This window comes from Streptomyces sp. 891-h (genome assembly GCF_022760275.1).
Taxonomy (GTDB): domain Bacteria; phylum Actinomycetota; class Actinomycetes; order Streptomycetales; family Streptomycetaceae; genus Streptomyces; species Streptomyces spirodelae.
This window is the reverse complement of record NZ_CP050693.1, coordinates 7,064,407-7,804,062: the sequence shown is the minus strand read 5'-3', so window position 1 is coordinate 7,804,062 and position 739,656 is coordinate 7,064,407. Positions and strand designations below refer to the sequence as shown.

General features: G+C 69.7%; 635 protein-coding genes, 45 pseudogenes, 2 CRISPR repeat arrays and 1 riboswitch (1 of these 683 only partly in view). Of the genes and pseudogenes, 360 read left to right on the top strand and 320 right to left on the bottom strand.

What is annotated here, in order from left to right; all coding sequences use genetic code 11:
- Window positions 1–253: 253 nt before the first annotated feature.
- From HC362_RS34670 to HC362_RS34635, 8 genes are all read left to right on the top strand, one after another.
- Window positions 254–1,306 (top strand): DUF4192 domain-containing protein, encoded by a 1,053-nt coding sequence (locus HC362_RS34670; protein WP_243088289.1) that lies wholly within the window; start codon window positions 254–256, stop codon window positions 1,304–1,306.
- 338 nt (window positions 1,307–1,644) lie between these two features.
- On the top strand, window positions 1,645–2,010 hold the full coding sequence (locus tag HC362_RS34665) for a DUF2958 domain-containing protein (protein WP_243088938.1): 366 nt from the start codon (window positions 1,645–1,647) through the stop codon (window positions 2,008–2,010).
- Window positions 2,011–2,098: 88 nt separating this feature from the next.
- The gene (locus HC362_RS34660; RefSeq protein WP_243088288.1) at window positions 2,099–2,491 is read left to right on the top strand and encodes a hypothetical protein; all 393 of its coding nucleotides are present in this window, start codon (window positions 2,099–2,101) and stop codon (window positions 2,489–2,491) included.
- A 773-nt stretch (window positions 2,492–3,264) separates the two neighbouring features.
- Window positions 3,265–5,064 (top strand): ParB N-terminal domain-containing protein, encoded by a 1,800-nt coding sequence (locus HC362_RS34655; RefSeq protein ID WP_243088287.1) that lies wholly within the window; start codon window positions 3,265–3,267, stop codon window positions 5,062–5,064.
- Between the two features lie 75 nt (window positions 5,065–5,139).
- Window positions 5,140–5,898 carry a single-stranded DNA-binding protein gene (locus tag HC362_RS34650; RefSeq protein ID WP_243088286.1) on the top strand — a complete coding sequence of 253 codons (759 nt, stop codon included), beginning with the start codon at window positions 5,140–5,142 and terminating at the stop codon, window positions 5,896–5,898.
- Between the two features lie 58 nt (window positions 5,899–5,956).
- The gene (locus HC362_RS34645; protein ID WP_243088285.1) at window positions 5,957–6,238 is read left to right on the top strand and encodes a hypothetical protein; all 282 of its coding nucleotides are present in this window, start codon (window positions 5,957–5,959) and stop codon (window positions 6,236–6,238) included.
- A 98-nt stretch (window positions 6,239–6,336) separates the two neighbouring features.
- On the top strand, window positions 6,337–6,888 hold the full coding sequence (locus HC362_RS34640) for a DUF3560 domain-containing protein (RefSeq protein WP_243088937.1): 552 nt from the start codon (window positions 6,337–6,339) through the stop codon (window positions 6,886–6,888).
- Between the two features lie 1,070 nt (window positions 6,889–7,958).
- Complete coding sequence (locus HC362_RS34635; protein WP_243088284.1) at window positions 7,959–8,870, top strand: hypothetical protein; 912 nt, start codon at window positions 7,959–7,961, stop codon at window positions 8,868–8,870.
- A gap of 852 nt (window positions 8,871–9,722) precedes the next feature.
- Here the strand turns inward: HC362_RS34635 and HC362_RS34630 are convergent.
- Window positions 9,723–9,872, bottom strand: a pseudogene (locus HC362_RS34630) (IS5/IS1182 family transposase); the annotation flags it as partial.
- Between the two features lie 87 nt (window positions 9,873–9,959).
- On the opposite strand from HC362_RS34630, the gene HC362_RS34625 reads away from it, so the two are divergent.
- The 26 genes from HC362_RS34625 (at window position 9,960) to HC362_RS34500 (ending at window position 39,705) form a co-directional block, all read left to right on the top strand.
- Window positions 9,960–10,175: a hypothetical protein gene (locus HC362_RS34625; RefSeq protein WP_243088958.1), complete on the top strand. Its 216-nt coding sequence runs from the start codon at window positions 9,960–9,962 to the stop codon at window positions 10,173–10,175.
- Between the two features lie 730 nt (window positions 10,176–10,905).
- Window positions 10,906–11,592, top strand: coding sequence for a hypothetical protein (locus HC362_RS34620; RefSeq protein WP_243088283.1), 687 nt, complete (start codon window positions 10,906–10,908; stop codon window positions 11,590–11,592).
- Window positions 11,593–11,901: 309 nt separating this feature from the next.
- Window positions 11,902–12,813 (top strand): replication-relaxation family protein, encoded by a 912-nt coding sequence (locus HC362_RS34615; RefSeq protein ID WP_243088282.1) that lies wholly within the window; start codon window positions 11,902–11,904, stop codon window positions 12,811–12,813.
- An 858-nt stretch (window positions 12,814–13,671) separates the two neighbouring features.
- A complete protein-coding gene (locus HC362_RS34610; protein WP_243088281.1) occupies window positions 13,672–14,868 on the top strand; it encodes a hypothetical protein in 1,197 nt (398 codons plus the stop codon).
- Window positions 14,869–15,332: 464 nt separating this feature from the next.
- Window positions 15,333–16,304 (top strand): conjugal transfer protein, encoded by a 972-nt coding sequence (locus tag HC362_RS34605; protein WP_243088280.1) that lies wholly within the window; start codon window positions 15,333–15,335, stop codon window positions 16,302–16,304.
- A 3-nt stretch (window positions 16,305–16,307) separates the two neighbouring features.
- Window positions 16,308–16,616: a hypothetical protein gene (locus HC362_RS34600; protein WP_243088279.1), complete on the top strand. Its 309-nt coding sequence runs from the start codon at window positions 16,308–16,310 to the stop codon at window positions 16,614–16,616.
- A gap of 56 nt (window positions 16,617–16,672) precedes the next feature.
- Entirely contained in the window at window positions 16,673–17,218 is a 546-nt protein-coding gene (locus HC362_RS34595) for a hypothetical protein (protein WP_243088278.1), read from the top strand.
- Window positions 17,218–19,884, top strand: coding sequence for an ATP-binding protein (locus HC362_RS34590; protein WP_243088277.1), 2,667 nt, complete (start codon window positions 17,218–17,220; stop codon window positions 19,882–19,884). Before HC362_RS34595 ends, HC362_RS34590 begins: the two co-directional genes overlap by 1 nt.
- Window positions 19,881–20,264, top strand: coding sequence for a hypothetical protein (locus HC362_RS34585; RefSeq protein WP_243088276.1), 384 nt, complete (start codon window positions 19,881–19,883; stop codon window positions 20,262–20,264). The genes HC362_RS34590 and HC362_RS34585 overlap by 4 nt, the downstream gene beginning before the upstream one ends.
- Window positions 20,261–22,729, top strand: coding sequence for a hypothetical protein (locus HC362_RS34580; RefSeq protein ID WP_243088275.1), 2,469 nt, complete (start codon window positions 20,261–20,263; stop codon window positions 22,727–22,729). Before HC362_RS34585 ends, HC362_RS34580 begins: the two co-directional genes overlap by 4 nt.
- Complete coding sequence (locus tag HC362_RS34575) at window positions 22,726–23,844, top strand: bifunctional lytic transglycosylase/C40 family peptidase (RefSeq protein ID WP_243088274.1); 1,119 nt, start codon at window positions 22,726–22,728, stop codon at window positions 23,842–23,844. The genes HC362_RS34580 and HC362_RS34575 overlap by 4 nt, the downstream gene beginning before the upstream one ends.
- A gap of 218 nt (window positions 23,845–24,062) precedes the next feature.
- Window positions 24,063–24,467, top strand: a complete 405-nt coding sequence (locus HC362_RS34570) for a hypothetical protein (protein WP_243088273.1) — start codon at window positions 24,063–24,065, stop codon at window positions 24,465–24,467.
- Window positions 24,464–27,049: an ATP/GTP-binding protein gene (locus HC362_RS34565; RefSeq protein WP_243088272.1), complete on the top strand. Its 2,586-nt coding sequence runs from the start codon at window positions 24,464–24,466 to the stop codon at window positions 27,047–27,049. The genes HC362_RS34570 and HC362_RS34565 overlap by 4 nt, the downstream gene beginning before the upstream one ends.
- Before the next feature lie 341 nt (window positions 27,050–27,390).
- Window positions 27,391–27,954: a hypothetical protein gene (locus tag HC362_RS34560; protein WP_243088271.1), complete on the top strand. Its 564-nt coding sequence runs from the start codon at window positions 27,391–27,393 to the stop codon at window positions 27,952–27,954.
- A gap of 236 nt (window positions 27,955–28,190) precedes the next feature.
- A complete protein-coding gene (locus tag HC362_RS34555) occupies window positions 28,191–28,817 on the top strand; it encodes an ATP/GTP-binding protein (protein ID WP_243088270.1) in 627 nt (208 codons plus the stop codon).
- Window positions 28,818–28,864: 47 nt separating this feature from the next.
- Window positions 28,865–29,584 (top strand): SAF domain-containing protein, encoded by a 720-nt coding sequence (locus HC362_RS34550; protein WP_243088269.1) that lies wholly within the window; start codon window positions 28,865–28,867, stop codon window positions 29,582–29,584.
- Window positions 29,581–30,429, top strand: a complete 849-nt coding sequence (locus HC362_RS34545; RefSeq protein WP_243088268.1) for a hypothetical protein — start codon at window positions 29,581–29,583, stop codon at window positions 30,427–30,429. Before HC362_RS34550 ends, HC362_RS34545 begins: the two co-directional genes overlap by 4 nt.
- Before the next feature lie 163 nt (window positions 30,430–30,592).
- Window positions 30,593–31,993: a CpaF/VirB11 family protein gene (locus HC362_RS34540; RefSeq protein ID WP_243088267.1), complete on the top strand. Its 1,401-nt coding sequence runs from the start codon at window positions 30,593–30,595 to the stop codon at window positions 31,991–31,993.
- Window positions 31,993–32,943 (top strand): hypothetical protein, encoded by a 951-nt coding sequence (locus HC362_RS35010; protein ID WP_279240169.1) that lies wholly within the window; start codon window positions 31,993–31,995, stop codon window positions 32,941–32,943. Before HC362_RS34540 ends, HC362_RS35010 begins: the two co-directional genes overlap by 1 nt.
- Window positions 32,940–33,827, top strand: a complete 888-nt coding sequence (locus HC362_RS34530) for a type II secretion system F family protein (protein ID WP_243088266.1) — start codon at window positions 32,940–32,942, stop codon at window positions 33,825–33,827. Before HC362_RS35010 ends, HC362_RS34530 begins: the two co-directional genes overlap by 4 nt.
- A 25-nt stretch (window positions 33,828–33,852) precedes the next feature.
- On the top strand, window positions 33,853–34,080 hold the full coding sequence (locus HC362_RS34525; protein WP_243088265.1) for a hypothetical protein: 228 nt from the start codon (window positions 33,853–33,855) through the stop codon (window positions 34,078–34,080).
- A 74-nt stretch (window positions 34,081–34,154) separates the two neighbouring features.
- Window positions 34,155–34,517: a pilus assembly protein gene (locus tag HC362_RS34520; RefSeq protein ID WP_243088264.1), complete on the top strand. Its 363-nt coding sequence runs from the start codon at window positions 34,155–34,157 to the stop codon at window positions 34,515–34,517.
- A complete protein-coding gene (locus tag HC362_RS34515; protein WP_243088263.1) occupies window positions 34,514–34,975 on the top strand; it encodes a TadE/TadG family type IV pilus assembly protein in 462 nt (153 codons plus the stop codon). The genes HC362_RS34520 and HC362_RS34515 overlap by 4 nt, the downstream gene beginning before the upstream one ends.
- The gene (locus tag HC362_RS34510; RefSeq protein WP_243088936.1) at window positions 34,975–35,442 is read left to right on the top strand and encodes a hypothetical protein; all 468 of its coding nucleotides are present in this window, start codon (window positions 34,975–34,977) and stop codon (window positions 35,440–35,442) included. The genes HC362_RS34515 and HC362_RS34510 overlap by 1 nt, the downstream gene beginning before the upstream one ends.
- 48 nt (window positions 35,443–35,490) lie before the next feature.
- Entirely contained in the window at window positions 35,491–38,931 is a 3,441-nt protein-coding gene (locus tag HC362_RS34505; RefSeq protein ID WP_243088262.1) for a LysM peptidoglycan-binding domain-containing protein, read from the top strand.
- Between the two features lie 81 nt (window positions 38,932–39,012).
- Window positions 39,013–39,705: a hypothetical protein gene (locus HC362_RS34500; RefSeq protein ID WP_243088261.1), complete on the top strand. Its 693-nt coding sequence runs from the start codon at window positions 39,013–39,015 to the stop codon at window positions 39,703–39,705.
- Between the two features lie 176 nt (window positions 39,706–39,881).
- Here HC362_RS34500 and HC362_RS34495 read toward each other — a convergent pair whose 3' ends face one another.
- The 3 genes from HC362_RS34495 to HC362_RS34485 form a co-directional block, all read right to left on the bottom strand.
- A complete protein-coding gene (locus HC362_RS34495; protein ID WP_243088260.1) occupies window positions 39,882–40,919 on the bottom strand; it encodes a methyltransferase domain-containing protein in 1,038 nt (345 codons plus the stop codon).
- Window positions 40,920–41,334: 415 nt separating this feature from the next.
- Complete coding sequence (locus HC362_RS34490) at window positions 41,335–41,859, bottom strand: GNAT family N-acetyltransferase (protein WP_243088259.1); 525 nt, start codon at window positions 41,857–41,859, stop codon at window positions 41,335–41,337.
- Window positions 41,856–43,127, bottom strand: coding sequence for a hypothetical protein (locus HC362_RS34485; RefSeq protein ID WP_243088258.1), 1,272 nt, complete (start codon window positions 43,125–43,127; stop codon window positions 41,856–41,858). The genes HC362_RS34490 and HC362_RS34485 overlap by 4 nt, the downstream gene beginning before the upstream one ends.
- Before the next feature lie 231 nt (window positions 43,128–43,358).
- On the opposite strand from HC362_RS34485, the gene HC362_RS34480 reads away from it, so the two are divergent.
- The 7 genes from HC362_RS34480 (at window position 43,359) to HC362_RS34450 (ending at window position 47,307) form a co-directional block, all read left to right on the top strand.
- Window positions 43,359–43,598, top strand: a complete 240-nt coding sequence (locus HC362_RS34480) for a hypothetical protein (RefSeq protein ID WP_243088257.1) — start codon at window positions 43,359–43,361, stop codon at window positions 43,596–43,598.
- Between the two features lie 53 nt (window positions 43,599–43,651).
- Window positions 43,652–44,269, top strand: a complete 618-nt coding sequence (locus HC362_RS34475; RefSeq protein WP_243088256.1) for a hypothetical protein — start codon at window positions 43,652–43,654, stop codon at window positions 44,267–44,269.
- Window positions 44,270–44,272: 3 nt separating this feature from the next.
- Entirely contained in the window at window positions 44,273–45,001 is a 729-nt protein-coding gene (locus tag HC362_RS34470; RefSeq protein WP_243088255.1) for a hypothetical protein, read from the top strand.
- A 102-nt stretch (window positions 45,002–45,103) separates the two neighbouring features.
- Window positions 45,104–45,286, top strand: coding sequence for a hypothetical protein (locus tag HC362_RS34465; protein WP_243088254.1), 183 nt, complete (start codon window positions 45,104–45,106; stop codon window positions 45,284–45,286).
- Window positions 45,283–45,780, top strand: a complete 498-nt coding sequence (locus tag HC362_RS34460; protein WP_243088253.1) for a hypothetical protein — start codon at window positions 45,283–45,285, stop codon at window positions 45,778–45,780. Before HC362_RS34465 ends, HC362_RS34460 begins: the two co-directional genes overlap by 4 nt.
- Before the next feature lie 28 nt (window positions 45,781–45,808).
- Window positions 45,809–46,768 (top strand): endonuclease/exonuclease/phosphatase family protein, encoded by a 960-nt coding sequence (locus HC362_RS34455; protein WP_243088252.1) that lies wholly within the window; start codon window positions 45,809–45,811, stop codon window positions 46,766–46,768.
- Between the two features lie 32 nt (window positions 46,769–46,800).
- Complete coding sequence (locus HC362_RS34450) at window positions 46,801–47,307, top strand: NUDIX hydrolase (RefSeq protein WP_243088251.1); 507 nt, start codon at window positions 46,801–46,803, stop codon at window positions 47,305–47,307.
- A 187-nt stretch (window positions 47,308–47,494) separates the two neighbouring features.
- Here the strand turns inward: HC362_RS34450 and HC362_RS34445 are convergent, their stop codons facing one another.
- From HC362_RS34445 to HC362_RS34420, 6 genes are all read right to left on the bottom strand, one after another.
- A complete protein-coding gene (locus HC362_RS34445; RefSeq protein WP_243088250.1) occupies window positions 47,495–47,701 on the bottom strand; it encodes a hypothetical protein in 207 nt (68 codons plus the stop codon).
- Between the two features lie 1,306 nt (window positions 47,702–49,007).
- Window positions 49,008–49,679 (bottom strand): HNH endonuclease family protein, encoded by a 672-nt coding sequence (locus HC362_RS34440; protein WP_243088249.1) that lies wholly within the window; start codon window positions 49,677–49,679, stop codon window positions 49,008–49,010.
- 101 nt (window positions 49,680–49,780) lie between these two features.
- Window positions 49,781–49,972, bottom strand: a complete 192-nt coding sequence (locus HC362_RS34435) for a hypothetical protein (protein WP_243088935.1) — start codon at window positions 49,970–49,972, stop codon at window positions 49,781–49,783.
- Between the two features lie 50 nt (window positions 49,973–50,022).
- Window positions 50,023–50,856, bottom strand: a complete 834-nt coding sequence (locus HC362_RS34430; RefSeq protein WP_243088248.1) for a hypothetical protein — start codon at window positions 50,854–50,856, stop codon at window positions 50,023–50,025.
- The gene (locus HC362_RS34425) at window positions 50,853–52,022 is read right to left on the bottom strand and encodes a helix-turn-helix transcriptional regulator (RefSeq protein WP_243088247.1); all 1,170 of its coding nucleotides are present in this window, start codon (window positions 52,020–52,022) and stop codon (window positions 50,853–50,855) included. The genes HC362_RS34430 and HC362_RS34425 overlap by 4 nt, the downstream gene beginning before the upstream one ends.
- Before the next feature lie 186 nt (window positions 52,023–52,208).
- Window positions 52,209–52,367 carry a hypothetical protein gene (locus tag HC362_RS34420; RefSeq protein WP_243088246.1) on the bottom strand — a complete coding sequence of 53 codons (159 nt, stop codon included), beginning with the start codon at window positions 52,365–52,367 and terminating at the stop codon, window positions 52,209–52,211.
- Window positions 52,368–52,947: 580 nt separating this feature from the next.
- Here HC362_RS34420 and HC362_RS34415 point away from each other — a divergent pair.
- Window positions 52,948–54,957, top strand: a complete 2,010-nt coding sequence (locus HC362_RS34415; protein ID WP_243088245.1) for a hypothetical protein — start codon at window positions 52,948–52,950, stop codon at window positions 54,955–54,957.
- A gap of 144 nt (window positions 54,958–55,101) precedes the next feature.
- On the top strand, window positions 55,102–56,082 hold the full coding sequence (locus HC362_RS34410) for a hypothetical protein (protein WP_243088244.1): 981 nt from the start codon (window positions 55,102–55,104) through the stop codon (window positions 56,080–56,082).
- A 1,483-nt stretch (window positions 56,083–57,565) separates the two neighbouring features.
- Here the strand turns inward: HC362_RS34410 and HC362_RS34405 are convergent.
- From HC362_RS34405 to HC362_RS34375, 7 genes are all read right to left on the bottom strand, one after another.
- Complete coding sequence (locus tag HC362_RS34405) at window positions 57,566–58,921, bottom strand: replicative DNA helicase (RefSeq protein WP_243088243.1); 1,356 nt, start codon at window positions 58,919–58,921, stop codon at window positions 57,566–57,568.
- Between the two features lie 39 nt (window positions 58,922–58,960).
- A complete protein-coding gene (locus tag HC362_RS34400; RefSeq protein WP_243088242.1) occupies window positions 58,961–59,563 on the bottom strand; it encodes a DciA family protein in 603 nt (200 codons plus the stop codon).
- A gap of 327 nt (window positions 59,564–59,890) precedes the next feature.
- A complete protein-coding gene (locus HC362_RS34395; RefSeq protein WP_243088241.1) occupies window positions 59,891–61,108 on the bottom strand; it encodes a hypothetical protein in 1,218 nt (405 codons plus the stop codon).
- The gene (locus HC362_RS34390; RefSeq protein ID WP_243088240.1) at window positions 61,105–62,133 is read right to left on the bottom strand and encodes a protein-L-isoaspartate(D-aspartate) O-methyltransferase; all 1,029 of its coding nucleotides are present in this window, start codon (window positions 62,131–62,133) and stop codon (window positions 61,105–61,107) included. The genes HC362_RS34395 and HC362_RS34390 overlap by 4 nt, the downstream gene beginning before the upstream one ends.
- Window positions 62,134–62,935: 802 nt before the next feature.
- Entirely contained in the window at window positions 62,936–63,730 is a 795-nt protein-coding gene (locus HC362_RS34385; RefSeq protein WP_243088934.1) for a phosphotransferase, read from the bottom strand.
- 170 nt (window positions 63,731–63,900) lie between these two features.
- Complete coding sequence (locus HC362_RS34380; RefSeq protein WP_243088239.1) at window positions 63,901–64,341, bottom strand: hypothetical protein; 441 nt, start codon at window positions 64,339–64,341, stop codon at window positions 63,901–63,903.
- Window positions 64,342–64,389: 48 nt separating this feature from the next.
- A complete protein-coding gene (locus HC362_RS34375) occupies window positions 64,390–65,709 on the bottom strand; it encodes an XRE family transcriptional regulator (RefSeq protein WP_243088238.1) in 1,320 nt (439 codons plus the stop codon).
- A gap of 265 nt (window positions 65,710–65,974) precedes the next feature.
- On the opposite strand from HC362_RS34375, the gene HC362_RS34370 reads away from it, so the two are divergent.
- From HC362_RS34370 to HC362_RS34330, 9 genes are all read left to right on the top strand, one after another.
- Window positions 65,975–66,385: a 6-carboxytetrahydropterin synthase gene (locus tag HC362_RS34370; RefSeq protein WP_243088237.1), complete on the top strand. Its 411-nt coding sequence runs from the start codon at window positions 65,975–65,977 to the stop codon at window positions 66,383–66,385.
- On the top strand, window positions 66,382–67,128 hold the full coding sequence (locus HC362_RS34365; protein WP_243088236.1) for a 7-carboxy-7-deazaguanine synthase QueE: 747 nt from the start codon (window positions 66,382–66,384) through the stop codon (window positions 67,126–67,128). Before HC362_RS34370 ends, HC362_RS34365 begins: the two co-directional genes overlap by 4 nt.
- Before the next feature lie 47 nt (window positions 67,129–67,175).
- Window positions 67,176–67,811 (top strand): GTP cyclohydrolase I FolE, encoded by a 636-nt coding sequence (gene folE / locus HC362_RS34360; RefSeq protein ID WP_243088235.1) that lies wholly within the window; start codon window positions 67,176–67,178, stop codon window positions 67,809–67,811.
- The gene (locus tag HC362_RS34355; protein WP_243088234.1) at window positions 67,811–68,632 is read left to right on the top strand and encodes a hypothetical protein; all 822 of its coding nucleotides are present in this window, start codon (window positions 67,811–67,813) and stop codon (window positions 68,630–68,632) included. The genes folE and HC362_RS34355 overlap by 1 nt, the downstream gene beginning before the upstream one ends.
- The gene (locus tag HC362_RS34350; RefSeq protein ID WP_243088233.1) at window positions 68,629–69,717 is read left to right on the top strand and encodes a hypothetical protein; all 1,089 of its coding nucleotides are present in this window, start codon (window positions 68,629–68,631) and stop codon (window positions 69,715–69,717) included. The genes HC362_RS34355 and HC362_RS34350 overlap by 4 nt, the downstream gene beginning before the upstream one ends.
- A complete protein-coding gene (locus tag HC362_RS34345; protein WP_243088232.1) occupies window positions 69,714–70,406 on the top strand; it encodes an AAA family ATPase in 693 nt (230 codons plus the stop codon). The genes HC362_RS34350 and HC362_RS34345 overlap by 4 nt, the downstream gene beginning before the upstream one ends.
- 29 nt (window positions 70,407–70,435) lie before the next feature.
- Window positions 70,436–71,359: a DUF2797 domain-containing protein gene (locus HC362_RS34340; protein ID WP_243088231.1), complete on the top strand. Its 924-nt coding sequence runs from the start codon at window positions 70,436–70,438 to the stop codon at window positions 71,357–71,359.
- A gap of 62 nt (window positions 71,360–71,421) precedes the next feature.
- A complete protein-coding gene (locus tag HC362_RS34335) occupies window positions 71,422–72,264 on the top strand; it encodes a class I SAM-dependent methyltransferase (RefSeq protein WP_243088230.1) in 843 nt (280 codons plus the stop codon).
- Window positions 72,261–72,803 (top strand): NUDIX hydrolase, encoded by a 543-nt coding sequence (locus HC362_RS34330; protein ID WP_243088229.1) that lies wholly within the window; start codon window positions 72,261–72,263, stop codon window positions 72,801–72,803. Before HC362_RS34335 ends, HC362_RS34330 begins: the two co-directional genes overlap by 4 nt.
- Before the next feature lie 20 nt (window positions 72,804–72,823).
- Here the strand turns inward: HC362_RS34330 and HC362_RS34325 are convergent, their stop codons facing one another.
- Entirely contained in the window at window positions 72,824–73,330 is a 507-nt protein-coding gene (locus HC362_RS34325) for an NUDIX domain-containing protein (protein ID WP_243088228.1), read from the bottom strand.
- 130 nt (window positions 73,331–73,460) lie between these two features.
- Between HC362_RS34325 and HC362_RS34320 the strand changes: the two genes are divergently transcribed.
- A complete protein-coding gene (locus tag HC362_RS34320) occupies window positions 73,461–74,747 on the top strand; it encodes a hypothetical protein (protein WP_243088227.1) in 1,287 nt (428 codons plus the stop codon).
- Between the two features lie 156 nt (window positions 74,748–74,903).
- Here HC362_RS34320 and HC362_RS34315 read toward each other — a convergent pair whose 3' ends face one another.
- Both HC362_RS34315 and HC362_RS34310 read right to left on the bottom strand, forming a co-directional pair.
- The gene (locus HC362_RS34315) at window positions 74,904–75,359 is read right to left on the bottom strand and encodes a hypothetical protein (protein ID WP_243088226.1); all 456 of its coding nucleotides are present in this window, start codon (window positions 75,357–75,359) and stop codon (window positions 74,904–74,906) included.
- 79 nt (window positions 75,360–75,438) lie between these two features.
- Window positions 75,439–76,185, bottom strand: a complete 747-nt coding sequence (locus HC362_RS34310) for a hypothetical protein (RefSeq protein ID WP_243088225.1) — start codon at window positions 76,183–76,185, stop codon at window positions 75,439–75,441.
- Between the two features lie 470 nt (window positions 76,186–76,655).
- On the opposite strand from HC362_RS34310, the gene HC362_RS34305 reads away from it, so the two are divergent.
- On the top strand, window positions 76,656–77,081 hold the full coding sequence (locus tag HC362_RS34305; protein WP_243088224.1) for a hypothetical protein: 426 nt from the start codon (window positions 76,656–76,658) through the stop codon (window positions 77,079–77,081).
- Window positions 77,082–77,320: 239 nt separating this feature from the next.
- Here HC362_RS34305 and HC362_RS34300 read toward each other — a convergent pair whose 3' ends face one another.
- Both HC362_RS34300 and HC362_RS34295 read right to left on the bottom strand, forming a co-directional pair.
- Window positions 77,321–78,226, bottom strand: a complete 906-nt coding sequence (locus HC362_RS34300; RefSeq protein WP_243088223.1) for a phosphotransferase — start codon at window positions 78,224–78,226, stop codon at window positions 77,321–77,323.
- A gap of 33 nt (window positions 78,227–78,259) precedes the next feature.
- Complete coding sequence (locus HC362_RS34295) at window positions 78,260–79,648, bottom strand: helix-turn-helix transcriptional regulator (protein ID WP_347568526.1); 1,389 nt, start codon at window positions 79,646–79,648, stop codon at window positions 78,260–78,262.
- 321 nt (window positions 79,649–79,969) lie between these two features.
- Between HC362_RS34295 and HC362_RS34290 the strand changes: the two genes are divergently transcribed.
- On the top strand, window positions 79,970–80,467 hold the full coding sequence (locus tag HC362_RS34290; protein ID WP_243088221.1) for an ATP-binding protein: 498 nt from the start codon (window positions 79,970–79,972) through the stop codon (window positions 80,465–80,467).
- Between the two features lie 39 nt (window positions 80,468–80,506).
- Window positions 80,507–81,052 carry an AAA family ATPase gene (locus HC362_RS34285; protein ID WP_243088220.1) on the top strand — a complete coding sequence of 182 codons (546 nt, stop codon included), beginning with the start codon at window positions 80,507–80,509 and terminating at the stop codon, window positions 81,050–81,052.
- Window positions 81,053–82,060: 1,008 nt separating this feature from the next.
- Here the strand turns inward: HC362_RS34285 and HC362_RS34280 are convergent.
- Window positions 82,061–83,938: an ATP-dependent helicase gene (locus HC362_RS34280; RefSeq protein WP_243088219.1), complete on the bottom strand. Its 1,878-nt coding sequence runs from the start codon at window positions 83,936–83,938 to the stop codon at window positions 82,061–82,063.
- Complete coding sequence (locus HC362_RS34275) at window positions 83,922–85,919, bottom strand: AAA family ATPase (RefSeq protein WP_243088218.1); 1,998 nt, start codon at window positions 85,917–85,919, stop codon at window positions 83,922–83,924. Before HC362_RS34275 ends, HC362_RS34280 begins: the two co-directional genes overlap by 17 nt.
- A gap of 109 nt (window positions 85,920–86,028) precedes the next feature.
- Between HC362_RS34275 and HC362_RS34270 the strand changes: the two are divergent.
- Window positions 86,029–86,480 (top strand): annotated as a pseudogene (locus HC362_RS34270) (IS982 family transposase); the annotation flags it as partial.
- Window positions 86,481–86,499: 19 nt separating this feature from the next.
- Here HC362_RS34270 and HC362_RS34265 read toward each other — a convergent pair.
- Entirely contained in the window at window positions 86,500–86,697 is a 198-nt protein-coding gene (locus HC362_RS34265; protein ID WP_243088217.1) for a hypothetical protein, read from the bottom strand.
- A 129-nt stretch (window positions 86,698–86,826) separates the two neighbouring features.
- Here HC362_RS34265 and HC362_RS34260 point away from each other — a divergent pair, with 129 nt between their 5' ends.
- Window positions 86,827–87,210, top strand: coding sequence for a hypothetical protein (locus HC362_RS34260; protein WP_243088216.1), 384 nt, complete (start codon window positions 86,827–86,829; stop codon window positions 87,208–87,210).
- A 618-nt stretch (window positions 87,211–87,828) separates the two neighbouring features.
- Here the strand turns inward: HC362_RS34260 and HC362_RS34255 are convergent.
- Both HC362_RS34255 and HC362_RS34250 read right to left on the bottom strand, forming a co-directional pair.
- Window positions 87,829–88,116: a hypothetical protein gene (locus HC362_RS34255; protein ID WP_243088215.1), complete on the bottom strand. Its 288-nt coding sequence runs from the start codon at window positions 88,114–88,116 to the stop codon at window positions 87,829–87,831.
- Between the two features lie 440 nt (window positions 88,117–88,556).
- Window positions 88,557–88,742, bottom strand: a complete 186-nt coding sequence (locus HC362_RS34250) for a hypothetical protein (RefSeq protein ID WP_243088214.1) — start codon at window positions 88,740–88,742, stop codon at window positions 88,557–88,559.
- Between the two features lie 414 nt (window positions 88,743–89,156).
- On the opposite strand from HC362_RS34250, the gene HC362_RS34245 reads away from it, so the two are divergent.
- Complete coding sequence (locus HC362_RS34245) at window positions 89,157–89,510, top strand: hypothetical protein (RefSeq protein ID WP_243088213.1); 354 nt, start codon at window positions 89,157–89,159, stop codon at window positions 89,508–89,510.
- Between the two features lie 2 nt (window positions 89,511–89,512).
- On the opposite strand, the gene HC362_RS34240 is transcribed toward HC362_RS34245, so the two are convergent.
- From HC362_RS34240 to HC362_RS34175, 14 genes are all read right to left on the bottom strand, one after another.
- Window positions 89,513–89,725, bottom strand: coding sequence for a hypothetical protein (locus HC362_RS34240; RefSeq protein ID WP_243088212.1), 213 nt, complete (start codon window positions 89,723–89,725; stop codon window positions 89,513–89,515).
- Window positions 89,726–89,806: 81 nt separating this feature from the next.
- Window positions 89,807–91,279: direct repeats of the CRISPR family, unit length 29 nt; unit sequence GTTGCGAGCCCTCCAGGGCTGATGACGGC.
- 115 nt (window positions 91,280–91,394) lie between these two features.
- Window positions 91,395–92,624, bottom strand: a complete 1,230-nt coding sequence (locus tag HC362_RS34235; protein WP_243088933.1) for an IS110 family transposase — start codon at window positions 92,622–92,624, stop codon at window positions 91,395–91,397.
- A 246-nt stretch (window positions 92,625–92,870) separates the two neighbouring features.
- Window positions 92,871–93,125, bottom strand: coding sequence for a CRISPR-associated endonuclease Cas2 (locus HC362_RS34230; RefSeq protein ID WP_243088932.1), 255 nt, complete (start codon window positions 93,123–93,125; stop codon window positions 92,871–92,873).
- A gap of 15 nt (window positions 93,126–93,140) precedes the next feature.
- Complete coding sequence (gene cas1b / locus HC362_RS34225) at window positions 93,141–94,124, bottom strand: type I-B CRISPR-associated endonuclease Cas1b (RefSeq protein ID WP_243088211.1); 984 nt, start codon at window positions 94,122–94,124, stop codon at window positions 93,141–93,143.
- On the bottom strand, window positions 94,121–94,636 hold the full coding sequence (locus HC362_RS34220) for a CRISPR-associated protein Cas4 (protein WP_243088210.1): 516 nt from the start codon (window positions 94,634–94,636) through the stop codon (window positions 94,121–94,123). Before HC362_RS34220 ends, cas1b begins: the two co-directional genes overlap by 4 nt.
- Window positions 94,633–97,026 carry a CRISPR-associated helicase Cas3' gene (gene cas3, locus HC362_RS34215; RefSeq protein ID WP_279240168.1) on the bottom strand — a complete coding sequence of 798 codons (2,394 nt, stop codon included), beginning with the start codon at window positions 97,024–97,026 and terminating at the stop codon, window positions 94,633–94,635. Before cas3 ends, HC362_RS34220 begins: the two co-directional genes overlap by 4 nt.
- A gap of 35 nt (window positions 97,027–97,061) precedes the next feature.
- Window positions 97,062–97,799: a CRISPR-associated protein Cas5 gene (locus tag HC362_RS34210; protein WP_243088209.1), complete on the bottom strand. Its 738-nt coding sequence runs from the start codon at window positions 97,797–97,799 to the stop codon at window positions 97,062–97,064.
- Window positions 97,783–98,856 (bottom strand): type I-B CRISPR-associated protein Cas7/Cst2/DevR, encoded by a 1,074-nt coding sequence (cas7i, locus tag HC362_RS34205; protein WP_243088208.1) that lies wholly within the window; start codon window positions 98,854–98,856, stop codon window positions 97,783–97,785. Before cas7i ends, HC362_RS34210 begins: the two co-directional genes overlap by 17 nt.
- A gap of 2 nt (window positions 98,857–98,858) precedes the next feature.
- The gene (locus tag HC362_RS34200; protein WP_243088207.1) at window positions 98,859–100,301 is read right to left on the bottom strand and encodes a hypothetical protein; all 1,443 of its coding nucleotides are present in this window, start codon (window positions 100,299–100,301) and stop codon (window positions 98,859–98,861) included.
- Entirely contained in the window at window positions 100,298–100,603 is a 306-nt protein-coding gene (locus tag HC362_RS34195; protein ID WP_243088206.1) for a CRISPR-associated endoribonuclease Cas6, read from the bottom strand. Before HC362_RS34195 ends, HC362_RS34200 begins: the two co-directional genes overlap by 4 nt.
- Window positions 100,604–101,347: 744 nt before the next feature.
- Window positions 101,348–102,889: direct repeats of the CRISPR family, unit length 29 nt; unit sequence GTCGTCATCAACCCTGGAGGGTTCGCAAC.
- A gap of 322 nt (window positions 102,890–103,211) precedes the next feature.
- A complete protein-coding gene (locus HC362_RS34190; RefSeq protein ID WP_243088205.1) occupies window positions 103,212–104,369 on the bottom strand; it encodes a hypothetical protein in 1,158 nt (385 codons plus the stop codon).
- 848 nt (window positions 104,370–105,217) lie between these two features.
- Window positions 105,218–105,550 (bottom strand): helix-turn-helix transcriptional regulator, encoded by a 333-nt coding sequence (locus HC362_RS34185; protein WP_243088204.1) that lies wholly within the window; start codon window positions 105,548–105,550, stop codon window positions 105,218–105,220.
- Window positions 105,547–106,677 carry a site-specific integrase gene (locus tag HC362_RS34180; protein ID WP_243088203.1) on the bottom strand — a complete coding sequence of 377 codons (1,131 nt, stop codon included), beginning with the start codon at window positions 106,675–106,677 and terminating at the stop codon, window positions 105,547–105,549. The genes HC362_RS34185 and HC362_RS34180 overlap by 4 nt, the downstream gene beginning before the upstream one ends.
- A 165-nt stretch (window positions 106,678–106,842) precedes the next feature.
- Window positions 106,843–107,196: a hypothetical protein gene (locus HC362_RS34175; protein ID WP_243088202.1), complete on the bottom strand. Its 354-nt coding sequence runs from the start codon at window positions 107,194–107,196 to the stop codon at window positions 106,843–106,845.
- A gap of 1,501 nt (window positions 107,197–108,697) precedes the next feature.
- On the opposite strand from HC362_RS34175, the gene HC362_RS34170 reads away from it, so the two are divergent.
- Window positions 108,698–109,957 (top strand): hypothetical protein, encoded by a 1,260-nt coding sequence (locus HC362_RS34170; protein ID WP_243088201.1) that lies wholly within the window; start codon window positions 108,698–108,700, stop codon window positions 109,955–109,957.
- Between the two features lie 290 nt (window positions 109,958–110,247).
- Here the strand turns inward: HC362_RS34170 and HC362_RS34165 are convergent, their stop codons facing one another.
- The 3 genes from HC362_RS34165 to HC362_RS34155 form a co-directional block, all read right to left on the bottom strand.
- Window positions 110,248–110,727, bottom strand: a complete 480-nt coding sequence (locus tag HC362_RS34165; protein ID WP_243088200.1) for a diadenosine tetraphosphate hydrolase — start codon at window positions 110,725–110,727, stop codon at window positions 110,248–110,250.
- Window positions 110,728–111,361: 634 nt separating this feature from the next.
- Window positions 111,362–111,883, bottom strand: coding sequence for a hypothetical protein (locus tag HC362_RS34160; RefSeq protein ID WP_243088199.1), 522 nt, complete (start codon window positions 111,881–111,883; stop codon window positions 111,362–111,364).
- A gap of 19 nt (window positions 111,884–111,902) precedes the next feature.
- Entirely contained in the window at window positions 111,903–113,108 is a 1,206-nt protein-coding gene (locus tag HC362_RS34155; protein ID WP_243088198.1) for a hypothetical protein, read from the bottom strand.
- A 1,100-nt stretch (window positions 113,109–114,208) separates the two neighbouring features.
- Between HC362_RS34155 and HC362_RS34150 the strand changes: the two genes are divergently transcribed.
- From HC362_RS34150 to HC362_RS34140, 3 genes are all read left to right on the top strand, one after another.
- Window positions 114,209–114,511, top strand: coding sequence for a hypothetical protein (locus HC362_RS34150; RefSeq protein WP_347568525.1), 303 nt, complete (start codon window positions 114,209–114,211; stop codon window positions 114,509–114,511).
- A 131-nt stretch (window positions 114,512–114,642) separates the two neighbouring features.
- Window positions 114,643–114,981 (top strand): helix-turn-helix transcriptional regulator, encoded by a 339-nt coding sequence (locus HC362_RS34145; protein WP_243088197.1) that lies wholly within the window; start codon window positions 114,643–114,645, stop codon window positions 114,979–114,981.
- A gap of 170 nt (window positions 114,982–115,151) precedes the next feature.
- Window positions 115,152–115,988 (top strand): XRE family transcriptional regulator, encoded by an 837-nt coding sequence (locus HC362_RS34140; RefSeq protein ID WP_243088196.1) that lies wholly within the window; start codon window positions 115,152–115,154, stop codon window positions 115,986–115,988.
- Window positions 115,989–116,047: 59 nt separating this feature from the next.
- Here HC362_RS34140 and HC362_RS34135 read toward each other — a convergent pair whose 3' ends face one another.
- Entirely contained in the window at window positions 116,048–116,203 is a 156-nt protein-coding gene (locus tag HC362_RS34135) for a hypothetical protein (protein ID WP_243088195.1), read from the bottom strand.
- A 255-nt stretch (window positions 116,204–116,458) separates the two neighbouring features.
- Here HC362_RS34135 and HC362_RS34130 point away from each other — a divergent pair, with 255 nt between their 5' ends.
- Window positions 116,459–116,737 carry a hypothetical protein gene (locus tag HC362_RS34130; protein ID WP_243088194.1) on the top strand — a complete coding sequence of 93 codons (279 nt, stop codon included), beginning with the start codon at window positions 116,459–116,461 and terminating at the stop codon, window positions 116,735–116,737.
- Between the two features lie 122 nt (window positions 116,738–116,859).
- Here HC362_RS34130 and HC362_RS34125 read toward each other — a convergent pair whose 3' ends face one another.
- Both HC362_RS34125 and HC362_RS34120 read right to left on the bottom strand, forming a co-directional pair.
- On the bottom strand, window positions 116,860–117,150 hold the full coding sequence (locus HC362_RS34125; protein WP_243088193.1) for a hypothetical protein: 291 nt from the start codon (window positions 117,148–117,150) through the stop codon (window positions 116,860–116,862).
- Window positions 117,151–117,154: 4 nt separating this feature from the next.
- Window positions 117,155–118,006: a transposase gene (locus tag HC362_RS34120; RefSeq protein WP_243088192.1), complete on the bottom strand. Its 852-nt coding sequence runs from the start codon at window positions 118,004–118,006 to the stop codon at window positions 117,155–117,157.
- Window positions 118,007–118,860: 854 nt separating this feature from the next.
- Between HC362_RS34120 and HC362_RS34115 the strand changes: the two genes are divergently transcribed.
- A complete protein-coding gene (locus HC362_RS34115; RefSeq protein ID WP_243088191.1) occupies window positions 118,861–120,135 on the top strand; it encodes a pentapeptide repeat-containing protein in 1,275 nt (424 codons plus the stop codon).
- A 92-nt stretch (window positions 120,136–120,227) separates the two neighbouring features.
- On the opposite strand, the pseudogene HC362_RS34110 reads toward HC362_RS34115, so the two are convergent.
- Window positions 120,228–121,158, bottom strand: a pseudogene (locus tag HC362_RS34110) (IS5 family transposase).
- 600 nt (window positions 121,159–121,758) lie between these two features.
- On the opposite strand from HC362_RS34110, the pseudogene HC362_RS34105 reads away from it, so the two are divergent.
- A pseudogene (locus tag HC362_RS34105) lies at window positions 121,759–122,328 on the top strand (carbohydrate ABC transporter permease); the annotation flags it as partial.
- Between the two features lie 316 nt (window positions 122,329–122,644).
- Here the strand turns inward: HC362_RS34105 and HC362_RS34100 are convergent.
- Both HC362_RS34100 and HC362_RS34095 read right to left on the bottom strand, forming a co-directional pair.
- The gene (locus HC362_RS34100; RefSeq protein ID WP_243088190.1) at window positions 122,645–123,922 is read right to left on the bottom strand and encodes a glycoside hydrolase family 18 protein; all 1,278 of its coding nucleotides are present in this window, start codon (window positions 123,920–123,922) and stop codon (window positions 122,645–122,647) included.
- Window positions 123,923–125,259: 1,337 nt separating this feature from the next.
- Entirely contained in the window at window positions 125,260–126,870 is a 1,611-nt protein-coding gene (locus HC362_RS34095) for a serine hydrolase domain-containing protein (RefSeq protein WP_243088189.1), read from the bottom strand.
- An 82-nt stretch (window positions 126,871–126,952) separates the two neighbouring features.
- Here HC362_RS34095 and HC362_RS34090 point away from each other — a divergent pair, with 82 nt between their 5' ends.
- From HC362_RS34090 to HC362_RS34075, 4 genes are all read left to right on the top strand, one after another.
- Window positions 126,953–127,609 carry a TetR/AcrR family transcriptional regulator gene (locus tag HC362_RS34090; RefSeq protein ID WP_243088188.1) on the top strand — a complete coding sequence of 219 codons (657 nt, stop codon included), beginning with the start codon at window positions 126,953–126,955 and terminating at the stop codon, window positions 127,607–127,609.
- Between the two features lie 42 nt (window positions 127,610–127,651).
- Window positions 127,652–127,813, top strand: coding sequence for a hypothetical protein (locus HC362_RS34085; RefSeq protein WP_243088187.1), 162 nt, complete (start codon window positions 127,652–127,654; stop codon window positions 127,811–127,813).
- A 515-nt stretch (window positions 127,814–128,328) separates the two neighbouring features.
- Entirely contained in the window at window positions 128,329–128,823 is a 495-nt protein-coding gene (locus HC362_RS34080) for a hypothetical protein (RefSeq protein ID WP_243088186.1), read from the top strand.
- A gap of 170 nt (window positions 128,824–128,993) precedes the next feature.
- Complete coding sequence (locus HC362_RS34075) at window positions 128,994–129,809, top strand: DUF3592 domain-containing protein (protein WP_243088185.1); 816 nt, start codon at window positions 128,994–128,996, stop codon at window positions 129,807–129,809.
- A gap of 46 nt (window positions 129,810–129,855) precedes the next feature.
- Here the strand turns inward: HC362_RS34075 and HC362_RS34070 are convergent.
- Window positions 129,856–130,662, bottom strand: a pseudogene (locus tag HC362_RS34070) (IS5 family transposase).
- Between the two features lie 620 nt (window positions 130,663–131,282).
- On the opposite strand from HC362_RS34070, the gene HC362_RS34065 reads away from it, so the two are divergent.
- Window positions 131,283–132,059, top strand: coding sequence for a glyoxalase (locus HC362_RS34065; protein ID WP_243088184.1), 777 nt, complete (start codon window positions 131,283–131,285; stop codon window positions 132,057–132,059).
- Window positions 132,060–133,551: 1,492 nt separating this feature from the next.
- Here HC362_RS34065 and HC362_RS34060 read toward each other — a convergent pair.
- The 5 genes and pseudogenes from HC362_RS34060 to HC362_RS34040 all read right to left on the bottom strand — a co-directional run bounded on the left by HC362_RS34060 (window position 133,552) and on the right by HC362_RS34040 (window position 137,439).
- The gene (locus tag HC362_RS34060) at window positions 133,552–134,115 is read right to left on the bottom strand and encodes a hypothetical protein (RefSeq protein WP_243088183.1); all 564 of its coding nucleotides are present in this window, start codon (window positions 134,113–134,115) and stop codon (window positions 133,552–133,554) included.
- 305 nt (window positions 134,116–134,420) lie between these two features.
- A pseudogene (locus tag HC362_RS34055) lies at window positions 134,421–134,823 on the bottom strand (transposase); the annotation flags it as partial.
- Between the two features lie 23 nt (window positions 134,824–134,846).
- Entirely contained in the window at window positions 134,847–136,088 is a 1,242-nt protein-coding gene (locus HC362_RS34050) for an IS110 family transposase (RefSeq protein ID WP_243088182.1), read from the bottom strand.
- A gap of 519 nt (window positions 136,089–136,607) precedes the next feature.
- A pseudogene (locus tag HC362_RS34045) lies at window positions 136,608–137,066 on the bottom strand (helix-turn-helix domain-containing protein); the annotation flags it as partial.
- A gap of 85 nt (window positions 137,067–137,151) precedes the next feature.
- Window positions 137,152–137,439 carry a hypothetical protein gene (locus HC362_RS34040; protein ID WP_243088180.1) on the bottom strand — a complete coding sequence of 96 codons (288 nt, stop codon included), beginning with the start codon at window positions 137,437–137,439 and terminating at the stop codon, window positions 137,152–137,154.
- A 55-nt stretch (window positions 137,440–137,494) separates the two neighbouring features.
- Here HC362_RS34040 and HC362_RS34035 point away from each other — a divergent pair, with 55 nt between their 5' ends.
- The gene (locus tag HC362_RS34035) at window positions 137,495–138,226 is read left to right on the top strand and encodes a MerR family transcriptional regulator (protein ID WP_243088179.1); all 732 of its coding nucleotides are present in this window, start codon (window positions 137,495–137,497) and stop codon (window positions 138,224–138,226) included.
- Between the two features lie 721 nt (window positions 138,227–138,947).
- Here HC362_RS34035 and HC362_RS34030 read toward each other — a convergent pair.
- The 5 genes and pseudogenes from HC362_RS34030 to HC362_RS34010 form a co-directional block, all read right to left on the bottom strand.
- Complete coding sequence (locus HC362_RS34030; protein WP_243088178.1) at window positions 138,948–143,078, bottom strand: hypothetical protein; 4,131 nt, start codon at window positions 143,076–143,078, stop codon at window positions 138,948–138,950.
- A gap of 347 nt (window positions 143,079–143,425) precedes the next feature.
- Window positions 143,426–144,620, bottom strand: a pseudogene (locus HC362_RS34025) (NF041680 family putative transposase); the annotation flags it as partial.
- On the bottom strand, window positions 144,617–145,117 hold the full coding sequence (locus HC362_RS34020) for a GNAT family N-acetyltransferase (protein ID WP_243088931.1): 501 nt from the start codon (window positions 145,115–145,117) through the stop codon (window positions 144,617–144,619). The pseudogene HC362_RS34025 and the gene HC362_RS34020, both read right to left, overlap by 4 nt.
- Window positions 145,118–145,244: 127 nt before the next feature.
- Complete coding sequence (locus HC362_RS34015; RefSeq protein WP_243088177.1) at window positions 145,245–145,493, bottom strand: hypothetical protein; 249 nt, start codon at window positions 145,491–145,493, stop codon at window positions 145,245–145,247.
- Window positions 145,494–146,347: 854 nt separating this feature from the next.
- Entirely contained in the window at window positions 146,348–146,833 is a 486-nt protein-coding gene (locus HC362_RS34010; RefSeq protein ID WP_243088176.1) for a hypothetical protein, read from the bottom strand.
- A gap of 980 nt (window positions 146,834–147,813) precedes the next feature.
- Between HC362_RS34010 and HC362_RS34005 the strand changes: the two genes are divergently transcribed.
- From HC362_RS34005 to HC362_RS33985, 5 genes and pseudogenes are all read left to right on the top strand, one after another.
- On the top strand, window positions 147,814–148,050 hold the full coding sequence (locus HC362_RS34005; protein WP_243088175.1) for a hypothetical protein: 237 nt from the start codon (window positions 147,814–147,816) through the stop codon (window positions 148,048–148,050).
- Window positions 148,051–148,987: 937 nt separating this feature from the next.
- Window positions 148,988–150,976, top strand: a complete 1,989-nt coding sequence (locus HC362_RS34000) for a zinc-ribbon domain-containing protein (protein WP_243088174.1) — start codon at window positions 148,988–148,990, stop codon at window positions 150,974–150,976.
- A 474-nt stretch (window positions 150,977–151,450) separates the two neighbouring features.
- A pseudogene (locus tag HC362_RS33995) lies at window positions 151,451–152,251 on the top strand (IS5 family transposase).
- 263 nt (window positions 152,252–152,514) lie between these two features.
- Entirely contained in the window at window positions 152,515–152,934 is a 420-nt protein-coding gene (locus tag HC362_RS33990; RefSeq protein ID WP_243088173.1) for a DUF3592 domain-containing protein, read from the top strand.
- A 326-nt stretch (window positions 152,935–153,260) separates the two neighbouring features.
- Window positions 153,261–154,026: pseudogene (locus tag HC362_RS33985) on the top strand (transposase); the annotation flags it as partial.
- On the opposite strand, the pseudogene HC362_RS33980 reads toward HC362_RS33985, so the two are convergent.
- From HC362_RS33980 to HC362_RS33970, 3 pseudogenes are all read right to left on the bottom strand, one after another.
- Window positions 153,938–154,498: pseudogene (locus HC362_RS33980) on the bottom strand (Tn3 family transposase). The pseudogenes HC362_RS33985 and HC362_RS33980 overlap by 89 nt on opposite strands.
- Before the next feature lie 1,271 nt (window positions 154,499–155,769).
- Window positions 155,770–155,976: pseudogene (locus HC362_RS35125) on the bottom strand (ATP-binding protein); the annotation flags it as partial.
- 191 nt (window positions 155,977–156,167) lie between these two features.
- Window positions 156,168–156,939: pseudogene (locus tag HC362_RS33970) on the bottom strand (transposase).
- A 788-nt stretch (window positions 156,940–157,727) separates the two neighbouring features.
- Here HC362_RS33970 and HC362_RS33965 point away from each other — a divergent pair.
- Window positions 157,728–157,817: pseudogene (locus HC362_RS33965) on the top strand (IS5/IS1182 family transposase); the annotation flags it as partial.
- A 108-nt stretch (window positions 157,818–157,925) separates the two neighbouring features.
- Here the strand turns inward: HC362_RS33965 and HC362_RS33960 are convergent.
- From HC362_RS33960 to HC362_RS33950, 3 genes are all read right to left on the bottom strand, one after another.
- Window positions 157,926–158,165, bottom strand: coding sequence for a hypothetical protein (locus tag HC362_RS33960; protein ID WP_347568548.1), 240 nt, complete (start codon window positions 158,163–158,165; stop codon window positions 157,926–157,928).
- Window positions 158,166–158,481: 316 nt separating this feature from the next.
- Window positions 158,482–158,904 (bottom strand): hypothetical protein, encoded by a 423-nt coding sequence (locus HC362_RS33955; RefSeq protein ID WP_243088171.1) that lies wholly within the window; start codon window positions 158,902–158,904, stop codon window positions 158,482–158,484.
- Between the two features lie 339 nt (window positions 158,905–159,243).
- Window positions 159,244–159,687: a hypothetical protein gene (locus tag HC362_RS33950; RefSeq protein ID WP_243088170.1), complete on the bottom strand. Its 444-nt coding sequence runs from the start codon at window positions 159,685–159,687 to the stop codon at window positions 159,244–159,246.
- 860 nt (window positions 159,688–160,547) lie between these two features.
- On the opposite strand from HC362_RS33950, the gene HC362_RS33945 reads away from it, so the two are divergent.
- The 10 genes and pseudogenes from HC362_RS33945 (at window position 160,548) to HC362_RS33900 (ending at window position 169,246) form a co-directional block, all read left to right on the top strand.
- Window positions 160,548–160,691, top strand: a complete 144-nt coding sequence (locus HC362_RS33945; protein ID WP_243088169.1) for a hypothetical protein — start codon at window positions 160,548–160,550, stop codon at window positions 160,689–160,691.
- A 391-nt stretch (window positions 160,692–161,082) separates the two neighbouring features.
- Window positions 161,083–161,775, top strand: a complete 693-nt coding sequence (locus HC362_RS33940; RefSeq protein WP_243088168.1) for an aspartate/glutamate racemase family protein — start codon at window positions 161,083–161,085, stop codon at window positions 161,773–161,775.
- A 558-nt stretch (window positions 161,776–162,333) separates the two neighbouring features.
- Window positions 162,334–163,473: pseudogene (locus HC362_RS33935) on the top strand (ABC transporter ATP-binding protein); the annotation flags it as partial.
- 59 nt (window positions 163,474–163,532) lie between these two features.
- Window positions 163,533–165,017 (top strand): NUDIX domain-containing protein, encoded by a 1,485-nt coding sequence (locus tag HC362_RS33930; RefSeq protein ID WP_243088167.1) that lies wholly within the window; start codon window positions 163,533–163,535, stop codon window positions 165,015–165,017.
- A 12-nt stretch (window positions 165,018–165,029) separates the two neighbouring features.
- Window positions 165,030–165,182, top strand: a complete 153-nt coding sequence (locus tag HC362_RS33925) for a hypothetical protein (protein WP_243088166.1) — start codon at window positions 165,030–165,032, stop codon at window positions 165,180–165,182.
- Window positions 165,183–165,270: 88 nt separating this feature from the next.
- The gene (locus HC362_RS33920) at window positions 165,271–166,044 is read left to right on the top strand and encodes a hypothetical protein (RefSeq protein WP_243088165.1); all 774 of its coding nucleotides are present in this window, start codon (window positions 165,271–165,273) and stop codon (window positions 166,042–166,044) included.
- Between the two features lie 109 nt (window positions 166,045–166,153).
- A complete protein-coding gene (locus HC362_RS33915; RefSeq protein ID WP_347568524.1) occupies window positions 166,154–166,804 on the top strand; it encodes an HAD-IA family hydrolase in 651 nt (216 codons plus the stop codon).
- Complete coding sequence (locus tag HC362_RS33910) at window positions 166,801–168,123, top strand: helix-turn-helix transcriptional regulator (RefSeq protein WP_243088163.1); 1,323 nt, start codon at window positions 166,801–166,803, stop codon at window positions 168,121–168,123. The genes HC362_RS33915 and HC362_RS33910 overlap by 4 nt, the downstream gene beginning before the upstream one ends.
- Window positions 168,124–168,267: 144 nt before the next feature.
- Entirely contained in the window at window positions 168,268–168,702 is a 435-nt protein-coding gene (locus HC362_RS33905) for a hypothetical protein (RefSeq protein ID WP_243088162.1), read from the top strand.
- Window positions 168,703–168,751: 49 nt separating this feature from the next.
- Window positions 168,752–169,246 carry an ATP-binding protein gene (locus HC362_RS33900; RefSeq protein ID WP_243088161.1) on the top strand — a complete coding sequence of 165 codons (495 nt, stop codon included), beginning with the start codon at window positions 168,752–168,754 and terminating at the stop codon, window positions 169,244–169,246.
- 463 nt (window positions 169,247–169,709) lie between these two features.
- On the opposite strand, the gene HC362_RS33895 is transcribed toward HC362_RS33900, so the two are convergent.
- From HC362_RS33895 to HC362_RS33870, 6 genes are all read right to left on the bottom strand, one after another.
- Complete coding sequence (locus tag HC362_RS33895; RefSeq protein ID WP_243088160.1) at window positions 169,710–170,495, bottom strand: HNH endonuclease; 786 nt, start codon at window positions 170,493–170,495, stop codon at window positions 169,710–169,712.
- Between the two features lie 1,061 nt (window positions 170,496–171,556).
- Window positions 171,557–172,045 carry a hypothetical protein gene (locus HC362_RS33890; RefSeq protein ID WP_243088159.1) on the bottom strand — a complete coding sequence of 163 codons (489 nt, stop codon included), beginning with the start codon at window positions 172,043–172,045 and terminating at the stop codon, window positions 171,557–171,559.
- A 209-nt stretch (window positions 172,046–172,254) separates the two neighbouring features.
- The gene (locus HC362_RS33885) at window positions 172,255–172,668 is read right to left on the bottom strand and encodes a hypothetical protein (protein WP_243088158.1); all 414 of its coding nucleotides are present in this window, start codon (window positions 172,666–172,668) and stop codon (window positions 172,255–172,257) included.
- Window positions 172,668–174,821 (bottom strand): integrase, encoded by a 2,154-nt coding sequence (locus tag HC362_RS33880; RefSeq protein ID WP_243088157.1) that lies wholly within the window; start codon window positions 174,819–174,821, stop codon window positions 172,668–172,670. The genes HC362_RS33885 and HC362_RS33880 overlap by 1 nt, the downstream gene beginning before the upstream one ends.
- Window positions 174,818–176,269, bottom strand: a complete 1,452-nt coding sequence (locus HC362_RS33875) for a hypothetical protein (protein ID WP_243088156.1) — start codon at window positions 176,267–176,269, stop codon at window positions 174,818–174,820. The genes HC362_RS33880 and HC362_RS33875 overlap by 4 nt, the downstream gene beginning before the upstream one ends.
- Window positions 176,270–176,670: 401 nt before the next feature.
- Window positions 176,671–178,278 (bottom strand): site-specific integrase, encoded by a 1,608-nt coding sequence (locus HC362_RS33870; RefSeq protein WP_243088155.1) that lies wholly within the window; start codon window positions 178,276–178,278, stop codon window positions 176,671–176,673.
- A 9-nt stretch (window positions 178,279–178,287) separates the two neighbouring features.
- Between HC362_RS33870 and HC362_RS33865 the strand changes: the two genes are divergently transcribed.
- Genes HC362_RS33865 through HC362_RS33845 form a run of 5 tightly spaced genes read left to right on the top strand, consistent with a single transcriptional unit; the run spans window position 178,288 to window position 181,504 of the window.
- On the top strand, window positions 178,288–178,866 hold the full coding sequence (locus tag HC362_RS33865; RefSeq protein ID WP_243088154.1) for an NUDIX domain-containing protein: 579 nt from the start codon (window positions 178,288–178,290) through the stop codon (window positions 178,864–178,866).
- 3 nt (window positions 178,867–178,869) lie between these two features.
- On the top strand, window positions 178,870–179,595 hold the full coding sequence (locus tag HC362_RS33860; RefSeq protein ID WP_243088153.1) for an aminoglycoside phosphotransferase family protein: 726 nt from the start codon (window positions 178,870–178,872) through the stop codon (window positions 179,593–179,595).
- A gap of 35 nt (window positions 179,596–179,630) precedes the next feature.
- Window positions 179,631–179,927, top strand: coding sequence for a class I SAM-dependent methyltransferase (locus HC362_RS33855; protein ID WP_243088152.1), 297 nt, complete (start codon window positions 179,631–179,633; stop codon window positions 179,925–179,927).
- Window positions 179,861–180,556 (top strand): NUDIX hydrolase, encoded by a 696-nt coding sequence (locus HC362_RS33850; RefSeq protein ID WP_347568523.1) that lies wholly within the window; start codon window positions 179,861–179,863, stop codon window positions 180,554–180,556. Before HC362_RS33855 ends, HC362_RS33850 begins: the two co-directional genes overlap by 67 nt.
- Before the next feature lie 42 nt (window positions 180,557–180,598).
- Window positions 180,599–181,504, top strand: a complete 906-nt coding sequence (locus tag HC362_RS33845) for a TnsA endonuclease N-terminal domain-containing protein (RefSeq protein WP_243088151.1) — start codon at window positions 180,599–180,601, stop codon at window positions 181,502–181,504.
- On the opposite strand, the gene HC362_RS33840 is transcribed toward HC362_RS33845, so the two are convergent.
- Window positions 181,498–181,689 (bottom strand): hypothetical protein, encoded by a 192-nt coding sequence (locus HC362_RS33840; RefSeq protein ID WP_243088150.1) that lies wholly within the window; start codon window positions 181,687–181,689, stop codon window positions 181,498–181,500. The genes HC362_RS33845 and HC362_RS33840 overlap by 7 nt on opposite strands.
- Window positions 181,690–181,919: 230 nt before the next feature.
- On the opposite strand from HC362_RS33840, the gene HC362_RS33835 reads away from it, so the two are divergent.
- Window positions 181,920–182,231 (top strand): hypothetical protein, encoded by a 312-nt coding sequence (locus HC362_RS33835; protein WP_243088149.1) that lies wholly within the window; start codon window positions 181,920–181,922, stop codon window positions 182,229–182,231.
- 56 nt (window positions 182,232–182,287) lie between these two features.
- Here HC362_RS33835 and HC362_RS33830 read toward each other — a convergent pair whose 3' ends face one another.
- The gene (locus HC362_RS33830) at window positions 182,288–182,860 is read right to left on the bottom strand and encodes a TetR/AcrR family transcriptional regulator (protein WP_243088148.1); all 573 of its coding nucleotides are present in this window, start codon (window positions 182,858–182,860) and stop codon (window positions 182,288–182,290) included.
- Window positions 182,861–183,101: 241 nt separating this feature from the next.
- Between HC362_RS33830 and HC362_RS33825 the strand changes: the two genes are divergently transcribed.
- Window positions 183,102–184,124 carry an agmatine deiminase family protein gene (locus HC362_RS33825; protein WP_243088147.1) on the top strand — a complete coding sequence of 341 codons (1,023 nt, stop codon included), beginning with the start codon at window positions 183,102–183,104 and terminating at the stop codon, window positions 184,122–184,124.
- 57 nt (window positions 184,125–184,181) lie between these two features.
- Here HC362_RS33825 and HC362_RS33820 read toward each other — a convergent pair.
- Window positions 184,182–184,363 (bottom strand): annotated as a pseudogene (locus tag HC362_RS33820) (IS5/IS1182 family transposase); the annotation flags it as partial.
- Between the two features lie 677 nt (window positions 184,364–185,040).
- Here HC362_RS33820 and HC362_RS33815 point away from each other — a divergent pair.
- The 3 genes and pseudogenes from HC362_RS33815 to HC362_RS33805 all read left to right on the top strand — a co-directional run bounded on the left by HC362_RS33815 (window position 185,041) and on the right by HC362_RS33805 (window position 186,573).
- Window positions 185,041–186,066, top strand: a complete 1,026-nt coding sequence (locus tag HC362_RS33815) for an ADP-ribosylglycohydrolase family protein (RefSeq protein WP_243088146.1) — start codon at window positions 185,041–185,043, stop codon at window positions 186,064–186,066.
- A gap of 13 nt (window positions 186,067–186,079) precedes the next feature.
- Window positions 186,080–186,297: pseudogene (locus tag HC362_RS33810) on the top strand (ISAzo13 family transposase); the annotation flags it as partial.
- A 96-nt stretch (window positions 186,298–186,393) separates the two neighbouring features.
- Entirely contained in the window at window positions 186,394–186,573 is a 180-nt protein-coding gene (locus HC362_RS33805) for a hypothetical protein (RefSeq protein ID WP_243088957.1), read from the top strand.
- 249 nt (window positions 186,574–186,822) lie between these two features.
- Here HC362_RS33805 and HC362_RS33800 read toward each other — a convergent pair whose 3' ends face one another.
- The 7 genes and pseudogenes from HC362_RS33800 to HC362_RS33765 all read right to left on the bottom strand — a co-directional run bounded on the left by HC362_RS33800 (window position 186,823) and on the right by HC362_RS33765 (window position 192,731).
- Window positions 186,823–188,181, bottom strand: a complete 1,359-nt coding sequence (locus tag HC362_RS33800; RefSeq protein ID WP_243088145.1) for a serine/threonine-protein kinase — start codon at window positions 188,179–188,181, stop codon at window positions 186,823–186,825.
- 721 nt (window positions 188,182–188,902) lie between these two features.
- Entirely contained in the window at window positions 188,903–189,079 is a 177-nt protein-coding gene (locus HC362_RS33795) for a hypothetical protein (protein WP_243088144.1), read from the bottom strand.
- 965 nt (window positions 189,080–190,044) lie between these two features.
- Window positions 190,045–190,305, bottom strand: coding sequence for a hypothetical protein (locus HC362_RS33790; RefSeq protein WP_243088143.1), 261 nt, complete (start codon window positions 190,303–190,305; stop codon window positions 190,045–190,047).
- 727 nt (window positions 190,306–191,032) lie between these two features.
- A pseudogene (locus tag HC362_RS33780) lies at window positions 191,033–191,594 on the bottom strand (IS5 family transposase); the annotation flags it as partial.
- 20 nt (window positions 191,595–191,614) lie between these two features.
- Window positions 191,615–191,857, bottom strand: coding sequence for a helix-turn-helix transcriptional regulator (locus tag HC362_RS33775; protein ID WP_243088141.1), 243 nt, complete (start codon window positions 191,855–191,857; stop codon window positions 191,615–191,617).
- Window positions 191,858–191,912: 55 nt separating this feature from the next.
- Window positions 191,913–192,101: pseudogene (locus HC362_RS33770) on the bottom strand (GNAT family N-acetyltransferase); the annotation flags it as partial.
- 297 nt (window positions 192,102–192,398) lie between these two features.
- Entirely contained in the window at window positions 192,399–192,731 is a 333-nt protein-coding gene (locus tag HC362_RS33765; protein WP_243088140.1) for a type II toxin-antitoxin system PemK/MazF family toxin, read from the bottom strand.
- A 194-nt stretch (window positions 192,732–192,925) separates the two neighbouring features.
- On the opposite strand from HC362_RS33765, the pseudogene HC362_RS33760 reads away from it, so the two are divergent.
- A pseudogene (locus HC362_RS33760) lies at window positions 192,926–193,234 on the top strand (IS701 family transposase); the annotation flags it as partial.
- A gap of 465 nt (window positions 193,235–193,699) precedes the next feature.
- Here the strand turns inward: HC362_RS33760 and HC362_RS33755 are convergent.
- On the bottom strand, window positions 193,700–194,818 hold the full coding sequence (locus tag HC362_RS33755) for an alpha/beta hydrolase (protein ID WP_347568522.1): 1,119 nt from the start codon (window positions 194,816–194,818) through the stop codon (window positions 193,700–193,702).
- Window positions 194,819–194,863: 45 nt separating this feature from the next.
- On the opposite strand from HC362_RS33755, the gene HC362_RS33750 reads away from it, so the two are divergent.
- Entirely contained in the window at window positions 194,864–195,493 is a 630-nt protein-coding gene (locus HC362_RS33750; RefSeq protein ID WP_243088139.1) for a GNAT family N-acetyltransferase, read from the top strand.
- A complete protein-coding gene (locus HC362_RS33745) occupies window positions 195,490–196,485 on the top strand; it encodes a PaaX family transcriptional regulator C-terminal domain-containing protein (protein WP_243088138.1) in 996 nt (331 codons plus the stop codon). Before HC362_RS33750 ends, HC362_RS33745 begins: the two co-directional genes overlap by 4 nt.
- A gap of 748 nt (window positions 196,486–197,233) precedes the next feature.
- Here the strand turns inward: HC362_RS33745 and HC362_RS33740 are convergent.
- On the bottom strand, window positions 197,234–197,746 hold the full coding sequence (locus tag HC362_RS33740; protein WP_243088137.1) for a CPCC family cysteine-rich protein: 513 nt from the start codon (window positions 197,744–197,746) through the stop codon (window positions 197,234–197,236).
- A gap of 184 nt (window positions 197,747–197,930) precedes the next feature.
- Between HC362_RS33740 and HC362_RS33735 the strand changes: the two genes are divergently transcribed.
- Entirely contained in the window at window positions 197,931–198,224 is a 294-nt protein-coding gene (locus HC362_RS33735) for a hypothetical protein (RefSeq protein ID WP_243088136.1), read from the top strand.
- Window positions 198,225–198,355: 131 nt separating this feature from the next.
- Here HC362_RS33735 and HC362_RS33730 read toward each other — a convergent pair.
- Window positions 198,356–198,820: pseudogene (locus HC362_RS33730) on the bottom strand (transposase family protein); the annotation flags it as partial.
- 178 nt (window positions 198,821–198,998) lie between these two features.
- Window positions 198,999–199,214: pseudogene (locus HC362_RS33725) on the bottom strand (aldo/keto reductase); the annotation flags it as partial.
- A 304-nt stretch (window positions 199,215–199,518) separates the two neighbouring features.
- Between HC362_RS33725 and HC362_RS33720 the strand changes: the two are divergent.
- Complete coding sequence (locus HC362_RS33720; RefSeq protein WP_243088135.1) at window positions 199,519–199,851, top strand: glyoxalase superfamily protein; 333 nt, start codon at window positions 199,519–199,521, stop codon at window positions 199,849–199,851.
- Between the two features lie 116 nt (window positions 199,852–199,967).
- On the opposite strand, the pseudogene HC362_RS33715 reads toward HC362_RS33720, so the two are convergent.
- From HC362_RS33715 to HC362_RS33700, 4 genes and pseudogenes are all read right to left on the bottom strand, one after another.
- A pseudogene (locus tag HC362_RS33715) lies at window positions 199,968–200,626 on the bottom strand (IS5 family transposase); the annotation flags it as partial.
- A 54-nt stretch (window positions 200,627–200,680) separates the two neighbouring features.
- A complete protein-coding gene (locus tag HC362_RS33710; protein ID WP_243088134.1) occupies window positions 200,681–202,159 on the bottom strand; it encodes a serine/threonine-protein kinase in 1,479 nt (492 codons plus the stop codon).
- A gap of 344 nt (window positions 202,160–202,503) precedes the next feature.
- Window positions 202,504–203,187: an ABC transporter ATP-binding protein gene (locus HC362_RS33705; protein WP_243088133.1), complete on the bottom strand. Its 684-nt coding sequence runs from the start codon at window positions 203,185–203,187 to the stop codon at window positions 202,504–202,506.
- Complete coding sequence (locus HC362_RS33700) at window positions 203,184–204,272, bottom strand: ABC transporter permease (protein WP_243088132.1); 1,089 nt, start codon at window positions 204,270–204,272, stop codon at window positions 203,184–203,186. Before HC362_RS33700 ends, HC362_RS33705 begins: the two co-directional genes overlap by 4 nt.
- Before the next feature lie 173 nt (window positions 204,273–204,445).
- Between HC362_RS33700 and HC362_RS33695 the strand changes: the two genes are divergently transcribed.
- Window positions 204,446–205,666, top strand: coding sequence for a sensor histidine kinase (locus HC362_RS33695; protein WP_243088131.1), 1,221 nt, complete (start codon window positions 204,446–204,448; stop codon window positions 205,664–205,666).
- Complete coding sequence (locus HC362_RS33690) at window positions 205,663–206,301, top strand: response regulator transcription factor (protein ID WP_243088130.1); 639 nt, start codon at window positions 205,663–205,665, stop codon at window positions 206,299–206,301. The genes HC362_RS33695 and HC362_RS33690 overlap by 4 nt, the downstream gene beginning before the upstream one ends.
- Window positions 206,302–207,211: 910 nt before the next feature.
- On the opposite strand, the gene HC362_RS33685 is transcribed toward HC362_RS33690, so the two are convergent.
- Both HC362_RS33685 and HC362_RS33680 read right to left on the bottom strand, forming a co-directional pair.
- Complete coding sequence (locus HC362_RS33685; RefSeq protein WP_243088129.1) at window positions 207,212–208,204, bottom strand: squalene/phytoene synthase family protein; 993 nt, start codon at window positions 208,202–208,204, stop codon at window positions 207,212–207,214.
- 38 nt (window positions 208,205–208,242) lie between these two features.
- Window positions 208,243–208,983, bottom strand: coding sequence for a tRNA-dependent cyclodipeptide synthase (locus tag HC362_RS33680; RefSeq protein ID WP_243088128.1), 741 nt, complete (start codon window positions 208,981–208,983; stop codon window positions 208,243–208,245).
- Between the two features lie 187 nt (window positions 208,984–209,170).
- Here HC362_RS33680 and HC362_RS33675 point away from each other — a divergent pair, with 187 nt between their 5' ends.
- Window positions 209,171–209,995, top strand: coding sequence for a methyltransferase domain-containing protein (locus tag HC362_RS33675; protein WP_243088127.1), 825 nt, complete (start codon window positions 209,171–209,173; stop codon window positions 209,993–209,995).
- A gap of 825 nt (window positions 209,996–210,820) precedes the next feature.
- Here the strand turns inward: HC362_RS33675 and HC362_RS33670 are convergent.
- From HC362_RS33670 to HC362_RS33660, 3 genes are all read right to left on the bottom strand, one after another.
- On the bottom strand, window positions 210,821–211,393 hold the full coding sequence (locus HC362_RS33670) for a dihydrofolate reductase family protein (protein WP_243088126.1): 573 nt from the start codon (window positions 211,391–211,393) through the stop codon (window positions 210,821–210,823).
- Between the two features lie 426 nt (window positions 211,394–211,819).
- Window positions 211,820–212,026, bottom strand: coding sequence for a hypothetical protein (locus tag HC362_RS33665; protein WP_243088125.1), 207 nt, complete (start codon window positions 212,024–212,026; stop codon window positions 211,820–211,822).
- A gap of 157 nt (window positions 212,027–212,183) precedes the next feature.
- Complete coding sequence (locus HC362_RS33660) at window positions 212,184–212,327, bottom strand: hypothetical protein (protein ID WP_243088124.1); 144 nt, start codon at window positions 212,325–212,327, stop codon at window positions 212,184–212,186.
- A gap of 343 nt (window positions 212,328–212,670) precedes the next feature.
- On the opposite strand from HC362_RS33660, the gene HC362_RS33655 reads away from it, so the two are divergent.
- From HC362_RS33655 to HC362_RS33640, 4 genes are all read left to right on the top strand, one after another.
- The gene (locus tag HC362_RS33655; RefSeq protein ID WP_243088123.1) at window positions 212,671–212,838 is read left to right on the top strand and encodes a hypothetical protein; all 168 of its coding nucleotides are present in this window, start codon (window positions 212,671–212,673) and stop codon (window positions 212,836–212,838) included.
- A gap of 126 nt (window positions 212,839–212,964) precedes the next feature.
- Window positions 212,965–216,219: a lantibiotic dehydratase gene (locus HC362_RS33650; RefSeq protein WP_243088122.1), complete on the top strand. Its 3,255-nt coding sequence runs from the start codon at window positions 212,965–212,967 to the stop codon at window positions 216,217–216,219.
- A 41-nt stretch (window positions 216,220–216,260) separates the two neighbouring features.
- A complete protein-coding gene (locus tag HC362_RS33645; RefSeq protein WP_243088121.1) occupies window positions 216,261–217,697 on the top strand; it encodes a lanthionine synthetase C family protein in 1,437 nt (478 codons plus the stop codon).
- A gap of 349 nt (window positions 217,698–218,046) precedes the next feature.
- Entirely contained in the window at window positions 218,047–218,316 is a 270-nt protein-coding gene (locus tag HC362_RS33640; RefSeq protein ID WP_243088120.1) for a hypothetical protein, read from the top strand.
- Between the two features lie 309 nt (window positions 218,317–218,625).
- On the opposite strand, the gene HC362_RS33635 is transcribed toward HC362_RS33640, so the two are convergent.
- Window positions 218,626–219,453: a helix-turn-helix transcriptional regulator gene (locus HC362_RS33635; RefSeq protein WP_243088119.1), complete on the bottom strand. Its 828-nt coding sequence runs from the start codon at window positions 219,451–219,453 to the stop codon at window positions 218,626–218,628.
- Between the two features lie 111 nt (window positions 219,454–219,564).
- Here HC362_RS33635 and HC362_RS33630 point away from each other — a divergent pair, with 111 nt between their 5' ends.
- Window positions 219,565–220,377, top strand: coding sequence for an alpha/beta hydrolase (locus HC362_RS33630; RefSeq protein ID WP_243088118.1), 813 nt, complete (start codon window positions 219,565–219,567; stop codon window positions 220,375–220,377).
- 168 nt (window positions 220,378–220,545) lie between these two features.
- On the opposite strand, the gene HC362_RS33625 is transcribed toward HC362_RS33630, so the two are convergent.
- Entirely contained in the window at window positions 220,546–221,556 is a 1,011-nt protein-coding gene (locus tag HC362_RS33625; protein ID WP_243088927.1) for a hypothetical protein, read from the bottom strand.
- A 117-nt stretch (window positions 221,557–221,673) separates the two neighbouring features.
- Between HC362_RS33625 and HC362_RS33620 the strand changes: the two genes are divergently transcribed.
- From HC362_RS33620 to HC362_RS33580, 9 genes and pseudogenes are all read left to right on the top strand, one after another.
- Window positions 221,674–222,330, top strand: coding sequence for a TetR/AcrR family transcriptional regulator (locus HC362_RS33620; RefSeq protein ID WP_243088117.1), 657 nt, complete (start codon window positions 221,674–221,676; stop codon window positions 222,328–222,330).
- Between the two features lie 324 nt (window positions 222,331–222,654).
- Window positions 222,655–223,491 carry a helix-turn-helix domain-containing protein gene (locus HC362_RS33615; protein ID WP_243088116.1) on the top strand — a complete coding sequence of 279 codons (837 nt, stop codon included), beginning with the start codon at window positions 222,655–222,657 and terminating at the stop codon, window positions 223,489–223,491.
- Window positions 223,492–223,573: 82 nt separating this feature from the next.
- Window positions 223,574–224,044 (top strand): cupin domain-containing protein, encoded by a 471-nt coding sequence (locus HC362_RS33610; protein WP_243088115.1) that lies wholly within the window; start codon window positions 223,574–223,576, stop codon window positions 224,042–224,044.
- Window positions 224,041–224,760, top strand: a complete 720-nt coding sequence (locus tag HC362_RS33605; RefSeq protein ID WP_243088114.1) for a GDSL-type esterase/lipase family protein — start codon at window positions 224,041–224,043, stop codon at window positions 224,758–224,760. Before HC362_RS33610 ends, HC362_RS33605 begins: the two co-directional genes overlap by 4 nt.
- 411 nt (window positions 224,761–225,171) lie before the next feature.
- Window positions 225,172–225,774 (top strand): ABC transporter ATP-binding protein, encoded by a 603-nt coding sequence (locus HC362_RS33600; RefSeq protein WP_243088926.1) that lies wholly within the window; start codon window positions 225,172–225,174, stop codon window positions 225,772–225,774.
- Window positions 225,774–226,616: an ABC transporter permease gene (locus HC362_RS33595; RefSeq protein WP_243088113.1), complete on the top strand. Its 843-nt coding sequence runs from the start codon at window positions 225,774–225,776 to the stop codon at window positions 226,614–226,616. Before HC362_RS33600 ends, HC362_RS33595 begins: the two co-directional genes overlap by 1 nt.
- A 116-nt stretch (window positions 226,617–226,732) precedes the next feature.
- Complete coding sequence (locus HC362_RS33590; protein ID WP_243088112.1) at window positions 226,733–227,626, top strand: squalene/phytoene synthase family protein; 894 nt, start codon at window positions 226,733–226,735, stop codon at window positions 227,624–227,626.
- An 18-nt stretch (window positions 227,627–227,644) separates the two neighbouring features.
- Entirely contained in the window at window positions 227,645–228,619 is a 975-nt protein-coding gene (locus HC362_RS33585; RefSeq protein WP_243088111.1) for a polyprenyl synthetase family protein, read from the top strand.
- A gap of 144 nt (window positions 228,620–228,763) precedes the next feature.
- A pseudogene (locus HC362_RS33580) lies at window positions 228,764–229,258 on the top strand (hypothetical protein); the annotation flags it as partial.
- A 216-nt stretch (window positions 229,259–229,474) separates the two neighbouring features.
- Here HC362_RS33580 and HC362_RS33575 read toward each other — a convergent pair.
- Entirely contained in the window at window positions 229,475–229,843 is a 369-nt protein-coding gene (locus HC362_RS33575; protein ID WP_243088109.1) for a carboxymuconolactone decarboxylase family protein, read from the bottom strand.
- 598 nt (window positions 229,844–230,441) lie between these two features.
- Here HC362_RS33575 and HC362_RS33570 point away from each other — a divergent pair.
- Window positions 230,442–231,120, top strand: a pseudogene (locus HC362_RS33570) (pyridoxamine 5'-phosphate oxidase family protein).
- 32 nt (window positions 231,121–231,152) lie between these two features.
- Here the strand turns inward: HC362_RS33570 and HC362_RS33565 are convergent.
- Complete coding sequence (locus tag HC362_RS33565) at window positions 231,153–231,698, bottom strand: ABATE domain-containing protein (RefSeq protein WP_243088108.1); 546 nt, start codon at window positions 231,696–231,698, stop codon at window positions 231,153–231,155.
- A 108-nt stretch (window positions 231,699–231,806) separates the two neighbouring features.
- Between HC362_RS33565 and HC362_RS33560 the strand changes: the two genes are divergently transcribed.
- The 3 genes from HC362_RS33560 (at window position 231,807) to HC362_RS33550 (ending at window position 233,547) form a co-directional block, all read left to right on the top strand.
- Window positions 231,807–232,106: a hypothetical protein gene (locus HC362_RS33560; protein WP_243088107.1), complete on the top strand. Its 300-nt coding sequence runs from the start codon at window positions 231,807–231,809 to the stop codon at window positions 232,104–232,106.
- Between the two features lie 84 nt (window positions 232,107–232,190).
- Window positions 232,191–233,300, top strand: coding sequence for a DNA alkylation repair protein (locus HC362_RS33555; RefSeq protein WP_243088106.1), 1,110 nt, complete (start codon window positions 232,191–232,193; stop codon window positions 233,298–233,300).
- 58 nt (window positions 233,301–233,358) lie between these two features.
- Window positions 233,359–233,547, top strand: a complete 189-nt coding sequence (locus HC362_RS33550) for a hypothetical protein (protein WP_243088105.1) — start codon at window positions 233,359–233,361, stop codon at window positions 233,545–233,547.
- Window positions 233,548–233,748: 201 nt separating this feature from the next.
- Here HC362_RS33550 and HC362_RS33545 read toward each other — a convergent pair whose 3' ends face one another.
- On the bottom strand, window positions 233,749–235,923 hold the full coding sequence (locus HC362_RS33545; RefSeq protein WP_243088104.1) for an MMPL family transporter: 2,175 nt from the start codon (window positions 235,921–235,923) through the stop codon (window positions 233,749–233,751).
- 307 nt (window positions 235,924–236,230) lie between these two features.
- On the opposite strand from HC362_RS33545, the gene HC362_RS33540 reads away from it, so the two are divergent.
- Together HC362_RS33540 and HC362_RS33535 are read left to right on the top strand one after the other, a co-directional pair.
- Entirely contained in the window at window positions 236,231–237,463 is a 1,233-nt protein-coding gene (locus HC362_RS33540; RefSeq protein ID WP_243088103.1) for a sensor histidine kinase, read from the top strand.
- Complete coding sequence (locus tag HC362_RS33535; protein WP_243088102.1) at window positions 237,460–238,137, top strand: response regulator transcription factor; 678 nt, start codon at window positions 237,460–237,462, stop codon at window positions 238,135–238,137. Before HC362_RS33540 ends, HC362_RS33535 begins: the two co-directional genes overlap by 4 nt.
- Window positions 238,138–238,437: 300 nt before the next feature.
- On the opposite strand, the gene HC362_RS33530 is transcribed toward HC362_RS33535, so the two are convergent.
- Window positions 238,438–239,778 carry an MFS transporter gene (locus HC362_RS33530; RefSeq protein WP_243088925.1) on the bottom strand — a complete coding sequence of 447 codons (1,341 nt, stop codon included), beginning with the start codon at window positions 239,776–239,778 and terminating at the stop codon, window positions 238,438–238,440.
- A 280-nt stretch (window positions 239,779–240,058) separates the two neighbouring features.
- Window positions 240,059–240,913 (bottom strand): oxidoreductase, encoded by an 855-nt coding sequence (locus HC362_RS33525; RefSeq protein WP_243088101.1) that lies wholly within the window; start codon window positions 240,911–240,913, stop codon window positions 240,059–240,061.
- Between the two features lie 118 nt (window positions 240,914–241,031).
- Here HC362_RS33525 and HC362_RS33520 point away from each other — a divergent pair, with 118 nt between their 5' ends.
- Window positions 241,032–241,946 (top strand): LysR family transcriptional regulator, encoded by a 915-nt coding sequence (locus HC362_RS33520; protein WP_243088100.1) that lies wholly within the window; start codon window positions 241,032–241,034, stop codon window positions 241,944–241,946.
- 266 nt (window positions 241,947–242,212) lie between these two features.
- Here HC362_RS33520 and HC362_RS33515 read toward each other — a convergent pair whose 3' ends face one another.
- Window positions 242,213–243,226, bottom strand: coding sequence for an NAD(P)-dependent alcohol dehydrogenase (locus HC362_RS33515; protein WP_243088099.1), 1,014 nt, complete (start codon window positions 243,224–243,226; stop codon window positions 242,213–242,215).
- Between the two features lie 115 nt (window positions 243,227–243,341).
- On the opposite strand from HC362_RS33515, the gene HC362_RS33510 reads away from it, so the two are divergent.
- Window positions 243,342–244,133 (top strand): helix-turn-helix domain-containing protein, encoded by a 792-nt coding sequence (locus HC362_RS33510; RefSeq protein ID WP_243088098.1) that lies wholly within the window; start codon window positions 243,342–243,344, stop codon window positions 244,131–244,133.
- Between the two features lie 193 nt (window positions 244,134–244,326).
- Here HC362_RS33510 and HC362_RS33505 read toward each other — a convergent pair whose 3' ends face one another.
- The 9 genes from HC362_RS33505 to HC362_RS33465 all read right to left on the bottom strand — a co-directional run bounded on the left by HC362_RS33505 (window position 244,327) and on the right by HC362_RS33465 (window position 268,257).
- The gene (locus HC362_RS33505) at window positions 244,327–245,640 is read right to left on the bottom strand and encodes a lanthionine synthetase C family protein (RefSeq protein ID WP_243088097.1); all 1,314 of its coding nucleotides are present in this window, start codon (window positions 245,638–245,640) and stop codon (window positions 244,327–244,329) included.
- Window positions 245,637–248,777 (bottom strand): lantibiotic dehydratase, encoded by a 3,141-nt coding sequence (locus tag HC362_RS33500; RefSeq protein ID WP_243088096.1) that lies wholly within the window; start codon window positions 248,775–248,777, stop codon window positions 245,637–245,639. Before HC362_RS33500 ends, HC362_RS33505 begins: the two co-directional genes overlap by 4 nt.
- 90 nt (window positions 248,778–248,867) lie before the next feature.
- Entirely contained in the window at window positions 248,868–249,029 is a 162-nt protein-coding gene (locus HC362_RS33495) for a class II lantibiotic LanA (protein WP_099886165.1), read from the bottom strand.
- A gap of 388 nt (window positions 249,030–249,417) precedes the next feature.
- Window positions 249,418–249,627 (bottom strand): MbtH family protein, encoded by a 210-nt coding sequence (locus HC362_RS33490; RefSeq protein ID WP_243088095.1) that lies wholly within the window; start codon window positions 249,625–249,627, stop codon window positions 249,418–249,420.
- 56 nt (window positions 249,628–249,683) lie between these two features.
- Window positions 249,684–264,299, bottom strand: coding sequence for a non-ribosomal peptide synthetase (locus HC362_RS33485; protein WP_243088094.1), 14,616 nt, complete (start codon window positions 264,297–264,299; stop codon window positions 249,684–249,686).
- A 111-nt stretch (window positions 264,300–264,410) separates the two neighbouring features.
- Complete coding sequence (locus tag HC362_RS33480; protein ID WP_243088093.1) at window positions 264,411–265,460, bottom strand: cytochrome P450; 1,050 nt, start codon at window positions 265,458–265,460, stop codon at window positions 264,411–264,413.
- Window positions 265,461–265,961: 501 nt separating this feature from the next.
- Complete coding sequence (gene trpA, locus HC362_RS33475) at window positions 265,962–266,807, bottom strand: tryptophan synthase subunit alpha (RefSeq protein ID WP_243088092.1); 846 nt, start codon at window positions 266,805–266,807, stop codon at window positions 265,962–265,964.
- A gap of 844 nt (window positions 266,808–267,651) precedes the next feature.
- On the bottom strand, window positions 267,652–267,876 hold the full coding sequence (locus tag HC362_RS33470; RefSeq protein ID WP_243088091.1) for a hypothetical protein: 225 nt from the start codon (window positions 267,874–267,876) through the stop codon (window positions 267,652–267,654).
- A gap of 27 nt (window positions 267,877–267,903) precedes the next feature.
- Window positions 267,904–268,257, bottom strand: coding sequence for a hypothetical protein (locus HC362_RS33465; protein ID WP_243088090.1), 354 nt, complete (start codon window positions 268,255–268,257; stop codon window positions 267,904–267,906).
- A gap of 725 nt (window positions 268,258–268,982) precedes the next feature.
- Here HC362_RS33465 and HC362_RS35005 point away from each other — a divergent pair.
- Both HC362_RS35005 and HC362_RS33445 read left to right on the top strand, forming a co-directional pair.
- Window positions 268,983–272,204, top strand: coding sequence for an Ig-like domain repeat protein (locus tag HC362_RS35005; protein ID WP_347568547.1), 3,222 nt, complete (start codon window positions 268,983–268,985; stop codon window positions 272,202–272,204).
- A 66-nt stretch (window positions 272,205–272,270) separates the two neighbouring features.
- Window positions 272,271–272,456: a hypothetical protein gene (locus tag HC362_RS33445; protein WP_243088089.1), complete on the top strand. Its 186-nt coding sequence runs from the start codon at window positions 272,271–272,273 to the stop codon at window positions 272,454–272,456.
- A gap of 192 nt (window positions 272,457–272,648) precedes the next feature.
- Here HC362_RS33445 and HC362_RS33440 read toward each other — a convergent pair whose 3' ends face one another.
- Window positions 272,649–273,545 carry an NAD-dependent epimerase/dehydratase family protein gene (locus HC362_RS33440; RefSeq protein ID WP_243088088.1) on the bottom strand — a complete coding sequence of 299 codons (897 nt, stop codon included), beginning with the start codon at window positions 273,543–273,545 and terminating at the stop codon, window positions 272,649–272,651.
- Between the two features lie 150 nt (window positions 273,546–273,695).
- On the opposite strand from HC362_RS33440, the gene HC362_RS33435 reads away from it, so the two are divergent.
- The 3 genes from HC362_RS33435 to HC362_RS33425 all read left to right on the top strand — a co-directional run bounded on the left by HC362_RS33435 (window position 273,696) and on the right by HC362_RS33425 (window position 277,418).
- Window positions 273,696–274,679, top strand: a complete 984-nt coding sequence (locus HC362_RS33435) for a helix-turn-helix domain-containing protein (protein WP_243088087.1) — start codon at window positions 273,696–273,698, stop codon at window positions 274,677–274,679.
- 586 nt (window positions 274,680–275,265) lie between these two features.
- Window positions 275,266–275,952, top strand: a complete 687-nt coding sequence (gene uppS / locus HC362_RS33430) for a polyprenyl diphosphate synthase (RefSeq protein ID WP_243088924.1) — start codon at window positions 275,266–275,268, stop codon at window positions 275,950–275,952.
- Window positions 275,949–277,418, top strand: a complete 1,470-nt coding sequence (locus tag HC362_RS33425) for an oxygenase MpaB family protein (protein ID WP_243088086.1) — start codon at window positions 275,949–275,951, stop codon at window positions 277,416–277,418. The genes uppS and HC362_RS33425 overlap by 4 nt, the downstream gene beginning before the upstream one ends.
- Window positions 277,419–277,675: 257 nt before the next feature.
- Here HC362_RS33425 and HC362_RS33420 read toward each other — a convergent pair whose 3' ends face one another.
- Entirely contained in the window at window positions 277,676–278,278 is a 603-nt protein-coding gene (locus HC362_RS33420; protein WP_243088085.1) for a GNAT family N-acetyltransferase, read from the bottom strand.
- A 118-nt stretch (window positions 278,279–278,396) separates the two neighbouring features.
- On the bottom strand, window positions 278,397–279,140 hold the full coding sequence (locus HC362_RS33415) for a class I SAM-dependent methyltransferase (RefSeq protein ID WP_243088084.1): 744 nt from the start codon (window positions 279,138–279,140) through the stop codon (window positions 278,397–278,399).
- Between the two features lie 178 nt (window positions 279,141–279,318).
- On the opposite strand from HC362_RS33415, the gene HC362_RS33410 reads away from it, so the two are divergent.
- A complete protein-coding gene (locus tag HC362_RS33410) occupies window positions 279,319–280,692 on the top strand; it encodes an MFS transporter (protein ID WP_243088083.1) in 1,374 nt (457 codons plus the stop codon).
- Window positions 280,693–281,652: 960 nt separating this feature from the next.
- Here HC362_RS33410 and HC362_RS33405 read toward each other — a convergent pair.
- Window positions 281,653–282,032: pseudogene (locus HC362_RS33405) on the bottom strand (indole acetimide hydrolase); the annotation flags it as partial.
- Window positions 282,033–282,187: 155 nt separating this feature from the next.
- On the opposite strand from HC362_RS33405, the gene HC362_RS33400 reads away from it, so the two are divergent.
- The 3 genes from HC362_RS33400 to HC362_RS33390 all read left to right on the top strand — a co-directional run bounded on the left by HC362_RS33400 (window position 282,188) and on the right by HC362_RS33390 (window position 286,579).
- The gene (locus HC362_RS33400) at window positions 282,188–282,493 is read left to right on the top strand and encodes a hypothetical protein (protein ID WP_243088082.1); all 306 of its coding nucleotides are present in this window, start codon (window positions 282,188–282,190) and stop codon (window positions 282,491–282,493) included.
- 17 nt (window positions 282,494–282,510) lie between these two features.
- Complete coding sequence (locus HC362_RS33395) at window positions 282,511–284,523, top strand: hypothetical protein (RefSeq protein ID WP_243088081.1); 2,013 nt, start codon at window positions 282,511–282,513, stop codon at window positions 284,521–284,523.
- A gap of 184 nt (window positions 284,524–284,707) precedes the next feature.
- Window positions 284,708–286,579 carry a potassium transporter TrkA gene (locus HC362_RS33390; RefSeq protein ID WP_243088080.1) on the top strand — a complete coding sequence of 624 codons (1,872 nt, stop codon included), beginning with the start codon at window positions 284,708–284,710 and terminating at the stop codon, window positions 286,577–286,579.
- Window positions 286,580–286,779: 200 nt separating this feature from the next.
- On the opposite strand, the gene HC362_RS33385 is transcribed toward HC362_RS33390, so the two are convergent.
- Complete coding sequence (locus HC362_RS33385; protein WP_243088079.1) at window positions 286,780–287,454, bottom strand: hypothetical protein; 675 nt, start codon at window positions 287,452–287,454, stop codon at window positions 286,780–286,782.
- A gap of 345 nt (window positions 287,455–287,799) precedes the next feature.
- Here HC362_RS33385 and HC362_RS33380 point away from each other — a divergent pair, with 345 nt between their 5' ends.
- Window positions 287,800–288,444: a TMEM175 family protein gene (locus HC362_RS33380; protein WP_243088078.1), complete on the top strand. Its 645-nt coding sequence runs from the start codon at window positions 287,800–287,802 to the stop codon at window positions 288,442–288,444.
- Between the two features lie 103 nt (window positions 288,445–288,547).
- Here HC362_RS33380 and HC362_RS33375 read toward each other — a convergent pair whose 3' ends face one another.
- The 4 genes from HC362_RS33375 to HC362_RS33360 form a co-directional block, all read right to left on the bottom strand.
- Window positions 288,548–289,195: an LUD domain-containing protein gene (locus HC362_RS33375; RefSeq protein WP_243088077.1), complete on the bottom strand. Its 648-nt coding sequence runs from the start codon at window positions 289,193–289,195 to the stop codon at window positions 288,548–288,550.
- Window positions 289,179–290,648: a LutB/LldF family L-lactate oxidation iron-sulfur protein gene (locus HC362_RS33370; protein ID WP_243088076.1), complete on the bottom strand. Its 1,470-nt coding sequence runs from the start codon at window positions 290,646–290,648 to the stop codon at window positions 289,179–289,181. The genes HC362_RS33375 and HC362_RS33370 overlap by 17 nt, the downstream gene beginning before the upstream one ends.
- On the bottom strand, window positions 290,645–291,472 hold the full coding sequence (locus HC362_RS33365) for a (Fe-S)-binding protein (protein WP_243088075.1): 828 nt from the start codon (window positions 291,470–291,472) through the stop codon (window positions 290,645–290,647). The genes HC362_RS33370 and HC362_RS33365 overlap by 4 nt, the downstream gene beginning before the upstream one ends.
- 105 nt (window positions 291,473–291,577) lie before the next feature.
- The gene (locus HC362_RS33360) at window positions 291,578–293,434 is read right to left on the bottom strand and encodes an L-lactate permease (protein ID WP_243088074.1); all 1,857 of its coding nucleotides are present in this window, start codon (window positions 293,432–293,434) and stop codon (window positions 291,578–291,580) included.
- Between the two features lie 229 nt (window positions 293,435–293,663).
- Here HC362_RS33360 and HC362_RS33355 point away from each other — a divergent pair, with 229 nt between their 5' ends.
- Window positions 293,664–294,422: a FadR/GntR family transcriptional regulator gene (locus HC362_RS33355; RefSeq protein ID WP_243088073.1), complete on the top strand. Its 759-nt coding sequence runs from the start codon at window positions 293,664–293,666 to the stop codon at window positions 294,420–294,422.
- A gap of 482 nt (window positions 294,423–294,904) precedes the next feature.
- Here HC362_RS33355 and HC362_RS33350 read toward each other — a convergent pair whose 3' ends face one another.
- The 5 genes from HC362_RS33350 to HC362_RS33330 all read right to left on the bottom strand — a co-directional run bounded on the left by HC362_RS33350 (window position 294,905) and on the right by HC362_RS33330 (window position 300,137).
- Window positions 294,905–295,129: a hypothetical protein gene (locus HC362_RS33350; protein WP_243088072.1), complete on the bottom strand. Its 225-nt coding sequence runs from the start codon at window positions 295,127–295,129 to the stop codon at window positions 294,905–294,907.
- Between the two features lie 255 nt (window positions 295,130–295,384).
- A complete protein-coding gene (locus tag HC362_RS33345; protein ID WP_243088071.1) occupies window positions 295,385–295,891 on the bottom strand; it encodes a phenolic acid decarboxylase in 507 nt (168 codons plus the stop codon).
- 27 nt (window positions 295,892–295,918) lie between these two features.
- Window positions 295,919–296,953 carry an acetylserotonin O-methyltransferase gene (locus tag HC362_RS33340; protein ID WP_243088070.1) on the bottom strand — a complete coding sequence of 345 codons (1,035 nt, stop codon included), beginning with the start codon at window positions 296,951–296,953 and terminating at the stop codon, window positions 295,919–295,921.
- Window positions 296,950–298,419: a class I SAM-dependent methyltransferase gene (locus HC362_RS35120; RefSeq protein WP_347568521.1), complete on the bottom strand. Its 1,470-nt coding sequence runs from the start codon at window positions 298,417–298,419 to the stop codon at window positions 296,950–296,952. The genes HC362_RS33340 and HC362_RS35120 overlap by 4 nt, the downstream gene beginning before the upstream one ends.
- Before the next feature lie 185 nt (window positions 298,420–298,604).
- Entirely contained in the window at window positions 298,605–300,137 is a 1,533-nt protein-coding gene (locus tag HC362_RS33330; protein ID WP_243088069.1) for an aromatic amino acid ammonia-lyase, read from the bottom strand.
- A 528-nt stretch (window positions 300,138–300,665) separates the two neighbouring features.
- Window positions 300,666–300,732, top strand: a riboswitch (guanidine-III (ykkC-III) riboswitch).
- 11 nt (window positions 300,733–300,743) lie between these two features.
- Between HC362_RS33330 and HC362_RS33325 the strand changes: the two genes are divergently transcribed.
- Window positions 300,744–301,058 (top strand): multidrug efflux SMR transporter, encoded by a 315-nt coding sequence (locus HC362_RS33325; protein WP_243088068.1) that lies wholly within the window; start codon window positions 300,744–300,746, stop codon window positions 301,056–301,058.
- Between the two features lie 376 nt (window positions 301,059–301,434).
- Here the strand turns inward: HC362_RS33325 and HC362_RS33320 are convergent, their stop codons facing one another.
- The 5 genes from HC362_RS33320 to HC362_RS33300 form a co-directional block, all read right to left on the bottom strand.
- The gene (locus HC362_RS33320) at window positions 301,435–301,971 is read right to left on the bottom strand and encodes an FCD domain-containing protein (RefSeq protein ID WP_243088067.1); all 537 of its coding nucleotides are present in this window, start codon (window positions 301,969–301,971) and stop codon (window positions 301,435–301,437) included.
- Window positions 301,972–302,314: 343 nt separating this feature from the next.
- The gene (locus tag HC362_RS33315; protein ID WP_243088066.1) at window positions 302,315–303,328 is read right to left on the bottom strand and encodes a 2-hydroxyacid dehydrogenase; all 1,014 of its coding nucleotides are present in this window, start codon (window positions 303,326–303,328) and stop codon (window positions 302,315–302,317) included.
- Window positions 303,329–303,677: 349 nt separating this feature from the next.
- Window positions 303,678–304,583: a universal stress protein gene (locus tag HC362_RS33310; protein WP_243088065.1), complete on the bottom strand. Its 906-nt coding sequence runs from the start codon at window positions 304,581–304,583 to the stop codon at window positions 303,678–303,680.
- A gap of 143 nt (window positions 304,584–304,726) precedes the next feature.
- The gene (locus tag HC362_RS33305; protein ID WP_243088064.1) at window positions 304,727–305,347 is read right to left on the bottom strand and encodes a hypothetical protein; all 621 of its coding nucleotides are present in this window, start codon (window positions 305,345–305,347) and stop codon (window positions 304,727–304,729) included.
- A 571-nt stretch (window positions 305,348–305,918) separates the two neighbouring features.
- The gene (locus tag HC362_RS33300) at window positions 305,919–306,395 is read right to left on the bottom strand and encodes a hypothetical protein (RefSeq protein WP_243088063.1); all 477 of its coding nucleotides are present in this window, start codon (window positions 306,393–306,395) and stop codon (window positions 305,919–305,921) included.
- Between the two features lie 582 nt (window positions 306,396–306,977).
- Here HC362_RS33300 and HC362_RS33295 point away from each other — a divergent pair.
- Window positions 306,978–308,714: a GAF domain-containing sensor histidine kinase gene (locus tag HC362_RS33295; RefSeq protein WP_243088062.1), complete on the top strand. Its 1,737-nt coding sequence runs from the start codon at window positions 306,978–306,980 to the stop codon at window positions 308,712–308,714.
- Window positions 308,715–308,846: 132 nt separating this feature from the next.
- Here HC362_RS33295 and HC362_RS33290 read toward each other — a convergent pair whose 3' ends face one another.
- Together HC362_RS33290 and HC362_RS33285 are read right to left on the bottom strand one after the other, a co-directional pair.
- Window positions 308,847–309,320 carry a hemerythrin domain-containing protein gene (locus HC362_RS33290; protein WP_243088061.1) on the bottom strand — a complete coding sequence of 158 codons (474 nt, stop codon included), beginning with the start codon at window positions 309,318–309,320 and terminating at the stop codon, window positions 308,847–308,849.
- A 13-nt stretch (window positions 309,321–309,333) separates the two neighbouring features.
- A complete protein-coding gene (locus tag HC362_RS33285; protein WP_243088922.1) occupies window positions 309,334–310,524 on the bottom strand; it encodes an MFS transporter in 1,191 nt (396 codons plus the stop codon).
- Window positions 310,525–310,941: 417 nt separating this feature from the next.
- Between HC362_RS33285 and HC362_RS33280 the strand changes: the two genes are divergently transcribed.
- Window positions 310,942–311,373: a pyridoxamine 5'-phosphate oxidase family protein gene (locus tag HC362_RS33280; RefSeq protein WP_243088060.1), complete on the top strand. Its 432-nt coding sequence runs from the start codon at window positions 310,942–310,944 to the stop codon at window positions 311,371–311,373.
- A 358-nt stretch (window positions 311,374–311,731) separates the two neighbouring features.
- Here HC362_RS33280 and HC362_RS33275 read toward each other — a convergent pair whose 3' ends face one another.
- From HC362_RS33275 to HC362_RS33265, 3 genes are all read right to left on the bottom strand, one after another.
- Window positions 311,732–312,688, bottom strand: coding sequence for a hypothetical protein (locus HC362_RS33275; protein WP_243088059.1), 957 nt, complete (start codon window positions 312,686–312,688; stop codon window positions 311,732–311,734).
- A gap of 188 nt (window positions 312,689–312,876) precedes the next feature.
- Window positions 312,877–313,329, bottom strand: a complete 453-nt coding sequence (locus HC362_RS33270; RefSeq protein WP_243088058.1) for a hypothetical protein — start codon at window positions 313,327–313,329, stop codon at window positions 312,877–312,879.
- 214 nt (window positions 313,330–313,543) lie between these two features.
- On the bottom strand, window positions 313,544–313,840 hold the full coding sequence (locus tag HC362_RS33265; RefSeq protein ID WP_243088057.1) for a hypothetical protein: 297 nt from the start codon (window positions 313,838–313,840) through the stop codon (window positions 313,544–313,546).
- Between the two features lie 452 nt (window positions 313,841–314,292).
- Here HC362_RS33265 and HC362_RS33260 point away from each other — a divergent pair, with 452 nt between their 5' ends.
- The 4 genes from HC362_RS33260 to narI are packed head-to-tail and all read left to right on the top strand — an operon-like array spanning window position 314,293 to window position 321,110.
- Window positions 314,293–317,994, top strand: a complete 3,702-nt coding sequence (locus HC362_RS33260; RefSeq protein ID WP_243088056.1) for a nitrate reductase subunit alpha — start codon at window positions 314,293–314,295, stop codon at window positions 317,992–317,994.
- A gap of 1 nt (window position 317,995) precedes the next feature.
- Window positions 317,996–319,540, top strand: coding sequence for a nitrate reductase subunit beta (gene narH, locus HC362_RS33255; protein WP_243088055.1), 1,545 nt, complete (start codon window positions 317,996–317,998; stop codon window positions 319,538–319,540).
- The gene (gene narJ / locus HC362_RS33250) at window positions 319,537–320,355 is read left to right on the top strand and encodes a nitrate reductase molybdenum cofactor assembly chaperone (RefSeq protein WP_243088054.1); all 819 of its coding nucleotides are present in this window, start codon (window positions 319,537–319,539) and stop codon (window positions 320,353–320,355) included. Before narH ends, narJ begins: the two co-directional genes overlap by 4 nt.
- Window positions 320,352–321,110, top strand: coding sequence for a respiratory nitrate reductase subunit gamma (narI, locus tag HC362_RS33245; protein WP_243088053.1), 759 nt, complete (start codon window positions 320,352–320,354; stop codon window positions 321,108–321,110). The genes narJ and narI overlap by 4 nt, the downstream gene beginning before the upstream one ends.
- 87 nt (window positions 321,111–321,197) lie before the next feature.
- Here narI and HC362_RS33240 read toward each other — a convergent pair whose 3' ends face one another.
- The 3 genes from HC362_RS33240 to HC362_RS33230 all read right to left on the bottom strand — a co-directional run bounded on the left by HC362_RS33240 (window position 321,198) and on the right by HC362_RS33230 (window position 324,053).
- On the bottom strand, window positions 321,198–321,401 hold the full coding sequence (locus tag HC362_RS33240; protein WP_243088052.1) for a hypothetical protein: 204 nt from the start codon (window positions 321,399–321,401) through the stop codon (window positions 321,198–321,200).
- Between the two features lie 121 nt (window positions 321,402–321,522).
- Entirely contained in the window at window positions 321,523–321,897 is a 375-nt protein-coding gene (locus tag HC362_RS33235) for a hypothetical protein (RefSeq protein ID WP_243088051.1), read from the bottom strand.
- 695 nt (window positions 321,898–322,592) lie between these two features.
- Window positions 322,593–324,053 (bottom strand): Glu/Leu/Phe/Val dehydrogenase dimerization domain-containing protein, encoded by a 1,461-nt coding sequence (locus tag HC362_RS33230; RefSeq protein WP_279240166.1) that lies wholly within the window; start codon window positions 324,051–324,053, stop codon window positions 322,593–322,595.
- On the opposite strand from HC362_RS33230, the gene HC362_RS33225 reads away from it, so the two are divergent.
- From HC362_RS33225 to HC362_RS33215, 3 genes are all read left to right on the top strand, one after another.
- Window positions 324,009–324,251, top strand: coding sequence for a hypothetical protein (locus tag HC362_RS33225; protein ID WP_243088049.1), 243 nt, complete (start codon window positions 324,009–324,011; stop codon window positions 324,249–324,251). The genes HC362_RS33230 and HC362_RS33225 overlap by 45 nt on opposite strands.
- Window positions 324,252–325,923: 1,672 nt before the next feature.
- A complete protein-coding gene (locus HC362_RS33220; RefSeq protein WP_243088048.1) occupies window positions 325,924–326,286 on the top strand; it encodes a hypothetical protein in 363 nt (120 codons plus the stop codon).
- 132 nt (window positions 326,287–326,418) lie between these two features.
- A complete protein-coding gene (locus tag HC362_RS33215; protein ID WP_243088047.1) occupies window positions 326,419–327,084 on the top strand; it encodes a hypothetical protein in 666 nt (221 codons plus the stop codon).
- Between the two features lie 249 nt (window positions 327,085–327,333).
- Here the strand turns inward: HC362_RS33215 and HC362_RS35000 are convergent, their stop codons facing one another.
- Together HC362_RS35000 and HC362_RS33205 are read right to left on the bottom strand one after the other, a co-directional pair.
- A complete protein-coding gene (locus HC362_RS35000; protein ID WP_279240165.1) occupies window positions 327,334–327,510 on the bottom strand; it encodes a hypothetical protein in 177 nt (58 codons plus the stop codon).
- Window positions 327,511–327,892: 382 nt separating this feature from the next.
- Window positions 327,893–329,260, bottom strand: coding sequence for a mucin-1 (locus HC362_RS33205; protein ID WP_243088046.1), 1,368 nt, complete (start codon window positions 329,258–329,260; stop codon window positions 327,893–327,895).
- A 177-nt stretch (window positions 329,261–329,437) separates the two neighbouring features.
- Here HC362_RS33205 and HC362_RS33200 point away from each other — a divergent pair, with 177 nt between their 5' ends.
- The 5 genes and pseudogenes from HC362_RS33200 to HC362_RS33180 all read left to right on the top strand — a co-directional run bounded on the left by HC362_RS33200 (window position 329,438) and on the right by HC362_RS33180 (window position 335,114).
- On the top strand, window positions 329,438–330,457 hold the full coding sequence (locus HC362_RS33200) for a LacI family DNA-binding transcriptional regulator (protein ID WP_243088045.1): 1,020 nt from the start codon (window positions 329,438–329,440) through the stop codon (window positions 330,455–330,457).
- A 107-nt stretch (window positions 330,458–330,564) separates the two neighbouring features.
- A complete protein-coding gene (locus HC362_RS33195) occupies window positions 330,565–331,908 on the top strand; it encodes an extracellular solute-binding protein (protein ID WP_243088044.1) in 1,344 nt (447 codons plus the stop codon).
- A gap of 226 nt (window positions 331,909–332,134) precedes the next feature.
- Window positions 332,135–333,004 (top strand): sugar ABC transporter permease, encoded by an 870-nt coding sequence (locus tag HC362_RS33190; RefSeq protein WP_243088043.1) that lies wholly within the window; start codon window positions 332,135–332,137, stop codon window positions 333,002–333,004.
- Window positions 333,005–333,007: 3 nt separating this feature from the next.
- Window positions 333,008–333,850: a carbohydrate ABC transporter permease gene (locus HC362_RS33185; protein WP_243088042.1), complete on the top strand. Its 843-nt coding sequence runs from the start codon at window positions 333,008–333,010 to the stop codon at window positions 333,848–333,850.
- A 451-nt stretch (window positions 333,851–334,301) separates the two neighbouring features.
- Window positions 334,302–335,114: pseudogene (locus tag HC362_RS33180) on the top strand (IS5 family transposase).
- 17 nt (window positions 335,115–335,131) lie between these two features.
- Here HC362_RS33180 and HC362_RS33175 read toward each other — a convergent pair.
- Window positions 335,132–335,566, bottom strand: coding sequence for a nuclear transport factor 2 family protein (locus HC362_RS33175; protein WP_243088041.1), 435 nt, complete (start codon window positions 335,564–335,566; stop codon window positions 335,132–335,134).
- 95 nt (window positions 335,567–335,661) lie between these two features.
- Between HC362_RS33175 and HC362_RS33170 the strand changes: the two genes are divergently transcribed.
- Complete coding sequence (locus HC362_RS33170) at window positions 335,662–336,144, top strand: MarR family transcriptional regulator (RefSeq protein WP_243088040.1); 483 nt, start codon at window positions 335,662–335,664, stop codon at window positions 336,142–336,144.
- 29 nt (window positions 336,145–336,173) lie between these two features.
- On the opposite strand, the gene HC362_RS33165 is transcribed toward HC362_RS33170, so the two are convergent.
- Complete coding sequence (locus HC362_RS33165) at window positions 336,174–336,680, bottom strand: DinB family protein (RefSeq protein ID WP_243088039.1); 507 nt, start codon at window positions 336,678–336,680, stop codon at window positions 336,174–336,176.
- 228 nt (window positions 336,681–336,908) lie between these two features.
- Between HC362_RS33165 and HC362_RS33160 the strand changes: the two genes are divergently transcribed.
- Complete coding sequence (locus HC362_RS33160; protein WP_243088038.1) at window positions 336,909–337,784, top strand: hypothetical protein; 876 nt, start codon at window positions 336,909–336,911, stop codon at window positions 337,782–337,784.
- Window positions 337,785–337,823: 39 nt separating this feature from the next.
- Window positions 337,824–338,635 (top strand): annotated as a pseudogene (locus tag HC362_RS33155) (IS630 family transposase).
- A gap of 3 nt (window positions 338,636–338,638) precedes the next feature.
- Here HC362_RS33155 and HC362_RS33150 read toward each other — a convergent pair.
- The 4 genes and pseudogenes from HC362_RS33150 to HC362_RS33135 all read right to left on the bottom strand — a co-directional run.
- Window positions 338,639–339,451, bottom strand: a pseudogene (locus HC362_RS33150) (transposase); the annotation flags it as partial.
- Window positions 339,452–342,013, bottom strand: coding sequence for a tetratricopeptide repeat protein (locus HC362_RS33145; protein WP_243088037.1), 2,562 nt, complete (start codon window positions 342,011–342,013; stop codon window positions 339,452–339,454).
- 730 nt (window positions 342,014–342,743) lie between these two features.
- Window positions 342,744–343,493: an SDR family oxidoreductase gene (locus HC362_RS33140; RefSeq protein WP_243088036.1), complete on the bottom strand. Its 750-nt coding sequence runs from the start codon at window positions 343,491–343,493 to the stop codon at window positions 342,744–342,746.
- Window positions 343,494–343,592: 99 nt separating this feature from the next.
- On the bottom strand, window positions 343,593–344,342 hold the full coding sequence (locus HC362_RS33135) for an SDR family oxidoreductase (RefSeq protein WP_243088035.1): 750 nt from the start codon (window positions 344,340–344,342) through the stop codon (window positions 343,593–343,595).
- A gap of 119 nt (window positions 344,343–344,461) precedes the next feature.
- On the opposite strand from HC362_RS33135, the gene HC362_RS33130 reads away from it, so the two are divergent.
- Window positions 344,462–345,061, top strand: a complete 600-nt coding sequence (locus HC362_RS33130; protein ID WP_243088034.1) for a TetR/AcrR family transcriptional regulator — start codon at window positions 344,462–344,464, stop codon at window positions 345,059–345,061.
- Window positions 345,062–345,275: 214 nt separating this feature from the next.
- Here the strand turns inward: HC362_RS33130 and HC362_RS33125 are convergent, their stop codons facing one another.
- The gene (locus HC362_RS33125; RefSeq protein ID WP_243088033.1) at window positions 345,276–346,076 is read right to left on the bottom strand and encodes an MBL fold metallo-hydrolase; all 801 of its coding nucleotides are present in this window, start codon (window positions 346,074–346,076) and stop codon (window positions 345,276–345,278) included.
- 198 nt (window positions 346,077–346,274) lie between these two features.
- On the opposite strand from HC362_RS33125, the gene HC362_RS33120 reads away from it, so the two are divergent.
- Entirely contained in the window at window positions 346,275–346,925 is a 651-nt protein-coding gene (locus HC362_RS33120; protein ID WP_243088032.1) for a hypothetical protein, read from the top strand.
- Window positions 346,926–347,005: 80 nt separating this feature from the next.
- On the opposite strand, the gene HC362_RS33115 is transcribed toward HC362_RS33120, so the two are convergent.
- From HC362_RS33115 to HC362_RS33030, 18 genes are all read right to left on the bottom strand, one after another.
- Window positions 347,006–347,728 (bottom strand): hypothetical protein, encoded by a 723-nt coding sequence (locus HC362_RS33115; RefSeq protein ID WP_243088031.1) that lies wholly within the window; start codon window positions 347,726–347,728, stop codon window positions 347,006–347,008.
- The gene (locus HC362_RS33110) at window positions 347,725–348,927 is read right to left on the bottom strand and encodes an FAD-dependent monooxygenase (protein ID WP_243088030.1); all 1,203 of its coding nucleotides are present in this window, start codon (window positions 348,925–348,927) and stop codon (window positions 347,725–347,727) included. Before HC362_RS33110 ends, HC362_RS33115 begins: the two co-directional genes overlap by 4 nt.
- Entirely contained in the window at window positions 348,924–350,948 is a 2,025-nt protein-coding gene (locus tag HC362_RS33105) for a LodA/GoxA family CTQ-dependent oxidase (RefSeq protein ID WP_243088029.1), read from the bottom strand. Before HC362_RS33105 ends, HC362_RS33110 begins: the two co-directional genes overlap by 4 nt.
- Before the next feature lie 175 nt (window positions 350,949–351,123).
- Entirely contained in the window at window positions 351,124–353,025 is a 1,902-nt protein-coding gene (locus HC362_RS33100) for a PD-(D/E)XK nuclease family protein (protein WP_243088028.1), read from the bottom strand.
- A 487-nt stretch (window positions 353,026–353,512) separates the two neighbouring features.
- The gene (locus HC362_RS33095) at window positions 353,513–357,094 is read right to left on the bottom strand and encodes a hypothetical protein (RefSeq protein WP_243088027.1); all 3,582 of its coding nucleotides are present in this window, start codon (window positions 357,092–357,094) and stop codon (window positions 353,513–353,515) included.
- A 23-nt stretch (window positions 357,095–357,117) separates the two neighbouring features.
- On the bottom strand, window positions 357,118–358,134 hold the full coding sequence (locus tag HC362_RS33090) for a hypothetical protein (RefSeq protein ID WP_243088026.1): 1,017 nt from the start codon (window positions 358,132–358,134) through the stop codon (window positions 357,118–357,120).
- Window positions 358,135–358,155: 21 nt separating this feature from the next.
- The gene (locus HC362_RS33085) at window positions 358,156–358,722 is read right to left on the bottom strand and encodes a hypothetical protein (protein ID WP_243088025.1); all 567 of its coding nucleotides are present in this window, start codon (window positions 358,720–358,722) and stop codon (window positions 358,156–358,158) included.
- A gap of 41 nt (window positions 358,723–358,763) precedes the next feature.
- A complete protein-coding gene (locus HC362_RS33080; protein WP_243088024.1) occupies window positions 358,764–360,956 on the bottom strand; it encodes a hypothetical protein in 2,193 nt (730 codons plus the stop codon).
- Window positions 360,953–362,272, bottom strand: coding sequence for a baseplate J/gp47 family protein (locus tag HC362_RS33075; RefSeq protein ID WP_243088023.1), 1,320 nt, complete (start codon window positions 362,270–362,272; stop codon window positions 360,953–360,955). The genes HC362_RS33080 and HC362_RS33075 overlap by 4 nt, the downstream gene beginning before the upstream one ends.
- A gap of 3 nt (window positions 362,273–362,275) precedes the next feature.
- A complete protein-coding gene (locus tag HC362_RS33070; RefSeq protein WP_243088022.1) occupies window positions 362,276–362,674 on the bottom strand; it encodes a hypothetical protein in 399 nt (132 codons plus the stop codon).
- Between the two features lie 7 nt (window positions 362,675–362,681).
- Window positions 362,682–363,026: a hypothetical protein gene (locus HC362_RS33065; RefSeq protein WP_243088021.1), complete on the bottom strand. Its 345-nt coding sequence runs from the start codon at window positions 363,024–363,026 to the stop codon at window positions 362,682–362,684.
- Entirely contained in the window at window positions 363,026–364,705 is a 1,680-nt protein-coding gene (locus tag HC362_RS33060) for a hypothetical protein (protein ID WP_243088020.1), read from the bottom strand. The genes HC362_RS33065 and HC362_RS33060 overlap by 1 nt, the downstream gene beginning before the upstream one ends.
- Window positions 364,702–365,052, bottom strand: a complete 351-nt coding sequence (locus HC362_RS33055; protein ID WP_243088019.1) for a hypothetical protein — start codon at window positions 365,050–365,052, stop codon at window positions 364,702–364,704. The genes HC362_RS33060 and HC362_RS33055 overlap by 4 nt, the downstream gene beginning before the upstream one ends.
- A 9-nt stretch (window positions 365,053–365,061) precedes the next feature.
- The gene (locus tag HC362_RS33050; protein ID WP_243088018.1) at window positions 365,062–365,559 is read right to left on the bottom strand and encodes a hypothetical protein; all 498 of its coding nucleotides are present in this window, start codon (window positions 365,557–365,559) and stop codon (window positions 365,062–365,064) included.
- A 3-nt stretch (window positions 365,560–365,562) separates the two neighbouring features.
- Window positions 365,563–365,847, bottom strand: coding sequence for a hypothetical protein (locus HC362_RS33045; protein WP_243088017.1), 285 nt, complete (start codon window positions 365,845–365,847; stop codon window positions 365,563–365,565).
- 1 nt (window position 365,848) lies between these two features.
- A complete protein-coding gene (locus HC362_RS33040) occupies window positions 365,849–366,241 on the bottom strand; it encodes a hypothetical protein (protein ID WP_243088016.1) in 393 nt (130 codons plus the stop codon).
- 12 nt (window positions 366,242–366,253) lie between these two features.
- The gene (locus HC362_RS33035; RefSeq protein WP_243088015.1) at window positions 366,254–367,408 is read right to left on the bottom strand and encodes a hypothetical protein; all 1,155 of its coding nucleotides are present in this window, start codon (window positions 367,406–367,408) and stop codon (window positions 366,254–366,256) included.
- Window positions 367,409–367,430: 22 nt separating this feature from the next.
- On the bottom strand, window positions 367,431–368,237 hold the full coding sequence (locus HC362_RS33030; RefSeq protein WP_243088014.1) for a hypothetical protein: 807 nt from the start codon (window positions 368,235–368,237) through the stop codon (window positions 367,431–367,433).
- Window positions 368,238–368,460: 223 nt separating this feature from the next.
- Between HC362_RS33030 and HC362_RS33025 the strand changes: the two are divergent.
- Window positions 368,461–368,570: pseudogene (locus HC362_RS33025) on the top strand (IS5/IS1182 family transposase); the annotation flags it as partial.
- A 326-nt stretch (window positions 368,571–368,896) separates the two neighbouring features.
- Here HC362_RS33025 and HC362_RS33020 read toward each other — a convergent pair.
- Window positions 368,897–369,280 (bottom strand): helix-turn-helix domain-containing protein, encoded by a 384-nt coding sequence (locus HC362_RS33020; RefSeq protein ID WP_243088013.1) that lies wholly within the window; start codon window positions 369,278–369,280, stop codon window positions 368,897–368,899.
- Window positions 369,281–369,380: 100 nt separating this feature from the next.
- Between HC362_RS33020 and HC362_RS33015 the strand changes: the two genes are divergently transcribed.
- Complete coding sequence (locus HC362_RS33015; RefSeq protein ID WP_243088921.1) at window positions 369,381–369,782, top strand: RidA family protein; 402 nt, start codon at window positions 369,381–369,383, stop codon at window positions 369,780–369,782.
- A gap of 108 nt (window positions 369,783–369,890) precedes the next feature.
- Here HC362_RS33015 and HC362_RS33010 read toward each other — a convergent pair whose 3' ends face one another.
- From HC362_RS33010 to HC362_RS33000, 3 genes are all read right to left on the bottom strand, one after another.
- On the bottom strand, window positions 369,891–370,271 hold the full coding sequence (locus tag HC362_RS33010) for a hypothetical protein (protein WP_243088012.1): 381 nt from the start codon (window positions 370,269–370,271) through the stop codon (window positions 369,891–369,893).
- 1 nt (window position 370,272) lies between these two features.
- The gene (locus HC362_RS33005) at window positions 370,273–370,452 is read right to left on the bottom strand and encodes a hypothetical protein (protein WP_243088011.1); all 180 of its coding nucleotides are present in this window, start codon (window positions 370,450–370,452) and stop codon (window positions 370,273–370,275) included.
- 130 nt (window positions 370,453–370,582) lie between these two features.
- A complete protein-coding gene (locus tag HC362_RS33000) occupies window positions 370,583–371,647 on the bottom strand; it encodes a questin oxidase family protein (protein WP_243088010.1) in 1,065 nt (354 codons plus the stop codon).
- Window positions 371,648–371,712: 65 nt separating this feature from the next.
- Here HC362_RS33000 and HC362_RS32995 point away from each other — a divergent pair, with 65 nt between their 5' ends.
- A complete protein-coding gene (locus tag HC362_RS32995; protein ID WP_243088009.1) occupies window positions 371,713–372,720 on the top strand; it encodes a helix-turn-helix domain-containing protein in 1,008 nt (335 codons plus the stop codon).
- Here the strand turns inward: HC362_RS32995 and HC362_RS32990 are convergent.
- A complete protein-coding gene (locus tag HC362_RS32990) occupies window positions 372,706–373,293 on the bottom strand; it encodes a GNAT family N-acetyltransferase (RefSeq protein WP_243088008.1) in 588 nt (195 codons plus the stop codon). The genes HC362_RS32995 and HC362_RS32990 overlap by 15 nt on opposite strands.
- Window positions 373,294–373,449: 156 nt before the next feature.
- On the bottom strand, window positions 373,450–374,220 hold the full coding sequence (locus HC362_RS32985) for a methyltransferase domain-containing protein (RefSeq protein WP_243088007.1): 771 nt from the start codon (window positions 374,218–374,220) through the stop codon (window positions 373,450–373,452).
- 61 nt (window positions 374,221–374,281) lie between these two features.
- Here HC362_RS32985 and HC362_RS32980 point away from each other — a divergent pair, with 61 nt between their 5' ends.
- The gene (locus HC362_RS32980) at window positions 374,282–374,719 is read left to right on the top strand and encodes a MerR family transcriptional regulator (protein ID WP_243088006.1); all 438 of its coding nucleotides are present in this window, start codon (window positions 374,282–374,284) and stop codon (window positions 374,717–374,719) included.
- A gap of 112 nt (window positions 374,720–374,831) precedes the next feature.
- On the opposite strand, the gene HC362_RS32975 is transcribed toward HC362_RS32980, so the two are convergent.
- A complete protein-coding gene (locus HC362_RS32975) occupies window positions 374,832–376,364 on the bottom strand; it encodes an amidase (RefSeq protein WP_243088005.1) in 1,533 nt (510 codons plus the stop codon).
- A 133-nt stretch (window positions 376,365–376,497) separates the two neighbouring features.
- On the opposite strand from HC362_RS32975, the gene HC362_RS32970 reads away from it, so the two are divergent.
- Entirely contained in the window at window positions 376,498–377,124 is a 627-nt protein-coding gene (locus HC362_RS32970) for a TetR/AcrR family transcriptional regulator (RefSeq protein ID WP_243088004.1), read from the top strand.
- 176 nt (window positions 377,125–377,300) lie between these two features.
- Here HC362_RS32970 and HC362_RS32965 read toward each other — a convergent pair.
- Window positions 377,301–378,215 (bottom strand): annotated as a pseudogene (locus HC362_RS32965) (PLP-dependent aminotransferase family protein); the annotation flags it as partial.
- On the opposite strand from HC362_RS32965, the pseudogene HC362_RS32960 reads away from it, so the two are divergent.
- Window positions 378,212–378,301 (top strand): annotated as a pseudogene (locus HC362_RS32960) (TetR/AcrR family transcriptional regulator); the annotation flags it as partial. The pseudogenes HC362_RS32965 and HC362_RS32960 overlap by 4 nt on opposite strands.
- 153 nt (window positions 378,302–378,454) lie before the next feature.
- Here HC362_RS32960 and HC362_RS32955 read toward each other — a convergent pair.
- Window positions 378,455–378,877, bottom strand: coding sequence for a recombinase family protein (locus HC362_RS32955; RefSeq protein ID WP_243088003.1), 423 nt, complete (start codon window positions 378,875–378,877; stop codon window positions 378,455–378,457).
- 171 nt (window positions 378,878–379,048) lie between these two features.
- Window positions 379,049–379,714, bottom strand: coding sequence for a TetR/AcrR family transcriptional regulator (locus HC362_RS32950; protein WP_243088002.1), 666 nt, complete (start codon window positions 379,712–379,714; stop codon window positions 379,049–379,051).
- A 153-nt stretch (window positions 379,715–379,867) separates the two neighbouring features.
- Between HC362_RS32950 and HC362_RS34995 the strand changes: the two are divergent.
- The 3 genes and pseudogenes from HC362_RS34995 (at window position 379,868) to HC362_RS32930 (ending at window position 383,361) form a co-directional block, all read left to right on the top strand.
- Window positions 379,868–381,232, top strand: a pseudogene (locus tag HC362_RS34995) (ATP-binding cassette domain-containing protein).
- 48 nt (window positions 381,233–381,280) lie between these two features.
- Window positions 381,281–381,973: a CatB-related O-acetyltransferase gene (locus tag HC362_RS32935; RefSeq protein ID WP_243088001.1), complete on the top strand. Its 693-nt coding sequence runs from the start codon at window positions 381,281–381,283 to the stop codon at window positions 381,971–381,973.
- An 86-nt stretch (window positions 381,974–382,059) separates the two neighbouring features.
- A complete protein-coding gene (locus HC362_RS32930; protein WP_243088000.1) occupies window positions 382,060–383,361 on the top strand; it encodes an erythromycin esterase family protein in 1,302 nt (433 codons plus the stop codon).
- A gap of 217 nt (window positions 383,362–383,578) precedes the next feature.
- Here HC362_RS32930 and HC362_RS34990 read toward each other — a convergent pair.
- Both HC362_RS34990 and HC362_RS34985 read right to left on the bottom strand, forming a co-directional pair.
- Window positions 383,579–383,992: pseudogene (locus tag HC362_RS34990) on the bottom strand (Tn3 family transposase); the annotation flags it as partial.
- Between the two features lie 124 nt (window positions 383,993–384,116).
- A pseudogene (locus HC362_RS34985) lies at window positions 384,117–384,275 on the bottom strand (hypothetical protein); the annotation flags it as partial.
- A 44-nt stretch (window positions 384,276–384,319) separates the two neighbouring features.
- On the opposite strand from HC362_RS34985, the pseudogene HC362_RS32920 reads away from it, so the two are divergent.
- The 4 genes and pseudogenes from HC362_RS32920 to HC362_RS32905 all read left to right on the top strand — a co-directional run.
- A pseudogene (locus HC362_RS32920) lies at window positions 384,320–384,477 on the top strand (IS5/IS1182 family transposase); the annotation flags it as partial.
- A gap of 72 nt (window positions 384,478–384,549) precedes the next feature.
- Window positions 384,550–384,659: pseudogene (locus HC362_RS32915) on the top strand (TetR/AcrR family transcriptional regulator); the annotation flags it as partial.
- Between the two features lie 140 nt (window positions 384,660–384,799).
- Window positions 384,800–385,210 (top strand): cupin domain-containing protein, encoded by a 411-nt coding sequence (locus HC362_RS32910; RefSeq protein WP_243087999.1) that lies wholly within the window; start codon window positions 384,800–384,802, stop codon window positions 385,208–385,210.
- A 27-nt stretch (window positions 385,211–385,237) separates the two neighbouring features.
- Window positions 385,238–385,852 carry a DUF4865 family protein gene (locus tag HC362_RS32905; RefSeq protein WP_243087998.1) on the top strand — a complete coding sequence of 205 codons (615 nt, stop codon included), beginning with the start codon at window positions 385,238–385,240 and terminating at the stop codon, window positions 385,850–385,852.
- A gap of 503 nt (window positions 385,853–386,355) precedes the next feature.
- Here the strand turns inward: HC362_RS32905 and HC362_RS32900 are convergent.
- Entirely contained in the window at window positions 386,356–387,258 is a 903-nt protein-coding gene (locus tag HC362_RS32900; protein ID WP_243087997.1) for an NAD(P)-dependent oxidoreductase, read from the bottom strand.
- A gap of 170 nt (window positions 387,259–387,428) precedes the next feature.
- Here HC362_RS32900 and HC362_RS32895 point away from each other — a divergent pair, with 170 nt between their 5' ends.
- The 6 genes from HC362_RS32895 to HC362_RS34980 all read left to right on the top strand — a co-directional run bounded on the left by HC362_RS32895 (window position 387,429) and on the right by HC362_RS34980 (window position 391,463).
- Window positions 387,429–388,049, top strand: coding sequence for a TetR/AcrR family transcriptional regulator (locus HC362_RS32895; RefSeq protein WP_243087996.1), 621 nt, complete (start codon window positions 387,429–387,431; stop codon window positions 388,047–388,049).
- Window positions 388,050–388,400: 351 nt separating this feature from the next.
- Window positions 388,401–388,865 carry a hypothetical protein gene (locus HC362_RS32890; RefSeq protein WP_243087995.1) on the top strand — a complete coding sequence of 155 codons (465 nt, stop codon included), beginning with the start codon at window positions 388,401–388,403 and terminating at the stop codon, window positions 388,863–388,865.
- A complete protein-coding gene (locus HC362_RS32885; RefSeq protein ID WP_243087994.1) occupies window positions 388,862–389,185 on the top strand; it encodes a transcriptional regulator in 324 nt (107 codons plus the stop codon). The genes HC362_RS32890 and HC362_RS32885 overlap by 4 nt, the downstream gene beginning before the upstream one ends.
- A 159-nt stretch (window positions 389,186–389,344) precedes the next feature.
- Window positions 389,345–390,280: an ABC transporter ATP-binding protein gene (locus HC362_RS32880; RefSeq protein WP_243087993.1), complete on the top strand. Its 936-nt coding sequence runs from the start codon at window positions 389,345–389,347 to the stop codon at window positions 390,278–390,280.
- Entirely contained in the window at window positions 390,277–391,080 is an 804-nt protein-coding gene (locus tag HC362_RS32875) for an ABC transporter permease (protein WP_243087992.1), read from the top strand. Before HC362_RS32880 ends, HC362_RS32875 begins: the two co-directional genes overlap by 4 nt.
- Before the next feature lie 254 nt (window positions 391,081–391,334).
- Window positions 391,335–391,463 carry a hypothetical protein gene (locus HC362_RS34980; protein ID WP_279240164.1) on the top strand — a complete coding sequence of 43 codons (129 nt, stop codon included), beginning with the start codon at window positions 391,335–391,337 and terminating at the stop codon, window positions 391,461–391,463.
- 54 nt (window positions 391,464–391,517) lie between these two features.
- On the opposite strand, the gene putP is transcribed toward HC362_RS34980, so the two are convergent.
- The 13 genes and pseudogenes from putP to HC362_RS32810 form a co-directional block, all read right to left on the bottom strand.
- Window positions 391,518–395,111 (bottom strand): sodium/proline symporter PutP, encoded by a 3,594-nt coding sequence (gene putP, locus HC362_RS32870; protein WP_243087991.1) that lies wholly within the window; start codon window positions 395,109–395,111, stop codon window positions 391,518–391,520.
- A 177-nt stretch (window positions 395,112–395,288) separates the two neighbouring features.
- Window positions 395,289–396,671 carry an L-serine ammonia-lyase gene (locus tag HC362_RS32865; protein ID WP_243087990.1) on the bottom strand — a complete coding sequence of 461 codons (1,383 nt, stop codon included), beginning with the start codon at window positions 396,669–396,671 and terminating at the stop codon, window positions 395,289–395,291.
- Between the two features lie 68 nt (window positions 396,672–396,739).
- A complete protein-coding gene (gene glyA, locus HC362_RS32860; RefSeq protein ID WP_243087989.1) occupies window positions 396,740–398,005 on the bottom strand; it encodes a serine hydroxymethyltransferase in 1,266 nt (421 codons plus the stop codon).
- Between the two features lie 178 nt (window positions 398,006–398,183).
- Window positions 398,184–399,386, bottom strand: a complete 1,203-nt coding sequence (locus HC362_RS32855; protein ID WP_243087988.1) for an FAD-dependent oxidoreductase — start codon at window positions 399,384–399,386, stop codon at window positions 398,184–398,186.
- On the bottom strand, window positions 399,383–399,706 hold the full coding sequence (locus HC362_RS32850; protein ID WP_243087987.1) for a bifunctional 3-phenylpropionate/cinnamic acid dioxygenase ferredoxin subunit: 324 nt from the start codon (window positions 399,704–399,706) through the stop codon (window positions 399,383–399,385). The genes HC362_RS32855 and HC362_RS32850 overlap by 4 nt, the downstream gene beginning before the upstream one ends.
- A gap of 353 nt (window positions 399,707–400,059) precedes the next feature.
- Window positions 400,060–402,750, bottom strand: a complete 2,691-nt coding sequence (locus HC362_RS32845) for a SpoIIE family protein phosphatase/ATP-binding protein (RefSeq protein ID WP_243088920.1) — start codon at window positions 402,748–402,750, stop codon at window positions 400,060–400,062.
- Between the two features lie 272 nt (window positions 402,751–403,022).
- Window positions 403,023–403,655 carry an MBL fold metallo-hydrolase gene (locus HC362_RS32840; RefSeq protein ID WP_243087986.1) on the bottom strand — a complete coding sequence of 211 codons (633 nt, stop codon included), beginning with the start codon at window positions 403,653–403,655 and terminating at the stop codon, window positions 403,023–403,025.
- Window positions 403,652–404,737 (bottom strand): S-(hydroxymethyl)mycothiol dehydrogenase, encoded by a 1,086-nt coding sequence (locus HC362_RS32835; protein WP_243087985.1) that lies wholly within the window; start codon window positions 404,735–404,737, stop codon window positions 403,652–403,654. The genes HC362_RS32840 and HC362_RS32835 overlap by 4 nt, the downstream gene beginning before the upstream one ends.
- 141 nt (window positions 404,738–404,878) lie before the next feature.
- Complete coding sequence (locus HC362_RS32830) at window positions 404,879–405,544, bottom strand: sarcosine oxidase subunit gamma family protein (RefSeq protein ID WP_243087984.1); 666 nt, start codon at window positions 405,542–405,544, stop codon at window positions 404,879–404,881.
- A pseudogene (locus tag HC362_RS32825) lies at window positions 405,537–408,649 on the bottom strand (sarcosine oxidase subunit delta family protein). Before HC362_RS32825 ends, HC362_RS32830 begins: the two are co-directional and overlap by 8 nt.
- 10 nt (window positions 408,650–408,659) lie before the next feature.
- Window positions 408,660–409,892 carry a sarcosine oxidase subunit beta family protein gene (locus tag HC362_RS32820; protein WP_243087983.1) on the bottom strand — a complete coding sequence of 411 codons (1,233 nt, stop codon included), beginning with the start codon at window positions 409,890–409,892 and terminating at the stop codon, window positions 408,660–408,662.
- Window positions 409,889–410,833: a bifunctional methylenetetrahydrofolate dehydrogenase/methenyltetrahydrofolate cyclohydrolase gene (locus tag HC362_RS32815; protein WP_243087982.1), complete on the bottom strand. Its 945-nt coding sequence runs from the start codon at window positions 410,831–410,833 to the stop codon at window positions 409,889–409,891. The genes HC362_RS32820 and HC362_RS32815 overlap by 4 nt, the downstream gene beginning before the upstream one ends.
- Window positions 410,834–410,847: 14 nt before the next feature.
- Window positions 410,848–413,286, bottom strand: a complete 2,439-nt coding sequence (locus tag HC362_RS32810) for an FAD-dependent oxidoreductase (protein WP_243087981.1) — start codon at window positions 413,284–413,286, stop codon at window positions 410,848–410,850.
- 434 nt (window positions 413,287–413,720) lie between these two features.
- Here HC362_RS32810 and purU point away from each other — a divergent pair, with 434 nt between their 5' ends.
- Both purU and HC362_RS32800 read left to right on the top strand, forming a co-directional pair.
- Window positions 413,721–414,593 carry a formyltetrahydrofolate deformylase gene (gene purU, locus HC362_RS32805; protein WP_243087980.1) on the top strand — a complete coding sequence of 291 codons (873 nt, stop codon included), beginning with the start codon at window positions 413,721–413,723 and terminating at the stop codon, window positions 414,591–414,593.
- A 218-nt stretch (window positions 414,594–414,811) separates the two neighbouring features.
- On the top strand, window positions 414,812–415,555 hold the full coding sequence (locus HC362_RS32800; RefSeq protein WP_243088919.1) for an IclR family transcriptional regulator: 744 nt from the start codon (window positions 414,812–414,814) through the stop codon (window positions 415,553–415,555).
- Here HC362_RS32800 and HC362_RS32795 read toward each other — a convergent pair.
- From HC362_RS32795 to HC362_RS32780, 4 genes are all read right to left on the bottom strand, one after another.
- On the bottom strand, window positions 415,527–417,923 hold the full coding sequence (locus HC362_RS32795) for an FdhF/YdeP family oxidoreductase (RefSeq protein WP_243087979.1): 2,397 nt from the start codon (window positions 417,921–417,923) through the stop codon (window positions 415,527–415,529). The two genes, HC362_RS32800 and HC362_RS32795, sit on opposite strands and share 29 nt — an antisense overlap.
- A gap of 47 nt (window positions 417,924–417,970) precedes the next feature.
- Window positions 417,971–419,092: an aromatic ring-hydroxylating dioxygenase subunit alpha gene (locus HC362_RS32790; protein WP_243087978.1), complete on the bottom strand. Its 1,122-nt coding sequence runs from the start codon at window positions 419,090–419,092 to the stop codon at window positions 417,971–417,973.
- A gap of 148 nt (window positions 419,093–419,240) precedes the next feature.
- Window positions 419,241–420,107 carry a dihydropteroate synthase gene (gene folP, locus HC362_RS32785; RefSeq protein ID WP_243088918.1) on the bottom strand — a complete coding sequence of 289 codons (867 nt, stop codon included), beginning with the start codon at window positions 420,105–420,107 and terminating at the stop codon, window positions 419,241–419,243.
- A 170-nt stretch (window positions 420,108–420,277) separates the two neighbouring features.
- Window positions 420,278–420,640 carry a bifunctional 3-phenylpropionate/cinnamic acid dioxygenase ferredoxin subunit gene (locus HC362_RS32780; protein ID WP_243088917.1) on the bottom strand — a complete coding sequence of 121 codons (363 nt, stop codon included), beginning with the start codon at window positions 420,638–420,640 and terminating at the stop codon, window positions 420,278–420,280.
- Between the two features lie 472 nt (window positions 420,641–421,112).
- Between HC362_RS32780 and HC362_RS32775 the strand changes: the two genes are divergently transcribed.
- Window positions 421,113–422,834 (top strand): BCCT family transporter, encoded by a 1,722-nt coding sequence (locus tag HC362_RS32775; RefSeq protein ID WP_243087977.1) that lies wholly within the window; start codon window positions 421,113–421,115, stop codon window positions 422,832–422,834.
- Between the two features lie 233 nt (window positions 422,835–423,067).
- On the top strand, window positions 423,068–424,501 hold the full coding sequence (locus tag HC362_RS32770; protein WP_243087976.1) for a cellulase family glycosylhydrolase: 1,434 nt from the start codon (window positions 423,068–423,070) through the stop codon (window positions 424,499–424,501).
- A gap of 34 nt (window positions 424,502–424,535) precedes the next feature.
- Here HC362_RS32770 and HC362_RS32765 read toward each other — a convergent pair whose 3' ends face one another.
- Entirely contained in the window at window positions 424,536–425,138 is a 603-nt protein-coding gene (locus tag HC362_RS32765; RefSeq protein WP_243087975.1) for a hypothetical protein, read from the bottom strand.
- A gap of 430 nt (window positions 425,139–425,568) precedes the next feature.
- Here HC362_RS32765 and HC362_RS32760 point away from each other — a divergent pair, with 430 nt between their 5' ends.
- The 7 genes from HC362_RS32760 (at window position 425,569) to HC362_RS32730 (ending at window position 432,636) form a co-directional block, all read left to right on the top strand.
- Entirely contained in the window at window positions 425,569–425,721 is a 153-nt protein-coding gene (locus HC362_RS32760; RefSeq protein WP_243087974.1) for a hypothetical protein, read from the top strand.
- A gap of 340 nt (window positions 425,722–426,061) precedes the next feature.
- Window positions 426,062–427,687, top strand: coding sequence for an alpha/beta hydrolase (locus HC362_RS32755; RefSeq protein ID WP_243087973.1), 1,626 nt, complete (start codon window positions 426,062–426,064; stop codon window positions 427,685–427,687).
- Between the two features lie 304 nt (window positions 427,688–427,991).
- Window positions 427,992–428,759 (top strand): hypothetical protein, encoded by a 768-nt coding sequence (locus HC362_RS32750; protein ID WP_243087972.1) that lies wholly within the window; start codon window positions 427,992–427,994, stop codon window positions 428,757–428,759.
- Window positions 428,759–430,312: an amidohydrolase family protein gene (locus HC362_RS32745; RefSeq protein ID WP_243087971.1), complete on the top strand. Its 1,554-nt coding sequence runs from the start codon at window positions 428,759–428,761 to the stop codon at window positions 430,310–430,312. The genes HC362_RS32750 and HC362_RS32745 overlap by 1 nt, the downstream gene beginning before the upstream one ends.
- Entirely contained in the window at window positions 430,309–431,889 is a 1,581-nt protein-coding gene (locus HC362_RS32740) for a S41 family peptidase (RefSeq protein ID WP_243087970.1), read from the top strand. The genes HC362_RS32745 and HC362_RS32740 overlap by 4 nt, the downstream gene beginning before the upstream one ends.
- Before the next feature lie 73 nt (window positions 431,890–431,962).
- Entirely contained in the window at window positions 431,963–432,256 is a 294-nt protein-coding gene (locus HC362_RS32735) for a metalloregulator ArsR/SmtB family transcription factor (RefSeq protein WP_243087969.1), read from the top strand.
- Window positions 432,253–432,636 (top strand): VOC family protein, encoded by a 384-nt coding sequence (locus HC362_RS32730; protein WP_243087968.1) that lies wholly within the window; start codon window positions 432,253–432,255, stop codon window positions 432,634–432,636. The genes HC362_RS32735 and HC362_RS32730 overlap by 4 nt, the downstream gene beginning before the upstream one ends.
- 355 nt (window positions 432,637–432,991) lie before the next feature.
- Here HC362_RS32730 and HC362_RS32725 read toward each other — a convergent pair whose 3' ends face one another.
- Window positions 432,992–433,630: an HAD family phosphatase gene (locus HC362_RS32725; protein ID WP_243087967.1), complete on the bottom strand. Its 639-nt coding sequence runs from the start codon at window positions 433,628–433,630 to the stop codon at window positions 432,992–432,994.
- Window positions 433,631–434,512: 882 nt separating this feature from the next.
- Complete coding sequence (locus tag HC362_RS32720) at window positions 434,513–435,091, bottom strand: TetR/AcrR family transcriptional regulator (protein WP_243087966.1); 579 nt, start codon at window positions 435,089–435,091, stop codon at window positions 434,513–434,515.
- Between the two features lie 89 nt (window positions 435,092–435,180).
- Between HC362_RS32720 and HC362_RS32715 the strand changes: the two genes are divergently transcribed.
- Window positions 435,181–436,062, top strand: coding sequence for an SDR family oxidoreductase (locus tag HC362_RS32715; RefSeq protein ID WP_243087965.1), 882 nt, complete (start codon window positions 435,181–435,183; stop codon window positions 436,060–436,062).
- A 482-nt stretch (window positions 436,063–436,544) separates the two neighbouring features.
- Here the strand turns inward: HC362_RS32715 and HC362_RS34975 are convergent, their stop codons facing one another.
- Together HC362_RS34975 and HC362_RS32710 are read right to left on the bottom strand one after the other, a co-directional pair.
- The gene (locus HC362_RS34975; protein WP_279240163.1) at window positions 436,545–436,676 is read right to left on the bottom strand and encodes a hypothetical protein; all 132 of its coding nucleotides are present in this window, start codon (window positions 436,674–436,676) and stop codon (window positions 436,545–436,547) included.
- 165 nt (window positions 436,677–436,841) lie between these two features.
- Window positions 436,842–437,552, bottom strand: a complete 711-nt coding sequence (locus HC362_RS32710; RefSeq protein WP_243087964.1) for an MOSC N-terminal beta barrel domain-containing protein — start codon at window positions 437,550–437,552, stop codon at window positions 436,842–436,844.
- 368 nt (window positions 437,553–437,920) lie between these two features.
- On the opposite strand from HC362_RS32710, the gene HC362_RS32705 reads away from it, so the two are divergent.
- Entirely contained in the window at window positions 437,921–438,244 is a 324-nt protein-coding gene (locus tag HC362_RS32705; RefSeq protein WP_243087963.1) for a hypothetical protein, read from the top strand.
- Window positions 438,245–438,496: 252 nt separating this feature from the next.
- Here the strand turns inward: HC362_RS32705 and HC362_RS32700 are convergent, their stop codons facing one another.
- On the bottom strand, window positions 438,497–439,516 hold the full coding sequence (locus HC362_RS32700; protein WP_243087962.1) for a WYL domain-containing protein: 1,020 nt from the start codon (window positions 439,514–439,516) through the stop codon (window positions 438,497–438,499).
- Window positions 439,517–439,644: 128 nt separating this feature from the next.
- Here HC362_RS32700 and HC362_RS32695 point away from each other — a divergent pair, with 128 nt between their 5' ends.
- Window positions 439,645–440,382, top strand: coding sequence for an NIPSNAP family protein (locus HC362_RS32695; RefSeq protein ID WP_243087961.1), 738 nt, complete (start codon window positions 439,645–439,647; stop codon window positions 440,380–440,382).
- A gap of 150 nt (window positions 440,383–440,532) precedes the next feature.
- On the opposite strand, the gene HC362_RS32690 is transcribed toward HC362_RS32695, so the two are convergent.
- Window positions 440,533–441,699: a helix-turn-helix domain-containing protein gene (locus HC362_RS32690; protein ID WP_243087960.1), complete on the bottom strand. Its 1,167-nt coding sequence runs from the start codon at window positions 441,697–441,699 to the stop codon at window positions 440,533–440,535.
- Window positions 441,700–441,911: 212 nt separating this feature from the next.
- Between HC362_RS32690 and HC362_RS32685 the strand changes: the two genes are divergently transcribed.
- The 4 genes from HC362_RS32685 to HC362_RS32670 all read left to right on the top strand — a co-directional run bounded on the left by HC362_RS32685 (window position 441,912) and on the right by HC362_RS32670 (window position 447,233).
- Window positions 441,912–443,378 carry an amino acid permease gene (locus HC362_RS32685; protein WP_243087959.1) on the top strand — a complete coding sequence of 489 codons (1,467 nt, stop codon included), beginning with the start codon at window positions 441,912–441,914 and terminating at the stop codon, window positions 443,376–443,378.
- Window positions 443,379–443,403: 25 nt separating this feature from the next.
- Window positions 443,404–444,663, top strand: coding sequence for a M20 family metallo-hydrolase (locus HC362_RS32680; RefSeq protein WP_243087958.1), 1,260 nt, complete (start codon window positions 443,404–443,406; stop codon window positions 444,661–444,663).
- Between the two features lie 16 nt (window positions 444,664–444,679).
- Complete coding sequence (locus HC362_RS32675) at window positions 444,680–445,447, top strand: nitrilase-related carbon-nitrogen hydrolase (protein ID WP_243087957.1); 768 nt, start codon at window positions 444,680–444,682, stop codon at window positions 445,445–445,447.
- A gap of 148 nt (window positions 445,448–445,595) precedes the next feature.
- Window positions 445,596–447,233, top strand: a complete 1,638-nt coding sequence (locus HC362_RS32670) for an NAD(P)/FAD-dependent oxidoreductase (protein ID WP_243088916.1) — start codon at window positions 445,596–445,598, stop codon at window positions 447,231–447,233.
- A gap of 32 nt (window positions 447,234–447,265) precedes the next feature.
- On the opposite strand, the gene HC362_RS32665 is transcribed toward HC362_RS32670, so the two are convergent.
- Window positions 447,266–447,694, bottom strand: coding sequence for a MepB family protein (locus tag HC362_RS32665; protein WP_243087956.1), 429 nt, complete (start codon window positions 447,692–447,694; stop codon window positions 447,266–447,268).
- 238 nt (window positions 447,695–447,932) lie between these two features.
- On the bottom strand, window positions 447,933–449,843 hold the full coding sequence (locus tag HC362_RS32660; RefSeq protein WP_243087955.1) for an AfsR/SARP family transcriptional regulator: 1,911 nt from the start codon (window positions 449,841–449,843) through the stop codon (window positions 447,933–447,935).
- A gap of 296 nt (window positions 449,844–450,139) precedes the next feature.
- On the opposite strand from HC362_RS32660, the gene HC362_RS32655 reads away from it, so the two are divergent.
- Window positions 450,140–450,658 (top strand): stress protein, encoded by a 519-nt coding sequence (locus HC362_RS32655; protein WP_243087954.1) that lies wholly within the window; start codon window positions 450,140–450,142, stop codon window positions 450,656–450,658.
- A 141-nt stretch (window positions 450,659–450,799) separates the two neighbouring features.
- Here HC362_RS32655 and HC362_RS32650 read toward each other — a convergent pair whose 3' ends face one another.
- Window positions 450,800–451,117 (bottom strand): hypothetical protein, encoded by a 318-nt coding sequence (locus HC362_RS32650; protein WP_243087953.1) that lies wholly within the window; start codon window positions 451,115–451,117, stop codon window positions 450,800–450,802.
- A 70-nt stretch (window positions 451,118–451,187) separates the two neighbouring features.
- On the opposite strand from HC362_RS32650, the gene HC362_RS32645 reads away from it, so the two are divergent.
- Window positions 451,188–452,057 (top strand): LysR family transcriptional regulator, encoded by an 870-nt coding sequence (locus HC362_RS32645; RefSeq protein WP_243087952.1) that lies wholly within the window; start codon window positions 451,188–451,190, stop codon window positions 452,055–452,057.
- 97 nt (window positions 452,058–452,154) lie between these two features.
- Here the strand turns inward: HC362_RS32645 and HC362_RS32640 are convergent, their stop codons facing one another.
- On the bottom strand, window positions 452,155–452,682 hold the full coding sequence (locus HC362_RS32640) for a MarR family transcriptional regulator (protein WP_243087951.1): 528 nt from the start codon (window positions 452,680–452,682) through the stop codon (window positions 452,155–452,157).
- Between the two features lie 213 nt (window positions 452,683–452,895).
- On the opposite strand from HC362_RS32640, the pseudogene HC362_RS32635 reads away from it, so the two are divergent.
- Both HC362_RS32635 and HC362_RS32630 read left to right on the top strand, forming a co-directional pair.
- Window positions 452,896–453,123: pseudogene (locus HC362_RS32635) on the top strand (NAD(P)H dehydrogenase); the annotation flags it as partial.
- A gap of 173 nt (window positions 453,124–453,296) precedes the next feature.
- The gene (locus HC362_RS32630) at window positions 453,297–453,938 is read left to right on the top strand and encodes an NAD(P)-binding domain-containing protein (protein WP_243087950.1); all 642 of its coding nucleotides are present in this window, start codon (window positions 453,297–453,299) and stop codon (window positions 453,936–453,938) included.
- Window positions 453,939–453,976: 38 nt separating this feature from the next.
- Here the strand turns inward: HC362_RS32630 and HC362_RS32625 are convergent, their stop codons facing one another.
- The gene (locus tag HC362_RS32625; protein WP_347568518.1) at window positions 453,977–457,153 is read right to left on the bottom strand and encodes an AAA family ATPase; all 3,177 of its coding nucleotides are present in this window, start codon (window positions 457,151–457,153) and stop codon (window positions 453,977–453,979) included.
- Entirely contained in the window at window positions 457,150–457,356 is a 207-nt protein-coding gene (locus HC362_RS32620; RefSeq protein WP_243087949.1) for a hypothetical protein, read from the bottom strand. The genes HC362_RS32625 and HC362_RS32620 overlap by 4 nt, the downstream gene beginning before the upstream one ends.
- 410 nt (window positions 457,357–457,766) lie before the next feature.
- Here HC362_RS32620 and HC362_RS32615 point away from each other — a divergent pair, with 410 nt between their 5' ends.
- Genes HC362_RS32615 through HC362_RS32600 form a run of 4 tightly spaced genes read left to right on the top strand, consistent with a single transcriptional unit; the run spans window position 457,767 to window position 461,209 of the window.
- Complete coding sequence (locus tag HC362_RS32615) at window positions 457,767–459,635, top strand: proton-conducting transporter membrane subunit (protein ID WP_243087948.1); 1,869 nt, start codon at window positions 457,767–457,769, stop codon at window positions 459,633–459,635.
- Window positions 459,575–460,399 (top strand): hydrogen gas-evolving membrane-bound hydrogenase subunit E, encoded by an 825-nt coding sequence (mbhE, locus tag HC362_RS32610; protein ID WP_243087947.1) that lies wholly within the window; start codon window positions 459,575–459,577, stop codon window positions 460,397–460,399. Before HC362_RS32615 ends, mbhE begins: the two co-directional genes overlap by 61 nt.
- 25 nt (window positions 460,400–460,424) lie before the next feature.
- Window positions 460,425–460,691 (top strand): monovalent cation/H+ antiporter complex subunit F, encoded by a 267-nt coding sequence (locus HC362_RS32605; RefSeq protein ID WP_243087946.1) that lies wholly within the window; start codon window positions 460,425–460,427, stop codon window positions 460,689–460,691.
- Window positions 460,688–461,209, top strand: a complete 522-nt coding sequence (locus HC362_RS32600) for a monovalent cation/H(+) antiporter subunit G (RefSeq protein ID WP_347568517.1) — start codon at window positions 460,688–460,690, stop codon at window positions 461,207–461,209. Before HC362_RS32605 ends, HC362_RS32600 begins: the two co-directional genes overlap by 4 nt.
- Here HC362_RS32600 and HC362_RS32595 read toward each other — a convergent pair.
- The 4 genes from HC362_RS32595 to HC362_RS35115 all read right to left on the bottom strand — a co-directional run bounded on the left by HC362_RS32595 (window position 461,133) and on the right by HC362_RS35115 (window position 465,226).
- Entirely contained in the window at window positions 461,133–461,417 is a 285-nt protein-coding gene (locus tag HC362_RS32595; RefSeq protein ID WP_243088956.1) for a hypothetical protein, read from the bottom strand. The two genes, HC362_RS32600 and HC362_RS32595, sit on opposite strands and share 77 nt — an antisense overlap.
- A 378-nt stretch (window positions 461,418–461,795) precedes the next feature.
- Window positions 461,796–462,230 carry an SMI1/KNR4 family protein gene (locus HC362_RS32590; RefSeq protein ID WP_243087945.1) on the bottom strand — a complete coding sequence of 145 codons (435 nt, stop codon included), beginning with the start codon at window positions 462,228–462,230 and terminating at the stop codon, window positions 461,796–461,798.
- A 427-nt stretch (window positions 462,231–462,657) separates the two neighbouring features.
- A complete protein-coding gene (gene betT / locus HC362_RS32585; RefSeq protein ID WP_279240162.1) occupies window positions 462,658–464,805 on the bottom strand; it encodes a choline BCCT transporter BetT in 2,148 nt (715 codons plus the stop codon).
- 4 nt (window positions 464,806–464,809) lie between these two features.
- Window positions 464,810–465,226 carry a GMC oxidoreductase gene (locus HC362_RS35115; RefSeq protein WP_347568516.1) on the bottom strand — a complete coding sequence of 139 codons (417 nt, stop codon included), beginning with the start codon at window positions 465,224–465,226 and terminating at the stop codon, window positions 464,810–464,812.
- Between the two features lie 723 nt (window positions 465,227–465,949).
- Here HC362_RS35115 and HC362_RS32575 point away from each other — a divergent pair.
- Entirely contained in the window at window positions 465,950–466,507 is a 558-nt protein-coding gene (locus HC362_RS32575; protein WP_243087944.1) for a GNAT family N-acetyltransferase, read from the top strand.
- Here HC362_RS32575 and HC362_RS32570 read toward each other — a convergent pair.
- Window positions 466,482–467,363, bottom strand: coding sequence for a sigma-70 family RNA polymerase sigma factor (locus HC362_RS32570; RefSeq protein ID WP_243087943.1), 882 nt, complete (start codon window positions 467,361–467,363; stop codon window positions 466,482–466,484). The two genes, HC362_RS32575 and HC362_RS32570, sit on opposite strands and share 26 nt — an antisense overlap.
- 95 nt (window positions 467,364–467,458) lie before the next feature.
- Between HC362_RS32570 and HC362_RS32565 the strand changes: the two genes are divergently transcribed.
- Complete coding sequence (locus HC362_RS32565; RefSeq protein ID WP_243087942.1) at window positions 467,459–467,917, top strand: carboxymuconolactone decarboxylase family protein; 459 nt, start codon at window positions 467,459–467,461, stop codon at window positions 467,915–467,917.
- 188 nt (window positions 467,918–468,105) lie between these two features.
- Here HC362_RS32565 and pip read toward each other — a convergent pair whose 3' ends face one another.
- Window positions 468,106–469,068: a prolyl aminopeptidase gene (gene pip, locus HC362_RS32560; protein ID WP_243087941.1), complete on the bottom strand. Its 963-nt coding sequence runs from the start codon at window positions 469,066–469,068 to the stop codon at window positions 468,106–468,108.
- Window positions 469,069–469,352: 284 nt separating this feature from the next.
- On the opposite strand from pip, the gene HC362_RS32555 reads away from it, so the two are divergent.
- Window positions 469,353–471,245, top strand: coding sequence for an NAD(P)-binding protein (locus HC362_RS32555; protein ID WP_243088912.1), 1,893 nt, complete (start codon window positions 469,353–469,355; stop codon window positions 471,243–471,245).
- Between the two features lie 265 nt (window positions 471,246–471,510).
- Here the strand turns inward: HC362_RS32555 and HC362_RS32550 are convergent, their stop codons facing one another.
- Window positions 471,511–472,404, bottom strand: coding sequence for an NADP-dependent oxidoreductase (locus tag HC362_RS32550; RefSeq protein WP_243087940.1), 894 nt, complete (start codon window positions 472,402–472,404; stop codon window positions 471,511–471,513).
- Window positions 472,405–472,474: 70 nt separating this feature from the next.
- On the opposite strand from HC362_RS32550, the gene HC362_RS32545 reads away from it, so the two are divergent.
- The 4 genes from HC362_RS32545 (at window position 472,475) to HC362_RS32530 (ending at window position 475,568) form a co-directional block, all read left to right on the top strand.
- Window positions 472,475–473,044: a TetR/AcrR family transcriptional regulator gene (locus tag HC362_RS32545; protein ID WP_243087939.1), complete on the top strand. Its 570-nt coding sequence runs from the start codon at window positions 472,475–472,477 to the stop codon at window positions 473,042–473,044.
- Between the two features lie 114 nt (window positions 473,045–473,158).
- On the top strand, window positions 473,159–473,524 hold the full coding sequence (locus tag HC362_RS32540; protein WP_243087938.1) for a hypothetical protein: 366 nt from the start codon (window positions 473,159–473,161) through the stop codon (window positions 473,522–473,524).
- 416 nt (window positions 473,525–473,940) lie between these two features.
- Window positions 473,941–474,564, top strand: coding sequence for an HD domain-containing protein (locus HC362_RS32535; protein ID WP_243087937.1), 624 nt, complete (start codon window positions 473,941–473,943; stop codon window positions 474,562–474,564).
- A 371-nt stretch (window positions 474,565–474,935) separates the two neighbouring features.
- Window positions 474,936–475,568: a nucleoside deaminase gene (locus HC362_RS32530; protein WP_243087936.1), complete on the top strand. Its 633-nt coding sequence runs from the start codon at window positions 474,936–474,938 to the stop codon at window positions 475,566–475,568.
- A 261-nt stretch (window positions 475,569–475,829) separates the two neighbouring features.
- Here the strand turns inward: HC362_RS32530 and HC362_RS32525 are convergent, their stop codons facing one another.
- From HC362_RS32525 to HC362_RS32515, 3 genes are read right to left on the bottom strand one after another with little or no spacing between them, the layout of a single operon-like run.
- Window positions 475,830–476,417, bottom strand: coding sequence for a histidine phosphatase family protein (locus HC362_RS32525; RefSeq protein ID WP_243087935.1), 588 nt, complete (start codon window positions 476,415–476,417; stop codon window positions 475,830–475,832).
- Window positions 476,418–476,448: 31 nt separating this feature from the next.
- A complete protein-coding gene (locus HC362_RS32520; protein ID WP_243087934.1) occupies window positions 476,449–477,969 on the bottom strand; it encodes a pyruvate, phosphate dikinase in 1,521 nt (506 codons plus the stop codon).
- Window positions 477,966–478,592, bottom strand: a complete 627-nt coding sequence (locus tag HC362_RS32515; protein ID WP_243087933.1) for a transcriptional regulator — start codon at window positions 478,590–478,592, stop codon at window positions 477,966–477,968. The genes HC362_RS32520 and HC362_RS32515 overlap by 4 nt, the downstream gene beginning before the upstream one ends.
- 233 nt (window positions 478,593–478,825) lie before the next feature.
- On the opposite strand from HC362_RS32515, the gene HC362_RS32510 reads away from it, so the two are divergent.
- The 3 genes and pseudogenes from HC362_RS32510 (at window position 478,826) to HC362_RS32500 (ending at window position 481,324) form a co-directional block, all read left to right on the top strand.
- Window positions 478,826–479,944 carry a TetR/AcrR family transcriptional regulator gene (locus HC362_RS32510; protein WP_243087932.1) on the top strand — a complete coding sequence of 373 codons (1,119 nt, stop codon included), beginning with the start codon at window positions 478,826–478,828 and terminating at the stop codon, window positions 479,942–479,944.
- 233 nt (window positions 479,945–480,177) lie between these two features.
- Window positions 480,178–480,342 (top strand): annotated as a pseudogene (locus tag HC362_RS32505) (IS481 family transposase); the annotation flags it as partial.
- Window positions 480,343–480,574: 232 nt separating this feature from the next.
- Window positions 480,575–481,324, top strand: a complete 750-nt coding sequence (locus HC362_RS32500; RefSeq protein ID WP_243087931.1) for an SDR family oxidoreductase — start codon at window positions 480,575–480,577, stop codon at window positions 481,322–481,324.
- Window positions 481,325–481,579: 255 nt separating this feature from the next.
- Here HC362_RS32500 and HC362_RS32495 read toward each other — a convergent pair whose 3' ends face one another.
- On the bottom strand, window positions 481,580–483,043 hold the full coding sequence (locus tag HC362_RS32495; RefSeq protein WP_243087930.1) for a hypothetical protein: 1,464 nt from the start codon (window positions 483,041–483,043) through the stop codon (window positions 481,580–481,582).
- A gap of 241 nt (window positions 483,044–483,284) precedes the next feature.
- On the opposite strand from HC362_RS32495, the gene HC362_RS32490 reads away from it, so the two are divergent.
- The 10 genes from HC362_RS32490 (at window position 483,285) to HC362_RS32440 (ending at window position 498,376) form a co-directional block, all read left to right on the top strand.
- The gene (locus HC362_RS32490; RefSeq protein WP_243087929.1) at window positions 483,285–484,646 is read left to right on the top strand and encodes an MFS transporter; all 1,362 of its coding nucleotides are present in this window, start codon (window positions 483,285–483,287) and stop codon (window positions 484,644–484,646) included.
- A 172-nt stretch (window positions 484,647–484,818) separates the two neighbouring features.
- The gene (locus HC362_RS32485) at window positions 484,819–485,655 is read left to right on the top strand and encodes a hypothetical protein (RefSeq protein WP_243087928.1); all 837 of its coding nucleotides are present in this window, start codon (window positions 484,819–484,821) and stop codon (window positions 485,653–485,655) included.
- A 540-nt stretch (window positions 485,656–486,195) separates the two neighbouring features.
- Window positions 486,196–487,392, top strand: a complete 1,197-nt coding sequence (locus HC362_RS32480) for a type III PLP-dependent enzyme (protein ID WP_243087927.1) — start codon at window positions 486,196–486,198, stop codon at window positions 487,390–487,392.
- Window positions 487,393–487,570: 178 nt separating this feature from the next.
- Window positions 487,571–488,926, top strand: coding sequence for a diaminobutyrate--2-oxoglutarate transaminase (locus HC362_RS32475; RefSeq protein ID WP_243088911.1), 1,356 nt, complete (start codon window positions 487,571–487,573; stop codon window positions 488,924–488,926).
- Window positions 488,923–490,572: a pyridoxal-dependent decarboxylase gene (locus HC362_RS32470; RefSeq protein WP_347568515.1), complete on the top strand. Its 1,650-nt coding sequence runs from the start codon at window positions 488,923–488,925 to the stop codon at window positions 490,570–490,572. Before HC362_RS32475 ends, HC362_RS32470 begins: the two co-directional genes overlap by 4 nt.
- The gene (locus HC362_RS32465; protein ID WP_243087926.1) at window positions 490,569–492,395 is read left to right on the top strand and encodes an IucA/IucC family protein; all 1,827 of its coding nucleotides are present in this window, start codon (window positions 490,569–490,571) and stop codon (window positions 492,393–492,395) included. The genes HC362_RS32470 and HC362_RS32465 overlap by 4 nt, the downstream gene beginning before the upstream one ends.
- Window positions 492,392–493,801, top strand: coding sequence for a SidA/IucD/PvdA family monooxygenase (locus HC362_RS32460; protein ID WP_243087925.1), 1,410 nt, complete (start codon window positions 492,392–492,394; stop codon window positions 493,799–493,801). Before HC362_RS32465 ends, HC362_RS32460 begins: the two co-directional genes overlap by 4 nt.
- Complete coding sequence (locus HC362_RS32455) at window positions 493,798–495,174, top strand: hypothetical protein (RefSeq protein WP_243087924.1); 1,377 nt, start codon at window positions 493,798–493,800, stop codon at window positions 495,172–495,174. The genes HC362_RS32460 and HC362_RS32455 overlap by 4 nt, the downstream gene beginning before the upstream one ends.
- Window positions 495,171–497,021, top strand: coding sequence for an IucA/IucC family protein (locus HC362_RS32445; protein ID WP_279240161.1), 1,851 nt, complete (start codon window positions 495,171–495,173; stop codon window positions 497,019–497,021). Before HC362_RS32455 ends, HC362_RS32445 begins: the two co-directional genes overlap by 4 nt.
- Window positions 497,018–498,376 carry a glutamine synthetase family protein gene (locus HC362_RS32440; protein WP_243087922.1) on the top strand — a complete coding sequence of 453 codons (1,359 nt, stop codon included), beginning with the start codon at window positions 497,018–497,020 and terminating at the stop codon, window positions 498,374–498,376. The genes HC362_RS32445 and HC362_RS32440 overlap by 4 nt, the downstream gene beginning before the upstream one ends.
- Window positions 498,377–498,541: 165 nt before the next feature.
- On the opposite strand, the gene HC362_RS32435 is transcribed toward HC362_RS32440, so the two are convergent.
- The 5 genes from HC362_RS32435 to HC362_RS32415 all read right to left on the bottom strand — a co-directional run bounded on the left by HC362_RS32435 (window position 498,542) and on the right by HC362_RS32415 (window position 503,486).
- Window positions 498,542–499,501: an iron-siderophore ABC transporter substrate-binding protein gene (locus HC362_RS32435; protein ID WP_243087921.1), complete on the bottom strand. Its 960-nt coding sequence runs from the start codon at window positions 499,499–499,501 to the stop codon at window positions 498,542–498,544.
- Window positions 499,502–499,646: 145 nt separating this feature from the next.
- Window positions 499,647–500,537, bottom strand: coding sequence for an ABC transporter ATP-binding protein (locus HC362_RS32430; RefSeq protein WP_243087920.1), 891 nt, complete (start codon window positions 500,535–500,537; stop codon window positions 499,647–499,649).
- Window positions 500,534–501,604 (bottom strand): iron chelate uptake ABC transporter family permease subunit, encoded by a 1,071-nt coding sequence (locus HC362_RS32425; RefSeq protein WP_243087919.1) that lies wholly within the window; start codon window positions 501,602–501,604, stop codon window positions 500,534–500,536. The genes HC362_RS32430 and HC362_RS32425 overlap by 4 nt, the downstream gene beginning before the upstream one ends.
- Window positions 501,601–502,629, bottom strand: a complete 1,029-nt coding sequence (locus tag HC362_RS32420) for an iron ABC transporter permease (protein WP_243087918.1) — start codon at window positions 502,627–502,629, stop codon at window positions 501,601–501,603. Before HC362_RS32420 ends, HC362_RS32425 begins: the two co-directional genes overlap by 4 nt.
- Window positions 502,630–502,907: 278 nt before the next feature.
- Window positions 502,908–503,486, bottom strand: a complete 579-nt coding sequence (locus HC362_RS32415) for a TetR/AcrR family transcriptional regulator (RefSeq protein WP_243087917.1) — start codon at window positions 503,484–503,486, stop codon at window positions 502,908–502,910.
- Between the two features lie 91 nt (window positions 503,487–503,577).
- Here HC362_RS32415 and HC362_RS32410 point away from each other — a divergent pair, with 91 nt between their 5' ends.
- The 6 genes from HC362_RS32410 (at window position 503,578) to HC362_RS32385 (ending at window position 508,000) form a co-directional block, all read left to right on the top strand.
- Entirely contained in the window at window positions 503,578–504,024 is a 447-nt protein-coding gene (locus HC362_RS32410) for a DUF1772 domain-containing protein (protein WP_243087916.1), read from the top strand.
- A gap of 145 nt (window positions 504,025–504,169) precedes the next feature.
- The gene (locus HC362_RS32405; protein ID WP_243087915.1) at window positions 504,170–504,382 is read left to right on the top strand and encodes a hypothetical protein; all 213 of its coding nucleotides are present in this window, start codon (window positions 504,170–504,172) and stop codon (window positions 504,380–504,382) included.
- Window positions 504,379–504,960 carry an SRPBCC family protein gene (locus HC362_RS32400; RefSeq protein ID WP_243087914.1) on the top strand — a complete coding sequence of 194 codons (582 nt, stop codon included), beginning with the start codon at window positions 504,379–504,381 and terminating at the stop codon, window positions 504,958–504,960. The genes HC362_RS32405 and HC362_RS32400 overlap by 4 nt, the downstream gene beginning before the upstream one ends.
- 66 nt (window positions 504,961–505,026) lie before the next feature.
- Window positions 505,027–505,443: a MauE/DoxX family redox-associated membrane protein gene (locus tag HC362_RS32395; RefSeq protein WP_243087913.1), complete on the top strand. Its 417-nt coding sequence runs from the start codon at window positions 505,027–505,029 to the stop codon at window positions 505,441–505,443.
- A 131-nt stretch (window positions 505,444–505,574) separates the two neighbouring features.
- Window positions 505,575–507,176 carry a radical SAM protein gene (locus HC362_RS32390; RefSeq protein ID WP_243087912.1) on the top strand — a complete coding sequence of 534 codons (1,602 nt, stop codon included), beginning with the start codon at window positions 505,575–505,577 and terminating at the stop codon, window positions 507,174–507,176.
- The gene (locus tag HC362_RS32385; protein WP_243087911.1) at window positions 507,173–508,000 is read left to right on the top strand and encodes a methyltransferase domain-containing protein; all 828 of its coding nucleotides are present in this window, start codon (window positions 507,173–507,175) and stop codon (window positions 507,998–508,000) included. Before HC362_RS32390 ends, HC362_RS32385 begins: the two co-directional genes overlap by 4 nt.
- 85 nt (window positions 508,001–508,085) lie before the next feature.
- Here the strand turns inward: HC362_RS32385 and arsB are convergent, their stop codons facing one another.
- Together arsB and HC362_RS32375 are read right to left on the bottom strand one after the other, a co-directional pair.
- A complete protein-coding gene (arsB, locus tag HC362_RS32380) occupies window positions 508,086–509,195 on the bottom strand; it encodes an ACR3 family arsenite efflux transporter (RefSeq protein ID WP_279240160.1) in 1,110 nt (369 codons plus the stop codon).
- Window positions 509,192–509,500, bottom strand: a complete 309-nt coding sequence (locus HC362_RS32375; protein WP_243087910.1) for a metalloregulator ArsR/SmtB family transcription factor — start codon at window positions 509,498–509,500, stop codon at window positions 509,192–509,194. Before HC362_RS32375 ends, arsB begins: the two co-directional genes overlap by 4 nt.
- A gap of 91 nt (window positions 509,501–509,591) precedes the next feature.
- Between HC362_RS32375 and HC362_RS32370 the strand changes: the two genes are divergently transcribed.
- The 5 genes from HC362_RS32370 to HC362_RS32350 all read left to right on the top strand — a co-directional run bounded on the left by HC362_RS32370 (window position 509,592) and on the right by HC362_RS32350 (window position 514,568).
- A complete protein-coding gene (locus HC362_RS32370; protein ID WP_243088908.1) occupies window positions 509,592–510,014 on the top strand; it encodes an arsenate reductase ArsC in 423 nt (140 codons plus the stop codon).
- A gap of 319 nt (window positions 510,015–510,333) precedes the next feature.
- Window positions 510,334–511,134, top strand: a complete 801-nt coding sequence (locus tag HC362_RS32365) for an SAM-dependent methyltransferase (protein ID WP_243087909.1) — start codon at window positions 510,334–510,336, stop codon at window positions 511,132–511,134.
- Window positions 511,135–511,377: 243 nt separating this feature from the next.
- Window positions 511,378–512,868, top strand: a complete 1,491-nt coding sequence (gene rox, locus HC362_RS32360) for a rifampin monooxygenase (protein ID WP_243087908.1) — start codon at window positions 511,378–511,380, stop codon at window positions 512,866–512,868.
- Between the two features lie 195 nt (window positions 512,869–513,063).
- Entirely contained in the window at window positions 513,064–513,993 is a 930-nt protein-coding gene (locus HC362_RS32355; protein WP_243087907.1) for a MerR family transcriptional regulator, read from the top strand.
- On the top strand, window positions 513,993–514,568 hold the full coding sequence (locus tag HC362_RS32350) for a GNAT family N-acetyltransferase (protein WP_243087906.1): 576 nt from the start codon (window positions 513,993–513,995) through the stop codon (window positions 514,566–514,568). Before HC362_RS32355 ends, HC362_RS32350 begins: the two co-directional genes overlap by 1 nt.
- A gap of 60 nt (window positions 514,569–514,628) precedes the next feature.
- On the opposite strand, the gene HC362_RS32345 is transcribed toward HC362_RS32350, so the two are convergent.
- Window positions 514,629–515,873 (bottom strand): alpha/beta hydrolase, encoded by a 1,245-nt coding sequence (locus HC362_RS32345; protein WP_243087905.1) that lies wholly within the window; start codon window positions 515,871–515,873, stop codon window positions 514,629–514,631.
- Window positions 515,874–515,994: 121 nt separating this feature from the next.
- Between HC362_RS32345 and HC362_RS32340 the strand changes: the two genes are divergently transcribed.
- From HC362_RS32340 to HC362_RS32295, 10 genes are all read left to right on the top strand, one after another.
- On the top strand, window positions 515,995–517,251 hold the full coding sequence (locus tag HC362_RS32340) for an ATP-grasp domain-containing protein (protein WP_243087904.1): 1,257 nt from the start codon (window positions 515,995–515,997) through the stop codon (window positions 517,249–517,251).
- The gene (locus HC362_RS32335; protein WP_243087903.1) at window positions 517,248–518,105 is read left to right on the top strand and encodes a DUF364 domain-containing protein; all 858 of its coding nucleotides are present in this window, start codon (window positions 517,248–517,250) and stop codon (window positions 518,103–518,105) included. Before HC362_RS32340 ends, HC362_RS32335 begins: the two co-directional genes overlap by 4 nt.
- Window positions 518,102–519,196: a PLP-dependent cysteine synthase family protein gene (locus HC362_RS32330; RefSeq protein ID WP_243087902.1), complete on the top strand. Its 1,095-nt coding sequence runs from the start codon at window positions 518,102–518,104 to the stop codon at window positions 519,194–519,196. The genes HC362_RS32335 and HC362_RS32330 overlap by 4 nt, the downstream gene beginning before the upstream one ends.
- Window positions 519,193–520,275 (top strand): dipeptide epimerase, encoded by a 1,083-nt coding sequence (locus HC362_RS32325; protein WP_243087901.1) that lies wholly within the window; start codon window positions 519,193–519,195, stop codon window positions 520,273–520,275. The genes HC362_RS32330 and HC362_RS32325 overlap by 4 nt, the downstream gene beginning before the upstream one ends.
- On the top strand, window positions 520,259–521,521 hold the full coding sequence (locus tag HC362_RS32320; RefSeq protein WP_243087900.1) for an MFS transporter: 1,263 nt from the start codon (window positions 520,259–520,261) through the stop codon (window positions 521,519–521,521). The genes HC362_RS32325 and HC362_RS32320 overlap by 17 nt, the downstream gene beginning before the upstream one ends.
- 35 nt (window positions 521,522–521,556) lie before the next feature.
- A complete protein-coding gene (locus tag HC362_RS32315; protein ID WP_243088907.1) occupies window positions 521,557–522,384 on the top strand; it encodes a class I SAM-dependent methyltransferase in 828 nt (275 codons plus the stop codon).
- 87 nt (window positions 522,385–522,471) lie between these two features.
- Entirely contained in the window at window positions 522,472–524,109 is a 1,638-nt protein-coding gene (locus HC362_RS32310) for an ABC transporter substrate-binding protein (RefSeq protein WP_243087899.1), read from the top strand.
- Window positions 524,106–525,059, top strand: coding sequence for an ABC transporter permease (locus tag HC362_RS32305; RefSeq protein WP_243087898.1), 954 nt, complete (start codon window positions 524,106–524,108; stop codon window positions 525,057–525,059). The genes HC362_RS32310 and HC362_RS32305 overlap by 4 nt, the downstream gene beginning before the upstream one ends.
- Window positions 525,056–525,928, top strand: coding sequence for an ABC transporter permease subunit (locus HC362_RS32300; RefSeq protein ID WP_243087897.1), 873 nt, complete (start codon window positions 525,056–525,058; stop codon window positions 525,926–525,928). Before HC362_RS32305 ends, HC362_RS32300 begins: the two co-directional genes overlap by 4 nt.
- On the top strand, window positions 525,925–527,526 hold the full coding sequence (locus tag HC362_RS32295; protein WP_243087896.1) for an ATP-binding cassette domain-containing protein: 1,602 nt from the start codon (window positions 525,925–525,927) through the stop codon (window positions 527,524–527,526). The genes HC362_RS32300 and HC362_RS32295 overlap by 4 nt, the downstream gene beginning before the upstream one ends.
- 99 nt (window positions 527,527–527,625) lie before the next feature.
- Here the strand turns inward: HC362_RS32295 and HC362_RS32290 are convergent.
- Window positions 527,626–528,040 (bottom strand): annotated as a pseudogene (locus HC362_RS32290) (capsule biosynthesis protein CapD); the annotation flags it as partial.
- A 182-nt stretch (window positions 528,041–528,222) separates the two neighbouring features.
- Between HC362_RS32290 and HC362_RS32285 the strand changes: the two are divergent.
- Both HC362_RS32285 and HC362_RS32280 read left to right on the top strand, forming a co-directional pair.
- Window positions 528,223–528,732 carry a DinB family protein gene (locus HC362_RS32285; protein ID WP_243087895.1) on the top strand — a complete coding sequence of 170 codons (510 nt, stop codon included), beginning with the start codon at window positions 528,223–528,225 and terminating at the stop codon, window positions 528,730–528,732.
- 69 nt (window positions 528,733–528,801) lie between these two features.
- Window positions 528,802–529,332, top strand: a complete 531-nt coding sequence (locus tag HC362_RS32280) for a GNAT family N-acetyltransferase (protein WP_243087894.1) — start codon at window positions 528,802–528,804, stop codon at window positions 529,330–529,332.
- Between the two features lie 31 nt (window positions 529,333–529,363).
- Here HC362_RS32280 and HC362_RS32275 read toward each other — a convergent pair whose 3' ends face one another.
- Window positions 529,364–530,518: an aromatic ring-hydroxylating dioxygenase subunit alpha gene (locus HC362_RS32275; RefSeq protein WP_243087893.1), complete on the bottom strand. Its 1,155-nt coding sequence runs from the start codon at window positions 530,516–530,518 to the stop codon at window positions 529,364–529,366.
- A gap of 509 nt (window positions 530,519–531,027) precedes the next feature.
- Here HC362_RS32275 and HC362_RS32270 point away from each other — a divergent pair.
- From HC362_RS32270 to HC362_RS32250, 5 genes are all read left to right on the top strand, one after another.
- Window positions 531,028–531,417 (top strand): ectoine synthase, encoded by a 390-nt coding sequence (locus tag HC362_RS32270; RefSeq protein WP_243087892.1) that lies wholly within the window; start codon window positions 531,028–531,030, stop codon window positions 531,415–531,417.
- Entirely contained in the window at window positions 531,417–533,000 is a 1,584-nt protein-coding gene (locus HC362_RS32265) for a class I adenylate-forming enzyme family protein (RefSeq protein ID WP_243087891.1), read from the top strand. Before HC362_RS32270 ends, HC362_RS32265 begins: the two co-directional genes overlap by 1 nt.
- Before the next feature lie 122 nt (window positions 533,001–533,122).
- Window positions 533,123–534,097, top strand: a complete 975-nt coding sequence (locus tag HC362_RS32260; protein ID WP_243087890.1) for a hypothetical protein — start codon at window positions 533,123–533,125, stop codon at window positions 534,095–534,097.
- The gene (locus HC362_RS32255; protein WP_243087889.1) at window positions 534,094–535,404 is read left to right on the top strand and encodes an acyl-CoA dehydrogenase family protein; all 1,311 of its coding nucleotides are present in this window, start codon (window positions 534,094–534,096) and stop codon (window positions 535,402–535,404) included. The genes HC362_RS32260 and HC362_RS32255 overlap by 4 nt, the downstream gene beginning before the upstream one ends.
- A 52-nt stretch (window positions 535,405–535,456) precedes the next feature.
- The gene (locus tag HC362_RS32250) at window positions 535,457–536,743 is read left to right on the top strand and encodes an MFS transporter (protein WP_243087888.1); all 1,287 of its coding nucleotides are present in this window, start codon (window positions 535,457–535,459) and stop codon (window positions 536,741–536,743) included.
- A 48-nt stretch (window positions 536,744–536,791) separates the two neighbouring features.
- Here HC362_RS32250 and HC362_RS32245 read toward each other — a convergent pair whose 3' ends face one another.
- Window positions 536,792–537,427, bottom strand: coding sequence for a DUF6461 domain-containing protein (locus tag HC362_RS32245; RefSeq protein ID WP_243087887.1), 636 nt, complete (start codon window positions 537,425–537,427; stop codon window positions 536,792–536,794).
- A 190-nt stretch (window positions 537,428–537,617) separates the two neighbouring features.
- Here HC362_RS32245 and HC362_RS32240 point away from each other — a divergent pair, with 190 nt between their 5' ends.
- From HC362_RS32240 to HC362_RS32225, 4 genes are all read left to right on the top strand, one after another.
- Window positions 537,618–538,400: an RsmD family RNA methyltransferase gene (locus HC362_RS32240; protein WP_243087886.1), complete on the top strand. Its 783-nt coding sequence runs from the start codon at window positions 537,618–537,620 to the stop codon at window positions 538,398–538,400.
- Window positions 538,401–538,545: 145 nt separating this feature from the next.
- Complete coding sequence (locus HC362_RS32235) at window positions 538,546–539,340, top strand: alpha/beta hydrolase (RefSeq protein ID WP_243087885.1); 795 nt, start codon at window positions 538,546–538,548, stop codon at window positions 539,338–539,340.
- A gap of 113 nt (window positions 539,341–539,453) precedes the next feature.
- Window positions 539,454–540,284, top strand: coding sequence for a class I SAM-dependent methyltransferase (locus HC362_RS32230; protein WP_243087884.1), 831 nt, complete (start codon window positions 539,454–539,456; stop codon window positions 540,282–540,284).
- A gap of 188 nt (window positions 540,285–540,472) precedes the next feature.
- Entirely contained in the window at window positions 540,473–542,764 is a 2,292-nt protein-coding gene (locus HC362_RS32225; protein ID WP_243087883.1) for an ABC transporter ATP-binding protein, read from the top strand.
- An 82-nt stretch (window positions 542,765–542,846) separates the two neighbouring features.
- On the opposite strand, the gene HC362_RS32220 is transcribed toward HC362_RS32225, so the two are convergent.
- On the bottom strand, window positions 542,847–544,058 hold the full coding sequence (locus tag HC362_RS32220) for a methyltransferase (protein ID WP_243087882.1): 1,212 nt from the start codon (window positions 544,056–544,058) through the stop codon (window positions 542,847–542,849).
- Entirely contained in the window at window positions 544,045–544,914 is an 870-nt protein-coding gene (locus HC362_RS32215; RefSeq protein ID WP_243087881.1) for a class I SAM-dependent methyltransferase, read from the bottom strand. Before HC362_RS32215 ends, HC362_RS32220 begins: the two co-directional genes overlap by 14 nt.
- Window positions 544,915–545,411: 497 nt before the next feature.
- Here HC362_RS32215 and HC362_RS32210 point away from each other — a divergent pair, with 497 nt between their 5' ends.
- From HC362_RS32210 to HC362_RS32180, 7 genes and pseudogenes are all read left to right on the top strand, one after another.
- Window positions 545,412–545,930, top strand: coding sequence for a pyridoxamine 5'-phosphate oxidase family protein (locus tag HC362_RS32210; RefSeq protein ID WP_243087880.1), 519 nt, complete (start codon window positions 545,412–545,414; stop codon window positions 545,928–545,930).
- A 31-nt stretch (window positions 545,931–545,961) separates the two neighbouring features.
- Window positions 545,962–549,354, top strand: a complete 3,393-nt coding sequence (locus tag HC362_RS32205) for an amino acid adenylation domain-containing protein (RefSeq protein WP_243087879.1) — start codon at window positions 545,962–545,964, stop codon at window positions 549,352–549,354.
- 17 nt (window positions 549,355–549,371) lie between these two features.
- Window positions 549,372–550,616 (top strand): cytochrome P450, encoded by a 1,245-nt coding sequence (locus tag HC362_RS32200; RefSeq protein ID WP_243087878.1) that lies wholly within the window; start codon window positions 549,372–549,374, stop codon window positions 550,614–550,616.
- Window positions 550,617–550,675: 59 nt separating this feature from the next.
- Window positions 550,676–550,861, top strand: a pseudogene (locus tag HC362_RS32195) (ferredoxin); the annotation flags it as partial.
- A 188-nt stretch (window positions 550,862–551,049) separates the two neighbouring features.
- Window positions 551,050–552,237 (top strand): cytochrome P450, encoded by a 1,188-nt coding sequence (locus HC362_RS32190; RefSeq protein WP_243087877.1) that lies wholly within the window; start codon window positions 551,050–551,052, stop codon window positions 552,235–552,237.
- Window positions 552,238–552,363: 126 nt separating this feature from the next.
- Complete coding sequence (locus tag HC362_RS32185) at window positions 552,364–553,194, top strand: class I SAM-dependent methyltransferase (protein WP_243087876.1); 831 nt, start codon at window positions 552,364–552,366, stop codon at window positions 553,192–553,194.
- A gap of 228 nt (window positions 553,195–553,422) precedes the next feature.
- Window positions 553,423–554,469 carry a polyprenyl synthetase family protein gene (locus HC362_RS32180; RefSeq protein ID WP_243087875.1) on the top strand — a complete coding sequence of 349 codons (1,047 nt, stop codon included), beginning with the start codon at window positions 553,423–553,425 and terminating at the stop codon, window positions 554,467–554,469.
- A 52-nt stretch (window positions 554,470–554,521) separates the two neighbouring features.
- Here HC362_RS32180 and HC362_RS32175 read toward each other — a convergent pair whose 3' ends face one another.
- The 5 genes from HC362_RS32175 to HC362_RS32155 form a co-directional block, all read right to left on the bottom strand.
- The gene (locus HC362_RS32175; protein WP_243087874.1) at window positions 554,522–555,634 is read right to left on the bottom strand and encodes a glutamate dehydrogenase; all 1,113 of its coding nucleotides are present in this window, start codon (window positions 555,632–555,634) and stop codon (window positions 554,522–554,524) included.
- Between the two features lie 149 nt (window positions 555,635–555,783).
- Entirely contained in the window at window positions 555,784–557,211 is a 1,428-nt protein-coding gene (locus tag HC362_RS32170) for a cytochrome P450 (RefSeq protein ID WP_279240188.1), read from the bottom strand.
- A 220-nt stretch (window positions 557,212–557,431) separates the two neighbouring features.
- On the bottom strand, window positions 557,432–558,310 hold the full coding sequence (locus tag HC362_RS32165; RefSeq protein WP_243087873.1) for an alpha/beta fold hydrolase: 879 nt from the start codon (window positions 558,308–558,310) through the stop codon (window positions 557,432–557,434).
- A gap of 67 nt (window positions 558,311–558,377) precedes the next feature.
- Complete coding sequence (locus tag HC362_RS32160; RefSeq protein WP_243087872.1) at window positions 558,378–559,649, bottom strand: glycosyltransferase; 1,272 nt, start codon at window positions 559,647–559,649, stop codon at window positions 558,378–558,380.
- A 170-nt stretch (window positions 559,650–559,819) separates the two neighbouring features.
- The gene (locus tag HC362_RS32155) at window positions 559,820–560,743 is read right to left on the bottom strand and encodes a DMT family transporter (protein WP_243087871.1); all 924 of its coding nucleotides are present in this window, start codon (window positions 560,741–560,743) and stop codon (window positions 559,820–559,822) included.
- A 425-nt stretch (window positions 560,744–561,168) separates the two neighbouring features.
- On the opposite strand from HC362_RS32155, the gene HC362_RS32150 reads away from it, so the two are divergent.
- Window positions 561,169–562,773 (top strand): TlrC/CarA/OleB/SrmB family ABC-F type ribosomal protection protein, encoded by a 1,605-nt coding sequence (locus tag HC362_RS32150; RefSeq protein ID WP_243087870.1) that lies wholly within the window; start codon window positions 561,169–561,171, stop codon window positions 562,771–562,773.
- Between the two features lie 89 nt (window positions 562,774–562,862).
- On the top strand, window positions 562,863–563,528 hold the full coding sequence (locus HC362_RS32145) for a class I SAM-dependent methyltransferase (protein ID WP_243087869.1): 666 nt from the start codon (window positions 562,863–562,865) through the stop codon (window positions 563,526–563,528).
- Here HC362_RS32145 and HC362_RS32140 read toward each other — a convergent pair.
- The gene (locus HC362_RS32140; RefSeq protein WP_243087868.1) at window positions 563,509–564,345 is read right to left on the bottom strand and encodes an alpha/beta hydrolase; all 837 of its coding nucleotides are present in this window, start codon (window positions 564,343–564,345) and stop codon (window positions 563,509–563,511) included. The two genes, HC362_RS32145 and HC362_RS32140, sit on opposite strands and share 20 nt — an antisense overlap.
- A 70-nt stretch (window positions 564,346–564,415) precedes the next feature.
- Here HC362_RS32140 and HC362_RS32135 point away from each other — a divergent pair, with 70 nt between their 5' ends.
- On the top strand, window positions 564,416–565,366 hold the full coding sequence (locus HC362_RS32135) for a helix-turn-helix domain-containing protein (protein ID WP_243087867.1): 951 nt from the start codon (window positions 564,416–564,418) through the stop codon (window positions 565,364–565,366).
- Window positions 565,367–565,421: 55 nt separating this feature from the next.
- Here the strand turns inward: HC362_RS32135 and HC362_RS32130 are convergent, their stop codons facing one another.
- Complete coding sequence (locus HC362_RS32130; protein WP_243087866.1) at window positions 565,422–566,546, bottom strand: hypothetical protein; 1,125 nt, start codon at window positions 566,544–566,546, stop codon at window positions 565,422–565,424.
- Window positions 566,543–566,785: a hypothetical protein gene (locus tag HC362_RS32125; protein ID WP_243087865.1), complete on the bottom strand. Its 243-nt coding sequence runs from the start codon at window positions 566,783–566,785 to the stop codon at window positions 566,543–566,545. Before HC362_RS32125 ends, HC362_RS32130 begins: the two co-directional genes overlap by 4 nt.
- A gap of 312 nt (window positions 566,786–567,097) precedes the next feature.
- On the opposite strand from HC362_RS32125, the gene HC362_RS32120 reads away from it, so the two are divergent.
- The 3 genes and pseudogenes from HC362_RS32120 to HC362_RS32110 all read left to right on the top strand — a co-directional run.
- Window positions 567,098–568,072, top strand: a complete 975-nt coding sequence (locus tag HC362_RS32120; RefSeq protein ID WP_243087864.1) for a DUF1731 domain-containing protein — start codon at window positions 567,098–567,100, stop codon at window positions 568,070–568,072.
- A 121-nt stretch (window positions 568,073–568,193) separates the two neighbouring features.
- A complete protein-coding gene (locus HC362_RS32115; protein WP_243087863.1) occupies window positions 568,194–568,802 on the top strand; it encodes a TetR/AcrR family transcriptional regulator in 609 nt (202 codons plus the stop codon).
- A gap of 129 nt (window positions 568,803–568,931) precedes the next feature.
- Window positions 568,932–569,807 (top strand): annotated as a pseudogene (locus tag HC362_RS32110) (alpha/beta fold hydrolase); the annotation flags it as partial.
- Window positions 569,808–569,984: 177 nt separating this feature from the next.
- On the opposite strand, the gene HC362_RS32105 reads toward HC362_RS32110, so the two are convergent.
- Window positions 569,985–571,481: a carboxylesterase family protein gene (locus HC362_RS32105; protein WP_243087862.1), complete on the bottom strand. Its 1,497-nt coding sequence runs from the start codon at window positions 571,479–571,481 to the stop codon at window positions 569,985–569,987.
- A 41-nt stretch (window positions 571,482–571,522) separates the two neighbouring features.
- Window positions 571,523–572,437, bottom strand: coding sequence for an MBL fold metallo-hydrolase (locus HC362_RS32100; RefSeq protein ID WP_243087861.1), 915 nt, complete (start codon window positions 572,435–572,437; stop codon window positions 571,523–571,525).
- Window positions 572,438–572,656: 219 nt separating this feature from the next.
- On the opposite strand from HC362_RS32100, the gene HC362_RS32095 reads away from it, so the two are divergent.
- From HC362_RS32095 to HC362_RS32085, 3 genes are all read left to right on the top strand, one after another.
- The gene (locus HC362_RS32095; protein ID WP_243087860.1) at window positions 572,657–575,446 is read left to right on the top strand and encodes a LuxR family transcriptional regulator; all 2,790 of its coding nucleotides are present in this window, start codon (window positions 572,657–572,659) and stop codon (window positions 575,444–575,446) included.
- A 198-nt stretch (window positions 575,447–575,644) separates the two neighbouring features.
- Entirely contained in the window at window positions 575,645–576,805 is a 1,161-nt protein-coding gene (locus HC362_RS32090; RefSeq protein WP_243087859.1) for a hypothetical protein, read from the top strand.
- Between the two features lie 159 nt (window positions 576,806–576,964).
- Window positions 576,965–577,606, top strand: a complete 642-nt coding sequence (locus tag HC362_RS32085; protein ID WP_243087858.1) for a carbonic anhydrase — start codon at window positions 576,965–576,967, stop codon at window positions 577,604–577,606.
- Window positions 577,607–577,627: 21 nt separating this feature from the next.
- Here HC362_RS32085 and HC362_RS32080 read toward each other — a convergent pair whose 3' ends face one another.
- From HC362_RS32080 to HC362_RS32060, 5 genes are all read right to left on the bottom strand, one after another.
- Complete coding sequence (locus HC362_RS32080) at window positions 577,628–578,605, bottom strand: L-threonylcarbamoyladenylate synthase (RefSeq protein WP_243087857.1); 978 nt, start codon at window positions 578,603–578,605, stop codon at window positions 577,628–577,630.
- Window positions 578,606–578,788: 183 nt separating this feature from the next.
- Window positions 578,789–579,766, bottom strand: coding sequence for a hypothetical protein (locus tag HC362_RS32075; RefSeq protein WP_243088905.1), 978 nt, complete (start codon window positions 579,764–579,766; stop codon window positions 578,789–578,791).
- Between the two features lies 1 nt (window position 579,767).
- Window positions 579,768–580,376, bottom strand: a complete 609-nt coding sequence (locus HC362_RS32070) for a TetR family transcriptional regulator (RefSeq protein WP_243087856.1) — start codon at window positions 580,374–580,376, stop codon at window positions 579,768–579,770.
- A gap of 286 nt (window positions 580,377–580,662) precedes the next feature.
- Window positions 580,663–581,091, bottom strand: coding sequence for a VOC family protein (locus HC362_RS32065; RefSeq protein ID WP_243087855.1), 429 nt, complete (start codon window positions 581,089–581,091; stop codon window positions 580,663–580,665).
- 38 nt (window positions 581,092–581,129) lie between these two features.
- Window positions 581,130–581,723: a hypothetical protein gene (locus tag HC362_RS32060; protein ID WP_243087854.1), complete on the bottom strand. Its 594-nt coding sequence runs from the start codon at window positions 581,721–581,723 to the stop codon at window positions 581,130–581,132.
- 115 nt (window positions 581,724–581,838) lie between these two features.
- On the opposite strand from HC362_RS32060, the gene HC362_RS32055 reads away from it, so the two are divergent.
- Window positions 581,839–582,489, top strand: a complete 651-nt coding sequence (locus HC362_RS32055; RefSeq protein WP_243087853.1) for an ABATE domain-containing protein — start codon at window positions 581,839–581,841, stop codon at window positions 582,487–582,489.
- 72 nt (window positions 582,490–582,561) lie between these two features.
- Here the strand turns inward: HC362_RS32055 and HC362_RS32050 are convergent, their stop codons facing one another.
- Window positions 582,562–583,818 (bottom strand): MFS transporter, encoded by a 1,257-nt coding sequence (locus tag HC362_RS32050; protein ID WP_243087852.1) that lies wholly within the window; start codon window positions 583,816–583,818, stop codon window positions 582,562–582,564.
- Between the two features lie 61 nt (window positions 583,819–583,879).
- Window positions 583,880–584,440: an NADPH-dependent FMN reductase gene (locus tag HC362_RS32045; RefSeq protein WP_243087851.1), complete on the bottom strand. Its 561-nt coding sequence runs from the start codon at window positions 584,438–584,440 to the stop codon at window positions 583,880–583,882.
- A gap of 131 nt (window positions 584,441–584,571) precedes the next feature.
- Here HC362_RS32045 and HC362_RS32040 point away from each other — a divergent pair, with 131 nt between their 5' ends.
- The 3 genes from HC362_RS32040 to HC362_RS32030 all read left to right on the top strand — a co-directional run bounded on the left by HC362_RS32040 (window position 584,572) and on the right by HC362_RS32030 (window position 587,190).
- On the top strand, window positions 584,572–585,075 hold the full coding sequence (locus tag HC362_RS32040) for a MarR family transcriptional regulator (RefSeq protein ID WP_243087850.1): 504 nt from the start codon (window positions 584,572–584,574) through the stop codon (window positions 585,073–585,075).
- Window positions 585,076–585,255: 180 nt separating this feature from the next.
- Complete coding sequence (locus HC362_RS32035) at window positions 585,256–586,218, top strand: teichoic acid biosynthesis protein C (protein ID WP_243087849.1); 963 nt, start codon at window positions 585,256–585,258, stop codon at window positions 586,216–586,218.
- Between the two features lie 348 nt (window positions 586,219–586,566).
- Complete coding sequence (locus HC362_RS32030) at window positions 586,567–587,190, top strand: YceI family protein (protein WP_243088904.1); 624 nt, start codon at window positions 586,567–586,569, stop codon at window positions 587,188–587,190.
- A gap of 87 nt (window positions 587,191–587,277) precedes the next feature.
- On the opposite strand, the gene HC362_RS32025 is transcribed toward HC362_RS32030, so the two are convergent.
- The 3 genes from HC362_RS32025 to HC362_RS32015 form a co-directional block, all read right to left on the bottom strand.
- On the bottom strand, window positions 587,278–588,039 hold the full coding sequence (locus HC362_RS32025; protein WP_243087848.1) for a metallophosphoesterase family protein: 762 nt from the start codon (window positions 588,037–588,039) through the stop codon (window positions 587,278–587,280).
- A gap of 168 nt (window positions 588,040–588,207) precedes the next feature.
- The gene (locus HC362_RS32020; RefSeq protein ID WP_279240159.1) at window positions 588,208–588,762 is read right to left on the bottom strand and encodes a DUF3995 domain-containing protein; all 555 of its coding nucleotides are present in this window, start codon (window positions 588,760–588,762) and stop codon (window positions 588,208–588,210) included.
- Window positions 588,763–588,887: 125 nt separating this feature from the next.
- The gene (locus HC362_RS32015) at window positions 588,888–589,184 is read right to left on the bottom strand and encodes a hypothetical protein (protein WP_243087846.1); all 297 of its coding nucleotides are present in this window, start codon (window positions 589,182–589,184) and stop codon (window positions 588,888–588,890) included.
- 105 nt (window positions 589,185–589,289) lie between these two features.
- On the opposite strand from HC362_RS32015, the gene HC362_RS32010 reads away from it, so the two are divergent.
- Entirely contained in the window at window positions 589,290–589,706 is a 417-nt protein-coding gene (locus tag HC362_RS32010; RefSeq protein ID WP_243087845.1) for a DUF6191 domain-containing protein, read from the top strand.
- Between the two features lie 410 nt (window positions 589,707–590,116).
- Complete coding sequence (locus tag HC362_RS32005; protein WP_243087844.1) at window positions 590,117–590,914, top strand: SAM-dependent methyltransferase; 798 nt, start codon at window positions 590,117–590,119, stop codon at window positions 590,912–590,914.
- A 167-nt stretch (window positions 590,915–591,081) separates the two neighbouring features.
- Here the strand turns inward: HC362_RS32005 and HC362_RS32000 are convergent, their stop codons facing one another.
- Window positions 591,082–591,354 carry a hypothetical protein gene (locus HC362_RS32000; RefSeq protein ID WP_243087843.1) on the bottom strand — a complete coding sequence of 91 codons (273 nt, stop codon included), beginning with the start codon at window positions 591,352–591,354 and terminating at the stop codon, window positions 591,082–591,084.
- Window positions 591,355–591,647: 293 nt separating this feature from the next.
- Between HC362_RS32000 and HC362_RS31995 the strand changes: the two are divergent.
- Window positions 591,648–591,779, top strand: a pseudogene (locus HC362_RS31995) (FAD-dependent monooxygenase); the annotation flags it as partial.
- A 2-nt stretch (window positions 591,780–591,781) separates the two neighbouring features.
- On the opposite strand, the gene HC362_RS31990 reads toward HC362_RS31995, so the two are convergent.
- The 3 genes from HC362_RS31990 to HC362_RS31980 all read right to left on the bottom strand — a co-directional run bounded on the left by HC362_RS31990 (window position 591,782) and on the right by HC362_RS31980 (window position 595,754).
- On the bottom strand, window positions 591,782–592,735 hold the full coding sequence (locus HC362_RS31990) for a sigma-70 family RNA polymerase sigma factor (protein ID WP_243087842.1): 954 nt from the start codon (window positions 592,733–592,735) through the stop codon (window positions 591,782–591,784).
- An 18-nt stretch (window positions 592,736–592,753) separates the two neighbouring features.
- Window positions 592,754–594,091: an FAD-dependent oxidoreductase gene (locus HC362_RS31985; protein ID WP_243087841.1), complete on the bottom strand. Its 1,338-nt coding sequence runs from the start codon at window positions 594,089–594,091 to the stop codon at window positions 592,754–592,756.
- 148 nt (window positions 594,092–594,239) lie between these two features.
- On the bottom strand, window positions 594,240–595,754 hold the full coding sequence (locus HC362_RS31980; protein ID WP_243087840.1) for a hypothetical protein: 1,515 nt from the start codon (window positions 595,752–595,754) through the stop codon (window positions 594,240–594,242).
- Window positions 595,755–596,072: 318 nt separating this feature from the next.
- Here HC362_RS31980 and HC362_RS31975 point away from each other — a divergent pair, with 318 nt between their 5' ends.
- Window positions 596,073–596,522: a nuclear transport factor 2 family protein gene (locus HC362_RS31975; RefSeq protein WP_243087839.1), complete on the top strand. Its 450-nt coding sequence runs from the start codon at window positions 596,073–596,075 to the stop codon at window positions 596,520–596,522.
- Window positions 596,523–596,685: 163 nt separating this feature from the next.
- On the opposite strand, the gene HC362_RS31970 is transcribed toward HC362_RS31975, so the two are convergent.
- Both HC362_RS31970 and HC362_RS31965 read right to left on the bottom strand, forming a co-directional pair.
- Window positions 596,686–597,990: a cation:proton antiporter gene (locus HC362_RS31970; protein WP_243087838.1), complete on the bottom strand. Its 1,305-nt coding sequence runs from the start codon at window positions 597,988–597,990 to the stop codon at window positions 596,686–596,688.
- A gap of 306 nt (window positions 597,991–598,296) precedes the next feature.
- Window positions 598,297–598,902, bottom strand: coding sequence for an XRE family transcriptional regulator (locus HC362_RS31965; RefSeq protein ID WP_243087837.1), 606 nt, complete (start codon window positions 598,900–598,902; stop codon window positions 598,297–598,299).
- Between the two features lie 102 nt (window positions 598,903–599,004).
- On the opposite strand from HC362_RS31965, the gene HC362_RS31960 reads away from it, so the two are divergent.
- From HC362_RS31960 to HC362_RS31950, 3 genes are all read left to right on the top strand, one after another.
- On the top strand, window positions 599,005–599,643 hold the full coding sequence (locus HC362_RS31960) for a class I SAM-dependent methyltransferase (protein ID WP_243087836.1): 639 nt from the start codon (window positions 599,005–599,007) through the stop codon (window positions 599,641–599,643).
- Window positions 599,644–599,686: 43 nt separating this feature from the next.
- Window positions 599,687–600,193, top strand: coding sequence for a DinB family protein (locus HC362_RS31955; protein ID WP_243087835.1), 507 nt, complete (start codon window positions 599,687–599,689; stop codon window positions 600,191–600,193).
- Window positions 600,194–600,449: 256 nt separating this feature from the next.
- Window positions 600,450–602,264: a sugar-binding protein gene (locus tag HC362_RS31950; RefSeq protein ID WP_279240158.1), complete on the top strand. Its 1,815-nt coding sequence runs from the start codon at window positions 600,450–600,452 to the stop codon at window positions 602,262–602,264.
- On the opposite strand, the gene HC362_RS31945 is transcribed toward HC362_RS31950, so the two are convergent.
- Window positions 602,237–602,884, bottom strand: a complete 648-nt coding sequence (locus HC362_RS31945; RefSeq protein WP_243087834.1) for a TetR/AcrR family transcriptional regulator — start codon at window positions 602,882–602,884, stop codon at window positions 602,237–602,239. The two genes, HC362_RS31950 and HC362_RS31945, sit on opposite strands and share 28 nt — an antisense overlap.
- A 139-nt stretch (window positions 602,885–603,023) precedes the next feature.
- Here HC362_RS31945 and HC362_RS31940 point away from each other — a divergent pair, with 139 nt between their 5' ends.
- Window positions 603,024–603,413, top strand: a complete 390-nt coding sequence (locus tag HC362_RS31940; RefSeq protein ID WP_243087833.1) for a VOC family protein — start codon at window positions 603,024–603,026, stop codon at window positions 603,411–603,413.
- Between the two features lie 56 nt (window positions 603,414–603,469).
- On the opposite strand, the gene HC362_RS31935 is transcribed toward HC362_RS31940, so the two are convergent.
- Complete coding sequence (locus HC362_RS31935) at window positions 603,470–604,312, bottom strand: LysR family transcriptional regulator (RefSeq protein WP_243087832.1); 843 nt, start codon at window positions 604,310–604,312, stop codon at window positions 603,470–603,472.
- Window positions 604,313–604,383: 71 nt separating this feature from the next.
- Between HC362_RS31935 and HC362_RS31930 the strand changes: the two genes are divergently transcribed.
- Window positions 604,384–605,748, top strand: coding sequence for an MFS transporter (locus tag HC362_RS31930; protein ID WP_243087831.1), 1,365 nt, complete (start codon window positions 604,384–604,386; stop codon window positions 605,746–605,748).
- 122 nt (window positions 605,749–605,870) lie between these two features.
- On the opposite strand, the gene HC362_RS31925 is transcribed toward HC362_RS31930, so the two are convergent.
- A complete protein-coding gene (locus HC362_RS31925) occupies window positions 605,871–606,611 on the bottom strand; it encodes a VOC family protein (RefSeq protein WP_243087830.1) in 741 nt (246 codons plus the stop codon).
- A 133-nt stretch (window positions 606,612–606,744) separates the two neighbouring features.
- Here HC362_RS31925 and HC362_RS31920 point away from each other — a divergent pair, with 133 nt between their 5' ends.
- Entirely contained in the window at window positions 606,745–607,158 is a 414-nt protein-coding gene (locus HC362_RS31920; protein ID WP_243087829.1) for an SRPBCC family protein, read from the top strand.
- Window positions 607,159–607,216: 58 nt separating this feature from the next.
- Here HC362_RS31920 and HC362_RS31915 read toward each other — a convergent pair whose 3' ends face one another.
- The 4 genes from HC362_RS31915 to HC362_RS31900 form a co-directional block, all read right to left on the bottom strand.
- Complete coding sequence (locus tag HC362_RS31915; protein ID WP_243087828.1) at window positions 607,217–607,963, bottom strand: DUF1838 family protein; 747 nt, start codon at window positions 607,961–607,963, stop codon at window positions 607,217–607,219.
- A gap of 103 nt (window positions 607,964–608,066) precedes the next feature.
- Window positions 608,067–608,297, bottom strand: a complete 231-nt coding sequence (locus tag HC362_RS34970; RefSeq protein WP_279240157.1) for a hypothetical protein — start codon at window positions 608,295–608,297, stop codon at window positions 608,067–608,069.
- Window positions 608,298–608,451: 154 nt separating this feature from the next.
- Window positions 608,452–610,008 carry an oxidoreductase gene (locus tag HC362_RS31905; protein ID WP_243087827.1) on the bottom strand — a complete coding sequence of 519 codons (1,557 nt, stop codon included), beginning with the start codon at window positions 610,006–610,008 and terminating at the stop codon, window positions 608,452–608,454.
- An 83-nt stretch (window positions 610,009–610,091) separates the two neighbouring features.
- Entirely contained in the window at window positions 610,092–611,105 is a 1,014-nt protein-coding gene (locus tag HC362_RS31900) for a BtrH N-terminal domain-containing protein (protein WP_243087826.1), read from the bottom strand.
- 282 nt (window positions 611,106–611,387) lie between these two features.
- Here HC362_RS31900 and HC362_RS31895 point away from each other — a divergent pair.
- A pseudogene (locus HC362_RS31895) lies at window positions 611,388–611,908 on the top strand (hypothetical protein); the annotation flags it as partial.
- A gap of 84 nt (window positions 611,909–611,992) precedes the next feature.
- On the opposite strand, the gene HC362_RS31890 reads toward HC362_RS31895, so the two are convergent.
- Entirely contained in the window at window positions 611,993–612,649 is a 657-nt protein-coding gene (locus HC362_RS31890; RefSeq protein WP_243087825.1) for a LysE family translocator, read from the bottom strand.
- A 247-nt stretch (window positions 612,650–612,896) separates the two neighbouring features.
- Between HC362_RS31890 and HC362_RS31885 the strand changes: the two genes are divergently transcribed.
- Window positions 612,897–613,742: an LLM class flavin-dependent oxidoreductase gene (locus HC362_RS31885; protein ID WP_243087824.1), complete on the top strand. Its 846-nt coding sequence runs from the start codon at window positions 612,897–612,899 to the stop codon at window positions 613,740–613,742.
- Window positions 613,743–613,864: 122 nt separating this feature from the next.
- Here the strand turns inward: HC362_RS31885 and HC362_RS31880 are convergent, their stop codons facing one another.
- On the bottom strand, window positions 613,865–615,166 hold the full coding sequence (locus tag HC362_RS31880; protein WP_347568513.1) for a serine hydrolase domain-containing protein: 1,302 nt from the start codon (window positions 615,164–615,166) through the stop codon (window positions 613,865–613,867).
- A gap of 35 nt (window positions 615,167–615,201) precedes the next feature.
- Window positions 615,202–615,813 carry an NAD(P)H-dependent oxidoreductase gene (locus HC362_RS31875; RefSeq protein ID WP_243087823.1) on the bottom strand — a complete coding sequence of 204 codons (612 nt, stop codon included), beginning with the start codon at window positions 615,811–615,813 and terminating at the stop codon, window positions 615,202–615,204.
- Window positions 615,814–616,005: 192 nt separating this feature from the next.
- On the opposite strand from HC362_RS31875, the gene HC362_RS31870 reads away from it, so the two are divergent.
- From HC362_RS31870 to HC362_RS31855, 4 genes are all read left to right on the top strand, one after another.
- Window positions 616,006–616,632, top strand: a complete 627-nt coding sequence (locus tag HC362_RS31870; protein ID WP_243087822.1) for a TetR/AcrR family transcriptional regulator — start codon at window positions 616,006–616,008, stop codon at window positions 616,630–616,632.
- Between the two features lie 79 nt (window positions 616,633–616,711).
- Complete coding sequence (locus HC362_RS31865; RefSeq protein WP_243087821.1) at window positions 616,712–617,524, top strand: AraC family transcriptional regulator; 813 nt, start codon at window positions 616,712–616,714, stop codon at window positions 617,522–617,524.
- 140 nt (window positions 617,525–617,664) lie between these two features.
- Window positions 617,665–619,116: an L-lactate permease gene (locus tag HC362_RS31860; protein ID WP_243087820.1), complete on the top strand. Its 1,452-nt coding sequence runs from the start codon at window positions 617,665–617,667 to the stop codon at window positions 619,114–619,116.
- A 62-nt stretch (window positions 619,117–619,178) separates the two neighbouring features.
- Window positions 619,179–619,580 (top strand): hypothetical protein, encoded by a 402-nt coding sequence (locus HC362_RS31855; RefSeq protein WP_243087819.1) that lies wholly within the window; start codon window positions 619,179–619,181, stop codon window positions 619,578–619,580.
- 571 nt (window positions 619,581–620,151) lie between these two features.
- Here the strand turns inward: HC362_RS31855 and HC362_RS31850 are convergent.
- Complete coding sequence (locus HC362_RS31850; protein WP_243087818.1) at window positions 620,152–621,492, bottom strand: MFS transporter; 1,341 nt, start codon at window positions 621,490–621,492, stop codon at window positions 620,152–620,154.
- Window positions 621,493–621,609: 117 nt separating this feature from the next.
- Here HC362_RS31850 and HC362_RS31845 point away from each other — a divergent pair, with 117 nt between their 5' ends.
- From HC362_RS31845 to HC362_RS31830, 4 genes are all read left to right on the top strand, one after another.
- Window positions 621,610–622,059, top strand: coding sequence for a helix-turn-helix domain-containing protein (locus HC362_RS31845; protein WP_243087817.1), 450 nt, complete (start codon window positions 621,610–621,612; stop codon window positions 622,057–622,059).
- Between the two features lie 57 nt (window positions 622,060–622,116).
- On the top strand, window positions 622,117–622,527 hold the full coding sequence (locus HC362_RS31840) for a VOC family protein (protein WP_243087816.1): 411 nt from the start codon (window positions 622,117–622,119) through the stop codon (window positions 622,525–622,527).
- Window positions 622,528–622,681: 154 nt separating this feature from the next.
- Window positions 622,682–623,203 (top strand): AraC family transcriptional regulator, encoded by a 522-nt coding sequence (locus HC362_RS31835; protein WP_243087815.1) that lies wholly within the window; start codon window positions 622,682–622,684, stop codon window positions 623,201–623,203.
- Window positions 623,204–623,208: 5 nt separating this feature from the next.
- Window positions 623,209–623,886 carry a glyoxalase gene (locus tag HC362_RS31830; RefSeq protein WP_243087814.1) on the top strand — a complete coding sequence of 226 codons (678 nt, stop codon included), beginning with the start codon at window positions 623,209–623,211 and terminating at the stop codon, window positions 623,884–623,886.
- Window positions 623,887–623,951: 65 nt separating this feature from the next.
- Here the strand turns inward: HC362_RS31830 and HC362_RS31825 are convergent, their stop codons facing one another.
- Both HC362_RS31825 and HC362_RS31820 read right to left on the bottom strand, forming a co-directional pair.
- Complete coding sequence (locus HC362_RS31825; protein ID WP_243087813.1) at window positions 623,952–624,530, bottom strand: hypothetical protein; 579 nt, start codon at window positions 624,528–624,530, stop codon at window positions 623,952–623,954.
- 145 nt (window positions 624,531–624,675) lie between these two features.
- On the bottom strand, window positions 624,676–625,488 hold the full coding sequence (locus tag HC362_RS31820; RefSeq protein ID WP_243087812.1) for a metalloregulator ArsR/SmtB family transcription factor: 813 nt from the start codon (window positions 625,486–625,488) through the stop codon (window positions 624,676–624,678).
- Window positions 625,489–625,686: 198 nt separating this feature from the next.
- On the opposite strand from HC362_RS31820, the gene HC362_RS31815 reads away from it, so the two are divergent.
- The 4 genes from HC362_RS31815 (at window position 625,687) to HC362_RS31800 (ending at window position 628,938) form a co-directional block, all read left to right on the top strand.
- Window positions 625,687–626,640, top strand: a complete 954-nt coding sequence (locus HC362_RS31815; protein ID WP_243087811.1) for a LysR family transcriptional regulator — start codon at window positions 625,687–625,689, stop codon at window positions 626,638–626,640.
- 57 nt (window positions 626,641–626,697) lie between these two features.
- Window positions 626,698–627,240, top strand: a complete 543-nt coding sequence (locus tag HC362_RS31810; protein ID WP_243087810.1) for a DapH/DapD/GlmU-related protein — start codon at window positions 626,698–626,700, stop codon at window positions 627,238–627,240.
- A 108-nt stretch (window positions 627,241–627,348) separates the two neighbouring features.
- On the top strand, window positions 627,349–627,921 hold the full coding sequence (locus HC362_RS31805) for a hypothetical protein (protein WP_243087809.1): 573 nt from the start codon (window positions 627,349–627,351) through the stop codon (window positions 627,919–627,921).
- Between the two features lie 159 nt (window positions 627,922–628,080).
- Window positions 628,081–628,938: an arginase family protein gene (locus tag HC362_RS31800; protein WP_243087808.1), complete on the top strand. Its 858-nt coding sequence runs from the start codon at window positions 628,081–628,083 to the stop codon at window positions 628,936–628,938.
- Window positions 628,939–628,992: 54 nt separating this feature from the next.
- Here HC362_RS31800 and HC362_RS31795 read toward each other — a convergent pair whose 3' ends face one another.
- A complete protein-coding gene (locus HC362_RS31795; protein ID WP_243088902.1) occupies window positions 628,993–630,831 on the bottom strand; it encodes a glycoside hydrolase family 15 protein in 1,839 nt (612 codons plus the stop codon).
- 307 nt (window positions 630,832–631,138) lie between these two features.
- On the bottom strand, window positions 631,139–631,324 hold the full coding sequence (locus HC362_RS31790; protein WP_243087807.1) for a hypothetical protein: 186 nt from the start codon (window positions 631,322–631,324) through the stop codon (window positions 631,139–631,141).
- A gap of 642 nt (window positions 631,325–631,966) precedes the next feature.
- Between HC362_RS31790 and HC362_RS31785 the strand changes: the two genes are divergently transcribed.
- The gene (locus tag HC362_RS31785) at window positions 631,967–632,245 is read left to right on the top strand and encodes a DUF1876 domain-containing protein (protein WP_243087806.1); all 279 of its coding nucleotides are present in this window, start codon (window positions 631,967–631,969) and stop codon (window positions 632,243–632,245) included.
- A gap of 117 nt (window positions 632,246–632,362) precedes the next feature.
- Here HC362_RS31785 and HC362_RS31780 read toward each other — a convergent pair whose 3' ends face one another.
- Window positions 632,363–633,223, bottom strand: coding sequence for a universal stress protein (locus HC362_RS31780; protein ID WP_243087805.1), 861 nt, complete (start codon window positions 633,221–633,223; stop codon window positions 632,363–632,365).
- 306 nt (window positions 633,224–633,529) lie between these two features.
- On the opposite strand from HC362_RS31780, the gene HC362_RS31775 reads away from it, so the two are divergent.
- The 4 genes from HC362_RS31775 (at window position 633,530) to HC362_RS31760 (ending at window position 638,816) form a co-directional block, all read left to right on the top strand.
- Window positions 633,530–634,417, top strand: a complete 888-nt coding sequence (locus HC362_RS31775) for a universal stress protein (protein ID WP_243087804.1) — start codon at window positions 633,530–633,532, stop codon at window positions 634,415–634,417.
- Window positions 634,418–634,596: 179 nt separating this feature from the next.
- Window positions 634,597–635,319 (top strand): VOC family protein, encoded by a 723-nt coding sequence (locus HC362_RS31770; protein ID WP_243087803.1) that lies wholly within the window; start codon window positions 634,597–634,599, stop codon window positions 635,317–635,319.
- A gap of 293 nt (window positions 635,320–635,612) precedes the next feature.
- Window positions 635,613–636,767, top strand: a complete 1,155-nt coding sequence (locus HC362_RS31765) for an ATP-grasp domain-containing protein (protein WP_243087802.1) — start codon at window positions 635,613–635,615, stop codon at window positions 636,765–636,767.
- 24 nt (window positions 636,768–636,791) lie between these two features.
- Window positions 636,792–638,816, top strand: a complete 2,025-nt coding sequence (locus HC362_RS31760; RefSeq protein WP_243088901.1) for a CocE/NonD family hydrolase — start codon at window positions 636,792–636,794, stop codon at window positions 638,814–638,816.
- Between the two features lie 35 nt (window positions 638,817–638,851).
- Here the strand turns inward: HC362_RS31760 and HC362_RS31755 are convergent, their stop codons facing one another.
- Complete coding sequence (locus tag HC362_RS31755; RefSeq protein WP_243087801.1) at window positions 638,852–640,177, bottom strand: aspartate aminotransferase family protein; 1,326 nt, start codon at window positions 640,175–640,177, stop codon at window positions 638,852–638,854.
- Window positions 640,178–640,267: 90 nt separating this feature from the next.
- Here HC362_RS31755 and HC362_RS31750 point away from each other — a divergent pair, with 90 nt between their 5' ends.
- Both HC362_RS31750 and HC362_RS31745 read left to right on the top strand, forming a co-directional pair.
- Window positions 640,268–641,176, top strand: a complete 909-nt coding sequence (locus HC362_RS31750) for a LysR substrate-binding domain-containing protein (protein ID WP_243087800.1) — start codon at window positions 640,268–640,270, stop codon at window positions 641,174–641,176.
- Window positions 641,177–641,932: 756 nt separating this feature from the next.
- Complete coding sequence (locus tag HC362_RS31745) at window positions 641,933–643,624, top strand: APC family permease (protein ID WP_243087799.1); 1,692 nt, start codon at window positions 641,933–641,935, stop codon at window positions 643,622–643,624.
- A 97-nt stretch (window positions 643,625–643,721) separates the two neighbouring features.
- On the opposite strand, the gene HC362_RS31740 is transcribed toward HC362_RS31745, so the two are convergent.
- Both HC362_RS31740 and HC362_RS31735 read right to left on the bottom strand, forming a co-directional pair.
- Window positions 643,722–644,603 carry an alpha/beta hydrolase gene (locus HC362_RS31740; RefSeq protein WP_243087798.1) on the bottom strand — a complete coding sequence of 294 codons (882 nt, stop codon included), beginning with the start codon at window positions 644,601–644,603 and terminating at the stop codon, window positions 643,722–643,724.
- Between the two features lie 61 nt (window positions 644,604–644,664).
- Window positions 644,665–647,439 carry a LuxR family transcriptional regulator gene (locus HC362_RS31735; RefSeq protein WP_243087797.1) on the bottom strand — a complete coding sequence of 925 codons (2,775 nt, stop codon included), beginning with the start codon at window positions 647,437–647,439 and terminating at the stop codon, window positions 644,665–644,667.
- 122 nt (window positions 647,440–647,561) lie between these two features.
- Here HC362_RS31735 and HC362_RS31730 point away from each other — a divergent pair, with 122 nt between their 5' ends.
- The gene (locus tag HC362_RS31730; protein WP_243087796.1) at window positions 647,562–648,008 is read left to right on the top strand and encodes a TIGR03618 family F420-dependent PPOX class oxidoreductase; all 447 of its coding nucleotides are present in this window, start codon (window positions 647,562–647,564) and stop codon (window positions 648,006–648,008) included.
- Window positions 648,009–648,047: 39 nt separating this feature from the next.
- Here HC362_RS31730 and HC362_RS31725 read toward each other — a convergent pair whose 3' ends face one another.
- On the bottom strand, window positions 648,048–648,644 hold the full coding sequence (locus HC362_RS31725) for a TlpA disulfide reductase family protein (RefSeq protein ID WP_243087795.1): 597 nt from the start codon (window positions 648,642–648,644) through the stop codon (window positions 648,048–648,050).
- A gap of 254 nt (window positions 648,645–648,898) precedes the next feature.
- Window positions 648,899–649,654 carry a hypothetical protein gene (locus HC362_RS31720; protein ID WP_243087794.1) on the bottom strand — a complete coding sequence of 252 codons (756 nt, stop codon included), beginning with the start codon at window positions 649,652–649,654 and terminating at the stop codon, window positions 648,899–648,901.
- A 181-nt stretch (window positions 649,655–649,835) separates the two neighbouring features.
- On the opposite strand from HC362_RS31720, the gene HC362_RS31715 reads away from it, so the two are divergent.
- Both HC362_RS31715 and HC362_RS31710 read left to right on the top strand, forming a co-directional pair.
- Window positions 649,836–651,143, top strand: coding sequence for a HEAT repeat domain-containing protein (locus HC362_RS31715; protein WP_243087793.1), 1,308 nt, complete (start codon window positions 649,836–649,838; stop codon window positions 651,141–651,143).
- A 69-nt stretch (window positions 651,144–651,212) separates the two neighbouring features.
- On the top strand, window positions 651,213–651,914 hold the full coding sequence (locus HC362_RS31710) for a flavin reductase family protein (RefSeq protein ID WP_243087792.1): 702 nt from the start codon (window positions 651,213–651,215) through the stop codon (window positions 651,912–651,914).
- A 52-nt stretch (window positions 651,915–651,966) separates the two neighbouring features.
- Here the strand turns inward: HC362_RS31710 and HC362_RS31705 are convergent, their stop codons facing one another.
- Window positions 651,967–652,353 carry a nuclear transport factor 2 family protein gene (locus HC362_RS31705; RefSeq protein WP_243087791.1) on the bottom strand — a complete coding sequence of 129 codons (387 nt, stop codon included), beginning with the start codon at window positions 652,351–652,353 and terminating at the stop codon, window positions 651,967–651,969.
- A 96-nt stretch (window positions 652,354–652,449) separates the two neighbouring features.
- Here HC362_RS31705 and HC362_RS31700 point away from each other — a divergent pair, with 96 nt between their 5' ends.
- Together HC362_RS31700 and HC362_RS31695 are read left to right on the top strand one after the other, a co-directional pair.
- Window positions 652,450–653,052: a TetR/AcrR family transcriptional regulator gene (locus HC362_RS31700; protein ID WP_243087790.1), complete on the top strand. Its 603-nt coding sequence runs from the start codon at window positions 652,450–652,452 to the stop codon at window positions 653,050–653,052.
- A gap of 19 nt (window positions 653,053–653,071) precedes the next feature.
- Window positions 653,072–653,695: a PH domain-containing protein gene (locus HC362_RS31695; protein ID WP_243087789.1), complete on the top strand. Its 624-nt coding sequence runs from the start codon at window positions 653,072–653,074 to the stop codon at window positions 653,693–653,695.
- A 73-nt stretch (window positions 653,696–653,768) separates the two neighbouring features.
- On the opposite strand, the gene HC362_RS31690 is transcribed toward HC362_RS31695, so the two are convergent.
- From HC362_RS31690 to HC362_RS31650, 9 genes are all read right to left on the bottom strand, one after another.
- Window positions 653,769–654,566 (bottom strand): DeoR/GlpR family DNA-binding transcription regulator, encoded by a 798-nt coding sequence (locus HC362_RS31690; protein ID WP_243087788.1) that lies wholly within the window; start codon window positions 654,564–654,566, stop codon window positions 653,769–653,771.
- A complete protein-coding gene (gene pdxA, locus HC362_RS31685; protein WP_243087786.1) occupies window positions 654,559–655,596 on the bottom strand; it encodes a 4-hydroxythreonine-4-phosphate dehydrogenase PdxA in 1,038 nt (345 codons plus the stop codon). Before pdxA ends, HC362_RS31690 begins: the two co-directional genes overlap by 8 nt.
- 201 nt (window positions 655,597–655,797) lie before the next feature.
- Complete coding sequence (locus HC362_RS31680) at window positions 655,798–657,207, bottom strand: four-carbon acid sugar kinase family protein (RefSeq protein ID WP_243087785.1); 1,410 nt, start codon at window positions 657,205–657,207, stop codon at window positions 655,798–655,800.
- On the bottom strand, window positions 657,204–658,715 hold the full coding sequence (locus tag HC362_RS31675) for an SLC13 family permease (RefSeq protein WP_243087783.1): 1,512 nt from the start codon (window positions 658,713–658,715) through the stop codon (window positions 657,204–657,206). Before HC362_RS31675 ends, HC362_RS31680 begins: the two co-directional genes overlap by 4 nt.
- A gap of 240 nt (window positions 658,716–658,955) precedes the next feature.
- Entirely contained in the window at window positions 658,956–659,375 is a 420-nt protein-coding gene (locus HC362_RS31670) for a thioesterase family protein (RefSeq protein WP_243087781.1), read from the bottom strand.
- The gene (locus HC362_RS31665) at window positions 659,326–660,165 is read right to left on the bottom strand and encodes an FCD domain-containing protein (RefSeq protein WP_243087779.1); all 840 of its coding nucleotides are present in this window, start codon (window positions 660,163–660,165) and stop codon (window positions 659,326–659,328) included. Before HC362_RS31665 ends, HC362_RS31670 begins: the two co-directional genes overlap by 50 nt.
- Before the next feature lie 59 nt (window positions 660,166–660,224).
- A complete protein-coding gene (locus HC362_RS31660; protein WP_243087778.1) occupies window positions 660,225–660,851 on the bottom strand; it encodes a bifunctional 4-hydroxy-2-oxoglutarate aldolase/2-dehydro-3-deoxy-phosphogluconate aldolase in 627 nt (208 codons plus the stop codon).
- 115 nt (window positions 660,852–660,966) lie between these two features.
- The gene (locus HC362_RS31655; RefSeq protein WP_243087776.1) at window positions 660,967–661,959 is read right to left on the bottom strand and encodes a sugar kinase; all 993 of its coding nucleotides are present in this window, start codon (window positions 661,957–661,959) and stop codon (window positions 660,967–660,969) included.
- Window positions 661,960–662,113: 154 nt separating this feature from the next.
- The gene (locus tag HC362_RS31650) at window positions 662,114–662,284 is read right to left on the bottom strand and encodes a hypothetical protein (RefSeq protein WP_243088955.1); all 171 of its coding nucleotides are present in this window, start codon (window positions 662,282–662,284) and stop codon (window positions 662,114–662,116) included.
- 75 nt (window positions 662,285–662,359) lie between these two features.
- Between HC362_RS31650 and HC362_RS34965 the strand changes: the two genes are divergently transcribed.
- The 3 genes from HC362_RS34965 (at window position 662,360) to HC362_RS31640 (ending at window position 664,148) form a co-directional block, all read left to right on the top strand.
- Window positions 662,360–662,569, top strand: coding sequence for a hypothetical protein (locus HC362_RS34965; RefSeq protein WP_279240156.1), 210 nt, complete (start codon window positions 662,360–662,362; stop codon window positions 662,567–662,569).
- A gap of 158 nt (window positions 662,570–662,727) precedes the next feature.
- Window positions 662,728–662,856: a hypothetical protein gene (locus HC362_RS34960; protein ID WP_267877943.1), complete on the top strand. Its 129-nt coding sequence runs from the start codon at window positions 662,728–662,730 to the stop codon at window positions 662,854–662,856.
- A gap of 557 nt (window positions 662,857–663,413) precedes the next feature.
- Complete coding sequence (locus HC362_RS31640) at window positions 663,414–664,148, top strand: class I SAM-dependent methyltransferase (RefSeq protein ID WP_243087774.1); 735 nt, start codon at window positions 663,414–663,416, stop codon at window positions 664,146–664,148.
- Window positions 664,149–664,185: 37 nt separating this feature from the next.
- Here HC362_RS31640 and HC362_RS31635 read toward each other — a convergent pair whose 3' ends face one another.
- Both HC362_RS31635 and HC362_RS31630 read right to left on the bottom strand, forming a co-directional pair.
- The gene (locus HC362_RS31635) at window positions 664,186–664,578 is read right to left on the bottom strand and encodes a VOC family protein (protein ID WP_243087773.1); all 393 of its coding nucleotides are present in this window, start codon (window positions 664,576–664,578) and stop codon (window positions 664,186–664,188) included.
- A gap of 58 nt (window positions 664,579–664,636) precedes the next feature.
- The gene (locus HC362_RS31630; protein ID WP_243087771.1) at window positions 664,637–665,365 is read right to left on the bottom strand and encodes an alpha/beta fold hydrolase; all 729 of its coding nucleotides are present in this window, start codon (window positions 665,363–665,365) and stop codon (window positions 664,637–664,639) included.
- A 166-nt stretch (window positions 665,366–665,531) separates the two neighbouring features.
- On the opposite strand from HC362_RS31630, the gene HC362_RS31625 reads away from it, so the two are divergent.
- Window positions 665,532–665,930: a helix-turn-helix domain-containing protein gene (locus HC362_RS31625; protein WP_243087770.1), complete on the top strand. Its 399-nt coding sequence runs from the start codon at window positions 665,532–665,534 to the stop codon at window positions 665,928–665,930.
- A gap of 61 nt (window positions 665,931–665,991) precedes the next feature.
- On the opposite strand, the gene HC362_RS31620 is transcribed toward HC362_RS31625, so the two are convergent.
- Window positions 665,992–667,323, bottom strand: coding sequence for a glucarate dehydratase family protein (locus HC362_RS31620; protein ID WP_243087769.1), 1,332 nt, complete (start codon window positions 667,321–667,323; stop codon window positions 665,992–665,994).
- A 224-nt stretch (window positions 667,324–667,547) separates the two neighbouring features.
- On the opposite strand from HC362_RS31620, the gene HC362_RS31615 reads away from it, so the two are divergent.
- Complete coding sequence (locus tag HC362_RS31615) at window positions 667,548–667,916, top strand: VOC family protein (protein WP_243087768.1); 369 nt, start codon at window positions 667,548–667,550, stop codon at window positions 667,914–667,916.
- A gap of 142 nt (window positions 667,917–668,058) precedes the next feature.
- Complete coding sequence (locus HC362_RS31610) at window positions 668,059–668,574, top strand: hypothetical protein (RefSeq protein WP_243087766.1); 516 nt, start codon at window positions 668,059–668,061, stop codon at window positions 668,572–668,574.
- A 34-nt stretch (window positions 668,575–668,608) separates the two neighbouring features.
- Here HC362_RS31610 and HC362_RS31605 read toward each other — a convergent pair whose 3' ends face one another.
- Together HC362_RS31605 and HC362_RS31600 are read right to left on the bottom strand one after the other, a co-directional pair.
- A complete protein-coding gene (locus HC362_RS31605; RefSeq protein WP_243087765.1) occupies window positions 668,609–669,658 on the bottom strand; it encodes a helix-turn-helix domain-containing protein in 1,050 nt (349 codons plus the stop codon).
- Between the two features lie 85 nt (window positions 669,659–669,743).
- Window positions 669,744–670,319 carry a CGNR zinc finger domain-containing protein gene (locus HC362_RS31600; RefSeq protein WP_243087763.1) on the bottom strand — a complete coding sequence of 192 codons (576 nt, stop codon included), beginning with the start codon at window positions 670,317–670,319 and terminating at the stop codon, window positions 669,744–669,746.
- Window positions 670,320–670,403: 84 nt separating this feature from the next.
- On the opposite strand from HC362_RS31600, the gene HC362_RS31595 reads away from it, so the two are divergent.
- Window positions 670,404–671,162: a haloacid dehalogenase type II gene (locus HC362_RS31595; protein ID WP_279240155.1), complete on the top strand. Its 759-nt coding sequence runs from the start codon at window positions 670,404–670,406 to the stop codon at window positions 671,160–671,162.
- 30 nt (window positions 671,163–671,192) lie between these two features.
- On the opposite strand, the gene HC362_RS31590 is transcribed toward HC362_RS31595, so the two are convergent.
- Window positions 671,193–671,699, bottom strand: coding sequence for a MarR family transcriptional regulator (locus tag HC362_RS31590; RefSeq protein WP_243087762.1), 507 nt, complete (start codon window positions 671,697–671,699; stop codon window positions 671,193–671,195).
- Window positions 671,700–671,719: 20 nt separating this feature from the next.
- Between HC362_RS31590 and HC362_RS31585 the strand changes: the two genes are divergently transcribed.
- Window positions 671,720–672,205: a MarR family winged helix-turn-helix transcriptional regulator gene (locus HC362_RS31585; protein WP_243087760.1), complete on the top strand. Its 486-nt coding sequence runs from the start codon at window positions 671,720–671,722 to the stop codon at window positions 672,203–672,205.
- Between the two features lie 46 nt (window positions 672,206–672,251).
- Here the strand turns inward: HC362_RS31585 and HC362_RS31580 are convergent, their stop codons facing one another.
- Window positions 672,252–672,647: a RidA family protein gene (locus HC362_RS31580; RefSeq protein WP_243088899.1), complete on the bottom strand. Its 396-nt coding sequence runs from the start codon at window positions 672,645–672,647 to the stop codon at window positions 672,252–672,254.
- A gap of 133 nt (window positions 672,648–672,780) precedes the next feature.
- On the opposite strand from HC362_RS31580, the gene HC362_RS31575 reads away from it, so the two are divergent.
- The gene (locus HC362_RS31575) at window positions 672,781–673,752 is read left to right on the top strand and encodes a WYL domain-containing protein (protein ID WP_243087758.1); all 972 of its coding nucleotides are present in this window, start codon (window positions 672,781–672,783) and stop codon (window positions 673,750–673,752) included.
- Between the two features lie 258 nt (window positions 673,753–674,010).
- On the opposite strand, the gene HC362_RS31570 is transcribed toward HC362_RS31575, so the two are convergent.
- Window positions 674,011–674,148, bottom strand: coding sequence for a hypothetical protein (locus tag HC362_RS31570; protein WP_243088954.1), 138 nt, complete (start codon window positions 674,146–674,148; stop codon window positions 674,011–674,013).
- 219 nt (window positions 674,149–674,367) lie between these two features.
- On the opposite strand from HC362_RS31570, the gene HC362_RS31565 reads away from it, so the two are divergent.
- Both HC362_RS31565 and HC362_RS31560 read left to right on the top strand, forming a co-directional pair.
- Complete coding sequence (locus HC362_RS31565; protein WP_243087756.1) at window positions 674,368–675,297, top strand: serine hydrolase; 930 nt, start codon at window positions 674,368–674,370, stop codon at window positions 675,295–675,297.
- 244 nt (window positions 675,298–675,541) lie between these two features.
- Window positions 675,542–676,501, top strand: a complete 960-nt coding sequence (locus HC362_RS31560; RefSeq protein ID WP_243087750.1) for a chlorophyllase — start codon at window positions 675,542–675,544, stop codon at window positions 676,499–676,501.
- A 42-nt stretch (window positions 676,502–676,543) separates the two neighbouring features.
- Here the strand turns inward: HC362_RS31560 and HC362_RS31555 are convergent, their stop codons facing one another.
- The 3 genes from HC362_RS31555 to HC362_RS31545 form a co-directional block, all read right to left on the bottom strand.
- Entirely contained in the window at window positions 676,544–677,044 is a 501-nt protein-coding gene (locus tag HC362_RS31555) for a hypothetical protein (RefSeq protein ID WP_243087748.1), read from the bottom strand.
- A 62-nt stretch (window positions 677,045–677,106) separates the two neighbouring features.
- Window positions 677,107–678,390 (bottom strand): hypothetical protein, encoded by a 1,284-nt coding sequence (locus HC362_RS31550; RefSeq protein ID WP_243087747.1) that lies wholly within the window; start codon window positions 678,388–678,390, stop codon window positions 677,107–677,109.
- Between the two features lie 75 nt (window positions 678,391–678,465).
- A complete protein-coding gene (locus HC362_RS31545; RefSeq protein ID WP_243087745.1) occupies window positions 678,466–679,677 on the bottom strand; it encodes an erythromycin esterase family protein in 1,212 nt (403 codons plus the stop codon).
- A 68-nt stretch (window positions 679,678–679,745) separates the two neighbouring features.
- Here HC362_RS31545 and HC362_RS31540 point away from each other — a divergent pair, with 68 nt between their 5' ends.
- Complete coding sequence (locus tag HC362_RS31540; protein ID WP_243087744.1) at window positions 679,746–680,558, top strand: TioE family transcriptional regulator; 813 nt, start codon at window positions 679,746–679,748, stop codon at window positions 680,556–680,558.
- 144 nt (window positions 680,559–680,702) lie between these two features.
- The gene (locus HC362_RS31535; protein ID WP_243087743.1) at window positions 680,703–681,236 is read left to right on the top strand and encodes a CbrC family protein; all 534 of its coding nucleotides are present in this window, start codon (window positions 680,703–680,705) and stop codon (window positions 681,234–681,236) included.
- A gap of 97 nt (window positions 681,237–681,333) precedes the next feature.
- Here the strand turns inward: HC362_RS31535 and HC362_RS31530 are convergent, their stop codons facing one another.
- Window positions 681,334–682,287, bottom strand: a complete 954-nt coding sequence (locus HC362_RS31530) for an EamA family transporter (protein ID WP_243087741.1) — start codon at window positions 682,285–682,287, stop codon at window positions 681,334–681,336.
- Between the two features lie 68 nt (window positions 682,288–682,355).
- Here HC362_RS31530 and HC362_RS31525 point away from each other — a divergent pair, with 68 nt between their 5' ends.
- Complete coding sequence (locus tag HC362_RS31525) at window positions 682,356–683,216, top strand: LysR family transcriptional regulator (protein WP_243087740.1); 861 nt, start codon at window positions 682,356–682,358, stop codon at window positions 683,214–683,216.
- Window positions 683,217–683,457: 241 nt separating this feature from the next.
- Here the strand turns inward: HC362_RS31525 and HC362_RS31520 are convergent, their stop codons facing one another.
- Window positions 683,458–684,240 (bottom strand): hypothetical protein, encoded by a 783-nt coding sequence (locus HC362_RS31520; protein ID WP_243087738.1) that lies wholly within the window; start codon window positions 684,238–684,240, stop codon window positions 683,458–683,460.
- Between the two features lie 537 nt (window positions 684,241–684,777).
- Between HC362_RS31520 and HC362_RS31515 the strand changes: the two genes are divergently transcribed.
- The 5 genes from HC362_RS31515 (at window position 684,778) to HC362_RS31495 (ending at window position 689,368) form a co-directional block, all read left to right on the top strand.
- Window positions 684,778–686,412 (top strand): BCCT family transporter, encoded by a 1,635-nt coding sequence (locus HC362_RS31515; protein ID WP_243087736.1) that lies wholly within the window; start codon window positions 684,778–684,780, stop codon window positions 686,410–686,412.
- Between the two features lie 244 nt (window positions 686,413–686,656).
- Complete coding sequence (locus HC362_RS31510) at window positions 686,657–687,019, top strand: PaaI family thioesterase (protein ID WP_243088898.1); 363 nt, start codon at window positions 686,657–686,659, stop codon at window positions 687,017–687,019.
- Between the two features lie 27 nt (window positions 687,020–687,046).
- Window positions 687,047–687,670, top strand: a complete 624-nt coding sequence (locus HC362_RS31505; protein WP_243087735.1) for a DUF1266 domain-containing protein — start codon at window positions 687,047–687,049, stop codon at window positions 687,668–687,670.
- Between the two features lie 201 nt (window positions 687,671–687,871).
- Complete coding sequence (locus HC362_RS31500; protein WP_243087733.1) at window positions 687,872–688,462, top strand: TetR/AcrR family transcriptional regulator; 591 nt, start codon at window positions 687,872–687,874, stop codon at window positions 688,460–688,462.
- Window positions 688,463–688,504: 42 nt separating this feature from the next.
- Window positions 688,505–689,368 (top strand): SMI1/KNR4 family protein, encoded by an 864-nt coding sequence (locus HC362_RS31495; protein WP_243087731.1) that lies wholly within the window; start codon window positions 688,505–688,507, stop codon window positions 689,366–689,368.
- A gap of 18 nt (window positions 689,369–689,386) precedes the next feature.
- On the opposite strand, the gene HC362_RS31490 is transcribed toward HC362_RS31495, so the two are convergent.
- Window positions 689,387–689,848, bottom strand: a complete 462-nt coding sequence (locus tag HC362_RS31490) for a GNAT family N-acetyltransferase (RefSeq protein WP_243088897.1) — start codon at window positions 689,846–689,848, stop codon at window positions 689,387–689,389.
- A gap of 277 nt (window positions 689,849–690,125) precedes the next feature.
- Between HC362_RS31490 and HC362_RS31485 the strand changes: the two genes are divergently transcribed.
- A complete protein-coding gene (locus tag HC362_RS31485; protein WP_243087730.1) occupies window positions 690,126–691,487 on the top strand; it encodes an NAD(P)/FAD-dependent oxidoreductase in 1,362 nt (453 codons plus the stop codon).
- A 55-nt stretch (window positions 691,488–691,542) separates the two neighbouring features.
- Here the strand turns inward: HC362_RS31485 and HC362_RS31480 are convergent, their stop codons facing one another.
- A complete protein-coding gene (locus tag HC362_RS31480) occupies window positions 691,543–692,022 on the bottom strand; it encodes a DUF2000 domain-containing protein (protein WP_243087728.1) in 480 nt (159 codons plus the stop codon).
- 49 nt (window positions 692,023–692,071) lie between these two features.
- Between HC362_RS31480 and HC362_RS31475 the strand changes: the two genes are divergently transcribed.
- From HC362_RS31475 to leuE, 3 genes are all read left to right on the top strand, one after another.
- Window positions 692,072–692,899 (top strand): AraC family transcriptional regulator, encoded by an 828-nt coding sequence (locus HC362_RS31475; RefSeq protein ID WP_243087727.1) that lies wholly within the window; start codon window positions 692,072–692,074, stop codon window positions 692,897–692,899.
- 396 nt (window positions 692,900–693,295) lie between these two features.
- Entirely contained in the window at window positions 693,296–693,868 is a 573-nt protein-coding gene (locus HC362_RS31470) for a DUF4360 domain-containing protein (protein ID WP_243088896.1), read from the top strand.
- A 319-nt stretch (window positions 693,869–694,187) separates the two neighbouring features.
- Window positions 694,188–694,838: a leucine efflux protein LeuE gene (gene leuE / locus HC362_RS31465; protein WP_243087726.1), complete on the top strand. Its 651-nt coding sequence runs from the start codon at window positions 694,188–694,190 to the stop codon at window positions 694,836–694,838.
- A gap of 68 nt (window positions 694,839–694,906) precedes the next feature.
- Here leuE and HC362_RS31460 read toward each other — a convergent pair whose 3' ends face one another.
- Entirely contained in the window at window positions 694,907–695,950 is a 1,044-nt protein-coding gene (locus tag HC362_RS31460) for a WYL domain-containing protein (protein WP_243087725.1), read from the bottom strand.
- A gap of 246 nt (window positions 695,951–696,196) precedes the next feature.
- Between HC362_RS31460 and HC362_RS31455 the strand changes: the two genes are divergently transcribed.
- The 4 genes from HC362_RS31455 (at window position 696,197) to HC362_RS31440 (ending at window position 700,482) form a co-directional block, all read left to right on the top strand.
- Window positions 696,197–697,297: a winged helix DNA-binding domain-containing protein gene (locus HC362_RS31455; protein WP_243087724.1), complete on the top strand. Its 1,101-nt coding sequence runs from the start codon at window positions 696,197–696,199 to the stop codon at window positions 697,295–697,297.
- Window positions 697,298–697,718: 421 nt separating this feature from the next.
- On the top strand, window positions 697,719–698,480 hold the full coding sequence (locus HC362_RS31450) for an LmeA family phospholipid-binding protein (RefSeq protein WP_243087723.1): 762 nt from the start codon (window positions 697,719–697,721) through the stop codon (window positions 698,478–698,480).
- Between the two features lie 230 nt (window positions 698,481–698,710).
- Window positions 698,711–699,559 carry a potassium channel family protein gene (locus HC362_RS31445; RefSeq protein ID WP_243087718.1) on the top strand — a complete coding sequence of 283 codons (849 nt, stop codon included), beginning with the start codon at window positions 698,711–698,713 and terminating at the stop codon, window positions 699,557–699,559.
- 269 nt (window positions 699,560–699,828) lie between these two features.
- Entirely contained in the window at window positions 699,829–700,482 is a 654-nt protein-coding gene (locus HC362_RS31440; protein WP_243087716.1) for a PIG-L family deacetylase, read from the top strand.
- Here the strand turns inward: HC362_RS31440 and HC362_RS31435 are convergent, their stop codons facing one another.
- The 3 genes from HC362_RS31435 to HC362_RS31425 are packed head-to-tail and all read right to left on the bottom strand — an operon-like array spanning window position 700,483 to window position 701,904.
- Entirely contained in the window at window positions 700,483–701,358 is an 876-nt protein-coding gene (locus tag HC362_RS31435) for a class I SAM-dependent methyltransferase (protein WP_243087714.1), read from the bottom strand. It abuts the gene before it with no gap.
- Between the two features lie 20 nt (window positions 701,359–701,378).
- Complete coding sequence (locus HC362_RS31430) at window positions 701,379–701,723, bottom strand: VOC family protein (RefSeq protein ID WP_243087712.1); 345 nt, start codon at window positions 701,721–701,723, stop codon at window positions 701,379–701,381.
- Window position 701,724: 1 nt separating this feature from the next.
- Window positions 701,725–701,904, bottom strand: a complete 180-nt coding sequence (locus HC362_RS31425) for a CopG family transcriptional regulator (RefSeq protein WP_243087710.1) — start codon at window positions 701,902–701,904, stop codon at window positions 701,725–701,727.
- Between the two features lie 393 nt (window positions 701,905–702,297).
- Here HC362_RS31425 and HC362_RS31420 point away from each other — a divergent pair, with 393 nt between their 5' ends.
- From HC362_RS31420 to HC362_RS31410, 3 genes are all read left to right on the top strand, one after another.
- On the top strand, window positions 702,298–703,131 hold the full coding sequence (locus HC362_RS31420) for an alpha/beta hydrolase (protein WP_243087709.1): 834 nt from the start codon (window positions 702,298–702,300) through the stop codon (window positions 703,129–703,131).
- 255 nt (window positions 703,132–703,386) lie between these two features.
- Window positions 703,387–704,376 carry an AraC family transcriptional regulator gene (locus tag HC362_RS31415; protein WP_243087708.1) on the top strand — a complete coding sequence of 330 codons (990 nt, stop codon included), beginning with the start codon at window positions 703,387–703,389 and terminating at the stop codon, window positions 704,374–704,376.
- A gap of 168 nt (window positions 704,377–704,544) precedes the next feature.
- A complete protein-coding gene (locus tag HC362_RS31410; protein ID WP_243087707.1) occupies window positions 704,545–704,985 on the top strand; it encodes a hypothetical protein in 441 nt (146 codons plus the stop codon).
- A gap of 61 nt (window positions 704,986–705,046) precedes the next feature.
- Here the strand turns inward: HC362_RS31410 and HC362_RS31405 are convergent, their stop codons facing one another.
- From HC362_RS31405 to HC362_RS31385, 5 genes are all read right to left on the bottom strand, one after another.
- Entirely contained in the window at window positions 705,047–707,065 is a 2,019-nt protein-coding gene (locus HC362_RS31405; protein ID WP_243087706.1) for an aminotransferase class I/II-fold pyridoxal phosphate-dependent enzyme, read from the bottom strand.
- A 22-nt stretch (window positions 707,066–707,087) separates the two neighbouring features.
- The gene (locus HC362_RS31400) at window positions 707,088–708,056 is read right to left on the bottom strand and encodes an NAD(P)-dependent oxidoreductase (protein WP_243087705.1); all 969 of its coding nucleotides are present in this window, start codon (window positions 708,054–708,056) and stop codon (window positions 707,088–707,090) included.
- Window positions 708,057–708,091: 35 nt separating this feature from the next.
- The gene (locus HC362_RS31395) at window positions 708,092–710,827 is read right to left on the bottom strand and encodes a non-ribosomal peptide synthetase (protein ID WP_243087704.1); all 2,736 of its coding nucleotides are present in this window, start codon (window positions 710,825–710,827) and stop codon (window positions 708,092–708,094) included.
- A gap of 228 nt (window positions 710,828–711,055) precedes the next feature.
- Window positions 711,056–712,216 (bottom strand): ATP-grasp domain-containing protein, encoded by a 1,161-nt coding sequence (locus tag HC362_RS31390; protein ID WP_243087703.1) that lies wholly within the window; start codon window positions 712,214–712,216, stop codon window positions 711,056–711,058.
- Window positions 712,217–712,684: 468 nt separating this feature from the next.
- Complete coding sequence (locus HC362_RS31385) at window positions 712,685–713,368, bottom strand: TetR/AcrR family transcriptional regulator (RefSeq protein ID WP_243087702.1); 684 nt, start codon at window positions 713,366–713,368, stop codon at window positions 712,685–712,687.
- A 168-nt stretch (window positions 713,369–713,536) separates the two neighbouring features.
- On the opposite strand from HC362_RS31385, the gene HC362_RS31380 reads away from it, so the two are divergent.
- Entirely contained in the window at window positions 713,537–714,754 is a 1,218-nt protein-coding gene (locus HC362_RS31380) for a slipin family protein (protein ID WP_243087701.1), read from the top strand.
- A 16-nt stretch (window positions 714,755–714,770) separates the two neighbouring features.
- Here the strand turns inward: HC362_RS31380 and HC362_RS31375 are convergent, their stop codons facing one another.
- Window positions 714,771–715,790: a PHP domain-containing protein gene (locus tag HC362_RS31375; protein WP_243087700.1), complete on the bottom strand. Its 1,020-nt coding sequence runs from the start codon at window positions 715,788–715,790 to the stop codon at window positions 714,771–714,773.
- 325 nt (window positions 715,791–716,115) lie between these two features.
- Between HC362_RS31375 and HC362_RS31370 the strand changes: the two genes are divergently transcribed.
- Both HC362_RS31370 and HC362_RS31365 read left to right on the top strand, forming a co-directional pair.
- Window positions 716,116–717,105, top strand: coding sequence for a glycoside hydrolase family 16 protein (locus HC362_RS31370; RefSeq protein ID WP_243087698.1), 990 nt, complete (start codon window positions 716,116–716,118; stop codon window positions 717,103–717,105).
- Between the two features lie 151 nt (window positions 717,106–717,256).
- Window positions 717,257–718,246: an MsnO8 family LLM class oxidoreductase gene (locus tag HC362_RS31365; RefSeq protein ID WP_243087691.1), complete on the top strand. Its 990-nt coding sequence runs from the start codon at window positions 717,257–717,259 to the stop codon at window positions 718,244–718,246.
- A gap of 59 nt (window positions 718,247–718,305) precedes the next feature.
- Here HC362_RS31365 and HC362_RS31360 read toward each other — a convergent pair whose 3' ends face one another.
- Both HC362_RS31360 and HC362_RS31355 read right to left on the bottom strand, forming a co-directional pair.
- A complete protein-coding gene (locus HC362_RS31360; protein ID WP_243087690.1) occupies window positions 718,306–718,758 on the bottom strand; it encodes a hypothetical protein in 453 nt (150 codons plus the stop codon).
- 199 nt (window positions 718,759–718,957) lie between these two features.
- Window positions 718,958–719,761, bottom strand: a complete 804-nt coding sequence (locus HC362_RS31355) for a YhjD/YihY/BrkB family envelope integrity protein (RefSeq protein WP_243087688.1) — start codon at window positions 719,759–719,761, stop codon at window positions 718,958–718,960.
- Window positions 719,762–720,229: 468 nt separating this feature from the next.
- On the opposite strand from HC362_RS31355, the gene HC362_RS31350 reads away from it, so the two are divergent.
- From HC362_RS31350 to HC362_RS31325, 6 genes are all read left to right on the top strand, one after another.
- Window positions 720,230–720,928, top strand: coding sequence for a cytochrome c oxidase subunit II (locus HC362_RS31350; RefSeq protein WP_243087686.1), 699 nt, complete (start codon window positions 720,230–720,232; stop codon window positions 720,926–720,928).
- Entirely contained in the window at window positions 720,925–722,562 is a 1,638-nt protein-coding gene (locus HC362_RS31345; RefSeq protein WP_243087684.1) for a cbb3-type cytochrome c oxidase subunit I, read from the top strand. Before HC362_RS31350 ends, HC362_RS31345 begins: the two co-directional genes overlap by 4 nt.
- Window positions 722,559–722,948 (top strand): hypothetical protein, encoded by a 390-nt coding sequence (locus tag HC362_RS31340; protein WP_243087683.1) that lies wholly within the window; start codon window positions 722,559–722,561, stop codon window positions 722,946–722,948. The genes HC362_RS31345 and HC362_RS31340 overlap by 4 nt, the downstream gene beginning before the upstream one ends.
- Window positions 722,945–723,451: a hypothetical protein gene (locus tag HC362_RS31335; protein ID WP_243087681.1), complete on the top strand. Its 507-nt coding sequence runs from the start codon at window positions 722,945–722,947 to the stop codon at window positions 723,449–723,451. The genes HC362_RS31340 and HC362_RS31335 overlap by 4 nt, the downstream gene beginning before the upstream one ends.
- Window positions 723,452–723,734: 283 nt before the next feature.
- On the top strand, window positions 723,735–725,285 hold the full coding sequence (locus tag HC362_RS31330; protein ID WP_243088895.1) for a ubiquinol-cytochrome c reductase cytochrome b subunit: 1,551 nt from the start codon (window positions 723,735–723,737) through the stop codon (window positions 725,283–725,285).
- A gap of 132 nt (window positions 725,286–725,417) precedes the next feature.
- Window positions 725,418–727,235 (top strand): glycoside hydrolase family 15 protein, encoded by a 1,818-nt coding sequence (locus HC362_RS31325; RefSeq protein ID WP_243087679.1) that lies wholly within the window; start codon window positions 725,418–725,420, stop codon window positions 727,233–727,235.
- A gap of 51 nt (window positions 727,236–727,286) precedes the next feature.
- Here the strand turns inward: HC362_RS31325 and HC362_RS31320 are convergent, their stop codons facing one another.
- Window positions 727,287–728,618, bottom strand: a complete 1,332-nt coding sequence (locus HC362_RS31320) for a hypothetical protein (RefSeq protein ID WP_243087677.1) — start codon at window positions 728,616–728,618, stop codon at window positions 727,287–727,289.
- Window positions 728,619–728,857: 239 nt separating this feature from the next.
- Here HC362_RS31320 and HC362_RS31315 point away from each other — a divergent pair, with 239 nt between their 5' ends.
- Window positions 728,858–729,400, top strand: coding sequence for a DUF2165 domain-containing protein (locus tag HC362_RS31315; protein WP_243087676.1), 543 nt, complete (start codon window positions 728,858–728,860; stop codon window positions 729,398–729,400).
- Window positions 729,401–729,634: 234 nt separating this feature from the next.
- Window positions 729,635–730,546 (top strand): glutaminase, encoded by a 912-nt coding sequence (locus tag HC362_RS31310; protein WP_243087674.1) that lies wholly within the window; start codon window positions 729,635–729,637, stop codon window positions 730,544–730,546.
- 3 nt (window positions 730,547–730,549) lie between these two features.
- On the opposite strand, the gene HC362_RS31305 is transcribed toward HC362_RS31310, so the two are convergent.
- Window positions 730,550–731,545: a LacI family DNA-binding transcriptional regulator gene (locus HC362_RS31305; RefSeq protein ID WP_243088894.1), complete on the bottom strand. Its 996-nt coding sequence runs from the start codon at window positions 731,543–731,545 to the stop codon at window positions 730,550–730,552.
- Between the two features lie 317 nt (window positions 731,546–731,862).
- Between HC362_RS31305 and iolC the strand changes: the two genes are divergently transcribed.
- The 7 genes from iolC to HC362_RS31270 form a co-directional block, all read left to right on the top strand.
- Entirely contained in the window at window positions 731,863–732,846 is a 984-nt protein-coding gene (iolC, locus tag HC362_RS31300) for a 5-dehydro-2-deoxygluconokinase (protein WP_243088893.1), read from the top strand.
- Window positions 732,836–733,717: an aldolase gene (locus tag HC362_RS31295; protein ID WP_243087672.1), complete on the top strand. Its 882-nt coding sequence runs from the start codon at window positions 732,836–732,838 to the stop codon at window positions 733,715–733,717. The genes iolC and HC362_RS31295 overlap by 11 nt, the downstream gene beginning before the upstream one ends.
- The gene (gene iolB / locus HC362_RS31290; protein WP_243087671.1) at window positions 733,714–734,607 is read left to right on the top strand and encodes a 5-deoxy-glucuronate isomerase; all 894 of its coding nucleotides are present in this window, start codon (window positions 733,714–733,716) and stop codon (window positions 734,605–734,607) included. The genes HC362_RS31295 and iolB overlap by 4 nt, the downstream gene beginning before the upstream one ends.
- A complete protein-coding gene (iolD, locus tag HC362_RS31285) occupies window positions 734,604–736,487 on the top strand; it encodes a 3D-(3,5/4)-trihydroxycyclohexane-1,2-dione acylhydrolase (decyclizing) (protein ID WP_243087669.1) in 1,884 nt (627 codons plus the stop codon). The genes iolB and iolD overlap by 4 nt, the downstream gene beginning before the upstream one ends.
- 34 nt (window positions 736,488–736,521) lie before the next feature.
- Window positions 736,522–738,021, top strand: a complete 1,500-nt coding sequence (locus HC362_RS31280) for a CoA-acylating methylmalonate-semialdehyde dehydrogenase (protein WP_243087668.1) — start codon at window positions 736,522–736,524, stop codon at window positions 738,019–738,021.
- A gap of 77 nt (window positions 738,022–738,098) precedes the next feature.
- Window positions 738,099–739,049, top strand: coding sequence for a TIM barrel protein (locus HC362_RS31275; protein ID WP_243087666.1), 951 nt, complete (start codon window positions 738,099–738,101; stop codon window positions 739,047–739,049).
- Between the two features lie 9 nt (window positions 739,050–739,058).
- Window positions 739,059–739,656 carry the 5' end (the start) of a sugar porter family MFS transporter gene (locus tag HC362_RS31270; RefSeq protein WP_243087664.1) on the top strand. 863 nt of this gene lie beyond the right edge of the window, so only the first 598 of its 1,461 coding nucleotides appear in the window; the start codon lies at window positions 739,059–739,061; its stop codon lies off the right edge, out of view.

Below are 739,656 nucleotides of genomic sequence, written 5' to 3'. Positions count from 1 at the left end.
TTTCCCTGCACTGCGGGATGCGGATCATCTCAGAACCCATGGATCGCGCGCCCCCTCCGGGGTCGCGCAAAGCGGGCTGCAATGCCAGTCCGATAGGGGCCAACCTTGTATGCATCATGGGGTTGCTTTTGGAGGGTCACGACACACCCCTCCATGCCCTCTCGGAGTTTGGCCCTCTATCCGTATGCGTGTATAGTTACTCCTGTCATCGGGCGGCAACCCGGAGACTCAACCCAGAGACGGAGAAAAACAGATGACGGGTAAGATCAGGGTCACATGCGTATCCGACGTGGTGGAACTTCTACCCATCCTTATCGGCATTGAGCCGTCAGAAAGCATCGTGGCAACGCCGTTGATGAGTCCCGGCGCCCCCATCATGAACTGCGACTATCGCCCGGATGTCCCGCTGGGGAAGTGGCTGGAGTTTGCAGCGGATTCAACGGAAAAGATGTGTGGTTCCGGTGACGTCCGTTGGGCTGCCGTCGTCATCTACTCCGACCCGGAGGAAGGGAAGGACGGACTTTCCGTCGCGGCAGAGGCAGCGCCCTTCATCGAAGTGTTTGCCGATGCGTTCAAGCAGCATGGCACGGAACTGGTCTTCAAGGCATGTGTCTCTGGCGAACGCTGGTGGTGCATCAACTGTGAAGACCCCCATTGTTCGCACGATCCGGACGGGTACCCCATTCCCGGCATTGGTCGGGTTACCGCCGAAGCCACCGTCGCCGGTAGGTCGGTGGTCGGAGAGAGTATGCGCGACGTTCTCAAGCGGTGGTCGCCGATTGAGGACTACGACGCCCAGAAGGTATCCGAAGTGGTTCAGGCAGCAACAGAACGCTTGCACCCAGCAGGCAACGAGGGCAGCATGGCGGAGCTTTGGCGTGCATTCGAGTGTGCCGATCAAGCCCTGCGCGAGGGAAACTCTCCTGACGAAGAAACCGCCTACACCTTGATTGTCGGGTGTGTGGTAAGGGGGAACCGGGACGAGTTGCTGAGCCGTATTCTTTCGGAACCAGCATCTTGGGAGCGTCAGCGGCGCCTATGGGAATCGCTGATCCCGTTGTGCGTTGAGCCGCTCCGGCTTCTTCGCTGCGCTCCGCTGATCATTCTAGCGCTCCTGGAACTCGCGGGCGGTAGGGAAGCATTCGGCCGACTCGCGCTCAAAGAGGCGTTGGAGACCGACCCGAACTATCTGATGGCACAGCTGTTGTACGGCGGCTTGAACGAGGGGCTGAAGCCCTCGGAGTTGGTTGACGCTGTGCGCTTCAGTCTCATTGCCTCCCGCGAACGGGAGGACGACGACGCCTAGGACTCCGCCCCCCGGGGGCGGGCGACCGCCCGCCCCCGGGGATCCCTCGGCGGGCCGCAATCGCGCCGGGCGTCGCTTACACGTTCCCCTATTGCTGTATGGAGGGGAGCAGAGCACGGAGAGATGTTGGCCTTACGGGGTGCGTGGTAATCCGGGGTTGACCAGGGGTTATGGCGGATTTTCCAGCCTGGCTTGTGTGACCCGTTGGGAGACCTTTCGGGTGACTCTTCCTGTGACCCGGTATGTGACCCTTATAGAGGGTAGATTTACTCTTGTCGGGTTTCAGCGGCAACTGAACCCGGCGACCAACCCAGAGAGAATGAAGGAGAGAGAACGTGATGGACTTCCCCTCTGAGTCGCTGAGGATCGAGCGAGGGCACGACTTCTACCCGCGTAAGAGGGACGTCAAGGAAATCCCGGGAATCCGGGAGACCCAGGCCATTCCTTTCAAGGAGAAGACCGTGTATCTCCACTACTTCGTGGGCGGTTGCGACTGGTACGTAGCCGAGTTCGATCGCAACTCGCACGAAGCTTTCGGGTTCGCCTGCGTCCATGTCGGAGAGTGGGGCTATTTCGGCCTTCCCGAGTTGGAGAAGGTGAAGGTCCGGGGGCTGTTCCCGGTGGAGCGTGACTTGAGTTTCCGGCCGATGCGTGCCGGTGACATTCACAAGATCGCCGCTCACCTGCCGCGCCAGCGGCAGTAGTCGTCCCTGGGTGGGGGCGCCCCGGGTGACCGGCGCCCCCACCGTTCCCCCCTCGCGATTTTCAACAAAGCCCGAAGGAGCAGGCGACATGCACTCCAAGTTCGAAAGCGGCGGGCACGCATTCGAGGTGAGCCCGGAAGAGTGGGTGGCTGGCATGGGGCACCTTATGGATCATCTGTACCAAGTACAGGCGCGTTCCGGCATCCCGTTGGGGAGGTTCATCGGCTGCGACCTGTTCCCGCCCTACGTATGGGCCTACCTGGCAGCCACGAGGGCTGGAGATAGGGACGTGCACCAGGTTGCCGCCGTGGCGATGCTCCGCGCGGTGCTGGAGTCCGAGGAGCTGCAACAGAACGTCGTGGCTCTGGCCGAGCAGTTGCTGATCATGAGCGCGCGGGACGTTGAAGCGCAAGCGCGGGGTGATGAGCCAGGTGGCCGGTTGGGTGCGGCATCACTCGCTCCCGTGGGCTCCGGAGGTTGACGAGTAGGTCCCGCGCCGGGCCGGCCGCGAGCTATTCCGGCCGTCGGCTCCCGCTCCCACTACCAGAGGAAGTGATCATGATGTTCGGTTCGGACCTTTCGAATCGCCTGCGGCTGCGGCTCAGCACACGGAAGCTGCTGGCGGACACGGCGCGGGAGATGAACCAGCCGCGTCACGGCAATGCAGGGCTGCGGCAGTCCTACTACTGGCGGGTGCGCAATGCGCGTTCGCCGATGCTGGCCCGGATCAATGCAGAGGAGGTCTGGCACATCGCGCCTGGGCACCCTGGCGGTGCCTGGGCAAGCGTGGACCGCGGTCCCGGGAGGTCGGAGTACCACCTGCCCACGGTCCTCACGCGCGCAGAGCCGGGCAATGGCCGGAGTGTCTACCGCGCGGCGTGTCTGCGCTGTTCCTGGGAGGGCGAAAAGTTGTCCGGCAGGGATGCTGCAGGGTGGGCCGTTGAGGAGGCTCACGACCACGCGTGTTCTCCGTGGCGGACGCTGCGGCCGGTGCCCCTGGCGGAGGCCGGAGGTTCCTGGGCGGTGGTGGTGGCTCAGATGGGGCCCGGGGCACCGGTCGTTGTCCAGGGGCCGGACCGGGGTGTGCGTCATTGGCTGCCCTGCTTGCGCCTGCCGGTCTACTGCATCGCGGCGCGCCCGCGTAGAGCCACTGCGCGTGGTGGGCAGAATCCCCTCTTCTGAGGCGTGTATATTTACTCTTGTTGGTTCGGCGGCAATCGGATCAACGATCAACCCAGAGACCAAGGAGCACCAATGATTCACGCGAGTGACGCGATTCATCAGGGGACGGTCGAGCTGTCGAGGCTGAGGCTTGACCGCAACGTCCGCATGGACACCAAGTTGACCCCCGACTTCCTGCGCTCCGTGAAGGAGAACGGGATTCAGGTCCCCATGCTCGTTGCCGATCAGGGCGACGGCACGTATCAGGTGATCATGGGGAAGCGGCGTACCCTCGCCGGGCTGGAGACCGGCCAGACCGAGGGGCCCGCGTTCATCATCAACGGCGCCGGCTTGGAGGCCGGAGAGACCTATGTCCGTCAGTTGATCGAGAACGACCCCGACTGCCGGGAAGCGTTCACCTCACTGGAAATCGCGGACGCCCTCTTCCACGCCGCCGAAGAAGGCATGGAGTTGGGTGAGGTCTCCCGGCGGTCCGGGTACTCCCAAGTACAGGTGAAGCAGGCCCACAAGGTGGCCAAGACCATCGGCGCGCGTACCCGCCGCACACTGGCCCGGGACGACGAGTCCAACTACGAGTGGACGCTGGACCAGCTGACGATCCTGGGAGAGTTCGACGGCGACGAAGCAGCGGTCGCACGGCTGAACACCGCGCACGCCAACGGATTCTTCGAGCACCAGGCGACGAGGGAACGCAGGGACCGCGAGGAGCAGCGCCTTCGCGAGGAGCGGCGCAAGGTTCTCAGCGATTCAGGTGTGCAGCTGTTCGAGGAGTCAGACAGTCTGCCCGCCGACGCTTGGAGCCTTGAGGAGTTGGAGGTGGAGCGGGAGGACCACGCCGAGTGTCCCGGTCACTGCGCCACGTGGGGTGCGGTCTGGTCTGCCGGAGCGGCGGAGCCCGGATCGGTGGTCTACCTGTGTACCCACCCGGAGAAGTACGGGCACTTCGACACCGAGGAGGCCGAGGGCGCCGGGGCGGCCCGGGCAGAGGGGAGTGCGAGCGAGGGGGCCGGAGAGATGGGCTCGGTCGTCTCCGTGCACGCTCCTCAGGCTCCCCCGGGTCGGCACGAGGAAGACGGTCTCCCGTACCGGTTGAAGGTCGAAGGCAACAAGGCATACCGGGCGGCGGCGGACCGGCGGAAAGAGTGGCTGCGTACAGAGCTGCTGGCACGCAAGTCCGCCCCGAAGGACATGCCAGCATGGGTCAGCCGTCAGCTCCTCACTTGTTCCAAGCCGGTGCAGCAGTGGATCGGGGATGCCGCGAGGACCGAGGTACTTCTGGGGATCATGGGGAAGGGTGATGGCTCGGTGCAGCGCGCGGACCTCTTCCCCGAGAACCCCACCGCGCCCCGGCTGAACCTGTTGAACTTCGCCGTCCTGGCCGCCTCCTACGAGTACCGGATGCGGGATGTCCAGACGTGGCGCAGTGACCGTCCCAACTGGGACACCGAAGCGATCCGGTCCGATGCGCGCGAGTACCTGTCCTTCCTGGAATCCGTCGGGTACGTCCTCTCACCGATCGAGCGGTCCATTGTCGACGGTGAGGCCTACGAGCTCCCAGACGACGAGGACAGCGAGCATCAGGACGACTCCGCCCCCGGCGTGCCGGAGGAGGACGAGGATGCAGATGTCCTCGCGCTCCAGGACGAGGAGGGCGAGGGGACGAGCAGCAGTCAGGTCCCGGACGGGGCGGAGCAGTCCGGGGAGGAGGACCCGGGCGAGTCCGACCAGGGCGAGGACTGGGAGGCCGACGAGGAAGAGGGGGGCGAGGACCAGGACGACGGAGAGGAGGCCGGCCCTGTGGCTGCCGAGGACGAGCCCGAGGAAGGCGAGCCCGAGGAGCACGAGGCCGACGCGGCCACTCCGGACGCCTGACACGTGGTGCGGGTCCTCGCGGTGCCGAGGGCCCGCACCTTCCCTCAGGTATCCCGCAGGAGAGGAGGGGCTCTGGTGACAGGCGAGGTGAGGCCCACCGTGACCGGTGCGGTCAGCGGCGTGCCGCAGCTGCGGTATCTCCCCAGTGGCAGGGCCGCTGTGCGGTTCTGCGTCGCTGTACGGACCCAGGTGTACGACCGGGAGGCGGCTGAATGGTTGTCGGGCGAGGAGTTCCGGTATCTGTGCACCGCACAGGGCCCTCTGGCCGAGCGTGCAGCGGACTCTCTGGCAGACGGCGTGCGGGTAGTGGTGACCGGCCGACTGGAGTTCAAGGTCGGGCTGCCGCACCTCAGCGTGGAGGACATCGGCGTCAGCCTCCGCAGCCGCCTGGTGTACGTCGGCTCCACCTACCCGCTGGCACTGACCCGGCCTGGGCGCGGCCGCAGGTCCCGCGCTCGCGCGGGCATGGCGTCAAGGCCAGGAGGTGAACCGCGGGCGCCATGTCCGCCCGCTCCCCCGGAGGGCCGGACGCGCCATCCCGAGGGCGTGCCCTGCACGAGGCCGTCCGGGCATGTTCCCGGATGGCTGGGCGACTACTACCCCGGCTCCCCGGCGCAGGCCGCCTGGGACGCCCTCGTGGGGCGCGCCGGCGGGGCGTGCGCCGAGCTTGCCCGTTCGACGGGCCCGGAAGATGACGGGCATTCCCATCGCATCAAAGACAAGGAGTTGGACCGTGACGAACGACCAGAGCCAGCAGGCGCCCTCAGCGGCACGGCGAGCGGCCCCGGCGAGCACGGAGCCTCAGGACAGGCTTGTGCGGGCGCCCTCCTATGAGGGGTATGCGGGGCGTTGCAGCTGCGGGGCCGAAATCCCGGATGAATTCTACGGTTCCTTGGCCAAGCTGATTTCAGCGTTCCGCGATCATTTGGAGGCGGACGTGTTTCCGGCCGCTGATTCTGCGGAACTGGGCGAAATTGCGGAGTCCTTCGCGCTGCGCGGGCCGCTTCAGTACCTTCGCATGATCGAGAACACGGAGGTGCACGGCGTCCGCCACCGTGGATGGCTGGTCAGTAGCGCGGAAGGCCGGGCGGTCGACGTCGGAATGTGCGGCACGGCCTGCGGTTTGGGCGCTTGGGAGCCGCTGACTTCGACTCAGGACGGACAGCGGTGGTAAATAACTCCCGAAACTACGAGAATGTATAATTACTCCTAGCGTTTCGGCGGCAACCGGGACGTTATTCCAACCCAGACGAGGAGGCCCCCGTGGCATCCATGCCCCCACCCCGACGCGACACCCCCGAGCAGCGGTACGCGGACAAACTCCAGAACCGCGCCGAGACTCTGGCGAAGCAGGCCGACGAACAGTCCGAGCGCGCGTCCGGCATGTACGGACGGTTCGCAGGTGGCCAGCCGCTTCTGGTCGGCCATCACTCCTACAGGTCCGCACTGCGCGACCGGGACCGGGCCGACAATGCCACCAACCGCGCCATCGAACTGCGGGACCAAGCCCGCGAGGCGCAGTGGAAGGCCGACAAGGCGCAGGCGAAGGCTGACATCGCCGCCCGCACCGTCGGCCGGATCCGGCCCTGGCAGCCGTCCGACTTCCAGCCCGGCGACGTCGTCCAGGCGCGCACGTTCGAGACCCAGGTCGATACCTTCTGCGTCAAGCGGGTCAATAAGAAGACCTTGACGATGCGGGGCCCCGGCGGCGGCTGGGACGACCCCAACCGCACCTACGACCGGGTTCTCTCCCGGACGCGGGACGGTGTCACCCTCACCGAACCCGAGAGGAACGCCGACGAGCGGGACCAGACCGATGGGTGAGCAGGAACCCGGGGCGGAGACCCCCGACAGGCACGGCCCGGCCGAACTGAGGCAGTGCATCGGTTGCCCACCAGGCAATTCAATGCCCCTGTTGCTCAACGAAGTCACATGTTGGCACCACTCACGGATGAACAACGACAACGCAGAGTGTCAGTTGCTCTGCGACGAGTGAGCGGGGGCAGCGCACCCGCCCCCAGCGTCTGCCCGGCGCGTGCGCCTGACGCGTAGCACCCTCGGGGTGGTCTGCGTGGACACCACGCGCCCGCAGACCGCCCTCCCGGGATCCCCGTGGAGCCCCAAAGCGGCTCCGGAACAGCCGTCAGATCCCGCTGCAGGAGGATCACATGGACAACTGTCCGCCCAGGCACCGAGCGGTCTCCCCTCGACTCGACAGTCTCCGCGCCGATGGACCACCCGGCACTGCCACCCACATCTGTCTCGCCGACGGCAACTGTCTCGCTCTCGTGCCCCGATCCGGCCAGGGGGCGGCACCTCCCACCGTGTTCGATGAGGTCTGCCTTTCCCCCGGCCTCAAAGCCCCCGCAACGAGTGCGTGGGCGGAAACAGATGCCTACGGACTGTTTCTGGAGTGCGGGGCCACAGACGCCACACTCCACCGCAACGTCCCCGCGGAGGCCGTCCGCGAGCTCATCAACCAGCACGGCGGAGAACACGCCGAGCCAGACGTTCCACCAGCCGGTACCTGATCTGCGCGGCCGCGCAGATCAGGCCCGCCCCTCCACCACCGGCCCCGCACGGCACTGCGGGGCCAGGCCACCACCTCCCCAGCCGGCCTGAGCGCTGTCTATCAGAGCTGCTCCACTGGGGGCTGCCGAAGGCCCTGGCGGCGGTGGCAGCCACCGCCGCGCGGCTCCCAGGCGGGCGGCCGAAGAAGAACCGCTTCGAGACGAAATGAGCGATCCCGTCGGGACAGGGCCGCGCGCGTCATCCCGAGCACGGCAGCACGCTGCACGCGCTCCGCCCAGGGGCGATGCGGTCCGGAGCAGAACCACCGGTCGGGGCTTCGGCAAGAGCTCCGCGCCGAAACGTCAACCCAGAGAGACCTGCACATGCGGAACGTCGCAATGAGCGCCCAGGAGCCACGCCACCTCACCGGTGACCGGGGCCCCGACGGCCGGTATCCGGTCACGGTTGAAGGGGAGTTGGCCGGTCACATCTACCGCTGGCACGGGGAGTGGTACGCCTGCCTGCTCGGCCAAGTCAACGAGGTGCGCTGCCACGGCCGGGAGAGTGCAGCTGCCAGTCTGGCCGCCCTGCTGGAGTCCGGCGCCAGCCCGGGAGCGGAGCCGCCGAAGACGGGTACCGGAGGAGGTGTTTCTCCCTGGCTGCACCCGCGGATGAAGCCGACCCGGCGCAACATCATCAACGCGGGTATCGCACTGGGCTGGGTGGCCCGAAATCGCCTGGGAACCGCAGCACGCTACCCCGGCTTCGACAACCCCTGGACGCTGCGGTGCCTGCTGTGCGGACAGGACGTCGAGCGGTGGTGGAGCCACATGCGTGGCAGGAACGGTGACCCCACCCCGTCCCGTATGGCGTCACGAGGCTGCATCCCGTTCGAGGAGCAGGCGTCGCGCGTGGCGGTCTTGGTGGGTGAGCCCGTCTCCACGTGCCCGTGTGTGATCCAGCACCCCACCGTGGTCGAGGCACTGCCCGAGGTGCTGAACCAGGCCGCTGCGGCCCGCCGCGCCCCGGCCTCGTCCTGCTTGTACCTGGCCGGCAGGAGCTGTCGCTTCCACGGCGCTTCGCCGACCGGCCTGTCCGACCTCGTTGTGAGGCCCGAATCTCTATGTCTTGTCTCCAGCCGCTGCTCTTCGACGTCCCGAGGCGCCCCCGGGCGCGCCGCGGCTTCCGGGATGACCGTGCTCAGCTACGGGCTGGGCGCCGACAGCACGGCCATTCTGCTCGCCTTCCTGGCCACGCCGAACGCTACGGCCTGGCCCGCGACATCTCCGACCTGATCGTCGTCCACGCGGTGACCGGCGATGAGTGGCCCAACTCTCTCGACTCCGTCGACCGACTGGGCCTGCCCCGACTGCGGCAGGCCCGAGTGCGGCTCCTACAGGTCGCTCGCGGAGGCCCACGCGATGCGGACGGTGTCGTAGTCCTGGACGACAGCCGTGCCCCGCAGCGCACCTTCGCCCCTGGACCCTGGCGCTTGTCGGACGAGCTGCGCGCAGCCGGAACCGTTCCCCAGATCGCTCACGGACGTCGGACATGGTGTGTTAGCTGCACCAGTGTCACTGATCACGAGACGAGATGATCTAGAGCCTGTTTTGAAGGTCGGGGCAGCCGTTAGCCAGTGGTTCGTGACGGCGACGTGGTGCGTGGGCGATGGGCTCGAACGTCCACAGGGCGTCCATCGGGATCGCGAGCTGTCATCGTCCACTGCGTGGGCAGTGTCTCGATCTATCCGGCCACCCGGCGCCCAGGATTTGTTCGCGAACCTCACGCAGTTGCGCGCATGTTCCCACGCGCAGCCCCCATCCGGCCTTCCTGAGGGGATCGAGATCAGTGGTTGGGGCGGTAGCGGTTTCGACGATCATTAGGTGGTCGTCCCCGCCGACATCGATGACTGCGATCCGAGGATCAGAAGCGGTTGCAGCGCGCTCGAATGCGAGCGCTGCTCCGAGCTACTCCGTGTAGTACGTCACGAACTGGTCGAGGTCGGTCGTGGACAGAGTCAGATGGTTGATTCCGAAGAGATCGGGCATTGTGGGCCAACTGTAGTGCAGCCGCTGGACGGCGTCTGAGGCGCGGATGAGATGTAGTCACAGCGCCTGGCGTATCAAGGTGAGTTGGATGGTGGTTTCGTAGCGGACGGCGAGTTTCTCGTAGCGCGTCGCGACGCCTCGCGCCTGCTTGAGCAGTCCTATCCGGCACTCGACTTTGTGTCTGGCCTTGTACCGCTCACGGTCGAAGCCGGGTGGGCGGCCGCCGGTCGAACCTCGGCATCTGCGGTGTCCGGCCTGGGTCGCGCTTCTCCGGGATGGTGTGCGGGATCTGCCGGCAGCGCAGCTACTCGCCGAGGGCGCATAGAGCACGTCGCGATGGCCCTCAACGAACGCTCCAGCCTGTACTGGAGGGACTCCCTTCACCGGCGCCTGACCGAGGACGGCCGCAACCGCGCCGTCCTCGACGCGTTCGAGGAGTCGCTGAACCAGGCCCCGTATGCGGTGTACGAGGTTCGACGCCTCTATTTCGCCGCCCGGATCGAGGACTGCAGCAAGCACCATGGCCGCTCCTGCCGCTCCCCGCGGTGGTGATGCCGTCAGCGGCGGACCGACCAGTGCTGCGCCGATCAGCCGGGGTAAGTTCGAACGCTGGTGCTCTGGCGGTGAAAGGTGCAGGGAGCGGCAAAGAAGGGGACGGCATGGCGCTCGGTGCGCACCGTGCGGGCGGGGGACCGCGGTGCAGTTGCCCGGCTGGTCCGTCGCTTCCCCGCCCGACACGGTCTGCCCATCCGTCGGGGAGAGCTGTCAGGCATCGAGCGGGCCCACTACCTCGACACCGGCGCGAGCTACCCCACAGCCGTCGCCTATGCCGTAGCCGCACCGGCGGGTGTGCAGGACAAGCAACGCCCCGCACTTCGAAAACAGCCTGGGCCCGACACGCCGGGTCCGACAGCCCCAGCATCTGTTCGAGGACGCCGTCTACCGGTGAGATGCAGAGCCTGGACAGCTCAGAGAGGGGGCGGGAACTGGCGCAGAAGAGGAGCTGAACCACATGCACGGCTCGCCTTTTCGGCCCCGGCGTGGTCACGGAGCGGAGCCATCGCCAAGTTCGGGGACCCCCCCCCCGAAGCGGGTATGATTACCTGTGTCGTATTGGTGATGGCCGGCAGGAGGCACCCCGAGAGGTGTCGACCCAGGGCGGCAACCCCGATCGAACGTCCGGCCGGCCATCTGGCCCCAACCCAGAAAGATGGAGCACAACCGAGGTTACCGGACTCGTGAGTGCTTCATCACCGCTCATGCCTTGGGAGATTCAGTGACCGTGAGTGAGAACCAGCGCGATGTCGACGGCCGACCGGTGGTCAACCGTGCCTGGATCGGCGAGCGCGCCGAGGTCAGCGGCGAGACGGTGAAGTCCTGGTTCCGGAGCGCTTCGGCGGTGGCTCCCCCGAGCGCTGTCGCCACCATCGACCGCGTCCAGTTCTACGACCTTACGGACGTGGAGAGGTTCCTCGCCGAGAGGCAGCAGGCCAAGCGAGCCTCTGTGCTGCCCACCGACCCGGAGCTGCACCAGGGCGACGAGGACGACCTGATCGACATCAACACCGCAGCGAAGTGGTTCGGCTTCTCCGGCCCCTCCGTCATCCGCTCCTACCTGCGGCACAACCCCGGCTACTTCCCCGCGCCGGCCGGAGAGGTGGAGGGCCCCAGCGGGAGGATGATCCGTGCGTTCAGGCGCGGCGACCTGATCGCCTTCGACAAGAAGCGCGACGGGGACAACACCGGCGTCGCCGGACGACCCCCCGGTTCCCCAGGACCAACCGCGGGGCGCCGCTCTCCCGACGTACTGCGGCGGATCGCTCTGGCCCGCCAGTACATGGAGCAGATCGGTGGCTGGCATCGCGGCATCGCCGTCGAGCTCGCCCAGCAGACCGACGAGCCTGTCAGCCGGTGGCATCGCGCCGTCCGGGAAGCCAGGCAGGAGCTCTCCAGCTCAGACACCCCCTGAAGACCGCCTTCGCCGAAGCTCGCGGCCCGCGGCGCAGACCCCTCCACCCCTCGCTTCCGCCCTACCAGAAAGCAGGAGCGCTTCAACGCGCAGTCCGCCCGTCCTCTGTGCCAGCGATGGCGAGGGAGACGCTCCTGAACGCGCCACTCACCACACCAGCCAGGCGCTGGTGAGCGGCGCTTGCCGCCTTCTGTGACGGCATCGAGATGCCGTACGTGTGGCCATGGTGAGCGCAGCGGTGAAGGGGCCGGGTGGAGTGCTGGCAGGCGCGATGAGCGCCCCCAAGAGCACTTCGTCGATTGGACTTCGATGTCTGCCACTCCCCTCTCGAAAGCGCGCCCGCTGGCCGCTCACCGAGATGCGACGCCTCTTCGTGAGCAGATCCTGAGCTGCCTCTTCCGCCACCAGGTCGCCCACACCGGCCAGCTGCACCGCCTGCTCTACCCTGCTCCGCGGCCCCGCGCGGACCATCTTCGGCGCTGCCTGCGCAGCCTGCGCGCCGACGGTCTCGTGATCGAGTCCTCGCGGGCCCACCACCACTCGCTGTGGGCGCTCTCCGCCCAAGGGAGCGCTCTGGTCTCCTCCTGGCCCCCGTTCGCCAGCGGGCGCACCCGGTGGCGTTCCCGCCTGGACAATCAACGAACGGCACACGCCCTCACCACGACGCGTGCGTGCCTGGCGTTCCTCGATGACGCCCGGGCCCGCGGAGACGAGTTCCACCCTCTGGACTGGCGACCGGAGGTCCGCCATCCGTTGCATGACGGTGCGGCCGTCGGTGAGCGGAGTCTGGTGGCCGATGCGGTGCTGCGCTACACACGCACGGCTCCGAGCCGCCAGCTGCTCCGGGCCTTCGTTGAAATCGACCGGGCGACCGAGTCCCCCGAGCGCCTGGCGGCCAAGATCCTCACCTTCGCCCGCTTCTACCGACATCGGCCCGGCCAGCGGGGCAGCAAGTCCTCCGGTGTGCCCGCATGGCAGGAGCTGTATCCGCGCTTCCCCCGGGTGTTGTTCGTGCTGAGCAACGCGGGGCCGCGGGCGCAGTACCAGCGGATCACCGACCTGCAGATGTTGGTCCGCCAGCATCCGCTCGCCTCGTCCTTCGCCGCGGAAGTGCCTCTTGGTGTCGCCGTCCTAGAGGAGATGGAGAAAGACGGCCCGTCAGCCAACGTGTGGGTCCCCCTCGCCAGGAGCGGCGGGCGCTGCAGTTGGATGGACCTGTGAGCTCCCCGGTCGCTGCTCGGTCTTGAGCCAGTCGGCGCCGGGATGACCTTCGCGGCGCCAACGAGACACCGCCCTCTTGCAGGGCGGCCCACATGCTCAGCTACCTGCGGCGCCTCGCTCCGCTACGGGAACCGCCGATTCGGAGTGATGTTCATCCCTGGCCGAAGGGTCAAGGTGTGCCCGAGGGCGGCCGAGCGGGCACCTCGAAACCGCTGCTGCGGCCTTCGCGCTCGTACTCAGCCGCGAGGAGCAGAAGGTGGCGGGACAGCGTCACGACGGCGGCGCCGGGGCGAGGAACTGCGCGCGGTGCGCTCTGGATGGTCGAGCAGGGGTCCCACCCCGGAGCTGACGAGAGGACCGTCGCGGACAATCTCGCTGCGCGGATGGGAGCCAGCACGGACGGTCACGTCGCCTACGGTCTCCAGTCGATAGGCACCCGGGTGGACGGCTCCCGCAGCTGGGTCACCTCCCAGGCCGGGTTCTGCTGGAGCTCGGGCTCCTTGCCTGGGTCGAGCACGGTGGGTGCCAACCAGGGCGGCCGTTCTGGAGGAGTTGAAGGAGGCCGACGCTTCCTCTCCGGCGTGGATGCCGCTGCTGGATGGCTCGGCATCGCCGCGGGGGTGGATGGAGTTGTAACCCCGCAGGCGGTGCGCGGCCTGAGGGCCCCGCTCACCACGCACGCCAGGGCGTGGTAAGCGGGGCTTTTCGCATGGTGGGCGCGGCTTGTTGTCGCATCGAGATCTTGCTGGGCGGACGGTGGCAAACGCCTCGGTGAGCTGCGGGGGTTGAGCTGGGTCAGGTGCCTTGCACCGTTCCCAGCCCCGCCGCCCCCATCGTCGGGGGCTCCCCGGAGACGCGATGACAGCCGCTGTGCCCGATCCGGGCGTGCACCTGGTGCGTGATCCGGCCCTCCAAGAGGTCACGCGGACCGCCTCCCGGCAGCTGCGCCACGGGGCCGATCTGCGGGCGGCCGCGCGCTGGATGGTCCGCGCCCGCCTGCACCCGGACGCAGGCGAGGGAACGATCCGGGTTGCCGACGATTTCGCCGACCGAATGCACCGCAACAAGCACGGGCACGTGGCCTACTGCCTGGACCAGATGACGGTGCGGCTGGGCCGCTCACGCAGCTGGGTGGCTGCGCAGGTGCGCATCCTGCGCGAGCTTGGACTGCTCGTGTGGGTCGAGCACGGCTCCGCACTGCGCAACGCACTGCGCACTCGCCACGGCGACCAGTTCCGTTCCGGCATGGGCTTCCGCCGCACTGCCACGATCTACGCCTCCTGTGCCCCGCCGGTCTGGGACCGGGCGCGCGGACACCGACTGCGCGGCCGGGGATACACCGCCCGCGTGGTGGGAGTGACCGAGCAGGGCAGAGCTCTGGCCGTGCGGGATGCGCGCGCGTACTCCGCCTGCGGCTGGACCCCTTCTGTTGCCCCCACCCCCACACACCGTTCCCCTCAGGCAGAGGGGAAGAAAAACTACACACGCAGGCGTGCGACGGCAGCACCTCGGACCACAAGCAGTACCCGTTCCCCGGCTCAAGCCGCAGCCGACGTGGAGATCGCGCGCCGGATCAGGCCCCGTGTCCGCTGGACCCAGCGCGCAGGCCTGCGGCAGCTCGCCTTCGCCCTGCGCCCCCTGATCGACCAAGGGCTCGGAGAGGAGGACATCGCCGCCACGCTGATGTCCTGGTCGCTCGGCTGGGGCGACTGGCGTCCCCGGCGGCCGGCCGCGGTCATCATGGCCCGCCTCCGCAACGCCCAGCAGGACAACCACCGCGCGAAGCCCACCAGGAGGCAGGGGGCGTGCCCGTGCCCTCACCGCCCGTACGACCCTCAGGTTCAGGAGGCATGGAGCGAGGCCGTCCGTGTGGCCAGGCGTGCTGCCGAGCGTTTCGAGCACCGCAGGGTCCCGGCTGCCGTGCAGGCGGCCCCGCAGTGCGCAGCAGCCTGGAGCCGGCAGGAGGCGGTGCGCATCCGCGAGACGATTCTGGCTTCCCTCGCGTACGCCGAGGCAGCCTCGCGGCGCCGCCTGGAAGAGGCGTGCGCGTTCTGACGCGGCCCTGTGTGCAGACGGTTGCGCAGTGGCGCACCAGGACGAAGAGGGGAGTAGCCGACTGCGCAGCAAGGTCATCAGTGGCGCGCGCCTTCGGTGCGCGAGCGGATAGGCCTGCGGGTTGCCCGGCGGATCGAGGCCCGCGCTGCAACGCGGGCCTGCTTCATGACCACGAGTGGATCACTCGGGAAGGTGCGCCCTCCGTGTGCCGCGAGGCGCCCCTCCTCAGTCCGGTTCACAGGTGCTGAGTATCGCTCGCAGCAGGGCGCTGGCCTGCGGTGGTAAGCGGCGCCGGGGTCGTGGCGAGTTCGCTTACCACGGCCCCGGCGCCACTTACCACGCTACTTACCACGGGATGTGTGATGGACCCGTGACCGTCGAGCGGTGCTGGTGGGAAGCGGAGCGGTAAGCACACGGTCGAAGAGTGAGGGCATCTGAACCACCGCTTCGCAAGGGAGCACCTGATGCCACTCACTCGTCCGTCCTCGGGGGAGCGCCCCGAGCCACCCGTCGACCCGCCGGCGACGGCTGCGGGCCAGAAGGTTCGCTTCCGGTCGGTTCTCCTCGGCCGTGTCCTGGTGTATGCGGCGCTGGCGACCGGTCCGGCCGCGCTGGCTGTTGCGTGCGCATCGGGCCCGACGGTTGTGCGCAGTGAGCCCTCGGCGACTGCGCAGCGCGGTGCGCGGTCGGAACCCGCCGCGGATCCGGCCGGGTACGCCGCTCTCTTCGTCGATCTGTGGAGCCAGGGGTCTGAGACGGCGCGGCTCATGGCGCCGGATGTGCCGGTGCCGGAGTGGAGGGAGGAGGCGCCGTCGGTTGAGCGTGTGCATGCGGTGGGCAGTACGCAGGTGCGTCAGGGCGCGTGGTCGGTCACGGTGGCGGTGCAGCTGGGCGGGGACTCGCCGGTCCGGTTTTTCACCGTGCCGGTCGCTACGCGCTCCGGGCAGAAGTTCGCGGTGACCGCTGCGCCCGCCGAGGTGGCGGTGCCCAAGGCGCCGTCCGGCGGGGAGGAGCCGCCCTACCGCAAGAGTGTTCCGACGACCTCCCCGCTGGCGTCGACCGTGCGGGACTTCCTCAACGCGTACGCGGGCGGGAGCGGAGGCGCCGAGCGGTACCTGGCCCCCGGGGTTTCGCTGCCGCCCCTTGCGCCGTCGCCCTACGAGAAGGTGACGGTCGAGCGGCTCATGGCGGCCGGTCGGCAGACCAAGGGAGAGGTGGGCAAGGACGGTTCCAAGATCCGCGTGCGGGCTGAGGTGACGGCGCGGGATACGGAAGACCGCGACTGGCCGCTGACGTACGGGCTGCGGTTGCGCGCGCGTGACGGTCGCTGGGAGGTCCTGGCCTTGGAGTCGGGCCTGGAGTCGTCGCGTGCGAAGAGCAGCTCCGCCGGCGCGCATGCCGCCGCCTCATCCGGCGGTACGAAGGCGGGGTGGTGAGCCGTGCTGCTGGCCGGAGAGTTCGAGGACATCGGTGACCACCTGCTGGGGATGGGCACCAGCTGGGCCGAAAACGCGTTGAAGTTCGCGCTGCTGGCAGTGGTCGTTTACCAGGTCATCAAGCGGTTCAGCCTCAAGGCCGGGATCGGCGCCCTGATCGGTCTTGTCGTTTGCCTGTCGATCTACGACAGCCGCGAGGACCTCTCGGACGCTTTCAGCACCGAGTTGAACGGCGCCGGACGCCCCGACGCGGTAGTCCAGGTCAACCCGCACGGTACCGGCGCTCTGGCCGAAGGCGGGGGGCGGGCGTGAGCTCGGCGGGGAAGAGGGTCAGCCGCTCCTACACGCGAGCGAGGCATCTGCCCTGGGTGCTGGGGAAGATCGGCGACTGGACTCTTCCCCTGGGCCCCTACAACGCGGCCCAGTTGCTGATCGCGTTCGTCGGCAGCTTCGTCCTGATCAAGACCTTCGGATTGTGGTCGTGGATGGGGCCGCTGCCGCCTCTGGCGCTGGGCGTTGCGGTGTGGGCGGCGCGCCGCACCCGCGTCTATGGCCGTTCTCCCCTGTATGTGGCGTGGGGCTTGGTCTCCTACGCACTTCAGCCTAAGGAAGGGCGGATGCACGGCCGCCCTGTGCGGCCGGCTCGGGCCCGGGTACTCCTCGGCGGCTTCCACCTCTTGGACACCGCCACTGCGGGCGTCGGTGCACCCGCCGGTGCTGCCCCTGTCAGCCGGCCTGCCCGCACCGTGCGGCCATCGCTGCGCACCGGGCGGAGACAGGGCGCAGCTTCTCGCTCGACCGCCCCGGTGACCGGAGCCGCGCCGGCGCCGACCGCGCTGCAACAGCTTCTGGCCCGCCAGGAGGCGGTCCGTATCTCTTCTTCTCTTTCGAACTCTGACGACAGGAGGCCGTGATGCGCGTGGCGATCCGTCACCTCGCCGACCATCTGCTGTGGTCCGCCGCCGGTCCGGTCTGGGCCGTGTGGCGGCTGGAGCCGCACGGCGCCCGCTACATGGGAGCCCAGCAGCGCGACGAGTTGCTCAGTCAGCTGACCGGCCTGGTGCGCGCCCTGCCCAAGACGGCACGGCTGTATGGACTGTGCGCCCAGGTTGATGCCGGCGAGGTGGTGGCACGGATGCTGGAAGGCGTTGACCTGGAGAGGTACCCGCACTGGGCCGAGACCGCAGGTGCGGACCTGGAACTACTCGACGGCCTCGAGATGCACCAGCGCACCTGGTGGCTGGCCGTTCCTCTGGAGACCCAGCAGCGGCGCCTGGATATCGCGGCCGCACTGGGCGGCGTGTGGGCGGACCTGTCTGCTCTGCTGGGCCTGCGGCCGACGCCGGTGCCGCGTGAGGAGGTCGTCTCCTACAAGGAGCGGGCGGCGCAGATCGAAGCGGAGATCACCGCGATGGTGCCGATGCGCCGGGCTCGCCCCGCAGAGATCATGTGGATGCACCAGCACGTGGTCCACCGCGGGCTGGAGGAGCCGCTGCTGGTCGAGGCGAGCGCCAGCGAAGGCGGTGGCGGCAAGATCCTCGGCCAGGTGCTGCGCTCCCCCAGCTACCAGGACCTGGGGCAGGTGCGGCTGCTGGAAGGCGGCCAAGAGACCCTGGAGTACCGCCGGGAGAGCAAGCGGAACCCGTCACAAAAGCGTGAACGGCGGCAGGGCCGGTTGTCGCCGGTGCGGCGCACGTGGCTCCAGGTCGAGTCCGCCGAGGGCACCGGCTATCAGGCACACCTGCCGCTGACGGAGATGCCGCGGGCGGTCGCCGCCGAGAGCGCGGACCTTCTCGCACGGCTGGAGGAGTTGCCGTTCCCGGTGGACTTCGTGTGCGATCTGCGGCTGATCAGCACGCAGGAGGTCAAGGAACAGGTCCAGCGGAAGAAGCGTGAGCTTGCCGACCAGGCCGACCAGTACGCGGCGCACACCGCCACTGGGGTGCCCGAGGAGATGTACGACGCGGCCGCCGATCTGGGTGAGCTGGATTCCCGTGCCTCGCAGTCCACGGTCGAGGTCGAAGTCCAGGCCGTCACAGTGCTGTCGGTGTGGGGGCCTACTCCGCGAGTGTGTGACGAACGGGCGCGAATGCTGTCCAAGCGGGTGCAGAGTGCCAGCTACCGGCTGGCCCGGCCGGCGGGTGAGCAGGAAGAGCTGATGTCGCTGTCGCTGCCCGGCTCGCCCACGCCGCCGCGCTCCCGGCAGTACGAGCAAAACCAGCTCGGCGAGGACTGGGTGTTGGGCGGCGCCCTGGTCGGGGGCGGATTCGGGGACCGGCGCGGGCAGATGATCGGCATCAGCCAGGACTCGGGCACGGTGCGGCCGGTTCTGCTGGACATCGCGCAGAGCGTGCTGGAGAACTTCTCCGCGTCCTTCGGCGTGGTGGGTGATCTGGGCGCGGGCAAGTCGGTTCTGCTCAAACTGATCAACGCCGGTCTGGTAGACCGGGGCGGACGGGCCATCGTCATCGACCGGACCCCGGTGCGGGAGTGGGCCCACTTCGCGCAGTCGGCCGCGCCTGGCCGCTGTCAGGTCGTCGACGCCGCCCAGGCGCAGATGAGCCTGGACCCGCTGCGGGTCTTTCCTCCGGCCACTGCCGCGCACTACGCCCTCTCGTACCTGACGCTCCAGTTGGGGATCGGGCCGCTGACCGCGCAGGGCTCCGTTCTCAAGAGCGCGATCAACAAGGCGCAAGCCTCTCCGGCGCCGTCGATGGCGGCGGCGATCGCGGCGCTGGAGGAGATGGCGGATGACGGCGCCAGCCGGGGCCAGGAGGCCGCGATGCTGCGCGACCTGCTGACGATGGTCTCTGAGGAGCCTCTGGCGGCAGCCGTCTTCGACCCGGAGCTGCCGCCGATCTCCCTGAAGTCGGACCTGGGCGCCGACTGGGTGGTCATCACCACCGCCGGGCTGACACTGCCGCCCCGGGAGGCGGTGGCCAACCCGGAGCTGATGCGCAGCCAGCCGACCGAGGCCCTGATCGGCCGCGCCGTCCTGTATCTGCTGGCCGCACTCGCCCGGCAGGTAGCGTTCGAGGACCCGGAGCGGTTCTGCCTGATCACGGTCGATGAGTGCTACTGGCTCACCTCCAGCGCGGAAGGGCTGGCCCTCGTGCACGAAGCGGTGCACGACGGCCGTAAGCACGGCGCCGGCATGGCGCTGGGCGGCCACGATGTGGAGGAGCTGGGCAACGAGACGATCCGCGGCCTGCTGGCCCACCGGTTCCTGGCTCGGACCGCGGATGAACGGCTGGCCGCCCGCGGCCTGGAGTTCCTGGGACTGCCGGAGGACGACGAGACGCTGCTGCGCACGGTGACCGGCGACCTGTCCCCCGCGGGGGACGCACGACGGGCCGGGGAGATGCTCGTGCGCGATCCGAGAATGCGGATCGGGCGCATGCAGGTGGTCGTGCCGCCCCTGCCGCGGATCGAGGAGGGCATCTTCACCACCCCCGGCGACCTGACAGCCGGGCCGCGGCTGGAGAAGAAGCAGGCCGCGCCCGTCTCCGCTGCCCAGGCGAGGCAACTGCTGGACGACAGCGAGCGGCAGGCCGCCGCGGCCGGGGGGAGGCAGGCATGAGGTCTCAGAGGAACCGGATGCGGGCTGCCCGGCTAGTGCAGTGGCGCAGCACGCTCGGTACCGGATGTGTCGTAGTGACCCTGGTGGCAGCCACCGCGCTGGTGTGGCTGGCCGGCTGCGGCCCCTCGCTGCTCCCCGAGACCGGCGAGGCCTTCAACGGGCAGCCGGCACAGCAGCACAGCCAGCCGTCCGAGCAGGAACTGTCCAGTGATCCGTGTGATCTGGCTGCCGGTCCGGTCCGTGACGTGTGCCGGGAAGACGGCAGTCCGCGGACCGAGGAGCCGGGCGGTGCGCCGTCACGCCCTCAGGTGGCCCTGCTGGCCTGCTCGGCCCTGGGCCTGGGCGGTGTGTGGCTGTTGGCCGGGAGGAGGCTGAGGTGAAGCGGGCCAGCAGGACGGCTGTGGTCATAGGTGTTGGTCTGCTCGCCGTGCTGGCCGCCGCCGGGCCCGCAGCCGCAGACGGTCGCACGCTGGCAGCTGAAGACGGTGGCGGCGGCGGGCTGCTGGGGCCTTGGAACGTGAAGTCCAGCGAGGGGGTCCGGCTGGAGAAGTACGAGCTGTTCGGGGGCGGGGATACCGACTTCACCGACTCGGCCATGCGGTTTCTGACCGGCGGTCTGTTCGCGCTGGCCCGCACCGTGGTGGGAGCCTGTTGCTGGCTGATCGACTGGGCCTACCGCTTCCCCATCGTCGACAGCCTCACCTCCCCCGCCCAGCATGTCTCGGACGCCTACCGGGACCGCATCGTCGAACCGCTGGGCATCGTCCCGCTGTTCCTGGCGTGGGCGTTCGTCTTCGGCCTGGTGCTCATCATGCGCGGCAAGGTGGGCCGGGGTGCCGGGGAGATCCTGCTCACGCTGTTGATCTGCGCCCTGTCCGCGTCGACCTTGGTACGGCCGGACTATCTTCTCGGCTACGAAGGCCCCATCCAGCAGGTGCAGCGAGCGGCCCTCGAGGGTGCAGTCATCACCGCCAAGGCCGACCACGAGCCCAAGCAGGACAAGAACGACCCGTGCGCCGCGGTCCTGGGCCCGACGCGCCAGGTGTGCGAGAACAGCCCGGAGACCAAGAAGGCGAGGGAAGCAGCCAAGGGCGCCGCCGCCAAGAAGCGGGCCAAAAAGTGCGAAGCGATCCCTGGCCCTGCCCAGGAGACCTGCAAGAGCGAGGAACGGGCCCCGGCCGCTGAAGACGTCTCCGAACCCATCACCCGCACACTGACCGACGTCCTCGTGGTGCAGCCCTACCAGCTGCTGCAATGGGGCCGCACCTTCGATAAGAGCGACCCCGCCTACAAGACGTACAAGGAGACCATCGACTACGAGCTGGACCGCAGCGGCTGCGAGAACGTGCCCGGCCCTGCCCGCGAGTACTGCGGTACCGGGTCCGGCACCGTCGAAAGCGGCGGGCCTCAGCGCAAGAAGATGGAAAAGCAAGGGGAAGTGGGCAAGCAGGCCGCTGCCTACAACGAGAAGCTGACCTGGTCACGGCTCCTGGGCGCATTGTGCGTGCTGGTCGCGGTCCTCGTCTTCGCGCTGATCATCCTGGCCATGGTCGTCGCCCTGGTCTGCGCACAGTTCGCCGCGGTGTGCGCGGCGGCCGTGGGGCTGATGGCGCTGGCCTGGGCAGTGCTGCCCGGGCCCAACCGGGGGGCCGCCTGGAAGTGGGTGGGCGTCTTCGCAGCGGTGTCGGTGGTCATGTTCGGCATCGCGCTGTTCATCCCCTTCCTGGGTATCGCCTGCAAGGCGGTACTGACCAACAACGAGCACACCGTCGTGGTGGAGCGGCTGATCCTGCTGGACGGTCTCGCGGTGGCCGGGCTGGTCGGACACCGCTGGATGCTGCGTCAGGCATCCGGGCTGGGCCAGCGGTTCGCGCTACGGATGCGGTACGCCAAGGTCGGCGGAAGCCACACCCTGGGCGAGCAGGCGGCCGCCACGAGCATGGCTCTGGCCTCCCTCGGCGTCGGCTCGGCCAGCGGCAGTACCGCAAATGGCGGCGGACTGGGGCTGGGACGCGGCTTCGAAGGGCCATGGGCCGCCTTCCAGCAGCGGCGGGCGAAACTCGCCTCCGGCATGGCGACCCTCGCCGACGGTGCGGGGACCCCCGGACATCCCGGGGCGTTTCTCGGCCAGGCCCGGGACGAGGCACGGCGTGCGCTGGCGCCGCTGAGCGTGCCACTACGGGCCGCCAAGAACGCCTGGGTGGGCAAACCTCCGGACCCGGGGCCCCATGGCTCCGCTGGTTACGGGGGCCCGGGCGGCCCGACTGGTGGTAGCCCGGCCGGTGGGGGCCCGGTTCGGCCGGGCGGGGACGGCAGCCCGCACGGGGGCGCCGGCAGTGGTGGGGCGCGCACGGTCATCGACGGCCGCACCGGGGAAATCCTCTCCGAGACCAGCAGCCGTGAGGACGCTGACGCGCAGGCACCGCGGGAGACATGGCAACCCGTCGGGGAGCGGCTACGGGAGCGCGTGGCCCGTACCCGGGGCGGCCGGGTGGCGCTGGGCGCCGGGCGTGTGGCGTGGCATTCGACGATCGGGCTGCCCGCTGCGGTGGAGCGCAGCCGAGGCAAGGGCAGCGAGTACGCGCAGCGAGTCCAGCGGCACGTCAACCACTACCAGCAGGTGGCCGCGCAGTGGGGAGTCGACAGTCGCGCGGGCGCTCAGCGCCTCGCCAATGGAGCCCGCCGGGTCTCTGCTCCCATCAATGAAGCGGACCGATGGCTGGCCTCCCCCGGGCCCCGCACGCCGCAGCGGCCGAACGTCTACACCTACCGCGACGGGGAGTTCGGCTATCAGGCTCCCGGGTCGCGCAGGCGCCGGGACGGTGACGGTGGTGACGGCTCGTGAAACGGCTGCGCCGCTGGGGCTGCCTGACGGTGGTGGGTGGGCTCGTGTGTGTCGGTCTGCCGCTGGGGCTGCTGGCGGCCGCCGCACACCAGATGCAAGAAAAGGAGGGCGGACTGTTGACCAAGATCGCGGGGGTGCGGTGGCCGATGCTGCTGGCCTACCAGACGGCGGCGAAGAAGTTCCAGGAGATGGAGCCGAAGGCCAAAGGAATGGACTGGTCGATTCTGGCCGGGATCGCGAAGGTCGAGTCCAACCACGCGGCCAGCCGCAGCATCGGGGACGACGGGACGCTGGCCAAGCCGATCTACGGCCCACGGCTGGTCGGGGACGGCACCGGGGGCAACACCAGCCGCCACAACGACACCGACCACGGGCGTCTGGACGGCGACAGCAGAGTGGAGCGGGCCGTCGGCCCCTTCCAGTTCATGCCCGCGACCTGGGCGACCACGGGCAAGGACGGTAACGGGGACGGAAAGAAGGATCCGCAGAACGTCTACGACTCCGCGCTGTCGGCCGCCTACTACGTGGGCAAGGGCCGCGACCTGACCAAGCCCGACCAGCTGCACGCCGCGCTGATGTCCTACAACCACTCCGAGGCGTACGTGCAGGAGGTCACCCACTGGATCGAGCGGTACCGGGCCGCGGCCGCCACGGAGTCCTCCTCGCTCCCGGCCGCCCGTGGCAGCGCCCGGAAGGTGATCCAGGCGGCGCAGAAGCAGATCGGCACTCCTTACTCGTGGGGCGGTGGCAACAGCCGCGGGCCCAGCCGGGGCGTCTGCTGCTCGCCCAGCGGCACATCGGGGGCCTCCATCAAGGGCTTCGACTGCTCGGGCTTGACCCAGTACGCCTATGCCCGGGCTGGGGTGAAGCTGCCCAGGACCGCCGCTGCCCAGGCCGGCGTCGGTAAGCGCATCCCCCTGTCCAAGGGGCTGGCTGCTCTGCGCCCCGGCGACTTGGTCTTCTTCGGCTACAACCCGTCGAGGACGGCCACCATCTATCACGTGGGGATCTACCTGGGCGGCGGGAGAATGCTCAACGCCCCCAGGCCGGGTACGAAAGTACGTATCGAGCAGGTGTGGGACCGCGGCTTCGCCGGGGGTGCCCGCGTCCTATGACTCCGCGCACCACGAAACCGGGCCGGGCCGCCGGACTATTGCTGACCGCCGCCGTGCTCGCCGCATCAGGCGTCTTCCTCCTGCTGCAGCCGGCTGGCGGCCACGACCAGGCCGGGCAGCATGAGGCGGCCCCCCTCAGTTCCTCCCTACCTCCTGTGCCCGCGACATCGTCGACACAGCCGCCGCACCGTACAGGCGCGCGCCACCAGCCCGCCCCGATGCCCAAGCCGTCCAGGCCGACCGACGCATCCGGGCGTGGTTCCAGAGCGGGCAGTGCGCTGCCCATTGCAGGCGAAGGCCCCGGCGCCGATGCGGCGATTCAGCGGGTGCTGGAGACGTCGTGGCCTGCCGACCTCCCGCCGGGCACTGCCCGCCGCGCGGTGGCGAAGGCATGGAAGCTGTGGCGTGCCGACGTGACCGGCACCGGGGATGCAGCGGCGCACTCCCGCTACACCCGCGTGCGCAAGCAGGCCGCGATCGCCCGCCGCGCCGACGGCGGCCGCGTTCAGGTGCATCTGGTGTGGGCCGGGGCGGGGCCGGACGGCAAGCAGCGCGAGGGCCGCACGGTGCGCATCCTGCTGGATCTGCGCCGGCCCGATGAGTGGAAGGTGGTGGGCTCGTGATTGAGCTGCTGGGTGACCTGGTCAGGGGCATCGTCGCGTCGGTGGCCTGCGGAGCTGCCCATCCGGTGCTGCTCACCGGCAGCGTGCTGGTGGTGTTTGTCGTCGCTGAGGCGGTGACGGTGCGGCTGGCCCGTGCGGCAAGCCGCCGGCGGGTGCGGTTGCGGATGGTCCCTTCCAAGACCTTCGATCCCGATACCGAACATCTGTGGCGTTCTACGGTGCAGCTGGCCTCTGCTGCCTCATCCGGGCCGTGGTGGGCGCCGCGGCGCTCCCGGACGCTGCGTGCCTGCCTACGTGCAGACGCCGACGGCGGTGCGGCGCTCGACTACTTCGTGGAGGCACCGGCTGCGGCGCGGCACCTGTTGAGCTCCACACCGCTGGAGGGGGTGCGGATCGAGCCTGTCGGGCCGCGACCGCAGCGTAAGGAGCTGCCGCATGTGGTGCGGGCCGAGTTCACGCTGCGCGGCCCACAGGTGGCCCGGCTGCGCGAGGTGCCGCTGGTGCCCGACCCGTTGCAGCCGCTGGTCGACGCTGTCGCCACGCTGCGCACCGAGTTGGGAGAGAGCGCGGAGGTGTGTGTAGACATACAGCAGGTACCGCCCTGGCAGCTGCGGCTGCGGCGCTGGCAGCGGCTGGCCGATGCCCGCGCCTACGCGCAGCGACAGGCAGAACGCGACGCCCGCAAGTCAGCCCTGGCCTCCTTGTCGGAGGACTCCTTCCGCATCGAGATCGCCGACATGGTGAGCGGGCGGCAGGGCCAGCCCTTGCGGCGGCTGGCCCTGCCGCCCAAGTCCCAGTCGATCGAGCGGGAGCGCACGCTAGGGAAACTGGCCGAGAGCGCCGGGCTGTTGCGGGTGCAGATCCTGGCACGGTGTACCGCCACGCGTCCGGAGCGGGCCGCCCAGCGGATACGGCACATCGCTTCGGCGCTGCAGATCTTCGCCGGGGACGTGCGTCTGTCCCAGCGGGGGCGGCAGCTGGGGCCCTGGCGGCTGGATGCCAACCGCAAGGTGCTGCGCAGGGCGTTCGACCGGCGCTGGCGTACCGGGCAGGTGTCGGGCGCACAGGCCTCGTGGGTGCACGCGTCGGAGATCGCCGGACTGCTCAAGCCGCCGACGCGCCACTGCCGGATGCCACTGCGTCAGCAGGATCTGCCCGTCTATACGCCGGGTACGCCGGGGCTGATGCCGCACGGCTGGCATCGGGGAGCCGACGGTAAGGAGCGGCTGATCGCCACTCGGCTGGAGGAGACGCTGGTCTCGGTGCGGTCCGGGAAGACCGCCTACGGCAAGACGACGCAGGCCATCACGCAGATGATCGCGCTGGCCCACGACGGCGGCGGCAACGGAGGGCTGTTCATCGACCCGCATGGAGACGCGATGCGGGACGCCGCCGCGTTCCTGGCGCACCCCCACATCGCCGAGCGGCTGCTGTACCTGGACCTGACCGGGAGCGGCAGCACGCCGCGGATCGGGGCGTGGAACGCGCTGGGCGTCGAGCACGGCCAGCGTCCCGAACAGGTGGTGCACGCGGTCGTGGACGCCTTCGCGGACATGCTCGGATGGACTGACACCACGCACCCGCGGGCGCTGACCGTGCTGACGAAAGCCGCCGAGGCTCTCGTGCAGCTGAACGTGGCGCTGATTGGCCGGAACCGACCCGATGCGCAGGCGACGCTGTTCCAGATCGAGCCACTGCTGACTGATGCCGTCTTCCGGCAGGCCGTCTTGGACACTGCGGCCCTTCCAGAGGAGTCGGCGCGCTGGTGGCGGAGCACCTTCCCCACCATCCCCCCGGACGCCTACCCCACGGTGCTCAACCCCATCGAGCGGCTGGGCCGGCGCAGCACGATCCGGGCGTTCCTGGGGCAGCCCACCTCCAGCTACCACCTGCGGGACGCGATGGACACCGGAAAGCTGGTGTGGATCTGTCCGTCAGCGACCGGCCCGACCGACCGGCTGCTGCTGTCCTTGCTGTTCAACGACCTCTACCGCACCGGCCTCTCCCGGCGGGACATCCCGCCCCAGCAGCGGCGCGCCTTCCACGTGTTCGTCGACGAGCTGCTGTCGATCGACGGTGCCGTCGAGCTGCTGGCCCCGGTCAGTGAGCAGCTGCGGAAGTTCGGAGTGCGGCTGCACGGGATGACCCAGCTGCTGCAGCGGATCAGCAGCACCACCCGGTACTCGCTACTGCAGAACGCTTCGGTGATCTCCTCCACCGCGGCATCCCACGACGCCGCCCTGCTCGTGGCTCGCGAGTGGAACGGGACGGTGGATCCGGCAGAGCTGACGACACTGGACCGCTACGAGCACCTCATCTCACTCACCTACCAGGGCAAGACCGTAGGCCCGCTGCGTATCCGCGGCCCACAGCCCGGGGAGGTGTTCGCCTCCCTGGCCCGGCCGGACGACGTGGGCCGCCTACGGCAGCAGGCCGACACCAACCTGGCAGCCAGGCCGGTCGTCTCGGTCCTGGACATGGTGGGCCGCCACACCACCACCATCGCAGGAGCTTTGCGACAGACCCCTTCCACGCAGTGCAGAAAGGACGAGGGAGGCGCCGTCGAACCGGAGCTGACCTGACCAAGCGAGCCGTCATCACAGTCTGTGGGGCAATACCACTGCTGGCAGTTGAGTCGAAGCCACCGTGCCGACGCGACGTACAGGATCAGGGCGACAAGCATGCGTGGACAGGGTCCTGAGTGGCCGCTGGGTGAGCTGGTGCACCGACAATGCTTAGCGTAACTTTCTGACCACTGAGAGAGATGATTGATTACGACAGGACATGCCCGCAGCACCCAGTGAGGATCGCCGGTCGGCACCCACAAGCCAGTGGAAGCGGGCATGTATCAGGGGAGGCCAAAATGACTCACCGTCATCCAGAACACGACTCGCGAAGGCTCCGCAGTGCGAGCGCCATAGCAGTGGTACTGACTCTGTTCGCCCTGCCAGCCTGCTCCGCGAGCGAGTCCGGTGCAGACCGCTCGTCCCCCAAGGAGCCCGCTCCGCTCAGCTCTTCCTCAACGGCCTCCCACTCGACGTCCGGCGGTGCCACCAGCAAGGACGAGGCGGCCAAGGACAAGGCTCTGGCCGCATACGACAAGTTCTGGGCCGCCCAGGTGGCGGCCTTCCGGAAGGGGTCGATGAGAGGCACAGGCGTCGAGAAGTACGCCACCGCTGATGCGCTGGCGTTCGTCCACAACGGGGTGACCCGGATGCAGAAGGCCGGCACGCGCAGCACCGGAGCGCCCAAGCATGAGGCCAAGGTCTCCACGTACACACCGAAGAAGCCGGGTAAGGCCGCTACTGCCACGATCAGCGACTGCCTCAGCACTGCCTCGTGGAAGACCGTCGAGAAGGACACGGGCAAGCCGGTACCCCGGCCGTCGAACGTACCGAGCAGCTACCTGGTCACCACAAAGGCCGAGGACTGGGGGAAGCGGGGCTGGAGAATGCTGCACGTTTCACCCTCATCACGAGAATGCTGAGGCAACCGCAACTGCTGGCTGCCAGTGCCGCGGCCATGGCGGTCACCTTTGCCTTGCCTGACAGCTCTCCCGCCAAGTCTCCCGCCATGCCTGAATGTGTGGCGTCCAATCCCTACGACTACGCCGTGTGCAGGCACGTGAACGGCAGCAAGGGCTCGGGGCACGAGTCGTCGAGTCACGGCGGCCGGGCCAGGCCCGGTCGGCCGGCCAAGCCTGCGCCGTGCCAGGTGAAGAAGATGGAGCAGCCGCCTGCCGACAGTGGCCTGTGGGAGGGGAAAGACCCGAAGAAGGGCAAGTTCTACTGGCGCGTCTGCGACAAAGTCAGCGACGCAGAGAAATACGCAGGCATGTTCTTCGCGGAGCACCCGCCCAAGGTCACGGCCGACCCCGCACAAGTCGCGCAGTCCGCCATCGATGAGATGACACTGCTGGGCCCGAAGATCATCAGTCCGAAGGCGGGCGGCACCTACACCGTGGGAGTGCCGCTGTGGCTGCGGGCCGGCTCGGGACCGACGCGGTGGGGGCCCAACTCCGCTTCCGCCACGGCGGGCGGGGTGACGGTGACGGCCACCGCCAAGGTCTCGAAGGTCGTCTGGCGCATGGGTGACGGGCGCAGCGTCACCTGCACCAGCCGAGGCGCCGTCTACAAGCGGTCCATGGGGCTGAAGGAGTCGCCGGACTGCGGTCACACCTACCGCGTCTCCTCCGCGAACAAGCCCAGGAAGCGCTTCACCGTCACCGCCACCTCGACCTGGAGCATCCAATGGCAGGTCAAGGGGGGCGGCGGCAGCGGCACAGACGTGGAGACCCGCACCTCGCGAGTGTCCATCCCGGTGGGCGAAGGCCAGGTCGTCGGCCAGTGACAGAAGACCGTACGCGCAGGTGTGAGGGACAGAAGGGGAACAGTACGTTGAGCGAGACGACGGCCACGCCGCAGCAAGCGCCCGGCATCCCGGCCCAGACGCCCGGCCAGGGCCCCGGGGTGACCGTGCCGCGGGCCTACAAGGCCCGGCGGCGCAGCCCGTGGTTGGCCACCGTGTTGATAGCGCTGATCGCCGGGTGCGGTCTGGGGTTCGCCCTCCTGCTGAACTCGGCGGGTGACCGCCAGCAGGTGGTGACCATCGCGCGGGAGGTCCAGGCCGGAGAGAAGATCACCCCCGGTGATCTGGCAACGGCTCAGGTCGCGGTCGACGGCGGCCTGAAGAGCATCCGGGCCGACGAGCAGGACTCTGTGGTGGGGCGGCGTGCCGCGGTCGGCCTCAAGCCCGGTTCGCTGCTGTCCCGCTCCCAGGTCACCCGGACCGCTCTCGTGCGCCAGGGCGAGCAAGTGGTGCCGATCGGGCTCAAGCCGGGCCTGGTGCACGCCTCCGGCCTTGCTCCGGGGCAGCGGGTCGAGGTGGTGAAGGTGGCGAAGGACGGCGAAGCCGAGCTGGCACCGGGCAAGGAGAAGGAGGCTCCGGCCCAAGAGAGCGTCCCGGCGCGGGTCATCAAGGTCGGAGACGCCGAAGAGGGAAGCGGCACGCGCGTGGTCGACGTCGCCGTGCTCAAAGAGGACGGCCCCAAGGTGCTCTCCTGGTCGGCCACCGAGAGGGCCGCCCTGGCGCTGGATGTCCCGGACGGTGGGCAATGACGGTGGTCGCCCTCGCCGGCTGCCCTGGATCCCCGGGCGCCACCACGACCATGCTCGCCCTCCAGGCCGCATGGCCGCTTCCGGAGGGCCGCACGCTGATCGCTGCCGAGTGCGACCCGGAGGGCGGCAGTGTGCTGACCGGCGCCCTGCAGGGACGCCTGGGGACCGGCCTGGGGCTGGGCAACCTCACGCTGCCCGGACGCCGCGGCGCCAAGGAACTGCATGAGGCGTTCTGGAGCGAGTTGGTCTTCATTGAGGACGACAAGCAGGCCCAGCAGCGTACCGGCCGGACCGTGCTGCCCGGGTTCGCGAACCCGCTGGTGGAGTCGCCCGGTTTCGCTCCGGTATGGGGGCTGCTGGCCGAGGAGTTCGCCGGGATCGAGTCGCATCGGCACGATGTGCTGGTGGACCTGGGCCGCTCGGGGGCATTCGGCCCCTCGGGCGTGCTGGCCAGGCGGGCGGATGCAGTGATCCTGGTGGCGCGCACCACGCTGCCCTCGCTGCATGCCGCCGCGGTGAGGCTGGAGGGGCTGCGCGAGCACATCCGGCACCTGGGTCTGGTGCTGATCGAGGAGGAGCACCGGGCTGCCTACGCGCTTGCTGAGCTGCGTAAACAGCGCGACCTTCAAGTGCCGTTGGTGGCGACGCTGCCGTATGCGCCCAAGCAGGCGCGGGTCTACTCCCACGGCGCGACGCCGGAGCGGCGCTTCGAGCGCAGCCGGCTGATGCTGGCGGCCCGCACTCTGGCCGAGGCCCTGGTGCGGCAGATCGCCGAACGCCGGGCAGCGCACAGCCGCCGTCTGCAGCAGGTCACCGGCCAGGGGGAGGTGTCGTATGCGGGGTAGGCCAGCAGATCCGCATGTGACGCTGCGTCATCCGCGGCCACCCGTTCCGCCCCCTCCGGCCACCGCTCCCGCCCCGACTCCAAGTTCTGCTCCGGCCCCCGCCCCGGCGCCGCAGCAGCCGGCGGACGGCCGCGCGCCAGAGGGGCCCGAATATCCGCTTGCGGTGGGCGGGCGGCAGATGCCGCAGGCGCTGGTGTCCGAGGCGGACGCGCAGTTCATCAAGCAGCGTGTCAGCCAGCGCCTGGCCGAGGAGCGCAAGACCAACCCGGGCATGACGCGCGCGGACCGCGAGCAGCGCTGTCTGGGCTGGATCAACGACGAAGTGGCCACGTGGTACGGCAGGGAGGCCGCCAAGCGGGGGGCGCCGCCCAGCGGGGAGGAGGAGACCGCGCTCGCCCGCTACGTGTTCGACCTGCTCTTTCGGGCAGGCCGTCTTCAGCCGCTGCTGGATGACACGCGGTTCGAGAACATCCACATCAACCGCTACGACCAGGTGTGGGGCGACCTGGGCAACGGTGAGCTGGTGAGGCTGCCGCCGGTGGCTTCCTCGGATGCGGCGCTGCGCGAGATGCTGCAGGAGCTGGCCCGCAACACCAGCCACGGCCAGCAGGAGAAGACCTTCTCCCCGGAGGCCAAGCCGGAGCTGGCTCTGCGCCTGGATGACGGCTCCCGCGTCCAGGCGTTCACCGGCGTGACGCCCTACACCTGCGTCAATATCCGCAAGCACCGGCACCGCGATGTCACGCTGGACGACCTGGTCGAGCTGGGCACGCTCGATACGTCGCTGCGGGACTTTCTGCGGGCGGCCATCCACGCGGAGAAGAACCTGATGATCTCCGGGAAGGCCGGCAGCGGGAAGACGACGCTGCTGCGTGCGCTGATGCGGGAGTACGACCCGGATGAGCGGATCGCCACGCTGGAGACCGAGTACGAACTGTTCGCCCACGAGAACGAGCACGCACGGCAGATCGTCGCCCTGGAGGGGCGGGAGGCGACCGGGGAGAGCACGGCGGACGGGCGGGCCGCCGGCCAGTACACGCTGCAGGACCTGATCGCTCCCTCGCTGCGGATGGGGACGCAGCGCACCGTGGTCGGCGAGGTGCGCGGCGCGGAGATCATCGCGATGATGCAGGCGCTCACCAGCGGCGAGGGTGGCAGTCTGTCGACCATTCACTGCCGCAGCGCCTACGGCGTCTTCGACCGGATCGCCGAGCTGTATGCGCTGGCGCGGGAGAACCTCTCGGAGAAGCTGGCCTACCGGCAGATCCGTAACGGCCTCGACTTCATTGTCCATGTCGAGTTGATCAACGAGCGGCGCAGTGGTGGCGGACGGCACCGGTTCGTCTCTCATGTGCTGGAGATCACCGGTGGGGAGAACCAGGACGGCAAGCCCGCCACCAACACCGTCTTCGGGCCACGCCCGGAGGCGGGTGAGGTGCGGGCTGTGCCGCTGGTGGCACCGGCCTGCCTCCTGGATCTGCTGCGGGCGGGCATGCCCGAGGGCGCGCTGGACCGTGCGACGTGGTCCAGGCCGCTGCCGTTGAAGTGGGGTGGTGCGCGGTGATGCTGTGGGGTCTGGTCCTCGGCCTGGGCATGGGCGCGGGTGCGGTCGGGCTGGTGTGGGCGCTGGTGGGCGTCAGCGGACCGGTCGCGCCGGGCTGGTGGCGGCGGTTGCGCTCGGGCCGGGAGGGCGCGGCCGCGCGCAGCGCGCGGGCCCGCACCCGGATGCGGCTGGCCGCCGCCGCGGCGGTGTTCGTCGGTTTGTGGCTGGTCACCGGGGTGTTCGTGCTGGCTGTGGTGGGCGGCGCTGCCGTCGCCGGGGTGCCGTGGCTGCTGGCCCCGGTCAGACAGGCGGCTGTGCGGATCGACCAGCTGGAGGCGCTGGCGGAGTGGACGCAGCGGCTGAGCAATGCGCTGCGCGTGGGCAAGGGGCTGCTGCAGGCGATGAAGGACTCCCCTACCGGCTGCCCGGCAGCGATCTCGGGGCCGGTGGAGGACCTGGCGGAGCGGCTGGAGGTGCGGGTGGCGCCGGAGACGGCGCTGCGGGCCTTCGCCGACGACGTCGACGATGTGACCGGCGACCGGGTGGCCGCTGCGCTGATCCTCGCGGTCACCTCCGCGGGCCGGGGGCGGGGTCTGGCGGACTCGCTGGAGCTGTACGCGGCGGCGGTGCGCGCCGAGGTGGCGAAGCGCCAGGCGATCGAGGCGGAGCGGAAGAAGTGGCGTACGACGTTGAAGATCCTGGTCGTCATCATGCTGGGCGTGGTGGGAATCGGGCTGCTCATCCCCTCCTACACGGCCCCCTACGCCACGCTGCTGGGCCAGGCGGTGCTGGGGGTCGTCGCGCTGCTGTTGTTCGCGACTTTGGTGTGGGTGCGGCAGTTGTCGGCGCCGCCATCTGCTCCCCGTTTCCTGATCGCTGATCCCCGCAGCGCGGTGGCACTGCCCTCGGCGTCAGACGAGAACCAGGACGACGCCGGGCAGGTAGCGGCGGCCGGGGAGGTGCGGCTGTGAATACCAGTGCGCTGCTGCTGGGCTGCGGCATGGGCGCCGGACTGGCACTGCTGGTGCGGGCGCTGGTGCCCGCCCGGCCCGGGCTGGGTGAGGTGCTGCGCGCTTCCGGTCCCCGGGCGAGCAGCACGGGGGGCTCGGGTGCGGTCGACCGGGATGAGGTGTGGGGCCAGTGGGTGCTGCGGCATCTGTCGGGTCTGCCCGGGCTGACGCTGCCCTTCCGTGATCTGGAGCTGCTGGGCAGTTCCCCGGCGAGGCTGGTACTGAAGAAGGCGGCCTTGGCAGGGATCGGTTTCGCGTGGCCGTGGATCTTTCTGCTGCCGCCGATGCTGGTCGGGCTGCCGTTGCCGTTCGCGGTGCCGGGCATCGTCGGTCTGGTCACGGCCGCGCTCGGCTGGTGGGTGCCGGATCTGGAGGTGCGGGCGAAGGCCAAGCGGGCGCGGCGGGAGTTCGCCTACGCCATGGCCGCCTACCTGGACCTGATTGCGCTTCAGCGGGGCGCCGACAGCGGTCCGACCGAGGCGCTGGCCCGCACGGCGAAGGTCGCCGACGGGTGGGCGTTCCGGCGGGTGGATGAGGCGCTGATGCGGGCCCAGGTGGAAAAGGTGCCGCCGTGGCAGGCGCTGCGGGAGCTCACCCGCGAGCTGGGCCTGCCCGCGCTGGACGATGTCGCCGACATCATGCGCCAGTCCAGTCATGACGGGGCGGCCGTTGCCGACACGCTGCGCAAGCGCGCGGCCAGCCTGAGCACCCATCTACTGGAGGAGCAGGCGGCGGAAGCGAACGCGGACAGCGAGAAGATGACGGCGCCGATCTCCATCGTGGCCGTGCTGCTGATGTTCCTGATGGGTTTCCCTGCCGTCCTGCGGATCCTGGCCATTGGCTAACTGTCTACTGAGGAGGAGTTGCATCATGCTCGACCGCTGCGCAGTTGCGCTGACGCTGCTGTCCGCCACCGTGCGGGACCGGTGGGAGACGGCGCGCGCGGAGATGAAGGCCCGTGCGGACGCTGGGGAGATCGCGGTTTCCACGGTCATCATCTGGTTCGCGGCCATCGGGGGCGCCATCGCCATCGCCGGAACCATCACCGCGGTCCTGCTGAAGGCCAACGGCAAGCTGGACTCGGTCTTCGACGAGTGAGAGGGAAAAGGGAAAACGGTGTCGGCCGCCGGGCGTGGAGAAAGGAGCTGCGCTCGGACCGGGGGGATGTGGTGGTGACCACCGCGGTGGTGCTGCCGCTGATTCTGGTGCTGACCTGGATCGGCTTGCAGGCCATCACCTGGCATTTCGCTGCCGAGGCCGCGTTGACCGCGGCTCGTAAGGGGGCACAGCAGGGATCCGAGTACCAGGGCTCGGCCGCGGCCGGGAAGCGGAAGGCCAGGCGGTTCGCCGAGCGGCTGGCCGGCGGCAATCTGCGCGCGGTGACCGTCTCGAGCGCGGGCAGTACGCCGCAGCGGGTGCGGATCGAGGTGAGCGGCCTGGCACCCTCCCTCCTGCCCGGGAAGGACGGATGGCGCATCACCCAGTCGGCCACGGCACCGGTGGAACGGTGGACGAAGCCGGGAGAAGAGCAGTGAGCTTCATCAGGCTCCGGATCCGCGCCGTGCGGGGTGACGTGGGCGAGCGGGGAAGCGCGGCGGTGGAAGCGGCGCTGTTGACCCCGGCGTTGGTGATGCTGCTCTCCCTCGCGCTGGCCGCCGGGCTGCTGGTCCGGGCGGGCAACGAGGTGGACGCGGCAGCCAAGGCCGCCGCCCGTGCCGCGTCGATCTCCCGCAGTCCCGCCGCCGCCCAGCGGGCCGCGTACGCCGCCGCGCGCGATTCCCTCTCCGGCCAGATCGCCTGCGCATCGACCCAGATACGCGCGGACACCTCGGCGCTGAACGTACCGGTGGGGCAGGTTTCGAAGGTCACCGTCACGGTGCGCTGCACCGTGGACTACAGCGATCTGCTGATGCCGGGAGTGCCCGGCAGCAAGACGCTGACCAGTTCCTTCTCCAGCACGGTCGACCGCTTCCGGCAAAGGACGGTGTCGTGATGCCGACGGCACGCACGCAGGTCCGTTGCGTTGCCGGCCGCCTGGCCGACGCAGAACAGGGCCTGGACCGGGGCGGGATCTCGGTGTTCGTGGCGGTGGTCACCGCCGCGATGCTGGCCCTGCTCGGCGTGTTGGTCGTAGACGGCGGCGGTACCATGCGCGCGGCTTCCAACGCCGAGGCCCTCGCCCGGGAGGCAGCACGGGCAGGTGGGCAGGCGATCGACGGTGGTGCCGCCGTCGAGGGCGATGCCTGGCGTGTGAAGCCGCACGACGCGACGGCCGCCGCGCAGGCCTACCTGCGCTCGACGGGCACGCGCGGCACGGTGACGGTCTCTGCGGACGGGAAGACCATTCACGTCGTTGTGCGTGACACCTACTCCTTCCGCTTCATGCCGGGCTCGCGGACGGTGACCGGCGTGGGAGAAGCCGTCCTCCTGCACGGCGTCGACGAGCCGGACACCCCGTAGGCCGGCCGACCCGGCCACGGCCGCTGATGAATGAGAAAGGGTCCCTCTGTGAGCAAGCGCCGCCCCGCCACGGTCATCTCCCCACCGGCCCAGCGCTCCGGCGCGGCCGTGGCCCGGGGGGTGGCCAGCGTCCTGCTGCTGGCCGTTCTTCTGGTAGGCCTGCCCGTTCTGCTGGGCTGGGCCACTCCGCAGGTGTGGGAGACGGGCCGGGGTGATGTGGCGCATCTGCTGGACCGGCCGGACAGCGGTGGGGCCTTCATGCTGCTGCTGTTGGCCGTCGGCTGGGTCGCCTGGGCCCACTTCGCCGGCTCGGTGCTCGTGGAGGCCGTCTCCCAACTGCGCGGCCGTGCCGCAGAACGGCGCTGGGTGCTGGGCCCGAGTCAGCGGCTGGCCTCCCTGCTGGTCGGCTCCGTGCTGGTGCTTCTTCCCACCAGCAGCGCGATGGCCACACCGGCCACCGCCACCACCATCTCCGCCTCCCTCCACCACGGTCAGGACGCACCCTCTCCCGAGCACAGCGCCGACGGGCAGCCGGACTCGGCCGCCCAGGAGACCGGGCACAGCGCGCGAACGTACACCGTGCGCGAGTCCCGGCCCGCCGAGACGCTCGGCAGTATCGCCGAGAGGCAGCTGGGGTCGTTCGAAGCCTGGCACACGATCGCCGAGCTCAACGAGGGCCGCGTCATGGCCGACGGACGCGTCTTCGACGCACGGTTTCTGCAGCCCGGCTGGACGCTGATGCTCCCCGAGGCCCCCGAAGGGCGGTCGTCGGAGAGCCAGTCGGGAATGCGGCCGGCCGCCGCGTCCGAGCCGGAGCCCGCGACAGCTGACCGCTCCTACACCGTGCGCGCCGGCGACAACCTGTCCACAATCGCCGAGCACGTGTATGGCGACCCGGGCGAGTATCCGCAGATCGTGCAGGCGAACCCCGGCAAGCTGCCCGACCCCGACCTGATCTATCCAGGACAGAAACTGACCCTCCCGCACGCGGGCAAGCCGAAGCAGTCCTCCCCAGACCGCGGGGACCGGCCCACGCCTCACGACGGCACGGGGACAGGCGAGCGCAACAGCGCCCCGAGGCGGCCGGATCATGCCGAGGGCAGCCACGACGCCGCCAAAGGCCGCGTTGACACTCAGCGGAAGGAGAAGCCGGGCCACGACGCGACGCGCTCACCCTCTGCCGAGCCATCCCCCGACGACGGCGACAGCGGCAGCCACGACCAGCATGGCAAGGACGCCCCGGGTGTGAAGGAGAAGGACGCTCATCCTGCCCCCGCCCCCACGGGGCGGGGGCAGGATGACTCCCGTCCGCAGCCCTCCGCCCCACCGGCGCATACCCTCGAGAGCCCGGACGCGGCCGTCACCGCTCCCCGTGCTCTGGGCACGAGCGCGCTGCTGGCCGCAGGGCTGTGTGGTGCGCTCGGCGCCAAACGTATCCTCCAGCAGCGGCGCCGGCACCCGGGCGAGACGATCGCCGTCGCCGATCCCAGCGTGACCGAACAGCGCCTGACTGCCGCTGCCGAACCCGGCAGTGTGGAACGTCTCGACGCCGCCCTGCGAGCGCTGGGCCGCAACCATGCCGCCGCTCAGAAGGAACTGCCGACGCTGCGAGCGGCTCGGGTGACCGCGCGCAGCGTCCAGATCCTCCTCGACGACGCCAGCGAGCTCGACGCTGAAGCGATGGCGCCGTTCGTGGCGGTCAAGGAAGGGTGGTGGGAGGCCGGTCCAGACACCGCTGTACCGGCCGAAGAGCTGGAGCGCGTCCCCGCTCCCTACCCCGGGCTGGTCGCCATCGGCAGCGGCCCCGAGGGCGAGCATCTCCTACTGAACCTGCCGCACGCCCAGGTGCTGCTGCTCGACGGCCCGCCGGAGCGCGTGCGAGAGGTGGCCCGCGCCGTGGCACTGGATGCGGCCACCTGCGCCTGGAGCGACCACACCGAGGTCCTGACCGTCGGACTTGGGGAAGAGATGCCCGCGCTGCTGCCCAAAGGCCGGGTGCGCGCCGTGCCCGACGTGGCGGCCGCCACCCGGGACCTGGGCGAAGTACTCCTCGAAGCCCACCAGCAGGCCGCCCAGGACGGCGCCGAAGCGCCGCTGCCGTGGCTGCTGGTGTGTGCGGCAGAAGCCGACCCCGACCAGGCCTGGGCCCTGGCCGATGCGCTCTCGGCAGCCCGGGGAACGCCGATCGCCCTGGTGCTGCCCGCCGACCAACTGACCGCCGTTTTCCCCCAGGCCGAGCGCCTGGACGCCGCCCAGGACGAAGTCCAGCCCTGCGCCATGGCCGGGTACCCCCTGCGCCTGGGCCGCGTCACCGACCAGGAATACGACGAGCTCGTCACCGGGCTGCGGATCGCCGACCAGCCCGCACATCCGGCCCAGGCCGAGTGGCAGCACGTCCCAACCGCCGATCCACATCACCCCGACACCGGCCCGGGCCACACGCCCATCGCCGCACTAGGTCAGCCCTCACCCGGACCGGCAGTCACCGCCCAGGCGAACGGAACGAACGCCACCGGCCGCGAGGATGATGCACGCGAGGCCTCACCCTTCCCCGCGCTGCTGGCCGCGGTGAAAGACGGCAGGCGCCTCCCCGCAGACCCCCAGCCGCACGCTGCAGGAACGGACACCGCCTCCGCGGAAGAACCGCTGCGCGAAGTCCCGGAGCCGCGCGACGCCGCCAACACGCCAGCCGAGCCGGCTGTCACGGCCGACGAGCAAAGCGACGGCGCCGAAGAAGACCCGCACGCTCCGCGGATCAATGTGCTGGGCCCCGTTGAGGTGAGCGGTGTGGCAGCCTCCGGCCACGGCTACAAGATCGCCGCGCTGGCTGCGTTGCTGTACCTGCGCCCGGGCCGCAGCGCCGCAGAGCTGTGCGAAGCCATGGACCCGGACAAGCCCTGGAGCAAGGCCACCTTGCAGTCCCGGGTCAGCGAACTGCGGGCCCGGCTGCGCACCGCCCCGGACGGCACCCCGTACCTGCCGCGGGACCGTCAGCGTCTGTACCGCTTCTCGCCCCAGGTGCGCTGCGACTGGAGCGAGTTCCAGCGCCTGGCACGCCGCGGCCTGGCAGCCGGGGCTCCGGCGGGGCTGCCGGATCTTGAGGCAGCGCTGGCGCTGGTCCGCGGCCGCCCCCTCTCCGGAGCCTCCGGTGCCGACTTGCCGTGGGCCACTCCCCTGATTCAGGAGATGCTCTCGCGGATCATCGACGTCGCCCACACCATCGCCACCTGGCACCGCACAAGCCCTCGCCCCGACCTGGACGCAGCCCGGCACGCCATCACCACGGCGCTCACCGTCGACGACACGGCCGATGTCCTCTACCAGGACTGGATGCGCATCGAAGCCGCCGCAGGCAACCGCGCCGGCGTCTACCAGGCCATCGAGCAGATCACCGCAGTCTGCCGCCGCCTGGACGTGGAGCTGCTCCCCCAGACCGAAGCAGTCATCGAAGACGTCCTCAACACCCCCACCCGCACCGCGTCCGCGTAACGACGCCCTCCCCCGCCCAGCGCTCACCAGGCCGGGCCGGGGGCGCCGCCGCAGACCGTGCCCGCCACGCCAGGAGTCCCCTTGCCTGTCCACATCAGCAGCGACATCTGCGAGCACATCGGAGCCGAGCAAACCGACCGGTTCTCCCGAACCCGCGCCTTCACCTGCACCGAGTGCGGCGCGCCGGGGAATGCGAACGCGGAGCAGGCCGTCGCTACCCTCGCCGTCAGCCCCGAGCTTTCCTCGCTGGGCCTCGCACACCAGCGGTGCGCACCGGTCACGCCGATCCGCCATGTGGCCAGTGGGCAGCTACGGGTCGCTGAACGCACCGACCTCATCCCGCGGGCCCTCGGCATTCCGGCTCCCGGCGGCGTGCGTCCCGCGCTGCTGTTGGCCTGGGAAGAGACCGTCACGCTGTTGCCAGCCGAGGGGGGTGCTGCCGCGCCGGTGCTTCAGTACCTGCTCGATCAAGGCCTGCACCGGCTCTCGGCCCTGGGGAAGACGCCTCCCTCAAGTCCCGGCTGGCTCGTTCGCCAGGGCCCCGGGGACGCGCTCCAGGTCGACGGGTCCGGACAACGGCACCTCGAGGACGGTCGCATGACCGCGCCGGCGGCCTGGCGGTCGCTGGTCGCTCCGGCCGGAGAGGGAATGCTGCTGATGGGGCAGCTCGACCTCGAGACGCTGTACGCAACCGAGCCGCCATGGTCGTCCTACCGGCAAGCACTGCGCGAAGGCCGACTGCTGGCCGGGACCGTCCCCGTGACGCTGCTGTGACGGCTGAGGAAGGAGCTCCTGGCCGATGCTCCTGCTGGCCGCCCGTCGGGGTCGTCCCTCTTGGCGCGCGGCTGCTGTATCAGGTGCCGGACTGCTTTCCTTCACCGCGGCCACCGCAGGGCTGCGGGCCCGGTACGCAGCGGTCATGGCTCTACGGTGTGGCGCCCCTCTGACACCTACTTGACCAGCCGCACGCGGTGTCCGTCCGAGTCCGCGGTGACCGCGTAGCGTTCCGGCCCGGGCCGACCTTCACGCTCCCAGTCCGCGTGGGCTTTCTCCAAGTCCTCCCACAGAGGCCGCTCGCCCCACTCCCATGCCGCCCCCGTGCCGTCGGCGTGCGCGGCCGACCCGGAACCGTCGTCCAGCCACGCCTGGTAGGTGCCGTCCCGCTGTTCGCCAGACAGATGCACGCCCGGCATCCGCATGTGGATGTGCACTTGGAAGCCGAGGTCGGCCACGCAGCGGGTATCCAGCTCGGTCGGGGATTTCCAGCTCGGCCCGGTGGGGCGTGCGACGGCGCCCCCGAACGTGCGTGAGGGCATGAAGTCGGCGCCTGCCACGAACCGGCCCTGCGCGGTTCCTTTCCCGTCGGCGGTGAGCTGGGCGAGGCCCGCGCCCCAGACCGGAGCGACGATCACCGCGCCTGGTGCACTCTGTGCAAGGAGCGGGGCGGGGATCGTGCGCACCGAGCAGGTCAGCACGATGCGCTGGTAGGGGGCGGCGTCCGGCCAGCCGCGCTCACCGTCCCCGCATACGACCCGGGCCGCGTGGCCGGCCTGTTGCAGCGATGTCTCGGCGGAGCGCGCAACAGCGGGGTCCACCTCGATGGTGGTGACGCGGTCGGGGCCGGCGCGGTAGGTGAGAAGGGCGGCGTTCCACCCGGTGCCGGTGCCGACCTCCAGTACGGCGTCGCCCGGCTGCGGGTCGAGGTGGTGGAGCATCGTCGCGACCATCGACGGCTTCGAGCTGGAGGAGGTGGGCGTCCCGTCGGGGGCGCGCTGGGTGATGACCGGCTCATCGCGGTACACCAGGTCCCACCAGGAGTCCGGATCCGTCTCCCTGTCCACGGGGGTGGGTTCACCGTGGCGCCACACCTGGGCAGGGATGAACCGGTGGCGCGGCACGGCTTCCAAGGTCGGGCGCCACAGGCTGGAGAGGTGCCCGGCATGCTGGAGGCGGTCCAGGAGGGCGCGGCTGCGTTCGGCCCCGGTCATCAGTCGGTGTCGTCGTCATTGTCGTCGGGCTGGCTGGGCCCGGAGCCGTCCGGGCTGGGGTCCGGTGGCTCGTATGGTCGATCTGAGGGTTCGCCCCTGTGCCGGTCCATCGTTCTCCTTCTGCTGCCTGTCCCGTCAGTTTGAGGATGGTCAGAGGAACGAGGGGTCCGCAAGACGGCCTCCTGGCGAGTAGAGCTGTCGAGGGCGCCAACTCCGAGGAAGCCTCGCCGCAAAGCTGGCTGGGTCCCGGCCGCCGCCAGACCTCCCGGCGCGGAAGCGGGCTCTCCTACCGCCGCCTGAGCGCCGACCAGTTCCGGCCCCGCAAGAAGGACGCATGTGGGGTTGAGGTGGCAGCATCAGACAGCGCCGCCGTGCGCGGCATACTCACGGGGCCCCGGCAGGGGCCCCGTGCGAGCTATGCCTTGAGATCGCGGATCATGACGGTGAAATTCGGGGAGTCTGGGAACGGCTGCCGGTTGCCAACGGCCCGGTAGCCCCAGGTCTCATAGAGAGCCTGGACCTTGGGGTGGCCGGGGTCGACCAGGAGCACAGCCAGGGCCTCCGGTCGGCTCTCAACGAGCGCCGTATGCAGCCGCTCTGCAATGCCGGTCTTGCGCCACTTCGGCCGGACCATCAGCTCCGAGAATGAGAAGGTAGACGCATCTGCTGGCGGGTTGCTCAGGTGCTCGCGCCACCACTCGCGGCCGGGAACGGCCGGTGCACCGTAGGCGAATCCGACTGGTTCGTCCTGGTCGTAGCCGATGACGCACGCGAAGCCCTCGTTGCCGCCCCAGTGGTCGACAAACCAGGGGAATCGCTGGGTGAACTCGTCGTCCATCTCGTCTGCGTACGCATCGGCGTGCACATCGAGCAGCGTTTGCCTGATCTGGGGCAGGTCGTCATGGCCGTAATGCCGCAGCTCAATGGTCGCCGTGGTCATGGGGTGCTCCATTCATTCCGGTAGCGGTCGGTCCACTCATGAGCGATACGCGCGGAGGGTGCCCGGCTGATCAAGTCGCGTTGGAAGTCACCGAGCACGCGGCGCATCCGGCCGGGAAGCGCGTCTCCGGCCATGATCGTGAATACCTCGCCGCCGGTTTCGCACGCCTGCTCTACCTCTCCCTGGTGGAGCTGTGCCAGAGCCAGTCGCGCAGTGGTCTGTGCCCGGTTGCGGCGATAGGAGGCCGGCAGTGCGGTCAGTGCCCGGTACGAGGCGGCTTCGGCCTGTGCCGGTTCGCCGATGACGTCACGTACAACGGCTGTCAGCGCGTACAGCTCAGCGGGCCCATAGAAGGTGATCCACGAGGGCCGTGGCGCTGCCCTACTGTCCTTGCTCAACGCGTCTTCCGCCCGGCCAAGTGATCGCAGGGCCTCCCGCCGGTCACCCAGGTGGGCGAGCCCGACAGCGGTCCGGGCGTGAGCCAGGGAGGCATGCAGCGGACTGCGTCGCACAATCGGCAGGGCTTGAGCGGCCTGGCTGGCGGCTACGGCCTCGGGGTAGTCCTTGCGTTGCCGGGCGAGCATGGCCCGCAGGTTCCATACCTGCATGATCATGTCGGGGTCCTGTGCCATCCCCGCGAGAGTAAGGGCCCGGTCCAGGTGCCTTCCAGCTCCATCGAGCTTGCCGGCGTCGATCAGGGACCACGCCGCAGTCGCGGTGTAGTCGGAGGCGAGAGCGAACAGGCGACGCCGGATGCGTTGAGTCGCGGACCGTTCCTGCAGCCCCAGGGCTTCTGAGGCTCCAGCGAGCGCGGCCCGCTCCAGAGCAGTGTGTCCACCGCGCTCGGCATCGAGCGCGACAAGGTTTGCGACGTGGTCACGGAGCCGGATCACGTCGGCCGAGCCGACGCAGCTCGGCCGGGCTGCGGCTTCTGGGGTGAAAGGGGAGGCGACGGCGGCGGCTGCGCCCCCGACGCCGGTCAGGAACCTGCGGCGGATCACGTCGGGGTCCTCCTGCGGCGGTGCGGGAGCACCCGGAGGGTAGAACCCCAGGTGCTTGATGGAGCACCGGAATACTGCCTCCAGCGCCTCCCGCTTGGCACGGTGCGGCCAGCTGGATTTTCCGGTCAGCCATGTGCGGACCGTGCGGTCGCCCACGCTGTCCCGCTCGCCTGCCGCACGTAGCGCGGCGTTCACGGCCTTGGCCAACTCCGGCTGCGTGAAGCCGTGTTCTTCCATGGCGATCTGGAGGCGGAAATTTCCGGTCACCCACTCAACGTAACCGGCTGATCATGAAGCGTGGAAGACGAGCACCCGGAAATTTCCGGGTGCTCGCAACCATCCACTCCTGTATTTTCCTGCCCTTTACCGTCTTCAGGTCGTTGAACTGGTCGTCGCGCACCGGGCCGAGCAGCGCACCGGCCGGTGCGCCGCGGGTCCGTCGGCGCCCCCGTCGCGTGCGGACCCGTCTACCACGCTCACGACTAGCGAGGCAGCGCCATGACCACGACTCCGAAGAAGCAGAACGGCGACAACTGCGCCTTCGCCCCCGGGACGTACGTCTACGACGTGGTGAGGGACGCCCTCGGCAGGGTTGCGGACCCCCGCGCCTACCCGTCCGAACACCTGGGGCCTGAAGCCACGTTGATTGTCCCGATCCACGGGAACGCCCCCGCCTGGCGAGCAAAGCCTGCAACGCTCCGCCTCGCGAATGAAGAAGAGATCAAGGCCGCGAAGTGAAGGGGCGGGCGGCCAACTTGGGCAATCGGGCACACCCTCTGATCGGCCACCGAGTGACCGACCACGCCCACGGTGACCACGTCGGCATTTTCCGCGCCCTCGCCCCTGAGCGCGGCGGAGTCGAGGGGACCGCCGTGCCCGGGCTTCCAGCGCCGCGCGCGGCGCTGGAGGATCGGCCCGCCGCGGTAGATCCGGTGCCCTACAACCTGCTCCGGGCGACCGGGCGTTTGGAGAGCACTCTTGCAGCCTGGCGGCGGGGGGTCCTGGCCGAGGTTCCGGCGGGGCTCGGGTTCGATGTCCTTCGCGTGCCGGGCGCCGTTGCGGAGGATGCGGCGCGCCGGATGCGGGCGGCCGGCCGCCGGGTGGGTCCGGTCGTGCTCGGGCCGTTGGGCGGGGAGTTCCTTCTCGAATGCGGCTCGGCGCCGCGCTGGTATGCGCCCCGCTCCCAGTTTCTGCTGCGCGGCACGCTGGTACTCCTCCCGCCGCCCACGGTGTGCCTGCCTGAGCTGGTGGGCGCCCGCGGCTGGCTCGTGCCACCTACCCACCACCCTGCGGACGCTCCGGCTGGTGAGGGTGTGACCACGGGCGGCGCGCTGCTGGAGCCGTTCCTCGACGCCGTGAAGGCTGCCGAGGATGCGGAGAACCCGAACTGCATGCCGGGGAGGGACTGACCCGTGCTGCCGAAGCCGCCTCCGGGTGTGGTCCCGTTCATCGCGGGCCGCAGTGAAGAGGAAAGCTACATCGGTCCGCTGACCCTTCTTCCGGGCCGTACGGGGCTGGCCTACACCGACGAGACGCCGTATGACCGGGACAGTTTCGGCGCGCTGTGGGTGCGGGCTCCGCTGCGCCCGAAGGCCCGGTGCGGCAAGCCCCGGCTGGAGAGGGTCCATGCGTTCCGGCAGCGCCGCTGCATGCTGGACATGCGGTGCCAGGTGTGTCGCCAGAGCCCGCCGGACCCCGACGGCCCCCACCTGTTCCTGATGAGGGACGTCGGTCGGCCGGTGGAAGAGGGCGAGCGGACAACAAGCCCGCCCGTATGCGTGCCGTGCGCTGTCATCGCCGTCCAGGTCTGCCCTCCCCTGCGAGACGACGGGTACGTAGCGGCCTGGGTAGGGCAGGCCCCGGCCTGGGGCGTCGCCGGCACCCCCTTCGTGCCGGGAACGGTGACCAAGATCCCCGGCCGGGACCTGGTCCAAGTCGAGTACGGCACTCGGGGCCTGCCGTGGGTGGTTGCAGCCAGAACGGTCGTTGCCCTTCACACGGTGACGCCGGCCGACCTGCACGAGGAGGCCGCTCGCATGGGGCCGGTAGCGCTGGAGCGGGAGTTCGCCCGAATCGCTGCTGTGGTCGCCGGCACCACTCCTGCGAGGAAACGCGTGACCGCTCCCTGCCGGTCCTCCTGATGAGTCCAGCCGCCGCGAGCGGCACCCACTGACTCCCGGCCCCCATATCGGTGTGCGCTCTGCGGGGGCCGGGCTCCAACGGATCCGAAAGTGACGCCCTACATGAGCTTCTGGACGCTGCCGCGCATGCGGGCCTTCATCCGGCTGCGCCGGGCCTACTACGCCCTCGACGGACTTGAGGATGCCGCCGTGGCGGTCGGGCTGGCGGACCGGCCCGTCCACAGCACGTGGCTGGGGCGAGTCCTCTTCGGGCGCCGCAGTACCAGGCAGAGGAAACCGCGATGACAACCCGGCCGCGCCGCGAACCGGCGCGCACGCGCGCCACGTGGAGTGACGTACTTCCGGACCTCGATTTTGAGATAGACGAGATCCTGAGAGGCGATGTCCGGGACGTACCGGCGGCGCTTGCAGCGCTCGGCCGGCGCCAGGAGGCGCTGGCGGCCTGGGAAGCGCTTCCGGATGCCGCGCTGACCAATCTGCTGGTCGGCTTGGCATTCCGCACCTGCGAGCTGCCGCTGCCCGTCATCGAGTCCGAAGCTCACGCGTTCGCGGCCCGGCTGCACGCCCGCGCCCGCAAGGAGCGGCCCAAGGAGGTCTACGGGGACTGGCTCGCGGAAGGGCTGGGGCAACCGCTGCCGAGACCGGTCCTCGGCGTGACGGCCGTCGTGATCTTCGTCGCCGCTGCCCGCCACGACGCCAGGGTGGGCCCGGCAGTCGTCTGCGGGAGGTCCCAGCAGCCGCGGCCCGGAGGCGACGAGGAGCACAGAGCACTTTGCTGACTCCCACCCGACGAACAGAAGGAGCCACGTGAGCGATCAGCAACACCAGCAGCGCCGGATACGTCTGGTCACCTGCAATTTCGAGCGCAACGGGGGCGGCGATCGCGAGCGGTGGGAGCGCATGCACGCGCTGCTGGCCTCTCTGGACGCTGACCTGCTGCTGCGGCAGGAGATGAAGGGGTGCGAAGACCCGGCCACGGGCCTGTGGCAGGCGTCCAAAGACGCGCTCGGCATGGACGGCGTGCTCGCCCCGCACCTGGGCGCCACCGCGGTCTACTGGCGGCCCGACGTATTCGAACTCTCGCCCGCTGACACCGATGCGACCTGGGCCGGTATCGAGCACTGGCCGGCCTGGTGGCTGCACCCCGCCGCCGTGACCCTGCGCCTGTGCGACGCCCCCAGAGCCGTGGATGTCGTGGCCGCCAGCCTGCACCTGGCTTTCGACTCCGTCAGCCTGCGCGAGGCGGAGGTCGAGATGGCGACGCGGTTCGGGGACCGCCGCCTCGCCGGATGCGCCAGCCCCCTCCCGGCCATCGTCGGCGGCGATTTCAACTCGTTTCCAGCTCGGAGAGGCCGCGTCCGGGCAGAGGTGCGGCTGCCACGACCGTGGTCCATCACCGACCTGCGGCACCTGGTGCACCGCAGCCGCCCGGCCTTCCTCGGCTGGCGCCGGATGGACAGCTACCCCGACAAGACCCTCACCAAGGCGGGCTTCGCGGACGCCGCCAGACACTTCGGCCGCTCCGCGAAGGGGCACGCGCGGCGGCTCGCCATCGAGCCCACCGCGCCGACCCCGCCGTATGCGCGGGCCGATCAGGGACCGGCCCGGCGGATCGACCGCATCTACCTCCCCAAGGCACTGGCACCCGCCATCACCCGGGTCGTGGTCATCGATCCCCAGAGCCTGTCCGACCACCGCATTGTCGTGGTGGACCTGGACCGCGCCGCGTTCATCAGCCTCTACGACCGGTACATGCTCGCCGCCTGACTCCAGCCCATCCCCTTTTCCCGGAGGAACCCATGCACGGCGACCACGACAACCGCCAGCCAGGGCAGCGCCGCATCGGTGGCCTGTTGCTTCTCCGCAACCAGGCCGGCGACCCGCTCCTGGTCAAGCCCGGCTACCGCGCCGCCTGGTGGAGCTGGCAGCTGGTCGGCGGCGGCGCCCGGCCCGGAGAAACCGCCGATCAGGCCGCTCTGCGTGAGGGCATCGAGGAGACCGGACTGACCGATCTCACCGTCGGTCCGCTCTTGGTGGTGGATTACATCCCGGCGAACCCCGCCAGCGGCGCCGCCGAGGGCTACAACTTCGTCTTCGACGGCGGCGTACTGCCCAACGGCACCACCATCAACCTCCCGCCAGCAGCCGACGGCCAGCCGAAGGAGCTGACCGACTGGGCCTTCATCTCCCGCCAGCAGCTCTCGGACTACTGCAACGACATCCAGGGCCGCCGGATCGCCCAGGCCCTGGACGTCCTGGCGCATCCCACACACCAGCGCTTCCTGCGCGAAGGCTGGCCCGTTTGAGGCGCCCGCCCTCGTCGAGCAGCACTGAAGCCCTCGCACCCCTGCCCGGTCAAGCGCCGGTCGCTCCCGGCCTCCGTGGCAGGGATGCGGAACTTCCCCGGCGGCCGTTCCAGCGGTCGTCGAGGGACAGAAATCCCCTGTGAGGAGAGATCCTGTGCGCGACCTTATCTCTCTGGTCGACATCTGGTTAGGAGAACCGGCACGCCGACGCCTGCGCTCGGCCTGGCAGCGAGCGGCCGTTGCCCTTGCCGGTCCGCAACCGCCCGAGTCGACGGCCGTACTTCCCGCCGCCCCGGCCTACGCCCGTCGTCCGCCACCCGAGCACGTACGAAGGCGCGAACGCCCGCTCGACGGCGAAGCTCTGGCCCTCGTACGCCCTTACGTCATCGCGCATGAACGCGGCGCCAAGAGCACGGAAGCGGCGGTGAGCGAGGAGCACCCATCGTGATCGAGGCGGGCGCGTGCCCCGGGGACGAGAGGACCTGCGGGCGGGTTCTACGGATACGGCCAGGGCCCTCTCGCCGGTACTGTGCGCGGCTCTCCCAGCCGTCCTGCCGCATCACTCACTGACCCTGACGATTCGAAGGAGCTCCGTGAGCCGCACCATCTGGACTCTCGTCTGCATGCCCGCTCAGAGAATGCTGGTCGCTGATACTCCAGAGAGGGCTGACGCATCCGACAGAGGGGCGACGTGCGCCGTAGGCCGCTGCCTCAAAGCCAGGAGGGCGGCCTGGTGACTGACTCCCATCCCCTCGGCCTGATCAGCCTGATTACTGTCGCAGTGCAAAACCCCGAGACTGTTGGCGCCGGCGCGCTCCTGGACCGGTGGATTCAAGCGGCGGCCGAAGACCGCGCCGCCGTCCTGTCCGTCCTCGCCACGGAAGCCCGGACAGCGAGCGCGCCGCATCCGCCCACCACCCCTGGCAGCCGCCTTGCGACCTGGCTGCGTCAAGAGGCGTGGTTCTGGCCCATTGAGCAGTCCGGCGTCCCGCCTGAGCCGTTCCTCGTTACCCCCGCGAGTGTCCGTGCCGACCCGGAAGAGCAGTTGGTGGCGGCCATCTTGCTGTTCGCTGCCGTGCGCACCGGCCAGCTGCCGCCGATGCCCGCCCGGTGCGACGCCTGTGGAACCGATGTCGGGCTCACCCCCCACGCCGATGCCCACGGTCGAGGTCCTGGCCTGTACAGGTTCCTGTGCCGGCGATGCCAGCGGCTCACAGCAGAATCGGGGCGCATTCTCTCCGCAGTGGCCACTCTGCTGAGACGCCTGGCGGGGAACCCGCGTCCGCAACCAAGCGCGAGGCATAGCGCGCGATATTCCCACGGATGAAGCGTCTTGCCCGACCGGCTCTTAGCCGCTGTCATCGAGGCTGTGATCACGCATGATGTTCTCCTGGCTCGGGCCACTGCCGGATAATTGTGCGGCCGCCGTCCGGTGTCGTCCGGGTGAGCGTCAGTGTCACTCCCGGCCCGCCCCACTGTCCGAGCCACTCGGTGTATTTGCGTTCCGCAGTTTCCTCGTCGGCCCACTCGCCAAGGAGCGGCAGCTCGCCGGAGCGGAACTGGCAGGTCACGCGGTGGAGAGCACCGCAGGGTTGCTGAGCAGGAGTGGACACCTGTCGAACTGTACGCGCCCGTCGAGCAACAGCGGTATGTGTTGGAAGGGGCCCGCACGGCGGGCCCCTTCCGTCTGTTCTTTCCGTTTAGTGGGCGATGTCGGCAGCGACGCGGGTGCCGGAGCACTCGACTGCCCGGCTGGTGAGAGCCTGCTTCTCGGTCTGGTCGACGGCGAGCTTCCAGCGGGTTTTGGTCGCGACCCAGTCGGCGAGGTACTGGCAGGAGGCGTCCTTGGCCGGCACCCACCACTCGGCGGGGTCTTTGTCAGCTTTCTGACGGTTTGAGCGCGCAGTGACCGCGACCAGCGAGCTCGGCGAGCCGAGGTCGTTGGCGTAGCGCTCGCGCTTCTTCGCGCTCCATTGGGAAGCGCCGGAGTCCCACGCTTCGGCGAGCGGCACCATGTGGTCGATGTCCAGGGATCGAGGGTTGTCCGTCGTCTTGCCGTCGTAGTAGCTGCGCCATGTTCCGTCGGTGAGGGAGCAGCCCGTGCCGATGACGGGCTCCTCGATGGCTTCCTCGATGAGGACTTCCTGCCTCGTGGTGCAGCCGTCCTTGTCGGCGTCGATCCAGTGCTTGAAGCTGCTGCGCTTGTATCCGGCGCGGGATTCGGCCGCGGTGGGCAGGGCGTCGATGGCCTGCTCCACCGCCAGGTTCACGCGCTCCCGGGCGGGGGCAGGCTCGGCGCCTGCGGGAGTGGCAGCGGTCAGTAGCGGCACGGTCACGGCAGCGGCCAGCAGGCCGCGAGTCAGGATGATCACGGCCGTATTCGTAGCGCTGCGGGACGCGTGCGCGGCGGGATTCGGGCGCCAAACCACACGATGGGGGCTGCTGGCGCACTTCCGCCGGGGCTGCCCCGGGATCAGATGTAGATGATGCGGACGACGGTGACGGTCAGGATCGCGTTGCTGACGTAGTAGCGGACCACGACACCGCTGACCGTGGCCTCCCGGCGGTCGGCATCGTCTTTGACGGGGGTGGAGTCGTGGCCGTAGGGGTCGGCGGCCAGCTCCCGCATTCCGGCGTCGAAGACGGTCCGCAGTGCGGGGGGCATGGAGCGGCGTGCCTGGTCGGCTGGTGGTGCGTACTGGAGGTGGTAGCGGCTCACGCCACCTCCGAGTCGGGGCCGGCGCTGATGGCGCCGATGTCCTCGCCGCGGGCGAGGCGGTCGAAGAGCTCGTCGTCCTCTTCGTCGGCACCGGTGCCTTCCAGCGCCCAGCTGGCCAGCGCGGCCGGGAGCTGGGGGGCGGGCACGTGCTCGATCTGCCGGTCGAACTCGACGGCCTGCTCGGGGTCCATGGTGGCGCGGATGCCTGCGATGGTGCCTGGCAGCTCCACGAGCTCGCCGTCGATGACGGTCTTGAGTGTGGCGTCCACGGATGACCTCCCTTCCCCGGGTAACCGTACGCCTTGGCCCCGCCCGGCGTCGCGGGGATGGCCCGGTCCGCCGCGCGGGCGCGGGGCGCCGCGTAGCTGGCTGTGCGTGGTGCCTGGCGATGGGGGTTGGGAGAGCCACCAGCGGATGGTGGGTAGATCGGTGCCGAGGGTTTCGGCGATGTGCGTGGGTGTGCAGCCCAGCTGGTGATGGAGGACACGGGCGTCGTACTGGCCGGGGCAGGCGGCCGTGCGGAGAGTGGGGCGGGGGATGTAGCGGGTGAAGGTCTGCCAGGCGTGGGCGGTCAGGTCGCGGCGGGTCAGCAGGGTCTGCCACTGGGTGGCCAGGTCGCCGAACGCGCGGGGGACGGCTTCGGGGGTGCCGTGGAGGTGGGCGTAGCGCTGGTAGGTGTCGTGGTGGAGGAGGCAGAAGGCTTCGAAGGCAGGTGGGAGGGTGAGGGGCGGGAGCTGCCTGCCGCGTCGGGGTGCGGTGCGGGTCAGGCAGACCGGGGCGTTGGGGGTGTTCATGGGTGCCGGGGCCTCGGGGCGGGTCGGTGCGGTCATCCGAACGCGGCGGCGGGCAGTGGGCTGGTGGGCGGTGAAGGCGAGTGTGACGAGCGGTGGTGGGCGGTGGTGGCGTCCTCCCACAGGGGGCGGATGAGGTCGGGCTGCCCGCGCAGGGCCACTACCAGGTTTTCGACGGTGCGCCAGTCGGGGACGGTCAGGCCCTCGAGAAGGCCGGTGATGTCGGCGGGGGCCAGGGCGGGGCGGGTGGCGCGGATGGCGTCGGTGGTGGGCCGGGAGGCGGCCAGGTAGAGGCCGCGCAGGACGGTGTGGAGGGTGCCGTCCAGGACGCGGCGGGGTGAGGAGTAGATGCTGTCGTGCGCGGCGGCCCACAGCGGGCGGATGTCCTCGGTGCTGCCGCCGCAGGCCTGCACCAGGGACTTGGTGACCTGCCAGGAGGGGAAGCGGTCGCCGGCCAGGATGCGGGAGACGTAGGAGCGGGAGACTCCCGCCTTGCGTGCCAGGGCGGCAGCGGTGTTGTCGGCGTCCCGCATGAGGAAGGACAGCGCACTGGAGAACTGGGCTTCCGGCTCGGCCTTCGCTCCCTCGGCGCTGCTTCGCCGGAGGGAGGCCGCCTGGTCGGGGCGGGGCGGAGGGATTTCGGGAGGGCCTGGTGATCCGCTGCGGTCTGCGGAGTCGGGTGCGCCGGTGGTGGGGGTGGTGGGGCGCGAGGTGAAGCGGTGGGCGCGCTGGCGTTTGCGTTCGGCGCGGCGCTGCATGCGGCCGGGAAACCGGCTCGCGGGCCAGACCCTGCTGACGCGTGAGGGGGTGACCTCCCAGCATTCGGCGAGCCGGGCCAGGGGGATACCGCGATCCCGGGTGACCTGCACCATGGCGGTGCTCAGGTCCTCATGGTCCTCCCCCACCTCCCGGATGCGGTGCAGCAGGCGCACCCACTCCGAGGGCGACAGGTCCTCGTGTTGGAGCTGGTCTCGTATCGCGGTGGCGTTGCGGACCAGGTCCTCGGCGATCTGGCGGAGTTGGCGGCGGTGTTCTTCTTCCGCGGAGGAAGTGCTGACTGGGCGTGTGCTGCCCAGCGCGCTGCGGGCGGCTTTCCCGCACGCCTCGTCGCAGTACTTCCGCGGGCGGCCGAGCGGCTCTTGGTGGAGTCTTTTGCCGCAGTCGGGGTTCTCGCAGTACTGAGGCCGGGGGGTGCTGCTGCTCATAGGGAGTCCTTGGAGACCGGGCCTGGTTTCCGGACCCGGTGACGACGTGTTTGCAATTACAGCCGCCCACGCGGCCGCTCACCGTGGACCGGGCGTCCGGTCCTGCGGTGGGGGCCGGCGGGTGGGGGCGGTGCCGGCCAGGGCGAGGTCCCCGTCGCCTCAGCCCTGGCGGCAGCGAGGGCCAGGTCAGAACCTGCTGGCCTGCCGGAAAGCGGTGACGGAAACGGCCGAGCCGTGCAGCGTTGCGGCCGCCACTCCCGCCAGTGCGGCCGCAGCAGCGATCGGAGTACCGGAGTTGGCGGTGGCCCACAGCACGGCCAGAGCACCGGCCGCTCCCAGGCGCACGTTGACTCGCAGAGCACAGCCCCAAGAGGTTTGAACCCCCCGGAAATGCGAGATGCTACGGTCAAGACCCGGGCCCGCCAGCAGGCGGAATACCGGGTTTCGGTCAGCGGTCATCAGACCCCCCTGATCGACAACATGTTGAGGAAGTCCCCCGGGCCGGGCTGCAATTCGTCCCGGGGGGCTTCTATGTGCGGGCACGCTACAACGTCACCCTCAAGACACGCACTCTAACGGTCAGTAAATATCAACATCGGCAATCCGCCTCGAACCGACCTTCGAAAACGGTGGGCCGATCCCCCCCATAGTGGACACGCCCCGAGCTGCCGCCAGGACGCAGCCAGTTGGCCCACGCCGGGGGAACTTGCACGCGAGTAGCGCCGTCCCACGCCGCATTCCAGGCCAGGGAAGCATCGGAACCACGGGCCGGGTGCCCCTGAACGCTGGCAGGCGCTGGTACGGGCCCTCTCCCCCCGGCAGAGCGAACTGTGTGGGCTGAAGTAGTGACGGCACGGTCCTGTGCCTGATGGCGCACCTCATTGTGAGGTGCCAAGCACGAGCCGTCCGGCAAAGGGAGCCCGGGATGTACGAGGTCATCACCAGCGAGTTCCGTTCAGTGCTGCATGCCAGATGGTCTGTGTTCTTCGATGAGCTCGATGTGCCCTACCTCTACGAGCCGATGTCCTTCCATGCGTCGGACGGTGAAGAACATGTGCCCGCGTTCTGGCTGCCAGAGCAGCGCATCTGGTTCGACGCTGAGGAGACGACCGCAGATGGCCGCGTTCCCGCTGTGTGGGCACGCTTCGCTGCAGCTGTCCATGGCCGTGAGCTGACCGTGGACACGCCTTGGGAAGAGGACAGCGATGAGGATGCCGGGCAGGTCGGGTGGGCTGTTGAGCTGGCCGGCCAACAGCCCATCGTGGTGGGAGAGGAGTGGCAGGGGCGGGCGCTCTTGCGCTTGGGCGGTCTTCCCTTCGGCTCGTTGGAGGCCGCATGGAGAGGAATGAACACGGGCGGCGAGGACTCCGGCTACCAGTGGACGCTGTGCCCCCAGTGCGGATGCTTCGGTGCGGAGTACATCGGGTATGCGGAGCGCTTGCCGTGCCAATGCCTCGAGAGCCGAGGTGAGCGCAAGGTCGACAACAGCACCGACGCCCGGCTGGCTACCGCCTACCGAGCAGCAGCGATGGAGCCCTTGGGCGACACCGGCGAGCGGGAAGCAAAGGAAGGCCGGCCCGTGGCACGACAGGGTCTGGTCAAGGTCGCGGGAGCCGCTCGCGCTCAGGAGCTCTGCACGGGGTGGTGCAGGTCGGTTGCTGAGCAGATGCGCGCGGAATTCCCTGCTGGCGCCGAGATTCCCGCCGACGCCGAAGCACTGTGCGGCGAGTGCGCGGGGTTCGTATGCACGGCCTGCGGGCAGGGACCTGCGGCGGCCGCGGACGGCCGATGCCGACAGTGCGACCCGGTGGTGATGCTCAGCTACAACCGCACGCGAGTAAGCCTCAACAACAAGGCCGCCCAGGCCGGCAAGCAGGGGAAGCGCTCGGCGTACGCGATCAACACCCTGCTGAACAGGGCCACGGGAGCGGCACGGCGCGCCACAGCCACATGGCCGCAACTGGCGGACGCGATGACCCTGGTGGACCGGTGGATTGACAACCCCGCCCTGATCCCCCCGGACGGCCCGGACCGGCGCAGGCAGGCCCTGCGCGAGCTGACGGAAGCCCACCTCGCCCAGCTGGACGCGCAGGCGCTGCGAGACGTGATCGCCGACGCGGTGGGGCCGCTGGCTGCCGCCACCGGCCAGTCCATTCCCGCCGTGCAGATGACGTTGAACTACGCCATGGGCGTGGACCAGCGCAAGCAGGCCGACGAGGAGCAACTGCGGGACGGCGTCCGTCGCGTCCAGGAGTGGATGGCCACGCCAGGGGCGTATCACGTCTACCTGGGCGATGCCGAGTCCGCCGCCACGTCGCCGCCCTCCACGCTGCGGCGCTCGCGTACGGCACCCGCTGACTCCGCCTGCGGTCTGTGTGCGGGACCTATCGCGGCCGGAGAGCAGGTGGGGGTACCGCATGCCCCACCTCAACGCGGTTTTGCAGCCCCGAGCTGGCTGTGTGCCCACTGTCTGCACGAGCGGCGCTCGAAACCGCGCCGCGTCGATGTACTCCTTCGGATCTTCCATCTCACCTTCCGCGGCTGGGCGGTCCGGCTCAACCAGACCGAGGCGGAGTGCCTGCTGCGGTGGCTGCTGGAGGTGACGCTTCCGGACAGCTCCGCACGCCTGCGGGAAGCCTTCGACGATTTGGAAGCCATCATCGACGCGCCTGCTTCGGTTCCGGAGATGCCGGTGCGCTACCACGGCGTGCACGCCTGCATGGCAACGCTGGCCCTCACGCCAGCCGACAGCTTGAGCACCCACGAGGAGACGGTGCTGCGCGCGGCCGAACATCACATATCCGAGTGGCGCACCAACCCCGCAGGCTTGGACCCTGACTGCTTTGGCAGCCGCACCCAGTGGCGGCGGGCCATCCTGCAGCAGACCGACGTCCCTTCCGTTCTCTCCGAGCGCGGGGGCCCGTTCTTCGTCTGATATCGCCCTCGCGAAACCGCCAGGGCGGTGGACTCAGGCTCACTCGGGGGAGGCTGCTGCTCCATGCAGGTGACGGTGGCCCTGCTGCCCGGCCTTGTGGGGGCATGGTGGAGCCCAGTGGTTGAGCCGGGAGGTCAGGTGTCCATGACGTTGTTCCAGGTGGAGTTCGAGCCGCAGGCCTCCCCCGACGTACTGCGAGCAGCCGCGCTGCACCGTGCGGTCACGGACGGGATCGCCGCAGTCGCCCCGGTAGCCGGCATGAACGAGGCCCGGGTCACAGAACGTCTGACACACATGATCGGTATCGCCCCGGAGGCGGGTGACGATCACGACCGGCGGCAGGCAGTGCGCCAGCTCATGGCCTGGAGTGTCGATGCGGCCGAGCTACAGAGCCGGAAGAAGCGGCATAAGCCGGTCTCCCAGCGGCCTGCAGGCGTCGCCTGCAGGCTTCCCCGGCACGCCCGGGTCACCTGGGCGTGCAGCGAGATGGTCTGCGGGCTGTGCGCGGACCCAGTTCCAGTAGGCGACCTGGTAGGGCGGATGCCCACCCCCGCCTTCTACTACCAGCCGATGGGCTGGCTGTGCACCCACTGTCTGTACCTGCGCCGGGCCCGGCCGCGGCTGCGGGACGTGCTGCTGCGCGTCTTCCATCACGTGTTCGTTGGCAGCGGTATCGGGCTGAACTCCTACGAGTGTGCGGTGATGTTGTCCTCTCTTGAGGAGGACCCGGCCGCGCCGCGCACCGTGGCATGGAAGTCGGTCCCGCTGGATGGGGTCCTGGTCCGCCTGCGCACAAGCCTCCGGGAGGAGAAGCACACTACGTGGCTGAGTATGGCCGACGGGCTGACGATGGTAGCCGTGCTGAGGGAGACCGCCGCCGCCCGCAGCACCACTGAGCGGGAGATTGAGCTGATGGAGGCGATCCTGCAGCACGTGGAGGAATGGCGTGCCAACGCCTACAAGGTGGAAGCCAGGCGGTTCGACACCGGCCCGCGCTACCGACAGGAGAGCCTCGCCCGTACGACGCGGCCCACCGTGCTGTCCAAGCTGGGCGGCCCCTTCGACCTGCACCAGTGCGCTCCGGGCGCTGAGGTCAGCTCCGCCCCGATGGACCTGGTGATCTGAGCATTATCCGTCGGCCGGCGTTGGTCGGCCGCTACCGGACCGATTCCCTCCGACAACAGGCCCACGATCCGGGCCGGTAGAGGGAAAACGGCCACCGCCGTCTCTGCCAGCTGCGTCAGTACCGCAGCGGTGTTCATCGTGGCGGTGCCTCTCGGATCGGTACGGGCGGAGCCGAACGCGGCCGTCGGGAGGCGGCCGGTGGATGGTGACGCCGGGTGGGAGCTGCTGGCCATGGGCTGTTGATGGGTGGCGGCATCTTCCCAACAGCGGGCGGACCATCTCGGGCTGGCCGCGCAGGGCTACCGCCGAAGTGTCGATGTTAGGCGCGGAATTTCTGGATGAGAGCGGTGCCGCCCACACCGCCTCGCTGCCATCGCCTGAGGGGCGTGCCTTGGCACGCCAGAGTTGAATGGGCTGGATGAGTGAACCTCACATCAGAATGACTCGCAGGTCTCGGCATTGTCGTTGACGGAGCATGGCGAAAGCTCCCGCTCCCCCTGCGGCCCTCTTCACCAAGGGCGTCGCTAGCCGAGTCCACATGCCGGCACAGATGGCTGCCGACGTCGCACAGCTCCTCGAACTCGGCAAAGCCGTCCTCGACCCGTCCGATGGCATGCGGGCCGACGACCTGGCGGGAACGCTACGTCGGCTCCTGCGACCTCGCTGTGGCCATGGCTACCAGTACAAGAAGTACGACGGATGCCCGGTGGAAGTGAGTACCCCCGGTGAGCCCTGCGCGGAGCACGCTGATTGGCCTTTGCCGGATGGAGCCGATCCGGACCCCGATCGCTGTCCCGGAACACCCCTGTATGGAAAGGGGACGTTCACCGGGGTAGCAGAAGGCGCGATGGTACGCATGTTTGGGGCCCAAGTGCGGACGGAGGACTCGGGAGTCATCGTCGCCATGCGATGCCCCTACCCGCGGCGCGCGGACGGTTCGCCCTGCGCCTTGCACGCCCCACGGCTGGAAGACCGCTGTGGCTGGGCCGACTCCGCCGATGCGGAGCCGTGCACGGAGATCATCGCCCTGTACGGCTGCCCCAACCACTACCGCGAGACGTTGGCCAGGGAGACCCAGAAGATCAGGCTCTCGGCTCCCTGCACGCACTGCGGGGCGGAGCAGGGACGCTCGTGTACGGGGCGACCCGAGTCGTACAACGACCACGTCCACGCGGTTCGGAGGCAGAAGACAGATCGCCAGGTCCAGGAACTCCGTCACCGCATGCCCGGGCCGCCAGCGGAGGGCCTCATCCCCCGGGCAGGCTGACCGCGGGAGCGATCAGCCCTGTCCATCAAGCAAGGGGCCACCACAACCCGCGCGCTTGTCCCCAGCCTTCCGAGCTCTACCACCGCTACGAGGACCGTGCGGGACCGGAGCACTGCTACGAGCGCCCAAAGTCGTTCGACTGACCTGCGACATGACATCGGCGTGAGACTGCGGCGGGAAAATGCCACGGAATCTAAGAACCCACAAAAACATCAGTCATACCTGGGCCATGTCGATGAATCGCGCGTAGTGGCCTTGGAATGCGATGGTGATGGTGGCGGTGGGGCCGTTGTTGTGTTTGGCGACGATGAGGTCAGCTTCGCCTGCGCGGGGCGATTGCCTGTCGTAGGCGTCTTCCCGGTGGATGAGGATGACCAGGTCAGCCACGTCCTCCAGTGCGCCGGAGTCACGCAGGTCGTTGAGCTGGGGCTTTTTATCGTCGCGCAGTTCGGGGTTCCGGTTGAGGGTGGAGACGGCAACGATGGGGATGCGGAGTTCGAGGGCGAGGAGCTTGAGACGGCGCGCGACCTCGGAGACCTCTTCGTAGCGGCTGCCGAGGGGTTTCGTGCCATAGTCGAGCATCTGGATGGTGTCGATGACGATGAGTTGCACATCTCGAACGGCGTGCAGACGCCGGCAGTGCCCGCGTAGTTCGGCGAAGGTGGCGTTCGCGTCGTCCTGCAGATAGATGGGGGCGTCCGTCAGGTCGGGAATGCGCCTGGCGAGGCGCACCCAGTCCTCGTCTTGCAGGGTCCCGGCGCGCATGTGGTGCAGGGCGACGCGGGCTTCAGCGCTGAGCAGGCGCATGCCGATCTCGTTGACGGAAGCGTCGCGGGTGAACAGCGCGGCGGGCAGTCCGTTCCGGATCGCAGCCGAGCGCAGCAGGCCCGTGGCCAGGCAGGTGGACCCCATGGCGAGACGGCTTGCGATGACGACAAGCTGGCCGGAGCGCAGGCCGCCGGTGAGTTCGTCCAGGTCGGTGAAGCCGGTGGGAACGCCGGCGAGCGTGGGGGGCTTGCTTGCGCAGGCTTCGATCTCGTCGAAGACGCTCTCCAGAACGTCACCGAACTCAAGGGCGGGAGCCAGGCCAGCGCGGCCAGCGGTAGCGGCCAGAATCTCCACCTGTGCTGTGTCGGCAAGGGCATCGGCTGACTCGGCGTCCGCCGCTTCGGCGCAGGCCTCGATGTGCTGCGCTGCTTGCCGCACGCGCCGTAGCACGGCCAGCGCGCGGATCTTCTGTGCGGCGGCGTTGGCTGTGTCGGCCGAGGGAGTCGGGGTGGTCAGCGAGCGTAGGTAGTCAGGGCCGCCAGCCCGGTCGAGCAGCTCACCTTTCGTCAACGACTCGATCACGTCGGCCAGGCTGGGAGGGGAGGAACTCTTCGGCGACGTGCGTCCGTAGACGTCGAGGAGCGCCAGATAGGTGTGCTCGTGGGCGGGCCGGTAGAAGTCGCTGGGGGCGACGGTTTGCACGATGTCGGCGATCAGGTCGAATGAGCCGAACATACCGCGCAGGACAGTCTTCTCTGCGCTGATGTCGTGCTGGGGCCCGTCCTGTGCTGTCTCGTCTGCCATGTGCCCCTCCGTGGCGCCGGCGAAGGTGGGTCGGGAAGCCTAACTGCCCTCAGGTGCCTGAGGTTTGGGGCGAAGGTCACAGTCTTCCAGGGGGTGGGTGTCGTTCTGGCGGCCGGACCGGGCACGGCGCAGGGCCCTGGCATGGAGGAGGAGCGCTTCCTGGTGGGTCGCTGCAGAGCGGTCTGAGGTGATGGCGGGAAGGCATTCTTTCGGCATGGCGGCGTCCTGCCGTTGACGTGCTGCCTCCAGCCGGGCGGTCAGCGGCGGTGGGGCCGGCCGGAAGTCAAGCCGGACGCGGTGGCCTCTTCCGTCTGTGACCGGCTCCCCGACCGCCTCAGCACCGGCTGGCGGCTGCACGCTGCTGGCCCGGCGGACGCGCAAGGCGCTGACCGGAAGGCCGTCTTCCTGAAAGCGTCGCACCAGCTGGGGCCCCAGCCGACGCGTCTGGGTGACCCACGCCTGGCTGTCGGCTTCGACGACCAGAGTGCCCGTCTGCTCGTCGAAGCCGGCGATGCGGACCCGGATGGCGATCTTGGGTCCGACTACCTGCTTCCATCGTGCGCAAACGCGGCCCGCGGGAGAAACAAGCACATGGGGGAAGCGCTCTTGTTCCAGGGTGAGCAGAACGTCGCGGATGCTCACTACCGGGGCCAGCCCCCCACCACGGCGCGAACGAGGAACAGGCGAACCCCGTCTTGACCGTGTCTGCCGACGGTGGGCGGCCTCCTTGGCATGGCGCAGCGCAATACGGGCCAGGTCCGGTACTTCACCAGGCGCACGGCCTGGTGGTGAAGAAGCGCTCATCGCAGTACACCAACTCCTCCAGAGACCCTCTATCGGGCCGTCCGTGCGGCGATCGGGATTCAGCCAGCTCCACCGCCTGTCGTGCGGTTGGTTCTTGGGCAGTGGATCTTCAGGGTTCGGACAGATCCGACACCGTACTGGGCCGTGGGCCCTTTCGGTCCATGGTCAGGGGGTTGGCCGGTTCCGGCTGCGGTCGAATGCCTTCTTGGGAAGATGCCCGCCGCGCTGAGCGCGGGCGCGTTGGAGGGCGGCTTGCCGGGTGGCGTCGGCCTGGTCGGCGCGTTCGCGCGCGGCCCGGGCCCGGAGGATGAGGCTGTCGTCCTCGCCGGGCTCGGGCGGTGCCGGGGGTTCGCGCAGCTGGTTCTCGGGGTCGGCGGCGCGGGCTCGGATGGTCTGCAGGACGGGGTCCGAGCCGCGTTCGGCGGTGGCCGGCCGGTGGCCCAGTTCCTGGTCCTTCGGTTTCCCGGGCGAGGTGCGGTAGGGCAAAGCGGCCCGCATCTCTGCGAGCGCTGCGGTGCGAGTCTTGGGCTGGGCGGGTGGCTGGTCCGTCAGGCGGAACTGCAGCCGCTGCAGGGGTGGCGCGTCGCCGCGGTCGGTGAGGAGCTGGCCGCCGCGGCAGACGGTGCAGGGCTGGTCGTCCTGGTCGGGCTGGCGGGGACCGGCCCGGTACCAGCCGTCCTCGCACCGCCCTGCACAGGGAGTGGGCGAGATCAGCCATACGGCCACCTCGTCGGGCCGGTAGCCTTCGCTGTCCTCGCCGGGGTCACGGTGCAGGGGGCGGGAGGCCCATCTGTTCCACCAGCGGCGCCGAATGCGTTCGACCAGCACGTCGGGCGGGGTGGTGGGCAGGAGGGACTGGAGGGTGTGCATGACCGTGGGAAGGATGCCGCCGCAGGCGGTCACGAGCCGGTCGGGCAGCTCGGCCAGTACCCGTCGTGCCGGGTCCGCGCACGAGGCTGCCGCCCGGCATGCCTCGCACTGGTCCTGGCCGAGCGTGTTGGGGTAGTAGGTACGCCGCCACTGGCGGCGGCGATCCCGCCGGCGTTCCGGCTCGATGTGCAGGAGACCTTCGCCCGGCTTGGGCCGCTCGTCGGGCAGAGAGTTGTTGCAGGTGCGACACAGGCCCTGACAGGTGCGGCACAGGCCGCCATCGGGAGTAAGGGCCTGGCACCCGGGGCATTCCCGGTGGCAAGCCGTGCACAGGTGATCTTCCGGATGAGGGACGGGCAGGCGCTCCTTCCACTCCCCCAGCGTCCGCTCGCCCTGACACCGCAGGCAGCGGTTGGTGTCGATCTGAGTGTTGTACGTGTTCAGGATCGGGCGGCCGGGGCACGCCTCGCAGCGGACAACGGGGGGTTCGCCGCCTCTCCTCTGGAAACTCATGCAGCACTCCCCTGTGTCTGGGCGGCCAGCAGGTCCGCATAGTGAGTCGTCAGGCGGCACCAGGTCGCGCTCGCCGTGGTGATGCGACGCTGCCGGTCGGCGTCGGATTCCGCCTCATCGGCAGGTGCGTACATGCGAGACGCAGCCTCCTGGGCCAGCCGCCCGGCCTCCGGATCCACCGCGGCCAGCAGGTCGATCTGCTCCTGTACTGCCGCAGGAACGGCAACACCTCCGGCCCGGTCGTCCGGCTGCGGGCCGGGCCGCAGCCCTGCTCGTCCGGTCCGCTGGGCGGTCGATGGTGCTCCCTTAGGGCAGTGCAGGCCCGAGTCAGGGGCTGGGTTGGGGACTTCTGCAGAGGGCAACGGCGCCGCGAGAGCCGCCTCGAGGGCGCGCCGGGCACGGCGGTCGTCCAGCCGGGCCGAGACGGCCGTGCGGTTGTCCCAGTCGATCCGGCGGCCGGGGGCGTCGAGGTCGGTTTTCGGGCCGTTGGTCGCCTCGATGTACGCTCCGTTGAAGATGGCTTCCACCGTAGGGCCGTCGTTCTTCACCCGGATCTTGGTGACCACAGTGGTGTTTGGTACGAGCGCGACGGGGAGCGGCGTGATGATGAGGCCGTTGTCTGCCACCTCCCGCCCCCACGTTTTCGGGAGGCGTTCGGGGGTGCACCAGGCCACGCTGCGGTCGAAGAGGGCGAGCCCGGTCGGTTGTGCGCCGTCCTCGTAGCAGCGGATGTTGCTCAGGCCGCGGTCGTGGTGCGCGACGTTGGCCCAGAGGGTGAGGTGTCCGTCGATGTCGACGCTCGTGACGCGCCCTTCCGGGCCGACGAGGTGGGAGAGGAGGGCGCCGGAGTAGCCGGAGCCGGTGCCCCTCTCGATGACGCGCATGCAGAGGGCGACGTCGAGGGTGGTGAGTTCCCGGTGGAAGACCGCCGCGTTCGACCGGTGAGGGGTCGGGCCGCAGCCTTCGTGGTGAGTGTAGTAGGTCTCCGGTACGGTCTCGGCCGCTTCGGCAACGCTGGCGTTCATCTCGGCTCCTCGTAGCTGTGGGTACGCGTATGCGACAACTGGCCCGGAGGCGTGAAGGACACGCGCAAGCGCGAGACGGGCGGTCAGATCGTCAGGGCGGCGTGGTGGTGCCAGCCCGCCGCGGTGTTCTCGCCTACGGGCTCGGAGTCGGGCAACTGTGCCCACACGTGGTACTCGAGTGAAACGTGCGCCGAGGCACCAGTTGAGCCGGCGGCCGAGGAAGGCGGCGGCGGGGGAGGTCTCGCACGCCGGGCACGCAGCTCGTCCGCAGCGCCAACAGCGCCGACGTCCAGGTGCAGTACCTGCTCAACCCCGACCGCCGTACTCACGGAAGAACCGCCGTCAGTGGATCAGGCAGAGCGGCCCAGTAGCCCTGCGGGACCGCATCGAGACAGCGCTGCAGGTCTGGCAAGCCGACGGCAGCCCGGACATCAGCGCCGGCCGGCTCCACATCACCAATCGCTCGCACACCTACTGGATCAGCAACGAGCCAGGCCCACACCGCGCGCCGGATGCACACCTGCGGCGGGAAGCCCCCATCGCCTGACTCCTGAAAGCCGACAGCGGAGCGGGCGACTGCCCTCCGCTGCATTCACGCCACTGTCCCATGGCCGGGAAGGCTGCCGGTCCACCCGGATGGTGGGGTGGTGGGAGAGGGAAGGACACCGCAGGGGAATAGAACGCATGAGCGTGAACAAGGTCAGGCGGGACAGGCGCGAGAGAGACCCCCTCCAAGAGGGCAGATAGTGGCCCTTCCAATCTGGAAGGACCACTTGGGTCAAGCCGGTCGAGTATCTGCCGATCAATGCACGTCCCACCGGGCATGCAGCTCATCCCTTTGAAGGGTGTCGAGCCGGTGCTGCAGCTGCACGTGTGCGTTGGCGTCACCTGCATCGGCCCGCCTGATGAAGGCGCCCAACGTGTGCAGATCCCGCATGGCGGTCAAGGTCCGCAGCGTTGCGGGCGCCAGCTGCGCCCCGTAAGCGGCTGAGAACTCCGCCAGCTCCTTCGATGTACGACCGAAACGCACCCCCTGGAAGGTATTCGCGAGATCGATCTCGTGAGGCCCCCAGGCCGCCTCATCCCAGTCTCCCAGGCGGACCTGGTCTCCATCCCACAGCGTGTTTCCGGGATACGCATCCCCGTGAATCAGGCCGCTGCCCAGCGAGAATTCCAGCGCCCGATATTCGCTCAGTCGTGCGTCAATGGCGTGGCGAAGCCACTCCCGCCTCGGCTCTGGGAGCGCGCTGGCTTCCACCGTTCTGCTTAGCGCAGCGAGCGGCTCGTATGCAGGGAGGCGGATCGGAGGCTCGGGGAGACTATGAAGGTGACGGAGCAGGGCACCGAGGCTCCTGGCCGGCGGCGTGCCACCAGGCTGAGGGTAGTGCCGCCAGAATGTCAGCACCCCGGACGCAGTCGTCACAGGCTGCTCCAATTCCAACGGTTCGGTGGCAGGGAATTTGTGGCCGAGGAGCCAGTGCACCAGCTGTACAGTCCTGGCCAGGGACTCGGCTGACTCGAGAGGGCCGCACCGCACGACGGCCTTCTCGCGGGGTAGCCGGTAAATGGCTGTGGCATGTTGCCGTAGGGGCTCCATGCCGCGGCAATCCAGGCCCAGCTCGGTGCACCCTTCGGCAATGGCGGGGTCAGCTTTACGGAGTGTGCTCACGAACCTGACGGTACTGTGCCTCCTCCGAGTGCCCCCTGGAACTGGCGCGTTGCCTCCACCAGCTCCGAGGCTTTGCACAACCTCGCCGCCGCGGGATCCTACAGCGCGGTCAGCACACGCCGCAGACCAGCGCCAAGCTGGCTGATGCGCTGCTCCGGCGGGATGGACAGAACAGCCCGCAGATTGCGCACTGCCTCATCAACGTTTCCCAAGGCGAGATGCGCTGTGACGACGTCAACCCGGGCGAGTGCCTCGTCTCCGTAGGAGCGGTCCTCTGGAAGCCCGGTCTCATACTGGCGGATCGCCAGCATGGCGTGCCCCAAGGCTCTTTCGTGTTCGCCAAGCAAGGCGTAGGTGCCGCCCGCGTAGTACGCCTGCTTGGGTTCGGGGAAGGTCAGTAGCCCGCCGAAGGCTGCCCCGAAATCGTTGCGGTCGGCTTCCCCGGTCCGAACACGTCGAGCACGCGGTGCCTGGAACTCAGCGCCCCCGGAGCCGGGCTGGCCGCCTACCGAAGAGGTGAGCACCGCGAGGCCGCCCATCCGGTAGGCACGGGGTGCCGCCCGCGCAGCGAGCCTTGTACCGCGGGGTTAGGCCGCTGCGGCCTCCAGGAACTCGGGGACGCCCTGGGCTGTCGGATAGGGCTCGAACTGCGGGGCGAGGTTCCGCGCAAGCTGCACGCATCGGGGGGCACCGATACGCTGCGCGAGCCGCAGCGCTTCCAAGGCGGCTGCTGCGCCCTGCTCGGGCTCACCCAGCTCGAGGTAGCCACCGGCCTGGTAGGTGAGGAACACGCCGCGGGTTTTGCTCCGGGCGTGCGGCAAGAGTTGGGTGCCTTCCTGGATGAGTCGGTGGGCACGGCGCGTGTCGCCGAGGTCAAGCAAGCACTCTCCAGAGTCCACGGCCAGGTCCGCTTCGCTCATCCAGGCGCACCACGTGGGTTTCGGTTCTCCGGAGGAAGCGTTCAGGAAGTGCTCGGCTGCCTTCAGGGCGCGCAGAGTCTCGCGTCGATGGCCTTGGGCGGCCCGGGCGCGCGCCAAGCGCAGATGCAGCAACGACTGGGCCGCAGGGTGCCGCGCCCTGGTGAGCGCCTTCTCAAGGAGGCCAGCTGCTGTGTCGGGATCACCGCGCCAGGATGCCTGGTAAGCCAGATCACCCAGCAGGGCGGCGCCCATGTCGTGATCGCTGGTGGCGCGTGCGGCATGCAGGCCGGCATTCCAATGTGTGATCGCTGCGTCATGCTCACCCAGGTCGAATCGGTGCCAAGCCACCGTCTGCGCGAGACGCGCGGCCAGCGCGTGCAGACGGAACCGCAGTGGCTCCGCGCAGCGGCTGTGCTCAATCAGGTCGGTGACGGATTGCAGGCAGGAGTTGAGCACGGGAGCGGTGAACTGTCGCTGTTCCGTTGCTTGTGCAGTCAGACGGGCGCTGGTGTCCTCCAGAAGGACTACCACTTCTTCATCGATCCACTTACCGTCTGTGCCTGCCTTGACTGCCCGGGACAGCGGGGCTGCGCTCGCCCAGGATTCAGCCAGCGAGATGAGTGCGGCGCCGGAAATGCCGGCCAGGAAGGTGCGGCGGGTACGCGTCATCGTCGTCCTAAGGGCCTCTCGCAGGGCGGGCACGGTGTTGTCTATCCGGTCCAGAGGCACCACTCCGGTAGGCAGCCAGTTAGGCCAGTCCTCCGGGTCCACCTGGTCAGCCGGAATCCCGAACACCTCAGCGATGTACCCCTGAGTGGTGGCGTCGGGTGTGACGCCCAGGCGCTCCCATTTACGCACGCGTTGCTTGTCCGCACTCGATCGCAAACCTCGCCGGGTAGCGGCAGCGCAGATCCGGCGGGCAAGCTCGACACCAGTCATCCCGCGCGCGTCCCGGGCCAGCGCCAATGGGTGGATTCTCTCGACCACACCCCCAAGTCAACCAGGCGTGCTGCGCTCCGGGTAGCTGTTCTCACCACGAGACTACCGGCAAGACTACCGCCAAGTCCTTTTCATCGGCGGCCGGTTGATCGACACTCGTACATCCGAGCGGCCGCTATGGCATGCGCACACACTCCTGTCGGCACTGACCGAGCACGCCTCTCCGGGCCTCGTTCCTTATCCCCAGCGCCACGCGCTGGCCTCTCGTCGACGGGTTCACAACTGGTTGTCCAACTCCGAGGAGGTTCTTGAAATGCTCCATGAACCGGTGCGGCTTCCGAGTGGCACCTTCACGATCAGCAAAGCTTTCACGTTCGAGGCGGGCCACCAGCTATCCAGCTTGCCGTCTGAGCACAAGTGCGGACGCCAGCACGGTCACAGCTATGAGGTCGAGGTCATCCTCACCTCGTCGGCCCTTAACGGACCGGGCTTCGTCACGGACTTCGGTGCGCTCGCCCCGTTCAAGGGGTTCCTTGACGCCGAACTGGACCACCGCAACCTGCACGAGGTTCTCCCCTTCGAACCTACCTCGGAGCGCCTGGCACGTTTCCTGGCAGGTTGGTTCATCCAGAACCTCCAGCCGAAGATTTCCGGCCGTCTGCTCGCCGTCCTCGTTCGCGAGACGGCGAGCAGTTGGGCCCGCTTCGACGTGGAGGAGCGGTGACCGCCTCCGAGTCAATCAGCATCGGCCTGGTGACTAACGATGCCGTATTTCGACTGATCGTCGCGGAGCGCTTCGGCGTCGAGGTGCCGACCTTCCAGGGCGAGGGACCGAGCTGTGGGCACCCCGCTCTGTTCATCCGCCTCTCCCGGTGCAACCTCACCTGCACCAGCTGCGACACGAAGTACACCTGGGACTGGTCCCAGTTCGACCCGCGTAAAGAGTCGAGGCAGCAGACGGTGGAGGATCTCGCGGCCTGGGCCACCTTGTCGCCGGTGGAGCTGGTTGTGATCACTGGGGGTGAGCCGCTTCTCCAGCAGGCGCGTCTCGTGCCACTCGTTGAGTATCTGCTGGCCGCTGGGAAGCGGGTGGAGTTCGAGACGAACGGCACCATCTCGCCGGTGCCTGAGCTGTTGGTCGATGGCGTCCGCTTCAACGTCTCGCCGAAGATCGCCAGCTTCGGCATGGACGAGGCAATGAGCATAGTGCCCGCCGCGTTGGAGGCGTTCGTGGCATCCGGGCGAGCCGCGTTCAAGTTCGTCGCTTCCACGGTCGCCGACCTCGACCGCATCGCCGAGCTCGCCGACGCCTACCGGCTGGCGCCGGTATGGGTGATGCCCGAGGGCACCTCCATGGACGCGATCGCCAGGACGACCCGCGTCCTCGCCGATGCGGTCGCGGCCCGACGTTTGCACTTCACCACCCGGCTGCACGTGCTCGCCTTCCCGGATGCGCGCGGCCGCTGATCTTCCGCCTGCCCCTTTGTTCCCCTGCTCCTGAAAGCGAGAAGCTCATGACGACGTCCGTCGCCGGCTCCGAGCCGGACCTGAGCGCCCTCCCCGTGACCGGCCGATCCTCCGCGGCAATCGACACCGACCGGGTCGCCGACCTCATGACCCAGCTCTTGGTCGAACTGGGTGAAGACCCTGCCCGCGAAGGCCTGGCCGGCACCCCGGACCGCGTCGCGGCCTGGTTGAACGCCTTCCTCACTCCGGACGACGGTGCGACGGCCACGTGCTTCACCGAGTCCCGGCTGAGCGACCAACTGGTTGTGGTGGGCGGCATGAACGTGTGGTCGCTGTGCGAGCACCACATGCTGCCCATGAACCTCCAGGTCACCGCCGGATACGTGCCCGAGGGTGAGGTGGTGGGTCTGTCGAAGTTCGGCCGGATCGCCCAGCGCTTCGCCGGCCGCTTCCAGGTCCAGGAGCGCTTCACCCGGCAGGTCGTCGAAGAACTCACCAGCGTGATCGGGAGCGGGGACGTCGCTGTGACTGTCCGTGGAACACACCTGTGCATGAGCATGCGCGGGGTGCGGATGGAGGCTGCCCGGACCACAACTGTGCACACCGGCGGACGCTTCCGCACCGATGTCGTCCTCTCCCAGCAGTTCCTCACCCTTGCGGCCAGCCAGTCGGGGGAGATGTGATGGCCAAGAGCATCGACTTCTCCGTCATCGCCCCTCCCACCTACCTGGACACCTTCGTCGCTCAGGCACCGGCCCGCGTCCACCACGTGGCTGCCCAGCGCGTCTTATCGGATGAGACCTACCGCGCGTTCTTCGCCCGCGAGGCCGAGAACGGCGCGGAGATCATCGTCGACAACGGCGTTTTCGACCTCGGGCACGCCCTGCCCGCCGCCGACCTCGTCGCGGCCGGACGCGCGGTCGGGGCGAGGGAGATCATCCTGCCGGACGTCATGCGTGACGGGGCGGCGACCGTCAAGGCGAGCGAGCAGGCCGCCCGGGAGATCCGGGATCTGGCCGGCGACGCCTTCCGACTGTGCGCGGTCCTGCACGCCGCAGACGACGAGGAGTGGCTGCGCACCTACGACGCCTTGGTCACCGGCGACTATGCCGGAGCTATCGCTTTGCCTGCATCGCGCCGCCCCGACCCCGACGGGCAGCTATGCCGCAACCGCTGGGCGGCCACTGCGTATCTGGAGGATCGCGGGATGGTCGAGGACCGGATCGTCTACCGGCTCCTCGGCCTGGGCCGCACCGGCCACCTGGAGCTGTTCCAGCAACGGGAGCACGAGTGGATCTCCTCCGTGGACGGGGCCGCCCCCGTCATCCTCGGCGCGATGGGCATCGCCCTGCTGCTCGAAGGGCCGTACGAGAAGCCCTCCACGCCTCGTATAGAAAAGCTCGGCCCGATTCCCGAGGACCGCTTCGGCCTGATCCGGCGGAACATCGCCGTCGTCCGGGCGGCGGCCGGCAGCAGCGTGCAGATCGCCGAGGCCCGCCGATGACCCTGAGGCCGGACTCTCTGCTCGCCGAGCCCGTGCACGGGCTGCTTCGCGCGGCCCCGATCTCCTGCGACGGGCACACCATGGGCCATGACAGCCTGCTGCGCTACCTCCAGATCAAGGTCCACCACCTCATTCAGGACCAGGACTGGGACAGCATCCGCGTCGTCGGCGGCTACGACCGATCGGCGGTTGTCTCCCGGTACGAGAAGGTCGACAAGCTGTTCAACATCGAGCGGCCCACCGCCGCGGTCCACGGCCGGGACCTGGTCATCAAGGCGTTTCCCGGCGCCGACTACGTCCAGCACTACGCGCTGATCATCGCCACCTACCTGGCCATGACCGGCCGTTCGGCCGACGCCGTCACCTACCAGCCGCCCGGAGAGGAGGAGTGCCGCGCGGCCGTCGACGGGCTCAACCTCGAACTGGACGGCGATCTTGTGATCGTCGGTTGGAGCCTTCAATACCTCGCCCCCGAGGGCGGCGTGTGGACGCGCGGGCCTGGGTATGCCTGGCAGCGCGCCGAGGTCGCAGGCCGCAGGGTGGTCTACCTCGGGTTCCTCCACAGCATCTGGGGCGACGTCGCCGGCCGGGTCGTCGCGCGCCTGGCCGAACTCGGCGCCCGCGATGTCGTCTACCTCGGCAAGGTCGGAGCGCTGGATCCCGCCATCGAGCCGAACACGTGGCTGGCCACCGGCAACGAGAGCCTTGTCAGCGGCGCGCTGGTCACCTGGGACGACTTCTTCGGTGACCTCGCCGCTAGCCAGGTCGACGTGCAGGCCGGGCTGCACGTCACCTCCGCGTCGATCCTGCTGGAGAACCGCGACTGGCTCGCCCAACACGCCGAGTACGCCTTCGTCGACCCGGAGATCGGCCCCATGGGGGCGGCAGCACGCCAAGCAGGGATCAGATTCGGCTACCTCCACGTCATTTCCAACAACCTCGCCCGCCACTACCCCGCGGACCTGTCCAATGAGCGACACGGCGAGGTCCTGCGCAGGCGCGCCGTCCTGGTCGACCGAATCCGCTCCATCATCGCGGACCGCCTGGCTAACGGTCCGCTCCGCACTCCGGGAGGAAACCGATGACGGCCCAAGCACACCCCGCGCCCGCGCGAGGGCGGGAGATCACAGTCACCGGAATCGACGGCGCAGGCAAGTCCACCCTCGCCGCCCGCCTGCATCAGGCCCTCAACGACGCCGGCCACCGGGCGATCCTCGTGGGCAAGCACAGCACCGAAGTCCCCATGGACGAGGAGCTGTCCGACTACGTCGACCGCCTCAACGCGCTGGTCTACCGGCGTGACGCCCGCGTCGCCCAGGCGTGCGGCGACCACTACTGGCTGCTGGCGCTGGCCGCCTGGTACACCCTCCAGGACCAAGTCGTGATCCGGCCCGCGCTCGCCGAGGGCACCCACGTGATCCTCGACAATGCGCCCCACAAGATCCTCGCCCGGTACGCGGTCAACCCCGAGGTCTCCACCCGCCTCGCCGAGCAGGTCTTCGCTCACCTCCCCGAACCCGACCTCGTGATCTATCTGCGGATCAGCGCCCGCGAAGCACTCGCCCGCAAGGGCTCGTTCACCTCTCTGGAGACCGGCCATTCCGGCGACAGCGGCGAGCACTTCATCCGCTACCAGGACACCGTCCTGAACCAACTGCGCAAGCAGGATCAACGCGGAGGCTGGCTGTCCCTGGATGTCACCGGCGCGGGCCGCGACGAGGTCTTCAAGACCGCCGCGCAGGCGCTGGCCGACCGCCTGCACCTCAGCGTCTGACCCGACCCGGCACTTCCGAGGAACGCACCATGCAGCAGACCCTGCCCACGAGCGGCACGTACGTGTGCCACGGACTCACCTGGGCGACCGGAGATCCCCGACTCCTGCTCGCCCCGCTGCCCGACGGGCCTCTGGCCTACGCCGAGATCATGAACCAGCGCCTCGGCTACCAGGTGAGCGGTACCGGCCGGTGGTGCACCGGCCGCTACCGGTTCACCGACACCCGCCGTGTCCAAGCCGTCGCTTGCCCCGACAGGGCGCCAGCCGAGCAGAGCGGGCAGTGCGCCCGCTGCGCCAGCCAGGACGACTTCCGCTTCGCCCACCAGTTCCACCAGGGAGGCCACGCTCCCGAAGCCCTCACCGCCTACATGGCGCAGCCCCACTGGTTGTATCTGGCCACGTTCGCCGACGGCACCACCAAGGTCGGCACCGCGGCCGAGCCACGCAAAAGGTCCCGTCTCGATGAGCAGGGTGTCCTGGTGGCCACCTACCTCACCAAGAGCCCCGACGGCCGCGCCGTGCGGTTCCTCGAAGACGCGCTCACCCAGCGACTCGGCCTACCCCAATCCGTCCGAGCCGCAACCAAGCTCCAGGCCCTGGCCGAGCTGCACGACCTCGCTCCGGCCCGCTCCTCGCACGAGAAGGAACTCGCCCGTGCCGCTGAGGCCCTGGCCGACATGAACGTTCCCACGGTTCTGGAGCCATGGACGCCGCCCGGCGAAGGCGACCTGCTGCGCACAGCCGGGACCGAGCGGGCGCTCTACCCGCACGATCCTCGCGAGGGCGAACACGGATTCGACATCTTGGCTTGCGCCGGTTCCCAGGTCCTGGCCGTCCTCGACGGCGACGACGATCTGCGCTACCTGCTCGACCTCGGCACCCTCAAAGGCCGCCGCATCGCCCTCGGCTCGTTCACATCGCCGGAAACCGCCGTGCAGTCCGCACTCTTCTAGCCCTGCCCGAAGGCCCGGCCCGAGGCGGTCGGAGCCCCGTCCGTGAAGTGAGGCACCCCACGATGGCACTGCAGGACGCTGTCCTCGGCTGGGACGAGGACTCCACCGCCGAGAAGTACGCCGCCTTCACCCGCGAGTTCCCCATGTACGGCGCCACCAGCCGCGACCTCGCCCACCGTGCGGACCTGGCCGACGCCCGCCTCGTGATCGACCTGTGCGGCGGTGCTGGCGCAACCGCCCGCGCGATCCTCCAACTGGTGCCGGACCAGGCCCGGGTCATCTCCCTGGACAGCGCCGCCGCGATGCAGCGCGTCGGCAGCCGCGCCCTTCACGATCCCCGCCTGACCTGGATCACCAGCCCAGCAGAGCGGCTGGCCGACCACGTCCCGACCGGCAGCTCCGATGCCGTCGTGTGCAACTCGGCGATCTGGAAGACCGACACGGCTGCAGTGTTCGCTGCGGTCGCCAAGGTCCTGCGCCCTGGCGGGCGGTTCGTCTTCAACATCGGCGGCGGCTTCGCCGGCGTACGTCACCCAGACGAGCAGACCGCACACACAGGGCCGTCGCTGAACACCCTCATCCGGCAGATCGCCGCCCGCGACCACGGATACACCCCGCCACCCTCCACTGCCGAACCCCCGAAGCTGTCGCTGCGGAAGGTCACCGAGCACCTGGCCCTTGCCGGGTTGGCACTCCTCGATACCGAGGTCACCGCTCAGCACAGCACCATGTCCGAGAAGAAGGCGTGGCTGTCCATCCCGGTATTCGCCCGGCCCAGCGGCGCCTTCACCCACGCTCGGCGCATGGAGATCCTGGACGCGGCGTACGCCCTCACCACCCCCGACACCCCGACGGTGACGAGCTGGCTCGTCGTCGAGGCCCAGCGGCCGGACGGCACGCCATGACCCCTCCGTCCACCTCCCCCTCCGCAGACAACATCTGCGACCACGCCAGCGTTGGGGTGCTCATCTCCTCGCCGGGCGGACTCCTAGTGTTCGAGCGGGCACAGCCGCCCGCCGGGATCGCGCCGGTCGCCGGCCACCTCGCCCCGCACGGCGGCCCCGAAGCGGCGGCATACGCGGAGGTCACCGAGGAGGTCGGCCTTGCCGTCACTCACCTGCACCCGCTGCTGAGGCAGTGGCGCCCCAACAAGTGCCGTCGCCTACCCACCGGCCCCACCGGCCACCAATGGTGGATCTTCCAGGCCCAGGTGTCCGGAACCCTCTGTCCCTCCGAACGCGAGGTGCGCAGCCCCCGATGGATACACCCCGACCAACTCCAGCAGTACGCGCTGCGCACCGTCGCCTACGCCGAAGGGCACCTGGACAGGGAGGAGTTCGAGCACGAGCCCGGCCTGGAACCGGTATGGGTCCGCTTTCTGCACGACCTCGATCTGCTCACAGTGCCCGCTGGCGCCCTCGACCGGATCGAGACGGTCCTTTGACCGGCGGCCCCAATCAGCTCTCAGCCAGCGCCGACCGCGCGCTCCGCCGCCAGGTGCCGCACGTATGCGCGGATGCGGTCACGGTCGTCGGGAAAGACGCTCTCCCACTCCTCGTCGAGACCGATCCACGCCGCAGGCTGGCCCTTCTCCCCGCCAAGAGGCACCTCGCGATCGACCACAGCAGCGTAGGACAGCCCCAGCGTCGGGGACCAGTCGGCCCGGTAGGACCGAACCGCCACGGCCGCGGGCACGGGCAGCAGCTCTGCACGCAGGCCGGTCTCCTCCAGAAGTTCACGCGCCGCGGCTTCCCGCGGTGTCTCGCCCGGCTCGACCTTGCCGCCGGGCGGCACCCATCCGCGCACGCGGTGCTTGACCAGCAGGACGTACCCGAAGCCGGGGTCGGTGACCCAGACCTCGGCCGCAAGCGGCTCCATCGGATGCCGCCTGGCCTCATCCAGCCAGGCCAGCGCGCCGTCGAACTCCAGCGCAGCGAGGCGGGCGTCGGACACCGCCGCATCGAAGATCATTTGACCAAGTTCGCCATGACTCACCCGCCACACCCTAGGCGGACGTCTCGCACACGCGGCACATACGACTCGCTGCTAGCCATGTCGTCGTGCCCGTCGGCACGCCGGTCCACAGGAAGGACTCACAAACATGAGCGGTACCAACGGGACGAAACGAGGCACCTGGGTTGTCCTGGGCGGAATCCACCTCCTCAACCAGACCGCGCCGCGCCGGCCGGACGAGCCAATCGTGCTCGTCCGGGTGCCCCCACAAGAGGTCTGCCTGCCGAGCACAACGGTCGCCATCCGGTGGGACGCACTCGGGGTCTGCCAGGTCGACGCCCTGAGCGCGGACGGCGCCCGGCTGGGCACCGCCCGCATCGACGGCGGCGCGTTGTTCCCCGACGCCATCCCCGGCGACGCCCTGCGCGACCTCATCGGAGCAAACGCATCGCCAGGGCTCGTGCCGCTGTGCTACCTGGCCGAGCACCCTGGCGGGGGGTACCACGCATACGCGCAGATCCGGTTCTACCCCGAGGACGCCTGCTTCGTGCGCACCACCCGCGAGCCGATCGGACACAGCCGTGTCGAGGCTCTGCGCTGGCTGGACCCTGTGCTCTCTGCACACGCCGAGTCGAGCAGGGCGCTCAACAACCACCTGCGGTACTTTCGCACCCACTTTCCCGGAATGGAGCTGGAGTACAAGTACACCCTCGATCCAGCGCCCGACATCTGGGCCGCATCGCTGGAGCTGCTGAAAGCTCTGCGTGACGGCGAGCTGGAAGGCTGCCGGGCGGAGTACCGGGAAGAGTTCCAGATCCACCACACTGAGAACTACCTGTTCGACGTCATTGGACCCGAACAGGAGATCGGCTACGCCTCGTTCATCCCGACGGTCTCCGCCGGGTACGTGCTCAAGCGGAAATGGTTCACCGCGGACGCCTTCGCCCGTCGCGAGGAGCTGACCTCCAGCGTCGACGTCGACCCCAACGGTTTCGAGCAGTACCTGCGTACGGAGCTGGGACTCCAAGTGCGGGCGATGCCGCCCTTTCAGCGTGTCCGCTACGACATCCAGTGCGAGTCGATGCGCACCGGCCACGTCTACGGCATCTTTCTCGACCGTTGCTCTCTCATTGAGGCACCCAAAGTCGCCCTCTCCCAGTGCGAACTGGAGTACCTCCGCTCGCGCAGTGTCCTCGACCACGACCAGCAGGAAGTTCTCAACGAGATGAGGCGCATCGATGGCTGGCTGCGCACCTACCTCGCGACCCGGGGCTGGTCAACAGAGCACACCTTCTACTCCAAGCGCACCTTCCTGCGTGATGTCCTCGCTGCCCGCCCCGACCTGGTGCCGTCCAGCCACACCGCAACATCGAAAGGCCAGCACGGCTATCGGCTCTCGAGGCCTCCTGGGGCATCATCCAATACGGCCTGTTGACTGAACCAAAAGGGACCTTTGTGCGGGTCAGGGCGAGTCCCGAAGTGGGCTGGAGGAGCTTGCCCCGCAGGACATCGCGCCGCGCCACCGACCAGCACTTCACGCCTCTCGCCCGAGACTCTCCGTGCAGCAGGCTGAAGTAGGGTGGCCAGCCGCCTACGCCTTCCTTGGCCACCAGCACGACCTCCCATCCAGGTGGACCCGCTGACGCTGGAACACCCCGATCTGCACGACGGCGACCCTCTCGACTTCTCCTCTGACCTGACGGCCGCGGGCGAGCGCGACCACGACGACCCCGTAGCCATCCTGCGCCGCGAAACCGAAGAAGAAGCAGCCGCCCGGATCACTAACCCGCTGCTCCTGGGACACGTCACCGACCCCGCCGCCCAGCGTGGATACGTGCGTTGCGCCGCCGCACTCACCGAAATCGGTCCCGCCCAGCCCGACCCGGCCACCGGCCACATCTACACCCGCATCCTGGCCACTCCCGAACAACGGGAGCTGCGCCTTGGCGCTCGCTGTGACCAGCACGCGGCCGAGCCCGCCGCCGCACACCGCAAGGTGGTCGCCGGGCGCGACGCTGCCGCAGGTGCTGCGCACCGCCCCGCGCACGCCGCAGCGGACGCTTCGGCGTGCTGTACCGGGACGGTGCAGGAGTGGCTCCGTCGGGTGGTTCGGCGCTGGCCAGACATCACACTGCCCCGCGGATCGCTGTCCAGTCGGCCTTGTTGAAGCCAGGCTTGCCCGGCGCGGTCGCCTCTGGCCTGTCCTTGTCGGTCTGTTCCTGCATCGCGTGGATGGTGTCGCCGATGCTGACCTTCCAGTCGTCCTTCTCCCATCGGGCGACGGTTAGCGTCCGCTCGAAGGAGACGATCGCTTTGCTGTGGTGCTTGTCCTTCTCCGCCTGGCGGGTCAGCAGCCAGGCGCGGACGCTGTCCGGGGACGCGGAGACGATCTTGTAGCCGACGACGTCGGAGCGCAGCGACACTTCGCGCGGCAGCGGCTCGCCCTTCTTCACGCCCGCCTTGCGGCGCAGCTTCGCGTCCTTCTCCTCCGACTTGGTCTTGATCTTTTTGGCGTTCTCCGGGGTCTGCTCAGCCTCGACCTGGTAGCGGTGCAGCAGGCGCAGCTGTACGTCGGTGAAGTAGTGGTCCTTCTCGACGCGGACTTCGGCGGCTTCCTTCAGCATCGCGACCGCGCCCTTGGTGGTGCGGGGGAAGTCCACCGGGTCCCCGTTCACGGTGTGCTTGCCATGGGGCAGGTCGGTCGACTTCTTCGGCTCGGCCCAGTCTTTCGGCTTGTGGGACGACTTCGGGGAAGCTGTCCGCTTGGAGTCACTGCTGCTATCCGGGGCGTCGTTGCTTCCGCAGCCTGCAGCGAACAGGCAGGCAGCGGCCAGGGCTAGCGAAGCACCTGCGCGGCGCGTGGAGACGAGCACGGTGTGAGGACTCCTGTCAGATAGGGCGGGCTATGTGACGGTCCGATGCCATGGACTGCCGCGGCGCCTCAACGCCCGTGGTCGTCCCGGAAGCACCCAACCCAGCCACACAACAGTAGCCAATGATCTACTCTCGGTAGGCAGAATGGGCGTCACGAGGGGGGTCAGTGAGAAGCACGTACGCAGCGCAGTAGCTGCGGCAGCAGCAGGGGTCCTTGCGGTCACGGTGGGGGCATGCTCGTCCGGGGACGAGAAGACCCCAGTAAGCAGGGCAGCCCGAAGACGTCCTCGACTGCTCCCGCACCACCGCCCTCCCGGAAGCAGTTGAAGAAGATGCTGCTGTCGAAGGGTGACCTTCCCACCTCGCTCAAGCAGCATGACGAGATCTTCTCGGTCCCCTCTCGCTCGAGGGAAAGCTGGAGGCGTCCGAGGAACGCTGCCAGCCACTCGCCGGCGCTCTCGACATCGGGATGCCGGAGCAGACCCACGCCTGGGCCAAGCAGCGCTACGCGAAGACCCTGCGCGACCGCTTCACCGTGTCACTCGCCTCCTACACCTCGGAGAAGGAAGCGGCTGCCGCCGTCAGCAAGCTGAAGTCAGCGGCCGCGGCCTGCACCTCTTCCTTTCGTATCGCCAACAAGAAGGCCCACTACAGCAACCCCTACAAGGGAGTGAAGACCAAGGCCGCTCCACAGCAGGGAGACCAGGCCCTCGCCTACGACCTCCGTGCGGTAGCCGACGACGGCAGCCACCGCGAGTTCCCCCTCCTTCACCTCTACGTCCGTGTGAGGAACGTCGTCGCCACCTTCGTCCGCGTGGGAACCGATCAGCCCGAAGACAACCGCATTCCACCGGACCTGGTGACTGCCCAGGTCAACAAGCTCCACGCTCCCTGAACCGAAACCCGTCACCGTCGAGGAAGAACTCGTGCACTCCCCCGCAGCGCCAGCTCGTCCGGTGCGCAGCGAGCTGGCGTGCGCGAGTCAGAACCTTGGCGCCGCCGTCGTAGAACACGGCAGCTTGCGTATCGACCGCGACGGAGCCAGTAGACACGCGGCGAGACCGGCTGTTCTTCATGGCGCCGCACCCTGAGCCGCCGGAAGGGAGCACATTCGCAGGGAGCTGCTCCGATAGGTCAGAGGATCTTCCAGAGCAGGTGTGAGTCCTGTTGGCGCAGGCCCTCGACCCGCCGCTCGACTTCTTTCAGGCTCCAGGGAGCATGACGGATCTTCCGAGCATTTGTTGTGATCATTCGCAACTCGCGAATCGCTGCGAGGGGGCGATAGCCCGGCCAGCGAGTGATATCCCAGCCGTAAGCGTCGGCGAAGGCACGGTAGTGCTGTAGGCCGTGGCCGAAGCGTCGGCAGTGGACTTCAACGGTGACGAGATCCCACTCGGGCTGTCCGACGGCCACAGTGTCCCAGTCGCAGAGAACAGCTTGGCCGTCGCAGGTGTGGAGGGCGTTGCGGTGTTGCGGGTCGCCCTGGATGACCGCTTCGGGCATGGCGAACTGCACGGCGTGCAGTTGTGACTCGAGCTGTTCGGTGAGTTCGTTCAGGAACAGCAGTGTCTCTCTGGGGAGGCATGTGATCGCCGCGAGGGATCGGCGGATCGCTGCGATGTTGTCGTGGCTCGGCAGTGCTACCGGTGGTGTAGGCAGCGAGTGGAGCGTGTGCAGTGGCTTGGCCAGCTGAGCAGCGGCGACGGGTTCGTCCGGCTGGGGCAAGTAGGTCCAGAAGGTAATAGCTTGGTCATCTATGATGACCGGCTGGTCTACCGCGTGGAGAGGGACGGTGGGGAAGCCGGATTCCATCAGCCAGCGGACGAATGTTGCTGTGCGCGCGACGTCGTCGATGCGTGAGCCCTTGCGGGCGATCTTGGCGACGACCTGCTCCTTCTCGAGGAGGAGGACGGCGTTGGTGTGTCCTCGCAGGAGGCGTGCGTCGGAGCTGTCGAGGCCTACAGCCTCGCACCCGCGCTTCAGGACCTGCTGCATCTCGGACTCATCGAACCCGCCGGGAGTCGGCGCCGCTTCTGTCATGAGGCTCAGGTTCGCCGACCATCCCTTGTGCTGTCACATCGGCCCGGTGGGACGCGTCAGGATCTCGCGAAGCTCACGGGCCCCGCGACCACTCTTTCCCGGCGGGAGCGCCTCGATGACCTCGCGAGCCCGTTCTTCCACGATAGGTGTCCTTTGATCGGGGACCAGACGCAAGAAGGTGGCTGCCGCCAGCTGACACGCCTCGGTCGCGCTGCCGTCATGCGCAAGGCAAATCGCGGCTTCAAAGTGGAGGAGCGCTGGGTCGATGCCGGTCTTGGCCGGGTAGAGGCGGAGCGCTGCTTCCTGGACGCGCCGCGCCTGGCTCGTCCGCCGGAGAGCTGTGAGGGTTCCGCTCTCGTACAGCCGGAGGCGTCGCTCGGGGAAGCCGAAGGCGTCGTTGTCGACGATCCCTCGATCTGTGGTCTGCTCGAATGCGGCTCGTGCGGAGCGGAGTGCGGCCATCGCGCTTTCGGTGTCGCCCAGCTTCGCCAGCGCGCGGGCCTCGGCAGCGGAGGAAAAAGCGGTGGTGGCCCCGGGCCGGCCGCGGCAAAGGATGCGGGCCTCCCTTGACAAGCTGACGGCAGCCTCAAGTGGTCCGTAGTAGTAGGGGAGCATGGCGGCCTGCGCCCGCACCCGCGCCCGCAGTTCCGGGTTGCCACTGTCTTCAGCGGCATTTCGTGCTGTTGCATACCAGGACTGCGCCCGGGTGAGGTGGCCAAGCTTCATGAGCGCGTCGGCGATCAGAGTGGCAAGCATGGCAGTCAGCTCGGACAGCCGCACTTGAACGGTGGCCGGCTGCCGATGCGCGGCCAGGTAACCGACCTCTTTCAGCTGGCTGAGAAGCACTTTGAGCATCGGTGCTGGCGGTGTGTAGACGTACTGTTCGCGCGCCCAGAGCACCTGCTCATCGAGCAAGTCCAGCTGTGTTGGTGTGACGGTGCCGCTCGCCAGTGTTCGGTCGACTTCGTGTCGGACTGCGTCGACGTGCTGCTCGAGGGACATGTGCGCTGCGGACGCATGCATGGCTGGTGACGGGGGTGACGGTGGAGCAGCCGGAACGAGATCGCCGGACGCGTGTGGGTCGGCGACCGACGCACACGCGAACCCGAGATCCTGGGGCATGCACTCGTAGAGATCACACAACAGTCCGACCGTGGCAGGACGCGGCTGGCGGTCAGTCTCCCAATGCCCCAACTGGTCTGCGTCCACGCGAGGAGCCGCAGGGCGTTCCCTTCCGAGCGCGTTCAGCCTCTCAGCCGCGTCCTTGAGGGTCATCCCTCGGGCCAGACGCTGAGCGCGCAGCGGCGACACCGAGCAGTGGATGTGAATGCTCCGGGCAATCTCGTGGACAGTCTCTCCCCGCTCGGACCCCTCTTGCCGTAGCCGTTTCGCACAAGACGGGCGGTGTGACACACGATTCATCCAGCCTCCCCTGACTTGAGGCACCGTCACGGCCAGATTAATGACGGCCCCGCCAGCTCCGCAGGGAAAACAGTGACTTGCGAACAAAAACAGTGCACAGATCAGTGACTCCACCTTCCGGAGTAACTGAGCAGCCACTGGTGACGGTTGCCCGGTGGCAGAGCCTCGACGAATCATGCCGGTCGAAGAGCCAACAAACCGCCCCACGGTCCAAGCCCCTGCCGCCCGGCCGTTTGGGCTTGTAGGAGTCGCCACTGCCGGGCCGCTTATCCCGGACAGCGGTAGTCGTCATAAGAACCGGGAGTGTGAACGATGATGTCCATGACGAACCGGCAGTTCCTGACGGTGCTGACGCGCGGGGACAGAACCGAGTGCGCCGAACTCCAGCTTGAGAGCGAGGCTGCCGCCGTAGGCGACGCCCGCCGCTTCGTGCGACAGCAGCTTGCGGCCTGGTGGCTGCCGGGAGACGACGACTTCGCCGACCGAGTAGTCCTGACTACGAGTGAGCTTGTGACCAACGCGGTCGTGCACGCACGGACACGACCGGTCGGTGAGAGCGAACACGTGGGGGTCACCCTCGCCTTCGCCGCCGGGATTGCTCTAGGCGTGCTGGTGACGGATAACTCCGACGCTGCGCCACTTCCCGCAATCCAGCTCTCGACGAATGCACCGGGGGGTCGTGGGCTGGCACTGGTCAGCGCAATGTCAGACGACTGGATCACAGTGCCGAGGAAGTGCACGGGAGACACCACAGGAAAAGGCGTGTGGGCATTCTTCACGTGCCCCAAATCCAAGGGCCGACTGTCTCAGCCAGCCTGACCGGCCAATTTCTATCACCCTACCGGAACAGGAGACTCAATGATCGTCGCCATCGGCGGCCGCCCAGGGACCGGAAAAACGACTCTGGCACGGGCACTGGCCGAGACCCTCCGCGCAGTCCTGCTCAACAAAGCTGAGCTACGACGAGTACTCTTCCCCAGGCCGGTCATGCTTTCGCCGGAGAGGAGCGACCGGCTGGACGAGTTCCTTCTTCAAACCACCGTCTGGCACCTCGAGACGAGCCCCGACACCACCGTGGTACTCGACGGCCGCTCCCTCACCCACACCCGCGAAGTGAAATCCCTACGCCGCTTCGCTGCCGCCATAGGAGAATCACTCCACATCGTCGAGTGCGTCTGCCCTGAAGACATAGCACGCCTCCGAGCGCTGCCTCTTGCAGAGCAGCCCCCGGAATGGAGCGCCGAGGTGGCAACGACCACTCCCCTCCCCGACCCAAAGATCGTCGTGGACACGCTGTTCCCCCCTGAGGAATGCCTCCGCACTGCTCTCCGCGGTATCGCGGCCGCCAGCGAAGGACCGCGCAGGCGACACGCCTCTCACCTGTGCTCGGACTGCGGCCACTGACCAGCCAGCCCCGTCTGCTCCGCATCCCATGTCCCACGCCGCTCTGGCTGTACCGCTCAACAAGTCCCTCGGCACGCGCCAGGAACCCCCGTCCCCAACATCCGGCCCTCCCAGGCCCCTTCACAACTCACGGAGCATCTCATGGTGCAGTGGACCCGTTACCGGTGGCACGTCCAGAGGGGATCCGCTCGCTCTGGCGACCTGTCGCTCCTCGGTTCAGGGCTCGACACCGTGGAGACGAGCGCATTTCTTGGCATGACGGCTATGGAGTGCCTGCTGGAAGAGTCATCGCCGGTGGGACCAGCACTGCAGTGCCTGGTGCACACGCGCATGTTGATCCCTGTACCAGCGGGAACTGCCAACTGGTGGGCAGCAGCCCACTCCAGCTGCCGGCCGGGCATGCGCGAGTGCAGCGCGGCCCCGTACGCACCCCGCTGCGTCCTCCAGTGGCTGGCACCCGGCACAGCATCTGCCGTGACAGAGCCTCAACGCCTCCACGAAATCTTGAGCAGATGCCGCTCCCGGTCGCGTTTACCAGCCGCATGACCGATAAGTCCCCCGATCGTGCCCGTCTTTGTCTGGCTGCAAGCCTCCGCATCCGGCCACGGCCATGGGGCCCCCTCACACGAGGCCGGAGCCCGGCCCGTATCTAGCGGCGCCCTCGCCGTCAGCTCCGCCACCAAGGGCAAGGGCGCGGCGCTTGTCCCCATCGAACAACTCGCAGCTCCGCGCGGGCGGAGAGCACGTTCGCGATCCCGGCCACAAGGTCGGGGTCAGGGGACCACCGGTCGGCGGTGTCCCGGGACAGGGGTGCTCTCCGCCCACACGGAGGTGGTCCGCTGGGCGGCATCCCCTGGCGTGCCCTTGATCGCGTCGGTCCGGTCGCGCCGACCCCGCTCTCCTCGGCCGCCGTCCGAACGAGGCCACGGCTATTGTCGCGGTGACCCAGCGCAGACTGGGTGGGCACGTGCAACCACCAGCCGACCGTGTTCGCATCAGGCGGGGATGTCAGATGTCGTCCTCCACTAAGGACTGGAGGCTCCTGATCATCTTCACGACGAAGTCCGATGGCCCCTTCTCGATCCAGTATCCGTTCTTTGTGCGGTATCCAGGGCCGACGATCAGATGCACGGTACGTTCGGCGCGGGTCAGGGCCACGTAGAAGGCGCGGCGCTGTTCCGCCAGTTCCTTCGGGGTGGGGCGGCGCCACCTCCCGCGCTCTGCGACGTCACGCGGGATGATCCCGTTGAGCAGGCCGGGCAGGATCACGGTGTCGAATTCTCGGCCTTTGGCGGCGTGGTAGGTGGTCAGGAGGATCTTGCCGATCACTTCTTCACCTTGGGCCAGGTCCTGCAGCATGAGGTTTTCTCTCTGGCACAGGTCGGCGAGGTCGTCGAGGCAGGTGTGGTTGTCCTGGTCGGGGTGCAGGGCGGCGATGCTATCCAGTGCCAGGCTGGCCCGCAGTCGCTCCAGCCAGGTGGCGGCGGGGGCGTCCGCCGGGTAGGAGGGCATAGGGTCGAGCGTGTGCTGCAGAGCTCTGGGCAGGGCCAGGCGGGAAGCGGGCGGGGGCATCTGTGCCTCGTCTCGGAGTCTCCTGAGGGAGACGCCCAACGTGGCCAGTGTGGTGGCTTCGGCCCGGCGCAGCATGTCACGCCGCTCCGTGTGACCGGCTGCGTGGATCTGGTGGTTGGCCACGGCGCGGCTGGCGCAGCGCTGGACGAACCGGGAAAGCGATCCTGCCGGGAGTTTGTCGTCCCGCTCGTAGAGGAAGGTCAGCTCGCGCCGGGTCAGTTCGTACAGCAGGGTATCGAGCAGCGGGCCCCGGTGCGGGTAGAGGATGGCGATCCGTTCCGGTCGCACTTGCCGCTGCTGGGCCTGTTCGACGAGATCGCAGGCCGCCTGGGCATGCTCATCCAGGCCTCCTTCCACCTTCCGCGTGTTGACGTCTCCGGGAGGTGCGCCCTCGCGTGCGCGTCGCCCCCGGTGTTCGCCCAGCGCGGCCTCGGCGGCGGTGATGATGTCCTGGCCGCTGCGGTAGTTCACCTCGAGTGGAAGGTCGAGGAAGTCGTCACGGCTGGCCAGGGCAGTCAGGTATTTGGCGTCGGCTCCGGTGAACCCGAAGACGGACTGATCGGTGTCCCCGACGGCGAACACGGTGATGTCGGCAAGGTCGTGCAGGGCTACGACGAGTTCGTGGAGGACACCGCCAAGGTCCTGGTACTCGTCCACGATGAGGTGGGGGAAGCGGGCGCGCAGAAGATCCCGTACGGGTTCGTGGTCGCGGACGACGCGCACCGCTCGCGTCACCATGGCCTCGAAGTCGATCTCGCCTCGGGCGGCGAGTTCTTCCTCATAGCGGACGGCGGCTGCGACTTCGCGAGGGTCGAAGGCGTCGAGGGGTTCGTCGCACGCCAGGGCGCGGCGGATCTTGGTGTTCTCCGGCATCCGGAACTGGGCGAGGGTCTCGGCGATGCCGATCTGGTCGAAGCAGTGCTGCAGGAGCACCTGTGTGGCCGTTTCCCCGATGACTTGCCCGGCCTGCGGCGCTGGCTGCCCGGTGATCGCGGTGAAGGCGCGCAGGATCTCGTTGAGGCAGAACGCGTGGACGGTGGAACAGGTGAGGCGGCCCTCGGCGTGCACGCCGCTGTTAAGGACGCGGCGTCGGATTTCGTCGGCCGCCGTGTTCGTGTAGGTGATGCAGGCGACGCCCCGGAAGGCGGACACCTGTGTCTGCAGCAGGTACGCGGCTCGGGCGACGAGGGTTCTGGTCTTGCCGCTGCCAGGGCCGGCGCGCAGGACGACGTTGCCGGGGTGCAGCACGGCGGTGCGCTGGGTGGGGTGCAGTTCTTCGAGTTCGCGCAGCAGCGCATCACTGACCTGAGGCATCGGCTTCCCGTGGTTCGCTGGTGCCTTCGCCGCGTGCGGGGGCCGGGAAGAGGGGGGTGCCGCGTACCTGGAGGGAGATGTCGTCGAGGGCCAGAAGCAGGTAGGACTCGGGGCCCAGGCTGCTCAGGGCCTGAGCGTCCATCGCTCGGGTGGTGTCGTCAATGCCGAGGGCGGTGAACAGGCGGGTGCGCAAGTCGCTGCGGCTGATGTGCGCGGCGAGCCGCTGGGCGAAGCGGCCTTTGCCGAGGGCAGCGATGCGGTTGAGCATGGTCGTGCGGGTCTCGAGATCCGGGGAGAGCTCCCGCTCGTTGGCGACGCCGCGGCGCACGTCGTCAACGGCGCCGGGGTTGCCGTTCAGCTCTTCGTACGCGCGCACGATCTCTTCGCCGAACAGGAGGCATAGGTCGGTTTCAAGGGTCTGGGCGCCAACGTAGATGCCGAGGTCTTGCAGTTCCCGGACCAGGGGACCACGCCGGTTGTAGTAGTCGGCTTCCTGGTATGGCGGCAGTTGTCGGATGGCGTCAACGAGCGTGGTCCTGCGGGCGGCGTCTGGGTGGAGGTTGGCCGCTCGCCGGAGTCCTGCTTCGCGTCGTTTGAGCTGGTCGGGGGTGGCGTCGCCATCGGTGATGATCACGTGAGGTGTGTTCAGGCCGCTGGGTCCGAGCAGGGCCCGGTAAGGCTTGAAGTCGGTTCCGTGGGCGCTGGCGACGACAGTTCCGTAGGCGTCGAGGTCGAATCCCGCGGCGGCGGCCACGGCGGGCAGTACGTACAGTTCCGCCAGGCCTTCGACCAGGATGACCGCGGAGGCGAAGAGCACCTCGGCGCGGCTGATGTCGATGTAGCGCTCCAGGTCCTGGGCCTGTTCGTCGGTGACCGGCAGGGCGGCGGTGCTGGCCCCGACGGTGCCGCTGCCGGTGGCGCGCAGCACGATGAAGGAACGGATGGGGGCCACGGCGGCGATGTGCGGGCTGTGTGTGGTGAGCGTGAGCGAGGTGCCGGTGCGCAGCAGGTAGCCGAACAGGTGGCGTTGCAGGCTGACGTGGAGATGTGCTTCGGGTTCTTCCACGGCCACGAGGGTGGCGACGAACTGTTCATCCAGGCGTTGCTGGCTGAGCGCTTCCAGCAGCAGGCCGAGGTAGATGACGTTGGCGCTGCCCAGGCTGGTCTCGGAGACGCCTCTGCGGCGGGCCGTGTCGACGAACAGCCGGACGGAGCGGATGAGTTCGTCGGATTTGGAGGAGGCGAAGCCGAGTGCGGGGTCGACGGCCAGGCGCGGTCCCAGCATCTCCTTGAGCCGGCTGGACAGGTGCTGCTCGAGTTTCGTGATGTTGGCGTCTTTGGTCAGCTGGTCGACGGCGACCGCGACCGCAGTCGCGGTCGCCTCCAGGTTGGCCGGGTCCAGGGGAAGCCGCTCCAGCAGGTCGCGTAGGGGGCTGCGTCGCCAGTACTGCAGGTCGCTTTCTGCGTCCCGCAGGGCCGGCAGGACGCGCAGCGTCACCTCGCGGCGGATAGAGCGGATGTCGTTGCTCTTGTTGTCGCCGCCGAAGACGACGAAGTCATAGTCCTGAGGGGTCAGCGGCCGTCCGGTGACCGGCGTCTGCTGCCCGGTGGCATCGATCTCGGTGCGGGGGGCGAAGCGGTAGGTCAGGCGGGCGGTGTAGGGGGCGTAGTCGACAGTGGCCGTGGCCAGGACAGCCTTGGCATCGTCGTCCGTGTCGTATCCCTGCAACTCGATGACGACGCTCACCTCAGCATGGCCGGACAGGCCCGTCGGATGGCCTTCCCAAATGTCCTCCTCGCGCAGCAGACGCCGCGCGTCGGGAAGCGAGGGATCAAGAACCAGGCGGATCGCCTCCAGCAGGTTCGACTTGCCCACCCCGTTCTCGCCGACGATCACCGCGTGGGCAGGGAAGTTGTCGATGACCAGGTGCTGGAAGTTGCGGAAGTTCTTGATCTCGATGCGGGAGATATGCAGGCCCATGCGTCCCCTTGCCGGCCTTTGCGTTGGTTCCGTACCAGGTCAGCATCCCAGACCATCATGCGCGCCGAGCAGCAATCGTTTCGTTCCGGCCGGGTGCATCGCCCGGCGCGGCCCCCGCCTCTACCTGGTCACCACCGCCGAAGGCTTGCCCGTCCCCTGATGTCTGGCCAGCCGAAACTCGGCGAGCGTGAGGTGATGGCCGCGCTGCTGGAACGCGACCACCACCTCATCCGCCAGGGACAGGTGATCCTCGCGGACAAGGGCTTCGCCGGGAAGGAGTTCGAAGCCTTCGTGAGCGAGCGGCTCGGTGCCCACCTCGTGCGGCCGGACCGCAAGGACGAACCGGTCCGCCACGGGAAAATCGCCCGGGTTCGGCAGTGGATCGAAGCTGTCATCGACACCCTCAAAGGCCAGCTCAGCCCCGAACAACACGGCGGCAGAACCCCCGCCGGTGTCTTCGCCTGCACAGGACAACGACTCCTCGCCCTCGCCACCGGCATCTGGCACAACTGGACCACCGGCGCCACGGTCAAACCGTCCCTGATCGCCTACGGCCACTGAAGACATCAGACTCAATCATCTAACCGCCGGTGCCATTCAGGTTGCTGACCTTGCGGCAGTAATGACCCTGTGCGGCCTGCTCGGACTCCGTCCTGAGGGCGTGGGAAATTATCTTGAACATCAGCAGGGGCTTGCCCGTACGGACGCTGGCCGAGCGGGCGGCCAGCAGCAGAGCGCCTTCCACTGCCTCCAGGTCGGCGCGGGCGACCCACAGCAAGCCAGCGCATCGGCTACGTCCTGCGCCCCGGTCCCCTCGACAGGGTGAATCCTCCCTCCCCCGCGCGACGTTCCGCCTCCCTCTCCGGTTCACCTCGGTGATCACATAACCGGCACGCAGAGGAGAACCGTGCGCACGCGACTGACCGCCGCCTCCGTAGTAATGGGTTTCGCCGCACCGTTGCTCGCAGCCGCCCCGGCCGAGGCCGATTCCAGCGGCTGCACCCACCACCTCAGCGGCCCCCAGGTCTGTATCCGGCTCACCGGCCGCAACGGCGCGAACTCGGTCACCGGGTTCTGGGCCAACCCTCCGAAGAGGATCAAAAAAAGGGCCATCTCTCTCTCCATCAACGGCAAGCACTACGACACCGCGACAGGCCGCCGCAAGGGCCGCACCATCAGCCACACGTGGTACCTCAACCTCGGCACCGGCAAAACACTCTGCGTGAAAGTCAAGGGCAGCAAGCGCATCGCGTGCCAGAAGACCACATGGGTAGGCGACCGAGCGTCCTGATTGCTTACAGCGACTGTCCGGTGAGCGGCCTCGCTCCCCAGGGAAAGGGAAGACCGCCCGGCCGGTGGTCGCTGAGGCAGGGCCTGACCTCGCGCGCGGGGTGGATAGGTCCCTCACAGTCCCCGAGCGAAACGCCGCCGTGGCGCCCTCGCCGAGTTGAGCGATGACGAGAGCGTGTGCCGTCCGTCCGAGAACCTGTCCGAACGATCCAATCGCACACGGACACGAACATAACAATACGAGACCCGCCCCAACGGTCGATACCGGTCGGTATTCCTGGAGCACCTTTCTGACCTACGGCTTTCCGGGGTTCGGACCGGTCGTAACCTGCTAGGACCGGGTTGCAGAGGCGCTCGGATGCAGTCAGAGGAAACGGCTCGATTCCACCCCCGATTCGACCCGAGTTGCTCGGAGAGCCGTCTTCCCTCTCTTCCGGGCCAGGCATCCAGCCTCTCGAAAACCTCAAGGCCCTCTGGAGTGACGAACTCTCGGTACATGTCCTTCTCTCGTCGCGTGGCGCGCGTAAAGGCTGGTAGGCGCAGCTTCATGGGCCCCCAGGTTCCGTGCCGCGGTCTGGGCCGCCGATGATTTCCACGCGCCGTGGTGGGAGAGTCTGCCTCAGTCGAGCTCAGGGCCGGTGCCGATGCTGGCGAGGGTCACGGCCCGGGTGAAGTGCCGGGCAGCGGCGAGACAGTATTCGGCCGCCCGGCTGGGGTCCGGGGTCTGGCTCGCTGCTTTCAGCGTGAGGCAGGCGCCGGCCACAACGGTGGCGAGGGCGTCGTCGAGGACCTCCTCGCGCGCGAACCCGTCCCGGCCAAGCTGCTCCAGCACCTCGAAGAGCCGGGCAGGATCGTCCAACGCTTCCAACAGCTCCAGCCCGGCGTCGGTGACACCCGCGGCCGCCATCAGCGCCGGCGAGGGCAGCGGCGCCGGCCCTTCGGCAGTGCTGCCCTCGAAGCCGAGAGCAGCGTCCCACAGGATCCTCTCGGCATCGATGACGGCGCAGCGTCCCTCGAAGGAGGTCCGGCGCTGCTGGCGTCGTCCTGGGCGCGTGCGGCTCCAGACGGCCGGGGGCGGTGTGGAGGAGCGTGTGGCCCAGCTGGAGAGAGACCGGCACCTCTTCCTGGCCGGGCAGGGCCTGGCTGATCGGGTCGTAGACAGCTGCGGCGGCCTGAGCGCACTCGCCCACCAGCTGGGTGGCGGTGGCGACCAAGTGGGCATGGCGGCGGCGCCGGGCCGGGGCCGGGGCAGTGCTGGTAAACGCGGTTTCTCCTGGAAAACAGACAACGGTGGAGAGGGCAGGTGCAAGAGCGGCTACTGTCGCGTGGCGGTAGGCGCCTGGCTCTTCATCTGTCGGCACAACGGGCGTTGGTGAAGGCAGCCCGCGCAGCGATGACGAGAGCCTGGCAGCCGGTCATTTCGGCTACGTCGCGCGGCTCGGGCCGGGTGGGTGAGCTGGTGGCCTGGCGCATGTCGGCCAGGTCGGTGGCCAGCGCCGCGGCCTGATCGCGGGTGCGGGAACGGGTGGGCACAGGACAGCGCCTTCTACGATGGGCCGGTGACCGAGACACTGTCCCCTGGGGGCATTGACCTCTTCGACGTTGACCAGCTCCTGCTGGTCGAGGCTGCGGAGCCTCCGCTGCCGCCCCAGGACGCTGAGGCCCGAGACCGGGTGTGGGAGATGGCGGTTCGGGCCAACCCCGCCCTCTTCGACGGGTCTGTGGTGGCGTGTGGGGGGATGGAGTGGGCGGGCCTGCGGATCCTGCGTCTGTCCTGGGTGCGTGTGACCTACCGGCATTACGCCCTGCGCGGGGTGCCCGGCGCCACCGCGCTGCCGTCGTTGTTCGTGAACGTCGTCCAGCCGGCCGACGACGGCCGCGTGCTGACAGCGAGGATGTCGCCCTCGACGGCGGCGCCGGGCCGCTGGCAGCTGCCAGGGGGGGTCTGTGGAGCCTCCCTGGAACGGGGAGGTGCTGGACGAGTTGGGTCTGGCCGGTCAGGCTGCACGAGAGCTCGCCGAGGAGTTGGGGATCGGCGCGGCCGCCGAGGAGTTGAAGCTGTGGGTCGTCTCGCGCGGTGAGAATGGCAGTGTCGGCCTGACCTACCTCGCCCCGGCCCTTCCCGAGGCGATGCTGCGCGCCGGGTTCGCCGCAGTTGCGGCAGCCGAGCGCATCCAGGGCCGCGAACCTGAACTCGACGACATCGCCCTGGTGCATTCACCGGACGAACTATCCGGTCTGGCCGGTCCGCACGCGGACTACCTGGAGCCGATCGTCCGCCGCTTCGTGGGGTGCTGCTGAGGTCAGGCACCGGTAAGGAAGTCGCGTGTGCGTTCGTCGAGCTCGGTCACGCACCGAAGGCCGCGGGCCCGGAAGCGTGCGAGGTCGCTGCGCATGTGGAAGACCGCCTTGCGGGTGCGGACGGAGCGGACGCCGCCCATGTGGTCGATGGCCTGGTGCCAGGTGGCGCACGCCTGCTCGATGCTGCCGCGCTTGAGGTACATCTCGGCGCCCACGACCAGGTCCAGCGCGACGATGCGCGCATAGGTGCCTGCCGGGCGGGCCGCGGCAGCCAGCGCGTAGTGCGTCCTCCTCGTATTGCGAGCCCTTCAGGACTGATGACGGCCAGGTGTGGCGGCCGGTTGGCAGGCATCCGGCCGTCAGTGGTTGCGAGCCCTCCAGGGCTGATGACGGCCCGACTCCCTCGGGCACCGGCCCGTACTCCACACCGCCGTTGCGAGCCCTCCAGGGCTGATGACGGCGCGATGATGCTCACCGCAACGGCGGCGAGGACCGTGTTGCGAGCCCTCCAGGGCTGATGACGGCGCGCGCGTCCGAACGCAACCGCAAGCGGCGCCGGAAGTTGCGAGCCCTCCAGGGCTGATGACGGCCGTGCACGTGACCGTGGTCGACGTCCACCAGCTCGCGTTGCGAGCCCTCCAGGGCTGATGACGGCGTACAGCGAAGGCCGCATCACACCCATCCGGCAGGCGTTGCGAGCCCTCCAGGGCTGATGACGGCCGTCATCGTGAAAGCTCTCGCAGCCGCCGGATACGGGTTGCGAGCCCTCCAGGGCTGATGACGGCCAGGGGCTGTACTGCCCCGCTTGGAGGCTGTGGCAGCGTTGCGAGCCCTCCAGGGCTGATGACGGCCAGGGGCTGTACTGCCCCGCTTGGAGGCTGTGGCAGCGTTGCGAGCCCTCCAGGGCTGATGACGGCGCGTACGCCGCCCGGTACCCGCGACGGCCGTCGACACGTTGCGAGCCCTCCAGGGCTGATGACGGCGTGACCTACCGCCTGATCATCCCGCCGGACATCCGGGTTGCGAGCCCTCCAGGGCTGATGACGGCTCGCCAACGTGAGCGTCAAACCGGGTGTGGGCAAAAGTTGCGAGCCCTCCAGGGCTGATGACGGCCGGCTCAGGCTCCGGCCCGCTGTCGCTGCGGGTGCTGTTGCGAGCCCTCCAGGGCTGATGACGGCCGGGAAGCTGGCGCCCGGCGTGACCACCACGAAGACGTTGCGAGCCCTCCAGGGCTGATGACGGCGGGCTGCCACGGGGCGGCGGGCGGGGCGTGCCTGCGTTGCGAGCCCTCCAGGGCTGATGACGGCCCCGCACCGTGGCCTTGTTCGCCTTGTCGGCCGCCTGTTGCGAGCCCTCCAGGGCTGATGACGGCCCAGGACATCGCCAACGTCACCCAGTGGGAGCCGACGTTGCGAGCCCTCCAGGGCTGATGACGGCCGCCGCCAGCACGTCCTCGGGTGTGCCGCTGCTGCGGGTTGCGAGCCCTCCAGGGCTGATGACGGCCCCGGCTGTCGTGCTCCCCGCCTCTGCGGGGGTGATCGTTGCGAGCCCTCCAGGGCTGATGACGGCCCCTCGCACGGCTCCTCGCCCCGGTACACGTGGGCGGGTTGCGAGCCCTCCAGGGCTGATGACGGCCCCAGCCCGACCGGATGCGCACCCGACGTGTGGACTGGTTGCGAGCCCTCCAGGGCTGATGACGGCCCTGTAGAGCAGGTCTCCGGTGAGCGGGTCGGTGAACACGTTGCGAGCCCTCCAGGGCTGATGACGGCCGCGAGGGTAAAGCCCCTGGTCAGAGCCTTGCTTTGTGGGGCGGTTCCGGCGTGTTCTGCAGCGACTCGGCGGTAGTGCAAACGTGCTGGTCAGACATCCCATGGCCTTTGAATGTCAAGCGGCGGGTGCGGGGGTTGCGTGGTGTGACCATGCGGTGGCCTCGTCGTAGAGGGTGCGGGTCTTGAGGCAGCCGTGGAGTATGCCGACGAGGCGGTTGCCGAGCTGGCGCAGGGCGGGGTTGTAGCCGGCGTCGCGGGCACGCTGCTTGTCGTAGTAGCGGCGGGCGCCGGGCGAGGCGTTGATGGCGGAGAACGCCTGCCTGTGGAGGGCGTCGGCGAGGCGGTCGTTGCGCGCGAAGCGGGCATGGACGGCGTGGGTTCTGCCGGAGGCGCGGGTGATCGGGCTGGTGCCGGCGTAGTTCTTGCGTGCCTTCGCGCTGGTGTAGCGGGTGGGGTCGTCTCCGAACTCGGCCAGCACCCGGGCGCCGGTGACCGTGCCGATGCCGGGCATCGACAGGTAGATCTCAGCGTCCGGGTGCGCGAGAAAATGCGCGCTCACCTGCTCTTCCAGGGCGGCTATCTGCTCGTTGAGCGCGATCAGCATCTTCGCGTGCGCGGTGGCCGCCGCGGCGTAGGCGGCAGTCAGCGGGGCGGCGACGCCGAGCTGGGGCTCGCGCAGCGCGTTCTGGATCGCGCTTGCCTTCTGGTCACGGTGGTGGCGGCGGTGCCGGGCCAGGACCGCGGTGATCTGGGGCTTGGCCAGCTTTGCCGCCTGCTCCGGGGTGGGTGCCTTGATCAGGAGTTCCAGGGCGTCGGTGCTGGTCAGCTCCAGGACAGCGTAGGCGGTCAGCGCGCCGGGGAAGTACTCACGGAGAGTGCTGCGCAGGCGCTGGAAGGTGCGGGTGCGTTCCCAGATGAGGGTCTGGTGGGCACGGGCGACGACCTTGACGGCCTGGGCCTGGTCGCTGTCGCCGGCGACGGGCCGCAGTTGGGCGCCGTCGATGCGGACCATGTCGGCCAGCGCGTGGGCGTCGCCCTTGTCGCTCTTGGCTCCGGAGGTGCCGTACCGCTCCTTGAAGCGGGCTGCCTGCTTCGGGTTGACCGCGTAGACGCGGTAGCCGGTCGCGATCAGTGCCTGGACCCATGGTCCGCGGTCGGTCTCGATCCCGACCACCACGTGGCCGGGCTCCAAGTCCTCGCCGCCGTGCCGGGCGATGAGGGCGTGCAGCTTCGCTATGCCCTCCACACCCTCTGGCAGCCGCGCGGTACCCAGCCTGCGGCTGGCGTTGTCCTGCACCTCGACATCGTGGTGGTCTTCCGCCCAGTCGTCGCCGATGAACAGCAACTCTCTCCCCAGCTTCTCTCGTGCCTTCCGTCTGTGCAGCCCGCGGAAGGCACGGCTCACGTTCTAACGGATCAAGTGCTCACGCCCAACCTGCCTGGCGGGCACGCCATCCCATCAGCAGTCAGGCCCCCCGGCCGACCAGCAGGGGCACGGTCTGACCACAGAACTCGCAGTGGTTCCGAGGAACGGAGTGCTCACCTGCTGGCGGCTACGGACCGTAGTCTCCCTCACGGCCCGACAGGCCCATTAGAGGATGTCGCCCGGGCCCCCGAGGTGGGTGCCGAGGTTGGCTGTTTCGATGAGGTCGGGTGATCGACTGGTGTAGGTGACGATGCTGTCATAGGTGGGGTCGATTGTGTCTTTCAGCAGCGTCATCAGAGCTCGGTACTGGGCTTTGGTGAGTTCGCCCTGGAATACGCTGCGCTGGGTCCAGTGAAGGTATTTTCGGCAAGTCTTGAGGACCTTGGGGTTGCGTTCGACAGCTGTGTCGTAGACGAGGATGACGAATATGTGGGGTCACCACCAGGGTCGGAAAGGTTTGTAGGGGGTTTTTTCGAGGCATAGGCGGACGATTTTGAGTGCTTCGAGGTGGATGAGTTCTTCGTAGGTGACCTTTCGTTTGAGGGTGCGGTGGTAGATGGTCGTGGCGAGTTCTTCCCGCATCAGGGCAGAGATCTTCTTGCGGCCTTGTGTGCTGAGTGAGGCGCTGGCGACGTCTGTTTCGAAGTCGTTTCTGGTGAGAATTTTCTGGGCGGCGGCTCGTTTGAGGAGTCGTTCCGCGAAGAGTGGTTTGAAGGGTTCGGCGAGGTCGAGGGCGAGGGTGTTGCGGCGGCGGTCTGTGTCGGCGTGCAGAAAGCCGATAGCCGGGTGGAGGGGGGTGGTGCGCAAGGCTGTGAGGACGCGGGCGTAGACGAGGGCGTTGAGGTAGCTGATGAAAGCGTTGCCTGCGTTGGTGGGTGGGCGTCGGGTGCGTCCGTTCAGGCGCAGCCATGGTGGTAGGTGGGTGTCGAGTGTTGCCCAGGCGGTGCGGCGGAAGTTGCCTTCCTGGCCCATGGCCTCGTCGCTGGTGGTGCAGTGGGGCAGTGCTGTCTCCAGCGTGGCGAGGGCGGGGTCGAGGTGGGTGGTCTCCAGTGCCCATCGGATGTTGTGGGCGGTTGTGGAGACGAGGGATCGGGCGATGGTCAGGCGCTGTTCTGGTTTACTGGTGAGTTCGACTTGGCGGCGGACGGCGCTTGCGGAGGACATGGAGTCGGCGGGGGCGAAGTGGCCGGCGTGGTTGCCGTAGTGGTCGAGGATGTGAACGGTCACGCCGTGCCTGCTCAGGAGCGCTATGGCTGAGGTGTTGATGTCGACGTGGTCGAAGGTGACCAGGTCGCGGATGTCGGTGATGGGGATGCGGACCGGGCTGCCGTCGGGGCGTTCGATGCGGATGCTGTTGTTCTCGCGTCGGATGCGGCAGGGCTCGGTCAGCCAGTAGGTGCGGCCGGCTGCGGGCATCATTCTCCCCAGCAGTAGTCGAGGTAGGAGCAGCCGCGGCATTGGCTGCGGGGTAAGCGGGGTGGTGCGTGTGGGGCGGCGAGGATGCTGCGGGCGCGGTGTTCGTCGGTTTCTGCCTGGGCCCGGGCCTCGGCGTTCCAGTCGACGGGGGTGGTGCGGCGGATGAGGGGGTAGTGGATGGTGCCGCCTTGTACGGTGATGCCGCGTCGCTCCAGCAGGAGGCAGTAGTGGCGCACCTGGGCCGCGTGGGCGGGGTTGGGGGCGCGGGATGATTTGGTTTCGTGGACGACCGCGCCGGTGGTGACCCAGTCGATCTTGGCTTCGCCGAGGTCGATGTCGCGTCGTCGGGTGAAGCTGGTCTCGTCGACGACTTCGCCGAAGGAGACGAGGTCGCTGCGGTGTTCGGGGCGGTATCCCTTGCCGTAGAGCCACAGTTGGCGGGGGCAGTGGTGGAGGTATTTGATGTGGACTCCGCCGATGGTGTTCTCGTCGTCGGCGGTGTGTGTGGGGTTCACAGGATGGTCTCTCCCGGGGCGGCCGTGTGGTTGGCGGCTGGTTCGGCCAGACCTGTGTCGGGGTGGTAGTCGCTGGTGACGACGTGGACTTTCAGCCGCTTGTCCAGGTAGGCGTTCCCGGTTTTGTGGTGGGCGGAGTAGGTGCTGTAGGGCATGGGGATGAACAGGCCGGCCGCGAGGAGTGGGTCGGAGTCCTTGCCCTTGAGGTGGCTTTCGAGGACGGGAAGGTCGGCTTGGCAGATGGCCTCGATGCCGTCGAATTCCTTGTTGAGCCGTTCGGCGAACTCACCCCGGTCGTGGAAGGGCTCGGGGAAGGTGAGGAAGGCGTCGGTGAATTCGTCCCGGGCCCGGCGGGCGCGGCGGGACCATTCGGTGCCCCAGGGGGTGTCGTAGGTGAGGGCGAGGAGGGTGTCGATGTCCTGCTCACTGAGGGTGTCGGTGCCGCTGTGCACCAGGGTGGTCAGTGCGTGCCAGGAGGCGGCGAGGGCGTCTTTGTCGTAGGGGTGGTGGCTGTCGGGGTGGTGGACGTGGAAGGGGACGGGACCTTCGGGGTGGAGGCCGCGGCGGTTGACGCGTCCGGCGCGTTGGGCGACGGCTTCGATGGGGGCGGTCTCGGTTGCGCCGCGGTCGAAGTCGAGTTGGAGAGAGACCTCTACGGTCTGGGTGGCGACCACGAGCCCTCCCCGGCGCGGGGTTGCGTTGCGGGAGGTGCGCTCGGGGTGCCGGGCCAGGAGGCGGCGTTCGATCTGGGCGCGGTCGCTGTTGCGGAAGCGGGAGTGGAGCAGGAGGGCCGCGTCCGGGTCGCCGGGGCAGGTTTGGCGGGCTGTGTCGGCCAGCTGTGTGAACAAGTGGCGCGCGCGGGCGACGGTGTTGGTGACGGCCAGCGCGCTGTATCCCTCCCGGAGCCAGGTGGCGAGCTGGTCGATGCTGTGCGGGTCGGTCAGCGGGGTCTCGTCGAGGACGAGGCGGTGGCGGTCGGGGCTGGTCCCTGGGGGGGCGTGGTGGACGGTGACCGGGTGGGAGCGGTTTTCCTGCAGGAGGTCGGTCATGCAGGGGGCGAGGGTGGCCGAGAGGACGGCGAAGCGGCTGCCCAGGCGTTCCCACAGGGACATGGCTGCGCACAGGCGTCCGAAGGTTTCCGGGTCGTAGGCGTGCAGCTCGTCCATCACGAACATGCTGTTGGCCTGTTCGAGCAGTACTGATGAGTGGGACGGGCCTGCGATGGCGCCGCGCAGGAGCTGGTGGGGGGTGGCAACGCGGAGGCGCTGGAGGAACAGGCGCATGGCGGCGGCGCGGGTGCGGGCCTGGCGGGCCATGGCCGCGGTCGGTTCCTTCGTCTCGCCGAAGGGGCACTCGTCATCGAGGGCTTCGGTCAGCAATGTGTGGGCGAGGCTGCCGTGCAGGAGGCCGATGTCCGGTCGGTCCTGGTCGCTGCCGGGTTGCAGCGTGCGGCGCATGCGGTCGCGGGCGGCGTTGAGGGAGGCACGGTAGGGCAGTGTCCACACCAGGCGGGGCCGGCCCGGCATGGTGGAGAGCTGCTGGGCCGCCCATGCCAGGCCCGCTTCGGTCTTGCCGCTGCCCGTGGGGGCGACCAGGATCATATGGCCGTCGGTGGCCGCGGCTGCCTGCTGGTGAGGGTAGGGCGTGCGTTCCTTGCGGAGGCGCGCGAAGTAGTCCTCGGGCAGCGGCATGTGCTGGTGCAGCTGGTGGTGGGCGGAACCGGCGTGATCGGCGAGGGTGAGTGCGCCCTGGGCCAGGACAGCCAGCAGCCCCGCATCCGTTTCGACGGGTCTGGACCAGAAGTCGAGGAGTTCCTGCAGGGTCAGACGGGCGCGCTCGGCCAGGGTGAGATCGCCCCTCTGGCAGGCGGGAGGATCGATACCGAGCGCCCCGGCAAGCCAGGCGGTCAGCTCCCGGTGCACCGCTCCGGTGACTTGGATCTGCTCGACGCCCAGATGCCTGCGCCGGGTGAACGCCTCCGTCCAGTCAGTGGTGTGGTTGTATTGCTGGGACAAAGCCAGCTTCGTCCCTCCGCCTCCCGGGAAGAGCGCGCGGTGGTGCGTGGCCACCAGTGTGGCGATCATGAGGCGGTCCTCGGTGCTCCATCCGGCCGCAGGCGCGAGCAGATCGACGTAGGCGAGGGAGAGCACCTCATGCCGCTGGCCCCAGGCAACGGCCCCGGGAGCGAGCTGCTGCTGGAAGCCTTCCGCGACTTTCCCCGCATCGTGCAGGAGCGCTGCGGCATGTACCCACTCCCACAAGCGAGGCGCCTCGCCCAGTACGCCGGGCGAGGCGATGCGCTGGTGGATCTGCCGGGCCGCCTCATACACAGCGCGGGAGTGAGTGGTCAGCCTCTCCGGGTCGTGGACGGGTTTGGACTTCGCGCGCACCTGCGGCAGCCGCCGCGGCGGTTTCGCACCCGGGCTTACGGGTCGAGGAGCCATACTGCCTGCCTTCCGCTGTCCTCCTCACACAAGGCCCCGTGCACCCGGCTGAGGCCGGCCGGTGTCTCGGACCACAGATAGTCCGCCAGGTGTGTGGTCATCCGGTCCGGGCTGATGCTCGCCGCCAGACGGTAGGGCATCGCCTCGGGCGCCTCGTGACCGCCCGAAGGGGCCAGGGCATGCCCCACCACGGCGTGCTCCGCCGGGCAGAGGGTGACTTCCCGGACGCCCAGGGGGTGGACGAGGTCCTGGGAGCGGCCCAGGCGCAGTGGCCATCGCGGACGGCGCAGCCCCTCCGCCAGCCGCCGGCCCTCGGGGCCGGGAAGCCACACCACCAGATGGACATCGGCGCGGAAGGGGCGGTCCCGGATGGTCATGCCGCCCTTGCCTGCCCGCACCCGTCCGGCCACCGCCGGGTTGGTGCCATCGGCGCCGATGGGATGGTAGGTCTCCGCATCCACCCCGCTCCCCTCCGACCAGGCGGCGATACCCACCGGGGAGTTCTCCACGAGCCGGCCTGATGCGGCAGCCAGCAGACCCCGCACCGTCGAGGGCGGCGGAACCGGAAGACCATGAGTCAGGCCCGGGAAGAGCGGATCCTTGAACGAGGCCACTGGGGCATGGAACTGCGCGCGCCAGGCCCGCAGCGCTCCCCCGGCCGACGTGCCCGGCCCCTCTCCCCCTGCTGCGGGGCGCGCGGCCTCAGCGCTGCGGCTCATCGCGCTGCGGGTCATCGAACCAGCCGTCCAACTTGCCCTCCCGCAACTCCGCGGCCAGAGCCCGCAGGACTGTGCGGGGGTGGTCGATCACCATCCGGCCCTCGGCCAGCTCGCTCGCACACGCGCGGCGGAAGTCCTCCAGCAGATCGTCCCGGAAGCCGGGCCGCCAGCCGACCCGTACCGGGGCCTCCCACTCGCCCGCCCAGGCGTCCAGCTCCGCCCGCAGCACCTCGCCCCGCACCCGCAGACCGGTACCTTCGACCCCGTCGATGCAGTTGGCCAACGGGTTGATCCCGCCCTTGAACGGCACCAGCATCACCAGCGCCGGCACCCGGTCACCGTAGTGGAGCGCCTTCTTGGCGCCGCCGCTGAGCTGCGCGAGCGCCTCCAGCAGCAGCGCCGCCCGATCGCGCCGCTCCTTAAGGGGCAGCCGCACCGCGTCCTGGTCCCGGAACTGTGTGGCCACCGCCCCGGCCGCGGCTGCTTCCGCTGCCTGCAGCGCCTGCTCTTCGGTCAGGTAGTTCGGCCGCCCGCCTGCCCCTCCTGCTCCGGGCAGCGTGAACGTCCCGATCCGCGGCAGGTCCAGCAGAAAGGGAGCAGCCAGGTCGGCCGTGTAGAACTCATGGCCGTGCAGCACCGGCTCCTCCACACCGCGCGACATGACGCCGAAGTCCTGCGTGGGCTGTGTCGGCTCCACCGACATCAGCGTGCCCAGCATGAACGGGCTGTCCCTCAGGGTGGTGGCCGCGTCGTCCTTCTTCGCACCAGCCCGCATGTAGCCGAACAGGTCATCATCCGCGTAACGAACCGGATCAGCCGCGGTGTTGGCTTTCTGCGCCTTCCCCTGGGCCTTCCCCACCCGGGTGACGGGCGAGGGCAGGGCACCGAGTTCGACCATCCCGTCCCGGACCCAGCGCCGCGCCGCCTGCGCGGAGATGTAGGGGTAGGCCTGCCCGCGGATACGGGCGAACTTCACCCGCGCCGTGGTCTCCTCACCCCGGCCGTTGTTCGGCGCACCCGCCTCGACGGCCAGGACCATCTTGCCTGCCAGATACATCGCTACATCGCTTCCTGGTCGTCGTCGTAGGGGGAAAACAACTGCTCGTCGGGGTCGGCTTCCAGATCGGCACCCGCTTGGTCCTCGCTGTCAGGCCGCTCACCGATGGGCACCCCGCGCTCTTGCAGGAGCTGCACCACGCCGGCGGCGAGCAGCATGCGCTGTTCCCAGGCGCGGGGCCGCTGGGTGATCAACGGCTGCCATTCCTGCGGTCCGGCCGCTACCGGGCGCCCGTCCAGGGCCAGGCGGAATTGCGCCCGCACCAGGAGCTGGCCCAGCTTGTAGTCGCTCAACGCCACGGTCCGGTATTCCGCCAGCCGCCCCCTCGGGCTGCCGCTGCCGTGCTCGATCCAGTCCGCCAGCAGCTCCGCCACCGGCTGCTGATACCCCGCCACACTCACCCCGAGTACCTCCTTGGCATAGTCGAAGGCGAGCCGCGTGAGCACCGCCCGTTCCTCAAGCGCCCATGCACGCTCGCGCGGAAGCAGCAAGAGCCGGTACAGCTGCATCAGCAGGGTGCGGCCCTGCCCGTCCTCGGCTTCGAACAGCAGCCGCGCGGCCTCCGCCCGCCCGTCCGTGGTGCGCCTGCCCTCCCCGTCGAACCGCGTCAGCTCCCGCACCAGCAGCTTCCACGCCCGCCGCAGCGGCTCGTTGCCCTGCACCAGGGCCAAAAACCGCGAGGCCGCGCGGCGTGTCCGCGTCACCCGCAGCCACGGTTCCTGGTTGTCGTTCTTGAAGTGCCACAGCGTCGCAGCCCGCGGCACCTGACCCGCCACCTGCCACAAGGCCGCCACAGCCTCCCGTTCCGGACGGGCACCGGCCGGCTGAGCCCCGAACCCGGCCTGCAGGATCCGCCGCGCACGCGCCACATTCCGGCTGACGAACCGCTGCTCTGCCGCCTCCTCCTCACACGACATCACCGTCACCGAGCCTGCCGTCACCCACGCCCCGTACGGAAGCGCCCAGGCCGCCACCCGGCACCCCCGGCACACCGGCCACCCCGCCACCCCCGGCGGAAGCGTATTGAGCGCCTTGTTCGTGTCGAACAACGGCAGGGCACTCTTCGTCCACACCGTTCCCGCCGGCCGGCTGCAGAACGTACAAGGCCACGTTCGTCCCCCGCCCACCACCTGGTCGGGGGCGAAGAGAGCCGCGATGTCCGGCTCCAATAACCGCCGCTCGCGGGGCCGCTTGGAATGAGTGGCCTTGGAATTCGGAAAGAGAGCGAACAGCACCTTCCACCAGTCGTATGCGGCATCTTCCTTGGCCGCAGTCGCCGCCGCGCACACATCCGCGGTCAACCGACCGGCCACCGCGTCAAGATCCGCCGATGTCACCCGGGCCCCGTCACTTTGACCGGCCAGCTCCATGACAGCCCAGGCCCCCGCACGCTGCAGCGGATGCATCGTCACGGCCAACGCGTCCGCCTGGGCGACATCGTTCATCGAATCCACCCGAAGCCCTGCACGGTATCCAGTCCCAGCCCCCACGAACGCAGCGCCTCCAGCGCCTCGGTCTTCCCCGCCAGCGCCACCCGCACCTGCGCACCGATCCGGGGAGCCCCGCGCACCTCAAACCGGCGCCGCGGCCCCGCATCCAGCACCCGCAGACCGCCCGGAGCCGGAAGGCCCAGCACATCCGCCTTGTGCGCGAGATTGTGCTCCAGGCGCTCGACGAACCCCTCATCCCCGGGGAGCAGATACCGGTCCTCCCACTTGATCACCACCGGCGTGGCCGTCTCCCACACAACCTCGCCACCCCCTGGCGACTCCAGGGACGTAGCAGCGCCAGGCTCATCCAAGGTGAAACCCAGCACCCTCAACCGCGTACGCCCCCACGACAGCACCGTCCGCCCCGCCAGCCCACGAATCAGCGCGGATGCGATCTCCGGAACCGGAGACCCGAACCACACAGACCCATCCCGCGAAGTCGTATACAGCCCCGCCTTCCGCGGCGCCCCCCGGAACTGCGGACTCGTCACCCCCAACGGCCGCAAGGAATGACCACCCCACCCCTCGTCATGCAACTTCCGCGCTAACTCCGCATCCGCCGCCCCAAGAACCTCATACGCCACCCCCCGGGCAGGACCATGCACATCCCCCCAGGCCAACCGCGGCACATCCGCAGCCACATCAACCCTGATCCGCACCTTCTCCCCTCCCCCACCAGGCTCTTCCACAACCCAGTGCACATACTCCGGCACCCTACGCACCTGGCCACATTGTTCGGATGAACATGAAAAAATAGGCTTCGTGCTCCGCTTCATGTGCTAGATGCACCACACTTGGCAGCAGCCCTCCGGCACGGAGAGGAACCTAACGCCCCCCACTGACAACGCTCACCGTTACGGACAGGCGATCGATGAGCGCCGTGCCGTCGCCCCTCCCGAACCAACCGTCTGACCTGCATATGTGCACTACCGACGGGTCGCGGCAAAACAGGCCCTACGAAGACCGCCGAACCGTACAACCACCAGCGCCTTTACCCTCGCGTCGTCATCAACCCTGGAGGGTTCGCAACCCGAGCTGGCTGAGCTGGACGAGACGCACCAGGCGCCCGCGTCGTCATCAACCCTGGAGGGTTCGCAACCGGCATAGCGAACCGGGCCAAAGGCATGGGCTCCTGGTCGTCATCAACCCTGGAGGGTTCGCAACACCAAGCCAACAGCCCGCCGCCGCCCGCTCGCCCCGGTCGTCATCAACCCTGGAGGGTTCGCAACCCATGTTGCCGACGGTGTAGCTGTCGACGTTGAGGGTCGTCATCAACCCTGGAGGGTTCGCAACGTGGCATGGTGCGGAGGGGCGATCGGCCGGAGGGACGTCGTCATCAACCCTGGAGGGTTCGCAACACGCGCTCAGCGCTGAGCCGGTCCGGCCACGTCGCCGTGTCGTCATCAACCCTGGAGGGTTCGCAACCAGCACCTTCCTGTTGGGTATAAGGGTGCTCGGCAGGCCCGGGTCGTCATCAACCCTGGAGGGTTCGCAACGCCAAAGCCTCAGCGAGACACAACGCAGCCACCAGCGGTCGTCATCAACCCTGGAGGGTTCGCAACCAGGTCAGAGCCCCCTTGGCTCCCAGTTGAGCGACTTGTCGTCATCAACCCTGGAGGGTTCGCAACAAGGGCCGGAGGGCGAGTACGCCCGTGCCGTGGCAGTCGTCATCAACCCTGGAGGGTTCGCAACAACTGCCATCCGGGGATTCCCAGGTATTCCGGGAAGTCGTCATCAACCCTGGAGGGTTCGCAACCGGCGCAGCTGGTGGGTGTGCTCGTACAGGTCACCTGTCGTCATCAACCCTGGAGGGTTCGCAACGGCGGCGGCGGTCGCTGACCGTGCCGCGAGCAAGCACGTCGTCATCAACCCTGGAGGGTTCGCAACACCTATGACGTGGTGCTGCGGCCCGGCGCCGAGTCGTCGGTCGTCATCAACCCTGGAGGGTTCGCAACGGCGCCCAGGGCCTGTGGGTGCCCACCCCAGCGCTGGTCGTCATCAACCCTGGAGGGTTCGCAACCGAAGTCCCCGGGGTCCGGCGGTACCAGCGCCTTCCCGTCGTCATCAACCCTGGAGGGTTCGCAACCCGAGCTGGGCGTCGTGGACGACCGGACCGATCAGGTCGTCATCAACCCTGGAGGGTTCGCAACCGGCGCACATCAACTACCAGTACGGGCTGAGCCTGACCGGTCGTCATCAACCCTGGAGGGTTCGCAACCCCATGCCGAGCTTCCCCAGCAGGGTGGCCCGCGCCGTCGTCATCAACCCTGGAGGGTTCGCAACCGCAAAGAGCCCCCGCCCAACAGCTCCGTAACGTGTCGTCATCAACCCTGGAGGGTTCGCAACATGTTCATCTGCGGGTCGTGCTGTTCCAGCACCTCCAGGTCGTCATCAACCCTGGAGGGTTCGCAACGTGAGCGGCGGCCCTGCGCAGCGGACGGCCTGACGAGTCGTCATCAACCCTGGAGGGTTCGCAACCACAGTGGGCATTCCACGATGTCGTCCTCGACCTCGGTCGTCATCACCCCTGGAGGGTTGGGCGGGCGGCGGCGGCCTGCAGCGCGAAGTGCGGTTCACAGCGGGTGGGGCGCAGCGGATCACTGCACATCAGCAAGGAGACGGTCACCGCCCCCACGGTACTCGAACAGCGTATCGGCACGGGCTGTCAGGCAGGCGTGAAGTCGGTCCTGACCTCAGAAAACAGAGAAGCGGACTGACGCACGCAGCCCCTTCCAGCGACTCACCCTCACAATCTTGGTATCGATCAGGGGCTTCTGGACGACTTGCCTGATCACGTCACAGTCGCACTACTGGCTGGCGAACGGCAGAACCCGTGGTCAGCGCAGGACTAACCACGGGCAGAGGTTATACAACAAGCTGACCGCTACTTTGCGGCTCGGGGTTGCGACAAGAGTCCGGGGCTGCCAGGGCGCGTCCACGTGCCTGGAGGTAGGCGGTCCAGTCGGTTACCGCGCGACGGCGCCACTGCTCGGCAGTGATGACGTGCAGGCCGAGCAGCGGTGCCAGGACGGCGGGTGGCATGTCCTGGGCCAGCTGGATCAGGGCGGTTCCCCGCGATGCGCGGATGGGGATGCCGTGCGCCGTCAGTGTCCGAGCCAGTGAGGCAGAGGATCGGTGGGCGCCGGGCTGTGTGCCGGGGAAGAGCCACGGCATGGGTGAGTTGGCGCTCCAGCCGGGCTCAGGCGACTGCTCTACGAGTTCGGTGAGCAGCGTGGCGAGCGGCACCGGAAGGTGCACAGGGCTGCGGTCCAAGAGGAGGGCAGTGCGCCCGTTCTTGCTGATCAAGTCGCTGTCGGTGAGGGTGACGATACGGGTGAGGTGCTGGCCGAGGAAGAGTAGGAGCGCGCCCGCGGCACGAACGTCCAGCGGGAGTTCTTCGTCATAAAGGCACTGCTGGAGCAGGTCCCAGTGGGAGTCCTCATCCAGGCCCACAGGCTCTGCCTTGGCGCGGTGCGGGACGAGCAGGTCTTGGCTGTGGCCGCGGCGTGCTGCCCAGACCAGGAAGTCGCGGACCTCGTAGCGGGTGCTGGCGCCGCCTGCGAGCCACTGGTCGACCTGATGCTGAGTGACCTCCATTAATGCGAGTCCGCGCTCGGTTGCGAAGCTTAGGAAGTCGGCGGCGGCGTTGATACGGACGTACGCCCACTGGGCACGGCCAGGGGTGCTGGGGCTGTGGGTGGACCGGCGGCGTGCGCGGGGCATGACCGACCAGCGCACGTACGGCCGTAGGAGCGGTGCCTGCTCGGGCCACCTTGTCAGGACGCGGCCGAGGTGGCGTTCGATGCGGACCAGGTACTCGTCGCGTGCGGGTAGGACACCGAAGGTGACCAGGACTTGGCGCAGGTAGTCGATGGTTTGGGCTGTGCCACGGCCGGCTGTGGCGAGCTGGTCAAGATCGGCGTGAGTGAGCTGCCTGCTGGCTGCCGCAGTATTTGCGAGAAGCCGGGCGGATGCGGAGTTCAGCAGCCAGCGCAGGGCCGTCCGCGGGTATTCGCAGTTCATCAGCGCTTGATGAAGCGGGCCGAGCTGTCGGCTCGAAACGGGTTCTAGGTCGGCCCGCAGGGCGGTGAGCCGCTCGTCGATCGCACACCGATCACACGCGTCTGACACGAGGATGCTGCGGGGTTCGCCGCATCGGACGCATGCGTAGGGGTCGGTGTGACCGTCGCATAGCGCACAGACCCTCTGACCAGCCACCCGACTGATCAGGACCCTGATGCGCGCGCAGGCCGGGCAGGGCGCTGGCTCGCGCCGGACCTGCGCGTAACAGGACTTGCACACCGGACCGAGCGGCCAGCGTGCGCAGACCGGTGCACTGGTGCCGCACAGCGCGCACGGCGCCAAGGGCCGTGATCTGCACGTCGTGCATGGGTCCATGTGGCTGGGGCGGCCACAGCTTGAGCAGGTCCGCGAAGCCGCGACTTCGCGTTGGTGGCATGGCGTGCAGGAGTCGCCAACGGGCCGCGGGCGGGTCCGTCCACAGGTGTCGCAGATGCCGACATTGGCCTGAGCCGCCAGCGTTCCTTCACAACCGAGACACAACCGGCCGCCGGGCACCAAGCGGCGAAGCCGGCGCACCCGCCCGCACCGCAGGCACGCCGGAGTCCGAGCCCGCTCGCATCCGACTTTCCGCAGTCGGGCGATCAGGCGCTGGAGCGCCGGCGGCGCGAGCGACGAACCGCTGACCAGCGCGTCCGGATGCTCCGTGAGGTGAGCGCGCACCACAGCACGCGCCTTGGGCGCCATCTGCGCAATCAAAGCCGCCGCATCAGAAGAGGCGAGTTCGGGCAGGTGCGCGCAGATGAGATCGGCCAGTTCGGTCCAGCTGGCCGGCACCTTCGATGTGGCCATCACAGGCCCTCCGGTCGCCGCAACCTGGTCCGCCGGGCAGGCGGCACCGATCTGTCGGCCACCTCACCCGAAGCGGCCGGCTTGACAACCTGCCGTCGCACTTCCTCGACGTCAATCAGGTCGGTCGGTGTGCACTGCAGAATCCCGCACAGCGCGGCGAGCGTGTCCATGGACAGCCGTTGCGGGGGCTGGGTCACCAGGCGGAACACCTGCTCTCGCGAGAGATGCACCCCGTACTCGGCCAGCAAAGGCAACAGGTCACTGGTTTGGTACATGTCCCGCTCGGCCATCAGACGGCGCAGGTTCCAGCGAAACCCCATCCGCTTCGTCACCGCTGACCCACTTCCTCTCGTGCGGCCATTCGTTCGACACGGCGCGCAAGGGAGTCCTCGAGCAGCCGGTTGCGGTACTCGTCCGAGACCCACGTGTACAGGGCGGTCGTCGATGCGTACCGATGACCGACCTGGTCCTGCACGAACCGTTCCGGGTAGCCGAACTCGATCAGATGCGTGATGTAGCTGTGCCGCAGCGAGTGCAGCTCCAGTTCCTCAGGCAGGCCAGCATGCTGCCGCACGAGAGCAAAGACCTCGTCCAGGCGCCGCAGCCCGAGCCGACCGCACCGCTCAGTGACCCACAGCGCAGGATGCTTCCCGGCCCCGAACCGCCCACGGACCTCATCGACCCACTCCTCCAGCAGCGGCACGATCCAGTCCATCTCCGGAACGGTGAGAACTGTGCGCCTCTTGGACGGACTGCCGCGGGGTGCCTTCCCGAATCTCACCTCAAGAGCCCCGAAGCGGCCGTAGTCCTTCGCCCGCGGGTTGTGCCGCAGATCATGCAGGTCCAGCATCGACGTCTCACGCCGCCGCTTGCCGTACGTGTACACGGACTTCAGCAGCACCGCGTCACGCCAGGCCGCCAGCACTCCCTTCCGCCGGCGCTTGCGGGCCTGCTCCACACGGTCATCCGCGGCATCGAAGAGAGCCTGCAACTCGTCGTAGGTCAAGGCCCGGCGGCCCGGGTTACCCTCGAATTCGGCAACGTGATCAGCGGTGTTCCAGTCATGACAGATCTGGGCGGGAACCTGCCCGAACTCCTCCTGGCACGCAGCCGCCCACCCGTACCGGCCATCGGTGATGAAGGTGCAGAACAGCTGCAAGTCGTTCTGCTGACCACGCACGGTCGAGTGCGCGAGCGGGAGCTCACGCGACATCTGCGTGGAGAAGTACGCTTCCACGTCCTCCGCGTTCCACTCCCACGGGTAAGTGCCCGTGTAGTCGGCGAACCGCCGCACCAGGCTCAGTCGATCCGAGATCGTCTTCTTCGCCAGCAGCCGACTCTGCTGCTGTTGCTCCCACCCCTTCAACATGGCCTGGAACATCGCCGCCGCAGGATCCAGCGCCCGCACGTTTCCCAATACCACCAGGCGCATTGCGCCGGGTACATCGACAGCTCCCATGCTCACTCCCGCGGTTGCACCTGACGCAACATCGTGGCGTCGGATACGCGTCCAATGAGGAGAGAGCAGCCCCCGCCACCCAAACGAGTTACAGCCTCCGGGGACAAGAGCAGGCCAGAACGTTCCCACAGGCCGCACGCAATGATGCAGCGGACACAACTCCGCCTACTTGGAATCCCATGCCTCGGCCAGGGGCACCATGTGGTCGATATCCAGGGAGCGCGGGTTGTCGGTGGTCTTCGCGTCGTCGTAGCTGAACCACTCGCCGTCCGTCAGGAAACAGCCCGGCCCGACCTTCGGCTCCTCGGTAGCTTCCTCGATCAGGACTTCCTGCCGGGCGTTGCAGCCGTCCTTGCCGGCGTCGATCCAGTGCTTGAACTTGCTGCGCTTGTAGCCGACGCGGGGGCAGCGGCGGTGAGGAGGGGAAGAGTCAGTGCGGCGGCCGTCAGACCGCGAGCCAAAGTGATCACAGCCGGTGTTGTAGCCCCACCCACTCCCAGACCACGCCGGAGACGGCACGGGTTCACTCAACCGAGGCCACAGGGAGCCGGATAGGCTCGAGGTGCACCGCGCACGCCCGGGAGGGCGTTGCCGACATTCAGGCGGCCGACGAAGCCCCGCCGCCGACGAGATGATCGAGACGCTCATAGAGCACGCACCGCAGACGGGCGTGCCCTGGGCACCCTGGAGGGTGCCGCTCAGCGGTGCGGACAGCCGCCGGTCCTTCGCCCAGGAGGAACCCGGCACGGACCCACACGTCGCCGCTGGCCGGGAACCGGTGGACAAGTCGGCGAGCGTCGACCTCAGCCCTCTTCGTGCCGTGGCGGTTCGCCCCGGCCCGGGAGGCGCCGCCGCCCTAGATATATATGCAGGCCGATGGCTACTCCCGCGGCGGCAGTCCCCGCTGTCAGCGCTTTGAGGGCCGAGTCCATCCGATCGCTCCGGGCGGAGTCGCAGATGCGTGTGTGCGAAGCGACCGACTCCTCAGCATCGGCGGGGCCACCCTGGGCATCGCGGTAGTCGTCCACGTGACGTGTGGTTGGGGAAAGAAGGGAGCCGCACTCCGTATGCACACTCGCCGTCGGGTCGGCGGGGTCTTCGTTTGCGTAGACATCGGTCAGGGCGAAGGCGAGCGAGACGAGGAGCAGCACTGCCGAGAGGCTCCACAGTACGGCCCCTACTGCCAATCGCTCCCGCTGCTTGGGGCGCCTTTTCTGCCCTGGTCCGCGTCATCGCCCCTCTTCTCCGTGCTTCGCGCATTCTCACTGGCCTCGCCTGCGAAGGCGAGTCCCGGTGGCTCAGACCCGGCGTCGCATGGGTGAGAGTAGCCGCGGTCGGCTGACGGTGATACCGGTGCTGTGCAATTCCGGCAGGCGGGGCCAAATACCTCACGCTGTGCGCATGCGTTGGCGGCTGAGGTGTTCTTTACGATCGGCCCGTCGTCCGGATGGTCGGGGATACCATGCTCACGTCACAGAAGGTGAGCTGGGGGTTACGTTGAACTCGTTCCAAGCGGAGTGGGAGGCACTGGTCTCGCAGGCGCACCAGGCGCAGGGCGCGCGGACGCAGCTCAACTCCGCGCCCCCGGCGGGCGGCGCGGGAACCGGGCCCGGCGGGCCGGACCGGCTGGCCACGGATCCCACGGCGAAGAAGGCATCGGCGAAATACATCGACGAGGAACTGCTTTCGCATCTGCGCAGCGCGGGCCGCATGGCGTCCGAGGAGCCTGCGCCGGGGCTGCTGGGCAGCGAGCGTTCCCAGCCCGGCGGCATGATGCAGAACTGGGAGGCGTGGCAGGGCGTTGAGTACGTGCTGCGCAAGTGGGGCAAGCAGGTCCGCAACCTCGAACAGAGACTTGAGGGCGAACGAACGGGACGCACTGCGGGGCACTCGGGTGCTCTTCCAGACGCAGGATGGTCTGGTGCACAACTCCCTCACAGCGGTATCAGGCCCTTCCGCTTCCCTCCTGCCGGGGACCGAGCCCACCGGGCTGCGGCCGGCAGAGTGAGACGGACGGGCGATGACACTCTCGTTCCGCGACATCATGGCCGCCGACCCCACCGAACTAGACGACGCTGCCAAGGCGTTCAAGCGCATGAGCAAGCGTTTCGGCGAGCTGCACACCGACTACGACACACGCGTGCGCGGCACGCTGTCGCGCAGCTCATGGGCAGGCATCGCGAAGGTGAGTTACGACGAGGTGGCCCGGGTCTCCTCCGGGCAGTTTGACAGCGCCAAGCGCCAGGCCAAGAACATCACCACCCTGCTGACCCGTGCGTACCACGACCTGGCAGACAGGGAGAAGACCCTGGAGAGCCGAGTGAAGGCCGCCCAGGACGACAAGATGAGCGTTGACGGCGACGGCCGCATCACGCTCGACGCCACGAAACTCAACGAGGGCGAGCGCGTGGCCCGGGGACATGACCCCACCTACGCGGAGGCCCTTGATGAGGAGGTGGCGGCGTGGCAGTCCAGGATCGACAAGGCAGTCGAGGCCGTCAACGACGCGGACACCGCGGTCAAGAGAACTCTCATGGCCCCTGTCGAGCCGCCCGATAATCGGGCGGCCAGGGCGCACGGCTTCAACCCTGACAAGGTCGATTACGTACCGCCGGGGACCAAGAAGGACGCGGACCGGATCCTCCGCGACTACCAGGTCGACCCGGACCCGGACGGGCCCGTCCTCTACCCCCGCCACCCCGAGCTGCTCGTGGGCCCCTTGTTCGCCAAAAAGGTGAGGGAGCTCCAGCAGAGTGTCACGGCGCGAGAGGCGGACATGCTCGACGGGCTGGGCCTCAGCGGTCTGCAGGACTTCCGGGCGTCAAGGACAGGGCATTCAACACCGCCGACGCCCGCTTCCGTCCCGGCGACTGGAACGACAACCACAACGACGCGTTCCGCAACACGGTACTGGAACGCGCTGATGACGAAGAAGTACGGCGCCGAGTGGGCCGCCAAATACGCCAAGGCACATGAGGCCAGGCCAGGCAACCGTCCCGAGCGCGAGGCGATGGACCTGTACAACAACGAGGCAGGCAGGCGCATCGCCCAACAGCACCCCGACGCGAGCGAAGACGAACTGGCCGACCTCGTGGAAAAGGCCGTGCGGGACGGCGACCTGGTGGTGATCGACCGCGGCGGAGGCCGTCTGGCATTCACCGACCACATCGACTCCGCTGAGACGGGCGATCCGAAACTCAAGGCGCCTGAGAAGGCACAAGAGCACCAGTCAGACCGGAACACCGGCGGCTCGGTAGCAGGTGAGCACAGAGGAGAATGAACCGCCGTAGCGCGCACCCAGCAGCCCCGAACCGCCATCAGACTCATCCATCAGGTCCTCGGAAGCTCCGAACGTGTCCTCGGGCCCGAACGCCCCGACACGGTGATGATGAGTGAGATGCTGGCTGGAGGGAGAAGATGCCTGGGGACGTCAGGTCAGGAAACCGCCCGCCCCACGATCACCAACCGCGTCACCGACATCCTCCCGCTCAGACGCCGCCAGTGAGCTTCGGCTGACCGTCACCGATCACCGGGCCCGCCGACCTGATGGTCGGCGGGGCCCCACAGCGGTCAGGTCACCGAGCGCAGATGGTCCAGTTCGTTGCCGATCGCATCCCGCAATACGTCGTGCTGCGGACCGAGCCTGAACTGTTCGTCACTCCACCGTTTGCGCGGATAGAGCCACACAGGCTTGCCCACCAGATCGGCCGGCTCCCAGTCGAACCGCGGCCAGACATGCGCATGCAAGAACGGGTCCGTGTTCCCCAGGATCTCCAGGTTGACCCGCCGGAAAGCCGGGTCCCGCCGCCGACAGGCACGCTCGACCGCTTCACCGAGCTGGTCCATGTCGGACAGGAACGACAGCCGCTTTGCCTTCGGCAGATCCGACAGACGCTGCACATCCGGTTCATCCCCGAGCAGAACCGAGTAGCCCGGCAGGAACTGAACATCCCCGATCACCGCGAACCCCGCCGTCAGCCGTCGCAGCACGGTCGGGTTCTCGCCCCTCAGCGCAGCCTTGATCCGATCCATCCGCCAGTCACCAGTCATGGCCAAAACCTACATTCCGGTGATCAAGGACTGCTCTTAGCTCCCCATCGTCCTCACACAGTTCAAGGACGAAGCAAGTGGGGCGAGGAGGGGCCCCGGCCGTTTTCAAGGATCCCCCATCCGGGCGGCTGCGAGATTGATCTCCCACCTTGACGTGGTCATAGGACTCGCCCGGGATCGGGGGATGTGTTCCGCGGCGACACTGGCAGCGGCGAGCATGCCCTCTGGGCCGGCGCGTCCGTCGGGGCCGGGGCATGCCGGAGGGAGGTGTGGCATTTGTACCACCAGCGGCTGTCCCGGGTGCGGGTACGGGCGTGGGACCACGACATCGAACTCCTGCCCGTCGGGCATCCGGGTCTGCGCCCACGGGCCCGGCTTCTGTGTGTACTCACCATTCACCACATTCGAATAGTTAGTTTGAATGTGGTGAATGGGTCTCCTCCCGCACCCGCAGAGCACCACGCGTCACCCCGACTACGCACAGAGCAGCATTGCCATCGGAATCTGCTGATCACTGTCGACCCCGCGCCCTGTTACGGGAGTGGCCAGTCCTCAGTCTCCGGCAGTTGCCAGGAGGTGGGGTCCGTCCTGGCAGTGCCAGGACGGACCCCACCTCCTGCCGTCAGCTGTCTGCTCAAGCGGTTCCGGATGCCTGGTCGCGCCAGTCGGCACCGAAGCGGTCGGTCTGTTTGTGGACGGTGTCCGGTTGAGTCGGGGCAGGCCAAACAACCAGGAGGTAGTCCTCGAGGGGTTCCTCGGCTACCCCGTCCGGGGCGATGTCCCGGCCACGGGCATGCACCCGCACCCGGTAGGAACCGGGGCCCGCAGGAGTGAGGACCGGCAGATCGGGTGGGTCCTCCATAAGCGCACGAACGTGCATATTGCCCGTGAGTGAGGTGACGCTGTGGTCGACAACCTCGTCCCAGCCGTCCGTGACCGGCCCCCCGGACGGCGGCCGGTCACGGACCTCCACCTCGACGTTGACGTCACCGCTGCTCGCGCCGACCAGGACAATCGCACACCCCGGCTTGGAGAAGACCAGTCCGTTGGGAGCTGCGTAGTCCTCGAACGGCACGTGGTCGTCGCCGTCGGCCAGTTCGAACAAGTGGTAATCGACCGAGACGACATCGCGTGCACGCGGCACTTGTTGACTCACTGTCCTATGCCACCTTGGGTTACTTGTCGATCAGGACGAAGAACTCGTCCCCCTCCAGGACGCGGTTCTCTTTGTAGAAGGGGTTGAGGCTGTCCCGGCCGGCCGCGGAGTTCTCTGTCGCGGGGATCATGCAGGCGCTCCATCCGTCCGGGCCGGTCACTCCGGTGGGCAGGTAGGCGCTGGGGATCTGGCACCAGTCGAAGGTACGGCGTCCCGGGTTCGGGGGCGGGGTGTCTCCCGGCTGGGGCGAGGGCTGGATGCCGGTGTAGGCGCCTTCGTAGGTGGAGCGGAAGGGGTACTCGTCGCAGCTGTACTTGGCCGGACGGGGGTAGCCGCCCTTTGAAGCCTGCGGGCAGGCAGTCACTCCGTTCTTGTGCCTGAGGCGCTTATCGGTCAGGCGGGTGAGCGGGGCGCCCTGCTTCTCGGCGCCGAGGGCGTAGGCGCCGGGCAGGCCGGAAGCCTGGGCATCACGGATGTGGCGCGCGTAGTTGGGATAAGGCCCGGTGAGACTGACGACATTGACCGGGCGGAAGTTCGGTATCACGCAGCCCACCTTGGCGGCTCCGGGTATGGACTTGTCGCACCGCACGTAGAAGGGGGGCTTGGAGGAGAGCAACTGGGGCGGCATGGTCCAGGACGGAGCGTCGAACTTGTAGGCCATCGTCGTCTTCCCGAGGCCCTTGGCGTAGGGACTTTTGACGGTGGTAACGGGAAGGATCTGTCCGAACTCCACGCCGGTCATCTTCACCCGCTGCTTGGGGAAGTCCTTGTCCTCGTCGTCCAGCTTGCAGTCGCCGGTGCACTCGGTGAGTTTCTTGACGCCGCTGACGCTGATGTCGTTGATGCGGCCCCAGCCGCCGGTGGCTTCGATCGCGACCTGGTGGCCCCACACCGGGCTGTCATGGCTGGGGTAGACCACTTCCTCCTGGAGGAAGCGCAGTTGGCCGACGACCTTCTGAGTCTTGAGGTCCTTCACGTGCAGCGTCCACACCGAGACGCTGCACGCCTGGAACCGCTGGAAGTACCAGGTACCGTCACCGTTCTGGAAACACCACTCGGGCACCGGCACCGGGGTGCGGCCAGCGAACGCGCCGGCCCGCTTGTGGCTGAACTTCTCCGCCGGGGCGGCCTCCAGGCAGGCCATCAGCCCGTCTTCCACCCCGGTCTGCTGCGCTCTGGCCTTCACCTGCGAACAGGTCTGCTCCAACGCGGCGGTGCGCTGCACGGGTATCGCCTCCGGGCGCACCCGCGGATTCGCGGTCGAAGGGCCGGCTGGCTCCTGGTGCGTGACAGGCGCCTTGTCCTGCGTGACGGGAGCGGCCTGGGCCGCTGTGACCGCCTGGGCCGGTAGCAGTACCAGCCCCAGGCATATGAGAAGCCGTCTTAAACGGTGCTTCATCCTATTCCCCTGTCATATCCGAATATTCAATGGCACACGCACTCACGATCTACACATCCCACATGCGTGTTAATCACAATTCGTGCACATGTGCGCCAAATCACAGGGTCACCATCTCTGATGGCGCTCCACCAACACTGCACCGCACCGCCCCCCGGGAGCGGTGTGGCCGCGTTGGTGACTCCTCCCCCACGGCCGCTTGTTGGCGGGCCCGCGTGGGTAGCCCGCTCATTCGTTGCTGGCGAGTAAGGCGACGTTGGCTACTCGGGGGCCGTTGGCCGGCACACGCCCTGTAAGACGCGGAGTGGGCCCAAGCGATGGGTTGTCGGCGGCGCCGTCCACGCCCAGACCGCGTTACGCGCGCCCCAGGGCAGAACCGGGCCACTGCTGGTGGTGCTACCGACTACCCGGAACAGCATCAGAAATCCTCACCGCCCTCAAATGGCGGACCCGGGGGCGAGGAGAGCCACTCGGCGCGAGCAGGCCGCTCAAGCAGAACCCGGTGCGGCGTCTACGCTTCCACGACGTCCAGTTCCAAGGGCGGGGGCGGCACCTCGTCCAGGTACCTGTCCCGGTCCGAGAGTTCCCGCGCTCGGTCGGTCCACCACTAGGGGGCCCAGGCCCACAGGTAGCAGGCTGGTCCAACCGGGGAGACGAGCCCCCAGGCGGTGTCTGTTTGCACCAACGCTCGTTGTTCTGCGCGGGCGGCGGGACGCATTCGCCGCACGCCAGTTTCTGCTGGGGCGGTCCGCGTCCAGCACTTGCGCTGGCAGCTACCTCAACTGCTCCTGGGGGCCGAGTCCGGCGCCGCCCCGCGCACGCCCGCCGGACACGGGCCTTTCCACTACCGGCTCCTCCCGACCTTCAGCGGTTGCCGACGCCGAATCTCGGATGCGGCGCGACACAATCCATGGTGGATGCGCCGCATGAGCGACTCGCTGCGTGCTCGCATCGAGCAGACCACCGTGCCCTTGCTGATTTCCGACGCCGCAGGGTTCGGTTCGTTGCGGCTGTCCGTGCGGAAGAAACCAGGCGCCCCGTATTACGGCGGCCCCGGGCATGCCCAACCCACCGCAGAGGGAGCCTCGGCCGTGACCGCCGCCGACATTGCCCGAGCGCGGCAGCGCGAACTCGGGGCTCCAGAGGCATTCGAGTGGCTTGCCGAGGTCGCGCCGGCCTGCGGGATCGTGTCGAGGCCGTCAGCCTGCCAGTATCGGAACGCCCACTGATGGTTATCGATCCACACCCCCGGTTCCTCAAAGACCGGCGCGCGGGCGTGGAACTCCACGTTTTGACGGCCGACGACCCTGCATTGCCAGCAATCCGGCGCTAGCGTGGGAAGGCTGAGGGGAGGGCTCCCATGGATGTGCCGATCTCCATCACCCCGGCGGACTTAGGCAGAGTTGTGCGGGCCGCCCGTGCAGCGGCCGGCCTGACTCAGGTCGAGCTGGGACACCGCTGCGGATACTCGCACTCGGTGATCAGCCGCATCGAGAACGGGCACGTTACCCCGGTCTGGCCCACCGTCACTCGCTTGGCCGCCTGCTGGGCATCGCCCCTGAGCGGTTGGGCATGGTCTGTTCGGGCGCACCTGGCCGAACGGGTGCCGCTGGCGACGCTGTGGCCACTAGGGTTCCGTCACATCCCACAACCGTGGATGGGGAGGATGCAGTGCGCCGCCGCCGAATGTTGTCGTTGACCGGATCTGCCGCCGCGGCAGCCGTCATCGGTCCTCTCGCCATCCCTGCGCACGCGGCGACACGCTCTGTCTCCGCGGGTTCCGTCGACTTGTCCGGGCTGGAGGATGCTCTGCTGTACGGGCCACCGCCAGCCACCGAGGAATCCACGGCGGCTGGGGTGAGCCGGGCCGTGGCACAGGCCCGCGAAGCCCTCCACGCAGGCGCATACCGGCAACTGGCGGCCGCTCTCCCGCAGCAGCTCGCAATCGCCGAGGCTCTGGCCCAAGGTGGGGAGGTGCCCCAGGGCCTGTCGACGCTGTACGCGGTTGCCGCCCGAGTGGCGATCAAGACCGGCGACGACCGGCTCCTGGGGGTGGCTGCTGATCGGGCGGTGCAGGCAGCACGGGACGGCGGCCACGCTCTGGCCCTCGCCGAGGCATACCGCATGGTCTCCAGCGGCTACCGTCGCGCCGGCCGCTACGACCGCGCGGTCGAGGTCGCCGTTCGGGCCGCTGGCGAACTCGCCTCCGACCGCAGCGCCCCACCATCGGCGCGTGCGTCAGCCCAAGGCCAGTTGCTCGCCACGGCTGCCTACACCGCTGCCAAGGGCGAGGATGGTCAAGGCGCCCGGGACCTGCTCGCCCAAGCCGCGGCTTCTGCGAATCGGACCACCGAGGAACGGACAAGTCTCGACTGGTTCGGGCCCAGGCAAGTGGCCTTGCACGAGGTGTCCGTACTCCAGGTGCTTGGCGACCCGCCCGGCGCCATCACGGCAGCTCGCCGTGTCGAGACACCCGGTATGCCGCCGGAGCGCGCTGCGCGTCTCGGTCTGGATGTCGCCCGCGCCTTCGCCGACTGGGGACGGCCCGAGAACTGTTACAAAGCGCTGTTGGCAGTCGAACGCGCCGCGCCGCAGGAAGCGCGTCGCAGTAGCGTGCACTCCCTGACGAAGAGGCTGCTGCACCACGAGCACCGGCTGGATGGCGTCCGCGACTTTGCGCGCCGCACCGGGGCAGTAGCCAGCTAGGCAACGCCGATCGCTGTCGTACAACTGCTGGTAGACGCAACTGGGACATGGCGGTGAGGTCACGGCTTGCGCGGCCCCCACTCCCACGCCCCGCCGCCACGCCAGTCGATCAGGGCGGCGTCGTCCAGGCGGACGTGCTCCCGCTCCAGCCCGACGGTCTCCAGCAGGTCGAGCAGTTCCATGACGTTGTGCGCGGTGCCAAGTGGCCTTGCCACCTGTGGGCGGTACGGTGCCGGTGGCCTCCTGCTTCGGGTCGTCCTTCGGGAGTCCGAAACCCATCAGCAGCACGAGGGTGATCAGTGGCGGCAGTTGTTGGGTGTTCCGGATCCAGCGACACGCCTTCCGACGCGTCTGCGAAGTCTTCCGCGGCTGCTTCCGGCTCCGAGAAGCCCGCGGCGGTGAAGCCGGCCACTACTGCGCGGGACGCCGCCCGGCAGTTTGCTCAAGCTCTCGCGCGCGGGGACGCAGGCATGGCGTGTGGACTGGCCGGTCCCCGGCTACGCGCTCTCGCGAGCAGTCGCGGAGGGTCGTGTCCCAAGGCGCTCGATGAGCTCGCAACCGATGATCGGTACGTCTTCGGCCAGACCAAGTGCATCAACTCCTCGAAGAACTACCAGATCGACGGCAACGACCCCCAGGACACCGCAGAGTCGCTCCGCGTCGACATCGACTGCCCAGAGGGCTACACCTGGCTCCGCGTCAACCGGATCGGTGACATCTGGCGCGTCACCGACTTCAACACTCACTGATCTGCTCAGGTCGTCGGCGTCAGGAGAGCGGGCGGAGCTGGAAGTGGCCCTGGCCTTCCGCTACTCCGTGTGCGACGGCCAGAGCAGCGGCCGCAGTCGAGCATCCGATGTATGAGAAGCGGCTACGCGCTGGCGGCGCCCTCGGCCGGGCCGGCAGACGTCCACCAGGCCACCACTCGGGCCGCCACCACATCAGGCATCTGGCCCAACGGATCGAGACCGAAGTGCTCTTCCAGCTCCCGCTGCAGGAACTCAGCAATCTCCGACTGGCTGGCGCCACCGCGAAGCCGCCCGAGCAGAGGAGCGAGCATGCAGTCGTATTCGTCGCGCACCTCGTCAGCGACGCCGATCGGATCCCACTCGTTCAGCAGGTACCGCAAGGCGCTCTGCGGTGAGGTGTTCCAGGGCCTCATCGCCTCAGGCTCCCACCTGGGACCCGATCGTCATCACCTGCCCCACCGTCATCCCCGGAACTCGGCCAGGGTGATGTGCCTGTACCAGCCCGGGTACCGGCGGACCTCGTAGTGGTCCAGGCCGCATTCGTTCTTCGCGGCCCAGAACGCCTCCTCGATCGCAATCACCGTCGAAGTCGTCGATGGCGGGCAACCGGGCCGCGGCCCAGTCGTAGACGCGTGGCCCTTTCGCGCCGGCTCCGCAGGAGTGGCGTTCCCAGGCGTCCTCGGGCGCCTGGGCGATGGCGAGGTCGATGCGACCGATGGCGCGGACATGCTGGGATTTCGGCACGGACAGGACGTAGCCGACGCCGGCTTCCTCCAGCATGCGGCGCAGCCGCCACTCCTGGCCGTAGGCCGAGTCGGCGGTCACCCAGGCGATCGGCAGCGGCGAGACCAGGGCCCGCATGATGATGGCCTTCGCAAGGTCGCCCATGGTGGCGAGCCCTCGCCCGTCGGGGATCTTCGCCTGGACGCACGGTCCGGATCGGACGTCCAGGACTTCGACAGGTACAGTTCCCGGTCCACCAGCGGTGGCATAGGCCGCGAGAACGCCGATCTGGCAGTTCTCGGTGCGGCCGGCGGTGCCGGAGTACTGCCGCTGCACACCTGCCGAGACCGTGCCTTTCTTGATGAACCCGGTGTCGTCGATGATCAGTACACCGGCCGGGTCCCCGAGCTTCTCGGCGACGTAAACCTGCAGGTCATCGCGAATCTCGTCGGGAACCCAGCAGGCACGGCTCAGCAGGTGCTGCAACCCGGCGGGAGTGCGGTGACCGGCATGCTCAGCCAGCTGCCAGCTGTTCTTGAGGCCCACCGGTCCGAGCAGACGGTGCACGTATGCCCGTCCGCCGCAGATCCACCCGCCCGAACCGGTGACCGATCCGCACCAGCAGCTCTTCCAGTTCCGCCGACCAGACATCGGGCCGCACATCATCTTGCACGACAAGCACAACGACCCGCCGCACCCGTGTCACGAACTTCCGCCACCTGACGGTGCGTCAGCCACGTACCTCACAGGCACGCTCCAGACCAGCAGGAATTGCGAACAGCAACTGAAGTATTAGCACTTGTCCGGCCGATCATGCACGGAGCCAGATGACGAGGGTTGCGGTCGTCGCGATCCCGAGGAAGACATAGGCCGCGTTTGTCGTAGCGGGTGGCCACTGCTCTCGCGTGTTCGAGCCGGTTGATCGCCCGTTCGACGGTGTTGCGTTTCCTGTAGCGATCCTCGTCGAAGCCAGTAGTCGTTCGCCGTGTGAACCCTTGCCCAGGCGGGCGGACTGGGTGTCGGTCTTCTCCGGAATCGTGTGCCGGATGCCCCGACGTCGTCGATGCTCGCGGCACGAGCCGTTGCTGTAGGCCTTGTCCGCAGCGAGGCTGTCGGGCTTCCTGCGCGGACTGCCCGGCCCGGTCCGCTGGAACGTCTCGGCACGGGCTCGGACTGGGAGCAGTCCGCCCGCTGTCCCGGGGTGACAACTACTCCAGTTGGCCAAGCCGAGCGAGCCCGGCCTCCGCCGCACCTCTGATCGGGGGGCACGGCGCAACCGTCCGCCTCCCTGGCGAGTCGGAGACGGTGTGACCTCCAACCTGAACCGACAGGCGGGGCGACGCGGTCTGCGCATGTGGCCCGTCGGCTTAGCTCTCGTCCTGACCTTTACCGGTGCCGTCGTGGTAGCCGCGACGGTGTTCTTTGCCGGCTGGAACCTCCTGGAGGTCCAGGGCCTCAAACCCGAACGCCGCCTCACCTCCAAGACCCTCTTCGACCTGGTCAAGCTGTCCTTCGGGGTGGTGGCCGGGGCCGGGGCCCTCGTCGCGCTGGTGGTGGCCTACCGCCGCCAGCGGGTCGATGAGGACGGCGCCCGGCGGGACGTCACCCGGCTGCACACCGAGCGGTTCACCACCGCGGTCGGCCAGCTCGGCGACGACTCCCCCGCAGTCCGTCTCGGCGGGGTCCACGCCCTGGCGGGCCTGGCCGACGACGCACCCACCCCTGGCCTGCGGCAGAGCTGCATCGACGTCCTGTGCGCCTACCTCCGCCTGCCCTACACCCCGGAATCCGACCTCCCTCCGGACGACGCCGAAGCCCGGCACGCCTACCTAGCGCTACGGGAAGTGCGGCACACCATCATCCGCCTGACCCGCGACCACCTCCGCCTCCCCCCAGACCACCCCCACACCTGGCAAGGTCACGACCTCGACTGCACTGGCGTCGTCTTCGACGGCGCCGACTTCTCCGGCGCGGTGTTCTCCGGTGGCACCGTCGACTTCTCCGGCGCGACCTTCTCCCATGGCACCGTCGACTTCATCGGTACCGTCTTCTCCGGCGGCACCATCCGGTTCACCCGCGCAGAGTTCTCCCGCGGCACCGTCCGGTTCACCCGCGCGGTGTTCTCCGGCGGCACTGTCGACTTCTCCGGCGCGACCTTCTCCCGCGGCACCGTCGACTTCTCCGGCGCGACCTTCTCCCATGGCACCGTCGACTTCATCGGTACCGTCTTCTCCGGCGGCACCATCCGGTTCACCCGCGCAGAGTTCTCCCGCGGCACCGTCGACTTCTCCGGCGCGGTGTTCTCCGGCGGCACCGTCGACTTCTCCGGCGCGACCTTCTCCCGCTATTTCGGTACCGCCGACTCCACCGCCTTCGGTTTCATAGGCCACATCATCACCGCGAGGCTCTCCCGCGGCACCATCGAAGCCTTCCCACCGCCCACCCGCGGCACTGTCCGCTTCTCCGGCGCGACGTTCTCCGGCGGTACCGTCGACTTCTCCGGCGCGACCTTCTCCCGTGGCACCGTCTACTTCTCTGGCGCGACCTTCTCCGGTGGCACCGTCGACTTCACCACAGTACGGGAGGACGCGGTACCGTCCGGTCTGGTGCCAGCCCCCGGTGAGCCGATACCCAGCGGCCTACTTCTGCCACATGCATGGCGGCCGGCATTCTGACGCAGTGCTCATGCGGCATGACGCTGCTCGGACCACGGGCCGAACCAACGCATCAACGATCCCGCCCCACCCTCCAGGACTTGTCCGGCCGATCATGTACGGAGCCAGATGAGGAAGGTTGCGGTGGTCGCGGTCCCGAGGAAGACGTAGGCCGGCCGTGTTTGTCGTAGCGGGTGGCCACTGCTCTGACGTGCTTGAGTCGGTTGATCGCGCGTTCGACGGTGTTGCGTTTCTTGTAGCGATCCTCGTCGAAGCCAGGTGGCCGTCCGCCGCGGCGTGACCCCTTGCACAGGCGGGCGGCCTGGCTGTCCGCTTTCTCCGGGATGGTGTGCCGGATGCCCCGACGCCGCAGATGCTCGCCGCACGGGCCGTTGCTGTAGGACCTTGTCCGCCGCGAGACTGTCCGGCTTCCTGTCCGGCCCACTCCGCAGGACGCGGATCTTCTCCAGCAGGGGCTTGAACTGCGTGCAGTCCGCCCGCTGTCCCGATGTGACGATCAGGGACCGCGGGCGGCAGCGGCCGTGCGCGCTCAGATGGAGCTTGGTGGTGAACCCACCCCGCGAGCGGCCCAGGCCCGCACTTCCCGCACCACCTCCACCAGACGGGCGACGAGGCTCTGCCGCGGCGTTCCGCCCTGGTGTTCTGGTGCTGCGTCCCACTTTGAGGCGGGAGCCGGTGGTGGATCGGTGCGGGCGCCGGCCGCGTGCTGATGTGCCCGCACGCCGATGGAGTCGACGCAGATGTCCCAGTCGATCTCCCCAGCCGCGTCGGCCGCGGCCTGGGCCTGCTGGAGCAGACGCTCCCAGGTCCCATCGGCCGACCACAGGCGGGGGCGTTCATAGACCGTCTTCCACGGGCCGAACCGTTCAGGCAAGTCACGCCACTGCACACCGGTCCGTACCCAGTGCAGAATCCCGTCGATCACCTGCCGATGATCCCGCCCCTGCCACAACGCCTGTTGCTGACCGGCAGGAACGGCCGCAGCCGTTCCCCCGCGGCATCCGTCAGATCACCCCGCCCTATGTCCACATCAACGACACAGCGGCGGAAGCAGTCACATGATCGACCGGCCATCGCCTGTCGCGGTGTGCGGAATCGGCCGACGTGAGTGACGATCAACCGGCCTGCTCGGGCCGCGCTAGCCGTATCGCCGGTGGCAGCGGGTTGTCATGAGCAGTCACGTCGGCCGAGGCCAGTGAAAGGTGAAGGTAGCCGGGGTGCCCGCCCGGCTGTTCATCAGTGGTCCGGCGAGTGGGCGGCCACAACTCATGGACTGGGCCTGGCCCTTCCGCGTCGTGCTCTGGGGGACCGTGCCGAGGGCCGTCGGTGGAGTCAGGCTCACCGGCGGGGCAGCGTCCAGCAGCGGCAGTTGGTGAAGTCGCTGGGGAAGACGTTACTCGCGCACGAGATCGTCATCCAGACAGTGAGGCAGGAGGCCACGCGATGGGAGACGCTCCTGTCCCCGGTTCCCCGACCTGCAGATCTGCGAGGCGTTGCCGAACGCGTGCCTCTCGCCGACAGTCCGCGATGTATTCAACGCCCTCACCGCCCGTCAGGAGCCCGACGGGTTGGTCACGGTCCATCAGCAGGACCTCGCTGAGCGCCTCGGGCTGACCGCAGTCCATCGTCCCGTCCCTGGCGGGATACGCCTTCGCCTGGCTGGAGTTCCCAGGTTGCGACTGGATCTTCCTGATCGTGGTGGGCATGCTCGTGGTGCCGATCCAGGTGGGCCTGCTGCCGGTGGCCAAGATGTTCGGCGCGGTCGGGCTCTTCGGCACGATTCCCGGAGTGGTCCTCTTCCACGTTGCCTGCGGGCTGCCGTTCGCCGTCTTCCTGCTGCGGAACCACATCGCGGAAATCCCCCGCGAAAGGTTGGAGGCCGCCCGGATGGACGGTGGCAGCAAGTGGCGGATCTTCCTCCGGCTGGTCCTCCCACTGGGACGACCGGCGATCGCGTCCCTGGCGATCTTCCAGTTCCTGTGGGTGTGGAACGACATGCTGGTGCCCCTGATCTCCGCCGACAGCCAGTCGCAGCCACTGACGGTGGCTCTGCGGTCGGAGATGCGACAGTTCGGCAGCAGCATCGCTGTACTGGCACCCGGAGCCTTCCTCTCCCTGACCCTGCCAGTGGCGATCTTCTTCGCCTTCCAGCAGCACTTCGTCCAAGGCGTGATGGCGGGGTCGGTGAAATGACGTGGAGATGCTTGTGGAGGAGAGTGCTCTGCAGGCGAGGTGACCTCGCCGGCCGAACAGCAGAGCGATGAAGCGGGGCGCCACCCCATACGGTGGCGCCCCGCTCCGGCGACGTAACAGTGATTGCGCCGCTGCCGGTTGACGCCTGACCAGACGCCGGAGCGGCACCGGGGTACCACCGTGATCACGTCCTCGGTGCTGTGAGGGCCCTGTCGGTTGCGCTCAACCGGTGCGGGCGCGGCTGAGGGGCGGACGAGAGGCCCCGCGGTCCAAACCCCCCAGGGCCCCACATCGGACGCGTCGAGCGGTTTCCGCACTACCGGATGGACTTGATCAGCTCTCCGTCCCGGGTATCACCGCTCAACTCCCACAGGAACGTGCCGCCCAGCTTCTGCTTCTTGGCCCAGTCGGCCTTTCCTCCGATGGTCTGAGGAGTGTCGTAGCTCCACCACTCGTTGCCGCAGTGTGCGTAGGCGGTACCGCCGACCGTGCCGTTGGCAGGGCAGCGGGTCTTGAGGACCTTGTAGTCCTCGATTCCCTGCTCGTATTTGCCCGGAGCCGGTCCGGTCGCCGTTCCGCCGGGTTCCTTCTGCGTCACGCCCGTCCAGCCACGGCCGTAGAAGCCGAGCCCCATCAGAATTTTCTCAGGAGGGACTCCGTTCCATATGAGCGCCGCGATGGACGATTTGGTGTCGAACAGTTTCTTGGGGATCCCGTCGTAGTCTTCCAGCGGCGAGTGCGGCGCTGTCGGTCCCTGCTTGTCGAAAGCGCCGAAGTAGTCGTACGTCATGGGCAGGTACCAGTCGACATACTGTGCGGCCGACTTGTAGTAGTCGGAGGCCTCCATCTTGCCGCCCTTGGTGGCGTCGGCGGAGATGGCCGCTGTCACCAGCTTGCCGCCGAACTTGGCGCGCAGGGCCTTCATCAGGTTGGCGAAGGCGTTCCGGCCGCTGGTGTCGCAGCTGAGGCCGCAGGCGTTCGGGTGCTCCCAGTCGATGTCGATGCCGTCGAAGAGCCCCTTCCAGCGGGGGTCGTTGAGCAGGTTGTAGCAGGACTCGGCGAAGGCCTGGGGATTCTTGGCGGCCTCGCCGAAGCCGCCGGACCAGGTCCAGCCGCCGAACGACCAGAGCACCTTCAGATTCGGGTGCTTCTGCTTGAGCTTGAGCAGCTGGTTGAAGTTGCCGCGCAGCGGCTGGTCCCAGGTGTCGGCTCTGCCGTCGACGCTCTGGGCTGCGGTGTAGGCCTTCTCGTAGTCGGCGTAGCTGTCGCCGACGGTGCACTTGCCGCCCTGGACGTTGCCGAAGGCGTAGTTGATGTGGGTGAGTTTGTCGGCAGAGCCCGAGGTCTCGATGTTCTTGACGTGGTAATTGCGCTGGTAGACGCCCCAGTTGGTGAAGTATCCAACCGTCTTGTCCGTGGCCGGCGAGCTCGCGGCCGAGGTCAGTTCCGTCCGGCCGCTGCTGCCGGATGTGTTGACCGCGAGCAGGGCCGCGGCCACGGCTGCCACGCACAACGCGCTTACGACGGCGAACAGGCCGCGACGGCGTTGGCCGCTGGAGGGGTCGAGATCCTGTCTTCTGTCCGATCCGAGCATGGTCACCTCGCGGGTAGGCTGCTGGGGGTGCCTGTCGTCCGTCCTGGGAACCCTGGAGGGCGTGATCAGTCCGTCGATCGTTCGTGCCCGATAGCAGTTGTCGGCACCGCCCCCAGCAACGGCCGCGGTCACCGTTCGGTTCAGTCCGCCGCCTCGGAAGTGCCCCGTACGACGGTGACGGTCGGCGCCCGGAGCCGGAGGAACTGCGCGCGGAAGTGACCCGGCTGAAGAAGGCGGACGTGAGCTGTGACGAGAACATGCCTCTGGAGTATGGGAATTGAAGGAGGCCGCCGCCACGTACGCCAACCGGATCCAAGTCCTGACATTGCGCAACGTGGAGCTGGAAGCGGGAAACGCCCGTCTCCTCGAACAGCTGCGACGTTCCGGCGAGAACGTCACGGCACTACCGGTCCGGGGCCGTCCCTCACCCTGACCAAACGCCCTATCTGCAGGCTCGCACCTTCCGCAAAGGGCTGGTGAGGGCCTGCCGAACCGCCAGTGGGGCGGGGAAGCAAGCGGGTACACACCGGTAGTTGGGGAGGGGGCGGTGTCTGTGGCCGCAGCCAGCAGCACGGACGCGGCACTCACGCGGGCCCGGCTCGCGCTGAACATGACGCTGGAGTAGGCCGCCGACGCCTTGAACGCTGTCACCGGCGGCGAACGCTGCCACCAGCGGCGCGCCCCATGCGAGCCTGATGAGCGCGTGGAAGTCCGGCCGGTCACCGAAAGCTCGGACATGTCCTCGAACTCGAACACCCCCAACACGGGCTGAGGGAGATGCTGGCTGACTGGAGGTAGAAGGTGGCCTGTGGATGTCAGATCAGGCCGACGTGGCCACCGTCGCGGGCCTGCGCGCAGGTGAGCCATGTGTTTCCTATGACGGCTGCGGATGTTGCTGCGAAAGACACTCAGCCGGATGTTGTGTTGGTGTCCGTCGATGTCGGCCATGATTCGATGTGCTCCCCGTGGGCCGCGTAATGTCCTCCCCGGGCTTTGTATCGGCGGGCTGCGGTCGGGTTGATCTACCCACCGGGAAGCTCCGGCGGCCGCAGCGGTGAGCGAGCGACCCCGGGGTTGCCGACTGGATGCCCAGAGCGGCGAGGCACTGCTGCTGGCCCTCGTGGAAGGTGTGCCAGTCCGCTGGCCGCTACCTGGTCAGGCGTGGCTGCAGCTCTCGCACTGCACACCACTCTGCTGGGATGGGAAATCGTTCCGGGGTGTTGGTAAGCACCTGTCAGGCAGTGCCCCATCGAGCCTATTTGTCCTGCTGGGAGATTGAGCTGTGTTACTCCTTGCGGTGGCCGCCGGTTGACGTGCTTCCAGTTAGTGCATGGCCGTCATTCAGCGGTCGTGTTCGGGCCCCGTTCCGCTCGTCCCCGCACGATGTCCCGTAGTGCGAGAGTGAGCCGCACGAAGACGGTCAGGGCGCCGGCAGTGGCTGCGGCGCACAGGGCGAGGAAGGAGTCGGGCACCCAGTTCAGGAGTTGGCGCGCGCTCATCGAGCGGGCCAGGGCGAACAGTGCGATGCCCGGCAACGCGCCGGCCGCACACCAGGCCGTGGTCATGACGGCGAGGCGTGTCCGGGATGAGTACACACGCTGTCGCCGCAGCAGGGCGAGGGAGCGGATCGTGGCTGCGAGCAGCAGCAGGGCCGAGCCTGTGGTGGTCCACACGGCGGTGTGGTAGGGAAGCGCCGAGGCGGCTTCGGCTGGTTCGCTGCCGGCGAGGATCCTGGCGGCTCCGAAACCGACCTCCATAACTGCCGGATCGTGGAGGATTCCGTGCAGGTTCTGTTGAACGACGAGGGCGGTGTTCTGTTCGGGCAGGAGGAACAGCATCGCCGAGTAGCCGGGTGTGGCGCCTGTGTGCCAGATGGCTTTGTCGAGGGGCGCGTCCAGTCCGCCGATGCGCCAGCCGAGGCCGTATCCCGTGCGGTTTCGGCTCGGCCTCAGTGTGCCCTCTTCGCGCATGAGGCGTACGGACTCGGGGGTCAGGACGGCCTTGCCGTCGGTGGTCTTGCCGGCTCGGAGTTGGAACGAGGCGAAGGCCGCCAGGTCGTGCAGGTCGCCGCCGAGATAGCCGTACCCGGCGCCGTCGTCGTCGATACCGTCCGCGATCGCGGCGGGGATACCCCACAGGAGCTGGTGCCCGGGAGGCAGTGCGCGCTCGCGGGCCGAGGCGGCGTCGGTGACCGCGTCCTTCATCCCGGCCGGTTGGAGTACGGCGCGCCGTAGGTATTGAGCGTAGGGGCGTTCGGTGACGGCTTCGACGAGTGCGGTCAGGACGAGGTAGTTGGCGCTGGCGTACTGGTAGCGCGCGCCGGGTGGGCCGAGTGGCTTGATGCCCTTGAGGTCGGTTATGCGTCGCGCTGGGTCGGGGCAATGGGTGCCGAAGCAGTCGGTGATCTTGGAGGTTTTCGTCTCCGGGAGTCCGGCGGTCTGGTTCAGCAGGTGTCGGACGGTGACCTGTGAGGCGTGTTTTGTGCCGCCGAAACGGAAGCTTGGGAGGTGGTCGACGACCCGGTCGTCGAGGCGGAGCCGGCCGGACTGGGCGAGTGTCATCACGGCGGTGGCTGTGGCGGGTTTGGCGACCGAGCCCCACAGGAACGGGGTTTTCGCGGTGACGCGTCGGCCGTTTCCGTCGGTGCCCCATGACCGTTGGTGGAGCGGTCCGTCGGGCCCGACGACGGCGTAGGAGAGTCCTGGGGTGTTGGTGGCCGTCATGCGGGTGCGCACGAAATTGTCGAGTTTGTCGTATGTGGCGTGTGCTGCTGGCCGGTCGGCTTGGGCTGGTTGTGCCGCGGCTGTTTGTGGGATGGCGGTCAGCAATGCGAGTAGCAACAGGGTGACGCCGACGGCGGTGGTGCGCAGGTGTAGCGGCTTGGGGCCGGAGGGCGGTGGAGGGGTGGGTCTGAGGTGGAAGGGGGGTCCGGGGAAGGGGGTGGGCATGGGTGCGGGTGCTCCTCGCGATAACCGTATGGCTGTACCGTATAGCCATACGGTTTTTACCGTACCCTGATACGGTTATCAAGTGCCGAGGACAGCGGATCATGAAGAACGCAGACGTCAGATCGCCGTGGCGGTGTGCGAACTCATCTCCAACAACGGCTTCGACGCGGTGACCGTCGCCCGCACGGCTGCGACGGCGGGCATCTCAGTGGGCCTGGTACAGCACTACTTCCGCACCAAGGACGAGATGCTGTTGCACGCCTTCCACCACGTCAGCACCCATGTCCGGCACCGGATCGACAAACGCATCCAGGCGGGCATCGAGCACCGCCGACCCATCGCCAAGGTGCTCGCAGCGGGGATGGCCGAACTGCTTCCGCTCGACGCGACCCGGCGCACCGAGTTCCGCGTGATGCGTGCCTTCGCCGGGCGCGCCCTGGATGTCCCTGCGCTCGCTGAGGTCGACATCGAGACTGCCAGGGCGCTGCGCGCGGACATCGCTCAGGCGGTGCGCAACGGCAAGGAGTGCGGCGAAGTCGAACCCGACCTGGACCCATGGCCGGCGGCCGTGCGTCTCGCCGCGGTCACGGACGGGCTGGCACTCCAGGTCTACCGCGACCCGGATGGCGTGCAGGGAGTTCCCGCGAAGGAACTCGCCGCCTCGATTCTCGATGCCGAACTCGGCGCCACGTTCACCGGGCAATGCCGGCAGTACGGCTCCCGGAAGGACCGCCTGTAGCGGCTGCTTGTTCGCGCACGGCGCTGACCGAGGGCCGTGGTCGTGTACTGCACCTGGTGGCACGACGACGGCACGGTCGAGCGGATCCACCACGCCCTTGGAGGCCGGGTCCGTAAGGCCGACGGCAGGAATGCCGAGCCGAGCGCGGGGCTGGTCGACTCGCAGTCCGTCCGCACCGTCGACACCGTCCCCCGCCGTGAGTAGGGGCTTCGACGCGGGCAAAAGAGTCAAAGGCCGCAAGCGGTTCATCGTCGCCGACACCCTCGGCCTGTTGCTGGCCGTCCATGTCGTCGCCGCGAACATCCAGGACCGCGATGGCGCGAACGCTCACTGCTGTGGACCCGCCTCGACCACCCGAGTATCAAGAAGATCTGGGCTGACCAGGGCTTCGCCGGCCGCCTGGTCGACTGGACCGCCACGATCCTCGGTCGCGAGATGGAGATCGTCCGCAAGGCCCCTGACCAGCGGGGCTTCCTGGTCCAGCCGAAGCGATGGGCGGTTGAGCGCACATTTCTCGTGGATGAACGCTCACCGTCGCCTCGCCCGGGACCACGAGACCAGCCCGGTCAGGTCGGAGACCATGATCCGCTGGGCAATGATCGGCCTCATGGTCCGCCGCCTCACCCGAGGCCGACCAGTGACACGACAAGGACCTCGGCCCCTCTCCTGCATCCTCAGCCCATGACGGGGACCGGCAAGCGGTCTGCTTGGATGCGAGTATGGACAATGGCGGTCACCAGAAATCAGGTCTCGCCAAGAACGTGTGGAGCGATGCCGACTTCGAGGAGATGGGCTGGCACGACGCCACCATCCACGGCCTGTCAGTGCAGGCAACCGAGGTGATTCTGCCGCGGCTTCTCCTTGACCTCGACTACATCGTCCGCTGGGTCCACCCGGTCCCGCCGGCGACGCATTTCTCCTTCTGGGTGTCCCCCGCAACGCTCGTCTTCGAAGATGTCTGGGACCTTGAGGGGGACCTTGACTTCAAGCGCACGATCCCGGACCTGGTGATCGACGGTTTGCACCGCCTGGTGCCTGACGACGGCCGACAAGATCCGCCGCTCTGGCACATTGAGGGCCATGCGTTCGCATTGAGGTTCCGCGCGTCCGGATACCGCCAGTACCTCCGGCAGGCTCCGACGCTCATCTCTCAACAGGCACTTCCATACACAGAGCGTGGGGGTTGCGCCTTCACCGAGGTCGGCTTCAACTGACCAGTGACGCTCCGGACCCTCGGCCGACGGGCAGCAACAGCAACCTCTCAACACGGCGCCGGCCGGATCTCAAACGCGGTCTGAGTGGGGCCGCCTTCTGCCCGAAGGCTGTGGCGTGCGCCTGCCACGACGGTGGGCAACCGTTTGTTGATCTCAGCCGTCATATGCACATGACGACGACGCCTGCCCTCCCATCCCTCGTGCTGCGCGGCAGCAGTGCCACCGCCCGCTTCGGGGATGGCCTCGACTACGTGCAGTGGGAACAGGACGGGCGCGTGACACGAATTCCGCTGGACGCCATCGAAGCGGTCCGCAGCCTCGACCGTTCGTTCGAGGTCGTACTGACGACTGCAGAGGCCGACCGCCCTCCTGCCGTGTACGCGGTTCACGATGCCAGTGCCGCTGCCGTGACCGCGTTCTCCGCCGCCCTGGAGGCCCGCCTGCCCGAGAGAGCGGCCGAAGAACCGCGTGTCGACGGCGAAGATCTGATCACCGAAGTGCCTGCTGGACACCCCCGGAAGCCCTCGAAGCGCGTTCTCGTTGTCGCTGTGATCGCGGTCTTTGCGGTGATCGATGTGGCCGTGGCGGTGCTCCGTGAGCCGGCGTGGGCGATCGCGCTACCGTTCCTTCAGCTCTTCGCGTGCGCGGGGGTATTCATGGCTCTGACGCTGGGACGAGGCCTGTACGAGGCGCTGCGCCTCCCCAAGCACGGCATCACGGTGATGGCCGAACTCGACCACTACACCGACAAAACCAAGGTGTACCGGTATGTGGACCAGGACGGCGGGCTGCACTTCTACCGGGAGCCGACCGGCGGGCAGCAACTGGAGCTCAGTTACGACCCGCGCAACCCCAGCCGCGCCTCCGCCCGCCAGTCCCTGTACGGCCAGGTCGTGATGGCGCTGATGGCAGTCGTGGGCCTCGGTATGGCCTGCGGCGGGCTTGGAGTCACCGGGTACCAGCTCTCCATCGCGTTGCGTGGCTGACTCCGTACGCGCGCGTGCCGAGCACTTCTTGAACTGGTACCACCACTCATGATCGGCACTGCTTGAGGCGTCTGAAGCGGATCAGGCTGCAGGCGAGGAGACAAAGGCGTCGTGGAGGTCGGTGCGACGTTGCCAACGCACGGCGAGCCGCTTGAACTGGTGGAGCAGGGCGAAGGTCTGCTCGACGACGTAGCGGAGCTTGCCGATGCTCTTGATGTTCGGGGGTCCCTTGTGTGAGAGGACAGGCAGGATCCGTCGGTTTCCGCAGTGCGTCGCGGTGGGCGTTGGAGTCGTAACCCTTGTCACCGAGCAGGGGATCAGGTCGGCGCCGGGGGTGGCCGGGGAGTCCTGCGACGGGCGGGATGCCGTCGACCAGGGCGAGGGTCGGTGACGTCGTTGACGTTCACCGCGGTCGTGATGACCTTCAGTGGGGTGCCGCGCCCGTCGCAGATCAGATGGTGCTTGCTGCCTGTCTTCCGCCGGTCGACCGGCGACGGACCGGTGTCGGCGCCCCCCTCTTTCGCGCGGATGTGAGAACCATCCACGCAAGCCCCCGGCCAGTCGAGCTCGCCGGCCGCGTTCAGCTCGGCGAGCAGGACCCGGTGCAGCCTGTCGAAAGCCCCTGCGTTCTGCCACAGGTCCAGTCGGCGCCAGCACGTCCACCCCGAGCCGAATCCCAGTTCCAACGGCGGCAGTTGCCAGGCTATGTCGTTGTAGAGGACGAACAGAATGTCCTGCAGACAGAGCCGATCCGACACCGGTCGAGGCCCCGGAGACCGCTCCGGCCACGCGGCAACAACGGCTCGATCAACGCCCACAACTCATCGTCCGTGATCCACGGCCGAGTACCCACACCATCACGAACGGCCGATCGTCACGCCGGTAACGCCCAATCAGCCCACACCAACAAGAGCGTGTTAGGAGCTCCTTGGCTGGGGCGGTTGGGGTGGGCGTAGTCCGGGCGTGGTGGGGGTGGTCGGGGTAGCGAGGCCAGGAGTATCTCCTCCACCGCTGTTCAGGACCGTGTCCTTGCGGTGAGGCGTGTAGGTCGGTAGTCCTCCGCTGGGGGGCGCGGGAGCGCCCGGTCCCTGGGAGACCGTCCGGCACAAGAGATTTTTGTTCCGGCCTGTCCTGATCACGGCGGGATGACCGCCGGTCGGTCCATACGCGTCGGTGCGGCTGATGCCCGTGCGTGAAGCTGCCAGCATTGCGTCGCGGGAGAAATCGCAACAACTTCACAGCGCTACCCTGCCGCGGACCGGCGAGACTACTCACTGGTACCCACGTGCCAACTGGTGGCAAAACAGACGCAGCCCGTCAGCCGTGCTCGGCGTTTCCCGTCTCATCTAGTAAAACTTGACTAGTTGTTTCTTCGACTCGTAGTGTCAGGGTTCGGTTCCGGTGGCTGCTCGAGGGGTCGGTACCCGCGCAGGGAGGATTCCGGAACTCCGAATGCGACGAGACGGAGGACTGTTGACGGAGTCGGTGATACGGGCGAGCGAGACCACGGTGCCGGTACTGCCGTGCGCGGATGCGGAGGAAACGCTGGCGTTCTACCAGGCGCTCGGGTTCACCGTCGCCTACAAGCAGACCCGCCCGTATCTCTACCTCGCCCTTGAGTGGAGCGGCTTCGGCGTGCACTTCGGCAGGCCGCCGAAGGGGCACGACCCGGCCAGGGAGGACGGCGGCTGCTGTTTGATCATGGTGGACGAGGTCGCTCCGTACCATGCTGCTTTCACGCAGGCCATGCGTGCCGCGTACGGTAAAGTCCTGGCTAAGGGGGTTCCGCGGCTCACGCGCTTCCGCTCCGGTCAGACGCGGTTCACTCTTGTCGATCCTTCCGGCAATTCGCTGATCTTCATCCAACGGGACGAGCCGGCCGAGTTGGAGTACGGCGGCTCCGAGAAGCTGCAGGGGCTGGCACGGGCGCTCGACAACGCTCGTATCTTCCGCGAGTTCAAGAACGACGACCGTGCCGCATTCCGAGCCGTCTCCTCCGCGTTGCGCAGACATGGCGGGACTGCTCCGGACCTCGACCGGGCTCTGGCTCTGGCCACCCTCATCGAACTGGCCACCGTCTTGAACGAGCAGGACCACCTCGACACGTGGATCGGTGAGCTGGAGAAGATCCGCCTCACCGAGGCCGAACGCGCACGCGTCGCAGCGGAACTGGGCCATGTCGGCGACCTCACGCAGTGGCTCGCCGAACGCGGTCCGCAGCAGGAACGCGGGGGCGGCTCCGCACAGTGACCCCGTCCGCCCGGCCGAGCGGGATGAGTGAGTACGAAGGGCTGGTCAGTGACCGCCGGCGACCTGTGTCTGTGTGAGCGTTCGGCCTTTGGCTCGGTGCCAGATGGCGGCTGTCATGGCCAGAATGCGTTGTCCGGCACGGGCGAGGGATACCGGCAGGTGTTCCCGCTCCGTGACTCTCGGGATCGGGCTGGCCCTTGAGGGTGTCGTTCGCCGGCTCGATGAGCTGACGGAAGGGCGTGAGCATATGTTCCCCGGGCTGCTGTCCGGTCGGCGGTTTCCGCTGGCCGAGGATGGCCGTCAGTGACGCGGCCAGGCTCGGGGCGGGCCGGCACACGGTTGTGACGGCCATTGCGCCTCGGTCGCACACCGGTACCCGGGGCTCTTCCCGTGCGCCGCGCAGCGTGCGGCCGAGCTCGATCGCACGCGGGGCGGGCGGCCCCTGGAGGTCCAGAGGAGTGGGGAGAGTTCGCGGCATAGCACGCGGGTGGTGGGGCGGGCCTGGAACTGGATACGGGGGGGGTGAGGGTGGGTGCCGGTTGCCGCAGCGAAGCGTTGTCGGGAACGGGATGCCGTTGCCGGCCTGCGTCCGGTCAGGGCTGACACGTCACCCACGTCCGACGCGATCCCCCCTGGGGGCAGGCGTGCAGCGCCGTACAGGGGCTGTGCGGGTTCCGGGTGCCCGGTCTGCGCGTCACGGCGGGTGCGGGCAGGGTCCGACGGCGCGAGTGCACGAGCAGTCCGCCCCCTCCGTCAGTAGCCTGCGGCAGCGCTGAACGTCACCGTCACGGCGCGGCACCAAGGCCACCAGACTGGCGAACTACACCTCGCACAACCCGGAGAACGGCTCGATCCACTTCGGATCAGCCGCTGAAATCACCCCCCATACTCGGCCAACGACCAACCACACATGGGTTACAGGACAACCTCTAGCCGATCGAGGAGGTGACACCAGGTGCAGCATGGTCGATGAGACCGTCGAACCGGGCCGAGGTGCGTGCCATCGCCTGTTGCGGCGTAAGGAATCGGCCGACGTGGGTGACGATCAGCCGGCCTGCTCGGGCCGCGCCGGCCGTGTCGCCGGTGGCAGGGGGTTGTCATGAGCGGTCACGTCGGCCGAGGCCAGTGAAAGGTGAAGGCAGCCGGGGTGCACAGCCCGGCTGTTCATCAGCGGTCCGGCGAGTGGGCGGCCACAACTCATGGGCTGGGCCTGGCCCTTCCGCGTCGTGCTCTGGGTGACCGTGTCGGGTCGACGTCCCGCCGCGCGTCCTGCTGAGGAGGGGTGACCCGCGTACGAAGTCGCTCCTGTACCACGACTGGGCCCGGGCGTCGGCTGGAGCGCCCCGGGCGGCTCGGCTGGAACGCACAGGCGCAGGCCGTCGCCTCCCATTCTGCGGGGCGTCGGCTATCCACCGGGATGTATGCAGCGGCCCTGTTCCATCTCCTGGCCCGGGGGAAGGGAGCGGCCTGCCCCTTCCCCCGGGAGCGGGTTTCAGGCGGAGTAGAAGTGCCAGCCCTGGCGCTGCGAGGGATGGCCGCCCCACATCCGCTTGAGGTCGATGTAGGTGTCGCCCTCACCGCGGGCGGTCAGGGCCAGATCCTCGTCGCGGTAGGAGACGATGCCGTAGTCGGGGTCCTGAGGGTCGGTGCCGCGGACAGCCTCCAGGAGCCACCACTGATCCTTGTTCCGGGCGGAACAGTCGCGAAGGTAGACGATGCTGTTCTCACCGTTCTCATTGGTGGCGCAGGCCCCGGCGGAGCTCTTCAGCTGGTACACCGGCCGCCCGTTGGAGGTGGCGACCCGGTCGAAGCGCCAGGTGGTCTTCCAGCCGGAGGGAGCGGTGCTGGGATAGACCTGGAGGTAGGTGCCCGGGTTTCCCTTGGTGTCGTCCGGGAGCATGTAGTTGCCGGTCACTTGGCTGACTGCGGTGAACTCGCCCGTGGGCACCGCACGCTGAGACGAGTCGGCGGACGCGGGCGCGGCGGCGAAGACGGTGCCGGCGAGGGCGGTCGCGGCGATGGCTGTCAGGGTCCGGCGAACGGTGCGAGCGATCATGTCGACTCCATACAGTAGTAGTAACGACACTTTGTGTTGATGGCAATGACATTAGGGCCGGCACACCGTGCGAGGGAGAGGGTCTGAGCGGTGCAGCCGGGCGTTCGAAGTGATCACGCCATGGATCGCGCCGCCTGCAGCGCGTCAGAACCGCCTGGGAGTCTGCGCGGACCGTAGAAAGTCGGCAGATTCCATTCGCTCACGGGTACCCCCGCACAGGGCCGCGGAGGTACGGGTCGCCCGTGGAGACCGCCGCCGCGAGGCGGCGCGGGAGGCACACCTGGCGGCTGCGGCGGGGGGTGCCCCTATGGGTTTCGCCAACCTGTGGAGGCGGGTCGGGGTTGGTAGAAGGTGCCGTCGCGGAGCATGGCGAAGAGCACGTCGGCTCGTCGTCGGGCGAGGCAGAGGAGGGCTTGGGTGTGGTGCTTTCCTGGGCGGTCTTGTTGTCGTAGTAGGTGCGCGAGGCCGGGTCGGCCAGTGCGGCGAACGCCGAGAGGAAGAAAGCTCGCTTGAGTTGCTTGTTTCCTCTGCGGGAGGGCTGTTCGCCGCGGAAGGAGGTTCCTGGGCTCTGCGTGTCGCTGGGGCGAGGCCGGCCTAGGCGGCCGGGTGGGCGGCGGTGGGGAAGGCGGTGCCGTCGCCGACGTCGATGAGGATGCGGGCGCCGCTCCTGATGCCGGTGCCGGGCACCGACATCAGGACCTTCGAAAGAGACATCCGATGCAGTTTATCTGTCAAGCAGCAACGGTGAGTTGGGGGACTTCGGGGATGGGGAATGCGATGGTTTCGTCGTAGGGGGTTCGTTTGGTGAGGCAGTGATGGAGGCAGCCGAGCATGCGGTTGAAGAGGTTGCGCTGGGCGGCGGTGTGGCGGTCTCCGTCGGCCCGTCGGCGGTCGTAGTGGGCTCGTGCCCCGGGTGAGGCGGTCAGTGCGGCGAAGGCCCAGACGTAGCCGACCGAGGCCAGTCGCTGATTCTTGACCTTGCGGGCCATGACCGCGAGGCTTCTGCCGGACGCCCGGGTGACCGGTGCGGCCCCGGCGAAGGCTTTGAGCCCCTTCGCGTCGGTGAAACGGGATCGGTCGTCGCCGATCTCGGCGAGCACCCGGGCGCCGGTGAGAGACCCGAGCCCTGGAAAGCTGGTGATGATCTCGGCGTCTGGGTGCGCTTCAAAAGACTCCACCGCGGCAGCGGTCAGATCCTCTGCACTGGTGCAGGCGGCGTCGAGTTGTCTCAGCAGAGCGATGGCCTGGCGGCTCATGGCCTGTTCGACCTGAGGAAGCTGCCGCATCTGCAGGACCCGGAGGGCCTGGCGGAGCCGTTCGGCCTCCGCCTCGATACCGCGCTGACGGCCGGCCTTCTTCAGGAGCGAACGCAGCTGGGTGCGGGTGAGCTTGGCGGCCTGTTCCGGGGTGAGGGCGGCGGCCAGTACGACTGGGGCGACGTTGGACGTGATCCCTTCGCGCGTGTGCTGGAAGGCGGCGAGGAAGCCGGGGAAGTATTCGCGCAGGTGGGAGCGGAGTTTGTTGCCGGCCTGAGTGCGGTCCCAGACGGCGTCCTGCTGGGCGCGCGCCAGGACGGCGATGGCTTGGGCGAGTTCGCTGTCATCGGGCAGCGGCCGGTGGACGGCTCGGTCGGTTCGCAGGATGTTCGCCAGCACCATGGCATCGAGATGGTCGGACTTCTTGCGAGCGACCGCGTGCCGGTCACGGTAGCGGGCCGCTGCCATCGGATTGATCGCGTAGATGGAGCGCTTGGTGGCTCGCAAGCAGGCCACGATCAGACCGCGGGAAGTCTCGATCGCCACCGGGATCGGGGCGTCCTCGCGATCGCCATGAGTGGTGAGAAGGTCCAGAAGCTGTTGCAGGCCCGCGGCGTCATCGGTGATCCGGGCTCTGGCCAGCAGGGCTCCCTCGTGGTCGACCAGGGCAACGTCGTGGTGGTCGCTGGCCCAGTCGATCCCGCAGGTGACGGTCATCGTGTCGTTGTCGTCCTCTCGGTCAGGGGGTGTTGCTGCTGGTCGCAGCCGTGCGGGGCACGCGTCTCCCTAATGGAAGGGCTCGATGGCCCAGCATCCGATTCGCCGTTCGTGACCCCAGCGACCCGTGGGGCCCTCGGTCTGCTCGGGAGCTCGGCTGGCTCCAGGCTTGATGAGAGGTGATCCCCGCGAGCGGCTCGGACCACGGACTTCAACGATCCGATCGTCGGACTGGATGTGGTACGTGCCTTCGGTCTCGTGGTGGTGGACGGTGCCGGGTGCCGGTGCTTGTCCAACGGCTCAAGGGCCCGGGCGTACTCTGCGACTTTCCCGGTACCGACCACCACCACGAGGAACGGTGCTTGCTGAAGCGGGGCCCGCAGTCTCTTTCAGGGGGCTTCGAGGGACCGGGGTGGGCCTGGCGGTGCCCCGCTTCATGCGGCGACCGGACCGGTCTGGAAGAAGAACTCGCTGGCCCTGGTCTTTACTGGGTCTCGATCGCCCCGTCAGTGCCCATTAGGTCTTTATGCGTGGAAACGACACGCCCTCCTCGCGGAGCAGGGCCCGCAGGCGCTCGTGGCTGATGTCGTCGACCACCCCTCGGCGACCAGGAAATCGGCCAGCTTGGCCAGGCTCCAGGTCGAAAACGGCAGGCCGTGCTCGGCCGGCCTAGACTTGACGATCTTCTTTGTCTCGCGGCGCTCGGGCAGCGTGAAGGTCTTCGGCCGGCCACCTTTGTACTTTGGGTAGAGCGAGTCAAAACCGTCCGCGTCGAAGTCGTGGATCACGTCCCGGGCCCGGTCCGCGCTTGTAAACGTCACCTCGGCGATCTTCGCCACGGGCATGCCCTGCGCGGACAGCAGTACCATCTGGGCCCGCCGCCAGGTCACCACCGACCCGCTGCCGCTACGGACGATCCGTAACAGCCTGCGGCCCTCGTCATCATCGATTTCGCCGCACGCGCACCGGTTCGGCCATGCCCGAACACTCTGGCCCGAACACGCCGCCCGCGGGTTGAACTTGACGACCGAAGTCTGGATGGCTGCCACGAGCATTCGGATCCTCAATCCCGCTGCCCGTCGGCCGGTGCTTTCAGCAGTCGGTTCAGTTCGTCGCCAGCGTCGTCGTACCCGGCGTCGCAAATTCGTTGCAGTTCGCGCACATCGCCCGTCGCGGCCGCGCGTCGAGTGAGCAGGAACCCGGCGCGTATGGATCCCTCGTCCAACAGCTCGCTCAGCTCCCCGAGGTCGCCAGCTGCGTCGGCGAGGTCGGCCAGCCGGTCCAAAGCGGTCTCGTTGCCCGCATCGGCCAGCTCGCGCAAGGTCTGTCGATCGATGTTCGTGTTCGCCATGACGGCCAGGGTGCAACCCTGCCCCAGGGGAAAGGTCAAGTGAGACGATGGCTGTGTGATCACCATTGGGCAGCTGGCCAGGTATGTCGGAGTGTCGATCAAGACTATTCGCGTCTATCACGACAAGGGGCTGCTCCCCGAGCCCGACCGCGATGCGTCCGGCTACCGGCGCTACGACGCACACGACGCTATCGCCCTGATCAAAATCCGGACCCTCGCCGAAGCCGGCGTCCCCCTGGCCCGCATCCGGAACCTGAGATCAGCGACCGACGAGGAATTGCAGCAGGCGCTGCGCGACATCGACGACGAGCTCACCGCTCGCATCCGCAGCCTGCAGGCAACCCAAGGGCGCCTGCACCAGCTCGCCGCCGGGCAGCTGGCACCGCTGCCCACCGAGGTCGGCACCTTCCTGGAGCACCTGGCGCGCTGGGGATTCAGCCCTCGATGGGTGAACCTGCAACGCGACTTGTGGATCCTCGTGTTCGCCACCCACCCGGACCAGGCGATCACACAGTTTCAGGACCAAAGCAAGATCCTGGCCGACCCCGCGCTACGGCAGCTCTTCCTCGACTACGACCGCGCGCACGACCTCGACGCCGACGACCCCCGCATCGACGACCTCGCCCGCCGGATTGCCGAGGCAACCCGAGAACGCTACGGCCCCAACGACCTGCCCGAACTGGATGGGGCATCCGAGATCCCAACCCTCATCCAAGGCACAGTCAATGCATCGTCCCCCGCATGGCAGCGACTCGACATGTTCATCCGTGAGCAGCTCAACACGTGACTCGACGTTACCGAGACACGACTTCGGCTGTGCGGAAAGCAGTCAGCGCACGCCGCATCCACAAGGCAAACGTTGCCTGATGCGGCACTAGCGCGTGACGGAACTGTGTGCTCCCCCGCGCATGCGGGGATGGCCCCGCGCTGGCCCTCGGCGTCGTGCAGCTCGTAACGTACTCCCGCATCTTCAACCTTCCACGATGACTAGGCTGTCCGCACCGTGCAGCAGGGAGCCTGCACGATCTCAGGGCCGGACGAGGGCAGAAGGCTGGGCGCAGCTTCGGCCAGGTGTCTCGGACGTCCGTCTTCGGACGCTGCCGGGCGAGCGGGGACTCGGTCCCAGGGCACGCCGGGTGATCGCGGGTGCATGGCGCCCCCTTCCGGGCGGTGTCCGGGCCGCTGGCTGGTGAGGTGACGGTGTGCTCGAGTCGGCGCTCATGAGTGGTTCCCTGGCGGAGAGGAACAAGGGGTGACCAGGAGCCGGCCGCCGAACACCAGTCGGCGCTTCGCGCCGGGCACCCATGGCCCGCTTCCGTGGCCGCGGCACGAGCCTGTGCCGCTCATCCACAGCGGCCTGTCCGGGAGGCGGGTTCCGCGATGACATGGGCCGACAAGCCCGTGATCCTCGGGTCCTGCAGATAGCTGCGCGAGCCGCGTCCCCCACCACGCGACTGTGCTCACCGATCACCAACCCGACGCCCTCACCCTGGCCACGCACGAGTTCGTCAGCCGCGCCGCGGTCTCGGCCGTGCCTGGTCCGCCCAGGCTCGGGCGAAGCGTTCGTGAACGGGGACCGGGAGTGCGACCGCTGCGGGGTCATCCGCGGGTGCGGGCGGCGCAGGGCGGGGGGCCTTCGCGGCGGTGAGTTCCTTGCGGACGGCGCGGTGGTGGTCGAGGGTCCAGGTGTTCCAGCGGCGAAGGGTGCGGTCGGTCGGGCAGTCGAGGGCGAGCAGTTGGAGGTGGAGGGCTGCCGCGTCGCGGCATACGTCGAGGGCCGCCGCTGCCTCGTCCACCAGCAAGGGGGCACTGAACAGCGGGTTGGTCTCGTACTGGCCCGGCGGGACCGGGGTGGCGGCGGACCGGTCCGCCAGTCGGCGCAGGGCGGTGAGGAGATCGGCGGGGGCGTTCGTGAGTCCGTCGATGAGGGTGCGGGCGCCTGCTCTGGCCGGGTCGCCGACGGGGCGTTCGGTGAGTGCCCAGGTGACGGCAGTTGTGGCGGCCCGTATCCCGTCGGCGTCCATGGGCTTCGGGGCGCGGCCGGTGAGCAGGGCCGCAGCCCAGGTGTCGGGGAGGCCGCGGTCCGCGGCGAGGGCGGCGGCGTGGCTGCCGTCGTCGAGGTACGGGCCGGTGCCGAGGAGTCCGGCCCAGGCGGCGGCCATCCGGTCTGCGGCGGCGGTCATACCGCCGGGAGCCCAGAGTGCGGCGGGGTCCGCGGGAAGAGCGGCCGCGAGAACGGTGCGCCGGCTGGCCGGGCCGAGCCGCCGGCAGAACTCCTCGTACGCGCGGACAGTGACCTGGTCCGCCTTGTACGGCTTGGTGCGGAGCAGCTTGCGGTGTTCGTCGTAGTCGTCTCTGCCGGGGAACCCGTCGAGGACCAGTGCGGCGATCGGGCGCGGCACTCCGGTGCGCCAGCGGAACAGGTCCACCGCCTCCTCGGGCACCGGCAGCGGGCCGTGCTCGGCGAGCAGGGCCAGCAGCTGGGGCAAGCGGGTGGTGTCGTCGCCGGCGATGGTGTGGGTCTCGCACTCCTCGGCGTCGGCGGGCGCCGGGTCGGCGGCGGGGTGGAGGAAGGCGGCGAGGCCGCTGCGGACGGGGCCGGAGGCTATCAGGGCGCCGGCCGCGCGGAGTTCATCGATCCGCCTGCTGGGGGCGCGGCCGGTCCGCCAGGCGCTGCCGGCCTCGGCGAACGGCTGTCGGCTCCACAGACCGAGGAGGGCGATAAGAGCCTGCCGCTCCTGGTCGGGGGTGGCGGCGGTGGCGGCGCGCCAGGCAACGGCGTCGATCCGGCCGGTCAGCACCGCCCACTCGGGCGGGGTGGCGGGCAGGGCGAGCACCCGGACTTCGTCGTCGATCTCGCCGCGCAAGTACCGGCCGTCGGCGCCGACTGCGGTGAGGAGGGCGGGCTGCGGCTGGGGCGGCTGTGCCTCGTAAGGGCGCAGTTCGGGCAGCAGGCCGCGCAGTGCGGGAGTGAGGCGGGTGTCGGGGGCCGGGTCGGCCAGGTCGACGACCGGCGCGGACCGCATGACGGCGACCCGATGGGACAGCTCCCGGCGGCGGCGCAGCACGTCGGCGGCGAGCCGGGCAGCGCGGGCGACGCCCTCCTGGATCCGCGGATCAATCACGCCGGGGAGGGAGTGGGGCGCGTCGTTGCCGCTCCCGGTCCCCAGGCGCAGAAGCCGGCGCACGGCGGTGTCAGTGACAGCCCGCAGGGTTTCGGAGGAGGCCTCGTCGCGGGGGGTGAGGAAGTGCCAGTAGGCGGGCGGCGGCATCGGCCCGGCCTGCTCGCCGAGGGTGGCGCGCACCGGGGAGCGGTCGCGGCTGCCGGGAAAGCCGCGGACCTGCCACAGCAGGGAGTTGTCCTCGGCGGCGTGGGCGCGGACGGTGGTCTCACCGGCCATAACGATGTCCTCCCCGCCGAGCGGCAGGGCGAGGATGCCCCAGGGGCGGCGGCCGAAGCGGCGGCTGCGGTAGGAGGCGGTGCGGCCGTCGATGGTCTCCAGCACGAACGCGCGGGGCGACGGCCCGGCGTACGGCGAGCGGTAGTGGACCCGGCAGCCGGTAAGCCGCCCGTCCTGGCCGAGCGGGGAGGGCGGGGCACCCGGCGGCAGCGCAGCCAGGATCCGGTGGTCGGTGAAGGGCTCGGTTCCGGGAGGGGCTTCGGCGGAGCGGTGGAATGCGGGCAGGGCACGGTCGTCGGTCGGGATGCCCGTGTGCGGATCGACGCGGGCCCAGCCGCCGCGGCGGTCGCCGAACACCTCGCAGCTCCAGACGGCGCGGCCGTCGCTCATCTGGTAGTCGCGGTGGCCTATACCCTCGCGGCCGCCGGCGCGCAGCACCCGTTCGCCGTCGAACCGACCCTCACCGTCGGGGGTTTCGAACTGATAGCCGAGGCCGCCCTGGATGCTGCCGCCGTAGGGGCGCAGTCCGTACGCCTCCTGCGATGTGAAGGTCTCCTTGGGCAGGTCGGACCAGTAGGCACGTGGGAGCTGGGTGTCGCCGTGCTCCTCGTTCCAGGCGACGAAGAACCGGCCGCCGACCCAGTGGACCGTGTGGGAGCGGGAGGCATCGGGCAGTTCCAGCGTGTGCTCGCCACGGCGGCCGGCATGGTCGACGGCGATGGCGCGCGCGTCCCCGTACACGGTGAGAACCGGCCAGGTGCACGTGACGTGCACGGTCTCGTCGGGCCGGAACTCGGCCAGGGCCTGCTCCAGGGCGGGCCAGCTCAGCTCCTCGGGCAGTCCGGCGCGCAGGGCGCGGGCCAGCGGGCCGGTGAGGTCCAGTGCGTCGAGGGCTTCCTCGATGCCGTCCAGGGCATTGGCGGTGGGCCGGTCGAGGAGGTCGCGCAGTTCGTCGACGGCCTCGTCGGCGGCGGCGAGGCCGCCGCCACGCAGTGCCTCAAGCAGCTTCTCGATCCGGGCGTGCACCTCGGCAGCGACGCCCGGGTTGTGCGGGAGCCGGGTGATGGCGGTGCCGCCACCGGTGCGGAGCCCGGCGTGCACGGTGCCCTCCAGCCTGGGCCCGAACACCGGGTCGGCGGCGAGCGCCTTGAGGTCGCGTTGCGAGCGCTCGTCCCAGAACTCCAGGCGGACGGCGGCGCCAGGGTCCTCGACGGGTATGCCCTCGGCGAGGCAGAGGTCGAGCAGGTCCGCGTCCAGATGCGGCCACCCGTAGCGGTCCTCGTGCAACCGGACCGGGGTGCCGGCCGCCCGCAGCAGCGGTGCGAACCGGCCTACCACATCGAGGAGTTCGACTGGCATGGGCTGACGGACGACGCCGCCGCCGGCGACGGGGCGGTGCGAGTAGCCGGCACAGTAGTGGCGCAGCCAGTTGCCGAGGCCGCCCTCGGGGGTGATCCGGCCGGCCGCGGCGGCGTCGGCGGCGCCGCACCGGATGAGCAGCCGCAGCCAGGCAGCCGCGTCGTTCTTCGACTCGGGGAACAGGTCGAGAAGCCCGGTGGCCTGGTCGTCGGTCGGCGGGTGCGCGGTGAGCGGGCCTGCGGCGGCGTCGAGCAGCCGGTCGGGGACGGCCTTACCGCGGGCTGCGGCCAACAGCCCGGCCAGCACCCGGGCCTCCTCCTCGGTGCCGAGACCGGCGGCACGGGCCGAGTCGCGGACCCGGCGGGCCAGGTCGGCGGGGAGCTCGCCGGGCGACGCCGCCCAGGTGGTCAGCAAGCGGACGAACTCGCGGTGCGCGTCGCCCGGTTCGATGATGCCGGCCAGCCAGGAAAGATAGCCGCTGAGTTCGGTGGCGGGCAGGGCGCCGAACCTGGCGAACAGCAGCACGTTCGCCCGCCGCCAGTCGGAGTCGACACGCAGCCCGTGATCGCGTTCGGCAGCGCGCGCCCGGCCGTAGGCACGGGCGGCGGAGCGGCGGCGCGTCTCCAGCAGCCAGTGGCCGACGGTGTCCCAGAACCAGGGCAGATGGGCCGCCGGAAGCCCTCGGGCCAGGCTCTCCATCTCGTCCACGAACCGGCCGGGCTTCTCCCACGCCCGCCCCCGCTTCCGCACGACTTCGTCGAGCACGGCGCGCGCGGTGGACTCGGCGCCTGGACCGCGGGTGCGCGCCCAGTCGGCGTAGGTCTCGGAGACGCGGTGGTCGGCCGGGAGCGGCACGGGAGCCTCGGTGCGGCTGGTCATGCCCGTGATCATGCCAGCCGGTACTGACAGCCCTGTGAACGCGAGGTCCTCCGACCGGCCCTGTCCGACCGCATGGCCTTCCAACGACGGCGACGGCCACGTGCCTGTCCAGGCGCTGGGGTGCCGCTTCCCCTCCGCCGGGTACCCAGCCAAGGCCCGGGAAGAGGGGCGGCACTGTGCCGCTCCCGGATGGGCAGCTTGCTGCCAGCGCTGATGAGCTCAGAAAAGGCTTGGCGACTCGCAGCCGTGCTTCCGGGCCGAACGTTCAGCGAACGCCTTCAGCTTGCGGACTTTTCATAGGCCTGCATCTTCTCCTGCTCGCTGTGCGTCGGCTGATCGTTGCCCCCGTCTGCATTGAACGGGCGCTTGAGACGGAGCTGAGTGTGGGCGGTGATCACGAGCCAGGTCCAGCGGTCTGCCGCGGCGGAGTCGCGGAGGCGAGGCTTGGTCCATCCCAGGGTCTGCTTGTACAGGCGAAACGTCTGCTCGATGTCGAAGCGCCGTAGGAAGGACTGCCAGCAGCGGTCGATGTCCTGAGCCGTGGCTGGGGTTCGCGACCACCAGAGCCAGACCGGCGTGTTGATTCCTCCCGAGGGCAGTTTCTCGACGGTCAAGCGGATGACGGTGCCCTCGATGATGGGCAGTGGCCCTTCGTGGTCGAGCCAGGCTGCACGGCGGGTGAGCCGGGGATGGAGCCGGTCCCAGGCTTGCGCGGTGGCTCTTCCGTAGAGCCGGGTGGCCGTGGTCCTCACGGCCTGTCGGTGCCCCGCGTGGAGGGTTCGCCGAAGACGAACTCGCCCCCGTGCTTGGGCGGGCGGCCGTCTTTCGGGTCGTAGATGCGTGGTGGTGTCGGCCGTCGCGTGACCCGGTCGGACCGGAGCCGTCCGAGGATCTGTACCGGCAGGCGGGACAGGAGGTGAGCGATGCGAGGTGCGTCTGTGTCCGCAGTCCACGACGACCAGGATCTCCGGGGCACCTTCCCGCCACTGACCAGCGGCGATGAGACGCTCGATGACCTCACGGATTTGGGTGGTGATTACGGCCGTGAGATCGGCGCCCGGCTCCAGCCGGATGGCATCCAGCACGGCGGTCCAGGAGGTGCGGCCGGTCTCCAGCGCGGCCACGACCGAGTACGGCCAGCCAGAGGTCATCCGGTGCTCGTTCTGGCCCTGGCCGTAGGTATGGCAGAAGGAACGGTCCGGGCAGGTCGCGGCGTCCGGCCTCAGCCAGGGCGATACGTCAACAGCCAGGACCAGCCTGCCATCCGCCGCTCTCGGCAACGGCAGGCCGGCCAGGGCCCGGCGAAGCCGGCCGAAGTCGATCCCCCCTGGTTGAGCCCGCCATACAGAGCTCCGTGACCCCGGCGGTGTTCTGGCGCGAGCGCGAGATCCACCAGTGTTTTGACCGGGCCCTCCGTGCAGAGGAGTGCTCCGTCAGCTCGAACAACGCGTCCGAGCGTCCCGTGAGACACGCATAGAAGTCCGCCCGGAACTGCGACAACACGGCCAGCGACTCACGCTGGCCACCGGTCAGAAGACTCACCCCGCGCGACCCTGCCCAACCTCGACCTGGAGCAGGCGCGGAGAGGCCTCGAACCCAAGACGGGAGTACGCCGAAACCGCCCGGTCGCTGGAGTGAACGGTCACCCGCTCAAGGCCGAGGTCCCTCGCCCACGCCAAGACCGTCTCGATCAGCTCGCCGCCCAGGCCGCGGTCGCGCTCCTCGGGAACGACGTACGTGCACTGCACGTCACCCGACATCCGCTCGAACGTGCGTGGATGCGGCACACGCTGCGTGATCGCCAGCCAGGCCATGCCGATCACCACCTCGTCACGGACCGCCACCATGCACCGATGCGAGGACTCGGCCTCTTGGGCCCATGCCACGAACCGGGGGACGAAGCCGTCCAGCATGGTGTCGGGGGTTCCGTAGAGCTCCTGCACCCACTGCCACCGCAACTCAGCTACGGCAGCCAACTCATGGGGCTGGGCAGGGCGGCACACGATGTCATCCACGACTTCATCCTGGCGCAGAATCATCAGCACGACGGCCGCTTCCACCGCTCCCGCACAAACAGAGCGGCGGCCCAGGGCGCCTTTTCGTCTGAACATGTGCTCCGACCAAGAATCACACACGTCCAGTGACACCGGACGTTAAAGATCAAGCTCAAACATTGTCGCGAAAGCAGATCACGAAAGACTCGTCACCCGTGGCCAAGCCGTGCTGCGACAGGGTACCGGTCGTGCCCTTCACGTCTGAGCACACGAGTGAAGTGAACCCGTCCACGACCTTGATCACTTTGTATTCGGCGCCGGAATCGGAGCAGGAGAGCCGTTCTGTTTCCGGCTTCTCCTTGGTGCCGTTGTTGCGGAAGCAGTCACCTGCCTCAAGCTCTTCGGTATCGTCCTTCATCACGCTCTTGACGGTGAACGCGCCCCCCAAGGTTGCAGCGAGCACTACGAGGTATATGAGCAGTCTTCGCCGGGACTTCAACGTCTGCCGGGCTTGTGCTTCCGGGCCGGCGAGGGGTGGGAGCATGGACACGGGGTGACTGACCTCTCACATAAGCATGGGGATGACGTGAGCGTATCAACTAGCCCAGACAGGCGCCTCTGACGCATTCCGCGATCCACCCCGTCGTCACGCGGCGCGTCAGCGAGGTGTTCGCGGAACGGTCACCGTGACCGTTCCGCGAACGCGTCCAGGCTCCGAAAGCAGCCGCCTACGGCGGGGCGGACAGCAGGGCTGCTCGATCTCACTGCTGCTTCTCCAGTGAGTACCGCTCGACGGTGTCCGTGGCGTTCTCGCTGACGGCAGTCATCCAGACCTTGTCATGGATCTCGGGATAGTCGCGGGCCAGCGCACGCGGGACTGGCGGGTACCACGACGGGTCTGCCCCTTTGACGTTGATCTGCGCCTCGCTGGGGGCAGGGTAGCGGGGATTTGCATTGTGCTCCTTGGCCGTTCAGGACCGTGTTGGCCGAGAGAACGCATCCCCAGAAACTACCGGCCGTTCGCTGTCCTACTAACGGCATCGAGTATCACGACGTCGTGAGTGGGTTGTGCTCTCGGCGACAGGGGATGTAGTTCGCCCAGGTCGTGCCGCCTGACTGAGGCCCGTGCCATCCTGGTCGAACTCGCCCTTATCAGCAGTCTTCAGCGGGAACGCGGCCGGACGAGTAGGGGCGCCGCCGACCGTCGCGGGCTGGCTGCTCTCCGGCCGCTGGCCGGGCCGGTCTTTCCGTCCCGGCCAGTCGGCCGGGCGCGACTCAGATAATGGGGCTGGTGTAGACCTCAGTGGACGCCTGACTGCCGATGAAGGGCTTGTTCACGGCCCAGAGATCGGCGTGTTGGTGTTCCGGCACGTCGAAGCTGCACTTCACCCAGCCAGCGGCGGCGCCACGGTTGTTGAAGCACTCGCGGCCCCACTTCGCTGGAAGCCTTGACTTGAGTGTGCCTGCGACGGAGTCGCCGTTCGCCTTCGTGTCCTTGACGTAGACCTGGTCCCCATTCGCGACGAAACACGCCTTTGCGCCGGACGTCGATACACACACTGCACTCGCCGGAGGCGCGCCACTCGGGGTGCCGTTCGCGGCCGCTGCCACAGTCGCCGTTCCCGCGGTGATGAGTATCGCCGCGGGAACCGTGATCAGCGCGCGCCCAAGACTTCTCATGTGTCCTCCCGTTGTCAGATCCTTTGCGCCGAGTTGGCTCGTGACATTGAACATGAATGCGGTGGGCGTGATCGCTGCCACCCCCACCACCGGGCTCGATGTGCCTCGGTAAGGCCCAGCCGGTACAGCATCCCGAAGCCGGCCGCAGCCCGGCCGACGGCACACCCGTCCTCCGCGCGTCCAGCGTCGCGTTCGCCAACCGCTGCAGCCATCTACGACCGTCCTGGCCAGGCCCCGCCCGGCCCGGGGAGAGGTGCCGGTCTCTTCCTGGCCGGCCCATGCCCTCCTCCGCACCCCCCCGGGACTCGGGGAAGCCGCACCTGCCTAGGACGACGCCCGCTGGCTCAGTCCCGCGACCACGAACAAGCACGCACGCCAGTCCTCCTTCGAGCGGCGCTGCGCGATCCCCGCGCCCGAGACGGTCTGCTGACCGCCGCCTCCGGCTTCGACGGCAGCGCTCCCGATGGACTGGGGCGAGGTCGTGTGTGTCGTTGGGGAACGTCATCGATCTTGTCGCGGGTGGCTTCTGTCAGGTACGGGAGAGGTCGGTGCCTTCCGGGGCTTGGTAGCAGGGCGAGACGAGGGTGACGTCGATCTGTGGTTCGAGGTTGCCTGACCGTGTCTTCAGTGCCCTAATCGCCACGTGGTGCCGTGAGGTGGTGTGGACCGCCGTGATCTCCGGATTGCGGGCCCTGCTGTCATCGGCCTGTCTTTGGTGATACGCCATCCCATGAGCCTGGTTTGGGTCGGCGACCTTCCAGGGCAGCGCCGGGTTTGGGTCGGCGACCTTCCTGGACCCTCTGTGTGCGGACCACGAACGGCCGGGATCCGAGCGCTGATCGGGTGGTCTGAAGGCCCACTCGAAGGAATCCGCACCCGCACGTCTGTGACGTATTCGAGTGACTGATCTCCTCCGGTCACCGTGAGGAGGTAATGCGGCGGCGCGCGCGGGGTCCGTGGGCGTGTCCGTTGGCACGTTGTTCTCCTGAACCTGTCTTGCTGCAGGACTCTTCCGCGCCCGCCCGTGAGGCGTGCCGTTACGGCTCTCCGGAGACACAGTCATGCCTTTTGCGCCCACCGAAGAACAAACCGCTGCCCTCGAGCAGCTCGCGCACTCGATGAACTGGTTCACCGACACCTATGATGCATCGTGCATCGCGACGCCGGTGCTACTGCACCCGGTCAACACTCTGGGGCGCAACGCGACGGCGCCTCCCGGGTGCCGGATCGTGACCGGCCCGAAGCTGACCGCCCTGCGTGAGGCCGTGCGCGCCACGATCACCGCGCTGGCCGAGTGAGACAGCTGGATGGACGCCACCGCGGTCTCCCAGCACCTCTCTGCGAATCACCTCACGGCCAACGACGTTGTTGCCCGCTATGTGACCGCCCCGAAGTCGAAGTCCAGCCGCTGAATAACAGGAGCTGCAGCGGGGGAACGGTGCTGCCGCGCCTGCGACTGTCGTGATCCTCGCCCCGGGAGTCGCCTGCCCCGGCCGTGGCGACCTCGCGCCCGTGGCGCGCGCCGTGTACGACGAGGCCCGCCCGGAACAACTGCCCGGACCCGACGACCACGCGGCCCTACACGCATCGGCTGCCCGTCCATCGCCCCGGGCTCACTCGCCGATCAGCACAGGTGATCAGAGCCCGCCCTCCTACGGTTTTCACGCTCTGCTCCTCGACCTGTACGCCGACGCCGTGAAGAGCGATTCGTTCGCCACCGTCGAGCGTTTCGCCCAGGAGCCGCGACGGCGTGTGCCGCTACGAGGAGTGGACCTGTGCGATCGGCTACGACCGAGACCGCGCGACCGGGCTGTCGGATACGCGTATGGCGCCCCGTTCTCCGAGTCGATCGCCTGTCAGTGGCGGGTGATAGAGCTGAGTTCTGTCATCAACGCCGTCGGCTGGTAGCGCTGTGCGGTGGAAGGGTGTGCCTCTGTGTCCGTAGATGAGCTCGGAACCTTGTTCGCCGTATCGGCGCTCGGGCTGGGGTCCGGTCAACACCTTCCGGCGGGTGAAGTCAGCGCTTCCAGTGACATATCGGCCGAGCTCTGGCCTCCTGCTTTTCTGCGCGCCGAGTTTGTGGCGAGCACGACCAAGCCGGGCCGCACACTGGAGCAGCTGCACCCGGGGTCGGCGGACCGATGCCGGTGGCGCTGCACTGCGTACGGTCATGAGTGGCACGCGATGGTCTCGTACCGCGCGCGCCGCGGCGGCGGGTGCCCCACATGTCGGTGGATGAACGACTGGTGGCGCCGGATGGGCGTGCCGGCCGGGACTACCGTGGCGCAACTGCGACCCGACCTGGTGGAAGAGCTCATCGAGAATCTGACCCACCCCGGACGCTCGCTGGCCATGATGCCGCCCGGACTCGACGACGTGTGCCTCTGGCGGTGCCCGCACTCGGATTGCCAGCACGAGTGGTCAACCCGCGTGTCTGTACGGGTAAAGGGCAGTGGATGCCCCAAGTGCGCCCGCAAGATCGCCGGCCAGAAGGTACGTAGCCCACGACCCGGCGAGTCCGTTGCCGACCTCCATCCTCACCTGGCCGAGGAATTCGTCGCCAACCTCACGCGGCCCGAGCGAGGCCTGGCCGACATGCGGCCGGCCACCGGGGACAGGTGCCTGTGGCGGTGTGCGACACCAAGCTGCGGCCATGAGTGGGAAGCCAAGCTGTCCGCCCGCACCAAGAAGAAGGCCACTGGCTGCCCTGTGTGTGGGCAGCAGCTGGCGGTCTGCCTGGCCACGCAGTTGCGGACGACACCTCCTGAGGGTGGCTCTCTGGCCGACCTGCACCCGGAGGTCGCCGAGGAGTTCGTCACGAATCTCACCCGGCCGGGGCGCACCCCGGAGAAGATCCGGCCCGGCTCGAAGGACCGCTGCCGGTGGCGTGACGCCACCGGCCGAGAGTGGGAGGCAGTGGTGTACGAGCGGACCCGTTCGCCTGCCCGCGGTCTCGTGCTCAGCGCGCATGGGCGGTCGAGGTTTGAGTACGAGATCGCCGCCCTGATCGCGGCGGCCTCTGGACTGCGCGTCGACAAGGACGTACGCATCGACGTGCCGGGCCAGGCCCGGGCCCTGCGGGTCGACCTCTCGCTGCCGGAGATCAGGCTGCTGGTCGAACTTGATCCGGCCCGCTGGCACCACACACCCGCCAGCGCCACGCGGGACCAGCGCAAGAGCGAACTGCTGGCAGAGGCCGGCCATCGGGTCATCCGCCTGCGCTCCGACACGATCCCCGAGATCGCCGCCCCCAGCCTCCTGGTAAGAGGGCCTGCACCCTGGACCTGGGCACAGGCACTGGTCCCGCTACTCCAAGAAGCGGGCAGGCCCTGGCAGGAACTGACCGCCGAGCAGGCCGCCGAGGTCGTCGGTGAGGCCGCCCGCGCCTGGGCCGACTCGGTCACCGCTGGTCCGAAACCGAACGTCCTGGATGCTGCTCCGCACCTGGCTGGTGAGTTCGTCACCAACTTGACCCATCCGGGACTGGACCTGGTCTGGCTTGCACCTGGGTCCTCAGACCGCTGCCAGTGGATCTGCGCGACCTGTGGACACGAGTGGGGCACGAGCATCCTGAACCGGACGCAGGGCACCGGCTGCCCCGAGTGTACGCGCGGACGGCAGAGCGAACGCATTCGCCAGCGAGCGCGCCCCAAGCCCGGACAGTCTCTGGCTGACCTCCACCCCACGATCACCAAAGAATTCGTCACGAACCTCACCAATCCGCAGTACAGCCCCGAAAACGTCAGGGCCGGCTCGGGCGACCGCTGCCAATGGCGCTGCGCCCAGGGGCACGAGTGGGAGGCGACCGTAGCCCAACGCGTGCGCGCCGCAGGCGCTGGCTGCCAGCGCTGCTACTTGGACGCAACCGGCGAACGGAACAGAACCCCCCGCTGCGGCGAGTCGCTCCTCGACCTGCATCCGCGGATCGCGGCCGAACTGGTTGCGGTTCTCGATGACTCCCAGGCGACCGCCGCAGACCTTCGCCCCGGTTCCAAGCGGCGGTGCCGCTGGCGCTGCGTGGTAGGGCACGGTGAATGGGAGGCTACCCCGAACAGCCGCACGGGGAGCGCCAAAGCCGGGTGCCCTGAGTGTGGTCGGGAGAAGACACGGCAGGCGCGGCGCCAGCCTGTTCCAGGCGGATCGCTCCTGGAACGTCGTCCCCAGGTAGCGGCCGAGTTCTTCGCCAACATCACCAACCCGGGGGGACTGCTCCGGCCGAGATGAGGCCAGGCTCGAATGATCGCTGCCGTTGGCGCTGCGCTCGGGGACACGAGTGGGAGACGACGGCTTTGTCGCGGACGAAACCGAACGGATCGGGATGCCCCGAGTGTGTGCCAGCGTCGAGCAGGAAGGGCCGGCAGCGTCCGCCCACCGGCGGGTCGATCGCGGACCGGTACCCGCAGATCGCGTCCGAGTTGGTTGCCGTGCTAGACGATCTGGAAGCCACAGCGGCCGACGTTCGGTACGGATCAAAGCGCAGCTGCCGGTGGCGCTGCACGGCGAGGGGCCACGAATGGGAGGCCACTCCCATGGTCCGGACCACACGCGGACGAGGCTGCCCCGAGTGCCGGTCGGCGGCACGTGGATCGTGAACAGTCCGGCACTTCTCTCTTGCTCGGGCATCGAGCGGACGGCCGGTCGGGCTTGCCTTTAGAGGTCATCTCATTTGGCTTGTTTCGATAGCCTGCAGGAGTGGGGATTGTTGAACGGCTGGTGCCGGATGAGTTGTGGGAGTTGTTCCAGCGGGTGGTGCCGGAGGTGCCAACACGTCCGCAGGGCGGTGGCCGCCGCCGGCATGGTGACCGGGAGGTGCTGGCCGCGATCGTGTTCGTCGCGACGTCGGGCTGTACTTGGCAGCAGTTGCCGTCTGCCTCCTTCGGGCCATCCGGGGCAACGGCTCACCGGCGGTTTTCCTAGTGGAGCAAGGCCCGGGTATGGGCAAAGCTCCACCGCTTGGTGCTCGACGAACTCGGTTCGCGCGGCGAGTTGGACTGGTCCCGCTGCGCGATCGACTCGGTGAACATGCGGGCTCTGAAAAGGGGGACCTGACAGGTCCGAATCCTGTTGACCGGGGCAAGTACGGATCGAAGATCCACCCTGGTCACCGAGAGGACCGGTCTGCCCCTGTCCGTGGGTATTTCAGGCGCCAACCTGCACGACAGCCAAGCCCTGATCCCTCTGATCAAGGGCATGCCGCCGGTCCGTTCCCGCAGAGGACCAAGACGGCGCGAGCCGGGGAAACTCCACGGCGACAAGGGTTACGACTACGGCCATCTGCGCCAATGGCTGGGCGGGCGAGGCATCCGGCACCGCATCGCCCGCAAGGGTCAGGAGCCCTCACAGCGGCTCGGCCGCCACCGCTGGACAATCGAACGCAGCATGGCCTGGCTCGCTGGCTGCCGCCGACTCCACCGCCGCTACGAGCGCAAAGCTGACCAATTCCTGGGCTTCACCAGCATTGCCTGCACCCTCATCTGCTACCGCCGACTCACCAAATGAGATGACCTCCTAGCCTCGCGCTTTCACGAGGTGGGACGTCCAGCTGGTGATCAGTTAAGCAGAACGTGCGTCTGACCAGCGAGAATAAAGACTGCTGAAGACCTTGTTCCCGCCACCGCCGGAGGCACTTTCCAGGTGAAGAAGCGCACCGGATCCCATGCCACGTCAAGGACGGCGGCCGCGGGGCCATCGCGCAAGGCCCGTGCGGTGCAGATCCGGGCCCTGCTTGGACTCGCGGTGACCCATCGCCATAACCTTCGAGTATGAGCTGGAAACATGTCCTCGGGTGGTTCTGGGCAGTCATGTTCGGAGGGTTCTCCCTGGCCTCTTTTGGAGTGGCGTGGGAGAAGTACTGCCTCAATTCGCGAGGACGGTGGATCGAGGGGGAGATAGTCCGTGTCGATGAGGACAAGGACACCGACGGGGCTCCGCGCTTCTACCCTGTGGTCGCCTTCACTCCCCCAGACGGAGACCGGGTCGAGGTCAAGTCCCCATCTGGCAAGCCCTATCCGCCGGGGTTGGCCTCTGGTGTGGGCTGTCAGGTCAGCGTTCGATACGACCCGGCCAGGCCAACCAGGATCGAATTGTCGGGAGATGAGGGAGTTGGCGTCCTCTCGGGCCTGCTGCTCGGTGTCGTGCTGGCCGGCGTCGCGGGGTTCATAGCCTCCGAGATGATCGTCTGACGCGGCACCTCGCGCCTTCACTCTCGGGTACTACCCAACAATGCTACGTAGTGCCCGACGTGAGGTGAGCAGCCGACCGAGGTAACAGCGGAGCGTCCCGCCTCGAAACTGCTCGGAAGGCTCCGCGCCCCCGGTCCCGGTTGAACCCGTTTACTCGTCTGACCAGTGGACTGGGGTGCAGCTTGGACCATCCCAACCCCCGCTTGAGAACTCGTTAGCCTCGCGCTTTCATGAAGCGGACTGTCCGACAGGTGGCCAAGGAAAGCAGAGCAAGAATGAGGATTGTCGAGGTCCTTGTTCCCGCTGAAACCAGAGGAACTTCCCAGGTGAAGCACCCTATCGGGTTGTACCCCCGTGTCCGTGTCCAGCACGACGGCCGCCAGGTCGTCTCTCAGGCCAGCTCGGTCCTGCTCGTCGAAACGGCGGCAAGACCGTTCTTGACCAGGCCATATCCCAGGCCCTCGCTCCGTGGCGCAGACCGCGGGCCGTCCACGATCCCGGCAAAGCCCTCCTGGTCCTCGCTCTGGCGGTGTCGCACCGGGCGGAGACTGCCTCGCGGACACCCGCATGCTGCGGTGTGAGCCGGCCGTCTTCGGCCCGGTCGCCTCCGACCCGACCGTCTCCCGCCTGATCGACCCCCTCGCCGCCTCCGGCGAGGAAGCCCTGCAGGCCGTCCGGTCCGCACGCTCCGAAGTCCGCAGCCGGTCCGGTCGCTGGCAGGCATGCCCCGAACGCCGACGGACAGGTCACGATCGACCTGGACGGCGTCCTCGTCATCGCGCACTCCGACAAGGAGGACGCGGCCGCGACTTGGAAGAAGACCTACGGCCATCACCCCCTGGCGGCCTTCGTCGACCACGGCCAGGGCGGAGCCGGAGAGCCGGTCGCCGCTCTCTCCTCAGACCGGGGAACGCGGGCTCGAATACGGCCGCCGACCACATCGCCACTGCCCAACTCTCCCTGGCCCAACTACCGAAGAAGTACCGGCGAGGGCGCCAGACGCTCATCCGCACGGACTCCGCCCGCGGCACCCACGACTTCGTGTCCTGGCTCGCGAAGCGAGGCCGGTGGCTGTCCTACTCGGTCGGCATGGATACCCGAGTCCGTGGGTGCTGTACTCGCCGAACCGGTTGATGTGCTCGGTCAGATACGGCGAGATGTGCGCCAGGTCTTCCGGGTCGATCTCCCATCCCTCTTCCAGCAGCTGGCGGCCGATTTCCGCAATGTCCAGGGCGTTGTGGAAGATCACCGCGTTCGTGAGCAGGGCGTTGAACTTCATCGCCTTCTCCTGCTCGATCGGGTCGTCTTCGGCAATGGCGCCGCGGTTGACGAAGCCGATCCACTGCGAGAACCGGTTGTACGACTCGACCTTGTTGGTCGCCGCGGTCACCCGCCGGCGAAGCGGCGCGTCCTAGAGGTAGCGCAGGAGTTGGACGCTGCGGATCACGTGGCCGACCTCGCGGAAGGCGGCGTAGATGGCGTTCTTCCTCGACCCCGAGCGCAGGCGCTTGAGCAGTGTGGAGGAGGAGATGGTGCCCTCGCGTACGGAGACGGCCACGCGCATCCAGGTGACGGCATTGGGACTCGATCAGATCGAAATCGATGACGTGCTTGCCCGGCTCGCCGAACAGGGCGTCGATGTGCACGTACTCGCTCTGTTTGGAGGGCCGGTAGAAGGTCAGCTCCTTCCAGTTCCTGATCCTGGGCATCAAGTCGAAGCCCAGCAGGTGGGCGAGCGCAAAGACAGGGAAGTTCTGGCCTTGGGTATTGGGTATCCGCGTGCACGGTGGTCGGCTGCACCTCGCTGGTGTTCTTCAGCAGGCCCTCGATGATGTAGACGGTCTCCCCCGCACGGAATGAAGTGCGTGAACAGCGCGATGTAGGTGTCCGAGACGTGGTGGTAGGCGATCGCCCGGCTTGAAAGCGCGCGGGTTCGCGGATATCTGGGCGTGAACGGGGTGAAACCCGCGTGTGGTTGAGAGCCCTGCAGCGCGTAGGGGGTGGGTCCGCGTCTGCATCGGCATGGATGACCCAGAGGGTTTAGCCACCAACCTGGGTATGTCCGGTGGAAACGTTGTCGCGCAGGGGAGCAACAGTGCTGGCACTCTCAATTTCGATCTTGGCCGTTCTTGTCTCGCTGGGATCGTTGGGCGTTTCATACACATCCAGCCGCCGGTCTCACATGCCTGTCCTTCAGTTCATGTGGGAGAGCGGGCAAGGTGGTGGTGGAGGAGAGCCGAAGTGGTGGCTGGTCAATGTCGGGACCGGCCCCGCTACCAACATCGTTGTTGCCCAGGCTGAACGAACCTCACTCACGCGTGGCTTGAACGGGGAACAGTGGTTCAATCCTGTGCTGGTCCCATCGATCCCGGTTGGCGGCAAGCTAGCCCTGGCGTGGCTCGGTGGGACTATGGGCCTGGAGTGTGGGCTGGGCGCCAGCTATACGGACGCCGAGAAGTACTTCTACACGACAAAGTGCGGCGATGACGTATCGATGTTCTTTGTCGGACTGCATCTGCCGCGTTGGCCGTTGTTGAAGTTGAATGGCAGCAAAGTAGTGAAGACCTGGTGGGGGGTGGAAGACCTGTCAGGTCCCCGATGGTCAGCGGTGAGCGAGCGACACGTCCAGAGGCGTCGATGGCTCCCGGCACGCTTCGGGCTCAGCCGTCGGCTCGGAGGGTGGGCTGATCCCGTCCTTTCCTACCAACCGAGATGACCGAGCCCGCACCAGCGGGCCATCGTGGCACGCGGCGTCGACCGAACCGCCATCGAGCGGACCACCGCAGAAGACCCACCTGTCGTGGCGTTGCGCGGGTCGAGGGTCGGGCTGGAAGGAGGCAGCTTCGAGAGCCGCAGCCCTTCACTCAAGCGCCGGTCGTCGCGGATGACCAGTTCCTCGGTCAGGACCAGATCGAGGAAGTCGCAATAGCCCATCTTGGCGTCATCGGCTCGCTGTGCGTACTCATTCACCGTTTCGGCCAGGTGAGGAAGACCAAGCTTGCCGGCCGTGGTACGGATGCGGTTGGAGACCAGCTCGCTCATGACGATTCCTTCTTCGTGGGGGGTGGTGAAGGGTTGAGTGCCGGTCAGCTCGTCACAGACCGACAGCGGGCGGCGACCGACCTGGATGCTGGCGGCAGCCGCCCGGGTCAGCAGAGCCTGCAGCGGTCCGGCTTCCTCGCCCAAAGGCGCTTCATGGCGGGGACGAGAGGTTGTCCCGTATGAGGTGGGAGTTATCCAGTGAGGGCCAGGTTGTGCAGCCGGGCGATGCCGAGCATGGCCTGGTGAACTCCGTCGCCCTTGAGTCGGCAGTCCCGCAGGATCTTCCAGTTCTTCAACCGCGACAGGGCATGTTCCACCCGCGCTCGTGCCCTTCGATGGACAGCGTTCTCTGCCTCCTGCGATGGGCTGAGGTGGCTGGCTCTGGCCTCGTCGTTTGCGGTGCGGGATGAGGAGACCGGTGACTTGGTAGCCGCCGTCGGCGATGGTCGGGGCTCCCCGGCAGGCCCGGTCGACACCGGACTCGGTGAAGGCCCGGCAGTCGTTGCGGCTGCCGGGCAGCGGGAGACCGATGGCCACGACCAGGCGGCTGTTGGCGTCGATGACGACCTGCAGGTTGGTCGAGTACCGGTAGTTCTTGCTGGACGCGGCGACACTGCGGTCGCGGGTAGGTACCAGGGTGCCGTCGACGATGTAGACGGTGTCCTTGCGCGGCCGGCGCGCGGGCGAGATGGCCAGCAACGGTGCGGGATGATCCAAGATTGGGTCGGCCGCGGACTTCGAGACCCCGAACAGCGGCGCCACCTGCCGCAACGTGAGGTTCGTGCGCCAGTACGTCGCCACCAGCAACACCCGATCCCCGAGCGACAGCCGCCACGGCCGGCCACGCTGAACGTCACCACCACGGCGCCGCACCAGTGCCACCAGCCTCACGAACTGCACCTCGGTCAGACCCGCAAACGGCTCAATCCACTTCGGATCATCAGCTGAGATCACCCCACCCATGCCCGACCAACGCACCAGCCGCACCACTGGTTACGGGACAACCTCTAGCTGCAGCCGAAGCGCTCATTGCGTCGCTGGGTCGCTTGGACGACGATCATGCACGGAGCGCGCTGCTCGACTTCCTGATGGGCGAGCGTACGAAGCGGGCAGCTCGTGCGTCCCTGCTGGAACAAGGCCGGTCGGCGATCCCCGCTCTTGTCGACCGAATGACCGTTCCCCTTCGAGCACGTGGCCGACGCGCATCGGCTGCTCGACGGCGGTCACCTGCGGGGCAAGCTCGCCCTCACCCTCTGAAGGAACCCGTCGTACCGCAGCCTCCAGGCGTTCGTCCCCGTGCGTGCGGGCGGCTGCGGTGGCATCGGTGTCAGAGGTGCTCTCGCCTTCGACCGTCGCTTGGGAGAGCGGGGACAGGAATTCCACGTCACCGACGTCGTGGAACGACTGCTCTCCCAGGCGGACGCCCAGAAGATCTGATCGGGCGCCGGGTGTGTCCGGGGAACCGTTCCCGGGAGGTTCCGCTGGCTGAACGCGGCCCGGCCGCCGCCGGCCGCATGCCCGCCCACACCGCCCCAGAGAACGCCTCACCCGCGCAGAGTCGCCAGCCACCCTCGGCACGTTGCGGAAGGGCGCCGACTTCCCCCGCCCCAGCGAGAGGGCGGGCGACGCCGAGCCGGCCGCGCCCGACGCGGCGCAACCGTACGAATCCCGTAGATCGCGGCAAGAATGACGCAAAGATCCGCTTGATCGCCGAGCGGTCAGGTCTGCCGCTCTCGATCGGTATCTCAGTCCCGCGTATCGCGCACAAGGGGATCGAGTCCTCGCAGCGGCTGGGCCGCCACCGCTGGAGCGTGGAGCGGACGGTGGCCCGGCTGGCCGGGTGCCGACGTCGTCCCTGTCGTTGGGCGCGCAAGACCGCACACTTCCTTGCCTTCGCGGGGAGCCGCAACTCTGATCTGCTACCGCCGCCTGTCGGCCCGAGGCAGTGCTCAGGTGTTGACGCCTCGTGCCGTTACCGGCCAGCGGTCGATCACCTCGCGGTCTTGGACGACGAGCAGCTCATCGGCGGGATTCACCGGCGTACAGATGTGGACGGGGACGAGAGCGGCCATCGACCCGAGGCGTGGCCCCCGCACCCCCTCCGGAAGCCGGACGACGGCGTGGTGCTCCCCCAACCCGGTAATGGTTCCCTGCGGGCGGTCCGGGGCCGGGACGGGAACGCGGATCACCGTCGCCGCGGGGGCCAACGCCGAATCCTCCACCCCCAGGTCCCGATCGCCAACTGAGCGGCGTCATTGAAGAGGTAGACACCGGGCCGCAGCTCGTTGACCGCGCCCAACTGCCACTGCCCCACCGTCAGGGTCGATCCGCCGCTGACCACGCGGATGTCCAGACCAAGGCCTCGCAGCGCCTGTGCGGCTTCGTCGAGCGTGCGCTCCTCGTGCTGCGTGCTCGCGCGCCTGCGCGTCGTGACCGTATCCGCGCCCAGGGAACGCGAACACGCCGACGACGTCCAGGCACGCGTCGGCAGCCGCCTTCCCGACCTCAGCAACAGCGTGACGCTGCACCCCGGTCCGGTGGCTCCCGCTGGCGACCTCGACCAAGCACCTCGACCAGCCGGGCACTGCCGTGCACGCCGTTCCCCAGTTGCCGCGCGCCTTCGACCGACTCGACGCCGGCTCCCACAGCAACGTCGTCGTCCGCCAACCGGCGCAGCCGCTGCGCCTTGTCGGCGTCGAGCCAGACGGGGTAGGCGATGAACAGGTCATCCACGCCGACCCGGGCGAACGCCTCGCCCTCGCTGATCGTGGCCACCGACAGCCCGCGCGCGCCGGCTCGAAGCTGACGGTCGGCGATCTGCGCGCGTGGCTCTTGGCATGCGGGTGCAGGGCGAGGCGGATCCTTGGGACCGCGAAGTCTCAGCCAATCCGCGAGATGTTGTTGTCCAGCGCAATCCAGCACCAGCACATCGGGATCGGAACACGAGTGTCGGTGTGGCCGGCCTATCAGGCAGCGATATCGCCATCTCTTGCCTCCCACCGTGGAACACGTCGAGCTGATCACGACGGGTCGGCGGGCCAGGCTCCCCGCAGGGCCATCACCTCCGGCCACACGTGCCGGTCCAGACGAATCCGAGAAGTCGTTGTAGTTGGCAGTGGACAATGAGGCCGTGTCCGTCGAGGGTTTTCAGAGCTTCTGCTCGCACGTGCCGAAGATGACGTTGGGAAAACGACCAGATGCCCCGAGAGCGTCTTCGAGCGCACCAGCCCAAGAGGCCGGAGAACGGGCTCGGAGCAGGAAGATGGCTCAGTCTCCGGACCAACCCCAGAAATAGATCTCCCGTCGCGCCCCGTACTCGTCGTACAGTACGGCGCACCGGCCGTACCCGCGCTCATCGGCGAGGTCTTGGATCGCTGGAACGTGTTCACGGGTCAGCCGTTCAGTGCCGGCCACGCTGCGGGCCTCTGCGGCGGTCACCGGCTGTATCGCACAGATCTCAGGCTCTTCATCTTCCCGTTGAACATGGAAGACATCGAGGATCGAGTGGGTACCGCTGTGCTGCGTCCACTCGTCCACCCACAGTTCCTCCATGGTCGAAGGCCGCGGGCGTCGCTCTTCCTCAGGAAGCCAGTCGGCGCCGGGCGCCCAGTAGTACTCACCGGCGATGAACACTCGACGCTGCAACTCCTCCAGAGCGGCGCCGAGATTCTCCTGGTACGGCACGTAGTATTCCCAGGCTGACGCACCCATCTTGTACCTCCTCAAAGGCAGCGGCCAACGCTGCACTGCACGGTCGGAAGCTTAGCGGTAGCCGCCGACAGGACATGAAAGCTGTGGACGGCTCCCCCTCGGCACCGACTACGGACTCGTACGAAGAAGACAGCCGGCCCGTACGTGGTCGCCGAAGACCCGAGCAGAGCCATCACGCCGCGCGCGGATCTGGAGGGCAAGGTGTGCTGCTCGACTGCTCCGGCCCGGTCTGCCCAGGCTTGCCGGCTTCCGGCTTCCGGCTTCCGTCGGCAGAAGGGCCTTCGCCCGCTCGGAGAGAAGGGGAAGGCAGCGTCGAAATCCGCAACAGCACCTCTTCAGCTCACCGCGTCACTCCGCTTGGAAATGCACGTCGATCAGGTCCTGGTCGGCTGCTGGTGGCATCCCCTGTGGCTGCTCTTCACGGAAAGCCCGAGTACGACCTTCTCTTCGTTGGTCACAGACCAGACACCTACCGGCAAGCCGGAACACTTGGACCGGTCTTCAGAGCGGGAAGCGTCGGCCGTGCGCGTCATCATCCGCTCCCGCCTCCTCGAACACGCGCAGCAGCAGCGCATGAAGCTGGGCTCGCCCGCTTCCGCTCAGTGGGGCGAGCACAGCGTCCTGAACGGCGGCTGCTTCCGCTTCTACGACACCGTCCTGCCGGAGCTCCTGGGCGCCACGCCGGCCCGTGGTGGCGCCGACGGTCCGTACGCGAGCTGGGACGTGCGACGAAGGCCTGCTGGCTCTGCTGGATCACCGACTGGTGCCAGCGGCTCTCCGCACGGCCGATCAGCCCTCAGGCGCCACCGCCACGGCTGGACACGGGCGCCACGGTCGTGTTGGTCAGCAGGGTCGCCGACGTGGCCGCAGCCCACGCGCCGTGTCCGGCCAACGGTGCCGAGGACGCCGCCGCACGGGTGGAGCGTCCCGAATGGGGTCCCACGATGCGAACCGCGCACGTCCGCGATCCGGAGGGACATCTGCTGGAGTTCCAGTCGTACTGATTCCATGCCGACTGCCCCTCACGCCGCGACCAGCCTGGTGCTGTACGGCGTGAGGCCCGTGTGGTCGCACTGCGACCGGTGAGTGGGCGGGCGAGAGAGGCGGCTGTTACATGAAGCAGTGCTTCACCGGCTCGATGGCACCGGCCTGATCGACGTCACGCAGGCGACTGCTCCCGGGTGACGATCCGGGTCGCTCCCGACTCCCCGCACCCGCAGTCAGGTCACGGTCACCGTCTACCGCCTCCAGACCATTGACAGCTCTTCCGGCAGCCAGGGAAACGCAGCTCCATAAGGGAAGCTTTCGGCTCGTCTTTCGTTTTCTTGAATTGCTTTCAGCGCGATACTCCTGCAAGCTCTGCGGCAGCGACAGTGGGATGACCAGGAGGCAGCAGTGAAGGTAATCGGTTTGATAGGGGGGATGAGCTGGGAATCGACGGCGGAGTACTACCGGCTCCTCAACGAGTTGACCCGCCGTCGACTTGGTGGTCTGCACTCGGCGCGGTGCGTGCTGTACTCGGTGGATTTCGCGGAGATCGAGCAGCTACAGGTGCACGGGCGCTGGGACGAGGCCGGGCAGGTTCTGGCCGATGCCGCCCGTTCCCTGGAGAGCGCGGGTGCCGACATGGTGCTGATCTGCACCAACACGATGCACAAGGTGGCGGGTCAGGTAGAGGCTGCGGTGAGAGTTCCGTTACTGCATCTGGCCGACGCCACGGCAGATGCGGTGCGGGCCGCGGGAGTGCGCAAGGTCGGTCTGCTCGGGACCGCGTTCACCATGGAGCAGGATTTCTACCGTGCACGCCTGGAGGCAGGCGGCCTGGGCGTATGCGTCCCCGACACCGGGGGACGCGCACTTGTGCATCGGGTGATCTACGAAGAACTCTGCCTCGGTATCGCGAGGAGTGCATCGCGCACAGAATTTCAGCGGATTATCAGGGATCTTGCGGCAGCGGGAGCAGAGGGCATCATCCTGGGCTGTACCGAAATCGAGCTTCTCATCGGTCAACAGGACAGCCCCGTTCCTGTCTTCCCCACGACACGGCTGCATGCGGAAGCGGCCATCAACACGGCTTTGGCTGAGTAACCGCGCCTGGGCAACCCGGCACCGTGCCCCTTGGCCCGGCCCGAGACGCCGCGTACCCGCCGCTCTTCGCGCGGTATCGACGCACCCCGGCCACCTCCTCAGCGGTGGGAGAGGACGGCTGCCCCTGCCGCCGACGGAAGCACCACGTTTTCATGGGGGGGACTCACGGCGTGCCGTTGTCGCGACGCGCCGCCTGGGTGCGCAGCCAGGAGAGACAGGCGCACATGGGCGCCGGTAGCGCCTCGAACGGATGCAGCCGACCCGTCGGGGGCGAGCGAGCCCGGACGGGCCGGCTGGGGGTGAGCCGATCTCCGCCGAGTTCGACGACCTCTTCGAGTCCGCACCTCACGCACCGCGGGTGCCCGGCCCGGCGGGAGGCCCGCTGCCGACCCCTACACCGATTCCATGACTGGTATCTACGCACTGATCCGTCCTGACGGCCATCTGGACTTCCGCGACGGTGTTCCGGGGCAGATGGTGAGGGACGCAGACTCACATCACCGGGCCCCGGCTGCCTTCACCATCCAGCGTGCGGCATGGGGCGGCAATAGCCTGCAGGGCACCATGGCCGGCTTCCTCACCGGCCGCTACCGGCAGACCGTCGCCCGGATCAACCGCGAAGACCGCGCTGCGGCCGACAAGGGCGCCCGCATGTCCGTGCTCGGCGCCATGTGTGGTGGCCTGGGGTCGGCCATGGTGTGGGCGGCGGTCGTGGTGCTGCTGGCCACCGGCCGCATCAGTGTCGGGCACGCCGGAATGGCTGTTTTCGCCCTGCAGACGGTGGGGCAGTCGGTCCGCGGTCTGGTGAGCGTCGGGGCCCGCGCGGTGCGTACGGGCCTGTACATGGACGACTGGAGCAACTTCTTGGCGAAGGCCGGCGGATTCCGCATGCGCCGGGGCGAGCACCGGCCCGAGCCACCGAAGACGATCGAGATCAAAGCCGTCACCCACCGCTATGCGGGCAAGGGCAGCAACGCGCTGTCCGATGTCTCGCTTACCCTTCGCCGGGGCGAAGTCACCGCGCTGGTCGGCTTCAACGGCTCGGGCAAGTCCACGCTCTCGAACCTGGTCTGCGGCCTGTACCTGCCCACCGACGGCGAGGTGCTGTGGGACGGCGTGCCGACCGGCGAGGCCGACCCGCAGGCGCTGTGGCAGCGGGTGGCCCTGGTACCGCAGGACTACGCGCAGTGGCCGCTCACAGCGCGCGAGAACATCACCCTCGGCCAGCCCTCACCACGCGGTGACGCCGCCGTACACGAGGCGTGCGCGGCCGCCGGTGCCGACGAGGTCGTCGACAAGCTCGGCGCGGGCCTGGACACCCTCCTCGCCCGCGAGTGGCTCAACGGAGAGGAACTGAGCGGGGGCCAGTGGCAACGAATCGCGCTGGCCCGGGCGTTCTTCCGCCCAGGCGGGCTGCTGGTCCTCGACGAGCCGACCGCGAACCTCGACCCGCGCGCCGAATACCGCATCTTCCAGCGGCTGCGCGGTCTCGCCCAGGACCGGGTGGTACTGCTGGTCACCCACCGCATCGCCAACGTCGCCGTCGCCGACCGCATCGTGGTGCTCGACGAGGGCCGCATCGTGCAAGAGGGCACCTACCGGGAGCTCGCCCAGCAACAGGGCCTGTTCCAGGAGCTGCTCTCCTACCAGGTCACCTCCGAACCCGCCGGCACAGAGAAGCCCGAAGTGCACCCATGAGCCACCTTCGCTCCGAAACCGACCCGCGCCCCCACCCCCATGACCTCCCAGGTGATGACGTGTCCCTCACCCGATCCCACATCCGCGCAATCCTCGAGGCCTATCTGACCCGGCACCCGCAGGAGCGGGAGGCCCTTGCCGGACTGGCTGCCGCCCTCGACGACGACGCGGATCCCACCAGTCGCTCCACGCTGCCCGGCCACATCACGTGTGGAGCCGTCGTCATCGACCGCGACCGGCGCGTGCTGCACGTCGGTCACAGGGCCCGCGGCGGGAAGCTGCCGGCTCCGGGCGGCCACACCGAGGCCAGAGACCGCACCCTCCTGGCGGCCGCCCTGCGAGAAGTTCAGGAGGAGACCGGCATCCGCCCCCAGGAACTGTGCATGACCCCTCAGTTCCTCGGCGCGCCGATCGATATCGATGTCCACGGCATCGACGCCAACACCGCCAAGGGCGAGCCCGCCCACCAGCGCTACGACTTCCGCTTCGCCTTCTACCTCGCTGCCGAACAACCACCTCCGCTCACGCTCCAAAACGAGGAGGTATCCGAAGCCCGGTGGCTCCCGTACGCCGACGTCCGCTCCCCCGCACTGCGCGCCAAGCTGCTGCTGGCCGAGGACGACGGACTAGACGGGCAGCCGGAACCGGTCGGTGCCTCCGCCCTGATCCACGACGGCCACGGGCAGTACCTGCTCCACCTGCGAGATCAACGCGACGACATCGCCGCTCCCGGAGCCTTCTCCCTTCTCGGTGGCGGCCGTGAACAGGGCGACACCTGTCTGGCGGAGACCCTGCGGCGCGAGCTGGCCGAAGAAGTTCCCGGCCTTGCGCCCGCGGAACTGATGCCGTACACCGTGGCACAAACGACGGGAGCCGGCGGGCTCGTGGCGCCGATCCAGGTCTTCGCGGGCCGCTGGGACGGCGATCCCGACGCGGTCGACCTGCGAGAGGGTGTGCTTCTGCGGTGGTTCACCCCCGAGGTGCTGGACCGGCTGCGCCTGAGCCCCGACACGCATGAGCTGATCCACCGGCACGCGGCCCAGCACCCCCCGGCCAGCTCCCCGGCGGAGTCTGTGCGCTCCCGCCGCGGCGAAGCACCGGAAGGGACCGAGCCGCACATCGTCGGTGTCCACCTCTACCTCCAGAACGATCACGGCCGCGTGCTGCTCGGTCTACGCCACCCCGACTCCACGTTCGCCCCGAATACGTGGCATTTCCTGGCCGGGCACTGTGAGCGGGAGGCCGCAGTCACCTGCCTGGTGAGGGAAGCCGAGGAGGAGGCCGGGCTGCTCATCGGCCCCGGCGACGTCGAACTCGTGCACCTGGTCCACCTCGTCGACTCTCCGGGCGCGCTGCCACGGATCCAACTCGTCTTCCGGGCCCGTACCTGGTCCGGCACCCCCAAAGTCCTGGAGCCCGACCGGTGCGTGGAGTGGCGGTGGTGGGCGCCGAAGGACCTTCCGACTGAGGTCGTTGCGTATGCACGCCTGGCCATCGACGGAGTGCTGGCCGGACGCACGTACTCCCAGATGGGCTGGGAGTAGAGGGTGGACTCCATGAACACGAGCGGCACGCAGCGTCATACCGAACCGGTCGACGTCCACCTGATCCTGCGCCGGGAGACCGGCAACGGACCGGAGGTCCTCCTCGCCCGGCGCGCCGGCGCGGTCTACGCGGCCGGGCTGTGGCACCTGCCCTCCGTTCACTAGGCAAGCCACATGTCGAGATTCAGCTTGTCGAGATTGCACCACGAGCGTATCCCGTCCCTACGTCTTCACCGGGAGGTCGACGTCCGTCATGGACACCTCTGACGATGTGCTCATGCTGGGCGACGTCCTCCTCGGGATGTGGTCAGCGCGTGACCGGCTCCAGAGGGCGGGGCTGGCCACGGACAGGAGCAATCCGGTCGGCGGCCTGGCGCAGTCCCTCACCGCTGCGGCCCTCTGGCCGAGCGTGTCCGTGCCGGCGGCCTACAGCCGAGCCCGAGCCGTGCGCACGGGATTCGACGAAACCGGTGAGTTCGGTCCGGCCATGGGCGGACCGAACGCCTCCTCAAGCTCTCTCACGGTCGACCTGGCCGTTCCCTGGACCTCAGTGATCCAGCAGGTCCCCGGCCTGGCCGCGTTCGCGCGACAGCGCCGAGGTGAGCGGTGGACGTGGGACGCGTGTGCGGGCACCGCGCCGTTCATCGGTGCAGAGGGACCGCCGGAGGGCCGGTATGGCGGGCTGGCGCGCGTGCGGGTCAGGGCCCGTTTCGCGCCTCAGGCCCCATCCGAGGGCGCCCTGGAGGCGACCAGGTATGAGGATGTCCGTGGCGGGACGACTCCGCTGAATGATCTGCACGTGTTGGTTCTCTTCGCGCGAGTGGACGAGGAGTACGGCGATCTTCGGGGATCGAATTTCGTATGGTCGGCAGTCATCTTCACGGGCGAATGCCTGTATGACATGGGGCGTGAGTCAAGTTCAGACGTGCTCCGTTGGCGCCAGATCCACTCCTGGTGGGGTCGGTTGCCACGTGGTGCGCATGACGTTACTGCGCTGCTTCGTGCTGTGCGTATCCCCGGATGGTGAAGTTCGGGTAGCCGGGAAGCCGGTTTCCCATGACCGGCTGCCCCCGCTTCTGGGAGCGGGGCGGGTACGTTCGCGGTGTTGAATCCTGAGTGGAAAGGCTGGTGGAAGCGTGGCGCAGAGCTCTGACGGGCGAGCCCCCTACCGGGGGCTGATCTTGGACTTCGTGGGGGTGTTGACCGACGGAGTCGCGTCCGCTCACCGCTCCTGGTGCCTGTCCCAGGGGCTTCCCGCGACCGCGTGGGGCGACATCCTGGAGGACCATCCCGAAGGGCGCGCGCTCTACAAGGCGTTGGAGATCGGGCAGTTGCCGCAGGCGGAATGGAACCGCCGTACCGCTGCGCTGATGGGCGTTGCGGACCATCACGATCTGATGGGCCAGGCGTGGGCGGCCGTCCGCCCAGCTACCGACATGATCGCGCTGGCGCGGGCCGCTCGCAGGGCCGGATACACCGTGGCCCTGCTGTCGAACTCCTTCGGTTTGGCCCCTTACGACCCGTACCAGACGCTGGGGGTGTGGGAGTTGTTCGACATCACGGTGATTTCCGAGCGGGAAGGCGTGGCCAAGCCCGATCCGCTGATCTACCAACGCACGCTGGAGTGCATGGGGTTGCCCGGCGACGCGTGCGTGTTCGTCGACGACAATCCTGTGAATCTTCCGCCGGCCGCCGCGCTGGGGATCACCACGGTGCACGCCGATGGGCAGGTCGACACCGTCGCGCGGCTGTCCAGTCTGCTGGACGTTCTTCCTGCCCCGGCTTGAGCGCGTGGCCGCCGGCCACCGGCGGCGTCCCGGACCCGATGGAGTGGACCTTCTATCCGCCGCAAGCGGATGCGCGTACGGTCGCCTGTGCAGCCAATACGCGGAAGTGGGGCGTGGGCATGGGCAGTTGGGACAATTACACCACCGGCCAGCGGGTCAAGCTGCTGCGGGGCACCGACTTCACGCAAGAGTCGCTGGCAGAGGCCGCCGGGGTGTCGGTCGGCACGATCCGCAAGATCGAGCAGAACGGCACCGTGAGCCTGCCGACGCTGATGCGTGTATCGGAGGCACTGCACTCGGACGTGTCGGTGCTAGTCGGGCAGCAGGCTCCGCGCCGCGCGATGGCGGCAGCAGACCGAGCCGCGCTGCGGCAGCTGTCCCTGGTGGTTCACGACACCGCTGCCGGGATCGGAACTGACGCTCCGCCGCCGGACGCGCAGGCCCATTCCACCGCGCTTGCGGCGGCATGGGATCTGTATCAGCAAGGGGACTACTCGGGGGCGGCACGCACGGTCGCGCCCTTGGTGGGCCAGGCCGCCGCCGCGGTGGCCGCAGCTCCGGCTGACCGGGTGTGCGCGGCTCGCGGGGTGCTGTCGGACTGCTACCGCCTGGCCGCCTACTGCGCCAACCTCATGGGCGCCCGCGATCTGGCGTACGCGGCCGTAGGCCACGCCCAGGCCGAGGCCACGCAGGCGTCCGACCCGCTGCGGGAGGCGCTGGTGGCTTCGGGACGCTCGTGGGTCTACCTGCGCGATGCCCGTCTGGAGCAGGCCCAGCAGGTCTCCGAGCGGGCCGCCACGTCCATCGAGCCCCGCTACAGCGACAGCGACCCGAAGCGGCTGGCCGTCTACGGCTGTCACATCGTCTTCGCCGCAGTGGTCGCTTCCCGGCGGGGTGACGCGGACGGCGCCGGCGACCTGCTCAGTCACGCCCACGCCGTCGGTGCCCGAATGGGCGGCGACCTGACCACGAACGGCGTGTCCTTCGGCCCGGTGTACGCCGCCGCCCAGGCCGTCGGCATCAGTGTCGCTCTCGGCCAGGCCGGCAAGGCCCTCACCTTGGGCAAGAGCATGGGCGACCGCTCCGCGCTCCAGCAGGCCACGCAGAACCGGCTCGCGCTGGATCTGGCCGCGGCCCAATGCGACGCGCGCATGTGGGACACCGCGCTGGACAGTCTGATGGAGGTGTGCACCGAGCACCCCGAATGGGCCCGGCACCAAGCCCTTCCTGTGATCATCGGGCGACGCATTGGGCAGGCGAACAAGGGCGCGCTGCGTCAGCTCGGCGGCGTCCTCGGCGCTGATCTGCTGGCCGGGTAACCTCGGCGACTACCACGCCGCGTAATACCGCCACCGACCAGGCCGCGCAACTACCACGGTGCATCGCACCCGGCCCGGAACGAGTTCCGCCACTGCTATCCGGCGGGCATTCACCTATGGTGATCTCCCAGTGACCCTGGGGGCATGCCGATTGCCCCGCCTTCCGGCCGCCGGGTTCCGGTCGCCTTGTACATCTGCGCCGCCGAGGACGACGCCGCAGCGCTGATCACCGAGCATCTTCAGCAGTACGCCCACGCCCGCGACTGGCCCGTGACCGAGGCCGTTCGCGACCAGGACGGAAGCCAGCCGCTTGAGCACCGTCCCGGGTGGACGCGCGTGGTGAGCCTGGTGACGGAGGGAACAGCGAGGGGAATCGTGGCCTTCTCCCCGGCCGCCCTTACGACCGGCCAGGGCGCATTCGCAGCACTGTGCCAACGCGTCGCCGCCGACGGGGCGTTCCTGGTCGCCACCCACGCCAGCGGCGTCATACCGCACCGCACCTCCCAGGACGCCGCCCGCCGCCACAACCTGGCCGATGCCGCCGCGGGCTGGCTCTTCGAGGAAGGGCCCGCTCCGTGATCGGGCCGCGCTTCCGCCACCGCATCTACGAGCGAAAGGACGCGCCGCAATGACGCCCGCCGCACAGCTCGCGCGCCCCGGGGAGGAAGAGGTGACCGCCATCGTGACTGATCAGACCCATGCCTCGGCCCCGGCTGACCTCCGCTACGACTTCACTCTGCCCACCGCACACGTGACGTCGGTGCCGCGCTCGCGCGCCGAGGTGGATCAGGTGCTGTCCTCCTGGGGGCTGGCCACTCACCCGATCCGGGACGCGGTGCTGCTGATCGTCAGCGAGCTGGTCACCAACGCCGTGCGCCACGCAGCCGTGTGCTCCTCGGCTGTGGATGTCGCTCTGGCGATGGCGGACGGACAGCTGGACGTGGCAGTCCACGACCGGCATCCGCACCGGCCCCGCGCACTGCCCACGCCGCGCGAAGACGGTGACGGCGGGTTCGGCCTGCACCTGGTCCAGCACCTCGCCGTGGAAGCGGGCGGGAGCACGGCCGTGCCCGCCGATCCGGACGGCGGCGGCAAGACAGTCACCGTGACGCTCCCGCTGTAGGGGCCGGGATGCAGGATGACGGAACGCCGACGCGGGATGAAGGAGTGGACGTGTCCGGACAGGCGCCACAGCAGCACTACCCACTGCCCGGAACACGGGCTCGCGCGCAATCAGTAGGTCGGTGCACGGGATCGACAGGGCATCGCGCAGCTGGCCGAGAGTCGACTCCTCGCACAGCTCCGTCACCGTGCCGGCCGTGAGCGCGGGACGGCCGCCCACCACGCGGTCCAGGACACTGGTCCCGAGCACCGTGGCCGCGCTCGCGTAGCGCCAGGTGAGCAACCCGGTTCCGCGCTCGTACTGGTCGGCCAGGCGGCCGAGTTGGTGCAGGGCGTCGGGGTGATGGGTCAGGGCGCAGCCTTGCATGGACTGCGGCGGGGAGATGCCTGCCGCTCTCGTGCTGCTGTCCTGCACACCCTCGGCGACACCTTGCTGCGAGGCGGGCCTGTGATGCTGCGGGGCGTCAGTAGGGACTGTTGTATGCGGCGGAGGTCGCGTCCTGAGCTTTCGCCGCGGCCGTCGAGAGCTTCTGGGCTGCTTTGTTGAGGATGGTCACCGTGTCCGGGAGTCCCTTGAGGTCATCGGCGGCATCCTGGAGTGTTGAGGCTGTGTCCGGGAGCGTCCTGAGGGCATGAGCGGCCCGAAGCAGCCACGGCGCGGTGTCGGGTAGATGACCCAGGTCGCGGGAGGCGTTGCTGAGCATGCGTACGCTGTCCTCGGAGATTCCGAACCCGTGAATCCTCGGGTCGGAGATCTCCCTGGTGACGCTTTTCAGGAGGTCCGCCAGTTCGGGGGCCGTCTTGGCGAACTCGTCCAGGGCAGGTTCCAGACGCTCGAACAGCTCGTGCTGAGCTTCCTGGATCATTGTTGCGAGCTTGTCCTCGGTGAGGTCGGTAAGCCCCGCAAGCGCGTCGATACCGTCGGACTCCCGCGCGTCCTTCCAGCCTTCGAGCACCTCGACCGGAAACTCCTCGCTTCGCGGACCGTCCACTAGCTTGTGATGCGGAGTGCACAGCAGGATCAGGTTGCCGAAGCTGTTCCGCTCCCGGATGTCGAGGTCTTCCTCCGACCTCGGCCCGTTGTCCTCGAACGCCCGGATGTGGGCGATCTCCAGATTGAGGAACGGCTCGCCGTCGATCATCTTCAGGATCGGGACGTGGCACTCGGGGTAGTAGCAGCCGCCTCGTGCGAGCGTGGTCAGAGCGGCGATGGTGGCGTTGCTGTACGAGCGGCGGGGCTTGGAGGTCACGCTGGCTCCTTCAGGTAGGAGGGACACTCATCAAGCTAGCGGGCGGGACTGACAACTACCCTTTTCCCAGGGCAAGTTGCAGGTCGCCCGGTGCGCAACTCCATGGGCGCGTCCCCGGTGCGCACCACCCCGGCCGAAGCTGAGGAGGCGGCGGGGAAGCCAGCCGCCCGGCGGGAGCCCGCAGACGGCACGACGGGGGAAGTGTTGCAGCGGTCTTCTCCCACCACGGACCCTCTTCCGCCGCCGGTTCATCGCCTGCCCTGGCCGACGGGCCGGCGTCGCTTCCTCGTGCCAACGCTGCTGCCGGTCCGGACCGCCCGGCGGGCGAAGCGATGGGGGGAAGATCGCGCAGCGGACCGTGCCGCACGACCTGGAACCTGACGTGCTGCGAGTAGAGCTCATCGAGCCCGGGGACGCGCTCCGCGACTACCAGCGGCGCACAGGGCGATCCCGAGCGGGTACTTCAACGACTGTTCGCTGCGATGACTGGCTACGTCTGCCCGGCACCGTCGCTGAGGTGATGACTTCCGGGTCCGAGAACACCACCGGGTTCACCATTCCCATGCGGCTGCCCGAACAGCCCCGGCCGTTCGCCTTCGCAAGACCACCCGCTCCAGGCCCTGTACACCGCCGCTCATACCCGTCCCGACGGCCGCCTCGGACACGCCGAGGACGGCGGACTCCTCCTGGAACAAGCTGCCGCGTTCTGCACCCTGGCGCCCGAGGATGTCAACCAAGCACGCCGAACGGCTGATCGCTGCGACTGGCTCGCCGAAGCTGACACTGCCGGAGAGAAACTGCGCGGACAACTCGCCGAGCGCACCCTGCCGCTGGGAGGATTGCTGTAACCCGCCGGGCTGGCACAGATCACGTCATACGCCCCACCCAAGAGGCGGTTGCGAGACGTCTCCCGCCAGGCGCCGAACGCTCTTGGCAGAGCACCGAGCCAAGCAGGAGTTCCGGCAAGTTGGGCGCGACACGAAGTACGGTCCGGCCTCCACTTCGTTTCGCTCAGCGAGCCCGCGCCGGGGACTTGGTGCGTCCGCCCGCGACCCGGGCCGTCAGAAGGGCAGCGGAGTCCTATCGGTAAGGCGGTGTTCAGGGGAAGCGGCTGGGTTCAGCCCCGGGCAAGGCACCAGCGGTACCGGCCACCCCCGCACCACGAAGAGCATCTCCCCATCGCTACCGCGGCCTCTCGTGGGGACGGTGAGCAGGTCCGCGTCCTGGTCACCGGCGCGCCAGCGGCTCAGGACTGCCTGGGTGTGGCGCAGGTAGGTCGTCACCGCCGTGCGGCGCTCGGTCGCGCCGGTATCGCGGTCGATCCCGTACATGCCCCACAGGGCGTATCCGCCCTGGCGCGGGGGAACGCTGCCCAGGAGGCGGCAGGCCCGCGGGTAGGAGATCCCGCTGGTGCGCCGGCCGGAATGCAGCAGCAGCGCCCCAGCCACCCCGACGACGGGATACTGCCAGTCTTCCTCCGCGGTCTCGGTGAGAGCCCACAAGCTGGTGTCCTCGCGGGACGCCGGGTCCGGCCCGCCGTAGTAGTCCATGCCGCGATCCTGCCCGTATCTCCTGGCACGCCACACGTACGTACAGGGAGCGCACGGAAGCGCTTCGGGCGCCAGTGTGGAGCGGCCCTTCCGTACCCGCTCTCGGCCGTCATCAGCACGTCGGCGGCGAGCGTTTCGGTCGGTCAGAGCACCCTGATTGACCTGAGCTGGGCGAGGAGCCCTGACGCTGGATAACATCCCTGCCCTGGTCAGCGCCGGTCCGTCAGTCGGGTGACGCCAGAGACCCCCTCAAGTTCGGCCTTGGCTCGTTCCAGTTCGAGGGAGAGCTCCGCGATGATCATCCGCATCGTCTTGCTCCTCGCCTGCTCCTGGCGGAGTTCGCCCCTCAGCTCGTCGTTCTCGGTCTTGAGCTGTCGGTTCTCCTCGGCGAGCTCCTGCATCGCGACCGGGGTGGAGTTTTGCGCCTTCGCCCGGGCTTGAAAGTTCTGGATGAGGTCGGTGTGACGGTAGACGATGTCGCGCCGCAGGTCGCACTCGGAGATCAGCTCAGATGCGGTCAGTCGCCCAGAGTGCGAGCGCAACGGGGTCCCGGCCAGAAGCCGGTCGGCTGCGGCTTGGATCGCGGCTCGGTCGGCTTCCTGGTCGCGCGGTCGGCGTCCCATCACCGCTCCTTCTTCGTTGATGCCGTCGGAACCGGCCCCGCTTGATGGGCGGCGATGATCGCTCGGCTGCTCTCAGCCAGCGCGGCTCCTCGGTCTCGCAAGGGACGGGGGCTGAGCTGATCGGCTGCCGCCTCCTCCCGCTGCTGCTGCAGACGCCTGTGCACGACGATGTTCCGGTCCGTGTAGACGAGGTTCCTGCAACTCGATAGGCATTCCCTCTCGTTGGGGCCGTCTTCAGCGGGAAGTCCGGCCTCGATGCGGGCCCTTCGGCAGGCGGCCGTCTCCCGTCGCCACACACAGGTCATGGCCTCGCCATGGTGGATGTTCGGGTCCGCCTGCTCGAGCAGTCGCTCAATGCTCCTGCCAGCGGTGATGACGCGTCCGGCGAAGCGGGCGCGTGTCCGTACGCGGTGCCGGTACTCATCGGCAGCGGGGCCGGAGACGTGTTCGCCCGCCTCCAGCAGCCGGGCGTCCTGCTCATTCTGTTCCAGCACCATCTCCAGGGTCTCCAGCTGAATGTCGTCCATCCAGGAGGAATCGCCCCGCCCTGCGTAGCTCAGGGTGACTTTGGTGTGGACGTGGGCGTACTGCAGCGCAGCCGCCACCAGACCGCGGGGCCGGCGGACGATGAAATACGCGAGGGTCCTCCTGAAGCGCGAAGCGTGCAGGTGCTTGGTCGGGTCCGGCGGGATGGGCACGTCGCTGCCGGGGCGGCCAAACGTGCTGTTCACCCACGCCACGAAGTCCTCCAGATCCCTGGTGACCGACTCAACCTGCCGGGCGTTGAAGTCGTTCGGCCGCTTGGTCTGGGCGTTGGTGAAGCTGGCGGGGAACAAGAACGCGTAGTCGCCGAAGCTCTCCAGCAGTGCGATGGCGTCGTGCACCGGCATGACGACGACCCACGGCCGTTCTTCCGGTGACCCCTCCGCGTCCGCCTCTGTCGCCGACCGCGGAAGCGAGGCACGGTCATACCCCTTGCCCCGGCGGCCGACAATCAGCAGTTCCCCGGTCTCCTCGTCGGTCGCCCGGCAGCCGGGACGCAGGTTGAGCACCTCGCCGGGACGGGCCCCACTGAGGTAGCAGATCACCACGAAAGCCGCCGCAGTCACCATGCGAATCAGATTGCGCAGCTCGGACACGGCGATGGGCGAATCGCGCCACGGCCGGCCATCGATCACACCTGTGATCTCCCCGATGTAGCTGTCTTCGGCGACGGGTAGCCCCGACTCCCGCAGTGTCCGCTTCTGATTGGGGGTGAAGGAGAAGACCGTGGTCGTCTGGAGCATCCGCTCGATGGCGGAGAAGTTGATGATCCGCCGCCCGTTCTCCGTACGGTGTCCGGGCAGCGGGGTCCCCTCTCGTCGGCAGCGGGCGATGTACCGCTGGGCGCGTTCCCCCGTCGGAAGGCCGTCGAACTCGGCCTGAGACGGATGCGTCCCGGCTCTGAACTGCTGATGCTGAACCCATGCGTCCCGTACGTCGGGGCCGACCGCCTCGATGACGTGCAGCGCCCAGGCGAGCAGGGCCGTCATGGTCGCCGGGGCGATCCGCGGCGTCTTGTTGTCGCGGCCTCCGACAGAGGTCATGAGGCCGTCGTCGGATGCCCTGGGCCAGGGGTAGCCGGTGGCCAGCCGTGCCTCGTCGGGCAAGTGCGGACCGTACAGCCACAGCGTGCGCACCGCGGCCTGCAAATCCACCTTCCGGCCCGGCTTGCGTTGCAGAGCATGGACGTGGGCACGGTAGGCGTCCAGATGGTGTTCGGTGACGTCGCACAGACGGGAGATCCCCGCCCCGACGAGCCATTCCGCGAAGACCTGAAGGTCCATGAACCAGTAGCGGAGCGTCGCAACACCCGCGCGCTCGCCGCCGCGCTGCACGGTGACCGGGCTACCTGGGTAGGGGTGGTCGAGCGCAGCGAGGAAGAAAGTCTTGAAGGGGAGACGGAAGATCGGAGGGTAGTGACTCCAGATCAGCGGCGAGACGTGGTGGTGGGCATCAGGGTGTGCCGGCACGGTGTGCCAGACCGCATCGCCGAAACGGGACAGGACTGCCTCGTCCGTTCCGGCGCGCAGAGGCCGGTTTCGCAGGACGATGATGTCGTCTGCCGGCCATGGATCACCGGGCGCGGAGAAGGGGACGGAGGCGCTGGTCATCGCAGATCCAGGCGGCCGTCAAGAAGGTCATCGACCAGCCGCCGCTGGTCGCTGGTCAGACCGTCACGCGCCTGCTGGTGCTCGGCCTCAGTGAAGTGACTGATGATCTCCTCCAGTTGCTGAAGCGGAGCGCCGAAGCGGGCACGCCATACAGGCGGGTCGAGATGAGGGCGTCGCTGCAGCATGCCGTCACGGGCGGCCATCTGCACGGGAAGGTGGTGCGGCAGCGCCCGGGCGTTCGCGCAGGTAAGGCACTGCAGAAAGGAGGCCGTGCACGGTTGGCCGGGTTCGGCGACCGGGCTGGCGAGGTGGTCCACGCAGGCAACGGTGGCGGTGTCCCGCTCGGTGTCGAGAAGGTCTCTCAGCGTCCGAGGTTCCAGGCCCGCCTGGGCGGCGGCCTCAGCAAGGTTCTCGCGGGCCCAGGAAACGAAGTCGGCGGTGAAGACCGGAACCGACTGCACCACACGAGCCTTGGCGACCTCCTGTCGTAGCGCCGCACCGATGACCTTCCGGCTGTCGGCCTGCACGGTGCTACTGCCCTTGAGATAGATGTCGTTGTGAGTGTGGCGTGAGTGCGCCACGGGATGCCGACGACGCTCCAGAGCCGTTTGCCGGATTCGGTCTGTGTCCACACCCGGCCGCCCCGGGACGGCGTGCCGGGCAGCCGGAAAGCCGTGTGCCCGGGCCCAGTTACGAACATCGCCAGCCCGTACCCCGGCTCCCCAGCGAACTCGCCGCTGGTTGAATACTGCGAAAGCCGCGGACGTCCCTCCGTGGCGGCGAGGCAGCTCCGTGAGGGACAGCAGGAGCAGGTACAGGCGGAGCGGGGAGCGCATGAGGCGCGACTCGTCGGCATCGACGCCGAGGAGCTGCGCGACGTCGTCGGGCAGGTGCTCCAGCGCTGCGATCATGTGTTCCCGCTCGGGGCCGCGCCGGGGCTTGGACTCCTCCACCAGGACAACCCGCTCGTCTTCCTGGGCGCCCTCCGGGTGGTAGTGCGCCGCGGGCCACGCGGCGATGGTGCCGAAGTTCTCCTGGGTCAGCGCGGTCAGCAGAAGACAGAACGCGGTCGCCTCCGACCGGGTCAGGCACAAGCTCGCGGCCAGGTGTCCCATGCCGCCGGCGCGCAGCACCGCGTTCGTGTGGTTGCGCTTGCCCCCGGGCTGACGCGGCAGGTCACCGGTGCGGTCGAGGGTATCCAAGAGGGCCCCGCGCTCAGCCTCCCGGCGGCTGAGCGCGGGATCGCCGCCGCGCCACCGTGCCAGGAGGCGCTGTCCGGCCTCGACCCGCTCCCGCGCCAGGCGGACGTCTCGCCGCGCCGCCGTCATGATCGCCTGCCAGTCGGCGTCCGCGTAGGCCCCGGGGCGGATCACCTCGGGCTCCTTCACCCGGACGTCGAACAGGGCCTGGCGGGCGTCCTCCGGGAGCTCCGGATCCTTGCGCAACACGGAACGCAGCTGCTTGAGGGCAGAATGCTGACGCCTCGGCTGACCGTCGTAATGCTCCACAAACGCGCGGATGTGCGTACCCGCCAACTCTTCCGGACGAGTTGGCGCAGGCTGCTGCCTGCGCAGGACACGCGCGAACCCGCGCAGCGCCAAAAAGTGGCTCTCGGCGGCAGTGAGCCGCTTGATCGGAGCGCGTGCCGTCCCGATCCGGCGGCTGAAACACCTGGCCATCCACTGCTGCAGATCGGGCGCGACCTCACAGACGGAGAAGTCATACGTCTTGGACTCCTCTCCCGATTCCGCCAGGAACCGCACCCGCGTGCCGCCTGCCTCCGGAACGAGTCCGCGCTGCGGAGGCTGCCACGAGCCCGACGGCAAACTCGCCCGCCGTCCACCACGGCTCACCGGGCGCCCCCCGATGCCAGGACCACCCCGGTGGCGGCCGCGGCTGTGCGGACGAGCGACTCCATCGTGGTGCGCTCGTCTTCGTCCAGCAGTGCCATCAGGTAGTCGACATGGAGACCGGTGAAGGGCGCCAGGTAGTGATCGCGGGTCGTGTCCGGGTGACTGTGACCCAGCAGAATCGACAGGGCGTACCAGACATCGCCGAACTGGTCGCGAAGGTCTTTGAGCTGCTCGTCGGTGAAACCGTCCAGGTGGGGCTGCCACACCTGGGACAGCACCAGGTACCAGCGCAAGGCGAACGAATGCCGGAGCATGTGGGCGCGCGCCCATACGGGGCACTGGGCCCGGCGCCGCTCGCGCTCCTCCGGCGTCAGCTCTTCCGCCGAGAGGTCAGCCCACAGATCGGCGATGCGCTCGTTGGCGTCCCGAAAGGTGTCCTCCCAGCCTCCGGTCTTCTTCGGCAAGCCGTCGTGGGAGAGCCACACCGCGAGCGGCTCCAGGCCGTCGGGTGTCGTGCGGAAGAGGCGGAGACGCTCGTCGGGGCCGAGCACGTCCATGGAGAGCGGCACCGAAGCCCCGGATGGCGTCTGGATGTGCAGCTCCCGCGTGCGGGCGCTGTAGCCCGTCACGATCCGCACCCCGGGCAAGCGGTCGTAGCGGCCGGCCCGCTGGGCCCGACGGATCACCTCCGCCCGCGATCCCTCCACCTCGTCCATGTACGACGCCACGGTAGACAGCGCACGTCGGGGGATCCGGTACGAACGGCCCTCAGCCGGGGCACCTTTGATGCACGCGGCGGCCAGCCACGCCTTCGGGTAGCGCCCTCGCTCACCGAACGGCAGCTCGACATCGAGGATGCTGGCCCACTCCTGAAGCCGGAGCCCCGTACCGTACAGGCCGTCGACGAAGGCGACGTCCCGGTCCTCGTTGTACCCGCGCCAGCCCGGACGCCGCAGGCCGTCGAAACCGTAGCCGCGCAGCCCGATGTTGCGCCACTGCTCGAACCCGCTGCGCAGCAGCCACTTCACCTGACGCCGACGGCTGGCCGCCGGCCTCAAAGGATCACGCCCGCTCCTGGCCGGGGGAATCCCCGGCCCGCCGACGACCGCGGAGGGCTTCGCGGGAGAGGAGGCTTGACGAGGAACGGCGGCTACCGGGTTGGTCGTTTGATAGCGAGGCCCGGCCCAGGTGTAGAAGCAGTTGAGCGCTGCGCGGTCAGTGTCGAAGCTCGTGCCCTTGACCCGTTCGTCGTTGCGGACGTCGGTGAGCCGCCATTCCTTGTACATCTCGACATCGCCGAGCGTCGCCTCGTCCCAGCGGCGGCCAAAGACGTGGAGGAACGTCAACCAGACCGCCAGGGAGTAGGCGTACCGCCGCATCGTCTTTACCGACGCGCTCGCCATCGTGCCGGTGCGGAAGAAGAGGTTGATTCTCGGGTCCGCGTGGCCCGTGGGTGAGATCAGGATGGGCGTTCCGTGGCGAGCGCCATTGCGAGCTGCACGCTCGTGGAGGTCGCCGAACCACGGGAACTCCTCAAGTGGCCCAAGTGGAACGACTTCGACCATGTCGTAGAAGTCGACGGTCCAACGTTCGCTCGCCCTCATAATGCCTCCATGCCGCGCAGGGTATTTCTACAACATGCGAGTGCCTGGAGAACCTCCGGCCACTTGGACGGCGCCCACGAGGACATCGTGGAGGGGGTGGTGCGCGAGGCGTGGGAGGAGACCGGCGTCACCATCGCCGCGGAAGATGTGCGCGCGGCCGTGACCATGCACCACCGCAGCCCCGGCGGCGAAGGCAGGATCGGTGTCCTCTTCGAGGCGCTGCGCTGGGAAGGCACGCCGCACGTCCGGGAGCCGCCGGTGTGCGACGCCATGGATTGGTTCGGCCTCGACAACCTGCCCGACCCGATGGTGGCGTACTGCCGCGCCGGACTGGACGCCTACCGCAGCGGTGCCCGGCTCGCGGTGCACTTCCAGCGGCCCGGCGACGCGATCGCCTACGTACCCGAGCAGGACCGCCTCCGCCTCATCCCCACCACCGACGCGTCGCCAGAGCCGAACAATCCGGAGCCGCCGCTGCGGCGGTTCGCGGAGCAGGCGGTCGGACGCATCGCCCAGTGGACGGATACCTCCTGGGCCCGGGACGGCAGCCGGGTGTGGCGGGCCCGCGGCACAGCGGGCGGCACGTGATACGTGAAGGTCCACCAGAGCGACCGGTTCCACGAACGGGAGGTGGACGCCTACCGCACGTGGGTTCCGCGTCTCGGCGCGGCCGCGCCCCGACTGGTGGTCACCGACTCCCGGCTGCGAGCCGTGGTGGTCACCGCGGCGCCGGGCCGCCCCCTGCACGGCGCCGTGGCCCTGCGCCCTCCCGAGGAGCAGCAGGACCTCTTCCGCCGGATCGGTGCTCTCGCTGCGGCTATCCACCGCAGCGCGCCTGCGCAATCCGCACCGACCGACGGGGACATCCGGCTGGGGAAGGTTGAGCGGCACCTTCGCGGAGCACATCCCCATCTCCACCCGGGAGACGAAAACTTCCTGCGTGCCCTCGTGGAGCACGCGGGAGAACTGCCTGTCCTGGAGTGCGTTCCAATGCACGGGGACTTCCAGCTCCGCAACTTCCTGTACGCCGAGGACGGCAGCCTCGCGGTGATCGACTTCGAACGCAGCGAGCCCGGGCCCGCCATTCGGGACCTGGTGCGCCTCTCCGACGCCTGGGCCGGGCGGCCGGACCTGTACAACGCCTTCCTGACCGGTTACGGCCGCAAGCTCACCCCGGTCGAAGAGGAACGCCTGGCAATCGACTCGGCCCTGGACGCCCTCTCCGGCATCCAGTACGGCGCCGCTCACGGCGACCCCGAACTGCTGGAGCGCGGCCCGCGCACCCTGGCGCGCCTGCGCGCCGATGACCACCGCTGAAGACCCCGTCCACCCCACTGATGAGGAGCGCACCCGTGGCATACGACCGCTCGGAATGGTCGCGGCACTACGACGAGGGCAAGGGCTTCCGGCCGCTGCGCGACGTGGAGCGCGGCCTGTTCGCCCGGCACACCCCCACCCCCGACGGCGGCCGGGCGCTGGAGGTCGGCTGCGGCACCGGCGAACTCGCCGCCCACCTCGCCGAGCTCGGCTATCACGTCGACGGCGTCGACTTCGCCGAGGGGCCCTGGCGCGCGCCTGCAAGATGCACGAGAGCGCCGAGGGTGTCCGCTGGCTGTGTCTCGACATCGAGCACGACGAGCTTTCGCTGACGCTCTCCGCCACCCCGACCGCTGGCGTCCACGCCGCTACGCCCGCGTTCCCCACCCACCTGCTGCGACCATCAACCAGCACGACCAGCGAATTCGGCTTCGCCGAGCAGACCTTTCAGGAGGACGGCATGAGCGTTACCTGGCTCCCGCCCGGGCAGTACATCGCCACCCTGCCCAAAGCCACCATCTACGGCTGTTTCTTCGTCACTGACCAGGACGATCGTCCAATCCAACTGCGCGCCGCCCACAACCCGGCGGTGTGGCAGTGGCCCGGCGGCAACCTGGACGACCCGGGCGAGACACCGTGGGGGTGCGCGGTCCGCGAGTGCATGGAGGAGACCGGCCTGCGCGTCGCGGACACGCCGCGGCTGCTGGCCGTGCACTTCCTGCCTCCCCTCGACGGCTGGACCACCCACAAGGTCGGCCTCGTCTTCGACGGCGGGCGGCTCGACCACGACCAGATCGGCCGCATCGTCCTGGACCCGGATGAGCACACCGAAGTCGCCATTCGGACGGTGGCGGAGTGGCGCACGCAGATGAGCGCCTTCTCCTTCCGCCGGCTTGCCGCGGTGGCCGAGGCCCGTCGCAGCGGATCGGCCTGCTACCTGGAGCAATCGCCCACGTCCTGAGCTTCGCTCCCGTGCGGCGGCCGTCGCCGCGCGGTGCTTGCTGTGGCTGCGGAAGAGATTGCCGGACGACGGGAGCGGGAGATCCTTTCCCGGCGCCTGGGTCTGCACGAGGAGGCGGCGCAGACGCAGGAGAAGGTGGCCGAGGGGCTCGGTATCTCGCGGGAACGGGTTCGCCAGCTGCAGACGAGGGCCATTCGCAGCATGGCGCACGCTGCTGCGCCTGCCTCCGGCAGGGTCCGTACGGTGCTGGCCGAGCTGAGCTGTGTGGACCGCGTGCCGCCGGAGACAGGACCGTCGGCCGCGGAACGGCTGCTCGACCTCGCCGACGTTCTGCTGCCCTCTGTCGCACCGAGGCAAGCGGTGCCGCTGCTGGCCCGGCTGGCCGGTGTCGGCAAGGTATGCGCGGACAACCTCGCGGCCGAAGCGGCGACGATACGCCTGCTGCGCCAGGAGTCCGCCCGTCGTGACGCGACACGACAGAGGCGTATCGATCGTGCCACCCGGCGCTGGGCCGCGCTGGAGGCCGAGGTGAACTGGTTCGGGACGCCCGCGCCGGCTCCGCCGGCCGCGGAGCTGGAGACGCTCCGGGAGGAGAACAGCGACGGCCGGGACTTCGGGGTGTGGAGCTGTCCGAAGCTGGGCCGGGAGGTGGCGTACGAGTCGGAGACTGAGCTGCGGGTGATGCAGCTGCTCAGCTTCGCCCCACAGATCGCGTACTACCAGGAACAGCCCCTGGCCATCAGCTACGAGTTCGCCGGCAAACAGCGCACCTACTACCCCGATCTGCTGGTGGCCACGGCGGATGGCCGCTGCATCCTCATCGAGGTCAAGCCTGTCCACGAGATGGCGACGGCCGTCAACGTCGCCAAGTACCGTGCCCTCGAAGCCTTCTCCAGGCCCGGGACGACTCCGTCGGAGCCTCACCCCGACCTGCCACAAGGTCAATGATCAGAGTGCTCGCTCTCGGACTCCCATCCAGGGTCCGTCACGAACCGGCTCAGCCGGTAGGTGGTCGGCAGCGCCAGACGCCCGCACAGCGTGTCGATCCGGATCATCGATCCGTCCACTCCTGCCTCCTGAAGGCGGCACAACTGCGTGCGCATCTCCGCCTGGTCCCGAGTCTCGACGATCACTTCCCACCGCCCCGCGTCCGGCGCGGATCGAGCGGCAAGCCGCCGAGTCCCGGCCTCTCGTCGCCGCCTTCTTTTTCCTCGTCCTGGCACCAGTCCAGACTCACTGGCCGACATCAGAACGGCAAGACAATCGGATCGAGCACGCACATCCGTGCTCGGTGATCATTTGTCAGACAGGCTCTAGGGCCATCCCTGCCCCTGACCGACCTGGTCAAGATCGCTGGGATGAGATGGAAGGTGGAGACGATTTCCAGGACTCGAAATCCACCGTCTCACTCGACCAGACCCAGGTCAGGCGCTACCGGGCGTGGAAACGCCGCATCACCATGGCCATGGCGGCCCTCGCCCTGCTCGCCGTACTCGCGGCCATCGACAAGACCAGCCACCCCGTCCCCATCCTGGCCACGGCCCAACGGCGCAGGGCGTCCGGACCGCGCGCGACGACGACCCAGTCACGCTTTGGGACTCGTACGGTGGCTGCCCCGGAGAGTGCCTGCGCGCCGGGCCTCGCTATATGCGGCGACTCAGAGGGCGATTCGTAAGGTGATGCCGCCCTGTTTCGGGTGAGGTCGAGGCGAAGGCTGTGCTGGCGGTCGGGTCATGGGCCGAGCTCCGCGGTGACGGCGCCGTGCAGGAGGTGGCGGGCGCGGTCGAGGGAGAGGGTGCCGCTGAGCCAGCGTTTGCTGAGTCCTTCGACGAGGGCGGTGAGCCGCCCTGCGGCGTCGTCCGGTGAGATATCGGGCGCGGCGCGGCCGGTCTGCTGGGCGCGGTGGATGAGGTCGCTGGTGTAGTCGTTCCAGCTGTCGGTGGTGGTGCGGAGCTGGTCGCGCAGTTCGGGCTGGAAGACGGCGGTGGAGCGCAGTTCGCCCCAGGCGGTGCTGTTCTCGACGACGGCGGGGGTGTCCTGGAGCTCGAGGAGCAGCATCTCTTCCAGGTGGCCGCGGGGGTCGGTGTCGGGGTCGGTGGTGGGCTGGGTGTAGTGCTCGGCGCGGGTGTTGATGAAGTCGAGGGTGCGGGCGAGGAGCCCGGCCCGGTCGCGGAAGTGGTAATAGATCAGCGAGGTCGATACGCCGGCCTCCTCGGCCAGCTCCTCGACTCGCAGGCCCCTGATGCCGCGTTGAGCGATGACGCGGGTGGCGGCTTCCAGGATGGCGGTGCGGCGGGCGGACACGGGTTCGACTCCTCGAAAGGTTCCGATCGGGTGACGGAGGCAATGCTACCTTCTCGCCCTGACTGAAATTTCAGTCAGGATTGTTGTCGAGGATGGGGGCCGTGTCATGAGGAGACCGAACCGGCGAAGCGTGCTGAGGGGCGGTGTGGCTGCCGTACTGGCCGCCGCAGGGCTGGCAGCCTGCGCCCAGGACCAGGAGAAAAAGGCAGGTCGCCCTTCGGCCGGGACAAAGGAGGCTGCGGTGCCCAGCCGGAAGCAGGCCGAGCTGTTCATGCCGGCGGAGACACGCGAGCACGTCCGCACGTTCATGTCCTGGCCGCCGCTGGACTCGGTCTGGGAGGACATGGCGAAAGATGTCCAGCATGACATCGCGGGCATCGCCCGGGCGCTGGCCGAGTTCGAGCCCGTGGTCATGCTGGCTGCCCCGGGGGAGGTCAAGGCGGCCCGCCGGGCCTGCGGTTCCGGAGTCGACGTGATCGCCGTGCCCACCGACGACCTGTGGATGCGCGACAGCGGCCCGACCTTCGCCCAGGGCTCGGAGGGCCTTGAGGGCATCGACTTGCACTTCAACGGCTGGGGCGGCAAGCAGGAACACGAGAACGACGCGAAGGTCGCCCGCGCGGTCCTGGAGTACGCGGGCGTCCCCCGCGTCGACGCGCCCCTGGTGGGAGAGGGCGGCTCACTGGAGGTGGACGGCCACGGCACCCTCCTCGTCACCGAGAGCTCTCTGGTCAACGCCAACCGCAACCCCGGCCTGAGCCGCGACGAGATCGAGAACTCCCTCAAGCACCTGGTCGGCGCCGACAAGGTGATCTGGTTCAAGGGCGTCAAGGGCCAGGACATCACCGACTACCACGTCGACTCCCTGGCCCGCTTCGGCGAGGACGGTGTCGTCCTGCTCAGTCGCACCTGGGCCGGCGACGGACCCGATGTATGGACCCGCGCCTACGATCAGGCACGCGGCGTCCTGAAGAACGCGAGCGACGCCCGTGGAAGGAAGTTCGAGATCATCGACCTGCCTGAACCCGACCCGGCCCGGCTGGGCCGCCGCGGGGAGGACTTCCTCGGCTCCTACGCCAACTACTACATCGCCAACGACGCCGTCCTCATCCCCCGCTTCGGCGACCGCAGAACCGACCAGCAGGCCGCCGCCGTCATCGGCGACCTCTACCCCGACCGCGAGGTCGTGCAGCTGGAGATCCACGCCGTCGCCGAAGGCGGCGGCGGCATCCACTGCGCCACCCAACAACAACCCAAGGCATGAAGAAAGCAGCAGTTCGCGAGGTGTTGACTGTCTTCCAGCGAGGTCAGGGGAAGGCCGCAGGCCCGCGGCGTTGTCGTGCACGCTCGCGATGAGGACGACCACCGCGACGACCAGGCCGCACCTCCACGGCCAGGCTCCGCTTGCTGGCCCGGCACTCGCTTCCCGGCGCCCCGGCCGGTCGTGGGGGCGGGGAGCCCGGCGGCCGCGCGAACACTCTGCGTGTCCAGAACACTAGGGTCGGCTCCACTTTCTGAGAGAACGGAGCGTGACGACGTTCACCAGAGATGATCAGAGGGCTGGGTCGCTCGGTGGTGGGCGGCGACGACGCGGCGGAAGAGGGCTTGGACGGCTTGTGATGTCGGTGCCGGTCTGGGTGTGGTGGCAGGGGTCGGCGTAGGCGTGGATGAGGAAGTCCGCGGTGAGTTCGGGGTCGGGGACGTCGAACTCACCGCCGCGTCGCCTTCCGTGAGGAGGGTGATGAGCAGGTGGCGAGCGGCGGTCATGGGCTCCTCACCGGTGGCACCGCCGGGTTCGTGGAAGAGCTGGTGGTAGAGGGTGGTCCTGTTCGGCGGCGATCCGGGCGGCGACGAGGCCGTCGAGCCGTTCAGTCCGGGTCAGGCCGGGGCTGTTCCAGGAGGGCGGCGAACCGACCAGTGCCCGCCGCCCGCACCACGCCGCCGGCGCCTCACAACCGCTGCAACAACGCCCCTCCCCCCGGCCAGGGCTACCCTCTCAGGTCCGGCTGAGGGACGGACAGCCGGGCTTCCAGAGGAAAGCCGCAGGCGTCGGCTCCCGCTACGATTCCGTCGACTTCCTGGCCCGTAACGGCGACTGCCAGCAGAGGCAGGGAACCCGTTGGAGAGCTCTCCACGGAAAACGATGGCGCCTCACCCACCCCAGTGACTTGAATGGGCGGATGAACATCCGAGCAGGGGGCAAGCAGGCCGGGGTCGGGGCGATGATCGGGTTGGCGACAGGGGACGCGCTCGGCTTCCCCACCGAATTCAACGACGTTCCGCAGATCCTCGCCAAGTGCGGCCCCTGGCGGGCGATGGAGCTGCCCACACCTGCGATCGTCACGGACGATACGCAGATGACACTTGCCCTGGGCCGGGGGCTGCGTACCGCCAGGGAACGAGGACCGCTCACGCCGGCCCGGGTTGTGCGACCGGTCCGCGAGGAGTACGTCGAATGGTGGCGCTCGCCCGATAACAATCGTGCGCCGGGACGCACCTGCCTGGTGGCGTGTGAGCAGCTCAGTCATCAAGAGCGGCGCTGGCAACAGGCGAGCCAGACGGGTTCCAAAGGATGCGGTGCGAACATGCGGGTGGCGCCGGTCGGTCTGATGCCGGGCTTGCCGGAAGAGGCGCGGTCGGGAGTGGCGCAGTTGCAGGCCGCGCTCACGCACGGGCACCCAACAGCGCTGGCCGCCAGCGATCTCACGGCACACGCCGTAAACCTGCTCGCGCACGGGACGCGGCCGGTTGAACTCGTGGACATGCTGCGGGAGTACGCGCGAAAGAGCCGGTCCGTCTACCGGGAGTGGTGGCTGGGCGACCTGTGGGAGTTCGCGCAGGACCACAGCGCGGCCGAGTTCACCGAGCGAGGGTGGGACGAGTGCCTGGCCGTCCTGGACAAGGTGGACGACGCCCTGCGAGTCCCTGAGCCGGAGGTCGATCCGTGCACGTTTACGGGCGCGGGGTGGGTCGCCGAAGAAGCCCTGGCCACCGCGCTGCTGTGCTTCCTGCTCTTCCCCGATGAGCCGCTCACCGCCGTACGCCGGGCTGCCTGCACCTCCGGTGACTCCGACTCCCTCGCCTGCTTGACCGGCGCCTTCGCGGGCGCGTACCTGGGTGCGGACGCCTGGCCGATCGCTTGGGCGGACCGGATCGAGTACCACGACGAGCTCGTCGCCCTCGGGCTGCTCTGGGATGCGAGCTGAGGCTCTGCACCACATCTCCATGAACTGGCGCGGCTGACCGCTGACCAGCCATGACGTCATCGTAAACAGCATCGCGGCGACCACCACCCGTGCCGGACTGACCGTCCACGCCGATCCCGACCCGGGCGCCTATGACACCGGCGTCAAGGTCACCGACAGCGATATCGACGCTCTGCCCCTGCACCGGCACCGTTTCCCGGCGACTGGAACTACACCCTCCACCCCCGGCCTCGCGACACCACCAGTGCAGCCACGACCCCACGGCCGACCGCCGACCCGTCCCCGCAGCCCTGCACCGGGTGCCTGCGCGACCCGGAGCTGACCGGCATGCCCGAACCGGCGCTGGACGAACTCGCCGACCAAGCGGATTGGAAACTGGGGGAGTTACGTGCGCAAGGACGGCTCCGGCAGCGAGGAGGTGAGCGCATCCGTGCTCGGGGCGCCGGAGCCAAGGACAAGCTGACCATCGCCGACAGAGTCCTGGCCACTGTGCTCTACCTGCGCTGACTCGGCACCTGCGACCTGCTCGCCCGGCTCTTCGTCAACACCAGCACCCTCACCAGGGCCGTTCACCAAGTCCAGCCCCTCTGGCCGAGCACGGCTGCACCATTCCACCCTCGACGGCCGGGTCCCGGACACCCGCTGACGTCACCGCGTTCCCCGCCAACAGCAACCCCACGCAGATCAAACCAACATGCTGATTCTCTGCGAGCCCTTAGTCACGAAACTGTCCGACGTCGACTGCGAGGCGCCCCCTCACTCGCTCCAGCGAGCTGAGAACGACCGGGCAGTCCGGGTGTCGGGATGGTCTGGTCCCAGGACACGCGCCGAGACGGCGGCCAACTCGGCGTACAGCCGAGTTGCCTCCGCACGCTCCCCGGCACGTGCGAGTCCCCAGGCATGGTGATGGCGGGAAGTCAGGGTGTCGGGATGGTCGGGTCCCAGGACGCGTGCCCGGTCGGCGGCCAACTCGGCGAACAAGCGCGCCGCCTCTGCATACTCGCCTGCATGTTCAAGGGAGCTGCCGTAGGCGCTGCGCGTATTGAGGGTGTCGGGGTGGTCGGGTCCCAGGACGCGCGCCCGGTCGGCGGCCAACTCGGCAAACAGTTGTGCGGCCTTCGTATACTCGCCGGCCTGCCCGAGGTTCCAGGCGTGGTCATAGCGGGCGGTCAGGGTGTCGGGATGGTCTGGTCCCGCCCGATGTTGGGAAGGCGGGGTGGTGTAAGGCGTGGTGGGGAGTACGCCACGTGTCTGAATCAGGGCGGTCACGGCCTGGGGCCATGGCGGGGTTAGAGGAAAGTCATCGGGCGGATCCCAGTGCGCAGCGATCTGGTTGAGGAGTTGGACGGTGGTGGGTCTGTCCGCGTGGTTCTTCGCCAGGCATGCGGCGACCAGGGCGCGTAGCGGGTCGGTCAGCCCGTCCAGTCGTGGCTCGTTGTTGACAACGCGGTGCAGGACTGCCAGCGGCGGGCCCTGCCCGAAGGGCTCGTGGCCGGTGGCGGCGAAGGCGATCACGGCGCCGAGAGCGAAGACGTCGCTGGCCGGCCCGATCTGACCGCCTTCGGCTTGTTCCGGGGACATGAAGCCGGGCGTGCCGATGGCCGTGCCCGTTCCGGTCAGTACGGTGGCGTCCATCGCGCGGGCGATCCCGAAGTCGATCACGCGCGGGCCGTCCGTGGCCAGCAACACGTTCGACGGCTTGAGGTCTCGGTGGAGCAGGTCGTTGGCGTGGATGGCCTGCAACGCCTCGACCAGCCCGGCTGCCAGGGGCCACACCGAGCCTTCCGGCAACGGCCCACCCTCGGATACCGAATCGGTCAGGGTCGGCCCGGGAATATAGACGGTCGCGATCCACGGTGGCTCGTCTTGCGGACCGGCTGCCACCACCGGCGCGGTGAACGCACCACTGACTGCTTGAACGGCGGCCACCTCCCGCCGGAAGCGACGCCGGAACTCCGCCTGCCGCGCCAGATGCGGATGCACCACCTTCACCGCCACCGCACGCCCACCCGGCGAACGCCCCAAGAACACCTCCCCCATCCCGCCCGCGCCCAGCCGCCCACGCAACACGAAACCGCCCACCCGCACCGGATCCCCAGCCTCCAGCGGCTCCATTGCACCCCTCCCAGCCGGAACAACACACGCCAACAACCAGTTCGGGACCTACCCAACCATCGTCCGCCCGGTTCGTGAACAGACATTTACTACGTGGGCCGGCCTGGGCCGATGCCGCGATCTGACAGGCAGTGACACGGCTTCTCCCAAGCCGTGTTGCATGCCCTGTCCCGTGGCCTGTCCGCCCCCGGGGTGAGTTGCCGGGGCAGAGCCCAGGCCGCGATCCCGACCCCCCGGGCCTGCGGCCGCCGACCACCGGGGCGCAGACAGGCATCAGCCTCCCCCTCTGATCGTGGAAAGGTGTCGGCGCGGCAGGGGCAGGGGCCAACCGGGCATGATCTGCTCCGGTGACGACCCCTCGCGCTCACCCGCGCCCGCTGGTGGCGATAACAAGAACCGTTCCGACCACGGTGAGCCGGGAGTTCGCCGCGGGCCACTGGGCATAGAGAAGCAACAGCAGTCCGGCGAGGCGGCCTTCGAACTTGAGACTGTCGTCGTGCAGCAGACGGCGGGCGGTGGCTCAGCGGACCTCGTCGCCCATCGCCGGAGAGGGGCCGTTCCATCTGACGGCCGGGAAGCTAAGATCGCGGGCGATCTTCTGAGCGAGAGCCCAGCGCACGAAGTGGCCTGCCTCCCGGCGGTGACGGACGCCGTCGCTGATCATCCAGCGTGCAAGGTCGGCCTGGCGGCAGGTCGCGAGTTTCAGACGCTGGTCGTTGAGCTAGTTGAGGAGGTGGGGGGCTGCCCGCAGATGCTGGCGGACGACGGTGAGCTGGGTGTGCGTGATGTCGTTGCCGCGGCTGCGTCGACGGAGCCGTCGCAGGAGGTGCCAGGTGGCGTACCGGTGCAGGTTGTTCCGTCCCTCAGCGGTGGCGTGGGAGGTGACGAGATCGTTCACATGCCGTTCCAGGCAGACCGTCTGCTCGTCGCGCTGGGGGCAGCGTGCCGGTAGCAACGAGCACGCTTCGGAGGTGCTCGACGCCCTTGCCCGCCGGGAGTTCGTCCAGGGCCTCGTGCGACAGGGGCCGACGGCCGGATTCGAGATCGGACAGAACGGTTGGAGACGGTGCCGCCGGAGAGCCAGCGCATCGCCGTGCCAGCCCGTTCCGTCTCGGCTAAGGCGTCGTTGAGGACCTGCAGCTTCGGGGGTATGAAGCCCGAGTCGTCGGAGAGAAGCTCGTAGAGCCGTTGCTTGAGAGTGCAGCGAGGGCACGGGCCGGCGGCTCGCAGTCGTTCCGCTCCCCCGCAGGTGGGACATGGGTGCCAGAGCTCGGCGTCTGGTGCGGTGCAGGAGCCGCAGACCGGTGCTTCGGCGGTCTCGGAGTGGATGCCCTCGAAGCCGCCCACATGCGGCGCAGTGAGCCTGGAGTCGGTCGCAGCCGCCGCAGCGGGGCAGGTCGTTCAGACGGAAGTGGGCGCCGGGTGCGGTGCGGCCGCAGATCGGGCAGACGAGGGCGAACAGGGGGCAACAGTTCGAGCAGAGAGGACTGGCCGACTCGCGGCTGGCTCCGGAGCGTAGGCATTCTTCGGCGCGGGACTTGGCAATGCAGTTGCGGCAGACCCGCTGCCCGTCGAGCGGCTTGTCGATGCGAACCCGGTGGCAGCGAGGGCAGGTCGGTCGGGGCGATCCAGGCGGCACCGGCCTCGTGCAGAAGGTCGATGAACCTCAAGATGGCGCGATGCCGGGCGAGATGGGCCTCACCGATCAGCAGGCCAGGGTTCTCCTCCAGGGAGCAGACTCCTGGCTGGGGATAGTGGGCACGGTGGGGCGCCGACCGGCGCAGAGCCTCGGTGACCACGTCGCGGTCAGCGCCCGGGACGATCGTATCGATCACCGTGTGAACGACCGTGGCCCAGTCACGGTCATCGTGGTCGGGACACATCGAACAGCGCGGCAAGCCACCGACGGCCCGTGGCGCCGGGGACCGGCCATCGGTCAGGACGGCGGGGCGCGTCGCCAGGAACTTGGCCAGGTTCCGTGACTTCGCGCGGCCGCCCGCGACCGCGGTGACCACGGTCCTGGATGGTCTCGGAGCCGAGTTCGCTCTCGGCATCCGCGACCAGGTCCGTGATCAGGCTGATCGGGTCCGCGACGGCGCGGTCGACAGCGGCGGGAGTGGTCACGACCGGTCAACACCTCTGATCCGGGCCCACTTAAAAGTACGCCGCCCGCGGCGTCTCTCATTTGGCCAAGCTGCGATAGCAGATAAGGGTGCAGGTGCTGCAAGCGAAGGCCAGGAAGGGGCGAGAGCGTTAGGCTCCATCGTGCCCCGGGCGGGTCTGCCACCGGCCCGAGTGCCCCGCCGGGAGTCTGACATCGGGACGCGCCTTTGCGTAGAACCCCTCACGTCCGATGCGTTGCCTCTCGACCAGCGCCTTCCATCCCTCCGAGTCGCGCCGCTCAGCTCGCACCGCCTGCTCCATTTCGGCGACAGCCACGGCCCACTCCCTGGCCGCGTCCACAACCTCGGGTGATCCGAACAGCAACACTGACTCCCAGGCGAGATCACGAGCTTCGGATGCCTCTCCCAGCCGCACAGCCGCCTCATCCAGGGACAGCGGATGAGGGTGCGGATCACTGCCCAGTTGGGCAGCGGCTCTGAACATGGTGCTGACGGACGCCCGTTGGGTCCTGGCGAACTCTGAGTATGCCGCCAGTCGACGATCCTCGCCCCGTGCCGCTTGCTCACGACGGAACCGAGCAGCGTCGCCCCGCATGACCACCATGTAAGAGCCGAGAGCGCCGATCACTACGCCGAGCAGTGCAGGCAGTTGTTGTATGAAAGCGGACATCGAAGCACCGTAGGGCACTCGGTGAACTCGCTCCATCACAAGCACGTCGAGGACGTTCTCATCTGGCGAGCCTGCGGTAGCAGATGAGTGTGCAGGCGATGCTGGTGAAGGCGAGGAAATGGGCTGCCTTGCGTTCGCAGTGTCGGTGGAGGCGGCGGCAGCCGGCGAGCCAGGACATGGTGCGTTCGGTGATCCAGCGGTGGCGGCCCAGCCGCTGGGAGGTCTCGACGCCTTTGCGGGCGATGCGGTGGGTGATGCCGCGTCCGCGTAACAAGCGCCGCAGGTGGGCGTAGTCGTAGCCCTTGTCACCGTGCAGCTTGTCCGGCCGGCGCCGTCGACGCCCCCGGCGGGTCGGAACCGGCGGTATGCCCTTGATCAGCGGTATCAGCGCCCGACTGTCGTGGGTGTTGGCACCGGAGATACCGACGGACAGGGGCAGGCCGGTACGGTCGCTGATCAGGTGGATCTTCGACCCCTTCTTGCCCCGATCCGCAGGATTCGGGGACCCGGCAGTACCCTCCCCGGCGGTGGGCCGTCGGACCCGACGGGCCGAACGAAGGAGGAAGCTGTCGCCAGGCGCAGCCCGTCATGGCGACGAAGATGATCGCCGCCAGTACCTCCCCGGTCCCCGTACAGACCGTCAGGCCAAATGAGACGAGTCGTCCATGGTGCTGTCCAGGATGTCGAGCAGAGCCATGAGGATCTTCAGGCTCAGTCCCTCAGGTCGCTCGGCTCGCTCGACGACGAGCCGGTAGACCTGGCTCGAGGACAGCGCGATACCGCGCTCGGCAAGCGGAGGGATGAGGTCGGTGGTGGTGGAGAACACCCCACGGTCGGCCACGGCTTGCTGCAGGTGCCCGTGGTAGTCGAGCTTGACGGCCACGCCCCCAGGCCCTCGGGTGCACGATGTAGGCGATTTCGCCCTGCCGATGGCGGTGACTACGAATGTGCAGCTCGCCCATGCCGACGAGTTCGTTCTCGAAACAAGCAATGTAGACGAATCTCTGCTGATGGGCGTGCGACCAGGCTTCGACCGCGGTTTGCACGAACGCGCGCGTCTGGTCCTCGGTGTTCGGTCCCCAAGGCTGGTAGCGGCAAGCCTCCTCAAGCCTGGCCCAGGAGTGCACTGCTTGCCAGTCGTTGAGCGCGAGCTTGCGCAAAGTCACTACGGATCGGCCCACAAGCGGATCTTGCCAGATCTCGTATGAGGCACGAGCCCGGAGTTCGGCAGCTCGCCACCGCCGCCAGACCGAGCCCCACGAACCGGCGTCACCTTGCGCCAAGTCACGATCTGCGGCTGGAGTATTACTACTCCAGCCGCAGATCGTGATCTTGTGAGTGGGGGCGCCGCTGATATGGCGCGGCCACCATTGACCATCTCGACGAGACCGGCCGCGCCATCGGCGGCGTCCATCCCTCTCTGCCTACGTGAGTCCACCGAGACGAAGGGCATCCTCGATCTCGCTGAGCTTCGCGGACGGCAGGACGCCCGCCTGCCCGATCAGGTCTTCCCTGGCCAGGGTGACCAGCCAAGTGCAAGGGATGAGGTCGGGACGTGGAAGTGCGACTCTCAGGACGCCTTCGAGAGGCAGCCCTTCGGGGGCGCCTACTGCCACCTCAACGGCCACGCCGCTGAGATCGGTGCCCGCGGGAGCGACGACCTGCATCGCCAAGAAACCGGACGCCTCTTCTCCCGACAGCAGTACGACTGCCCGCTGCTCGTTGAAATCTGCCCACCAGACTTCGCCACGTCGCATATGTCCTCCTGATACGGGACGGCGCGCCTGCGTCGCCTCTTCGACCGCCCCCCGCCTTCGCACGCGGGAGGCCTGTGAACGCTACTTGTGCGGCGACGGTGCCAAAGGCCCGCGCCGCTACGACTGAGTCGCCGCGGCCTGGCCCGCCCGGATGAGATCGTCTATCACCTCGCCTACGCCCCCCTTGCACCGGCGTTGCTGACCTGGTCCGGATCGCCGGCTCGCGCTGGGCGATCGAGGAAGCCTTCCAGGCTGCCAAGAACGAATGCGGCCTCGACCACTACGAGGTCCGCCGCTACCCGGGCTGGTATCGCCACATCACCCTGGCCATGCTCGCCCACGCGTTGCTGTCTGCCGTCGCGGCCCAGACCACCGAAAGGGGGGCCGCAGAAACAACCCACCAGCACCATCCGCTTCACGGTGGCAGAGATCCGCGGACTCCTGGACGCTCTCCTGCCCCGCCCCGCCTCACCTCCGCATCGGAGCAGTCATCCACGCCCTGAACTGGTCCCTCTGGCGCAGACAACACCAAGCGACCGCCCGCCGCTGCCACTGCCGAAGAAGAACCGGCTCAGAGAACGATTTCTGACCGGAGTACTGAAGCGTGTTGCACAAGACCGTGTTCGGGCAGGTCAGGGCCTTGTGCAACCAACACGCTTTGGACCAGCCCAATCCGGGCGGCTGAAGAAAGGGCCCAACCTGGGACCCCGGGCATCCGAAAAGGCTCCGGCACCGGGCTCTCACCCAGCACAGGGCAGGCGACCGGCGGTGCTGGGCCTGACCGACCTTCGAACGCCTCGATCCGCTCAACTCGACGGCCTCGACGGTGTCGTCCGGCGACCGGAGACGGCAGACGGCGCTCGGCCCGGGCACGTGTGCTCCCTGCCCGCGCGGGGTGACCTCGACGCCGCCATCCGGCCTGCCCGTGGCAGCCGGCCGGCCCCGGCCCGCCGGGGCCGGCCCTCAGATCACGGCTCCGTCCTCCTCCCCCCGCCGAGGGCGGTCAGGAACGCGCGCTGTTCCGTCAGGAAGCCGTCGGCGAACAGGGCGCGGGGCGCGAACAGGGCGGTCAGCGTGAGCCGCGCCGGTGAGTTTTCGACGTCGTACTCGAGCAGGCTGTGGGAGGCATCGGGGTAGTGGGCGACGCGCAGTTCGGGGCCCGGCAGCAGCCGTCGGTAGGTGGCCTTTGTCTCGGCGGTGTCGACGTTCAGGTCGTGTCCGGCGAGCACCAGCAGGACCGGGATGCCTCGCAGTGCGGGCAGGTCGGCGCCGGCGTCGGCGGTGTGGTTCCTGGAGACGAACCGCCAGCGGGCGGCCGTCATGCGGTCGGAGCCGCCCACGGTGCGCGCGTACTCCTCGTATGACGCGTCGCGTGCGAGCAGCTCGAGCACGGTCTTCCGGCGGCGCAGGGCGGCGGCTGTCTCGGTGGCCGAGGCGCCGTCCCGGCGTAGCTCGGCCAGGAGGTTGTAGCGGCCCTGCCGGTGCCAGTTGACGGCGGGTGAGACGGCGATGACGAACCGCACGCCGGAGTCCCTGGCGGCGATCTTGGGCAGGACCCAGCCCGCTTGGCTGGCGCCCCATAGCCCGATGCGGCTGCCGTCGACGTCCGGCCGCTTCCGGGCCCAGGCGATGGCGTCGGCGGCCTCGCCGGCCCGGTCGGCCATGGACTGGCCGAGCCAGTCCCCGGGGGCGCCGCCCACTCCCGGCTTGTTCCATGACAGCGAGGCGTACCCGCCGCGGGCGAGGGACTCCCAGATCGGCCGGTAGAAGGTGTCGTGTGTGGCGTCGACCGGTCCGTCACCGTGCACGAAGACCACCAGCGGGTAGGGGCCCTTCCCCTGTTCGGGCAGGGCCAGCACCCCGTCGAGGGTCCGGCCGCCGTGCCGGATGGTGACCGTCTGCTCGCGCAGGTCGTAGCTGTGCTGCCAGAGCATCAGGCCACCCAGGCTGCCCGCCAGGATCACCAGCGCGGCCAGGCTCGCGACGACGGCCCGCTTCAGCCTGCGCCGACGCTCCGCTGTCGTGCGGATTTCTCCCATCCGTACCCCCACCTCGAAACTATCACTACAATAACGACCGTTGGCCATCCGAACGTTCTATCATTGTGCGGAGGCAGTGTGAGGAGAGGAACCATGAATCCAGCAGTCGCCGTCAGGAGTGGCGTGCCGCGCGGCGCCGAGCAACGGGTCGCGGAGCTGTACTGGGAGGCCTTCGGCCGCAAGCTCGGCGCCGCCCTCGGCCCCGCCGAACAGGGCCGCACCTTCATCGCGGACCACCTGCACCACGACCGCGCCGCCGTCGCCCTGGCCCCGGGGGACCGGGTCGTGGGCGTCGCCGGCTACCAGTTCGGCGGACGCGCGCTGACCGGCGGCGGCGTACGCGACGTTCTCAACCGCTACGGACTCCTCCGCGGCCTTCCCCGGCTCGCCGTCCTGGCCCTGCTCGAACGGACCCCCGCCCCCGGCGAACTGGTCATGGACGGCATCGCCGTCGACCCCGCCCACCGGGGCGCGGGCATCGGCAGCGCCCTGCTCACCGAGGTGGCGGCCGTCGCCGCCGAACAGGGCTGCTCCCGGGTCCGCCTGGACGTCATCGACGTCAACCCCCGCGCCCGCGCCCTGTACGAACGCCACGGGTTCACAGCCGTGCACACCGAGCAGACCCCCTACCTCAAGCGACTGATGGGGTTCGGCGCGGTGACGACGATGCACCGGACCGTCCCGCCGGCCCCGGCCGACGGCGCCGAGGAGCGGCGGCGGTGACCGGCACCCCGGCGGCGAGCGCCGCGGCGGACCCCGCCACACCGCTGATCGGCACCCGGACCGTGGTGTTCGCCCTCCTCCGCGAGGACGGCACCGTCGACGGCGGCGAGCTGTACGCTGTCGCCGACGCCCTCGGCATGACCGACCAGCAGATCAGGCTCTGCGTCAAACGCCTCGTCGGAGAAGGCCGCTTCACGCAGGAGGGCCGGGGCCGCAAGACCGTGCTGCGCGCCACCGCCGACCCCACCGGCGCCGTCGCGCCCGACGTGGAGTACGTCCGCCACGCCTACCGGCAAGACCACGGACTCGCCCCCTGGGACGGGACCTGGCACCTGTTCGCCTTCGCCATCCCCGAAACGGCTCGCCACGCCCGCGACGCCCTGCGCGATGCACTCCTCCACCTGGGCGCGACACCCCTCCAGGGTGGTCTCTACGTCGCCGCCAACGCGATCGGCCCGATCGTCGAGGCCCACGCCCGCGACCTCGGCGTCCTGCCCTCCCTCACCAGCCTGACCAGCAGGGACCTGCGGGTCGGCGAGGAGGACGACCCGGTGCGGCTGGCCGCCGTGCTGTGGCCCCTGCAGGCGGTCGCGGACCGCCACGAGGCCCTCGCCGACCTCGCCGCCACCCGGCTGGCCCGGCTGACCGGCGCGGTCCGCCCCACCGGGACCGAACGGCTGACGTACGCGATCGAACTGGCCGCGGCGTTCACCACCGCCATGCGCCCCGACCCCCTGCTGCCCCCAGAACTGCTGCCCCAGCCCTGGCCGGGGACCCGAGCCCGCGCCCTGGCCGCCCGGTGCTGGGAGGCCCTCGACGACCTGGAGGACGGGGAGCGGGGGCGCCTGCGGTTGTTCCGCCTCTACGAGGACACCCGTACGCCGCCCCGCCCGGACCCGGGCAGCCGGGAGACTCGGCCGGCCCCGTCCGGCGGAACGCCCCACGGCCCTCCCGCACCGCCCGGCGACGTCATGGGCAGCCCGTCCCGATAGCCGTCTGCGCCATCACTCCGCGATGAGGGCGGATCGGCACCATGCCAGAGAGCCGGAGGCCGCCCTCGGGAGCTCAAGCGCCTCGCCCGCAACACCGCCGAGCTGATGGCCTTCTCCGGCCGGTTCCAGGACGTCGGCGTCCAGCTCGAGCTCCTCACCGGCCCCCTCACCGGCATCGACGACGCCAACGGCATGGGCGGAATCTGGCCACCATCGCCGGCCCCGAGCACGCCATGACGGTCAGGCTCTTCGCGACCTGGCGCGTCCTCCTCCGGCTGCGGGCCCGCGCTGAGCGGAGCCACCTCACACCCGGCGTCCGACGGTTCGCCGCCGAGCGGATCAAGTACGCGACCGCCTTCCTGCAATGGCTCGGCGAGCGGAACTGCGCCCTCGCGCCCTTGGGCCGGTCGACATCGACGCCTGGTGGGCTGAGAACACCGAACACGGCCGCGCCGGCCTGCGGGCCTTCCTCGACCGGGCCATGCGGAGCCGCCACTGCCGACGCTCCCTGTCCATCCCCGCGATCAAGGTCTCCCGGCGGATGGCGCTGAGCGACAACGAGCGCCTCGACGCCCTCGGGCGACTGCTGACCGACACGGAGATCCCGATGCGGCGACGCGTCGTCGGATCTACCACGACGCCGCCGACCACTCCGCCCCGGCCAATTGCCCCCCGTCGAGTACGAGATAACCGCGAGGCCTGCCACTCTCGCAGAACCCCACCGTCACCTGTCCACGCATCACACCCCTCAGCTGTCAGACGGAGAAGAGGGGGGCGCCGGACGCTCGTCGCGCCGCCAGAAGGTGGGACGCCACCAGTACAGGACCCTCGGGTCCTCAGGCCACTCGCCGCTGCTGCCCGGCTCTTCGAAGGAGTCCCGCGACGGGTCGATCGGACGCCACCCAGGGTCCAAGGGTTCATCCGCCGCCGGCGGCCGCACGTTCTTGAGGAAGCGCTCCTCCATGGCGCCGAAGCGCTGATAGTTGCGCTGCGCCTCCACTAGGCACACGGCGTTGGCCCCGAAGCTCCATGGCCAGCGCAACTGCACCAGGTCGTCCTCCCAGTAGCAGACGGCACAGATCTCATAGCCCCAGTGCTCGCCGAACATCTGGTGGCCGCAGCACGGGCACGGAAGCCAGCCCTCCGCAGGAGGTGCCACGCCACTCTCCGGAATCACCAGAGGCTCCCCTCGCGCCTCCGCCGCTTCGAGAGCTTCGAGTTCAGCCAGCTCAGCGAGTATCTGCGGATCTACGTCGTTCATGGATAGGACCATACTAAGGACTGCCCCGTAACTCTCGAAGGCGCTGCACTGCCCTTTTGGACAGCCCGACTCCGTCGTTGCCCGCGAGCCGCCGTGTCATCTCGCATCGGGCGCCAAAGGCTCCGCGAGGACGACTGTGAGGGTGATCGGATGGATGTCGGTGCGGTACTGATCGGGGTCGCCGGTGTCGGGGGCGCTCGGGGGCGCGCTGCTCACCCAGCGCGGTGCCGACCGGGCCAAGCGACGTGAGCTGGAGATGACCCATGCCTTCGAGGAAGCCCGCGAGCACCGCGAGCTGCGGCGCAGCTGCTATACGGAGCTTTACAGGGACGCGCGGCAGTTTTCCACAGCACTCAGCCGTCACCTGTACGTCATGCGGGACCGCACGGTCGAGGCCGACAATACGCGGGCGCTGGAAGACACCAAGGACACCTACCGCGACCGCTGGTCCGAGGCATTGTCGCTTCTGACACGGTGATCCCTTCGGCTCACGACGCGAACGAGGCACTGACCCGCGTCTATGGACAGGTCAAGCGCCTGGAGCAGGGGAACGCGCGGCCGGGTGAGACCCTACTGATGAGACATGAAGGTGATCTCGTATCGCCCTGTTCAGGCTTGAGTGAGTGCGAGGTTCTGCGTGTGGGCGACACCGCTCGTGGCCCAGAAGACCCCGTCGCCCTTCAGTCGACAGTTCCCCAGGATCTTCCAGTTCTTCAACCGCGACAGGGCGTGATCCACTCGGGCCGTGCCCGGCGGTGGACGCTTCCTACTGGGGGCTGAGGTGTGTCCGGCCTCGGCCTTTGCAGTGCGGGATGAGGAGACTGATGCCTTGGCAGCCGCCGTCGGCGGTGGTGGGGGGCACCACGGCATGCCCGGCCGATGCCGGACTCGGTGAAGGCCCGGCAGTCGTTGCGGCTGCCGGGCAATGCCAGTCCGATGCCGCGACCAGGCGGCTGTTGGCGTCGATGACGACCTGCAGGTTCGTCGAGGTTCGTGAGCCAGTACGTCGCTACCAGCAGCACCCGGTCCCCCGGCGGCAACCGCCAAGGCCGACTCGCGCTGAACGTCACCACCCACCACATGAGTTACAGGACAACCCCTGGCCTCGCTCTTGTGTGAGGGAACCGGCAGCATCGGCCCTGGATCCTCATATAACCGACCCCGGCTTCCGTTCCTAGGCCGAGCGTCTCCTCGAGCTGGACGCCACCTGCCCGCTCGGCGCACCTTTTGGTCCGGGCAGGGGCCCGACCTACGTCGCAACCACCAGGTCGTCAGGGCATGGGGTCGGTGCCGTACGGACCAGTCCGTTGGCTCGCACCGCTCCCCTGCCGTAGAAGCCGACCGTGTCGATGTGGTTCACACCCGACTCCACGGCGCGCCGGAGCACCACGACGCCACTCTCAGTGGCTCGCGGCGGGCCGTCGAAAGTGCCGTCGCCAGACGCGTTGCGGGAAGCCGAGCCGGTCATCTCTGCGAGTCCGCGCAGACCGAATTCCTGTGGGCTGCCGGGGGCCGCAAGACCTGGTCGCAACCATAGGCCAGGGCCGCGATCCGGAACCGGATGCGTGCCCGGATTCCTCGGACTTCACCTCTCGCAAGCTGCTCGGCGCGTTCGCGCTCGTCGACGAGAAGGTTCGCGCCCCCCATGCGGCTGGTGCGACGCAAGGGGGCTCTCGTTCGGATCAGCAGCTCGCCGCTGCAGCACGAGGCCATCCTCATCGACGTGCCGCATCAGGCGACGTTCGCCCTGGGCGGTCTGCGACGATGGCGCCATGGACGAGGAAGTCATCCCCATTCTTCGCGTCGAGGACGCTGAGGCGGCGGTCGCGTGGTACGAGCGACTGGGCTTCGCCAGGCAGTGGGAACACCGCTTCGAACCGGGACTTCCCGCGTTCGTCGAGGTCGCCCGGGGCGGGGTGCGGTTGTTCTTGTCCGAGCACAAGGGCGACGCCCGTCCCGACACGTTGGTCTATCTCCGCATGCGTGATGTCGAGGCGATCGCCTCCGAGTTCGGTGTGCAGGCAAAGGATGCTCCGTGGGCGCGTGAGATTGAGCTGTGCGACCCTGACGGCAACCGGCTTCGGATCGGCACGCCGACGGAATGACACTCGTCGGCGGCGCGCGGCAGGGAAGCTGTGCTGGTGGCTGAGCGCGTACGCGTCCGCGAGATCGATGACGACGAGGGACAGCGCCCGCTGCGGATCGTCCGCCGGGGCAGCGGGTCGGCCCGGCTGCCGCGCCGCCTGCGGTGGGCGGCCTGGTCGGCCGGAACGGGGACCACGGCCCGGATGCCGCGTCTGCGCAGATGGTGGCGGATGGCGCGGGAGGAGTAGGTGCTGTCGGCCAGGACCATATCGGGGCGGGTGCGGGGACGCCCGGTGGCCCGTGGGACGCGGATGGCGGCATCAGGGGCAGGCGGGGGCGTCACCGGCCTGTCCGGCGGTAAGGCGGAAGGTCAGAGGCCGGCAGTTGCCGTCGGCTGCAGGTGGATCTTCGTGGTCAGCCCGCCGCGGGAGCGTCCGATGGCGTGGTCGCCTGGTTCACCGGTCGGTGCCCCTTTGCACGGGCCCCGGCAGCGTGCTGGTGAGCGCGCACGATGGTGGAGTCCACGGACACGGCCCAGCTGACATCGTCGTCCGCGTCGGCTTGGGCCACCAGGGCGGTGCACACCCGCTCCCAAGTGCCGTCGACGGCCCACATCCGCAACCGGTTGTACACGTCCCGCCAGTTGCCGTACCTCACCGGCAGATGCACCCACTGGGTACCGGTCTGGAACTTGAATGCGATCGCGTCGATCACCTCACGATGGTCCTGCCGGCGGCCACCCCGACTCGGCGTCCGGTCCGGAAGCAACGGCTCGAACCGACGCCCACTGCGCATCCATCAACGACACACCCGGACCAACGGCCGACCGATCCAAACGAAACCGGCTAGCTAGACGCCGTGGTGGTTCTGCGGCCCGGTGGAGACCGCGGCCCTGCGGGCGGCTGCGGCGAGCCAGGGCCCGATCGAGCCGTCGTTGGTGAGGTCGGCGCGGTAGGCCAGCGCCGCGGTCAGGTAGCGGTGCTTTCTCCAGATGTACCGCCATCGGTAGCTGCGGTAGACCTTGTCGGGACAGGGGGCGAGGCCGCCCCCGTCGCGGGCGCTCCACATGGTGAGGCGCCACCACCCTTCCCCGTCGCCCAGGCACCCGTGCGCATCCTCGGCCGTCGCCACGTCGGGGAACGCGAAGACCTGGACGGAGATGAGGACGGGGTTCTCGGGCGTGGCGCGAGGGCCGGGCTGCTCCGAGTAGACGGCGGCGACCAATTCGCTGCAGTCACGGCGCGTGAGTTCCTCGGTCAGCTCGCTGGGGCCCGCTTCACGGACCAGGCGGGTTTCCTCGGCGATCCGCGCGAACTCGACACTCAAGTCGTTGGTGAATCGCCGCGGCAGCAGGGCGTCCGGGGTGAACGGCGTCTCGTCGGTGGAGGCGCGGTTCCAGGAGTCGGGAGAGGGCGGCCCAGGCTCGCGCCGCGTGACGTCCATCAGGCGGGTGCGCGGGGGCGGGGGCATCGCCGCGGTGGGAGCTTCCGCTGCCGTGTACGACACCAGAAGTGCCTGAAGCCGCTGCTGGACCTGCTGTGCCGACTGGGGACGCCGGTCGGGATCACGCTCCAGCAACTCGGCGACGAGCGCGGTCACCTCCGGCGGCAGGCCGGAGCGGAATGTGTCGAGGGGCGGGGCGTCTTCGTCGAGCTTGCGCCGCACGACCGCGATGCTGTTGTGCCCGGTGAAGGGCGGCCGGCCGGCGAGCATCGCGAAGAGCATCCCACCGAGTGCGTACAGGTCGGAGCGTTCGTCGCCGCGTTCCGTGAGGAACTGCTCCGGTGCGCCGAACTCCGGGGTTCCGGCCGGGGTCAGTTGGGAGGAGCGCGCCACGGTGAATGCGGCCTGGACGAACCCGGCGATCCCGAAGTCGATCACCTTCACCAGCCCGTCGCCGGTGAGGATGACGTTGTGGGGCTTGATGTCGTAGTGGATGACCTGGGCCCGGTGGGCGGCCTCCAGCGCGGTGCAGATGCCGCTGGCGATGGCCATGGCACGCGTCAGGGGGAAAGGACTCTCGGCCTGGAGACGCGCCGTGAGCGTCTGGCCGTCCACCTTCTCCATGACCAGGAACAACAAGTCGTCGTGGACACCCCGGTCGTACAGGGCGGCGACGTTGGGGTGGACGATCTGGGCAGCGGCCACCGCCTCGCGCTCGAACCGCCGGGTCAGGTCAGACTGGGTAGTACCGTCGAGATCCAGCAGCTTGAGCGCGACCTCACGGTGGAGCACGCGATCCCGCGCGGCCCACACTTCGCCCATGGCACCCCGACCCAGACGGTTGATCAGCTCGTACCGCTCCGCGATCAGCTTTCCCCGCTCCACGGGGCCAGCCTACGAGACGCCTCCACACCCGCGAAGACGGCGGGAGCGGCGGCCACCACACCGTCTCTCCCGCCTCCTCGGCGCACACACGGGTCAGTCCTGGCGACAACGCCGGCGAGACCTCAGCCGACCGGGCCGCCCGCCCCCCATCTGCATCTGGTCCGCACGATGATCCAAACGAAAGTACCTAGCTCACAGCACCTGGTCGACGTCATCCACTCGCGGTTCCGGGCGATCTGGGACACCGCCGTCGATCTCGACACCTACCGGCGCAGCCCGGCAACGTGCCGGGCTGCGCCGTTTCTTGACTCGGCTGTGCTGCCGGTGCGCGCGGATCGCGCGCGCTAGCGATTCGTGGCTGGAAGGCGCAGGTGTCCGTCGTGGACTTCGGCTGTCCGGTTGACGGCGGTGAGGTGGGTGCGGTCGTGGGTGACCAGGACGGTGGCGGTGGCTTGCTGGTGGGTGAGGCGGAGGATCAGGTCGAGGACGGCAGCGCCGCGTTCGTGGTCGAGGGCGCTGGTGGGTTCGTCGACCAGGAGGACGGTGGGGTCGTTCATCAGGGCGCGGGCGATGTTGATGCGCTGGCGCTGGCCGCCGGAGAGCTGGTGAGGGCGGCGGCCTGCCTGGTCGGCGAGGCCGACGGCGTCGAGGAGTGCCATCGCGCGGTCGCGTGCGGTGCGGGGTTTGCGGCCGTCGATCTGGGCCATGACCTGGAGTTGTTCGGCGGCGGTGAGGGAGGGCAGCAGGTTGGGCTGCTGGAAGACGACGCCGATCTTGTGGCGGCGTAGTTCGGTGAGTTCACCGCGGGTCAGGCCGGTGGTGGTCCGGCCGTCGATGGTGACGGTGCCGGTGTCGGGCGTGATGAGGGTGGCGGCGACGGCCAGCAGGCTGGATTTGCCGGAGCCGGAGGGGCCGACCACGGCGGTCAGGCTGCCCTTGGGGACCTCCAGGCTGACCTGGTCGAGGGCGGTCAGGCGGGTGTCGCCGTCGGGGTAGGTGAGGGTGATGTCGGTCAGGTTCAGGCTCATCGAACGCTCCCCAGGGCGGTCAGCGGGTCGACGGAGGTGATGCGGCGGATGGACAGGGCGGCGCCGAGGGCTCCGAGGAGAATCGTCACGGCGGCGGGGAGCAGGACGGTGGCGGGGGTGAGGAGGAAGGGCACGCCGGAGCCGGACACGAGGGCGCCGAGGGCGGCGGCGACGCCGGCGCCGATCAGGGTGCCGCCGGTGAGCAGGACGACGGCCTGGCCGAGGGCGTCCTTGAGCAGGTTCGCGGTGGAGGCGCCCAGGGCCTTGAGGACGGCGACGTCACCGCTGCGCTGGATGGTCCACACAGTGAAGAAGGCGCCGATGACCAGGGCGGAGATCGCGAAGAGGAAGCCGCGCATCAGCTGCAGGGAGCCGTTTTCGGAGGTGTAGGAGCCGATCGCGGACAGCGAGGTGTCGGTGGGGACGGTTTTGGTGCCGGCCTGGTGGTCGGTGGCGGTCACATCGGCCTGGGAGGTGGTGTTCAGGGCGATGACGGTCGCGGTCGGGCCCCGGTCGCTGCCGGTGGGCGGTGCGGTCGTCTGCCAGGTGTTCAGGCTGGTCCAGATCACCGGGGTGTGGCTGAAGTGGGCTTCGCCCGCGACTGCGGCCACCTTCAGTTGCTTGCCTGCCAGGGAGAGGGAGTCGCCGACCCGCACGCCGAGGCCCTCGGCAGCCGCGGTGGACAGTACCACCGCGCTGTCGGTGATCTTGTCGCTGGACGGGGCGAGGCGGGAGCCGGGCTCGACGCCGAAGGCTGAGACGCCGGTGCTCTTGTCTCCAGCGATGGCCTTGGTCGTGGTGATCCCCAGCGGCTCGGCCCTTTCGACACCGGGCGCCTCGGACCACTGCTGCCACTGTGCTTCCGTGACGGTGGAATTGGAGTAGGACAGGTCCTGCCCGCCGCTGGGCGCCTGGAATGCGATCTCGTCGGCGGGCAGGGATGTGATCGCGGAGATGTTCTGCTGACCCAATCCGGCCGTCAGCCCGGACAGCAGCCCGACCAGCAGGGTGATCAGCACGATGACGCTTCCCATCAGGGCGAAGCGCCCCTTGGCGAACTTCAGATCTCTCCAGGCGACAAACACGGCCTTGGCCTGTCCTTTCCAGCGGTGGAAGCGGGATGACTCCACCGTCGCCGTCGGCACCGCGTGCGCGCTTCTGGCGCAGGACGGCACTTGGCGGACCGAAAGGCGGCACGCGGGTTCCAACTTTCGATAGAGGCCCCTCGGCCCGCGGCCTCCGTATTCTGGGACGTACTGTGAAGACCGCTGCTCCCGCCCTCACCCCGACCACCCGGGCCCTGGCCTGGTGCCTGCATCTGCTGGTCATCGGCCTGCTCGCACTGGCCGCCGGCCGGGCCGTGACCGGCGACCGGACCCACGCCGGATGGATCCTCGCCGTGGCGGCAGCGTGCGGCCTGGTGTACGCGGTCGGACCCGTGCTGCCGGGCATACGCCGCTCGCGGCAGGCCGCCGCACTGTGGCTGGCCGCCGTGGGCGCCTGCTGGCTGATGCTGCTCGTCCTGACTCCCGACGCCGTGTGGGTGGCCTTCCCGCTGTACTTCCTCCAGTTGCACCTGCTGTCCCGCCGCACCGGACTGGCCGCGGTGGCTGCCACGGCTGCGGCGGCCATCACCGGCTTCGCCGCCCACCAGCACTCCTTCAGCCCGGCCATGGCCATCGGCCCCGCGCTCGGCGCCGCCGTGGCGGTCGCGGTGGTGTGGGGCTATCAGGCCCTGTACCGGGAGAGCGAACACCGCCGCAGACTGATCGAAGAGCTCACCGCAACCCGCGCCGATCTGGCCACCGCCCAGCACACCGCCGGTGTGCTGGCCGAACGCGACCGCCTGGCCCGCGAGATCCACGACACCCTCGCCCAGGGCCTCTCCAGCATCCAACTGCTGCTGCGTGCCGCCGAACGAGCACTGCCCCAGGCACCACAGAACGCGGCCCGCTACGTCGACCAGGCGCGGCAGGCAGCCGTCGACAACCTCGCCGAAGCCCGCCGCTTCGTCGCCGCGCTCACCCCGCCCACGCTGGAAGGCACCACCCTGGCCGGCGCCCTGGAACGCCTGTGCACCACCACCTCCGCCCGGCACCGGCTCACCGCACGCTTCCACCTCACCGGCGACCCCGCCCCGCTCGCCACCGCCCACGAGGTCGCCCTGCTACGCATCGCCCAGTCAGCCCTGGCCAACACCGTCCACCACGCCGAGGCCACCACCGCCGAAGTCACCCTCGGCTACCTCGGCGACCGCGTCGCCCTCGATGTGGTCGACGACGGACACGGCTTCGACCCCGCCCGCCTGCCCGCCCCCGACCCCGAGGCAGGCGGCTTCGGGCTGGCCGCCATGCGCGCCCGCGTCCGCGCCCTCGGCGGCACCCTCACCATCGAATCCTCCCCCGGCCACGGCACCGTCCTGGCCGCCCAGCTGCCCGTCACCCCGCCGGCCCAGACCCAGCCCGAGGCCCGCCCGTGACCGACGACACCCCCATCCGGCTCCTCCTGGCCGACGACCACCCCGTCGTGCGGGCCGGACTGCGCGCCGTACTGGAAACCGAACCCGGCCTCCTCGTCCTGGCCGAGGCCGCCACCGCCGAGGACGCCGTCGCCCGCGCCGCCGAAGGCGACATCGACGTCGTGCTGATGGACCTGCAATTCGGCAAAGGCATGGGCGGCGCCGAAGCCACCGCCCGGATCACCGCCCGGCCGGGAGCCCCCCGCGTGCTGATCGTGACCACTTACGACTCCGACGCCGACACCCTGCCCGCCATCGAAGCCGGCGCCACCGGCTACCTCCTCAAGGACGCCCCGCCCGAGGAGCTGGCCGCCGCAGTACGCACCGCCGCCGCCGGACGCACCACCCTGGCTCCCACCGTCGCGAACCGGCTGATGAACCGGCTCCGCGCCCCCGGCGCCGCCCTGACCCGGCGCGAGAGCGAAGTCCTCACCCTGGTCGCCGACGGCCTGTCCAACCAAGCCATCGGCGCACGCCTTCACCTGACCGAAGGCACCGTCAAGTCCCACCTCGCCCGCATCTACACCAAACTCGACGTCGACTCCCGCACCGCCGCCGTCGCCACCGCCATCGACCTCGGCCTCATCCGCCGCTGACCCGCGCACACGAACACCCAAAGCCACCACGAAGCAAGACGCAGCACCGTGCCTGTCTTCCGCCGCAGACAGGTAGTTCTCGCAAACGGTCCTTTGCGCGAGCAAGATCAAGCACGAGCCGTCGGACCCCCGTCGACCGCGGATTCGTTCTCAGAGCCCGTTCTCGTTCAACAGGAGGACGCACCCCTGCTGAGACGTACATCGTGCGAAAATCCGGGCCCATAAGGGGCCCTCAGCCCGGCTCGCCCTGCCGCTCGCGCGGCGGCGCGGTCGCTTCCCGCCTACCACACACGCCGCTTCTCCATGGTGCCCCGACTGGACAAGGCGCTGAGGGTACCCGCCCCGGCCGACCGCGGACGGGCCGGCTGTGGCGGCCGGGTACGCCTCCTCCAGCGCCGATCGACCCGGACCTGCCGAGCGCGGACATCCGCATCGGCTACGCCCGCTGCTCGGTCCTCGGACAGGAACTCAATTCCCAGCTCGACGCGCTCAGCAAGCACGGCATCCCGAGGGCACGATCTTCGGCGAGAAGATCAGCGCCCCGGTCCGAGTCCCCCCGGTTCGAGGAGGCGCTGAGGACGGCACGGGGGGGCAAGGCACACGCCCCGCACTGCCGGTCGAGGGGTTCGACGCATTGGAGTCTACGCGAGCGCGCCGTTGCGGCCCGGCGCGGACATCCCCGTCTTCTACGAGGTGGAAGTGGAGGGCGACCACCGCGTCCCGTAGAGATGGTCGGCGAACGGCGGCTCATCCATCTCCAGGCGCACTCAGGCCCGGGGGAATCAGAACGCGGGTGAAGCCGCGGCGCAGCAAGCCGGCGTGTGCCTGCCGCATCCGGGCGATCTGGCCATTGACCGGATGCCGGCCGATGGGAGGCGAGGGCCGACAGACAATACCGGGAGTCGGCCAGTCAAGTGGCGGGGAGCGGCCTCACCCCGTACCTGCGCCGGTCCCGTCGGGCCCGCAGGTAGGACAGCCCGGTCGTGCCGAACGCCCGGGTGGCTCCCAAGATCCATCCAGGAGGCCGCGCCCGGAAGACATCACAGTCTCCACGAATGAGCTGTCGCAGCGTCTGGCGGCCGAGGGCCAGGTACTGGCGGGGCAGTTCACGGGAAGACGGGTGGACGTGGTGCCACCACTCGTCGGCTTCATCGAAGTACCGGCTCACTCGCTCGGCCTCGAACCGGACGAGTTCGCGCAGCGGTTCGGTCATGGTCCCCTGCCGGACCGCCTGTCCCAGGCTCGCGCGATCGAGCCCGAAGCGACGGAGGTCCTCCAGCGGTAGGTACACGCGGCCCAAGTCAAAGTCCTCGCGCAGGTCGGCGAGAAAGTCCAGGAGGTATATCCCGTAGCCGAGGGCCGTCGCCATACCCGCCGCGCCTTCGTGTCGCGGTTCGAGCAGCATATTCACCCACCGGCCCGGTACGCCGCTGACGCCTTGCATGTATCGATGCAGGTCGCCATATGTTGGGAAGCTGGTGACGGAGAGATCCCCGCGAATGGTGAGCAGGAAATCACGCACCGACTCGTCTGTGACTCCCCAGGTCCTCGTGAAATGCCGGAAGGCCCGGGACGTCAGTACTTCTTGCCGCCTACCTGAAGACTCCGCCACAGGCCGACCAGAACTTGACTCATCTTCAGTGCGGAAGAAATAGGCGACGAATCTGTCGTACGCTTCTTCCCGCTCCGCGATTGATTTTTCCGGATCATCCAGCAGATTGTCCGCGTATCCACAGAAGGCGAGCATCGCGTCATAGTAGGGCCGCTTTCCGGGAGGCAGCAGGATACGCGCGATGGGATAGGCAGCGGAGTTCTTGCGGGCCAAGAGTTCACCACAGTGGCGGTAAGCCTCGGCGAGGTGCCTGTCGCGCACACCGGCGGCCATGAGTTCATGCGCATGCATTGATCCTCCTGCAGCGAAGGCTTCGGGTGAATCGACAGCTAGGACGGCTGAATTATCGCGTATCCCTGACGCATTGACGGGGCGAGGGAGGTCCTCTTCCGGAACAGGGCATCGGCGAGCGGTATGGGCTTGTGGTAGAAGCAGAGGGAGGAGGGGACTTGGAATATGTCGGCAGAGCCGAGGAAGAAGGGAAGCTCAGCCAGCGGATAGCGGGCACCGGACCGAACCTGCTCTTCCGTCGGCGTCTTCCCCCTTAGGCTCGACCACAGCGCGCGGCGACTCATGTGGAGACAGGATTCCAGCAGCTCAACGTCGGCATGAAGCGCCTCCTCCGCGTCTCGGCGCAGAGCGCGGTACACGGGGTTGTCCAGGAGTCCGGACAGAAGGTGGACGCGCATCTCGGCGGAGACGGGGACGTCAGCGGCCGCGGCCGCCCGAACCACGCGATTGCGTATGGCATTGCTCTCTTGCCGGGACTTGCGTTCCGCGTATTCTGGGGAATACCCCAGCACTGACAGATTCTCCCGGAAAGCATCATCAGGGACGACGACGTCGATCCGGTCAAATTTCGACCGACTCCAGCGGAGCATCCGGGTCAGCAGGCTCACGCTGAAATAACTGTTTCCGTGGCTTATACCGATGACCAGGTGCCGCCCCTGTTCATACACCCGTCGACAGTTGTCGGTCAGCGGCGCGACGGAGAATCCCTCGTTCCTGTCGGCGGGAAGCAGTCGGGAGGCAGCAGCAGGCGGACGACTGCTCTCATGGTGAACGGGCATTCAGACCTCTTCACGTCGACGTCTGCACAGATTTCTCGGACGCCCCGAGAGCCCCCTAAGCTCAGCACGCTCTGGCCGCACTCACACTTGGTGATGCGGCATTCGGGTGATCCGCGTCCGCGCGAAAAGCCCCCATCGCCACCCTGCTCTACCGTCGGAAATGACAGTTCCGCGGAAGGAGATTTTCATGATCCAGAATGGCGAGGACGTGGAGGGAGAAGTCGAAGAGCTCTATGACGCCGCATCAATGGTGTTCGCGGAACTGTACGGCGCCGACCTGCATTTCGGGTACTGGGATGACTCCGTCTCCGACTTGCCGACCGCCGCCGCTCGCATGACGCAGCGACTGATCGAGAGCAGTGTGGTGGCCCCTGGGCAGCACGTGCTCGACCTCGGCTGCGGCACGGGCACTCCCGCCCTGCGCCTTGCCCAGGCGCGTGGGGTCCGGGTCACCGGAGTCTCCATCAGCCGCCACGAGGTCGACAGGGCCAATGAGAGCAGCAGGCGGCGGAAGATGACGCACCGCGTACGGTTCGAGCACGCAGACGGCATGGCGCTGCCGTATGCAGACGCGTCATTCGACGCTGCCTGGGCCATCGAATGCATGAGCCATATGCCCGACCGGGCAGTGGCGTTGGGCGAGCTGGCCCGGGTGGTGCGCCCAGGCGGCCGAGTACTGATCGCCGACGGCTACCTGCGCGGCTCGCAATCCTCGCTCGGCAGCTCCACCATGGATGCGGTGTGCACCGCCTTCCGCATGGGGCTCCCGCCGACCCTCCCCCGCTATACGGACCTGCTCACCGACGCCGGGTTCAGCGTGGTGGAGCAGGAGGACCTCTCCCAGCACGCAGCGCGCTCGATGACCTGCCTTGCCCAACTCATGGAGGCACGCGCCGCGCAGCTCACCGACGTGTTCGGCGAGGAGGCCCTGACGCGGCTGTCGGAAACCCTGAACGGAGCCGACCCAACCGAGACGGTCGGATACGTCGTACTGTCCGCAGAGCGCCGCTGACCACAGCAGACCTGCACACGATCCGGACCATGCGACGTACGGAACACCGGCATGCCGGGGGGCCGGGGGGCGTCGGCTCGGTGGAGCTCCGCCCGATCGTAGTGGCCACCGGACACCGCACAGCACGACGGGGCGGCTCCGCGGTGGCCGGACCGGGATCGCATCGGCTCAGCCCGGTGCCGGCCTGACGAGCGCGATCACCAGCACGCCGAACTTCCTCCCCCTGCCCCCGCTCGGCTGTCCACAGGGCATGGAGGCCGTTGCCTTCCTCGCAGTCCTGCAATGGGACCACTGGCCTCCGGGCACGGCATGGCTGTTGCCTCCTGTCGAAGTCGATGCCCTGGGGGTGGTGCCACCGGGCCCGAGGGGTGCCGTCGGAGACGCTGGTAAGAGGCCCGACCGCCGCTTGGCCGAGTGCAGCGCCCCGCTGTTCGCGGGCGGCAGCTCTGCATACCGTGGATGCGCGCGTGGGCCCCAACGCCGAGGCCTCGGCCGCACAGGAGCGCCCGACTCGGTGACAGGCACATCCACCGCGCCGAGGAACCCGACCTCATGTAGTGGCACATGGTGCTGGGGCCCCTCGCCCCGCCGCTGCCCCTCGCGTGAGTCACCGCAGATTCCGCCTACGGTAAGGACAACCGATTCCGCCGCATGCCGGAACGGTCGGATGTCGGCTACGTACTGGCCGTTCCCAAATGCCAGGTCATCATCGTTGACTGTTCTCGGACCCGGACCGAGGACGACGAAGCCCTCATCAACGACGACACCCACTTCATCAAGAAGGGCACCACCTCAGCCGGGGCTGGCCGCTGCGGGGGCTCTCGGTCACTGCTGGCCGGTTGCCGGCGGTCCGTCGAGGACGGTGGGCCTGTAGTCGAGCACCTGCGAGCGGCCGTCCAGGGTGCGGCTTTCGATGAGGTCGAGCTTGACGTCGGGGTAGCCGTCGAAGATCCGGTCGCGCCCGGTTGCCCCGGTGATCACGGGGAAGACGACGACGCGGAACCGGTCGACGAGGCCGGCCTTCAGCAGCGAGCGGGAGAGACTGAGGCTGCCGAGGGTGCGCAGGTCTCGCGAGCCGCGCTTCATCTCCCGCACGGATTCGACCGCGTCGCCGGTGACCAGTTCGGTGTTGGCCCAGGACAGGGGCGCGGCCAGGGTGGAGGAGAAGACGACTTTGTCCAGCGCGGTCAGCGCGTCGACACCCTCCTCGCCTCGCTCGGCGAACGCGGACATCACCCGGTACGTCGTCGCGCCCATGAGCGTGACCCAGTCGTTCCTGCCGTCCTCTTCCAGCCACGCGAAGTACTCCGGGCCCTCCATGCCCCACCATCCGGGCCAGCCCTCGGCTGCGCCGTAACCGTCGAGGGACATGATGTAGTCGACCATCAGGCTTGACATCGGACTTCCTTCCATCGCCGGGCGTCTTTCCAATCAAGACCCGTGGCGGGCCGGAAACTCATCGGCCCGGCTGCGCGTGGCCGCGTCGGCATCGGTGACGCGGAACAGGACGAGGAATGACAGTCCAGGTCAGATGCTTGCGGTGCGGGTGAGGCGGTGACCCATGAGGGGTGATGACGGCCCAGGCGATCAGCGCCTCGGGGCCCCGACGAGCCGTTCGTGGTCCAGCTCCCTCCAGGGCCTGAAGGGGACAGGCGCAGGGCTGGGCGGGCCGATGTCATGCGCTCGATGGATGGTTCCCGTGAGACCCCCCGCACGGGCGGAGCCCCCTGCGCTCCCACCACCCGGCGCAGCCCGGATCAGACAGCGAAATCCTGCTGGACCCCAGGACCCGTTCCCGCACCGCACGGCTTCGTGCTGGCGGCGCTATGAGCCGCCACCGGGTACGCAGGCGGCCCGCCGCGCCCCGCCGAGTCGGGCTGCGGCCACGCGTGCCGCGAACGCCTTCCGGGCCAAGGTGAGCGTGCCGACAGCGTTGTCGGGCCAGCAGCGCTGATAGGGCTTGTCCCACAGGCAGGAGAAGAGGTTGAGCAGCCCCACGAGCGGAATCACCGCCAGGAACAGGAAGAACATGCTCGCTCATGCCCCCGAGGTTGCGGGGACCGCTGGCGCCTGCCCGTGCTCATCCGGTCGATCCGCACCCCGAACCCGGACGCCCTTTGCCCCGCGTGGAGCCGAAGCGGGAGAGCGCGAAGAGGTACAGCGGGTACAGCACCAGCCACACGAGCGCTCAAGCGGCCCCCGTGGCGAGCGTGTGCGGGGTCCCCTCTTCCATGCCCCTCGTCACCAGACCGAACACGACGACGCTGGTGGCTGCCCACAGCAGCGTGTCCACGAAGCGGGCCGCCGACCGGTTGGCCCTGCTCGCGAGCACAAGGGCGTCCTGATCCCCATGGGACCGCACATGCCCCGCATGGTGTGGTCGGACTCGACGGCGGAATCCGGTCTCCCTGCTGGGCGATGGTCACTTCTGCGACTCCTCCAGCAGCCGCAGGGCCAGTTCCTTCAGTTCGGGGGACGCCTCCGCGGCGTTGCCCGGCCCCAGGGCGGCCCTCCCCAACTCGCGGTCCACAGCGGAGACTTCGGCACCAGGTGCCGCTTCAATTCACTGCTCGACCATTGCCCCCGGCCGTGCGAGCCACTTACCGTGACGTGTCTTCATCAATGAGGACGTCCCCAGGCATGTACGCATTGCCCGCGCATATCGGAGGTCCGAAATGCCCAGTACATTGTTCGATCTCGATGTGGAACTCGTGGAATCGGCCGAGCGCGAGGCCACCAACCCGGAAGCCGCCCGTGAGCTCGACGAGAAGGCAGCGCTGACGCCCGGCACCGTCAACACCTACGCCGTCGGCATCGGCATGTGCCTGACCTGCTGCCTGTGACGCACCGCTGACGCACCACCGGCGAACCACCGACGCGCCACTGAGTGACCAGCGCATCCGCCCCGCCGACCGGCCCCTCCGGCCGGCGGGGCCCATGACCGGTGACGGGTGAGGGAACGGGAGTCAGTGATCCACAGCAACAAGGCGGACGGCGTGGCGGACGACGCGCCGGACCCGATCTTCCGGGCGGCCGGTTTCGGAGTCGTACGAATGGCGGCCCTGCCCAGCACACATCCCAGCGCCCTGCACACCCGCGCCGAGGCGGTGGGCGCAGAAGAGAGCGGGGACGGCGAGGCGTCCCGGCTGGTCCGGTACATCCGCGATCTGGTCGCCGATCCGGTGGTCCGCGAGGCCATCGAGGTGTCCAGCGGGTCCCTGGCGGGCACCCTCGCCCGGCTCGAACGCGACGAGGCGCCGCTCCCGGTGGCCAAGCTGCGCCGGGCCGCCCTCGCGGTGACGCGCTACGTGCTGCGCATGTCGGGGCGCCCCACCCCGTTCGGACTGCTGGCTGGTGTGGGGACGGTCCGGTTCGGCGGTGAGGCGGCGGTACGTATCGGCTCGGCGCACCGCAAGTCGGTACGGCCCGACGCCGGCTGGCTGGACGAGATCGCCGGGCGGCTGCACCACGAAGCGCGGGTGAGGGACGGGCTGTATGTCGTGGCCAACAACCTGTGCGCCGTGCGCGGAGACAGGCTGGCCCTTTCGTACGTCCGGGCCCCGCGCGGCGCCCCACCATCGGAACACTCGGCCGTGCCGCACGAGATGACGGTCGGCTACGGGCCCGTCGTCAGAGCCGCTGTGGAGGCCGCGCACGAGCCGCTGACGTTCGCCGCGCTGCGGACGGCCGTGCGCGACCGGTTCCCCGAGGCGCGGCCCGAGGACGTCGAACGGCTGCTCGTCCAGCTGATCGACCGCGACGTGCTGCTCACGGATGTCGCCGCCCGCCAGGACCGGCCCGATCTGCTCGGCTACGTCAACGCCCGGCTGTCCGAGGCGGAACCGGCCGCGCCGGCTGAGGGCTTCGATGTACGTGCCGGGCTGCGCAGGGTCGAGGAGCTGCTGTCCGCGTACGCGGTGGCGGCGCCCGGCTCGGGGCGCGAGGCGTGGCGGGAGGCGGTCGGCGCGATGCGGGAGATACGCCGCGCCGCCAACAGCGCCGGCCCCGGGTCGGGCACCGGAGCCGGCGCCGGGGCAGGCGCCGGGCCGTCCGACACCCGGCCGCCGGTCCACGTCGATCTGCGTACGGACAGCGACATCCGGCTCCCGGACGCGGTGATCGAGGAGGTGGTCCGCGCGGCCGGTGTGCTGTGGCGGCTGGCGCCGGCCGAGGGACAGCACCCGCATCTGAGCGAGTACCACCGCGCCTTCCTCGACCGGTACGGCACCGACCGGCCCGTGGCCGTACGAGAGGTGCTCGACCCGCAGCTCGGGCTGGGCGCGCCCGCCGACTACCGGGTGCCGGCCAGCGACCGGAGCTGCGGCCCCGCCCCAGCTGTGCCCTACCCGACCGCACGGGACGAGGCGCTGGGACAGGCCGTGCACGAGGTGCTGGCCTCTGGCGCGGGGCCGGAGGCCGAACTGGTCCTGGACGAGGCGCTGCTGGCCCGGCTGGCACCCGAGGACCCGGAGGATGCGGGCGCCCGACGATCCCCCGGCACCCTCGACTTGTGCGTGCAGCCGCTCGCCCGCTCCCTGGCCGCACTGGCGGCGGGAGACTTCCGGCTGCTGGTCGCGAACGGGTCCTACAGCGCGGGCGCGATGGCCGGCCGCTTCGCCCACACTCTCGGGATCGAGCGTGAACTGACGGAGCTGTACGAGGACGAGGATGAGGCACCGCTTCCGGTCCAGCTGTTCTTCCAGCCGCGCCACGCCCGCTCCAGCAACGTCGCCCGTGTGCCGCGCGTTGCCGGCCACGCGGTTGCCGTCGGCTGCTTCCCCGACCCCGGCGACGGGCCGCAGAAACGTATCAGCGTGGACGACCTGGCCGTCGGCGCGACCCGCGAACGCCTCTTTCTCGTCCATGCCTCGACCGGGCGCGAGATCTCCGTCCTGCGCCCCAACATGCTGAACCTGGCGACCGAGGCCCCCAACATGGCGCGCTTCCTCGCCGGGGTCGGCATGAGCGGATCACGGCCGTGGGCGCCCTGGCAGTGGAGCAGGCTGGAGGCGCTGCCCTGCCTGCCCCGGGTGCGGTACGGGCGGACGGTGCTCGCGCCCGCGCGCTGGCGCCCGCCGCCCGAGCTGCGCGACCGCGCGCTCGACGAGAAGGACTGGCTGCGCACTCTGGAGAGCTGGCGGTCCCGCTGCCGGGTGCCGGACGTGCTCCGGGTGAGCGTCCTGGACCACCACCTCGACCTGGATATGACCGCGACCGCGCACCAGCAGCTCCTGCGTGCCCAGCTCACGAGCGGATCCGCGCCCCTGGTGCAGGAGTCGCCGCTTGTGGACCCGGCCGGCCTGGGCTGGTCCGAGGGGTATGTGACGGAGGTCGTGGTGCCGCTCCTGCCCACCCGGCCCCGGCCGGCCGTGCCGAGGGCGCCGCGTCCGGCCACCAGCCGGGTACGGCACGCGCCCGGCGGCGAGTGGCTGTACGCCAAGGTGTACGCGGCCCGCGACCGGCTCGACACGCTGCTCGTACGGGACCTCCCGCCGCTGCTGGAACGGGTCGAGCAGGACGTGGACCGCTGGTTCTTCCTCCGGTACCTCGACCCGGGCCCGCACCTGCGGCTCCGGCTGCACGGCGCGCCCGAAACCATCCGGTCCCACGTGCTGCCCGCCCTGCACCAGTGGGCCGGGACAGCAGCCGACGAAGGGCTCATCCGAAAGGTGGTACTGGACACCTACGAGCCCGAGACCGAACGCTACGGCGGACCCGAGGCGCTGGTCGCGGCCGAACGGCTCTTCCACGCGGACAGCCGCCTGGTGACAGCGCAGCTCGCCGCGCGCGCACGAGGCGGGCTGCCGATGCCGCTGGAGACGCTCGCGGCGCTCAACCACGCCGCGCTGCTCGGTTCGCTCGGTGACTGGGACTGGTGGAGCTGGGTACTGGCGGCCTACCCGATGGACGTGCAGAACGAGATACCGGCCAACCGGCGCAGAGCGGCTGTACGGCTGGCCGACGAGTACGCCGACGAGAGCGCGGGTGGCGGCGAACTGACTGCGGAGCGCGAGGCGTTGGCGCAGGCGGCACGGGAGTACGGGCGAGCGCTCGGCATCGGCACCGCGCGCGGCCCCTCGCCCGAGCGCGCCGGGGCCGTCGCCGGCGTCCTGCACATGCATGCCAACCGGCTGCTCGGCATGGATGCCGCGGCCGAACGGCACTCCTACGGAATCCTGCGCAGCCTCGTGCGCACCTTCGCGGGACGAAAGGGGCACGTGTGAGTACGGACGCCAGGGGGGCGGGCGCGATGAGGGCAGGCGCGATGAGGGCTGGCGCACTCGGCGCCGACTCCCCGAACGAGCAGGCCACACCCGCTCCCGGCGGCCCCGCGCCCGGCGCGGGGCGTGCGGCACTGCGCCGGGCCGCCGCCGGCACCGTCGCCGAGATCGCCGCGCGGCTGCGTGACCCGGAGGCCGTGGTGGCCGCCACCGTGGCCGGAGGCACCCACGTCGAGATCGACAACGAGCGGTCTCCCCTCTGGGAGCCGGGCTCCCTCAACCGCGGCTATCCGGCGCTGGTGCTGCTGTACGCCGAACTCGGCCGGTCCGCCCGGCAGCAGGGCGGCGACCGCGACCGCGAGCGGGACCTGCACCGTGCCACCGCGCACCGCTATCTCGAGCTCGGCGCCGAGGCGACCCGGAGCCTGCCGGTGCAGGGCGCCTTCGCGGGGCTGGGCGCCCTGGCCAGCGCGGTGCGGGTGGCGGCGGCGTACGAAGGCGAGTACGCGTCGCTGCTGCGCGGTACGGACGCCAGGATGGCCGACTCCGCTCACCGGCTCGCGGCTCTGCACGCCTCGACGCGGGAGGCGGGCCTGCCGACGTACCCGGCCGTCGTTGACGTCCTCAGTGGTCTCAGCGGCATCGGCCGCTATCTGCTGCACCGGCGCACCGAAGCGGGGGATGCCGCGCTCCGGGCGGCCCTGACCTCGCTGGCGTCGCTCCGCACCCCGCTGCGCGTCGAGGGCGTGGAGGTGCCCGGCTGGTGGTACGGGTCCACGAGCCGCACCATGGTCTCGGAGGAATTCGCCGACGGGCAGGCCAACTTCGGTCTCGGGCACGGCGTTCCGGGTCCGCTGGGACTGCTGTCGCTGGCCTGGAGCGAGGGCGTACGCGTTCCGGGGCAGGACGAGGCGATCGCCACCATGGCCGAGTGGCTGCTGCGCCGGCGTGAGCGCGACGAGGCGGGACCGTACTGGACGCCGTACGTCCCCTTGCGCTACTACGCCGACCGGGACGGCCACCCCCCTCCGCTGCCCGCCCGCCCCTCCTGGTGCTACGGCGCCGCCGGCACCGCCCGAGCCCTCGTGATGGCGGGTCGCGCGCTGGGCCGGCCGGAGTGGACGCGGGCCGGGGTCGAAGCCGTCACCGCCATGCTCCGCCGCCCCGCCGACGGGTGGGGCATCCACGACCATGCGATGTGCCACGGCTGGTCCAGCATGCTCTACCTGCTGAAACTGTTCGAACTCGAGCACCCGGAGGCCGGGCTGCACACCGCCACCGACGAGGTGGCCGAGCGGCTGCTGCGCGGATACGTGCCCGAGTCCCCCTTCGGATACCGCTACTACCAGCCGGCGGCCGACCTGTACCTGGACATGCCGGGCTTCCTGGACGGCGCAGCGGGAATCGCCCTCAGCCTGCACGCCTACGCGACCGACAGTCTGCCCGCCAGCGGCTGGGACACCCTGCTCCTGCTCAACTGACTGAGCAGGAGCGTCATACCGCCGAGCGGGCAGTGCATAGTGCGGGGCAGGTGGCCGCCCTGCGGTTCGGGGTGCGCGAGATTCGCGCCGGGTGACCCCCGGCTTCTCCGCCGGCCGGCTCGGCCCGCCGACGTTCCAGCCCGCCGACGTTCCGGCCCACCAGCGCCCAGGCGCCCGCTGCCGTTCAGGCCCCGCCGCTGTTCAGATCCGGCGCAGTTGAGGCCTGCCACCACGCTCTGGAGCGCGGAGCTCCCGGGCCCCTGCCCCACCTGCCACTGCGGCCGACCGCTCGACAGGTGCAGCGGCTGCCGTGACCTCCGTTGCCTCGACTGCGACCCCTACCGCTCCGATGACTGCGCCTTCCCCGTCTGAGCATCCCCGCGCCGGCACCGGCCGGGAGGTGGCGGGCGTCGCGGTGCCCTTCCACGACGACGCCGAGCCCCTGCGCTACGCGCTCGCCGTCGAGCACATCCGTCCCGGCGTCCACCTGGTGGTGACGATCTTCGACGGGACGGTCGCTGGCCAACTCGAACGTACGGTGCCCGACTGCCGGTCACCTCACCTGCCGACGTCGCCGCTCCCGTGCGGCTGGACCCGTACCGGCCGCCGCGCTCGGTGAGGTACCGCGCCCGGGCGGGCAAGAGCGGCGGGGCTGGATTCGCCCCGGAATCGCGATTGCAGTCTGTGGGCGTCGCTTCGCCCCTCCGAGCACACAGCAGAGGCACTTCCGTGCCCTGTCGGGAGCGAGGTAACCCGGCGTGCAGCACCACGGGTAGGTGGCATTCTCCACCCATTTGAGGCTTTCGTCAGAGGTCGCGCGGGTAGGCACGGTGGGGGCACCGGTACAGAGAGGCGAACACGGGGTTCCGCTGATCAGGGGTTGTGACGCCAAGTGATCACAGATGTGAGTGTTCTTGCGGGCACCTCCTCACTCGGCGGCCACCGTCGTCTGCCACGCGCCCGGGCGTTTGCCGGTGACCTTGCGGAAGAACACCGAGAAGTTGGATGCGTCGGAGAAGCCGAGTACGTCGGCACAGCGGGCGGCGGTGAGGCGGTCGTGTGCGAGGAGCCGTTTGGCCTCCAGGGTGATCCGTTCGACGATGTACGCCTTCGCGGTGCGGCCGGTGGCCTGCTGCACCGCTCGTGAGAGGGTGCGGGGCGCGTATCCCAGCGCACGGGCGTAGTAGCCGACGTCGTGGTGTTGCCGGAAGTGCGCTTCGACGCTGGAGCGGAACAGCCGGAACACCGGATGTGTGAGCCGTGCTTCGGCGTGCGGTGGGTGCAGCCGGGTGATGAGCGCGGAGAGCAGGATTTCGGGCAGCTCCGTCGAGGAGTCACTGGGTGGGGCGGATGCTTCGAGGAGGAGATGTCTGCGCGCCGTGTCGACGAAGGGCCAGTCGGCGTCGGGGATGCTCCAGTACGCGGCCGGGTCAGGGGAGGCGACCAGTTCTCGGGTGGCGTGGGTGACCGGCGCGGTCGGCACGAACAGCACGAGATGCCCTGCCACGTCGGCGATGTCGTCCCACCGGTGCACCGCGCCGGGTGGAATCCACACCGCGGACCGGTCTTGGAGCGGGTGGAGGTGGAAATCGACTGTGACTGAGCCGGGTCCGGCGTCGATGACGGCAAGGACGTGGAAGTCGGCGCGCTGCGTGCCGCCATCGTTCAGCTCGCGAAGGCGGCCGAACGTCATCGTCTCGACCGAGGCGGCGCCGCGTCCCGCGGGCTGGTAGGTCATTTGCCGGATCACGCTCACGGGTCCAGTTTTCACCATCGGGTGACCAGTCATGCCGATGCCCCGTCCGGGTGCGGAAGTTTCAATGAATGCGCAGGGCAATCACCCAGAGCATCGACCGGAAGAGCCATCATGGACACGACGCAGCAGACGCTACTGCCCACTTACGACCATCGGCGGGGGACCGGGCCGACTCTGGTGTTCCTGCACTATTGGGGCGGTTCCGCCCGCACCTGGCACCTCGTCGTCGACCGCCTGGCGGGCCGTGACGTGCTCACGGTCGACTTCCGCGGGTGGAGCCGGTCGAGCGCTCTGCCCGGTCCCTACACGCTAAGTCAGCTCGCCGACGACACGCTCACCGTACTCGCGGATGCGGGGGTCACCGACTACGTCCTGGTGGGGCATTCGATGGGCGGCAAGGTCGCACAGCTGGTAGCGGCCACCCGGCCCGCCGGCCTGCGCGGCATGGTTCTCGTCGGCTCCGGCCCGGCGAAGCCTGCCGAACAGGTCACTCCCGAGTACCAGGAAGCCCTGTCGCACGCCTACGACTCCGCCGAGTCCGTGGCCGGGGCACGGGATCACGTCCTCACCGCGACCGAACTGCCCGCGTCGGTCAAGGCGCAGATCGTGACCGACTCGCGGACCGTCACCGACGCCGCCCGCACCGAGTGGCCGCTGCACGGCATCGCGCAGGACATCACCGAACACACGCGCATGGTCAGCGTGCCCGCTCTCGTCGTCGCCGGAGAACACGACCAGGTGGAGCCCGTCGGCGTGCTCCGCGACAACCTGGTGCCCTACCTCTCCCACCCCGACTTCGTGGTGGTCCCCCACACCGGTCACCTGATCCCGCTGGAAGCCCCGGCCGACCTCGTCGACGTCATCACCGCATTCGCGCCGGCAACCCGACCGTCCCCGCGGCCCGACGACGGGCTGCGCCCCTGATCACCCCCCACGAGGCCGGGACAGGCCTGCCGCGTTGCACCGCACCCGACAGATGCCGCTTGCACGCCGGCCGCACAGCGGCCGGCACCGCCTCGTGGACGACCCGAGCCGGCCGGCCGTGGTCGGTTCAGGCCGGTCCTGAGCCGTGGTCACCGTGCGCGGAGCCTGTCACCTGCGATACCGCTGCGCCACTGCCGCGAAGGCGGCCTTGGGTTCCCATTCCATGTCGGGATAGGTCTGCCCCCGGCGCCCTTCGAGAAGTTTGACGATGCCAAGACCGGCCCGGTCCAGGTCTTCCCTGGGATCGCCGTCCGGGCGGTGCGGGTAGCCGGGCAAGGCGAACAAGAACACGAACGCGCTGTCCACGCCCTCGGTCTCGAAGATCTCCAGCAGTTCGCTCAGATACGCGGCCTGGCCGGCCTCGTCGCGCTCGTATGTGCCGTTCAGTCGCACAGGGGCCTTGGTCTGTGGGTCGTACTCGACCACTTCCAGCACTCGCCCACCGCGATCCCCCGCGCCGCGGTAGGCCGCGGTGCCGAACCCGGTGATGGCGAGCGGCTTGGGGCCTTGGGCCAGGATGCGTACCGCGTCCCGGAACCGGTCGGCGACCTCGGCGGAGCGGATCAGCTCGAACGTCACAATATCGAAGGGAGTCCAGTCGACCTGCTCGAACTGGATGGACGCGTAGGTGAGCTTGCCCTGGAAGCGCTCCCGGACCGTGGCCGCGGCGTCGCGGAGGAATGCGTTGATGCGCACGCCGAGTTCGTGCATCGCTTCGGCCCGCCGCTCGGGTCGGCTCATCAGCTGCTCGACCCGTTCCTCGGGGCTCTCTCCGGGCAGGAACCCGCGGTTCATCACGCTCAGCTCGACTCCTGCGACGAACACGACTGTGGCCCCCTGCTGCCGGAGCCGTTCCGCTCGCTCGGCGCAGTCGCGGAAGAGCGTGAGGATCTGCTCCCGGTCCAGCTCCAGCGGATAGGGCGAGAACCAGACCTCCAGGCCGAGTTCGGCAGCGGCGCTGGCGGCCAGCTCCAGTCGGTCCGGGTCACCGCCGATGATCTGGACCGTGTTGCAGTGCAGGTCGTCGCGGATGATCGCGAGCTCGCGCCGGACCACCGCGGGGTCGAAGTGCTGGCGGGATATCTGGCCGCCCATGACGAATCCGGTGTCGTAGGTCATTCCTCTTGCTCGCATGGTGACGTCCTCTCTGGCGGTCCCGGTCGGGGTCGAGGCTGACAAGAAAAGTGCGTGCACGCAAGTTTGCGTGCACGCAGCCCTGTGTGGAACGCTGACACCGTGACGACACCACCACCAGGGCTGCGGGAGCGGAAGAAGCAGGCCACGCGCGAGGCACTGCGCGAGGCGGCACTGCGCCTGGCCGTGGAGCGCGGACCGGACCAGGTGCGGGTCGAGGACATCGCCGAGGCGGCCGGAGTCTCGCCGCGCACCTACAACAACTACTTCGCCAGCCGCGAGCAGGCGATCGTCTCCGCTGTCACCGCGGACCGGGAAGCGCGGATCGCGGCAGCGGTCGCGGCCCGGCCCGCAGGAGTGCGCCTGGCTGACGCCGTCACAGAAGCAGTGGTCGAGCAGTACACGAACACCAGTGAGCACGAACGCGAGGCGCTGCTGCTGATCACCTCCCGGACCGCACTGCGCGACGCGTTCCTCGATACCACCGCCGACATCGAGCCCCCTCTCACCGAGGTGATCGCCGAACGCCTGGGCGACACGGGATCGCACACAGCCCGAGTCCTCGCGGCGAGCGTGGCCGCGGCTGTCCGCATCGCGCTGGAAGGCTGGCTCCAGCCGACCGGGAACACGGGGGCAGCCGGGAGTTTCGGCGCCGGAGGACTGGTCGTGCCCTCCGGCTCACTCCCCCACCGGCTCCGCGCGGCACTGGCCCCGCTTGCGCCCGCGTTCGACGCCGCCGAGCGACACACCCAGCCGTGAAGCCGACCCGACTGGGGCATCCGCCCGGCGCCGCTTCTCGTTGGCGCTGTGCGAGGTCAGGCGCCGGCGGCCAGGCTGAGCGTCTGTCCGGCCTGGCGCTGGCGGTGCTCGTGGGCCTGGTCCAGGTTGGCGCGCAGCTGCTCGGCGATGGTGCCCGGGTCGGTGTCCGGGACGGTCAGGACGGGGTGGCCGGCGTCGAGGATGCGCCCGTAGGTCCCGCGGCACCCGGGGTGCCGGTAAGAACCGCGTCACCAGCCGCAATCGGCTGTGATCAGTCCTTGGATGGCGATCTTCCCGGGCTGGGCGGCTCGTACACTGACGAAAATGGAGGACCACACGGCCACCGGGATCCGTGCACGTCCGGCGCCCGCCTTGCGGCAGTACGTCGACTCGTATGTCGGCTTCGACCTCCGCGGGCTCCCGACCGGGGTGCACTGCGGCCCGCCGGGCCGCGCGCTCACTGCGGTGATCAGCCTGTCCGACCCTTTGGAGGTGGCGGCGGGCGTCGACGACGGGTCACCGGTCACCCGATTCGGCAGCGTGGCAGGCGGTCTGATGTGCCGGTCCGTCGCGATTCACCACGACGGACGCCAGCAAGGTGTTCTGGTATCGCTGACACCGCTCGGGGCCCGGGCCATCTACGGCATGCCCGCCGCCGAGCTCGCCCACCGACTGGTCCCACTTGGCGAGCTTCTCGGAGCGCTTGCCGTCGAGCTGGTCGATCGGCTCCGATCGGCGACAACATGGGCGGCGCGGTTCACCGCGCTGGACGAATTGCTCCTCCGAGCTGTCGGCCGTGGCGCCTGCGGCGACCAGGTGCGCTGGGTGCGCCCCGAGGTAGCGGAGGCGTGGCGCCGCCTCGTCGCCGCGCGAGGTTGCGTCCAGGTTGGTGCGGTCGCCGCGGAACTCGGCTGGAGCCGTCGGTACCTCACCGAGCGGTTTCGCGGTGAGGTGGGCCTGTCGCCGAAGACCTTCGCCCGAGTCCTGCGCTTCGAGCACGCGCACGAACTGGCGGCGGCGCAGGACCCGCTCCCGTGGGGCGAGGTGGCAACCGTCTCCGGCTACGCCGACCAGGCCCATCTCGTGCGGGACTGGCGCGAGTTCACGGGCCGCTCGCCGACGGCCTGGCGCCGCAGCGAAGTCCTCCTCGGCGCCGGATAGCCGCCAACCGCCTGCCCGTCGTGCCGGCCTCTCTTCCCTTTTCTTCAAGACCGCCCGATCGCTGTCGTGGACGATCGTCGGCATGAGACTCGTCAACCACGAACGCAATGCCACGGACCTGCGGACCACCCCCGTGCACCTCGGACTGGGATCGACAGCGAAGCCAGTCGAAGGCTTCACCTGGGACCCGGATGTGCTCCAGGCCTACAGCGCCGCGGTCGCGGCAGACGGCGCCGAGGGCCGGATGGTGATGATCTTCGACGGCGACGGACCCGGCGACCATTGGGAGAGCCACCCCGCAGGCGACGAACTGGTCGTCTGCCTCAGCGGGTCCGTGACGGTCACCCGCGACGTGGACGGGGTCCCCGACCGCGTTCTGCTCGGGCCGGGCGAGGCCACCATCAACCCGGCCGGGGTATGGCACGTGGTCGACATGGAGGGGCCGACATCCATCCTGGCCATCACCGCGACCCTCGGCACCGACCACCGTCCTCGGACCGACACCCGCCCGACCGAACGCGTCGGCACGCCCAGCCCCGAAGAAGCGCCGTGACGACACGCATCGCATGCCTCGGAGACAGCCTCACCCGCGCACAGTTCAGCGTCGACTACCTGGATCTCCTCGAACGCCGCCACCCTCCCGGTGACGTGCAGCTCGCCCGTTTCGGCGTCAACGGCGACTTCGCCCACAACCTCTTGCAGCGCCTCGATGCTGTCGTCACGAACCCGCCCGATGTGATCACCGTGTTGATCGGTACCAACGACGCCCGAGCGAGCCTTGCCGGCTACCCCGTCGAGCAGGCCATGAAGCGCAAGCAGCTCCCCGATCGCCCGTCGGCAGGCTGGTTCCAACAGTGCCTGGGAGCCGTCGTCGCACGGCTGCGAGCGGAGACCGACGCGACGATCGGTCTGCTGTCGCTACCGGTACTCGGCCAACAACTCGACGGAGCAGCGGCACAGGCATCGCAGGCGTACAGCCGGATGATCGCCGAGGTCGCCGCCACCAACGAGGTGGCCTACCTTCCGCTCCACGAACGCCAGATCGAGGAACTGCGCCAAGCGGATCCGCCGCCGATTCCCTACCGGGAGGTGACGCCCGCGGCGGGCGTCGGTGTCCTCGTCCAGCACACGGTGCTGCGCCGCAGCCTCGACACGATCTCGCGGCGGCGAGGTCTCGTGCTCACGACCGACCACATCCACCAGAACAGCCGCGGCGCCACCCTTGTCGCTGAGGTCATCGACGCCGGCCTGCTGACCCAGCGCGCGTAGCCGGCTCCGGCGCCCGGCCAGTCGAATGCCATCCACCGCGCGGAGGTGGCATCCGACTGGCCGGGCGGTCGACGCCTACGCCATCCGGCTCGTATGGAAGCGTGACCACCGCGAGAGCACCTGTCTCACGGTCGCGCGGCGGCTGCTGTCGTCGACCGCGACCGCGTCAGCCGAAGCCGCCCAGGCCGGCGCCGCCGATCCCGGTCGCCGCCCTTGGCTGCCAGCACACCAACTCTGGTGGCAGGTGCCAGCCAGCTCCCTCACGGCAGCTGTCCAGTCGACACGCGGGCTTCACCCGTGCGGGCTAACCGGCGGCTTCAGCTGCACTTTTGGCTCTGTGCGATGCCTAACCTTGCCGTAACAGCGAGTGGTCAGCGACTGCGTGGCATGGCCTACGGGTCCGGGGGTGCGGTGGAGGTCAGGGACGTGCGTCACGCGTACGGTCGGCGTGAGGTTCTGCGGGGAGTAGAGCTTGATCTGCGACCTGGTGTGCTGGCTGGGATCGTCGGGGAGAACGGTGCGGGCAAATCGACGCTGTTGAAGATCTTGTCCGGTGAGCTGCGCCCACAGCGTGGCCTCGTCCGTCACGGGGACACTTTCGGTTACTGCCCACAAGACGTGGTGATCAACGACGCCCTCACCGTACGCCAGCACCTTGAGTTCTTCCGCGTCGCGCGAGGGCTGCCGGACCTTCGAGACGCTGAGAGAGTCATGGACGTGCTGCGGTTGTCGCAGTACGCCGATGAGCGTGCCGGCCTGCTCAGTGGCGGTACCCGCCAGAAGCTGAACCTGACCCTGGCGCTGATGCATGGCCCGCAGGTGCTGCTGCTGGACGAGCCCTACCAGGGTTTCGACTGGGATACCTACCAGCGCTTTTGGGACTTGGCGGCACAGTCGCGCGATGCGGGCCGCTCAGTTCTTGTCGTCTCGCACCTGGCCTATGACGCCGAACGACTGGACGAGTTGTGGCGGCTTCAGGGCGGCGTCCTGCACCCCGCGACGGCGGTGCCGTAGTGAGGCGACACCTGCATCTCTTCGTCACAGCGTGCCGCTTCGACCTGGTCGAGCACGCACGCAACAGACTTGCCATGGTCCTGGTCGCCCTGTTCATCCCCTCCTGGATCAGCCTGGCTTACGCCGTCATCCCCGGCGAATCTGTGGCCTTCAGGCTGCGCGCCACCGGCCGGCTCCTGGAACCCGCAGGCAACCAGATCACGCAGATCACCGGTGCGATCAACGCCGTCACCCTGATCACCGGGTTCATGATGTTCGCCGTCACGTTCAACGGCGGACGCTTCGACCGCCGCCTGGCCATGGCCGGCTATCCCCGCATCCATCTCGTCCTGGCCAAGACCACCTCCTTGACCCTGGCCTCCGGCACCATCGCCGCCTATGCCACTGCGGTGATCTGCACGGCCTGGAGCCCGCGCCAGCCCGTGCAGCTCGCCGCGGCCCTGTTCTGCGGAGCCATGACCTACGGGGCGCTCGGCGTCGTCTTCGGCTCCCTGCTGCGCCGGGAGGTGGAGGGCATGTTCGCCCTGGTCATGACCAGCCTCGTCGACGTCGGCCTGCAAAGCCCTCTGGCCAGCGGCGGAACCACGAGCGCGGCCGTGGAATTCCTGCCCACCTACGGCACCATGCAGGCCGCCACCGCCGCGGGCTTCATCCACGAACCGCTGCCCAGCAATCTGGCCGTGCAGGTCCTGTGGTTCACCGGTGCCGCGCTCCTGGGACTGCTCGTCTTCCACCGCCGCACCAAGGACGCCCTGGCCGCAAGACCACCCTTCCGTCTGCCTTGGCCGCCCAGGCACCGGCAGCCTGCGCGCCCGGCCCGGGCCTCGTCGACGCCTCGCTGAGCAACACCGCGGCGCGACGGCTCGCAAGCGCCTTACGAGGGACACCCTCGCGCCCTCATCGCAGAGCGAAGTCCTGGCTCCGGGAACGGAACCGGGTGAGTAGAAAGGGCTCACAGATGCTGGTAAGGCGATGGCTGGACGCAGCGGCTATCACTGATCCCGTCCTTCGGCACTGCTACACGGTGTGCGCGCGCGAGGCATCCGGTTTCGACGGAGGGCGCGCCGGCTGGGCTGCGCTGCGTATCACGCCCCCAGCGGCACGGCCTTACACAGCGGCGCTGACGGCACACGGGTGCCGTGCCGATGCCTATGCAGACACCGGGCCGATAGAGGACCGTCAGCGTCGGCTCGCCGAATTCGCGGATGCCACCTGGGCGGCATTTGCCGCCGGCGGCTCCCACGACCCCGTCCTGCACGCCACGGTCCACACCTACCGCACCTTCGGCCTGCCGCTGTCGGTGATTGAGGACATGTTCACCGGTATGCGGCGCGACGTCGACTTCCGTGACTTCGTCACATACGCGGAACTGTGCCAGTGGGCCGTGCAGGTCGGCGGCCCGTTCTACGGGGTCCTGCGGGCCATGGCTGGCACCGAATTCAGCGAAGTGCAACCGCTGGTGCATGAACTCGTCCAGCTTTGTCAGCTGGCCGACGTGCTCAGCGACCTGTCGGAGGACCTCGACGACGGCCGCCTGTACCTCCCTCTGGAGGACCTCAACCAGTTCGGGGTGCGCCCTGAGGACGTCAAGACGAAGCGGTGGACACCGCCCATGGCTGATCTCATCGCGTTCGAGGCCGCGCGCTTCACTGAACGGCTGCCCGCGCTGGCCGCTGAACTGGAACACAGCCCCGTCAGCCCCATCGCCCACGCACTGGGCGAGCATTACCGGCTGCTCGTGGCCGGTGCGCTGGCCGCAGGCCAGGACGTGCTACACCGGCCGGTCCAACCATCTATGGGCCAGTTCCACAACGTGTGGCGCCCCGTCATGCGCGCGGTCATCCCCTGCTGACCATCGAAAGGACCTGTCATGTTCGTAGCCGGGACCTCAGCCAAGGGTAAACGGATTCCGCTCCTGGAGGCCGAGTTGCTGCGCTGGGTGGGCAGCGGGGACAGCCTGCTGGAGCTGGCTTGTCTGGACGCGCTGTTCCCCCCGGGCAAGTTCCTTCGCCCCGTGCTGTGCATGGAGTCGGCCAAAGCTGTCGGTGGCACCGCCGACCAGGTACTGGCTTTCGCGGCCGGCATCGAATGCCTGCACGTCGCCAGCCTCGTCCACGACGACATCATCGACCAGGACCCGGTACGCCGCGGTCGGGCTTCCACCGCCGAGCAATACGGCCTCGCCGAAGCCCTGGTGGCAGGCGACGGACTGTCGATGGCCGGAATCGCGGCCCTGCTCAGCGGCGGCCCCGCCGAGCATGTGCTGCAGGCAGCACGGGTCACCGTCGACGCCCTGCGGCACATGTGTCAGGGCTTCATGCGCGAAACGGAAATCCGCGGTGATCTGGCCTGCGGAGTGCCGACCGTCCTTGACGTCATGCAGGCCAAGACCGCCGCACTGACCGGCGCCGCCTGCCAGGCCGGGGCGATCCTTGCCGGAGCAACCCCAAAGCAGCACCAGGCCCTGCGCCAGTACGGAGAACAACTCGGCATGGCCTTCCAAATCCGTGACGACCTGCTCCCCTACACCGCCGAAGACCAGGTCACCGGCAAGACAGCCACCAGCGACGTCGCCAACCTCCAGCCCACCCTGCCCGTACTGCTCGCCTACGAAGCCGCCGACGAGACCGACCGCAACCGCCTGGCCACCGTATTCCGCGGCGGCACCGACCCTGTCATCGCACACCGAGACATCCTCGCCGTGCTGACACACACTGGTGCTCTCACCAAGGCGGCCGAGATGGCATCCTCCTGCGCCGAACAAGCACGCGCCGAACTCGTCGGCCTGCCGGGCTCCACCCACCTCGCCGAACTGGCCACATCAGCAGCCGACCGCCAGCGCTGACAGAGCCCCTGTCAGCCACGGCTCGGCCAAGCCCCTCGACGTCTCAAGCCCCTCGGCGTCTACTGCCGCACCCGCCCCGCAACAGTGGTCAGGCGTACGCGAAAGCTCTGAACACATCAACTCGACAGGGAAACCTGTAGCTGTCCGCACTGTCAGAAGCTCTCCCGGAGGCCGGTGATGGCCTGGGTCTCCTTCCCCATGAGCGGGCTGACCTGGACCGGAAAAGAGGGCGAGCCGACCTGGTACTGCACCTGGCCGGACTCCCGACGTGGTCGCTGCCCAAGCTGCGGCAGCCACCTGTGCGCCCTCGACGACGGCGCCACCAGCCTCGCTCTCACCCTCTTCTCCCTGGACGGCGCCTCCGACCTCGCGCCGGTCAACCAGTGTTTCCGGCGCAACGCGGTCCCGTGGCTCGAGCCGGTCCCCGGCAGCCGGCACTTCCGACGGTACTTGAGCGGCCAGACAGCCAGCGTGGCGGGCAGTTCCGTCAGCTTGATGGCGGTTCCCGTGCTGGCCGTGACAGAACTGGATGCCACCACCAGCGAAGTCGCCTGGCTCACGTTCCTGGGCCAACTGCCACCCGCGCTGCTCGCGTTGCACGCCGGCGCGCTCGCTGAGCGCTCGTCGAATTCGACCTGAGCCAGTTCACCGTCCCCATCGACCTGTGGTATGGCGAGCAGGACATGAGCCCCTCCCACTCGTTCCCGCTCAGCGCCCCGCTGACAGCCCTCTCCGCGTTCCGGTCGCACGTGGTTCCCGATACTTGAGCACTCCTGCCGTGGACCCACCCGTACCGAGTCGGAGCTGGTGGAGTAGCGGCCCGTTCAGGACCGAGTGCCCTCAGCCCTGAGCGGTTCAAGCCTCATGTTCTCCTTCGCCAAGGTTCGGAAGCTTCTCCATGAAGGTGACGGCCCGGCGAAGGAGCGGAACGGTAACCGACCCGGCACCAGCCAGCGCAATCTGCAGTGCCTCGAGCACCTGGTTTCGAGAGACGCCCTCTTCGTCGCACCGCTTGAGGTGGTGATAGACGCACTCTTCGCAGTCCTTCATCACGGACACCATGAGACCGAGCAGTTCCTTCACCGATACGGGCAGTGCACCAGGCTCGTACGCTGCCGTGTCCAGCGCGAAGAAGGATTCGAAGAACGAACCGCCCTTGCGCAGACGCTCGTTACCCTGGGTTTTGGCTTCGCGGAAGGCTTCCGGGGAAGGCGTAGCGGTCATCGAAATCACTCCTCAGCACGTGGTGAGAGAGGTGCCGCCGATGGCGGTCGGTAGCACATCTCCGGGAACGTTCTTCGGCGGGAACGGTCTTCGGCGCCGTGCTCGGTCGCCCCTTGAGCTTGATCTCTTTCAGTGGCCCGCTTCTCGGATGCCCTTGTCCGGTGGAGACGGTCCTCGCACGGCCGGCCGATGATCAAGGAGTGTGGCACACACCCGAGACGCCTATCAAGGAATCCGTGCACTACCGACCCATTGCCAACTGATTTCGTAACGCTCTGGCCTTGGTGGTGCGGTATCGATAGCTCATGGGCCCCAGGGTGATGCCCGGGCCTCGCCCTTGGGTGCTTCACTCACGTCGGCAGGGGGTGCGACGCCGTGCCCTGCTGGCAGCACGTCAGCGGTGCCTCAACGAGCAACTGCCTGCCCGGGCGCCGCTCCGAGGTCAGAACGGAAGCATCGCCACGGGTCGGCTGAACCGTGGCGAGAAGCCGTAGGGGCGCCGAGCTCTCGACCCTTGGCCCTCAATCCACCCGCAGCCGTGAAACGTCACACCTGGAACCGAAGAGCCGAGTATCAGCGTCGCCTGGAAGGAGCCGATGTGAACCACAGCCCACTGTCAGCCACGCTGCCGGAGACCGAACGCACCCGTCACCGCCGACTGCGTGAGCAGGGAAGTCTCGACCGTGCGGAACTCAACGTCATCCTGAGCGCAGGCTTCATCTGTCACTTCGGTGTCGTCGTCGACGGGCATCTCATGGTGGTCCCGACGGTCTACGGAGCCGACGGACAGAACCTGTACTTCCATGGCTCGGTGGCGAGCCGCAGCCTGGTCGCCTCACCGAATGCGGCCATCTGCGTCAGGGTGACGCATGTGGACGGCTTGGTGCTTGCGCGGTCGGTGTTCGAACATGGCGCCAACTACCGCAGCGCGATGATCCACGGCGTCCCCCGCCTCGTCACCGACGCCGAGGAAAGCTCGCCGGGCTGCGCTGCCTGACCGAACACGCCGCACCGGGGGCAGTGGGACTACGCACGCCAACCCAACCGCAAGGAAATGGCGGCGCCTTCCCTTCTGGCTCTGTCCCTTGAGGAGTCCTCGGTCATGGTCCACACGCGCGGCCCCGATGACGGCGACGGGCCCGACGCGGAGCTCGCACTATGGGCCGGCGTCCTGCCCATGGTGACCACCCTTCGGAGAACCGACGCCGGACCCCGCGGAAGGCAAGCGGCTCTTGCTGCGGCGAGAGCTGATGGCGGCGACCCACGGCGACGGCTGACGGACAGCGGGCCGAGGCTCGCCGGGGAGGGCTCACCCCACCCGCTGCCCGCTCCGGCGGGCAGCGCGCGCCCTGTTGCCGCAGCCGATCGAGCACCACGCCTGATCGCGCCTGCGCGCGAGGAAGAACATCCCGCAGCTGGGCGCGGGACAGCGGCGCAGCCTCGCCTGATCCGGTCCGGCGGCCAGCACGAGTGCCTGACGGGCCACCGCGGCGGCGACCGGGCCGCCGGCCTCGCATTCCGTCAAATGGCCGGCGTCATCGACCTGAAAGGTCACCGGTGCCTGCGCGGCCAGGGTGTTGAGCCGGGTGCGAGCCGGGCCGGGTAGGGGGATCTGCCGTGCCCCCGCGTCCAGCGCGAGGCGCACCGGCTCGCGCAGCTCCTGGAGCTGGTCCACGGGGAGGTTCGCGAGCTGCCGGTCGACGGCCTTGTCGCGCCATGAGGCGAGCAGTTGCGGATCGGCAAGCAGGTCGACCTCCTCGCCCGCGGGTCCGGCTCCGACGAGGACGGTGTTGGCCAGATCCGTCACCGGCGACTCTCCGATCCACGGCATCTCGCGCAGGTTCCTGAGGGGCATCCCCCCAACCTACCGAAAGCACGGATTCGCCCTGCCAAACGCGTGATAGCTTCTGATCACGGATTCGGCGTCACGAATCCGTGAAACGTTCTTCGGAAGGAACGCCCTGTGAGTGCGACCATCGAGTACGTCCGTTTCGAGACCACCGACCCGGCGGAGCTGTCCGCGCAGCGTGGCACGCTGATCTCCCTCCTGCGTGAGCGCTACGGAAGCGACTTCCTCGGCGCGCACCTCGCGCTCTGCGAGGACGGCTCGCTCCTCGACCTCCTCCTGTGGGCCTCGCCCGAGGCCGCCGCGCGCGCGGCGCGCGAGATGCCCGGCGACCCCGCCGCCGCCGGGTTCTTCAGCCTGATCGGTGAGGTCCACGAGATGCGGCACGCCGAGGTACTGCACAGCACCCAGCCGTAACCGGGCAGGCCCGGCGGCGCACTCGACCACGCCGGGCGAGCGCGCCGCCGGTGCCGGTGCCGGACCCGGACAGAAAGGACAGCCGTGCCCACGGCCGACGAACTGATCAACGAACGCACCACCGGCCTGCTGGCCTCCGCCATGGCGGCAGCGGGCGCCGCACCGGCCACTGCCATCCACAACTGCGCCGCCCAGTTGGAGGGCCTGGCTTTCAGCCGGCGCGTCACCGCCGTGAAGGAAGCCGTCCTCGCCGACCTGCCGGAGGACTACCCCACCTTCGCCTCCGTCGTCCACGCGGCCCTGCGCCGACCCGACTTCAACGGATGGATGACCTTCCCCGTCAACGCGGCGGTCGCGGAACGCGCCCTGAGTCGCGGCGTGTTCGAACCAGCACTCGGCCTGCTCGCCGCCCTCACACCGCGGCTCACCGCGGAAATGGCGGTACGCCCCTTCCTCCACCACGATCTCCACCGGGCCCTGCGGCCGACCCTGGAATGGACTCGCCACCCCGATCACCACGTGCGCCGCCTCGCAAGCGAGGGCACGCGGCCTCGACTGCCGTGGGCGCCACGACTGACCGCACTCGTCGCCGACCCCACGCCCGCCCTGCCAGTCCTGGACGCGCTGTACCGCGACACGAGCGAATACGTGCGTCGATCGGTCGCCAACCACCTCAACGACGTCAGCCGCGACCACCCGGATACGGCCGTCGCCACCGCCGCCCGCTGGCTCTCCAACCCGGCTCCCACCACACCCGCCCTGATCCGCCACGGCCTGCGGACGCTCGTCAAGGCCGGCCACTCCGACGCCCTGGCGCTCCTGGGTCACGACCCCGACGCGGCCGTCCAGGTAGGCCTCGACGTCCACACACCTGAGGTACACATCGGCGAGCACCTCGCCTTCGGCTACGAGATCACCAACACCGGCTCCCGTCGCACATGCCTCGTCATCGACTACGTCATCCATCACCGCAAGGCGAACGGCGATCTCACCCCGAAGGTCTTCAAGCTGGCCACCCGCACTCTCGCCCCCGGTGAGCGCTGGTCGGCCGTCCGGCGGCATTCCTTCCGAGAGCTCAGCACCCGCCGCTACTACCCCGGCGTCCACCGTGTGCAGCTCCAGATCAACGGGCAGCCTCACGGGTCCGCCGCCTTCAGCCTCTGCGGGCGAAGACACCCGCCAGCAGCCCCATGAGCAGCAGGTCGGCAACGCCTCCAGCGCGGCCAGCTCGGGACGGGCCACACCCGCGACGGTGAACAGCACGAAAGTGCCCGCCGCCGCGAGGGCCGGCTCCATTACGGACGCCTGGGCCGCGTGGACGGCGAGAACGCCGCTCTCCGCCATCTCCAGGGCGCCGGCCGTGATCACAGCGGTGAAGCTGCATGTACCGAGCAGGCGGGAGATGGTCAGAGCCCTGGCCGCGGCGAAGGTGGTCAGGTAGGCGATGACAAAGAGGGTGTCGAAGAGGAAAGGCAACCGCACACGCGAAGGCCACCACGGCCCCGATCAGACCAGCACGATGGAGCGCACGGGTCGAGGGCGTCAGGAGCGCGGTCATCGGGCGTCTTCCGTCCCGGAGAGCAGAAGAACGGTGTCGGTGGTGAAGTCGCGCCCGTCCCGAGCTGCGGACTGCCCCCTGGCATCAGTCCCTCCGGGAGGCCGTGGGGGCGAGCATGGGCTCGGGCTGCGGCGGGACGGCAGCACCCTCCGTGCCGATGCGGGGCAGCCACCGGTCGAAGGGCTGGGGCAGCCACCAGTTCGCGTGCCCCAGCAACACCATGGCCGCGGGCACGAGCACCATACGGACGATCGTGGCGTCGAGGACGATCGCGGTCGCCAGGCCCAGGCCCATCATCTTGACGAGCGGCGAGGGATTGGCGACGAAGCTGAGGAAGACGACCGTCATGATCAGCGCGGCGGAGGTGATGACTCGGCCCGTGACCGCCATGCCGCGTGCCACCGACTCCTTGGTGTCCCCCGTGGCGTCGTATTCCTCGCGCACCCGAGAGAGCAGGAACACCTCGTAGTCCATGGACAGGCCGAAGAGGACCGCGAAGAAGATCGTCGGCATGGGCGAGGCGATCGGCAGTGTCTCGTCGAGGTTGAACAGGCCCCCCAGCCAGCCCCACTGGAAGACGGCCACCACGACGCCGTACGCGCCCGCTATGGACAGCATGTTCATCAAGGCGGCCTTCAGCGGCACCACGACGGAGCGGAACACCAGCATCAGCAGGAGGAACGACACCAGGATGATCGCGCCGACGAACAGCGGCAGGGCGTAGGCGAGTTGGCGGGTGAGGTCGTCGGTCATGGCGGTCAGGCCCGATACGGCGACGTTGTCGGGGACCGTGTCGCGGATGCGTTCGAGAGTGTCGGAAGTCGCGGCGTCCGCCGGGGCGGTGGTGGGCAGCGCGGGCAGGACGACGGTGTCCGCCGCCGCGGAGATCTGCGGCTCGCCCACCGACGCGATGCCGGGGTCGGCGGCCAGGTGCCGGGACAGTTCGGGGATGCCTTCGGCGTCCACGCCGGGCCCGCGCAGGTCGGCGACGATCAGCAGCGGAGCGTTGAAGCCGGGGCCGAAGCCCTCCGCCAGCAGGTCGTAGGCGCGGCGGTGGGTGGTGGTGGTCGCGTCGTCACCCGCGTCCGGGAAGCCGGTCTCCATGCGCAGGGCGGGCGCGGCCAGGGCGAGCAGCACCGCGGACGCGGCGAGCAGGTAGCGCCATGGCCGGTGGGAGATGTGGTGGGCGAACCGCCACCATGCCGTGTCCTCGGGCCTGCCGGAACTCCGCCGTCGGCCGAACCTCCGAATCCGCCCCTCCTTGTGGATACGGTCGCCCAGCAGGGTCAGCAGTGCGGGCAGCAGTGTCAGGGCGGTCGCCACGGCGAACAGCACGACCAGCGAGGTGCTCAGGCCGATCGAGGTCAGAAAGCCCAGGCCGGTCAGCGCGAGCGCGGACATCGCCACGACGACGGTGCCACCGGCGAACAGGACGGCCGCGCCCGATGAGCTCATGGCGTTCGACAGCGCGGTGCGGTTGTCCTGGCCGCCGGCGCGGTTCTCACGGCAGCGGGCCACGATGAACAGGGCGTAGTCGATGCCGACGCCGAGGCCGATCATCGCGCCGATCGTGGGTGCGGCGCTGGAGACGTCCATGGTGTGGGACAGCAGTGCGATGCCGCCCAGCCCGGCGGCGACGGCGACCAGGGCGAGCGCGACGGGGACCAGCGCGGCCACAACCGTGCCGAACACGACCACCAGGATGACCAGCGCGGTCAGCAGGCCCGCCGCCTCAGCGCCCGATGCCGGCGTCTCGGCGTTGATGAAGACGGTGTCGCCGCCGAGTTCGGCGGTCAGCCCATCGCCGCGTACGGGTTCGACCGCGGCGCCCAGGGCCTCGATCTCCTCGGGGTCCACGTCCATCGTCGGTATGTCGAAGGTGACCTGGGCAAAGCCGATCCGTCCGTCCGGCGAGACCGTGCCGGCGGTGAAGGGGTCGGTGACCGCGGCGACGTGCTCCACCTCGGCGATCCGGTCGAGCGCCGCCTCGATCGCGGGCCGGTGGCGCTCGATCCGCTCGCCTTCCGGCGCGGCGAAGACCGCCTTGGCGCTGCCGCCGGATGCTTCGGGGAAGCGCCCTTCAAGCAATTCCATCGCCCGCTCGCTCTGGCTGCCGGGAGCGACGAGGTCGTCGACGAACGAGGCGCCGGCCACAGCGGCCAGGGGCAGTACGAGAGCGAGGGCGGCCAGCCAGACGGCGATGGTCACCCACGGTCGGCCTGCGCTCGCGTCTCCGATACGGCGCGTGAGTCGGTTCATGGCGGGGCTCCTGTGAGACGGCGGGCGACAAACCCTGTGATGCCACCGGCCTCGGGTGCCGGGCGGCGATGAAGCGAGCGCTTCCAGCGTGGTCGCGGGCAGCCGCGCCGTCTCCCGCCGCCCGGTGGGTTCCGGCTCCCGCGCGCGGTGGGGAGAACAACGCTGCGTCTCCGCCGGGGGGCGGAGGGCAGATCCGTCCGCAGACGGGTGACGGTGCGGTGGAGCTGGAATTACGATGACTCGCCCGGTGCGTCCGGATACCCCACATCCCGCGCCAGGGCACCGGACACCTCTCGATGGAGCGACGATGAACGGCACGGCTCCGCACCCCGAACTCCCGGGCCGCAGCCTGCCCGGCAGGTTCCGCGGCCCGTTCACCCGCTGGCCGCGGGGCGCGGACGCCGTCCTCGCGACCGCGCTGTTCCTGGCGACGACGTTCCTGGAGGAGGGGCCGGGAGACTCGCTGCTCTTCCGCCCGCTCACGGACGTCCCCCTGCCCGTCCTCCTGCTCTTCGTGCTGGCCGGCGCGGCGCTGTACCGGCGTCGGCACCAGCCGGTCGCGGTCCTGTACGTGGCGCTCGCCGCGTGGGCGCCGACGCTGGGCAGCAGCTACGCCACTCTGGGCGGGGTGGTGATCGTCGCGCTGTACAGCGTCGGTCGGCATACGGACGACACCCGGTGGGGCCCCGTGGGCATCGTCGTGGCCGCCGCCGCGGTCACGATCGACGGCCTCCTGGGTTCTCTCCCCTGGGGCGATATCGGCTTCGGGGCCGTCGTCATGTCCGGTGCCTGGTACCTGGGCCGCCGCCTGCGGCTGCGCGCCGAGCGCGTCGTCCGGCTCCGCAAGGAGCAGGCCGCCGAGGCACGGCGGATCGTGACCGAGGAGCGCACGCACATCGCCCGTGAACTGCACGATGTGGTCGCCCACCGGGTGAGCATGATGACCGTGCAGGCGGGCGCGGCCCGGATGGTGGCCGCCGAGGATCCGCAGGGCGCCCTGGAGGCGATGACGGCGGTGGAGGAGGCGGGCCGCCAGGCGCTGGACGAGCTGCGGCACCTGCTGGGAGTGTTGCGGCCTCAGGCCGAGCGCGGCGGTCTGGTCCCCCAGGCAGGCCTGGCCGATCTGCCCCGGCTGCTGGCCGAGGTCCGCGAGGCGGGTCTGGACGTCTCGGTCACCAACGATGTACGGGGCCCGCTCCCGGCCCGCGTGGATCTCTCCGCGTACCGCATCGTCCAGGAGGCGCTGACCAACGTGCTCAAGCACAGCGGACCGGGCACCCGCACCGAGGTGCGCCTGCGCGACGACGGCGACGGCATCACCATCGAGGTGCAAGACGACGGCCACGGTGCCGGCGTCCCGTCCGTGTCGGCCGCCCACGAGAGCCTGCCAGGCCATGGCATCGTCGGCATGCGGGAACGAGCCGTGCTGCTCGGCGGCAGCCTCGACGCACGGCCGCGCCCCGGCGGCGGATTCCGGCTCACCGCCCACCTGCCCACCGAGGGAGAGTCCAACGGCGAGCACAAGGGAGAGCCCGCGTGAGCATCCGCGTCGTCGTGGCCGACGACCAGGCGCTGGTACGGCGGGGCTTCGCCATGATTCTCCGGGTCCACCCCGACATCGAGGTGGTGGCGGAGGCGGGCACCGGCATCGAGGCGATCGAGGCGACCCGCCTGCACCGCCCGGACGTGATCCTGATGGACATCCGCATGCCCGAGCTGGACGGCCTCGAGGCGACCTCCCGAATCCTTGAGGAGGCCGACTGGGACGCCCGGGTGCTGATTCTGACCACGTTCGACCCGGACGAGTACGTCTACAAGGCGCTGCGCTCCGGCGCCAGTGCCTTCGTACTCAAGGACATCCGCCCCGAGCAACTGGCCACCGCTGTGCGGACCGTGGCCGAGGGCGGGACGCTGCTGTCCCCGTCGATCACCCGGCGCTTCATCGACCGGTTCGCACAGCGCCATACCGTCAACACCGCCGTCACGGCCCGCCTGAAACGGCTCACGAGCCGCGAGCGCGAGATCACGACCGCCGTCGCCCGGGGCGCCAGCAACGCCGAGATCGCCGAGCAGCTCGTCATCGGGGCCGCCACGGTCAAGTCACATGTCTCGAGCGTCCTCACCAAACTCGGGCTGCGGGACCGCATCCAGATCGTGATCTTCGCCTACGAGAGCGGCCTCATCGAAGCGGGCGACCACGACATCGGCCACTGACGGCGCCGGTACGGGAACGCGCCGCGCTCCTTCGACAGTCTGCCATGAGGCCGAACTGCGGCTTCTGGGCATCGACCATGCCCCGCAGTCGCTCCACCGCAGGTCCGCGCCGTTCCCCGCCGCCCAACGGTTACTGGTGGGATTGCCGCTCGGGGCGCGTGACGATCTCTGCTGCCGTTTTCGACGAGCCGTGTTCCTGGTGGCCCGCAGAAGTGGGGGTCTGCGGCCGGCAGCTTCCCTCACCGGCCACCCAGTCACCCCCGGCCGCCCGCTTCGCGGCACCCAGGCTCGGAGCAAGTCTCACGCCTCCGCGGTCTGGTGCCTGCCCCGCCGCGGCAGCGTCAGCGTCGTGGCTGCCGTCAGTACGAGGCCGGCGGCTGCGATCAGCATGCTCCAGCGCATGCCGGTCAGGAAGGTGTCCGCTCCTGCCAGGAGTGCTCCGAAGACGGCCACCGCGATGGCTCCGCCGACTTGGCGGCCGGTGTTGAGGAGGGCGGATGCGGTGCCTGCCCGGTTTGCGGGGACTGTGTCGAGGAGCATGGCGGTCAGCGCGGGTATGGTCAGTGCTCCGCCGAGGCCGACGGGCACCATCAGCGCGGCCAGCGTCCATACGTGAGTGTGCGGGCCGACGGTGAGCAGCGCCAGCAGCCCTGCTGCGCCGATCAGTTGACCGGCGACCATGGGTACCCGGGGGCCGAACAGTGCGGCCAGTTTTGCCGAGGCCAGGTTCACCAAGGCCACCAGTGCCGTCATCGGGATGAACAGCACGCCCGCGTGGAGGGCGGACTGGCCGCGCTCCTGCTGCAGGTACAGGCTGAAGATGAACACCCCACCGTAGTAAGCGGCGTTGAGCATGAAGCCGATCACCAGGGACACCGCCACCACTCGTGAGCGGAACAGTTGCAGTGGGAGCATCGGGTGCGCGCCCCTCGCCTGTGCGGTCAGGAAGGCGACTGCCGCGACGAGGGCCACCAGCAGGGAGGCCATGACCAGCGGCTGGCCGAAGCCCTTGTCGCCGCCTTCGATCACGCCGTAGATCAGTGCGCCCATCGCGACGACCGCCGTCACCTGCCCGGTTATGTCAAGCCGTGCGGGCAGGCGTGGCGAGGCCGGTATCCGGGTCAGCAGGGCGAGTGCCAGGAGGCCGGCTGGGAGGTTGACGAAGAAGATCCATTGCCAGCCCACGGTCGCGGTGAGTGCGCCGCCGAGTACAGGTCCGGCGGCCACCGCGACGGCCCCGCCGACGGTCCAGATGGCGATGGCCCGGGCTCGCTCGGCCTGGTCGGGGAAGCCTTGGCGGACCAGTGCCAGGGACGCCGGCATCATCACGGCCGCCGCGGCCCCCTGGACCAGCCGTGCCGCCACCAGCACGCCGAGACCGGGTGCGAACCCGCATGCGGCTGAGGCCAGTCCGAAGAGGACCAGACCGCCGCCGTATGCCTGGCGGGCTCCGATGCGGTCGGACAGGGCGCCGGCGGAGAGCATCAGGGCAGCGAAGAGCAGGGTGTATCCGTCCACGACCCACTGCAGGCCGGACATGCCGCCGCCGAGGCTGCGGCCGATGTCGGGCAGCGCGACGGTGACGATCAACGCGTCCAGCGAGATGAGGAAGAAGCCCAGCAGGGCGGCACCGAGCACCATGAGGGAACCACCCCGGGCCGCCTCCGGCGCATCGGCCACGGCGCTGGAGCCGGGGGAGGACATGGCTGGGGAATTCAGTGGGGATGTCATCGGGGCATTTCTGAGAGCGTCTTGACGGTGTGAATCGAGAGGGGAAGCCAGGGGCTTCCGCAGTCAGGCCAGCTGGTAGCGGGAGCGGCCAGTTGGCAGCGGGAGCCAGTAGCGGGAGCACCCGGCGCGGTGAAGTGGGCGTATGCCCGGCGGCGGAAGCTCCGCCGCCCGGCGTAGCGGTACGTGCCTGTCAGCCGGCTGCCGGCGTGTCGAAGTCCGTTCCTCGGGAGACCTTCTCCCACACGGCGAGCTCGGCCCGCACTGAGTCCAGGTGCCCGACGAGGAAGTCCACCGCGTCGCCGCCGAGGGCGAGACGCAGCGGGGTTTTCTCGGCGTCCAGGGCCAGTCGGATCGCCGCCGCGGCCTTCGCCGGGTCCCCGGGCTGCGTGCCGGCGCCGTCCTGTACCGCCTTCCGGGTGGCGCCGACCTTCTCCGCGTACGCCGCGTGCTCCTCGGAAAAGTAGGCCGCGCCCTTACCGAACAGGTTGGTGCGGAACGCGCCGGGCTCCACGATCAGCACCTTGATGCCGAACGGCCCCACTTCGTCGGCCAGGCCCTCCGACAGCTGCTCAAGTGCTGCCTTGGTCGCGCTGTACGCGGAGAACCCGGCGAAGGACAGCTGTCCGCCGAAACTGCTGATGTTCACGATGGATCCGCTGCCCCGCTCCCGCATCTGCGGAAGCAGCGCCCGGGTCAGCCTCGCCGGACCGAAGACGTGCAGCTCGAACAGGTCGCGCAGCTCCCGGTCGGTGGTCTCCTCGAACGCCCCGACCTGCGTGCGCCCGGCGTTGTTCACCAGCACGTCCACCCGGCCGTAGCGGGCCAGGATGTCAGCGGCCACCACGTCGATCCGCCCGCCGTCGGTGACGTCCAGGCCGATCGCCTCCACCCGGTCGGGGTGCGCGGCGACCAGGTCGGCCAGCGCCTCGGTCCGCCGGGCCGTGCCGATCACCGTGTCACCGGCGGCGACCGCGGCCTCGGCGATGGCCCGCCCGAAACCGCTGCTCGCGCCTGTGACCAGCCAGACCTTGCCGTTCTCAGCCATCTCTTCGTCTCCCCTTGTCAACTGCATCAATTGCCGTTCGGGAACTGCCCGCCGACAGATCACATCCTTTGCCAGGATCCGGGACCACGTCCAAGACCTGTCGTGATAGCCATGAGTTATGGACGTCCATGGGCGCGATCTGCGCTATTTCGCTGCAGTCGCCGAGGATTTGAGCTTCACCCAGGCCGCCGAGCGTCTGTTCGTCTCGCAGCCTGCGCTCAGCAAACAGATAAGGATGCTGGAGAAGCAGGTCGGCGCGTGTCTGTTCCACCGGGACCGGCGGGCGGTGCGGCTGACCGCGGTGGGTGAGGCCCTGCTGCCGCACGCCCGCGGGATGTTGGCCGCATGGGAGGCTGCCGAGGCAGCGGTGGAGGAGGCGAGGGCCGCCGAGCTGCACACCCTGGTGATCGGCATGTCCACCAGCCCGGGCCGCGGGCTGCTGCCCGCCCTGCGAACCCGCCTGGTCTCCCGGCACCCGCACGCACGGCCCGCCCTACGGCAAGTCAACTGGGCCGATCCCACCGCCGGATTGGCGGACGGGTCCAGCGATGTCGCCTTTGTCTGGCTTCCGCTGCCGGACGGCGCCCGCTACCAGTATGTGGTGGTGGCTCAGGAGCCCCGCCTTGTGGCACTGCCGCAGGGGCACCCCTTGGCGGCGCGGGCCGCAGCGGACAGCGACGGGGCGGTGGACTTCACCGAGCTCCTGGACGAGCCGTTCCTCGCCCTCCCCTCCGAGGCCGGCCCGCTACGGGACTACTGGCTGGCCCTCGACGCCCGGGACGGTCACGCTCCGCGGATAGGCGGGGTGGTCGGCAGCGCCGAGGAGACACACGAGGCCGTCGCCAACGGCGAGGGCGTTGCGCTGCTGGCCACCGGCAACGCCTCGCTGGTCGTCCGGGACGAGGTGATCGCCGTGCCAGTCAGGGGCATCTCCCCGTCCCGCCTGGCGGTAGCCGCCCGCCGGGACGACGAACGGCCCCTGGTGCTGGCCTACCTGGCTGCGGCGGCAACGGTGGGAGCCGGCACTTCCTGAACCGGGCCTCCCGGCGATACTTCGTGTGGCCGTTCCGAGTCAGGCGGCGGCTCAGACAGCGGACTACAGCCCTTGCGGCCGGTGTGCGTCATGACCCGGTACATCAGTCTGTCGCAGGCGAACCTGCCGGCGAACGGCTCTACCCGTTCGTCGGAGAGAGCGCCGCCCACGGAGTCCCCGTGGCGGTCCCGGACGCCTTCTCCGGCCGCGCCGTCGGCACTCGATCACGACCAACTACGGCCCGATCCAGGCGCGGGTTGCCCGGCTCAGTCGATACCGACCACCACTTTCCCGAACGCCTGACCGGAAAGGTAGTAGGCGAAAGCGTCCTGGGCCTCGGCGAACGGGAAGACCCGGTCGACCACCGGGCGGATCGCGTTCACATCGACGGCGCGGACCAGATCGGCCAGGTCCGCCCGGCTGCCGACGAAGACCCGGCGGATGGTGGCCATGGTGCGGGCGTAGGTGGCGGTATCGATCCGCAGGTAGGGGTCGGTGGCGCCGCCGCCCAGCATCACCACCTCACCGTACAGCGCGGACGACCGCATCGACTGCTCGATGGTTTCGGGGCCCATGGTGTCGAGGACCAGGTCCGCGCCCTCGCCACCGGTGATTCGGCGCACGGCGGCGCTCCACTCGGGTGTGGTCGCGTAGTTGATGACGTGGTCGGCCCCCAGCGTCTTCAGTCGCTCGGCCTTGGCATCGCTGGAAGTGGTGCAGATGACCTGGCAGCCGGCCGACTTGGCGAGTTGGAGAGCGAACAGTGAGACGCCGCCGCTGCCCGGAGTGAGCACCGTGCGGCCCGGCAGCAGCCCCTGTCCGCCGGTGAGCGAGGTCCAGGCCGTCACGGCGGCGCAAGGCAGGGTGGCCGCTTCGGCCCAGTCGAGGGAGTCGGGTACGCCGACCGCCCACTCCTGGTCGAGCAGGGCGTACTCGGTGAGCATGCCGTCCAGGGTGTTGCCGAGCTGGTCGTACAGGTCCGTGCTGAGCCGGCCGCCGTGCCAGCGCGGCCAGTAGCTGCCCACTGCCCGGTCACCGACCCGGAACCGGGTGACCCGCTCCCCCGCAGCGACGACCTCGCCCGCGCCGTCGCTGAGCGGGATCACGTCCGGGCGGATGGGCAGCGGGTAGCGGCCCTGCAGGATGAGCGCGTCGCGCTTGTTGAAGGCTGCGGCGCGGACCCGTACAAGGATCTCCCCCGGCCCGGGCGTGGGGATCTCCCGTTCACGCAGCACGATCCCGTCGAGGCTGCCCGGGGTCCGCAAGTGGTACGAGCGCATGGCTGATCCGATCTCCCTGTGATGGTGGTCGGATGGATCGTCGGGTGCCGTGAGCCGCCGCTCAATTCCCTGGCGGGAATGGCCACACGGCGTGCTGCTGCGCTAGAACGCTCTGGTGAGCGAATCGGGCCCCGCAGCAGTCGACCCCGCCGACTTTCCCGCCCAGGTGCGGCGGTGGCGCATCCTGCGTGGTCTCAGCCAGCTGGAACTGGCCCACCTGGCGGGGACCACACAGCGGTACCTGAGCTTCATCGAACGTGGCCGTTCCCAGCCGGGGCGAGCCATCGTGCTGCGCCTGGCCACATCCCTCGGGCTCACGCTGCGCGAACGCAACGGGCTGCTGCTCGCGGCCGGCTTCGCCGCGCAGTACCCGGAGTCCACGCTGGACGCACCGCTGCTTCGGCCGGTGCACGAGGCGCTGCGGCGCATCCTGGAGGGGCACCTGCCGTACCCTGCGCTGGTGGCCCGTCCGCACGGTGAACTCGTGGCCGCCAACCGGACGTTCGACGTGCTCACCGACGGCGCGCCACCGGAGCTGCTCGAACCGCCGCTGAACGTCTTCCGGCTGGCCCTGCACCCGGACGGCATGGCCCGCCGAGTCGTCAACCTCGCCGAGTGGGGCCGCCACATCATCGAGAACCTGCGCGCCCGGGCCCGCCAGCATCAGGACGCCCAACTGGCCGCACTCGCGGAGGAGCTGACCGGCTACCTCCCACCTGTCCAACCCGCCCAGGACCAGCTGGGATTCGCCGTTCCGCTCCGACTGCGCTGCCCCGAGGGCGAGCTGCGGCTGCTGACCACCCGGACCACGTTCGCCACCGCCGTCGACGTGACGGTGGCGGAACTGCACCTGGAAGCCTTCCTGCCCCTGGACGAGGAGTCGGCAGCGATCCTGCGAGCGCGGTGAGTCGGCTCAGGTAGTCCACCGTATGCCCCCGACACGCACCGGCTTGCTGCAGCAACGCCTGCACCCCCATCTGCTACCGCAGGCTCACCGAATGACGATGCACTCTTACGGTTGACGGATCGGGCAGTATCGAGAGCTTCCTGGCGCTCTTCGAGCCGTCGGCGCAGTTCGACCAGCAGTTACGGCGCAGCCCTCAGGCCAGCAGCAGGGCCATGTCCCAGTCGGTCGTGGTGCGGCCGTCGGCGTAGGCGTCCAGGGCGAGGGCCGTGCCCGCGGCGCCCTCCAGGAACGCGGGGACGTCGGTGCCCTGCGGCGCGCTGGTGAGGGTGGCCCGGAATCCGAACCGGTACTCGGGACGGAACTGGGCGAGAGTGCGGGCCGCCATGCCGTCGACGAGGTCGGTCAGACGCTTGTCGCCGATGGACTCGTTCAGGACGGCGAGCAGGTGCATCATCCCGCCCCACCCGTGGCACAGGTTGGAGTTGTCGATGCTCCAACTGTCCGGATCGGTGGTCAGCAACGGCAGCAGGGAGCGGTGGGCCAGTCCGAGCCACTCGGCACGGTCGAGTGCGAGCCCCGCGAGCTGTACCGCGCGGGAGATTCCCGGGGCGCCGTAACACCAGGACGGGCGCTGGCGCGGCGGCGGGATGTCCGGACCGGCCACCCAGCGTTCGAGGGTCAGGTGCGGAGGCCAGAGCAGTCCGCCGTCGCTCTCGTACGTCCACTGCTGGAGGAGGTCGACCAGTCGCTCGATGGCCTCGCGCTGACCGTCGACGACCGCGCCCTGCTGCCAGGCCAGGGAGAGCAGGGCGAGCGGCCCCGCCACACCGTGCGAGAGCCCGAGGTTGAGGTGCCCGTCGGGCATCTCGACCTCCTGCCCCAGCTTGGGCGCTGCCCACGTCCACCAGCGGGGCACCTGATGGCCCCGGTGGGTGATCTCGCCGTGCGCCATGCGCGTCAGATACGTGAGAACGAGCCGCAGTTCCTCCTCGCACTGCTCCCGGCGCGCCAGCAGGTAGCGGCCAATGCCGCTCATACCGCGGACCACCTCGAACTCACCGTTGGTCGTCGCCGGGGTGTCACGGACCTCGGGAAGAGCACGGTGGACCAGACGGCGCTGATGCTCGTCGAGCCGGCCGAGAGCGGAGCCGTAGCCGCCGGTGGCGCGGTGTGCGACGAGGACGGCGAATGCCACGGCGCCCGGGCCGGTGTAGATGCCGCCCGGGGCGTGGGCGGTGGCGGCCGTGGCCCGCATCGCCCGGACGAGGTAGGCGTGTGCTCGCGCGGCGTCGTCGGGGCCAGGGGTGCCGCGGCCGGTGAAGGCCAGGGACACTCCCGGATAGCCACTGGAGAGGGCCAGGTCCTGCCAGAGGGGCTCGCGCAGGCTGATGTGCGAGGCGTCGCCCGGAATGCGGGTGTCGGCAGCGGTGGCGTCCGGGTCTGCGAGCCGGTCGAAGACCTGCCGGGCGACGTCCCGGGCCTCGTCCGCGTGACGCGGGGCGGTCATCCGCTCTCCTTCCCGTCCTGGGTGTGGGCCAGTCGGCCCTGGTGGTCACGGGCGACTCCGCGCAGTACGGCGTAGCCGGTGTCCTCGCCGGTTCTGTCGATGCCGAGCAGCCGGTTGTGCTGCATGTGCAGCAGCGCCATGACTGCTTCGGCGTGCTGTTCGGTACCGGGCGCCCGTCCCCCGTCGGACAGCAGCAGCGCACCGTACTTCCCGGTCTCCGGCGTGGTGCTCCACAGGGCCGAGAGGGGTGCGCCCAGTACGGGGGCAGCGCTCTGGGCAGTACGTCCGGGGACGATCAGCGCTGTGGCCTGCGCCTGGTATTTCCGGTAGGCCGGGTGAGCGGGCCCCTTGGGCAGAGCGCGGCTGATCCAGGCCGACCAGTCCCAGTCGCCGAGCGATTCCAGCAGCAGCGCGTGGTTGACGGCCGCGAGCACGGGCGCCGGCAGGGCCAGGGCGCCGCGCGCCCGCATTCCGAGCTGGGCCAGTGCCGACTGGCTGTCCACGCAGAACATGCGCTCCGCGTGGGCGAGGGCGTCGGGTCCACCGTAGCGGTCGGTTTCGGGCCGGTAGGTGTCGAGGACCATTCCCTTGATCTGCCCGCTCTCCTGCCAGGCCCGGCTCGCCGCGGCGAGCCGGGGCAACGCCGTGGTCCGCAGGGCCTCGGCCTCGCCGTGCAGGCGGAGACGGATGTGGGGTTCGGGGTCGCGGTACCGGATGTAGTGCCAGCTTTGCAGGTCGTCCCCGACCTCGCGCACCAGCGCGGGGAGGCCGGCGTGCAGCAGCTCGTCGTGCGTGTCCTGAGCCGCGTAGAACTTGGCGTAGAGCCAGTCCTCGCCCGGCAGGTGCTGAACGGTGTGGTCCGTGGGCCGGTGCGCGGTCGCTGGGCGGCGCGGCCGGTGGGCGGCCTCTTTGCGCCGGTCTTGTGCGGCTTGTTGGTACTGGCCTTGTGCGGCTTCTTGGTACTGGTCCTGTGAGCTGGCGGACCGGGCGAGCGGAATGACGACTTCGGTGCTGTGTCCGCCGGACCAGCCCAGTCCGCGTCCGCCGTCCGTGAGATCCTCCATGATCGCCAGGGAGCCGCCGCCGCGGACTTCCTGGCGGAACACCTCCCGGTACCAGGGGTCGGTGAGGTCCACCCGGTACATGCGGTCCCACCTGGCGAGGTTGACCTCGTCCGGTACGCGGTAGCGCTCCCGCCAGGCGGCAACCGCCTCATCCCACCCGGGCGTGCCGTCCGCCGCCGTGCGCAGGTGCCGGTCGGGCAGCCAGCGCCGGGGGAAGATCGTGACGCGGCCGTAGGAGATCCGGGGGAGGTAAGGCAGCCCCTCCAGTCCGCACCAGTTCCAGCCCGTCCATGTGCGGGCTCTGCCGGAGGTAAGTTCCACCAGCAGGCGGGCGACCGGCGGGGCCTCCCGGTCGAGAGCCAGCATGTGCGGCACGACGGGCAGGACCTCACGTCCGTCGTCCGGCAGGACGAGCCGTAGCCCGAAAGGCCCCGGTGTGACGAGGAGTTGCCGCCAGTCCAGGGTGCCGGGCGCGTCGCGGTCTGCGTACACACCCACCGGTATCGAGTGCGGCAGCAGGGGCGGAACCTGGGCCATGTTGAGCCCGCGCACCGTGTGCGGCCGGTACACCACCTGTGCGGGCACCGTCCCGGCGTCACCGAGACCGGCCAGGAGCGACGCCAGCTCGCCTTCCATTCCGACGAGTTCGGCGAAGCGTCCGACGGTCGCCCCGGCGACCCAGGAACCCGGGTAGGGCGGAGACAGGAGCTTGAAGTCGCCTCGGTCGATCGCCTGTTCGCTCTCGGCCAGCAGGTGGAAGCACAGCTCCAGCGACCTGGGCGGGGGTACGGCCGCGTCGGCCGTCCGGCCGGCGGCCAGCCGGTCGACGAGGCCGGGGGTGAGCCTGACCTCGTCGTCACCGCTCAGCAGTGCTTCCTGCACCAGGTCGTGTGTGAGGAGACGGCGTTCCTTGGGCAGCCGCTCAGGTTCCTGGTGCCCCGTGGGCTCTCCGTCAGCGCGCTCGCCGTAGCCGGGCGGGAAGCCGATGCCCCGGTGCCGGTCGACGAGTTGGCCCATCGAAACCACGCCTCCGGTGCCGTACGCCTCCAGGAACCGGTCCAGGTACGTCCGCATGTGGGCGTGGGTCTGCCACTCCCCGGAGAGCTCCCACATGGCGGAGGCGTAGCGGGCGGCCTCATCGGTCACCGCCCGCGAGATCCGCACGTCGGCGTCCATGCGCAGATCGACGTGGACTGGCGGCCTGGCTGCGGTGCCCTCCGGGTCGGTCAGCCGCATCAGCCTGCGCCACGCCGCGTGGCCCTCGCCGGGCTTCGTCGCGGCGTAGGCGTCCAACGCGACGCGTACGGAGTCGAGTTGTGCCGCCGCTTCCGGCACGGGGGCGAGCGCCGCCGCGATGCGGTCGTAGAGCGCGTCATCCAGGTTCTGCGGGGTGATGGAGGTCAGCAGGAAGCCATGCCCTACGAGTTGAGACAGTGCGGCGTCCACCTGGCCGGAGGTGAGGCGGGGGAAAGAGGCCGATGCCTGCTCCAGGAGCACGGCGTAGCGGGCCGGCTGCGTCGTCCGCTCGCACACCCACTCCACCAGGGCCGTGTTACGGACGGAGGCCTCGCTCCCGTTGCGGGGGACGACGAGCCGCCCGCCCCGTGTTCGGCTCAGGTCGCTCAGCACGACGTCGACGCTGTGCCGGACCTCGGGGAGTTCGAGCCATTCGGTGACGCGCTGTGTCAGCCAGGCGGCGTCCAGCCGTACCTTTTTCCGCCCGGGGCCGGACACGCTGACCCGGGTGGTGTCCGCCGCCCGTGCGGGCGCTACACCGGCGAAGAGTCCGAAGGGCGTCGGTCTGGTCTCGGCTCGCAGCGCGTACCGGGAGAGGGCGAGCGCCGTCCGGCGCAACCGCTTGGTCCCGAGAACGGCCCCCGCGTCGAGCCGGTCGAGGGAGTCGGCGAGGCTGCCGCTGGCGACGTGCAACGCCTCGCGGAACAGCGGGTCGGCAGCGGCTTCGCGCACCTGGGCAGCCGCATCGCCGAGGGAACGGCCACCCGGTCCGGTGCGGGAAATCGCCGTGGTACGTACGAACAGGCAGTCCTGCGGTGTGTAGTGATCGTCCCGCACGTGTTCTGGCTCTCCCTCGATCCCGGGAACTGGCGCGACCCGTGTGGGGCGGGGTACCGACCCCCACCCCACACGGGCGCGTTGGGACGCTTACCAGCAGCAGAGGTTGCAGGGCGACCCGTACGTGCTGGGCGAGGTGTAGCCACCGGACGCGAACGCGGGGCCCTCACCTTCGGTCTCCGAGATCTGGATGTCGAGGTCCAGCTCGGCGAGGTCGGTGGTGGTGTCTTCCAGCAGAAGGTTGGTACTCATGAGACTCCTCCCGTTCAGTGGCTCGCCGATGTCGGGTGGACGCCGGCGACATGCGTGGTCCTGTTCGAACCAGACGGGAGCATATGCACGATGAATGTCGAACACCGCCTGGGCGGCGGCAAGTTGACCGGAACTGGCCTTCGCTCAGGCGGGAACGGAGATGCTTCGCACGGCTCCACTCCCAGCGTGAGGACCGGGCGACCCGGTGTGAAGCATGTGCCTCGCGTGCCTCTGGCCTACGGCGACTTCGCGCCATGATCACACAGGGCTCGAAAGCGCGCCGCCCCTCCGGAGAGGGGCCACAGCCGGAGCGTGGGCCCGGGTCGCCGACGGGGAGTCCGGCCAATGCGGCCGCGAACCCCGGTGCGTCGGAGAACCGCCCCCGCACTCAGCTCTCGCTGCGCTCAGCCAGGCTGCGCGGGCGCATGTCCGTCCAGTGGCGCTCTATGTAGTCCAGGCAGGTGGCGCGGTCGGCCTCGGGATGGGCCACGGTCCAGCCCGCCGGCACGTCCGCCCAGGCGGGCCAGAGGGAGTGCTGGTTCTCGTCGTTCACGACCACCAGGTAGTGGGCGTCTTCGTCCTCGAACGGATTGGTCATCGCTCCTCGTTTCCTTTCCTCGGGCGACAGGGGTTCGCAAGGGAGGGGCCTCCCGGCTACTCAAGAAGGTCTTTCAGGGTGCGGCCGATCTCCGCCAGCGGGCCCGGGCGCGTCATGTGCTGGTGCTCGCACGCGATCGAGTGGACGGTCACGGTACCCGTCACGTAGGGCTGCCAGTGGGCAGCCGTGGGCGGGGGTGAGGTGCGGTTCTCGGTCGCCGCGAACAGGGTGATGTCCCCGTCGAAGGAGCGGCGTTCGAAACCGCTCGCCAGGCGGCTGTTGTTGCGGTAGACGGAGATGATCGAGGTGAGCCGGTGCTCCACCAGATCGGCCAGGGCGCTGTCGCCGCGGCGCAGGATCTCCACGGCCTCCGCTTTGGTGGGCACGCCCGCGGCGCGCAGTGCGCCGGTGTCATAGCCCGCGGACTCCAGGAGTGCGAGCAGGAAGGGGCCCTCCTCCAGTTCGCCCTCCTCGGGCGCCTGCGCGTCGGGCGGTGCCGTGTCCAGGAGAGCCACCAGGCCGACCTCATCGCCCTGTTCGCGCAGCCGGACGGCGGCTGCGTGGGCCACCAGGCCGCCGAGCGACCAGCCGAGCAGGTGGTAGGGCCCGGACGGCCGGAGCTCGCGGATCTGCGCGATGTAGTCGTCGGCCATCTCTCCGAGGCTTTGGGCCATCGGCTCCTCTTCGCCGATGCCGCGCGCCTGCAGCCCGTACACCGGCTGGTCGGGGCCGAGCAGGGCGAGCAGTCCCGTGTAGCACCAGCTGATGCCGCCCGCGGGGTGGAAGCAGAACAGCGGGGGGCGGCTGCCACGGCTGCGCAGCGGCAGCAGGACGTCGTAGGGCCCTTCGTCCTGGCCGCGGGTGAAGCGTTCGGCCAGGAGCTCGACGGTCGGCGCCTCGAAGAGGTCGCGCACGGTGGGCTCGGCACCGAGTGCGGACCTCATCCTGCTCACCGCCCGTACGGCGAGGAGGGAGTTGCCGCCGAGCGCGAAGAAGTCGTCGTCGACACCGACCCGTTCGAGCCCGAGTACGTCGGCGAAGACCGTGCACAGCAGCTCCTGACGCGGTGACACAGGAGGTCGGCCGGTGGTGAGCTCGGGGGCGGGGAGGGCGTTGCGGTCCAGCTTTCCGTTCGGGGTGAGGGGGAGCCGGTCGACGAGGACGACGACCGCGGGGACCAGGTATTCGGGCAGCAGCGCGACGAGATGGTCGCGGAGGGCCGCCGGGTCGGGGGCGGTGGCGGGTGCGGGCACCGCGTACCCGGTGAGGCGGCGGTCCCCGGGCCGGTCCTCGCGGACGACGACCGCCGCGTCGGCCACCTCGGGGTGGTCCGCGAGGGCGGCGGCGACCTCGGAGGTCTCGATGCGGTAGCCGCGTATCTTCACCTGCTCGTCGGTGCGCCCGACAAAGTGGAGCTGCCCGTCGGGGCGGCGCACCACAAGGTCGCCGGTGCGGTACATCCGGCCGCCGGGCGGGCCCGAGGGATCGGCCACGAAGCGTTCCGCTGTGGTGCCGGGAAGCCCCAGATAACCGCGGGCGAGGCCGGGCCCGGAGACGTACAACTCGCCCGGCACGCCGGGCGGTACGGGTCGCAGACACGCGTCGAGCACCTGGGTGCGGATTCCGTCGATGGGGCGTCCGATGGGGGCTTCGTGCGGGCTCAGCGGGCCGGTCATGGTGGCGCAGACCGTGGTCTCGGTCGGCCCATAGGCGTTCATCACCGTGCACTGTGGCCAGCGGCCGGCCACGTCCGCGGGCGCCGCCTCGCCCGCGGTGAGCAGGGTCAGGCCCGGCGGCAGAGCGTCGTCGTCCAGGGCGGAGAGGGCCGAGGGCGGGAGGGTGAGGTGGGTGATGCGGTGGCGGGACAGGGTGGCGGCGAGCGGGGGGCCGGGCAGCAGGGCTTCGCGGTCGGTCACGACGAGGGCCGCACCGCAGAGCAACGCCATGCAGATCTCCGAGAACGCCGCGTCGAAGCTTGCCGAGGCGAACATCAGGACCCGGCTGCCGGGGCCTGTGCCGAGCCGCCCGGACTGCCCGGCGGCCAGGCCCGCGACACCGCGGTGGGTGACGACCACGCCCTTGGGACGGCCGGTGGAGCCCGAGGTGTGGATCACGTAGGCAGGGTCGTCGGGGTGCGGAGGTGTGGGGCGTGCGTGGTTGTGCGGGTCGGGCGTGGCGGCGTCCGGTGCGGTGTCGGTGCGTACGACCGGGCCGTCGTAGGGCAGCGCCTTTCCGCCGGGGCCGTCCGTGACGACGCACACGGGCGCGGTGTCCTCCAGCACCAGGGCCAGGCGGGCGGCCGGGTAGTCCGGGTCCAGCGGTACGTACGCGGCGCCCGACTCGAGCACCGCGAGCAGCGCCACGACGAGGTCGGCCGAGCGGTGCAGCGCCACGCCGACCAGGCACTCGGGGCCGACCCCGTGGGAGGCGACCAGGCGGTCCGCCAAGGCGCGGACCCGTTCGTGAAGTCGGGCGTAGGTGATCTCCTCATCGTCGGTGACCAGGGCCACGGCGTCGGGGGTGCGCACAACCTGGCGGCGCAGCAGGTCGGGGAAGGGGACCGCCGGGTGGGGCGGCCCTCCGTCGCCCTGCACCTCGGCCGCCTCGTGTTCGCCGGGCAGCGACAGGTCGAGCGCGGCGACATGCAGTTCTGGCCGCGCCGCGAACTGTGCGAGCAGCAGTCGCAGCCGGGTTGCGAGCTGCCGGGCCTGGTGTGGTGCGACGGCCTCCGCACGGTGGTCCAGGCGCAGCCGCAGCCGCTCGCCGGGCTGGACCAGCAGGCCGAGCGGGTAGTGCGTGGCGTCGTGGCTGTCGACGCCGGTCAGCCGCAGGCCGGGCGCCAGGGCCCGCAGCGGCTCGCTGTCCAGCGGGTAGTTCTCGAAGACGACGATGGTGTCGAAGAGCTGCCCGAGTCCGGCGGCCTCCTGGATGTCGGTGAGGCCGATGTGGTGGTGGCTCATGAGCCGGGACTGCTGCTCCTGCAGCGCGGCGAGCAGCCCGTGCACCGGCAGCGCCGGGTCGATCCTGACCCGTACGGGCACCGTGTTGATGAACAGGCCCACCATCGACTCGACGCCTGGCATCTCGGGCGGGCGGCCGGAGACCACGGTGCCGAACACCACGTCGGACCGTCCGCTCAACTGCCCGATGAGGATCGCCCAGGCCCCCTGTACCAGGGTGTTGAGGGTGAGGCCGTAGCTGCGGGCGGTGCGCTGAAGAGCGTGGGTGAGCTCGGCGGGGAGTTCTGTCTCCACCTGGTGGACTTCGGCACCTTCCGTGCCCTGCGACGGCGGCGCGATCCGGGTCGGCTCGTCAAGGCCGGCCAGGGCCTCACGCCAGGCCCGGGCCGCAGCGGATGTGTCCTGGCGGGAGAGCCATTCGAGGAAGCTGCGGTACGGGGGCACGGGCGGCAGGGCGGGGGTGCCGTCGCCGTCGTGCGACAGCCCCTCGTACAGCTCGAAGAGTTCCCGCACCAGGATGGGGGCCGACCAGCCGTCGAGCAGCAGGTGGTGATGGGTCAGGGCGAGGGAGTGCCGGTCGGTTGCGTGGCGCAGCAGGGCGAGGCGGAGCAGTGGCGGACGGGCTGGATCGAATCGGCGGGTGCGCTCGTCGGCGAGCAGCCGCTCGGTCTCGGCCGGGTCTGCGGCGTCGTACTCGGTCCACGGCACCTCCACCGCGCCGACCACCTGGACGGGGACGGACAGCTCGCTGTGCAGGAACGCGGCACCGAGATGGGGGTGGCGGGTCAGCAGCGCCTGCGCGGCGGCGCGCAGACGGGGCGCCGACAGCGGGCCTTCCAGACCGAGGACCATCTGTACGGTGTAGACGTCGGGGCCCTCGGCGTCGTGCAGACTCTGAAAAAGCAGCCCGTCTTGGAGCGGTGCGAGCGGCAGCACCTCTTCCACCTGGGGAAACTGGGCCTCCACATGGTCGACCTCGTCCTGAGTCAGGGCGAGGAGCGGCCAGTCGGACGGAGTGTGTCCGCTGCCGGTGTGCGCGGCGAGCTCCCGCAGCCGCCGGTCCAACAGGTCCGCGAGGGCGCGCAGCCCGGTCTCCTCGAACAAACCGTCCGGGTAGCCGAAGGTGAGATGCAGCGCGGGGCCGTCCGCGCCGTCGTACGTCACTGCCGTGATGGTCAGCGGGTGGGACAGGGGCATGCCGGAGTCGGCGCCGCCGCCGAGCGCGGTGCCGCCGGGCAGGTCGCCGGCCGGGCTCCAGTCGCCGCCTGTGGCGGAGGCGCGCGGGAAGCGGCCGAGGTAGTTGAAGCAGACCTGTGGCCGGGGCAGGGCGGCGAGTTCCGGTCCCGTGTGCGGGTTGAGGTGGCGCAGCAGCCCGTACCCGGCGCCGTGGTCCGGCAGGGCGCGCAGCTGTTCCTTCACCCGGCCGAGGGCGCGGCCGGGGCCCGCCGTTCCCGGGTCGACGGCGACGGGGTAGAGGCTGGTGAACCAGCCGACGGTGCGGGTGACATCGGCGCCGGGCACCAGCTCCTCGCGCCCGTGTCCCTCGACGTCCACCAGGACGGGACCGGGCTGCCCGCGCCACTCGGCGAGGGCCTGGGACAGGCCGGTCAGCAGAACGTCCTGGGGGCCGGCCCGGTAGGCGGCGGGCAGTCGGGTCAGAACCGGACCCGCGACCGCGGGCGGCACCGTCAGGTGCAGGGTGCGCGCGGTCGCGACGGTGTCAACGGCCGGGTCGAGTGGCCGCCGTCCGAGTCGGGGGTCGGGGGCGGCGAGCATGGTGCGCCACAACGGCATCTCGGCAGTGCGGCCCGGGTCCTGGGCACGCTCCTGGAGCTGCAGCGCCCAGTGCCGGAAGGGGGTGGTGGCCGCCTGGAGCGCCCGCGGGCCGTCCTTCCATATGCGGGCGAGGTCCTCGCTGAGGATCCGCCAGGAGACCCCGTCGACGGCCAGGTGGTGGACGGCGAGCAGCAGGCGGCCGGGGGCGCCGGGTCCCGCGTCGAACCAGACGGCGCGCAGGACGCCGGGGGCGGCGGCAAGACGGCCGGCCATGGCGTCGGCTTCGACGGCGACGGCATCGCGGAGCGACGCGCGGTCGAGCCCGGTGACCGGGACGCGGGTCAACTCGGCGGTGGCGTCCGCGACCACGGTCACAGAGCCGTCGGTGGCGCGCCGCGCCCGCAGCATGGCGTGATGGCCCATCAGGCTCTGCAGCGTGGCCGCGAGCCGCTCCTGGGTCGCGTCGGCCGGAGCGTGCAGGAGCAGTGCTTGGTGGTAGCCCGCGTGGGGGCCACCGCGCTCCCCCAGTGTCCGCATGATCGGGGTCGCGGGGATCGCGCCGCCGGCGGCGGCCACCGCCGCCACCGGGGCGGCCGTCTCCTCTGCGGCTCGCGCGGCCACGACCGCGGCGAGTCGGGCGACGGAGCGGTGCAGGAAGATGTCGCGCGGGGTGAGGACGAGGCCGAGCGCCCGGGCCCGACCGACGGCCTGGATGGAGGAGATGCTGTCTCCTCCCAGGTCGAAGAAGCCGTCGTCGGCTCCTACCTGGTCCAGGCCGAGAACGTCGGCGAACACACCCGCCAGTTGTTCCTCGACCGGTCCCCGGGGGGCACGGCCCCCGCGGGCCCGCTCCGGCGTGGGGGCGGGAAGGGCACGCCGGTCCAGCTTGCCGTTGACGGTCAGCGGCAGCCGGTCGACGAGGACGACGGCGGCGGGCACCAGGTGGGCGGGCAGGCGCTCGGTGAGACGGTGGCGCAGCTCGGCGCCGTCGGGGGAAGCAGCGCAGGTGGACGCGGCCGGCACCGCGTACCCGATGAGTCGCCGGTCCCCCGGCCGGTCCTCGCGCACGACCACCGCCGCGTCGGCGACCTGGTCGAGTGCGCGCAGCGCGGCTGCGGTCTCCTCCGGCTCGATGCGGTAGCCGCGAATCTTCACCTGGTCGTCGGTGCGGCCCAGGTGCTCCAGGTTCCCGTCGGGCCGCAGCCGCACCAAGTCGCCGGTGCGGTACATGCGGCAGCCCGCAGGACCGAAGGGGTCGGCGACGAACCGCTCAGCGGTCATTCCGGGTCGGCCCAGATAGCCACGGGCCACCCCCGCCCCGGCGACGTACAGCTCGCCCGGCACGCCGGGCGGCACCGGACTCAGCCGGTGGTCGAGTATCCGCAGCCGCGTGTTCCAGGCCGGGCGGCCGATCGGCACGGTGGCTCCGGCGGGGTCACCGTCGGCCCAGCAGGCGCGGGTCACACCGACCGTGGTCTCGGTCGGCCCGTACAGGTTGATCAGCCGGACGCCCCAGCGGCGTACGAGCTCACGCGCGAGGTCGACCGGCAGGGTCTCGCCGCCCGAGCAGACGAGCCGTAGCGGGGGCATGGGCTCGGGACCTGCGGCGCCGAGCATCGAGGGCACGAAGTGGGCTGCGGTCACACGGTGTTCGGCGATGGTGGCGCGCAGCCGCTCGGGGTCGCGCGGCACCTCGGAGTCCACCACATGGACACGGGCGCCGATCGTGAGCGGCAGCCACAGCTCGAAGGCGGCGGCATCGAAGGCGACCGAGGTGAGGGCGAGCACGGTGTCCTCGGGCGTGAGCCCGGACTCCGCACCCTGCCAGCGGAGATGACCCGCGAACCCGCCGCGGGTGACGACGACGCCCTTGGGCGTGCCGGTCGAGCCCGAGGTGTGGATGACGTACGCCGGCTGGTCCTCGTCCGCCCCGGAGGCGGGTGCGGCGATCGTCTCGCTGTCGTCCGGGTACACGACGGGCAGGTTCGGGGTGTGTGGCATGCCGGGCGCGGTGATCACGCAGACGGGACCGGTCGCGGCGAGCGTCGACTCCAGGCGAGCCGCAGGATGTTCGGGGTCCAGGGGTACGTACGCGGCACCCGACTTGAGCACGGCGAGGAGCGCCACGAGCAGCTCGGGCCCGCGTGGCAGCAGGACGGCGACATGTCGCTCGGGGGCGGCACCCAGCGCGGTGAGCCGATGCGCGAGGTGATTGGCCCGGCCGACGAGGGCGGCATAGGACAAGGTGAGGTCACCTCCGGGCCGGGCGGGGTCCTGGCCGGTGACGGCGGTGCGGTCCGGGTGTGCGGCAGCCATCGTGCCGATGGCGGTCACCACGTCGGGCGCCGGCTCCTGTGCGGGGCCGGTGAGTTCGCCGGTGAGGCGGGCCCGTTCCGCGTCGAGCGTCACATCGAGGTCGTCCACCGGACGGTCGGGGTCAGCGGCGACTGCGGTGAGCAGCCGTACGAGCCGCTCGGCCAGCGCCGCCACCGTGGTGTGGTCGAAGAGGTCCTGCCGGTACTCCACCAGGCCGCTGAGCCCGTCCCCGCTCGGACGAAGACCCACCGTCAGGTCGAACTTGGTGGTGGGCAGCGCTCCGGGCTCCGCCGTCACCGCGAGCCCGTCGAGCGCGGGCACCGCCAGCTCGTCGTGCTCGAATGCCAGCATCACCTGGAAGAGCGGGTGCCGGGCGAGTGAGCGCTCGGGGTTGACCAGTTCCACGACCCGCTCGAAGGGCAGGTCCTGGTGGGCGTACGCGGCCAGGTCGGTGGCGCGTACCCGCTGCAGCAGCTCACGGAAGGCGGGACTGCCGCTGGTGTCGGTGCGCAGGACTAGGGTGTTGACGAACAGGCCGACCAGGTCGTCCAGCGCGTCGTCGCCGCGGCCGCTGACCGGCGTGCCGATCGGGATGTCGGTGCCTGCTCCGAGCCGGGTGAGCAGTGCCGCGAGCGCCGCGTGCACCACCATGAACACGCTGGCCCCCGAGGCGGCCGCCAGCGTACGCAGCTCGGTGAGCAGACCCCGCGGGACGGTGAACTCGACGGCGCCCGAGCGGTGGTCGGTGACCGCGCCGCGGGGCCGGTCGAAGGGCAGGGACAGCTCGTCGGGCAGGCCGCGCAGCGTTCGCCCCCAGAACGCGGTCTGCGTGCTGAACACCTCGCCGGGCGCGCCCGCGTCATCCATCAGTGCGCGCTGCCACAGCGCGTAGTCGGCGTACTGCACGGGGAGTGCGGCGTAGTCGGGTGCCCTGCCCGCGCGCCGTGCACGGTAGGCGAGCGCGAGATCGTCGCACAGCGGCCGCATCGACCAGCCGTCGGCGGCCACGTGGTGCAGGAGCAGCAGCAGGACATGCTCCTGAGGCGCGATACGCAACAGCCGTACACGCAGCGGCGGTTCGGCTGTCGGGTCGAGCGGGGTGGCGATGACCCCGGCGAGTAGGCGAGTCACCTCCTCCTGCCGCACATCCTGCGCCACGAGGTCGAAGCCGAGCTCTTCGAGGATGTTCTGGTAGGCGCTCTCCTCGCCGGGCCTGCTGCCGCTGCCGTCGGCGTCCGAGGCGAGGACCGTGCGCAGCACCTCGTGCCGCCCCGTCACGTCCCCCAGGGCCGCGCCGAGTGCCGCGACATCGAGTGGCCCGCTCAACCTCAGGATCAGGGGGATGTGGTAGGTAGCCGACGGCCCTTCGAGGCCGGCGAGGAACCAGAGCCTGCGCTGCGCGAACGACAGCGGCAGCCGATCGGGCCGTGGCCGGGCGCGCAGCGCCGGGCGCTGGGCCCGCGCACCGCCCTCCACTCCGGCCGCGAGCCCGGCCACGGTCGGCGTCTCGAAGACCTCGCGGACGGGGAGCTCGACGCCCAGGGTGCGGCGGACGCGGTTGGCGAGCCGTGTCGCGGACAGCGAATGTCCGCCCAGGTCGAAGAAGCCGTCGTCGACACCGACCGCGGGAACATCGAGCACCTCGGCGAACAGGTCGCACAGGATCTCCTCGGCGGGGGTACGCGGCAACCGCCGCCCCTCGCGGCCCGCCCCGTCACCGCCGGGCCGCGGCAGCGCCGCCCGGTCCAGCTTGCCGTTGACGGTCAGCGGCAACCGCTCGACCAGTACCAAGGCGGCCGGTACCTGGTGCGCCGGCAGCAGGGTGGCCGCGTGCCCGCGCAGTTCGGCCGGGGTGGGGCGGGCGGCCGGTGCGGGCACCACGTACCCGACCAGGCGACGGTCGCCCGGCCGGTCCTCGCGGACGATCACCGCGGCGTCGGCCACAGCGGGGTGGCGGCACAGTGCGGCCGTGATCTCGGCGGGTTCGATGCGGTAGCCGCGGATCTTGACCTGGTCGTCGGTGCGGCCCAGGTACTCCAGCGACCCGTCGCGCAGGCACCGGGCCCGGTCACCCGTGCGGTACATGCGGCTGCCCGCAGCCCCGAAGGGGTCGGCGACGAAGCGTTCCGCGGTCAGCCCCGGACGGCCCAGATAGCCACGGGCGAGGCCCGCGCCGGCGACGTACATCTCGCCGGGCACTCCGGGCGGCACCGGCCGCAGCCGCTCGTCCAGGACGTACACCCGCAGGTCGGACAGGGGAACGCCGATTCGGCTGCGGCCGGCGGACGAGAAGGCCGTGTCCGGGTCCAGGGCGAGCCGGGTGACGTGCACGGTGGTCTCGGTGATGCCGTACATGTTCACCAGGAGCGGGCCGTCAGGGTGCCGCTCGTACCAGGGGGCGAGTCGGCCCGGTTCGAGGGCCTCGCCGCCGAACACCACCAGCCGCAGGCAGAGTTCACCGCCGTCTGTGGCGACCGCGTCGGCGGCGTCGAGCTCGGCGAAGGCCGAGGGGGTCTGGTTGAGGACGGTCACCCGCTCGCGCACGAGCAGTCGGCGGAAGTCGTCGGGGGTTCGCGCCGTGTGCGGCGGCACGACGACGAGCCGCCCGCCGTGCAGCAGCGGGCCCCACAGCTCCCACACCGAGAAGTCGAAGGCCGGGGAGTGGAACAGCGTCCACACATCCTCGGGCCCGAAGCCGAAGGCGCGGGTGGCGTCGAAGAGACGTACCGCGTTGTGGTGTGCGACGAGCACTCCCTTGGGCCTTCCGGTGGAGCCCGAGGTGTAGATGACGTAGGCGGGGTGCGTGGGCCGCAGCGGCGCTGCCCGCTCGGCGTCCGTCGGGTCGTGGTCCGGCAGGGCGGCAAGCGCGGCCCGCGTGCCGGGGTCGCTCAGGTCGAGGACGTCGGGAAGACCACCGCCGGGCGGACGTCCGTCGGGCTCGTCCCTGCCTGGCAGGCCGGTCGGATCCAGCGTCATGACGAGCCGCGGGCGGGCGTCCTCGAGTGTCGAAGCCAGCCGTGCCTGCGGGTGGGCGAGGTCCAGCGGGAGGTAGGCGGCGCCCGCTTTGAGCACCGCGAGCAGCGCCACGATCTGGGTGGCCGAGCGCGGCAGAGCCAGGGCGACCAGCTCCTCGGGGCCCGCACCGAGCGCGATCAGGTGATGGGCGAGCCGGTTGGCGCGGGCGTTGAGCTCGGCGTAGGTCAGTTGCGCGCCGGCCTCGCCGTCACCGTCGGTGACGGCGATCCGTTCCGGGGTGCGGGCGGCCTGGCGGGCGAACAGGTCGGCGAGGGTGGTGGTGGGCGGCTCCGGTTCCAGGGAGGTACCGAGGAGTTCGGCCTCTTCGCCCGGGGCGAGAAGGGTGAGGGCGCTCAGCCTGGCGTCGGGATGGGCGGCGGCGTCCGCGAGCAGCCGGATGAGACGCTCGCCGAGCGTGCGGACGGTCTGCGCGTCGAACAGCGCGGTCCGGTACTCCAGGCGTAGTTCGAGCCCCTGCGGCGCACCGCCGACGCCCCGGCGGTGCTCGGCCTCGACGGTGAGGTCGAACTTGGCGTGCCCGGTCTCGACAGGCACCTGTTCGACTGTGACCGGGCCGAGCCGAAGGGCCTGGTCGCCCGGCGTGTTCTGGAGCACCAGCATGATCTGGAACAGCGGGTTGCGGCTGGCCGAGCGCGCCGGGCGCACCGCCTCGACGACCCGCTCGAAGGGCACGTCCTGATGGGCGTATGCGGCCAGGTCGAAGGCGCGTACCCGCTCCAGGAGCGTACGGAAGGACGGGTCGCCACCCGTGTCCGCGCGCAGCACGAGCGTGTTGACGAAGAACCCGACCAAGGAGTCCAGGGCCTCGTCCTGGCGCCCCGCCACGGCGGTGCCGAGCGGAATGTCGGTGCCCGCGCCGAGCCGGGTGAGCAGCGCGGCCAGACCGGCGTGCAGCACCATGAACAGGCTGCTGCCGGACTTCCGGGCCAACTCCTCCAGCGCGGCGAGCGGCTCGGGCTCCAGGTACAACTCGACCCGTTCGCCTCGGTGGTCGGCGCTCTCGGACTCCGTTCGGTCGAGCGGGAGTTCCAGATGGTCGGGGAGGTCCTTCAGCACTTGGCGCCAGTGGTCGAGTCCTTGTCCGGGGCCTGGCTCCGCGCTCTCCTGCTCCCGCTGCCACACGGCGTAGTCGGCGTACTGCACCGGGAGTTCGGGCCAGTCGGGAGCGGCCCCGCCCAGCCGTGCCGCGTACGCCGTGGCCAGGTCGTCGGCGAGCCGGGTCCACGACCAGGCGTCGGCGGCGACGTGGTGCAGGACCAGGGCGAGCAGGTGCGTACCAGGGTCCTCGGGCGTCCGCAGCAGCCGAACGCGCAGCGGCGGTTCGGTTGCGAGGTCGAAGGGCGTGCGGGCGGCTTCGCGCAGCCACCGCTCAGCATCGGCTCCCTCCGACACCGACAGGCGCACGGCGTCGGGGTCCAGGACCCGCTGGTACGGCGTGCCGTCCGCGGCCTCGGGGAGCACGGTGCGCAGGCTCTCGTGCCGGGTCACCACGTCGGTGAGCGCCGCTCGCAGCGCTTCGACGTCCAGGGCGCCGCGAAGGCGGAAGGCGAGCGGCACGTGGTAGGCGGACGCGGCCTCGCCGTCGAGCCGGTACAGGAACCAGAGCCGGTGCTGTGCGGACGAGACCGGGACGCGCTCGGGCCGCGGCCGGGCGACGAGGGCGGGAGCGGTGCGGGTGGTCTGCTCCGACGTGGCGATCAGGGCGGCGAGATCCGCAGGGGTGCGGTGGTCGAAGACCGCGCTCAGCGGCAGCTCGACGCCCGAGGCGCGGCGCAGCCGGGCGACCAGGCGCGGAGCGAGCAGCGAGTGACCGCCGCAGGCGAAGAAGTCCGCGTCGGCGGCGACGTGGCGTACACCCAGCACGTCGGCGAAGGCCGCGCACACGGACCGCTCGCCGTCGGTGGCCGGCGCGCGCCCCTGAACGTCGTCGTGCACGGGCGCGGGCAGCGCCCGCCGGTCCACCTTGCCCGCCGGGGTCAGCGGCAGGGCGTCCAGGACAACGACAGCGGACGGCACCATGTGCGGCGGCAGGACCTCTCCGAGGCGGGAGCGCAACGCCGCGGGCAGGGTCCGGACGGCGCGAGCCCGGGCCGGGTCGTTGGTGAGCGCGGCCCCATGTGCCGGGCTCTCCACCACGTCGCCGGCCGACGGCCCGGTGTCGGACTCCGAGCCGGGCCGTACGACCAGCTCGAACAGGTCGTCGCCGTCCGGCGACCAGGTGCACACCGCCCGTACCCCTGCTCGTGCCGCCCACGTCTCGACCTCGTGCGGGTCGATGGCCCCGGGACGTGTTCGCCGCAGTGCCTCGCGCAGCTCGGCCATGGGCCGGCCCTCGGCGAGCCGACGGGCGGCCGAAACCTCCCCGGTCAGACGCGCGTTGGGGATGCCGGTGACACGTACGGGGGCCAGGGGTACCAGTTCGTCGAGGCGGCCCACCTCCCTGCCCCAGGCCAGGACGGGCAGTTCCGCGCCGGCCCGTGCCGCCACCGGCGACTTGTGCAGGACGACGTCATAGCGGTGCCGGGTGAGCTCGTTGTGGTGCGCGCCCGGCTTCAGGCGCACCTCCGCAGCGGCCGCGCCCGGCACAGTGGCGAAGTACTCTGGGGCGACGAGGAGTTCGGTCTCCTTGGCCACTGCCTGTTCCACCGCGAGCCGCAGCTGCCGCGGATCGGCCTCACCGCTCCCCCGGCCGAGTTCGACGGCGGTGCGCAGTGCCCCGAGCAGCCCGAGGTGCCGTACATCTCCAACGAAGACCCTCCCGCCGGGGGCGAGCAGCCCAAGGGCTGCCTTCAGGACCTCGGTGAGATAGTCCGCGTCCGGGAAGTACTGGATCACGGAGTTGAGTACGACCGTGTCGAAGTGTCCGGCGGGGAGTCCCTCGGTCACATGGGCGGGGCGGGTGAACAGCCTTACTCTCCCTACCAGTTCCGGGTCGGCCTCCGTGCGCCGCCGCAACGCCTCGACGGCCGCACCCGACACATCTGTGGCCCAGTACTCCTCGCACGCAGGCGCGACTTCGCTGAGGACGAGCCCCGTCCCGGCGCCGATCTCCAGGACGCGGCGCGGCCGCAGCGCACGGACCCGGGCCACGGTGTGGTGCTGCCAGTCACGCATCTGCTCGCCGGGGATCGGGCGGCCGTCGTAGGTGCTGGTCCAGCCCGCGAGTTCGGAGTCCGCCGCCGTATACACCGTGTCGGACAGCCGCTGCCATTCGGCGACCTGGGCCTCCCGGTCACGCCGCGCGGGCCTGGGCACGACATAGCCGACGAGACCGTCCCGGTGGACGGCTACGGCGGCCTGGGCCACGTCGTCGTGCGCGGCCATCGCCGCCTCGATCTCGCCCGGCTCCACCCGGTAGCCGCGTACCTTGACCTGGTCGTCGACCCGCCCGACGAACTCCAGTTCGCCATGGCGGTGCACCCGGACCCGGTCTCCGGTGCGGTACATCCGGCTGCCCGCGGGCCCGAACGGGTCGGCTACGAAGCGTTCTGCCGTCAGCCCGGGCCGGCCCAGATAGCCACGGGCAAGGCCGGCTCCGGAGACGTACAACTCCCCGGTGGAACCCGGCTCGACCGGCAGCAGGTCCGCATCGAGCACGTACACGTCCGTGTCGAGGACGGCACGGCCGAGCGGCGGCGTTCCCGTACCGCGCAGCGGACCGTGGAGGGTTGCGCACACCGTGGTCTCGCTCGGACCGTACCCGTTGAACATCCGTACCCGGGCCGCCCACCGGGCCGCGAGGGCGGGCGCGCAGGCCTCACCGGCGGTGATCAGGACGGTCTCGGGCCCCAGCGCGTCGTCGGGCAGGACGGCGAGCGCCGTCGGCGGCAGCGTCAGATGGGTGATCCCGAACTCCGCGACAGTGGCGGCCAGCGGAGCGCCGGGCCGCAGGGCGTCCTCGTCCGCGACGACGAGCGTGCCCCCGGTGAGCAGCGCTTGGCACAGCTCGGAGAACGCGGCGTCGAAGCTGGGTGAGGCGAACTGCAGCACCCGGGAGCCGACGCCCAGACCCAGGGCCCGCCGATAGGTCTCGGCCAGGGCGGCGACACCGGTATGGGTTACTTCGACACCCTTGGGCCTGCCGGTGGAGCCAGAGGTGTAGATGACGTACGCCGTGGTGCGCGGATCGGCAGGGCCGCCGGCGGCGCGTTCCTGGACGGTGTCGTGCGGGGCTACGGCATCCTCGTCCGTGGCGTTGTGCGGGGACAGAAAGGGCCCGTCGTACGCCACACCGGGCAGGTCCCCACCGTCCTCGGTGATCACGCATACCGGTCGGGCGTCGTCGACCATCAGGCGCAGCCGCTCGACGGGGTAGCTCAGGTCGAGGGCGAGGTAGGCCGCGCCCGCCAGTTCGACCGCTACCAGGGCCACCACGAGGTCGGGCGAGCGCGGCAGCGCCACCGCGACCAGCGTTCCCGGACCCGCTCCTGTCACGGCAAGCCGACCCGCGAGACGGTCGGCGCGTGCTGCCAGCTCGGTGTAGGAGAGAGAACCTGCACGCGAGCGCACTGCCTCGGCGTCCGGCGTCTTGGTCACCTGGCGGTGGAAGAGAGCGGCAAACGTGCCGGCGTCGACCGTGGGCACACAACCTCCAAGGGACCGTACGAGTGAGGACAGGGCAGGAAGGCGGAGAAGATGGTCCCCCGGGACGGTCACTGCGCTCCTGGGGGTGTCGGGATGTGCGGGACTCTGGCGTCACCAGGCGATGGGCAGTTCGTCCAGGCCGTAGATGTAGTGCTCGTCACGGAAGGAGAGTTCGGCCACCTCGGCGCGCAGCCGGAGCGCGGGAAGGCGCTCGGCGATCCTCCGCAATGCGATCTCCAGTTCGAGCCGGGCCAGGGGCTCGCCGAGACAGCGGTGCGCCCCGTAGCCGAAGGCGAGATTGGCGCGGGGCTCGCGATCGGGGTCGAACGTGTCGGGGTCCTCGAAGACGTCCGGGTCCCGGTCAGCGGCGGCGACTGCGACGATGACGCCCTGTCCCGCGCGGATCGTCCGCCCGTGCACCTCGACATCCTCGACGGCCGCGCGATACAGACCCAGGTGCCCGACCGTCCAGATGCGGAGGAGCTCATCCACCGCAGGGGCGGCGAACTGTGTGTTCTTCGCCAGCCGTTCGAGGAGTTCGGGCTGTTGGGTCAGCGTGACCAGCGAGAGGGAAAGCATGTGGGTGGTGGTCTCGTAACCGGCGATGAGGAGGGCCATCGCGGTCGCGTTGAGCTGCTCGTCGTCGAGGCGCCCGGTGGCGACCTGCTCCTCGATGAGCCGGCTGAGCAGATCGTCGCCGGGGTGCGCGCGCTTCTCGGCGACGACGTCGCCCAGGTAGGCGGCGAACTCGCTCGCAGCGCTTACGCGTTCCTCCGGCTCCCGCTCAGGGTCCATGGCAGTAGCGCTCTTCTCCTGGAAGACGTCGGCGCCGGCGTGATCGACACCGAGGAGTTCGCAGATCACGCGGGACGGCAGCGGCCGCGCGAACACCTCGACGAAGTCGGCCTCCCGGCCCTGCGCCGTCATCCGGTCGATCAGCTCATCGACAATGGCCTCGACTCGGGGCCGCATGGCCTCCGTACGACGCGCGCTGAACGCCGGTATCAGCATGCGCCGGTAGCGCCCGTGCTCGGGCTCGTCCATCGTGATGAACGCGCGGGCGCGGCGCTTGGCGGGGTCGGGCGCCGGGCGCGGAGCGGTGGAGCCGGTGGGGAAGCCCTCGCGCGCGGGGTCGGTACTGAAGCGCGGATCGCGCAGCACCTGCTGAGCAGCGTCATACGAGGTGACAAGCCACAGCGGCTGCTCTCTGTACCGAACCCGTGCGACGGGCTCCTCGGACCTCAACTGTCCGTAGCGGGCCGGTGGATGAAGAGGGCATTCCCGGGCCGCCGGGTAGGTCAGAAGGCCGGAATCCTCCTCAGCAGCCGAACCTACCGGTCTGCCGGACTCCTTGGGTCGCTGCCGGGAGGCTGTCATCACATGTCCTTTGAGCGAGGCGTCCGATCGAGGGCGCATCTGGCGCCTCTGAGCGCCATCTGCCTTGCGTAAGCGGACAGTTGAGGGGTGAACGGAAAATCGCGAGAACTATAAACACGCCTTTGACGGAGCAGCAATGGCTATCCCCTTGGACAACAGCGGGGGCCAGGCCCCCCGCGCCTGGATACACTCGCCGCCGACCACGGTGCCGAGTTCGAGGCGCCCGTCATGGCCGCAAGGCGTGAGCCGCTGGAATGGTCGCAGACGGCCCGCCGTTCCCGTCCGTCACCGTGGCGCGGCGATGGAGGCGGCGAACTCCGCGACCAGACCGGCCGCTTTGCTCAGTCCGCCGTCGATGAACGCACGGATCAGCGGTGAGCCGATCACCACCCCGGCCACGCCCGGCCTGCGGACAACAGAAGCAGCCAGGGCGGGTGTGGAGACCCCGATACCGGTCATGACAGGAGTCGTCGGAGCCGCATGCCGGATGGACGCAACGAACGAGGAAAGTGCCTCCAGGTCCAGGCCGTCCGAGTATCCCGTGCGCTGTCCCGCGACCGCCGGGGCGTAGACGAAACCCGTGGCGGCCCGGCATGTGGCGGTCAGCTCGGCAGCCGACGCCTCACGGCCGGCCAGAAGAGGTGCGCTGATCCCGGCCCGGGCAGCGGCGGTCGCCCAGGCAGGGACATCTTCCGGGGGGACGTCGGGAATGAGGCATCCCGCAGCGCCCGATGCGGCCAAATCGTGGGTTGTGCGCTGCGGCCCGTACGCGAGGACCGTGGCCCAGTAGCTCATCACGACGACGGGCTTGCCGGTGATGGCGGACACCTGCCGCACCGTTGCGAGCGTGACCTCCATGCCGTGCTTCGCACGTCGTGCACGGCGATGGGCCGCGGCGATGGCCGGGCCGTCGAGCCACGGGTCTGCTGCTGGAGCACCTACTTCCAGCAGATTCGCACCACTTCGCGCGTAGGCGACGAGAACGTCCACGCCTGCGCGCTCATCCGGGAACCCCGCCACCGAGAAGGCGCCGAGGGCGGGCTGCTGCCGGCCCAGCACACCGGCCAGGCCGATGGCCCGGTTGCCTGCATCGGAGCTGGCAGTGCCACGTATGTCCATGTCGGACGTCATCGAAATTCCCCCGTGTTCCGGCCACTTGGACGGTCGGACGCGCTCAGCAGGTGGGCAGAAGCGGCGCACGACGCCGTGATCATGGCTGGTAATCGACGGGAAGGGCTACCCTCTTTCGTTGCGGGTCGGGATGCGGGATGTACTCCTTTTGGGTGATGCATGTTGACGCCTCTTGCCGCTCAGTGGGGCCTGTGGCTCACTGAGGTGTGAACCGGCGGGCTGCCCAACCCCGAGCCGGGGGAACGTTCAAACAGGCAGCGCTTGCCGGTCTTTTCTCTGTGCCCGGGGAAGGCCGCAGGCTGTGGAGTGCCCCTCTGTGGGGCCGAGGCCTGTGCGTCTGACCGTTCGCCGGGATCCGGCAGTTCTGACGCACGCTGACGCCGCCTGAAGAGCCCGAGAGAGCCCGGTGGCTTCGTCGCCGACTTCGGCGCCTGTCCCACGACACCGCAGCCGGGGTCCGGAAACAGGCCGATCACCAGGGTGACCTTCGGGGCGGGTGTGACACCACCGGCGATGAAGTCGGGGGTTTCGCTCGGTGTCCCGGTTCCCCGGCGGGCACCGCAGCCGGGCAGTGCCCGACGCCCGACACGCCTTCCACGGCGGGGCGCCCCCTCGTGGCGCTGGTGCCCCGTCACCTGCCCGCTTCCGGCGTGGGCTCCGGCCTCTTGGGCTGGGCCGGCCCGGTCAGAAGCCCGTTCCCAAGGCGATTGGAGCTGCCTGTGTCCGTCGATCTGTCTGTGCGAGCGCGCGCCAAGGCGTCCACGAGCGCCGCTGTTCCGGTCGCCACCATCCCGGTGGGTGACAGCCCGGCCCGGGTCGCCCTCGGCCGCATCGGCAGGGCGGGTTACGTGACGAACTTCGGCGCGGGCACGGTCACCGCCCTGGATACCGGGACGCGGACGGCCACCGCCACCATCACGGTGGGCTCGGGCCCCTGGGGCGTCGCCGTCGCCCCCACCGGGCTGGAAGCGTATGTGGGCAACTCCCTCTCCGGGACGGTCAGTGTGATCGCAACGGCTACGAACGCGGTCACAGCCACGATCGACGGCATCTCCGCACCGGCGGGCATCGCCTTCTCCCCCGACGGCGCCCGCGCCTACGTGGTCAGCCAGGACACCGGCAGCCTGGTCGTGGTGGACACGGCCACCCGCGCGGTCGTCACGACCGTGGCGGTGGGCAGCAATCCGTACGAGGTCGCGCTCTCCCCGGACTCCCCCCGCGCGTATGTCAGCGACTTGGCCGGCACCGTCACGGCCGTCGACACCAATGCCCTTACGGCCGTCGCCACGGTCGGCGGCTTCACGCAGCCGCGCGGACTGGCCGTCACGCCGGACGGCCAGCGGCTGTACGTCGCCGACCACGGCGGCGGCACGGTCGGCGTGCTGGACACCACCACGCTGACCGTCGCCACCACGATCGGCGGGTTCAGCGCCCCCGTCTCGGTGGCCATGGGCCCGCGGGGCGCCCTGGCCTATCTCACCGAGAGCGGCTCCGGCTCGGTCACGGCGATCAACCTCGCCACCAACGCCCGCGCCGCCACCGTCACCGGTCTGAGCGAGCCGGGCGGGGCCGCCGTCACCCCTGACAGCCGCCACATCTACGTGGCCGACACCGGCGCCGACACGGTCGGCGTCCTGAACATTCCGGTGGCCGTCTCCCCCGACCAGGGCCCCACTGGTGGCGGCACTCCTGTCCTCCTCAGCGGAAGCAACCTCCTCGGCGCCAGCCAGGTCCGGTTCGGGGGCCGCCCGGCCATCTCGTTCTCGGTGGTGGACGACGCCACCATCGCCGCCGTCGCCCCCGCGGGCACCGGCGTCGCTCCGGTCACCGTCACCGTCGCCGGCGTCGCCTACCCGGTCGGTTCGTTCTTCTATCTGGAGCCCCCGCGGATCAAGGCACTCTCCCCCGCCGCCGGTTCGAGGGCCGGAGGCAACACCCTCACCGTCACCGGCGTCGGCCTGTACACCACCCAGGAGGTACGCCTCGGCACCATCGGCGTGTACCCCACCGTCGTCTCCGACAGCCGGCTCGTCCTCACCGTGCCGCCCGCACCGTCCGGGTCCGCCGCCCGCACACCGGTGGTCGTGACCACCCTCGGCGGTGTCGCCAGCGGTCCCGCCTACACCTATCTCGACCTGTCCACGACCACCACGTTGACCTCTTCTCCGGAACTGCCTGCCGTCGGCGAGCCGGTCACCTTCACCGCGACCGTCGCTCCCGCCGCCGGGGGGGACGAGCACCCCGACCGGCGACGTCTGGTTCGACTTCGGCGACGGCACCGTCCCGGTCACCGCCGTGGTCGTGGACGGGGTCGCGAGAGCGACGCACACCTACACCAGTACCGGCGGCAGCCCGTACGCGCTCACCGCCGCCTACACCGGGGACGCCAACTTCGCCCCGTCGTCGGACTCGGCACAACAGGCCGTGGCCAAGGCCCCGACCTCCACGACCGTCCTCTCCTCCCCGGAGCCCTCCAACCCCGCCGCGTCCACGTCCGTCACGGCGCGGGTCGTCGTCGAAGCCCCCGGCGCCGGGCAACCGACAGGCACGGTGACCATCGACTTCGGCGACGGGACCCCGGCAGCCGTGCAGACCCTCGTGAACGGCGTGGCCACGGTCGACCACGTCTACCCCGCGGTGGAGAGCACCTACACGATCACCGCGTCCTACAGCGGAAACACCAACTACGCCGCCTCCACCGATGTCGCCACCCATCGGGTGCTGTCCGGAGTCCAGGCCACCACCACGACCGTGGTCTCCTCGCCGGACCCCTCGACGGCCTGGCAACCGGTGACCTTCACCGCCACGGTCACCCCCGTTTCCTCTGGGGTCCCTACCGGCACCGTCACCTTCAACTTCGGAGATGGCACGCCGGATGTCACAGTGCCCCTTTCGGTCGCGACCGCCGCCGTCAGCCACACCTACACCTCCGGTTCCGGCAGCCCCTACGCGGTCATCGCCACCTTCACCAGCGACGACGGAACGTACAGCTCCTCGGTCGGATACGACTTCCAAACGGTGACCGGCGCGCCGACCTCCACCACGGTCAGCTCCTCCCCCGAACCGTCCGTGGTGGGGCAGCCGGTGACCTTCACTGCGACCGTCACCCCGCACGCCGCGGAGGCCGCCGCACCAGGTGGCACGGTGATCTTCGACTTCGGCGACGGGACGGCACCGCTCGCCGCCCCGCTCGAGAACGGTACGGCGTTGATCGACCACGCCTACTCCGCCACCCCCGGCAGCCCGTACACGGTGACCGCCACCTATGACGGCAACGCCGACTTCACCGCCTCCTCGGGGACGGACACCCACACCGTGAACCGGGCGCCGACGAGCACCACACTGGCGTCCGTACCGAACCCATCCGTCGTGGGCGAGGCGGTCACCCTCACCGCCACGGTGGTGGCCGAAGCCCCCGGCGCCGGTACCCCCACCGGCACCGTCACCTTCGACTTCGGGGACGGCACCGCCCCCGTCGTCCTGCCCCTCACCGAGGCGGTTGCCACGACCGACCACACCTACGCGAGCGCCGGCGGCAGCCCCTACCAGGCCACTGTCACCTACGGCGGCGACGCCGACTTCGCCGCCTCAACCGGAACCGACACCCACAGGGTGCGCAGGGCGTCGATCACGACCACGGTGGCCTCGACGCCTGACCCCTCGGTGGTCGGCGAGCCGGTGGCCTTCACCGCCACGGTCGCGCCCGTCGCACCCGGCGCGGGCTCCCCCACCGGTACCGTCGTCTTCGACTTCGGTGACGGCACCGCCTCCGTCGTCCTGCCCCTCACCGGCGGCACCGCCACCACCACCCACGCCTACACCACCAGGACGGGCAATCCGTACACGGTCGTCGCCGACTACAGCGGAGACGTGGACTTCCTCCCGTTGCCCGGCACGAAAGTGCACACAGTGGAGCGGGCGTTGACCGCCACCACCGTGACCTCGGAGCCGGATCCCTCGGTGGTGGGCCAGCCGGTGACCTTCACCGCCACGGTCGCCCCTCTCGCACCAGGAGCAGGAACCCCCACCGGCACCATCACCTTCAACTTCGGCGACGGCAGCAACCCAGTCACCACACCCCTCACCAACGGCACCGCCACCGTGACCTATCCGTACCCCAGCCGGAGGAATGGCGGGGACATCGTCACTGCCGCCTACAGCGGTGACGCCGACTTCGTCGGCTCCAGCGGGACCGACACCCACACCGTCAACCGAGCACTGACCACCACCACCCTCACCACGGGACCGGACCCCTCCGTCGTAGGCCAGCCCGTCACCTTCACCACCACCGTCACCCCTCTCGCACCAGGAGCAGGCACCCCCACCGGCACCGTCACCCTCAACTTCGGCGACGGCACCAGCCCCATCACCACACCCCTCACCCACGGCACCGCCACCACCACCCGCCCCTACACCACCAGAACGGGCAGCCCCTACACAGTCACCGCCACCTATCACGAGACCTCGGCGTTCGCCGACTCCAGCGGAACCGACACCCACACGGTCAACCGGGCGCTGACCTCGACCACCGTGGCCTCGGGACCGGACCCCTCCGTCGTAGGCCAGCCCGTCACCTTCACCACCACCGTCACCCCTCTCGCACCAGGAGCAGGCACCCCCACCGGCACCGTCACCCTCAACTTCGGCGACGGCACCAGCCCCATCACCACACCCCTCACCAACGGCACCGCCACCACCACCCGCCCCTACACCACCAGCACAAGCAGCCCCTACACAATCACCGCCACCTACAGCGGAGACACCGACTTCGCCGACTCCAGCGGCACCGACACCCACACCGTCAACCGAGCACTGACCACCACCAACCTCACCACAGGGCCCGACCCCTCCGTCGTAGGCCAGCCCGTCACCTTCACCACCACCGTCACCCCTCTCGCACCAGGAGCAGGCACCCCCACCGGCACCGTCACCCTCAACTTCGGCGACGGCACCAGCCCCATCACCACACCCCTCACCAACGGCACCGCCACCACCACCCGCCCCTACACCACCAGAACAGGCAGCCCCTACACAGTCACCGCCACCTACAGCGGCAGCGATAGGTTCGTCGGCTCCAGCGGCACCGACGCGCATACGGTCGACCGGGCGCTGTCGGCCACCACCGTGGTCTCCTCCCCCGACCCCTCGGCCCCGGCGCAGAACGTGACCGTCGAGGCGACGGTCACCGCGGTCCCGCCCGGGGCGGGCACACCCACCGGTTCCGTCACCTTCACCGTGGGAAACCGCTCCCCCGTGGCCGTCCCGCTCATCAACGGCAGCGCCACCACATCCGTGAAGTCCCTGAACGTAGGCAAACACGGCATCATCGCCACCTACACCGGCAGCACGGGCTTCACCAGCTCCACCGGTACGGACACGCACACCGTCACGCCCTGACCCGCCCGCCCGACCCGGCCGCTTCCCGCCCGTCGGACACACGAGCAGGTCGGTGACGGCCGGTGCGTGCTGCTCGATGTCCGCGAGACGGCCGACTGGGAATCCGGCAGATCGGCCCTGCGGGAGCTGACCGGCATCGAACCGGCCGACATCGCCCGGCAATCGGGCCCCTCGGGCCCGGGGACGGCCAGCGGCTGCCAGGCGTGCGCCGTCCCCGGCCACCCATCCCAGAACCGGGACAGGAGAGGCTGATCATGCCATTTCAGTGCGGCACATCGGCGGCCATTTCGACATCGTCCGCGACGCTTCCTCCATCAAGCCGTACCGCGTGGATGCCGCCTACGACGGCACGGCAGCTGTGGGCTGAGAAGGCGGGGGCGATCGTCGAGTACCTCAAGTCCAGGCGCGGAGCGGGCCGGGAGCGCCGGCCCGCCCACCGTGGCGTCAGGCAGCCAGTGCTTCGCGGAGCGTCGATGGCTTGAGCGAGAAGGTGTCGCGGATATCGCTGTCGTCCACGATGAACGGACGCTCGGACATGTAGCTCATCTCGGTGAACTCCCGCCACAGCGGATCGGTGAAGGACAACAGCGTCATGTCCCGTTCGGTGAGCGGCTCCAGGCGCGGTTCGGGTGCTCCGTGGAGTTCGGCGAGTTGGGTCGCGGCCTGGCGCAGGGTCGTGGTGATGACGGGGGCGTGCCAGGCTCTCCCCCAGGCCCGTTCGTCACCACTGACCGCCACCAGCGCTGCTGCGACGTCCTCGGTGTAGGAGAACGAATGCGCCGCATCGGGGTTGCCGTGGACGAGAGCCAGTTCGCCGTCGCGGACTCGGGGTGCGACCAGCAGTGTGAACGCTGAGACTGCGCCTGGGCCCAGGTACTGGCCTGCTCGCACTTCGGTGACCCGCAGCCGCCCTTCATCATGGGCCTCTTTGGCCTGCCGCCACAGTTCGGCCCGCACCCGGCCCTTTCTGGTGTTCGGGACCATCGGGGTGCGCTCGGTGACCGGTCCGGTGGTCTGCTCGTAGCCGTAGTGGTTGCCGAGCATCACGTAGTCGGCTCCGGCCCGCTCGGTCGCGGCGAGTATCGAGGCGAACAGCGGCGGCATGGTCTCTGGCCAGGTCTGGTAGGCGGTCATGGCGGCGTTGAAGACCGTGGTTGTTCCGCCCAGTGCCTCGGCCAACTCGTCTGTACGGCACGCGTCCAGGGCGGTCCGTTCGATGCCAGGGTGGTCAGGACCACTGCCGCTGCGGGTGATGAGGCGGACCCGCCTGCCGCTGTCGGCCAGCTGCCTGGCGGTCGCGGCCCCGGTCGCGCCTGCCCCGATGACGACTGATTCACCCATGATCTTGTCTCCGTCCACCTTCAAAAATCGGACGCTTCCCCGGAGGGGAAGCCGTGGTTACGCGGAGGGCCCGTCCGCACGCCCAACTCTGCCGGGAGGCCGCAGGGTAGGGTCAGTGGCCTGAAAGTCACGAGGTCCAAGGATCCAGCCATGCATCGTGTCGCCGTCCTGGCGGTCCCCGCAGTCAAGCCGTTCGACCTGTCCATGCCCTCGACCCTGCTCGGCGCCGCCCGATCCGGCGGACACCCCAGCTACGAGGTGACGGTGTGCACCGCCACGCCGGGTACGGTCGGCGCCTCCGGTGGCATCGACGTAGTGATCCGGCACGGCCTTGAGGCGGTCGCGGCGGCAGACACGGTGATCGTCCCCTCGACCGCCAGTCGGCACGGCGCCGAGCCGGCCGCACTGGACGCCTTGCGGGAGGCGGCCGCGGCGGGCAAGCGCGTCGCCTCGATCTGCAGCGGCGCCTTCGTCCTTGCCCAGGCCGGGCTCCTCGACGGCCGCGTCGCCACCACCCACTGGGCTTTGGCCGAGGAAATGCAGCGCGCCTTCCCCTCGGTACGCGTGGACGCCGACCGGCTGTTCGCCGAGGACGGACCGGTCATCACCGGTGCGGGCTCGGCCGCCGGGATCGACCTGTGCCTGCACCTGATCAGCTCCGACTACGGCGCGGCCGTGGCCAACGCCGCGGCCCGTGCCGCCGTCGTCACCCCCGTCCGCCACGGCGGACAGGCGCAGTTCGTACAGACCCCGCTCCCGGCCCGGACCGACTCCCCGCTGGATGCGGCCCGCCTCTGGGCACTGCAGCACCTGGACCAGCCGATCTCTTTGCACCAGCTGGCCGGCCAGGCCAAGGTCAGTGTCCGGACCCTGACCCGCCGCTTCACCGACGAGACGGGTGTGACCCCCTTCCAATGGCTCCTCCAGCAGCGGCTGCTGCGCGCCCGCGAACTGCTGGAGACCACGGACCTCACCGTCGACCAGGTAGCCGGCCGCAGCGGCCTCGGCTCCGGCGAGTCGCTCCGCCAGCATCTGAGCCGCCAGATCGGCATGACCCCGGCCGCCTACCGGGCCGCCTTCCACCGCCCCAGCGTGAAGACCGGCCAGCGACCGCCCGGCCCGGTCCCGACCTGAAGGCTTCCTGGGCAACCGCTCGCGAAAACCCCGCCCGCCCGGCGGCCCACCTGCGGGCGAACACGCTTCATGAGTTGCAGCAAACGGCCCGATGCCGCAGACACCCTCATCAACGATCCGGGCACGTGAGCGACTGCCTCGAGCGCGTGGCACCACACGACAGTCCGGTGTCCACCTGCGCCGCGCCCGCGGACTCCCCCTGCCGGACCGGGAAGGGCAAAGCTGCCATCCAGTGAGGCTCGCCCCGCAGTGAGCTGCGACGGAATCGGACATATGAGCCAAGGGTGACAGCCCCCCCGTTCGGCCGGTCAGGCCCCTTCCGCGCTGTCAGACTCCTGAAAGAGGACGCCTGGGGGTGTGGCCATGGGCGATACGGAGGGGGCGTGAGCGAGCGCGGTAGAGCCGACCGTGCCGTTCCGGGCGAGTCGGGGCTGGGTGTGACGGACCACGGCGTCAACCGCGCACGCGTGGCAACGGGCGAGCACGCGCGGCGACGGGGGGCCGGCCGGTGGAGCGACAGTACGGCGATGAGCAGCGGCGCGACGACGGGCCGGCGAATGCGGTGCCGCGGCACGTAGCCTGCGTGATGGACGGCAACGGCCGCTGGGCTCAGCGGCGTTCGCTTCCCCGAACGGCAGGCCATCGGGCTGCGGAGAGCACCGTCATCGACATCATCGAGGCGGCCCGGGCAGCGGGAGTCGAGTGGCTCAGCCTGTACGCGTTCTCCACCGAGAACTGGAACCGTCCCGGCACCGAGGTCGACTATCTGATGCGTTTGGTCCGCCGGGTTGTGCGCAAGCATGCGCCGCTGCTGCTCGCCCGCGGCATCCGCTGCCGCTTCCTGGGGGCCGCAGACCCACGCATCCCCCGCGAACTGGCCCAGGACTTCGACGATCTGGCGACGCTGACCGCCGACAACCCGGGCATGACGCTCACCGTCGCCTTCGACCACGGCGGACGCCGAGACATCGTCGAGGCCGCCAGGTCGCTGATCCGCAACGGGATACCCGCCGATGATGTGACCGAACGGCTCTTCGCGGACCACCTGCCGTTCCCCGACACCCCCGACGTCGACCTCGTGATCCGCACCTCCGGCGAGCAGCGCATCTCCAACTTCATGCTCTGGCAGGTCGCCTACGCCGAGTGGGTCTTCCCCGAGGCGCACTGGCCGGACTTCCGGGCCCCTGACTTCCTCGGCTGCCTGCACGCCTACCGGCACCGTGACCGCCGCTTCGGCGGCGTGCCGCCCCAGACGAACGGAGACCCGTCATGACGACTGGAACCACGGGAACGGCCGACGAGGCACCCCTGTTCGGGCCGGAATCGCAGTTCCGCGCCTTCTTCGACGACCCGCGCTGGGCGCTGGCCATCATCCGCGCCACCGTGCTGGAGGCCGCCCACCCGCAGATCGGCGCCGCCCTCGCCGACAACTCCACGTTCGTCGCTCACCCCTGGCGTCGACTGCGCAACACCTTCCTCAGCATGCGGCGCATGCTCGACGCCGACCCAGCGGTACGCGAACGGGAGGCCGCCCGGCTCAACAGGCTGCACGCCCGCATGAGCGGCTCCGACTCCCGCGGCCGCGCCTACGACGCCATGGACCGCGCGACCCGCGCCTGGGTGGTGGCCACCCTCTACGAGAGCGCCGTCACCATGTGCCGGCTGAGCGGTCAGCCGCTCGACCAGGACACCATGGAGCACGTGTACACCGAGTACCGCGCCTTCCTCGCCGCGCTCGACGGCGACGCCGGGGAACTCCCCGAGGACTTGAACGACTTCTGGAGGTACTTCGACAGGGTCGTCGAGGACGAGCTGGAGAACACCGAGGCAGCCCGCATCATCCTCTACCGGCTCTTCGACCACCTGCCCGCCCCGGCACTGCTCGCCGGCGCGCCGACACTATGGGCGGCCGGCCGGGCCGTCGTCGGACCGCTCCTCGGCTCGATCACCGTCGCCTCGCTTCCCGAGCCCTACCGGCGCAGGGCCGGCCTGCCCGAGATGCCCGGCGCCACGACCCTCATGCAAGGCGCCTACCTCGCCGCCGGGCTCACCCGTTTCCTGCCCGAGGGCTGGATCAATACCGAAACCATCATCGAAGCCCTCTCCCTCCCACCCGGCAGCGACGACTCCCGCGCCCGGACCGTGACCGCGCTGCGCGCCCGCATGAAGCGGGCATCGGCCCTGCTCCGCCTCCTCACACCAGCGAACGGTGGCACTGGCCACGACCCGGCCCCGGCCGCCTCGACGGCCACCGGAGAGGGCCGACGCTCGGCGGAGGAGTTCTTCCGTCAGGTGCTGGACCAGACCGGCGACGGCCACCTCGACTGGCCCGACCTCGCCGCCATGGCGCGCGAACTGGCCACCCGCCTGGACCTGGACGAACCCGAGGAGACCCGGCTCTACGACGCCTTCGCCGCCTGGTGGCGCGAGCTCCAGGCCGCCCTCGACACGGACGGCGACGGCCGTGTCGGCGCCGACGAGTACGCCGCCGCCGTACCCTCCCTCGCCGGTCCCGCGCTCATCCGCGTCGCCGAGGTGCTCTTCGACGCCACCGACAAGGACGGCAGCGGGACCATCGACGCGGCCGAGCACCGGGCGCTCTTCCGCACCGCCTTCCACCGCGACCTCACCACCACCGAGGGCACCTACGACCGCAGCGCCTTCGTGGGCGACTTCCTCTCCTTCATGTCAGGTCGCCGCACGAACACCCCGTACGACCCCCTTCTCGCTGACGCCTGACTGTATGAGGGCACCACGTTGGTGACGCCTGCATGGAGTCGGGAGGCCGGAGATCGGTTCCCGGCGGCAATGTGCGGGCGATGGAGGCCAGCGCATGATCTTCAGGAGTCCACCACAACCCCTGATGATCACGCAGTTGTTTCCCATTCCCAGCCCGGTCCGGTCCGGTCCGCGCCAGGATTGCCACTACCCGCCCTGCGACTCCCGGCGAGGTGGCCCGCCCGAGTGCGCCCCGTCGCTAGCGGGGATCCCGGACCTCAGCGCGGGTCCTTACGCATGCACCATGTGTGGGGGCCGCCGTCGGGGAGGGTGACAGCAGCCGTGACCCGGAAGCCGAGCCGCTCGTAGAACCGCACGTTCCTCTCACTGGAGGTCTCCAGGAACGCCGGATACCCGGCGTGTCCTGCCTCCTCGATGCCGGGAACCAGCACCGCGCTGCCAAGCCCCTTCCCCTGCGCTTCGGGAGAGACGGCCACCGTGTTGAGGAACCACGCCGGCTCCTGCGGCCGGTACGGAGCAACAGCCTGCTCCGCGGATTCGTAGGCGGCTTGCCGGTCGCCGGTCAGTTCGCCGAGCACCGGGCCGACCTCGGCGAAAGCGGGCGAGGGATCCTCGTCGGGAGTGGCCCACACGGCGACAGCACGCCCTTCGTCGGCGACCCACACGCGCCCGTACACCATGCCGATGCGGGTGAGACAGATTTCCTGGAAGCGCCGGACCCGCTCCTCATGGCCTTCTGCGGAGATCACGTGCCGGGTGAAGGGGTACTCGGCGAAGGCTCGGGCAAGTGTGTCGGCCGCGGTGGGGATGTCCGCGTCGGTAATGGGACGTACGACAGGGACGTTTTCGTGCTGTGCCATGTTCACCGAACCATCCTGTCAGCAGGCAAAAGTTTGAACCGCCCTGCCTCCTTGTCAGCCTGAACTCCCGGTCCGGGAGCCGGCCCGGTCGATGGGCGGGCGAGGTGGTGGACAGACCTCAGCTCGGCTTGCGCCACACGGAGATGTGCTTGGTGGAGTCCTGGGTGAACGGCGCGCCGTCCCAGTCTGCGAAGCGCGACTCCAGTTCGAGCCCGGCGATCCGTGCCATCAGGTCGAGTTCCGCCGGCCAGGCGTACCGGTGTCGTGAGTTGCTCCGGCGGTAGCGGCCGTCGTCGCCGTCGCCGACGAAGTGGTGCGAGACGAGAATCTGCTCGACAAGGTCGAAAGTGTCGAAGCCGAGATGCTGCTCGGAGACGTCGAACGGCACCGCGACCTGGCCGGGCGGCAGGCACCGCAGCGGCGGAACGCCCAGTTCGATGACGAACCGGCCCCCGGGACCCAGGTGGCGTGCGGCATTGCGGAAGCACTCGACCTGCTCGTCCTGCGTGAGCAGGTTCGTAATCGTGTTGTAGACGAGATAGACCAGGGTGAACTCACCGGGGACGATCGTGGTGGCCATGTCCCCGAGGGCGACCGGAAGCGTGTCCGCGTCGATCTTGCGCCGCAGGACCGCTGCCATGTGCTCGGACAATTCGATGCCCACCACCGGCACGCCGCGTTCGCGGAGCGGGATGCCCACTCGTCCGGTACCGATGGCGAACTCCAGCGCCCGGCCGCCGTCTCCGGTGAGTGCGGCGAGAAAGTCGAGAGTCGGTCCGAGAACAGCGGCCGAGGACATCTGGGTCTCCTCGGCGTCGTAGCGCTCGGCGGTCACTCGGGTCCACAGCTCACTGCTCGTCACGGACCGCCACTTTGCCCGACGCGGCGGCCACTGTCGACGCAATTACCTCATACCGACCGGCCCAGGCCCACGTCACCGACGTACCCTGAAGCAGCAAACGCTAATAATTTGCTTTAGATGCGAGCAGGCCCTACGGTACCTAAAGCTAATCAATTGCTTTTACCCTGGTGAGGGTCCCATGCCCAGCGTCCTGTCCGATCCGCCTGCGATACCCGAACCGCCCGCGCGCCGCTCCCCCATGACCGCCACGCCCCGCGCGGAAGACGAGGCGAGAGCGGGAAGCCGTGCGAGAAGTCGCGGGGCTGCTTTCGCACTCGACACGTCGATCCTGGCGGCACTCCTGGCCGCGTCCAGCGCCCCGACGCCGCTGTACCCCCTCTACCAGGACCGGTGGGGCATCTCCGCGCTCGTCGTCACGGTGGTCTTCAGTGTCTACGCCCTTTCTCTGCTGCTCGCCCTGCTCACCACCGCAGCGCTCTCCGACCACCTGGGGCGGCGCCCCGTGCTGGCGGGCGCCCTGCTCGTCGAGGCCGCCGCCATGGTCGTCCTGGCATCGGCGGACGGTGCGGCGTCCCTGATAGCCGCCCGGGTCCTGCAAGGGGTGGCCACAGGCGCGGCCACCAGTGCCGCGGGTGCGGTGCTCCTCGACTTGGAGAACCCTCGTCGCCCCGGCCGGTCGGCACTGACCAACAGCATCGCCCCGGTCGCCGGAATGGCAACCGGTGTCCTCGCCGCCACCCTCCTCGTCGCTTTCGCCCCCGCCCCCACCGTCACCGTGTACGTACTCCTGGCCGCCCTGTTCGTCGCACAGGCGCTCGCGGTCACGTTCACCGAGGAGACGGCCGCCCGCCGTGCCGGTGCGCTGCGGTCGCTGCGTCCACGGCTCCGTGTCCCGGCCACGGCCCGCCCCGCCCTGCTGGCCGTCGGCACCGGGGTCGTCGCCATCTGGGCGCTGGGCGGCTTCTACTCCTCTCTCGGACCGGCCCTGGTGCGCCTGGTGGCGCCCGAGGCGCCGCAGGCGGCTCGCGGCATGGTCTTCTTCGCTCTCAGCGCCACCGCCGCGCTCTCCGTATGGACGCTGCGGCGTACGGCGCCCTCCACCGCGGCGATCGGCGGCTGCGTGACCGTGCTGCCCGCCACTGCGCTGACCCTGAGCGGCCTGCACGGCGCCGGACTGCCCGCCGTCTACGGCGGCGCGGCCCTGGCCGGCATGGCCTTCGGCGCCGTCTCACAGGGGGCGCTGCGCATGACCCTCGCCTCGCTCGACGAGGCCGACCGCGCCACGACCCTGGCCGCCTACTACGCCCTCAGCTACCTCTCGATGAGCCTGCCCGCCGTCGCCGCGGGCGCCGCCACCCAGCTGTACGGGCTCGCGACAACCTCCCACACCTATGCCGTCGTCACCGCCCTCCTCGCCCTGGCAGCCCTGGCGGCTCTTGCGACACTCACCGCTCCCCGACGCAGGGCAGCACCCATCCCCCAGCCGGCCACCTCAACGGACAACACCTGCGCCGGCCTCGCCCCCGCGGCAGTCCGAGACACCGCACCGTGAGCCGTTCAGCGCCACAAGCTCCCGGTCCGAGCAGTCCGGGCGGCTCTCAGAGCGAACTGCTGAAGGAACGACGGAGACACGGACGGCCGGCCGGCGGGCATCGTGGGGCGAGGTAGGCGGAGCGTGAGGCGTCATGGCATCCAGGGGTGCCGGGAGCCGGGCTTCCAACACCGCGATGCTCCGGCGCCGAGGACCCAATAGAGGCTGCCCGAGAGTGAACGGCAGCAGCTCACTTGCCGGGAGCCGCTCGTCGGTCCGGCGGACGGCCCGGCATTCCGAGTACGCACACGGTGGCACCGCGACGAGGGAACAGCTCATGTTCGGCGGTGCCCTGCCCGACAGCCCTGCCAGTCGTCTGCTCCAAGACCACGTGCGCCAGCGCGATCGACAGCCGGATCACGATGCCCGACGCCCCGACGAGGCCCGGAACGACTTCGAAGCCGTCGGCGGTGGGGAGCCGTCCTGACCCTGCTCACCCGCGGGCGGGGGCATACCGGGGTGCACGCGGCACCCCGGACCCGAGCTTTGCCGAACTCGCGCTCGGTCACTCACTCGATGGGGTGCTTGGTTCTGATATTGCTGCGCTTTAACCGTGTGCACACGGATGCTTACGGTGCGCAAGCGGCGGGCTGCAGACCACGCGAGCGTCGCCCGGCCGCAGGTCCTACATCGGCCGGGTGAACAGTCCCACGAAAAACGCAAGGAGAAGCATCACTATGAACGTCCTCACGAACCTGCTGGCCGACGTCGTCAACTTCCTCGGCTGGCTCGTCTGACGCAGGTACCGCGGCGCCGTCCCTCCCCGTCCCACGGAGGGGCGGCGCCGCCCCGCGTGCTGGAGGCCGCACGGCGGCCCGCCCCTTGGCCGACATGGTCTCCTCACATTCGAGCGGTTCGACCGCGGGCTGCGGCACCGAGGGCAGCCTTCACCCCTTGCCCCGCCCAGTGCGAGAACCCCGGCTACCGCGCGGCGGTCGGGGCTTCGGAACGCGGAGCGCCCGGTGTGAGCACACCCGGGCGGTCCTCCACCTCCTGTGCCGCGGCCAGGCACAGGTCCTCGCGAAACGCGCAACCGACGATCTGCACGCCGGCCGGCAGCCCATCGGTCACGCCGGTCGGTACGGCGACTCCGGGAACGCCCACGAAACTGGTCACCGTGCACAGGCGCATGCCCGCGCCGACCCGTTCCCGTCCCGCTCTGTCGCGCGACTCCAGCCCAGGCTCAGCTGCATGAACTCCGCAGCAGTGGCAGGCGGGGTCTTCTCCACGGCCATCTCGATGCAGCGGTCTCCGCCCTCGCCGAGCAGTGTCCGCACGACCGGCCAGGTCTCGGCGAACTCGGCTCTGCGGACCGCCCGGCCGAGCCGCTCTGTGGCAATCTCGCAACAACGCGCAGCAAGCCGCCCATCGCACCTGGTTCGACCTACGATTCAGACAGCGTCGCGTGCTGCCGGGGGGCGGGCCGACGACGGGGACGGACGGACATGGGGGAAGCGTGACAGATCCTGCGGACAATCTCGTACCGAGCCCTGTCCGGGCCGACCTCCAACGCCTTCGGGACGACGTGGCGCTCCAGCAGGAGACCATCGCCACCTCGCTGGACCGGGCAGCGCAGGACATGGCGGAGGGGGGAGTCTGGGAGGGTCCGACGGCTGAGATCTTCGGTGAGGAGATCGAGGGCCGCAAGACCGACGTGCACCGGTACGCGGACGAGGTACTCGCGGCGGTGGACGCCCAACTGAGCGTCACACCCGAGTTGATCCCGCTGAGTGACGCCCGCGCCTACCGGAAGATGACCTGAGGACCGGGGGGCATCTGATGACCGAGCCGGACGGCGGGTACGGGCCGAGCACATTCAGCGGTGTCGACCCCGGCCGCCTCAAGACAATGATCACCTCGCTGGAAGACGCCGTGGAATCTCTGGGAGGCGCCCCGCGCTCCTGGACCAACCGGTTCTCCGCACTCGGAGTCGACACCGGGTCACTCACCAGCCTGGGCGGCATCAGCTCCTGGATCGAGGAACAACTGCCCTCGCTCAAGCGGCGCTTCGACCTCGCGCTGGCCATCGAGCAGAACGCACCGGACCCGGACCGGACCATGGTCGAGATCCCGGACACGCTCATGTCGCTGGAGGAGGCCCAGCGCCGGGGCAGGGAGCTCGCAGCGCGGCTGAACGACATCGGCACCGTCGACCAGGCCGGCGCCGGGGAGATCCACCGCATCGCCCAGGACCTGGCCCCCTACATCAACGACCCGGAGGTGGCCGCCGCCTTCTTCGCCGAGCTCGGCGCGAACAGGCTGGGCATACTGCCCGATCTGTTGGCCCAGTCGGGCAGCGCCACGGGAGCCGAGGACCTGAAGGCCTTCAGCCGCGCGCTCGGCACGGCAGCCAGTGCCGAGTACCTGGCGACGCCCGGGTTCGACCAGATCGAGGAGATGCTGCTCGCCCCTTCGGAGTACCCGTCGGACGCGTGGAGCCGCCTGGCTCTCCTCCAGTACGGCCACTTTCCCACCGACTTCATCGAGACCGCCGCGGAGAACCTCGCCCTCGACGACTTCGCCAACGACCCGGACAGCACTGACTGGCGTGGCGGCATGGGCTCGTTGGCGACCTCGCTCGAGCTGCCGGAGGACAACATCGCGCTCGCTCTCAACCTGCTGGGCAAGGATTCCATCGCCGCTCGCAACGTGCTGTGGGGCATGCACCCGGGCAGCTACACCGAGGCGTTCGGCCAGTTCACCGACTACGCGGTCAGCCACGGAAGCGGCGACGACGTGGCCGACGCGCTGGGCCGTGCCATGGAGTCCGGTTCCGGCGTGGGCACAGAAGCGCCCGGCCGGCACAGCCCCGGCGCGTCCCAGTTCGCGTTCGAGACCATGGTCTTCATGGGGGACAAGGGCAAGGACACCCCGTGGAGCATGAAGGACTCCATGGCCAACGTCGCCTCCTCCTACATCCATGAGATGGCCACCGGCGCCCGCACCGACGACGCCCCGAATCGCGCGTCGAGCCGGCAGGAGCCGCCCCACTTCACCGAGCTGGCCGGTATCACCCCGTCGTTCTTCCTCAGTCCAGGGGACACCGATCAGTTCCTGACGACGTTCGCCGACAGCGGCGAGGCGACCGACATCTTCGACCGCGCGGCCGGGGCCTTCAGCGAAGAGGCCATCAGGGGAGCGGCGCAGGTCGACGCTGACGCGGTGCTGGACGGGAAGCCCGACCCCGGCCAGATGTCCCGCGTAGCGGGGGCGTTCGGAGAGCTCGCGGGTGCCCAATACCGCGCGGAGGTCGACGCGGGCAGGGACATGGACGAGCAAGAGGAAACCGTCCGCGGGGTCTTCAAGGACATCTTCATGCTGGGCCTCGACGAGGTCCCCTTCGCCTCCAAGGTCGGCGAGTACTCGTGGAAGGCAGCGAAGTTCGTCATCGGCAAGGGCGCCGACTCCTGGGTGGGGGGTGACGAGGACAGCTCCCACGAGAAGCAGGTGACCGGGGCGTACGCGAACTACGACCGTATGCAGCGCTTCGACATGACGAAGTACCTCTACGAGGCCGGCTATCCGGTCGAGCCCCCGCCGCCCGCTGAGTGCCTCAACCGGGACGGCACACTCAAGTCCTACGACCAACTCCGCGAGGAGGCCGAGACGGAGGCTGAGGCCTCCCAGGGCGATCCCGACGCCATCTTCCAGGCCAAGCTGCAGGCTCTCACCGATTGGTCCGACTCGACGGCCGAGAACGACAACGACACCTTCGATCACAAGGTCGACTTGGCAGCCGGTGCCGCAGGCGGCGTCACGGGGGCGAACACTCCTCCGGACGGGCCCCGCTGACCCACCTCTTGTTCCTCTGGACCCGTGCGGCGGCCGGGACCTGTGCGGCCGCCGGGATTCCTCGCCGGTCGGCTGCGAGCCGGTCGTCGGCATCACCGCCTACCCCGGAACCGGTCCACGGCCCTCCCCCATGGCAAGATCGTCAAATCGTCAAGAGGCGGACGGTCGAGATCGGGGACTCAGGGTGCGGTTACGCGAACGGTTGCGGTACTGGTTCGACGTCACGATGGACCGGGGAACACCCGCGCTGATCGGCTGGCTGGCGCTCGCGTCCACCGGACTGATCGTGGTCGTCACCACGTCAGTGGTGCTGTTCACCGACGAGGACACCGAGGCCCACGGCGGATGGCTCGGTGTGGCGTGGATGAGTCTGCTGCGCACGCTCGACCCGGGCACCATGGGGGACGACACCGGACGACCGGTCTTCCTGGCCCTCATGCTGGCTGTGACGATCGGCGGGATCTTCATCGTCAGCGCGCTGATCGGTGTGCTGACCGCAGGACTGAACGCCCGCATCGAGCAGCTCCGCAAGGGCAGATCGCGGCTCTTCGAGCGGGGCCACACGGTCATCCTGGGCTGGTCGGAGCAGATCTTCACGGTGATCGACGAGCTGGTCGAGGCCAACCAGAGCGAGCGCCGCTCCTGCGTGGTGGTGCTCGCCGACCGGGACAAGGTCTCCATGGAGGAGCAGATCCGGCTGCGGGTGCCCAGAACGGGAAGGACGCGGGTGATCTGCCGGTCCGGCAATCCGCTCAAGCGCGCGGACCTGGAGCTGGTCAGCCCGGACACCAGCAAGGCCATCATGGTGCTGCCCCCGGCGGACCCTGAGGCGGACACCATGGTCATCAAGACGCTGCTGGTGCTCAACAACCGCGTCTGGCGCAGCTCCCGGCCCCATGTGGTGGCCGCGGTCCAGGATTCGGACAACCTCGCGGCGGCACGTCTGGCAGCGGGCCGGCATGGTCTGGTGATCGACGCCGACGACATCGCCGTTCGCTTCATCGTGCAGTCCCACCGGCAGACCGGCCTCTCCACGGTCTGCAACGAACTGCTCAGCTTCTACGGCAGCGAACTCTACATCCGCGCCGAGCCCTCCCTCACCGGGGTGACGTACGGCGAGGCACTGCACCGGTACGAGCTCGGCACGCCCGTGGGGCTGCGCAGAACCGACGGACAGCTCCTGCTGAACCCGCCGATGGGCACCGTCATCGGTGAGGACGACGGCGTCATAGTGCTCGCCGAGGACGATCTGTTCATCAAGCTCGCGACCAGGAACCACGCGCGGATCGTCGAGGAGGCGCTGGCCTGCGCCCAACCTCCGGACGTGGCTCCGGACCGCACCCTGCTGATCGGCTGGAACGGGCGCGTTCCGAAGATCATCGAGCTGTTGGACAGTTTCGTCGAGCCCGGCTCGGCGCTGGACATCGCGGCCTCACACCGTCCGGCGGCCGATGCGCTGGTTCCGTACGCGAACCTCACCGTGGGCTACAAGTACTGCCGCCCCACCAGCAGGCGCTCGTTGGAAGCCCTCGACCCCGGCAGCTACCAGCACGTGCTGGTACTCCCCGACGAGGGAACCGACGCCGAACAGGCCGACAACCGCACCTTGGTGACCCTCCTCCACCTGCGCGACATCGAGGACCGGCTCGGCGACCCGTACTCGATCGTCACGGAGATGAACGAGGACAGCAACCGCGAGGTCGCCCAGGTCACCAGGGCCGACGACTTCATTGTCAGCTCGAAACTGATCAGCTTGATGCTGGCGCAACTCACCGAGAACCGGCACCTGCACGACGTCCTGATCGATCTCTTCGACCCCGCCGGCTCCGAGATCTACCTCAAGCCCGCGACCCGTTACCTCAGATCCGGAGCCGAGGCGAACTTCGCAACGGTCATCGAGGCCGCCCGCCGCCTCGGTGAGACGGCTGTCGGGTACCGGCTGGGTGCCCAACGCGGCGCTTCCCCCGCCTACGGTGTGCACCTCAACCCGCCCAAGGCCGCTCGGCTCCGGTTGACCGAGGAGGACCACGTCATCGTGCTCGCCGAGGAGGAATAGCGGAGCGGAACAGGGGGGCACCGCCGGAGAGTTCCGGGGTGCAGCGGCCTGTCAGTGCCGGGACGGTGCGGCCCTTCACGTCACTGCGAAGGGCCGCACTGGCGGCGGGGATCGAGGTTGCTGACGCGTTGGGCCCCCCTTGGCTGCCCGTCGTAAGGTCCGTAGCAGCCCGCCCCGTCCGGAGGAACGCGGTCAGCCGATCAGCGTTCGGCGACGAATGCCCTGGCCTTGCCGGAACGGCTGGAGCAGGACTGCTTCTCCTTGTCGGTCATCTTCCGCGTCTTGACGACCACCGCGTTGCTCTTGCCATCCGTTCCGTTCGGGGCCGGACCTGTGATGACATCCGGTACGAACCAGTAGTAGTGGCCCCACTTCGGGTCGTCATAGTGGGTCTGCCACGTGCCGGAGACTTTCTGCATCACCTGCGCCCGGGAGATCCAGCCGACCTCGCCCGGCTGCACCGTCATGTTGACAGAGCTGCTCTCCGAGTGCGTGCTTGACCAGGTGTGGCTGTAGGTCGCCGTCACGCTGAGGTCGATGATGCCTGCGATCTTGCCGCCCGCGGTCACGGAAACGCCCGCCGAATCGGTGGAGCCGACCGTATCGGACCACGTCATGGACTGAGTGGCAGGGGAGGTACTGCAGTTGTAGAGCGAGTCGGAGACCTGGTGGAAGTTTCCGAGGAAAGCCTTGCCCAGCTTGGGGTCGTTGAAGGTGCACTTCCCCGCACCTGAGTCGCAGTCGGCTATGAGCTGTTCCCGGGTGGGCTGCTCAGCGGCCGAGGCCGGTGCGGCAGCTGCCGCGACCACACCAAGGGCAGCCGCTGAAAGCGCCAGCGCCCGTCCTGCGTACCGTCTCCTGCGATCGTTCGCCATACGTACGTGCATCCTTTCGCTGTACATGGGGGGCCGGTCATGACTGGCAGAGCGACTGAACAGCCGCCGCGCATCACCGCCTGCGTGCGGCAGCACGTCGCCGCAACCGACATCCTTGCAGCGCCAGTTGGAGCGCGTACAGCTGTGAAGCTCCTGTGCCCGGATAGTGGACACCCGCCTCTGAGGCCGGCTGCGATTTGTGACGCAACCGCGATCGCCCTCACCGGCTTCCTGCGGCAGCCGAGCCGGGCGGTCGACCGACCGGCACCGAATGGTCCCCACGATTCGTCGAGCGGCCCGTGTGGTGTCAAAGCCCCGGACGTTCAGCTCAGTAGGGTGCTCCGCGTGAATGAGGAGAACCCCGTTGCCGGCGCCGGGAACGGCGCCCAGCGGCTGCTGACGCTCTCCGACGGTGTGTTCGCGATCGCGCTCACGCTGCTCGTCCTCGACATCTCGGTCCGCGACAACCTGGATGCCCGGGAGTACGACAAGGCGCTGCAGGAGACCATGACCCAACTGTGGGCGTACTTCCTCAGCTTTGTGATCATCGCCGTGTTCTGGCGTGAGCACCAGCGGATCTTCCGCACCACCCAGTGGGTCGGTCCGGCGGAAATGAATCTCACCCTGCTCGGACTCGCGCTCGTGGCCCTGCTGCCGTTTCCGACGTCTCTTCTGTCGGATTACAGCGAACACTCCTCGGCCGTCGCCCTGTACTCGGCCAACGTGGCAGCCACAGAGGCGGTGCTGATAGTGCTGTGGCACGTCGTGTGGAGCCGGGAGGGAGTGCGTCGGCAGCCGGGGGCCGCAGAAGTTCGCCGAGCTTCGGTCACGGACGCGGTCCCCAGCGTGGTGATCTTCACCGCTTCGGTGCCGGTCGCGTTCCTCTCCCCCGCCGGGGCGATGTGGCTGTGGGCCTGCCTGATCCCCGTCAAAGCCATCACCGGGCGGAAGCTCGACCGGGCGTGGCGGGAACTGGGCAACCGTCGGTGACGACGGCCGTGCTCCTGTGGCAACCGCCGTGCCGTGGCTCTTCGCTGCCGTCGCTGCGGGCTCCATCGTCGCTCCGCCCGTGGGCTCCGCGGCAGGCGCTGTCTCACCGGACGACGAGCACCTCCAGCGTGCGGGGACCGTGCACGCCCGCCACCCGTTCGAGTTCGATGTCGCTGGTTGCCGAGGGGCCGGAGACGAAGGTCAGTGGCCGCAGCGGGTCCAGCCGGGACAGCGCCTCCGGCACCGAGGCCACCACCTGGTCGGCTCTCAGTACGCACAGGTGGCGATCCGGGACCAGGGTTGCTGCCCGGCGGCCCTGACCGGGGCCACCGTCCAACACCAGCGTGCCGGTGACCGCGATCGCCGCCGCCGCGGTGGTGACCACGGCGTCGACGGCGTCCAGGTCGTCCGCCGACAGCCGGCCTTCGTCGCCGAGCACTGCGGCGGCGGGCAGATGAGCGGACCACGACGCCGGGAAACCGCGCGGCACCAGCACCTGCTCCGCGCCCCAGGACGCAAGCGTCTTGGCCACCTCGGTGCCGGCTTGGGCGGGGCTCACCGTGCGTACCGAGGCACCGTAGTCGGCGAGCCGCTCGACGAACAGCGAAACCGTCTCCTGCACACCGGCCGGTGCGTCCGCCCCGGTGACGTACTGCCGTGCCACCGGGACATCGGCGGGCCGCTCGGATTCCGGGACGTCCGCCAGTGCCGCGCGCACCCGGGCCAGGATCTCGTCACGTGCTGCGTTCATCGGTGCGTCCTCTTCCACCACTGTCGAGGCGTGTCCTCTTCCACCACTGTCGAAACGTTTCGCGGGCCGGAGCCGGTGCGTCCCGGGCGTCGGTCCAGCCGGCGAGCGGCCCCGGCAGCCGGCCGACGCGCCCCCGCCTGCCCACCGCACGGCCGCCCAGCGCCGCGACGCGCTGTGCCGCCGCAAGCCGGGCCGGGGAGGAGAAGACCCATTTGGCCGCCCGCATCGCCAGTGCCTCCGGGCTCGGCGTCCGACGTCGCTCACCGGTCTCCTCGACCACCCGGGCACGCAGATGTACCAGCACCTCAGGGATGTCGATCTTCACCGGGCACACCTCGTAGCAGGCACCGCAGAGGGTGGAGGCGAACGGCAGTGAGCGGTCCACCGCGGCCCCGGTGCCGCGCAGCTGAGGGCTGAGCACCGCACCGATCGGTCCTGGGTAGACGGAACCGTAGGCGTGCCCGCCGGTTCGTTCGTAGACCGGACAGACGTTGAGGCATGCCGAGCAACGGATGCAGTTCAGTGTCTGCCGCCCGATCCGGTCCGCGAGAGTGTCGGTCCTTCCGGCGTCCAGCAGCACCAGGTGGAAGCTGCGCGGCCCGTCGCCGTCCTCGGTACCGGTCCAGGTGGAGGTGTAGGGGTTCATCCGCTCGCCGGTAGAGGAGCGAGGGAGCAGTTGGAGGTAGACCTCCAGGTCCTGCCAGGTGGGCACCACCTTCTCGATGCCGACGACGGAGATCAGCGTCTCGGGCAGGGTCAGGCACATCCGTCCATTGCCCTCCGACTCCACCACCACGGCCGTCCCGGTCTCGGCGACCAGGAAGTTGGCACCGGAGATGCCCACCTTCGCTCGCAGGAACTTCTGGCGCAGATGCCGCCGTGCGGCCTCGGCCAGTTCCGCCGGTTCGTCCCCCACCTCACCGGCGTCCGCCATCTCCCGCCGGAACAGGTCCCGGATCTCCGCCCGGTTGCGGTGGATTGCGGGTACCAGAATGTGCGACGGCAGGTCCTCACCGAGTTGCACGATCAGCTCGGCGAGGTCCGTCTCGTAGGCGGTGATGCCCGCCGAGTCCAGCGCTTCGTTGAGGCCGATCTCCTGGGTGGTCATGGACTTGACCTTGACCACTTCCCGCTCGCCGGTCTCCTGGACGAGGCGGGTCACGATCCGGTTGGCCTCGGCCGCGTCGCGCGCCCAGTGCACCTGCCCGCCGGCAGCGGTGACCCGTTCCTCCAGCTGGAGGAGATAGTGGTCGAGGTGGCGGAGCGTGCGCTCCTTCAACGCGCGTCCCGCCTCCCGCAGTTCTTCCCAGTCAGGCAGCTCGCGCACCACCTCAGCGCGCTTGTCCCGGATGGTTCGGGTGGCACCGGCGAGGTTGCGCCGCAGTTGGGTGTCGGCGAGCGCCCGACGGGCGGCCTGGGGGAAGGGCGGCATGCCGAGGAAGGCCGAACTCATCGCGGACTCCGTGCCGCAGTGGCGGCGGTGCCCGTAGCCACGGTGCCCGTGGCGGCGGCGTACGGCCGGCTGCCCTCCCCCGCGCTCTGTGCCGCGGAGTGCTCACTGGAGGCGAGGATCTCCGCCAGGTGCATGGTCCTAACCCCGGTGCGCAGCCGGGAGAGCAGCCCCCCGACATGCATCAGGCAGGAGTTGTCCCCCGCGCAGAGGACCTCGGCCCGGCTCTCCAGCACGCCACGCACCTTGTCCGCGCCCATCGCCACCGAGGTGTCGGAGTTCTTCAGTGCGAAAGTGCCGCCGAAGCCGCAGCACTGCGCGGCGTCGGGGAGTTCCACCAGGTCGATGCCCCGCACCGCGCGCAACAGGGCGAGCGGCCGGTCCCCCACGCCCAGCATCCGCGACGAATGGCAGGTGGGATGGTACGTGACCCGGTGCGGGAAGTACGCACCGACATCCGTGACCCCGAGCACGTCGACCAGGAACTCGGACAGCTCGTAGACCGGAGGTGCATCCCGTACGGCCTGCTGCAGCTCCCGGTCCCCGGCCGCCTCGGCCACTCTTCCATGGTGGTGACGGATCATCGCAGCGCAGGACCCCGAGGGCGCGACCACGGCGTCGTAGTCCGCGAACACCTCGCCGAAGCGGCGCACCAGCGGAACGCAGTCACGCTGGTAGCCCGTGTTGAAATGCATCTGCCCGCAGCAGGTCTGGCCGGACGGGAAGTCCACCGTGCAGCCGAGGCGCTCCAGCAGGGTCACCACTGCACGGCCGGTGGCCGGGTGCATGGTGTCGTTGAAGCAGGTGATGAACAGTGCGGTCCTCATGGTTTCTCCGGTTTCTCCCCTCGCGTTTCTCTTCGATCGCCGTTGTCTTCGGCCGTCGCGACGGACATCGGGGGCACGGGAGCCGGTGGATGCCCCTGCCACAGGTCAGGGGAGCATCCAGGCCAGCAGGTGGGACTGCAGGAAGACCAGCACGCACATCACCAGCAGCAGGAGCAGGCTCCACCTGATCGCCTTGCGGAACAGCTCCGCCTCGCGCCCGAGCATGCCGACCGCTGTAGCGGCGATGGTGAGGTTCTGCGGGCTGATCATCTTGCCGACCACCCCGCCCGAGGTGTTCGCAGCGACCATCAGCGCCGGGTCCAGCCCCGCCTTTCCCGCTGCCGTCTGCTGCAAGGTGGCGAACAGTGCGTTGGCCGAGGTGTCGGAGCCGGTCACAGCAGTGCCGAGCCAGCCGAGGATCGGCGAGAGGAAGGCGAAAGCGGTGCCCGTCCCGGCGATCCAGGCCCCCATGGTGATGGTCAGGCCGGCGAAGTTCATCACGTAGGCGAGGGCCAGCACCGAGGCAACGGTCAGCATGGCCCAGCGCAGCTTGACCACGGTGGTGGCGAACTCGCGCGCTACGACGGCCGGCCTGATCCGGTAGATCGCGGCAACGACCACGCCGGAGAGGAGCAGCAGGGTGCCTGGGGACGACAGCCAGGGGAGGACGTACTGCGTGGCGGTGGAGACGTCACCGCCGGGAGTCCGCAGCTTCCCGTCGATCCCGGGCCAGGGGATCGACACGTCCGTCGAGGTGAGGAACTCCTTGGCCGGGCTCCAGAGCTTCGCCACCGAGAAGACGCCGATCACCACGAGGTAGGGCAGAAAGGCCAGCAGGACGCGGGAGTTGGCGATCCGCGGAGTGGCCGGCACCGTGCTGTGCGGGGACGGGGCGGTGGAGGTCGTGGCCGGGGGCGTGGCCGGGGCCGGGGGCGTGGCCGGGTCGCTGACGCCGTCCGGGGCGCCGCCGGAACCGCCGGATGCGGCCGAGCTTCCGGAACCGTCCGGGCCACCCGTACGGGGGCCGGTTCCCCGGCTGCCCTCGCCGCTGCCGCTGTTGGCGCAGTCGGCCCCGGCTGTGGAGCCGCCCGTCACGGTGCCCTCGGTCTCCGCGACGCGCTGCAGATCAGCACGTATCTGATCGCCACCCAGCGGTTGCCAGACCCGGAGGAACAGTACGACTGCCGCGAGCGCCACCAGAGAGGCGATGATGTCGGTCAGTTCCACCGACACGTAGTTCGCGCTGACGAACTGTGCCGCGGCGAAGGCCGCACCGCACACCACAGCGGCGGGCCAGGTCTGGCGGACCCCGCGGAGTCCGTCGACCAGCGCCACCAGCAGCAGCGGGACGAACAGTGCGAGAAGCGGGGTCTGGCGGCCGACATAGGCACCGAGCTCGGTGTAGGGGATGCCGGTGAGGTTGCCCGCGGTGATGATCGGGATGCCGATGGCCCCGAACGCCACTGGCGCGGTGTTGGCGACGAGCACGGTGACGGCCGCGCGGAGCGGGGAGAAGCCCAGCGCCATCAGCATGACGCCGGTGATGGCCACCGGGGCACCGAAGCCGGCCAACGCCTCCAGCAGGGCACCGAAGCAGAAGGCGATGATCAGTGCCTGCACCCTGAGGTCGCTGCTGACCAGGTTGAAGGAACGGCGCAGGTCCTCGAACCAGCCACTGACCACGGTGAGCTGGTAGACCCAGATCGCCGTCACCACGATCCACATGATCGGGAACAGGCCGAACGCCGCGCCCTCCGTCGCGGAGAGCAGTGCGTGACCGACCGGCATACCGTACGCGATCACCGCGACGGCGAGGGCGGCGCCGAGCGAGGCCAATCCGGCCCAGTGGGCCTTGAGACGCAATCCGCCCAGCAGGACGAACAGGGTCAACAGCGGCAGTGCCGCGACGAGAGCGGACAGGGCCAGGCTGTCCAGAACCGGGGAGAGATCTGGCTGAAACATGCGACCCTCACTTTAGGGGCTTGGTCAGACCATTGATTGGGTCGCTACAACGTAAAGAGGCGGCCGTGTCCTGTCCAGAGGTGTGACGCCGGAAAAATGAGTGGTCGGACCAAGCAATGGGCGGACGGGCTACCATGAACGGAGTGAGAACGGGGGAACTCCCCGCGTGAGCGCCGGGCGGGAACTCCCCGCGTGAGCAGCACCGATGTCCGAAGCGAAAGGGCTGTCCGTGTCAGAGCCGATTGCATGGGAGCCGGTTCCGCGCTCCCGCACCTTTGAGCTCGTTCTCGCACGGATCGAGGAACAGATCCTCACCGGCAATCTTCGGGTCGGCGACCGGCTGCCGCCGGAACGCGAGCTGGTCGAGCTGCTCGGCGTGAGCAGGGCAGCGGTTCGCGAGGCGCTGCGGGTACTCGAGGCTCAAGGCGCCCTGCGACCGCGGGTGGGCACCGGTCCGGCCTCCGGCAGCGTGATCGCCGCCATGCCCAGCGCAGGGCTGACCCAGTTCCTGCGCCTGCACATGGCACTGGCCCACTTCCCGTTCGCCGACGTCGTGGAGGCGCGGGCGACGCTGGAGCGCGCGAGCGCCCGGCTGGCAGCCGAACAGGCATCCCCGGAACACCTCGCCACCATGCGGGACCGGCTGGCTCGTATGGACGATCCCGAGCTGAGCCGGGAGGAGTTCAACGACTGCGACACCGAGTTCCACGCGGCGATCGCCGAGGCCGGCGGGAACCGGCTGATGGCCGACATGACCATCGCGGTACGCAACGCGGTCCGGCACACCTTGCTGAAGGTCTTCCACGGACTCGACGACTGGGAGTCCACCGCGGCACGGCTGCGCTCGGAGCACCACGCGATCTACAACGCTGTGGCGGCCGGCGACTCCGAGCGCGCCGGGGAACTCGTCGAGGCCCACATCCGCGGCTTCCACCACGACCTCGTCTACTCGGTCCTGGACGATTCGGAGAGCAGCGCCGAGGCATAGCACCGCCTGGAGCCGACCGCGGTACGTCCACGACATCGACCGCCGACGGCTGCCGAGTACCGCGACGGCTGCTACCGCCGACGGCTGCGCCGGCGGAACACCGCCCCGCGAATCGCGCGCCGCGGCCAATGCACGCTTCGGCCTGCTCACCCGCAGGCCCCCGACTGTCTGGCAGACTCTGAGCGCGGGCCTGGTGCGCCGAACGACGCGGGCCGCTGACAGGTCACCGTCCGGGCGTGCGCCGAGGGCGACACGGCGGCCCTGCCCGGCGTCAGGGCCGCCCACCAGGCTGGTCTGTGGTGCTGCGTGGCTGGAGCAGACCCTCCGATACGCGGTCGCTCTGCGTGTGGGCCGTGCAGAGCGACCGCGTACGGCATGCCGCACCTGGCGCCGGGGCAGGGCGGCAGGGCCCGGTGCCGCACCGGCCGCAGCAGGTCGGCCGCTGCGGTTGTGGGGGGGGGCCGGGCCGGTCGGGGGTTTCGCTATGCGGGTGTCAGCCGCTTGAACCAGGTCTGCGGGCTGGTGACATCAGGGGCCTGGACGTAGGCCTGGGCAGGTACAGCCGCCAGGGATTCCTGGTTCTTGCCGTCGATGTCACGGAGGACGATGTACCCGGTGTGGCGTGCGCCGTTGGCTCGGCCTTCCAGGTAGCCCTTCTTGTCGCTCGGTACGTCGATCTTGACCGTGGTCTCCAGCGTATTCGTCACTCGCTTGGGGAATGTGGACGAGTAGCTGTAGCGGAAGCTGACCTCACCGCCGATCTCTCCTCCCGCTCCTCCCTTGTCCCCTGCAACTCCGGCAAGAGGTCGCCAGATCGTAGTTCCCCTTTGGATCACCGGCGGACCAGAGGAAGATACCTGCGATGTGGACTCCGGGCAGACGGATGGTCGCGGTCCTCTTGTGCCGTCACATCCCCAGCCGGTTGCAGATGCCTCGTCAATTCCGCGGAATCTCCGTGCTGGTCATGGGAGACCGTGCGGGGCACGCTCGATGACCGTTTCATCGTCAGGCCCCACATCTTCGATCAGGATGATCTCCGAGAACTCGGAGACGACATGAATCGGGTAGGTCGGCCCTTCGTCTCGGTATGAGTGCATGCGGTCAAGGTGATCGTTCTGGAAGAGGACGGTGCGTTCAGGGTGTTGCGCGACCCAGCAGGGAAAGAAGATCACGCCGTGGGAGAGTCGTTCGGCCGGCACCAGAGTGACGCACACCGATGTGCCGGTGGGTTCGTTCCAGGAAATCTTGTACACGCCCTCGGTGAGGGTGACGAGGTCGACATTCTGGTCTTTGACCCAGCGGCCGCCGACCATACCGCTGTGGATGCGGTAGTCGATGGTTGTGGCGTTCTTGACGTACATCTCGTAGCGCCAGCCGTTGGCGTAGGTGTACTCGATCCGATGGCCGATGATGCCTTCGGTTTCCCTTTCGCCTGTCGTGCTGACGGGGGATGTTGCTTGGTGCGTCATGCGTGGCTCCTGGACGGGCACCGGGGGTCAGGGTTTGCGGGCGATGACGCCCGCGTTGGCGGTGGGTGCATGGATGCGGGTGACATGGACGTCAGTGAAGCCTGTCCGGGTGAGCCAGTTGGTCAGCTCGGCGGCGGTGAAGCTGCGGCCCCAGGTTTCCACCTGCATCGCGAGACCCATCAGGGCAGCGTCGAGGGGTCCGTCCTCGGCGTCATCGATCAGCAGCTCGGCGATGACGAGTCGGCCGTTCGAGGGCAGTGCGGTGAAGGACCTGGCCAGCAGTTCGCGGCACTGGGAGTCGGACCAGTCGTGCAGGACGGAGGAGAACAGGTGGGTGTCGTAGCCTTCGGGGAACGATGTGTCGGCGAAGAAGTCACCGGCGATGGTGGTGATGCGGTCCCCCAGGTTGGCCTGGTCGATCTTCTTCTGAGTGAGCTCGCACACGTGTGGCAGGTCGTAGACAGCTGCGAGCAGCGGGGGATGCATACGGCACAGTTCGATGTCCCAGGCGGCACCGCCTCCACCCACGTCGAGCAGCGCACGCGCCTGGGTGAGGTCGAGGCGGGAGCCGAGTTCGCGGGCAGTGACGGTGGAGACCGTCGTCATGGCTTCCCAGAATGTCTCGAGCACGACGGGGTCGGCGTTGTCGAAGAGGGAGTTCTGTTCGTCGGGGTTCCAGGCGGTGGGTCGGTTGTGGCGTAGGGCGTCGTGCAGTTGCATCCAGCCCGGGTAGTCATGGCGGTCGAGCATCTCGACCCAGCCACCGAAGTAGTCGGGGCTCGTGCGCACGAGGTGACGCTGCGAGAGAGGGGTGTTGAAGCACTTCTCTCCGACGCGGGTCAGCAGGCCGAGCGCCGCGCACGCGGCCAGAAGTGATCGCGTGGGGCGAGCTGAGATGCCCAGCCGGTCGGCAAGTTCGCTGTGCGTCGCACCGGGGTGGGCCGCCAGGGCACCGAAGAGGTCCAGGTGCAGTGCGGTGGACAGGGTCTTGGAAGCCCACAGGCCGGAGGACAGCTCCATGATGCGCTGCGGCCCCTGTGCGTCGTTGGACAAGTCCGTCATGAGCAAGCCTTCACGGTGAGGTGTTCGTCATCGCGCTTGCGGGTCAGGGTCAAACCATCCGCGATGGGAAGCATCACGTTCTCGACGCGGGGATCGTTGTGAACGTGAGCGTTGAAAGCCCGGATGGCCTGGGCGTTTCCGGTGGCGTCGGGGTTGGCCGCGTCGCCGGAGTAGAGCACGTTGTCGGCCAGGAGTACGCCTCCCGGACGGACACGAGGGAGCAGTTCCTCCCAGTAGTCGCGGTAGGAGGGCTTGTCTGCGTCGATGAAGGCCAGGTCGAAGGACGGCTCATGGGGTAAGGAGCGCAGGGTCTCCAATGCCGGGCCCAGGCGCAGCTCGATGCGGTCGGCGACGCCCGCCTGCTTCCATGCGTCCTGGGCGATGCCTGTCCACTCAGTGGAGGTGTCGCAGGTGAGGACGCGACCGTCGGGAGGAGAGCCCAGTGCGAGAGCGAGAGCCGAGTAGCCCGTGAAGGTCCCGATGTCGATGATGGTGCGGGCAGCGGTCAACTTGGTGAGCAGGGTCAGAAATGCCGCCTGCTCATGGGGGATCTGCATCTCGGCGACCGTCCCCAGGGCGTGGGTGTGGTCCATGAGGTCCTGCTGGACGCGGCTGGGCGCCATCGTGTGGCTGACCAGGTACCGGTGCAGAGCAGGGGTGATGGGCACGGTCTTCGTGTCGTCGGTCCGGGACGTCATCGCACCTCCCGTGTGCGTGCTGAGGTCGACGAGGCTGGGTGAGGAAGTCACGAGGAAGCCGGCCAGCTCCGTGAAACGGTCGACGGTGGAGCCGAGCAGAGCATCGAGGTCTGCGCGGTACCGTGCGGCGACCTGGGGCGGTGAGTCCAGATCGGTCAGGCCGTAGGTACGGATGTCGCATGCGACTTGGACGAGGCGCCGGACGGCCTGGGTGATGAACGCCTTCTCACAGATGGGCGCGCGCCGCACCTGGAAGAAGTCGTCGATGACATCACACTCGGCTTCGGTCGGCTGCAGCCCTGCTTGTTTCCCGGCCTGCTGAAGCAGGGACTGGCCGCTGGGAACGAGCTTGCCAGCAACAGCCATGTGGATGTGGTGACTGCGCTTGACTGCCGCTGTGAGCGGAGCCAGCACGGTTGCCGGGCAGCTGGCCCGCGCCTGGCGCAGCAGGTCGGGCAGGGCAATGTGGTCACGGTGCCACTCACCGCTGAGCGCGGGATCGTGGGCCGCCATGTCGGCCCGCACCGTCGCCGCGTAGCGTGCGGCCGAGCAGCTGCCGGTGTAGAGGAACAGCACGGTGTAGATGTCGTACAGCCGTGCTGCGCGGTCCGCGGCCTGGGGAGTTGAAGTGCGGATGAGTTCTTGCAGGGTGTGCCGGATCAGTCGCCAGACGGTGAAGGCCAGTTGATGGCCGATGAGCCACCGGTGGCGAATGCGGGCACCAGGGTCCGCAGGTGGCCATTCGGCGAGGGGCGCCGGCCCGTGCACGACTTGGGTGAGGATGTTCAGGTCGTCTTCGATGTGCTGGGCAGCACGCGTACAGGTATCGCCCAAGCAGCGGCGGCAGGCGGTGAACTCCTCATCCGGTAGGGGCAGTGTCAGCACAGCACCGTCGGCAGCGGTGCTCGGCGTACCGGTAACTGTGCAACGGTGACGGTCAGTGAAGTGTTTCATTACAGGCCCTCCCCGTCGGTCAGGTAGGTGTCGGCCATGTCGTCGAGGAGAGCGGCAGCGCGCCGAACATCAGCATCCAGGGGACGATCCCTGTCGATGGGTGCGATCTCCGCACTGATCTCGCTGAGAATCTCTGCGCACAGCGGCGCTGTTGGCTGCCGGGTTCCCACACCTGCGGCTTGGCGCAGGACGACGGCAAGGGACCCGTGCAGGAGCCGCAGCTTTGTCGCGAGGTCGAGGGCGTTGAGCGCAGCCTGGGTGCCGAATGGAACCACGTCCTGGTTGTGGAGGTTCGTCGGCAGGCTCTGGATCGAGGCCGGTGTGGCGGCGCGACGCATCGACGCGATGAGTGCCGTGGCCGCGAGTTGCACTCCCTGCACGGCATGTTGACGGCCCGGCTCGGGCGCCAACATGGGCGGCAGCCCTCCGTTGCGGTGCGGATCGATGAGTAAGTCAAGCTGCCTCTCGGCCAGATTTCCGAGCTGCACGGCGGTCACGGCGAGCGCGTCCCCGCTGAACGCGGCCGGCTGACCGAAGAAGTTTCCGCCGTGCGCGACCACGTCCTGCTCCGGGAAGAACAGCGGATTGTCACTGATGGCGTTGATGTCATCGCGCATCACGCCAGCGCAATGCTCCACGAAAGAGGCTACGGCGCCGATCAGCTGAGGAGCGCAGCGGATACTGTACGGCTCCTGCAAACCGCGCGCTTCTGAAGGAACGAGGCCCTTGAGCAGCTGGTTGATGCGTTCACCTGCCAGAGTCGCGTGCGGGTGCCCGAAGGCGGCGAGCAGCCTCGCGTCCACGAACGCAGCGGAGCAGCCCAGGATGTCCACAAGCAACGCAACGAGCAGCACCGCGCCGCGCAGCGACCTCTGCAGGGAGGACACGGCCAGGGCACCCGCGCCCGCGGTCAGGGACGTTCCATTGACCAAGGCCAGAGCGTCACGCCCGTCGAGCTCCACCGGCTTCAGGCCCAGCTTCGTGAGAGCCTCACCGGCGGTAAGACGTTGTCCGCCTGTGTAGGCATGACCATGGCCCTGCAGCGCACGGGCCATGTAGGCGAGCGGAATCAGATCGCCGCTCGCCCCGAGTGACCCCAGCCGGGGCACGGCCGGTGCGAAGTCCGTCCCCATAGCATGTGCCAACCCTTCCACCACGGCGAGGGATGCCCCGGACCGGCCCTGGCACAGCGAATGCAGTCGGACGAGCATCGCCGCCCGCACTACCGAAGGCTCCAGGTCCACACCCTGGCCTGCAATGAGGTGGTTGAGCGCGTTCTCGCACTGCTCCGCCGTGGTCTCGCGCCCGCGGAAACTGACCAGCGGGCCGAACCCGGTCGTCGCCCCGTACACGGACCGGCCCCTGTCCAGGCTGCCGAACATGAAGTCGCGACACATCTGAATGCGGTCGCGCACGGTGCCATCGATCCGAATTCTCACCGGCTCACGCATGCGATCCAGGTCGCGCAGCCGCAGCTGCGTACCGGTGGATATCTGCAGCGTTGTTTCGGACTCATCGGCAGGCGAAGTCACTCGCACCTCCGTACAGGCAGCAGCAAAAGCCCCGCATCTCGCGGGCTCCCATGCCGCGGCGCGGCATCGGCCTTTGTGTTCTGCATGGTGGGAAACGAGAACGACGTGCCGGAACCCGGGACCTCCCCCTGATGCGTGAATACGTTGAAAGGTCCCGTTGCGCTCTCGTGGACTCCTCTGGTGGCTACGTGAGCCGGGCAGACCTCCGACCTCCGCAGACGGGGCCCGGGCGGTGAGTCCCTTCAGCCCGGATTCGCAAGGCCGGACGACGAGCCGACGGGGCGGGGCGGAGCGGGGCGGGGCGGGGCGGGGCGGGGCTGAGTCTCGCCTTGAAGGTGCACCCGGCTGCCCGGGCAGGCATGACCTCGTCACCATGCTCGAGAACTCATGCCCTAGGCCTCGATGAGTGCCAACCAAGTCCGCGAGAGCTGTGAGTCAGTACGGAACCCGCGGTGATGCTTCGCGAAGTACCTTTTCGTGTGGTGGACGGCCGACGTTGCCAGCAGCGACCATATGTGCGATTTTGAAGTGGAGCCCGGCAGTAGGGCTTCCGGACGAGGGGTGCCGTACCCGGTGTGCGACAAGACGGCCCGTACGGAGGCTGTCATGTCGTGGCTCATTCTCGCTTTCTCGGGCGTTCTGGAGGCCGTGTGGGCTACAGCCCTGGGAAAGTCGGAGGGTTTCAGCCGGCTCGCCCCGTCCCTGGTCTTCGTCGTGGCCCTGTCCGGAAGTATGGGCGGGCTGGCCTACGCCATGCGGGACCTGCCCACCGGCACCGCGTACACGGTGTGGGTGGGTATCGGCGCGGTGCTCACCGTCCTGTACGCAGTGCTCACCGGCGGTGAGCCGGCAAGCGCTCTGAAGATCATCTTCCTGGTGCTCGTCGTCGGCAGCGTGATCGGCCTCAAGGCCGTCTCCTGAGAACGGCTGACGTGATGCGGCTCGGCGTCGACGCCAGCAGACGCACGCACCCGAGCCGCATCAGAGCCTCACAAGATCCTCGCGGCCATCATTCTTGTGGCCGCCAATTCTTGTGGCCGCCACGGGCCGCACCGCTTCATCCTCGATGAACTGGGCGCGGGCGGGGACCTGGGCTGGTCACGGTGCGTGATCGAACCGCCTTGATCCGCCTTGGACGACATGACTCGCTTCCGTCACGAGTCTTCGTCGCTCATTGATCATTGCCGAACGATTCGATCGCGCGCCACGCCGGCCGCTCCCCTCCGCCCGATGCCTCGTCCCACCGTTCGTCCTGGCCAGTCGCCGGTTCGCCCCAGCCGGGACGTGCGGTCTCCCGTCAGGTCCGGTGGCTCTCAGGAACGGATGCGGTCGAGGGCCGGGAGGGCGCCGAAGGAACGGCGTCGAGCAGTTCCTCGTGTTCGGTGGCGGAGCGGGCGGGATCGGCCCCGGTTGCGAGGTACCGCCGGTGGCTCTCCTCCCGGCTTTCGGCGAGTGAGCGTTCCAGAGCGTCCAGGATCTGCGTCAGGCTGCTGTTGCCCGCAGCTGCCACCAGCGCCTGATGGAAGGCGACGTCCGTGCGTATTCGGGTGGGCATGTCGAGCGGGTTGGCGCGCTGCTGGGCGATCGCCTCGCGGGCTCGGGCGATGTGCGGCCGGGTCTGCGGCTCCTCTGGCCCCGCGATGCGCTGCGCGGCAAGTCGAGCGGCGTGCACCTCGAGCGCCTTGCGGACCTCGGTGAACTCCATGAGTGCGCGCTTGTCGCGCAGGACCGCGAACGCGACGAACTTCTCCACCGGCAAAGCGTTCGGTGAGGCGACGACCGCCGGCTTGCCCTGGCGCCGCTGCACCAGACCCCGTGCCTCAAGGGTCTTCACGGACCGTTCACCACCGGCGATCTGCTCCAGGGCCGACCCTCTCGTTGGCGTTGGCGATGGCAGGCCGCGCAGCGGCCTGCGAGGACCTTGGGGGGAACGGTGCGGCAGCACTGTATGCCGCGGTCGCGCACGAGCGCTGCTTACCTGATCTCCTCTTGATTGGCTTGCGTGGTGGGGCACTTCAGTTCGACGGCGCCGACCCGGCGGTTCTGGAATGCAGCAGCCCGGCCACCGCGCGGGAGAAGTCCAGAGTGGATCTGACCATCCCGAGGGTGCCGGTGGGCGAGACCAGCGAGCTCACGGTCGAGGCCGCTTGGGAGCGCCCGCCGACAGGGGCAGCGCGTCAGGCTTTCGGGGGTGTGACGAGCGTGTTGTCGCTGGCCCGGCCCGCGAGGTGGTCCTCGATGTTGGCCACGGTGGTGCGGGCGATCTGGCCGACGGCTTCCTCGGTGAAGTATGCCTGATGCGAGGTGATCAGCACGTTGCTGAAGGTCATCAGTCGGGCGAGGCGTTCGTCTGTCATCACCTCCAGGGACTTGTCCCGGAAGAAGACGCCGGCCTCCTCCTCGTACACGTCGAGCCCGACTCCACACAGTCGCCCCGCCCGCAGGGTCTCCAGCAGGGCGTCGGTTTCCACCAGGCCGCCGCGACTCGAGTTGACCAGGATGGCGTCGTCCTTCATCAGCGCCAGGGCCTTGGTGTCGAGGAGGTGATGGGTGTCCGGCGACAGTGGCACATGCAAGCTGACCAGGTCAGCTTCAGCGAGCAGCCGCTCACGCGGAACGTACTCCATACCGAGGGCGAGGCAGTCGGGATTCTCGCTGATGTCCCAGCCGAGCAGTCGCATTCCGAAGCCGTGGGCGATCCGTGCGAAGGCGGCCCCGATCTTTCCGGTGCCCATCACCCCGGCGGTACGGCCGTGGAGGTCGCGGCCCAGCAGCCCGTCGAGCCGGAAGTCGAACTCCCGCGTCCGGTGCACCGCCCGTACGATACGGCGGTTGACCGCCAATGCCAGCATCCAGGCGAACTCCGCGACCGAATACGGCGAGTAGGAGGAGACCCGGGCCACCGACAGGCCGCATGCTTCGGCGGCGGTGAGATCGATGTTGTTGTAGCCGGTGGACCGCTGGGCGATCATCCGGGTGCCGCCCTCGGCCAGGGCGCGCAGAACCTCGGCGTCCAAGTTGTCGTTGACGCTGCTGAGCACCACTTCATGGCCGAGCGCGGTCGGTGCGGTGTCGCGGTCCAGGAAAAGACCCAGGCAGCGCAGTTCATGACGACCCTCGAACGCCTTGTCGAAGGCGTTCCGCAGCAGTGGCTCCTCGTCCGCGAGGACGCCGTACCCGACGATCTCCACTTGTGCTCCTCCCATCGCTCCCGTTGATCTTCAGTACACCGTAGGACGCGATCGCCACAGGCGGCGCGAGACGGAAGGACGACGGAGTCGGCCACGACGGGGTGCCCTCTCTCCTCCTCCCCGGCCCCCACGCCGGAGGCAGCAGATCGATCGCGTCGCGCGCACGTCGGCCGACCGGGACGGCGGCCCTCCACCCGGCGCAGTACCTGCCCCGCGACATTCCGGGCTGCGGCCTTCGCGGACGCGCCGTCCCGCTGTCGCGGGTGCCACTCACGGGTGTGGAGCAGCAGCAGTGGCCGGTTGCGGCGCTTCGCTTCGCGGGCCGCCCACTCGGCGGTGCGCCTGGTGGTCAGTCGTGGGCGACGACGGCGACGGGCACGGTGGCGTGGTGCAGGAGAGCATGGGTGACGGAGCCGATGCGGGTGCCGACGGAGGCACGGCGGATACGCCGGCCGACGATGACCAGGCACGCCTCGCGGGCGGCTTCGACCATGAGGAACGACGGGCTGCCGAAGCGGGATTCCGCAGTGGTCTCGACGTCGGGGTACTTCTGCCGCCAGGGCCTCAACGCCTCGTTCAGGGCATCGGTGTTGCTCTGCGCCATCATCCCGCTCACCTCGGCCACAGGGGCCATGGCGTAGCCGTAGAAGGCGGGGAGGTTGCAGCCGTACAGCACGCGCAACGGCGCTTTGCGCATGGCGGCCTCCTCGAAAGCGAACTCGATCAGCTCCGGGTCAGGGCCGCCGATGTCCAGTCCGAGCAGAACGGGGCGGAGTGAGGCTGCCGCGGCACGGACGTCCGCCGGCTCCTCCCGCCCGTCCGTGTTCTGCTCCCCGGCGCGGACCAGGACGACGGGCCGCTCGGCGGAGGCGACGACAGCCAGACCGACCGAGCCGGCCAGAAAACCGCCCACCCCGCTCAGGCCCCGTGAGCCGAGGACGAGCAGTTCGTCATCCCGGGCGGCACGCACGAGAGCCTCGGCGGGCCGCCGACCGCTGAGCCGCTCGACGGTCACCCGCACTCCAGGATGACGCAGCCTCAGGCCCTCGGCTGCTTCGCGTCCGATGCGCTCGGTCCAGCGCTGGTGGGTCTCGGTGCCGCGGAGCGGAAACTGCGCCATGGGTTCCGGCACCGGTTCCCGGACCTGGACGAGCCGCACGGCCAGCCCGCGCAGCTCCGCCTCACGGGCCGCCCACTCGGCAGCGGCGCGGCTCTGCGGAGAACCGTCGAGGCCGACAGTGATACTGCGGGTCATGATTTCAACCTCCTGAATCCGGGCCACCGATTCCCGATGGCGTGCGCGACGTACTGGATCTTGTTCGGATGTTCTGAACTGCAAGGGCCACCCCGTCGGGGTCGCCAGACGGCTGACGGGGCGTCTCCCCGGGCGTGGAGGAATCAGCGCAGCCAGGCGTGGTCGCGGATGACGGGGAGCCCGGCCCACATCCGGCCGAGGCCCCAGGTGGTGCCCGCACCGGCAGCCGCGACGGCGATCAGTGCCACCGCGTAGATCACGTGGTAGTCGTCGAACGGATTCGTCGACATGCTCGGAGAGCCGTTCGCCAGGTGCTTGGCCGGCGGCCACTCGGCGAGCCACATCAGCGCCATCATCGCGGTGCCCGCGACGGCGGCCGGGCGCAGTGCCAGACCGGCCATGACCGCCGCGCCGATACCGAGCAGCCCGAGCATGAACAGCCAGTCCGCCCAGGTCTGGCCGGCCCACGAGTGGAACGTGGATTGCATGGGACCGGCGGCGACACCGCTGAGGAAGCCTCTGGTCGGGGAACCGCCGTCGATCCAGCCGTGGCCGGAGGCCGTGGCATATCCGAGGCCGAAGGTCTTGTCCAGGAACGCCCACAGGAAGACGAACCCGGTCAGCACGCGCAGGGACGCGAGAGCGCGGGCCTGACCGGTGTGCACGGCGGGGCGTGCCGTGTCGGCGGTTGCGGAGCCGGTCCGGTTCTCGCGGAGTGGCAGGTGGAATCCGGGGGTGCGGTGAGAATGCTGGTGCACGGCCATGGTGGTCGACCCTTCCGGCGCAAGTCTGCGGGTGGTTGCGGCTTGGCTTCTGCCACTCTCGCGTGGTGCGCTGCGCCGCACCGTGTGCCGAAGGGCTCCGGCGGTGGGGCTGAACGTCCCTCTCGCCGGGGCCGGTCGGCGGTGCAGCCGCGATCCTCCTGACCCGGTGGCCCGTCCAAGGATCAGCCGGCCTCCCGCCAGCCCTTTCGCCAGGCGGGGCCATCCCTGCGGGCGCGCAAGGATGGCCCCATCACGGTCAGCACCGGAAAGCCTCCGATGGACTGCTCCCCTGTGCTCCCCTCCAGGTTCGCTCAGCGGGAGACCCTGTCGGCCACCTCACTGCAAGAGCTCGGCGTCGGCGCCGGAGGGGCCGTCCGGCCGGCGATGTTCACCGTGGCGGCCGTCGAGGGCCCGTGGCCTTGTGCTGCGCCAAGCGCAGCCCCCTGCCGCTCGATCTCACCGCCCAGCGACGGCAGACGCTCGTCGCCGCGGCGGCCAAGGGCTGAGGGCCACCGCGGTGGGACGCGGATGCCCACCACGGAGGGAGGGTCGGACACGTTCGGGCCGTGCGTCACAGAGCACGCAACAGGTACTGGGTACTGAAGCCACCGCTGGTGGAACAGCTCAGCGTGCTGCGCATGGAGGTGTAGGTGAATCCGGAGGGAACGGTGCACGCCCACAGCCCGGTCGTCGGGGTGCGCAGCAGATACTGGGTGCGGAAGCCGCCGCTGGTGGAGCAACTGATGCTGCTGCGGGTGGAGGTGTAGGTGAAGCCCGACGCCGGCACGCACGACCACAGGTTGTCGGTGGGCTGCTGGACGTAGTACTGGGTGCGGAAGCCGCCGCTGGTGGAGCAGCTCAGCGTGTTGCGGGTGTTCGTGTACACATAGCCGGACGGAACGGTGCAGGACCAGAACGCGGCAGACGCCGTCGTGGTCCCGCGCTCCGGTGCCCGCGGTGCGGACGCTGCGGCAGACCCGTTCGCTGCCGTCACAGCGGCGGCGGCCGTAGCCGCGACCACCAAGGTACGCAGTGCCGTTCTCAGCATGGGAAAGTGCTCCCCTCATCGGTCGTTCCCCAAGCAGAACCAACGGGTGGGGGGCCGACCGGAGTCTGCCCCGCCCGGCCGCCGCTCAGCGCACTCGGCCATGCTGACAGCACGGCCGCTCGCCGCCTACGCCTGTATCCGGCCACCCTCGACGCCGGCGAGGAAGGCACGCATGTTGGAGCAGCGGTGAGCCAGGAACGAGGCATGCGGGACCACGGCGCCGGGCAAGCCGCTCCCGTGGGAGCGCGGCAGCCGGCTACCCGGCACGCAACCTCTGTGTATGGCGGCACCCGTTGTCCTGCGGGCTCCCGCCGATCAGACAGGGGACCAGCTCGACCGGGTGTGCGCGGACCCCGGAGGCGCAAGGGGCGGCTCCGCACCTTCGCCGTGTGCGCAAGGCCGGACACTTCCTCTTCGCCTTCGCCGACGTATCCACAGCTCCCGGCTACCGCCGACACACCGACCGGAGCGGGGTCTTAGGGTGGTCCTCGGTGAGGGCTCGACGTCCCGTGGGGTGATGTCCGGCCGGCGATCATGATGGGCACGCTTGTGAGGACCGGCAAAACGGCAAGAGGAGCTGCGGTGGACGAGGACAGCCAGGACTTCCGCGCGGCCGGGGATGCCGGAGCCCTGCCGCAGCTGCGGTTGGACGAGCTGCTGGACGGCCTCCAGCAGCAGGTGGCTCAGGTGCGGGCGGCACGGGACCGGGTCCACACGCTGCTGGACGCCGTACTGGCCATCGGCTCCGACCTCGATCTGGAAGTGGTGCTGAAGCGCATCGTGGAGTCCGCCGTCTCCCTGGTCGACGCCCGGTACGGGGCGCTCGGTGTACTGGGCGAGGACGGGACGATCAAGCAGTTCATCACCGTGGGCATGGACGAGGCGACCATCGCCCAAATCGACCACTACCCGCGTGGTGAGGGGATCCTCGGCCTGTTGATCCGGCACCCGGAGCCGCTGCGCCTGGTCCGCCTGTCGCAGCACCCCGAATCGACGGGCTTCCCGCCGGGACACCCGCCCATGAGCAGCTTCCTCGGCACGCCCGTCCGGGTGCGTGAGCAGGTCTTCGGCAACCTGTATCTGACCGACAAGCAGGGTGCAGCCGAGTTCGACGCCGACGACGAGGCTGTGCTGCGCACCCTTGCCGCGGCGGCCGGTGTGGCGATCGACAACGCCCGGCTGTACGACGACGCCCGCCGGCGACAGCGCTGGCTGGCGGCGAGCAACGAGCTGACGCGCAGCCTGCTGTCCGGCACCGATCCCGGCGCCGTGCTGAGATCCTTCACCGCCACGGTGCGGGAGATGGTCGACGCGGACCTGGTCACCCTGGCCGTACCGGTGGGCGACAGCGGGGAACTGGTCATCGAGGCGGCCGACGGCAACGGCGCGGAGAAGGTGCGCGGTCTGGTGCTGGGCCCCGGCGCGCTGGCCGCCAAGGTGTACACCTCCGGTGAGACGATCACCAGCGACGCTGTCAGCTCCGATCCCCGTGCGGAGGGCGGCAGTGCGACGCTGGTCGAGCTGGGCCCGGCGTTCTTCGTGCCGCTCGGCACCCGGGACCACGTCCGCGGTGTGCTCCAGATGGCGAACGTGCCGGGTGGACCCTCGTTCCACAAGTCCGTCATCGACATGGTCATCGGCTACGGCAACCAGGCGGCGCTCGCCCTGGAGGTCGCCGAGCACCGACAGGACGCCGAGCACATGCTGGTGCTCAACGACCGTGACCGCATCGCCCGCGACCTGCACGACCTGGTCATCCAGCGCCTGTTCGCCGGAGCCCTGACCCTCCAGTCCACGCTCGGACGCCTCACCGACCAGCCGCGACTCGGCGACCGGGTGCAGCGGGTGGTGGACGACCTGGACGACACTATCAAGGTCATCCGCTCCACGATCTACGCCCTGCGCGAGCAGGACCGGGCCCGCAGCGATGGGCTCCGTGCCCGCCTGGTGAGCGCCATGGAGCCGGGCACCCAAGCCCTCGGTTTCACACCGGCACTGCGCATGACCGGTCTGCTGGACACCAATGTTCCGGCCGAGCACGCCGACAACCTGCTGGCCGCGCTCGGTGAGGCCCTCTCCAACTCCGCCCGGCACGCCCGGGCCACCTCGGTCGACGTGAGTGTGGAGGTCACCGAGACGCGGCTGAGGCTGCGGGTGACGGACAACGGTCGCGGCATCGACCCGGCCGTCAGCCGCCGCAGCGGCCTGGCCAACCTCCGGCAGCGCGCCGAGGAGCTGGGCGGCACGCTCACGATCGGCCCGAACGAGCCGACCGGTACCCAGGTCGAATGGGTGGCCCCGCTGCCTTCCGCGTCGTGAGCCCCACCCACCGCCCCCGGCCACGTGCCGCGCCGGGCGCGCCAGGCACCCGGTCAGCCGACGCGTTCCCCGCAGTCGTCAACGGCGATGGCCTGGACGGGCACGCACCCGCACCCATGGGCACCGTCTCCGTCAGCGGGTGGGCTCCGGTGCCCCGGTACCGACACGGGCGCGCACGGCCGCGACCGCTTCCCACTCCTCGGGACCCAGGAACGCCAGCGCCGCGGGAAAGACGCCGTCCTGCTCCTTGAGGATGTGGTCCCGCAGCAGGTCCAACACCTCGATCAGCCGGTCCGGCCACCCCGGGTCGGCCGGAAGGCCGACCGCTGCCTCCCGGAGCACCGCGTCGACCCGGCGGTGCTCGTCCTCCAACGTGCGGATCTTCTCCGGGAATTCGGCGGCCATGGCCGGGAACAGGCCGTGCTCCTCCACCCGGGTGTGCGGCTCCAGCACCTCGGCGATCTTCCGGGCGGTGCCGATCATCCGGGAGACGTCGCCGCCGCGGCGAGCCTCACGCGCGTGGCTGATCAGCGTCACCACCGCGTCGTGTTCCCGGGTCAACTCCGCGATGGCCGTCAGCGACTGGCAGCCGCAGTACTCGCACATGGACTCTCCCCTCCTACGCGGTGCCGCCGGTGCACTGCTGCCCGGCCGGCGTCCGGTGCGTGACCTCGCTGCGCACCCCGGTCTCGGTGAAGGTCAGGGCCGCGGCGGCCACCACGGCGAGCAGGACCAGACCGATCGCGTAGGAGCCGAAGGCGCCGTACACCGAACCCATCACCAGCGGCGGGACGAAGCCGCCCAGTCCGCCCGCGGCGCCGACGACACCGGTGACGGAGCCGACCTTGTCTGCCGGAGCCAGCAGCGCGACCAGAGCGAAGACGGCTCCGCTCCCGGCACCGAGCGCGGCGGCCATGGTCAGGAAGGCGATCGTGCCAACGGGGGCCAGGGACGGGGTGAAGGACTGGACGAAGGCCCCCGCCAGCACTAGGGCGAGTGATCCGGCCAGCACCCGGACCGGGCCGACGCGGTCCGACAGCCAGCCGCCGACCGGACGCATCGCGACCGCTAGGAGCACGAAGCCGGCCATGCGGTTCGCGGCGTCCGTCTGGGAGAGGCCGTAGCCGGTCTTGAGGTAGGTGGGCAGGTAGACGGAGAAGGCCACGTAGCCGCCGAAGGCGACCGCGTAGAGGGCCGACGCCTGCCAGGTGACGCCGAGCTTCACGGTGGCGGCCAGACGGTGGACCAGGGGCTCGGCGGGCGCGGCGTGGCCGGGCGCGTCCCGCATCACCAAGGCGGCCACCACCGCGTAGCCCGCCAGCGCAGCCGCGGCGATCAGGAAGGGGCCGGCCATGCCGTGCGCCTCGACGAGCTTCACCGTGGTCAGGGCGCTGATCGCGGTGCCGCCCATACCGGCGCCGAAGATCCCGATCGCCAGGCCGCGCCGCTCGGGCGGGAACCAGGCGCTGACGTACGGCACACCGACGGCGAACGCGGTACCGCCGATGCCGAGGAAGAACCCCCCCACCAGCAGGGCGGCGAACGTGGAGTGACCGGCCAGGCCCAGGTAGAGCACCGAGACGATGGTGGCCGCGGAGACCAATGGGAACATCACCCGTCCGCCGAACCGGTCGGTCAGCGCGCCCACCGGGACCCGTCCCAGCGAGCCGACCACCACCGGCACCGCGACCAGCAGCGACTGCTCGAACGAGGACAGGTGCAGGCTGTCCTGGAAACGCGGGCCCAGCGGGCTGAGCAGCGCCCATGCCCAGAAGTTGATCGCGAAGCCCACCGTGGCCAGCACCAGCATCAGCCAGGCCCGGCCCGATACCCGCTCAGGTGCCGACGGAGAGACTTCGTTTCTCCCGGACTGTTGGAGCACCATGTGTTCCTCCTGCTCGCAGTGGCTCGCCGCGGTGTTGCCGGACGGCTCAGGCGGCCTGAGTACAGGCTTCGCGACATGGGGCGCTCACGCACGGGGCCCTCGGTACCTCCCCCCGGACCGGTCCGGCCCGTCTTGAGGGCCATAAGGCCCCGCTCGGCGGGGCGGAGGCCGGGCCGAAGGGCCCTTCGCCGGGTGGCCGGAACGCTCCTCCGGCTGCCTGAGGCTCCCGGGCTGCCTCCCGGTCGTCTCCCGACCCTCGGCCGGGCAGGACGGGACCGGCAGGCACCGGGTGAGGACCGTCCGGCCCTACGCGGGACCGGTTGCACGAGCGAACATGGAGAAATGCTTCCAGATGACGGCTTTCACGCACTCGACCGGCAGGAGTGCCTGCGTCTGCTGGCCAAGGTGCCGGTGGGCCGCGTCGTCTACACCCGGCAGGCCCTGCACGCGATCCTTCCGGTCAACTTCGGTCTCGACGCGGATTCCTCCGTCATCCTGCGCACCTCGGCGTCCTCGCACCTCGTCCACGCGATCGACGGAGCCGTGGTGGCCTTCGAGGCAGACGACTTCGACGCCGAGGAGCGCTCGGGATGGAGCGTGGTCGTCACCGGCCGCGCCGCCGTCGTGACCGACCCGGCCGAGCACGAGCGCCTCTCCCGGACGGGGCCGCAGTCCTGGGTGGACGTACAGGACGGCGTCTTCGTCCGTATCGAGTCGGAGATGGTCACGGGGCGAGTCGTCAACGGCGCCGGCAGCGCGGACCGACGGGTCTGACGGGCGCCCCTGGCCGGATGTTCCGGACTGGGTGCACCGGGCCGGGGCCGAACGCCCTGGACTTGTCACCGCACCGTGCCCTGCACAGCCGCCGCGCCACGCCACCGGCCGGCCGGCCGCGCCGCGCGCCGTCCGCCCGGCCGTACCGCCGCTGCCTGTTGTCGCGGCCGCCTTCCCCACCTGCCGCGCTCCCGGCCCCATGGCCCGGTTTCCGCGCTGCCCGCGCAGCGCCCCTCCCGTTTCCTCCACGCTCTCTCCTCTCCTTGCCCGTACCGCCCCTCCCTCCCCTCCGCCGTTCCGGCTCTCCCGGCGCCCTCACGTGTCCCGGCTCCCGCGCCTGTGTGCGGGGGCCTGGCAGCTACGCCGAGGCGCGCGGGATGCGGGCACCTTCCGGACCGTAGCCGTAGCGGATCAGCAGCTGGGGGCTGCACCGGCGGCGCGCGAGGCCCGTCGCCTCCCGCAGGTCCGGCCATTCCATCGCCTGGTGCAGGATCGAGGTGCGCACCTGCTGCTCGGTAGCGGTGAGCAGTATGTGTTCGAGGGCCTGACCCGCCCGCAACCAGTCCTCCCGTCGGTCGTTGGAAGTCCACAACAGCGCCACCTGCACATGGCGTTCGAAGCGCACATCCGGGCGGCGCAGCACTGGCAGGGGGCCGGTGAAGTCCCGCAGCGGCACACGGCCACTCGCGTCCTTCGGGCCGAGGGCGGTGAGCGGGATGCCGTAGGGGAGGTCGGTTCCCGGCGCGGTGATCCAGGCGCGGCTCTCGGCCGTGTGTGCCGGACTGGAATGGTGGCGCTCCTCGGCCGCCGCGGTCAGGGACAGCAGCCGCCGTGTGGTGGCGTAGTCCGGTGAGTGCAGCCGGGCGCCCTCGGCCTGGGCAGCGGCGATCATGTCCGCCACGACCGGCTCGGGCACCGGACGGCCGGTGAACGGCAACCTGCTGGTGTGGCGCCGCTCGACGGCCGGGTACAGCCGCCCGATCTGCGGCGGCTCGCCGGCAGGTGTGGTCAGTTGCACGGTTGCCACCAGGTCGGGCTGGTCCGGTTCGGGCAGCAGCCGCACCACCGGATCCCAGCCCAGGTGAGCGGCGGCCACCCGGAGGTTGAAGACCGCGGCGCCCACGGACAGATGCTGCGCGCGGCGCTCCGGGTCCGCCAGCGGCAGGACCCGCCTGTCGTCGAGGCGGACCTCGACGGACCGGGTGGCCGCCCGCATTCCGAAGCGCCACGGCTGGGTGTTGTGGATCGACGGTGCCGCCACCGCGGCGGCCATCAGCGTCTCCAGGACGGTGGCGTCGATTGCCCGGGGGCTCATACGCTGCTCCTCACCTCTGACGAGCGGGCCGCTGCTGCCGCGCGGTTCCCCGTCGTCCTCCACTCTCGGTCGTCCTCTGGAAGCCCGGCGAGGGTTGACCGTCCCTGCCTCGGGACCGGACGGCCCGGAACTCCGGCCGCCGACCGGGCCGTCCGGTCCTGGGGAGGGCGTCGAGGCGCTCGGCGAGCTCAGGTGGCGGGCAAGGCCGTCGCGAGCAGGACGACGCCCAGGGAGCCGACCAGCGAGACGACCGCCAGTGCGCGGGCCGGATCGGTGCGGCCTTGGCCCATGTCGCGGTCGTCGTTGACGAGGGTGACCTCGAAGACGTCACCGACCCGGCCGCGCAGGGTGGGTCCCGGGGCGGTGCCGCCGAAGGTCCACATCTGCTGCTCGACGCCCGGGGCGACCTCGGCCTTCTCGCGCCGGACGTGCAGTTCGACCTTGTGCACCTTGCCGGTGGCCGCAGCCGGGAGGGCTGCCGAGCGCGGCTGCCGGCCGGAGGTGAAGTCGGCCGAGAGGTCGGGACCCGAGCGCGAGGCGGCTGTGGTGCCGTCGGCCTTCCCCTTCGTGCCGCCGCTGTCCTGCGCGTCTGCCCGGGTACCGCCACCTGCCGCGTCGGTGACGACGATGTCCAGGATCATGCCGGCGGCGCGGTGCCCGGGTACGGTGCACCACGCCTTGCGGTCCGCCGTGACCGTACCGAGGTCGAGGGTGCCGGACTCGCCCTCGGCCGGCGCGCGGGTGCGTCACCGCGCTGGTCGGGGCCACCGGGCCTGGCGTGGTCGTCCGCGTCGCCGGGCTGGAGGACGGTGAGCGTCCTGCGCCCGTCCGCCCGGGGCCCGTCGTGGATTTCGCTCATGAGGTTCCTCGCTGTGCTGCCGCCTGGTGGTCAAGGCCCAGGGCACCGCCGGTGCCGTGCCGCTCCGTCGGTCCGGACAGCAGCTCGACCAGTTCCCGCCCGAACGCGGCTACCTGGCCCAGCAGTTCCTTGGCGGCGGCGGTGTCGAGTTCGCGCGGATCGCGACTCGGTACCGCCTCGGCACGGCAGTGCAGGCACGTCAGCGGGCAGGCACGGATGGACTCCCAGATCACGATGAACGGCTTCTCGCCGGTGTCCTGGTGCTGTCGGCGCACGGCCCGTACGCCGCTCACCGGGCCCTCCGGCACGCCGTGCGGCCACCAGGGATGCGTCCGGCCGCCCGAACCCCCTGGTGCGCGTGGCGGACGGCCGGACAGGGACCGTCCGGGCCCGGGTACGGCGCCGACGACGACGGGGGATGGCGGCGGAGACGGCCGCGCCGGCGCTTGTTGCGGTCGTACACGGGACACCTCCGGATCGGTCGCTGGCCAGCGTGCCGCACGGCGCACGCCCGGCGCGGCGGCAGGTGGTCCGGAGCGCTGGGAAGGCCGGAGCCGTCCGGCTCCGTGGCGGTCCGGATGGTGCGGCGGACCGGTGGCCAACGGCTGGGAGGCGGGGCTCCCCGGCGCCGGCCCCCGGGACCAGAGGCCTACCGGTGCAGGCGAATGTCAGGCCGTACAGGTCCCCGGCCAGGGCCGTTCGGCCCCGGGGCTCGGCGCGGGGCCGGACCCTAGCGTTCTCGACCATGGAGAACGACCAGAACGTACGACCGGGACAGTCGCACGCCGCGCAAGGCTGGCCGCTGGCCGCCCGGCGACTGCTCACCCGCCGCGAGACCTCGGCCGACGGCAGGGCCGTGTTCGAGGATGCCGACGGCAAGTGGGAGGGGTTCTATCGGGGCCGCTGGGCGCACGACAAAGTCGTACGGTCCACGCACGGCGTCAACTGCACCGGCTCCTGCTCCTGGATGGTGTATGTCAAGGACGGGATCATCACCTGGGAGCACCAGGCCACCGACTACCCGTCGATCGGCACGGACTGTCCCGAGTACGAGCCGCGCGGCTGTCCGCGAGGCGCTTCGTTCTCCTGGTACACCTACTCCCCCAGCCGGGTCCGCTACCCGTATGTACGCGGCGCGCTGCTCAAGCTGTGGCGCGAGGCCCGTGAGCGCCTCGGCGACCCGGTGGCGGCCTGGGCCGAGATCACCTCCGACCCGGCGAAGGCCCGCGCCTACAAGCGGGCGCGCGGCAAGGGCGGCCTGATGCGCACCGACTGGGACGAGGTGACCGAGCTGGTTGCCGCAGCCCAGGTGCACACCGCCGAGCGGTACGGCCCCGACCGGGTGGCGGGCTTCTCGCCCATTCCGGCGATGTCGATGGCGTCGTTCGCGGCCGGTGCCCGCTACCACTCGCTGATCGGCGGCACCCTGCTGTCCTTCTACGACTGGTACGCGGACCTGCCGGTCGCCTCGCCGCAGGTCTTCGGCGACCAGACCGATGTGCCGGAGGCGGCCGACTGGTGGAACGCCGGCTACCTGGTCATGTGGGGCTCCAACATCCCGGTGACCCGCACACCCGATGCCCACTTCCTCACCGAGACCCGCTACAACGGCACCAAGGTCGTGGCGGTCAGCCCCGACTACGCCGACAACGTCAAGCACGCCGACGAGTGGCTCGCTCCCCATCCCGGCACCGACGGGGCACTGGCCATGGCCATGGGGCATGTGGTGCTGCGGGAGTTCCTCGTCGACCGTGAGGTCCCCTACTTCCAGGACTACCTGCGGAAGTTCACCGACGCCCCGTTCCTGGTGTCGCTGCGTGAGCACGCGGGGGGCGGACTGGTCCCGGACGGCTTTCTGACCGCGGCCGACCTGGGCCGGGACACGGAGCACGCGGAGTCCAAGACCGTCCTCGTCGACTCGGCCACCGGCGAGCCGGTGGTGCCGGGCGGCTCCCTCGGCTTCCGGTGGGGGAAGACCGAACCGGGCCGCTGGAACCTCGACCTGGGCGACACCGTGCCCGAACTGAGCCTGCTCGACACGGCGGAGGAGACGGTGGCCGTGGCCTTGCCCCGCTTCGACACCGGCAGCACGGAGGGCGGCTCGGTGATGGTGCGCGGGGTGCCTGTGCGGCGCCTCGGCGGGCGCCTGGTCACCACCGTCTTCGATCTGATGCTGGCCCAGTACGGGGTCGGGCGTCCCGGTCTGCCGGGAAGCTGGCCCTCGTCGTACCAGGACGTGTCCGAGCCGTGCACCCCTGCCTGGCAGGAGACGATCACCTCGGTGCCGGCCGAGCAGGCGGCACGGATCGCCCGGGAGTTCGCCCGGAACGCGGAGCGGACCCGGGGGCGCTCGATGATCGCTATGGGAGCGGGGACCAACCACTGGTTCCACTCCGACACCATCTACCGGGCATTCCTCGCACTGACCACCATGACCGGGTGCCAGGGCGTCAACGGCGGCGGCTGGGCGCACTACGTCGGCCAGGAGAAGGTCCGCCCGGTCACCGGGCAGCAGCACCTGTCGTTCGCGTTCGACTGGCACCGGCCCGCGCGGCACATGGCCGGCACCTCCTACTGGTACCTGAACTCCGGCCAGTGGCGCTACGAGGCGTTCGGGCCCGACGAGCTGGCCAGCCCGCTCGGGCAGGGGAGGTTCCGGGGCAAGGCGTTCGCCGACTGCCTGGCGCAGGCCGTACGGCTGGGCTGGACGCCGGGCCACCCCGGTTTCAACCGCAACCCGCTCGACCTGTGCGACGAGGCGGCGCGTGCGGGCCGGCCGGTCGCCGAGCACATCGTGGAGGAGCTGAAGTCCGGCCGGCTGCGGTTCGCCGCCGAGGATCCGGACGACCCGGCCAACTTCCCCCGGGTGCTGACCGTGTGGCGGGCCAACCTGCTGGGCTCGTCCGGCAAGGGCAACGAGTACTTCCTGCGGCACCTGCTGGGCACCGACGCGGCCGTCCGCTCCCAGGAGACCCCGCCCGAGGGGCGGCCCGAGGACGTGGTGTGGCGCGAGGAGGCCCCCGAGGGGAAGCTCGACCTGATGGTCACCATGGACTTCCGGATGACCTCCACCGGACTGTTCTCCGACGTGGTGCTGCCCGCGGCCACCTGGTACGAGAAGGACGACCTGTCCAGCACGGACATGCACCCCTTCGTGCACGCCTTCACACCCGCCATCGCCCCGCCCTGGCAGGCACGCACCGACTACGACACCTTCCTGGCCATCGCCGACAAGTTCAGCGAGCTGGCCGGTGAGCACCTGGGCACCCGCGCCGACGTCCTGGCCGTGCCACTGCAGCACGACACCCCTGACGAACTCGCCCAGCCGGGCGGTGCCGTCCAGGACTGGAAGACGGGCGAGTGCGAGCCGGTTCCCGGCCGGAACATGCCGAAGATCGTCGTGGTCGAGAGGGACTTCGCGGCGACCGGGCAGAAGATGCGCGCCGTCGGCCCGCTGCTGGACACCCTGGGCACCAGCACCAAGGGCGTCACAGTGCACCTGGACCAGGAGATCGAGGAGCTGCGGCACCGCTGCGGCACCGTACACGACGGTGTCGCCGCCGGACGGCCCTCGCTGGCCACCGCCTCCGACATGTGCGAGGCGATCCTGGCCCTGTCCGGCACCACCAACGGGCGCCTGGCCACCGAGGGCTTCCGCGCGCTGGAGAAGCACACCGGCAGCGAGGGCCTGGTGGAACTGGCCGCCGAACGCGAGGCCGAGCGGATCACCTTCGCCGACACCCGCACCCAGCCCCGTGCCGTGATGACCTCCTACGAGTGGTCCGGTTCGGAGACCGGGGGCCGCCGCTACTCCCCCTTCGTCATCAACGTCGAGCACAAGAAGCCCTGGCATACCCTCACCGGCCGTCAGCACTTCTTCGTCCAGCACGACTGGATGGCGGAGCTCGGCGAACAGCTTCCGGTCTACCGGCCACCGCTGAACGCGCCACGCCACTACGGCGACGAGCATCTGCGCGACGGCGACCGGGCCGAAGTGACCGTCCGCTACCTGACCCCGCACTCCAAGTGGTCCATCCACTCGAACTACCAGGACAACAAATACATGCTCGACCTGTCCCGGGGCGGGCCCACCATCTGGATGTCCACCGGCGACGCCGACAGGATCGGCGTCAAGGACAACGAGTGGGTCGAGGCATACAACCGCAACGGCGTCGTCGCCGCCCGTGCCGTGGTCACCCACCGGATGCCCGAGGGCACCGTGTACATGTACCACGCGCAGGACCGCACCGTGAACGTTCCCAGGACCGAGGTCAGCGGCAAGCGCGGGGGTATCCACAACTCCTTGACGCGGCTGCTGCTCAAACCCACTCATCTCGCGGGCGGCTACGCCCAGTTCACCTACGCGTTCAACTACTACGGGCCCACCGGCAACCAGCGCGACGAGGTGACCGTCATCCGCCGCCGCTCCCAGAAAGTGGAGTACTGAGATGAAGGTCATGGCCCAGGTGGCGATGGTGATGAACCTCGACAAGTGCATCGGGTGCCACACCTGCTCCGTCACCTGCAAGCAGACGTGGACCAACAGGACCGGAGTCGAGTACGCCTGGTTCAACAACGTCGAGACCAAACCGGGCGTCGGCTACCCGCGCCGCTACGAGGACCAGGAGCGCTGGAAGGGCGGCTGGATGCTCGACAAGCGCGGTCGGCTGGTGCTGCGGTCCGGCGGCCGGGTCAAACGGCTGCTGTCCCTGTTCTCCAATCCCGACCTGCCCTCCATCGAGGACTACTACGAACCGGTCACCTACGACTACGACAACCTGGTCAGCGCGCCCGCCCAGGACGACGTCCCCGTCGCACGCCCCCGCTCGGTCCTCACCGGCAAGCCCACGGCCATCACCTGGGGCGCCAACTGGGAGGACGGCCTCGGCGGCGCCCCGGAACACGCGGGCGGAGACCCGAACCTGAGCGGTGAATGGGCCCAAAAGGTCAAGTTCGAGTTCGAGCAGACCTTCCTCTTCCACCTGCCCCGGCTGTGCGAGCACTGCCTCAACCCCGCCTGTGTCTCCGCCTGCCCCTCGGGCGCGATGTACAAGCGGGTCGAGGACGGCATCGTCCTGGTCGACCAGGACAGCTGCCGGGGCTGGCGGATGTGCGCCACCGCCTGCCCGTACAAGAAGGTGTACATCAACCACGCCACCGGCAAGGCCGAGAAGTGCACGTTCTGCTTCCCGCGCATCGAGGCCGGCCAGCCCACCGTCTGTTCCGAGACGTGCGTCGGCCGCCTGCGCTACCTGGGAGTACTGCTCTACGACGCCGACCGGGTCGGAGAGGCAGCGGCCACACCCGACGAGAAGGACCTGCTGGACGCCCAGCGCGGAGTGTTCCTCGACCCTTCCGACCCGCAGATCGTCGCCGCGGCGAGGCGGTCGGGCGTGCCCGAGGACTGGCTGGAGGCCGCACGCCGCTCCCCGGTCTACGACCTGGCCATGCGGTACAAGGTGGCGCTGCCCCTGCACCCGGAATACCGGACGATGCCGATGGTCTGGTACGTGCCGCCGCTCTCCCCGGTGCTGGACGCCGTGGACGCGGCCGGCGGCGACCAGGACGACCCCGACCACGTCTTCACCGCCGTCACCCGGCTGCGCATCCCACTGGAGTACCTCGCCGAGCTGTTCACCGCCGGGGACACCGATGTCGTCGCCGGAGTGCTGATGAAACTCACCGCCCTGCGCTCCTACATGCGCGAACGGTCCCTGGGCGAGCCGGGCGACGAGACCGCGCTGCAGGCGGTGGGCCTGACCGGCCGCGAGGCGGAGGACCTGCACCGACTGCTCGCCGTGGCCAAGTACGCCGACCGGTACGTCGTCCCCGCCGCGCACAAGGAGGACAGCGCCGCCCTCAGCGCGATGGAGAACCGCTGCCCGGTCGAGTTCTCCGGAGACGCCCAGCCCACCGACGGACGCCGCGTGATGCTCGGCATCCCCACCCTGCGCCGCCGTACGTCCGATGCCCCCGCCGGAGGTCACCTGTGAGCCCGCTGCCCGCCACCGTCCCGGCCGCCGTCCGCACCCGCGTCCGTGCCGCCCTGAGCCCCCGCGGCCGCACGCCGCGCCCCGCTCGCCGGGGGCGGCCGTCCCCGCTCACACCCGAGGAGACCGAGGCGCGGGCGCTGCTGCTGCGCCTGATGTCCCTCCTGACGCAGTACCCGGACGCCGAACTCACCGACGCCCGGCCCGTCATCGCCGCCACGGTGCGGGCTCTGGCCCCGTCCCCGGCCGCCTCCGAGCTGGCCGCCTTCACCGGCTGGCTGGCCGAGCAGGAACCGGCGGCGGTGGAACAGCACTACGTCGAGATGTTCGACCTGCGCCGCAGGAGCAGCCTCTACCTCACCTACTATCTGCACGGCGACACCCGCCGCCGCGGTATGGCCCTGCTCACCCTCGCCCAGCGCTACCGCGCCGCCGGCTGGGACACCGACGGCGGGGAACTGCCCGACCACCTTCCCCTCGTCCTCGAGTTCGCCGCGCTCGCCGGGCCCCGGGCGGGCGAGGCCCCACTACGGCAGCACCGGCGCGGCCTGGAGCTCATCCACCGGGCCCTGACCGACGCGGAATCCCCCTACCGGCACGTCCTGGCGGCGCTGCTGAGCCTGCTGCCGCCGGCCACCGAAGCCGATCTGCGGGCGGTGGCCGAACTGGCCGCACAGGGGCCGCCCAACGAAGACGTCGGTCTGGACCCGTACGGAGCAGGCGAGTTCGCACCGCCCGGCACGTTCGTCCCACCCGAGCAGGCCCCGCCCACTCTCGCGACGCCACCCGCCGCTCGCCGTCAGGAAGATTGCCGATGACCACCTCCGCAGCCGACCTCCTGCTGTGGGTCGCTCTCCCCTACGTCTGCCTGGCCGTCTTCGTCGTCGGCCACATCTGGCGCTACCGACAGGACCAGTTCGGCTGGACCTCCCGCACCAGCCAGCTCTTCGAACACCGCTGGCTGCGCTGGGGCAGCCCGCTGTTCCACCTCGGCGCCTTCATGGTCATCGGCGGACACATCGTCGGCTTGGCCGTTCCCGACTCGTGGACCGAGGCCGCGGGCATCAGCGAGCACGCTTACCACGCCACGGCGGTGTGGGCCGGTTCGGTGGCCGGCATCGCCATGGTCACTGGGCTGGGAATGCTGTGCGCCCGACGGCTGCTGACCAGGCGCATCCGCCTTGGCACCGACCGCAGCGACAAGCTCCTCTTCCCTCTGCTGGCCGCCACGGTGCTGCTGGGCATCTCCGCGACCGCCGCCCACAACGTCTTCGGTGCCGGCTACGACTACCGCGAGACCATCTCCGTCTGGTTCCGCGGCATCTTCACCCTGCGGCCGCAGCCCGAGGCGATCACCGGAGCCCCGCTGCTGTTCCAGCTCCACGCCCTCACCGCCTGCCTGCTCTTCGCGGCCTGGCCCTTCACCCGCCTCGTCCACGTATGGAGCGCACCCATCGGCTATCTGTCCCGCCCCTACCTGGTCTACCGGCGACGAGCCATAGCCCAGGCGCCCGTGCCGCACAGTGCCCCGGCGCAGCAGCCGGGCACCCGGCGCACCCGACACCCGGCATGAGCACCTCGCGCCACGAACGGCCCGGACGGCGCCTCGGCCTGCTGCCGGCCCTGGCCTGCGGCATCGGCCGGCTCGCCTCTCTGCGCCTTACGGTCGACGACTGAAGGTGACGGTCAGGGAGCCAAGCAGGAAGGTGAGGGCCGAGCTCATCCTGCGGCGCAGATCCTCGTGCGCGGCGGCCATCTCGGCCGTGGACCGGTCGACGGCGTCCTGGATCAGCTTCCCCGTCAGCTGAGCGAGGGCCTTGCGGCCGCCGACATACAGATCGACGACCTGACGGCGCTGCGTCACGGAGAGCCAGGGCAGTCCGGGCACACCGACGAGCGGTGCGGCGCGTCCAGCCGGACGCAAGCAGTCTCGCCGGACTGCCTCCGCGCGCCGGAGGCGCAGCTAGGGCGGCCCGGGAGGCGGTTCATTCCACGCCCTCACACGGGTTGTAGTCCTTCTTCTTGGAACAGGACTCGAACCGCTTGGCGTATTTCGTGACGGCTGATTCGAAGACCTCCTTGGAGGTGATGATCTTCCACTGTTCCTTCTCGACGCCGAAGGTGCTGTCGAACGTCAGCCGCTTCCGATCTTTGGAGAGGGTTCCGGTGACGGCCCCATAGTCGAGCAGGCCATCGAGTTCGACCATGGTGCCCGTACCACGCCCGTTGAAGTCGGTTTTTGTGCGGACCTCTTGGCCCGAGCTGTCGAAGTGCACCAGCGTGTATTTCCCGACCACCTGGCCGCCCGCGGGGAAGACCTTGAATGCCAGCATGGCGTGGAGTTCGCCATCCACGGTCATGGCGACATAGTCGCGAGGTCGCCCTGAGGGTGCCGTGCTCCCGGGCTCCGGACCATCGCGGCCATCCGCAGAACTCGTGGCCGACGCGTTCGGGACCGAGTCGGTCGCGCCTTCGGAGCCGTCGTTCCCGCAGCCCGCGAGCACGGCTGCCAGCAGCAGCGTGCATCCACCGCTTCGTAGCGCCCTCCCCGCCCCGCGTCCCAGTCCCCACATACAGCTCTCCCCGCAAAATCATCTGATCCGTGACAGCAGCGACAGACGCGGCAGTTCTGCGCGTGTGCATCCATCCCCGTCTTTGCCAGTATCACGATCGTGGCCAGACACTACGAGGGGGCAGCGCAGCCGGCATCCGGTGTTCGGTTGAACCACGAGGTAAACCTGGGCGGTACCGGGTGAACCTGAGAGGTACCCGGTGGACCGCCGACACCCCTATGAGCACGGCGGGCTTGGCAGACCGGTGCAGCCCGGCTCCACATGTGCCGCAGCAGACACGGATTCCTGATCACCGGATTCGGGTCGCTCTTGCGGCCGACCAGGACCATCCGGCTGGGAGGAGCGTCCTCGATCGGGACGGTGACGAGGTCTCTCCGCCAGGACACTCACGGCACCTGAACAGAACACGCCGACGGGACCGGAACAGGGTGCCTGCGAGCGGGAGGTCACTCGCAGGCACATCACGTCTCGCGTGAGGCTGTTCAGGCGTGTCCGGAGGACTGGTCGGTCGCACCCGGCCAGTACGCCGAAAAGGCTGCGGCAGGCTGTCGGCCGGCGTCGGTGAGTGTGCCTTCCACGTCCAGGCCGAGCTGGGTCGGAGCCGCTCCGTTCATCGGGGCGGTCACGGCATCGGCCACGACTGCGGTTTCCGTCGCTGAGGCGGAGTCGGTGGTCGGGGATGCGTCGTCGGGGCCTGCGTCCAGCGTCTCTTGTGAGGTGCGCCCGAACAGGTCGCGGAAGGCCACCGCTCCCCCGCATTCGTCGATCATCCGCTGTGTGTTCTCCTTCGCCAGCTGTACACCGGCGGCCCGCATGGACGCGCCGGTCTCGTCAGCCCGGCTCATGAGTTCCCGGACCAGCGGGCGGATCTGCGAGGCCAGTCGGCGGCACGCTCCGGTGGGGCTGACGACGTCGCCCAGAATGACCCACCACGCTCCCGCAGCAGCGCCGGTGTTCGCAATGAAATCGGGAACGACTGTGACGCCTCGGTCCTTCAGGAGTTGCTCGGCTTCGGGTGTGGTGGGTACGTTCGCCGCTTCCACCACGAGCTTCCCGCGGATACGTTCGCAGTTGGCATCCGTGATGGCGTAGGAGACAGCGGCCGGCACCAGGACGTCGGCATCCTGCTCCAACCACTCGTCGCCTGGGCGTTCCTCGTCGTCGTCACGCAGGACGGAGCGGTCGATCACGCCGGTGGTGCTCCGCGCGAGCAGCAGGTCTTCTGCATCGATGCCGCGTGACGTGTTGCGGACGAGTCCATGGGCGTCCGTGACTCCGACGATCTTCACCCCCGCGCGAGCGAGGTACAGCGCGGTCGCCCCTCCCATCGTGCCGAACCCCTGGACGACGGCGCGTGCGGACGCGGCCGGGATGCCCCGGTGGTCCAGGGCCGCCAGAGCTGCCTCCGCCACGCCGAAGCCGCCGACCAGCTCCGAGAGTTTCAACCCGTCCGTCCGGGTGGCGAAAGCCCGCTGGACGCGTGCGCGCACCTCGGCCTCGTCCGGAGCACGGACCACGGCGGCGTGAAAGGAGGTGTCCCCCAGGCCGATCTGTGCGAAAGCCAGGTCGAGCTGGTCCTGCTGCGTACCGAGATCTCCCGCGGTCACCCAGAAGCGCTCCAGCAGCGGACGGACCCCCTGGAGGAATCGCTTCCTCACCTCCTCGGCCCGGGGGTCCGCGGGGTCGAAGTCGATTCCGCCCTTGGCCCCGCCGACAGGGATGCCGAAGGCCCCCATCTTCAGGGTCATCTCCCGCGCGAGTTCAGCGACCTCGTCGAGCGTGCACCCGGTGCGCATGCGGAGGCCGCCCGTGGCGATGCCCGTCACCAGCTGGTCGATCACGACATACCCGCGGGCGGGAGTTTCGGAATCGCGCCAGGTTACTTGGAGAAAGGGTTCATGCTCGGAAGCCTGCAGCGGCGCGCCGGCAGTGTTCTGTGTCATGTGGCACTCACCCTTCCGATGATTATCCAGCTTCCGCGCACGGTTTCAGCGCGGAATCGCCCCAAGGGGCTGAAACGGCATCACTTCTGGTGGGACCGCACGGTCCTGTTCCGCCGACCAGGCGGCAATATGCACAACGATCGGGCAGGCGCATTCAGGCACGCCAAATGGCACCCGCAGGGGCTGTTCTTCGAGTGATCCCTGGAGAAGGGATTCGTGAATGTACGCAGAGAACGCATCCGGTTGCGTTGTACGTAGCGACCACTGTGAGGTCGGGATCACCCCTTGTCAAGGAGTCCCTGAGAGCGGCTCCGACGCCCGTACGGCCACACCTCTGCCCGCATCGGTGATCAGCCGAACGCGCGGTACTGTCAGGCACGTTGGGTAGCCACACCGGGAGACTCCACGCGGCCCTGGGACCGGAACGGCAACGTCGCCCCCACCGATCGGGTGACCTTCCATCCGTCCGGCGCCTTCCCCCTGCGCTACCCGCCTCACCGCGCTCCGAATTCGAGACACCCTGCTCACACATTCAGCACTGGCGTGGTGCCCGTCCGTCCACGTCCATGGATGGCAGAATTCTCCCGGCGCCTCCCGGCCTTCACGGGCAAACCTACGGTGCACGACACTCGCTTCAGAAAATAGCGAGCACCCGTCAAGGACTCCGGCTTCCGTGTGGCACGAAACCCGGACTCCGTACCGACGGGCCGCGACCGAGCCCGAGAAGCGCGACCGACAAGCACGGTACGTGGCGGTCCTTATCGGCAGCCTGGCCATGGAGCTCGTCCGGTCGACGGGCCGCGGCTGATACGGCAGAGTCTTCTCGAATGCAACGCGACATCACCTTTCCGGGCTCGCCTCGTCCGGGTGAGCGATGAGGTGGCGCACGCGGACGCACCACAGTTCGTCCACGGAGAGACGACGGCTTCAGCCAGTGGCGTAATGCACGGGACTGACGCGTGTTCGTATGCCTACGACGAGACTGCGGCGTGGCGGCGCCCGCGCGGGCAGAGCGTCAGGAAGCGCGGGGCCTGTCGGCCGGCCACGACCAGAGGGTCCTGGCCGCCCCGTGTCGACAGGGGCCGCGCAGCACACCGTCCGAACTCTCGTGACGGCAGGCGGCGGAGAATCACACTGGCGCAGTCCATCCCATACGGCGGTGCCGGACGCATCACGCGCGGTCGTGGCCGGCACCGTTGTGGGCGAGGGCGCTGGGGGTCAGGCAACCCATCGCGGGAGCCTGCTGGATGAGCGTTTCGTTGGTGAGTGCTTCCACCATGAACAACGCGAAGTCCACCCGGCGCCGTCAGGTTGCTGGCCAGCACCGGGTCGCCTCCATGGCTGCTCCACATGGGCAGGCCCTGGCTTTCCCCCTCCTCTAGACTGCTGCCGCGCACCACGGTCCACCGTGTGTCGCTGGCGAAGACCCGGCGGCACGCCTCCACCTGGTCGTCGATCTCGACGGCACGGAAGAGCTTGCCGAGCACGGCGGCGGCCCGAACGCCCTGACCGCGTGACGGCGGCTCGACGATCGCGACCATCGAGCAGACCCCGCCCCCCAAGCGCGCATGGGTGCAACATGCACGGACATGACTGCTCCCGGCGGATGCCTGCCGCGGTATCCGGTCCATCGTGCTGCGGCCTCGGCTACAGCCAGGACCACGAGTTCTTCGGCTACCACCAGTCCCTCTGAATGCATGACTTCTGGTTCCGGCGGGGCGGTTCCGACCTGATCCTTGCCACCGCTTCGACCCGCAGACATGGAGCAGGCGCCGCCGGTGCCGCACCTCGCTCGTGTCCCGTGCCCGCATGCTGTACGTTCCCTGCCCAAGGCGGTAGTGCGGAAACACATGGGGCGGAGGCGTCAGGAATGCCTGGGCGAGTGCGGTTGCACTGGCTGGTGCTGTTCGCCACCTGCGTCCTGGCCGTGGGGCACGGGTTCGCGGGAGCGGCCACGCACCTGCCGTACTACCCGGATCACGCCTTGGTCACCCATGCCGCCTCCGAACCGCAGGCGGTCGGCACAGAGCCGCCCAAGGGGCACGACGGACACGGCGACACCTCCTGCGAAATCATCACGGGCGAGTTCCCGCACTTCCAACCGGACGCGGAGGGCTTCCCCGCCGTCGCGGCGGATGATGTGCCCCTCGCTGTCCTGCCCCGCGGCGTCGCTGCTGCGTCCCGGGCTCCTCCGAAACCGTCTCTGACCGCTCTGTCGGTGCTGCAGATCTAGAAGACAGCTTCCGCATGCCGCTGTGCCTGTGCGGCGGCACGCGCACGCATCTGCTGGATTCTTCTACGCAGCACGGACGGAGAGCCATCCATGGGAACAAGGAGAAGGACCGAGACAGGTGTCAGGGCGGATGTGGGCGCAGGATGCGTCCTCGCGGCCTTCGCCTCGCTGGGTGCCGCCGCGATCCACTTCGCTTCGGTCCCGGACCACTACACCGAATGGTGGGCTGCGGGGGTGTTCTTCTGCGCCGTCGGAGCTTTCCAGGCAGGCTGGGCTCTGGCGGCCCTGAGGGCCTGCGGCAAGGTCGCCATGCTGTCGGGCCTCGTCGTCAACGCGGCCGTGATCGCGACCTGGGGGGTCAGCCGGACGGCAGGAGTGCCGCTCGGGCCCGGCGCGGGGGTGCCCGAGGGGGTGACCCGGGTGGGCGTCACGGCCACCGCCTTCGAGGTGGCTGTCTGCCTGGTGGCGCTGTGGCGGTTGCGGGGGCGTCCCGCCCGCGGCCTCGCCTCCTCGTTCCAGGCGGTCGCCCTGGCCGGTGCAGCGGGAGCCGTGGTGACCGGTCTGACGATGCCGGCGGTGGTAGGCGCGATGAGCCACGGCCACGGCCATGGCCACGGCGAGGAGTCGGCGCCGCACGACCATGACGAGGGCAATGCCGACGAGGACGAGGACAGGGCACCGCGGAGAACCGGTTCCGACCCGGAGGAGACTCCCTCCGCTGGCCAGTCGCCCACGTCCGAACCGGCCGAGGACCCCGCGGGCGAGCACGGCCACGACGGCGCACCGCACGAGCACTGAGGTCGAGACGGATTTCAGGACCGCCGGCTGCCACCGGTCCCGTGGGCGCGGGCGAACAGCGTGGACGCGGAGGCTGTGCACGGTCCTCGCCGCTGTTGCGGCGAGGACCGTGGGCTCGACCTCCAGCGAGCGGCGGCGCCGGCCTGCGAGGGACGGAGCCGAGGCGGTCTTCATCGCGGGCCGGGCGGGGAGAACGGCACATCCCCCGACGGCCCGGTCGGCCGGGCCGGTGGTGGCGGTCCTCCGGAGCTACCGCGGCGACTCGTCGCCGGGTGCCGCCGCGTACGCCTCGTTGAACGCGGCGAAGGCCCGGGCTCCGTAGATGGTCGCTGGTCCTCCGTTCATCAGGAAGGTGACACCGACGGCCTCGGCGGCTTCCTGTGGAGTCGCGCCCTCCTGGACAGCGCTGTGGGCGTGGGCGGCCATACAGCCGCCGCATTGCTTGCTGAAACGGCTACGGCGAACGCGATCAGTTCCTTGACCTTCGCGTCAAGGGCACCCGTCTGCAAAGCGGCGTCGTGCAGTTCCCGGTAGCCCCTGTAGACGTCCGGGATGGCGTGGCGCAGTTCCCGGGTGAGCGGGCGCGGCTCTTCCCGTACGGCCCTGCCGCAACTGCCGCTCATGGTGTGTTCGGCCTCCGCAGGTCGTGGGCCGTGGGTCGTCCGGGCGCTCTCAGTATGAGCCTGTCGGCGCCGTACGGCGCGAACGCTTCGTTTCGGCGTGGTTCGGCTGATGGACGAGCCCGCGAGTGGTGGTCGGCGGGGCTCGGTCAGTGGCTCTGTGCGCGGGGTTGCCGGAGGTGGGACGGCTACGGGGTTGCCGGGGCGGACGGTCGCGGGTTGCCGGGCCAGACAGTTGAGGCGTCGTCGCGGTGGGGGTCGGGCAGACGGATCTCGCGGACGGGGATGGTGCGTTCGCCTGCTGCGGTGACGGCCGTCCATGGGGCGGGATGGCCGGAGTAACTCAGGGTGGAGAGGACGAAGACACCGTCGGCGTAGACCTCGACGTACTCGCCGATGGTCAGGATGCGCAAGGCAGCCGCGGGTTGGTCCAGGACCGCCTGACCGAGCGGAACCCCGTCGGGCCCTGTCACCTTGAGCTCCTTGCCGTCGCAGCCGACGGTCAGGGCTGAGCGGTCGCCTCCCGGGGTGTCCGTGCGCAGGGTGAGCTCCACATACCCGGATATGGTCAGCTCCCCGACGGCGTGCAGTGTGGGGCGGTCCGTCTCCGCACCGAGCCAGGAGTTCAGACCGGGCCACCATTCGAGACGGGGCGCTGCGTCCGAGGGGGTGACCAGGAGTTTCGGCTGGGCGAGCATGCCGCGGCAGGGTTCGCCGGAGTCGGTGAGTCCGACGCGGCGGGGGACGGTGTGGAGCACGACGCGGGAACCGTCGGCAGCGCGGATGACGCGGGGGGCGTACGAACCGGAGGGCCCGAGGGGGCCGCGGTGGGTCCAGGGGCCGCGGAGGCGTGGAGCGGTCCACGCGTCGAAGCTGCGGGTGGCACCGACGGAGACGAGCAGCAGCCAGCTGCCGTCGTCGAGGCGTTCGAGGACGGGGCATTCCAGTTCCTCGTCGTCGCCGGGTGAGACGAGGGGCGGGTGGACGGTCCAGTGCTCCAAGTCAACGGAGGTGGCCAGGGCGACGCAGCCGCCGGCCTCGGCCGGGAGGGACGCGTCGCTGGCGCAGAGGACCATCACCCAGCCTTCCGACTCGTCGTCGGGTACGACAAAGGGGTCGCGCCAGCCCATGCGCTCGCCGGTGCGGTACCAACGCGGGTCCGCTTCGACGACGGGCCCGGTGCCGTGGCGGCGCCAGCCGGTGCCGTCGAGGCGGTCGGAGTACGCGAGCCCGACCGACTGGAGCGGTGAGCCGTCCGCCGTGAGGCCGGCGACGCCCGTGTAGAACATCACCATTCCGGCACCGTGTCGGAAGGGGTGCATGGTCCAGACCGCCTGCTGGTCGAAGCGGCCGGGCAGTCCGTTGCCGAAGACGGTGCCGTGCGGCTGCCAGTTGACCAGGTCGGTGGATGTGGCCCGGCCGTAGGAGGTTTCCATCCGCAGGTGGTCGAACTCCGCTGTCCACGGGCCCTGCAGGTGCAGCACCACATATGTGCCGTCGTCGTCATGCAGGAGCGCGAAGTCGTTCACGCAGAGGCCGGGCGGGGCGTAACGCATGCACAGGTCCTGTCGCTCACAGCGCCCAAACGTGTGCGCTGACGTTTGATAACGAAGCTGTCTCTTGAGAATCGGGCCAAGTAAATATCAGCGCAAACGCTTGCGCAACCACGGGGCCAGGTTTACGGTCACGTCACTCGCAGATCACACCGCCGTGAAGCCGATAGGAGATGCGCCGTGACGGTCAGCATCATTGACGTCGCCCGCGCCGCAGGAGTCTCGGCGTCCACCGTGTCCCGCGCGCTGCGCGGCCGGCCGGGCGTGTCGGACCAGGTGCGGGAGCAGATCACGGCCGTCGCCGCCTCGCTGGGCTACACCGCGTCGCGTTCGGCGTCCAGCCTGGCCAGCGGGCGCACCTTCACGATCGGGGTGGTGGTCCCGTACGTGGGCCGCTGGTTCTTCAGCACCGTGCTGGACGCCGCCGAGCAGGTGTTCAGCAAGGCCGGGTACGACGTGCTGCTCTACAACCTCGGCTCGCCGGAGGCACGCAAGCGCTTCTTCACCAAGCTGCCGCTGCGCAAGCGTGTGGACGCGGTGCTGTCCCTGCTGATTCCCGAAGAGGAGGAGGTCGCCGCGCTGCGCTCGCTCGGAGTGCCGCTGGCCTCGATCGTCGGGGGGCCGCTTCCCGGCTTCACGGTGGTCGGCATCGACGACCGGGCCGGCGCCGAGAGCGCCGTCCGGCATCTGGTCAACCTCGGCCATCGCAGGATCGGCATGATCTCCGGGAGCAGTGGGCCGCTGCACTGGACCACCCCCGTCGACCGGCGGCAGGCGTACCTGGACGTCCTCGCCGACTCCGGGATCGCGCACGACCCCGCCTTGGAAGCGGACGGCGACTACACCGTCAAGGGCGGCGAGCAGGCCATGACCCGGCTGCTGGCCGCGTCCCGTCCGCCGACCGCCGTGTTCGCACAGTCCGACGAGATGGCGATGGGCGCACTGCGCGCCCTGCGGCGGCACCGGCTGAGGGCGCCGGACGACGTGTCCGTCATCGGCTTCGACGACCACGAACTGGCCGACGTGCTCGGACTGACCACCATCGCCCAGCCCGTCGCGGGCCAAGGCTCAGAGGCCGCCGAACTGTTGCTGCAACAGCTCAGCGAGCCGGACGCCGAACCACCGGGGCAGGTGCGGATGCCCATTCACCTCGTCCTCCGCGAAACCACCGCCCCGCCCAACCCCCGCCGACCCCAGTAACCCCTCTCCCCCACAGCATCCCCGGCCCCGCTGCCCCAGCCCCACACGCCGGGGAGCACACCAGCAGCTCGCACCCTCACCCGCACCCACGCACGGAGGCACCAACCATGTTCACCAGCAACAGAAGGCACCGTCACGCGGTCTGTAAGGGCCTGGCCCTCGCCCTGCCTGCGGCGGCGCTGGCCGCCTGCGGTGGAGGCGGAAGCACGGACGTCTCCGCGGAGGCCGGCAGCGGCAAGGGCACGATAAGCGTCTGGGCCCATCAGGGCCAGAAGAGCGAGGCCACCGCGATGCAGAACGCGGTGAAGTCGTTCAACTCCTCACAGAGCAAGATCAAGGCCGAACTGAAGCTGATACCCGACAAGGACTACACCAAGACGATCACCACCACGGACGCCTCCAAGCTGCCGGATGTCATGGAGTTCGACGGCCCGACCATGGCGAACTTCGTCTACAACAAGAAGCTCGCTCCCATCGACAGCTATGTCTCCGCCAAGACCATGAAGAATGCCACCAAGGCGAACAAGGCCCAGGGCGCGATCGGCAAGAAGACCTACGGCCTGGGCATGTACGACTCCGGGCTCGGTATCTACGGCAACAAGAAGCTGCTGGACGCGGCGGGGGTGAAGTACCCCAAGGGAGAGTCCGGCAGCTGGTCGGCGAAGGAGTTCACCGCCGCGCTCAAGGCGCTGAAGGCCAAGGACTCCGACGGCAAGACCCTCGACCTCCAGGAGAACGTCGGCTATGGCAGCGAGTGGGGCACCTACGGCTTCTCGCCGATCGTCTGGTCGGCCGGGGGCTCGCTGCTGAAGGACGGAAAGGCGGCCGGGGCTCTCGACAGTCCCGCGGTGGTCGACGCCATGAAGACCTTCCAGTCCTGGAAGACCTACGTCGATCCCAACACCGACAGCAAGGCGTTCACCAAAGGCCGTGTTGCGCTGAGCTGGGTCGGCCACTGGATGTACCCCGACTACAGCAAGGCCCTCGGCGACGATCTGGTCGTTCTGCCGCTGCCCGACTTCGGCAACGGGACCAAGACCGGCCAGGGCTCGTGGGCCTGGGGAATCGGCGCCGACACCAAGAACGCCAAGGCAGCCGGCGCCTTCCTCGACTACCTGATGAAGGACACCAACGTCACCGCGATGACGAAGGCCAACGGAGCGGTGCCCGCCACCAGGACGGCGCTCGCCAAGAGCCCGCTGTACAAGACCGGCGGCCCGCTCGAGCTCTTCGCCGACCAGCTCGGAAAGCCGTGTGGTGACACCCGGATCACCGAGTCCTGCGTCGCCGTCACCCGCCCGGTGACCGCCGGATACCCCGTGATCACGTCGAAGTTCAGCGGGGCGTTGAACTCCATTTACGGCGGGGCCGACCCCAAGAAGGCGTTGGCCAAGGCCGCCCGCGCCATCGACCGGGACTTCTCGGACAACGCCGGCTACAAGATCCCGTAGACCGCAGAACGCATCGGCGGCGGGACGGCACAGGCGAAGCGTGCCGTCCCGCCGGGAACAGGACCCACCCGTGAATTCCGTGGATTCCGCCCGGCCCACGCTCCCAGGCGGGGAGCAGGACCCACCCATCATCTCCGAGAACCCGACGCGGTCCGGGCGCCCGGTACGAGCCAAGCGCCCGACGCGTTCTGTACGGAAGAACCGCGACTGGATGCACGGACTGGCGATGTCCGCACCGGCCGTCGTCGGGCTCATCGTCTTCGTCGGTGTGCCGTTCGGTTACGCCGTGGTGCTCTCCTTCTACAACGTGCGGCTCGGCTCGCCGCTGGCGCCGTCGTTCTTCGGTCTGGAGCAGTACCGGCGGCTGTTCACCGACCCCGATCTGTCGGGCCCGTTCCTGCGGGCGCTGCTCAACAACCTGACCTTCGCCGGGGTCGTCGTACCGCTGCAGACCGCCCTCGCCCTGGCGCTGGCGATCCTGCTGAACCGCAAGCTGAAAGCCATCGGCCTCTTCCGGTCCTTCTTCTTCATGCCGGTGGTCTTCCCCATGGCGCTGGTCGCCGTGATCTGGCGGCTGATCCTCGCCCGCAGCGATCAGGGCATGCTCAACTCCGCCCTGGACCTGGTGAGTTTCGGCAACTGGGGTGCCTTCAGCTGGCTCGGCGACGCCACCACGGCCATGGCCTCGATCATCGTGCTCTCCGTCTGGCAGGGCGTCGGCTTCCAGATGGTCATTCTGCTCGCCGGGCTCCAGCAGATCCCCACCGAGCTCTACGAAGCGGCCCGGCTCGACCGCGCCACGCGCTGGCAGCAGTTCCGCCATGTCACCCTGCCCGGCATCCGCGGCACCCTCGTGTTCGTCGCCATGCTCACCTCGGTGCTGTCCTTCCGGGTCTTCGATCAGGTGTACATCCTCGTCCGCGGCGGCGGCCTCGACGAGGACGCCACTCGCACTGTGATGTACCAGGCCGTCACCACCGCCTTCGACCAGAACAACATCGGCCAGGCCTCGGCGATCACCGTCGTCTTCTTCCTGATCGTCGTCGCCCTGACGCTCGTCCAGCGCCGCGTCGTCCGGCCCGGAAACGAGGACTGACCCATGGCCACGCCCCGCACACACCTGCGCCGCCTCATGGACTACGCCGTACTCAGCGTGCTGGCGTTCGTCTTCACGCTGCCCGTGACCTACCTGTTCCTGGGCAGCCTCAAGCCCTCCGACGAGGTGCTCAACGGCCTGTCCGGTTTCCTCCCCACCCACCTGTCCTTCGACAACTACTCCGCCGTCCTCGACGCCCTCAGCTCCGAGAGCACCGGCTATTTCTGGCGCTTCATGGGCGTCTCGCTGCTGCTGGCCTTCGTGGTGGTGACGGGGGGCCTGCTCGTCAACTCGATGGCCGCGTACGGACTGTCACGGCTGAAGTGGCGAGGCCGGGAAGCGGTCATGACCCTCATCCTGCTGCTGATGCTGATCCCGTTCGAGTCGGTGGCCGTCCCGCTGTTCTACATGTTCAACGACCAGCGGAACACACTGCTCATCCAGGCGCTTCCGTTCATCGCCAACGCCTTCTCCGTCTACCAGTTCCATACGTTCTTCCGCTCGATCCCCCCGAGCATCGAGGAAGCGGCCCGCATCGACGGCGCCGGCCCCTGGCGTACCTTCTTCGCCATCATCGTCCCGATGAGCAAGCCCGCGTTCGCCTCCGTCGCCATCCTCACCTTCCTGATCCAGTGGGGCTCCTTCCTGTGGCCGGTCCTGATGGTGTCCGACCCCTCGGTCCGCCCCCTCCCGCTGGAGATGAGCGTCTTCCAGGGCCAAGAGCCGCTCGACTGGGGCCAGACCCTTGCCTTTGGCGTACTCCTGGTCCTGCCCGTCCTCGTTGTTTTCGCCTTCTTCCAGCGCTGGTTCGTCCAGGGCGTCGCCAGCTCCGCGATAAAAGGGTGAGTACCGGCGACCGTTGAAAGCGGCTGGACAAGCTCCACACGGGCAACAGCTACGGAGGCCCGGAGCAAAGCGGGCGCAGGCCCCGGTGATCACGGAGTGCGAAGCTCTGTGATCACCGGGGGCCTGTCCGTTGGGCTGCCATCCTGTCCGGCGGATCAAGTGACCGTCGTGGTGCTGTACCGACTGCGCACTGGAGTGCCATGACGGGGGTCTACCTGACCTCCTGTCGGGCCATCAGCCCGCCGCCGAGGTTCGAGCGAAGGAACGGAGTCGAGCGGACGATCAACGTGTTGAAGAACTCCCGGGCAGTGGCCACGAGGTTCGACAAGCGCGGCTACGTCTTCCACGGCATCGTCACCGTTGCCTCGATCCGACTCCGGCTCCGCCCGTGCTCTGCGCCGGAGCTAGGGCATGCTTGAGATTTTGATCTTCAACGTGAAATGACCTTCGGATGGCTCGTGGAGATCTCACGGACGAGAAGTGGGTGCTGGAGGCGGTGCTACCTCCGTGGCCGGCGATGGGGGCGCAAGCCGCGGGATCGGCGGCAGGTCTTCGACGGGATCTGGTGGCGGGCCAGGACCGGTTCGCCCTGGCGGGATGTGCCGGAGCGGTACGCGCCGTGGGGGACGGCGAATTCGGCGTCCCGACGCTGGTAGGTCGACGGGACCTGGGCCCGTATTCTGAAGAAGTTGCAGGTCAAGGCGGATGCTGCCGGGGCTCGGAAAAGGGGGGCCGTCATCCTGGCGGGACGGGTGGCCAGGGGCTGGCGTCCGAGCTTGATGACCACGGCATCGGCCGCTCGCGTGCCGGCCTGGCCACGGAGATCCATCTCGCCGTCGACTCTTGATTCCACGTCCTGGCTACAGCCGTCACCGCCGGACAGCTAGGCGACGCCCCGCTGTTCACCGAGGTGATCAGCCGCATCCGGATACCCCGACCCGGCGGAGGCCGCCCGCGAACCCGGCGCACTCACGTCCTCGCCGACCGGGCGTGCTCCTCCCGCGAGATCCGCGAGTATCTGCGCCGGCGGCAGATCCCGCAGACCATCCCGGAGAAGCGTGACCAGCCCGGACACCGCCGTAGCCGGGGCTCGGCAGGCGGTCGCCCGCCCGGCTTCGACCGCGAGAGGTACAAGGCCAGGCATAAGGTCGAGTGCCGGATCGGACTCCTGAAACAATCCCGAGGTGTCGCGACCCGCTGTGACAAGCTGGCCTTCCGCTACGAAGCGACCGTCCAACTCACCTTGATACGGCAGTCGCTGTGACCCGTTGCAGGCTCACCCTAAAAGGCCCGGTCGAGGGCCTGAGTCAGTGCGACCGGGGTGATTTCGAGGCGGTCGAAGCGCCAGCCTTCCTCGGAGCGGCGGGCTCCGTAATGGTGGATCGCGGCCGCGATCGCCTCCGTCTTGTCGTCGATGACGAAGACGGCGATGTCGTGGGCCCGCGCCGTGGCCGTCTCGCCGTCGATCTCGATGACGAGGTTGGATTTGTTGTGCAGGGTGCGGGTGTAGTCGTCATGGCGCGCGCGGACGAGCTCGATGAGCGCCTCGATGCCGTGGACCTCCCCGCGGAGGGACTTGACGACGACGTCTGGGGTGAAGAGCCGGTCGGTCTCGTCATAGCGGCCCTCGTCGATCCACAGGCTGTGGCGGGCGACCAGGTCGGCCAGTTCGGTGCGGTCAGCGAGCTCGCGGATCAGGGTTTCGGTGCTGGTCATGACGCTCCCCTTCGAAGAGTTAGAGGCACTAACGTTCGCCTCACTAACGAATCTATTTCGTTAGTGCCTCTAACGCAAGCGGGTAGAGTGTCAGCATGGAGACCGGCGACGAGCTGCGATTCGACCGCAGCAACGAGACCCCGGAACGGCTCAAGGGCCAGCTCTCGCGACTCGTCGGGATGACGGCTGCCCAGACACGGCGCGTCGCGGGCGACGCACTCCAGGCGGTGGGCGCACACAAGGACCATTTCGTGGTGCTCGCCGCCCTCGCCGAGTTCGGCCCCGCGAGCCAGGCGGCCCTGTCCGGCCGCACCCGGATCTACAAGAGCGATCTCGTTTCAGTTCTCAACGACCTCGCGGACGACGGCTGGGTCCGTCGCGCCCCCGACCCGGCCGACAAGCGCCGCAACGTCATCACCATCACCGACGAAGGCGAGTGCCGCCTCGACGAGCTCACTCGTGTACTCGACGGCGTCAATGAACACATCATGGCCCCGCTCGCCCGCGACGAGCGCGCGCAGCTGTTCGACCTGCTCGGCCGTGTCAACGCGCACCTCGACGACGAGCCGGACCAATAACCGAAAACTTACGCATTCTCAAACACGGCCTAGTCGCCGGTCGTGCCGTCGAGCATCTCGCGCAGGATGTCCAGGTGGCCGTTGTGGCGGGCCGTCTCCTCGGTGAGGTGGAGGAGGATCCAGCGCAGGTCGACGTGGAGGCCGTTGCGCACGGCTCGTTGGGCCTGCTTACCCAGGCCGTTCCCGGCGACCAGTTCGCGGTAGTGGGCGCTCTGTTCGGCGTATTCGTCGAGCACCTGCGTGAGCGGGAAGTCGACGGCGATACGCATCTCGCGGTCGGGGTCCTCCTCGGTCCAGGGACCCCGGTCTTCCTCGCCGAGGAAGACCACTTGGAACCAGTAGTACTCGACCCAGCGGAGGTGGTTGATCACTCCGCTCATGGTCATCAGCGGTGAGCCCAGCAGGAGCGCCTTGCGTGCGTTCTCCGCAGAGACGCCATCGCACTTGGCGCGGGCGGTGTCACGTGCGTAGTCGAGAAACGTGGTGAGCTGGGTGCGCTCGTCCCACGCGGGCGGCGTGTCGTCGATTCTGGTCATCGCGCGAAGCGTCCCCGATCACCGCGACCTATGTCGAGGCATTTAAGACGGGCCCAACCTGCTCCATCCGGATCCTTGTCCGGCGGGTTGCCAGAACGCTTCAGCACTGGTTGGGCCGCCCAGCATGATCCGCCGGGCAGGCCTGGTGTGCTGAGTCGTCAATTCGTCGGCAGTAGGCGGTGAGGGTCTCTCTCCGACTGTCACACGTGACTGCGACACTCTGCGCCCATGACGACACCACCACGCTGGACCGACGACCTGTTCCCGTTCCCCACCCCACCCGCACTTGCCAAGGTGATCGACATCGTCTGGGAGGAGGAGTTCCTCATGAGGGACCTGTACGAGGAGGGCCTGTACGACACCGGCCGCGTGCAGGGCAGTCTTGCCTTGCCCTTCGATCTGTGCGAGGTCCCCCTCGCGCCTCAGGGGTGGGAGTACTGCTACGCGGGAGAAGTGTTCCGCCGACACCACATACCATTCATGTCCGTACCGGAACTCCTGCCCTTCGCGGACCTTGGCACCGGTACCTGCATCGGATGGGTGGTCCCCGCGCCGGAACTCGGGCACACCGACCATCCCGTTGCTTCCTTCGGCCACAAGGAGCCGTGCGTCATCGGCCGGAACACTCTGGACGGCCTCACCTTTCTGCTCTCCCTCGCCCTGCGCAGCGGAGAAGATTGCCGCCGTACCCGGGTGGCACGCTTGTCGGCCGAACTTGGCATCCACCCCACCCCGGAGTACGGCGTCACTCCCGACGGCTGCGACGCGGAGGTCCCCCTCGATCTCGCGCCGCCGGCCGGCTGGCGCCACGAACCCGATCCGTCCGGCATCGGTATCGGCGTCCTCGCACCGAACGACGCCTTCGCCGACGAGTACCCCTCCTTCACCGGGGAGACGGACACCATCCTGGCCGACGCCTCCCGGATGCTCGATGCGGGCCGTCCGGCGAGTGCTCTTCTGGGACTCACAGCTGCCTACCACGAGGATCCACTGGGCCTCCCGGACCTCCACCCTTTGTGGGCCCGTGCTTACGACGATCTCGACCGTCCTTTGTTCCGTGAACGTCTCGACGTCATGCTGGAGGACCACCAGCAGGCTTTCTAACGCTGTGAGGAAGCGTCTGGGTGGTCGAGGGGTGGGTGGATGCCGAGTCCAAAGCCGTTGCCGCTGCAGTGGTCCGACCAGGAGCGCCGGGTGTTGCGGGGCTGGTCGAGGCTGGTCGCGGCGGCGGACGGCGTCTGTATCGCTGGTGCTGCGCTCGAAGATTGTGCTGGCGTGTGCGGAGGGCGCGTCGAACACGCACGTCGCGCAGATGCTGGGCGTCTCGCGGGAGACGGTGCGCAAGTGGCGGGCGCGGTTCGCCGCGCACCGGCTGGAGGGGCTGGTGGACCGGCCGCGTTCGGGGGCGCCACGGAAGATCACCGGTGATCAGGTCGAGGCGTTGATCGCGAAGACTCTCGATCAGGCGCCGCCGAAGGGGGACACGCACTGGTCGACGCGCTCGATGGCCCAGGCTGCCGGCATGTCGCAGTCGGCCGTCTCCCGGATCTGGCGGGCCTTCGGAGTCAAGCCCCACATCGTGCAGACCTGGAAGACGTCCAGCAACCCGCAGTTCGTGGACAAGGTGCGTGACGTAGTGGGCATCTGTCTCGCTCCGCCTGAGAACGCCCTGGTGCTGGCGGTGGATGAGAAGTCGCAGATACAGACCCTTGACCGCACGCAGCCCGTTCTGCCGCATCCTGGCTCAATCTCGTCGAGCGCTGGTTCGCCGAACTGACCAGCCTCAAACTCCGTCGATCCACCCACCGCAGCATCGTCGAGCTCGAACGCGACATCCGTGGCTGGATCAATGAGTGGAACAAGGAACCCAAGCCGTTCGTATGGACCAAGACCGCGGACGAGATCCTGAAACCCTCGCCGCGCACTGCACACGAATCAACGACTCAGTACGCTAGGGCGCTGACGGGCCGGCCGCCACCGCAGCCCTTCTTCTCCCGGTTGGCGGCCTGGTCCTTCGTCTCCGCGATCACTGCCTTGATACTGCGTCCACGCAGGCGGGCTCGGTTACCACGGGAGGAGTAGGCCTTGTTGGCGGCGACCGCGCCCGGTCGGCTGCGGGGGCGGCCGACCGGGCCGCGGACCCGCAACTTCTTGAGGACGGGGATGAACTGCAGGCTGTCGGCAGCCTGGCCCGCGGTCAGCACAAACGCCAGCGGGCTGGACGTGCGATCGGCGGCGAGTGGACCTTGCTGGTCTGCCCGCACCTGGAGCGTCCCAGGGGGGCCTTCAACCGGAGTTTTCGGCGACGCCGGATGTTCCTCCCGCTCGGGCGCAAACTCGGTGCCGTTCCGTCATATTCTTCGAGGCTGCCTCTTTCTGCCCCGGTTCTTCCGTCTCGGTGGCGGCCTTCTCCAGCGCGGTCAGGACGTCCTCGCCCAGGTGCATCCCAGCTGCGTCGTGGTGAGCGCGCGCGGCGGTGGAGTCGATGCTGACCAAGGACAGATCGGTGTCACGCCGCTTCGCTGCTTCCGCCATCAGGCCCTCCAGCAGGGCCCGAAGACGCCAGCGTCACGCCACTACCGGAAGCGGTTGTGGACGGTCGGCCAGGCGCCGAACTCCTGCGGCATCTCCCGCCACTATCTGCCGGTCTTGAACCGCCAGATCACACCCTCGAACTGCCGTCGTAGCCGCTCCGTGTACGGGCCGTACTCACCGATCGGCAGGTACGGCTCGATGAACTCCCATTGCTCCGTCAGTTGCACTCGCGTCACTCAAGAATGCCTACCGGTCCAGACCCTGCCACGAAGGCGAAGTCCCGCCGACGGATTACGACGAAACGCGCCCTGACTCACGCCCTCTCTGCGCAGGCTGTCGGCCTCTGCAGACCGCCCTTGCTCGGCGAGCAGGCCGACGAGCACGTCCAAGACCTGTGCACCGCCTCCCATGGCGAGGTTCCGGCGCCACAGTTCTTCGATCTCGGCGGTGCGGCCCGTCCGTGCGAGCAGCTTGGTCAGGTGGTGACTTGCGTACCAGCGCGTGGTCGAGTCGCCGTGGTCCGCCAAGCGGCGCCAGATCTCCTCACTCTCGTCGGTGTGCCGGTGGGTTTCCAGGAAGGTGACGAGTTCCTCGTTCACTGCCAGGTTGCCGGACGCCGCGATCCTTCGCAGCAGCCCCTCCGCCTCATCGATCCGCCCGCGCTCCACCAGGAGTTTGACGAGACGCCTACGGGAAGACCAGGCCTCGTCGCCTCCGTTCAGGGCCGAGCGGAGCAGTACCGCCTCTGCCTCGTCCAAGCGCCCTTGCTTCAGCAGGAGACTGACCAACCAGCCGGTGCCCTTGTCGTAGGTCGTGGAGACCGCTTCGAGGAGGCGTTCGTCCTCGGCGTCCCTACCGTGCCGACCCAGCAGGAGGGTCAGCGTCAGCAGGGTGTCGGCGTCCCCCTGGAGGGCACTGGGGAGGAGCAGCGCGACCGCCTCGTCCACACGACCCCGCTGTTCGAGCACCTTGGCCAGCCCCGAGGCCGATCCGTACTCCCCGGCACGGACCCCGTCCCGCCACAGTTCCTCCGCCTCGGCCAGTCGGCCCTGCCGCAGGAGGAGGTCGCTCAGCTTCTCGCGCGCACCGGACGAGGTCTCGTCCCCGTCTCCGTGCCGGACGCTCTGGCGCCACACCCGCTCGGCCTCGGCCGTCCGCCCCTCGCTCTCCAGGCGTCTGGCCAGGATGCTGCGGGCGTAACGGTGTCCGGCCGTTGCGGAACGCCAAAGCACCTCCTCCGCCTCCGCGGCGCGTTTGCCGATGTCGAGCATCATGACCAACTCGTTGCGGCAGCCGAGGTCACCAGCCGCAGCGCCTTCGCGCAGCGCCTGATAGGCCTCGTCGCGCATCCGGTGGCTCTTGAGGAACTCGATGAACGGGAACCACACGTCGTGGCCCGCGTCGGCGGCCTGCCGCCAGGTGGTGAGAGCCTCGGCTGTCCTGCCGTGTCTGTCCAGGAAGGACGCCAGGCTCCTGAGCACGCTCGTGTCTCCCCGCGCGAGGCCGTCGCGGAAAACCCGCTCTGCTTCGGCCGGTCGGCTCCGCTGGTCGAGGAAGTTGGCCAGCCGGACCAGCTCCAGATCGTCGCCGGCGGCGGCCGCCGCCCGCCGGACCTGTTCCTCGTCCTCGACCCTGCCCTGTCGCTTCATCAGATTGATGAGGGACGACCGGGCCTGCGCCAGGTCGCTGGCTGCCGCGCGGTAGATCAGCTCGGCCTGCCGGAAGAGCCCGCGGTCTTCCGCGGACCGTCCCATGCGCCACAGGTCCGCGCCGGTGAGGTGGTCGGCGTACGCCTGCCACACGCTGTCGGCGGGCACGCTCGCGCGCCGCGTCGCGGTGCCGTGCTGCAGGAGGTAGTCGGCCACCGTGTATCCGGCGACCGTGCCCATCTCCCGTCCTGGGACCGGGCCGAGAACCGCGGTCGCACCGTGCAGCTCCTTCGTCGCGTACGCCATAGCTCGCGCGAGCCAGTCGTGCGGGGCCCTGGCGACCTCGGAGGGGGCGAGATACGCCGGGACCGCCGCCGTCAGCAGGGCCGTCGGCACGCCGCCCTCGACGCCGAGACGACGTGCATCGATCGCCGCAGTGATGAGGGCCCGGGCGTAGGGTTCGGGCGCCTGTTCCCAGCGCAGCACCAGATGAGGGGCTGCCGCGAGGACCTGGGTCATGCCGTAGTCGGCCGAGGTCAGGGCGACGCGGATGCGCGGATCGTCCCGCGCCGCGGCGTCTGCTCGCTCCTGCTCCGCCAGAGTCAGCCGGTCCGCGAGGTCGATGACTTCCGCCTGTTTGAGCACCTCGCGCTCGCGCCGGAACGGGTCATCCTCGCCTACGCCCGGCTTCGTGGTGAACCGGAGGTAGTGGTCGGGCCAGAGCGTGCCGATCAGCACTGTCTCGGCCCCACCCACCAGCAGAGCGCGGATCGTCGCGGGTGTCAGCCCATCACTGAGGTAGTTCTGGAACTCGTCGAGCCACACCACGGTCCGGGGCACGGGCGCGGTCGCGAGGGCGGCCAGGGCGGCGACGTCGGGTGGCTGGAAGAGCCACCAGTCCGCCCGCTCGGCCCGGACCGCCTCCCACGCGCTACGCGTCTTGCCCACGGACGACCCACCGACCAGCAGCACAAACCGTCCGACGGCCAGCGCAGCGCGCAGACGCCCGTCGACGTCGCGCGACACGTAGACAGGGAGTTCGTCCGCTGCGGTCGCCGGACCTGTCACCTGGATCGCCGCGTGCACGCCGAGCGCGCGAGGCCGCGCGTCCCGTACCGGCAGAGCCCCGGAGGGCCGCCGAATCGACACGGACCCGACCCGGCTCCACGCGGCCAGCCACCCAGGGACCTCCGTGCAGGGCACTTCGCACACGGCGAGGAAGGTCAACAGCTTGTCGCGCGACGGCATCCGGCGACCGGTAACGATCTCACCGATCGTGCTCCTGGCCAGGGGCTCCCACGCCGGTCCGCCGGGCCTCGACGGCAACTTCCCGGCCGCCGCCTCCATGCGTTCGTACGACAGGCCCCGCAGCCGACGGAGCGCGTCGAGGCACGCAGCGAAGTCGGCGGGCCCGTCCGCCCGATCCGGGTCCACTCCCTCCACCGCACCCCCTCACGGCCCGTACCGACCACTCAACATAAGGGCAGGGACCAGTCATCGTCACCCATTCCAGGGCTTCTCCGCTTTCCTCCGGCTTCCTCCGACTCCCTCCGAAGCCGTGGCCGGAGGGCGCGCCCGCCCGCTGCACTGAACACATCGACGAGCACGGGAGGAAACATGGGCGACTGGCTGATCACCATTCAGGCCGCAGGCAGCCTCTTCACTTTCGCCGCCACCCTGGTCAACTTCTTCGCGGCGCTGCGCGGTCGCCGCGGCGATCTCGACCAGTGACCGGGACGGTGGCGGAACGGGCGGCGGCCGAGCTCGGGGGCGGTCATGGCACGTGTCGGTAGCGCGTTTTGAGTCGTGATCCGTCTACAGGATTCGCCCAAATGATCACGGCTCCGACCTGACCGCCCCCACCCTTCTGCAACTCCGTTCAGTAGGCGAGCTCCCCGATGCCGCCATCGACGCGCAGCACGGTGCCAACGGTGTAGGCGGACTCGTCCGAGGCGAGATACACAGCTGCCTTCGCCATCTCGGTGGCGGTCCCCAGCCGATGGAGTGGCACGGTTCGCCGAAGTTCCTCGTAGACGGCGGCTTGCCGCTCCGGGCCCAGCGGCGCGAACGCATTGGTGACGGTCGGCCCGGGGCTCAGGCCGTTGACGCGAACGCCCCGCTCTTTGAGTTCGTGGGTCAGCCCGCGGGCATAGGAGAGCAGACCCGCCTTGGCGGCGCCGTACACCGTTGCGTTCTCGTGTCCGACGAAAGCGGAGACCGAGCCGACGAGGATGACCGAGGATTGCTGCGAGAAGAGCGGCAACAGGGCCTTGATCAGGAAGAACGGCGCTTTGAGGTTGGTTGCGAGGAGCCTGTCGAATGCCTCCTCGGTCCATTCCTCGATCGGAAGATGGGTGATGTCGGCTGCATTGCTCATCAGGATGTCGAGCTTGGGCCATTCCGCCCGCAGCCGCGCCGCGAGCGCCGCCTGGCCGGGTACGTCGCCGGCGTCGCTGACGATGGGCAGCAGCGGCCCGTCCAATTGCCGGGCGGCCTCGTCCAGTCTTTCCTGCGAGCGGCCGGTGATCGCGACGGCCGCTCCTTCGGCGAGGAACTCGCGGGCGGTCTCCAGTCCTATGCCGCTCGTTCCTCCTGTGATCAGTGCGTACTTTCCCTCGAGACGACCCATGATTTCTCTTTCCTTCACTCGGCGCCGTGGCGCGTGAATCAGCAGCGATGACGGGCTGTCCCGTCAGCGGTGGCACTGTCCGGCGGCAGCGGCCGTGGCTCAGATCGCGGTTCGGCCGCCGTCGGCGGGCATGACCGCTCCGGTCACATAACTGGCTCGGTCACCGGCGAGAAAGGCGACGACGTGCGCCACTTCGGCCGGGTCGGCGGTGCGCTTGAGCGCGGTGGTCAGGCCCATGCCCCCCATGTCGGGGCCCATCGCCGCGATCACCTTCGAGGTGCGCATCGGACCGGGAGCGACAGCGTTGACCCGCACGTTCGAAGGGGCGAACTCTGCCGCCCAGGTGCGGGTCAAGGATTCGAGCGCGGCTTTGGTGGCGCCGTACACGGCCATCCCGGGCATGCCGAGACCGGCTGCGGTGGAGCTGACGTTGACGATGCTGCCGCCGCCGTTGGCGGCCATTTTCGGTGCGAGCAGCGCGGTGAGCAGGAACGGCGCACGCACGTTGACCGCGAAGGCGGCCTCATAGCTCGCGAGGTCCTGTTCGGTGGTCGGGCCGAACGTCATGACGCTCGCGTTGTTGACCAATATGTCCACAGCACCGGCGTCCTCGGCCAGCTGTCGCACGGCTGCCGTGTCGGTCACGTCGGCTGTGACGAAACGCACCGTTGCGGTGGACTCGCCGCCGACCGCGCGAAGGTCCTCGACGACCTGGGCTCCGCGCTCCAGGTCCGTGCCGGTGAGGATCAGGTCGGCTCCCCCGGCAGCCAGCACTCGGGCCGTCGCGTGCCCGAGTCCGCCGATCGCACCGGATCCGGTGATGAGTGCTGTCTTTCCTGCAAAGTCCATTGCTTCGCCTTTCGCGCCCGGCATGGGGCCGGTCGACTTCTGTGCAGCCGTTCAAAAAGTTCTGCGAGGGAAGCTATGACTTCTTGAACGCCCTGTCAAGAAGTTGTAGTCTCGGACACGTGGCACGAACCGGACGACCCCGCGGGTTCGACAAGGACCAGACACTGACGCGGGCACTTGAACTGTTCTGGTCCCGGGGATACGGGGCGACATCGATCCAGGACCTGGTCGACGCGCTGGCCGTCGAACGCGGCAGCCTCTACGGAACGTTCGGGGACAAGCGCAGTTTCTACCTCGACGCCGTCAGGCTCTACTGGGAGGTGTACGAACGACACCTGATCGCCGCGCTCGACACCACTCCGCTCCTGCCGGCGCTGCGCGAGATCCTGACCCACCCTGCACGCCTGGACGAACTGATCTCCGACGTGGGCGTACCGCAGGGCTGCCTGGTCGGCAACACCACCGCGGAACTCGTCCCCCACGACAGCGAAGCCACACAAGTCGTCACCCGCTCGTACCGCCGGTTCACGGAGATCCTCACCGACGCGCTGCGCCGCGCACAGGCCGCCGGTGAAGTCACCGACACCGCCCGCCCCGAGGACCAGGCCCAGCTACTGCTCTACGTCGTCCAAGGCCTCTCGCTCGTATCGCGGGCAGGCCTCGAGAGGACAGCGGCCCTGGCCGCGATCGACACCGCGATCGACGCACTGCGGGCCTGACCGGAAGCCGTACCGGCGTACCGGCCCAGCGGTCGGCCGCCGCAGTCCGACGGGACGACAGCCGCGAGCGTCACGCAGTGCGGGATTGTTCACCCCGGCGACCATGTGCGCGACGGCGCACCCTCCCGCAGTTTGCAGCGGGCTCCCACAGAGCAGTGCCCGCCGTTCGTCGGTCCGTACGCACTGCGGGAGTGACCGGCTCCGCCGGGTGGGGTCAGCTGGTGATGAACGGTTCGGTCAGGTGCGGGGTCGCGAGGTGGAGGGTGTCGGCGGCCCTGCTACCGAGGACCCGTTCTCTTGAGGCTCTCGCCTGCTCGACGTCCATCTCGTGGGCGTAGGCGAGTTCGGGGTGGAGCAGTTGGATCGCGTGCACGAGCAGGTCACCGGTGACGGCGACCAGTTCGCTCCCGGAGGTGACGAGCACGCTCTGGTGCCCGGGCGTGTGACCCGGCGTGGCGAACGCCCGCTCGCCGTTGCGCAGCGGGGTGTCACCGTCGAGCAGCCGTAGCTGATCGGTCTCCCGGAGCGGGTCGATGAGAGTGGACCGCAGCTGCGGGTTGACCTCGTCGATCGCGTCGAGTTCGGCCTGCTGCAACAGGTATGCGGCGTTCGGGAAGAACGGCCGCCTCTGCTCGCCGCCCACGACGGCCCAGCCCACGTGGTCGGTGTGGAGGTGCGTGAGCACCACGGTGTCCACGTCGGAGGGTTCGATACCCGCGGCGGCCAGCGATGCCGGGAGCGCCCCGGGCACCGGCGCCCAGGCCGCCGGGCTGTCGGCCGGACCGATCCCCGCGTCGACCAGCGTCACGCCCTGATCGCTGCGGATCGCGAACGCGCGGAACTGGAGCCGCCAGCGCCCGTCGGCGTCGAGCGCGCCGGGATCGAGCCGGTCGGCCGCCGCCCACTGCTCGGCAGTCGCGCCGGGGAACGCCTCCGACCTGGAGGAGAAGAAAGGGCCCGCGCCGTCGGCGAGCGCGATGACGGTGTACGGACCGACCTGGATAGAAGGGGGCACCCCACAGATGGTGCCACCGGCGGGCGGCCCACGATCAGGCGGGCCGCTCCGAGTTCACTCCGGATCGAGAGCGCCTCGCAGCACATGGCTCGGGCATCGGCCAGCGATGAGGCCGGGTGGGGCTCTCGACCTGCCGTACTGCGTGAACCGGCAACAGCCGTTTCCGCGTTGTCGGTGGCATGTCCTACGGTGCCGGGCATGGGGATCACCTCAGCGTGGGCCATCACCGCTCACCCCGACACGTTCATCGCTCAGTTGGCGCCCCGGATGCTTCCCCTGCTCCAGGCCTGGCAGAGCGATCCGGTGGCCGGTCGGTTGTGGCGCCGCTGGCAAGAAGCGCCCTTGCCTGACTTCCGCACGTGGGGCCACGGATTCGGCGACGACTACTGCTCCGGGGAAGCCGAGCGAATCCGTGACTTCTACCAGATGATCGGCAACTTCGGCCCGATGGATGACATGTACGACGGCGGCCCCGACGCCACGGATGACTTCCATCTGCTGACCCACGTCTGGGATCGGGATGAGGACCCGGAGCGATTGTTCATCCACGTCTGCTGGAAGGACTACGCTCTCGCTTCCTTCTTCCACGCGATCGGGCCCCGCCGTGCGGCCCTGCTTCCTGGCTGGTGCGGAAACTTCCTGCTGACCTCGGCACAGGTGCGCCACAGCTTGCCCGACGTCGAGAAGGCTCTCTCCTTCACCCCCGAGGAGAAAGCCGTCGCCGCCGACCAGGACTGGCTCGACTACTCCGAGGGTGAGGAATCCGTCCTCGACGGGCCGCTGCGCGCATGGCGGCAGGCCGCCACGGCGGGCCTGGGCCTGTGCGGAGTCTCCGTGCACATCTACTGACCCTCCCCCGCCCCCGCCCCCGGAGGCGTGGGCCCGTAGGCGCCGCAGTTGTCGCGGGACGCAGTCGTTCTCGCGCCGACTCAGCTGTTGAGGCTGGTGTGGTTCCACCAGCCTTGCCGACCAGCCCTGAATTTGATCGACGTGCCGACTCCGTTGATCTTGGCCTCGTACCTCTGTCCCTTCTTCAAAGGGCTCTCGGTCACGACCCCGTGAGGGTCCTCGATCGCCTCGACGGTGATGTCCGGGACCTTGCTCAGAAACGAGGGGTCGATGCCGCGCGGCTCGGCGAGGGTGATGACCTCGTCCCAGTTCGGCTTCTTCGCGAGCTGGTGCGCGATGTGTACCTCGTCGTCCTCGCCGAACAACAGGTAGGTGAGGTGGGCGGGGTACTTCAGGCCTCCGAGCTTCCGGAAGTACCGTACGTCCTCCGGGCTGCACGATGCCTCGGTCGGCTGTCCGTTCAGCATCTTCTGAAATTCCCTCGACCCGTCAGGTTTGACAATGACCCGTTCCAGTTGGACCTTGAACGTCTTGCCCCGTTTGAGGTCGGTGAGCGGGAAGTTGTCGGGGGAAAAGAGGCTGTAGAAAACCCTCTTGTCCTTGTTCTTCTCCAGATCAGCGAGATACGCCTCGCGGACGGCATCCGCGAGGCTGAGAGTCACGATGGCCTGGAAGGCGTGCGCCTCCACGTTGTAGAGCGCGAGGTGGTAGGAGAAGATCTTCTTCTTGCCGATGAGCAGAAAGCGGTGGAGGCCGTGCGGGGCTCCGTGGGAGCCGGCTCCGTGTTTCGTATCTGTGCTCATGGCGTGCTGCGCCTTTCCTGCGGTCGGCGGGAGGAGTCTGGGGGGCCGGTCAGCCGCCGCGTCCAGAACGGACGGTGGAGCCAGCGGGCCTCCTGGGCGTGAATGAGACAGTGGCCGCGCAGATACGCGGTCCAGGCGGCCGCGGTCTTGTGCGCGTAGTCGGCGAGAGCCGACACGTCGTCGCGGTTCACACGGCTCAGTCGGGCATCGACGGCCCGGCCCGCGTTCATCCCGGTGTAGAGGGCGGTCAGGACCCCCTGAGAGGAAACCGGGTCGAAGGCGACTGCTGCGTCCCCGGCCGCGATCCAGCCGTCTCCGTACACCCGGTCCAGGTGTGCTGTGTGCGCGGCAGCCCGGCGGGGCGCGGTAGGTGGTGCGGGCGCGGGGCCGGGAGCATGCCGACGGGCCCACCGGGACACATGCCGGGTGGCCGACATCCGTCGGGGGAAGTGGCGTGCGGTGTACGGGGCGGCAGGCAGGTCGGTGTCGGTGAAGTAGGCGACCAGACGCCTCCCGCAGGGCTGTGGGGCGGTGTACCACCAGCCGTCCTCATCGGATTCGACGAGCGAACGGCGGTCGGTGTCCCGCGGGTCCGCCTCCAGGCACGCATGGACGGCTGTGAGCCGGTCCAGGGCCCGCCGTCGGGCCCCGCACCGGACGGCGATCGCGGCGGCGCGGCCGGTGGCGTCGACGACCCAGCGGCAGCACACCGTACGCACGTCGCCGGCCCCGCCCTCGGCGGGGTCCGTGCCGCCGCGCAGAGCCAGGGTCCAGCCGCGGCCTGCCTGCCGTACCACTTTGCGTACGGCTGTGCCCTCGGCGACCTCGGCCCCCGCCGCGCGGGAGGCGTCGCGCAGACGCCGGTCGAACAGCCGCCGGTCGAGGTGCCAGCCATGGCCGTGCGGATCGTTGATGAAGTCCACAGCGCGCAGTTCGGCCGAGCCCCACGCCGAGAGGTTGCCGTAGCAGGGCAGGTGCCCGGATCGAAGAACACGGTCGGCGACGCCGAGGTCGCCGAGCAGGACCCGCCCGGCGGGCACCAGGGTCTCGCCGGTCTTCGGCGGCCCGGTGCCGGCGTCCGCCAGCAGGACCGTACGGCCGGACAGGGCCAGTGTGAGCGCGGCGGCGCAGCCGGCCGGGCCGCCGCCCGCCACCACGACGTCGTAGGTTTCCGCGCCGGGGGCCGGTGCGGTGCTCACAGGGCCTCGTGGAAGGGGTCGAGTCTCTCGAGGTACCCGGCGGCGATCTCCTCCTCGCGGTAGCCGGTCGCCTCCACGGCCTGGCTGACGGCCCGGGCCACGCACTCGGCCTCGACGGTTGCGGGATCGCGTTCGTCACCGGGCCAAGTGCCGGCTGCGGCGGCCAGCACGGGCGCACCCGCCTCCAGCACCTGCAGGTTGACGAGGTTCGCCGTGTCCATCGCCTGGTCGAGCGGTGATTCAGGAGGCGACTCCACTTGGACGCGGTCGGGGAACTTCCCGTCGCCGACGGTGTAGTCCCGTACCTCGACGATGCCGAGCTTCGGCCAGTCCGTGACCATCTGGGTGCGCTGCTGGTTCGTATTACCGTTGAGGCCGCGCAACCAGGTCGCTCGCCGTTCGAACGCCTCCTCCCGGGCGTCGTCGTCGCCATCGGCCGGTGGCGTGTTCACCGTCTCGAAATCCTCAGCCTTGAGCACATGGTTGGGCACGTGGGCAGGCCAGAAGGTCGGCAGGTACGGGCTGTAACGGGCCCCGAGGTCCGGCACCAGCGCCTCGTAGCCGGAGCGGCAGCTCGCGGTGTCGGCCTGCCATGGGGCGGCCATCCAGCGTGTGAGGTCCCCGGGCCCTTGCGCGTGCAGTGGACCGTCCTCGGCAACTGCCTGCTGCGGGGTCAGAGTCGGCCCGAAATCGGGTTCGGCGGTGTTCGGGGCGCGGTGCAGGATGCGGAACGGCTCGGCGAACATGGTCGGGTGCCTGATCGGCCAGGTGACCTCGCACCCCGGGTGGAACGCCTCCGCCGCACAGTTTTCCAGAGCCGCTCGGTCCAGGAGGTGCGGCTGTTCCGCGACAGGCGCGTCATCCACCGTGGGACGGGGCTCTCGAAGCGGAGCGGCCTGGAAGGCACCGTCGGCCCAGCGGCGCAGCATCCAGTCCTGGAGCGGGGACAGTGTGATGTGCTGACGTACGGATTTCGGCTTGCTGGCCATGGCGTCGCCATAGAGCCATGGCCACGGCAGCGGGGACTTCCCGTCGCGGCAGTAGTCGCGCAGGGCCATATACATCTGGCGACGCAGTTCCCGGTTGCGCTCGGACGGATCGGCGAGGCGTTTCCGCAGCGCCGGGGAGAGGAAGAAGTTGGGGCCGTTCCAGCCGAACTGCGTCGCGAACCCACGGTTGACCCACTGCAGATCGCAGAATCGCCGCAGAATCGGCTCGACATGATCAGCGAACGACAGTTTCTGCGGGCGGGCCAGTGTGCCGGCCTCGACAAAGACATCGAAGAGCAGGTCGTAGAGGGTGCGGATGGATTTGACTCCGGGGGCGTAGTCCGGAGGAGCCACCACGACCCAGGCCGGGCCGGCGGTCATTTCTCTGCCGTCGACTCGGACCTTCGCCGTCACAGGGCCGTCGGACACGTCGTCGTACCACGTGTCGTTGTTGGCGACACCGGTGATCGGTCTGTTGTTGTACGAGGCGGAGTTCCCCCTGCCACCGAGCACCACCAATCGCCCGTCGGCACGGGTGGAGATCTCCCCGAGGTACACCAGGGTGTCCATGATTTTGCCGGAGTCGAACTTCTTCGTCTCGGTCATCGAGCCGCGAACGGTCCGGCTTCCGGGGTCGTTGACCAGCTTCTTCCGGTCGGCGCCACAGACGTCGGCGTTCCGCAAGGTGTATTGCCCTGGCGAGAGCATCTCGCCCTCGGGGATGTCGAGCGGCAGGTGGAACTGGTACCAGGCTGCCTTTTTGTTGGCCAGATGCACCGTCCACTCGATCTCGGTGACACCCGCTTCGCCCGGCTTCAGCTCCCGTACGACCTCCCCCGCAGCGTTGTAGCCGTACACCCGGAAACGCGCGGCCTGCCTTCTGATCGCCCCGGAACCATCCTTGTAGAACCCGCGGCCCGCGGGTTCCTGGTCCGGTGATTCCGGACCGACGAAGGGCGCTTCGACGCTGTTGCCCACCCGGGCGACGCCAATGGCGGGGTGGATCTTCACCTGTGCAATGCGGCCGTCCATCGAAGAACTTCCCCTTGTGGGCCCGGGGTGCGGTCTCAAACGTAAGTTCTTCCATTTCCGCCGCGTATCATGGCCGCCGAATGGGTGTACGAACGCAATGTGTGGCAGGGTGAGCGCTGCGGAGATTGCCGGCGAGGATGACCGGAAAGGGGCGGCATCGGCAGCGCCTCCCCCGTCACTTCGTGCCCCGCGCTTCTTTGATCTTCCGGGCCGCGGCCCGCTGGATCTGCGCGGCCAGCAGCTCTTTCGGGTAGAGCGCTCCGACCTCGGCTGGTGTCCTGCCGAAGTGCCGCCAGTAGGTCTCGCCGATGGCGGCGGCTTCCCCTCCGGTCCTCAGCACACTTTGATACAGCATGTTCTTGGCCATGTGGGCGGCCCGCTGAACACCGGTGAGATCCCACACCACCAGCAGTCCCGGCGCGCGGATCACCAGGTCGGGTTTGAGGTCTCCGATCAACCGAACCTTGTCCTCACCGGTCCGGAACAGCGGCTTCAACTCCCGGGCCAGCTCTCGGACACCGGCAGTGCGGGAGACATAGGTCTCGACTGGCATGTCGAGAACCTCCGGCAGCACATGGGTGAACGTCCGCAGGGACCGCTCGGGGACGATCTCCAACGCGGGCCAGGCGGGGTGTCGTTCCCGGACCAGGCGGGCGACGATGCTGTGCAGTCTGGTGCCCCGGACCGGGGCGGTGAGTCCGGTGCCGCCGGCGGACGCGTCCAGTTCGGCGATGGCCGCAGCCACGATGTCCTCCAGGGCCTCGGGGGTCACCATGGCCGCACCGGCACCGGCCGCGGCCCTCTTGGCGGCCGGTTTCCGCTTCTCGGCCTCATCCAGTCGCTTGACTGCCTCCTCCAGCTCTGTCAGGTCGGCCTCGGCAAGCGGCCCCTTGCCCGCCTGCAGGGCCTCGACCACCTCCTGCTGCCCGATGGCGGCGGTGCCCTTGACTTTGGGCCCCGAGACGAGGATGTCCTCCCCGCTTGTCACGAGAACGATCCCGTGCGGGGTGGCCATCGCGTGGTGCTCGCTGAGCAGGAATTTCACCAGCTCCGCGAAGCGGAGGCCGATGCGGTCCAGCAGCGCGACGCCGACCCGCGTGACAGTGACAGCCAGCCGGGCGGCGCCGGACGCCAGCTTGGGCACCGAGGCGACTGCCTCCGGCAGGGTGAGCAGGGTCATCACGACCTGGCCGATGATGCGGCCGGCTTCGAAGAACTCCAACTGTTCGAGCTTCTCCAGGAAGACGTCGCGCAGCTGCCGCAGCCCCTCGTAGGAGGAGAGCACCGGATGCTCCGCGAAGGTGACGACAGCGGTCCACAGCTGGTGGCGCTCCTTCGCGAGCTGCTCGGAGAACGGCGCGCCGGCCAGCACGGCGAGGACCTCCAGGGCCTGGTAGAGGTTCTCCCCCGCGCCCCAGAGCACGCCGCTGAAGACGGCGGCTGTGTCCGCCGCGCTGGGCTCCCAGTTGGCGAACACGAAGGTCCAGGGAACTCGCCGGTCGTGCAGGAAGTTCCGGAACTCCCGCACCCGGACCAGGTTGAGGGTCTCGCCCAGCCGGCCCAGCACGCGCAGTTCCTCGAACACGTCCATGACTTCGTCGTGGTCCAGGTCTCTCAGGTGGGCGAGCAGTACCCCGGAGACCACGCTCCCCGGAGCTGAGGCCAGTCCGCGCCGCAGCGCATCCGCGATGCGGGCGGCGATGGCTCGCCGGTCGTGGGGCACCCGCCCGGTGATCGTGATCAGGGGCAGGGTGTTGAGGTCTGTACAGTCGGCCAGGATGCCTGCCGGGACCGGGTCCGCCTCATAGGCGATCATCCGCAGTCCGGTCGGGTGCCGCCGCCCGTCGGCGGCCACGCGGTGCACGGCGTAGGCGGCGCCGGGGGCGGCGACGGCCAGCAGCCCCATTCCCTCCCGGGCGATGGGTTCCAGGTAGAAGGTGCCGGGTCCCAGACGAGCGGCGACGGTGCGCTGCGGGCCGGTACCGTCGGCGGCCATCAGCCGGATGGCAGCGCCGCCCAGCAGTAGGGAGTCGGCGGCGATGCGGGCCAGTGCGGCGCCACGGTATCGGGGGCCCATGCGCTCCCGCAGGCGCGCCAGCGCGGATCTGGATGTCCCCGGCGGAGGCAGGGGGGTGGAAGGCGGTGCGCTGGAACGGTGCCGTCCTGCGCCGCCCACATTCCTGGCCCCGGAGCCGCTACGGGTCCCGGGGCCCAGCCCGCCGGCTCCACGGCTGGTGGATGACGTGGCATTGGTTGACGTCGAAACAACCGTGCCGCCCCGTGTTGGGAGAGCGACTGGACGCCCGGACCGGTCGTAGCTGGGCACCTGATAGTCACCGGCCGCCGACCGTTTCGGGTCGTAGAGCTCCCGGGGCCGGTCGGGGGCGGCCGGACCGGAGGCGAAGCTGCCGGTCCTGGCCTCCTCCGTCGCGGCCCGAACAGCTTCGCGGACCGCCGCCGCCAGGAGTTGCGCTGTGTGGGCTGACAATCCCTCGGGCCGGGGAAAGGGCTCGGGCGGGTGATAGCGGCGCTCGGTGGTCATCGGACCCACCTGCCCTGGGTGGTCATCGGACCCTCCTGCCGCCGAGCAGCCGGTAGACAGTGCTGGTGTCGTCGGCGGTGATCTCGAAGAGGATGTCCGGATGGAGCCGGCTGAGCCTCTGGAGCACTCCGGCCCGTGAACCTGTGCCGAGGCCTGCGGCACAGATGGTGCACACTTCCTGGTCCACCCGGATCCACACGCTCCGTCCGCGTGCCGCCGCCCGTTCGGCGTCAGTCAGCCGGGACAGCCGGGCATCGAGCTGCTGGCCGAGGCTCTGCTCCGCGTGCCCGTGCGCCTGCGGCACGGTTACGGTCTCCGGTGGCCCGATCCGATGGGTGGGGTCGTGACTGCCCAGTGCCCGGGGCGAGCCCCCGGAGTAGCGCTCGCCCGCCAAGGCGGGGATGTCCGAGCGTGCCACGGCCACGGTGCCCTGGTAGCCGACCGCGCCCTTGGCGGTCGGCGGCACCTCCTGCCGGCCGGCTCTTGTCCGACGAGTCTCCCAGCCCGCACGCTCCCCGGCGGAGGGCTGCCGAAGTCCCTCCTCTTCCAGGCGTCGCCGCTCTGCCTCGATGGCTGCCCGTTCCCTGCGCAGGTCCTCACGCAGCGCGTCCTGGACGGCGGGGTCGGACGGCCGGTCGGGCTGGTAGGGGCGGCGCTTCCCGCCACGGCGGGCATCGAGGTACTCCGTGGCGACCGGGTCCCATGGCTCGCGGGCCCGCAACTGTTCTTCGGACGCGGACTCGTACCACCTGCGGTCCAGCTCCGCCTCGGCGTCCGTCTTCGCGGCGTCCTCCAGCCGACGCTTGCTGGGCCACCGGGCTGCCGGGCCGGGCCGGAGCGGCCCCCGGGCTGGAGCGGGCGGCAGCACGGGCTCCGGTGTGCCGACGGGTGGCTTCTCCCCTGCGGCGGCGGTCCGGGGCACCGGCGGGCCTCCCGGCTGACCGGAGCCGAGGTGGCTTGCGACCTCGGCGGCCCGCTCCTCCATCGCCCCGGCCCAGGCGCGGGCCTCCGCTTCGCCGACGGTCCGGGCGAGAGTCTGTTCCATGCGATCGGCCCCTTCGACGGCCGCGCGGCTCCACGCTTCGGCGGTGACGCCCTCGCCGTGCAGCAAGGCGGCGACCAGGGCTGCCTTGCTCATCGCCGGTCCAGCACGGCTCGCGAGGCCGCGCAGCCCCGGCGCCACGACGAACTCGGCGAAGATGCCGAAGGCCGCGCCGAACTCCATGCGCCGCACGTATTCCTGGATACCGGTGAACGAGCCCTGGTCCACCGTGACCGTGACGATGTCGTGCGCGAAGTTTTCCAGTGCCGTGCCGGCCACCCCGCCGGCTGCACCAGTGACCAGTTTCTCCAGCACCCAGGAGATGACCTTGCGGCGAGCCGTGGCGGTACCGACCGCACCCGCTCCCCAGCGGCCGAGCCCGCCGCCGACGCGGAAGCCGACTGCCATGAGATAGCCGTCGAGCGCGGCTGTCAGAAAGCCGCGCGCAGTCATTTTCTCCCCGCCGAGAATGGTCCGCAGCAGGTACTCCGCCTCGGACAGGCCGATACCCACCGCCATCGCCCGGGCGCCGCCGGCCAGCCGTACCAGCAGAGCGACGACGCCCGCCTCCCAGGCCACCACGACGGCGCCGACCAGCAGCACCCCTGCTCCGATGACCTGGTAGAGCTCACCCGCCTTGGCGAGCCGCCAGTAGACCAGCCGAGCCTCGAACTCCCCCACCGGCTCCAGCACCGGCTCGGAGGTGCGGCGCCATTCACCTCCGTCGCCCCGGACCCGCCACACCGGCTCGACGTGTACGTCGAAGGACGGCAGCCCCTCGCTGACGGCGGAGCGGACCTCCAGCAGCCGCAGGCTGTGCTCGACCTCGATCTCCTCGAAGTCGTCCCGGGAGACATGTGCGGCCTGGGCGGCGCGTGCCACCGCCTCGGCGGCGAATTCCCGTTCGTCGTACTCTCGCTGGTCGCGTCCGGTGAGAATCTCCTCGGCCATCCGCCTGCGCTGTTCGAGCAGCTGAGCGCGGAGTGCCTCGGCCCGGCCCGGCTTGGGACGCAGTGATGCGACACGCTTGAGATAGACGCCGTCTGCCTCACCGAGGACCTGGCCGGCACGGACGGTCAGCCGGGGGTCGCGGTCCAGCCGGATCTCGCCCTTCCCCTGTCCGCCGGGCTCATAGGTGTGTGCGGTGGTGGCCTCCCGTTCCGCCGCCAGGGAGCGGCGCAGTCGCTCGACGAGCGGATGGCTGCGGTAGCGAGTCGGCGTGCACAATTGGAGGAGTCTGAGCCGTAGTGCGAACCGGCGGGTGGCGTCAGCTGCTTCGAACACGGCGGCCAGCGACCCGGAACTGTCGAGTTCGTCGAGCGCGTATTCAAAGAGGCTGCCCAGCCGGTGACCGCCCGGCAGGGTGCCGGACTGGTCGAGAAAGGTCTCCAGAGCTCCGCCGGGATCGTCCTCGAGCCGAGCCGTCAGCGCCTCGACCAGCCGCCGCGCGATGGGGCGGAAGAAGGCGGCGCCGAGGCGCTCCGGCGTGAGGTCGGGGTAGGCGCGGGCGTAGAGCACGCGACGGCCTTCGGCTCCAGCGGGCCACTCGGCCCGCTGGAGCACGGGCTGAGGGAGGCCGGGGAAGCTCTGTTCTTCCTCGACGAAGAGCCGGGCGGTGGGGTCCCGGTGCGGGGTTCCGCCACTCGCCTCCCGGTCGAGCAGTACGAAGAGTGCCTCGCGGCGTAGTTGCCCACCGGCGCCGATCACGCCGGACTTCGCGGGCACCACCGCCGGCTGGAGCCATACCCTCACTGTCTCCTCGCCGTACTCGTCAGCGTACTGGCTCCACCGCAGGCCGGTGCGCTCGGCGAAGGCGTCGGGGTCGATGCAGAATCCGGCGTCCCGGAGCGGCATGGTGAAGGAGATTCCGGAGCGCAGGACAGCGACGTCGGAAACCTCGATACGCGGCAGCGGCATGAAGGCGAAGACTGCGTGGCCGGGAGGCACCTCCGGAATGCGGGCGTCGATCACACCTTCCGGATCGGCCTCGGCGAGCGTGCGCACCGCGGTGGGCGAGGCGGTGAGCGCCCACATCGGTTCGGTGCGCTCGCCGGTCCGTGGGCGGTCTGCCCGGGCCAGCAACTGGCGGCCGACCTCCTCCGGCGCCGCCGGTCGGTTGATCCGTACCAGCCACACCTCCGCCGGGCGCAGAGTCGCGGCGAGCGGCTCGTACAGCGGGGCTTCCCCCACGGGGTGGCCCAATACTTCGGCAACGAAGGCGAGTATGCGATCCACCGGGATCCGTGCCCATACGACTCGGACGACGGCCCATGGCTCCGGTTCCGGCCGGTGGACCTGAACCCTGGTGGGCGTCCCGGCCCCGTCGTAAGAGGGCACGGTGTAGCCGGCAGGGCCGGCCCGGGCCGGATCGTAGACCTCCGTGGCCGGTCCGGAGCGGCCGGCGGGAGGCCGTTCGCCCACCCGCTGCGCCAACTCGCGTTCCGCACGGGCCAGGCGGGTGGCGATGGAGGCGCTGAGCCGGCGGGTGAGCAGGGCCAGTTCGTCGGGGCCCGGTTCACCGCTGAGTTTGATCCGGATCGGGATCCGGACGTGAATCTCCACCTCTGCTCCAGGCGCCCGCGGGCTTACTCGGTGACCAGGGCGATGACCCGCAGACCCGCGCCGACTACTTCCTTCTCGGTGTGCAGGGTGACGTCGAAGACCTGGAGGCTGCCTACGTCGGCTCCCTCACCGAACTGGAACTCCAGCTGGGAGGGCACCCGTTCGCGCTCCTCGGGGTCGAGACGGAACCGCTGGCCGAGCTCCGGGATCCCCTCGGCCTTCAAGCCGAACCGCATGGGGGCGAGGTGGGGCCGGATCGGCTTGGTCCCATAGGAGGTCCGCAGCAGCAGCTCGCCCTTCGCCAGGCCTCCCTCCGGCACCTTGACCTCGGGCAAGTTCGCCAGGGCCAGCAGTTCGCTGATGCCGATGACGTTGCTCACCATGACCTGCTGGGAAGTCATCAGCAGCTCCCGCAGATATGGGCCGTGCGGTCCGGGATCGGCGGGTGGCGGGGAGGTCCAGTGAGGCACCGTGTGGGGCTGGGAGGCTGCGGCCTGCTGGACCTTGACCAGGGCGAGGTTGCGCTGGCCCTGGCGTGGGTTGAGGGCAGGTTCGAGCTTGACGTCGGCCGGTGCCGGACCGCCCTCACCGGATACTTCGTCCGAGTAGCAGTTGGCGATGACGCACACGTGTGCGTTCGTCCTGTTCAACTGCTCCTCGGTGGGGACCCAGTCCGGATCGGCACGGCAGGTGACGACATGCGGATCGCTGGAGCTGAGGGTTCCGGAGCCGGGCGCGATATCGGTTGATCCGCTGCTGATGAAGGGCATGCCGGTCCCGGGGGTCCAGACACCGATCTGCGGCTCGAACAGCCACGCCTGGACCACGACACCTGGGACGGTCTGGGTGCCTCTGTTGCTCACCCGGACCTTCACCGTGGTGGTCCGCCCCACCTGGGCCTCGTGGTAGCCCGGGTCCACCCAGATGCTGGTGCTCGTGTAAAAGGGAGTGCCGCCGTTCCACGGGCGCGTCTTGCCATCGTCGGTGCCCGGCCCGTTGTTGGTGCCGAAATCGATGCTGAGAAACAGGTTGTCGGCCATCGGTTTCTTCCTTTTCTTCCTTCAATCGATGAGGTAGGAGAGCTGGACACTGATCACCGTGACCGTGTCGCCCGTCGAGGCATTGGACAGATCGGCGGTGACGAAATAGCGGAAGCTGGTCATGTCCACCCGGTCTTTACCGGCTTCGATCGAGCGCTGGTCGTCGTAGGCACCCTCCCCCGGGATCCGTGCGAGCAGTTCGGTGACCGAGCCGTCGGCAACCGGGGCCCTGAAGAGGCTGATCCGAAGGCTGCCGGAGCCGGTGTTCTTACCGATCGCGCGGAACTTCAGGAGCTTCACCCCGTCGGGTGGCGACAGGGCGAGCAGCCCCTTCACACTCGGCTCGCTGGAAGGCCGGACGGCGACCCCGAACGAGTCCACACTCCATGCCTTGCTCGGCGGCATCGGCACGAAGGCCGGGGACAGGGACAGCAGACGCTGCACCGGGGGCTGCTGGCTCACAGCCTCGATGGCCGACTTGACTTTGCCGATCACCGTCGACAGGTTCTCCAAGTCCTTCTGCAGGGCCTCGAACCGGACGTTGAATCCGTTCGGGCCGCCGGCCGCCACCCGGTCCCGGTTGTCCACCCAGGGGAGGTGCTTGAACGTGGGGGTGAAACTGATGTCAGTCACAAAGATCCTCCGGTCAGCTTGCGGGTGACCACCTCCACGCCCAGCGGATGCAGGTCGGAGAGAAGGTTCATGATCAGCTCTCGTTTCGCGGGTTCCAGCGAATGGTCCGCGAGTTCCGGCCTGAGCCGGACCTCTACCTGGTGAGCCGCGGGCTCCCGGCCGATCCGGTAGGACGCCTGCACCCACGCCCGGCCGGGCCGCTCCCCCCGCACGACCACCGTCGTGGGACCGGTGCTCTGCACCGAGGCAGCCCCATCGCCGGTGGACCACACCAGGACGCCCGACTCGCCCACCTCTTCCTGCGTGGGGGTGACCGCCAGGCCGACAGAGGTACCGACCTCCAGCACTCCGTCAGTCAGCTCGGGAGCGGTCACCGTGAGCGGCAGCTCTTGCTCCTGTAGCGCCGTCACCAGGCCGCCCTCCGCCCGTACGTGGCTGAAGCCCGCCCGGTGGGCGCGAGCGGCCAACTGCCCGGTGGGAAGCGCGGTGTGTCCCAGGCGCAGCGCCCGCCCCTCCCTGGCCAGCCCGGTGCCCGTGGGCTCGTATGCCTGGTGGACGACCAGTCGGCCGGGCTCGTCCTTGATCAGTGCGATCAGGGCGTCCAGGCGTACGGCGGCTTCGCGGCGCATCCGGTGGTGGTTGGGGTCGGTGCCGTAGTCGACATGGGCGGGATGGTCGTGGTGGGCCAGAAAGACCAGGTCGAGTGGCTTGCCGGGGCGCGGCGGCGGGGGGTTGACGGTGCCGTCCGCGCCGATGGCCTTGTCCCCGGGGAGGGTCTCGGGGTAGACCACGAGCTGACGGGAGGCGGTCACGGTGTGCGGGCCGTGTCGTAGCTCCGCGATGACCAGGACCCGTCCGGCCTGTTCACCGGTGAAGGAGGCGGGGGTGCCCCCGGTGGATGGCGTGACCCGGCCGCGACCGGGCCCACAGTGCACCACGTACCAGCGAAGCTGCGAGCGAGCCGGCAGCGCGGGGCGAACGGTGAGAGTGAGCTGGTGCCCCACAGCGACGGACCACTGCGTGCTGTGCACGGTCAACAGCTCGCCGGGTGCGCACTCGGCATAGACCTCACCGTCGGTGCGGTGGGTGACCAGGTCGAAGCCGGCCCGGTGGGCGAGCGCGGCCAGTCGGGCCGGTTCCACGGTCGGGTGGGTGAGCAGTACAGCACGGCCCGTCTTCCGGGCGTCGTCGGCCCCGGGGTGGTACCCGGAGTTCACCCGAACCCGCCCGCTCAGCAGGTCGGCCAGGCGGTGGGTGGCGGCCGCCACCGTCGGCTGGACCAGACCGGGGTTGGGCCGTGCTTCGCCGGGAGGGACGAAGTATCCCGGGGCAGGGGCGATGTCCACGATCTTGGGATCGAGCTTCACCAGGAACAGCGGATCGAAGTACCCCTCTTCCCCAGACGTGGTCAGCCCGACGCCCGTCTGTCCTGCCGCGTCGATGCTGTGTCCTGACGCGACCTGGGCCGGCACCACGCGCAGTGTCAGCAACCCGCGCAGCAGCTCTCCGTTGGCGTCGTCGAGAACAAGCGGGGCGTCATATCCCCCGATCCGGCCGACCGCCGTGTTGAGCTCGGCGAGGAGTCCGGCGGGCGTGGGCAGGGTCCAACGGCGGGCCAGCGCGACCCGCCTGCGGTAGGCATCGTCGGTCTCGCCGGAGCCGCGTACCACCGCCAGACCGGCCCCGTGCCGGTCGAGGTTGCGACCCCGGCTCTCCTTGAGGGCACGCTGGGCGACGGTGCGGCCGAGTTGGTGACGCAGATGGTCGCGTTCCCAGCCGATGGCCCAGAGCAGTTTCGCCATCGTGCCCAGCAGCGCGGTGAGCTGCCACCACTCCTCCTGCCCTCCTGGCAGGGGCGAGGTGATGGTGTCCAGGAGGTCGGCCACAGGCGGCAGTGCCCTGGAGGTGCCGGGCAGCAGTCCGTCCGGCAGCGGGACCCGCACCTCCTGTCCGTTCCTGGTGCGGAAGGTCACCGTGGTGCCGGCCGGAACCTCCTTACGGGCCTGGAGGATGTACAGCGGTTCCGGCTTCACTCCGGACCGGCCTTGGTGGGCCACGAAGTGGTAGGGCCGGATGGTCTGCCCGGTGATCGACAGCGGCAGGTGGTCGGCGCCCCGGGCGAACGGCAGCGTCAGCCGCCCAGCCATGTCCCCGGCTGCCAGGCGCGGTGGGGCGGGTGCGGTGGTCATCGCTTCACCACCTCGATGTCGGTCATGGCGGGGTCGGCCGCGAAGACCGCCACCTCGGTCGGGCCCATCACCAGGCTTTCGCCGAGGGCGGCCTCGACCGTGCCGAACTGGTACGGCACGGGACCGAATCCGAAGCGGGCGAAGGCGGGCGCGCAGCGGCGCAGGTGCAGATTGCGCACGTCCTCCACGCCCGGCTGGGTCGCCAGCACCCGCATGACGCGCGAGTAGAGCACGTCGTCACCCAGCTTGAGCTGCCCGATGTAGGAGGCGAGTTGTGCTCTGAGCGAGGTCGTGACGTCGAGGTCCGCAAGGCCGGGACCGATCACGATCTCGGCCCGGACCGAGACGTCGATATGGTCGGCCTCCACGACGTGGACGTGCACTCCGATGGGCCTGACTCGGTCCACGGCTTCTCTGACCAACTCGTAGACGCCCCTGATCACCGGCCTGCCCGGGCGCTGCACGGTCCGCCAGGGCCGGTGGTTCCGGTGAGCGACCGCCACCTGGGCGAAGTACGGCTCGCCGACGGGGCGTTCGGTGGCGAAAATCCGGCCGTCGAAGTCGAAGGTGCCGAAGATGCTCTGGGACACGTCCACGCCCCCGTAGGTGTCCGACACCCGAGCGTCAATGACGTCGTCAACGCCCAGCGCGGCCTGTCGCACACTGTCCTGGGTCCACAGGTTGCGGGGCAGGGCGATGAGGCGGGCTCGGAACTCCTCGTCGCTCTCGGGCAGTCCCGGGCCGTCGATACGCTGTTGGTTGGTGACGGTGAGCGCGGCCGGCGCCCAGTCCGCGAGGTAGAGCTCCTGGTATTCGGGGTGGACCGTCTTGATCGCCCCGGCCTCCACCGGATCGGTGACGGGTTCCAGTTCCACGACCGACACGGTGCGGGTCGGTGTCTGGCCAGAGAGCTTGGCGGGTTCCCTGGTCGCGAAGGAGCGGGGGGCCTCTCCCCCGGTCAGCAGGATGGTGGCCTCCGGGAGCACGTAGGTCCGCTCCGGACCCCCGCCGGTCAGCGTGAGCGTCACCTCGCCGGAGCAGCGTCCCGGCCGGCGCTCCAGGCCGCACTCGTGCCCCAGCAGGTCAAGGGCGGCGCCGGTAGCGGTGGCGGTGAACTGCGAGTAGTACAGCGCCTCCATCAGCTTCCACAACTCGCCGTCCTCCGCGGCGACGACCTCCAGCAGCTTGCCGAGCGGGCTGGTGGGCGACAGATCGACGTCCTCGCCGAGTACCCGCTTCGTCCGTTCCTTGCTCTCGGCCAGGATCCGGTCCATTCCTTTGACGATGAATCCGTCGTCGGTGACCCCGAATGCCATGTTTCACACCTTCAAATCGGCTGACAGGGCTGCGGTCCGGCCGTCGACGGTCTCCACCGTGACCGCCACCGTCCAGGCACGGCGGTCGGCTCTGCCGCCGGTGTCACGGCCCGGAGCGAAGACCACCCCCACCACCTCTCGGACCCGAGGATCGGCGGCGAGAGTGCGGACGACTTCCAGACGCAAGAGTTCTTGCGCCTCCCGGACACTGCCGGGGCGGGTGAAGGTCTCTCCGGCACTCAGCCCGTAGCGGTGGTTGAACCGGTCGGAGCCGTAGGGGGTGAGCAGCCGCAGACTGAGCGACTGCAGGAGATTCGCCGTGCCTCGCACCTGGGCCAGCGCCCCGTCCCGTACCACCAGGTCGCCGTCCTCCAGCAACAGGCTGTGTCCTAGGGGTTCCATCGGCTCCTCACTCCGCGCTCAGGGTCGTCTGGCCCGGCGAGCGGACTTGCCACATCGGGGGCACGACGGGCAGGCCCTGGGTGGTGCCCCTGGCGGTGGCCAGGGCCACGGGGGTGCCGCGCACCGAGAGCCGGGTGCTGGCACCGTCGGCCAGCGCCGTGACCTTGATGCAGGGCACCTGGCCTTTGCTGGTGTCCGTGTTGGGGCAGGCCGGGACGGTCGCGGCAAGCAGATCGCTGACCAGCAGCACCGGTCGGCCGTGCACGGTCAGGGATGACTGCGACGGATGGACGACGACCTTGGCGCCGTGCACGCAGGTGATCACCGCGTCGGTGGTCAGGACGTGCGGCATCACTTCACCTGGACCGAGGTGCCCTCGAGGGACAGCTTCACGGCCCCGTTGGTGAGCATGATCGAATTTCCCTTCGTGCTGACGGTGACGGTTCCGGCGGTGTCCACCGAAATGACCGCGCCGGTGTGGTGCTCGATCGTGATGCTGTCGTCGGCTGGGGGGTCGGGGCGGTTGCCGACCGGGGGCAGCGCCGGGGTGCCGACGGAGACGCGAAGACCTCTGGCCTGCACCACCCTGCCGCCGCTCGCGTCGGTAAGGTCGTTGACGCCCGGCCCGGTGGGCATGCCGTCGGCGCCGAGCCGGGTCGGCAGGGACAACCAGTGGTCGCCGGGCCGGGGTTCGGGGGCGCGGGCACCGGGCGTACGGGGCCACAGGTAGCCCACCACCGCGGCGTCGTTGACCAGGTTGCGGTTGTGCGCCAACAGCGCGCGCATACCCGGGTAGACCGGCGTCATCAGCCCGCAGGGACCGAACGCGAACGGCGCGGCAACCGGTTTGTCCACCAGGGTCTCGTCTCCGATGGCCCCGGAGACGCTGGGGGCCGTCTGCGAGGAAGGCGGTGACTGGCCGTACTTCAGGGTCACCTGGTGGCCGCGGGCACGGTAGGTGGTGATCTCTCCGACGTCGATCGCGGGCCGGGCCCGGCGTTCCCGCTCCGCCCCCACCTCCAGCCGGTCGGCGACGCTCCGCACGCCGTCGGCTACTTCAGCCGGCTCACCAGGGCGTGCAGCGGCCACCTGCACCTCACACACATAGCCGCTCCGGCCGCTGAAGCGGTGCACCACTCTGGTGATGCGCAGGGGCCCGGCGGGCGCTCCCTCGACATTCCGGAGCGTGACCTGCTGGCCTGCTCGGAGATCGGGATGGCCGAGTACCACCAGGTTCATCGAGGTCCGCACGGGTGGCGTTTCCTCGCCGGGGGCCACCACCACCAAGTCCTCGCCCTGTGCATCACCGTAGGAGACGAGGTTGAGCTCCGGGTCGAACGGCACGGGCGCCGGGTCGTCCGCCCCTACCGCCGGCCCCAGGTACACCCGCCGGTCACGGATGACGACCGCGGCGGGCACGGTCGCGGCCAGATCCCGCAACGCGGCCAGTGCTGACGGATCGCGGACTGTGTGGTCCTCCAGCGAGGCGGCCAGCCGGGAGCCGTCGGCCAGGGTGAGTCCCGCTTCCTTGACGATCCGCTCGGCGAATTCACCGGCAGTACTGGAGGCGGCCTGATGCACGGCGGCCGGCGTGGTGCGCAGTGCGTAACCGCCCGCCTCCTGGCCGGTGAGCCGTACCCGGCTGAGACCGTCCTCGGCCACCCAGGAGGTGATCCGAATGACGCGGCCTGCCATCACGGGACGGCTGCCGGTGCCCGGCTCGTCGAAGTAGCCGAGGTTGAAGGTGGCCGTGAGCGGGGCCGATGCGACTTTCGACCTCAGCAGGTCGATGGTCTCGCCGGGCACGCCAGTCAGCACGACGTCGAAGGACGAGGCGACCGCTCCTTCGCTCATGGTGAGGGTGATGTCGGCGTCGAGGATCAGCGCACCGCCGAACACGTCATTGGATGCGGTGAGCGGCAGTGCCGCCAGGCCCGGCAGCGGGACCGCCGCGGCGACGGCAGCAAGCAGCCCCCGGTCAGCGGGTTTCTCCTCATCCACGGTCAGGGTGTAGCGGATGGCGAAACTCACCGCGGTCCCACCCCCGCGAGCACTGTGGAGCCGAAGCCGCCGGCCCCGTTGAGGTTGCGCACATCTACTTTGGCCTCGTGGAAGGTCAGCTCCAACTCGCCCGCCGGGCAGGGCAGATTTCGCACCACCTTGCGTCGTACCAGCGGCACCAGTCCGGCCGGATCCTCCCTGGCCACGGTCACCACCAGGAACGGCCCGGTACCGAGCAGGTCCAGGACGCCCCCGGCGGAGACCGTCTCCTCGTCAGCGTTGACGTACAGCTCGATCCGGTACATCCGGTCACCGAAGCGCAGCCGGAAGCTCTGGGGGAATCCCTCGTCAGCGTTGACCGGCAGGCTCAGCCGCATCTGTCCTCCTCACAGGGATGGGCCGGGTGAACGGGGAACGGGTCCGGGTGCGGGAACGCCGGGAAGGGCGGCGCTGCCCGGGGCCAGCGCCAGGTCGGCCAGCTCACCCAGGAGCGCGGTGAGACTTGAGCGAGGCACGTGCTGAAGCGTTATCGAGAGGTCGAACGCATCCCGCTTCTGCACACTCTGGGTGAACCGGAGATCGGTGATCTGCATGTCGAGACTGAGAGTCAGTCCGCAGACGACCGGAATGCCGGTGACCGCCAGAGCCGGGGCGGCGGCGGCCAGCAGCGCCCGGGACGTCAGTGCCAGGTTCTCCAGGTCCTTCTTGACCTTGAACCGATCCGGACCGAGCAGGATCGCGTCGATGACGATGGTCTTAGCCGAGGGCTGGGTGGCCTGCGAGAACCTGCTGCCCAGGATGCGTTCGACCCGGTATCCCTCGGTCATGGTGATGCTCTGTACGCAGAGGAGGGGAACCGTGCCGACGAGCACCTTGTCGGCCATGGTTCACGCCCGGCTGCCGAGTTCGCGGTCGAGCTCGGTGAAGACATGCTCCGCGATCTGCCGGACATGGTGGTCCCCGAGCCGACCGACGACCTCCACCTCGACCGGAAAGTGATAGTTGACCACTGTGCCGGCTCCGGCCTCGCGGGATACTGCGGCCTCGCTGCCGGGCGCAGGGGCGATGAACTCACCTTCGTGGACCAGTGCGATGCCGGTCTGCTCAACAAACCGGCCGCCGGCGCCGGGGGCTGCCGGTTCCGTGAACGGGTCCTCTCCGTCCGTCACCATCTCAGTCCTCCACACCGACGTTGAGCGCCATGCAGGTGAAGGTGGCCTGGGGTGCCCCGTCGACGGTGACCGTGCTGGGCTGGGCGGCGCTCACCACGCACCGAGAGAACTTCATCGACGAGAAGGTCCAGTCAGTGCCCTGCTTCTCGGCCACCGCGATGGCGAATTCACCGCCGCTGACCGCGAGTTCGGTGAGATCGGCGACCGCGGTGGCAACAGCCGGAATGGTCAGGGTGAAGGTGAAGGTGAACGGCTGGCGGACATAGCCGACGCCATCCTCCTCAAGACTGTGGACAACCGTGTGGGGGACATTGAACGACGGGGAGAAGTTGGTGATCGGAGTGATGGTGCGACCACCGAGCTTGACTTCCAGCCGGGTGTTCCAATCAGACATGGGGCCGGCTCCTTATTCGAACCTGAGCGTGATGTTGAGTCGGTGAATCGCCCCCGCGTAGACGACCTGCACCATCACCTCGACGGCGCGCTTGCGTTTGATCTCGTCGAGCAGCTTCTGCTCCGTGGCGGAGAGCTGCGGCTTGTCCAGCAGGGTCAGCGCGGGAACGACGATGTCGTAGCCCTCGATGACCTCACGGCGGCGCAGGGGTTCCAGCACCGCCTCGGTCTCCGCCACCAGTGCCCGCACCCCCGACCGACTGATGCGGAGGCTTCCGATGGTCTGGATGAGCTGGGCTTTGAGCCGGAAGGTGATGTCATCGACGGTGCGGACGATGTCGATGTACTTCTTTTCCTTCGGGTCGGAGGCTCCGGTGTAGCCCTCGCCCAGGTAGATGCCCTCTCCGGGGATCAGCGGTGGATTGACCAGCCAGTTGACGCCCCTACCGGCCGGACCACCGTCCGGGGTCTCGGTCCCGTTGAGTGTGAGCAGTTCCTGAGCTGTGAAGGGCTCGGACCTCACTTTGACTTTCTTGAGCAGCATGGAGACGTGCGGCTCATAGCCGGCGATGGTTCCGGCGACGGCTGCGGCGACGTCGTCCGCGCTCTTGTGCGCCACATAGATCATGCGCTCGGTGCTCAGCGTGCCCGCGACCACCGTGGGATCGAAGTCCCCTTTGCCCAGCATCGCGACCCCCATGCGCTCCATGCCGTCCAGCGCGGGAGACGACACGTACTCCGCGAGTTTGACGATCGCGGGGGTGGGAGTGGCACCGCCGGTGAGCGGCGTGTTGGCGAGCACCACGAACTGGACATCGAGCGCGGCCACCGCCTCGAAGGCGGCGTCGAGGTTCTGGCCGGCATCGAGCCTGACGCCCCACACGGCGCTGGGGCCCGGCTCCTGGAGGAGCGCCAGAGCCACCGCCTCACCCAGGTTCCCGGGGGCTTGCGCCCGTGCGTTGGAAACGTCCGTGAAGAGCGTCGCTTTGTTGGGGTCGATGACCTTCAGCTCTTCGGCGTTTCCGGGTGCGGGTTGCCCTTCTGGCTCTTCCGTGGAGGGTTCGTCGACGGTACCGACGATGGCCACGTTGCCATAGGCGCGTACCGCCGGAGCGAACAGGTTGACCAGAGGTTTGACACGGATGTATCTGACAGGAGTGACGGTCATGGAACGGTGCTTCCTTCCGGTGTCAGGTCAGGAAGAGCGCTGCGATACCCGCACCGGTGAGGAGGGCGTCGATCTGCGCTTGGGGCAGTGCCTGGGGGTCGGGGGTCCCGGGTTTGGGAAAGGCCGCGACCAGTGCGTGTGCCGCGCGCCGGACCGCGAAACCGCCGGGTGGCAGCGGGCGGTCACGCGACGCTTCGCCGATCCTGCGGGCAGCGCGCAGCACACCCGAGACATCGGCGAGGTCGCCCACCAGGACTGCGGCAGTCACAGGGACCGTGTGACTGTTGGCAGGGTGCGCCGGATCGAAGTCCGGCGGTCTGCGCAACCTGGCCTCCATGCGCAGATAATCGCCGGCTTCTCGAAGGTCCTCGACCGTGGTGAGCCCATGGGTGGCCATGAAGGCGTCCAGGTCCAGGAATCGGAACTGAGCCCGGAACTCGTCGAGCGTCGAGAACGCGCCCAGAGCCCGGACGACGAGTGACTCCAAGCCCCCCGGATCGGTCTCCGCGACGACGTCGATCTCCAACTCCGCCAGGACGTCGATCCACTCGGGGTCCGACGCGTCAACCTCCCACGCGAAATCGGAGCGGGTCGGGGCTGGCAGCACCTGCGTCCAGCTGCCGTGCCGGCGCCTGGGCCTCCGCAACGGTTGGGCGAGCCGGATGCTCGTGACCCGGAGGTCCTTCACCGAGTCGATACGCTCATGTTCCAGCTCATAGCTCTGCCTGAGAAGCAATTGCGCGCGCGGAGCAAGCAGCTCGGCCAGTGCCCTGGTGTCAGCCAGCTGGGACAACGCGCGGTCTTGGACGACTCCCATCGTGTCCTCCACACGGTGAGCCCAAGGGTTCCGGCCTTGCGGACTCATTGGTGCATAGTTGTGCAAACCGTTGCAAGAATCCCGGCTGCCACGGGCTCTCAGCACCCTTCGGATGGAGTATTGGAAATCCCAGGCATCGGCCGTGCAACGGCGGGCAACCTGTCTCGTCGGTTGTCCTGAGCCCGTGTCCGGCGTGGTGAGGCGGAGGCGAAGTCGACAGCCCTATCGCTGGTCTGTCATCTGGTCGAGAGTGGGTGGATGGGCCCGGCTGCATGAACCGGCGCTGCACCGGGTCAATGACGTCGGCCTCATCGACGTCACCGTGCCGTTCTCGATTCCGCCCACGGGCAGCTCCAAGGGCGGCAGTGGAGCCCGGGACTCCGAACGCGGGGCGACGTTTCTCAAAGCCCTCGATGTCAAGCGACGCTATCCGACGGCGGCGAGGACAGCGTCGTGTGTCTTGTCAGCGTGCTTACCCCTGCGAGCTGTCCGCGAAGGTGGCGACGCGACGCACTCGGTGCGCCCAGGAAGGCGAAGGCGGGCAGTGTGCGGCCCGCATCTGTGCGCCGCAGCCACGTCTCCACGGACGTCGGCTCCCCATCTGGAGAGGAAGCGGGAGGGGCGCCGTTGGACCGGATGGCGCCTCGCGCGAGAGTGTCGCTGCGTGTCCGTCAGGCGTCGAAGCGAAGGCGTGCACTCTCGATGTGGCCGAGGTGCTGGTGGGTCCAGCCGCATATGGCGTCGACCACGGTGCGCAGGGCCCGGCCCGGCTCGGTGAGGGTGTATTCGACCCGCGGCGGCACGGTGGGGTGCACCTTCCGGTCGACCAGGCCATTGCGCTCCAGCATGCGCAGGTTCTGGGTGAGCATCTTGTGGCTGACGCCCTCGACCTCGTTCCGCAGTTCGCTGAAGCGCAGGGTGCGCTCGCCGAGCGTCTCGATGATCAGGAGCGCCCATTTGTTGGCGACGTCCGAGAAGATCTCCCGCGCCAGGGAGTCTGCGCGCCGCAGGTCAGCGTCCTCGGGCAGGTCCTTGAGCAGTTGCTTGGTCACCATCAGGTTCCTCAGTCACCGAAAAGTGCGTTCTTCCAGGTCAGCCGTCACTCTCCTACAGTTCCCGAGTAACCACAAGAGAGCGACCGGAAGGGCGAGCACCGTGACCACCATTGATTCCTTCAGCTACGACGTGCCGGCCGAGAGCGACTTCGGCTACTCGCAGGCGATCAAGTCGGGCGAGCTGATCCACGTCTCTGGACAGCTCTCGTTCGACGAGGCAGGCGAGTTCCTCTACGCAGGCGACTTCGCCGCCCAGCTCAAGCAGACCTACGTCAACATGGACAAAGTTCTGGACCACTACGGCGCCACCCGGAACCAGATCGTCTCGCAGACCCTGTACCTGGTGAACCTTCAGCAGAATGCCGCAGCGACGATGGAGGGCAACCTGAGGTATTTCGGAGACCACCGCCCGGCCAGCACGGTCGTAGGCATCACTGAGCTGACCATGCCCGGCCAGCTCATCGAAATCAGCTTCATCATCGACACGAAGCTGCCCGCTTGAGGCCTCTTCCTCGCATCTCCCACAGCTGGCTGAGGGCTCCGTGCGCGGAACGGTTGCAGTGAGGCTTTTCCAACCTCGGTGACACGGGTCGATTTGGAAAGGACTCACTCAGGCGGGGGCGGACAGTCCGTACTGCCGGGCGTATGCCGCTCGGCAACTCTTCGCGCAGAAACCCATCGTCCGGCCCTCGTGCTCGAGAGTGAAGGCCCCCCGTCCCAGGCGTACGCGCATTCCGCACATCGGGTCGATCGTGACTCCTTCGGGAAGGCCGGCACTGTCGGCATTCGCGGCCTCGTTCTGCGCCCGGTACCCAGCGGTCATCTGGCCGACGACGTCGTCAGCGGTACCGGGTTTGCCATCCATCCCGATGCTCCCGTCGGCGATGCCGACGAGGTTGATCCACAGATGCCCCTCAGGGCGCTGCCACCCGTGCGAACGATCGAGGCGGCGCACTCCGCGACGCACCATGCCGATGGCGGTCCGCGGCATCTCAGCGCGCCACGCCTCCGGCACCGTGAGCGTGACCCATAGCGGCGCGGGCACGGCTCATGGTTTCCTCCGCCACACCCTCTTCGGCGCCGACCAGCACCTGACACACGTCGGCGGCGAGGTCTCTTCGGTCGTCATCGGCCAACGCGCCGCGCGGGCAGGCGATCTCGATGAGAAACATCTCGGCTCCTCCATCGCTCGGTGACACTCCGCCCTATACCCCCGGGTGGTATTCTGGCGGCCTTCCGTGAGACTTGCGCATTCCCCGGACGCGACGATTTCGGGCCGACGGCCACTGGCCCGAGCGGCGGTCACCGCGACGCGTCGATCAAGTCGGCGGCCAAGTGCGCAGCGGCGAGCGCCTCGCGGTTCCCGGTTCGCTCGAATGATTCGACGGCCGTGTCCGCGAACTTGATGACGTGCTCATCGCGGTGGTCGGCAGCCCGTTCCAGCAGGATGGTGGCAGGGTTGTCGGCGTCCAGCAGCGCGGCAGAGCGATCGCCGGGTGCCCCGGCGTAGGTGATGGTGATGGCGGCCGTGGCGGCCCACGCGGCGGCCAGGCTCGCCCGCCACATCTCGGCCGGAAGCACAGGCAGGCAGGCCAGCACCGCATTGGGTGCGGTCGCGGTATGCGCCAGGAGCACGGGCGCATGGGACCCAATCCGCAGATACCGCACGGTCGCGGCGTCGACGAGTGCCGCCAGCGCTGCGGGCACACCGTCGGCGTCATCCGGCGCGGGCAGAGCGGCGAGCGCTGCGGGCCACTGCGGCATCCGGGTGAGCCGGGTGAGCCGTTGTGCGATCAGCCCGCTGCGGTCAGGTAGTTCAGGCAGCGCGTCGAGCGCGGCGGCCGGTCCGGGCGCGGAGGAGCCGGAGATATCGGCAGGCATCGGACGCCACCTCGCCGCCCAGAACGCGAGGCCGTTGGCCAGTTCGTCGAGGGCCGGTCCGCCGACGCCGGTGCGCAGAGTGCGGACCGCATGCCCGACGCGGATGACGCCGTGTGTCGAGCCCGCAGCGATGCCGGGCAGCAGCCGCGACCACCACGTGGCGAGCGTGTCCTGCCATGGACGGCGTCGAACCTCGGCGCGGAAGAACGCCGTCCAGTCGGCGATCCTGCGCGCGTCACCGAGCGCCTCGCGCCAGTGGGCCACGGTGATCCGCTCGGAGGGCGTGGGCAGGTCGGTCAGCCGTGGCACGTAGTCGTCGAGCCAGCGCTCGATGTTCACATCGAGACCGCGTCGTGCCATCACCTCGGCCACCATCGGCCCGTGGTTGGTCAGACCGTTGTTGCCCTCCTCATCACCGCCGAATTCCGGCCCGATGTGATTCAGCCGCTCGTAAGCTGCCAGCAAGTTCTCCATCGCCGCTGTCATGGTGAAGAAGATGACAGCGACGCGCTCCGCTGCCCAACGATTAGCCTCCAGGCTAATCTTCCGGGATGATCGAGCTGGAGTTCACCCCGGCTGACTATCTGCGGATCCACTTCGCGTTCTCTCCGGTTGCCGAGGTCGTAACGAGCCTCCGCACGTTCTCCCTCGGCCGCCGCAGCGGCATACACGGACCTTGGTTCCGGTCCGTGGACTCCCGGCTCGACGGCGTGGACATGGAGCTGCTGACCGCGCTGGTGCGCCCGATCGGGTATGTACCGGACTTCTTGAACCCGCACCCGCGGGGCCGTACCGGCGACCTCGACGCCGGCCTCGAGCAGATCGCCCGCACCGACCCCGCCATCATCTCCGCGGAGCTGGCCCACTTGGCCGGACATCGCACCGCACAACAGGGGCCAGGCCACCAGCGCCGGGCCGCGCTGATGCGAGAGCTGCTGGCCGATACGTCACGTGCCATCGAGCGGATCACTACCGAACTCGCCGCCTACTCGCAGGTCGCGCTCGCACCGCACTGGCCCCGAATCCACGCGCTCCTCCAGGCCGACCTCGCGCACAGGCTGGAGGAACTCGCCTCCGCCGGGGCAGCCCGGCTGTTCGCCACGCTGCACCCCTCCGTGGCCATGCGCGGCGAGAAGCTCGCAATCGTCAAGTACTACGACGGCCGTGCCCAGCTGCGTGGCCGCGGACTGCTGCTCACGCCATGCGTGTTCGCGTGGCCAGACGTGCTGGTACGCACTGCTGACCCTCAGCCTCGCCTCACCTACTCGCCGCGCGGACTCGGCCCGATGTGGGAATCGGCACCGGACGTGAAGTCCTCACCCCTGGCCGCCGTCGTCGGCAAGACCAAGGCAGCGATCCTTGCCACTCTGGAGCTCCCCATGTCCACCACCCAGCTCGCGGCGCAGCTCGCTCTCACCGCACCAACTCTCAACGCACACCTCAAAACACTTCAGGCCGCGGCCATCCTCACTTCCCGACGCGACGGCCGGTCCGTGCTCTACCAGCGCACCCGGCTCGGCGACCAACTCGTACACGGCCAGGACTCAGGCGTCCCGTAGGACTCCGGGGGCCTGGTGGCGCCAGGTCAGTAGTGGCCCGGAGCGGCCCCTGGTGATCGGGGCGGCGTTGGTGAGGTGGAAGCCGGTGGCGCAGGCCACAGCCGTACTGGCCGCGTTGTCGGGGTTGATACGCAAGATGACCTGCTGCAGGGCCAGGGCCTGGTAGGCGTAGTCGGTCATCAGCTGTACCGCGCGGGTGGCCAGGTGCTGCCGCCGGTAACGGATGCCGACGGCGTAGGCCAGTTCGGCGTACGGGCCGCCCTGCGTGGGCCCGTCGGGGCCGGCGACGAACAACAGGATCTCGCCGAGCGCGGTATGCCCGTCGCTGGTGATGGCCAGCTGGATGCTGCGGCCCTCGGCACGGCGGGTGCGGGCCTGCTCCAGATAGGCGCGGGCAGCGGCCGGATCGAACGGGTGGTGCAGGGGTGTCCACCGGTCGACCTGGGGTTCGTCGAACAACTCCACCATCACCGGCGCATCCGCATCGTCCCACTCCCGCAACTGCAGACCCAGGCCGGTGATGCTCACGGCGGCAGGCAGACGGCCGTTGGCGGTGGGTGCGGGATCGGTCATCCTTGCTCTCCTTCGTTGTGGCACGTACGTGCGCCGGTGAGGTGGTGTGGTGCCGGGCAGCGGAGCGAAGCAGGCGCGGGCCGTCAAGGCCGGCGAGGACGGTAGAGCCCCCCGGTCGGCGACGCCCAGGAGCATCCGCGGGTGGCCGGACGGCTCCTAGGCGGAGGCGGCGGCCACGAAGAACGGAATGGCGAGGAGAAAGCGGTCGCCCTCGGCGCGCCTGCGCTGCTCGGCGAGCCACTCGTCGGCCTGATCACGGTCGACGGCGCCGCTCATACAGGCCGGCTCGGCGAGCCTGGTGAGCAGCGACAGCATCACGGGGTCGGTGAACACGCTGGTGTGCACCTCGACGGTGACGTCGTCGAAGCCACCGTCCAGGAGCAGGTTGCGGTACTGGCGGCCGGCGCGGGGTGTGCCCAGGAGGTCGGCTCGGGCGTGCACGATCGTGCGGGTGAGCTCCGCGTCGTCCGAGTCGATCATGATGGCGTCCCAGTCCTGCCCGACCAGGACGATCCTGCCGCCTGGGCAGAGGACACGTCGCGCCTCCGCCACCGCGCTGTGTGGATCCTGAAGTACGTGGAAGACCTTGTCGGCGCGGTAGCCGCGCACGCTTCCGTCGGCGAACGGCAGCTCTTCCGCCCCTGCTTGGTGGAACTCGGCCGTGGACCATCGTTCCCGAGCCGCTGTCAGCATCCACGAGTCGGGGTCCACGCCCACCGCGTGGACCCCGCGCTCGGCCAGCTCGGCAACGGCGCGTCCGGCGCCGCAGCCGACGTCCACAACAGTCGAGCCCGGGACGGGAGACAGCAGTTCGTAGGAGCGGGCCCGTAGCCGGGTGGCGCTCGGTATCTGGTCCGCCGCGTCGAGGACGGCCAGCATGGCCTGGGTGTCGCGGTGCTCTTCCACCGCTTCCTGGTTCTTGGACATGGACGCAAGGCTGCGACTTAATGTCGGCATGAAGTCAAGCGACGCCAGCAGCGTCGGTGCGATGAGCATTGGCGCCCTTGCGGCACGGTTCGGTCTGGCCACGCACGTCCTGCGGCATTGGGAGTCGATGGGCCTGCTGCACCCGGCACGGGACGCGGGCGGGCGCCGCCGCTACGGTGCGGACGACCTCACCCGGGTGGCGATAATCCTCCTTTCCAAGGAAGCCGGCCTCAGCCTGGACACCATCAGGAGCCTGTCCGCCACTGTCGACCGCGCCACCCGGCACAAGGTCCTGCGTGCCGAGGCCGAGGAGCTCCGATCAAGAATCGCTGCGGCCCAGGTCTCATTGGAGCTCATCGAGGGCGGCCTGAACTGCGCGCACGAGGATGTCACCCAGTGCCCGAACTACCAGCGGCTCATCGCCGAGCGGGTCGGCTCCCGGGTGCCGGCGCACGCGCGGGCGCGAGGCGGGAACCCGCCTGTCTCGCGGGACGATTGAGCACGGAGTCGACCGGGGAGCTAGTGATCACGGCCGTGACACCAACCTCATGAGACGGCACGGCCAAGGCAACTGCATTGGCCACTGCGGCCCCCTGGGAACACCACCCGCATCAACTGGGCGTCCCCTGCGGTAGAGAGGGCATCTGTGGCCCCTGCACGATCCGGGCTCCCCGGCTCGCTGAGGGAGTTCCGCAGCGTCCCGTGTGATTCCCTGCCCACACCGGGGGGATACGACCCGACCATGGGCTTGCCTGTTCGAGTTGGCCGGCGAGGCGGAAGAGGCGGCTCTCGAGGCCGTATCCGGCGGCGAACTGCATACCGATCGGAACCCCGGTCTCAGTGTCGGCCGTCACCGGCACGGACATGGCGGGCGTGCCCGCCGTGTTGAACGGCATGGTGAACGGCGAGCGGTCGAAGACGCGGTCGATCCAGCCGAGGCCGTCCAGCTCCTCTTCGCGCTCGGTATAGGTGCCCACTGGTGCGGGAAGCTCCGGCAGGGTCGGAGTGAGCAGTACGTCGTGGGCGTCGAAGTGCTGTGCCAGGCTCCGGGCGACCCGGTTGCGGATCGTGAGTGCGGTGATGAACTGGGCGCCGCTGACCCGCTGCCCGTAGTGGTATCCGGCAAGGGTTATCGGTTCGAGGGTTGAGGAGTCGATGGGCCGGTCGAAGGCGGTAGCCAGCTCGTCCACCGTGGCCGCGAGGTTCGTTGTGAACAGACGCGCGTTCGCCAGGACGTACTCGTCCCAGTCGGCCCCGAGGTCGACCTCGGCCTCCTCCACCTGGTGGCCGAGCGATTCGAGCAGCCGCACGGTGCGAGAGAGGGCGTCGGCCACCGGTGCGGTGGTGCGGCGTCCGCCCCAAGCCTGGGTGAGGACACCGATCCGCAGCGAGCCCGGATGGCGGGTGACCTCCTCCGCATACGGCCGGGACGGCTGCTGGGCGAAGTAGGGGTCGCCCGGTTCCGGGCCGCGGATCTGGTCGAGCAGGGCCGCACTGTCGCGTACGGTGCGGCTGACGCTGCCGTGCACGGCCAGGCCGCTGAAGACCTCGTCGAAGTCGGGACCCATGGAGACCCGGCCACGGGTGGGCTTCAACCCGAAGAGGCCGTTACAGGCGGCGGGGATACGGAGCGAGCCGGCGGCGTCGGTGCCGTGTGCGATCGGGACAACCCCGGCGGCGACAGCCGCGCCCGCGCCCCCGCTGGATCCTCCCGCACTCCGCTCCAGGTTCCACGGGTTGCGGGTCGCGCCGTACAGCACAGGTTCGGTGGTGATGCTGTAAGCCATCTCTGGTGTCGCGGTACGCCCGAACGTCACGAGGCCGGCGCGACGGAAGCGCTGCATCAGGGAGGAGTCGGCGCGCGCGACGTTGCCGGCCGCAAGGCGGCTGCCCAGTTCCATGCGCCGACCGGCCATGGAGACTCCGATGTCCTTGATCAGGAAAGGGACTCCGGCCAGCGGCGCGCCGCCGGGGTCGGGCTCGTCGTCGGTCGGCCATGTCTCCACGATGGCGTTGATCTGCGGATTGACCGCCTGCGCGGCCTCGCGTGCGGCTGCTTGCAGTTCGGCGGGGGTCACCTCGCCCTTGGCCACCAGTTCCGCGAGCCCGACCGCGTCGAAGTTCACGTACTCGGTAACTCTCACTCTCACTCCCAGCGGATTGCACGATACTGCTGAGTCCCTGACGATACCCATCGGTATCATGCGGGACTGCTTGGTATCATAGGAGCGGTGGGACAACGTCCCCGCACCCCCGACCGGACGTCACGGAGTAGGCATGGCATCGACCACCAGAAGGCCGGGCAGGGTGGCGAAACTGCCGCCTCGTGAGCGCATCCTCGACGCGGCGGAAGAGCTCTTCCAAAGCGAGGGAATCCGGCGAGTGGGTGTCCAGGCGATCGCCGAGAGGGCCGAGACCACCAAGATGGCGATCTACCGGCACTTCGAAACCAAGGACGCGCTGGTCGCGGAGTGGTTGCGGATCCTCGCCGCCGACTACCAGGCGGCCTTCGACCGGGTCCAGACGGAATACCCCGGCCGGCCCAGGGAGCAGATCCTGGGCTTGGCCCGCTTCATCGCCGAGGGGTTGCCTTCCATCTCGCACCGGGGCTGCCCGTTCATCAACTCCCTGGCCGAACTGCCCGACCGTTCCCATCCCGCACGGGAAGTGATCGAGAAGCACAAGGCCCACCAGACCCGCAGACTGGTCGCCATGTGTGCCGAGGCCGGGCTGCCCGACCCCGAGCAGGCCGCAGCCGAGATCACCTTCGTACTCGAAGGCGCGCAGGTCAGCACGCAGAACGGAAGCATCGATCAAGCGGGAGACCGCCTGATGAGAATCGTCGAGGGGATCGTGGATCGGCACCACTCCCCGCTCGGCGCATCCCGGCCGACCACCGGCTGACAGCCTCGCGTTTCAGAACCGGTCGACAACCGACCGCGGACACCCCGCGACCGCACAACACCTGAACGCTCGGTGGGCCGGTGCGAGGTCATCCAGGTTCAAGGGCGCGGGGCGTCGAACCGGACGTCAACGGCGAGCGCGGCTCTCCCTGTCGCGGAGTGGCGTGGTGGCGTCTGTCATCGGTCGTCCAGCGGCGGGCCGGGCAGGGCCAGGCTCAGCGCGTCCAGCGCGGCCGTGAAAGCGTGGTCCGGTGGGGTGCCGTATCCGATGACCAGGCCGTCCCGGAGTGGCATCGTGCTGTCGGGGTGACGGTAGGGATGCAGTCCGTCGACGGCCAGGCCGTGGCGACGGGCCGCGCGCAGGGCCGCGTCCTCGGTGTTCTCCGGCAGTTCGAGGACGGCGTGCAGTCCTGCCGCGATACCGCTGACCGCGATGTGCGGGGCGCTTTCGGCGAGCGCGCTCACCAGCAGGTCGCGGCGGCGCTGGTAGTGCTGCCGCATGCGGCGCAGGTGACGGTCGTACGCTCCGCAGGCGATGAAGTCGGCGAGGGTGAGCTGATCGACGACGCCCGACCACATTTCCCGAGGCCCCTTGGCTGCGAGGATGTCGTCGACGAGCCATCCCGGCAGCACCATCCAGCCGAGCCGCAGTGCTGGTGACAGGCTCTTGCTGGTCGAGCCGAGGTAGACGACCCGGTCGGGGTCGAGACCTTGCACCGCGCCGACCGGCTGCCGGTCGTAGCGGAACTCGCCGTCATAGTCGTCCTCCACGAGCAGCCCGCCGGAGGAGCGGGCCCAGTCGATGACCGCTGCCCGGCGTTCGGGGTGGAGCGGCCCGCCGGTGGGGAACTGGTGGGCGGGCGTGAGCAGCACGGCCCTGGCGCCGGTTTCCGGGAGTTCGTCGATGCGTGCCCCGTACGAGTCGACCGTCAGCGGAACGGTGCGCAGACCTGCCTTGTCGATGATGCTCCGGTGGAAGTCCAGTCCGTACGACTCCACCGCGACTGGACCGTTCAGCACGCTGCTCAGCAGCTCCAGCCCGTGGGCGAAGCCGGAGCAGATCACGATCCGGTCCGGAGCGGCGCGTACACCAGTCACAGGAATCCCGGGAGAATCTGCAAAAGGCGTCCTCGACCTGGGAACACATCTGGCTGATCAGCGCCGGCCTGGTCGCCTGATGCATCCGGTGTGGACGATGAGGCGCGAAACCGAGACGTGGAAGGTCACTTACGGGACAGCCCTCAAAGCGTGTTGCAGAAGGCCGTGAACTGGGCATCTCCGTGTATCGGCCCGGAGTCCTAGCTCAGACATCAGCCGCAAAGTAGCGGTGATCACGCACTCGCCGCCGTGGCGGCCTGCTCGTCGTGTTCACGCAGCATTCGCATGACGGTGGCGGGCGAGGAGTGCTGGCCCTTCTTCGCGCCCGTGGCGATGTCGCGCAGGCTCACCTCCTGGTCGCGTAGGTACTCGCGCTCCATGCCGGACATGGCCGCGAGCACGGTGAACACGATGCCGGACGGGCCGTGCGAGCCCTTCAGCTCTCCGGTGAGGAACTCCAGGCCGACGTCGCTCGTCTTGAGCTCCTCGGTGAGCATGGCGAGTTCGGTGCCACGGCCGAGCCATTTGTGCTCGTGGACGACGAGAGTGACGGCGACGTCGGAGGAGCGGATCTCCCCGGCGAGCTTGACGGCGGCCTCCAGTTCGGGGCGCCGGGTGGCACGGGTGGAGCTTCTCTCAGAGAAGACCCGGGTCACCCCGGCCTCGGCTTGCGTACGGCGTGGGTCGGCACACTGAGGACGTTGGCGAGTTGGGGCGCGCAAGTGGACATTGGGCAGTCGTGCGATTCCAGCAAGGCGGGTGGGGTTTTCATGAGCGACCACCTATGAAACGAACGCGCAAGCAGTGCGGAGCTGGCGAAGTCTCGCTCAGGCATTGCGTGCTGACGAGGGCTCGGCGAAGGCGCCGGCGGCTGCGGCGAGGGCGGCGGTTCTGGCTGCATGGCTGGGCAGTTGCGGGTCGGGTGCCGTGCGGAGGAGCAGCACCAGCTGGTGGTACAGCGGTGCGGTGGCGGTGAGGAGCAGCCGCCGGGCGTTGGTGCCTGGTGGGAGTTCGCCGCGCCGGACAGCCCGGCTGACGACGACCTCGCATCGGGCGTACCGGTCCTCCCAGAGCCGCTGTTGAGCGTCGGCGGCCTTCTCTGAGCGGAACGAGGCTGCGATGAGCGCCGTCACGATCGGGGGCTCTGCGGTCAGGGCTGTCTGGATCTCCCGGTTGAGTGCTGCCAGGTCGCCTTCCAGGGAGCCGGTGTCCAGCGGCTGCCAGTCGTCGTCGCTCGCCGCGTCGAGTACGTCGGCGAGCAGGCCACCGACGTCCCCCCAGCGCCGGTACACCGTGGTGCGGTGCACGCCAGCGCGAGCGGCGACGGTGTCGGTGGTGAGCCCGTCATAGCCGTGTTCGCCGAGCTCCGCGAGGACCGCGTCGAGTACCTGCGTACGAATACGGGCGGTGCGGCCCCCGGGGCGGCGTCGGGTCGGCGGCGGCCGGGTGCCTGCCGGTTCTTGTTCTTGTTCTGAGGGCGCGGGAGTCGTCACAGGTAGTCCGATTGATCATGGGGACGGCGTTGTGGCACCATCTTAAATCAGCAGCTGTCGCACTAGTGGAGTGATCGATGCTCATCCAAAGCGTTCGTCCGGCCGCACGGCCCTTGACGGCCGTCTCACTCTCGAATGCTTTGGAGTCCCCGCATGCCCACACAGATCTCCGCGCTCACTGTCAGCAAGTCCTTCAACGGCAGGCTCGTCCTTGATTCGGTGACCTGCTCGTTCGCCGCGGGCGAGCGCACCGGGATCATCGGTGAGAACGGATCAGGCAAGACCACCTTGGTGCGTCTGCTCGCCGGGCGTGAACGGCCCGATCAGGGCGAGGTCGTCTTCCAGGCCACCGGCGGCGTCGGGTATCTCGCCCAGGACGAGCGGAAGGAGCAGCGAGCGACCGACCAGCAGGTCATCGACCGTGCCCTGAGTGATCTACGCGCCGTCGAGCGGCGCATGCGCCGCCTCGAGGCCGCGATGTCCGACGGCGATGAGTCGGGCATGGCCGAGTACGGCGAACTGATGACCGTCTTCGAGCTGCGCGGCGGCTACGACGCCGACGCCCGCGTGGAGCGTGCCCTGCACGGTCTCGGCCTGGGTCTGGTGGGCCGTGACCGCACCGTGGGCGCCCTGTCCGGTGGAGAGCGGGTCAGGTTGCGGCTCGCGGCCGTCCTGGCGGCCGCGCCGGAGGTGCTGCTCCTTGACGAGCCGACCAACCACCTCGACGACAGCGCCCTGAGCTGGCCGGAAGAACACGTGCGCACCCGCCAGGGCACCACGGTGGCGGTCTCCCACGAGCGGGACTGCCTCGAACGCTTCGCCGCCAGCCTCCTCGAGGTGGACGCCGACCGGCTCCGCGTGGCCGCCGCGACCACCGCCCGCCACGTGGCCCCCGGCCGTGCGTTGAAGGACGGCAACCAGCAGCCCGCAGGGCGCCGTACTCGACGCCGCCGACATCGCCGTCACGGACCGGCTCGACCGCACGAGCCTGACCCTCACTGCGGGCGAGCGCCTGCTGATCACGGGGCCGAACGGAGCGGGCAAGAGCACCTTACTCCGCGTCCTGGCCGGGGAGGACGCCCCCGACGGCGGAGGTGTCACCCGCCACGGCAGGGTCGGCTACCTCCCCAGGCGCCGCGCCCCGGGGAGCCGGACGAGACCGTCCTTGCCGCCTTCGCCCGTGGACGGGCGGGGGGGGGAGCCGCCGGGCACGCCGAACGACTGCTACCCCTCGGCCTGTTCGACCGCGACCACCTCACGGTGCCGGTCTGCCGATTGTCCACCGGGCAGCGGCAGCGTCTGGCCCTGGCGCGGCTGCTCAGCGAGCCGTCAGACGTCCTGTTGCTCGACGAACACACCAACCATCTGTCGCCCGCGCTCGTCGAAGAGCTGGAGACTGCCCTGACCGGGTACGACGGCGCCCTCGTCATCGTCAGCCACGACCGCCGACTGCGTCGGCGCTGGCAGGGCGCTCACCTGGCCGTGCGGGCGACGGTGACGTCCGCCGCCAGGGCCTGAGGTCCTGACAGACCCGCGAATATCCCTTCAGGAAGGAAGCAATTCGTGATGCCACCTGTTCCCGCCGACCCGAACGTGATCCATCCGATGCCCGAGCAGCCGCGGGTGGTGCTGCTGAAGCCGCTGGTCACCTCGCCGCTGATCGAGGTCGGAGAGTTCTCCTACTACGACGACCCCGATGACCCGACCGCCTTCGAGACCCGCAACGTGCTCTACCACTACGGGCCGGAGAAGCTGGTCATCGGGAAGTTCTGCGCGCTGGGCGATGGCGTGCGGTTCATCATGAACGGCGCCAACCACCGCATGGACGGCCCCTCAACGTTCCCCTTTCCGATTATGGGCGGTTCCTGGGCCGAGCACTTCGATCTCATCACCGGCTTGCCCGGACGGGGTGACACCGTGGTGGGCCATGACGTCTGGTTCGGTTACCGGACCACGGTGATGCCGGGCGTCCGCATCGGCCACGGAGCGGTCATCGCCTCCGGCTCCGTAGTCGTCGACGACGTCCCCGACTACGGCGTCGTCGGCGGCAACCCCGCCCGCCTCATCCGCCGCCGCTACAGCGACGCCGACATCAACCGTCTCCTGGCCCTGGCCTGGTGGGACTGGCCGCTCAAGGACATCACCGAACACCTCCGCACGATCATGTCCGGCAGCGTCGACGACCTGGAGAGCGCTGCGGCCGGGCACGTGGAAACAGAACGTCTGGACCCAACAACCACCAGCCCCAGGGACCGTTGAACGAACCCGGCCCAGGACGACCCGCGCGGTGTCCCCCTCCCCTATCCGCGATCCATCGTTCCAGCACCGAGAATCGAGCTGTCAGCATGCCTGCTTCGCCCCACCACAACCCGTTCGCCGACTGGCTTCGCACCCACGCCATCCCCCTCGACCACCTCGACCCCGAGGCACCACTCGACGACCTGGAACCGCTGCGCGCCATCATCGGCGACGCACGTGTCGTCGCGATCGGCGAAAGTTCCCACTTCATCAACGAGTTCGCATCCATGCGCGAGCGCATCCTGCGGTTCCTGGCCGAGCGCTGCGGATTCACCGTCCTGGCCTTCGAGTACGGCTTCAGCGAAGGTCTCCCCCTTGACGCATGGGCCCAGGGTGAGGGGGCGGACGACGAGCTGTCGGCGCACCTCGCCGGGACGATCCCCGTGGGAGTCGGCGCGCCGCTGCGCTGGATACGCGGGCACAACCGAACCGCCTCAACACCGGTGCGCTTCACAGGCGTCGACATTCCGGCGGCCGGTGGGTCCTTGCTTCCCGCCCTGGCCCCGGTCGCCGACTACCTGCGCCGGATCGATCCCGAAATCCTGCCAGTCGTCCAGGAGGCGATGCGGATCGCCGAATCGTTCGCCGGTGGCTCCGGGGCCGTCGCCGCGCCCGCGTGGGCACGCCTGACCACCGCCGAACAGGACGCCCTCAGCGCAACCCTGACGCGCCTGCTCATCCGGTTCCGCTCCGTCGAACCGCTGTATGTTTCCCGGGGCAACCAGCACAGCTACGACATCGCCGTGCGCCGACTCGAAGGCGCCTGCCACGCCGACTACACCTTCCGTGCCATGGCCGGCCTCTTCACCGGCAAAGGGCTGACCGCCGACACCTCGGCCCGCGACGTCTACATGGCCGAGACGGTCCTGTGGCACCTGGACCGCTTCGAACCCGGGACCCGCATCGTGCTGGAGGCTCACAACGCCCACATCCAGAAGACACCGGTGTCCTTCAACGGCCACCTCACGGGACTCCCCATGGGACAGCACCTGCACCGCGCGCTCGGCGATGATTACTTCGCCCTCGGTCTGACGAGCACCAAGGGACATACCGCGGACATGCCCCGCGACGAGAGCACACCCTTCGGCTTCACCATCGACGCCACCGCGCTTGAGCCGGCCGAGCCGGGAAGCATCGAAGCCGCCTTCGCCGACGCCGAACTCGGGCTCAGTATCGCCGATCTCCACCCGGCACGCCCGCAGACGGCCCGTGGAAACGCCGACTTCGCCCCGGGCCCTGACCGCATCCGGATCCAAAGCGCCTACCTCCACACCCCCATCCTTGAGGCGTTCGACGCCATCCTCCACACCCCGATCTCCACCGTCGCCGACGACCTCAAGAGCATGTGAGAAGGGCCAATGACCCGGACGGTGAGGCCGAGCAAATACACCCGGACCCAGCGCCGGAACCATCCCTCACCGTTCCGGGAGCCGAACCCGCCGCCGGCTGGTCGCCAGCCTCCGCGGGGGTTCGGGGGGCACGGCGGTGGCCGACTCCAGGTCGATGCGCTTGCTCATGTCCAGGCGGAAGGCGCCCTACGGGTTGATGTTCGGCCAGAAAGCGCGGTCAGGCCCGCGCTTGTCCTCGCCGCTCAGCTTCTTCGCCCATGCCGGTTCGGCCAGGACCTGCTGCACCAGCAGTGTGTTGACGTGCACGAGCGCAGGCCAGCCGGGCGGGGCGTCGTCCGGGGCGGTACAGGCGGATGCTGCCGATGTTCTTCAGTCTCGGCAGTAAGCGGAAGTGGAGCAGTTCGGTGAAGGCGAACCCGACGACGCTCGCACCGTGTGTGTCGACGTAGTTCGACTCGATCTCGGCCTCGGTGCAGTACCGCAGCAAGCCCTCGATCATCGCGGCGACCTCGGCCGACGAACGGCTCTTGAGCTGGGAGTAGATACAGGCGTTCTTCCGCTCGACGTGCCAGTAGATCATCGCGCCGTTGCCGCCGTATCGGGCGTGGTACTCGGTCATGAAGTTCGAGGGCCAGGACCCGAACTTCTTCGAGTCCGACGCGCACGCGGTGTCGCGGCCCCACCATGCGGTGGTCGCGGGCGGCGAGGGTGGCGTTCACCTTCCTGGTGACGCCGGCCCGCAGGTTGTCGACGGTGATGAAGTGCCGGCGGATGTGCCGCAGCGCTGCCTCGCTCTCGCCGTGCTCGCCGGTCGCCACGATCGCCCGGATGCCCATGTGCGTGCCCACGGCGAAGAGGGCCAGCAGCAAGCGGCCCTGCAGGACGTCTCGTTCGATGCGCTCGTAGGCGGCCACCGAGGAGAACTCCTCGGTGAAGCCGGTGAGGAAGTCGACGGCACCTGGTCCCGGTAGGCGACCGCAGCGTCGGCTCCTCGTCACCAACTACCGGTTCTCGGCGAACGTGCAGGTCTTCGTGGACGCCGACACCCGCCTGGTGGTCGCGGCGGCCCGGCCGGTGCCGGTCACTGTCGCGGACGTGCACGCCTGGCGGGCCTCCGCGACTGCCGACACCACTGAAACTGCCTCCATCATGCGGTCCAGGGCGTCGTGCAGCTGTGTACCTACTAGTATGTACACTGCTTCCATGGCCCTGCGGAACGTTTCATCGAGAGCACTCGCGAACTGCTGTGGGAACGCGGCTACACCGGCACGAGCCCGAAGGTCATCCAGCAGCCAGCCGTCCTCCCGGCTCCGCAGGGCGGCCACGTCCTGGCCCGCGCCGCCGACCTGTTGCGGTCATCCGACCAGGCGATCACGGGAGTGCTGCCCTGCTGGCCGCACACGTCTCCCCACCTTCGAGCAGAGAGGTCCTGCCTTCCATGCGTGTCTCCCGTACACCACGCCCCACCGAACTCGCACCGTCCGAATGGGTTTCCGGCGCGGCATGGATCGACGAGATTGCCGCGCCCGAGGGGACGTCACGCTTCCGGGCCGACAGCGTTCACTTTGCGCCGGGCGCACGTACCGCTTGGCATCGCCACCCCTTCGGCCAGGTCCTTCACGTCACTGAGGGGACAGGGCTCGTCCAGTGCCGGGGCGGAGAGGTGCAGACCATCCGCGCCGGCGACAGTGTGCGCATCGCACCGGGCGAATGGCACTGGCACGGCGCCTCTCCCACCACCTTCATGACGCATCTCGCCATCCAGGAAGTCGCCGAGGACGGCACCGAAGCCGAACGCGGCAGCCATGTCACCGAGGCCGAATACCTCGCCAGCCTGCTTGCCCACTGATCGCCCACGAACAAAGGCAGCATCGTCGTGTATGCCAAACAGTACGAGATCCCCCTGCCCGCCGACTACGACATGGGAATCATCCGCGCACGGGTGGCCAAGGGCGGCCACATCCTCGACGACCGAGCCGGACTGGGTCTGAAGGCGTATGTCATCCGCGAACGCGGTATCGACGGCTCGCCAGTCAACCAGTACGCGCCCTTCTACCTGTGGAACGACACCGGCGCGATGGCCCACTTCCTCGTCGGTGGCGGAGGGATCCAGAACATCGTCCGGGACTTCGGCCGCCCTGTCGCCCGGCATTGGACGGGCATCGCGTGCCACGCCGGGCCCGCCCGCACGGCGCCTCCAAGGGCGGCTTCACGCCGCCTCACCTCGATACCCTCCGACGCTGACCCGGAAGGCACCGGACTGGGCCTCTCCGTGCGGATCGAGCAGGAGGTCGAACAGCTGCAACGGCTCAGCAGCCATGAAAGCGTGCACACCGCTGCGCTGGCCGTCGACCCCCACCACTGGCAACTGCTGCGGTTCGTGCTGTGGGCGGACTCCTCCGCGCCGGACAAGGAAGCGACCGAGCGCTACGAAGTGCTGCACCTGTCCGCCCCCGGCCTGGGCGACCTGCCGGAGGGACGGAACTGGTGAGCACCTTCGCACCCGACATCGTCATCGTGCGCCACGCCCTCTCTTCGTAGTCGTCCGCAGCCCCGGCGGGGTTCCCTCCGGGGCCGCGGACCACCGCCGGACGGGACGGAGGACGTGAAGCTGTAGCGGCCGGCCACGCCGAGCCACCGTGCTCGAGCGGGAAGAGCCGGGGGTTCTCGTCGCCGAGTTCATGGCCTCTGTGCGGAGTTGGAGGGTCGCGACCAGAGCACCGCAGGACAGGCTCGGTCGAGCCCCTCATCGCCTGTCGGTCTGCAGCGCCCGCTGCGGTTCTCCCAGTTGCAGGCCGGCTGCCCGACGCCCACACCCGATGGCCCGAGCGCACCAGGCACCCCCCGTACTATCCCTTCGACCGGCTGGAGCCGCACCACCTCGACCACCATCTGGAACTGCTGACCTACGAGGCGGCGGTGGAACTGACCGCGCTGGAGGAAACGGTGCGTCAGCGGGCGCAGGTCGGGTGCGGGGTTCAGCCGGTCCGGGCCTTACCGCTGACACCCGCTTCTCCCTCCGGCAGCGCCGTCGGTCCGGGCCTCCAGCGCCCTCAGCACTGCGACCATGTCCTCGTCGGCGTACCCCTGCGCCACCGTCTCACCGTAAAGGGCGTGACAGACATCGAGGAGGGGTGAGGCAAGACCCGCCTTGCGTGCGGCTTCCGCGATCAGCCGGTTGTTCTTCAGCACGTCGGCGGCTCCCGCCTGCACGGCGAAATCCCGGGTCAGCAGCTTGGGAGCCTTCATCTTGGAGACGGGACTGGCCATCGGGCCCGCCGCCAGTACCTCGAGGAACAGACGCTGGTCGAGCCCGTGGCGGTCGGCGAAGTGGAACGCCTCCGCCAGACCGGTGACGAGCGTGATCAGGAAGAGGTTCACCGACAGCTTCATCATCAGGGCGCCGGGCACGGGGCCGCAGCCGAAGGTGTCCCGGCACAGGGGAGCCAGCAGCGGGCGGACGGCCTCGACGGCGTCGTCGTCCCCCGCCAGCAGCACGACGAGTTCACCTTGCTCCGCTGGGACCCGCGAGCCGGATACCGGAGCCTCGACGTACCGGCCGCCCGCGGCACGGATGTCGCCGTGCAGACCCCGCGAGTGCTGCGGTGAGGTCGTGCCCATGTGCACGATGGTGTGCCCGGCTACGCGCGCGGGGAAATGCGGGGTGCCGCGCCCCAGGACCGTGTCAAGGGCGGTCTCGTCGGCCAGCATGCACAGCACCGTCTCCGCCCGGTCGAAGACCTCCGAGGGGTCCGCCACCGCCTCCGCTCCTGCGACACGGAGGGGCGCACATCTGGCCGGGGTGCGGTTCCAGACGACGAGTCGGGTCCCCGCACGAGCGAGGTTCAGCGCCATGGGCTGCCCCATGGCTCCGAGACCGACGAATCCCACGTACACGATGCACCGCCGTTCTCGGCTCGTCCGCAGTCGAGCCGTCTGGATGACTCACAGATCAGCGGCTCGGCGGGCAGCCGTCGTCGCCACTATGACGGTGGTCATAGTAGTCGCTGTAATGACGCCGGTCATAGGGTGGGCACTGCTCGGAACGGGACACGGAAAGGGCGGGAATGGCGGAGGCAGAGGCGAGTGGACACGGGCCACGCGAGCGCATGGTCTTCAGCGCGGCCCAGCTCATCCGGCGCGACGGGGTCACCTCCACCGGTATGCGAGACGTCGCCGCACACGCGCGGGCACCGCGCGGTTCGCTCCAGCACTACTTCCCCGGCGGCAAGGAGCAGCTCGTCAACGAGGCGGTGGCGTGGGCCGGCCGTTACGCGGGCAAGCGGATCGCGCGTTTCCGTGCCGCGCTGCCCGAGCCGACACCGAGCAGGCTGTTCGCCGAGATGGTGCGCCAGTGGACCGACGAGTACGAGAAGACAGGCTTCGCGGGCGGCTGTCCGGTGGCCGCTGCGACGGTGGACTGCGCACAGTCCACCACCGCGACGCGGGAGGCCACCGCCGCCGCGTTCGGCACCTGGACCGAGGCGCTCGCCCAAGCTCTCGCCGAGATGGGCGTACCGGAGGGGCGCGCGAGTGCGCTCGCCACGCTCATGATCAGCACCTTGGAAGGAGCTGTCCTCATGGCGCGGTCCGCACAGGACAACCGTGCACTGACGAACGCAGCCCGGGAGCTGGGTCCCCTTCTGGACTCCGCCGTGGTCAACGCCCCGCAGCCGCCGACCGGTTGAGGCTACGCCTCGACTTGCACGGACCCCCGGGCATGTCTGCCCTCACCGCTCGCGGGGCGAGCGAGTGCCGCAACGGAGCGGGAGCAGGGGCGGTTTCAGGAAGTAGGGCGGGATGCCTGCCCGGACGCGATCGGCGGAGAGGGCGGCGGCGCGGCCGGGCCGCCGCCTCCCCCAGCTGCCGGGCGCGGTGCGGCCCCTCGACGGCGACGGCATGGTCCTTGTGCAGGCGGGCCAGACCGCGCTGCCGCTGGTACCGGCGTGCCGGTCGAAGAGTGTGCCCCCGTTCCCGCCCTTGACTTTCCTGCCAGGAAAGTGGTGTCATCACTTTCCCACCAGGAAAGTGAGAATGCCATGGAAAACTCCGCCGCAGAACAGGCCGGTGACGCGCTCGGCCTGGTGGACCACGCCCAGCGCCAGGTGGCTGCGGAGGTGGGCCTGCCTCGCGGCTACTGGTGGGCCATGGCAGCCGGCTGGCTGGTTCTGAGCCTGATCGCCCACGCCGGACCGGTGTGGCTGGCCGCGGTTGCGACCGTCGGCTTCGGCGTGGGGCACTCAGCGTTCGCCGCACGCCTGCTCAGCGGCCGTCGGCGCACGAGCGGGCTCCAGGTCAGCGCGGCGGTCGCCGGTCGACGGATTCCGTTGATCGTTGTCGGCATGCTCCTCGGACTCGTCGGGATCACGGTAGTGGTGGCACTCGCGCTCAACGCCGATGGCGCCGACCATCCGGCCATCTGGGCGGCGCTGCTGACAGCTGCGATCACCGGGTTCGGCGGACCCGATATCTTGCGCGTACTCCGCCGCTGGGCGCGGGCATGACCGACCCACAGTTCGATGAGCTGATCCATCCCAGCACCCGGCTCTCGCTGGTCGCCACCCTGGCAGCCGCCGACTGGGCGGAGTTCGCCTTCCTCAAGGACCGGCTCGGGATGTCCGACTCGGCTCTGTCGAAGCAGCTGGCAACGCTGGAAGGAGCCGGGTACGTCGTCACGGAACGCCGCCTCGACGGCAGGCGGCGGAGGGTACGGGCCCGGCTGACACCTGCCGGCCGGGATGCCTTCAACGGGCATGTCGCAGCTCTGCGACAGATCGTTGCCTCAGCCGCGGAACCAGGTGACGGACCAGCGACCAATCCGTGACGGCTACCGGCGTGCCGCCCGCTGCAGCGAGCGCGGAGTGAGACCGACGGACGGCTGAGCTGCGCGGCGATTCGTATCGAAGTACACGCGGCACCACACGGGGGGCTGCGACACAGGTGCGTCCCACCGCCGGGTGTGCGCACCGGAAGAGAGGTGTTCATGTCTGATGTGGTCGCTGTGGAAGGGCTGCGCAAGAGCTACGGCTCCGTGAAAGCCGTGGCGGGGGTGAGCTTCACGGTCGAGCGGGGGCAGATCTTCGCGTTGCTCGGGCCGAACGGCGCGGGGAAGTCCACCACGCTGGAGATCCTCGAGGGATTCCGCGCTCGTGACGGCGGACGCGTCGAAGTGCTCGGGCTGGACCCCGGCGACCGGGCGGTGGCCCGGGAGCTGCGCGAACGCATCGGGCTGGTGCTGCAGGACATCGCGGTCGAGCCGTACCTGACGGTCCGCGAAACCATCGCCCGCAACGCGGGCTACTACCGAAACCCGCGTGACGTCGACGAACTGATCGAGCTCGTCGATCTCTCAGGTCTGGAGCGCAGAAAGGTACGAGCGCTCTCGGGTGGGCAGAAGCGCCGCCTGGACCTCGCACTCGGCATGATCGGCAACCCGGATCTGCTCTTTCTCGACGAGCCGACAACCGGGTTCGACCCGAGCGCACGCCGGAGCGCGTGGCAGGTCGTTCGCAATCTGCGCGAGGCCGGAACCACCGTCGTGCTCACCACACACCACATGGAGGAGGCGCAAGAGCTGGCCGACCGTGTGGCAGTGATCTCCGACGGGCGCATCGTGTCCGAGGGAACGCCGGAGAACCTCGGTGGACGCGACACCTCACGCGTGCGCATCAGTTTCGTCCCCCCGGCCGGGTCCACAGCAGCCGATCTGCCGGTGGACGCGATACCGGGCAAGGGCGCACGGGTCGTGACCGAGACCGACGAACCGACCGCGACCCTGCACCGGTTGACCGACTGGGCGCTGCGGCGCGGCACGGTCCTCGACCAGCTGACGGTCGAGCGGCCGAGCCTGGAGGACATCTACCTCGACCTGACCGACCGCGACGCGCCAGAGCCGGCGACGAGAGGGAACGCACTGTGAGCAGCACCGTGAACAGCACTGTCATCCAGCGCACTCCCCAGCGCGACCTGACTGTTCTTCTGCACCAGATCCGCTACGAACAGCTCACCTTCTGGCGCAATCCGCAAAGTGCGTTTTTCACTTTCGTCCTGCCGGTCGTGGTCATCGCAGTCTTCGGCCTCATGTTCGACAGCGCCACGCCCAGCCCGTACTTCGGCGGACTCTCAGCTCTCCAGTACTACGTGACGACGCTCGCCGCCATGTCAGTGCTCGGCTCCTGCTACAGCCAGTTGGCCATCGTCCTGTCGACGCGACGCCAGAACGGGATCCTCAAGCGGGTTCGAGCCACGCCGCTGCCGCCGTGGATGTACTTCGTCGGCCTGCTGGCACACTGCGTGATGGTGAGCATCGTCGATGTCCTGCTCATCGTCGGCGTCGGGCGCCTCTACAACGTTCCGATACCGAGCGCCGCGGCATGGCTGCCCGTCGCCGTGACACTCGTACTCGGCTCGGCCAGCTTCTGCGCGCTGGGCTTCGCGGTGGCCTCACTGATCAGAAACGCGGAAGCCGCACCCGCCGTCGTGCAGTTCATCCTCTTCCCGCTCGTGTTCATGTCCGGCACGTACATGCCCGTCCACAACGCGATCCTTGAGAACATCACCGGCGTGCTGCCGGTACGGCCGTTCAACCAAGCCCTGCTGCAGGCAATCGGCCCGGACGGCGGCTTCGCCTGGCGGCACCTTCTGGTGCTGGTGCTCTGGGGCGTCCTCGGAGCGGCGGTGGCGGTCCGACGCTTCCGCTGGGACCCCAGGCCCGAATGACGACGCGGCTCGTCCTGATACCCCTCCGCCGCAGTTCGCTGCCGCACGGCAGGTGTGCCCGGAGGGTTTCCCGAAGCGACAGACAGAACCGACACATAGCGATCAACAACGAGAACGGGGTGGTAACAGTGGCAGGCCGAGCACGTCGCTACCGTGGGCCGTGGCTGGTGTGGGTCGGCGAGCTTCAACTGCTCTGCCCGCTGTGCCGAGGCACGCTGTTCTGGGACCGGGAAGTGCAACTCAACACCGCGGGCATGACTTTGCTGAATCTGGACTGGGCGAACGCGTCGGCGACCGGCGTCCAGTGCGCCAACTGCTCCCGTCTGGAGCTGTTCGCCGACAGCGGGCAGGTCCAATTCAGCACTCCCGAGGCACAGCCCTGAGCTCCACGGTGCCGCGACGGTGAAGGAAATTGCCAGGTTCCTCGTCGTCGCTTCCTAGACGGCCGGAGAGGTGGGGATGGACTGCTCCGTCCAGATGACCTTGCCGGTGGCCGTATGGCGGGTACCCCACCGCTGGGCGAGCTGGGCCACGAGCAGCAGGCCCCGGCCTCCCTCGTCGGTGGTGCGGGCGTGGCGCAGGCGCGGCGATGTGCTGCTGGCGTCGGAGACTTCGCAGATCAGGCAGCGGTCGCGGATCAGGCGGAGGCAGACCGGCCCGGTCGCATGGCGGATGGCGTTGGTGACGAGCTCGCTCACGATCAGTTCCGTGGTGAACGTCAGCTCGTCCATGCCCCACTCCCCCAGCTGCTCGCCCGCGAGGGTGCGTGCTTGGGCGACAGCAGCCGGATCGCTGGGCACGTCCCAGGAGATGACCTGGTCCGGGGCCAGGACACGGGTCCGTGCCAGCAGCAGGGCCGCGTCGTCGGCCGGCGGGCCGGTCAGCATGGCGTCGAGCGCGTTACGGCCGGTCTCCTCCAGCGTCGGCCGGGGTGCCAGAAGGGCTTCACCCAGTCGGGCGAGTCCGACGTCGATGTCCCGGTCGTAGGTCTCGATGAGGCCGTCGGTGTAGAGCGCGATGAGGCTGCCCTCGGCCAGCTCCAGTTCGAGGGATTCGAAGGGGAGGTAGCCGAGGCCGAGTGGTGGTCCGGCCGGCAGGTCCAGGGTGTCGGCGCTTCCGTCGGGGCCGACGATCAGGGGCGGCAGATGGCCGGCCCGTGCCAGGGTGCACCGCCTGCTGACCGGGTCGTACACCGCGACCAGGCAGGTGGCCCCCAGGAACGCGGCGCGTGCGGTCTCGCCCTCGGCCGCCGTCGGTTCCTCCGTCGGCCCCTCGCGGTCGGGTGCCTCCATGAGGCCGATGACGAGGTCGTCCAGATGGGCGAGCAATTCGTCCGGGGGGAGGTCCAGGTTGGCGAGTGTGCGCACTGCGGTACGCAGGCGCCCCATGGTTGCCGCCGCGTTGATGCCGTGTCCGACCACGTCCCCGACGACCAGTGCGACCCGGGCGCCGGAGAGCGGAATCGCGTCGAACCAGTCCCCGCCCACGCCGCTGGGGGCATCTGCCGGCAGGTACCACGACGCCACCTCCAGCGCGGAGCCCGCGGTCAGCTCCTGTGGCAGCAGGAAGCTCTGCATGGAACGGGCAGCGGTGCGCTCGCGGGTGAAGCGGCGCGCGTTGTCCACGCACACCGCCGCGTGGGAGACGAGCTCCTCGGCGAGACGCACGTCGTCCTCCTCGAAGGGCTCCCGGTCCTGCGACCTGGCGAACGTCGCCACGCCCATGGTGACGCCGCGCGCCCGCACCGGGATCACCATCAGCGAACGGAAGTCGAACGCGCGGACGGAGGCTCCCAGGGGCTGGTCCTCGATCACCCAGGGACTGGTGAAGGGGTCCAGGGTCCGTTCCACCAGCGTTCTGCTCTGCAGCAGGCAGCGGGTCACGGGCGACGACGGAGCACGCCGGACGGCTTCCCCCACGGCCCAGCTGGCCTCCGGGCAGCCCTCGCGCACCGACTGCTGCCCCGCGCGCCGCAGAACGGGCGTCATGCCGACCGGCCCGGGGGCGGGTTCCTCGCCCCTCATGACCGAGTCCAGTACGTCGACGGCGACGAAGTCGGCGAGCGAGGGCACGGCCTGGTCGGTCAGCTCCTGCGCGGTCCGCGTCACGTCCAGCGTGGTGCCGATGCGGACGGCGGCTTCGTTCAGCAGGGCCAGCCGTTCCTGTGCCTGCCAGCGCTCGGTGACGTCGATGATCATGTACCAGATGCCCACGTGCCGGCCCTGACGGTCCTTCATGACGAAGAAGGAAGCGGAGAAGGCACGCTTGCGGCGCGGGTCCGTGTACCGGGGGCCGCGGAACTCGTAGTCGATCACCGGGGCCCCGGTCTCCAGGACCGACCGCATCTTCTCCTCGAACGCCTGCGCCTCCTCCTTCGGCAGCACATCTGTCACCGGTCGTCCCAACCGCTGTTCGAGGGGGATCAGGCGGTCGAGTGGCTCATTCACCCAGACGTAGCGCAGGTCCGTGTCCAGAACGGCCATGCCGACGGGTGCGTGGGTGAGGGACGGCACGAGCATCAGCTGGCTCACCCCGCCGCCGGGCATCCGCCAGAAGGCCCGGGTCGGCGGCCGGCCGACGAACCTGCCGAACAGCAGTGCGGCCCCCGTGGCGACGAGCACGCCGGGGACCATTTCGTAGATGCCTGACTCGAGTGGTCCGAGCAGCGGGTTGATCTGCTCCCAGAGAAGCACCGTGGCCGCGCCCGACACCATCCCGGCCATGGCCCCCGCCCAGGTCATCCGCGGCCAGTACAGCGAGAGGAGGACGACCGGCCCGAAGGCGGCACCGAATCCGGCCCAGGCATACGCGACGATGCTCAGCAGCCCGCCGGCCTGGAGCGCGATCAGGAAGGCCACCACGATGACCAGGCCGACCGCGGCCCGGCCGACCCACACCAGCGCCTTGTCCGAGGCGCTCCGGTTGAGGAGCGCGCGGTAGAAGTCCTCGGTGAGAGCCACGGATGACACCAGGAGCTGGCTGTCCGCGGTCGACATGATGGCGGCCAGTACGGCGACCAGCATCACCCCGGCCACCCACGGATTGAGCAGCGTCCGGCTCAGGACGATGAACACCGTGTCCGGGTCGGACAGCGGCGTACCGAGCTTGGCGATGCCCACCAGGCCGACGAGCGTGCCCCCGGCGAGTACGACCAGGACCCACCCGGTGCCGATACGGCGGGCCGCTGGAACCGCACGGATACTGCGGATGCCCATGAAGCGGGCCAAGATGTGCGGCTGGCCGAAGTAGCCCAGGCCCCAGGCGAGCAGCGAGACGATCGCGACGGCGCCGAGCCCCCCGCCCGGTGACCACTGGCCGTCGGCGTACTGGACATCGGCGCCCATGTCCAGCAGGCCCGGTCCCTTGTCGTCGAGGGCGGTGCCCAGTGACCCGAAACCCCCGAGGGCCGCGACGCCCGTCACCGGGAGCACCACCAGCGCGAGGAACATCAGCGTGCCCTGCATCACATGCGTCAGGCTCACAGCGAGGAAGCCGCCGAGACAGGAGTAGGTGACGATCACCAGGGCCGTCACCGTCACGCCGAGCCCGAACCGGAAGTCGAACACTTGCTCGAACAGCAACCCTCCGGCCACCAGACCGCTGGCGACATAGACGGTGAAGAACACCAGAGTGACCGCCGCCGAGACCATCCTGATCAACCGGGTGCGGTCCTCGAAGCGCTCCTCCAGATAGGCCGAGAGGCTCACCGCGTTCCCGGCCCGTTCGGTGTAGGTGCGCAGCCTCGGCGCGACGAAGAGCCAGTTGAGATAGGTGCCGGCCGCCAGGCCGACCGCGATCCAACTGGCACCGAGGCCGGCGGCGTACACCGCTCCGGGAAGTGCGAGAAACAGCCAGCCGGACATATCGCTGGCCCCTGCGGACAGAGCGGCGACGAACGCGCTCAGCCTGCGGCTCCCGAGGGCGAAGTCGGCGAAGGTGCGGGTGCGGGTGTAGGCCCAGACGCCGATTCCGACCATGGCGGCCACGTACACGGCGACCACGGTCACAATCGGCGTACTCAATTCGAACATACTGTTCCCGCTGGAGAGGTTCCTGAGCCCGGAGGCGACCATCGACACGCCTGGCAGTCGCACGCTCTGGCGTCTCAATGTACTGAAACCGGTCGCCGGAACTTGACCACCGCATGTGTGTCGGCGTGCAGGTCTCCATGCGCGGGTGCTCCGGAAGGGAGACCACCTGACACGGACTCAGCACTCGATGATGTTGACCGCGAGCCCGCCGCGCGCCGTCTCCTTGTACTTGACGCTCATATCGGCGCCGGTTTCCTTCATCGTCTTGATGACCTTGTCGAGGGAGACATGGTGGCGGCCGTCACCGCGCAGCGCCATCCTGGCGGCGGTGACGGCTTTGACCGCCGCCATCCCGTTCCGCTCGATGCACGGCACCTGGACCAGGCCGCCGACCGGGTCGCAGGTCAGCCCCAGATTGTGCTCCATACCGATCTCAGCGGCGTTCTCCACCTGCTCGGGAGAGCCACCGAGGACTTCGGCGAGGCCGCCCGCGGCCATGGAACAGGCGGAACCGACCTCGCCCTGGCAGCCGACCTCGGCACCGGAGATCGAGGCGTTCTCCTTGAAGAGCATGCCGATCGCGCCCGCGGCGAGCAGGAAGCGGACGACGCCCTCCTCGTCGGCGCCGGGCACGAAGTTCTTGTAGTAGTGCAGAACCGCGGGGATGATGCCGGCCGCGCCGTTGGTCGGCGCGGTCACCAGCCGGCCGCCGGCCGCGTTCTCCTCGTTGACGGCCATCGCATAGAGGGTGACCCACTCCATGGCGCGCCCGCCCGGATCGCCCTCGGCGCGCAACTGCCGGGCCGAGGCAGCCGCCCGGCGGCGGACCTTCAGCCCGCCCGGCAGAATGCCCTCATTGGACAGGCCCTGTGCGACGCACTCCTCCATGACCCGCCAGATCTCCAGCAAGCCGGCACGGATCTCCTCCCCGGTGCGCCATGCCTTCTCGTTCTCCAGCATGACGGCTGAGATGGACAGGCCGGTCTCGCGGGCGAGACGAAGGAGTCCGTCGCCGGTGTGAAAAGGGTGCTTCAGAGCGGTGTCGTCCGGCGTGACACGGTCGGCGCCGACCGCGTCCTCGTCGACGACGAAGCCGCCGCCCACCGAGTAGTAGGTCTTCTCCAACAGCGGCGCGCCGTGGGTGTCGTAGGCGAAGAGAGTCATGCCGTTGGCGTGGTACGGCAGCGAGCGGCGCCGGTGCAGTATCAGCTGGGTGTCGGCGTCGAAGTCGATCTCGCAGGACGGGCCGATCTCCGTACCGAGGAGGCGCAGGCGCCCGGTGGTACGGATGCGTTCGACATCCAGCTCGGCGCGGCCGATGTCGACCGAATGCGGCTCGTTGCCCTCCAGCCCGAGCAGCACGGCCTTGGGCGTGCCGTGGCCGTGCCCGGTGGCGCCGAGGGAGCCGAACAGTTCGGCCCGCACGGATGCCGTCTGGGCGAGGAGGCCGTCCTGCTTCAGCCGTACGGCGAACGTCCGGGCGGCCCGCATGGGGCCGACCGTGTGCGAGCTGGACGGGCCGATGCCGATGGAGAACAGGTCGAAGACGCTGATTGCCACGCCGTGCTCCGTGGGTTGAGGGGGCGTATCGCGCCTGCCGCGGACACGCCCCGTGGGAGTGGTGCCGGTTACCGGCCGAGGCCGGGGTAGAGCGGGTGCTTGTCGGCGAGCGCCGTGGCCCTCGCGGTGAGCACTGTGGCGTCGAAGCCTGGCTTGAGGGCTCCGGCGATGATGTCGGCGACCTCGTGGAAGTCCTCGGCTGTGAAGCCGCGGGTGGCCAGTGCGGGGGTGCCGATGCGCAGGCCGGAGGTGACCATCGGCGGACGCGGGTCGTCGGGGATGGCGTTGCGGTTGACGGTGATACCGACCGAGTGGAGGCGGTCCTCGGCCTGGCGGCCGTCGAGTTCGGAGTTGCGGAGGTCGACGAGGACCAGGTGGACGTCGGTACCGCCGGAGAGGACGGAGACACCGTGCTGCTGGACGTCGGGCCTGTGCAGCCGGTCGGCGAGGATCTCGGCGCCGTCCAGGGTGCGTTGCTGGCGCTCCTTGAAGCCGTCGCTCGCGGCGACCTTGAAGGCAACCGCCTTGGCGGCGATCACATGCTCCAGAGGGCCGCCCTGCTGGCCCGGGAAGACCGCGGAGTTGATCTTCTTGGCGATCTCCTGGGTGCAGAGGATGACGCCGCCGCGCGGGCCGCCCAGGGTCTTGTGGGTGGTCGTGGTCACGATGTGCGCGTGCGGGACGGGCGACGGGTGCAGACCGGCTGCGACCAGGCCCGCGAAGTGGGCCATGTCGACCATGAGATAAGCACCGACCTCGTCGGCGATGCGGCGGAAGGCGGCGAAGTCCAGCTGTCGGGGGTAGGCGGACCAGCCGGCCAGGATCAGTTTGGGCTTGTGCTCCTTGGCGAGGCGCTCGACCTCGGCCATGTCCACCCGCCCCGCCTGGGTGTCGACGTGGTAGGCGGCCACGTCGTAGAGCTTGCCGGAGAAGTTGATCTTCATTCCGTGTGTCAGGTGCCCGCCGTGGGCGAGATCGAGCCCGAGAATGGTGTCGCCCGGCTTGAGGAGGGCGAACATGGCCGCGGCGTTGGCCTGGGCGCCGGAGTGCGGCTGGACGTTGGCGGCCTCGGCGCCGAAGAGGGCCTTGACCCGGTCGATGGCGATCTGCTCGACGACATCGACGTGTTCGCAGCCGCCGTAGTAGCGGCGGCCCGGGTAGCCCTCGGCGTATTTGTTGGTGAGGACCGAGCCCTGGGCCTCCATCACCGCGACCGGGGCGAAGTTCTCGGAGGCGATCATCTCCAGGGTGTGCTGCTGGCGGTGGAGTTCGGCGTCGACGGCGGCGGCGATGTCCGGGTCGAGTTCGTGGAGGGAGCTGTTGAGAGGCGACATGGCGGAGCCTTCCTGACGGCGGTCGATGTGATCCCGGCGAGGGTGCTGTCGGCCGCCGGGACGCGGCGGCGATCCGGGCCCGGCCCGCGGCCGTGCGAGGGCCTGCGTCGCACGAAGGCCCTGCGGCGTACGAAGGCCCTGCGTCGTGTGAAGGCCGACGGTGGCGGCCGGGCCCGGCTCAGGTGGTGACCGGCTGCATGGCGCGCATGAGTTCGCGGCGCTTCCGCATGAAGGGGCGGGGTCGGTTGACGGCGATGACGGCGGTGGCCTCCCCGTCACGCTCGTAGCAGGCGAGGAAGCTGCGGTCGTCGGCGGAGCCTTCGACGATCCGCGGAGTGTCGGTGGGCAGCCGCCGGCCGGCGAACTGGATGCGCACCCCGTACTGGTCGGACCAGAAGTACGGCAGACTCCGGTGAAGGGCGACCGTACTGCCGGCGAGGATGTTCTGCGCGGCGACGGTGGCCTGTTCCGTGGCGCTGGTCCAGTGCTCGGAACGGCTGCCGTCCACCCGGGCGACGTCCCCTACCGCTACGACGTTCGGCAGCGCGGTGACACAGCCCGCGTCGCACAGCACGCCGTCGTCCAGCGGCACCCCTGAGCCCTCCAGCCAGCCGGTGTTGGGCCGTACGCCGATCCCGACCACGACCACATCGGCGGGCAGCAGCCGCCCGTCGCTCAACTCCACTCCCGTGACGCGGCCCTCCCTGCCGCCGCGCTGCAGCCCGGCGACGCCCGTACCGGTGACCAGCGTGACGCCGTGGTCCGCGTGCAGACCGGCACACACCCGGGCCATCTCCTCCCCGAGCTGGGGTACGAGGGGAAGCGGGGCGGCCTCGACCACGGTCACGTCATGGCCGAGCACCGAGCAGGAGGAGGCGACCTCGGAGCCGATGAAGCCGCCGCCGATGACCACGACCTGGGCCGGGCCGCGGGCCAGATCGTCGCGGAGCGCCTGGGCGTCGTCGAGGGTGCGCAGGGTGTGCACCCCGGTTACGGCAGGGTCGGCGGGCTCGGCGGGCTCGACGGGTGCCTGACCGGGAAGGAGCCGGGGGGAGGCACCGGTTGCGATGACCACGGCGTCGGCGTCCAGCGACCTGTCGCCGTCCAGCAGCACCGCACCGCCGGCGGTGTCCAGCCCGGTGGCGCTGGTGCCCAGGTACCACTCGGCGTAGAGCTCGGCGGTCTCGTCCGTGTCGGTGAGGGCGAGTTGCCCCTGGTCGGCGGCGCCGGTGAGGAAGTCCTTGGACAGCGGGGGGCGGTCGTAGGGCTGGTGGTTCTCGTCGCCGACGATCACCAGCCGTCCGTCGAACCCCTGGGTACGCAGAGCGCGTGCGGTGTACAGACCGGCCAGCGAGGCCCCGACGACGGTGATGCTCCTCATGCCGGCTCCGCGACGGCGACGCTGAGCAGGACGTGGCCGTCCTGCACCGAAACCTGGTGGGTGCGCACCGGGTACTTCGCCGGCGGGCAGGTCGGGCGACCGTCCCGCAGGTCGAAGAAGGCCGTGTGCAGGGGGCACTCGACGAAGCAGCCCTCCAGCCAGCCGTCGGACAGCGAGGCGTCCTGGTGGGTGCAGGTGTCGTCGATGGCGTAGAACTCGCCGTCCTCGGTGTGGAACACCGCGACGGGGGCGGCGACGCCGTCGGTCACACGGATGGATTCGCCGGGTGGCAGGTCTTCGATCCGGCACACCGTGATCATGAGGAACCTCCAGGGTACGGGGGGCCGACAGGGATGGGCAGCCCTCGGCATGCAGCCACGCCCAGCCTTGGGACGGAGGAAGAGATGGAACGTTGTGGCGTTGCCAGGTGTCTCGAATAGCACAACGCGGTTCGCTATACGCAACATGCTTTCGGTCGCCCCGGCGACTTGTCAAGAGGAAACCGGAGCAGGCTGCGACGGCTTGTCGCCAAGGACGAGGCGCGCGACAACGCCCCGGCTCACAGGCACGCCCGAGCCATGGCCGTACCCTCCGTCGGCACCGGGGCCCGCACCTCCGGGACGTGCCGAAAATGCCTCGTTGTCGCCCTCGCTGAGGAAGCGAGAGCCCGCGCTCACAGCTCCAGGTCGGCCCACTGGTCCAGCAGCTCATCGCCGGTCGGTCCGCCGGATGCGGCTGCGGCGTCGTGCAGGGACTGCTCGGTCCAGATGACCTTGCCGTGCGGGGTGTACCGGGTGCCCCAGCGCTGCGCGAACCGGGCGACGAGGAACAGGCCGCGACCGCCCTCGTCGGTGGTCTTGGCCCGGCGCAGGTGCGGGGAGGTGCTGCTGCCGTCGGCGACCTCGCAGATCAGGCTGGAGCGGTCGTGCAGCAGGCGGAGCCGGATGGGCTCGGTTCCGTAGCGGATGGCGTTGGTGACCAGTTCGCTGAGGATGAGTTCGGTCGAGAAGGCGACCTCGTCCAGGCCCCAGGCCTCCAGCCGGCTCGCGCAGGCTGCGCGGATGCGGGAGACGGCGGCGGGGTCGGCGGGCACCTCCCACTCGGCGACCTGGTCCGGGTCCAGCAGCCGGGTCCGGGCCACCAGGAGGGCTATGTCGTCGCCGGGGCGTGCGGGCAGCATCGCGTCGAGTACCGCCTGACAGGTCTGCTCCGGGTCCTGACCGGAGTGTGCCAGCGCTTCTCCCAGGAGTGCGAAGCCGGCGTCCAGATCGCGGCGGCGGTCCTCGACGAGCCCGTCCGTGTACAGAGCCAGCCGGGTTCCCTCGGGCAGGTGCAGCTCAGCGGTCTCGACCGGCAGTCCCGCACCGAGCCCCAGCGGCGGTGAGACAGGGACGTCGGGGAAGGAGACGGTGCCGTCGGGGTGGACGAGCGCGGGGCCCGGGTGGCCGGCCCGGGCGATGGAACAGGAACCCGAGGACGGATCGTAGATCGCGAACAGGCAGGTGGCGCCCAGCATGCCTTCGCCTTCACCGTCGCCGGGCTCGCCCTGGTCGATACGGGCGACCAGTTCGTCCAGGTGTCTCAGGAGTTCGTCGGGGGACAGGTCCAGGGCACAGAAGTTGTGCACGGCCACACGCAGCCGTCCCATGGTGACGGCCGCGTGCAGGCCGTGCCCGACGACGTCACCGACGACCAGGGCGACGCGGGCGCCCGGCAGGGGGATGACGTCGAACCAGTCGCCGCCCACTCCGGCCTGAGCCGGCAGATAGCGGTAGGCCACCTCCAGCGCCGACTGCTCGGGCAACGTACGGGGCAGCAGACTGCGCTGCAGAGTGGCCGCCGTGGCGTGCTCCCGGGTGTAGCGGCGGGCGTTGTCGATGCACACCGCCGCCCGGGCGGCCAACTCCTCGGCGAACGACAGGTCGTCCTCGGTGAAGGGCTCCTTCTCCGAACGGTAGAACCCGACCATGCCCAGCACCACACCGCGGGCCTGCAGGGGAACGATGATCAGAGAGCGGAGTCCGAAGTCCACTATGCGCTGCGCGCGTTCGGGATCCAGGGCCTGCCAGTCCGGTGCGGCGCGCAGCTCGGGCACCAGCACCGCGCGACCATCCCGCAGCCCCCGCGCCTGCGGCATCGTCGGCAGGAAAGTGATCCTCTCCCCCACCCGGTACAGCGGATGGTCGTCCCTGACGCCGCACAGGGCGGTGCGGTGCATGGTCAGGCTCGCGCCGTCCGGTTCCTCACCCCGCTGGACAGCGTCCAGCAACTCGACCGTGGCGTAGTCGGCGAACTGGGGAACCGCGACCTCGGCCAGTTCCTCGGTGGTGCGCACCATGTCCAGCGTGGAGCCGATCCGCACCCCGGCGTCGTAGAGCAGTTGCAGACGTTCCCGTGCCACCTCGGCCCGGCCCGCCAGGGTCCGCAACTCGGTGGAGTCCCGCAGCGTCGCCACGCTGCCGGGCCCTTTGCCGTAGCTGTCCACGGGCCGCATGTTGACGGCCAGCAGCCGGTCCCCCGCCAGGTGCACCTCGTCGTCGGCCGTCCGGCCGGAGCCCAGCAGATCGGCCGTGCCCGGGGCCAGCCCCAGTTCGGTGATCGGCCGGCCCTCCGCCTCTTCGGGAAGTTCGAGCAGCTGGCGTGCCTCGTCGTTGGCCAGCAGCAGCCGGGCGTCGTCGTCGATGATGAGCACGCCCTCGCGCACGGAGTGCAGCACCGCGTCGTGGTGCTCGTACATCCGGGTCATCTCCGCGGGGCCCAGCCCGTGCGTCTGGTGCAGCAGCCGCCGGCTCACCAGCGCCGATCCGGCCATGGCCACAAGGAGCGCACCGCCCGCGGCCCCGAAGATCATCGGCAGTTGGTCCACCACCGCCGCGTTCACGCTCTTGACCTTGATCCCGACGGACACCAGCCCGGCCACCGAGCCGTCGGCGTCGAAGACGGGAACCATCGAGTCCACGGCACGGCCGACCCCCGGCGTGTCATAGGTCTCCTGGTGCACGTGGCCGCCGAGCGCCTCGGCGTAGGAACCGACGACGTGCTTGCCGATCAGGTCCGGGTCGGGGTGGGTCCAACGGAAGCCTTCCGTGTCGAACGCGATGATGTAGTCGACACCGGACGCCTTCCGGGCTTCCTCCGCACGCGGCTGCAACAGCGCGGTGGGGTCGGAGGACTTCATGGCTTTCAGCGTCCCCGGGGCCCGTGCGAAGGTCTGTGCGCCGACGAGCGAGCGGTCGCGGGCCTCCTGCAGACTCGCCCCCCGGGCCTGGAGGACGAGAGCGATCACCGCTGCGGAGGCGAGCAGCGCCACGAGCACGACTTGCAGCGCGAACACCTGTCCCGCGGCGGTGCGCACGCTCAGCAGCGAATACCCTCGCCGCTCCGTGGAGCGGCGAGGGGCCGTCCGTGCGTCCTCAGGTTGCTCACGCCGCCCTGATCCCTGACGCGGGACCGTGCGGCGATTCCCCGTACGCCACCGGTTGAACGCGCGGCGGGAAGGCGGTACGGGGAATCGCCGCGGTATGGAAGTGCGCATGGTCACATTATGAGAGCTCCAATGACAATGAGACGGGGAGATACGGCTGCGGTCTGGAGAGCAGAGGGTTGCTCAGGTAGCTCAAGTGACGTCAGTGACCGTCAGTGGCCCCGGGCGATCCACGTCTCCAGATGGGGCGCTTCGTCCGCGATCGAGGTGCTGTCGCCGTGACCGGTGTGGACCGTGGTGTCGGCGGGGAGGGTGAGCAGCCGATCGCGGATGGAGCCGATGATGGTGGGAAAGTCGGAGTAGGAGCGGCCGGTGGCGCCGGGGCCGCCCTGGAAGAGGGTGTCGCCGGAGAAGAGGGCTCCCAGCTGTGGCGCGTACAGGCACACCGCGCCGGGAGCATGGCCCGGAGTGTGCAGCACATGCAGGTCGGTACCGGCGACGGTGAGCACGTCGCCGTCCGCCAGCGACACCCCAGGGACGATCCCGGGGTGCGTGGCCTTCCACAGCACCGTATCGGCGGGGTGCAGCATGATGGGCGCGCCGCCACCCAGCGCCGCCAGCGCCGGGGCGGCGTTGATGTGGTCGTTGTGGGCGTGGGTGCACACGATGCCGGCCAGCTGCCGGGGGCCGACCGCTGCGGCGATCGCCGCGTGGTCGTGTGCCGCGTCGATGACCAGGACCTCCCGGTCGTCGCCGACCAGCCACACGTTGTTGTCCACCTCCCAGCTGCCGCCGTCCAGTTCGAAGGTGCCGCTGGTGACGACATGCTCGATACGGGCGCTCACAGGACCACCACCGAGCGCAGGACCGAGCCGTGGTGCATCTTGTCGAACGCCTTCTCCACATCGTCCAGGGCGATCTTCTCGCTGACGAAGGCGTCCAGGTCGAAGCGGCCCTGCAGATACAGGTCGATGAGGGCGGGGAAGTCGCGGGCCGGCAGACAGTCGCCGTACCAGGAGGACTTCAGCGCGCCGCCGCGGCCGAACACGTCCAGCAGCGGCAGTTCGATGGTGCGCTCGGGGGTGGGTACGCCGACCAGGACCACGGTTCCGGCCAGGTCGCGGGCGTAGAAGGCCTGCTCGTAGGTCTCGGCGCTGCCCACCGCGTCCACGACGACATCGGCACCGAAGCCGCCCGTCAGTTCGCGGATGGCTTCGACGGGATCGGTCTTGGCGGAGTTGACGGTGGCGGTGGCGCCGAATTGCCCGGCCCACTCCAGCTTCCGCTCGTCGACGTCGACGGCGATGATCTTCGAGACTCCGGCCACCTCGGCACCGGCGATGGCGGCCATACCGACGCCTCCACAGCCGATCACCGCGATCGAGTCGCCCCGGCCCACTCCCCCGGTGTTGACCGCGGCGCCGAAGCCCGCCATCACACCGCAGCCGAGCAGGCCGGCGGCGGCCGCGGAGGCGGTCGGATCGACCTTGGTGCACTGGCCGGCAGCGACCAGGGTCTTCTCGGCGAAGGCACCGATTCCCAGGGCCGGGGACAGCGGAGTCCCGTCGGCCAAGGTCATGGGCTGGGTGGCGTTGTGGGTGTCGAAGCAGTACCACGGCCGTCCGCGGCTGCAGGCGCGGCACTGACCGCAGACAGCACGCCAGTTGAGGACGACGAAGTCGCCGGGTGCGACGCTGGTGACCCCCTCGCCGACCGCCTCCACCACCCCGGCGGCCTCATGGCCGAGCAGGAAGGGGAACTCATCGTTGATGCCGCCCTCCCGGTAGTGCAGGTCGGTGTGGCAGACGCCGCACGCCTGCACCTCCACCAGCGCCTCGCCCGGACCGGGGTCGGGCACCAGGATGGTCTCCACCGAAACCGGAGCGCCCTTCTTCCGGGCGACAACGGCGCGTACCTCATGTGTCACTGTCGAGCTCCTCGCTGGGGGCCGCCTGCGGCGGGTGTGCTGGACGGGGCTCGGAACCGGTCCGCTCGAACGGTCCCGCCCCGGGATCAGGGGGAAGGTCGTGATCAGGTGAAGGACGTTCAGAAAGACCGACGGTCGCCGTCAAGAGGACGTCTCCGCGAACTCGGGCATGGCGAACTCGGACCTGGCGTGGGCGGAAGCGGTGGCCTCCGGGGCTGTGTACTCCGCCGCGGCGTCGAGCAGCCAGTCGGCCAGGTACGACGCGAAAGAGGAGCGCACCAGCACCCAGAAGCCCGGCTTGTACGCGTCCCGGGGGACCAGGACGACCTGTGCGCGGGCCAGGGTGGTCTGCGCACAGCGTCCGGCGCCCAGCGACCGTGGGTGCAGGTCGAGGGAGCAGCCGTGCGCCAGCAGGTCGCGAGCGTGCCGCCCTGCGACGAGCAGGGTGGTGCGCTGCGCCGACACATCGACAACGGAGGCGTGCTCACTGCCGATGGCGGTGCGCATCTTCTCCTGGAGGCCCTCCTGGCTGCCGGGCGGGCCGACGACCAGCCACTCGTCGGGGCCCAGCCACACGGCCGTGAGACCGCCGCCGTGCACCACGGTGTTCGGCTCCAACGGCAGCGTGACGCCGAGCGCGAGGCCGACGGCGTCCGCGGCCGGGCCCTTGGGGTCGAGGCGCACACTCACCTGGGCCAGGAAGGGGAGTTCAGCCAGCCGCAGCGCGCCGCCCGACGCGCGGGTGGCGGCCGCGAACCGGTCGGCGGCGTGCGCCAGCGGGCTGCGGCGGTCAGCGGTGTCACCCATCGCGGCGTGCCCCCTCGGGGTCGTAGAGAACAGAACTTGTGACCGTCACCGGAACCAGCGCGCCGCCGACGGGTGCGTACAGCCGGTCGCCGATGAGCTCCCGGCCGCCCTTGACCAGGGCGAGCGCGAAGGTCCGCCCGAGCGCAGCGCTGCGATAGCTGGAGGTGACGTGTCCGAGCATGGGTACGGGCGGCTCGGGGAGCGGCGCGTCGGCGACCAGGTGTGCGCCTTCGGGCAGCAGGGTGCCCGGGTCGTCCGGGAGCAGCCCGACCAGGTGTTTGCGGTCCGGCCTGCTCGCGTCGGCGCGGGCGTGGCTGCGCTTGCCGACGAAGTCGCGCTTCTTCTTCGAGACGACCCAGCTCATACCGAGGTCCTGCGGGGTGACGGTGCCGTCGGTGTCCTGCCCGACGATCGGGTAGCCCTTCTCGGCGCGCAGCACATGCATGGTCTCGGTGCCGTAGGGGGTGATGCCCTGCGGCCGGCCCGCCTCGTACAGGGCCTCCCACAGCGCCGTCGCGTACCACGGCAGGACGTTGATCTCGTACGCCAGCTCACCGGAGAAGCTGATCCGGCAGACGCGTGCGGGGATGCCCGCGACCTCGGTGTCCCGCCAGGTCATGAACGGGAAGTCGGTGTTGTCCACGGCGAGTTGCGGGGCGAGGGAGCCGAGCACGTCGCGGGAGCGGGGTCCGACCAGCGCGACGGTGGCCCACTGCTCGGTGACCGAGGTGCAGTGCACCTTGAGCTCGGGCCACTCCGTCTGGAGCCACTCCTCCATCCATTCGAGTACGGCGGCGGCGTTGCCCGTCGTGGTGGTGGTCAGGTAGCGGTCCTCGGCCAGGCGGATGACCGTGCCGTCGTCGAAGACCATGCCGTCGGCGCCGCACATCACGCCGTAGCGGATCCTGCCGACCTTCAGGTTGCTCATCATGTTGGTGTAGAGCCGGTCGAGGAAGACCCCGGCGTCCGGCCCCCGCACCTCGATCTTGCCGAGAGTGGAGGCGTCCATGAGGGCCACGCCTTCGCGCGCCGCGCGGCACTCGCGCAGCACGGCCGCCGTCATGTCCTCGCCGTGCCGTGGGTAGTACCAGGGGCGCTTCCACTGGCCGACGTTCTCGAACTCGGCACCGTGTGCGATGTGCCAGTCGTGCAGCGCTGTGACCCGGACGGGGTCGTGCAGCGCACCTCGGTCGCGGCCGGCGAGCGCGGCGAAGGAGACGGGCGCGTAGGGCGAGCGGAACGTCGTGGTGCCCAGCTCACCGACCTCGACGCCGAGGAGGTGCGCGACGACGCCGCTGGCCAGCACTCCGGAGGTCTTCCCCTGATCGTGGGCTGTTCCCGCGGTGGTGTAGCGCTTGACGTGCTCGACCGACCGCAGCCCCGCGCCCGTCGCGCGCGCGAAGTCGGCCACCGTCACATCGCGCTGGAGATCGACGAAGCTGCGGTCAGGGTCCGCACCGGGGACGACCCACAGCTGCGCCGCAGGAGACGGAGGCTCCGCGGTGGCCGAGTCGGCCGCCGCCGGGAGCTGGAGCGGTTCGGGGGTCGCGAAACCCTCCGCCTCGACCGCGCGGGCCCCGGCGGACGCGCCGTCGGCCAGGCAGGCCGGCAGACTCGCCGGCCCGCCGGCGGCGCCCGCGACCTCGACCGCCTGACGGCAGGTGTCGGGGACGAACGAGCCGAGGGCCTCGTCGTGGCGCAGCTTCCCACCGGCCTGGCTGAAGAGGTGGACGACGGGGTTCCATCCGCCGGAGACGAGGAGGAGGTCGGCGGCGAACTCCCGGCCCCTGGGCTCCTCACCGAGCGCGGCAGCGGTCACCGACGTCACATGCGGCTCACCGGTGGTGCCTGTGACGGCGCAGCCGTGCAGCACCTCGATCCCGGCCTGCGCCGCGAGCCGCGCCGCCTGACCCGACTCGGGCCGGGTGTCGACGACCGCCGCCACCTCGACGCCTGCCGCGGCCAGGTCGAGTGCGGCGGCGTAGGCGCTGTCGTTCGTGGTGAAGACGACCGCGCGGCGGCCGGGTAGGACCCCGTAGCGGTTCACATAGGTACGGGCGGCGCCGGCGAGCATCACGCCGGGCCGGTCGTTGTCCCCGAAGGCCAGGGAGCGCTCGTGCGCCCCGGTCGCCAGGACGACCCGGCGGGCCCGGATGCGCCACACGCGCTCGCGGGAGAGATGGGCGGGCGCGCTCTCGCCCAGGTGGCTGGTGCGGCGCTCGACGGCGAGGACGTAGTTGTCGTCGTAGTGGCCGAAGACAGTGGTCCGGCGCAGCACCCGCACCTCCGGCGCTGCGTCGAGTTCGGTACCGACGTCGGCGGCCCAGTCCAGCAGCGTCCCGGTGCCGAGCAGGCTGCCGCCGAGTTCCGGCTGCTCGTCGGCGAGGATCACCCGGGCCCCGGTACGCGCTGCGGCCGCAGCGGCGGCGAGGCCGGCCGGTCCGGCGCCGACGACCAGCAGGTCGCAGTGGGTGTGCACGGCGTCGTAGCGGGCCGGGTCGGGTTCGTGCGCGAGGCGTCCCCGGCCCGGCAGGCTGCTCGCCGCGAGCCCCTCGTACAGTTCGACGGCCGTCGCCTGGAGCATCGGCTCGGGGAAGGGCTTCTCGATCTGTACGACGGCGTTCGGCTCCTCGCTGCCCGCGGCGAACACACCGCGAGCCCGTCCGAGCTTGACGCTGGTGCCGATCTGGTGGACGCCGTTGGCGAGCAGCGCCGAGGCGAGCGTGTCGCCGCGGAAGCCGGTGTACTCCTGGCCGTCGAAGGAGAAGGTCAGCGGCTCCTCGCGGGAGATCCGGCCGCCCTGTGGCAGCCGGAAGGTCTGTGCGGTCATGCGATCACCGGCCTCGGCTCGCCGGGCTTGTAGACGGCGAGGATGTCGTGGGTCGCCGTGTTCCGGACGGCGTTGAACCAGCGGCGGCAGCCGTCGGTGTGGCACCACCGTTCGGCGAGCGGCCCCTTGGGGTTGGCACGGAAGAAGAGGTAGCGCGCCCACTGGGTGTCGTCGAGCGACGCGGGGTCTTCCGGATACGGCACGTGTGCCTGGCCGCCGTAGTGGAATTCGGCCTCGTCACGAGGACCGCACCAGGGGCATGGGATCAGCAGCATGAGCGGGCTCCTAGTGGGCCACCGCGGCCGCGCCGTGCTCGTCGACGAGCGCGCCGGTGGTGAAACGGTCGAGCGAGAAGGGTGCGTTGAGCGGGTGCGGCTCGTCGTGGGCGATGGTGTGCGCGTAGACCCAGCCGGCGCCCGGGGTGGCCTTGAAGCCGCCGGTGCCCCAGCCGCAGTTCACATAGAGGCCGTCCACGGGGCTGAGCCCGATGACCGGGGAGGCGTCGGGGCTGACGTCGACAACGCCGCCCCACGTCCGCAGGACGTGCGCGCGGGCGAAGAGGGGGAAGAGCTCCAGTGCCGCGGCCATCTGGCGCTCGATGATGTGGAACGCGCCGCGCTGGGTGTAGGCGTTGTAGGAGTCGATGCCCGCGCCCATGACCAGTTCGCCCTTGTGGGCCTGGCTGACGTACACGTGCACGGCGTTGGACATCACGACGGTCGGGTGCACGGGCTCGAGCAGCTCGGAGACCAGGGCCTGCAGCGGATGGCTCTGAATGGGCAGCTCGAACCCGGCCATCTCGGCGAGCACGGAGGAGTGGCCGGCCGCGCAGAGCGCCACTTTGCCCGCCGCGATCCGGCCGCGGCTGGTCCGCACTCCGACCACCCGGCCGCCCTGGACGTCGATGCCGGTGACCTCGCAGTTCTGGATGAGGTCGATGCCGGCGGCGTCAGCGGAGCGGGCCAGCCCCCAGGCGACGTAGTCGTGCTTGGCGATCCCGGCGCGCGGCTGGTACGTGGCGCCCATGACCGGGTAGCGCACGTCCTGCGAGACGTTGACGATCGGGCAGACGTCCTTGACCTGCTGGGGGTCGAGCCATTCGGCGTCCACGCCGTTGAGCCTGTTGGCCTCGACGCGGCGCACGCTGTCGCGGACGTCCTGAAGGCTGTGGGCGAGGTTCAGCACGCCACGCTGGGAGAACAGGAGGGGGTAGCCGAGGTCGTCCTCGAGCCCTTCCCACAGCTTGAGCGCGTGCTCGTAGAGCCCTGAGCTCTCGTCCCAGAGGTAGTTGGAGCGGATGATCGTGGTGTTGCGGGCCATGTTGCCGCCAGCCAGCCAGCCCTTTTCCAGGACGGCGACGTTGGTGATGCCGTGGTTCTTGGCGAGGTAGTGCGCCGTGGCCAGACCGTGCCCACCTCCTCCGACGATCACGACGTCGTACGAGCGCTTGGGCTCGGGCGTGCGCCACAGGAAGTCGGGGTGCTCGGGGAGGTCGGCGCCCGGGGTGCGGGGGATCATCGCGGCTCTCCTGACAGGTGCGCGGGAGGGGTGGGGGCCGGGTGGTCCGGTCCCGGCGGGGCTTCGGCGGCCCGGGGCCTTGCTGCCTCGGCCGCTCCGGCTGCCTCGGCTGCCTCGACTACGTTTGCCAGCAGCATGGCCCTGGTCATGGGGCCCACGCCGCCGGGCATCGGCGCCAGCCAGCCGGCGGTCCTGGCAACGTCAGGGTGTACGTCGCCGAGCAGACCGCCCTCGGTACGTGTGATACCGACATCGAGCACGGCGGCGCCGGGCCGGACCATCTGCGGTGTGATGAGCCCGGGCGATCCGGCCGCCGCGACGACGACGTCCGCCTCGCGGACATGCCAGGACAGGCCCTTGGTGCCGGTATGGCACAGCGTCACGGTCGCGTTCTCCGATCTGCGTGTCAGCAGCAGGCCGATCGGCCGTCCCACCGTCACCCCGCGGCCGATCACGCAGACCCGGGCGCCGGCGAGCGGTACGTCGTAGCGGCGCAGCAGTTCGACGATTCCGCGCGGAGTGCAGGGCAGCGGGCTCTCGACGCCGAGCACCAGCCGCCCGAGGTTGGCAGGGTGCAGTCCGTCGGCGTCCTTGGCCGGGTCCATCCGCTCCAGTACGGCGTTGGCGTCCAGCCCGCGCGGAAGGGGGAGCTGAACGATGTAGCCGGTGCAGGCGGGGTCGGCGTTCAGCTCGTCGACAACGGCTTCGACCTGGGCCTGGGTGGCGTCGGCGGGGAGTTCGCGCCGGATCGAGGCGATGCCGACCTGGGCGCAGTCGCGGTGCTTGCCTGCGACGTAGGCCCGGCTGCCCGGGTCGTCGCCCACGAGCACGGTGCCCAGGCCCGGTGCGGCGCCGCGCTCGGCCAGCGCTGCGACGCGCTCCGTGAGCTCGGCGCGGATGGCAGCCGCGGTGCGTCGGCCGTCCAGGGTCGTTGCGGTCACAGCGCTTCCTTTCGTCAGCCCCGCAGGCGCTGCATGGTCGGGTCGAACAGGGGCTCCTCGGCGACGACCGCGGGGACGCGCTGGTCGAAGTAGCCGATGGTCAGGGCGCGGCCCGCGGTGGAGAGTCCGGCGGGCAGCCAGGCGTAGGCGATGCCCTTGCCGATCGTGTAGCCGAAGGCGGCGCTGGTGACGTAGCCGACGGGGCGGTCGCCGTCGTACACGGGCTCCTTGCCCATCACCACGGCCTGCGGGTCGTCGATGGTCAGGCAGGTCAGACGGCGGCGTACGTCGGCCGCGCGCCGCTCCAGCGCGGGGCGGCCGATGAAGTGGCCCTTGTCCATCTTCACCGCGAAGCCGACGCCTGCCTCGTACGGGTCGTGCTCATAGGTCATATCGGTGCCGAAGGCCCGGTACCCCTTCTCCAGGCGCAGGCTGTTGAAGGCACCGCGGCCGGCCGCGATGCCGTCGTAGGGCCGGGTCGCCTCCCAGAGCGTGTCCCACAGCTTCAGCCCCATGTCGGCTGTGGTGTACAGCTCCCAGCCCAGCTCCCCGACGTAGCTCAGCCGCATGGCGGTGACGGGCACGGAGCCGATGTGGGCACGCTTGGCGCGGAAGTAACGCAGCCCCTTGTTGGAGAAGTCCTGGTCGGCGAGCGGCTGGAGCACCTCGCGCGCCTTGGGTCCCCACAGGCCGACGCAGCAGGTGCCGGCCGTGATGTCGCGGACCTGGACCGAGCCCTCCTCGGGCAGGTGCCGGGTGAGCCACTCCAGGTCCAGGTTGCCGTTGGCGCCGATCTGGAAGCGGTCGCGGCCGAGGCGGGCGACGGTGATGTCACTGCGGATGCCGCCGTCGTGGTCCAGCATGAGGGTGTAGGTGACCGAGCCGACGGACTTGTCGACGTTGGCCGTGGTCATGCTCTGGAGGAAGGCGGCGGCGCCGGGCCCGGTGACCTCCAGCCGCTTGAGGGCCGTCATGTCGTACATGGCGACGGACTCGCGGGTGGCCTGGGCCTCGGCACCGACGATGGGCGACCAGTAGCGGGCTGCCCAGTCGTTGGGTGTGGGGATGTCCCGCCCTTCCAGCAGGTGCTGGTTGGCGGCGTACCACTGGGGCCGCTCCCATCCGTGCGCCTCCAGGAAGTATCCGCCCAGCTCCTGCTGGCGGGGGTGGAAGGGGCTGGTCCGCAACGGCCGGGGCGCACCGGCCGGCTGGAGAGGGTGGAGGATGTCGTAGACCTCGACGAAGTTCTGGCAGTCGCGCGCCAGGACGTACTCCGGGGCGAGCTGGTGTGCCTCGAAGCGGTTGACGTCGCACTCGTGCAGGTCGAAGGAGGAGCAGTGGCCGTCGACAAGCCACTCGGCCACGGCACGGCCGACGCCGGCCGAGTGGGTGACCCATACGGCTTCGGCGACCCAGAAGCCCTTGACGTCGGGTGACTCGCCGAGCAGGGGAAGCCCGTCGGTGGTGAAGGAGAAGAGCCCGTTGATGCCCTCCTCGATCTTGGCGTCCTTCGTCGCGGGCAGCAGGTCCTGGGTCTCGGTCCAGGCGTCGGCGAAGTCGTCCTCGGTGAAGCGGAGCACGGAGGGCATCTGCTCGGCGGCGTCGACGGAGAGGATGTCGTCCGCGTCGACGGGCATGGGACGGTGACCGTAGTAGCCGATGCCGAGCTGGTCGAAGCGGTCGCGGTAGTAGAGGTCGGCGTCCTGGTGGCGCAGGATCGGGCGGACGGCTTCCTCGCGCTGCCCGGCGAGGGCCGGCACGGAGCCGGTCCAGGCGAGCTGGTGTGCCAGCGGGGTCAGCGGGAGGTTCATCCCGACCATACGGGCGATCTTGGGGCCCCAGATTCCGGCGCAGCACACGACGATGTCCGCGGGGATCTCGCCCTGGTCCGTGACGACGGCGCTGACGCGGCCGTCCTCGGTGCTGATGTCAAGGACTTCATGGTGGGCGAGGGCCCGCACGCCGCGCTCCTGTGCGGCCTCGAGCTGGGCCTCGACCGCGAGGACGGCCTTGGCCAGGCCGTCGGTGGGGATGAGCAGGCCGCCGAGCACCCGTGCGCGGTTCACCAGCGGGTGCAGTTCCACGCACTCGTCCGGGCCGATCAGCCGGGATTCGACACCCCAGGAGGTCAACCAGCCGTGCCTGCGCTGTAGTTCGGCGAGCCGCTCGGGGCTGGTGGCGACCTCCAAGCCGCCGACCTGGAGGTAGCAGGGCTGCCCGTCGACTTCGAGGGCACTGAACTTCTCCACGGTGTAGCGGGCCAGCTCCGTCATGGTCTTCGAGGGGTTCGTCTGGAAGACCAGGCCTGGGGCGTGGGACGTCGAGCCGCCGGTGGCGGGCAGCGGGCCCTGATCGACGACCGTGACCTCGGTCCAGCCCCGGACGGACAACTCGTCGGCCAGTGCCGCTCCCACGACGCCCGCTCCGATGATGACCACGCGTGGTCCCGCCATGGCACAACCTCCAGTTGCCGTGTACGCAACGCGCTTCGCATTATGCAACTCACGGTGCCGGGCCTCTTTGAACGCTGTCAAGGGGTTTCCTCGGGGACTCTGAACGGCCATCGGAGCAAGCCTCGGCGGCCACCGGGGCAGCCCTGGCAACAGCCGGAACAGCCCCTCGGACAGTCACGGGAAACCCGGGGACAGTCCATGACGGGCAGCTCGGCCGCGCCGCAGCGTTGTTGCGTATCGTGCAGCACGTTGCGCATAAAGAAAAGCCCCCACTGTGGCACCCGCGCCATGAGTCCGAACGAAGGAGCCGCCGGGGGCGGGATCGCAGAACGCGGAGCCATTGCGGCGCACCCCCTTGACCAGCCGGGCGCAGACCTGAACCATGTTGCGCATTGCTCATCGCGTTGCGTAATGCGCACCAATGGAGGATCTCAATGTCTCCTCGACCGCAGCCCGGCCGCGAGTTCGTCCTCACGCTCTCGTGCCCCGACCAGGCGGGTCTCGTCCACGCTGTGACCACGTTCCTCGTCGGCCACCACGGCAACATCCGGGAGAGCCAGCAGTTCGAGGACCGGACGCAGGGCCGCTTCTTCATGCGGGTGCACTTCGAGACCTCTCAGCCCGCGGTGTCGCTGGAGGATCTGCGCTCCGGCTTCGGTCCGGTTGCCGAGGCGTACCGGATCACCTGGCAGCTCTACGACGCCTCGGCGCCGACCCGCACCCTCATCATGGTGTCGAAGTTCGGCCACTGCCTGAACGACATGCTCTTCCGCCAGTCCACAGGCGCGCTCAACATCGAGATCCCGGCGATCGTCTCCAACCACCGGGACCTGGAGCCACTGGCACAGAACTACGGCATTCCCTTCCACCACATCCCCGTGACGCCGCAGAGCAAGGCCGAGGCCGAGGCGCGGCTGCTGGAACTGGTCGACGAACTCGGCATCGACCTGGTCGTGCTCGCCCGCTACATGCAGATCCTCTCGGACTCCCTGTGCAAGCAGCTCGACGGCCGGGCCATCAACATCCACCACTCCTTCCTGCCGAGCTTCAAGGGGGCACGGCCGTACGTCCAGGCACATGTGCGCGGCGTCAAACTCGTGGGCGCCACGGCCCACTACGTCACTCCCGACCTCGACGAGGGGCCGATCATCGAGCAGGACGTCGTCCGTGTGAACCACTCCCACGACCCGGGCGAGCTGGTCACCCTCGGCCGTGACGTCGAGGCGCAGGTCCTCGCCCGCGCCGTGGAGTGGCACAGCCAGAGCCGGGTGCTGGTCAACGGCAACCGCACGGTGGTGTTCCGCTGACAGGAGCAGCAGCCCGCCTCCGCTGGCTGAACAGGAGCAGCAGTCCCCCTCCGCTGGCTGACAGGAGGCAGCGACCTTCGCTGACGAGACGAGGACTCCGCCTCGCACGGGGCCACAGCCGCCGGTGCCGTTACTCGCAGGCGAGTGCTACCAGTGGGTATAGTTGCGCTATGAGCAACCATGCGGCACCCAAAGGAACAGGCCCCGTGAACAGCGGAGTGCAGTCCGTCGACCGTGCCGTAAGTGTCCTGGAGATCCTCGCCGAGCGTGGCGAGGCAGGCGTCAGCGAGGTCGCCACCGAGCTCGAGGTCCACAAGTCGACCGCCTTCCGCCTGCTCGGGGCGCTGGAGGCGCGCGGTCTGGTCGAGCAGACGGCCGAGCGCGGAAAGTACCGCCTCGACTTCGGGATCGTGCGCCTGGCCAGCGCGGTCACCGGTCGCATCGACATCACCCAGCAGGGCAGACCGGTCTGCGAACGCCTCGCCGAGGAGATCGGCGAGACCGTCAACATCGGCGTGCTGCAGGAGCACTACGCGGTCAACCTCTACCAGGTGCGCGGCCCCGGCGCAGTCGGCGCACACAACTGGGTCGGACGGCTCACCCCGCCGTACGCCACCTCCAGCGGCAAGGTCCTGATGGCTCACCTGACGGCGAAAGAGCGCGCCGAGCTGCTCGCCTCCGGGTTGCGGAGGCAGACGCCCCACACCATCACCGCCAAGACGAAGCTGGAGAAGAGCCTCGCCCAGGTGCGGGAGCAGGGGTACGCGCTGGCGCTGGAGGAGTTCGAGACCGGGCTGAACGCCATCTCGGCCCCGATCCGCTCCCGGGACGGCGAGGTCATCGCCGCGATCAGTGCGTCGGGACCCGCGTACCGCTTCACCGAGGAGCGCATGCACGAGGTCGCCCCGGCCCTCCTCAAGGGCGCCGAGGAGATCAGCCACCGGATGGGCTACCCCGGCTGACCTTCCCCGGCTCGTGGGAAGTGCGACCACGGCGCTCCAGGCGCACCACGATGCTCTTGGAGGTCGGTGTGTTGGAGGTGTCGGCCACCGAGCCGAGGGGGACCAGTGCGTTGGCCTCGGGAAAGTAGGCCGCGCAGCAGCCGCGAGCGGTGTCGTAGGCGACGGCTCGGAAGGCGTCGGCACGCCGGTCCAGGCCGTCCGTCCACTCGCTGACGAGGTCCACCAGATCGCCGTCGGTGATCCCGCGCTCGGCGAGGTCCTCGGGGTGCGCGAAGACCACTCTGCGTCCGCGGTGGATGCCGCGGTAGCGGTCGTCGAGCCCGTAGATCGTGGTGTTGTACTGGTCGTGGCTGCGCAGCGTCTGCAACAGCAGGCGGCCGGGCGGGACGCGCAGCACCTCCAGGGTGTTCACGGTGAAATTGGCCTTGCCCGTACGGGTGGGGAAGCGCCGCTCGTCGCGGGGTGCGTGGGGCAGGGTGAAGCCGCCGGGCTGCCGCACCCGGGTGTTGAAGCCGTCGAAACCCGGCACGACCCGGGCGATGCTGTCGCGGACGGCGTCGTAGTCGGCCTCGAAGCCGGCCCAGGGCACGGGCCCGTCCGCGCCGCCGCCCCGGCCGTCGGTACGTCGACCGCCGGTACGTCGGCTGCCGGTGCCGAAGAGGCTCTGTGCCAGCCGGCAGACGATGACCGGCTCAGCGAGCAGGTGCGGCGAGGCGGGTGGCAGCGTTCCGTGTGAGGCGTGCACGATCCCCATCGAATCCTCGACGGTGACGAACCGCCTCTCGCCACCCGGACCCCGGTCACGCTCGGTGCGGCCCAGGGTGGGGAGAATGAGGGCTTCCCGGCCGCAGACGGCGTGGGAGCGGTTGAGCTTGGTGGAGACCTGCACGGTGAGGCGGCAGCTGCGCAGGGCCCGCTCGGTGGCGGCGGTGTCCGGCGCTGCTGATACGAAGTTCCCGCCCATGGCGAAGAACACCTTCACCTCACCCGCGGCCATCGCACGGATCGCCTCCACCGCGTCACAACCGTGGTGGCGGGGCGGGTCGAACCCGAATTCCCTGCCCAGCGCGGCGAGGAACTCCGGGTCCGGCTTCTCGTGAATCCCCATCGTCCGGTCGCCCTGGACGTTGGAGTGGCCCCGCACGGGGCACACGCCGGCTCCGGGGCGGCCGAGATTGCCGCGCAGCAGCAGGAAGTTCACGACCTCGCGAATGGTGGGCACGGAGTGCTTGTGCTGGGTGAGCCCCATGGCCCAGCACACCACGACCGACCGGGCGGCGGCGACCTCGCGCGCGGTCGCCTCGATGGCCTCGCGCGCGAGTCCGGTCGCCTCGGTGATGTCGGCCCAGTCGATTTCCCGCAGGTGGGCGGCGTAGTCCTGGAAGCCGTCGGTGTGCGCGGTGATGAAGTCGTGGTCGAGGACCGTGCCGGGCGCGGCGTCCTCGGCCTCGACCAGCAGCCGGGACAGCGCCTGGAAGAGCGCCAGGTCACCGCCGAGCCGTATCTGCAGGAATCGGTCGGTGAGGGGCGTGCCGCCGCCTGCGATACCACGGGCGTTCTGTGGGTTCTTGAAGCGCTGCAGCCCGGCCTCGGGCAGTGGGTTCACCGCGACGATGCGCGCACCGCGCCGCTTGGCCTTCTCCAGCGCCGAGAGCATCCGCGGATGGTTGGTGCCGGGATTCTGTCCCACGACGAAGATCAGGTCGGCGCAGTACAGATCGTCGAGGCGGACGCTGCCCTTGCCCACACCGATCGTCTCCGTGAGGGCCGAGCCGCTCGACTCGTGGCACATGTTCGAGCAGTCCGGCAGGTTGTTGGTGCCGAATTTCCGTACGAGCAGCTGGTAGAGGTACGCCGCCTCGTTGGAGGTACGCCCTGAGGTGTAGAAGGCGGCCTCGTCCGGGCTTCGCAGCGCGTTGAGCTCACGGGCTGCGATAGTGAATGCCTCCTCCCAGCCTACCGGCACATAGTGCTCTGAGTCGGCCGCCTTGTACATCGGCTCGGTGAGCCGGCCCTGCTGACCCAGCCAGTAGTCGCTGCGACGCGCGAGCTCGTCCACCGGGTGCGCGGCGAAGAACTCGGGCGTCACCCGCCGGACGGTGGCCTCTTCGGCGACGGCCTTGGCGCCGTTCTCGCAGAACTCGGCCCGGCTGCGGTGCTCGCCCTCCGGCCAGGCACAGCCCGGGCAGTCGAAGCCGTCCTGCTGATTCACCTTGAGCAGCGTCAACGCCGTGCGCCGCGCACCCATCTGCTCGTATCCCATGCGCAGTGCATGGGTCACGGCGGGCAGTCCGGCGGCCCAGCGTTTCGGCTCACCCACCTCCAGCGCGTCCTCACCGGGCTCCTCGCGCGGCGCCTTGCGTGCCATGGTTCCCCCTTCTCGTCCCCGCCTCCGGATGCGGAACGCGGCTGCCGTTACGCGGTCAGCCGCTTCTGGAGCCAGGTGTGGAACTCGCCGATGTGGTGCTCGCTGGGCACCAGGACACCGCCCTGGGCATAGGCACGGGAACTCATCGCGGGCTGGGTGCGCTCACAGGCGTCGAAGTCCTGCTGATTCACCCGGTGGAAGAGCTCAACCGAATGGTCCAGGTCCTTGCCGCTCGCCGTGACGTGCGGGAGGTAGAGCCAGTCGCATTCCACCACGGTCCGGTCGGCGGCCACCGGAAACATCCGGTGGAAGATCACGTGATCGGGGACGAGATTGACGAACACCTGCGGCCTGACCGTGATCGCGTAATAGCGGCGGTCCTGCTCCTCATCCACCCCGGGAATCCGGTCCAGGCCCTCGGCCCCGCCGAGGGTGAACCCCTCCACGTCCTCCCCGAATTCCGCACCGTGTCCCACGTAGTACTGGGCGGCGAATCCGTCGGCGAACTCGGGGAGCACCTCGGTCAGTTCGGGGTGGATGGTGGCGCAGTGGTAGCACTCCATGAAGTTCTCGATGATGAGCTTCCAGTTGGCCTTGACGTCGTAGGTGATCCTCCGGCCCACCTCCAGGCCGTCGATCCCGTAGTTGTCGATCGCCTCTGCGCTCCCCAGCCGCTGGGCCACCGCGCCCCTCACCTCGTCCTCGAACGAAGGCGGATCGTCGGCCAGGCAGACCCACACATACCCGAGCCACTCCCGGACGTGCACCTTGATCAGCCCGTACTCGGTCCGGTCCACATCCGGCATCGACGTCAGATTGGGAGCGGCGACCAACTTGCCGTCCAGCCCGTACGTCCAGGCGTGGTACGGACACTGGAAGGCCCGCTTGACCTCACCCGATTCCTGGGTGCACAGCTTCGCGCCACGGTGCCGGCAAATGTTCAAGAACGCCTTGACCGAGCCGTCCCGGGCACGGGAGATCAGCACGCTCTCGCGCCCCACCTGGCGCGTTAGGAAACTTCCCGGTCCGGCCAGGTCCGACGCACGGGCCACACAGAACCACATGGCCTCGAAAATCCGCTCCTGCTCCAGGCGGAAGATTTCAGGGTCGGTGTAGTGCTCCCCGGGCAGCGTGGAGATCAGACTCGGGGACGGATTCGTCACGGTCATCGTGCCACCTTCGAAAGACGTCGGACGCCCACGCGGCGAGGGTCGTCGTGGAGGGGTGCCAGAGGCGGTTCAAGGACAGCGCCGTGTTTCCTTATATGCAACGGCGTGCGTATCACGCAACAAGGGAATCGGTGTGAGGCAGCCGGTGTCAAGAGCGGGGATGCGCTCTGAACCCGCCACTGAGCCGCTGCCGCGGAGGGTCCTGAGGCGAAGGTGCCCTCTCATCACCCCAGCGGGCCGTCACCCGCACCGCGTCGAGGGTCGAGGCCACATCGTGCACGCGCAGGCACCAGGCCCCCTGCGCCGCCGCCAGAACCGACACGGCGGCGGTCGCAGTGTCCCTCAGCTGCGCCGGGCGCGACTCTCCCGTCTCCGGGTCCGCCAGCAGAGAGCCCAGGAAGGACTTGCGTGACGCGCCCACGAGGAGGGGACAGCGAAGCGCGGTGACCTCCCCGAGACGGGCCAGCAGCTCCCAGTTGTGTGCGGCCGTCTTGGCGAAACCCAACCCGGGGTCGACGATCAGGCAGCCGGGTGGGACCCCGGCCTGAAGCGCGGCCTCGACCCTCAGCGACAGCTCATCGACCACATCGCTGACGACGTCGTCGTACACGGCGTTCGCCTGCATGCCTGCGGCGTGCCCGCGCCAGTGCATCACCGCGTACGGCGCGTCGGCCCGCGCCATCAAGGGCAGCATCGCCGGATCGGCGAGACCGCCCGAGACATCGTTGACCAGCCGCGCCCCCGCGTCGAGGGCGCGGGCGGCGACCTCGGCCCGCATGGTGTCGACACTGACGGTCCCGCCTGCCGCGGCGAGTTCCCTGACGACGGGCAGGACGCGCCGCAGCTCCTCCTCGGCGGACGGGCGTACCGCACCGGGCCGCGTCGACTCACCGCCCACGTCCACGATGTCCGCGCCCTGCTCGAACAGTCTGAGTCCGTGAGCGACGGCCGTTTCAGGGGTGAGGGACAGCCCGCCGTCGGAGAAGGAGTCCGGCGTGACGTTCACCACGCCCATGACCAGGGTCCGACCGGGCCGCGGAAGCCCGTACGGATGGAGTGCCGGTCTGCCGGGGCGCGACGGGACGGTTGTCCGGACGGTGGCCCGGGCGGGCGACGGCTCGGCGTGCGGCGACGCCTCGGCCGGCAACAGCTCGGGGCACGACGCGCCGGCCACGGCCGCTGCCCTCATACGGCTCCTTCGACGGCCAGGCGGCGGGCGGCGCACGCCGGGACGCTGGGGACAACCTCGGACAGCCGTACGTAGACCATGCCGTCCTCGACCACGACCTCATGGGTGCGCACAGGGCGCCGGGCGGGCGGGCCGTCCGGCTTGCCGGTGCGCAGGTCGAACTTCGAGGCGTGCAGCGGGCATTCCACCTCGCACCCCTCCAGCCAGCCGTCGGAGAGCGAGGCGTCCTGGTGAGTGCACGTGTCGTCGATTGCGTAGACCTCGCCGTCCTCGGTGTGGAACACGGCGATGGGCGGGTCACCCTCGAACCGACTGGCCTCGCCTCGCGGCAGGTCGGCGAGACGGCACACAGGAATCATCGTGATCACCCTTGATGCGTAATGTGAAACCGATTGCGTAAGACGCAACGCAAGTTTGAGGTTCCCCCCATCCCTTGTCAAGCAGATGACTCGCGCTCGGACGGAGGCCGCAGCGCAGCTCGCGACCGCCTGCCACTGAGGGGTTCCGGCGGCCAGGACCTTGGCGGATCGCTCGGAGATTCTGTGGACCAGGGCCTTGACGGCTGGATTCGCGAAGTGTTCTCTGTTGCGCTCATAGAGACAGGCTTCTTATTACGCAACAGGTCAGCTGTTGCTCCGCACAGACAGACAGTGCTCCGGCACTGCGCCATGACTGCCGGGGACTGCAGACCGCTGAGTCCGCCGGAGACGACCGGACCTGTGGCGCCGCATCGGCCGCCGCCCCACCGCCCCGTCCGAGCCCGAAGCCCGAGTCCGAGTCCGACCGCCCCTCCGCACGACCGCACGCACGACCAACAGAAGGGATGACAGCATGGCTGTCCCCATGGCGAAATCGCCAGGTAACTCCCCCGGCGAAGAGACGACAGGGCCCCCACCCCGTAAGTCGTCGATCGCGCCGGGTGTCTTCTGGCCGTCCGCGATCATCGTCGCCGGCTTCGTGCTGTACGCAACGGTGTTCAGGACCTCGGCACAGAAGACCATCAGCACGGTGCAGGAGGAGATCGTCGGCGGTCTCGGCTGGTACTACACCGCCCTGGTCTCGCTCTTCGTGATCTTCGCCCTCTGGGTCGGCATCGGCCGCTTCGGCGACATCAAGCTCGGCGCGGACGACGACAAGCCCGAGTTCAGCATGGGCTCATGGCTGGCGATGCTGTTCGCTGCCGGCATGGGCATCGGGCTCGTCTTCTGGGGCGTTGCCGAGCCGTTGAACCACTTCGTCTCCCCCAGGCCGGGCGTCGGCAAAGCGGAGGCCGAGCGCAGCGAGTTCGCCATGGTCCAGACGTTCCTGCATTGGGGAATCCACCCTTGGGCCATCTATATCGTCGTCGGCCTCGCCGTCGCCTACGCCGTACACCGCAAGGGCCGCCCGGTCTCCATCCGCTGGGCACTGGAGCCGATCCTCGGTAACAGGATCAGGGGTCGCTGGGGTGACGCGATCGATGTGATCGCCCTCGTCGGCACCCTCTTCGGCGTGGCCACCTCTCTCGGCTTCGGCGTGGTGCAGATCGCCTCGGGGCTGGAGTCCCGGGGCTGGGTGGCCGACGCCGACAAGTCCGTGCAGGTCGCCCTCATCATCGGCATCACGTTGATCGCCACCATCTCGGTGGTCACAGGCATCGGCAAAGGCATCAAATGGCTGTCGAACATCAATATGACACTGGCCGGAGTGCTGTTGCTCTTCGCGCTCATCACGGGCCCGACGCTCTTCATCCTCAATACGTTCGTCGAGGACATCGGGGCGTATCTGCAGAACATCGTCACGCTGAGCTTCAACACCGGGGCCACGGAAGGCCATGACGGCACAGCCTGGGTCAGCAGCTGGACGGTCTTCTACTGGGGCTGGTGGATCTCGTGGGCGCCGTTCGTCGGTATCTTCATCGCCCGGATCTCCCGCGGACGGACCGTGCGCGAGTTCGTCACCGGGGTGCTGTTGATACCCACTCTGCTGACCTTCGTCTGGTTCGCGGTCTTCGGCGGCTCGGCACTGCACCGCGAGACGCTGGGTGGCGGCGGACTGGTCGGGGAAGACGGCACGGTCGGTACCAACAGCGCCTTCTTCCAACTGCTCGACACCCTGCCGGGCGGAGCGTTCGTCGCAGGGGCGGCGCTCCTGCTGATCGTGCTGTTCTTCGTCACCTCCTCCGACTCCGGCAGCTTCGTGGTCGACATGCTGGCCTCCGGCGGCGACCCCGAACCACCGGTGTGGAGCCGCGTGTTCTGGGCCGGCTCCGAGGGCGCCGTGGCCGTCGCGCTCCTGGTCGCCAGCGGCAGCGGAACCACATCGCTGACCACCCTGCAAACGGCGGCGATCATCACCGCGCTCCCGTTCAGCCTGGTCATGATCGGCCTGTGCGTCGCCACGGTCAGGTCCTTCCGGAGCGAACGCCAGGCATACCTGGCCGCCGTCCGGCTGAAGCAGGAGCAGCGGCTGGTCGACCAGGCCGTCACCGCGGTGGAGGAAGGCCTGGAGAACGGGACGCTGTCGAACGGCGCCGAGAAGAGCCCGGCCGCGACCGATACTCCTGCCATGTAGGGGAAAGAGTCCGGGTTCCGATGTTGGTGTGGGCGGGGCGGCTCGGGAACGTTCCCGCTCCGTCCCGCCCGCTCGGGACCCCTCCCCCCGGGCGCCCCCCGGTGCGCCCCCGGATCGGCGGTACATACCTCTCTCCGTGGCCGGATGTTCTCTTGATGGCCCGTCAGGTGGGCTGATGGGCTGATGGGATCTGCGGCACCGAGGAACCGACGACCGCATCGGAGGGTCCGTCCGTGTACCGACGCCTGCTCACCTCCCTCGCGCTCCTGGTCTGCTTCGTCGTGCTCGGCGCGGGTACCGCCCCCGCGGTCGCCGCCGACGCGGACACCGGGCCGCCGCGGCCGCCCCGCCTCACCGACGAGCGCGGACGGGTGCTCACCCTGCGCGGCTGGAACGTGGAGGACAAGAAGCACCGGGGCCGACAGGCGCTTTCCGCCATCACCGAGCGCCACTTCAAGGACCTGCACGATCAGGGCTTCAACTTCGCCCGGCTGCTGGTCTTCTGGGACGACCTGGAACCCCGGCGCGGCCACTACCGCGCGGACTACCTGGAGAAGATCGAGCGCATCCTTGACTGGGCGCACCGGTACCGCATCCATGTGCTGCTCGACGCCCACCAGGACGTCTTCGGGCCCGCCTTCGGACACCGCGGGATTCCCGCGTGGGCCACCAGGACCGATGGCCTGCCCTTCGAGCCGCATCCCGACGACTGGTTCTCGGAGTATTTCGAGCCGGCCGTGCAGCGCGCGTTCACCCATCTCTACACGGATACCGACCTGCAGCGGGCTCAGGCACGTATGTGGCGGGTCCTGGCGGCCCGGTTCGCCGACCACCCGGCCGTCATCGGCTACGACCTGATCAACGAGCCGATGGGCGAGGCCCGGCCCGGCGAGGACCTGCCGACGGCGGCCCGGCGCATCGAGGCGGAGCACCTCACCCCGATGTACAACCGCCTCGCGGACGCGATCCGTTCGGTGGACGACGACAACTGGATCTTCTTCGAGCCGACTCCGATCGTGGGCGAGGGCGTCCCGACCGGCCTCGGCCGCATCGACGCCTCCAAGGTCGTCTACGCGCCGCACTTCTACAACACCGCGATGGAAGCCGGCGCCGACTACGATCCCGCCGCCGGCTGGATCGAAGCCTACGAGGCGGCCGTGACCGAATACCCGACGCGGTACGGCGTCCCGGTGGTCGTGGGAGAGTGGGGGCCGCTCAACAGCGCCCTGCCGAACATGGGGCGCTTCTACCGCGACGCGCTCGCCTCGCTGAACCGCTACAGCTCAGGCTGGGCAAGCTATGTCTGGTGCTACGGGAGTGGCTACTGTGCCGTCGACGAGAAGGGCCGCTTCCGCACCAACAAGAAGCAGACCGCAGCCCCGTACGCCGCAGCTGTGGCGGGCACGGTCACCAGGGAGGAACACGCCCCGGACACCGACGCCTACCGGCTGGTCTACCGCGCGGGCCACGGCAGCACCGAAGTACGCGTACCGCCGCACCCGGACGGATGGCGGGTCCAGGTTACGGGCCCTGCGGGGACGGCGACGCCGGTGCTCCCCTCGGGCCGGACGGCCGTGGCACGGGTGCACGCGCGGCCGGGCGCGACGGTGACCGTCCTTGTCACTCCCCTCCCCCACCACCCACAGAGGCCTGGGCCGGTGCCGTGACGGCTGCGATCCACTGTGGTTCGGGCCACGGGCTTCAGGAAGCCGGGTTGCGGACGTCGCGTCGGATGCGGTCGACCTTCTCGGCGAACGCTTTGAGGTCGTAGTCCTTCACGCTCGTGGCTGCCGCGGCGGTGTCGCCACCGTCACTGACGGAGGCGGCCGAGCCGGTGTCGTCCCAGGCACAGGTAGCGGCAACAGCGCCCCGGCCTGATTTCGGGGCCGGTATCACTATGCAGGTCAGGGGCTCGTCGGCTCCTGGCGGGGTGATGTGGTGCCGCTTGGGCGGGCTGGAAGTGTCGGAGGCGTCCACCTGACCGTCGAGCATCTTGTCCGCGGAACTGCCGTCCTCGGCGGCCGCGGAGTTGTAGCCGACGTAGAGGTAGCGTTCGTCGCCGGAGTCCGAGGCGTACCAGGCCACGTACTGGGTGTCCCCGGGGTTCAGATCGGGGTTCTGGTTCTCGGGCTTGTCACTGAGGTCCTCGTCGAGCGCAAGTCGTCCGCCGTCCACGGTTTTGGGCAGCGAGACGTGGTAGCTGCTGCCTCCGCTCTCCTCGGCCGCCCCTCCCTCCGGGCGGGAGTTCGAGTCCCGCTGCTGGCCGAGGAAGGAGAACACCGATCCGGCGGTGAGGAGAGCCACCACGACACCGACGGCCTTCCAGCCGCCCCGGTTCCGCGGGGGCGGCGGAGGAGCCCCCCATCCCCCGCCCGGCCGCCCGGGAAAGGTGGGGTACGCCGGGTACGCCGGGTATCCCGTATGGGGAGACCGGGGTGCGGGTTGGCCGTAGGGGCCACCGCCGTACGGCGGTACGGGAGGAGCACCAAGGGGCTGTTGCGGAGGCTGGGGCGGAGGAACAGTCATCGTCGAACATCGTATCCCTTGGTGTCTGTTCGACTGCGGGGAGTGGTGAACTTCTGCTTTTGGCCGCCGCACACAGGACCGACAATGGTGAGGGCATCGGCACCTCCGAACTCCGCCGCCATCACCTGCCCGCCCATTCCCCAGAGCAGAGGATGAAACACGCGAAGCCGGGTAAGTGACGGTCAGGCAGGCCGAAGAGGGGAAGCCAATGGCGTTGGGACCGCACGGCATACAAGTAGAGCCTCTGAAGTACTTCCGGGAGAACCCGCTGAGTCGCCGTGCGGAGTTGTTCCTGTTCGGCGGAGTCTTCCTCTTCAGCGTGGGCTTCCTGCTCTTCGGGCTCTTCGTCCTGGCCCCCTGACAACCGGCGGAGTGCCTCCTGCCCGGCTTCGCAGTGGAGCCGGGCAGTCGTCTGCGCCGCCGCACTGGAACGTACGGGCGCTGTCGCCCACACCCCCCTCAGCGATCTGCCTCCGCTGACAGCCGGGTGACCGATTGCCCCGGGAGGAGCAGCGGCCCCCGTGTCACACCGCCCGTAACCCCCATCGTGTCCGCTGTCCGACTGGTGTGTCCGCCCCTGGCTGCGGCGGTGCGCAGCCGTCGCGCATGCGCACGGCACGCTTGCCTCGCAGACCGAGTGCGTCTGGACCGGAGCTGTTCCGGTAGCCCCTCGCCACGTCGCGCGCTTCGGGAGGTTCCGGGTGGACAAGTTGCCGATCATCTACGTACGGGGATACGCCGGGCCGACGGCCGGTATCGACAACGTGGTGGACGACCCCTTCTACGGATTCAACCGCGGTGCCACCCACGTCCGTATCGGAGGAGACGGCGACCCTCGCTTCTACCAGTTCGAAGGTCCGCTGCTGCGGTTGATGGGCGACGAGGGCTACCGGTTGCTCGTGCAGGGAGACCAGCACCGGCACCTCCTCGACTCCGCCGACGCGGCGCTTACGCCTGCCTCGCTGTGGGTGTACCGGTTCTATGACCAGGCAGCCACCACCTTTGTCCCGCCCCCGCACGAGAACGTGTTCAAGCACCTCTGGAACAAGGTGCACCACCTGGTGGCCGCCGAAGGTTTCAACATCGAGGCGGCAGCCGTCGGCCTGTACGACCTGATCACGCTGATCCGGCAGAAGACCGGAGCCCCCAAAGTCCACCTCGTGGCCCATTCGATGGGCGGTCTGGTCGTGCGCTGCATGATGCAGAAGATCTGCTTCCAGCCACAGGAGGACGGCCGGTCCCGGCTGCCGGCCACGGACCTGGTGGCGAAGTTCTTCACCTACGGCACCCCGCACGGCGGTATCGACTTCCAGCTCGATGCCCTCGACTGGGCGCAGCAGGCCTTCGGCCCGGCCGGTTCGGACATCTTCGCCCCGGAGAAGATGTACGGCTACCTCGAGCCCGGGGCGAAGTTCGGCGACACTCCCCCGCGCTCGTCCGCCTTCGATCCGCAGACCGTGCCGGAGGAAGCCTTCCCCACCGAGAACATCTTCTGTCTCGTGGGCACCAACCCCAAGGACTACGGGCTCGCCCGGCTCACCGTCGGCCCCAAGAGCGACGGCCTGGTGTCCATCGACCACGCCTATGTGCGCCGCGCCCACCGCGCCTACGTCCACCGTTCCCACTCAGGTCCCTACGGGGAGGTGAATTCCGAGGAGGGCTACCAGAACCTGCGCCGCTTCCTCTTCGGCCCCTGGCAGGTCAGCCTCGGTCTCACCGGCCTGCCTGCCGCCGTGGACGACGAACAGTGGCAGGCGGACATGCGCCTCGCCATCCGTGGGCTTCCGGTCATCATCAGCGAACAGCAGACTTCCCACTGGTGTCCGATTCAGCTCAGCCAGGAGATCCGACGCCTGGAAGGAAGACCAGACGGCACCGTTCCGCTGGCCCGCACCTTTCTGCTGGAGCCTGCTCGCCCCGAGCCGGGGATTCCCTCGGACAAGAGTGCCGCTCCGCGGATGCGCTACAGCCTCACGCTTCGGGTGTTCAAACTCGACGGACACGACGACCACTTCCGGTTCGCCGACCATCTGGAGCAGGTGCCTGCCTGGAGCGACTCCCTCATCGTCGACATCGGGCCCGACGCCCAGGGCGGCGATGTCCAGGCATGGGCGGCGTGGAATTCCATGGTCGAGGGCTCCAGCGACAGCTTCGACCCGATCACCGACGGCCTGCCCCCGGCGCAGCGCCACCCGGCGACGATGGAGCGCGACGGCGAGGACCGCTCTTGCCGTGTCGATCTGCCTCCCACGGCGCGCGCTCTCCCCGTTCTGGGCGCGGACGCCGTGGTGAGGATTCATGTGCATGACCGCCGCACCACTCGGTGACGGATTCGTACGGCGGTCGACCCCGCCCTTGTCCCGCACATGTCATTTTGCCCTGCGTCGATGCACGCCAGGCCACAGCAGGTGTCAGCCGATCGGGGGACGCGGCGGCTCCCCGAGCTGTCGTCCTGGCTCCTCCTCTCGGCCAGTTGGCGGCTGTCGTGGTTTGTGCGGAGTGGCGGGGAGTGATCCATGGAGTCGGATCCCGTCACGGCCGACAGGCCCGCAGCTCGCCCTGGAGTGCCGAGGTGTGCTGTCGCAGCTGGGGCGACGAGTACCCGTCAGAACGGCGAGGAGGCACTGCGTCATGCGGGAGTTCGACCGCGGGCCGACGGCCCAGTTCGCGGAGCTGTTCGCGCAAGTGCCCGATCCGCCCGTCGAGTCCGCGTTCTGGTACGACTGGGGACCGATCTTCTACCGCGGCCGGCTCGACGGCTCAGCCCGTGTGCTGATCGTCGCCTCTGATCCCGGACCGACCGAGCGGATCGCCGGGCGCAGCCTCGTCGGCAACGCCGGCCAGCGGGTGCAGGGCTTCCTCACCAAGCTGGGGCTGACCCGCTCCTACGTCTGCCTGAACGCGTGGGCGTACGCGGTGCACCCGAGCCAGGCGTTCGCGATGAAGGACCGCCTGGCCGAACCGGCACAGACGCAGTGGCGGAACGCTGTCTTCGACCGGGCGACCGACCCGACGCTCCAGGCGATCGTCGCGATGGGGTTCATGGCCCGGGAGGCGGTGCGGCTGTGGACGTCACGACCGCAGGTCACGCTGGTCGAGGTGCCCCACCCCTCCAGCCATGACCCCGAAGCGCTGCTCGACGCCTGGCGCGGCGCCGTCACACAGCTGCGCGAGATCGTGACACCGGACGACGACGGTGACAACACCGGCCCCACCTACGGGGTGGACTTCGCGGAGGCCGACTACAGCCCGATCCCCCGGCGCGACCTGCCCTTCGGTGCGCCCGCGTTCCTGGGCGACGACGCGTGGGTGCGTGCCAGGCCGAGTGGAGCGCAGAACTCCGTCAGCCGCCCCTCGCCGGACGACGGGCACACGCTGGTCTGGAAGGCGCCGGACTGATGGCACTCGTGCTCCGCGGCACGGTCGTCACCTTCGACGACGAGCACCGGGTCCTGGACCCGGGCGCCGTGTACGTCGGCGACGACGGCCGACTGGCCGCCGTACGGTCGGCCGATCAGGCTCCACCCGCGGGGTTCTCCGACGCCCCGCGGATCGACACGGAGGCACTGATCCTCCCCGGCCTGATCGACCTCCACAACCACCTCGCGTACAACACGCTCCCGCTGTGGGAGGCGGTCGGTGTGCCCTACGCGCACCACGACCGCTGGGTCGGCGAACGGCATCCGCCCGACTACTCCACCTCTGTCACCTGGCCCGCCAGGGTGCTCGGTCACGCGGCGCCCGAGGCGCTGGTCAAGTACGTCGAGGTCAAAGCGCTGATCGGGGGCACGACGGCCATCCAGGGCGCCCCGCGCTCCACCCGCCCCGTCGACGGCTGGCTGCTGCGGATCATCGACAACGAGAAGCTGCCGACGGGCACCGACATGGTGATGACCGCAGCGCTCCAACTCGACGCCGAGGAACTGCGCGACAGCCGGGCGGACAAGCTCGACGGCACCCGGGTGCTGATCTACCACGTCGCGGAGGGCAAGCGTGGCTCGACCGTGCACGACGAGTTCATCGAACTCGCACCGTGTCTGAAGCCCGGCCTGATCGGCGTGCACGGCACCGCGCTGACCGGTGCCGACTTCGGGACGTGGCAGGAGGCGGTGGCGGCGATCGACGCCCGGGCGCGGGGGACGGTCGTATGGTCGCCGTTCTCCAACTACTGGCTCTACCACGAGACGACGAGCGTGGTGGACGCCGACAGGAAGGGGCTGCGGGTCGCGCTGGGCTCCGACTGGTCGCCGTCGGGGACCAAGCATGTGCTCGGCGAGCTGAAGGTCGCCGACGCCGTCAACCAGCACGAGTTGGGTGGGCACTTCAGCGACCGGGAGCTGTGCGACATGGTCACCGCCAACCCTGGTGACGCGCTGGCGACCGCCTGGGGGCCGCAGGTGGGCCGGCTGCGGCGGGGCAGCGCCGCGGACCTGCTCGTACTCGAACGCCACGACCCGGACAGGGACGTGTACCGCAATCTGATCAACGCGACCGAGCGGCACGTACGGCTGGTACTGGTGCGCGGCCGGCCGTTCTACGGGACGCCGGGGCTGATGACCGCCGTCGGTGCGACACGCACCGACACCCTCACGGTGGCCGGGCTCAAGCGCCGGGTGGCGGTACGGCAGCCGGACCGCGGCGACGCCACCCTCGACTGGCCCGGCGTCAAGCGCGCGCTGGAGAAGGTACGCGCCGATCCGGTGGCCGCCTGGCGGTCCGCGCAGGACGCGCTCGCGGACTGGGGCGGCCCGCTGGACGATCCCGAGGCGCCGCTCGTGCTCTTCGGGGACATGCCGGAGGGCGACGCCGGTACGTTCGCCGCGGCGGCGGAGGTCCCGCAGGACCTGGTCGTACCGCGCCTGGACCCGCTGACGCACGACGCCGCCTACTTCGCCGCCGTGGCCCGCAGCGGTGTGCCCCAGCTCCAGCACCTCGCGGAGTACTACACATGAGCGCGACGGTGGCGCAGCCGGCCCGCACCCTGCCCGACTCGATCGGGCTCGACGCTTTCCTGGAGCGGGCCGCCGACGACCCGCTGCCGCTCGCGGACCGCCACCGCCTGGTGGCCGCGGCCCGGGTGCTGCTCGAGGAGCTGTACGTACACCTCCCGCTGAAGCGGGCGATGCACGCCACCGACCCGGTCCAGCGCCTGAGGCTGCTGGAACGCCGCCTGAGGCCGCTCAGCGAGCCGCAGTTCCACGCCGAGCTGGCAGGTGTCTTCCGGGAGCTGCGGGACCTGCACACCGGCTACCAGCTGCCGGACCCGTACCGGGGTCATGTGGCGACGCTCGGCTTCCTCGTCGAACGCTACGTCGACCCGGACGGCAGGCCGCACCACATCGTCTCCAAGATCGACCGCTCGCTGGCGCACGCCGGCTTCGACGTCGGAGCCGAGCTGGAGACCTGGAACGGCGTGCCGATCGAACGCGCAATCGAGCGCAACGCGGCAGCGCAGGCGGGCTCCAACCCGGACGCGCGCCTGGCGCGCGGGCTGGAGTCGCTGACGCTGCGCTCGTTGCGCACCGGTCCACCGCCCGACGAGCACTGGGTACTGCTGACCTACCGCACCCGTACCGGGCGGCGCCGCGAGACGCGTCTCCCGTGGCGGGTGCGCGCCGCCGAGTTGCGCGCGGGCCGCGCGCAGGACCCGGTGCCCACACTGGCCACCAGCCTCGGCATCGACGCCGGGAACGAGGCCACGCGGCAGATCAAACGCGCGCTGTTCGCCCCGCCCCAGGCGCGGCGCCCGTCCCCGCGGGCCTTCCGCGGTGTGGTCGCCTACCGGACGCTGCGGCTGCGCGGACGTTCGTACGGATACCTGCGCATCTTCTCGTTCAACGTCTCGGGAGCCCGGCTGTTCGCCGAACAGCTGGCGCGGATGGTGGCGCGCGCTCCTGCGGAAGGGCTGATCGTGGACATCCGTGGCAACCCGGGCGGCCATGTCCCGGCGGCGGAGTCCGCGCTGCAGATCCTGAGCGGGCATCCCGTCGTCCCGGTGAGCTTCTCGCTGCCGACCACGCGCGCCGCGCTCGCACTGGCCCGGTCCAACCCGGGCTTCCGCGTCTGGTCGAGCTCGATCCGCGCCGCCGTGGAGACCGGCGAGGTGCACTCGCAGGGCTTCCCGCTCACCGACCCCGAAGCGGTCACCGCCGGACTGCCGCGCTACACCGGACCGAAGGTTCTGATCACCGACGCGCTGTCCTACTCGGCCGCCGACGTCTTCGCCGCCGGTTTCCAGGACAACGGCCTCGGCCCCGTCCTGGGGACCGCGTGGCGGACCGGGGCCGGCGGCGCCAACGTGTGGACGCACGAACTGCTGCGCGTATGGCTGCCCGAGCTGCTCGGCGAGCTGCCGCGCGGTGCCGGGTTCCGCGTCGCGCTCCGGCGCGCCACCAGGGCACGCGGCAACGTCGACGTCCCGCTTGAGGACCTCGGCGTGCGGGCGGACGAGTTGCACGAGCTGACCGAACGCGACGTCACCGGCCGCAATCAGGACCTCCTGGCGGCCGCCACCGCCCTGCTGTCGTGACTCCGCCCCGGCGCAGTGCCGGCTTCGCTCCGCGCCACCCACAGGCAAGTAACCACTTGCATATCATGTGGTTATGACGGACGATGTCTTCAAGGCCCTGGCCGACCCCACCCGCAGGACGATCCTGGACGAGCTGACAGAGCGCGACGGTCAGACCCTTTTCGAGATCTGTGCGCGGCTCACCACCAAGCACGGCCTCGCCTCGTCCCGCCAGGCGATCAGCCAGCACCTTGCCGTACTGGAATCCGCCGGACTGATCCGCACCAGGCGCCAGGGGCGCTACAAGTTCCACGACCTGAACACCGAACCCCTTGAGCACATCGTGTCCCGATGGCTCAAGCCCGAACAACCGGAGCGTCATCCATGAGAATTCAGCTTGCCAGCGTCTTCGTCGACGACCTCGACAAGGCCCTGCACTTCTACACCGAGAAGCTCGGCTTCGCGAAGAAGGCCGACATCGACCTCGGCGGAGCGCGCTGGCTGACCGTGGTCTCCCCCGAGGACCCCGACGGCACCGAACTCCTGCTCGAGCCCGACACCCATCCCGCTGTGCAGCCCTACAAGGACGCGCTGGTCGCGGACGGCATCCCCGCCACGTCGTTCGCAGTGGACGACGCACACGCGGAGTTCGAGCGGCTGCGCGGACTGGGCGTGCAGTTCGTCCAGGAGCCCGCCCGGATGGGACCGGTCACCACGGCCGTCCTGGACGACACCTGCGGCAACCTGATCCAGATCCACCAGCAGTAGGCAACGCGCCAACAACCGTGCCGGGATGCCCTGTCGGATGCTCCGCCGACCAGGCCGAGCCCAGCGGGCCGACGCACACAGCCTCCAGCCGCGGAACAGGTATGCAGCGTGACCCGAGCCCGTACCGTTCGACCACATCCGCCCTGGCGACGCCAGCTCGGGTCTCGCACCTGATCCCGGCGGCTCGCGCACCTGCCACCTGACACCTGCCGTCTCCTGCGGCTGACGACGATCCGGGACGAGTTCCCCGACATCGCATCTGTGGCGGCCAAGGACCAGACGAAGACGTTCCGCAGCGGGCTGATCAACCACTGCAACGCCTGGCCCGGCAACCACAAGGGCGGCCAGGCCGATGTCACACGAGCGGGACACGCCCTGGGACCAAGGGCCCGGCGTCCAAATGAGCCGCGATGCGCGTGACGGTCCGGGCGTTGTCCTCGAACAGATGCGCCTGCATGCCCGCCGCTTGGGCGGCCTCGACGTTGACTGCGACATCATCGATGAACAGGCAGTTCTCCGGCCGCACGTTCAAGCTGGAGCACGCGGCCTCGAAGGCACGCAGGTCGGGCTTCTCGATGCCGATCTCGTGGGAGTAGACGATCCGCTCCACCAGTTCGTCGAAGTGGTACAGCGTTGTCTCCCGCTCCCGGGCACCGACGAAGCTGTTGCTCAGGATGCCCAGCCTGCAGCGTCCCTGCAGCCCCCGCACATAGTCGATGAGGTCCTCGTTCGGCGTCCCCAGATACTCCGCCCAGAGATCAGCCATGAAGGCCTCCCCCTGGAGGGCGTCGAGCCCCAAACGAGCCACCACCTGCTCGTGCACCTCTCGCTCGCTGATGCTCCCGACGCTCCCAGCCCGCCACACGTCGCGCATCCGCTCATCGACAGTGCCCCGTGGCAGCTCCAGCCGCTCTTCCCACCGTTGCACCCATCCGGTTTCCGGCGTGATCTCCAGCACGCCGCCGATGTCGAGAATGACGCAGGTCGCGGTCATGCGGACTCCCCCTCTTCGTCCTTGGCCAGCGAGTACAAACCGCCCGCCCATGTGGATCGACAGAGACACTGTCGTCTCTCCCTCTGGGGCAAGGTCAAGCGATCTTCGAAGCTTGTTGCAGCCCTGTCGCAACCCGCCGGCCCGACTCGCTGACAAACTCTGTCCAGCTGCAGGTGCCGAGTGTTGGGCTGCGGCAGCTCCCCGTACTCTCGTCCAGAGCCAGAGGAAGAGTGGAGATGTGAGGGGGCAGTGTGACGGGAGAAGCTGGGCGCATCGGTGGAGCTGAGCCATCGGACACGGCAGTTGCCTGGTCTCGTTTTCTGGCCGGGTTGGCTCTGGCACTCGTCGTCGCGGCCGCTGTTGCGCTGCTTGTCCCCGTGCACAGTGTCGACCAAAGCGCCTACCCGCCACCCTGCGGATCGTCCGTCGCACCGAAGACTCCCTTCGTCGAGACTCCCGAGTGCAATGCGCGCCACATCCGACAGCTGGGGTACACCGGCCTTCTCCTCGCCGGAGCGCTCGGCTGCGCAATCGTGAGCTTCCTGCTTCGCGTGGAGCAGCGGTCCCGGCGCCGGGCGGCGTACGCCGGGACGGCAGCGGAAGCCCGAAACGGCGAAGAGGAGTGACACCCGCGCAGCGCGTCAGCTGACATGCGCCACTGCATTGAGCCTCCGCCAACTTGGAGCCGCGGGCCAAAGGGCCGGCGTGGACCGGCTCTCGGGGTGCTCACGCTGGTCCTGGGTGACTGTCTGCGCAGTAGGTCATCCGTCAGCGATCGGCTCCGATGTTTGTCAGGACGAGCAGGGCGTCCAGGAGGCGGTCGACGGGCGAAGTGCCCGTGGCGCCGACAGGGCCCGGCTGGCGACAGCCGAGCGGCGTCGATCAGCCCAGCGATGCAGTTGCCGCGCGCAGGTCTTCCAGGGCTGCCAGTGCGTGTGGCGCGAGCCCTTCTGTGTCGTCACGATCGCTTTCGGACCACTGGGCGTATCCCCGTTTGAACGCGAGGACTCCCAGTTCGGCCGCGAGGTGCGCGGTAGGGTCGGGGACGTCGCGGGCGATGAGCGCGGCTGTCATGGCGGCTGCGAGGCCGACGCTCTTGAGGGCGTCGCGCTCCTGTAGTTCGGTGCTGGCTGCTACGGCTGCTTTGAGGCGGGGGCCGAGTTCGCGGTTCGCCGCGCCCATGGCGCTTGATGCGCGTTCGAGACCGGCTGCTACCGCCTGGAGCGGGCTGGCGCTCGCAGGCGCCTCGGTGATGCCGTCGGCGAGCAGCCTGCTCAGCGTCTCCTGGCCGGCGACCAGCAGCTCGCGCTTGTCGGGGAAATACCGGAAGAAGGTGCTCTTGGTGACGCCGGCGCGCTCGGCGATCTGCGTCACCGTGGTGGCGTCGTACCCCTGCTCGGTGAACAGGTCGACGGCCGCAGCGACGAGTCGTTCGGCAGCCCCTGGTTGCCATCTTGCCATGAGACCAGGATAGGTGATGGGACACCTGTCCCGTCACCGGTGTATGGTCAGTGACGGGACAAGAGTCCCATCACTTCCAGGGAGAGCTCATGCATGTCTTCGTCACCGGCGGTACCGGCACCATCGGCTCCGCTGTCGTCGCCGAGCTGCTCGGCAACGGCCACACCGTTCTCGCACTGGCTCGCTCGGACGGCTCCGCACAGACCCTTGGGAGCGCCGGCGCCAAGGTGCTGCGAGGAGACCTGGCCGACCTCGACGTCCTGCGGTCAGGCGCGGCGCAGTGCGACGGCGTGATCAGTCTGGCGTTCGGACGCGACTACAGCAGCCCGGACGCACTCACGCAGGCCATCGCCGAGGAGAGCGCCGCTCTCACCGTGCTGGGGCAGGAACTCATCGGAAGCGACCGCCCGATCGTCACGGTCTCCGGCACGCCCTGGGTGCCGGGGCGGGCGTCCACCGAGGCCGATCCACTGCCGACCGACGGACCGGTGGGCGGCCGGGGCCGTTCGGTCAACGCGCTGCTGGACCTCGCCTCGCGAGGTGTGCGCAGCACGGCTGTCCGTATGCCGCGCACGGTCCACAACCAGGGCAAGGGGGGCTTCGCCGGCCTGTTGACCGATCAGGCGCGCCGCACCGGGGTGGCCGGCTATCCGGGCGACGGCACCCAGCGCTGGCCGGCCGTGCACGCGCTCGACGCAGCGGTCCTGTTCCGCCTGGCCCTTGAGTCCGCGCCGGCCGGGACGGCCTGGCATGCCGTCGGTGACGAGGGCGACGCGGTGCGGGACATCGCCACAGTCATCGGCCGGCGACTGGGCCTGCCGGTCGAGGAGGTTCCGCAGGACAGCTTCGGCCCGTTCGGCCCGATTTTCGCCATGGACCAGCCGGCGTCCAGCGCCCACACCCGCGATGCCCTCGGGTGGCAGCCGACCCACTCCAGCCTCCTCGAGGACATGGAGAACATTCAGCCCTGACGCACGCCGGTTCGAGGGGACCGTCTGTGGTCGGCTCAATGAGTTACTGGCAAAGGGCTCGAATGCCCGGTGCCGGGATACTCGAAGTTGTCGTGGTGACTGTCTGCTGCGCAGATCCGTCAGCGATTGACTTCGAAGTCCGTCAGGACGAGCAAGGCGCGCAGGAGGCAGGCCGCATGGGCGGGGTCCGCGCGGAACTTGGTGAGGTCCGCCAGTTCTTGAAATGGGCGAAGCCGTGTTCGGCCGGTGCCCGTTCGACGGCGAGGACCCGGTTGGCGGTCTTCTGGCCGGGGTGAGCTTGTGGGTGCGGCCGGCAGGGAAGCCGGTGACGATCACAGGATCGAGTACGTCGTTGTCCAAGCCGCGAAAGCCCAGGTCCGCCCAGGCCCCGAGGCCAGCGGCGCGCAGGTGAGTCAGGATGTGATCCTGGCGGGCGGCGGTGATGTCGTGAGTGCGGCCGGGCCGGGCGGCGGATATCCAGATCACCCGGCCCGCTCGTCGGTCAGAGCGAGGAAGCGCAGGCCGTACCGGCGGTGTTTACCCGAGTAGTTGCGCCGGTCGGCTTTTCCGGTGCGGCGCCGGGTGGCGATGAGGGTGCCGTCGATCAGAACCACCGGGAGGCGTATGCCTTCTCGGCGCGCACCCGTCTCGGTCGGGTCCGGGGCGGCCTTCCGAGTTCGAGGCGGAGACGCTCGGACGCCTCCCAGGACGGGCTCAGGCTGCGGGGGGAATCACCGCGCTGACGCCGTCCCGGCTCTCTGCCCGCTTTCGAACAACCGTCAGAGCAGAACGACGGGGTCTCCGGCCCGCACCTGCCCTGGCGACACAACGGTGGCCAGCCCATCCAAGCGCATGTCGTGCGCTTTCGTGATGGCCCGCAATACCAGCGAGGAGTGCGGGAGGTCCTGCTGAGCCTCGTTGGTCATCACGCATCGCTCACTCGACCGCACGAACTCGATGCACACCGCGTCGCCTATCCGCGCCTTGCTCCCGAACCACTCGTCCTCCACGAACGGAGGAGTGCCTGGCGGCGTCCGTACCAGGAGGTTCGGCCGGAAGCGTCGCTCATCGACGGGTACATCAGGCACCGCCGAACGCACCCAGTCAAGGGTGGCCGTGGTCAACACGCTGATGGGCAGTTGGTCGAAGTGAGAGATTGCCGCCTCGCGAGCCACCTCGACGTCCTCGCGACCGAGGTAACGGCGAAGATAGGCATTCGGATCCGGTACCATCGTGCCTCTCGGGTCGAGCAGTTCAGGCTCATCAGCGTCGTCCACGTAGCGGGAACGCAGCTGCAGCAGCCCCGGCATTCTGCGGAAGCGACGGGTGTTCTTCCCCGAGCCGAACTTGCCCTGAGCGTCGCGCACCGCGAAGAGACGGTCGCCGACAAACCCTCTTTCCTCGACCTCCGCTCGGTCGAGGATCTCGCCCCCTGTCGACTTGATCGGATACCGCCAGATCCGTTCGATCACACCCGCTTCGGTCTCCATCCGGATGAGGCTACAAGAGCGAGGTCGTACTCACTGGCCGGGCAGGACCGACCCGAGCCCGGACACGCCGCCGACCCGGACGAAGGTGAGATCCCCGCGGTCCGGCGTGCGAGGGGCGCGCGGTTGATCTTCGACCGGTCCCTCGGTCCCTTCAGCCCTTCCGGCCCGCGTCGCGACTCCGGCCGGGCGCTATCAACCCGGGACTTCCTGTCCGTGCTCCAACGCTTTTGAGTCAACAGCGGTGCCTTTTCTTGTTCTGCGACGGAATGCCGGGCATGTCCGTGCTGAGAGGTCGTTCTCGCCTGGTCCCGGCGCTGCGTGAGGCGGCGGTGAGCGGGCGAAGGCGGGCCTAGAGGAAGGGAATCGCCATGAGCCTGCGATCGCTTGTCCGTCGTCCGGTCATCGCCGCCGTCACCGTGGGACTCGCCGCCGCGACGTCGATCGGGGTCACCGCGCCGGCGTCCAGCGCCGTCGCATTCCGCGACTACCGGTGCCGGCACCTGGACTACGACTCCCGTCTCCACATGCTGGACGGATTCAACTGCACGCCCTTGTTCATCAACCACGAACCCATGGAAAACACTCTGATCACGAAGCCGGGCAGCAGGCGCTGGCTCTACGAATGCGAAATCGTCAAAGAAGTCGTGGGCAGCAACAACGATATCGTCGGCTCACGCTGCACCCCCATCTGAGGTTGCCCCGTAGATGCTCTCTGTCGTGCTGGATGGCCTGCTGGTTGCTGCGTCACCCGGCTAGGACGGGGTTGCGCAGGCGGGCGATGCCGAGCATGGCGGCGTCGATGACGACCTGATGGCGGGCCGCATGCCTGGAGTATCCCCGACTGCTCGGCGATGGTGTGGCCGCGGGTGGGAACTGCTTGCGCCGCTGGAGCGCAGGCGCAGGGTCGGTGGGCGATGGTGCGGTCGGGCGTCAGGGGTCCCGTCTCATTTGATGTCGCCGGCGAGGGAGCCGGTCGCCTGAACCACGCCGGCGGATCCGTAGGCTCTGGCGAGTACGCCCACTGTGTCGGCCATGGCTCGGCGCAGTTCGGCCGGTGCGACGACCTCGACGTGGATACCGAGCCGCAGCAGCTCACCGCACGCGTGCTCGGTGCTCTCGGTCGGGATGACCGCCTCGACCCATCCTTCGTCCCCGACGGCGGTCGCGGTGGAGTCGACTGCCCGCACCACCTCCGGAGGGACGTTGTCGGGCAGGCGTCGGCGTCCCTCCGGGGACAGGCGGACGGTGGCTGTGCCGGTGTAGCGGCGCGTCTGGAAATCGTCGAGGTAAGAGGTCCAGTACGCGCCCAGGTCGAAATCCTGCGGCCGGTCGAACCGCTCGTCGCTCAGCACCGCGTCGAGCACTTGGGTCACCCGGTAGGTCGCGATCCGGTTCTTCCCAGCGGCCACGAGGTACCAGACACCGGACTTGAGTACCAGGCCGTAGGGGCGAAGGCGGCGGCGCACCTCTTGCGGCGCGCGCCAGCGACGGTAGCGGACGTCTACCGCACGCTGGGTGATCACCGCATCGACGAACAAGGGCAGATACGGCGTCTGCTCGGGTTCCCGGTACCAGCCGGGAGCGTCCAGATGGAACACCGCAGCGGTCCGCGCGGCCTCCTCACGCAGCCCCGTCGGCAGCGCGGCCAGCAGCTTCAGCCGTGCTGCCGTCACCTCCGCCGCGAGTCCCAGGTCGGCGGCGGGGCCGGGCAGCCCGGCGAAGAACAGCGCCCGCGCCTCGCCCTCGCTCATCCCGGTCAGACGGGTGCGATAGCCGTCGACCAGCTGATAGCCGCCTCCGCGACCCGGTTCCGAGTAGACCGGGACCCCGGCGGCCTGCAGACGCGCCACGTCACGGTATGCGGTCCGCACAGAGACGCCCAGCTCATCGGCGAGCCCTCGCGCGGACATACGGCCACGGGATTGCAGCAACAGCAGCACCGACAGCAGTCGACCGGCAGACATGCGCGCATTCTCTCCCGGAACCCTGACAGCACCTGGCACACGGCTCCCCTACCGTCAGCTCGCGCCCGGCTCCGACCGAAAGAGCCGGCATCACGTGCCCGCAGAAGAGAACTCAACAGGAGCCTGCCGTGCCCCCTACCAACCCTGCCGACGGCCTCGCCGTGATCGAGCTCCGCCAGTACACGCTCCGCTCCGGTAAGCGCGACGAACTCATCGAGCTGTTCGACCGGGAGTTCGTTGAAACCCAGGAGGAGGCCGGGATGGTCGTGCTCGGCCAGTTCCGGGACCTCGACGATCCGGATCGCTTCGTCTGGCTGCGCGGGTTCCGGGACATGGCGGTACGGCACCAAGCCCTCACAGCCTTCTACGGCGGCCCCGCCTGGGCCGAGCACGGCCCTCAGGCCAACGCCACCATGCTCGACTCCGACGATGTCCTCCTCCTGCGTCCCCTCTCGGAGGAGAGCGGCTTCGCCGTCTCCCCGTCCGAGCGGCGCCAGGCCGGTGCTCCGGGACCAGACCGATTCGTGTCCGCCACCGTGTGGTCCTTCCCTCCCGGACGACACGACGGCATCGCACTGATCCGGGACGGTCTCCTCCCCCTGCTCCACAAGACGGGACCCGAGCCGCTCGCCGCCCTCACCTCCGAGACGGCGCACAACACATTCCCCAGGCTGCCGGTCCGCACCGGGGAGAACGTCGCCGTGGTCCTGACCTCGTACCCCGACGAGAGCGCGTACCGACGGCACCTCGCTGACGTACTGGCCCATCCCCTCGCCCACGAGGTCCTGCCGGGCATCGAGCGAGAACGGACAACAGCCCCCCGGACCCTACGGTTGGCGCCGACAGGCCGCTCGCTCATCTCCTGAACCTGTTTCATCCCAGGTGCCGACCAATCCGCAAGCAGGCCGACGACCTGGAGCTGCCGGCCACCAGCGGTGTGTTGCGCCGACTGGACGAGAAGGAGGGGCCCGCAGGGCTTCGCCAACACCGAGGCCGTGCCGCTCGCCCACCGTTCGTCAGGGCCGTGTGCCCTGCCACTTCAGGGCGATGATCACGGCAGCTGCGTCGTAGGGCCGTTGAACGTCGAGGCCCGTGTACTTCTCGAACGCGTTCAGCCGGTTCAGCACAGTGTTGCGGTGACACTTCAGTACGCGGCCCGTGTCGCCCAGGCTTCCCGTCTCCAGATAGGTGCTGACGGTTTCCAGGATCTTCCTGCGCTCCAGGTCCGTGCACCTCTCGAGGTACGGGAAGACGATCTGGCCCAGGTCGCATCCCACCCCGGCGAGGAGATGCCGGGTCACCGACCGCCAGCGGTCCGACAGGGTGGCCACGTCCGAACTGTCCATCGGCATGTCGATCATGATCTCCCTGGCGGCCGACGCGGACTCCCGGACTCGCGCCAGCCCTCTGGCCACCGGTGCGACCGCGACCGCCACGTCGGCGAAGAGATCTTTCGCGGGAGGTGAGAGCCGCCCCAGTGCCACCTCGTTCGTCGGCCAGATGAACAGCGTGTGGTGGCCCATGTCATAGGCGAAATAGGTGTGGGCGCACCGGGCGGCGCCACGGATCCGGCGGCGCACCTCGACACCGTCGTCACGAGAGACCGCGGCCACGCAGAAATTGCCGTGCGGGGAGACGCGCAGCGCGCCGGCTATCCGTTCCAGGGCGGCTTCGGTCGGCCTCGCCGGCGCGAGCAGCTGGGACAGATACTGCCGCTGGAGGTCGGCGTTGGCCTGTTCGATGGCAAGTTGCTCCGCGAGATAGTGCTCCTGCACATGGGCCGCGAACTCGTCCACCGTGCTCCACACGCGCCCGGCGTTGCGCACGAGCAGGGCTGGGTCCGCCCCGCAGGACGGTTCCGCCAGGTGCTCCCACAGCACCGTGAAGTCCAAGCGGACGGCGCGCAGCAGGCTTTCCAGCGGAACGGCCTGCCGGGCGCGCCGGGTGCCCACCGACTTGGCGATGGAGGCCAGTCTGCTGGTGGTCCCATCCGAGCGCAAACTGTCCAGTATCGCCGTGAACGACTCCACACTCGCCCGCCGCAGATCTTCCGCCGTCAGGTCGGAATCGGCGTAGGAAGGGTCCGCCATCGTGCGGGCGAGGAATTGTTCCACCATCGCGCCCAAACGACCGCGCGTCCGCTCGACGAGGTCGTCCCAGCGCCGGTCCTGCTCTTCGGACACGCGTGCCTCCTTCCTTCCAGCGCAAGCCCCGGAATTCTACGTCGTCCTCTGACCACCGCACACCACCCTCCCTCCCCCTTTTCACAGGCCGCGGTGTTGTGCAGACGCCAAATTTTTGCCGCTGTGCGCAGTGCAACTTTTCATTGTTCGTTCCCCGGCCCACTGTCAATCTTCCGGTTGCGCACCCTCGGCGCCGGAAAAAGGAGGAGCTCGTGGCAGTGGAAGCGGGCACGGAAACAACGCACCCGGGTGGTTCCGATGCGGCGGATCCCGGATACCGAAAGGGGTTTTCCCATCGCCAGATACAGATGATCGGTATCGGCGGTGCCATTGGTACGGGTCTTCTGCTCGGCGCGGGTGGACGGCTTGCCTCTGCGGGCCCGTCCCTGGCATTCGTCTATGCTTTCTGCGGCCTCTTCGCCTTCTTCATTCTCCGGGCGCTCGGCGAACTCGTGCTGCACCGGCCGAATTCCGGCTCCTTCGTCTCCTACGCGCGTGAATTCTTCGGCGAAAAGGCCGCTTTCGTGACCGGCTGGGTGTACTCGGTCTCCTGGGCACTCACCGCCATCGTCGATATCACCGCGGTCGCCACGTACTTCCACTACTGGCCGGCGCTCACCAGCGTGCCGCAGTGGCTGCTGGCCCTGACCGCGCTCCTCGTCGTGACGTGCGCCAACCTCGTCTCCGTCCGGCTCTTCGGAGAGCTGGAGTTCTGGTTCGCCCTGATCAAGGTCGCCGCGATCGTGGTCTTCCTCGTCGTCGGCGGTGTCATCCTCGCCGCCGGATTCCCGGTGGACGGCCACGACGCGGGCATATCGGTGGTGGCCGAACACGGCGGAGTCCTGCCGAACGGACTGCTCCCCGTAGTGATCATCATGCAGGGTGTCGTCTTCGCCTACGCCGGCATCGACCTGATCGGCGTCGCGGCGGGTGAGACGGAGAACCCGGCAGAGGTGATGCCGCGGGCCGTCAACGCCGTCATCGTGCGCATCGCGGTGTTCTACGTCGGCTCGACAGCGCTGCTGGCCCTGCTGCTGCCGTACGACTCCTACCGGGCCGGCGAGTCGCCGTTCGTGACCTTCTTCACCAAGATCGGCATCCCCGGAGCAGGCGGGGTGATGAACCTGGTGGTGCTGACCGCGGCGCTCTCCAGCCTCAACGCGGGTCTGTACTCCACGGGACGCATCTACCGTTCGATGGCCCGCACCGGGACCGCGCCCCGGTTCATGAGCGGCCTCAGCCGACAGGGTGTGCCGTACGGCGGTGTCCTCTTCACGGCTGTGCTCGCACTCGTCGGCGTGGGGCTCAACGCGGTCGTCCCCGAGAAGGCGTTCGAGATAGCGATCAACGCGACGGCCCTGGCGATCCTCTGCACCTGGGCGACGATCGTGCTCTGCCAGCTGCGCCTCTACCGCTGGTCACAGGAGGGCAGGGTGCCCAGGCCCACGTTCCGCCTCCCCGGCGCCCCTTGGACGTCGTACCTCACCCTCCTCTTCCTGCTCGGCGTCCTCGTTCTCATGCTCTTCGACTACCCCGTCGGGACCTGGACCGTCGGCACGCTGGTCCTCATCGTCCCGGCACTCGTCATCGGCTGGTACGGCGTTCGCGGCCGGGTTCTCGTACCCACGGACGACCGCAGCCCAGCCGGGTCGGCTCCTTCGTCTTCCCCACGCGACTGACCTCACTTTTCAGGAGATTACGCACATGATGCGCGAGCACATCACCACGCGTTCCGACGCCGACCTGTTCCTGCGGGACTTCCGCTCGTTGAGCCGGATCGGTGAGACGCCTGGCGGTGGCGTCGACCGGCAGGCCGCAACCGTCGCCGACGCCCAGGCACGGTCCTGGTTCACGACCTTGCTGGCCCAGTACGGCTTCACCGTCGAGGTCGATGCGATCGGCAACGTCTTCGGGCTGCTGGAGTGGAACCCGGGTGCGCCGTACGTGCTGGTCGGCTCCCACCTCGACAGCCAGCCCCTGGCCGGCAAGTTCGACGGGGCCTACGGTGTCGCGGCCGCCCTCCACGCGTGCCGCCGTCTGGCCGCCGGCCGCGACGCCGGGCACCGGCCCAAGTACAACCTGGCGGTGGTGGACTGGTTCAACGAGGAAGGGTCCCGGTTCGCCCCCTCCATGATGGGCAGCTCCGTCTTCACCGGGAAGATGACCGCGGCGGAGGCCCTCGCCACCCGGGACGCGGACGGGGTGACGGTCGCCGAGGCCCTGGCCTCCATCGGGCACACCGGTTCCGGGGCCGGGCCGGTGGCCGCCGCGTGCGCCGAGATCCACATAGAGCAGGGACGGTCCCTGGAGGACTCCGGCACGGCTATCGGGCTCGTCCACTCCTGCTGGGCGGCGGAGAAGTTCACCGTCACCGTGCACGGCGAGCAGGCACACACCGGATCCACCGTCATCGCCGACCGCCGCGACGCCCTTCTCGGCGCCTCCCGGCTGGTGGTCCTCCTGCGCGAGCTGGCCGACCGCTACCCCGACGGCGTGCTGCACACCTCCGTCGGACAGCTCACCGTGCTGCCCAACTCGCCCGTCGTCGTACCCCGCCAGGTCGATCTGACCATGGATCTCCGATCCGCCGACGAAGGAGTCCTCGCCGAGGCCAAGCAGTTGCTGGAGCAGGGAGTCAAGCTGATCGAGGACGAGGTGAACGTCCGGATCGAGGTCGACGGTTCCCACGCGTGGGGTGTCCGTCCGTACCCGACCGCGGGCGTGGGCCTGGCTCGCGCGTGTGCGGACTCCCTCGGGGTGAGCTGCCGGCCTGTGCACACGCTGGCCGGACACGACTCCATCAACATGAACGACGTCGTACCGACGGTCATGCTGTTCGTCCCGAGCCGCGAGGGGGTCAGCCACAACGAGGGCGAGTTCACCGAGGACGCCGACCTGTGTGCCGGAGTCGATGTGCTGACCGAGGTGGTACGACGGCTGTGCGAGGGCGCGCTCGATGCCTGAGTCCGGACGTTTGACGGTGGCGGTCCTACAGGCCACCGGCGTGGTCGGGGATGCCACCCGCAATCTTGAGACCGTCGAGAGGTTCGCCCAGCGGGCAGCAGCGCGCGGTGCGCAGCTTCTGGTGACACCCGAGCTGTTCGTGAGCGGTTACGACCCCGCGGCCGTCGCCGATGACGACGGAGCCGAACAGCGCGAGCGGCTCGCCGCCCTCGCACGGTCCGCGGGGGTGGCGATCGTCGCCTCGACCGTCGACGACCACGGTGGCGAACGCTTCATCAGCGCCTCGCTCTTCGACCGCAACGGATGCGAACTGACCAGATATCACAAGAAGCATCTCTTCGGCACGGTGGAGAACACATACTTCACGCCCGGTCGGCAACGCCCCCGGGTCGTTCCTCTGCACGGTGTCAGGGTGGCGCTCGGCGTCTGCTTCGACGTGGAGTTCCCCGAGTTCACCCGCTCGGTTGCGCTGTCCGGCGCCGAGCTGCTGTGCGTGCCCACCGCGGTTCCGCTGCGCGCACCTGTCGACGGGCACCCCGCGCCGTTCGACACCCGTCTCGTCCCCGGCATGGTGGTGCCCACCCGGGCGCTGGAGAGCCAGATCTTCATCGCCTACGCCAACCACACGGGACCCGGCTTCGCCGGGCTGAGCTGCCTCAGCGATCCCTACGGCAGGCGCGTCGCGGCCGGTGAGACACGCGAGGAACTGGTGGTGGGCGACATCAGCCGCAACCTCCTGCGTGCGGCACGCCACGACACCGACTACCTCGCCCTGCGCGGCTGAACCGGCTGCGACCGCCTCGCTCCGCGCTGCCGACCGTACTACCCCAAAGCGACACCCTCTCCTTCCGTACAACCGACCCGCGCCGGGCCCTCCCGGCACGAGCCTTTCAGGACATCCCGTGAACACAACCCCGCACAGCGGCATCAGCATGCTGGTCCCCGACTTTCCCTTCCCCTACGACGAGTACCTGGCCCACCCCGACGGGCTCGGCTCGATCCCGCCCGAGCAATACGGCACGGAGGTCGCCGTCGTCGGCGCCGGCATGTCAGGACTGGTGGCCGCGTACGAGCTGATGAAGCTGGGGCTGAAGCCGGTCGTGTACGAGTCCGCCCAACTCGGCGGCAGGATGCGCGGTGTCGTCCCGCCCGGCACCGACCACCCGGTGGCCGATCTCGGCGGAATGCGGTTCCCGCTGTCCGCCCGGGCGCTCTTCCACTACATCGACCTCCTCGGCCTCGGCACCGAGCCGTTCCCCAACCCCCTCACCCCCGCGTCCGACAGCACCGTGATCGAGATCGCCGGACGCAAGCACTACGCCGAGACCCCCGCCGACCTGCCGCAGATGTTCCACGATGTCGCCGCGGCCTGGCAGGGCTGTCTCGAGGAGCGCGCCCACTTCAGCGCGATGCAGCAGGCGATCGCGGCGCGCGACTACGCCACGATCAAGAAGCTCTGGAACGAGCTCGTGCCGCGTCTGGACGACATGTCCTTCTCGCACTACCTCGCCACTTCCCAGGCGTTCTCCGCGCTCCCCTTCGAATACCGCGAGGCGTTCGGGCTCGTCGGCTTCGGCACGGGCGGCTGGGACACCAACTTCCCCGACTCGATGCTCGAGATCCTGCGCGTGGTGTACGTGGGCGCCGAGGACGAGCAACAGCGGATACTCGGCGGTGCCCAGCGCCTCCCCCAGCTCCTGTGGCAGCACGCACCCGACCAGCTCGCGCACTGGCCCGCCGGAACCAGCCTCGCCTCGCTGCACGGCGGCTCACCCCGCGGTGCTGTACGGCGCATCCGACGGGCCGACGGTGGGAGCAGTGATATCGAGATCACGGACCGCTGGCGCAGGGCCTCGTCCTACCCCGCGGTGATCGCCACCTGCCAGTCGTGGCTGCTGTCAGCGCGGATCGACACGGACGAATCGCTGTTCAGCCACAAGATGTGGACGGCCATCGAGCGGACGCACTACATGCAGTCGTCCAAGACGTTCGTCGCCGTCGACCGGCCCTTCTGGAAGGACGTCGATGCCGTGACCGGCCGGCATGTGCTCAGCACCACGCTCACGGACCGGCTCACGCGTGGCACGTACCTGCTGGACGACGGCCCCGACAAGCCGGCGCTGATCTGCCTGTCGTACACCTGGAACGACGACGCGCTGAAGTGGCTGCCGCTCGATGTCGACGAACGCGTGCGCCTGATGCTGCACTCCTTGAAGCAGATCTACCCGGACATCGACATCGCGTCGCACATCATCGGCGAGCCGGTCACCATCTCCTGGGAGGACGACCCGGACTTCATGGGCGCCTTCAGCGACAACCTGCCCGGCCACTACCGCTACCAGGAGCGTCTCTACACCCACTTCATGCAGGACGGCCTCGACCCGGCCCACCGCGGCATCTTCCTCGCGGGCGACGACGTGTCCTGGACCGGCGGCTGGGCCGAGGGCGCGGTCACGACTGGTCTGAACGCCGTCTGGGGCGTCATGACCCAACTGGGCGGCAAGACCAGCGCGGCAAACCCCGGGCCGGGCGACCGCTTCGACGAGCTGAAGCCGATCAGGCTCGCGTAGCGGCTCTCCGGCCAGGGCGAACGGTGGTGGCTTCAGGGGTGGTAGAGCGCCCGCGCACGGGCGGAATCGACGGGGTGGTCTTCAGGAAGGTGCAGGAAGTAGTCGACCTGCCAGGCCTGTGTGCTGCGGGCCTGGCGGGCGGTCGTGGTCACCCAGGGCGGATAGACACGGAAAGCGCGCTTCCCGCCGACACCACCTTGCGAGAGGATGCCCCGTTCGCCCAGTACGTCACGCGGAAAGACGAACTGTCCGAAGTGGTGACCGTCACGGCAGCTGACGACGATGAGGTCGAGGGGATCGCCGACGTCGAACGGCTGGATCGGCCCCTGCGCTGATCTCTTCCACACGGTGACGAACTGGCCGACCTTGGTGGGGGTGGTCTTGGCCGCACGGAACCGCACCGACAGACCGTCCACTGTCAGTTCATGGGCCCCGTACTCGGCGCCTTCAGCTTCGGCCACCGGCTGCGAGCATGCGAAGCCGTTCGGGTCGTAAACCAGTCTCTTCGCGGCAAGAAGGTCAGCATGGGCAGGACCCAGGTCGAACCAAGGCTCGGCCTCAGAGATCGGGGAATTCGAACGGCCCTCACGATTCGGCGTCATTCGCCCCATCTTGTCACCCCCTCCGACCGGACCCGACAGTGGCCCACCGGCCGTGGGGCGGGGCGCGATCCACGGATGCCGGACACCGAATCCCCGATCAGCCGTGCTCCGGTCCGGGCTGCACGAGGTAGCTGAGCAGCCGCTGTACGGCAAGGTCCTGCTCGGACCGCGGCTCCTCCGCAGCGCCCAGCCGCGCCGCGTAGAGACGTACGAGCTCGGACCGGACGTAGTGCCCTTCGGCCTGTTCTTGCAGGAGATGGGCGTCGCACAGCTCGGCAAGATGACCGCGGGTGAACTCGACATCCCGCCCGGCCAGGGCCGCGGCGTGACGTACCCCCACACAGGGGCCGGGGTGCAGTCCGAGGATGCGGAAGAGCCGGGCGGCACCGCTGGACAGCACGCGGTAGCTGAGGTAGAGGTTGGCCTCCACAGCCAGATCGCCGTCATGCGTGGACAGCTCATGCAGCCGGTGGCGCTCGTCGGCCAACCTCTGTGTCCAACACGCCAGTGGCCATTCGGGGTGGGCCATCAGCCGGGCTGCGGCGATCCGCAGCGCCAGCGGCAGGTGGTCGCATTGCTCGACCAGTGCCAGCGCCGGCTCCCGCTCCGCTTCGATGCGCTGCCGTCCGAGCGCGTTGCCCAGCAGCTGCAGGGCGTCGCCGGAGGTGAGCGCCCCCACCGTGACCAGCGTCGCTCCGTCACGCACTATCAGTCCGCTCAGCCTCCGTCGGCTGGTCACCACGGCCAGAGAGCCCGGCGTTGCCGGCAGCAGGGGGCGGGTCTGGTCGGCCGTCCCGGCGTTGTCCAGCAGGACCAGCATCCGCCGGCCGGCGAGCTGCGCACGGTAGAGGGCCGCGCGCTCCTGCACGGAATCGGGGACCTTCCGCTCCGGGACGCCGAGGGCCGACAGGAATTCCGACAGTACGGTGCCGGCCGACCTCGGGGAGCGCCCGAATCCTCGCAGGTCGGCGAAGAGCTGCCCGTCAGGAAACTTCTCCTTGAGCTGGTGCGCCCACTGAACCGCCAGCGTGGTCTTGCCGACTCCTCCCCCGCCCGCGAGTACCACACATGCCGGTCTGGGCTCCCGGTCCAGATGCCGGTCAAGCGCCGCGAGTTCCTGTGCCCTCCCGCAGAAATCCCCGAGGGCGGGTGGCAGTTGGTCGACCCCAGGCGGCGGCGCAGTCCGGCTACCGCGGTCGGACGCCGTGGCCGAATTCCCGCCCGGCGCGGTTCGCGGTCCGGTGGCCGACGGGCGGGCAGGGACGCGCGGTGTGGCGCCGCGGTCCCCGCTGAGAACCGCGAGATACGCCTGGCTGAGCGCCGGCCCGGGATCGATGCCCAGCTCTTCGCTGAGGTGCCGACGGGCCCGGTGGTAGTGGTCGAGGGCCTCGGCCTGCCGACCGCTCGCCTGGAGAGCCCGCATCAGCAACGCGGTGAGTTCTTCATGCAGCGGGTGCTCGATGATCCAGGCGGTCGCCTCCGTGACCAGTTCCCCGTACCGGCCGAGCAGCAGCAGCTCTTCGCCGAGCTTCTGGCGCGCGGCGAGCCGTGCCTGGGAGAGGCCGGTGCCCAGCGTCCGGCGCGCCCGCTCGCCGGGCACGTCCGCCAGCGCCTCACCTCGCCACAGGTCCAGCGCCTGGCGCAGCAGCGTGGCGGCCTCGGGCGGCTCGGTCTTCCGGGCTTCGACGACCAGCCGGTGGAAGCGGTGGGCGTCCACCGCGCACGGGTCGGCGACCAAGGCGTAGCCCTGCCCGCGCGTGGCGATTTCGGCGTGCCCGGCCAACAGTCGGCGCAGCCGGTGCACGTGGTTGGGGACCACACCGCGTGCCCGGGCCGGCGGCTCCGATTCCCAAGCCAGGTCGATCAGCCGGTTCATCGGGATCGGCTGGTTGACCTCGCTCATCAGCGCCGCGGCCACCGTGCGGATGCGGCCCGAACCGAGCGGCAACGACCGGCCGTCGTCGGTCTCGATCTCCACGGGTCCCAGCAGTCGCAAATGAACCATCATCCCTCCGGTGCGTACTGGCGAACAGGGCGCTATCGGCGCTCTCCCCACAGGTAGGACCGGGAGAAGGAGGCTGAGCGTTGCGAAGCTGGCACCCGCTCTCACCATGTGGACTTGGCTGGGGGGGCTGATTCGCGGCACGACAAGGGGCGGCGGTCAGCGTGAGCTTGATGTGAGCCGATCATGAGAGGCGCGGCGGATTCTCGTTCTGTGCCGCTCACGACGGGCCCCTCCCGTCGCTCCGGCACCTCCGTTCCCGTCGGGTTCGGAGTTGACGTTCCCCACTCTTGGAGGAAGCCATGTCCACACCGGGTGTCCTGAAGAAGAGCCTGGCAGCTGTGGCCCTGTGCGGCGCGCTCACCGCGGCAGGTGCCGCCGCCTTCCCGGCGACGGCGACAGCCGCGCCGGCCGTCGCTCCGTCGGCGGCCGGCGACTCGCCGGTCAGCGCCGGCGCCAACGCGAATCTGAACCTCAACGTCGATGTGCTCGGTATCGCCAACAAGATCGAGTCGTCGATCAAGACCTCCGCCAACCGTGACGCCTTCGTCAAGAACCTGATGGAGTCGGCGTACTACGCCGGCGGAGAGAAGTACAACGTCGTGGTGCACAACCTCAACCAGGACTACGAGGAGAACCTCAACGGCGTGCAGACCTACGGTTCCGCCACCTACGACGGTGTCACCTTCGGCATCTGGGTGTTCAAGGACGGCGAGTTCACGAACAAGGGTGACGGCGGCTGGATCAACTGGGCCATGAAGGGTTCGTTCCAGCGCGATGGCGCGGACGGTAAGCATGTGACGTTCACCGCCCGCTTCTGAGCCGCGTACACGGTCAACCGTTGGGCCGTGTCCGGCCGGAGACGGTCCGCCCCTCCTGGCGGGCCGTCCCCGCTTCCGGGCGCTCCTCGTCCCGACTACTGCTCCTGCTTCGCCGCCCGGGCGGCGGAGCAGGAGGGCAGCTCATGCCAGCGCCTCGTGGTTGGCCCAGGCGACCTTGTACGGGTGCCGGGACTGCCAGCGGCGGATGACCTCGTGCACGCCCGGTGCGGAGAACGCCTTCGCGAGAGCGTCGATGTCGGCGACTGCCACCTGCACGATCGCGGTGGCGATCAGGGCGGGAATGGCGTCCTCGCCGGGGACGGAAATGTGGCGCCGGGTGGTGACCGAGTGCACGGCACCGGAGTCGAGCATGGTCTGTTCGATATCCGTGAGGTACTGGTCGAGTTCGGTGTCGGGCAGCGGCTGATCGAAGGAGACAATCATCGTGTGGTTGATCATGCAGCCATTCTTGGCTCTGACCTGGACTCGCGTCCAAGACCGGTTTGTCATCCAGCGATAACCTGAGGGAATGGTCGAACTGGAGACGCGCGAGCTCGAGTACTTCCTCGCACTCGCCGATGAGCTGCATTTCGGCCGGGCCGCTGTCCGGCTCTCGATCGCCCAGCCCGCGCTGTCGAAGGCCATCCGACGGATCGAGTCCCGGCTCGGTGTCCCGCTCTTCCTCCGCTCCAGTCGGCAAGTAGAACTCACCCCGGCCGGGAAGGCATTGCGGGAACACGGCCGCTACGCGCTCGACGCGGTCGGCGCCGCCGTCCGGCACGCGCAGCGCGCCGGCGACATCCGGGCCCACCTGCGGCTGGTGCTCAAACCCGGCGGCGACGCAGGTCTGCTCTCCGGGCTGCTGGCCGCGTACGCGTGCCGGCCCGACGCCCGGCAGGTGGACATCCTCTTCAGCGGACCGGCCGACCGCGCCGACTTCCTGCACGACGGCCGGGCCGACGTCGGGCTGCTCTACGCACCGTTCGACGACCTCGACGGCCTGGCCCACGAGACACTGCACACCGAGGACCGCGTGGCGATCCTCCCGGCGGGACACCGGCTGGCCGGGTGCGCAGCAGTGCGCATGTCCGATCTGGAAGGCGAGACGCTGCCACGCTGGAAAGGCGTCCCTGGGGACGACGGCACCGGGCCCGAGGTCGCCGACGTGGTCCAGATGCTCCAGATGGTCACAGTGGGCCGGATGGTCGGGGTGCTGCCCCGCTCACTGGTCGAGCCCGTACCGGCCGGCCTGGTCCGCGTCCCGGTGACCGATGCCCCACCAAGTCGCGTGGTACTCGCCTGGACCGAGCAGGACCACCGGCCGCTGGTCGCCTCCTTCGTCGCCGCCGCACTCAAGTGGCACGAGAGCGGGACCCGATCGGACGTCGACGGAATTTGACCGCCCGGCGCGCCACCCAGCGGCAGCGGCCGAAACGCCCGATGGACTGGATCTCTTTCCGAACGGTCCCGGCTCCGATGCGTAAACCCGGTCTCCCTCAGCGGGCTGTACCGGCGGGGGTGTCGCCGTGGGATTCCAGCACTGTGGCGAGTGTGGCGGCGAGGTGCCGGCGCTCGTCGACGCCCAGGCCGTGGAGGAGGCGGTCCTCGTTGGCCAGGTGGAGGGGGAGCACCCGGTCGATGGTCTCCAGCCCGTGCGGGGTGAGGCGGATCCTGACGGAACGGCGGTCGGCGGTGTCGGGGACGCGGGTGACCAAGTCCTTTGCGGCCATACGGTCGACGCGCAGGGTGATCGCTCCGGTGGTGACGAGGGAGGACTTGAGGAACGTCTTCGCGGTCAGCTCATACGGTTCGCCGGAGCGCCGCAGCGTGGACAGGATGTCGAACTCGCCCGGTTCCAGGTCGTGTTCGGCGAGGAAGTCCTTGATCGCTTTGTCCCACAGCCGAGACAGCCGCATGATCCGGCCGACGACGCCGATTGGCGAGAAGTCGAGGCCGGGGCACTCCCGACGCCACTCCTCCAGCACCGCTTCCACCGCGTCGCCCGCAGCCGCCGCATCCGCCATGAGTCCTCCCACATCAGATAGATGAGCGCTCATTTAGTTGACACTCGCGCAACGAGTGGTAGCTTAGCACTCACTTAATCGCCTCTCACCTAAAAGGGGCGTCGCCGCTCCACGCTGCCCGCGAGCTCCGCATCCCCGGTGCAGCCGACGCCTACGCTCCCCCGGCGACCCGCACGGCACACAGCCCATCCGGCACGAAGAGCGAGGAACCTCATGACCAACGTCGCGGTTGTCCACTACTCCTCCACCGGCAACGTCCACACCATGGCGAGGGCGGCCGCTCAGGCCGCCGAGAAGGCCGGCCCGGACGAGGTCCGGCTGCTGAAGGTCGCCGAGCTGGCGCCCGCCGCGGCCATCGAAGCCGGCCCCGCCTGGGCCCGGCACGCCGCCGCCACCGCCCCCATCCCCGGGGCGACCCCGGCCGACCTGGAGTGGGCCAACCTCGCCGCCGTCGAGTTCCAGGCCCGCCGAGCCGTCGAGATCGCCCCCGCACCGCGCCGCGGGAGCAAGGCGGCCTGACCGCTCGGCAACCCTCCCCTGCCGCAGGTTCAGCACCTCCAACGCCCCACCCGCAGACCCCGATTCACCGGCAAACAAGAAAGGCGCCCCACACCATGCGCATAGGAATACTCGGTTCCGGCAACGTCGCCCGAGCACTGGCCCACGGCTGGCGTACCGCAGGACACGACGTGCTGCTGGGCTCACGCCGCCCCGGCGAACGGACGGACCTCGACCTTCCCGTAGCGGCTCTGAACGAAGCAGCCGCCCACGCCGAGGTACTGGTCAATGCCACCCCGGGAACCGCCACCCTGGACTTGCTGCACTCGATCGGAGCGCCTGCGCTGTCCGGCACCCCGCTGATCGACATCGGGATCGGCCTCTCGGACGACTACACCGAACTCGCGCACCCCAACAGCAGCCTCGCCGAGCAGATCCAGGAGGCCTTCCCTCACACTCCCGTGGTCAAAACGCTGTGCACCATGGACTCCACCGCCATGACCGCCCCCCACACACTGGACGGCCCCAGCACCGTCTTCCTCTCCGGCAACGACGTCCAAGCCAAGGCAACGACCGGACGCCTGCTCACCGACCTCGGCTGGCCTGTCTCTTCCCAACTGGACATCGGCGGCATTACGACCGCACGTGGCCAGGAACACTTTGCCCTCCTCTTCATGGGCATCGCCAACGGGCTCGGCTCCCACACCTTCAACATCAAGGTGGTCACCCGGAGCCCCGCCCAGGACCCGCACGAGTAATCGGCGCCCGCAGGCCGAGGTGAGCCTCAGGCGGAGCGTCACTCGTCGAAGACCCCGAGCCGGTGCGCGATGGCCGCGGCCTCTCCTCGGCCTGAGGCGCCCAGTTTGGCGAGGATGTTGGAGACGTGCACACTCGCGGTCTTCGGCGAGATGAACAGCTCCTCCGCGATCTGCCGGTTGCTCCGCCCGGCGGCGACCAGCCGCAGCACATCCCGCTCCCGGGCGGTCAGCCCGAGATCCGTCGTCGGCGCCGGGGGCGGGTCCGCCTCCCCGCCGTTCTGCTGCAGTGGGATCCGCGCCCGGCCGGCCAGCGAGGCGATCTCCGTCTCGAGCGGCGCCGCCCCCAGTTCACGCGCCACCGCCTCAGCCTGCCGCAGCAGCTCACCGGCTGCTCGGCGGGCCCCGGGGCCGCCATGGGCGATCAGGACCTCCGCGAGGCGCAGCCGGGCGGTGGCGAGCAGCGGCGGGGCCTCCAGCTGCTCGGCTGCGGCAACGGCCTGCCTCCAGTGGTCGGTGGTGTCCCGGCCCTCGGCGGTGAGCAGCTCGGTCTCGGTCATCAGGGCCTGCGTGGCCCACATCGGTACGAACTTGGGCTGGCCCTTCATCGCCTTGCGTACCAGCTCCACCGCTGCCTCGCGCCCTGGTTCGGCCACCGCCAGCCCGCGGGCACGGGCCTCCGCCGCTGCTGCCTCGTACAACAGTGGCCAGACGTAACGCTGGTGGCCGGGCGGGACGGCTTCGCCGACCGCCGCGTCGAGCAGGGAGCGGACGTCGAGGATCCGGCCGTCAGCTGCCGCCAGCGCGATGGCGACCCTGGCCATGGCCAGGGTGTGCTGCGGCTCCGGGTAGGGGCCGGTGGTCCCGTGGTCGGACTCCTTCAGCCAGCGGCGGGCTTCGTCGTAGGCGCCACGGGCCAAGGCCAGCTCGGCCCTCTGTTCGGCGATCTGTCCCTGGATGCGGAGGCTCACCCCACGGCGGCCTCCGGCCCGTTCGAGTATGTCGTCGGCGTCCGCCAGGCGGCCGAGCTGGATGAGGGACTCGGCGAGGTTGGCGTCGATGAAGGAGGCGGTGTCCGGCAGCCCGTGCCGGTCGGCAAGCCCGCTGCCCTTCTCGGCGACCTCGACGGCCTCGGTGTAGCGGCCGAGCCCGTGCAGCGCCGTGGACAGGTTGCCGTAGCCGCGCAGCAGGACGTTGGCGTTGCCCGGCTCCGGGTCCCGCGCGCACACCGCGCGGGCCTGCGCGAGCCCGCCCTCGACGTCGCCCGAGTCGATGGTGAGCCAGGCCAGGGTGTGGCGCGCGACGAGGCCGGTGGTCTCGGCCCCCGTCATCCGGCACAGCTCCACCGCCTCTTTCGCGGTCTCGACCGCCGTCGGCCCCGGCTGGTGCACGGCGTACCAGTAGGCCGCGTGGGTCAGCACATCGGCGTGTACGACGGACGGCGGCAAGCCCTTCACCAGCTTCTGGGCGTGGGCGATCTCGTCCCAGCCGTCGGAGCGGGACAGGTCGCGCATCAGCTGGTAGCGCTCGGTCCAGAACCAGGCAGCGCGGATGGGGTCTCCCCTGCCCAAGGGGGCATCCTCTGCCTCCACGGAGCCGAGGCCTTCCCGGGAGCTGGTCGAGGAGTCGCCCTCCAGCGTGTGCAGCGCCCGCTTGCAGAGGGCGAGCGCCCGCTCCCGCTCTCCCGTGAGGCGCGCGGCGACGGCGAGTGCGGCGAGCAGGTCGACGAAGCCCCCCGACGCGTCCGGGGAGATGGCCGGGCACAAGCCGTCTTTCACGGCTTGCCGCATCGCCTGGCGGCGCAGTTCCTCAGGGGTGTCCTCCCACAGCTCAAGTGCCCGTTCCAGCAGATGGTGCTGCTCGGCGAACGCGTGCCGGCCGCGGGCGGCGGCCGCCGCAGCGATCAGGGCGGGCAGCGCTTTGGCGGGGTCGCGGGCGTCGAACCAGTAGCCGGCCAGCCGCCCGGCCCGCTCCTCGGACCGTACGAGCGCGGGGTCGGCCTCCAATACCTCGGCGTAGCGGCGGCTGAGCCGCGAGCGCTCGCCGGGCAGCAGGTCGCCGACCACGGCCTCGCGCATCAGCGCGTGCCGGAAGCGGAACGACTCGCCCTCTTCCGCGGGCTGCAGGACGGCGGCTCCCACAGCGGTACGCAGGGCCTCGATCAGCTCGCCCTCGGCGAGGCCCGTGACGGTGGTCAGCAGCCGGAACTCCACCTGGGAGCCGCCCTGGGCGGCAATCCGCACCACACGTTGCACCTCGTCCGGGAGCGCCTCGACCCTGACCAGCAAAAGATCACGCAGGGAGTCGCTGAGACCGCCTGGGGAGCCGTCCAGGATGCTGCAGGCCAGCTCCTCGACGAAGAACGCGTTGCCCTCGGAGCGCTCGAAGACCCGGTCCAGCATCACCTCGGGCGGGGCCTCGCCCCGGATGGCGGCGAGCTGGCGGCCGACCTCGGCGCGGTCGAAGCGGGGCAGTTCGAGCCGGGTGACGGTACGCAGCCTCTCGTACTCGGCGAGGGCGGGGCGCAGCGGGTGGCGGCGGTGCAGGTCGTCGGCGCGGTAGGTGGCGACGATGAGCAGGCGGCTGTCGGTGAGGGCGCGCAGCAGGTAGCTGAGCAGCTCGCGGGTGGAGCGGTCGGCCCAGTGCAGGTCCTCCAGGGCCAGGACGAGGGTCCGCTCCGCCGCGAGGCGTTCGAGGAGGCGGGCGGTGAGCTCGAAGAGGCGGGAACGGCCGTCGGCCTCAGGCCGTCCCCGGTCCATCTCGCCGAGCTCGGGCAGCAGCCGGGCGAGCTCGCCCTCCTGGCCCTCGATGGCGGCGAGCAGCTCCGCGCCGAGCTGACGGTGCAGGGAGCGCAGGGCGGCCGAGACAGGGTGGTACGGCAGGGCGTCGCCACCGGTCTCGACGCAGCCGCCGAGGGCGACGACGGCCCCGCCGGCGGCGGCCCGGCCGAGGAACTCCTGCATCAGCCGCGTCTTGCCGACGCCGGCCTCGCCCCCCAGGAACACGGCGCGGGGCTCCCCCTCGTCCGCCCGGGACAGCGCCTCGCCGAGGGCGGTCAGCTCGGCGCTGCGGCCTACGAACACGGGGCTTATATGACTGCTGTGCACGGTGCTGAGCATCGCATGCCGTACGAGGTGCAGGACAGCGGATTCGGAGTCGGCGGGGACCGTCGCAGCCGGGTGCCCGTGCCCGGTGATGCGACGGCCTTGCTCCGTCACGCGGCGCGGAAGCGGTGCGTGCGGCTGTCGGCAGCGACGGCGTCGTCGGCACCGAGAGCGTCGTCGGAGCCGAGGGCCTTGTCGGAGCCGACGCCGCTGCGGGCTGCCTTGGCGGCGCGCTCCGCTTCGCGGACCAGGCGGCGCTGCGCGGCCCGGGTGAGGAAGGCGGCCTGGCGAGCGGCCTGGAGCTCGTGGTGCATCATGACGTCTCCTTGGGGACGAACTGGTCTCTTGCTGTGCTTCCAGCGTCGTGTCCAAGGTGGGGGCGCCACATCGGGAGACCTGCGCATCTTGCCGCGCAGGGGGTCCTTAGGACCGGGGATGAGGGGCCTTAGAGGTGGTGCCCTCTGTGCCGTCTTCGGCCGGGCTCTGTGCCTCCCATTCCGCGTCCGGCGCGGCGGTGCCCTGTCAGGGAATTGGCACCTGCTGCACAGGGGCACCCAGCACCGTCGAAACCAGATGTCCCAACGAGGCCCGCGCAGGGGTCAGGCCGCGTCGTCGGCGGTGTGGGGCGCCGTGGAGGAGTTGGTGCTGCTGTGCTGGTCCTGCTCGCTGCCCACGCGGGGATCGCGGCAGCGATTCCCTGGTGGGAGCGGCGGCTCGGCCGCACGGTGTGGCTCGTGGGGCCGTGCTGCCGCTGGCGACGGTGGCCTGGGCGAGCGCGTCGGCGGGGCGGGTCCTGGACGGCGGCGCGTACCAGGAGTCACTGTCGTGGGCTCCCCGTCTCGGGTTGACGATTGCTCTGCGGCTGGACGCGCTGTCGCTGCTGATGCTGTGGTTCGTGGCCGGTGTCGGCGCCCTTGTGCTGTTGTACTGCCGGTACTACGTCGAGCGGGACGCCGGTCGACTGGCTGCCCTGCTCCTGGCCTTCGCCGGAGCGATGTCGGGTCTGGTGCTCGCCGACAACCTTTTCGTGCTGTACGTCTTCTGGGAACTGACCACGGTCGCGTCCTTCCTGCTGATCGCGGGAAGGGGCGAGACCGCGGAGCAGCGGCGCGCAGCTCGGCAGGCCCTGCTGGTGACCGCGGCCGGCGGTCTGGTCATGCTGCTGGGTTTTGTCGTACTCGGCCAAGAGGCAGGCACCTACCGCCTCTCGGCGATCCTCTCCGATCCGCCCCGGGGCGGGCTGGTGCCGGCGGCGGCGGTACTCGTTCTGGTCGGGGCGTTCGCCAAGTCCGCGCAGATGCCGCTGCACGGCTGGCTGCCTGCGGCGATGGTGGCCCCCACCCCGGTGAGCGCGTATCTGCACGCGGCAGCGATGGTCAAGGCGGGGGTCTATCTTGTGGCCCGGTTGGCGCCCGCACTGGCCGAGGTCGGCCCCTGGCGGCCGATGGTGCTCGGAGTGGGCCTGGCCACCATGGTGCTGGCGGCATGGCGGGCGCTGCGCGTGACCGATCTGAAGCTGCTGCTGGCCTATGGCACGGTCAGTGAACTCGGCCTGCTGACTGCTGTGCTGGGGATCGGTATCCGGACCGCGGCGCTGGCGGGGGCGGTGATGCTGCTCGCGCACGCCGCGTTCAAGGCGGCACTGTTCCTGTCCGCCGGGATCGTGGAACACCAGACGGGCACCCGCGACATTCAGCGGCTGTCGGGGCTCGGACGCCGCCTGCCCGTGCTGTTCGGTGCCGCCGCGCTCGCCACCGCCTCGATGGCCGGTCTGCCGCCGCTCCTGGGCTACTTGGGCAAGGAAGCCGTCCTGGAGGCGTTCCTGCACGGCACCGTGCTGGGAGACGTCAACCACCCGGCCGCGGCCGTGCTGGTGCTCGGTTTCGCCCTGACGGTGGCGTACGCGGCACGGTTCCTGCACGGCGCCTTCGGCGGACCGCCCGGGCGGGTGGCGGACCCACCGCGCCGTCCGGAGCCGGGGTTCGTCGCACCGGTGGCCGTGCTCGCGGGGGCGGGTCTGGTGCTCGGCGTGGGGTACGCGGGTACGGCGGCTGTCGCGAACGCCTATGCCGAACGCTGTCCAGCGGGGCCCAGTGGCCCCTACGCACTGTCGCTGTGGCATGGATTCACACCCGTTCTCGGTCTGTCGGCGTTGTCCCTGCTCCTCGGCGGGCTGTGCCATGCGATCCGGCGCCGTATTGGCACCGCGGCCGCCGTGCCACGCCTTCCGGATGTGCAGGGCGGGTACGACCGTGCGGTCGCGGGCCTGGACCGGCTGGCGGTGGCGGTGACTCGTCGTACGCAGGTGGGCTCGTTGCCCGTCTATCTGACCGTGGTGCTGGCGACCGTGGTCCTGGTGCCCGGTGCGGCACTGGCGGTCGCGGCACCTTCGCTGGGGTCCCCGCCGCTGTGGTGGTCCCCGGCCGAGCCGCTGCTCGCTGTCGCGGTGGTGACGGCCGCCGGAGCCGTGGTGGTCGCTCGGCATCGGCTGACCGGCATGCTGCTGGCCGGGGCTGTCGGCTACGGGGTGCGGGCGTGTTCCTCGTGCGGGGCGCCCCGGATCTGGCGCTCACCCAGTTCCTGGTGGAGACGATGACGCTGGTCGTCGTGGTGCTGGTGCTCCGGCGCATGCCGGCCCGGTTCGTCCACGGCCGGACGGTCAAGCGCGCCCGCCTGTTGCGGGTCGCGGTGTCCGGGGCAGTCGGGGTGCTCGTCACCTGCTTCGCGCTGGCGACCTCCGCAGCACGCACTGACCCGGCGATCTCGCCCGGATACATCCGCCGGGCGGCGTCGACAGGCGCCCACAACGTCGTCGACGCGATCCTCGTCGACTTCCGCGCCCTGGACACACTGGGCGAGATCTCGGTGCTGCTCGTCGCCACCGCCGTCGTCGCGGCCTTCTCCCTGCCTCCGGTGCTGCCGGGGGCCGTGCCCCGGCCGCTGCCGATCGTGCGACTGCTGGCCCACCTGCTGGCGGATCTCGTCAGATCCGGGACAACCGTCGCCTGGCAGGTCGTCCGGCACGGCAGAAGGACGTCCGCGGCGATCATCGAAGTCCAGCTCCGCGTCGACAGCGACCTGCTGATCACAGCCGTTGCCGAACTCACGACCATGACCCCCGGCACGCTGGTGGCCGAGATCGACCGGCGGCGACGACGCCTCTACGTCCACGTACTCCCGGTCCGCGGTCCGGAGGACATCACCCGCCACAGGGATGCAGTGCGGGCCGTGGAGCGCCGAGTCGCGCGTGCGGTCGGCACCACGTCGGACGCCGACGACACAAATCGGCACCCAACCGCTCACGGAACACCTGGCGACAACCCTCAGGAGAGGGACCCCGACCAGGGAGAGGAATCATGAACTGCGAGAACCAAGGCAGGCAGCCATGACCGTCCTGTACGTCGCCACTCTGGCCGGAGTGGCAGTGGCCGGCCTGCTCACCCTGCTGCGCCTGGTACGCGGTCCGCGCGCGCTCGACCGTGTCACAGCGCTGGATGTCCTGGTGACTATGGTCATCGCCGGGACCGCCGTGCGGACAGCGATGAACAAGGACACCACGGCCGTTCCCGTGCTCGTCGTTCTCGCCCTGCTGGCGTTCATCGGATCGGTGACGGCTGCTCACCTGATCGAGAAGAGAGAGGGTATGCGGTGACTGCTGTACGCGATCTGATCACCGCCGTGCTGCTGCCGAGCGGCGCGGCCTTCTGTCTGCTCGGTGCCTTGGGCCTGCTTCGCTTCGCGGACATCGGGAGCCGCCTGCACGCCGCCGCAAAGGCCCAGACCCTCGGCGTACTGCTCATCCTGGTCGGAACGAGCGTACAAATGCCCCTGCACTACGCGCTGGTGCTGCCGCTCGTCGCCCTGTTCCAACTGTTCACCACCCGATCACCAGCCAGATCATCGGCCGCACCGCCTACCGCACCCGCGGGCTCGAGCACCGTCTCCTGTTCAAGGACGAACTCGCCGACCGTCTCGCACAGGACGGCACCCTCGTGGACGAGACGAACCGGACGCCGCCACAAGAGGACGACGCGGAGCGGTAGCCTCGACCGCGCCCTCTCGAAATGCAGTTCCGCCTCCGCGACCGGGCGCCTCAGCGGTTGGTCAGCAGCACCCACGTGTACCGGCCCCTTTTACTGCACCGGTACGACTCCCAGTCCCCCGCGGTGATGCCCGCCTGGCCCGCGCTCTCGCAGGCGGCTCGGGTCGAGAACCTGCCTCGGCTGACGTCGGCGGGTGATGCCTTGGCGGCGGAGGCGTCAGCGACCGACGGCTGCGCAGGTGCTGCTGACTCGGCTGCGACCGCTGTGGCAGTCAACGATGCGGTGAGAGCCAGCACGGTCGTAGCGAGGCCGAGAGACCTGCGAATTGTGTTCATGGCGTCCTCCAAGGAAGGGGTTTGGACAGTTCGGCGACTGAGCAGTGCTGGTGCTGCCTGCGTCTACGTCACTAATGGTGTGAATTGCGCAGTCCAGGGGCATTCAAGCCAAAGGCTGCGCAATATGCTGCCTGTGAGTGACACGAATCCATCCGCGGGGTCGCGTCTCGCGCTGTGAGCCTGGACCCGAAGGACTCCGGGCCGGGGGCGAACGGGCGGGCCGCCGACGGCCACCAGTTGCCAGACCCAGCGGCGGCGAGTCCAGGGTCCGGCACCACGAGGTCCGGCCCGACTCCAGCGCGGCGACGAACGGGTAGGGCCGCCGGGCGCCAGGTCGCAGTGGACAAGTTTGCTGAAACCGGCGCCGGATCTGATCGACTACCGGTACCAGTCATCTCCGCCGTCGGTCAGAGACCGGACGAGGTAGTCCTGCAAGTCGCGGGCAATCCACCGGCGGCTGTCGTCCTCGTGTTCCCACACGAAGATGTCGGCTCGTGAAGGGATACGGACGAAGGCGAACTGATCGCCGCCGCCGTTGTCGCCGAAGAAGAGCAGCGCGTCGAACGACATATACAGATCTGCGAAGGCCCGATCGGACCAGAAGTGAAGATTCTGCTCGACGATCTGCTGCAAGGGCCAGACCGTGTCCACCCCATCCTGCCCCACCATGCCGTCCGTCTCCCGGAGCAAGCTCACCAACTCGGACGGCATCGGACATCCCAGCCGTTGCTCAGCGGCAGCCACCCTCCCCGCGTCGACAGGCACGCTGAACTCAACCCCAGGGAACGCTTGGCGGGCGATCTCTCTCCACATGCGCTCAGCCTAGGCAAATCGACCGAGCAACTCCCCTGGCACCCCGGACATGTACCCCTCGGCAGCGGTTGAACGACAAGCCACCTGGCTGCTGATCCACTACATCCAGTCGCTCTTCGTCGGGACCAGTTGTGTGCGGGGGGCTCCCTGTTCCCGACCCGGGCGAATCGGCCCGGATCGGCCCGGATCGTCACCGGAGGTGAAAGCACCCACGTCCCGGACGGCCTGACGGCCTATGAGATTCCCCTCCGTGTGAGCGAGGTGTTTCTTCACGTGTACGACGTCGCAGCCGTCCTCCGGGCTGCGCACGCTCGTTCACCCGTTCACCGAAACGGAACCCGTCCCACGACTGCTCGGGTTCCTCTGTCCGGAGCCCGACCTGCTGCGCCTCTACGTCGACACCGAGGACACCCATGGAAGGGCGGACTCAGAACCCCTCCTCCGGGGGTGCCTCGGCCTCCGGGGTGTCGGGGCGGTGTCCGGGAATGGTCGAGCGGGCGGCGGCCTCCCGGTGCAGGCGCAGGAACTCCATGTGCCGTTCGTACTGGTCGAGGATGTCCCCGATGAGCTGTTCCCGGCTGTACCCCATGACGTTGTAGCCCTGGCTGCCCTGCGGCAGATGGACCTCGTACCGCACATAGGTGTCGTGCTCGGTGACCGTACGGGTGGCGAAGGCGGGGGCCGGTACCTCGACCGGCCGGAGCCAGTAGGTGAATTCCTCCTGCTCGCCGATCGGCACCCGCAGCCCCAGGCTCGGCAGGGTGATCTCCTCGTCCCGCTCCTCCTCGACCGTGGCCCCGGCACCCTGGAGTTGCAGTTCCCCGGCGACCTCCTCCAGGGCCGGGCGGGCCACCTCGTCCGCGAACCGCGAGGCGGTACGGCGGCCGGGGAAGCTCATCGCCCGGGCGAGCCGCTGCCGCCAGTGCCGCTCGGCGACCGCACCGTGGTGCGTGGTCCGCCCGGAGAGCGACGACGGCATCGTGGTGACCTGCGCGGCCTCCCGCATGTGTTCGAACCGTAGCGCCTTGTAGAGGCCCCCGATGATCAGGAACATCACGAAGGAGAACGGCAGGCCCATCACGATCGTGGCGTTGGTCAGCGCGTCCACACCGCCGACGAGCAGCATGGCGAGGGTGAGCAGGCCGGTCGCCGAGGCCCAGAAGATCCGCAGCCACGCCGTGGTGTCGGTGATCGGGGTGGGCAGGTGCGAGCTGAGATTGCCCATCACCAGCGCGCCGGAGTCAGCGGAGGTGACATAGAGCAGCAGCCCGACGAAGGTGGCCAGCCCGGCGCTGAAGGTCGCTCCGGGGTACTGCGCGAGCAGCCCGTAGAAGCCCTGCTCGGGAGCGTCCATGGCGGTACGGCCGAACTGGGAGTTGCCGTCCCGGATGATGCCCAGCGCGCTGTTGCCGAAGACGGAGAGGAAGATCAGGGTGAACAGCAGCGGGATCACCAGCGTGGCCGCCACGAACTGCCGGATGGTCCGGCCGCGGGAGATCCGCGCCAGGAAGAGTCCGACGAACGGCGCCCAGGCGATCCACCAGGCCCAGAAGAAGAGCGTCCAGGAGTTGAGCCAGTCGGTCGGCTGGTCCCATGCGAAGGTGTTGAGCGTCATCGACGGGAAGCGGCTGACGTAGTCGCCGATGTTGAGGATCAGCGCGTTCAGCAGCCGGATGGGGCTGTCCACGAAGAGGATGTAGAGCATCAGCAGGACGGCGAGCAGCACGTTGAGCTGGGACAGCCGCCGGATGCCTTTGTCCACGCCCGCCACTGCGGACACCGTTGCCATCGCCACGGCCACGATGATCAGGCCGATCTGTGCGGGCAGTCCCTCGTCCACCCCGAAGAGATAGTTCAGGCCGTAGTTGAGCTGCACCACGCCGATGCCGAGCGACACCGAGATACCGAAGACCGTGCCGATGATGGCGGCGAGGTCCACCGTGTCGCCGATCCGGCCGTGGATGCGCCGGCCGATGATGGGGTAGAGCGCGGACCGGATGGCGAGCGGCAGCCGGTAGCGGAAGGCGAAGTAGCCGAGAACCATGCCCATCAGGGCGTACATGGCCCAGCCGGTGACGCCGTAGTGGAAGAGCGTCCACACCACGGCCTGCCGGGCCGCCTCGATGGTCTGGGCCTTCCCCTCCGGAGGGTCGAGATAGTGGGTGACCGGCCCCGCCACCGAGAAGAACATCAGGTCGATACCGATCCCGGCGGCGAACAGCATGGCTGCCCAGGCGAACACCCCGTAGTCCGGCGTGGACTGCTGGGGCCCCAGCTTGATGCCGCCGTACCGGGACACGCCCACAGCCACCACGAAGACGAGATACAGCGTGGCGGCGAGGAAGTAGTACCAGCCGAACCAGGACGAGATCTTCGCCACCGCCACGCCGAGGGCGTCCTCGGCGCCGGACGGCGTGAGGATGGCCCAGGCCGAGACGGCGAGGATCAGCAGGGACGCTCCGAAGAAGACGGTCGGCTTCAGCCGGATGCCGTCGCCGGGGTGGGTGACCGCCGTCGGCAGCTTCGTCCGGGGGGCGTTCTCGCCGCTTGGGCCGTTGTCTCCGTCTGCCGACAAGGTCTCAGACCTCCTGTGCGCGGTAGTGGTGGAAGCCGGCGGTGAACGGCGGCAGCGGAGTGCTGCCGAGGCTCGGCTCGGTGGACTTCTCGGCCGGCCTCATCACCGACGCGTACATGTTGGCGTTGTCGAGGGAGGGCACGGCGGGCGCGGCCACCACTCGCAGCCGCTCGACCCCGTGCAGCCGTATGGACTCCGGGTCCGGCACGGACAGCTGGTCGGTGCTCAGTCGGGCGGCGCAGGGCGGATGGTAGGCCGTCTCCGCGTCCTGGGCGAACCACGCCGGGATGTCCTCGCCCGTCTCCAGCGAGTGGCCCGGGAGCCTCTCCCCAGTGTCGTACCCGACCGGTGCGGACTGCCGCAAATCCCGGGCGGCGTGCTGGCCCCGCCACTCGACGGTCTCGGCGACGCAGGGATCCATGCGCGTGGAAAAGGGCAGGCAGCGCGCGCAGTCCCAGAACTCTGTGCCCGGGTCAGAGACCCGGCATTCCGGGGCCCTCGGATTTCCCCGCTTGGAAATCACCCCGTTGATGGAACTCGATCCCCCGAGTAGCCGACCGCGCTCGTGGTTCACCCGCCGGGCGTCCATGTGCGGTTCCGGCTCGGAGACGTAGCGCCAGTCGTACAGGGGATTACCGATGACCATCTTCAGCGCGGCGGGCATCTGAGCGAGCACATCCCAGGTCCAGTGCGAGTGCCCGGCCTCCAGCGCTGGGATCCGGTCTCCGTGTCGGCGCTCACCCGATTCACCGGGGCACGCTTCGCGGAGCCACCGCCGACGGTGGTGAAGTCGTACTCCACCCGGCCCATGCACGCTCCTCGGGTCGCGTCGCAGCACAGTGTGACGGGTCCAACGTAAGAAATGGCCATTCCTGCGCCTCACGGTAAGGGTGCATTCATCCCGATCCGCGAAAGGACCCGCCAGGTTCACCCCGCGGCTCACCGCCACCGGTGTGCTCCGACAGCCCGACGGCTCCGAGCGCGCACAGGCCCGCCCCATCCGGGCAGCACAGCGACGGCGTTCCAGGGCATGGTGCGGTCCCCGTGATCACACCAGCTACCCCGAGATCATCCCTGTGCGAAGCAGCTCTGCGTCCGGCGGAATCCGATGGCGCCATGCAGCTGAGACGTCAAGAATCGCCGGATGCGTGAAGTGAAGCTGTCCGACGGGATCATCACTCTGTCCCCGCTGCGCCTGGACGATGCGGAGGCGCACCTCGCAGGGGAGGATGAGCAGCTGGTGCGCTGGCTCAGCGGCGGTCCCGGCACACGCGAGGGCGTCGAGGCTTACATCCGGCACTGCCAGGAACAGTGGGACACCGCCGGCCCGCTCCGCGCTTTCGGTATCCGAGTGGGCACCGACGAAGCGCTCGCGGGAACGATCGACCTGCGGTTCACGGTAGAGGGTTCGTCTCCCGGCCAGGTGAATGTCGCCTACGGCCTCTACCCGTCCTGGAGGGGACGCGGCCTGGCCACCCGCGCGGTTGTCCTGGCCTCTCGGTACGCGGCAAGTTCGGGAGCGAAGGAGGCCGTGATCCGGGCAGAGCCGGAGAATGTCGCGTCTGCCGCAGTCGCACGCCGAGCGGGGTTCATCCCTGGCGAACCACCACAGGGCGAGGACGGGACACGGCTCGACTGGTACATCCAGGACCTGAGTAGCCTTCGCCGGCAGGGAGTCACACCGGGTCGGGCAGGTTCATGAGGGCGAGTTCGGCCGGGTCGATCACGGCGGTGATCTCGGTGATGTGACCGTCGATGACGGTGAAGGCGAGGACGGAGAGCGGGGTGCCGTCTTCGTTCCAGGAGATGACGCCTGGTCGGCCGTTGACGGTTGCCGTATGTCCTCGTGCTGCGCTGCCGGCCAGTCGCGCGCGGGTGGCGACTTCGGTGGCGCCGAGCGTGACGAATGTGCCGTTCGGGGTGTGGACGGTGAACTTCACCTCGGGATGGAGGACGTGCAGCAGCTGCTCGAACCGACCGTCGCGGGCCGCGGCCAGAAAGGCTTGCACCACCTCGCGTTGGTGTCGTCCGGCGCTGGTCGGATGCTGGGCGGCGGCGGCTCGTACTTTCCGGCGGGCACGGCTGGTGAGCATCTTGGTCGCGTCGACGGACCTGCCGAGGATTGTCCCGATCTCCGCGAAGGGCACCGCGAACACGTCGTGCAGTACGAACGCCAGTCGTTCGTCCGGACGCAACGAGTCGAGGACCGTCAGGAGCGCAAGGCCGACGGAGTCCCCGAGTGCCACGAGTTCTTCCGGAGCGGGAGCGTCGTCGAGTGTCACGGTGAATTCGGGCAGCTGGTCGTCGAAGGAGACTTCCGGGCGGGTCCGGCCGGACCGCAGGAGATCGAGGCTGATGCGGCCGACCACGGTCGTCAGCCAGGCGCCGAGGTTGTCGATGGCGTCGGTGTCCTGGCGGGAGAGACGCAACCACGCTTCTTGGACCACGTCTTCCGCGTCGGCGTGTGATCCGAGCATGCGGTACGCGACGGCTCGGAGCCGGTCGCGGTGGGACTCGAAGGCGTCGGCGATCGAGTCCGTGGGATGGGTGCCGGGCATGGTGTTACCTCCCTGGAAGCTGCTCCGTCATAGGGATGACGGGCGCAAGCCCCGCAACGTAACCCGCCGAAGGCCCGATGAAGGAGCACTCTTCCATGGAGAACCGGCTCAAGAGCAAGAACACGAACAACCCCGAGGTGGGAGCTGCGATCCAGCACCTCTGCAAGGCGATCGCCGCGGGAGGCGTCGATCCGAAGCTGCTCGCGCTGGTGCATCTGCGCGTCAGCCAGATCAACAGCTGCTCGGCGTGCGTCTACGCCAGTGTCGCCGGAGGGAAGAAGGCAGGCGACACCGATGAGCGGCTGCACAGTGTGGCGGCGTGGCATGAGGCGCCTTTCTACACCGACGCCGAGCGCGCGGCACTGGCGCTGGCCGAGGCCGCCACCCGGCTGCAGGACGGCGCGGAGGGCGTCACCGACGAGATCTGGGAAGAGGTCAACGCCCACTTCACCGAGGAGCAGATCGGCGCGCTCAACCTGGAGATCGCGCTGACCAACTTCTTCAACCGGATCAACCGCACCATCAAGGAACCGGCCGGCCAGAGCTGGAGCTGAAGCCGGAAGGGGTGACACCGGCGATACCGGCGATACCGCTGAGGTCGCTCGCTCAGCGAGTCGGCCTACCGGTTCTTCCGCGGCAGGCCAGGTGACACCCCCGACAACGACGAGCGCCCGGCGCAGCCAATGGCACCGTCTTCCGGTGCCGGGGATGAGGGAGGCAGGGAACAGGTGCAGCGCCGGGCCTAGAATCCGACTGCGAAGCGGTCGAGGGCGCGCAGTACGCAGTCGCGTGTCGCAGCGTTGCCCAGATGGCCCGCGGTCTCGACGACATTCAGCTCAGACCCGGCCCAGGCGCGGTTGAGCTCCCACGCGGTATCGAGCGGGCTGCCCATGTCGAGTCGGCCGTGGACCAGGACGCCAGGAATCCCCGCCAACCGGTGGGCTTCGCGCAGGAGGACACCCTCCTCCAGCCATGCCCCATGGGAGAAGTAGGAGGAGCAGATGCGGACCAGGGCCAGTTGGGCGGCCGGAGGGCGGTCGCCGTACGGGTTCGAGGCACCGTTCGTCTCCCCGGACAGGACCGCGTCTTCCCAGGCGCACCAGTCGGCCACCGCCTTGTTCCGTACGGCGGCATCGGTGTGCTCCATCAGGCGCGCGTAGGCTGCGACGACGTCACCGTCGCGCGGCGTACCGGGCACGCCTGCGAGGAAACGCGCCCACTGCTCGGGGAAGAACCGGCCGACGCCTCGGTACAGCCAGTCGATCTCTGAGCGCCGGGTGGTGGTCACGCTGGAGATGACGATCTCGGACACTCGCCCGGGGTACTGCTCGGCGTAGGCCAGGACAAGCGTGGACCCCCAGGAGCCTCCGAACAGCAGCCAGCGGTCGATGCCCAGATGTTCCCTGAGCCGTTCCATGTCCGCGATCAGGTGCTGGGTGGTGTTGTGCCGCATGTCGGTCGCGGGGTTGCTCGCGTGCGGGGTGCTGCGCCCACAGCCTCGCTGGTCGAACAGGACGATCCTGTACCGGTCCGGATCGAAGTACCGGCGCATGCCCTCACCGCGCCCTGACCCCGGGCCACCGTGAACGACGAGCGCGGGCTTGCCGTCCGGGTTGCCGCAGACTTCCCAGTACACGAGGTTGTTGTCGCCGACGTCGAGCATCCCCTTCTCGTGCGGCTCGATCGGCGAGTACCGCCCATCCACTTCCCGACCTCCTCACACCCGGGTACCGACTCCGGCGGTTGAGAACGGCTCGAACGCCTCGACGTTGAAGTCCGGGACCAGAAGGAGCAGTATCGCAGTGGCACCGGGTGGTGGCGCCGCGCGCGAGCGATACCCGTGCGGTCGGCTCCCCGGGCGTGAAGACCGGATCCCGGGCCCGGGTGCTGGACCCGCACCCGCGAATTCTCGTGCGGTCGGTGGCCTGGCACGCTACGCACGTGGCTACGCTTCCCGATCAGTTCGACCCCGACCGTTTCGCCGGACACATGATCGTCTGCGGCGACGACGCGCTGGCGCACCGCCTGGCGGCGGAGCTCCGCGACCTCTACCGGGCGCGCGTCACGCTCGTCCGCCCGAGCAGCGGGACAGCCGGCCGACCGCGCCTCGCCCTCACCCGGCAGGGCCGGGCTGCGGCGCTGCTGGGCCGGGTCTCCACAGCCGTGACCGGTGGGTCGCCCGGCCCGGCAGCGGCACCGTCCGAGGTGGAGGCCGACGAGCCGACGGAAGAGGTGCTGGAGTCGGCGGGTGTGGCCGGGGCCGCCGCGTTGGCCCTCGTCTACGACGATGACGAGACGAACATCCACGCCGCTCTCGCAGCCCGTAGGCTCAACCCGGAGCTGCGGCTGGTGATCCGGCTGTACAACCGCAGGCTCGGCCAGCACTTGGAGCAGCTCCTCGACCAGGCCGCCATGGTGGCCCTGCCGGACGCGGACGCCGCCACCATCGACGCGTCCACCACCGTGCTCTCCGACGCCGACACGGCCGCACCCGCCCTGGCTGCCACCGCGGTCGCGGGCACCAGCAAGGTCGTCCACGCCGACGGACTGCTGCTGCGTGCGGTGGAGCGCACACCTTCCGACCACGCGGGCACCAACTCGGGCCTGTGCACTCTCGCTCTGCTGTCGGCGACCGTCAACGACCCGGCGGGTGAGGAGGGTTCGGACAGCAGCGGAACGGCCGGTCCCCAACTCCTCCCCGATCCGGACGCGATCAGTGCTGCCACTGGTCGGGGCACGATCGTCCTCGAAACCGTCTCCCACACCCGCCCCGCGTCGCCGTCCGGACGCATGGCCGGCCGGGGCCGCCCGCTCGCCGAGCTCTTCTCCCGCCGGCTGCGTTGGGCCGTCGCCGTCACCGCACTGGCCGTGCTGGCTCTGGCGGTCGTGTCCTGGTTGATCACGGGCGACCATCTCCTCCACGCCGCCTACGTGACGCTGCTCAATCTGTTCTCCATCAACGACCCGGCACTCGGCGAGAGCACAGCGCGACAGGTGCTTCAGCTGCTGACCGGGCTCGTCGGCCTTGTTCTGCTGCCGCTTCTGGTGGCGGGTGCCCTCGAGGCGCTGGGCGCGTTCCGCAGCGCCTCGGCCCTGCGCCGCCCTCCACGCGGGCTGTCCGGTCATGTCGTGCTGCTCGGACTCGGCAAGATCGGTACCCGGGTCCTGGCCCAGTTGCGCGACCTCGAGATCCCCGTCGTCTGCGTGGAGGAGAGCCCCGAGGCACGCGGGGTGGCCCTGGCCCGGCGGCTGCGCGTGCCGACCGTGATCGGTGACGTCACGCAGGAAGGCGTCCTGGAAGCCGCCAAGATCCACCGGGCTCACTCTCTGCTGGCCCTCACCAGCTCGGACACCACCAACCTCGAGGCCGCCCTCTATGCCCGTACGGTCAAGGCGAACCTGCGTGTGGCGCTGCGGCTGTACGACGACGATTTCGCAGCCGTCGTGTTCCGGACCCTGCGCGCGGCCCACCCCGACGCGCTCACCCGCAGCCGCAGCGTCTCGCACCTGGCTGCTCCCGCTTTCGCCGGGGCGATGATGGGGCGGCAGATCCTCGGCGCGATACCGGTGGAGCGCAGGGTGCTGGTGTTCGCCGCGCTGACGGTCGCGGGCCATCCGCAGCTGGAGGGCCGCACCATCGAAGAGACCTTCCGGCCCGGCGTCTGGCGGATCCTCGCCCTGGACACCACGGAGCCGGCTGAACGGCGCCCCGACCTGGCCAGCCCGCGCCCGGTCGATGAAGAGCAGCGCCCGACCGGTCTGGTCTGGGAGCTGGAGCCGGGCTACGTCCTCAAGCCCGACGACCGCGTGGTGCTGGCGGCGACCCGTCGCGGACTGGCCGAGTTGCATGGACAGCCGCAGCCGCCGGGCGCCGGACGCTGAGCCGTCCTTGAAACCGCTTGTGGCCCGGCCGAGTCTCGGGGGTCCGGGCTTCCCGTCCGCCCTCCACGGCTGATCGGCTGCGGCGTCACCAGGTAACCGTGGCTGTGGCACCGGTGGCGGTTGCCTCAGGCGTGGGCTGCGGTGACCTGGCAGCCGTCCTTGCCGAGCGGACTCGCGACGCGAGGCGCGCTCGCGCCGCCGCTCACCACCGCATCAGGGGATTCAGCTCGCCGGATCAGGGGCCGGGCGGCTGGCTGGAACCGGGTCAGACGAGGATGACCCGGCGCCCGCGCGTATGACCGGCCTGACTGTCGATGTGCGCTGCCGCGGCCTCGGCGAGCGTGTAGGACTTCTCGACAGGGATGTGGAGTTTGCCCCGCGAGATGAGATCGACGGCCTCGGCGAGAGCATCCGGCACGCTCCCGGCCACGCCGGAGAAGCGGACTCCGAACTCCGGCGCGCCGAGATCGGCGATGGAGATCACCTTCTGCGGGTCCCCGGTCAGCTCGACGAGTTCGCGAATCACGCCCGAGCCAGCCAGATCGAGGGCGGCGTCGACATGGCCGAGCTGTCGCACCCGTTCGACCCAGCCCTCGCCGTACGTAGTGGCGAGGGCACCCAGGCTGCGCAGATAGTCCTGGTTCGCGGCCCCAGCGGTGCCGATCACCGTGATGCCGCGGTCACGGGCGATCTGCAGCACCGCAGAACCGACTCCCCCGGACGCACCGCTGACCAGCAGCGTCTGTCCGGGCCGCACTCCGGACTCGCGGATGATGCGCAGCGCGGTCTCCACCACGGAGGGGTACCCGGCGGCCTCCTCGAACGTCAGCTCACCGGGCATACGGGCCCAGGCGGAGAGAACGGCGAACTCGGCGTAGGTGCTGGAGCCTTCACCGAACACGTGGTCGCCGACCTCGACGCCTTCGACGCCGTCGCCGACCTCGTCCACCACCCCAGCGGCGTCCTGCCCGACTCCGGCGGGCAGCTCGATCGGATGGGCCTTCAGTACCTGGCCTTCACGGACTCTCCAGTCCACGGGGTTCACGCCGGCTGCCCGTACGGCGATGCGTACCTGGCCGGGGCCCGCGTGGGGCTCCTCGGCGTCTATGAGTTGCAGAACGTCCGGACCGCCGAACTCGGCGAAGCTCACCTTCTTCATACGAAGGACCGTAACACTAACAGTTAGCTTTTTGAAACTGCTTCAGTTACGCACTTGATAGCGTCAGCGCATGACCGTGCCGTCCGGACGCCGTGAGCGCAAGAAAGCCGCGACCCGCCAGAAGATCGCCGACACCGCCATGCGGCTCTTCCTGGAACACGGGTACGACGCGGTGGGTATCCGCGAAGTGGCCGCTGAGGCCGACGTGGCCGTCACCACGCTCTTCTCCCACTTCGCCTCCAAAGAGGCGTTGGTGTTCGAGCAGGACGAAGACTTCGAGCAGCGCCTCACGCAGGCGGTCACCGGCCGGGCGCGGAACGAACCGCTCATCCCCGCACTGCGCCACGAGATCCAGGCCCTGGTGCGGCATTGCACGGCGGAGGGCGCGGCGCCCGTCTGGCGCATGATCGACGAATCACCCGCCCTGCGGAAGTACGAGGAGTCGATGAGGCTGCGCCACGCGGAGACGCTGGCAGCAGCCATCGCCGCCGACCCCGAACTCTCACGGACCGCAACGGCGAGCCGGACGATCGCGAGGTTCGTGATCGACGCCTACTCACTGGCCCGCGAAGCGGCCGATCCGGAGGCCGCGGTGGAAGAGATCTTCCGGATGATCGAGGCAGCCTGGGAGGCCACCTGACCTCCTGACCGCCCGCGCGATCTGTCCGAGGACCGCGGCCATGGCCACCGACTCGAGACCCGCTGACCTGGACCCACCGTTTCACGGCGGACCGGGGGTGAGACCCTGCTGCGCATGCCGGATTCCACGCGAGAGACGACACACGACGATCAACTGGCGCATCAAACTCTGGACCGGCGCAGACGGGTGGCGGAGGCCGGAGTGGAGTCGGCCACCGACAAGCAGATCAGATACCTCCTGGTGCTGGCGTCCAAGGTCAGACGTGACCGGTTCGACGCGGAGTTCAACAAGGCGGTCAAGGGCACAAAGACAGCGCCGCGCAGCCCCGATGAGACGACGCAGGCAGCCGTGAGGCGGCTGACGAGAACGACAGCCGGCAGACTGGCCACCGCGCTGACCAACTGGGAGCACGCCAACGAGGGTCCGAAAACGGAACCAGTGCTCTGCTACCAGCAGCGGAAAACAATGGGCTTCTGGTGACCGGGCAACCGACGGATGTCCCCGGATACTGACGTGACTGGTCGGCCTGGGCGGTAGCACGGAGGCTGCGCGGGATCTCGCGCTCGCTGTGCCGCCTCCTCCGCGTCCCTCGCCCGCACTGCAGCGCCGGCAGCCCGAGCGCTGCTGGGGCGGACGAGGCCGCCCCAGCAGGCGCCCGCTGGCCTAAGGCGACTTCACCCACCCGCTCCGGCACGGGACTGCGGTCCGGGCGTACGGCCGGCTCTGCGCGGGTGCCACGCCACGCCTTCTCACGTACGACCGGACACGCTCCCTCGCGCGTCAGTAACTGTTTCCGAACCCCTGTGGGAGACCGGCACCGAGGCGAAGTCTGGTTTGCTGGGGTCCTGTGCGGATTCGGCTTGTCGTCGCCGTGACGGTGAAGGGAGCTGTTCGTCATGTTGCAGGTTTTCGAAGCGGCGGCCGGTTGGTCGTCTGTCCGTGAGCGATTGGTGGGGCGCGTCAGGGACCAGGATCTGGCCTCGCTTGATGAGGCGGTGGAGTTCGCTGTCCGGTGGCACGCGGACCAGACCCGTCCGGCGGGTGAGCCTTATGTGGAGCATCTGCTTGAGGTCGTGTGCGTGTTGGTCGAGGCCGTGGGAACGACTGATATCGATGTGTTGCGCGCGGCCGTTCTCCACGATGTTGTCGAGGACACAGAGTGTTTGCTTGAGGATGCGCGGGAGTGCTTCGGTGACCGCGTCGCGGTCTTGGTCGACTGGGTAACCAAGCCCCCGCGGGCGCAGGGCCAGTCTCGAGAGGAGGCGCGGGCTGCGTATTTGGCGCGCTTGCGCACCGCCCCGCCTGACGCCCTGTTGGTGAAACTGGCGGACCGGCTGAGCAACGTGCAGCGGCTGGACACGCATCCACGGCCGGAGAAACGTCGTTCGTACTATCTGGAGACGGTGGACTCCATCGTCCCGCTGGCGCAGTCCCATCCGTGGTTCCGCCAGTGGTATGCGGCCTGGCGCGATACCTTCGGCCATGTGGCCGGCGACAGTCCGAACGCGCTCTCGCAGTGATACGTGCTGCGTGCGCTCCCGGACAGGTTCTCGCCCTCAGACCCTGACACTGGGCCTTTCCCCACCTTGCACCGCGTCGAGCAGAAGACCGCATCCGAACGGGCGACCGACACCAGCCACCCCCGGGTCCCGCACTCACGACCACCACGCCCAGCCAGCACCGTCCCGCTCAGCCGCGACCCGCCGCCGCAACCGGCACTCAAACCGCCACTGCCTGGCACGGCACGCCGACGAGCAGAATGCTGCCTCCGGCACGCCACATCGAGGACACCCGGCTCGCCCAGTTCCTGGAGCGGGGCCATGCCTGGCCTGCCACGACTCCCGGTCGACCACCGACCACTACCCGTCGGTAGAAGTGCTATCCAAGGTAGATGACTTTCCCGGAGGCGTCCCGGCGCCGCTTTCTGCACGCGGCAGCCGCAGCCGCGCCGGCGGCGGTGCTCGGCACTCCCGCACCCGCGACCGCGCACGCCGCAGGCGCCTCGGCCGACCCCGCCCGAAACCGGGAACGGCCCTCCGGCAACGGGGAGCACTGGAGCGGGACCTGGCCGGACGGGCTGCGGGACGCTGTGTCGGAGGCCATGCCCGTCGCCGTGGCGTGGGCGCGCGGCGCGCACCAGCCCTTTGGCGCCGTACTCGTCCACACGGATACCGGCGACATCGCGGCGGGGGCCGGCAACACCACCGAACGGTTCGGTGACAGGACCGCCCACGCGGAACTCGACCTGCTGCGCGAGGCCGCCGCGGCGGGCCTGCGCCCCGCCTCGTACGCGGTGGTCAGCACCGCCGAGCCGTGCGCCATGTGCGCGGGCGCACTCGTGTGGGCCGGCGTACGGGCCGTGGCCTTCGGCACGTCCATCGCCAAGCTCGTCTCCTACGGCCTCCCCCAGATCGACCTGCCCTTCGACGAGATCGTCCGGCGCTCACCGCTGCCGCACCTCGCGGTGGGGCGCGATGTACGGCCGGATCTCACCGATCCGCTCTACAAGGACCTGATGCGGTAACCCACCCGCCCGGGCGGGGCGAGGAAAGCCTCGACGACCCCGACCAGGAGAAGGAGGCCACTGCCGCATGAGGGTGCGCACTCTGATGACCCTGGCACGACATCAGCAGGCCGCCGCGCGCCCCGGACGACTGGTCGGCCTGAGCGGTCGGTCAGGGCGCACAACTCCTGCGGGATGCAGGACATTTCCGCGCTTCCCCATGTGGCCTGGAGTGCTCCGGCATCCGTCCGCAGACCTTCCATGTGACGGGTGGCGGGGGCCTCAGGGGCGTGGGCAGGTGCCGAAGCCGGTCCACCGCAGGTCGGGCGGCAGGTGGCCCATGTCGTTGTAGAGCAGCAGCGTCGGTGCCGTGCCGTCGCGGTACTCGATGGCGGTCAGCGCCGTGTTGCCGCAGTTCAGGCCCAGCCAGCGGGCCGGGGGCGCGTCGAGGGCGTGCCGGACGAGCCAGGCCACCGGGTAGGCGTGGGTGACCAGGACCTCGTGGGTCTCGGTGGCGGCGGGGCGGGCGAACCTGGCGGTGAGGGCGGCGGCCTGCGCCTCGCCGGCCGTGGCCTCCTCGGCGTCGTACCCGTCGAAGAACGGCGCCCACTCCGGCGGCAGTTGTGCTGGCACGTGTGGCACGTGGTCGACCAGTTCCGGGGCCTCCCGCACGGTGGCCCCGGGCAGGTGGGTGCCGATGACCCGCGCGCAGCGGACCGCCCTGGGCAGGGGCGAGTGCCATACCGCGTCGATCGGCAGGGCGGCCAGGCGCCGGCCGACGAGATCCGACTGCCGCTCTCCGACGTCGGTCAGTTCGCCTAAGGCGTCGGCGGCGCCGTGGCGCAGCAGGTAGAGGTGTCGAGTCGGCATCGCCGCTCTCCTTTCGGGGTTCTGGGTCGCGTCAGGTGTCACCGCGGGACGCCAGCACGGCGTGCGCCTCGGCGAGACGCTGGGACTCGCCGCGTTCCGAGTGGTCGCCCGTGACGTCGTCGGCCCAGGCGAGCAGTCGGTGGAGGTGGTCGCCGGCCGGGCCGGTAAGCACGCGGGGGCGGCCAAGGGCGACTTCGCCGCTGGTCCCGTCGATGGTGACGAGGGTTCCGTCGTCGAGGGAGAGACCGCCGACCGTCACGGTGCCGGCGCTGCTGTCGACGGTGAGGCCGGGGACACCCACGACCGCGGGCTTGCCCATGGCGCGCGCCACGACCGCGGCGTGGCTGGCCGGCCCGCCACGCGCGGTGACGATTCCCGCGGCCGCGGCGAGGCCGTACATGTCGTTCGGGGAGGTCTCCGGGCGCACCAGCACGACCGGGCTGTCTTCGGCCATGCGCACCGCCCGTTGCGGGCTGGTCGCCACCCGGCCGGCTGCGACGCCCGAGCATGCGCCGATTCCCCGGGCGAGAACGTCGGTCGCCTGGGACGGGGCGATACGCGGCGTACGGACGCGCCCGAGGTGCTCGGTCGAGACCCTGCGCAGCGCCTCGTGACGGCTGATCACGCGCTCATCGACGAGTTCGGTGGCGAGGCGGACGGCGGCACCGCCGGCGAACCGGCCGGGCCTGACCTGGAGGAGCCACAGTTCGCCGGACTGGTAGGTGAACTCGACGTAGCAGGCGTCCCGGTAGTGCCCCTCGATCCGGCGCAGGGCGTCGCGCAGCTCCGCCCACACCGCCGGTTCCCGGTCGGCGAGCGCGCTCAGCGGCCGGGTCGTCGAGGCGCCGGACACGACGTCCTCCCCCTGGCGCTCGAACAGGACCTCGCCGTACGGGGCGTTCTCGCCGGTGTTGGGATCGCGGCTGAACGCGACCCCCGTGCCGCTGTGGGCGTCGCGGTTCCCGAACACCATCGACTGGACGATCGCGGCCGTGCCGAGGCCGTTCGGGATGTCGTGCACGGCGCGGTAGGCGCGGGCACGCGGTGCGTCCCAGGACGAGAAGACGGCCTCGATCGCCAGCTCCAACTGGCGATCGGCGTCGTCCGGGACCGGTGCGTCGTCGGTGGTCACGGCGGCGAGGCTCGTCAGGGACCGCTGCCGTGAGTCCTCGGCGAACGCCCGGTCGCCCGTCTCGGCGGCCAGGCCGGCAGTGGCCCCGGTGGTGAGGCCGAGGTTGAGGATCGTGCTCATCATGCCGGGCATGGACACGCCGGCGCCGGAGCGTACGGACACCGCGAGCGGCTGGCGCCGCCCGCCGAACGTGCGGCCGGTGGCGCGTTCGAGGTCGGCGACGGCGGCCGCGAGCTCGTCGTGGAGCCCGTCGGGCAGGCGACCGTCGCGCAGGAAGGTGCGGCAGGCCTCCGTGGTGACGACGAACCCGGCCGGCACCCGCAGCCCGAGGCGGTGCAGGAGGACGAGGCCGAGCGCCTTGCCGCCGAGTTCGTCCGCCCCCGCGTCCAGCTCGGCGGATAGCGCGCGGATCCATCTCACCGTTGCTTCCCCAAGGTGGCGAGCAGGTCTTCGTGCAGCTCCGCCCACACGGTGTGGTACGAGGCGAGGTCGTCGGTCACATACTCCAGCGCACCGGCCGCTGCGCGGTCGAGGGCATCGGCGAGCCGGATCCGGTAGCGACCGAACCGGGGCAGGGCTGCGGCAAGTTCGGCGCAGAGCGGGGCGACGCGCCGGTCGAGGTCGGCGAACCGGTCGAGAACCCGGGCGTCGTAGGCCGGGTCGCGGTGGTCGTTGGCGCTCACGACGCCGTCGACAGTGCGGAGCTGCCAGGCCCCGCAGAGGTCGAGCAGCTCCGGGTTGAGGACGAGGAACCGGTCGAATGCCGCCTCGACGGCACTGCGGGCGCCGACCGAATCGAGCTCGTGGGCGATCCGCTCGACGTCCGCGGCGCGGCCGGCGTCGGTGAGCGCCCAGGAGGGTGGGTCGCCCGGGTACCGGGTGACGAGTCCGGCGGCCCCGAGGTCGATGAGCTCGGACTCGAGGTCGGATTCGTCGAGGCCCGTGACCCTGTGCAGCCGTGCCGTGCCGGCGGCGCCGACGCAGCGCAGGGCGTGCAGGGCCAACAGGGCGGCGTCCGGGGCGTGGGCCTCTGGTGCGTTCATGCGGGGTTCCTTCATCCGGTGGTTGGGTCCAGGTCCGCGGGGCGCGGCAGGCGTGAAGGCATGGGCGACGGGGCTGACATCCGCCCAGGCCCGCAGCCGGCCGAACTCCCCACCAGCCCGTCGTTTCGAGCCCGTTGCCGGCCACATCCCCACCCTCCGATGCTCACGATTTTCCGATGCCGCCATCATCTGGATGCTGTTTGTATCATGCCATGGGAGTGGAAGGGGACACGATGGCGAGGTTGACCCGGGTGCAGCAGCAGGAGCGGACGCGGGCGGCGGTGCTGGTCGCGGCGCGCGAGGAGTTCACCGAACACGGCTATACGGAGGCCAAGGTGGATCGCATCGCCGAGCGCGCCGAGCTGACCAGAGGCGCGGTCTACTCCAACTTCACCGGCAAGCGCGCGCTCTACCTCGCGGTGCTCGTCGACGATGCCGAGCGGGCGGGGGCCACCGCCGAACCCCCGGTGGAATCGCCCGACTCCGCCGGGCAGGCGCTCGGCGCGTTCGCCCGCGTCTGGCTCGAACGACTGCCTCTCGCCGACGACACCCCGGGGAGCGGGCACCTTCAGCTGCGCTCGTTGTCCGGCGTACTCGACACCGCGCCGACCAGGGCCGCGCTGGCCGAACTCGTCCGGTTCGAGGCTCTGTTGCTCGCCCTGGCCCTGGAGTCGCGCCCCGGCGCCGACACCCGGATGGTGCGCCTCGCCGCGCTGGCCCTGACCCTGCTGCACGGCGCGGCCGGCCTCGCGGAGAACGCCCCTGGCGTCGGCGACCCGTTCGACCTGGCCAACGCCGCAGAGCAGCTGGCCGACATCGCCCTCACGGACGATGCGGAGCCACCCCACCTGCCGTTCGTCGCTCCGGCGCGATCGGCGGAGGACCGATGGGCGGCACCCGGCGGGCTGCGCGACGAGCTCACCGGCCACCCGGTCGACCTCGGCGACGACGGCGTGGTCGTCGTGCTGGGCGCGGCCCGGCTCTCCGCGGCCGAGGAGGCGGTGCGCGCGGCACGGCCCGGCGACGAGGTGACGATCGTCGTCGTGACGGGCGACCCGGCCGAAACCGGCCGACTCGCCCGACTCCGGCTCCTCGACCTCGTCGGCTGCCTGCGCCGGGTCTTCACGGCCGGGGAACTGCCGAAACTCCGCGTGGTGTTCGACGACGCCGGCGCGGTCCCCACGGCCCTCGGCCGGAGCTCGGTCGACGACGCCACTGAGCTCGGGGTCCGGGTGGCCGACGAACTGATCGTGGCCCGCGCGGAGGGGCGCGGCGCCGGCCATGCCGTGGCCCGCCACGACGCCGTCGACCGTGGCTGGCGGAGCCGGAACCGGACCAAGGCAACGCCCTGACGCCCCGTCAGCCAGAGAGCGGGGAAGTTGCCGCTGAAAGTACGGCGCGGGTCGCGGCACCCGCGCCAGCCGAGGAGGCGACTCGGCGACATTCTCTGTCACTTCACCTGAGGCGCCCGCGAGCTGCCCGTCCCGCGCATGGCGAACCCGGCGCCCCGGTCGCCTCGTTCGCCGTCCCTCCGCGCGCGGGTGTCCTGACGGCAGACCGCCGTCGCCTTGGAGGCCCGCAAAGACGGGTTGCCTGCACCGAAGCGCTGCCCGACGAGAAAGCCCCCACCGCTGACGCCATCCCGCACCGGGCCGGGGCCTGGTTCGCAGCCCACGGCATCATCAGCGTCGAACGCATCGTGACGGACAACGGCGCTTGCTACCGTGGCAGCGCGTTCGCCCAGGTCCTGCTCGGCGCAGCTCCAGTCACCCAGGGTTGCCCCGTATGGGGGTGTGAGTTATCCGGTGAGGGGCGAATTGTGCCAGGCGGTGCCGAGCATTGCCCGGTGAACGGCGTTGCCACCGAGTCGGCAGTCGCGCGGGGATCTTCCAGGACCTGCGTTAGAAATGTCCGAAATCTCCATTTAGTCTCAATGGGAAGGCGGCCAAGCGGGCGTCGGCCATGAGGCGAGGGAGAGCGGAATGCCGGAGAACACGTTGCAGGGCAAGGTCGCGGTCATCGGCGGGGGTGAGAAGAACCTGGGCGGGCTGCTGAGCAGGACTTTCGCTCAGGACGGTGCGAAGGTCGTGGTCCACTACCACACGTCGGACGACGACGCAAAGCGGACGGTGAAGGACGTACAGGATGCCGGCGGGCAGGCCGTCTCCGTCCAGGGCGACCTGACTCAGGTCGCGGACGTGCGTCGACTGTTCGAAGCTGCGCAGGACGCCTTCGGCAGGGTGGACGTGGCGGTGAACACCACCGGCATGGTGCTGCGCAAGCCGATCGTGGAGATCAGCGAGGAAGAGTACGACCGTATGTTCGGCATCAACGCCAAAGCGGCGTTCTTCTTCATCCAGGAGGCCGGACGGAACCTCAACGACCACGGCAAGATCATCAATCTGGGCACGTCCCTGCTGGCGGCCTTCACCGACGGCTACTCCACCTACGCGGGCGGCAAGGCGCCGCTGGAGCACTTCACACGCGCCGCGGCCAAAGAGTTCGCCGACCGGCACATCTCGGTCAACACCGTGGCACCGGGACCGATGGACACGCCCTTCTTCTACCCGCAGGAGACCCCGGAACGGGCCGAGTTCCACGCCTCACAGGCCATGGGAAACCAGCTCACACACATCGAGGACATCGTCCCCGTGATCCGGTTCCTGGCCACTGAGGGCTGGTGGTTCACCGGCCAGACCCTGTTCCCCAACGGGGGCTACACCACCCGGTGACTCGTCTGTTCCTTGAGCACCGGTCGCCGATCGCGGGGATTTCGTGGCGGATCGATTTCAGCCGCAGTGTGCGACAGGCCGTGTCGAGGGCGGCATCGGCGGTCGGCTCAGTCGAGCCCCGCTGGCGGCGGCCACATCACATCGCCTCTTCCCCCACGGGCAACCAGCTGTTGAGCTCACAGACGCGTGAACAGCTGATCGGCGCGATCGAGCACTTCCGTATCGCCGGGACCGCCCAGTCGTGACCTCGCAGCGCTAGGAAGCGGGCGCGGCGAACCCTGTCGTGGTGAAGGACGCCTTGTTCCGGGACGTCGTGCCGTCGGTGATCCACCAGTGCGTCGGATGCTCACCGTAGAGGCGGAACTCGGTGCTGGGGTCCCAGTTCAGGACGAGTTCGTCCTTGCCGTCGCTGTCGAAGTCGGCCGCCCCCGCCGGCCGGGCGTGCCGCCATTTGCCGGGCGTCTTGCGGCCGTTGGCCCTCGCAGGTCCTTGGCGCAGCACCGGGGTGCGCTCGTCGCCGTCGATGAGTGTGGCGCCCTCGTACGTGGCGACCAGGATGCCATCGCGGCCGTCGCCGTCCGGGTCGGCGGACATGAAGCCGCCGGGCCCGTAGTCGGTGGCCGCGCCCTTGGGTGCCTTGGGCAGCCGGTGGGTGGCCGATGCACCGCCCTTCCCGGGGTAGACGGTGAGCGATCCGTCGACTTCGGGCGCCTCCGTCTCGTAGCCGGGTTCGTCGTTTCGGCCACCGTCGTCGCCGATGGCCACATCGCGCAGCCCGTCGCCGTCGAAGTCGCCGAATGCGTAGGCGTTCCCGCGACGCAGTTGCCTGCCGTTCGCGGACAGGCCGGTGCCGCGGGCGGCCGGGTAGAGGGTGTTGCCGGACTGTTCGCCATCGCTCACGTCGTGGACCAGCAGGGAGGTGGCACGCGGCTTGCCGGACGGGTCGATGTCGTCCGCGACGAGCCGTCCGTCCGACCCTGGCAGGCGGGTATCGGTGCGCGTCGGAGCACCGGACCGGGTGAACGGGCCGTACAGCAGCACGAGGGAGGAGCGGTCACGCTCGAACGCCGCGAGATCGTGGTGCCCGTCCCCGTCGAAGTCGCCGCGCACAACGGATTCGAGGCCCAGCTTCGACACGCTGTCCGGAAGCCGCACCGGGGTCGCCTCCGTCCCCGCAGCGGGCCCGTGCGGTCCGCCCCAGCTCACGTACGGGATGCTGCGCGGCGCTGTGACCTTCCCGGCCGTCGCGCGCTTGCCCGCGACGGTGGTGACGAAGTCCGGGAAGCCGTCGCCGTCCAGATCGGCGGTGACCACCCTGCCGGCGGCGACCGCGGCGCGCCCAGCGCCCGCCGCCTGACGGGGCAGGCCCAGGTCCCGGTCCCGGTAGACCGTACGTGTCGAAGGGTCCGGCCCCTTGGCCGAGCCGTAGACCACACCGACCTGCTCACCGCGGCCCGGGGCGTCCCGGTCGCCGTGGGTGTAGACAGGCACCATGAGGTCGCGGTATCCGTCCCCGTTGATGTCGTCGGGGTCCTTCGACCCCTTCCCCGCCTTCGGCGCCCGGCTCTCGGCGGGCGCGCTGGGCACCTCGGCGGCCGGCGTTCCGCCACCCGAGGCGGACGGCTGATGGCCCGTTCCGTCACTGCCGCATCCGGCAAGCGAGGCGAGCAGAACGCAGACGCCGACAGCGAAACCCGGTACAGCTGTACGAGACCTCATACGCCTCACCCTCGCACCCCGCGCCGTCCCGACTCCAGCCTGGGCAGGCGGCCGTTGCCCACTCGTTGTCGGTCAGCGGAGCGCGTACCCCACCTGGACTGCCGTCGGCGGAAGCGGTCTGCGCACTGCCGGCGCAGGCACCGTGTCCGCATGCCGGGACGCGCCGGTGCGCAGGAATGGAGGTGCGGCTGAGTCGGGTTCTCCGGTGGCACAGCAAGAGCGCCGGAGAGGACACCCATCGATGACGCAGTCGCGAGAGCGGTCACAGGAGACGGATCAGGAGCCGGGGCCGCGGCAGGCGGATCAGAAGGTGAAGCCCGGGGCGCGGGAGAAGGAGGGCGGCCGGTGGCCCCGGCGGTCGGGGCGGCAGCTGGTGGCGGCCTCCATCGGGAACGGTGTCGAGTGGTACGACTGGTTCGCGTACTCGTTCCTCGCCGTCTACATCGCGGATGAGATCTTCCCGAAGGGAGCGGGCAGTTCGCTGGTTCCGCTGCTGTCCACCTTCGCTGTCTTCGCTGTCGGATTCTTCATGCGGCCGGTGGGCGGGCTGCTGCTGGGGGCGGTCGCCGACCGGGCCGGGCGGCGGTCCGCGCTGACGCTGACGATTCTGCTCATGGGCGGCAGCAGCCTGCTGGTCGCGGTCACCCCCACCTACGCGGCAGCCGGGGCGTTCGGGCCGGTGGTGCTGGTCGTTGCCAGGCTTGTGCAGGGGTTGTCCGTGGGCGGGGAGTTCGCCGCCTCCACGACCTTCCTGGTGGAGTCGGCCGGTCCGGGCCGCCGCGGTCTGTTCTCCAGCTTCCAGTACGTATCGACGACGGCGGGCCAGCTGGCCGCCTCCGGAGTCGCCGCACTGTTCGTCTCCACGCTGGACGACGGCCAGATGCACCAGTGGGGCTGGCGGGCCCCGTTCGTGATCGGGGCGCTGCTGAGCCTCGCGGGTTTCTGGGTGCGGCGAGGCGCGCAGGAGACACGGAGCGACAAGCACGCGGGCGGACCGCGCCCCGGACTCTTCGACGCGCTGCGCAGCCACCCCCGCGAGTCGCTGCTGATCGTCGGGATCACAGCCGGCGGGACGATCGCCTACTACGTGTGGACCTCGTACCTGCCGACCTACGCACAGGTCAACGCCGGGCTCGACAAGGGTGATGCGCTCGTTGCCGGGACGATCTCGTTGGTGTTCTTCATGTTGCTCCAGCCGCTGGCCGGGGTGCTGTCCGACCGGGTGGGCCGAAAGCCGCTGCTGCTGACCTTCGCGATCGGATTCGCCGTCCTGTGCGTTCCGCTGCTGCACGCGGTCGGCGATTCCCTCGTCTCGCTGCTGCTGGTGCAGTGCGCCGGGATGGTGCTGCTGACGGGCTACACGGCGATCGCAGCCGCGGTCAACGCCGAGGTCTTCCCGGCCCGGGTGCGTGCCGCGGGCATCGGCTTCCCCTACTCGCTGGCCGTGGCCCTCTTCGGCGGCACCGCACCCTATGTCGGCACCCTCTTCGAGGAGCTGGAGATGCCCGACGCCTTCCCCTGGTACGTGGCCGTGCTGTGCCTGCTGTCGGCGCTGGTGTATCTGCGACTGCCGGAGCGGGCCAAGGAGGAACTGGAGCGGTGACGGGGGTGGGCTGACCGGACGTCGGTCAGGACGTCCACGGGCCGCGCTTGCAGGGTGGCCGGGCTCCCAGCGGAGGGTAGCCCAACTCGGCGTGTCCTCTGGGCACTTAGGCCAGACCCTGCTGGAATGGGATACAGGGCTTCGCAAGGCGGTCCCTGGAAAGGGGAGCCCCATGCGCAGGCGTCAGCGGTCGTGGTCCGTTCAGGTCGCCGTGGTGGCGCTGACGCTGCTGACCATGCTGGCCGGGCCCGTACCGGCCGCCTCCGCCGCCGCACTCCGGGCCCCGGCTGAAAACTGCGCGACAACGCTGCGCTGCGACCTGGCCGAGCTGGAGCGCGTGTCCATGGCCGATCGGGTGGAGATGGTCCGCGACTTGCAGCGCCGGCACGGGCCGGCCTTCGAGCCGGGCTTCCGGCGCTGGGCCGCGATCGCCGGCGTGATGTCAGCAGCGCGCGACCGGGGCGTCGGCGGTCCGGGTACGTGGATGTCGGTGACCAACGCGGGCCTGCTGGAGGCGATGGAAAGGGGGGTCGCCCGGGGGCTCGATCCGGAAGCGGACGTGTACGGCAATCCCGGTGCCCTGCGCTGGTCCAGCTATCTGACGAATCTGGCGGCCGGCCGCCTCACCGCACGTCCCCGGCACGACGAGGAGTGGAGCAAGGCAGAGCAGGCCTCCCTCGATCACGGCGACCGGATCGCCCGCACCCGGTTCGGTCTGCGCCCCACCCCCTCGGAGCAGCGCTTCAAACAGCTGACCGACCTCTACCGCTGGGCCATGCAGCACGAGAAGGAACTCCCCGCCCAACTCGGCGCGCTGACTCCGGTCCTGTGGTGGTTCACGGACGTCCGCAACGAGGACTCGTACCGGATCAGCGCCGAGATCGCGATGACCATCTCCTTCGGCCCGCCGGGCATCGAGAGCCTCACCCGGCTGCTCCTCGAGATCCAGCTCAAATGCCCCACCTGTACGGCCCCGCTGCCGATCCCTGTTCACACCGGGACCCACTGAGCGGAGGCACCCGACTCACGACGAGTCCGGCGCCGTGCCCGACGGGCACGGCGCCGATCGATTGCAGACAGTCGTGGCCGCGTGGAGCGGCGTTGCCCATGGCGCGCGGGAGCCGGGCTGGTTGATCGCTGTGGCGGTGGCCTGAATGTGCCGTACATGCGTCCAGCTCTACTTGGCAAGCACAGATCATTAGGTTAGCCTCACCTAAGTTTCTGTCCGGCCGGATTCCTGCGGCCACCAGGCACTTCTGTACCCTGCCCGCTTCCCTGGGAGCATCCGTGTCCCGATCGACCAGTGCAATCGCGCCGCCGCCGGAGGTGCCGTCGACCGGGCTCCGGAACGAGCACGACGATGGTGCCGCCGTAGCCTCGGGCGAGCCGATCGACCACGGCTGATGTTCCTTCCCCCCGGCTCGCCGTCTCCGCTTCCGGCTCCAGGCCCCGGTCAGACCTGAACCTCTCTCCTATCTCGTCCCCGACCCGAGGCAGAACTGTGTCCATTGAGTTGCCGCCGTCCGCAGCCCCGCGATCCGTCCACCCCGTGGATGTCCTCCCTGAGAAGCTCCGCAACCGCCTCCTGGAGCTGACTCGGGCCGGGACCCCGGTGTCGGCCTATGTGTACGACGGCGCGGTCGCCGCCGAGCGGGCACGCGAGCTGCGCAGCGCCCTCCCGGAGTGGGCGGCCGTGTACTACGCCGTGAAGGCGAACTCCTTCCCCGCTGTCGTCGCAGCGCTCGCTCCGTACGTCGACGGGTTCGAGGTCGCCTCCCGCACGGAACTCGAACTCGCCACCTCGGCCAAGCCAGTTGCCGAGGGCGCTGTTGCCCCGGTGGTCGCCGCGGGACCGGCGAAGTCCGTCCCGGTCCTGACCGCCCTGGTGCGGGCCGGTGTCGAGGCGATCAACGCCGAGAGCCTGCTCGAGCTGCACCGGATCAGCCGGATCGCCACCGCGGAAGGAGTCCGCGCCAAGGTGGCGCTACGCGTCAACCCGGCGACGATCCCTGTCACCGGCTCGCTCCACATGGGCGGTGTGCCGTCCCAGTTCGGCGTGGCCGAGCCGGATGTGCCCGGCGTGCTGCGCGCTGCGCTCCAGCTGCCCGCCCTGGACCTGGTCGGCTTCCACATCCACGCAGCCTCCAACAACCTCGACGCCGAGGCGCATGCCGCGTATCTGCGCTGGTGCGTGGAGTGGAGCATCCGGACCGCGCGGGAGAACGGCATCGACCTGCGGCACGTCGACATCGGCGGCGGCATCGGCGTCGCCTTCGAGGGCGAGAAGCCTTTCGACGTCGCCCGCTTCGGTGAACTCGCCGCGCAGGTCGAGGTTCCCGAGGGTGTCAAGGTCGTGCTGGAGCCCGGCCGCTTCCTGGTCACCGACTGCGGGTGGTACGCCGCAGAGGTGACGGACGTGAAGGCGTCGTACGGCGAGTCCTTCGTCGTGCTGCGCGGCGGCATCAACCACTTCCAGCTGCCCACCTCCTGGGAGATCGTGCACAACGTCGCGGTCCTGCCCGTCGAGAGCTGGCCCGAGGGCTGTCCCCGGCCCGCCGCCGAGGACACCCGTGTGACGGTCGTCGGCGAACTGTGCACCCCCGAGGACACCTTGCTGCGCGACGTCAAGGTGGACCGCGTACGCGCCGGTGACCTCGTCGTCTTCCCCGACGCGGGCTCCTATGGCTGGGAGTTCGCCATGCACAGCTTCCTCGGACACCCCGTGGCCGAGCGTCTCCTGCTCTGACCGAGCAGCCGGCCGCCGCTGACCGAGCAGCCGGCCGCCGCTCTCCTCTCCCCCGGCGCCGATGACCCCCGGACCGCGCCGTCTCCGGCCGCTCCGGCGCGGTCATCACCGATGTCCCGATCCTTGGAGTCAAACCGTGCCACCGCGACCCACCGATCTGCCCGCACCCGACCGGACCATGCCCGACGGCGCCGCCATCCTGGAGCGCCAGCGCGAGCGGGAGTCCGCCGCCCGCACCTACTCCCGCTCGTTCCCCATCGTCCCGGCCCGCGCCCAGGGCATGACGATCGAGGACACCGAGGGACGCCGTTACCTGGACTGCCTCTCCGGCGCCGGTACCCTCGCCCTCGGACACAACCACCCGGTCGTCCTGGAAGCCATCCAGCGAACGGTCAGCAGCGGCGCCCCGCTGCACGTCCTGGACCTGGCGACCCCGGAGAAGGACGAGTTCACCGACGCGCTGTTCGCCACCCTGCCCGGCGATTTCGCCGACAAGGCCCGTGTCCACTTCTGCGGCCCGGCCGGCACCGACGCGGTCGAGGCCGCACTCAAGCTGATGCAGACGGCCACAGGACGCCGGGGAGTGCTGGGCTTCACCGGCGCGTACCACGGTATGACCGCGGGCGCGCTGGCCGCCTCCGGCGGGGTCGGTGCGAAGAATCCGGTGCCGGGGATCGCCGCGGATGTGACCCGGCTGCCCTTCCCGTACAGCTACCGCTGCCCGTTCGGCGTCGGCGGGGAACGCGGTGCCCAACTGTCGGCCACGTACGTCGAGCGGCTGCTGGCCGATCCCAACGGCGGTGTCGTATCGCCCGCCGCGATGATCCTGGAAGCCGTCCAGGGCGAGGGCGGCGCCGTTCCGGCCCCGGACGGCTGGCTGCGCGAGATGCGCCGGATCACCGCCGAGCGCGGAATCCCGCTGATCGTCGACGAGGTGCAGACCGGCGTCGGACGCACCGGTGCCTTCTGGGCCGTGGAGCACAGCGGGATCGTGCCGGACGCGATGGTGATGTCCAAGGCGATCGGCGGCAGCCTTCCCCTGGCGGTCGTCGTCTACCACGAGGACTACAACGAGTGGCTGCCCGGCGCGCACACCGGGACCTTCCGCGGCAACACTCTGGCCATGGCGGCCGGTACCGCAACCCTCCGGTACGTCGCCCGCGAGGGTCTCGTCGCACGGGCCGGAGCGGTCGGTGCCCGGATGACCGAGCGGCTCGAGGCGCTGCGTGCCGAGCTGCCGGTGATCGGCGATGTCCGCGGCCGTGGCCTGATGATCGGTGTCGAGCTGGTCGACGCCGAGGCCGAGCCGGACGCGTGCGGCGCCCGTCCGTTCGCCCCTGAGCTGGCCGCGCAGGTCCGTGACGCCTGCCTGGACCGGGGGCTGATCGTCGAACTCGGCGGCAGGCACGACTCCACGGTCCGGCTGCTGCCGCCCCTCGTCATCACCGACGAACAGGTCGAGGCCGTGCTGGACCGGCTGACCGACGCCGTCGTCGCGGTGACGGCCACTCACTTCCGGGGAGTCGGGGCATGAGCGGCAACACATCCGACCTGCGCACGACGGCCGACGTGACGGTCATCGACGAGACCGACACCCGGAGCGATCTGCGGCTCGCCCCGGACGGGGCCGGGCACACCGACCGCCTCGACGAAGAGATGGCCGGACTGCTCCAGGCGGTCGCCCCGGCGGCGTCAGACACCCCGCTGACCAGCCTGTCCGGCGGTCCCACCGGCCCCGGCGCGCTCACGCCACCGCTGCGTACCGTCCTGAACGCCCTCGCCGAGGGGGCCGAGCGGCGCGGCGGACCGCTGCCCGCCGGGTCCCCAGAAGAGCTGGCCGCCGATGTCGCCCGGGTGTTCGCCGAGGCGGAAGGCGACGGCGCCCTGCACAAGCTGACCGACGTCCTGTCCTACGGCAGCGCCGACCCGGCCGACCCGTCCTGCGCGGCCCATCTGCACTGCCCGCCGCTGGCCGTCGCGGTCGCCGCCGACCTCGCCGTCTCCGCGCTCAACCCCTCCCAGGACTCCTGGGACCAGGCGCCCGCCGCCACCGCACTGGAGACCCTGCTGTTGCAGGAGCTGGCGCAGCTCGTCGGGTACGACCCGGACGAGGCCGCCGGTGTGCTCACCTCCGGCGGCACCGAGTCCAACCTCATGGGACTGATGCTCGCCCGGGACCGGGTGATCGGCCAGGAGAGCGGGCGTCAGGTCGAGTTGACCGGTGTGCCTGGCACGGGCCGGCGCGCACGGATCTTCACCTCCGAAGCCGCGCACTTCTCGGTGCAGCGGTCGGCTGCCCTGCTGGGGCTGGGCGAGGACGCGGTTGTTCCCGTTCCCGTCGACGACCAGCTGCGGATGAAGCCCGACGCGCTCGCCGCCGCCCTGCGCGACTGTGTGAGGCGGGGCGAACTGCCGTTGGCCGTCGTGGCCACCGCCGGCACCACCGACACCGGTGCGATCGACCCGCTGCGCACCTGCGCCTCGCTGGCCGCCGAGTACGGCGCCTGGCTGCACGTGGACGCCGCCTACGGCGGGGGCGCGCTGCTGTCCGACCAACTCGCCCCGCTCATGGCCGGGGTCGCGCTGGCCGACTCGGTGTCCCTGGACTGGCACAAGCTGGGCTGGCAGCCGGTCGCCGCGGGCATCTTCCTGGTGAAGCGGGCGGAGACGTACGCGTCGCTGGCCCGGCGGGCGGTCTACCTCAACCCGCAGGACGACGAGGAGGCCGGATACCCGAGCCTGCTGGGCCTCTCGCTGCGCACCACTCGCCGTACCGACGCCTTCAAGATCGCCGTCACGCTGCGGACCCTGGGCCGGGACGGCCTGGGCCGCCTCGTGGACGCCTGCCACGCGCTGGCACGCTCCGGCGCCGAAGCAGTCCGCGCCCACCCGAGCCTGGAACTGCACGCCGACCCGGTTCTGACGGCATTCCTGTTCCGCTATCTGCCGGAGAGCCCCCGCGACACCGACCCGGAGCGCGTGGACCGGATCAACGCGGGCCTGCGGCGCAGGCTGCTGCGCGAGGGGCGGGCCGTGGTCGGCAGGACCGAGCTGCCGGGCGAGGGACCGGGGCGGGTCCGCCTCAAGCTGACCCTGCTCAATCCGCACACGACTCCCGCCGATGTCGAGCGGCTGCTGGACGCGGTCGTGGCGGCGGGCCGGGCCGAGGAGGAGCTGTGAGCCACTCCACCGGGACCCGGCCGACAGCCGCGGTGCCACCCGCGTCGGCCGCGGCCCCCGGTCCCGACCCGCTGGACCACCCCGAAGCGCTCCGCGCGGGTGACGCGGCGGCGATGGAGACGCTGCTGCGCGCCTACGTACGCGAGACCGGCACCGACGTACCAGCGACCGGTCAGGCGCTCCTGCTGCATCTGCCGGCCAGTCAACTGACCCTGCGGGTGCCGGTGCGCTATCGGTCCGCCACCGGCTGGCATCGGTTCGGAGCACCCCACCTGGCCTCCACGGGAGAGGACAGCACCCTCCCGGCGGACGCCTCGCTCGTGGCGGCGGCGCTGATCCGGGAGACGACCGTGGGCCGTGGCGCGCCGCCGCACCACGGTGGCGACGCGGCGGCGCGGGTGCTGAACTCCGCACGGCGCACCGCAGCCCACATCGAGCGTCGTCGCGCCGAGGGACCGGAAGGCCGGGGCCCGACACCGTTCCTCGACAGCGAGCAGGCGCTGCTGCTGGGGCACCCGTTCCATCCCGCGCCCAAGAGCCGCGAGGAGGCGTCGGACGTGGAACTCGCGGCGTACTCGCCCGAGTTGCGCGGCTCCTTCCCGCTGCACTGGTTCGCCGCGCACCCCGAGGTCGTCGTCGGCGGGAGCGCGGACGGCCGGTCGCCCGCCGAACTGCTGCGCCCGCTGGCCGAGGGGCTGAAGCTGCCGGACGGCATGGTGCCGGTGCCCGCGCACCCCTGGCAGGCACGCGAGGTCCTGGCCCGCCCTCAGGTCGCCCGTCTCCTCGACGCCGGGCTGCTGCGTCCGCTCGGCGCGGCCGGATCCGCCTGGTACCCCACCTCCTCCGTACGGACGGTGCACCGGCCGGACACCGAGGTGATGCTCAAGCTGTCCCTCGGGATGCGGATCACCAACTCCCGGCGCAACAACCTGCGCAGCGAGATGCGGCTCGGCGTACGCGCGGCGCAGCTGCTGGCAGCGGGCCCTGTGGAATGGCTGCGCTCCGAGCATCCCGAGTTCGGCATCCTGCGCGACTTCGCCTGGGTCTCCGTCGGCGCGGACGGTCCCGAGACGGGTCTGGAGACGGCCATCCGGGACAACCCCTTCCGCGGCGGCGCCGACGCACGGGCCGAAGGGCTGTGTGTGGCCGGTCTGCTGGCCGAGCGCACAGGACCCGGTGACGGCACAGCGCCACGCCACCGCGCGCTGCTGAACGCGGCGGTCGAGGGCGCCGCCCACGCGCTGGGCGTTTCCGTGGCCGAGGCGTCGGCGCGCTGGCTGGAGCGCTACCTGGACGTCCTGGCCGTCCCCCTGATCCGCCTTCAGGCGCGGTACGGCATCGCCCTGGAACCGCATCACCAGAACACCCTCGTCGCACTCGACGCGAACGGACTGCCGTGCGCCGGCTGGTACCGGGACAGCCAGGGCTACTACCTGGCCGAGTCCCGCGTCCCCGACATCGAGCGGCTGCTGCCCGGCGCGACCGAAGGCGTCGACCTGGTCTTCGCGGACGCGTTCGTCGACGAGCGGGTCGCCTACTACCTGGGCATCAACAACCTCCTCGGTCTCGTCGGCGCGTTCGGCGCGCTCGGCCTGGCCGACGAGGGCGACCTGCTGCGCGTTCTGCGCGGAGTGCTGGAGCGGCTGCGCAGGGCCGAGCCCGCCGCCAAGGGCCTGCTCGACCTGCTGCTCGACGCACCGGTGCTGCGCTGCAAGGGCAACTACCTGACCTGCGTGGACGGTCTCGACGAACTGGTCGGCGAAGTTCACACCCAGTCCGTGTACATCGACCTTCCCAACCCTCTTACGGAGGCACAGCGGTGACCGCGCCCTCGACTTCCCCGGACCAGCACGCGCCCTACGACCTGGTGGGTGTCGGCATCGGCCCGTTCAACCTGTCGCTGGCGGCCCTGGCCGACGGTGTCCCCGGCTTCCGTTCGCTCTTCCTGGACGCGAAGCCCGCCTTCTCGTGGCATCCGGGCCTGCTGATGGAGGGAACGACGCTCCAGGTGCCGTTCCTCGCCGATCTGGTCACCATGGCCGACCCGACCAGCCCCTGGTCGTATCTGAACTACCTTCGCGCCCACGAGCGCATGTTCAAGTTCTTCTTCTCCGAGCGCTTCCACATCCCGCGCCGCGAGTACGACCACTACTGCCGCTGGGTCGCCGAGCGGCTGTCCTCCTGCCGCTTCGACGCGCGGGTCACGGCGTTGGAGTGGGACGAGACGGCGGACGCTTTCGCCGTCGTGCACCATTCAGCGGCCGGTGAGCAGACCCGGGTGCTCGCCCGTCAGGTCGTCCTCGGCGTGGGCACCGACCCGGTCGTCCCCGAGCCGCTGCGCCCGCTGCTGACCGACACCCACGCCGGGCGCGTCCTGCACAGTGCCGACTACCGCGCCCACCGTGCCCGGCTCGGCGCTGCCGACGACGTCACCGTCATCGGCGCGGGCCAGTCCGGCGCCGAGGTCGCGCTCGACCTGCTCCGCAACCAGGACGGCGAAGGACGGGGCGGTCCGTACGTGCGCTGGCTGGCCCGTACCGCCGCCTTCGCTCCCATGGAGTACTCCAAGATCGGCCTGGAGCACTTCACCCCGGACTACATCCGCTTCTTCCGCGACCTGCCCGAGACCACGCGCGAGCGGCTGACCGCCGAGCAGTGGCAGCTCTACAAGGGCGTCAGCGAGGAGACACTGGGCGAGATATACGACGAGCTGTACGAGCGCACCATCGGAGGCGGCGAACCGCGCGCCTCGCTCCACCCGGCCGTGGAGGTCCTCGCGGCCGAGGCCGACGGCGACCGGTATCTGCTCACCTGCCGCAGTCGGCAGCAGGACTCGGTGTTCGAGATCCGTACCGCGGCAGTGGTCTCCGCCACCGGCTACGCCGCCTCCCGTCCCCCGTTCCTGGAGGCGATGGCCGACCTGGTCGACTGGGACGCCAAGGGCCGCTACCAGGTCGACGGCGACTACCGGGTCGCCCTCGACCCCCGGGTCTCGGGCACCCTCTATGTCCAGAACGCCGAGATGCACACCCACGGTGTGGGCGCTCCCGACCTCACGCTGGGCGCCTGGCGCGCCGCGACGATCCTGAACGCCGCTGTGGGAAGGGCGGTGCTGCCGGTCGCCCCGCGCCAGGCGTTCACCACCTTCGGCGCACCGCAGGAGTCCGCCCCGGTCCCGGACCAGCCGCCCGCCGTGCGGGTCCCGGCCCCGGCGGAGACACAGCGATGACGGCCCTGGGGAAGGACGGCGCGTCGGCCCGTGGCGGGTCGGCGCGCCGAGCCAAGTCGGTCCTCCTCTCGGTCATCGGCCTCCACCTGGTCGCCGAGACCGCTCTGACGCCGTTCCTGCCGCAGCTCTTCGAGAGGCTGTACGGGATCGAGGACCCGGAGGCGACCGGGCTCTACATCTGGATCTGCCGTATCGCCGGGCTCGCCGCCCTCCCCCTGTGGGGGCTGGCGGCCCGGCGCTGGTCACTGCACGGACTCGTACTGGCCGGGCTGTGCGGCTCCGCCGTTCTCGACCTGCTCCTGGGGCTGGCGCCCAGCTATGCCGCGTATCTGGTCCTCTCGACACTCATCGTCAGCACCAACAGCGCCCTGCTGCTGGCGTATCCCGCGTTCATCGCCGAGCACGGCGACGAATCGTCGCAGGACGGTGTGCGTGCGCGGCTGACGGGCATCTGCTCGCTCGTGGTCGTGTTCCATCTGTCGGTGGTCGTCTCCACGATGGTGGGTGCCGGGGTGCTCGCGCTCCCGGAACCGCGCATCGGCATCTCCGCGTTCGCGGTGCTGGACACGCTCCTGGCCGTGCTGACCTACCGGATCCTGGGCAAGCGGCCCGGCACCCGGACCGGACGGGCCGGCGAGGCCCGGAGGGAGCGCACTTCCGCGCCTGGCCCTCGTCGCCTCCCGTGGCTCATGGCCCTGGCCTACGCCGCGCTGATCGGCGTCGCGTTCGACTTCTCGGCCAATGTGGCGCGGCCCTTCTTCACCAAGTTCGCCGAGGATCTGGGCAGCGGCTCGGTGGGCAGCGGTGTGCTGTTCTTCCTGCCGAGCGTCTCGGCGCTGGCTGTCCTGCCCGCGGTACGCCGCTGCCACGACGTGCTGGGCGACCGGCTGCTGCCGCTGTCCCTGACCGTGGGTGCTGCCGGGCTGGCCTGGAGCTGGCTGGCCGGTTCACTGCCCGGACTGGTCGGCGGCCGACTGCTCTTCGGCGTCGGTCTGGGGCTGGGGCAAGTCGCCGTCGAGCTGCGGATGTTCCGCGCGACGGGTACGGAGGGCCCGGCCTTCACCGCTGTGGAGACCGCCCGGTCGGCCGGTCTGCTGGCCGCGCCGATCGCCGCAACCGCGGCTGTCTCCCACGACCTGGCGCTGCCGCTCGCGGTCGCCGCGGCCGTCCAGGCGCTGGCCGCCGCGCTGTCCCTGCGGCGCCCACGGAGCACCGCTTCGTCACCGGCCGAACCGGTAGCGGACATGTCCGAAGACGCCGCCATGGCCGCCGTACCGCCGCAGTCCCGGCGGAAGCCGGACACCGTGCCCGCGCTCGCTTCGGCCACCGCTTCCACCGCCGCACCCGCGCACTCCGAGGAGATCCACCGATGAACCGCACCACACGAGAAGCCTGGGCGCAGGCGGGCCGGCGGCTGCTCGTCAAGGCCGTGGAGGAGTTCGCCTACGAGGAGTTCCTCGTCCCCGAGCCCGACACCTCGGCTGAGGCGCCGGACGCCTACCGGCTGGAGTTCAGCGACGGCGTCCACTGGACGTTCCGGTCCGCCCGCGGCACCTTCGGCACCTGGCGGCTGGTCCCCGGCACCCTGTGGCGGCATCCCGCACCGGAGGACGGCGTCCTCGGCCCCGAGCGACTGCTGCTCGACGCCCGCCAGGTCCTGGGCTGGGACGGGCCCACCACCGCCGAGGTCCTGCGTGAACTCACCGCCACCCGGCGGGCCGAGGCCGAGGTCATCGCCCGCGCCCTGCCCGCCGCCGGCCTCGCCGACCTGGACCACCTCGACCTGGAGGCCCACCAGGACGGCCACCCCTGCATGCTCCTCAACAAGGGCCGGCTTGGCTTCTCCGCCTCCGACGCCGCTGCCTACGCCCCCGAGGCGGCCGGGACGGTGTTCCTGCTGTGGGCCGGCATCCACCGCAGCCTGGCCTCCTACTCCGGAGTGGACGGCCTGGACGAGGACACCCTCCTCGCCGAGGAACTCGACGAGGGCACCCGCAAACAGTTCGCGGCCGCCCTCCATGAGTCCTGCGCCGAGACCGGTTTGGCCACCGACGACTTCCACTGGCTGCCGGTGCATCCCTTCCACTGGGACGAGGCGGTCGCACCCCTGTTCGCCCCCTACCTCGCCGACGGTCGGGTCGTGCTGCTCGGCGAGGGCCCGGACCGCTACCGGCCGCTGCAGTCCATCCGTACGCTCGCCAACCTGGACCACCCGCACCGCCGCAATGTGAAGGTGCCGCTGCTCATCCGCAACACCCTCGTCTGGCGCGGCCTGTCCACCGGGCCGACGAAGGCCGCGCCGGATGTCAGCGCCTGGCTGCACGCCGTCCGGGAAGCGGACCCGTACCTGCGTGACGAGCTGCGATTCCACCCGCTCGGCGAGGTGGCGGGCGTGGCCGTGCACCATCCGCTGTACGAGTCGGTCGAGGACGCGCCGTACCGCTACCACGAACTCCTCGGCGCGGTCTGGCGCGAGCCGGTCGCCGCCCTGCTGGAGGAGGGCGAGCAGGCCCGCACCATGGCCGCGCTGCTCAAGGTCGGCTCGGACGGCCGCGCCCTGGTCAGCGAGCTGGTCGAACGCTCGGGGCAGACGCCCCGTGCCTGGCTGACCCGGTTCTTCCAGGCCCTGCTGCCCGGTCTCCTGCACTACCTGTACCGGTACGGCACGGCGTTCTGCCCGCACGGCGAGAACACCGTCGTCCTCTACGACAGCACCGACACTCCGCTCGGCATCGCGGTGAAGGACTTCGCCGAGGACGTCAATCTGCTGCCCGGCGACCGTCCCGAGTACGCCGGACTGTCCGAGCGGGCCGACGCGCTCCTGTTGCGCTGGCCCGCGGGCGAGCTGGCCCACTCGCTGCTCAGCGCGGTCTTCGCGGGGCACTTCCGGTTCTTCGCCCCGCTGGTCGCCGAGCACCTCGGCGTGCCGGAGGAGGAGTTCTGGGGCATGGTCCGCGCCGAGATCGAGCGCTACCACACCCGCTTCCCCGAACTGACCGAGCGCTTCGAGGAGTTCGGTCTGCTGGCCCCCGAGTTCGACCGGGTGGCGCTCAACCGGGAGCAGCTGCTCGGCGGCGGCTTCCACGACCGCGCCGAGAAGGACGAGGGCTTCGACGTCGTCCACGGCACCCTCGCCAACCCCCTCGCCACCGCAACCGTCCACGCGCAGGCCCAGGCCCACACGCAGGCCGAGGCCCACGCCCGTCAGGAGCAGATATGACCCCCGCGCCGTACGAACGACTGCGCGCCGAGGCGGACGCCGGACAGGTCGAGGAGGTGATCGTCAGCGTCCCGGATCTCCAGGGGCGGCTCCAGGGCAGCAGGCTGTCCGTGCCGCACTTCCTCGACGAGGCGGCTCAGTCGGGCTTCGGCGCCTGCCTCTACCTGCTCGCCTCCGACGTCGAGATGGACACCGGCCCCGGCTATGCCATCGACGCCTGGCGCAGCGGCTTCGGCGACTTCGTGCTGCGCCCCGATCCGGCCACCTTGCGCGACCTCCCGTGGGACGAGGGCAGCGCGCTCGTCCTCGCCGACGCTCACTGGCCGGACGGCCGGGCGGTCGAGGTGGCGCCCCGCCAGGTGCTGCGCGGGCAGCTCGACCGGCTCGCCGAGCGCGGGCTTGCGGCGTTCGCGGGCACCGAACTGGAGTTCCTGGTCTTCCGCGAGTCGTACCGCCAGGCGTGGGATCGGCGCTATCACGGCCTGGAGACAGCCACCGCCTACAACGTCGACTACTCCCTCCAGGGCCTCGCGGAGATCGAGCCGGTGGTGCGCCGCATCCGCCGGGAGATGGTGCGCGCCGGGCTCACCATGGAGACCGCGCGAGCCGAGTGCCACGCCGGCCAGTACGAGATCGTCTTCCGTTACGACGAGGCGATGGCCACGTGCGACAACCACGTCTTCTTCAAGAACGGCGCCAAGCAGATCGCGTCCCAGGAGGGCGTCGCGCTCACCTTCATGCCCAAGTTCGACGAGGGCGAGGGCAACTCCTGCCACATCCACCTGTCGTTGCGCGGCACCGACGGCTCCGCCGTGCTCGCCGACCCGTCAGCAGCGGACGGCATGTCCGAGCTGATGCGCCACTTCGTGGCCGGTCAGCTCGCCTGCCTCCCTGACTTCGCCCTGCTGATGGCGCCGAACATCAACTCCTACAAGCGGCTGCAGCCCGGCGGCTTCGCCCCGGTCGGTGTCGCCTGGGGTCGGGACAACCGCACCTGCCCGGTCCGTGTCGTCGGCTCGGGCCACTCGATGCGTATCGAGCACCGGGTCCCCGGCGGTGACGCCAATCCGTACCTCGCCGTCGCCGCGGCGGTGGCGGCCGGCCTGTACGGCATCGAGAACCGCCTCCCGCTGCCGGAGCCGCACGCCGCCAACGCTCTGACCGATCCGTCGGTACCGCGGCTGCCCACCACACTGACCGAGGCCGTGCACCGCTGGGAGAACAGCGAGATCACCGCGAAGGTCTTCGGTGAATCGGTGGTCGCCCACTACGCGCAGGCCGCCCGTACGGAACTGGCCGCGTTCGAGTCGGCGGTGACCGACTGGGAGCGCGTACGCGGCTTCGAGCGCCTCTGAGACCACCTGACGGCAGCGCGGCGCACCCCGTGAGGCGTGCCAGGCGCGGCCGCGCCTGGCAGCCCGAACGTCAGCGGCCCGACACCGAGTCCGGTGTCGGGTCGCCTGCGTTGCTGTGCGGTTGCGGGGAACGGCCGATGTCGCCGTTCGTCGGCCGCCGGAGCGTCAGCCGAGCTTCTGCTCCATCTCGTCGAGGACCTTGTCGGCGCCGGTGTAGCCGATGCCGAGCATCCACAGATCGTCGTTGACCGGGTAGACCTTCTTGTTCTTCACCGCGTCCAGCTTCTTCCACATGTTGCTGCCGGTGATGGTGGTCTCCTTGGCCTTCTTCGGGTCACCGTAGGTGGAGTGGAAGATGACGTCGGCGTCGGCCTCGTCGATCCTCTCCGGGCTGATGTCCAGGGAGAAGCCCGTCTTGTCCACGTTGGCGGGGCGGCCGACCTTCAGGTCCTTGAAGATGCTGCCGACGAACGTGTCGTTCTTGTAGAGGCGGGTGTCGGCGCCCTCGACGAAGCGGACGAAGCCGACCTTGGTCTTCTTGGCCTTCTCCTCGCCGCCGAGCGCCTCGGTCACCTTCGCGACGTGCTTCTCGTAGTCGGCCTCGACCTTCTTGGCCCGGTCCTTCGCACCGAGCGCGTCGGCGTGCAGCTCGAAGTTGTCACGCCAGGTGGGCCCGGTGGTCTCGGTGAAGACGGTCGGGGCGATCTTCGAGAGTTCCTGGTAGTTCTTCTCGTCGCGTGCCTTGCTGCTCAGGATCAGGTCGGGCTTCAGTCCGGCGATCGCCTCGAGGTTGGGCTCGGCGATGAGGCCGACCTTCTTGATGCCCTCGAGCTTGTCCTTGGGCAGGTAGGTGGAAAGCGGCGCGCCCGCCTCCGGCTGGACGGCGCCGACCGGCTTGACGCCGAGGGTGATCGCCGAGTCGAGGGCGTCGGTGTCCAGGACGACCACGCGCTTGGGGTCGTTGTTCACCTTCACCTTGCCCATGGCCGTCTTGACGGTGTGCCGGCCCCCCTTGGCGGACGCGTTCGCGGAGTCGTCCTCGGCCCCCCCGCAGGCGGTGGCGGTGACGGTGAGCACGGCTACGGCGGCGACGGCCGCGGCGCGGTTGCTGAAGGAGCGGGACATCAGCGGAAAGCCTTTCCTGTACGGGGACGAGTTCAGCGGGGGGTGAACTTAGGTAAAGCTAACCTTACAATCGGGGGTGAGCAAGCTCGACCGGATCACAACTCGGCAGCGTGCGCCGTCGGCGCGCTCCAACGCGCTGGGCCGGCTACGCAGGGGCTGCGTTCTTCTTGAGGCCCGCCTCTTCCGCTTTCTTCTCGGATCCCGCCTCTTCCGCCCCCTCCGCGTAGTCGCTGCCAGAACCGTTCGCCTGCCACGGGCTGCCAGGAACGACCAGCGGACTGTCGGTCACCGGGTCAGGGACCACCACCGAGTCGAGGCCGAACACCTCCCGGACCAGGTCGGCCGTGACGATCTGCGAGGGCGGGCCTTGTGCGACGATCCGCCCCGCCTTCATCGCCACCAAGTGATCCGCGTACCGTGCCGCCGTGTTGAGGTCGTGCAGCACCGCGACGAAGGTCCGGCCGCGCTCGTGGTTGAGCTGCCGCACCAGGTCCAGCACCTCCACCTGGTGCGAGATGTCCAGATAGGTGGTCGGCTCGTCGAGCAGCAGCAGATCCGTCTCCTGGGCGAGCGCCATGGCGATCCATACGCGCTGCCGCTGACCCCCCGACAGCTCGTCCACCCCCCGCTCGGCGAGCTGCGCCACATTCGTACGCTCCATGGCGTCGGTGACCGCGCGCTCGTCCTCCTCCGACCACTGCTGCCACCACCGCTGGTGCGGCTGCCGCCCTCGCGCGACCAGATCGGCGACCGTGATCGCCTCCGGCGCCACCGGCGTCTGCGGCAGCAACCCGATCGACCGGGCGATCGTCCTGGTGGGTATGTGGCTCAGCTCCCTGCCGTCCAGCAGCACCGAGCCTTGCCGGGGCTTGAGAAGTCGCCCGAGCGCGCGCAGCAGGGTGGATTTGCCGCAGGCGTTGGGGCCGACGATGACGGTGACCCGGCCGTGTGGGACCTCCAGATCCAGGTCCTCGACGACCGTGTTCTCCTCGTAGGCCAGGGTCAGTTCGCGGGCTGTGAGCCTGCTCTCGGTCACGCTCTTCCTCCAGTGCGGCTGCGAATGATCAGCCAGATCAGATAGGGGGCGCCGATGGCTGCTGTCAGTACACCCACGGGCAGTTCGACCGGCGCGAACAACAGGCGTGCCAGCAGATCGGCGGCCACCACGATGAACGCGCCGAGCAGTGCCGAGCACAGCAGCGGGATCTGCGGCGTACGCGTCATACGGCGGGCGATCTGCGGGGCGAGCAGCGCCACGAAGTCCACCGGGCCGGCCGCACCCGTCGCCACCGACGCGAGAAACACGCCCAGCAGCGCCAGTCCGAACCGGGTCCGTTGCAACGGCACACCCAGCGCCGTGGCGGTGTCGTCGTCGAGGCCCGCGTTGCGCTGGGCGCGCGCCGCCCAGACCACGAACGGCACCACGGCGAGCAGCGCCCAGCCGAGCGGGGCGGCCTCCGCCCAGCCCCGGCCGTTGAGCGAACCGGTCAGCCACACCTGCGCCTGTGCGGCCACCAGGTAATCGCCCTTGGTGATGAACAGATGGACGATGGAACGCAGCGCGATGGCGATGCCGATACCGATGAGCACGAACCGCGCGGCGTGCAGCCCGCCGCGCCAGGCGAAGAGGTAGACCAGCACGGCCGCGAGCAGACCGCCGACGACCGAGACGTACGGCAGCACGCTGAACGACGTGATCCCGAATGTCAGAGCGCCGATGGTCAGGGCGCTCGCGCCCTGCGAGACGCCGATGATGTCGGGGCTGGCGAGCGGATTGCGGGCCACGGTCTGGATCAGCGCGCCGCCCACCCCGAAGGCGGCGCCGACCAGCAGTCCGAGGGCCATTCGCGGCAGCCGCAGGTCGCTCACCACGAGCGCGGCCCACGACGGCTGCCCGGACAGGACGTTGAGGACCTCGCCGGGCGGGACATTGGTCTCGCCGAGGCAGAGGTAGGTGACGCACACGGCTGCTGTCAGCAGCCCGAGGGCGGCCGCGGCGACTGCCGCGCGCCTGTGGAAGAGGAAGGAGCCGCGCCTTCGCCTGATGAGCCCGTACCCGGCGGGACGAACGGCCGTGGGGGCTTCGGCGATCGAGGTCGTCACGAACTCACCGCCTTGCGGCGAACCAGAATGATCAGGAACGGCACACCGAGCAGAGCCGTGACCACACCCGCGGGCACCTCGCCCGGCGGGAAGGTGATCCGCCCGAGCACATCCGCCACAAGCAGCATGACCGGCCCGAGCAGCGCCGCCATCGGCAGCACCCAGCGGTAGTTGGTGCCCACCAGGGCACGCGCGATGTGGGGCACCGCGAGTCCCACGAAGGCGATCGGCCCGGCGGCCGACACACCGACACCCGTGAGCACCGTGGCGGCGAGGCCGCCCACGATCCGTACGGTGCCCACCCTGTGGCCGAGCCCCTTGGCCACGTCCTCGCCCAGCGCGAGGGCGTCCAGCCCCCGCGCCACCGACAGCGCCATCACCACGCCGACGACGAGGAACGGCCAGATCTGACCCGCCACGTCGGCACCCCGCCCGGCGATCGACCCGACCTGCCAGAAGCGGAACTCGTCCAGCGTGGCCGCGTCCGTCGTCAGCATCCCCTGGATGAAGGCGATGAGCAGCGCGTTGATGGCGGCACCGGCCAGCGCCAGCTTCACGGGGGTCGCACCGCCGCGCCCGCTGGCCGCTACGGCGTAGACGGCCACCGACGCGATACCGGCGCCGACGAAGGCGAACCACACATAGCCGGTGAGCGTGTGCACCCCGGCCAGCGCGATGGCCGTGACGACGCCGGCCGCCGCGCCCTGGCTGATGCCCAGGACACCGGGGTCACCGATGGGATTGCGAGTGATGCCCTGCATCAGCGTGCCCGCGATGGCCAGCGCCGCGCCGACCATCAGACCGACGATGGTCCGGGGCACCCGCAGGGACCGGACGACCTCAGCCGCATCGCTCGTGCCGCCGTACAAGAGGGCATCGAAGACTTCAGCCGGGGCTATCTGGCGGGCACCTACCGCAAGGCTGAGCAGCACCGCGAGCAGCAGTGCGACGACGGCCGCAGCCGTCCAGCCGATGCGGCGGCCGACCAGAACGCCTCTTGGGCTGCTGATCGTGGCAGCTGACATCGCATCCATTTCGACATGACGAGAACTGATCTTGATGATCACGGACTTAGGCGACCCTAAGTGTAGAGCGGCACCGTCGGAGCACGTAACCGACCGAGGACAACGAGGGGGGCGCCTGCCCGCACACCGCACGCCGTCGTGACAGCCGCCTTACACCGCACGGGGACGGAGCAGCAACTCGGCCACGGTGCGCATCGTGTGGGCGCGAGTGGCCGGAAGCGATGCCGCGGGCAGGCAGCGGGGCCCGAGGGCCGGCCGCGTGCCCGCAGGGAGGTGCGTCAGAACACGGCGAGCCGGTCCACCAGCAGCTCCGTCCTCCGCTCGGCCTCCTCCGGCGGCAGCCGCCCCGCCCGGGTCAGGGTCGCAAGCCCGTGCAGGGACGCCCAGAAGACCTCCGTGAAAAGCCCCGGATGGACACCGTCCCCTGCGACCTCTTCGAGACTCTCCAACAGGGCGGCGAAGCCGTCCTTCAGCGGCCCCGGGGTGTCCTCCTGCGCGAACGCCAGGCCGCCGTCGAGCCGGAACACGGCGTCGTAGACCGCCGGGTTGCGTGCGGCGAAGTCGAGGTAGGCGCGTGCGAGTGCGGTGACCCGGGCGCGCGGGCCGTCCGCGGCACAGGCAGCGGCCCGCAGCGCCGCGGCCAACTCGGCGGCGCCTTCGAGGGCGACGGCGCCGATGATCTCGCGCTTGCCGCGGAAGTGGCTGTAGAGGACGGGTTGGCTGTATTCGATGCGCTCGGCGAGCCGGCGGGTGGTGACCGCGTCCCAGCCCTGCTGCTCGGCGAGTTCACGGGCCGTCGCCACGATGAGGCGCTCGCGGCCGGCTCGTTCGCGCTCCTTGCGTTCCTGTACCGACATGCTCCGATCCTAGCACCGCTAGACAATCGAGCGGCAGCAGAGCTAGCGTTGCCACAACGGCTATCAATGCTAGATCCCAGGAGGGGTCACCATGCTCAACGCACTCCAGGTCGTCACCATCGTGGTCGTCGGCGTGATGGTGGGGGTGGAGTTCTCCGTCGCCTTCGTCATCAACCCGATCCTCAACGCCCTCCCGGGCGACAGCGGACAACTGGGCCGCGCCCACGGAGGCCGGATGCTCGGCGCCGCGATGCCGGTCTGGTACATCACCTCGCTCGCCCTCGTCGCGGCCTGGGCCACCGCCGGATGGCACGACCACGGCGCCGGCCTGGTCGTCACGGCCGGCGCACTGCTGATCGTCAGCGTGATCATGTCGATCCTGCTGCTCGTCCCGATCAACAACCGGGGCAAGACGTGGACCCCCGACAACCGGCCCGCCGACTGGAAGGAGCAGATGAACCGCTGGGACCGCTTCCACTACGTCCGCGTCGCCGTCATCATCGCCGCCTTCGCCCTGCTGGCCGCCGCCCTCACCTGAGCCGCGGGCCGACCCGGTTCGTGGGCAGCCCTGCTCGTGGTCGGCGACACGGGTGGGCGTTGCGGGCGCGGTCACCGGCGAGCCTTCGGTCGGCGCTCTAGCGTCGCGGTATGGACGACAAGGATCTCACCGGAGGTGGCCGCTCATGATGTACGCCCCGTGGAACGGCACCGTGCTCGCGGAGGCCGAACGGACCGTTGTGGTGGAGGGCGACCCCCGCTTCCCGCCTGACTCGCCTCACCACGGCTGTTCTCCCGGGAGCCGGACCGGGGCGCTGCGCTTCGGGGAGGCGCTCGCCCGCCACTGCACGGTCACCGCCGTCGCATTCGAGGAAGTCGCCCCGCAGGAGAGCCGGTGAGCGCCGGGCGCGGTCTGCGGGTCGCGGCCTGGGCCGCGGGCGCGACCGGCTCACTGGCCGCCGCATACCTGGGACTGGTGACGGGTGCTGTCCCGGTCGACGTGGGCGTGGGACGCCGGACGCGGCCCTTGGGCCCGCAGACTGTCGATATCGCGGCCCCTCGCCGGACGGTGTTCGATGTGGTGGCGCAGCCGTATCTGGGCCGCACACCACGGGCGATGCGCGAGAAGCTGAGGGTGCTGGAGCACGGCAGTGACCTGGTGCTGGCCGAGCACTACACGCCCATCGCGGGTGGACGGCTGAGCGCGGTGACGGTGGAGACGGTGCGCTTCACCCAGCACGAGCGCGTCGACTTCCGGCTGGTGCGGGGCCCGGTGCCGCACGTGACCGAGTCGTTCGTCCTGGACGAGACCGAGGCGGGGACACGGCTGGTGTACGAGGGAGAGCTGGGCACCGACCTGTGGCGGGCCGGGCAGTGGTGGGGCGCAGCGGTGGCCGCGCGCTGGGAGGCCGCGGTCGCCGCCTCGCTCGACTCGGTCAAGGCCGAAGCGGAACGCCGAGCGGCAGCGAGCCGGTGAAGACTCAGCCGCTTCGGTCAGTGCGCTTACAGTTCCCGCCGCCCCGAGGCCCGTGACGTCGCGCGGATGGTGCTCCGTCTCGCCGCCGGCGCGGTCTACACGGCCATGGCCGTCGGCCGGCTCGCTTCCCTCACCGATATGCCGGCCATCCTCGGCGCGTACGGTCTGGTCCACGGTGCCGCGGCGGCAGTGCTGATCGCGCTGCTGATCGCCGGGGAGTCGGTGTGCGGGGTGTGGTTCCTTGCCCGCCCGCGGTCGAAGGCCGTCGTTCCGGTGTGGGTCTACGCGGTTGTGTCGCTGGTGTGGAGCATGCTGGCCGCCCAGGCGTTCGCCCGTGGACTGGTGGTGGACAACTGCGGCTGCTTCGGGAACTACCTCACCCAGCGGCTGAGCTGGGTCGTTCTCTTCCAGGATGCCCTGGCCCTCGTGTACGCGGCGGTGCTCGTGCGCACGGCCCAAAGGCGCGCGCGGATCAGCGGCTGAGCACGCTCGACGCATCGGCGTGTCGGCGCGTCGTGGCCCTGGCCGGCAGCACGCATGCCCTACGGTGCCGCCTCCGGCATCGCCGAGGTCCGGTGACCGGTGGCGACTACCCCTGCGAGAGGAGTTCCGCCATGACTCAAGCGCCGACGCCCCGGCACAAGGTGGATCGGAACGAGGTGTTCGTGGAGTTCACCAAGTCCATCTGCCCGCTGTGCAAGACACCCGTCGACGCGCAGGTCAACATCCGCGACAGCAAGGTGTACCTGCGTAAACGCTGCCGTGACCACGGCGAGTTCGAGGCGCTGGTGTACGGGGACGCCGAGGAGTACCTGGCCTCCTCCCGGTTCAACAAGCCCGGCACCATCCCCTTGGTCTTCCAGACCGAGGTGAAGGAGGGCTGCCCAAGTGACTGCGGGCTGTGCCCGGAGCACAAGCAGCACGCCTGCCTGGGGATCGTCGAGGTCAACACCGGCTGCAACCTGGACTGCCCGATCTGCTTCGCCGACTCCGGCCACCGGCCTGGCCGCACCGCCCGGACGGAGGCCGTGGGAGGCTACTCCATCACCCACGAGCAGTGCGCACACATGCTCGACGCCTTCGTGGCCTCCGAGGGAGAGGCGGAGGTGGTGATGTTCTCCGGCGGGGAGCCCACCATTCACAGGCACATCCTGGACTTCATCGACCTCGCCCAGGCCCGCCCGATCAAAGCGGTCAGTCTCAACACCAACGGCATCCGCCTGGCCACCGACCGCAACTTCGTCGCCGAACTCGGCAAACGCAACCAGATGCCGGACAGGTCAGTGAACGTCTACCTCCAGTTCGACGGTTTCGACGAGCGCACCCACCTTCAGATCCGCGGCCGGGACCTGCGCACGTTCAAACAGCGCGCACTGGACAACTGCGCGGAGGCCGGACTGACCGTCACCCTGGTCGCCGCCGTCGAGCGCGGCCTGAACGAGCACGAACTCGGCGCGATCATCGAGTACGGCATCGACCACCCCGCCGTCCGCTCGGTGGCGTTCCAGCCCGTCACCCACTCCGGCCGGCACGTGGAGTTCGACCCGCTGAACCGGCTCACCAACCCCGATGTGATCCGGCTGATCAACGAGCAGCGGCCGGACTGGTTCCAGAAGGGCGACTTCTTCCCCGTACCGTGCTGCTTCCCGACCTGCCGCTCCGTCACCTACCTGCTGGTGGACGGCGAGCCGGGCAACCGTACCGTCGTCCCGATCCCGAGGCTGCTGAACGTGGAGGACTACCTCGACTACGTCACCAACCGGGTCCTGCCCGACGACGGCATCCGGGAGGCTCTGGAGAGGCTGTGGTCGGCCTCCGCTTTCATGGGCACGGTCACGACCGAGGAGAAGCTGCGCGCCACGGCACAGGCGCTGGACTGCGCCGACAGCTGCGGGATCGACCTGCCCGTGGCGGTCAAGGAGCTCAACGACAAGGCGTTCATGGTCGTCGTGCAGGACTTCCAGGACCCCTACACCCTCAACGTCAAGCAGCTGATGAAGTGCTGCGTCGAGGAGATCACCCCCGACGGGCGTCTCATCCCCTTCTGCGCGTACAACTCCGTCGGCTACCGCGAACAGACGCGCGCCGCGATGTCCGGCGTTCCCGTCGCGCAGGTCGTGCCCAACGCCCTGCCCCTGGCCGACCGGATCACCGACACACCGTACGGCTCCAAGACCGCCCGTACCGGGCCCGCCGCCGAGGAGGGAGCACGATGACCGACCAGGACAGGCTGCCGTCCAGCCCGTCACGCCCGCCCGGCGACGAGGTGAAAGCCTGCTGCGCCGCCGCGTACTCATCCGACGTCGTCACCCTGCTGCTCGGCGATTCGTACCACCCTGGCGGCGCCACGCTGACCCGGCGCCTCGCCGACGGCTTGGGCCTGGGCGAGGGCCGCCGCGTGCTCGATGTGGCCTCCGGCCGCGGCACCACCGCCCTGCTCCTCGCCGACGCCTACCGTGCCCAGGTGGACGGTGTGGACTACTCACCGGCCAACACCGCCCTCGCCCAGGGTGCGGCGCAGGCCGCGGGACTCGCCGAGCGGGCCGTCTTCACCACCGGCGACGCCGAGGAACTGCCCTATCCGGACGGGATGTTCGACGCGGTGGTGTGCGAGTGCGCCCTGTGCACCTTCCCCGACAAGACCCGTGCCGCCGACGAGTTCGCCCGCGTCCTGAAACCCGGAGGCCGCCTCGGCATCACCGACGTCACAGCCGGCCCTGCCCCGCTCCCGCCCGAACTGACCGGTCTCGCCGCTCGGATCGCCTGCATCGCCGATGCCCGCCCGCTCACCGAGTACGCCGACATCCTGGCCGCGGCCGGACTGCGTGCCGTCCGCACCGAACGGCACGACCAGGCCATGACCCGCATGATCGACCAGATCGAGGCCCGGCTGAACCTGCTGCGCCTCACCGCACAGGCCGAGCTCACCGAGGCCGGAGTCGACCTGGACGCCTCGCCCGCCGTCCTCGCGGCAGCCCGCACGGCCGTCGCCGACGGCGGCCTGGGCTATGCCCTGCTGATCGCCGAGAAACCCCACTGACGAGCAAAGCCCGCCTGCCCGCCGATGCGTCAGCGTCCGCACATCCCCGTGCCCGGCTGCCGGGCCGGGTCGGCCATGCCGGGCGTCAGCTGTCCTGCGGGGCTGCCGCCAACCGCTGTGCGGCCTTGAATTCTCGCCGCCGGGCCAGCGAGACGTACACGAGGGCGACCAGGACCGGCACCTCGATGAGCGGGCCGACGACCCCGGACAGTGCCTGGCCGGAGGTGACGCCGAAGGTGGCGATGGCGACCGCGATCGCCAGCTCGAAGTTGTTGCCCGCCGCGGTGAAGGCGAGGGTGGCGGTGCGGTCGTACGCGAGGCCGATGGCCCTGCCGAGGGCGAAGGTGCCGAACCACATCACGGTGAAGTAGACCAGCAGCGGCAGCGCGATCCGGGCCACGTCCAGCGGCCGAGAAGTGATCGTCTTCCCCTGGAGGGCGAAGAGGACGACGATCGTGAAGAGCAGGCCGTAGAGCGCCCACGGGCCGACCTTCGGCAGGAAGCCCGTCTCGTACCTCTCACGGCCCAGCTTCCGCTCGCCGATACGGCGGGTGAGGAAGCCCGCCAGCAGCGGGATGCCGAGGAAGATGACGACGTTCAGGGCGATCTTCCACATCGAGATGTCGAGGTGTGCGCCGTTGCCCAGGTTCAGCCAGCCTGGCAGCAGGGCGAGGTAGAACCAGCCGAGCAGGCCGAAGGCCAGGACCTGGAAGACCGAATTCAGCGCTACGAGTACGGCGGCGGCTTCTCGATCGCCGCAGGCGAGGTCGTTCCAGATGACGACCATGGCGATGCAGCGGGCCAGGCCGACGATGATCAGGCCGGTGCGGTACTCCGGCAGGTCCGGAAGGAAGATCCAGGCCAGCGCGAACATGACCGCCGGGCCGAGGACCCAGTTGACGACCAGCGACGAGACCATGAGCTTCTTGTCGCTGGTGACGGCGTCGAGCTTGTCGTAGCGGACCTTGGCCAGCACCGGGTACATCATGATCAGCAGACCGAGGGCGATCGGCAGGGAGATCCCGCCGATCTCGACCTTCGCGAGTGCGTCGTCGAGGCCGGGGACGGCCCTCCCGAGGCCGAGGCCGATGGCCATGGCTGCGAGGATCCAGACGGCGAGAAAGCGGTCGAGCGTCGACAGCTTCGCCACGACCGAGGACTCCTCGGCGGTCGCGGATGCTTCGGTGCGGGTCACGTGCAGGGCCTCTTGTTGTCGGTGGCGGTACGGGCGGACTCGGCCAGGGCGGCGAACTGACCGGCGAGAGAGGCGATGACGTCCGGGCGGAGCTTGTAGTAGGTGTAGCGGCCGCACGGCTCTGTCTCGACGACTCCGGTCTCGCGCAGCACTCTCAGGTGGTTGGAGAGGTTGGTCTGCCGGGCGCCGGTCTCCTCCACCAGGTGGGTGGTGCACAGCGTCTCTCTGGCCAGCAGGGTCACGATCCGCAACCTGAGCGGGTCGGCCAACACCCGGATCAGGTCACTGTCGACTGACGTCATCATGGACTGATACTTTCATATCAGTGATGGCTGACGCCACCGGGCGCTGAAGTCATTCACGCATGATGCCGTCGTGAGACAAGAGGACCTCCTGATGTCCGACAAGCCCTCCGTACTGTTCGTCTGTGTCCACAACGCCGGCCGTTCCCAGATGGCCGCGGCGTGGCTGACCCACCTGGCCGGGGGCCGCGTCGAGGTCCGTTCCGCCGGCTCCAACCCGGGCGAGCACGTCAATCCGGCCGCCGTCGAGGCCATGCGCGAGGTCGGTATCGACATCTCCGCGGAGACCCCCAAGGTCCTCACCCTCGACGCGGTCAAGGAGTCGGACGTCTGCATCACCATGGGCTGCGGCGACACCTGCCCGGTCTTCCCTGGCAAGCGGTACCTCGACTGGCAGCTGGACGACCCGGCGGGCCAGGGGGTCGAGGCCGTGCGTCCGATCCGGGACGAGATCAAGGCACTGGTCGAGGGCCTGATCGAGGAGATCGCCCCCGAGAAGCCCGAGACCACCGCGTGAGCGAAACTCGAAGACCGGGCCGTGTTGCCGTTGCGGGGCGCGGACCAGTGCCACCCGGTCTGCCATGGACAGGCGCTCCAGCTCTGCCAGTCCGCAGCGCAGCGATGTCGCGACCGTCGCGTGAAGTCTCGTACGACGGTTCAAGCAGGCGATGTGTGAACTGACCGGCGAGCGTGGGGAGTCGAGGTGACGAGGGAGACCTGATGCGGCAGTATGCCGTCTGTCCGGCCGCCGTCATGCTGTCCTTCGCGATCCTGGATGATCTCCTTGCAGACAGCGCAGACGTGCCGGGACCATATCGACCGGGAGAAGAACCGCCATGACGAATGCACCACGGCCTCGCCGCAGGATAGACACCACGGTCCCGCACTCGGCCCGGATCTGGAACTACTGGACCGGAGGCAAGGACTACTACGAGGTCGACCGCATCGCTGGTGACCGCTACATCGAGAACTACCCGCCGATGCGCCTCTTTCCCCCGGAGAGCCGGGCCTGGCTGCGGCGCGCGGTGACCTTCCTGACCCGGAACGAGGGTGCCAGGCAGTTCCTGGATCTCGGTGCCGGCCTTCCCACCAGCAACAACACCCACGAGATCGCGCAGCGCATCGCCCCGGAGTGCCGGGTGGTCTACGTCGACCACGACCCGCTCGTGATCACCCACGTCGAAGCGCTCCTCACCAGCACGGAGGAAGGCACCACGGCCTACATCGAAGAGGACATGGAGAAGACCGACCTCGTCCTTCAAGGGGCCGGCAAGACGTTGGATCTGTCCAAGCCGGTCGCCGTGGTCATCAGTGACGTGCTGGGGCACATCGTGGACTGGGACGAGGCGCGCGGGCTGGTACGGCGCCTGATGGACAGGCTCCCGTCCGGTAGTTGGCTGGCCATGAGCCACTCGACCGCAGCCGACGAGAAACACCGCGAGGTCCAGGAGGAGTACAACCGCAGCGGTGCGATCCCCTACATCTTCCGGGAGCCCTCCCAGACCGTGCAGCTCTTCGACGGCCTCGAACTGATCGACCCTCCTGGCTACACCTCTTGGCCTCGCTGGATGCCCGACGCGGACACGGGGACCGCCACCGACCGGGCGGGCTGGGGCGGCGTCGCGCGCAAACCCTGACCGGCGCTCCTCGCCGGAGTACCGGGGTACCAGACAGGCACGTCGGCGGCACGGGCCCGGAAAGAAATGGACGAGGTTGTGCTCGGGCTTGTAGCTTGCGGTGGACCGTGACACCGCCCGAGGAGGTGAGACCCATGAACGCTGTATGGACGTGGGTGCTCCCCCTTTCCGTCACGGCCGGCGATTGACGTAGGTGTCGCCGGGAGCGCCTCCACAAGAGGGCACTCCCGAAAGGCCACACCTATGGACTCTCCTCAGTTCACCGCCGAGCCGTCCCCGGTCTCCGGTGCCGGCCGCGCGCCGCTCATGTTCGACGTGATCATTGCCGGGTGCGGTCCCACTGGTGCGATGCTGGCGGCCGAACTGCGGCTGCACGATGTGCGGGTACTCGTTCTGGAGAAGGAAACCGAGCCCGTGTCGTTCACCCGCATCGTCGGCCTGCACATTCGCAGCCTCGAGCTGATGGCCATGCGCGGGCTCCTGGATCGCATCCGCGAGCACGGAAGGCAGCGTCCGGCCGCCGGGCTCTTCGCCGCCATCGACAAACCCGCACCCACGGACCTGGATTCCGCCCACGCCTATCTGCTGGGCATCCCCCAGCCGGTCATCGTCCGCCTGCTCGAAGAGCATGCGGTCCAACTCGGTGCGCAGGTCCGGCTCGGTTGTGCGGTGGTCGATTTCCAGCAGGACGACGAGGGGGTGACCGTCCAGCTGGCCGACGGCGAACACGTGCGGTCGCGCTATCTGGTCGGCTGTGACGGCGGGCGCAGCACGGTGCGCAAACTGCTCGGCGTCGGCTTCCTTGGTGAGCCCTCGCGGACCGAGACGCTGATGGGCGAGATGGAAGTGGGCGTGCCGCCGGAGGAGATCGCCGCCAAGGTGACCGAAATCGGCAGGACCAACAAGCGCTTCTGGCTCAGGCCCTTCGGCGGAGGGGCATACAGCGTCGTCGTTCCAGCGGCGGGAGTCAGCGATCGCTACGCGGAGCCACCCACCATCGAGGATTTCAAACAACAGCTGCGCGCCGTCGCCGGAACCGATTTCGGGGTGCACTCCCCGCGCTGGTTGTCCCGCTTCGGAGATGCCACCCGGCTGGCCGAACGGTACCGGGTCGGGCGAGTACTGCTGGCGGGCGATGCGGCCCACATCCATCCACCCACCGGCGGGCAGGGCCTCAACCTGGGCGTTCAGGACGCGTTCAACCTCGGCTGGAAACTGGCCGCACAGATCCGCGGCTGGGCGCCGCCAACACTGCTGGACACCTACGAGGCGGAACGCCACCCGGTCGCCGAGGATGTGCTGGACAACACCCGCGCCCAGATGGAACTGCACTCCCCCGAACCGGGCCCGCAGGCCGTGCGCAGGCTTCTCACCGCATTGATGGACTTCGACGAGGTGAATCGCTGTCTCATCGAGAAGATCACCGCGATCGGCATCCGCTACGACTTCGGTGAGGGCCCTGAGCTGCTCGGCCGACGCCTGGCCGACATCGACGTGAAAGGCGGCCGCCTCTACGGGCTGCTGGACCGCGGCCGCGGCCTGCTGCTGGACCGCACCGAACGGCTGACCGTCGGCGGCTGGTCGGACCGGGTCGATTACGTTGCCGACCCCACAGCGGCTCTGGATGTTCCGTGCGTCCTGATACGCCCGGACGGCCACGTCGCCTGGATCGGCGACGACCAGCAGGACCTGGACGACCACCTCTCCCGCTGGTTCGGCAAGCCCGCCGACTGATTCCTGACGAGCGGGCGGTCTCTGACCCTGCTCTCCATCGAGCCGGGGCAGTTGCGTGCGGGGCTTCGCGCACGGTGGCGGACGTGCGGCCGGCAGGCGTTCGGCCGTACGTCCGCGTGCCGGTCCTGACGGCTTGTTGCGTGCGGTGGAGCGCAGACTTGAGTCTCCCGCAGGGGGAGACAGGAAGGTGAGCTCATGGACGGCGGCACCCTCTACTCGATCGGCGAACTGGCCCAGCGCACCGGGCTGACGGTCAAGACGATCCGGTTCTACTCGGATCGGGGCATCGTCGAGCCTGCCGGTCGTAGCCACGCCGGCTACCGGCTGTACGCCCCGGAGGCCGTCGCTCGCCTTGCACTCGTGCGGACGCTGCGAGAGCTGGGGCTCGGCCTCGCCGTGATCCGGCAGGTCGTGGACCGAGAACTCACGCTCAGCGAAGTCGCCGCGGAACACGCTGCCGCACTCGACGCGCAGATCAGCATCCTTCGTCTGCGACGGGCGGTGCTGACAGCCGCCGCCAACCGCAAGCCCACCTTGGAGGAGATGGAACTCATGCATCAGCTGGCCACACTGACCGCGGCTGAACGCCGACGCCTGATCGACGACTTTCTCGACAGCGTCTTCGAAGGACTCCACCGCCGCTCCTACCACGCCGCAGCTCGGCGTTCCATGACACCCGAACTCCCCGACAGCCCCACAGAGGAACAGGCCGGCGCCTGGGTGGCGCTGGCCGAACTGTCTCTGGACCCGGATTTCCGCGCCAGTGTGCGGCGCCAGGCCGAAGACCACCTGGCCCACCTGCCCGATGAAGCCCCCACGCCACCGCGCCCGGACGTGGCCGCCATTGCCCGTGATCTCGCCGGGCCGGCCGTTGCGCGCGGCATCAGCCCCGACTCACCCCAGGCCGACCCTGTCGTCGAGGCGCTCACCGCCCGCTTCGCCCACGGCCGCCCCGATGAGGCCGAGCTGCACCGATGGCTGGTGCACCGCCTGGAAGCCGCGAGGGATCCGCGCAGGGATCAATACCTCCGGCTGCTCGCGCTGATCAACGACTGGCCGACACCGGAACCCCTCACCCCGGTGCTCGACTGGTCCATCACAGCTCTGCGGAAACGGGCAGCCTGATGACGCCACCACCTCACAGCCCCGCCCCCCAACAAGACGCCACTCCTTCGGCCCCTGCTCTCGTGCTGCGCCCCTGGGGCCCGGCGGACACTGCCGACCTGGTTGAGCTGTACCAGGATGACGCCCTGCGCCGGTGGACGAGCTCAGCTGTGCACGACGAGGCGAGCGCGGCTCAGTGGATCGACGAACAACAACGGGGATGGGAGACGGGAGACCGCTTCGGATTCGCCATCGTCGAGTCCCGAACCGCAGGCGGCGACGGCAGGGTGACGGGGCACGTGGTCCTCAAGAACGTCATACCTGGCTCTTCTTCCGCCGAGGTCGGCTACTGGACCGCAGCTCACGCACGCGGCCGGGGAGTGGCGCCCCGAGCGCTGCGGGCACTGACGGAGTGGGCCTTCACCGCCTTTCCCGGGGACGAACTGACGCGTCTTGAACTCCTGCACCAAGTGGACAACACAGCATCGTGCCGCGTCGCGCAGAAGTGCCGGTTCGCGCTGACCGCGCTCCTGCCCTCGGCGCCGCCCGCCTACCCCCTCGCCGGTCACCTGCACGTACGCACGCGCCCCCTCTGAGCCAGCTGGGGTAACGAGTCGGCGGTGGGACCCCGGAGCGGCGACCGGGCCGGGCAGCTGTCACCGAACCGCAGGCAGGCCGGGCCCCGCGCAGCGCACATCCGTCCTCGGCACTGCCCCGTCGACGAGGTAGGCGGCCGCCGCATCGTCCACGCAGGCGTTGCCCCGGCTGGTGAACACGCCGTGCGAGTAGTCGTTTTCGAGGGTGACCAGGCGCGAGCCGGGAAGAAGCCGGCGCAGCTGTCGGGCCCCTTCGACTGGGGTGACGGGGTCGTGCGCGGAGGCCACGAGCAGCAGGGGCGGCGCCTCGGGGCTGCCGAGCTGGGTGCGTCGGGTGGGCCGGTGGTGCCAGTAGGCGCAGACGGATGCCTCCATACCGGTCAGAACCGGCTGGGGATCGAGGTTCCGGGTGCGGCGGATGTCCGCAACGATCCGGTGCGGCGTGGGCGCGGGGGTGTCGGCGCATTTGGCGATGCGGTTGGCCGCTTCGTAGTTGCGTGAGGCCGGGCCGCCGAAGGCGGTCGTGGGACGCAGTCCGTCCGGGTGGCCGTCGCGCAGATAGGTGTGCAGTCCGTCGGCGAGCCCGGCCCAGCGTTCGGTGCGGCCCAGCGCCCGGTACACGGCGCGGTCGAACTCCCCGGGACCGAAGCCGTCCACGGGCCGGGCGACGAGACCGTCGCGCGCCCGCGTGTAGGCCCGGCGTACCGCCTCCGGAGTGCTGCCCAGGCCGAAGCGGTCGGGGTGGGCAGCAGCCCAGGCGAAGAAGGTGTCGCGCTGGCGCAGCAGTGCGCGGCTCTGGACGACGTCGAAGTCGTACCAGTCCCACGGGCCGACGACGCTGTCGAGGACCATCCGGCCCGTGCGGTGCGGGAAGCGGGCGGCATAGGCGGCGCCGAGATAGCTGCCGTAGGAGACGCCGAGGAAGTTCGTTTCCTCTTCGCCGAGTGCGGCACGTATCGCGTCCATGTCCCGGGCGGTCTGCTCCGTCGACAGATACGGCAGTGCGGACCCCGCGCCCGCCGCGCAGTCGCCGGCCATCTCCCGCAGCGAGGCGAGATATGCCCGCTCGGCCACCGGCCCGACGGGCACGGGGCCCGCGCCGGGGCTGTCGAAGAGGCCGCCCATCGGGCCGCAGCCGACTGGCGTGCTCTGTCCGACGCCGCGCGGGTCGAAGCCGATGACGTCGAACGAACGGCGAACGCCCTCGGGGAGTTTGGCGCGCTTGGCGACCGCGTAGGGGAGGCCGGAGCCGCCCGGGCCGCCGGGGTTGACCAGCAGGACGTCGCGTCGCTCGGCGCATGACAATGAAAATGATTATCGTTAATGTAGTCGACGGCTCAGCCCGGCGCCCCTCTCCACGGAGGCGTCCTTCGGGCTGCCCTGACGTCAGAACCGCACAACACGAAACGGGACGAAAAGGGGAGCTGTGGCTCATCTGCTGGTGGTCGAGAGCTGGGTCGGATCGATGAGCAGGCTGCTGCCACGGGCGATCCGGGAATGCGGGCACGAGTTCACGTTCCTCACCCGCGATCTGCACCACTACCTGCGCTCGGCACCCGAGGGCACGGCACACCCGCTGCTCGGGGCACGCAATGTGGTCACCGCCGAGACCAACGACATCGAGGCCCTGCTGCCTCACGTCGAGCGACTGCACTCGGTGCTCGGCTTCGACGGAGTGCTCACCTCCTGCGACTACTACCTCTCGACGGTGGCGCGGATCGCCGGACACCTCGGCCTGCCGGGCTCGGGCCCGGACCCGGTCGAGAACGCCTGCCGCAAGGACGCCACCCGCCGCGTCCTCGCCGAGGCCGGGGTCCCCGGACCGCGCTTCGCCGTACGTGAGGAGTGGACCGATATCGCCTCGGCGGCGCGGGAACTCGGCTACCCACTGGTCGTCAAGCCCGTGGACCTGTGCGCGGGCATGTACGTGCGGCGGGTGGACGATGAAGCCCAACTGGTCGCCGCCGTCCGGCAAATGGCCGACTTCCCGGTCAACGCCCGTGGGCAGCAGCGCACACCCGCCGTCCTGCTGGAGGAGCTGCTGGACGGCCCTGAGGTGAGCGTCGAGACGGTGTCGCGAGCGGGCACTGTCCACGTGGTGGGGGTGACCGACAAGAGCGTCGGCGGTGCACCCGCCTTCATCGAGACCGGGCACATGTTCCCCGCCGCCCTGACCGCCGACCAGGCCGAGGCCGCCGAGCAAACCGCGTCGGCCGCGCTCAAAGCGCTCGGCCTGGTGGACGGAGTGGTGGCGCACACCGAGATCAAGCTGACCGCCGACGGGCCGCGCGTCGTCGAGGTCAACCCGCGCCCCGCCGGGAACCGTATTACCGAACTGGTCCGGCACGTCACCGGCATCGACCTGGCTGCCGCCTCCGTCGAAGTGTCCCTCGGTCACGAGCCCGACCTGCGGCGCAAGGACACCGGGCTGCGCAGCGCAGCCATCGGCTTCCTCGTACCGGAGACCGCGGGGACCCTCGAGGCACTGGACGGCGGCGAACTGCGAACCGCGCAGGACGTACTGGAGCTGCACCTCGCCGAGTCCGGCAAGCAGGTGAAGGCGGCGGGCAGCAACAACGAGTACCTCGGGCACGTCATGGCCGGCGACCCCGAGGGGCTGGGCGCGCGGGACCGCGTCGAGACCCTGCTCGACGGGCTGCGGTCCGGACTGGTGATCCGATGACGGCCGCCACCGGCACAGCGCGCGCGACGACGTACGACCAGCTCGTGGAGCAGGTCCTCGCACACCGGCTCGGCCCGGACCCCACCACGCAGCGCATCGCTGTGGCCTTCACCACGCGGCAGGCCGTACGGCACGACGGGCGCGGCACCGGCTACCGCAACGAAGTCCTCAGCCTGCGCCTGGCCGGAGCCGTCGGCTCGTGCGCCGTCGAGCCCGGGACACTGCTCGACGGCGCGCTCGACGAGTGCGTGGGCGCCGACGTGGGCCGGCTGCTGGACCATCCGCTGCTGCCGGTACGCGTGGCCGCCCTGGACGCCTACCTGATGCACGTCGCCCCGCACACCTCGGACAACGGGGCTCGGACCGTCCAGCTGCCGCCCGGGACCTCGCTGGAGAAGTCCAGAGCGCGGGCGAAGGCCGTGGTCGAGCTGCTCGATCTGCCGCAGGGCGCCCAGGTGCTCGTGGTGGGCGTCGTCAACTCGCTGCTGGAAGCGCTGCGTTCACGCGGACTCCGCTACGTTCCCTGCGACCTCAAGGGCGGGACGACCGAGTGGGGCGAGACGGTGGCCGCCGACGCCCTCGCCGAGGCCGGACGCTGCGATGCGCTGCTGGTGTCCGGCATGACGCTGGGCAACGGCACCTTCGAGTCGCTGCGGCGGCACGCGCTGCGGCACCGCAAGCAGCTGGTGATGTTCGCCCAGACCGGCAGCGCCGTCCTGCCGCGCTTCCTCGGCCACGGGGTGAGCGCTGTGTGCGCCGAGCCGTACCCCTTCTTCTGGCTCGACGGCGGCCCCGGCGTCCTCCACCGCTACCGAGGCGACGATCCCGCCACGCGTCCGGGAGGTGACCGGTGACCGCCACCACCACCGCCGTCCGGCCCACCGCACGCCCGGAGTTGCTCGCCCTGCTCGGACACACGCCGCTGGTCAGGATCACCACGGACCTGCCGGGTCCGCACCCCGGCTTCTGGGCCAAGCTCGAAGGGCTCGCGGCGGGCGGCATGAAGGCGCGAGCCGCCGTTTCCATGCTGCTGGGCGCCCGCAGGCGCGGCGAACTGCGGCCCGGTGCCCCGGTGGTGGAATCCACCTCCGGCACCCTCGGCGTCGGCCTCGCCTTCGCGGGCCAGGCCCTCGGCCACCCCGTCGTGCTGGTCGGCGACAGCGAACTGGAACCGCCCATGCGGCAGTTGCTCCGTGCCCACGGGGTGCGCCTGGAGATCGTGGATCGCCCAGCGGACCGGGGCGGCTGGCAGGCAGCGCGGCTCGCCCGGCTCCAGGAGCTGCTCGCCGTGCTGCCCGGCGCGTACTGGCCCGACCAGTACAACAACCCTGACAACAGCGCCGGTTACGCCTCCTTGGCCGACGAACTGATCGCCCAGCTGGACCATGTGGACATCCTGGTGTGCAGCGTCGGCACCGGCGGCCACAGCGCGGGGATCATCGGCCCGCTGCGGCGGCACTGGCCAGCGCTGCGGCTGATCGGCGTCGACTCGACCGGTTCCACCATCTTCGGCCAGCCTGCCCGGCCCCGGCTGATGCGCGGCCTGGGCAGCAGCATCCACCCGCGGAACGTCGCCTACGAAGCGTTCGACGAGGTGCACTGGGTCGGCCCGGCCGAGGCCGTGTGCAGCTGCCGCCAGCTCGCCCGGGGCAGCTTCGTCAGCGGCGGCTGGAGCACCGGCGCCGCCGCCCGCGTCGCCGCCTGGGCCGCCCGCGTCCACCCCGGCGCTGTCGTCGCCACCGTCTTCCCCGACGGCCCGCACCGCTACCTCGGCAGTGTCTACGACGACGACTTCGCCGCCGTTCACGGAATCGAGCCCGACGCGGCAGCCACCCGCCCCGTGGAGATCTCGCACCCCCGCGCGGCCGAGGCCACCGGCTGGGTGCGCTGCACGCGCGTCACCGACCCGCTCAAGGCCCTCCCCCACCCGGAAAGGAACCCGTGAAGGCCAGCCTGCACACCGTACGCCTCGAACTCACGCAGCCGCTGCGCATCTCCCGCTCCACCATGACCGCCCGCGACGCCGTGTGGCTGGGCATCGAGCACGACGGCGTCACCGGTCACGGCGAGGCCGTCACCAGCGTTTACTACGGCCTGGACACCGGCGCCCTGGAGCGGCTCCTGACCGCCGTCGGTACCGACCTCGCCCGCTGCACCGACCCCGAGAGCGCCCTTGAGGCCCTGCGAGCGGGAGAGCTCGCCGGTGCGGACACTCCCCCGGCCGTGACCGCCGCGGTCGAGGCAGCGCTGCTCGACCTCGTCGGCAAGCGCGCGAACAGCCCCGTCCACCGGCTTCTCGGCGCCGTGGAACCTCCGGTGGCGGCCACAGCGCGCACCATCGGTATCACCTCTCCCGGGCAGGCGGCATCGCAGGCCCGCCGGCTCGCGGCGAGCGGCTTCGAGGTCATCAAGGTCAAGGCGGGAACTCCCGATCCCGAGGACGACGTTGAGCGCGTACGCGCCATCCGCGCCGCCGCGCCCCGGGCACGGCTGCTGCTCGATCCCAACGGCGCCTGGTCCCGACCGCAGGCCGAAGCTCTGCTGCCCCGGTTCGCCGAACTCGGCGTCGAGGCCGTCGAACAGCCCCTCGCACCCGGCACCCCGGAGGCACTGGGCGCTCTCGCCGAGACCTCGCCGCTGCCCGTCATCGCCGACGAGGACGCCGTCGACCTCGATGACGTACGCCGCCTGGCCGGACGCGTCCACGGGGTCAACGTCAAGCTCGCCAAGTGCGGCGGGGTGCACGCGGCGCTGCGGATCGCCGAGGCACTCGACGGCGGCTGTACGGAGCTGATGCTGGGCTGTCTGACCGCCAGCAGCCTGGGCCTGGCACCCGCCGTCCACCTCGCCGACCGGGCCCGCTGGGCCGATCTGGACGGACACCTGCTGCTCGGCCACGACCCGTGGACGGGCATCGGCGGCACCGACGGCTTCGTACGGGCGAGCGCCCTGCCCGGTCTCGGTGTCCGGCCGCGTCCGCCGCGGACCACGGAAGAGGAGGTGAGCCGTGAAGACGTGGCATGAGATGCGCGGGTTCCCGCTCGCCGTCCAGCTTCTGCTGGTCAACCAGCTCGGTGTCAACACCGGCTTCTATCTCCTCATCCCCTACCTCGCCACCCACCTCGGCGAGAACCTGGGCATGTCGGCCGCCGTCGTCGGTGTCGTACTCGGCGTGCGCAACCTCAGCCAGCAGGGCCTGTTCATCATCGGGGGCTCCGCCGCCGACCGGCTCGGGGCGCGCGGTGTCATCATCGCCGGATGCGCCCTGCGCACCGCCGGATTCGGACTGTTCGCGCTGGGTGACAACCTCGCCGTGCTGCTCGCCGCCTCCGTGCTCAGCGGCTTCGCCGGAGCGCTGTTCAACCCGGCCGTACGCGCCTACATCTCCCAGGAAGCAGCCGAGCGCAAGGTCGAGGCGTTCGCCCTCTTCAATGTGTTCGCCACGACCGGAGCGCTGATCGGCCCGCTGCTGGGCAGCGTGCTGCTGCTGGTGGACTTCCGGACGTCCGCGCTCACCGCCGCCGGGCTCTTCGCGGCCCTCACCCTCGCACAAGCCCTGGTGCTCCCTGCCCGGAAAGTCGAACCGAGCAAGGGCACGGTGCTCGCCGACTGGCGCGAGGTCGTCGCCAACCGCGCGTTCCTCGCGTTCGCACTCGCCATGGTCGGCATGTTCACCCTGGAGAACCAGCTGTACCTGCTGCTGCCACACGGAGCGCGGGAGGCCACCGGCTGGGACGGCGCGGCCGGTCTTGTCTTCCTCACCGGCACTCTGGCCAACCTCGCGCTGCAACTGCGCATCACCCGCGCCCTCAAGAACCAGGGGAACCGGGGGCTTTGGATCTCCGCAGGACTGGGCCTGATGACGCTGGCATTCCTGCCGCCTTCCGTGGTGGCGGGCGGCTCCGGGGGCCCGGGCTCGGCGGCCGACGCGGCACTGCGCGCCCTCCCGGTCCTGGCCGGCGCCCTGCTGCTCTACCTAGGCGTGATGGTCGCCCAGCCGTTCGTGATGGAGCTGATCCCCGGCTTCGGCCGGTCCGAGCTGACCGGCACCTACTTCGGGCTCTTCTACATGGTGTCCGGTGTTGCCGCCGCCGTCGGCAACACCGTCGTCGGCTGGGCCATGGACACCGGGGAGCGGGGAGCACTCGGCTGGCTGCCGTGGGCTTGCTGCGCGCTGTTCGGGCTCACCTCCGCGCTGGGTGTGGTCTGGCTGCACCGGCTGGGGTCGCTGCCGACGCCGTCGAAGCCGGCCGTGACGGCGGCGGCCTGAGGAGGGAGGACGAAATGACCCGTACGACGGGGGACATGGACCCCACGACGGTCGGGACCGCGGCTGCGGGCGTGCGCAACCTGTGCAACCTGCTCACCGACAACCCCGAGCTGTACGAGGCGCGTTTCCCCGACCCGGAGCGGCTGGCCGGCCGCTGGGCAGAGGACCGCCTGCGTCGGCACGGCGCAGGCCCGCGCGTCCTGGACATGGGCTGCGGTACCGGCCGCGACGCCGCGTATCTGCACGGCACAGGCCGGTCAGTGACCGGCGCCGACCTCTCCGAGGCGATGCTCGCACACGCCCGCACGCACCACGCGGGACCCGCGTACGTCCGCGCCGACCTGCACAGCTTCGACCTGGGCCGGGGCGTCTTCGACGCCGTGGTGTGTCTGGACAGCGCCCTGCTGTACTGCCACACCAACGACCAGCTCGACGGCTTTCTGGCCTCCTGCCGTCACGCACTCGCCCAGGGCGGCGTGCTGGTCGCCGAGATGCGGAACGGCGCGTACTTCCTGGGCCGTACCGACCTGCTCGACGCCCCCACCCGCAACGCGTTCACCTGGCAGGGCACCGGCTACCGGTCCACCACCACCCTCACCGTGGACCGTACGGCGCAACTTCTGCGCCGTACACGCGTGTGGACCGCGGACGACGGGTCACCGCCGGTCGAGCAGCACTCCGCATGGCGGCTGCTCTTTCCTCAGGAGCTGCGCCACCTCATGGCCGCGCACGGCTTCGAGGTCCTCGAACTCCACGACGGGCCCGGCCCGCGCACCGAACCGCCCTGGCGGGAGGGCCTGCCCCCAGGGCGTACGGCCGACGCCGACCGGCTGCATGTCGTGGCCCGCCGCACCGCGCCCTGACGCCGGACACCCACCCCGTCCCGGTTCCCACCCCCGTCCCCGTCCCCGCGCCGCAAGGCGTGTCCAACCAACCATGAGGAAACCCGCATGCACGACGAATCCCCCCGGCCTCTCCCCGCTGCCGACCTTCCCTCCGCAGCCCCCTCCTCCGGCCCCGCCGCAGACCACTTCCCGGGTCTGCGCCGCCGTGGCTTCCTCGCCGTCACAGGCGCCGCCTCGCTCGGCGCCCTCGCCCTCACCGGGTGCGGTGGCGGCTCCCGCGACGAGGGCAGCGCAGGCGACGGGAAGCCGAAGAGAGGCGGGCGGCTGCGCGCCGCGTTCGCGGGCGGCGGCGCCAGCGAGACCCTCGACCCGCACCTGTCCAACCTCTTCGCCGACGTCGCCCGCGCCAAAGCGCTCTTCGACAAGCTCGCCGACTACGGCGCCGACCTTTCCGCACAACCCCGCCTCGCCGAGAAATGGGAGGCCAACAAGGCACTGGACCGCTGGCAGGTCACCCTGCGCGAGGCCACCTTCCACGACGGCAGGCCGGTCACCGCACAGGACGTGCTCTACAGCTACCGGCGGATCGCCGACCCGAAGAAGGCGTTCCGCGCCAAGGCATCCCTGGAACCCATCGACCTCGACGCCAGCCGCCCCACCGGGCGGCGGAGCATCGAGTTCGTCCTCAAACGGCCCACAGCCGAATTCCCCAACGTCCTGGCCGCGTTCGGCGCCTACATCGTGCCCGAGAACGCCACCGACTTCGACAAGAAGCCGATCGGCTCCGGCCCCTTCCGCTTCGTCTCCTTCGCCCCCGGACGCTCGGCCGTGTTCCGCCGCTACGAGGAGTACTGGGACGGCGCACCCCACCTCGACGAGCTCGAGTTCGTCGTCGCCAACGAGGAGTCGGCCCGCGTCAACGCACTCCTCGGCGGGCAGGTGGAGTACGCACACGAGCTCAACCCGACCACGGCCCGCGCCCACGAGGACAAGGGGCAGATCGAGATCGTGCGCCTGCGCAACAGCGCCATGCAGGCCTTCTGCATGAAGACCGACCGGGCGCCCTTCGACGACAAGAGGGTGCGAGAGGCGTTCTTCCTCATCGCCGACCGCAAGGAACTCGTCCGCGGCGCGCTGTCCGGCGCCGGGGAGATCGGCAACGACCTGTTCGGCAAGGGTTACGAGTACTACGCCGACAGCCTCCCCCAGCGCGAGCAGGACCTCGACCGCGCCCGCGCGCTGCTCAAGAAGGCCGGCGCCGAGAAACTGAAGGTCACCCTCGACACCTCGGCGGTCGCCGCCGGGTTCACCGAGGCCGCCAGCATCTTCCGCGACCAGACGAAGAAGGCGGGCGTCACTCTCGACGTCAAGATGGGCAGCAAGGACTCGTACTGGAACGACATCCTCGACAGCGGCACCCTCTGCTGCTACCGCTCCGGCGCCATGCCCATCGAGGCGCACATCTCCCAGCGCCTGCTCACCGACTCCACCACCAACGCCACCAAGTGGAAGCACAAGGATTTCGACGCGCTCTACCAGCAAGTGCAGTCGACCCGTGACAAGAAGGAGCGCGCCGCCGTGTACGAGCGCATGCAGCGCCGCCTGTACACCGAAGGCGGCTTCCTGGTCTGGGGCTTCGCCGACTGGATTCTCGGCACGGCACGCAAGGTGAAGGGCGTCGAGCGCAAGGCACCCGCCAACACGCTCGACTGGGCACGCTTCGACAAGGTGTGGCTCGCGTGACCGCACTGCGCTCCTTCGTCGCCCGGCGGCTGCTCCTCGGCGTCGTGCAGACCGTGGCCGTCGTGCTGCTGGTCTTCGCGCTCACCGAGGCGCTGCCGGGCGACGCCGCGGTCGCCCTGGCCGGTGACGACCCCGACCCGGCCCGGATCGCCGCCATCCGCGAGGCGATGCACCTGGACCGGCCGGCGTGGGAGCGGCTGGGCGACTGGGCGGTGGGGCTCCTGCACGGCGACTTCGGCACCTCCCTGGCCTCCGGCCGCCCGGTCAGCCAGTACATCGCCGACGGCTTCGGCCCCACCCTGCTGCTGGCCGCGCTCACCGTGGCGCTGCTCGTCCCGGTCGGCTTCGGACTCGGGGTGCTGGCCGCCCGCCACGAAGGGCGCCTCATCGACCGGCTGATCAGCTCCGTGACGCTCGCCGTCTACGCGGTGCCCGAGTTCGCCCTCGGAGTGCTGCTGGTGACCGTCTTCGCGCTCCAACTGGGCTGGCTGCCGCCGACCGCGGTCGGCTTCGGCACCGACCTGCTCGGCCACCCCGCCGCGCTGGTGCTGCCCGTGCTCGTCCTGCTCTCCCGCCCGGTGTGCTCGCTGGCCCGCCTGATGCGCGCCGGCATGATCGACGCGCTCGCCTCGCCGTACGTGTCACAGGCCCGCCGCTACGGCGTCACCGGCGCCCGCATCCGCTACACCCACGCGCTGCCCAACGCCCTCGCCCCCGCCGCCCAGCAGCTCGCCCGCACCGTCGACTGGCTGCTGTCCGGCGTCGTCGTCGTGGAGGCCCTGTACGTGATCCCCGGACTCGGCACCGTCCTGCTCAACGCCGTCGCCGAACGCGACGTGCCGGTGGTGCAGGGCCTCGCCGTGGTGTTCGGCGTCCTGACCGTCGCACTCAACCTCGGCGCCGACCTGGTCGCCCACCGCCTCGCGCCACGGGCCGGGGTGGCAGCGTGAAGAATCCGCGCACGGGCCGCTTCGCATTCGGCCTCGCCGTCATCGCCGTACCCCTCGCGCTCGCCCTGCTCGGCCCGGCTTTCGCGGGTGACCCGGGCCCGCGGGCCGCGTCCTTCGCCCTGGGCGAGGGCCACTGGCTCGGAACAGACTTCGTCGGCCGCGACGTATGGCGGCAGGTGCTCCACGGTGGCCGTCCGGTGGTGCTGACCGCTCTCGCCGCGACCGCGCTCGCCTATCTCGTCGCGCTCCCGGTAGGACTGGCCAGCGCGCTCACCCACCGCCGGTGGCTGGAAGAGCTGCTGATGCGGCCCCTGGACGTCCTGCTCGCCTTCCCTTCCCTGCTGCTGATCCTGCTGGCGGCCACGGTCTTCTCCCCCGGCGTCGCCGGACTCGCGCTGCTGGTCGCCCTGGTCAACGTGCCCGACGCGGCGCGCCTCGTACGCGCGGCCGCCGCCGAGGCTGCCGCCCGCCCCGCGGTCGAGGCGCTGCGCATGCAGGGCGAGACATGGTGGCGCACGGCCGTCGGCTACGTCGGCCGCTCCATACTGCGCACCCTGGCCGCCGACGCCGGCACCCGCCTGACCGGCGTGCTCTACCTGGTCGCCACAGCCGCGTTCCTCGGCGTCGGGGTCGCCCCGGACGCCGCCGACTGGGCGGTCATGGTCGACCGCAACCGCACCGGCCTGTTCGTCCAGCCGTGGGCGGTTGTCGTCCCATCACTGCTGATCGTGGCCTTGACGATGGGCACCAATCTCCTCTTCGACGCCGCGCTGGCCGGGGACCGCCGCCGCGGACGGCCCCGGGGCACGAAGCGCCCGGAGACGACCGAGACCCTCCGCAGCCGGGCAGGGAGTGAAGCGCGCCCATGAACCACGAGAACGCCACCGGATCCGCACGTACCGGCGGCACCGCCGACGAGCCCGTGGCCGAGGTCCGCGGTCTGCGGGTCGAGGCCGACGGCAGTACGATCGTCGACGGAGTGAGCCTGAAGGCCGTACCCGGCAGGGTCACGGCGCTGGTCGGCGCCTCCGGCAGCGGCAAGACCACCACCGGCCTGGCCCTGCTCGGTGAGTACCCGCCCGGCGCCCGGGTCACCGGCGACGTTCGCCTGGCGGCCGACGGCCTGGTGGGCTACATCCCCCAGCACCCAGCGGCCGTCCTGAACCCTGCCCGCCGCATCTCCGCGCTCCTGACCGACATCGCGCGGGCCCAGGTGGGCCACCTGCCCCGCAGCCGACGCCGCTCAGCGATCCGCAGCCGCGTCCTGCAGGCGCTGGCCGACGCTCAACTCCCCGCAGCAGATGACCTGTCGCGGCGCTACCCGCACCAGCTCTCCGGCGGCCAGCAGCAGCGCGTCGTCCTCGCCCAGGCTCTGCTGCTCGGCGCCCGCGTCATCGTCGCCGACGAACCCACCACCGGCCAGGACCGGCTGACCAAGAGCCGCGTCGTCGACCAACTGGCAGCCGTCGCGGCACGCGGCATCGCCCTCGTCCTGCTCAGCCACGACCTCGACGTCGTACGGGCCCTCGCCGACGACGTGGTCGTGATGCGGCAGGGCCGGGTCGTGGAGTCGGGCCCGGCAGAGCGCCTGTGGCTCGCGCCCCAGCACGCATGGACACAGGAACTGCTCGCCGACCGCCCCCGGTTCACCGAGCCGGAGACCTCAACCGGCACCCCAGGCGGCCGTCCCGTTCTCCGGATACGCGACCTCGCCGCCCACCACCGCGACGGGGCACGTGGCACGACCACGGTGCTGCGCACCCCCGAACTCGATCTGCACCCGGGCGAGTGCCTGGCCGTCGTCGGGCGCTCCGGCAGCGGCAAGACCACTCTCGCCCGCTGCATCGCCGGGCTCCATCGCGATCACGACGGAGAGATCCTCCTCGACGACGACGCCCTGCCACGCAGTCTGCGCGACCGCAGCCGCACACAACTGGCCGCCGTGCAGTACGTCTTCCAGGACGCGCGCGCCGCTTTCGACGAGCACCGCCCCGTGCTCCACCAGGTCGCCCGTACCGCGATCCGCCTGCGCGGCACCGACGCCGACGCAGCCAGGCAGGAGGCCCTGACCACCCTGGCTCGCCTCGGTCTACCGGCGGGCCTGGCCGGCAGAAGCGCCGGGCGGCTTTCCGGCGGCGAACTCCAGCGTGCCGCGCTCGCCCGCGCGCTGCTCGCTCACCCCCGCGTGCTCGTCTGCGACGAGATCACCTCCGGCCTCGACACGATCAGCCACCGCGGCATCCTCGACATCCTCACCACCCTGCTCCACGACCGCGACGACCTGTCACTGATCCTGATCACCCACGACCTGGACACCGCGGCCCTGGCTCACCGCATCGCCGTCCTCGACGCCGGAGAAGTCGTCGAACAGGGCCCGGCCCAGCGCCTCCTCACGGAACCGACCCACCCGTTCACCGCCTCCCTCGTACGGCCCACGGCACACCTGGAGGCCGGAACGAGCAGCTGACCCCGCCAGGCTCGAGCGAGCGCAGCCCGCCCGCCACTGGCCGGTAGCACGCCCGTACAACAGGGGGCGCCGGGCGAGTCAGCGGAAGGCGGTGGCATTCTCCCGGCTGATGTCCACGAAGGGCACTGCCCGCCGCAGGGCAGCCGCGATGGCCTCCACCTGGTGCTGGGGCGTCACCCGCTCCGGGCCGGTCAGCTCACACGTCCGCCCCTGGTGGCCGGGCTCGGTCAGCGCCACCCGCGCCACCGACGCGATGTCCGCTGGGTGGATCGTGGGCAGTTCGATGTCCGCATACGGCACGCGGACCGTTTGGTGGCTCGCGGATCGACGCCGCCCACCACAGGGCGCTCGAGGCGAACTGCGTCGGCCGCAGGATCGTCCAGGCCATACCGCTGTCCTTGAGCAGCCGCTCGAACAGCCATGTTCTCCCCGACGGGAGGAAGAACGAGCGCACCCCGTCCAGCGCGGGCTTCAGCGAAGCGATGTCGGCGAAGTCACCCGGCTCCGCACGCATGCAGCTCCTTCAGCAGAGCACTCCGCACGAGCCCGCCGAGTCCGCCTCGTCAGCGGACCGTTTGGTCGAGCACTTTCCCGCCCCAGGCGTTGCCGTCATTTCGGCTGCTGCACGCGCGTCACTTGGCCCTGCTGGAACGGATACTGGCCTCCAACACAGGCGAGGACCGAGGAGTGCGACCAGTGACCAGCGTCAATCGCATAGGGCCGCCCAAATTTGGCACGGAACGCGATATGCTCCGGGCCTTTCTCGAGTATCACCGTGCCACCCTCGCCATGAAATGCGAAGGGCTTGGCGACGAGGGGCTTCGGCAGCAGTCCGTGCCGCCATCGACGCTTTCGTTGCTCGGTCTGGTGAGGCACATGGCGGAGGTGGAGCGTGCTTGGTTCCGTCGGGTGTTCGAGGACAATGACGCGCCCATGGTCTGGTCCGACGAGATCGATTTCCAGGCGGCGTACGACGCGAGCGCGTCGACCAGGGAGGAGGCGTTCGCGGCCTGGGAGGCCGAGGTGGAGAACTCGCGGCGCATCGAGCGGGAGGCCGAGTCCCTGGACCGGGCCGGGTACCAGCCACGATGGGGTGAGGAGGTGTCACTGCGGATGGTGATGGTGCACGTACTCCTGGAGTACGGCCGCCACAACGGGCACGCGGACTTTCTGCGTGAGGCGGTCGACGGGACTGTTGGCGCCTGACACCCCGGCCGTGGACCGCCGGCGGAAACTCGGATGGCCTCGGTGCCCCGTCCGGGTAAAGTCCGGGCAGTGCCCGAGCTGAAGCAGCTGGATGCTGGTCATGCCCCGGCGGTCCTGGCCTTCGAGCTGGCGAACCGCGCCTACTTCGCTGCCTCGGTCCCGGACCGCGGCGACGACTTCTTCGACCAGTTCACCGACCGGTTCAGCGCCTTGCTGGCCGAGCAGGAAGCCGGCATCTGCGCATTCCACGTACTCGTCACCGAGGATGGCTCGGTGCTGGGCCGGTTCAATCTGTACGACCTCGAGGACGGTACTGCCGTACTCGGCTACCGGGTGGCGCAGCACATCGCCGGCCGCGGCGTGGCGACCGCGACCGTTCGGAAGCTGTGCCACCTGGCGGCAGTGCGATACGGGCTCAGCACACTGCGGGCGGCTACCGCTCACGCCAACGTCGCGTCCCAGAAGGTGCTGATCAAGGCGGGGTTCGTCGCGGTCGGTCCGGCCGATCCAGCCGAACTCGGCGGCAAGCCGGGCACTTGGTACCGGCGCGATCTGGTGCGCGACGATGGCACTGGCGACAGCCGGGGCCTGAACCGTTGAGAAGGCCGGCGACAGCAGCGGGGCGCGCTGCTCATGCCCCCATGGCGGAGCCGCACCCGGCTGCTCCACTGCGGGGGAGCAGTGGGACGCCGTTCGCGCGCAGGACCTCGCGGACGTCCAGGATCAGAGGGAAGACCTCGTGGTTGCGGTCCTCGCCCTGCTCATCCCACGCCCGCTGCTCGGCCTCGACGGCCATCCGGTCCTCGGCGAACACCCGCTCGGTGAAGCGCCTGATGAGCGGCCAGGCCAGGTGAAGAGCGCCGGGTACCCGGGGCTTGGCGATCATGAGGAGGCCGTAGGCGTGACAGGTGCGCTGCTCGGCGTCTTCGGGCACGTATGCCGCCCACAGGCGGAAGGCCGGGCGTTCGGCATGCTGCGGAACGAGGTCGAGCGTCTGGTACGGGTAGTCCGTGCGGATGGTCAAGACGTCGGCGGAACCTCTGCGGCCGGTGCCCTCGGTGGCCAGCAGCTCGGCGCCACGGTTCCGCTTTCCGCCGACGTGCTCGAACAGGTAGCGGGCCTCCACCGACCGCGCTTGCGTCCGGGAATCCAGCAACTGGGGGCGGAGCTTCCCGACCACGCCTCGGTGGAGGAACTGGTGGTTCATGTCCAGCAGGTTCTCGTGCATGAACGAGTAGTGGCAGCGCACCGTCCGGGAGAAGGTCATGGTCTTGTACGCCGCTGAGCCGAACGCCGGCAGCTCGGGCAACGCGGTGAGAGCCGCCTTCTCCGGGTCCCCCGGAAAGACGAACACCAGCCCGTATGCCTCACGGACGGGGTAGCCGCGCACGCCGCGCGGTGGCCGGCCGTCCCCCTTCGACAGATACGGGATCTGTGAGATGCGACCGTCGCCGCGATAGGCCCAGGCGTGATAGCAGCAGCGGAGTGTCTCGCCTTCCACGACGCCCATGCTCAGCGGCACCTGCCGGTGGGCGCAGCGGTCCTCCAGCGCGTGGACGGCGCCGCTCTCCGCGCGGTAGAGCGCGATGCGCTCTCCGGCGAACGCGGTTGCGACCGCCTGGCCCGTACGTACCTTCCGGGACAGCGCGACGGGGTACCAGAAGTCCGGATTGGCGCCGACACGTCTCAGGTCGAGGAGGCCGGATTCCGGACTGAGGCCGGATTCCGGACTGTGGTGTACCGGCTGCCGACCACTGCCGGCCCGCTCGGAATCGGTCTCGGTCATACCTCTCCCTTGCACCGGGGGTCCCGCTCTGCGGTCACGGGGCACGGCAGGCGCCAACAATCCATTGGTGCGACCGAGGGCCCGCTGTCTGCCATCCTCGCGGGCTCCCGCTTCCCTGTCGTCCCGGCACGCCCAGAGGGGTGAGCCGCACGGCTGTCCGGGCCGGACGCCCACGCGGCCAGCGGTATCCGGTATCCGCAAATCGCGCATACGCACCCTAGAACACGTGTGCACAATGAAGGTGCTGCGTCGAATCGACCGCCGCTTCGGCAAAGCCCCCCTGCAATCCGGCGGGGCCACGGGCGAGGGGACGGCCTTGCCCGTCAAACGCGTGATGGGGTAACGTCCCCTGAAATTGTTCCACGCATCGGCATCGATCAGGTGCCGATGCGGGCGGCTTTCGCAGTTGCGTGAACTTCCCCGTCGGTGGCCCGTCTTCCCCGGGATTTCCGACTCTGCAATTCGGCACCACTCCCCCATGCTGGCGACCACCACACTGGAGTGCACCGATGTTGATCCGATCGCTGAGTGAATTAGCCGGGTCGAAGTACGAGGTCGAGTGGGGAAACGGCACGAGCCTGCGTCTTCTCACCGCTGTGGACGACATGGGATTCACCGTGTGCCACACCGTGGTACGCGCAGGCACTTTTTCCCACCTGGAATACCGCTCACATCTCGAAGCCTGCTACTGCCTCTCCGGCACCGGAGAAATCGAAGAGGCGGCCTCCGGCGCTGTCCACCGCATCGCCCCCGGAGTCCTGTACGCGCTCGACAAACACGACCGGCACTGCCTGCGCGCTGACCCGGGCAGCGACCTGACGCTGCTGAGTGTGTTCAACCCTCCGTTGCAGGGAACCGAACGCCATTCACTGAACCTCGTCGAAGCATCGTCCTACTGATGCCGCGCGGACCCGCCTCCGCCCCCCGTACGCCGCTGCACGCGCTGTTCACCCGGCACGCCGTGGCGCGGCCCCGGCGAGCCGCACTGACGATCGACGGAGTGCACACCTCCTACGGGCAGTTGAACGCGCTGGCCGAGGAGTACGCGGACACGCTGCCGCTCGTCGGCGCGCGGCCCGGCGACCGCGTCGTGGTGTACGCCGAGATCTCGGTGGACCTCGTGGCGGCGGTCCTCGGCCTCCTCAAGGCGGGGTGCTGCGTCGCCACCACGCACCAGACGTTCGGGCGGAACAAGTTGGTGCACCAGATCCGCGAGGCCGACGCCGCCGTTCTGGTCACGGACCGGGCCGAGGATCTGGGCGACCTGTTCGGCGACACTGATCTGAACGCCGTGATCCCCCTGGGCGGAGGGACGGTGCTGCGCCGTACGCGCCCCGTGGTGCGCGACAGAGGGGGCGCGGGCATCCCCGTCGAGGGCCCGCTGGGGGCCCTGTTCTACACCTCCGGGTCCAGCGCCGACCCCAAGGGGGTGGCGATCAGCCACGCCAACATGTCCGCCGCCTTCACCGCCGTCACCCGATATCTCGCGAGCTCGGCCGACGACGTGGTGCTGAGCTTCTCTTCGATCGGCTCGGACTTCGGCTTCTACAACATCATGATGCCGCTGGCCTTCGGCGGCCGGGCGGTGCTCCACCGGCGCCTCCCGGACGGGCCGGAGCAGATCGTCGAGACCATCGATCGCGAGGGCGTCACTGCCGTGCACGCCTTCCCCTCGATGCTGACACGGCTGTGCGCACACGAGGACCTCGGCGGGTACGCGATCCCCTCCGTCCGCTATCTGTGCAGCACCGGTCAGCGGCTCCCGCCCGAGCACATCGCCGCGTTGCGCGGTGCTTTCCCGGCGCTGCGCATCCATTCGATGTACGGCCTCACCGAGTGCAAGCGGGTCTGCGGCCTGCCGCCGGAGGAGATCGACCGCCGCCCCGGGTCGGTCGGCAAGCCGATCCCCGGGGTACGGGCGACGCTCGTCGACGACGCGGGCGAACCGGTGACGGAACCGGACACCGTCGGCGAACTCGCGGTCTCCGGGGACCTGGTGATGCAGGGCTACTGGCGCAGGCCCGAGCTGACCGCCCGGGTGCTGCACACCGACCCCGCCGACGGCCGGACGTTCCTCACCGGCGATCTGTTCACGCGCGACCGGGACGGCTACCTGTACTGGGTGCGCCGCAAGGACGACGGTTTCAGCCGGACGCTCTTCCAGGTGGACCCGCACGAGATCGAAGCGCTGCTGCGCGGACGTCCGGACGTGGTCGACGCCGCCGTGGTGCCGGTGCCGGACGAGCGGTCGGGCAACGTACCGGCGGCCTGTGTCGTGCTGCGCGAGCGGTCCGCTGTCAGCGCCGAGGAGTTGCGGGACTTCTGCGCCGAGCGGCTGGACTGGCACATGGTGCCGGTCAGGGTCGCGCTCTACAAGGAGCTGCCGAGGACCGCTTCAGGGAAGACCGACCGCCTCGCGCTCTCCCGCGCGATGGCCCGCAACGACAGCTCAGGGCAAGCGCGGAAGGAGACAGGACGATGACAGCGGAGGGAACCACGGCACCGGACAGCACATCGCACCGTGCCGGCGAGTTACCGTACGATGCCGACAAGTTACCGGGCACTGCCGACGAGTTACCGTGCGGTGCGGGGTCTCGGGAGTACGTGGCGGCCTCGTCCATGATCGGGCTCGCGGACCGGTTCGACGACATCGCCACGGGCCGGGACCAGGTGCCTCGGGTGCCGGTCCGCTCCACGATCCGGAACGCGACCCGCGACCGGCGGCTCCTCGACTACCAGGACGCGATGGTCGAGCGCTCCGGACCCCTCTTCCAGCACTTCCTGGCGAGCGTGCCGGGGGTGCTCGAGGAGATGTCGCGCGTCGGTGTCGCCCTGTCCCGGCTGGCCGAACGCAGGTCGGCGGCGGAGCCGAGGGACTTCACCTTCTACGAGGCCGATGCGTTCGACGGCACCAACGGGCGGACCCTGGCTTCCTTCTCGCGAGGGCGGATCAAGACGCTGACCAGCTCACCGAACAAGGCAAACGAGCCCTGGTTCCACCACTACGCCGACCCGGCGCTGTCGCGCTACTTCCCCGAGTCGCTGTTCCGGCTGACCAGCCGCACCCTGTACGAGCGGGACGAGTACGCGCCGTTCCGGGGCGGCGTCGACTTCCTCTACGAGACGGCCGCCTTCCAGTTCTACGGCAAGGAACGCGCGGCCCAGATCGAGCACGTCGCCGACGTGCTGCGGCCGGACGGGCTCGCGTTCTTCCTGGAGAAGCTCAACCACCCCGACCCGCAGGAGTACCGGCGTCGGGAGTCGGTGAAGGACGAGGTGCACAAGGCGGCGTACTTCACCCCGGCGGAGATCGAGCGCAAACGTCGGCAGATGCTGCTGCGGATGACCGACGGGCAGGTCGAGTTCGACGACCTGGTGGGCGCGCTGGGTGGCCGGTTCAACCACGTCCATGTGATCTGGCACGCCACCAACTTCTACGAGTTCGTGGCCTCGGACGACGCCGCGACGCTCGCGGAGTTCCTCGAACTGGCCGGGGACCCTCTCATTCCGGAGGAGTTCCGCTTCGAGGACGCCGCCGCGCGCCGGGTGGGCGGTCGCGAGCGGGAGGGGACCGTATGAGGGGCGAGGGTGCGCCACCGGCCGACACGGACGGCGACGTCTGTGCCCGGGTCGAGGCACTCGCGGACTCCTGGCGGGGGCGGGCAGCGCGCGCCGAGCACGAGCGCACTCTGCCGAGAGAGACCGTCGACGAGTTGCTCGACACCGGGTTGCTGAGTCTTGCCGCGCCCGCGCGCCACGGTGGTCCGGGCAGCGGCTGGCCGACCCTGGCCGAGGCGGCCCGGCGGGCGGCCCGGGCCTGCGCGTCCACCGGGTGGACCATCGGCGTCGTCGGCGGGCACGCCGCGCTGGCCGGGCGGCTGTCACCGGAGGCGTCCGAGCTGCTGTTCGCCAAAGGCGTGCGGCAGGTCTTCTCGACGGCCTCGGCCCCGGCCGACGGGCGGATCACCCGAGTCCCCGGCGGCTTCGAGGTGGCGGGGCGGTGGCGGTTCTGCTCCGCAGTCGACCATGCGACCTGGGTCGTCCTGAACGGCTGGTGCCAGTCGCCGAGCACGCCGGAACGCGTCCTCGTCCCCCTCCGCGCCGACCAGGTGCGGGTGGAGGACGGATGGCACGTCTCCGGGATGTCCGCGACGGGCTCCAAGAACATCCGGGTGGACAGCGTCTTCGTCGCGGAGGCCCTGGTCACGCCCGTCGACGCGTGCTTCGGCGAGCGCTGGCCGAACGCGTCCGGGCCCACGTCAGGAGCCGGACCGGGAACCGGGTCCGGGACCGGGTCCGGGTCCGGGGCCGGAGCGGAGTTTGGAGCCGCCGACTACCTCGGTGGCGTCCCCTTTCTGCACTACATGAACAGCTTGGTCATCGGACCGCTGATGGGCTGCGCCGAAGGCGCGTTCGACCACTATGCCGCCTCGCTCAGCGCCCGTGACGGGGGCCGGTCACGGGCGCTGGACGATCCGCTGGTGCAGGACGCGCTGACGGAGAGCGCGGCGGAACTGGCCTGCGCGCGTCATCTGTACGACTCCGTGTGCGCCACGCTGCACTCGGCGGGAGTCGGCCGACGGGCCCTGACAGCCCGGGAGGGCGCCGTGATCAGCAGGGACCGCGCGTATCTGGCGCGGCTGTGTGTCCGGGCAGTGCAGCGGCTGGTCCAGCTGGCGGGAACCGCCGCGCACCACGACGCGAGCGCCCTCGCGCGCCACTGGCGGGACCTGCAGATGATGGCTGCGCACCGGGACGTGAGCTGGGCGCTGAACTTCCCCGCATACGCGGCCCTGACCATCGAGTCCGGGGGCGCCGCGACGGTGGACTCGGGTGCGCCGGGGCGCGACAGCGCGGTCCCGGCAGTCGCGGAGGCGCACCGCTGATGACCGCGTGAGGCGCCCTCCCAAGCACGTGCCCGCGAGCAGGACCGAGCGCGTGCCCGAGTGCGGGACCCCGGACGTGCCCAAGGGCAGGGCCCCGACACCGGTCGCCGGTGGCTTCTCCCGTGGGGACGTGCGGCTGCTGGCCGGGGGCTTCCTGCTCTTCTTCCTCTCGTCCTTCGGCCAGACCTTCTTCATCTCGCTCTTCTCCGACGACATCCGCACGGAATACGGACTCTCACACGGCACGTTCGGCGGCCTGTACACAGCGGCCACGCTGGTGGGTGCCTTCACCCTGGTCCGGGCCGGTCATCTCGTCGACCATCGCCCCGCGCGGGCGGTCGTCCGCGTCACCGTGCCGCCGCTCGCCCTGGGCGCGGTCGCGATGGCCGTGTCGCCGCATGTAGCGGTGCTGTTCACGGCTCTGGTGCTGCTCCGTTTCTTCGGGCAGGGCATGATGACGCACGCCTCGTTCACCCTGATGGGGCGCTGGTTCACCCGTGAGCGCGGGCGGGCCGTGTCGGTGGCGACGCTGGGGCTGAACACGGGCGAGGCTCTGCTCCCGCTGCTGGCTGTCGCGGTGGCTGCCGGGGTCGGCTGGCGGTCCGCGTGGTGGGGGGCCGCAGCGGTGCTGGCCGTTGCCGGTTTCCTGCTCCCGCTGCTGTTCGCGCGGGAGCGCAGGCCGAGCGGTGGGACGGAGGGTGCGGCGGTCACCGCGACTACCGCCCCCACCTGGACCCGTGCCGAAGCACTTCGTGATCCGTACTTCTATCTGCTGATGCCGGCCGTCGCGGCGCCTGCGCTGATCGGCAACACGGTCTTCTTCCACCTGGAGTACCTGGTGGAGCTGCGGCACTGGTCGCCGGAGGCGAGCGGGTCGGCGTTCGCGGTGTACGCCGTGGCCACCGTGGTGTGCAACCTGGTCGGCGGTCACATGCTCGACCGGCTGACCGCGCTGGGCATGATGCCGTACTTCCTGCTGCCGCTCGGCTGCGGACTGCTCGTGCTGAGTACGGCGGACGGCCAGTGGAGCGTCTTCGCCTTCATGGCGCTCTACGGCGTCACCAACGGCTTGTCGCTCAGCCTGTTCGGGGCGACCTGGCCGGAGGTGTACGGCGTCGGGCACCTCGGTGCAATTCGCGCGGTCGTGGTGGCGGTCGTGGTCTGCGCGGCGGCGGTGGGCCCAGGGATGAGCGGTCTGCTGATCGACGGCGGCGTCAGCTATCCGGGGCAGATCGCGGCCATGGGCGTCCACTGCCTGGCCGCGTCGGCGCTCATGCTCCGGGTGACGCGACGGCTGCGCACCCGCCGCCGCACACCGCGCACGCCTCTCCCACAGTGAGCAATCCCGGCTGCCCCGGCCCCGACATGGCTCTGTCCGAGCACGGCGTCAGCTGAAAGCGGCTGACGGAAGCTCTGCCTCCGTCTCCTCCCAGGGCAGGAAGATGCCGAGCTCACTCTCCAGGAACCGCAGGAACGCGACATCGTCCGGCTCGTCACCGTTGTGCGCGAAGCCGAGCGCCGCCTGGGCCGGAGCACCGTTCGTGAAGTCCGGCAGGCCCGGTTCGAAGTACGTCACCATTTCGCCGCGACACGCATAACCGATGCCGCTGAAGCCCTTTTCGTTGCTGTGCACACAGAACGCCCGTCCCCGCTCGGACAGCGCCGCGAGGTACCTCGCCGTCCGGCAGTAGAACCCGTCCAGCCCGTACGCCCAGCCCGCCACGGAACCCGCTCGCACGATGGTCTCCGGCGGGGCGGGCAGAAAGCCGGCGTCTGTCAGCTGGGCAACCGCCGCTTCGTCTTCCCAGTCCAGGAAGTCGAGGTCGCTGAGATGATCCTCCTCGTCCCTCAGCAGCAGCTGGGACGCGGCTGAGCCGGTGAGCGGGACGATGTGGTGCTCCTCAGCGCCGACGCGGCGCAGCAGTTCGTAGGGCGAGAGTCCCTCGCAGAGCGCGAACGTGTAGCCGGTGTCGTAGGCATCGGCTATCCAGCGCAGACCGTTGTCCCTGGACCCCTCGGTCATCCAGCCGTCTCCCCTCCCCCGCCGTAGCGGCCTTCCCGCCCCAGCTCGCAGTCCGACCAACGACCTATATCCAACCACCGGGCTGCCCTGCGCCGCTGCGCACGCGAGTCAGCCTCGTATGAGTGATTTCTCGTCCTGCTTTCCGGGGCAGGGTGAGTGTGCCCGGTCTCCAAGGAGAAGGAGTTTCACCGTGGTACAAGCCGAACCGGAAACCGCGGCCTGTATGGCGCTGCGTGACGAGTTGCTGGGCCCCTTGCGGAAGCAGACACTGTCGACAGAGAAGTTGTGCGAGGTCGGCCGGCTTTTCTGCGGCGCCCCGGAGCGGATGTCCCTTTACGGCGTGGCAGCGCCCCACATGGAAGCCGGCGGTGTACGGGTGCGAGGACGCACGGCCGTTGAGTGCACCATCGACGAATACGCCGGCGAAGCCGCAGATGCTGTGGCCTTGTACGCCGGAAACCTACGTGAGGGGTCGGAGAGCGATCCGTTGGTCGTCGACCTCTTCTGCGGCTCGGGGAATCTTGGCCATCACCTCGGTCGGCGGCTGGGACGCCGTGTGCACGCCTCGGAGTTGGACCCACAGGTCTACGAGACAGCGCGGGACAACCTGTCCCGCGTGGGTTCCGGAGTGGAGGTCGAGCACACCGACTATCGCCATCTCATTGCGCGGCTCGGGGCTCGGACGGAGAACGACGTGTACGTGGTGGAGCCTCCGTGGGGAGACGCGGTCGGGGCCGTAGGGCTCGATCTGACGCGTACGACTCCCCCTGTGGCTGACATCCTGGCGGACATCCTGCGTGCCCGGGCCGGGAAATCGTGTGTGGTCGTCACCAAGACCACGACCGAGACCGTGTGCGATTCGCTGCGCAATGCCTTCCGAGGGGCTGCGCACCTGTGCTCTTTCGCGCCGAGCGCACCTGGCGCAGGCGTCGAATTCCATATCTTTCGACTGGGGGCGACCGACCAGCCGTGATCAGCTGAAATGGCTGACGGCATGTCAGGCCACGCGCTGCATCGTCCGGCTCGGCGGGGGCGCCGAGGAGGGGAGCCGTGGTGGTGCGCGCAGCTTCGGTAGCTACTCTCGTCTCTCCATCGATCCCGACCGAGGAGAGCAGACCATGCGCAGCGTCGCCGTAACGCCCAAGGGCGATCGAATCCGCTGGGTCGAACTGCCCGGGGTGCCCGGACAGGAGCCGCCGCGCGTCTACGTGCACGGCTTGGGCGCTACATCGCCCGCCTACTTCACGGAAGTCGCGGTCCATCCTCTGCTGGCCGGCCGCCGGTCACTGTTGGTCGACTTGTTGGGTCACGGCATCAGCGACCGGCCGACGGATTTCGACTACACCCTGGAATCACATGCCGACGCACTCGCTACTGCTCTGACCAGCGCGGGTGTCAGCGGTGCCGAGCTGATCGCGCACAGCATGGGCGGCTCGGTGGCCATCGTCCTGGCCGCCCGTCACCCTTCCCTGGTCTCCCGGTTGGTCTTGGTCGACGCCAACCTCGACCCGATCCCGCCCATGACCGCCTCGGCGAGCAGCAGCGGCATCGCCTCGTACTCCGAGCAGGAGTTCGTGGCGGGCGGCTGGGAAGAGGTCCGCGACCGTGTCGGTGCGCACTGGTGGTCCACGATGCGCCTGGCCGGCCGGGAAGCCCTGCATCGCAGCGCGGTCCATCTCACCCGCGGAACCGTCCCCACCATGCGCGAGCTCTTGCTCGATTTGAAGATACCCCGCACGTACCTGCTGCCCGAGGCCGATGGCCCCCTTCCGGGCGCCGACGCTCTCACCGAGGCGGGTGTGTCCGTCGTCGCGATCCCGGATTGCGGACACAACATCATGCTGGACAACCCGGAAGCCTTCGTGAGCGCCATCGCGGTGGCCCTCACGGACCGGGAGCAGCATGAGAACTGATCTCATTCGGTGATGGCCTGCGGCGGTCCCAGAGCTTCGCGGCGAATGGTTCGTCATATCAGCATGCGATGTTAAGTTTTTGTGATTCATTGCCTCGCTGCGCGGAGCGCTCCATGATGTTGCAGGTGGAAGACTCGCATATCATCGCCCTGAACCGCAGCTATTGGGACGCCGTGAGCTGGGCGCACACGGACGGCGAGAACAGTTACTACGACACGTCGGCGCTGCTTGCCGGTGAAGACACTCTCTTTCCGCACCAGAACGCCGCGATGGGTGATGTCGAGGGGCTGGATGTTCTCGACGTTCAGTGCCACATCGGCTTCAACTGTATTTCCCTCGCCCGGCGGGGAGCACGGGTGACGGGCGTCGACATCTCCCCCACGGCCTTGAACACAGGGCGCACGCTGGCCGAACAATGCGATGTGCCGGTCACGTTCGTCGAGGCCGACAGCAGCAGCCTTCCCGATTCACTGTACGGACGTTTCGACCTCGCCCACGCGCACCTGGGGGTGATCTACTGGGCGCCCGACCCCGGGATGTGGATGCGGTCGGTGGCCGCATGCCTGCGTCCAGGGGGAAGGCTGGTGCTGTTCGAGTACCACCCCGTGATCTCCATGCTCGAATCCCTGGATCCCCCAGCAGCCGCGTGGTCGTATGACGACTCCGGCCCGCATTTCCTCACCCGGCACGGAACTTACGCGGCTGCCGACGCGCAGCTGAGCTCTGCGCAGATGGTCACGTATCACCACACCCTGGGAACCGTGCTCACGGCGGCCGTTGACGCCGGGCTGCTGGTGCGCTCGGTCACGGAACACACAGAAATTGAGGCGCCCAGAACGGGGACGGTGGCCGTCAAAGAGCCGGACGGAAAGCTCCGGGCTCGGTTGGGTGCCCACCCTCTGCCCGTGATGTACACCTTGATCGCGGACCGCCCGGGCGACTGACACGCGGGATTCCCTCCTTCTGAGCGGTTTGCAGCCGCAGTACATAGTGGAGGCTCCCGGCTTCTTGGTGGACTGGCCGCATGTCGATGCTGACAAGTCCTCCGACGGGCACCCACCCATCGGCCCCGCTGGCTGCGGCACCGGTCCGGGCGCGCTCCGTCATTCCCGGACGTCAACGCTGGGAAGTCGTGGCGATCCGGGGACGGCCCAACCTCGCCCGGCTGCTGGCCCACACTCTCCAGGCGGCTCCCGAAGTGGACCGTGCCGAGGCCAACCCGGTCACCGGACGGGTGTTGCTCCGTCACGACCGGGCGCTGGCACCACGCGAAGCCGCCGACCTGCTGCGCCGGACCACGGGTGAGGTGCTGAGCCGGGCCGACCTCCCGCACCAGCCCTCCCGACGGCAGCGCGCGAGTGCCCGCGGTAGCCGCGTAAAGCGCTCCGCCGGCAAGCGCTCCACCGGCACCGGTCCCCCAGCACGCGCAGGGCAGCGGAGAGCGGCCGGTCGGCGCGGAACCGCCGCGGTGCTTCTCGGCGGTGGGGCAGCCGCTGTAACCCTGGGGTGCGGCAAGGCATGTCTGAAGTTCCTGGCCAACCCTTGGGTGAGCCTGGGCATCGCCGCCGCGGCGACAGCGGGCATCGTCAGGCGGGCTCTGCGAAGCTCCGAGCGCGCGGCGGGATCCACCGGCTCCGCCGCACGCGGTCCCTTTGTGACGCGTCTCGCCCGCCGTCACCGGAGCGGATTCGCTCTTGCGACAGCGCTGTCGGGGCTCGCGCAAATCACCGAGATGGCGCTGTACTCGCTCATGGCGTACGGGGTCAGCGTGCTCCTGCTGGGCGGCAGTCCCCTCCTCGCGGGCATGGGGCTGACCGGCGTGGGCACGCAGATGTCGTTCGTGGCGGGAGCCACCGCCGCGATGGCCGCCGTCTCCGCGGGGCTGTCATTCGCTGCCGAAACCCGCTGGGACCGGCTCGGACAGGCGGTCGAGCACGAGTGGCGGACCACCACGTATGAGCATGTGCTGCGGCTGACGACGACGGACATGGAAGGTGAGCGGGCGAGCCACACCCTGCAGGTACTGACGGAGGACATCAGCCAGGTGGGGAGCTTCGTCGGGACCTCGCTGCACGAAGTGGCGCAGCTTGTCACGAGCTTCGCGGTGCTCGTACCGGCGTTCCTGCTGCTCGCCCCGCAGCTCGCCTGGGTCGTCTTCGCTCCGGTACCGGTGGTCGCCTGGCTGTCGTACCGCTTCCAGGAACGCACCGCCATGGCCCATGCGGAGTCCGCGGAAGTGCGCTCGCGGCTCCAGGGCAGGATGGCCGGCAGTCTGCAAGCGCACCCGACCATCAAGGCGTTCTGCACCGAGGAGTACGAGGGGAAGCTGGCGACCGGGCTGAGTCAGGAGTACGGGGCGGCCAACCACCGTGCCGCACGCAGGTCGGCACGTCACGCGCAGCTCGTGCGGATGTCCGCTCTGTCGGCCATCCCTGCCACCTTGCTGCTGGGCAGCAAGGCCGTGCTGCGGAACCAGCTGGACGTGCGGCGCCTCACTCCGCTCGTGGACATGCCGGTGACAGCCCTCTTCCGGCTGAACCGGCTGGGCGCCATGACCAACGGCTACCAGCGTTCGCTGGCCGCCTTCGACCGGCTGCAGCGGCTGAACGAGCTGCCCGTGGAGTCCCAGGACAGCAGCACGCCGCTGAGCACGGAGGACCTTCAGGGTGGCTTCGAGCTGAAGCGGGTGACGTTCTCCTACCCCGGACGCCCGCCCGCGCTCAGCGGCCTGTCGCTGCGGATCGCCCCGGGCAAGGTCACAGGCATCGTCGGAACGACCGGAGCGGGCAAGACGACCATCGCCAGACTCCTGATGCGGTTCGTGGACCCGGCCGATGGACAGGTCCTGCTCGACGGAGTCGACATCCGAGAGATGCCCCTGCGCCAGTTGCGTGGTGCGATCGGCTACGTCTCCCAGGAGCCGTTTCTCTTCGACGGCACGATCGCCGACAACATCCGTTACGGCAGCTTCGGCGCCGACGACAGGAGTGTGGCGCGAGCGGCGGAAGCTGCCGGTGCGGACGCGTTCGTGAGGGCGCTGCCCGACGGCTACGAAACCAAGGTGGGGGAAGGCGGCGCCGCGTTGTCCGGCGGCCAGAAGCAGCGCCTCGCCCTGGCTCGTACGATCCTCGGCGATCCCCCCGTCGTGATCCTCGACGAGGCCACCTCCGCCGTGGACAACGAGACCGAGGCCACCATCCAGCGCAGCCTCAAGAGCTTCGCGCACAAGCGGACCCTCGTCGTCATCGCCCACCGGCTCTCCACTGTCCGCAACGCGGACAGGATCTACGTCATGGAGCGCGGTGGCACAGTGACCGAGCGAGGAACGCACACGGCTCTCGTGCGGCGCGGCGGCCGTTATGCCGCCCTGTGGCGCTTGCAGACCGGCGAAGCGGAAGCACCGAGCGGGCGGGGCGCGGGCTGAGGCTCACGTCGTGGCGTTGCGCGGCGAAGGGGCTCCAGGTGCGGTTCGGTTCCCGGAGCCCCTTCGTACGCGCCGTACGTGCTCAGCAGGGGCCGGAGGGCGGCGTCCCGGCAGTGGGCCGGGCCACCAGTAGCGACCAGGCGGCCGGTTCGGCTGCTGCGTCGGCCCCGTGGCCAGGCGGCTCCTGCCCGGGGGCAAGATCGCGCTGCTCCACCATCGTGAAGCCGGCCTCCTGGAAGAGCCGCCGCCACTGGGCGGCATCACGGCAGAGTCCGCCGTAGACGGCCAGCATGTCGATGTCGAGGATCTTCGCGGGGTCCCAGCCGTCGCCGGAGGCGACAACGTGGTCGAGAACGACAAGGCGGGCCTTCCGCTTGCCGATGGCCTGCCGCACTCGGCGCAGCACGTCAGCGGCCGCCTCGTCGGAGAAGGTGTGCAGGACCGCTCGCAGCAGGTAGAGGTCACAATCCTGGGGCATGGCCGGGGGCGTGGGCATGGTGCTCGGATGCGCGGGTCCGAGTGGATCGACAGCCACCGTCTCCAGGCGAGGAGACGTCTCCAAACCCTGCGGTGTGCCGGTCGTGCCGAGCGCGGTCGCGGACCGGGCGGCGGAATCGACGAGCACCCCGGTCGCCTCCGGACGGCGGCACAGCAGCTCGCGGAGGAACTGCCCGTCACCTCCGGCGAGGTCCGCGATGCGGTCGAAGCCACCGAGTTCTTGGTGTGACGCCAGGCACTGTGCTGCCGCATCGCGGGAGAGCGCCGTGGTCACCTCCTCGTACAGCGCACGTGCCGTCGACACCTCCTCAGGTACGCGCTCGTTGGGTGGCGCACTGAAAGGAATGCCGTATTCCTGGGCAAAGGCCCGCCCTCCCTCCCGTACGCCGGTCGTCAGGCGGGAGAGGGCACGTGCCAGGGGGGCGGAGGTGTCGAGCAGGACCACTGGGCGCAGGCTGTCCGACCGGTCACTGCGCAGCAGTTCGGCTGCCGGAGTGAGGGAGAACCGTCCGGGCGCCGACTCGGCGAACACCCCGGCCAGGGCTGTGCAGCGGAGCACGCGCTGCAGTGAGGGAGCGTGAGAGCCCGTTTCCTGTGCCAGGGCTTCGACGTCTCGCTCGCCGTCGGCCAGCAGAGTGGCGATGTCGAGCCGGGTGACGACGTGGAGGGCGGCGGCGAGCCGTTGCCCGTTGGCGAAGAGCAGCAGTTGGTCGGCCGGGGTGGCGTGCTGCGTCAGGAACCGGACGACGGGTGGTGCCGCAGCGGGCGGAGGTGGGCCCGGCTCATGCGGGGGCATCGATCCTCCGGAGGGACAGGAAGGCGACGGACAGCGTGCCGGCCCGGAAGGCCTCACGCTCGAAGTGGATCAGTTTGAGGTTTCCGTCCACCAGGTCCTTGCCCCAGCGCGCCCGGGCGCTCTCCTGTTGGCTGTGGATGCGGTCGATCCAGGCGTCGTAGGTGCGGAGGTAGTCGTCCCGGTGCGTCCGGATGCTCAATGGTTCCCACAGCCCGTCCGCAGCGTGCAGGAGGTCTGCCAGGTGCGGCGGCAGGCCCGCCAGTTGCATGTCGGCCATCAGGTGTTCGTACTCGCCCTCGGACCGGCGGGTGGAGCTGGGGATCACCGTGGCCTCGATCGCGAACCTGGCGCCCGGACGGGTCCATGTGTGCACTCGTTGAAGAAGGTCCCGGTACCGGCCGACGTGTCTGCCTGCCGCGAAGTCCTCGGCGCTCGCCAGGTGTTCGATCATCTCGACGCAGATCGCGGCGTCGAACGGCTCGGTCGGCACATAGTCCTGGTACTCGGTGTTGCGCACGCATACGGTCGGCAGGTCCTGCCCGAGTGACTCTTGGCACTGCAGCGCTGAGGAGTTGAGCCCGACGGCCATGGAGACCTGGCGTTCCCGGGCCAGGTAGTCGAGCATTCCGCCGAAGCCCGAGCCGATGTCGACGACCCGGTGCCCCGGGCACACACCGGCGAGGCCGGCGAACGTGCGCAGCTTCCGGTGCTGTGCCGTCTCGAGGTCGGGCGCCGGGTCCTTCTCAGGGCCCCAGAGCCCACAGCTCATCGTGATACGGGAATCCATCCAGCCGGCGAAGAATTCGGCTCCCGCTTCTTCGTAGAGGGACGCGGACGGATTGTCGACGACGCTCACACGGTCTCCCGACTCTCGTTGTTCGGTATCCGCTTTCTCCAGCGGAACCAGCAGCACCAGCAGCAGTCGAGGCCGGGCTCCGGCGAATATCAGGCCAATGCGGCACTGCGAGTGACCAGCCTTCCAGGCTTTACGCACATACCGGTGGACAGTGGCTTTCGCACGGAAGAGGCCGCACGTGGGCAGGACGGTGTTCGGAGAAAGCAGGGGCCCGGCGACTCACGTTGGCTACCCGACCGATTCGCGGTTCAACTGACGCCGCGTACTCTTCACCGGATCGTATGACGGTGCACCGGCCGGTGTGTCACCGAGTTGGCGGGTGGGCAGCATTGCCATCGGCGCAATTCCCGGCCATCCGGGCCGGTTCGGCGCTCTCCATTTTCCGATTTCTCTCCGGTTCTCCGGACCGAGCCGATCTGCGCGGAGCCGGTGTTGCGCCGCGCCCGTCAGTCGGCCTGTGTCTCGTCCACGGACTCGAACACCACAGGGAGTTTTGCATGTCTACCGTCATGGACGCGAAGCAGCGGGAGGTTTTCCTCGCCGATGTGCACGTCGGCGTGCTCAGCGTGGCTTCCGCGTCAGGGGCACCCAAGGCCCCACTGACGGTCCCCGTCTGGTACCGGTACGAACCGGGTGGTGACGTCGTCTGCGTCATGGGGCGCGATTCAAGAAAGGCGCGGCTCATCGAAATTGCCGGGGAGTTCTCTTTGTGTGCGCAGGAAGAGGTCGAACCGTACCGGTACGTGAGTGTGCAAGGCCCGGCCACCGTCGTCCACGACGGCGGGGACATGGCTGAGCACCGTGCGTTGGCCCACCGCTACCTGGAGCCGGATGCCGCGGAGCACTACCTGAGCGGTGCGGACTTCGACCTGTCGGCAACGGTGACGGTCCGGATGCGGCCGAGTCGTTGGTACTCCGCCGACTTCTCCCGCATGCCCCCGGTCGGCGGTTCCGATCACGAGACAGCCCCGCCGAGCCCGCAGCACGTCCGCAGCCCTGAATCCGTTGACCGATGATCCACCCAGGTGTACCGGGAGCACACGGCCGATGACGAAAGACTCCGGGGTCCTGTCCGCGCAGATCCGGGAATGGAACGACACCGCGACCGCGTACCCGCGCGACGCGTGCCTGCACGAGCTGTTCGCACGCTGTGCCGCCGCCTGCCCGGACGCGACGGCCGCACGGCACGGAGACCGTCGTCTGACCTACGGCGAACTCGCCCGGCAGTCCCTCGCGTTGGCGCGGCGGCTACGGGCGGCAGGTGTGGGCCCTGGCTCCTTCGTGGGCGTGAGCGGTGGACGCAGCCTCGAGGCTCTGGTGGCGCTGCTGGGCATTCTGCGCGCCGGGGCCGCGTACGTACCGCTGGACGAGAACCACCCGGTGGCCCGGCTGCGGGCCATGGCCGAGGACGCCGAGGTCCGTGCGGTGGTGATGCTTCCCGGAAGCGTGTGCCCACTGCGGGATGTGGACGCCCGGCTGCGGCTCCAGCCGGTGGAGGACGCGTCGAAGTCCTCCGGTGTCCCGCCCGCCGGCACGGCGATTCCGGGTCAGGCCCCGCACGTCGGTCCGGCGCGTGGCCTCGGTGGGATTCCCGGCGGGCCGGAGCGCCACGGTGCGGCGGCCGAGGCCGGGAAGCCCGCGGTGACGGCCGAGGACTGCGCGTACGTGATGTTCACCTCCGGCACCACTGGCCGGCCGAAGCCGGTGGCGGTGCCGCACCGCGGTGTCGTACGCCTCGCCCGGGGAGCGGACCACCTCACCGTTGTGCCCCAGGACCGTGTGCTGCACGGTTACAGCCCTTCCTCGGACGCCTCCACCATCGAGATCTGGTCCGCGCTGCTGAACGGCGCCTGCCTGGTGCTGGTGGACACCGAGGTCCTGCTCACCCCGCACGCCCTGCGTGCGGAGATCGAGGAGTCCGGCGTCACGGTGGCCTTCCTGACCACCGGCGTCCTGCACCACATCGCACGCACCGGCCCCGATACGTTCGCGGGCCTGCGGTTCCTCTCCGCGGGCGGCGAGGCTCTCGACCCGGACCTGACCCGGCGGGTGCTGGCGGAATCCCGGCCCGGGCGGCTCGTCAACTTCTACGGCCCCACCGAGAACACCGTCATCTCCACCGCGCACCTCGTGGACGAGGTGCCGCAGGGCGCCACGAGTGTGCCCATCGGACGCCCGGTCTCCAACTCCTGCTGCTATGTGCTCCGTCCGGACGGTACTCATGCCGATGTCGGTGAGACGGGGGAACTGCTCGTCGGCGGAGACGGCCTGGCTCTGGGGTACCTCGGCGAGGAGGAACTCACCGCCGACCGGTTCATCCCGGACCCCTTCCGCCGCGGTGACGCCCGCGAGGGGCAGCAGGCGCGGGTCTACCGCACCGGGGACCTCGCCTGCTGGCGGCCGGACGGCGCTCTCGAGTTCCAAGGGCGCGCGGACCGGCAGGTCAAACTCCATGGATTCCGCGTCGAGCTGGACGAGGTGGAGAACGCCCTCAGGTCCCACCCCGCGGTCGGGGAGGCGATCGTCGAAGTCGTGGACGGTCCAGGGACCGCACCGCGGCTCACCGCCTGCGTCACCTCGGCCGCGCCGGACCGGCCCGCCGCCCCGCAGCAACTGCGCGCGGCTCTCGCACGCTGGCTGCCGAGGCACGCGGTTCCCGTGGACATCACGGTGCTCGCCGCTTTCCCGGTCGCAGCCAACGGCAAGGTCGACCGGGACGCGTGTGCTCGCCTCGCCGCGGAATCCCGTTCCGCGACCGGGGCCGGGACCGCTGCGACGGGCGGCGAGGAACAGCTCCTGGACGACGGCCCAGCCGCAGCACCGTCACGGAACGGGAAGCATGCACAGGAAACCCGCCCAGGCGATCCGGACGAGCTGCAAGCCGACCCGCTGCGCCAGGCACTGGCCCAGCTGTGGGAGCTCGTCCTGCACGTGCCCGTCGGACCGGACGACAGCTTCTTCGCCCTGGGCGGGGACTCCCTCCAGGCCTCGGAGATGGTGACCCGCGCGCTGCGACTGTTCCAGCTCGACGCCAGGGTCGCCAGCAACCTGGTGCGGAGCTTGTTGCGGAATCCCACCCTTCGCAGCTTCGGCGCCGCCGTACGGGAGGCCCGGCGCGCTCCGGCTGCCACCCAGGGCGAGGCGCCCATGACCACACCGCGGAACACCCCGGATGCGGCGGCGGAGCGGAGTGGGTGGCGCACCGTCGACTTCGATGCGGAGGCGCGGCTGGGTGTGACGCTGCCGCAGAAGCCGGCCGGGGAGCCCGTGCACCAGCCTCCTCGCGAGATCCTGCTGACGGGGGCCACCGGCTTTCTGGGCGCCTTTCTCCTGGACCGGCTGCTGAGGCGCTCCACCGCCCGTGTCCATCTCCCGGTACGCAGCCGCGACAGCGCCCACGCGCTGCGCCGGCTGCGGAGCACCATGGCTCGCTACCGGCTGCCCGGGCCGTCGGAGTGGCCACCGGGGCGGGTCGTGTGTTTCCCTGCCGAGCTGTCGGCACCCGGACTGGGCCTCTGTGAGGACCACGCCCGCAAGCTGTCCGGACACCTCGACCTCATCGTGCACGCGGCAGCCCAGGTCAACTTCCTCTACCCGTACGAGCAGCTCCGCGCTGCCAACGTCGAGGGAACCCGGGAGATCGTGCGGCTGGCCGCACCGCGCCGGGTGCCGGTGCACTTCGTCTCCAGCATCGCGGTGGCCGCCGGTTTCGGCAGCGCGGGGGTACGGCACCTCGACGAGGACCGGCCCCTGGAGTACGCCGACCGGCTGACCATGGGCTACGCCGAGTCCAAGTGGGTCGGCGAGCGGCTGCTCCAGGACGCGGCGGACGCCGGGCTTCCGGTGGCCGTCCACCGCCCGTACGAGATCACTGGCGAACGGCACACCGGCATCTGCAACACTCAAACCGCGATCTGTTCGCTCTTCCGCGCCATCGCCGAGATCGGTCTGGCTCCGGACCTCGACCTCCCGCTGGATTTCGTGCCGGTGGACCACGTCGCGGAAGCGCTCACGCACATCGTGCTGACCCGCCCGGCGGAGCGCCACGTCTACCACCTGACGAACCCCCGCCCCGCCGCGCTCGCCGACATGGTCGAGCGGATGCGTGCCGCGGGCTACCGCATCGGCACACTGCCCTACGCCGACTGGGTCGGCGCGCTGGTGCGGCACGTGGCCGAGAACCCCACGAGCCCGACAGCGCCGTTCGTGCCGCTGTGCGTCGACCAGGCGCACAAGTCCCGGCTGAGCGTCAAGGAACTGTACGTCAACGGCGTCTTTCCGCAGCTCGGCCGCCGCAACGTCGAGCGGGCACTGGCCGGCTCGGGACTGCACTGTCCTCCCGTGGACGACGCACTGCTGGACCGATATCTCGAGCACTTCTTCCAGATCGAGTATCTGCGCCGCCCACGGACCTCCGCTCCGCCCGTGCCGGCCACCTGACCGCCTTGGGAGTCGCGATGACCGACACCACCATCGAGTCGAGCGCCGCGGGGCACGCACCCGACGGCCCCGGCGGCGCACTCACCGGCCAGGCGGTCTTTCCGCTGCCGCGCGAGAGCCTGTTGGAACCGCCGTCGATGCTGGCCCGCTGGCGCCAGGAGCATCCCGTGCACCGGGTCGCGCTGCCCGGGAACCGGCACGCCTGGCTGGTGACGCGTTACGCCGACGCCCGGGCCGTACTCGCCGATCCCCGATTCAGTTCGCGGTCCGAGCGGCCCGGCTTCCCCACCGTCCAGGCCGATCCGATCCTCTCCGTACCGGGCGCCTTCCTCGACTACGATCCGCCCGAGCACGGCCGCCTGCGCCGCATGCTGACCAAGGACTTCACACCCAAGCGGGTCGCGGCGCTACGGCCCGCGGTCGAGCGCATCACCGGCGGCATCCTGGACGAACTGTGCGCACACGGGCAACCCGCGGACCTCGTCGAGGGGTTCGCTCTGCCGCTGCCCGTCGCGGTGATCTGCGAGGTGCTGGGAGTCCCGTTCGAGGACCGGTGCCTCTTCCAGGAGTGGGGGCGGCTGATCGGCAGCCTCACCGCATCGTCCGACGAGGTGAACACCGCCATCACGGAGATCGACGCGTACTTGCGTGAGCTGCTCGCCGCCAAGGGTGCCGACCCGCAGGACGACATGCTGAGCCGTCTGGTCGCAGGCGTCCGAGCGGGCGGGACCACGCAGGACGAGGCGGTCGGTATGACGATGATGCTGCTGGTGGCCGGGCACGATCCGGCCTCCAAGGCGCTCGCGCTGGCCGTCGTCCACCTGCTCGACCAGCCGGACGAGCGGCGTGGACTGTTGGCGGATCCCGACCGGCTGCCCGCCCTGGTGGAGGAACTGCTGCGCTATCTGTCGCCGTTCCACACCGCCTTCCGGCAGGCCACCGAAGACGTCACCGTCGGGGAGGTCACCGTACGCGCCGGGGAAGGGGTGCTGGTGTCCTATCTGGCCGCCGACCACGATCCGGAAGCCTTCGCGGAACCGGGCCGACTGTGCCCCGGCCGGGAGCGGCGCCACCATCTCGCCTTCGGATACGGCGTCCACCAGTGCCTGGGGCAGCACCTGGCGCGGCTCGAGTTGACGGTCGCGCTGCGGGAGTTGTTCCGCCGGCTGCCCGGCCTGCGGCTGGCGGAACCGGTGGCGGCGCTCGGCTTCGCGGAGCGCGGCGTCGCCGACGGGCCTGCCGCCGTCCCGGTGACGTGGTGAGCCCGGCTGCCGGCCAGGACACGGAGGAGTTCGCCGACTCCCCTTGTCGGCCTCCGGAGCTGCGGGTCGCTGCGGACGAGGAGGTGTGCTGCGGGGCAGGGCAGTGCGTCCTGGAGGCTCCGGAGGTCTTCGCCCAGCGCGAGGAGGACGGCATCGTGCGGCTCCTCGACCCCGCGCCGCCGCTGCACCTGCGGGCACAGGTCGAAGCAGCCGCAGATCTGTGCCCGGCGCGCGCCCTCACCGTACGACCAGGGCCGGGCGCACGGAGCCGAGACGACCCGGGCCCGTCGCTATCCGCGCCCCGCGACCAGTTCGGCCACTGACCGCAACGGCACCAAGCGAAGCCAACTGCCGTCGGAACGCCGCCGCGGCCGACACCCGCCCGATGGCCGGTCATCTGCCGGCCGGAAGACATGCGAAGGACCAACTCGCCATGGACGCATCCACACTGACCTTTCCGTTCGGCTATCGAGGCGATGAACTCCCTGCCGTGCTGCGGCGACTCCAGGCCGAGGAACCGGTCGCCCGGGTGAAGGCCGCGGACGGCGCCCCGGCTTGGCTGGTCACCAGTTATGAGCTGATCTGCACCATCCTGCGGGACACCCGGTTCAGCCTCAGCCGGACCGCGGACCAGCTCTCGGCCCAGCGGGACCCCGCCGGTTTCCCGCCTGTCGCGGTCCGAAGTATGCGCACGCTCACCGAGTGCGGGCTGCGGGACGAGGTGATGCGGCACATGGGGCCCGGCCAGCAGACGGTGCCCACCTCGTGGATGGCCGACCGCGCCCGGCAGCGGGCGGCCGAGATGGCGCGGCAGCCGCAGCCGGTGGATCTGCTCGCCCATTTCGCCCGGCCGTTCACCCTGGACGTCGCATGCCGCCAGCTGGGCGTCCCCCGCGAGGACGGTGACTTCCTGGCCGAACAGGTCGAGGAGGACCTCAACTTCGGTGCCCGCTCCACCAGGCAGGGCGAGGAAGTGTGGGCGGGCTTCTACACCTATCTGCCGAAGCTGCTCGCCCCCGGGAAAGAGCCGGGGGGCGGACTCCTCGGGGACATCGCCAAGGCGGCGCGTGAGCGCCAGGTGCTGTCCGAGCAGACGCTGGTGGACCTCTCGGCCATGCTCGTCATCTCCGCTGTCGGCAACCCGATGGCCGTGCTCACCAGCGCCTCCCGCCTGCTGCTGCGGCACCCGGCGGTGGCGCGGCGCCTGCGTGCCGAGCCCGAGCTGTGGCCGGCAGGGGTGGACGAACTCCTGCGGCACGTCATCACAGTCGGAGGCGGGCTGGCCAGGGTCGCGACCGAGGATGTACAGCTCGGCGATGCATCGATCGAAGCCGGTGATCTCGTACTGATCGCCACCGACGTCGCCGGGTTCGATCCCGCCGCGTACGCCGACCCCGAGCGGCTGGACCTGGAGAGGCCCGACGCCGCGGGGCATCTGGCTTTCGGCGGTGGACGGCACTACTGCCCGGCCTCGCAGTTCAACCGGACCGTCCTTGCCACCGCGCTGGAGGCGCTGCTGACCACCCTCCCGGACCTGCGTCCCGCCGCGCCGCTCGACGAACTGGAGTGGCTTCCCGACCGGCACGTGCTCCTGCCCCGTGCCCTCCCGGTGACCTGCTGACCCGCTGACCCGCCGACCTGCTGACCCGCTGACCCGCCGACCCGCCGACCGTATTCCCGCCCCGCTCAGCGTCCTTGAAGGGCTCCGGCTCCGGCGCTCGACCGTGACGCTCCCCGTAGGGAAGAGATGAACACTCAGAACTCTTCAGCCACCGACCCGGCCACCGGCTTGGTCATCGACCCGATCGCCGACCCGGTCACCGATGGATCTCATGCCACGTCGTGGACCGACGAGACGGTGGCCACGTCCTACTCCACCATCTCCGGTTCGACCGACTGGGCCCTCGGCTATCCCTTCGTCTTCCGTGCCCTGGGCCTGGCGGCCCTCGGGGAGGGGACGCTGCTCGACTACGGCAGCGGGCCAGGGTCCGTCGCCGACCTGGTGGCCCGGCGGTACGGGGTGCGGGTGCTGGCGGCCGACATCTCCGAGGCCATGCTGGAGACCTCCAGGGCGCGCGCCAACCCCGCGATCGAGCACCACCTCATCACCGGGGACCGGCTCGCCGTGCTGCCGGACGCCTGCGCGGACCGCGCCATGTGCAACTTCGTACTGGTCTGCGTACCCAGCCAGGAGCGGCTGGCGCAGATCTTCGCGGAGGTGCACCGGCTGCTCCGTCCCGGTGGCTCCTTCACCATTCTCAACCCCGACCACGCGCGGGTCGGTGTGGAGTTCGACTGCTTCCGGCTCGGCGAGCCGGGCGTCGAGTACGCGCCCGGTGACCCGTTTCCCGTCCGTCTGAAACAGCAGGACGGCTCGTGGTTTCCCATCACCGACTTCTTCTGGCCCGGTGAAATCTACGAAGAGCTGCTGCGCAAGGCCGGATTCAGCAGCGTGGACCGCCGGGCCCCTGTGCTGGCCGACGCGCACGGGGTAGCCGATCCCGCGCTGCTCGCTTCCCGTCCATGGAAGGCGGAGCAGAGCGTTCCACCCTTCCTCCTCTTCACCGCGACCAAGTGAGACCTTCCCCGCTCGGTGACCGCACCGTGGGCCGCGCCCCGAGCAGATCCGCGATTCATGAACTCACGAGCATTCGACGCGTTCAACACGCCCACACCCGCTGACACTTTCGGAGCCCCGCCGTGGTGCGTTCTGCTGGAACGGACGTGCTGCGAAGCCCGAGAGTGACTGGCCGGGGCGCGCCCCGCACCCGCGCTGCGGACCGGCCGCGCAGAAAGGGGAGCTGTGGTGACCGCGGCGGTAACCGGTGAGCGCGGCGAAGAGCTGCGGGTCCGAGCGGACGAGCTCCTGGCCACGGCCCGGGCCCAAGTGGGCCCGCGCCTGCGGGAGCTGGTGGAGAACCGACTCGCCGCGGTGGCAGCCGAGGCCCGCTACCACCTGGGGTGGCGGGACGAGCAGGGCAGGCCGGTGGCCCGGGGCGGAGGAAAGGCCGTCCGGCCGGCCCTCTGCCTGGCCGCGGCGGCGGCGGTGGGTGGCTCGGCGGAGCGCGCCGAGGCGCCAGCGGTGGCGGTGCAGTTGGTGCACGAGTTCTCGCTGCTGCACGACGACATCGTGGACGGGGACCGTACGCGACGAGGCCGGCCCTCGGTGTGGGCCGCTTTCGGGATCTCGTCCGGGCTGCTGTGCGGAGACGTGCTCCTGGCTTTGGCGTTCGAGTCTCTTGCGGAGTCCAGGACAGGCGCGCTCGGGCTCGGGGAGCTGGCCCGCACCGCTGTCGAGCTGGGCGAGGGCGAGGCCGAGGACGTGGCCTTCGAGCGCCGGCCGCGCGCGGCGCCTCAGGAGTACGCCGCGATGGCCGCCGCCAAGACCGGTGCGCTGATGCGCTGCGCCTGTCTCCTGGGGGCCTCAGCAGGCGGAGCTGAGGAGGAACGGGCCCGGGAACTGGGCGCGTTCGGGCGGCACCTGGGGGTGGCCTTCCAGATCGCCGACGACCTGTTGGGGGTCTTCGGTGATCCGCGCGTGACGGGAAAGCCCGTCGGTAGCGATCTGGCCGCGCGGAAGAAGTCCCTGCCCGTAGTTGCCGCACTGTGCGCCGACGGGGAGGCGGCGCAGGAGCTGGCCGACCTCTTCGACCGTGCGGGGGCGCTGGGGCCGACCGAGGTGGAGCACGCCGCCGCACTGGTGGAGCGGGCCGGAGGTGCCCGGGTCGCTCGGCGGGAGGTCACTCACCGTCTCGCCCTCGCCCACAGCGCGCTGGCCCGCGCCCTACCCGCCCCGGCCGCCCGCCGCGACCTGCTGGCCCTGGCTCATCTGCTCACCCATCGCGACCGCTGACGCGTACGGGAAACCCCCGGAGCACGCCGTAGTGGGCCGGTTCACGGGTCGTTCATGGGTCGAGCGGGTCCCACCACCAGGTGATGGAGGGGATCGGTGGTGGGGAGGTGTCGGCGGGCGGGGTCCGTGTCCAGGAGCCGGTGGTGGTGACAGCGCCGGGTGAACGGCCGTCGGGGTTGCGGTAGCGGTCGGCGCTCAGGCCCCATTCGAGGTTTCCGGGCACCAGGTGGTCGAGATGGTCCAGGTACGCGCGCAGCGGTCCACTCGCACGGGGACCGACCCTCTCACGGAGCTCTACGTAGCGGTGAGTGAGCCGGTTGCACAGCTCCGTCGCCGCCCGCAGTGCTTCCCACTGGGTGCAGCCGCGTTCGCGGCGCAGGATCTCCACGAGGCCGAGTCCGGATGGCGGAGCGCCTTCGTGGCGGGCGACCCACAGTTCCTTGCCGTAGGAGAAGAGGTCGTCGTCGAAGGCGGCGGTGGTGAAAGCGAGTTCGGTCAGGGCTCGTACGAGGGGGGAGGACAGCTCCCGGTCGGGTATCTCCTCTCCGTCGATGATCTCCGCCCAGGCCAGCGTGGCTGCGCCCGCCGCGGTGTGCTGACGCAGGTGGGCGTAGTCGTTGAGCGCCGGTGTGCTGTGTGCGGCGCGGTGACCGAACTCCCACAGCATGGCGAGGAACCAGGCCCGGTGTGCTTCGACGCAGCGCCGCATCTGTGTGGGAGTGGCCCACCGGTGTGCTCGCAGCGCCAGGTCCAGTGTCGGCGGCATCAGGGTTGCGATGGTTTCATCGGGGCTGTCCACCCGCACCTCAGGAACCTCCAGGACCCGTACGAGCCTGGCGGTCAGGTCGGTGAACCGGCCCGCGCGATCGGTGGCGGGCCGCGCGTGTCCCTCGTCGTACACGTCGTCGAGGTGGAACATCAATGTGCACCAGTCCACCGCCAGTTGCAGCCGTTCGGCCGGGGCCCGGGGCATGATCCGCCCGTAGAAGCCGGGGCAGTCGTTGCCGCGCATCCGGGTCTTTTGCCGGGGCGTCAGCGCTGGTGCGAACTGGGTGATCCAGTCGGCGGTGTGCCGGGCCAGCGCTGCCTCTTCGGGGTGGCGTGCGGTGGGCAGGGGGCAGTAGCGGGGCGGGAGTTCGATCGAGAGGGTGTCGGCGGTGCGCATGCGGTGCCTCGCGGAAGGGCTCGGTTGCGGCGATTGCGGGGGGTGTGGGTTCGAGGGCGGCCGTCAGCGGACCGTCGGGCCTGCTGGACGGTGCTGCGGGCTACGGACCAGGGACGGTGCCGTGGCGTTGACGTGGGGAGCCGTGGTGTTCACGCTTGCCCCTTCTCCGCCGTACGCGCGTCCCGGGCGGAGATCTCCATCAGCAGACGGCGAGGGCGCAACGCGGTGGACAGAGCCACCGGGCGCACATCGCTGCCGGGAGCGCGCCGCAGCCGCCACCGGCCGACGATGGCGGCGAGCAACAGCGTGCTCTCGGTGAGGCCGAAGGCTTCGCCGGCGCACTTGCGGGCGCCGCCGCCGAAAGCGGCGAAGGCCCCTTTGGGCAGGTTACGGGCGCGCTCGGGCAGCCATCTGTCCGGGTCGAAGGCGTCGGGGCGGTCGTACAGCCCAGCGCGCCGGTGCACCGCTGGAGCGCAGAAGGCCACGGTGGTCCCGGACGGCAGCTGGTACCCGCCCAGCTCCGACCGTTCGGTGGTGACCCGGGTGAACAGCCAGCCCGGCGGATACAGACGCAGCGCCTCCGTCACCACCCGCCCTGTGTACGGCAGCTCGCGAACGCTCGCTCCGGTCGCGGGCCCGCCTCCAAGCACTGTGTCGACTTCCCGGTGGAGCCGGGCCAGCGCCTCGGGGGCACGGTCCAGCAGGTACAGCGCCCAGGACACGGCCGCGGCGACGCTGTCGGAACCGGCGGCCAGCATGGTCAGGACCTGGTCGTGGATCTCGGTGTCGTCCAGGCTGCCACCGCCGGGTGCCTCGGGCTCGTTGTGTGTCGTCCCGCTGTGTGTCGTCTGGTCGCGTGCGGAGATGAGGGCGGAGAGCAGATCGCCGCGGTCAGTGCCGCCACTTCGGTACTCGGCGACCAGGTTCTCGATGCCGTGCCGCAGGCCGGCCACGGCGCGGTCGAACCTGCGGTTGACGGGCAGTGGCAGGCGTTGCAGGGGCTGCGGCAGGAACATCCGGGCGGTGAGCTGGTTGAGCACCGTCTCCACCGACTCCCTGAACCCTGCCGCAGCATCGGCGTCGAGCCGCGTGGCGAACAGGCTGCGCAGCACCGTGCGCAGGGCGGTGCCGTACAGCGCACCGTAGACGTCGACGACCTGCCCGTGCTCCCACTCGCCCGTCAGCGTGACGGACTCCTGCTCCATCACCGTCGCGTACCGTTCCAGCCGCTCGGGGTGGAAGGAGGGCTGGATGAGCCGCCGCTGTCTGCGGTGCTCGTGGTACGGGCAGCTGCCGACCCCGTTGCCGATCGTCCCGCGTACCCGGTCGAAGAAGGGGCCGCCCTTGTCGAACGTACGATCGTCGGTCAACACCTGCCACAACAGATCGGGATGGCAGGGAACGCAGGCTCGTACCGGCCCGAGGCGCACCTCCACCAGGTCACCACGCCCGGACAAGGACCCCGCGAACCGCAAGGGGTTACGCATCATCGGCCAGGCATGCCCGAGCAGCGGCAACCGTCCCGGAGCACGGGGTAAATCAGTAATCCGCGAGGTCGAACCGCGCAACAGGCACACCACCAGTCCGGCGGCCCCACAGGGCCACCCGCTACATCAGCCTGATGCCATTACTGGCTTTCTCCCCCTCATCCATCTTTCTCACTGGCGAGCGAAGGAGAGCAACCCGCGGTCGGCGCGGAGGTGTTGAACGTGTTGAAAGCTGCCCCAGGGACCGGCGATACGGAGCGTCGTGACCACCGCACCCTCGGCCCAGCGCGCTACGACAGCGTGGATGTTTTCAGCCGTCCGCCTCCGCACGTCGGCTGAGGAGCCGCCAGAGGATCGACTCGGCATGAGTCCATAGCAGCGCCCCGCCGGTCCCCTGCACGACGTGGTGCCGAGCACCGGGCATCCGGGTCGCGAGCAGTGCCCCGTTGTCTGGCGAGTGGCTGGTGTCCCGCTCGCCGTACCAGATGTCGGTCGGGACGGCGATCCGGTCGAGCGCGAACGGCCACCGTCCCATGGCCAGAACCGTGTCGCGGGCGTAGCCGGCAGCACCCTGCACGAACCCCTCGTCCAGAGCCCGGCGGTAGACAGCCGCGAAATCAGGGTCCTGGTACACGGCGAGGTCGCACTCCGGGCTCCGGGCCATGACCATGCCCCACATCGCCTCCGCGGTGAAGCCCGCGAAGAACGCCTCGGCACCGGCCGGATCGCAGGCAGTCCGCTCAACCAGACCGCGCAGCTCCGGCTCCAGAACAGCAGCGAACTCCGGCGCAGCGACCTCGTCCGCACCGGAGACGACCGCCAGCGCCGAGGCGACCCCCTCGGCAGCGCAGGCGAGAGCGAACGGCGCGCCTTGCGAGTTCCCGACAACCGCCGGACACCCCAGACCTCGTATCGCACAGAGCTGACGCATGTCCCCGGCGAAGTCGGCGAAGCCGCGTCCGAGCGCGGGCGTCGAGGCACCGAGTCCCGGGCGATCCACAGAGACGAGACGCACTCCCAGCGCCTCGACGACGCCCGCGCCGAAACCGAGCCACCGGCTCGTCGCCGCACCCGGACACAGCAGCACAGGCACCCCGTCCGACGGACCCCACTCGGCCCAGCCGAGCAGCCGCCCGTCGGACAGACGGCTCTCCCCCACCCTGGCTGGAACATCGGCGTATGCAGTCATGATCGACATCATGGCCGTGGAGCAGTACAGCTCGCACTCGACTTTCACCGCAGCCGCGGGAACGGGCTCACCTCGCCTGATGCCGTCTCGCGGTCCGGTGCCACACGGGAAGCAGGTCCTCTTCGAAGACCTGGGACCAACTCGGGTGCCTGAGCCGCGCCGACTCCGCTGCTCGCTGCCCCATGGCCTCTCGCGCCTGTGGGTGCGCGAGCAGATCCTCGAGCGCCCTGGCCCAGCCCTCCGGGGTGTCGTGCGACACCACGATGCCGTCCCGGCCGGGCTCGGCCAGCCACTGTGTGGTGTTGGCACCCTGCGGCAGGAGTACAGGCAGGCGGCTGGCCATCGCCTCGGCGACGACATTGCCGACGGTTTCCGTGTGCGACGGGAAGACGAAGACGTCACAACCGGCGTACACCCGGGTCAGCAGGTGCTGCGGCTGTGGTCCCAGCCGCGTCACGTCCGGGCCCAGCAGCCTGGCGACGCGGTCCTCGTCGGCACCGGAGCCGACCACGACCAGATGGACCGCGCGGCCCCGTCGCCTGAGTCGATGAACCGCTTCCGCGGCGAGTACGGCACGCTTGGAGTCGTCCACCCGGCCGACGAAAAGTACCAGCGGCCGGTCCGCGGGGACCCGGTGGAGACGGACCAGTTCTCCCCTGGCCGCCGGGTCGGGCCGGAACCGCTCGTGATCGACGCCCCGCCGCAGCATCGATACCCGGTCGGGGCCGGTCACCGCGCTGATCTCCTCCCGCCCGCCGGGCGAGGCAGCCAGCACCCGGTCACACATGCGCAGCAACCTCTCGTGCCGGCGCCGTGCCAGTCTCCGCACCACATCCGGCAGGCCGCTCCCGGGGCCGCACGCGCACCGGGACAGACCCGGCACCCTGTCGAGGGTCTGGCGGGCATAGACGGACGCCAGCGCCGGAACATCGGAGTGCACGGAGCAGATCAGCCCCGGCCGCTGCGGCGGTGGGATTCTGCGAAAGAGGCGAACCGCCGTCGAGGAGAAGGCGAAGGCATGGGTGAGGTGCCAGATGTCGTGCCGCGGCAGCAGTCCGGCGAGACGAGGGTGAAACGGAGAAAGATCCGTGACGTCGACGCCGCTCATCCCGGGCATGAGGACCCTGGCGCTGAACACCGGTCGCAGGGAGATGAAGCGCACCCGCGGCGAGAGCTCCTCGACCCCCTCGCGCCGTCCGAGTACGTAGACGGTCAGGTCGAGGTCGTCCGAACCGACGGCCCGATGTGCCGCCGCCTCCGCGAACCGCTCCCAGCACTTCACGTGCCCGCCCGCCGAGCCGCTCCTGCACAGTTCCACCAGGACCGCGACGGAGGGCACGTCAGGAGGCGGCGGAGCAGGACCCAACGGTGCGCGCCGGAGGAAGGGCATGGTCCAGGGGTACCCGACTCGGACCAGGTCGTACCCGGGAGTCGATCTGAAGGCTTACGCAAGTGCGAGCCGCTGTCCTGAGAGGGTATGGGGAGTCATCTGTGCGCGGCGTCAGCGGCTCACCGCTGCCGGCCAGTACCCCGGGCCTCCTCCGACACGGAGGACGCTCGTCGTTGTGCCGCCTGCTGCTCGTGCAATGCCGCCACCACCGCAGAGGTGTCCAGACACACGATGCCGACAACGGTGGCAGCCACCCCCACCACGGTGAGCGCGGTCACCGGCCAGCCGATGTCGAGCGCTTCGCCGAACAGGGCGGTGCCGACCACCACGGCGACGAGAGGTTCGGCCGTATCGATGACGGTGACTGTGGCAGCCAGCGGACCTTCCTGGAAGGCGCTCTGGATGAGCAGCAGTCCCGCGATGCTGGCGACCACCAGCAGGTAGGTCTGCCAGGCTGAGAAAACCGGGCCGGCACCCTGCTCCATGCGGGCGACAGTGGCGGCGAGCAACACCGACTGAAATCCCATCACCGCACCGCCCGCCAGCGCCATGCAGGACGCACGCCAGACTGGGGACACGAACCGACGGGCCAGCAGAGCACCGGCCACCGTGGCAGCGACCGCGCCGAGGGCCGTCGCCCACCGGCCGAGGTCGGCCACCGCCGGATCACCGCCGTGCGGACGAGCGGTGACCAGGGCCGTCGCCAGACCCGCCGTCACAGCGAGCGTGCCGAACCACTCCCTGGCCCCCAGTCGTGTCCGGCACAGACGCGCCGACAGCGGGACGGCGAACACCAGTTCGCAGACGATCAGCGGCTGCACGAGGCTGAGCGGCCCGAAAGCCAGCGCCAGGGACTGGAAGCCATAGGCAAGGACAGCGAGTCCGATACCGCACAGCCACATGGGCTGCCGCACCAGATGCCACAACAGCTGCCATGACATCCACTCCCGGTCCGGCCGTACGCCGGCCGAACGCTGCTGGAGCACACCGGCCAGCGCGAAGCAGGCACCCGCAGCGAGCGCGACGACAACGGCGACGAACATGCGGTACCTGGACTTCCGCGCCCCTTCTCGACCTGGGCAGGCTGTTCTGCGTCTTCGGGTCGGGCATCCGGCTGACCTGGTGCGGCGACCGTGAGCAGTCTATCGACGCAGCCGCATCCGAGCGGAAGGCGCCGCGCAACGTAGCGAGACCAGAGGACGCCCACCGCGCCATCGGTCACAGCGATCGGGTCCGGGGCCTCGAGGAGACAGAGGCGGTGGTGCACCCCTGGGGCCCACAACAGCGAATGGGCGAGGCGAGACGTTTCGTCTTGCCAAATCCCCGGCCCTGCCGTACCTTCGTGCCCATGGGTTCCCTGTGAGTCAGCTGGCGCCGACCGCGTAGAGCACCGCTCCGCCGTCGTCGCGCCCCGCCGTGCAGTCATCCGCTTCATTCCGGCCTGTCCCGGGCCAGGAGGGACCGACCCATGCGCACCTCACAGCTCACCCTTCGCGGCGTCACCAAGCGCTACACCGGCCGCACCGTCCTCGACCAGGTCTCGTTTGCCCTCAAGCCAGGCGAGAAGGCCGGACTCATCGGCGACAACGGCTCCGGCAAGTCCACGCTCCTCAAGCTCATCGCGGGACAGGAGCGCCCGGACGACGGCGAGTTGACCGTGACCGCCGCCGGCGGCATCGGCTACCTGCCGCAGATCCTCCCGCTCCCACCGACCGCCACCGTTCAAGAGGCCATCGACCTGTCGCTCGCGGATCTCCGCGCCCTGGAGGCGGAGCTGCACCGGGTCGAGCAGACACTTGGCGACGGGGGCGGCCTCGACACGTACGCCGCCCTTCTCGAGCGCTACGAGGCCCGGGGCGGCTACGGCGCGGACCACCGTGTGGACACGGCGCTGTACCACCTCGGCCTGCCCGCGCTGCCCCGCGATCGCCGCCTCGGCACGCTCTCCGGCGGCGAGCGCTCCCGCCTCTCCCTGGCCGCGGTCCTGGCAGGCCGCCCGGAACTGCTGCTGCTCGACGAGCCGACGAACGACCTGGACGACGAGGCCGTCGCCTGGCTGGAGGAGCAACTGCGGGCCCACCGCGGGACGGTGCTCGCCGTCACGCACGACCGCGTCTTCCTCCAGCGTCTGACCACCACGATCCTGGAGGCCGACGCGGGAAGGATCACACGCTACGGAGACGGCTACGCCGGGTACCGGGCCGCCAAGGCCGCCGACCGTCGCCGTCGACTGCGGGAGTACGAGGAGTGGCGCGCGGAGTTGGCCCGCAGCGAGCGGCTGGCAGCGAGCGGCGCCGCCCGCCTCGACGGCATTCCGCGCAAGATGCCGCTGGCCAACTTCGGCCACGGCGGCTTCCGTGCACGCGGCCGCGCGCACGGCGCGATGGTACGCGTCCGCAACGCCCGCGAGCGCGTCGAGCGCCTGACGGCGAACCCGGTGACTCCGCCTGCCGACCCGCTGGCCTTCACAGCCCGCATCCGCACTGCGGCCGAGTCCGGCGAAGCCACCGAGCTCACCGGGGTACGGGTAAGGAACCGGCTCCGCCTGGACTCGCTCATCCTCGGCCCCACCGACCGGCTGCTGGTGACCGGCCCCAACGGCGCGGGCAAGACCACCCTGATCCGGCTGCTGGCCGGTGAGCTGCGGCCGGACGAGGGCTCGGTACGCGTGCCGGGCACGGTCGGCCATCTGCGCCAGGGCGAGACGCCGTGGCCGCCGAGGCTGACGGTGGCGGAGGCCTTCGCGCTGGGCCGGCCCGGCTCTGCCGACGACCACGCCGAAGCCCTGCTCCGTCTCGGTCTCTTCCGCCCGGCGGAACTGCACCTGTGCGTCGGTGACCTCTCGTACGGCCAACGCCGACGCATCGACCTGGCCCGCCTGGTCTCGGACCCCGCCGACCTGCTCCTCCTGGACGAGCCGACGAACCATGTCTCCCCCGCCCTGGTCGAGGAACTGGAGGAGGCCCTGGTCGGGTACCCGGGGGCGGTGGTACTGGTGACGCACGACCGGGCGCTGCGGGGGCGGTTCGAGGGGAAGCGGCTCGCGCTGGAGGCGGGCGCGGTCATGGTGTGAGGGTTCCGACGGCTCGGTTCGTCCGCCCCGGGGCGTCGGGGCATCAGGGTTAGGATTCCTGCCCCAGGTGCGAAGAAGGGCGGGAGAGGGTGGGCGACGACCCCGAGCGGGAACTGGCCGACGTCCAGCGAGAGCACTGGCAGCACACCTACGACGCCCACCCGGACATGTACGGGCAGCAGCCCAGCGCACCCGCTCGCCACGCCCGCGCCGCCTTCCGGGCAGCCGGAGCGGAGCACATCCTGGAGCTCGGTGCCGGGCACGGCCGCGACACCCTGTTCTTCGCCCGCGAAGGCTTCACCGTCCAGGCCACCGACTTCTCCGCCACCGGCCTGGAACAGCTCCAGCAGGCCGCCCGCGACCAGGGGATCGCCGACCGGGTGACCACCGTGGTGCACGACGTGCGGGAGCCGCTGCCGCTCCCGGACACGTCGGTCGATGGCGTCTTCGCGCACATGCTGCTGTGCATGGCCCTGTCGACCGGGGAGATCCACGCGGTGGTCGATGAGGTCCGCCGCGTGCTACGGCCCGGGGGCACCTTCGTGTACACCGTCCGGCACACCGGCGACGCCCACTACGGCACCGGCACGGCACACGGAGACGACATCTACGAGCACGGCGGCTTCGCGGTGCACTTCTTCCCCCGCCGCCTGGTCGACGCCCTCGCCGAAAGCTGGACCCTCAACGAAGTCCACGCCTTCGAGGAGGGCGAACTGCCCCGCCGTCTGTGGCGTATCACCCAGACCGCGCCGTGAAGAAGTCGGTGAGGGCTCCGGCGATCCTGCCCGGCGCGTTCTCGGTGGGGATGTGGTCCGCGTCCGGGATGCGTATGAGCGTGGTGTGCGGGATCTCCGCGGCGAACCGCTCGGCGTACTCGACCTTCTCGTGCCCGTCGTCCTCGCCCCAGATCAGCAACTTGGGAGCTGTGGACCGCCGCAGCGCGGGAACGAGCTCAAGGGTGTAGCGGCTGTCGGCCGCGGCCGCCATCGCCCTCCAGGAGCGGCGTACCCGCGCATCGGTCCATGGATCCACGTACTCCGCGACCCGCTGCTCGGTGGCGGCACCCGCCAGCGACGCCGTCACCGCCTGCCGACGGGCGGCGAGCACGTCCTCGGCAGTGGCCTCCGGACCCCGGAACCGGGCCACGTGGGGCGCCGGCCAGGAGTCGTAGAGGACCGAGTTGACCAAGGCCAGCCGGGTCACCTCCAGCCGGTCGTGGACGAGGAGATGCTGGGCGATGGCGCCGCCGATGTCATGGCCGGCCACGGCGACCGGTCCGGAGAGCTCCAATGCGGACGCGAATCGCACTACCCATTCCGCAAGGGCCGGGACCGTGGCCGTTTCCGCGGTGAGCTCGCCTCCCGAGCGCCCGAGGCCGGGGAGGTCGACCGCGAGGGGTCGCAGTCCCGCATCAGCGAGGTGGTCCAGCACGGGCAGCCAGACCCGGCTCCAGTACGTGCCGTGGAGCAGCAGGACGGGCGGACCGCCCTGCCCTGCGGTCAGGTAGCTGGCAGGTTCACCGTCGACCCGGACTTCGGTCCGCGACGCTCCCGTCTCGGTGGTTTCACTCATGGGACCACTGTGACCGGAGCCGGCCTCCCGTCCGAGAGTCCAGAAAGACACCCATGGGTATATTCCTGCCATGCGTCTTCACCGAGTGGTGGCACTTCTCAATCCGCCCCAGTCACCCTTCGAGCTCGCCTGTGCCGCCGAGGTCTTCGGCTCGGTGGTGCACGACGTGCCGACGCGCTACAGCTTCCAGGTCTGTGCCGAGCGCCCCGGGCCCCTGCGGACCACTGTCGGTTACACGATGCTCGTCGAGGCTGATCTCGCGGCCCTGCAGGAGGCGGACACCGTGGTCGTCCCCGGCTGGCAGCCGCCCGGCGGACCTGTGCCGTCGACCGTCACCGACGCGCTGCGGGCCGCCCACCAGCGCGGAGCGAGGATCGTCGCCATCTGCACGGGGGCCTTCGTCCTCGCTGCGGCCGGACTGCTCGACGGTCGCCGCGCCACCACCCACTGGCGCAGCAGCGCGCGACTCGCCGCCGCCTTTCCCAAGGTGCGAGTGGACTCCGATGTGCTCTTCGTGGACCACGGCGACGTGGCGACGAGCGCCGGAACCGGAGCGGGCATCGACCTGTGTCTGCATCTGGTGCGTGCCGACCACGGTGCCGCCTACGCCGCCCAGATCGCGCGGAACATGGTCCTGCCGCCGCACCGGGAGGGCAACCAGCTCCAGTACGCCACCCGGCCGGTTCCGGCCAAGGCGGACGAGTCACTGGCGCCGCTGCTGGAGTGGGCCACCTCCCGGCTCGACACCCGGCTGACTCTCGATCGCCTCGCCGCCCGCGCCGGGCTGTCCAGCCGGACCCTCGCCCGGCGGTTCACCGAACAGCTCGGCACCAGCCCCGGCCAGTGGCTGCTCGGCCGGCGCCTCGACGCGGCACGGGTACTGCTGGAGCAGACCAGCCTGCCGGTCGAAACCATCGCCGCCCGGGTCGGACTCGCCTCGGCGGTCAGCCTTCGCCGACATTTCCGTACGCACTTCGGCACCACTCCTGGCGCCTACCGGCGGACCTTCGGCGAGACCTGACCGCACGCCCGGGCGTCGAAGCCGTTGAGGACGGGCAGGCGGGACGGCGGCTCCATCAGTTGTTCCAAGGTGGTGTGGGGCTGGGGCCGGTCCGCGGCACGGGGGTGGGCGAGGGGCTGGACGGCGGGGCGGGCGGGCCGGGAGGCCGTACCGGGGTCGCCGGCTCGGGGTCCACTTTCCAGGGGTCCTTGGGCAGAGCGGCGTCGAGGAAGGCCTGATTGCGCTGGGACCAGAGGGCCATCGGGTTCTGCGGGTCGAGCTTGCCCCAGTCGTTGCTCGCTTTTCTCTTGGCCAGCGCCGCTTCCCACTGTTCCAGGTCGCTCCCCTGGTACAGCTGGGTGAGCATCGGCACGTCGTAGCGGATGTTGTAGTGCCCTTTCGCCTTGTCATCGGTCACCTTGGAGTAGGCGCCCATGATCGCGGCGATGTACCGGATCGATCCCTCGTCGCTCTTGAGTATCTTCTCGCGCTCCCACACTGCTCTGCGGGGCAGATAGCCCCGGTTCTCGATCTGGTTGACGAGCGGGAAGTCGACATGGACCTTGCCAGGGCCGAACGACGCGTTCTTCACCTCGGTGCCGACACCGGTCCCGGCGAGCATGCCGGTGGGGATCCCCTTCACGTTCTCCATCGCCTCCCAGGCGATCGCGGCGGCAATCGCCTGAGGGGAGATGTTCCACTTCCGGGCCTCCGCGATGATGCTCTCGCGGTGTGCGGCGATCCAGCTGAGGACGGCGTCCTCCTTGGGCGAGAACGGGGTGCCGTCGGGGCGCAGCCGGCCCGCGCGGGGCAGCAGGTTGGCGTCCCACAGCTCGATGGACAGTTCCACCGGATCGGTGGGGGGCGGCTGGCCCGGCACCGGTGTGGGAACGGCCTCCTCGGGCAGCTTCCAGAAGGTGCCCTCGACGGTGCACAACTGGGCGCCGTCCCCGGTCTTCTGCATGTGGTGCACCCGGGTCTGGCGTGTCTGCAACTCCGTCGTCTGGGTACGCACGCGCTGGGCGAGGGTGCGAACACGCGAGGCGGGTGAGGTGTCGACGCGCATCCTGTTCAGCTCTTCCCACAGATCCCCGGCGAGCTGTTCGAGCAGGAACGCGGCGCGCGCGTGCCGGCTCACCAGGGTGTCGAAGGCCGGCATCTTGGCACCGGAGAAGTTCGGATTGCCCACCGGATGGGTCATGGCTTCCCCGGCATCGCAGCGAGCTTCTCCTGGGCGTCCCTGACCGCCTTGGCGAGCTGGGCCTGCAACTCGCGCTGGTCGGCCCGTACGGCGTCATGGAACCGCCGCGCGACGGGGCCGACCCAGGCTTCGTCGTCCATGGCACTCACGGAAGCGTCCAACGCGTGCCAGCAGTCGTCCGAAAGACGCTGAATGCGCCGCACGGTGCGCTGTGCCTCTTCATAGGCGCTGTCGGTCATCTGTCCCCTCCCTGCACGGAAAGCTACGGCCGACGCGACCGGCCGTCGTCACCCACCGGTTCGAACCCGGCCTCAACTTCCGCGGTATGCGCTCCGCCGGGAGCGGTATGCGTGCCGTATGCGCGCCCCCGGCCCTGGAGCGGTATGCGCGCCGCCGGGAAGGGTCGGTCCGGCCACGAAGGCGGTACGCCCCACGCGGCGAGCCACCGGCGTCGACTTGCCCGGCCGACGGCCATGCCACACGCCGCGCCCGTTCGGGCGGGTCGTACGCTCGCTCTACGACGTGAGACGTCACGGTGAGGGGGAGGGCCAGTGAAGGTCGTGCTGCCGGGAGGGACCGGTCAGGTGGGCGGCGTGCTGCGCCGAGCGCTGACCGCAGCGGGCCACGAGGCCGTGGTTCTGACCAGACGCCCGGTGCGGGACGGCGAAGTCCAGTGGGACGGCCGGACGCTGGGCCCATGGGCGGAGGCGGTCGACGGCAGTGACGTCGTGATCAACCTTGCGGGACGCAGCGTCAGCTGCCGCTACACCGACGAGAACCTCCGCGCCATGATGGACTCGCGCGTGGACTCCGCACGGGTCGTGGGCGAGGCGATCGCCGCCGCCCGCAAGCCGCCCTCCGTCTGGCTCCAGATGAGCACCGCCACCCTGTACGCCCACCGCTTCGACGCGCCGAACGACGAGGCCACCGGGGCGATCGGCGGAGACGAACCCGGCGTCCCCGACTACTGGGCCTACAGCGTCCGGATCGCGCGGAACTGGGAGCGGGAACAGGAGCGGGCCGCGACGCCGCACACGCGCAAGGTGGCCTTGCGGGCGGCGATGGTGATGAGCCCGGACCGCGGTGGCGTCTTCGACTACTTGCTGTGGCTGACGCGGCTCGGCCTCGGCGGACCGGTCGCGGGCGGCGCGCAGTACGTGTCCTGGATCCACGACCGTGACCTCGTTCGCGCCGTGGAGTTCCTGATCGCGCGCGACGACATCACCGGGCCGGTCAACCTCGCGGCTCCCGACCCGCTGCCGCAGCGGGAGTTCATGCGCGCGCTGCGCGGCGCCTGGGGCATGCCGGTCGGCCTGCCCGCCACGCGGTGGATGGCCGAAATCGGTGCCTTCGTTCTCCGCACCGACACCGAACTCCTCCTCAAGAGCCGCCGCGTAGTGCCCGGACGGCTGACCGACGCCGGGTTCACCTTCGACCACGGCGCCTGGCCGGACGCGGCAGCCGACCTCGTACGCCGAACGCGCCGCGAGCGGTCCCGCTCACGACGCACGGCAGCGCATCCCTGACGACACCTGAGCCCACCCCCGGCCGGCACCGCCCAGGTCCGAGCCGGCCAGAGGCGATGCCACCGCACTGCACAGGGGCCGATATTTGACTGTCCAGTCTCGAAAGCCGTACGGTTCCGACATGGCGCGAACCAAGGAATTCGACCCGGACGCCGCCCTGGACGCGGCGATGCGCTTGTTCTGGCGCAAGGGCTACGAGGGGACATCCACCAGCGACCTGACGAACGAGCTGGGTATCGCGCGGGCCAGTCTGTACGGAACCTTCGGGTCCAAGCACGCGCTGTACCTGGCCGCCCTCGACCGGTTCCTCTCCGGCGCCGCGGGGCCGACCCCCGCCGACATCCTGGCCTCCCGTGAATCCGCGCTGGATTCGGTCCGCGACCTGCTGGAGACCAGCGCGGTGCCCCCGAAGGGGGACACGCCCGCGGGGTGTTTCGCGGTCAACGCCACCGTGGAGCACGGTGACACCGACCCCGAGATCTCGCGGCGCACCGCGGACAATGTCAGTCGCCTGGAGACGGCACTCTACGGCGCCCTCCTCCGGGCGCGCGCCGAGGGTGAGCTGGCGCCCGATGTCGACCCCAAGTCGGCGGCGACCATGCTGGCCGGGCTCAACCACGGCCTGAAGGTGCTCGCACGGGCAGGCGAGAGCCAGAGCGACCGCATCCGCACAGCGATCACGTCGGCGATGTCGATGCTCGGCGCCCCCTCCCGCACCGGCAAGGACTGACCACCCCACCCGTCGAAAGACGGGTCAGACCAGGCGGTGGGAGCAGCACGCCCTCTTTCTAGACTGGCCAGTCTCGAAAGAGCTCACCTCCCACCACCGCACGAGAGTCCAAGAAAGGGAAAGCAGGAAATGATCTCCGACCACCGCGGGCAGCCCCTCCGCACAGACCGCGCCAACGTCAATGGAACGAGCCTGCACTACAGGACGGGCGGCTCCGGTCCGGCGCTTGTGCTGCTGCACGGTGTGCCCAAGACCAGCTATCACTGGCGTCACCTGATCCCGAAGCTCACCGCGCGGTACACGGTCGTCGCGCCGGATCTGCGCGGTCTGGGCGACTCGGCCCGCCCTGCGGACGGCTACGACTCCGCGACGATGAGCGAGGACATCGCCGCGCTGATGTCCCGTCTCGGACACGAGACCTACGCAGTCCTCGGCGAGGACTGGGGAGCGGTGATCGGCTACCAGCTCGCCGCCCGCCACCGTGACCGCGTGCGGGCGCTGGTCTTCGCCGAGGCACTGCTTCCCGGCTTCGGCTTCGAGGAACACACGGCCCTCACCGGCGAGAACGTGAGCAGCGGGATGCATCTGTGGCATCTGGGCTTCTACTTCCAGCCGGACGTCCCCGAAATGCTGATCGCCGGGCACGAACGCGAGCTGATCAGCTACATGATCAAAAACGAGCGCAGCTATCCGGACACGGCCACTCCCGACGCCGTCGAGGAGTATGTGCGCTGCTACTCCATGCCCGGGGGAATCCGGGCGATGCTGGCGATCTACCGCGCGATGCTGGTGGACGCGGAGCAGAACCGGAAGGCCTCGCAGAAGAAGCTGCACATCCCCGTGCTGGCACTCGGCGGTTCGGCCTTCATCGGCGACCGGAACGAGGAGATGATGCGGGCCGTGGCACACGACGTGACCGCACACGTCTTCGAGGCAGGACACGACCTCGCCGAGGAAGTCCCGGTCGAGATGGCCGCTGTGGTGCTGCCGTTCCTGGCCGAACGGATGGGACGGACGCGCTCCCCGCTGCCCCCGGATGAAGCCGCTGGCCGGGCCGTGGCGCGGCAGCAGCGTGGGCCCCGTCCCCCGGCAGCCGGCCCGGTCGGTAAGTGGGGCACTCACCGACCGGGGCCCGCCCTTCCGGCTCGCTGAACGGGCTGCGGTCAGAACGGCGCCGGAGGGTCAGCGCCAGGCCTGTCGTTCCTCTCTGCGGGGGTCGTCGACCTGGGTCCACTCGGCGCCGATCCGCATCGTGGCCCGGCGCTCCTCGTCGTACGGGTCCCAGCCGGGGTTGCCGGTGCTCGCGAACCTGACCCATGTCTGGTGCATGCGGGCGGCGAGATCGGCGGGGGGCTTGTCAGGGCCGAGCAGGGCGTCGATTCCGTGCAGTTGTGGAAGGTGGGCCACGTCGAAGACGAAGGGCAGCTCGACCGCGTGGGTGGCGCCGAGCTCTCCCCCGAGGGCGTGGGAGCGCCAGGCGAACTCGTAGGCGTAGGTGGCGGATCCAACGTGGGAGGCATGCGCGCCGGCCAAGGCCCAGCTGCCCGCGCCGAACAGCGCGTCGCCCAAGATGGCGGAGCGCAGCTCGCCGAACGACGCCTCGGGGCGTGCCTTCCGGTACGTCTCGACAAGTCGCGCCGGGTCCGAGTGTGAGCGCGCAGCCACGTCCTCGACGTCAGCGGTGGTCGATGTGGCGTACTTGCCCACCGGGACCAGATAGAGGTTGCCCTCTTCGGTGTTGGTCCCGATGAGCAGGTCGACGTCGCCGCTGAGGCCGACGGCGACGGATTCGGCGGGCTGCGTCTCCAGCACCAGGCTGAAAGGGCTGAGTCCGATCAGCGGGTCGTGGTGCGTCTCGGTCCGCAGGTCGATACCCGCGAGCCGGAGGGCGGCCTCGACCAGACGGTCGTCGGAGAGGTCCGCGAAAGCGTCGGCCCGGGGCTCGATGCCGAGGACCTCCGCTGCTGCCCTGGTGACGCGGGCGGCCTGCTCGGTGGTGAACGCCCCCGTGCCGCTGCCGCTCTGGACGATCGCCCGCCGGAAGAGGCCGGCGGCTTCCGGGGTGGCGAGGACGCCGCCGACGATGGTCGCCCCCGCCGACTGGCCGAAGAGGGTGACGTTGTGCGGGTCACCGCCGAAGGCGGCGATGTTCTCCCGCACCCATCGCAGCGCGGCGACAACGTCGAGCAGCCCGCGATTGGGGGGCACTCCGGGGAGGTCGAGGAACCCGGCGATGCCGAGCCGGTAGTTGAGGGTGACGAGGAGGACGCCGTCGCGGGCGAAGGCGGAACCGTCGTACAGCTCGGACCGCGTCGAACCGGCGACGAATCCGCCGCCGTGGACGAACACCATGACCGGCAGGTCGCCGCCCGCGGCCGCGCCGGCGGGCGTCCAGACGTTCACGGTGAGGTAGTCCTCGCCACGGCTCCAACCGGTACCGAAGTACGGGGACATGTCGATGCTGCCGAGCTTGCGCTCGGACTGCGGTGCGTTGGGACCGGGTGCGGTGGCGTCCCGTATGCCGTCCCACCGCTCGTGCGGCTGGGGCAGCGCGAATCGGCCGGCGCCGCGGGGCGGGGCGGCGTAAGGGATGTCGCGGAAGACGGCTGTGTCGCCCTGACGCAGCCCGCGGACGGCTCCCTGCTCCGTGGTCACGACGGGTTGGGGTTGGTTGCTCATGTCTCGTGTCTCTCCGTGGAAGTCAGGTCTTCCGTTGGGACTCAGGCCTGCTCGGGGTACGGGGCGAAGGGAGCCCAGCCCTTGATGGCGAACCGCTCTCCCTCGCGGGCCACTTCGGCTGCGCCGTGACCGCCCAGATGCGCCGGGACCACGAGTGCGTTGTTGTCGGCCGCCCAGCCCAGCACCTTGCGGCGGGTGGCGCGGGCGGCTGCGGGGTCCTCGCAGAAGCAGCTGTTGGAGTCGGGCTCGAGGATCTGCACGGGACTGTGCAGCATGTCCCCGACGAACACGGCGCGGTCCGTCCCAGAGGTGAGGGTCAGCACGGAGGAGCCGGGGGTGTGCCCGGGAGCCGCGTCGAGGCGGAGGTCGGCGTCGATCCGGTGGCTGTCTTCCCACAGCAATGTCTGGCCGGCCTGGTGCACCGGGGCCACGCTGTCCTCGAAGACGTTCTGGTTACCCCGGCCGAGCAGCGGTTTGTACTCGTTCTCCGGATTCCAGAAGTCGAAGTCTTCCTTCGGCATCAGATAGGTCGCGTTGGGGAAAGTGGGTACCCATTCCCGGCCGTCCAGATACGTGTTCCAGCCGACGTGATCGATGTGGAGATGTGTGTTGATCACGATGTCCACGTCTTCGGGCTCAACGCCGGCGCGTGCGAGATTGGCCAGGAAACCTGTTTCGAGGCGGTTCCAGACCGGCGCGTACGGGCGGTCCTTGTAGTTGCCCACGCCGGTGTCGACCAGGACGGTCTTGCCTCCGCTGCGCAGCAGCCAGGTCTGGACAGCAGAATTGACGATATTGGTCTCGGAATCGAGGAAATGCGGAGCCAGCCATGAGGCGCCGCCGCTCCACACCTCCTGAGGGCTATCGGGGAAGAAGGCGTCGGGGGCCATTTCGACGGGGCCGAAGTATTCCCATACCCGAGTAATGGTGACGTTGCCGAGCGTGATTTGGTCCATGTGAGGTCCTCGGAAAGGCGGAGATTTTCCTGGAACCGTACGAGCGGGCTCGGCGCACGCGGTATCCGTAACGTGACTGCACCTGTGCGCATGGCCGGGCGCCGGGGCCCTGCGCTGGCTCCAGGCAGTGGACACGGCACTGGACGCGGGCGCTTGTAGCCTGTACGTGGCCAGGGCGAAGCGACTCCGGTCTCGAAAGGCACAATTCCGGGAGACTCCGTGGGCGAGCACACATGCGACCGCGGTGCGGCCCGGGAGTCCGAGCCGGATTCCCGGGAGCTGCTCGTCGGCCGGGGCGCGGAATTGGCACGCCTCTTCCGTGCGGTGGACTCGGTGGCGGCCGACCCGGTGCTGATGCTGGTCGGTGAGGTGGGGGCGGGCAAGAGCGCGCTGCTGGATCAAGCGGCGCGCCGGGCTGAGGCCGGCGGCGCTCGCGTACTGCTTGCCACAGGGAGCGAGTCGGAGTCGAGCCTCGCGTTCTCCGCGCTGCATCAGTTGCTGCGGCCGGTCCTGGCCGGGGTGGACGGACTGCCGGAGAGGCAGCGCGCTGCGCTGCGGGACGCCTTCGGCGAGGGGTCGGCCACGTCGGGACCCGATCTCATGCTGATCGGGGTCGCCGTCCTGAGCCTGTTGTCAGGCTTGGGCGACCACCATCCCGTGCTCGTGGTGCTGGACGATGCTCATTGGTTCGACCGTGCTTCCCTGGATGCGCTGTCCTTCGCCGCCAGACGACTGGAAGGTGAACCGGTCACGATGCTGATCGGGGCCCGTGACAGCGATCGCGTTCCCGGATTCGACCGTCATACGCCGACGCTCACCCTGGAGCCGCTCGACGACGACGCGGCCAATCAACTGCTGGACCTGCGGCCGAAGAGCCCCACCGGCCGTATCAGAGCGCGGATTCTCGACCAGGCAGGCGGCAACCCGCTGGCACTGGTGGAACTGACGAGGACGGCCTCAACACAGGAGAGGGCTGCGGGGCCGCCGTCCGCGGGTCCGCTTCCGTTCCCCGATCGCCTGGAGCGGATCTTCGCCGCCCGCCTGAACAGCCTCCCCGCCTCCACCGCGCGGGCTCTGCTGCTCCTGGCCGCCATGGACAGCGCCGACTGGACGATCGCCGTCTCGGCGAGGCTGCCGTGTGCCGAGGACGCGGCCTGGATTCCGGCCGAGCAGGCCGGGCTGGTGCGGCGGACCGGCCGGGGCGTCCAGTTCCGCCACCCGCTGGTCCGGTCAGCCGTGTACCACGCAGCCTCCTCGGGCGCCCGGCGCGAGGCTCACCTCTCGCTCGCCACGATGCTGCGGGACGAGCCGGACCGGAGTGCCTGGCATCGTGCAGCCGCCTGCCCGCACCCGGACGCGGCCGTGTCGGCGGAGCTGGAGCGGACCGCCGGACGGGCCCGCCGCCGCGGCGGCCACGCGGCGGCGGCCCGTGCCCTGCAGCGCGCGGCGGAACTCGCACCCCAGCGCGAGGAGAGTGCCCGGCTGCTGGTCGAAGCCGCCGCGGCGGCTGTGTTCACCGGGGACCTCGCCTGGGTCGAGGAACTGGTCGCCGCGGTACGAGCGCGCACGGATGACGCAGCTCTACTGGCCTCCGCCACCGTGCAGGCCGGACGGCTGGCGGTCCTGGCCGGGCGCCACCTCAGGGTCTTCTCCCGGCTGGCCGACGCGGCCGAGGAGCTGGCGGTCTCCCAGCCCGCGGCCGGGCTGGAACTCCTGGCCGGTGCCGCCGTGGTCCGCTTCTACTCCGGAGAGGACGCCCAGCGCCACCGCATCCGGGACATCCTGCGCCGCCTTCAAGCGAACGCTTCGCACGCAGGCTTGCGCACTTGGGTGCGGGCCGTGTCGGACCCCTTCGACGACTGGGGCCAACTCGTCTCCCTGCTGCCGCGGCTGGCTGCCGAGGCGGAAGGCCGGCCGGAGCGGCTCACCGCCGCCGGGATCATGGCGTGGCTCCTGGACGAGACCCCACAGGCCGTCCGCGCCTTCGACGAGGCATTCGACCGCTGGGAACTGCAGGGCGCGCTGCCCGAGGGGCTGGGCGGCGCGGTCGCCTGGGCCTACGTGGAGCGAGGACGGTGGGAACAGGCCCGCGAGGCCTGCGCCCGCATCACCGCGGTCGGCCGGGCGACCGGCCTCGACCACGCCGTGGCCTGTGCGGCAACCGTGGAGGCCACCCTGCTGGCCTTCCAGGGCGAGGTGTCCTCGGCCCGCACCCGGGCCGAGGAAGCGCTCGCTCTGGTCGATCCGCTGGAAAGCCGCTCGGTCGCCGTCTACGCCCACCGAGCGCTCGGTGCCGCGGCGGCCGCGGAAGGGGCGTACGGGACCGCGTACGGCCGACTCCGCATGGTCTTCACGGCAGACGGCGCGCCCGTGCATTACCACGCCTCCTACCCGGCACTCGCGGATCTGGCCGCCGCCGCTGTGCGCTGCGGCCGCCACGAGGAGGCTGCCGCGATCGTGGAGCGCTCGGCAACCGCGCTTGCGGAGAACACCTCACCTCGTTTGCGTGCGCTGATCAGCCGAGCCCGTGGCCTTCTCGCGGACCCCGAGGACGCCGAACCGCACTTCCGGGCGGCTCTGGCTGATCCGGGCCTGGAGTACTGGCCCTTCGAACGTGCACAGACCCTGCTCGACCTCGCCGAGTGGCTGCGGCGCCGTCGGCGCATCGCGGAGGCGCGTGGGCCGCTCACCGAGGCCCTGGAGGTCTTCCGTCGCTTGGGCGCACGCCCGTGGATCGAACGTGCCCGGGCCGAATCGCGCGCCGCCGGCCTCGACGTCACGGACGCGGCCCCCGACGCGCTCGCCGGACTCTCCCCGCAGCAGCAGCAGATCGTCCGGCTCGCCGCCCGCGGGCTGACCAACCGTGAGATCGGCGAGAAGCTCTTCCTCTCCCCGCGCACGGTCAGTTCGCACCTCTACCGCAGCTTTCCCAAACTGGGCATCACCGCCCGTTCCCAGCTGCGCGACCTCATCGAGGGGCACCTCGCGACGGCGGCCCACCAGCACTAGGTACACGTCCGGCCACCTCCGGCGGTGCCACGGTCAGCCGGGCACAAACGGTGCGGTGTCAGCAGCGCTGCGACGGCCCGGTCCGAGTAGCGCTGTGAGCGGCTGACTCCCCCGTGAACCGGGAGGAGACGCGAGGGCAGAATGTGAAGGAACAGCGACGGCTGCGGCCGGAGCCGGCAGCAGGAGGGGGCGGCGCGGATGGCGGGACGGGCTGCGAGAGAGCCGGGCGCGGGCGAGCCGGGAAGGCATGGCGGGTCGGGGAGCGCGGCTCAGCCGACGAAGCGGGGGAAGTCCAGGAAGGCGCTGCCCCCTGTCCTCATCGGTCTGCTCCTTGCGTCGGTCGGAGCGGGACTGCTCGCCGCCGTGCCGGTCGCGCTGGCGAAGAACCGCGAGTACGTTTCCGCGCCGTCCTGTCCGGCCGACCGCCGGTCGGACTCCTGCAGGACGACTGTCCCCGCCACCGTCGACGGCACGCGGAAGGAGTCGAGCGGCAGGAGCGTCCACTACTGGCTGCTGCTCACCGAGAAGGGCTCCGGCCACGTGCAGCGGGTGCGGATGACCGGGTCGGCTCCGGTGTACAGCGCCGTGCGTGCCGGGGACGAGATCGAGGTGACGCGCTGGCGGGGTGAGATCCGCACTGTGCGGTTCGGGGCCGCCGCCCAGGAGACCAAGGCGTCGCCGGCTGACGACTGGCGGCTCCCGCTCGCCTTCGGTCTGCTGACGCTGCCCTTCGGACTCGGCCTGCTCATGATCGGCTGGTGGCTGCGCTACCGTCACCCCACCGCGGCCTTCGCCGACGCCTGGCCGGTCACCGTGGGGATGGTGACGGCCACCGTCACGAGCTGTGTCGGCATGGCCAGTGCCATGGTCACCGACAGCGTGCAGACGGCCTGCCTGGTCACCGCCGCCGGTATCCCGCCCGCCACGGGCCTCGGCGCGCTGTGCGCTTGGGGGCTGCGGCGGCGCGAGCGACGTGCCGCGGACACCAGTGACATCGTCCCCCTCGTTCCCGCGGAGAGGCGTTGCGTGGACGCGACCGTGCTGGGGGACGTCCCCTACAGCGTGGAGGGATTCGCGTATCTGGTGATAGGCGACGGGCGCCCGGCGACCACGCCTGACCCCACCGGTCGTGTGGCCCGCAGGGAGTTGCCGGAGACGCTGACCGTTCAGCGCCTGAGAGCTGTGCGGCCCGACGACATCGACGCCTGGTACCGCTCCTACAAGCACGACTACTCCTACAAGCTCGACTACGTCGTCATCGAGTGCCTGGACGGCGAGCAGCCGGTTCTCATCATCGTCAGCCGCCGCGATGCCCCGATGACGCTCGGCGCGCTGACCGCCTCCCCCGCCACCGCATAGCGCCTTCCCGCCCTGCCGGAAGGCGCGCAGTCGGCCCGGGCCCACTGGACACATGCGTTCGGATATTTGGGACAAGCCGCCGCCTCTCCACCCCCTGAACAGCAGCTACGGCCTGACCTGGCAGCCCTGTGCCCGGGGTCCGGTCGTAGTCTGCTACCTATGATCGACAGAGAGACACTCACACCCAGGGAAGCCTTCGAGATGCTGCTGGCCGGCAACCAGCGGTTCGTCGCCGGGGCGCCTGAGCACCCGAACCAGGACGCTGCTCGCCGTACCGAGCTCGTACCGGCGCAGAACCCGTTCGCGGTGCTCTTCGGCTGCTCCGACTCCCGCCTCGCCGCCGAGATCATCTTCGACCGGGGGCTGGGAGACCTGTTCGTCGTCCGCACCGCAGGCCACGTCGCGGGGCCGGAGGTGCTGGGCAGCGTCGAGTACGGGGTGAGCGTGCTCGGCGCCCCGCTGGTGGTGGTGCTCGGCCACGATGCGTGCGGCGCGGTCGCCGCGACCCGCGCCGCTGTGGAGGACGGCACACCGGCGGGCGGCTACGTGCAGGATGTGATCGAGCGGGTCACCCCCAGCGTGCTGGCCACTCGCGCCGCCGGGCACACCGAGGGCGCCGACTTCATCGCCGAGCACGTCCGGCACACCGTCGGCATGCTGCTGGAGCGCTCCCGCGCACTGGCCGAGGCGGTCGAAGCCGGCCGGGTGGGGGTTGTGGGGCTGTCCTACCGCCTGGCCGACGGAACGGCCCAGGTCGTCACATCCCGTGGCCTGGAGGTGCCCGCCGACACGGCTTCGTGATGCCGGGCGGTCGGCGCTGGGTCACACGGCGTGCCGGGGTCCCGCGGCACGCCGGAGCCGGTTGGCGATCGCCAGCCCCAGCCCCTCCTCCGCCGGCAGGGAGGCGACAATGAGGTCGCATCCCCGCTGGTCGAGCTCGCGCAGGAAGCCGTACAGCCCGCGCGCGTAGGCAGCCGTCGAAGCGGGAACCTCCACCACCGCGTGCGCCTTCACGGGGGCGTCGGCGCAGGAGCGGGGAAGCAGGACGCCCACCCGGTGGCCCAGCTCCTGCTCGCGCCCGGCTTCGGCGACGACCTTCTCCGGCTCTACGAGGACGACCCGCGCCTGCGGCGCGTAGTGCGACGGATGCTGGCCCGGCACCCGCACGCGGCTCGTCGAGGGGACAGCGAGCGGGCGCCCCAGCACCGCCTCGAGGTCTTCGCGTGTCACCCCGCCGGGCCGGAGGATGCTCGGGGTGTCGCCGGTGGCGTCGACGATGGTCGACTCGACGCCGACCTCGCAGGGGCCGCCGTCCAGCACGAAATCGACGGCGTCACCGAGCTCCGCACGGACGTGGTCCGCCGTGGTGGGGCTGACCGAGCCGAAGCGGTTGGCGGACGGGGCCGTCACACCACCGCCGAACGCCGACAGCAACTCGAGTGCCACGGGGTGGGCGGGCACGCGCACGGCCACCGTCTCCAGGCCACCCGTCGCCTCAAGGGGCACCCGGCGCCCACGCCGCAGGACCAGCGTCAGCGGCCCGGGCCAGAAGTGTTCAGCCAACGTGCGCACAGCCGCCGGCACCTCCTCGACCCAGTCCCCCAGCTGCTCCCCGCCGTCGATGTGGACGATCAGCGGGTGGGAGGGCGGGCGGCCCTTGGCCTGGAAGATCCGGCTGACCGCGGCGGGATCCTCGGCATTGGCGCCCAGCCCGTAGACGGTCTCGGTCGGCAGGGCTACGAGGCCTCCGGCGCGCAGCACCCCGGCTGCCTTCTCGATGTCACTGCTTGTTGCCAACACGCTCGCATCCTCTCACTGGCACGGCTCTCCCCCGTTCCGTGGTCCCGTCCACGCATAACGACGGACCGGGACCGGTGACACCGCGCGCCGCCGGACACGGGAAGCCGTCCCCGGGAGTACAGGAGACACCATCCGGTACGCGCCGCTGGGCACGAGGAGGCCGGGACGCTCGGGAGCTCGCTGTCAGTCGGCGCGGCCGCTGTTGGGCCGGGAGCGGCCCTTCGGCCGTTGATATCTGGTGCTCATGGCGTGGAAGACCCTCTTCGGTTCCCAGCGGGCCTCGTCGAGCATGCGCACGACGCCGTATGAGGCGATGTCGCGGTCGCCGGGCTTGTCATAGTTGGCGAAGGAGAACCACAGTGCGGTGTCCACGCCTTCTTCTTCGAAGATGTCGAGCAGTTCGTTGAAGTGGCGCACTTGCTCGTCCTCGTCCGGGACCGCTTCCTGTGGTGGCTGCCAGGCCATGCCGCCGAGGTCACCCGCGCCTCGGTAGGCGCACGTGCCGTACTCGGTGATGGCGACCGGCTTGCCGTGGGAGAGGGACTCGCGCAGGTCGGTGCGGAACGTGTCGGCGTTCTGCGCGGTTCGGTAGGCGTCGATGCCCAGCAGGTCGAACGGGGCCCAGTCGACCGGCTCCCACGGGCCGGAAGCGTAGGTGACCCTCCCGCCGAAGTGCGCGCGAACAGTCGTGGCGGCTTCGGCGAGGAAGGCGTTGAGGCGTTCGGGGACCGGCCCGAGGGAGGTCCACCATTGCAGGTCGGCGGTGGCCATGGCGTGGAGCCGGTCGCGGTAGGTGTCGCCGGGAAGGAAGCCGTGGCCGAAGGCACTGACCTCGCAGCCGGCGACGAACACCACCTGTGCGCCGTCCTGCCGCAGAGCTTCGGCGCGCTGCGCGCAGTCGGCGAACAGCGCCAGGATTTCCTCGGAACGAAGGTCGACAGGGAACGGGGAGAACCACACTTCAAGACCGGCGTCCGCGGCATGCCGTGCGGCGGTGCCCAGTCGCTCGGGGTCGCGGCCGGAGATGCGCACGGCGTCGCAGTGCAGGTCGTCGGCGAGGGTCGTCATCTCACGCCTGACCTGTTCGGCGTCGAAGGTCTTCCGGGTGAGGAGGTGGCCGGGGAAGGTGCCGGTGTCGTAGTTGATGCCTCGTGCGCGCACGTCAGTGGCCTTCTGTGTGGTCGAGTCCATGCTCCAGCAGGTCGAAGGCCAGTTCGACGTCCTTCGCCAGAGCGCGGCCGGCGTCCGTGGGGGTGGTGTCGCCCAGCAGTCGCTGGAAGTAGGTCTCCTGGAGGGTGAGCAGGGATGCGGCGATCTGGGCTGCCATGAGCGCGGCCGGCGTGGGGCCGTACTCCTCGGCCAGGACCTGTGCCAGCGCCTGGCGTTGCTGGTAGAGCAGACTGTTCGCCGCCGCCTGCAATGCCGGGCTGTCGTGGATCACACGGACGCGGGCGAGCAGCGCGTCCAGGTCCGGCTGCGGCAGCTGTCCGGCGGCGAGCTCGCGATGATGCGCTCGCAGGGCCTCCAGGAACGTCTGCCCGGCCGGCCGCCGGGCCACGATCCCGGCCAGGTCGTCGCCGCTCACACCCTGCAGGACGAGTGACTCCTTGGTCGGGAAGTACGCGAAGAGCGTCGCCTTGGCCACCTCGGCTGCCTCGGCGATCTCGTTGACCGTCACATTGTCGAAACCGCGCTCACTGAACAGCCGCAACGCCACCGCGGCGATCCGCTGCCTGGTCTGTTCCTTCTTCCGCTCTCGAAGCCCTGCCATGCATTCACAATAACCGTACTGGGTTCAAGAATGAACTGGGTACGGGTTTGCTGGATGACCCGGCACCAAGGTGATCAGCCACAGACGATTCGACACGCGGTTCGGATATCGACCCGGGAACAGTGGTACGGCGCGCAGCATGATCCGCAGGGCCGCGGCTCGCCTCGGCGTAACCGCCACGCAGTGCACCTGCACCTCGCCGCGGGCGATCTCTTCTCAGCGACGTGAACTTGCCCGGCCTGCGCGGCTGACTGAGCGGCCCCGGGAGCCTCTCGACGGAAGCCGCTCAGTCGACGCAGAACTCGTTGCCCTCGATGTCCTGCATCACGATGCACGAATCATGGCCGTCGTACAGGAGCTGTACGCGTACCGCGCCGAGCGCGACCAGTCGTGTGCATTCGGCCTCGAGCACGGCCAGGCGCTCTTCCCCGACGAGCCCGGTGCCGACCCGCACGTCGAGATGTACGCGGTTCTTGACGGTCTTGCCCTCGGGAACGCGCTGAAAGAACAGCCGCGGGCCCACACCTGTGGGGTCACTGCACGCGAACCAGGAACCCTGGTCCTCAGGCGGCCGCGAGCGGTCGAACTCGTCCCAAGTCGTAAACCCCTTCGGGGGCGGCGATACGACGTACCCCAGCACCTCACACCAGAAACGAGCGAGACGCTCGGGTTCCGCGCAGTCGAAGGTGACTTGGAACTGCTTGACCGATGACATCGATGCACCGTAGCAGGGAGTTCGCCCGCTCCGCGTGGTCAGGCGAGGGTTCGGCAGATGTTCTCCTGTGAGCCGATGGCCACGGCCATGTGCCGCCGCCCGGCGGTGTCCCAGGTCGTCACGTGGATGCCGTCCACGACGTAGTAGCCGGCGGGGTAGGCGTCGGTGTTCTTGAAGCCCACGCCGAACGGGCCGACTCCGCCGAGTGTTTTGCGGGTGCCGTCGGGGCGGAGCTCCTCCGCGCCCCGCCCTGACAGGTCACGCCGGACGGTGACGCCGGAGTCGGTGTTGGTGAAGTCCACGACGAGCTTGCCCTTGTACTCGTTGATGTGGACGGACCCGTCGGGGTAACGGGAGTCGACGCGGGTCATCTCCTCGTCCTCGACGAGGTGGAGGTGGAGGTCGAAGGGGCAGTAGACGCCGCCGGGCAACGTGATGTCACCCGGCCGGAAGGGCCGCCACGGCTCGGGGTCGAAACCGGAGAGGTCGAACTGGCCCTCGATGGGGCCGGGCAGGTCGGCGGCGGGGACCGGCCGGGGCGTGGACGTGGCGTCGCGCGCGGAGGCGGGCGCGGTCGCCCCCAGAACGGTACAGACGATGGCTGTTGCGACCGTGATGAGCCGTGAGCGCACGGGGACCTCCTGTGTACGACGCATGACTAACCATTAGGGCTGAGTCAACTGGTTAGTTCGGAGGGCGGTCAAGTACGGTGACCCGGTGCATTGGGTAGAGGTCGCAGGCTGTCGCTTGCCGAGAGGCGTCGGGGGGCACCCGGCCCTGGATTTCTGCAACACCTGGGCGGGATGGGGGGAACCGGCCCATCCACGGCAGGAGTGGCTGCCCGACTACGACCACTTCACGGTCTGGGCGATGCATGCCGGGCTGACGACAGATGAGGCGTGCGAGCGACTGCGCCGCCGTGCGGGACGCAGTCGCAGTGCGGCCGCCGAAGTCCTCGATCAGGCGCGCGAACTGCGTACGGCGCTCTACGCGGTCCTGCTCGACCGCGCCGACCGGGCCGCGTTCGCCACGGTCGCCGCACACGCCGAACGGGCCGCGGCCGCCGCCGTACTCGCCCCCCTGGCGCCGACGGATTCCACCGGCTCCGGCCGCCTCCCCGATGCACCCATGGCCCGCTGGGAACTCCCCGACCGGTCCGGCCTCGCGCTGCCTCTGCTGGCCGTCGCACACACCGCAGCCGCCCTGCTCACCACCCCCGACCGTCCCCGCATCAACGCCTGTCCCGGACACAACTGCGGGTGGCTGTTCCTCAACCCGCGCGGGCGGCGCCGGTGGTGCGCCATGTCGTCGTGCGGCAACCGTGCGAAGGTCCACGCCCACGCCCAGCGCCGCCGTGAAGGCGGTAACTCGCGGAACGAAGGCTCGCACTGGAGCTGAGGTTCAAGTCAACCGGCGGCTTCGACCCCCCGGGCCCCTCCGCGGAGGTCGGCCGGGCGGGGGTTCAGGTATTCAGCGCTGTGCGGCATCCTTCGGTGTCACCCGCCCCGGGCCCGCAGCGGATCCGGCGACCACCGAGGTGCGCGCCTGCCGTCCGGCGGCCCGGGAGGCCACGGCGATCAGGCCGATTGCGGCCGCCAGAAGGACGGCGACGCTCACGGCCACTCCGGTCAGGTTGCCGACCAGCAGCGGGAATTGGGCACCGGCGCCGGAGCCGAGGTTGAGCAGGAAGCCGTAGACGGCCATCGCGGAGGCGCCCGCGGCCCCGGCGGAGGCGCCCAGCGCCTGGACGATGGCGGGCCCCACGGTGGAGACGGCCAGGACGAAGACGAACAGTGCGACGCCGAGCGCCACCGTGTTTCCTCCGGCCGGCGCGGCGGCCATCAGTCCGATCGCCGCAACACCGAGCGAGCCGGCGGCCCGTCGCAGCGCGGGGACGCGCCCGAGCCATGGAGCGACCAGGACGGCGAGGAGCATCGCAGGCAGGGCGCTGGCGCGCAGGCTCAGCATGGCGCCGTCGTCGCCCACCAGCTCGGCGGGCCCGTACAACTGCACACTGGTGTAGACGGCGGTGAGGCTGCCGAGCACGGGTACGGCGACGAGGAGCAGTGGCAGTACGCGGGCCGACGCGAGGACCTTGATGCCGCGACCGGCCACCGCGTCGCTGCCGCTGCCGGGGGCCGGTGCATCGGGGGCCGGTCCGGGCAGCAGCACCCGCCAGAGGGCCACGGCCCCGGCGGCGAGCAGCGGCGCGGAGATCAGGAACACCGCCCGCCATCCGAGCGTCCCCCCGATCAGCTGCCCCTCGATCTGGCTGACCACGGCGCTCGCGCCCGCGGTGGCACCGACGGTGGTGAGGGCGAGCGGCAGCCGCCGCTCCGGTATCCGCTCGGCCAGATAGGCGTACGACATGGGGACGAAGGAACCTGCCGCGACCCCCTGCAGCGCCCGTACCGTCAACCCCCAGGTGAGGTCGGAGGCGAAGGGCACCAGCGTGGTCGCCACCGCCAGCGCGGCGACGGAGCCGGTCAGGATGGCGCGTCGGCCGCACCGGTCGGACAGCGGGCCACCGGCCAGGGAGCCGAAAGCGTAGGTGACGGCGAAGACCGTCGTGGCCCAGGCCGCCGACTCCGGCGTCACGCCCCAGGCCCGGCCGAGCTCCGGCATGAGCGGGATGGTGATGAACGACTGCCCGATGACGAGCATGGCGACGACGGACAGCACGGCCACCGTGGCGGCGAAGGGCGCGTGAGCGCGCTGTGGGGACATGCGGATCACTCCGTCTTTCTCGTGTGTCGGAGGGGGTTGGCGCGGGCCGCGCCGATGAGCTTCAGTGCGCCGTGATGCGGTCGGCCAGGGTGTCGGTGAGCTGGGTGAGCAGCGAGAGAGTCGTCCGGTCTGTGACGTTGCCGCTGTCGTCCAGCCGCTCATGGCAGCGGAAGACGGTCACCTCGGGCTTGGCCAGGACCTCGGCGCCGATGCTGGTGAGGATCTGCCGCAGTGCCAGCTGCCCGCGTGCCGATCCGAACGGTCCGGGGGAGGCGCCTGCGATCGCGGTGGGCTTGCCCGGCAGGAGGCCGCCGGCCGGAGGGGTACTGACCCAGTCGATCGCGTTCTTCAGCGCGGCCGGGACGGAAGCGTTGTGCTCGGGCGTGACGATGAGCAGGCCGTCCGCCGCGGCCACGCGCCGCCGGAGCTCGGCGACTTCCCGGGGCGGGTTCTCGTCGTCGAGATCCTGGTTGAACATCGGCAGCCGGCCGAGGCCGTCCCAGACGTCGAAGTCCACCCCGCCCGAGGCGTGCTTGACGGCCGCGTTCAGCAGGGCCGTGTTGTACGACTCCGCCCGCAGACTGCCGGAGAAGGCGAGAACGGTGCGGTTGTTCGCGTTCATGCTGGTCCACCCCTCGGTCAGCGATCGGCGCGGCCTGTCGCCGCGCTAGGCTCCATCTCATAGGAGCATCAGCAGTAGCTGAGCGTCAAGTCTCTGACTGTTCAGATAGTGACCGAAAAGAGGAGACCGCCATGCCCGACGCCGTCGACGCCATCAGGGATCTCTGGCAGGCCGAGCGCCCCGACCTCGACACCTGGCCCTCGGGGGTCGTGGGCCGGGTGCAGCGACTCACCCGGTTCCTGGAACGGGAGCTGCGCCAGTTCGACACTCGACACGGACTGGAGGCCGGCGAGTTCGACGTCCTGACCACCCTGCGGCGCTCAGGCCCGCCGTACCGGATGACCGCCGGTGCCTTCCTCAAGGCGTCCATGGTCACGTCGGGGGCTGTCACCCGGCGCATCGACCGGATGGAGTCCAGGGGCCTGGTGGAGCGCGTACGACCGGAGGGCGGTGACCGGCGCTCGGTGCAGATCCAGCTCACCGAGGAGGGGATGCGGCTGTGCGACGAGCTCTTCCCGCAGCATCTGGAGAACGAGGTCCGGATGCTGTCGGCGCTCAGCCGGGAGGAGAGCGACGAGCTGGCGCGGCTGCTGCGCAAGCTGCTGGAGTCGTACGGGGACACATCGCTGACGTGACCCGCCGGACGACGGGCGGGCAACCTGGCGGGAGCCGGTTTCACTGACGCGAGGTTGCGCCGCTCCCCGCCCCACAGCAGCCATCTCCCCCAACCAGAGGACGCCCGGGCGCGATTGGCCTAGATTTGACCTGTACACGCCATTTCGCTTCGCACGCGCACGCAGGACGGAGGGAATGCCATGTCTCATACGCCGCTGACACGCCGGGGGCTGCTGCAGACCGGAGGCGGACTCGGGCTGGCCGCACTCGGCCTGGGGGCCGGTTCCGGCAACGCCTCGGCCGCTGTGCCGGTCACTCGGCGCTTCGACCTGACCAAGCCGTCGTACGACCTCTACCGGCACAAGCCCCTGCACGACGACACGGTGCAGCAGAGTTTCGCCTTCGACAGCGTCAACAAACGGCTGTTCGTCGCGCAGCGCCGGAACGGCTCCCCCTCGTCGGCCGGTGACCTGTGCATAACCCAGCTGAACTTCGCTGGCGGCTACACCACCTTCATGCACCTCAAGGGATTCGGCCACGGTGTCGCGTTCGGCGTCGAACCAGTGGGTGGGTCCAGCTACCTGTGGACCGAGGTCGACGCCAACGCCAACGGCTACGGGAGACGGCTGGCCCGCTTTAAGTTCAGCGGCGGCACCACGCTCGACCACTCCGCGGCGATCACCAAGTACTCACCGGTGCCCGGCGCTGTGGAGTACACCTGCTCCATCGACCCCGTCCACAACAACCTGACAGTCCGGTACCACAGCGACGGTGCCAAGCACATCATCGTCTTCAGCCTGGCCGACGCGCGCTCCGGTGACTTCAGCAAGCCCAAGGCCCACTTCAAGCAGCCGTCGATCTCCGGCACCATGCAGGGCTACACCAGCTACGGCTCGTACGCGTACTTCATGACGGGCAACGCCTACTCCTCGTCGAACCCCTACCCTGGCAACACCTACCTCAGCAGCGTCGACCTCAACACCGGCACCGTGAAGCAGGGCCCCACCCTCACCAAGGCCGGCAGCACCCTCTCGTTCCGCGAGCCCGAAGGTCTGGCGATCTACCGCACTGACGCCGGACAGTCGCGCCTCTTCCTGGGTTTCGCGTCAGGCGACGCAGGCGACCGCCGCTCCAACCTCTTCTACAAGAACGTCCTCGTCTGAGCCCCCTGCGGGGACTCCTCTCCCGGGCATCCGCCCAGTTGCTCGCAGCCGGCCGGGCGCCCGGGCGACCGGATGTCGCTGATGCGGCTCTCGTGGGAAGGGGCCAACTGCGTTGCGGTTCCTCGATGTTGTCGGCGTCGTACGGCTCGCCCTCCCCCGGTGGTCGGGTCTCGTCGGCAGAGTCCGGAAGAGTTACGACGATCACGTGAAGATTTCGCGTGAGGCAACTGGACCATCCCCACCATAGGGGTCGTATTCGGAGCGAGAGCACGGCGATTGGTGGTGCAGCATTGCCGGACTGCCCGTCAACGAGTCGCCAGGTGAAGCATGAAACTGTTCAGGCGTGGAATGCCCACCCAGCCCCCGAACCACACTGCCGCATACGGAAGTCCCCGGACGGATGTCGCGGTGCTCGACCCGGCTCTGCAGGAGCTCACCGGGGAATGGATCATCGACCCGGCCCACAGCCGGATCGGTTTCTCCGTACGCCATGCCATGGTGACCACCGTGCGGGGGTCCTTCACCGAGTACCAGAGCCGGCTCTTCTTCGACGGCCGCGACCCGTCCCGTTCGCGCGCCGAGGTTGTCATTTCCACGGCCAGCGTCGACACAGGGGTGGGACAGCGTGACGCCCACCTGGTCGGCCGTGACTTCTTCGACGCCGACAACTATCCGCAGATGAGGTTCGTCAGCACAGAGGTGCAGCCGATCAGCAGCGACACCTACCGCATGGCAGGGAACCTCACCATCAAGGACGTGACCCGGCCCGTCGTACTGGAGATGACCTACATAGGCCACGTGCTGGACCCGTTCGGCTACCAGCGCGCGGGCTTCGACGGTACGACCACCATAGATCGCTCCGACTGGGGCCTCACGTACAACAGCAAACTGGCCGAAGGTGGCTCGATGGTCAGCGAGAAGGTGCGCCTCCAGTTCGACATTGCCGCGATCCGGAACGCCCCTCCCAACTGAGAGCTTGCTCCGGCAGCCCCGTCCCATCGGTACGGACAGCATCCGGCGCTCATGTGCCGCGCTCCTGCCGGCGAGCGGCATGGACCCTCACGGCGTCTGGTCGCGTCCATCCCGTGGGGCGAAGGCGTCGAGCGCTTCCGCGTCGGTGGCGCGGGCGTGCAGGAAATAGTCGGCCCACTCGGCGATGTCGGGGTAGGAGCACTCCCGGGTGATCCGGCGGGTGGCGGCCTCGATGTCGAAGTCGGTTGTGCGCAGTTCGACGCCGGGGCCCAGGAGGGCCCAGTGGGCTCCGGCTCTTCCATAGGGCATACCGACACTTCCGGGGTTGACCACCAGTCGGCCGTGCGCCAGGCGCACGAACGGCATATGGGTGTGGCCGCAGACCACGGTGCGAATGTCGGCGTCGAGGCCGCCCAAGACTTCCTCCCAACGGTCGAGGCGGGAGTCGACCAGAACGACCTCTTCGTCGTTCCGTGGGGTGGCGTGGCAGAACAGCACCGTTCCCAGGCCACGCACGGGGACGGAGAGGGAGTGCGGCAAGGACCCGAGAAGGCTCAGCTGGTCCTCGCTCAGCTGTTCGGCGGCCCAGGGGGCGATCGGGTCAGGGATGGTGTCCCGGTCTCCCCTGCGGTACTCGAGGAGTTCGCGGTCGGCGTTTCCGCTGATCCAGACCACCCGTTCACCGAGGCCGGCCAGCAGGTCGAGAACCTGGCACGGCTGCGGACCGGCGGTGATGTCGCCGGTGAGAACGATGCGATCGGCTCTGCTCACCTCCGGTTCTGCGAGCACGGCATCCAAGGCCGGCAGGACTCCGTGGATGTCGGACAGGACAGCTACTCGGTTCAGCATGGTCACCACTTTGGGGCCAACGCAGCGGAGAGCAGACCAGGTTCGCCTGAGGCGTAGCCGGAGCTCTCGCAGTTGCTGCACAAATTCCGATGCATTGGCAGGCGTCATCCGGGCAAGCCCCCGAAATTGCCAAACACTCACCTGAAGCCTATTTGTACCTTCAACCACTTACGGCGTGGCCACGGTATCCGCTCCCACGCGGTCCACCATGCCCCTGCTGAAGCTTCTCACCGCAAGCCCGAACAGCACTCCGCCGAGAATGAACCAAGGGTTCCAGACCGCGAGCGTCCAGAACTTCTGCGCTGCGCTGACCTCACCGACGGCAGGGACTCCGAGGACGAGCAGCGCCTCGATGAGAACCCCCCGGAACAGCAGCAGCACGCAGATCGCCAGGCCCAGCAGCCGGAGCAGGTGCCATCGGCGCCCGCGGACCCCGCGCCGCCGCAGCCCCAGCGCCACCACGGCGCCGATCAGACACAGGAGGCCCACTCCCCAGAGCCCTCCGGCCACGAACCAGGCCGGCCGTTCGTTCGCGAGTCGCTCACCGGAGGAGACGTCCAGTCCCACTTCCCCGCCGAGGGCCCAGAAGAAATGCAAACCAGCGAAAATTACGGCCCAGCCGGCGGCAAAAGACCCGCGCCAACGTGACACACGGATGCGCACACCCTTACCCCCGTTTTGCGTCGCCCCGAAATTCTCTCCGTCCGGCCGATGTTCCCCCATCAGCAGTGGACATACAAGCATAGCAGCGCACAAACACTTGCGGTGTCATGACTTCGGCACCAAACGGAGATAGTCCGATCCGTACTACTTCACAAGTTCAAGGTCGGTCACCAATCAGCCCTGGGTCACCAATCGACCGCCGAGAGTTTGGTTCGTCCCCAGTCGACCTCGATCTCCGTGATCCGGCCCGTGAGCAGCGGCTGCATGCCGCGAGCGAAGTCCGGCTCCACATCCGGGGCCTCGGCGGCGCGTGCCCTGAAGAGTTCAGCGGACCCGGCCGCCGGAACCTCGCGGTCGGTCCGGGCACGTCGTTGGCTGACGAACACCGTGCGCAGCGGTTCGTGCCGGTCGATGAGTTCCTGCAGCGCCGCGACGAGCGCGGTCCGGTCGAGCCCACCTGTCAGGAGGAGGACGGACGGCATGCCGTGCAAGGTTCGAGACGGCACTGGACGGAACGGACACCTGATCCCCGACGAGCGGACCCCGGTCGGCGGATAGCCTCGGCACGTCAGCAGGAGGCTTATCCGATGTCATTTGTGTGGAGCGAGGCCGTCATCCCCGGGCTCGCGTTGTTGCTGTTCATCAGCTGCGGGACGGAACTGGTCCTGCGCCGCTTCTTCAAGGGGCGCAGCGTCCTCTTCCGGCAGGGCAGTTCACGGCGTCCCTTGACCGGCCACGCGTTCGACGAGTTCAACCTGATCTTCAACGGCAACAAGCTGGTCGAACTCAAGCAGCAGCAACAGCAGGAAGTGCTCCGCGACGAGGAGGGCGACGGCGCCCCGCCGCGTACACGCATCGACCTGAACAAGGGAACCGCCAGCGTCGTCCTGCCCAGCGAGGACGGGACCCCGGCCCCCGGGGCCCCGGCTCCCGGCCCCCTGGCCCCCGGCAACCGGCCGTCCGCCGACGGCTCGCGGGGCGCCGAGGAAGACCCCTCCCGGTGACGCAGTCGCAGACTGTTCACGTTCACCGTCGGGGGGCGAGATGGGCCTGGGCCCGCTGCGCGGCGCGGGCCGGGTCACGTTCTGGGCGGCACGTTGTACTCGCTGATGGTGGTCATGGCGGTGGCGACCACAGCCCTCCGCCGCCCCTTCGCGCAGTGGACGAGCCGGCCCGCGAAGCCGTCCCGGCGGCCGAGAAATGATCGCGGCCGCAGCCATCACCGCCCTGGAGACGGTTCGTTCGGCGGCTGATAAATCTTAAAAGATTCCCAACGCTGCATGGAGCGCGTGTTCGCGGGGTAACGTGCGGTAGCCCTGCCGAGGTGGTGCCGCCGCGGGCTGGAGGATGCCCGCGGCAGACCCCTGTGTACGGCGCTCGTCCGCTGCCATGAACGTCAAGGAGCTGAACGCCAATGCCGAACCCGCAAGACCCGACGATCCGTAGCGACATCCCGCACTCGGCGCGGATCTGGAACTACTGGATGGGCGGCAAGGACAACTATGAGGTCGACCGCACCGTCGGGGAGGCGTGTCTGGAGATCGACCCGGACATCTCCACCATGGCCGTTCAGTCACGCCAGTTCCTCATCCGCGCGGTGCGCCACCTGGCGAACGAGGTCGGCATCCGGCAGTTCCTCGACATCGGTACCGGCCTGCCCACCATGCAGAACACCCACGAAGTCGCCCAGGGTGCCGCACCGGAGTCCAGGGTCGTCTACGTCGACAACGACCCGCTGGTACTCGCCCACGCCCGGGCGCTGTTGATCAATACCTCCGACGAGGGAGTCACGAGCTACATCAACTCCGACTTCCACGACCCGGAACAGATCGTCGCCGACGCCCGGAACGTACTGAACTTCACCCAGCCCATCACGGTCATGTTCATGGGCGTGCTCGGCCATGCCGACTCCCACCAGGACATGCTGCGCATCGTGCGCACCGTCATGGACTCGGTGCCTTCGGGCAGTCACCTGGTCCTCTGGGACGGCACCACCGACAGCCAGGCGTATGTGACCCTCTGCGAGGAATACGCCAAGACCGGCGGGGCTCCCTACTACCCGCGCCCCCAGGACCAGATCCGCGCCGCCTTCGACGGCTTCGAACTCCTCGACCCGGGCTTCGTCCCCATCGTCGAATGGCGGCCCCAGTCAGCCGAGCTCGGAGAGCGGCCGAAGATCGCCGCCTACGGCGGAGTCGCACGCAAGCCCTGAGTCGGCGATCCCGAAGGAAGCTCAGCACTCCCCCGCACAGCGCCGGAGCGCCGGCCGGCGCCGGTGAGCTTCCAACATGGGGCTCGGAAGGCGCGACAGGCCGCGGGGGCCCTGCGGGTTTCCGCCTCGCTGGGCCCCGCCGCACTGCCGACGCAGAAGCTTCGCGATCACACAGCCCCGGCAACCGCCCGGCCGGAGCTCTCCGCCCACTTGACCGCGTCCATCGCACTGGCCACGGGGGAGAGTTCCCGAATCCGGAGGTTGTCATTGTCCGAGGTGTCGCCAGACCACCCGCCGCTTTCCGTGAACGTGTGCGCCGTCGTCGTCCCGGGCATCGGCGCTTCGGCCGACGCCAGACCCGCGCCGCCGAACAACAGGCCGGCCGCGCACACCGCGCCCACCCCTGCCAGCCGTCCGAAATTCCTGGTGAAAGTGCCCATCACGTCTCCTGACTGTTCGCTACTCGGGCCGGATGGTAAGTGCGATGTTCCGCCCGTACGCCCCATGGCACTCGGCGGACTCACCCGGGCCCGCAGGACATTCACCCGCACGGCGCTGCGCTGACCACTGCGGCGAAGTGGAGGGCCCGCCGACTCGAAAGGCCAGATCCCGCGCTCGTATGACTTTGTCCCGGCGACGGCAGCGGTCGTCGTCGAGACATGGCTGTTCGACGCCGATGCCCGGCACCCGGGCGCCGCGGCGACCGCCCGGATCGCTCAGGAGTTCGACGGCTGGGCACCGGTGGGAGCGGGCGCCCCGGGTGCCCCTGCTCGGCGACGCCGCCCACCTGGCCACGCTCGACAGCGCCGAACTCCGGCACGCCCTCGCCGCGCGCCCGGACGGCACCCGGGCCGCGGTCGCGTCAGGTCACCACTCGGCGATGAGCGGCGCATCCGGTTCGTGCTGCCGCCAGGCTTCGGTGAGGCGGCCCAGACGGGCGGGGGCCGCGATACCGCGCACGGTTGCGATCCTGCCGTTGACGAGGTCGAACGTCACGGAACCGAAGACCTGGTCGCCGACAACGGCGAGGATGGCGGGGGCGCCGTTGACGACCGCGTAGTGGATGGCGGGCGTGCCACCGACGAACCGCCGTTTCGCGGAGGTGGGTTTGAAGCCGGCACGTGCGACAGCGGCGATGCGCTGCGGGGTGTCGTACCGCAGCAGCTTCTCGGTCAGACCGGCGCCGTCGGAGACGGCGGTCGCGTCGTCGGTGAGCAGCGCCACCAGCCGTTCGGTGCGGCCCGAAGTGGCAGCGGCGAGGAACTCCGCGACGATCCTGCGGGCGGACGCGGGGTCGACCTCCCCGCCGCGGCCGCGTGCGGCGGTGATGCGGCGCCGGGCCCGATGCAGGTGCTGCTGGCTTGCGGACTCGGTGACGTCGAGGATCTCGGCGATCTCGGCGTGGCTGTAGGAGAACGCTTCCCGCAGGACGTAGACGCCCCGCTCGAGGGGTGACAAGCGTTCCATGAGGGTCAGTACGGCCAGGGAGACCGATTCGCGCTGCTCGAAGGTGTCGGCCGGGCCGAGCATCGGGTCGCCGTCCAGGAGCGGTTCGGGCATCCAGGCGCCGACGGTGCGTTCGCGGCGGGCCTGTGCCGAGCGGAGCCGGTCGAGGCACAGGTTGGTGACGACCTTGGTCAGCCAGGCTTCCGGCACCTTGATCCGCTGCCGGTCGGCTCCCTGCCAGTGCAGGAACGCATCCTGCACGGCGTCTTCGGCATCGGCGGCGGAGCCCAGCAGTCGGTACGCCAGCGAGGCCAGCCGGTTCCGGCTGGCCTCGAACCGACTGATGTCGAAGCGATCAGTGGCGGTGCTGTCCACGCGGATCACCCTAAGCGGCTACGCGACCGCTGTCTCGGCGGAGGATTCGGGCCTCCCGGCGGTGGGGCCGGACTTCTCGGCAGGTGTGTCCGACCTGTGGTCGGGTGAGCCCTGCCTCTGGGCGGGTGAGTCAGCCCTCTCGGCGAACGCTTCCGGCCTTCCGTCCGACCTCCCGACGGATGTGTCCGGCGCGGCGGCCGCGCGGAGCCTGCGCTTGGGCAGGCCGAAGGTCGGGTGCGAGGTGGCCCACAGCGCGCCCTTGAGGATGCCGGACTTGATCCGCGCGGCCTTCCGGCCGCCCACGTACCGCGGCTTTGCCCGCGCTTCCTCGTCGACCGGCTGCAGAATCCCGTCCCGCCGCCCGAGGCTGATGTGGTTGCCCACGTAGGCCAGCTTGATCTGGGGGATCTTGCGGCCGGTCAGCTGTCCGACGACCGCGGCGATGACCTGCTTGCCGGTGTAGCCCGCCGAAGCACAGGACATCGGCAGCGGCCGGCCGTTGTCACCGATCACGTGGACGGCGTCCCCGGCGGCGTAGACGTCCGGGTGCGAGACCGACCGCATGGTGCGGTCGACGACGATTCGACCGTCGTCGGTGACCTCCAGCCCGCCGGCGGCGGCGATGGGGGCCACCGCGAACCCGGCCGCCCAGACGGTCGCGTCGGACGCCAGGGCGGTGCCGTCGGCGCACAGCACCCGCGTCGCTTCGACGGCTTCGACACCGGTGTGCTCCACGACGGTGATGCCCAGCCGGTCGCAGGCCAGGCGCAGATGGCCGCGGGCTCCGGCGGAGAGCCGGGCGCCCAGCTCGCCGCGGGCGACCAGTGTCACCGACAGGCCGGGCCGGGATTCGGCGATCTCGGTGGCGGTCTCGATTCCGGTCAGCCCGTCGCCGACGACCAGCACGCTCCCGCCTCCGTCCCCGCTGTCCAAGCTGTCCAGGCGCTCGCGCAGGCGCAGCGCCGCTGCCCGGCCGGTGACGTCGAAGGCGTACTCGGGCACGCCGGGGACGCCGCCGTCGGCGACGTGGCTGCCGAGCGCGTAGCACAGCGTGTCGTAGCCGAGCTCGCCGCCACCGTGGGCATCGGCCACGGTGACGACCCGGCGCTCGGGATCGAGGGCGGTGACCCGGGCCACGCGCAGCCGGATCCCCGTGCCCCCGAAGACATCGGCCAGCTTCGGGGTCTCGATCTCCTGACCGGCTGCGAACTGGTGCAGCCGCAGCCGCTGGACGAAGTCCGGGTCGGCGTTGACCACGGTGATCTCGGTGTCCTCGGGGGACAGCCGACGGGCCAGGTTTCCGGCCACGTAGGCCCCGGCATAGCCGGCTCCGAGGACGACGATGCGGTGCTTCATGTTCCGCTCCTGTCGGTTCGCTTGGTTCCGCTGAGTTGAGCGAAACAGCGCCCCGATTGCTGACAGGAACTACATGTGGCCTGCGTCACAGTGGGACGGGAGTACCACCCGGCGATGCCCGCCCCGACCGCGACCGTGGTCGATACGCCTAGCGCGTTGGTTCGGTGAACGGGAGGGACGACTTGGTCACGTACAGACAGCTCGTGTACCGGTGTGCGGGGCGGATGGTCTTGGTGTCGCTGTTCCGACGAGGGCTGAGGGCTGAGGACCCGGTCGAGCTCTTCCGTTTGTACAGGAAGTGATACTCACCCGGGGGGAGCCGCAGCGTTGTGCTCGGATACGTCACCGAGGAGCGCTTGCATGCCTTCGCCCGGCCCTCGGACCGGCTGGAGAACGTGCGGCACTCCGGGCACTCCTTCAGTGTGATGCTCCCGGTGACCGGGCCGGTGTAGAGCATCTCCACCTCTCCCGGGCCGCCGTTGCTGACCGTCATCGTCTGCCGGGCTCCTCCTGGCGCCTTCGCCCTGGGCAGTCGCTTGCCTGCCGCGGCCCGCTGCTGGGCGATTTCCGCGGCGATGGCGATGTCCTTGGCACGGTCGGCCAGCGGGCTGTCCGCGTAGAGAGTGGAGAACCGCGACAGCCGGAGCTTCGCCAGGAGGAATCTCTTGTCCTTGAACCGGTCGACTCCGCACGCGTAGTCGCCCTTCTCGACGGCTTTCTGGGCATCCGAACGGAGTGCCGACGCGGTGTCGGACGGCAGCGCCCGGACCGTGCTGCGGATACGGCTGAGCTCTGTGGCGACACTGCAGGGCGCATCCCCGTCGAGTTTCTCGACCCCTCTGGAGATCCGCGAATCCAGCTCGGGCTTCACCTTGGTGGCGTACCGCGAGTCGGGAAACGTCTTCATCAGGTCATTCAGATGGCGGGCGCTCGCCTTGGCACCCTTCGGGGACGAGGAGCCGCTGGAGCCGGAGGAGGCCGACCCCTCCAGCTTCCGCATACCGCACTCGTACCAGGAATGGGCGAGCCGCTTGTCGGGCCACGTTGCGAGCTTGCCCAGCACCTTGTCGTCCACGGTGCGCCGCAGACCGCGGAGGTACTTCAGCGGCCGCACCGCGTCGCAGAACTCCGCCTGTTCGTAGGGGGCTCCCACTCTCGTGTAGAAGTCGCGGAGGCGGTCGGGAACGCGCTCGGCCGCGCGCGTTCCGCCATGCTCGGTACGGAGGTTCACATAGACGCGCAGGGCCTCGCGGTATGCGCCCTGGGCCGAGGTGAAGCTTCCGTTCGACGCCTTTCTCACTCCGGAATCCGCCCGGTCGAGACGCTTGAGCAGTTCCTTCTCGACGGCTTCGTCCTGTGCCGCGTCATAGCCGACCGCTCCCGTCACCGGCACGGCGACCAGCACCACAGCCAAGGGAAGGGCCAGCCGCGAGCGCGGCACCCCCGCCAGTCCGGTGCGCAGCCCGCGGCGGGCGCCGTCCGCCGCTGCCGCGAGCAGGACGAGCGCGTATCCGGCCGTGATCCAGCCGGGTATGCCGTCGCTGTCGACCGGCAGGGCAACCACCAGCAGCCCGGCCGTCGCCGCCCAACAGGCCGCCGCGGACCACCAGTGGCGCAGTGCCGCGTATCCCAGACCGAGCCCGCACAGATTCAACAGCCCCACGAGGGCGGCACGCCCTCTGTCGGGCGGCAAGCCGATGGTCGGCGGCCTGTTCGGCGGCGGTGGTACCGCAAATCCACCCTGCGCTGTGTGCCCCGCCTCGTCCACCATGCCCCCCTGTCCGTCACGCCCCTCACCGAGGCTGTCCCCTCATCACTCTTTGCCCACCGAACGTCCGAGTCAACGTCACTCCAGGCGCACGATGGTTACCATACGGTCACACACGAGCACCTGGGACGTGTGGCGGGAGTGCCGACCGCGCCGCACAACGACGTCTGATTGCCGCCAGCAAGATCACTCCGCGAGGAACAGGCTGGCGGCATGACGATGTCTTCCACTACGGACTCAATGACAGTCCTCACCGGCATGTATGCGGCTGAGGCGGAGTACTTGGCCGCAGGAGGCCCTGGCAGGGCTTCATTCGACTTGCTCGCCCCCTTCTTCGCGCCGGATGTCGAACTGCATCAAGCAGCTGCTCTGCCCTATGGCGGTACTTGGCGTGGGCACCGCGGCATGGAGCAGTTCTTCCTCACGATGGGAGGGGTGTGGGAGTCGTTCGACATGGTGGAACAGGAGTTTCTCGCCGCCGGAGAGACTGCGGTCGTGCTCACACAGGTTCGCGCTCGCGCTCGTGCGACCGGCCGCGAACTCGGCTTCCCGATTCTGCAAACGATCGCGGTCAAGGACGGGCTGATCAGCGAGGTTCGCCCGTTCTACTGGGACACACAGGCCATTGCCGAGGCTTGCGCCGCGCCGGCGTCGACGACGTGAGGTCGACGGCAGCCCGTGCCGACGTGACCGCCGGCTGGCCGGCTCGTTCGCTCAGGTCGGCCAACCAGCGTGCTTTCCGGCCACATACCGGCGATCAGCTGTCAACTCTTACGAGCCTTCCGACACCCCGCATGCGACGGTGTCGCCCCGGTGCGGCCCCGGATCACATGGAGCCGGACGACTGTTTGTGAGGCGGCCTCGGCGCGGGCAGGGGTGACCGTGGGGGCCTGGCCCCCGTTTGGGGGCTGAGCAGACGGGTGAGTGGGGTCACGGCGGCGGTGGTCAGGAGCGCGATCAGGACGAGGATGGTGAACAACTTGTCCCCGATCAGCCCGGCCTGACGGCCGATGGCCAGGACGACGAGTTCTGTCACACCGCGGCAGTTGAGCAGGACACCGATCGTTCCCGCCTCTCGCCAGGTGCCGCCGAAGAAGCGGTGGGCAAGCGCTGCTCCCGCGAACTTGCTCACCCATGCGGCGAGGAGCAGACATCCCGCGCTCAGCGAGCCGAGGCCGCTGAGTGTGGTCAGGTCGGCGGAGAGGCCGGTGACCACGAAGAAGGCCGCCAACAGAATGGACCCCATCTGCTGCAGGGGCGCCACGAGACCGGCCCTGGCGGCAGCATCCAGGCGCGGCATGGCGACACCGAAGGCGAAGGCGCCCAAGGCCGCGTGGACGCCGATCCATGCGGTGGCGCTCGCGGAGAGGAAGAGCCCGGCGCAGACGGTGGCGAAAGCGAGCGAGTGGTGTCGGACGAGGTCCATCCGGTCGGCGAGACGGCGCAACAAGGGCCGTACGACGAAGACCATGACGAGTGTGTAGCCGGCGAGTTCGACCGCGGTCCGGGCGATCCGGTCAGAACCGCCGGTGCTGCCCAGAGCGGTGACGGCGGTGACACCGCACCAGGCGAAGATCTCTCCGAGCCCCGCCACTGCGATGGCCGTGGTGCCGACCCGTGTGGTGTGCAGCCCGGTCTCGTGCAGGACACGGACGAGCACGGAGAAGGCCGTGATGGACAGGGCGGTGCCGACGAACAGCGAGAAGATCAGCGGGGGGACGTGGGGTGCGAGCAGTGCGGGGTGGAGGGCCTGGACCGCGTAGCCGGTGGCGGCCACGCACAGCAGCGGCAGCGCCATGGCCGAGACGGAGACACCCACGACCGCTCGCCCCCGTCCGCGCAGGGCTCCGAGGTCGAGCTCCCACCCCGCGGCGAACAGGAAGAAGACGATGCCGATGTCGGCGATGACGCCCAGGTAGGGGCGGACCGCGTCGGGGAAGAGCAGGCTGGGCAGGTCGCCGGGCAACTGGCCCAGGACGCTCGGACCGAGCAGGATACCGACGGCGATCTCGCCGACGATGACCGGCTGGCGCAGCCTTCTGCACAGGGGAACGAAGGCGATCCCGCACAGCAGGATGACGGCGATGTCCGCGAACACGACGACGGGTGCTGGCGCGTGGGCGAGATGCATGGGCGTGGAATCCCCTCACATCGGTCCCGCAGAGCACAGGAGATCGCAGACGATGAAGAGCCGCCCACCAAGACCAGCAGCAACACGGGACGTTTCGGATGCATATGTCATAGAGGACTGATTCGCCGTACTTCGCCCCGTTACCCACGAAATCCAGATATATCTCTCCCGGTCGAGTTGCTCGTCCTCGTGTGACCGTTTCCCTACCGCCGACCCGTTCGCTTCCTCCGGTGGTGTGGAGCCTGGATCAGGCGTGCCCCGGAAGCCTCCCTCCAAGACGAGGAGTACGTCTCCCGGGCATCTTCGTCACCCGGACTCGGCCTGAGGCGGCCGGGCCGGGTCGGTGCGTACGTGAGCACGCACCCCTTGCAGGCCGAACAGGATGAGAAGCTCGACCGCGCCACCGTCCGCGCTGCCCAGCCAGTGCGGCAGAGAAGTGTTGAACTCGGCTGCCTCGCCGGGCGGCAGCGTCAGATCGTGCTCCCCCAACACCAGCCGCAGGCGCCCGCTGAGCACGTACAGCCATTCGAAGCCCTCGTGGGTCTGCGGGGCCGGTTCGAGAGGTTCAGGCCGGGCGGGGATGATCATCTTGAAGGCGTGTACGCCGCCCGGCCGCCTGGACAGCGGCACAAAGGTCATTCCGAACCGGCTGACCGGCTTGAGGTGGATGCGGGGGTCACCGGTGCCCGGCGCGCCGACGAGGTCGTCGAGCGGGACGTCGTAGATACGGGCCAGCGGGAGCAGCAATTCCAGGCTCGGCCGACGGTGCCCGCTCTCCAGCCGGGACAGCGTGCTCTCCGACACGCCCATCGTCGCCGCCAGTTCGAGGAGGGTGATGCCACGGTCACGGCGCAGTGCACGAAGCCGCGGCCCCACCGCGTCGAGCACGGTGTCGTCCGTGGAGCGGTCCATGAGGCCACCTTGCCATTACCGCAAGATTCCGTGCCAGGTCTTGCCGGTCCTGACAAGACTGCGCGCATTCCGACACCGACATCCATGGCACGAGGAGTCTTGATGAACACCAGCGATGCAGTCGCGTTCTGGGACAGCGTCTACGCGGCCCGCCCCGCGACAGCCGACAAGCCGAGCCCGAACGTCCTGCTCACCGAGACGGTGCCGGGCCTGCCGCCCGGTGACGCGTTGGACCTCGGATGCGGCAACGGCGGAGACGCGCTGTGGCTCGCCGGCCAGGGGTGGCACGTCACCGCCACCGACATCTCGGCCGTCGCGGTCGAGCGGCTCGCCGCCCTCGCCCGCGCGCACGGCCTGAGCGACGACATCACCCCCGTACGGCACGACTTGCACCGGTCTTTCCCGGCCGCACCGGCGGGCGGATTCGACCTCGTCTCCGCCCACTACCTGCACACCCCCTTCCACCTGGACCGCGCGACCGTGCTGCGTTCGGCCGCGTACGCGCTGCGTCCGGGCGGACGGCTGCTGGTCGTCGACCACGGCTCGACGGCGCCGTGGTCCTGGAACCAGGACCCCGACATCCGGTACCCGAGCCCGCGGGAGGTCGCCGCCGGTATCGCTCTGGACCCGGAGGCATGGACGGTCGAACGGGCCGACGCACCCCGCCGGATCGCGACCGGACCCGGCGGGCGCACCGCCGAGGTCACCGACCACGTCCTGCTCATCCGCCGTACCGCGTGACCCGGCGTCCGACGCTGGCCCCGACGAAGAAAGGCGATCCCTCTTGTCCAGTACCCCGCGCCGCGAGCGCCGCAGCGACAGCCCGCCGCCCCGGACCGGAAACAGCGAGGCCGAGGTCCTGCGCGGATTCCTCGACTATCTGCGCAACTCCGTCGCCGCGAAGCTCGACGGAGTGCCGGAGCAGCAGGCGCGCACGGCCGCGGTGCCCTCGGGCACGAATCTGCTCGGTCTCCTCAACCATCTGACGTTCGTGGAGCGCTCGATGTTTCTGGGCGACCAGGTCGGCGACTGGCAGGCGACATTCCAGGCCGCACCTGAGGACAGCGTGGCCGATGTCGTGGCCCGCTACCGGGAGACGGTCGAGCGTGCGAACGCGATCCTGGACGGGTGCACCGACCCGGGCGCGCCGGTGACTCGGCTGCGGCCACAGCCGGGGCGGTCAGGACCCAGCGTCCGTTGGGCGCTCACCCACATGATCGAGGAAACCGGCCGCCACGCGGGCCACGCGGACATCCTCCGGGAACTGATCGACGGCTCGACCGGCCGCTGATCCGCCGAGTGCCAGACCTTTGGGGATGAAGCGCCGGTGGCAGGGTGCTGGGTGTCCGGGCCGGGCATGCTACGGACTGGTGTCCGGTGGCCATTTCGGTGATTCGGTGATTCGGTGATTCGGTGAGGAGTTCGGCGGGATGACGAGGATCCGCGGGGTGTTCGCACCGCTGCAGCGCCGTGCACAGCAACGCCATGCACAGCAGCGTCGAGCTGCCCCTGCCCACCGTATTGCCCGAAGGGCCCTGGGGGTTGCTGTGGCGGCTGCAAGTCTGCTGCTCGGCCAGGCAGTGGGGCCGCTGCCGGACGCGAAAGCGGTCGCGGCTGCGTCCGACGGTGCCGCACCGCACGTGCGGAACCGGGCCCACAACGACGTTCTGTTCGTCGGTGCGCATCCGGATGACGAGTTCCAGTCGCTGTCCACGTTCGGACAGTGGAACGAGAAGCGGAGGCTGAGCGTCGGCGTGGCGACCGTTACGCGCGGCGAGGGCGGTGGCAACGCGGTCGGCCCGGAGGAAGGTGCGGCTCTCGGGCTGATCCGGGAGGGCGAGGAGCGGCAGGCGGTCGCCGTCGCCCGTATCAAGAACGTGTACTACCTCGACAAGCCGGACTTCTGGTACACGCTGTCGGCGCCCTTGACCGAAAAGGTCTGGGACGGTCCGCCTCGGCAGGCGGACACGTTGGAGCGGCTGGTGCGCCTCATCCGGGCGACCACTCCCCGGACCGTGGTCACCATGGACCCGCGTCCCTTCAACCAGCACGGCGCCCACCAGCTGTCGGCCCGTATGGCCATCGAAGCCTTCCGCCTCGCCGGCAATCCGCGTGCCTTCCCCGAGCAGATCAGCAAGGAGGGGTACCGGCCCTGGCGCCCCGCGCGGCTGCTGACCCAGAACTGGTCGTTCGAAGGCCCGAAGGGGCCCGGCTGCGCCAGGGCGAAGCTGCGCGACCCGGTTACCGGGCTGCCACAGCTGGGAGCGTGGCAGGGAGCCTGGTCACGGCGGAACGGCACCACTTGGGCACAGCAGGAACGCAACGCCGCACGTCTCTACCGCACACAGGGATTCGCGTCCCTGCCCGCCACCGTCACGACTCCGCGCAAGGAGATGGGCTGTGACTGGTTCTCCGTCCTCGCCGAGCACGGCAAGCCGCTGACCGCGCCGGTGCACCGGCAGCAGGGACTGCGGCCGGTGTATGCGGAGTTCGCAGCCTGGGCCGACCGCGTCGGCATGCCCTGGCTGGCCAACCGGGCACAGCCCGATTACCCCGCCCGCCCGTCCACCACCGTCCCGGCCACCTCCCGTCCGCCCCGTCTGGACGGCCGCGAGAGCGCCGGGGAATACCCGGGCCAGACCGTTCCCCTGACGCACTGGCAGGGCGACAAGTGCGCGTCCGCGCGGGACTGCTCGGCCACAGCGCGGATGTCCCGCCACGGCGATGACCTCTACGTCCTGGTCGAGGTGGAGGACGACGCCAAGGGCAGCGCCTTGGACCGGAACGACTGCAAGCGTCACTGGCGCACCGACTCCGTCGAGATCGCCCTCGATCCGCGTGGCACCGCCCAGGACACCTCCACGACGTTCAAGGCGGCCGTGCTGCCCTTCACCTCCGACGGCGGGCCCTGCGCGGGTCGCGACGCCGACCACCACCAGGGTCCGGCCATCCGGACCGCCCCCGGGATGCGCTGGGCCACCGCGGTGCAGGCGCCGTACACCGGCTATACCGTCGAGATGAAGATCGCGCTGGCCGACCTGCCGACGGCGGCCGACCCCGCTGCCATGACCGGCAACATCATGGTCTACGACTCAGACACCCAGGACCGCACCGGCCAGTCCCGCCTGGGCTGGTCCACCTTCGGCAGCGCCCAGGCCGATCCCTACACCTGGGGCACCCTCCGTCTGCCCGGCTACAGCCCTCCGACCGGGCGCCCCACCACCCCTGGCCCGCCGACCATTCCCATGGAAGCGGCCCGGAGCAGCGATTCGCCCGCATCCGTCGCCCAGAGCCGGCGCACCGGCGTCCCGTTGGCCGTCGGCAGCCGATGCGGTCAGTCGGCGGGTGGGGCCACCGCATAGCCGTCGAGGGCTGGTTCGAGCATCGCGAAGACCCGCTCCGCGTCCTGGACGACCGACTCGGCGACGGCGTCGACAGGGTGACCGGCGAGGGTGAGTTCCTGGATACGGCCGAACAGCAGCCGGTGGGCGGCGGCGAGTTGGGCAGCGGCCGCGGCCGGGGTGATGTCCTCGGGTGCTGCTGCGGTCGCCTCCGCGAGCGCTCGGGCCAGCTCTTCCTCCCGCCGGTCGTGCAGATCACGCAAGCGTGCGGTGAGGGTGGGGCTGTCGGCGACCATCCTGGCGAACGGCAACCCCGAGAAGCCCGCCACCGGGCTGCGTCGTCCGACGTCCTCGCCGAAGGCCCGTCGCAGCGCTCCCAGCGCGGACTCGCCGGGCGCCCGGTCCGCGACCGTACGGGCCAACGCGCCTGCGAACGCCTCCTGGTGGTCGAGCGCCATGTCCTCCTTGCGTGCGAAGTAGTTGGTCACCGTCTTCTTGGCCACCCGGGCCGCGTCGGCGATCTCGGCGATCGTCGTGTCCTCGAAGCCCTGCTCCAGGAACAGCCGGGTCGCGTGGTCGGAGATGAGCTGCCTGGTCTCCTGCTTCTTGGCCTCACGGAGGCCCGCCGTCTCGGTACCCATGAGAAAAACTTACCACAAGCGTAAAAATACTCTTGACGCGTGGAGTCGTCAGAAGTAATTTTACGCCCAGCGTAACTTCCCTTGACCGGGCGGCGGTTCATCTGCCTTGCCCTAACGCCTCGAACACCCCAGGAGTCCCGTGCACATCTCCACGACCACCGTTTCCCTCACCGTCGAGGACGTGGCCGCCAGCCGCGACTTCTTCGTGACCCACTTCGGCTACCAGGTCACTGCGGAAGCCGACGGATTCGCCGCGCTCTCCCGCCAGGACGTGGCCGCCGACCTCGTCCTCCTCGCCCGGGGGATAGAGGTCCTCCCTCCCGACCAGCGCGACCAGCGCGCCCAGGGGCTGATCCTCGCCTTCACCGTCACCGGCATCGAGGCCGAGGAGAAGCGCCTGCGCGGCGAAGGGGCGCCCATCACCATGCCGCTGCGCGAAGAGCCCTGGGGCGAGCGGCTCTTCCAGACGACCGACCCCAACGGCGTCGTCGTCCAGCTCGTCGAGTGGACGTCCTCGGACGCCGACTGACGCGCTGGACCGCAGCCGCGAGCCGGGCCGGACCGGTGCGCCGGCCGGTCGGGAACTCAGATCGTGCGGCGCAGCGCGGTCTCCACGGCATCGATCAGCGGGTCGCCTTCGCTGCGCGGGTGCCGTGCGAGGCCGAGTTCGATGTCCGGCAACGAGGGCAGCGCGTCCGTGTCGTGGCAGGCCATGGCCGGTTCGAGGTTCGTGGGCAGGAGCGCGGCGACGCCGAGCCCTGCCCGTACCGCGGCGAGCACACCCACCAGGCTGTTGCTTTCGAACGCCACGCGCCAGCGGCGATCGGCGGACTCCAGCGATTCCAGCACGGACGTACGCCAGGAGCACGTGCCCGAGAACAGCACCACCGGCAGCGGATCGGCAGCGACGTCCACGCCCTGGCCGATCGCCCAGGCCAGCGGGCGGCGTACCGTCCAGCGCGGCGGCCCGGGGAGGTCCGGCACCTCGTCGAGCACGAGTTGGACGCGGCCCTCGTCGTACGCCTCCCTCATCGCGGCGTTCGAGCAGCTGAGCACCTCCAGTCTCGCTCCGGGGTGCAGCCGGGCGAGATCGGCGAGGGCCTGCGGAAGCTGCGAGGCGGCGAGGTCCTCGAGCAGCCCGACGCCGCAGCGGCCGGTCAGCGCGCGCCCGGCCTCGGTGAGTGCCTGCGCGGAGAGCGCGAGTATCCGTTGGGCGTACGGCAGGAGCTCCTCGCCCGCCCGGCTCAGCGTGACGCCGGACGGCGAACGGTGGAGCAGCGGACGACCGACGGCGCTCTCGAGCTTGCGCACCTGCTGGCTGAGCGCGGGCTGGGTGTGCCCGAGCGCAGTCGCGGCGCGGCTGATGCTGCCCTCACGTACGACGGTGACGAAGGACCGCAGCAGCGCGGTCTCGAGATCCCTTGCCATAACTATTCATTATGTCAGCTCCAGTAAATAAATCACTTCCTATGGGAAGTCGGCTGATCTAGCGTCACGGGGTGACCCGATACCGACAGGTGCTCGCCGTGCCGGGGATGGCATCGCTGCTGGGTGTCTCGCTGCTCGCCCGTACCGCGATCACGGCCGACGTGATGGCGCTGACGCTGTACGTCGTGCTGGGCCTGGACATGAGTTACGCGGCAGCCGGCGGCGTCGCGGCGACTCTGACCGCCGGACTGGCGCTGGGCGGGCCGCTGGTAGGCCGCGTGATCGACCGGCGGGGCCTGCGTGCGGTGCTGCTGGCAACGGTCGCGGTGCAGGTCGTCTTCTGGCTGAGCGTCCCGGTCCTGCCGTACGGGGCCCTGCTGGGCGCCGCCTTCGCGGCGGGCCTGCTGATGGTGCCGTCCCAGCCGGTGACCAGGCAGGCGATCGCCGCGATGACGACGACGGCACAGCGGCGGGCCGCCTTCGCGCTGGAGTCGGTGCAGGGCGAACTGTCGTACATGGTGGGCCCGGCGGCGGTGATCCTGGGTTCCGCGAAGGTGTCCCCCGGCGTGATGGCGTGGGGAGTCGGCGCCGCAATCGTGATCGGCGGCCTCGGGATCGCCGCTCTCAACCCGCCGCTGCGCACCCCGGACGAGGCGGATACCGGCGCGGCCGCCGAACGGCCACCGCGCCGGGAGTGGCTGGGACCCGCCATGCTCGCCGTACTGACGATGGGGTTCGGGACCACGACACTGCTCAGCGGCGTTGACCTCGCCATCGTCGCCACGCTGGAGGAAGCTGATCAAGTGTCCTGGGCCGCCGTGGTCGTGGCCGTGTTCGGCGTGGCCTCCGTCGCCGGCGGGCTGATGTACGGCGCGCTGCCCCGGCCGCTGCCCACATGGCTGCTGCTCGGCTCGCTCGGGCTCGTGACGATTCCCGCCGGGCTCGCCCACGACTGGCCGTGGCTGTGCGTGGCCGTTGTCATCACCGGGCTTCTCACCGCGCCGACCCTCTCCGCGGTGGCCGACGCGGTCAGCCGACTGGCGCCGGCCGGGGTGCGGGGTGAGGTGACAGGTCTGCAGTCCTCTGCGCTGAGCGCGGGCTTCGCGCTGGGGTCCCCGCTCGTCGGGGTGGCGATCGACGTCTCGGCTCCGGCGGGCGGCTTCGCGGCAGCCGGCCTGGCCGGACTCGCCGCCGCGCTGACCGGATACGTCCTGTCCCGCCGCCGCCAGCCAACCCGGGCACGGTCCCCGCTCAGCGGACTCGACCCCGCCAAGGCATCGGGCGCTGAGCCGTGCGGTGCGGTCCCGCGCGGAGTCGCCCCGGGAGAAGGAGTTGCCCCGGGCGGAGCCGACGCCCGGCCTGGCGGACAAGGCGCAAGCCCGGGCGCCCGGCCGCACGGCTCCGACGACGAGCCACGTACGGCCGCGGGCGCGTAGCCGAGGACTGTGCGCCTGATGGAACTCGGCCCCCACTGTGGTCGGTAACACTTGCCGCTATGGGCCATGAGTCACACGAAGGGGCGCATTCTCACGACGCGCCGCCGACACCGGCAAGCGGGTCAGGACGGGGCGAGGACGCAGAACTCGTGGCCCTCCGGGTCGCACAGGCACGTCCACGGGACGTCGCCCTGGCCGAGGTCGAGGTCGGTCGCCCCGAGGGAGCGCAGCCGGGCCACCTCCGCTGCTTTGTCGTCACCGGGGTACGGCAACAGGTCGAGATGAACGCGGTCCGGCACGGTCTTCACATCGGCTGTGCGGAGGAACTCGAGACAGGGGCCTACGCCCTTGGCGGAGCGCATCACCGCAAGATCGTCGGTCACCTCGTGCAGCGTCCAGTCCATGGCCTCGCCCCAGAACCGGGCCATGGCCCGCGGATCCACGCAGTCGACCACCACCGCGGCGATCGGCCCGGTGTCCCGGTAGCTCTCCCTGGGCTCCAGCACGCAGAACTCGTTGCCCTCGGGGTCGGCGAGGACCTGCCACGGCACTTCGCCCTGCCCCACGTCGACGGCTGTCGCACCGAGCTCCTTGAGGCGCGCCACCAACTCCTCCTGGTGGTCAGCCGAGGTGGTGGCGAGATCGAGGTGCACGCGATTCTTCGTCGGCGTCTTGGGCTCCGGGACGGGAACGACGTCGATACCGACGGCGACCGGGTGCGGCCACACGAGGCCGCCGGCGGGTCCGACGTAGGTGGTCACGCCGGGGCTGTAAGCACTCCAGCCGAGCGCCTCCGCCCAGAACCGGCCGACCGCCGAGGCGTCAAGGGCCTTTACGTTCACCATCACAGGTCGCAGTGCCATGGCGGCGATCCTATGCACCTGCTCCACGAAGATCATTTACGGCACGGCACACATCTCTGGCCGGCATCGCATGGCTCATACCTGGCCGATTCGTTCAAGAGGACGGTGGCGGTGATCCACTACCGTCACCACCATGCACAGCACCGACAAGGAATCCCGCCATCTGAGCGTCTTCATCGACCGCCCCGTCGCTGACGTATACGCCTACGCGTCGGACCCGTCCAACCTCCCCGCGTGGGCCCGTGGCCTCGGCGGCTCCATCGAGAGGATCGGCGATCAGTGGGTCGCGGAATCCTCCCCCATGGGGCGGGTCACCGTGGCCTTCGCACCCGGTAACGACCTGGGCGTGCTCGACCACGACGTCACGCTGCCGACCGGGGAGACCATCTACAACCCGGTCCGTGTCATCGCCGACGGCGCGAAGAGCGAGGTGATCTTCACCCTTCGCCGCCGGCCGGAGATGAGCGATGCCGATTTCCAGCGTGACGCCGACATGGTCACTGCCGACCTCGCCCGGCTCAAGGAGCTGATGGAGTCGGCCGCCTGAAGACGGGCGGACGGCCCAGTGGAAGGTCCGGAGAAAGGCCCGGAGGAACGTCCGGCGGTCACTTCGGCGGGTTCAGCCTGCGGAAGTACGTCCAGCTGGTTTCGTTCGGCTCGCTCCACTCCTCCGGGGCATGGGCGAACTCCGGGTGGCGGTCTGCGATGTAGCCGCGGGTGCGTTCGGGGACTTCGGCGTACGAGGCGAGTTTGCGGCCCCGGCAGTGGAAGGTGAGGCCGCCGGGCCGCTGCCCTCGGGCCATCCACGGGAGCCACGGGGACATCCGGGTCCACGTCATCGTGGCAGGGACGCTGGGCGCGGGGCCGTCCAGGTCGGCATGGTCGGCGAAGAACTGGAAGCACTCCAGGGCCTTGTACGTGTCCCCTGCCGAATGGACCGGGTACTCGGCAACCGGCAGCGGCGACGGATAGGAGAGCGGGATCTCCAGGCTGAAGCAGACCTGTCCGCCGAGCTCGGTCGTCGGGATCGGGAACGGGCGCCACTTCTGGTTCGCCGGGTCGTTCCAGATGTGTACGACCGGCAGGTCCTGCCAGGTCTGAAGGATCTCGCGGCTGACGGGGTCCAGGAAGAAGGCGGCCTCGCGGGTGAGCAGTTGGTAGGCGTCAGGGCCGACTTCGGCATCCTGGACCAGACGGGCGACGTTGAGTCCTTCGAAGCCGAAGACGCGCTGGTAGGGCTCGTTGGGGGCCCAGGAGTACACGTCTCCGGACCACCAGTACGTCACCTCCTCGCCGTCGAGCGAAGCACGGGTGCGGGCGAAGGAGCGGAGCAGCTCTGCCGGTGTCGTCATACGCACCACTCTGCACGCTCCGCCGCCCCAGCCGGGCGCGGACCACTCGGTGAGCTCGGCGACCTTGCCGTCGCACGGCGAGCCCAGGGCCCTGCTACGAACTTCACGCTCGGCAGGTCCAGTTCAGCAACTCGCGGACCAGTGCCCGCGCCCACCACTGCTCTACCTGATCGGGTGGCCAGCCGCGTTCGGTCGTCAGCTCGGCATCGCCGCGGGCGCCGCGCTGGGCGGGCTGGTCCTGTCGCTCGCCGGCGTACGTGATGCCTTTCTCACCGGCGGGCTGCTGACCGTCGGGGCCTGCACGGTGCTCCTCGGCGGGCGGCTTCGGCGTCACGGAGCGGAAGCCGCCGAGTAGCTCCCCCGCAGTGTGCGTCGTGCGTGTGCGTCGTGCGTGTGCGTAGTGCGTGTGCATGCCGACGGTGCCGATGGGCGGCGATCAAGACGGACCGCCGCCGCCGAGCGGCCGTCCCGGAGACGGCTGTCGTCCATCAGTTCTTCTGCAGGGTGCGGGTGACACCCGCGATGACGGCAGTCGTGAGCACCCAGCCGAAGGCGATCAGCAGGTAGGACAGCAATTGAAGGCTGTCGTTCGACCAGTACCAGGCCGTGCGCTGGCCCAGACCGCCGATGGGGATCAAGAGGTCGAGTGTGTAGACGAGGGGTTGGAACGGGGCGCCTTCGCCTTGTTTGACCGGGTGGGGTGAGGCGGTGCTGAAGGACAGCGTGCCCACCAGGATCAGCGCAAGGAGCCAGACCCCGGCCAGCCAGGGGCGGTAGCCGTAGCCGACGGTCACATCGAGGAGATGGCCCCAAGCGCGGGCTGCCGGGGGCAGCGCACGGCGCCGGTGGCGTTGCTTGGCGAGGAGGACGCGACGGGCGTCGTCGTCGTGGCCGGCCCTCCGGTACCAGACCGCCAACTGCTCGTAGGGCTGCGGGCTGTAGCCCGGGCTGCGCCGTATCCAAGCCACGCGGCGGGCCACGGAATCCCGCCGCCCCACTGCCTCCCGTCGCTCGCCCGCCTCGTCCTCCTTGATGGAGCCGTAGACGAAGCCGTCCAGCTCCACGACAGCCGGCCAGCTGTGGTCGTTGTCGTGGAGGTAGGACACCTGCGCGCCGCGCAGGTCCACGATGCCGGACGGTGGCCGGGCGAGTGTGAGGTCGAAGTCGACGACCTGCATCAGTGCCGCTTCCAAAACCGGGCCGTGCCCGTCGGGCGGCCCGTTGAGTACAGCTCCCGCAAGGGTCAGGCTGTCCGTGATCCGGGCGCCGCGCAGCCGAACGGTCCCGCTCGCACTGAACCCACCGGAGAGGTCGACCGTCGAAGCCGCGGCGTTGTCCACCCGGAGGGCCACCCCACTGCCACCAGGGCGTTCCAGCCGCGCTCCCTGCATGTGCAGTCCGCCCGGCAGCTGTGCGCCCATGAGGCGGACCTCACCGTGCGCGACGAATCCGTCCTTGCAATAGACGCCCCCCTCCGCGACCAGTCCCCCGGCGGACACCGCCCACTCCTCCGGTGCGGTGATCTCGGCGCCGTTGAGGATGACGGCCCCGCTCACATGGGCGTTGATGAGTGACAAGGCGGTGACCCTGCGGTGGAGGGATGAGACGGCGCCGCTTGCCACGCGGGAGCGCCGCAGGACGAGGCGTCCCTCGATGCGGCTCAAGCCTGCTTCCAGGCCTGGCAATCGACTGCCCGTGATCGCAATCGACTTGGTCGAAGCTTCGGAGAGGTCCACGCCCTCGTCGAACCAGCAGTCCTCGAGCCGGAGAGCGTGAGCGATGTGCGCGCCGGCCAGGTTGAGACACCCGGATATCCGCGCCCCGGCGAGCCTCAGGCAGGCGACGGCACCCGGCTCGGCGGCGTTCGCGCCCTGGAGGAGCGCCACGAGCACCGAGGCCCGAACCGTCCGCCCGGGGCCCCATTGCCCACCCTCGTGGACACGGTCCTCCCCGAGTACGCCCGTACGCAGGTCCACGCGGCGCCCCTCCGGGAACGCGTCCCACAGCGCACGCTCCGGTGAAGTCAACTCGTCGTATGAGAGCACTCGGGCAGCGTAGTGATCTCCCTTCGTGCTCGCTTTGCCCTGGCGCACAGGATCGGGAGGGGGCGGACCATTCCGGGCGGGAGTCAGCGCTCGGGCGCGTTCGGGCCTTCGCTCTCCAGTCGGCTCAGCGCCTGCATGGCGTCGCGCTCCAGGCTTGAGAGATCGTTGAGAATTGCTCCTGCCTGTACGAGGCACTGTGCGTCGCCTGATTCACCGGCTTTGGTGATCAGTGCTGCGACTTCCGTCCAGAGGGTGGCCGCCTCGCTGTAGAGCGTGTGGCCGGTGCGCAGGTGGCGGCTGTCGAGCTGTTGGATGCACTCGGCGAGGAAGTCGCGGTAGAGGTTGCGGAACAGGGCGCCGCCGGTGCCGGCCTTCTCCATCAAGAGGGCAGCCTGCGGCAGGTCCCGTTGCGGGTCGTCGGTCCGCTGGAGCCAGGTGCGCACCAGTTTGCCGGCCTTCTCGATGCCCCGGTGGCCGAGGTTGGCGATGGGCGGGTTGAGGAAGGCGTCGGCGCAGGCTGTGATCGCAGGAATGATCCGGCGCTGCGGGGCGGCCAGCTCTCCCGCAGCCGTGAGAGTGAAGGACCGGTGCTTGGCGGCCATCGGGCCCCGCGCGGCCCGGGCCTGGGCGAGGCCGGTCAGGCTGGTGGACACCGCGCCGCCCTGCTGGGCCGTGTCCACCAGGTAGGCGTCGCGGTCGTCATAGCCGTACATGGCGACGACATGGCCACCGAAGTGCACCTTCGACCCGAAGTAGTCGAGGTAGTAGCTGTCCAGTTGCAGTCCGACCGGGCGTCCTGCGTCGATCTGGGCAGCCACGTTCTCCCATCCTCTGCGAGGGGAGGTGGTCTCCTGCACGAGGAGCTCGAGCCCGAGTGCGGAGGCCAGGTTCCTGGTGAGTTCGAAGGGCTTGACCCGACCACCGAGGAAGGGAAAGCCCATTTTCTTGCTGTCCCAGTAGACGAAGGACAGGCCGGAACCGAGGCCGAAGAGCATGGGCTCGGACAGATCGATCCCCTGGTGCCGCAGCAGCACCCCCAGAGCCGCCGTCTCGCAGTGCTGCGCCCCGCGGACGTCGATGCCGGTTACCGTGGCCATCCCATGCTTCCCCTGCTTCTCGCGTTTCCCATGCTTTCCTTGCTTTCCTGGTGGAGGTGGCCAGCCGGGCCATCGGTTCTTCTCCCGAAGGCTTCCGCCGAGGCTTCGGCCTACGACCCGACGAGCTGAGTCTCACATGCGGGCTGCTTCGTCCTGCGCACCAGAAGGATGGGCTCTCCCACGGTGGGAGAGTCCAACGGCAGACTCCGGGGCAGGCGCGGGGAGGGGCACGGCGACCGACGGAAAAGCGTGTCCAGCCACCGCTCGCCTTCAGGACGCCCACTGCTCGGCGACCGCGAAGGGCTGAACCGGCTCGCGTGCTCTCCTTCGCCGCCTACTCCCGGCACACCATCGTCCATTTGCCACTGCGGGATGGCATCCCGCCAGATGAGTGCGTCGGCGAGCTGGTCGACCTCGTCCTGGCCCACCACACGCTCGGCCCGCGCCCCAGCAAATGGCCCGAGCTGCGGCGCAAGCTGGTCAACGGCACTCCGCTGACCGTCGGCACCGATGAAGCACGCACGGCGCGGGACGCGGCTACCTGGCGCCAAGGCTCACAGCGTGCCGACTTCCAGGACGAGCTCCGACACGCCACCCATGCCCGTACGTTGTTCCTGTTCGGCAGCCGGGACATCGTCGCCGAGGCCGCCGCGCGCTTCGCCTTCGCCGCGGACCGGGGCCCACGCCACAAGCGCGCCGCCGAAGGACACTCGGCGCTGATGACGGCTCTCCCCACCCTGGCCCAGCCGCCCGGAGGCGGCCACCCCGTCGAGGTCCTGATCGGCTTCAAGTCGAGGTGCTGAGCGGCTTCGAGTCGTATCCGCGCCCTACCCCGGCCTGCTCCGGCGCCCGGGGCGCTGATCGTTGTCCCTCTGCCGTCGCCTGTCTCAGTCGCTGAGCGCGAGCCGGATGCCGAACGCGCCGATCACCGTCCCGGTGACGCGGTCGAGCACGCGGCGGGCAGACTCGCGTCGTAGTACATCCCGCAACATCCGGGCGCAGCCGATCAGCAGGGAGGACCAGAGCGCGCCGAGTACGACGTGCACCCCGGCGAGCAGCACGCCCATCGCGAGATGGGAGCTTCCCGCGGGGAGGAACTGCGGGAGAACGGCGACGTAGAAGGCTCCCACCTTGGGGTTGAGCAGGTTGGTCAGCGTTCCCTGACGCCAGCCGCCGCGCACTGTGTTCCGCTCACCGATCTCCGCCTGACCAGCGCCGTGATCGCCATCCGCCGCTGCAGCCCCGGCCCGGCGGCGTCGTGCGGACCAGACCATGCGGCCGCCCATCCACACCAGGTAGGCAGCACCCGCCCAACGCAGGATCGTGTAAGCGAGGTGAGAGGCCGTCAGCAGCGCAGTCACTCCGAGGGAGGTGAACACACCCCAGGTCAGCGTGCCTGCCTGGATGCCGAGGACGACTCCCCAGGCGCGACGCCGCCGACCGAGCGCCGCGGTACGCAGGATGAGAGCGGTGTCCAGCCCGGGCGTGAGGGTGAGCAGCCCCACGATCACAGTGAAGCCCCACAGGGCGGAGAAATCGATCACGGCACATGACCGTAGGACGTCGGTTCGATCGAGGGCCAGGATTTTGTCCGGAATCGGGCACGGCAGCGGGAACACGGATTCCTGAATCGGAATTCGGTTGTCCCACCGGATGGGACCGCTCTAGGGTGCCGTCCATCCGAAGAGATGTTCCCAAGGAGTACGCCGCAGAACGGGAACGTCCCACCTCGCTGAGGTGCAGGAGGGGCGGCAGCAGTCTTTGTCGACCCTTCTTCCGGAGGTCCTGTTCATGAACATCGGGATCGGACTGCCCATCGGCGACCCGGCTGCCTTGCTCACCTGGGCGCGGCGCGCGGACGCCGGCCCCTTCAGCACACTCGGTCTGCTGGACCGACTCGTCTACGACAACCCGGAGCCCCTGGTCGCGCTCGCCGTCCTCGCCGGTGCGACCTCCCGCATCCGCGTCCAGACGGAGGTGCTGCTGGCGCCGTTGCGCGACAGCGCGCTCCTCGCCAAGCAGGCAGCCACCCTGGACCGGATGACCGGCGGCCGCCTGGTGCTCGGCCTCGGTATCGGCGGACGGGACGACGACCACCAGGCCACGGGGGTCGACAAGCGCACGCGGGGCCGACGCCTCGACGAGCAGATGGCGGTGATGCGCCGCCTGTGGTCCGGGGAGGACCATGGCGACGGCGTCGGCCCGATCGGCCCCGCGCCCGCCAGGCCCGGCGGCCCCGAGGTCCTCTTCGGCGGTTTCCAGCCCGTCGCCCTCGAACGCGTCGCGCGCTGGGGCGACGGATTCCTCGCCGCCGCGGCGCCGTCCTGGGCGGGCGGTCTGTTCGACACCGTCCGCGGTTTCTGGAAGGAATACGGCCGCGAAGGTGAGCCCCGTATCGTCGCGCAGGTCAACGTCGCGCTCGGCCCGCAAGAGGTGATCGACGACGCCCGGGCGAACATGCACGCCTACTACACCTTCACCGGCATGGCCGACCGGATGGTCGCCGGTATGCTCACGACGCCCGCCGAAATCCGCACCGCGATCGCCGACTTCGCCGACCTCGGGGCCGACGAGGTCATGCTCTACTGCTACGGCCTCGAACCCACCCAGGTCGACCGCCTCGCCGACATCCTGTAACAGCCAGGGGGCGTCGTTCGGCGGATGGCGGGGAAAGCTGCCCGACGTCCCGGCGCCGCCCGGTAGCGCAGCGTTCCAACCCTCCGCAGGGGGCGGGTGCATGTCTGCTCCCGCCCCCTGCGTCACGCCCAGGCGCCCGGGCCGGTGCGGGTGCCGGGGTCGGTACCGGGGCCGGTGCCGGTGACATTCCGGCCGACTGCCGAGGTCACGGCTTCGATCAGACGGTGGTTCTCCATGGCTCCTCCGCCACCCTGCGGAGCGAAGCGGCGTCGGGTGTAGCTGTACGCGATTCCGCTGTCCGGGTCGGCGAAGGCCTGGGCACCGACCGCCCCGCTGTGGCCGAACGCCCTCGGGCCCAGCGACCGGTAGCGCACACCCTGGGCTTCGAAGCCGAGCAGGAAGTGGTCGGTCTCTCCGGTGACCAGGTCGGCCCCGAAGCTGTGCCGGGCCGTGAACTCATCGAGAACCTCAGGGCGGAGCAGCGCGGGCTGCCCCTCGACGGTGGAGATGGCAGCGGCGTACACAGCGGCAAGGCCGCGAGCGCTTCCGACGCTGCCCGAGGAGGCGGGGCCCTGGGCGCGCACCGTCCGCGTGTTGGCGAAGGCCGTCAGATCGGTGGGCGGATCGGCGTGGAGGTTGAAGGCGATGCCGGTCAGACTGTCGGGCTCGGGGAGGGATTCCCGCTCTGCCGGCAAGTGCGGCGGCTGTGGCGGAAGGGGCTGCACAGGGAGGTAACGCGGTTCCTCGCGCTCGGGAAGACCGAGATAGAAGTCCAGCCGGTACGGAATCCGGAGCCGCTGGTCGAACTCTTCCTGGAGGGTGCGCCCCGTGACCCGGCGTACGACCTCGCCGATCAGGGCGCCGAAGGTGAAGGCGTGGTAGCCGTAACCGTCACCAGGTTCCCAGCAGGGGCGGGCGCCGGCCAGCCGCTCGGCCAGTTGCCGGTCATCGGCCAGTTCCGAGGTCCGGAAGCCCCCGGGGACGCCGACGAGTCCCGCGCGGTGGGCCAGCAGGTCGCGCAGCGTGAGTTCCGCCTTGCCCTCTGCGGCGAACTCCGGCCAGTAGGCTGCGACCGGACGGTCCAGGTCCAGGAGGCCGTCCTGGACCAGAAGCGCCGCCACCAGGCAGGCCGCGCCCTTGCCGGAGGAGTACAGGGCGAACAGCGAGTCCGGGCCGACGTCCGGGCCGGTCCACAGGTCCACCACCGGACGGCCGTGCAGCCGTACCGACAACTGCGCGCTCAGGCCGGGCTCAGCCGCCGCGACCGCCGCGAACTCCCCCCGAACGCGGGTGAATCCCTCGCTGGTGGTGCCGCGCACGGCCGCCTCGGCCGTGTCGGCGGCCTCGGCCGTGTCGGCGGCCTCGATCGTCTCGGCGGTCTGGTCTGACGGCGGCGACGCGGCCGTCGTCGTTCTCTGCCTCACTCGTCTCTCCCCCACTCCCGGATCTCTCCCCGCCCTCAGGCAACCGCAGCCGCAGCCGTGTCCACAACCGCGTCCGCAGGCGCGCGGGTCCGGGCCTTGTCGACCAGGGCATCGAGCAGTTCGCCCAACAGGCGCCGACTGGTGGAGTCGGTGAGGTTGCCGGCCGTGTCGAACCGCTCGTGCGCGCAGAAGAGCATGACCTCGGGCTTGACGACCAGATCCGAGTCGGTCCACAGGAAGACCTGCCGCAGCGCCAACTGGGCGCGCACCGTGCCGAAAGCCGCCGGTGAGGCCCCAGTGACCGCGATCGGCTTGCGGTGCAGCGGCAGTCCCTCCGTCCCGGACCAGTCGGTGCTGACCCAGTCGAGGGCGTTCTTCAGTACGCCGGGGACGGAGTAGTTGAACTCCGGGGTGGCGATCAGCACGGCATCGGCTCCGGTGATGCGGTCGCGCAGGTCGCGTACGGGTGCGGGGCGGTTGCCGGGGCTGTCGAGGTCGAGGTCGTACGGCGGGATGTCGCGCAGGCCGTCGTAGAGATCGAGGGTGACCCCGGCGGGGGCGAGCGCTTTGGCGGCGCGCAGCAGTGCGGTGTTGTACGAGTCGGCGCGCAGGCTCCCGGAAATGGCCAGGACGGTCGTTTCGCGCATGACGGTATGTCAGCTCCTCACAGGGACAGATGCGAGTCGGTCGGTGACCGGGAGAGCCGCACGGCGGCGCCCGGTCGTACCCCAGGCACGGGGCGGCGTGCCGGGGTCGACCCCGGCACGCGAGATGAACTGTACGGCCTAGTTCAGTTGAACTCAACTGTTCAGTTCACTTTCCTGGTAGGCTGAGCCCCGATGAACGAGCAGAACGCCAGACCGAGGCCGTCGGGTGACCGCGCCACCCGGAAGCGAGCCGCCATCGTCCGGGCCGCGCGTGAGCAGTTCCTGCAGCACGGCTTCGGCGTCAGCGTCGACCAGGTCGCCGCCGAGGCAGGCGTGTCCAAGGTGACCGTCTACAACCACTTCGGCAGCAAGGAGGAACTGTTCATCGAGGTGGTCAACGATGCGCTGGAGCAGGCGCTGGGCGAGACAGCGCAAGCGATGGGCAGGTTGCAGGAGCACACCGACATCCGTGAGGTCCTGACCGCGACCGGCCGCCGCTGGGTCGAGGGCATCGCCCAGGACGACATCCTGGCGCTGCGCGCACTCATCGCCGCCGAAGCCCGCCGCTTCCCCCAACTCGGCCGGGCATGGCGCGAGCAGGGTCCGGACAGGTTCGCCGAACCGCTCGGCGCCGCGCTGCGGGACTGCGAGGATCTGGAAATCCCCGACATGGACGTGGCGATCATCCAGTTCTACGCCCTCGTCCTCTACCCGCACATCGTGCACAGCGCCTACGGACAACGCCTCGACGCCGCCCTCACCGAACGCCTCATCGACAGCGGCGTGGACATGTTCCTGACCCACTACCGGAAGCGGTAGCCCCCTCCCCGGGACGCCGGAGGGGAACCGACCCCCATGGACGGCATACGGACCGAGCAGAGTTGTGAGCCGTGGAACCATGACGCAGCGTGAGCAGTCCCGACTGTGGACAGCCCCCGGCGCTCCCCAAGTGGAGCTGTTCTCAGCCAGGTTCGAGCGCTTCGCGTTCGACCGGCACAGTCACGAACAGCTGTCCGTCGGAGTCATTGAGCAGGGCGCCGAGGGCCTGCATCTCCAAGGCGGCCAAGTGGTCATCCCGGCCGGGCAGCTGGTCGTCCTCAACCCCGGTCAGGTGCACACCGGTTTCGCCGCGCAGGACGGCGGCTGGCAGTACCGGATGTTCTACTTCGACACCGGCATGGTCACCGAGCTGGCCAGGGAACGCCTGGGTGCGCGAGAGACATGGTTCCCCGAGACGGCAGTGCGTGACCCCCGGCTCTTCTCCTTCATCCGCCGTATCCACCGCGGCCAGGAGCTCTCCGGCGACCCGCTCGCCGCCGAGTCTCTGCTGCTCCATGGACTCTCGGCAGTGCTCCGCAGGCACGCGCGTACGGGCACCACCGGCAGGGTGCCCGAAGCGACGGGCGCCCAGAAGCTGGACTCGGTGCGGCAGTTGCTGCACGACCGCTGGAACGAACCGGTCACGGTGGCGGACCTCACCGCAGCCACCGGATGGAACAGAGCGACGCTGATCGCCGCGTTCCGGCGTGCCTATGGACTGCCGCCGCACGCCTATCTGATGCGGCTGCGGGCCAACCGCGCGCGGCGGCTGCTGCTGTCCGGACGGCAACCGTCCGAGGTTGCCGCCGAGACGGGCTTTTCCGACCAGGCGCATCTGACGCGTATCTGCAAGCGCTACTTCGGGGTGACCCCGGGCGCCATGACCCGCTGAGGCGATTTTTGTTCAAGACCCGAGCCGGTGCGCTGCGTCAGCGTGCTCGCATCGGTCCGCACCCGCGCGGACCGCGTACGTCGAGCAGCGAAAGGCGACCGGGTCATGGTGTGGGCGATAGCGGTCTCTCCGCTCGTGGTGTGCTGGGGCTGATCACAGGGCTGCGCCGTCCCGCACACTGGGCGGCGGCAGCGGGGAGTGCCCTGGCGGCACTGCTCATCTGGTGGCTGCCACAGTTCGAGCTGCCGGAGAACGTGCTGGCCTCCGGAGCCGGGGCGGGCGGGGTGCTGGTCCTCAACGCCGCCGCCGTCATGCTCCCGGGTGTCTACCTCAGTCAGGTTCTCATGCGGCGCGAGGTGCACCGCTCGCTGCAGGAGTGGGTGCGCGGGCTGCCCTTGGCCGAGCCCGCGAAGGTCGCGCTGGTGGTGGTCGGGATCGCCCCGACCGTGGAGGCGCTCACCGGCTTCGGGGTATCCCTGCTGGTCACCGTGCCCGTGCTGCTGGCGCTGGCGCCGCCCGCGACCGCGCTGCGCCAGGCGATGCTCGGGATGAACATCATGCCCTGGGGCACACTCGGCCTCGCCACCGCCATCGGCGCCTCCCTCGTGGGCACCCGGCCGCTCGAACTGGGCTCCGCCACCGCCGTGACCAGCTCCCTGATCTTTCCCCTGGTCGCCGTCTGGGCGGCATTGCTCACCCGGCCGCGACAGCGCGTCCGTACGGTGGTGGTCGCCGCGGCGCTGGGCGGTGCGCTCTCGCTCGGGCTGCTCGCCTTCAACCGGCTGGGCACCGTCGAAGTGGCAGGTGTACTGGCGGGGCTGACGACAACGGCGCTCGGCGTGCTCGTACTCGCTTCCCGCAACGGCGAAGCAGTCCCCAGTGGCGAGGCGGCCCACAAGGGCGAAGCGGGCCACAAGTCACACGCGCTGCTGCCGCCCCGGCCGGTGCTGCTGGCGTACGGGCTGGTGCTCGCCCTCATCGCTGTTCTGCGCGCCGCTACCGCCGCCGGGCTGCCACCGGTCGCCCTGCACGCGGGCGGGGCGAGTTTCCAGCTGTTCTCCTCACCGGGTCTGCCGCTGCTGGCAACCGCGTTGCTGCTCGACCGCGGTCGGCTGCACGGCGGGGATGCCCGCGCGGCCGCCGGGCGCGTCCTGCGGCCCCTGCTCGCGCTCACCGGCTTCGTCGCCCTCGGGCAGTTGATGGCAGCCGGCGGCATGATCGGGGAGCTGGGAGCCGCCGTCGCCGACGCCCCGCCACTGCTGATCGCGCTGGCCGCGCCCGCACTGGGCATCCTCAGCGGATTCATCACCGGCTCGAACGTCGGTGGAAACGCCCTGCTGATGCCGCTTCAGGAGAGGCTCGCTCCGGGCGACGGCAGTCTGGACGTCTGGTTCGCCGCACTGCAGAACAGTGCCGCCGGGCACGCGGTCTTCACGTCACTGCCCATGATCATGCTGACGCTGGCCGTCGCCGGGCAACAGGCGCAACGGGGCGCGGAGAGCAGCATGCTGCGCTTCGGTATGCGGGTCGCCTGCGCGGTGTACGCCGCTCTGGCCGCGACGGCGACCGTGCTCGTGCTCACCGCGGGGTGAGCCGCACGGCTTCACCCGGCAGAAGAGTTCACCCCACACCCACAACGCTCCAGGAGGGCATCGTGACCGCACAGGACACAGCCGTTCTTCTCTTCCGCAACACCATGCGCATCACCGACGGACATCTGCAGGGCTTCCGTGAGGCCATCGTCCGAGCCGTCGACTTCGCACAGCAGCACGGGCCGCAGACGATGGTGCAGACCTTCGTGGACGAGGAGCGGATGCTCGCACACAGCTTCCAGCTCTACCGGGACTCCGACGCGGTACGCCTGCACTGGAAGCTCGCGGACCCGTACATCCAGGAGGTGATGAAGCACTGCCGGGTAGAGCGCTTCGAGGTGTTCGGGGAGCCGGACGAGGACGTGGCCAAGGGCCTGCGCTCAGCACTCGGCGAGCAGTGCCCGCCCACGTTCCTGCCCCGCATCGCCGGCTTCGTCCGCTCCCCCGCCGAGCCTCAGCCCTAGCCGACGTGCCACTGCCACCGGCGACGCGGTTCTCCTGACCGCCACCACCGCGTGCTCCGGCAGAACCCGGTACGGGGGTCCGGGGTCTCCCGGAGCCGGGTCGGACCGCCGGAGTAGCCGTCCGCTCAAGGGCGGAACCGGCGCCGAAGGCTGCGAAGGCCGCGGACTGCGCGGCGCCGACCTGAGCGGCGCGCCCTTTCGGTGCTCTCCGTGCTCTCGGTCCGCTCGGTCCTCACAGGGCCACGAGGCCTCCATGGGGGGTCATCCGGGGAAGCGGACGGGGCGCGTCGCTCCGCCTGCGCGCGAACTTCCTGGTGGGAGTCGTGCGAGGTGGTCCGCATCGCCTCTTCGTAAGCGGCCAGCGCCCCCACGGCTGCCGCACCCGCCAACCCGCGACGGCGCACGACGCCCTTCAGCCAGGCGAAGAAGCCCAGCACCGCAGCCAAGCAGACAATCGTGAGCAGATACGGTACGGCCTCAGCCACAGGACCGGTCCTCTCTCTGTTTCGCACCCGCTCCGAACGTCTCAACGCGCTGGAAGCCCAGAAGGATCCCGCGGCATCCGTCGTCTTCACCCGTTGATCGGATCGGTCCGGTCCGCGGGGGCCGGCCACTCAGCCGCGGAGACGCCACCGGGCAGTCCCCTACGGCGGGTCGTCACCCACAGGAGCAGGGCTGCGAGGCTGAACGACGCACCGAGGGCTGTCACGGCCGGCCAGCCCGCCGTCGCGTAGGCGAGTGAGGAGCCGAGGGCGCCCAGGCTGCTGCCCACCGAGTAGAAGACCATGTAGCCGCCGATGATCCTGCTGCCCGCGTCGGGCCGGACGGCGTGGAGGAGGGTCTGATTGGTGACGTGGACGGCCTGCACGGCGAAGTCGAGCAGGACGGCGCCGACCGCCAGTGCCGACAGCGATTGCCGGGTCAGGGCGATCGGGAGCCAGGACAGCGTCAGCAGGACGAGGCCGACGCCGGTCGTGCGCTGGGCGAGCCCCCGGTCGTTCCACCGCCCGGCCACTCCGGCGGCGACGGCCCCGGCCGCACCGGCGATCCCGAACGCGCCGATCGCGGTGTGCGAAAGCGACCACGGCGGTTCACTCAGAGGCTGCGCCAGGCCGCTCCACAGCGTGCTGAAGGCCGCGAAGACCAACAGGGCGAGCGCGCCCCGGACCCGTAGCAGCGGATGGCGGGCGAAAAGAGTGACGGTCGAGGCCACGAGCCGTCCGTACGACGCCTTCCGCAGTCGTCCGGATGACGCCTCACGCACCCCGGCGGACGTCGTACCTGGTGGCAGAGCGCGACGCAGCAGCAAGGCGAGGACGGCGGTGACGCCCGCGGAGGCCAGGTAGACCGCACGCCAGCCGGCGAGGTCGGCGAGGAGACCGGCGGCGGTACGGGCCAGCAGAATCCCGGTCACGATGCCGCCGGTGACGGTTCCGACGGCGCGACCGCGTCGGCCCGGTGCGCTCAGCGCTGCCGCTGCCGCGACCATCGTCTGGGCGACGACGGCGAGCAGCCCCACCACGGCGAGCGCTCCGAGCAGCGCCCATACGCCCGGCGCCAGCCCGGCGGCCAGCAGCGCGAACGCCAGCAGCCCGAGCTGACCGGTGATCAGCCGCCGGTGGTCGAACAGGTCCCCGAGCGGCACCAGCGTCAGCAGGCCCACCGCGTAGCCGAGTTGGGTGACGGTGACGATCGCACCGAGCAGCCCCGAGCCGAGCGCGAACCGCTCACCGAGGGTCACCAGCAGCGGCTGGGAGAAGTACACGGTGGCGACGGAGCTGCCGCAGGCGAGGGCGAGGAGGGGCACGAGCCGGGCAGGCGGCGACGGGTCCGACACCGACGCCGCGGTACGCGCCTCGCGTCCGCCTGTCCCACCGCCCTCGCCGACCGCACCGGAGCACTGGATCGCCATACCGCCACACCCCTCCACTTGGTTGCATCTTGCTACCTGCGAGACGGTAGCCATGCGAGGTAGCATGTTGCAACCAGACCAGGGAGAGGCCCGGAGGAATGCAGAGAGGAGCCATGGATGGTCGCCCGCACCCGTTTCGATGACGACCCCTGTCCCGTCGCGCGGTCGGTGAACGCCATCGGCGACTGGTGGTCGCTGCTGATCGTGCGGGACGCCTTCGACGGCAGCCGACGCTTCAGCGAGTTCCAACGCAGCCTCGGCATCGCCAAGAACATCCTGGCGGCGCGGCTGCGCACGCTGGAGAACGCCGGGGTACTGCGCTGCGCGCCCGCCCCGGACGGCGGGTCACACCGCGAATACCTCCTCACGGACAAGGGCCGCGCCTTGTTCCCGGTGATCGTCGCCCTGCGCCAGTGGGGCGAGGATCAGTGCTTCACCCCCGGCGAGGAGCACTCCCGCCTGCTGGACCGCCGGACCAGCAGCCCGTTGCGCCGTTTGCGGATCCAGGCCACGGACGGCCGCCCGGTGGAACCGGAGGACACAGTCGTGGAGAAGATCCGAGCGTGACCGAAACGATCGGGAATCGAGAAGCGCGGGAGAAGGGCGGCAATTAGCCTGCCCAGCATGGATATCACCATTCACACGAGCTTCCTGCCGCACGACGACCCGGAAGAGTCGCTCGCCTTCTACCGCGACGTCCTGGGCTTCGAGGTCCGTAGCGACGTCGGACAGGGCAAGATGCGCTGGATCACGGTCGGCCCGGCCGGTCAGCCGGACACCTGCATCCTCCTGGCCCCGCCGGCTGCCGACCCCGGGATCACCGACGACGAGCGGCGCACCATCACCGAGATGATGGCCAAGGGCACCTACGGCTGGATCCTGCTGGCCACCCGGGACCTCGACGCCACGTTCGAGAAGGTGCAGACCGGCGATACGGAGGTGGTCCAGGAGCCGACCGAGCAGCCGTACGGCATCCGGGACTGCGCCTTCCGCGACCCCGCCGGCAACCTCGTCCGTATCCAGGAGCTGCGCTGAGTCGTACGGACCGGGGCGCGCGCCCGCCCGCATCGCGGCCGCGCTCCCGCCGGCTTGGGCGGACCGGCCTCGGCCAGCCGCTCCTCACCCGCTGTCCGTATGCGCCCGACGCAGGACGGAAGAGAACGGAACAACGAATGAAGGGGAAGAGCTGATGTGCCGGCCCGAGTGGGGGCGCGCACGCGTCGAGGCGCAGCGCCTTGCCGACCTCGCGCGGCTGCGCCGCGTCCGTGACCGTATCGACAGGGAGTACGCGCAGCCGCTGAACGTCGAAGCGCTCGCACGTGGTGTGAACATGTCCGCCGGACACCTCAGCCGACAGTTCCGGGCCGCCTACGGCGAGTCGCCGTACGCGTACCTGATGACCCGCCGCATCGAGCGCGCCACGGCGCTGCTCCGGCGTGGCGACCTCAGCGTCACGGAGGTCTGCTTCGAGGTCGGCTGCGCGTCACTGGGCACGTTCACGACCCGCTTCACCGAGCTCGTCGGGATGCCGCCGGGTGCGTTCCGGCGGCGGGCGGCGGACGCGACATCCGACAGTGCTGCTCCGGTGGACACGGGCGACGACGCGGGCTCCCCGGTCACGGTGCGGGGCATGCCGGCGTGCGTGGCGAAGCAGGTGACAAGACCGGTCAGGAATCGAGAAGCCCCGGCCACCGGCCGCGGCCTAGCGTGAGGGACATGGCAACCACCGCTTCCCACACCTCCCTCGCCTCCGTCACCCTCGAGGTGGCCGACCCCGAGGCCGCCCACCGCTTCCACGCAGCCCTCGGAGTGGACTCGCACATACGGCAGCGGGCGTCCGAGGCGCCCTCCACCGGATTCCGCGGCTTCGCCCTGGCACTCACGGTGTCCCGGACGGCCACCGTCGACAGCCTCATCGGCACCGCCGTGGACGTCGGCGCGACGGTACTGAAGCCCGCCACGAAGTCGTTCTGGGGCTACGGCGGCGTCGTCCGGGCCCCGGACGGGACGATCTGGAAGGTCGCGACCTCCGCCAAGAAGGACACCGGCCCGGCGACCCGTGAGATCGACGAGATCGTCCTGCTGCTCGGCGTCGAGGACGTGAAGACCACCAAGCAGTTCTACGTCGACCACGGCCTGACCGTGGCCAGGAGCTTCGGCAGCAAGTACGTGGAGTTCGCCTCCGGCGAGTCCGGCTCCGTCAAGCTGGCGCTGTACAAGCGCCGCGGCCTGGCCAAGGACCTCGGCGTCACCGCCGACGGCACAGGCTCGCACCGCATCGTCCTCGGCAGCACGGGACCCTCCGCAGGCCCCTTCACCGACCCGGACGGGTTCGCCTGGGAGGCCGCCACGTCTCTCCCCCACGGACCGGCCACCGCGTCGGCAACGTCCTGACCCCGGACGCTGCCCCCGGGTCCGGTCGGGTCACGATCCGGAGCCTATCGGGGCAACACCGTGCCTCAGTCCTGCCTGTAGGCGTGGCCTTCTTCGTTGAGGAGTACGTAGGCGGGATCGAGCGCCGCTGCGGCGCGGGCGCGCTCCAGCAGCCAGGTCAGGGGAGGGAGCGGGGCCAGGCCGAGGCGCTCGAGGAGTTCCGCGCGCATCCCGGCCAGGTCTTCGAGCCCGGCGGCCTCGATGTACTCCGCGTCGTCCGCGTCGCGGAGAGCTTCGAGTGCCTGTTCGTCCATCTCCCGGCCCTCCCGTTCCCCGTACACGGCTTCGTCGGCGCACCGCAGTCCGATCAGCAGAAGCAGCGCGTCGCGGAGAGTGGTTCCGATGAGCCCGGCGGAGCCTTCGGAATCGGCGAAGAGCACGGGGCGGTCTTCGCCGCCCCCCTCACCGCAGAGGAAGTACGTGCCGCCGCTGTCGTCCTTCGCGATCGGCTCCAACGGCTCACCGGAGGCCAATCGCACCGGTTCGACGTGGGTGATGGGCCCATAGGCTTCGACAAGGGTGTCGAACTCGAAGGGGAACCGGGCCAGGAGCGCGGCCTGTCGGTCGGCCTTGAGCCGGTCGAGCAGAGATCCGGATGTCGTCACGGCGGGACTCTACAGCGGGGTCGGCGGTGCCAGTCGGGCCAAAGCCGAGCCCGCCTGCGGCGACGCCCCGTACGCGACCGTCCACCGGGCCGGGGCGGACTCGGTGGGTACCTTGTCGCGGTCGTCCGCGACCGGAGCAGGGCAGTCAGCTGTTCTGGCCGGCGGGCTCGGGGTCCGGAAGTGTCTCGCCGGTCTCCAGCAGTGTCTTGAGGCCGGAGAGGAGAGCGGGCCAGCCGTGCTGGATCATCTCGCGGACGGTGCTGCCGGGTTCGAAGCCGTCGTGGATGACGGTCAGCTTGACCATCTCGCCGAGGGGTTCGATGGCGAAGGTGACTTTCGACCGGGGTTCGGCGGCGATTTCGGCGAGCGTCTCCTCGCCCACTCCGGCGGCTTCTGCCCACTCGGGTGTGAAGGTGTGCCAGGTGTAGGAGAGCCGGCGGTAGGGGTCCGATTCGAGTACGACCTGTTCGGGGTCGGCCGTCTTCGCTCCGCGCTCCTCCCAGGTCATGGTCGAACCGGTTTTCCAGTCAGTGGCGAATCGCAGGCCCCAGTAACGCTGGGTGAAGGCCGGGTCGGTCAGGCCCTGCCAGAGTTTTTCGGGCGTGGTCTTGATGTAGGTCGTGTAGACGAATGCGGTGCTGTCCATGGCGGTGCTGTCCTCCAGTGCGCGTTTGAGGTCGGTGAGCGCGTGGACCCGCTCGCGGTCGTAGCGGCTGATCCAGCGTTCGGCGATGGCGTTGATCGGCTCGGCGTTGAGGTAGTGGAGCTTCTCCCTGCCCTGCCGGACGGTGGTGACGAGGTTGGCCGCCTCCAGGAGGGCCAGATGCTTGCTGACCGACTGCCGGGCCATGTCCAGTTCGGAGCACAACTCGCGCAGGCTCTGGCCGTTGCGGGCGTTCAGGCTGTCCAGCAACCGCCGGCGGCCGGCGTCGGCCAGCGCCTTGAAGACCTCGTCCATCTCCACCCTCCAACATGCAGCCGATTGGCTGCATAAACAATAGGCAGCCAATCGGCTGCATGTCAATCGCCGGTGTCGGCGGCCTGGCGACAACCAATGGTTGGGGAGCCAGGGCAGCGAAAGCCGAATGGCTGCGTACTCGCACAACCAGCCCTCGCCGAGCCACAACGTTCAGTTGGGCGCTCCTAAGCTGACCCGGTGGACACCGAGGCACTGCGATCGTTCGTCCGGGCAGCCGAGCTCGGACAGTTCCAGCAAGCGGCAGACGAGCTGGGCGTGACACAGCAGGCCGTCTCCAAGCGGATCGCCGCCCTGGAGCGCGAGCTGGAAGCGCGTCTGTTCTCACGTACCGTCCGAGGGATCGAGCTGACGCTCGACGGGCAGGCGTTTCTCCCCCATGCGCGGAGCATCGTCGCGGGTGTCGAACGTGCCATCACGGCGGTCAGGCCGGGGGGCCGGGCTCTTCGGATCGACGTTCTCGGTCTGCGATGCGCGCAGGCCGTCGTCCTGCACGATTACTGGCGGTCACACCCCGAGATCAATCTCGATGTGGTGACCCTCAGGGCCAACGACCCGCGCGTGGCGGTCGCCGCTGTCGAGGCGGGCGACGTCGACGCCTCGTTCCGCTCCGTCACCGACCCGTCCACGCTGCCGCCCGACCTGCAGATGATCCACGCGTTCGACTCGCCGCTGGAACTCCTCGTCGGCCCCAGACATCCGCTCGCCTCAGCGCGGAGCCTGACACCGCAGCAGTTGCGAAAGCACCGCATCTGGGTGCCGGGTATCGCACCCCGAAGCGAATGGGCGGAGTTCTACGACCAGCTCGCCACCCATTTCGACCTCCGCATCGACGCGGCAGGCCCGCACTTCGGAGACGAGGTGCTCCTGGACGCCCTCGCGGACTCAGCGGACGTGGCCACCCTCGTGGGCGCACGCGACCGGTACATCTGGCCGACCAACTACGACCTGCGCCGTATCCCCGTCGTGAATCCCACGCTCGCCTACCCGCTCTCGCTCATCCTTCCCAGGACGAATCCGCACCCAGGACTCCGCGGAATCATCGCGCACCTCGAAAGCCTGCCAAGCCTCCCTGAGACGGCCTGGCGCCCGTCCTGGGCAACGTCACCACGCCCCGGCACCAACGCCCAGTAGATCCTGCCCGGTTACCGGAAACGCCAGAAGTACCGGTCCTCCAGAAAGAGCCGTGCCATGCCCAGCGACCGCCTTATGCGCATACACAGTGCCGAGTTCCAGGCCATGGCAGAGAGGGTTCTGCAAGTCACCGAACTCACCTCCCGCCTCAATGTCCTGCCCTTCGATGACGAAGCGGGCAAAGTCGCGCTGTTCGAACAGATCCTGGGCAAGCCACTGCCGCCGAAAGTCACCATCTATCCCCCCTTCTACACGGACCACGGTCTCCACCTCGACCTCGCCGAACGTGTATTCATCAACCAGAACTGCACGTTCCTCGACTACGCCGGCATCCGCCTCGGCGAGCGGGTGATGATCGGCCCCAAGGCCACGTTCATCACCGGCGGCCATCCGGTCGACCCCGAGGAGCGGCGGCTGTATCTCACCGGCGCACCCATCGACGTGGCGGAGAACGTGTGGATCGGCGCCGGTGCCACGATCCTGCCCGGGGTCAGCATCGGACGTGACGCCGTGGTCGCCGCCGGCGCGGTCGTCGCCGACGATGTCCCGCCGGCAACCCTGGTGACCGGCGCCAAAGCCTCTGTGTACCGACAGTGGTGACGCGCCTCAAGTGGAATGCTCGCCGGTCACAACAGGGCAACGATGACCGCCGGACATGCATGCGTGAAGCAGACTTCACATACGTCACCTGCTCCGACCAGAGGAATCATGCGCTACGTCCTCCGAGCGTCCACGCTCGCAGCAGTCTGCTTTGTGAACCTCGCTGCTTGTACTGGCAGCGACAGCAAGAAACACGATCCGCACCCGAGTCCGCGCGCTGCTTCCAAGCTGGGGCAGAGCGCCCGAACTGCCGGAGCAGACGGCAAGGGGACCGCGCACCTCACCCCGAACACGGTTGTCTACGTCGACAAGACGCGCACGCACTCCCCGAAGCACGACCTCTTCGCCGTCGTCGCCGTCGAGGCCGCGAACAGGACGAAGACACCGGTGAAGGCCACCAGCGACAAGGGCGGATTCCGCTGGAAGACCCCCGACGGGCACACCGTCGAGGCGGGAAACAGCAAGGGCGCGGAACAGATCGCTCCCACTGGGTTCACTGACGGCGGGCCAACCGTCAAGCCCCACGCCTACAGGGTCAACACCGTCGCCTTCGACATCACCACCGCGGAACGAGGTGGCACGCTCATCTACCGCGACGGCGACGGTGCGGACTTCCGCTGGAAGATCCCCGCCAGGAATTCAGGAACCGCTGTCCCCGCGCTGAAGTCCGCGTTGCAGTGAAGCGTCACCGTCGGAAAGTCCCCTCAATCCGGCGTGCAGGAGCGGAACCGGGTGGACAGCCCGCAGCCCAGCTGCAAATGTATGCCTCATGACGTATGTACATGCATCCGGCCGGTGTTGCGGGACCGGCTGCCTCCGCACCCACATGGACCGCACGCCATGAGCACGGCCCACCACGCCAAGGCGTCTCGTGCCGCTCTCGTGATCCCCCAGTGGCAGGGATCGGCCGCGCGCCATCCGCAGCGGCTGGTCGAGGGGGCACACCGGTTGAGTGCCATGCTGCCCGCGACGCGCCGCACCGTGGTCGACATCGGCCTCGGCCCGGGGCGGGACCAGGAGGGCGTACGCAGCCTCGACGTGCTGAGCAGCGCGCGGGACGCGGTCAGGGCCGCGCTGGGCCGGAGCGGCGATGACGCGCTGCTCACCGTGGGCGGCGACTGCGGTGTCGAACTCGCGCCTGTCGCCCATGCTGCCGTCCGACATGGTGACGGTCTGGCCGTCGTCTGGTTCGACGCCCACGCGGACCTCAACACCCCCCGGACCTCTCCCTCGGGTGGCTTCCACGGGATGGTGCTGCGCACCCTGCTCGGTGAGGGGCCGACGGCGCTGCTGCCCAGGCCGGAAGAGCAGCTCTCCACCCGGCAGATCGTCCTCGCGGGCACTCGCGCCCTCGATCCCGCCGAGCTGTCCTTCACCGAGTCCGAGGGAATCCCTGCCCTGTCCGTCCAGGCTCTCCGGGAACCGGCCCAACTCGTCTCCGCGGTGGCGGGTACGGGGGCCACCCACGTCTATATCCATGTGGACCTGGACGTGCTGGACCCGGAGCACTTCACCAGTCTGTCCTGCCCGGAGCCGGGTGGCCTGCACCCCGACCAGCTGTGTGCTGCCCTGCGCATGCTGACCGAACGCTTCCATCTCGCCGGTATCGGAATCACCGAACATGCCCCTGCCGCCGGTTCGGCCGACAGCGACAGTCACATCCTCGGGAGGATTCTCGACAGCATGGCCTGCCGATAGCGACCGTCTGCGCCCCGGCACCGGCCGACCAGACCGGTCATCCGGCCAGACCGGTCATCGGGCCCGCGCCGAGCCCTCCGCCGATGGGTCCGGAACCGGAACCGTGCGAGGTGGTTGGGAAGCGTCTAGGGCGGCGAGATGGGTGGCGGTGTTGACCAGGGCAATGTGTGAGAGGGCCTGAGGAAAGTTTCCGACGAATCGTTCAGCATGGGTGTCGTACTCCTCGGACAGCAACCCGAGATCGTTGCGCAGGCTCAGTAGCCTCTCGAAAACCGCCCGGCCCTTGGCGATGTCCCCCTGCTGGATGTAGCAGTCCGCGAGCCAGAACGTACAGGCCAGAAAGGCGCCTTCGCCCTCGGGGAGCCCATCGATGCCCGGGGTCTGAGGATTCATGGCGTAACGCTGAACGAAACCCCCGTTCAGGAGCTCTTCCTCAACGGCGCGGACGGTGCCCAGCATGCGCTTGTCGCGAGCGGGCAGAAAGCCGATACCGGGGAGGGTCAACAACGCGGCGTCCACCGTGTTGGAGCCGTAGTGCTGGGTGAAGGTGTTGCGCCGGGGGTCGTACCCCTTCTCGCAGATCTCGGAGAAGATGTCCGCGCGCAGGCGCTTCCACCGGTCGGCCGGTCCATGGAGGCCGAAGTCCTCCACTGCTTTGACGGCCCGGTCGGCTGCAGCCCAGGCCATTGCTTTCGAGTGCGTGAAGTGCCGTTGTGGTCCGCGCATTTCCCATATTCCGCTGTCCGGTTCACGCCAGTGTCCCTCAAGGAAGTCCATCAGTTTCCGCTGCACCTGCCAGGCGTCCTCGGCGGGAGGGATACCCGCGTGGCGCGCCTGGTGCAGGGCGTCCATCAGTTCCCCGAAGACGTCCCACTGGCGCTGTCGTGCGGCGTCGTTGCCGATACGTACCGGCCGGGAGCCCTCGTAGCCGGGCAGCCAGTCCAGGGCCAGCTCGGGCAGCCGCCGGGTGCCGTCGACGCCGTAGAGGATCTGCATCTGCTCGGGTTCCCCGGCCACCGCCCGCAGCAGCCACTCCCGCCAGGCGCGGGCTTCGTCGTCGTAGCCGGAATCGAGCAGGGCCAGAAGGGTCAGGGTGGCGTCTCTGATCCAGCAGTGGCGGTAGTCCCAGTTGCGGACGCCGCCGAGACGTTCCGGCAGCGAGGTGGTGGGTGCGGCGATGATGCCACCGGTGGGCGCGTAGGTGAGCGCCTTCAAGGTGATCAGCGAGCGCACCACCGCTTCCCGGTACCGGCCACGGTAACGGCAGCGTCCGGCCCACTCCTGCCACCACCGCTCGGTGGCCGAGACGACCTCTGGGCCGGGCCGAGGCGGGCTGCCGAACTCGCGGGAGGTCCAGCCCAGATGGAACTCCGCTCCCTCCCCCGGACCGATGTGGAAGTCCGTGACGGCCCGGCCGTCCTCCGTCACGTCGAGGTGGAAGTCGCAGTCCAGCGTGAGGTGGTCCGGCCCGGCCACCGCGTGCAGCCGCCTGCCGTCCGGCCGGAACCACGGAACGATGCTGCCGTAGTCGAAGCGGGGCACGAAGGTCATACGCATCGGCACCCGCCCGCTCACCCCCTCGACTCGGCGGGTCACATCGGGTCGGTCATTGCGGACAGGCATGCAGTCGAGCACCCGTACCTCGTCCCCGGCCTGGTGGAACGTCGTCTCCAGCACAAGGCTGTCAGGGCGGTAACGCCGCGCCACCGACCATCCGTCCCCGCGCGGCGCCAACGACCAGTAACCGTGCCGTGCCTCACCCAGCAGCCGCGCGAAACAGGCCCCCGAGTCGAACCGTGGCAGGCACAGCCAGTCCAGCGAACCGTCCCGGCTGACGAGACCGGCCGTGTAGGTGTCCCCGATCAGTCCGTAGTCCTCCAACGGCGCGGACAGAGTCGACCTCCTTACTGATGGCAATGGGTTGCTTGCGACGCGTGGCGAGAAAGCTCAGCACACGGGTACCGCCCCGGGGCCCACTGGAAACGGGGCCCGCGCCCGGGCGTCTGCGGGAAACCCTTCGGTCGAGCGCCTGGCCGGGCCAGTGGAAGGGCAGCGGTAGATCGATCTGAACGTCACGGGCCTGGCGAACGTCCTCGGCGCGTTCACGCCGCAGTTGGTGAACGTCGCAGGGGAACGCGGTGTGGCCGACGTGCGTCGGAGCTTCGCTCCGCGTGCCAACCTCCAGCAGGTCACACCATGCTCACCCGGCAGCGCGCAGCGCTTCGGCGATCTCACTGTCCGCCACGGCCATGGCAGCGTCGGCGCGGACGTACCAGACCTCGCGTCGGGCCGGCGCCAGCCCCGCCCAGGGGTGCCGTTCGGCGCTGTACCCCAGCGTCCTGTACAGCGCCATGGCATAGCGCTCGCGCCGCTCGTCCTCGCTCATCCGGTCCTCTTCTTCCGTGGTGCTGAATCGTCGCGCCTGGTCGCACCGTCTCGCCGTCGCCCCGCGGCAACGGCGCCTCCGGCCCGTGCCTCCGAAGAACCTTAAGCGTGTGGGTTGCGGAGTGCGTGAGCGTGATCTTCTCCCCGAGCGCGCTCCGCTCTGCCGCGGCGCTCCTGAACGGCAGAACGGCAGCAGCTCTGCGCACGGCCTCCAGCTGCGGAAGCCCGGGCGTGATGGTTCCGGTAGCCGGCACCCGGGTCGCGTACGGGCCGGGATCAGAGGAATCTCTCGAACCGGTCCAGAAGCCGTTCGACCATTCCCGCCATACGCCGCACGGTACTGACCCCGCCCTTGGGCGTCAGCGGTCCGGACAAGGATCGTTGCGGCTTGTTGTCGACGAAGGCGAGCCGACCGTCCGCCCTTACGGAAGATGACCAGCCCGCCGCTCCCACGTCTGTCCGCGATCGACGTGCGCACGCTGCCGTCCGACAATGGAAGTGGCGGGGGAACGGACCAGCGAACTGCTGGGGGTGGCTCATGGGTCACAGAACTCCCCGTGCGCATCCGCCTCGCGCCCTTGCGCGGCTCGGCTCCAGAACAGGCCGCGCCCCCAGCGGTCCGTAGCCAGGCGAGGAGAGAGTCATGACACACACCATGGAGTGGAACGTTCGTCTCGACCTCTTCGAGGACGACCAGGGAGAGACGCAGGCACACGTAGTGCTGGACAACGGAACCACGGCGCTCACCGGCCGCGGAGCGGCGCACTGCCACCCTGCGGACATGAACGTGCCGGAGATCGGTGACGAGCTTGCAGCGGGCAGAGCCATGCGCGATCTCGCCCAGCAGCTGCTGAGCATCGCCGAACGCGACGTCCAGCGGGCCAGCGCGACCCGGTCGAGGGACCGCCAGGTCACCGGATGACCCACGTGACCGGCCTGCGGGACAGGGCGGAAGGGGGACTTGCAGCAATCGAGATCATCGACCGAGCCGGGACGCCGTCGGCCGCCTGACGATGGCCCGACGGTGGCCTGACGATTGCTATTCGTACGGGACGACGGCAACCGGACAGGCGGCATGGTGCAGCGCCGCATGGGTGACCGGGCCGATACGGGTGGGGAACGGGTGACCCCGCAGGCGGCGGCCCACCACGAGCAGGCTCGCTTCCTTGCTGCTCTCGACGAGGAACGGGGCGCCGGGGCCCATCGCCAGCTCGGCTTCGACTTCGACGTGCGGAAAGCGGCGCCGCCAAGGCATCAGAGTTCGGTCCAGCTCCGCCTCGGCCCGGTCCCCGGCGCGTATCACGACAGCCGGGTCCGGCAACGCGGACGGATACGAGTACAGCGCCCGCACACTCCACGCGTGCGCGGCCCGGAGCACCGCTCCGCGACGGTCAGCGGTCTCGAAGGCGAAGTCGAGAAGAGGGCCGTGGGACTGCTTCGGATCCACTCCGACGATCACTGGAGCTGTGGTGCTCCGGCTCCTGGCATCGGGATGCCGCACCGCGACGACCGGCATGGTGGCGTGGGCGATGACCGACAGTCCGACGGAGCCGAGGAAGAACCCCGCCACCGGGCCTAGCGCGCGGGAGCCGAGAGCGAGTACGGGCGCCCCGTCGGCCGCACCCAGCAACGCCCGTACCGGGCCGTCGCCGAGCGCCTCCTCGTGTACGTCGAGTCGCGCGGAGACCTCCCGTGCGGCCTGGGCGGCTGCTCGGAGGGTTTGGTGAGGCCCTGGACCTTCTCCGCCGGTCTCAGCGGCGGGGAAGTCAGGCACGTGTCTTCGGCCCACTGCCGTCACGATACGGAGGGCGACGCCGCGCCAGGCCGCCTCCGCCGCCGCCCATCGGACGGCGTTCAAGCTCTCGTCGGAGCCGTCGACCCCGACCACCACCGTGTTCACCCGGGCCCTGTCTCCCTGCTTCCCGTAGCTTCCCGTACCCACCTGGGGTCGGCTTCTCTCGGCCGCCCCGGCCGCCTCCTCCCAGGGGAGCACTGATGGCTTCTGCCGGCCACCGCGGGTGCGGTCGCCGCGCCCCGCCGCCCCGCTTTCACTCGCCCCGGCCCGGCCCCGCCCGTCCGCCGCCCGCCCGTCCGCCGCCCGCCCCGGAAATCGTGCAGGTGACACCGTCAGCGGGTTCACTTCTGAGGAGGGGCAGAGCGAGGCGGAGCGAGACAGGCCGGACCGGCGAGACGGAGGCTGAGGCGCGTGACGGGCACTATCACCGTGGGTTTCGACGGCTCGGCGGCGAGCCAGGCAGCCGTCGACTGGGCTGCACAGGAGGCGGAAAGGCAGGGCCTGCCTCTCCGGCTCGTCCACGTCTGGCGCTGGCACCCCCACCGGTTCGGCATGGATCCGGAGAAGGAGTACGACTGGATCGAACACGTACCGAAGCGGGCAGCGCAGCGAGTGGCGGAGCACCATCCGGATCTCGAGGTCGAACGGCTCAGCTTGCCCGGCGTGGCCGCCGACGTGCTGGTCGACCTGACGGACGAGTCACCCCTCCTGGTACTCGGCTCCCGGGCCCTCAGCCGGACGAGCGGGTTCCTGCTGGGCTCCGTCGGGCAGGAAGTCACAGCGCGGGCCCAGGGGCCGGTCGTCCTGGTGCGGGCCGCCTACGCGGACGAGGAGGTGCGTCAGGACCTGGAACCGCCGGAGCGGCCGTCCGGAGGGCCGGTGGTCGTGGGGGTCGATCTACGGCAGCCGAGTCAGACGGTTCTGCAGTTCGCTTTCGAGACCGCGGCGCTGCACGGGGTGAGCCTGCGCGCGGTCCACGTGTGGAAGCTGCCGCCTGTCTTCACCTACGACCCGCGAATGCTCGATCGACAGGAGCAGAACGAGATCGGGCAACGGGAGCACCATGTGCTCGCGACAGCTCTGCGGCCGTGGCGCGAGAAGTTTCCCCGGGTGGCCCTGGAGGAGCGGGCCGGGCCGGGGAGCGCGGCGCGGAGCTTGATCGAGTGGTCCGAAGACGCGTCGCTGCTGGTGGTGGGCCGTCGTGTGCGACGTCCGATGCTGGGGACACGGCTGGGGCCCGTCACCCATGCGGCCTTGCACCACGCCATGCCTCCGGTGGCCGTTGTCCCGCACGCTTGACCGCGCGCCTCGCGTTGGACGAGGCGGGCGGCCGCGGAGGGCTCACCCTCTGCCCGCTCTGCTGAAATCCGGCTGCGGTCGGCCTCGCCCGGCCCTTAAGCTTCGCTGCGCCGGGGCGGGCTCAGGAGGCGCCCTGGCGCCAACAGTCGGTCGGTCAGCGGATCGGAGCTGCACGGGGGATGACTTCTCAACTGTTCGCGGTCTGTTTCGGTACGAGCCGGCCGCTGCGCCTGGCCCGGTTCTGGTCCGGGCTCCTGGACTGGGAGACGGCCGACGATCCGAGGGACGGTGTCACGCTCTTGCCCTGCGATGACACCGGTTTCCGCATCCGTTGCCTTCCGTCCGAGGAGCCGAAGACCGGCCAGAACCGGATGCACTTCGATCTCACGAGCACCTCCCTGGACGACCAGCGGCAGACGGTGGCCAAGGCGCTGGACCTCGGCGCACAGCACATCGACATCGGGCAGAGCCCGGAGGAAGGCCACGTGGTCCTGGCCGATCCCGACGGCAACGAGTTCTGCGTCATCGAGCCGGGCAACCGGTTCCTCTCCGACTGCGGCTTCATCGGAGCGCTGGCCTGCGACGGCTCGCAGGAAGTCGGGTACTTCTGGAGCGAAGCCCTGGGGTGGCCGCTGGTCTGGGACCAGAACCAGGAGACCGCGATCCGCTCCCCGCACGGCGGCCCGAAAATCACCTGGGGCGGCCCACCCCTGATGCCGAAGCCCGGCAAGAACCGGCTGCACTTCGACATCGCTCCCCCCGCCAACGGCGATCAGGACTCGGAGATCGACCGTCTGATCTCCCTCGGAGCAACACGAGCCGACACACCCCAGGCCGTGGCCGACGGGATACCGATGACCGACCCCGACGGCAACGAGTTCCGCGTGTTGACGCCCCGGTAGCACTGCGCTCGGCAGCCCGCTCCCCGCCCCACTACGAGCAACGGGCTACGCGGCGGTAGCAAAGCGGCGGCCCCCGCACCCCCTGCACGCCCTCCCTACGTCGCTCATGCCCGGCTGCGACGGCCGTGCAAGGGCGACGCGGCGGGCGTAATATCCCACATATGTCTGCTTTGGGCGGCGATGCGAAGAATGTCTTCGTACTGGGGCTCGACGAGCGGAATCGTGAGCTCCTGAATGACATCCCGCAGCTTGCGGGGTGTCGGTTTCATGCGCTGCTGGGGCGGGAGGAGCTGATGCACGGCGCGCCAGTGCCGCTGCGCGGGCTGCTGGAGAAGGCGGAGAGCAGGCTGGACGCCTTCGAGGGGTCGATCGACGCGATCGTCGGCTACTGGGACTTCCCGGTGAGCTCGATGGTGCCGATGCTGTGCGCGCGGCACGGCCTGCCGTCCGCTTCGCTGGATGCGGTCGTCAAGTGCGAGGACAAGTTCTGGAGCCGGCTGGAGCAGCAGAAGGTCTGCGACGCGCACCCGCCGTTCGGTCTGGTGGATCTCGACGACCCGAAGCCACCGCCGGAGGTGAACTTCCCGATGTGGCTCAAACCGGTGAAGTCCTATTCCTCCGAACTGGCGTTCAAAGCGGCGGATCTCGAACAGTTCACCGTCGCTGCAGGGCGGATCAGGGAGGGCATCAGCCGGGTCGGGGAGGCGTTCGACTCAGTGCTGTCGATGCTGGACCTCCCGCCCGAGGTGGAGAAGGCAGGCGGCCAGGCGTGCCTGGCCGAGGAGGAGATCTGCGGCCACGAGATCACGGTGGAGGGCTACTCCCGGAACGGCAGGGTCCACGTCTACGGAGTGATCGACTCCATGCTGTATCCCGGCGCGTCGAGCTTTCTGCGGTACCAGTACCCGTCGTCGGCACCGGCCCAGGTCATCGAGCGGCTGATCGACATCGCCGGCCGGGTCGTACGGCAGATCGGCCTGAACAATTCGACGTTCAACATCGAGTACTTCTGGGACCAGAAGCGGGACCGGATCAACATCGTCGAGGTCAACCCGAGACTGTCCCAGTCGCACGCACCCCTCTTCGAGTACGTCGACGGACTGCCCAACCACGAGTGCATGGTCAGTCTCGCGCTGGGCAACGAGCCTCTGCTGCCGTTCCGCCAGGGCCACTACAGAGTCGCCGCGAAGTGGTTCCTGCGGCGGTTCTCCGACGCGCGGGTGCGACGGTGTCCGAGCCAGGACGAGATCGCCCGGGTGCGGCGCGAGATGCCCGACACGATCGTCGACATCGTCCCGAAGGAGGGCCAGCGGCTGTCCGAGCTGCACTCGCAGGACAGCTACAGCTACGAGCTGGCCGCCCTCTACCTGGGGGCCGACGACGACACCGAGCTCGAAGAGAAGTACCGGCGCTGCCTGGAACTGCTGCCGTTCGAATTCGACGAGTAGGAGAGCCGCATGCGGGCTGCGGGATTGAAGCAGGTCAGCTCCTCGCCCCACGCCATCAAGGAGGAGGAGCACGTCTGGATCACGGCCCGTGACGGTACCCGGCTGGCCGCGCGCATCTGGCGACCCCTCTCCTCCGACACCGAACCGGTCCCGGGGATCCTGGAGTTCATCCCCTACCGCAAGCGCGACCTGACCGCCCTGCGGGACTCGATCAACCACCCCTACATCGCCGGACACGGTTACGCCTGCGTACGAGCGGATCTGCGGGGCAGCGGCGACTCGGAGGGCCTGCTCACCGACGAGTACCTCGAACAGGAGTTCAGGGACGGCGAGGACATCCTCGCCTGGATGGCCAAGCAGCCCTGGTGCAACGGCCGCACCGGAATGATGGGCATCTCCTGGGGCGGCTTCAACGCCCTCCAACTCGCCGCACGCCGCCCTCCGGGACTCGGTGCGGTCGCCGCGCTCAGCTACAGCGACGACCGCTACGCCGACGACGTCCACTACATGGGCGGCTGCCTGCTCAGCGACAACCTCTCCTGGGCCTCGACCATGTTCGCCTACACCTCGTGCCCGCCCGACCCCCAGGTGGTCGGCTCCCAGTGGCGCGAGATGTGGTACGAGCGGCTCGACGGGATGAACCCGTGGCTGGCCGAGTGGCTGGACCACCAGCGGCGCGACGCCTACTGGCAGCACGGCTCCGTCTGCGAGGACTACTCCGACATCGCCTGCCCGGTACTCGCCGTCAGCGGCTGGGCCGACGGCTACTCCAACGCCGTCTTCCGGCTGATGGAGCGGCTCACGGTCCCCCGCAGGGGTCTGATCGGACCGTGGTCGCACAAGTACCCGCACCTCGGCGTGCCCGGCCCCGCCATCGGCTTCCTGCAGGAACTCGTGCGCTGGTGGGACCACTGGCTCAAGGACGAGGAGAACGGCATCATGGACGGGCCGATGCTGTGCACCTGGATGCAGGAGAGCGTGCCGCCGTCCACCTCCTACGACGAGCGTCCCGGGCGCTGGGTCGGGGAACCCAAGTGGCTCTCTCCGCACGTGCAGCGGATCCGTTATCCACTGGGCGACCACCGGATCGGCCGGCCCGGCGAGCCGCTCGAATCGCCGCCGCTGAGCGTGGAGTCGCCGCTGTCGGTGGGCCAGTTCGCCGGAAAGTGGTGCTCCTACAACGCGCCTCCCGATCTGCCCTACGACCAGCGTGAGGAGGACGGCGGTTCGCTGGTCTTCGAGAGCGAGCCGCTGGCCGAGCGCCTGGAGATACTCGGCGGGCCGGTCCTGTACGCGACGCTGGAAGTCGACCGCCCGGTGGCGATGGTCGCGGTGCGGCTCTCGGACGTCGCACCGGACGGAAGGGCGACGCGGGCGACGTACGGGCTGCTCAACCTCACCCACCGGAACGGGCACGCCGAGCCCGAGGCCCTCGAACCGGGTGAGCGCTACCGCGTGGGCGTCCAGCTCAACGGTGTGGCGCAGGCGTTCCCGGCGGGCCACCGGATCCGGATCGCCCTGTCGACCTCGTACTGGCCGCTGGCCTGGCCGCCACCTCGGCCGGTGCGGCTGACCGTGCATCCGTCCGAGAGCGAGCTGGAGCTGCCCATCCGCTCGCTGGACGAGCCCGACGAGCTGCCGACACCGCTGTTCGAAGAACCCGAAGGCACACCGCCCCTGTCGAGCACGGTGATCAGGCCGGGTGAGCACCGCTGGACGGTCTCGCGTGACCTGGTCGACTACCGGTCGGCGCTGGAAGTCGTCAAGGATCTCGGCGTCGTCCACATGGAGGACATCGACCTGACGGTGACCCGCCGCGCGTACGAGCGCTACAGCTGGACCGGAGACGACTTCGGATCCGTACGCGGCGACATCGAGTGGGTCATGGGCTTCGCCCGCGACGGCTGGGACGTGCACACCAAGACCCGCACCATCCTGACGTCCGACGCCTCGAACTTCTATCTGCACGCCACCATTGACGCCTACGAGGACAACCACCGGGTACGCTCCCGCAACTGGGCGTGGACCATCCCGCGGGACCACGTCTGACGCATCGCGGGGGATGCGCCGCCGCAGCGGTGGGCTCAGGGCGTGGCGCTGGTGTCGTTGATGGCCTGGTCGAGGATGGTCAGGCCGAGGGACAGTTCCTCCTCGGTGGAGGTGAGCGGCGGAGCGATGCGCAGGGTTCCGCCCATGCCGGGGAGCTGGACGATGTTCATGTGCAGCCCGAGTTCCAGGCAGCGCCGGGTGACCCGGGCGCCCAGTTCGCTGGAGCTCCCCCGGGCCTCGGGGCCGGTGACGAATTCGAGTCCGGCCAGCAGACCTCGGCCCCGGACGTCGCCCACCACCTGGTGACGCTCGGCGATGTCCGTCAGGCCTGCGTGGAGGAATGCGCCGAGCGATCGGGCCCGCTCGTCCAGCTTCTCGTCGGTCAGGACGTCGAGGACGGTGTTGCCGACCGCGGCCACCAGCGGGTCCGCGACGTGCGTGGTGAAGAACAGGAACCCTCGCTCGTACGCCTCCTGCTCGATCTCGGCGCTGGTGATCACAGCCGCGAGGGGCAGGCCCGCACCGAGGGTCTTGGAGAGGGTGAGGATGTCGGGGACCACGCCGTCGCGTTCGAACGCGTACCAGGTCCCGGTACGGCACAGGCCGGTCTGCGCCTCGTCGAGGATCAGCAGCATGCCGCGTTCCCGGCACTTCTCCAGAAGGGCGGCGAAATAGCCGGGCGGCGGCTCGACGATGCCGCCCGAGCTGAGGATCGGTTCGACGAGGCACGCCGCCAGGCTTCCGGTCGACTGGGCGTCGATCAGGTCGAAGCCGAAGTCGAGCTGGCGCTGCCAGTCCAGCGTGCCCTCCGCCGTCGTGAAGTCGGGCCGGTAGGTGTTCGGTACGGGGAGGGCGAAGTTGCCGGGCGCGCCGGGACCGTATCCCTTGCGGCCCGCGCTGTAGGTGGCGGAGGCCGCGGCCTGCGTCATGCCGTGCCAGGACCGTGCGAACGACACGATCTCGTGCTTGCCCGTGACGAGCTTGGCCATCCGGAGGGCGGCCTCGTTCGACTCCGCTCCGGTCGTCAGCAGCAGCGCCTTCTCCAGCGGCGCAGGCAAGGTGTCGGCGAGCCGGCGGGCGAGGTCGACCACCGGGCGGCTGAGCATGCCGCTGAAGAGGTGGTCGAGCGTGGCGACCTGCCGCTGGACCGTGGCGACGATCTCCGGGTGCGAGTGGCCGAGGATCGCGCTCATCTGGCCGGACGTGAAGTCGAGGAGCTTACGGCCGTCAGCGGTGAACAGGAAGCTCCCCTCGGCGCGGTCGATGATCTCGCGGGTGAATGCGCCGCCGTAGCGCACGAGGTGCCTCTCGGCGTCGGCCCAGAAGGCCGCGGTGGACGGCGGGGTGGTCGAAGCAGCCATGTCCCGACGGTAGGCGGCGCCCGAGCGACGCGTCCATCTCACGATTCCGGCTTCCCTGTTCGGCAGAACCGCACAACAATGAGCTCCGTGATGAACCCGTGGAGGCTGCGGCTGCTGAGTCAGCTGGACACGCTGGGCACCGTCCGAGCCGTCGCCCAGGCCGCCAGCATGAGCCCGTCGAGCGTGTCCCAGCAGCTCGCCGTACTGGAGACCGAGACGCGCACCCAGCTGCTGGAGCGCACCGGCCGCCGCGTACGGCTGACCTCGGCCGGGCTGATCCTCGCGCGGCGTGCCCGGGCGATCCTCGATCACATGGACAGCGTCGAGGCAGAGCTGCGGGGGTTCGGCGAGGAGCCGGCCGGGCTGGTGCGGCTGGGGGCGTTCCAGAGCGCGATCCACACCATGGCCGTACCGGCGGTGACCCGGCTGGCGAACGAGTACCCGCACCTCGAGGTGGAGCTTCTGCAACTGGAGCCGCACGAGAGCATGCCCGCGCTGCGCGGCGGTGACGCGGACATCATCATCACGACCACCGACTTCGACGAGCTGCCGCTGGGCCCCGATCTCGATCTCGTACCGCTGGCAACGGATCCGATCCTGCTGGTCGTCCCGCCCGGGCAGTCCGCGGCCGGACGGGGCCCGGCGGACCTGGCGGCGTACGCGGACGAGCCGTGGGCGTTCGACATGCCGCAGTCCTACATGGCCAACCTCGCGCTGCGCCTGTGTCGGCAGGCGAGGTTCGAGCCGCGGGTGGTGTGCCGCTTCAGCAACTCCATGATGACCTTGCAGCACGTCGAGGCCGGGCTGTCGATCGCGCTGCTGCCCGGGCTGGCCGTCGACCGCCGCCGGTACCGCGTCGCCACCAGGGAGCTGGCGACCCCAGTGACTCGTACGATCACGGCCGCGATCCGCCGTGGCTCCCCACCGCGTGCGGCGGTACGGGCCGTATTGAACGTGCTGCGCGGCAACCCGGACCTGCCGCTGCTGGGACGTGAGTAAGTGGCGGTCACCCCAATTCATGCGGGCCGACCGAGTGCCTGAAGTGGGTTGTGGAACTCATAGGGAGCAATCCCGGCGTGGTGGCACAGGATTGGCTGCTGCTGCGGACAAGGCTTCCGCCCAGGCCCGTGAGGGCAACGCATCGCAGAGCACTTCGGAGGTCCGGGATGTTTGGAAAGGCCCTTTTCTGCGCCGCTGTGGTGGTGGCGGCGTCCGCCAGTTCGGCCCTCGCGGCTCAGTCGACGCACTCTCGAAGCATCCCGTGCGCCACTCAGACGGGGTCCGCGCACTGCCAAGAGGCCGTGTCGAAAGGCGCCGTGAACTTCCGAGCCGCATTTGGAGGCGGCGGCGGAGCCCTGTGAGGCCGTTTCATAGGAGATGCCACGGGTGCGGGCAACTCGGCGAACGCCGCCAATGACGCTGCACAGTTCGCCGAGAAGCCACCCCTCGATGCGCCCGAATAAGTCGAGTGGCACGCATCCCATTGAGCTGCATTGAGCGTGGATTGCCGGGTTACAGACTGCGCGAGGGCTGCCCGGCCGACGCGTTCCACATCGCGAGCGGCTCCCGCAGAGCAGATGGTCTTAATTTCACGTTTCTTTACGGACTCTTGGATCTCTTCGGGCTCATTCATCGCTTCTACTGGACGAGCCCGGAAGGAGGCGCGCCCACGTCGGCGCCATGCCTGGTTCTCGTTCAGCAACCCGGCCCCGGCCCGCAAATCAGGACATCTGAGCAATAGGAGGAGGTTACCGGATGGCCGTCGACAATCAGGTTCCGGACGCTTCAGTGCAAGCGGGAGACGACAGCCGTCTCAGACGTGATTTCGGCATGATCGGCCTCCTCTTCACGGCAGTCGGCTCGATCATCGGGTCCGGGTGGCTCTTCGGCGCTCTGGACGCCGCTCAAATGGCGGGGCCGGCGGCCATATTGTCCTGGGCCATAGGCGCCGTGATGTTCATATTCATAGGCATGACCTATTCCGAGTTGGGCACCATGTTCCCGCACTCGGGTGGCGTGGCCCGGTACCCGCATTACTCGTTCGGGTCTTTCACGAGCTTCTCGATGGGCTGGGTCACCTGGATCGCCGCGGCCGCTGTGGCGCCGGTCGAGGTGCTCGCGGTGGTGCAGTACTCCACGAACTGGCTGTCGTGGCTTCAGCGGCTGGACGAGAACAAGGAAGCAGTCCTCACCCCTGCCGGGACAGGCGTCTCCGTCCTGCTGATGGCGGTCTTCGTGGTCGTCAACTTCTTCGGCGTCCGCTGGTTCGCCCGAATAAACAACATACTTGTGTGGTGGAAGCTCGCGATCATCGTGCTGGTGATCGTGGTCTTCTTCGCACTGAGCTTCAACACCGATCATTTCAGCATGGGCGGCGGCGGCGGCGGTTTCGCCCCCTACGGCGCCCAGGGCGTCTTCTCCGCGGTGGCCAGCGCCGGTATCGCGTTCTCCTTCTTCGGGTTCCGCCAGGGTGTCGAGCTCGCCGGCGAGACCGACAACCCGAAGCGGAACGTCCCACTGACCATGATCGGCTCGGTGGTGCTGTGCGGCATCATCTACGTCCTGCTGCAGATCGCCTTCGTCGGTGCCGTACCCACCAGCGCCATCAAGGCAGAGGGGTGGCAGGCGGTCGGCGCCCACTTCAGCTCGCACGGCGACGTCCTGGCCACCTTCGGTCCGCTCGCCGCCATCGCGGGCATCCTCGGCGCCGCCTGGCTGGCCGGTCTGCTCTACGCGGACGCCATCATCTCCCCCGGTGACACCGGCCTGATCTACGCCGGGGTCACTGCCCGCATTTCCTACGCCATGGGCCGCAACGGCAACGCACCCGCCGGGCTGTCGAAGGTCAACGCGACGGGCGTGCCGTGGGTCAGCCTCATACTGGCGTTCGCCGTCGGCTGCTTCTTCTTCCTGCCGTTCCCCGGCTGGAGCCAGCTGGTGGAGTTCGTCACCAACAGCACCGTGCTGTCGTTCGGTTGCGGCCCGCTGGTGCTGCTGGCCATGCGCAAGCAGCTGCCCGAGCAGCCCCGGCCGTTCACCCTCGGCAAGCTGGGTCCCCCGGTGGCGTTCATCGCCCTGTGGTCCACCAATCTGATCGTCTACTGGACCGGTTGGGACACCAACTGGAAGCTGTTCGTCGCCATCGTGCTCGGCTACATCCTGATGGCCGTGCACCACGCCACCTCCAAGCGTGAGATGCCCGCGCTCGACTTCCAGCACGGCTGGTGGGTGCTGGTCTGGTTCGCCGGTCTGGCCCTCATCAGCTACCTCGGCGACTATCCGAAGAAGGCGGAGGGCGCCGGCAACCTCGGCGTACTCGGCCTCGGGGCCGGGGCCGTGGCCACGCTCGTCCTCAGCGCGCTGGTGATCTGGCTGGCGCTGCGGGCGACGCTGCCGACAGCGCGGGTCCGCGAGATCCTCGCGGAACAAGGCCCGCGGGACGCCTGAGACTCCCTCCCCTCCCCGGCGGGTGAGGACCCTGCAATCCCGCAGGGCCCTCACCCGCGCCGGGGTGCTTGTGGGCGCGGCGTCGTCCACGCGGGCGTCATTCCGCCGTATGCGCGAGGACGGCAAAGGCCAGTTCCTCGTGCACCTCGGGCGGCAGCGTGTGTCCCATGCCCGTCACGGTCGTCAGCCGCGCTCCCGGGATCTGCTCGGCGATGAGCGCGCCGTGGCCCGGCTTGGCCGGTTCGTGGGTGCCCTCGATGACCAGCGTGGGGGCTTTGACCTGGTGCAGGACGCCCACCGGCTCGAAGTCCGGTTTCGCCGCTGCGGCCAGCCGGTGGTTGGCCACCGCCGACAGGTCGCGGGCCCGGTCGTAGATCCTCTCCTGGAGCCGGCGCGCCGCGTCCTCGTCGAACGGCAGCCCGGTGCCGTGCAGTACCCGCTGCTCGGCGATCATGCTGTCGATCCGCGCGCGCCGGCCCTCCGGCTGTGGTGCGGCTATCAGCGCGCGGTAGAAGTCCACGAACTCCGGCTCGGGCTCGGGCAGGCTCCCCTTGGGCTGCGGCTGCCCCATCAGGGCCCGCATGATCACCTGCCCTTCGCCGCCGCCGAGTGGCGAGGAGCCGATGACGGTCAGCGAGCGCACCCGTTCCGGCTGCTCCACCGCGATGTACTGGCCGAGCAGTCCGCCCGCCGAGTGGCAGACCAGGTGGGCGCTCCGCAGACCATGGGCGTCCAGCACCCGGTACACGTCGTCCTTGATGTCGTCCCAGGTGTACGGGGACTCCGCGAAGTCGACAGTGTCCGACATGCCGGTGTCACGGTGGTCGTACCGGATCACGCGGCGGCCTCCGGCGACGAGGCGGCCGATGAACTCCTCCGGCCACAGGACGCCCTGCGACATCGAGCCCATGATCAACAGGATCGGCGCGTCCGTGGTGGCGCCGAACTCTTCACTCCAGATGTTCTTCGTCTCATGCATGTCTCAGAGCATGTCCTCCCCCGCTACGGATGCCATCCGTAGAACTACTGGTTCGGCGGAACTACCGGTTCGGCGGAACTACCAGTCGCGCCAGTTCCGTACGGGAGCCGATGCCCAGCTTCGGGTAGATCTTGTACAGGTGGTACTCGACCGTGCGCGGGCTCAGGAAGAGCTGAGCTGCGATCTGCTTGCTCGACAATCCGTCGGCGACCAGTCCCGCGATGCGCAGTTCCTGTGGCGTCAGCGCGTCGAGTGCGGACGAGGGCGAGGGCTGTCCGCTCTCGCCCGCTGCGCGCAGCTCGCTCCGGGCGCGTCTCGCCCACGGCCGCGCACCCGCCCGTTCGAACGTCTCCCACGCCGTCCGCAGCTGCGCCCGCGCCTCTCCCGGCCGCTGAGCGAGGCGCAGGCGCTCCCCCAGCAACAGAGCCGTCCTGGCCGCCTCGAACGGGTTGGTGTGCAGCTCCAATGCCTCGCGCAGGGAGTCGTCGGACGACGCGGCCAGTCCCCGGCAGCGTGCCAGCAGGGCACGTGACTCGGGCGTCGCGGCGTGCGCGGCCCCTCGCTCGTACACCTCCAGCGCCGTCCACGCGCCCTCCTCGTCGCCCGTTCCCACGGCGGCCTCGACCCGGTCCGGCGCTGTCCGCCACACCACGATGGGATGCCCGGCGCCCGGCCCCGCTCCGGCGATGGCCGTGAAGCGGTCGTGCGCCGCCGCGTAGCGCCCCAGGCACAGGTCGAGCAGCGCCGGCGCGTACGCGGCGACACCCACCCGCAAACCCACCCGATGGGGTACGGCGATGGCGAGCGCCTCGCGGGCCTGCCGTTCGCAGCTCTCCTCCTCGCCGCGCAGCGCCGCCAGCACCGCCAGGTTGGCCAGGTGCGCCGCCACCGTGTTCGTGTATCCGGCCTCGCGGGCCAGCTCCAGGCCCTCCTCGGATACGGCCTGGCTGCTCGCCAACCGCCCGGCGAGGCGATCGGCCGTCGCCACGAACTCCAGCACCACTGGCAGCTGCCCCGTCATCCCCGACACTCTGGCGACCCGTCCGGCACGGTCGGCCATATCGTTCGCCAGGTCCGGCTCGCCCAGCTGGCCGGCCGCGGCCGCCGCCCACAGATACTCCGCCGCGTCCGTCAGTTCACCGGCCCGCGCCAGCGCCCGCCGAAGGAGACCCGGCCCGGCAGCGTCGCCGTTCAGCGTCAGACCGATCCCGGCCACCGCGTCCCGCAAGAACCCCTCGGGGTGCGCTGCCGCCCTCTGTCCGAGCTCGACGACGGCAGCCGTGTCACCGACGTACGAGGCAGCCTCGACGGCGTCGGCCAGCATGTCCAGGCTGTCGCCCGCCGCGAGGATCCGCACGGCCTCGGCGGCGTTCCCCGAGTTCAGCTCGAACCGGCCCCGGAGCTGGGCGATCTCCAGGGCGAGACCGGCGTCGGCACCGGCCTGGTCGCGGGCGTCGGCCAGCAGCGATTCGGCCTGACCCGGGCGGCCGCCGAGCCAAGCCGCGACGGCGGCGTCCTTCAGGCGGACGGCACGGGCGTACGGCGCCGGGGTCAGCTCGGCCGCTCTGGCGAGGGCGGTGGCGGCGGTACCGTAGCCTCCGCGGTCGCGCGCCCGCTCAGCGGCGGCCACCAGCTCGGCGGCGACCCGCTCGTCCTGGCCCAGGGCGGCTCCGGCCAGGTGCCAGGCGCGGCGGTCGCCCCCGGTCAGCTCCGCCAGTACGGCGTGCACCCGCCGGACGTCCGCTGACCCGGCGGCCTCGTGCACCGCCGACCGGACGAGGGGGTGGCGGAAGTGCACACGCGCACCACGGAGTTCGGCCAGCCCGGACTCCTCCAGCTCGGCCAGCGCCACACGCCCGTCCCGGTCCCCCGCGCTCCGACCGGCAACCTCGTCGGCGGTGTGCTGACCGGGCCCTTCGGTACGCTCGGCGGACAGCCGGTCGGCGGCGCGCAGGACCAGGTCCAGATCAGCCTCGACAGCGGCGACCAGCGCGAGCAGCCGAGCGGGGGCGGAAAGCGCGGCCACCTGGTCGCCGAAGAGCCGGGCGCCCCCGGGGAGCGGGTCGGGCAGCGGTTCGCGTCCGGCGCGCTGTGCCGGCGTCAGCCGTGCGGCGATCTCGTCCAGAGCGAGGGGATTGGCGTGGGTCAGCGCGGTGAGTTCCCGTGCCACCCCGGGCGGCACACCGTGGCGGGAGCCCAGCATCTCGGCCGCCGCCTGCTCGGGCAGGCCGCGTACGTCCACCGTCAGCGGTACACCCTTGACCGGAGCGTCGCCGCGCACGGCGAACAGCATCGCGACGCGTTCCGTCTCCAACCGTCTGGCGGCGAACAGCAGTGCGTCGGCCGAGGCCCTGTCGACCCATTGGAAGTCGTCAACGACGCAGACCAGTCCGTCCGGTGCGGCGGCTTCGGCCAACAGCGAGAGGACACCGGCGCCGAGCAGATACCGGTCGCCGGACTGGTCGGCGGAAAGCCCCAGGGCCGCGCGGACAGCGTCACGCTGGGGTTCGGGCAGCGCTCCGAGCGAGCCGGTCACCGGTCGCAGCACTTGGTGCAGCGCCGCGAAGGCGAGGTCGGACTCGGGTTCGATGCCGGTGGCCCGCAGGACGCGCATCGCGCCGCGGTCGCGCACCGGACCGGGCATGCGCGCCTCGTCGGGCGCGTGCGCCTCTTCGGGCATGCGCGCCTCGTCGCCTTGTCCGATCGCCGCGTCCAGCAGGGCGGTCTTGCCCTCGCCTGCCTCGCCCCGCAACACCACCGCGCCGCCGCGGCCGTCGCGAGCGCGCGCCATCACTTCTTCGAGGGCGCTGACTTCCGCAGCTCTGCCGTAAAGCACGAGCGCCAACTCTAGGAGACCTTTTCAGGAGGGAGGCCTTCCGGGGACCCCGAGGGACGCCCATGGTCGGCTCCAACCGTCACGGTGTGCGGGGAGCCGAAGGCGGGCGATAGCCTCCCCGGGTGAATGCGATCTTCGATGAAGCCGTGCGCGCCCGGCTGCAAGCCCCCAACATCTGGTACGTCGGCACTGTGTTCGCCGACGGGGCACCGCAGGTCAGCCCGATGTGGGTGGACCTGGAGGGAGAGGGGGAGCTGTCCTTCAACACCTCGGTGGGCCGGGTCAAGGAGGAGAACCTCCGCCGCGACCCCCGCGTCTATCTCTCGCACGCGGACGCCGCCGACCCCTTCGACCGGGTGCAGATCAGCGGTGAGGTGGCCCGCTTCATCGAGGGCGAGGAGGCGCACGAGCGGATGGACCGGCTGGCCCGGAAGTATCTGGGCGGCGAGCGGTTCGAGTGGCTCATGCCAGGAGAGCAGCGAGTCGCGGTGATCGTGCGCCCGGTGAAGGTGCGGCACATCGTGGGAGTCGAGCGCTTCCGACCTGGCGGCCCGGTCCCCGCTTCCTGACCAACGGTCCTCTCCACCGATCCGGGCCGGCCACGGACATCACCCGCCCTGGTGGCCGCCCGGCATGATCCGGCGGAGGACCACCCGCAGGTCCTCCTCGTCGACCGCGCGCAGAAGGCGAGCGGCGATGCGGCCCTCCCGGTCGATGACGAGGGTGTTGGGGATGCCCTGGGGCATCAGATTGCCCGCCGGAAAGCGCAGAACAAGTTTCCCGTCGGGGTCGTACCAGGACGGGTACGGCACCTTCTGCCGCCGTTCGAAGGCGCGGGCGTTCGCCGCGCTGTAGTCGCGGGTGTTGAGGCCGACGAAGCGCACGCCGCTCGCCTTCGTTTCCTCGGCCACCTTGGTGAGCGCACCGGCCTCGGCGCGGCAGGGACCGCAGGTGGAGTTCCAGACGTTGAGAACCACCACCTTGCCTCGGTAGTCACGCAGCCGGAGCGTCGAGCCGGATACGGTACGGCCGGTGAGGCTGGGTGCGGCGACGCGGTCCTCGACCGGAATGGTGGTCACCCTGCCCGCGCCGGAGCCGTTGTCCGGGGCCGTCTCGGCAGTGTCGATCTTCCCGCCCCCCCGGCCACACGCTCCCAGCAGCACGAGCACGGCGGAGGCGAGGACGATCCGACGGCCAACTCGCACTGTTCTGGAGCGTATTCCCGTCATGGCGGGATTCTCGCACCGAGCCGTCGAACCGTGACACGCGCCTATGTCTGTCTCGGCCCGGGCGGCGGCCGGGCGTTGCCTTGACGGCCGATACGACGAAGAGCGCCCGTTGGCCTGGGTACGACTTCCGGCTTGGGCGCCCTTCTGACGGCACTGTATGTGTTCACCGACGACCATGGAGCCTCGCGCCACCTGATCGGGCGAATCCGGAACTCACTGACGAGGCACGTCTACGTGTCTCCACCGGCCGGGGAGAGGCCGGACCCGGTGAGGTCGGCGAGCAGGCTGTCGTACGCTGCGGGCCGCGTCTCGAAGTCCGCCCAGACGGAAAGCTCGGTCGGGTCGTCACCGTCCGGTCCCCCCAACAGCTCGGTCGATGCCTGTACGAAGTGCCGCATGAGCTCTTCCTCCTCGGCCTCGTGCAGCAGTGCGCGGAGTTCCTTCAAGGCGGCCTTGGCACGTCGGCGCGCTTCGCGGCTCGCACCCAGCATCTGCTTCCACCCGGAGGCGGGCGAGGCGTCGGCCAGTATCGGCGCCATCAGCTCGGCCAGTTCCGTGCCGGCCTCGGCCACCTTCCGCGCTCTCGGCCCGGCATCCAAGAGCACTCGCAGAGCCTGCAGCAGCGCAGTGGCCTGCTGGTCGGGCCGGTTCACGTCCACCCGCACGCCCTCGGCGCTGTCCCCGTCCTCGGCCACCTGCCGCAGCGGCGCCCATTCCTCCCGCACGACTTCGACGGCCAGCGAGTAGCCCTGAGCCACCAGCTCCGCCGCGTTCCTCAACTGCTGTGCCCTGTGGACGACCTCCGGGTCCGCGCCGCTCAGCCGGCAGAGCAGGCGGACGCTCCCGCCGACGACGCCGACGAACACCAGGAGAAGTCCGCCCGTCCAGACCCGGTTGGAGAGCTCCTTCCACCCGTCAGCGGCCTCTTCCTCCTCTTGGAGTGAGTACAGCTCTCCCTTGGAGGACCCCCCGGAAGATGGAGACATGATTCATCCACCCCCCGTCTGTCTCGTCTGTCTCTTCCGCTGGTCCGCAGCGCGCTCAGCATCGCGCACATCCGACCCCGCGCTCGAGGCCAGAACCAGGCAGCCGGGCGGGCCGGATGCCTTCCTGCTTCCGGCAGCAGCTCCCCGGAGGGTCCGCCCTCGGCCCGCCTAGACTGCTGGGATGCGCAGCAGACCTCTCCCCGACCTGCCCGGACCGCGGGCGCCCGCGCGGGAGTGGGTGGCGTACGACCTCGCTGCACGCGGGGAGCGGGCCTCGGATCTCGCGGTGGCGCTCTGTCACGGTGACGGCCGCGTGCGCGAGGCGGCGTTGTGTGCCGGGGTTCCCGATGAGCTGCTGCCCCTGGTGGTGCTGCGCTGCGCCGACTGGGCCGGGCCGGTGCGGGAGGCGGCTCGGCGCGTGCTTTCCGGAGTCCGGCCGGAGGCCCTGGTGCGCGCGGCGCCCGTCGTGCTCCACGCCGCCGCCCGCAAGCGCGGTGACGTCGCGCTGCGCCTGCTGGAGGCGCGGTTGGCCGAAGGTGGCGCGGAGCTGCGGGAGTACGCGTTCGGACACCCGAGGTACGAGGTGCGGCGCTGGGCGTACGGACGGGCTGTGGAGCACGGTTGGCTGACGTCCGAACAGCTCGCTCACCGGGCCGTGCGCGATCCGGATGTCGTCGTCCAGGCGCGCTGCGCGGAAGCGGCACTCCGCACCTGCCCGGCTCCGGACGGGGCCGAGGCCCTCGATGTGCTGCTGGGCGCGCGCAGCGCCAGTGTCCGGGCCATCGCCGTCACCGCGCTGCGGCGGCTGGGGCAGCCACTGCGGGCGGTCGACCGGCTGGCCGACCGGTCATCGAGCGTACGAGCATGCGCGCAGTGGGCCGTACGCCAGGGAGACGGCGATCCCCTCGCGCACTACCGCCGGGCCGCCGCCGAAGCCACTGGCCGCGCAGGGCCCTCGGTTGTCGCGGGGCTCGGCGAGTGCGGCGGACCCGAGGAGGTCGCGCTGGTGCTGCCGTATCTGTCCGACGCGCGGCCGGGCGTGCGCGCGGCGGCGGTCGGCGCGCTGCGGATGCTGGGGGCCGCCTCACCCGAGCGCGTCGCACCTCTGCTGGACGACCCGTCGCCGCGCGTCGTACGACGCGTCTGCGAGGCGCTCCTCTCCGACGCCGAAGCCCTGTCCCCGGACGCGCTGCGGGCCCGGCTGACGCCGGACCACCCCCGGCACATCCGCCTGGCCGCCATTCGCCTGCTCGCGATCCACCGTGGGCTGGCCCCGCTCCGGGCCGGGCTCGCCCTGGTGGACGACCCGGATCAGGACGTACGTGCCCGGGCCCGCGCCCTGGTCACCCGCTGGGCGCCACCGGACTCCGCGGCCCTCGCCGCCGCTCTGCCCGCCGGAGAGCGGGCCCGGCTCACTGCCGAGATCGACCATGCGGCCCCCGTCCTCGGCCCTTCGCTGGTGCGCTTTCTCCACTGGATCCTGCGGTAGGCCGGGCCGCCCCCTTCGTCCGAGTCGTTTCGGCGTGCGCCGAAGCGAGCGGATCCTAGGCTGCCCGCCATGAACCCAGCACCGCCCAGCCACCTGCCTGCACAAACAGCCGTCGCCCACGCCCACGTGGAGATCGAGCCCAGCATTCTGTACTTCGGAACGCCCGTGGTGCTTCTCTCGACGGAGAACGAGGACGGCTCGTTCAACCTCGCCCCGATATCCTCCGCATGGGCTCTCGGGCAGACGGTCGTCCTCGGGCTGGGCCGCGAGGGGCAGACCGCGTACAACCTGGGCGTCCGGCCCGACCTGGTGATCAATCTGCCCGCCCCCGCCCAGTGGCCGGCGGTGGAGCGGCTGGCGCCGCTGACCGGACGGCACCCGGTGCCCGCGACCAAGCCCGCAGGTTGCCGCTTCGAGCCGGACAAGTTCGCCGCGGCCGGTCTGACCGGCGAACCGTCCCAGCTGGTCCGGCCGCCGCGCGTCGCGGAGTGCCCGCTCCAACTGGAGGCCCGCGCCGAGCGAGTGCGGCCGGACGTCGCGGGCGGTTTCGTCATCGTCGAGGCCGCGGTGTGCAAGGTCCACGCCGATCCCGGCATTGTCGTTCCCGGCACCGACCACATCGACCCGGCCGCCTGGAGTCCCCTCGTCTACAACTTCCGCCACTACTTCGGACTCGGCCCTGAACTCGGCCACTCGTACCGCACCCAGACACCCCGCAACACGGAGAGCCCTGCAGCAGAGCCAGCAGTCGAGCGCCCGGTGCGCAACTGAGTCAGCTGTGATGCTGCGTTGCCGTGATGCTGCGACGCCGCGACGCCGATACTCAGACGAAGAAGGCGTTCATGCCCGGGACGTCCGACAGGTAGGTCTCGATGCTCGCGATCTTGCCGTCGCGCAGGTGGCAGACCGTGGTCAGGTACTCGTCCAGCCGGAGCTCGCCACGGCGGGCTGTGTTGTGCAGGGACAGGGCCATGTTCTCGCGGCTGACCAGGATGTGCAGCAGCTCGAAGCGGAGACCGTAGGAAGCGATCTTCTTCGCCCTGTCCACTACCGCGTCGGCGCCTTCCACCGTGCCGGAGATGGTGTTGTCGCCGGGCAGCGTCCAGGTCGCGTCGTCGGTGAGCAGTGTCCGGATGCCGTCCCAGTCCCCCGCGGTGAGGAAGGCGTGGAACTGCTTGCCGAGCTGGTGGGCGGCCTCGTATTGGGGCATGATTCCTCCGATGCGGATTTAAAGCAGTGATCTCTGCGTTAAGGATGCTAGGCCGGTGCGGCGCTAAAGCACAAATCTTTGCTTTAGGGTGGGAGGGTGTCCACCAAAAGCAAAGACAGCCGCCCCGGCGGCCGGAGCGCCCGCGTACGCGCCGCCGTGCACCAGGCGACCGTCGACCTGGTGCACGAAATCGGCGCCGACAAGGTGACCATTCCCGCGGTTGCGCGCCGCGCCGGCGTCAACCCCAGCTCGCTCTACCGCCGTTGGGGGACAATTTCCGCGCTCCTGGCGGATGTCGCCACTCGGCAGCACGACGAAGAGACCCCGGAACTCCACGGTGAGCTGCGCGAAGACCTCGAACGGGTGGCCGTGTGGACCCTCAACGATCTGTCCCGGCCCGGCGGCGTGGCGTTCTTCCGTGCCGAAGTGGCACCGGACGTGGACGACCGCAGGGCCGGGCTGCGCGAGTGTCTGCGGCGGGTCAGCACCCGGTTCCAGGCCGCGCTGGAGGCCCCTGCCCGGCGGGGTGAGCGGACGCCCTCTCTCGAGCAGGTGCTGGACCGCGTCGTCGCACCCCTGTACTTCCGGGTGGTTTTCTCGATCCCGGAAACCGATGAGGCCTATGCGCGCTCCCTCGTCGCCGAACTGTGCGACGACGCCGGGCCCGGGCCTGCCGCCACCCCGCGGTCTTCGGCGTGACCTCGCCGCTGCTCGTAGGATGCGAGCGGACCGACACGGCAAGACGGGGGGGGTGGCGGTGCTGACGAAGATGGTGCTGCGGCACCGGGCGAGGTGTGCGTTGTGGTCCCTGGCATCGACGGGGATCGCGGTGACGGCGGGGGTCAGCAGCTGGGCCGAGCTGACCATGGACCGGCCGGGGCCCTGGAAGCTGGCGGGCGACCTCGCGTTGTGGGTCGTCCTGTTGACGGTGTGCTGGCGCTTCACGGGGCGCCGGGTCGTGCTGGGCCCGGAAGGCGTGGTGCTGGTCGGCGCTGTGCGCGTACGCCGAGTGGAGTGGCCGCGGGTGGCGGAGGTGGAGCTGGCGCACCGCATGACCGGCGCCGGACCGCAGGGGCGCTGGCGGATCGCCCTGCTGCTCCACGACGGCACGCGCCGGTGGGCGCCGGGCTTCCTCACCGGGAGCATGTACCGGGGCGCGCTCGAGTTCGGCCCCGGTGACCGCAGCCGGTACGGCAGGGTGCACACCGACTCCACGAACCCTCCCGACGACGCCCCGGCCGAAATGGTGCGGCTGCACCGGGAGTTGCGCGGGTACTGGCTGTCGACTGGCTTCGGCAACGGCCCGGTCGAGGGGGCTGCGGCGGCCGGGAGCGGGCCCTGAATCGCGGCCCGCTCCCCCTTGGCGCCCGTCAGCCCCGTCAGCCCCGTCAGCCCCGTCAGCCCCGTCAGCCCCGTCAGCCCCGCACCAGCGTGACCCCGGCGGCCTCGCAGCGTTCGGCCAGCTCCGCAGGTGCGTCCCCGTCCGTCACCAGGGTCCAGCCGTCCGGCAGCCGGGCCCAGGCAGGCGCGTCGTGGACCTCCAGTTTGGTCGCGTCCGCGAGCACCACCACGCGGTGGGCCCGCGCCGCGACCCGCTCCTTGACGGCCGTCTCCGCCAGAGTCGGCTCCCCCACGCCACGGCGCGGATCGACCGCGTCGGCGCCCAGGAAGGCCACCTCGAACGACAGCCGTTCCAGTGCGAGGTCGGCCAGCGGTCCGACGAGGCCGTGGCTCAGTGGCCGGACACTGCCGCCCAGCATCACCACCTCAACGCCGGGGGCGTCGGCGAGAACCTGTGCGGTCTCCAGGCCGCGGGTGACCACCAGCGCCTGGTGGTCGCTCGGATCGGACCACTCCTCGGCCAGACGCCGGGCCAGCGCGGCGCAGGTCGTTCCCGCGTCCACGAAGACCGCGCCGGTCGCGGGCACCAGCGGCCCGGCCGCGTCCGCGATCGCCGCCTTGGCGCGTAGCCGCAGCCGGGCGCTCTCGGCGACCGGACGCTCGTGGAACGCCTCCGGTACGACCGCGCCCCCGTAGGTCCGGGCCACCTGCTGGTCCACGGTGAGCCGCCGCAGGTCGCGGCGGACGGTCGAGGCGGACACGTCCAGTGCGGCGGCGAGGTCGTCCACGTGCGTGGTTCCCTCGCGCAGCAGTTCCAGCAGCGCCTTGTGCCGGGCGCGGGTGCCGCGGCGCGCGGCGGACGGCTCAGCCATAGGTGGCTCGGATGGCCGGGGCGTACGGGCTGTAGTCCACGGCGGCTCGGTAGGCGGAGAGCATGGTGGCGTGGTCGGCCCGGCCCGAACCCGCGATGTCGAAGGCGGTGCCGTGGTCGACGGAGGTCCGCAGGATCGGCAGCCCCACGGTGACGGAGATGGTGCCGTCGAAGTCGTAGGTCTTGGCCGGGATATGGCCCTGGTCGTGGAAGTGGGAGAGCACTCCATCGTAGCGGCCGGTGAGGCCCTGGTGGAAGACGGAGTCGGCGGGTACCGGACCTGTCACGTCCAGCCCGTCGGCGCGGGCGGCCTCGCAGGCAGGCGCGATGTGCTCGATCTCCTCGTCGCCGAAGGCGCCGTTCTCACCGCCGTGCGGGTTGACGGCGGCCACGGCGAGGCGGGGCCGGTCGGTGCCGAAGACCCGCAGCGCCGTCAGAGCCTCGTCGACGGAGTTGCGTACCCGCTCCGCGGTCAGCTGGTCGAGGGCCTTGCGCAGCGCCACGTGCCGGGTGGTGAAGAAGATGCGCAGATGGTGCCCGGCAACTGCCGTGTTGCGGACGACGAACATGGTGTCCTGGCGGGTGACACCGGTCAGCTCGCCCAGCATCTCGGTGTGCCCGAGGTGCTTCGACCCCGCCTCCCAGATCGCCTCCTTGTTGATCGGCCCGGTGACGATACCGGCGACCTCACCCGCCATGGCCGCGCGGGTGGCGGTCTCGATCGCGGTGACGGCGGCACGTCCCGCACGGCCGTCGACGGTGCCCCAGGCCGGCAGGTCGGTGCCGAGCACGCCGGTGTCGAGTACGTCGATGACGCCGGGCCCGGCGGGCTCGGCCGAGAAGTCGGTGACCTCCCGGACCTCGGCGTCCACACCGGCGGCGCGTGCGCCACGGCGCAGCGCCTCCGCGTCGCCCACGGCCACCCCGTGGTGGCCGGCCTCTCCTGCGACGGCCGCGAGGGTGCGGGCGGTGATCTCCGGTCCGATACCGACGGGGTCGCCGAGGGTCACGGCGAGGACGGGACGGGCCACGGGTTTCCTCCAGGTGTCTGGCTGGTCATGGTGCTGTGGTGTGCTGTCGTGTGCTGTGCTGTCAGGGGTCTTGTCGCGGGGAGCTCCGGAGCTCTGCGGCTCCGATGCTCCGGTATTCAGGTGCTCCGCGGCTCCGATGCTCCGGTACTCAGGTGCTCCGCGGCTCCGATGCTCCGCGGCTCCGGTGTTCGAGTGCTCGGCTCACGGCGGAGGCGGCGGGTCCATGGCGTCGGCGGCCGGTACCTGACGGCGGGCCGCCGCAGCCGCCCGGCGCAGATAGGTGACGCAGTGGGACGTCGTACCGGCGTCGCCGACGAGCCCGCCCTTGGTCACAACCGGCAGCCCGGCCCACGGCCCGCCGACGAATGTACCGGCCACCGCCAGCGGAACCAGCTCTTCCGCGATGTCCAGACCGTGCGCCCCCAATTCGGCGAAGAGCGCGGCCGAGACGTCACCGCCGGTGGAGAAGAGCCCCTCCACTCCCGGCACATCGTGGCGTTCCAGTGCCCGGCGCACAGACCGGGCCAGGGCTCCGGGCAGCCGTTCGGCGTCCTCGGCACCGCAGTCCGCGGCGATGTCCGCCTCGTCCAGCACGGTCGCGAGCAGCACCACCTCCTCGGGACCGGCTGTGGCGAGTGCCTGGCCAAGGGCCTCGGCGGTGGCGGTCACGTCGGGCACGCTCGACTCCCGCTCGAGGCACGGGCGTACGACGACGACCGGGTGCTCGGCGCGCAGCCGGGAGAGTTGGGTGCGGGTGAGACGGGGGGTCGAGCCGGAGACGGCGAGGACCGGGGCGCCACCGGTGCCGCCGGTCAGGCCCATCGCGGTGGCCAGCGCGAGCGAGGAGGGACCGGGGTCGACGCCCACCCATACCACCTCGCCGACCCCCACCGGGGCCGCGCGCACGGCGGCGTCCGCGATCCTGTCCAGGTGGGAGGTGGTCAGAGCGTCGGCCACCAGGACGTCCACGCCGTCCGCCAGCCGCTTCTCGACCAGCGCGCGGAGGGCGGGCTCCGAACCGGTGACAGCTGACAGGGGCAGCTGGGCGACGCTCAAGCCAGGGGCCTGCAGGTGCAGGAGATCCGCCACCTGTGAGGTGGGCAGCGGAGAGCGCGGATCCCGAGCCACCTCGGTGTCCTCCAGCCTCGCGCCGTCCCACAGTTGAGTGCCCTGCACCGTCTGCCGGCCCGCCTCGGGGTGGGCGGGCGCACACAGGGCGACGGCGCGGCGGCCGGTCTGCTCGCTCACGGCCCGCAGCGCTGCCTGCGTGGAGGCTCCGAGGTTGCCGCGCAGGGTGGAGTCGACGCGGTGGGAGACCAGCGCGGCGCCGCCCGTGTGCCGGATGACCGCACGGACCCGCTCGGCGGCCTCCTCCGGCGGGCAGTGCCGGCTGTCGGTGCTGACCACGACCGCGTCGAAGCGGGCGCCGAACCTGGCCGCCGTGGCGGGGTCCTGGTGCGCGCCGACGGTGACCGCACGCATGCCCGTACGGGCGAACCCGGCCGCGGTCGCGTTGGCACCGGTGAGGTCATCGGCGACGATCAGCACGGCGGGCCCGACGACGGGAGCCCTGCAGCGGACGGCCTCGGGGGTGTGGGTGTGGGCGTTCACAGCACCACGCCCGCGAGCAGGAGCAGCGGCAGCGAGCCGAGCCAGACGGCGGTGGTGATGCCGGACCAGCCGCGCAGTGCGGCAGTGCCGTCGAGGCCGGCGAAGCGGGTGACGACCCAGAAGTAGGAGTCGTTGAAGTAGCTGAAGACCATCGACCCGGCACAGCAGCCGAGCGCGGCGAGCAGCGGGGAGATGCCGAGCCCGTGGACCAGCGGCGCCGAAACGGACGCTGCGGTGATCATCGCGACGGTACCGGAGCCCTGCGCGATCCGCACCAGGCTGGCGATCAGGAACGGCACCAGCACTCCGGGCAGGCTCCAGGAGGCGATGGCCTCCGCCATCTCGTCGCCGACTCCGGTGGCGCGCAGCACCTCACCGAGCGCACCGCCGGCGCCGGTGATCAGGATGATCAGTCCGGCGGAGGCGGCGGCCTGGGCCAGCCAGCCGCCGACCCGACTGCGGGTGGTCCAGCGGGGCAGCAGGCCGTAGACGGCCAGAACCAGGCCGACCAGCAGCGCCACGACGGGGTTCCCGACGAAGGCCAGGGCCGCGGGTATCGGCGAGGGGTCGTAGCCCTTGCCGTCGAGCGTGCCCTGGGCGTACTGGTCGATGGCGGTGGCCACGGTGTTGGCGATGATGAGCACGAGGGGGACCAGCAGCGGGAGCAGGGCGCGCAGCGCGCCCACGCGGTGCGGCTTCGCGCCGTCCGGCGGGGTGCCCAGCTCGCGGGCGGGGTCCTCCTCCGGCTCGTCCGCTGCCGGTGCACCGGCAGCACCATCAGCCATGCCGCCACCGGCTGTCGTCCCATCGGCAGGCGGCCCCGCGAGCGCCGCGCCCGGTCCCGCAGCCACGGCGCGGCCGTAGACGGCCTCGCGCACCTCCGGCAGCAGCGAGCCCTCCAGCCGGGGGCCGATCCAGCGCGCGTACAGCACCACAACGGGCAGCAGGAGAACCGCGAAGACGAGCCCGGACAGCACCAGCCCACCGAGGTCGGCGCCCAGGATGCCCGCGACGCCCAGCGGGCCCGGTGTCGGCGGGACGAGGTGGTGGGTCAGCGTCATGCCACAGCCGAGGGCAAGGGCGAGCGTGACGTAGCCGGCGCGCTTGCGGCGTGCGATGGACCGGGCGAGCGGGTTCATGATGACGTACCCGGAGTCGCAGAAGACCGGGATGGACACCAGTGCACCGGTCGCACCCATGGCCCAGGGCTCACGGCCGATGCCGAGGGCTCGTACGAAGGCCCGCGCCAGAGCGTCGGCGGCTCCGGAGACCTCCAGGATCTTCCCGAGTCCGACGCCGAGTCCGATGACGATGCCGATGGAGCCCAGGGTGTTCCCGAAGCCTGTGGTGATCGAATCGATCACCTTCGACGCGGGGGCTCCGGCGACGAATCCCGTCACCAGCGCCGCGACAAGCAGGGCGAAGAAGGCGTCGAGCCTGGTCCGCAGCACGATGACGACGATCGTGGCGATCCCCAGGACGAGCGCCGCCAAGAGCTGAAGATCCACGCTGATCCCCTCCGACGACTGCTGCGCGAGAACGAGCCCCATGCGAGTGATGACGGCCCTCGCGATGAACGATTGCCGCATCATGCACGCCTCGACCTGACCGGAACAAGCAGTTGGAGTCAACAAATTGCGCGGACTGATCAGTTTCATCGGCGCGGGTGCCCGGCAGCGGTTCAGCCCCGCTGTGCGAACGGCCGGCTGGAGAACCGTCACGACGGTCCGCCGACCATGGAATGACCGTTATGCCCCCGCTGTGGCGTCGTAGGGCTGGAAGGCCGCCCGTATGGTGTCGGGCATCGGCTTCTTCGTGCCGGTCCCGCTGTCGGTGAAGACGTGCCGCACTTCGCCCTCGGCCATGAGCCGTTCGCCGACCTTGAACCTCGGGGCCACGATCATGCTCGTCGTTCCGAGACGGGTGAGGGGCATCTCGATGTCGAGCAGCTCGTCGAAGCGCGCACCCTGGCGGTAGACGAGCCGTGCTTCGGCCACGACCAGTTCGGTGCCGCCTTCGACCAGGGAGGCGTAGCCGCCCGCGACTTCCCGCCACAGCTCTGTCAACGCCACGTCGTAGTAGAAGAGATAGTGGCCGTTGAACACCACGCCCTGCTGGTCACACTCGCTGTAGCGCACCCGCAGTCGGTGCGTGAAGAGTCGCGTCATGAGCGCGATCATAGGCGCGTGCCGGACACCGCCCGACGAGCTGGAAACGGCACCCGGCTCCACCGGCCGAGCCGGTGGAGCCGACCGCACCGGGAGCCCCGGCCGAGCCGTCTTCCAGTATCCGCTCGACCTCCCCGCGCGCGAGGACGAGGATCTCCCGCACGCACCGGGCGGCTTCCTCCGGGCGGCCGGCGGCGACGGCGTCGGCGACCTGGACGTGCTGCCGTACCGCCGATACGTCGATCTCGTCCGGCATCAGCGACAGCACGTGCCGTGACACCAGCAGTTCCGCTGTCACCTCGGCGAGCTGGGCGAACATCGCGTTGCCCGACGCCGCCGGCAGAGTGCGGTGGAAGGCGGCGTCGGCGGCGATGAACGGCTTGCCGTCGCCGGCCTGCGCGGCGTCGGCCATCTCCCTGGCGTGGACGAGAAGCGTCTCGCGGACTTCCTGGTCGGCCCCCGCGGCGGCCAGGGAAGCGGCCAGCGGCTCGACGGCGGCCCGCAGCTCGGACAGCTCGCGCAGCTGGGCCTCGCGGTACGGCGAGGCCAGCCGCCAGCGGATGACCTGGGGGTCGTACAGGTTCCACTCCGCCATGGGCCGCACGGTGATGCCCACCCGCGGGCGGCTGGTCACCAGACGGTTGGACTCCAGCACCCGCACGGCCTCGCGTGCCACGGTCCGGGAGACGCCGTAGCGTGCCTGGACGACTTCCAGGCGCAGGACTTCGCCGGCCCGGATCTCGCCCGCGGCCATCGACTCACCGATCCGGTCGACGACCTGTCCGTGCAAGCCCCTGCAGTTCCACGCTTGCTCTCTCCCTGCCTCGGCCCTGTGCTCTGTCCCAGCGGTCAGCGTGCGTCGGCGAGGCGCTTGAGCAGGGCGGTGACCCGCTCACCTGCCTCCGTGGCGCCGCCCGAGGTCAGCGCCGAGCCCATGCCGCAGGCCACAGCCCCGGCCGCGATCCACTCCGGTGCGTTGTCGATTGTCACACCTCCGGTGGGTATCAGGGGCGCCTGGGGAAGGGCGGCTCGCACATCGCGCAGCCAGGACGGGGAGACGGCTGAGGCGGGGAACAGCTTGAGCGCGTCGGCGCCGTGCTCCAGGGCGCGGACCATCTCCGTCGGTGTCGCGACACCCGGGAAGACGGGGACACCGTGGCGGTGCCCGGTGTGGATCACCTCCGGGTCGAGGTCGGGCGAGACGAGGAAGCGCGCGCCCGCGGTCACCGCCGCGCGGGCCGCGGCCGCGTCGAGGACGGTCCCGGCGCCGATGAGGGCGCCGGGCCGGGACTCGGCCAGGCGCTCGACTGCGGTCAGGGCGCAGGGGGTGGTCAGGGCCACCTCGACGGCGTGGAGGCCCGCGTCGAGTACGGCTTCGCCCGCGCTCACGGCCTCTTCGGGTGTGCGGCTGCGGACGATGCCGAACGCGCGCTGGGCGGTGACGGCCTGGACGGTTTCCCATCGGTACGGGGACATGGGGGCTCCTGCGGGGAGGGGGACGGGAGTGACGGGAGGGTGGGGAGGGATGGGACGGGGGAACGGGATGGTAGGGGACAGCGGGGATGGGCGGGGGGACAGCGGTGGACGGAATTCAACGGTGGACGGTCTCGACATCGCCGGTGAACGCCGCGAGCGCGCGGTCGAGCCGGCGGCGGTCGGGAAGGCCGTCGATGTCGGCGGCGCACTGTACGACAAGTGCGGCGACGGCTGCCGCCTCGGCCAGGGACTGCTCGTACGTACGGCCCAGCAGCCACCCGGAGTGGAGCCCGGCGGCGAAGGCGTCGCCCGCGCCCACCGGGTCGGTGACCGGTACCCGGAACGCCGGCTGCCGCCACCGGCCCTGGGCCGTACGGCAGGTCGCGGACTTGTCCCGGTGCTTGACGACGACCGTGCGCACCCCCGCCGCCAGCAGCTGGCCGGCGGTCCGCTCCGGGTCCTGACCGCGGCTCAGCAGCTCCAGTTCGTCCTCCCCGGCCAGCACCAGGTCGGCGTGGGCCAGCAGCGGGCCGACCACCGTGCGCCAGCGCTCCGGGGAGCCGAGCTTCAGGCGGACGTTCGGATCGAACGACACCGCGGCACCCGTCTCGCGCGCCGGCTCCAGCAGCCGCAGCACCGTCTCGTGCGCCGAGTCGGAGAGCATGGCCGTGATCCCGGTGACGTGCACCAGGCGCGCGCCGCGCACCGCGGCGGCGGACAGCTCACCGCCCGTCGGCCTCGAGGCGGCGGAGCCGGTGCGGTGGTACTGCACGTCGATGGCGCGGGCCGGGTGGCTGTCGCGAAGGAGCAGCCCCGTCGGGGCACTCGGGTCGACGACGGCGTGGGAGGTGTCGATGCCGTCGGAGCGCAGTTGCGCCAGCACCGCTGAGCCCGCCGGGTCGTCTCCGACCCCTCCCAGCCAGCGCGTGCGGTGGCCGAGACGGGAGAGCCCGGTGGCGACATTGGACTCAGCGCCCGCGACCGAGCGGCGGAAGGCGACGGCGTGCTCCAGCGGCACGCCGTGTTCGGCCAGCAGAAGCAGCATCGCCTCACCGTGGACGACGACTTCGGGGGCGTGTCCTGTGCCGGGGGCCGGTGCGCCGGTCATCGGACCGGCTCCGGCGCGGGTCCCGCGGACTCCGCGGGGAAAGGGTCGGTCATCCGCGGCTCCTCGTCGTGGAGTTCGGTGGCCGGAAGCGGGAGCGTACAGGTGTGCGGGGCCGGGTCCCCGGGGCGCGTAGGTGCCATGTCGGTGACCCGCCTCAGAACGCCTGTCGGGGTGGTTCGGAATCGGTCGAGCCGACGAGGAAGTCCAGGTCCACGCCGGTGTCCGCCTGGGTGACGTGCTCGGTGTAGAGGCGGACCCAGCCGCGCTCCGCTTGCGGCGCGGAGGGCCGCCACCGCGCGCGGTGCCGCGTCGCCGCGCTGGGCATCTCGCGGGCCAGCCGGTCCTGTGGTCGCTCCCCTCCCGCTTCCTGAGCGGAGTCGCGGCGGCTTCGGGCATCGCCGTGATCAACGCGGTGGGCAACCTTGGCGGCGGTCTCGGCCCGATGGGCATCGGCGTGATCGTCGACCGCACCGGCTCCCCGGCGGCCGGCCTGTGGTTCCTGGTCGCTGCCATGGCGGTCGCGGTCGTCGCCACCTTCGGCATCAAACATCTGATCGAACGCGGACCGGTGGTCGAGCCCGCACCTGCCGAGCCGGACGCGGTGCGCTGAGCAGGCCGCTGGATCCGAGATGCGTCACGCGGAACAGGGAAATAAGCTGTTATCAGCCAGGGGCTGGTACTGCCCCCGCAATCACTCCTGCCCTGCTCGGCCGATAGTCGGACGGAGACCAGAGGCAACGATTTCTGCGTCACCGAGGAGGAAGCCGTATGCGCACCTTCGCCCGTGGAACGATGCGAATGATCCGCGAAGTGCTGTACGGAATCGACACGGGAAACCGGATCAAGCACGGTATCGCTCCCGCGTCGAACGGCCAAAGCGGTGCGTCGGCACGGTGAACCGAGGAGAACGGGAGGGGAGTTCTCCCTGGTGAGGGCGGGCTCCCCGGCCCAGTGACCGCTGGGTGCGGCCAGGCTCGACGGGCCTGGCCGCACCCGGATTCGCCTCGCTTCCGGCGAGCGGGAATCGCGGCCCGAGTGCGAAGTACGCGGCTGGGGCGACCGGTTGTCGTTGCGCTGCCGATCGGCGGGCGGCGCAGACTCCACTTTCCATGGAGAGCCGTGGTTTCGTTTTCGCTCCGGCCGGAAAGTCGGGCTCGCCGACAGCGGGCTCTCACGTCCAACCGCTCGCCCTCGTGCGAGCGGGGATCGGGGTCGGCGTCGTCCCGCCCGGCGGGGCGGACGTGTGTGCGCCTGCGGTCCGCCGGATTTACGGCTCAGCGGAACGATGGTCATGCCGTTGCGGGAGACCGGCCGGGGGAACACGCGCGGATCGCCGTCGGCCGGAGCGCCGAGCACGGCATCGAGTTCGTCGTCCATCGCGGAATTGCGGTTCCGGCAAAGAATGTTGTCCATCGCGGCCGGCCCGGCCAGGTTGGGACCCGGAGGTGGTCACGATGGCCGAAGAGCCCGAGTCCGACAGCGGGCACGCCGAGGACAGCGCTGGGGACGCACAGGAGTGGGACGAGAGGTACCGCAGCCACGACCGGCTCTTCAGCGGCGCCCCCAACGCGGTGCTCGTCGCCGAAGCCGCCGGGCTGCCACCGGGGCGGGCGCTCGACGTGGGCTGCGGCGAGGGCGCCGACGCGCGCTGGCTGGCGAGCCGTGGCTGGCAGGTCACCGCGGTCGACATTTCCGCCGTCGCGCTGGAACGCGCCGCTGCCGACGCCGAGGCGGCGGGGGTGGCATCGACGGGCGTGGCGTCGACGGGCACGGAGGCGGCGGCAGGCACAGAGTCGGTGGCGGGCGCGGACGGCGCTGGTCGGGTGACGTGGACCCAGGCGGATCTCACGACGACGCCACCTCCGGCCGACGCGTTCGACCTGGTGTCCGCCCAGTACTTCCCGCTGCTGCGTCAACATCCCGGCCACACCGCGCTGCGCGGCCTCCTGGCCGCCGTCGCGCCCGGCGGCACCCTGCTGTTCGTCGGCCACGACCTCACCGACCTCCGGTCCTCCGACCACGCGAGCGAGGTCGACTTCGACGCCTACTACCAGCCCGGTGAGATCGCCGGTCTCCTCGGCGGCGACTGGACCGTCCTGGTCGACGAGACCCGCCCACGAGCAGCTCCGGCGCCAGCCGGAACCCACCACACCCACGACGTCGTCCTGCGAGCGCAGCGCGTGCGGTGACCCGCGCCAACGGTGTCGGCCGGGCGCACCGAGGGAGTCAGCCGAGGGCCGGTCCCGTATTGGGCCACACCAGCAGGCAGAACTCGTTGCCCTCGGGGTCGGCGAGCACCGTGGTCAGCACCCCGTGGTCGTCGAACGGGCCGGTGAGGAGCGTGGCGCCGCACGCGTGGAGGCGGGACAACTCCGGCTCCAGCGCGGGCACACGCAGGTCGAGATGCATCCGGTTCTTGCCCCGCTTGGGCTCGGGAACCTGCTGGAGCAGCAGCTCCGGACCGCCGCCGTCCGCCGGCGCGAGACTCACGTACGGCGGCACCGCACGGACCCTCCGGTACCCGAGCACGGCGCACCAGAACTCGGCCAGCCGGTCGTTGTCGGCGCAGTCCAGCACGAACGCGATGTCCCGGTGAACGGTCCGCTCCTCCTCAGCCATGCACCTCCCCTTCCCACCCGCCGCCTCCCGCACGCGGCGGGTGGCCCGCGGAACGCCGTCAGGAGGCGGCCTCGAGCAGGAGTCCGGCGAGTTCAGCGGGCATGGTGATCATGCAGTCGTGGCCGGTCGGCAGTTCCCACACCTGGGCCGGAGAACCGTTGGGCTGTACTGGTGGTACGGGACGCCGGGTGATGCCTTCCGGCCGGGCGCCGACGCAGTGGATGTGGGTGCGCGGTATCCCGTTCACGGCCGGGTTGTCCAGCCGGACCGGTTGTTGGAGGCAGCGCACCGGTTGGTCCGAGAGCATCGATCGCAGCCAGGCGGCGTCGGCGGGATCTGTGACTCCGAACAGGCCGAAGGGCGCCGGTTGCTCCGGCAGCGGGGGAATCCGCCAGCCGCCGTCGCTCCGCGCTGCGAGGTCGATCAGATTCTGGGTCATCGGTTGGACATCGACCGCGGTCTCGCCGTCTTCGGGAACCATCGCGTCGAGGTAGACCAGGTGCGCGATCCGTTCCGGGACCTGGTTGGCCGCGGAGGAGATGACCAGCCCCGCGTAGCTGTGTCCGACGAGCACCACGTCGCTGAGTTCCTGATCACCGATCAGCTCGACGATGTCCTCGACGTGGGTGTCGAGTCCGACCTCGGGGCTCAGCAGGTGCGCCTTGTCGCCGTAGCCGGTCAGCGACGGTGCGAACACCCGGTGTCCGGCCGTCTCCAGCAGCGGTACCACCCGCTCCCAGCATCGGCCGCTGTGCCAGGCACCGTGGACCAGCAGAAATGTCGACATGAGTGAACCGAACTTCCTTGGGGCGTGGAGGCGCGCGAAGACAGACAGTCCCCCCGCAGTTCCCTTTTGTGCCTCGGTACTCTTTGAGAACCACAACTATCGTGATGCGGTTCAGCGCATGGGGCAATAGGGCACATTTCGGTGCCCCGGTTCTCTGGAGGTAACCATGACCGCGAGGGACGACGAGGCGGAGCCGGCCCGGCAGCAGGACCCGTGCCGGACTCGCGAAGTGCTCGACATCGTCGGGGACAAGTGGTCGCTGTTGGTCGTACGCACGCTCCAGGAGGGGCCGCGCCGCTTCACCGAGCTCAAGCGGGCCATCGACGGCATCAGCCAGCGCATGCTCACCGTGACCCTGCGCAGCCTCGAACGCGACGGCATCCTGACGCGCACCGTGCACAACGTCATGCCGCCCCATGTCAGCTACGAGCTCACCCCGATGGGCAGGACGCTCCAGGAGGCCACTGCGCCGCTGCTCGAATGGAGCCATGCGTACCTGCCCCACATCGACGCCGCCCGCGCGGAATACGACGCCCGCACCGGCTCCCCGACCGGGCGGGCATGACCCGCACACCGTGGGCAGGGGTGCACCCGGGTGGCGGCCCGGCGCCGCGCCGGGCTGGTGGCTACCAGCGCGGGAGGCGCGGGGTGGTCCAGTCGGGGTCGGCAACGCGCATGGCGGCGGCGTCGTCCCGGTCGCGCAGCGTGCCGTCGTCGTCCAGCCAGCGCTGGTGGAACACGGCGAGCTTCTCCCGGTCGATTTCGACTCCGAGCCCTGGCGCTTGACCGACATCCAGGGCGCCTTCGCGGAAGGTGAGCCGTTCGGTGATGACGTCCTCGGTCTGCCAGGGGTAGTGGCTGTCGCAGGCATGCCCGAGGTTCGGCACGGTCGCTGCGACCTGGGTCATGGCGGCAAGGCTGATGCCCAGATGGGTGTTGGAGTGCATGGACAGACCGACACCGAACGTGCGGCAGACGGCCGCCAGTTCGCGGGTGTTGCGCAGTCCGCCCCAGTAGTGGTGGTCGGAGAGGACGACCTGCACGGCGTCCTTGACGAAGGCCTCACGGATCTCGCCGAAGGTGGTGACGCACATATTGGTCGCCAGCGGGACCTCTGTCTTCGCGGCGACCTCGGCCATCCCGGTGGTGCCGCTGGTCGGGTCCTCCAGATACTCCAGGACGTCACGCAGTTCCTCCGCCACGTGGAGCGAGGTGGGCACGGACCAGGCGCCGTTGGGGTCCAGCCGCAGCGGCCGGTCCGGGAAGCGTCCGGCCAGCGCGCGGACCGCGGCGATCTCCTGGTCCGGCGGGAAGACGCCGCCCTTGAGCTTGAACGAGGTGAATCCGAACGTCTCGGCGAAGCGTTCGGCCTGGGCCACCACACCGGCCGGATCGACTGCCGCGCCCCAGTCGTCGGTCTCGCCTCCCGCGCCTCGCGGATGCTGGTCCCAGCGGTAGAAGAGGTAGGCGCTGTACTCGACGCGGTCGCGCACCTTGCCGCCCAGCAGGGCGTGCACCGGGAGGCCGGCCGCCTTGCCCCAGGCGTCCAGACAGGCGACCTCGAAGCCGGAGATCACCGAGAGGCGCAGCTTGTCGGCGGTCTGTACGCCGCGCAGACCGCCGACGTCCACGGAGTTCTCGACCCGCGAGGCGTGCACGGTGATCCCGTCGGCCAGGGCGAAGAGTCCGTTCAGATCCGTGACGCTGTGTCCGACGAGCTTGTCCGCGAGCGGGCGGGCGAGTTCGAGATACTTGGTGTCGCCGTACGTCTCACCGACGCCGGTCACGCCGTCGGCCGTGACCACCTCCACGATCAGGCGCGGGGTGTACGGCTGGTGGACGCCCTGGGTGTTCAACAGCGGCGGATCCGCGACCAGGAGCGGAGTGAGCCGCACCTCGCTGATCACCAGCGACTGGGGCTTCGGCGATGTCCGGGACTCCTGTGGGTTCTGCGGCATGATGCGGCCCTCACGAGGTCGAATCGGATGGTCGGTGGTGCCTGGTGCCTGGTGCCTGACGCCTGAAGTCGGCGGGTCCGTCCGGCCCGGACCGAGTCGCCCGGTCCAGGTCCGCTGTCGTCCCCCTATAAAAATCGTGTCCATGTATACGAATGGACGTTAAGTAGGTGAACGGTCGACGTCAATAGGCCCGCGGCCGACGAAGTGAACGGCAGAATCGGCGCATGGTGCGAGTCGGATCTGTAGTGCTGGGCGTCTCGGACGTGCCGCGTGCGGCCGCGTTCTGGATGGAGGCCCTGGGGTACGTGCCGCGAGAAGAACCGGAAGACGACTGGGTGGTGCTGGTCCCGAAGGACGGGACGGGGGTGCAACTGTCGCTCGGCCTGAGTCGAACGCCACCGCGGGAGCATCCACGGACCCATCTGGACCTCTACGCCGAAAGCGCGGCCGACCAGGCCGCCGAGGTCGAGCGGCTCGTCTCGCTCGGTGCGCAGCGCGTCGAGTGGGACCTGTATCCGGACGACGCCGACTTCGTCGTGCTCGCCGATCCGGAGGGCAACCGCTTCTGCGTCATCGACACGGGGCGCAACTGACGCGGGCGGCAGGCTCACGCGCCTCAACGGTTCCGTTTTCGCGCGTTTGATTGCGTTTTCATCGAATGTTGCGTCTGCCCGATGGGGGAGCGCCCACGATGGGTCGCGCAGAGTTCACCGTCGGATTCTCGGAGGGGCATAGATGCAGATCCGTCGAAAGGTAGTGGGGCTCGTCGCGGGGGTGGGAGTGGCCGCCGGCACGATGCTGGCGACGGTGCCGGCACAGGCGCAGGCGCCCGACTCGGTTCAGGCCACCGGTTCAGCTGAGCGAGGGGGGAGCGGCCAAAGGGTGACGGCACCGCCGGCTCCGGACAACGAGCGGGCGAGCGCGAGGATCACGGCCACCTCACCGAAGATATCGCCGTCCGCCAGCTACAAGCACGTGGCCTCTGGCGGTTCGTACACCTGCGACTACGGGAACCTGTGCACCCCGGTATGGGACCCCACGGTCGGTAAGTGGAAGGTGTTCTTCCTCTACTACTGCAACACCTACTCGCTGTCCTACTGGAACGGCAACGGCGCCTTCTCCAACAACCAGACCACCGACACGAAGGCGTACTTCTACAACTCGAGCGGCGGTACCATCCGCACCTCGACCGCGCCCGACCGCAACCGCTCGATCGACTGGGACCCGGTCTGGAAGATCAAGAACTGCTGACCTCCCCGCCATGAGTGAGTGCTCGCCTCGACGGTCAGGTCGGGGCGAGCACTTCGTCACGCGCCCCTGCTCTCTTCGCGTCCCACCCGGTGCCGCTGACCGCGCCGTTGAGCAGTGCCTCCCCCAGCGCCGTCCGCCGATGCAGCACACGGTGCCCGTCCCGGAAGGAGCTGACCAGCCCCGCTTCGCGCAGCACCGCGGCGTGCCGGCTTGCGCTGGCCGGCGAGAGCACCAGCGTGGCGGCGATCCCGCTGGTGGACATGGGTCGGCCGAGCAACTCCAGCACCAGGGTCCGGGTGAGCCCGAGCAGTCGGTGCAGCCGCGCCTCAGGGCCAGGGTCCTCCTCGGCCTCCGCCAGCCAGCCGGGCGCCGGCGGAATCGGATAGACCAGCACCGGAGGGAACTCGGGCGCGGCCAGGGTGACGGGCCACCGGGCGCAGAAGAACGACGGGATCAGCGTCAGCGGGCGACCGTTCAACCCCAGGCTCCGGCCGAAGGGGTAGCCGCATTCGAGGCGTCCGTCGCGCCAGGTCAGCTCCGGCTGATAGCTGGCCAGCAGCCCCTCGGCGCCCTCGGCCAGCGCCGAGCCCGCGCGCGCCGACCGGTCGGAGCTGACGGCGCGGTCGATGGCGGCCTTGTACGGCGCCACCGCCACCGCGTGATAGCGGCGTATCGCTGCCCCCAGCCGATGCAGCACTTCGCTCCCCCCTTCGGCGAGCCGACGGGCGCCCGTCGGCATCGGCCGGTCCTGGTGGAGCTTGGCGATCTCCTGCCCCAGTCGCCGCCTGGGTGTGGAGAGCACCGCGTCCAGTCCGGCATCCGGGTCGGGATTGCCGAGGTCGGGGGTGAGAAAGTCCGGAAAGAACGGGGCGCAGGGGCACAACTCCATCAGCGCCCGGGTGGTCCGGATGAGCCCCGACCGCGCCAGCCTCTCGCGGACCTGCTGACGCCAGGGGTCGAAAATCAGCGCCGAGTGCCGGTTCTGAAGTAACTGCAGGCTGAGTACCACATCCCACATGAAGTCGCTGTCCCCCGCCAGCCGCAGCCGGTTGAGGTCGTCCGTGCCGAAGTCGATCCGCAGCATGTCCCGCACTTCCCCCCGGTCATACGTCCCCCGTGACATACCGCTGTGACAGACGGAGAGGCGACAACGGTGGTTCCAGGAGAAGTCAGGACGGCCGAAAGTCGCGGTCGTCACCCTCGGCCGTGGTCGAAGCTCGTCTGCGCGCCCGGTAGGCGGCGGCCTTGACGCGGTTGCCGCACTCGTCCATCCCGCACCAGGTGCGCCGGGCGCCGCGTGAGCGGTCGAGGTAGAGGCGCGTGCAGTCGGGGCGACCGCACTCCTTGAGGCAGGCAGCGGGGTCGGCGAGTGCGGCGATACCGCTTCTGGCCAGGTGTGACAGGACTGACCGCAGGTCGCCCGAGATACGCAGCCCCGCGTGGCCGAGCTCGACCGTGGGCACCGGCCCGGCCGCCGCGGCGTTGACGATCTCGAGGTCGCCCGGGGCGAAGGGGCGGCCGAGCAGGCGGTCGAGGGCGAGCCGGTAGACCGCCTCCCGTAGCGCCAGCGCCGACTCGAAGCCCGCGGTGTCGACAGACACATGAGCGGGGAGCTCGTCGCACTGGGCCACCCACCGCTCCAAGTCGGCGGGCCCGCACAGGAGATCGATGGGCTCGCCTCGACGAGACCCCACGGTACCGGCCAGATCGAGGGCTGGGTTGCCGCTCACAAACGCGAAATCCACGTCACCATCTTGACCGGTGACGCACCCGGAGGCAAGACTCGTCACCTGTTGAACCGGTGACGCCGGTGGAAGACGGGAGAGACCATGGCCGAGATCCAGGACACCGATACCGACATCGACACGGAGACCGGTGCTGACGCCAGTGCCCCCATCAGCACGGACGTCGGCATCGACGTCGTCGTCTTCGACGTGCTGGGGACCATGGTCGACGAACCAGGCGGGCTCCGAACCGAAATCCGCGACGCGGTGCCAGGGTCCGACGACGCGCTTGTCGAGGAACTGCTCGCCATCTGGCAGCAGCACAGCGAGCGCGAGCAGCAGCGGATCACGGAAGGCCACCGCGCCTACGCCGGCACCGAGACCATCGACCGAGAGGCCGCCCGGCGAGTGGCCGACCGTGCCGGGATCACCGACCCGGCGACCGTCGCCCGACTGGCCACAGCCGGCCGCCGCCTGCCTCCCTGGGATGACTCCGTCGCCGGTCTCGCGCAACTCGCGGGCCACTTCCCCGTCGTCGGACTCTCCAACGCCGCCCGCACCGCGCTCCTGCAGCTCAACGCCTACGCCGGGCTGCGCTGGCACCAGGCCCTGTCCGCCGAGGCCGTATCGGCCTACAAGCCGGCGCCGGAGGTCTACCGGCTCGCCCTCGACACCGCCGGATGCCCGCCCGAACGCGTCCTCATGGTCGCCGCCCACGCCTGGGACCTGCGCGGAGCCCAGGCCCTGGGGATGCGGACCGCCTACGTCCGGCGACCGGTCGGTGACCCGCCGACGGACTCCGACACCTTCGACTGGCGATTCGACGGACTGCACGAACTGGTCAGCGCTCTGACAGCGAAGTAGCCGGTCCCACGCGGACGAGCCCGTCCGGAGTCAGCGAACAGCGTCCGCTCCTGCCGCGAGATCGGCTTCCACGTTCGCCGCCATGACGGAGAGGTTCCGCACCGTCTGCTCGTACTGCTCAGGCGTGAGCTCCCCGAGGACTACAGCACGGGAGCGGGCGATCCGGTCCGCGGCCTGGGCATGCACCGCACGCCCGGAGGCCGTGAGCTCCACGGTGTGCCCGTCGGCGCGCGTCCACCCACGGGCGGCGAGGCCGTCGTGGCCGTCCAGCACCTGCGCCAGGTCCGGCTCGCCGTCGCGCCAGAACGGAGCGAGGACCTCGGCCAGTTCCTCGCGGGGCACGGCGCCCCGGCTGAGCGTGTGGAGAACCTGCCAGTGCCGCCGGGCGAGTCCGAGGTCCCCGAGTACGACGTCGAACTGCCGCTCCAGCAGGTCGTGCAGGTGCATGAGCCAGTAGCCGATGGGCTTGGGCGCGTCCATACCGAATCTCCCGCCGTCCGAGCGTTCCATGTACTTTAACATGTACTTGCTGTTCATTATGGAGATTGGGAGACTCGGTGGACACCCCTGATACGGATGTCGCGGCGCTGGAGGCCGCGGTCGTCGCGCTGCGCCGGAGCCAGAAGCGGCGAGCACTGGCCCGGCTGTCGGAGCGACGCGGTGAGCGCATCGGCCCCTGCGCCGACCTGCCGGACGCGGTCGTGGAGTTGCTCGACACGGTCGCCGCAGAGGCGGCGCGGGGCGATGCGCTCACCGTCACGCAAGCGGCCGCGGCCCTCGGCGTCGACCAGCCGCGCGCCAGCAGACTCACCGCGCAGGCCCTGGACGCCGGGCTGCTGTGCCGCCGGGCGGATCAGCGGGACGGACGGCGCTCGCTCCTGGACCTCACCCCGGAAGGGCAGGCGGTGCTCGACCGCGTACGCGACTTCCGACGCCGCGTCATCGCAGAGGCCGTGGGCGACTGGCCCGACGAGGAGCGCGGTGAACTCGCCCGGCTCCTCGCCCGCTTCGTCCGGGACTTCTCCGTGGTGACGGGCTCTTGAGCCGCCGACTCCGAGCCGGCCCTACGGAGGGCGGGCCGGTGCGGTGTCACGCCACGGCGGTTCCCTCCAGCTCGACCAGCTGGCCCGGCAGCGCCAGCCGTGTCACCCCGAGCATCGTGGTGGTGGGTGCCACCCCGGCGGCGCCCAACCGCGAAGCCAGCACGCCGTAGTGCGGGAACAGCAGATCGACGTCGGTGGTGTAGACGTTGAGCCGGACGAGGTTCGCGAGGGTCATCCCGGCCTCGCCGAGCACGGCCTCCAGATTGTCGAGGCTCAGCGCCAACTGTGCGGCCATGTCACCGTCGTGCTGGGGCTTGCCGTCGCCGCTCATCGCGGTCTGCCCTGAGCAGTAGAGGGTCCGGGTGTGCCCGGAGACGATCTCGCCCTGGTTGAACCCCATCTCCACCGACCACGTCACCGGGTTGACTGCCGTTCGTTCCACTGCCATATCAGCTCCGTTGGATTCATCGAGTACGTACGTCCAGCTGTGCGGTGGCCGCCCTGCCGACGTCGGTGCTCATGAGCCTCGCAACAAAGCACGACATCCTTGGTCATGTATTCGATAAGGTCCCCCCATGCGCGCCGATCGGCTGGTCTCGCTGGTGCTGCTGCTGCGTCAGCGCGGACGGCTGACAGCTGACACGCTCGCCCGCGAACTCGAGGTGTCCACCCGCACCGTGCTGCGCGACATCGAGGCGCTCTCCGCAGCAGGCGTCCCGGTCTACGCCGAACGCGGCCGACACGGCGGGTTCGCGCTGTTGCCCGGCTTCCGGACCGAGCTCACCGGGCTGAACCACGAAGAGGCCCTCGCCTTGCTGACCGCCGGATCAGGCCGCGGCGAGCAGGTGTTCGGCCTCGGCTCGGCACTCGCCTCGGCCATGCGCAAGGTGGTCGACGCGCTGCCCGAGGACCACCGGACCACCGCGAGCGACGCGGCCCAGCGGTTCCTCGTCGAGCCGGAGACCGACCTGCTCTCCCGCCGGTTGGTCACCGAGGAGGTGCCCGGCACGACGATGGTGGAGGTCCGGCGCGCGGTGCTCGCCGGGCACAAACTGCGCATCCACTACGCGGCCACGGACCAGCCGGCGCAGTGGCGCACGGTGGACCCGATCGGACTGGTCACCGTGCGCGAGCGGATCTATTTGCTGGCCACGAGAGCCGGCGCGGACCGCACCTACCGGCTCTCGCGCATGCTGGCCGCCGAGGCGCTGACCGAGCCGGCACAGCGACCGAACCGGGTCGACCTCAACCGGATCTGGCGAGAACGCTGCGCGCGGTTTCTCTCCAGCGGCCATATCGCCGCGCTGGTACGGGTGGACCCGAAGCGGCGGGAGGAGCTGCTGAACACCGCGGTGGCCGTGCGCGCCGCGGAACCCGAAGCGGACGGCTGGGTGCGGCTGGAGGTGACGTTCCAGGACCTGCGTCACGCCGAGTGGGCGCTGTGGCAGCTCGGCACGGACGCGGAAGCCCTGGCCCCGGAGCCACTGCGCACCTCTCTGCGCGACCGTGCCACCGCGCTCGCCACCCGCTACGCAGACCCCTCCTGAGGTAGGCGCCCGCGGCGGCGTGGGACGAGGCCGTGGCATTGCTGACGCCGATCCGCCGCGCCGACCCGCGCGTGAGCGCGCCCGCCGTCCACCACCTCGTACGGTCGTTCTTCACCCGCCACTTCCAGCGACGTATCCGTCGGAGCTCGCGTCCCGGGGTCGGGGGGGGTGGGCCGCCCGCCGTCGAGCTCCCGCCGCGGCGACCAGCGCAGGCGGGGGGCGTCGGGCGTCGGCGCGCTCACCGTGCGGGCGGATGCCTCAGCGGACCGCCCGCTTCACTAGCGCGGCGATCCGCGCCTCCGCCTCGGTCGTCACCTCGGTCGGTGGGGACCCGGCGGCCCACATCGTCCCCTCGTCCAGCTTCGCCTGGTCGGTGACCAGCGGTTTGAGGAGCATCACACGGGGGTGTCCCGGCAGCGGATGCGGCACGGAAGCAGGCGCGGGACTTGAGCAGCTCCTGTCACGTCAGCGCTCCGGCGGTGACCGGTCGCCGTGAACTTTTCCACCGGGGGCTTCATCGAACCCCGGTGTCCGACCCGATCACGCGGTGGACCGCGCCGGCGCCGATGCGCCGCCGTCCACCGACACCGACCGCAGACGCGGAGCTTCCTCTTCATGAACACCAAGTTCCTGACAGCACGCAAGATCACCATCATCGCCGTCTCCGGCGCGCTGATCGCCGCCTTCCCTCTGGTCGCCCGGTCGGTCACGGCCGAGGACCCGGCACCGCCGACCGTCGGGGCCGAGGGAGCCACGCTGGTGGACGGCGAGAGCGGGAAGTCGCTCTACGGCAAGAGAGCCGACACCCCGCGTCCGATGGCCAGCACCGTGAAGATCATGGTTGCCTACACCGTCCTCGACCAGCGGAACCTCGACCTGGAGCGCGAGGTCACCGTGCGGCAGCAGTATCGCGACTACGTCGCCGCGCACCACGCCAGCACGGCGGATCTGCAGACCGGCGACAAGGTCACCGTCCGCCAGCTTCTGTACGCCTCCTTGCTGCCCTCCGGTGCCGACGCCGCCGAGGCTCTGGCCGACACCTTCGGCACCGGGGACAGCCTCGCGGAGCGGACCAGGTCGTTCGTCGGCAAGATGAACGCGAAGGCGCGTCAGCTCCAACTGAGCGAAACCCGGTTCCACACCTTCGACGGCACGGGCGACGACACCAGCACACCGGCCGAGCTGGTCGAACTGACCCGGCACGCCCTGCAGAACGAGGTGTTCAGGAAGGTCGTCGAGACCAAGAAGTACAAGGCCGAGGCGCCCGCCGCCAACGGCCGCACCCGCTACTACACCTGGACCAACACCAACCAGCTGCTCGGTGCCTACGACGGGGTCATCGGCATCAAGACCGGGACCACGCAGAAGGCCGGCGCGTGCCTGGTCTTCGCGGCGAGCCGCGACGGCAGGACGCTGGTCGGCAGCGTGCTCGACAGCGACAACCGGTACACCGACGCGGCGAAGCTGCTCGACCACGGCTTCGGCTCGGACGACGCGAAGGACCTGGAGCTTTCCGAACTGCCGTCCGACGCCCAGCGCGACTGAAGGCATCCGGCCATGGCTGAACACGCCTGGCCACGCCCGAACACGCCGACCGCACGGCGCGGCCGGGCAGGGGCGTCCGCGTACACCCGCTCCCGTTCGACGGCCGTTGACAAAGCGGAACACGGTTCCGCATACTAAACGGAACAACGCTCCGCTTCAGCGACCGAAGCCGGAGGCTTCCGACCGCCTCACCGCCGCCACCGAACAGGACCGACGGCGCAGGCCCTTGAAGGGACATACGCACATGAGTGAACCCACCTACCCGGCAGACACCTTCGACTCGCCCGCTCCGGTGCTGTCGGTCAGCCCGGTGGTGCTGCCGGCCCCAGGGCGGGCCGTGGACCTCGAGGTCCGCGTGTCCGCGCCCGTCACCGGGAGCGACCTGCCGGTGGTGCTGCTCTCGCACGGGCAGGGCTACTCGAACCACCTCTCCTCGCTGAACGGCTACGCGCCGCTCGCCAACTTCTGGGCGGCGCACGGCTTCGTCGTCATCCAGCCGACCCACTTGAGCTCCGCGACGCTGAGCCTGGACCCCGACACCCCCGGGGCGCCCCTGTTCTGGCGGTCACGGGCCGAGGACATGACCCGTATCCTCGACCAGCTCGACGTCATCGAGGCCGCCGTGCCGCAGCTGCTCGGGCGGCTGGACCGGAGCAAGGTCGCCGCTGCCGGGCACTCGATGGGCGGTCACACCGCCGGACTGCTGCTGGGAGCCCGGCTCACCGACCCGGACGACGGAACGGAGGTGGACCTGGCCGACCCCCGGATCACAGCGGGGATACTGATGGCCGCACCCGGCCGGGGCGGCGACGCCCTCACCGAGTTCGTGGCCGAGAACTGGCCCTTCTTCCGGACCACGGACTTCTCCAAGATGACGGCTCCCACGCTCGTCGTCGCGGGCGACAGGGACGACTCCGCCCATCTGACGGACCGTGGGCCGGACTGGCACACCGATCCGTACTTCCTCTCCCCCGGCCCCAAGTCCCTGCTCACCCTGTTCGGCGCCGAACACGGGCTCGGCGGAGTGTCGGGATACGACGTCGCCGAGACCACGGACGAGAACCCCGGCCGGGTGTCCGTCATCCAGCGGCTCACCAGTGCCTATCTCCGCACCGCGTTCAACCCCGGGGATTCCGCCTGGAAGGCGGCGTGTGACGCGCTGCTGTCCGGCCCCGAACCTCTCGGACGCATCGAGTCGAAGTAGGGGTCAGCCCACCCGATCGAAGCAGGAGCCCGTCCGACCACGTCACCCCTCCTCGTCCGCTTCTTCCTGGGAGCGGCCGACGGAGGTGTGCCGCGCCAGGAACTGCGCGACGACCACATCCAGCCCTCCTATCAGGAGGTATGAGGCGACCGTGCCGAGGCCCGTGACGGGCCAGGCGCAGGGGTCGGGGAGGTGGGCGAGCCCGAACGCCACGGCCACCGCCACGGCGACGGACAGGAAGTCGACGCTCCCCTTCAGCCCGAGCATCTGCTGGCTCTCGCTCAGCCGACCGCGAGCGAACCGGCCGAGAAAGCTCAGGTTGACCACCAAGAAGGCCCCAGCGGCACCGAAGGCGAAGACCACGGTCTCCACCGCGCTCGCAGGCCCCTTCACCGCGCCGGCCAGTCCGTATGCGGCCGTGATCGAGAGGGAGAAGCCGTAGGCCGTGGCGTTGTCCTGAAGGGCCGTTCGGACGCCTTCGCCGTAGACCCGGAGCTGACCCGGCGTCCGACCGTGCCCGCTCTCCTCGTCTTTGTCCGGCATGGTGCCAGTTTCCCACGCCGCTTTCCGTCCCGCCGCGCCTTACGAGACCGTCACGTGTCGGCTCAGCGCCACTCCAGGACGAAGCCGGAGCGCAGCGCCTGGTCCGCGCCCGTCGACTCGATCTTTTCCGGGGTCGAGCCCGGCTCGGTGGCGACGCGGAAGTGCTCTTCCCGGGGGCCCTGCCGGGAGGTGATGATCATTTGCCGGCCGTCGGGGGACAGCGCGCGCAGCGTGTTCTTCCGGCTGGTCGTGGGGAGGATCGGTTTGCCCGTCGCGCCTTCGGGCGCGGTCTCGTCCTTGCGGAGGCGAGTGGTGTCCACGGTCCAGAAGTTGTTCTTCCTGGCCGGGTCGTCCTCCGTCAGCTCACGCGGGCCGCACAGGACGGTGGTGTTGTCCGTCCAGGCCCACGGCCTGCAGGCGTCGGGGAGAGGGAAGAGCGGCGCGTCGTCGTCGCGCTGGGTGGTGGCGCGGCGGGGTACGTCGACCACGTTCATGCCCTGGAGTTCGTGAAAGCCCGCCGCCTTACGGCCGTTGGGGCTGACCCGCAGAATGCTCGCCGTGATGGCACTCGCCGGGCGGCCGGCCAGGGTGAAGCCGGGCCGCTGCAAGGTGAGGCGATCACCCGCGCCGCGGGCGATGGGTGTGCCCGCCTTGCCTCCGGACACCTTGGTGCTGAAGATGCGCGGGGTCTCGTCCTCCTTGCCCTTGGTCATGTACCAGACCTCGGTCCCCTCGCTGCCCGGTGCGAACACCGGGTGCTGTTCGGTCGGGGCGTCCGCGAAGTCTGATTCGCCACCCTTGGTGAGCATCGTCTTCCGGCCGTCGGGGGTCACCACCGCGGCGCGCGTCCCGCCCGTCCGGGAGTCGCTGAGGACGACGGCCAGTTTGGAGAAGTCGTCGTTGAAGAGCTGTCGCAGACGCGGCTCGGCGAAGCCGTTGGGGCCGTCGTCCTCGTCGTCCGTCTCGCCCGGTTCGATCATGCCGTCGTCACACAGTTCGCTCAACGGTGTCTTCGCGTCGTCGTCCGTCAGGACCGTCTGTGCGGGGAGCGTGAACGTCGTGCTGCTGACCTGCTTCCAGGATTTCGGGTTCCATACCTCCACGGTCACCTTGGCCGGGTTGTTCGCCGGGACGGTGCACCAGGCTTTGACCAGGACCCCCTTGGCCGGGATCGCGCCGTCTCCGCGCGACGGGCCGCTCTGTCGGGCCCGCTTGCCCTTCTCACTGCCGCTGTCCGGGCTCTCCCCGTTCCCCGGCGCCCCGCCCTCGCCGCCGCAGCCTGCGAGCGGAATGGTGACGGCGAGGACGAGAGCCGCGAGGTGTATATGACGCCGCTGTTCACGCATGGTGGGCGAGTGTATACGGCAAGACGCCCGCGCCCTCCGGGAGTTGGCCACGGTCGTGCCGGGGCCTGCTGCTGATCAATGCCCCTGGCTCTCCGGGATGTCCTTGACGAAGACGAGCCCGTCGTACCCGTCCAGGTGGGCCGGGTCGAGTGCGGCGTATCCGTAGTACGGAGACACGCGAGGCGCGGGCGGTGTGCCGCCGAAACCGGCGGCCAGCCGGGCGGTGTCGACAACGCAGCGGTCCTCCGGCAGCGCGTACAGGAGCCCTTCGACGGTGTCCGGCGGCGGCGCGTCCACCCCCTGGTGGCGGAGCGTGCCCAGGGCCGTGGCCACGACGGCGTACTCCTCGCCCAGTTGCGCGTTCACCAGCGCCCCGGCGCTCCACCACTCCAGCGGCAGCTCACCCAGCCGCATCGAGCTCTTGTCCCGCTGGAGATGGGCGTTGTGGGCGTGGACGAGTGCCGGGCCGCGTTCGGCGGCGGCGAGGAGGTTCTCGGCCATCATGCGGTCCCGCAGACCCAACAGCCGGGCCATGCGGGACGGCGAGGTGTCGGCCATCCAGTAGTGGTAGCCCAGCAGGCCGGTGGCGGTGCGCCCGTACAAGCGGGCCCGGTGCCAGTCGTCCCGCGAGGTCTCGGCGATCAGATACGGCGTCTGGGTGTCCAGCAGCGCCACCAGGTCGTCGGCGAGCAGCCGCAGCTCCCCGGCCTCGGCCGACTGCCCTATGGACCGGCCGGGGTCCATCATCGCGGCCGGATCGGTCCACCGGCCGTCGTCGCCGAGCAGACGGTCGAGGGTCTCCCGGGTACACGGCAGCAGTTCCGCTTCCACCCGTGCTGCGAGGTAGCCGTGGAGCGCGGTGAGGGACTGCCGTGGGCTCTCGGCGTGGGTGATCTCCAACGGGCCGTCGAACCCGGCGAAGCGGAGTTGCCCGGACGCGGGCCTGCCGTCGTTGTAGGCGCACATCCACCGCACGAGTTCGCGGTTGGCCGCGGACGTGCCGAACCCGTGGCTGAACCCGTGCTCCATGACGTGATCGAGCGAGCCCTTGCCCGAGGTGACGTACTCGTCCACGAGCAGGCCCTTCACGCAGTCGCTCTCGATGGTGATCGTCCGGTAGCCCTCCTGCTCGACGAGCTGCCGGAACAGCTCGTTGCGCAGGTCGAGCAGAGGGTCCTCACCGTGGGTGGGCTCGCCCAGGGCGAGCAGCCGGGGCCGCGCCGGGAGCAGCCCCATGACGGCGGCAGCGTCGACGGCCTGGACGGCGTCCTTGATGTCAGTAGCCATGGCTTCAACCGTATCGTTGAACCTTCGGTGGAAACTTTGCCGCGCTTTGCCGCGATAGCCTCTGCCTCATGCCACGAAAGCTTCAAAGCGGGGAACGGTTGAGGCCGGTCGATCTGGCACGCGAGCACGGGCTGTCCACCCAGGCGGTCAGGAACTACGAGGAGGCCGGCATCCTTCCGGCCGCCGGTCGCACGGCCCATGGCTACCGCACCTACACCGCACTGCACGCCGGGGCCCTGCGCGCGTTCCTCGCCCTGGTGCCCGGGCACGGCCACCAAGCGGCGGCGTCGATCATGCGTGCCGTGAACCGGGGCGCGCACGAGGAGGCGTTCCGCCTCATCGACGAGAGCCACGCCCAACTCCTCGACGACCGCGGGACCCTGCAGGCCGTGGAGAGCGCCCTCCGCGACCTGGAGCCCACCGGGGCGGCCGCGCCGCCCGCCCCGGAGTCCGAGCCTGCTGCGGGGTCCGCGCGCACCACGCGGTCCCAGCCGGCCGGGATGTCCGGGCCCGGCGGCACCTTCATCGGGCCGCTCGCGGGCAAGCTCGGCATCCGGCCCGCGACATTGCGCAAATGGGAGCGCGCCGGGCTGGTGCGGCCGCGCCGCGACCCGCTGACCGGGTACCGCGTCTACGACGACGCCGACGTACGCGACGCCCGGCTGGCCCACCAGCTCAGGCGGGGCGGCTACCCGCTGGAGCGGATCGCCCCGCTGATCGCCCAGGTACGGTCGGCCGGCGGGCTGGAGCCGCTGGAGGGCGCGCTGCAGGACTGGCACGGTCGGCTGTCGGCACGTGGGCGCGCGCTGCTGGCCGGGGCCGCGGAGCTGGAGGCGTATCTCCGCGCACGGCGGCGCGCCGACGGATCAGGGTGCGCGTAGTCCGACAGCGACATCAGGCGCCCTCCTCGTTGGTGCACGTGCCGTTCGCTACCGTCGCCACTTGATCGCGGACCATCTCGCGGACAGACTGCCCTCCATGGGATCAGCAGGCATACGCACCGAGGTGCGGATCGGGAAGCCGCGATGAGTGACGGCCTGCCCTTCTTCCGCTATCACCCGGACCCCCTCGCAACCGGGTCCCTCCGGGAGACTGCCGAGGCGTGCGCCTGCTGCGAGCGCAGCACCGGCTGGATCTACACGGCGACCTTCTACACAGCGCGCGAGGTCAACGGACGCTTCTGCCCGTGGTGCATCGCGGACGGCAGCGCGGCCGAACGCTTCGCCGGTGAATTCACCGACTCCTACGGGCTCGACGGGGTCAGCGAGGAAGTCCTGCACGAGGTCACCCGCCGCACTCCCGGCTTCCACGCCTGGCAGGACCCGCACTGGCTCGTCCACTGCCAGGACGCGGCCGCCTTCATCGGCGAGGTCGGGTACACCGAGTTGGCGGCGCACCCCGAAGCCCTCGACCAGTTGCGAACCGACATGCGCATCGACGGCCGGCACGACGAGAAACAGCTCGAGCGGTTCCTGAACCACCTGGGCGAGGGGGCGACCGCCATGCTCTTCCGCTGCACCGTCTGCGGCACCCATCTCGCCTACGCCGACGCCTCCTGACTCCGCTGTCCCGGCGAGCCCGTGCGGCAGGCCGCACGCGCTCGTGAGCTCACCGCCACCGGCAGCCCCTCCCCCAGCAAGGTCCGCCGGACAGGCCCTACCCGCGTGCCGTGCGGCCTGTGCGCACTGCTCCCGCGCTGGCCCCCACCACCAGTGCGATCGCCAGGCACTGCAGGGGCGAGAGCTCCTGTCCCAGGACCAGGAACCCGGCCAGTGCCGCGATCGCCGGTGCCAGGCTCATCAGTACGGCGAAGGTCGGCGCGGGGAGGCGGCGGAGGGCCAGCAGTTCCAGGGTGTACGGCAGGCCGGAGGACAGCAGTGCCACGGCCAGGCCCAGGCCGAGCACACCCGGCTGGAGCAGCGTGGCGCCGGTGGAGCCGATGCCCAGTGGCAGGCTCATCAGCGCGGCCACGCCCATCGCCAGGGCGAGTCCGTCCAGCCGCGGAAAGCGGGCGCCGGTCCGGGAGTTGAAGACGATGTAGGCCGCCCACATGGCTCCCGCGCCCAGCGCGAAGGCGGCGCCCACGAGGTCGAGCCGGCCGAAGCCGTCCTGTCCGAGGAGGAAGACGCCCAGGAGTGCGGCGCCGGCCCATACCAGGCTCAGAGCGCGGCGTGCTGCCGCGATGGACAGCACGAGCGGACCGAGAACTTCCAAGGTCACCGCGGGGCCGAGCGGGATCCGGTCGATCGCCTGGTAGAAGAGTATGTTCATGCCGCCGAGCGCCAGACCGAAGGCCCCGACGACGGCCCAGTCCGCACGGCTGTACCCGCGCAGCCGGGGGCGGCAGACGGCCAGCAGCAGCACGGCCGCGATCGTCACCCGCAAGGCCACCACACCGAGAGCTCCGGCACGGGGGAAGAGCAGGGCGGCGACGGCGGAGCCGAACTGCACGGAGACGGCGCCGGCCAGCACCAGTCCGATGCCGCCGAGGCTGCCGACTCCGGTGGGGGCCGTCACCGTACGGACGCGGCCGGCCGGTGTTGTGCCCGCTGCCGGGGATGCCGGGGACGCCTCCCCGGCGGGGTCTGTTCGCGCGCTCGTCTGTGTCATGCCATCACGCTACGGAGCCGCGCCCGCGCTGGGAAATGCCGATTGAGCCGTGGTTATGCTTGCTGGGTATGACCGTCGAGCTGCGCCACCTGCGGGCCCTTCTCGCCATCGCCGAGGAGGGCACCATCACCCGTGCGGCAGCCCGGCTGCACATCGGTCAGCCCGCACTGTCGCGCACGCTGCGCCAGCTCGAGAGTCACCTGGGCGTGCGCCTGGTCGACCGCTCCACGCACCATCTGGAGCTCACAACGGCCGGCCGCAGGTTCCGTGAGAAGGCCGCCGCCGCACTGGCCGCCGTGGACGCGGCCCTCGACCCGCGCCCGCTGACGGCCCTGCCGCTCCGACTCGGGCACCCCTGGGCAGCACTGGGCGGCCGTACCATCCCCCTGCTGCGCCGCTGGGACGAGGAACACCCCGAGGTCCCACTGGAGTTGCGCCGCATCGACGACCGTACGGCGGGGCTCGCCCAGGGAAAGGTGGACGTCGCGCTGCTGCGCGGCGAGCTCGGGGCTCCGGGGCTGGTCACGGAGCTGCTGGAGCACGAGGAGCGGATCGCGGTGGTGCCCGCGGACAGCGAGCTGGCCGGCCGGAGCGCCCTGACTCTGGCAGATCTCGCCGCGTGGCCGGTCGCCTTGAACACGGTGGCCGGCACCACCACTCCGGAGCTGTGGCCCGCCTCGGCGCGCCCCAGGGAGACGATCGAGGTCACCAACACCGACGAGTGGCTGACGGCCATCGCCGTCGGCCGGGCCGTGGGCGTCTCGACGTCGGCGACCCCCGGCCTGCACTCGCACCCGTCGATCGCCTACCGTCCACTGACCGACGCCCCACCGGTCCCGCTGCTCCTCGCCTGGCACAGCGGCACCCCGACCCACCCCGCCATCCCGGCCCTGGTGGCACTGGCCCGACAGCTGGTGGCGGAACGCTGACGGGGCCCTCGGGGCGCCCAGGCACCCAGGCGCTCAGGCCGAGCAGGGCGAGCAGGGCACTCAGCGCGCGCCGTCCGGCGCCGGACGGCGGTGCCGAGCTGTTCCCGGCTGGTCATGGCCGGACGGTGGGGCCCGGCGGACTCGGGAGAGCAAGCGGTACGTCGACCGCCGCACTCCGCCGGACTCCGCCGGGGCAAAGCCGCCGCACACCGTGGCTGCCGGGGTGCGGACTGAAAAGGCGTCAGCCCTCCGTGGGCCGGACGGTGCTCATGATCTTCTTGATCTCGGCATTTGTCAGCGCCTTCGGAACTCCTTGGTCCGCGTAGATCACCCAGCCGTGCATGGTGCCGTCCGGGAGCTTCTGCGCGATGCTGTGCACCACGGCCTTGGGCGGGACGCACGGGCTCGGCCGGTGGGTGACGGTGACCTCGGCGGTCGCGGTGTAACCGGTGATACCGCCCTGCTTCCACGGCTTGGCCTCGCTCACCTTGATCTTGGGCTTGTGGTCCTCGCCGCCGTACGCGGCGAAGCCCCAGTTGCCCGCCCAGTTGCGGGCGTTCTCCTGGAGGCTGCCCTGCTTGCCGCCGCCCGTGGTGCCGACGGTGGCGAGCTGACCCTTGCCCGCCTGGCCGACAGCCTTGGGGTTGGGGCTCGACGAGCAGCCGCCTTCACGGTAGTTGGCGCTCCCGGTCATGACGACGATCGGCTTGCCGCTCTTGTCGGTGTAGGAGAGCGCCATGTCCTCCTTGAGGACCTTCCACTTCTTGGCCTTGCCGGGCACGTCGTAGCGGAAGTGGTGCTTCTGCGAGGTCTGCGTCTGCCATCCGGCGATCGACGGCTTGTCGCCCGAGGGGCCCGCCGGCGCTGCGGATTCGGACGACTCCGCTGAGGGCTTCTTCGACTTCGCGGCATCGGCGTCCTTGTCCTTGGACTTGCCGACGTCCTCGTTGCATCCGCTGAGAGCGACGACCAAGCCGATGCCGATTGCCGCGACGGCGGCCTTCTTCGTTCGGCGAGTTGGCACCGCGGGGGAACTCGGGTGGTGAGCAATACGCTGGGCAATCTTTGACTGGAACATGATCGATACCCTATGTGAACTGGGCTTCTCCCTCTTGACCAGGTGCAGGTCCCCTACGAGACGGATACCTGCCTGTGACAGAAAGCCCGGAGTTGCTGCACGCGGCGCGCGAAATACCACGGCGTGGACCGTGCCACGCCACCCCTCGACTCTTTGCACCTGTTTGCGGACCTTCTCACTCACGGGGCCCGGGGGACGATCCGGGCGGAGCCCGGTTCGGAGCGGAATATGAGCTTTTGAGCCGACGCCCGCGAGGCGTCCGACCATTTGCGGCACCGCCAACACTGCGCTTTCTCAGGGCAGTTGCCTCCCGGATCACGAATGTGCAACAGAACGGGCCACGGGGTGCGGTGGCTTGATCGGTAGTGCCACCATCGACGCTCAACGCGGCCGGGACGATCATTGGCGACCGCACATTTCCTGACGTCCGCCGGTCCCGGAGCGCTGCGTTGACTCCCCTCCCCAACCTCTTGGGACTACTCAATGCTGGACAAGTTGCAACAACGACTGGGTCTTCGTACCGACTCGGTCATCTTCTTCGCTTCCGCGGCGCTGACGTTCCTCTTCGTCGTGACCACCATCGCGCTGACCGACCAGGTCGACAGCGTCTTCACCACCGCTTCGGACTGGATTCTCACGAACCTGGGCTGGTTCTACATCCTCGGTGTCACCTCGTTCGTCCTCTTTCTGATCTGGATCGCGCTCAGCCGCTACGGGCATGTCCGGCTGGGCGGCCAGAACACCCGCCCGGAATACAGCAACGGCGCGTGGTTCGCGATGCTCTTCGCGGCCGGGATCGGCACCATCCTGATGTTCTGGGGCGTCGCCGAGCCGATCAGCCACTTCGCCGACCCGCCCGAGCAGGGCGTCAAGCCGGGGTCGGCGCACGCCGCCGAGCGTGCGATGGCCTTCGCGCTCTACCACTTCGGACTGCACACCTGGGCGATCTTCTGCCTTCCGGCGCTGGCCTTCGCCTACTTCGTCTACCAGCGCAAGCTGCCGTTCCGGCTGAGCTCGGTCCTGCACCCGCTGCTGGGTGACCGCATCAACGGCCCGATCGGCAAGACCGTCGACATCACGGCCGTGGTGGGCACCCTCTTCGGTGTCTCCGTCTCCGTCGGGCTGGGCACCCTGCAGATCAACAGCGGTCTGAACGAGCTCTTCGGCGTCCCGGAGAACAAGCTCGTCCAGGTGGTCCTGATCGCCGTGGTCACGACCATCGCCACCGCCTCGGTGATGAGCGGCCTGGACAAGGGCATCAAGATCCTGTCCAACGTCAACATCCTGATGGCCGTCGGACTGCTGATCTTCGTGCTGCTCGCCGGGCCCACGCTCTTCATGGCCAAGGGAATCGTCGAGACGACCGGGACCTATCTGAGCTCCGTGGTGCCGCTGTCGTTCTGGAACGACACCTTCGCCGACACCGGCTGGCAGGGCAATTGGACGGTCTTCTACTGGGCCTGGACCATCACCTGGTCGCCGTTCGTCGGGATCTTCATCGCCCGGATCTCCAAGGGGCGGACGATCCGCGAGTTCGTGCTGGGTGTGCTGGCGCTGCCCACCGCCTTCACCGTGATCTGGTTCAGCATCTTCGGCATGGGCTCGTTCGACATCGAGATGAACGGTTCGGGCGGGCTGGTCAAGGCCGTCGTCGACGAGGGGGATGTCCCCGGAGCGCTCTTCACCTTCCTGGAGAACTACCCGGCGGCCACCCTCGTCTCGGCGCTTTCGGTGCTGATCGTGGTCATCTTCTTCACCACCTCGGCCGACTCCGCTTCCATGGTGGTCGACATGCTCTGTGAGCGGGTGGACGAGACGCTGGCCGGCCCGACCCGGCAGCGCGTCTTCTGGGCCGTCACCCAGGGGGTGGTCGGTGGCACCCTGCTGGCTGCCACCGGAAAGAGCGGCCTGGACGCCTTGCAGCAGGTCATCACCGTCATCGGACTGCCGTTCTTCGTGATCGCCTTCGTGATGATGTTCTCGCTGCTCCGGGCGCTGAAGACGGACTTCCCCGACCTGGGCCGCGACCCGCTGGCCAAGCAGCCGACGGCGGTCAAGGCAACACCGGCCGAGCCTGCGGACGAGGTCCCGGAGCCGGTGGTGGACCCGGTCGCTTGAGACCTGAAGCAACGCGCCAAGTCAGTGGGGCCGGCCATACCGAGGCCGGCCCCACTCGACCGAGGGGGCGAGAGGGGTGACCCTGGTCCCCGCCGTACATCCAAGCGCCGCGCCCGAGGACGACGAGCACCCGAGGAGCAACGTGGACGAACAGACCGGCCCCGGCCACGACCCGACCGGCCCCGAACAGGCGAGCCTTGAGATCCAGGAGCGCATCCGGAAGAGCTTCGGCAGCCAAGGGCTGATGGAACACCTCGGTGCCCGCATAGCCCACATCGGGCCCGGGCGGGTGCACATCGATCTGCCCGCCCGCCGCGAGGTGACCCAGCAGGACGGCTACTTCCACGCCGGAGCCACCAGCGCCATCGCGGACAGCGCGGGCGGATACGCGGCGTTCACACTCTTCCCGGAAGACACCTCGGTGCTCACCGTGGAGTACAAGATCAACCTCCTCGCACCGGCCGTGGGTGATCGCCTGGAGGCCGAGGGGACGGTTCTGAAGTCGGGGCGGACACTGACCGTGTGCCGTCTTGAGGTGTTCGGCGTCCAGGACGGCCGGCGGAAGCTCGTCGCGACAGGTCAGCAGACCCTGATCTGCCTGGGATGACGGTGGGGCCCAGTAGGGTGCGGCCCCATGTCCGGACTCTTCGAGCGCCTCCGCCGTCAGCGCCCCGCCCCACCGCCGTACGAGCCGCCGCTGTCCACCCACCAACTGTGGCTGGTCTCCCTGTCGGCCCCCGTGAACCGCAGCCCGGAAGCCTCGCGCACCACGCTGTACCCCTTCCGCTCCCGCGACGACGCGGAGGCCGAGCGGTGGCTGCGCGAGCAGTGGGAGATTCCCGACCGCGACGAACTGCTGCACAGGCTGGCCGGCCTGCTGGAGGACGGCTACCGGGAACCGCTGCGCGAGCAGACCGGGCGAGACCCGTTGGCGTGGGACATCGCCCTCTACACCGACGTCGTCCGCAAGGGCTACGCCGCCGGACACGTGGACGCGCCGACCGCCTGGAACCTGCTGCGCGCCACCGTCATGCCCACGGTCGCCGTCTACGACTCGTGGCACGAGTTCGCGACTGACTATCTGCTGGTGCGCAAGGTGTGGATGGAGGGCCTGCGCGGGAGTGCGGACGAGGACTTCCCGGCACCGCAGGCAGTCTCGGACGCCCACCTCCGTGCCCTGCTGGACCCCGCGAACCACGCCAGCCCCTGGAACCGCGCGCCTTGGCACGTGATCAGCCTGCCCGACCGGCCCCTGTGAGCCGGTGACCCAGGCGGTCGGCTGGTCGGGGTGGAGACAGTCACCCCCGTACGGCCGCCATGGGCGAGGGTCCTCCGGGCAGGGACATGGCCGCTTGGTCGACCGGCCTCCGCTCTGGCATCATAAGCAACCGGAACAGCGTTCCGGAGCCGTCCCGGAGCACTGTCCGCCGGGCGGTCCGGTGGCGGAGGGAGCGGCGAGGTGAGCGGCAGCGGCGAGGGCGCGGCACGCGCGGCCCGGTCCAAACGGGCAGACGCCCGGCGCAACGAGAAGAGCCTGCTCGACGCGGCCGCCGCGGTGTTCGTCACCTCGGGCGTCGAAGCCCCGGTACGCGACATCGCCGCCGAGGCCGGCGTCGGTACGGGCACGATCTACCGCCACTTCCCCACCCGCGCCGACCTGATCATCGCCGTCTACCGGCACCAGATCGAGGCCTGCGCCGAGGCCGGTCCCGCGCTGCTCGAAAGCTGCGCGACGCCGTACGAGGCACTGGGCCGGTGGATCGACCTGTTCATCGACTTCCTGGTCACCAAGCATGGGCTCGCCGCCGTACTGCAGTCCGACAACACCGGATTCGACGCGCTGCACGCCTACTTCCTCGACCGCCTCCTGCCTGTGTGCGCTCAACTGCTCGACGCCGCGGCCGACTCCGGTGAGATCCGGTCGGATCTGGAGGCCTACGAGTTCATGCGCGGCGTCGGCAACCTCTGTGTGGGCGCCGAGCACGACCCCCGCTACGACGCACGACGCCTGGTCGAGGTCCTCGTCGCGGGGTTGCGCCGACCGCAGTGACAGCGACAGGCGCACCTCTCGCCGGAGTGCGAAAGTATGTACATGATCGAAGCGCACAATCCGCTGCCCCGCATCACCGAACGGGTACCGCCGCCCGCTGAGGCAGTCGACGGGCACGGCGACTGGGCCGTCGCGGAACAGGAGTTGGGCACCCGGCTGCCGGACGACTACAAGCGGCTGGTGGAGACCTACGGCCGTGGCGACTTCTGGGGAGCGCTGTGTCTGCGCACCCCGTTCGGCGACGACAACCCGGTCCGGCTGGAAGGGAATCTCCTGGAGGACTTCGGTCCCTCGCGCGAGCTGTTTCCCGAGCAGCACCCCTACCCGCTCTTCCCGGAACCGGGCGGGCTGCTCACCTGGGGGGTGACCGAGAGTGCGGCGCAGTTGTGCTGGCTGACCGAGGGGGCTCCCGAGTCCTGGCCGGTGGTGATCTGGTCGCGGGACGACGACTACGAACGTTACGACTGCTCAGCCGCCGCGTTCCTGGCCCGGTGGATCAGCGGCCGTATCACCTCGGAGCTCCTGCCTCGCGAGGACGGTCTCGCGCCCTGGTTCGACGCGGCGATCGACCGCGACCACGTCTACGTCCGCCTGGGCGAGGGCTCCCTCCCCTACCCCGAGCGCCTGCGCATCCTGCGTGACGCCCTCGCGCCCACAGCTGACCGCGGCAGCTACGCGTACCAGGGCAACCGCCAAGACCACTTCGTCGTCACCGGAACCGGCTGGCAACTGACGTATGAGACGGCCTACGGGCATCAACTCCGCGTGGCTTTCCCGCCGGCCGACAGCGAGGCGGCCCGTGCGGCGGTCATGGCCGCTGTCGGCCTCATGGGGTGCCCGGTGGAGTCCGTCGCCACCGTCCATGGCACCTCGTCCTGGGAGCCCGGATCGGGCGTCCGGTCCTGATCCGGGCCGAGCGCGCCGTCACCCGAGGCGCCTGGCCAGCACCTGTCCTGGCCAGGACCCGACCATGAAGCGGTCGGTGGGCGTGAAGCCGTTGCGCTCGTAGAAGGCGACCAACCGGCCCCCGCCGCCCGCCCAGCAGTCCACCCGCAGCAGCTCCACGCCGCCCCGCCGGGCCTCCTCGGCGGCATGGACCAGCAGCGCGGCGCCGACGCCCCGCCCCGCGTAACGCCGGTGGGAGACCAGCAGCCTGACGTACCGCTCGGGTTCCGCGGCCGGCGCAATCGGCATCTGCGGGCCGGGGCCGCTGTCGAGTACGAGCGCTCCGACAGGAGCGCCGTCCAACTCCACGATGTACGGGGAGAGTTCGGTGGTGTACTGCTCGACCCGTGCCACTCCGCCGGACTTCTGTGAATACGGTGTCGTGCCCCACTGCTCGGTGTTGCCGCGCTCGTTCATCCAGGCGACCGCGGAGTCGAGCATGTCCAGGATGGCCGGTGCGTCGGCCGGGCTGCCGGGTCTGATCCGTATGCCGTCCGGCGTGACGGCTGTCCCGGCTGTCCTGGCTGCTTGCTTCGTCTCGTTCGTCTCGTCCCTCTCGTCCACGGAGGCAGCTTAGGCACCCGGTACCCGGCCGACGACGACGCGCCAGCGCCGGACTCCCACACCCGGCCCGGCCCGTGCATGGAAGCCTTGGGCCCCGGGCCGGGTTCTCCGGCACACGCGGCACATCGGGCACACAAGGACGGAGGGCCACGGGATGGCGCAGGACGTCGATGTGGTGGTGATCGGCATGGGCGTGGGCGGTGAGCACGTCGCCGGCCGACTGGCGGAGGCGGGTCTTGAGGTGGTCGCCGCCGAGGCGGAGCTGGTCGGCGGCGAGTGCCCGTACTGGGCCTGCATCCCCAGCAAAATGATGATCAGGGCCGGAAATCTGCTGGCCGAGGCCCGGCGCGTGCCCGGTATGGCCGGGGACGCACAGGTCGCCCCGGACTTCGGGCCGGTGGCCGACCGGATCAGGGACGAGGCCACCTCGGACTGGGACGACAAGATCGCCGTGGACCGCTACACGGGTAAGGGCGGCCGCTTCGTGCGCGGCCAGGCCCGGCTGGCCGGGCCGGGGAAGGTCGAGGTGGACGGGCAGGGATTCACCGCCCGGCGTGGCGTGGTGCTGGCCACCGGAAGCCGCCCGCAGGCCGCGCCGGTGCCGGGTCTCGACCAGGTTCCGTACTGGACCAACCGCGACGCTATCTCCGCGACCCGGCCGCCCGCCTCGCTGCTGGTGCTGGGCGGCGGTCCCGTCGGGCTGGAGCTGGCCCAGGCCTTCACCCGGTTCGGCAGCCGGGTGACGGTCGTCGAGGCGTCGGACCGGCTGCTGTCGAAGGAAGAGCCGGAGGCCGGAGAGCTGCTCGCCGACGTGCTCGGCCGTGATGGCGTCACGGTGCGTACAGGGGCGCGGGCGACCGAAGCCCGCCACGGCCCGGACGGTTTCGCGCTGACTCTCGACGGCGGCGAGACGCTCCATGCCGACCGGCTGCTGGTGGCCACCGGCCGACGGGCCAACTTGTCGGGTCTCGGCCTCGAGACGGTAGGCCTCGACCCGGAGGCCCGGACGCTGGAGGTCGACGAGCAGCTGCGGGCCGCCCCCGGGCTCTGGGGAGTCGGGGACGTCACCGGCCGGGCCCTGTTCACGCATGCCGCCATGTACCAGGCCGAGATCGCCGCGCGGGCGATCCTGGGCGAGCCCGGGCCGGGCGCCGACTACCGAGCCGTTCCCCGGGTCACGTTCACCGACCCGGAGGTCGGCGGGGTGGGGATGACCCAGGCGCAGGCCCGGGAGAGCGGCCTGCGGGTCCGTACCGGCACCGCGCAGGTGCCCTCCTCCTCGCGGGGCTGGATCCACAAGACGGGCAACGAGGGGCTGATCAAACTGGTCGAGGACGCCGACCGCGGGGTCCTGGTCGGAGCCACCTCCGTCGGTCCCGCCGGTGGCGAGGTGCTCTACGGCCTCCAGGTCGCGGTCCAGGCGGAGGTCCCCGTCGACCGGCTGCGCCACATGATGTACGCCTACCCCACCTTCCACCGCGCCGTGGAGAGCGCCCTCGCCGACATCCGGGAGTGAGGCGGTCCCCTGAGCCGCACCAGGCCGCTCAGGGGCGCCCGTCCGCGAGCCCCGCTCAGGGGTGCATCCGCGCTCCCTTGACGACCTTGTCCACCGCGTTGCGAGGGCCGTGGACGGCCATCCCCGCCAGGTCGAGCTGGTCGGTGCCCACCGCCCGTACGGCCGCCCGGTTGTCCCGGTCGTTGCCCGTGCCGAACAGATCGGAGGTGAAGACCGCTCTCGGCAGCGCCCGGGACAGCGCACGGCCGTGTGCCGTGGTGAGCATCTCCTTCGTGGCCTCGAAGACCAGCACGGGCTGGCGGAACATCGGCAGGTAGGCGACGCCGTCGGCGTCCTCGTACGGCTCGCCGATCACCTCGGGCGACACCGTTCCGAGCCCGCTGACGAGAAAGGAGGTCACATTCAGTCGCTGCCAGGGCTCGAGGTCGTCGCGCAGCAGTACGGCGATCTTCGTGTCGAAACGGACCGGCGCGTTCCCGGCTCCCGCGACGGGACCGGCCGTGACCCCGGCCCCGGTCTCATTGCTCGTTCTCATGCTGTGAGACTGCAGGCCGTACCCGAGCGCCGTCTTGTACGTTCTTTGCATGGCGCACCGGCAGGAGATCTCCGCCTGGCGCCCGTCGGTCCCGGGCGTCAGTGAGGTCTTCCACGCCCACTACACCGAGCACGCCTACCCCATGCACGTCCACGATGCCTGGACACTGCTGATCGTCGACGACGGAGCGGTCCGCTACGACCTGGACCGCCATGAGCGCGGCACCCCGAACGACACCGTCAGCCTGTTGCCGCCGCAGGTTCCGCACAACGGCTCGCCTGCCACTTCCCACGGCTTCCGCAAGCGCGTGCTGTACCTCGACACCTCGCAGCTGGACGAGAGCCTCATCGGTCCGGCCGTCGACGGTCCCGACTTCACCGACCCCGTCCTGCGCAGACGTATCGGGCAGCTGCACACGGCCCTCGCCGTCCCGGGCGACGAACTCGAGGCGGAGAGCCGGCTGGCCCTCATCAGTCGGCGCCTGTACGAGCTCCTGCGTCCCAGGCTGACCGTCGGCGGCAGCACGGCGCCCGACCGTGGGGTCGCCCAGGGCCTGCGCGACCTCCTCGACGAGCGACTCCGCGAGGGCACCACGCTGGAAGAGGCCGCACGTGTGCTCCACGCCCACCCCGCACACCTCGTACGTGCCTTCAGCGCCACCTTCGGCATCGCGCCTCACCAGTACGTGACCTCACGCCGCGTCGATCTGGCCCGCCGGCTGCTCCTCGAAGGGCAGCCGCCGAGCGAGGTGGCGACCGCGGCCGGCTTCTACGACCAGTCCCACCTCACCAGGCACTTCAAGCGCGTCCTGGGTGTCGCGCCCGGCCGCTACGCCCGTACGGGACCGGCTCGGCCGGGCGGCGCGCGCCGACGCTGACGCCTCTTCTTCCCGGCGTCTCCCCGGCTTCCCTGGCGCCTCCGACTTCCCTGGCTGCTCCGACTTCCCTGGCTTCCCTGGCTGCTCCGACTTCCCTGGTTTCTCGCGGGCTTCTCACGGGTTTTCTTGCCCCGGCGGCTGCCGGTGAGCGCGTCCGAAAACCGGCCTTTCCAGCGCCGGACCTGCCAGGTACATACCAACTGGGTCCCAGGAGCGGCGCGCCAGTCGCGCCGGCCACCGGTGCTCGGACACGCGGCCCCTGGCACTCGTACGCGGACTGGACACCCCCGCTCGAAGGAGACAGTCATGGCTCGAAGATCCCTCAAGGCCACCGTGGTGACGGCAACGCTGTTCGCCGCCGCGTTCTCGGCCCAACCCGCTCAGGGCGCGCCCAGCATGATCACCGACCCGCCGCCGGACAAGATCGTCATCGATGTCGCCACGGTCAACGGCTCCGGCTGCCCCGAGGGAACCGCCAAGGTCGCCGTCGCCGAGGACAACACGGCCTTCACGGTCACCTACAGCGACTACCTGGCCCAAGTGGGACCGAACTCGAAGCCCACCGACCGCCGCAAGAACTGCCAGCTCAACCTCATCGTGCACGTACCGCAAGGGTTCACGTACGCGATCGTCAGCGCGGACTACCGCGGCTACGCCTATCTGCAACCCGGGGCAAGCGGCCTGCAGAAGGCCTCGTACTACTTCCAGGGGTCCTCGGACACCGCGGCGACGAGCCACCCGTTCAACGGCCCGCGGGACGGCAACTGGCAGGCCACCGACTCCACGGACTGGGGCCAGTTGGTGTGGAAGCCGTGCGGCGAGCAGCGCAACTTCAACGTCAACACGGAGATCCGGGTCGACTCCGGTACCTCGGACCCGGCCAAGACGAGCTTCATGACGATGGACTCCACCGACGGGAACATCAAGACGACCTACCACTTCGCCTGGAAGACCTGCCCGACTTCCTGACGCCCGAGTGGGAAGGCTGCCTGCTCCGCGACTGACCGCGGAGCAGGTCCGCGGCAGGGCTCAGCCGAGCGCCGGATGAGCCCTGCCGTCGGACAGCACCGTGGTGGCCGCGTTCCTGGCCCGGCTCACCTTCGCATCCGGATCTCCAGCGGGTCGCAGCCCAAGATCTCCAGCGGGTCGCAGTCCAAGCGCCCGGCCTCCGCCGAGACGTACGGAGGTTGCTGGAAATCGGGAGGCGCGGCGAATCGGAAGATCGTATTCTGCCGCGATCAGCGGTACCGGCGGCCGGACCCACAGCGCCGGGGAGCGGAGGATACCGATGCTGGGAGTGGCGAATCTGCCCGCCTACGCACTGGGGACTCTGCTGATTATCGTGCTGCCGGGGCCGAGCTCCCTCTACACGCTGTCGGTGGCGGCACGGCGCGGGGTGCGTACGGGCTACCGCGCCGGGGCGGGCGTCTTCCTCGGTGAGATGGTCCTGATGCTGCTGGCGGCGGCGGGCGTGGCCTCGCTGCTGCAAGCCAATCCCGTGGCGTTCGCCGTGGTGCGGTACGCGGGAGCCGGTTACCTCGGGTGGATCGCCGTCGGTATGCTCCGCGCCGCCTGGAAGACGTGGCGCACCAGGAAGGAGCCCGCCGACGGCTCGCAGGCCCCGGAAGAGCCCGCGGTCGAGCGCCCGTTCCGCCGGTCCGTACTGATCACATTGCTCAACCCGAAGGCGATTCTCTTCTTCATCTCGTTCTTCGTGCAGTTCGTGGACCCCGCCTACCCGTACCCGGCGTTGTCCTTCGCGGTGCTGGCGGTGGTCTACCAGTCGATCAGCGTCTGCTACATCACGGCCCTGATCCTCGGCGGTACCTACTTGTCCGCGCAGTTCAGGCGGCGCAAGCGGCTGTCGGCCGGTCTCACCACCGGTGCGGGCGCCCTGTTCTTCGGCTTCGCGGCGAAACTCGCCACGGCCGGGGGCTGAGACAGCGCAGGAAACGCGCGCCGAAGGCTGAGGGAGTCTGCTCACGCGGGGCTGCTCATGCGGCCTGCTCACGCGGTTTGCTCACGCGGTCGGGAGGCCGTGGTGGTGGTGCTGGCCGCGGCTTCGGCGCAGCGGCGGGCCAACTGGGCGAAGGCGTCCTTGAGTTCGGGTGGCCCGATGACCTCGATGTCGGCGTCGAACCTGGCGATGGTGGCGGCCAGTCCCGGCCACGACCACGAGCCCAGGACGAGTCGGCAGCGGCCGGGTTCGAGTTCCTCGACGAGTCCGTCGCGGGCGTAGCGGGAGACGTCGGCCGCCGGCAGGTCGAGGAACACCTCGCCTCGGCAGGGCCAGTCGCCGGGGCCGTCCGCACCCCGGAACCTTCCGGCGACGAAGGCGGCCACCTCACCTCCTCCGGGGAGCTCGCGCGGCGTGAAGCGGGGCCCTGTGGGGGTGCGCGGCGCGATCCGGTCCGCGCGGAAGGTGCGCCAGTCCTGGCGGTCGAGGTCCCAGGCGAGGAGATACCAGCGCCCGCCCGAGGTGACGAGGTGATGGGGCTCTGCCCGCCGCAGCGTGGGCTCAGCGCCGCTCCGGTCCGGCCCTGTCCCTCCTGGATGTGCGGGGGTGTAGTCGAAGCGCAGCACTTCGCGGGCGTGGACGGCGGCGCTGAGGGCGATGAGCACGCTGCTGTGGACCTGTGGGTCCGGCCGCCCGGTCGCGGGGCGCTCGACGGCGGTCACCCGGAAGGTGTCGATCCGGCGGCGCAACCGGGCGGGCATGACCTGCCGGACGGTCGTCAACGCGCGCGCCGCGGCCTCCTCGACGCCGGCACCCGTCGCGGCCGCGGCGCTCTGCAGTGCGAGGGCGAGGGCCACGGCCTGTTCGTCGTCGAACAGCAACGGGGGCAGTTCGCGCCCGGCGTCGAGCCGGTAGCCGCCGTCGGGGCCCTTGGTCGCCACGATGGGATAGCCCAGCTCGCGCAGGCGGTCGACGTCACGCCGGACGGTGCGCGGACTGACCCGGAGCCGCTCGGCCAGCAGCGCCCCGGGCCAGTCCCGGCGTGCCTGCAACAGCGAGAGCAACGACAGCAGGCGCGCTGAGGTCTTCTGCATGCGCCTCATCCTGCCCCGGGAAGCGGTCAGAAGCTGACCGCTTCTCCTGTCACTGTGCTCACCGAGCGGGGCGGAACCCGGCGCCCCGGCATCCGACCGACGAACGGAAACCCGACACTGTGCGAGAACTCATCCCCCACCCCGGACGAGGAGAGAGCGAGCTGCCGACCCGGTACGAACCGATCGGCGCACCCGGAGCGGACACCGGTGACGACGGCCGGTCGACGAGCACGCGGGGGTGAGCTGATGACTGTTCTGGACAACCGGGCGCTCAACCGCGCGACTCTCGCCCGGCAACTGCTCCTCGACCGCGCCGACATGCCCGTTGCCGACGCCGTCGCACACGTCGGCGGGCTGCAGGCGCAGGAACCTCAGGAGCCGTTCACCGGACTCTGGTCGCGGCTGCGCGGCTTCGACCCGTCGGTCCTCTCGGATCTGCTCGTCCGGCGGCGCGTGGTGCGCACCCATATGATGCGCCGCACCGTCCACCTCCTCACCGCCGACGACGCGCTGGCCTGGCGCGCCCGCCACGACGCCATGCTGCGCCAGCGAGTGCTCGGGGTGTACCGCAGCGACTTCGAGGGAGTGGATCTCGACGAACTCGCCGCAGCGGGGCTGCAGGTGATGGCCGACGGCGAGCCTCGTACGACGTCGGAGCTCGTGCGCGTACTGGCCGAACGCTGGCCGACACCGAGGAAGCGGGCACTGGGCGAAATGCTGATCCCCGCTCTGCTTCCGGCGGTGCAGACGCCGCCGCGCGGCTTGTGGCGTGCCAAGGGCGGGGTGCGCAACGCCCTGCTCACCTCCTGGCTGGGCCGGGAGATCGACCCGCCGGACCGCGACGGCTCCGATCCGGCCGGTGCGGCCCTGGTACGCCGCTACCTGGCCGCTTTCGGCCCCGCCGCCTCGGCCGACCTGCGCGCCTGGTGCGGACTCACCGGGCTCCCGGCCGCGGTCGCTGCGGTACGCGAGGAGCTGGTCGCCTTCCGCGACGAGCGGGGCAGGGAACTGCTGGACCTTCCCGACGCGCCCCGGCCCGACCCCGGCACACCCGCCCCGGTGCGGTTCCTCCCGGCGTTCGACAACGCGATCCTCGGCTACCACGACCGCGGCCGGATCATCGACGACGCCGACCGCGGCCTCTCGGTCGCCGGAGCACGTGTCGTCCTGGTCGACGGCCGGGTCTCCGCCACCTGGACCGTCGAGGCCGACACCGTGGTGGTCACCCCGCTGCGCGGCCTGTCCCGAGCCGACCGCGACGCCGTCGCCGAGGAAGGGGAGGCGCTGGCGCTGTTCCTCTCCGACAACGCCGGTGATCGGGTACGGATCGCCGCAGAACCCCACTGACCGGCGCAGGCCGCCCCGGTGGCCGCCACATGCTGTGGCCGGTCAATGGCGCAGGGGAACGCGGGGCGGCATGTGACACAACGCGCAGAGTGCGGGCCGGGTGTCGTGGCATACTCCAAAAAAGCGCCCTTTCCACCCTGCAGTCATGGCTCCGGGACCGGAAGTCGGCGCACAGGTGCAGCGTCGGCCCGGTGGGCGCGGCGCTCCGGCACCCCGGCGGGCACGCCGCAGGCTCGCCCGGCGACGGTTTCCGCCCATGACGCCGGATGCCGACACCGACGCCGCAGTCGGTCCGTCACAGTGATCTCCCGCTCCGTCGACTTCCGCGCCCATCCGCACGACCGCCGCTGTCCGGCCCCGAGCGGGCCGGTGCCCTGACGCCATGGCCCGGCGACCCCACCCCCCATGGAGTACCACCCCGATGAACACCCGCCGTACCGTCCTCGTCTCCGCCTCCGCGCTCGCTGCCGTCATCGCGACCGGTGGTGGCGCAAACGCCCTGATCGAGCACAAGGCCGAGGAACGCGCGGCCGAGGAGGTCCAGTGCCACCTGGGCTCGGCCGACGGAGTCGAGGCGGAGCTCACAGACCCGCTGGCCGGGTTGAAGACCCTCACCGGCCGGGTCGGCACGCTGCACCTCAGCGCGGACAAGGTCGAGCACGAGGGGACGACTTTCGCCGTCGACGCCGACCTGCACGGGGTGTCCACCGACGGCACCGCCGACTCGGGCTCGGCCACCGTCACTGTGGGCTACGACGAGATCGCCAAGCGGCTGCCGAAGCAGGTGCAGGGGATGAAGCCGGGTACGGACGGTGAGCATCTGACACTGTCCGGCCCCGTGGCCGGCACCGGCATCCCGGTGACCGTACTGAACACGGTGTCGGCGAACCCCGACGGGCTGACCATCGCCCCTGACAGCGTCCGCGTGCTGGGCCAGCAGGTGAAGCTCAGCACACTGACGTCGCTGCCCGGCATGGACCGCTTCGCCGACCAGCTCGGTCCCCGCAACGTCGGCCTCGGACAGCTCCCCGAGGGGGTGAGGACCACCGGCGCCGAGGCCACCGACAAGGGGCTCGCCCTCAGCTTCCGGTTCTCCCCCGACCTCCTGAGTTCGTCAGACTCCGGCGCCTCGAACGCCTCCTCCGGCTGTGAGGACGGGGACGCCGGGAGCGGCAACGCCTGAGGCGTTCGCGTCCGCTGAGGACCTCGGTGCAGGGTGTGAACGCGCTGCGGTGACGGAGAGCGGAAGGGGCCTGCCGCCGTTCGGGGGAGCAATCCGGGCGACAAGAAGGGAATCAAGGCGTCCGGCCGGGCGACCCGCATGTCGGAGTTCGTCGTGCTTGCATGCTGAGAGGCGTGCGAGCGGTAGGGAGGCGCCGGGTGCAGTGGCTTGTCACGTCTGCGGGGGCATTGATGGTGCTCGTGACCCTGCGGGATGTCTTCCACACCTTGTGGCACCCCACGCGGCACGCGGGCCTGAGCAGATATGTCATGAGGGCGCTGTGGGAGCTCTCCGCGCGGCTCGGATCGCGTCGGCGGGCGGCCGGGATCGTGGGACCGCTGGCCATGGTGACAGTGGTGGGCACCTGGGCCTTCACCATCATCCTCGGGTGGGCGCTGATCTACTGGCCCCATATGCCGGAGGCGTTCTCGTTCGCGGCCGGATTGAAGCCCGAGGAGCATTCCGGGCTGCTGGACGCCCTCTACGTTTCGCTGGTCACCGTGGCCACGCTCGGACTCGGTGACATCGCGCCGAACGCCGGCTGGCTCCGCATCGTCGGTCCTGCCGAGGCTCTGGTGGGTTTCGCTCTGCTGACGGCGACCGTTTCCTGGATCCTCGGCATCTACCCGGCCCTCACCCGCCGACGCGCGTTGGCGCTGCGGCTCTCGCAGCTGAGGAGGTCCGGCCTCTCCGCGCAGCAGTTCGAGGGCGCCGCCGGTGCGGCCCTGCTGGAGAGCCTGGCCGCCGATGTGTCACGGGTCTCCGTGGACTTCGTGCAGTACGCCGAGTCCTACTACTTCCACGACGGCAACGACCGCACCTCACTCGCCGTCAACATTCACCACGCGGCCGAACTCGCCGACCAGGGAAAGCGCGCCCGGCACTCCGACGTCCGGATGACGGCCGCGGTGCTCTCCAGAGCCCTTGAGGATCTCGCGGACATCCTCGACCGCCGCTTTCTCCGCACCGGCCGGACGGAGCCGGACGTCTTCCGCGCCTTCCTGGACGATCACGGCCCCAGCGGACACGGCCACGGGTGACGCGAGGGGGAGCGCCGCTCCGCAGTCGGAGGCCACTTCCATTCGGAGATCACGTTCCATCTTGCCGGGGTCTGATCCCGTCAAGCCCTCCTTCAGCACCACATCGCCTTCCGCGTGGCCGGGCAGGAGACCGGGCCCGTCACTGTCACCGCGCGCCCCCGGACGCGGCGGTGGGGGTGAGAAGGGTTACGGGCGTTCCGTACATCCTTCCGCATCCCTGAACGATCACGCATGGGTGACGTGATCATGCATGCAGAAAGCACCCGTACATGCCCCTCATACCCCGAGCCGTCGCCGGTCGGCGACGCGCCGGAAAGCTCCTCGCCCCGCTGTGCGCCCTCGGTCTGCTGGCCGGTCTGACCGGCTGCGCGCACGGCGGGGCCGACCGCTCCGGAAGACAGCGCGCCAGCGGCCCCGACCAGGCCGCGCCCGTCCCCACCGGCACCTGGGCCGGTGCCGGCCGCCCGGTCCGCACCGCCGAGTCCGTGCTGCAGATCGTCGCCCACCCGGACGACGATCTCTACTTCGTCAATCCGGAGACCGCCCAGTCGCTCCGCTCGGGGCGTCCGCTGACGACCGTGTACCTCACCTCAGGCGAGTCCGACGGCGTCAACGCACCCCGCAAGAGCGTGCCGGGCGCCGCCGCATCCGCGCACAAGCCGCACGCCCACGGCGACAAGGCGCCCCGGCGCCGCAGCGGGAGCGGCGCGAGCCGAACCCGTGGCCGCGCGCGTGCGCTGGAGCGGGACGGGCTTCCTGTTCGCGGGCGCCCCCGCCGGCGCCCCCGCACCACGCGGCCGGGGTGCCGACCTCGCGGTGGAGGGCTTGGACGGCCACCTGTACTGGGCCCGCACGGGAGACCACGGCACCTCGCACCGGCACCGCGGCTGAGGCGGCAGCGCAGGCGGGACGGGGCGGGTTGATCAAGTGGTGGCCAGGAGGAAGGCTTCACCGGACGAGGGGCGGAGGCCGTCGGAGCGGTCGGCGAAGTAGCGTGCGGCCAGCGACTCTCCGGACACGTGCCGGGTGTCCGCGAAGCCGGCTTCGCGGGCCAGCGCCAGCATCTCGGAGGGGGTGTAGAAGCTGATGAACGGCGTTCCGGACGCTTGTGCGCCCTCCGCACTCTTCCGAAGACCGGCGCGATCGGCGTCGTCGAGGAGTTCGGCCGGCAGCAGGAACGTCATCGCCAGTGTCGAGCCCGGCGCGAGCGTGGCGACCTGGCGCAGGGTGGCTGCGGTGGCGTCTTCGGTGAGGTACATCGAGACCCCCGTGGAGACGATGACTGCAGGGCAGCCCGGCTCGAATCCGGCCGCGGTCAGCCGTTCGAGCCAGTCCTCGCTCGCCTCGAAATCCACCGGCACCAAGTGCAGCCAATCGGGGAGGCCGTAGCCGAGTTCGACCAGGCGCTGCCGCTTCCACTCCTGGGGGCCGGGCTGGTCGATCTCGAAGACGCGGAGCCGGGAGGCGATCTCGGGCCTGCGCTGCGCGAAGGTGTCCAGTCCGGCTCCCAGGATGACGTACTGGGTGACGCCCCTGTCCGCCTGCTCGGTGACCAGATCCTCGATGAAGCGGGCGCGAGCCACGATGGCCGCCCGGAATCCGCTGGTGGCATGCGGGTCCATGTCGGGGCGGAGGCACCAGTCCACTCCGGGGTCGGCCAGTCGCAGACCGATCTCGTCCTCGATCACATGGGGCGGCGGGTCGGCCTGGACGTGCGCCGCCCGCCACAGCGCGGTCCGCACCGCGGTGTTGTCGGGGGCCCCGGTGATCTCGCGGGCCCCCGTGTGCTGGTGTGCCATGGTGCTCCCTTCGGTCGCAGTCAGTCGCCGGCGGGAGCCTGGAGGCTCCACTCACGTCCGTCCGGGTCGCGGACGGTCATCTCCTTGGTGCCGTAGTGCGTGTCCTCGAACGGCGTCACCACCTCGACGACGGGGTCCGCGCTGAAGGTCTCCGCGTCCTTGGCCTTGAACACGAGGCGGGTCCGGGGCTCCTGGTCCTCGGGGACCTCGGCGATGAAGATGTAGGGCCCGTCGCCGTTGCGGAGTTGGCCGGAGTTGTGGTCGGTGGCGAAGTCCAGCTCGTAGCCGAGCGCCTGGTAGAACTTGGCCGCCTTCCCCCAGTTGTGGGTCGTGAGGAAAACGGCCTCGATTCCTTCGGTCGCCATGTCAGGTCTCCTTCTCGGTTGGCTGTCGGGTGTTCTCGGAGTCGTCGTCGAGGTAGGCGCGCAACGCGTCGGCCACCAGCGCCGACAACGACATGCCCGACTCGATTGCGCGGTACTTGACCTGCTTGATCAGCCCGATCGGCAGATACACGTTGAACTGCTTGACTTCCTGATCGACCATAAGGCGATGCTAGCATCCTAGCAAGCTAGCTCCGATTCCGGTGCTCGACGCGACCGCCCTTCCGGGCGGCCGGCGAGCTCGTGTCCATGGCGCGGCAGAGCACACGGAGGAGGGCCGCGTTATCCGGCCAAAGACCGCGCTGTTCGGCTAGCCCGTCCTCCGCACCGTGAGTAGCGTTCCGGGTACCAGGCGTCAGAAGCCGTGCGGGGCCGTGTAGTTCTCACCGGGTGGGATGCGCGCAGAGCAGTCGACGGCGACAGCCTGGGGCCGCCACGTGGCTGGGGATTCGGGGGATCCCAGCGCCGGGCGGCGAGGCCCCGAGCCGGCACTCCGGCTCGGGGCCCTGCTTGTACGTGTCCGCTCCGTGCCCTGTGCCGCACGCAAGGAGGATCAGTGCCCTACGCGACCGTCAATCGGATCGAGTTGTACTACGAGGATCAGGGGGCCGGGCAGCCGCTGATCCTGCTGCACGGCTGGGGCACGTGCGGTCAGGTCTGGAGCGCGCAGCAGGCGGAGTTCTCCCGCGACCACCGGGTCGTCACGCCCGACTGGCGGGGGTGCGGCCGCTCGGCACGGCCGGCGGACGGCACCACGATCGCCGAGAACGCGGCGGACGTCCTGGCGCTGGCGAAGACACTCGGGCTGGAGGGCCCGGTGCTCGTCGGGTGCTCGGCCGGGGCTGCGATCGTCCTGGAAGCGGCCAGGCGGGCGCCCGAGTCCGTCCGCGCGGTGGTCGCCGTCGACGGGCCCGGCTACTGGCCCGCCGAGCGGAAGGCGGAGCGGCTCGTCGAGCTGCGGGAGGCGCTGCGCACCGATCGCGCTGCGACGGTCCGGCAGTGGGTCGTGGACTGGTACGGGCCGCTGGCCGACCCGTCACTGCCGGAGTGGACGGCCCAACAGATCCTGGAGTCCTCGGACTGCATCGACGAGATCCTCACCGACGCGGTGCGCAACAACCCGCGCGAGACCATCGGGGAACTCGCCGTCCCCGCGGTCTTCGTGCACGGGAAACTCGACGCCGAGATCCCCGCCGAGGTGTCCGAGACGCTGGCGGAACTCGCCCCGCACGGCGAGGCGCACATCATGCGGGAGTCGGGCCACATGCCGCACGTGGAACAGCCGGCCGAGTTCAACGCGCTGCTGCGGTCCATACTCCGGCGTCTGACCGCATCCGGGCCGTCCTCCCCCGCCACAGCCGCCACCGCCGACACCACCGACACCGACTGACACCCCGAACGGGTACAGCAGCAGGGCCCCGAGCCGGAGATCCGACTCGGGGCCCTGCCGTACAGCGCTGGGGTCCCCCGACCCCCGAACGCGGTACGGCTCCAGGACTTGGCCGATACTGGCCCATGTGAACTCCGTGGCGCCGAACGGCATTTGACTCCTGGGATTCAGAACGTTACTCACTGTGGAAAAAGCAGGCTAGCCGCGGAACGCGGTCCCTGGCCGCATAACGCGACGGTGAGTGAGGAAGCTTCGATGGACGCGTCCGCTGCCGATGAGAGCCGGATGCGGACGCTGGTCCGCAGCGACGATCTGGATGAGACGCGAGAGCTGATCAGTACCGCCTACAGCCCCTACGAACTGCGTGCGCTGAGCAGACCCCAGGACTTCTCCGCGTGGTACGCCGAGGGAGGCTTCCCCGGAGTCACCCTCTCCGCGCTGAGCTACGGCACGGAGACACTGGTCGCGCCCCAGCCGCTGACCACGTATCTGCTGGTCTGCCAGGTCCACCGGGGGCGGGTGCGGGTGGAGTCGCCCGGGCGCGAGGAGCAGTTCGTCGACACCGGGGACACCTATGTGCTCGATCCGCACCGGCGGTTCAAGGTCTTCTGGGGCGCCGGGGCCCGGATGACGACGCTCCGGCTCTCCCGTGAGGTGGTGGACCGGGCGGCGGGCGAGGCGCTGGGGCGCGAGGAGCCGGTGCGGGCGCGGTTCGCCCTGGGCGGTGCGGTCTCGGCGGCAGCGGCGGAGAGCTGGTCGGGGATCTCGGCGGCGATCCACCGGGAGGTGATGGCCGGCGGCGTCGCCCACACCAGCCCCCTGGTCGCGGCACAGCTGACCCAGACGGCCGCCGCGGCGCTGATGGCCACCCACCGTCTGCTGCCCGACTCGGAGCCGGTGCGGCGCATCGGCGGTGTGGCGCACCCCGCCGTCCGCAGGGCCATCCAGCTCATCGAGGAACGCAGCGACCAGCCCCTGACCCTCTCCGACCTCGCCGCGGCTGCGAGGCTCAGCCCCCGGGCGCTGCAGGAGGCGTTCAAGCGGTACTGCGGCCGTACGCCGTTGGTCTATCTCCGCGAGGTCCGGCTGGAGCGGGCCCACCACGATCTGGTCGCGGCCGACGCCGACGGGCCGGTCACTGTCGCGGAGATCGCTTTCCGCTGGGGGTTCTCCAATCTGGGCCGCTTCGCGAGCTGGTACCGCCGGCGCTACGGGCACGCGCCCTCCCTCACCCTGCGGATGTGACTGTGACCGGGCCGCCGGTATGCGCCGGAATGGAAAACCCGCGCGATACTTGCCGTTCCAATTCAGCCGAATATAGCCTGAGGCGCATCGAGGCAACGCCGAGCACGCGTAAGTACCGAGCACGCGTAAGTACGCGTAAGCACTCCGAAGCACGCCGAAATCGAAAGGATGCGGTTCGTGGGTAGTGGTGCGCACTCCGATGCCCCTCTGGTCGGCACCGTCGTCGCCGAGGAATTCGCTCGCTGGAGCCCCGAACTGCGGAAGGAGTTCGAGAACAACGAGCACAACGGCCGGCTCGGCCAGCAGCTGCTGAACGAGACCGACTCGCTGCGGATCTGGGAGACCCGACTCCAGCCGGGCGAGCGCGTTCCGGTGCACCGCCATGTGCTGGACTACTTCTGGATAGCCCTCACCGATGGCCGGGCCCGCCAGCATTCCAGCGACGGCACCACCCGGGAAATCTCCTACGCCCGCGGACAGACCCAGCATTTCCACGTCGCCGAGGGCCGCCGCCATCTGCACGACCTGAAAAACATCGGCGACGAGGTTCTGTCGTTTCTCGTGGTCGAGACCAAGGACGGGGAAAACGAGCCCATCCGGCTCGGGTAACGGAATTCACGTCGGTCTCCGGCCGGGCCGTTGCCCGGCCGGAGACACCGTGGGGAAATGCTCACGAAGCAGCGGAGAGCGCTTCGAGCAACACAGCATTCGCACGCCGATTCCCGATGGAGATACGACAGGTCGCGGGCACCAGGTGCCCGGTGTCGGCGACGAGGATGCCCGCACCGCGAAGTCGCTCGACGACGCGCTGGTGCTCGCGCAGCCGGACCAGCAGGAAGTTGGCGTCCGAGGGGAACACCCGCTCCACCGCGGGGTGCGCGGCCAGAGCCGCGGCCATCCGGTCCCGTTCGGCCCGGATGAGCCGGATACTGGCGAGCGGCCGACGGGTGTTGGTCAGCCGGTCCCGCACGGCGTGCTGTGACGCGTTGGTGAAGCCGAAGGGCACCTGGACCCGCCGCAGCGCGTCGATGAGCCCCGGGTCGGCCAGTGCGATCCCGCAACGCGCACCGGCGAGCCCCCACGCCTTGGAAAGCGTCCTGAGGACGATGAGGTTGTCGTGCCGGGCCACCAAGGGTGCGTACGAGGGTTTCTCACTGAACTCGACATATGCCTCGTCGATCACCACCAGCCCGCTGCTGCGCGTCACCAGGTCCCGCACCCGCTCCGGGTCTAGTCTCGTCCCGACGGGGTTGTTCGGATCGCACAGCACCGTGACCCGCGCATCGGCGGCCAGTATCCGTTCCGTGTCGAGCCCGTTCAGGTCGTCACCGCGCAGCGGCACCTCGACGACCGGCAGGCGCAGGACGCGTGCGAAGTGCGCGTAGAGCTCGAAGGTGGGCGGGGTGACACAGACCCGCTCACCGGACGAGGCCAGCGCTGCCAGCAGCAGCATGACGCCGTCGACCGCCCCGCTGGTGAACAGCAGATGGTCCGGGCCGAGCGCTTCGAGACCGTCGTGTCCGGGCAGCGTGGAGAGGGTGGCGAGATACGTCCTGGCGAGCTCCGCCGTGTCGAGTTCGGGATAGTGGCTCTCGGGGACGAGGAACGGGTTGGTGTTGCCCGACAGGTCGACAAGGTCGAACCGCGGCCGGTGGCGGAAGCGGGCCGGTCCGGGAATCGGCACCGACGCCACGGAAGGCGCCGCGAACGGCGAGAGTTCCCACTCCTCTTCTCCCTCTCCCGCCGGGTGCGCGAGGCCGGGGGCGCGCAGCCAGTGGTCGAGGGGGACGAACAGATCGGCTCCGAGGCGGCGCGCTCGCCGGGTGTCCCCGCTGCCGAGGTGGACCCATTCCAGGCCCGAGCGCCGGGCGTGGAGGTAGAGCCGGTACAGGGATGCCAGGTGCAGATTGCGCCGGGCGACCGGGTCGTTGTGGTCGGTCGCCTGAGTGAGGTGGTAGATCCCCCGCCCGTTGTGGGACGTGGTGAGGAGCCCGGCCTGCACCACGGTGTTCTCTCTGCGGCGTACGAACATCTCGGTGCGCCGCCCCGGCGCGCTGTGTGCCAGCGCGTCGAGGGCGTCGGCGTTGTACGGGCTGTGAGAGCCACCGTGGCGCTCGACGTGGCTCTGGTGGAGCTTGACGAAGGCGTCCCGCGCCCAGGGATTCCCGTCGAGCTCGCCGAGCGGTATCCGCTCCCAGGTGAGGTCGCGGGAGACCGCGCGGTGACGGCGGCGCAGGTCGCGCAGTTGCCCCGCGCCGACACGGTTCCGCAGGACGTCGTCGACCTCTCCTGGGATCCGGACGACGCATTCGCTGTCGGCGGCGACGGGTACGAAGCCGGCTGCCCGCAGCGCGCTGGTGTCGTCGCTGCGGCGTACGCGAGGCACCAGGATCTGCGGCACGTCCAGCGCCTCGGCACGGCGCACCAGCTCGTCCACGGCGTCCGGGGTGGGGGCCGGGCTGGTCGGCGCGTACGGGGCCCCGCCGCCGATCAGGGTGGGGCGCTCGAGTGCTGCCGGTACCAGGGCTTCCGACACCTCGGTGTCCGGGCCCGGCCCTGCACCGTCGCCCCGGCCCAGCCGGATTCCCGCGCTGTGGCCCAGCCGGGCCAGGGAGCACACCGGCGCGCGGGACCCGAGGGCAGCGCACAGTACGTGCTGAAGTGCGTCGACATCTGCGGACCTGCGCATGCTCGATCTCCACTCCTCGTTGTCACTTGGATGTCCCAGCCGGGTGCGCGTCGAGGTGCGCATGGAGATACGCGTCGATGCGGTCGCGGTACTCCTCGAACAGTTCGGCCAGGGTGCGGGCGATGCCGGCCTTCCAGCCGACGGAGCAGTCGCCGATGAGGCGGCGGCGGGTGCTGTGGTCGAAGATCGCCGTCTCCCTGCTGTGGTCGCCTCGGTCGAGGTGGACCGGAACGCCGGTGAGCTCGGACATGTACTCCAGCAGGTCGGTGATCCCGACCTCTTCGTCACCGCCCCAGTTCACGACCCGGGCGGGCGCCTGCGCCGCCTGCCACAGCAACGGCACCTGGCGCACGACGTCGTCGGTGTGCAGCAGGTTGCAGTAGTTCTGCCCTTCGCGCGGCACCGCGCAGGGCTTTCCGGCGCGCAACTGGTTGAACAGGATCATCGGTACGCCGCCATGGCCGTACGGACCGTAGGCGATGTTGAGCCGCGCGATCACCGCGGGCAGCGAGAGGGCTTCGGACAGGCCCCGCACCACCCCTTCCGCGGTGATCTTGGCGACGGGGTAGGTCGGCAGCCATGGCGCGGCGCCGCCCAGCGGGTCGCTCTCCCGGTAGCGGTGTGTGCTGTCGGCCCGGTTGTAGACCACCCCTGACGAGACGTACAGGAACGACTCGGCCCTGGCGCAGTGCGTCATCAGCCGCGCCGTGCCAACGGCGTTGCCGCGCGCGGTCTCCTCGAAGTCCGTCCCGTCGCCCCGGTGCACCGCGGAGTGCAGTACGTGCGTGAAGTCGTCGGGCACGCCGTCGAGTTCGTCGGTCGCCATGTCCCAGGTGACGGTGTGGGCACCCAGTTCCTCAAGGACCTTGCGGGCTGTCAGGTCGCCGAACCGGCCCAGGCACCACACCTCGTTTCCGGCGGTGAGTGCCTCGGCCACGGGCCTGGCGACCTGCCCGGTTCCCCCCGTGATGAGTATCTTCTTGCCTTGCATGTCAGCGGCTCCTGGTCAGGTCGGCGGGGTTCCGGTCAGCTGAGTGCACGGGCCAGCTCGCGCCGCAATGTCGCCTGGAAGGTCTGTACGTGCTGGGGGCTCATCAGGGTGTAGTGCTCACCGTCGACTTCGATGTAGGCGTTGGGATTCCGGGTGAACCCGTCCCAGTGACGCAGTTGGTTGTCGAGCCACTCCTGTTTCGAGCCGCGCAGTGGGGTGCAGTAGAAGACCCGAACGTGTCCGACCGTTCCGGACGGTTCGTAGGTGCGGCCCAGGTGCACCATGTTCTGTGCCAGGTGCACCCAGTTGGTGAACCGCTCCAGGGTGAGGTCCAGTTCGGTCAGGCGCCGTTTGGGAGCGTGGTCGATCAAGTACGCCAGCTGGTCGGCCTCGGGCAGCGGGCGGAGCGTGCCGGTGAGTTCCTCGATGTCGGCATGGTTGATCAGCTCCAGGAACAGCGCGAGGTTGATCGCGCCGTCGGTGAAGGTGATCTCGTTCATGCGGTCGGAGATACGCGGCGGCAGGTTGAAGACGCCGACGAAGTCGACCTTGTCGCCCTCGGCCTCCAGCCGCTTGGCGATCTCGAACGCGACCGCACCGCCGTAGGAGTATCCGGCCACCGCGTACGGTCCCTCCGGCTGTGCCCGCCGGATCGCCGCCACATAGGTGGAGACCATTTCGGCGAACGACTCGAAATGGGTCTCGCCCTGTCCGAAGCCGCGTGCCCGCAGCGCGTGGAACGGCCGCTCGCCGGTGAAGTACTTGGCGAGGTTGACGAAGACCAGCACCTCCCCCAGGCCCGGGTGGACGCAGAACAGCGGCGTTCCCTCCCCGGTCACCTGGAGCGGCACCAGCGGGTCGTAGGCGCTGTCCCCCTCGGCGCGCCCGGCGGCCAGCCGGCCGGCCAGCGCCCGCACGGTGGGGGCCTGCAGAAGCGTGGACATGGGCACGTCGTCCAAGCCGAACTCGGCCTGGATCTGCGACTTGAGCCGCAGCACGTCCAGCGAGGTTCCGCCCAGGTCGAAGAAGCTGGCCGTCGCGGGAACCCTGCTGACGTTCAGTACGCGGGCGTAGATGGCGGCCAGCGTGGTCTCGGCGTCCCCCTCCGGCGCCACATAGGCTCCGAGGAACCGGGCGCTGACCTCCTCGGCCCTGCGCGCAGCGGCGCCCAGGCCGCCGTCCTCGACGGCCGTGCGCAGCCGGGAGCGCTGGACCTTGCCGAGGTTGCCGCGCGGGATCTCTTCCGCGGCGAGCGGGAGAATCAGCTGGGGACGGAAGCCCCAGTGCATCACCGTCGAGCTGCGGATCGCCACGATCGCGCGGTAGACGGCCACGTCGTCGGCCAGGTCTCCGTCCGGGGTGAAGGCGATGGCGAGCTGCTCCGAATCGGCCCCTTCCGGCCGGATCGGGAAGGCCGCGACCTGCCCGCGCCGCACCTCGTCCAGCCCGTCCAGGACCGCTTCCAGGTCGTGGCTGTAGTAGTTGACCCCGTTGACGATGATGGAGTCCTTGGTGCGGCCGACGAGCGACAGCCGCCCGTCGGCATCGAGTCGGCCCAGATCGCCGGTGCGGAACCACCCGTCGGAGGTGAACGCTTCGGCGGTGGCCCGGTCGTTGCCGAAGTACCCGTCGGTGACCATCGTGCCGCGCAGCTGCACCTCACCCGAGTCGGTCGCCCCGGGCTCGTCGGTGGAGGAGAGCACCGTGCCGCCGCCGTCGACGATCCGGATGCGCAGGCCCCGCACCGGGCGGCCGAGCGGGGGGAACTCGGTGTCCATGTCGCGTGCGGCGAACTCGCGGTTGAAGACGCTTCCCGCGCACGTCTCGGTCATCCCGAACGCGGGCACGATCACATCGTCGCGCAGTCCGTAGCGGGCGAGCGCGTCCAGGAAGACCCGCACGGTGGCGGTCACCGTGGCCTCGCCGCCGGAGATGATGTACCGCACCCGGGAGAGGTCCACTTCCTCGTGCGGCACCGGTGCCTGGGCGAGGGCCTGGTTGATCTGCCCGAAGAGGAAGTTGGGGGTGAAGGTCAGCCTTACCCGATGCGCCGTCAGCAGGCGGAGGAACTCCAGCGGGTCGGCCAGCACCGTCGCCGGCGTTGCCACAACCTGGTCGGCGCCGTTGACCATCGGCAGCAGGTGCGCCTCGATCGCGGCGATGTGATCGGCCGAGATCCAGTTCATCGTCGTGTCGTCCGGCCCCAGTTCCAGCGCCCCCGCCTTCCCCGCCTGGGCGGCCAGCAGGTTGGCATGGGTGAGCCTGACCGCCTTGCTCGACCCGGTTGACCCGGAGGTGAGCATCAGCAGGGCCAGGTCGTCGGGCGCGGGCCTGTGGTGCTGCTCGTACTCGGCCGCGGTCTGGGCCAGTTCCTCCGCGGTCACGGTCCGCAGCCCGACGTCGGGCAGCTCTCCCCCGACCGCCTTCGGGGCGACCACCAGCGGCTCCCCCAGCAGTGTGCGCAGCTGGTCCAGCTGTTCGTACGCCCGGGAAGAGTCGGCCGGCGGTATGAACGGGCACGGCACGACACCGCTCAGCACGCAGCCCCAGAAGGCGCGGACGAAGCTCTCCGGGTCGTTGGCCGCGAGCAGCGCCCGGTCGCCCGGAGCGGCGCCGTAGCCGCGCAGTCCTTGCGCGATCCGGCACGCGGATTCCCACAGATCCGCGTAGGAAAGAAAGGAACCGCCGACGAATGTGACGCCACGAGATCTGTCATGGGCCACGCTCTCCAGAAGCTGCGGGAGCGTCGGAGCGGGATTTTTGTCCTGCATGAGTCGAATACCTCCGATCGGAGCACGACGGATAGCAGTGGCGGACAGCTGTCCGGTCGGACAGCGCGCGCCGGTGAAGAGCGCAGAAGAGTTGGAACTCCACAGGGCTGACCCTGGGCATGGATGGTTCTGAGGTAAAGCGAACGCCTTCCGGATTCCTGTGGGCGGCCGGATGTGCTGAGTGTGACCCTGGACTTCGCGTGCCGCCCCGGTCCCCCCTGGTCGCCCTCAGCCGTCCTCGTTGAAGCGCACGATTTCTTCGATGGTCTTCTGGAGCTTGAGATCGTCCTGGTCGGAGACGAGCGCATGACCGACGCTGCCGTACGGCCCGGGATGCGCGCCGAGCGATCCGTCGTATTTGATGTCGTCGAGCGAGAAGCGTTGTTCGAAGTCCTCTTGCGTCAGCCTCCCGCTACCCGACGGGCGCAGCAGCGCATACCCGTAGTAGCGGTCCGGGGAGGCCGTGCCCAGCGGGCCGATCGGCTTCTCACCGAGCGCCAGGCCGATTTCGATATCGAAGAGGTCGACCCCGTAGGTCAGCTCATTTGCCTGCGGAGAAAGCCCGCCGGGAAGACGGATCGCGCACTCGCCGAAAGTCAGGCCGGTTTCCTTCCTGAAAGCTTCCAGGTGGAACACGCAATCGGGCGCTTCCAGATGTCCCAGTACCTGCCCGGCGAGGGTCTCCAACTGCTGGGAGAGTGCGGCATGCCGCTTCTTGTCCACGAGGTGCGCTGCCAGAATGCCGCCCTGTGCGGCGCTGACCGGTGAGGCGTGGTAGCGGGACACGGAAGACCACTGAAGGCCGCCGTCGGCCCAGATGCCGTCCAGGTAGACCTCAGGCGCTGCCACGAAGGACTCGGCGACGATTGCGACATCCGACTGCCCGGGGAGCTGGTCCAGGGCCTTTGCGTACGCTTCCGGTGAGCGGACGATATTGGTGCGCAGGGAGCCTGCCCCGGCCGCCGGCTTGACGACGAAGACGTCGCCCAGCTCGTCGACGAGATCCGCGTAGGCGGTGTCCTTCGTCGCATAGCGGCAGCGTGCTCGCTCGACCTGCGGCGGAAGGTCGCGCTTTTGGAGGTACTTGTCCCGGAACGAGAGGACCCTCCTTGGGTCCGCATGCCCGGGAAGGTTCAGCTGCTGCCGCAGAAAGGCAGCCCCGAAAACGCCCATCTCGTGAACGGAGAGCGCGCCTACCACGTCTTTCAGCTCTGCGGACAGCACTGCCCGTAATACTTCCTGAACGTTCTCCATGTCAGCGACGCAGCTGTAGCTCTGCTTTTCCAGCGCGCTCACAGGCGCCGGCACGATGTAGTACGGATCCAGGTCTCTGCACCGGATTGCCCGGTCGAGATCAGGCCGGTATCCGATGACGATCATTGTCGGCATTCCGTCTCCCCGTATTGCAGCCGGTCACAGCTTCCAGAAAGTCGTTTGGCGCACTGCCACTCGGATCACAGCCGGGCGCCCCGCACCCTGCGCAAGTGACTCCCTGAGAGATTGCTTCCGCGCACCCAGAACCCCCGTCGAATGTCTGGCGACCAGTAATCCCCGTTCAAGGCCGACACCGCCACATCGTGTCACACGGCATCCCAGGATGTGGATATGCGCGTACATGATCTTTTACCGAATTCGACGTGACATGGATCACAGACAATGTTTGCAGTAAAGGTGCATGGATTTGCGCGCAAGGTATCGCTCGGAGCAGCGTCCACCACGCCGACCATAAGCGGATAACCGATCGTGAAGCGCGGAGCACGAATAGTCACAGCAGGTGCGTGTACTGCAAATGCAACGGTGCGGCAAACCCATGGAGGCCGCCGGAGGCCCCCGGGGAACGGGGAAGCGGAGCAGCGATCAGCGGGCCGGACCCAGGTGCGCGTCCAGGGCCGCCCCGACGAGTCCGGCGAGGCGGTCCGTGTCCGACGGATCGGTGCCCAGCATCAGCGGCAGGCTGCGCCACGTCCACAGCTGGGCGATGCCGTGCACGTTCGCCCACAGCGCTGCGGTCGCCGTCGCGGGGCCGTCGACCGGGCCGCCGCTGTCGGCTGCCTTGCCGGCCCCGCCGGCGCTGCCGGCCGCCCGCTGCGCGCCGGCGGCCCGCCGTCCCCGGTGCTCGGCGACCAGTGCGACCATCTCCCGGAACAGCGGAAGTGTCGTATCGCGCAGCCGGGGCCCGTCGGCGCCCTGTTCCTCGCTGTTGAGCAGATCGTGGCGGAACATCAGCTCGAACATGGCGCGGTTCTCGACGGCGAACCGCACATAGGCCGTGGCAAGGGCCGCCAGCCGCTCGCGGGGCGCTGCGGCGGGCCCGGCGGAGCTGTCCGCCGCGGCGAACCGCTCCTTGAGATCGGCATAGCCCCGGTGGGCGATGGCGCTGAGCAGGGCCTGGTGGGTCGGGAAGTACCGGCGCGGCGCTCCGTGTGAGACGCCTGCCCTGCGGGCGATCTCCCGCAGCCCCAGTGCGGCGGTCCCCTCGGTGGTGACCAGTTCCACTCCGACGTCGACCAGCCGCTCCCGGAGCGAGTTCTCGGTTTCCATGTGCACCTGCCTACCACCCGGCAGTAGACAGCGCCTACTTCCGGGCCGCACGGCATCCTGGTAACCAATCAGCCACTCTTGGTGACGGAACGGGCTGTACGCTCCCGTCTCTGACCGTCGCTCGCATGCACGCGGCTGCCCGATCTAGTCTGGTATCACCTTCTTGGGATGGTTGGTGGCGTCATGCAAGCTGCGATAGCTGTCATCGTCATCGTGGGTCTGCTGGCAGTGATGGGTGCCTTGTCAGCGATCCGCGTCGTCAAGCAGTACGAACGCGGTGTCGTGCTGCGCCTCGGACGTCTGCACCGGGACATACGCGGTCCCGGGCTGACTCTGATCGTTCCTGTGATCGACCGACTCCGCAAAGTGAACATGCAGATCGTCACCATGCCTGTCCCGGCCCAGGAGGGCATCACCCGGGACAATGTGACGGTGCGCGTGGACGCGGTCGTCTACTTCAAGGTGGTGAAGCCGGCCGACGCGGTGATCCGGGTCGAGAACTACCAGTTCGCCGTCTCCCAGATGGCCCAGACATCCCTGCGGTCGATCATCGGGAAGAGCGATCTGGACGATCTGCTCTCCAACCGCGAGAAGCTCAACCAGGGCCTGGAGCTGATGATCGACAGCCCAGCGGTCGACTGGGGAGTGCAGATCGACCGGGTGGAGATCAAGGACGTGTCGCTGCCGGACACCATGAAGCGGTCCATGGCCCGCCAGGCCGAGGCTCACCGTGAGCGCCGCGCGCGGGTGATCAACGCCGACGCGGAGCTCCAGGCGTCCAAGCGGCTCGCGGAAGCGGCCCAGCAGATGTCCGTCCAGCCGGCGGCCCTGCAACTGCGGCTGCTCCAGACCATCACGGCCGTCGCCGCCGAGAAGAACTCGACCCTCGTGCTCCCCTTCCCCGTCGAACTGCTGCGCTTCCTGGAGCGTGCGCAACAGCCCGAAGAGGGCGCGGAGACGGAAGCGGAGACGGGCACCGAGCCGGCGGCCCTGGGCGAGACCGACCGCGAGACCGACCGCGAGACCGCGGAGGACACGCGGCGCGAGCGGGAGGAACTCGGCCTCAGGAGGGAACTCGGGAAGGAAGAGGAAGAGATAGCGGCGACGTTCCGGCCCGCCGAGCGGGAGCGGCGTACGGAGAGGGCCCGGGCGGCGGAGGCTGCGGCCGAGGCCGACGCCCGGTTCGCCGGCCCGCTGCCGCCTGACCCGGCCGCGCCGCTGCGCGATCCGGCCATGGTGCTCCCGGAGTTGCAGGTGACCGGCCTTCCGACCGCCGAGGACCTCGCCCAGGAGCCCTACGAGCCCTCCGGCGAGAGCCGCTCCGAGGAGGAGTCCTCACACCGGGGCCGTGGCGGCAAGCGCAGGCACCACGGCAAAGCGGCCTGACCAGCGGCGGGTTCCCTCACGCGGCTCCCGCTGTCCACCGCAGCAGTCGGTCTGCCGAGAGAGTGTTGACGATCCGCTCGGCCGGAATGCCGCACTCGGCCGCGCGCACACAGCCGCCGGGCTGCCAGTCGAGCTGGCCGGGGGCGTGCGCGTCGGTGTTGACGGCGAAGCGGACGCCCGCGTCGAGGGCCTGCCGCAGCAGACGGCGGGGCGGATCGCTGCGCTCGGGACGGCAGTTGATCTCCACTGCCGTTCCGGACTCCGCGCACGCGGCGAAGACCTCCTCCGCGTCGAACTCCGACTCCGGCCGCCCTCGCCCCGACAGCAGTCGGCCCGTGCAGTGCCCCAGGATGTCGACGAGAGGGCTGCGCGCTGCCCGGACCATGCGCCGGGTCATCTCTTCCGTGGGCATCCGCAGTTTCGAGTGCACCGAGGCCACCACCACGTCGAGGCGGTCCAGCAGTTCCTCATCCTGGTCGAGGCTGCCGTCCTCCAGGATGTCGCACTCGATACCCGTCAGGAGCCGGAAGGGCGCCAACCGCTCGCCGACCTGAGCGACCACGTCCAACTGCGCGCGCAGCCGGTCGGCCGACAGACCCCGCGCGACGGTCAACCGCGGCGAGTGGTCCGTGAGCACGGCCCACTCGTGGCCGAGCCCCTTCGCCGTCGCGGCCATCTCCTCGATGGAGCTGCCGCCGTCGGACCAGTCCGAGTGCAGATGGCAGTCCCCCCGCAGCGCGGCCCGCAACTTCCGGGCCGCCTCGGGCAGCGGGGCCTCCCGCTCCGCTTCGGCCTCCAGCTTCGCCAGGTAGCGCGGTACCTCGCCCTCCAGTGCCTCGGCGGCCACCTGCGCGGTCTTGGGGCCCACGCCCTTCAGCGACTCCAGCGAGCCGGCCGCCACGCGCTGGGCGATCTCGCCCTCCGGCAGCCCGGCCAGCACCTGCGCGGCAGTACGGAAGGCCCGCACCCGGTACGTCGGCGCCTGAGCGCGCTCCAGCAGAAAGGCGATCCGCTCCAACGCCGCCCGCGGCTCCACAACCGGCTCCTCTCCGCCGTTCTCGCGACCGGCCCCCGCGAACCGGCCGCAGCAGAGGCTACGCGGCGACCTCGCGCCCGGGCTCCGTGGCGAGGGCGTGTTGAGCGGCTTTCCCGATCGGCCTCAGATGACGGGCGCGCCGCCCGCGGTGGTGAGCGTGGGCGCGCCCAGGGCCAGGGTCGTCTCCGTCAGGTCTGCGGCAGGCCGAAGCCGGTGCCCGTATCTGCCCGTTCGCACACAAGCCTTGACGATGGTCCAGACCTTCGGCACGGTGCTGTGCCGTGAGAGCGCTCACCCACCCCCCACTCCTAAGGAGCGCATCGTCATGTTCCGTACGGGCAACTTCCGTACCGGCGGAGGACACCACAGGCTCGGCATCCTTCCGGCGGCCGCCGCGATGATGACGGCGCTGGGTGTGCTGGCGCTGCCGACGGCCCAGGCCGACGAAGCCCCGGCGCAACAGCACACGCGGTCCGCCGAGGACACGCAGGTCGCGCAGGAGGTGTGGCGGACCGACTTCGACGGCGCCGCCGGCTCCCTCCCCTCCGGGGACGACTGGATCATCGACACCGGCCACGGCTACCCCGGCGGCCCGCCCAACTGGGGCACCGGCGAAGTGCAGTCGTACACCGACAGCCCCGAGAACCTGCAACTCGACGGCGAGGGCCATCTGAAGATCACCGCTCTCAAGAAGGGCGACTCGTGGACCTCGGCCCGCATCGAGACCCGGCGCACGGACTTCGCGGCGCCCGAAGGCGGCAAACTGCGCATCTCCGCGAGCCTGAGACTGCCCGAGGTCTCCGGTGACGGGGCGCTGGGCTACTGGCCGGCCTTCTGGACACTGGGCGCCGACTACCGCGGCAACTACCAGAACTGGCCCGGCATCGGCGAGTTCGACATCATGGAGAACGTCAACGGCCAGAGCGCCGCGCACGGCGTTCTGCACTGCGGCGTCAACCCGGGCGGACCCTGCAACGAGACCCAGGGCCTCGGCAACAGTGCCACATGCGGCGGCTCCTGCCAGGGCGGCTTCCACGAGTACGCCCTCGAACTCGACCGCACCGGTGCGACCGAGGAGTTGCGCTGGTATCAGGACGGCCGGCTCTTCCACACCGTGCGGGAATCCGACATGGACGCCGCCACCTGGCAGAAGGCCACAGACCACGGCCACTTCATCCTGCTGAACCTGGCGATGGGGGGCGCGTTCCCCGACGGCGCGGCCGGCCACGCGACGCCCACCGCGGCCACCGCCTCGGGTGGCTCGCTCCTCGTCGACCACGTCGCCGTCGAGGTCACCCCGTCCACCGCACGCTAGGCACCAGAGCGGCGGGACCCGGACGGCTCCCGTTTTCCCAACTCCGGCCCGGCCGGGCGCGGGAGCCGTTCGGGCGCGGAGCCGTTCGGGCGCGCCGAAGAGAGCGTCACCCGCCCGCCCTCGTTCCGAGCGTGATCACTATGCTGGCGACATGGTGGACATACCTCTCTCGGCGCTGGAAGTCGCGGTGGTCCAGACGGACACCGCAGCGGTGGAAACGCTGCGGGACACCACGGCCTTCGCCCAGGGCCTCGAAGGCCTGGGCTACCACCGGATCTGGTACGCCGAGCACCACCACTCGCCCGCGATCGGCGCGTTTCCACCGGTCGTGCTGATCGCACACGCGGCCGCCTCGACGCGTTCCGTCCGTCTCGGTTCCGGCGGGGTCCTGGCCCCGCACCACGCGCCGCTGCTGCTGGCCGAACAGTTCGCGACGCTGGCCGCCCTGCACCCGGGCCGGGTCGACCTGGGCATCGGCCGCGGCCCCGGCACCTTCGACGAGGCCATCGCACGGGCGCTGCGCCGTGGAGCCGATCCGGTGACGGATACGCAGTACCGGGACGACATCGCCGAGACTCTCGCCCATCTGAGGGACGACCAGGTCGCGCTCGGCCCGCTGCCGGAGCCCTGGCTGCTGGCCTCCAGCACCGCAGGGGCCGCTCTCGCCGCTGAGCTGGGCCTGCCGATCGCGGTCGCGCACCACATCCGCCCCGACAACACCCAGGCGGTCCTGGAACGTTACCGAGCGGCTTTCACCCCCTCACCCTGGTGCGAGCAGCCCCGGGTGCTGCTGTGCGTGGAGACCGTGTGTGCCGAGACGGAGGAGGAAGCCGCCCGGCTGGCCGGGCCGATGGACGTCGTCAAGGCGGGGCTTCTCAAAGGAGCGAGTGAGGAGCCCTTCCCGACGCCCGCGCAGGCAGCCGCCCACCGCTTCACCCCGCAGGAGGAGCAGGCGCTGGCCGGCTTCCGTGCCCAGCAGGCACGGGGCACAGCAGCGACCGTCGTGCGCCGGCTGAGGGAACTGGCCGCAGCCACCGGAGCGGACGAACTGATGCTGACCACGCCGGTCTACGACCTCCAGCACCGCCTCACCTCCTACGAACTGGTCAAGAAGGAGTACGAGGCCACGGCAGCGGCGTAAGGCGTCTGCTGGCCCTGTCCGCGCCGGCGCCGGCGCGGACAGGGCCCGGCGATGGGGCCTCAGGAGCCCTTGAGGGTGTACTTGCAGCCCTGGGAACTCTTGCCGCCCGCGTTCTTGTCCACCGTCTTGCCGTCCACCTCGATGGCACACGGCGGAAAGACGAAGGTTCCGCTGGTCCCCTTCACCGCCTGCGGAGTGACATACAACTGCACGCCCTTCTTCAGTTCGGCCCCTTCGAGAGTCACCTTGGCCGTCTTCTTCCACGGGAGTGTCGCCGAATCGAATTGGCTGCTGCCCGCCGCCCATCCGATCTGCGAGGAGCCCGTGCCCTGAACCTTCAGGGTCACCTCATGGGTCTCGGGCGGCCCCCACTTCGGTTTCTTCGCCGAGTTCGGTTTGTCGGCGCTCTGTGCCTTTGCGCCGGAGTCGCCGCCGCTTCCGGAGTCGCTGCCACAGCCGCTCACGAGAACGCCGATCATGACCAAGGCCGCTGCCGAGACTGTCCTGCGCACGTTCTTCTCCTCTGCGTCGACGGGCAAGTACTCCCAGGGCTCGTTCCATGAGCCTAGTGGGGCGGAAGGTTGTCGGTGGGCATGATGAGCCGGGAGAGAGGGACCCGACCACTCCATTCTCGAAACGGCATATGCCCGGGGTCGGGCGGCCTTCCGCACCGGCGCCTTCCGGGCGCACCGGCTCGCTCTTCCCCGCCGCTCAACGTTCCGGTGAATCACCGCTGTCGGACGAACGTGCGATACCCGTCAGCCAATTCCGCACATGGTGACCGAACAGCGGGCCACCAAAAACAACGAAACCCACCCCGATGAGCCAGGACTGCACAATGAGCAGCGTTCCGGCGGCACCGTAGGAGTTCCTGCTGCTGATGATCAGGGGCGAGAAGACGAAGTAGGAGAAGATTCTGAGCCCCGTCAGCCCGAGCATGGTGGCCACCGCTCCCGGAAGCAGACACCGCCAGGAAACCCGGCCGGTGAGCAGGAAGTGCTGGCTCCACCAGAAGAAGAGCATTCCCGTCAGAAGCGTCAGCACCACCCGGGCCACACTCCTGGCCACGCCGGGTTGCAGCGCGTCCTCGCTCTCGACCTCCGCGAAGAGATAACCCGTCAGAACGGCGAGCCACACCACTTGGCGCCATACCTTGTGCGGCGTACGACTCGGCGGAAGGCCCCAGATCTTCTCGTAACCGGTCTGGACACTCGCGGCGAAAGTCACCCCGAAGAGCGCGAGGAGTACGGCACTCAGCACGCTGGTGGTATTGACCACCTGGCGCGGCGGAGAGAACAAATCGCGCACATTGTCCGCCGCCGAGGGGTTTTCCAGTCCCATACCGTTGACGATCCACTCGTCGAAACCGGCACGTTTGACCGGATCCAGCGCGGCCACCACGATCAGGAGCGGCACCAGGGCCACAAAGGCGAGTACCGCGAAACTCATCGCTCTGCGCAGCAGCTCGAACTCGGCACCGTGCTGCCACACCCGCCCGCCCGGGGACTTCGCCACACGGTGCCTGAGGCTCGCCCAACGACGATGCACCCCACGTCCTCCCAGCGGACCGAGCGGCGGAGACCGGCCGCACCACGTTCCGGTCCGCGTTCCGGCCCGCGTATTCCGGCGTGCGTATTCCGGCTGCCCCGGCCCCGGCCCGCTCTCCTGAATACCCGCCCCATTTCAGGCCGGGTCCGCGCGTTTTCCTGCCCCGAGTACGCGGGCCCGGCCTCTTCGCTCAGTATCACAATAGAAACAGCGGTAAATCCGCAGACATGTCGAGGCAAACAGGTGACTGCTCATACCGCCCCAGCCCGCGACCCGGAGCCGGCCTCTCGGGCGACAGCCCCACAGCGGCGTTTCGGAGCAGCCGGACGGCTCGGAGTGACGGGGCGCGGTGTGTCACGGAACATATCCCGCAAATCGCGGCATACGGTTCCTCAGCGCGCTCCCGCACGGCGCTCGAGCAGGGAGGGAGTCACCATGGAACAGCGGCGGATCTTCGAGCAGGTGTTCACCACGGAGTCGGCCATCGCGGGCTTCGTCTTTCTCGTGGTGCTGTGCGCACTGGCCTACTCGCTGGTCCGTCGACGCGCGGGGGCGGGGGTCCTCCCCTCGCCGCACGCCGAGCGGCAGCGGCTGGAGACGCTGTATCTGGTCGTACTCGCCGCCGTCGCCGCCTTCCTGGTCGTCTACACGGCCTCGGCCAACGACCGGGAGCACCCCGGAGCCCACGCGCACGGCGGCGGACGCGCGGCCGGGAAGGCGCGACCGGTGACGGTGGATGTGACCGCCTTCCAGTGGTGCTGGAAGTTCGCCCACCCGACGCCCGGCACCCCGCGCGCCGGGACGGCGAGCACGACGGCGAACTGCCGGAACGGCCACCTGCCCACCCTGGTGGTCCCGACCGGCCGTACCGTCCGGCTGCGGATCACTTCCCGGGACGTCATCCACTCGCTGTGGGTGCCGGCGCTGCGCTACAAGATGGACGCCTTCCCCGACCACACCAACAGCTTCACCTTGAAGATCGACGAGGAAGGCAAGTGGATCGGCCGGTGCGCCGAGTTCTGTGGCGACCGGCACCACTCCATGGACTTCTGGCTCAAGGCCGTCTCCCCCGACGAGTACGAGAACTGGGTGCAGCAGCACCAGCAGGCCGCGCCGACGGGGGCGGCGGCGTGACCCTGGCCCCCGACGCCCCGCGCACGACGGAGGCCGCCCGGACGGTGCGGCCGCGCTCGTGGCTGGGCTGGGCGGTCAGCACCGACCACAAACGGATCGGGCTGCTGACCATGGGGACGGCCGTGGTGCTGCTCTTCCTCATGGGCACGCTGGCGCTGCTGATGCGCAGTCAGCTGGCGCAGCCGGAGCAGAACGTCTTCGGCTCTTCCGTCTACAACCAGCTCTTCAGCATCCACGGCTCCGGCATGATCTATATGGTCATGACGCCGTTCGCCATCGGCCTGGGCGTCTATCTCGTGCCCCTCCAGGTCGGCGCGCCGGCCATCGCGATGCCACGTACCACCTTGTTCGGGTACTGGCTCTACGCCCTGGGCGCGGTGCTGATGCTCACCGGCTTCGCGATGCCGTCGGGCGCGCATGCCGACGGATGGTTCTCCTACCCGCCCATGGCCAGCAGCGTTCATACGCCCGGAAACGGCACTCCGCTGTGGATCGTAGGCGTCTTCATGGCCACCGTCGGCTCGCTGGGAATGGGCTGGGCCGTGCTGTGGACCGCGCTGCGCAAGCGGACGCGCGGGATGACGATGCTGCGGCTGCCCGTCTTCACCTGGTCGATGATCGCCTCCACGCTGATGGTGATCGGCGCGTTCCCCTCGCTGCTCGCCGCGCTGGTGCTGCTGGCCATCGGCCGTGTCCAGCCGTCGGTCTTCGACTCGAACGTGTGGAACATCGGCTACCAGCATCTGTTCTGGTTCTACGGCCACCCTGTGGTGTACGTGATGTTCTTCCCGTATCTGGGGGCTGTGGGCGAGATCCTGGCGGTCTTCTCCCGGCGCCGGTTCTTCGGCTACAAGGGCACCGTCATCTCGCTGCTGGTCTTCGCGGCCATGTCGATGAGCGTATGGGGACACCACATGTTCGCGACGGGCCAGGCGACCAACGACTACTACTCGCTGACCTCCATCGCGCTGCTGGTTCCGGCGGGCATCGAGTATTTCGCGCTGGTGGGAACGGTGCTCGGCGGCCGGTTGGTCTTTCCCGTGCCGATGCTGTTCGCGCTGGCGTTCATCCCGCAGTTCCTCATCGGCGGGCTCACCGGAATCATGGTCGGCACACCCGTCATCGACTACCACATGACGGACAGCTATTTCATCGTCGCCCACCTGCACTACGTGCTGTTCGCGGGCAGCGCCTTCGGACTGTTCGCGGCCGTCTACTACTGGTGGCCCAAGGTGACCGGCACCATGCTCGACGAACGGCTGGGCCGCCTCCACTTCGTCCTCCTGGTGATCGGCACCAACCTGACCTTCCTTCCCATGTTCGGCCTCGGCCAGCTGGGTATGCCCCGGCGGGTCGCCACCTACCCGGCGTGGGCCGGCTTCGGGACGCTGAACCTCATCTCCTCCATCGGCGCGGGCTTCCTGGCCGCCGGGATGATCGTCTTCGCGATGAACCTCCAGTCCGCCGCCCGCCGGCGCACCAGGGCCCCCGGCGACCCGTGGCAGGGACACAGCCTGGAATGGGCCACCACCTCCCCGCCACCGAGGTACAACTTCACCCCTCGCCACCCGCTGCCGCCGATCACCAGCAACGCTCCCCTTCTCGACGCCCGGATGCGACAGGAGCAGACATGAGCGGCCCTGTGCCGAACTGGTGCAAGCGGCACCCGTCAGCTGCCGTCGTGGCCGGCTGGGCAGCGCTCAACGCCGTACTGCTGGGAGTGCTCACCGCCTACGGGGAGAGCGAGCTCGCGCTGCTGCTGTGGGCAGGAGTGCTCGTCCTGCTCACGCTGGCGGCGGCCGTCGTACTGCTCTCCTCCCTGCGGGGTCCACGCGAGCACACGCACTACGACGTGCCGGGCGAGAACGGGGCCGCGCTCGTCATCGCCGCGTTCGGGCTGGCCGCGGGCGGCCTGATGTTCGTCTACAGCACCTGGCTGGTCGTCATCGCCGTCCCGCTGTTGCTTCTCGCCGCGGCCTTCGCCGTCCGGCACCGGAGTCATGGGGGGAGCTCGCGATGACGCCGCATGGCTGGCCGGAGGCGGCGGAGATGGCGGGGGTGGGCCTGGCCCTGACCGTGGCGCTTCCCGCCCTCGTCATCGGTACCCGCTCCCGCACCCGCTGGGCACGGCTGTGGCAGCGACTGTGCCCGCCGACGGGGGCGGCCCTGGCGGGCTTCGTCCTGCTGCACGCGGCTGTCACGGCCGGAGCGTGTGTGCTCATACCGGCCCCCGCCGTCAGGTGCGCGCTGCACGGCGTGCTCCTCGCCGGTGGCCTGCTGTTCTGGCTGCCGGTGTTCGGGCCCGGAAGGAAACTGAGCGAGCCGGGGCGCTGCCTGTATCTGTTCGTCGGCGCGCCGCTGCTGGACATCCCGATGGTCGCGGCCATCGCGCTCGGTCATCATCACGGCGGGCTGGCCATGATCGTCGGCATGCTGCCGATGGGCCTCACCGCCGCCGTCCTGACCTGGCGCTGGATCACCGCCGAGGAGCGCACCCAGCGGTCGCTGGAGGCAGCGCTGTGACGCGGGGCCGACGGTGCCGACCGCGCTCGCGGCCGGTGGGCGCGTCCCGTCGGGTTACGAACCACCGTTGGACTAGCTGACGTTTGAGACCGTCGGGCCCCCGGGATTGCTGCTAGGGCGACCGGCAGGTGAGACGGCCCACCGGTCTCGGGAGCGGAGCGGGCGCGGGCAGCGCCGGCCAGGAGGCGATACGCAGGTGGCCTTGCGACGAAAGGTTGCGGAACGACGACGAGCGCAGCGACGGGAGCGGGTCCTACACGCCTCCCGCGCGCTGGACAAGCGCATGCCGCTGATGGAGGCGGGCAGGCAGTTCCTGCGCAAGGCGTTCCCCGACCACTGGTCGTTCCTGCTCGGCGAGATCGCGCTGTACAGCTTCGTCGTGCTGGTGCTGACCGGTACGTGGCTCACCTTCTTCTTCCACCCCGACATGGCCGAGCAACCGTACGGCGGCGCCTACCGTCCGCTGCGGGGGATCCCGGCCTCTGAGGCGTACGCCTCGGTGCTGCGCATCTGCTTCGAGATCCGGGGCGGCCAGCTCATCCGGCAGATCCACCACTGGGGCGCGCTGCTGTTCATCAGCGCGATCGGGCTGCACATGCTGCGCATCTTCTTCACCGGAGCCTTCCGGCGCCCCCGGGAGGTCAACTGGTTCGTCGGGGTCAGCCTGTTCGGACTCGCGCTGCTCGAGGGCTTCTGCGGCTACTCGCTCCCCGACGATCTGCTGTCCGGCACGGGGCTGCGCACCTTTCAGGGCATCATGCTGTCGATCCCGGTCGTCGGAACCTATCTGAGCTTCTTCCTGTTCGGCGGCGAGTATCCCGGGCACGAGATCGTGTCCCGGCTGTACTCCGCGCACATCCTGTTCATTCCCGGGCTTCTCATCGCGCTGATCACGGTGCACCTGTTCTTCGTCGTATATCTGAAACACACGCACTGGCCCGGAAAGGGGAAGACCAACCGGAACGCGGTCGGCAAGCCCATGGTCCCCCAGTACACGGCCAAGTCGATCGGGCTGTTCCTCGCCGTCTTCGGAGTCCTGACGCTCATGGCCGGCACGCTCCAGATCAACCCGATCTGGATGTACGGGCCGTACCGCACCGACCAGGCCAGTATCGACTCGCAGCCGGACTGGTACGTGGGGTTCATCGAAGGCGCGCTGCGCCTGATGCCGCAGGCCGAGACCAGACTGTGGGGGCACACCGTCGCCTGGGACGTCTTCCTCCCCGGGGTGGTCGTCCCCTCGCTGCTGTTCCTCTGCCTGTACGCGTATCCGCTCATCGAGCGCTGGGTGACGGGGAACTGGAAGGAACACCATCTGTGCGACCGGCCCCGGAACAATCCCACCCGGACCGGGCTGGGCGCGGCAGGGATCTCCGTCTACGCAGTGCTCCTGGTCGCAGGAGGGCAGGACGTGCTGTCCTTCCTCTTCGACTGGCCGCTCGAATCGCTGACATGGACGCTCCGTGGCGCGCTGTTCCTGTTGCCGGCACTGGTGTTCTGGCTGACGAGACGCCTGTGCCTGGGCCTTCAGGCGCAGGACGCCGTACGCGTCGAACTGGGTGACGGCGCCGGGCGGGTGCGTCGGGTGGCCGACGGCTACCAGGAACTGCGCAGGCCGCTGCCCCCGGACAAGAAGCACCGCCTGCTGGTGCGCGACACCCCTCCCCCGCTGACGGCCGAGGAGATCGAAGAGACCGGCAATATGCGTAGGACGCTGTACTTCTGGTACTACGGCGAACGGATCGAACCGGAGCGCACGCCGAAGGAGAGGCGCATCGTCCGGAAGACGACGATCCCGCCGGCGCCGGAAGAGGAGGATTCAGCAGGAAAGTAGGCCCGCTCTCCACTCAGACAGTGCAGACAACGCCGCCCGACCGGTCCGGGCAGCGCAGGGCACGGCCGGACCGGGCCACTACCGGGAATCGCCGATACCAGACCTTCCGACACGAACAGCGACGGTCGTCCCATGATGCGAACAGCCGCTTCCAGCAGCCTCTCCCCCGTCCTGTCGAAACCGTGGGTGCTGCGTGACTACGCCTTCCTCGCGGACGGCGAACGCGGCGCAGTGATCGGCCCGCACGGCGAGGTGGTCTGGCTGTGCGCGCCCCGCTGGGACAGTGACGCCGTCTTCTCGGCCCTGATCGGCGGGGGAGGCGAATACCTCGTCAGCCCCGAGGACGACTGGCATGTGTGGGGCGGCTCCTACGAGGACGGGACTCTGATCCGGGCGAGCCGCTGGGTCACCGCGAGCGGCATCGTCGAATGCCGCGAGGCACTGGCCATGCCCGCCACCCCGGACCGGCTGGTCCTGCTGCGCCGCGTCCGCGCCGTACGGGGTGACGCACATGTGGAGTTCCTGCTCGACCCGCGTCCCGGCTTCGGCCGGCAGGCCATGGGCGACCTGCGCAGGGAGGGAGAGCTGTGGTGTGCGTCGGGGGCGGGGCTACGGCTGCGCTTCGCCGGGGCAGCGCATGCGGGACCCGCTCCCGGCGGAGGTCTGCGCGGACACCTGACCGTACCCGACGGCACAGCACGCGACCTCGTGCTGGAGATCCGGACGGACCGGGCGGGCACCTCCCAGGACCGGGGGGAGCCGGACCCGGACGTGCTTGACCCGGACGTGCTGTGGCGGCGCACCGAACAGGCCTGGCGCCGGGCGGTGCCCGACTGCCACGATCTGCCGGCGAGCCGCGACGCCCGCCACGCGTACGCGGTGCTGACCGGGCTGACCAGCTCCAGCGGCGGTATGGCGGCGGCGGCCACCACCTCGCTGCCCGAACGCGCCGACGTGGGCCGCAACTACGACTACCGCTACACCTGGCTGCGCGACCAGGCGTACGCCGGTATCGCCGTCGCCGCACACGGTGCGCACCCGCTGCTGGACAACGCGGTCCGGTTCGTCACCGCCAGGGTGCTGGAGGACGGGGAAGCGCTGCGGCCGATCTACACCGTCGGCGGCGGCCGGGTACCCGAGCCGTCCGTGCTGCCGCTCCCCGGCTACCCGAGTGGCGGCGACCGCGTCGGCAACCAGGCCGCCGAGCAGTTCCAGCTCGACACCTTCGCCGAGACGTTGCAGCTCTACGCGGCCGCCGCCCGGCACGACCGCCTCGACGGGGAGGCGCGCCGTGCCGTCGATGTCGTGGTGCGCGCGGTGGAGCGGCACTGGCAGCAGCCGGACGCCGGACTGTGGGAGCTGGAGAAGCGCTGGTGGACCCACTCGCGGCTGAGCGCGGTTGCGGGGCTGCGGGCGCTGGCGGCCCAACTGCCCCAGGACCCGGCGGCAGAGCGCTGGCGCGAGCTGGCCGAGGCCGTACTGCGCGAGACCCGCCGCCGCTGTCTGCGGCCCGACGGCGCGTGGGCGCGGGCCGAGGACGACGAGAAGCCGGACGCGGCGCTGCTGATCCCGTTCGCACGCGGGCTGCTGACGTTCGACGACACCTTCGCGCGCACCCGCCGCCTGGTCGAGAGCGAACTGGCCGTGGACGGCTTCGTCTACCGCTTCCAGCACGACAACCGGCCGCTGGGCCAGGACGAGGGCGCTTTCCTGCTGTGCGGCTTCGTCATGGCGATGGCCACCCACCAGGAGGGCGATCACTTGGCGGCGCACCGCTGGTTCGAACGGGGCCGCTCGGCGTACGGCCCCGCCGGGCTCTTCTCGGAGGAGTACGACGTCCAGCAGCGGCAACTGCGCGGCAACCTCCCCCAGGCGTTCGTACATGCCGCGCTGCTGGAATCCGCGGTACGGCTCGGCAGCGGCGGTGCGCGCCCGGCGCTCGGCGGCTGAGGGAGCAGCACAGAGGGAAGCCCACCTGGCCGGGAGGGGGAAGAGCCAGGGTCATGGCGGCCCCGGTGAGGCGGATGTATCCGCGCCCGGTGTCCGCCGGTCCTGCCCGGCCGCTTCCTGTTCCCCTTGCTGCGCCGCCTGTTCCTCCTGGGCTGCCTGCTCCTGCTGCTCGGCCTGTTCGGCCTGCGCCTCGCGCCACTCCCGGCGCTGGCGTTCGCGCCGGCTGTAGGCGGCCTCCCGTACGGCCTCCTCGTCGGCGAGGCCGGAGCCGAGCGCGCCCGCCACCGTGCCCAGGCAGGACGCCAGCCAGGCCACGGTCGCCAGGTCCGGGGGCCCGGCCGGGTGGCCGAGCGTATGGGCCAGATAGGAGGTCGGAATGATGACGCAGGCGCTGACGAAGGCGACCGTGAGCAGGAGCAGGAACATGATCGCCACGCCGCTGACGACGGTCAGCAAGGTGGCGGCGTTGTACAGCGCGGACAGCGCACGCAGTCGCGGATTCCCGGAGCGCTCCCACATGTTGTTGTTGAGGATGAGCCAGGCGACCATCGCGAGGACGGCGAGGATGTTGACCAGGGCCAGGCGTGCCGCGCTCGAGGCGTCCGCGAGCTGCCAGATGCTGGAGTAGAAGATCCCGAAGGCGGCACCGGCCATGGCGCCGGCCAGCGCGGGCGCCAGCGAGGGCACCAGGCGCCAGGGCCGGTTCGCACGCACCATTCCGGACAGCAGCCGCGCCTGTCCGCGAGCGCCCGGCAGCGTGAAGTGGAGGCCGGCGCCGTTGAGGTCGACGTTGGTGTCGACCGCGCGTTCGGCCTCGTGCTCCTCGTCGCTGGGGTTGACCTCGCGCTCGTCGACCGTCCGGTAGCGGGAGGGGATGGCGGCCCGCCGTACCGCACCGGACAGGGGGCTGCGGTCCGCCCGGCGTGCCTCCTCGGAGAGGTGGGCGCAGACCAGGTGGACGAGGAGCTCCCTGGTGCGGCGGCGTACGCGGACGGCTCCCATCGCGGCCATCGAGACCAGCCCCACACCGTGGTCGGGGGCGCAGTCGGCGAGGATCGGCACCTTGCCCACCCGCCTGGGCAGCTCTGTCAGCACCACCGCCACATCCCAGTCGCGCTGGTGGCGCTCGGCCCGGCCGACGGACAGCAGCGGCAGCTCCCCGCCCGACTCCAGTGGCAGCAGGTGGCGGACGACCTCGACCTTCCAGCCCGGCTCCGAGGAATCGGCACCACCGGCGGCGCGGTCGAGCAGGGCCGGCAACTGCCGGGCGACCGCGTGCGCCACGTTCTCCGCGAAGCCCGGTTCGGCGATCAGCCCCAGCACCCGACGGGCCGAGGTCGTATCAACGCCTTCCCGGCTCCCACTCGTTCGGCGATCGGTCACCTTCTCGCCCCTCCCCATCGCACCGGGCCGGTCACAGCTGGATCGTCGCGCATTCCGCCGCGTCCGAATGCGACGTGTTTCCCCGACCGGCCCGGACCCAATCAGCCTCAGGGGGAACTCCCGCTCCCGGCCGCCCGTTGTCACCCCGGCGCGGCATCGGCGGCGCATCCCGGCTCCCATCCCCCGGGCCATCTGCAGGCGCCCTTCAACCAGGGAGTCCGCTGGCTCATAGTCGAGTCATGAGCGTCTCATCGGATCACTCCCAGGGCCGGGGCAGCGAGCCGGCCACCTCCCGCACCCGTGCCCCGTTCGGGGTACGCGAGGCAGCGGCCGCCGTGCTGACCGCCACCGTCGCGCTGTACATCGCGCTCGTCGCGTTCGGCAACATCACGGACTTCGACACCAACCGGCAGTTCGTACGCCATGTGCTGGCGATGGACACCACCTTCCGGGACGAGGACCTGATGTGGCGCGCGATCACCTCACGGGCGTGGCAGGACACGGCCTACGTCGCGATCATCGTCTGGGAGACCGTGGCAGCTCTCGTGCTGATCGCCGCGAGCTGGCTGTGGCTGCGCCGCGATCCGCGGCGGGCGCGCACCGTCTCGAGCGCCGGTCTGCTGATGCTTCTGCTGCTGTTCGGCGCGGGGTTCATCGCCATCGGCGGCGAATGGTTCGCCATGTGGCAGTCGGAGAAGTGGAACGGCCTGGAGGCCGCCACCCGCGTCGTCCTGCTGAGCGGGGTGGCGCTCCTGACGGTCCACACCACGGACCGCCGCTAGGGTGTTTCCGGCCTGGTTCCGCGGAGGGGGCGCCCCAGGGCACCTCTGGGCACACCGGGGCTCCCCCAGGCTGCTCGCGCAGTCCCCGCGCCCCTGCCCGGGGTGTGCGCGGGGGCGGGCTTTGTGCACGTTAGAGTCTCCGACCAGGCCTGATGTGCGAACCTGTGCTGCCCTCGGCGGCGGCTCGCGCCGGGTCGGCGTCGATGCACAGGAAGCTCAGGAGAAGCGCGGACGATGGACTACCAGGCAGTGCTCGAGGAGGTCGCGGCGACCGTGGCGCCCCAGGTCGGCCGCGGGCAGGCGGCCGGGTACATTCCCGCGCTGGCCGCGGTGGACCTGGGCGGGTTCGGCATGGCGGTCGCGGATGTGGACGGCTCGGTCACCGGAGTCGGCGACTGGGAGGTGCCGTTCTCGATACAGAGCATCTCCAAGACGTTCAGCCTGGCGCTGGTGCTGTCCCAGGACGGCGAGAGCCTGTGGGGGCGTGTGGGGCGGGAGCCGTCCGGCACGCCCTTCAACTCCCTGGTGCAGCTGGAGTACGAGAACGGCATCCCGCGCAACCCCTTCATCAACGCGGGCGCGCTGGTGGTCACCGACCGGCTGCAGTCGCTCACCGGGGACGCCAGCACCTCCATGCTGGACTTCCTGCGCGCGCAGAGCGGCAACCCTGCGGTCGCCTTCGACCCGGCCGTGGCCTCTTCCGAGTCCGACCACGGCAGCCGCAACGCGGCGCTGGCGCACTTCATGGCCAGCTACGGGAATCTCGACAACCCGGTACCGACCGTGCTGGACCACTACTTCTGGCAGTGCTCCGTCGCCATGAGCTGCCGCGATCTGGCGCTCGCCGGCTCCTTCCTGGCGCGGCACGGGCTGGGTACGGACGGCTCCCGGCTGCTGGCGGCACGCGAGGCCAAGCGGATCAACGCGGTCATGCTCACCTGCGGAACCTACGACGCCGCGGGGGACTTCGCCTACCGGGTGGGGCTGCCGGGGAAGAGCGGCGTCGGCGGCGGCATCCTCGCCGTGGTTCCGGGCCGGTGCACGCTGTGCGTGTGGAGCCCCGGCCTCGACGTACGCGGCAACTCGGTGGCCGGTGTCGCGGCGCTGGACGCCTTCACCTCGCTGACCGGCTGGTCGGTGTTCTGAGCCTCAGACTTCGCGGGGCGGGCCGCTGGTGTCCCGGACCACCAGCTTCGGGTCGATCACGGCCTCCTGTGGTTCCAGCGTCTTGTTCTCCAGCCGCCGCACCGCGAATCCGACCGCGTGCTCGGCCATGAGCATGGCGTCCTGGCGGACCGTCGTCAGGCCGACCGGCATCAGATGCGAGAGGTGACTGTCGTCGTACCCGATGACCGACACCTCTTTGGGGACCTCGACGCCGCTCCGCGCGAAGGCCATCATCAGGCCCATGGCGCAGCGGTCGTTGGCCGCCAGGACGGCGGTCGGCAGCGGTTCGCCGGCGTCACGTTCGGCCACCAGGAGACGGCCGGCCTCGATGCCCGACTCCTCGGTGTGGTTGCCGGGAATCACCCGGATCTCGGCCTCGAGACCGTGGCGGCGCATCGCGGCGCGGTAGGCGCGGCGACGCTCGGCCGATCCGGGGCCGCGGCCGCCGTCGATGTGGACGATGCGGCGGTGCCCTTCCCCGACGAGGTGGTCCATGGCCTGCCGGACGCCCTTGCCTTCGGCGCTGTGGACGAAGTCGATCAGGGAGCCGGGCATCCGGCGCGAGACCGAGACGGCGACCGTGCGCTGGCCCAGCGCGTCGAGGTCCGCTGTGGTCGCGTCGGCACCGAGCAGGATGACCGCCTCGCAGCGGTGGCTGAGCAGCGCCTCGACGGCCTTCGCCTCGCTCCGGCCCTGAGCTGTCGCGGAGAGCAGGACGTCGTAGCCGTGGTGCTCGGCCTGAGCGTAGATGCCCTCGATGAGGTCGGCGTGGAAAGTCTGGTGCACGGTGAACAGCACACCGAGGGCCCGGCTGCGCCCCCGGGCCAGCAGCCGGGCCGCGCTGTCGGGGCGGTAGCCGAGTTCGTCGGCCACTTGCAGCACCCGGTCGCGGGTCTCCTGGCTGGCGCCGGGCTGGTTGCGGAAGACGATCGAGACCAGCGCGCGGGAGACGCCTGCTCTCGCGGCGACGTCCGCCATCGTGGGGCGCTGCCTGCCCGTCGCATCCACCTGTCGTCTCACTCTCCCGTGGTCTTCCCCGCGCTGCCGCGTTCCTCGGTTCGACCGCGTCCGGTTCGGCCCTGTTCCTTCCTGTCCGCCCGCACGGTATCGCGCGGCTGTGGTGCGCCCTTCGGGGCGGCTGGCTGAACGCTCGGGGAATCCCCTGCCAACAACCTATTGACATGACATTTGCACAGGGGTCATCGTACTCGAACTAGAGCGCGCTAGTAGAGCGCGCCAGTCCAGCCGCCACCCGGTGATCCCGGGGTCTTCCGGTGCGAAGGGAATCCAGCGTGATGTCGTTCGAAGTGCTGACCATGGGCCGTGTGGGAGTGGATGTGTATCCGCTCCAGACGGGCGTCGGGCTGCCGGAGGTCACCTCGTTCGGCAAGTACCTGGGTGGCAGCCCGACCAATGTGGCGGTGGCTGCCGCGCGCCACGGGCGCAGCGCCGCCGTGGTCACGAAGACCGGTCAGGACCCGTTCGGCGGCTTCGTCAGGTCGGCCCTTGCCGGTTACGGCGTCAGCGACCGATTCGTCGGCACCTCGGACATCGCTCCCACGCCGGTGACCTTCTGCGAGATCTTTCCGCCGGACGACTTCCCGCTCTACTTCTACCGGCTGCCGAAGGCGCCTGACCTGGACATCCGTCCGGATGAGCTGGACTTGGACGCCGTTCGGAGCGCGGGGATCTTCTGGGTGACGGGGACCGGGCTGGCCGAGGAGCCCAGCCGTTCGGCCACCCTGGCGGCGCTGGAGGAGCGGGCGAAGTCGGGCGTGACGGTCTTCGATCTGGACTGGCGTCCGATGTTCTGGCCCGGCGGGGACGCGGCGGCCGCTCGTGAGCACTACGCCGAGGCGCTGCGCAACACCACCGTCGCCGTCGGCAACTCGGACGAGTGCGCGGTGGCCACCGGCGAGCGCGAACCGTACGCCGCCGCCAAGGCGCTGCTGGCCGCCGGGGTGGAGCTGGCCGTCGTCAAGCAGGGTCCGAAGGGCGTGCTGGCCATGGACCGGGACGGCACGGCTGTGGAGATCCCGCCGGTGCCGGTGGACGTGGTCAACGGCCTGGGTGCCGGTGACGCGTTCGGCGGGGCGCTGTGCCACGGACTGCTGTCCGGCTGGGACACCGCGCGCACCGTGGCGTTCGCCAACGCGGCCGGTGCCCTCGTCGCGGGCCGGCTGGCCTGCTCGGACGCCATGCCCACCGAGGCCGAGGTCGAGGAGAAGCTGCGCGCGGTGAGCGGCGGAACGAGCCACGAGGTGAACAGTGCTGTCTGACGACGTGAGCCGCATCGTGGCGGCCCGGGTCAACGACCCCGGCGCCATCGCCGCGGCAGCCGCCCGACGGGTCAGGGCGACCTCCCTGTTCGGCGAGCACGGCAAGGTGATGATCATCGCCGCCGACCATCCCGCGCGGGGTGCCAACACGGTCGGTTCGGACCCGTTCGCCATGGCCGACCGCTTCGAGCTGCTGGAGCGGATGTGCTTGGCGCTGGAGCGGCCGGGCGTGACCGGGGTGCTGGCCACGGCCGACATCCTGGAGGACCTGCTGCTGCTGGGTGTGCTGGACGGCAAGAGCGTCTTCGGGTCGATGAACCGGGCCGGGCTGGCCGGTTCGGTCTTCGAGATCGACGACCGGTTCACCGGCTACGACGCGGAGACGATCGCCGCGATGGGCTTCGACGGCGGCAAGATGCTCACCCGTATCGCCCTCGACGACCCGGCGACCCCCGCCGCGCTGGCGAACACCGCACGCGCGGTCGACGAGCTGAACGACCGCCGGCTGATCGCCATGGTGGAGCCGTTCTGGTCGTTCTGGCAGGCCGGGCGCATTCACAACGACCTCTCCCCCGAGGCCGTCATCAAGTCCGTCACCACCGCTTCGGGCCTGGGCCGCCGCAGCGCCTATACCTGGCTGAAGCTGCCGGTCGTTCCCGACCCCGAAGCGATGGAACGCGTCCTGTCCTCCTCCACGCTGCCCGCGCTGCTGCTGGGCGGCGAGGTCGAGGACCCGGAGGCCGCCTTCGCCTCGTGGGGACGTGCGCTGAAGCTGCCCACCGCGCAGGGCCTGGTCGTGGGGCGTTCCCTGCTCTACCCCGCGGACGGCGATGTCGCCGGCGCCGTGGACCGGGCGGTGAGCCTGCTGTGAGCGACACGAGCAAGTACCACCTGCCCGCGGGCACCGCGGCCGAGGGCCCGTACGACCTGGTGATCACGCCCGAGTCGGCGGGCTGGGGATACTCAGGGCTCAGGACCCTGACCCTGGGTCCTGGCCAGGCCCACACGCTGACCACCGGGGACTCGGAGTTCCTCGTCCTCCCGCTGACGGGCGGCTGCACGGTCACCGTCGACGGCCGGACCTTCGAGCTGGAGGGCCGGAGGGGCGTCTTCGACTCGGTCACCGACTTCGTGTACCTCCCCCGGGACTCGGAGGCCGTCCTCAACAGCGCGTCCGGCGGCAGGTTCGCGCTGCCGTGTGCCCGTACCGAGCGGGGCGGCCTGCCCGCCCGGTACGGGCGCAAGGAGGAGGTGCCGGTCGAGCTGCGCGGCGCCGGGAACTGTTCGCGGCAGGTCAACAACTACTGCCTGCCCGGGACGTTCGAGGCCGAGCAGCTGCTGGTGTGCGAGGTGCTCACCCCGGGCGGCAACTGGTCCTCGTACCCGCCGCACAAGCACGACGAGCCGCGCCGGGACGAGAGCGGCGCTCCGGTGGAGTCGGAGCTGGAGGAGATCTACTACTTCCAAGTCGCGGGCGAGGGCGGTTTCGCCTATCAGCGGGTGTACGGCACCCCCGGGCGTCCCCTCGACGTACTGGCCGAGGTCCGCTCGGACGATGCCGTGCTGATCCCGCACGGCTGGCACGGCCCGTCGGCCGCCGTGCCGGGCTACGACCTCTACTACCTGAACGTGATGGCGGGTCCCGGACAGGACCGCGCCTGGCTGATCTGCGACGACCCGGCGCACGGCTGGGTGCGCTCGACGTGGGGGACCCAGCACGTCGATGCGCGGCTGCCCTTCGGAGGGGACCGGAAGCGATGAACACCGTACGACTGACCACGGCCCAGGCTCTCGTCCGCTTCCTGGCCGCTCAGTACAGCGAGCGCGACGGGCACGAGCAGCGGCTGATCCCCGGTGTGTGGGGGATCTTCGGGCACGGCAACGTGGCCGGCGTCGGGCAGGCGCTGCTGCAGGCGGCGGTCGCCGAGGAGGCCGACCTGCCCTACTACCTGGCACGGAACGAGCAGGGCATGGTGCACGCGGCCACCGCGTTCGCGAAGATGCGCGACCGGCTTGCGGCCTACGCCTGTACGGCCTCGACCGGGCCCGGCTCGACCAACATGCTCACGGGTGCCGCGCTGGCGACGACCAACCGGCTGCCGGTGCTGCTGCTGCCCAGCGACATGTTCGCCACCCGCACGCCCGACCCGGTGCTCCAGCAGCTGGAGGACACCAGGGGCGGGGACGTGACGGTCAACGACGCCTTCCGTCCGGTGTCCAAGTTCTTCGACCGCGTCACGCGGCCCGAGCAGTTGATCCCGGCCGCGCTGGCGGCGATGCGGGTGCTGACCGATCCGGTCGAGACGGGGGCCGTGACGCTGGCCCTGCCGCAGGATGTGCAGGCCGAGGCCTTCGACTGGCCGGAGTCCTTCTTCCGGCGCCGGGTGTGGCATGTGGGCCGCCCGGCGCCGGAACCCGCGGCGGTCGAGCGGGCCGCGCGGCTGCTGCGCGAGGCGAAGCAGCCGCTGATCGTGGCGGGCGGCGGCGTCGTCTACTCCGGCGCCCACACCCAGCTGCGGGCGTTCGCGGAGGCGACCGGCATCCCCGTCGCGGATACCCACGCGGGCAAGGGTGCGGTGGCCTGGGACCACCCCTGCGCGGTGGGCGGCATCGGCTCCACCGGCGCGTACGCGGCCAACGAGCTGGCGCGCGAGGCGGATGTGGTGCTGGGCATCGGGACGCGCTACAGCGACTTCACCACCGCCTCCCACACCGTCTTCGGCAACCCGGACGTCACCTTCGTGAATCTCAACGTGGCCCGCCTGGACGCCGTCAAGCACTCGGCCGAGCCGGTGGTGGCCGACGCCAGGCTCGGTATCGAGGCCCTGGCGGGCGCGCTGACCGGCTGGCAGGTCGATCCGGAGTACAGGGCCCGCACCCGCGAACTGATCGCCCGCACCCGGCAGATCGAGGACGAGTGCTTCGCCCCCGACCGCAACACCGGCGACCTGCCGGCCCAGACCCAGATCCTCGGCGCGCTCAACGAGGCCCTCGGCGACCGCGACGTGGTCATCAACGCGGCCGGATCCATGCCCGGCGACCTGCAACAGCTGTGGCGGGCCCGCGACCCCAAGGCGTACCACGTCGAATACGCCTACTCCTGCATGGGCTACGAGGTCGCAGCGGGCGTCGGCGCCAAGATGGCCGACCCCACGCGCGAGGTCGTCGTCCTGGTCGGGGACGGTTCGTACCTGATGATGGCTCAGGAGATCGTCACCATGGTCTCCGAAGGGCTGAAGGTCGTCATCGTCCTGGTCCAGAACCACGGCTTCGCCTCCATCGGCTCCCTCTCCCAGGACCTGGGCTCGCAGCGGTTCGGCACCAAGTACCGCTACCGCAGCGCCGACTCCGGACTGCTCGACGGCGAGGTGCTCCCCGTCGACCTGGCCGCCAACGCCGCCTCCCTCGGCGCCCACGTCCTCCACGCCGCCGGCGTCGAGGAGTTCCGCACCGCCATGGAGAAGGCCAAGGCCGCCGGCCGCACCACCGTCGTGCACGTCGAAACGGACCTGTACGGGCCCAACCCGCCCGGCCACGGCTGGTGGGACGTGCCGGTCAGCCAGACCTCGGCCCTGGAATCCACCCGCAGCGCGTACGAGACCTACGCCGCGCACAAGGCCACCCAGCGCCACTACCTCTGAGCCCCGCTCGCACACCTGTAAGGAAAACCGCACCGTGAAGACCATCCCGCACTGGATCAACGGCAGCCCCACCGAGGGCTCCAGCACACAGACCCAACCGGTGTTCAACCCGGCCACCGGAGAGCAGCAGTCCCATGTGGTCCTGGGCAGCGCCGCCGACGTGGACACCGCCGTCGAAGCGGCGTCCCTCGCCTTCGAGTCCTGGTCCGAGTCGTCGCTCAGCCGGCGCGTCCAGGTCATGTTCGCCTTCCGGCAGCTCCTCCTGGACAACGAGGAGGAGCTGGGCCGGATCATCTCGGCCGAGCACGGCAAGACCGTCGAGGACGCGCGCGGCGAGATCATGCGCGGCCGGGAAGTGGTCGAGTTCGCCTGCGGCCTCGGGGACGTCCTCAAGGGCAGCTACTCCGACCAGGTCTCCCGCGGCGTGGACGTGCACAACTTCCGCCGGCCCCTCGGCGTCGTCGCCGGGATCACCCCGTTCAACTTCCCCGCGATGGTGCCGCTGTGGATGCACCCCATAGCCATCGCCACCGGCAACACCTTCGTCCTCAAACCCAGCGAACGCGACCCGTCGGCCGCCAACTTCATCGCCGGGCTCTACCGGAAGGCAGGACTGCCCGACGGCGTCTTCAACGTCGTACACGGCGGCAAGGACGCAGTCGACGCCATCCTCACGCACCCCGGCATCGAAGCCGTCTCCTTCGTCGGCTCCACCCCCATCGCCAAGTACGTCCACGAGCAGGCCACCGCGCACGGCAAGCGCGTCCAGGCCCTCGGCGGCGCCAAGAACCACGCCGTCGTACTGCCCGACGCCGACCTGGAATTCGCCGCCAACCACATCACGGCCGGCGCCTACGGATCGGCCGGTGAGCGCTGCATGGCCGTCTCCGTGGCCGTGGCGGTGGGCGAGGCGGCCGACGCTCTGGTCGAGGTCCTGGAACGCAAGGCCCGCGAGATCACCGTCGGACCCGGCGACGCACCCGGTACCGACATGGGCCCCCTGGTCACCAAGGCCGCACAGGAACGCGTCGAGAACGCCGTCGGCACGGCGGCCGCCCAGGGCGCGACCGTCGTGGTGGACGGCCGCGGTCTGAAGGTCGACGGCCACGAGAACGGCTTCTTCACCGGCCCCTCCCTCCTCGACCACGTCACCGCCGAGATGGACGCCTACCAGCAGGAGCTGTTCGGCCCCGTACTGGCCGTCGTCCGGGTCGACACCCTCGACGAGGCGATCGAGCTGATCAACGCCAACCCCTACGGCAACGGCACCGCGCTGTTCACCGCCTCCGGAGAAGCCGCCCGCCGCTTCCAGCGCAAGATCGAGGTCGGCATGATCGGCGTCAACGTCCCCGTGCCGGTGCCGATGTCGTACTACTCCTTCGGCGGCTGGAAGGACTCCCTCATCGGCGACTCCCCCATCCACGGCCCCGAAGGCGTGCGCTTCTACACCCGCCCCAAGGTCGTCACCACCCGGTGGCCGCGGCCCGCGGTACAGCAGGCGGCCGCCGGGTTCTCCTTCCCCACCTCCAGCTGAGCATCTGGAGCCTTCCTCCCCCTCCCTGTCCCACCCCCGTCCCCTTCCTTCCTCCCCTCCCGTAAGGACTGATCCACATGGCAACGGCGCCATCCCCGCTCCGTACCGTCGCGGGCAATCTCTGCCTCGGCTCAGCGCCCGACTCCTGGGGCGTTTGGTTCCCCGAGGACGAGCACCAGGTCCCCTACACCCGCTTCCTCGACGAGCTGGCGCAGGCCGGGTACACCTGGCTGGAGCTCGGCCCGTACGGATACCTGCCCACCGAACCCGCGGTCCTCGCCGAGGAGCTCGCCGTGCGCGGACTGCAGGTCTCCGGCGGCACCGCCTTCGGCGCCCTGCACCGTCCCGAGGTGTGGGACGAGATGCTGGCCCACGTCCGGAAAGTGGCGGAGCTCACTTCCGCGGCAGGCGCCCACCATCTCGTGCTGATTCCGCCCATGTACCGGGACGAGAAGACCGGCGACTTCACCGAGTCCCCCGAGCTGACGGCCGAGCAGTGGGCCGGCTTCGGCCGGAACGCCGACCGGCTCGGTAAGCTGTTGCTCGACGAGTACGACATCCGGCTGGTCCTCCACCCGCACGCGGACAGCCACATCCAGACGCAGCCCGAGATCGAGCGGCTGCTCAACGAGTCCGACAGCCGCTACACCAATCTGTGCCTGGACACCGGGCACGTCGCGTACGGCGGCGGTGACAATCTCGACCTCGTGCGCCGGTTCGGTGAGCGCGTGGGATATGTGCACATCAAGCAGATGGATCCGGCGGTGCTGGCGCAGGTGGCCGCCGAGAACCTCTCCTTCGGGGAGGCCGTCAAGCGAGGCGTGTGCGTGTCACCCCCCGAGGGGGTGCCCGACCCCGCCGACGTGGTGGACGCGCTCTCCCGGCTCGACGCCGAGCTCTTCGTGATCGTCGAGCAGGACCTGTACCCGTGCGCTCCTGAGGTGCCGCTCCCCATCGCGGTACGCACCCGGGAGCACCTGGCCGGCTGCGGCCTGACCGGAACCCGGCGCCCGAACAACAACCGGTAGGAGGCGGCCATGGATGTCAGAGATGAAGCGACGAGCAACGAGGCAGCCCCGGACCCGGCTCCGGCTCCTTCGGTGCCCTCCACCGCCCTCGACGAGGCGCCGCCCGCCGTCCGGCGCCGGCTGCGGCTGATCACCTGGATCGCCACCTTCGGCGGCCTGCTGTTCGGCTACGACACCGGCGTCATCAACGGCGCGCTGCCGTACATGACCGACGATCTGGGGCTGACCCCGGTCACCGAGGGCATGGTCACCAGCTCGCTGCTGCTCGGTGCGGCGCTCGGCGCGGTCACCGGCGGGCGGCTGTCGGACGCGCGGGGGCGGCGGAAGAACATTCTGCTGCTGGCAGCGGTGTTCTTCATCGGTGCGCTGGGCTGCTCGCTGGCCCCCAGCACCGAGGTCATGATCGTGGCCCGGTTCGTGCTCGGCCTCGCGGTCGGCGGCGCCTCGGTGACGGTGCCCGTCTATCTGGCCGAGGTCTCTCCGGCCGAACGCCGTGGCGCGCTGGTCACCCGGAACGAGCTGATGATCGTCACCGGTCAGCTGCTGGCCTTCTCCTGCAACGCGGCCCTCGCCCAGGTCGGCGGCGAGTCCGGCGGCGTATGGCGGT

Excerpts from the sequence above, each read along its gene's own strand:
- HC362_RS32710 (WP_243087964.1), bottom strand. The coding sequence starts at position 437,552 with ATGGAGACCGAAGCGGGTGTGATCGAACGGATCTGGCGGTATCCGATC.
- HC362_RS31480 (WP_243087728.1), bottom strand. The coding sequence starts at position 692,022 with ATGAGAACGAGCAATGAGACCGGGGCCGGGGTCACGGCCGGTCCCGTC.
- HC362_RS34345 (WP_243088232.1), top strand. The coding sequence starts at position 69,714 with ATGACGGCCCAAGCACACCCCGCGCCCGCGCGAGGGCGGGAGATCACA.
- HC362_RS33545 (WP_243088104.1), bottom strand. The coding sequence starts at position 235,923 with ATGAACCGACTCACGCGCCGTATCGGAGACGCGAGCGCAGGCCGACCG.
- HC362_RS34355 (WP_243088234.1), top strand. The coding sequence starts at position 67,811 with ATGGCCAAGAGCATCGACTTCTCCGTCATCGCCCCTCCCACCTACCTG.
- HC362_RS33360 (WP_243088074.1), bottom strand. The coding sequence starts at position 293,434 with ATGTTTCAGCCAGATCTCTCCCCGGTTCTGGACAGCCTGGCCCTGTCC.
- HC362_RS34005 (WP_243088175.1), top strand. The coding sequence starts at position 147,814 with ATGCCTTTTGCGCCCACCGAAGAACAAACCGCTGCCCTCGAGCAGCTC.
- HC362_RS32895 (WP_243087996.1), top strand. The coding sequence starts at position 387,429 with ATGGCGGAGGCAGAGGCGAGTGGACACGGGCCACGCGAGCGCATGGTC.
- HC362_RS34570 (WP_243088273.1), top strand. The coding sequence starts at position 24,063 with ATGCCCAAGCCGTCCAGGCCGACCGACGCATCCGGGCGTGGTTCCAGA.
- HC362_RS31975 (WP_243087839.1), top strand. The coding sequence starts at position 596,073 with ATGACGATGTCTTCCACTACGGACTCAATGACAGTCCTCACCGGCATG.
- HC362_RS34980 (WP_279240164.1), top strand. The coding sequence starts at position 391,335 with ATGACTTTGCTGAATCTGGACTGGGCGAACGCGTCGGCGACCGGCGTC.
- HC362_RS33175 (WP_243088041.1), bottom strand. The coding sequence starts at position 335,566 with ATGACCAGCACCGAAACCCTGATCCGCGAGCTCGCTGACCGCACCGAA.
- HC362_RS31625 (WP_243087770.1), top strand. The coding sequence starts at position 665,532 with ATGACCGCGAGGGACGACGAGGCGGAGCCGGCCCGGCAGCAGGACCCG.
- HC362_RS33565 (WP_243088108.1), bottom strand. The coding sequence starts at position 231,698 with ATGCCCCTCAGGAACCTGCGCGAGATGCCGTGGATCGGAGAGTCGCCG.
- HC362_RS32680 (WP_243087958.1), top strand. The coding sequence starts at position 443,404 with ATGATGCGCGAGCACATCACCACGCGTTCCGACGCCGACCTGTTCCTG.
- HC362_RS33075 (WP_243088023.1), bottom strand. The coding sequence starts at position 362,272 with ATGGCATTCGGGGTCACCGACGACGGATTCATCGTCAAAGGAATGGAC.
- HC362_RS33865 (WP_243088154.1), top strand. The coding sequence starts at position 178,288 with ATGCCGCGCAGGGTATTTCTACAACATGCGAGTGCCTGGAGAACCTCC.
- HC362_RS34275 (WP_243088218.1), bottom strand. The coding sequence starts at position 85,919 with ATGGGCCTGCATATCTCCCGCATCGAGATCAAGAACTTCCGCAACTTC.
- HC362_RS31740 (WP_243087798.1), bottom strand. The coding sequence starts at position 644,603 with ATGCATGAGACGAAGAACATCTGGAGTGAAGAGTTCGGCGCCACCACG.
- HC362_RS32455 (WP_243087924.1), top strand. The coding sequence starts at position 493,798 with ATGACGGCCCTGGGGAAGGACGGCGCGTCGGCCCGTGGCGGGTCGGCG.
- HC362_RS31430 (WP_243087712.1), bottom strand. The coding sequence starts at position 701,723 with ATGGCGACCGAAGGAATCGAGGCCGTTTTCCTCACGACCCACAACTGG.
- HC362_RS33685 (WP_243088129.1), bottom strand. The coding sequence starts at position 208,204 with ATGCATGCGCATGAACTCATGGCCGCCGGTGTGCGCGACAGGCACCTC.
- HC362_RS31485 (WP_243087730.1), top strand. The coding sequence starts at position 690,126 with ATGGCGCAGGACGTCGATGTGGTGGTGATCGGCATGGGCGTGGGCGGT.
- HC362_RS32230 (WP_243087884.1), top strand. The coding sequence starts at position 539,454 with ATGATGTTGCAGGTGGAAGACTCGCATATCATCGCCCTGAACCGCAGC.
- HC362_RS33005 (WP_243088011.1), bottom strand. The coding sequence starts at position 370,452 with ATGTTTCTCATCGAGATCGCCTGCCCGCGCGGCGCGTTGGCCGATGAC.
- HC362_RS31960 (WP_243087836.1), top strand. The coding sequence starts at position 599,005 with ATGAACACCAGCGATGCAGTCGCGTTCTGGGACAGCGTCTACGCGGCC.
- HC362_RS31590 (WP_243087762.1), bottom strand. The coding sequence starts at position 671,699 with ATGAACAGCAAGTACATGTTAAAGTACATGGAACGCTCGGACGGCGGG.
- HC362_RS32065 (WP_243087855.1), bottom strand. The coding sequence starts at position 581,091 with ATGTCATCGGTCAAGCAGTTCCAAGTCACCTTCGACTGCGCGGAACCC.
- HC362_RS34130 (WP_243088194.1), top strand. The coding sequence starts at position 116,459 with ATGGCGTGTGGACTGGCCGGTCCCCGGCTACGCGCTCTCGCGAGCAGT.
- HC362_RS33185 (WP_243088042.1), top strand. The coding sequence starts at position 333,008 with ATGGCCACGCCCCGCACACACCTGCGCCGCCTCATGGACTACGCCGTA.
- HC362_RS34290 (WP_243088221.1), top strand. The coding sequence starts at position 79,970 with ATGACGAACCGGCAGTTCCTGACGGTGCTGACGCGCGGGGACAGAACC.
- HC362_RS34165 (WP_243088200.1), bottom strand. The coding sequence starts at position 110,727 with ATGACTGGTGACTGGCGGATGGATCGGATCAAGGCTGCGCTGAGGGGC.
- HC362_RS33100 (WP_243088028.1), bottom strand. The coding sequence starts at position 353,025 with ATGGGCCCCCGATACCGTGGCGCCGCACTGGCCCGCATCGCCGCCGAC.
- HC362_RS31635 (WP_243087773.1), bottom strand. The coding sequence starts at position 664,578 with ATGGCTGAGGAGGAGCGGACCGTTCACCGGGACATCGCGTTCGTGCTG.
- HC362_RS34590 (WP_243088277.1), top strand. The coding sequence starts at position 17,218 with ATGCGCGTGGCGATCCGTCACCTCGCCGACCATCTGCTGTGGTCCGCC.
- HC362_RS32795 (WP_243087979.1), bottom strand. The coding sequence starts at position 417,923 with ATGGCACGCAAGGCGCCGCGCGAGGAGCCCGGTGAGGACGCGCTGGAG.
- purU (WP_243087980.1), top strand. The coding sequence starts at position 413,721 with ATGTCTCCTCGACCGCAGCCCGGCCGCGAGTTCGTCCTCACGCTCTCG.
- HC362_RS33050 (WP_243088018.1), bottom strand. The coding sequence starts at position 365,559 with ATGGCCGACAAGGTGCTCGTCGGCACGGTTCCCCTCCTCTGCGTACAG.
- HC362_RS32645 (WP_243087952.1), top strand. The coding sequence starts at position 451,188 with ATGGTCGAACTGGAGACGCGCGAGCTCGAGTACTTCCTCGCACTCGCC.
- HC362_RS32530 (WP_243087936.1), top strand. The coding sequence starts at position 474,936 with ATGACTTTCCCGGAGGCGTCCCGGCGCCGCTTTCTGCACGCGGCAGCC.
- folP (WP_243088918.1), bottom strand. The coding sequence starts at position 420,107 with ATGGGCGTGGTGAACGTCACGCCGGACTCCTTCTCCGACGGCGGGCTG.
- HC362_RS33800 (WP_243088145.1), bottom strand. The coding sequence starts at position 188,181 with ATGGAGCCGCTGGAGGCTGGGGATCCGGTGCGGGTGGGCGGTTTCGTG.
- HC362_RS32435 (WP_243087921.1), bottom strand. The coding sequence starts at position 499,501 with ATGTCCCGCTCCTTCAGCAACCGCGCCGCGGCCGTCGCCGCCGTAGCC.
- HC362_RS33120 (WP_243088032.1), top strand. The coding sequence starts at position 346,275 with ATGGGGATCACCTCAGCGTGGGCCATCACCGCTCACCCCGACACGTTC.
- HC362_RS34295 (WP_347568526.1), bottom strand. The coding sequence starts at position 79,648 with ATGAATCGTGTGTCACACCGCCCGTCTTGTGCGAAACGGCTACGGCAA.
- HC362_RS33540 (WP_243088103.1), top strand. The coding sequence starts at position 236,231 with ATGAACGGCACGGCTCCGCACCCCGAACTCCCGGGCCGCAGCCTGCCC.
- HC362_RS34095 (WP_243088189.1), bottom strand. The coding sequence starts at position 126,870 with ATGCCCACCCCCTTCCCCGGACCCCCCTTCCACCTCAGACCCACCCCT.
- HC362_RS32515 (WP_243087933.1), bottom strand. The coding sequence starts at position 478,592 with ATGAACGCACCAGAGGCCCACGCCCCGGACGCCGCCCTGTTGGCCCTG.
- HC362_RS34605 (WP_243088280.1), top strand. The coding sequence starts at position 15,333 with ATGCCACTCACTCGTCCGTCCTCGGGGGAGCGCCCCGAGCCACCCGTC.
- HC362_RS33490 (WP_243088095.1), bottom strand. The coding sequence starts at position 249,627 with ATGACCAATCCGTTCGAGGACGAAGACGCCCACTACCTGGTGGTCGTG.
- HC362_RS32575 (WP_243087944.1), top strand. The coding sequence starts at position 465,950 with ATGCGTGAAGTGAAGCTGTCCGACGGGATCATCACTCTGTCCCCGCTG.
- HC362_RS32555 (WP_243088912.1), top strand. The coding sequence starts at position 469,353 with ATGATCGTCTGCGGCGACGACGCGCTGGCGCACCGCCTGGCGGCGGAG.
- HC362_RS31835 (WP_243087815.1), top strand. The coding sequence starts at position 622,682 with ATGTGCCGGCCCGAGTGGGGGCGCGCACGCGTCGAGGCGCAGCGCCTT.
- HC362_RS32025 (WP_243087848.1), bottom strand. The coding sequence starts at position 588,039 with ATGCTGAACCGAGTAGCTGTCCTGTCCGACATCCACGGAGTCCTGCCG.
- HC362_RS34190 (WP_243088205.1), bottom strand. The coding sequence starts at position 104,369 with ATGAACTGCGAATACCCGCGGACGGCCCTGCGCTGGCTGCTGAACTCC.
- HC362_RS33615 (WP_243088116.1), top strand. The coding sequence starts at position 222,655 with ATGGAGGACCACACGGCCACCGGGATCCGTGCACGTCCGGCGCCCGCC.
- HC362_RS31470 (WP_243088896.1), top strand. The coding sequence starts at position 693,296 with ATGATCACCGACCCGCCGCCGGACAAGATCGTCATCGATGTCGCCACG.
- HC362_RS32775 (WP_243087977.1), top strand. The coding sequence starts at position 421,113 with ATGGCTGTCCCCATGGCGAAATCGCCAGGTAACTCCCCCGGCGAAGAG.
- HC362_RS33905 (WP_243088162.1), top strand. The coding sequence starts at position 168,268 with ATGCCGATTGCCCCGCCTTCCGGCCGCCGGGTTCCGGTCGCCTTGTAC.
- HC362_RS31570 (WP_243088954.1), bottom strand. The coding sequence starts at position 674,148 with ATGCTCCTCAAACCGCTGGTCACCGACCAGGCGAAGCTGGACGAGGGG.
- HC362_RS31670 (WP_243087781.1), bottom strand. The coding sequence starts at position 659,375 with ATGACGCGACTCTTCACGCACCGACTGCGGGTGCGCTACAGCGAGTGT.
- HC362_RS31275 (WP_243087666.1), top strand. The coding sequence starts at position 738,099 with ATGGCAACGGCGCCATCCCCGCTCCGTACCGTCGCGGGCAATCTCTGC.
- HC362_RS32415 (WP_243087917.1), bottom strand. The coding sequence starts at position 503,486 with ATGTCGGTACAGGAACGCAAGGAGCGCGAACGAGCCGGCCGCGAGCGC.
- HC362_RS31365 (WP_243087691.1), top strand. The coding sequence starts at position 717,257 with ATGGTGGACATACCTCTCTCGGCGCTGGAAGTCGCGGTGGTCCAGACG.
- HC362_RS32980 (WP_243088006.1), top strand. The coding sequence starts at position 374,282 with ATGAGCATTGGCGCCCTTGCGGCACGGTTCGGTCTGGCCACGCACGTC.
- HC362_RS31605 (WP_243087765.1), bottom strand. The coding sequence starts at position 669,658 with ATGCTGCGGATCGACTTCGGCACGGACGACCTCAACCGGCTGCGGCTG.
- HC362_RS32705 (WP_243087963.1), top strand. The coding sequence starts at position 437,921 with ATGAGCCTGCGATCGCTTGTCCGTCGTCCGGTCATCGCCGCCGTCACC.
- HC362_RS32760 (WP_243087974.1), top strand. The coding sequence starts at position 425,569 with ATGGCGTTGGGACCGCACGGCATACAAGTAGAGCCTCTGAAGTACTTC.
- HC362_RS33340 (WP_243088070.1), bottom strand. The coding sequence starts at position 296,953 with ATGACGGACTTGTCCAACGACGCACAGGGGCCGCAGCGCATCATGGAG.
- HC362_RS31805 (WP_243087809.1), top strand. The coding sequence starts at position 627,349 with ATGCGCTACGTCCTCCGAGCGTCCACGCTCGCAGCAGTCTGCTTTGTG.
- HC362_RS32270 (WP_243087892.1), top strand. The coding sequence starts at position 531,028 with ATGTTGATCCGATCGCTGAGTGAATTAGCCGGGTCGAAGTACGAGGTC.
- HC362_RS32105 (WP_243087862.1), bottom strand. The coding sequence starts at position 571,481 with ATGAGCAACCAACCCCAACCCGTCGTGACCACGGAGCAGGGAGCCGTC.
- HC362_RS34615 (WP_243088282.1), top strand. The coding sequence starts at position 11,902 with ATGTCTGCCACTCCCCTCTCGAAAGCGCGCCCGCTGGCCGCTCACCGA.
- HC362_RS34280 (WP_243088219.1), bottom strand. The coding sequence starts at position 83,938 with ATGCCTCAGGTCAGTGATGCGCTGCTGCGCGAACTCGAAGAACTGCAC.
- HC362_RS33925 (WP_243088166.1), top strand. The coding sequence starts at position 165,030 with ATGAACACGAGCGGCACGCAGCGTCATACCGAACCGGTCGACGTCCAC.
- HC362_RS33740 (WP_243088137.1), bottom strand. The coding sequence starts at position 197,746 with ATGAACGACGTAGATCCGCAGATACTCGCTGAGCTGGCTGAACTCGAA.
- HC362_RS32725 (WP_243087967.1), bottom strand. The coding sequence starts at position 433,630 with ATGACCGCGACCTGCGTCATTCTCGACATCGGCGGCGTGCTGGAGATC.
- HC362_RS32470 (WP_347568515.1), top strand. The coding sequence starts at position 488,923 with ATGAGCGGCAACACATCCGACCTGCGCACGACGGCCGACGTGACGGTC.
- HC362_RS31415 (WP_243087708.1), top strand. The coding sequence starts at position 703,387 with ATGGACGCGTCCGCTGCCGATGAGAGCCGGATGCGGACGCTGGTCCGC.
- HC362_RS31475 (WP_243087727.1), top strand. The coding sequence starts at position 692,072 with ATGGCGCACCGGCAGGAGATCTCCGCCTGGCGCCCGTCGGTCCCGGGC.
- HC362_RS34080 (WP_243088186.1), top strand. The coding sequence starts at position 128,329 with ATGGACAATGGCGGTCACCAGAAATCAGGTCTCGCCAAGAACGTGTGG.
- HC362_RS34625 (WP_243088958.1), top strand. The coding sequence starts at position 9,960 with ATGGCCCTCAACGAACGCTCCAGCCTGTACTGGAGGGACTCCCTTCAC.
- HC362_RS32440 (WP_243087922.1), top strand. The coding sequence starts at position 497,018 with ATGACCCCCGCGCCGTACGAACGACTGCGCGCCGAGGCGGACGCCGGA.
- HC362_RS33165 (WP_243088039.1), bottom strand. The coding sequence starts at position 336,680 with ATGACCAGAATCGACGACACGCCGCCCGCGTGGGACGAGCGCACCCAG.
- HC362_RS33220 (WP_243088048.1), top strand. The coding sequence starts at position 325,924 with ATGCCTGGGCGAGTGCGGTTGCACTGGCTGGTGCTGTTCGCCACCTGC.
- HC362_RS31545 (WP_243087745.1), bottom strand. The coding sequence starts at position 679,677 with ATGGCTACTGACATCAAGGACGCCGTCCAGGCCGTCGACGCTGCCGCC.
- HC362_RS34150 (WP_347568525.1), top strand. The coding sequence starts at position 114,209 with ATGAGCGACTCGCTGCGTGCTCGCATCGAGCAGACCACCGTGCCCTTG.
- HC362_RS31690 (WP_243087788.1), bottom strand. The coding sequence starts at position 654,566 with ATGGCTGAGCCGTCCGCCGCGCGCCGCGGCACCCGCGCCCGGCACAAG.
- HC362_RS33305 (WP_243088064.1), bottom strand. The coding sequence starts at position 305,347 with ATGGCCGTGCACCAGCATTCTCACCGCACCCCCGGATTCCACCTGCCA.
- HC362_RS33235 (WP_243088051.1), bottom strand. The coding sequence starts at position 321,897 with ATGACCGTGGATGGCGAACTCCACGCCATGCTGGCATTCAAGGTCTTC.
- HC362_RS31540 (WP_243087744.1), top strand. The coding sequence starts at position 679,746 with ATGCCACGAAAGCTTCAAAGCGGGGAACGGTTGAGGCCGGTCGATCTG.
- HC362_RS34545 (WP_243088268.1), top strand. The coding sequence starts at position 29,581 with ATGACGGTGGTCGCCCTCGCCGGCTGCCCTGGATCCCCGGGCGCCACC.
- HC362_RS32420 (WP_243087918.1), bottom strand. The coding sequence starts at position 502,629 with ATGTCAGCTGCCACGATCAGCAGCCCAAGAGGCGTTCTGGTCGGCCGC.
- HC362_RS34665 (WP_243088938.1), top strand. The coding sequence starts at position 1,645 with ATGGACTTCCCCTCTGAGTCGCTGAGGATCGAGCGAGGGCACGACTTC.
- HC362_RS32830 (WP_243087984.1), bottom strand. The coding sequence starts at position 405,544 with ATGGGTGACACCGCTGACCGCCGCAGCCCGCTGGCGCACGCCGCCGAC.
- HC362_RS34350 (WP_243088233.1), top strand. The coding sequence starts at position 68,629 with ATGACCCTGAGGCCGGACTCTCTGCTCGCCGAGCCCGTGCACGGGCTG.
- HC362_RS33850 (WP_347568523.1), top strand. The coding sequence starts at position 179,861 with ATGCACGAGAGCGCCGAGGGTGTCCGCTGGCTGTGTCTCGACATCGAG.
- HC362_RS31705 (WP_243087791.1), bottom strand. The coding sequence starts at position 652,353 with ATGCCCCAATACGAGGCCGCCCACCAGCTCGGCAAGCAGTTCCACGCC.
- HC362_RS34635 (WP_243088284.1), top strand. The coding sequence starts at position 7,959 with ATGCGGAACGTCGCAATGAGCGCCCAGGAGCCACGCCACCTCACCGGT.
- HC362_RS31340 (WP_243087683.1), top strand. The coding sequence starts at position 722,559 with ATGAGCGGCCCTGTGCCGAACTGGTGCAAGCGGCACCCGTCAGCTGCC.
- uppS (WP_243088924.1), top strand. The coding sequence starts at position 275,266 with ATGGACGGCAACGGCCGCTGGGCTCAGCGGCGTTCGCTTCCCCGAACG.
- HC362_RS33010 (WP_243088012.1), bottom strand. The coding sequence starts at position 370,271 with ATGCCGCGGACCGCCATCGGCATGGTGCGTCGCGGAGTGCGCCGCCTC.
- HC362_RS34555 (WP_243088270.1), top strand. The coding sequence starts at position 28,191 with ATGGAGCAGCCGCCTGCCGACAGTGGCCTGTGGGAGGGGAAAGACCCG.
- HC362_RS32715 (WP_243087965.1), top strand. The coding sequence starts at position 435,181 with ATGCATGTCTTCGTCACCGGCGGTACCGGCACCATCGGCTCCGCTGTC.
- HC362_RS34305 (WP_243088224.1), top strand. The coding sequence starts at position 76,656 with ATGCCGGAGCAGACCCACGCCTGGGCCAAGCAGCGCTACGCGAAGACC.
- HC362_RS32700 (WP_243087962.1), bottom strand. The coding sequence starts at position 439,516 with ATGTCTGCCGGTCGACTGCTGTCGGTGCTGCTGTTGCTGCAATCCCGT.
- HC362_RS31515 (WP_243087736.1), top strand. The coding sequence starts at position 684,778 with ATGCTGGACAAGTTGCAACAACGACTGGGTCTTCGTACCGACTCGGTC.
- HC362_RS34030 (WP_243088178.1), bottom strand. The coding sequence starts at position 143,078 with ATGACCAGCCGCACCGAGGCTCCCGTGCCGCTCCCGGCCGACCACCGC.
- HC362_RS33530 (WP_243088925.1), bottom strand. The coding sequence starts at position 239,778 with ATGGTGCTCGGTGCCGCCCTGCTGGGCTTCTTCCTCATCTCGCTGGAC.
- HC362_RS34430 (WP_243088248.1), bottom strand. The coding sequence starts at position 50,856 with ATGACCGCACCGACCCGCCCCGAGGCCCCGGCACCCATGAACACCCCC.
- HC362_RS31970 (WP_243087838.1), bottom strand. The coding sequence starts at position 597,990 with ATGCATCTCGCCCACGCGCCAGCACCCGTCGTCGTGTTCGCGGACATC.
- HC362_RS32135 (WP_243087867.1), top strand. The coding sequence starts at position 564,416 with ATGCGTCTTCACCGAGTGGTGGCACTTCTCAATCCGCCCCAGTCACCC.
- HC362_RS34445 (WP_243088250.1), bottom strand. The coding sequence starts at position 47,701 with ATGCGCGATGACGTAAGGGCGTACGAGGGCCAGAGCTTCGCCGTCGAG.
- HC362_RS31440 (WP_243087716.1), top strand. The coding sequence starts at position 699,829 with ATGCCCCTCATACCCCGAGCCGTCGCCGGTCGGCGACGCGCCGGAAAG.
- HC362_RS33140 (WP_243088036.1), bottom strand. The coding sequence starts at position 343,493 with ATGGGTCGTCTCGAGGGAAAGTACGCACTGATCACAGGAGGAACGAGC.
- HC362_RS32535 (WP_243087937.1), top strand. The coding sequence starts at position 473,941 with ATGTTGCAGGTTTTCGAAGCGGCGGCCGGTTGGTCGTCTGTCCGTGAG.
- HC362_RS31350 (WP_243087686.1), top strand. The coding sequence starts at position 720,230 with ATGGAACAGCGGCGGATCTTCGAGCAGGTGTTCACCACGGAGTCGGCC.
- HC362_RS32140 (WP_243087868.1), bottom strand. The coding sequence starts at position 564,345 with ATGAGTGAAACCACCGAGACGGGAGCGTCGCGGACCGAAGTCCGGGTC.
- HC362_RS31555 (WP_243087748.1), bottom strand. The coding sequence starts at position 677,044 with ATGCCGGACAAAGACGAGGAGAGCGGGCACGGTCGGACGCCGGGTCAG.
- HC362_RS33205 (WP_243088046.1), bottom strand. The coding sequence starts at position 329,260 with ATGCGTTACGCCCCGCCCGGCCTCTGCGTGAACGACTTCGCGCTCCTG.
- HC362_RS33590 (WP_243088112.1), top strand. The coding sequence starts at position 226,733 with ATGCTGGTAAGGCGATGGCTGGACGCAGCGGCTATCACTGATCCCGTC.
- HC362_RS31770 (WP_243087803.1), top strand. The coding sequence starts at position 634,597 with ATGACTTCTCAACTGTTCGCGGTCTGTTTCGGTACGAGCCGGCCGCTG.
- HC362_RS34960 (WP_267877943.1), top strand. The coding sequence starts at position 662,728 with ATGCGCACCTTCGCCCGTGGAACGATGCGAATGATCCGCGAAGTGCTG.
- HC362_RS33750 (WP_243088139.1), top strand. The coding sequence starts at position 194,864 with ATGAATCCAGCAGTCGCCGTCAGGAGTGGCGTGCCGCGCGGCGCCGAG.
- HC362_RS31985 (WP_243087841.1), bottom strand. The coding sequence starts at position 594,091 with ATGAAGCACCGCATCGTCGTCCTCGGAGCCGGCTATGCCGGGGCCTAC.
- HC362_RS33345 (WP_243088071.1), bottom strand. The coding sequence starts at position 295,891 with ATGACGCACCAAGCAACATCCCCCGTCAGCACGACAGGCGAAAGGGAA.
- HC362_RS34335 (WP_243088230.1), top strand. The coding sequence starts at position 71,422 with ATGGCACTGCAGGACGCTGTCCTCGGCTGGGACGAGGACTCCACCGCC.
- HC362_RS31695 (WP_243087789.1), top strand. The coding sequence starts at position 653,072 with ATGCGAGCGGACCGACACGGCAAGACGGGGGGGGTGGCGGTGCTGACG.
- HC362_RS32245 (WP_243087887.1), bottom strand. The coding sequence starts at position 537,427 with ATGACCGAGGGGTCCAGGGACAACGGTCTGCGCTGGATAGCCGATGCC.
- HC362_RS34435 (WP_243088935.1), bottom strand. The coding sequence starts at position 49,972 with ATGCCCCCCGCACTGCGGACCGTCTTCGACGCCGGAATGCGGGAGCTG.
- HC362_RS33225 (WP_243088049.1), top strand. The coding sequence starts at position 324,009 with ATGCTCGGAAGCCTGCAGCGGCGCGCCGGCAGTGTTCTGTGTCATGTG.
- HC362_RS32155 (WP_243087871.1), bottom strand. The coding sequence starts at position 560,743 with ATGTTCGTCGCCGTTGTCGTCGCGCTCGCTGCGGGTGCCTGCTTCGCG.
- HC362_RS31455 (WP_243087724.1), top strand. The coding sequence starts at position 696,197 with ATGACTGTTCTGGACAACCGGGCGCTCAACCGCGCGACTCTCGCCCGG.
- HC362_RS32855 (WP_243087988.1), bottom strand. The coding sequence starts at position 399,386 with ATGAGGAGCATCACCGTCGTCGGGGCCTCGCTGGCCGGTCTGTACACC.
- HC362_RS31510 (WP_243088898.1), top strand. The coding sequence starts at position 686,657 with ATGGAACACCTCGGTGCCCGCATAGCCCACATCGGGCCCGGGCGGGTG.
- HC362_RS32390 (WP_243087912.1), top strand. The coding sequence starts at position 505,575 with ATGACTCAAGCGCCGACGCCCCGGCACAAGGTGGATCGGAACGAGGTG.
- HC362_RS34640 (WP_243088937.1), top strand. The coding sequence starts at position 6,337 with ATGCCCCCACCCCGACGCGACACCCCCGAGCAGCGGTACGCGGACAAA.
- narI (WP_243088053.1), top strand. The coding sequence starts at position 320,352 with ATGACCACCTCCGCAGCCGACCTCCTGCTGTGGGTCGCTCTCCCCTAC.
- HC362_RS33755 (WP_347568522.1), bottom strand. The coding sequence starts at position 194,818 with ATGGCCAACGGTCGTTATTGTAGTGATAGTTTCGAGGTGGGGGTACGG.
- HC362_RS32315 (WP_243088907.1), top strand. The coding sequence starts at position 521,557 with ATGGACCCCACGACGGTCGGGACCGCGGCTGCGGGCGTGCGCAACCTG.
- HC362_RS32295 (WP_243087896.1), top strand. The coding sequence starts at position 525,925 with ATGAACCACGAGAACGCCACCGGATCCGCACGTACCGGCGGCACCGCC.
- HC362_RS33880 (WP_243088157.1), bottom strand. The coding sequence starts at position 174,821 with ATGACCAGCGCCTCCGTCCCCTTCTCCGCGCCCGGTGATCCATGGCCG.
- HC362_RS34200 (WP_243088207.1), bottom strand. The coding sequence starts at position 100,301 with ATGAACGATGTCGCCCAGGCGGACGCGTTGGCCGTGACGATGCATCCG.
- HC362_RS34670 (WP_243088289.1), top strand. The coding sequence starts at position 254 with ATGACGGGTAAGATCAGGGTCACATGCGTATCCGACGTGGTGGAACTT.
- HC362_RS31810 (WP_243087810.1), top strand. The coding sequence starts at position 626,698 with ATGCCCAGCGACCGCCTTATGCGCATACACAGTGCCGAGTTCCAGGCC.
- HC362_RS31800 (WP_243087808.1), top strand. The coding sequence starts at position 628,081 with ATGAGCACGGCCCACCACGCCAAGGCGTCTCGTGCCGCTCTCGTGATC.
- HC362_RS33370 (WP_243088076.1), bottom strand. The coding sequence starts at position 290,648 with ATGAGTTCGGCCTTCCTCGGCATGCCGCCCTTCCCCCAGGCCGCCCGT.
- HC362_RS34075 (WP_243088185.1), top strand. The coding sequence starts at position 128,994 with ATGACGACGACGCCTGCCCTCCCATCCCTCGTGCTGCGCGGCAGCAGT.
- HC362_RS31750 (WP_243087800.1), top strand. The coding sequence starts at position 640,268 with ATGAACCCGTGGAGGCTGCGGCTGCTGAGTCAGCTGGACACGCTGGGC.
- HC362_RS31865 (WP_243087821.1), top strand. The coding sequence starts at position 616,712 with ATGACGCAGCGTGAGCAGTCCCGACTGTGGACAGCCCCCGGCGCTCCC.
- HC362_RS31445 (WP_243087718.1), top strand. The coding sequence starts at position 698,711 with ATGGTGCTCGTGACCCTGCGGGATGTCTTCCACACCTTGTGGCACCCC.
- HC362_RS31425 (WP_243087710.1), bottom strand. The coding sequence starts at position 701,904 with ATGGTCGATCAGGAAGTCAAGCAGTTCAACGTGTATCTGCCGATCGGG.
- HC362_RS33190 (WP_243088043.1), top strand. The coding sequence starts at position 332,135 with ATGTCCGCACCGGCCGTCGTCGGGCTCATCGTCTTCGTCGGTGTGCCG.
- HC362_RS31945 (WP_243087834.1), bottom strand. The coding sequence starts at position 602,884 with ATGGGTACCGAGACGGCGGGCCTCCGTGAGGCCAAGAAGCAGGAGACC.
- HC362_RS32375 (WP_243087910.1), bottom strand. The coding sequence starts at position 509,500 with ATGATGACGTCAGTCGACAGTGACCTGATCCGGGTGTTGGCCGACCCG.
- HC362_RS33395 (WP_243088081.1), top strand. The coding sequence starts at position 282,511 with ATGACCGAGCCGGACGGCGGGTACGGGCCGAGCACATTCAGCGGTGTC.
- HC362_RS32445 (WP_279240161.1), top strand. The coding sequence starts at position 495,171 with ATGAACCGCACCACACGAGAAGCCTGGGCGCAGGCGGGCCGGCGGCTG.
- HC362_RS31790 (WP_243087807.1), bottom strand. The coding sequence starts at position 631,324 with ATGAGCGAGGACGAGCGGCGCGAGCGCTATGCCATGGCGCTGTACAGG.
- HC362_RS33670 (WP_243088126.1), bottom strand. The coding sequence starts at position 211,393 with ATGTCAAGCCTGATGGTCGACTACATCATGTCCCTCGACGGTTACGGC.
- HC362_RS31610 (WP_243087766.1), top strand. The coding sequence starts at position 668,059 with ATGCAGATCCGTCGAAAGGTAGTGGGGCTCGTCGCGGGGGTGGGAGTG.
- HC362_RS32210 (WP_243087880.1), top strand. The coding sequence starts at position 545,412 with ATGTCTACCGTCATGGACGCGAAGCAGCGGGAGGTTTTCCTCGCCGAT.
- HC362_RS33885 (WP_243088158.1), bottom strand. The coding sequence starts at position 172,668 with ATGGGACGCCGACCGCGCGACCAGGAAGCCGACCGAGCCGCGATCCAA.
- glyA (WP_243087989.1), bottom strand. The coding sequence starts at position 398,005 with ATGTCGCCTCTCAACAGCTCCCTCCACGAACTCGACCCGGACATCGCC.
- HC362_RS32545 (WP_243087939.1), top strand. The coding sequence starts at position 472,475 with ATGACCGTGCCGTCCGGACGCCGTGAGCGCAAGAAAGCCGCGACCCGC.
- HC362_RS31525 (WP_243087740.1), top strand. The coding sequence starts at position 682,356 with ATGACCGTCGAGCTGCGCCACCTGCGGGCCCTTCTCGCCATCGCCGAG.
- HC362_RS31755 (WP_243087801.1), bottom strand. The coding sequence starts at position 640,177 with ATGGCTGCTTCGACCACCCCGCCGTCCACCGCGGCCTTCTGGGCCGAC.
- HC362_RS33815 (WP_243088146.1), top strand. The coding sequence starts at position 185,041 with ATGAACATCCGAGCAGGGGGCAAGCAGGCCGGGGTCGGGGCGATGATC.
- HC362_RS34525 (WP_243088265.1), top strand. The coding sequence starts at position 33,853 with ATGCTCGACCGCTGCGCAGTTGCGCTGACGCTGCTGTCCGCCACCGTG.
- iolC (WP_243088893.1), top strand. The coding sequence starts at position 731,863 with ATGTCGTTCGAAGTGCTGACCATGGGCCGTGTGGGAGTGGATGTGTAT.
- HC362_RS33575 (WP_243088109.1), bottom strand. The coding sequence starts at position 229,843 with ATGACCGCTACGCCTTCCCCGGAAGCCTTCCGCGAAGCCAAAACCCAG.
- HC362_RS32405 (WP_243087915.1), top strand. The coding sequence starts at position 504,170 with ATGATGTACGCCCCGTGGAACGGCACCGTGCTCGCGGAGGCCGAACGG.
- HC362_RS32275 (WP_243087893.1), bottom strand. The coding sequence starts at position 530,518 with ATGACCGAGACCGATTCCGAGCGGGCCGGCAGTGGTCGGCAGCCGGTA.
- HC362_RS32255 (WP_243087889.1), top strand. The coding sequence starts at position 534,094 with ATGAGGGGCGAGGGTGCGCCACCGGCCGACACGGACGGCGACGTCTGT.
- HC362_RS31325 (WP_243087679.1), top strand. The coding sequence starts at position 725,418 with ATGATGCGAACAGCCGCTTCCAGCAGCCTCTCCCCCGTCCTGTCGAAA.
- HC362_RS33135 (WP_243088035.1), bottom strand. The coding sequence starts at position 344,342 with ATGGACTTTGCAGGAAAGACAGCACTCATCACCGGATCCGGTGCGATC.
- HC362_RS32660 (WP_243087955.1), bottom strand. The coding sequence starts at position 449,843 with ATGATGGTTCATTTGCGACTGCTGGGACCCGTGGAGATCGAGACCGAC.
- HC362_RS32335 (WP_243087903.1), top strand. The coding sequence starts at position 517,248 with ATGACGGCCGCCACCGGCACAGCGCGCGCGACGACGTACGACCAGCTC.
- HC362_RS32990 (WP_243088008.1), bottom strand. The coding sequence starts at position 373,293 with ATGACCGATCCCGCACCCACCGCCAACGGCCGTCTGCCTGCCGCCGTG.
- HC362_RS32490 (WP_243087929.1), top strand. The coding sequence starts at position 483,285 with ATGACGCAGTCGCGAGAGCGGTCACAGGAGACGGATCAGGAGCCGGGG.
- HC362_RS32620 (WP_243087949.1), bottom strand. The coding sequence starts at position 457,356 with ATGATGCACCACGAGCTCCAGGCCGCTCGCCAGGCCGCCTTCCTCACC.
- HC362_RS31385 (WP_243087702.1), bottom strand. The coding sequence starts at position 713,368 with ATGGAAACCGAGAACTCGCTCCGGGAGCGGCTGGTCGACGTCGGAGTG.
- HC362_RS32235 (WP_243087885.1), top strand. The coding sequence starts at position 538,546 with ATGCGCAGCGTCGCCGTAACGCCCAAGGGCGATCGAATCCGCTGGGTC.
- HC362_RS32185 (WP_243087876.1), top strand. The coding sequence starts at position 552,364 with ATGAACACTCAGAACTCTTCAGCCACCGACCCGGCCACCGGCTTGGTC.
- HC362_RS32355 (WP_243087907.1), top strand. The coding sequence starts at position 513,064 with ATGGACGGCGGCACCCTCTACTCGATCGGCGAACTGGCCCAGCGCACC.
- HC362_RS32720 (WP_243087966.1), bottom strand. The coding sequence starts at position 435,091 with ATGGCAAGATGGCAACCAGGGGCTGCCGAACGACTCGTCGCTGCGGCC.
- HC362_RS33890 (WP_243088159.1), bottom strand. The coding sequence starts at position 172,045 with ATGGACTACTACGGCGGGCCGGACCCGGCGTCCCGCGAGGACACCAGC.
- HC362_RS34145 (WP_243088197.1), top strand. The coding sequence starts at position 114,643 with ATGGATGTGCCGATCTCCATCACCCCGGCGGACTTAGGCAGAGTTGTG.
- HC362_RS32035 (WP_243087849.1), top strand. The coding sequence starts at position 585,256 with ATGTCTCATACGCCGCTGACACGCCGGGGGCTGCTGCAGACCGGAGGC.
- HC362_RS33310 (WP_243088065.1), bottom strand. The coding sequence starts at position 304,583 with ATGACCCGCAGTATCACTGTCGGCCTCGACGGTTCTCCGCAGAGCCGC.
- HC362_RS32750 (WP_243087972.1), top strand. The coding sequence starts at position 427,992 with ATGCGGGAGTTCGACCGCGGGCCGACGGCCCAGTTCGCGGAGCTGTTC.
- HC362_RS32090 (WP_243087859.1), top strand. The coding sequence starts at position 575,645 with ATGGCGGGACGGGCTGCGAGAGAGCCGGGCGCGGGCGAGCCGGGAAGG.
- HC362_RS32630 (WP_243087950.1), top strand. The coding sequence starts at position 453,297 with ATGCGCATAGGAATACTCGGTTCCGGCAACGTCGCCCGAGCACTGGCC.
- HC362_RS33000 (WP_243088010.1), bottom strand. The coding sequence starts at position 371,647 with ATGACAGCGGCGATGGAGAACTTGCTGGCAGCTTACGAGCGGCTGAAT.
- HC362_RS32100 (WP_243087861.1), bottom strand. The coding sequence starts at position 572,437 with ATGGACCAAATCACGCTCGGCAACGTCACCATTACTCGGGTATGGGAA.
- HC362_RS31850 (WP_243087818.1), bottom strand. The coding sequence starts at position 621,492 with ATGGCGATCCAGTGCTCCGGTGCGGTCGGCGAGGGCGGTGGGACAGGC.
- HC362_RS34405 (WP_243088243.1), bottom strand. The coding sequence starts at position 58,921 with ATGGCAGACGAGACAGCACAGGACGGGCCCCAGCACGACATCAGCGCA.
- HC362_RS31310 (WP_243087674.1), top strand. The coding sequence starts at position 729,635 with ATGGACTACCAGGCAGTGCTCGAGGAGGTCGCGGCGACCGTGGCGCCC.
- HC362_RS33435 (WP_243088087.1), top strand. The coding sequence starts at position 273,696 with ATGCATCGTGTCGCCGTCCTGGCGGTCCCCGCAGTCAAGCCGTTCGAC.
- HC362_RS33230 (WP_279240166.1), bottom strand. The coding sequence starts at position 324,053 with ATGACACAGAACACTGCCGGCGCGCCGCTGCAGGCTTCCGAGCATGAA.
- HC362_RS32150 (WP_243087870.1), top strand. The coding sequence starts at position 561,169 with ATGCGCACCTCACAGCTCACCCTTCGCGGCGTCACCAAGCGCTACACC.
- HC362_RS32365 (WP_243087909.1), top strand. The coding sequence starts at position 510,334 with ATGACGAATGCACCACGGCCTCGCCGCAGGATAGACACCACGGTCCCG.
- HC362_RS34325 (WP_243088228.1), bottom strand. The coding sequence starts at position 73,330 with ATGATCTTCGATGCGGCGGTGTCCGACGCCCGCCTCGCTGCGCTGGAG.
- HC362_RS32175 (WP_243087874.1), bottom strand. The coding sequence starts at position 555,634 with ATGCGCACCGCCGACACCCTCTCGATCGAACTCCCGCCCCGCTACTGC.
- HC362_RS32570 (WP_243087943.1), bottom strand. The coding sequence starts at position 467,363 with ATGCCCGGCACCCATCCCACGGACTCGATCGCCGACGCCTTCGAGTCC.
- HC362_RS34125 (WP_243088193.1), bottom strand. The coding sequence starts at position 117,150 with ATGAGGCCCTGGAACACCTCACCGCAGAGCGCCTTGCGGTACCTGCTG.
- HC362_RS34395 (WP_243088241.1), bottom strand. The coding sequence starts at position 61,108 with ATGAGTTTCCAGAGGAGAGGCGGCGAACCCCCCGTTGTCCGCTGCGAG.
- HC362_RS34340 (WP_243088231.1), top strand. The coding sequence starts at position 70,436 with ATGCAGCAGACCCTGCCCACGAGCGGCACGTACGTGTGCCACGGACTC.
- HC362_RS31820 (WP_243087812.1), bottom strand. The coding sequence starts at position 625,488 with ATGGACGAGGTCTTCAAGGCGCTGGCCGACGCCGGCCGCCGGCGGTTG.
- HC362_RS32190 (WP_243087877.1), top strand. The coding sequence starts at position 551,050 with ATGGACGCATCCACACTGACCTTTCCGTTCGGCTATCGAGGCGATGAA.
- HC362_RS32265 (WP_243087891.1), top strand. The coding sequence starts at position 531,417 with ATGCCGCGCGGACCCGCCTCCGCCCCCCGTACGCCGCTGCACGCGCTG.
- HC362_RS32655 (WP_243087954.1), top strand. The coding sequence starts at position 450,140 with ATGTCCACACCGGGTGTCCTGAAGAAGAGCCTGGCAGCTGTGGCCCTG.
- HC362_RS32495 (WP_243087930.1), bottom strand. The coding sequence starts at position 483,043 with ATGAGGTCTCGTACAGCTGTACCGGGTTTCGCTGTCGGCGTCTGCGTT.
- HC362_RS31380 (WP_243087701.1), top strand. The coding sequence starts at position 713,537 with ATGGTTGGTGGCGTCATGCAAGCTGCGATAGCTGTCATCGTCATCGTG.
- HC362_RS33040 (WP_243088016.1), bottom strand. The coding sequence starts at position 366,241 with ATGTCTGATTGGAACACCCGGCTGGAAGTCAAGCTCGGTGGTCGCACC.
- HC362_RS33495 (WP_099886165.1), bottom strand. The coding sequence starts at position 249,029 with ATGAGTACCAACCTTCTGCTGGAAGACACCACCACCGACCTCGCCGAG.
- HC362_RS32670 (WP_243088916.1), top strand. The coding sequence starts at position 445,596 with ATGCTGGTCCCCGACTTTCCCTTCCCCTACGACGAGTACCTGGCCCAC.
- HC362_RS34100 (WP_243088190.1), bottom strand. The coding sequence starts at position 123,922 with ATGCTCGGATCGGACAGAAGACAGGATCTCGACCCCTCCAGCGGCCAA.
- HC362_RS33645 (WP_243088121.1), top strand. The coding sequence starts at position 216,261 with ATGAGGGCTGGCGCACTCGGCGCCGACTCCCCGAACGAGCAGGCCACA.
- HC362_RS34495 (WP_243088260.1), bottom strand. The coding sequence starts at position 40,919 with ATGACCGGGGCCGAACGCAGCCGCGCCCTCCTGGACCGCCTCCAGCAT.
- HC362_RS31745 (WP_243087799.1), top strand. The coding sequence starts at position 641,933 with ATGGCCGTCGACAATCAGGTTCCGGACGCTTCAGTGCAAGCGGGAGAC.
- HC362_RS33505 (WP_243088097.1), bottom strand. The coding sequence starts at position 245,640 with ATGACCGCCCCGCGTCACGCGGACGAGGCCCGGGACGTCGCCCGGCAG.
- folE (WP_243088235.1), top strand. The coding sequence starts at position 67,176 with ATGACGACGTCCGTCGCCGGCTCCGAGCCGGACCTGAGCGCCCTCCCC.
- HC362_RS31620 (WP_243087769.1), bottom strand. The coding sequence starts at position 667,323 with ATGCCGCAGAACCCACAGGAGTCCCGGACATCGCCGAAGCCCCAGTCG.
- HC362_RS31405 (WP_243087706.1), bottom strand. The coding sequence starts at position 707,065 with ATGCGCAGGTCCGCAGATGTCGACGCACTTCAGCACGTACTGTGCGCT.
- HC362_RS33610 (WP_243088115.1), top strand. The coding sequence starts at position 223,574 with ATGAGACTCGTCAACCACGAACGCAATGCCACGGACCTGCGGACCACC.
- HC362_RS32510 (WP_243087932.1), top strand. The coding sequence starts at position 478,826 with ATGGCGAGGTTGACCCGGGTGCAGCAGCAGGAGCGGACGCGGGCGGCG.
- HC362_RS33990 (WP_243088173.1), top strand. The coding sequence starts at position 152,515 with ATGAGCTGGAAACATGTCCTCGGGTGGTTCTGGGCAGTCATGTTCGGA.
- HC362_RS33705 (WP_243088133.1), bottom strand. The coding sequence starts at position 203,187 with ATGAGCCTGAACCTGACCGACATCACCCTCACCTACCCCGACGGCGAC.
- HC362_RS33920 (WP_243088165.1), top strand. The coding sequence starts at position 165,271 with ATGGACACCTCTGACGATGTGCTCATGCTGGGCGACGTCCTCCTCGGG.
- HC362_RS32745 (WP_243087971.1), top strand. The coding sequence starts at position 428,759 with ATGGCACTCGTGCTCCGCGGCACGGTCGTCACCTTCGACGACGAGCAC.
- HC362_RS33440 (WP_243088088.1), bottom strand. The coding sequence starts at position 273,545 with ATGGGTGAATCAGTCGTCATCGGGGCAGGCGCGACCGGGGCCGCGACC.
- HC362_RS32130 (WP_243087866.1), bottom strand. The coding sequence starts at position 566,546 with ATGACCCATCCGGTGGGCAATCCGAACTTCTCCGGTGCCAAGATGCCG.
- HC362_RS32650 (WP_243087953.1), bottom strand. The coding sequence starts at position 451,117 with ATGATCAACCACACGATGATTGTCTCCTTCGATCAGCCGCTGCCCGAC.
- HC362_RS31885 (WP_243087824.1), top strand. The coding sequence starts at position 612,897 with ATGAACATCGGGATCGGACTGCCCATCGGCGACCCGGCTGCCTTGCTC.
- HC362_RS33300 (WP_243088063.1), bottom strand. The coding sequence starts at position 306,395 with ATGCTGAGAACGGCACTGCGTACCTTGGTGGTCGCGGCTACGGCCGCC.
- HC362_RS32125 (WP_243087865.1), bottom strand. The coding sequence starts at position 566,785 with ATGACCGACAGCGCCTATGAAGAGGCACAGCGCACCGTGCGGCGCATT.
- HC362_RS33280 (WP_243088060.1), top strand. The coding sequence starts at position 310,942 with ATGCTTCCAGATGACGGCTTTCACGCACTCGACCGGCAGGAGTGCCTG.
- HC362_RS31630 (WP_243087771.1), bottom strand. The coding sequence starts at position 665,365 with ATGTCGACATTTCTGCTGGTCCACGGTGCCTGGCACAGCGGCCGATGC.
- HC362_RS34480 (WP_243088257.1), top strand. The coding sequence starts at position 43,359 with ATGACCACGACTCCGAAGAAGCAGAACGGCGACAACTGCGCCTTCGCC.
- HC362_RS32350 (WP_243087906.1), top strand. The coding sequence starts at position 513,993 with ATGACGCCACCACCTCACAGCCCCGCCCCCCAACAAGACGCCACTCCT.
- HC362_RS32790 (WP_243087978.1), bottom strand. The coding sequence starts at position 419,092 with ATGACCGTGACGAATCCGTCCCCGAGTCTGATCTCCACGCTGCCCGGG.
- HC362_RS34660 (WP_243088288.1), top strand. The coding sequence starts at position 2,099 with ATGCACTCCAAGTTCGAAAGCGGCGGGCACGCATTCGAGGTGAGCCCG.
- HC362_RS32810 (WP_243087981.1), bottom strand. The coding sequence starts at position 413,286 with ATGGCGGGACCACGCGTGGTCATCATCGGAGCGGGCGTCGTGGGAGCG.
- HC362_RS31765 (WP_243087802.1), top strand. The coding sequence starts at position 635,613 with ATGCACGGCGCGCCAGTGCCGCTGCGCGGGCTGCTGGAGAAGGCGGAG.
- HC362_RS32885 (WP_243087994.1), top strand. The coding sequence starts at position 388,862 with ATGACCGACCCACAGTTCGATGAGCTGATCCATCCCAGCACCCGGCTC.
- HC362_RS31435 (WP_243087714.1), bottom strand. The coding sequence starts at position 701,358 with ATGGCACACCAGCACACGGGGGCCCGCGAGATCACCGGGGCCCCCGAC.
- HC362_RS33665 (WP_243088125.1), bottom strand. The coding sequence starts at position 212,026 with ATGTTCTTCCTGTTCCTGGCGGTGATTCCGCTCGTGGGGCTGCTCAAC.
- HC362_RS32045 (WP_243087851.1), bottom strand. The coding sequence starts at position 584,440 with ATGAACGCGAACAACCGCACCGTTCTCGCCTTCTCCGGCAGTCTGCGG.
- HC362_RS31390 (WP_243087703.1), bottom strand. The coding sequence starts at position 712,216 with ATGCCGACAATGATCGTCATCGGATACCGGCCTGATCTCGACCGGGCA.
- HC362_RS33090 (WP_243088026.1), bottom strand. The coding sequence starts at position 358,134 with ATGGCCGACAACCTGTTTCTCAGCATCGATTTCGGCACCAACAACGGG.
- HC362_RS32640 (WP_243087951.1), bottom strand. The coding sequence starts at position 452,682 with ATGGCGGATGCGGCGGCTGCGGGCGACGCGGTGGAAGCGGTGCTGGAG.
- HC362_RS34000 (WP_243088174.1), top strand. The coding sequence starts at position 148,988 with ATGAACGACTGGTGGCGCCGGATGGGCGTGCCGGCCGGGACTACCGTG.
- HC362_RS32880 (WP_243087993.1), top strand. The coding sequence starts at position 389,345 with ATGTCTGATGTGGTCGCTGTGGAAGGGCTGCGCAAGAGCTACGGCTCC.
- HC362_RS32015 (WP_243087846.1), bottom strand. The coding sequence starts at position 589,184 with ATGCCGTCCGTCCTCCTCCTGACAGGTGGGCTCGACCGGACCGCGCTC.
- HC362_RS31655 (WP_243087776.1), bottom strand. The coding sequence starts at position 661,959 with ATGACCGGCGCACCGGCCCCCGGCACAGGACACGCCCCCGAAGTCGTC.
- HC362_RS34170 (WP_243088201.1), top strand. The coding sequence starts at position 108,698 with ATGACACTCTCGTTCCGCGACATCATGGCCGCCGACCCCACCGAACTA.
- HC362_RS33365 (WP_243088075.1), bottom strand. The coding sequence starts at position 291,472 with ATGAGGACCGCACTGTTCATCACCTGCTTCAACGACACCATGCACCCG.
- HC362_RS31870 (WP_243087822.1), top strand. The coding sequence starts at position 616,006 with ATGAACGAGCAGAACGCCAGACCGAGGCCGTCGGGTGACCGCGCCACC.
- HC362_RS31530 (WP_243087741.1), bottom strand. The coding sequence starts at position 682,287 with ATGACACAGACGAGCGCGCGAACAGACCCCGCCGGGGAGGCGTCCCCG.
- HC362_RS35115 (WP_347568516.1), bottom strand. The coding sequence starts at position 465,226 with ATGGATCCCTGCGTCGCCGAGACCGTCGAGTGGCGGGGCCAGCACGCC.
- HC362_RS33625 (WP_243088927.1), bottom strand. The coding sequence starts at position 221,556 with ATGACCTACGACACCGGATTCGTCATGGGCGGCCAGATATCCCGCCAG.
- HC362_RS34285 (WP_243088220.1), top strand. The coding sequence starts at position 80,507 with ATGATCGTCGCCATCGGCGGCCGCCCAGGGACCGGAAAAACGACTCTG.
- HC362_RS34425 (WP_243088247.1), bottom strand. The coding sequence starts at position 52,022 with ATGAGCAGCAGCACCCCCCGGCCTCAGTACTGCGAGAACCCCGACTGC.
- HC362_RS33385 (WP_243088079.1), bottom strand. The coding sequence starts at position 287,454 with ATGGCGAACGATCGCAGGAGACGGTACGCAGGACGGGCGCTGGCGCTT.
- HC362_RS33170 (WP_243088040.1), top strand. The coding sequence starts at position 335,662 with ATGGAGACCGGCGACGAGCTGCGATTCGACCGCAGCAACGAGACCCCG.
- HC362_RS32085 (WP_243087858.1), top strand. The coding sequence starts at position 576,965 with ATGATCGACAGAGAGACACTCACACCCAGGGAAGCCTTCGAGATGCTG.
- HC362_RS33045 (WP_243088017.1), bottom strand. The coding sequence starts at position 365,847 with ATGGTGACGGACGGAGAGGACCCGTTCACGGAACCGGCAGCCCCCGGC.
- HC362_RS33835 (WP_243088149.1), top strand. The coding sequence starts at position 181,920 with ATGGAAGGTGGAGACGATTTCCAGGACTCGAAATCCACCGTCTCACTC.
- HC362_RS34050 (WP_243088182.1), bottom strand. The coding sequence starts at position 136,088 with ATGACCGTCACCTGCGGGATCGACTGGGCCAGCGACCACCACGACGTT.
- HC362_RS32590 (WP_243087945.1), bottom strand. The coding sequence starts at position 462,230 with ATGTGGAGAGAGATCGCCCGCCAAGCGTTCCCTGGGGTTGAGTTCAGC.
- HC362_RS32820 (WP_243087983.1), bottom strand. The coding sequence starts at position 409,892 with ATGATCCCCCGCACCCCGGGCGCCGACCTCCCCGAGCACCCCGACTTC.
- HC362_RS34300 (WP_243088223.1), bottom strand. The coding sequence starts at position 78,226 with ATGACAGAAGCGGCGCCGACTCCCGGCGGGTTCGATGAGTCCGAGATG.
- HC362_RS31495 (WP_243087731.1), top strand. The coding sequence starts at position 688,505 with ATGATCGAAGCGCACAATCCGCTGCCCCGCATCACCGAACGGGTACCG.
- HC362_RS31330 (WP_243088895.1), top strand. The coding sequence starts at position 723,735 with ATGCCGCTGATGGAGGCGGGCAGGCAGTTCCTGCGCAAGGCGTTCCCC.
- HC362_RS33080 (WP_243088024.1), bottom strand. The coding sequence starts at position 360,956 with ATGACCACCGCACCCGCCCCACCGCGCCTGGCAGCCGGGGACATGGCT.
- HC362_RS34390 (WP_243088240.1), bottom strand. The coding sequence starts at position 62,133 with ATGAACGCCAGCGTTGCCGAAGCGGCCGAGACCGTACCGGAGACCTAC.
- HC362_RS34380 (WP_243088239.1), bottom strand. The coding sequence starts at position 64,341 with ATGGGCGGCCTCGCGGTGCTCACCTCTTCGGTAGGCGGCCAGCCCGGC.
- cas1b (WP_243088211.1), bottom strand. The coding sequence starts at position 94,124 with ATGATGCCCGCAGCCGGCCGCACCTACTGGCTGACCGAGCCCTGCCGC.
- HC362_RS31920 (WP_243087829.1), top strand. The coding sequence starts at position 606,745 with ATGCACAGCACCGACAAGGAATCCCGCCATCTGAGCGTCTTCATCGAC.
- HC362_RS33055 (WP_243088019.1), bottom strand. The coding sequence starts at position 365,052 with ATGCGGCTGAGCCTGCCGGTCAACGCTGACGAGGGATTCCCCCAGAGC.
- HC362_RS33375 (WP_243088077.1), bottom strand. The coding sequence starts at position 289,195 with ATGAACGCAGCACGTGACGAGATCCTGGCCCGGGTGCGCGCGGCACTG.
- HC362_RS32070 (WP_243087856.1), bottom strand. The coding sequence starts at position 580,376 with ATGGCAGGGCTTCGAGAGCGGAAGAAGGAACAGACCAGGCAGCGGATC.
- HC362_RS32540 (WP_243087938.1), top strand. The coding sequence starts at position 473,159 with ATGCCGGATTCCACGCGAGAGACGACACACGACGATCAACTGGCGCAT.
- HC362_RS32995 (WP_243088009.1), top strand. The coding sequence starts at position 371,713 with ATGATCGAGCTGGAGTTCACCCCGGCTGACTATCTGCGGATCCACTTC.
- HC362_RS32525 (WP_243087935.1), bottom strand. The coding sequence starts at position 476,417 with ATGCCGACTCGACACCTCTACCTGCTGCGCCACGGCGCCGCCGACGCC.
- HC362_RS32890 (WP_243087995.1), top strand. The coding sequence starts at position 388,401 with ATGGAAAACTCCGCCGCAGAACAGGCCGGTGACGCGCTCGGCCTGGTG.
- HC362_RS32200 (WP_243087878.1), top strand. The coding sequence starts at position 549,372 with ATGACCGACACCACCATCGAGTCGAGCGCCGCGGGGCACGCACCCGAC.
- cas7i (WP_243088208.1), bottom strand. The coding sequence starts at position 98,856 with ATGTATCTGGCAGGCAAGATGGTCCTGGCCGTCGAGGCGGGTGCGCCG.
- HC362_RS31785 (WP_243087806.1), top strand. The coding sequence starts at position 631,967 with ATGACACACACCATGGAGTGGAACGTTCGTCTCGACCTCTTCGAGGAC.
- HC362_RS35010 (WP_279240169.1), top strand. The coding sequence starts at position 31,993 with ATGCTGTGGGGTCTGGTCCTCGGCCTGGGCATGGGCGCGGGTGCGGTC.
- HC362_RS31565 (WP_243087756.1), top strand. The coding sequence starts at position 674,368 with ATGAACACCAAGTTCCTGACAGCACGCAAGATCACCATCATCGCCGTC.
- HC362_RS31650 (WP_243088955.1), bottom strand. The coding sequence starts at position 662,284 with ATGCCCAGCGCGGCGACGCGGCACCGCGCGCGGTGGCGGCCCTCCGCG.
- HC362_RS33765 (WP_243088140.1), bottom strand. The coding sequence starts at position 192,731 with ATGCGACGTGGCGAAGTCTGGTGGGCAGATTTCAACGAGCAGCGGGCA.
- HC362_RS31560 (WP_243087750.1), top strand. The coding sequence starts at position 675,542 with ATGAGTGAACCCACCTACCCGGCAGACACCTTCGACTCGCCCGCTCCG.
- HC362_RS32565 (WP_243087942.1), top strand. The coding sequence starts at position 467,459 with ATGGAGAACCGGCTCAAGAGCAAGAACACGAACAACCCCGAGGTGGGA.
- HC362_RS31720 (WP_243087794.1), bottom strand. The coding sequence starts at position 649,654 with ATGTCTCCATCTTCCGGGGGGTCCTCCAAGGGAGAGCTGTACTCACTC.
- HC362_RS33020 (WP_243088013.1), bottom strand. The coding sequence starts at position 369,280 with ATGGTGACCAAGCAACTGCTCAAGGACCTGCCCGAGGACGCTGACCTG.
- HC362_RS31875 (WP_243087823.1), bottom strand. The coding sequence starts at position 615,813 with ATGCGCGAAACGACCGTCCTGGCCATTTCCGGGAGCCTGCGCGCCGAC.
- HC362_RS31305 (WP_243088894.1), bottom strand. The coding sequence starts at position 731,545 with ATGGCGGACGTCGCCGCGAGAGCAGGCGTCTCCCGCGCGCTGGTCTCG.
- HC362_RS31595 (WP_279240155.1), top strand. The coding sequence starts at position 670,404 with ATGGCCGAGATCCAGGACACCGATACCGACATCGACACGGAGACCGGT.
- HC362_RS33465 (WP_243088090.1), bottom strand. The coding sequence starts at position 268,257 with ATGGCCACCGAGACGGGGGCGCTGAACCCGCCGATCGTGGTGGCGACG.
- HC362_RS32970 (WP_243088004.1), top strand. The coding sequence starts at position 376,498 with ATGGCATCGACCACCAGAAGGCCGGGCAGGGTGGCGAAACTGCCGCCT.
- HC362_RS32475 (WP_243088911.1), top strand. The coding sequence starts at position 487,571 with ATGCCCGACGGCGCCGCCATCCTGGAGCGCCAGCGCGAGCGGGAGTCC.
- HC362_RS31845 (WP_243087817.1), top strand. The coding sequence starts at position 621,610 with ATGGTCGCCCGCACCCGTTTCGATGACGACCCCTGTCCCGTCGCGCGG.
- HC362_RS34510 (WP_243088936.1), top strand. The coding sequence starts at position 34,975 with ATGCCGACGGCACGCACGCAGGTCCGTTGCGTTGCCGGCCGCCTGGCC.
- HC362_RS32115 (WP_243087863.1), top strand. The coding sequence starts at position 568,194 with ATGGCGCGAACCAAGGAATTCGACCCGGACGCCGCCCTGGACGCGGCG.
- HC362_RS31535 (WP_243087743.1), top strand. The coding sequence starts at position 680,703 with ATGAGTGACGGCCTGCCCTTCTTCCGCTATCACCCGGACCCCCTCGCA.
- HC362_RS34020 (WP_243088931.1), bottom strand. The coding sequence starts at position 145,117 with ATGATTCTGCGCCAGGATGAAGTCGTGGATGACATCGTGTGCCGCCCT.
- HC362_RS32730 (WP_243087968.1), top strand. The coding sequence starts at position 432,253 with ATGAGAATTCAGCTTGCCAGCGTCTTCGTCGACGACCTCGACAAGGCC.
- HC362_RS32395 (WP_243087913.1), top strand. The coding sequence starts at position 505,027 with ATGGTGCTCCGTCTCGCCGCCGGCGCGGTCTACACGGCCATGGCCGTC.
- HC362_RS33325 (WP_243088068.1), top strand. The coding sequence starts at position 300,744 with ATGTCGTGGCTCATTCTCGCTTTCTCGGGCGTTCTGGAGGCCGTGTGG.
- HC362_RS33420 (WP_243088085.1), bottom strand. The coding sequence starts at position 278,278 with ATGGCACAGCACGAAAACGTCCCTGTCGTACGTCCCATTACCGACGCG.
- HC362_RS33195 (WP_243088044.1), top strand. The coding sequence starts at position 330,565 with ATGTTCACCAGCAACAGAAGGCACCGTCACGCGGTCTGTAAGGGCCTG.
- HC362_RS32010 (WP_243087845.1), top strand. The coding sequence starts at position 589,290 with ATGTCATTTGTGTGGAGCGAGGCCGTCATCCCCGGGCTCGCGTTGTTG.
- HC362_RS31395 (WP_243087704.1), bottom strand. The coding sequence starts at position 710,827 with ATGCAGGACAAAAATCCCGCTCCGACGCTCCCGCAGCTTCTGGAGAGC.
- HC362_RS34255 (WP_243088215.1), bottom strand. The coding sequence starts at position 88,116 with ATGGCGGCCGCGGGTGTCACCGACGCCGGGCTGGAGCTGTTGGAAGCG.
- HC362_RS31460 (WP_243087725.1), bottom strand. The coding sequence starts at position 695,950 with ATGCAGAAGACCTCAGCGCGCCTGCTGTCGTTGCTCTCGCTGTTGCAG.
- HC362_RS31615 (WP_243087768.1), top strand. The coding sequence starts at position 667,548 with ATGGTGCGAGTCGGATCTGTAGTGCTGGGCGTCTCGGACGTGCCGCGT.
- HC362_RS32985 (WP_243088007.1), bottom strand. The coding sequence starts at position 374,220 with ATGTCCAAGAACCAGGAAGCGGTGGAAGAGCACCGCGACACCCAGGCC.
- HC362_RS34415 (WP_243088245.1), top strand. The coding sequence starts at position 52,948 with ATGTACGAGGTCATCACCAGCGAGTTCCGTTCAGTGCTGCATGCCAGA.
- HC362_RS33425 (WP_243088086.1), top strand. The coding sequence starts at position 275,949 with ATGACGACTGGAACCACGGGAACGGCCGACGAGGCACCCCTGTTCGGG.
- HC362_RS31315 (WP_243087676.1), top strand. The coding sequence starts at position 728,858 with ATGAGCGTCTCATCGGATCACTCCCAGGGCCGGGGCAGCGAGCCGGCC.
- HC362_RS33720 (WP_243088135.1), top strand. The coding sequence starts at position 199,519 with ATGGACGAGGAAGTCATCCCCATTCTTCGCGTCGAGGACGCTGAGGCG.
- HC362_RS33515 (WP_243088099.1), bottom strand. The coding sequence starts at position 243,226 with ATGCGCTCGTACCACTTGCGGACCCCGGGCAGCCTCGACGGGATCGTG.
- HC362_RS35000 (WP_279240165.1), bottom strand. The coding sequence starts at position 327,510 with ATGGCCGCCCACGCCCACAGCGCTGTCCAGGAGGGCGCGACTCCACAG.
- HC362_RS34180 (WP_243088203.1), bottom strand. The coding sequence starts at position 106,677 with ATGGGAGCTGTCGATGTACCCGGCGCAATGCGCCTGGTGGTATTGGGA.
- HC362_RS32370 (WP_243088908.1), top strand. The coding sequence starts at position 509,592 with ATGTCCGACAAGCCCTCCGTACTGTTCGTCTGTGTCCACAACGCCGGC.
- HC362_RS33900 (WP_243088161.1), top strand. The coding sequence starts at position 168,752 with ATGACGCCCGCCGCACAGCTCGCGCGCCCCGGGGAGGAAGAGGTGACC.
- HC362_RS32030 (WP_243088904.1), top strand. The coding sequence starts at position 586,567 with ATGCCCACCCAGCCCCCGAACCACACTGCCGCATACGGAAGTCCCCGG.
- HC362_RS32050 (WP_243087852.1), bottom strand. The coding sequence starts at position 583,818 with ATGTCCCCACAGCGCGCTCACGCGCCCTTCGCCGCCACGGTGGCCGTG.
- HC362_RS33630 (WP_243088118.1), top strand. The coding sequence starts at position 219,565 with ATGGACACGACGCAGCAGACGCTACTGCCCACTTACGACCATCGGCGG.
- HC362_RS33585 (WP_243088111.1), top strand. The coding sequence starts at position 227,645 with ATGTTCGTAGCCGGGACCTCAGCCAAGGGTAAACGGATTCCGCTCCTG.
- HC362_RS31915 (WP_243087828.1), bottom strand. The coding sequence starts at position 607,963 with ATGACGACACCGGCAGAGCTGCTCCGCTCCTTCGCCCGCACCCGTGCT.
- HC362_RS32220 (WP_243087882.1), bottom strand. The coding sequence starts at position 544,058 with ATGCCCCCGCATGAGCCGGGCCCACCTCCGCCCGCTGCGGCACCACCC.
- putP (WP_243087991.1), bottom strand. The coding sequence starts at position 395,111 with ATGTTCGAATTGAGTACGCCGATTGTGACCGTGGTCGCCGTGTACGTG.
- HC362_RS33870 (WP_243088155.1), bottom strand. The coding sequence starts at position 178,278 with ATGAGGGCGAGCGAACGTTGGACCGTCGACTTCTACGACATGGTCGAA.
- HC362_RS33285 (WP_243088922.1), bottom strand. The coding sequence starts at position 310,524 with ATGCTGGTGCTGGCCACGGTGGGCTTCGCGATCAACTTCTGGGCATGG.
- HC362_RS33270 (WP_243088058.1), bottom strand. The coding sequence starts at position 313,329 with ATGATCCTGGACATCGTCGTCACCGACGCGGCAGGTGGCGGTACCCGG.
- HC362_RS31935 (WP_243087832.1), bottom strand. The coding sequence starts at position 604,312 with ATGGCAAGGGATCTCGAGACCGCGCTGCTGCGGTCCTTCGTCACCGTC.
- HC362_RS31925 (WP_243087830.1), bottom strand. The coding sequence starts at position 606,611 with ATGGCACTGCGACCTGTGATGGTGAACGTAAAGGCCCTTGACGCCTCG.
- HC362_RS33805 (WP_243088957.1), top strand. The coding sequence starts at position 186,394 with ATGCCCGAACCGGCGCTGGACGAACTCGCCGACCAAGCGGATTGGAAA.
- HC362_RS32165 (WP_243087873.1), bottom strand. The coding sequence starts at position 558,310 with ATGACTGCATACGCCGATGTTCCAGCCAGGGTGGGGGAGAGCCGTCTG.
- HC362_RS32000 (WP_243087843.1), bottom strand. The coding sequence starts at position 591,354 with ATGGGCACTTTCACCAGGAATTTCGGACGGCTGGCAGGGGTGGGCGCG.
- HC362_RS31450 (WP_243087723.1), top strand. The coding sequence starts at position 697,719 with ATGAACACCCGCCGTACCGTCCTCGTCTCCGCCTCCGCGCTCGCTGCC.
- HC362_RS34330 (WP_243088229.1), top strand. The coding sequence starts at position 72,261 with ATGACCCCTCCGTCCACCTCCCCCTCCGCAGACAACATCTGCGACCAC.
- HC362_RS32205 (WP_243087879.1), top strand. The coding sequence starts at position 545,962 with ATGACGAAAGACTCCGGGGTCCTGTCCGCGCAGATCCGGGAATGGAAC.
- HC362_RS32550 (WP_243087940.1), bottom strand. The coding sequence starts at position 472,404 with ATGAAGAAGGTGAGCTTCGCCGAGTTCGGCGGTCCGGACGTTCTGCAA.
- HC362_RS33470 (WP_243088091.1), bottom strand. The coding sequence starts at position 267,876 with ATGCCCGCCGGTGCGGAGATGCCGTCGATCGTGGCTGTGACCGCGTTC.
- HC362_RS33640 (WP_243088120.1), top strand. The coding sequence starts at position 218,047 with ATGACTGCGCCTTCCCCGTCTGAGCATCCCCGCGCCGGCACCGGCCGG.
- HC362_RS34410 (WP_243088244.1), top strand. The coding sequence starts at position 55,102 with ATGACGTTGTTCCAGGTGGAGTTCGAGCCGCAGGCCTCCCCCGACGTA.
- HC362_RS32605 (WP_243087946.1), top strand. The coding sequence starts at position 460,425 with ATGACCGTCCTGTACGTCGCCACTCTGGCCGGAGTGGCAGTGGCCGGC.
- HC362_RS34370 (WP_243088237.1), top strand. The coding sequence starts at position 65,975 with ATGCTCCATGAACCGGTGCGGCTTCCGAGTGGCACCTTCACGATCAGC.
- HC362_RS32005 (WP_243087844.1), top strand. The coding sequence starts at position 590,117 with ATGCCGAACCCGCAAGACCCGACGATCCGTAGCGACATCCCGCACTCG.
- HC362_RS32385 (WP_243087911.1), top strand. The coding sequence starts at position 507,173 with ATGACCGACCAGGACAGGCTGCCGTCCAGCCCGTCACGCCCGCCCGGC.
- HC362_RS31550 (WP_243087747.1), bottom strand. The coding sequence starts at position 678,390 with ATGCGTGAACAGCGGCGTCATATACACCTCGCGGCTCTCGTCCTCGCC.
- HC362_RS31505 (WP_243087735.1), top strand. The coding sequence starts at position 687,047 with ATGTCCGGACTCTTCGAGCGCCTCCGCCGTCAGCGCCCCGCCCCACCG.
- HC362_RS33160 (WP_243088038.1), top strand. The coding sequence starts at position 336,909 with ATGACGACACCACCACGCTGGACCGACGACCTGTTCCCGTTCCCCACC.
- HC362_RS33070 (WP_243088022.1), bottom strand. The coding sequence starts at position 362,674 with ATGGAACCCCTAGGACACAGCCTGTTGCTGGAGGACGGCGACCTGGTG.
- HC362_RS33950 (WP_243088170.1), bottom strand. The coding sequence starts at position 159,687 with ATGGGTGCGTCAGCCTGGGAATACTACGTGCCGTACCAGGAGAATCTC.
- HC362_RS34490 (WP_243088259.1), bottom strand. The coding sequence starts at position 41,859 with ATGACCACGGCGACCATTGAGCTGCGGCATTACGGCCATGACGACCTG.
- HC362_RS33035 (WP_243088015.1), bottom strand. The coding sequence starts at position 367,408 with ATGACCGTCACTCCTGTCAGATACATCCGTGTCAAACCTCTGGTCAAC.
- HC362_RS32780 (WP_243088917.1), bottom strand. The coding sequence starts at position 420,640 with ATGATTCCTGTGTGCCGTCTCGCCGACCTGCCGCGAGGCGAGGCCAGT.
- HC362_RS32735 (WP_243087969.1), top strand. The coding sequence starts at position 431,963 with ATGACGGACGATGTCTTCAAGGCCCTGGCCGACCCCACCCGCAGGACG.
- HC362_RS32500 (WP_243087931.1), top strand. The coding sequence starts at position 480,575 with ATGCCGGAGAACACGTTGCAGGGCAAGGTCGCGGTCATCGGCGGGGGT.
- HC362_RS33655 (WP_243088123.1), top strand. The coding sequence starts at position 212,671 with ATGCCCAGTACATTGTTCGATCTCGATGTGGAACTCGTGGAATCGGCC.
- narH (WP_243088055.1), top strand. The coding sequence starts at position 317,996 with ATGAAGGTCATGGCCCAGGTGGCGATGGTGATGAACCTCGACAAGTGC.
- HC362_RS33275 (WP_243088059.1), bottom strand. The coding sequence starts at position 312,688 with ATGAGCCCCCGGGCAATCGACGCCACCGTCCTGGAGACGCTGATGGCC.
- HC362_RS32740 (WP_243087970.1), top strand. The coding sequence starts at position 430,309 with ATGAGCGCGACGGTGGCGCAGCCGGCCCGCACCCTGCCCGACTCGATC.
- HC362_RS32485 (WP_243087928.1), top strand. The coding sequence starts at position 484,819 with ATGCGCAGGCGTCAGCGGTCGTGGTCCGTTCAGGTCGCCGTGGTGGCG.
- HC362_RS34655 (WP_243088287.1), top strand. The coding sequence starts at position 3,265 with ATGATTCACGCGAGTGACGCGATTCATCAGGGGACGGTCGAGCTGTCG.
- HC362_RS34210 (WP_243088209.1), bottom strand. The coding sequence starts at position 97,799 with ATGAGCCGCAGCGCTGAGGCCGCGCGCCCCGCAGCAGGGGGAGAGGGG.
- HC362_RS32040 (WP_243087850.1), top strand. The coding sequence starts at position 584,572 with ATGCCCGACGCCGTCGACGCCATCAGGGATCTCTGGCAGGCCGAGCGC.
- HC362_RS32850 (WP_243087987.1), bottom strand. The coding sequence starts at position 399,706 with ATGATCACGGTGTGCCGGATCGAAGACCTGCCACCCGGCGAATCCATC.
- HC362_RS32595 (WP_243088956.1), bottom strand. The coding sequence starts at position 461,417 with ATGAACACAATTCGCAGGTCTCTCGGCCTCGCTACGACCGTGCTGGCT.
- HC362_RS31840 (WP_243087816.1), top strand. The coding sequence starts at position 622,117 with ATGGATATCACCATTCACACGAGCTTCCTGCCGCACGACGACCCGGAA.
- HC362_RS33290 (WP_243088061.1), bottom strand. The coding sequence starts at position 309,320 with ATGTGCGAGTACTGCGGCTGCCAGTCGCTGACGGCCATCGCGGAGTTG.
- HC362_RS33520 (WP_243088100.1), top strand. The coding sequence starts at position 241,032 with ATGGACGTCCATGGGCGCGATCTGCGCTATTTCGCTGCAGTCGCCGAG.
- HC362_RS31660 (WP_243087778.1), bottom strand. The coding sequence starts at position 660,851 with ATGTCCCCGTACCGATGGGAAACCGTCCAGGCCGTCACCGCCCAGCGC.
- HC362_RS31400 (WP_243087705.1), bottom strand. The coding sequence starts at position 708,056 with ATGCAAGGCAAGAAGATACTCATCACGGGGGGAACCGGGCAGGTCGCC.
- leuE (WP_243087726.1), top strand. The coding sequence starts at position 694,188 with ATGCTGGGAGTGGCGAATCTGCCCGCCTACGCACTGGGGACTCTGCTG.
- HC362_RS32930 (WP_243088000.1), top strand. The coding sequence starts at position 382,060 with ATGCCTGCTTCGCCCCACCACAACCCGTTCGCCGACTGGCTTCGCACC.
- HC362_RS33105 (WP_243088029.1), bottom strand. The coding sequence starts at position 350,948 with ATGGACGGCCGCATTGCACAGGTGAAGATCCACCCCGCCATTGGCGTC.
- HC362_RS31410 (WP_243087707.1), top strand. The coding sequence starts at position 704,545 with ATGCGGTTCGTGGGTAGTGGTGCGCACTCCGATGCCCCTCTGGTCGGC.
- HC362_RS34040 (WP_243088180.1), bottom strand. The coding sequence starts at position 137,439 with ATGGCGAACACGAACATCGATCGACAGACCTTGCGCGAGCTGGCCGAT.
- iolD (WP_243087669.1), top strand. The coding sequence starts at position 734,604 with ATGAACACCGTACGACTGACCACGGCCCAGGCTCTCGTCCGCTTCCTG.
- HC362_RS32935 (WP_243088001.1), top strand. The coding sequence starts at position 381,281 with ATGCCACCTGTTCCCGCCGACCCGAACGTGATCCATCCGATGCCCGAG.
- HC362_RS32410 (WP_243087916.1), top strand. The coding sequence starts at position 503,578 with ATGCTCAACGCACTCCAGGTCGTCACCATCGTGGTCGTCGGCGTGATG.
- HC362_RS31830 (WP_243087814.1), top strand. The coding sequence starts at position 623,209 with ATGGCAACCACCGCTTCCCACACCTCCCTCGCCTCCGTCACCCTCGAG.
- HC362_RS33065 (WP_243088021.1), bottom strand. The coding sequence starts at position 363,026 with ATGCCGCACGTCCTGACCACCGACGCGGTGATCACCTGCGTGCACGGC.
- HC362_RS33260 (WP_243088056.1), top strand. The coding sequence starts at position 314,293 with ATGGAGAACGACCAGAACGTACGACCGGGACAGTCGCACGCCGCGCAA.
- HC362_RS34450 (WP_243088251.1), top strand. The coding sequence starts at position 46,801 with ATGCACGGCGACCACGACAACCGCCAGCCAGGGCAGCGCCGCATCGGT.
- HC362_RS34465 (WP_243088254.1), top strand. The coding sequence starts at position 45,104 with ATGAGCTTCTGGACGCTGCCGCGCATGCGGGCCTTCATCCGGCTGCGC.
- HC362_RS34060 (WP_243088183.1), bottom strand. The coding sequence starts at position 134,115 with ATGATCGCTCGCACCGTTCGCCGGACCCTGACAGCCATCGCCGCGACC.
- HC362_RS33115 (WP_243088031.1), bottom strand. The coding sequence starts at position 347,728 with ATGAGCACAGATACGAAACACGGAGCCGGCTCCCACGGAGCCCCGCAC.
- HC362_RS32310 (WP_243087899.1), top strand. The coding sequence starts at position 522,472 with ATGCACGACGAATCCCCCCGGCCTCTCCCCGCTGCCGACCTTCCCTCC.
- HC362_RS34460 (WP_243088253.1), top strand. The coding sequence starts at position 45,283 with ATGACAACCCGGCCGCGCCGCGAACCGGCGCGCACGCGCGCCACGTGG.
- HC362_RS32020 (WP_279240159.1), bottom strand. The coding sequence starts at position 588,762 with ATGGGGGAACATCGGCCGGACGGAGAGAATTTCGGGGCGACGCAAAAC.
- HC362_RS33410 (WP_243088083.1), top strand. The coding sequence starts at position 279,319 with ATGCCCAGCGTCCTGTCCGATCCGCCTGCGATACCCGAACCGCCCGCG.
- HC362_RS33525 (WP_243088101.1), bottom strand. The coding sequence starts at position 240,913 with ATGGCTGAGAACGGCAAGGTCTGGCTGGTCACAGGCGCGAGCAGCGGT.
- HC362_RS31335 (WP_243087681.1), top strand. The coding sequence starts at position 722,945 with ATGACGCCGCATGGCTGGCCGGAGGCGGCGGAGATGGCGGGGGTGGGC.
- HC362_RS31900 (WP_243087826.1), bottom strand. The coding sequence starts at position 611,105 with ATGGCCACGGTAACCGGCATCGACGTCCGCGGGGCGCAGCACTGCGAG.
- HC362_RS31640 (WP_243087774.1), top strand. The coding sequence starts at position 663,414 with ATGGCCGAAGAGCCCGAGTCCGACAGCGGGCACGCCGAGGACAGCGCT.
- HC362_RS31490 (WP_243088897.1), bottom strand. The coding sequence starts at position 689,848 with ATGCTCGACTCCGCGGTCGCCTGGATGAACGAGCGCGGCAACACCGAG.
- trpA (WP_243088092.1), bottom strand. The coding sequence starts at position 266,807 with ATGACGTCCGACATGGACATACGTGGCACTGCCAGCTCCGATGCAGGC.
- HC362_RS31370 (WP_243087698.1), top strand. The coding sequence starts at position 716,116 with ATGTTCCGTACGGGCAACTTCCGTACCGGCGGAGGACACCACAGGCTC.
- HC362_RS34320 (WP_243088227.1), top strand. The coding sequence starts at position 73,461 with ATGAGCGGTACCAACGGGACGAAACGAGGCACCTGGGTTGTCCTGGGC.
- HC362_RS31710 (WP_243087792.1), top strand. The coding sequence starts at position 651,213 with ATGAACCCAGCACCGCCCAGCCACCTGCCTGCACAAACAGCCGTCGCC.
- HC362_RS31715 (WP_243087793.1), top strand. The coding sequence starts at position 649,836 with ATGCGCAGCAGACCTCTCCCCGACCTGCCCGGACCGCGGGCGCCCGCG.
- HC362_RS32910 (WP_243087999.1), top strand. The coding sequence starts at position 384,800 with ATGCGTGTCTCCCGTACACCACGCCCCACCGAACTCGCACCGTCCGAA.
- HC362_RS34585 (WP_243088276.1), top strand. The coding sequence starts at position 19,881 with ATGAGGTCTCAGAGGAACCGGATGCGGGCTGCCCGGCTAGTGCAGTGG.
- HC362_RS33680 (WP_243088128.1), bottom strand. The coding sequence starts at position 208,983 with ATGCCCGTTCACCATGAGAGCAGTCGTCCGCCTGCTGCTGCCTCCCGA.
- rox (WP_243087908.1), top strand. The coding sequence starts at position 511,378 with ATGGACTCTCCTCAGTTCACCGCCGAGCCGTCCCCGGTCTCCGGTGCC.
- HC362_RS34610 (WP_243088281.1), top strand. The coding sequence starts at position 13,672 with ATGACAGCCGCTGTGCCCGATCCGGGCGTGCACCTGGTGCGTGATCCG.
- HC362_RS34385 (WP_243088934.1), bottom strand. The coding sequence starts at position 63,730 with ATGGAGCCCCTACGGCAACATGCCACAGCCATTTACCGGCTACCCCGC.
- HC362_RS31575 (WP_243087758.1), top strand. The coding sequence starts at position 672,781 with ATGCGCGCCGATCGGCTGGTCTCGCTGGTGCTGCTGCTGCGTCAGCGC.
- HC362_RS31965 (WP_243087837.1), bottom strand. The coding sequence starts at position 598,902 with ATGGACCGCTCCACGGACGACACCGTGCTCGACGCGGTGGGGCCGCGG.
- HC362_RS33675 (WP_243088127.1), top strand. The coding sequence starts at position 209,171 with ATGATCCAGAATGGCGAGGACGTGGAGGGAGAAGTCGAAGAGCTCTAT.